At 36.6% G+C, this 922,746-nt stretch carries 814 protein-coding genes, 6 tRNA genes, 2 pseudogenes and 3 riboswitches (2 of these 825 running past the window's edge); of the genes and pseudogenes, 349 read left to right on the top strand and 473 right to left on the bottom strand.

Translation table 11 applies throughout. The features are described 5' to 3' along the window. From ACLMCG_RS02785 to ACLMCG_RS02830, 10 genes are all read left to right on the top strand, one after another. A protein-coding gene (locus tag ACLMCG_RS02785; RefSeq protein WP_034694513.1) for a MarR family winged helix-turn-helix transcriptional regulator crosses the window boundary here: on the top strand, positions 1 to 398 show its 3' portion. Its footprint begins 55 nt before the window's first position; only the last 398 of its 453 coding nucleotides appear in the window; its start codon lies beyond the left edge, outside the window; it ends in the stop codon at positions 396 to 398. Positions 399 to 452: 54 nt separating this feature from the next. Further along, entirely contained in the window at positions 453 to 2,846 is a 2,394-nt protein-coding gene (locus tag ACLMCG_RS02790; protein ID WP_413958702.1) for a 3-hydroxyacyl-CoA dehydrogenase/enoyl-CoA hydratase family protein, read from the top strand. An 83-nt stretch (positions 2,847 to 2,929) separates the two neighbouring features. Then, a complete protein-coding gene (tnpA, locus tag ACLMCG_RS02795) occupies positions 2,930 to 3,394 on the top strand; it encodes an IS200/IS605 family transposase (RefSeq protein ID WP_413958703.1) in 465 nt (154 codons plus the stop codon). Between the two features lie 105 nt (positions 3,395 to 3,499). Then, the gene (locus tag ACLMCG_RS02800) at positions 3,500 to 4,678 is read left to right on the top strand and encodes a thiolase family protein (RefSeq protein WP_223598776.1); all 1,179 of its coding nucleotides are present in this window, start codon (positions 3,500 to 3,502) and stop codon (positions 4,676 to 4,678) included. Between the two features lie 36 nt (positions 4,679 to 4,714). Then, positions 4,715 to 5,071 (top strand): four helix bundle protein, encoded by a 357-nt coding sequence (locus tag ACLMCG_RS02805; protein WP_413958704.1) that lies wholly within the window; start codon positions 4,715 to 4,717, stop codon positions 5,069 to 5,071. A gap of 50 nt (positions 5,072 to 5,121) precedes the next feature. Beyond that, positions 5,122 to 6,900 carry an acyl-CoA dehydrogenase family protein gene (locus ACLMCG_RS02810; protein ID WP_413958705.1) on the top strand — a complete coding sequence of 593 codons (1,779 nt, stop codon included), beginning with the start codon at positions 5,122 to 5,124 and terminating at the stop codon, positions 6,898 to 6,900. Positions 6,901 to 7,106: 206 nt separating this feature from the next. Beyond that, positions 7,107 to 7,418 carry a hypothetical protein gene (locus ACLMCG_RS02815; protein ID WP_413958706.1) on the top strand — a complete coding sequence of 104 codons (312 nt, stop codon included), beginning with the start codon at positions 7,107 to 7,109 and terminating at the stop codon, positions 7,416 to 7,418. Between the two features lie 28 nt (positions 7,419 to 7,446). Beyond that, on the top strand, positions 7,447 to 7,782 hold the full coding sequence (locus ACLMCG_RS02820) for a YegP family protein (protein ID WP_413958707.1): 336 nt from the start codon (positions 7,447 to 7,449) through the stop codon (positions 7,780 to 7,782). A gap of 80 nt (positions 7,783 to 7,862) precedes the next feature. After that, complete coding sequence (locus tag ACLMCG_RS02825; protein WP_223598781.1) at positions 7,863 to 8,309, top strand: phosphohydrolase; 447 nt, start codon at positions 7,863 to 7,865, stop codon at positions 8,307 to 8,309. Between the two features lie 11 nt (positions 8,310 to 8,320). Further along, the gene (locus ACLMCG_RS02830; protein ID WP_413958708.1) at positions 8,321 to 10,369 is read left to right on the top strand and encodes a M48 family metallopeptidase; all 2,049 of its coding nucleotides are present in this window, start codon (positions 8,321 to 8,323) and stop codon (positions 10,367 to 10,369) included. Here the strand turns inward: ACLMCG_RS02830 and ACLMCG_RS02835 are convergent. Beyond that, on the bottom strand, positions 10,366 to 11,082 hold the full coding sequence (locus ACLMCG_RS02835; RefSeq protein ID WP_047375163.1) for a DUF2490 domain-containing protein: 717 nt from the start codon (positions 11,080 to 11,082) through the stop codon (positions 10,366 to 10,368). The genes ACLMCG_RS02830 and ACLMCG_RS02835 overlap by 4 nt on opposite strands. Positions 11,083 to 11,153: 71 nt before the next feature. Further along, entirely contained in the window at positions 11,154 to 12,965 is a 1,812-nt protein-coding gene (locus tag ACLMCG_RS02840) for a TonB-dependent receptor plug domain-containing protein (RefSeq protein WP_413958709.1), read from the bottom strand. A 515-nt stretch (positions 12,966 to 13,480) separates the two neighbouring features. Between ACLMCG_RS02840 and ACLMCG_RS02845 the strand changes: the two genes are divergently transcribed. The 3 genes from ACLMCG_RS02845 (at position 13,481) to ACLMCG_RS02855 (ending at position 17,306) form a co-directional block, all read left to right on the top strand. Continuing rightward, entirely contained in the window at positions 13,481 to 13,612 is a 132-nt protein-coding gene (locus tag ACLMCG_RS02845; protein ID WP_413958710.1) for a hypothetical protein, read from the top strand. A gap of 7 nt (positions 13,613 to 13,619) precedes the next feature. Further along, complete coding sequence (gene uvrA / locus ACLMCG_RS02850) at positions 13,620 to 16,412, top strand: excinuclease ABC subunit UvrA (RefSeq protein WP_047384686.1); 2,793 nt, start codon at positions 13,620 to 13,622, stop codon at positions 16,410 to 16,412. A 126-nt stretch (positions 16,413 to 16,538) separates the two neighbouring features. Next, complete coding sequence (locus ACLMCG_RS02855; protein WP_413958711.1) at positions 16,539 to 17,306, top strand: methyltransferase domain-containing protein; 768 nt, start codon at positions 16,539 to 16,541, stop codon at positions 17,304 to 17,306. Between the two features lie 190 nt (positions 17,307 to 17,496). Here ACLMCG_RS02855 and ACLMCG_RS02860 read toward each other — a convergent pair whose 3' ends face one another. Then, positions 17,497 to 18,138, bottom strand: coding sequence for an NAD(P)-dependent oxidoreductase (locus tag ACLMCG_RS02860; protein WP_413958712.1), 642 nt, complete (start codon positions 18,136 to 18,138; stop codon positions 17,497 to 17,499). A gap of 346 nt (positions 18,139 to 18,484) precedes the next feature. Here ACLMCG_RS02860 and ACLMCG_RS02865 point away from each other — a divergent pair, with 346 nt between their 5' ends. The 3 genes from ACLMCG_RS02865 to ACLMCG_RS02875 all read left to right on the top strand — a co-directional run bounded on the left by ACLMCG_RS02865 (position 18,485) and on the right by ACLMCG_RS02875 (position 20,997). Beyond that, a complete protein-coding gene (locus ACLMCG_RS02865) occupies positions 18,485 to 19,594 on the top strand; it encodes an epoxide hydrolase family protein (protein WP_413958713.1) in 1,110 nt (369 codons plus the stop codon). A 9-nt stretch (positions 19,595 to 19,603) separates the two neighbouring features. Continuing rightward, positions 19,604 to 20,374 (top strand): alpha/beta hydrolase, encoded by a 771-nt coding sequence (locus ACLMCG_RS02870; RefSeq protein ID WP_413958714.1) that lies wholly within the window; start codon positions 19,604 to 19,606, stop codon positions 20,372 to 20,374. Between the two features lie 551 nt (positions 20,375 to 20,925). Beyond that, positions 20,926 to 20,997: transfer RNA gene (locus ACLMCG_RS02875), tRNA-Arg, on the top strand. Between the two features lie 430 nt (positions 20,998 to 21,427). On the opposite strand, the gene ACLMCG_RS02880 is transcribed toward ACLMCG_RS02875, so the two are convergent. Further along, a complete protein-coding gene (locus ACLMCG_RS02880) occupies positions 21,428 to 23,101 on the bottom strand; it encodes a helix-turn-helix domain-containing protein (RefSeq protein ID WP_413958715.1) in 1,674 nt (557 codons plus the stop codon). Between the two features lie 90 nt (positions 23,102 to 23,191). Next, on the bottom strand, positions 23,192 to 24,823 hold the full coding sequence (locus ACLMCG_RS02885) for a helix-turn-helix domain-containing protein (protein WP_413958716.1): 1,632 nt from the start codon (positions 24,821 to 24,823) through the stop codon (positions 23,192 to 23,194). Positions 24,824 to 25,281: 458 nt separating this feature from the next. Between ACLMCG_RS02885 and ACLMCG_RS02890 the strand changes: the two genes are divergently transcribed. From ACLMCG_RS02890 to ACLMCG_RS02920, 7 genes are all read left to right on the top strand, one after another. Further along, positions 25,282 to 25,836, top strand: a complete 555-nt coding sequence (locus ACLMCG_RS02890) for a hypothetical protein (protein WP_414136856.1) — start codon at positions 25,282 to 25,284, stop codon at positions 25,834 to 25,836. Between the two features lie 321 nt (positions 25,837 to 26,157). Continuing rightward, on the top strand, positions 26,158 to 26,682 hold the full coding sequence (locus ACLMCG_RS02895; protein ID WP_413958718.1) for a hypothetical protein: 525 nt from the start codon (positions 26,158 to 26,160) through the stop codon (positions 26,680 to 26,682). An 11-nt stretch (positions 26,683 to 26,693) separates the two neighbouring features. Then, positions 26,694 to 28,097: a hypothetical protein gene (locus ACLMCG_RS02900; RefSeq protein WP_413958719.1), complete on the top strand. Its 1,404-nt coding sequence runs from the start codon at positions 26,694 to 26,696 to the stop codon at positions 28,095 to 28,097. A gap of 84 nt (positions 28,098 to 28,181) precedes the next feature. After that, entirely contained in the window at positions 28,182 to 35,699 is a 7,518-nt protein-coding gene (locus tag ACLMCG_RS02905) for a hypothetical protein (protein WP_413958720.1), read from the top strand. 257 nt (positions 35,700 to 35,956) lie between these two features. Further along, the gene (locus tag ACLMCG_RS02910; RefSeq protein ID WP_413958721.1) at positions 35,957 to 36,379 is read left to right on the top strand and encodes a transposase; all 423 of its coding nucleotides are present in this window, start codon (positions 35,957 to 35,959) and stop codon (positions 36,377 to 36,379) included. A 60-nt stretch (positions 36,380 to 36,439) separates the two neighbouring features. Then, positions 36,440 to 36,781: a helix-turn-helix domain-containing protein gene (locus ACLMCG_RS02915; RefSeq protein ID WP_413958722.1), complete on the top strand. Its 342-nt coding sequence runs from the start codon at positions 36,440 to 36,442 to the stop codon at positions 36,779 to 36,781. 305 nt (positions 36,782 to 37,086) lie between these two features. Beyond that, entirely contained in the window at positions 37,087 to 37,452 is a 366-nt protein-coding gene (locus ACLMCG_RS02920) for a hypothetical protein (protein ID WP_413958723.1), read from the top strand. Here the strand turns inward: ACLMCG_RS02920 and ACLMCG_RS02925 are convergent. From ACLMCG_RS02925 to ACLMCG_RS02975, 11 genes are all read right to left on the bottom strand, one after another. Next, the gene (locus tag ACLMCG_RS02925; RefSeq protein ID WP_413958724.1) at positions 37,449 to 38,387 is read right to left on the bottom strand and encodes a helix-turn-helix domain-containing protein; all 939 of its coding nucleotides are present in this window, start codon (positions 38,385 to 38,387) and stop codon (positions 37,449 to 37,451) included. The genes ACLMCG_RS02920 and ACLMCG_RS02925 overlap by 4 nt on opposite strands. A 124-nt stretch (positions 38,388 to 38,511) precedes the next feature. Further along, a complete protein-coding gene (locus ACLMCG_RS02930) occupies positions 38,512 to 39,006 on the bottom strand; it encodes a hypothetical protein (RefSeq protein WP_413958725.1) in 495 nt (164 codons plus the stop codon). 16 nt (positions 39,007 to 39,022) lie between these two features. Beyond that, complete coding sequence (locus ACLMCG_RS02935) at positions 39,023 to 39,679, bottom strand: NAD(P)H-binding protein (RefSeq protein ID WP_413958726.1); 657 nt, start codon at positions 39,677 to 39,679, stop codon at positions 39,023 to 39,025. A 55-nt stretch (positions 39,680 to 39,734) separates the two neighbouring features. Next, entirely contained in the window at positions 39,735 to 40,553 is an 819-nt protein-coding gene (locus ACLMCG_RS02940; RefSeq protein ID WP_413958727.1) for an oxidoreductase, read from the bottom strand. A gap of 483 nt (positions 40,554 to 41,036) precedes the next feature. Beyond that, positions 41,037 to 41,474 carry a DUF2147 domain-containing protein gene (locus tag ACLMCG_RS02945; RefSeq protein ID WP_223598794.1) on the bottom strand — a complete coding sequence of 146 codons (438 nt, stop codon included), beginning with the start codon at positions 41,472 to 41,474 and terminating at the stop codon, positions 41,037 to 41,039. A 503-nt stretch (positions 41,475 to 41,977) separates the two neighbouring features. Further along, entirely contained in the window at positions 41,978 to 42,916 is a 939-nt protein-coding gene (locus ACLMCG_RS02950; RefSeq protein ID WP_413958728.1) for an NADP-dependent oxidoreductase, read from the bottom strand. Continuing rightward, positions 42,916 to 43,719: an enoyl-CoA hydratase/isomerase family protein gene (locus ACLMCG_RS02955; protein WP_223598796.1), complete on the bottom strand. Its 804-nt coding sequence runs from the start codon at positions 43,717 to 43,719 to the stop codon at positions 42,916 to 42,918. Before ACLMCG_RS02955 ends, ACLMCG_RS02950 begins: the two co-directional genes overlap by 1 nt. Before the next feature lie 98 nt (positions 43,720 to 43,817). Next, complete coding sequence (locus ACLMCG_RS02960; RefSeq protein ID WP_413958729.1) at positions 43,818 to 44,714, bottom strand: helix-turn-helix domain-containing protein; 897 nt, start codon at positions 44,712 to 44,714, stop codon at positions 43,818 to 43,820. A 195-nt stretch (positions 44,715 to 44,909) separates the two neighbouring features. Then, entirely contained in the window at positions 44,910 to 45,161 is a 252-nt protein-coding gene (locus tag ACLMCG_RS02965) for a hypothetical protein (protein WP_413958730.1), read from the bottom strand. 95 nt (positions 45,162 to 45,256) lie between these two features. Beyond that, a complete protein-coding gene (locus tag ACLMCG_RS02970; protein WP_413958731.1) occupies positions 45,257 to 46,132 on the bottom strand; it encodes an alpha/beta fold hydrolase in 876 nt (291 codons plus the stop codon). 12 nt (positions 46,133 to 46,144) lie between these two features. After that, the gene (locus ACLMCG_RS02975) at positions 46,145 to 47,026 is read right to left on the bottom strand and encodes an NmrA family NAD(P)-binding protein (RefSeq protein ID WP_413958732.1); all 882 of its coding nucleotides are present in this window, start codon (positions 47,024 to 47,026) and stop codon (positions 46,145 to 46,147) included. A gap of 82 nt (positions 47,027 to 47,108) precedes the next feature. On the opposite strand from ACLMCG_RS02975, the gene ACLMCG_RS02980 reads away from it, so the two are divergent. Continuing rightward, positions 47,109 to 47,516 carry a winged helix-turn-helix transcriptional regulator gene (locus ACLMCG_RS02980; RefSeq protein ID WP_223598801.1) on the top strand — a complete coding sequence of 136 codons (408 nt, stop codon included), beginning with the start codon at positions 47,109 to 47,111 and terminating at the stop codon, positions 47,514 to 47,516. Positions 47,517 to 48,039: 523 nt separating this feature from the next. Here the strand turns inward: ACLMCG_RS02980 and ACLMCG_RS02985 are convergent. From ACLMCG_RS02985 to ACLMCG_RS03000, 4 genes are all read right to left on the bottom strand, one after another. Further along, the gene (locus ACLMCG_RS02985; RefSeq protein ID WP_413958733.1) at positions 48,040 to 49,092 is read right to left on the bottom strand and encodes a UDP-glucose--hexose-1-phosphate uridylyltransferase; all 1,053 of its coding nucleotides are present in this window, start codon (positions 49,090 to 49,092) and stop codon (positions 48,040 to 48,042) included. Continuing rightward, positions 49,076 to 50,260 carry a galactokinase gene (galK, locus tag ACLMCG_RS02990; protein ID WP_413958734.1) on the bottom strand — a complete coding sequence of 395 codons (1,185 nt, stop codon included), beginning with the start codon at positions 50,258 to 50,260 and terminating at the stop codon, positions 49,076 to 49,078. Before galK ends, ACLMCG_RS02985 begins: the two co-directional genes overlap by 17 nt. A gap of 89 nt (positions 50,261 to 50,349) precedes the next feature. After that, positions 50,350 to 51,003, bottom strand: a complete 654-nt coding sequence (gene fsa / locus ACLMCG_RS02995) for a fructose-6-phosphate aldolase (protein WP_413958735.1) — start codon at positions 51,001 to 51,003, stop codon at positions 50,350 to 50,352. Positions 51,004 to 51,092: 89 nt separating this feature from the next. Next, positions 51,093 to 51,965, bottom strand: coding sequence for an AraC family transcriptional regulator (locus ACLMCG_RS03000; RefSeq protein WP_413958736.1), 873 nt, complete (start codon positions 51,963 to 51,965; stop codon positions 51,093 to 51,095). A 156-nt stretch (positions 51,966 to 52,121) separates the two neighbouring features. Here ACLMCG_RS03000 and ACLMCG_RS03005 point away from each other — a divergent pair, with 156 nt between their 5' ends. Then, positions 52,122 to 52,718: a hypothetical protein gene (locus ACLMCG_RS03005; protein WP_413958737.1), complete on the top strand. Its 597-nt coding sequence runs from the start codon at positions 52,122 to 52,124 to the stop codon at positions 52,716 to 52,718. A gap of 126 nt (positions 52,719 to 52,844) precedes the next feature. Here the strand turns inward: ACLMCG_RS03005 and ACLMCG_RS03010 are convergent, their stop codons facing one another. From ACLMCG_RS03010 to ACLMCG_RS03035, 6 genes are read right to left on the bottom strand one after another with little or no spacing between them, the layout of a single operon-like run. Then, positions 52,845 to 54,878 (bottom strand): alpha-glucuronidase, encoded by a 2,034-nt coding sequence (locus ACLMCG_RS03010; protein WP_413958738.1) that lies wholly within the window; start codon positions 54,876 to 54,878, stop codon positions 52,845 to 52,847. A 27-nt stretch (positions 54,879 to 54,905) separates the two neighbouring features. Then, entirely contained in the window at positions 54,906 to 55,880 is a 975-nt protein-coding gene (locus tag ACLMCG_RS03015) for a glycoside hydrolase family 43 protein (RefSeq protein WP_413958739.1), read from the bottom strand. Positions 55,881 to 55,901: 21 nt separating this feature from the next. Beyond that, positions 55,902 to 57,011 (bottom strand): endo-1,4-beta-xylanase, encoded by a 1,110-nt coding sequence (locus ACLMCG_RS03020; RefSeq protein ID WP_413958740.1) that lies wholly within the window; start codon positions 57,009 to 57,011, stop codon positions 55,902 to 55,904. 10 nt (positions 57,012 to 57,021) lie between these two features. Beyond that, complete coding sequence (locus ACLMCG_RS03025; protein WP_413958741.1) at positions 57,022 to 58,467, bottom strand: MFS transporter; 1,446 nt, start codon at positions 58,465 to 58,467, stop codon at positions 57,022 to 57,024. A 29-nt stretch (positions 58,468 to 58,496) separates the two neighbouring features. Further along, positions 58,497 to 60,401, bottom strand: a complete 1,905-nt coding sequence (locus ACLMCG_RS03030) for a sialate O-acetylesterase (RefSeq protein WP_413958742.1) — start codon at positions 60,399 to 60,401, stop codon at positions 58,497 to 58,499. 32 nt (positions 60,402 to 60,433) lie between these two features. Beyond that, positions 60,434 to 62,809, bottom strand: coding sequence for a beta-L-arabinofuranosidase domain-containing protein (locus ACLMCG_RS03035; protein ID WP_413958743.1), 2,376 nt, complete (start codon positions 62,807 to 62,809; stop codon positions 60,434 to 60,436). A 513-nt stretch (positions 62,810 to 63,322) separates the two neighbouring features. Between ACLMCG_RS03035 and ACLMCG_RS03040 the strand changes: the two genes are divergently transcribed. The 3 genes and pseudogenes from ACLMCG_RS03040 to ACLMCG_RS03050 form a co-directional block, all read left to right on the top strand. Continuing rightward, positions 63,323 to 64,009, top strand: coding sequence for an NUDIX hydrolase (locus ACLMCG_RS03040; protein WP_413958744.1), 687 nt, complete (start codon positions 63,323 to 63,325; stop codon positions 64,007 to 64,009). Positions 64,010 to 64,662: 653 nt separating this feature from the next. Further along, positions 64,663 to 66,033, top strand: a complete 1,371-nt coding sequence (locus tag ACLMCG_RS03045; protein WP_413958745.1) for a cellulase family glycosylhydrolase — start codon at positions 64,663 to 64,665, stop codon at positions 66,031 to 66,033. An 18-nt stretch (positions 66,034 to 66,051) separates the two neighbouring features. Beyond that, positions 66,052 to 66,381, top strand: a pseudogene (locus ACLMCG_RS03050) (RICIN domain-containing protein); the annotation flags it as partial. 429 nt (positions 66,382 to 66,810) lie between these two features. Here ACLMCG_RS03050 and ACLMCG_RS03055 read toward each other — a convergent pair. The 25 genes from ACLMCG_RS03055 to ACLMCG_RS03175 form a co-directional block, all read right to left on the bottom strand. Beyond that, positions 66,811 to 68,538, bottom strand: coding sequence for a sodium:solute symporter family transporter (locus ACLMCG_RS03055; protein WP_223598816.1), 1,728 nt, complete (start codon positions 68,536 to 68,538; stop codon positions 66,811 to 66,813). A gap of 3 nt (positions 68,539 to 68,541) precedes the next feature. After that, positions 68,542 to 69,699 carry an aldose epimerase family protein gene (locus tag ACLMCG_RS03060; RefSeq protein ID WP_223598817.1) on the bottom strand — a complete coding sequence of 386 codons (1,158 nt, stop codon included), beginning with the start codon at positions 69,697 to 69,699 and terminating at the stop codon, positions 68,542 to 68,544. A gap of 27 nt (positions 69,700 to 69,726) precedes the next feature. Beyond that, a complete protein-coding gene (araA, locus tag ACLMCG_RS03065; RefSeq protein ID WP_413958746.1) occupies positions 69,727 to 71,223 on the bottom strand; it encodes an L-arabinose isomerase in 1,497 nt (498 codons plus the stop codon). A 38-nt stretch (positions 71,224 to 71,261) separates the two neighbouring features. Further along, entirely contained in the window at positions 71,262 to 71,972 is a 711-nt protein-coding gene (locus ACLMCG_RS03070; RefSeq protein ID WP_413958747.1) for an L-ribulose-5-phosphate 4-epimerase, read from the bottom strand. A 34-nt stretch (positions 71,973 to 72,006) separates the two neighbouring features. Further along, positions 72,007 to 73,707 carry a ribulokinase gene (locus ACLMCG_RS03075; protein WP_413958748.1) on the bottom strand — a complete coding sequence of 567 codons (1,701 nt, stop codon included), beginning with the start codon at positions 73,705 to 73,707 and terminating at the stop codon, positions 72,007 to 72,009. Between the two features lie 127 nt (positions 73,708 to 73,834). Next, positions 73,835 to 75,826, bottom strand: coding sequence for an alpha-L-arabinofuranosidase C-terminal domain-containing protein (locus tag ACLMCG_RS03080; RefSeq protein WP_413958749.1), 1,992 nt, complete (start codon positions 75,824 to 75,826; stop codon positions 73,835 to 73,837). 53 nt (positions 75,827 to 75,879) lie between these two features. Then, positions 75,880 to 78,513 carry a glycoside hydrolase family 3 C-terminal domain-containing protein gene (locus tag ACLMCG_RS03085; RefSeq protein WP_413958750.1) on the bottom strand — a complete coding sequence of 878 codons (2,634 nt, stop codon included), beginning with the start codon at positions 78,511 to 78,513 and terminating at the stop codon, positions 75,880 to 75,882. A 190-nt stretch (positions 78,514 to 78,703) separates the two neighbouring features. Next, entirely contained in the window at positions 78,704 to 81,442 is a 2,739-nt protein-coding gene (locus ACLMCG_RS03090) for a T9SS type A sorting domain-containing protein (protein WP_413958751.1), read from the bottom strand. A 264-nt stretch (positions 81,443 to 81,706) separates the two neighbouring features. Further along, positions 81,707 to 84,229: a glycosyl hydrolase 115 family protein gene (locus ACLMCG_RS03095; RefSeq protein WP_413958752.1), complete on the bottom strand. Its 2,523-nt coding sequence runs from the start codon at positions 84,227 to 84,229 to the stop codon at positions 81,707 to 81,709. Between the two features lie 66 nt (positions 84,230 to 84,295). After that, entirely contained in the window at positions 84,296 to 86,233 is a 1,938-nt protein-coding gene (locus ACLMCG_RS03100; RefSeq protein WP_413958753.1) for a glycoside hydrolase family 97 catalytic domain-containing protein, read from the bottom strand. Next, positions 86,230 to 87,612, bottom strand: a complete 1,383-nt coding sequence (locus tag ACLMCG_RS03105; RefSeq protein ID WP_413958754.1) for a glycoside hydrolase family 43 protein — start codon at positions 87,610 to 87,612, stop codon at positions 86,230 to 86,232. The genes ACLMCG_RS03100 and ACLMCG_RS03105 overlap by 4 nt, the downstream gene beginning before the upstream one ends. Positions 87,613 to 87,653: 41 nt before the next feature. Then, positions 87,654 to 88,526 (bottom strand): alpha/beta hydrolase, encoded by an 873-nt coding sequence (locus tag ACLMCG_RS03110; protein ID WP_413958755.1) that lies wholly within the window; start codon positions 88,524 to 88,526, stop codon positions 87,654 to 87,656. Between the two features lie 310 nt (positions 88,527 to 88,836). Beyond that, on the bottom strand, positions 88,837 to 90,486 hold the full coding sequence (locus ACLMCG_RS03115) for a glycoside hydrolase 43 family protein (RefSeq protein ID WP_413958756.1): 1,650 nt from the start codon (positions 90,484 to 90,486) through the stop codon (positions 88,837 to 88,839). Positions 90,487 to 90,570: 84 nt separating this feature from the next. Continuing rightward, complete coding sequence (locus ACLMCG_RS03120; RefSeq protein WP_413958757.1) at positions 90,571 to 92,289, bottom strand: glycoside hydrolase family 43 protein; 1,719 nt, start codon at positions 92,287 to 92,289, stop codon at positions 90,571 to 90,573. A gap of 178 nt (positions 92,290 to 92,467) precedes the next feature. Then, positions 92,468 to 93,742: an MFS transporter gene (locus ACLMCG_RS03125; RefSeq protein ID WP_413958758.1), complete on the bottom strand. Its 1,275-nt coding sequence runs from the start codon at positions 93,740 to 93,742 to the stop codon at positions 92,468 to 92,470. Further along, positions 93,743 to 94,378 (bottom strand): bifunctional 4-hydroxy-2-oxoglutarate aldolase/2-dehydro-3-deoxy-phosphogluconate aldolase, encoded by a 636-nt coding sequence (locus ACLMCG_RS03130; protein ID WP_413958759.1) that lies wholly within the window; start codon positions 94,376 to 94,378, stop codon positions 93,743 to 93,745. It abuts the gene before it with no gap. Continuing rightward, entirely contained in the window at positions 94,375 to 95,373 is a 999-nt protein-coding gene (locus tag ACLMCG_RS03135; RefSeq protein WP_414136858.1) for a sugar kinase, read from the bottom strand. Before ACLMCG_RS03135 ends, ACLMCG_RS03130 begins: the two co-directional genes overlap by 4 nt. 4 nt (positions 95,374 to 95,377) lie before the next feature. Beyond that, positions 95,378 to 96,796, bottom strand: a complete 1,419-nt coding sequence (uxaC, locus tag ACLMCG_RS03140) for a glucuronate isomerase (RefSeq protein ID WP_413958761.1) — start codon at positions 96,794 to 96,796, stop codon at positions 95,378 to 95,380. Positions 96,797 to 96,931: 135 nt separating this feature from the next. Continuing rightward, the gene (locus ACLMCG_RS03145; RefSeq protein ID WP_413958762.1) at positions 96,932 to 97,747 is read right to left on the bottom strand and encodes an SDR family oxidoreductase; all 816 of its coding nucleotides are present in this window, start codon (positions 97,745 to 97,747) and stop codon (positions 96,932 to 96,934) included. A gap of 28 nt (positions 97,748 to 97,775) precedes the next feature. Further along, positions 97,776 to 98,951, bottom strand: coding sequence for a mannonate dehydratase (uxuA, locus tag ACLMCG_RS03150; protein ID WP_413958763.1), 1,176 nt, complete (start codon positions 98,949 to 98,951; stop codon positions 97,776 to 97,778). Positions 98,952 to 99,030: 79 nt separating this feature from the next. Next, positions 99,031 to 100,989 (bottom strand): RagB/SusD family nutrient uptake outer membrane protein, encoded by a 1,959-nt coding sequence (locus ACLMCG_RS03155; protein WP_413958764.1) that lies wholly within the window; start codon positions 100,987 to 100,989, stop codon positions 99,031 to 99,033. 12 nt (positions 100,990 to 101,001) lie between these two features. Next, a complete protein-coding gene (locus tag ACLMCG_RS03160; protein WP_223598836.1) occupies positions 101,002 to 103,896 on the bottom strand; it encodes a SusC/RagA family TonB-linked outer membrane protein in 2,895 nt (964 codons plus the stop codon). 93 nt (positions 103,897 to 103,989) lie between these two features. Then, positions 103,990 to 105,318 (bottom strand): xylose isomerase, encoded by a 1,329-nt coding sequence (xylA, locus tag ACLMCG_RS03165; RefSeq protein WP_413958765.1) that lies wholly within the window; start codon positions 105,316 to 105,318, stop codon positions 103,990 to 103,992. 105 nt (positions 105,319 to 105,423) lie between these two features. Continuing rightward, on the bottom strand, positions 105,424 to 106,908 hold the full coding sequence (locus tag ACLMCG_RS03170; protein WP_413958766.1) for a xylulokinase: 1,485 nt from the start codon (positions 106,906 to 106,908) through the stop codon (positions 105,424 to 105,426). 15 nt (positions 106,909 to 106,923) lie between these two features. After that, positions 106,924 to 107,649, bottom strand: coding sequence for an NUDIX hydrolase (locus ACLMCG_RS03175; protein ID WP_062669895.1), 726 nt, complete (start codon positions 107,647 to 107,649; stop codon positions 106,924 to 106,926). A gap of 732 nt (positions 107,650 to 108,381) precedes the next feature. On the opposite strand from ACLMCG_RS03175, the gene ACLMCG_RS03180 reads away from it, so the two are divergent. After that, positions 108,382 to 108,627 carry a redox-active disulfide protein 2 gene (locus ACLMCG_RS03180; RefSeq protein WP_223598839.1) on the top strand — a complete coding sequence of 82 codons (246 nt, stop codon included), beginning with the start codon at positions 108,382 to 108,384 and terminating at the stop codon, positions 108,625 to 108,627. Between the two features lie 833 nt (positions 108,628 to 109,460). Further along, on the top strand, positions 109,461 to 110,276 hold the full coding sequence (locus tag ACLMCG_RS03185; protein ID WP_413958767.1) for a toll/interleukin-1 receptor domain-containing protein: 816 nt from the start codon (positions 109,461 to 109,463) through the stop codon (positions 110,274 to 110,276). A gap of 414 nt (positions 110,277 to 110,690) precedes the next feature. Here ACLMCG_RS03185 and ACLMCG_RS03190 read toward each other — a convergent pair whose 3' ends face one another. After that, positions 110,691 to 111,131, bottom strand: a complete 441-nt coding sequence (locus tag ACLMCG_RS03190) for a lysozyme (protein WP_413958768.1) — start codon at positions 111,129 to 111,131, stop codon at positions 110,691 to 110,693. Positions 111,132 to 111,723: 592 nt separating this feature from the next. Here ACLMCG_RS03190 and ACLMCG_RS03195 point away from each other — a divergent pair. From ACLMCG_RS03195 to ACLMCG_RS03215, 5 genes are all read left to right on the top strand, one after another. After that, positions 111,724 to 111,966 (top strand): hypothetical protein, encoded by a 243-nt coding sequence (locus ACLMCG_RS03195; RefSeq protein ID WP_413958769.1) that lies wholly within the window; start codon positions 111,724 to 111,726, stop codon positions 111,964 to 111,966. Positions 111,967 to 112,154: 188 nt separating this feature from the next. Further along, on the top strand, positions 112,155 to 114,407 hold the full coding sequence (locus ACLMCG_RS03200; protein ID WP_413958770.1) for a TonB-dependent siderophore receptor: 2,253 nt from the start codon (positions 112,155 to 112,157) through the stop codon (positions 114,405 to 114,407). A 3-nt stretch (positions 114,408 to 114,410) separates the two neighbouring features. Then, complete coding sequence (locus ACLMCG_RS03205) at positions 114,411 to 115,856, top strand: ABC transporter permease (RefSeq protein WP_413958771.1); 1,446 nt, start codon at positions 114,411 to 114,413, stop codon at positions 115,854 to 115,856. Next, positions 115,857 to 117,203, top strand: coding sequence for a DUF3526 domain-containing protein (locus ACLMCG_RS03210; protein ID WP_413958772.1), 1,347 nt, complete (start codon positions 115,857 to 115,859; stop codon positions 117,201 to 117,203). Further along, positions 117,197 to 117,892, top strand: a complete 696-nt coding sequence (locus ACLMCG_RS03215; protein WP_413958773.1) for an ABC transporter ATP-binding protein — start codon at positions 117,197 to 117,199, stop codon at positions 117,890 to 117,892. The genes ACLMCG_RS03210 and ACLMCG_RS03215 overlap by 7 nt, the downstream gene beginning before the upstream one ends. A 96-nt stretch (positions 117,893 to 117,988) precedes the next feature. Here the strand turns inward: ACLMCG_RS03215 and ACLMCG_RS03220 are convergent, their stop codons facing one another. Next, positions 117,989 to 119,284 (bottom strand): cryptochrome/photolyase family protein, encoded by a 1,296-nt coding sequence (locus ACLMCG_RS03220; protein ID WP_413958774.1) that lies wholly within the window; start codon positions 119,282 to 119,284, stop codon positions 117,989 to 117,991. A 197-nt stretch (positions 119,285 to 119,481) separates the two neighbouring features. Here ACLMCG_RS03220 and ACLMCG_RS03225 point away from each other — a divergent pair, with 197 nt between their 5' ends. Further along, positions 119,482 to 119,724: a hypothetical protein gene (locus tag ACLMCG_RS03225; protein WP_413958775.1), complete on the top strand. Its 243-nt coding sequence runs from the start codon at positions 119,482 to 119,484 to the stop codon at positions 119,722 to 119,724. Positions 119,725 to 119,752: 28 nt separating this feature from the next. Here ACLMCG_RS03225 and ACLMCG_RS03230 read toward each other — a convergent pair whose 3' ends face one another. Continuing rightward, a complete protein-coding gene (locus tag ACLMCG_RS03230) occupies positions 119,753 to 120,601 on the bottom strand; it encodes a helix-turn-helix domain-containing protein (RefSeq protein ID WP_413958776.1) in 849 nt (282 codons plus the stop codon). Positions 120,602 to 120,672: 71 nt separating this feature from the next. On the opposite strand from ACLMCG_RS03230, the gene ACLMCG_RS03235 reads away from it, so the two are divergent. Further along, the gene (locus tag ACLMCG_RS03235; protein ID WP_413958777.1) at positions 120,673 to 122,046 is read left to right on the top strand and encodes an MFS transporter; all 1,374 of its coding nucleotides are present in this window, start codon (positions 120,673 to 120,675) and stop codon (positions 122,044 to 122,046) included. Between the two features lie 41 nt (positions 122,047 to 122,087). Then, positions 122,088 to 122,477: a hypothetical protein gene (locus ACLMCG_RS03240; protein ID WP_413958778.1), complete on the top strand. Its 390-nt coding sequence runs from the start codon at positions 122,088 to 122,090 to the stop codon at positions 122,475 to 122,477. Between the two features lie 63 nt (positions 122,478 to 122,540). Here the strand turns inward: ACLMCG_RS03240 and ACLMCG_RS03245 are convergent, their stop codons facing one another. The 5 genes from ACLMCG_RS03245 to ACLMCG_RS03265 form a co-directional block, all read right to left on the bottom strand. Then, positions 122,541 to 123,191: an HD domain-containing protein gene (locus ACLMCG_RS03245; protein ID WP_413958779.1), complete on the bottom strand. Its 651-nt coding sequence runs from the start codon at positions 123,189 to 123,191 to the stop codon at positions 122,541 to 122,543. Between the two features lie 91 nt (positions 123,192 to 123,282). After that, positions 123,283 to 124,140: a helix-turn-helix domain-containing protein gene (locus tag ACLMCG_RS03250; protein ID WP_413958780.1), complete on the bottom strand. Its 858-nt coding sequence runs from the start codon at positions 124,138 to 124,140 to the stop codon at positions 123,283 to 123,285. Positions 124,141 to 124,252: 112 nt separating this feature from the next. After that, positions 124,253 to 125,410 (bottom strand): MFS transporter, encoded by a 1,158-nt coding sequence (locus ACLMCG_RS03255; protein ID WP_413958781.1) that lies wholly within the window; start codon positions 125,408 to 125,410, stop codon positions 124,253 to 124,255. Between the two features lie 137 nt (positions 125,411 to 125,547). Then, on the bottom strand, positions 125,548 to 126,462 hold the full coding sequence (locus tag ACLMCG_RS03260; protein WP_413958782.1) for a helix-turn-helix domain-containing protein: 915 nt from the start codon (positions 126,460 to 126,462) through the stop codon (positions 125,548 to 125,550). A 78-nt stretch (positions 126,463 to 126,540) separates the two neighbouring features. Further along, positions 126,541 to 127,338: an SDR family oxidoreductase gene (locus ACLMCG_RS03265; protein WP_413958783.1), complete on the bottom strand. Its 798-nt coding sequence runs from the start codon at positions 127,336 to 127,338 to the stop codon at positions 126,541 to 126,543. A gap of 134 nt (positions 127,339 to 127,472) precedes the next feature. Between ACLMCG_RS03265 and ACLMCG_RS03270 the strand changes: the two genes are divergently transcribed. Then, complete coding sequence (locus ACLMCG_RS03270; RefSeq protein WP_413958784.1) at positions 127,473 to 130,814, top strand: DEAD/DEAH box helicase; 3,342 nt, start codon at positions 127,473 to 127,475, stop codon at positions 130,812 to 130,814. Positions 130,815 to 130,926: 112 nt separating this feature from the next. Here the strand turns inward: ACLMCG_RS03270 and ACLMCG_RS03275 are convergent, their stop codons facing one another. The 6 genes from ACLMCG_RS03275 to ACLMCG_RS03300 form a co-directional block, all read right to left on the bottom strand. Beyond that, positions 130,927 to 132,237, bottom strand: coding sequence for a T9SS type A sorting domain-containing protein (locus ACLMCG_RS03275; RefSeq protein WP_413958785.1), 1,311 nt, complete (start codon positions 132,235 to 132,237; stop codon positions 130,927 to 130,929). A gap of 240 nt (positions 132,238 to 132,477) precedes the next feature. After that, positions 132,478 to 133,653: an acetyl-CoA C-acyltransferase gene (locus ACLMCG_RS03280; RefSeq protein ID WP_413958786.1), complete on the bottom strand. Its 1,176-nt coding sequence runs from the start codon at positions 133,651 to 133,653 to the stop codon at positions 132,478 to 132,480. Between the two features lie 155 nt (positions 133,654 to 133,808). Further along, on the bottom strand, positions 133,809 to 134,309 hold the full coding sequence (locus ACLMCG_RS03285) for an endonuclease V (RefSeq protein WP_413958787.1): 501 nt from the start codon (positions 134,307 to 134,309) through the stop codon (positions 133,809 to 133,811). A gap of 3 nt (positions 134,310 to 134,312) precedes the next feature. Then, on the bottom strand, positions 134,313 to 134,681 hold the full coding sequence (locus tag ACLMCG_RS03290) for a glyoxalase (RefSeq protein ID WP_413958788.1): 369 nt from the start codon (positions 134,679 to 134,681) through the stop codon (positions 134,313 to 134,315). After that, positions 134,678 to 135,127 carry a GNAT family N-acetyltransferase gene (locus ACLMCG_RS03295; protein ID WP_413958789.1) on the bottom strand — a complete coding sequence of 150 codons (450 nt, stop codon included), beginning with the start codon at positions 135,125 to 135,127 and terminating at the stop codon, positions 134,678 to 134,680. The genes ACLMCG_RS03290 and ACLMCG_RS03295 overlap by 4 nt, the downstream gene beginning before the upstream one ends. An 80-nt stretch (positions 135,128 to 135,207) precedes the next feature. Continuing rightward, the gene (locus ACLMCG_RS03300; RefSeq protein WP_413958790.1) at positions 135,208 to 136,248 is read right to left on the bottom strand and encodes a M28 family metallopeptidase; all 1,041 of its coding nucleotides are present in this window, start codon (positions 136,246 to 136,248) and stop codon (positions 135,208 to 135,210) included. Positions 136,249 to 136,409: 161 nt separating this feature from the next. Between ACLMCG_RS03300 and ACLMCG_RS03305 the strand changes: the two genes are divergently transcribed. Further along, entirely contained in the window at positions 136,410 to 137,549 is a 1,140-nt protein-coding gene (locus tag ACLMCG_RS03305) for an aminotransferase class I/II-fold pyridoxal phosphate-dependent enzyme (protein ID WP_413958791.1), read from the top strand. A 133-nt stretch (positions 137,550 to 137,682) separates the two neighbouring features. On the opposite strand, the gene ACLMCG_RS03310 is transcribed toward ACLMCG_RS03305, so the two are convergent. Beyond that, complete coding sequence (locus tag ACLMCG_RS03310) at positions 137,683 to 140,415, bottom strand: sodium-translocating pyrophosphatase (RefSeq protein WP_413958792.1); 2,733 nt, start codon at positions 140,413 to 140,415, stop codon at positions 137,683 to 137,685. Positions 140,416 to 140,550: 135 nt separating this feature from the next. Here ACLMCG_RS03310 and ACLMCG_RS03315 point away from each other — a divergent pair, with 135 nt between their 5' ends. Then, positions 140,551 to 142,272 (top strand): amidohydrolase, encoded by a 1,722-nt coding sequence (locus ACLMCG_RS03315; protein WP_413958793.1) that lies wholly within the window; start codon positions 140,551 to 140,553, stop codon positions 142,270 to 142,272. Between the two features lie 84 nt (positions 142,273 to 142,356). Here the strand turns inward: ACLMCG_RS03315 and ACLMCG_RS03320 are convergent, their stop codons facing one another. The 11 genes from ACLMCG_RS03320 to ACLMCG_RS03370 form a co-directional block, all read right to left on the bottom strand. Continuing rightward, a complete protein-coding gene (locus ACLMCG_RS03320) occupies positions 142,357 to 142,968 on the bottom strand; it encodes an inorganic pyrophosphatase (RefSeq protein WP_089691215.1) in 612 nt (203 codons plus the stop codon). Positions 142,969 to 142,985: 17 nt separating this feature from the next. Continuing rightward, entirely contained in the window at positions 142,986 to 143,498 is a 513-nt protein-coding gene (locus ACLMCG_RS03325) for a hypothetical protein (protein ID WP_413958794.1), read from the bottom strand. Positions 143,499 to 143,522: 24 nt separating this feature from the next. Beyond that, the gene (locus ACLMCG_RS03330; RefSeq protein ID WP_413958795.1) at positions 143,523 to 144,698 is read right to left on the bottom strand and encodes a hypothetical protein; all 1,176 of its coding nucleotides are present in this window, start codon (positions 144,696 to 144,698) and stop codon (positions 143,523 to 143,525) included. A 90-nt stretch (positions 144,699 to 144,788) separates the two neighbouring features. Beyond that, positions 144,789 to 145,721 (bottom strand): phytanoyl-CoA dioxygenase family protein, encoded by a 933-nt coding sequence (locus ACLMCG_RS03335; RefSeq protein ID WP_413958796.1) that lies wholly within the window; start codon positions 145,719 to 145,721, stop codon positions 144,789 to 144,791. 73 nt (positions 145,722 to 145,794) lie between these two features. Next, entirely contained in the window at positions 145,795 to 146,709 is a 915-nt protein-coding gene (locus ACLMCG_RS03340) for a hypothetical protein (protein WP_413958797.1), read from the bottom strand. Beyond that, a complete protein-coding gene (gene radC / locus ACLMCG_RS03345; protein ID WP_223598871.1) occupies positions 146,706 to 147,383 on the bottom strand; it encodes a RadC family protein in 678 nt (225 codons plus the stop codon). The genes ACLMCG_RS03340 and radC overlap by 4 nt, the downstream gene beginning before the upstream one ends. A 17-nt stretch (positions 147,384 to 147,400) precedes the next feature. Further along, positions 147,401 to 147,976, bottom strand: a complete 576-nt coding sequence (locus ACLMCG_RS03350; protein ID WP_413958798.1) for a murein L,D-transpeptidase catalytic domain-containing protein — start codon at positions 147,974 to 147,976, stop codon at positions 147,401 to 147,403. A gap of 19 nt (positions 147,977 to 147,995) precedes the next feature. Continuing rightward, positions 147,996 to 148,664 (bottom strand): ABC transporter ATP-binding protein, encoded by a 669-nt coding sequence (locus tag ACLMCG_RS03355; protein WP_149831785.1) that lies wholly within the window; start codon positions 148,662 to 148,664, stop codon positions 147,996 to 147,998. A 320-nt stretch (positions 148,665 to 148,984) separates the two neighbouring features. Continuing rightward, positions 148,985 to 150,580, bottom strand: coding sequence for a 2-oxo acid dehydrogenase subunit E2 (locus ACLMCG_RS03360; RefSeq protein WP_413958799.1), 1,596 nt, complete (start codon positions 150,578 to 150,580; stop codon positions 148,985 to 148,987). 85 nt (positions 150,581 to 150,665) lie between these two features. Further along, positions 150,666 to 151,667, bottom strand: a complete 1,002-nt coding sequence (pdhA, locus tag ACLMCG_RS03365) for a pyruvate dehydrogenase (acetyl-transferring) E1 component subunit alpha (RefSeq protein ID WP_223598874.1) — start codon at positions 151,665 to 151,667, stop codon at positions 150,666 to 150,668. Positions 151,668 to 151,984: 317 nt separating this feature from the next. After that, complete coding sequence (locus tag ACLMCG_RS03370) at positions 151,985 to 152,416, bottom strand: NIPSNAP family protein (protein WP_413958800.1); 432 nt, start codon at positions 152,414 to 152,416, stop codon at positions 151,985 to 151,987. Positions 152,417 to 152,620: 204 nt separating this feature from the next. Here ACLMCG_RS03370 and ACLMCG_RS03375 point away from each other — a divergent pair, with 204 nt between their 5' ends. The 3 genes from ACLMCG_RS03375 to ACLMCG_RS03385 are packed head-to-tail and all read left to right on the top strand — an operon-like array spanning position 152,621 to position 155,540. Further along, on the top strand, positions 152,621 to 153,223 hold the full coding sequence (locus tag ACLMCG_RS03375) for a phosphatase PAP2 family protein (protein ID WP_223598875.1): 603 nt from the start codon (positions 152,621 to 152,623) through the stop codon (positions 153,221 to 153,223). Between the two features lie 8 nt (positions 153,224 to 153,231). After that, the gene (locus ACLMCG_RS03380; protein ID WP_413958801.1) at positions 153,232 to 153,729 is read left to right on the top strand and encodes a BlaI/MecI/CopY family transcriptional regulator; all 498 of its coding nucleotides are present in this window, start codon (positions 153,232 to 153,234) and stop codon (positions 153,727 to 153,729) included. A 26-nt stretch (positions 153,730 to 153,755) separates the two neighbouring features. Beyond that, on the top strand, positions 153,756 to 155,540 hold the full coding sequence (locus ACLMCG_RS03385) for a DUF4153 domain-containing protein (protein WP_413958802.1): 1,785 nt from the start codon (positions 153,756 to 153,758) through the stop codon (positions 155,538 to 155,540). A gap of 59 nt (positions 155,541 to 155,599) precedes the next feature. Here the strand turns inward: ACLMCG_RS03385 and ACLMCG_RS03390 are convergent, their stop codons facing one another. Both ACLMCG_RS03390 and ACLMCG_RS03395 read right to left on the bottom strand, forming a co-directional pair. Further along, a complete protein-coding gene (locus ACLMCG_RS03390) occupies positions 155,600 to 156,358 on the bottom strand; it encodes a hypothetical protein (RefSeq protein ID WP_223598878.1) in 759 nt (252 codons plus the stop codon). A gap of 138 nt (positions 156,359 to 156,496) precedes the next feature. Beyond that, positions 156,497 to 156,862, bottom strand: a complete 366-nt coding sequence (locus ACLMCG_RS03395) for an RNA recognition motif domain-containing protein (RefSeq protein ID WP_047384580.1) — start codon at positions 156,860 to 156,862, stop codon at positions 156,497 to 156,499. 365 nt (positions 156,863 to 157,227) lie between these two features. Here ACLMCG_RS03395 and ACLMCG_RS03400 point away from each other — a divergent pair, with 365 nt between their 5' ends. The 9 genes from ACLMCG_RS03400 to ACLMCG_RS03440 all read left to right on the top strand — a co-directional run bounded on the left by ACLMCG_RS03400 (position 157,228) and on the right by ACLMCG_RS03440 (position 167,079). Beyond that, complete coding sequence (locus tag ACLMCG_RS03400; protein ID WP_413958803.1) at positions 157,228 to 157,641, top strand: DUF6157 family protein; 414 nt, start codon at positions 157,228 to 157,230, stop codon at positions 157,639 to 157,641. A 96-nt stretch (positions 157,642 to 157,737) separates the two neighbouring features. Continuing rightward, positions 157,738 to 158,133 (top strand): acyl-CoA thioesterase, encoded by a 396-nt coding sequence (locus ACLMCG_RS03405; protein ID WP_047422729.1) that lies wholly within the window; start codon positions 157,738 to 157,740, stop codon positions 158,131 to 158,133. Beyond that, entirely contained in the window at positions 158,130 to 158,690 is a 561-nt protein-coding gene (locus tag ACLMCG_RS03410) for a helix-turn-helix domain-containing protein (protein WP_223598880.1), read from the top strand. Before ACLMCG_RS03405 ends, ACLMCG_RS03410 begins: the two co-directional genes overlap by 4 nt. Before the next feature lie 198 nt (positions 158,691 to 158,888). Beyond that, entirely contained in the window at positions 158,889 to 161,750 is a 2,862-nt protein-coding gene (locus ACLMCG_RS03415; RefSeq protein ID WP_413958804.1) for a heavy metal translocating P-type ATPase, read from the top strand. Positions 161,751 to 161,754: 4 nt separating this feature from the next. After that, complete coding sequence (locus ACLMCG_RS03420) at positions 161,755 to 162,483, top strand: DUF72 domain-containing protein (RefSeq protein ID WP_413958805.1); 729 nt, start codon at positions 161,755 to 161,757, stop codon at positions 162,481 to 162,483. Between the two features lie 292 nt (positions 162,484 to 162,775). After that, positions 162,776 to 163,642, top strand: a complete 867-nt coding sequence (locus tag ACLMCG_RS03425) for a polysaccharide deacetylase family protein (protein WP_223598883.1) — start codon at positions 162,776 to 162,778, stop codon at positions 163,640 to 163,642. A gap of 75 nt (positions 163,643 to 163,717) precedes the next feature. After that, a complete protein-coding gene (locus tag ACLMCG_RS03430; protein WP_413958806.1) occupies positions 163,718 to 164,377 on the top strand; it encodes a YggS family pyridoxal phosphate-dependent enzyme in 660 nt (219 codons plus the stop codon). A gap of 56 nt (positions 164,378 to 164,433) precedes the next feature. Further along, positions 164,434 to 165,618, top strand: coding sequence for a sigma-54-dependent transcriptional regulator (locus ACLMCG_RS03435; RefSeq protein ID WP_223598885.1), 1,185 nt, complete (start codon positions 164,434 to 164,436; stop codon positions 165,616 to 165,618). A 99-nt stretch (positions 165,619 to 165,717) separates the two neighbouring features. Then, positions 165,718 to 167,079: an MATE family efflux transporter gene (locus tag ACLMCG_RS03440; RefSeq protein WP_309435319.1), complete on the top strand. Its 1,362-nt coding sequence runs from the start codon at positions 165,718 to 165,720 to the stop codon at positions 167,077 to 167,079. A gap of 160 nt (positions 167,080 to 167,239) precedes the next feature. On the opposite strand, the gene ACLMCG_RS03445 is transcribed toward ACLMCG_RS03440, so the two are convergent. Both ACLMCG_RS03445 and ACLMCG_RS03450 read right to left on the bottom strand, forming a co-directional pair. After that, on the bottom strand, positions 167,240 to 167,743 hold the full coding sequence (locus ACLMCG_RS03445) for an N-acetyltransferase family protein (RefSeq protein WP_413958807.1): 504 nt from the start codon (positions 167,741 to 167,743) through the stop codon (positions 167,240 to 167,242). Positions 167,744 to 167,897: 154 nt separating this feature from the next. Continuing rightward, entirely contained in the window at positions 167,898 to 168,461 is a 564-nt protein-coding gene (locus ACLMCG_RS03450; protein ID WP_413958808.1) for a Crp/Fnr family transcriptional regulator, read from the bottom strand. Between the two features lie 76 nt (positions 168,462 to 168,537). Here ACLMCG_RS03450 and ACLMCG_RS03455 point away from each other — a divergent pair, with 76 nt between their 5' ends. Continuing rightward, entirely contained in the window at positions 168,538 to 169,227 is a 690-nt protein-coding gene (locus tag ACLMCG_RS03455) for an HAD family hydrolase (RefSeq protein WP_413958809.1), read from the top strand. A gap of 169 nt (positions 169,228 to 169,396) precedes the next feature. Here ACLMCG_RS03455 and ACLMCG_RS03460 read toward each other — a convergent pair whose 3' ends face one another. Further along, entirely contained in the window at positions 169,397 to 171,799 is a 2,403-nt protein-coding gene (locus ACLMCG_RS03460; RefSeq protein ID WP_413958810.1) for a prolyl oligopeptidase family serine peptidase, read from the bottom strand. Between the two features lie 118 nt (positions 171,800 to 171,917). On the opposite strand from ACLMCG_RS03460, the gene ACLMCG_RS03465 reads away from it, so the two are divergent. After that, complete coding sequence (locus tag ACLMCG_RS03465; protein WP_223598891.1) at positions 171,918 to 172,070, top strand: bacteriocin-like protein; 153 nt, start codon at positions 171,918 to 171,920, stop codon at positions 172,068 to 172,070. A gap of 56 nt (positions 172,071 to 172,126) precedes the next feature. Here ACLMCG_RS03465 and ACLMCG_RS03470 read toward each other — a convergent pair whose 3' ends face one another. Both ACLMCG_RS03470 and era read right to left on the bottom strand, forming a co-directional pair. Next, entirely contained in the window at positions 172,127 to 172,555 is a 429-nt protein-coding gene (locus ACLMCG_RS03470; protein WP_223598892.1) for a DoxX family protein, read from the bottom strand. Positions 172,556 to 172,621: 66 nt separating this feature from the next. Then, positions 172,622 to 173,497, bottom strand: coding sequence for a GTPase Era (gene era, locus ACLMCG_RS03475; protein WP_047384549.1), 876 nt, complete (start codon positions 173,495 to 173,497; stop codon positions 172,622 to 172,624). Between the two features lie 338 nt (positions 173,498 to 173,835). Between era and ACLMCG_RS03480 the strand changes: the two genes are divergently transcribed. The 3 genes from ACLMCG_RS03480 to ACLMCG_RS03490 all read left to right on the top strand — a co-directional run bounded on the left by ACLMCG_RS03480 (position 173,836) and on the right by ACLMCG_RS03490 (position 175,823). Then, positions 173,836 to 174,399: a Crp/Fnr family transcriptional regulator gene (locus tag ACLMCG_RS03480; protein WP_413958811.1), complete on the top strand. Its 564-nt coding sequence runs from the start codon at positions 173,836 to 173,838 to the stop codon at positions 174,397 to 174,399. Between the two features lie 234 nt (positions 174,400 to 174,633). Continuing rightward, a complete protein-coding gene (locus tag ACLMCG_RS03485) occupies positions 174,634 to 174,966 on the top strand; it encodes a DMT family transporter (RefSeq protein WP_047422714.1) in 333 nt (110 codons plus the stop codon). 146 nt (positions 174,967 to 175,112) lie between these two features. Beyond that, positions 175,113 to 175,823 (top strand): T9SS type A sorting domain-containing protein, encoded by a 711-nt coding sequence (locus ACLMCG_RS03490; RefSeq protein WP_413958812.1) that lies wholly within the window; start codon positions 175,113 to 175,115, stop codon positions 175,821 to 175,823. A gap of 44 nt (positions 175,824 to 175,867) precedes the next feature. Here ACLMCG_RS03490 and ACLMCG_RS03495 read toward each other — a convergent pair whose 3' ends face one another. The 5 genes from ACLMCG_RS03495 to gpmI all read right to left on the bottom strand — a co-directional run bounded on the left by ACLMCG_RS03495 (position 175,868) and on the right by gpmI (position 180,803). After that, entirely contained in the window at positions 175,868 to 176,635 is a 768-nt protein-coding gene (locus ACLMCG_RS03495; RefSeq protein ID WP_413958813.1) for a class I SAM-dependent methyltransferase, read from the bottom strand. Beyond that, positions 176,635 to 177,444, bottom strand: coding sequence for a type I methionyl aminopeptidase (map, locus tag ACLMCG_RS03500; protein ID WP_114821895.1), 810 nt, complete (start codon positions 177,442 to 177,444; stop codon positions 176,635 to 176,637). Before map ends, ACLMCG_RS03495 begins: the two co-directional genes overlap by 1 nt. Before the next feature lie 158 nt (positions 177,445 to 177,602). Continuing rightward, complete coding sequence (locus ACLMCG_RS03505) at positions 177,603 to 178,034, bottom strand: BT0820 family HAD-type phosphatase (RefSeq protein ID WP_223598897.1); 432 nt, start codon at positions 178,032 to 178,034, stop codon at positions 177,603 to 177,605. A gap of 99 nt (positions 178,035 to 178,133) precedes the next feature. After that, a complete protein-coding gene (locus ACLMCG_RS03510; protein ID WP_223598898.1) occupies positions 178,134 to 179,111 on the bottom strand; it encodes an acyl-ACP desaturase in 978 nt (325 codons plus the stop codon). 150 nt (positions 179,112 to 179,261) lie between these two features. Beyond that, positions 179,262 to 180,803: a 2,3-bisphosphoglycerate-independent phosphoglycerate mutase gene (gpmI, locus tag ACLMCG_RS03515; RefSeq protein ID WP_223598899.1), complete on the bottom strand. Its 1,542-nt coding sequence runs from the start codon at positions 180,801 to 180,803 to the stop codon at positions 179,262 to 179,264. A 206-nt stretch (positions 180,804 to 181,009) separates the two neighbouring features. Here gpmI and ACLMCG_RS03520 point away from each other — a divergent pair, with 206 nt between their 5' ends. Continuing rightward, positions 181,010 to 181,333, top strand: coding sequence for a translation initiation factor (locus ACLMCG_RS03520; RefSeq protein ID WP_034696743.1), 324 nt, complete (start codon positions 181,010 to 181,012; stop codon positions 181,331 to 181,333). Between the two features lie 2 nt (positions 181,334 to 181,335). Here the strand turns inward: ACLMCG_RS03520 and ACLMCG_RS03525 are convergent, their stop codons facing one another. From ACLMCG_RS03525 to ACLMCG_RS03535, 3 genes are all read right to left on the bottom strand, one after another. Then, entirely contained in the window at positions 181,336 to 182,235 is a 900-nt protein-coding gene (locus tag ACLMCG_RS03525; protein WP_413958814.1) for a leucine-rich repeat domain-containing protein, read from the bottom strand. Between the two features lie 58 nt (positions 182,236 to 182,293). Continuing rightward, positions 182,294 to 184,447: an alkaline phosphatase PhoX gene (locus ACLMCG_RS03530; RefSeq protein ID WP_413958815.1), complete on the bottom strand. Its 2,154-nt coding sequence runs from the start codon at positions 184,445 to 184,447 to the stop codon at positions 182,294 to 182,296. A 328-nt stretch (positions 184,448 to 184,775) separates the two neighbouring features. Beyond that, entirely contained in the window at positions 184,776 to 186,605 is a 1,830-nt protein-coding gene (locus ACLMCG_RS03535; protein ID WP_413958816.1) for a cytochrome-c peroxidase, read from the bottom strand. 232 nt (positions 186,606 to 186,837) lie between these two features. Here ACLMCG_RS03535 and ACLMCG_RS03540 point away from each other — a divergent pair, with 232 nt between their 5' ends. Both ACLMCG_RS03540 and ACLMCG_RS03545 read left to right on the top strand, forming a co-directional pair. Continuing rightward, complete coding sequence (locus ACLMCG_RS03540) at positions 186,838 to 187,323, top strand: hypothetical protein (protein ID WP_413958817.1); 486 nt, start codon at positions 186,838 to 186,840, stop codon at positions 187,321 to 187,323. A 22-nt stretch (positions 187,324 to 187,345) separates the two neighbouring features. Further along, the gene (locus ACLMCG_RS03545) at positions 187,346 to 188,200 is read left to right on the top strand and encodes a nucleoside phosphorylase (RefSeq protein WP_309435302.1); all 855 of its coding nucleotides are present in this window, start codon (positions 187,346 to 187,348) and stop codon (positions 188,198 to 188,200) included. An 803-nt stretch (positions 188,201 to 189,003) separates the two neighbouring features. Here ACLMCG_RS03545 and ACLMCG_RS03550 read toward each other — a convergent pair. Together ACLMCG_RS03550 and ACLMCG_RS03555 are read right to left on the bottom strand one after the other, a co-directional pair. After that, a complete protein-coding gene (locus tag ACLMCG_RS03550) occupies positions 189,004 to 189,765 on the bottom strand; it encodes an NAD-binding protein (RefSeq protein WP_413958818.1) in 762 nt (253 codons plus the stop codon). 113 nt (positions 189,766 to 189,878) lie between these two features. Continuing rightward, positions 189,879 to 190,436 (bottom strand): DNA-3-methyladenine glycosylase I, encoded by a 558-nt coding sequence (locus ACLMCG_RS03555; RefSeq protein ID WP_413958819.1) that lies wholly within the window; start codon positions 190,434 to 190,436, stop codon positions 189,879 to 189,881. Between the two features lie 139 nt (positions 190,437 to 190,575). Between ACLMCG_RS03555 and ACLMCG_RS03560 the strand changes: the two genes are divergently transcribed. Both ACLMCG_RS03560 and ACLMCG_RS03565 read left to right on the top strand, forming a co-directional pair. After that, positions 190,576 to 190,875: a hypothetical protein gene (locus ACLMCG_RS03560; RefSeq protein ID WP_047384507.1), complete on the top strand. Its 300-nt coding sequence runs from the start codon at positions 190,576 to 190,578 to the stop codon at positions 190,873 to 190,875. 120 nt (positions 190,876 to 190,995) lie between these two features. After that, positions 190,996 to 191,805 carry an enoyl-ACP reductase gene (locus ACLMCG_RS03565; RefSeq protein ID WP_116011849.1) on the top strand — a complete coding sequence of 270 codons (810 nt, stop codon included), beginning with the start codon at positions 190,996 to 190,998 and terminating at the stop codon, positions 191,803 to 191,805. A 174-nt stretch (positions 191,806 to 191,979) separates the two neighbouring features. Here the strand turns inward: ACLMCG_RS03565 and ACLMCG_RS03570 are convergent, their stop codons facing one another. The 6 genes from ACLMCG_RS03570 to ACLMCG_RS03595 form a co-directional block, all read right to left on the bottom strand. After that, entirely contained in the window at positions 191,980 to 193,419 is a 1,440-nt protein-coding gene (locus ACLMCG_RS03570; protein ID WP_309435298.1) for a glycoside hydrolase family 30 protein, read from the bottom strand. Between the two features lie 36 nt (positions 193,420 to 193,455). After that, positions 193,456 to 194,265: a family 16 glycosylhydrolase gene (locus tag ACLMCG_RS03575; protein WP_413958820.1), complete on the bottom strand. Its 810-nt coding sequence runs from the start codon at positions 194,263 to 194,265 to the stop codon at positions 193,456 to 193,458. A gap of 85 nt (positions 194,266 to 194,350) precedes the next feature. Then, positions 194,351 to 196,573, bottom strand: a complete 2,223-nt coding sequence (bglX, locus tag ACLMCG_RS03580; RefSeq protein WP_413958821.1) for a beta-glucosidase BglX — start codon at positions 196,571 to 196,573, stop codon at positions 194,351 to 194,353. A gap of 9 nt (positions 196,574 to 196,582) precedes the next feature. Next, the gene (locus ACLMCG_RS03585) at positions 196,583 to 198,007 is read right to left on the bottom strand and encodes a glycoside hydrolase family 30 protein (RefSeq protein ID WP_413958822.1); all 1,425 of its coding nucleotides are present in this window, start codon (positions 198,005 to 198,007) and stop codon (positions 196,583 to 196,585) included. Positions 198,008 to 198,010: 3 nt separating this feature from the next. Beyond that, positions 198,011 to 199,561, bottom strand: a complete 1,551-nt coding sequence (locus tag ACLMCG_RS03590; protein WP_149388708.1) for a RagB/SusD family nutrient uptake outer membrane protein — start codon at positions 199,559 to 199,561, stop codon at positions 198,011 to 198,013. Positions 199,562 to 199,572: 11 nt separating this feature from the next. Beyond that, positions 199,573 to 202,494 carry a SusC/RagA family TonB-linked outer membrane protein gene (locus ACLMCG_RS03595; protein WP_413958823.1) on the bottom strand — a complete coding sequence of 974 codons (2,922 nt, stop codon included), beginning with the start codon at positions 202,492 to 202,494 and terminating at the stop codon, positions 199,573 to 199,575. Between the two features lie 176 nt (positions 202,495 to 202,670). On the opposite strand from ACLMCG_RS03595, the gene ACLMCG_RS03600 reads away from it, so the two are divergent. The 4 genes from ACLMCG_RS03600 to ACLMCG_RS03615 all read left to right on the top strand — a co-directional run bounded on the left by ACLMCG_RS03600 (position 202,671) and on the right by ACLMCG_RS03615 (position 208,084). Further along, entirely contained in the window at positions 202,671 to 203,855 is a 1,185-nt protein-coding gene (locus ACLMCG_RS03600; protein WP_413958824.1) for an MFS transporter, read from the top strand. 16 nt (positions 203,856 to 203,871) lie between these two features. Beyond that, entirely contained in the window at positions 203,872 to 204,660 is a 789-nt protein-coding gene (locus ACLMCG_RS03605; protein WP_149388710.1) for an NUDIX hydrolase, read from the top strand. 128 nt (positions 204,661 to 204,788) lie between these two features. Then, entirely contained in the window at positions 204,789 to 205,967 is a 1,179-nt protein-coding gene (locus ACLMCG_RS03610) for an acyl-CoA dehydrogenase family protein (protein WP_223598914.1), read from the top strand. 158 nt (positions 205,968 to 206,125) lie between these two features. Continuing rightward, positions 206,126 to 208,084: a T9SS type A sorting domain-containing protein gene (locus tag ACLMCG_RS03615; RefSeq protein ID WP_413958825.1), complete on the top strand. Its 1,959-nt coding sequence runs from the start codon at positions 206,126 to 206,128 to the stop codon at positions 208,082 to 208,084. Positions 208,085 to 208,229: 145 nt separating this feature from the next. Here the strand turns inward: ACLMCG_RS03615 and ACLMCG_RS03620 are convergent, their stop codons facing one another. The 6 genes from ACLMCG_RS03620 to ACLMCG_RS03645 form a co-directional block, all read right to left on the bottom strand. Continuing rightward, positions 208,230 to 210,593 (bottom strand): patatin-like phospholipase family protein, encoded by a 2,364-nt coding sequence (locus ACLMCG_RS03620; RefSeq protein WP_413958826.1) that lies wholly within the window; start codon positions 210,591 to 210,593, stop codon positions 208,230 to 208,232. A gap of 184 nt (positions 210,594 to 210,777) precedes the next feature. After that, positions 210,778 to 213,465: a PD-(D/E)XK nuclease family protein gene (locus ACLMCG_RS03625; RefSeq protein WP_413958827.1), complete on the bottom strand. Its 2,688-nt coding sequence runs from the start codon at positions 213,463 to 213,465 to the stop codon at positions 210,778 to 210,780. After that, positions 213,462 to 213,998, bottom strand: coding sequence for a DUF922 domain-containing protein (locus tag ACLMCG_RS03630; RefSeq protein ID WP_413958828.1), 537 nt, complete (start codon positions 213,996 to 213,998; stop codon positions 213,462 to 213,464). The genes ACLMCG_RS03625 and ACLMCG_RS03630 overlap by 4 nt, the downstream gene beginning before the upstream one ends. Beyond that, positions 213,998 to 214,402 carry a hypothetical protein gene (locus ACLMCG_RS03635; protein WP_413958829.1) on the bottom strand — a complete coding sequence of 135 codons (405 nt, stop codon included), beginning with the start codon at positions 214,400 to 214,402 and terminating at the stop codon, positions 213,998 to 214,000. Before ACLMCG_RS03635 ends, ACLMCG_RS03630 begins: the two co-directional genes overlap by 1 nt. 62 nt (positions 214,403 to 214,464) lie before the next feature. Then, on the bottom strand, positions 214,465 to 215,100 hold the full coding sequence (gene rsmG, locus ACLMCG_RS03640; protein ID WP_413958830.1) for a 16S rRNA (guanine(527)-N(7))-methyltransferase RsmG: 636 nt from the start codon (positions 215,098 to 215,100) through the stop codon (positions 214,465 to 214,467). A gap of 97 nt (positions 215,101 to 215,197) precedes the next feature. After that, positions 215,198 to 216,535 carry a M20/M25/M40 family metallo-hydrolase gene (locus ACLMCG_RS03645; RefSeq protein WP_413958831.1) on the bottom strand — a complete coding sequence of 446 codons (1,338 nt, stop codon included), beginning with the start codon at positions 216,533 to 216,535 and terminating at the stop codon, positions 215,198 to 215,200. Positions 216,536 to 216,799: 264 nt separating this feature from the next. On the opposite strand from ACLMCG_RS03645, the gene ACLMCG_RS03650 reads away from it, so the two are divergent. From ACLMCG_RS03650 to ACLMCG_RS03670, 5 genes are all read left to right on the top strand, one after another. After that, positions 216,800 to 217,993, top strand: a complete 1,194-nt coding sequence (locus ACLMCG_RS03650; RefSeq protein WP_223598921.1) for a pyridoxal phosphate-dependent aminotransferase — start codon at positions 216,800 to 216,802, stop codon at positions 217,991 to 217,993. A 34-nt stretch (positions 217,994 to 218,027) separates the two neighbouring features. Next, the gene (locus tag ACLMCG_RS03655; protein WP_413958832.1) at positions 218,028 to 220,967 is read left to right on the top strand and encodes an insulinase family protein; all 2,940 of its coding nucleotides are present in this window, start codon (positions 218,028 to 218,030) and stop codon (positions 220,965 to 220,967) included. A 147-nt stretch (positions 220,968 to 221,114) separates the two neighbouring features. Further along, positions 221,115 to 221,747: a peroxiredoxin gene (locus ACLMCG_RS03660; RefSeq protein WP_034698496.1), complete on the top strand. Its 633-nt coding sequence runs from the start codon at positions 221,115 to 221,117 to the stop codon at positions 221,745 to 221,747. A gap of 126 nt (positions 221,748 to 221,873) precedes the next feature. Next, positions 221,874 to 222,182, top strand: coding sequence for a thioredoxin family protein (locus ACLMCG_RS03665; protein WP_213279141.1), 309 nt, complete (start codon positions 221,874 to 221,876; stop codon positions 222,180 to 222,182). Further along, the gene (locus ACLMCG_RS03670) at positions 222,182 to 222,430 is read left to right on the top strand and encodes a DUF6952 family protein (RefSeq protein WP_002980002.1); all 249 of its coding nucleotides are present in this window, start codon (positions 222,182 to 222,184) and stop codon (positions 222,428 to 222,430) included. Before ACLMCG_RS03665 ends, ACLMCG_RS03670 begins: the two co-directional genes overlap by 1 nt. Positions 222,431 to 223,191: 761 nt before the next feature. Here ACLMCG_RS03670 and ACLMCG_RS03675 read toward each other — a convergent pair. Genes ACLMCG_RS03675 through ACLMCG_RS03685 form a run of 3 tightly spaced genes read right to left on the bottom strand, consistent with a single transcriptional unit; the run spans position 223,192 to position 225,443 of the window. Next, entirely contained in the window at positions 223,192 to 223,881 is a 690-nt protein-coding gene (locus tag ACLMCG_RS03675; protein ID WP_223598923.1) for a Bax inhibitor-1 family protein, read from the bottom strand. Between the two features lie 40 nt (positions 223,882 to 223,921). Continuing rightward, complete coding sequence (locus ACLMCG_RS03680) at positions 223,922 to 224,359, bottom strand: peptidylprolyl isomerase (RefSeq protein WP_413958833.1); 438 nt, start codon at positions 224,357 to 224,359, stop codon at positions 223,922 to 223,924. A 49-nt stretch (positions 224,360 to 224,408) separates the two neighbouring features. Continuing rightward, the gene (locus tag ACLMCG_RS03685) at positions 224,409 to 225,443 is read right to left on the bottom strand and encodes an acyl-CoA reductase (RefSeq protein ID WP_413958834.1); all 1,035 of its coding nucleotides are present in this window, start codon (positions 225,441 to 225,443) and stop codon (positions 224,409 to 224,411) included. 59 nt (positions 225,444 to 225,502) lie between these two features. Here ACLMCG_RS03685 and ACLMCG_RS03690 point away from each other — a divergent pair, with 59 nt between their 5' ends. The 8 genes from ACLMCG_RS03690 to ACLMCG_RS03725 all read left to right on the top strand — a co-directional run bounded on the left by ACLMCG_RS03690 (position 225,503) and on the right by ACLMCG_RS03725 (position 234,690). Then, entirely contained in the window at positions 225,503 to 225,853 is a 351-nt protein-coding gene (locus ACLMCG_RS03690) for a 4Fe-4S binding protein (protein ID WP_047375361.1), read from the top strand. Positions 225,854 to 225,964: 111 nt separating this feature from the next. Then, the gene (serC, locus tag ACLMCG_RS03695) at positions 225,965 to 227,029 is read left to right on the top strand and encodes a 3-phosphoserine/phosphohydroxythreonine transaminase (protein WP_413958835.1); all 1,065 of its coding nucleotides are present in this window, start codon (positions 225,965 to 225,967) and stop codon (positions 227,027 to 227,029) included. 110 nt (positions 227,030 to 227,139) lie between these two features. Next, positions 227,140 to 228,105, top strand: a complete 966-nt coding sequence (locus tag ACLMCG_RS03700; RefSeq protein WP_223598927.1) for a D-2-hydroxyacid dehydrogenase — start codon at positions 227,140 to 227,142, stop codon at positions 228,103 to 228,105. Between the two features lie 2 nt (positions 228,106 to 228,107). Then, positions 228,108 to 229,352, top strand: coding sequence for a DUF1015 domain-containing protein (locus ACLMCG_RS03705; protein ID WP_309435275.1), 1,245 nt, complete (start codon positions 228,108 to 228,110; stop codon positions 229,350 to 229,352). Positions 229,353 to 229,407: 55 nt separating this feature from the next. After that, on the top strand, positions 229,408 to 230,811 hold the full coding sequence (locus tag ACLMCG_RS03710; protein ID WP_413958836.1) for a M28 family peptidase: 1,404 nt from the start codon (positions 229,408 to 229,410) through the stop codon (positions 230,809 to 230,811). A 1-nt stretch (position 230,812) separates the two neighbouring features. Then, positions 230,813 to 232,171: a M20/M25/M40 family metallo-hydrolase gene (locus ACLMCG_RS03715; RefSeq protein WP_413958837.1), complete on the top strand. Its 1,359-nt coding sequence runs from the start codon at positions 230,813 to 230,815 to the stop codon at positions 232,169 to 232,171. Positions 232,172 to 232,175: 4 nt separating this feature from the next. After that, positions 232,176 to 233,534, top strand: coding sequence for a M20/M25/M40 family metallo-hydrolase (locus ACLMCG_RS03720; RefSeq protein ID WP_413958838.1), 1,359 nt, complete (start codon positions 232,176 to 232,178; stop codon positions 233,532 to 233,534). Between the two features lie 922 nt (positions 233,535 to 234,456). Then, entirely contained in the window at positions 234,457 to 234,690 is a 234-nt protein-coding gene (locus ACLMCG_RS03725) for a hypothetical protein (protein ID WP_156121019.1), read from the top strand. 88 nt (positions 234,691 to 234,778) lie between these two features. Here ACLMCG_RS03725 and ACLMCG_RS03730 read toward each other — a convergent pair whose 3' ends face one another. From ACLMCG_RS03730 to ACLMCG_RS03750, 5 genes are all read right to left on the bottom strand, one after another. Further along, positions 234,779 to 235,291 carry a hypothetical protein gene (locus tag ACLMCG_RS03730; RefSeq protein WP_413958839.1) on the bottom strand — a complete coding sequence of 171 codons (513 nt, stop codon included), beginning with the start codon at positions 235,289 to 235,291 and terminating at the stop codon, positions 234,779 to 234,781. Positions 235,292 to 235,433: 142 nt separating this feature from the next. Further along, on the bottom strand, positions 235,434 to 235,655 hold the full coding sequence (locus tag ACLMCG_RS03735; RefSeq protein WP_413958840.1) for a hypothetical protein: 222 nt from the start codon (positions 235,653 to 235,655) through the stop codon (positions 235,434 to 235,436). Positions 235,656 to 235,792: 137 nt separating this feature from the next. Next, the gene (locus ACLMCG_RS03740) at positions 235,793 to 236,830 is read right to left on the bottom strand and encodes a peptidylprolyl isomerase (protein ID WP_223599156.1); all 1,038 of its coding nucleotides are present in this window, start codon (positions 236,828 to 236,830) and stop codon (positions 235,793 to 235,795) included. A gap of 81 nt (positions 236,831 to 236,911) precedes the next feature. Further along, positions 236,912 to 237,424 (bottom strand): FKBP-type peptidyl-prolyl cis-trans isomerase, encoded by a 513-nt coding sequence (locus ACLMCG_RS03745; protein WP_413958841.1) that lies wholly within the window; start codon positions 237,422 to 237,424, stop codon positions 236,912 to 236,914. A gap of 207 nt (positions 237,425 to 237,631) precedes the next feature. Next, a complete protein-coding gene (locus ACLMCG_RS03750; protein ID WP_223598936.1) occupies positions 237,632 to 238,702 on the bottom strand; it encodes a branched-chain amino acid aminotransferase in 1,071 nt (356 codons plus the stop codon). Between the two features lie 85 nt (positions 238,703 to 238,787). Here ACLMCG_RS03750 and mnmD point away from each other — a divergent pair, with 85 nt between their 5' ends. Both mnmD and ACLMCG_RS03760 read left to right on the top strand, forming a co-directional pair. Continuing rightward, positions 238,788 to 239,462, top strand: a complete 675-nt coding sequence (gene mnmD / locus ACLMCG_RS03755; protein WP_047384431.1) for a tRNA (5-methylaminomethyl-2-thiouridine)(34)-methyltransferase MnmD — start codon at positions 238,788 to 238,790, stop codon at positions 239,460 to 239,462. Positions 239,463 to 239,672: 210 nt separating this feature from the next. Then, the gene (locus ACLMCG_RS03760; RefSeq protein ID WP_047384430.1) at positions 239,673 to 240,089 is read left to right on the top strand and encodes an NUDIX domain-containing protein; all 417 of its coding nucleotides are present in this window, start codon (positions 239,673 to 239,675) and stop codon (positions 240,087 to 240,089) included. A 21-nt stretch (positions 240,090 to 240,110) separates the two neighbouring features. On the opposite strand, the gene ACLMCG_RS03765 is transcribed toward ACLMCG_RS03760, so the two are convergent. Next, a complete protein-coding gene (locus ACLMCG_RS03765; protein WP_223598937.1) occupies positions 240,111 to 240,815 on the bottom strand; it encodes a DUF4294 domain-containing protein in 705 nt (234 codons plus the stop codon). 51 nt (positions 240,816 to 240,866) lie between these two features. On the opposite strand from ACLMCG_RS03765, the gene ACLMCG_RS03770 reads away from it, so the two are divergent. Next, a complete protein-coding gene (locus tag ACLMCG_RS03770; RefSeq protein ID WP_223598938.1) occupies positions 240,867 to 241,940 on the top strand; it encodes a M42 family peptidase in 1,074 nt (357 codons plus the stop codon). Between the two features lie 122 nt (positions 241,941 to 242,062). Next, positions 242,063 to 242,713 (top strand): ribulose-phosphate 3-epimerase, encoded by a 651-nt coding sequence (gene rpe, locus ACLMCG_RS03775; protein WP_047375387.1) that lies wholly within the window; start codon positions 242,063 to 242,065, stop codon positions 242,711 to 242,713. A 216-nt stretch (positions 242,714 to 242,929) separates the two neighbouring features. On the opposite strand, the gene ACLMCG_RS03780 is transcribed toward rpe, so the two are convergent. From ACLMCG_RS03780 to ACLMCG_RS03790, 3 genes are read right to left on the bottom strand one after another with little or no spacing between them, the layout of a single operon-like run. Then, positions 242,930 to 243,421, bottom strand: coding sequence for a DUF1772 domain-containing protein (locus tag ACLMCG_RS03780; RefSeq protein ID WP_413958842.1), 492 nt, complete (start codon positions 243,419 to 243,421; stop codon positions 242,930 to 242,932). 29 nt (positions 243,422 to 243,450) lie between these two features. Next, positions 243,451 to 244,548, bottom strand: a complete 1,098-nt coding sequence (locus ACLMCG_RS03785; RefSeq protein WP_413958843.1) for a DUF692 family multinuclear iron-containing protein — start codon at positions 244,546 to 244,548, stop codon at positions 243,451 to 243,453. A 3-nt stretch (positions 244,549 to 244,551) separates the two neighbouring features. Further along, on the bottom strand, positions 244,552 to 244,773 hold the full coding sequence (locus ACLMCG_RS03790; protein ID WP_213279121.1) for a hypothetical protein: 222 nt from the start codon (positions 244,771 to 244,773) through the stop codon (positions 244,552 to 244,554). A gap of 224 nt (positions 244,774 to 244,997) precedes the next feature. Between ACLMCG_RS03790 and ACLMCG_RS03795 the strand changes: the two genes are divergently transcribed. Next, positions 244,998 to 246,845, top strand: coding sequence for an alpha-L-fucosidase (locus ACLMCG_RS03795; RefSeq protein WP_413958844.1), 1,848 nt, complete (start codon positions 244,998 to 245,000; stop codon positions 246,843 to 246,845). Positions 246,846 to 246,913: 68 nt separating this feature from the next. Here ACLMCG_RS03795 and ACLMCG_RS03800 read toward each other — a convergent pair whose 3' ends face one another. The 9 genes from ACLMCG_RS03800 to ACLMCG_RS03840 all read right to left on the bottom strand — a co-directional run bounded on the left by ACLMCG_RS03800 (position 246,914) and on the right by ACLMCG_RS03840 (position 255,866). Then, positions 246,914 to 247,330 carry a nucleoside-diphosphate kinase gene (locus tag ACLMCG_RS03800; RefSeq protein WP_034687444.1) on the bottom strand — a complete coding sequence of 139 codons (417 nt, stop codon included), beginning with the start codon at positions 247,328 to 247,330 and terminating at the stop codon, positions 246,914 to 246,916. Positions 247,331 to 247,958: 628 nt separating this feature from the next. Beyond that, positions 247,959 to 248,885, bottom strand: coding sequence for a ribosome small subunit-dependent GTPase A (gene rsgA, locus ACLMCG_RS03805; protein ID WP_223598943.1), 927 nt, complete (start codon positions 248,883 to 248,885; stop codon positions 247,959 to 247,961). Positions 248,886 to 249,075: 190 nt separating this feature from the next. Continuing rightward, positions 249,076 to 250,158 carry a chorismate mutase gene (locus ACLMCG_RS03810; RefSeq protein ID WP_047422660.1) on the bottom strand — a complete coding sequence of 361 codons (1,083 nt, stop codon included), beginning with the start codon at positions 250,156 to 250,158 and terminating at the stop codon, positions 249,076 to 249,078. A gap of 400 nt (positions 250,159 to 250,558) precedes the next feature. Next, a complete protein-coding gene (locus ACLMCG_RS03815; RefSeq protein WP_413958845.1) occupies positions 250,559 to 251,134 on the bottom strand; it encodes a hypothetical protein in 576 nt (191 codons plus the stop codon). A 38-nt stretch (positions 251,135 to 251,172) separates the two neighbouring features. Then, positions 251,173 to 252,258: a DNA polymerase III subunit gamma/tau gene (gene dnaX / locus ACLMCG_RS03820; protein ID WP_047422659.1), complete on the bottom strand. Its 1,086-nt coding sequence runs from the start codon at positions 252,256 to 252,258 to the stop codon at positions 251,173 to 251,175. Positions 252,259 to 252,355: 97 nt separating this feature from the next. Next, positions 252,356 to 252,988 carry a TetR/AcrR family transcriptional regulator gene (locus ACLMCG_RS03825; protein WP_047422658.1) on the bottom strand — a complete coding sequence of 211 codons (633 nt, stop codon included), beginning with the start codon at positions 252,986 to 252,988 and terminating at the stop codon, positions 252,356 to 252,358. A 6-nt stretch (positions 252,989 to 252,994) separates the two neighbouring features. Next, positions 252,995 to 254,251 carry an aminotransferase class I/II-fold pyridoxal phosphate-dependent enzyme gene (locus tag ACLMCG_RS03830; protein ID WP_047422657.1) on the bottom strand — a complete coding sequence of 419 codons (1,257 nt, stop codon included), beginning with the start codon at positions 254,249 to 254,251 and terminating at the stop codon, positions 252,995 to 252,997. Positions 254,252 to 254,678: 427 nt separating this feature from the next. Then, the gene (locus ACLMCG_RS03835; RefSeq protein ID WP_413958846.1) at positions 254,679 to 255,032 is read right to left on the bottom strand and encodes a helix-turn-helix domain-containing protein; all 354 of its coding nucleotides are present in this window, start codon (positions 255,030 to 255,032) and stop codon (positions 254,679 to 254,681) included. 96 nt (positions 255,033 to 255,128) lie between these two features. Next, positions 255,129 to 255,866 (bottom strand): response regulator transcription factor, encoded by a 738-nt coding sequence (locus ACLMCG_RS03840; RefSeq protein WP_413958847.1) that lies wholly within the window; start codon positions 255,864 to 255,866, stop codon positions 255,129 to 255,131. A gap of 88 nt (positions 255,867 to 255,954) precedes the next feature. Here ACLMCG_RS03840 and ACLMCG_RS03845 point away from each other — a divergent pair, with 88 nt between their 5' ends. From ACLMCG_RS03845 to ACLMCG_RS03855, 3 genes are all read left to right on the top strand, one after another. Further along, positions 255,955 to 256,602, top strand: coding sequence for a DUF1349 domain-containing protein (locus ACLMCG_RS03845; RefSeq protein ID WP_413958848.1), 648 nt, complete (start codon positions 255,955 to 255,957; stop codon positions 256,600 to 256,602). A gap of 741 nt (positions 256,603 to 257,343) precedes the next feature. Next, positions 257,344 to 260,334 (top strand): sensor histidine kinase, encoded by a 2,991-nt coding sequence (locus tag ACLMCG_RS03850; RefSeq protein WP_413958849.1) that lies wholly within the window; start codon positions 257,344 to 257,346, stop codon positions 260,332 to 260,334. A 5-nt stretch (positions 260,335 to 260,339) separates the two neighbouring features. After that, on the top strand, positions 260,340 to 260,951 hold the full coding sequence (locus ACLMCG_RS03855) for a response regulator (protein WP_223598949.1): 612 nt from the start codon (positions 260,340 to 260,342) through the stop codon (positions 260,949 to 260,951). A gap of 129 nt (positions 260,952 to 261,080) precedes the next feature. Here ACLMCG_RS03855 and ACLMCG_RS03860 read toward each other — a convergent pair whose 3' ends face one another. Next, positions 261,081 to 261,926 carry a hypothetical protein gene (locus ACLMCG_RS03860; protein WP_413958850.1) on the bottom strand — a complete coding sequence of 282 codons (846 nt, stop codon included), beginning with the start codon at positions 261,924 to 261,926 and terminating at the stop codon, positions 261,081 to 261,083. 260 nt (positions 261,927 to 262,186) lie between these two features. Here ACLMCG_RS03860 and ACLMCG_RS03865 point away from each other — a divergent pair, with 260 nt between their 5' ends. From ACLMCG_RS03865 to ACLMCG_RS03905, 9 genes are all read left to right on the top strand, one after another. Then, complete coding sequence (locus ACLMCG_RS03865; protein ID WP_413958851.1) at positions 262,187 to 263,143, top strand: helix-turn-helix domain-containing protein; 957 nt, start codon at positions 262,187 to 262,189, stop codon at positions 263,141 to 263,143. A gap of 116 nt (positions 263,144 to 263,259) precedes the next feature. After that, the gene (locus tag ACLMCG_RS03870; protein WP_413958852.1) at positions 263,260 to 264,462 is read left to right on the top strand and encodes an MFS transporter; all 1,203 of its coding nucleotides are present in this window, start codon (positions 263,260 to 263,262) and stop codon (positions 264,460 to 264,462) included. A 200-nt stretch (positions 264,463 to 264,662) separates the two neighbouring features. Further along, positions 264,663 to 265,076 (top strand): hypothetical protein, encoded by a 414-nt coding sequence (locus ACLMCG_RS03875; RefSeq protein ID WP_047385698.1) that lies wholly within the window; start codon positions 264,663 to 264,665, stop codon positions 265,074 to 265,076. A 320-nt stretch (positions 265,077 to 265,396) separates the two neighbouring features. After that, positions 265,397 to 265,999, top strand: coding sequence for a Crp/Fnr family transcriptional regulator (locus tag ACLMCG_RS03880; RefSeq protein WP_413958853.1), 603 nt, complete (start codon positions 265,397 to 265,399; stop codon positions 265,997 to 265,999). A 64-nt stretch (positions 266,000 to 266,063) separates the two neighbouring features. Continuing rightward, positions 266,064 to 266,684, top strand: a complete 621-nt coding sequence (locus tag ACLMCG_RS03885; protein WP_413958854.1) for a hypothetical protein — start codon at positions 266,064 to 266,066, stop codon at positions 266,682 to 266,684. A 13-nt stretch (positions 266,685 to 266,697) separates the two neighbouring features. Then, the gene (locus ACLMCG_RS03890) at positions 266,698 to 267,099 is read left to right on the top strand and encodes a DoxX family protein (RefSeq protein WP_413958855.1); all 402 of its coding nucleotides are present in this window, start codon (positions 266,698 to 266,700) and stop codon (positions 267,097 to 267,099) included. A 139-nt stretch (positions 267,100 to 267,238) separates the two neighbouring features. Then, a complete protein-coding gene (locus tag ACLMCG_RS03895; protein WP_413958856.1) occupies positions 267,239 to 268,150 on the top strand; it encodes a PhzF family isomerase in 912 nt (303 codons plus the stop codon). An 80-nt stretch (positions 268,151 to 268,230) separates the two neighbouring features. After that, positions 268,231 to 268,572: a YciI family protein gene (locus ACLMCG_RS03900; protein ID WP_413958857.1), complete on the top strand. Its 342-nt coding sequence runs from the start codon at positions 268,231 to 268,233 to the stop codon at positions 268,570 to 268,572. Positions 268,573 to 268,604: 32 nt separating this feature from the next. Then, complete coding sequence (locus ACLMCG_RS03905) at positions 268,605 to 269,837, top strand: RNA polymerase sigma factor (RefSeq protein ID WP_413958858.1); 1,233 nt, start codon at positions 268,605 to 268,607, stop codon at positions 269,835 to 269,837. Positions 269,838 to 269,881: 44 nt separating this feature from the next. On the opposite strand, the gene ACLMCG_RS03910 is transcribed toward ACLMCG_RS03905, so the two are convergent. Further along, positions 269,882 to 270,529, bottom strand: a complete 648-nt coding sequence (locus ACLMCG_RS03910) for a DUF1062 domain-containing protein (protein WP_413958859.1) — start codon at positions 270,527 to 270,529, stop codon at positions 269,882 to 269,884. A gap of 507 nt (positions 270,530 to 271,036) precedes the next feature. On the opposite strand from ACLMCG_RS03910, the gene ACLMCG_RS03915 reads away from it, so the two are divergent. Further along, entirely contained in the window at positions 271,037 to 272,452 is a 1,416-nt protein-coding gene (locus tag ACLMCG_RS03915; protein ID WP_413958860.1) for an aldehyde dehydrogenase family protein, read from the top strand. A 126-nt stretch (positions 272,453 to 272,578) separates the two neighbouring features. Next, positions 272,579 to 273,376: a helix-turn-helix domain-containing protein gene (locus ACLMCG_RS03920; RefSeq protein ID WP_413958861.1), complete on the top strand. Its 798-nt coding sequence runs from the start codon at positions 272,579 to 272,581 to the stop codon at positions 273,374 to 273,376. A 104-nt stretch (positions 273,377 to 273,480) separates the two neighbouring features. Here the strand turns inward: ACLMCG_RS03920 and metE are convergent, their stop codons facing one another. After that, positions 273,481 to 275,784, bottom strand: a complete 2,304-nt coding sequence (metE, locus tag ACLMCG_RS03925) for a 5-methyltetrahydropteroyltriglutamate--homocysteine S-methyltransferase (protein WP_413958862.1) — start codon at positions 275,782 to 275,784, stop codon at positions 273,481 to 273,483. A gap of 175 nt (positions 275,785 to 275,959) precedes the next feature. Further along, positions 275,960 to 276,146, bottom strand: a riboswitch (cobalamin riboswitch). A 195-nt stretch (positions 276,147 to 276,341) separates the two neighbouring features. On the opposite strand from metE, the gene ACLMCG_RS03930 reads away from it, so the two are divergent. Then, positions 276,342 to 276,803, top strand: a complete 462-nt coding sequence (locus ACLMCG_RS03930; RefSeq protein WP_413958863.1) for an Lrp/AsnC family transcriptional regulator — start codon at positions 276,342 to 276,344, stop codon at positions 276,801 to 276,803. Positions 276,804 to 276,885: 82 nt separating this feature from the next. Here ACLMCG_RS03930 and ACLMCG_RS03935 read toward each other — a convergent pair whose 3' ends face one another. From ACLMCG_RS03935 to ACLMCG_RS03980, 10 genes are all read right to left on the bottom strand, one after another. Next, positions 276,886 to 277,668, bottom strand: coding sequence for an enoyl-CoA hydratase/isomerase family protein (locus tag ACLMCG_RS03935; protein ID WP_413958864.1), 783 nt, complete (start codon positions 277,666 to 277,668; stop codon positions 276,886 to 276,888). 95 nt (positions 277,669 to 277,763) lie between these two features. Next, positions 277,764 to 278,648 (bottom strand): 3-hydroxyisobutyrate dehydrogenase, encoded by an 885-nt coding sequence (mmsB, locus tag ACLMCG_RS03940; RefSeq protein WP_413958865.1) that lies wholly within the window; start codon positions 278,646 to 278,648, stop codon positions 277,764 to 277,766. A 46-nt stretch (positions 278,649 to 278,694) separates the two neighbouring features. Beyond that, on the bottom strand, positions 278,695 to 279,792 hold the full coding sequence (locus tag ACLMCG_RS03945; RefSeq protein WP_413958866.1) for an enoyl-CoA hydratase/isomerase family protein: 1,098 nt from the start codon (positions 279,790 to 279,792) through the stop codon (positions 278,695 to 278,697). Between the two features lie 196 nt (positions 279,793 to 279,988). Then, a complete protein-coding gene (locus tag ACLMCG_RS03950) occupies positions 279,989 to 281,149 on the bottom strand; it encodes an acyl-CoA dehydrogenase family protein (protein WP_413958867.1) in 1,161 nt (386 codons plus the stop codon). 97 nt (positions 281,150 to 281,246) lie between these two features. Next, positions 281,247 to 282,743, bottom strand: coding sequence for a CoA-acylating methylmalonate-semialdehyde dehydrogenase (locus ACLMCG_RS03955; RefSeq protein ID WP_413958868.1), 1,497 nt, complete (start codon positions 282,741 to 282,743; stop codon positions 281,247 to 281,249). Positions 282,744 to 283,017: 274 nt separating this feature from the next. Continuing rightward, positions 283,018 to 284,472, bottom strand: a complete 1,455-nt coding sequence (locus ACLMCG_RS03960) for a bifunctional 2-methylcitrate dehydratase/aconitate hydratase (protein WP_413958869.1) — start codon at positions 284,470 to 284,472, stop codon at positions 283,018 to 283,020. 88 nt (positions 284,473 to 284,560) lie between these two features. Then, entirely contained in the window at positions 284,561 to 285,715 is a 1,155-nt protein-coding gene (gene prpC, locus ACLMCG_RS03965; protein ID WP_223598968.1) for a 2-methylcitrate synthase, read from the bottom strand. 2 nt (positions 285,716 to 285,717) lie between these two features. After that, positions 285,718 to 286,614 (bottom strand): methylisocitrate lyase, encoded by an 897-nt coding sequence (gene prpB, locus ACLMCG_RS03970; RefSeq protein ID WP_223598969.1) that lies wholly within the window; start codon positions 286,612 to 286,614, stop codon positions 285,718 to 285,720. Next, a complete protein-coding gene (locus ACLMCG_RS03975) occupies positions 286,601 to 286,840 on the bottom strand; it encodes a hypothetical protein (RefSeq protein ID WP_413958870.1) in 240 nt (79 codons plus the stop codon). The genes prpB and ACLMCG_RS03975 overlap by 14 nt, the downstream gene beginning before the upstream one ends. Before the next feature lie 235 nt (positions 286,841 to 287,075). After that, positions 287,076 to 287,267, bottom strand: a riboswitch (cobalamin riboswitch). Between the two features lie 492 nt (positions 287,268 to 287,759). After that, the gene (locus tag ACLMCG_RS03980; RefSeq protein WP_413958871.1) at positions 287,760 to 288,302 is read right to left on the bottom strand and encodes a hypothetical protein; all 543 of its coding nucleotides are present in this window, start codon (positions 288,300 to 288,302) and stop codon (positions 287,760 to 287,762) included. A 448-nt stretch (positions 288,303 to 288,750) separates the two neighbouring features. Here ACLMCG_RS03980 and ACLMCG_RS03985 point away from each other — a divergent pair, with 448 nt between their 5' ends. The 8 genes from ACLMCG_RS03985 (at position 288,751) to ACLMCG_RS04020 (ending at position 296,890) form a co-directional block, all read left to right on the top strand. Continuing rightward, a complete protein-coding gene (locus ACLMCG_RS03985) occupies positions 288,751 to 289,188 on the top strand; it encodes a transposase (RefSeq protein ID WP_413958872.1) in 438 nt (145 codons plus the stop codon). Between the two features lie 379 nt (positions 289,189 to 289,567). Then, a complete protein-coding gene (locus ACLMCG_RS03990) occupies positions 289,568 to 290,956 on the top strand; it encodes a hypothetical protein (RefSeq protein WP_413958873.1) in 1,389 nt (462 codons plus the stop codon). A 321-nt stretch (positions 290,957 to 291,277) separates the two neighbouring features. Then, entirely contained in the window at positions 291,278 to 292,570 is a 1,293-nt protein-coding gene (locus ACLMCG_RS03995; protein WP_413958874.1) for a tetratricopeptide repeat protein, read from the top strand. A 319-nt stretch (positions 292,571 to 292,889) separates the two neighbouring features. Further along, a complete protein-coding gene (locus tag ACLMCG_RS04000) occupies positions 292,890 to 293,711 on the top strand; it encodes a hypothetical protein (protein ID WP_413958875.1) in 822 nt (273 codons plus the stop codon). Positions 293,712 to 293,722: 11 nt separating this feature from the next. Further along, positions 293,723 to 294,583: a hypothetical protein gene (locus ACLMCG_RS04005; protein WP_223598976.1), complete on the top strand. Its 861-nt coding sequence runs from the start codon at positions 293,723 to 293,725 to the stop codon at positions 294,581 to 294,583. A gap of 17 nt (positions 294,584 to 294,600) precedes the next feature. Beyond that, complete coding sequence (locus ACLMCG_RS04010) at positions 294,601 to 295,368, top strand: hypothetical protein (RefSeq protein ID WP_413958876.1); 768 nt, start codon at positions 294,601 to 294,603, stop codon at positions 295,366 to 295,368. Between the two features lie 23 nt (positions 295,369 to 295,391). After that, positions 295,392 to 295,724: a helix-turn-helix domain-containing protein gene (locus tag ACLMCG_RS04015; protein WP_223598978.1), complete on the top strand. Its 333-nt coding sequence runs from the start codon at positions 295,392 to 295,394 to the stop codon at positions 295,722 to 295,724. A 323-nt stretch (positions 295,725 to 296,047) separates the two neighbouring features. Further along, complete coding sequence (locus ACLMCG_RS04020) at positions 296,048 to 296,890, top strand: glycosyltransferase (protein WP_413958877.1); 843 nt, start codon at positions 296,048 to 296,050, stop codon at positions 296,888 to 296,890. A 278-nt stretch (positions 296,891 to 297,168) separates the two neighbouring features. Here the strand turns inward: ACLMCG_RS04020 and ACLMCG_RS04025 are convergent, their stop codons facing one another. Genes ACLMCG_RS04025 through ACLMCG_RS04035 form a run of 3 tightly spaced genes read right to left on the bottom strand, consistent with a single transcriptional unit; the run spans position 297,169 to position 299,082 of the window. Beyond that, complete coding sequence (locus tag ACLMCG_RS04025) at positions 297,169 to 297,537, bottom strand: VOC family protein (protein WP_223598980.1); 369 nt, start codon at positions 297,535 to 297,537, stop codon at positions 297,169 to 297,171. A gap of 45 nt (positions 297,538 to 297,582) precedes the next feature. Then, positions 297,583 to 298,176: a dihydrofolate reductase family protein gene (locus tag ACLMCG_RS04030; protein ID WP_413958878.1), complete on the bottom strand. Its 594-nt coding sequence runs from the start codon at positions 298,174 to 298,176 to the stop codon at positions 297,583 to 297,585. A gap of 33 nt (positions 298,177 to 298,209) precedes the next feature. Beyond that, positions 298,210 to 299,082, bottom strand: a complete 873-nt coding sequence (locus ACLMCG_RS04035; protein ID WP_413958879.1) for an alpha/beta fold hydrolase — start codon at positions 299,080 to 299,082, stop codon at positions 298,210 to 298,212. 285 nt (positions 299,083 to 299,367) lie between these two features. Here ACLMCG_RS04035 and ACLMCG_RS04040 point away from each other — a divergent pair, with 285 nt between their 5' ends. Further along, positions 299,368 to 299,511 carry a bacteriocin-like protein gene (locus tag ACLMCG_RS04040; protein WP_002980068.1) on the top strand — a complete coding sequence of 48 codons (144 nt, stop codon included), beginning with the start codon at positions 299,368 to 299,370 and terminating at the stop codon, positions 299,509 to 299,511. Between the two features lie 27 nt (positions 299,512 to 299,538). Then, complete coding sequence (locus tag ACLMCG_RS04045) at positions 299,539 to 299,685, top strand: bacteriocin-like protein (protein WP_167375285.1); 147 nt, start codon at positions 299,539 to 299,541, stop codon at positions 299,683 to 299,685. A 150-nt stretch (positions 299,686 to 299,835) separates the two neighbouring features. Here the strand turns inward: ACLMCG_RS04045 and ACLMCG_RS04050 are convergent, their stop codons facing one another. The 7 genes from ACLMCG_RS04050 to ACLMCG_RS04080 all read right to left on the bottom strand — a co-directional run bounded on the left by ACLMCG_RS04050 (position 299,836) and on the right by ACLMCG_RS04080 (position 307,311). Next, positions 299,836 to 300,744, bottom strand: coding sequence for a hypothetical protein (locus ACLMCG_RS04050; protein WP_413958880.1), 909 nt, complete (start codon positions 300,742 to 300,744; stop codon positions 299,836 to 299,838). A gap of 11 nt (positions 300,745 to 300,755) precedes the next feature. Then, positions 300,756 to 301,604, bottom strand: a complete 849-nt coding sequence (locus ACLMCG_RS04055) for a hypothetical protein (RefSeq protein WP_223598984.1) — start codon at positions 301,602 to 301,604, stop codon at positions 300,756 to 300,758. A 10-nt stretch (positions 301,605 to 301,614) separates the two neighbouring features. Then, positions 301,615 to 302,511, bottom strand: coding sequence for a hypothetical protein (locus ACLMCG_RS04060; protein ID WP_413958881.1), 897 nt, complete (start codon positions 302,509 to 302,511; stop codon positions 301,615 to 301,617). Positions 302,512 to 303,046: 535 nt separating this feature from the next. After that, positions 303,047 to 304,636 (bottom strand): MFS transporter, encoded by a 1,590-nt coding sequence (locus tag ACLMCG_RS04065; RefSeq protein ID WP_413958882.1) that lies wholly within the window; start codon positions 304,634 to 304,636, stop codon positions 303,047 to 303,049. A 2-nt stretch (positions 304,637 to 304,638) separates the two neighbouring features. Next, the gene (locus ACLMCG_RS04070) at positions 304,639 to 305,685 is read right to left on the bottom strand and encodes an HlyD family secretion protein (RefSeq protein ID WP_413958883.1); all 1,047 of its coding nucleotides are present in this window, start codon (positions 305,683 to 305,685) and stop codon (positions 304,639 to 304,641) included. Between the two features lie 10 nt (positions 305,686 to 305,695). Then, positions 305,696 to 307,027 (bottom strand): TolC family protein, encoded by a 1,332-nt coding sequence (locus ACLMCG_RS04075; protein WP_413958884.1) that lies wholly within the window; start codon positions 307,025 to 307,027, stop codon positions 305,696 to 305,698. A 2-nt stretch (positions 307,028 to 307,029) separates the two neighbouring features. Next, entirely contained in the window at positions 307,030 to 307,311 is a 282-nt protein-coding gene (locus ACLMCG_RS04080) for a hypothetical protein (RefSeq protein ID WP_413958885.1), read from the bottom strand. Positions 307,312 to 307,365: 54 nt separating this feature from the next. Here ACLMCG_RS04080 and ACLMCG_RS04085 point away from each other — a divergent pair, with 54 nt between their 5' ends. Then, positions 307,366 to 308,154 carry a helix-turn-helix domain-containing protein gene (locus tag ACLMCG_RS04085; RefSeq protein ID WP_413958886.1) on the top strand — a complete coding sequence of 263 codons (789 nt, stop codon included), beginning with the start codon at positions 307,366 to 307,368 and terminating at the stop codon, positions 308,152 to 308,154. A gap of 98 nt (positions 308,155 to 308,252) precedes the next feature. On the opposite strand, the gene ACLMCG_RS04090 is transcribed toward ACLMCG_RS04085, so the two are convergent. Beyond that, positions 308,253 to 308,927: a MarR family winged helix-turn-helix transcriptional regulator gene (locus ACLMCG_RS04090; protein ID WP_223598991.1), complete on the bottom strand. Its 675-nt coding sequence runs from the start codon at positions 308,925 to 308,927 to the stop codon at positions 308,253 to 308,255. Positions 308,928 to 309,100: 173 nt separating this feature from the next. Between ACLMCG_RS04090 and ACLMCG_RS04095 the strand changes: the two genes are divergently transcribed. Beyond that, positions 309,101 to 309,388, top strand: coding sequence for a hypothetical protein (locus tag ACLMCG_RS04095; RefSeq protein ID WP_413958887.1), 288 nt, complete (start codon positions 309,101 to 309,103; stop codon positions 309,386 to 309,388). Between the two features lie 53 nt (positions 309,389 to 309,441). On the opposite strand, the gene ACLMCG_RS04100 is transcribed toward ACLMCG_RS04095, so the two are convergent. From ACLMCG_RS04100 to ACLMCG_RS04125, 6 genes are read right to left on the bottom strand one after another with little or no spacing between them, the layout of a single operon-like run. Continuing rightward, a complete protein-coding gene (locus tag ACLMCG_RS04100; RefSeq protein ID WP_223598993.1) occupies positions 309,442 to 309,813 on the bottom strand; it encodes a response regulator in 372 nt (123 codons plus the stop codon). A 28-nt stretch (positions 309,814 to 309,841) separates the two neighbouring features. Further along, positions 309,842 to 310,411: a chemotaxis protein CheB gene (locus ACLMCG_RS04105; protein WP_223598994.1), complete on the bottom strand. Its 570-nt coding sequence runs from the start codon at positions 310,409 to 310,411 to the stop codon at positions 309,842 to 309,844. 11 nt (positions 310,412 to 310,422) lie between these two features. Continuing rightward, positions 310,423 to 311,253: a CheR family methyltransferase gene (locus ACLMCG_RS04110; protein WP_223598995.1), complete on the bottom strand. Its 831-nt coding sequence runs from the start codon at positions 311,251 to 311,253 to the stop codon at positions 310,423 to 310,425. Continuing rightward, positions 311,254 to 311,619, bottom strand: a complete 366-nt coding sequence (locus tag ACLMCG_RS04115; protein ID WP_413958888.1) for a response regulator — start codon at positions 311,617 to 311,619, stop codon at positions 311,254 to 311,256. 15 nt (positions 311,620 to 311,634) lie between these two features. Next, complete coding sequence (locus tag ACLMCG_RS04120) at positions 311,635 to 315,237, bottom strand: response regulator (protein WP_413958889.1); 3,603 nt, start codon at positions 315,235 to 315,237, stop codon at positions 311,635 to 311,637. 5 nt (positions 315,238 to 315,242) lie between these two features. Next, positions 315,243 to 316,715 (bottom strand): response regulator, encoded by a 1,473-nt coding sequence (locus ACLMCG_RS04125; RefSeq protein ID WP_413958890.1) that lies wholly within the window; start codon positions 316,713 to 316,715, stop codon positions 315,243 to 315,245. A 196-nt stretch (positions 316,716 to 316,911) separates the two neighbouring features. Here ACLMCG_RS04125 and ACLMCG_RS04130 point away from each other — a divergent pair, with 196 nt between their 5' ends. Next, entirely contained in the window at positions 316,912 to 317,529 is a 618-nt protein-coding gene (locus tag ACLMCG_RS04130) for a Crp/Fnr family transcriptional regulator (RefSeq protein WP_223598999.1), read from the top strand. A gap of 109 nt (positions 317,530 to 317,638) precedes the next feature. Here ACLMCG_RS04130 and ACLMCG_RS04135 read toward each other — a convergent pair whose 3' ends face one another. The 8 genes from ACLMCG_RS04135 to ACLMCG_RS04170 form a co-directional block, all read right to left on the bottom strand. Further along, a complete protein-coding gene (locus ACLMCG_RS04135) occupies positions 317,639 to 317,938 on the bottom strand; it encodes a hypothetical protein (protein ID WP_413958891.1) in 300 nt (99 codons plus the stop codon). Positions 317,939 to 318,046: 108 nt separating this feature from the next. Continuing rightward, the gene (locus ACLMCG_RS04140; protein ID WP_413958892.1) at positions 318,047 to 318,484 is read right to left on the bottom strand and encodes a lipocalin family protein; all 438 of its coding nucleotides are present in this window, start codon (positions 318,482 to 318,484) and stop codon (positions 318,047 to 318,049) included. Then, complete coding sequence (locus ACLMCG_RS04145; RefSeq protein WP_413958893.1) at positions 318,474 to 319,163, bottom strand: lycopene cyclase domain-containing protein; 690 nt, start codon at positions 319,161 to 319,163, stop codon at positions 318,474 to 318,476. The genes ACLMCG_RS04140 and ACLMCG_RS04145 overlap by 11 nt, the downstream gene beginning before the upstream one ends. Beyond that, positions 319,160 to 319,612, bottom strand: a complete 453-nt coding sequence (locus ACLMCG_RS04150; RefSeq protein WP_413958894.1) for a beta-carotene hydroxylase — start codon at positions 319,610 to 319,612, stop codon at positions 319,160 to 319,162. The genes ACLMCG_RS04145 and ACLMCG_RS04150 overlap by 4 nt, the downstream gene beginning before the upstream one ends. Position 319,613: 1 nt before the next feature. Next, a complete protein-coding gene (locus tag ACLMCG_RS04155; protein ID WP_413958895.1) occupies positions 319,614 to 320,081 on the bottom strand; it encodes an SRPBCC family protein in 468 nt (155 codons plus the stop codon). Between the two features lie 53 nt (positions 320,082 to 320,134). Then, the gene (locus tag ACLMCG_RS04160; RefSeq protein WP_413958896.1) at positions 320,135 to 320,971 is read right to left on the bottom strand and encodes a phytoene/squalene synthase family protein; all 837 of its coding nucleotides are present in this window, start codon (positions 320,969 to 320,971) and stop codon (positions 320,135 to 320,137) included. A gap of 6 nt (positions 320,972 to 320,977) precedes the next feature. Beyond that, complete coding sequence (locus ACLMCG_RS04165; RefSeq protein ID WP_413958897.1) at positions 320,978 to 322,462, bottom strand: phytoene desaturase family protein; 1,485 nt, start codon at positions 322,460 to 322,462, stop codon at positions 320,978 to 320,980. A gap of 46 nt (positions 322,463 to 322,508) precedes the next feature. Next, a complete protein-coding gene (locus ACLMCG_RS04170; protein WP_413958898.1) occupies positions 322,509 to 323,162 on the bottom strand; it encodes a MarR family winged helix-turn-helix transcriptional regulator in 654 nt (217 codons plus the stop codon). A 302-nt stretch (positions 323,163 to 323,464) separates the two neighbouring features. On the opposite strand from ACLMCG_RS04170, the gene ACLMCG_RS04175 reads away from it, so the two are divergent. Next, positions 323,465 to 323,989: an AAA family ATPase gene (locus ACLMCG_RS04175; RefSeq protein ID WP_413958899.1), complete on the top strand. Its 525-nt coding sequence runs from the start codon at positions 323,465 to 323,467 to the stop codon at positions 323,987 to 323,989. A gap of 201 nt (positions 323,990 to 324,190) precedes the next feature. On the opposite strand, the gene ACLMCG_RS04180 is transcribed toward ACLMCG_RS04175, so the two are convergent. From ACLMCG_RS04180 to ACLMCG_RS04225, 10 genes are all read right to left on the bottom strand, one after another. After that, a tRNA-Ser gene (locus ACLMCG_RS04180) sits at positions 324,191 to 324,275 on the bottom strand. A gap of 216 nt (positions 324,276 to 324,491) precedes the next feature. After that, complete coding sequence (locus tag ACLMCG_RS04185; protein WP_413958900.1) at positions 324,492 to 324,986, bottom strand: hypothetical protein; 495 nt, start codon at positions 324,984 to 324,986, stop codon at positions 324,492 to 324,494. Positions 324,987 to 325,065: 79 nt separating this feature from the next. Next, complete coding sequence (locus ACLMCG_RS04190; protein ID WP_223599009.1) at positions 325,066 to 325,416, bottom strand: immunity 51 family protein; 351 nt, start codon at positions 325,414 to 325,416, stop codon at positions 325,066 to 325,068. Between the two features lie 45 nt (positions 325,417 to 325,461). Continuing rightward, positions 325,462 to 325,932 carry an Imm26 family immunity protein gene (locus tag ACLMCG_RS04195; RefSeq protein WP_413958901.1) on the bottom strand — a complete coding sequence of 157 codons (471 nt, stop codon included), beginning with the start codon at positions 325,930 to 325,932 and terminating at the stop codon, positions 325,462 to 325,464. 3 nt (positions 325,933 to 325,935) lie between these two features. Then, the gene (locus ACLMCG_RS04200; protein ID WP_413958902.1) at positions 325,936 to 326,541 is read right to left on the bottom strand and encodes a hypothetical protein; all 606 of its coding nucleotides are present in this window, start codon (positions 326,539 to 326,541) and stop codon (positions 325,936 to 325,938) included. A gap of 15 nt (positions 326,542 to 326,556) precedes the next feature. Next, on the bottom strand, positions 326,557 to 331,302 hold the full coding sequence (locus ACLMCG_RS04205; RefSeq protein WP_413958903.1) for an RHS repeat-associated core domain-containing protein: 4,746 nt from the start codon (positions 331,300 to 331,302) through the stop codon (positions 326,557 to 326,559). An 18-nt stretch (positions 331,303 to 331,320) separates the two neighbouring features. Further along, a complete protein-coding gene (locus ACLMCG_RS04210; RefSeq protein ID WP_413958904.1) occupies positions 331,321 to 332,580 on the bottom strand; it encodes a tetratricopeptide repeat protein in 1,260 nt (419 codons plus the stop codon). A gap of 6 nt (positions 332,581 to 332,586) precedes the next feature. Continuing rightward, the gene (locus tag ACLMCG_RS04215; protein WP_413958905.1) at positions 332,587 to 334,749 is read right to left on the bottom strand and encodes a type VI secretion system Vgr family protein; all 2,163 of its coding nucleotides are present in this window, start codon (positions 334,747 to 334,749) and stop codon (positions 332,587 to 332,589) included. Between the two features lie 559 nt (positions 334,750 to 335,308). Next, entirely contained in the window at positions 335,309 to 337,075 is a 1,767-nt protein-coding gene (locus ACLMCG_RS04220) for a S41 family peptidase (RefSeq protein WP_413958906.1), read from the bottom strand. Between the two features lie 71 nt (positions 337,076 to 337,146). After that, on the bottom strand, positions 337,147 to 337,650 hold the full coding sequence (locus tag ACLMCG_RS04225; RefSeq protein WP_413958907.1) for a DinB family protein: 504 nt from the start codon (positions 337,648 to 337,650) through the stop codon (positions 337,147 to 337,149). A gap of 170 nt (positions 337,651 to 337,820) precedes the next feature. Here ACLMCG_RS04225 and ACLMCG_RS04230 point away from each other — a divergent pair, with 170 nt between their 5' ends. From ACLMCG_RS04230 to ACLMCG_RS04240, 3 genes are all read left to right on the top strand, one after another. After that, on the top strand, positions 337,821 to 338,954 hold the full coding sequence (locus tag ACLMCG_RS04230; protein WP_413958908.1) for a tetratricopeptide repeat protein: 1,134 nt from the start codon (positions 337,821 to 337,823) through the stop codon (positions 338,952 to 338,954). Positions 338,955 to 339,041: 87 nt separating this feature from the next. After that, a complete protein-coding gene (locus ACLMCG_RS04235; RefSeq protein ID WP_413958909.1) occupies positions 339,042 to 339,377 on the top strand; it encodes a nuclear transport factor 2 family protein in 336 nt (111 codons plus the stop codon). Between the two features lie 136 nt (positions 339,378 to 339,513). After that, a complete protein-coding gene (locus tag ACLMCG_RS04240) occupies positions 339,514 to 339,855 on the top strand; it encodes a YciI family protein (protein ID WP_413958910.1) in 342 nt (113 codons plus the stop codon). Here ACLMCG_RS04240 and ACLMCG_RS04245 read toward each other — a convergent pair. From ACLMCG_RS04245 to ACLMCG_RS04260, 4 genes are all read right to left on the bottom strand, one after another. Then, entirely contained in the window at positions 339,852 to 340,415 is a 564-nt protein-coding gene (locus ACLMCG_RS04245) for a DUF6624 domain-containing protein (protein WP_413958911.1), read from the bottom strand. The genes ACLMCG_RS04240 and ACLMCG_RS04245 overlap by 4 nt on opposite strands. Positions 340,416 to 340,477: 62 nt before the next feature. Continuing rightward, positions 340,478 to 341,032, bottom strand: coding sequence for an AAA family ATPase (locus ACLMCG_RS04250; RefSeq protein ID WP_413958912.1), 555 nt, complete (start codon positions 341,030 to 341,032; stop codon positions 340,478 to 340,480). Positions 341,033 to 341,094: 62 nt separating this feature from the next. After that, positions 341,095 to 342,090, bottom strand: coding sequence for an MsnO8 family LLM class oxidoreductase (locus ACLMCG_RS04255; protein ID WP_413958913.1), 996 nt, complete (start codon positions 342,088 to 342,090; stop codon positions 341,095 to 341,097). A gap of 51 nt (positions 342,091 to 342,141) precedes the next feature. Beyond that, entirely contained in the window at positions 342,142 to 342,498 is a 357-nt protein-coding gene (locus ACLMCG_RS04260; protein ID WP_149388811.1) for a winged helix-turn-helix transcriptional regulator, read from the bottom strand. 108 nt (positions 342,499 to 342,606) lie between these two features. Here ACLMCG_RS04260 and ACLMCG_RS04265 point away from each other — a divergent pair, with 108 nt between their 5' ends. Beyond that, positions 342,607 to 343,749: an MFS transporter gene (locus ACLMCG_RS04265; protein ID WP_413958914.1), complete on the top strand. Its 1,143-nt coding sequence runs from the start codon at positions 342,607 to 342,609 to the stop codon at positions 343,747 to 343,749. 437 nt (positions 343,750 to 344,186) lie between these two features. Here the strand turns inward: ACLMCG_RS04265 and ACLMCG_RS04270 are convergent, their stop codons facing one another. Next, the gene (locus tag ACLMCG_RS04270; protein ID WP_413958915.1) at positions 344,187 to 345,488 is read right to left on the bottom strand and encodes an Ig-like domain-containing protein; all 1,302 of its coding nucleotides are present in this window, start codon (positions 345,486 to 345,488) and stop codon (positions 344,187 to 344,189) included. Positions 345,489 to 345,723: 235 nt separating this feature from the next. Here ACLMCG_RS04270 and ACLMCG_RS04275 point away from each other — a divergent pair, with 235 nt between their 5' ends. The 5 genes from ACLMCG_RS04275 (at position 345,724) to ACLMCG_RS04295 (ending at position 352,122) form a co-directional block, all read left to right on the top strand. Further along, on the top strand, positions 345,724 to 346,605 hold the full coding sequence (locus ACLMCG_RS04275) for a cupin-like domain-containing protein (RefSeq protein ID WP_149831655.1): 882 nt from the start codon (positions 345,724 to 345,726) through the stop codon (positions 346,603 to 346,605). 136 nt (positions 346,606 to 346,741) lie between these two features. Further along, on the top strand, positions 346,742 to 347,455 hold the full coding sequence (locus ACLMCG_RS04280) for a hypothetical protein (RefSeq protein ID WP_413958916.1): 714 nt from the start codon (positions 346,742 to 346,744) through the stop codon (positions 347,453 to 347,455). A 63-nt stretch (positions 347,456 to 347,518) separates the two neighbouring features. Beyond that, on the top strand, positions 347,519 to 348,061 hold the full coding sequence (locus ACLMCG_RS04285) for a TetR/AcrR family transcriptional regulator (protein ID WP_413958917.1): 543 nt from the start codon (positions 347,519 to 347,521) through the stop codon (positions 348,059 to 348,061). A gap of 209 nt (positions 348,062 to 348,270) precedes the next feature. Then, positions 348,271 to 351,081, top strand: a complete 2,811-nt coding sequence (locus tag ACLMCG_RS04290) for a TonB-dependent receptor (protein WP_413958918.1) — start codon at positions 348,271 to 348,273, stop codon at positions 351,079 to 351,081. 6 nt (positions 351,082 to 351,087) lie between these two features. Next, entirely contained in the window at positions 351,088 to 352,122 is a 1,035-nt protein-coding gene (locus ACLMCG_RS04295) for a phytase (RefSeq protein ID WP_413958919.1), read from the top strand. Between the two features lie 132 nt (positions 352,123 to 352,254). Here the strand turns inward: ACLMCG_RS04295 and ACLMCG_RS04300 are convergent, their stop codons facing one another. After that, entirely contained in the window at positions 352,255 to 354,504 is a 2,250-nt protein-coding gene (locus ACLMCG_RS04300) for an ATP-binding cassette domain-containing protein (protein ID WP_413958920.1), read from the bottom strand. Between the two features lie 51 nt (positions 354,505 to 354,555). On the opposite strand from ACLMCG_RS04300, the gene ACLMCG_RS04305 reads away from it, so the two are divergent. Further along, on the top strand, positions 354,556 to 354,978 hold the full coding sequence (locus ACLMCG_RS04305; RefSeq protein ID WP_413958921.1) for a MarR family winged helix-turn-helix transcriptional regulator: 423 nt from the start codon (positions 354,556 to 354,558) through the stop codon (positions 354,976 to 354,978). A 10-nt stretch (positions 354,979 to 354,988) separates the two neighbouring features. Here the strand turns inward: ACLMCG_RS04305 and ACLMCG_RS04310 are convergent, their stop codons facing one another. The 9 genes from ACLMCG_RS04310 to ACLMCG_RS04350 all read right to left on the bottom strand — a co-directional run bounded on the left by ACLMCG_RS04310 (position 354,989) and on the right by ACLMCG_RS04350 (position 366,886). Then, positions 354,989 to 355,711, bottom strand: a complete 723-nt coding sequence (locus tag ACLMCG_RS04310) for a sterol desaturase family protein (RefSeq protein ID WP_413958922.1) — start codon at positions 355,709 to 355,711, stop codon at positions 354,989 to 354,991. A gap of 78 nt (positions 355,712 to 355,789) precedes the next feature. After that, the gene (locus ACLMCG_RS04315) at positions 355,790 to 356,059 is read right to left on the bottom strand and encodes a hypothetical protein (RefSeq protein WP_047422568.1); all 270 of its coding nucleotides are present in this window, start codon (positions 356,057 to 356,059) and stop codon (positions 355,790 to 355,792) included. A gap of 264 nt (positions 356,060 to 356,323) precedes the next feature. Further along, on the bottom strand, positions 356,324 to 357,664 hold the full coding sequence (locus tag ACLMCG_RS04320; RefSeq protein WP_413958923.1) for a S41 family peptidase: 1,341 nt from the start codon (positions 357,662 to 357,664) through the stop codon (positions 356,324 to 356,326). Positions 357,665 to 357,670: 6 nt separating this feature from the next. Then, entirely contained in the window at positions 357,671 to 358,414 is a 744-nt protein-coding gene (locus ACLMCG_RS04325; RefSeq protein ID WP_413958924.1) for a hypothetical protein, read from the bottom strand. A 179-nt stretch (positions 358,415 to 358,593) separates the two neighbouring features. Beyond that, positions 358,594 to 359,517: a T9SS type A sorting domain-containing protein gene (locus tag ACLMCG_RS04330; RefSeq protein ID WP_413958925.1), complete on the bottom strand. Its 924-nt coding sequence runs from the start codon at positions 359,515 to 359,517 to the stop codon at positions 358,594 to 358,596. Positions 359,518 to 359,593: 76 nt separating this feature from the next. Further along, positions 359,594 to 360,886: a hypothetical protein gene (locus tag ACLMCG_RS04335; RefSeq protein ID WP_223599035.1), complete on the bottom strand. Its 1,293-nt coding sequence runs from the start codon at positions 360,884 to 360,886 to the stop codon at positions 359,594 to 359,596. 325 nt (positions 360,887 to 361,211) lie between these two features. After that, entirely contained in the window at positions 361,212 to 362,501 is a 1,290-nt protein-coding gene (locus ACLMCG_RS04340; protein ID WP_413958926.1) for a hypothetical protein, read from the bottom strand. 73 nt (positions 362,502 to 362,574) lie between these two features. Next, positions 362,575 to 365,880 (bottom strand): TonB-dependent receptor domain-containing protein, encoded by a 3,306-nt coding sequence (locus tag ACLMCG_RS04345; RefSeq protein WP_413958927.1) that lies wholly within the window; start codon positions 365,878 to 365,880, stop codon positions 362,575 to 362,577. 49 nt (positions 365,881 to 365,929) lie between these two features. Beyond that, complete coding sequence (locus ACLMCG_RS04350) at positions 365,930 to 366,886, bottom strand: FecR family protein (protein WP_413958928.1); 957 nt, start codon at positions 366,884 to 366,886, stop codon at positions 365,930 to 365,932. Positions 366,887 to 367,128: 242 nt separating this feature from the next. Here ACLMCG_RS04350 and ACLMCG_RS04355 point away from each other — a divergent pair, with 242 nt between their 5' ends. Then, positions 367,129 to 367,755 (top strand): RNA polymerase sigma factor, encoded by a 627-nt coding sequence (locus ACLMCG_RS04355; RefSeq protein ID WP_413958929.1) that lies wholly within the window; start codon positions 367,129 to 367,131, stop codon positions 367,753 to 367,755. A 118-nt stretch (positions 367,756 to 367,873) separates the two neighbouring features. Here ACLMCG_RS04355 and hxpB read toward each other — a convergent pair whose 3' ends face one another. Together hxpB and ACLMCG_RS04365 are read right to left on the bottom strand one after the other, a co-directional pair. Beyond that, a complete protein-coding gene (hxpB, locus tag ACLMCG_RS04360) occupies positions 367,874 to 368,521 on the bottom strand; it encodes a hexitol phosphatase HxpB (protein ID WP_413958930.1) in 648 nt (215 codons plus the stop codon). Between the two features lie 20 nt (positions 368,522 to 368,541). Next, complete coding sequence (locus ACLMCG_RS04365; protein WP_413958931.1) at positions 368,542 to 369,162, bottom strand: helix-turn-helix transcriptional regulator; 621 nt, start codon at positions 369,160 to 369,162, stop codon at positions 368,542 to 368,544. Positions 369,163 to 369,355: 193 nt separating this feature from the next. Between ACLMCG_RS04365 and ACLMCG_RS04370 the strand changes: the two genes are divergently transcribed. The 4 genes from ACLMCG_RS04370 (at position 369,356) to ACLMCG_RS04385 (ending at position 371,650) form a co-directional block, all read left to right on the top strand. Then, positions 369,356 to 369,982 (top strand): superoxide dismutase, encoded by a 627-nt coding sequence (locus tag ACLMCG_RS04370; RefSeq protein ID WP_413958932.1) that lies wholly within the window; start codon positions 369,356 to 369,358, stop codon positions 369,980 to 369,982. A 23-nt stretch (positions 369,983 to 370,005) separates the two neighbouring features. Next, the gene (locus ACLMCG_RS04375; RefSeq protein ID WP_413958933.1) at positions 370,006 to 370,506 is read left to right on the top strand and encodes a DUF2480 family protein; all 501 of its coding nucleotides are present in this window, start codon (positions 370,006 to 370,008) and stop codon (positions 370,504 to 370,506) included. A 3-nt stretch (positions 370,507 to 370,509) separates the two neighbouring features. Beyond that, the gene (locus tag ACLMCG_RS04380; protein ID WP_413958934.1) at positions 370,510 to 371,094 is read left to right on the top strand and encodes an NADPH-dependent FMN reductase; all 585 of its coding nucleotides are present in this window, start codon (positions 370,510 to 370,512) and stop codon (positions 371,092 to 371,094) included. Between the two features lie 205 nt (positions 371,095 to 371,299). Further along, positions 371,300 to 371,650: a 4Fe-4S dicluster domain-containing protein gene (locus tag ACLMCG_RS04385; RefSeq protein WP_413958935.1), complete on the top strand. Its 351-nt coding sequence runs from the start codon at positions 371,300 to 371,302 to the stop codon at positions 371,648 to 371,650. A 138-nt stretch (positions 371,651 to 371,788) separates the two neighbouring features. Here ACLMCG_RS04385 and ACLMCG_RS04390 read toward each other — a convergent pair whose 3' ends face one another. After that, a complete protein-coding gene (locus ACLMCG_RS04390) occupies positions 371,789 to 372,724 on the bottom strand; it encodes a ketopantoate reductase family protein (RefSeq protein WP_413958936.1) in 936 nt (311 codons plus the stop codon). 63 nt (positions 372,725 to 372,787) lie between these two features. Beyond that, complete coding sequence (locus tag ACLMCG_RS04395; protein WP_413958937.1) at positions 372,788 to 373,369, bottom strand: Crp/Fnr family transcriptional regulator; 582 nt, start codon at positions 373,367 to 373,369, stop codon at positions 372,788 to 372,790. A 165-nt stretch (positions 373,370 to 373,534) separates the two neighbouring features. Here ACLMCG_RS04395 and ACLMCG_RS04400 point away from each other — a divergent pair, with 165 nt between their 5' ends. Next, positions 373,535 to 374,290: a helix-turn-helix domain-containing protein gene (locus ACLMCG_RS04400; RefSeq protein WP_413958938.1), complete on the top strand. Its 756-nt coding sequence runs from the start codon at positions 373,535 to 373,537 to the stop codon at positions 374,288 to 374,290. A gap of 27 nt (positions 374,291 to 374,317) precedes the next feature. Then, a complete protein-coding gene (locus ACLMCG_RS04405; RefSeq protein WP_413958939.1) occupies positions 374,318 to 375,484 on the top strand; it encodes an FAD-dependent oxidoreductase in 1,167 nt (388 codons plus the stop codon). 94 nt (positions 375,485 to 375,578) lie between these two features. Here the strand turns inward: ACLMCG_RS04405 and ACLMCG_RS04410 are convergent, their stop codons facing one another. The 3 genes from ACLMCG_RS04410 to ACLMCG_RS04420 form a co-directional block, all read right to left on the bottom strand. After that, positions 375,579 to 378,581: a reprolysin-like metallopeptidase gene (locus ACLMCG_RS04410; protein WP_413958940.1), complete on the bottom strand. Its 3,003-nt coding sequence runs from the start codon at positions 378,579 to 378,581 to the stop codon at positions 375,579 to 375,581. 674 nt (positions 378,582 to 379,255) lie between these two features. Beyond that, positions 379,256 to 380,680, bottom strand: coding sequence for a tetratricopeptide repeat protein (locus tag ACLMCG_RS04415; RefSeq protein ID WP_413958941.1), 1,425 nt, complete (start codon positions 380,678 to 380,680; stop codon positions 379,256 to 379,258). Positions 380,681 to 380,841: 161 nt separating this feature from the next. Then, positions 380,842 to 382,335, bottom strand: coding sequence for a tetratricopeptide repeat protein (locus ACLMCG_RS04420; RefSeq protein ID WP_413958942.1), 1,494 nt, complete (start codon positions 382,333 to 382,335; stop codon positions 380,842 to 380,844). Between the two features lie 398 nt (positions 382,336 to 382,733). Between ACLMCG_RS04420 and ACLMCG_RS04425 the strand changes: the two genes are divergently transcribed. After that, positions 382,734 to 383,207 carry a GNAT family N-acetyltransferase gene (locus ACLMCG_RS04425; RefSeq protein ID WP_413958943.1) on the top strand — a complete coding sequence of 158 codons (474 nt, stop codon included), beginning with the start codon at positions 382,734 to 382,736 and terminating at the stop codon, positions 383,205 to 383,207. A 492-nt stretch (positions 383,208 to 383,699) separates the two neighbouring features. Here ACLMCG_RS04425 and ACLMCG_RS04430 read toward each other — a convergent pair whose 3' ends face one another. The 11 genes from ACLMCG_RS04430 to ACLMCG_RS04480 form a co-directional block, all read right to left on the bottom strand. Further along, the gene (locus ACLMCG_RS04430) at positions 383,700 to 384,053 is read right to left on the bottom strand and encodes a transposase (protein WP_413958944.1); all 354 of its coding nucleotides are present in this window, start codon (positions 384,051 to 384,053) and stop codon (positions 383,700 to 383,702) included. Positions 384,054 to 384,337: 284 nt separating this feature from the next. Beyond that, positions 384,338 to 384,679: a helix-turn-helix domain-containing protein gene (locus tag ACLMCG_RS04435; protein WP_413958945.1), complete on the bottom strand. Its 342-nt coding sequence runs from the start codon at positions 384,677 to 384,679 to the stop codon at positions 384,338 to 384,340. Beyond that, positions 384,655 to 385,071: a helix-turn-helix domain-containing protein gene (locus tag ACLMCG_RS04440; RefSeq protein ID WP_413958946.1), complete on the bottom strand. Its 417-nt coding sequence runs from the start codon at positions 385,069 to 385,071 to the stop codon at positions 384,655 to 384,657. Before ACLMCG_RS04440 ends, ACLMCG_RS04435 begins: the two co-directional genes overlap by 25 nt. A 119-nt stretch (positions 385,072 to 385,190) precedes the next feature. Continuing rightward, the gene (locus ACLMCG_RS04445) at positions 385,191 to 385,928 is read right to left on the bottom strand and encodes a hypothetical protein (protein WP_309876773.1); all 738 of its coding nucleotides are present in this window, start codon (positions 385,926 to 385,928) and stop codon (positions 385,191 to 385,193) included. A gap of 340 nt (positions 385,929 to 386,268) precedes the next feature. Further along, a complete protein-coding gene (locus ACLMCG_RS04450; RefSeq protein ID WP_413958947.1) occupies positions 386,269 to 387,192 on the bottom strand; it encodes a helix-turn-helix transcriptional regulator in 924 nt (307 codons plus the stop codon). 1,173 nt (positions 387,193 to 388,365) lie between these two features. Next, positions 388,366 to 388,438 (bottom strand) — tRNA-Lys (locus ACLMCG_RS04455). A 253-nt stretch (positions 388,439 to 388,691) separates the two neighbouring features. Next, positions 388,692 to 389,603, bottom strand: coding sequence for a helix-turn-helix domain-containing protein (locus tag ACLMCG_RS04460; RefSeq protein ID WP_413958948.1), 912 nt, complete (start codon positions 389,601 to 389,603; stop codon positions 388,692 to 388,694). 330 nt (positions 389,604 to 389,933) lie between these two features. After that, on the bottom strand, positions 389,934 to 391,478 hold the full coding sequence (locus ACLMCG_RS04465; protein WP_413958949.1) for a hypothetical protein: 1,545 nt from the start codon (positions 391,476 to 391,478) through the stop codon (positions 389,934 to 389,936). Between the two features lie 265 nt (positions 391,479 to 391,743). Next, entirely contained in the window at positions 391,744 to 392,097 is a 354-nt protein-coding gene (locus tag ACLMCG_RS04470; protein WP_223599065.1) for a helix-turn-helix domain-containing protein, read from the bottom strand. Next, positions 392,067 to 392,510, bottom strand: a complete 444-nt coding sequence (locus ACLMCG_RS04475) for a transposase (protein WP_223599066.1) — start codon at positions 392,508 to 392,510, stop codon at positions 392,067 to 392,069. Before ACLMCG_RS04475 ends, ACLMCG_RS04470 begins: the two co-directional genes overlap by 31 nt. Positions 392,511 to 392,543: 33 nt before the next feature. Next, the gene (locus ACLMCG_RS04480; RefSeq protein WP_413958950.1) at positions 392,544 to 393,371 is read right to left on the bottom strand and encodes a hypothetical protein; all 828 of its coding nucleotides are present in this window, start codon (positions 393,369 to 393,371) and stop codon (positions 392,544 to 392,546) included. Between the two features lie 636 nt (positions 393,372 to 394,007). Between ACLMCG_RS04480 and ACLMCG_RS04485 the strand changes: the two genes are divergently transcribed. From ACLMCG_RS04485 to ACLMCG_RS04510, 6 genes are all read left to right on the top strand, one after another. Continuing rightward, positions 394,008 to 394,787, top strand: a complete 780-nt coding sequence (locus ACLMCG_RS04485) for a PhzF family phenazine biosynthesis protein (protein WP_413958951.1) — start codon at positions 394,008 to 394,010, stop codon at positions 394,785 to 394,787. Between the two features lie 41 nt (positions 394,788 to 394,828). Beyond that, complete coding sequence (locus tag ACLMCG_RS04490; RefSeq protein WP_413958952.1) at positions 394,829 to 395,737, top strand: 2-dehydropantoate 2-reductase; 909 nt, start codon at positions 394,829 to 394,831, stop codon at positions 395,735 to 395,737. A gap of 31 nt (positions 395,738 to 395,768) precedes the next feature. Then, a complete protein-coding gene (locus tag ACLMCG_RS04495) occupies positions 395,769 to 396,194 on the top strand; it encodes a Rid family detoxifying hydrolase (protein WP_413958953.1) in 426 nt (141 codons plus the stop codon). 409 nt (positions 396,195 to 396,603) lie between these two features. Beyond that, positions 396,604 to 397,080 (top strand): ester cyclase, encoded by a 477-nt coding sequence (locus ACLMCG_RS04500; protein WP_413958954.1) that lies wholly within the window; start codon positions 396,604 to 396,606, stop codon positions 397,078 to 397,080. Positions 397,081 to 397,240: 160 nt separating this feature from the next. Then, positions 397,241 to 398,059 carry an alpha/beta hydrolase gene (locus ACLMCG_RS04505; RefSeq protein WP_413958955.1) on the top strand — a complete coding sequence of 273 codons (819 nt, stop codon included), beginning with the start codon at positions 397,241 to 397,243 and terminating at the stop codon, positions 398,057 to 398,059. 3 nt (positions 398,060 to 398,062) lie between these two features. Then, positions 398,063 to 398,929: an alpha/beta fold hydrolase gene (locus ACLMCG_RS04510; RefSeq protein ID WP_413958956.1), complete on the top strand. Its 867-nt coding sequence runs from the start codon at positions 398,063 to 398,065 to the stop codon at positions 398,927 to 398,929. Between the two features lie 132 nt (positions 398,930 to 399,061). On the opposite strand, the gene ACLMCG_RS04515 is transcribed toward ACLMCG_RS04510, so the two are convergent. From ACLMCG_RS04515 to ACLMCG_RS04525, 3 genes are read right to left on the bottom strand one after another with little or no spacing between them, the layout of a single operon-like run. Then, positions 399,062 to 400,348, bottom strand: coding sequence for an alginate export family protein (locus ACLMCG_RS04515; RefSeq protein WP_413958957.1), 1,287 nt, complete (start codon positions 400,346 to 400,348; stop codon positions 399,062 to 399,064). 42 nt (positions 400,349 to 400,390) lie between these two features. Further along, entirely contained in the window at positions 400,391 to 401,722 is a 1,332-nt protein-coding gene (locus tag ACLMCG_RS04520) for an MFS transporter (RefSeq protein WP_223599075.1), read from the bottom strand. Positions 401,723 to 401,759: 37 nt separating this feature from the next. Further along, positions 401,760 to 403,232 carry an MFS transporter gene (locus tag ACLMCG_RS04525; RefSeq protein WP_413958958.1) on the bottom strand — a complete coding sequence of 491 codons (1,473 nt, stop codon included), beginning with the start codon at positions 403,230 to 403,232 and terminating at the stop codon, positions 401,760 to 401,762. Positions 403,233 to 403,529: 297 nt separating this feature from the next. Here ACLMCG_RS04525 and ACLMCG_RS04530 point away from each other — a divergent pair, with 297 nt between their 5' ends. Then, on the top strand, positions 403,530 to 403,961 hold the full coding sequence (locus ACLMCG_RS04530; protein ID WP_413958959.1) for an RrF2 family transcriptional regulator: 432 nt from the start codon (positions 403,530 to 403,532) through the stop codon (positions 403,959 to 403,961). A gap of 19 nt (positions 403,962 to 403,980) precedes the next feature. Here the strand turns inward: ACLMCG_RS04530 and ACLMCG_RS04535 are convergent, their stop codons facing one another. The 20 genes from ACLMCG_RS04535 to ACLMCG_RS04630 form a co-directional block, all read right to left on the bottom strand. Next, positions 403,981 to 404,604, bottom strand: a complete 624-nt coding sequence (locus ACLMCG_RS04535; protein ID WP_413958960.1) for an ATP-binding cassette domain-containing protein — start codon at positions 404,602 to 404,604, stop codon at positions 403,981 to 403,983. Beyond that, complete coding sequence (gene modB, locus ACLMCG_RS04540; RefSeq protein WP_413958961.1) at positions 404,601 to 405,284, bottom strand: molybdate ABC transporter permease subunit; 684 nt, start codon at positions 405,282 to 405,284, stop codon at positions 404,601 to 404,603. The genes ACLMCG_RS04535 and modB overlap by 4 nt, the downstream gene beginning before the upstream one ends. After that, positions 405,284 to 406,084 carry a molybdate ABC transporter substrate-binding protein gene (gene modA / locus ACLMCG_RS04545; protein WP_413958962.1) on the bottom strand — a complete coding sequence of 267 codons (801 nt, stop codon included), beginning with the start codon at positions 406,082 to 406,084 and terminating at the stop codon, positions 405,284 to 405,286. The genes modB and modA overlap by 1 nt, the downstream gene beginning before the upstream one ends. Before the next feature lie 89 nt (positions 406,085 to 406,173). Then, entirely contained in the window at positions 406,174 to 406,398 is a 225-nt protein-coding gene (locus tag ACLMCG_RS04550) for a hypothetical protein (protein WP_223599081.1), read from the bottom strand. A gap of 46 nt (positions 406,399 to 406,444) precedes the next feature. Continuing rightward, positions 406,445 to 407,350, bottom strand: coding sequence for a bifunctional molybdenum cofactor biosynthesis protein MoaC/MoaB (moaCB, locus tag ACLMCG_RS04555; protein ID WP_413958963.1), 906 nt, complete (start codon positions 407,348 to 407,350; stop codon positions 406,445 to 406,447). Between the two features lie 41 nt (positions 407,351 to 407,391). Beyond that, on the bottom strand, positions 407,392 to 407,829 hold the full coding sequence (locus ACLMCG_RS04560) for a molybdenum cofactor biosynthesis protein MoaE (protein WP_413958964.1): 438 nt from the start codon (positions 407,827 to 407,829) through the stop codon (positions 407,392 to 407,394). After that, positions 407,826 to 408,911, bottom strand: coding sequence for a ThiF family adenylyltransferase (locus tag ACLMCG_RS04565; RefSeq protein ID WP_413958965.1), 1,086 nt, complete (start codon positions 408,909 to 408,911; stop codon positions 407,826 to 407,828). The genes ACLMCG_RS04560 and ACLMCG_RS04565 overlap by 4 nt, the downstream gene beginning before the upstream one ends. Positions 408,912 to 408,998: 87 nt before the next feature. Then, a complete protein-coding gene (locus ACLMCG_RS04570; protein WP_413958966.1) occupies positions 408,999 to 409,232 on the bottom strand; it encodes a MoaD/ThiS family protein in 234 nt (77 codons plus the stop codon). A 33-nt stretch (positions 409,233 to 409,265) separates the two neighbouring features. Continuing rightward, positions 409,266 to 409,484 (bottom strand): molybdenum cofactor guanylyltransferase, encoded by a 219-nt coding sequence (locus ACLMCG_RS04575; RefSeq protein ID WP_413958967.1) that lies wholly within the window; start codon positions 409,482 to 409,484, stop codon positions 409,266 to 409,268. 6 nt (positions 409,485 to 409,490) lie between these two features. Then, entirely contained in the window at positions 409,491 to 409,814 is a 324-nt protein-coding gene (locus tag ACLMCG_RS04580) for a winged helix-turn-helix domain-containing protein (RefSeq protein WP_223599087.1), read from the bottom strand. Further along, on the bottom strand, positions 409,802 to 410,998 hold the full coding sequence (locus tag ACLMCG_RS04585; protein WP_413958968.1) for a molybdopterin molybdotransferase MoeA: 1,197 nt from the start codon (positions 410,996 to 410,998) through the stop codon (positions 409,802 to 409,804). The genes ACLMCG_RS04580 and ACLMCG_RS04585 overlap by 13 nt, the downstream gene beginning before the upstream one ends. Positions 410,999 to 411,026: 28 nt before the next feature. Next, positions 411,027 to 411,626, bottom strand: a complete 600-nt coding sequence (locus tag ACLMCG_RS04590; protein ID WP_413958969.1) for a molybdopterin-dependent oxidoreductase — start codon at positions 411,624 to 411,626, stop codon at positions 411,027 to 411,029. 68 nt (positions 411,627 to 411,694) lie between these two features. Then, the gene (moaA, locus tag ACLMCG_RS04595) at positions 411,695 to 412,699 is read right to left on the bottom strand and encodes a GTP 3',8-cyclase MoaA (RefSeq protein ID WP_413958970.1); all 1,005 of its coding nucleotides are present in this window, start codon (positions 412,697 to 412,699) and stop codon (positions 411,695 to 411,697) included. Further along, positions 412,677 to 412,958, bottom strand: a complete 282-nt coding sequence (locus ACLMCG_RS04600) for a DUF6755 family protein (RefSeq protein WP_223599091.1) — start codon at positions 412,956 to 412,958, stop codon at positions 412,677 to 412,679. Before ACLMCG_RS04600 ends, moaA begins: the two co-directional genes overlap by 23 nt. Before the next feature lie 22 nt (positions 412,959 to 412,980). Further along, positions 412,981 to 413,502 carry a ubiquinol-cytochrome c reductase iron-sulfur subunit gene (locus ACLMCG_RS04605; RefSeq protein ID WP_223599092.1) on the bottom strand — a complete coding sequence of 174 codons (522 nt, stop codon included), beginning with the start codon at positions 413,500 to 413,502 and terminating at the stop codon, positions 412,981 to 412,983. An 11-nt stretch (positions 413,503 to 413,513) separates the two neighbouring features. After that, entirely contained in the window at positions 413,514 to 414,089 is a 576-nt protein-coding gene (locus tag ACLMCG_RS04610; RefSeq protein WP_149832750.1) for a 4Fe-4S dicluster domain-containing protein, read from the bottom strand. 11 nt (positions 414,090 to 414,100) lie between these two features. Then, a complete protein-coding gene (locus tag ACLMCG_RS04615; protein ID WP_413958971.1) occupies positions 414,101 to 416,332 on the bottom strand; it encodes a molybdopterin oxidoreductase family protein in 2,232 nt (743 codons plus the stop codon). A gap of 11 nt (positions 416,333 to 416,343) precedes the next feature. Then, positions 416,344 to 417,399, bottom strand: a complete 1,056-nt coding sequence (locus tag ACLMCG_RS04620) for an MFS transporter (RefSeq protein WP_413958972.1) — start codon at positions 417,397 to 417,399, stop codon at positions 416,344 to 416,346. A gap of 430 nt (positions 417,400 to 417,829) precedes the next feature. Continuing rightward, a complete protein-coding gene (locus tag ACLMCG_RS04625; protein WP_413958973.1) occupies positions 417,830 to 418,513 on the bottom strand; it encodes an MBL fold metallo-hydrolase in 684 nt (227 codons plus the stop codon). Between the two features lie 54 nt (positions 418,514 to 418,567). Next, the gene (locus ACLMCG_RS04630) at positions 418,568 to 419,155 is read right to left on the bottom strand and encodes a Crp/Fnr family transcriptional regulator (RefSeq protein ID WP_413958974.1); all 588 of its coding nucleotides are present in this window, start codon (positions 419,153 to 419,155) and stop codon (positions 418,568 to 418,570) included. Between the two features lie 304 nt (positions 419,156 to 419,459). Between ACLMCG_RS04630 and ACLMCG_RS04635 the strand changes: the two genes are divergently transcribed. Beyond that, positions 419,460 to 419,621 carry a hypothetical protein gene (locus tag ACLMCG_RS04635; RefSeq protein WP_223599098.1) on the top strand — a complete coding sequence of 54 codons (162 nt, stop codon included), beginning with the start codon at positions 419,460 to 419,462 and terminating at the stop codon, positions 419,619 to 419,621. A gap of 290 nt (positions 419,622 to 419,911) precedes the next feature. Here the strand turns inward: ACLMCG_RS04635 and ACLMCG_RS04640 are convergent. Beyond that, positions 419,912 to 419,984, bottom strand: a tRNA-Lys gene (locus tag ACLMCG_RS04640). A gap of 284 nt (positions 419,985 to 420,268) precedes the next feature. On the opposite strand from ACLMCG_RS04640, the gene ACLMCG_RS04645 reads away from it, so the two are divergent. Both ACLMCG_RS04645 and ACLMCG_RS04650 read left to right on the top strand, forming a co-directional pair. Beyond that, the gene (locus ACLMCG_RS04645) at positions 420,269 to 420,724 is read left to right on the top strand and encodes a MarR family winged helix-turn-helix transcriptional regulator (protein WP_413958975.1); all 456 of its coding nucleotides are present in this window, start codon (positions 420,269 to 420,271) and stop codon (positions 420,722 to 420,724) included. 14 nt (positions 420,725 to 420,738) lie between these two features. Then, complete coding sequence (locus ACLMCG_RS04650; RefSeq protein WP_413958976.1) at positions 420,739 to 421,242, top strand: transposase; 504 nt, start codon at positions 420,739 to 420,741, stop codon at positions 421,240 to 421,242. Between the two features lie 60 nt (positions 421,243 to 421,302). Here the strand turns inward: ACLMCG_RS04650 and ACLMCG_RS04655 are convergent, their stop codons facing one another. The 5 genes from ACLMCG_RS04655 to ACLMCG_RS04675 all read right to left on the bottom strand — a co-directional run bounded on the left by ACLMCG_RS04655 (position 421,303) and on the right by ACLMCG_RS04675 (position 427,205). Then, complete coding sequence (locus ACLMCG_RS04655; RefSeq protein ID WP_413958977.1) at positions 421,303 to 421,941, bottom strand: DJ-1/PfpI family protein; 639 nt, start codon at positions 421,939 to 421,941, stop codon at positions 421,303 to 421,305. Between the two features lie 101 nt (positions 421,942 to 422,042). After that, complete coding sequence (locus ACLMCG_RS04660; RefSeq protein ID WP_413958978.1) at positions 422,043 to 423,044, bottom strand: GlxA family transcriptional regulator; 1,002 nt, start codon at positions 423,042 to 423,044, stop codon at positions 422,043 to 422,045. Positions 423,045 to 423,228: 184 nt separating this feature from the next. Continuing rightward, a complete protein-coding gene (locus ACLMCG_RS04665; RefSeq protein ID WP_413958979.1) occupies positions 423,229 to 424,821 on the bottom strand; it encodes a beta-carotene 15,15'-monooxygenase in 1,593 nt (530 codons plus the stop codon). After that, positions 424,814 to 425,878, bottom strand: a complete 1,065-nt coding sequence (locus ACLMCG_RS04670) for an HlyD family secretion protein (RefSeq protein ID WP_413958980.1) — start codon at positions 425,876 to 425,878, stop codon at positions 424,814 to 424,816. Before ACLMCG_RS04670 ends, ACLMCG_RS04665 begins: the two co-directional genes overlap by 8 nt. Before the next feature lie 4 nt (positions 425,879 to 425,882). Further along, positions 425,883 to 427,205, bottom strand: coding sequence for a TolC family protein (locus ACLMCG_RS04675; RefSeq protein WP_413958981.1), 1,323 nt, complete (start codon positions 427,203 to 427,205; stop codon positions 425,883 to 425,885). A gap of 131 nt (positions 427,206 to 427,336) precedes the next feature. On the opposite strand from ACLMCG_RS04675, the gene ACLMCG_RS04680 reads away from it, so the two are divergent. The 11 genes and pseudogenes from ACLMCG_RS04680 to ACLMCG_RS04730 all read left to right on the top strand — a co-directional run bounded on the left by ACLMCG_RS04680 (position 427,337) and on the right by ACLMCG_RS04730 (position 436,808). Beyond that, positions 427,337 to 428,149: a helix-turn-helix domain-containing protein gene (locus ACLMCG_RS04680; RefSeq protein ID WP_413958982.1), complete on the top strand. Its 813-nt coding sequence runs from the start codon at positions 427,337 to 427,339 to the stop codon at positions 428,147 to 428,149. Between the two features lie 103 nt (positions 428,150 to 428,252). Continuing rightward, positions 428,253 to 428,684 (top strand): Rrf2 family transcriptional regulator, encoded by a 432-nt coding sequence (locus ACLMCG_RS04685; RefSeq protein WP_309435059.1) that lies wholly within the window; start codon positions 428,253 to 428,255, stop codon positions 428,682 to 428,684. A gap of 86 nt (positions 428,685 to 428,770) precedes the next feature. Continuing rightward, positions 428,771 to 429,547 carry a methyltransferase domain-containing protein gene (locus ACLMCG_RS04690; RefSeq protein ID WP_413958983.1) on the top strand — a complete coding sequence of 259 codons (777 nt, stop codon included), beginning with the start codon at positions 428,771 to 428,773 and terminating at the stop codon, positions 429,545 to 429,547. A 293-nt stretch (positions 429,548 to 429,840) separates the two neighbouring features. Further along, positions 429,841 to 430,293 carry a hypothetical protein gene (locus tag ACLMCG_RS04695; protein WP_413958984.1) on the top strand — a complete coding sequence of 151 codons (453 nt, stop codon included), beginning with the start codon at positions 429,841 to 429,843 and terminating at the stop codon, positions 430,291 to 430,293. A gap of 57 nt (positions 430,294 to 430,350) precedes the next feature. Continuing rightward, positions 430,351 to 431,385: pseudogene (gene nirK, locus ACLMCG_RS04700) on the top strand (copper-containing nitrite reductase); the annotation flags it as partial. A gap of 39 nt (positions 431,386 to 431,424) precedes the next feature. Further along, positions 431,425 to 432,255: a formylglycine-generating enzyme family protein gene (locus ACLMCG_RS04705; protein WP_413958985.1), complete on the top strand. Its 831-nt coding sequence runs from the start codon at positions 431,425 to 431,427 to the stop codon at positions 432,253 to 432,255. Positions 432,256 to 432,260: 5 nt separating this feature from the next. Beyond that, positions 432,261 to 432,824 carry an SCO family protein gene (locus tag ACLMCG_RS04710; protein ID WP_413958986.1) on the top strand — a complete coding sequence of 188 codons (564 nt, stop codon included), beginning with the start codon at positions 432,261 to 432,263 and terminating at the stop codon, positions 432,822 to 432,824. A 12-nt stretch (positions 432,825 to 432,836) separates the two neighbouring features. Next, positions 432,837 to 433,262: a c-type cytochrome gene (locus tag ACLMCG_RS04715; RefSeq protein ID WP_223599112.1), complete on the top strand. Its 426-nt coding sequence runs from the start codon at positions 432,837 to 432,839 to the stop codon at positions 433,260 to 433,262. A 42-nt stretch (positions 433,263 to 433,304) separates the two neighbouring features. Beyond that, entirely contained in the window at positions 433,305 to 434,030 is a 726-nt protein-coding gene (ric, locus tag ACLMCG_RS04720; RefSeq protein ID WP_413958987.1) for an iron-sulfur cluster repair di-iron protein, read from the top strand. A 13-nt stretch (positions 434,031 to 434,043) separates the two neighbouring features. After that, complete coding sequence (locus tag ACLMCG_RS04725; RefSeq protein ID WP_413958988.1) at positions 434,044 to 436,287, top strand: nitric-oxide reductase large subunit; 2,244 nt, start codon at positions 434,044 to 434,046, stop codon at positions 436,285 to 436,287. Positions 436,288 to 436,355: 68 nt separating this feature from the next. Continuing rightward, entirely contained in the window at positions 436,356 to 436,808 is a 453-nt protein-coding gene (locus ACLMCG_RS04730) for a hemerythrin domain-containing protein (RefSeq protein ID WP_413958989.1), read from the top strand. A 416-nt stretch (positions 436,809 to 437,224) separates the two neighbouring features. Here the strand turns inward: ACLMCG_RS04730 and ACLMCG_RS04735 are convergent, their stop codons facing one another. The 6 genes from ACLMCG_RS04735 to ACLMCG_RS04760 form a co-directional block, all read right to left on the bottom strand. Continuing rightward, positions 437,225 to 440,710, bottom strand: coding sequence for a DUF2723 domain-containing protein (locus ACLMCG_RS04735; RefSeq protein WP_413958990.1), 3,486 nt, complete (start codon positions 440,708 to 440,710; stop codon positions 437,225 to 437,227). 349 nt (positions 440,711 to 441,059) lie between these two features. Then, positions 441,060 to 441,848, bottom strand: a complete 789-nt coding sequence (locus tag ACLMCG_RS04740; protein ID WP_413958991.1) for an SDR family oxidoreductase — start codon at positions 441,846 to 441,848, stop codon at positions 441,060 to 441,062. A 95-nt stretch (positions 441,849 to 441,943) separates the two neighbouring features. After that, positions 441,944 to 442,333, bottom strand: coding sequence for a RidA family protein (locus tag ACLMCG_RS04745; RefSeq protein ID WP_413958992.1), 390 nt, complete (start codon positions 442,331 to 442,333; stop codon positions 441,944 to 441,946). 98 nt (positions 442,334 to 442,431) lie between these two features. After that, entirely contained in the window at positions 442,432 to 442,995 is a 564-nt protein-coding gene (locus ACLMCG_RS04750; RefSeq protein WP_413958993.1) for a Crp/Fnr family transcriptional regulator, read from the bottom strand. A 68-nt stretch (positions 442,996 to 443,063) separates the two neighbouring features. Then, on the bottom strand, positions 443,064 to 443,552 hold the full coding sequence (locus ACLMCG_RS04755) for a hypothetical protein (RefSeq protein ID WP_413958994.1): 489 nt from the start codon (positions 443,550 to 443,552) through the stop codon (positions 443,064 to 443,066). Positions 443,553 to 443,563: 11 nt separating this feature from the next. Then, positions 443,564 to 444,166: a TlpA family protein disulfide reductase gene (locus ACLMCG_RS04760; RefSeq protein WP_413958995.1), complete on the bottom strand. Its 603-nt coding sequence runs from the start codon at positions 444,164 to 444,166 to the stop codon at positions 443,564 to 443,566. A gap of 418 nt (positions 444,167 to 444,584) precedes the next feature. On the opposite strand from ACLMCG_RS04760, the gene ACLMCG_RS04765 reads away from it, so the two are divergent. Continuing rightward, positions 444,585 to 446,915 (top strand): TonB-dependent receptor, encoded by a 2,331-nt coding sequence (locus tag ACLMCG_RS04765; protein WP_413958996.1) that lies wholly within the window; start codon positions 444,585 to 444,587, stop codon positions 446,913 to 446,915. Positions 446,916 to 446,918: 3 nt separating this feature from the next. Beyond that, the gene (locus ACLMCG_RS04770; RefSeq protein ID WP_223599122.1) at positions 446,919 to 447,734 is read left to right on the top strand and encodes a DUF4249 domain-containing protein; all 816 of its coding nucleotides are present in this window, start codon (positions 446,919 to 446,921) and stop codon (positions 447,732 to 447,734) included. Between the two features lie 47 nt (positions 447,735 to 447,781). On the opposite strand, the gene ACLMCG_RS04775 is transcribed toward ACLMCG_RS04770, so the two are convergent. Further along, a complete protein-coding gene (locus tag ACLMCG_RS04775; protein ID WP_413958997.1) occupies positions 447,782 to 448,507 on the bottom strand; it encodes a YoaK family protein in 726 nt (241 codons plus the stop codon). A 373-nt stretch (positions 448,508 to 448,880) separates the two neighbouring features. Here ACLMCG_RS04775 and ACLMCG_RS04780 point away from each other — a divergent pair, with 373 nt between their 5' ends. Both ACLMCG_RS04780 and ACLMCG_RS04785 read left to right on the top strand, forming a co-directional pair. After that, positions 448,881 to 449,567, top strand: coding sequence for a Crp/Fnr family transcriptional regulator (locus ACLMCG_RS04780; protein ID WP_413958998.1), 687 nt, complete (start codon positions 448,881 to 448,883; stop codon positions 449,565 to 449,567). Positions 449,568 to 449,666: 99 nt separating this feature from the next. Further along, on the top strand, positions 449,667 to 450,062 hold the full coding sequence (locus tag ACLMCG_RS04785) for a VOC family protein (RefSeq protein ID WP_413958999.1): 396 nt from the start codon (positions 449,667 to 449,669) through the stop codon (positions 450,060 to 450,062). A 74-nt stretch (positions 450,063 to 450,136) separates the two neighbouring features. On the opposite strand, the gene ACLMCG_RS04790 is transcribed toward ACLMCG_RS04785, so the two are convergent. The 4 genes from ACLMCG_RS04790 to ACLMCG_RS04805 form a co-directional block, all read right to left on the bottom strand. Beyond that, entirely contained in the window at positions 450,137 to 451,084 is a 948-nt protein-coding gene (locus tag ACLMCG_RS04790) for an alpha/beta fold hydrolase (RefSeq protein WP_413959000.1), read from the bottom strand. A 158-nt stretch (positions 451,085 to 451,242) separates the two neighbouring features. Continuing rightward, a complete protein-coding gene (locus ACLMCG_RS04795) occupies positions 451,243 to 451,641 on the bottom strand; it encodes an ACT domain-containing protein (protein WP_413959001.1) in 399 nt (132 codons plus the stop codon). 472 nt (positions 451,642 to 452,113) lie between these two features. Continuing rightward, positions 452,114 to 452,767 carry a response regulator gene (locus ACLMCG_RS04800; RefSeq protein WP_413959002.1) on the bottom strand — a complete coding sequence of 218 codons (654 nt, stop codon included), beginning with the start codon at positions 452,765 to 452,767 and terminating at the stop codon, positions 452,114 to 452,116. Then, on the bottom strand, positions 452,745 to 454,451 hold the full coding sequence (locus ACLMCG_RS04805) for a sensor histidine kinase (protein ID WP_223599129.1): 1,707 nt from the start codon (positions 454,449 to 454,451) through the stop codon (positions 452,745 to 452,747). Before ACLMCG_RS04805 ends, ACLMCG_RS04800 begins: the two co-directional genes overlap by 23 nt. A 712-nt stretch (positions 454,452 to 455,163) precedes the next feature. On the opposite strand from ACLMCG_RS04805, the gene ACLMCG_RS04810 reads away from it, so the two are divergent. From ACLMCG_RS04810 to ACLMCG_RS04835, 6 genes are all read left to right on the top strand, one after another. Then, positions 455,164 to 456,351, top strand: coding sequence for an FAD-dependent oxidoreductase (locus ACLMCG_RS04810; protein WP_413959003.1), 1,188 nt, complete (start codon positions 455,164 to 455,166; stop codon positions 456,349 to 456,351). 14 nt (positions 456,352 to 456,365) lie between these two features. Further along, the gene (locus ACLMCG_RS04815; RefSeq protein WP_413959004.1) at positions 456,366 to 458,138 is read left to right on the top strand and encodes a flavin monoamine oxidase family protein; all 1,773 of its coding nucleotides are present in this window, start codon (positions 456,366 to 456,368) and stop codon (positions 458,136 to 458,138) included. A 218-nt stretch (positions 458,139 to 458,356) separates the two neighbouring features. Then, positions 458,357 to 459,313, top strand: a complete 957-nt coding sequence (locus tag ACLMCG_RS04820; protein WP_413959005.1) for a GNAT family N-acetyltransferase — start codon at positions 458,357 to 458,359, stop codon at positions 459,311 to 459,313. Between the two features lie 3 nt (positions 459,314 to 459,316). After that, the gene (locus ACLMCG_RS04825; protein ID WP_413959006.1) at positions 459,317 to 459,727 is read left to right on the top strand and encodes a DUF2000 family protein; all 411 of its coding nucleotides are present in this window, start codon (positions 459,317 to 459,319) and stop codon (positions 459,725 to 459,727) included. 268 nt (positions 459,728 to 459,995) lie between these two features. After that, positions 459,996 to 461,135: a vWA domain-containing protein gene (locus ACLMCG_RS04830; protein ID WP_413959007.1), complete on the top strand. Its 1,140-nt coding sequence runs from the start codon at positions 459,996 to 459,998 to the stop codon at positions 461,133 to 461,135. Between the two features lie 60 nt (positions 461,136 to 461,195). Further along, on the top strand, positions 461,196 to 462,650 hold the full coding sequence (locus ACLMCG_RS04835; RefSeq protein ID WP_413959008.1) for a sigma 54-interacting transcriptional regulator: 1,455 nt from the start codon (positions 461,196 to 461,198) through the stop codon (positions 462,648 to 462,650). Between the two features lie 247 nt (positions 462,651 to 462,897). On the opposite strand, the gene ACLMCG_RS04840 is transcribed toward ACLMCG_RS04835, so the two are convergent. Continuing rightward, positions 462,898 to 463,260: a YybH family protein gene (locus ACLMCG_RS04840; protein ID WP_413959009.1), complete on the bottom strand. Its 363-nt coding sequence runs from the start codon at positions 463,258 to 463,260 to the stop codon at positions 462,898 to 462,900. Beyond that, complete coding sequence (locus ACLMCG_RS04845; protein ID WP_413959010.1) at positions 463,236 to 463,484, bottom strand: FUSC family protein; 249 nt, start codon at positions 463,482 to 463,484, stop codon at positions 463,236 to 463,238. The genes ACLMCG_RS04840 and ACLMCG_RS04845 overlap by 25 nt, the downstream gene beginning before the upstream one ends. A 166-nt stretch (positions 463,485 to 463,650) precedes the next feature. Between ACLMCG_RS04845 and ACLMCG_RS04850 the strand changes: the two genes are divergently transcribed. From ACLMCG_RS04850 to arsB, 8 genes are all read left to right on the top strand, one after another. Beyond that, positions 463,651 to 464,475: an AraC family transcriptional regulator gene (locus tag ACLMCG_RS04850; protein ID WP_413959011.1), complete on the top strand. Its 825-nt coding sequence runs from the start codon at positions 463,651 to 463,653 to the stop codon at positions 464,473 to 464,475. 69 nt (positions 464,476 to 464,544) lie between these two features. Continuing rightward, on the top strand, positions 464,545 to 464,898 hold the full coding sequence (locus tag ACLMCG_RS04855) for an agmatine deiminase family protein (protein WP_413959012.1): 354 nt from the start codon (positions 464,545 to 464,547) through the stop codon (positions 464,896 to 464,898). 25 nt (positions 464,899 to 464,923) lie between these two features. Then, complete coding sequence (locus ACLMCG_RS04860) at positions 464,924 to 465,661, top strand: agmatine deiminase family protein (RefSeq protein WP_413959409.1); 738 nt, start codon at positions 464,924 to 464,926, stop codon at positions 465,659 to 465,661. Between the two features lie 200 nt (positions 465,662 to 465,861). After that, entirely contained in the window at positions 465,862 to 466,806 is a 945-nt protein-coding gene (locus tag ACLMCG_RS04865; protein WP_413959013.1) for a 3',5'-cyclic-nucleotide phosphodiesterase, read from the top strand. A 179-nt stretch (positions 466,807 to 466,985) separates the two neighbouring features. Next, positions 466,986 to 467,315, top strand: coding sequence for an ArsR/SmtB family transcription factor (locus ACLMCG_RS04870; RefSeq protein ID WP_047375646.1), 330 nt, complete (start codon positions 466,986 to 466,988; stop codon positions 467,313 to 467,315). A gap of 62 nt (positions 467,316 to 467,377) precedes the next feature. Next, positions 467,378 to 467,851 (top strand): DUF6428 family protein, encoded by a 474-nt coding sequence (locus ACLMCG_RS04875; protein ID WP_413959014.1) that lies wholly within the window; start codon positions 467,378 to 467,380, stop codon positions 467,849 to 467,851. Positions 467,852 to 467,870: 19 nt separating this feature from the next. Then, the gene (locus ACLMCG_RS04880) at positions 467,871 to 468,482 is read left to right on the top strand and encodes a low molecular weight phosphatase family protein (protein WP_413959015.1); all 612 of its coding nucleotides are present in this window, start codon (positions 467,871 to 467,873) and stop codon (positions 468,480 to 468,482) included. 2 nt (positions 468,483 to 468,484) lie between these two features. Then, positions 468,485 to 469,519 (top strand): ACR3 family arsenite efflux transporter, encoded by a 1,035-nt coding sequence (arsB, locus tag ACLMCG_RS04885; RefSeq protein WP_223599143.1) that lies wholly within the window; start codon positions 468,485 to 468,487, stop codon positions 469,517 to 469,519. A 224-nt stretch (positions 469,520 to 469,743) separates the two neighbouring features. Here the strand turns inward: arsB and ACLMCG_RS04890 are convergent, their stop codons facing one another. Next, positions 469,744 to 470,568 (bottom strand): GLPGLI family protein, encoded by an 825-nt coding sequence (locus ACLMCG_RS04890; protein WP_413959016.1) that lies wholly within the window; start codon positions 470,566 to 470,568, stop codon positions 469,744 to 469,746. Between the two features lie 137 nt (positions 470,569 to 470,705). After that, entirely contained in the window at positions 470,706 to 470,951 is a 246-nt protein-coding gene (locus tag ACLMCG_RS04895) for a hypothetical protein (protein WP_413959017.1), read from the bottom strand. A 406-nt stretch (positions 470,952 to 471,357) separates the two neighbouring features. Here ACLMCG_RS04895 and ACLMCG_RS04900 point away from each other — a divergent pair, with 406 nt between their 5' ends. Then, complete coding sequence (locus ACLMCG_RS04900; RefSeq protein ID WP_413959018.1) at positions 471,358 to 472,521, top strand: serine hydrolase domain-containing protein; 1,164 nt, start codon at positions 471,358 to 471,360, stop codon at positions 472,519 to 472,521. A 278-nt stretch (positions 472,522 to 472,799) separates the two neighbouring features. Here ACLMCG_RS04900 and ACLMCG_RS04905 read toward each other — a convergent pair. Beyond that, positions 472,800 to 472,884, bottom strand: a tRNA-Ser gene (locus tag ACLMCG_RS04905). Between the two features lie 142 nt (positions 472,885 to 473,026). Then, positions 473,027 to 473,239, bottom strand: a complete 213-nt coding sequence (locus tag ACLMCG_RS04910) for a glyceraldehyde-3-phosphate dehydrogenase (RefSeq protein ID WP_223600127.1) — start codon at positions 473,237 to 473,239, stop codon at positions 473,027 to 473,029. A 203-nt stretch (positions 473,240 to 473,442) separates the two neighbouring features. Here ACLMCG_RS04910 and ACLMCG_RS04915 point away from each other — a divergent pair, with 203 nt between their 5' ends. Further along, positions 473,443 to 474,294 carry a hypothetical protein gene (locus ACLMCG_RS04915; RefSeq protein WP_413959019.1) on the top strand — a complete coding sequence of 284 codons (852 nt, stop codon included), beginning with the start codon at positions 473,443 to 473,445 and terminating at the stop codon, positions 474,292 to 474,294. A gap of 423 nt (positions 474,295 to 474,717) precedes the next feature. On the opposite strand, the gene ACLMCG_RS04920 is transcribed toward ACLMCG_RS04915, so the two are convergent. The 3 genes from ACLMCG_RS04920 to holA all read right to left on the bottom strand — a co-directional run bounded on the left by ACLMCG_RS04920 (position 474,718) and on the right by holA (position 477,772). Next, positions 474,718 to 475,095, bottom strand: coding sequence for a VOC family protein (locus tag ACLMCG_RS04920; RefSeq protein ID WP_413959020.1), 378 nt, complete (start codon positions 475,093 to 475,095; stop codon positions 474,718 to 474,720). A gap of 454 nt (positions 475,096 to 475,549) precedes the next feature. Continuing rightward, the gene (gene trxB, locus ACLMCG_RS04925) at positions 475,550 to 476,491 is read right to left on the bottom strand and encodes a thioredoxin-disulfide reductase (protein ID WP_255814644.1); all 942 of its coding nucleotides are present in this window, start codon (positions 476,489 to 476,491) and stop codon (positions 475,550 to 475,552) included. A 243-nt stretch (positions 476,492 to 476,734) separates the two neighbouring features. After that, positions 476,735 to 477,772, bottom strand: coding sequence for a DNA polymerase III subunit delta (gene holA, locus ACLMCG_RS04930; protein WP_413959021.1), 1,038 nt, complete (start codon positions 477,770 to 477,772; stop codon positions 476,735 to 476,737). A gap of 7 nt (positions 477,773 to 477,779) precedes the next feature. Between holA and ACLMCG_RS04935 the strand changes: the two genes are divergently transcribed. Further along, the gene (locus ACLMCG_RS04935; protein ID WP_213278742.1) at positions 477,780 to 478,211 is read left to right on the top strand and encodes a type I restriction enzyme HsdR N-terminal domain-containing protein; all 432 of its coding nucleotides are present in this window, start codon (positions 477,780 to 477,782) and stop codon (positions 478,209 to 478,211) included. 169 nt (positions 478,212 to 478,380) lie between these two features. Continuing rightward, a complete protein-coding gene (locus ACLMCG_RS04940; RefSeq protein ID WP_223600135.1) occupies positions 478,381 to 479,124 on the top strand; it encodes a dienelactone hydrolase family protein in 744 nt (247 codons plus the stop codon). Positions 479,125 to 479,221: 97 nt separating this feature from the next. Here the strand turns inward: ACLMCG_RS04940 and ACLMCG_RS04945 are convergent, their stop codons facing one another. From ACLMCG_RS04945 to ACLMCG_RS04980, 8 genes are all read right to left on the bottom strand, one after another. After that, on the bottom strand, positions 479,222 to 479,593 hold the full coding sequence (locus ACLMCG_RS04945; protein WP_223600136.1) for a cupin domain-containing protein: 372 nt from the start codon (positions 479,591 to 479,593) through the stop codon (positions 479,222 to 479,224). Next, entirely contained in the window at positions 479,590 to 480,117 is a 528-nt protein-coding gene (locus ACLMCG_RS04950; protein ID WP_413959022.1) for a GNAT family N-acetyltransferase, read from the bottom strand. The genes ACLMCG_RS04945 and ACLMCG_RS04950 overlap by 4 nt, the downstream gene beginning before the upstream one ends. Before the next feature lie 3 nt (positions 480,118 to 480,120). Then, the gene (locus tag ACLMCG_RS04955) at positions 480,121 to 480,723 is read right to left on the bottom strand and encodes a DUF2911 domain-containing protein (RefSeq protein WP_223600138.1); all 603 of its coding nucleotides are present in this window, start codon (positions 480,721 to 480,723) and stop codon (positions 480,121 to 480,123) included. A 128-nt stretch (positions 480,724 to 480,851) separates the two neighbouring features. Beyond that, the gene (locus tag ACLMCG_RS04960) at positions 480,852 to 481,457 is read right to left on the bottom strand and encodes a CDP-alcohol phosphatidyltransferase family protein (protein ID WP_413959023.1); all 606 of its coding nucleotides are present in this window, start codon (positions 481,455 to 481,457) and stop codon (positions 480,852 to 480,854) included. Between the two features lie 64 nt (positions 481,458 to 481,521). After that, a complete protein-coding gene (locus ACLMCG_RS04965; protein ID WP_413959024.1) occupies positions 481,522 to 482,031 on the bottom strand; it encodes a methylated-DNA--[protein]-cysteine S-methyltransferase in 510 nt (169 codons plus the stop codon). Positions 482,032 to 482,096: 65 nt separating this feature from the next. Continuing rightward, on the bottom strand, positions 482,097 to 482,972 hold the full coding sequence (locus ACLMCG_RS04970) for a hypothetical protein (RefSeq protein ID WP_413959025.1): 876 nt from the start codon (positions 482,970 to 482,972) through the stop codon (positions 482,097 to 482,099). Between the two features lie 53 nt (positions 482,973 to 483,025). Then, entirely contained in the window at positions 483,026 to 483,571 is a 546-nt protein-coding gene (locus ACLMCG_RS04975; RefSeq protein WP_413959026.1) for a DinB family protein, read from the bottom strand. Positions 483,572 to 483,624: 53 nt separating this feature from the next. Next, positions 483,625 to 484,143 carry a Crp/Fnr family transcriptional regulator gene (locus tag ACLMCG_RS04980; protein ID WP_413959027.1) on the bottom strand — a complete coding sequence of 173 codons (519 nt, stop codon included), beginning with the start codon at positions 484,141 to 484,143 and terminating at the stop codon, positions 483,625 to 483,627. A 69-nt stretch (positions 484,144 to 484,212) separates the two neighbouring features. On the opposite strand from ACLMCG_RS04980, the gene ACLMCG_RS04985 reads away from it, so the two are divergent. Both ACLMCG_RS04985 and ACLMCG_RS04990 read left to right on the top strand, forming a co-directional pair. Further along, positions 484,213 to 485,067 carry a hypothetical protein gene (locus tag ACLMCG_RS04985; RefSeq protein ID WP_413959028.1) on the top strand — a complete coding sequence of 285 codons (855 nt, stop codon included), beginning with the start codon at positions 484,213 to 484,215 and terminating at the stop codon, positions 485,065 to 485,067. 33 nt (positions 485,068 to 485,100) lie between these two features. Beyond that, on the top strand, positions 485,101 to 486,114 hold the full coding sequence (locus tag ACLMCG_RS04990) for a hypothetical protein (RefSeq protein WP_413959029.1): 1,014 nt from the start codon (positions 485,101 to 485,103) through the stop codon (positions 486,112 to 486,114). A 402-nt stretch (positions 486,115 to 486,516) separates the two neighbouring features. On the opposite strand, the gene ACLMCG_RS04995 is transcribed toward ACLMCG_RS04990, so the two are convergent. The 3 genes from ACLMCG_RS04995 to ACLMCG_RS05005 form a co-directional block, all read right to left on the bottom strand. Further along, complete coding sequence (locus ACLMCG_RS04995; RefSeq protein ID WP_413959030.1) at positions 486,517 to 487,569, bottom strand: alpha/beta hydrolase; 1,053 nt, start codon at positions 487,567 to 487,569, stop codon at positions 486,517 to 486,519. Then, a complete protein-coding gene (locus tag ACLMCG_RS05000) occupies positions 487,553 to 488,827 on the bottom strand; it encodes a PepSY-associated TM helix domain-containing protein (protein ID WP_413959031.1) in 1,275 nt (424 codons plus the stop codon). Before ACLMCG_RS05000 ends, ACLMCG_RS04995 begins: the two co-directional genes overlap by 17 nt. Before the next feature lie 221 nt (positions 488,828 to 489,048). Then, positions 489,049 to 491,199 carry a TonB-dependent siderophore receptor gene (locus tag ACLMCG_RS05005; protein ID WP_413959032.1) on the bottom strand — a complete coding sequence of 717 codons (2,151 nt, stop codon included), beginning with the start codon at positions 491,197 to 491,199 and terminating at the stop codon, positions 489,049 to 489,051. 219 nt (positions 491,200 to 491,418) lie between these two features. Here ACLMCG_RS05005 and ACLMCG_RS05010 point away from each other — a divergent pair, with 219 nt between their 5' ends. Beyond that, positions 491,419 to 491,820 carry a nuclear transport factor 2 family protein gene (locus tag ACLMCG_RS05010; RefSeq protein WP_223600150.1) on the top strand — a complete coding sequence of 134 codons (402 nt, stop codon included), beginning with the start codon at positions 491,419 to 491,421 and terminating at the stop codon, positions 491,818 to 491,820. A 121-nt stretch (positions 491,821 to 491,941) separates the two neighbouring features. On the opposite strand, the gene ACLMCG_RS05015 is transcribed toward ACLMCG_RS05010, so the two are convergent. The 8 genes from ACLMCG_RS05015 to ACLMCG_RS05050 form a co-directional block, all read right to left on the bottom strand. Then, positions 491,942 to 492,442, bottom strand: a complete 501-nt coding sequence (locus ACLMCG_RS05015; protein ID WP_223600151.1) for a hypothetical protein — start codon at positions 492,440 to 492,442, stop codon at positions 491,942 to 491,944. Positions 492,443 to 492,646: 204 nt separating this feature from the next. Then, positions 492,647 to 493,483: a hypothetical protein gene (locus tag ACLMCG_RS05020; protein WP_413959033.1), complete on the bottom strand. Its 837-nt coding sequence runs from the start codon at positions 493,481 to 493,483 to the stop codon at positions 492,647 to 492,649. Positions 493,484 to 493,612: 129 nt separating this feature from the next. After that, positions 493,613 to 494,071, bottom strand: coding sequence for a hypothetical protein (locus tag ACLMCG_RS05025; RefSeq protein WP_413959034.1), 459 nt, complete (start codon positions 494,069 to 494,071; stop codon positions 493,613 to 493,615). Positions 494,072 to 494,080: 9 nt separating this feature from the next. Continuing rightward, complete coding sequence (locus tag ACLMCG_RS05030) at positions 494,081 to 494,524, bottom strand: hypothetical protein (protein WP_255814624.1); 444 nt, start codon at positions 494,522 to 494,524, stop codon at positions 494,081 to 494,083. Between the two features lie 121 nt (positions 494,525 to 494,645). Then, positions 494,646 to 497,828 carry a carbamoyl-phosphate synthase large subunit gene (gene carB / locus ACLMCG_RS05035; protein ID WP_223600153.1) on the bottom strand — a complete coding sequence of 1,061 codons (3,183 nt, stop codon included), beginning with the start codon at positions 497,826 to 497,828 and terminating at the stop codon, positions 494,646 to 494,648. Positions 497,829 to 497,889: 61 nt separating this feature from the next. Then, positions 497,890 to 498,243, bottom strand: coding sequence for a four helix bundle protein (locus ACLMCG_RS05040; RefSeq protein ID WP_309875575.1), 354 nt, complete (start codon positions 498,241 to 498,243; stop codon positions 497,890 to 497,892). 41 nt (positions 498,244 to 498,284) lie between these two features. Beyond that, positions 498,285 to 499,358: a carbamoyl phosphate synthase small subunit gene (locus ACLMCG_RS05045; RefSeq protein WP_413959035.1), complete on the bottom strand. Its 1,074-nt coding sequence runs from the start codon at positions 499,356 to 499,358 to the stop codon at positions 498,285 to 498,287. A 96-nt stretch (positions 499,359 to 499,454) separates the two neighbouring features. Then, positions 499,455 to 500,345, bottom strand: coding sequence for an aspartate carbamoyltransferase catalytic subunit (locus ACLMCG_RS05050; protein WP_142716340.1), 891 nt, complete (start codon positions 500,343 to 500,345; stop codon positions 499,455 to 499,457). Positions 500,346 to 500,584: 239 nt separating this feature from the next. Between ACLMCG_RS05050 and ACLMCG_RS05055 the strand changes: the two genes are divergently transcribed. Further along, entirely contained in the window at positions 500,585 to 501,046 is a 462-nt protein-coding gene (locus tag ACLMCG_RS05055) for an Lrp/AsnC family transcriptional regulator (RefSeq protein ID WP_002980286.1), read from the top strand. Between the two features lie 439 nt (positions 501,047 to 501,485). Here ACLMCG_RS05055 and argH read toward each other — a convergent pair whose 3' ends face one another. The 8 genes from argH to ACLMCG_RS05095 form a co-directional block, all read right to left on the bottom strand. Further along, positions 501,486 to 502,790, bottom strand: a complete 1,305-nt coding sequence (gene argH, locus ACLMCG_RS05060; protein ID WP_413959036.1) for an argininosuccinate lyase — start codon at positions 502,788 to 502,790, stop codon at positions 501,486 to 501,488. 336 nt (positions 502,791 to 503,126) lie between these two features. Then, complete coding sequence (locus ACLMCG_RS05065) at positions 503,127 to 504,209, bottom strand: M20 family metallo-hydrolase (RefSeq protein WP_413959037.1); 1,083 nt, start codon at positions 504,207 to 504,209, stop codon at positions 503,127 to 503,129. Further along, positions 504,184 to 504,978 (bottom strand): acetylglutamate kinase, encoded by a 795-nt coding sequence (argB, locus tag ACLMCG_RS05070; protein WP_413959038.1) that lies wholly within the window; start codon positions 504,976 to 504,978, stop codon positions 504,184 to 504,186. Before argB ends, ACLMCG_RS05065 begins: the two co-directional genes overlap by 26 nt. A gap of 65 nt (positions 504,979 to 505,043) precedes the next feature. Beyond that, positions 505,044 to 506,000, bottom strand: a complete 957-nt coding sequence (locus ACLMCG_RS05075) for an N-acetylornithine carbamoyltransferase (RefSeq protein ID WP_413959039.1) — start codon at positions 505,998 to 506,000, stop codon at positions 505,044 to 505,046. Between the two features lie 239 nt (positions 506,001 to 506,239). Continuing rightward, entirely contained in the window at positions 506,240 to 507,379 is a 1,140-nt protein-coding gene (locus ACLMCG_RS05080) for an aspartate aminotransferase family protein (protein WP_413959040.1), read from the bottom strand. 114 nt (positions 507,380 to 507,493) lie between these two features. Beyond that, positions 507,494 to 508,459 (bottom strand): N-acetyl-gamma-glutamyl-phosphate reductase, encoded by a 966-nt coding sequence (argC, locus tag ACLMCG_RS05085; protein WP_413959041.1) that lies wholly within the window; start codon positions 508,457 to 508,459, stop codon positions 507,494 to 507,496. Between the two features lie 52 nt (positions 508,460 to 508,511). Continuing rightward, positions 508,512 to 509,708, bottom strand: a complete 1,197-nt coding sequence (argG, locus tag ACLMCG_RS05090; RefSeq protein ID WP_413959042.1) for an argininosuccinate synthase — start codon at positions 509,706 to 509,708, stop codon at positions 508,512 to 508,514. Then, positions 509,680 to 510,366, bottom strand: coding sequence for a GNAT family N-acetyltransferase (locus tag ACLMCG_RS05095; protein ID WP_223600163.1), 687 nt, complete (start codon positions 510,364 to 510,366; stop codon positions 509,680 to 509,682). The genes argG and ACLMCG_RS05095 overlap by 29 nt, the downstream gene beginning before the upstream one ends. A gap of 160 nt (positions 510,367 to 510,526) precedes the next feature. Between ACLMCG_RS05095 and ACLMCG_RS05100 the strand changes: the two genes are divergently transcribed. The 12 genes from ACLMCG_RS05100 to nhaA all read left to right on the top strand — a co-directional run bounded on the left by ACLMCG_RS05100 (position 510,527) and on the right by nhaA (position 526,154). After that, the gene (locus ACLMCG_RS05100) at positions 510,527 to 510,943 is read left to right on the top strand and encodes a transposase (protein ID WP_413959043.1); all 417 of its coding nucleotides are present in this window, start codon (positions 510,527 to 510,529) and stop codon (positions 510,941 to 510,943) included. A 272-nt stretch (positions 510,944 to 511,215) separates the two neighbouring features. Then, positions 511,216 to 512,595, top strand: coding sequence for a porin (locus tag ACLMCG_RS05105; protein WP_413959044.1), 1,380 nt, complete (start codon positions 511,216 to 511,218; stop codon positions 512,593 to 512,595). A gap of 227 nt (positions 512,596 to 512,822) precedes the next feature. Beyond that, positions 512,823 to 514,403: an MFS transporter gene (locus ACLMCG_RS05110; RefSeq protein WP_413959045.1), complete on the top strand. Its 1,581-nt coding sequence runs from the start codon at positions 512,823 to 512,825 to the stop codon at positions 514,401 to 514,403. A gap of 42 nt (positions 514,404 to 514,445) precedes the next feature. Continuing rightward, positions 514,446 to 514,673 carry a DUF6814 family protein gene (locus ACLMCG_RS05115; RefSeq protein WP_413959046.1) on the top strand — a complete coding sequence of 76 codons (228 nt, stop codon included), beginning with the start codon at positions 514,446 to 514,448 and terminating at the stop codon, positions 514,671 to 514,673. A 62-nt stretch (positions 514,674 to 514,735) separates the two neighbouring features. After that, on the top strand, positions 514,736 to 514,930 hold the full coding sequence (locus ACLMCG_RS05120; protein ID WP_047423800.1) for a hypothetical protein: 195 nt from the start codon (positions 514,736 to 514,738) through the stop codon (positions 514,928 to 514,930). Next, positions 514,923 to 517,625, top strand: coding sequence for an ATP-binding protein (locus ACLMCG_RS05125; RefSeq protein ID WP_413959410.1), 2,703 nt, complete (start codon positions 514,923 to 514,925; stop codon positions 517,623 to 517,625). The genes ACLMCG_RS05120 and ACLMCG_RS05125 overlap by 8 nt, the downstream gene beginning before the upstream one ends. A 9-nt stretch (positions 517,626 to 517,634) precedes the next feature. Beyond that, positions 517,635 to 517,994 (top strand): response regulator transcription factor, encoded by a 360-nt coding sequence (locus ACLMCG_RS05130; protein WP_047383602.1) that lies wholly within the window; start codon positions 517,635 to 517,637, stop codon positions 517,992 to 517,994. A 141-nt stretch (positions 517,995 to 518,135) separates the two neighbouring features. Then, positions 518,136 to 520,022: an AMP-binding protein gene (locus ACLMCG_RS05135; protein WP_413959047.1), complete on the top strand. Its 1,887-nt coding sequence runs from the start codon at positions 518,136 to 518,138 to the stop codon at positions 520,020 to 520,022. 29 nt (positions 520,023 to 520,051) lie between these two features. Continuing rightward, entirely contained in the window at positions 520,052 to 521,989 is a 1,938-nt protein-coding gene (gene acs, locus ACLMCG_RS05140) for an acetate--CoA ligase (protein ID WP_413959411.1), read from the top strand. A 298-nt stretch (positions 521,990 to 522,287) separates the two neighbouring features. Next, positions 522,288 to 522,653 carry a hypothetical protein gene (locus ACLMCG_RS05145; RefSeq protein ID WP_413959048.1) on the top strand — a complete coding sequence of 122 codons (366 nt, stop codon included), beginning with the start codon at positions 522,288 to 522,290 and terminating at the stop codon, positions 522,651 to 522,653. A gap of 109 nt (positions 522,654 to 522,762) precedes the next feature. Continuing rightward, positions 522,763 to 524,973, top strand: coding sequence for a RelA/SpoT family protein (locus ACLMCG_RS05150; protein ID WP_223600175.1), 2,211 nt, complete (start codon positions 522,763 to 522,765; stop codon positions 524,971 to 524,973). Positions 524,974 to 524,975: 2 nt separating this feature from the next. Next, positions 524,976 to 526,154 (top strand): Na+/H+ antiporter NhaA, encoded by a 1,179-nt coding sequence (gene nhaA / locus ACLMCG_RS05155; RefSeq protein ID WP_413959049.1) that lies wholly within the window; start codon positions 524,976 to 524,978, stop codon positions 526,152 to 526,154. Here nhaA and ACLMCG_RS05160 read toward each other — a convergent pair. Continuing rightward, a complete protein-coding gene (locus ACLMCG_RS05160; protein ID WP_142716321.1) occupies positions 526,151 to 527,164 on the bottom strand; it encodes a YihY/virulence factor BrkB family protein in 1,014 nt (337 codons plus the stop codon). The two genes, nhaA and ACLMCG_RS05160, sit on opposite strands and share 4 nt — an antisense overlap. A gap of 444 nt (positions 527,165 to 527,608) precedes the next feature. On the opposite strand from ACLMCG_RS05160, the gene ACLMCG_RS05165 reads away from it, so the two are divergent. After that, positions 527,609 to 528,082 (top strand): 23S rRNA (pseudouridine(1915)-N(3))-methyltransferase RlmH, encoded by a 474-nt coding sequence (locus ACLMCG_RS05165; RefSeq protein WP_413959050.1) that lies wholly within the window; start codon positions 527,609 to 527,611, stop codon positions 528,080 to 528,082. Positions 528,083 to 528,215: 133 nt separating this feature from the next. Here the strand turns inward: ACLMCG_RS05165 and ACLMCG_RS05170 are convergent, their stop codons facing one another. The 4 genes from ACLMCG_RS05170 to ACLMCG_RS05185 all read right to left on the bottom strand — a co-directional run bounded on the left by ACLMCG_RS05170 (position 528,216) and on the right by ACLMCG_RS05185 (position 530,482). Continuing rightward, positions 528,216 to 528,668, bottom strand: coding sequence for a tRNA (cytidine(34)-2'-O)-methyltransferase (locus ACLMCG_RS05170; protein WP_413959051.1), 453 nt, complete (start codon positions 528,666 to 528,668; stop codon positions 528,216 to 528,218). 94 nt (positions 528,669 to 528,762) lie between these two features. Beyond that, complete coding sequence (locus tag ACLMCG_RS05175; protein WP_413959052.1) at positions 528,763 to 529,575, bottom strand: tetratricopeptide repeat protein; 813 nt, start codon at positions 529,573 to 529,575, stop codon at positions 528,763 to 528,765. After that, complete coding sequence (locus tag ACLMCG_RS05180) at positions 529,572 to 530,138, bottom strand: phosphatase PAP2 family protein (RefSeq protein ID WP_309434978.1); 567 nt, start codon at positions 530,136 to 530,138, stop codon at positions 529,572 to 529,574. Before ACLMCG_RS05180 ends, ACLMCG_RS05175 begins: the two co-directional genes overlap by 4 nt. A gap of 2 nt (positions 530,139 to 530,140) precedes the next feature. Beyond that, entirely contained in the window at positions 530,141 to 530,482 is a 342-nt protein-coding gene (locus ACLMCG_RS05185; protein ID WP_047376773.1) for a twin-arginine translocase TatA/TatE family subunit, read from the bottom strand. A gap of 425 nt (positions 530,483 to 530,907) precedes the next feature. On the opposite strand from ACLMCG_RS05185, the gene ACLMCG_RS05190 reads away from it, so the two are divergent. Continuing rightward, complete coding sequence (locus ACLMCG_RS05190) at positions 530,908 to 531,858, top strand: hypothetical protein (RefSeq protein WP_413959053.1); 951 nt, start codon at positions 530,908 to 530,910, stop codon at positions 531,856 to 531,858. Positions 531,859 to 531,946: 88 nt separating this feature from the next. Here ACLMCG_RS05190 and ACLMCG_RS05195 read toward each other — a convergent pair whose 3' ends face one another. The 5 genes from ACLMCG_RS05195 to secD all read right to left on the bottom strand — a co-directional run bounded on the left by ACLMCG_RS05195 (position 531,947) and on the right by secD (position 539,544). Then, entirely contained in the window at positions 531,947 to 532,741 is a 795-nt protein-coding gene (locus ACLMCG_RS05195; RefSeq protein ID WP_413959054.1) for an arylamine N-acetyltransferase family protein, read from the bottom strand. A gap of 105 nt (positions 532,742 to 532,846) precedes the next feature. Further along, complete coding sequence (locus ACLMCG_RS05200) at positions 532,847 to 534,085, bottom strand: TCR/Tet family MFS transporter (RefSeq protein ID WP_413959055.1); 1,239 nt, start codon at positions 534,083 to 534,085, stop codon at positions 532,847 to 532,849. Between the two features lie 186 nt (positions 534,086 to 534,271). After that, on the bottom strand, positions 534,272 to 535,537 hold the full coding sequence (locus tag ACLMCG_RS05205) for a hypothetical protein (protein ID WP_413959056.1): 1,266 nt from the start codon (positions 535,535 to 535,537) through the stop codon (positions 534,272 to 534,274). An 83-nt stretch (positions 535,538 to 535,620) separates the two neighbouring features. Continuing rightward, positions 535,621 to 536,193, bottom strand: coding sequence for a hypothetical protein (locus ACLMCG_RS05210; protein ID WP_223600194.1), 573 nt, complete (start codon positions 536,191 to 536,193; stop codon positions 535,621 to 535,623). Between the two features lie 441 nt (positions 536,194 to 536,634). Then, positions 536,635 to 539,544: a protein translocase subunit SecD gene (gene secD, locus ACLMCG_RS05215; RefSeq protein WP_223600197.1), complete on the bottom strand. Its 2,910-nt coding sequence runs from the start codon at positions 539,542 to 539,544 to the stop codon at positions 536,635 to 536,637. Positions 539,545 to 539,761: 217 nt separating this feature from the next. Between secD and ACLMCG_RS05220 the strand changes: the two genes are divergently transcribed. Beyond that, positions 539,762 to 541,126, top strand: a complete 1,365-nt coding sequence (locus ACLMCG_RS05220) for a PQQ-dependent sugar dehydrogenase (protein WP_413959057.1) — start codon at positions 539,762 to 539,764, stop codon at positions 541,124 to 541,126. Positions 541,127 to 541,267: 141 nt separating this feature from the next. Here the strand turns inward: ACLMCG_RS05220 and hemN are convergent, their stop codons facing one another. The 3 genes from hemN to ACLMCG_RS05235 all read right to left on the bottom strand — a co-directional run bounded on the left by hemN (position 541,268) and on the right by ACLMCG_RS05235 (position 545,383). Continuing rightward, positions 541,268 to 542,626, bottom strand: coding sequence for an oxygen-independent coproporphyrinogen III oxidase (gene hemN / locus ACLMCG_RS05225; protein ID WP_413959058.1), 1,359 nt, complete (start codon positions 542,624 to 542,626; stop codon positions 541,268 to 541,270). Between the two features lie 177 nt (positions 542,627 to 542,803). Then, entirely contained in the window at positions 542,804 to 543,817 is a 1,014-nt protein-coding gene (locus ACLMCG_RS05230) for a WD40/YVTN/BNR-like repeat-containing protein (RefSeq protein ID WP_413959059.1), read from the bottom strand. Between the two features lie 48 nt (positions 543,818 to 543,865). Continuing rightward, complete coding sequence (locus ACLMCG_RS05235) at positions 543,866 to 545,383, bottom strand: amino acid permease (protein ID WP_223600205.1); 1,518 nt, start codon at positions 545,381 to 545,383, stop codon at positions 543,866 to 543,868. 164 nt (positions 545,384 to 545,547) lie between these two features. Between ACLMCG_RS05235 and pnuC the strand changes: the two genes are divergently transcribed. From pnuC to ACLMCG_RS05260, 5 genes are all read left to right on the top strand, one after another. Beyond that, positions 545,548 to 546,219 carry a nicotinamide riboside transporter PnuC gene (gene pnuC / locus ACLMCG_RS05240; protein ID WP_413959060.1) on the top strand — a complete coding sequence of 224 codons (672 nt, stop codon included), beginning with the start codon at positions 545,548 to 545,550 and terminating at the stop codon, positions 546,217 to 546,219. 4 nt (positions 546,220 to 546,223) lie between these two features. Then, the gene (locus ACLMCG_RS05245; RefSeq protein WP_223600209.1) at positions 546,224 to 546,904 is read left to right on the top strand and encodes a hypothetical protein; all 681 of its coding nucleotides are present in this window, start codon (positions 546,224 to 546,226) and stop codon (positions 546,902 to 546,904) included. Positions 546,905 to 546,994: 90 nt separating this feature from the next. Continuing rightward, positions 546,995 to 547,762, top strand: a complete 768-nt coding sequence (gene dapF / locus ACLMCG_RS05250) for a diaminopimelate epimerase (RefSeq protein WP_413959061.1) — start codon at positions 546,995 to 546,997, stop codon at positions 547,760 to 547,762. A 32-nt stretch (positions 547,763 to 547,794) separates the two neighbouring features. After that, positions 547,795 to 548,820, top strand: coding sequence for an endolytic transglycosylase MltG (gene mltG / locus ACLMCG_RS05255; RefSeq protein WP_413959062.1), 1,026 nt, complete (start codon positions 547,795 to 547,797; stop codon positions 548,818 to 548,820). Between the two features lie 133 nt (positions 548,821 to 548,953). After that, positions 548,954 to 551,563 carry a TonB-dependent receptor domain-containing protein gene (locus ACLMCG_RS05260; protein WP_413959063.1) on the top strand — a complete coding sequence of 870 codons (2,610 nt, stop codon included), beginning with the start codon at positions 548,954 to 548,956 and terminating at the stop codon, positions 551,561 to 551,563. A gap of 45 nt (positions 551,564 to 551,608) precedes the next feature. On the opposite strand, the gene ACLMCG_RS05265 is transcribed toward ACLMCG_RS05260, so the two are convergent. The 4 genes from ACLMCG_RS05265 to ACLMCG_RS05280 all read right to left on the bottom strand — a co-directional run bounded on the left by ACLMCG_RS05265 (position 551,609) and on the right by ACLMCG_RS05280 (position 554,813). Continuing rightward, positions 551,609 to 552,061 carry an adenylyltransferase/cytidyltransferase family protein gene (locus ACLMCG_RS05265; RefSeq protein WP_223600217.1) on the bottom strand — a complete coding sequence of 151 codons (453 nt, stop codon included), beginning with the start codon at positions 552,059 to 552,061 and terminating at the stop codon, positions 551,609 to 551,611. A 149-nt stretch (positions 552,062 to 552,210) separates the two neighbouring features. Further along, positions 552,211 to 553,233 carry a UDP-glucose 4-epimerase GalE gene (gene galE / locus ACLMCG_RS05270; protein WP_413959064.1) on the bottom strand — a complete coding sequence of 341 codons (1,023 nt, stop codon included), beginning with the start codon at positions 553,231 to 553,233 and terminating at the stop codon, positions 552,211 to 552,213. A gap of 9 nt (positions 553,234 to 553,242) precedes the next feature. After that, positions 553,243 to 553,686 (bottom strand): hypothetical protein, encoded by a 444-nt coding sequence (locus ACLMCG_RS05275; protein WP_413959065.1) that lies wholly within the window; start codon positions 553,684 to 553,686, stop codon positions 553,243 to 553,245. Positions 553,687 to 553,688: 2 nt separating this feature from the next. Further along, a complete protein-coding gene (locus ACLMCG_RS05280) occupies positions 553,689 to 554,813 on the bottom strand; it encodes a DegT/DnrJ/EryC1/StrS family aminotransferase (protein WP_413959066.1) in 1,125 nt (374 codons plus the stop codon). 88 nt (positions 554,814 to 554,901) lie between these two features. Between ACLMCG_RS05280 and ACLMCG_RS05285 the strand changes: the two genes are divergently transcribed. Then, a complete protein-coding gene (locus ACLMCG_RS05285; protein WP_413959067.1) occupies positions 554,902 to 556,503 on the top strand; it encodes a S8/S53 family peptidase in 1,602 nt (533 codons plus the stop codon). Positions 556,504 to 556,724: 221 nt separating this feature from the next. Here the strand turns inward: ACLMCG_RS05285 and ACLMCG_RS05290 are convergent, their stop codons facing one another. Next, a complete protein-coding gene (locus tag ACLMCG_RS05290; RefSeq protein WP_413959068.1) occupies positions 556,725 to 559,259 on the bottom strand; it encodes a phosphoenolpyruvate carboxylase in 2,535 nt (844 codons plus the stop codon). Positions 559,260 to 559,389: 130 nt separating this feature from the next. Here ACLMCG_RS05290 and ACLMCG_RS05295 point away from each other — a divergent pair, with 130 nt between their 5' ends. From ACLMCG_RS05295 to ACLMCG_RS05305, 3 genes are all read left to right on the top strand, one after another. Continuing rightward, a complete protein-coding gene (locus tag ACLMCG_RS05295) occupies positions 559,390 to 560,109 on the top strand; it encodes a hypothetical protein (protein ID WP_223600226.1) in 720 nt (239 codons plus the stop codon). A 72-nt stretch (positions 560,110 to 560,181) separates the two neighbouring features. Then, complete coding sequence (locus ACLMCG_RS05300; RefSeq protein WP_413959069.1) at positions 560,182 to 560,586, top strand: hypothetical protein; 405 nt, start codon at positions 560,182 to 560,184, stop codon at positions 560,584 to 560,586. A gap of 35 nt (positions 560,587 to 560,621) precedes the next feature. After that, positions 560,622 to 561,227 carry a hypothetical protein gene (locus ACLMCG_RS05305; RefSeq protein WP_413959070.1) on the top strand — a complete coding sequence of 202 codons (606 nt, stop codon included), beginning with the start codon at positions 560,622 to 560,624 and terminating at the stop codon, positions 561,225 to 561,227. Positions 561,228 to 561,464: 237 nt separating this feature from the next. On the opposite strand, the gene lpdA is transcribed toward ACLMCG_RS05305, so the two are convergent. After that, positions 561,465 to 562,865, bottom strand: coding sequence for a dihydrolipoyl dehydrogenase (gene lpdA / locus ACLMCG_RS05310; protein WP_413959071.1), 1,401 nt, complete (start codon positions 562,863 to 562,865; stop codon positions 561,465 to 561,467). Between the two features lie 99 nt (positions 562,866 to 562,964). On the opposite strand from lpdA, the gene ACLMCG_RS05315 reads away from it, so the two are divergent. From ACLMCG_RS05315 to ACLMCG_RS05335, 5 genes are all read left to right on the top strand, one after another. Beyond that, a complete protein-coding gene (locus ACLMCG_RS05315; protein WP_413959072.1) occupies positions 562,965 to 563,372 on the top strand; it encodes a winged helix-turn-helix transcriptional regulator in 408 nt (135 codons plus the stop codon). A gap of 113 nt (positions 563,373 to 563,485) precedes the next feature. Then, complete coding sequence (locus ACLMCG_RS05320; protein WP_413959073.1) at positions 563,486 to 564,649, top strand: iron-containing alcohol dehydrogenase; 1,164 nt, start codon at positions 563,486 to 563,488, stop codon at positions 564,647 to 564,649. Positions 564,650 to 564,955: 306 nt separating this feature from the next. After that, positions 564,956 to 565,420, top strand: coding sequence for a lipocalin family protein (locus ACLMCG_RS05325; protein WP_223600234.1), 465 nt, complete (start codon positions 564,956 to 564,958; stop codon positions 565,418 to 565,420). Between the two features lie 65 nt (positions 565,421 to 565,485). After that, complete coding sequence (locus ACLMCG_RS05330) at positions 565,486 to 566,142, top strand: GDSL-type esterase/lipase family protein (protein ID WP_047423368.1); 657 nt, start codon at positions 565,486 to 565,488, stop codon at positions 566,140 to 566,142. A gap of 10 nt (positions 566,143 to 566,152) precedes the next feature. Then, on the top strand, positions 566,153 to 567,103 hold the full coding sequence (locus ACLMCG_RS05335; protein WP_413959074.1) for a tetratricopeptide repeat protein: 951 nt from the start codon (positions 566,153 to 566,155) through the stop codon (positions 567,101 to 567,103). A 41-nt stretch (positions 567,104 to 567,144) separates the two neighbouring features. On the opposite strand, the gene ACLMCG_RS05340 is transcribed toward ACLMCG_RS05335, so the two are convergent. The 3 genes from ACLMCG_RS05340 to ACLMCG_RS05350 all read right to left on the bottom strand — a co-directional run bounded on the left by ACLMCG_RS05340 (position 567,145) and on the right by ACLMCG_RS05350 (position 570,941). Next, positions 567,145 to 568,497, bottom strand: coding sequence for a DEAD/DEAH box helicase (locus ACLMCG_RS05340; RefSeq protein WP_213278686.1), 1,353 nt, complete (start codon positions 568,495 to 568,497; stop codon positions 567,145 to 567,147). A 177-nt stretch (positions 568,498 to 568,674) separates the two neighbouring features. Continuing rightward, positions 568,675 to 569,184, bottom strand: coding sequence for a hypothetical protein (locus ACLMCG_RS05345; protein ID WP_413959075.1), 510 nt, complete (start codon positions 569,182 to 569,184; stop codon positions 568,675 to 568,677). 110 nt (positions 569,185 to 569,294) lie between these two features. Further along, the gene (locus tag ACLMCG_RS05350; protein WP_413959076.1) at positions 569,295 to 570,941 is read right to left on the bottom strand and encodes an ABC1 kinase family protein; all 1,647 of its coding nucleotides are present in this window, start codon (positions 570,939 to 570,941) and stop codon (positions 569,295 to 569,297) included. A gap of 210 nt (positions 570,942 to 571,151) precedes the next feature. Between ACLMCG_RS05350 and ACLMCG_RS05355 the strand changes: the two genes are divergently transcribed. Beyond that, positions 571,152 to 571,313: a hypothetical protein gene (locus tag ACLMCG_RS05355; RefSeq protein WP_167498792.1), complete on the top strand. Its 162-nt coding sequence runs from the start codon at positions 571,152 to 571,154 to the stop codon at positions 571,311 to 571,313. A 218-nt stretch (positions 571,314 to 571,531) separates the two neighbouring features. Here ACLMCG_RS05355 and ACLMCG_RS05360 read toward each other — a convergent pair whose 3' ends face one another. From ACLMCG_RS05360 to ACLMCG_RS05410, 11 genes are all read right to left on the bottom strand, one after another. Next, positions 571,532 to 573,040, bottom strand: coding sequence for a nitrilase-related carbon-nitrogen hydrolase (locus ACLMCG_RS05360; protein ID WP_413959077.1), 1,509 nt, complete (start codon positions 573,038 to 573,040; stop codon positions 571,532 to 571,534). A gap of 537 nt (positions 573,041 to 573,577) precedes the next feature. After that, positions 573,578 to 575,125: a glutamine-hydrolyzing GMP synthase gene (gene guaA / locus ACLMCG_RS05365; protein WP_413959412.1), complete on the bottom strand. Its 1,548-nt coding sequence runs from the start codon at positions 575,123 to 575,125 to the stop codon at positions 573,578 to 573,580. Positions 575,126 to 575,298: 173 nt separating this feature from the next. Beyond that, on the bottom strand, positions 575,299 to 576,537 hold the full coding sequence (purD, locus tag ACLMCG_RS05370) for a phosphoribosylamine--glycine ligase (protein WP_413959078.1): 1,239 nt from the start codon (positions 576,535 to 576,537) through the stop codon (positions 575,299 to 575,301). Positions 576,538 to 576,627: 90 nt separating this feature from the next. Continuing rightward, complete coding sequence (gene purH, locus ACLMCG_RS05375) at positions 576,628 to 578,145, bottom strand: bifunctional phosphoribosylaminoimidazolecarboxamide formyltransferase/IMP cyclohydrolase (protein ID WP_142716286.1); 1,518 nt, start codon at positions 578,143 to 578,145, stop codon at positions 576,628 to 576,630. Between the two features lie 143 nt (positions 578,146 to 578,288). Then, on the bottom strand, positions 578,289 to 578,852 hold the full coding sequence (purN, locus tag ACLMCG_RS05380; RefSeq protein WP_223600248.1) for a phosphoribosylglycinamide formyltransferase: 564 nt from the start codon (positions 578,850 to 578,852) through the stop codon (positions 578,289 to 578,291). A gap of 75 nt (positions 578,853 to 578,927) precedes the next feature. After that, positions 578,928 to 579,920, bottom strand: a complete 993-nt coding sequence (purM, locus tag ACLMCG_RS05385) for a phosphoribosylformylglycinamidine cyclo-ligase (RefSeq protein ID WP_223600249.1) — start codon at positions 579,918 to 579,920, stop codon at positions 578,928 to 578,930. 281 nt (positions 579,921 to 580,201) lie between these two features. Next, entirely contained in the window at positions 580,202 to 580,753 is a 552-nt protein-coding gene (locus tag ACLMCG_RS05390) for an NADPH-dependent FMN reductase (RefSeq protein WP_047423382.1), read from the bottom strand. A 38-nt stretch (positions 580,754 to 580,791) separates the two neighbouring features. Continuing rightward, positions 580,792 to 581,520, bottom strand: a complete 729-nt coding sequence (locus tag ACLMCG_RS05395) for a pirin family protein (RefSeq protein ID WP_047423383.1) — start codon at positions 581,518 to 581,520, stop codon at positions 580,792 to 580,794. A 530-nt stretch (positions 581,521 to 582,050) separates the two neighbouring features. Beyond that, positions 582,051 to 583,469, bottom strand: coding sequence for an MFS transporter (locus tag ACLMCG_RS05400; RefSeq protein ID WP_413959079.1), 1,419 nt, complete (start codon positions 583,467 to 583,469; stop codon positions 582,051 to 582,053). After that, on the bottom strand, positions 583,469 to 583,987 hold the full coding sequence (locus ACLMCG_RS05405) for a nuclear transport factor 2 family protein (RefSeq protein ID WP_413959080.1): 519 nt from the start codon (positions 583,985 to 583,987) through the stop codon (positions 583,469 to 583,471). Before ACLMCG_RS05405 ends, ACLMCG_RS05400 begins: the two co-directional genes overlap by 1 nt. A gap of 9 nt (positions 583,988 to 583,996) precedes the next feature. Next, positions 583,997 to 585,856: a glycoside hydrolase family 13 protein gene (locus ACLMCG_RS05410; protein WP_413959081.1), complete on the bottom strand. Its 1,860-nt coding sequence runs from the start codon at positions 585,854 to 585,856 to the stop codon at positions 583,997 to 583,999. Positions 585,857 to 586,049: 193 nt separating this feature from the next. On the opposite strand from ACLMCG_RS05410, the gene ACLMCG_RS05415 reads away from it, so the two are divergent. Next, positions 586,050 to 587,048: a sterol desaturase family protein gene (locus ACLMCG_RS05415; protein ID WP_142716276.1), complete on the top strand. Its 999-nt coding sequence runs from the start codon at positions 586,050 to 586,052 to the stop codon at positions 587,046 to 587,048. 69 nt (positions 587,049 to 587,117) lie between these two features. Here ACLMCG_RS05415 and ACLMCG_RS05420 read toward each other — a convergent pair whose 3' ends face one another. The 4 genes from ACLMCG_RS05420 to ACLMCG_RS05435 all read right to left on the bottom strand — a co-directional run bounded on the left by ACLMCG_RS05420 (position 587,118) and on the right by ACLMCG_RS05435 (position 594,843). Further along, a complete protein-coding gene (locus ACLMCG_RS05420; protein WP_413959082.1) occupies positions 587,118 to 589,274 on the bottom strand; it encodes a glycoside hydrolase family 97 protein in 2,157 nt (718 codons plus the stop codon). 80 nt (positions 589,275 to 589,354) lie between these two features. Continuing rightward, positions 589,355 to 590,461, bottom strand: a complete 1,107-nt coding sequence (locus ACLMCG_RS05425; RefSeq protein WP_413959083.1) for a SusE domain-containing protein — start codon at positions 590,459 to 590,461, stop codon at positions 589,355 to 589,357. 15 nt (positions 590,462 to 590,476) lie between these two features. Further along, entirely contained in the window at positions 590,477 to 592,078 is a 1,602-nt protein-coding gene (locus ACLMCG_RS05430; RefSeq protein WP_413959084.1) for a RagB/SusD family nutrient uptake outer membrane protein, read from the bottom strand. Positions 592,079 to 592,089: 11 nt separating this feature from the next. Then, positions 592,090 to 594,843, bottom strand: a complete 2,754-nt coding sequence (locus ACLMCG_RS05435; RefSeq protein WP_413959085.1) for a SusC/RagA family TonB-linked outer membrane protein — start codon at positions 594,841 to 594,843, stop codon at positions 592,090 to 592,092. A 338-nt stretch (positions 594,844 to 595,181) separates the two neighbouring features. Here ACLMCG_RS05435 and metG point away from each other — a divergent pair, with 338 nt between their 5' ends. Together metG and ACLMCG_RS05445 are read left to right on the top strand one after the other, a co-directional pair. Beyond that, complete coding sequence (gene metG, locus ACLMCG_RS05440) at positions 595,182 to 597,221, top strand: methionine--tRNA ligase (RefSeq protein ID WP_413959086.1); 2,040 nt, start codon at positions 595,182 to 595,184, stop codon at positions 597,219 to 597,221. 34 nt (positions 597,222 to 597,255) lie between these two features. Continuing rightward, a complete protein-coding gene (locus ACLMCG_RS05445; protein WP_413959087.1) occupies positions 597,256 to 597,951 on the top strand; it encodes a hypothetical protein in 696 nt (231 codons plus the stop codon). Positions 597,952 to 598,138: 187 nt separating this feature from the next. On the opposite strand, the gene ACLMCG_RS05450 is transcribed toward ACLMCG_RS05445, so the two are convergent. The 7 genes from ACLMCG_RS05450 to ACLMCG_RS05480 all read right to left on the bottom strand — a co-directional run bounded on the left by ACLMCG_RS05450 (position 598,139) and on the right by ACLMCG_RS05480 (position 607,415). Next, positions 598,139 to 598,843: a class I SAM-dependent methyltransferase gene (locus ACLMCG_RS05450; RefSeq protein WP_413959088.1), complete on the bottom strand. Its 705-nt coding sequence runs from the start codon at positions 598,841 to 598,843 to the stop codon at positions 598,139 to 598,141. A 172-nt stretch (positions 598,844 to 599,015) separates the two neighbouring features. After that, complete coding sequence (locus ACLMCG_RS05455) at positions 599,016 to 599,828, bottom strand: siderophore-interacting protein (RefSeq protein ID WP_413959089.1); 813 nt, start codon at positions 599,826 to 599,828, stop codon at positions 599,016 to 599,018. A 105-nt stretch (positions 599,829 to 599,933) separates the two neighbouring features. Next, positions 599,934 to 602,144 carry a TonB-dependent receptor gene (locus tag ACLMCG_RS05460; RefSeq protein ID WP_413959090.1) on the bottom strand — a complete coding sequence of 737 codons (2,211 nt, stop codon included), beginning with the start codon at positions 602,142 to 602,144 and terminating at the stop codon, positions 599,934 to 599,936. A 193-nt stretch (positions 602,145 to 602,337) separates the two neighbouring features. Then, on the bottom strand, positions 602,338 to 603,930 hold the full coding sequence (locus tag ACLMCG_RS05465; RefSeq protein ID WP_413959091.1) for an MFS transporter: 1,593 nt from the start codon (positions 603,928 to 603,930) through the stop codon (positions 602,338 to 602,340). A 98-nt stretch (positions 603,931 to 604,028) separates the two neighbouring features. Continuing rightward, a complete protein-coding gene (locus tag ACLMCG_RS05470; RefSeq protein WP_413959092.1) occupies positions 604,029 to 605,147 on the bottom strand; it encodes an HlyD family secretion protein in 1,119 nt (372 codons plus the stop codon). Between the two features lie 22 nt (positions 605,148 to 605,169). Continuing rightward, positions 605,170 to 606,480, bottom strand: coding sequence for a TolC family protein (locus ACLMCG_RS05475; RefSeq protein WP_223600273.1), 1,311 nt, complete (start codon positions 606,478 to 606,480; stop codon positions 605,170 to 605,172). A gap of 89 nt (positions 606,481 to 606,569) precedes the next feature. Continuing rightward, positions 606,570 to 607,415 (bottom strand): helix-turn-helix domain-containing protein, encoded by an 846-nt coding sequence (locus ACLMCG_RS05480; RefSeq protein WP_223600274.1) that lies wholly within the window; start codon positions 607,413 to 607,415, stop codon positions 606,570 to 606,572. 74 nt (positions 607,416 to 607,489) lie between these two features. Here ACLMCG_RS05480 and ACLMCG_RS05485 point away from each other — a divergent pair, with 74 nt between their 5' ends. Then, entirely contained in the window at positions 607,490 to 607,963 is a 474-nt protein-coding gene (locus tag ACLMCG_RS05485; RefSeq protein ID WP_413959093.1) for a DUF962 domain-containing protein, read from the top strand. Here ACLMCG_RS05485 and ACLMCG_RS05490 read toward each other — a convergent pair. Continuing rightward, positions 607,960 to 609,027, bottom strand: a complete 1,068-nt coding sequence (locus ACLMCG_RS05490; protein ID WP_413959094.1) for a DUF2891 domain-containing protein — start codon at positions 609,025 to 609,027, stop codon at positions 607,960 to 607,962. The two genes, ACLMCG_RS05485 and ACLMCG_RS05490, sit on opposite strands and share 4 nt — an antisense overlap. Before the next feature lie 181 nt (positions 609,028 to 609,208). Here ACLMCG_RS05490 and ACLMCG_RS05495 point away from each other — a divergent pair, with 181 nt between their 5' ends. Next, entirely contained in the window at positions 609,209 to 610,090 is an 882-nt protein-coding gene (locus ACLMCG_RS05495) for a DUF4349 domain-containing protein (protein WP_223600277.1), read from the top strand. 165 nt (positions 610,091 to 610,255) lie between these two features. Here ACLMCG_RS05495 and ACLMCG_RS05500 read toward each other — a convergent pair whose 3' ends face one another. From ACLMCG_RS05500 to dnaA, 4 genes are all read right to left on the bottom strand, one after another. Beyond that, a complete protein-coding gene (locus tag ACLMCG_RS05500) occupies positions 610,256 to 610,954 on the bottom strand; it encodes an SAM-dependent methyltransferase (protein ID WP_223600278.1) in 699 nt (232 codons plus the stop codon). A 4-nt stretch (positions 610,955 to 610,958) separates the two neighbouring features. Further along, positions 610,959 to 611,459, bottom strand: a complete 501-nt coding sequence (locus ACLMCG_RS05505; RefSeq protein ID WP_223600279.1) for a nuclear transport factor 2 family protein — start codon at positions 611,457 to 611,459, stop codon at positions 610,959 to 610,961. Between the two features lie 2 nt (positions 611,460 to 611,461). After that, a complete protein-coding gene (locus ACLMCG_RS05510) occupies positions 611,462 to 611,914 on the bottom strand; it encodes a low molecular weight protein-tyrosine-phosphatase (RefSeq protein WP_413959095.1) in 453 nt (150 codons plus the stop codon). 98 nt (positions 611,915 to 612,012) lie between these two features. Continuing rightward, entirely contained in the window at positions 612,013 to 613,467 is a 1,455-nt protein-coding gene (dnaA, locus tag ACLMCG_RS05515) for a chromosomal replication initiator protein DnaA (RefSeq protein WP_047376841.1), read from the bottom strand. 135 nt (positions 613,468 to 613,602) lie between these two features. On the opposite strand from dnaA, the gene ACLMCG_RS05520 reads away from it, so the two are divergent. From ACLMCG_RS05520 to ACLMCG_RS05540, 5 genes are all read left to right on the top strand, one after another. Continuing rightward, a complete protein-coding gene (locus ACLMCG_RS05520; protein WP_223600563.1) occupies positions 613,603 to 614,016 on the top strand; it encodes an acyl-CoA thioesterase in 414 nt (137 codons plus the stop codon). A 176-nt stretch (positions 614,017 to 614,192) separates the two neighbouring features. Beyond that, entirely contained in the window at positions 614,193 to 615,041 is an 849-nt protein-coding gene (pheA, locus tag ACLMCG_RS05525; RefSeq protein WP_413959096.1) for a prephenate dehydratase, read from the top strand. 363 nt (positions 615,042 to 615,404) lie between these two features. Then, positions 615,405 to 616,115, top strand: coding sequence for a hypothetical protein (locus ACLMCG_RS05530; RefSeq protein WP_223600282.1), 711 nt, complete (start codon positions 615,405 to 615,407; stop codon positions 616,113 to 616,115). A gap of 111 nt (positions 616,116 to 616,226) precedes the next feature. Beyond that, entirely contained in the window at positions 616,227 to 618,458 is a 2,232-nt protein-coding gene (locus ACLMCG_RS05535; RefSeq protein ID WP_413959097.1) for a DUF2339 domain-containing protein, read from the top strand. A 115-nt stretch (positions 618,459 to 618,573) separates the two neighbouring features. Continuing rightward, on the top strand, positions 618,574 to 619,011 hold the full coding sequence (locus ACLMCG_RS05540; RefSeq protein WP_413959098.1) for a hypothetical protein: 438 nt from the start codon (positions 618,574 to 618,576) through the stop codon (positions 619,009 to 619,011). 44 nt (positions 619,012 to 619,055) lie between these two features. Here ACLMCG_RS05540 and ACLMCG_RS05545 read toward each other — a convergent pair whose 3' ends face one another. Then, entirely contained in the window at positions 619,056 to 620,333 is a 1,278-nt protein-coding gene (locus ACLMCG_RS05545; RefSeq protein WP_413959099.1) for a replication-associated recombination protein A, read from the bottom strand. A 102-nt stretch (positions 620,334 to 620,435) separates the two neighbouring features. On the opposite strand from ACLMCG_RS05545, the gene yidD reads away from it, so the two are divergent. Then, the gene (gene yidD / locus ACLMCG_RS05550) at positions 620,436 to 620,687 is read left to right on the top strand and encodes a membrane protein insertion efficiency factor YidD (protein WP_047423501.1); all 252 of its coding nucleotides are present in this window, start codon (positions 620,436 to 620,438) and stop codon (positions 620,685 to 620,687) included. Between the two features lie 449 nt (positions 620,688 to 621,136). Next, positions 621,137 to 622,000 carry a prolipoprotein diacylglyceryl transferase gene (gene lgt / locus ACLMCG_RS05555; protein ID WP_047385615.1) on the top strand — a complete coding sequence of 288 codons (864 nt, stop codon included), beginning with the start codon at positions 621,137 to 621,139 and terminating at the stop codon, positions 621,998 to 622,000. Between the two features lie 116 nt (positions 622,001 to 622,116). Here lgt and ACLMCG_RS05560 read toward each other — a convergent pair whose 3' ends face one another. Next, positions 622,117 to 623,634, bottom strand: coding sequence for an NAD(P)H-hydrate dehydratase (locus ACLMCG_RS05560; RefSeq protein ID WP_413959100.1), 1,518 nt, complete (start codon positions 623,632 to 623,634; stop codon positions 622,117 to 622,119). A 245-nt stretch (positions 623,635 to 623,879) separates the two neighbouring features. On the opposite strand from ACLMCG_RS05560, the gene mscL reads away from it, so the two are divergent. Continuing rightward, positions 623,880 to 624,257 (top strand): large conductance mechanosensitive channel protein MscL, encoded by a 378-nt coding sequence (gene mscL, locus ACLMCG_RS05565; RefSeq protein ID WP_413959101.1) that lies wholly within the window; start codon positions 623,880 to 623,882, stop codon positions 624,255 to 624,257. Positions 624,258 to 624,326: 69 nt separating this feature from the next. On the opposite strand, the gene ACLMCG_RS05570 is transcribed toward mscL, so the two are convergent. Both ACLMCG_RS05570 and ACLMCG_RS05575 read right to left on the bottom strand, forming a co-directional pair. Continuing rightward, entirely contained in the window at positions 624,327 to 625,286 is a 960-nt protein-coding gene (locus ACLMCG_RS05570) for a D-2-hydroxyacid dehydrogenase (RefSeq protein ID WP_142716250.1), read from the bottom strand. A gap of 87 nt (positions 625,287 to 625,373) precedes the next feature. After that, the gene (locus tag ACLMCG_RS05575) at positions 625,374 to 625,784 is read right to left on the bottom strand and encodes a phosphoheptose isomerase (RefSeq protein ID WP_047376850.1); all 411 of its coding nucleotides are present in this window, start codon (positions 625,782 to 625,784) and stop codon (positions 625,374 to 625,376) included. Between the two features lie 317 nt (positions 625,785 to 626,101). Here ACLMCG_RS05575 and idi point away from each other — a divergent pair, with 317 nt between their 5' ends. The 3 genes from idi to gcvT are packed head-to-tail and all read left to right on the top strand — an operon-like array spanning position 626,102 to position 628,171. After that, entirely contained in the window at positions 626,102 to 626,611 is a 510-nt protein-coding gene (idi, locus tag ACLMCG_RS05580) for an isopentenyl-diphosphate Delta-isomerase (protein WP_413959102.1), read from the top strand. Then, positions 626,612 to 627,085 carry a hypothetical protein gene (locus ACLMCG_RS05585; RefSeq protein ID WP_223600288.1) on the top strand — a complete coding sequence of 158 codons (474 nt, stop codon included), beginning with the start codon at positions 626,612 to 626,614 and terminating at the stop codon, positions 627,083 to 627,085. Between the two features lie 9 nt (positions 627,086 to 627,094). Further along, positions 627,095 to 628,171 carry a glycine cleavage system aminomethyltransferase GcvT gene (gcvT, locus tag ACLMCG_RS05590; protein WP_413959103.1) on the top strand — a complete coding sequence of 359 codons (1,077 nt, stop codon included), beginning with the start codon at positions 627,095 to 627,097 and terminating at the stop codon, positions 628,169 to 628,171. Positions 628,172 to 628,230: 59 nt separating this feature from the next. On the opposite strand, the gene ACLMCG_RS05595 is transcribed toward gcvT, so the two are convergent. Next, positions 628,231 to 628,449 (bottom strand): hypothetical protein, encoded by a 219-nt coding sequence (locus ACLMCG_RS05595; protein ID WP_413959104.1) that lies wholly within the window; start codon positions 628,447 to 628,449, stop codon positions 628,231 to 628,233. Between the two features lie 103 nt (positions 628,450 to 628,552). Continuing rightward, positions 628,553 to 628,909 (bottom strand): arsenate reductase family protein, encoded by a 357-nt coding sequence (locus ACLMCG_RS05600; protein ID WP_413959105.1) that lies wholly within the window; start codon positions 628,907 to 628,909, stop codon positions 628,553 to 628,555. 120 nt (positions 628,910 to 629,029) lie between these two features. On the opposite strand from ACLMCG_RS05600, the gene ACLMCG_RS05605 reads away from it, so the two are divergent. The 5 genes from ACLMCG_RS05605 (at position 629,030) to ACLMCG_RS05625 (ending at position 634,287) form a co-directional block, all read left to right on the top strand. Then, positions 629,030 to 629,497, top strand: coding sequence for an acyl-CoA thioesterase (locus ACLMCG_RS05605; protein ID WP_047423514.1), 468 nt, complete (start codon positions 629,030 to 629,032; stop codon positions 629,495 to 629,497). 100 nt (positions 629,498 to 629,597) lie between these two features. Next, positions 629,598 to 630,437, top strand: coding sequence for a GLPGLI family protein (locus tag ACLMCG_RS05610; protein ID WP_413959106.1), 840 nt, complete (start codon positions 629,598 to 629,600; stop codon positions 630,435 to 630,437). Positions 630,438 to 630,632: 195 nt separating this feature from the next. Further along, positions 630,633 to 630,700, top strand: a riboswitch (Fluoride riboswitch). Positions 630,701 to 630,731: 31 nt separating this feature from the next. Further along, entirely contained in the window at positions 630,732 to 632,039 is a 1,308-nt protein-coding gene (locus tag ACLMCG_RS05615) for a voltage-gated chloride channel family protein (protein ID WP_413959107.1), read from the top strand. A 113-nt stretch (positions 632,040 to 632,152) separates the two neighbouring features. Further along, positions 632,153 to 633,028 carry a LysR family transcriptional regulator gene (locus ACLMCG_RS05620; RefSeq protein ID WP_413959108.1) on the top strand — a complete coding sequence of 292 codons (876 nt, stop codon included), beginning with the start codon at positions 632,153 to 632,155 and terminating at the stop codon, positions 633,026 to 633,028. Between the two features lie 323 nt (positions 633,029 to 633,351). Beyond that, on the top strand, positions 633,352 to 634,287 hold the full coding sequence (locus tag ACLMCG_RS05625) for a YeiH family protein (protein ID WP_413959109.1): 936 nt from the start codon (positions 633,352 to 633,354) through the stop codon (positions 634,285 to 634,287). Between the two features lie 81 nt (positions 634,288 to 634,368). Here the strand turns inward: ACLMCG_RS05625 and ACLMCG_RS05630 are convergent, their stop codons facing one another. Continuing rightward, the gene (locus ACLMCG_RS05630) at positions 634,369 to 634,557 is read right to left on the bottom strand and encodes a hypothetical protein (RefSeq protein WP_223600297.1); all 189 of its coding nucleotides are present in this window, start codon (positions 634,555 to 634,557) and stop codon (positions 634,369 to 634,371) included. Between the two features lie 167 nt (positions 634,558 to 634,724). Then, positions 634,725 to 635,966, bottom strand: coding sequence for an MFS transporter (locus ACLMCG_RS05635; RefSeq protein ID WP_223600298.1), 1,242 nt, complete (start codon positions 635,964 to 635,966; stop codon positions 634,725 to 634,727). 606 nt (positions 635,967 to 636,572) lie between these two features. Between ACLMCG_RS05635 and ACLMCG_RS05640 the strand changes: the two genes are divergently transcribed. Together ACLMCG_RS05640 and ACLMCG_RS05645 are read left to right on the top strand one after the other, a co-directional pair. Continuing rightward, positions 636,573 to 636,782: a hypothetical protein gene (locus ACLMCG_RS05640; RefSeq protein ID WP_413959110.1), complete on the top strand. Its 210-nt coding sequence runs from the start codon at positions 636,573 to 636,575 to the stop codon at positions 636,780 to 636,782. A 58-nt stretch (positions 636,783 to 636,840) separates the two neighbouring features. Beyond that, positions 636,841 to 637,605 carry a GLPGLI family protein gene (locus tag ACLMCG_RS05645; RefSeq protein ID WP_413959111.1) on the top strand — a complete coding sequence of 255 codons (765 nt, stop codon included), beginning with the start codon at positions 636,841 to 636,843 and terminating at the stop codon, positions 637,603 to 637,605. 153 nt (positions 637,606 to 637,758) lie between these two features. Here the strand turns inward: ACLMCG_RS05645 and rny are convergent, their stop codons facing one another. The 6 genes from rny to ACLMCG_RS05675 all read right to left on the bottom strand — a co-directional run bounded on the left by rny (position 637,759) and on the right by ACLMCG_RS05675 (position 642,374). Further along, positions 637,759 to 639,327, bottom strand: coding sequence for a ribonuclease Y (gene rny, locus ACLMCG_RS05650; RefSeq protein WP_223600299.1), 1,569 nt, complete (start codon positions 639,325 to 639,327; stop codon positions 637,759 to 637,761). Positions 639,328 to 639,555: 228 nt separating this feature from the next. After that, positions 639,556 to 639,843, bottom strand: a complete 288-nt coding sequence (locus ACLMCG_RS05655) for a cell division protein ZapA (RefSeq protein WP_077415090.1) — start codon at positions 639,841 to 639,843, stop codon at positions 639,556 to 639,558. Next, on the bottom strand, positions 639,843 to 640,145 hold the full coding sequence (locus ACLMCG_RS05660; protein WP_047423523.1) for a hypothetical protein: 303 nt from the start codon (positions 640,143 to 640,145) through the stop codon (positions 639,843 to 639,845). The genes ACLMCG_RS05655 and ACLMCG_RS05660 overlap by 1 nt, the downstream gene beginning before the upstream one ends. A 138-nt stretch (positions 640,146 to 640,283) precedes the next feature. Further along, the gene (locus tag ACLMCG_RS05665) at positions 640,284 to 641,066 is read right to left on the bottom strand and encodes a porin family protein (RefSeq protein ID WP_047423525.1); all 783 of its coding nucleotides are present in this window, start codon (positions 641,064 to 641,066) and stop codon (positions 640,284 to 640,286) included. A 3-nt stretch (positions 641,067 to 641,069) separates the two neighbouring features. After that, positions 641,070 to 641,801 carry a bifunctional demethylmenaquinone methyltransferase/2-methoxy-6-polyprenyl-1,4-benzoquinol methylase UbiE gene (gene ubiE / locus ACLMCG_RS05670; RefSeq protein WP_047423526.1) on the bottom strand — a complete coding sequence of 244 codons (732 nt, stop codon included), beginning with the start codon at positions 641,799 to 641,801 and terminating at the stop codon, positions 641,070 to 641,072. Between the two features lie 3 nt (positions 641,802 to 641,804). Further along, on the bottom strand, positions 641,805 to 642,374 hold the full coding sequence (locus tag ACLMCG_RS05675) for a hypothetical protein (protein ID WP_047376865.1): 570 nt from the start codon (positions 642,372 to 642,374) through the stop codon (positions 641,805 to 641,807). Between the two features lie 101 nt (positions 642,375 to 642,475). Here ACLMCG_RS05675 and ACLMCG_RS05680 point away from each other — a divergent pair, with 101 nt between their 5' ends. Both ACLMCG_RS05680 and ACLMCG_RS05685 read left to right on the top strand, forming a co-directional pair. Next, positions 642,476 to 643,543 (top strand): 3-oxoacyl-ACP synthase III family protein, encoded by a 1,068-nt coding sequence (locus ACLMCG_RS05680; RefSeq protein WP_413959112.1) that lies wholly within the window; start codon positions 642,476 to 642,478, stop codon positions 643,541 to 643,543. 68 nt (positions 643,544 to 643,611) lie between these two features. Then, entirely contained in the window at positions 643,612 to 644,817 is a 1,206-nt protein-coding gene (locus tag ACLMCG_RS05685) for a metallophosphoesterase (RefSeq protein WP_413959113.1), read from the top strand. Between the two features lie 214 nt (positions 644,818 to 645,031). Here ACLMCG_RS05685 and ACLMCG_RS05690 read toward each other — a convergent pair whose 3' ends face one another. Together ACLMCG_RS05690 and ACLMCG_RS05695 are read right to left on the bottom strand one after the other, a co-directional pair. After that, complete coding sequence (locus tag ACLMCG_RS05690; protein ID WP_413959114.1) at positions 645,032 to 645,784, bottom strand: polysaccharide deacetylase; 753 nt, start codon at positions 645,782 to 645,784, stop codon at positions 645,032 to 645,034. An 84-nt stretch (positions 645,785 to 645,868) separates the two neighbouring features. Further along, the gene (locus tag ACLMCG_RS05695; RefSeq protein ID WP_223600305.1) at positions 645,869 to 646,834 is read right to left on the bottom strand and encodes an NAD-dependent epimerase/dehydratase family protein; all 966 of its coding nucleotides are present in this window, start codon (positions 646,832 to 646,834) and stop codon (positions 645,869 to 645,871) included. A 200-nt stretch (positions 646,835 to 647,034) separates the two neighbouring features. Here ACLMCG_RS05695 and ggt point away from each other — a divergent pair, with 200 nt between their 5' ends. Both ggt and ACLMCG_RS05705 read left to right on the top strand, forming a co-directional pair. Further along, on the top strand, positions 647,035 to 648,723 hold the full coding sequence (ggt, locus tag ACLMCG_RS05700; RefSeq protein ID WP_413959115.1) for a gamma-glutamyltransferase: 1,689 nt from the start codon (positions 647,035 to 647,037) through the stop codon (positions 648,721 to 648,723). A gap of 182 nt (positions 648,724 to 648,905) precedes the next feature. Beyond that, positions 648,906 to 650,186 (top strand): dicarboxylate/amino acid:cation symporter, encoded by a 1,281-nt coding sequence (locus ACLMCG_RS05705; RefSeq protein ID WP_223600307.1) that lies wholly within the window; start codon positions 648,906 to 648,908, stop codon positions 650,184 to 650,186. Positions 650,187 to 650,345: 159 nt separating this feature from the next. On the opposite strand, the gene ACLMCG_RS05710 is transcribed toward ACLMCG_RS05705, so the two are convergent. From ACLMCG_RS05710 to gyrB, 6 genes are all read right to left on the bottom strand, one after another. Next, a complete protein-coding gene (locus ACLMCG_RS05710) occupies positions 650,346 to 651,197 on the bottom strand; it encodes a diacylglycerol/lipid kinase family protein (RefSeq protein ID WP_413959116.1) in 852 nt (283 codons plus the stop codon). A gap of 43 nt (positions 651,198 to 651,240) precedes the next feature. Next, entirely contained in the window at positions 651,241 to 652,065 is an 825-nt protein-coding gene (locus ACLMCG_RS05715; RefSeq protein ID WP_413959117.1) for an RsiV family protein, read from the bottom strand. 102 nt (positions 652,066 to 652,167) lie between these two features. Further along, a complete protein-coding gene (locus ACLMCG_RS05720; RefSeq protein ID WP_413959118.1) occupies positions 652,168 to 654,102 on the bottom strand; it encodes a transglutaminase-like domain-containing protein in 1,935 nt (644 codons plus the stop codon). Between the two features lie 2 nt (positions 654,103 to 654,104). Next, positions 654,105 to 655,997, bottom strand: coding sequence for a DUF3857 domain-containing protein (locus ACLMCG_RS05725; RefSeq protein ID WP_413959119.1), 1,893 nt, complete (start codon positions 655,995 to 655,997; stop codon positions 654,105 to 654,107). A gap of 377 nt (positions 655,998 to 656,374) precedes the next feature. Then, on the bottom strand, positions 656,375 to 656,797 hold the full coding sequence (locus ACLMCG_RS05730) for a DUF5684 domain-containing protein (RefSeq protein ID WP_413959120.1): 423 nt from the start codon (positions 656,795 to 656,797) through the stop codon (positions 656,375 to 656,377). Between the two features lie 82 nt (positions 656,798 to 656,879). Continuing rightward, entirely contained in the window at positions 656,880 to 658,814 is a 1,935-nt protein-coding gene (gene gyrB / locus ACLMCG_RS05735; protein ID WP_213278630.1) for a DNA topoisomerase (ATP-hydrolyzing) subunit B, read from the bottom strand. Positions 658,815 to 659,047: 233 nt separating this feature from the next. On the opposite strand from gyrB, the gene ACLMCG_RS05740 reads away from it, so the two are divergent. The 3 genes from ACLMCG_RS05740 to ACLMCG_RS05750 are packed head-to-tail and all read left to right on the top strand — an operon-like array spanning position 659,048 to position 661,913. Continuing rightward, the gene (locus ACLMCG_RS05740) at positions 659,048 to 660,391 is read left to right on the top strand and encodes a cytochrome ubiquinol oxidase subunit I (protein ID WP_413959121.1); all 1,344 of its coding nucleotides are present in this window, start codon (positions 659,048 to 659,050) and stop codon (positions 660,389 to 660,391) included. Then, the gene (locus ACLMCG_RS05745; protein ID WP_223600315.1) at positions 660,388 to 661,392 is read left to right on the top strand and encodes a cytochrome d ubiquinol oxidase subunit II; all 1,005 of its coding nucleotides are present in this window, start codon (positions 660,388 to 660,390) and stop codon (positions 661,390 to 661,392) included. Before ACLMCG_RS05740 ends, ACLMCG_RS05745 begins: the two co-directional genes overlap by 4 nt. A 5-nt stretch (positions 661,393 to 661,397) precedes the next feature. Then, the gene (locus tag ACLMCG_RS05750) at positions 661,398 to 661,913 is read left to right on the top strand and encodes a ClbS/DfsB family four-helix bundle protein (protein WP_413959122.1); all 516 of its coding nucleotides are present in this window, start codon (positions 661,398 to 661,400) and stop codon (positions 661,911 to 661,913) included. Positions 661,914 to 662,010: 97 nt separating this feature from the next. On the opposite strand, the gene ACLMCG_RS05755 is transcribed toward ACLMCG_RS05750, so the two are convergent. The 5 genes from ACLMCG_RS05755 to ACLMCG_RS05775 form a co-directional block, all read right to left on the bottom strand. Then, the gene (locus tag ACLMCG_RS05755) at positions 662,011 to 663,432 is read right to left on the bottom strand and encodes a T9SS type A sorting domain-containing protein (protein ID WP_413959123.1); all 1,422 of its coding nucleotides are present in this window, start codon (positions 663,430 to 663,432) and stop codon (positions 662,011 to 662,013) included. A 103-nt stretch (positions 663,433 to 663,535) separates the two neighbouring features. Continuing rightward, a complete protein-coding gene (gene lysS / locus ACLMCG_RS05760; RefSeq protein ID WP_413959124.1) occupies positions 663,536 to 665,233 on the bottom strand; it encodes a lysine--tRNA ligase in 1,698 nt (565 codons plus the stop codon). Between the two features lie 253 nt (positions 665,234 to 665,486). Then, positions 665,487 to 666,416, bottom strand: coding sequence for a 23S rRNA (adenine(1618)-N(6))-methyltransferase RlmF (gene rlmF / locus ACLMCG_RS05765; RefSeq protein WP_413959125.1), 930 nt, complete (start codon positions 666,414 to 666,416; stop codon positions 665,487 to 665,489). A gap of 3 nt (positions 666,417 to 666,419) precedes the next feature. Next, entirely contained in the window at positions 666,420 to 666,794 is a 375-nt protein-coding gene (locus ACLMCG_RS05770; RefSeq protein WP_413959126.1) for a c-type cytochrome, read from the bottom strand. After that, positions 666,794 to 667,012 carry a hypothetical protein gene (locus ACLMCG_RS05775; protein WP_047423548.1) on the bottom strand — a complete coding sequence of 73 codons (219 nt, stop codon included), beginning with the start codon at positions 667,010 to 667,012 and terminating at the stop codon, positions 666,794 to 666,796. The genes ACLMCG_RS05770 and ACLMCG_RS05775 overlap by 1 nt, the downstream gene beginning before the upstream one ends. Positions 667,013 to 667,213: 201 nt before the next feature. On the opposite strand from ACLMCG_RS05775, the gene ACLMCG_RS05780 reads away from it, so the two are divergent. From ACLMCG_RS05780 to ACLMCG_RS05845, 14 genes are all read left to right on the top strand, one after another. Beyond that, positions 667,214 to 667,666 (top strand): cupin domain-containing protein, encoded by a 453-nt coding sequence (locus ACLMCG_RS05780; RefSeq protein WP_413959127.1) that lies wholly within the window; start codon positions 667,214 to 667,216, stop codon positions 667,664 to 667,666. 190 nt (positions 667,667 to 667,856) lie between these two features. After that, positions 667,857 to 668,501 carry a hypothetical protein gene (locus tag ACLMCG_RS05785; RefSeq protein WP_413959128.1) on the top strand — a complete coding sequence of 215 codons (645 nt, stop codon included), beginning with the start codon at positions 667,857 to 667,859 and terminating at the stop codon, positions 668,499 to 668,501. 246 nt (positions 668,502 to 668,747) lie between these two features. After that, positions 668,748 to 670,172 (top strand): anthranilate synthase component I family protein, encoded by a 1,425-nt coding sequence (locus ACLMCG_RS05790; protein WP_413959129.1) that lies wholly within the window; start codon positions 668,748 to 668,750, stop codon positions 670,170 to 670,172. 105 nt (positions 670,173 to 670,277) lie between these two features. Next, positions 670,278 to 670,877 (top strand): anthranilate synthase component II, encoded by a 600-nt coding sequence (locus ACLMCG_RS05795; RefSeq protein ID WP_413959130.1) that lies wholly within the window; start codon positions 670,278 to 670,280, stop codon positions 670,875 to 670,877. Between the two features lie 41 nt (positions 670,878 to 670,918). Then, the gene (trpD, locus tag ACLMCG_RS05800; protein WP_413959131.1) at positions 670,919 to 671,905 is read left to right on the top strand and encodes an anthranilate phosphoribosyltransferase; all 987 of its coding nucleotides are present in this window, start codon (positions 670,919 to 670,921) and stop codon (positions 671,903 to 671,905) included. A 56-nt stretch (positions 671,906 to 671,961) separates the two neighbouring features. Then, a complete protein-coding gene (gene trpC, locus ACLMCG_RS05805; RefSeq protein ID WP_413959132.1) occupies positions 671,962 to 672,735 on the top strand; it encodes an indole-3-glycerol phosphate synthase TrpC in 774 nt (257 codons plus the stop codon). Positions 672,736 to 672,755: 20 nt separating this feature from the next. Continuing rightward, positions 672,756 to 673,436, top strand: a complete 681-nt coding sequence (locus ACLMCG_RS05810) for a phosphoribosylanthranilate isomerase (RefSeq protein ID WP_413959133.1) — start codon at positions 672,756 to 672,758, stop codon at positions 673,434 to 673,436. Positions 673,437 to 673,464: 28 nt separating this feature from the next. Beyond that, positions 673,465 to 673,974: a hypothetical protein gene (locus ACLMCG_RS05815; RefSeq protein ID WP_223600327.1), complete on the top strand. Its 510-nt coding sequence runs from the start codon at positions 673,465 to 673,467 to the stop codon at positions 673,972 to 673,974. Then, positions 673,971 to 674,516 carry a GNAT family N-acetyltransferase gene (locus ACLMCG_RS05820; protein WP_413959134.1) on the top strand — a complete coding sequence of 182 codons (546 nt, stop codon included), beginning with the start codon at positions 673,971 to 673,973 and terminating at the stop codon, positions 674,514 to 674,516. The genes ACLMCG_RS05815 and ACLMCG_RS05820 overlap by 4 nt, the downstream gene beginning before the upstream one ends. Before the next feature lie 4 nt (positions 674,517 to 674,520). Beyond that, a complete protein-coding gene (gene trpB / locus ACLMCG_RS05825) occupies positions 674,521 to 675,699 on the top strand; it encodes a tryptophan synthase subunit beta (protein ID WP_413959135.1) in 1,179 nt (392 codons plus the stop codon). Positions 675,700 to 675,771: 72 nt separating this feature from the next. Then, positions 675,772 to 676,527 carry a tryptophan synthase subunit alpha gene (trpA, locus tag ACLMCG_RS05830; RefSeq protein WP_413959413.1) on the top strand — a complete coding sequence of 252 codons (756 nt, stop codon included), beginning with the start codon at positions 675,772 to 675,774 and terminating at the stop codon, positions 676,525 to 676,527. A gap of 31 nt (positions 676,528 to 676,558) precedes the next feature. Then, the gene (lipB, locus tag ACLMCG_RS05835; RefSeq protein WP_413959136.1) at positions 676,559 to 677,287 is read left to right on the top strand and encodes a lipoyl(octanoyl) transferase LipB; all 729 of its coding nucleotides are present in this window, start codon (positions 676,559 to 676,561) and stop codon (positions 677,285 to 677,287) included. Between the two features lie 500 nt (positions 677,288 to 677,787). Next, positions 677,788 to 678,747, top strand: a complete 960-nt coding sequence (locus ACLMCG_RS05840) for a protein-glutamine glutaminase (protein WP_413959137.1) — start codon at positions 677,788 to 677,790, stop codon at positions 678,745 to 678,747. Between the two features lie 69 nt (positions 678,748 to 678,816). Then, positions 678,817 to 679,128 carry a hypothetical protein gene (locus ACLMCG_RS05845; protein WP_413959138.1) on the top strand — a complete coding sequence of 104 codons (312 nt, stop codon included), beginning with the start codon at positions 678,817 to 678,819 and terminating at the stop codon, positions 679,126 to 679,128. A 28-nt stretch (positions 679,129 to 679,156) separates the two neighbouring features. Here ACLMCG_RS05845 and ACLMCG_RS05850 read toward each other — a convergent pair whose 3' ends face one another. Next, positions 679,157 to 679,909 carry an SDR family oxidoreductase gene (locus tag ACLMCG_RS05850; protein ID WP_413959139.1) on the bottom strand — a complete coding sequence of 251 codons (753 nt, stop codon included), beginning with the start codon at positions 679,907 to 679,909 and terminating at the stop codon, positions 679,157 to 679,159. 257 nt (positions 679,910 to 680,166) lie between these two features. On the opposite strand from ACLMCG_RS05850, the gene ACLMCG_RS05855 reads away from it, so the two are divergent. The 3 genes from ACLMCG_RS05855 to ACLMCG_RS05865 are packed head-to-tail and all read left to right on the top strand — an operon-like array spanning position 680,167 to position 681,690. Then, on the top strand, positions 680,167 to 680,799 hold the full coding sequence (locus ACLMCG_RS05855; RefSeq protein WP_309875341.1) for an NAD(P)H-dependent oxidoreductase: 633 nt from the start codon (positions 680,167 to 680,169) through the stop codon (positions 680,797 to 680,799). A gap of 31 nt (positions 680,800 to 680,830) precedes the next feature. Continuing rightward, positions 680,831 to 681,268 (top strand): MarR family winged helix-turn-helix transcriptional regulator, encoded by a 438-nt coding sequence (locus ACLMCG_RS05860; protein WP_413959140.1) that lies wholly within the window; start codon positions 680,831 to 680,833, stop codon positions 681,266 to 681,268. Beyond that, positions 681,265 to 681,690: an organic hydroperoxide resistance protein gene (locus ACLMCG_RS05865; protein ID WP_223600337.1), complete on the top strand. Its 426-nt coding sequence runs from the start codon at positions 681,265 to 681,267 to the stop codon at positions 681,688 to 681,690. Before ACLMCG_RS05860 ends, ACLMCG_RS05865 begins: the two co-directional genes overlap by 4 nt. Before the next feature lie 173 nt (positions 681,691 to 681,863). On the opposite strand, the gene ACLMCG_RS05870 is transcribed toward ACLMCG_RS05865, so the two are convergent. The 9 genes from ACLMCG_RS05870 to ACLMCG_RS05910 all read right to left on the bottom strand — a co-directional run bounded on the left by ACLMCG_RS05870 (position 681,864) and on the right by ACLMCG_RS05910 (position 691,417). Next, positions 681,864 to 682,499 (bottom strand): peptide deformylase, encoded by a 636-nt coding sequence (locus ACLMCG_RS05870; protein ID WP_413959141.1) that lies wholly within the window; start codon positions 682,497 to 682,499, stop codon positions 681,864 to 681,866. A 245-nt stretch (positions 682,500 to 682,744) separates the two neighbouring features. After that, on the bottom strand, positions 682,745 to 683,617 hold the full coding sequence (locus ACLMCG_RS05875; RefSeq protein WP_413959142.1) for a ChaN family lipoprotein: 873 nt from the start codon (positions 683,615 to 683,617) through the stop codon (positions 682,745 to 682,747). 179 nt (positions 683,618 to 683,796) lie between these two features. Then, positions 683,797 to 684,825: a hemin-degrading factor gene (locus ACLMCG_RS05880; protein ID WP_413959143.1), complete on the bottom strand. Its 1,029-nt coding sequence runs from the start codon at positions 684,823 to 684,825 to the stop codon at positions 683,797 to 683,799. Between the two features lie 4 nt (positions 684,826 to 684,829). Then, entirely contained in the window at positions 684,830 to 685,480 is a 651-nt protein-coding gene (locus ACLMCG_RS05885; protein ID WP_413959144.1) for a class I SAM-dependent methyltransferase, read from the bottom strand. A gap of 2 nt (positions 685,481 to 685,482) precedes the next feature. Next, positions 685,483 to 686,256 (bottom strand): heme ABC transporter ATP-binding protein, encoded by a 774-nt coding sequence (locus tag ACLMCG_RS05890; protein WP_413959145.1) that lies wholly within the window; start codon positions 686,254 to 686,256, stop codon positions 685,483 to 685,485. Continuing rightward, a complete protein-coding gene (locus ACLMCG_RS05895) occupies positions 686,256 to 687,296 on the bottom strand; it encodes a FecCD family ABC transporter permease (RefSeq protein ID WP_413959146.1) in 1,041 nt (346 codons plus the stop codon). The genes ACLMCG_RS05890 and ACLMCG_RS05895 overlap by 1 nt, the downstream gene beginning before the upstream one ends. Continuing rightward, a complete protein-coding gene (locus ACLMCG_RS05900; protein ID WP_413959147.1) occupies positions 687,280 to 688,158 on the bottom strand; it encodes a heme/hemin ABC transporter substrate-binding protein in 879 nt (292 codons plus the stop codon). Before ACLMCG_RS05900 ends, ACLMCG_RS05895 begins: the two co-directional genes overlap by 17 nt. Positions 688,159 to 688,179: 21 nt before the next feature. Beyond that, positions 688,180 to 689,295: an HmuY family protein gene (locus ACLMCG_RS05905; protein WP_413959148.1), complete on the bottom strand. Its 1,116-nt coding sequence runs from the start codon at positions 689,293 to 689,295 to the stop codon at positions 688,180 to 688,182. 16 nt (positions 689,296 to 689,311) lie between these two features. Next, positions 689,312 to 691,417, bottom strand: a complete 2,106-nt coding sequence (locus ACLMCG_RS05910) for a TonB-dependent receptor plug domain-containing protein (protein WP_413959149.1) — start codon at positions 691,415 to 691,417, stop codon at positions 689,312 to 689,314. 95 nt (positions 691,418 to 691,512) lie between these two features. Here ACLMCG_RS05910 and ACLMCG_RS05915 point away from each other — a divergent pair, with 95 nt between their 5' ends. Then, positions 691,513 to 692,319: a choice-of-anchor J domain-containing protein gene (locus ACLMCG_RS05915; protein ID WP_413959150.1), complete on the top strand. Its 807-nt coding sequence runs from the start codon at positions 691,513 to 691,515 to the stop codon at positions 692,317 to 692,319. A gap of 195 nt (positions 692,320 to 692,514) precedes the next feature. Then, entirely contained in the window at positions 692,515 to 693,807 is a 1,293-nt protein-coding gene (locus ACLMCG_RS05920) for a T9SS type A sorting domain-containing protein (RefSeq protein ID WP_413959151.1), read from the top strand. 134 nt (positions 693,808 to 693,941) lie between these two features. Here the strand turns inward: ACLMCG_RS05920 and ACLMCG_RS05925 are convergent, their stop codons facing one another. The 4 genes from ACLMCG_RS05925 to ACLMCG_RS05940 all read right to left on the bottom strand — a co-directional run bounded on the left by ACLMCG_RS05925 (position 693,942) and on the right by ACLMCG_RS05940 (position 695,897). Continuing rightward, positions 693,942 to 694,232, bottom strand: a complete 291-nt coding sequence (locus ACLMCG_RS05925; protein ID WP_047376912.1) for a putative quinol monooxygenase — start codon at positions 694,230 to 694,232, stop codon at positions 693,942 to 693,944. An 88-nt stretch (positions 694,233 to 694,320) separates the two neighbouring features. After that, positions 694,321 to 695,208 carry a sulfite exporter TauE/SafE family protein gene (locus tag ACLMCG_RS05930; RefSeq protein WP_223600348.1) on the bottom strand — a complete coding sequence of 296 codons (888 nt, stop codon included), beginning with the start codon at positions 695,206 to 695,208 and terminating at the stop codon, positions 694,321 to 694,323. 1 nt (position 695,209) lies between these two features. Further along, complete coding sequence (locus ACLMCG_RS05935; RefSeq protein WP_413959152.1) at positions 695,210 to 695,401, bottom strand: hypothetical protein; 192 nt, start codon at positions 695,399 to 695,401, stop codon at positions 695,210 to 695,212. An 88-nt stretch (positions 695,402 to 695,489) separates the two neighbouring features. Further along, positions 695,490 to 695,897 (bottom strand): RrF2 family transcriptional regulator, encoded by a 408-nt coding sequence (locus ACLMCG_RS05940; protein WP_223600565.1) that lies wholly within the window; start codon positions 695,895 to 695,897, stop codon positions 695,490 to 695,492. Positions 695,898 to 696,070: 173 nt separating this feature from the next. On the opposite strand from ACLMCG_RS05940, the gene ACLMCG_RS05945 reads away from it, so the two are divergent. The 3 genes from ACLMCG_RS05945 (at position 696,071) to ACLMCG_RS05955 (ending at position 698,724) form a co-directional block, all read left to right on the top strand. Further along, positions 696,071 to 696,499, top strand: a complete 429-nt coding sequence (locus tag ACLMCG_RS05945; protein WP_223600350.1) for a DUF4268 domain-containing protein — start codon at positions 696,071 to 696,073, stop codon at positions 696,497 to 696,499. Positions 696,500 to 696,619: 120 nt separating this feature from the next. Further along, positions 696,620 to 697,249 carry a hypothetical protein gene (locus ACLMCG_RS05950; protein WP_413959153.1) on the top strand — a complete coding sequence of 210 codons (630 nt, stop codon included), beginning with the start codon at positions 696,620 to 696,622 and terminating at the stop codon, positions 697,247 to 697,249. Positions 697,250 to 697,491: 242 nt separating this feature from the next. Further along, the gene (locus ACLMCG_RS05955) at positions 697,492 to 698,724 is read left to right on the top strand and encodes a serine hydrolase domain-containing protein (RefSeq protein WP_413959154.1); all 1,233 of its coding nucleotides are present in this window, start codon (positions 697,492 to 697,494) and stop codon (positions 698,722 to 698,724) included. Between the two features lie 49 nt (positions 698,725 to 698,773). On the opposite strand, the gene gldG is transcribed toward ACLMCG_RS05955, so the two are convergent. From gldG to kbl, 5 genes are all read right to left on the bottom strand, one after another. Then, positions 698,774 to 700,444, bottom strand: a complete 1,671-nt coding sequence (gene gldG / locus ACLMCG_RS05960) for a gliding motility-associated ABC transporter substrate-binding protein GldG (RefSeq protein ID WP_413959155.1) — start codon at positions 700,442 to 700,444, stop codon at positions 698,774 to 698,776. 4 nt (positions 700,445 to 700,448) lie between these two features. Continuing rightward, entirely contained in the window at positions 700,449 to 701,177 is a 729-nt protein-coding gene (locus tag ACLMCG_RS05965) for an ABC transporter permease (protein WP_149834795.1), read from the bottom strand. 71 nt (positions 701,178 to 701,248) lie between these two features. Then, positions 701,249 to 701,788, bottom strand: a complete 540-nt coding sequence (locus ACLMCG_RS05970; protein WP_413959156.1) for a CopD family protein — start codon at positions 701,786 to 701,788, stop codon at positions 701,249 to 701,251. A gap of 93 nt (positions 701,789 to 701,881) precedes the next feature. Next, the gene (locus ACLMCG_RS05975; RefSeq protein ID WP_413959157.1) at positions 701,882 to 702,397 is read right to left on the bottom strand and encodes a hypothetical protein; all 516 of its coding nucleotides are present in this window, start codon (positions 702,395 to 702,397) and stop codon (positions 701,882 to 701,884) included. Positions 702,398 to 702,703: 306 nt separating this feature from the next. Further along, positions 702,704 to 703,900 carry a glycine C-acetyltransferase gene (gene kbl, locus ACLMCG_RS05980; protein WP_047383271.1) on the bottom strand — a complete coding sequence of 399 codons (1,197 nt, stop codon included), beginning with the start codon at positions 703,898 to 703,900 and terminating at the stop codon, positions 702,704 to 702,706. A gap of 158 nt (positions 703,901 to 704,058) precedes the next feature. On the opposite strand from kbl, the gene ACLMCG_RS05985 reads away from it, so the two are divergent. Continuing rightward, positions 704,059 to 704,937, top strand: coding sequence for a cupin-like domain-containing protein (locus tag ACLMCG_RS05985; protein WP_413959158.1), 879 nt, complete (start codon positions 704,059 to 704,061; stop codon positions 704,935 to 704,937). Positions 704,938 to 705,003: 66 nt separating this feature from the next. On the opposite strand, the gene ACLMCG_RS05990 is transcribed toward ACLMCG_RS05985, so the two are convergent. The 4 genes from ACLMCG_RS05990 to ACLMCG_RS06005 form a co-directional block, all read right to left on the bottom strand. Then, entirely contained in the window at positions 705,004 to 706,932 is a 1,929-nt protein-coding gene (locus ACLMCG_RS05990; protein ID WP_413959159.1) for a M1 family aminopeptidase, read from the bottom strand. Between the two features lie 83 nt (positions 706,933 to 707,015). Further along, the gene (dacB, locus tag ACLMCG_RS05995; RefSeq protein WP_413959160.1) at positions 707,016 to 708,485 is read right to left on the bottom strand and encodes a D-alanyl-D-alanine carboxypeptidase/D-alanyl-D-alanine-endopeptidase; all 1,470 of its coding nucleotides are present in this window, start codon (positions 708,483 to 708,485) and stop codon (positions 707,016 to 707,018) included. Between the two features lie 161 nt (positions 708,486 to 708,646). Beyond that, positions 708,647 to 711,094, bottom strand: a complete 2,448-nt coding sequence (gene priA, locus ACLMCG_RS06000) for a primosomal protein N' (RefSeq protein WP_413959161.1) — start codon at positions 711,092 to 711,094, stop codon at positions 708,647 to 708,649. Positions 711,095 to 711,468: 374 nt separating this feature from the next. Further along, positions 711,469 to 712,377: an AEC family transporter gene (locus tag ACLMCG_RS06005; RefSeq protein WP_413959162.1), complete on the bottom strand. Its 909-nt coding sequence runs from the start codon at positions 712,375 to 712,377 to the stop codon at positions 711,469 to 711,471. Between the two features lie 385 nt (positions 712,378 to 712,762). Here ACLMCG_RS06005 and ACLMCG_RS06010 point away from each other — a divergent pair, with 385 nt between their 5' ends. Further along, positions 712,763 to 713,872: an alkene reductase gene (locus tag ACLMCG_RS06010; protein ID WP_413959163.1), complete on the top strand. Its 1,110-nt coding sequence runs from the start codon at positions 712,763 to 712,765 to the stop codon at positions 713,870 to 713,872. 106 nt (positions 713,873 to 713,978) lie between these two features. On the opposite strand, the gene ACLMCG_RS06015 is transcribed toward ACLMCG_RS06010, so the two are convergent. From ACLMCG_RS06015 to ACLMCG_RS06035, 5 genes are all read right to left on the bottom strand, one after another. After that, positions 713,979 to 716,444 carry a beta-mannosidase gene (locus tag ACLMCG_RS06015; protein WP_413959164.1) on the bottom strand — a complete coding sequence of 822 codons (2,466 nt, stop codon included), beginning with the start codon at positions 716,442 to 716,444 and terminating at the stop codon, positions 713,979 to 713,981. After that, positions 716,437 to 716,823 (bottom strand): GxxExxY protein, encoded by a 387-nt coding sequence (locus ACLMCG_RS06020; protein WP_413959165.1) that lies wholly within the window; start codon positions 716,821 to 716,823, stop codon positions 716,437 to 716,439. The genes ACLMCG_RS06015 and ACLMCG_RS06020 overlap by 8 nt, the downstream gene beginning before the upstream one ends. A 232-nt stretch (positions 716,824 to 717,055) precedes the next feature. Next, complete coding sequence (locus ACLMCG_RS06025) at positions 717,056 to 717,718, bottom strand: copper homeostasis protein CutC (RefSeq protein ID WP_413959166.1); 663 nt, start codon at positions 717,716 to 717,718, stop codon at positions 717,056 to 717,058. Between the two features lie 19 nt (positions 717,719 to 717,737). Beyond that, complete coding sequence (locus ACLMCG_RS06030; RefSeq protein WP_413959167.1) at positions 717,738 to 718,292, bottom strand: hypothetical protein; 555 nt, start codon at positions 718,290 to 718,292, stop codon at positions 717,738 to 717,740. Between the two features lie 81 nt (positions 718,293 to 718,373). Then, positions 718,374 to 719,372: an isoaspartyl peptidase/L-asparaginase family protein gene (locus tag ACLMCG_RS06035; protein WP_223600366.1), complete on the bottom strand. Its 999-nt coding sequence runs from the start codon at positions 719,370 to 719,372 to the stop codon at positions 718,374 to 718,376. 67 nt (positions 719,373 to 719,439) lie between these two features. Between ACLMCG_RS06035 and ACLMCG_RS06040 the strand changes: the two genes are divergently transcribed. From ACLMCG_RS06040 to ACLMCG_RS06055, 4 genes are all read left to right on the top strand, one after another. Further along, positions 719,440 to 720,087, top strand: coding sequence for a Crp/Fnr family transcriptional regulator (locus ACLMCG_RS06040; protein ID WP_413959168.1), 648 nt, complete (start codon positions 719,440 to 719,442; stop codon positions 720,085 to 720,087). 222 nt (positions 720,088 to 720,309) lie between these two features. Next, positions 720,310 to 720,666 (top strand): DUF3302 domain-containing protein, encoded by a 357-nt coding sequence (locus ACLMCG_RS06045; protein ID WP_413959169.1) that lies wholly within the window; start codon positions 720,310 to 720,312, stop codon positions 720,664 to 720,666. A gap of 5 nt (positions 720,667 to 720,671) precedes the next feature. Continuing rightward, a complete protein-coding gene (locus ACLMCG_RS06050) occupies positions 720,672 to 721,829 on the top strand; it encodes an HlyD family secretion protein (RefSeq protein ID WP_413959170.1) in 1,158 nt (385 codons plus the stop codon). Between the two features lies 1 nt (position 721,830). Beyond that, positions 721,831 to 723,231: a TolC family protein gene (locus ACLMCG_RS06055; RefSeq protein WP_413959171.1), complete on the top strand. Its 1,401-nt coding sequence runs from the start codon at positions 721,831 to 721,833 to the stop codon at positions 723,229 to 723,231. A 53-nt stretch (positions 723,232 to 723,284) separates the two neighbouring features. Here ACLMCG_RS06055 and ACLMCG_RS06060 read toward each other — a convergent pair whose 3' ends face one another. The 7 genes from ACLMCG_RS06060 to ACLMCG_RS06090 form a co-directional block, all read right to left on the bottom strand. After that, the gene (locus ACLMCG_RS06060) at positions 723,285 to 723,749 is read right to left on the bottom strand and encodes a DUF6691 family protein (protein ID WP_413959414.1); all 465 of its coding nucleotides are present in this window, start codon (positions 723,747 to 723,749) and stop codon (positions 723,285 to 723,287) included. Positions 723,750 to 723,800: 51 nt separating this feature from the next. After that, positions 723,801 to 724,364, bottom strand: coding sequence for a YeeE/YedE family protein (locus ACLMCG_RS06065; protein ID WP_413959172.1), 564 nt, complete (start codon positions 724,362 to 724,364; stop codon positions 723,801 to 723,803). A gap of 9 nt (positions 724,365 to 724,373) precedes the next feature. Next, positions 724,374 to 725,795 carry an MBL fold metallo-hydrolase gene (locus ACLMCG_RS06070; protein WP_413959173.1) on the bottom strand — a complete coding sequence of 474 codons (1,422 nt, stop codon included), beginning with the start codon at positions 725,793 to 725,795 and terminating at the stop codon, positions 724,374 to 724,376. Positions 725,796 to 725,879: 84 nt separating this feature from the next. Continuing rightward, positions 725,880 to 726,674 (bottom strand): sulfite exporter TauE/SafE family protein, encoded by a 795-nt coding sequence (locus ACLMCG_RS06075; protein ID WP_413959174.1) that lies wholly within the window; start codon positions 726,672 to 726,674, stop codon positions 725,880 to 725,882. Positions 726,675 to 726,924: 250 nt separating this feature from the next. Then, positions 726,925 to 727,566: a Crp/Fnr family transcriptional regulator gene (locus tag ACLMCG_RS06080; RefSeq protein WP_413959175.1), complete on the bottom strand. Its 642-nt coding sequence runs from the start codon at positions 727,564 to 727,566 to the stop codon at positions 726,925 to 726,927. A gap of 194 nt (positions 727,567 to 727,760) precedes the next feature. Further along, positions 727,761 to 728,429 carry a hypothetical protein gene (locus tag ACLMCG_RS06085; RefSeq protein WP_413959176.1) on the bottom strand — a complete coding sequence of 223 codons (669 nt, stop codon included), beginning with the start codon at positions 728,427 to 728,429 and terminating at the stop codon, positions 727,761 to 727,763. Positions 728,430 to 728,496: 67 nt separating this feature from the next. Further along, positions 728,497 to 730,758 carry a family 20 glycosylhydrolase gene (locus tag ACLMCG_RS06090; RefSeq protein ID WP_413959177.1) on the bottom strand — a complete coding sequence of 754 codons (2,262 nt, stop codon included), beginning with the start codon at positions 730,756 to 730,758 and terminating at the stop codon, positions 728,497 to 728,499. A gap of 222 nt (positions 730,759 to 730,980) precedes the next feature. Here ACLMCG_RS06090 and ACLMCG_RS06095 point away from each other — a divergent pair, with 222 nt between their 5' ends. Further along, the gene (locus ACLMCG_RS06095; RefSeq protein ID WP_413959178.1) at positions 730,981 to 731,790 is read left to right on the top strand and encodes a DUF4197 domain-containing protein; all 810 of its coding nucleotides are present in this window, start codon (positions 730,981 to 730,983) and stop codon (positions 731,788 to 731,790) included. Positions 731,791 to 732,129: 339 nt separating this feature from the next. On the opposite strand, the gene ACLMCG_RS06100 is transcribed toward ACLMCG_RS06095, so the two are convergent. Beyond that, positions 732,130 to 732,783 (bottom strand): CoA transferase subunit B, encoded by a 654-nt coding sequence (locus ACLMCG_RS06100; RefSeq protein WP_002980639.1) that lies wholly within the window; start codon positions 732,781 to 732,783, stop codon positions 732,130 to 732,132. Positions 732,784 to 732,905: 122 nt separating this feature from the next. Between ACLMCG_RS06100 and ACLMCG_RS06105 the strand changes: the two genes are divergently transcribed. Beyond that, positions 732,906 to 734,708, top strand: a complete 1,803-nt coding sequence (locus tag ACLMCG_RS06105) for an ABC transporter ATP-binding protein (RefSeq protein WP_413959179.1) — start codon at positions 732,906 to 732,908, stop codon at positions 734,706 to 734,708. Positions 734,709 to 734,756: 48 nt separating this feature from the next. On the opposite strand, the gene ACLMCG_RS06110 is transcribed toward ACLMCG_RS06105, so the two are convergent. Further along, positions 734,757 to 735,458: a CoA transferase subunit A gene (locus tag ACLMCG_RS06110; RefSeq protein WP_413959180.1), complete on the bottom strand. Its 702-nt coding sequence runs from the start codon at positions 735,456 to 735,458 to the stop codon at positions 734,757 to 734,759. A 381-nt stretch (positions 735,459 to 735,839) separates the two neighbouring features. On the opposite strand from ACLMCG_RS06110, the gene ACLMCG_RS06115 reads away from it, so the two are divergent. Next, entirely contained in the window at positions 735,840 to 737,381 is a 1,542-nt protein-coding gene (locus ACLMCG_RS06115; RefSeq protein ID WP_413959181.1) for a membrane-binding protein, read from the top strand. Between the two features lie 175 nt (positions 737,382 to 737,556). Here ACLMCG_RS06115 and ACLMCG_RS06120 read toward each other — a convergent pair whose 3' ends face one another. Further along, positions 737,557 to 740,295, bottom strand: a complete 2,739-nt coding sequence (locus ACLMCG_RS06120) for a fibronectin type III domain-containing protein (protein ID WP_413959182.1) — start codon at positions 740,293 to 740,295, stop codon at positions 737,557 to 737,559. 293 nt (positions 740,296 to 740,588) lie between these two features. Here ACLMCG_RS06120 and rplS point away from each other — a divergent pair, with 293 nt between their 5' ends. Next, positions 740,589 to 740,945, top strand: coding sequence for a 50S ribosomal protein L19 (rplS, locus tag ACLMCG_RS06125; RefSeq protein WP_047376947.1), 357 nt, complete (start codon positions 740,589 to 740,591; stop codon positions 740,943 to 740,945). 173 nt (positions 740,946 to 741,118) lie between these two features. On the opposite strand, the gene ACLMCG_RS06130 is transcribed toward rplS, so the two are convergent. Then, complete coding sequence (locus ACLMCG_RS06130; RefSeq protein ID WP_413959183.1) at positions 741,119 to 741,901, bottom strand: AraC family transcriptional regulator; 783 nt, start codon at positions 741,899 to 741,901, stop codon at positions 741,119 to 741,121. A gap of 75 nt (positions 741,902 to 741,976) precedes the next feature. Between ACLMCG_RS06130 and ACLMCG_RS06135 the strand changes: the two genes are divergently transcribed. Then, a complete protein-coding gene (locus ACLMCG_RS06135; RefSeq protein ID WP_413959184.1) occupies positions 741,977 to 743,116 on the top strand; it encodes a multidrug effflux MFS transporter in 1,140 nt (379 codons plus the stop codon). An 82-nt stretch (positions 743,117 to 743,198) separates the two neighbouring features. Here the strand turns inward: ACLMCG_RS06135 and ACLMCG_RS06140 are convergent, their stop codons facing one another. From ACLMCG_RS06140 to rpsA, 4 genes are all read right to left on the bottom strand, one after another. Continuing rightward, positions 743,199 to 744,191, bottom strand: a complete 993-nt coding sequence (locus ACLMCG_RS06140) for an alpha/beta fold hydrolase (RefSeq protein ID WP_413959185.1) — start codon at positions 744,189 to 744,191, stop codon at positions 743,199 to 743,201. 81 nt (positions 744,192 to 744,272) lie between these two features. Beyond that, on the bottom strand, positions 744,273 to 745,259 hold the full coding sequence (locus ACLMCG_RS06145) for an EamA family transporter (RefSeq protein WP_413959186.1): 987 nt from the start codon (positions 745,257 to 745,259) through the stop codon (positions 744,273 to 744,275). 124 nt (positions 745,260 to 745,383) lie between these two features. Further along, positions 745,384 to 748,011: a T9SS-dependent M36 family metallopeptidase gene (locus ACLMCG_RS06150; RefSeq protein WP_413959187.1), complete on the bottom strand. Its 2,628-nt coding sequence runs from the start codon at positions 748,009 to 748,011 to the stop codon at positions 745,384 to 745,386. Between the two features lie 384 nt (positions 748,012 to 748,395). Then, on the bottom strand, positions 748,396 to 750,186 hold the full coding sequence (gene rpsA / locus ACLMCG_RS06155; RefSeq protein WP_047376953.1) for a 30S ribosomal protein S1: 1,791 nt from the start codon (positions 750,184 to 750,186) through the stop codon (positions 748,396 to 748,398). Between the two features lie 554 nt (positions 750,187 to 750,740). Between rpsA and ACLMCG_RS06160 the strand changes: the two genes are divergently transcribed. Further along, positions 750,741 to 752,048, top strand: a complete 1,308-nt coding sequence (locus ACLMCG_RS06160; RefSeq protein ID WP_413959188.1) for a DEAD/DEAH box helicase — start codon at positions 750,741 to 750,743, stop codon at positions 752,046 to 752,048. A 234-nt stretch (positions 752,049 to 752,282) separates the two neighbouring features. On the opposite strand, the gene ACLMCG_RS06165 is transcribed toward ACLMCG_RS06160, so the two are convergent. Next, positions 752,283 to 753,176, bottom strand: a complete 894-nt coding sequence (locus ACLMCG_RS06165) for an SMP-30/gluconolactonase/LRE family protein (protein WP_413959189.1) — start codon at positions 753,174 to 753,176, stop codon at positions 752,283 to 752,285. Between the two features lie 257 nt (positions 753,177 to 753,433). Here ACLMCG_RS06165 and ccoG point away from each other — a divergent pair, with 257 nt between their 5' ends. After that, the gene (ccoG, locus tag ACLMCG_RS06170; RefSeq protein ID WP_413959190.1) at positions 753,434 to 754,876 is read left to right on the top strand and encodes a cytochrome c oxidase accessory protein CcoG; all 1,443 of its coding nucleotides are present in this window, start codon (positions 753,434 to 753,436) and stop codon (positions 754,874 to 754,876) included. A 186-nt stretch (positions 754,877 to 755,062) separates the two neighbouring features. On the opposite strand, the gene ACLMCG_RS06175 is transcribed toward ccoG, so the two are convergent. Next, positions 755,063 to 755,944: an AraC family transcriptional regulator gene (locus tag ACLMCG_RS06175; protein ID WP_413959191.1), complete on the bottom strand. Its 882-nt coding sequence runs from the start codon at positions 755,942 to 755,944 to the stop codon at positions 755,063 to 755,065. A 205-nt stretch (positions 755,945 to 756,149) separates the two neighbouring features. On the opposite strand from ACLMCG_RS06175, the gene ACLMCG_RS06180 reads away from it, so the two are divergent. Further along, positions 756,150 to 756,494, top strand: coding sequence for a MerR family transcriptional regulator (locus ACLMCG_RS06180; protein WP_047383183.1), 345 nt, complete (start codon positions 756,150 to 756,152; stop codon positions 756,492 to 756,494). Between the two features lie 699 nt (positions 756,495 to 757,193). Here the strand turns inward: ACLMCG_RS06180 and ACLMCG_RS06185 are convergent. From ACLMCG_RS06185 to ACLMCG_RS06195, 3 genes are all read right to left on the bottom strand, one after another. Beyond that, entirely contained in the window at positions 757,194 to 757,634 is a 441-nt protein-coding gene (locus ACLMCG_RS06185) for a hypothetical protein (protein ID WP_413959192.1), read from the bottom strand. After that, complete coding sequence (locus ACLMCG_RS06190) at positions 757,634 to 758,002, bottom strand: hypothetical protein (protein ID WP_413959193.1); 369 nt, start codon at positions 758,000 to 758,002, stop codon at positions 757,634 to 757,636. The genes ACLMCG_RS06185 and ACLMCG_RS06190 overlap by 1 nt, the downstream gene beginning before the upstream one ends. Before the next feature lie 78 nt (positions 758,003 to 758,080). Continuing rightward, positions 758,081 to 758,542, bottom strand: coding sequence for a hypothetical protein (locus ACLMCG_RS06195; RefSeq protein WP_413959194.1), 462 nt, complete (start codon positions 758,540 to 758,542; stop codon positions 758,081 to 758,083). A gap of 535 nt (positions 758,543 to 759,077) precedes the next feature. On the opposite strand from ACLMCG_RS06195, the gene ACLMCG_RS06200 reads away from it, so the two are divergent. Beyond that, complete coding sequence (locus ACLMCG_RS06200; protein ID WP_414136863.1) at positions 759,078 to 760,301, top strand: hypothetical protein; 1,224 nt, start codon at positions 759,078 to 759,080, stop codon at positions 760,299 to 760,301. 60 nt (positions 760,302 to 760,361) lie between these two features. On the opposite strand, the gene ACLMCG_RS06205 is transcribed toward ACLMCG_RS06200, so the two are convergent. The 7 genes from ACLMCG_RS06205 to ACLMCG_RS06235 form a co-directional block, all read right to left on the bottom strand. Further along, positions 760,362 to 761,582, bottom strand: a complete 1,221-nt coding sequence (locus tag ACLMCG_RS06205; protein WP_413959196.1) for a YncE family protein — start codon at positions 761,580 to 761,582, stop codon at positions 760,362 to 760,364. 169 nt (positions 761,583 to 761,751) lie between these two features. Then, a complete protein-coding gene (gene rluF, locus ACLMCG_RS06210; RefSeq protein WP_413959197.1) occupies positions 761,752 to 762,474 on the bottom strand; it encodes a 23S rRNA pseudouridine(2604) synthase RluF in 723 nt (240 codons plus the stop codon). Next, the gene (locus ACLMCG_RS06215; protein ID WP_413959198.1) at positions 762,474 to 763,052 is read right to left on the bottom strand and encodes a hypothetical protein; all 579 of its coding nucleotides are present in this window, start codon (positions 763,050 to 763,052) and stop codon (positions 762,474 to 762,476) included. Before ACLMCG_RS06215 ends, rluF begins: the two co-directional genes overlap by 1 nt. Next, entirely contained in the window at positions 763,049 to 763,747 is a 699-nt protein-coding gene (gene truB / locus ACLMCG_RS06220) for a tRNA pseudouridine(55) synthase TruB (RefSeq protein ID WP_413959199.1), read from the bottom strand. The genes ACLMCG_RS06215 and truB overlap by 4 nt, the downstream gene beginning before the upstream one ends. A gap of 23 nt (positions 763,748 to 763,770) precedes the next feature. Beyond that, the gene (locus tag ACLMCG_RS06225; RefSeq protein WP_223600397.1) at positions 763,771 to 764,589 is read right to left on the bottom strand and encodes an undecaprenyl-diphosphate phosphatase; all 819 of its coding nucleotides are present in this window, start codon (positions 764,587 to 764,589) and stop codon (positions 763,771 to 763,773) included. Between the two features lie 96 nt (positions 764,590 to 764,685). Continuing rightward, positions 764,686 to 764,982 carry a DUF3098 domain-containing protein gene (locus ACLMCG_RS06230; RefSeq protein WP_142719366.1) on the bottom strand — a complete coding sequence of 99 codons (297 nt, stop codon included), beginning with the start codon at positions 764,980 to 764,982 and terminating at the stop codon, positions 764,686 to 764,688. Positions 764,983 to 764,984: 2 nt separating this feature from the next. Continuing rightward, entirely contained in the window at positions 764,985 to 765,884 is a 900-nt protein-coding gene (locus tag ACLMCG_RS06235; RefSeq protein WP_047423638.1) for a cell division protein FtsX, read from the bottom strand. Between the two features lie 91 nt (positions 765,885 to 765,975). Between ACLMCG_RS06235 and rsmA the strand changes: the two genes are divergently transcribed. Next, complete coding sequence (rsmA, locus tag ACLMCG_RS06240; RefSeq protein WP_413959200.1) at positions 765,976 to 766,746, top strand: 16S rRNA (adenine(1518)-N(6)/adenine(1519)-N(6))-dimethyltransferase RsmA; 771 nt, start codon at positions 765,976 to 765,978, stop codon at positions 766,744 to 766,746. Between the two features lie 128 nt (positions 766,747 to 766,874). Here the strand turns inward: rsmA and ACLMCG_RS06245 are convergent, their stop codons facing one another. The 8 genes from ACLMCG_RS06245 to ACLMCG_RS06280 all read right to left on the bottom strand — a co-directional run bounded on the left by ACLMCG_RS06245 (position 766,875) and on the right by ACLMCG_RS06280 (position 779,613). Further along, positions 766,875 to 769,232 (bottom strand): choice-of-anchor L domain-containing protein, encoded by a 2,358-nt coding sequence (locus ACLMCG_RS06245; protein ID WP_413959201.1) that lies wholly within the window; start codon positions 769,230 to 769,232, stop codon positions 766,875 to 766,877. A 287-nt stretch (positions 769,233 to 769,519) separates the two neighbouring features. Beyond that, positions 769,520 to 773,104 (bottom strand): choice-of-anchor L domain-containing protein, encoded by a 3,585-nt coding sequence (locus tag ACLMCG_RS06250; RefSeq protein WP_413959202.1) that lies wholly within the window; start codon positions 773,102 to 773,104, stop codon positions 769,520 to 769,522. 168 nt (positions 773,105 to 773,272) lie between these two features. Next, positions 773,273 to 775,633 carry a choice-of-anchor L domain-containing protein gene (locus tag ACLMCG_RS06255; RefSeq protein ID WP_413959203.1) on the bottom strand — a complete coding sequence of 787 codons (2,361 nt, stop codon included), beginning with the start codon at positions 775,631 to 775,633 and terminating at the stop codon, positions 773,273 to 773,275. 206 nt (positions 775,634 to 775,839) lie between these two features. Continuing rightward, positions 775,840 to 776,394, bottom strand: a complete 555-nt coding sequence (locus ACLMCG_RS06260; protein ID WP_047423643.1) for a DUF1003 domain-containing protein — start codon at positions 776,392 to 776,394, stop codon at positions 775,840 to 775,842. 11 nt (positions 776,395 to 776,405) lie between these two features. Next, on the bottom strand, positions 776,406 to 777,176 hold the full coding sequence (locus ACLMCG_RS06265) for a TIGR02757 family protein (protein ID WP_413959204.1): 771 nt from the start codon (positions 777,174 to 777,176) through the stop codon (positions 776,406 to 776,408). Between the two features lie 7 nt (positions 777,177 to 777,183). After that, a complete protein-coding gene (locus tag ACLMCG_RS06270) occupies positions 777,184 to 778,098 on the bottom strand; it encodes a ribonuclease Z (protein ID WP_413959205.1) in 915 nt (304 codons plus the stop codon). Positions 778,099 to 778,166: 68 nt separating this feature from the next. Further along, complete coding sequence (gene rdgB / locus ACLMCG_RS06275) at positions 778,167 to 778,742, bottom strand: RdgB/HAM1 family non-canonical purine NTP pyrophosphatase (protein ID WP_262904076.1); 576 nt, start codon at positions 778,740 to 778,742, stop codon at positions 778,167 to 778,169. A 40-nt stretch (positions 778,743 to 778,782) separates the two neighbouring features. Further along, a complete protein-coding gene (locus ACLMCG_RS06280; RefSeq protein WP_413959206.1) occupies positions 778,783 to 779,613 on the bottom strand; it encodes a lysostaphin resistance A-like protein in 831 nt (276 codons plus the stop codon). A 111-nt stretch (positions 779,614 to 779,724) separates the two neighbouring features. Between ACLMCG_RS06280 and ACLMCG_RS06285 the strand changes: the two genes are divergently transcribed. From ACLMCG_RS06285 to ACLMCG_RS06300, 4 genes are all read left to right on the top strand, one after another. Then, complete coding sequence (locus ACLMCG_RS06285; protein WP_413959207.1) at positions 779,725 to 780,426, top strand: hypothetical protein; 702 nt, start codon at positions 779,725 to 779,727, stop codon at positions 780,424 to 780,426. A 1-nt stretch (position 780,427) separates the two neighbouring features. Next, the gene (locus tag ACLMCG_RS06290; protein WP_413959208.1) at positions 780,428 to 781,138 is read left to right on the top strand and encodes a hypothetical protein; all 711 of its coding nucleotides are present in this window, start codon (positions 780,428 to 780,430) and stop codon (positions 781,136 to 781,138) included. 158 nt (positions 781,139 to 781,296) lie between these two features. After that, positions 781,297 to 782,892: a peptide chain release factor 3 gene (locus tag ACLMCG_RS06295; protein ID WP_413959209.1), complete on the top strand. Its 1,596-nt coding sequence runs from the start codon at positions 781,297 to 781,299 to the stop codon at positions 782,890 to 782,892. A gap of 401 nt (positions 782,893 to 783,293) precedes the next feature. Beyond that, a complete protein-coding gene (locus ACLMCG_RS06300; RefSeq protein WP_413959210.1) occupies positions 783,294 to 784,238 on the top strand; it encodes a hypothetical protein in 945 nt (314 codons plus the stop codon). Positions 784,239 to 784,505: 267 nt separating this feature from the next. Here ACLMCG_RS06300 and ACLMCG_RS06305 read toward each other — a convergent pair whose 3' ends face one another. Both ACLMCG_RS06305 and ACLMCG_RS06310 read right to left on the bottom strand, forming a co-directional pair. After that, the gene (locus ACLMCG_RS06305) at positions 784,506 to 784,871 is read right to left on the bottom strand and encodes a hypothetical protein (protein ID WP_142719375.1); all 366 of its coding nucleotides are present in this window, start codon (positions 784,869 to 784,871) and stop codon (positions 784,506 to 784,508) included. A gap of 21 nt (positions 784,872 to 784,892) precedes the next feature. Next, entirely contained in the window at positions 784,893 to 786,032 is a 1,140-nt protein-coding gene (locus ACLMCG_RS06310; protein ID WP_047377008.1) for an acyl-CoA dehydrogenase family protein, read from the bottom strand. A gap of 368 nt (positions 786,033 to 786,400) precedes the next feature. Between ACLMCG_RS06310 and ACLMCG_RS06315 the strand changes: the two genes are divergently transcribed. Beyond that, on the top strand, positions 786,401 to 788,179 hold the full coding sequence (locus tag ACLMCG_RS06315; RefSeq protein WP_223600407.1) for an AMP-dependent synthetase/ligase: 1,779 nt from the start codon (positions 786,401 to 786,403) through the stop codon (positions 788,177 to 788,179). A 315-nt stretch (positions 788,180 to 788,494) separates the two neighbouring features. On the opposite strand, the gene ACLMCG_RS06320 is transcribed toward ACLMCG_RS06315, so the two are convergent. The 3 genes from ACLMCG_RS06320 to ACLMCG_RS06330 form a co-directional block, all read right to left on the bottom strand. After that, a complete protein-coding gene (locus ACLMCG_RS06320; RefSeq protein ID WP_047381378.1) occupies positions 788,495 to 789,271 on the bottom strand; it encodes a zinc ribbon domain-containing protein in 777 nt (258 codons plus the stop codon). 2 nt (positions 789,272 to 789,273) lie between these two features. Beyond that, a complete protein-coding gene (locus tag ACLMCG_RS06325; protein WP_223600408.1) occupies positions 789,274 to 790,371 on the bottom strand; it encodes a Nif3-like dinuclear metal center hexameric protein in 1,098 nt (365 codons plus the stop codon). A gap of 128 nt (positions 790,372 to 790,499) precedes the next feature. After that, complete coding sequence (locus tag ACLMCG_RS06330; RefSeq protein ID WP_413959211.1) at positions 790,500 to 791,348, bottom strand: hypothetical protein; 849 nt, start codon at positions 791,346 to 791,348, stop codon at positions 790,500 to 790,502. Between the two features lie 249 nt (positions 791,349 to 791,597). Between ACLMCG_RS06330 and ACLMCG_RS06335 the strand changes: the two genes are divergently transcribed. Both ACLMCG_RS06335 and ACLMCG_RS06340 read left to right on the top strand, forming a co-directional pair. Then, a complete protein-coding gene (locus ACLMCG_RS06335; protein WP_142719381.1) occupies positions 791,598 to 792,425 on the top strand; it encodes an ion transporter in 828 nt (275 codons plus the stop codon). A gap of 43 nt (positions 792,426 to 792,468) precedes the next feature. Continuing rightward, positions 792,469 to 792,627, top strand: coding sequence for a hypothetical protein (locus ACLMCG_RS06340; protein ID WP_156118404.1), 159 nt, complete (start codon positions 792,469 to 792,471; stop codon positions 792,625 to 792,627). Between the two features lie 193 nt (positions 792,628 to 792,820). On the opposite strand, the gene ACLMCG_RS06345 is transcribed toward ACLMCG_RS06340, so the two are convergent. The 4 genes from ACLMCG_RS06345 to dnaE form a co-directional block, all read right to left on the bottom strand. Next, entirely contained in the window at positions 792,821 to 795,145 is a 2,325-nt protein-coding gene (locus ACLMCG_RS06345) for a GEVED domain-containing protein (RefSeq protein ID WP_413959212.1), read from the bottom strand. 173 nt (positions 795,146 to 795,318) lie between these two features. Further along, positions 795,319 to 798,147: a T9SS type A sorting domain-containing protein gene (locus ACLMCG_RS06350; protein WP_413959213.1), complete on the bottom strand. Its 2,829-nt coding sequence runs from the start codon at positions 798,145 to 798,147 to the stop codon at positions 795,319 to 795,321. A 128-nt stretch (positions 798,148 to 798,275) separates the two neighbouring features. After that, positions 798,276 to 801,824, bottom strand: a complete 3,549-nt coding sequence (locus tag ACLMCG_RS06355) for a T9SS type A sorting domain-containing protein (protein ID WP_413959214.1) — start codon at positions 801,822 to 801,824, stop codon at positions 798,276 to 798,278. 345 nt (positions 801,825 to 802,169) lie between these two features. Continuing rightward, the gene (gene dnaE / locus ACLMCG_RS06360) at positions 802,170 to 806,840 is read right to left on the bottom strand and encodes a DNA polymerase III subunit alpha (protein WP_413959215.1); all 4,671 of its coding nucleotides are present in this window, start codon (positions 806,838 to 806,840) and stop codon (positions 802,170 to 802,172) included. 262 nt (positions 806,841 to 807,102) lie between these two features. Here dnaE and ACLMCG_RS06365 point away from each other — a divergent pair, with 262 nt between their 5' ends. The 4 genes from ACLMCG_RS06365 to ACLMCG_RS06380 all read left to right on the top strand — a co-directional run bounded on the left by ACLMCG_RS06365 (position 807,103) and on the right by ACLMCG_RS06380 (position 813,920). Further along, positions 807,103 to 809,232 (top strand): S8 family peptidase, encoded by a 2,130-nt coding sequence (locus ACLMCG_RS06365; protein ID WP_413959216.1) that lies wholly within the window; start codon positions 807,103 to 807,105, stop codon positions 809,230 to 809,232. 75 nt (positions 809,233 to 809,307) lie between these two features. Then, positions 809,308 to 811,380: a thiamine pyrophosphate-dependent enzyme gene (locus ACLMCG_RS06370; RefSeq protein ID WP_413959217.1), complete on the top strand. Its 2,073-nt coding sequence runs from the start codon at positions 809,308 to 809,310 to the stop codon at positions 811,378 to 811,380. A 206-nt stretch (positions 811,381 to 811,586) separates the two neighbouring features. Then, on the top strand, positions 811,587 to 812,615 hold the full coding sequence (locus ACLMCG_RS06375; protein ID WP_413959218.1) for a bestrophin family protein: 1,029 nt from the start codon (positions 811,587 to 811,589) through the stop codon (positions 812,613 to 812,615). Positions 812,616 to 812,834: 219 nt separating this feature from the next. After that, positions 812,835 to 813,920, top strand: a complete 1,086-nt coding sequence (locus tag ACLMCG_RS06380) for a serine hydrolase domain-containing protein (RefSeq protein ID WP_413959219.1) — start codon at positions 812,835 to 812,837, stop codon at positions 813,918 to 813,920. A 24-nt stretch (positions 813,921 to 813,944) separates the two neighbouring features. Here ACLMCG_RS06380 and ACLMCG_RS06385 read toward each other — a convergent pair whose 3' ends face one another. After that, a complete protein-coding gene (locus tag ACLMCG_RS06385) occupies positions 813,945 to 814,403 on the bottom strand; it encodes an Lrp/AsnC family transcriptional regulator (RefSeq protein WP_223600418.1) in 459 nt (152 codons plus the stop codon). A gap of 157 nt (positions 814,404 to 814,560) precedes the next feature. Here ACLMCG_RS06385 and ACLMCG_RS06390 point away from each other — a divergent pair, with 157 nt between their 5' ends. Further along, entirely contained in the window at positions 814,561 to 815,790 is a 1,230-nt protein-coding gene (locus ACLMCG_RS06390; RefSeq protein ID WP_413959220.1) for an aminotransferase class I/II-fold pyridoxal phosphate-dependent enzyme, read from the top strand. A gap of 383 nt (positions 815,791 to 816,173) precedes the next feature. Here ACLMCG_RS06390 and ACLMCG_RS06395 read toward each other — a convergent pair whose 3' ends face one another. Next, positions 816,174 to 817,178: a glycosyltransferase gene (locus ACLMCG_RS06395; RefSeq protein ID WP_413959221.1), complete on the bottom strand. Its 1,005-nt coding sequence runs from the start codon at positions 817,176 to 817,178 to the stop codon at positions 816,174 to 816,176. 209 nt (positions 817,179 to 817,387) lie between these two features. Here ACLMCG_RS06395 and ACLMCG_RS06400 point away from each other — a divergent pair, with 209 nt between their 5' ends. Beyond that, on the top strand, positions 817,388 to 818,401 hold the full coding sequence (locus ACLMCG_RS06400; RefSeq protein WP_413959222.1) for an SDR family NAD(P)-dependent oxidoreductase: 1,014 nt from the start codon (positions 817,388 to 817,390) through the stop codon (positions 818,399 to 818,401). Positions 818,402 to 818,440: 39 nt separating this feature from the next. Further along, complete coding sequence (locus tag ACLMCG_RS06405) at positions 818,441 to 819,247, top strand: helix-turn-helix domain-containing protein (RefSeq protein ID WP_413959223.1); 807 nt, start codon at positions 818,441 to 818,443, stop codon at positions 819,245 to 819,247. A gap of 98 nt (positions 819,248 to 819,345) precedes the next feature. Here the strand turns inward: ACLMCG_RS06405 and ACLMCG_RS06410 are convergent, their stop codons facing one another. Then, positions 819,346 to 820,332, bottom strand: coding sequence for a helix-turn-helix domain-containing protein (locus ACLMCG_RS06410; protein WP_223600424.1), 987 nt, complete (start codon positions 820,330 to 820,332; stop codon positions 819,346 to 819,348). A 374-nt stretch (positions 820,333 to 820,706) separates the two neighbouring features. Here ACLMCG_RS06410 and ACLMCG_RS06415 point away from each other — a divergent pair, with 374 nt between their 5' ends. The 3 genes from ACLMCG_RS06415 (at position 820,707) to ACLMCG_RS06425 (ending at position 823,217) form a co-directional block, all read left to right on the top strand. Next, positions 820,707 to 821,123: a transposase gene (locus ACLMCG_RS06415; RefSeq protein WP_223600425.1), complete on the top strand. Its 417-nt coding sequence runs from the start codon at positions 820,707 to 820,709 to the stop codon at positions 821,121 to 821,123. Further along, on the top strand, positions 821,099 to 821,446 hold the full coding sequence (locus ACLMCG_RS06420; protein WP_413959224.1) for a helix-turn-helix domain-containing protein: 348 nt from the start codon (positions 821,099 to 821,101) through the stop codon (positions 821,444 to 821,446). Before ACLMCG_RS06415 ends, ACLMCG_RS06420 begins: the two co-directional genes overlap by 25 nt. Positions 821,447 to 822,071: 625 nt before the next feature. Beyond that, positions 822,072 to 823,217: a hypothetical protein gene (locus ACLMCG_RS06425; RefSeq protein ID WP_413959225.1), complete on the top strand. Its 1,146-nt coding sequence runs from the start codon at positions 822,072 to 822,074 to the stop codon at positions 823,215 to 823,217. 391 nt (positions 823,218 to 823,608) lie between these two features. Here ACLMCG_RS06425 and ACLMCG_RS06430 read toward each other — a convergent pair whose 3' ends face one another. Next, on the bottom strand, positions 823,609 to 824,772 hold the full coding sequence (locus ACLMCG_RS06430) for a THUMP domain-containing class I SAM-dependent RNA methyltransferase (RefSeq protein ID WP_413959226.1): 1,164 nt from the start codon (positions 824,770 to 824,772) through the stop codon (positions 823,609 to 823,611). Positions 824,773 to 824,909: 137 nt separating this feature from the next. Between ACLMCG_RS06430 and ACLMCG_RS06435 the strand changes: the two genes are divergently transcribed. Next, the gene (locus tag ACLMCG_RS06435; RefSeq protein WP_413959227.1) at positions 824,910 to 825,635 is read left to right on the top strand and encodes a class I SAM-dependent DNA methyltransferase; all 726 of its coding nucleotides are present in this window, start codon (positions 824,910 to 824,912) and stop codon (positions 825,633 to 825,635) included. Further along, on the top strand, positions 825,635 to 826,363 hold the full coding sequence (locus ACLMCG_RS06440; protein WP_413959228.1) for a ZIP family metal transporter: 729 nt from the start codon (positions 825,635 to 825,637) through the stop codon (positions 826,361 to 826,363). The genes ACLMCG_RS06435 and ACLMCG_RS06440 overlap by 1 nt, the downstream gene beginning before the upstream one ends. Positions 826,364 to 826,425: 62 nt before the next feature. Here ACLMCG_RS06440 and ACLMCG_RS06445 read toward each other — a convergent pair whose 3' ends face one another. Then, positions 826,426 to 827,811, bottom strand: a complete 1,386-nt coding sequence (locus tag ACLMCG_RS06445) for an OmpP1/FadL family transporter (RefSeq protein ID WP_228451614.1) — start codon at positions 827,809 to 827,811, stop codon at positions 826,426 to 826,428. A gap of 53 nt (positions 827,812 to 827,864) precedes the next feature. Then, complete coding sequence (locus ACLMCG_RS06450) at positions 827,865 to 828,968, bottom strand: prolyl-tRNA synthetase (RefSeq protein WP_413959229.1); 1,104 nt, start codon at positions 828,966 to 828,968, stop codon at positions 827,865 to 827,867. Positions 828,969 to 829,112: 144 nt separating this feature from the next. On the opposite strand from ACLMCG_RS06450, the gene proS reads away from it, so the two are divergent. The 5 genes from proS to dnaJ all read left to right on the top strand — a co-directional run bounded on the left by proS (position 829,113) and on the right by dnaJ (position 835,871). Further along, positions 829,113 to 830,588 carry a proline--tRNA ligase gene (gene proS / locus ACLMCG_RS06455; protein WP_223600434.1) on the top strand — a complete coding sequence of 492 codons (1,476 nt, stop codon included), beginning with the start codon at positions 829,113 to 829,115 and terminating at the stop codon, positions 830,586 to 830,588. A 118-nt stretch (positions 830,589 to 830,706) separates the two neighbouring features. Continuing rightward, positions 830,707 to 832,035: a DUF937 domain-containing protein gene (locus ACLMCG_RS06460; protein WP_413959230.1), complete on the top strand. Its 1,329-nt coding sequence runs from the start codon at positions 830,707 to 830,709 to the stop codon at positions 832,033 to 832,035. A 113-nt stretch (positions 832,036 to 832,148) separates the two neighbouring features. Continuing rightward, on the top strand, positions 832,149 to 833,483 hold the full coding sequence (locus ACLMCG_RS06465; protein WP_223600436.1) for an Nramp family divalent metal transporter: 1,335 nt from the start codon (positions 832,149 to 832,151) through the stop codon (positions 833,481 to 833,483). A 628-nt stretch (positions 833,484 to 834,111) separates the two neighbouring features. After that, positions 834,112 to 834,651 carry a nucleotide exchange factor GrpE gene (locus tag ACLMCG_RS06470; protein WP_374200551.1) on the top strand — a complete coding sequence of 180 codons (540 nt, stop codon included), beginning with the start codon at positions 834,112 to 834,114 and terminating at the stop codon, positions 834,649 to 834,651. A gap of 101 nt (positions 834,652 to 834,752) precedes the next feature. Then, positions 834,753 to 835,871, top strand: coding sequence for a molecular chaperone DnaJ (gene dnaJ / locus ACLMCG_RS06475; protein ID WP_047423678.1), 1,119 nt, complete (start codon positions 834,753 to 834,755; stop codon positions 835,869 to 835,871). 145 nt (positions 835,872 to 836,016) lie between these two features. Here the strand turns inward: dnaJ and ACLMCG_RS06480 are convergent, their stop codons facing one another. Next, complete coding sequence (locus ACLMCG_RS06480) at positions 836,017 to 836,901, bottom strand: DUF808 family protein (protein WP_223600437.1); 885 nt, start codon at positions 836,899 to 836,901, stop codon at positions 836,017 to 836,019. Between the two features lie 155 nt (positions 836,902 to 837,056). Between ACLMCG_RS06480 and ACLMCG_RS06485 the strand changes: the two genes are divergently transcribed. The 3 genes from ACLMCG_RS06485 (at position 837,057) to ACLMCG_RS06495 (ending at position 839,981) form a co-directional block, all read left to right on the top strand. Then, a complete protein-coding gene (locus ACLMCG_RS06485; RefSeq protein ID WP_413959231.1) occupies positions 837,057 to 837,533 on the top strand; it encodes a tetratricopeptide repeat protein in 477 nt (158 codons plus the stop codon). Positions 837,534 to 837,666: 133 nt separating this feature from the next. Beyond that, positions 837,667 to 839,058: a serine hydrolase gene (locus tag ACLMCG_RS06490; protein WP_413959232.1), complete on the top strand. Its 1,392-nt coding sequence runs from the start codon at positions 837,667 to 837,669 to the stop codon at positions 839,056 to 839,058. Between the two features lie 53 nt (positions 839,059 to 839,111). Further along, on the top strand, positions 839,112 to 839,981 hold the full coding sequence (locus tag ACLMCG_RS06495; RefSeq protein ID WP_413959233.1) for an alpha/beta hydrolase: 870 nt from the start codon (positions 839,112 to 839,114) through the stop codon (positions 839,979 to 839,981). A 314-nt stretch (positions 839,982 to 840,295) separates the two neighbouring features. Here ACLMCG_RS06495 and ACLMCG_RS06500 read toward each other — a convergent pair whose 3' ends face one another. From ACLMCG_RS06500 to ACLMCG_RS06520, 5 genes are all read right to left on the bottom strand, one after another. Next, positions 840,296 to 840,994 carry a DedA family protein gene (locus ACLMCG_RS06500; protein ID WP_149388142.1) on the bottom strand — a complete coding sequence of 233 codons (699 nt, stop codon included), beginning with the start codon at positions 840,992 to 840,994 and terminating at the stop codon, positions 840,296 to 840,298. 86 nt (positions 840,995 to 841,080) lie between these two features. Beyond that, positions 841,081 to 842,193, bottom strand: a complete 1,113-nt coding sequence (prfB, locus tag ACLMCG_RS06505) for a peptide chain release factor 2 (protein ID WP_413959234.1) — start codon at positions 842,191 to 842,193, stop codon at positions 841,081 to 841,083. A 190-nt stretch (positions 842,194 to 842,383) separates the two neighbouring features. Then, positions 842,384 to 842,875 carry a hypothetical protein gene (locus ACLMCG_RS06510; RefSeq protein WP_413959235.1) on the bottom strand — a complete coding sequence of 164 codons (492 nt, stop codon included), beginning with the start codon at positions 842,873 to 842,875 and terminating at the stop codon, positions 842,384 to 842,386. 17 nt (positions 842,876 to 842,892) lie between these two features. Continuing rightward, entirely contained in the window at positions 842,893 to 843,999 is a 1,107-nt protein-coding gene (locus ACLMCG_RS06515; RefSeq protein WP_413959236.1) for an NAD(P)/FAD-dependent oxidoreductase, read from the bottom strand. Positions 844,000 to 844,131: 132 nt separating this feature from the next. Continuing rightward, the gene (locus tag ACLMCG_RS06520) at positions 844,132 to 845,487 is read right to left on the bottom strand and encodes an ATP-binding protein (protein ID WP_413959237.1); all 1,356 of its coding nucleotides are present in this window, start codon (positions 845,485 to 845,487) and stop codon (positions 844,132 to 844,134) included. 116 nt (positions 845,488 to 845,603) lie between these two features. Between ACLMCG_RS06520 and ACLMCG_RS06525 the strand changes: the two genes are divergently transcribed. The 3 genes from ACLMCG_RS06525 to ACLMCG_RS06535 all read left to right on the top strand — a co-directional run bounded on the left by ACLMCG_RS06525 (position 845,604) and on the right by ACLMCG_RS06535 (position 848,114). Further along, positions 845,604 to 846,506, top strand: a complete 903-nt coding sequence (locus ACLMCG_RS06525; protein WP_413959238.1) for an ABC transporter ATP-binding protein — start codon at positions 845,604 to 845,606, stop codon at positions 846,504 to 846,506. A gap of 2 nt (positions 846,507 to 846,508) precedes the next feature. Further along, positions 846,509 to 847,354 (top strand): ABC transporter permease, encoded by an 846-nt coding sequence (locus ACLMCG_RS06530; protein WP_413959239.1) that lies wholly within the window; start codon positions 846,509 to 846,511, stop codon positions 847,352 to 847,354. A 124-nt stretch (positions 847,355 to 847,478) separates the two neighbouring features. Further along, entirely contained in the window at positions 847,479 to 848,114 is a 636-nt protein-coding gene (locus tag ACLMCG_RS06535; protein ID WP_413959240.1) for a hypothetical protein, read from the top strand. Between the two features lie 42 nt (positions 848,115 to 848,156). On the opposite strand, the gene msrB is transcribed toward ACLMCG_RS06535, so the two are convergent. From msrB to ACLMCG_RS06555, 4 genes are all read right to left on the bottom strand, one after another. After that, positions 848,157 to 849,254 (bottom strand): peptide-methionine (R)-S-oxide reductase MsrB, encoded by a 1,098-nt coding sequence (gene msrB, locus ACLMCG_RS06540; protein WP_413959241.1) that lies wholly within the window; start codon positions 849,252 to 849,254, stop codon positions 848,157 to 848,159. 17 nt (positions 849,255 to 849,271) lie between these two features. Then, positions 849,272 to 849,715: a DUF417 family protein gene (locus ACLMCG_RS06545; RefSeq protein ID WP_413959242.1), complete on the bottom strand. Its 444-nt coding sequence runs from the start codon at positions 849,713 to 849,715 to the stop codon at positions 849,272 to 849,274. A gap of 80 nt (positions 849,716 to 849,795) precedes the next feature. Then, on the bottom strand, positions 849,796 to 850,008 hold the full coding sequence (locus tag ACLMCG_RS06550) for a hypothetical protein (protein ID WP_413959243.1): 213 nt from the start codon (positions 850,006 to 850,008) through the stop codon (positions 849,796 to 849,798). 62 nt (positions 850,009 to 850,070) lie between these two features. Continuing rightward, positions 850,071 to 850,625, bottom strand: a complete 555-nt coding sequence (locus ACLMCG_RS06555; protein ID WP_413959244.1) for a sigma-70 family RNA polymerase sigma factor — start codon at positions 850,623 to 850,625, stop codon at positions 850,071 to 850,073. A 530-nt stretch (positions 850,626 to 851,155) separates the two neighbouring features. On the opposite strand from ACLMCG_RS06555, the gene alaS reads away from it, so the two are divergent. The 6 genes from alaS (at position 851,156) to ACLMCG_RS06585 (ending at position 861,992) form a co-directional block, all read left to right on the top strand. Beyond that, positions 851,156 to 853,759, top strand: a complete 2,604-nt coding sequence (gene alaS / locus ACLMCG_RS06560) for an alanine--tRNA ligase (protein WP_223600451.1) — start codon at positions 851,156 to 851,158, stop codon at positions 853,757 to 853,759. Positions 853,760 to 854,215: 456 nt separating this feature from the next. Further along, positions 854,216 to 855,694 carry a hypothetical protein gene (locus ACLMCG_RS06565; RefSeq protein ID WP_413959245.1) on the top strand — a complete coding sequence of 493 codons (1,479 nt, stop codon included), beginning with the start codon at positions 854,216 to 854,218 and terminating at the stop codon, positions 855,692 to 855,694. A 65-nt stretch (positions 855,695 to 855,759) separates the two neighbouring features. Then, positions 855,760 to 857,574, top strand: a complete 1,815-nt coding sequence (locus ACLMCG_RS06570) for a cytochrome-c peroxidase (RefSeq protein ID WP_413959246.1) — start codon at positions 855,760 to 855,762, stop codon at positions 857,572 to 857,574. A 300-nt stretch (positions 857,575 to 857,874) separates the two neighbouring features. Next, the gene (locus tag ACLMCG_RS06575) at positions 857,875 to 860,202 is read left to right on the top strand and encodes a hypothetical protein (RefSeq protein WP_413959247.1); all 2,328 of its coding nucleotides are present in this window, start codon (positions 857,875 to 857,877) and stop codon (positions 860,200 to 860,202) included. 75 nt (positions 860,203 to 860,277) lie between these two features. Beyond that, complete coding sequence (locus ACLMCG_RS06580; protein WP_213278487.1) at positions 860,278 to 860,514, top strand: hypothetical protein; 237 nt, start codon at positions 860,278 to 860,280, stop codon at positions 860,512 to 860,514. An 8-nt stretch (positions 860,515 to 860,522) separates the two neighbouring features. Continuing rightward, positions 860,523 to 861,992: a M20/M25/M40 family metallo-hydrolase gene (locus tag ACLMCG_RS06585; protein WP_413959248.1), complete on the top strand. Its 1,470-nt coding sequence runs from the start codon at positions 860,523 to 860,525 to the stop codon at positions 861,990 to 861,992. 477 nt (positions 861,993 to 862,469) lie between these two features. Here ACLMCG_RS06585 and ilvA read toward each other — a convergent pair whose 3' ends face one another. The 7 genes from ilvA to folP form a co-directional block, all read right to left on the bottom strand. Continuing rightward, the gene (gene ilvA / locus ACLMCG_RS06590) at positions 862,470 to 863,732 is read right to left on the bottom strand and encodes a threonine ammonia-lyase (protein WP_413959249.1); all 1,263 of its coding nucleotides are present in this window, start codon (positions 863,730 to 863,732) and stop codon (positions 862,470 to 862,472) included. A gap of 12 nt (positions 863,733 to 863,744) precedes the next feature. After that, on the bottom strand, positions 863,745 to 864,791 hold the full coding sequence (gene ilvC, locus ACLMCG_RS06595) for a ketol-acid reductoisomerase (protein WP_309875123.1): 1,047 nt from the start codon (positions 864,789 to 864,791) through the stop codon (positions 863,745 to 863,747). A gap of 43 nt (positions 864,792 to 864,834) precedes the next feature. After that, positions 864,835 to 865,116, bottom strand: coding sequence for a hypothetical protein (locus ACLMCG_RS06600; protein ID WP_052186463.1), 282 nt, complete (start codon positions 865,114 to 865,116; stop codon positions 864,835 to 864,837). 10 nt (positions 865,117 to 865,126) lie between these two features. Then, on the bottom strand, positions 865,127 to 866,851 hold the full coding sequence (gene ilvB, locus ACLMCG_RS06605) for a biosynthetic-type acetolactate synthase large subunit (protein WP_413959250.1): 1,725 nt from the start codon (positions 866,849 to 866,851) through the stop codon (positions 865,127 to 865,129). A 6-nt stretch (positions 866,852 to 866,857) separates the two neighbouring features. Next, positions 866,858 to 868,540 carry a dihydroxy-acid dehydratase gene (gene ilvD, locus ACLMCG_RS06610; protein WP_413959251.1) on the bottom strand — a complete coding sequence of 561 codons (1,683 nt, stop codon included), beginning with the start codon at positions 868,538 to 868,540 and terminating at the stop codon, positions 866,858 to 866,860. A gap of 179 nt (positions 868,541 to 868,719) precedes the next feature. Next, positions 868,720 to 869,592, bottom strand: a complete 873-nt coding sequence (locus ACLMCG_RS06615) for a branched-chain amino acid transaminase (RefSeq protein WP_413959252.1) — start codon at positions 869,590 to 869,592, stop codon at positions 868,720 to 868,722. A gap of 368 nt (positions 869,593 to 869,960) precedes the next feature. Further along, positions 869,961 to 870,731, bottom strand: coding sequence for a dihydropteroate synthase (folP, locus tag ACLMCG_RS06620; RefSeq protein WP_413959415.1), 771 nt, complete (start codon positions 870,729 to 870,731; stop codon positions 869,961 to 869,963). 403 nt (positions 870,732 to 871,134) lie between these two features. Here folP and ACLMCG_RS06625 point away from each other — a divergent pair, with 403 nt between their 5' ends. The 4 genes from ACLMCG_RS06625 to tpiA all read left to right on the top strand — a co-directional run bounded on the left by ACLMCG_RS06625 (position 871,135) and on the right by tpiA (position 874,079). After that, a complete protein-coding gene (locus tag ACLMCG_RS06625; protein ID WP_223600463.1) occupies positions 871,135 to 871,701 on the top strand; it encodes a DUF1599 domain-containing protein in 567 nt (188 codons plus the stop codon). A gap of 1 nt (position 871,702) precedes the next feature. Then, positions 871,703 to 872,812, top strand: a complete 1,110-nt coding sequence (locus ACLMCG_RS06630; protein ID WP_413959253.1) for a BT_3928 family protein — start codon at positions 871,703 to 871,705, stop codon at positions 872,810 to 872,812. Between the two features lie 119 nt (positions 872,813 to 872,931). Then, positions 872,932 to 873,279, top strand: coding sequence for a TerB family tellurite resistance protein (locus ACLMCG_RS06635; protein ID WP_034692300.1), 348 nt, complete (start codon positions 872,932 to 872,934; stop codon positions 873,277 to 873,279). Positions 873,280 to 873,320: 41 nt separating this feature from the next. Continuing rightward, positions 873,321 to 874,079 (top strand): triose-phosphate isomerase, encoded by a 759-nt coding sequence (tpiA, locus tag ACLMCG_RS06640; RefSeq protein WP_413959254.1) that lies wholly within the window; start codon positions 873,321 to 873,323, stop codon positions 874,077 to 874,079. A 94-nt stretch (positions 874,080 to 874,173) separates the two neighbouring features. Here the strand turns inward: tpiA and ACLMCG_RS06645 are convergent, their stop codons facing one another. The 3 genes from ACLMCG_RS06645 to dnaG form a co-directional block, all read right to left on the bottom strand. After that, on the bottom strand, positions 874,174 to 875,442 hold the full coding sequence (locus ACLMCG_RS06645) for an esterase-like activity of phytase family protein (RefSeq protein WP_413959255.1): 1,269 nt from the start codon (positions 875,440 to 875,442) through the stop codon (positions 874,174 to 874,176). 467 nt (positions 875,443 to 875,909) lie between these two features. Next, the gene (gene clpP, locus ACLMCG_RS06650; RefSeq protein WP_034726592.1) at positions 875,910 to 876,596 is read right to left on the bottom strand and encodes an ATP-dependent Clp endopeptidase proteolytic subunit ClpP; all 687 of its coding nucleotides are present in this window, start codon (positions 876,594 to 876,596) and stop codon (positions 875,910 to 875,912) included. Positions 876,597 to 876,708: 112 nt separating this feature from the next. Next, on the bottom strand, positions 876,709 to 878,694 hold the full coding sequence (dnaG, locus tag ACLMCG_RS06655) for a DNA primase (RefSeq protein ID WP_413959256.1): 1,986 nt from the start codon (positions 878,692 to 878,694) through the stop codon (positions 876,709 to 876,711). 185 nt (positions 878,695 to 878,879) lie between these two features. On the opposite strand from dnaG, the gene tsaE reads away from it, so the two are divergent. From tsaE to ACLMCG_RS06700, 9 genes are all read left to right on the top strand, one after another. Then, positions 878,880 to 879,287 (top strand): tRNA (adenosine(37)-N6)-threonylcarbamoyltransferase complex ATPase subunit type 1 TsaE, encoded by a 408-nt coding sequence (gene tsaE, locus ACLMCG_RS06660; RefSeq protein ID WP_223600468.1) that lies wholly within the window; start codon positions 878,880 to 878,882, stop codon positions 879,285 to 879,287. 67 nt (positions 879,288 to 879,354) lie between these two features. Next, a complete protein-coding gene (locus tag ACLMCG_RS06665; RefSeq protein ID WP_413959257.1) occupies positions 879,355 to 880,545 on the top strand; it encodes an alanine dehydrogenase in 1,191 nt (396 codons plus the stop codon). Further along, on the top strand, positions 880,545 to 880,916 hold the full coding sequence (locus ACLMCG_RS06670; RefSeq protein ID WP_413959258.1) for a hypothetical protein: 372 nt from the start codon (positions 880,545 to 880,547) through the stop codon (positions 880,914 to 880,916). The genes ACLMCG_RS06665 and ACLMCG_RS06670 overlap by 1 nt, the downstream gene beginning before the upstream one ends. A gap of 15 nt (positions 880,917 to 880,931) precedes the next feature. Continuing rightward, positions 880,932 to 881,705, top strand: a complete 774-nt coding sequence (locus ACLMCG_RS06675; RefSeq protein ID WP_413959259.1) for a histidine kinase — start codon at positions 880,932 to 880,934, stop codon at positions 881,703 to 881,705. Continuing rightward, entirely contained in the window at positions 881,680 to 882,390 is a 711-nt protein-coding gene (locus ACLMCG_RS06680) for a LytR/AlgR family response regulator transcription factor (protein ID WP_413959260.1), read from the top strand. The genes ACLMCG_RS06675 and ACLMCG_RS06680 overlap by 26 nt, the downstream gene beginning before the upstream one ends. A gap of 111 nt (positions 882,391 to 882,501) precedes the next feature. Next, a complete protein-coding gene (locus ACLMCG_RS06685) occupies positions 882,502 to 882,888 on the top strand; it encodes a hypothetical protein (protein ID WP_413959261.1) in 387 nt (128 codons plus the stop codon). 96 nt (positions 882,889 to 882,984) lie between these two features. Continuing rightward, positions 882,985 to 885,264 carry a cation:proton antiporter gene (locus tag ACLMCG_RS06690; protein ID WP_413959262.1) on the top strand — a complete coding sequence of 760 codons (2,280 nt, stop codon included), beginning with the start codon at positions 882,985 to 882,987 and terminating at the stop codon, positions 885,262 to 885,264. Positions 885,265 to 885,368: 104 nt separating this feature from the next. Further along, a complete protein-coding gene (locus ACLMCG_RS06695; RefSeq protein WP_413959263.1) occupies positions 885,369 to 885,866 on the top strand; it encodes a hypothetical protein in 498 nt (165 codons plus the stop codon). A 35-nt stretch (positions 885,867 to 885,901) separates the two neighbouring features. Further along, positions 885,902 to 886,426, top strand: coding sequence for a hypothetical protein (locus ACLMCG_RS06700; protein ID WP_413959264.1), 525 nt, complete (start codon positions 885,902 to 885,904; stop codon positions 886,424 to 886,426). Positions 886,427 to 886,433: 7 nt separating this feature from the next. Here ACLMCG_RS06700 and ACLMCG_RS06705 read toward each other — a convergent pair whose 3' ends face one another. After that, positions 886,434 to 887,081, bottom strand: coding sequence for a hypothetical protein (locus ACLMCG_RS06705; RefSeq protein ID WP_413959265.1), 648 nt, complete (start codon positions 887,079 to 887,081; stop codon positions 886,434 to 886,436). A gap of 465 nt (positions 887,082 to 887,546) precedes the next feature. Here ACLMCG_RS06705 and ACLMCG_RS06710 point away from each other — a divergent pair, with 465 nt between their 5' ends. From ACLMCG_RS06710 to ACLMCG_RS06740, 7 genes are all read left to right on the top strand, one after another. Next, the gene (locus ACLMCG_RS06710) at positions 887,547 to 888,569 is read left to right on the top strand and encodes a LysM peptidoglycan-binding domain-containing protein (protein WP_413959266.1); all 1,023 of its coding nucleotides are present in this window, start codon (positions 887,547 to 887,549) and stop codon (positions 888,567 to 888,569) included. Between the two features lie 2 nt (positions 888,570 to 888,571). Next, a complete protein-coding gene (locus ACLMCG_RS06715) occupies positions 888,572 to 889,423 on the top strand; it encodes a DUF4280 domain-containing protein (RefSeq protein ID WP_413959267.1) in 852 nt (283 codons plus the stop codon). A 3-nt stretch (positions 889,424 to 889,426) separates the two neighbouring features. Continuing rightward, entirely contained in the window at positions 889,427 to 892,093 is a 2,667-nt protein-coding gene (locus ACLMCG_RS06720) for a glycoside hydrolase family 19 protein (protein ID WP_413959268.1), read from the top strand. A gap of 10 nt (positions 892,094 to 892,103) precedes the next feature. Next, the gene (locus ACLMCG_RS06725; protein WP_413959269.1) at positions 892,104 to 893,252 is read left to right on the top strand and encodes an SH3 domain-containing protein; all 1,149 of its coding nucleotides are present in this window, start codon (positions 892,104 to 892,106) and stop codon (positions 893,250 to 893,252) included. Positions 893,253 to 893,265: 13 nt separating this feature from the next. Further along, complete coding sequence (locus tag ACLMCG_RS06730) at positions 893,266 to 894,006, top strand: hypothetical protein (RefSeq protein ID WP_414136864.1); 741 nt, start codon at positions 893,266 to 893,268, stop codon at positions 894,004 to 894,006. A 31-nt stretch (positions 894,007 to 894,037) separates the two neighbouring features. Then, positions 894,038 to 894,667, top strand: coding sequence for a hypothetical protein (locus tag ACLMCG_RS06735; RefSeq protein ID WP_413959271.1), 630 nt, complete (start codon positions 894,038 to 894,040; stop codon positions 894,665 to 894,667). 338 nt (positions 894,668 to 895,005) lie between these two features. Further along, positions 895,006 to 895,848: a prephenate dehydrogenase gene (locus ACLMCG_RS06740; protein ID WP_047423729.1), complete on the top strand. Its 843-nt coding sequence runs from the start codon at positions 895,006 to 895,008 to the stop codon at positions 895,846 to 895,848. A gap of 108 nt (positions 895,849 to 895,956) precedes the next feature. Here the strand turns inward: ACLMCG_RS06740 and ACLMCG_RS06745 are convergent, their stop codons facing one another. Further along, a complete protein-coding gene (locus ACLMCG_RS06745; protein WP_413959272.1) occupies positions 895,957 to 897,375 on the bottom strand; it encodes an L-serine ammonia-lyase in 1,419 nt (472 codons plus the stop codon). 181 nt (positions 897,376 to 897,556) lie between these two features. On the opposite strand from ACLMCG_RS06745, the gene ACLMCG_RS06750 reads away from it, so the two are divergent. Both ACLMCG_RS06750 and ACLMCG_RS06755 read left to right on the top strand, forming a co-directional pair. Beyond that, a complete protein-coding gene (locus ACLMCG_RS06750) occupies positions 897,557 to 898,135 on the top strand; it encodes a Crp/Fnr family transcriptional regulator (protein ID WP_413959273.1) in 579 nt (192 codons plus the stop codon). A gap of 60 nt (positions 898,136 to 898,195) precedes the next feature. After that, on the top strand, positions 898,196 to 898,819 hold the full coding sequence (locus tag ACLMCG_RS06755) for an FMN-dependent NADH-azoreductase (RefSeq protein ID WP_413959274.1): 624 nt from the start codon (positions 898,196 to 898,198) through the stop codon (positions 898,817 to 898,819). A 47-nt stretch (positions 898,820 to 898,866) separates the two neighbouring features. Here ACLMCG_RS06755 and ACLMCG_RS06760 read toward each other — a convergent pair whose 3' ends face one another. The 6 genes from ACLMCG_RS06760 to ACLMCG_RS06785 form a co-directional block, all read right to left on the bottom strand. Next, positions 898,867 to 900,210: an ammonium transporter gene (locus ACLMCG_RS06760; RefSeq protein WP_413959275.1), complete on the bottom strand. Its 1,344-nt coding sequence runs from the start codon at positions 900,208 to 900,210 to the stop codon at positions 898,867 to 898,869. A gap of 100 nt (positions 900,211 to 900,310) precedes the next feature. After that, positions 900,311 to 900,958 carry an alpha/beta hydrolase gene (locus ACLMCG_RS06765; RefSeq protein WP_413959276.1) on the bottom strand — a complete coding sequence of 216 codons (648 nt, stop codon included), beginning with the start codon at positions 900,956 to 900,958 and terminating at the stop codon, positions 900,311 to 900,313. A 124-nt stretch (positions 900,959 to 901,082) separates the two neighbouring features. Continuing rightward, complete coding sequence (locus ACLMCG_RS06770) at positions 901,083 to 901,709, bottom strand: YceI family protein (RefSeq protein ID WP_047423735.1); 627 nt, start codon at positions 901,707 to 901,709, stop codon at positions 901,083 to 901,085. Positions 901,710 to 901,787: 78 nt separating this feature from the next. Continuing rightward, positions 901,788 to 902,354, bottom strand: coding sequence for a YceI family protein (locus tag ACLMCG_RS06775; protein WP_223600486.1), 567 nt, complete (start codon positions 902,352 to 902,354; stop codon positions 901,788 to 901,790). A 142-nt stretch (positions 902,355 to 902,496) separates the two neighbouring features. Beyond that, on the bottom strand, positions 902,497 to 903,546 hold the full coding sequence (locus ACLMCG_RS06780; RefSeq protein WP_213278453.1) for a glucokinase: 1,050 nt from the start codon (positions 903,544 to 903,546) through the stop codon (positions 902,497 to 902,499). Between the two features lie 116 nt (positions 903,547 to 903,662). Further along, positions 903,663 to 904,226, bottom strand: a complete 564-nt coding sequence (locus ACLMCG_RS06785; RefSeq protein ID WP_223600488.1) for a hypothetical protein — start codon at positions 904,224 to 904,226, stop codon at positions 903,663 to 903,665. Positions 904,227 to 904,632: 406 nt separating this feature from the next. Between ACLMCG_RS06785 and ACLMCG_RS06790 the strand changes: the two genes are divergently transcribed. Then, on the top strand, positions 904,633 to 906,015 hold the full coding sequence (locus tag ACLMCG_RS06790; protein WP_413959277.1) for a DUF1800 domain-containing protein: 1,383 nt from the start codon (positions 904,633 to 904,635) through the stop codon (positions 906,013 to 906,015). Between the two features lie 168 nt (positions 906,016 to 906,183). Further along, positions 906,184 to 907,368: a DUF1501 domain-containing protein gene (locus ACLMCG_RS06795; RefSeq protein ID WP_413959278.1), complete on the top strand. Its 1,185-nt coding sequence runs from the start codon at positions 906,184 to 906,186 to the stop codon at positions 907,366 to 907,368. 326 nt (positions 907,369 to 907,694) lie between these two features. On the opposite strand, the gene ACLMCG_RS06800 is transcribed toward ACLMCG_RS06795, so the two are convergent. The 3 genes from ACLMCG_RS06800 to ACLMCG_RS06810 all read right to left on the bottom strand — a co-directional run bounded on the left by ACLMCG_RS06800 (position 907,695) and on the right by ACLMCG_RS06810 (position 909,318). Continuing rightward, complete coding sequence (locus tag ACLMCG_RS06800; RefSeq protein ID WP_262904078.1) at positions 907,695 to 907,829, bottom strand: hypothetical protein; 135 nt, start codon at positions 907,827 to 907,829, stop codon at positions 907,695 to 907,697. Positions 907,830 to 907,892: 63 nt separating this feature from the next. Then, positions 907,893 to 908,912, bottom strand: coding sequence for a helix-turn-helix transcriptional regulator (locus ACLMCG_RS06805; protein ID WP_413959279.1), 1,020 nt, complete (start codon positions 908,910 to 908,912; stop codon positions 907,893 to 907,895). Positions 908,913 to 908,982: 70 nt separating this feature from the next. Further along, entirely contained in the window at positions 908,983 to 909,318 is a 336-nt protein-coding gene (locus ACLMCG_RS06810; RefSeq protein WP_413959280.1) for a HopJ type III effector protein, read from the bottom strand. A gap of 153 nt (positions 909,319 to 909,471) precedes the next feature. Here ACLMCG_RS06810 and ACLMCG_RS06815 point away from each other — a divergent pair, with 153 nt between their 5' ends. The 4 genes from ACLMCG_RS06815 to ACLMCG_RS06830 all read left to right on the top strand — a co-directional run bounded on the left by ACLMCG_RS06815 (position 909,472) and on the right by ACLMCG_RS06830 (position 914,449). Continuing rightward, complete coding sequence (locus tag ACLMCG_RS06815) at positions 909,472 to 910,854, top strand: RtcB family protein (protein WP_413959281.1); 1,383 nt, start codon at positions 909,472 to 909,474, stop codon at positions 910,852 to 910,854. Positions 910,855 to 910,953: 99 nt separating this feature from the next. Then, positions 910,954 to 911,064, top strand: a tRNA-OTHER gene (locus ACLMCG_RS06820). Between the two features lie 240 nt (positions 911,065 to 911,304). After that, positions 911,305 to 913,059: a hypothetical protein gene (locus ACLMCG_RS06825; protein ID WP_413959282.1), complete on the top strand. Its 1,755-nt coding sequence runs from the start codon at positions 911,305 to 911,307 to the stop codon at positions 913,057 to 913,059. Positions 913,060 to 913,225: 166 nt separating this feature from the next. Continuing rightward, positions 913,226 to 914,449 carry a hypothetical protein gene (locus tag ACLMCG_RS06830; RefSeq protein ID WP_223600495.1) on the top strand — a complete coding sequence of 408 codons (1,224 nt, stop codon included), beginning with the start codon at positions 913,226 to 913,228 and terminating at the stop codon, positions 914,447 to 914,449. 68 nt (positions 914,450 to 914,517) lie between these two features. On the opposite strand, the gene ACLMCG_RS06835 is transcribed toward ACLMCG_RS06830, so the two are convergent. From ACLMCG_RS06835 to cobT, 3 genes are read right to left on the bottom strand one after another with little or no spacing between them, the layout of a single operon-like run. After that, a complete protein-coding gene (locus tag ACLMCG_RS06835) occupies positions 914,518 to 915,072 on the bottom strand; it encodes a histidine phosphatase family protein (protein WP_413959283.1) in 555 nt (184 codons plus the stop codon). Further along, positions 915,057 to 915,839 (bottom strand): adenosylcobinamide-GDP ribazoletransferase, encoded by a 783-nt coding sequence (locus ACLMCG_RS06840; RefSeq protein ID WP_413959284.1) that lies wholly within the window; start codon positions 915,837 to 915,839, stop codon positions 915,057 to 915,059. The genes ACLMCG_RS06835 and ACLMCG_RS06840 overlap by 16 nt, the downstream gene beginning before the upstream one ends. After that, complete coding sequence (gene cobT, locus ACLMCG_RS06845) at positions 915,840 to 916,844, bottom strand: nicotinate-nucleotide--dimethylbenzimidazole phosphoribosyltransferase (RefSeq protein WP_413959285.1); 1,005 nt, start codon at positions 916,842 to 916,844, stop codon at positions 915,840 to 915,842. It abuts the gene before it with no gap. A 276-nt stretch (positions 916,845 to 917,120) separates the two neighbouring features. On the opposite strand from cobT, the gene ACLMCG_RS06850 reads away from it, so the two are divergent. Genes ACLMCG_RS06850 through ACLMCG_RS06870 form a run of 5 tightly spaced genes read left to right on the top strand, consistent with a single transcriptional unit; the run spans position 917,121 to position 920,984 of the window. Continuing rightward, positions 917,121 to 917,867, top strand: a complete 747-nt coding sequence (locus ACLMCG_RS06850) for a DNA polymerase beta superfamily protein (RefSeq protein ID WP_413959286.1) — start codon at positions 917,121 to 917,123, stop codon at positions 917,865 to 917,867. A 41-nt stretch (positions 917,868 to 917,908) separates the two neighbouring features. Beyond that, the gene (locus tag ACLMCG_RS06855) at positions 917,909 to 918,640 is read left to right on the top strand and encodes an ATP-grasp domain-containing protein (protein WP_413959287.1); all 732 of its coding nucleotides are present in this window, start codon (positions 917,909 to 917,911) and stop codon (positions 918,638 to 918,640) included. Between the two features lie 4 nt (positions 918,641 to 918,644). Continuing rightward, positions 918,645 to 919,079 (top strand): AAA family ATPase, encoded by a 435-nt coding sequence (locus tag ACLMCG_RS06860; RefSeq protein ID WP_413959288.1) that lies wholly within the window; start codon positions 918,645 to 918,647, stop codon positions 919,077 to 919,079. Next, positions 919,069 to 919,830 (top strand): tRNA(His) guanylyltransferase Thg1 family protein, encoded by a 762-nt coding sequence (locus tag ACLMCG_RS06865; protein WP_413959289.1) that lies wholly within the window; start codon positions 919,069 to 919,071, stop codon positions 919,828 to 919,830. The genes ACLMCG_RS06860 and ACLMCG_RS06865 overlap by 11 nt, the downstream gene beginning before the upstream one ends. A 53-nt stretch (positions 919,831 to 919,883) precedes the next feature. Then, a complete protein-coding gene (locus ACLMCG_RS06870) occupies positions 919,884 to 920,984 on the top strand; it encodes a DNA polymerase beta superfamily protein (protein WP_413959290.1) in 1,101 nt (366 codons plus the stop codon). A 123-nt stretch (positions 920,985 to 921,107) separates the two neighbouring features. Here the strand turns inward: ACLMCG_RS06870 and ACLMCG_RS06875 are convergent, their stop codons facing one another. Beyond that, a complete protein-coding gene (locus ACLMCG_RS06875) occupies positions 921,108 to 921,449 on the bottom strand; it encodes a TfoX/Sxy family protein (RefSeq protein ID WP_413959291.1) in 342 nt (113 codons plus the stop codon). A gap of 168 nt (positions 921,450 to 921,617) precedes the next feature. On the opposite strand from ACLMCG_RS06875, the gene ACLMCG_RS06880 reads away from it, so the two are divergent. The 3 genes from ACLMCG_RS06880 to ACLMCG_RS06890 form a co-directional block, all read left to right on the top strand. Then, positions 921,618 to 922,133: a DUF2975 domain-containing protein gene (locus tag ACLMCG_RS06880; protein ID WP_309875052.1), complete on the top strand. Its 516-nt coding sequence runs from the start codon at positions 921,618 to 921,620 to the stop codon at positions 922,131 to 922,133. Between the two features lies 1 nt (position 922,134). Next, positions 922,135 to 922,338, top strand: a complete 204-nt coding sequence (locus ACLMCG_RS06885; RefSeq protein WP_002980904.1) for a helix-turn-helix domain-containing protein — start codon at positions 922,135 to 922,137, stop codon at positions 922,336 to 922,338. A gap of 187 nt (positions 922,339 to 922,525) precedes the next feature. Then, on the top strand, positions 922,526 to 922,746 hold the start of the coding sequence (locus ACLMCG_RS06890; protein WP_413959292.1) for an ABC transporter ATP-binding protein. 652 nt of this gene lie beyond the right edge of the window; 221 of the gene's 873 nt are visible here — the first part of the coding sequence; it begins with the start codon at positions 922,526 to 922,528; the stop codon falls past the right edge of the window.

Below are 922,746 nucleotides of genomic sequence, written 5' to 3' on the forward strand. Positions count from 1 at the left end.
GGTTGGCTGTTTCTAAAATGTACACAGAACTCGCTCAGGAACATGATTCCACAGCGGTACAGGCCCTTACTCTTCTTAAAATTGACCCTAAAGAAGGAACCCGAAGTACCAATCTTGGTCCCAAGATGGCTATTGAACCCACTTCATTAACGAGAATCATCAAACTTCTGGAAGATAACGGATATATCTATAAGGAAAAGACGACCACTGATAAAAGAGAGGTTATCATTAAGCTTACAGATAAGGGATTAAACTCCAGAAATATGTCAAAAGAAGTTGTTGTCAACTTCAACAAGAAGGTGATGGAAAAAATTGCTCCCGAAAAGCTGGATGCTTTTAAAGACGTGATGACCGAAATCATGAAAATAGCAAACGAATTATTAAACAACAGAAAATAAATTATGATGAGACCTTTGGGGATCATATAATCTTATAAAAATAAAAATTTACATATGAAAAGAAGAATCAAACATGTAACGGTTCTTGGTTCAGGAATTATGGGAAGCGGTATCGCTGCTCACTTCGCCAACATCGGTGTTGAAGTATCACTCTTGGATATTGTTCCTTTTGAACTTACTGAAGCTGAACAGAAAAAAGGTTTGACCAAAGATGACAAAGTAGTAAGAAACAGAATTGCTTCCGAAAACTTTGAAAAACTTAAAAAAGCAAGTCCTGCACTTCTTTATTCACCAAAGTTTGCAGACAGAATTAAAATCGGAAACTTTGATGATGATTTGCCGAAAATAAAAAATACGGACTGGATCATTGAGGTAGTAGTAGAAAGGCTTGATATCAAAAAGTCTGTTTACGAAAAGATTGAACAGTTCAGAAAACCGGGAACATTGATTTCTTCTAATACTTCCGGTATTCCTATTCACTTCCTGACAGAAGGAAGAAGCGAAGATTTCAAAAAATACTTCGCAGGGACACACTTCTTCAATCCGGTGAGATATCTTCCTCTTTTAGAGATTATCCCTACTAACGATACAGCTCCTGAGATCATTGATTTCTATATGAATTACGGAGCAAAATTCTTAGGTAAAACAACCGTTTTAGCAAAAGATACTCCAGCTTTTATTGCCAACAGAATCGGAGTATTCTCTATGATGGACCTTCTTCACAATGTACAGAAATTAGGACTTACCGTTTCTGATGTTGATAAATTAACTGGTCCGGTGATCGGACGTCCAAAATCTGCTACATTCAGAACAGCTGACGTTGTAGGTCTTGACACTTTGGTAATGGTTGCCAATGGAGTTCGCCAGAGCGGCGCTGAAGCCAACGATTTCAATGATGTATTTGCCCTTCCAGGTTATATCCAGAAAATGATGGATAACAAATGGCTTGGTTCAAAAACGGAACAAGGTTTCTATAAAAAAGTGAAAAATGCAGAAGGAAAATCTGAAATTCACGGATTAAATCTTGATACTTTAGAGTATGAACTTCAAGGAAAATCATCGTTCCCTACTTTAGAATTAACAAAAGCAATTGACAAACCAATTGACAGATTCAAAGTTCTGATCGGAGGTAAAGATAAAGCGGGTGAATTGTACAGAAAATCTTTAGGAGCACTATTCGCTTATGTTTCGCACAAAGTTCCTGAAATCTCTGACGAGGTTTACAAAATTGACGACGCGATGAGAGCTGGTTTCGGATGGGAAAACGGACCGTTTGAAATCTGGGATGCTGTAGGTGTTGCCAAAGGTATAGAGCTTGCGAAAGATGCAGGATACGAAGTTTCAGACTGGGTGAAAAACGTAGAAACCTTCTATAAAGTTAATGATGAAGGACAAAGTATTTATGTTGATAAAAACTCAGGAGAATACAACAAAATCCCAGGTCAGGATGCATTCATCATCTTAGACAATATCAGAAAAAATAAAACGCTTTGGAGCAATTCCGGTGCTTCTATTGAAGATTTAGGAGATGGAATTATCAACTTCGAGATCCGTTCAAAAATGAACTCTCTTGGAGGCGAAGTCCTTGATGGATTAAACAGAGCGATTGATTTAGCAGAAAAAGAATACGATGGATTAGTTGTAGGAAACCAGGGAGCTAACTTCTCTGTAGGAGCCAACCTTGCCATGATCCTTATGATGGCTATCGAGCAGGATTGGGATGATTTGAATATGGCGATCGCTTATTTCCAGAAATCAATGATGAGAGTACGCTACTCCTCTATTCCTGTTGTAGTTGCTCCTCATGGAATGACGCTAGGTGGAGGATGCGAAATGACGATGCATGCAGACCGAGTGGTTGCAGCCGCAGAGACATACATTGGACTAGTAGAAACCGGAGTTGGTGTAATCCCTGGTGGTGGTGGTACTAAAGAACTGACTTTAAGAACTTCCAGAGAATTCCACAACGATGATGTGAAAAATAACAGACTTCGTGATGCTTTCATGAACATCGCAATGGGTAAAGTAGCTACGTCAGCATATGAAGCTTATGATATGGGAATCCTTGAAAAAGGGAAAGACATCGTTTCCGTAAGCAAAAACAGACAAATTGCCGAAGCTAAAAAAGTAGCAAAACTATTAGCAGAACAAGGATATACTCAACCTATCGAGCAAAAGGTAAAAGTTCTTGGTAAAGATGCATTAGGAATGTTCTACGTAGGAACTGACCAGATGTTAACCGGAAACTTTATCTCTGCACACGACAAAAAAATTGCAGATAAACTTGCCAACGTAATGGTAGGTGGAAACCTGTCTGAGCCAACAGTTGTTACAGAACAATATTTATTGAATCTTGAAAGAGAAACTTTCCTTCAGCTTTGTGGTGAAAGAAAAACTCTGGAAAGAATTCAGTACATGTTGCAAAATGGAAAACCGCTAAGAAACTAACAGGAAGCTCCGTAGGAGCGAACTGTTAATAGCATGAATAATTTTAAAAATTGGAAAGCCTCGTAGAGGCGGCCTGTTAATGTATGGCAAATACCTACACTCAGATTTATATTCAAATTGTTTTCGCTGTAAAAGGAAGACAAAACCTGATTTCAAAAGAAAACAGAGAAGAATTACATCAGTTTATTACAGGTATTGTTTCCAATAGAAACCAAAAATTATTCGCTGTTTTTGCAATGCCGGACCACGTCCATATTCTTGTAAGTATGAATCCGACATTTTCGGTTTCAGATTTAGTAAGAGATATTAAAGCGGGTTCTTCAAAATTCATCAATGAAAAAGGATGGATCAATGAAAAATTCAATTGGCAGGAAGGGTACGGAGCTTTTTCTTATTCTAAAAGCAGTGTTGATTCTGTTGTAAAATATATTTTAAATCAGGAAGAACATCATAAAAAGAAAACTTTTAGAGAAGAATATCTGGATTTTATGTCAAAATTTGAAATAGAATATGATCCAAAATATTTATTTGAATGGATTAATGATTAACAGGTCGCTCCTACTGAGGCTCCGCAAAAAAAGCATCAACAAATAGCTAGGAACAGTTTACCTCTACGAGGCAAAAATTCTTAAACAATTTAATTAAACAAAAAAATGAAAACAGCATACATAGTAAAAGGTTTCAGAACTGCCGTTGGAAAAGCTCCAAAAGGAAGTTTAAGATTTACAAGACCTGATGTCATGGCGGCTACCGTTATTGAAAAATTAATGGCCGAGCTACCACAATTAGATAAAAACAGAATTGACGACCTTATCGTAGGAAATGCAATGCCTGAAGCTGAACAAGGGCTGAACGTTGCACGTCTGATCTCTTTAATGGGATTAAATACAGATAAAGTTCCGGGAGTTACCGTAAACAGATACTGTGCTTCCGGAAGTGAGGCGATTGCTATTGCTTCTGCAAAAATTCAAGCTGGAATGGCAGATTGTATCATCGCTGGTGGTACAGAATCTATGTCATATATCCCGATGGGAGGTTACAAACCGGTTCCTGAAACGGATATTGCAAAAACAAACCCTGATTATTACTGGGGAATGGGTTATACAGCAGAAGAAGTTGCAAAGCAGTATAACATTACAAGAGAAGAACAGGATCAATTTGCTTTTGAATCTCATATGAAGGCTTTAAAAGCAAATCAGGAAGGAAAATTTGCCAACCAGATTGTTCCGATTCCTGTAGAATATAATTTCCTGGACGAAAATCAGAAACTGCAGACTAAAAAGTTTGATTTTTCAATAGATGAAGGACCAAGAGCTGACACTTCATTAGCTGGTTTAGCAAAATTAAGACCTGTATTTGCCAACGGAGGAAGCGTAACAGCCGGAAACTCTTCTCAGATGAGTGACGGAGCAGCTTTCGTAATGGTAATGAGCGAGGAAATGGTCAAAGAATTAGGTTTGGAGCCTGAAGCAAGATTAGTTGCTTATGCTGCTGCCGGACTGGAGCCAAGAATCATGGGTATGGGACCTATTTATGCTATTCCAAAAGCTTTGAAACAAGCAGGATTAGAGTTAAAAGACATCGACTTGATCGAGCTTAACGAGGCTTTCGCATCTCAATCTGTTGCTATCAAGAAAGAATTAGGCTTAAATCCTGATATCTTAAACGTAAACGGAGGAGCTATCGCTCTTGGCCACCCACTTGGATGCACAGGAACAAAACTTACGGTTCAGCTTCTTGACGAAATGAGAAAACGCGGCAACAAGTACGGAATGGTTTCTATGTGCGTAGGAACAGGACAGGGAGCGGCTTCTATTTTTGAACTACTTTAATTAATTATAGATTTTAAATTATAAATTTTAGATGCAATGGGTTTCAAAGAAGACAATTTGATCCAAATAAAAACTTTTGATTTTGCCTTAAGAATAATTAAATTTTATACTGAATGTAAATCTCAAAACGAGTTTATTTTATCAAAACAAATTCTTCGTTGTGGAACTTCCATTGGAGCAAATGTAGAAGAAGCTATAGCTGCTCAATCTAAAAAAGATTTTATATCAAAGCTTTCTATTGCAAATAAAGAAGCAAGGGAAACAAGATATTGGCTGAAACTTTATGATTCTTCAAATCTTGTTCAAATTGAGATCAGTTCATATTTAAAAGACATTGAAATGATCATTAATATTTTGACTAAAATCATTAAAACATCATCTGAAAATTTATAACAACAAAATCTAATTTAAAATTTATAATCTAAAATTTAAAATAATAACAAATGAGCAATATACTTAAAGGCGGGGAATTCCTAATTAAACAAATTCCTGCAAACGAAATTTTCAGTATTGAAGAGCTGAATGAAGAGCAAAAGATGCTTCGTGATTCAGCAAAAGAATTCATAGACAGAGAGGTAGTTCCTCAGAGAGAGCGTTTCGAAAAGAAAGATTATGCATTTACTGAAGAAACTATGCGTAAATTGGGTGACATGGGATTGTTGGGAATCGCTGTTCCTGAAGAGTACGGTGGTCTTGGAATGAGCTTTGTAACAACAATGCTTGCATGCGATTATATTTCCGGAACTACGGGTTCATTAGCAACAGCTTATGGAGCACATACGGGGATCGGAACTCTTCCTATTGTTCTTTACGGAACTGAAGAGCAGAAGAAAAAATACCTTCCGGATTTAGCAACAGGAACAAAATTCGGAGCTTACTGTCTGACAGAGCCGGATGCAGGTTCTGATGCCAACTCAGGAAAAACAAGAGCAAAACTTTCTGAAGACGGAAAACATTATATCATCAACGGACAGAAAATGTGGATCTCTAATGCAGGATTTGCAGATACATTTACATTATTCGCGAAAATTGATGACGATAAAAATATCACAGGTTTTGTAATCAACAGATCAGAGCTTGAAAATCCTGAGAGTTTAACTTTCGGAGAGGAAGAGCATAAATTAGGTATCCGTGCTTCATCTACCCGTCAGGTTTTCTTCAATGATATGAAAATCCCTGTGGAAAATCTTTTAGGGGAAAGAAACAACGGTTTCAAGATCGCTTTAAATGCATTGAACGTTGGCCGTATCAAATTAGCTGCTGCTTGTCTTGATGCACAGAGAAGAATCTTAAACCACTCTATCCAGTATTCTAACGAAAGAAAGCAGTTTGGTGTTTCTATTGCTACTTTCGGAGCGATCAGAAAGAAACTGGCAGAAATGGCAACCGGAGTTTTCGTAAGTGAGGCAGGTTCTTACAGAGCGGCTAAAAACGTTCAGGATAAAATAGACGAATTGGTAGCAGGTGGATTAAGCCATCAGGAAGCAGAATTGAAAGGTGTTGAAGAATTCGCGGTAGAATGTTCAATCCTTAAAGTATTTGTTTCTGACCTTGCTCAGCACACTGCAGACGAAGGAATCCAGGTTTACGGAGGTATGGGATTCTCTGAAGATACGCCAATGGAAGCTGCGTGGAGAGATTCAAGGATTTCAAGAATCTACGAAGGCACAAACGAAATCAACAGATTATTAGCGGTAGGAATGCTTATTAAGAGAGCAATGAAAGGTGAATTGGATCTTTTATCTCCTGCAATGGCAATCAGCAAAGAATTGATGGGTATCCCTTCATTTGAAGTTCCTGATTACTCAGAATTCATGAGTGAGGAAAAAGCAATTATCGCAAATCTTAAGAAAGTATTCCTAATGGTTTCCGGAGCTGCACTTCAGAAATTCATGATGGATATTGAGAAACAGCAGCACTTATTATTAAATGCTTCTGAAATCCTTAACCAGATCTATATGGCAGAATCTGCAGTATTAAGAGCAGAGAAACATTTCTCTCCTGATTCTGTAGAAGCAGCTATGGCTCAGTTGAACCTTTACAAAGCTGTTGAGAAAATCATCACTGCCGCTAAAGAAGGAATCATTTCTTTCGCTGAAGGAGATGAGCAGAGAATGATGCTTTCCGGATTAAGAAGATTCACGAAATATACCAACCACCCGAATGTAGTAGCATTAACTGAAAAAGTGGCGGCTCACTATATCGAGAAAGGGGCTTATTAGTCTTTAACAACATAAATTTGATTCAAAACGCCTCATTTTGGGGCGTTTTTTATATATTTAAATGATAAAACTAAACATTAAGTATATCAGAACATGAAACTTAAAAAGTATTGGTATGATGAATTGAAATTTAAAAAAACTTTAAATTTCAATAATTTTTGCTAATTTTAGTATAACTAAAAACCATAAAAACACGAAAACATAATATGAAGACATTATTTCCCTTACTCCTTTTATCTGCTGCTCTGACTGCACAAAAAAAGGAAAACTTACTTTCAATTCCCAAAACAGATACCGTAAAAATAATCAGCAAAGGAAAATTTCCCGGATACTTTGCGTTGAAATCAGATCAGCCCAGGACAGAACTTTATAAGATGTTGATTAAGAAACCTGATGATACTATGATGTATCTGGCTTTGAAGGAACCTGCAAAGGACTATTCGCAATACAAAATTTTAAACGCTATTACGCCTGATAAGTTCCAGGTAAGTCCAAAGAAACTCACACCCTCCAAATAACACAACACAAATTCAAAAAACGATAAACATGGGAAAATTTATTATCTCTAAGAGAACAAACGGAGACTTTCAGTTTAACCTCAAAGCAGGAAACGGACAGGTTATTTTAACCAGCCAGGGCTACAGCACAAAGCCATCCTGCGAAAACGGAATCGGATCTGTAAAGACCTATTCACAGGAAGATTCAAAATTTGAAAGAAATACAGCCAATGACGGCAGATGCTATTTCAATCTAAAGGCTGGAAACGGACAAATCATAGGAACCAGCCAGATGTATGAATCTGACAACGGCATGGAAAACGGAATAGAATCTGTAAAAAACAATGCTCCACACGCCCACGTAGAGGATGAAGCGGATCTTTAAAATGAATTGAAATAATCTTAATAAAAATGTCTTATTTTTTTAAGGCATTTTTTATTTTTGTACTCTATTTTTCATTAGAAATGACAAAAGAAGAATTACTGAATAGAGCAATCAAAATTGCCGACAAAGCCCATAAAGGACAAACCGATAAATACCATGCCCCATACATAGCCCACGTAATGCGTGTGATGAATTATGGTAAAACACTGGACGAAAAAATAGTTGGTGTACTGCATGATGTAGTAGAAGATCATCCGGAAGAATTCAGTCTGGATTATTTAAGGTCTGAAGGGTTTCCAGAATATATCATTTTCGCCATCAGCTGTCTTACCAAATTTGATCCGGAAGAAGAGTATGATGATTTCATTAAAAGAACAGAAAGATCTCTGCTCTCTGTTGCGGTAAAGCTAAATGACCTTCGTGACAATATGGATCTTAGAAGAGTCAACAGGGAACTTACGCCTAAGGATATTAAAAGATTCAACAAATATCTGAAAGCGTATCGTTATCTGATAGAGAAATATTAATAAAAAAACACATGACTAATAACCTACCTAAAATTTCATCAGCTTATCAATCCAAGCTGGTCTCTGCTATTGTATCTATTTCAGTTTTTTTCCTGATCTATCTGATACTTATACTCGCCTCACTTCTAATGATCTTCTTATTAGGATATGGGGCAATAAAGCTGTTAAGTATTTCTCTCAATTACTTTACAGTTTTTGGTGCAGCAGGATTGCTAAGTGTTGGAGTTTTTGTATTTATATTTCTTGTTAAATTTATTTTCAAAAAAACACATTACAGTACCCGTCATCTGATAGAAGTCAACAGATCCCACCAGCCAGAGCTGTTTGCCATTATTGATGAAATTGTAGCTGAAACCAAAGTAAAAGCGCCGCAGAAAGTTTTTCTTTCACCCGATGTGAATGCCAGCGTAAGCTACAATTCTATTTTCTGGAGTATGTTTTTGCCGGTTAAGAAAAACCTGACGATTGGAGTCGGACTTATCAATTCAACCAGTGTAGGAGAATTAAGATCCGTTTTAGCCCATGAGTTTGGACATTTCTCTCAAAAAAGCATGAAAGTGGGAGGCTATGTGAATCAGGCTGAAAAAATAATCTTTGAAACGGTTTACAATAATAAAGAGTATGAAAATTTCATATTGGAATTTTCAGGAGGCAATGCTGTTTTTAAAATTTTTGGTCTGATATCGGTCAGTTTCATCAATGCATTTCAATCTGTTCTTAAAAGTATATCAAATTTTCTTTTCAAAAACCATGCTTCTCTCCAAAGAGAAATGGAATACCATGCAGATGCTATTTCAACCTTTATTACCAATCCTGAAGAGCAGACTTCATCTCTGTTAAGGCTGGAATTAAGTGATGCGGCTTTTAATTATTCTTTTAATTTTTATGTTGAAAGCCAGCAAAAATATCTTCCAAAAGATCTTTATAAGAACCAGATTTCTTTAATGAAAATTTTATGCGAAAGAAACAATCATCACTACGTAAACGGGCTTCCTAAAATAGATCCAGAAGATCTTACCCGATATAATAAATCCAGAATAGAAATTGAAGACCAATGGACTTCACATCCGGATATCTTAAAAAGAATTGAACGGATTAAAACAAACGAAACCAGGAATACAGCTGCAGACCACAGGTTTGCAAAAGAGATCATCAGTGGCTTTGATACTATCTGCGAAATCATGACGTCAAAATTCCTCACTTTACGCAATGTAAAAAATGTAGGAGAAGTGATAGATGATGAAAGCTTTATACAACTCTATCTGGGCGATAGTACCTATAAAACTTTCAGTTCAGATTTTAACGGATATTACGAAAGGCATAATCCTATTGTAGAAAATATTGAAGCTGTAATTTCAGGTTCCTCACCTCATCATGTATCAGAACTTTTCAGTGACAAAAAAGTATCTCTGGTCTACGAAAAATCCGGAATAGAGAGTGACATACAGACTCTGCAATATCTGGCGACCTATCCGAAAGAAATAAAAACTTTCAGATTTGATGGCAGTCTATACAAAGCAAAAGATGCCAGAAAACTTATTCCTGGTCTTGAAAATGAGCTGAAAAAGGTACAGGAAGAGCTTCTTGAAAATGACAAAGCTATCTTTCAGCATTATTACCATATTTCTGATGAGGATCTGAAAAAAGACCTGCTTGCCAAGTATAAGAAACTGGCCGTTATTGACAGAGAATTTGACGATTATCAGAAAAGTCTTAATGAATTTACGGTATATCTGCAGTTTATGGCGGTCACTTTACCTTTTGAAGAAATCCGTAAACATAGAGCCAAGCTGTTAAAAGCAGAAGAACCTTTTAAACAAAAAACCAGAGAACTTCTTGAAAACTCAGCTTATAAGGAAGCCTTAAGTAATGAAGACAAAAACCTTTTCCAGGAATTTGTAGATTCCGAATACATTTACTTCAACAAAGACAAATATCTTGAACATGAGGTAAGTGCTGTATCCCTGCTGATTGAAAAATACCGGGCATTACTCAGCGATCACTATCTTAACTCTAAGCTGGATTTATTAAATTTTCAGTCAGGTTTAAATAAGAATTAATCCGCACCAGGGAAATCGTAAGTCTTCGTATGATGATCCGTTCCATCAATGTTGATATTTAACGCAAGGTAAACGAAATGTAAATTTTTGTTCCCTTTCGCTTCAAATTCACGCTGCCAAAGATATCCGCTCACGATTCCAAAATAATCATCAATCTGATAACCAAACCCACCATACACTCTGTTTCTGGCAAAACTAGGCTTCATCGGGCTTACAAAGAAGATTTCGTCATATGCATTAGCGAAGACCGTTCCTTTCTTAATTGTTTTGGAATTTAAAGGAACACTTACATTCAAACGGTATCTGTAACGCATTCTTTGGGAAGTCAGATCTGTTTTTGGCTCATAAAACCAGCTTTTCTCAACACGAAAACGGTTTTCAAACTTTACGATGCCTTTTTTAATATCAATGACATCCTGAAGCCATACTCTGAACTCTTCTCTGCTTAAACTGTGCTCTTTATAGTTGACATATCTTCCCAACCCAACGAAAGGCTTATGGTTTTTGGTAAGATTATACCCTATTCCCCCTTTTATCTCGTAATAATCAGGGTAGGTATAATCTTCATTACCACGCATCTGCCCTTCTGCGTAAAGGAAAAATTTCGGATGAAACTTATAGGTCAGAGTCACTGCATTGAAGCTGGAAATATGTTCCTGTGCTTTAAAAAAAGAAATTCCAAGTAGTAAACCTAGGCCTATAAGACGTTTCATAAAAAATTTTTGCAAATGTATATTTTTTAACAATTTGTTAATATTAACTTTCATTAATATTAAATTAACACCTACTTAATATTAATTGTATAAGAAAACCCAATGTGGAACCACCTTTGCGGCATTGCCACTCCAAATGCTTCCGTGTAGTTTGTATTGGTAATATTGTTAATCAAAACATACACTGAGTAGTCTTTTTTAGCAAAACTCAGCTTTTCATCAACAAGATTATAAGTTCCAAGATTCACTCTTTCATTATAACGATAAACAAGCTCGTTGGTAAAGTTTTTCAGGAATTTCACCTCTAATTTGGAAACCAGCTGGTGCTTCAGATTATCCAGAATATATCTTGAAACCAATCCGATTTTCTCTTCATATTTACTGTCGATATAAGTATAACCAATCGTGTATTTCAGCCAGTCTACCGGCCTGTGGCTCCACTCTGCTTCTATTCCTTTGGTTTTAATATCTCCTACATTTTCTGCAAACCATACTTTTTCACTCAGGTCATTTTTAACCCAGTCAATAGAATTGCTGGAGTTCCTTAGAAACCCGCTTATTTTAGCTAAAATTCTGTTATTCTGATATTGATATCCTACCTCGGATGAAAGCGCATTTTCAGGCTGTAAATTAGGATTTCCCTGTTCTGTTCCGCTTACATAATAAAGTTCGGTAAAAGTGGGTATACGGTGTACTTTTGCAATATTTCCGTAGATTTTACTATTGGGATTAAAGTTATAACCGACATCCAAGCCAGGATAAAAGAAATTTCCTTCTTTAGAATAGTTGGCCCATGAAATTCCCGGACTGATGTTCAGCTTTTTATCCAGTAATGAAAAATGATGTTCAAAGAAAACCTGAGATACAAAACGGTTTCTATCACCCAGATTACTGCTCACCAAAAATTCTTTTCTAAGCTCTACTCCAATTCCGGTTGTACCCAATCCCCATTGGTAGCTGGAATTCACCTCGCCGCCTACATTATTTCCAATATGCATATTTCTGTAAAAATCAGGATCCCATCTGTTATAAAGGTACATATCCTGCCCTCTTCTCCAGTATACATTTGAATTAAGTTTCAACTTTCCAAAAGTCTGCTGATGAGCTACACTTACAATAGATGCCTGTGTTTCCTCATACTGTTTTGTTGCAGCACTGGAAGCATAAAAACCATTGGCGCCGAATTTCTTTTCTGAAAAACCAGCCTGTACTCTTACATCCCCGTTTTTGATATTCAGTTTTCCCTGATAAAATACATTTCTGATCTCATAATCAGTATTAAACATATATCCTTCCGAAGAAGCAGAATTGGCCTGAAGGGAATTGGTAAACTTTTCATTTCCTATCTGCGCATTGAAACCAAGACCATACGTACTGAAATCTCCTCCTTCTGCACTGATCTTCACTTTTTTTCCCGGAACAGCTTTGGTAATAATATTAATAACACCCGCATAAGCATTCTGCCCGAAACGTCTGGCAGCAGGCCCTTTTATGATTTCAATCTTTTCTACCTCATCCAGATCAACCGGAATATTCATATTGTTGTGTCCGGTCTGGGAGTCATTCATTCTGATTCCGTTCAGAAGCAGAAGAACCTGCTCAAAAGAACTTCCCCTGAAACCGATATCACTCTGCACCCCATTGGCTCCTCTCCTTCTGATATCCATTCCCGGTACCTGCTGAAGAATTTCGTCTATACTTTTAGCCGGAGAATTCACAATATCTTCTCTGCTGATAACGCTGATATTCTGGTTGGCACTTTTATAAGGTGTAGAGATAAATTTTCCCTGAAATTCAATGCTTTCAATATCTGTTGTCTTCTCCTGTGCATTTACCCAAAGTAAAGATCCCAGAAAAAAAGCACTTCCTATCTTTTTGATCATAATCGTTTCCGTAGTTTTTTATAACAGATCCCAAAAGTAAGGGAGTTCACCAAGACAGGCAAATGATAGTTGTCATAAAAAAAGATGCAGCGTAATGCTGCATCTGTGTGAGGGAGTAATTCTATCTTTTCTTCATTAAATGTGTAACCAGATCTCTGAATAATTTTCTCATTTCTTATTACATATTTAAGGGTACAATTTTAAATAATTTTGAAATACAAAACAATAGTTTCATAAAAAAAATTAACATAATTTCTAAAACTATACAGAATGCTGTAGAATAAACAGTAAAACAGGAATAAATCACAAAACCAGCTTCATTTTATCATTTTCCGATGATTATTTTCCAATTTAAGTCGTGTGATTTACCATTTATAATAATAATTTTTAATAATAATTTTTAACAATAATATATGCATAAAATTTTCACTAAAAATTCGTAATTTTGTGGGTCTTAATTTTATGATGAAACTATTCTGTTTCAACTGTATTTTTTTAATGCATTCTTTTAAAAAATGAAGCTAAAAAGATCAGACAGATTCAAGAATAGAGGAAAAATTCAATTGATGACAGCCTTGGAATATTCTGTGGCAAAACACCATTATATACTGGCAGCCTTAATGCTGTACAGTCACTTTTATGAATAAACAAAATATGGCTAATACAACAGAAATAGACATAAAAAAACAGATTTTCGTTAAGAATGCACATCTTAACAATCTGAAACATATAGATGTCCTGATCCCGAAGAATAAACTGATTGTTATTACAGGAGTTTCAGGAAGCGGTAAGTCATCTCTGGCCTTTGATACCATTTATGCTGAAGGACAGAGAAGATATGTTGAAAGTTTAAGTTCTTATGCACGTCAGTTTTTGGGGAAATTAGAAAAACCCAAAGTAGATGATATTAAAGGACTTGCGCCGTCTATTGCGATCCAGCAGAAAGTAATATCTTCCAATCCGCGCTCTACAGTAGGAACCTCTACAGAGATCTACGATTATATGAAACTTCTTTTTGCCAGAATCGGGAAAACGTTTTCTCCTGTTTCAGGGGAAGAAGTAAAAAAAGACTCGGTTTCTGATGTGGTAGATTTTATCAAAGCATCCAAAAAAGATACTTCTTTCTTATTGACAGCTCCTTTGGAATATGATGCTGACAATTTTAAAGAAACACTGAATATTTTAAAACTGGCAGGTTTTACAAGACTGGAAATCAACGGAAACTTAGCAGGAATTGAGGATCTGGAAAGCTTTGGATTTGCTCCTGAAAAAGGAATGACGATCAATCTTGTCATTGACCGTTTCTCCTATGAAGAAGACGAAAGCTTTTTGCAGAGACTTGCGGATTCTATTCAGATGGCATTTTATGAAGGGCGCGGCTATTGTTCATTAAAAAATACAGATACTGAAAAAGTAAAGGAATTTTCCAATAAGTTTGAACTGGACGGAATTGAATTTCTTGAACCGAATGTTCATTTTTTCAGCTTTAATAATCCATACGGAGCATGTCCTGCATGTGAAGGATACGGAAAAGTAATCGGAATAGACGAAGATCTTGTAGTTCCCAATAAAACATTATCCATTTACGAAGACGCCGTTGTCAGCTGGAGAGGTGAAACCATGAGTGAATGGAAAAAAGACTTCATCAAAAAAGCAGGTGACTTCCCTATTCACAAACCTTATCACCAATTAACAAAAGAACAGAAAAGTTTCCTTTGGAAAGGTGACGGAAAAAGCAGTTTCCCATCCATCAATAATTTCTTCAAAATGCTTGAAGAAAACTTATATAAAATTCAGTACAGAGTTATGCTTTCACGCTACAGAGGAAAAACCCTTTGTCCTACGTGTGAAGGATTGAGACTGCGTGAAGAAACAAGCTGGGTAAAAGTTGACGGACATAATATCCAGTCGATGATAGAACTTCCTTTGGATGAGCTGGCTCCGGTAATCAATGGACTAAAGCTTTCTGATCATGATAAAGAGGTGGCCAAAAGACTGATCTATGAAATTACAACCCGTCTGGAATTTTTATTAAAGGTGGGATTAGGCTATTTAACATTAAACAGAACGTCCAATACACTTTCAGGAGGAGAAAGTCAGAGAATCAACTTAGCAACAAGCTTAGGAAGTTCTTTGGTGGGTTCAATTTATATTCTGGATGAACCTTCTATCGGTCTTCACTCCAAAGACACGGAAAACCTGATTGAAGTATTGAAAAATCTTCGTGACCTTGGAAATACCGTAATTGTGGTAGAACACGATGAAGATGTAATGAGAGCCGCGGATTATATTATTGACATTGGTCCGGAAGCGGGTTACCTTGGCGGTGAACTGGTATTTGCAGGAGATTATAAAGATCTGAAAAAAGCCAACACCCTTACTTCCGAATACCTTACAGGAAGACTGGAAATTGAAGTTCCGAAGAAACGAAGAAAGGGAAAGGAATGGATTCACATTAAAGGAGCCCGTCAGAACAACCTTAAAAATATAGATGTAGATGTTCCTCTGGAAAGCCTTGTTGTTATTTCCGGGGTTTCAGGAAGTGGAAAATCTACGTTGATGAAGGAAATCCTTACGAATGACATTCAGATCCAGCTTGGAATGGGTGGTAAAAAAGGAGACTATGATTCCGTAGAATTCCCGAAAAAACTGATCAAAAATATTGAATTGATTGACCAGAATCCTATTGGAAAATCATCCCGTTCAAATCCGGTAACCTATTTGAAGGCGTATGACGATATCCGTGATCTTTTTGCCAAGCAGAAAGTAGCGAAAATGATGGGCTACAAACCTAAACATTTCTCCTTCAACGTAGATGGCGGAAGATGTGATGAATGTAAAGGAGAAGGCGTTATCAACGTTTCTATGCAGTTCATGGCAGACATCGAGCTTGAATGCGAGGTTTGTAAAGGAACACGATTCAAAAACGAGATCCTTGAAGTGAAATTTGATGAGAAAAACATCTCGGATATCCTTCACATGACTGTAAATGAAGCATTGGAATTCTTTAAAGATAATAATGAAGAGAAGATCGTAACAAAACTGAGACCTCTTCAGGAAGTAGGTTTAGGGTATCTGCAACTGGGCCAAAGCTCTTCTACCCTTTCCGGTGGTGAGGCACAGCGTGTAAAACTGGCTTCATTCCTTGTAAAAGGGGTAACAACGGACAAAACCTTGTTTATTTTTGATGAACCTTCCACAGGACTGCACTTCCATGATATTCAGAAGCTGTTGAAATCACTACAGGCATTGATTGATCTAGGACATTCCGTGATTGTTATTGAACACCAGCCGGATATCATCAAATGTGCCGATTATATCATTGATATCGGTCCGGAAGCAGGAAAACACGGTGGCGAAGTTGTATTTGCAGGAACTCCTGAAGACCTGACAAAAAATAAAAAGTCTTACACCGCAAAATACATCAAGGAAAAACTTGAACAATAAAATTAAAAGCGACCGTTTTAATAACAGTCGCTTTTTTTGTGCTGATTTAAATAATAACGGGCCGTATTCTCACACCTGCTTTAAAATAGATTCTTTACCTTTATATATCATTTCAAAATTATTTTTATGCCCTGGAATCCCGAATTATACGATCAGTACAAAGATGTACGCTACAAACCCTTTTACGATTTAGCAGCATTAATCAAACCTGAAAACAATATAAAAGCCATTGACTTAGGCTGTGGTACCGGCGAACAAACTTCCATTTTAGCCGAAAAACTGACAGGTTCTACATTTTTAGGAATTGATTCATCAGCAGAAATGCTTGAAAAATCGAAAAAGTTTGAAAATGATAATTTACACTTTAAGCTTCAGAGCATTGAAGAAACAGCACAGTCTGATCAAAAGTGGGATCTTGTTTTCAGTAATGCGGCTCTGCAGTGGGCAGACGATCATGAAACTTTATTCCCTAAAATCATTGGACTGCTAGCACCTGCAGGACAGTTGGCTATTCAGATGCCTGTGCAGAAAGAAAATATCCTCAATCAAATCCTTACGGAAATGGCAGATGAAGAGCCTTATGCATCACAGCTAAATCATTTCAACCGTGATTCGCCGGTGCTTTCAATGGATGATTATGCGCAGATTCTTTTTGATAACGGAATTCAGGATATAGAAATTTTCCAGAAGGTTTATCCTATTATTGCAGATGATCATGAGGCTTTATATGAGTTTATTTCAGGAACAGCGTTATTACCTTATCTGGAACGTCTGGAAGGAAATCAAAAAGAAGATTTCATTACCGAATTTAAATCACGTATCGCACAAAGGTTTACAAAATATCCTGCCATCTATGCCTTTAAGCGGATACTGATGTATGGCCGTAAAAAATAAAAAATATTAAAACAGAAACAGCTGTCTCAGAATTCAAATAGTTTGAACTTTGTCATTGACTACGTCGAATCTTCGATTTCTGACGAAGGAAGAATCTCATTAATAACCAATATATGAGATTCTTCACTACATTTCATTTCGTTCAGAATGACATTTCTGAGACGACTGCTTCTGTTTATTAATAAAATAGTTACTCTTTCAGATTATACAAAAACGGACTTTTCCTGATATACTCAGAATTTTCAATCTGAGAAGCCAAAAACTCAGCCAGATCTGTGGCACTGATGCTTTCTCCTTTACAATCTGTAAGACTTGTTTCGGTTTTAAAACTTTCATCAGTAAGATGAATCAATGGTAATCTTACCAACGTCCAGTCCAGACTGCTTTCCATAAGAAGTTCATACTCTTTTTGCTTATCAGCTGTTGTTTCAGGATAGTTCTGATACATCCAGTCGGTAGCCATTTTTACTCTTTCATTTTTTTGATCGGATATTGTATTCACACTCAAACCTGTGGTTATCATATAACGATTGATCCCATGATGATGCATCGCCCTGATGATATTTTTCGCAGCATCACTGAAAATAGATTTCTCTCCTTTGGGCTGCCCCAGAGTGCTCATTACAATATCAGTCCCTTCAATTAATGAACGGACAGCTGCTTCATCTCTTACATCTCCCTTTACCACTTCAATTAAGGAATTTTGAATGGTAAAATTTTCAGGATGTCTTAACAAAAGTTTAAGGGAATATCCTTTTTTCAAAAGGTTTTGAACCAGATATTGACCGGATTTTCCTGTTCCTCCGATTACTGCAATTTTATAGGTATTCATAATGATTTTTTTTAATATTAAACATCAATAATCAACAGCAAATTAACCGCTGATGACTGTTGATACTACAAATGACGTATTGCCTTTGCTTTTTAGATATGATATAATAAATGTATTGGGTTCAGAAAATTGAACCTAAGATTTTCAGGCTAAAAATACACCTGAATAATAGTAATATGTATTACGAGATTTTAATGAATTAAAGTTACATTTTTTCATCATTAAAAAATCAAAAAATTTATGATTTTGACAACACTTATTAAAAGAGAAAGTTTATAACTTTGATAACAATCTTATTATCAGTAGCTTTCAAAATAATCACTTTACACCAATATAATCTATTAATATGGAACCATTTACTGTTAACATTCCTGAATCGGTGATAGCCGACCTGCAAAACCGTATCCAAAATACCCGATGGCCCGAAGAACCTGAAGGCTCTGGCTGGAACTACGGCACCAATGAAACTTATCTGAAAGAGCTTACCAACTACTGGGTAAATGATTACAACTGGAAAATGCATGAGCAGCAGTTAAATCAACACCCCCAGTACACAACCCGCATAGACGGAATTCTGATTCACTTTCAATACATCAGAGGAAAAGGTTCCAATCCCAAACCTTTAATCCTTACCCATGGCTGGCCGGACAGCTATTACCGTTTTCATAAAATTATTCCTTTGCTCACCGAAGGCGAACAGAGTTTTGATCTGATTATCCCTTCTATTCCCGGGTTTGGTTTTTCTGATAAAACAGCGGTAAGTAGTGCAAGAGTTGCTGATCTTTGGAAAAAGCTGATGACTGAAGTGCTTGGATATCAAAAATTCTGTGCTGCCGGAGGTGATATAGGTATGGGAGTCGTAAAAGCCTTAATTTCAAAATATCCTGATGTCCTGGAAGCGGTGCATCTTACAGATGTTGGATATCCAACCGGGCAGGAAGATCCGGCAACAATGAGTGAAGATGAAAAACAGTTCGCGCAGTTTGTTCAGCACTGGTGGTACAGTGAAGGAGCGTATGCAATGGTACAGTCTACAAAGCCTCAGTCTCTTGCTTACGGACTGAACGATTCTCCTGTAGGGCTTGCAGGCTGGATTATCAGCTTTATCAACGCCGGAGCGCCACCGGAATTAATAGAAACAGCGTTTGGAGGAAGGGATGAAATGCTTACCAATATTATGATTTACTGGGTAACTCAAACAATAGGATCTTCTGCGAGAATGTACAAAGAAGATGCAGCAGCCTTATGGAGCGGAACGTATGTTCATCAAAAGAGTAATGTTCCGGCCGGAGTGCTCGTATTTCCCCGTGAGGCTCAGTTTCCGAAAGAATGGGCAGAACGTTTCGTGAATGTGACCAGCTTTAAAAAGATGAATGAAGGCGGTCATTTTGCCGCCCTGGAATTACCTCATATATTTGCAGATGAACTAAGATCATTCTTTTATTCTGTCAAATAAAAACCATCCATGAAGAACTTCTTTGCTGTCCTTTTTTCTATTCCTCTTTTTATAACCAGCTGTGCTGTACAAAATAAACATGCTGAAAGTAATGATTATGAAGTAAAACTGGATACTTTAACGTTTTTTGATCAAAGCAGAAACCGCAAGATTCCTGTTGCTTATTATTATCCAAAAACTGATAAAAAGATTCCCAACCAACAGGTTATTATTTTCAATCATGGCTATGGTTTCAATAAAGGCGGAGATTACTTTGTATATTCTTATTTAACGGAAAAGCTGGCTTCAAAAGGCTATTTTACAGTAAGCATTCAACATGAACTAACTACAGACAAAGCACTGCCAACAGAAGGAAATTTGCAGCTTGTAAGAAGACCTTTCTGGCAAAATGGTTCGGATAATATTCTGTTTGTACTTAATGAACTGAAAAAAACAAAACCGAAACTGGATTACCAACATCTGACATTAATAGGCCATTCCAACGGTGGTGATATGGCAGCGTTATTCGGCAATCAGCATCCTGATCTGGTATATAAACTGATTACAATGGACAACCGGAGAATGTTCCTGCCGAGAACTTCAGTTCCTAAAATTTATACTTTACGTTCTAACGATTATCCGGCTGATGAAGGTGTGCTTCCCAATGAGGAAGAACAAAAAAAGTATTCTATGGCAGTACAAACAACTTCCATCAATCATAGTCACATGGACAATAAAGGCAATGATGAAGAGAAAAAAATCTTAACTGATTTTGTTTTACAATACCTTTCTGAGAACTAATTTCAAAGAACCTCACAAGTTATCCACAACAAATTGTGGATAACTTGTGAATTTTAACATTAAATTCATATTTCGTATTAAAATAATTACTACATTTACTATGTAATAAACATCGAAGTGGAAACTTTATTTGCTTTTCTTACTACTATTGAAATTGCAATTAAATTTGAAATAAAAATTTAAGCACAGCATTGTCGGCTGTGCTTTTTATTGTTGTCTAATTAAAAAAATGAGATGTATTTATCTATTGGATCTGCCCCTAAAGGGCAGATTCTTTTACCCATATACCCTTTGTAAATAAAACTTTCTGAATAGTATTTGACGCAGTCAAAATCTGAAAAAAGTATTTTGTATTGCTTACTTTTTACGCAAAAGTTTAATATATAAATTTATATTCTAAATGTAATCAACTTTGTTGATTCTTTATAAGCCAATGCATAGCTTCATCAGCGACATTGTCGCTTTCTTAGCTTCTTTATTAACAATGTATTGAATTTTGTCTTTGTGTTAAAAAAATTTAAAGAATATACGACAAAGCTTCATTTAAAACAGGCCTCATAGTTCAATGGATAGAATAAAAGTTTCCTAAACTTTAGATTCAGGTTCGATCCCTGATGGGGCTACATTTCATATTAAAGTCACTGCTTAAAGACCAGATATTGGTTATTGAAGTATTCGAAAAAAAATGGTGCCGCCATCAGCTTATCAGAGTTAAGAATAAAGATCTGATCAAGGCAAAAATATCGAATACAAGCCTGATATAACGATATGATTTTTATGCTCGTCAAAAATTCTAAAATTGGGTTGAAGCATACAAGATTTAGATATATAATTGCATTAATCTAATAATAAAAAATACTTACAAAAATGAGCTTTATAACTTTTGCTTAATTTGACTCAGGTGAACCAAATCATCAATAAAGGTGCTTGAGAGTACTCGTAAAGGTCACAAACGATAATATGCTCAAATTTTGGAAAATTTGAGCATATTTTTTATATCGTTAATTCTCAAAGAATTAATGTAGTCAAAATTAAACGTAAATAGGTTCAGCGTTATACAGACGATTTCAATTGTTCTACAAAATAAGAAGGTGTAAAACCCATATGCTGTTTAAAAGCATTGACAAAAACTCTCGGTGTAACATACCCGCATTCCTCTGCAAGATAAGTAATCTTATATTCTCTGTAAACCGGAAGTTCGTAAAGCTTCTTAATTATATAATTGATACGAAGTTCATTGATATAGCTGGTGAAATTATGATTTTTGTAAATTTTGATGACCTCCGAAAGATATTTTGGATTGGTCGCAAGACTATTGGCCATCCAGGTAAGACTCAAATCCTTCCGAAGATACTTCTCTGAGGCTTCAAATTTTTCAAGTTTAAGAAGTAAGCTTTTTATCGTTTCATCTGTAATAGTAATAGAAGATTTTACCCCAATATTTCTCTCTACTATTGGTTGTATTTTATTTTCTTCGTTTTCCTTACTTATTTTCTCAATCAGATCTTTATATTTTTTATGAATAATCTTATTGCTTCTTCTCCGATAGATCAGCATTGTTCCGGTTATAAGACTAAGGACAACAATAGAAATAACAACAATTTTATTTATCTTTTTCTCTCCGTTAATTTTAGTTTCTGAAATGATCTTTTTGACAGGAACTTCTACGGCTTCCTTTTCTATGGAAGTTATACTGTCATTCAATTTTGAAAAAAGATCAAGATATTTTTGAGAAGTTGGGCTGTCTCCTATCCCGAGATAAGATTTTGCCAGTACCATATATCCTACTCTCCGGTTATAGGGCATGCTATTAGACTTCTCCAAAGCCAGCATATTTTCTCCGTATTCTATTGCTTTTCTGTAATCTTTTTTCATTTGATAAAACTCCTGAAGTGCCTGATATAAATCTATCTTAGTTTCAGGATTTATTTTTCCTTTAATGACAGCAAGTTGTTTCAAAGCTTCCTTAAAATAGAACTCTGATAATTTCACATTCCGCTCTCTATTTTTAGAGTCCCTGTAATGAATTCCCAGATTCATATTTACAGATATCAGCATATCAATTTTTTGCTCTAAAGGAACATCTGTACTTTTATCGCTTACTTTTAAAATTTCTTCTCTGCTTTTTTCCAAAGAGTACAAAACCTTTTCATTCGATCGTCCCTGATAGTAAGGCGCCATGTTATAATACACCAAAGAAGTCTGATAATGCCTCTGATTTATCTCAGAAATTGCTTTTGCATATTTCAGAGCGGTTTCATATTCCTTTAAGCTCACATCATATAAGCCCAGATTTTCATGTAGTATTGCTCTTTTATTGTATATAACAGATAATGCTTTATAATCTTTCTGACTGACTGCCAAGTCTATGACTCTGTTTGATATTTCCAAAGCCTTTTTATAATCATAGTCCTGAGAATAGATCAACATTATATTTTTTATTGCATCTAGTTCTGCTTTTTCACATCCAATAGTCTTAGCAAGATCATTTGCTTTTTGAAACAGTTCTAAAGCTTCTTTAGTTTTTCCTTTGTCATTAAGAGAGGTCGCCTGATTTATTAATTGGTCTATATTTTTATTTCCAGGACATGAAATAGCTGCACCATTTATGATGCAAAAAGCAAAGAAGAACAACAAAAAGATAAATGTCGTGTATAGTCTTTGAAAAAACTGATTACTATTCCCCCAAATAAACTGGGATATTCGCAAAAGTAATTGTTTAACCATAAGATGATATTTTATATTGAGGTTGTGCCTTTCAGGATCCTGATATTCAAAAAAAAGAAATATGAAAACACTGAAAGCACCCACTATCCACTATAGTTTAGTTATAAGAATTGAAGATGAAGTAGAAATTTTCAATTGCTCCACAAAATAGGATGGCGTAAACCCAGTCTCCTTCTTGAAGGCATTCACGAATACCCTAGGCGTGGCGTAACCACATTCCTCTGCCAGATAGGTTATCTTATATTCCCTATAGATTGGATTGTTATAAAGTTTCTTGATGATGTAGTTGATGCGCAGCTCATTGATATAGCTCGTAAAGTTATGATTTCTATAAACCTTGATGACCTCCGAAAGGTATTTTGTATTGGTATTAAGACTATTAGCCATCCAGGTAAGGCTCAAATCCTTACGCAGATACTTCTCTGCGTTCTCGAATTTTTCAAGTTTAATGAGCAGCGCTTTTATTGTTTCATCAGTAATGACAACGGATGATTTCGGTACATTATCTCCAACATTATTCTGTAACTCCAATTCCTGTTCTCTTTGTTTTGCATTTATCTTAGCAATCAAATCTTCATATTTTCCATGAACAAGTTTATTTTTCCTTTGCCAATACAACCAACCAATTAAGATTGTAAGACTTAAGACCAATGCAGATATAATCAGTATATTTCTAATATTGTCTTGATTTTCATGCTCTTTATCTGATATGATTTGCTTTACAGGTGTTATCAAACCCTCTTTTTCAGACTTCAACAAACTATCACTCAAAGATATATATAGCTTTGAATAATATTTTGACGAATCTTGCTTATTGGTTTCCACATACGAGTTAAATAGGGTATGGTAAATATCTTTCCTGATATAAGGCATAGAAACTTGTTTTTCAAATCCTTCTGCTTTTTTGGCAAATAAGATGGCTTTATGGTATTCACCATTGTCACTATAAAATTTTGCCATATCGCTCAGCAAGGTTGCCCTTCCATTTACATAAATATTATATTTTCCACTTTCCTGAATCTCAAAGGCTTTCTTAAAATAATAACCAGCAGAATCTCTAACTTTTAAATTACTATAAATCAGACCCAGTCCTGCATATTGATAAGCCAAATTCTGATATTTTGCATTTATCGTTTCAGGCTCAGTTCCTGGAATCTGGAATGAGGCCGCAATGCTCTTGTGCCTATAAATGATTTGCTTTTTTATATCTCCTTTCTTTTCATAGACTCCTGCATAGGATTCATAGATTAAGGATCTTCTGTAAATCCGACGGTTTGGAGATTTGATTTTGTCAATATCAATCAAGGATTTTTCCAACTCCTTCAGACATTCATCCAAGAGACCCATTTCGCCGTAAGCATTTGACCTCATCCTGTAGATATCAGAAACATAATCAAAGGCTTGCAATTCTTTAGCATACTTTTCAACAAAATGACTTTCTTCAATGGTTTTTTTATAATTGCCTTCATTATAATAAAGCAAAACAAGCCCCATCGAACTGGTCATAGCCCCATTTATATAATGTATTTCTTCACACTTTTCTTTTAACTGTAGTAATTTTTTTTCAGCTGTTACAGGATCTGATGCTGCAAAAGCTTTATACTTCTTAATTTCAGCATCAATGCTCTCTATTTGGGAAGTTTCTGCTTTTGATGATTTTTCATTTTGGGCAAATGTGGTATAAAAGAGAAAAAAAATAAAAAATAGATAGATTTTTTTCATTAGGAAATAAGGATTAAATTCTGGAATATATTCGTTATAGAGATTTATTGAAGAAGAGCTTTCTACATATTCATTGAAGGAACTAAAGTGCCATTAGTCAATCAATTATTATACATATTTATTTTTCTTAAAGAGATTATAAAAATCATTGATTCAATTTTGCCACTTTATGAGTAATCATATTAATTTCTCCATATTATAAATACCATTTATCATTATCATCTGTGCAAATTTAATGAAATATACATCCTAAATATACAAATACCTACTTGAGATTATTTTAATTCTACATTAATACGTCTCTATAACATAAATAACTGATTTACAGATATACATATTTGTAAAATCGATTAAACAAGACATGAAACTTTCCGAATTATTCCTGTATTGGACTTGTGCAGGCTTTATGGTAATCATAATATTGCACCAAAATGACAACCGATTCTGAAAATAACATGATGAACAAACTCTTCTCCCTATGTTCCAGTGAAGGGAGAAGGTTTTTCTTGTTGGTCTTGTTGTTGGTTAACTTTCAGATGATACAGGCTGTTTGCAAGCATAGTGATGTACCTTCATCAGACGTCTCTACCCTATTCATAGCAGATGGAACCTTGATTTCGGGAATAGAAAAAGTACATGTCCACCATTCCGCAAAAGTAAAGAAGAAGGTCAAAAAAAAGAATTCTACCCTATCCAACAAAAGAAAACATAAAAAAGAGCAGAAACTGTCCCAAACTGTTGAGAACAGTAATACAAGCATATCCATCTTCATCAGGAATACTACTTCGGAAAAATCCTTACTGGCTGCTTCCGACACTGATAAGCAAATTATCAGACCCAATCAGCATACAATGAAATCCCTTTTGCTTGAATCTAAAAACAAAGGATTTGCACTGGGCTATCCGCTGGACATTTTTCTGAAAAAACCTCACACAGATCAATGGTTTTCAAATCCATGTCTCCTTCGAAATTTCAATCGCCCACCACCCTTTACCCAAAAAGCTACGGTTTAATTCAATTCATCAGATAGTCCCCACTATCCTTTTACTTAACAAAAAGTTCAACATGATTCGCACATATTCGCCGGGTTCAGCCGAAGCGAACAGGTATCATCATGTATGAGCAAAACCTAATAAAGGGCTTCAAATCATTACATAAAAACAGCTATAATCTCATCATTTCCGGAGCCACCTCTGTGAACATAACAAAAGGAAAACAGAGCTGCAATGGATTGATGTTGACTGTAAATCCATAAGGCAATGAACCATTCTCTTTTGGAAAAGGCGATATCAGGAAATAAAACATTCCATTCATTTAAAACCTATTTAAAAATCATGAAAAAACAACTTTTGCCCATCGCAATTCTACTTGCTGTAACGGGCACTGTAAAGTCTCAGGTTGCCATAGGAAAACCGGCAGTAACAAATGCTTCGGTTTCCTTGGAATTTGCAGATACAGAAAATCGGGGATTGATACTTCCCTATGTAGAAACGAAGACAGGAATTACGGACAACGGTACCCTCATTTACGATACTACCGATTACAAAGTAAAATACCTGAAAGATTCCGGCACATGGACCGATTTAAGTGTTGACAACACAGGAACAGCCAACATTGCAATCCAGACCAGCAAGACTGAATCCACGACTGCAAAAACCGTCATCGGATCCGCAGCTGCCACAGACACCACACCAGGGGTTCTGGTTTTATCTGATACCACCAAGGCAATGATATTACCGAAAATGGTAAGCCCACATCTTAACATCATCAACCCTGCTCCGGGAATGATGGCATATGACACCGTAAAGAAGCAGATAGCTGTCTACAATGGTACAGTCTGGAGCTTTTGGAAACCTTAAATCTATAAAAAATGAAAAAAAATACACTTTTATTGGCATCATTCTTTATAAGCATAACCGCTTATAGCCAGGTAGGCATTAATACAGAATCCCCAAAGGCTACATTGGATATTGTGGCAAAGGCTACTGATACGACAGTAATGGATGGCATCATTGCTCCGAGACTCACAGGTGCACAGCTACGAGCCAAAGCCTATACCACTGATCAAACAGGAGCCTTGGTGTATGTTACCGCTGCAGATACTGCACCTGCAGGACAAACCGTAAATGTAAATTCAACCGGATATTATTATTTCAATGGAGCCCAATGGGTGCATACGGAAGGCAACAATGTCAATATCTACAACGCCAATGGTACACTTACCAATCCCCGTACAGTAACATTAGGAGGAAACAATCTGACCATTTTGGGAACAAACCAATCTACGGCCTTCAATCAAAATGGCGGGTTGCTTCAGACAGGACTTTCCACTTCGGCAACAAAACATGCCAATGCAACATTTACAGCTGCTGATAATGACGGCAATTCTGTAACCTCAAGATTGATTTTCCAAATTTATCCTGAACAACCAGGACAAATCATTGCAGATAATGATGCCACAGCCTTACATCTTTCAACTAATGCCACTACAAAATCGGCTCCCATTACCTTTGCCACAAGTGCAGGAAGCAATGCATCCGGGACTGAAAAAATGCGCATTACCGGAGAAGGAAATATTGGTATCAGTACCAATCTACCAACCGAAAAATTGGATAACAATGGAACGACCAGACTTCGAGCACTTCCCTTGAATGGAAGTTCAAACGCCATCAGTACTACTCCTAGTGGAACGGCCTCCACAAGCCAAAACCAAACCTTTACAGCAACGCGAACTGTAGTGGCAGATGCCAACGGTGTTTTAGGGTATGTGACAGGATTACCGTCTACAGGAGGTGGCACATCACCATCAGGTTCGATCAATGTAGGTGAGACCATTTCACAGGTCTATTCCATCCCAAGAGCCACTGCCATTGCAAACACGTTCAATCTAGCGACCTATGTTACTGCCAACAGCTTACCCGCACTCCCTGTTCTTGATGGTTTACAAATCAACCTGCAAGGGGTTGATGGAAACTATTATGACCCCAGAATCTATAATGTTTCAGGAGCTTCACAACTCATCAGTTATCAGACGTTTGCTACACAGGTCAATGAGAACAAGACTTCGCTCAACAATACGGTAACAGCCGGTAACTATGTACAAGTAGATAACAATAACATTGTATTTTGGAGTACAACTTCTGCTGAAGTTGAAACTACAAACCTACAGGTACAGATAGATGCCAATACCTACAGGTGGTATGAGTTCAAATGGTGGTGTATGGAAATAAACAGTACAAAGAAAATCTTCTTATCTGTTACCCGTAAAGCATAACCCATTGATATCTCAGCTATATCCATGAAGTTATCACATAACAACACTCACTTCATCGGAAATCCGACTAAAAACCATTAAATAATGAAAAAACAAACCCTCTTTTTCATCATATTCCTCATAATGGGTAATATGATGATCCTGGCACAGAACTGCAACGTCAATGCAGGAGCCAATGCCGTCATTTGCGGCACTTCAACCAATCTATCGGGAAGCCCGGGCGGCAGTACTTCAGGAAATCCTTTATGGACTCTGGTATCCAAGCCTTCAGGAGCGCCAGACCCTATTATTGCCACCCCTTCAGGTTACAATACCAATGTCACTGGGATGACCTACTCTGGAAATTATGTATTTCAGATTGCACAGAATTGTACAACAGGAACAGCAACCTCGCAAGTAACCATTACGGCACCAGGGGACGTCTCCACCTTTACTGCTGGAGCAGACGTTACGAATGTCAGCGCCATTACAGGTACCACTACATTAGCAGGAGTCATTCCTACCGGGTATACAGCATCATGGACCTATTATAATATTTCTGATGGAGCCACTACCAATGCAACAATGGCTAATACCAATACGGCAACGCCTACCCTTAGCCTTATTAAAAAAGCAGACCATAATATTGACCCTGCTTATCGTGCTGTGTTACGTATAACCTCCATTAATAACCCGAACTGTTGGTATGAGGATGAAGCCATTGTAAGGTTTATCCCAAATCCCCAGATCATTACGAATTCATCTTATAGTGGTTGCTTCCCTCCGCAATCATTCTCGTATATCGACCTAAGCAGCAGCTCTCCACGGTTTGTAACCAATAATCCAAACACCTCTGGAAATCCTGCATATGGGACTACGGTTACCATAAATGCCATAAGTCAGCCAGCTGGTGCGAATATTTCATTTGCAACCTTAGAAAACCAAAGAATGTATTTTAACGGTGCTGATATATCAGGTACTTATGTATTTACCATAACGGTAAGCAATACTAATGGAACCTATACTACACCACAGATTACCTTTACCAATAATGGGGCACCCCCAAATAGAATTAGTTTTCTCGATACGGCATATCCCGAGCAGCTAACATATAGAACATCAACAGACGCTGGTTCCGTATACTGCAATATGGCAGGGCAAACAACTCCTATTACCTTTTATTTTAAAATAAATCCTGCTGACCCTGCAACCATTACCACAACAGCAAACAATACAGGTACTACCCCACCAGGAGGAAATCCATCATTGGTTCTCAATGGGGCAGGAACCATGAACAGGAATGTAACGGTAACACCACCCGCTGGGGGATGGCAAATAGGTACCTATAAGGTCGGCATCACTGTGGGAAGCGGTGTCTGTACCATTGTACAACCATTTTATATTCATATTTCGGATGGCAACCGTCCGAATGTGACTGTCCCCAATACCACAGTATGTTATCCGGGATCGGGAGTGGTAACAGCTACCATTCCACTACCCTCAGTGTATGTGGGGGTAATCAATAGCAGTTACCTACAGGACTTTACTGGAAAATACCAATTTACTTTGGTTTCCAAACCTTCCGGAGCAGCAAATCCTGTTTATGGAACTCCTACCCTTACCAGTACCTCCACTACGATAAGTAATCTGGATAAGGAAGGGGAATATGTTTTCAAAATAAAGGCTGTTCCAAGTGGAGACCCCCAATTCTTAGATAAGGAATATTCCTGCTCGGGAACTTCTTTAGAGGGTACATTCTCCATATTCGTATCCGCACAAGTGGGTTCCAACGCTGGATCGGTACAAAATGTTGTAGGAACCGCCACTACTTTTAACGGGAACAACCCAGGTGCAGCATCTACCGGTACTTGGACCTTGGTTTCAAAACCAGCCGGAGCTCAGGACCCTGTTATTGTAACCCCTTCTGCATACAATACCAATGTAACAGGGTTTATCAATTCTGGAACATATACATTCAGATGGACGGTTACCACCGGTACCTGTACCAGCTCAAGTGATTTAACGGTCAATGTTTCCGCTCCATCTCCAGGAGGTGTTGCAGCCGCGGTTTGGTACAAGGCTGACGCCATTAGCTCATTGGACAATACTCTAGTGAATCAATGGATTGACCAAATGGGAACAGGTTATAACCTTGTGCAGGCTACCAACACTCTACAGCCTACCTATTCAAACCAGAATACCTTGGCAAACTTCAACCCAACAGTGACCTTTAATTCAACAGGTCATGGAACAGGGCAAGGAGGCTTCATGGCTGCAGATCCGGGAAGCGGAAATGAAATCATAGACCGATCCAAAGGAAGCATCTATATCGCAGGTAAAATGAATACGCTAGGTGCTGCCGGATTGGCTGGATTCGACCAAAGCATGGATTATCCAGGTTTACATATTTCCAACAATGCTACGACAGACAAATTATTGTTCTATACGGCTGGAAGTGGTTATACCACCCTATCCACTAATCTATTTGCAGATAAAAAACCTTTTGTAGCAGGTTCTTCATGGTTAAATGCTGCAGGGGCAACAACAGCAAATCCTTTAGCTAAAGTATGGTTAGATGGAAATGAATCTGTTTATAACAATACCCTCAATAATGTCAATACCGGAAATACGGCACGTGCCTTTAGAATAGGTCGTGATACCAACTGGGGAAGTCATGATGGACAAATGAATGAAGCCATCGTATTCGCCACTCCTCTTACAGCATCGGAAAAAGCCCGCGTAGATTCCTATTTGGCCGTTAAATGGGGAACGACACTCATGGGGGATTATGTAAGTTCCTCAAACAACATCGTATGGAATACTTCCACGACTTACCAAAACAATATCTTAGGTATTGCCAGAGACAATCTTTCAACCTTATATCAGAAACAGTCTCGAAGTGAGAACTCCGGTCAAAAACTGATCATGGGAGTTGGAAATTCCCTGGCCAATACTAATGCAGCCAATACCAATAGCCTGACAGAAGGACAATTCTTAATCGCAGGGGACAATGGTATGAAACAGGAATTGAAAACGTTGTTAACATATACAGCAGGTACTAACGGAGCTGTTAACTCCCGTTTCGAATCCATCTGGAAAGTACAGAATACAGGAAATGTAGAAAATGTAACAATTGCCTGGCCTAAAGGGGTTAATAATATATACCTTGTTCAATCTTCAGATGCTACTATTGATGCTACCGACAACTTTACATCAATGGCTACAGAGGTTAGCGTAAATGGCATGGTATACAACACGGCTACTGTAATATTAACAGATGGACAGTACTTTACCTTCGCCGGATATGCCTATGCGCCGGGCGGTGTATTTTCTGCTGCCTGGTACCGTGCAGATGCGGATGCTAATCTATTCTCCGATGATGGAGCTACTATAGCTGCAGATAACGCAACTGTTCAGCAGTGGAATGAGTTCAACAACAAACCGTTCTCTCTTCAGCAGTCAACAGCAGGTTATCGACCGAAGTTCTCCAATACTGCAACATTAGCCAACTTCAACCCAACTGTAACTTATGATGGAACCCAAAAATGGTTACAATACGCTCCCCTAGATGCACAAGGATATATATTGGATAGAAGTAAAGGAGCATTATTCTCTGCAGGAAACACAACAAGTGTCAACTCATCATTATTGGGTTTTGGAGTTGCAGGATCAGGAAATGCAATGGATGACCCGGGCTTGTACAATTATACGGGAAATAAATTTTTATTCTATCCGGTAATTGGTGAATTTGATGCACAAAGTACCAATACCATCAATGGCTCTTACATCGGGGGGGGAGCTTGGGAAAATAGTACTGGAATAGGGGGAAATAATGCCGTCAATATTACATTGAACGGTTTTCACCAAACGTTCACCACCAATATCTCGAATGTAAATACCGCTGTCAATCGTAATGCCTTGATGGTAGGAAAAGCAGACGCAGGAGCACAATTGATTGGACAACAAAATGAAATGATAGTTTTTGCTGAAAAACTAACGGATGAAGAAATAAATAAGGTAGAATCTTATCTTGCCATCAAATATGGGCAAACCTTGAGCAAGGAACAAAACAGGAATTATCTGAGTTCTACAGGCACAGTGGTTTGGGATGGATCAACTAGCAATTATTACAACAATATCCTTGGTATTGCTAGAGATAACACTTCTGCTCTATACCAAAAGCAATCACAAAGCGTGAATGATGGTCAGAAGCTAATCATTGGTGCAGGAAGCTCATTAGCGAACACCAACCTTGGCAACAGCAATTCCTTGACGGAAGGACAATTCCTTATCACAGGAGATAATGGTTTGAAACAAGGTCTCAGCGTACCGCTTTCTTATACAGCAGGCTCCAACGGGATTGCCAATTTCCGTTTCGAATCCACCTGGAAAACACAGAACACAGGAAATGTAGGAACGGTTACAGTAGCATGGCCTAAAGGAGTAAAGAATTTATACCTTGTACAATCTACTGATACTGTTTTTGACGGAACCGATATTTTCACACCAATGGCAACAGAAGTTATCGTAAACGGTGTAATATATAACACAGCTAATGTAACATTAACAGACGGGCAATTCTTCACTTTTGCAGGTTTCGGAAATGCTCCGGGAGGTGTTGCTAGTGGATTGTCATACTGGTACAGAGCTGATAAAAATGCATTAAATACAGGTACGGGAACAGATGTAACCGGATGGACAGATATGTGGAACGATACTACCGTTACACAGATAGGAACCAATGCGTTACCAAAATATGTATTAGGAACATCCAATTACTTCAACTTCAACCCGGGAATTAACTTTACGGCATCTACCCAGGCTATTGGTAACATATCTGTTTCTTCATTGTCTAGTTTGAATTATGATATTTTCACTCTTACAAAAGAAGGGATGGCAGGTGCTCGATTCCTTAATTTAGGAAGAGACAATACAACCATGAACGGTACTAACTGGGATAGCCCCGCTTTCTATGCCGACGGAACAGTTGCACGCAGAACTAATACAGGAGCATTGGTATATCTTACTAATCCGGGGGCTGTTGCATACAGCACGACTACCCCAAGTATAATGTATAATACATTTACTGATACTACAGTAAGCAAAGGACTGAACGGAGCTGCAAACGGAACTACAGGTAGCAATACGGCAATCGGTTTGGTGAATGGAGGGCACATTTTTGGAGCCAATAATATAGCCCCTCTGGGAGGAGATGATGGCGGATTTACAGGTAATATAGGGGAAACCATTATCTATGGTGCAGGCACCTTATCCAATACCGAACGTAGAAAAGTAGATTCTTATCTTGCCATTAAATACGGTATCACTATGGGACGTGTGAACACTGACCACTATCTTGATGCCAATGGAAACCAGGTATGGAACGGAGGAACTAATACGGCTTTCAACAACAACATCTTCGGGGTGGCAAGAGAAGATATTGGTCTTTTTGAGCAGAAAGTTTCTAAATCTGTCAATACGGGAGCAATACTTACGGTGGCTACCACTAATGATTTTGTAAACCCGAATCAAAATACAGCACGTACAGGATTTGCAAATGATAAGACTTATTTCCTTTTGGGAGATAACAATATTACGACAACTACATTAAGCAGTATTACAATAAATGGCTATACAGGAGGTTCACGTATCCCAAGAGTATGGCTGACGCAGCGTACCAATACTAGCAGTACGATGTACTTCGGGGCAGACCTTTCCTCTTACGGGGCAGGTTTTGGAAGTGGAGATCATGTAAAAATGATCATTGCGGATGATGCAGCGTTTACAACCAACGTAGTGTACGTTAACGGAACCTATGATGCGGCAACCGGAAAATGGGTACACAGTTATAATTTTGACTCAGAAAATGCAAAGAGGTATATTACCTATGCGGTGGTGGATGAGGTAGCTTGTACAACAGGTTGTAACGATAACACTTACTTGAATGCATCTGACCCAAATACCATAGAATATGATAATATCATAGCATCTGAGATGAGTACAATAATAAAACAGAAAGACGGTTCGTTTTATATATGGGGACCGTATACATCGCCTAATGTATCATCTTCAAACACCAATGTTGTATTAAACCTTCTTACACCAACGAAAATTGATCCGACTACATCACTCCCAACTGCAGGATCAACGGGAGCTGGATTCAACTATACAGGTACCCCTTTAAAAGCAGCATTACAAGGAGGTAATACTTCTGGTGGTATTTCTTATTTATTGACTACTGACGGGCTTTATATTTGGGGAAGTGCCAATATGTATAGTGGAATGGCTAACACATACAGAACTCCAAATGGCAACACATTTGGTAAGCTGACGGTTAATAATAAAGCTGACGGTCTGCCTCCGGGAGTGAGCCCTACCAATGTAAAAATGATGAGTGCCAATCAAACAACATTAACTATTGTAACCTGTAGCGGTGCAGTATGGACCTATAGTCAATCAGGTGCAGCATATACTTATGGAGATGGTATGGTTGTAAGTACGGCTAATGATTCAAAATGGCATCGTGTAATGACCTCTGCTACCCAAACACTGGACAATGTTGTTGCAGCGCGTGGCATCCTGGGTACTAAATTCGTTTTAACCTCCGATGGTAAGCTTTATACCTGGGGTAATAATACTTTCCATAATGATAATACTTCTGGGGCTATATCTAATTATGCAACAGAAATCAGTGTTCCTGCCGGAGTAACTCCAAAAATGATAGGGATGACCGAGGGAGTAAATGAAGGAGAAAGTTCTTATTATCTTTTGGCAACCAACGGCAAGCTCTATGCTATGGGGTATAATAATCAAAAGCAGCTGGGGCTTGGTGACACTGTCACAAGACTTAATTGGACAGAAGTAACAGCTACTGATGGCGCTCAATCTCTGGGAGGTAATATCGCTTGGATTTCACCAGCTGAGAATGCGAACAATTATCCATCTATTAATGTATTGACCACCGATGGAAAACAATGGGGATGGGGATACAGTTTACGTGGTCAGTTGGGCTCTGTTAATACGACTGGCCTTAACCCAACCTATATACCGGGTAATGGTACAGCTGCCAATGAGCTTAGCCTAAGTGATAAGGTGATTGCTGTAGAAGATGGAGGCTACCATGCCATCAACTTTAAAGAGAACTCCACGAAGTATGGCTTTATAGGTTGGAATTCGTATGGGACTAAGGGAGATGGCTCTTCTCCTGTTGGAGGTAATGATCTTAAATATACTTATATATCTCCTCTTGATATATGTGCAAAAGTAGTCTCAAGTTTTTGCTACAAACCGGGCATCATAGCCGGTACAGCATTAGATACCAAAGTGGGTATTACCGCTCTTGGCAGGGCTGGAGCAGGAACCATAGATAACTGGCCAATGGTAAGAAAGGGCGGATGGCTTGCCTTGGAAGCAAAAACCAAAGGATTTGTTCCGAACAGGGTTAAGTTCAATGCGTCCAATCAACCTGTTGCAGCTGATGGAGTAACTCCTGTCATTACTACTCCTGTAGAAGGTATGATGGTCTATGATACCACCAATAAATGCATGAAGATCTATACCCTTAAAGAAGGAGATCCATCCATGGCTTGGCACCGTATCACTACACAGGCGTGTCCTGATTAAAAAGAAACAATTTCCATAGTTGATAGATACTTAGCTCCGGAAAGTATTGTACGGAACGGGGCTAAGCCTATCAATTAAAAATCAATTACAACACTTTAGGCTATGAAGATCAATACCATGATAAACAGCAAACATTCAGCATCAGTTCAACAAAAGCTTAACGCATTTACTGAATTTCATTAGGTATTTGTCAACTACAAACAAGACATTACCATGGTAATGTCCTTTACCCTATCCTTTTAAAAGAAATATTACTTATGGATTCAAATTTCAGAAACATTCATATTGGAAAATTCATCCATCTACGAGTCAAAGAGAACAACATAGATGCCCCTCGTATCTGCAACTTCATGAAATGTACGGAACCTGAAATCAACGAAATGTATGCACAGGAAAACCTATCCACAAATACCTTATTGAAATGGAGCAAGTTACTTGAATATGATTTCTTTAGACTTTATTCCCAACACCTGATACTCTATGCTCCTCCTTCTGCCTCCATCCGGGAGTCCGATAGTTCAAAACTTCCCCGTTTCAGAAAGAACATCTATACCCGGGAAATGATAGACTTCATTTTGGAACTGATTGGGAAGGAAGAAAAGACCAAGCGTCAAATTACAGATGAATATGGAATTCCCTATACCACTTTGTGCAAATGGATAACAAAACATAATAAATGACTGCCTCCGATAGAAAATTGAGAGGCTAGAAATAGTTACAATAAGATAGCATTATACAGAATGAAAAATAACAGCATAGAACAACAGAATCAACCTAATTATAAACGAATCTATTCAGATATTATTGATCTGAAATTCCCACATAAGAGGGCAGAATGTGAAAAAATATTAGAAAAAAAAATGCTTTCCGCCATGGATATCATGGAGCTTAACAACAGAATTTTCGGCACTAAGGACCAAAATATCAAAAAGATGAACCAAAAACTTCGTTCCTACAATAAATCAGATATCCTTCGCATCCTTGACTACCAAAAGAGTCATAGGATGAATAACCTTCAGGTAGCCGAACACTTCGGATTGAGCAAAAATACCATGACCAAATGGCGAAGGATATTTCAATAGCATATCAATCATCATTCATTTTATAAAAAATATATTGAACATCCATAAAGAGCTCTTTTCTGGGTTCTTTATGGATGTTTTTACCTCAAAATCCTATTTTTTGGAATCCTTAATACCACCCAACAGGCAAATGACATTGCTGTTACGACAGTAGGAAACATGGGGATAGGTACCATCTCTCCCACTGCGAAACTCCACATTGAGACGGGAGGTACACCCACGGCTCCAATAGCAGGATTCAAGCTTGTTGATGGAACATAAAGAAATAATTTAGTCCTAACTACTGATGACAATGGTCTGGCAACATGGCAACCGATTGCAGTTCCTTTTTATATAAAAGCCTTTACTGGTACCTTCACGTTGCCCCCAATACAGGAACCGGACTAGGAACAGGTGCAGTACTTTATACGGGACAATACCTTGATCTACCCCCGGGCAAATGGGCTGTAAACATTATTTTTGGTATGCGCTTTATTCCTCAATCATCATATACCCCAGGCACCAATTTTGTGAGGTTCCGCCTTGAGGATACCACAGCAAATTACGATGCAAGTGTAACACCAAGTAATGTTTCTGCTGATGCTATTTTACCTAAAATCGCTTCCACCGGATTCGCACATTCCATGGATACAACAACCTTCCTCTTTAAAATAAACCTACCAGCTATCTAATTATAATTCCTGTACTCCTGCGGTGTATTGCCTGTTTTCTGCTTGAAAAGTTTGCTAAAGTACTGAGGATATTCAAAGCCCAGCTGATAGGCAATTTCGCTGATGCTTTTGTCACTGCCAAGTAAGATATTCTTCGCTTCTTCCACCAGAAAATAATGGATTTGGTCTTTGGCGTTCATTCCTGTTTCTTTTTTGAGAAGGTCGCTCAGATAATTTGGAGAAAGGTTGATCTTTTCTGCCAGATAGCTTACTGTAGGAAGCCCTTGCTCTTTGATCGCATCAGAATTGAAATAATCCTGCAAAATACGCTCGACCTGCGAGACAATATCACGGTTGGAAGTTTTTCTGGTAATGAATTGCCTTCCGTAATATCTTGTACAATAGTTCAGAAGCACTTCTATATTGGATACGATAAGGCTCTGGCTGTAGTTATCGATATTCTCTTCCAGCTCATTCTGTATCTTCTGTATGCAGTCGAATAATGTTGTCTTTTCTTTATCAGAGAGATGGAGAGCTTCGGAAGATTCATACGAGAAGAATGTAAATTCTTTCATTTTCGCTCCCAGAGAGGTTCCCCTAACCAAATCCGGATGGAAAAACAACCCCCATCCCATCATATCTTCTTTTTTCTCAATTTCACTGTCCATCGTGAGCACCTGCCTTGGTCCAATGCAAATCAGGCTTCCGTCCTGAAAATCATAAGATTGCCTGCCGTAACGCAGATTATTGGCGCAGTAATTTTTGAACATAATGGAGTAGAAATCACAGCTTACACGTATATCTTCTTCAATCAGCTCATCCACATTGCTGAAGTCAATTACAGCAACCAGTGGATGTTTCGTAACACCTTTTACAAAATTGTTGATCTCAGAAATGCTTTTTAAATGAATAATTGGTTGCACTTTATTGATTTTTTGGTTAAAGTATTTGGCCATAAGTTTGAAGTTTTAAAAATCTTAAATATATTTTTAAGCCTTACAGTTTTTGGAAAAAGAATCCTTCATTAAATATGAGAATTGATCCTCTCTACCTTTGTAGTTCTTAATTTTGAAAAAACTATCACTTTCGTATCTCAATTAAAATCGCTTTGTAATAAATATCTGCCCTTTCCTGCGAAAAATAATCTACGACGAGACCTGCCAATGCGAAATAGGTCAGCGCAATACCAATGCCCATCCACGTTGGGTTTCTGGTGCTCCAGAATATCAGAAGGGTGGCAAGGAAAAAGACCGTTGCTACAATTTTTGAAACTTTGTACCCATACTGGAAATCATCTACCCGTTTTTTTTCCAGTTTCGCAAACTCCACTTTATCTTTCTGATAGATTTGCGGTAGTTCCATCATACGTTTTGGGTTGGAGTAGAGCATGCCACCACCAATAGCGGAATAAATTGCCCCCGCAACGAGTAAAGGAATGAACAAAGCTTTTGCATTAGGTGTAGTACCTGTTTTCCAAAAAAGAAAAACTGCCATTATTGTTATAATGCCGAATGCTACGATGAGTTTGGCTTCAAACAATTCACCTTTTATCCAGTTGATGGTGTGTTGTATCAATTCCATAATATAATTTTTATATTTTTATTAATTGTATTTCGTTCAAAATTCTACCTGATTCCAATATATCTAAGCGTTCTGCGGGGTTTAATGCATAATCCAGCATCAAATCAGCAAGGTCACTCACCGGCAACGGTTTCATTTTTCTGAAAAGTCCTAATTTATTAAAAAAGCAAATGACATTAACCCCTATTCTTTCTCCAATTCGATCAGTATTTGGGCGGATCAAAGGACCGGGGCGGAAAACCACAAGATTTTTAAATTTCAATTCTGTAATAGCTTTCTCCAGCTCACCCTTCATCCTTGAGTAAAAGATCGGCGATTTGTAATTCGCTGTAGATGAGGAGACCAATATAAAATAGGGTATTTTATTAGCTTTTGCGATTTTGCCAAATTCATACTGATAATCATAATCCACCCTGTGTTGGTTCTTCTTGCTTCCCACATTTCTAACAGTCGTTCCCAGACAGGAAAATGCCACATCACCGTGAACGACATCTTTCCATTGCCAGCTTTCTTCAAAATCTACGATTATCGTTTGCAATTTTTGGTTCTTCACCGGCAATGGTTTCCGAACGAGTGCCACGACCTCATCAAAAGCATCATTATCTAAAAGCCGGTTCAGCAATTCTTTACCAGTGGCTCCGGAAGCTCCTATCAGAATAGCTTTCATAATTCTCCTTTTTAAATTTAAACAAAATACAAACAACTCGGAAAGAAGAAACGGCCTAAGCCATTTTTGTAATCATGCTATCAAACATCCTGTCACTGAAATATTTACGCATCCACAATACAGGACCTGCGAAATATCCTTTGGCATAGCGGGTTTTAGGTTTTGCTACTGTTGCTGCCTTCACAATTTCTTTAGCCAGCAATTCGGGCTCGGAAAGGTTTTTCCCGGAAGTGTACATTTGCTTCATGTTATCAGCGGTTTTATTAGCTCCTGCCGCATACGCTCCGCTGCCTGATGTTGTCTTGAGGTTATCTGCCGCAATGCTTCCCCATTCAGTCTTGATTCCGCCCGGTTCTACAATTACCACATCAATCCCGAAAGGTTTGGTCTCGATTCTCAGACAGTCTGACCAGCCTTCCAAAGCATGTTTTGTGGCGTGATACCAGGCTCCGTAAGGTGTATAGATTTTCCCGCCAATGGATGAAATATTGACAATGCGACCAAAATGCTGTTTTCTCATAGAAGGAAGAATCAACTGGGTAAGACGTGCCAAGCCAAATATATTGACCTCGAACTGTCTTTTTGCTTCTTCAATAGAGACATCCTCCACAGCTCCGTAAGAACCGTAGCCTGCATTATTGATGAGGATATCGATTTTACCTTCTTTCTGAAGTATCGTATTGACACAGTCGACAATGCTCTCGTCTTTGGTCAGGTCAAGTGAAATTACCGAAACACCTTTCGCTTCCAGAGATTTCATTTTATCTGTTCTTCTGGCAGCGCCATACACCTTATATCCTTTTTGACTTAATAAAACGGCTGTAATTTCTCCCATTCCGGAAGAAGCTCCTGTTACTAATGCTACTTTACTCATAGTATTGATTTTTATTGGTACAAAGTTCTGATTTATTAAGATCATCTGATAAGACAAATCCACTATTGTTGTATACAAATCCATTATGCTTTTGTAGAAATTCCTTTGATTTTGATCAAAAATTAAATAATAAAACCTCACAAACTAAAAAGTCTGTAAGGTTCTATTATTATAAAACGAAATATTTTTTAAAAATACTTCAAAGCGCCCGTCCTTTTCAATAATTCCCCACTACCAGCTGTTTTCAATAGCAAACTGAGCCATATTCTCGAGCTCATCATACAAAAATTGATTTCTCTACATTTTCAAACTCAGGGTATTCCCAAAACCGCCGAATCACGAAGTGATAAAAATTTGATTATCAGTGTTTTGATTTTCATGTAAATCTATTTTCTATGAATATATGGAACCGCCTTTCTTCATTAGCCTTACTTCCGGATTCTACCAATGACGATTCCATAATTTGAATTAATCTTAAAATTTTTACTTAATTCTGTGGAATGTTGCTGTCTTTCCAAGCAATGACACTCCCATAAAGCCACGAAGATTCATCTTCCCATCTTTGACCCAGGCTTTACATTTGTAAGTGTCTCCGCTTGGCGCATTGTATATCTTACCGTCCACATACTCTTCTCCGTCCCATATAAGTCCTGTGAGGCTGATAATTCCTATCAAATCTCTCGAGCGGAGTTTTACATCCGGATTTTTGGTGTCTTTTTTAGAGGTCACTCCATCTTTCTCAACAATCTGGTTGCCCCAAAGGTATCTGCCATAATATTTGTCACCTTGTTTAAAGATTTCCATCTTCACATCTTTTTTGTCAGACTCCCATTTTCCCAATATGGCATCCGCTTTGTCCTGTGCGAATGTTCTACCGGCAAAAGCCAGCATCAATACGAATAAGATTTTTAATGTTTTCATTGCTATAAAATTTAATGGTTAAAAATTGGTTGATTAATGTAAAATATCCATTGCTTCAACATACTGATGCAAAGATGGCCATAACAGTATTGAGGGAGATAATACAAATCCACGGTTGTTGTATACATTTTACAGAAATGCAGCGGTTTGAAAAAGGGTATTTGCGTTCTATATGAGCGTAAAAGAATTATGAAAAAAGATCCCAGATTATATATGGCAAAAAATCTTAGCCCGAAAGAGTTAATCTTTCAGGCGATTAGAAGAGATGGAATCAGACTAAACCATGGATAATGACTGTCGAATATTTGACCGAATAAGATTATTCAGGACACAGAAATAATATATTTCAGTTACTATTGAAATATCAGAATTTATAAACTTTCAACAAGGGTAAAATGATACTAATTAATATTTAATGATTTGCTCTGTCCAGGTTGGACCTGTAATATAGAACTTTCCACATTTATAATTAACAGGTTCGATTCCCATCTGATATAATTTACTTAAGGAATAACCACAACCACTTTACCAACCGTCCTACCCGACTCTAATTGAAGATGTGCTTCTTTCATTTCTTCAAAAGAAAATATTTTAGAGATATGTGGTTTAATAGCTCCACTTTCTAAAAGAGATGCAATTTCTTTCATATGTTCACCGTTGGATCTTACCAAAATGAAATAGCCGTTTATACCTTTTGATTTAACTTTTTCTATAATTTCTTCATTCAGTCCCGTGGGAATACTTATGATAGTTCCACCCGATTTAGTGACCTCAGTCGAATGATCAATATTATTCCCTCCAATAGTATCCAAAACAAAATCATATTCAGGTTTTTGTTTAGACCAATCATAAGTATGATAATCGATATAATGGTCTACTCCTAAACTCAATACGAAGTCTTTATTTTTTTCAGATGATGTTCCGGTAACTGTTGCTCCCAAATATTTTGCAAGCTGTACTGCGAAATGTCCTACTCCTCCGGAAGCAGCATGAATGAGTACATTCTGCTTTTTTTGAACTTTCCCGTTAACGACTAATGCCTGCCAAGCCGTTAGTGCCGCTAAAGTTGAAACAGCAGTTTCTTCAAAGGAAATATTTTTAGGTTTAATAGCTAGTTGAGAAGCAGGTGCAGCAACATATTCTGCATATGCATTACCATTTCCCGGAAAATTGACCATTGCAAAAACCTCATCTCCGGTTTTAAAATCCGGGCTGCTGCTTTTCTCCACAATACCCGAAATATCCCACCCCAAAACAAGAGGATCATCTTTTTTCATCAGACCATACATCCCTTCTCCTTTTCTTGTTTTTGTATCTACAGGATTGATACTAATGGCTTTTACTTTTATCAAAACTTCATCCGAACTAATCTCAGGAATCGGGAGTTCTATGTATTCCAATTGGTCAACATCTCCAGTTGCTTTCAATATAATTGCTTTCATTATAAATATTTACCTAAGTTTAATTCAACATCACCATACGTCTGTAATCCCTGATCCAGCAGATTTTTGATTCTGCCTCTGGCTTCCGGCTCTGTAAGGGAAGCAAAAAATTTGGTTTGGGTTTCCATTATGTGCTCATTTCTCGGAATAATTACCCTTTCATTCATAATAGATTTTATGCTTGTAATAATTTTCTTATCGAAAGAAGCAATCCTATTTGCCAGATTTTCTACAAATGCATCCAATTCATTATCTGGAAAAGCCCTGTTAATCCAGCCGTAATCTGCGGCTGTTTCCGCATCAAAATCATCACCACTCAGGATAATTTCCAAAGCTCTGGCTTTACCGGTAAGAAGATGTAATCGCTCTAATCCACCACCTCCGGGGAACGAACCAATTCCTATTTCCGGCTGTGCAAAGAATGCTTTTTCCTTGCTTGCAAAACGCATATCAAAAGCCTGAATAAATTCACTTCCAAGACCTCTTGCCCGTCCTCTGATAGATGCAATACTTACAAACGGAGCCTGCTCAAGACGCTTGGCAACATCCGGCCAGGAAATAGACAGTCCAGTTTCTCCGGTGCCTTTTGGAAATTCAAAAATATTGATCAATTCTGCGTGTGCCACATAGAAATCCGGATTTGCACTTTCGAACACCACAACCTTCAGATTTTCATTGGCTTCCAATTCACTCATTAATTCTCTTAATTGGACAGAAAATTCAGGGTCGAAAATATTTACCGGAGGATTATCTATTGTTACTTTCCAGTAGCTCTCACTTATTTTTTGTGTAGTAAAAATCATAGTAATAATTTTAAATGATGTAATCTTAAAAACATTTTTTTGTCTGTTCAAAATTAATTGTACAAACACTGGATTTTTAACACAAATCGGGGAATATCTTATATTTTTCTCTGATTTCTGATTTCTGTTGGTGAGATGCCTTTGATATTTTTAAAAAATCTTGAGAAATATGGAACGTTTGTAAAACCCAATTGATAAGCCACATCGCTAATATTCATATCTGTCTGAAGTAATAAAATTTCAGCCTGCTCAATCATAAACTCCTGAATAAAACTGATTGTACTTTTCCCGGTTTCTGCACGCATAAGGTCTGTAAGATAGTTAGAAGACATGTTAAGCTCTTCGGCAACAGATGAAACAGTAGGAAAACCAGAAACAGGTTTTGATAAATCTTTATAACGGTTTTGCAGTAAGCTTTTTAACTTTGAAGAAACCGAAACAGCCTTTGTTGCTTTGTTTTTAAATTGTCTTTCATAAAAAGCATCTGCATATGAAAGAACAACATTTAATAGTGAAAGAATAATATTGATGTTTGCATTAACTTTATTTTCAAGCAGCTCTATATGTATTCTTGTAAAAAGCCAGGTGATAATCTCTTCTTCCTCCGCTGTCATAAATAAAGCATCATTAATCTCATAGCTGAAATATTTGTACTGATGGATCTTGGCTGCAATTGGATTTTGTCTGATCAGATCAGGATGAAAGACAAACGCATAACCGTCCCAGAAAGTCAGGCTGTCCCAGGAAACAACCTGTCCCGGTTCACTAAAAAGCATTAACCCATTCTCGGTATAATATTTACTATTTCCGTAATTGATGTCTCCGGTAAAATTTTTCTTTAATGAAATTTTGAAGAGATTTACCTGTATCTCGTCACTCGACTGTGGAAAATTCGGGATCGCCTGTTTACATACTCTACTATCCATCATTGGATGCAAAGGTTCAGTAAGATTAAGATATTTATTATAGGTTGTTAAATCACTAAAGGTTTTCATTTAACAAAAATGCGAAATTGTTATGAATTTTAAATTGAGCTGAGTTATTTGATTTCGTTTTTTTGTTCTTTACAAGACAAACACTGGCAAATAAAGAGTTATTGTTCCGGTAAGGCTAAATTGCAATAAGTTTGCAATACAATAGTTTGCAGAGTTTATAAAATACTTTTAAGTAATGTGTTAACAAGTAATTTATTATTGATAAGATTCCCAGTCAATATTATCTTTTGCCCATTGCTTGGCAGAGGTTGTCGGAATTCTGTTTTTGTCATTAAATGTCTTTTCTAATGGCCAGGAAACACCTCTTCCCGCTCCAAATATGGAACGGTATTTTTTAACGAAATTGGTGGGATCATTTTTAGGATCATTGGCTATTTCATTGATATCATTTTTGTGGAATGCACTGATAATTACCAAAACCGTCTCTCCTTTTGAATAGTTTTCCAATACTCTCTGAATTCTTTTAGATTGTAAAAAAGTGCAGTAGAGAAAAAGTATAGAGCATAGTGCCAATATTATTACTCACTTCTTTTGTACTATGATTAAGCTTTCAGAAAACCCTGCACATATTTTATGGCATCCTTACCAATTTCTTCAGGTGAATTGTGTCCGCTGTAATCAAATTTTACTTTGATGTTATTTTGAAACACACTACCCCATTTGGCAAGGAAAGGTTCCGGAAAGGCTTTATCTTTCATTCCCCATAGTAATAGTACAGGAAGCTCCTTGATTCGGTCTCTTTTATTCCATAAGCTACTCAACCATTCATCTTCAGCCAGGAAGGATCTCGGGAAAATCCAGGTTCCTTTTCTGGTTTTAGCATAAGGGAATGGCTTAACATAATGCTGATGAATAGCTTTTGAATAGTTTTTTTTATCTCCGAGATCCATCTTCATTAATACCTTCGGAAAGAAGTTAAAATATCTGCAGAGATTCCTTCCCAAAGCTGATCCCATAAATTTACTAAAACCACTCAGGGTTTTATCATCTTTGACTGACCAAAACCAGCTGTTGAAGACAATAAACCTTCTTATATTATCAGGATGATTCTGTGCATAATCCATTCCTATCGGGCCACCCCAATCATGAATTATCAGGGTGATATCATTCAGCTTAAGTGCAGAGATAACGGATTCTAAATTTTCAGCATGAAACTGCGGAAGGTAAGATACCTGATATGGCTTATCTGAAAGCCCAAATCCAATATGATCAATTGCGATACAACGGTGTGTTTTGCTAAAGTGTTTAATAAGTTCACGATATCCAAAAGACCAGTTGGGATTACCATGCACAAACAAAAGGACCTCACCTTCTCCCTCATCAATGTAGTGGATTTTTCCATATCTGGATTCAATAAAATTAGAATGGAAAGGATATTCTTCCTGATTTAACCAATCCGTATTCATTATACTTTTCATTTTTAGTTTTTTTTAAAATAAAATTTTAGCGAATTCGTCTGCAAACTTTTTAAAGCCGGTAGCCCCGGGCAATACACGCTGACTTTCTTTAAAATAGGCTCTCAGCAAAACTCCTTCCCTTAAAGCAACTCCCATATCTATAATATATGTATGGGCCATTTCAGGACTCATTCCCTGCTTTAAAAGACTTTCAAGCAATTGCTGATCGGGAAATTCAACCCATCGCAAATCCGGAATATTTATGGCCTTTCCCAAAGTTTCTGCAATTTCTTTTCCTGTAATTTCATCACTTACTACATACAAACTACCTTTCTTACTAAAATTACGATGATGTAATGCTTCAAATGCCACCTGCGCTATATCATGAGGATGAGAAAGGGGCAGGATGATATTTCCACCGAAATTATTGCCGATGATATGTTGCTGACGTATCATATCGGCCGACCCATAAAAATTGGAATAAAATAGTCCTGGCCTTAGATGCAATACGCTGGTTCCGTCAATAGAATCAAATTGCTTTTCGTTATGGTAATTGGCTCCCGCCGGACCAGGTCCATCCGGGAGATGGGAACCGATACCACTTAAGTTAACGACATACGGAACACTATTTTCCTTAACTGCCTTTACATAGACATCTCCTACTTTCTTTATTTCTGCCGCTGTTCCATAACTTGGCGGAACCATTGTATATACAGCATCTGAATTTTTAAATGCATTATTGATAAAGTGCTCATCATCCAACCTGCCAACAAGGGTTGTGGCTCCGAGGGCCTTGATTTCCCTTATTCTTTCCTGCCTTGAGGAAATAACATATACATCATGACCAGCATTGACTAATTTTTCTGTCAGAATTCCGCTGATGTTTCCTAATGACCCTGTGACTGTAACTTTCATATTATTAAAGGTTTAAAATTATTGTACAAATCTAATTTTATACTTACTTTTGTACAAGTACTGACCCCATAGTAGGTATAAAATGACAGCAATAAAAAAGACTTCCGTTATACAGGAAAATAAGGGTAATGCCCACATATCATGTCCTGTCACTTTTGTTATGGAAAAAATTGGTGGCTATTGGAAACCGATCATTATGTTCAATCTTTTATCTGGTGAAAAGAGGTACAGTGAGCTTAAAAGGTCAATTGATACCATAACAGAAAAGGTTCTGATCCAGCAATTGAAACAGTTGGAAAGCGATGGGCTCCTGATCAGAAAGTCAAGACCAGTAGTACCACCACACGTTACCTATGAGCTCTCAACTGCAGGAAAAGAACTATATCCTGTGCTTCGTGAAATGGCCATTTGGGCTACTAACCACGGGGAATCTTATCAATCGCAGTTTAGAAAGCAAATGAAGGATTTTCCAGAAATTGAATCGGTATGATTGCTGATCTTTGTTCAGGCATCTTTTGCCGATGACGATATACTTAAATGCACCGGATCATATTTATATAAATTTTGGAATTAAAACAGCTTATCTCCCGGATCAAAATATTCATATATACTTTCTATTTGCAATAAATCTTCTTTAAAAAAATTCGAGAAATCACCCATTGGGCCCACCATAAAATGACAAGCTGTTTTCTTACAGGCAGTTTTACTGCTGATTTACGCATTTACAATACCAGTTTCAACTCTTAAAAACTAATCCAATGTTACAAAAAAAGATACCCAACCTGTTTTCTTTAATTCTTTAATGGAAAACGGCTCTTTCTTCGCGGAAACATTGCGTTGGTAAGTTTTTTTCTTAAAATTTAATAATTTCGGTCTGAGGATTTATCAGGCTTTTTTTACTTGAATAAAAATTTGGATAAGATGGAGAGATGTTCCATAATTTTATTGGAAAAAGCAATGTTCTGCGTATATCAAAATTACAATTTGCATATTCTTTTTCAAAGATATTGAGATTATTGTTTTTTCTTATAATGAATGATAGGAAGACTTCTTAATATAGCTGCACTTTGCTCCGGGGTGATGTCCCGCTGAGGCTCAGCCAGCATTTCATAGCCTACCATAAATTTTTTAACTTCCGCACTTCTGAGCAAAGGAGGATAAAAATGCATATGAAAATGCCATTCCTGATGTTCTCTGCCGTCTGTAGGTGACTGGTGGATTCCCGCAGAATAAGGAAATGATGTTTCAAAAAGATTGTCATATATCGTGGTTAAATTCTTAATAATGACAGCAAAAGATTCTTTTTCCTCTTCAGAAAATATAGCAATGTTTTCTCTTTTCTGCTTACTGATAATCATCGTTTCATAAGGCCATGATGCCCAAAACGGCACCAATGCAGCAAAATGTTCATTTTCTGTAACAATGCGTTCCCCAGCCTTGATCTCCTGATCAAGATAGTCTTCCAGTAATGTTCTTTTATTTCTGTCAAAATAAGTTTTCAATTGATCCTGAGTTTTCTGAACCATCACAGGAATTGACGACTGCGCCCATATCTGACCGTGCGGATGAGGGTTGCTGCACCCCATGATGCTTCCTTTATTTTCAAAAATCTGAATATAGTTGATATAGTCCAAAGCGGCCAGCTCATTGAACTGCTCCTGCCATACATTCACCACATTTTTTATTTGCTCCACAGACATTTCCGGCAAAGTAAGGCTATGATTTTCAGAAAAGCATACTACCCTGTTGATTCCACGTTCCGGAAGAAGGGTAAAAAATCCTGGCTGTTCCTCGGAAAAATCAACTTCTTCATTCAACAATGCTCCAAAATCATTATTAAAAACATAAGTTCCTTTATATGAAGGATTTTGGGCTTCGTTAGCCCGCATATTTCCGGAACAGAGATAGCAGCTTGGGTCATATTCAGGACGGTTTTCTTCTGTTATCTCTTCTCTCTGCCCCTGCCATGGCCGGTTAGCACGTTGTGGAGAAACCAGTATCCATTCATTCAGAAGAGGATTATATCTTCTGTGAGGATGCTTTTTAGGATCAAATGATATATTCATTGGTGTATTCTTTTATCCCATCAGAAATTTTAACATCATAAACTTTCAGCTGAATATTAAAATTTTCCAGATATTTTTCACTGATAGTCCGGATCACTTCCTCAGCTTTGGTTTCATGAATAAGGTTAATACTGCAGCCTCCGAAACCGCCTCCCATGATTCTTGCTCCCAATACTCCTTCCTGTTGTACTGCATTTTCCACTAAAAAATCAAGTTCATTACAGCTGACCTCAAATTCTGTTGAAAGCCCGGCATGGGTTTCTGTGAGGAGTGTTCCCAGATATTCAATATTTCCTTCTGAAATAGCTTTGGCAGCCATTTCCACTCTTTGGATTTCTTTAATAAGATAGAGACATCTTTTATATGAAATACTTCCCATCTCTTCTTTTACATGATCAAGCATCTCCAGCGTAACATCTCTGAATTTTTTGATTTCCGGGAAATTTTTTCTTAAAACTTTTTTTCCGTGTTCAACATCTTTACGTCTTTCATTATACCCCGAAGTCAGATGAGCATGTTTTACACAGCTATCAAAAAGCAGCAGACTGTATCCTTTAAGGTCGGCATCAAAATATTGGTGCTCCAGGGAATTACAGTCGAGCATAATTACTTTATCTTCCTTCCCGAATACAGAGGCAAACTGATCCATAATTCCGCATTGAACTCCGGCAAAAGAATGTTCTGATTTTTGCCCGATCATGGCAATTTCTTTTTTTGATATCCTAAGATCAAAAAGTTCATTGAGGATATAGGCAAAACCACATTCAAGGGCTGCTGATGAAGAAAGTCCGGCTCCCATCGGAATGGTACTGCTGAAGACAACTTCCATCCCGCAAAACTGATTTTCCGGTTTCTGCAGCTGGCTGAAAACACCCAGAATATAGTTCATCCACATCTGCTGAACCGGTTTTATTTCCATCGAGACATCAAACGTATATTTTTCTCCAAGATCTTTGGCTATGATGGTACAAAAATTTGTCTGAGGGAGTTTACGGACAGCAAAACAGATGTATTTGTCTATGGCAGCAGGAAGTACAAATCCATCGCTATAGTCTACATGCTCACCGATAATGTTAATTCTTCCGGGAGAAAGGAAAATATGTTCGGGTTCTGATTTGAACTCGGTTTTAAATTTCTCTATGGTTGGGTTGATTAAGTGTTCATCCATATCAATCTTTTATGATAAAACATATCCTAGGAGATCTAAAGTATAAAACTACTGAATTCAAAACAGATTTATACTTTCTCTGCCTGATCTTATCTCATTTTTTGTGAATCCTTAACAAATTGGTCTAACCCTGAATCCGTCAGTGGATGCTTAAGAAGAGAAAGTATAGGAGCAAGAGGACAGGTCACAACATCAGCGCCAATCTTTGCACAATTAACAATATGCATGCTGTGTCGGACAGAAGCAGCCAGAATCTGCGTCTGAAAACCATAATTGTCATAAATCATCCTGATTTCTGATATCAGCTGAAGACCATCTGTTGAAATATCATCCAGTCTTCCCAGAAACGGAGAAACGTAAGTGGCTCCGGCTTTGGCAGCCAGCAAGGCCTGGCCCGGTGAGAAAACAAGAGTACAATTGGTCTTTATTCCTTTTTCAGAAAAATACCTGATGGCTTTAATTCCATCCTTAGTCATAGGAACTTTTACAACAATCCTTGGATGTAATGCAGCAAGTTCCTCTCCTTCTTTAATCATTTCTTCAAAAGTAATTCCCAATACTTCAGCACTGATATCCCCATCCACAATATTACAGATTTCAAGGTAATGATGATGTATATTCTGTTTTCCAGAGATCCCTTCTTTCGCCATCAATGAGGGATTAGTAGTTACTCCGTCCAGTACTCCAAGGGCATTGGCTTCTTCTATCATCGCCAGATTGGCGGTATCAATAAAAAATTTCATAGATATTATCGCTTTTATAAGTATTAAATTTACACTTATATTTTAATAAAACTTCATGTAAATTTATTTTTTGCTGATTTTCAAAAAAACTACTCCATGAAATAATTAAATTCTTTTCTGTACTGAGAAGGGCTTTTTTGAATATACTCTTTGAAAGTTTTATTAAAATAACTGAAATTATTGAACCCGGATTCAAAGCATACTTCTGTAATACTCAAAGGCTGTTCTGCCAGAAGCTTCAGTGCATGCGTAATCCTATACTCATTTACAAAACGGGTAAAAGTCTTATTGGTGATTTTCTTAAAATAGCGGCAGAAAGATGGTACTTTCATATTGGCCAGACCAGCCACTTCTTCCAGGGTAATGGATTCTTTGAAATGATCTTTGACGTAGTTAAATATAAGATTGATTCTTTCATTGTCTTCAACCTGTGTCTGAAGGTAATATTTTCCTGCATTTAAGATCCTGTAGTCCTGAGTAGCAGACAGTTCATCTAATATTTTCAGGAATCTGCACAGCTTGTCCAGAGAAGAAGCTTCATGCATCTCAGTAACCTCTTTCCCGATTATTTTCTTCACCTCTTCCCCGAACACGATTCCTGCTTTTGATTTTTCAAGCAGTGCTGAAATCCTTTGCATCTCCGGTAGGCCCCAGATAGGTTCTCCTAAAAAATCAGGCTTAAACTGAATGACCATTTCGTATTCATTATGCGTACTTTCATTGGTCAGTCCGCAATGCGGAAGATTACTTCCTATCAGGACAAGATCACCATCTGAAAAATAAGAGATACTGCTTCCGATCTGTCTTTTCCCGGAACCTTTGCACACAAAAATCAGCTCAATCTCAGGATGGTAATGCCAGACATGTGATTTTATATTCTCATTGGTGAGAAATTTCAGGCTGGTAAAACTGCTTCCTATGGTTGGCCTTATCGCCTCAAAAGAAGGATTTACATGTTTCATAAAGCAAAAACAAATAATTTCATATGCAAAATTAACAAATAATACATCAATAAAATCAAACAAAGTTAATATAGTACACAAATATGAGAATTTAATTATAGCCTGAGAATTATTGCTGCCATAGCTTTGCAATAGTAATCCTAAAAGCGTTAACCCATGAGCACATTATTAAAAGCCGTATTTTTTGCAGGAGCCTTATTGGTTTCAGCAAATGTAATGAGTAAGGACAGAGATTTTTCCCTTTCCTTTGGAAACGTACAAGACAAAACATTAAACTTTGAACTTTCAAATGCTAAAAGTGTTTCTGTTTTTGTTTATAACACTGCACATGACGAGCTGTTTTTCGAAAATCTTGCAGATGGAGATCATCTGATAAAGTCTTACGATTTTCAGAGCTTTACGCCAGGAACCTATTATCTGGTAGCAGAATCAGAAATGAAGATAGAGAAATACAAAATCAAAATCAATGCTGATAATGTAATGGAGGTGGAAAAAACACCTGTAAGTGCTGTACATAAGCCTGAATATACTATTTCCGGACATATGGCAAAGCTTCACATGTCTGATGCGAAAGGACCTGTAAGCATTTCAGTATATGATCTTTCCAATACAATGTATTATACTTCAAACAAAAAATATGCTGACGGCAAAGTGGATATCACTTTTGACCTTGACCCGAAAACAGCAGACCAATACATCATCCAGATTGAAGAAAACGGAAATGTTTTTAATAAAATAATTTCTCTCCGATAAACAGGAATATATACAGATAGATTGACATATCGATCATTCCAAATTATTTAGGATTAAAATTTTACTTACAGTTTATTGTTTTGAGGCAGCTCCATTTCCGATCAGGAAAAAGAGCTGCCTCATTTTTTAATTGTGATGCCCCATGTCCAATTTGATCTTTTTCAGATCTTCCAGTTCATGAACAGGACGTTCAATATCATAAGGAATCGGCTTTCTGGAAAAAGTCTGGAAATACAGCAGACAGGCATCTTTCCACCATACCGCATCTTTTGACTGAATTCTGAGTTTTGACTGAACATCTGCAAATCTCTGTTCGTCTATATAAGGTTCCATCCTATCCCAGATTTTCTGATAATCTCTTACTTTTTTCACCCCGGAATCATACGTATAGCACAGCTCATCCCACAGGGTTTTTCCGTCTTTCATTGTATAATCCCACGGAACATGGTGAAACCACAGGATAAGATTTTCCGGGCAGGTTGAAACATTCCCATACCTTTCATTAAGTGGCGGAAAATACTGTGAAACAGCATTACTTCCCGTTTTTGTTCTGTTAAAGCCCAATCCCTGAGCATCAGCCTGATGGTAATACACAGGTGACCAGTCCGGTCTTCCGCCTTTATAATCGCCCCACGGTTCAGGGCCATAGTGATGTCCACCTGCAAAAATATGGTGTAACCCTAATGGCATCATATAATCCACAGCGGTTTCCCTAGAAGAAAGCATGATTTCTTTTACCGGATTCAAAAAGTTCTGATCATCGGTAAAGGTCATTTTAAGCCATTCATCTGCAATCTGCTCTGAACTCAGCTGATGATTCCATGCTAATCTTCCAAATGCATACCAGTTGGCCTGTGCAAAATGATGTCCTGTCCAGTTGGTATCTTCCCCGATATTGGCAACCGCTGAAATAGCTGTCATTTTTGCACGTCTTAAAGTACCATCTGTTATTTTAGCAATCGTAGAGCCCTGGCCGTCAGAATAGGTGTCGTTATCCAGTGTTTCCTTGAATAAAGGAGCCAGAAAAACAAGATGATTTGAAAAGCCCAGATATTCCTGTGTGATCTGAAATTCTACCATTTCGGAAGTTTTTCTTAAAGCTCCGAAAAGCGGATTAAAAGCTTCACGGGGCTGAAAATCAACAGGACCATTTTTGATCTGGATAATGACATTATCCTTGAATTTACCGTCCAGAGGAACAAATTCGAGATAAGCCTGTTTGGCTCTGTCATCCTTGCTTGGGCTGTATACAAAAGCTCTCCACATGACGATTCCGTTGTAAGGTTTCAGAGCATCAGCCATCATATTGGCTCCGTCTGCATGGGTTCTTCCGTAATCCTGAGGCCCCGGTTGTCCTTCGGAATTGGCTTTCACCAAAAAACCTCCAAAATCAGGAATCAATCTGTAAATTTCAGCTGCTTTATCTTTCCACCACTTTTGTACGTCTTTATTCAATGGATCTGAGTTCTGTAATCCGCCCAGCACTTTAGGTGAAGCAAAATTCACGGAAAGATATACTTTAATACCATAAGGTCTGAAAATATCGGCCAGAACCTTTACTTTTTTAAGATAGTCTTCCCCAAGCATATTGGGCGATGCGTTCACATTATTCAAAACAACGGAATTGATTCCTACAGAAGCATTGGCTCTTGCATATTCTTCGTAGCGCGGAGAAATTTTCCCAGGTAAATCTTCCCATTTCCAGAGTGATCTTCCGGCGTATCCTCTTTCAATACTTCCATCAAGGTTATCCCAATGGTCCAGAACTCTTACATCATATGATGGTTTTTCAACAGTATTTAAATGAGACAGATCCGTCTTTGTCTGCTGCAATCGTAAGATATGATAGACTCCGTACAACAATCCTATTTCTTTGCCTGCAGAAATAACGATTTTTTGAGGCGTGGAAACAATCCTGTAACCGTCTTTCAGATTTTTGTCTTTGTTTTCGGTACGAAGTTCTACCGCCTGTCCCTGCCAGTGGTTGCTCAGTTCTTTTCTGGCAATATTCAGGGTTGGACTGCTGCCTTTGGAAATAATTTGATCTGCCGATATTCCGTTTTTTGCAGGAAACCGAAGCCAAAGCTGGCTTCCGTCCTCCGCAAAAATCAGCAAAGGAATCATCAGAAAAAATAGGATGTAAAGTCTCAGATATTGCATTGATAAATTTTAAATTATTAAAGATGGCTATGACTGGTCTTCCAAACCATCAATCGTCTTGATTTTCCCTTCATGATCGTATTCCAGTTCAACAACCTTCATACTTCTCAGCCATGTTTTACCGCCACTCGGAACAGAATCATGGAAAAACAGATACCATTTTCCTTTGAATTCCACAATGCTGTGATGGGTTGTCCATCCTACCACCGGAGTAAGAATTTCACCCTGAAAAGTAAACGGCCCGTAAGGGTTATCCCCGGTTGCATAGCAAATCAGGTGGGTGTCTCCTGTTGAGTAAGAGAAATAATATTTACCGTTGTACTGATGCATCCATGATGCTTCAAAAAAGCGGTGCTTATCGCCATGAAGCAGTGGTTTTCCGTTTTCATCGATGATCACAACATCTTTAGGAGCTTCAGCAAATTCAAGCATATCATCGCTCAACAGAGCTACCTTTGAATGGATTGCAGGTTCATCATTTTCAGGAATTACAGCGGATTCAAGCGCTTTATTATCTCTATAGCGCTGCAATTGTCCGCCCCAGATCCCTCCGAAGTACATATAATATTTTCCTTTATCTTCAAAAATGCAGGGATCAATGCTGTAACTGCCCATCATCGGATGTTTCTCAGGAATGAAAGGTCCATAAGGTTTGTCACTCACTGCAACCCCGATTCTGAAAATATCATTCTGATCCTTCAAAGGAAAATACATATAATATTTGCCGTCTTTGAAGGCAACATCGCAATCCCACAGCTGTCTTCCCACCCATGGAATATCTTTTACCGAAAGGACTACGCCATGATCTTTAATTTCTCCGCCGTCCACATCATCCATTGAGAAGACATGGTAATCATTCATATCAAAATGATCTCCGTTATCGTTTTCTTCAATTCCGCTTTCGCGGTCGTGAGAAGGATAGATATAGATTTTATCTTCAAAAACGTGAACGGAAGGGTCTGCCATATAATCTTCCGGGAATAAATATTTTGATTTTTTCATTAAGTAAAAATTCTATTGAGTTTAATTTTTCTCTGCCAATTTTATTATTTTTTGTACCACAGGTTTCTCCTGGTCTTTTCTGTCAAAGAGTAATGGGTAATCTGTTCTCCCTTTTACCGGAAAATCATTTTTCCAGGATTGTTTGTCGGTAACACCCCATAAGGTGACCCTTCTTATTTTATCTTTATGTTGTAAGAACAAACCAAAGAAATCAAGGTAACGCTTTTCCCATTTCGCTTCTACTTCATTGGGAAGACCTTTGGTGTAAGGATTCATTTTTTTCTGATAGGCAACCGTATCTGAAACATTGGCAGAGCTTCCCCACGGAGAAGGCAGTGCACTGATTTCAAGTTCTGTAATATTGACCTTAACTCCGGCATTGGAATACGCCAGAATTGCTTTCTCATATTCATCTATGGAAGGGATATCCATTCCGACATGGGCCTGCATTCCTACCCCATCAATACGGATTCCTCTTGATTTAAGTTTTTCAACCATTTTAATAACGGTTTTTACCTTTTCCGGATACCATTCATTATAATCGTTGTAATATAATTCTGCATTGGGATCGGCTTCCTGAGCATATTGAAATGCCAAAGGAATAAAATCTTCACCCAGGATTTCGTAAAACTTACTTTTTCTGTAGGATCCGTCTTCAAGAATGGCTTCATTCACCACATCCCATCCTTTTACTTTTCCTTTATAACGGGAAACCACCGTTGTAATATGGTTTTTCATGCGCTGTTTCAAAACTTCAGGAGAAACGTCTTTTCCATTACTGTCTGAAAAAAACCATTTTGGAAGCTGGGAATGCCAGATTAATGTATGCCCGATGATGAACATATTGTTTTTTATTCCGAAATCAACAAATTTATCAGCATCATCAAAAAAGAACTTCCCTTCCTGAGGCTGCAGAAACATCGATTTCATGCAATTTTCGGCCACAATAGAGCTGAATTGTTTTTTTATAATCGCTGCTGCTTTCTGATCTGTCCCGTCAATCTGAGGAAGACTCATAGCGGTCCCGATATAGAATTTATCCTGAAATGCTTTTTTTAAAGTACTGTCAGACTTCTGCGCCGACAGCCCGGAAGCGGTAAGAGCCACCAAACCAATTAAAATACGTTTCATAGTAATCGTTTTATTTTCTTCTTTCAGCCAAATCTTTTTCAATCTGAACCTCCATTTTTTTGTTGATTTTGTAAAATAAAAGCAGTCCGCACGCAATGAAAAACGGTATGGACGGGAAAATACTCACAAGCATTTTGGCTCCTGCCGCCACTGTTTCAGGCTGAATAATCTGCTCATTTCCATGTACAGAAATATATCCGTATTTTCCTATGATCAAAGCTACCAGAGAGCTTCCGATGCTGAGACCAACTTTCAATCCTACCATCATGGCAGAAAAGATAATAGCTGTAGCCCTGCGGTTGTTTTTCCATTCCGAATAATCGGCAACATCAGCAATCATGGCCCACAAAAGCGGAGTGCTGATTCCGTAAAAAAAGCCGTGTAAAATCTGCGACAGGAACATGATTTCCACTGCTTTCGGAGGATAGAATATAAAAGCAAGGATAAACAAGGTAGAAATGAATAATGACGCAATAAAAGTGTCCCGTTTTCCAAATCGATCTGCCAGTTTTTTAGAGAAGGTAATACCTACAATCATCATCACAATCCCTCCTGCATTAAACAATCCGAATCCTGCAGACTTTGGATCTTCCCCGAAGAAATTCATCCCTGCAGAATTAAAAAATGCTGTAATGGGTGAAATAAAACTTTTGAGTGCATTTTCATCCACATAGTTGTTGAAAAAGTATACATACGATCCTCCTTTCATGGCCAGCGTGATGAATATGAATGCTGTAACTGTAAGCATAATAATCCATGGTCTGTTCTGGAACAAATCTTTTAAATCCTCTTTCAGACTTGATTTCTGCTCCGGCTTGGGAATGATTCTTTCTTTGGTCGTAAAAAAGGTGATCAAAAGCATGACAGATCCGATCACAGCCAGCCATGTCATGACGGTTTCAATTCCCTGTGCTTTGTCTCCGTGTCCTACGTATAAAATGATGGGAAGCATAAATACCTGTACAAAGAACTGTGCAAACATCACAGCCACAAATCGGTACGAAGAAATACTATTTCGTTCTCCCATATCTCCTGTAATAACACCACTCAATGCAGCATACGGTAAGTTATTGGATGCATACAATAACAGTAATAATGAATAGGTAACCGCAGCATAGATCATTTTACCCTGATAGGTAAAGTGAGGCGTGCTAAAGGCCAACAGGGCTGCAATACCAAGCGGTACAGCGGTAAATAGAATCCATGGACGGAATTTTCCCCATCGTGAGCTTGTTCGGTCTGCCAGTGCTCCGATAAGCGGATTAAAACCAAACCCAGCAATTAAACCTACGGTAAGGGTAATGACAGAGGCATCCTCTGCTTTGAGTCCGTAAATATCCGTATAAAAATAGGTCAGATAAGTAACTAAAGTCTGAAAAACAAGGTTGGCCGCCAGATCTCCCAGGCTATACCCTACTTTTTCTATTACCGATATTTTTTGTGGCTGATTATCCATTGATTTTGATAAGGTTTTCTATGTTAAATTTAATTTTTTCCTGTCGTAAAAGGTGAAGCCGGAAGACCGCTTTTATTTTTAAGATTGCCGTCCGGGTTATCTGCCCAATCGTAGCGTACATTAACAGGATTAGCAATCTGATCATTCCATACAATGACTTTATTGCCTTTTGTCTTGGCTTTTGCCCATTGGTAGCTGCCGTCTTTCTGCTGTATAGCAAAACCTTTAAGGCTTCCCTGTACCAGATCATCTGTTCCGGGTTTAAAGGAGAGAATAATGGTATTCCCTTCTGTTTTCATCGACTGATAAACGGGTCCGTCAGCAATGATTTTTTTGCCTTCACCTATTTTCAGGGCCTGTAAAGCCAGCCTGTCACCCACTGTTTTTTTATTTAAGGGATGAATGTCATTCCATTCTCCCAAATCAATAGCTACAGCAAGTCCCGTATAAGGAACATTAAGCGAAACCTGTCTCTGCTGCTCTCTCAGCTCGGCCCAACCACTATCCAGAGGTTCATCTTTTTTCTCCATGAAATTGGCCAGCTGTACAATCAGGAACGGCAGATCATTCTTGTTCCATTTTGAACGCCAGTCTGAGATCATCGTTGATAATAAATCTGCGTATTCTTTTGGAACTCCTGTATTGCTTTCGCCCTGATACCAGATAAATCCTTTAACCTTATAATTGATCAGCGGATTAAGCATCGCATTGTAAAGCCCTACCGGTTTCCAGCGGATAAATGTTTGCCCGGGAGCCATTTTTTCCATTTTTGCCCCTATTTTATATTTCCACTCGCCTTTAAGGTCTTTTTTTTGTCCGTCAATTTCTAAGTAATATGGTTTATCAGCAATAAACTGTCCTTTTCCGCTGCCATTGATGACTCTTACTGTAATGATATTCTTTCCTTCTTTTAAAACTCCTTTCGGAATGTCGTACCAGCGTGGCGGATATTCATAGGTTACATTTCCTACTTTAATTCCGTTAATATAAGTAACATCAGCGTCTTTTATCCTTCCCAGATTTAAAAATGCTGTTTTCTGGTCTGCTCCTTTGGGAAGAATAATTTCTTTGCGCAACCATACCGAACCGTCAAACGGACCTTCCTGATCTTCCCATGATCCAGGTAGCATTATGGTTTTCCATCCGGAATCATTTCCGTTATCTTTTTCCCAATGCTGATTAAAACCAATGTCACTCTGATCCAACTCCGCATACCATGCTTTGCTTAACGATCTTTCCTGGGATTCTGTAGATTGTATCAGGTCATCATTTTTCCATTTTTCTGCTTCAGCAAGGTATTCCGGATATTTTCTCAGTGATTTTTCATCCATCCAGGCCTGAGCCGGAGAGCCTCCCAGACTGGTATGAATGATTCCTATAGGAACGTTATTTTTTTCATTCAGTTCTTTGGCAAAGAAATAAGCAACCCCTGAAAAATTAAGAATGGTCTGAGGGTTTGTACTTTCCCACTTCCCGCCGTCAAGATCATCTTGTGGAGCTTTAAAATTGTATTTCTGCGGAACTGTGAAGAATCTTATATTCTGATTATTGGCGTTTTTAATTTCATCTCCATACAAAGGTGTGAGCCTTCGCATCGGAAGTTCCATATTGGATTGTCCTGAAGCTACCCATACATCACCAATAAGAATATCTTTAAGAGTGATCTCATTAATCGTCATGGTATATGGGCCTCCGGCATTAAACTTTGGAAGCATAAGAGCCCAGTTCCCATTCTGGTCAGCGGTGGCATTATAGGTTTTATTGATAAACTTAATCGTAATTTTTTCTCCTGCATCTGCATATCCCCAGATCTTAAGATCCTGGTTTCTCTGAAGGATCATTCCGTCTGAAACCAGAGCAGGCAGCTTTACTTTTGCATCGAAACCGCAAATGGCTGCAAGAAAAAATAATAAGTATAGAATTCTGTTTTTCATGGGAAAAATCTGTTTTTAAATTTGGTTCAGCTTTATTTCTTTTCGTAATCATCTGTAAGTAAACGCAATTCAATGACTTTAGCGGTCATCAATTTTTCGTCTGCCAGGAATTTTACGGTAAGATTTTCTTTATTCTTTTCTGAATCCGGTATCGGAATTACCAAATATTGAGGTGAAGTTCCGGACTTTCCTTCCAGATTTTGAGCAATAACTTTTTTACCGTTGATCTCAATATTCAGCGTGCGGTTGGCATTCGCATCAAAATAAAGCAGGTAAAGGTATGGAGCATTTTTTCCGTTATTTTTCATCTGGTAACTGAACCAGCCTTTAGCATCACGGAAATGGAGGTCTTCCATATATCCTGCACCGGAGTCTTTGCTTTCTATAAAATGATCTGATTCCGGCTGCTGTTCGCCCAGCTGAACTTTATCAGCAGTGATCATATCCAGCTTTCTCGTTTCTTTTTCTTCTTTCGCTTTCTGCTTCAGCATATTTTCTATCCCGTTTTTGTCTGCCTGCGGCCAGTACATAATATATCTTTCTGCCTGAATACTGTAAAATGGCACAAGACAGAGTCCTTCTCCGAATTTTTCAGATGGATAAAGACCTTTTATAGCAAAGTTTAGCGGTTTATTGTTCAAAGGTGTTACATGGCTGAGAACCTCAGATGGATTTCCAAGGATAACGGGAATTTCGTTTAAAGGGACCTGCGGACCATGAGCAATATGGCCTCCTCTGCTATCGTCCGCAAGGAGTCCCTGTTGATTTTCGGTCCCGTATTTTGCTGCAAGCACTACAGGTCCGTATTTAAATGCATAATAATTGGAGTCGTCAGGCAATTGTTCTGCAAAAAGATGCATGGGTAAAGTCATTTTAATAACGTCCCCTTTTTTCCATTTTTTAGTCAGTGTAAAATAACCATCGGAACCACACTCTGCTTTTTCCTGCTTTCCGTTGATCAGGATTTTTACATCCGAAGCTGTTGCCCATTGCGGACATCTCAATTTTAGATTAAATTCCGACTTCCCTGCAGAATCAAAAATAAGTGTCGTTTCAGGAAGTTCAGGAAAGTTATTGATCTGGCGGACCACTATTTTCTGCTGTTTCCATGTAAGAGTGGAAGGAATAAATAAGTTGACATATAAATCTTTATCCGACCGGGCATAAATCATTTCCCCATACTTGGCATGATTTTCCATTCCTGATCCCACACAGCACCAGAAACTGGTCTGAGGCTGTGAATACACACGGTAATGCCCGGGACGCATTGGTGTAAAGTATACGAAGCCTCCCTGATCATGATTTTCTGTGGAAAGGATATGATTGTATAATGCTTTTTCATAATAATCCATGTAATACGATTCGGGCAATGTTGCAAACAGTTCTTTAGTCAGCTTGAGCATATTATAAGTATTGCAGGTTTCCGGACCTTCAATACTTTTTATCATGCTGCTGAAATCATTTACAGGATTAAAATGCTCACTGACGCTGTTTCCGCCAATAGCAGTTGATCTTTTTTCCGTTACGTTATGCCAGAAAAAATCAGCAGCATCGCTCCATGACTTATTGTTTTCAAGATCAGCAATACGCTTATATCCGATCACTTTAGGAATCTGGGTATTGGCATGGAGACCTGTAAGCTTATCTTCTCCTGATAAAAGCGGTGTAAGGATAGCCTGATGGGAAAAGCGATGAGCCAGTTTCAGATATTTCTGGTCATGAGTGATCTCATACACATCTGCAAAAACTTCATTAAGCCCTCCATGTTCACTGCGCAGCATATCCTGTATCTGTTCATCAGAAAGGCCTGATACTTCATTCATCATCCAATCCGTGAGTCTGATCAGCATTGTTTTTGCTTTTTCGTTTTTCGCATACCAATAGGCATCGCATAATCCCGAGTACAGTTTATGAATATTATACAAAGGCACCCAGCGGTCGTTCAAACCAAAACCTGTGGCCCTGATGTTTCCTTGTTTAATCTCTTTCCAGATTTTATTTCCATCCGGAACTCCTGAAATATATCCATCCTGAGATGCTCTCTGGCAGCGCTCCAGCTCACTGATCATATAATCAATCCTCTGCCTGATCTCTGGATCTCCTGTAGAAGCATACATTAATGATAATGCTGAAATATAATGTCCTCCAATGTGGCCATTCAGACCTGTGTTTTCCCAATTGGGATAATTATCTGCTTTGGAGTTCAGTCCGGCTTCTTTAAGATAGGGAGCCAACAGTCTATCCGGCTCCATCGCCATCAAATATTTCCGGTCTGCCATCATGGCTTTGTTGAAAACACTCTCAGACAACTTTACAGTTTCCAAAGGAAAATAGTGAATTTTCTTCTTCACCTGTGCTGAGGTAAATGAAAAAAAACACAATAAAAGAACTGAAAGTTTTGGGGTCATGGATAAATGTTAATTCAACATTTCTAAAGTAATGGAAAGAATCTATATACGAAACAATTTTTGAGTCCGATTTATTCATTTTTTTATTTAAAACCTTTCACAAAGCCTTAAAAACAGACAAAATCGTAACACCTTATCATAAAAAATAAGATAATCAATTTACAAGAAAGCGAGAGTGTAAAATCATACGATTCCCTATCAAAATGAATTCAGGATACGTTATAGTAAAATTTTAAACAATATTGCTGATACCTTATCGTATTTTTAACATTAAGCCTATTTACATATCAATTATTACTCTTACCTTTAATTTTAACATAATTTTAACATTAAATTCATAAATAATTAAACAGATTTCAGTGATATTCTTCAATTTTGACAGCTATTTTACCTCCCAAAATATCCACAGAGAATAATTTTACTGAAATAAATGAATACTTATTAAAAGTGTATGAATCACATTTACATAAAATTATATCCATAAAAGCTTTACCTTTGTATAAAATATAAAAGATGACTGAGGATTACTCCCAATATCCCAAACACCTTGTTGCCGTTGACTGTATAATTTTCGGTTTTGATGGCGAAAATCTTAAAATCCTTCTCGTAAAAAGAAATTTTGAACCACAGATGGGCCAATGGTCACTCATGGGTGGTTTTATTGGCAGTGAAGAGACTTCTGATGAAGCGGCCAACAGGGTTTTGTACACATTAACGGGCCTTGAAAATATTTATCTTGAACAGCTGAAATGCTATACTGAAGCTAATCGTGAGCCTACAGCCAGAATCATGTCAATTTCTTATTATACGCTGATTAATATTGAAAAAGACATTCAGATCAATGAGCAGTACAGTGCAGAATGGGTTGACCTTCAAAAAGCACCTACCCTTATTTTCGATCACAATGAAATGGTAAAAGATGCCGTAGCCAGACTGAGAAGAAGAGCTTCCACAGGACCTATAGGGTTTGAGCTTCTTCCTGAAAAATTTACAATGAAGGATCTTCAGAATCTTTATGAAACTATTTTTGATGAAAAATTCGATAAGCGGAATTTTACCAGCAAGATCAACAGTATGGACATCCTTATCAATACCAACAAAAAGGATATGACCTCATCCAGAAAAGGCTCTTTTCTTTACCGATTTGACGAAAAAAAATACAACAAAAAGATATCACAGGGATTTATGTTTAAGATGTAATACTTACAATCTGTATAATTTTAGAAAAAACTTTTTTAGAAAATCAACAATTTAGAGTTGCAAAAACTCCGCATACCCTTATTAAAATCTCACCTATGTGAGATTTTTTTTGTGCTCTTACAGGAAATTTCAAGACAGGCAAACAGTTATTTCGCTTTTTTCTAGCATTATCGTAATAAAAATTTATGATAAGGTTTTTTCTTTTCCCCTACCACAAAAAGCATTATAATTATATGACTTACAATTTTATTTATGATATGTAATTTTTTTGTTAAATTTTAATAAAATATTGATTTATATTTAACATTATATGTATTTTTATACAAAACTAATAACCATACTCAATAATAACTCTAAATTTCACAAACCCCACACTTACATACGTAAGAAACCAGAAAAAGAGAAGAAAAAATTTCAAATCAGCAACTGAATAGAAATGGTTCCATTGTTCTACCGAAACAGGTACTGAAGAATTAAGTAAAGAAAGTCGGGAGACAAGCATATTAGTCAGTTTAATAGAAAATATAGCAATATTCTTATTCAAACCCAACCTCAATAAAATTAAGAAGTTTTACTTATCTACCCAATACTCCTATATAGGTTATCGGGATATTGATGGCTGAAAAAAGACCAAACCTTTAAATATATAAATTATGAGAACAAACAAAATTTGGCTACTGGCCTTTCTGTTAATCATTCTTTCCAGCTGTTCTACGATGGATGAAAAAAATTTACTCGAAGAATCTGAAACCAACTTAAGTACCAGCGCTAACGCAAGAGCATTGGCTGCAACACCAATGCTTCATGTTGGAGGCAGATACCTTAAAGATCCCTGTGACAATAACGTTGTCTTACATGGCGTTGCCATAACTCCCAGCCCCTGGTTCAATGGCTGTCAATATGGTGCTAATTCCGGCTATTGTACCTGGGATAATTACAATGTGCAGGGTGCTCTGAACTATAATAAAGGTGTCATGAACAAGCTCAGCAATGCTGCCGATGGCTGGTATCTCAATTACATCCGCCTTCACATTGATCCATATTGGACTAATGATCCCGGACCAGCTATCCCTGAAAACGATATCTCAAGATTCAATTATAACCGCTTGGTTACTTATACGGATCAGGTGATTATCCCACTGATCAACCATGCCCGCAGTCTGGGAATGTATGTCATCCTACGTCCACCAGGCGTATGCCCAAATCGTATTGCAGTGAATGATGCGTACCATAGCTATCTTAAAACGGTATGGACCTTTTTGTCACAACATCCGAGCCTGAAGAACGCTGACAATGTGATGTTTGAATTAGCTAATGAACCTGTTGAAATCCTGGGAACAAATGGTACTTGGGGGAGTACAGGAAATGAACATTTTGCGGCACTCAAAAATTTCTTTCAGCCATTGGTTAATATCATTCGTAACAACGGAGCCAATAATGTTTGCTGGATTCCAGGTACAGGCTGGCAGTCTCATTATCAGGGCTATGTCAATAATTCTATCACAGGTGGTAATATTGGATATGCAGTTCACATCTATCCGGGTTATTGGGGTGGTGTCAACAATTATCAATCCTTTCAGAACGCATGGAATATCAATGTTAAACCAATTGCAGATATAGCACCCATCGCCATTACTGAAACCGACTGGGCACCTCAGGGATATGGTACCTTCGGAGTCGGCACAACCGGTACGGCAGGCGGAAGCGGATTTGGCGCCAATTTAAAATATATCGTGGATCAGTCAGGCAATGTAAGCTGGAATGTTCTTGCCCCGGATAATCTCCTCCACAAAGGTGATCCTAATGCAGGAACAGCCTACAACAACGATTGGGAAGCCTGCGCCGCACCAGTTAAACAGTGGTTCCAGCAATATGCATCCTCTAATTATCCTGTTGGAAACTGCAATACAAACAGCAGCCTGGTTAACAATGGTATTTACGAAATCGAGTTTCAGACCGATGCCAATAAAGTACTTGATTTAAAATCAGGAGAAGATGCCAATGGCGCAGTATTAAGGCCATGAACAAGAAATGGCGCTTCTGCACAGCGGTGGGTTGCCATTGATGCAGGTAATGGCTACTGGCGTTTTGTATCCAAAGCGAGTGCGTCTAATCGCTGCATTGACCTGGCAAGTAACAGCAACACACTGGGAACTTCAATCCGGCTTTGGCAAAGCTATAGTAATGATGCACAGGCCTGGCAGGTGGTCGCTGTCTCCAATGGTTATTACAAAATCCTATCCAAGGTGGATCCTACACGTGGCTGGGATATCCCGAGCTGTACCATGGATGGCAACTCTAATTTACATCTTTGGGATTATTACGGTACTTCATGTCAATTGTTCAAGTTCAAATATATTGGAATGAACTGATCCCAATAAAAAAATAGGATGCTTTTGGGCATCCTATTTTTTATTATGTGTGAAAAGTCAATTTGCTTCGCAAGTCAATGGTGAATTTCTAAAAATTGACAAGTGAAACGGATTCACTATTGACCTTTCACTTTTCCATATAATCAACGTTTACCAAAACCTTACTACAAGGCAGTCAGTAAAAGCAACGTCACACGATTAAACTAAGGCTCAAGTTCAAATTTATTGGGATAAGCTAAGTGCCATAGAAATGCATAAAGTGCATATAACTAATTCTCAAATAAAAAAAATAGGATGCTGAAAAAAGCATCCTATTTTTTTATTATATGTGAAAAGTCAATTTGCTTCGTAAGTCAATAGTGAATTTCTAAAAATTGACAAGTGAAACGGATTCACTATTGACCTTTCACTTTTCCATATATTCAACGTTTACCAAAACCTTACGTACAAGGCTGTAAGTAAAAGCAATGTCAGCACAATCAAAACTAAAGTTCTGTTGTCCACTTTAAACATCGTCACATCAATGGCAAAAGCTTTAGGATTTACTTTCGGGCCTGCAAGGCTGATCAGTATCATCGCGATTATCGTGATAAAGAATGACCATCCCATATTGATCAGGAAAGGAATCTCGGTAATGGTATGTACTACTCCGTTCTCCAGCTTTTCATAAGTGAATGCAGTGTACATCCAGGTTTCTTTTCCGAAAATTTCTACAGCAAAACTGTTGAAGAAGATCGCCAGCACAAAGCCTAAGATAACCCCCACCAAAGCAGCTGTACCCGTTGTTCTTTTCCAGAACATCCCAAGAAGGAACATGGCAAAAACTCCCGGACTGATAAAGCCCGTATATTTCTGGATAAATGTAAAACCTCCTTCACCACCAATTCCTAAAACGTCTGTCCAGGTAAAAGCCAATGCGACCATCATCGCAATAATAATGACCCAGCGACCTGTTCTCACCATCTGGATTTCGGTAGCATCTGTTTTAAGGTATTTTTTATAGATATCTAAAGTAAAAATGGTTGAGATACTGTTTACTTTTCCAGCCAGTGAAGCTACAATTGCTGCTGTCAACGCTGCAATGGCCAATCCTTTTAATCCTACTGGTAAGAATCCTAATATTGCAGAGTATGCTCCATCTTTCACTCCATTGAATCCAGGAAGGTGTCCTTTAGAATATAAAACATAAGCAGCGATTCCCGGAAGCATTACAATGACAGGCATGAATAGCTTCAGAAAACCGGCAAATAAAATTCCGGTTCTTGCCGTTTTCAGATCTGCCCCCAAAGCTCTCTGGGTGATGTATTGATTACAGCCCCAATAGTTTAGGTTAACAATCCATTGCCCGGCAAAATACATCGCCAGACCCGGTAGAACAACATACTTCTGTACATCAAGGTTCTGAGGCATATCCAAAGTAGTGGTGGTTGTTTTTGGCTTGTCAAGAATCAGTTTAAAATGCTGCGGAGCCTCATTAATCAGAGTATTGAATCCCGCTAAAGCATTCCCTACAGCCGCCCCGTTGATTCTCTGGTCTACAATCTGCAACGCCATATAAACCGTTGCAAAACCGCCAATAATAAGAACTGCAACCTGTATAACGTCTGTATATCCAATTACTTTCATTCCTCCAAGGCCGATCAGAAGGGCCATAAGCAAAAGAGCAATCATAATACCGTGAAGATGTTCTCCACCTAATAAAGTATCAATGGCAAGAGCTCCAAGGTAAAGAATGGAAGTAAGATTAACAATAACATACAGAAACAGCCAGAATACTGCCATAATCAGTGAAACCGATTTATTATACCTTCTTTCAAGAAACTGAGGCATGGTATAGATCTTATTTTTAAGATAGATTGGAATAAACCAGACCGCAATAATGATCAGTGCAAGGGCAGCAATCCATTCGTAAGCGGCAACAGCAATTCCGACAAAGAAACCTTCACCACTCATTCCGATAAACTGTTCAGCAGAAATATTGGAGGCGATTAAACTGGCTCCGATCGCCCACCAGGTCAAAGATCCTTCCGCAAGGAAATAATCCTTACTTCCTGTAGACTCAGATTTTTTCTTTTTGTAGATCCATAATCCGTAAGAAGCTACCACCACGAAATAGATCAGAAATATAATGATATCAATAGTTGCTAATTTCCCCATAGTTTACTTTTTAACTGAGAATTTATAGATGGTTTTAGACTGGTACTTCTGTCCTGGCTTCAGTTCTGTAGAAGGGAAAGAAGGCTGGTTTGGTGAATCCGGGAAATGCTGTGTTTCCAGGCAGAACCCTGTTCTGAATTCATTTTTGCCACCGGTTTTGGTATCAAACTTTCCGTCAAGAAAATTTCCGGAATAAAACTGCACACCAGGCTCATCAGTGAAAACTTCCATAAGCCTTCCTGTTCCCTGATGATATACTTTGGCGATACTTCTGAGTCCTTTTCCATTCAGAATCCAGTTATGGTCATATCCTTTTCCTTTTTTCAGCTGATCGTCATCTGCGCTGATATCTTTTCCAATAGGTTTTGAAACTGTAAAATCAAAAGGAGTCCTTTTTACCGTTTTCTGTTCACCAGTCGGAATCAGAGTTTCATTGACCGGAAGAAAATGATCTGCATTAATCTGCAGTTCATGATCGGTAATCGTTTTTGTAAAATTTCCTGACAGGTTAAAATATGAATGCTGGGTAAGATTTACCACTGTAGGCTTATCGGTCTCTGCTTCATAAGAAATTTCCAAAGCATCTTCGTCTGTAAGGGTGTAGAAAACAGTTGTTGTTAATTTCCCCGGATATCCTTCTTCACCGTCTGCACTGGTATAAGATAATTTTAATGTGGGAAATTTTGCATCTTTTACTGCCTCAATATTCCAGAATCTGGTATGAAATCCTTCTTTTCCTCCGTGAAGGCTGTTAGGACCATCGTTTTTGTCAATTTCGTATGCTTTGCCTTCCAGTGTAAATTTTGCGTTGGCAATTCTGTTACCATATCTTCCGATCAACGCGCCGAAATAGTAAGGATTACCCTCAAAATATCCTTCGGGTTTTGTAAAGCCCAGAACTACGTCTTCATATTTGCCGTTCCTGTCAGGTGCTGTTAAAGAAGTAATAATTCCACCGAAGTTGATGACCTCAACTTTCATCCCGTTTTTATTGCTTAAAGTGTATTTTTTAATAGAATCGCCCTTGGGCGTAACTCCATAGTCTGAAGTATGAACATGCTCCATTTTTCCTGAAATATCCTGTTTGTTATTTTCTTTTCTGCAGCCGAAAATAATTAAAAATAATAAAATAAAAATGCCGTTATATGTTGTTTTTTTCATAATTATTTACATATTTTTTAAAATTAGTTAACGATAATACATTTCATTCCAACGAAGTGTATTTTTAAAATCACGCATTCTGGTATCTTCATCAATGACTAATGATTCCATGCCTGCTATGTCAGCAAAATCTTCTAACTGTTCTGCTGAAATATTTTCACTATAACACGTATGATGTGCACCTCCTGCCAATATCCAGGCCTCTGCAGCCGTATATAAATCTGGAAGAGGTTTCCATAAGACTCTTGCTACCGGAAGTTTGGGCAGCTCTTCTGTAATTTCCAATGCTTTTGTTTTGTTGATCAGCAATCTGAAATGGTTTCCAAAGTCCATCAATGCAGCGTTCAGAGAATCAATATTTCCTCTGGAATTGAATACGAGACGAACGGGATCTGCTTTTCCTCCTATTCCCAGCGGATGGATCTCACATAATGGTTTTCCGGCAGCCAGAACCGGATCTACTTCCAGCATATGAGAGCCTAAAATAGAAGGGTTGGAAGGATCAAGATGATAGGTATAGTCTTCCATAAAAGCATTTCCTCCTTCAAGCCCCTGCCCCATTGTTTTCATGGCGCGTACCAACGCTGCTGTTTTCCAGTCTCCTTCTCCTGCAAATCCATATCCTTTCTGCATCAGGCGCTGTACGGCAATTCCAGGCAGCTGTTCCAGCCCGTGAAGGTCTTCAAAGGTATCGGAGAATCCTTTAAATCCACCATCTTTTAAAAACTTTTCAAGCCCTGATTCAATTTTGGCGGCGGTGTGCAGAGACCTTCTGTTTGTTCCTCCTTCCAAGAGAGATGCTGCCATATGATAAGAAGATTCATATTCTTCCATAAGGCTTTTTATTTCTCCTTCACTTACAGAATTGATAACTCCTACAAGATCACCGATTCCCCAGGTATTGACTGAGAAACCAAACTGTGTTTCAGCTTCCACTTTATCACCATCTGTAACGGCTACAAACCGCATATTATCTCCGAAACGGGCAAATTTAGCCCCCTGCCAGTCATCCCAGCCTGCAGCAACCCGGCTCCAGTCACCAATCTGCTTCTGAACTCTTTCTTCTGACCAGTGCCCTACCACTACTTTTCTGTTTTTTCGGAGTCTGCTTACCATAAAGCCAAATTCACGGTCACCATGAGCAGCCTGATTGAGATTCATAAAATCCATATCCATTGTAGACCATGGGATGTCTCTGTTGAACTGGGTATGCAGATGCAGAAGAGGTTTCTGTAAAATTTTTAATCCTCTGATCCACATTTTAGCGGGTGAGAAGGTATGCATCCATGTAATAACTCCTATACAGTTTCTTGCCTGATTGGCTGCTGCAATGGTTTCAAATATCTCTTCTGTAGTTTTTACGGTTGGTTTTACAATGACTTTTACCGGGATAAAAGAAGATTTTTCAAGTTCTTCCACAATTTTCCGGCTGTGTTCTGCAACCTGAGCCAGTGTTTCGGGCCCGTATAAATGCTGACTTCCTGTGATGAACCAGATTTCTTTGGTATTGAGAGGTGTTAACATAATTTTATTGATCGTTAATAGTTGTTTTTGTTGAGTGTTTAGTGTTTAAATTCCTGTCCGTAATAAGCATTCTTGCCATGTTTACGTTCGTAGTGCTTTTTGATGAGTGAGTCTTTGAGGCGTTCTGCATCAGGATTTATCTGTCTGGTGAGATAAGCCATTTCAGCAATGGTTTCCAGTACTTTGCTGTTGTAGACTGCTTTTTCTGCGTTTTTCCCCCAGGTAAAGGGACCGTGATTGCCAATCAGAACCATCTCTACTTCTTCCGGGGATAGCTGTTTTTCTTTAAAGCATTCCAAAATCTGTATTCCGGTATTGTATTCATAATTTCCTTCAATGAGATGATCATGCATCGGTGGTGCACAGGGAATATCTGTCGTGAGATGGTCTGCATGGGTGGTTCCGAAAACAGGAATATCCATTTGTGCCTGTGCCCATGCTACGGAATAGATCGCATGTGTATGGGAAATCCCACCGATTTTTTCCCAGCACTTATAGAGATAAGCGTGTGTTCTGGTATCTGATGATGGTCTGAGACTTCCTTCAATTACATTGGCATCAAAGTCTAAAATCACCATGTCTTCAGGCTTTAAAATGTCATAGGGAACACCGCTTGGCTTTATGGCAAAAACACCTTTATCACGGTCTACAGCACTTACATTCCCGAAGGTATAGACCACCAGCTTCAGTGCGTCGAGCTGCATATTAGCTTCATAACATTCTCTTTGGAGTTCTTTATATGTATTCATTTTGAGTGTCATTCAAAAAGTTAAAAATGAACAATCAGGAGTTCTGAAGTTCTTTCCTGTTGTTTTTCAGTTTGGTATTATATTCTACAAAATCAGCGAGCTTCTGGTATTGCTGCATTAATTCTTTGTAGTGCTTTACTTCTTCAGCTTTGGGTTGGTATTCCGCTTCAAATCCGGATCCCATTTTCATGCTTGCTTCCTGCACTGTAGGGTAAACTCCTGCTGATACGGCGGCATAAACAGCAGCTCCCAATGCGGGAGTCTGGTCTGAAGCAGCTACTGCAATAGGCATATCCAGAACATTAGCAAGTGTTTGCATGATAAATGGAGATTTCCTTGCTACCCCTCCAATTCCAATTATTTTATTGATTTTCAGACCTTCTTCTTCAAAACGGTCAACGATCTTTTTAGCGCCGAAACAAATGGCATTAACCAAAGCTTTGAAAATATGGGGAGCTTTTGTTCCCAGAGAAAGTTGACTGATGGCTGCTTTTAGCTCCTGATCCGCATCAGGTGTTCTTCTTCCATTTACCCAATCCAGTGCAATCGGAACACTATCTGAAAGAGGAATTTTTTCTGCTTCAAGGGTTAATTTTCTGATAAGTTCATGTTCCATTTCAGCTGCCAGCTTTTTCTTCAGCTCTTCTGAAATACTTTCGGAATGCATCAAAACCTGATAAACAGGCCACATCAGGATATCTTTATACCATGCCAGAACATCTCCAAAGGCTGACTGCCCTGCCTCAAGTCCTATCAATCCGGGAATTACAGATCCGTCAACCTGTCCGCAGATTCCTTTTACGGTTGTATCCCCGATGTTTTCTCCTGAAGCCACCATGATATCACAGGTAGATGTTCCCATGATTCTGATCAGTGCATTTTCTTCAACCTTTGCTCCCACCGCTCCTGAATGAGCATCAAAAGTACCTACTGTAATAATCGTTTGTGTTGTAAGGCCTGTTTTTGCAGCCCATTCTTCATTCAGATATCCTGCAATTTCATTTGAAGTATATGTTTCCCTATATAATTTTCCTCTGAGCTCTCCCAGAGAAGGATCGAGCCTGTTGAGAAACTCTTCAGAAGGCAGACCGTCCCATGACTCATGCCACATTGCTTTGTGGCCTGCTGCACAACGGCTTCTTTTGAAGGTTGACAAATCTTTATGATCTGATAAAACGAAGGTCATATAATCACAATGTTCCATCCATGTATAAGCCCTATTTTTAACCTCTTCATCCACTCTGCTGATGTGTAATATTTTGGCCCAGAACCATTCTGATGAATAGATACCGCCTTCAAATTTTGTATAATCTTCACCTCCCCATGTTCTTGCAAGGGTATTGATTTCTTCGGCTTCCTGAATAGCAGTATGGTCCTTCCATAAAACCATCATAGCATTAGGATTCTCTTCAAATCCTGGAACAAGTGCTAAAGCTTTTCCTTCACTTGTTACCGGAAGCGGTGAAGAGCCTGTAGTATCAATACAAATGCTGACGATCTGTTCCGGAGGTACTCCACTTTCATTTACTACTTGTACAATGGTCTTCTCCAGTCCTTCAATATGATCTAAAGGATGCTGTCTGAAACTATTGGCTGAGGGATTACAAAATCTACCTTCTTTCCATCTCCGGTAATAGCTGACTGATGAAATTATTTCGGATCCGTTTTCAGTATCGATAAGGACGGCCCGCACGGAATCTGTACCATAGTCCAGCCCGATAACATATTTTTTCATGGTGGTAAACGTTTTTGATGATTGAGATTTTTATTTCTCCTGATGAGATAAAAGCAAATATAAGATTCTATTTTAAATAAATGTAAAAAACACACTTATTTTACATAATAATTTGATTAACAGTTTATTAAATTAGTTTTAACTTTAAAACCACTAAAGAACTGGCAGGAATTTCAGTGAATATTTTGCCAGTTTTGGCTTCAGAAATCTCTTCTTTAGGTTTCACTGGTTCAGCATCGAAATTATTTTCACTGGAAAGCTGAGGCGCAGACAATAATGTTTGAGTCAGTTTTTTATCAACTTTCAAATTTCCGGGATTGATGGTGATTCTTTTAGCCTGAGTATCAGTATTAACTATTTTAATAATGATTTCATTCCCTTTTGCATCTTTCACTGCTGTAGCATATAAATTTTCCTGCCCTGATAAAGCTTTTCCTTCATTTTCTATCTTCAGTAAATCTGTTCCTTTATTGTTGGAAAATAATTTTTGCACGTAATAATTAGGAGTGGCGTAAGATTTCAGATTATTAAACCAGATAAGATCAGGTGTCCACTGCCACCCTTCGGCATGCGCAAAAAGCGGTGCATAAGAAGTCATATAGACAACATCTGCATTTCTTTCGAGACCGGTCATGAAAGCAGCTTCTGAAAGTGCTGTCAGCCAGCTATTCTTATTATCCGGCTTCACTACACCTACAGACTGAGCGGCATATTCCCCGGCAAAAACTTTGGGTCCGGAACGGTCATAATGGTCATATCTTCCGGCATTTTTCATGAACCAGTCGGGTGAATTGTAATAATGCTCATCAACAATCTGTGCGTTAAGCTGTTTCAACTCTTTCCAGCCATATTCAAAGAATTCGCCATCAGGTGATGGTCCGCTTCCTGAAATAATCTTAATGTCAGGGTATTTTGTGTGGATAGCTTTTTCAAAAACTTTATAACGTTCAATATAATCTGCTCCCCATTGCTCGTTCCCAACTCCAATAAATTTTAAATTAAAAGGCTTTGGATGTCCCATTTCAGTTCGGATTCTCCCCCATTTTGTTATTTCGGGATCTCCGTTGGCAAATTCAATGAGGTCCAGAGCATCCTGAACATAAGGATCAAGGTCCTCCATTTTCACCAGCTCTGCCGTATTGAACTGACATGCCATTCCACAGCTCAGAATAGGGATGGGTTCTGCGCCCAGATCTTCGGAAAGCTGAAAATATTCAAAAAATCCCAACCCGAAAGACTGTCCGTAATCCGGTGTAAGCCTGTGCGGAAATCCAGTGCTCCATTTATTGATAAGATATTCACGGTCTGCCACATTTCCTACTGTTTTTTTCCACTGATATCTTTCTGCCAGTGTCCTTCCTTCAACAATACATCCACCCGGAAACCGTAAAAATCCAGGTTGTAAATCGTATAGTTTTTGTACCAGATCTTTGCGCAAACCACCTTTTCTGCCTTTCCAGGTATCCTGAGGAAAAAGTGAGATCATATCCATATTCACAATTCCGTTTCCAATAAATGTAATCCGGAGTCTCGCTTTTTCAACCGTTCTCGAGACTTGTAAAGCAGTATTGTATTTTTGCCATCCTTTTTCTCTTATGAGCGTGGAAACCGAAGAAATTTCTTTTCCTTTTTCATCAACAAGACTAGCCTTTACTGCCGAAATATTTCCTGAAACATTTTCCAGATCAAAACTGAAATCATATTTTTCACCTTCATGAAGACCAATTCCCCTGAAACCTTCATTTTCCAGAATATAATTTTTATCATTCAGAACAGTAATTCGTGCATAATTTTTATTGGTTTTGGCAGGATCAGAATAAATAGTCAGAAACCCGGAATCAAGATTAGGAGAAAGCGTTTTTGTATTGGGCTGTATCCATCCTGTAAAAGGTTCATCAAATTCAAAGCTTCGGTTTTTAATCAATTCAGCATATATTCCTCCGTCTGCTGCAAAATTGATATCTTCAAAGAAAACCCCGTACATGGTAGGTTGTATTTTAACAGGTGCCGGAGTTTCTTTCAGATCCAGGTTAAAAGTACGAACCGTATTATTCTGAGCCGAAAAAAAAGCAGCACTAAGGGAAATCGCGATGGAAAATATTTTATTTTTTGTTGTCATAGATCGTATATTTTGAAAGCTAAAGCATGTCTCAATTTATCCTGAATCAATTTTCATTTTACTTTTAACGAAATGTTTTTCAATCCTGCATCATCAGAAGTTCCGCCATAAAAAATGGTATAGTCGCCGGGTTTTGCAACCAGATCATCTGCTTTTTCATCGTAGAACGCAAATGAGTCTTTAGAGAGAGTCAGCTGAATATTTTTTGTTTCTTTGGATTTAATCAGAGTTCTTTCAAAAGCCCTTAACGTTTTTACCGGTGCCTGGGCATCATTATTTCTTTTGATATAAACCTGAACGACTTCTTCTCCATCCCTTTCTGAAACATTGGTTACGGGAATTGTGATCGTCACATTTTCGCTGGTACTGATCGTATTTTTGCTCAGTTTAGAATCTCCGTAAACAAATTTGGAATAGCTCAAGCCATGCCCGAACGGATAAAGAGGTTTTTCCTTCATATAACGGTACGTTCTTCCCTGCATATCATAATTTTCAAATCCTTCGTGCTTGCTTGTCTTTGAAAGAGCATTGTCCAGCTGTTCAAGGTTTTTGTAAAAGGTAATGGGTAATTTTCCGGAAGGGTTATATTCCCCTGCCAAAACATCTGCTACGGCCGTTCCTCCGGACTGTCCGCCATACCAGGCGTTCAACAGGGCATCATAATTTTTCTCATCCTGTTCCAATCCCAGAGCGCTTCCGGTGCAAAGAACAAAAACAACAGGTTTGCCGGTTTTTCTAAGCTCCGCTAACAGGTCCCGCTGGACTTTAGGAAGGGCAATAGAAGTTTTGTCACCGCCTTTGAAGCCTTCTGCATTCACCATCATCTCTTCACCTTCCAGACTTGGAGAAAGTCCGCCTGCGAAGAGAATGACATCTGCATTTTTCACCTTTTCTCTCACCGAAGCAAAATTAACAGGGTCTTTTCTGTAGACCTCAAAGCTGATGCTTACATATTTTCCTTTTTGTGTATGACGCAGTTCTATCTGGTATTCTTTTCCTTTTTCCATTTTTACAGAAAACTCTGAAGGATGTCTTGCGTCAGGTCCTTTCCTTGTTGCGATTTCTTTTCCGTCCACGAAAAGTGTATAGATATCAGAAGTGGAAGCAGAAAACACAACCTCCCCTGTATAAGTACTTTTGAAAATGCCTGAAATAATAGCTGAGGTATTTTCTCTTCCTACATTGGGTGCAAGTTGAGTACCTCCAAAGCTGTTGTAGCTGATCGTAGTGGAATTTACGGAAGTATTAGCCGGCTGCCCTTTGAATTCATTATTATTGAAGAAATCTACTTTCATTCCTTTTGCACCGTTTTTCTGACTGATAAAATTCTGGTATAATGACGTTCTGGACGAAGGATCTGTTACTTCGCTTCCTTTTTCGTAAATAATTTCAGCATTCGGGAATTTGGTTTTGATTCCGTCTAAAATCGTTACAATGGAAGAAGGAGTTCCGTTATAGTTTCCTAACTGCATCAATCCGTCATCAGCATTCGGGCCTACAACGGCAATTTTTTTAATATTTCTGCTGAGAGGCAGAACATTCTTTTCGTTTTTCATCAGCACAATTGACTTTTGTGCCATTTTCAGTGCCTGCTTTTTATGTTCTTCAGAATCTACTACAGAATACGGAATGGTATTCCAGTGAACGGAAGATTTCGGATCAAGCATTCCCAACTCAAACCACCCTTTCAGGATTCTGCGCATCGACTCATCAATATCTTTTTCAATAATCAGTCCGCTTGCCAGAGATTTATTCAGATTGTTATAGGTATCTCCGCATTCCAGATCCGTGGAATGTTTCAAGGCATCTGCTGCGGTTGTTTTTTCGTCAGGATGAGTGCCATGGTATTTTTTCTGAAAGAAATCGGCCAGTGCCCAGCAATCTGAGACCACCATTCCGTCATACTTCCATTTTCCACGGAGAATTTCAGTAAGTAAAGTGTTGTTTGCACAACATGGCTGCCCGTCAAAAGCATTGTAGGCACACATTACTTCTCTTACATTTCCTTCCTGAACCAATGCTTTGAAAGCGGGAAGATACGTCTCATACAGATCTCTTTTTGATATTTCTGCGTTATAGGAATGGCGGTTCCATTCCGGTCCGCTGTGTACCGCAAAATGTTTGGCGCAGGCGTGGGTTTTAAAAAATTTCGGGTCGCTTCCCTGCAAACCTTTTACTGCAGCAACGCCCAGAACGGAGGTAAGATAAGGGTCTTCACCATAGGTTTCCTGGCCTCTTCCCCATCTTGGGTCACGAAAAATATTGATATTGGGTGTCCAGAAGGTCAGTCCTTCGTATCGTCCTGTTTTCATAGCTTCATCAAAAGATCTGTTGTATTTTGCCCGTGCTTCATCAGAAATCATTTCAAAAGTTTTAAAATGCTCCGGAACATCCCATGTAGCAGCCATCCCGATAGCCTGTGGAAAAACAGTAGCTGTTCCTGCTCTTGCCACCCCGTGAAGAGCTTCATTCCACCATCCATAGGCTGGAATTTCCAGACGCGGAACTGCCTGTGAATTATCCATCATCATTCCTATCTTTTCTTCTGTTGTCAATAAGGAAAGAAGGTTTTCTATTCTTTCATTAACAGGAAGATCAGGATTCCTGAACGGGTATTTATAATGGCTCTGGGCAAAAAATAAAGATGCTGCCAGGGTTGTACATAAGGTTAATACAATTCTTCTCATAAAGATTATGGTTTCAATAAAATCTGAAAACTCTAGAAATTTTTGTTGTTAATAATTTTACCTGCAGATTTTGCGGATTTCACAATTGACTGTATATATTTTAAATCTTGTCTGTTTTAATCTTTCAATACATCATCGATGGTAGTAAATGAGCCATCATAAACTGACTTATGATGGCTTTGAGTTCAATTTATTCTTTAACAAATTTTTGTGTGATCACTGTGTTATTCTTATAAGCAACTTCAATGAAGTAAATACCAGACGGAAAACCTGTTACATCAATATGGTTTTTCCCTGTATTTATTTTCAATCCGGACACAATAACACCTCCTCTTCCATCAAAAATAACAGCCGCAGCTTCTGAAAAATCAGAATCAATGAAAAGATCTTTTTTTACAGGGTTGGGATATATTTTAACCTGTTCTTTTTTCGTCCCAGCAAGAATATTCCTGGCGCTTAATGATCCAAAATTTAAAGGAAGAACGTTTGCAGAATATGTATTTTCTTCTGTAAGATAAGCTTTAAAGGATCCCATTACAGGCTCATTTCCTGCAGTTACCTTATAGAAACCTGTTATGCCGTTTTCTGTTTTCAAGACATAGGCATTGGCGGGAACTTTGATACTCTGATAGACTCCGTTCATCTGATTGACAGTGATTGCTTTGGGTGTGGAAACATTTCCTGAACCATTGAAAGTAATATTTCCTGTAGCATTGATGATTACCGGAGTGTTTGCAGGAATGATCCCGTTTGAAATTGCGGTACAATTGATATTACCTGCATCCGGAGATATCAGATAAGCAGTAACTCCGGAAGGTATATTAGCCTGGAATGGCAAGATCAGCATATCATAACCATTAAATGTACGGCTGTAAGAAGCGTTATTGGCTGTAAAACTGAACGGTACCTGAAAATCCATACCCTGGCCGGAGAGAACAAGATTTGAACATGCAGCACCTGAAATCACATTATTGGCAGATGAACTTACGTTTGAATTCACATAATAAATGCTGTTAGAGTTAGCGCTCATAGGCTGCCAGTTGTTTGAGGAAGTAATGCCTGCAGTATTTCTGAAATCGACTGATGTATAGTAGCCATTTTCCAGCGCATCCATCAGATTGCTGTCACTTGCGGAATAAGTTCCTCCGAATTTTGAAGCATTTTCATTTCCTACATTAAAATAAACGTCTCCAAGATTAAGGGTTAGTACAGAGCTGTAGTTTGAATTTCTCAGTCCCAGAATCCCTTTGCATCCGTCTGTAAGAACCTGTCTTGAAATATCGAATGTCATATCAAAATTTCCTCCCTGAGGAAAATTAATCTTTCCATAGTTATAAGATTTCGTTACGCCCTGGCTGTTGATATAGTATAAAGTTGTATTGTCCGAATAACTTTGTCCTGCCGTTGTATAGCTGTTTACATGCAGGATCAGTTTATTGTACCTGTCGTTAAGCTGGAGATATCCGTTAGCCGCGGTCATATTATTGCTGATAAGAGGACTTGGATTGGAGAACGTCACTGTTGTATTGCTGATATTGAATCCTGTCCCAAAAGATGTACTGGTAGCCGTTTGTGTTTCAATTTTATTATAATGAATATCACCGCCTGTCATCAGAGAAGCAGGCCTGTCACCACTTTTATTAAAAACAAATGTCATGACACTGGAAGGGCTGATATCAGCAGTAGGCCGGAATGTTGCTGTGCTCAAAGAAATAGGTGTGCTCACCATATTGGATTGTGTATTGGTAAGGACTTTTGTTCCTGAAGTTGTGTAAAAAGGCAGATCAACCTTCAAGCTATACGCATTTTGAGAAGGATTGATGACCATAAGAACGACCTGATTTCCATCCTGGGAAATATAGGAAGAACCTTGTAATACTCCGGTTTTGTCATCCCATTTCGCGTCTATTCTTGTTTTTCCCGTTGTATATTTGGCATAATGTGAAAGGATATAGCCTCTTTTGGTCATTACTCCTGCGGTGGTTCCATAAGTTCCGTCCCCCATTAAACCGTAATAACGTTTGGCGGAATAATGGATCCATGCATTGATATTGCCTAATAAAGCATTGTTGACGCTACTGGCAAAGGTAAATGCATCTGTATTCCAGCTGAAATCACGGGCCGGCTGAGTGGATGAAGAATTCCAGTTGATCAGATATTCTGTCTGCCAGATTTCTTTATTGTAATTCTGAAACTGCTTGTAGGTAGACTGGATGAGGCCATATTGATGTCCTCCATATACTTCAAAATTAGCCATTGCCGTGGGATCCAGCAAAGCACTGGCAAAATTATCCGTAAATCCCACACTTTCCGGAGCAATAACCTTACAGTTGATGAGATGTCCATAATTTTTTACAAATGTGGCAATTTGAGCCGGTGTCCAGATACAACCCTGGTACTGAGCCATTTCATCCGGTTCATTTTGAATGGAAATATAGTCAAGATCTACTCCGTTATTCTGAAGATAAGTAACAAAGCTGTTGAGATAAAGGGCATAGTCCTGATAATTTTCGGTTTTCAGATATCCTATCTGCTGTACTCCGTTGGTATCCGTGTACACGGCATTTACATGGTTATTGGTTTTCCAGGCTGCAGGCATTGTCCACGGTGTAGCAAAAATGGTAAGTCCCATTGATTTGGCAAGCTGTGCAGTAGCCAATACAGAACTCCAGTTACTGCTGTTTTCAGGAATATATAGTCTCATAATGTTATATCCACCTTCACTGGAAGCTCCCCAAAGATTCTGAATCTCCGAAGTTGACATATGGTTATAAGCAAACTGAGGACTGCACACAAACCCTCCGAACCCTCTTACTTTCTGATAAATAATATTTTTGTCAATTTTTACCGTTGTAAGCTGACCTTGCAGCATGCCGCTGAAAAATAAGACCATAAAATGAATGGCAACAAGACTTAAAAATTTTTTCATAATGTTTTGGTTTAAATATTTGTGATTTTGATGTAAACAATTAAAATAAGGGCAATATATACCCCGTCAAGACAGTTAATTTTCAAAAAACCATCAGGAAAATGCATTGAGTTATCAGGCAGCGATCCGTTAAATACAATTACTTACAGATATCCGCTGTTCTATTTCTTTACGCTCTGTTTTGGAACTGTATTTAAAATTGAATGTGAGTTAAGATTACTGTTTCATGGCTAAAGTGTTTGTTTGTTATGGATACTGGAGTATTCAGTGAAGCATTTCACTTTCCGGAGCCCCCAGGTAAGAAGGTTTTAGACCTCCGGTATTGATCAATATTTTTTCCAGAACAATGCCAGGTTCGAGCACTCTGAAACGTAATGTGTGTTTTCCTGCCTGCGAAATTGCGTGTTTTGTAATATATTTAATAATATGCTCTGACTGCCATTTTCCCAATTCTCCTTTGTAATGACCGTTGAAATTCACAATCTGCGGAGTTTCGTTGTCAAAAGAAATTTCGTAGCGAAGTCCTTTATTATGATTAAAATTTAAAGTCGGAGCTAATAATAATTGGACATCAAACTCACCTTTTGATTCAAAATTTATATCATATTCCAGCCAGATACTTTCATCGTTTTTAGGATAAGCATTCTGTGGAAAGGTTGTCACTCCTGATTTTGTCTTTCCAAAATCAGGAATCACTTCCCAATGGATTTTTTCTGATTGATGTATTCTTGCAAAGTTTTCCGCTTCAATAGATACATAACCGTTTTTTTCCTGAAATACTTTTTCTTTGGGAGCCTCAGTTTCCGAAATATAGGTGACTTCGGGCATTATATTTTCTTTTCCGTCCGCCCAGCTTTTGTACCCTATTCTCATCTGATCCATCATATGCTTCCATTTTCCTCCGGCTATTACATTGTTGTATTGATGGTCCAGATACGTGTTTCTTTCAAAACATGCCTTCACTTTATCTGCATAAAGATTGGCTTCAGTGTCTTTTTTTACTGCCAGTTCCCTGTTTTTTGCTACGGCATAATACATTTCATATAAATTACTGCAGGCATCAATAGGATACAAAACCAACTGATAATAAGCATCCTGGTATTCTGAAGAGATCTGTTCTTTTAGACGTAAGGCTTCTACTGCTAATGCCCTGTAATCATTGAGAACTGTTTCAAATTCATGATAATTCTCTAGGCTGTACGTTTTGCTGTCAAGGGTTTCAGGCGTTACTCTTCTGTTGTATTTGGCATAAAGATTAATCATCCTGGCAATCTCTTTGGCGTGTTTTTCCCCAAACTGCTGGGCAGACCACTTTTCAGTATATTCCAAAAGGTTTTTAGCATTAAACTGTTTTGGATTCCAGGCCATTTCCAGAAAAAAGCTGATGGGAAATTCCATGGGTTTTAAATCGCCTACATTCACTATCCAAAGTTTGTCCACCTTGTGCTCATAAGAAAGATTCATCTGTTCCCATACTCTCTGGATGGGGCTGATGTTGATCCATTTAGAATTTCTCGGTCCCCCCACATAATCGAAGTGGTAATACATTCCATATCCTCCTTTATGCAATGGTTTTGAAAGATCAGGAAGCTTTCTTACATTTCCCCAGTTATCGTCACAGAACAGTAGAATAACATCATCCGGAACCCGCATTCCTTTATCATAATAGTCCTGAACTTCTTTATACAATGCCCAGACCTGAGGAGTTTTTTCTGCTTTTTTACCAGTAACATCCGCAATGATTTTACGCTGGTCTTTTACAATTTTCTCCAGCAGGGAAATATTGGTTCCATCCCCCATTGCTTCATCGCCATCACCCCGCATTCCTACTGTTACGAGCTTTTCCCAGTTTTTGCTTCTTTCTATTCCTGACTTCCAGAATTTCTGTAGCACTTCTGCATTTTTACTGTAATCCCAGACATTCGGAAGATTATTTTTTTTGATATACCTGTGCCAGTCTGTTTGTGCCAAAGCAATAGGTTCATGGTGAGAAGTTCCCATCACAATCCCCATTTCATCAGCCAGCGGACCGCTCAGAGCATCATCGTCATAAAATGCTTTTCCCCACATTGCCGGCCAGATATAGTTTCCTTTCAGGCGCAGGATCAGATCAAAAACTTTTTCGTAAAACTGACTGTTTATTCCTCCGAAAGTTGCCCTTGCCCAACCTCCAAGCGAAGGTTCTTCATCGTTAAGGAAAATACCGCGATATTCTACAGCAGGCTCACCATCGGTATACATTCCTTTTTTGAAATATAAATTTTCCTTTACCGGAACCGGAACATCCGCCCAATAATACCATGGTGAAACACCTATCTGCTGAGACATTTCATAAACTCCATAAATAGTTCCTCTTTTATCACTTCCTGCAATCACAATGGCTTCGGTAACTCCTGGAAAAGGATTGCTGACATTCTGAATGATATACTTTTCTTTTTTCCCGGTTAATGCTTTTCCATCAAGTTTTTTTTGCCTGATTAAATCATCAATGACAGATTTTGTCCCTATAGTTCCGATAATTATTAAAGGTGACTGCAATCCTGAAATTTGGTTAAGAATCGCCGGCTGTTCTCCTGTCACTTTTTGAAAGTCAGTCTGCAGATTTTTCACCGCTCTCATAACCCCCTTATCTGTTCCGAAGTTGGTAAAGATCGAAAGATTGGTTGCTTTTTCTTTTAAAATAATACTTTCCGGGGTCTTTTCAGTATTGATGAACGGTTCTGCTGCATGAACCTGCAGACCAAACCCAAACAACACAACAAAGACAAATATTTTCAGATGATTCATAATCAGTTTTTTTTATTTTAAAAACTTTGTAGTCTTACTCAATTCAAACCTTACAGGTTTATTTCTTTAATTTCTCAGTACAAAACCACCCTGTTGCTGCACCTCAATACTGAAATCCCCCCTTCCATTTACTTTTACTTCTTTCTCTGAGGTGTTTCCTTTTGCATCATCATTGATAAATTTTACGGTTTTTCCAGCGAACATCGGAAGTTTTATTTTCAGTTTCCGGGATTGTTTTTCTGCATTCACGCCAGCTATATACCATTGATCTGCATGTCTTCTTGCAATCACTACATATTTCCCGGGATAACCGTCTATGAAGATTGTTTCATCCCAAAGTGTAGGAATTTCTTTCATAAAGCGGAGCTGAAATTCCGGAGCATCGGTCAGATTATTCGGCATTACGGCAAACATCTGAACGGGATTCTGAAACAGCACTGCTGTAGCCAGCTGAAAGCCATCCGTGGTATGCCTTTTATTTTTATCTCTGTTTGATTCTGTTAAATATCTATTAAGGAAACTTCCTCCAAATTCCATACTTCCCACTGTATTTCTGATGAAAGGATGAAGTGTAGCAAAAAAAGCTTCCTGCTTACGTACATCTTCTGAAAAATAAAGCATTTCTGAAGCAAGAACAGCTTCACTCCCTGCATAGTTCGGGTACATTACTTCCCAGCCTCTCGGTACCGTGGCTCCATGAAAAATAATGGTTAATCCATAATCGTTGGCATCGGATAAAATATCTTCATAAAGACGCATGGTTTCCTGCTTATCTCCTCCGAAAAAATCCACTTTGAGCCCTTTTACCCCGACATCTTTCAGCCATTTCATTTCTTTTTTACGTTCAACAGATGAGCTCATTTTGTTTCTCGGTCCCATCGGTGCGTCATTGGCTGCTCCATTGGAATTGTACCAAAGTAATACGCCTACATTTTTCGATTTTGCATACTGAATAAGAGTTTTCATTCGTTCTTTTCCAATATTTTTATCCCAAAGCGCATCCATAAGAATAAACTGATATTTCAGCGCGGCAGCAAGGTCTATGAATTTTACCTGATCATCATAGTTCATGCTTTTGTCCTGCCATAAAATCCAGCTCCAGGTGGATTTTCCGAACTGATACTCCTGTGAAGGCTCATACATCGGATCTACCACATCAAAAGGAATGGTGGTTTCCACGATGGATTTCAAAGAGCTGTCCACAGTAATTGTTCTCCACGGCGTTTTTCCGGGAAGTGAAATGGCTGCTCCGGTACTTCCGAAACCGTTATTTTCAGCAATATTCGGATAAGCTGCTTTATAAAGACTTTTTTCTGCTGTAGTTTCAAGATGAGAAGCACAATACATACTGTTCACTCCTGTCTCGGAAAGCAATACCCAACCCTCATTTCCGATATGGAACAGACCAGGGAAAACATATCCGTAATCAGATGATATTCCCAGCTCGGCATCGGCTTTATAACCAATTTCATAGCTTGGTGCTGTACGGGCGAAACCTGTCATTGGCTTCATCATAGGGGAAAGAAAAGTAGTCGTCTGTGACGGGAATCTGTAACCAGTAGTTTCTGACTGAACAACAACACTCAGGCGTTCTTTCATGGGTAGAATATTATATCGGAAAGCAATATTATTATTACTCACCTGGAATTCGATGCTTATCTGGTGCTGGTCCGCATTGGTGAAATTAACGGTTAAAGTATTTGTATTATAATGAACCTCAGATATTTTGATTTTCCGGTTTGTATATTTCTTAGAAATCACATCTTTTTGGCTGTCAGTAAATTTCAAATTCTTGGAAAAATCTGATTCATTCGTTATCAGGCCTAACGGAGATTTTTCAAGCATTATTTTTCCTTGAAAAGTCACATCATACAAAGCCTGCCCTCCTTCTGAAAAGACATGAAGCTTTATTTGGCCATCAGGACTTGAAACTTCTGCTACCTGCGCAAAACTTTTGCTTATTAGAAACAGGCTGAATACAATATATAATGCTTTTTTTCTCATAATTCATTATTTTCAAGAAAAGTCCAGTAATCGAAATACATAATATCTGTTGAAGCTTTTCCGCTGAATACAAAATACAGATCATGGATACCGGTAATCTTTTCAGAAATCTGCACTTTTACCGTTTCCCAGCGGTCATCACCACCAGTCATCGGAATCTTTACTGTGGCGGCTACCGGACCGTTCACAGCATCTAAATGAATGGCCATCGTTACGTCACTGTTGTGAGTAGTTCCTACTCTTGCGGAGAAAGCTGCGGCTCCTTTTTTTCGGAAATCCACATTTTTTACACTGGTATAAGCCCCATTTTTTTTGGCTTTGATGAAAACACCAGCCTCTTTATTCTGATAGGATTTTACATTTTCCGACCAGGCAATCATTTCCGCCTGATTGAACGAATAAGGATTAACTGTTGCGATAGCTTTTGTAATTCCGCTGGTCATTTTAAATGGTGAAATGGAGCCGTCTTTATTGAAGGTAAGCTCTTCCAGACTTACCGATCTTGTAAACCCGCTTCCGTTCGGCAATGCACCATTGTGATAAAAGAAATAGGTTTTCCCCCGGAAATCAATAACTCCGGGATGATTGGTGAATGACTTTTCTTCCGCTGGCATGATAATTCCACCATACTTCCAGGGTCCCTGTGCTGTTTTACCTGTAGAATATCCTATGAATTCCGGAAGCGGACCACCCGGCCAGAACAAATAATACAGATTTTTCCTTTTGTACAGCCACGGCCCTTCTTCATATTTTGAAGGTCTTTCCGGGTTAGGTTTTCCGTCTCTTTTGCCAAATGATTCTTCGGTCATTGGAACTTCTACAATATTTCCGGAATAGGAAATCATATCTTCATTAAGCTTTACGTATTTAAGCTTAGGATTTCCCCAATACATATGAGCCTGTCCGTCATCATCCACAAAAACCGTTGGATCAATATCACCCCATTCGCTCTGAACCAGAGGTTTTCCCAGCGGATCACGGAAAGGTCCCAACGGACTGTCACCTACAGCAACACCGATAGCTCCTTTATTATTGGTTTTGGACCACATCGGAACATACATAAAAAATTTTCCGTTTCTTTCTACACATTGTGCGGCCCAGGCATCGCGCTTTGCCCAGTCAAAATCTTTATACGAGAGAATTGTTCCGTGATCTGTCCAGTTGACCATATCATTGGTAGAATATACTTTCCAGTCGTTCATGGTGAACCACGTAGAATCATCTTCATCGTGTGTTGTGTACACATACAGCCTATCATTGTAGACCATCGGTGCAGGATCTGCAGTGTAATTGGTCTGCACAATAGGATTCTGTGCAAATCCCACTTGGGAAAAGCCTGTCATTAGAATTAAACTGACATATATTTTACAGATACTCATAGAATTGGAAATTTGGATTTAAAACTTTTAAGCCTGATATTTTATTCTGACTTCAGAATAAGATTAATGTCTTCTTGCTTTATCGGCTTGAAAAGCAATTGTGAAAACAGGTACAGATCATTTTTCCAGACCTTGAAGTCGTGACCGCCCGGTTCTACATAAAATATATGCGGAACATTATTTTCTGTAAGATAGTCACTTGTTCTTTTGCTGAAAGGCATCAGTCTGTCCTGATCTCCGCACGATATCCAAAGCAGTTTTAATTGTTTCGCTTTGGGTGGATCCGGAAGAAGTTTCTGAGGTTCTTTGGTATTCGGAGCAGCAGAGAAAGCACCTACCCATGAGAACTTGTCGATATTTCCAAGTCCGAAATTCAGGGTTTGTCCACCTCCCATAGAAAGTCCGGCAATAGCTCTGTCATTTCTGTCTTTTTTAGCTGGATATTTTTTTTCTACAAAGGGAATCAGATCATTCAGCAGATCTTTTTCAAAGATTGCAAAAGCTTCCACCTTGTCCTTTGCCATGATGTCTCCGGTAGCCCTGTCGTCTTTCATCGCCCGCCCGTTGGGAAGTACAACGATCATGGGAATAAGCTTTCCTTTGGCATACAGATTATCTAGAATAATTTGCGGAGTTCCATTTTTAAACCACTCTTTTTCATCCCCGCCAATGCCGTGAAGCAGATATAAAACAGGATATTTATTACTTTTTTTAAATCCGGGAGGTGTATATACCAAAGCTTTCCGTGTAGTTCCAACCGTTGATGACGAATACTGTATGGTATCAATTTTTCCGTGTGGAATTTCTTTTTTCTCGACATCAAAATCCGGTGGTGCTTTTTTCTCAAAAGCCTGTGCAGAAATAAAAACTCCTGACAGCATAAAACCTAATGCTAATACAATTGATTTATTCATGATTTTTTATTTGTAGTTTTAACACTTATTATTTTAGATAAAAAAATAATAGCAAGCTATTTAAAGTTTTATATTGATTATTTTTAACCACAAAAGGCACAAAAGTTTTAAACACTTAAGCTTTTTCAGAGCTAAACCTTATGCGTAATAAGTACACCTAAGTTTTGGGAAAATCTTTGATTTTCATCTTATGTGAACTTTTCTACACAATCATTTTTAAACTTACTTAAGTGAGCTCAAGTATTTTAGAATGAAATCCTTTGTGACTTTTGTGGTTAATAAAGTTTAAACATCTGAATACTTATTTTATTTATCTGTTTACAGCAAACTTTTCCCTGCTAATTTTGTTATTTTCATTCTCGGCTTTATTGACTCTGAAAAAATCTACATCTACAAATCCTCCGGTATTTTTTGTTGCATAATTGAAAACTGCGAATTTTGATCCCATAAAAAATCTCCGGTAATCAAAGATCATTTTGTAGTCTTTTGCCATTGTTGTCCAGTTCTTCTGATCGGTGCTATAATAAAAATCTGTAAGATCTTTTCCGAGGTTAAAATCGGCATCGATACGGAGAAAAACCTTATCCGAATCGAGAGGAATCCGTTTTTTTTCTTCTTTTTTAACTCCTGTAATCGCTTTTGTTTTACTATCCAGACTTACTTCATTGGTTGAAAAAACAATAAATTTTTCATTGCCTTCCTTTATTACAGACAAGATCCCGGAATCCCCGTTGAAAGCACTGAAGCCTGCAATATCTCCATCTTTCATTCCTTTGAGGTCCATTGCAACAACTGCTGAAGAAGTTGGTCCTTCCATTCTCTGAGTCAACGTATTAGGCGCTGCGTACAGATTGTCTGCTACTCTGCTGGTCTTCAGTCTCAGAAATCCTTTTCTTTTGGATAAAGACCATGCTTCATTCACCGGATTATGATTCCATTGCCATTGGATTTTCATCTTTTTATCAGAAAACTCATCACTTTCCACCAGATGATTTTTCGCTTTGAATGACGGAAGTGGAACTTTTCCCTTCAAAGGAACTTTTCCTTTATCTCCCAGTATCGGCCAGTCGTTTTCCCATTGAACTGGTAGCAACAACGGGACACGCCCCACTCCGTTTCTATCCTGAAAAATGAGGGAATACCAGTTCCCATTTTCATCATCTATCAAAGCACCCTGACCTGCATAGGAAAATCCTAAAAAATTATCTTCCAGGATTACTTTTTTCTCATACGGACCTGTCACTTTATCCGCTCTGTAAACTACCTGGCGGCGTTTTCCATTTCTGGGCCACGAGATCATCATCATATAATATTTTCCGTTTCTTTTAATGATCTGGTTCCCTTCCAGAAGTCCGGTTTCCGAAACATCCCTCTGAAACACCTCAGTTCCATCCGGGTTTCCGATTACCTCTTTAAAATCAGAACTCAGTTCAAAAATTTTATTGGAAGTGAAAACATATATTCTGTCATCGTCATCAAAAAACAGTGAAGCATCATGAAAATGCCGTGTTCTGGTGATCAGTTTCCATTTTCCCTTTTCGGGATTATCAGTCACATAGAAATAAGATTTGAAAGGTTCATCATTCGGAGAGAATAAAACGTAATATTTCCCTTTGTGATAGCGGATTGAAGAAGCCCATTGTCCCCTGCCGTAAACGGTTCCGTTCAATAAATCATATTTTGAATTGTCATTCAGGGTATCAAAAACATATCCGGACATTTCCCAATGTACCAAATCCCTGGAATGCATCACCGGAGCTCCCGGCATCAGATGCATGGTTGTACTGATCAGGTAAAAATCATTTCCGTTTCTGGTAATGGATAAATCCGGCGCATCTGCCCAAATGATGGGGTTTGTAAATGCCGTACCCTGTTTTCCGGAAGGATTTACCTGGGCTGAAAGAAGATTCAGCCCGATAAACCCTAATAAAGAAACTATATAAGATTTTTTGATTTTCAAAATGTACTTTGATGTTTGGTTTTACTTTTTCAATTTTAAAAGGGAACGCTTCCACAAGCTCAGTGTGACATTACTAATACTAACTTAATTCGGTACAATATCATTAGATAAAGTGCTGTACAAACCAATCAAACTTCCTGTAAAGCCTCCTGCAACGTCCGTAGAAAGAATATCTCCTGAAACAGGTCCTCCAAGATTTTTATAGTTTTTACCATCCAGTGAATAATTAAAGCTATGTTCATCTTTATCAGCAACCACCTGCAGTTTAACAGTTTTGGATAATGAAATCTTCTCGCTGGCGATCAGCTTTGATTGTCCTTTTTCTGTTCTTTCCAATACGATGTAGAAATCTTTATCTTTTTTCGTTATTCCGAAAACATAATTGAATGTTTCACTTTGATAACAGGTAATTCCTGCCAGTTCTTTTTCTGATTTTGGCTTAAAATCCAGTGTTACAGAAGTTTCAAATGATTCATGCTGCAATCTGTGGAACAGTGCCGAAACTGGAGCCAATGCCTTGATATTAGTTTCAAAAGGGTTTACTTTCACACCATTTTTTGTAACCGTAATAAAGCTTTCACGAGGTCCACGCATGGCAATCCATCTGTAGTCAAGGTTTTTATCAGTCAGTTTATCAGTATAGGTAAAGTTTCCGTTGGGAAAAAATCCGTTTTGTCCGTTTTGATTCTGAACTCCAGCTGGTAATTTCAATTTTGGTTTCATTGGAACCAGTCCGTTTTGGAAAACCGGGTATTTTCCGCTCCAGTCAACCGGAAGGATAAATGTTTCACGGCCTTTGTTGACCCTGTTCTTCTCATTCGGGCGTATCGCCAGAAATACTCCATAATATTGGCCATCCGGTGTTTCTACCAGATCAGCATGACCGGCCCAGTCAACTTTTTCCTTTCTGTCTTTCGGGAAATAACGCTGTGTCAAAATCGGGTTGTTTCCAGCCGGAACGTAAGGTCCTTTCGGAGAATCGGACATAAAAATAACTTCACTGTGATTTCCTCCGGTTCCTCCTTCGGCACACATCAGGTAATATTTACCGTTCTTTTTGTAAATATGGGGACCTTCGATCCAAATGGGTTTTTGGGAAAGATCCACGCCACCGTTTACAATAATCTTATCCGAGCCCGCAACTACCTGGTCTTTTTCGAGGTCATAGTCCCACATCTTAATAACACGATGACCATTGTACTGCTCGGTACCTTGTGGCGGAGCATCATTATGAACGATATATGCTTTTCCGTCATCATCAAAGAAAATTGCAGGATCAATACCTTCAAAATTCAGTTTTTGAACTTCGCTCCATCCTTTTGACGGATCTTTTGTTTTTACGACCATATTTCCAATACCACCCGCAAACTGGGTAGTAATCATATAAAAAGTATCGTTGTGCTTATTGTATTTGATGTCCGGAGCATAAATTCCATGGGAAATGCCTGATTTTTCAACCTTAAGCTGGGAAGGTCTGTCCAAAACATGTCCCACCTGTTTCCAGTTCACCAGATCTTTAGAAGTAAAAATCGGGACTCCCGGAAACATTGAAAATGAAGAATTCACAAGATAATAATCTTCACCTTTTCTGGTAATACTGGGATCAGGATAACAACCCTGTAAAATCGGAGAATAAAACTCATCCGGTTTAAGAGGATTGTCATTATATATTTTATCGTTTCCACGGTAAGTAAAGTCTGAGAATGTCTGGGCAGAAATAGAAGTCACCGAGAGCAAAGCAGCTGCTGCCAGCACATTCGTTTTATTCCTGAAGAAAGCTAAATTCATTATATTCTGTCTCATTATTATTCTTTTTTTATAGTTTTTAAAATGTATATTTTTGAAAAGGTGTTATTGTTCTTTTTAACGCTGAGTCCGCAAGTTTTTTAACTACTATCTTTTTGAGGTTCGCAAAGGCATTACACTCAGCTAGGATAATTCATATTTTATCATTATAATCGTTTACCGATCGTTACATATTTTAAATGGTTTTCTTCCGGTTGATTATTTTAATCAATCCCCAGGCTGTAACATAGGATATTCCAGCAATGAAAAATATAATGTTGTAGCCTCCGTTGATATTTCCTGATTTTTTAAAAGTATCGAGAACAATTCCGATAAAGAGCGGAAAAATGATTCCTGCCGCTGAGCCGAGCATTCCGCCAAAACCAATGACAGAACTGACATAATTGTTAGGCAACTGATCTCCGACCGTGGTCATAAGGTTGGCTCCCCAACCCTGGTGTGCAGCTGTTGCAAGGGCAATAATAAGGGTAATTACCCACATATTGTCTACATATTTTGAGAACATGACCGGAACTACCATCAAGGCAAACAATAACATCGTAATGCTTCTGGCTCTTCCGATGGCCCAGCCTTTTTTAATCAGAAGAGATGAAAGGTAGCCTCCACCAATACTTCCGATCGTAGTTCCACTGTAAATGATAATCAACGGAAGCGATGGTTTTGTTAAATCCATTTTGAACACATCCGAGAAATATGCAGGCAGCCAGAACATGAAGAAATACCAGATAGGATCGGTTAACATTTTACCAATGGCAAATGACCATGTTACTTTATATTTGAGTAATTCTGATAAAGGAATTTTGTTTTTTTCCTCTGTTTTTTCATCCTGATCACTTTTTATGTATTGCAGTTCTTCTTTGCTGAGATTTTTTGTTTTTGTGGGTATGGCATAGAATTTCCACCAAAGGATAATCCAAACCATGCCTAAGGCACCAATCCACACAAAAGTCTGTCTCCAACCGTAATGTCCCAAAATGAATGGAACAAGCAGCGGTGCTAAAATGGCTCCCACAGTTGCTCCCGAATTGAAAATCCCTGTTGCCAGCGCCCTTTCTTTTTTAGGAAACCATTCAGCCACAGATTTGATCGCAGCAGGAAAGTTTCCTGCTTCACTAATTCCCAAAGTGCTTCTCGCAATGATAAATCCGATGGTACTTTTCACAAAACCATGTCCTATAGAAGCGAGACTCCATACAATAAGGGAAACCGCATACCCGATTTTGGTTCCTACCCGGTCTATAAATCTTCCCATGGCCATGTAACCAATAGCATACGTAGTGGTAAATGCCATGACGATATAGCTGTAATCTTTTTCGTCCCAGCTGAATTCTTTTTCCAGTACAGGTTTAAGCAAGCCCATTACCTGACGGTCAAGATAATTGATCGTAGTGGCGAGAAAGACGAGAGACAGCATCCACCATCTTATATTGCGGTTGTGAGGAGCCTGCATTTAGTTATGATTAAGTTGTTGTAATAAATTTTTTGTCTTCAGAGTCAGCTCTTCTCCATTAACATCTTTTCCGATGATTGAGCTTCCCAATCCTGCCGCTACAGCGCCACCATTAAGCCATTCTCTGATATCTTCAAATTCTGCATTGATCCCTCCAGTGGGCATGAAATTCATTCCGGGGAAAACAGGCTGTACCGATTTGATATAGTTCTTCCCTAAAGCATCAGCCGGGAATATTTTAACCAGCATTAGCCCATTCTGATAGGCAATATTGATATCGGAAGGGGTAAAACAGCCCGGAATCAAAAGGATATTTCTTTCAAGTGCATGTTTTACCAATGCTTCACTGATGACAGGTGTAATGATAAAATCTGCTTTTACACCTGCATAATCATCCATTTCTTTTATATTTTTCACCGTCCCGATTCCTAACAGAAGATCAGAAAATTCTGTACGGGAAATTTCTTTCAGCTTGGTGAAGTTTTCCAGTGCCTGATGGCCACGGTTGGTATATTCTATCACACGGATTCCTGCTTCGTATAAAGCTTTTACGATATTTTTTGAGACTTCAAACGATTCGTTGTAAAACAGCGGAACGATTTTCTGGTCTTTTATTTTTTGTAGTATTTCACTCATAATTTTTCGATATTAATGCTTTCATCAATGGTATCTCCTTTTACGAAAAGCTTTTTAAAAGCAACTTTTGTCGCATCCTCAAGGATCTGCTGATCAGGATTTTCTTTTAAAATTCCATGAATTAAGGCCGCCATGAAAGAATCACCACTTCCTACCCTTTCTTCAATTTTATCTGAATTATATTTTTCTGAAATCAAAAGTTTCTCATCAGTAAATAAGGTGGCAAAATAATTGACCTGTTCGCCGTTTGTAAAGCGGAAGGTATTTGCAATTTTTTCCACAGCCGGGAATTGTTTCCGGATTTCCAAAGCTGTTTTTTCGGCCTGTTTCAGAAGATTTTCATCATCGAATTTTCCGTTAAGCTCGTACTCAACGGGAATATCCAGGAACTGCTCAACAGACCAGATATTTCCCATGAGAACGTTGACAAAAGGCATCAGCTCTTTAATTTTGTGAGGAGTCTGGTGTTGCCAAAGTAACGCCCTGTAATTCAGGTCAAGAGAAACCGTAATATTTCTTGTTCTGGCTTCTTTCATGATCTGTAAACATTTGCGAAATGCGTTATCACTCAAAGCCGGTGTGATGGTACTGATATGCAGCCATTTTACCTCTGAAAATATCTCATCATCAGTAAACATGTAAAAATCCGATTGGGTAAAAACAGACGGAAAGCGATCATAAATCACTGAAGCATTCTGCATATCGCCATCGGAGGAAAGATAAAATGTTCCTATTCTCCCTTGAGTTTTTTCTGCAAGGATCTCTATTCCTTTATGCTTAAGTTGAATTTCCAGCTGGTTTCCTACAAAATTCTCCGGTAAAGCTGATAATAGTTTCACAGAATTCTTCCATTGGGAAAGCGCTGCTGCAACATTGTATTCTGCACCTCCCAGGTAAATCTTCAGAGATTGCTCATGGAGCCAGTTTCCTTCGGAATCCGGAGCAAAATGGAGAAGCAGTTCCCCGAAACATAGTATCTTAGACGAATCCTGCATAGTATTAGATTTCAAAATAATTTTTTGTATTGTGATAACAGATATCCTGAATGATCTTTCCTACCCATTTTTCATCATCAGGCAGCAGACCTCTTTCCATTTCACTTCCGAACAGATTGCATACAAGCCTTCTGAAATAATCGTGTCTTGAGAATGACAGCAGACTTCGTGAATCGGTAAGCATCCCGACAAAAGTGCTGATCAGACCGATATTTGAAAGTGTATTCATCTGTTTCGTCATTCCATCGAGCTGATCCAAAAACCACCAGGCTGCTCCGAACTGTACTTTGGATCTGATTCCTCCTTCATTGAAGTTTCCGGCAAGGGATGCAAGAACTTCGTTAAATGCCGGATTTAGATTGTATATAATTGTTTTGGCCAGTTTTTCTTCTGAATTCAGTGCATCCAGCAAAACGCTCAGTCTCTGTGCATAATAGGGTTCTCCAATGGCATCATATCCTGCATTGGCACCTATTTTTCTGAACATTTCTGAATTGTTGTTTCGGGTTGCCCCCACATGAAACTGCTGTACCCATTCTTTTTCTGCATACATTTTGCAAAGCTCTTTCAGCAAATAGCCGCATAATGCATCCGGATCGGAAAATGTTGAGAGATTGCCCTTCAGAAATTCGGAAAACTCTTTTTCAAGGCTATGATTCCATTTTGTGGTATCCGGAAAATATTCAAAGCCATGATCAGCCACTTTTGCTCCTGCTTCCACAAAATAGTTGATTCTGGACTGAAGTGCATTCAACAAGTCGGAAGCTGATGTGATTGAAAATCCGCAGACTTTTTCAAGCTTTTTAATTCCTGAAAGATATTGTTCAGAATTAATAATATTAATATAGTTATCAGGGCGGAAAGCCGGAAGAACAGCTGTGTTAAATCCACTGTTTTTTAAAGCCTTGTGATGAACCAGATCATCAGCAGGATCATCTGTAGTGCACAACGCTTCTACCTTAAAATTCTGAATGATGGATTGTGGTAAAAAGCCGGATGTCTGCAGACTTTCATTCATCTGATGATATAAAGTATCTGCATTATTGGATGATAAATATTCACTGATTCCAAAAGGATTTTTGAGCTCCAGATGCGTCCAGTGAAATAGCGGGTTACGAAGGGTATAAGGCACCACATCTGCCCATTTCATAAATTTTTCGTGGTCTGAAGCATTTCCTGAAATAAACTGTTCATCAATACCAAAATTTCTCATGGCTCTCCATTTGTAATGGTCCCCATCCAGCCAGATAGCGGTTGGAGAACGGAAATTCTGATTAGCAGCAATAACATCCGGTTCAAGATGATTGTGATAATCGATCACGGGCATATCTTTGGCATATCCGAAATAGAGATTCTCTGCCTTTGCTGATTCAAGCAGAAACAGTTCTCCGAAGACTTCTTTATTTTTAATGGAATTACTCATTATTTATTTTTACAATCCTGGATTTTTAATTCTCTTTTAGTTCTGACTTCATGAAAGCCAGCATTTTAAAAACAGGACCTTGTATGAAACCATTAAGGTCCTGTCCAAATTATTATATATGAAGAAATTAGTTTTTTATACTCCGCTAAATGCACTGAAACCTCCGTCAACGGGAATCAGGGCTCCTGTAATGAAGCTTGCTGCATCCGAACATAGAAACTGTACAACACCGTTCAGCTCTTCTACTTCTCCAAATCTCTGCATTGGTGTTTTGGCCATTACTTTTTTACTTCTTTCCGTTAAGCTTCCATCCGGATTCAAAAGAATTGCCCGGTTCTGATCACCAATGAAAAATCCTGGTGCCACGGCATTTACGCGTAATTTATCACCGAACTTCAATGCGAGATCAGAGGCCAGCCATTGGGTAAAATTGGTAATTGCCGATTTGGCTGCAGAATATCCGGCTACTCTCGTAATCGCTGAATAGGCAGCCATGGAAGAAATATTAATAATGTTTCCGCTCCCCTGCTCAGCCATTGCTTTTCCGAAAACATAGCTGGGATAAACTGTTCCGTTGATATTGAGATCGGTAACCTCAGTCCATCCCTTCATATCCATATCAAAAAATGACTGTTCAGGAGATAAAGTGGCTGCAGGAATATTTCCACCGGCTATATTGAGCAGAATATCAATGCTGCCATACTTTTCTTTTATTTTCACAGAAGCAGCTTCAAGGCTTTCAATATCCATCACATTGGCTTCTACAGCGAGTGCATCACCTCCCAAATCTGTAAGCTCTTTTACACGGGCATCCAGTGTTTCCTGGTTTCTTCCCAGAGCCACAACTTTGGCACCGGCTTCTATAAAACTTTTGGCAAGGCTGCCTCCTAAAACGCCCGAAGCCCCTGTGATGACTGCGACTTTGTTTTTAATAATAAACAGGTCTTTCATTTTACTTTTTATTTATTACAAACGCAGATTAATTTTTCTGTAATTCTGACTGAACGGCAGCCATTACTCCTTCTATCTGACCCAATGCCAGCATTCTTCCTAAAAATGAATAGCCGGGATTATACCCTTTGTCAACATCTTCTGTCAGAAGTCTTCCGTGGTCTATTCTCATAGGCAGATCAGGGTTTTCCTTTTCAAATACACGGATTACTTCTATGAGCTTTCCTCTTCCTCCCAGATGATGAGCCTCGATGAAATCACCATTTTCAAAGACATTTGTACTTCTCAGGTGAACGAATTTGGTTCTGTGGGCAAATTTCTCAGCCAGTTTTGGAACATCATTCTGAAGATTGGCACTTAAAGAACCTGTACAGAACGTTAACCCGTTGTGAGGGTTATCAACAGCTTTCAGAAGCCAGTCAATATCCTCTTCATTGGTTACTATTCTTGGTAAGCCCAATAATGAAAACGGGGGATCATCAGGATGTACACACATCTGTATATTCCATTTTTCACAGACAGGCATTATTTTTTCAAGGAAATATTTCATGTTCTGGCGAAGCTTATCTTTATCAATTCCCTCATACAATGCCAATAAACTTTTGAACTTTTCCACAGGATTCAATTCGCCTTCTTTGATATTTCCGTTCACAAATCCCTGTGTTTTTACAATGACTGAGTCTATCAGATCATTGTTATCTTTTTCCGTTAAGGTATTTTTTAATTCTTCTACTTTTTGAAGGATCTGTGGGTTATAATCATTTTCTGCTCCTTCTCTTTTGAGAATATGAATTTCAAAGTATGCAAACTTGGCTTTGTCAAAATAAAGTGATGAAGAGCCGTCTTCCCATTCGTGAAAAAGATCGGTTCTTGCCCAGTCGAGAACAGGCATAAAGTTGTAGCAAACTGTTGTAATACCTGCTTTACCCAGATTTTCAAGGCTTATGATATAATTTTCTATTAAAGAGTCACGGTCTTCACCTCCGTATTTGATCGCTTCACTTACGGGAAGGCTTTCCACAACAGACCAGCGAAGTGCGTGGCTTTCTATATAGTTTTTATAATCAATAATGGCCTCTGAATTCCAGATTTCTCCGTTTGGGATATCATGCAGTGCGGAAACAATTCCTTCTACTCCAATCTGACGGAGCATATTGAGTTTTATTTTGTCTTTTTTGCCAAACCAGCGCCAGGTTTTTTCCATATTTTTTTTAGTTTAATTCAGTTAAACAAAGCAGGTGCTTTCACACCTACTCTGTTACTGATATGAATGTTGAATGAAATTAATTGTATCCGGGATTCTGGTATTTTGCCTTAATATCTGCAGATACTTCCATAGCATCAATCTGGTTCTGAGGAATAGGTCTCAGATAATGAAAAGGCTTTATCGTTCTTGTAACCGTTTGCGGATTGTGGTCTCCATAAGAAGCTCCCCCAATCTGGTAGGTAGCCGCATAATCTCCCCACTTCTGCGTACGTACAAGATCATACCATCTGTAGAATTCCCCATAATATTCGCGGGATCTTTCTGCAAGGATATAATCAATGGTAATTACAGATGGTGTGGCAGTAGTCATGGCTGCACTGTTATCTGCTACATAAGCGGTATTCTGGGCATTACTGAACTTCCATTTTCCGGCACGGGCACGAATGACGTTGATAAGGTCTCTGGCTGTCATAGCTCCTGAAGCTCCTTTTACGGCTGCTTCTGCTGCGATAAAATAGAATTCTGAAAATTTGGCAACACTGAATGGACGCGTTAATCCGGCATTTGGATATCCTAAGCCGTTCGGATCATCTGTACGGAAAGTTCCTATTTTCCATAAGCCAGGGTACACAATCCTGCTGATTCCGTTTGGTGCAATTACCCAGTCTGCTCTTCCTGACAGAGTACCTGCTCCCACACCACTTTGTCCTGCTCCTGTAGGATAAGAAGGAGTCTGGCTGTCATCATTCAGAAAGCTTAAAATAGCGCCTCCAGGCTGTACAGGCAGATTATTTGCGTTATAAAGTACAGGAACCGTTGTAAGCCCAGTTCCGTTTTTGTTCCAGTTTCCTCTGTAAGTGGTTACAAAAGTCCCATCATAACGGGAATCGTTGGTTTTATCTGCAAAAGTATTTTTAATAACTCCCAAGGTAGGACACATACGAACCCACGGACGTCCCAGTGGCTGTGCCGCTTCTCTCTGTACTCCACTTACGACGTCTGCCCCAGCCCACGCTGTTGTTTTGCTGCTTTTGATAGCAGTGTAGTTCCAGGTCTGCATCCATGCTGCAAAATTATCCGGTGCCCAGCCTGATCCAAATCCTACAGGGTCACTTTCATTATAGTATGTACTTGACTGCGTATGGTCTGCATAGAGCATAGATTCAGTATTTCTGTCATTTGAACCTACATTGACATCATAAAAAGTAGGCTGAAGCGCATAGGGTCCCGGATTATTGATTCCTTCCATCGCGATATCATAAGCCTGCTGAAAATACCATTGAGCATTGTGTCCGTCAGGATCTGTTCTTGTCACTTCAGGATAAGTTGGAATTCCGTTTGGATTCTGCAGCCACCATCCATAAGTAAGATAAGCTTTGGCAAGCATCAATCTTGCTACATTTTTGGTCACGCCTCCGGTTACTCTTGGTGAGGCAGGTAGATTTTCTATTGCTTTTTTAAGATCAGCAAAAACAGTTTTTGTATATACTTCCGGCACGGTATTTCTTGCAGAAGTTGTAGACGGAAGAGTGTTATATTTTAATTCTCCTGTACCTAAATCCAGAGGAACACCTCCATAGGTCTGTACCAGCATGAAATAATAAAACCCCCGGAAGAAACGGGCTTCAGAAACCATAGATTCGGCAATTCCGAATCCTGGTCCTTTTTCAATAATACCATTGGCCGTATTGATATATGGGAACACTGAATTCCAAACCATACTTGTAGGAAAAGTATTGGAATTGATAATACCGTTTCCGGACATATCAAGTTCTTTAAAGTTACCATCTGCACTTTGTGCCCAGGTAGACTCGTCAGTTCCGTTCTGGCAATTGCTCATAAAGTAGCCATTACCATACAGTAACCTCATCTGTCTGTATAAGGCTGTAAACCCCTGATTAACTCCATCCGGTGTATTAAAATAATCAGCTGTATATATTGCTCTTGGCTGTTCATCAAGAATTTCATTACAACCTGTAAATGTTAAGGATAAAAAGATTGCTCCTAATAGCAGTTTTTTGTTAAAATTTATCATGACAGTACAGTTTTAAAAGGTTAAGTTAAGTCCCATTAAGTAATTTCTTGTAGAAGGGTTGTTGGTTCCTATGACAAGCTGACGGTTTTGATATCCGCTTACTGCCTGGTTTTCATTTCCGAAAGAGTTGGGCTCCGGATCCATTCCTGAGAACTTATGATAAGGAGAAAATAATACAACAGGATTTGTTACTGTGAAGTAAATTCTTAAGCTGGTGATTTTTAAATCCTTTAAAAAATCTTTATTGACATTATAGCCTAGGGTAATGGTACGAAGCTTAAGATAAGAAGCATCAAACATCGCTAAAGTAGAAGAATACTTCGGATTATCACCACTCAAATGACGTCCCGGACGCGGAAAATAAGCACCGGTATTATCTTCTGTCCAGTAATCTACGTCTACGTTATTCCCTCTTCCCGTTAATCTGTTAAGATAACTTGCAGATCCATAAATAGTACTTACCAGGATTCCTCCTTGCTGGAAAGCTCCTACCGTACTCAGTTCAAAATTCTTGTAGGCAAAGCGCATATTGAATCCTCCCTGAAATTTCGGAGCGGTATCAAAGATCTGTCTGTCGTCCGGGCCAATTGCTCTTACCGGTGTTCCGTCAGCATTGTAACCTCCTGTATAAAGAACTTTGATAGATCCTACAACATCTGCAGCTGTTCCCGGCTCAAGAATGTTCTGATAAGGATCTCCAGCCTGCCAAAGACCGATGTATTGATAATCATACAATGAATTAATATTGTGACCTACAAACCATAAGTTATTTACGTCACGTTCTGTTCCGGATGCAAGCGATAAAATTTTGTTTTTATTGGTATAGAAATTAACTCCCGCTTCCCATGTAAACCCATCCGGGTTATCAAAAATGACTCCGTTTAAAGAAACTTCCAGCCCTTTATTTTCTGTTTCCGCTACATTGGAAACAATGGATGACCATCCGCTTGTCGCCGGAAGACTTTTCTGGGTCAACAGGTCATAGGTATGGGTCTTGTAATATTCCACGCTTCCGGTAAGGCGGTTGTTCAGTATTCCGAAATCTACTCCATAGTTTTGTGTTTTTGAATACTCCCAACCAAGACTTGGATTAGGTGGCTGATTTCCATAGATACCTGTACTTCCTGCACTTCCGTAGTTATAAGGAGCGACGTTAAATCTTCCCATCGTAGAATATGGATCTACTGCCTGATTTGAAGTCTGTCCCCATCCGGCTCTGAATTTAAGGAGATTAATCACCTTGATATTCTGCATGAAAGATTCGTTGGTAACATTCCATCCTAATGATAATGCGGGATAGGTATGCCATTTATTACCCGGAGCCAGTCTGGAAGATCCATCGGCACGAAGTGTTGCCGTTAGCATATACTTATTATCATATGTATACATAATTCTTCCCATGGCTGAAAGAAGGCCGGTTTTCCAATAAATTTGGTCTTCAGGTCTTACGGTGATATCAGCCTGAGGCGACTGTCCCAGGTTGTAATACTGGAAAAAGTCTGCAGGGACATTCTTTGCACTCATGTATGAGCTTGTATACTTATTCTGTTCTGCCGAATATAATGCTACAGCATTTACTTTATGCTTACCAAATGTACGGTCATATGTTAAAAGGTTTTCCAATACCCAATGATACGTCTGGTTATTCCCTCTTCCTGCAGCTGACGGGCCTAAAGGATTTGTATTAAAGACTCCTACACCGGAGTAATTCCCACTGTTTGAAGTACGGTAATCCAACCCTACATTTAATCTGTATTTCAATCCTTTGATTGGAAGGCTGGCTTCCCCATAAAGATTGTTATAGGATGCAAAGGCCTTGGTCTCGTCGATATATTTATCTCCCAGATTCCCAAGGCTTCCCCTTGTATAAATCCATGTCTGATCGATACCACCTGCCGTACTCATTACTCTTTTCGGAGTTCCGTCTGGATTGTAAGGATTGGCAATAGGAGAATACCCTAAAACAGCTCCCGGGTTTACCCCATTTCCTTCAGAAACGGAATAGTTTGTATTGGTAGTGAAACCGAACTTAAAGATAGATCCCACCTGCTGATCAATCGCCATACGAAGAGCAAATCTTTCATAACTTTGAATAGGGATTAATGCATTTTGCTTGAAGTATGACAAGCCTACATTATAATTTCCACCTTCTGTTCCTCCTGATACGCCAATATCATGACTGGTCATCATGGCAGGTTTATAATACAAACTTTGCCAGTCTGTATTAACACTGCTATTTTCATCTGCCCCGTTGGAATACAAAGGTGTTGTATTTCCTGCTGGAATGGCATAAGCACGCAACTGCGCAAATTTAGGACCATCCATCATCGGGTATTTTGAAAACAAGGTCTGAACTCCCGTAAAGGTGTTGTAACTGAATTTAGGTCTCTGCCCTTTTGCCCCTCTGTTGGTTGTAACGAGAATCACACCATTTGCCCCTCTGGATCCATAGATTGCTGTGGCAGAAGCATCTTTCAGGATGTCAATACTTTTGATATCACTTGAGCTTATATCTCCCAGTGATCCCACAAAAGGAATACCATCCAATACAATCAGCGGATTATTATCCCCTGTCAGAGATCGTGTTCCCCTGATACGGATCTGCATGGCAGCACCCGGTTTAGTAGAGGTTTGCGAGATATCTACCCCTGCCGTTCTTCCCTGTAATGCCTGGGTAATGTTGGCAGAAGGTACTTCACGCAGTGCATCTCCTTTTACAGTGGCTACAGAACCTGTCACAGCTTCTTTTCTCTGGGTTCCATATCCTATCACAACAACTTCATCTATTTTATTTTCTTTAGCTACTGTATCTTTCTTAACCTGTGAATATGCTATGCCTGAAGGCAATAAAGTCATTGCAAAAAACAATGCTGCTCTATTGCTTTTATTGAAATAAAATCGGTTCATAATTATTATTTTAGTATTAGTTGTTGAATAAAAGGCTGTTTAATAATTATAGTTTATAAAATCCTTAGTGTTTATGAGCCTTTTATTTTTTTATTATATATGCATATTCACGATAGCTTCAAACAATTCCTGTTTTCCGCTTTTTGGCTGTGGTTCGCCGATTTCGTGTGCAATTCTCTGAAGATCTTCCAATGTAAGAGTACCTTCCTCAAATGCTTTTCCGTTTCCGTTATCAAAAGAAGCGTAGCGGTCTGTTCTCAGCTTTTTGTAATCTGAATTTTCAAGAATATCTGCAGCAGCAAGAAGTCCTTTGGCAAAAACATCCATTCCAGAAATGTGAGAAATGAATAAATCTTCAGCATCAATAGAATTCCTTCTGATTTTGGCATCGAAGTTTACACCTCCGGTTCCCAAGCCTCCCGCCGGAAGCAGTACAAGCCATGCCTGAACCATGTCGTAATAATCGATCGGGAACTGATCCGTATCCCAGCCATTCTGATAATCACCTCTATTGGCATCAATACTTCCTAAAAGTCCGGCATCAACTGCAACCTGAAGCTCATGTTCAAACGTGTGCCCTGCCAACGTAGCGTGATTTACTTCAATATTCAGTTTGAAATCTTTGTCTAATCCGTAGTGTCTAAGGAATCCGATTACCGTTTCAGAATCATAATCATACTGATGCTTGGTAGGCTCCATTGGTTTTGGTTCGATCAGGAAAGTACCTTTAAATCCTTGCTGGCGTGCATAGTCTCTTGACATAGAAAGGAAACGGGCCAGATGATCTTTTTCACGCTTCATATCAGTGTTTAAAAGGCTCATATATCCTTCTCTTCCACCCCAGAAAACATAATTTTCACCTCCTAGTGCTATTGTAGCATCTATTGAATTTTTCACCTGAGTTCCTGCACATGCCACAACATCAAAATTTGGATTGGTAGAGGCACCGTTCATGTATCTTTCATGGGTGAAAACATTCGCTGTTCCCCATAAAAGCTTAATTCCTGTTTCCTGCTGTTTTTGTTTTGCATACTCTACAATAGTCTGCATATTCTTCTCGTAGTCTTTCCAGTTGCTGGCAGGGTCTACCAGATCGATATCATGGAAACAGTAATAGCTGAAGCCCATTTTGGACATGAATTCAAAACCTGCATCCATTTTATGCATTGCTCTTGTTACTGCATCATTTCCGATATCCCATGGGTGATGGATTGTAGGTCCTCCGAATGGATCGCTTCCGTTTGCACATAAGGTGTGCCACCATGCCATCGCAAATCTTGTCCAGTCTTTCATAGGTTTTCCCATCACGATCTTTTCAGCATCATAATAACGGAATGCCAACGGGTTCCTGCTTTCCTTCCCTTCAAACTTAATTTTTTCAATACCTGTAAAAAACTCTTTTGTACCTGTTAAAGTATTCATATTTATTTGATTATTTTTAATTTGTTTTTTAATTTTTGCGTAGAGATACCCTTCTCACTGATTCTTAAAAGTCAGTAAGCGGATAAAAAAACTGTTGTAATTGTTCTAGATTATTTCTTTAAGATGATGTTTCCATCTGGCATAGGCTTCTAAATATTGTTCTTGTTTTTCATGTTCCGGCTCTATTACCGCTATTTTTTCAAGTGAAGAAAATGCTTCTCTGGAATCTGAATAAAATCCTATTCCCATCCCGGCTGCTCTTGCTGCTCCTACTGCTCCATCGGTATCATAAAGTTCAATAACCGCATTGCTGACACTGGATAGCGACTGACGAAAAATTGAACTTAAAAACATATTAGCATTTCCTGCTCTGATAACCTGGATATTCATTCCGATATTTCTCATGATATCCATTCCGTATTCGTAGGAGAATACAATACCTTCCTGTGCTGCACGCAGAATATCTCCTTTAGAATGTATATTAAAATTAATTCCATGGATAGAACAGCTTGTATCTTTATTTTCAAGCACTCTTTCAGCACCGTTTCCGAAAGGAATTATACTTAATCCTTTTGAACCAATAGGTGAAAGTGAAGCCATATCATTCATATCACCGTAAGAAGAAAGAGAGGTTGCGAAATTATGCTTCAGCCAGGAATTTAAAATACCTGTTCCATTGATACACAGTAAAACACCCAGTCTGATCTGTTCCGGAGTATAATTGACATGGGCAAAAGTATTTACTCTTGATAACTTATCATATTCCAGCTGGTCCAAAACACCATATACCACTCCGGAAGTGCCTGCTGTAGAGGCAATTTCTCCAGGATTAAAGACATTCAGAGACAATGCATTGTTGGGCTGATCTCCTGCTCTGTATGAAATAGGTGTACCTTCTTTCAAACCTAATTCTTCAGCTGCTGCCCTAGAAACTGTAGCCTGAATACCAAATGTAGGTACAATTTCCGGGAAAAAACTTTTGGGAATTCCATAGTGGTTAAGGATATCTTCTGAAATGCAGTTATTTTTAAAATCCCAGAAAATTCCTTCTGATAATCCCTCAATAGTCATCCCTATCTGTCCTGAAAGTCTCATGGCAATATAGTCTCCGGGGAGCATTATTTTATCTATCTTTTCAAAGATTTCAGGTTCGTTTTCTTTTACCCAGGCAAGCTTTGATGCTGTAAAATTTCCTGGTGAATTCAACAGATGGGAGAGACATTTTTCTTCTCCTATTGTTTTAAAAGCTCTTTCACCATAAGGCACAGCGCGGCTGTCACACCAGATAATGGATGGTCTTAAAAGATTTTGATGCTTATCCACCAGAATCAAACCATGCATCTGCCACGTGATTCCGATTCCTTTAATATCTTCAGCATGTACTCCGGATTCATGCATAACAGCTTCATGAGCCAATTTCAGATTGGTCCACCAGTCAACAGGATTTTGTTCTGCCCATCCCGGATTTATAGCAGTGATTTTCATTTCTTTTTTTGGAGAAAATTCAGAAGCAATCACTTTTCCGCTGGATGCCTCTATGAGACACACTTTCACAGAAGAACTGCCAATGTCATAGCCTAGTAAGTACATAATTTTTTAAAGGAATTATTTTATAAGTTTTGTATTGTTTTTCTTGTAAATCTTAGCATCAAACCTGTAATATCTTGCTGCACGGTGTGATACATCTTTTTGAATTTCATCCAAGGGAACAATATAGGGGAATGAAGATATTTTTTTATGAAAATTCTTAATATCAATATTCTTTTCATTTAAAGCGCTATAGAGCTGATAGAGCTGTCTTATAGTGAATCTTTTTGGCAGCAGCTCAAAAATAATGGAGAAGTCAGATTCAATCCATTTTCTGATCTCCATTAAAGATTCATTGATAATCTTGTTATGATCAAAAGGCAGTAAAGGAACTTCATCAACAGGATACCAGTCTACGGTTTCATATTTTGTACTGTTGATCTTGTGATCTATTTTACAAAGGGAAAGGTAGGCAACTGTAATAATCCTGTCTATATGATGTTTATATTCCTGGTCCATCCATTTGATATCATGCGCATTGCTTGCTCTCATAGGATCGGCAAAGCATTTAAACTGCTTGAGAACCATTTTTTTTATCCCTGTAAGTTCATGAAGCACTCTTTGCGCAGCATCGTCCACATCTTCATCACTGAAAATTAAACTTCCTGGAAGTTTGATCTGTTTTTCCAACGGTACATCATCAACATGGCGTTGTACTAGTAATATATTCAACCGGTTTTCATGGTCAAATCCAAAGACAACACAATCTACAGAGACATAGGTATGGATAAAGTTCTGATTCATTAGTTCGTTAACATTTTGGTAACATTACAAATATAAAAATTCATCTGAATAAAAAAAATAAATCATCCATTATCTACTGCCTATCAACACATTACATATCGAATTTTTATGATATCAATTGTATAAAAATTATGATAAGGTTATCATTAATATTACACTTACTTATTTCATAAGACATGAATTCACAATTAATTGCAATGTTATTCAGCGTTAAAAAAAAATTCCATTTTCAGAATAAATATTATGATAAGAAGAATCAATTTTTTTTTCATTTTGTCTGAAAAAAAATGTAAAAAACACACTTTTTATTATTAAAAAAGAAGTAAATCATTATTTTCGGTTACCATTTTTCACACTCTAACTACAAATAATTACGAAACAGTCAACTTAAATAGTAATATGATGTCATAATGCAAACATGAAAAATTCAATATATATACGATCGGTTTATTTGAAAATTTCGAGAATCCATGAAAAAAATGAGACAAATAAAAAAAGATAGATTTATTCCAATAAGTGCTGAGAGGTGCAATTTTCAGGCTCCTTTATAGAGGGCATCAGTAAATTTGCAGCAAACAAACTTCAAAAAAAAGATACCATGAATGGGTATAAAAATGTGCCTATAAATTTTATCCCGCATATTTTAATAATTTATATCTTTATGAGCGAGATAGCCTTATTTATAAATCTCTACAACAAAATTATAACCTGCAAAGCCATCAACAAAACATTATGAAAAACAAGTCAATAAGCGAATACACAAATGAAGAACTCATCAGCAATGAAAAGAAAATTAAGATTATTACTATCATGCTGGGCATTGCGATCCTCTTATTATTCCTAAGTAATATAGTCTTAACATTCAAACGTGGATTTAGTGCAATGAGTGTAATTCCTATCGCTCTGGTTCCAATCCTCATTCTGAATATTAATAATTGGAATCAGTTAAAAAAAGAGAAGGCAAATAGAAATTTATAAAGATAAAAGTGAGATTCTTTGCTGTTTATCTCCTAAGCTTGATTATTGGAATAAATCTAAAATACCATCAGAATCAAGATCCAAATAAGCCGCAATTCCGTTTCCCAATTACAATACCTTAGCTGGGTTATCATGGAAAATATTTTATAACAAATGAAAAACGCACCCCATCTATAGTCGTTTTATAAGATTAATGGGAAGTTTACATATAGCCATATTTTATAGAAATCAATATTTATATAAATTTTGGAATCAAAACGGCTTGTCTCCCGAATCAAAATATTCATATATACTTTCTATTCGCAGTAAATCTTCTTTAAAAAAATTCGAGAAATCATCCGTTGGGGCTACAATTCACACTTAAAATTGTCAGGACAACACCGCTCTTTTAAAAGAAAAATCCCTGGATTTCTCCGGGGATACAAACTTATAATAAAAAATTTTATTAACATTTCAAAATTAATAAATCTCTATTAATTGAATTATGATTAGAGTCATAAAAAAACCTCCCGTGTCAATAGGGAGGTAAAAGTGCAAAATGATATAAGTTATAATGATGTGGTGTTAAATAAAGTCTCTCTTAAAAACTCTTTTTTATCATTAACAATGCATATGCCATAAACTTCACTGTTTAATGAAATCGTTCTTTTTGTGGTACATTTTCTTTTGACGCAAAAATCCCCGGGAAACCGAGGACATTAAAAAAACTTTGACTTGTACTTTTAGTTTATACAAACACCGTAAATATACGGAGAGACTGTAGTCAGATCTATACGGGAAACCGTAATGATTGAGTTTGAATTGTTTGTACATTGGAACCTTAATTTTTAATAATGAATATATTTATAAGCTGGTCCGGTGACACTAGTATGAAAATCGCCGAAGAAATCAAGAATTGGATTCCAAAAGTACTACAGTCTGCAAAACCATACTATACTCCATCTGATATTGAAAAAGGAACAAAGTGGGAAGCTGAAATTAATCAGAAACTTTCAGAATGTGTAGTTGGTATAATTTGCTTAACAAGTGATAATACAGAAAAGCCATGGATTTTATTTGAGGCAGGAGCTCTATCAAATAGATTAGATAAATCAAAAGTGTGTCCTTTATTATTTGGGATAAAAAAATCAGATGTAATAGGGCCATTAGCTAGATTTCAACTTACAGATTTTAATAAAGTTGATATGTTTAAAATGATTAAATCTGTAAATAAATCATTAGATGACAAAGCTATAGATCTACCATTGTTAACTGAAATGTTTGATACATTTTACCCTAAGCTGGAAGAAAATGTAAAGAAAATATTAGATTCTGTCAACAATCCTGTACTAAAACCTCAAAGAAGTGATAGGGATATACTTGAAGAAGTTCTTAATATTGTTAGAAAGCAAAATAATCAACATAATAATGACTCAACCCAGTTAAAAACCTTTCAAACACGACAAAAAATTTATAATAAACATTTTATTAACGAACAAAAATTTGACATAGGAGATCTAGTTACTTTCGATGGTGAAGCTGTTGGTGAAGTAATTAGCAGTACTGCTTCCCTGAAAACAGGTGTAGTTTTGACAATTAAAATGTTACAAACAGGTGCTTTAGTGGAGATTCCTGCTGCACATCCTAATTTAATCAAATTATCAAAATAGGCTATCATCGATATTATGCGGAGCTGATATTTACCGCCTAATTTCAGACAAAATGGACCAGCCTATTTTATTCGTATTTTTGAAGTACACAAAATCAGACATATAGATGCTCCAAAATTCAAGCTCGCAATGACTATTTACACAGATGACAGATTTACACCTGAAGATGTAGAAAATTTTTAAAAGAGAAATACAATGGTGGTTTCTCAAAAGTTAATAATTTTTTTTACGAACCTAAATACAAAGAAATCCATCTTGAAATTGATAATGATTCGATAGTTGAGAAAAACCTCTATGACAATTTTATTGCAAGTATCAAGAGTAGTGAATTTGGAAAGTATTTTACATGGTAAAATAATAGCCCCACCTAACAATGGGGAATTTCTATTTAAAAAAGGCCTTGTAGAACTTCAGTTATTTAGAAAAAAACAGATCAGCTTCCGCCTTTCTTCTTCGGATAAGCCCGTTTAAAACTTTCCCTCCAGCAGTAATATATCGTTTTGTAAACCAATTTCTGATTTCTAAATCTGCTGCTCTTTTGTTGATAAGAGAAAATAGAGTCTCAGATCCTCCGGTATTATAAGCATGAGAAACCAAAGCATCAAACTGATTCTGATTAAGTTCTATTTTCACTTTTGAGTTCACGATGTTTTCATAAATTGGCAAAACTGTAGCGAATAACTCTACTCCTTGTTCTTTTGTGATTGCCGGATCTTTCATGGTTACTTTCATTCCTCCCGGATAGTAAGTGTTGCCATACCCTATTGTCGGAATTCCCGCAGAATCCAGATAAGGCTTAGCGCTGAAGCCTTCAAATGATACGATCAGGTTGATTCCTTTTTGTGAAGTTTTCATGTATTTAGTTTTATGTATTGCCCAGCAAAATTAAAATTGTAAATCCCAAAACAGTGAGGAAAAACACCTATTTTTATCAAGTGTTATTATTATTTTCATTTTAAGTCCTGACTTTCTTTTTTATGCTCTAAGGATATTTTTGCTTGTTTTTTTATCTTCGGCGTGTTAGCGGACATTTACTGAATTTGTTCAATCTCTGAATGTATTGAGACTGTAACTTAATATAAAAACAAAAAAACCTCCCGAATCATCGGAAGGTTATACTGTAATTTGTCAGAAATATGAAATTTCAATGGGCCAAAAATATAACAAGTGTTTATATCACAAAATATGATCCGGATCATACTGCTGCGGAAAATATTTCCTGAGCCCAACAGAAGCTATAATCATTAGGTTTGAAATCACATCTTGAAAAATATCTGTTACTTTTTCTTCATCATCCCTTTTTTATCAAATTAAATTGTACTTTTGTTTTTCTATTATGCAAAAATTTCTCAGAGTCTTTTTTGTTTTCTCTTTACTTCTGATATTTGTTTCTAATGTCAGTGGCATAACAACGTGTTTTGATCACGCTAAACATGCTAAAAGTAAAGTGATTTATAAAAAGGGGTCCAAAGAAGAGAAAATTCCTACCTTTTCACAGGACGACGAATGTCAGTGTGCGCTTCATATGCACATGAACAATGTTCTTCTTCCTGAACCTTTGAACATGGATTTTGCCATCAATAGTACGAATGACAACGAAATGCCTCAACCGAAAGCCATTTCATACCGTTGCCTTCTCGACTTCTTCAGCTCCCGGGCTCCCCCATCCTCATTTTTCGCGGCAGCTTAATCTATACTGCCTTCATTTTTTGTATACAGATTTCTTAGTCTGTACTGTTATTCCGTGGATACCTGTGTTTTCACACAATTAAGGATATCCTTTTATTAATGGGCATTTTCATTGCCCGTACATCCCTTTTCATGATTACCAGTAATTTTAATTATTCGGGAATAATTCATTGTATTTCCCCAAATTCTGTGAAACTTTTAAGTCTAAGTTTCCTCACCGCATCTTCATTTCTATATGCTCAGTCCCGTTCTGAAGATTCTTTATCTACAGTGGTACAAACGGTTGAGATCATCGGAAGAAAGTCTAAAGATTATACATCGGACTACTCTTTCGCTGCCACTAAGATTGCTATGAAAAACAAAGATCTTCCTTTAACTCTTAATACGGTTACCAAGGAGCTGATCACCGACCGCCAGGCCTTTCAGCTTGGAGAGGTTATGAAAAACGTGAACGGAGTCTCTCCTTCCAGTTATTACAACCAATACAACATCCGTGGCATCAGCCAAAATGAAGAAGGACAGATCATCAATGGAATGCGCACAAGGCAGTATTATTTTCTACAGCCTATGACTTCCAATATTGAGCGTGTGGAAATTTTCAAAGGTCCTGCAAGCATTACCATGTCCAGTGTAGATCCCGGAGGAACAATTAATATGGTTACCAAAAAACCGTTGTCAACTTCCCGTCACGAGATCAGTTCATCGGGAGGCAGTTTTGATACTTACCGTGTTACCACAGATCTTACAGGTCCTTTAAATAAGAGCAAAACCCTGCTGTATCGCTTTAACGGAGCTTACCAAAATGCTCATTCGTTCAGGGATCATGTTAAAAACAGCGGTATTTTAATTTCTCCTTCCATCACCTTTGTTCCGAATGAAAAAACATCGGTGAATGTGGAAATGATTTTCAATGATCTTTATGGAAATCTGGACAGAGGACAACCTATTTTCGGTGCTGTTGCAGGAAAAACAGATTTGTACAGTACACCAAGATCATTGAATCTGGGAGCTCCCGATGATTTTTTTAAAACCAGGGAATTAATTTTAATGGGAAGTGTTGCCCATCACTTTAATCAATTTATCAGCTTTAATGCTTCTTATATGAAGCAATACTGGAGAGAAAATCTGCAGGAACACCGAACCACCAATTCTTTTGTCCCCGATATGGATAACAAACCGGTTTCCAGTCTTGCAATGATGCAGTTTGTACAAAGGAATCAAAACTGGGCAACAGATAATATCAATGCTTATTTTAATTTTAAATTCAAAACCGGTGCTGTTCAGCATCAGGCTTTGATAGGCTATGACAGTCAGATCTGGGAAAAACGCAAAGGCGGGCAGCAAAATGCCGCAAGAGGTTTTCTTTTAAAGAACGGTTCTGTGGCTCCCTCTTACAAACCTGCCAATGCGGCTGATTACCAGACTTTCAATTACAACGGAATACTCATTCCAAAGCCCAATGTTACTCCTTTTGATCTGAATCCGGGTGCAGAAAATTATCAGGGTAATGATTTTAATACTTTGAATATCATGACTCCTCTGCCTTCTGCTCTTACAACCACACATGCAGCTTATATCCAGCATTTTTTCACGTGGAAAAAGTTCAAAATTTTATCAGGAATACGTCAGGAATGGTTTCAGGACATTACCAATTTCAAGGAATCCAATGAGTCTTCATTCCGGAATAATAAACTTCTGTACAGATTCGGGATCACCTATAGTCTTACGGATAACATTAATTTTTATGGAACTTACCTTACCGGATTCCAGCCACAATCCAATACGGTGACATTAATGCCCAATACCTCCAACCTTACAGGATCTGCTGCCAGATTTAAACCTTTGACATCAGATCTTAAAGAACTGGGAATGAAAGCGCAGCTTTTTGGAAAAATCTCATTGAATCTTGCTGTGTATGAGATCAATCAGAGAAATATTTTAATCAATGCCAACAATCCTTCGGAACCTGATGAACTTGTACAGCGAGGGGCCGACCGGAGTCGTGGATTTGAAGCTGAGATTTCGGGGCATATTCTTCCTCAATGGCATATTTACGGAGGTTACAGCTATATCGATGCTAAAATACTGGATGATACGAATCCTGATCTTGTGGGGAAAGGGAAAGAAAATACTTCTAAAAATTCTTTCAATATCTGGACACGCTACAACTTTTCAACCATAGAGCTTATAAAAGACTTTGGAATTGGAGCGGGAATGCTTTATCAAAGTTCAAAAGTACCATGGTTTACAAGAAGCTTTGAGCTTCCGCCATATACTACCATAGACACTGCATTGTATTATACTCCGGCAAAATCTGTTCAGCTGGCTTTTAACCTGAATAATATTACCAATAAGGTCTACTGGATCGGCGCTCAGAATTACCTAAGATTATTTCCGGGCACACCAAGAAACTATTTACTAACTGCTACTTATAAATTTTAAATTATGGCTATTTCAAACTTACAACTGATTGTGAGAAAGACCTGGCAGGACCTGTTCAAAGGCAAACAGAACCTGCTCATCACCATCACTGTACTCCTCTTCTGTATGTTGAGCATCGGCATTGGGTTTACAAAATACACCGATTCTTTTTCAAAAATAAAAGAATACCGGGAAGAAGTCCGGGAACACTGGGAACACAGACCTGATAAGCATCCGCACCGTATGGCGCATTATGGCTATCTGGTTTTCAGAATCGGGCATCCACTGAATATTTTTGACAACGGATTAGATGACTATCTTGGAAATGTAATATTCCTGGAAGCACATAAACAGAATACAGCCAATCTTTCGGAAGCCGGAAGTTCAGGTACTTTGGTAAGATTCGGGGCTTTCAGCAGTGCTTTTATTCTGCAGAGTATTGTTCCTCTGATTATTCTTTTTTTAGGGTTTGGATTAATCGTACAGGAACGTGAAAACGCCACTTTAAAAATCATCAGTGTACAAGGGGCTTCGGGAAGAGATATTATCTGGGGAAAAGTTCTGGGACTCTGGCTGTTTTCTTTATGTTTCCTGATCCCGGTAATTCCTGTTGCTTTCGTGGCTGCATTGATGTCACAAACTACAGATTCTGCTGATATTTTGATTCGTTTGTCATTGCTCCTGCCCGCTTATATGGTCTATTATTTTTTCATCAGCGTCTTAACGGTTATCGTTTCTGCGAATAGTAAAAGTACCTCTTCAGCACTGATCGGTCTTATCGGGTTCTGGCTTCTGTTCATTATTGTTTTACCAAAAGGAGTTCAGTTTGCAGCACAAAATTTATATCCGGCTCCTTCCCGTATTGCTTTTGAAACCAATCTGGAAAAGGATATTTTAAAATCGGGAGACAGCCACAATCCTGACGATCCTCATTTTAAGAAAATAAAAGATTCATTACTTGCGCATTATAAAGTAAAAACAACCAATGAACTTCCCTTCAACTATGGCGGGTTTGTCATGAAGGAAGGGGAAAAGATAAGTTCCCGGATCTATATCAGGCATCAAAAAGAATTGCAGACCATTTACCACAAACAACAAAATCTCACAGACATTTCGGGTTTAATCAATCCTGCTATTGCTGTTAAAAATTTTTCAATGATTGCAACAGGTACAGATTTTTTCTCATATACCCAGTTTCAAAAGCAGGCTGAAGAATACCGCTATCAGATGGCTCAGCATTTAAATGATCTGCAGATAAAGTATATCAGCAATATAAAACCGGAAAAAGGAGGTCCGCCTGCTGTGATTGATAAGGATAACTGGAAGAGATTCCCGGACTTTAATTATCAGTATACGAACGTTTTGGACAGCTTAAAAGAGCAGTCAATACCTGCTGTTGCTTTGCTTCTTTGGTTAGCAATAGGCATTGCCGCAATTGAAATAAGTGGAAGAAAATTAAAATTAATCTAGATGAACCGTTATTTATACATACAATTTTATCGTAACAAAGCCTATATCATTGCGTTGTTATTCTTATTCATGGCCGGGATGATGGCTATTTATACCGGGAAGAAATTTCTGGACCGGAATGAAGATATTATTTCTAAAAGCGGAGCATTCCAGAAAGAAAGCATAGAAAGGAACACTAAGTTTCATAAAGATGATCTGGGATTGGTTCTTTATTATATTAAATTTAATCTGGTGAATGAAACTCCCAGACTGGCTGCCCTGAATATCGGAATGCGTGACTTAAATCCTTCGATACAGGGAGTAACCATCCGGAATCTTGAAGAGCAACGTTATAATTCTGATTTTTATAATCCAGCCAATGCTGCCGTCGGAAACTTTGATTTCAGTTTTGTGATTGTATTCCTTTTCCCATTGGTGATTGTCGCTTTTTGTTATAATCTGATTTCTGAGGAAGAAGAAAGAGGAACCTGGAAGCTGCTGTCAGTTCAAAGTGGTAATTTACAAAAGTTTTTGGATCATAAAATGCTCATACGACTGAGTGCTGTAACGGTGGTGTATCTGGCATTAATGATTATTGCTTCGTTATGGATAAAGATTCCTTCAGACCTTTATTATATTGCGTTTGTCATCAGTGGATGGCTTTATATTCTGTTCTGGTTTGTGCTTTGCAGATGGATTATTTCTTTTCGGAAATCATCAGCTCAGAATGCATTGATTCTTCTCATTGTATGGGTAAGCATTAATTTTATCATTCCGATGAGCAGCAATATTCTGATCCAAAAGATCTATCCTGTTCATGAATCCCTGAAAGCGGTTATGGAACAGAGAGAGGGCTATCACAACAAATGGGATGAAGCCAAACGCCCGACTATGGAAAAGTTTTACAAAGCATATCCTCAATACAGAAATTTTACGGTGGAAGAGAATGATACTTTTACCTGGACCTGGTATTACGCTATGCAGCATATGGGAGATCTGGAGTCTGCAAAATCTGCAGAACTGTACACTGAAAAAATGCAGAAACGAAATCAGGCGGCAATTTATTTAGGCTATCTTCTTCCGAATCTCCATACTCAGCTCACAGAGAGTCATCTGGCGAAAACTGATATGAGTAATCAGCTGCAGTATGCTTCTTCGCTTAAAAAATTCCATGAGAAAAAACGGTTGTTCTTCTACCCGCTTATTTTCTCGGGAAAAAATGCCGAATCTGTCAACTGGGCACAGCAAACCATAGAGGTATTCAGCTTGTCCGAACATTTGAAGTGGTTTCAGCTATTGCTGCCCTACCTCATCTTTATTGCTTTATTCATGATCCTTTCACAAAACAAATACAGAAAACTATGTTAAAAACAATCAACCTACATAAAAAATACAACGATTTTACAGCGCTTCATTCTCTTAATCTTGAAGTAAAGAAAGGGGAAATTTTCGCTCTTTTAGGACAAAACGGAGCTGGAAAAAGTACAACGATCAATATTCTTCTGGGACTCATTAAAGCCACTTCCGGAGATGCTTTCATTAATGAGATTTCTGTAAAAGAGCATCCTCAAAAAATAAAAAAACACCTTGCTTATATCCCTGAAACCGTTCTTTTATATCCAAATCTCACCGGAATAGAAAACCTGGATTTTTTCTCTAAGATCGCAGGATTTGATTATCAGAAAGATGAGCTGTCTGCATTATTAAAACGAACAGGATTGCAGGAAACGGCACACCAAAAACCCCTTGGAGGATATTCCAAAGGAATGCGCCAAAAGGTAGGTATTGCTATTGCCTTGGCCAAGGATGCAAAAGTCCTTCTCCTTGATGAGCCCACCAGTGGACTGGATCCGATAGCTACAGCGGAATTTACAGAGATTGTGCGCCAGCTGGGTAAGGAAGGCAGAACCGTTCTAATGGCTACTCATGATATTTTCAATGCCGTAAGCGTAGCCACTAATATTGGTATTATGAAGCAGGGAGAACTTGTACAGAACCTACCTTCCAAAGCATTTACCGCACAGGAATTACAGGAACTGTATCTGAAAACAATTTAATGATCCGATTACTTCAATAAGTAACTTTTCATATTAATATCAATTGGTTGATGCTCAGTGGCTTTTTTGTCATTGGGCATTTTTGTCTAAGATGGTTTATGTCAGGGCTTTCTTATATTCGGATAAAGCTCTTTCTCTGGCATAGGCATGTTCTACTATGGGTGCCGGATATGCAGGTGTATTCCATTCGGGAAGCCATTTTTTGATATATGAAAAGTCTTTATCAAATTTCTCGACCTGAGCTGTCGGATTAAAAACCCTGAAATAAGGAGCTGCATCACAGCCGCTTCCTGCCGCCCACTGCCAGTTTCCATTGTTTGCTGAGAGGTCATAATCATTCAGCTTTAAGGCAAAATAAGCTTCCCCCCAACGCCAGTCGATCAATAAATGTTTACATAAGAAACTCGCCACAATCATTCTTACACGGTTATGTATATAGCCTGTCTGATTAAGCTGTCTCATTCCCGCATCTACAATAGGATATCCTGTAGTTCCTTCACGCCAGTGTTTAAATTCTTCTTCATTATTACGCCAGCTGATATTATCATATTGCTTTTTGAAAGATTGATGAACCACCTGTGGAAAATGAAATAAAATCTGCATAAAAAACTCGCGCCAGATCAATTCTGAAAGCCATGTTGCATTATGTTTCAATGCAAAAGCTACACATTTCCTGATACTGATTGTTCCAAACCGTAAAGCAATTCCCAACTGTGTAGTATGCTGTAAGGCCGGATAATCGCGGTATTTATCGTAATCATCAATAATAGAAGCATCCAGAACAGGTTTTGTAAAATCAAAATCTGTTTTTCTGAAACCAATCTCTTGTAGTGTAAGGATAGCAGAATGTTCCTGTGAAAAGAGATTTTTAAAGTTCAATTCTACAGATTTATAATGTTCCGGAGCTAATGCTTCACGCCATTTCTTTGCAAAAGGAGTATAAACAGTATAAGGAGAACCATCTTTTTTAACAATCTGATCTTTATCAAAAATGACCTGATCTTTATAAGCTTTAAAAGGAATATTTTTTTCTTTGAAAAAATAATAGACTTCCTTATCTCTTTCAATTGCCTGAGGTTCATAATCCCGGTTACAGAAAACGCCTTCAATATGATATTCTTCAGATAATTTCCGGAGTATTTCTATGGGTTTACCATAATAAGTATTGACTTTTGAATGATATTTTTTCAGTGAAATATTGATATCTGTCAAAGCCTGATGGATATAATCTACCCTGCGGTCCTCTTTATCTTCCAGTTTCCCGAGAATATCAGTATCAAATATAAAAACAGGCACTACCGGAGCATCCGACTGGAGAGCGTGGTGAAGCCCGATATTGTCTTCCAACCTCAAATCACGTCTGAACCAGAAAAGGGTAATCGTATCTTTCATAATATCTTAATTCAAATTCATTGATCATTCCTGCTTTGAAATGAGTTCATAACGAAGGAATAAATATACAGATTTTAACACATAAATATTTTCAGAAATTCGTATTATTCGGCTTTATCATTATATTTTGTATGATGATATAAAGTAAAATTTTCCGACCTTTGTCTGGAATTTAGCATGAATAGAAACTTACAATAATGGAAGAATTTGAAGTACCTGTAATCTATAAAGGTAAAGAGCTGTTTTTCAATGGAAAGCTTGCCACCTTCTCATACGGCTATAAACTGTATGTAGATGTTGACGGAACAGAAGTTGTTATTGAACGTGATGATCACGGTGATTTAAGGGCTCTTCTGCCGGATGCTGCTTCGGAAAAAAATATAGACAAAGGGCTTATTGAAGCCATTATTGAAGTATTTAAGGAGCTTCAGGTTTTGTAATTTTCATTAATTAAGATCAGGCAAAAATCTATTTGAAATTCTTCCTGTATTCACCGGGCGTCACTCCCCTATATTTTTTAAACAACTTAGAAAGATGGCTTTCATCACTGAACTGGAGCTCATAAGCGATTTCACTTAAGCGTACACTGCTGTATTTTAAATAAGTTTCCACCAGCTTCAATCTATAATCCAGCAGATAATCCTGATAGGAAACGCCTGTCTGCTGTTTAAAATACTCTCCGAAATAATTCCCGGAAATCCCGAAATGTTCAGCAATAGTTTGAATTCCGGTCTTCTCACGGTCTTTTATATGCTGCTGAATGTAAGTGATGATCTTCATTATCGAAAAAGCCTTGCGATTTTCCTGAAGGTCTGAAGTTTCACTCTGAATGATATTTCTGGCAATCAGGTTGAGAAGGATCGACATACAATTGCGAATGATAAGATAATCCTCAGCTTTGTTTTTGAACTCATTCGTGATCTGCAGAATTAGGGTTTCCGCAAATTGTTCATCATTTTTATTCCTGAAGACACAGCCGGCCCTCGCATGATAATTATGGCTGATGTACTGGAGTTTATACAAATTCTCACAGCTTTCAATACGATCTGCCTCCAGCCTTATTTTATCAATAAAATCAACCGGACACTGAATACTGATAAGCTGAGCAGTTTCACTCTCAAAGCGGTATCCTTCCTGTTGAGGAATAATGAAAAGCTTACCCTGAGAAAAATTAATACTGCGGTCGTCATATGCAAGCGTACCTTTTCCTTTGACAATATAAACGAATGAAAGAAAAGCTTTTGTTTTAAACATGATCTCTTCTTCTTGCAGTTTTATTTCTCTTACTTCAATCCCTTCAAGTGGCAATCCCTTCATGACACACAGTATTTTCCTCCAAAAGTACAATTTTAACAGAATAAAAAGCAGGTAATTTTGCATAAAAAAACATGAACATATATCCGAAACGATGGCAGGCACTCAATTTTCTGATTGCAGGTGCTTTTCTCTCTCCGCTGGATTATTTTATTGTCAATATGGCTTTGCCTTCTATCAAAAAAGCATTCAGCGCCAGCGATCATCAGCTTCAGATGGTCATTGCCATTTATGGACTTACCTATGCAGCGCTTGTTGTTTGTGGAGGAAGATTGGGTGATATTTACGGCCGTAAAAAAGTATTTATATCAGGATTATATACTTTCCTGTTCTCATCTCTGGCCTGTGCCTTCTCTCCTGATGTTACATGGCTGATTATTTTCCGACTGTTTCAAGGCGTTGGAGCATCATTGCTTGCACCGCAGGTATTGGCTTCTATAAAGGATCTTTTCAGCAGTCAGGAGCAGCCTAAGGCTGTGAGCCTTTTCAGTTCGGTATTTGGGCTTGCTTCAGTGGCAGGACAATTGCTTGGCGGAGCTCTTCTAAGTATGCATTGGGGAAATTTTTCCTGGGAAATGGTTTTTCTTGTGAATGTACCCATTACTGTGATCTGTATTCTGGGAATCCATTTTACCATGAGTGACAGCAATAAGAAAGAACAGACAGGTATTGACTTTACAGGAGCTTTATTATTAATTCTGGCTTTACTTATGCTCATCTGCCCTCTTATTTTCGGACAAAAATTTGAGTGGGCCTGGTGGATTTTCGGAGTTATTCTTTCCGGAATCTTATTATTAATCGTGTTTCTGAGATATGAGAAAAAGCAGCTGCAAAAAAGCCGTCTGGTACTTATAGATCCGGCACTGCTGCAATATAAACCTTTTGCATTAAGCCTTCTTATTATTTTCTTTTACAATTTCACCGCTGGTTTATTCATTTGCTATCCTTATTACCTTCAGCAGTTTCTTCATCAGAACTCAATGCAGACAGGCTTGGCTATCGTTCCTTATGGGCTTGCATTTTTTATGGCACCGTTGATCACTTCACGGACAAAACTGGCCACTGACAAAATGATCTACGTAGGATTGGGATTATTGTTGATCGGATTTATACTCAGTGCAGCAGCTTTCTATTTTCAGCAAAAACCATCTTTTATTACTCATATTACCCTTTTTATTGCCGGATTTGGGCACGGAACCATTATGCCGGTTATGATGCGCACAGCTATTTCTCTGGTTTCTAAAGATAAAGCAGGTCAGGCTTCCGGTCTGGTAAGCATTGGAATTCAAATTGGCAGTGTAACCGGAGGGGCTGTTATCGGGACTTTATTTTTTAATCTGATCCCTATTCTGGGATTCAAAGAAGCATTTGTGGCAGCGGTAGGAATGATTGGTATTTTTCAACTTATTGGAATTAGGAGCAGGAAGCAGATTGAAGAAATTCATTGATTAAAAGACATTTAAACAACAAAAAAATTATACATTTAAATATGAGCAATACAGAAAAAATTATTTGGGAAATAGAAGAGTTTCACAGGAATATTGAAAAATGGTTTCAGGGTAAAACAGATAATCAGGAAAGTCTTTACAACAAATTATTATCCGGATTCTCACCGGATTTCAAATTGATTAATGGAAACGGAGATACTGTTACGCTATCTATGCTTAGAGAATGGCTTCCCACCGTATTTGGAAAATTCCCGGAACGAAATATTCAGGTTGAAAATATAGAAGTACATTATTCCGATTATCACGGTCTTGCCACCTATATTGAGACTCAGATTACGGGAGAAACCACAAACAGGAGACAATCGTCAGCTGTTTTTCTATTAAATGAAGAAAAAGCGTTGTGGTTTCATCTTATTGAAAACTGGATATAAATATATAACAGCCCTGATCATCTAAGAATGTTCAGGGCTGTTTAATTGTAGATTTTCTTTTACTTATTCAGACCACGGCGAATGTAAGATACAATCACAGAAGTTTTTCCTTTGGAAATTCGGGATCATGAAGGCACAAACATCAGCTTTTATATTTCCAAAAGTGGTTTCTGTTTTATGTTCAAAACCACCGAAAAAAGTAGGAATTATCTTCTTTTTAAAATCATTTCTCGGAAAAGCCCTGAGAATTTCCTCCCGATGTTCTGTACTCAGGTTTTCATATCCTTCTCCCATCACATCCAATCCTACTCCGGAATACATTAAGGCTACTTCATTCTCTTTATGTTCTGCAATTCCAATGGTAGTGTGAAGCGCAATGGTATCCCAAACCAGCTGGAGTTTATCCTGAGCAATCCCATGTCCTTTCAAAAAGTCTCTTGCAGCATTGGCTCCGTCTACCTCAAACCTCAGGTCAGAACTGCTGTAATGAGAAACAAGTCCCAAATCATGAAAGACCGATGCGACGTATAATAACTCTGTATCATGAGCCTTGTTTTCCCGTTTGGCATTCAATGATGAGAATAAAAAAACACGCAGAGAATGATTATAAATAAATTCTGTTCCGTGTTCCAATAGCAGTTCTGTGGCTTCTGTTGCGATTTTACTGTCCGGAATGATGATTCCGGCAACTTCTTTCATACGATGTACTGACATAGCTTTATGTAATTTTATCCAAAGGTATCCTGATTACAGGTACCTGAGAATATCAATAAATACTGATGACATGTCAAAATTTCAAACTGTTTTACACCCCGAGGTGGATGAAATTACTGCGATAGTTCACCGGAGATATTTCCGTGTTTTTTTTGAAAAAGTGGCTGAATTGTTCCGAGGTCCCGAAATTAAGCTGATAAGCAATCTCTTTTACGGTATAAGAGCTAAACTGAAGAAGTCTTTTCGCTTCCGCAACAATCTGTCCGTTGATGATCTCTTTTGCGCTTTTATTACTGCATCGTTTACACAGGTCGCTCAATCTTCGTGGGGTAATATTCAACATATCTGAATAGTCGTTTACTGCATGCAGATTATGAAACTGACTGCTCAACAGCTCCATAAATTTGCGGTAAATGATATAATCCTGACTGTCAAAAGTTTCTTCCTTTACGATTTTTATGTTAGCTAATTTGATCATAATGATCTTTAAATAGGCTGCCAATACATCCATCTGATTAGTATAAGACTCTGTTTTGTATTCTGTCAGTAAAATTTGAAACAAACTTAAAAATTCATCTGTTTCAGTCTGATCCGGTAACAGCTCTTGATTCGCAGCCGCATTATTAAACAAAACCGCTTTACAGTTACTGGCACTGGAAGGCACTCTTTCCCAAAAACAGTCTCCAAAAGAAATAAGATAACCACAGATATCAGAATGATTTTCCAACTTACAGATCTGTCCTTTAGAGAGTAAAAAGATTTTTTGGCCTGCAATATCAAAAGTATGTTCATCCACTGTCAGCACACCTCTACCGTTCTCAATCATTAAAATATGATGATAATTGAGTCTTACAAAGTTTCCGAAATAAGGAATTTCATCCTCCAGCCACTTTACAGAAAAAGAATGATCAATAACAGATTCGGTTAAAATTCTTGAGACCGGCTTCATGGAAGGAAATTTTTAATAAAGATAGAAAGATTTTGAAATGCAAGATTAACAAGGAATAATGAACTTGAAAATGTCAAAAAATACCTAACGGATGTCAAAATTCCCTGAAAAATTATAATTTCCTGAATACTTTCATCTGTCCGGCCATAACCGCCAGTAAAATCCCAAAACAGGCAAAAAGACCGTATGAATACCTGAGATCAAAACTCTCAGCAATGTATCCGATAAGAGGCGGCCCCATCAGAAATCCTAAAAATGAAATACTGGATACAAACGATAGTGCAATACTTGGCGCAACAGTACTTACCTTTCCCACAGTGCTGTAAACTGACGGCACGCTCAGGGAACTTCCAAGACCAATAATCATAAAAGCAATGATACAAATCCATAATTCCGGGAAGAAAACGCTTAGAAAAAGTCCTCCGCTCATCAGAATACCACAACATTGCAAAACGATCTTTTTGCCATACTTTTCTATGATTCTGTTCCCGATAAACCTACCTAAAGTCATCATTAAAATAAAACTTGTATATCCCAGTATCACAAGGTTTTCAGGTGCTTTAACTATCGTTTGAAAATAAACCCCGCTCCAGTCGAACATGGCTCCTTCAATTGCCATACTCAGAAATCCTATGATTCCCAAACCAAACAGTGTAGGATTCACAGATTTAAAAATTGACCGGGTTTGCGGCTCTGCTTTATGAATAATATTAGTCAGATTTCTTTTACTATAGAACCAAAGTATTCCTACCAGAATAAAAATAGTAACAAAATGATAGAAAGTTCCCACATGAAGGTTAATCATCAATAAACCAACAACAGCTCCCGTAAGGCCGGCAAAACACCAAGCTCCGTGATAGGAAGAGAGAAGAGATCTCTTGGTAATAGATTCTATTTCAATGGCCTGTGTATTGATCGCTATATTACACATATTTCCGGAAACCCCAAAGAAGAACAGAACAACTGCCAGCGTCCAGTAAGAAGGTGATAAACCAATCAACAAAAGAAAAAAAGGATATAATAAAAAAACTCTTTTAATAATCCAGCTGCTTCCATAGATACTAATCAGTTTTCCAGCCAAAACCATCGTGGAAAGCTGTCCTATCGGCATCAGAAGTAATAATGTTCCCAGTTCTGCCTCATTGATGGAAAGTGCATTTTTAATGATAGGAATCCGGCTGGCCCAGGAAGAAAAAACAAGTCCGTGGGCAAAGAAAAGTAAGAAACAGGCTGTTGGCATTTTTGCATTAAAAGATTCTCTCTCGTTCATTATAACAGGTAATAAAAATTCCTTTTGCAAAGGTAGACACGCTCCCCTATTAAAATCTAGTTCATTTTTGTCATTTTTATGTTCCATTTTAACCAATAACAAAAAAACACCCGGTCTTTGAACCGGGTGTTTTATATCTAATTGAAAGATTGTCTGTAGCTCAGAGGCGTTTTATCTGTTTTCTTTTTAAACAGCTTATTGAATGACTGCGGATGCTCAAATCCTAGCGCATAGGCTACTTCAGATACAGAAAAACCTGTGGTAGTAAGATATTCTTTCGCCTTTTCAATCAGTTTTTCATGAATATGCTGCTGGGCATTCAGTCCGGTAAGGTTACGAAGCATATCACTCAGGTAATGTGGTGACAAATTAAGAGTGGAAGCCAGAAATTCTACTGTAGGAAGTCCTTTATTCAAGGTTTCCTGCTGATTAAAATAATTTTCAAGCACAACATCCATCTTCGTCAACAGATCACTGTTTACAGCTTTTCTCGTGATAAACTGTCTTTTATAGAAACGGTTACTGTAATTGAGAAGAACATCCATATAAGAAATGATAACATCCTGGCTTACTTCATCAATCGTTGTATTCAATTCATTTTCAATAGTATTCAGCAGTCCTGTTATCGTTGTTTTTTCCTGATCAGACAGATGCAGTGCCTCATTCGTATCGTAAGAAAAGAAACCGAAGTTTTTGATATTCTTTGCTAAAGGATAGCTTCTGATAAAATCCGGGTGTACCAGTAACGTATAACCGCAATATTCTGCATTCTCATCAGTGGAAAGTACCTGTCCGGGTGCAGTGAACATCATTCCTCCTTCATTGAAATCATAATATCCCTGCCCATAGCCCATTTTCCCGGTGGTAGAATATTTATACGAAATTTTATAAAAATTCAGGATAAAACTTCTTTTCAGCATATCCTTTTTAATGCTCATTTTCGTATTATCCACAAGGCTTACCAACGGATGAAGCGGTTTTGGGAGCTGCAGCATGTCGTGCAGTTCTGATATGGATGAGATTTTCAGAGGAATGTTATCTTTCTTTTCCATGATATAAAATTATAAATTATTTGATTGAAAAGACAGTATAAATGTGATTTACTTTATACTGCCTTCCAAAAAAGCTGATTAAATAAACTGTTTGCCAAACTGTTCTCTGAATGCTTCATCACCTAATTCAAGGCGCTGTGCATAGATTGCTTTAGCATCTTCTCCTGCTACATATCTCAGCTGTTTTTTGCCATCTGTAGCAGCCTCGTACACCACTGCTGCAATCTGCTCAGGAGTAGAAGCAGCTTCCATCATTCCTTCCATTTTAGAAAACAGAGAATTCGTCATGTCTTCATACGCCGGACTGGATGCTGAGTCCAGAGAACGGCTTACAAAATCTGTTTTGATTCCTCCGGGAGAAACAGTTTTAACATCTATTCCAAAGGTATTAAGCTCAAAAGCTAAACTTTCACTCCATCCTTCAAGTGCCCACTTGGTAGCATGATAAGTAGAGCCTAACGGGAATGCAACCAGTCCACCTATAGACGTTGTAGAAATGAACATTCCTTTTTTCTGTTCTCTGAAGTAAGGAATAAATGCCTGGGTAACGCGTAGAACGCCTAATAAATTCGTGTCAAGCTGTTTTACGATCTGCTCATCCGAAAGAGCTTCCAAAGGGCCTATAAGCCCATACCCTGCATTGTTATAAACCACATCAATATCTCCCAGCTCAATAACGTGTTTAGCGGTTGACTTTATCTGCTCCGGATTGGTAACATCCAGTGGAAGTACAATCACATTCTCCAGAGCCGCAAGATCAGTTGCTGCTTCGGGGTTTCTCATTGTAGCGATTACTCTCCATCCGTTGTTTTGAAATAATTGGGCAGTTGCTTTTCCTAATCCTGTAGAAGCACCTGTTATAAAAATTGTTTTCATTTTTCTTTGTTTAAAATTACAAGACAAAGTTCAGTATTACAACAAACCCGGGAGTTGCCAAAATGGGGTAAGCTGTAGCCAAAATGGATTCTCAAATACATTTGTTTTTTGTAAGTTTGCCTTCATCAATTTTTATGGCAGAATATATTCTTGACAACGTTAATATCAGTACACTTTCGGTATATGACCTGCTGAAACATACCTCAGACAGTGCATTCATCGGAATCAGAGATTTCCGCGAAATCTACCCTGCTGCTATTGAAAACAATACAGGAATATTTACAAAGCAATCTTCATTATACGATTTCCCAATGGTCAGCATCAGCAAGGTCGGCAGTTCACTACTCTGCTCTTGCACATGTGATAGCCAGAAAGACCTGCTTTGTTCTCATCAGGCAGAAATCATCCATTGTATCATAGAGGATAAAAATTACCGTCTGTTTTTTGATGATATTCTCCGTAAAAAAGCTTTTCTCCATAAAGCAAAATCCTACGGCCTTGAAAATGAACCGGATCTGGACCAATATTTTCAGCTGGAATACAGAGATGGCAAAATTGAAATCCATCCTAAGATTAAAGAAATGCTTCCTGTAGAGGATGTACTATTTCAGAGAGATCTTCTTCCGCAGTTTACCTCAAAACTGGATGAACTTACAGTACTGGGAACAGGAAAAAAACAGATATTGGTTATCGGTAAGCACCGCTATTATAACCATATGACCTTCTCCCTGATGGAAGCGGAAATAACGCAGACAGGCAAGCTCAAAAATCCGGTGACTCCTGTAGATTCCATGCAGCTGATCTGGAAAGCTGAGAAACCGGCAGAAATTAAATTTTATACAGCCATTACCTCTTTTCAGAATAATTATAATGAAGATTACAACCCTTCAGAACTGGAAGCTTTAAAACTTATTGTACAAAATCCTTTGGGATTGGATGTCTATTATCACGACCGGGAAATTGCAGAAACAGTGTCAGCAAAGTCACTTTCTCAGGTTGAATTAAATACTTTAGATGCTGAGGTTCAATTGTCTGTATTTAAGAAAGATCCGTTTTACGAAATAACAGGAGAATTGTTATTTAATGATATTTCTGTTCCTTTCAAAAATATTGTTCTCAGAAATGAATATTTTGTATATAACCGAAACATTTTCAGCTTTGTAGATCATCCCGACATGCTCAAAATCATCAGGTTTTTTAAGGCTAATAATGAAATTTTACTGATTCATTCCTCAAAATATGAGGCATTCATGAAAGAGATTCTCTCTATCATGGAAGAACGTATTCATATAAATTACAATTACATACAAGCCGCAACGAAAGTACAGCTTGAAGATAAGAATTATCACACGGAAAGAGTAATTTATCTCCGTCAGCAGGAAAATTATATTGGTATTACTCCCGTTATGAAATACGGAGATGTAGAAGTTCCGGTGTATTCCAGGAAGCAGCTTTTTGATACGGACCAAAATGGAAATCCATTTAAAATAGAAAGAAACGAACCTGCAGAGGCCCGCTTTACTTCACTGGTCATGCAGCAGCACCCCGATTTTGAAGAGCAGATGGACGGCTATCAGTATTTTTATCTTCACAGGGATAAGTTCCTGGATAACAACTGGTTTCTTGAAGCTTTTGAAACCTGGAGAAATGAAGGAATAACCATACTGGGCTTTAATGAATTAAAAAATAACAAATTAAATTCCCATCGGGCTAAAATCAATATTCAGATCACTAGTGGACTAGATTGGTTTAATGCTAAATTAAAAGTAGGTTTTGGCCCTAAAGAAGCCTCTTTAAAACAGCTTCACCGCTCAATTCGCAATAAAAGTAAATTCGTTCAGCTGGATGATGGCAGTATGGGAATTCTCCCTGAAGAATGGATGGAAAAGATAGCCGCATACTTTCATGCAGGAGAAATTGACGAAGAACTTTTAAAGATTCCGAAAATCAACTTCACGGAAGTCAGCTCTTTATTTGAAAAAGAAGTCCTGAGCCAAGAAGTTCAGGAAGAACTCACCACTTATTCCACCAAGTTCTCAAAAGTAAAAAATATTCCCAAAGTCAATATTCCGGCAGCACTGAATGCTGAACTCAGGGATTATCAGCATGACGGACTGAACTGGCTTAATTTTCTTGATGGATTCAATTTCGGAGGGTGTCTTGCTGATGATATGGGACTTGGAAAAACTATTCAGATCATTGCTTTTATTCTGTCACAGAGGGAAAAACGAGGGCACACCACGAATCTTATTGTAGTTCCTACTTCCCTGCTTTTCAACTGGCAGGAAGAGCTCAGCAGATTTGCACCTTCTATAAAAGTCCTGCTTCATTATGGTGCAGACAGACCCAAAACAACTGCTCATATGCAAGACTATGAAGTAGTTCTTACCACTTACGGAATGATGCTTTCGGATATCCGTTTTCTGAAAAATTTTAATTTCAATTACGTGTTTCTGGATGAATCACAGATTATTAAAAACCCAAATTCAGAAAGATATAAAGCGGCACGGCTGCTTCAATCGAGAAACAGGATTGTATTGACTGGTACTCCTGTTGAAAACAGTACTTTTGACCTTTACAGCCAGCTTTCTTTCGCTTGTCCGGGGCTTTTGGGAAGCAAGCAGTATTTTAAAGATATTTATGCCATTCCTATTGATAAATTTGAATACAGTAAACGGGCGTTGGAACTTCAGCAAAAGATAAAGCCCTTTATTCTCAGAAGAACCAAGAAACAGGTTGCAAAAGAGCTGCCTGAGAAAACAGAAACGGTCATCTACTGTGAAATGAATGCAGAACAACGCAAAATCTATGACGCCTATGAAAAAGAGCTTCGTGAGTTTATTGCAGCTAATGATGATGATGATCTGAATAAGAACAGCATGCACGTTCTTACGGGTCTTACAAGACTCAGACAAATCTGTAACTCTCCTGTGTTGATGAAAGAGGGATATTCCGGTGCAAATGCTGTTAAAATTGAGATTTTGATGGAACAGATCCTTGGGAAATCACAAGATCATAAAATTCTGGTCTTCTCACAGTTTGTCGGAATGCTTGATCTGATAAAGACTGAACTGGAACGCCACAATATTCAGTTTGAATATCTTACAGGGCAGACTAAAGACAGAGGAGAAAAGGTAAATAACTTTCAGAAAAATGATGACATCCGGGTCTTTTTGATCAGCTTAAAGGCTGGCGGCGTTGGTCTCAACCTAACGCAGGCGGATTATATTTATCTGGTAGATCCATGGTGGAATCCTGCTGCCGAAAACCAGGCCATTGACCGAAGCTACCGCATTGGACAAACTAAAAATGTAATTGCCGTCCGGATGATCTGTTCTAATACTGTGGAAGAAAAAATTCTTACGCTACAAAAAAAGAAAAAGCAGCTGGCCCAGAATCTGCTTACCACTGACGGAACAAAATTTCAGGGACTATTTAAGCAGGATCTTATGGATTTACTGGAATCCGGATCATAATATCTAAAAAAACTGAAAATAAACCAATTACACCAATAAAAAAAACCGACAGGTAAAGGACCTGTCGATTAAAAACAAAAATTGATATGGATATGATTTAGATATGATGTGTCTATTTTTTGATAATTTTTTCTGTGACTATTTTTTGATTTTTTGTCAGGATTTTAATAAGATACGTTCCCGGAACAAAATTGTTCATAGAAACTGTCATCGAACTGCCTTCCAGCATCTTCTGCCCTGACATATTATAAATTTCATATTTCTCCAGCCTTTCTTTCATCCTGATTGTTACCAAATCTGCTGTCGGGTTCGGATATATTTTAACACTGGCTGAAGCATCTTTGGAAACCTCCATTGTTGAAAGACTTTCCGGCTGAATATTAATCGTATAATCTTCTGCCTGCCCGATAAACCATCCTGAAGGACAAGGAAGATTCTCCAAAGTTCCCATCCATGAATTTGATTCATATGCTTTTACCAATCTGAAACGGGTTTCTCCAAGCTGTGCTCCTGCCGGAATGGTAATACTACCGGATGTAATTCCTGATTCTGTAGTAGTAACCGGATTGGAATTATCCAGATATCCCAGGTTAAACTTCTCATCCGCATCAAACTGATTATTATGGTTAAAATCAATATAAACATACGCTGATACGGTGTTCTGTCCGTGTGTACCTCCTGTTACCGTTATAGGATAGGTATTTCCACGATTAACAGTAAATACAGTCCCTGTAAAATTTTCAAGAACGTCTGAGTTACCATCAATAGCACTGCTTCTTACGGTTCCGGCAAATTCTACCTTGCTTATTTCGCTTACTGTAAGACTGGTTACATTTTCAGCACCACAGTAAGGAGCCGGAAAATTCACTGTATTCCCTACAATATTGACGGTATAATCTTCAGTCTGCCCTGCTCTTAAACCAGAATCACAAGCTGAACTGATAGAATTGGGAGCATTAGGATCTGAATAAGCCTGGACATTTGTATTTTTGAGAACACGCATTCTTGTACTTCCATTCGCTGCAGTAGCAGGAACCACTATTATATTATTGATCGTAAATGCATTGGCGGGATTTGCTGCTTCAAGTCTTCCAATGTAGAAGCTTTCTCCGGCATCATCAAAACTACCATTCTGGTTAAAGTCTATAAAAACAACTACATCACTTGGAAAAGTACTGGAAGGACCCGTTACAGATATATTATAATTACTTCCGGGCTGCAAATCTGTAGACATTGATGTAAAATTCTCATAAATTTGTACATTTCCAGACTGAACAGGCGATGAATTGTTGATGTTCCCGAAGGTAACGTTACTGATCATATTGCTGTCGGCTCCATACTGAAACGCAGGTATGCAATATTGCAATTGGGCGTTCGCCAGTGAGCAAAGTACAATACCAGAAAGAGTAGTTATTTTTTTCATTTTTTGTTTAAATTTCCTGGGACAAATTTATATTTATTTAGAATGAATAAAAATAACAATGTAATGATATTTGTCAGTTTAATAAAAATAAGGCTTTTATGAACTATCAGTATTTATTAAATAATTCATTTTACTTATAGATAACCAATCTGTTATAAATAAAAAAGCCCTTTCTCAAATTTTGTTTTAAGAAAGGGCTTTTCTTTATAAAAGAATGAGATCTAAGGAATTTTATCTGTTCTAACTTATATTTTCAATGAGAACAGCAGACGCTCCTCCCCCTCCGTTACAGATGGCAGCTATCCCCAATCTTCCTTTTTCCTGGCGAAGTACACTGACTAATGTTGTGATAATTCTTGCTCCTGAAGCACCAATCGGATGTCCCAAAGCAACCGCTCCACCATATACATTTACTTTATTCAGGTCGTAACCCAAAATCTGCTGATTGGATAAGATAACAGAGGAATAGGCTTCATTAATCTCGAAATAATCAATATCGGATAAACTGAGACCTGTCTGTTTCAATAACTTTTGAATGGCAACAGACGGAGAAGTGGTAAACCATTCGGGAGACTGAGCCGCATCTGCATAGGCTATGATTCTTGCTAAGGGTTTCAAATTATGCTGCTGAACAGCTTCTGAAGATCCTAATAGGATTGCTGCAGCTCCATCATTCAGATTACTTGAGTTTGCAGCTGTCAATGTACCGTCTGCTTCAAATGCGGGTTTTAAAAGAGAAATTTTCTCAGGAATAAGTTTGTCAATATCTTCGTCTTTATCTACGATTATAGCACCTTTCTTTCCTTCAATCGATATTTGGATCAACTCATCACTGAATTTGCTGTTTTTTGCCGCTTCCTGAGCCCGGTGATAAGAAAATAAAGCATATTCATCAAGCTGCTGACGCGTTAATCCATATTTTTTTACACCCAGTTCAGCTGCACTTCCCATATGGAAATCATTATACACATCCCACAACCCATCTTTGATCACGCCATCAGTAAGATGAGAGTCTCCCAGTTTTGTTCCCTGGCGAAGCTTAACGTAATGGGGAACATTGCTCATACTTTCCATACCGCCGGTCATGACAATATGTTCCAGACCAAGCTGAATCTGCTGAGCACCGATCATTGCAGACTTCATTCCCGAAGCACAGACTTTATTAATCGTTGTGGCATCTTTATCTACAGGAATTCCTCCAAAAATAGCGGCCTGCCTTGCGGGAGATTGTCCCAACCCGGCACTGAGTACATTTCCCATGTACACACTATCTATATATTCCGGAGCCAATCCGATGTTTTCACAGGCATTTTTAATTGCTACTGCTCCCAACTGAGGAGCGGTAAATCCGGATAGGTTTCCCATAAAGCCACCTACCGGAGTTCGTTTTGCAGCTAATATAAATACTTCTTTCATAAGATATTATTTTTTAATACCAATCGGTATATTTTTGGTTAAAAAAAATTCCCCCATATTCCACAAGAGAATACTACAAAGATAATTAAAATATACCGATTGGTATATTAAATGTTTAAAAAAAAATCTTACTTATAACAGTAAGACTTTAATTTTTATGTTCTACTTAGCTGATCCAGTTTTTTAAGCAGTGTGGGCATTCTGTAAATGCCATGCATTTGTTCAACTTTCAACTGAACTTCATCTACATTCATTCCTTTGGCTGTAACAAAAAGCGGTGTTTTACTTTCTCCACGGAATACGCTTCTCCTTTCGGAATCGGGAGTTGTAAATTCATTTTTTGCGATCCCAATAATAGGATACTTCTCTTTTAATTCTTCGTAAAGATGGCCACCCAGTCCAATTTTCCCACTGTTATCCAAAGTAACATATCCGTCAACAATGATAATGTCTTCCGGTTTTAATACTATTTTTGTCAGCAAACTTAAAATGCAGGGTAATTCTCTTTTGTAAAATGCTCCGCTTTCATATTCTGAAGTTACAGATGTTTGTTCTATAAAAACTTCCACTTCTTTTTCAGATGTCCAGTCCTCAAATGCAATACACACGGTATTGGCATAATCCTCATAATAATAGGTGTCAAATGCGTAAATCATATTTTATTCCTTAAAAAACTCACCGAAATGCCACAAAATCCCCGAAGGATCATGCACAAAACACTCTTTCCCCCAGACCATAGTTCTTACAGGGGTAAGTCTCACCTTTTCATAGGTATCTGTAAGCTTTAAAGATAAAAGCTCTTCCCAGAATTCATCTGTATTGGCCACTTCCATGAAGATCATGGTATTATCAACCCAATCTTTTGCATAATAATCCTGAAGGTAAAAGCCTATTTCCTCACGTATAAACAGCGATAGTTTGGGCTCAAGAACAACTTCTTCAAATCCGAGATCTTTATAAAAGTTTCTGCTGATCTCAAAATTCTGTGCTCCTATAAAAGGCCTGATGGATTTTAGTTTCGGTGTCATACTATTTTATTTTTCCAGTATTCATAGGTCATTTCAAACTTTATCTCTCCTTTTCCATGGGTTCCTGTTTCCTTCCAACCAGATTTTCTGTAGAAAGTCTCAGCCCTTGTTCCGGGTGAAGTACCAAGCCATAGATCGTCTTTCTTTTGTTCAAAATACCAGTCGAGCATGATGTCATGAAGTTTTCTGCCGATTCCCCGGTTTTCAAAATCAGGATGTATAAACAAAGCCCAGATATTGTTTTCTTTGAGATCTGCAATGGAAAAACCAACAATCTGTCCTTCTGTCTCCCCTACCCATCCTTTTCCTCTATGAAAAAGAAATTCCTCACAGTCTTTATCTGTAACCAATCCCGGATCTGATAGTGTATTTTCTTTCACCGAATTTCTTACAACCTGTATCTGTGGAATATCTTCCGGTCTTGCTTCTCGAATTACTATATTCATGGTGATTTGTTGATAAATGCTAAATCTTTTTACTCTTAATCCTTGTCAAGGTTTAAAACCTTGACAAGGATGATATCTGATTATTTTCTGTCAACCACAATTCTTTCTTCTCTATTGGCAATATCCCAAGCTGTAGTAAAGATAAGCTGGGTTCTTTTCTCCAATAGTTGATAATCAATCTTTTCAGGATCATCGCCTGGTTTATGATAATCTTCATGAATACCATCAAAGAAGAAGGCTACAGGAATATTATGTTTGGCAAAATTATAGTGATCTGAACGGTAATATAATTGTTCAGGATCATTCAAATCATCATACTTGTAATTAAGTTCCAGATTATTGGTTCTCTTATTGGCTGCTTCATTGATTACTTTAAGCTGAGAACTTAACATTTCAGAACCAATAACATACACATATTGCTTTCCTCTGTTGGCAGGATCATCACGTCCTATCATATCAATATTAAGATCAACAAGAGTATTGGCCAATGGAAAGACAGGGTTTTCGGAATAATATTCTGAACCAAACAATCCGTGTTCTTCTCCTGTAACATGCAGAAACAGGATTGATCTTTTGGGTCCTTTTCCTGCTTTTTTAGCCTGCTGGAATGCTTTTGCAATTTCCATTACGGCAACAGTTCCGCTTCCGTCATCATCAGCTCCGTTGTACACCACTCCATTTTTTGTTCCTACGTGGTCATAATGTGCTGAAACTACAACAATCTCGTCTGGTTTTTCACTTCCTTCAATAAAAGCCAGAATATTTTCAGAATCAGGGAGATTACCTCCACCTCTTTTTTTCATAAACTCAGACGGAACTTTCTGATAGTATGAGCCTAGTGCTTTCGGTCCGGAAATACCAAGATTTTTATAGTAATTAATCATATACTCTCCCGCTTTCTTCTGTCCTTTACTTCCTGTATCACGCCCTTCCATATCATCTGCTGCAATAACATACAGATTTTTCTTTAAATCTTCAGCATTAATTACCTTGTATGCATTATTAAATGCCTTGTTATGTTTTGTAGAAACAGGATGTGAAGAATTTCCATCAGCTATTTTTGCCGTTCCACAACTGGTCACTACAGCCATGGCCAATAACGGAATAAGTATTTTTTTCATAAAGAATAAATTTCTTAAAAATAACAAATTTTATTGAAACCCAACATGAGGGATCAAAATCACAAAATCGTATGTTATCCATTTTAAAATTAACAATAATTCAATGTAAAGTCAATTTCGGTATTAATTTTTTATTATATTTGATTACAATACAAAAATAGGTGGACAAAATTTACGGATTTACTCATTATTCCTTTTTTACAGAAATGTCCGAGCTGGCAAACAGGCACGGAAGCTTTGATCTTTCTCTGGGCCTTCCCGATTTTGATATTGATGAACGACTTAAAATATTTTTAAAAGAAGCCGCCGAAAAAGAGACTTATCATTATGAACCTCTTTCCGGCAATCCTCTCCTGATTGAAAGTATCATCCGCTTCAATGCAAAACGGACTAACAAAATACCTGTGACCACTAAGGAAATAACCATTGTTCCGTGTGCAACCTTTGCTTTATATACTTCCCTCAAATCCATTTTAAATCAATATGATGAAGTGATTATTATTCAGCCGTCATATTACACCTATGGACCTGCTGTTGTAATGAATGGAGGAATTCCTGTTTATTATGATCTTGACGGTGATTTTACCATCAACTGGGATTTGTTTAAAAACTGTATTACTGAAAAAACCAAAGCTGTCATTGTCAATTCTCCCCAAAATCCAACCGGAAAAGTATGGAAAAAAGAAGACTGGAATCAATTGTATGAACTGATTAAGGACCGCAACATTTATTTGATTTCTGAGGAAATATATGATACGTACTGCTATGATGAAGCTGAGCATTACAGTTCTTTTATTCATCCGGGGCTAAGGGAAAAGACGTTCTGTATTTTTTCTTTTGGCAAAATGTTTCATACTTCCGGATGGAAAGTGAGCTACATGCTTGCTTCTGAAGCTTTAACGGCAAGATTTCAGTGCCATCAGCAGTATATCTCTTACAGTGCCAGTGCCCCGGCACAATATGCTATCGCAAAGTATCTGGATGTATTTGACCCGGCTATCAATAAAGAGATAATGCAGAATAAAAGGGATATTTTTAATCAGTTGATTCAGGAAACTCCTCTGCAGATAGAGCAACAGGCAGAAGGAAGTGTTTTTCAGGTGGTTAATTTCAGGAATATTTCGTCAACAATGACGGATGTAGAATTTTCAAAATGGCTTACGATTGAGAAAAAAGTATCCTGTCTTCCGCTTTCGGCTTTTTACAATTCAAGACAGAATTCAGATTATATAAGGTTCAGTTTTGCTAAAAAGGATGAACTAATTATTCAGGCGTTGGAACATTTGAAAAAGAATCTTTAATTTTTCTACATCTTTATTTTTCCCGCAAATTATACGAATTTTCACGGATGATTGTGGATCTCCATTTCTTCATGCTATCCAAATAATAACAAAAGCACCGCCAAGGCAGTGCTTTTATTGTATTGTAATGATTTTAAAGAGCCAGAACTCTTACATCAATTCTTCTGTTTTTTGCTTTACACTCATCGGTATCATTGGCTTCGCAAACCGGATGCTGTGATCCGTAACCTTCAGCTTCTACTCTGTCTGCAGCAACACCAAGTTCAAGTAATTTAAGTTTTGCTGTTTGTGCTCTCAGATTTGATAATTTAAGATTACTATCTTCATTACCGCTGTTGTCTGTGTATCCGCCTAATTTTATTTTCAAATCTGGATAAGCATTTAAGATTTCAGCTAAAGTATTCAGCTGGAGTTCATATCCTGCTTTTAAATCGCTTGAACCCGTTTCAAAATAAAGGTTTTCAATGGTATACCATTTATTAGGATCTAAAGCTGATTTATCTTTTTGTTTCACCACATTATAAAGTTGGTAAAGCTGACTTCCATCTCCTATAGCAATTGTTTTTCCTCCCTCTAGTTTTACTTTCTGAACATTTCCTGTTTCATATACAAAATCTCCGTTTTCATTAAGATGCCCTTTAATTTCTCCCGGAGCTACGGCAATTATTTTGGTATCAGCACTTACACCTGTTGAAGCACTGGTAATCCCTGTAAGACTTTCAATCTTTGCTTTTCTGTTGGCTTCAATTTTATCCTTGTGCAATACTGCTAAAGTAGGTGCAATAACCAAAGAAACAATAGACATTAATTTGATCAGAATATTCATGGAAGGTCCGGAAGTATCTTTAAATGGATCTCCAACCGTATCTCCTGTTACAGATGCTTTATGGGGTTCTGAACCCTTATAATAGGTCTGTCCATTGATATCCACTCCTTTTTCAAAAGATTTTTTAGCATTATCCCAGGCACCTCCTGCATTATTCTGGAACATTCCCATCAAAACACCACATACTGTAGCACCAGCAAGGAATCCTCCCAATACTTCAGGCCCGAAAATAAATCCGATCAAGAGTGGTGAGATGATTGCGATAGCCCCTGGCAGCATCATTTTTCTGATGGAGGCATCTGTGGAAATAGCAACACATTTTTCATATTCAGGTTGTGCTTTTCCTTCTAAGATTCCGGGAATTTCACGGAACTGTCTTCTTACTTCTTCTACCATGGCCATAGCAGCCTGTCCAACAGCAGTGATTGCCAGTGATGAAAAGATAAACGGAATCATTCCGCCAACAAATAGCCCAGCCAAAACATCTGCCCTGTAAATATCAATTCCGTCAATTCCTGCAATTCCAACAAAAGCTGCAAATAAAGCTAATGCCGTTAAAGCCGCTGAAGCAATGGCAAATCCTTTTCCGGTAGCGGCAGTTGTATTTCCCACAGCATCCAGGATATCTGTTTTTTCACGTACCTCTTTGGGAAGTTCACTCATTTCGGCAATACCGCCTGCATTATCTGCAATAGGTCCAAAGGCATCAATCGCCAGCTGCATCGCTGTAGTAGCCATCATCCCTGCTGCGGCAATGGCAACACCATAAAGTCCTGCACACAGATAAGATCCGTAGATTCCTCCTGCCAGCACAATAATTGGAAGTAAAGTAGATTCCATCCCAACGGATAAACCTCCGATAATGTTAGTTGCATGACCTGTAGAAGACTGTCTCACAATACTGGAAACCGGTCTTTTACCCATTGCAGTATAATATTCTGTGATGATACTCATTAAAGTTCCTACGACCAAACCTACCATGATGGCTCCGAACACACCCATTTTAGTAAACTCATGGCCTCTTAGAACCATTTTTTCAGGAAGGATATAGGTTACCAGGAAGTAGGATGAAATGGCTGTAATCACAATACTACCCCAGTTTCCAAGATTTAACGCATTTTGTACACTGGAAGTAGATGAACCTTCATTATCATTAATCTTCACAAATAAAGTTCCGATCATTGAAAATATAATTCCTGTTCCTGCAATCAGCATCGGCAAAAGGATTGGAGCAAAACCTCCGAAAGCATCATCAGAAATAGTCTCTCTACCTAACACCATGGTTGCCAGAACTGTTGCAACATACGATCCGAAAAGATCGGCTCCCATTCCTGCTACATCCCCTACGTTATCACCTACATTATCTGCAATCGTTGCAGGATTTCGGGGATCATCTTCTGGGATTCCTGCCTCAACTTTCCCAACAAGGTCAGCACCTACATCTGCTGCTTTTGTATAAATACCACCTCCTACTCTTGCAAAAAGTGCTATAGATTCTGCCCCTAAAGAAAATCCTGTAAGAATTTCAATGGTCTTTTCCATTTCGTGAGAATCTACTGTGGCATCAGGTGCAAAAATTTGTTTAATGATTAGAAACAATGCTCCTAAGCCTAAAACAGCAAGTCCGGCAACTCCCATTCCCATAACAGAACCTCCTGTAAAAGATACTTTAAGCGCTTTCGACAGTGAAGTTCTTGCGGCTTCTGCCGTCCTGACGTTGGCTTTAGTGGCAATTTTCATCCCGATAAAACCTGCTAATGCGGAAAATACCGCTCCTACAGCAAAGGCAATACCGATACTCCAATGTGAATTGGCATTGCTTGATCCCATTACGGCAAGTAAAATAGCGACCACCACCACGAAGTACATTAAGATTTTATATTCAGCCTTTAGAAAAGCCATTGCACCGTCTGCAATATGACCGCTGATTATTTTCATTTTTTCATTTCCGGCATTCTGTTTATTGACCCAGTTGCTCTGAAGAAATGTATAAAGCAAAGCTATGACACCAAAAATTGGCACTAACATAAATAGATCCATAGTTTATTATTTTATATTAAAAAATTGAGATTAGTCTTATAAATATAATGAAATTATAAACACATAATAAAATTCACTAATAATAATCTATTATTTTGTAAATTTGTTTCTCACCATGATTTGAATTAATTATTTATGAAAAGGATACTATATACTCTTTTTTTATCTGCAGGCATAAGCAGCTGTCATCATAAGATTCCACAAGAAAAAGCTGAGATACTCTATTTTGGAGGTCCTATTATAACAATGGAGGATTCTTCTCCCCAGGTTGAAGCTGTAGCAGTTAAAGATGGTAAAATACTTTTTGCCGGAACAAAATCGGATGCAGAGCGTTTTTCAGAACCAGCCACCAAAATGATTAATCTCAATGGAAAAACTCTTCTTCCCGGGTTTATAGATGTTCATGGACACCTTACTTCAAGAGCCGGGACTATGGATGCCGTAGACCTATCTCCGGAACCTTATGGAACAGTGAATTCAATTAAAGATTTACAGATTACGGTTAAGAACTACATTAAAGACAATAAAATTACAGATAAGCAGCCGATTATCGGAAATGGTTATGATGATGCAATTATGAGAGAACATCGTCATCCTACAAAAACAGAACTGGATGTCATTAGTAAAACCAATCCCATCATTGTTATTCATGCCTCAGGTCATGCCAGCGTAGCAAACAGTGCAATGCTACAACTTCTGGGAATAACAGAAGCATCAAAAGATCCTGAAGGAGGACATATCGGCAGGGATAAAAAAACAGGAAAACTGAATGGGAAATTAGAAGAAAACGCGAGTTTCACTGCTTTATTGACTTTAACGGAAAAAATGAATAAAGGTAAAGACACCCAGACTCATGCAATGGAAAATCTGATGAGAGCCCAGGATGAATGGCTCAGTTATGGGCAGACTACTATTTGTGATGGAAGAACTATGGGAGAAAGCGTTGCTCTGTTGGAAAAAGCAGCGTCTCAACATCTTTTTAAAGCCGATGTCGTTTATTTTCCCGACTATGAATATTTCAAAAAGGATTTCAGCCGCTTCAAACCAAAGTATATGAAATATGAAAATCGTTTGAAACTGGCCGGGTTCAAATTTTCTGATGATGGTTCTCCACAAGGAAAAACAGCCTGGCTAACTCAGCCTTATTTAGTTCCACCTGAAGGCCAGTCTAAGGACTACAAAGGATTTCCAATCTTTACGGATGAAACGTTATATAATGATCTGAAAACACTTTTCCAAAATCATATAACCGCACAGCTTCATGTAAATGGAGATGCTGCAATAGATCAGGCTATACGCGTTATTAAAAGGTTAAAAAATGAAAACATTTACAAACCGGAATTGCGGGCAACATTAATTCATGTACAAAACAGCCGTCCCGATCATATTCAAAAGATCAAAGAATTGGGTGTAATTCCTTCTTACTTTTCTACTCATGCGTATTTATGGGGAGATTGGCATTACTCAAGTGTTTTTGGTCCTGAAAGAGCTGCTTTTATAAGTCCGGCCAACTCAGCATTAAAAGCAGGAATTACGTTTACCATCCATCATGATGCCCCGGTTACACCACCAGATCTTATTACTGCAATATATGCAGCAGTGAATAGAAAAACACGTTCAGGAATGATTTTAGGCTCCAGTGAAAGAATCACTCCTCTTGAAGCCCTGAAAGCTATTACCATCAACGGAGCTTATCAACTGCAGGAAGAAGATAGAAAAGGTTCTATTAAAGCAGATAAAATAGCTGACTTTGTTATTCTGGATCAGAATCCTTTAACGATAAGTCCTGAAAATCTTAGAAACATCAAAGTTCTTGAAACCATAAAAGAAGGAAATTCCGTATACAAAAGGAACTAAGTCTTTTGAGACAGAATAAAATATTCACAAAGAAAAAGCAGATGAATCTTCATCTGCTTTTTTGTATGTTTTGGGAAGGAATTCTTATCCTCCGAATTTATCTGCGTAGTCTGTCTGAGAAGCTTTAATCACTTTTCTTGCGTGCTCAGCTCCGTAAACCTCCTGAATTCTACATTTTGCAGGCTCATCCGGTAGGTTTTTATACGTAAGGAAGTAGTGCATTAATCTTCTTACTTCAGCTTCCGGTAATTCAGCAATATCTCTGAAGTGTCCAAAAGCATGGTCATTGATCATTACTGCAACAATTTTATCATCAGCTTCTCCTCCGTCGATCATTTTGAAACCTCCGATTGGAATAGCTTCCATCAATAAACCTCCAGCGTGGATATTGTGAGAACTTAAAACACAAATATCAAGAGGGTCATGATCTCCCATTGTAACATCCGTAGCTCCTGACTCTACAGCAAGTCTCATCACTTCTTTATCACAGTATGTTCTTGGAACAAAACCATATAAAGCAGGGATAATGTTAGAAAATTTCTGTGGTCTGTCTACCTTTAAATATCCTGTTTCTTTATCTACTTCATATTTAATAGTATCTGAAGGAACAATTTCCACAAATACGTTTACAACATTTGGCGCATCTTCTCCTGCAGAAATTCCGTGCCATGGATGTGCTTTAAAATTTGGAATCATTATTTATCTGTTATTTTTTAAGTTATTATTAAAATTTCTTTTCTTAAATCTTCTATTGTTTCAACTATATAGTCGTTACCTTCCATGTAGTTCATGATGAAAATCGTTTTGAATTCGTCCAGCTGAACCTCTCCTTTCAATCCGTCATAGGTTTTGTGAAGCAATTCTATGATGGCATTTTTAGAGTCTACGATATTCTTCCATGAATTTTTTGTGATGTATAACTGCTGTGAAGAGTTATATTCAAATTCTTCATTAATTGTTTTTTCAGTAAGGAAAATAAACTCATGAACGGCTAATTCTCTATCAAATCTCTGAATAAGGTTTGATGGCTTCATTCTGTTCAGAAACAAAGTCATTCTTTCGTAAGAATGTGCTTTATTCTCTGAATTTGATTTCACGGTGAGTAATTTGATTTCCTGGTTTTTAAGGGTAATGTACGAGTGTACAAATTGTCTGAGCAAAACCAGAAAAGGAATTGCAATAATCAATGCAAATGCATACGGTAGATATCCTGAGAGACTCGTCATAATTTTAGACTGCAAAATTACTAATTATTTTCCGTCTTCTAAAGAGTTTTTAAAGATATCCACTTTAGAATTTTGTATATAAACTAATGCCAATATAATTATAAGGTAAAAGCCCAGCATCATCCTGTTTGCTAAAGACGGGAAAACCAGGAATCTCATCATAACAGTTCCATAAATAATTGCAAAAAATAAGACCTGAGCCTGTTTTTTTTTATTATAAAATGAAAAATTATTTGCCAGAATAATGATTATAAAAATCAACAGAACCGGAAAATAGGACGCGTTGAACTCCAGCATCATTTTACTTTTAATAAAATGAATATAATCTGAAAAGATAAACGGATCGGGCTGTGACACAGGATAAATCTGAACTTTAATAAACTGATTCATAAAAAGTGCAGACCATGAAACCTGGTTAAAAGCCTGTATTAAAAAGAAGGAAAGAAACAGATATCCGTACGATATCAATAATGGAGCTGTTTTGACCTGAAGCCTGTTTCTATAAAGATAAATAAGGCCATACAGGAAAGAATAAAAAATAAAATACTCCGGTCTTGTCAGAATGCACAGCATAGCAAAGATACCTGCAAGAAATAAATTTCTTCTAAATAAAAATACATAGAAGCTCAAAAGCAGCAACAGGCATGATAAAGAATCTGCAGAGACATGTCTGGCTGCCTCCGGAAAAGGTTTGAACAGTGAAATTAAAATCGTAATGATAAAAGCAAGAGGATAATTTTTCAGAATTTTAATCAAAAAACTAAAAATCAGGATAAGAATTAAAGCGTAAGAAATCACTGAAATTAAAGAGTTGGAAGCAGATGCACTAAAACCCAATTTAAAAAATGACCAATTGATGAAGTTATAAAAAGGTTTCACCACAAAAAGCTGTAATTCTTCTTCATAAGCTTTAGGATTTTGTGACAATATTTTATAATAAGTACTTTCGCCTTTCGCCACTTCTTCCACCATTGGATTTACAGGTCCTAATCCGGCAAAATCAGGATTCTTTTCCCGCAACTCATCATATACTTTCTGATGAATTTCCTCAATTTTCATATCGGGATATTCTGTTTTATAAATCAACCCCATATAAGCTTCCATATCTGTATTGTAATAATGGTTGGTATATAGGTAGTATGACATAAGGCATACATAGATTGAAAATATAAAAACAAGAATATTTTCCCTTTTTTTCATACGTTGATATTATAAGTATACAAATGTAAAAAAACTATCATTTAAACTTATATTCTTATGAAAAGCTTTTATAATAAAGGATAATCTGTATTAAAGTTCAAAAAGCGCCGGCCTTTGGGTTACTTCATGATAGCACACACTATTTTCGTCAAAGAAATGATATACAAGACTTTTTCTCGTTCTGTTTTTATCAGTATGAGGCTCTCCTCCATGAAGAATATTGGCATGCCAGATTAATAAATCTCCTTTTTTTGCTTTAAAGATTTCTTTTTTCAATCCCAGTTCTTTTACTTTATCTTCAAGGAATGTTTCATAAGCTCTGTAGCTTTTCTTACCGATTTTCCAGTCTGTACCTTCATTATCGTAATCAGAATTCAGGAAATAAGGCAATTTATGACTCTTGGGAATGTAATGAAGAGCACCATTGGTTTCATCCACATCTTCCAGGGCAATCCAAACTCCCAGCAATCCTCCCAAAGGATAAGTCGTCATGTGGATACTGTCAGAATGGGTTTTCTGCTGGCTTCCGTTGATGAAGTTGATACTTTGGAAAAGTTTAGATTTCCCATCCAGTAAAACAGATAAAAAGTCTAGCAATTCTTTGTCACTTCCGATATTTTTAATGATTTCCGAATGATGAATAGCAAACATCAGTTTTCCTCCGTAAATAAACTTCAGTGTACCATCCTCCATCAGCTTATCAATTTCAGTATTGATTTGATCTGCCGTTTCCGGAGTCAGGTAGTTTCTCAGAATCATGTAACCATTATCATCATACTGAAGAGCACTTTCTTTATTCTCTTCCGTCAGTTTCTTAAAAAAAGGAGTTTCTGTCAGTTTTGCATAATCTACCCCTCTATTTTTAGCGGGAAGATGAGCAAAGTCTTTGCTCGAAATACTTGAAAAATAATTCTTATCAATACCGTATTTCTTATACAGCGGGATATTATGTTTTAACTTATTCTTTTTAAACAAGTTATAAAGCATATATGATAGTTTGTACTGACGAATCTGTTGTAACATAACTGTTTTACTAAGGATTTTATAAAGTTACGGAATATTACTTAATTAGAACCAATCTAAACAATGCTTTTCATCATAAAAATGATTTCCCTCTCATGATGAGATATCCTAATTTTTTAAAAAGGTTCTTTTTAGAATTTTCAATAATTCCATAAGGTCTCAATTCCGGGCGGAAGCCTCTGAAAAACTCTTCAATATTGGGCAATTCACCTCCTTCGAAGTCAAAAATATGAGTTTCTATATTTTCTTTAATGATATGGTCAATCAATACGGATGCTCCCGATAATTTGACATACTCTTTATCATTAAAATTACCTAAAAGTGCCACCATATTGCTGTCTGAATATATTGCAATCACATTAACAATTTTATGCTGATAATAAAAAGCAGTGAAATTCAGGTAATTCAACTTGTGAAGATTTTCAAAAATCCTCATGAATTCATACAGGTCGTTGTCTTTGCTCAGCCCTATCGTATTGGCTTCTATAAAAGTTTTTGCTTTGTCAAAAGAAATGGTTTTGATTTCTGATTCCTTTAAAACATCTTCATCTAAACGGAGCTTTCTTTTTCTTTTGGGAGAATAGTTATTGCGTACTTTCTCGTAAGGTGCAGGATATAATAAAAAGTTCTTCTTGATTCTGATCTTTGTACGAAGCCGGTTTACATCATTAAACGGATAGGCTCTGATCATATAATTCTTTTCCAGATATTCTAAAAAAGCCTCATTAAGGTTTACATCGTCTTTAGCGGAAAAAACACCGAGCTGCTGGCACAGTTTCGGGTTGTGAACAATTTTCATCCCATATTTTTTCACAAAAGGGACGGGCATCACAGCCTCATAATCTTTATAAACCAGAATTTCCCACGGCATTGTCGAAGTTGTATCTAAAAAATCTTTTGTAGCAGAATATTTTCTTTGTTCAGAGTTTTCTAAACATTGAGCATATTTTACAAAATCAATTTCATGGTATTTTAATCTTCTAATCATAGTAATCCGGCGTCCGAGAAACTAAAATAGGTATCCTGCGTGACAATAATATGGTCCAGAAGCTGGATACTTAATGTATTTCCTGCTTCTTTTATTTTTTGTGTAATATTGATATCTTCCCGGCTTGGCTTTAAGCTGCCGGAAGGATGATTGTGGGCAATGATAATGCCTGTTGAGAAATGCTCCAGTGCTGTTTTATACAGAATTCTGACATCTACGATAGACTGACTGATTCCTCCTTGTGTAAGCTGTGAGACATGAATCACTTTATTACTGTTGTTAAGGAAAATAGCCCAGAACTCTTCTGTTCTTAAGTCAGAAAGCTGGTTTTGAAGAATAAGATAAGCATCGTTACTGTTACCTATCACAGTTTTTTCAGGAATTTCCTGCAGTGATCTTCTTTTCCCGATTTCTAAAGCTGAAATGATAGAAATAGCTTTTGTAACTCCAATCCCTTTGAATTTCATCAGATCTTTAACAGAAAGCAAGCTCAGCTGATGCCAGCTATTATCTACAGAGTTTAAGATTTTTCTTGCCAGCTCTATGACATTTTCATCTTTATTTCCACTTCCCATGATAATGGCCAACAGTTCAGAATCAGAAAGTGAGTTTTTGCCTTTCTGCAAAAACTTTTCTCTGGGTCTGTCATCTTCTGCAAGAAATTTTATAGCCATTGAAAAGAGATTATGAATTAATAAAATGCGTACAGGATCACCGGCTTTGTCGATTGATCAACATATTTCGCTGTTTCTTTAAAAGCATTCACCGAAAGCATCGGACATCCCAAGCTTAAACAGGCCGGAGTCTGGGATTCCACATCCGGAATACATCCGTAGGAATGAAGGACAATTGCCCTTTGCATGGCATTGCTGTTGGTAGAATCAAGACCTTTTAAACGGTAAGCTTTACCAAATTTCCCCATATAGCTTTCTCCTATGGCATATTTTCCCAGAGACGATTGATAAGACCCTTCAATATTACTGAATTTTAAAGCAGCTGACTTTGGAATGACAGAACCTGAACCATGAGATACAATGGCCTGTTGCACTATTGTATTATTTTTCAGGTTATAGATGAAGTAACGGTATTTCCCGGAAGGGAGTTTAAAGTTGATAAAAACAGCCAGTTCCTGATTATACTCTTTTCCTTTGATATACTCTTTAATCTCTGAAATCTTTGCCTGAGGCACATTCAGTGAATTCAACTGCTGGGATTCAGCTTTTGAACAGGAAATTAAAATTATAAAAAGAAAAATAAAGTGTTTCATCATCTGGCATTGTATGCTTTTATTCTATGATCATTCCGTCTTTCATGATGAGCTTGCGGTCTGTAATTTCTGCAAGATTAGGGTTATGGGTTACAATTACAAATGTCTGGTTGTATTTATCTCTCAGATCAAAAAATAGCCTGTGAAGATCATCCGCGTTCTTGGAATCCAGGTTTCCTGTAGGCTCATCCGCAAAAATAATTTTGGGTGAATTGATTAAAGCCCTTGCTACAGCTACCCTTTGCGCTTCTCCTCCTGAAAGCTGGTTGGGTTTATGATTCAGCCTTTGTTCTATCTTCAAATCTTCAAACAAAGCATATGCTTTTTCAAGCGCTTCTCTTTCATTAGCTCCGGCTATTTTTGTTGGAAGCAATACATTTTCCAGCGCTGTAAACTCTGGAAGAAGCTGATGAAACTGAAATACAAAACCGATATTCTGATTTCTGAACTTTGAAAGTTGTTTGTCATTCATATTAATAAATGATTCTCCTGCTATCTCAATTTCAGTATCATATTTGTTTGATTGGCTCGGATGATCCAGCGTTCCTAAAATCTGCAGCAATGTAGATTTACCTGCTCCTGATTCTCCTACAATAGAAACAACCTCGCCCATTTTGATGTGAATATCAACTCCTTTCAGTACTTCTAAATTCCCATAAGATTTATGGATATTTCTTGCTTTAATCATGATTCAAAAATAGTAATTTGATTTTGAAATTCCATCAAAAAATACAGTGATAATTTTTAATTCTCAAATTGATATCATGATCAAAATCTTCTAATAATTTCGAAAGACCATTATATTTTAATGGATTTTATAAAATTTGTTCCTGATGATTATGAGAAACGGACATTGATAGTATAAATTCAATCCCGTAGCTTTCGTATTTATTTTACACTTATAAGATTTATGAAACATCACAGATTTTTTTCATACTATGGACATTGCCATTACAAAACGAAAAAACCTCCCAATTTGGGAGGTTTTAATATTTTCAATTCAGAAAATTACAGTAACAATGTTAATGGACTTTCTAAATATGTTCTTAATGTTTGTAGGAATTGAGCACCTGTAGCGCCGTCTACCACTCTGTGGTCACATGCCAATGAAAGTTTCATTGTGTTTCCAACTACGATCTGACCATCTTTTACGATTGGTTTCTCAATAATTGCTCCTACTGAAAGGATAGCAGAGTTTGGCTGGTTGATGATACTTGTAAAGGTTTCGATTCCGAACATTCCTAAGTTTGAAATAGAGAATGTAGATCCTTCCATTTCGTTAGCTTTAAGACCTTTGCTCTTAGCTCTTGAAGCCATATCTTTTACAGATGCAGAAATCTGAGTATATGTCATCTGATCTGTATTTTTCAATACTGGAACTACCAATCCGTCTGGAATAGCTACTGCTACACCAATATTGATATTTCCTCTGTGGATGATCTTATCACCTGCCCAGCTTGAATTCACCTGAGGGTGTTTTCTTAAAGCAATTGCAGTCGCTTTAATAATCATATCATTGAAAGAGATCTTGGTATCAGGTAAAGAATTGATTTCTTTTCTTGCTTCAATTGCTTTATCCATGTTGATCTCAACCATCAGATAGTAATGAGGAGCAGAGAATTTACTTTCAGAAAGACGTTTTGCAATAATATTTCTTACCTGAGAGTTTGGAGTCTCTGTATCTTCACCCTGTACGAAGCTTAATGCAACCGGAGCAGCACTTGCTGTTGGAGCTGAAGCAGCAGGTTTCGCAGCCGGCTGATAATTTTCAATATCTTTTTTAACGATTCTTCCGTTTTCACCAGATCCCTGAACACTGTTGATATCAACCCCTTTATCCTGAGCCATTTTCTTAGCCAAAGGAGAGATTGCTACTCTGTCAGAAGATGAAGAATCCGCAGCAGGAGCCACTTTTTCTTCTGTTTTAACTTCTGCTTTTTGTTCAGCTGGTTTTTCAGTTGATGCAGCTGCAGTTTTCGGAGCTCCTACAGCGGAAACATCTGTTCCTGCAGGGCCAATGATTGCTAACACTGAATCTACTGGAGCAGCACCACCTTCTTCTACACCTTGCTTCAATAATACTCCATTGAATTCAGATTCAAAATCCTGTACCGCTTTATCTGTTTCGATCTCAGCAAGAAGATCTCCTTCTTTTACTGTATCTCCTACATTTTTGTGCCATTTAGCTACTTTACCTTCTGTCATTGTATCAGAAAGTCTTGGCATTGTAATAACTTCTACTCCAGCCGGAATCTCTGTTGCAGCAGGTGCAGCAGTTTCTGCTTTAGGCTGTTCTTCTGATTTTTTTTCTTCAGTTCCTGCAGCGGGAGCAGCAGCTCCACCTGTCAATCCTGAAATATCTTCTCCTTCATTCCCGATAATAGCCAAAACAGAGTCTACAGCAGCAGCACCTCCTTCTTCTACGCCAACGTATAAAAGGGTACCTTCTATTTCAGATTCAAAATCCTGAACGGCTTTGTCAGTTTCAATTTCCGCTAAAATATCTCCTTCTTTTACTTTATCTCCTACTTTTTTATGCCATTTTGCCACTTTACCTTCCGTCATAGTGTCGGATAGGCGGGGCATCGTAATTACTTCTGCCATAATCTATATTGATTTGAGATTCGAGATTTGAGATTTGAGATTTCAGAAATTTCAAACTTCAAATTTCAAATTAATTTTTTATTTTTTAGTTTTCTAATTTGTCAAGGAATGGATAATTTTCCTGAGCATATACATACTCATAGATCTTTTCTGCTTCTGGATATGGAGAATTTTCCATAAATTCAATACACTCCTCAACGAAGTCTCTTGATTTATTATCCATAGTTTCCAATTCAGCTTCCGTAGCCCATCCGTTTTCTAAAATCCTGTGTTTTACAAGCTCGATTGGGTCATCATTTTTATGAATAGCCACTTCTTCTTTAGATCTGTATGGCTCAGCATCAGACATAGAGTGTCCTCTGTAACGGTATGTTCTTGCTTCAATGAATGTAGGTCCGTCTCCTCTTCTTGCTCTTTCAATAGCCTCATAAGCAGCTTCAGCTACTTTTACAGGATCCATTGCATCTACAGCAAGACAAGGCATTTCGTATCCTAATCCTAATTTATAGATATCTTCGTGGTTGGCAGTTCTTTTTACAGAAGTTCCCATCGCATATTGGTTGTTTTCTACCACAAATACTACAGGAAGTTTCCAGTTCATTGCCATGTTAAATGTCTCATGTAAAGAACCTTGTCTTGCAGCTCCGTCTCCAAAGAAACAGATGTTCACTGCTTTTCTGTCGAAATATTTATCTGCAAAAGCAATACCTGCTCCCAAAGGAATTTGTCCTCCAACGATACCATGTCCTCCGTAAAAACGGTGTTCTTTACTGAAAATGTGCATAGATCCACCCATACCTCCGGATGTACCTGTAGCTTTACCGCAAAGTTCAGCCATGATTCTTTTAGGATCTACTCCCATCGCCATTGGATGGATGTGGCATCTGTAAGCAGTAATCATACTATCCTTCGTCAAATCCATCGCGTGCGTGAATCCTGCAGGGATAGCTTCCTGACCGTTATACAAATGTAAAAATCCTCTGATCTTTTGTTTTAGGTAAAGAGAACGGCATTTGTCTTCAAACCTTCTCCACATTGTCATATCTTCATACCACTTCAGGTATACCTCTTTAGAAAATTCTTTCATGTGTTAGCTCTTGCTTTTTTATGATGAAATAGTTGAGCAAAATTATGAAAAAAACTTCGTTTTTATTCTATACATAGATAACTTTTCGTTTTTTCTGTAAAATCTATTTGCAGGCCGAATGGATTATTCTTAATTTTCGACCCTTCGAAAGACTCATAAAGTTACATTTTATCTTATATTTTCTAAACTCGATATATCAGGAATCAGCCTATTCATATGGTTTTTCTGAAACAATACATTATTCGGAGATATCAGAATTCGGTACTTTTTATAATCCTATTTCTTTCCTCTTTAATTATTGTTAATATATCTTTTGGTTATTTCAATAGCTTCTTTTCCGGAGAAAAATCTGTAAGTTTCAGGGTTCTGTCTTCAATTTCATTAACGAAATCACCATATTGTTTTGCTGTTCTGGCTTTAATCTCCTTCCATTCTTTATCTGCCATAAATCCATCCCACGCTGTTTTCATTGTTTCTTCGTTTTTCCACTCAAGCAGGTAAACAAATTCTGTTTTTTCCCTGAATTCCGATTCCCATATCGATACAATAGTAAAACCATATTTCTTCATTATTCTAAGCGCATGATCCCTGAAACGATCCAGAAAGACCTGCCTGTTTTCTTTGGGAATTTCATAAATTCTTAACTGATGTACAGGAGTTGGCAGTGCAGAAGTATTTTCCCGAGAATGCTTTTGTCCAAAGATAAAATAACCTGTAATGATAAAAAGGAATGTGAATAAATGTTTCATGATACATGATATTAAGATTAAAACGGATCAATTAAAGGTATATATTTTCGGCAAAATTTAATATTAATTTAAAATAACTAAAAAAACGCTTTATCACAAACAGCTGATATTGAATTGTTTTCACATAATCCGCCGTATTCCCCTCCTCTCCTTTTCGTTTGTTTTTTGAGGTTATAATGGTATATTTGGTTTTTAAACTTGATTATGGAAGAAAAGCAATCTTCATTACTACACAAAATTTCAAAAGTCATCTCTGATTTTTTCAATCCTCTGGTCTCTCTGATCATTTTCTTTATATATATGAGCATCAGGGAATACACCCTTAAAGATTCTATGATGTACTTCATTCCCATATTAGCAATGATTATTATTCCGGTTGTCATTTGGCTGGTATGGAATGTGAAAACAGGAAGATATACCAATATGGATGTCTCCAACCGGGTTCAAAGAAAAACACTGTACATATTTATTGCTGTATGTGTGATTGCTTATCTTCTTTTCCATTACATCAGAAACGGATCAGTCGATCTTGTCATGCTGTTTATTTTAATTCTTCTTTTTGCCTTACAGATCAGCAATCTTTTCATCAAAAGTTCGATGCATACGGCATTTAATATATTTGTAGCAGCCTTATTTTTTAGTCTCGACTGGAAAATGGGTCTTCTATGGCTGGGAATTGCTGCTTTGGTCGGAATTACCCGTGTTATTTTAAAAAGACATACCGTAAAAGAAGTATTTATGGGAGCTGGAATAGCTTTTATGGTATCTTTTATCTATCTTTATTGCAATATTCAATTTCAACATTAGAATACTCTATGAAAATAAATCATCTTACTGCCGCAGAAGAAAACTTTATGAAGCTGTTTTGGAAAATGGAATCTTTCTATCTGAAGGACGTTATGGAGCAGCATCCGGAACCTAAACCACACCAGAATACGGTTTCCACTTATTTGAAAATACTGGTTGAGAAAGGCTATCTATCCACCGTAAAAGAAGGAAGAATTTTCAAATACACCGTGCTTGTTCCACTGGAAGGATATAAAAAATTTCTATTGAAAGAACTTTCGCATAACTTTTTCAATAACTCAGGGAAGGAAATTCTGGAGCTTTTATTAAGCGAAAAATTAATTTCTCAGGAAGACATGAAAGGTCATTTTGATCTGAAAATCGAAATAAAACCAGCAAAAATTGAAGAACCAAAGTTTGAAATTGCTGAAGAAATCTTAAGTCCTAAAAAAGAGAAGAAAACCAAAGGAAAAGAGAAAGAAAAGGAGAAGGAGAAGGACAAAAAGAAAAAGAAGAAAAAAGATTAATCTTAATCTCAAAAAAACACCAAATCATGAAAACAAAATTCCAGGAAACATTAAGCCGGGCTAATGAAGTCATTTTCCGCTATCCTATAGTTCTGACAGTGGCTTTATTAGCTTCAATCGGAGCCATCTGCATTGCAGAAACAGAGCTTGAAGAAGTTACAGCGTATATTAAATTCACGATTTGTGCCTGCCTCGGAATTTCACTGATGTTTGCTCTGAAAATGGCATCACAGAGAGTCGGAAAAGAATTACTATTACAATTATGTGGTGTTGCTTTTCTCATTGGGTTCTATTGTATCCTGCCCGATAAAAAGAATAATTTCACCGAGGTCTATGCTTATATCATTGCTGTTACGGCTCTTCTCTCTCATTTATTGGTTTCCTTTGTTCCGTTTCTTGAAAAAGACAGAGAACTCAGATTCTGGCAATACAACAAAAATCTTTTTATCAATTTCTTTCTTACTCTTGTATTTACAGGGGTTTTGACCGGCGGAGTTGAATTAGCTATTCTAGCCGTTGATAAACTTTTTGATTTTCATTTCCATCACAGGATTTATACAGATACATTTTTCGTTCTGGCTATTTTTGGGAGTAGTTTTATTTTCCTTTTGTTTAATGACAAAGGTTTGAATAATCTTGAAAAAGATGGGACATACCCTGTTGTTTTAAAGTTTTTCACTCAGTTTATCTTAATCCCGCTGCTTCTTATTTATGTAGCAATTCTTTATTTTTATTCTTTTAAGATCCTGCTCAACTGGCAGCTTCCAAGAGGCTGGGTTTCTTATCTTGTTCTGGCCTACAGCATTGTTGGAATCCTGGCGTTGCTTTTGGTACATCCATTAAAAGAAGAAAACGCAAAATCATGGGTTAAGGTATTTTCAAAAGCATTTTATTATACCATTGTTCCTTTGATCATCCTGCTTTTCACAGCTATTTTCACAAGAATTCTGGAATATGGCTATACAGAACCGAGGTATTTTGTTTTCCTTCTCGCTCTTTGGCTGCTCAGCATTGTTATTTACTTTATTTTTAGCAGAAAGGCAACCATAAAGTTTATTCCGGTCAGCTTATTTTTATTTGGAACTTTTGCTTTAATATTTCCTTATCTCAATGCTTTCAGTATTGCCAAGAGAAGTCAAAAAGCAGCACTGATGAATATTTTAAATCAAAATCAGTTAATCAGTGCCGGTAAAATTAATTTCAATAAAAAAGTTACAGATACAGTCCGTAATGAAATTGCTAATAAATTTGAATTTCTGGCAGAGAGAAAACAAAGTGAGTTTTTATCAGATCTCCTGAATCAGAAAGATCAGGCTGAATTATCAGACAACATTGAAAAAGGTACATTTTATAGCATTAACTATACGATTCAAAATAAATTTTCAGATGTAAATATCACCGTTAAAAATAGGCCTTATGAACTGAACAGAATTGTTCTCGTTCCTGAAAAGCAAATTATAGGAATCGAAAACTATCAATATCTACTTTCTTTCCACCGTTACAGCGGAGATCCGCAAAAACTGAATGAAGATCAGTTTGAACTTATCGATCAGCTGACTGATAAATCTTCGTTGAGATTGAGATTAAATTCTAAAGAAGAAGTAGATTTCGGACCACAGATCATTCAACTGTTTGAAAAAAACAAAAATAAAAACGGCACCGTAAAAGTCCCTGATATAGCAATGGAGTCTGATTTAGGCAAATACCATGTCAAGCTTATTTTCAGTGAAATTACAAAAGAAAAATATTCTGATAATGAACTTGCCAGCATTTATTATGAGAATGTTTACATCCTGATAAGATTAAAATAAAGATCAAAAAAAGACTGCCGCAAGGACAGTCTTTTTTTATTGTATATAAAAAAAACGGTTTATCTATTGGTTCCGGAGCTCCATAGTGGAGAATTTCTTCCGTAGATCACAAGGTTTCCATCATTTTGTACTGTAAGTTTTGTAGCTCCTCTGTTCTCTGTATTTGAACTCCAAACGGCTCTGTTATAAGAATCATACACTACAAGATTTCCGTCACCTTGAAATTCGGCTTTGCTTCCTCTATTATCAGTTGCTGTAGCCCAGATAGCATTCCCGTTTCTATTAGCCAAAACAAGATTACCATCATCCTGAAATACCAGATAATAGCGTCCGTCTGAAGAATACAGTTTTGCATCCTTACGGAATCTGTAACCTGTTGATACATAGTCTTTACTTCCGTAACGGTCACGATTACCCCAGCCATTATTGTTCCTGATGCCACCTTTAGATGCCCACACAGGGTTAGACCCATTATAAATAACAAGATTTCCATCATCCTGAACGGATAATTTGTTAGCTCCTTTACCATCAGTATTTGAACTGAAAGCAACTCCGTTTCCACGTGAATATACTACCAGATTACCATCTTCCTGAAAAATTGCTCTTACACCTCTGTTGGTAGTTTTTGATTCCCATGCAGGTGCACCGGATCTGTTATAAAAAACCAGGTTTCCATCATTCTGAAAGATTAGATAATACTCATTATTATCTGCCCAGTATTTTTTGTCCTGTCTTAATGTCTGTCCTGCATAAATGCTTTGTGCATTGATTAATAATCCGCCAAACACCATCATTAATGCTAATAAATGTTTTTTCATTATAATTACTTTTTGATTGATTAATAATTTTCTAAAATTATGCCAAAACACTTCAATATTTCAATACAAAACTCTAATCAAATGATTTACTGGAAATTAAATTGCATAAAAAAAGCGGCTTAAAGCCGCTTCATATTTTTACCAACGATTTCCGCCGCCTCCGCCACGGTTGTTGTTACCACCACCATAGCCTCCGCCACGGTTGTTGTTACCACCACCATAACCTCCGCCACGGTTGTTGTCGAAGCTTCTTCTTGGTTTTTCTTCTCTAGGCTTAGCCTCAGATACGTTTAGAGCTTTTCCGTTGAATTCTTTTTGATTAAGAGCTTCAATAGCCTGCTGTCCTTCTTCATCACCCATCTCTACGAAACCGAAACCTCTAGAACGACCAGTTTCTCTGTCTGTAACGATTTTAGCTGATGATACATCACCAAATTCTGCGAATAGATCGTGCAACTCATACTCTTTAGTTGCGTAATTGATGTTTGAAACAAAAATGTTCATTTTGAATAAATTAAAAAATTAATAAAAATTTGGTATATAAAAGAAAAACAACATAAATTAATGAACAAATATTGATTCCAAATATAAACGTATGCAAGATACAATTAAAAATTTCAAATCAAAGCTTTTTTTTAATATTTCTCACATTATGTTGAATCTCTAAAACCAAAAACAGTCTAAATACAATAAAATACACTGATTTACAGTCGGTTACATCTGTAAATTCATTATTATAAAATTAGTTAATTTTTTCTAAATAAAAAAGATATTTAACATCTATAACTTTGATAATCCATAAGATAGTATCTGATTTATAGGATTTCCTACTATATGAATTTAATAAAACATCAATTAAAAGCCAGAAAATGAAACAGCACACTACTAATTATGTCAACACCCTGATTGAAGTAGCCGAAGACTGCCCTGTTTCCCGGGCTCAGATTCCCATTGAGAAAAAAGAAAAAACAATTGCCAGTATTCAATACGAGAAACTGATAAAGCATCCTTATCAATATTCATCGGATGATATTATTTTTGAGTGTTATGTCATTAAAAATGATATTTCACAACACGAAAAACAGAAAGAAAGAGAAAAATTCTTTTCCAAAGGCCAGCCATGTCTCCGCTGCTCTCCCCTGGCGAAGAAATATGGATTTGGGTTCCATCATAATTCAGAAGGTAAAGTTGCCATGATTCCCGTAGAAAGTAAAGAATATCAAACATTATTGAATGACTCTTCCATTACAAAAACAAAAGCGATGCGCTCCAAAAGAAAATGATTGAGAAAATGAATCAGTATTTTCAGATCAATAAATATGATTCTTTTGAAAACATCAGCTTTTAACACTAAATTTGTGCTGCAAATTATTAAAGATATGAACTACCATACAAGAAAATGGGTAAAGCCCGAAGACTTAAATCCTAATCACTCACTTTTCGGAGGAAGACTCCTTCAATGGATCGATGAAGAAGCGGCATTATATGCTATTATCCAATTGGAAAATACAAAGGTGGTGACCAAATTTATTTCAGAAATTAATTTTGTAAGTTCTGCCAAGCAGGGTGACATTATAGAAATAGGGATTGAGGCAACTCATTTCGGATCATCTTCTGTTACTTTAAGATGTGATGTAAGAAATAAAATGACTCATCAAACCATTATTACGGTAGAAAAAATCGTAATGGTAAACCTGGATGCAGAAGGCAACCCTTCTCCTCATGGCAAAACCCAGATTGAATTCGTAAAAGACAGGTTAAACAACGGTCTATGAAAATTTTTATAAAAAACATGGTCTGCAACAGGTGCATTGCGGCAGTAGAAAACATCTTCCATAATGCAGGTGTAAAAACAAGTGCCGTTTTATTAGGTGAAGCAGAAACTGAGGCTGATGTTTCTCCTGAAAAAATGCAGGCCATAGAAAAAGAACTGCTTGATACAGGCTTTGAAAGAATCATGGATTCTGCACATCAGGTTGTTGAAAAAATCAAAAACCTGATCATTATAAAGATCAGCGACCTTGATATTGCTGAGGACTTTCTGCTTTCAGAATTTTTAAGTTCAAAACTTCATAAGGACTATAGCTCACTTTCAAAAACATTTTCACAAAACGAAAATATCACCTTAGAACAGTTCTTTATTCTTCAGAAAATTGAAAAGGTAAAAGAACTTCTTCTCTATAATGAATTCAATCTTACTGAAATTGCCGGAAAACTTGGCTATAAAAGTGTCCAGCACCTTTCTTCCCAATTCAGGAATACAACCGGATTTACCCCTACTGAATTCAAAAAACTTAAAGAACACAACCGCAAAGCACTTGATAATCTATAAAGTATGAGTGTTTGTGAGTTTGTGACTGAAGGATTTAAATATTCCTATCTTTCTTACAAATTCTCATACTCTCACACCCTCATACTCTCAAACACTAAACCCTCATCTCATTCTCGCCTAATTTTATAACTATTATCCTTAAATTTATAACAACCTTAGACTTCCATTTTGGAAATTTGTAGTATAAATTTAAGAATCATGGAACAACAGTATAAAATACTCGGAATGACCTGTTCCGGCTGCCAGAAAAAGATTTCAAATCAACTGAACAGTGTTGAGGGTGTTCAAGCCGATGTCAATCTGGAAAACAATACCGCAACAATTACTTCCGATCATGGAGTACAACTTTCAGTTTTAAATGATGCTTTGGCAGAAATAGGAAAATACAGACTTGAAGACCCGAATAACCCTGAGAAAGCCTTTGTAAAACCTCAGGACCGTATATCTCCGTCTTCAGTATACTATTGTCCAATGGAATGTGAAGGGGATAAAGTATATTTCAAACAAGGTGAAAGATGTCCTGTCTGCAAAATGTATCTGGTACCTATTGAAGAGAAATTAGCCAAAGACCCTAATCATAAGCCCACCTTTTCGCCAACCAACCTTCCCATAAACTTTAAAGACAATATCGGAAAACACTATTGTCCAATGTTTTGCGAAGGAGATAAAGTGTATGATGAAAAAGGAGATTGCCCTGTCTGCCATATGCATTTAGAGAAGATCACTGAAGAGCTTGTTCAAAAAGGAAGTTCACACCAGCACCATTCTCATTCCCACGCTCACCATCATGATCACCACAGCCATAATCACCAAGCACCTAAAGTAACTGATGAAATGGCAGGCAGATATTACTGTCCGATGTATTGTGAAGGAGATAAAACCTATGATTCCAACGTTGGATGTCCTGTCTGTGGTATGGACCTGGTAAAGTATCCTGAAAAGAAAACCGCAAAATACACATGTCCTATGCATCCGGAAATCATCCGTGACGAACCGGGAGACTGCCCGATCTGTGGAATGGATCTCGTAAGAATGCCGGACAGCGGTGAGGATGAAGAAGATGAAACATATAATATATTAAAGAGGAAGTTCATTACTTCATTGGCATTTACCATTCCGGTTTTCATTCTGTCAATGGGTGGTATGTTTATCAATTTCCCTTTTTCTCACCAGATTCAAGGGTTTATTGAACTTGCTTTAACTCTTCCGGTGATGTTTTATTCCGGATGGTTCCTATTGAAAAGAGGCTGGGTTTCTTTCAGAACCTGGAATCTCAACATGTTCAGCCTTATTGCGCTGGGTGTTGCTGCCGCATTTATTTTCAGTATTGTAGCTTTAATATTTCCGGATATTATTCCACATGAAATTCGTGGACACAATCATGAAATTCCGTTATATTTTGAAGCAGTCTGTGTGATTTTAACCCTTGTTATTTTAGGTCAGTTAATGGAAGCTGCTGCTCATAAAAAAACAGGTAACGCTATCAAAGAACTGATGAATCTTTCACCGGACGAAGCCAACCTTATGGTAAATGGTGAAGAAAAGAAAGTACTGCTTTCACAGGTGAAAATTGGAGATTTATTAAAAGTAAAACCGGGAGAAAAAATTCCAGTGGACGGAAAGATTACCGAGGGAAATTCTATTGTAGATGAAAGTATGATCACAGGTGAACCTGTTCCTGTTGAAAAGAATGTGGATGATAAAGTGTCTTCGGGAACGATAAATGGTAATCAGGTATTTATAATGAAGGCTGAAAAAGTAGGTGACGAAACCCTGCTTTCACAAATCATTAAGATGGTTAATGAAGCCAGCCGAAGCAAAGCGCCAATCCAGAAGCTTACTGACAAGGTTTCAAAAGTTTTTGTTCCTGTAGTTATTCTTATTGCGATGCTTACTTTTATCCTGTGGCAGTTTTTCGGCCCGGAAGGAAAAAGAACACTATTTGCATTTGTGAATGCCGTTGCTGTCTTAATTGTAGCATGTCCATGTGCCCTGGGACTGGCAACTCCTATGTCCTTAATGGTAGGAATCGGGAAAGGTGCCAAAAACGGAATCCTGATCAAAAATGCTGAAGCTCTTGAACAAATGAATAAAGTAAATGTTCTGATCACAGATAAAACAGGAACTTTAACGGAAGGAAAACCTTCTGTAGAATATATTGAAACAACAACCGGAGATCAGCATCAGATTTTAAAACTGGCCTTTTCTTTGAATCAAAACTCAGAACATCCGCTTTCCAATGCTGTCATAAAAAGAGCAAAAGAAGAAAATATAACTTCTGAAAAAGTGGATCAGTTTGAAAACATTTCAGGAAAAGGAGTAAAAGGAAATATCGACGGTAAAACAGCTTATTTAGGAAACGAAAGTCTGTTGACCTCACATCAGATCACCATTCCGCAAAGTTTAAAGCAAAAAGCTGTGGAAGTACAGTCAAAAGCACATACTATTTCTTATATAGCACAGGATCAGCAGGTGCTAGGTTTCATCAGTTTTACCGATAAGATAAAGGAAAGCTCTAAAAAAGCAGTTAAGCAGCTGATGAGTGAAGGAATTGATGTGATTATGATGACCGGAGATAATGAGCATACAGCCAAAGCCGTAGCTAATGAGTTAGGAATCAAACATTTCAAAGCCAACTGTCTTCCGGAAGATAAACTGAACGAGGTAAAAAAACTGCAACAGCAAGGCAAGATCGTTGCTATGACCGGAGACGGAATCAATGACTCTCCTGCCCTTGCCCAATCTGATGTAGGAATTGCCATGGGAACAGGAACAGATGTAGCTATTGAAAGTGCCGAGATTACTTTGTTAAAAGGAGACATCTTGGGAGTTGCAAAAGCGAAATTATTAAGTGAAAAGCTTCTCAAAAACATTAAAGAAAACCTGTTCTTCGCGTTCATTTATAATGTACTGGGAGTTCCCGTTGCGGCAGGATTATTGTATCCATTCTTTGGAATTCTGTTATCACCGATGATTGCCGCTGCAGCAATGAGCTTCAGTTCCCTGTCTGTGATTCTGAATTCATTGAGATTGAACTCCGTGGATCTGGATATAAAATAACATTATGATAAAAGAAAATCTTTACATAGGATGCTCAGGATTTTACAATAACGACTGGAAAGGGTCTTTATATCCTGAAAATGCCCAAAGTAAAGATTTTCTTTCTTTATACTCAAAAACATTCAACTCGGTAGAAATTAATTCTACTTTTTATAGAAAGCCGACTTCTAAGACCTTGTTGAAGTGGTATGACGAAACACCGGATGATTTTAAATTTTTCATTAAAATTCCAAAAACCATTACCCATATCAATCGTCTTGAAAATTCAAAAGAAGAAATTGCACTCTTTTGCGATCACATTCAAAGTAATCTGAAAGATAAGCTTGCAGGATTTCTCTATCAGCTTCCTCCTTCTTTTAAAAATACAGCAGAAAATACAGAACGGATCATCAAAAATATTGATCCGACATTTCTGAACGTAATTGAATTCCGACACATCTCATGGTGGCAAAAAGAGATATTCGATTTTTTAAAACAACATAATATCATCTTCTCAGGGGTAAGTTTTCCCGGTGATCTTCCTGAAGATTTTATTATTAATCATCCGGAGATCCTCTATTACAGACTTCACGGAAAACCTGTTCTTTACAAATCTGAATACAGTAAACCCTTTTTGGATGAACTTGCAGGGAAAATCAGAAACTCTCAGCAAACCGCTTTTATATTCTTTAATAATACCTGGGGTACATCAGCTATTACAAATTCTCTGTATTTAAAAAGCATCTTGGAATAAAACCAATGTATGACTCTGATTTTGTTAAAATTAAATAATTCCCCATCACATGAAGAATACTGAAACCTTAATAAAAATAGAGAAAAGCTATTGGTTTCGCATTTGTAAATGTTAAAATCTAAAGAAAACCAAATCATAACTTCACAATTCATCAAACAAAGGAAATATCCCTTAAAATAAAGTTATTAAAATAAACTTAAAAAGAAAAAAACATGCACAGCATGGCATGTAATTTGTTAACTTTCAACTGTTATTTTTAACGATTTTTAACAAATTAAATTCCATTATCTTTATGAGAAAAATTTTTGCGGGAAAGTCAACAAATAAGACTTTTCTCGGGATGTTTGCATTGATGAGTGCAACTTCGGCTTTACTGTATAGCTGTAATTTTAAAAATGAAGTGAATAATGACCCCGTCGTCAGTTCACAGGAACATCCTTCCGCAGAAATAGTCCCTAAAATGGACGATGAAAGCGTAGATCCTGATAAAAGAGTGATCTACCTAACTTTTGATGATGGTCCTAATCAGGGAACCGAAAATCTTTTAAAAATCCTGGATAAAAGAAATGTTTGTGCAACTGCCTTTCTGGTAGGAAAACATGCCTATGGAAGCAAAAAACAAAAAGACGATTTACTCCTTCTGAAGCAAAATCCTCTTGTAGAATTAGCCAACCATAGTTTTAGCCATGCCCATAACAAATACACAGATTTTTATAAAAATGCTGAGTCTGTAGTACATGATTTTGATATCGCCAAAGACAGCTTAAAGCTTTCTGATAAAATAGCAAGAACTCCGGGAAGGAATATCTGGAGACTTAACAATATAAATGTAACGGATATCAAAAGCTCTACTGCAGCCGCTGATGGTCTTAAAAAAGCAGGTTACAAAGTAATTGGCTGGGATCTTGAATGGAGACCTTCCCAAAAAATGACTTTAAAAGGAAGCCATGAAGCGATGGTCAAGAAAGTTGACAGTATTTTCTTTAACGATCTTGAGAAAACATCAAGACATCTGGTTTTCCTTACTCATGATCAATATCTAAGGGATACAGATTCTATCAATGAGCTGGATCTGTTTATTGAAAAACTGCAGAAAAGCAACAAGTTTGTTTTCAGAAAGATTTCTCAATATCCTAAGATCAATGAAGTTTTGAATTAATTTTTCCATAAAAAGGACCATGTAAAATGTATTCTTCGCTGGCAACTGTCAGGGAATTTTCGGAAATTTGCATCTATGAGTATTAAAGAAAATTATAAATCCATAAAAGACCAGCTGCCATCCAATGTTCAGCTGGTTGCTGTTTCGAAAACCCATCCCGCTTCTGCAGTACAGGAAGTATATGATCTGGGACAGAAAGTTTTTGGAGAAAACAAGGTTCAGGAACTGATGGAGAAATCCCCTCTCCTTCCTCAGGATATCCAATGGCATCTTATTGGCCACTTACAGACCAATAAAGTAAAATACATTGCTCCTTTTATAGATACGATACAAAGTGTAGATTCTGAAAAATTATTATCAGAAATCAACAAAGAATCTGGAAAGAGCAACAGGATCATTAAGGTTCTCCTGCAGGTAAAAATTGCGGCTGAAGAAAGTAAATTCGGGCTGGAAATTGCTGAAGCGAAAGATCTGTTTCAGCAGTATGTTGAAGGTCATTTCCCTAATGTTGAAATCACGGGTTTAATGGGAATGGCAACATTCACAGATGATGAACAGCAGGTCAGAAATGAATTTTCAATCCTGAAGGAACTTTTCGATGAATTAAATCAATCAAAAACGTTAAATACATTATCCATGGGAATGAGTGATGATTTCCCGATAGCTATTGAGTGCGGTGCTAACTCTGTGAGAGTTGGATCGGCAATTTTCGGAAGAAGAGACTATTCAAAATAGAATATTTAGGTACAGTTTTTGCTAATAATTGAAACAAAAAATTTAAATTTGCAACTATGCAAAAAATCCTTATAGTAGAAGACGAAAAAGCAATCTCGGGAGTACTTCACAGTATTCTTTCGGATGAACTAACCGATTATGAATTTGTTATCGCTGAAGACGGCCTTGAAGGTTACAAGCAGGTAGAGAAAGAAGATTTCGCACTGGTGATTTCTGACATTAAAATGCCTAAGCTTTCAGGAACTGAACTGTTGAAGCAAAGTCTCGCATTAAAACCAGAAACTACTTTTATCATGATCTCAGGCCACGCAGATATTGACTCTGCTGTTTCCTGTTTGAAAGAGGGCGCATACGATTTTATCTCCAAGCCAATTGACATCAACAGATTGATTACAAGTGTGAAAAACGCTTTGGTGAAGGAAACCCTGAAGAAAGAAAACAAAAATCTTCAGACTGAAAACAAAACCTTAAAGAGAAAAGTAAATAAAAAATACCAGATGATCGGTGATTCTCCTGCTCTTCAAAAGATTCAGGATATGATCGAAAAAGTAGCCGTTTCTGATGCCAGAGTTCTGATTACAGGACCTAACGGTGCCGGAAAAGAATTGGTAGCCCATGCCATTCACAACCAAAGTGAACGTGCAAGAGGCCCTATGATAGAGGTAAACTGTGCTGCAATTCCGTCTGAACTTATTGAATCTGAACTTTTCGGACACGTAAAAGGATCTTTTACAGGAGCTATTAAAGATAAGCAGGGAAAATTTGAACAGGCTAACGGTGGTACCATCTTCCTTGATGAGATTGGTGATATGAGTCTTATTGCTCAGGCTAAGGTATTGAGAGCTCTTCAGGAAAGCAAAGTTTCTCCTGTAGGAAGTGATAAAGAAATAAAAGTTGACGTAAGAGTAATTGCGGCAACCAATAAGAATATGCAGAAAGAAATTGAAGAAGGGAAATTCAGAGAAGACCTTTACCACAGACTTTCTGTTATTGAAATCTATGTTCCGCCATTGGACGACAGAAAAGAAGACATCAAATTGCTGGTTGAACATTTTTCAGGTATGATTGCTGATGAGCATGGTACTGCTGTGAAAAAGTTTGACGATAAAGCTGTTGATGCTTTAAAAGCGCTTTCATGGACTGGAAATATCAGGGAGCTAAGGAATGTTGTAGAAAGATTGATTATTCTTGGTGGAAACACTGTTTCCGAAGGTGACGTTGCAAGTTTTGTAAGGAAATAATAAAGCTATTATTTACGATATTATAAAAAATTGCAGTGTTACCACTGCAATTTTTTTTTGCCCTATTTGAATTATAAACTATATGAATCTTAAAATATTATGAAATTTTTAAACAAAAACTATACAAAAGAATGCCTGACTTTGGCTCTGCCTGTGATGCTTACCCAGGTGGGGCAGGTTTCGGTAAACTTATTCGATAATATTATTGTCGGAAAACTTTTGGGTGCTGATGCGTTAGCATCCGTTTCATTGGGGAATGCCGTGTTTTTCTCCATATTTGTTCTAGCGCTGGGCTTTTCATTTGCCATTCCGCCATTAGTTTCTGAAGCACATTCAAGAGAGGATCATGCGACGATTAATTCTGTTTTCAGCCATGGGTTTATCATCAACATGTCTGTTGGGGTGATTCTGATGGTAATTTTACTTTTGGGGATGCCACTACTCTATCACTCCGGGCAGCCGGCCAAGATTATTCCTGATACAGTAGGGTTCTTAAGTATAATGGTAATCAGTATGATTCCATTTATGGCATTTCAAACCCTTCGCGAAGTTTCTGAAGGTTTATCTTATACCATTGGAGTTACAAAGGCAACCATTATTGCAAATATCATCAATATTGCCTTAAACTATGTTTTTATCAAAGGACTTTGGGGAATTCCTGCAATGGGAGTACAGGGATCTGCTCTGGCAACCCTGATTTCCAGAATCTTCATGGTTGTTTTTCTTTATTTTGTTTTGGTGAAAGAAGAAAAAACAAGACGTTACATCAAAGATTTCTCTTTAAAAATTAAGGATTTCTCAAAGCAAATGTTCGATAAAATGGTGAAGTTGGGATTACCTACAGCTTTACAGATGTTCTTTGAAGTAACCGCTTTTGCCGGAGCAGCATTTATCTGTGGATTGATTTCTGCTCATGATATTGCTTCTCACCAGATCGCATTAAGTATGGCTTCTTTCACCTTTAACTTATGTGTCGGGTTTAGTGTTGCTTCTACGGTAATGATTGGTAGAAAAGTTGGTGAACAGAACTTTGTAGAACTTAGAAAGGTAGGAATCAACAACCTGAAGATTGCTTTTATTTTTATGTGCATCTGTGGATTGGTATTTATTCTAGGAAGAAATATACTTCCCACCTTCTTCACGAAAAAAGAAGAAGTGGAAGTGATTATGCTTGCTTCAAAACTAATGATTATTGCTGCACTGTTCCAGCTTTCTGATGGAATACAGGTAACGGCTTTAGGAATGCTGAGAGGGTTACAGGATGTAAAAATTCCGTCTATCTATACCTTCATCGCCTATTGGGTGATTACCATCCCATTGGGATATTTCTTCTGTGTTACTTTGGAAATGGGCGCATTCGGAATGTGGATTGCACTCGGATTAGGATTGACAGTTTCTGCTGTTTTCCTGGTGAAACGATTTCTGAATATGTCTGCGAAAAAAATTAAGCAGAATTCATAAAAAAAGGCTGTTTCAATAATTGAGGCAGCCTTTTTTATATTTGTTAATTTACAGCAGAACATCGATTTATGTCCTTTCTCAGATCTACATGATTATGTATATTTTCTAAACACAAATTGCACAAATTAAATTCACAAATAGGCACAATTTTCTACTCAGCTTAATCTATTCTCTTTCCTAAGATCTTCAGGCTTCTTTCAACACCATCCAAAATTGCTACATTAGGCAGACTTCCCCAGTCTTCAAATCCGAAATACCTAAACAGTTTCAAACTTGGCTCATTATGGAGGAAAATAAGAGCTACCAGGTTTTTCACCCCAAATTTTCCGGCGTTATCAATACAATACTGAAGAATTGTTTTACCATATCCTTTTCCTCTGCAGGTTTCATCCAGATAAATGCTGACTTCCACCGTTCCGTTGTATGCCGCTCTTTCATGGAATGAACTGAAGCTTACCCATCCGATCATTTCGTTTTGCTCATCTTCAACTACCCAAAGCGGTCTTGTCTGAGGATTGTGTTCTTCAAACCATTTTAGCTTGCTTTCTACAGAGACCTCTTCCATATCTGCAGTCACCATTCTTGAGGCAATTGTTGAATTATATATAGCTACGATTTTATTTAAATCTGCCAATTCAGCATTTCTGAACTTTAATTTTTCCATTGATGAATATTCGACTTAATTTTACACAAAAGTAATAAATTTTAAAAACACCCCATAAAAACTAATAATTAATTATTTGATTTTAATATTTAAAACACACATACCCCGTAAAAATTACAAATAAATAATTTATTTATATAATTTTCTGATAAAATCATTTCAGATCTTTTAAGATTCTATTGAGACTTCTGAGTGTGATTCCCAGATAGGCCGCCATATCTTCTTTTGCAATCTGAATTCCCTGTTCAGATTGCATGTTCAGTAATTGTGTTACCGTATGCTCTACTGTATAAAGCTGTTGATAGGAAGCTCTGCTGGAAGTATTGATAATTCGTTCTGCAAATGAATCCAGCAATAGATGATTTAGGGCCAGGTCATTCTTGATTAAAGATTTAAAAGAAGAAATAGAGGTTTCATAAACGATTACCTCAGATATTGCTTTTACCCCGCATAAACAGCTGATATTTTTAATCAATTCTACTTCTCCAAGGATTTCGCCGTTTCCCAGAAATTCGACAATATACTCTTTTCCGTTTTCTTCGGTGAAATAACATTTGGCAATACCTTCTTTGATCAGCATAACCTTTGACAGCGGCTGATCCTGAACCAAAATATTTTCATCCCTGGAAAAAGACTTTAAAACGACTTCTTCTCTACCCTCCTGTTTATGATAAAGTTCTTCAAAATAACTTAAAAATGCCTGATTTGTTCGTAACATATGGATCCGGGACAAATGTCCTTTGCTTATTGAGTTTTTATACTGAATTTTGAGAACAGAAAATTACAAAACAAAAATGAATAATCATATTACTACGATTGCCTTTGATGCAGATGATACACTTTGGATCAATGAACCTTATTTTCAGGAGGCAGAAAAAGAATTCTGTATACTGCTTGAGGATTATCTTCCGCAACATTCGGTATCACAGGAATTATTTAAAACAGAAATGCAGAATCTCCATCTTTACGGTTACGGAGTAAAGGGATTTATGCTTTGCATGATTGAAACTATTGGCAGGGTTTCCAATAACACCGCTCCGTTGGAACTGGTAAACAAGGCCATTCACTTAGGTCAGAACCTTCTTCAGAAACCAATTGAATTATTGGATGGTGTTACAGAAACACTTGAAAGTTTAAAGGGAAAATACCGACTGGTTGTTGCTACAAAAGGAGATCTTCTGGACCAGGAGCGGAAACTGAAAAATTCAGGATTACAGGACTATTTTCATCATATTGAGATCATGAGTGATAAAAAAGAAAATGATTACAAAAAGCTTCTGAAACATCTGGACTGCAAACCAGAAAACTTCCTGATGCTTGGGAATTCTATAAAATCAGACATCCTTCCGGTATTAGAAATCGGAGGTTTTGCCGCTCATATTCCTTACCATGTCACATGGAGCCATGAACAGCATGATATAAACCTGGAGCATCAAAATTTTATGGAGCTTAAGAATGTTGATGAAATTCTGAAGCATCTTTAAAACCCGATAAATTTTAAACCATTAAGATTTATTAAGCTAATAAGATCATTAAGATGAGCTTCGCTTTAAGTGATAATATCTATAAAGTTTTCGTTAATTCTTTTAACTTCCTTATTATATTTTTAAACAAAAAAAGAGACTGTTTGTGATAAACAGTCTCTTTTGTAATTTATTTCTTCAAACACTTTTCAAGGAACTGATCCTGTTCCCATAAAAGGTGTAAGATGTTTTCTTTAGCCTGATATCCATGAGCTTCTTTTGGAAGAAGAACCATTTTTACCGGAGCACCCAGATTTTTTAATGCCTGGAAGTATCTTTCTGTCTGTAGAGTGAAAGTTCCCGGGTTGTTATCTGCATCACCATGAATCAGAAGAAGTGGTGTCTTCATTTTATCTGCGTTCATGAACGGAGACATCTTGTTGTAAATCTCCGGGATATCCCAGTAATTTCTCTGCTCGCTCTGGAACCCGAATGGTGTCAACGTTCTGTTATAAGCTCCGCTTCTTGCAATTCCACATGCAAAAAGATCAGAATGCGTCAGAAGGTTAGCTGTCATAAAAGCACCGTAAGAATGTCCTCCTACAGCCACTTTCTTTCTGTCAATATATCCCAGGTGATCTACTGCATCAATTGCTGCTGCTGCATTTGCTACCAACTGAGGAATGAAAGTATCATTAGGCTCTGTTTTTCCTTCACCAATAATCGGGAAAGCTGCGTCATCCAGAACTGCATATCCTTTCGTTGTCCAGTATACAAATGATCCGTAATACGGGAATGTAAAATCGTTCGGGTTTTGGGTATTCTGTCCTGCTGTATTTTTATCTTTATATTCAGTAGGATAAGCCCAGATTAGCAACGGAAGCTTCTCTTTTTTCGTTTTTCTGTCGTAATTAGCAGGAAGATAAAGAGTTCCGGTTAAAGTAACACCATCATTTCTCTTGTAAGTAATCACTTCTTTGTAAACATCTTTGATACTTTCAAAAGGATTGGCAAAGTTAGTTACAGCTTCTGCTTTATTAGATTTAATATTCTTTTTGAAATAATTAGGATAAAGACTTGGTGACTGTTGAGTCGTAAGAATTTCACCCTTTGAAGCATTAAGAATATCAATGATCTCTTCTTTACCGTTTTTTATAGTAGAGGTATAAAGTCTTTTCTTTTTCAGTGATTTCACATCCATTTCATCAATAAAAGGATGCTGTCCGTCTTTGGTAAATCCGTCTCCGATCAGATAGGCTTTTCCTCCTTTCATATCGATTACATATCTTCCGTACTGGTTTTTCGTTGTGTTAAAATGCCCCGGGTCACTGTAAACATCCTGATAATTTCTGTCATCGAAAACTTTAGATTCTCCGTTATTAGTATCTATCAGGTAAGATTTTGTATTTCTTGTGTCATACCAACCTTCAGAAACAATAGCATAATGATCATTGGTCCAGACTACGTCATCATATCTCTGCTTTGTTTTGAAGAAAGATTTTGGAGCTGCTGTAAATGGGGCTTCCCAGGTAAATATTTCGTCTCTGTAATCCGCTGTTTTAGACTGATCTCCTCCATCCAGAGCTTCAGCATAAGTAAGCGTAGCAGGAGCATCACTTCTCCATCCCATATCTCTTTTTCCGGTTCTTACCGATGAGAATCCTTTCGGCATGATTTCATTCAAAGGAACTTCGTTTACTGTTTTTACAGCATTTCCTTTCATATCATATATAACTGTTGTAGATGGAAATCTGTTGAGCGGAACGATATAGGAAAACGGCTTTTTAATCGTCGTAGCCATAAGATAATTTCCGTCCGGAGAAAAACTCAAGCCGGCATACATATCCTGATCTTTCAGTTTCTTAAGATTTCCTGTAAGATCTACATTATAGATTTCAGAAGCAGTAAGCGTTTCGAAGTTTTTCTCGTCCTGAGGATTTTTCAAAAGATCCTGATACGTCCTGTTTTGAGAGACTTTACCATCTGCTGTTGAAACAATCGGGCCTGTCGGAAGATCTTTGGCTGCATCTATAAGAGCAGGTCTGTTTTGTGGAAGTGTTCTGATCAGGAAGCTTTGAGAATCATTATACCAAACATAAGGCATTCCCAAGTTGGCATTCAGATTATCAGTGGTAATTTTTTTTGCAGAAGCAGTTTCCATATCTACGATCCACAACTCTACTCCTTTATTTGTTGTATTGGTAAAAGCAAGTTTCTTCTCATCCGGAGAAAACGAAACGTATGCAATTTTTGGATTGGAAGGCAGGTTTTTTACCTGAATCTCATTTTTATCATTGATCTTTCTGATCTTCAGGTTATTTGAGTAGGTCATGCTGCTCGAAATATTAGTAACCGGATTGATCCTAAGTCCGCCAAGCTTCATTTCACTCTGACTAAGATCTTCCAGTGTTTTATATGTTGGACGATAAGTAAAAACTACCCAGTCTTTTTTGCTGTTCATCAGAACACTTGGAGGTCTTTGATAATCTGCAAGTTTTAAAATTTCAGCAGAAGGCTTCTGATAAGTAATATTTTCCTGTGCATCATAAAAATTGAGAAATGCCAATAGGCAAATAGTCAGTTTTATCTTCATATAAATTCATTTTCTACGAATGTAGTGAATTTTAACATATTTCTAACATTAAAAAATAAGACTCTTTTCAGTGTCATATTTGTTTTTTTATTACTTTTATCTTACAAATTAAAATAATATGAAAAATTTAAGAAAATTATCAAAGAGCAATCTGAAAACAATTAAAGGAGGAAGTGCACCATTATGTGATCCGGGATACATGGCTTGCAGAGTAGGTAAAACTCCAAGCGGTGCTCCTATCTGGGATTGCTTGCCAAATTGCAGATCTTAAAAACAAGAAAGGCACTTCATGTTGAAGTGCCTTTCATATTTTATATTCTTATAAGATTACCAGTCTGATGCTCTTTTTCGTCTTTCAATCATATGATCTACTGAAACTTTACCAGCTCCGATTACCATGAGTAAAAGATAAACGGAAAGATAGACAAGTGCCATTTCTCTTTTTTCAAAAGGATCTGCTCCATGTACTGCAAAAGCAGCGATAATCATGGTAAAGATCAGAAAACCTAAAGAAACTCTTGTAAAAAGCCCTAATATAAGTAGTATTGAACAAACAAATTCAGCAAAAACCGTAAGAATCAGAGAGATCTGAGGGCCAAGTCCCATAAAATCGAAAAACTCGATTTTACCGCCCTCCAATAGCATCTGAAGTTTTGGAAAGCCATGAGACAGCATTGCAAAACCAACAAACACTCTCACTGCTAATAAAATAACATCTTTAGGTATTGAGCTCCAATTTGAATTATTATAGTTCATTTACTAAAAAATTTATACTAAGGTAATAAAAATCTTTTAATACAACGGGATTCCGGCTATTTTAGTTTATCTGTAACCGAAATTTTTAAGATCTCTGTCGTTCTTTCTCCAGTCTTTTTTCACTTTTACAAATAAGTTTAAATGAATTTTTTTGGTGAAAAACTTTTCCAGGTCTAATCTCGCTTCAGTTCCTACTTTCTTGATAGCTTCTCCTTTGTGCCCAATAATAATTCCTTTCTGGGTATCTCTTTCTACATAAATAATTGAGTCTATGAAGATAATTCCTTCTTTTTCTTTGAACTGCTCAGTCACTACCTCTACTGAGTATGGAATTTCCTTATCATAATTTAAAAGGATTTTCTCACGTATTGCTTCATTTACAAAGAATCTTTCGGGTTTATCCGTATATTGGTCTTTATCGTAGTAAGGAGGATTTTCAGGAAGCAGAGATTTTATTTTAGGTAAAATGACTTCTGTATTAAAGGCATTTAAAGCAGAAATAGGAAGAATTTCAGCTTTTGGAATTCTGTTGTGCCAGTCTTCTACTAATTTTTCAAGTCCGGCCTGATCGGTCTGATCTACTTTATTTAATAAAAGAAGTACAGGTACAGGAATTTTATTCAGTTTATCAATTAAAAATTCTGATGGTTCCGCTTTATCGGTAACGTCTACAATAAACAGGAAAACATCGGCATCCTGCAAAGAATCCTTTACAAAATCCATCATTTTTTCCTGTAATCCGTATTTTGGATCCAATACTCCGGGAGTATCGGAAAATACAATCTGAAGGTCATCTTCATTATAAATACCAAAAATTCTGTGGCGGGTTGTCTGAGCTTTTTGCGTTACAATCGCCAACTTCTCTCCCATTAATTGGTTAAGCAAGGTCGATTTTCCCGCATTGGGCTTTCCAACTATATTTACAAATCCAGCTTTGTGCATAAAAATAATATTACGAACTGCAAAGTTACTAAAACAAAATTGGTCTTTACGGTTAATCTTAATTTTTAAAGGAAAAAAGAGAGTTATACTTTGAAATATAGCATGAGGAAAAGAAATGTACAGAGGGATGATTGCTTGGCTAACCACCCCAGCAAAAATTCTTTGAATTTTTGCCACCCCTCCGAAGGAGGGGAATTTTTGCTCTTTCCATTGTAATTTTGATGATAAATAACTTTAATTCTGATCACACTCACTACAAGATTTTTGATAAAAATTATAAGATAATTTTGTATTGCATTGTCTAAAACTGATATTTTTGAATATTAGAATTCATCTTTATGAATATAGACCAGATTCTTGACAAGGTTTACCTTCTTCCTGAAGCATCAAAAAACAGTTTGAAAGAGCATATCACCGAGATTTCACATCCTAAAGGATTTTGCCTGATGGAAGCTGATAAAGTGATTCCTTATCTTTATTTTATCCGTAAAGGGATTGCCCGTGCCTATTCTTCAACTGCCGATAATGATATTACCTTCTGGTTCGGTAGTGAAGGACAATGCATCCTTTCTATGAAAAGCTATGTGGAGGACAAACCCGGCTATGAAAGCATCGAATTGCTGGAAGACTGCGATCTTTACAGAATGGAAACGGAAAGCCTCAGAAAACTGTTCAATGAAGATATTCATATTGCCAACTGGGGCCGAAAACTGGCAGAAGCCGAGATGATAAAATCCGAGGAACTGATTATTTCCAGACAGTTCAAAACATCTTTGGAACGTTATAAAGATATTATGGCTTATCAACCTGAACTGCTAAAAAGAGTTCAGCTGGGGTATATTGCGTCGTATCTTGGAATTACACAAGTAAGTTTGAGTAGGATACGGGCCGAAATCAAGTAGATTAAAAAATTGAAGGATTAAATGATTTAAAAATTCTGTGATTCTTAATTTATGTTTTGGCTAAAGCCAACGGAATATTTTTTTTATATTATAAGCGGACTAAAGTCCGCTCCTATTGATATGACAACCCTTTTACTTCCATCTTCATTCTTCCATCTTCTTTTCATTTTTTAACAATTGTAAAATTTTTTCTCCTGTCAAATTCTGAACTTTGCCGTAGAAAAATTTAAAAAAATGAATTGGTTAATATTAGTTATCGCGGGATTATTTGAAGTTGCCTTCGCATCATGTCTGGGAAAGGCAAAAGAAACATCAGGAACTGAGATGTACCTGTGGTATGCGGGTTTCCTGATAACCATGACCATCAGTATGGTTTTATTAATTAAAGCGACTCAAACCTTACCTATTGGTACTGCTTATGCGGTATGGACGGGAATTGGAGCAGTAGGAACGGCTTTAATGGGAATTATCTTCTTTAAGGACCCTGTAAGCTTCTGGAGAGTTTTCTTTATTGTAACGCTTATTGGTTCTGTAGTAGGCCTGAAAGCCGTGTCTTCATCACACTAAGAGGCATAAACTTCTATCTATATTAAAAATGAAACCGTCTTCGTAATGAAGGCGGTTTTTTGTTCTGAATTTTGATCTTTATTATCCTGATCAACTGACCGATAGGAATGAATTCTTTTTATATCTTTACTGAAAACTTTTAACTTATGAAGAAATTACTATTCCTTTTAGCTGGTAGTTTACTGACTGCCCAGCAAACTTCTGAACTTCTTGCCAACAACTGGTATATTTCCAAGATGGTAACAAGCAGCGGCCAGACAACCAACACTCCTGCAATAGACAATGGAGTTCCTGCTACTACTTTTAATTCTGCGGGAGGAACAAGCTATGTCATTAACTCCAGATATTATAACACCTCTATGATGAGTTTCGGGGTTATACCGGGAGGTAATAATCTCATCAAAACAGCAAGCTCTTGTACTCTTTTGTTTTATAATGGAACAAATGCAGGTCCTGTTCGTGCCTACGATCAGAAAAACTGTGATGCGTATGTTTTAGGTGCTTACGGATCTATATACAGTTATGAGATCACAACCAACGGTAATGTTAAAACACTTATGATCATGGATCCTTCAGGAAACAAGATATATTATAACAACAGTGCACAGTTAAGTACTAAAGAAACCGAAACAGCGACAAAAACTTTTAAAGCGTATCCAAACCCTGTAAAAGAGGTTTTACATCTTGAAAATATTGAGAGAAAACTTCCGCTTAAGATCTATGATCTATCAGGGAAACTGGTATTTGAAACCACAACAAATGACACTAAAATATCAATTGATACAAGTAGTTTGCAAAAAGGACAGTATATTTTAGTTTTGGAAAATTATAAATCATATCCTTTTACAAAAGAGTAATAGAGCAATAAAAAAACCGTCTTCAATAACTGAAAACGGTTTTTTTATTTTTTATAAACTACAGGCAAGATTTCATTGTGTCTTAACCCATATTTTTTAATTTCTTCTTCAGAGAATGTCTGTGAATAGAAGTTGGACTCTACTTCGAAGCCTGCTTTTCTTAAACGGTCGAAATAATCCATTCCGTACCAACGAACGTGATCATATTGTCCGAAATGTTTCTGACGTTCTTTTGGGTCTTTAATCGTGAAATCTTCGTAGGTTTTCTCCAATGAATTTTTCATCGGAACCTGAAGAATTCCCCATCCGCCGGGCTTCATTACTCTGTACAGCTCGCTCATAGCTTTTGCATCATCTTCAATATGTTCCAGGACGTGGTTACAGAAAATGATATCAAAACTGTCATTTTCGAACGGTAAATCCAGAATATCAGCCTTCACATCAACAATCGGAGAATATAAGTCTGCCGAAATATAGTTCAGGTTACTCATTCTTTTGAATTTTCTTAAAAATTCCTGTTCGGGAGCAATATGCAGAACTTTATAATTCTTAATAAAAAAATCAGTTTCATTCTGAAGATACAGCCACATCTGACGGTGTCTTTCCAGACTTAAAGTTCCGGGAGAAAGAGCATTTTCCCTTTGTTTGCCATATCCATACGGAAGAAATTTTCGGTAAGATCTTCCATCAATAGGATCATAAAACTGATCTCCTTTGAAAAACTGATAAATAAGCGGTCTTGCCCAAATACTCATTTTAATAAGCATAGGGCGTGGAATTTTATTCAGTAAAAGTTTCGTTACCTTTTTCATTAAAAATCCAGTTGGAACTGCTTTTCTTCGTCACTTACAATCCCCAGAGCTTCATAGACATAGTCAAATGTTGAAAGCAATACCGGCTTACCATTGATTACCGCTACATCATGTTCAAAGTGGGCAGATGGCATATTATCAAGAGTCGTTACCGTCCAGCCGTCATTATGAAACTTTACTTTTTCAGTACCCATATTAACCATCGGCTCAATAGCAATCGCCAAACCGTCTTTGATTACTTTTCCGCTTCCCTGTCTTCCATAGTTAGGAACCTGTGGATCTTCATGCATTTTTCTTCCTAAACCGTGTCCTACAAGCTCTCTTACCACTCCATATCCTTCTTTTTCACAATGTGTCTGGATTGCATGGGAGATATCTCCTATTCTTTTTCCTCTGACAACCTGCTCAATTCCTTTGTAAAGAGATTCTTTGGTAACCTGCAGTAATTTTTTAACCTCAGGCTTCACTTCCCCGATTTCAAAAGTGTAGGCATGATCTCCTACGAAACCGTTAAGAATAACTCCACAGTCTACGGAAAGAACATCTCCTTCTTTTACTACATCCTTGTTTGGAAAACCATGAACTACCTGCTCATTCGGAGAGATACAAAGAGAATTCGGGAATCCGCCGTAACCTAAAAATGCAGGCTCAGCACCATGATCTTTAATAAAATCATGAGCCAGTTTATCTAAATATAAGGTCGTAATGCCTGGTTTAATTTCTTTTGCCAACATTCCCAATGTTTTAGAAACCAGTCGGGCACTCTCCTTCATCAGACGTAATTCGTCTATCGTTTTTAATTGAATCATTGTTGTATAGATGTTAGATATCAGATGTTAAAAGCTAGATTACAGCATGATGTGTATTTCTATATTATAACAATCTACAGACTTTCTCTGATCAAAAATAGAAGCTTTGATTTGGTATTATAAAACTAATTTCTAATATCCGGCTTCTCATTTTTATCCTACCAGAAAAGTCCTTTTTTCTTTTCTTTTTTTAGTTTTGAATAGGCAAGAACTTCTTTCCCTTCTACACGGAATTCTATTCTTTCCTGAATAATATTGTAGATCTCACCCCATCCCGGGAATCCTCCTAAATTTCTGTCGTCAATAAACCAATCTGCATCTAATTTTCTGGATTGTGTTTCATGATCAAAAACTTCTCCTTCAAAACTTGAATTCACGGCGTAAAATTCTATTCCGTTTTTTTGACAGAATTCTACGGCTTCATCTAATGTTTTTCCGTGTCTGTAAGTCCAAAGTATAAGTCTGAATCCTTCAGCCTGAAGTCTTTTCAATGTTTCGAATGCAAAAGTTTTTGGTTTTCCGATTGCCGGGTAAGCATCATCAACTATAGTCCCGTCAAAGTCAACAGCAATCTTTTTATTATTTAACATTTTGTTGTTTTTTTAGCTTTGCAAAGATAAGAAATAAAAAGAGTGCCCAAAAGAAAGGCACTCAATACTTTTATATTTTAAATAATAATGTAAATTTCATTAGCTTTTTACCCAGTTAAACTGGAACTGAAGATCCGGAGTAGAAACTCTGTCTGTGATCTTCTGAAGCCTTGCAGGAAGCTTCATCAGGTATTCCTGAGCTTTTTCTGCTTTTTCTGTAAGTCCTTTCACATGCTCAATTTTCCATTCATCTAAAAGGTCTTTCATAATATTGATATAATCCTGACCTGTGTATACCATACATCTTTGTGCAGCATCTGAGAAATGCCCCCAAAGTTCTCCGGCTTTTTGTCCGGACTGTCTCATAAGGTGAGCAGGCATTACGATTTTTTTACGCATCATATCTTCGAATGCAAGAATCATTTCTGAAGGGTCTACTTCAAGGATTTTCGCTACGAAATGCTTGTATGCTTTAGCGTGTCTTGCTTCGTCTGCAGCAATTACACCACACATTTTTGCCAATTTTCCGTTTCCGGATTGTTTAGCCAATGTACCTACTCTTCTGTGAGAGATATTGGTAGCGGTCTCCTGGAAACTAGTATAGATAAAGTTTCTGTACGGGTCCATACTTGTTCCCAAATCGAAACCATCATTAATCAGGTATTGAGTGGTAATTTCAACCTCTCTCATGTTTACTCTTCCACACAGATAAAGATATTTGTTTAATAAATCTCCGTGTCTGTTTTCTTCAGCAGTCCATGCTCTTACCCAATTGGCCCAGCCTAATTTTTCTTCCTGATTGATGCCGTCAACTCCCATTAACCAAGACTCATAGGAAGGAAGAGCTTCTTCTGTGATACAGTCCCCAATCAATGTTACAAAAAGATCGTAAGGCATTTCGCGGGCAAAAGTCTGGATTTCCTCTAAGTCGTGTTTAAATTCTTCGCTTGAAGGATCTGGTAAATAATCGGAAGGCTGCCATATTTTTTCAATTGGCGTTAAAAATTTATCAAGAAAAGAACCTACTTCCTTTTCCAATAATCCCATTACTTCTTTCCTTACAAGCTTTTGATACATTTTACTATTCAGTTTTAATTTACAAAGATATGATTTATTTATTATTTGGCGCATAATAAAGTATGCAACTCATACTTTATCTGACATAAATCATAAAAGAATGCCGCCATACAAGGTATAACGGCATTCTTTTGACAATATTATTGAATTTTAATCAACTAAAACATCTCCGGTCATTGCAGCCGGTATTTCAACGCCCATTACTTTAAGAATTGTAGGCGCTACATCCCCCAGTTTTCCTGGTTTCAGATTCCAGGTATGGTCTTTATCCATTACAATGAAAGGCACAAGATTGGTTGAGTGCTGTGTATTAGGAGTTCCATCCGGATTCATCATCACATCTGAATTTCCGTGATCGGCAAGAATAAAAACAGCATATCCGTTTTCATAAGCAGCGGTTGCTACTTTTTCGATACACTGGTCTACTACTTCGGCAGCTTTTACAGCGGCTTCAAAAACTCCTGTATGTCCTACCATATCTGTATTGGCGAAGTTCAGACAAACAAAGTCAGCATTTCCCTGTTCCAGTTCCGGTACGATTGCATTGGTAATATCATAGGCTGACATTTCAGGCTTCAAATCATAAGTAGGAACATCTTTCGGGCTTGGGCAAAGCAGTCTTCTTTCTCCTTCAAATTCTTCTTCTCTTCCTCCTGAAAAGAAGAAAGTAACGTGTGGATATTTCTCTGTTTCTGCGATTCTGATCTGAGATCGTCCATTTTTTTCAAGAATTTCACCCATTGTTTCCGTCAAAACGTTTTCGTCAAAAACAACCTGTACATTCTGGAATGTTTTATCATAATTCGTTAGCGTAATATAATAAAGGTTCAGTTTCTTCATAGAATATTCCGGAAAATCCTTCTGAGAAAGAACTTCTGTAATTTCTCTTCCTCTGTCTGTACGGAAGTTGAAGCAGATCACTACATCATTATCAATAATTTTTGCTACCGGCACCACATTTCCTGTTGCAGTAGTATTCATTAAAATGATGGGTTTCAGGAATTCGTCTGTAACGTTATTATCATAGGAAGTCTTGATTGCTGCCAAAGCATCCGTTGTTGGTTCGCCTACTCCTTCTACAAGAGCATCATAAGCTAACTTTACACGTTCCCATCTTTTGTCTCTGTCCATCGCATAGTATCTTCCTACCACTGTTGCCAGCTTTCCGGTAGTAGCATCCATATGCTTCTGAAGTTCGTCAATAAACCCGAATCCGGAATGAGGATCACAGTCTCTACCATCGGTAAACGCGTGAACAAATACGTTCTCATTTAAACCGAATTCTTTTGCAGCCGTCAATAATCCTTTTAAGTGATTGATATGTGAGTGTACTCCTCCGTTGGAAACCAACCCTATGAAGTGTACTTTTTTATTTTCTTTTTTTGCGTATTCGAAAGCATCCTGAATCACTTTTTCCTGACCCAGTGTTCCGTTTTCAACCGCCATATTCAGTTTCACCAGGTTCTGGTAAACCACTCTCCCTGCTCCGAGGTTCATGTGCCCAACTTCAGAGTTACCCATCTGTCCGGCAGGAAGACCTACAGCCAGTCCACTTGCTTCAAGTGTAGTATGTGGGAATTTTTTGTAACAGCTGTCTATGAATGGTGTATTTGCTTTATCTATTGCAGAAACGTCCGGGTTTGTTCCCAATCCCCATCCGTCAAGAATTGCCAGTATTGCTTTTTTTGACATTTTGTAAAACTTTTGTTAGACAAATTTACCTAATTTCCTATGAATATAAGAATTTGAAGTCTTGAATTTTATTGATTACTGATCATCAGGGTGATATCGCAGATAATCAAACCCTGTCAAGGTGTAAAACCTTGACAGGGTTGAAAAATTGAAATTTCATTGATTATTTCGGTTCATTAATCCGTAAATCTTTTTAATTTTGCGGTATGGATTTACGAGATCAATTGAAGAATCTTTTTCCTGATCATGAAGAACAGGATTTTGAGATGCCTGAAGAGCAATTCAAGCAGAAAGAACCTTTGGTATGCAAGTTTGAGAAAAAAGGGAGAAATGGTAAGCCTGTAACTATTGTTGAAGGCTGGGAAGGCAGTGAGGAAGACCTGAAAAAAATCTCAAAGAAAATAAAAACCACCTTAGGTATAGGCGGTTCTGAGAAGGATGGAACGATTATCATTCAAGGAGATAACCGTGATAAAATAATGAATATCCTTAAAGAAATGGGATATAAAACCAAACGTGTTGGCGGATAGATCTAGAAGTAGATCTGCGTATCCGGCAGTAGGGTTTTTAAATTTTCAATTGTAGATTTTTCTATAGGATTTCCTGTAAGAATCAAAGTTTTCAGATTTTTCAACTGCTTGATTTCCAAAGGAATATATTTCAGATTATTGTTAGCCAGATTCATACTGACTACACTTTTCAACCCTTTTACTTTAGGTGAAATTTCCGAGATATTATTTCCACTTACATTCAGAAATTCAAGATGCTGAGCTTTGAAAAGGTTTTCCGGAAGCTTGTTGATGGCATTCTGCTGCAGTTCAAGATATTTTAAGTTTTTAGGAAAAGACAAATTACCAAGATCATTAATCTGATTATCAGAAAGATTCAGAAATTTAAGATTTTTGATCTGATCCAGTCTGTCTGCAATAAAGCTGATCTGATTTCCCTGAAGGTTGATTTCTTCCAACGCTGCAATTTCCATAAGTGCTTCGGGGAATGTATTCAGGTTGTTGGCATCAAAATGCACCACTTTTAAGTTCTGGAGCTTTGCAATATTGGGATTAATGCTTGTCAGACTATTCAGATTCATTGAAAAAGTAGTCAGTTTCTTCAGCTTGCTTACCTCATCCGGGATGTATTTAATGCTGTTTTCGTTCACATTTAAAATCTCCAGTTCTTTCAACTCAAAGAGTTCCTGATCCATTTTCTCAAGCTTATTGGCCATGATATTCAGAAAGAATAAGGAATCAAGCTTCACGATCTGAGGAGGAAGATTGAACAATCTTTTTTCTCTGAAACTCATACTGTACACTGCTTTTTTACTGCTTAAAGCATCTTCAATATTAGTAAAAGTAGGATATTTCACAGGATCAATCTGTGCTTTGATCTGCGAAAGTGATAGTATGGAAATAAGTAAGAAAAGCTTTTTCATAAACATAAAAAGGTCTGCCAGCGACAGAAGCCACTGACAGACAAGAATTATAAATAATTTATTTCTTTACAAGTTTAACTGTTTTCTGGAAACCTCCTTCAGCTTCAATATTTAAAACTAAAACACGAGATCCTTCCAACTGTTGTGTGAAATCCAGGTCCAATACTTTGTTTGTCCCGTTGAACTTCTTCGTAAATACGATTTTTCCGTCCATGCTGTAAGCGGTCACTGAAATATCTTTCAATCCTTTTACTGAATTGATTTTTACGATTCCTGAAGTAGGGTTTGGCGCTACCGTTACTGTATTTTCTGCAGTTTTGCTGTCGATAGTCCCTAAAGTTCCTTCAGTTCCTAAGTTATTTTTAAGAGCAATTACGATGGTTGCTGATTTTCCTTTATAATTGATTGTATTTCCTGTAGCATCCACATCTGTAGAGATTGTTGAGTCCGGGTGCTGAATAGAGAAGAAACCAAATTTATGATCAGGCGTAAATGTAAGTCCTGTAGGCTCTGAACCTGCCGGCATAGAAGCAAATAATTTCACTTTAGGGTTAGCCTGTGTATGATCCGGAGCAATTACCCAGATGTAGTTTTTACCTCCATCCTGAAGTACCCAAAGGTTTCCAAGTTCATCAAAAGTAAGGTTATCATTTCCGTCTCCCCAAGCTTCAGATTTCATTCCCTGAGCTGTATTGAAAGAATATACAGAAGAACCTCCTCCTACGAATGTTTCTACCTGAGAAGCTGTAGTTCCGTTATCCTGTAGACGGTATACTCTGTCTAATCCTTTTGCTGTAAAATAGATTTTTCCGTCCAATGGGCTGATGTCAACATCTTCTACTCCATTAAATTTTGTTCCGCCCAATGACTGTGCAAGTGATGCCGTATTATTCTGGTCTGCTTTGGTTTTATTAGGAACCTGAACCCATGTTGCTGTAGTTCCTACCGGATCTCCCGCAGTTGATAATCCCTGATCTAATTTTAAAACATACAGATTTCCTGAAGAAAGGTTATTCGGAGTATCCATTACATATTTATACACCATGTGCGTTCCGCCGTCTTCCCCATAATAAGCAGTTGTTCCTGCATTATTCACCACTACATTTTCGTGGTTCATGATTCCCATCTGCCAAAGTTTTCCTTTAGATCCGTCTGTATTTTTAGAAATCACCTGAGCTGTTGCAGGATCAATTTCTACCAGCCAACCGTAATCTTTGTATCCGTCATTGTTCACGTCATTGGAAGTCACAGACTCTTCAGCGGTTACCACGGTTCCCCAAGGTGTAATTCCTCCTGAACAGTTTCTGATGGTTTGTACCAGACTTGGATCTGAGAAACTTACCGCTCTTGATTTTGTCAGTTGCCAAAGCTTTGAAGTCGCATTATAATTAATTTCTGCCATGGTAACTCCTCCTGGATTCGTTTCATGGTTTACAGAAAGATATCCGTTCGTACTGCTTCCTGTTTTTGGAACATAAGCTGTAAAGTCATTCTGGCCTCCCACTAATCCTCCTCCTTCTGTATAACTGTCTCCTTCTTTTAAAATAAGCTGGTATTTGTGTTCAGCAGGAATGATTAACTTATCAGTCTGTGCTGTAGGAACAATTGAAGTAAAGCAGCTGATGTGTGTTCCGCTACAAGCAACAGGAATGGTTGTGTTAGGTGTAGTTTTCAGGTAAGCATCAATTCTTAAATCTGAACTGGTTGTGCTTCTGTTGTGCAATTCTATAGAAAGTCTGTTGACACCGTTTACAAATTTTGATTTTGGAATCGTGAAAAGGTTATAAACACTTTCTGCCGCTCCATCTATAGTTGTAGATGAAAAAGTATTGAATGTAACAGCACCAGCAGGCATGTTGTCTCTTACTACTTCCTCTCCGTTAAGGTATACTATAATACCGTCATCTCTCATTATTCCCAATTCCATATTATCGGAAAGCGTAGAAAGATCTACTGTAAAATCTTTAGCAAAATAAGCTGTAGTAAGCCCTGAGTTGATGGTTGTGGTTACAGGATCTCCATATCCTAACGGACCGTTTCCTACCGCCCATGTTGAAATGTCATAAGTCTGGGCATTCCATCCGGCAGGCTGAGCCTGATTGTTATCTTTGTAGCTCCAAGATGCATTCTTATTGAATATCAGAGTTTGCGCCTGAATACCAGAACTGGCCAGTATAGCCAAAGCTCCCACTGTTAGTAGTTTTTTCTTCATTTTTTATTTGATTTATTAGACACTGCAAAACTATTTTTTTAGAGCTTTTCCTCTGTTAATAGGATTTTAAATATAAATCAGCAAATATTAACTTATCAAAAACCTAATGTTAATGGGATTAATTTTTTGTTAAATGATGCGGATTACGAGGTGCGGGATTCGAGATGCGAGATTTCGGGATGTGGGTGCAAATACAGAAATTCAGGGATGAAATAAGTTGAGCAGCTGATGTGTTTTCTTGCGTATCTTCAATTATAACACATTATAACCCGAACCTCGTACCCCGAACCGCATTTCAAAACCCCGAATCTCGAATCCCGCACCCCGCCTATTTCGCTTTATTCACATCTGTAAGGGAATTCAGAAAGGCTATAATCTGTTTTATTTCTGTTTCGGTAAGATTTAATTTATCCGGTGCAAGGGTTTGGTTTTTCATTTTTAATCCTAATCCTTCTCCGCCTCCTTCATTATAAAAGTCAAGAACTTCTTCTAATGTATTAAAAGCTCCGTTATGGAAATACGGTTTGGTAAGAGCAATATTTCTAACGGTTACTGTTTTAAAAGAATAATCATAAATCCATGATTTTTCCTTTTTTACAGGACTGTTTCCTCTTCCAAGATCCTGATCAAGCTCTACAGGAAGCTGTTTGATCGGTCTGGTAGTTATTCCAAGGACTTCAGATTCATTTTCATTAAAAAACGGCGGTACCAATCCGGAAAATGTGGGTGTAAAGTGACAGGTTGCACAATTGGCTTTTCCCATAAACAGGTTGAATCCTTTTTTCACATCTTCAGAAACATTTTTTTCATTCCTCATAAAACGATCGAAATCGCTGTCAAAGGAATACAATGAAGCCACATAAGAACTTAATGCTTTTGAAAAATTTTCTTTGGTGATCTTTCCATCCTTAAAAGCTGCACGGAAAGCCTTTTTATATTCAGGTTTTGTTTTTAATTTCTGAACAATACTTTCATAGCTTGTATTGAATTCTTGTTCATTATAAATGACGTGTTCTGCCTGCTGTTCAAGATAAAAAGCACGAAGGTCATAGAAAAATCTCTTGGCAAAAACAGCATTATATAAAGATGGAGAATTTCTCAGTACTGTTTTTCCTTCTACATTGCTTTGTGATTTTGCCTTAAGGTCTGTAAAAGCATTTTCCTGAAGATGACAGGTGGCACAGCTCATCTTTGCGTTACCGCTTAAGTTCCGGTCATAGAAAATTGATTTTCCAAGATTACGGAGTTCAGAATTATCTTCTGAGGATTTCAATAAGGTATAAAAATACGGATCTAAAAAATCACTGCTGAAAAAGTTCTTATTTCCGACATTCCAACCAGAGAATTCTTTAAGATCATCAGGCCTTCCATCCCATTTTCCCAACTCTTCGTATAAAGGCTGTATGTATTTTTTGTAAAACTCAATTCTGTCAAAAGTTTCAAAATCAGTATTTTTTGAAAGGTAATTAATTGCGTCTGTTAAAGTCTGATTGGCTTTCTGCGTATTATAATTTTTAAAATAAGGATCATCATTAATATATTTCTGCATCCCTGAAAAAGCATGGCTGGCTTCTTCGGAAACATTCAAAGAACCTGGAGTATCAAAACCTGTCACTCCAAGAGAATAGATTCTGATCAGCTCAATACGCAAAGGTAATGTCTTATTATTTCCTTTGCTCAAACCATTTTTCAAAGCACTTAAATAAAACCCGGAATAGCTGTTGTATAAAAAAGTAGTAATAGTTTTGATCTTTTCTTTTTCATTTCCTGCTTCATCTGAAAATATTAATTCATCCAGCACCTGCAATCCTTCAGGAGGAAGTGTATAAGCAGATGTTCCAGCGGCTTCAATATGAAACAATGGGGCTGCATTCAGATGGGTTTTGGTGAATTCAGGATAATGATACGCCACATAAAATTCTATTTCTTTGAATGCATTTCTGGTACTGCTCAGTGATTTCTGTAATTCTTCAAGGGAAATTTGGTCTTCTGAGAACTTATCAACATCTGATTTCAGCTGTTCAAGCTTAGTTTTGAAGTTGGACAACCCTTTATTGACAAATGTATTTTCACTTTCTTTTCCTTTATAAACAGGATTAAAAGACATTACTGCAAATCCTATCAGAAGGACGATTACAAGCAGTGGATAAAATCTCATGAATTTTTAGCGGCAAAAGTATTGATCTGATGTTATCTCAGTTTTAATAACAGATTAAATAATGTTTATATTTCTGATATCATATTTTTCACTAATTTTAAACCCCGAAATCAAATTCATTATTCTAAAGGAAACGGTTATTCGAAATACCGGTAAAAATAATGGCGGGAGATTATTGGGCGAGGATTTTTTTAAATTGAATTCAACACATCAAAAAAACTAAAATAGTATTATGAAAACAAAACTATGGTTTGCTGTTGCAGCAAGTTTCCTTTCTCTGACTGCATTTTCACAGAAGAAAAAGCAAGTGGAAAACCAGCCCGTAAAGCCACAGGAAATGGCTGTCTATGCAGAGAAAAAAGGTTCTGATTATTATCTGGTGCGCCTTGAAAAGGATAAAAACATCCCCAATGTTTATGTATATTCCAACGGTGTTACCAAGCCTTATAAAAATTATTCTGATTTGAAAGATATTGTAGCAGAATTCCCGGGAATGATAACTTCCAACAATTCCACAAAGGAAGAGTTGATTTCTATTCTTAAAAAAGATGACCATTTCTACGAAATCACGTCACAGAGGAAAGATCCTAAAAATATTGAAAAAACTGTCATTACTGTGTATGAGGTAATGAACGGCCAGAAAAGAATTGTAGAAGAATACAATGATATCTATGAAGTTATGGCATCTCCTTATAAAGAAGCCATTATGATTAATTAAAAAAACAAAAAATATACATATTATGCTAAACAAACTTGCTGCCTCAGAACTTGTTCTGAATGAAGACGGAAGTGTATACCACCTGAATCTTTTACCTGAAGATATTGCTGACAAAATCATCCTTGTGGGTGATCCTGACAGAGTGGCAAAAGTTTCAAAATACTTTGATACTGTAGAAATTAAAAAAAATAAAAGAGAATTTTACACGCATACAGGAACGCTTCGTGGAGAAAGAATTACTGTAATGTCTACGGGTATCGGAACTGAAAACATCGATATCGTAATGAACGAACTGGATGCTTTAGTGAACATCGATCTTAAAAATAAAGAGTTTAAGACTGAACATAAAGCTCTTGAGTTATTCCGTATGGGAACTTGTGGAAGCGTAAACCCGGATGTACAGGTTGATAATATGCTGGTTACCCAAAATGTAGTAGGATTAGACGGATTGATGCATTTCTATCAGGATTATGACTTTGAAAATGAGTTTTCCAAAAACTTCTTAGAAAAATTCCCTTACGAAAGAATCAAGCCGATGCTTTATTTCTCAGACTGGGCGGAAGAAATGGGAGAATATTACAAAGATGCCAAATACCACGGGAATACGGCAACATTCCCAGGGTTCTATGCTCCACAGGGAAGACAGCTTCGTCTAAAGGCAGTAGATGACAAATTCTTAGAAACATTGAACGACCTTGGAATTACTAATTTTGAGATGGAAACCTCTGCAATCTATGCACTTTCAAAATTATTAGGACACAAAGCAATTACTGTAAACAATGTTATTGCCAACAGAAGACGCGGTGAATTCTCTGCAGACCACCATGCTTCTGAGAAAAACCTTATTGATTGGGTATTGGAAAGAATTATTAAATAATTATTTTATTGATATAATACAAAACCTCCGGAAGTTGTTTCCGGAGGTTTTTTTATAATTTTTAGCTAAAGCCAATTGAATTTTCATCTGTTAAAAAACGGACTCCCTTCGTCTACGCTCAGGATATTAACCCGTTCCTATTGAATTTTGCTGAATTTTGATTCTTCCACGATGAGTAGAACTCACCACTCACTTTGTCATTCCGTAGGAATCTAAATACAAGACTTTAAAAAGCAGCGTAGAGATTCCTTCGGAATGACAAAGGTGTCAATAGAATTTTGTATGGAAAAATGGATTAAAAACTGATGATAAAAATTACAAATGAAAAATTCCTGGATCAGGATACTGAATTTATTTTAACAGGCTAAAGCCATTCTCATTGAATTTTGCCGAATTTCGATCCTTTCACGATAAATAAAGCTCACCACTTATCCTGTCATTCCGCAGGAATCTAAATACAAGACTTTAAAAAACAGCGTAGAGATTCCTGCGGAATGACAGAGTTGTCAATAGAAATTTCGTAAGCAAAAATGGATGAAAAATGATGATCAATATTACAAATGAAAAATCCCTGGATCAGGATACTGAATTATTCTAACAGGCTAAAGCCATTCCCATTGAATTTTGCTGAATTTTGATTCTTACACGATGAATAAAACTACCCATCCGGTTTGTCATTCCGTAGGAATCTCTATGTTATTTTTAAAAAACTGTATTTAGATTCCTACGGAATGACAAAGGGTATCATAAGAATTGAGTATGCATAAATGGGTGGAAGATCAAATCCAATCAAATCAAATTAATTACAAATGAAAAGTCCTAGGATCAGGATATTGAAATGTATAATCCAGTTCTGAAGCCAGCTTTGAAGATAAAACCTTCTTTCCTTTTACTTCAAAAACTTCCTCGTCAGGGATATTTTTCTGTGCGTTAATCACCTGGCTTTTTGCCGGATGAATCGGGGCCGTAACATTATAAAGTTTTGCTTCTGTTTTACTTTCAATCATTTGTGTGATAATGGCACTGATATCAGCATAGTGAATATGATTCACGGCATGATCAAGATTGCCGACATTATAATTTTTCAAAAGCCTGTTGTCTCCCATCAAGCCTCCTAATCTAAGAATATTGAGCTGAGGATATCTATTTCTCAACATTCTTTCTCCCGATACATTCTCCAATGGAACATCTTCTTCTGTAAAATCTTTTGGAAGATCCGGATAAACTCCTGTGGAACTCATCAGAAATATCTGGCCTTTAAAATCTCCGATAAATGCTGATAAATTTTGAATTCTGTTATATAAAGAACTTACACAACAGCTTTTTTCAGAAACCGGAATGGTAATAATTAAAACATCAATATTTTTAATTTCCTCCCATTGAGAAAGAGATTCTGTCAGCTGATAGTCCGGAAAAGAAGCTAGTACTACATGAATTCCTTTGCTGTTAAGATCATTTACTTTATTATCTGTTGTTGTCGTTGCAGATATTGTATATTTTCCGGATAAAGAAGATGCAATTTTTTCTCCCAGCCAGCCATAACCTATAATTCCTATTTTCTTCATATTTCAACAGAAGTTTTCATTTTTAATGATACAAAAATATCAATAAGTTATGAAACAAAGTATTCATAAGCCTTTCAAGATTTAAAACATTACTAGAATTTGAATACCTATAATTATTTTCTGGTAAAGCAATCTTTTATGTGGTCATTTACCATTCCGGTAGCTTGCATATGGGCATAAATTACTGTAGAACCCACGAATTTAAATCCTCTTTTTTTAAGTTCTTTGGAAATAAGATCTGAAATTTCTGTTGTGGCAGGAACATCAGCTAAAGTCTGAGGACTGTTATCAATGGGTTTTCCGCCTGTAAAGTTCCAGATATAATCAGAAAAACTCCCGAATTCTTTCTGAATTTCCATGAATTGCTGAGCATTGGTAACAGCTGCCAGAATTTTAATCCTGTTTCTGATAATTCCCGGGTTGTTCATTAATTCTTCGATCTTCTTCTCCGAATAAGTTGCTACTTTTTTATAATCAAAATGATCAAAAGCTTTCCTGAAATTCTCTCTTTTAGACAAAATAGTATACCAGCTCAGTCCGGCCTGAAAGCTTTCAAGAATAAGGAATTCAAATATTGTTTCATCATCATACACGGGTCTTCCCCACTCTTCGTCATGATACTTTCTGTAGAGATCATCTTTTTCGCACCATCCACACCGTACTTTTTCCATAATTATCAAATTTTATCTACTAAAGATACTGCTGATTTGGAAAAATATAACAAAAGATTATGAAAAGTTTAACAAAGGCGTTCTATTTTAGGAATAGTTATTGTTTAATTACTGATACCAAACTAAAATTTATACTATTATGAACAATTCAGAGTACAACAAAGCGGAAAATGCAGTAAACAATGTAGAAAATTCTTTACAGAATGCAACGGACAAAGCCAAATGGAAAATCAATGAATTGGCAGATAAGGCTAAAGATTATATTAATGAGAAAAGAGATAATGATCAGGAAGCCAGCCAGGAAGACTGGCTCGACAGGGTAAAAGCTAATGTATCCGATGCCTGGGAGGATATCAAAGATAAAGCAGATGAGGCATGGGAAAAAACCAAAGATGCGGCAGAGGATGTAAAAGCAGAATGGAATAAGAAAACCAATTAGTATTTCAGTCATATAAATATTTTCAATAAAATGGAGTCTTAAATTGATAAGGCTCCATTTTTTATTATGTCATAACCACAATTATTGCTACATTTGTATTATAATAAACATTAAAAAATTATGTCATACGGTTTACTTAAAGGCAAAAAGGGAATTATTTTTGGAGCCCTTAATGAACAATCTATCGCATGGAAAGTTGCTGAAAGATGCCATGAGGAAGGTGCTGAATTTATCTTATCCAATGCTCCTATTGCTTTGAGAATGGGGGAACTTAATGGATTAGCAGAAAAAACAGGTTCTGAAGTAATAGCAGCAGATGCTACTTCTATAGAAGATCTTGAAAAACTTTTTGATGCCGCTGTTGCAAAATTTGGAAAAATCGACTTTATCCTTCACTCTATCGGAATGTCTATCAACGTAAGAAAAGGAAAACATTATACAGAAATGAACTACGACTGGTTGGAAAAAGGTTGGGATATCTCCGCTGTTTCTTTCCATAAAGTAATGCGTGTAGCTTGGGAAAAAGACTGTATGAACGAATGGGGAAGCATCCTGGCGCTTACTTATATTGCTGCTCAAAGAACATTCCCAGATTATAATGATATGTCTGATAACAAAGCTTATCTTGAAAGCATTGCAAGAACTTTCGGAAACTATTGGGGTGAAAGAAAAGTACGTGTAAATACAGTTTCTCAGTCTCCAACAATGACTACTGCCGGTAGCGGTGTGAAAGGTTTCGGAGGATTCCTTGGATATGCAGAAGATATGTCTCCACTAGGAAATGCTACCGCTCTTGAATGTGCAGACTATTGCGTTACCCTTTTCTCTGATCTTACGAAGAAAGTAACGATGCAGAACCTTTTCCATGATGGTGGTTTCAGCAGCTCAGGAGTTACTCAGAAAGTGATCAGCAAATATGATGTTGAATAATCATTCATTAAAAAAATAACGGACAAAGTTCCGTTCAAAATAAATAAAACCCATGAAAAACTTCATGGGTTTTCTGTTTTTATAATCCTGAAACTCATCATTCACAAATAAAACCCGGCGGCCTCTTTGAGGCCGCCGGGTCTGTCAAAAATAATATTAATATGTAATATGAAACTATAAAATTACAGTCTGTATAGAGTGTGCAGGAGCATTCAGCTTGGCAGCCATTCCTTCTATCCATAGATTCGTTTCAATATCATTGTCTGAATCGTTCATAATAACAGTTACCAACTGTCCGTTTTCATTCATAAAAGCAGAAGATGTAAGTGCGGCTCTGTTGGATGAGCTGCCGATTCTCTGAGCATTTGGCTTGATATATTTTGAAACGTGGCCTATATAATAGTATTCATAGGTATAGAACACCTCTCCTGTTTTGGTATCTGCAATAATCGGGGCAAAGCAGAAGTTTCCTTTATGGTTAGGTCCTCCGGTTTCATCCAATAGAATATTCCAGTCGGTCCATAATGCATTTCCCTTGTTGAAATCGTTCAGCATATTTTTGCTGTAAAGCTCACCCAGGCTCACATCATAGATCTTATCCATACTGAACTGTTCTTTACATCCTTCAGTAAATGCCAGAAATTTATCCGGAAAAGCTCTATGCGTTTCTGCTAAATTGTCAAAAAGCTGGGTTTTATTGTTCCATGTTTCATACCAGTGATACCCGATACCGCTGGCGTATTTTGAAGTTTCAGGATCGCTTAATGTAGTGGTTGCTCTTTGATAGATAAGGTCTCTGTTATGATCCCAGATCATTACTTTTTTATCTTTATATCCGTTTTTCCAAAGGGTGGGTCCAAGGTTCTTCTTCAGGAATTCTCCTTCTTCTTCAGCGGTGTAGATGCATGATTCCCAGCTTTGGGTAGCCATTGGCTCGTTTTGAACGGTTAATCCCCAGATATTAATTCCTCTCTTTTCGTATTCTTTGATGAATTTGATATAGTAATCTGCCCATGTCTGATAGTACTCATTTTCCAATCTTCCTCCTTTGTACAAACTTTTGTTTGATTTCATCCAGGCAGGCGGGCTCCACGGAGAGAAATAGAAGGTAAAATTATTCCCGATCGCTTTCTGAGCTTCTTTGATCATCGGAATTTTATACTTCTCATCATGAGCAACATTGAACGTTTTCAGGGAAGTGTCATTATCTTCTACATACGTGTAAGAATCGCTGGAGAAGTCACAGGAGTTCATATTGGTACGAACAACAGTGTAACCCAATCCGTTTTTTCCAAAATAAGCATCCAGAATTTCCTTCTGCTTGTTCTTTGGCATTTTATAAAAAGTTTCTGCTGATGCATCTGTGATGGCACCGCCAATTCCTATCAGTTTCTGATATTTAAAGTTGGGAGCTACAAAAATACAGGCTTCCGTTTCTTTGGGCTGACCAAATTGTTCAAATTTAACGGCTCCTTTATCCGCCATCTTCTCATCCGCTTTCGAATTGGTAAGGATCACCTTAGCTGTTTTTCCTGCATTCTTTTTCCAATAATTCTGAGCATTGACATTGATGACAACGCCTACTACAAAACAACTTACAATTAGTTTTCTCATGATTTTTTTATTTTGGACAATTGTGTCCCCTATTCATTATTTATTCTGGTAGACTCTTACGTAGTCTATATAATATTTCTGTGGAAAAATAGAATCGTCAATTCCTTTTTGTCCTCCCCACATTCCACCTACAGCGAGGTTTAAAATGATAAAGTAAGGTCTGTCAAAGGGCCATGCTTCATTACTTTTCTCTTTATTCACATAGGTGAAAAATTTTTGATCATCGATATACACCTCTATCTTTTCCGGTGTCCAGTCTGCTTTATACACATGAAACTTCTCGCTGGCATCTTTTACAAACAGTGTATCTGTTTTCTGTGTTCCCTGGATGTGATTGTATTTTTTTGTATGAACGGAAGCATGTATAAATCCCTGGTTATAACCAACATGTTCCATAATATCCAGTTCACCGTCATCCGGCCATTTCTTCATATTTTCACTCATCATCCATATTGCCGGCCAGGTTCCACGGCCTTTGGGAAGTTTTGCTCTGACTTCTACTGTTCCATATTGAAAAGCGAATTTCCCTTTGGTTAAAAGCCTTGCGGAAGTATATTTATTGTTTTCCCAATTTTCTTTTCTAGCCTCAATGATCAGATTTCCTTTTTCCATTCTGGCATTCTCAAGCCTGTTTTTGGTATAAAACTGAGCTTCCTCATTTCCAAAACCACCACCTCCTACATCATAATTCCATTTTAATGAATCCGGAAGACCTTTACCATTAAATTCATCATTCCAAATCATGGTTCTGTGAGAATCAGGTTTATGGGAAGCGCAATTCAAAATAGAAAAGAAGAAAGCTCCTGCTGCACATATTTTGATGATATTTTTAGCTTTGAAATTCATGTGTATTAAGTTTTAAGTTTTGGCTAAAGCCATTTTTCTGACGTTTCAATGAGCGGGTTAAAACCCGCTCCTATTGAATTGAATTTTATTTCGTCCAGTTAATTCTTTTGGTCTGCACATTTTGAGAATTGGTTCCAATCATAATATCGAATTCTCCTCCTTCCCAGTCAAAATTCAGATTATCATCAAAAAACTTCAGATCTTCCGGGGTAAGCTTGAACTCTACCTTTTTATTTTCTCCTTTTTTGATGAATATTTTCTGGAAGCCTTTCAACTCTTTTACCGGTCTTACTACTTTTCCGAAAAGATCTCTGATATAAAGCTGAACGACCTCTTCTCCATCATATTTTCCTGTATTGGAAACGGTAACACCGATATTCAGACTCTGATTTCCTGTAAGACTTGTTGAACTTAATACCATATCGGAATATTTGAAATCGGTATAGCTTAAACCATATCCAAACGGATATTTCGGGTCATTATCCAGGTCTATATAGGCTGAAACATAGTTTCTGTCCGTATTATTTTTTGCTGGTCTTCCTGTATTATAGTGATTGTAATATACAGGAATCTGGCCCTCTGTTCTCGGGAAACTCATCGGAAGCTTTCCTCCGGGATTCACGGTACCAAACAGAACATCCGCAATAGAGTTTCCTGCTTCGGTTCCCAACCACCATGTGTATACAATTGTTGGAATATTATCTGATGCCCAGTTGAAAATCAAAGGTCTTCCTGCATTCACCATCAGAATGATTGGCTTTCCTGTTTTGGCAATTTCTTTCAGTAAATCTTCCTGAACTCCTGTAAATCCGATAACACTTCGGCTTTTTGCTTCTCCACTCATCGCATGGCCTTCTCCCAGCGTCATAATCACCACATCTGCTTTTTTTGCCGTTTCTATGGCTTCTGCAAACTGGGTTTTATCCTGATCATCTACATTACAGCCTTTTGCATAGAGTAAAGTAGAATTTTTATCCAGTTGATTTTTAATTCCGTCAAATTGTGAAACGATTCTTTGATTGTCATCTTTAAACGCAACAGACCAGAAGCCGTGATTAGCTACAGTTTCTTTACCGAAAGGACCTATCAACGCTACCGTTTTTGTAGTTTTTGAAAGGGGAAGAATATTTCCCTGGTTTTTAAGAAGAACAATACTTTTTGAACCAAACTCTCTTCCGAATTTTCTGTTCTCCTGATTATTAGTCTGTTCTTTTTGTCTTTTTTCGTTACTGAACCTATAAGGATCATCAAAAAGACCCATCTCGAATTTCTTGGTTAAAATTCTTCCCGCTGCATCATCTACCAGTTTCGGATCTACCTTTCCTTCCTTGACCAATTTTGGAAGTTCTGCCATGTAGACACGGCTTTCCATATCCATATCGCTTCCGCCCTGTATTGCTCTTTCCGCCGCTTCATTAGCATCTTTGGCATAACCATGAGGAACCATTTCCCCGATGCTTCCCCAGTCTGAAACCACAAAACCTTTATAGTTCCATTTTCCTTTTAACAGATCTCTCTGAATATATTTGTTGGCCGTTGCCGGAATTCCGTTGATATCATTGAATGAGTTCATAAAAGTGGCTACTCCTGCTTCAGCAGCAGCTTTGAACGGAGGAAGGTATGTTTCATTGAGTTGTCTGAGACTCATATCTACAGAATTGTAATCTCTTCCACCTACCGCTGCTCCATATGCCGCGAAATGTTTTGCACAGGCCATCACCGCATCAAGACTTCCCAAACCTCTGCCTTGAAATCCTTTAATCCTTGCCAATCCTATTTTTGTTCCCAGGTAAGTATCTTCCCCGGAACCTTCCATCACTCTTCCCCATCTGGGATCTCTGGCGATATCTACCATTGGCGCAAACGTCCAGTGAATACCATAAGCAGCGGCTTCTGTTGCAGCGATTCTTTCCGATTTTTCTATCATCCCAAGATCCCAGCTTGCTGCCTGGCCCAGATTTACAGGAAATGTGGTACGGTATCCGTGAATAACGTCCTGCCCGAACAGCAAAGGAATTTTCAGCCTCGACTGCATCGCCAGTTTCTGAAATGATCTGGTTTCTTCTGATCCTGCCACATTCAGCATGGAACCTACTTTACCTTTTTTAATTTCTTCTAAAACGGCTGCCGAATTAGATTTCTGAGGTCCTGTAGCATATTCAAACCCACTGTACTGGACCATCTGTCCTACTTTTTCCTCAAGGGTCATTTTAGACAGCAATTCTGCTACCTTCTGATCAATTGTTTTCTGTCCGTAAGCATTCAATCCCAATGCGGAAAATGCCAGTAAGAAATAAACTCTTTTCATAGTATCAAATTAAAAAATATAGGTTGCTGTAGAACGTCCTGAAATTGTTACAGCAGCGGTTTTCCCGGCAAATTTAATATTAAAATTCTCATCTGAAGGGTTATCGTTCTGCACAATTAAAACTATTTTCCCAAATTGAGTCATAAAGGCGGCAGTGGAAAGTTTATCAGTCTGTGTGGAAACGATACGCTGAGCACCAGCCGGAACAAATTTCGAAGCGTGTGCAATAATATAATAGGAAACATTTCTGGTGAAATTTTCACTGTCAGACACAGTAATCGCTCCTTTACATTCTGTGCATCCTCCATCTGTATGCGGAGCATATTTCGGATCATTGGCAAGATTCCATTCAAGCGCAATTTTACTCCAGTTTCTCATAGATCCGATGATGACATTTTTTGTATGCCAGTTTAAATCTTCGGTAAAGGTTCCTTTCGACCCGGTCCATTGTTCGGTAAAGTATAAATTCTTATCCGGAAAAGCATCATGTACCGTACTTAGTGCTGAAATATCCCCTTCATATAAGTGAAAAGCAGATCCATCAATATACGGATTGGCTTCGGAATCTTTTAGAATATCAATGGCATATTCAGGTTTGTTACAATTGTGATCATAGACAACAATTTTAGTGGTAATTCCATTTGTTTTAAAAACCGGACCTAAATGATTTTTGATAAAATTTCCCTGCTGTTCAGAAGGCATGTATAGACTAGGATTATTTCCCGGATGTAAAGGTTCATTCTGAGGGGTTACAGCATCAATGGTAATGCCTTCTTTTTTCATTCCCTGAATGTATTTTACAAAATATTGAGCATATGTTCCATAGAATTCAGTTTTCAAGCTTCCTCCTTTTGACTGGCCATTGTCTTTCATCCAAACAGGTGGTGACCATGGTGCTGCAATGATTTTAACAGAAGGGTTGATTGCTAAAATTTCTTTTAACATAGCAATCAGATTTTTATCTTTTGCCAGACTGAATTTTGAAAGAGAAGGATCAGTCTGTCCTTCCAGCAAATCATCGTATGAAAATACTTCACCATCAAGATCGGAAGCTCCTATACTTAATCTTAAATAACTGATAGAAATTGAGTTTTTGCCATTTCCAAAAAGCTCACTAAGCAGTGCCTTTCTTTTGGAAGGCGACAATCTGTTGATTACCTCAACACTTCCTCCTGTTAATGTATATCCAAAGCCATCAATATATTGAAACTTTTGAGAATCGTCAATTTCAATATTCTGAAAGCTGTTGGTGTTATTTGCAAATTTAACAGAGGTTTGCTGTTGTAATTTTACACTTCCATCACCTTTTGTAAGCCAGTACTGAACTTCATTTCCTTTGTTGGAAGCAACTGATGTACACGACAAAGAAAAAAGGGCCACACCACTAAGTAGTGCGGCACCTCTAAAGAAACTATATAAGTTGTGAAACTTCATGTGTTAGTATCCAGGATTTTGTTTTAAAACTGTATTCGGCAATTCATTGAACGGAATTGGAAGAATTTCATTTTTATTGGCTTTAAATCCTTTGAAAGCAAGCTTAGAAGGAGCATCTCCCCATCTTACAAGGTCAAACCATCTGTGCCCTTCTCCTGCAAGTTCTCTTCTTCTCTCATCTTTTATGGCCTGTAAAGAAACCGGAACCGATGCTAATCCAACTCTTGATCTTACCGCATCTAATAAAGCCTGAGCTCTGGCTCCTGCTCCCCCTAAAGCTTCTGCTTCCATCAGATATGTATCTGCTAATCTTATTGCAATATAATTCTGACGGAAATTCAGTTCTGCCGGTCCTGGAAGTGAACTTTTTAAAGCATTCGTAGGTAAGTATTTATTTAAGAAATATCCTGTATCAGCAAACGCTGGACTGTAAGTAATTTTACCATCTGCTACCAGTTTTTTTGCATTGAAAACGGTTACATCCAGTCTTGGGTCTCCCTGCATGAAAGTAACAAAATTCTCTGTTACAGTATTAAATGCCCAGCCTGAATAGATATCAGGTGCATTATTATTCGGGATATCTTTTAGTGAATAAGAACGAGGTCCTACCATTACGTTGATAGAGTTTCCTTCATCTTTACCCTGTCCCCAGAATCCCCAATCGGAGTTTCCTTTATTGGTATGCATTACTTCAAGGATAGATTCTGTTGAAAACTTATATGGATCCGATAATTCAGGACCTACTTTAAATAAGTCTGCATAATTGGCTACCAGTTTATATCCATATTGGCTGGTTCCTCCGGGAGTACCATTTACCTCAGCGAACTGTGCTGCTGCCTGAGGCATTTTTTTATCATAAAGATAAATTTTACCTAAAATAGCTCTTGCAGTTCCCTGTGTGATTCTTCCTTTATCATTCCCACTTGATACCATCATCAGATCTGGAATAGCAGCATTGATATCGCTTTCTATCTGAGTGTAAACATCACTAGGATTAGCCTGTGGAATATTCCAATAATTATCATCAAACTTTACGGATTTAAGGATCAAAGGAATATTTCCAAACATTCTTAACAGTTCGAAATAATATAATGAACGAAGAACTTTTGCTTCTGCAATATATCTTTTCTTAATATCATCACCCATATTAGCACCCGGAACCCTTTCTATTAAAAGGTTAGCACGTGCAATTCCCTGATAATAGTCTCTCCAGTAACTGGCTGGCATTGTATTCGGGTTAATCATATAGTTATTTAGCCCCTGAATTCCTGCTCCATCATTAGAGTTTCCTCCTCCTGAATAAAAATCATCGGACCCTGCATTAAAGAAAGTAACTGAATTCTCGAATCCGCCTGAATATTTTCTCAAAAGATCATATACTGAAACCAGAGCACTGAAAGACTGCTGCTCATTCTGAAAATACAAATCAGTGTTAAAAGATCCTGAATTCTGTACATCATCCAGATAGGAATCACTACAACCCATATTGGTAAAACTCAGACCTGTCAGGAATGCAACAGCAAGTCCTTTATATATAAAATTCTTATTTTTCATTTTGTTAATCATTAAAATTGAATATTAGCACCTATCAGGAATGTTCTTGCCTGTGGATAATAAGCTCTGTCTACACCAATAATATCCTGTTCGGAATTATTTCTTCCTGCAATTTCCGGGTCGTAACCGGTATATTTTGTGAAAGTAACAAGGTTCTCTCCAGTGATGTACAGTCTTACTTTGCTCATTCCGAAACGTTCGGTAACGTCCTTAGGAATGGTATAGCCTAACTGAACAATTTTCAAACGGACATAATCACCTTTCTGAAGATAATAATTTGACATCCATGAATAGTTATGGTTAGGGTCATTACGCGTAACTCTAGGATTATCGTTGGTAGAACCTTCACCTGTCCATCTGTCTAGGATTCTTGTCTGATAGTTGGCATCAAGCATATCCAATCTTCTCAGACCCTGGAAAATCTTGTTACCAGCCTGTCCTTGAGCGAACATCATTAAATCAAAATTCTTATAATTAAGATTTACTGTAAGTCCGAAAGTATATTTCGGGATAGAGCTTCCTAAGTTTACTTTATCTTCATCATCAATTTTACCATCTCCGTTGTTATCCTGCCAGATAAAGTCTCCCGGTTTTGCATCAGGTAGTAATTTTACTCCATTTGCATTTACATAGTTATCAATTTGTGCCTGATTTTGGAATACACCGCTATAAGTCTGTCCGTAAAATGATCCGTAAGGTTGTCCTACTGCTACTCTGGAAACAGCTCCCATTGTTTGGAAAGAAGCAAGGTTAAAATATTTAATATCATCTTCCAATCTAAGAACTTCATTCTTTATCGTAGCGAAGTTACCATTAACTGAAATTCCGAAATCTTCCCAGTTCTTTTTATATCCTAACTCAAGCTCCAGACCGGTATTCTGCATATCTCCTACGTTTGACCAAGGTAAATTCGGAACTCCTACATAGCCAGGAATATTGATCTGTCTAAGGATATCTGTTGTTTTCTTTTTGTACCAGTCGGCAGTAAGAGTGAAATTATTGAATAATTTTAAATCTGCCGCAATATTGAGCTGACTGGTCTGCTCCCATTTCAGGTTTGGATTTTCCAATGTACTTGGTGCATATCCAATGATGATATTATTTCCAGAGTTAGTATAGTTACTTCCTGAAACCATGAAGCTTGCAAATCTGAAGTTATCCATTTCATCATTTCCTAATACTCCGTAACCTCCTCTTAGTTTTAAGTTATTAATTACTTTGTTCTCCGGCCAGAAGTTTTCCTTATGAACATTCCATCCCAGGGACATAGACGGGAAAGTTCCCCAATGCTGATTGGTCGCAAATTTTGAAGAACCATCTCTACGAATTGTTCCGGTGAATAGATATTTGTCCGCATAATCATAAATTATTCTACCAAAATAAGATGCTTTACGGGTCTGAATTCCATCCCATCCTGTTGCAGTAATATTATCCTGCGGAATATTAAAGTTGAAAGAAGCATCCTGCCAATTATCAATAGGTAGGTTACTATAGGTTAAACTAGCCCCGCCAGCAATGTTGTATCGGTAAACTCCCTGCCCAATCATAATATTGATATTATGATCCCCAAACTTATTCTGATAGGTCAAAGTATTTTCCATACTCCACTCAAATTTATTTTCATCCACCTTATTCAGACTGTTGAAGCTGGTATTGTTATAGTTTGGACTTAAATAATATTTCGGGGTAAAAGAACGGCTTCCCCAATAGGATTTCTTACCGTTCAGACTGGTTTTAAATGTAAAGTGATCGAGAAACTTAAGCTCGGCAAAAACATTTCCTACGAAATCATCAGACCAGCTATAATTTCCCTGTTGTATATGACGGAAAGCCTGCGGATTGGTCATTTCCTGATTTACATATCTTGAAATTCCATAGGGACGGCCTTCAGAATCACGGATGATATAAGGGTTGGTATAGCCGCTTGGGTCAACCATTGACCAATCTGTCACTACAACCGGAGTGGTAGGATCCAGGTTAACTGCTGAAGCTAATGGTCCTCCGAATTCCTCATTAGCACTTACCCCCTGAGATTTTACATGGGTATAAGCAAAGGTTTGACCTATTGTCAGGTAGTCTGTAACTTTATGGGTTGAATTGAATCTCGCATTGATTCTTTTATAATAAGAAATATCACTCAATACAATACCACTCTGATCAAAATATCCGAATGATGTATAGTAGGTTGATTTTTCATTACCTCCAGTAATGCTTACTTCATGAGATGATTTTTCACCTGTTCCGAAAATAGCATCCTGCCAGTTGGTTCCTTTTCCAAATGATTCCGGATTGGTAAATCTAGGAGCTCCTCCATCGTTTACAAAACCTTCATTGATAATTTTAGCATACTGCGTAGCATCCAGAAGGTCCAGTTTTTTAGAAGCATTTGAGAAACCATAAAATCCATTATAAGAAAGAGTCAGTTTTCCTCTTTTCCCTTTTTTTGTTGTCACAAGTATTACTCCTTTCGCTGCAGAAACCCCGTAGATTGCAGATGAAGCTCCGTCTTTAAGGACTTCTATACTTTCTATATCCGATTGGTTAAGCCATCCGATATTATCTACTACAATACCATCTACCACCCACAAAGGACTGTTACTTCCTGCCCCGAAACTGGTAATACCTCTTACACGTACTGTAGCTGCAGCACCAGGCTGCCCCGAATTGGTTACAACAGAAACACCAGCAGCCCTTCCCTGTAATACCTGTTCCGGTTTACCAGATGGAATATTTTCAATGTCGCTGGCTTTAATACTCGCTATAGCTCCTGTCACATTACTCTTCTTCTGAGTACCGTAACCAATCACTACAACTTCGTCTATTTTGTTTTCTTTAGCAATTGTGTCCTTCGCCTTGGTGGTCTGGGCACTGAAGTTGGCCGTAAAATAGAGGACGGCAACCACTCCTACGCTTCGTGATATTCTTACATTCATATACAGTTATTGTTTAATTCTCAAATTGAGACAATAAAAATATATTTTTTTTCAATTAATTAACATTCTATTCATAAATATTTTAATTTTTCTTTTATTTTTCAGGGTTAGAAGCCCTATCTTCGCATCAATATTTCATAAAATTTCACAAAAAAACAAAAAAGAAGTCCCCCAAAATGATCATCAAGCTTTCTAAAATTTCTCTTCCGTTAAAACTTACCTTTCTTATTTTTTCAATGGTTTTGAACTGTATGGGATTGATCATTCTGCAGCTATCTGAAGAGAAAATCACCTATGGAGAATTAGGTTTATTAGAATCTTTTAAAGACTTACCTATTGCCTTTATCTCCCTTTTTGCGGTAAGCTTTATCAACAAAACAGGAACAAAAAAAGCATTGATTTCAGCTTTGGTAATTGTTGGTTTTTGTTCTTGCCTGCTGCCGTTTATTGAGGTTTTTTGGTTCTTCAAATTATGGTTTGCCATCATTGGAGCATGTTTTGCGATCGGTAAGATCTGTGTTTTCGGGATTATCAGGAATAATATTTCGGATGAAAAATCACTGGCAAAGACAATGAACAGCGTAGAAGCTTCTTTTATGATCGGAATCTTTGTTGTGAATACCTGCTTTGGATGGGTGGTATCCAGTGAATACTCCGAATATTGGAAATTTTGTTTTTTATTGATCGCTTTCTTATCTGCATTAACGATATTCCTGTTATCAAAAATTACAATTTCTGAAGCCAAACCTTTGGAAAACAAAAGTGTATTCTCCGAGCTTTCGGGGTTTGTAACTCCTTCTATAATGCTATTCCTTGGGGTTATATTTTTTATCGTTTTTATAGAACAGGGATTCAACTCCTGGCTTCCGTCTTTTTATAAGAATCACCTGAAAGTCAATTCATTTTTTGCTCTTCAGGCTACCTCTTTTCTGGCAGTATTTTCTTATGTAGGAAGAACAATAACAGCCAATATTATCCGAAGATTTTCATTGCCAGGCTACTATCTTTCATGTATGGCTTTCATTATTTCTTTATTGGCTATTATTGTAGGTGTACAGTATTTTGATTCAGCAGATTCAAGGGTAATTCTCTTCTTATTTCCTGTGATAGGGTTATTTTTGTCGCCGCTCTACCCTGTCATCAATTCAAAAATGATTGCACAGATGGATAAAGAAAAGGTAAACTTATTCACCTCTCTTATTGTTATTTTTTCTTCTCTGGGCAGCTCTGTAAGCTCAATTATTATGGCTGTTTTATTTGAAAAACAACTTTTAAACTTTTACCCATTATATATATTATTTTTCGTTATTATTCTTTTTGTTACCAGTTTAGTATTTTTTAACGTTTCAAAAAGAAAATAGTTTTATTTTTACTGCCATGAAAATCAAAGACACAAAAAGTAAAGAAACACTTCGGGAACTTATCGATACCAAAGATTTTGTTGCCCATATCTCTGTGGACTGTACTATATTCGGCTTTCATAATAACATTTTGAAAGTTCTTCTTTTGAAGTATCACGATCTGGATTTATGGTCACTTCCGGGTGGTTTTGTTTTCAATGATGAAGATTTAAGAGAAGCTGCAGCAAGGGTTTTATTTGAAAGAACACACCTTAAAGATATATTTCTGAAACAATTTCATACATTTGGGAGAATAGACCGTACAGAAAATAATGTTCACCAGATTCTTCTTAACAATAAGGGAATTGAGGTACCGGAAGATCACTGGATTTTTCAAAGATTTATTACAGTAGGATATTGCAGCCTTATTGATTTTTCAATGGCCAACACTTTCCCTGATGCTTTCAATGAAAGTTGTGAGTGGTTTGAGGTAAACAATCTGCCCAAGATGGCTTTTGATCACGACAGAATCATAGAAACAGGGTTAGAATACCTGCGGATGAATATCAATACAGAAGTGGCGGCCAGCAATCTGCTTCCTGAAAAGTTTACGATGAAAGATCTTCAGTCTCTTTATGAAACCATTTTGGGCCAAAAATTCAGAAGAAATAACTTTCAGCGCAAAATTTTAAGTTTAAATATCCTTGACCGACTTGAAAAATTATATGATGGCTCGGCTAATAAAGCACCTTATCTGTATAAATTTAAAAGCAAGGTCCACAATTCTACCAATCAGTATCCTATCTCTAATGATGAGGAGGCTTAAAACAAAGAATTTATCTTATAAACAAATAAAAAGAGCATTATCTGTCTGAAAACCAACCGAAAGATAAGTTTTCAAAAAAATTTTCAAGACACCACGAAAAATGTTACTTTTAACCAAATCAAAAAATCATGTCATATTATCCTCTTACAAGCATCCCTGATTATTATGGAATTGATGCTTTACTTACTGAAGAACACAAACTAATCCGCCAATCTGTAAGAGACTGGGTTGAAAGTTTTGTAATGCCGCAGATAGATCAGGCCGCTCAAAATCATACTGATATACCTAATCTTATGAGAGAATTAGGGAAAATCGGGGCATTGGGACCTTATATCCCGGTTGAGTATGGCGGTTCAGGATTAGACCAGATTTCTTATGGTTTGATTATGCAGGAGTTGGAAAGAGGAGATTCTGCAGTACGTTCTGCAGCTTCGGTACAAAGCTCTTTGGTGATGTTTCCTATCAATGAATTTGGTTCTGAGGAACAGAAAAAGAAATATCTTCCTAAGCTTGCTGCCGGAGAAATGATCGGATCTTTTGGATTGACAGAGCCTAATCATGGTTCAGACCCGGGTTCTATGGAAACGTATTTTAAAGATATGGGAGATCATTATCTTTTGAATGGGGCTAAAATGTGGATCACCAACTCTCCTCTATGCGATATCGCTGTCGTATGGGCAAAAAATGAAGAAGGAAAAGTACAGGGATTGATCGTTGAAAGAGGAATGGAAGGTTTCACCACTCCTGAAACTCACAATAAATGGAGCTTAAGAGCCTCAAAAACAGGAGAATTGGTATTCAATGATGTAAAAGTACCAAAAGAAAACCTTCTTCCGGGAGTAACGGGACTGAAAGGACCTTTATCTTGTCTGAACTCTGCACGATATGGAATTTCATGGGGAGTAATCGGTGCAGCTATCGACTGCCACTGTACTGCTGTTCAGTATGCTAAGGAAAGAAAACAGTTTGGAAAACCAATTGGTTCTTACCAGCTTCAGCAGAAAAAACTGGCTGAATTCTTAACTGAAATTACAAAAGCTCAGTTATTATGTCTTCAGTTAGGAAATCTTAAAAATGCTCACAAAGCTACTCCGGCTCAGATTTCTATGGCTAAACGTAACAACGTTAATATGGCTATTGAAATTGCCAGAGAATCAAGACAGATCCTTGGTGGTATGGGAATCATGGGTGAATTCCCAATGATGAGACACGCTGCTAACCTGGAATCTGTGATCACTTACGAAGGAACACATGATGTTCACTTGCTGATCACCGGATTAGACATTACAGGAATCAACGCTTTCTAAAAAAGACAAAATATATAAAAAGAGTCTGGCCCTCGGTCAGACTCTTTTATTTTACTCACATTACAGAGAATTGATATTCAATGAATAATTATTGATGTCGTAATATTTTCTTGGATTTGTTAAAGTTATTACCTTAATACCATAGAAAATACATCAATATGAGAAAAATTACAACTTTTTTACTAGGTCTTACCGCTCCATTCTACTTTGCACAGCAGGCTGGAGATGTCGTAAGTGCAGAACAGAAACTGGATTTAACGCCACAGGGAGTCATCAATTTTATCTCCAATAACCTTGGCGATCAGGATGCTCCGGAATTTGCCAGCTACCTGAATAGCTTTAATGTCGGTCTGAAAGGCTACAAGATTACTTACTACACCAAAAACGAAAACAATGTTCTTGTAAAAGCTACCGGATTACTCATGTATCCTAACGTACCGTTTAAGCTTTCAACAGTAGTTTCTGACCACGGAACAACAGACAGCAGGAATAATGTTCCGTCTAATTTCAAAGGAGCATTAACAGCAGGATTTGTTGTTGAATTGTCTTACGTACTCAATGGCTATATTTTAATGGCTCCTGATTATGTAGGAATGGGAACCGGAGACGGAGTTCATCCTTATGTAGACTATGCAACTGAAGCCGGAGCTACCATCGATTTTATTACTGCTGCCAATAAAGTCCTCTCACAACAGGGTATTAAACGGTATGACGAATACTTTTTATCCGGATATTCCCAGGGAGCCCATGCCGCAATGTCTACTCTAAAAAGATTAAGCATATCAAATCCCAATAATATCAAATTCAAATATGCATATATGGGCGACGGACCTTATGATTTCTCGGGAGTGACTTTAAATAAAGGAGTTTTGGAGAAAGATATTTATCCGTTTACCTCATTCCTGGCCAATGTCCTTCATACCTGCAACAATACGGGATACAAAACATATAATAACAACATTTCAGAAGTCATTTCCGCAGAATATCTTGATAAATATAATTATCACGTTGTTCAGGATAATGGCGGACTTTTATGGGGTCCTGTGATATGGAGAAAGCTCTTTACGACAAATTTCGTGAATGATGTTACCAACAATCCCAATAACAAGCTCAGACAGTGCATGAAGCCAAAGGATGTGTACGACTGGTACAACAAAACTCCAATGACATTAGGCCATTCTACGGTTGATTTAGCTATTCCACCTGAAAATACTTCTAAAACTATTGATGTTCAACGTGGTTATTATGCATGGTGGGATCTGAATAAATACAAGCTGGACTCCTTTTACTGGGGACCACTTGGGCATGTAGGGGGAATTCTTCCTTTCACTTTGGCATCAAATGCTAAATTCAATACGTTGAGAAGCGGCGGACTTCTTAATGAATGGGCAATTGCAGGATCTATTTTCGGCAAACAGTCAGTAGAAAAAACATCTGAAAAACCTTCTCTCCTGTCTTCACAAATAAAACCGGATCTGGGCAATATGCAGTTGGTTGAAATAACAGATTTTAATAAGGAAAAAGCTCAGAGCAGAACAGCCAGTGAACAAAATTTATCCACTTTAAAAGACGGAGTTTATTTATTAAAAGTATCGGAAAACAATGAAAATAAAATAATTCCATACATCAAAAACACGCCTAAAGAAGTTCCTGAAAACGAAATCATACAGTCTGCCAGCTCTTCGGTTTTGCAATTAAAAGTTAATCAGGATGAACTTAGTGCTGTAAACGTTTTTGATGAAAATAAAACACTGATCAAAAGTATTTCTCAGAAGCAATACCGTGAAACCGGAGGAATCAATGTACAGGATCTCGAAAATAGAAACTATACGTTTGAAGTGGTAACTCCATATTATAATCTTCAGTTCAGCAAAGCAATTGGAGGTACACTTTCTTCTGAGAACAATGCCGATATTTTCACTCAAAAACAGCAAATTATTGCAAAAGCCGGCAATGATATCAAAAACATAAGTATTTACAGTATTTCCGGCGCTCTGATTGTTCAGCAGGAAGTTAACAGACCACAGTTTGAGTCCCGAAACTTAGAACCGGGAATTTATCTGGTACAGGTTACGCTTCCTAATGGTAAAGTCATTAATAAAAAAGTAAAGCTATAGAATCAATCACTCTTATATATCTCATTTCAAGTTAATTTTTGGCACTTCAGCAATGAAGTGCTTTTTTATAGCAAAATCATTGATATAATGAATAATAAACAACACTATCTAAATCAATAATTCAAGTATAAAATTCTGCTGATACTTAAAACTTAAAACCAACGCTGAAATAGATTCTTGAAAAATCAAGCTGGCTGTTTCTGGAAACATTGATACTTATAGGGCCGATGAGAGATTCGTATCCAAGGTTTACTCCATACCCGAACATATCAAAACTTTCATTAAACGGAGAAAGCTCTTCACTCACTTTTCCATAGCTGAACGAAGGAGTAAGATAGAGCTTTTTCATAATCCTGTACTGAAGTGAGATTGCCGTTTTGGCAACAGAAGTCATAGGAAGTTCTTTCTGACGAAGACCATTGAATTCAGGGCTTAAGAGGTCATAATTATATTCACTTCCTCCAAGGTTATATTTCTGATTCAGGAATAGATAAGGAACCTGATTGTCTCTCTTTGATCCGAAACTTGCTCCCAAAAATACATTCGCTTTAACTGTGAGTCTTCTTGTAATCGGATAGAAAAAATTCTCATTCAAAGTAAAAGAAATAAGGTTTTTAGGTTCGTAATAATAGGAATCTTTAGGGTTTAGTATCAGATACAGGAGAGGCTGTACTGTATTCAGGTCGTAAAGCTGATACTGATCTCCGTAATAAAATCTTGTACTCACCTGAAGATGATTCCCTTTTGTTGTGAAGTATCTTTTGTTGAGGCTGTTCTGTTCAAACTTCAGGAATGTGTTAAAATTACTGTGGTTATATAGTTTTTTACTGTAATTATCCACTTTTGACTGATCCACTTTATCCAGTAAACTATACATTCTTTCCGTACTGAATTCTGTTCCCAATGACAGATAAGCATTAGGATTAATATTATAATTCAGCGCAATCTTTCCTGTTATATTACGGTACATATGGTTTGGAAAACGGTCGCTGCCATCATCATTTACATCATACAACCTGAAGTTCAGGTCATTACTTTTAAGATTAATCATCTTGGCTTCCAGATCCAGCCACAAACGCTCTCCGCTGTCCAGAAACTGCTGATAAGCCAGTTTAGCCTTAAAACGTTCTGAAATATCTACGGTTGCTAAAAATCTCGACCTGTTCAGGAGGATATTCCTGTAGGTATAATTAACAATAATCCCAACCGACTGTTCTGTATCGTAGTGCAGAGCCAGCTTAAAAGCCCCTTTTTTTGCTCTTTTCACAAAAACATTCATCACAAGACCATCATTTTCCTTGGTGTACGTATAATACACCTTTACATACTGACGCATTCCGAATACCCTGTCTATTGCTTCGTTTACTGTTTTTGCATCGTAATACTTCCCTTCCGTCAGTCCCATTTGCTTCTTCAGCACCTCAATTTCTGCTGCATCGGTAATAGGAGTTCCATCTTCTTCATTGAAAGTAAATTTTGTAGTAGGCAGTTTTACCTCTTCAATCATCTGATGTTCATATTGGATTCCTGCTTTTCGCTGAGCTTCTGCCAGGGCTACAAACTCAGGAAGGTGTTTTCTGGCTTCAACCTCTCCAATTTTGATGATCCTCCTGAATTTGGCAAAATCCTTCGTTGTAATCTCTCCCAAAGGATCTACAAAGTCTACCAATACGTTAGACAGCTCCTTCTGATGTTTAAAATCCTCTACCGAACGGATGGCATGAGTCTGATAAATCATCTTCATCGGATTTTCAATTTCTTTTTTGGTAAAAAGCCTGAAGCCCGTATATCCTCCGATCACAAAATCTGCTCCCATCTCCCGAACCTCATTAGCCGGATAATTACGATCCAATCCGCCATCTACCAAAAGTTTTCCATCAATATAAACTGGTGCAAAAGCTGCAGGAATTGCTAATGTAGCACGAATAGCCAGCGGTAAAGAACCTTGCTTCTGCATCACCAGGCCTCCGTTTTCGATATCGGAAGAAGTAAGCTGAACAGGAATTCTCAATTTGCTGAAATCATTGATATGTTTTGCATTGAAAGTAAGTGTATTAAGAACTTCTCCCATATACTGCCCTTCAATATACGAGCTTGGGAGAGTGGGAAATCCTTTAACTACAGGAAATTCAAGAATGTATTTGTCATATTCGTCTTTTTCACTGATATTGACTTTGCTGTAAGGAATTTTATTACTCAGAATCCTGTTCCAGTCCATTTTATAGATCGTATGCTTCAGCTGGTCCGCATTGTACCCCATCGCATACAAACCGCCCAGAATCCCCCCCATACTGGTTCCTGTGATATAATCTACCTTAATCCCCAATGAATCAATCATCTTCAGAATCCCAATGTGTGCAAAACCCTTTGCTCCGCCGCCACTGAGAGCAAGGCCAAATTTAGTGTCTTTGGTCACATTCTGAAGGGCAATATTCAGAGAATCATTCTTTTGCTGAGACTTGATAATAAGAGAGAAAGCGATGGCAAAAAATATCAGGATCTTTTTCATTGATGGTGCTTAATGTATCTGATTTAAACTTTGAAAGCTTTTAATAAGTAGTAAAGATACACAAAAAGTTACCTGCTTTATGGCTGTTTTTACGAAGTAAATCAATGTATTTCAGCCTGTCACTTAAAATAATTAACTTATTGATTGTCAGATTAAAAAATCATCTATTCAATATTAAATAATTTTAATATGCTTTTATTGTTTCCACAAAATTGACATCAGGATTCAGGATTTCAAGAATCAGGCTTTTGACTGATTTCATGGCATCATCAATATTTCCTTTGTCAAACTGCAGGGAAACCATTCCTTTTTTAGCATCTGCAAAGCTCCAGATTCCAGTTTCAATCGGGTATCCCCAAAACTCAGGAAGATGCTGCACCACATAATGATAAATACAAAGCTGAAGCGCCTGTTTTCTTTCACTGTTGTGGAAATATTCATCTACGTTATCTCCATCAATTTTAACGCTGAGATTTTTGATCTTGGCTGTTTTATAATCGATGATTCTTAAAGTACCGTTCAGTTTATCAATCCGGTCAATAAATCCGAAGAAAGAAATTTTATCATTCCCATCCAAAGGAAAATCAATGTTTTCAAACCTTCTTTCAATATCAACTATCTCCAGTTTGTTTCCCTGTTTTATCAATTCAAGATCATGGGTAAGAACATTTTCAATCACTTTTTTAGCAATGGCTTTATGAATATAATTCATTCCCTTCTCATAGAATTCCGGCTGGTGTTTCAGCTTTTCAATGGCAATATTTATATAGTGATCTATCGCTTTAACTGAATCTTTTAAATCACTTTCTTTTAAAACCTTACCCTTCAACACCTCATATACTTCTTGAAGTGAATAATGGACCAGATTTCCGTAATTCTTTACAGACAGTTCTTCTTCAATCTCATCCGTTTCCGAGGTATTCAAAATCTTGGAAAGGTAGAAATCAATCGGATTATAGAGGTAACTTGTAAGGTGGGATGCAGATACTTTTCCCTTCCATTTCTGAAGGCGGTCCTGTACAATCTGCGTCTTGGAAATTTCTATAGGTTTGGTGGTAATAGGCTCAGAAGAATTTTCAATAATCAGATGTTCGATCTCATGGGAACTCTCCATTTCAATCTGTGTAATGAAACGGCTCTTCTCCCCTGTGTTCACTCCAGAACTTAGAGCATTATATAACAAGTGTACATTCTTCGCATCCTGAATCAGCCTGTAAAAGTGATAGGCATAAATGCTGTCATTTTCCAGGAAAGTATGAAGATCAAAGAACCTTCGGATATCAAAAGGAATATAGGTATTCTGAGAATTTCCAAGAGGAAGTTTTCCTTCGTTGACAGAAAGCAGAATAACGTTTTCAAAATTCAGGAGACGCGTTTCCAGCAATCCCATGATCTGCAGTCCTCTCAACGGTTCCCCCTGAAAATCGATACTTTCAGAATTAATATGCTGGTTGATCAGAATTTCCAGCGTTTCCATTTTGATCTCAATATTGTAAGGAGTCAGCTGATTTTTGATGATCCTGAATGCATTTTCAAAGTGTGAAACATTCTCATACTGGATATCGTCTATTTCAAGCCATTTTACCTGCTGGCAAAACGTAATAAGCATATCCAGATAAACATTTGTCCCCTGGGCTTTCTGAAGAAGGTTAAAATACGACAACCCACTCAGAAGTTCATGCAGAAGCTTATTAGAAATATAAACAATATTCCGCTCCTCTACTTTGGCTTTAAAATCGTTGATAAGAAGCTCGTCTTCATCAGATTTGGGCAGTTCTTCCAGAATCGGAAAAACGTCTCTGTAGTAATAGGAAGATTTATTTTTTTCAAGTTGTTTCTGCAAATAGAACAGACGTTTCACAGCATTGGAGAAAGACAGGTTCTTCAATGGGAATCCCATTGTGATATTCAGATTATCCACACCATGCATTACATCCAGACTTGCGGGAAGAAGGTTTTCATCCAGCAATACCACGGCTGTATTGGAATAGGTTTTATTATTGATTTCCTTAAAAATTTCCGGCAGTACTTTCGTCTGAGTCACATTTCCGGATACTTCATATACTTTAATTTTTTTTGGTTGATTAAAATCGTCTTCTATCCATTGAAAAGTCCTGTTATCATCAAATTCTTTCCAGGTTTTATGATTTCTCAGAAACTTTCCGGCTTCCTGTCTTTCGTCACTGAAATAATAACGGTCTGCCTGAAAAAAACATTGTGCTTTATTCCATTTCAAAAGATTTCTTACCAGCTTTTCCTCCACCGGAGTAAAGGCATTGAATCCACAAAAGACAAATTCTTCTTTGGTATCTTTAGCAAAATCAGCAATCTTAGCTTTAGCCGCCTCATGAATCATTCCGGAAGTTGCCCAGTTCTTTTCCCGCAGTCTCTCTTTTAAAACAGGGAGAAAAACGTTCATATTCTGCCAGAAATTAAGGAACTTCTTTCTTGGGACATCCTCATCATCCCCAAGGTTTTGAGCCCATTCTTTGATCCTTTCCTCATCAAACATATACTGCAGAACTGCCTGATCACTGTCTGAGAACTTGAGAATATCATCCCAGTCCTTCTGCAGCGTAGGAAACCACTTCAAAAAGTCCGAAAAATCATCTCTGGGAATAAGATTCAGACTTCTGTAGACATCGAATGAGAAAAGCCACAATGGAATTCCCTGAATCGGCTGCTGATCAGAAATTTTATTGATAAGTTCTTCTATGGTAAAAAAATTGGGAAGAAGCCCTGAGTAATTGTTTTCCTCCAGAATCTGTCTGATAAACACAATGGGACGTTTTCCGGGCAGAATGATATTAAACGCAGAAAGATCCGGGTTTTGCGCCAGCAGTTCGTGAATAATCTTATTGAGGAATTTCAAGGGGCTTGATAGCTTTTTAGGTTGTCTAGTTGTTCAGAAATCGTATTATTATATTCTGCCTGTTTTTCTTTATTGATTCCATGACGGGTTTCTCTGTCATAGGCCATCTGGAAGTCTTGATAATCAGTGGATATTCCGTCATAAATGGCTTTGAAATACTTGTTATAATCACCGGAAGTCCTGATTTTTTCAGCGACTGCCTTTCTGAATTTTCTTACAAATAATTCTGCAATATCAAAGTGCTTCTGCTCATGAAGAAGAATGTAATCATCCATCTTTTTCACGTCCTTCCATGATTTTTCTTCGTTAAATATGGTTTTGATGGTAATCGTAACCGGCGCTTTTGGATTGGAAGATTTTATAGAAGAAAATTCCCAGCCGCAATGGGTATACGCTACTACATCAGGATTTTTTTTCCTGTTGACCGGGCTTTTAAAATTATCCCAGGTCAGCTTTCTGCCTTCCTCCCAGGTAATTTTTTGTCCGGACACCAACTCAGCTGCCAGTAAGCACAATACAAAAGTCAATCTCATTATTCTACCACAATTGTTTTCGTAATCCAGTTATTTCCTCCGTTCCAGAATTTAAAAGTATAAGTTCCTTTTCTCTGCGGACTGAAGTTGATTTGATTGGCTCCTACGTAACTTCCCTGCGTACAAGGACCGTTTGTGATATATTTGTAGGAAGTAACCGTTCTGTCAAGATCATTATTATAAACATAATCATAGCCATAAAAGCCTTCACAATGAGACGGATAGGTGGAATAAGTTTTTATGCTCTGTATTGCGAAAACATCCATGGTATCATTGACAATTTTCACGCTGTCAATTTTGATCTTATCAATAGATTCGATTGTATGGTAATCGTCATCATTACACGAAACCAGAAGCCCGCCAAACAGTAATACTGAAAATCCAATATTTAAAAGTTTTTTCATAACCTTTACTTTTCTGATTATTAACAAATATTAGCAAAAATTATTCCTTATTTACATAAAAATCAGGAATTAAAATTACCTTTTGATACATAAACTACTTTCTTAGTATCAAAAAATTCTTCATCAAAATAGTGTTTAAGATTGAATATTTCACATTTAAGTCCGGCCAGTTCTTCTGCAAGATCACCGCCTTTTAAATATAAAATTCCGTTATGTTTAGTGTTAAACTGTTCTTTTTCAAATTTTCCTTTCAGCCATCTTAAAAATTCAGGCATCTGGGTTACTGCTCTGCTGACCACAAAATGGAATTTTTCTTTCAGCTTTTCTGCTCTTCCGTAGATAGCCGTTACATTCGTCAATCCTACCCCCTCTGCTACTGCCTGTACTACACTGATTTTCTTACCGATAGAATCAATCAGAGTAAATTGTATCTCAGGAAACAGGATGGCCAGAGGAATTCCCGGAAAACCACCTCCGGTTCCGATATCCAAAACTTTTGTTCCCGGCGCAAATTCCATCACTTTCGCAATTCCCAAAGAGTGGAGAATATGCTTTTCATACAGCGACTCCATATCTTTTCTGGAAATTACATTGATTTTTTCATTCCATTCATTGTACAGATTTTCCAATTGCGAAAACTGTTCTTTCTGTTTCTCAGTAAGATCCGGGAAATATTTTAATAGTAACGATGCAGACATGTGAATTATTATAAACCACAAAAATAAGTTTTATTTCTCTTGTATTCAAATCTACTTTTCCCGGCAGACCCTGATCCCCTGTTTTCAACAGAGATCATTACTTCGCAATACCAGGAATTACAGGTACGTTCAGGTTTCCGGACTGACTGATGGTCTGTACGGCAAAAATATAATTGTCTTTGGAAAGCGGAACTTTAATGGAAAGTGCTGTTGTAAATATTTTTTCCTGCCATACCGGACTGTCTGTTTCCCGTGCCAGCACATAATAACCTGCCGGAGTTCCTGACTTTGGTTTTTCCCAATGCAGGGTTGTAGAATTGGTAAGTTCTTTAACGTCCATTTCCACTTTTTCGGGTTTTGACGTGGATTTCGCAAGATTGGCAAGTACCGCAATATTGGCAGCCACATTCTTCTTCAGGTATTTAAAATCTATAAATTCCGGAAGGTCACCATATTGCTTATTGTTTTCTACTCTTATATCCTGGTGCTGATGGTCATAATTTTCATAATACTCGGTCAGTCTTACGGAAGGAAACCCGTTATTGACAAAACTGGTATGATCTCCTCCACGTAAAAATCTGTCATTTCTGTAGATCAGTTTTATTTCAAGTCCTTTGATATATTGTTCTGTGATTTCTTTGATATATCTTGCCAGCTGTCTGGATTCGCTGTCATTTTCAAAACCAAGATTTCTGATCGCCATTGCTTTTTTGTCAAGATCTTTATATGGCAGACCTTCACTGAATACACGGAGTATACGGGTATTGACTTCTCCTGTTTCTCCTGCTTTAGGATTGCCAATCATATCATTGTTCAGGACAGCTTCCAACTGTAACCCTTCTCTCTTAATTTTTTCAGCCAATTGTTTAGATCCCAACAGTGATTGTTCTTCTCCCGAAAAAGCAACAAAAATAATGGAGGCAGGAAATGAAGATTTGCTTAATATCCTTGCAGATTCAATAACAGCGCTTACTCCACTGCCGTCATCATTGGCTCCCGGTGCTTTTGAAGTTCGATTCATCACATCTGTTACTCTTGAGTCAAGATGTCCGCCGATCAGGAAAATCCTTTTATCATCAGGATCTGTGCCTTTCAGAAAGGCAACTGCATTTGCAAGACTGACTGCTTTATCAATTCGTTTTCCATCCGGCTGAAGATCTTCTTGCTGCAGATAAACTTCCATTCTTCCTCCGGAATTTTTAGCATAATCATTGAATTTTTCAATTACCCAATTCCTTGCGGCCCCAATTCCGTGCTTTGGATCATCCATCGTGCTTAAGGTATGTCTGGTTTCAAAGCTTACCAACTTACCAATGTATGATTTCAATGAATCTTCACTCACCTGCGAGACATATTTCTTCACTTCATCATCTTTTGAATGTTTCTGAGAAAAGACAGTGCAGGAAATCAGCAATAAAAAAACGGAATATTTCATAGAATAATGATCTTGATTGTTTAAAGATACGAAACCCTGAACTTCGGAAGTACTTTTAATTTAACCTAAATTTTCACTTATTCTCATATTATTGATTGTCATTTAACAAAAACACGAGTCAAGTGTTTATCCCTGTCTAAGTAACATAATGATTCCAAACAGAGAAAATATATTCAAAACCTGACAAAAATCTTTTAAGTACCCCTACTTTTATTACCCCCAGAAGACGTTTTTATTATATATTTGTTAAAATTCAAAAAATAGATGGATAAACTTTCAGATAGAGTAAAAAGATTAGGATACTCACAGACATTCGTAATGTCAAACAAAGCCAGAGAAATGAAAGCCAACGGAATAGATGTAATCAGCTTAACTCTTGGCGAGCCGGATTTCGATGTTCCGGACAATATCAAACAGGCCGCTTTCGATGCCATCAACCAAAACTACAGCCACTACTCTCCTGTTCCGGGATTTCTGGAACTGCGTGAGGCTATTGCTTATAAATTAAAAAGAGATAATAATCTGGAATACAAACCTACCCAGATCTGTGTTTCAAATGGTGCCAAACAAGCTATTTTAAACGTTCTTGCATCTATTATCAATGATGGTGATGAAGTTCTTCTTCCCGCTCCGTATTGGGTAAGCTATGATGAAATGGTAAAAATGATGGGTGGAAATTCTGTAATGCTTCCTACCTCTTATTTAACAGACTTTAAAGTAACAGCAGAACAGCTTGAAGAAGCTATTACAGATAAAACCAAAGCGGTACTTTTCAGTTCTCCATGTAATCCGTCAGGGGGTTATTACACTTACGACGAATTAAAATCCATTGCAAAAGTTATCGCGAAATATCCTCAGGTAACGATAATTTCTGACGAGATTTACGAGTATATCAATTACGAAACAAAAACAACTTCTATTGCACAGTTTCCAGAAGTATATGAACAGACCGCGGTAATCAACGGAATGTCAAAAGCATTTGCCATGACAGGATGGAGAATCGGATATTCTGCATGTCCGGAATGGCTGGCAAAAGCTTGTGAAAAAGTACAGGGACAGATGACCAGCGGAGCTAACACCGTGGCACAGAGAGCCTCTATCACTGCATTGAAAACAGACCCTTCTGAATACAGATACATGATTGATGCTTTCAAAGAAAGAAGAGATCTTGTATACGAACTGATCCAAGAAATCCCAGGATTCAAAGTATTGCTTCCTAAAGCAGCATTCTACTTCTTCCCTGATATTTCGCACTATATCGGAAAAACCCTGAACGGAACTGAAATTAAGAACTCTGATGACTTTGCCATGTTCCTTCTGGAAAATGCTCATGTAGGCTGTGTCGGCGGATTCTCTTTCGGAAGCCCGGAATGTATCAGATTCTCTTACGCTGCATCTGAGGAAGACTTAAGAGAAGCTATGAAGCGAATCAAAAATTTATTGGAACAATTCAACTAATAAAATTAATAACCAAAAATAAAGCACAACAGCAATGAATCTGTTAAAAAAACTAACCATCGCAACGAGTATTGCCGCTGCAAGTTTTGCAGGACATGCTTTTGGCCAGGATTTCCAGTGGAAAGAAGGAAATTCTAATGGCTATAAGTATAAATACGTTACCAACGACCCTACTTCCGCAAGGTATTATACCTTAAAAAACGGATTAACAGTTATTTTGAGTCCAACAAACAAGGACCCAAGAATTCAAACGTATATCGCCACAAAAGCAGGAAGCAAAACCGACCCTGCAGATCACACGGGTCTGGCCCATTATCTGGAGCATATGCTTTTCAAAGGAACCAATCAGTTTGGATCTAAAGACTGGGCGAAAGAAAAACCTCTTTTAGACCAGATTGATGCTCTTTACGAAAAGTACAACCAGACTAAGGATGAAGCTAAAAGAAAAGAAATCTATAAAGAGATTGACAAGGTTTCCGGAGAGGCTGCAAAATATGCAATTGCAAATGAATATGACAAAATGATGGCCGGTATGGGAGCTGACGGAACTAATGCCTTCACTTCCTTTGAGCAAACGGTATACACAGAAGATGTACCATCCAATGTTCTTGACAAATTCCTTGCTGTACAGGCTGAAAGATTCAGGGAGCCTGTTTTAAGACTCTTCCACACAGAGCTTGAAGCGGTATATGAAGAAAAAAACAGATCTCTTGATGATGATGGAGATAAAGTTTTCGATACGATGTTTGCGAACCTTTTTCCTAACAACAATTACGGAAAGCAGACAACTATCGGAACGATTGAACATTTGAAAAATCCTTCTCTACACGCTATCAGAGAATATTACAATAATTATTACGTTCCCAACAACATGGGAATCATCATGTCCGGAGATTTTAACCCGGATGAAGTGATTGCAAAAATAGACAAGGCTTTCTCATACATGAAGCCTAAAGCAATTCCTGAATACAAAGTTGGACAGGAAAAACCTATCACAGCACCAATTGTAAAAGAAGTTACAGGACCTAATCCTGAAAATGTAATGCTTGGTTTCAGATTTCCTGGCGCTTCCACGAAAGATGCAAGAATGCTGAACCTTGTTGGAAACATGCTGACCAACGGACAGGCAGGATTGATTGATCTTGATCTGGTAAAAAAACAAAAGTTACTGGGAGCCTATGCAGGTTCTTATGCTTTAAAAGATTATTCAGTATTACTTTTACAAGGTAAACCCACTGAAGGACAATCTCTGGATGAAGTAAAAAATCTTCTTCTTCAGGAAATTGATAAATTAAGAAAAGGAGAATTCTCTGATGATCTTATTCAGTCTATCGTGAACAACGAGAAGAAAGGTATTATTCAGAAAGATGAAAAATATTCGTCAAGAGCAAGCATCCTGATGGATGAATTCACTTCAGACGTTGACCACAAAGCGACACTTGAATATGTAGACGAAATTTCAAAACTAACGAAAAAAGATATCATGGATTTCGTATCCAAATATCTTCAGAATAACAACTACGTTGCGGTTTACAAAAGAAAAGGCGAAGATAAGAGCATTGTGAAAGTTGACAAGCCAACGATCACTCCGGTTTCTGTAAACAGAGAAGATCAGTCTCCATTCCTTAAGAAGATTGATGAAATGCCTGAAAACCCTATCGCTCCGGTATGGTTGAATTATGATAAAGACATAGCTAAAAATAAATTAGCCGATGTAGACGTACTTTCTGTAAAAAATACAGACAATGCTTTGTTCAGAATGTATTATCACTTTGATTCCGGAAAATGGAACAACAAAATCCTTCCTATAGCTGCAGAATATCTTCAGTATTTAGGAACTAAAGACAAATCTTCTGAAGTTATCAGTAAAGAGTTTTACAAACTTGCTTCAAGCTTCAATGTAGGTGCTGGAAATGAAGAAACTTATGTTTCTCTTGAAGGTTTAAATGAAAACTTCGATAAAACGATTGCTTTATTTGAAGATCTGATTAAAAACTGCCAGGCAGATCAGGCAGCTCTTGACGCTTACAAAACAAGATTGAAAAAAGCCAGAGCGAATGCAAAGCAAAATAAAGGAACCATCATGGCCGGACTGAGAAGTTACGCACAATATGGCGCACAGAATCCATTCAACAATGTACTGAGCGATGCTGAACTTGATGCATTAAAGGCAGAAGACCTTATCAATGTACTTCACGACCTGTTCAATTTCAAGCATAAAGTATTGTATTACGGTCCGAAATCAGGAAACGAGGTGGCAGCATCTCTTAAACCTGTTCACAAACTTCCTGCAACCTTAAAAGATCTTCCCAAGTCTAAAACTTTCGCTCAAATCCCAACGGATAAAAACAAAGTACTATTTGCTCATTATGACATGGTGCAGGCAGAGGTTTTCTGGGTAAGAAACGCAGATCAATACAATCCTTCAACGACTCCTACTGTAAGCCTGTTCAACAACTACTTCGGAGGTGGAATGGGATCTATTGTTTTCCAGACGATCAGAGAATCTAAAGCACTGGCTTATTCTACGTACTCTTATTTTGCACTTCCCAGCAAGAAAACAGACAAGGATATGATTATGGCTTATGTAGGAACACAGGCAGATAAGTTCAATGAGTCTACAACGGCAATGAATGAGCTTTTAACTACCCTTCCAAAATCTGAACAGTTATTCGAAACAGCCAAAAGCGGATTGAAAAAATCAATTGCTTCTGAAAGAATTACTCAGGACGGAATTATCTTCTCTTATCTGAAATCTCAAAGACTTGGAAACAACTTTGATATGAGAAAGAATGTCTATGAACAGGCACCAAAACTGTCTTTTACAGACATCAATACATTCCACGATAAGGAAATGAAAAACAAAAACTACACATACTGTCTTGTCGCCTCTCAAGATAAAGTAAATGAGGCTGATATGCAGAAATTAGGTGAGGTAAAAAAACTTAATTTAACCGAAGTATTTGGTTACTAAAATAAACAAAAAGCCCTGTTCTCAGGGCTTTTTTATTTAACAACACGTCAAAAATAATTATAGATTTTATTTATCAATATTTGTTTGTTCGATAGATGAATCTTTCATATCTTTGCCATAGAAATTTAAATATAAAAACAGAAAATTATGTCTTTAGTAGGAAAAAAATTCCCAAATTTAACAATTGACGCAATGTCGGAAATGGGTGACGATCTAAGAATCAACATCCTTGATGAAGCAGTAAACAACCAGCAAAAAGTTCTTTTATTCTGGTACCCTAAAGATTTCACTTTCGTATGTCCAACTGAGCTTCACGCTTTTCAGGAGGCTTTAGGAGAGTTCGAAAAAAGAAACACTAAAGTAATCGGTGCATCTTGTGATACTAACGAAGTACACTTCGCATGGTTGAACACACCAAAAGATAACGGAGGTATTGAAGGAGTAACTTACCCACTTTTAGCTGATACACACAGACAATTGGCAAACACTTTGGGTATTGTTGACCAGGATTTCGAATATGATGAAGATGGAAACGAAGTTTTCACAGGTTCTAACGTAACTTACAGAGCAACTTACCTTATCGACGAAACTGGAAAAATCTTCCATGAAGCGGTAAACGATATGCCTCTGGGAAGAAACGTAAAAGAATTCTTAAGATTAATTGACGCTTACACACACGTTCAAAAACATGGTGAAGTATGTCCTGCAAACTGGGAAGAAGGAAAAGATGCAATGAAAGCTGACAGAACTTCTACAGCGGAATACTTAGCTAAGAACTAATATAATGTGTTAATTTGAAAATGAGATAATTTAAAAATTAATCTCAGGATAGTTAAAAATTATCTCATTTTCTTCTTTACAAAGCATTGACACATTTTCAAATTAATAAATTTTCAAATTACAATCATGTACACAGAATTAACCGAAGATACATTACAAAATATAGTTAACGACAACGAAAAAGTAGTTGTTCAGTATGGCGCAACATGGTGCGGAAACTGCAGAATCATGAAGCCTAAATTCAAAAAACTAGCATCTGAAAATGATTCTATTCCATTTTTATATGTAGACGCTGAAAAGCTTCCTGAAAGCAGAAAATTAGCAAAAGTGGACAACTTACCTACTTTCGCGATCTTTAAAAACGGAGAATTGGTAAACCAGGTTCAATCTAACCAGACAGAAAGTTTAATTAACCTTTTTAACGAATTAGCATAATGAAATTACCCGTAATCAGACAGTTTTATCAGAATCAGACTCCTGAAAACCTTGAAAAAACATTAGAAGTACTGGAAAGTTTCTGCGAATTCAGAGGAACAAGCGAAGAAGACTTAAATGTTGCAGGAGAATTGATTACCAACATTTGCGGAGCTTTAGAAGTTCACGCCAATGTACAAAACGGAATGAGTGAAAAAGATGCTTTAAACTCTTTTGCTCAGAAAGTTTTAGGATCAATCGACAAATAACATCTTTTGATTATTTTTAATTAAAAGATTGTAAAAAACACAAAATACAATACCTGAGGTTTTCCTCATTACTATACTTTTTCTATTCTTTAAGAATCTTTTTCCATCAACAGTAAAACTTACTTCAAAGGACCTTAACCAGTCTCATGAAGCTGCTAGTTGCATGAAAGCTTTTAAAGAATATCCAATAAAATCCGGTGAAATTTCATCTGGATTTTTTGGGTTTATGGTTTAAAACACAAATTTTCGCACAAATTTCACAAATAAATATTCACAATCATCTGTGTGAATCTGTGAAATTTGTGGTTATAAAAAAAATTACAATCACTATAAGTTTTGGCTAAAGCCATCGGAAGGTAATCACAAAAGACAAACGGGCTAAAGCCCGTTCCTATTGAATCAGTGTTATTCGTGAAACCATTAGTGACAATTTGTGTTTAATCTTAAATATCACAAATATTTTGATACAAATTTCACAAATAGAAGGATACAAAATTCATTCATCAAAAAATATACGCAATCATCTGTGTCAATCTGTGAAATCCGTGGGTCAAAAATAATCTCTATAAGTTTCGGCTTAAGCCTTTGGAAAAGATTCATTTAAAATAAACGGGCTAAAGCCCGTCCTATTGATATTATTGAATTCGTGTTTCGTGAAAACATTTGTGAACTTTGTGTTTAAGTTTTGTGTTTAAATAATAAAAAAATCCCGATGAAATATCACCGGGACTATTATTTTAAAAGATAAGACAACTCATCAATTAGTTTCTTCTGCTCATCAAAATACTCAGAATATACCAGAATAAAAGCATGATAGAAGCAAAAAGCTGTAACGCTGCTCCTACATATTGGTTAGTCCCATACGAGTCTTTTAATTTACTTGTCTGATATAAAATGGTAGCTGAAGCTAGAATTACCATTCCAACTGAGAACCACAATCCAAGGTTAAAACCAAAGATCATTCCTCCCGCAATCAGTCCGATGGAGATAAACCCGCCAATTACAATGATATTTCTCAGGAAAGAAAAATCTCTTTTAGAAGTAAAAGCCACCGCTGAAATACCTGCAAACATTGCGATAGTTAAAGTAGCAGCCTGGAAGATTACATTTGAACCACCTGCCATATTGGTTGCAATAAAAAGCAGAGGCATAAATATAATTGCTTCCAAAAGGATATAAAAACCCAGTCCTAAATACTGAGTAGATTTACTTTGGGAAAGTGACCATTTAGAAGCTAAAACAGAAGCTAACCAGAAAACTCCAATGATTAGTAACCAAATATATTTCTGAGCAAACATCATGAAAATAATTTCTTTCGGAACAGTTTTCAATAATATCGTTTCAACTCCAATAAATGCAAGAATAGATAAAGCAACATGCAAATACGTCTTCTTGTAAAAACTCGCCTTCTCAACATCTGAAGAATGAGCGACTAAAACATCTGTCATCATAGTTAATATTTTTTTATTAATCGAAAATAAATTTATAATCTTATTTCGCAGGCAATACGCCAAGAATTTTTCCATCATCCTCAAATACAGCGGTAATAGCCTCTTTGGATGATGATTCTCCGGCATACTTATATTTAATGCTTGGATGATTGGTTCCATCCATTGTCTTATAATATCCTGCCTTTAAGATTTCAAGCTTTTTATTTGGGTCAATGCCTTCTTTGACCTTTTTAAGAACGTTATCTGTTACAATTTCCTTTACTTTTTCAGAAAGCAATCCGTCAATTGTCTTACGGTCTGAAGCCTGTAAAGCATCAACAAACTTAAGAAAGTTATCATTATACAGACTTACTTTCTCTTTACTTATAGCAGCCGGCTGCTCTTTTTTCTGGTTGCCCTCAACCTTTACACCTGCTACTTTCTGAGCAAATATCAACTGTGCACCCACGAGAGCAATTCCCAGCAATAATTTTTTCATAGTATTCATTTTTGTTATCTGGTGAAATAAGTGATGGAAGATACGAAAATCAGACCAGTTCTAAAAATTTCATTGTATCTACATTATCTGCATAAGTATCAAGCCCCGGATTTTGTGCTTCCCCAAACGGAATAGCATTCAATACCAACTCTTCTTTAGATACCACACACTGAATATTTTCTTCGTTTTCAGCAATAAATGTTTTTACGTCATCCAAAGATTCATATCTGCTGAAATTGATTACAGAAAGCGGACTGAAAAGTTTATCATCTTCTTTCAGCATTACAAAATTATTATCCCAGAATTTATCCTGATTTAAAAGATAAACCGCTCTGTTATAATCATAATTGTTGGCATATTTATTATGATTGATAATATCCTGAAATCCTAAGAAATTTTCAAATAATCTGTCAATAACAAAATCCTGCGGAATGAAAATTCTTGTCACATTTCGGCATCCCAATCCAAAATACTGGAAAATATCTTTTGCCAGCAGCTGCAGTTCTTCATCTGTTTCATCACCTTTCAACACAGCAACAGAAGTTCTGTTCTTACGGATAATGCTTAGATGATTCTTAAAATAATATTCCAGATATCTGGCTGTATTATTGCTTCCTGTAGCAATTACTGCATCAAAATTTTCTAATTTCTCTACAAATTCAAATACGACATTCCCATCAGAAAATTCATTCCATTTTTTTAATAAAAACGGAACCATGTATTTATCTTTTGAAGACAGTTTAATAACAGGAATGTGATTGCTCAACACAACAGACATTACATCATGAAAGCCCACTAAAGGAATATTTCCGGCTAAAATAAGTCCAACTCTTTTTGAAATTTTAGAGATTGAATAATTTCCCAGCCAGTTTTTGATATTTTCTTCAGTCAAAAGATCAGCCCATTGCTGTAAAGCAAATTTCTGATTATCAATAGTAAACCATGGATTCTCTATTTCAGACCTTTTCAATAATAATTCAATATCTGCATCATCTTCATTGTGATCTTCCGGGTTCTTCGCTAAAAACGCTTTTATATAATCACTTAATTTAATAAGTCCTAAAACTTGATTTTCGGTATTCATAATTACTTTAAAATTGGGGAATATTTTGTAATTTTGTGCAAATTTAAAAAAAATTAGCGATGGCTATTAAAATAACTGATGAATGCATTAACTGTGGGGCTTGCGAACCGGAATGTCCAAACAATGCAATATATGAAGGAGCTGTAGATTGGAAAGCTTCTGACGGTACGGCTCTTCAAGGTACAATTACAATGCCGTCCGGACTTACTGTAGATGCAGATGCACCACAGGAACCTGTAAGTGATGATGTATATTTCATTGTAACAGATAAATGTACAGAATGTAAAGGATTCCACGAAGAACCTCAGTGTGCGGCGGTTTGCCCTGTAGACTGTTGTGTTCCTGACGAAGATCACGTAGAATCTGAAGAATCTCTTCTTAATAAAAAAGCATTCTTACACGGCGAATAAAAAAATTCCGTCTCATGATCTGTGAGGCGGTTTTTTTGTCCAAAACCCAATTTAACCAAAAATAAAGCTGAAGGAATATACAATCCGGAAGCAAACCAAAAAATAAAAAATATGAACAAAAAGCACAACTTCAGCGCAGGGCCATGTATTTTGCCACAGGAGGTATTTGAAAAATCAGCACAGGCTATCCTGGACTTTAACGGTATCGGATTGTCTCTTCTTGAAATCTCTCACAGAAGTAAGGATTTCGTTGCTGTAATGGACGAAGCGCGTGCAATTGTAAAAAGACTGATGAATCTTGGTGATGATTATGAAGTCCTTTATTTAGGGGGTGGTGCCAGCCTGCAGTTTGCCATGGTACCATACAACCTGATGAAAGTAGGAGGAAAAGCAGCTTACCTGGATACAGGAACATGGGCAGCCGGAGCCATCAAAGAAGCAAAAAAAGTAGGAACAGTAGATGTAGTAGGTTCTTCAAAAGAAGAAAACTATTCTTTTATTCCTAAAGATTATACTGTTGGTTCAGAATACGATTATTTCCACTGTACCTCGAATAACACTATTTATGGAACTCAGATGAAATCTTTCCCTGAAGTGGGCACACTGATGGTATGTGATATGAGTTCTGATATTTTCTCAAGACAGCTGGATTTTTCCAAATTTGATCTGATCTATGCCGGTGCTCAGAAAAATATGGGACCTGCTGGAGTTACCTTAGTGGTGATCAAAAAAGAAATTCTTGGAAAAACAGGAAGAGAAAATATGTTTTCGATTCTTGATTATTCTCAGCACATCGCTAAAGAATCAATGTACAATACACCGCCGGTATTTCCTGTGTATGCATCTTTACTTACCCTTCAGTATCTTGAAAAAAACGGAGGAATTGCAGCTGCAGAACAAAGAAATGAAGCTAAAGCCAAGCTTTTATACGATGAAATCGACAGCAATCCCCTATTTGAAACTTTCTGCGTAAAAGAAGACCGTTCACTGATGAATGTTTCTTTCAAAATCACAGACGAAAGCAAGAAAGAAGAATTTGACAATGCATGGAAAGCAGCAGGTATCAGTGGATTAAACGGACACAGAAGCCTGGGCGGTTACAGAGCAAGTTTATACAACGCCTTACCTATTGAAAGCGTACAGGTTTTGGTGGATGTAATGAAGTCAATAAAATAGCTTATATTAGGCGACCGAAAAATAAAAGATATCAGACAACAGATGTCGGATAACAGACCTCAAAATCTGGCTTCTGACATCTTCAATCTAAAAATCTAATAAAATAACTCATGAAAGTTTTAGCAAACGATGGAATCTCAAAAGCAGGAGAAAACGCTTTAAAAGAAGCCGGAATTGAAATCCTGGACAATAGAGTGGCTCAGGATCACGTTATTAATTTTATCAACGATAATAATGTGGACGTCCTTCTTGTAAGAAGTGTAACGAAAGTGAGACAGGAACTGATTGATGCATGTCCCGGCCTTAAAATCATTGGAAGAGGCGGTATCGGGATGGACAACATTGATGTAGAATATGCCAGAAGCAAAGGTATTAAAGTAATCAATACTCCTACGGCGTCTTCAAAATCAGTGGCAGAGTTGGTTTTCGGGCATTTCATTTCACTGGCAAGATTCCTTCACGAATCCAACAGACTGATGCCTCTGGAAGGAGATACTCATTTCAGTGCTATGAAAAAGTCATTCAGCAATGCTTATGAACTTTCAGGGAAAACATTAGGAGTAATCGGCTTTGGAAGTATTGGCCAGGAAGTTATAAAAATAGGAATTGCTTTAGGAATGAAAGTAAACGTTCTGACAAGAAGTCCAAAAACAGAAGTTCTTACCCTGAACTTCTTCAACGGACAGTCTGTCGACTTTGAAATCACGTCCACCAATGATATGGATGCGTTCCTGAAAGATGCAGACTTCATCAGTATCAATACGCCGAAAACGAATGAATATATTATAGATACCCCTCAGTTTGAAAAAATGAAAGACGGAGTCTATATTGTAAATACTGCAAGAGGAGGTGTCATCAATGAAGTGACACTGATCGATTTTATTGAATCAGGAAAAATAGCCGGAGCTGCATTGGATGTTTTTGAAAATGAACCAAGCCCTGAGCTTCCTTTACTGATGAACCCTGCACTGTCTCTTTCTCCGCACGTTGGAGGAAATACCGTAGATGCTCAGGAAAAAATCGGTATCGAACTTGCAGAACAAATTATTAAGCTACAAAAAGAAACTATAAGATAAATATGCCTGTTTTTAAACCTTTCCGTGGAATAAGACCTCATAGAGACTTCGAGAGTACTTTCCCTACCCATCCACTGGATAATTTTACCCAGGAAGAGATCACAGAGAAGGCTCAAGTTGAAAATACTTACATCAATATGATTAAACCCTATGTTGTAAGTAAATCTAAAGATATTGACCGGAACCTGCGAAAGATCCGTTCTACATTTGAAGAACTTCTGGACGAGAAGAAATTGGTCCAGGACAATTCAGCCTACTATCTTTATGAGCAGATCTACCCCAATAAACAGGTGTTCCGAGGACTTCTGGGATTAGCAAGTATTGAAGATTTCTGGAATGGAAAAATCAAAAGACATGAAAGTACCATTCCTCAGAAAAAAGAAAAACTGGCTCATTACCTTGAAAAAGTAAACCTGCAGGCAGAACCCGTACTCCTTACCTATCCGGCCAACTCAAAAATTGAGCTGCTGATGAATCATGAGGAGAAAAATGTTCCTATCTTCAATCATGTAGATACTATCGGTATCAGACATAAAATCTGGAGAATAGACAACCGTCTGAAGCTGCAGCAGTTTAAAGAAGTAATAGATCAGATTGATTCATTTTATATCGCTGACGGACACCATAGAATTGGTTCTACAGCAATAAATGCAAAATATCATAAGGAGAAAAACAAAAAACATAATGGTACAGAGCTTTACAACTTTGTCTACAGTTTTATTGTTTCCAATCAGTCTATTAAAATTCATGATTATAACAGAATTTTACATGACCTGAATGGTATTTCTCCCGAAGATTTCCTGAAGGAACTTGAAAAATATTTCCTTATTCATGAAAAAGGAGAAACATCTTACTACCCTTCTCAGAAATTCCACATTTCAATGTATATGGATGGGAAGTTCTACTCTCTTCACGTGAAGCATGATCTTCGTTCCAAAGAGATGTCTCTGGATAACCTGGATCACCATCTTATTGACAAGTATATTTTCAAAAATATCCTGAAAATTGAAGATCCGGATAGCTCTGAGCTTATTTCTTATGTAAAAGGAACCTCCAACATCAACGGAATTAATATTTTAAAAGAAAAAGTAGACAGCGGCGAAGGCAAAGTTGGTTTCGGAATTTATCCTGTAAGTTTTAACGATATGATTAAAATTTCGGATTTAAGATTAAGCATGCCTCCAAAATGTACATTTATTGAACCAAAATTGATTACAGCTCTGGTAATGTACGATATGAAACCTTAATAAATTCCTATTTTTTCCCTACTTTTATCAAAGGAAAAAGAAAGGTAAATAAAAAATGAAAAAAATATTCATTATACTTCCACTCTTTTTGAGTGGATTTTTATTTTCTCAAAAAAAGCCACAAAAAAATCCGGCCAAAAAAACAACTATTGCCAAATTCAATTATCATGATGAGTTCAGAAAAATTTCAGATGAAATCATGACCAATGGTAAGGCTTATGACAATCTTGGAGAACTTACAAAAGGAATCGGATCACGTTTCAGTGCAACTCCCGGTTATACAAAAGCCGTAGAATGGGCAGAAAAAAAGTTCAGGGAAATAGGTATTGACATGATCTGGAGACAAGAAGCCAAAGCACCTATCTGGATCAGAGGAAAAGAATCTTTACAGATAAAAGCCGGAAATGGAGATTGGAAAAACATCAAAATGCTTTCTTTTGGAAACTCTGAAGGTACGGGTGGAAAAGACCTGACAGGTGAAGTTGTCTTAATTAATACCACTTCAGAGCTTAATGCCATGTCCATAGGCCAGTTAAAAGACAAGATCGTTTTCGTGAATGTTCCTATGGATCCGAAAATCATCAATACAAGTGACTCCTATTTACAGACTGCAAAATCAAAATTAATATCCGCTTCTATTATTGCTAAAACGGGTGCAAAAGCATTAATTATAAGATCACTGACAACAGCTACTGATGATACTCCTCATGCTAAAATGATTTATTATGAACCAGATGATAAAATTAAAATTCCTGCTTTATCCATTGGAGTAAGATCTGCAGATGAGCTGGAAAAAACATTGAAAAAGCAAAAAGTTACCGCTAAAATCAACATGACTGCTGAATCAAAAGGAGACACTACAAATCCAAATATTATTGCTGAAATTCAGGGCAAAAAAGATTCTAAAGTGATTGTTTTAGGTGCTCAGCTGGATTCCTGGGACTTTGGCGAAGGCGCCATTGATGACGGAACTGGTGTGGTACAGTGTATCGAAGTTTTAAGAACACTGAAAGCACTTGGATACGAAAATAACCATACCATCCGGGTAGTCCTGTACGCCAATAGTGAAAACGGGGGCCAGGGCCGCGAGATGTATGCCGCTTTTGTAAAAAAGAGAGATGAAAAACATGTTTTTGCTTTAGGAACAGATGCCGGAGGTTATTCTCCACGAGGATTTTCTCTGGATATGTCACCTCAGAGAAGAAGATTGATTTATCCATGGAAAGAATATTTTCTTCCTTATGGCGTTTATGATTTCGACCAAACAGAGGCAATTCAGGACATTTCTCCTTTAAAAAAACTTGATATTCCCTTAGCAGAGCTGGTAGTTGATACCCAAAGGTATTTTGATTACCACCATTCCGAACAGGATACTTTTGACAAAGTGAATAAAAGAGAATTGCTTCTCGGAGCAGTAGCCATCACACAGATGATTTTTATGGTTGATAAAAACTGGTAATATGAAAAAGATAGCAGGAACTTCATTATTACTTTTTGGAATGGCTGTTTTTGGTCAAACTAAAGAAGATTCGATCCAATTCAAAAGGATTTCCACAGAAATTCTGAATAATGGCAAAGGATATAATGAACTGAGAGAGCTTACCAAAACGATAGGCAACCGTTTAAGCGGATCTGAAGCGTATGAGAAATCAGTACAATGGGCTGCACAGAAACTCCGTGATGCCGGAGCCGATAAAGTATGGCTTCAGCATGTCATGATCCCGGTATGGGTAAGAGGAAAAGAATCCCTGCACATCCAGACTTCAAACGGAAAATGGAAAAGTATTAAAATGCTTTCCCTCGGAAATTCGGAAGGTACAAACGGAAAGGATATTTCAGGTGAAATTATTATGGTAAAATCGCTTGAAGAATATGATCAACTTCCCGCAGAAAAGGTGAAAGATAAGATTGTATTTTTCAACTATCCTTTTAATCAGGGAAATGTACAGACTTTCATTTCTTACCGTGATGCCAGTGCTTACAGACGAACCACCGCTTCATTAACTGCTAAAAAGGGAGGTAAATTCGTTATTATCCGATCACTTTCTTCCGCTCTTGACGATGTTCCTCACACAGGCAATATGCGCTATGATGAAAACATTTCAAAAATACCGGCTATTACCATCGGAAATACTTCTGCTGATGAACTGGAAATACTGTTGAAAAAACAGAAAGTAACAGCAAAACTCAATTCCAACTGCGGAATGAAAGGCGAAAAGCTTTCCCATTCTGTAATTGGGGAAATTACCGGTAAAAAAGACCAGAGCGTTATTGTTGTCGGCGGTCACCTTGATTCCTGGGATGTAGGAGAAGGCGCTCATGACGACGGAGCCGGAATTGTACAAAGTATAGAGGTCTTAAGAACATTTAAAAAATTAGGGATACAGAACAACCATACCATCCGAGCTGTATGCTTTGCCAACGAAGAAAACGGTACAAAAGGCGGAAAACAATATGGAAAAATTGCCAAAGAAAACAATGAAAAACATCTTTTTGCTATAGAAACAGATGCCGGAGGCTTCTCACCACGGGGAATTTCCCTGGAAATGAATGATCCTCAAAGAAATCAGATCAAAAGCTGGGTCAACTTATTTCTACCTTATGGAGTTTATAATTTCGAGGGTAAATATTCCGGATCGGATATTGCTCCGCTTCATGAAATGGGAGTTCCCACAGCTGAACTGGTTCCTGATCCACAGCGTTATTTTGATATTCACCATACCGAAGAAGATACTTTTGAAAAAGTCAACCGAAGAGAACTGCTGCTTGGTTCTGCGGTAATGACACAACTTATTTATATGATTGATAAAAATTGGTAAAACAATGAAAAAGATACTAGGAACTTCATTATTACTTTTTGGAATGGCTGCTTTTGGCCAGTCTAAAGAAGATTCTATCCAGTTCAGAAAAATTTCTACAGAAATCCTGAACAATGGAAAAGGATATACAGAGCTGAGAGAGCTTACAAAAAATATCGGACATCGTTTAAGCGGATCTGAAGCTTATGAAAAGTCTGTAAAATGGGCAGAACAGAAACTTCGTGATGCCGGAGCTGATAAAGTATGGCTTCAGGAAGTCATGATCCCGGTATGGGAAAGAGGAAAAGAATCTCTGCACATCCAGGCATCTAACGGAAAATGGAAAAGTCTTAAAATGCTTTCCCTTGGAAATTCTGAAGGAACAGGAGGAAAAGATGTTTCAGGAGAAATTATCATGGTAAAATCTATGGAAGAATATGACAAACTTCCGGCTGAAAAGGTGAAAGATAAAATTGTATTCTTCAATTATCCTTTCAGCCAATCATTTGTCGAGACTTTCAAAGCCTATGGTGATGCTGCAAAATACAGAACAACAGCAGCTTCTTTAACCGCTAAAAAAGGAGGTAAATTTGCCATCGTAAGATCTCTGTCATCAGCTTTTGATGATGTTCCTCACACCGGAGCCATGCGCTATGAAGACAAAGTCTCCAAAATACCAGCCGTAGCCATCGGAAGCACAACAGCAGATGAACTGGAAGCTTTACTTAAGAATCAGAAAATTACCGCTAAACTTAATTCCAACTGTGGAATGAAAGGTGAAAAGCTTTCCCATTCTGTCATCGGGGAAATTACCGGAAAAAAAGACCAGAGCGTTATTCTTGTTGGAGGACACTTAGATTCCTGGGATGTAGGTGAAGGCGCTCATGACGACGGCGCCGGAATTGTTCAGAGTATAGAGGTTTTGAGAACTTTTAAAAAGCTGGGAATACAAAATAACCATACCATCAGAGTAGTTTGCTTTGCCAATGAAGAAAACGGAGTAAAAGGCGGAATCCAATATGGTAAAACGGTAAAAGAGAAGAATGAAAAACATCTTTTTGCAATAGAAACGGATGCCGGAGGTTTTGCTCCGAGAGGAATTGCCCTGGATATGGATGATGCCAAAAGAAACCAGATCAAAGGCTGGTCAAATTTATTCCTTCCCTATGGAGTGTATAATTTTGAAGAGCGGTTTTCCGGAACAGACCTCTACCCGCTTCATGACATGGGAATTCCTGCCGCTGAATTGATGCCGGATTCTCAGCGATATTTCGATATCCATCATACAGAAGAAGATACTTTTGAAAAGGTGAACCGAAGAGAGCTATTATTGGGCGCTACAGCTTTAACACAGATTATCTACATGATCGATAAAAACTGGTAACAAATATAAAAAACCGTCTTTAGAGGCGGTTTTGTTTTTTTATGGAGCTTTTCATTATTTCAACAGGAACGGGCTGTCATCCTGAGCCTAGATGAATGGAACCCCGTTTATCTTTTATGATTATCTTCCGATGGCTTTAGCCAAAACTTATAGTGATTATATTTTTTTTAATAACCACGGATTTCACAGATTCACACAGATGATTGTTCCTGTGTTTTGATAAATTGATTGCTACGATTCTATTTGTGAAATTTGTGCGAAATATTTGTGGTATTTGTGGTTTTAAGATTACTTATGCTGTCTTTTAAACTTTCCCGGTTCATTTTCTAAACCGTTCTAAAGTATTTTAAATCTAAAAAAATAATTGCGCCGTAAAATTTTCTTTATTTCCAATAACTCACCCTTAAAAACAGAAAATTTTTCTATGTTTAAGGAAATAACAGATGAAAACATGCTTCATCAGGAGCTTCATCAATCCCGTGAAACAAAGTGTTAATCGCGAAACTTTTACTTTGGCATAATATTGGCATGTAAGATATTGAGAAAAAATTAAAAAACACTAAGGATGAGAAAAAAGGTTTTCTGTGGATTTTCAGTTTTTCCACTGATTCAAATTCATATCTAGTATATGAATCCTTTTTTTCTACGATGCCGTACCAGATACGGGTTCGTGATTAATTAACCCCCGTTGATTTTTCACTGCAATTTTGCACCCCGTATCTCACTGGTATCATCAATAACCAGGAATCATTTATTGATTCAAAAAAAACAAAAATATCCCGGACTTTTTAGCCCGGTACTACGATATAAATAAATGGCAAAGTCATCGTGAACCTTAGCCCAGTAAAGGAATTTATTCTTTTTACCGTGATGAGTGCGCCTTTATCATATTAATTAATGTATAACCCTTAAAATGTAAGTAATGATGAGAGACTTTTTTGAAATGATTTTTAAGAGAAATGAAGATGCTGCAAAAATGAATATCTGGAGCGTATTGCTCGTGTTAAGTTTTGCTGCCTTTTCTGTATTGGTATACGCCTTAAAACCAAGCTTAAACAGCTTAATTATATATCTGACGGCATTTGCTGCTTATATCGGCTTTGGCCTTGTATTCATCAGTTCTTTAACCGGAACAGGTATGAAGAAAAGATATTAAAATATAACTTTCAATTAATTTTTACTGAAAAAACCGTCCTGTTTGGGGCGGTTTTTTGTTACGAAAAAATTAGTTTTTTGCTCACCTATTATATCATTATAGTTAATCCCGAGTTTATTTCAGGGAATAATTTAGGTTGTTTTCCAATAGAATTTCTTAAATCCTCCAAAAGTTCTCGTGGATCTAATTTTTTTCCAATTTGTAATTCAGACTCTGGTCTCACAAAACTAGATTGTCTTCCTCTGTAAATTTCAACTGATTCAACACCATCTTTAATAGCTTTAAGACATACACCTCTAATATAATACCTATTAAACTCACTCTGACATATTAATGTCGATGCATTTTTAGGAACTTTAGACTGTTTCGAATTTTTAATTTCAGTTCCATTAAAAAACTTTGGGAATTCCAATAAGGCTTCAAAGCCTTCCTCATCGCCTTCTTTTACAGATTTTATCAAAAAATCTTCATAAACAGACTTACCATATTCATTAAGCCTTTCACTTAAAAAAAAAACATCTCTTTCTACATCTAAGTTGATTTCATCAAGCATAAAATTTCGGACTTCCGAATCAAGATTTAAAAAATTAAATTTTGCCATTATTATATTTATTTTCGGAAATTTATAGATACATAAACTTCTTACCTTACGGGAATCCGTAATACTAATATATTTTCTAACAAAAAAGCTACTCCCTCCGGAGCAGCTAGTGATAACAAAGTTATCTTAACATCGTAAAAACTTATTCTTTAAACAAATCCTTCATCATTTCATCAAGGATCTTTTTGGTTTCTTCTTCAATCATGTTTCCGGCTTTTTCAACCATCTTTTCTCTGAAAGGTTCACAACAGGCTTTTATTCCGAAGCCCTCATCCGTTTTTTTCAATTCCGGATGCAGACCGTGTTCTTCACACATTTCTGACTCAATTTCTTTTTTTATGAGGTCGTAATTCAGATCAAACATATTTTTATTTTGTTTCTTATAAGTGTCGGGTAAAGATAGAAGTAATTGATCTTTGCCGAAATCCGTATTTATACGGTATTTATACAAACAAAAAACCGTCCCTTCCGGAACGGTTTTCATATCTTAAAAAGATTCAATTATTTTACTTTTACAAGCTCAACATCGAAAACTAACCAGGAGTTTGGCGGGATCACTCCTCCTGCTCCTCTTTCTCCGTAAGCCATTGCCGGCGGGATCAATAATGTAGCAGTTTCACCTTCTTTCAACAACAGGATACCTTCATCCCATCCTTTGATTACTCTTCCCATTCCGATTGGAATTTCGATCGGCTCGTTTCTTTTGAATGAAGAATCAAACTCAGTTCCGTCTACCAATTTACCTGCATAGTGTACAGATACATTATCACCAGCTTTTGGAGCTTTACCGTCAGCTGTTTTTGTGATTTTATAGTAAAGACCTGATTCAGTTTTTTGCATACCAGCTTTTAAATTTTCAACTAATTTTTCCTGGTTAGCTTTGAATTCTTCTTCTCTTTTCTTCTTTTCAGCCTCTTCTTTAGCTAAAAATGCCTTATTGTTTTCTGCAATCTTAGCTTTTCCTTCGCTGAAAGTTTTAGCTGCATCATAGTGCTTGTACTCATCACCTTTGCTGAAAACAGACACTTTTTCTAAAACGATATCTGTTTTAGGCTTATCCTGAGCTCCTTTTTCAACGTTAGCAATAGCATCGATTACGTCATTTCCTTTTACCACTTTTCCGAAGATTGTGTGTTTTCCATCTAACCAAGGGGTAGCAACTTCAGTAATGAAAAACTGAGAACCGTTTGTATTAGGTCCTGAGTTCGCCATTGAAAGAATACCTTTTCCTGTATGTTTAAGGTCGTTTCTTTCGTCCTCGAATTTATATCCCGGATCACCTGCTCCAGTTCCCTGAGGATCTCCTCCCTGGATCATGAAATCTTTGATTACTCTGTGGAAAATAGTTCCGTCATAATAAGGAACTCCCTTAGCCTTAGCTTTGTTGTCGATTTTCCCTTCTGCAAGACCAATAAAGTTGGCTACAGTTACTGGTGCTTTCTTGTCCTCAAATTTTACAATTAAGTTACCTTTTGTAGTTTGAAGATTGGCATAAAGCCCGTCATTAAGACCTTCGTAAGTTTCTTTGTCTACGTTCATTTTTTTATAAATTGGGGTACAACTCATCAGCGAGATACTTGCCGCTGCCAGAATTATATTCTTGTTAAACAATTTCATGTATTATAGAGCTTTTAATTTTATGATTAATGGAATGTCGTTATCTATTTTCTTTTCGTCTCCGAAAGTTCCGTAAGCCAAAGAAGACGGCACCAAAAGCGTCACTTCCTCTCCATCCTGTATAAAACGCAAAGCGTTCTCCACTGCCCTCAGTTCATCAAAGTGCCCGAATCTCGCATCTCTTCTTTCAAAAGACTGGTCGTAGATTTTAGTCTGATCAAAATCATACAGATCATAAGAGTAAGAAATCAAAGTTTCATCTTTTCTTCTTTCTCTCTGATCATAGCCTTCTGCCGTTACCCAGTAATTAAGCTGCGTAGGATAGAATTTCACAGACTGGCCATTGATCCAATCCTGAATCTGGCCTCTTTCTATGGTATTCAGATTTTTCATCCTGTTTTTAGAAACATCCAGATCTTTTTTACTTAAAACACCGCCTACCGGAGGATGGGCCGTCTGTGTATTTCTGTTGCAGCTCAACAGGCTTATGGCTGATATGAAGAGTATTTTTTTCATAAACTTTTGCGAAAATACACATTTCGCGAATCAATTACAAAACTTGACCCAGAAATATGCGAATGTAAAAATGTATCAATCTATTAATAAAACAAGGCAACTGATTGAATCCCCAAATTAAAAGTCATTCATACATTTTATACGACTACATAAATACAAAAAAAGCCGGGAAAAACCCGACTTTTATATAGTTTATTTAAAAAAATATTAAACTGTTTCTAAAGCGTGATCTACCACAACTCTCCATCCGAAAGGATCTTCAGAAAGGTTGTTTTGCAGGTCTACCAAATCTTTCTTAAGAAGAGCAGCGAAACTTTCTTCGTCAGATAATCTTGGAAGCTCAAGTTTTTCACCTTCATATCCTAAAGCCTGGAACTGAGTGGTAACAACAGCTGTACCTACTCCCCACACTTCTTTAAGAGAACCGTTCTTCAACGCTTCAATAACTGTTTTCACAGGAATTGGTTCTATTTTCACTTCAATTCCTCTTTTCTTAGCTAGCTGAATGAAACTGTCTCTTGTTACTCCGTCAAGAATTTTTTCAGAAGTTGGAGGTGTAAAGATCGTATCGTTGATTCTTACAAATACGTTCATTGTACCACTTTCTTCAAAATATTCGTGAGTAGCATCATCCGTCCAGATGATTTGCTCATATCCTTCTTCGATCGCCAATTGCGTAGGATAGAAAGAAGCAGCGTAGTTACCTGCAGCTTTTGCAGAACCTACTCCTCCGTTTGCAGCTCTTGAATAGTGATCAGAGATTTTTACAGATACCGGCTCTGAATAATAGCTCTTCGCTGGTGTTGCAACGATAGCAAACATATATTTATTAGATACTCTTGCTTTCAAAGCTTCCTCTGTAGCAAAAATCAATGGTCTGATATAAAGAGACATTCCTTCCCCCTGAGGAATCCACTCTCTGTCCAGATCTACTAAAGCTTTTAACCCGTCTAAAAACATTTCTTCAGTCACCTCAGGCATAGCAAGACGCTTTGCTGACTTATTGATACGTTCAAAATTCTTTTCAGGCCTGAAAAGGAAAACCTGCCCGTCTTTGTCTTTATAGGCTTTCATACCTTCAAAACAAGCTTGTCCATAGTTTACTCCCATCATGGCAGGTGTAAATGGAATCGGACCGTAAGGAACTAATTTTACATCACCCCATTTCCCATCTTCATACTCACATATAATCATATGATCTATGAAAGTACCACCAAATGAAAAATCGTTAGGGTCAAATGTAGAAATTCTGGAGTTTTCAGTTTTTTGAATTATCATTTTTTAAAATTTTTACGATGTTCTACAAATTTAACATAATTTTCTAAATATAAAAATTTTAGAGTAAATTTGACAAAAAAATAGCTTGAAAAGAGAGATTAAGACCACAAACGATGGTAGTAAAACATTGTTTATCAATGAGTTGAATGAAAACTACCATTCGCATCATGGAGCACTTCAGGAAGCCGAACATGTGTTTATTAAAAATGGATTGAATTTGATAAATGATTGCGAAATTAATATTTTAGAACTCGGTTTTGGAACAGGTTTGAATGTTTTGGTAACAATTAATGAATATTTAAAAACTGACAAAAATCATGTCATCAATTATTTTTCGCTTGAAAAATACCCCATAAATGAATCCGAAGTTAAGGATTTGGCATACTTTGAACATTTTGACAACCCTGAGTTTAAAAATATTTATCAGAAAATTCATCTGGCAGATTGGGAAAAGTCAGTAGAAATCATTAGTGGATTCAACCTTAAAAAGATAGAATGTGATTTTTTTGACCTGAAAGACATCGATTTGCCTAAAATCAATCTTGTTTATTTCGATTGTTTCGGTGCCAGAGTGCAGCCTGATCTTTGGGAAAAGCCATTATTTGAACTGGTTTCTGACAAAATGGCCATTAACGGATTATTAACCACCTATTCTTCTAAAGGCAGTGTAAGGAGAATTCTTCAGGAGCTGAATTTCCAGGTAGAAAAAAAACAGGGGCCTCCGGGAAAGAGAGAGATGATCAATGCCATTAAATTATAGAATGGAAGCCGGAGGATGGAAGCTGGATGTTTACAACCAAGTGTTTTATTAATATTGATTTTTTATTTTAAAATAATAATTAACAAGATACGTTTATTCAATATTATTAAAAATAAATAGCATTAAACTTCCGGCTTCGTGCTTCCAACTTCCAGCTTTTTCTCAACAAAATTCCTTACATTAGCTATACAAATATTATACATTATATATATGATAGATAAGATCAACATTAGAGTGTATGCGTGTGCAGTAAAAGACAAACAAGTTCTTACTTTATTTGAAGAATATGCCGGCGAACCTTTAATGAAATTTCCGGGTGGCGGATTGGAATATGGTGAAGGAGTACTGGAATGCCTGCATCGTGAGTTTGATGAAGAACTGAATGTACAGATCAATGTCCTGGAACATTTTTACACTCAGGAAAACTTTCTTGTTTCACGATTCAAAGAAAACGAGCAGCTTCTTACCATATATTATATAGTAGACATAGTGAATGAAGAAGATTTTATTATCATGGATCCCTGCATCGAAAAAACAGAATGGATTGATATAGACAGACCAGACAATCCTTTCCCTCTTCCGATAGATAAGATTGTATTTGATAAATTAAAAGAAAAATTCCTGTAAGTGTTCTTACAGGAATTTTTATTATTTCTTGACTTTAAAATCGCTTGCTCCCGGGTAAGGCTGCAAATACCCTGAATTCCAATTGGACTGAAGCAATGACTCTACAAATTCATCAGTTCTGTTTTTGTGTGGATCATATTGTTCTTTAAGATCAATATCAGCCATTTTTCCTTTTACATTCCACCAGAAAGCACTCCATCCACCTCTCAACTCCTTGATGATTTCAAAGACATTTTTTCCGGTAGCTCTGTTCATGAGCTTTGCAAAAACCTGCCCCTCGGTAGTGGTAAGGTCTCTTAGCTGTTTTTCATACTGATCCGCCAGCATATTCTGTCTTTCTCTTACAAATTTTCTTTTAGCTTTACTATCCATATCATTCATATCTTTCTGGATATCTCTGTATTGCTGTAATGCGGTAACAAATAGCGGATATACTCTGTACAGCTTTTTATTCAGAAAATAGTAGTAATTTTTATCCAGTTGATTATTAAATCTTGGTTTATTAACCAAAACCAACTCGTCTAATACGACTACAGGCTCGCCATTGATTTCATAAATCTTGACTTTTTGCTGCTCGTCATAATAATATTTATTTCCAAATTCATCTGTCTTCAATGATTCAGCCGGATATTGATTGAGTGGTTTTGCCACTACCCCATCCTTTTGGCCAAAAACACTGACTCCAAAAAAGAAAATAAAAAGGCAGATAATCTTACTAAAATTCATTATTTTTACACTTATAAGAAGAAAAATTAAACGCAAAAATCATTCCTTTTTATGAAATTTGAAAAGAAATCTTTGAAATTTTTAGAGAAATATTTAAACACTTCATCACCAACAGGCTATGAGCACAAAGGACAGGAAGTCTGGATGGACTATATCAGACCTTATGTTGACAAAATAGAAGTAGACCATTATGGAACCTGTTATGGGATCATCAATCCGGAAGCTGAATTTAAAGTAGTGATTGAAGCGCATGCTGATGAAATTTCATGGTACGTTAATTATATTACGGATGACGGATTAATCTATGTGATCAGAAACGGAGGTTCCGATCAAACAATCGCTCCTTCAAAAGTTGTCCATATTCACGGAGAAAACGGAATCGTAAAAGGAGTATTCGGATGGCCGGCTATTCACACAAGAACAAATCAGAATGAGCCTACTCCGAAAATCGAAAATATTTTCATCGACTGTGGTGCAACTACCAAGAAAGAAGTGGAAGAAATGGGAATCTTTGTAGGATGTATGATCACTTACCCAGATGAGTTCTTCGAAATGAACGACAGATATTTTGTCTGCAGAGCATTGGACAACAGAATCGGAGGCTTCATGATTGCTGAAGTTGCCAGACTTTTAAAAGAAAATAAGAAATCTATCCCATTTGGACTTTACATTACCAATTCTGTACAGGAAGAAGTAGGTTTATACGGAGCAGACATGATTGCTGACACCATCAAACCGAATATTGCCATTGTAACAGATGTTACCCACGACACTACAACTCCGATGATTGAAAAGAAAAAAGAAGGAGATCAGAAATGTGGTGCAGGGCCGGTAGTATTCTTTGCTCCGAGTGTTCACCACACGATCAGAGAATTGATTATTGATACGGCAAAAACTAAAAAAATTCCTTTCCAAAGAGCTGCGGCAAGCAGAGCTACAGGAACTGATACTGATGCTTTTGCCCATTCCAACGGCGGGGTGCCAAGTGCGTTAATTTCCTTACCTTTGCGTTATATGCATACTACGGTAGAAATGGTGTCTAAGGAAGATGTAGCTAATGTTATTAAGCTTATCTATGAAACAGTTCTTAAGATCAAACCGGAAATGAAACTGAAATATCATTAAATGAGATTTCAGATATAAGATAACAGACACCAGACTCAAATAACTGCATACTTATGCTCTTTAAAAATCTGAAATCTGAGATCTAGTATCTTATATCTAAATAAAAAGTATAAAAAGTAAAAATGAAAACGAAGCTTATTGCTCCATCCCTTTTATCTGCAGACTTTGGGAACCTGCAAAGAGACATTGAAATGCTGAACAACTCTCAGGCCGACTGGTTCCACATTGATGTAATGGACGGCAGATTTGTACCTAACATTTCATTTGGTTTTCCGGTAATGAAAACTGTTCAGCAGCATGCCAAAAAATTTGTAGATGTTCACCTGATGATTGTGGAACCTGAGAAATATGTTGATGAATTCATCAATCATGGTGCGGACCTTATTTCCGTTCATTATGAAGCATGTACGCATCTTCACAGAACGATTCACCACATTCAGAGTAAAGGAGTAAAAGCAGGTGTTGTTTTAAACCCTTCCACTCCTGTATTAATGCTTGAAGACATTATTGCAGATGTGGACCTGGTATTGTTAATGAGTGTAAATCCCGGATTTGGAGGACAGAAATTCATTGAAAACACTTACAAAAAGATTGCTGAAACCAAAGACCTTATCTTAAGCAACAACTCTACGGCACTTATCGAAATTGATGGTGGAGTGAATCTTGACAACGCTTCTAAGCTTTTTGAAGCAGGAGCTGATGTTCTTGTGGCAGGAAATGCTGTTTTCTCTGCAGAAAGCCCTGAGAGAACTATTGAGCTTTTAAAGATTTAATAAGTATTTTTATCATAAACAAAAAAGGCAGCCAATGGCTGCCTTTTCTCTTGTTTGAAATGAAGTCTTCTTGGTTATAAATTTTTTTTCAACATTTTGAATGTTAAAACGCTGTTTTGTCTTGCTAACATTACAAAGATCAGAATAAAACCATACGTATGCATCCGTAGAAATACTGAATCTATCATTAAGTATTTTCACCTATTCCAAATCTTTTTACACCTCCCTGTTCCAAATACAGGCACAGACTACAAAAATGATTGAAACGACAGAAAAGACCGTTCTTATATTATTCAGAAAATTCCATCTGTTTTCAAAATTATCACGCATCTGCCGGATCGCTTCTGTTGTAGAACTGGAAATATCAAACTTATCCAGCGCGTCATTCATCGGAACATTTCCAGCAACCGTCACTCCAAAAACTCCGATCAGATAAGCCAGCGCAGCCAACACGAGAAAAATAAAAGCAGGCTGATATCCCCGAAACAAAAAGGCAGATACCGGAAGGAGAATCGCTGTTCCCATAAAACTCATGAAGAAAACCGGGTTCAGAATTTCCCGGTTGATGTTCTGCATTGCTTTCAGATATTCCACATCAGAGAGTTTTCCCAGTCCAAGAACTACAGAACATGAATAAGCATAGAAAAGTCCTCCTATCAGAGCAGTGAGGACAGCAGTAATGATCAATACGAGTGTTGTCATTTTCATATATTTTGATTTTGGTTATCAGGATAGAATTAATAAGGATTCCATTTTTTAATAATATTCTGGGCTGTAAGAATCATTTCGGGATCCCAGTTCTCTGTTTTAAAATAATGAAAATCCTGATCTTTGATCACCCCAGCTCCTGCCCCATCAAAAAGAAGCCTGGTAAGCCTCGATTGCTCTTCAAATAAAGCCAGATCTTCTAAAGGCTTCTCCAAAAGTTGTATTTGCCGCTTGTTCCAACTCCTCTTTTCTTTCTCTTTCCAATCTGAAGCTTCGATTATTGTTTTAACTTTATTGAAATCATTTAGGAAATTTTCTTTATCCTCTTCTGTTTTCAACGTATGCCCCAGCCTTTCAATAATAATATATTCCAGATTTTGACATTTTGCTAAAACAGAGGGTAAAATAAAAAAAATCTCTTCAGGAATAACATCATCATGCGTATCCCTTCTCACCTGCTTTTTTCCGTACACACTCTCCTGCCAGCTTCCACCGGAAAGATGAATCTCTTTTACCTTATCTAAAGGGTACAGATCAATTATTTCCTCTATTTCTACTTCAAAATTACAGGATTGACAATAAATATTATGAAGATCAAGAATCAGAAAGCCATTGGTGTCTTCGGTTAATTTATCAAGAAATACTCCTTGTTCCTTTACATCATCTATAGAAAATGAAAAAGCCAGATTTTCTATACCTACAGGAATATCCACAGCCTGCTGAAGTCTGTACAATCGGTCTTTTCCTATCTGTAAAGTTTTGGGATGCAGACATACCGGCAATGGCACTCCCTGATGAAAGTTTTCAGTGTTCATGAAACCAAAATGTTCCGTGATATGATTATACCTTCTCAGGCTGACTTCTTCTTTTAGCTTTTGCAGCCATTGTTCCTGCCTTTCTGTCCACCTTGCATCAAACAGGGAATAATAAACACCATGTCCTATCAAACGATTATTTTCTGCATAAAAGTTCAGCAGATCACGAAGCCAATCCGATTCATTGGTATGATAAAGGGTATCAAAAGACCATTCCAGAACATCAACAGCCTTGTTCTGCAGCAACGGCAAAACAGCAGAAACAAAATCAGCTTCTGCCATCATTGATATTCCTAACAGTGGTTTTTTCATCTTTTATCCCATTCCACAAGCCGGACAGCCATAGCCACGAAGAACAAGCGTATCTTTTTTTACAATTGGTTTAGGAGTTCCCGGTTTTTTCTTTTCAACGGTGTCGGGCGTTGTTGCTCTTTTTACTTTTTTTACAGGCTTTTTAGTTTTAGCTTCAGGTTTAGTGCTTTGTGCAGAAACTCCTACCGCTAATAAACTCGCCATTAATACTACTGGAATTTTCATAATTGCTTTTTTTCAGATAAAATTTACAATAAACGTTCCATTTATCTAATCCAATCTATTCAAACTTTTATTCTAAGTTCAAATTAGATGGAGATGGTTTTTAGTTTAAATCATAAAAATACAATAATAAAGGAAACACTCTGATAATAATTATGAGTAAATATTGAGAAATTGTTGTGGTAATGTTTTCTTTAATTATATTTAATGGTAAAATAAAACTATATATGAAAAACAGTCTGATTAAAGCTGTTTTCCTGGGGTTGACTTTATCGGCTTATCATATCAACGCACAGGTTCAAACGGTTGACAGCAGCAAGAAAATGGAATGGTTTAAAAATGCCAAACTGGGTATTTTTATTCATTGGGGAATCTACTCCGTGAATGGAATTTCCGAATCATGGTCATTTTTCAACAATTATATCAATCACGAAAATTACATGAAACAGCTGAATGGTTTTTCAGCTTCAAAATACCAGCCTGAACAATGGGTAAACTTTATTAAAGAATCCGGAGCAAAATATGCTGTTATTACAACCAAACACCATGACGGAGTTTCATTATGGAACTCTAAGGCTGAAAAAGCGATTACTATTCCCGGACAGTCCTTGGCAAAAAAAGATGTTTTAAGTCCTTTTGTTTCCGCTTTGAAAAATTCCGGATTAAAAACAGGACTTTATTTCTCATTGCCGGATTGGAGCCATCCTTATTACGACATCAACACCCGGACAAAAAAACGGTACGAAATAAAAGACGACCCGAAACGATGGCAGAACTTCATCAGTTATTATCAAAGCCAGCTTAATGAACTTTCTTCTCAGTACTCGCCTGACCTTCTTTGGTTCGATGGAGACTGGGAACATACTTCTGAGGAATGGAAAACTTCTCAAACACTGGAACTGCTTAAAAAACACAATTCTGACATTATCATCAATTCAAGGCTTACTACTCATGGGGATTATGATACTCCTGAACAGGGAATACCTGTAGTTCCGCCACAAAATCCATACTGGGAACTTTGTTATACTATGAATGATTCCTGGGGATATCAGCCTTTCGATAAAAGTTATAAAACACCTAATATGATTGTCAGAACTCTGGCAGACGTGATCAGTATGGGAGGAAACCTTCTGCTTGATATCGGACCCAGATCAGATGGCACCATTCCCGAAGAACAGATTGAAATTCTGAAAAATCTTGGCCGCTGGACTTCCAAAAATCAGCATGCCATTTATGAAACAACCCGTGGAATTCCTTTTGAAAATTATAAAGGAAAGTCTTCTTTATCCACCACAAAAAAGTCGTTATTCCTTTATCTCGAGGAAGCTAAAAACTTTACAAAGATTTATGGACTGGGAACAAAACCTACTTCGGCAAAAATTATCGGAGATCCTTCTGCTGTTATCAAAATGGACTACAATACAGAAAAAACACTGACATTGAATTTTTCTAATGTAAAATTTGACAAAGATGTCACCGTTGTAGAGCTTACTTTCGATACTCCCCCTTTATTTTTGAAAGATTTTAAGAATGAAGATCGCCCTCTCGCAGAAATTCTGGATAACAAAAACACACAGGAAGCAGTCTATACTATAGCCAATGCGCTATATAATGGTCATAACCTACCAACTTCTTCAGGACTAACCAGTGATGGCCTTGATATGAAAATCAAGAAAACACCCAACACCAATCAGGAAACTCTGCAATGGATAAGTAAGCATGCGGAAGCACTTTATGAAACTGAGAAAGGATTACCGGATGGACATTATTCAGGAATGAGTGCATTGTCTAAAGATAAACAGACACTCTATCTTTTTGTGGAAGGAACACCTACAGGCCCCATTGCCCTTAAGGGAATAAAAAATGAGATTGCAAGAATCAGAGTGGTGGGAGAAGGTACAATGCTCTCACACACCATTTACAATAAGCTTTACTGGAGCGCCACACCGGGAATTATTTACATTGATATTCCCAAGGAAAAGCTGGATAAGCAAATGACGGTCATTGCTGTGTTACTCAACAAACCTCTTGAGCTCTACAGAGAAAATGTAGGTGCCATTGAAAATAATCTTTAATAGGAATGTCTTAAAAAACAAAATCCGGAGAAAATTCTCCGGATCTTTTATTTTGTAAGATAATTTTCTTAGAAAATCTCTCTTCCTGAAAAATGGAACTGAGCTTCGATTAATGCATTCTCGTCAGAATCTGAACCGTGAACTGCATTTTCTCCGATGCTTCTTGCAAACATCTTTCTGATTGTACCTTCAGCTGCTTCTGCAGGGTTAGTAGCACCGATTAATGTTCTGAAGTCTTCAACTGCATTATCTTTTTCTAAAACAGCAGCAACGATAGGACCAGAGCTCATGAATTCTACCAACTCACCATAAAATGGTCTTTCAGCATGTACTTCATAGAATTTTTTTGCATCAGCAACTGTAAGCTGAGTTAATTTTAAAGCTTTGATTTTAAAACCTCCTTCAGCAATCTTACCCAATATAGCACCGATATGTCCGTCAGCAACTGCATCAGGCTTAATCATAGTGAATGTAATGTTAGACATAAATGTATATTTTTTTAATGGCGCAAAATTACAAAAAATATCTTTGATTTTTATTTTAATTTTTTTTTAACATAAAAATAACTTTTATTAAGAAATTATGAAGCAATCTTTGGCACAGTAATTGTTTATTCTATTGCGATTCTCATGTTTAATTTGAGTTTTCATGGTTATTAGTTTTTACCCAGCTTCGGCTGGGTTTTTTATTTTCAAAAAAAACAGTCATTTTTTATCAATTCAATAATTTTAAAAGCTATAAAAAGGGATATTTATTAATATTATTTCTTTTATTTCAATTAATAGAATAATCGGATTTTCCAGAATATCATTTTTCCTGTCAACTAAAATATGCCAAAAGTGGAGTTATCTGCCAAATTTGTCACATCAAAAAGTAGAGTTATTAAAAAACAGATTTTTTTTCATTAAAATTCAACATACCAAGTATTAAAAAACTGACAATCAATTATAGCATTTAATTTATTCTTTAAATAAATAATATTATAGAATACATTACTAAAATCACAGAGGTAATTAAATAAAGACCTATTTAAAACACTCCTTGTCAAGGTTAAGTAATAGAAAACTTTAAAACAAAAAAAGAGACTATTTAATGATAGTCTCTCTGTATATTTTATTTTTGGGAAGCTTCTTCTGCTTCATCCATCAATTTAATGTAAGTGGCATAGCGGGAATGTTGTATCTCGCCTGTTTCAAGGGCATCAAGAACGGCACACTTCGGCTCATTCACGTGAAGGCAGTTATGAAATTTACACTCTTCTCTCTTTTTAAAAATCTCAGGGAAATAATGCTGTACTTCTTCTTTTTCAATATCAATCATGGCAAATTCACGGACACCGGGGGTATCGATCACATTTCCACCAAAATCCCAAAAGTGCATCTGTGCAAAAGTTGTTGTATGTTTTCCTTTCAGGTGGGTGTCTGAAATTTCGGATGTTTTTAAATTTAATCCTGGCTGTAAAGCATTTACCAGAGTCGACTTTCCACAACCAGAATGTCCGAAGAACACTGAAGTTTTATCTTTAAGGATTTCTTCCAGCTGATCAAGGTTCAGTCTTGAATAAGATGATATTTCCAGTGTCTGATATCCAATTTCCTGGTAGAGAAATTCAATATCTTTTACAATTTCTATTTCTTCTCCATGGAGAACATCAATCTTATTAAAAAGAATCAGTGGTGTAATATTATAGGCCTCACAACATGCCAGAAATCTGTCTAGGAATCCTAAGGATGTTTCAGGATGCTTTAGGGTAAAGATAAAGCAGGCCAAATCAATATTGGAAGCAATAATATGGGCTTCTTTTGAAAGGTTTACTGATTTTCTGATCAGGTAATTGGAACGTGGCTCAATTTTCGTGATCCAGGCAATATCATCCTGTTCCAGTTGAAACTCAACAAAATCTCCTACAGCAAGTGGATTGGTAAGTCTTGTTTTTATTAATTTGAATTTCCCCCTGATTCTGGCCTCGAAAATTTTATTTGTTTCCAATTCCAAAACCTGGTACCAGCTGCCTGTAGATTTAATGATTTTTCCTTTCATAGATAATACTGATGCAAATATAAGGAATTAGGGCTTAGAATTCGGGAAATAGGTTAAAAACACATGTTTCTATTTTCTACATCCCGAGGTCTAAGCCCTAATAAATATTTTTTGCTGTAAGCAGGTAATGGATTTCAGAAATTAAAACTATTATACTTTAAAACCCAAACTCTTTACCATTGCCTGCAATTTATCTCTTATCGATCATAATGCTATTCTGAACTTCAATAGATTCTTCATGAATTGCTTTAAAGACTTTTTCAATAAATTCCTGAGACATTCCTGTTTCTTTCGCTTTTTGAGTAGCGTATTCAGTGATTACTTTCCAACGTTCAGGCTGGAAGATCGCGATATCATTCTCCTTTTTAAGTTTACCGATCTTTTCAGAAATTTTCATTCTTTGAGAAAGAAGTTCAATTAACTGGAAGTCAAGATCTGAGATTAAGGTTCTGTGTCTACCCATTTCTCCTTCAAAACCTGCAAGGTTAGAGCTTCTTACTTTCAGATTACCAATAAGGTCTGCAAGAACTTCCGGAGTAATCTGCTGAGAAGCATCACTCCACGCCTCATCAGGATTGCAGTGTGATTCAATGATAGCTCCCTGGTATCCTACGTTAAGAGCTTCCTGAGTGATATCAGCAAGACCTGTTCTGTTTCCGCAGATATGTGAAGGGTCAATCAGCATTGGAATATTTGGAAACTGGCTCTTGAAGTCAAGGGCAATCTGCCAGTTCGGGTTGTTTCTGTATTTTGTTTTCTGGTATGTTGAAAATCCTCTGTGAATTACTCCCAGGTTTTTAATATCCTGACCTAAGAGTCTTTCCAATGCTCCAATCCATAATGCAAGATCCGGATTAACGGGGTTTTTCACGAATACAGGCTTATCTGTTCCTCTTAAAGCCATTGCAATTTCCTGTACTGTAAATGGGTTTACTGTAGAACGCGCTCCGATCCAAAGAACATCTACATCTGCTTCCAGGGCGGCAAATACGTGATGTGCGTTAGCTACTTCGGTCGCTGTTTTGAAACCATACTCTTCTTTTACTTTTTTTAGCCAGTTCAAACCTATTACTCCTACTCCTTCAAACCCGTTTGGTTTAGTACGAGGCTTCCAGATTCCTGCACGGAAAACAGATACATTGGCATTGGATTCTTTAATTCTCCTTGCAGTTTCAAGCATCTGAGCTTCACTTTCCGCACTACATGGTCCCGCGATCATTAGAGGTTGTGTAAGCCCATCGATCCACTCATTTTTCAAATCATTTAAATTCATATTCTAAATTTTATTGTTTTTTTATATAATTTTTTCGTTGACAGCAATAGCCCTTTGGATTATAAAATTTAATTTATAATTCTTTTCAAAAAATGCCGTTCAAAATTGTTTAAAGGAATCAGGAAAATAATAGGGCTCTACTTCTCCTGTATTTTTTGGAAAGAAATTCAGTTAACAGTACCAATAAAATCGGTAATACGTTCTGAAATTTCTATAATAAGAAGCAGAAAAACTAAAATAACCGCTAAAAAAGTAATTAGCGGGTGCAAAAAAAGACAGATATGTGTTAGTCAATTTTTCCATTTTATTCTAGAAATGCGTTTGTTTTAGCCTTTCTGGTTATGATTTGTTCTTGTCGAAAACATATTTTCAACAGAAATATTTGACAAATATATAAAAATTATGTCAAATCAAACTTCATTAAATCATCAAGATCTTTTAAAAGTGGATTTTTTTCGATCATTTTTTCAAACATTTTCCTCTTGGTCACAACCTCAATCTTCAGATTTTCAACGTCTCTGACGTATTCCACCTCAATCATATGGTTTTGAATTTTTCTTTTAAAATGATTAAAAAATTCTCCGCTTATTTTATCAAATTCTACTTTGGCAGAATCTGAAGGGAATAAAACTTTGATTTTATTTTCCTCAGCTTTTTCAAGTTTGAAGGTTTTTACTGCATTAAAAACAAAGTTATTTTTTACCTGAAGCTGTTTAAGCATAATTTTCCATTCCATCTGCAGATCTGTATCTGTAAAATGGTGTTGAGGAAGATTTTCATTTTTCACAACAATTGTTTCTGTTGTTTCTGCTTTATCTTCTTTATTCAGGAAAGAATTGATGCTGAAACCGGAAGAAATTCCCGGTCTTGATAATGGCTTGGTTGTTTTTGTTACTGGAGTGGCCTCTACTTTATCAGGAGCTGCAGTCTGTTGTTCTGCCTTAACTTCTTTTTTCTCCGGAGCTTTTTCCGGCATTTTTATCTCCTGTTTCTCACTAAGAAACGGAGCTAGAATCAGGAACTTTTTTTTTTAGTATCGCCTAAATTAGCTGTCAGTGAAGCCAGCTGCATTAATGCAATTTCAACCGTAAGTCTTGGATTTTTGGAATTCTTATAATTAATATCTGCATGGTTGCAGATTTCAATGCCATCAATCAGCTGCTGGGCGGCCCACTTCTGTCCCTGTTCTATAAATTTAGATTTTGTCTTCTCTCCCACTTCTATGAGATCGATAGTAGAAGTATTCTGCGCCATCATCAGATCTCTGAAATGATTTCCTAATCCGGCAATGAATATGTGGGGATCAAATCCTTTCTTTACAATTTCATTGAACGCAAAAAGCACTTCAGGAATTTTGTTTTCCTTGGCAAGATCTACGATATTAAGATATTGATCGTAATCCAGAATATTCAATACTTCGGCTGCTTTTGCCAGCGTAATATTTTTCTGAGAGAAGGTTGAGAGCCTGTCGAAAATAGAAAGTGCATCTCTTAATGCACCATCAGCTTTTTGAGCGATCAGGTACAATGCGTCATCTTCGTACTGGATATTTTCCTTCTGGGCGATGTTCTTGAGATGATTCTGAATGTCTTCAATAACAATTCTCTTGAAGTCATAGATCTGGCAGCGGGATAAAATTGTTGGAATAATTTTATGTTTCTCCGTGGTTGCCAGAATAAAGATCGCATGGGCAGGCGGCTCTTCCAGGGTTTTAAGGAAAGCATTGAAAGCGGCAGAAGACAGCATATGAACCTCGTCAATAATATACACTTTGTATTTACCGACCTGAGGTGCAAATCTTACCTGATCTATCAGTTCCCTGATATCATCTACAGAGTTATTGGATGCAGCATCCAGCTCATAAATATTATAAGCAAAGCCGTCTTCTGAAACCGAGCCATCTTTCTCATTGATCTTTCTTGCCAGAATTCGGGCGCAAGTAGTTTTACCTACACCACGAGGTCCACAAAAAAGCAATGCCTGAGCTAATTGGCTTTCTTCAATTGCATGTTCTAAAGTATCCGTAATATGAGATTGTCCTACAACCGTATCAAACTCCTGAGGACGATATTTTCTTGCAGATACTATAAAATTTTCCATTGGTCAAAAATAAGAAATATAGTTTTAATTTGAAAATTAAAAGTTTTCAAATATCAACAAAAAAACATTTCTGCTTAAATCGGAAAACTTTTAACCCTTATTTTTTTTTACTGTATGCAAAGTCAATCAATTCAACAATAGCCCCTTCAATCTCTTTTCTTCCTTCTTCAGTTTTCAGATCAATACCACAGAATTTGTTGGCATTATATCCTGTATAAAGGTTAAGATAGTAAGCACCAGAAACAATCAGAGCCATAATTGCTCTATGTCTTGTTGCCACACCTTCCCCGAAGTAAGGATCTGAGATATTTCCAAACAAAACCTCACCTACATCTTCACGTTGTTCAACCAGTTTTTTAAGAATAGGTTTGCTTTCTGAAAGTTCCCAAAGGATAATTTTCTGAAGTTCTTTATTTTTCTTCAGGTTTTCGAATTGATTAAGTACAACCATTTTGGTAAGTTCATGTCCGCCGTCGGAAAAATCCATATCAACGTCCTGATTGACCTGGCTCCAGTAATCCTGAGATTTGATATATTCATCGATCAGTTTATCTGTACTTCCAAAGTACTCATAGATCAATTTTTTATCAAATCCGGCCACCGCAGCAATTTTACTTACTTTTAATCCGGAGTACCCTTTTACTCTTAAAATTTTACCAACTGCAGCAAGCAGTTTTTGCTTTGTTTTTTCTTTGTCCCTAATGGGGCCCTGCACTACTTTTCTAGGCATAATTTATTATTTTTTTGCAATATGCAATTTTTTATTAATATCATCAAACGCATTCAGCGTTTTGTCGAGATGTTCTTTTTCGTGTCTGGCAGTCACACTCATCCTTATACGCGCATCTTTTCTTGGTACAGCCGGGTAAAGAATCGGGTTGGTATAGATTCCTTTTTCTATTAGTAGTTTTCCGGCTTCTCCTGTTACATAAGGATCTCCAATTTTTACGGGAATAATTGCGGAACACGTAACTCCGGTGTCCAATCCTAAATCATCAAGCCCTTTTTTGAAATAATTGATATTGTTCCAGAGTTTTTCTCTCCAGATAGGTTCTTCGTCTATTAAATCAATGGCTTTAACAATTCCTGCGGATGATGGCGGAGCTGTTGCTGAGAAAATCTGCTGACGGGATTGGAATCTGATAAATGCTGCTATTTTTTTATCAGCAATGACATATCCTCCAAGGTTACCAAACGTTTTACTGAATGTTCCTGTGATGATGTCTACTTTATCCAGCAATCCAGCCTGTTCCAAAGTACCTCTTCCTGTTTCTCCAAGGATACCGACACCGTGTACATCGTCTACCATTAGAAAGGCATTATACTTTTTTACAAGATTGTAGATCTCATTAATACGGGAGGTATCACCATCCTGGGAATACACTCCGTCCACAATAACGAGTTTCGTACGGTACAGATTTTCAGATACCTTCAAAATGTGTTCCAAAGATTCCAAATTATTGTGTGGAAATGTTTTTTTATTGGTAAAAGCACATCCTTCGTGTACACTGGCATGCACTGCCATGTCTAAAATAGCCAGATCTTCTTTCTGCATTAAGCATTGTAAAGAAGCACTATTAGCGGTATAACCAGTAGTAAATACTACGGCTTCATCTTCTGTTCTTTTAAAAAAACTTGAGATTTTTTTTTCTAAGGCATTATGGTAGTCAAAATATCCACCGATAAGAGGAGTAGCTCCTGTTCCTGTACCATATTTTTCGATTCCTTCAATGGCAGCCTGTTTTACTTTGGGGTGCTGTGTAAATCCTAAATAATCACTTGATACAAAACTAACAAATTCTCTGTTTTGGTTTGCAATATTTACATTCAGTATCGCATTGGTTCCTGAAGTGTTCTTCAGTCTGTAATTCATGTGTCCATTAGACTTTACATAGTCTAAATATTCATAAAAAATTTCAGCCCTTTGAGCCATATCATTATCTGGTATATTCTCAAAGTCTTTAATAGTTGCTGTTGTGAAATTGATGCTCATCCTTAATCTTGTTTGTTGTGGTTTAAAAGAAACAAATATATAACTATTTAGAGGGCTTGAACGCCTGCATTAAGATTAAATATTATTAAAGACACAATAATTTATTCTTATGATCTGGTAACCAAACTATTTTATATATCTGTATCTTTTAATGTTTTTTTCCTATTGAATTAATTAGTTTTTTCTTACCTAAATTTAATAAAAAAAGTAAACAATAAAGAAATATTAATATATAAATAATAAAAAAAGGCGATTATTTCTTACAACCATCTCATTTATAAAAGTTTATTTTAAGCCCGATTTCGCGTAATTATTCACTAAAACACCTATAATAATGGAAAACCCGGCCTGTTTAAATCCCTACCAAGAGAGGCAAATCGTCACAAATTCCCTACTACAGCAATTTTAAAGAAATAAAATAAGCAGGTTAAAGCCTGTTACAATTCCTGAATTCTCCGGGAGTTGAACCGGTCATTTTTTTGAAAAATTTTGAAAAGTTGGATGGGTCGTAAGTAAAAATACGGGCAATTTCTGCAACTGATTTATCGGAGTTGATAAGCATCTGTTTGGCCTGTTCGATAATTTTTCCATCATAAAAATAACAGGGATGCTCTCCGGTTTCTTTTTTAACCGTATCCGTGAGATGTTTATGAGAAACTGCAAGTTCTCCGGCAATTTCGTTCAGTTCCATAAAATCAGGAACGGTCCCGGAAATAACATCCTGAATATGTTTGTCCAGAAAGGTAAAATATTGATGGGTAATTTCTTCACTTCTTTTCATCACTTATTGTTCTTGCTAATCTGTATTCAAGGTATAAATTTAATGATAAGATACAAAATAACATGGTGAACTTTTCGGATATTTCAGACTGAATGTTCAATAAAAACTGTCTTTGAAGGCTTGTGTAGAATTTTTTACTTTCAGTTTTTCGAGAATATTCTGTCGGTGTCTGCTTACGGTATTGACACTTATGAAAAGTAGATCTGCAATTTCTTTGCTGGCGTAGCCTTCCCCTACAAATTTTAAAACTTCCAGTTCTCTTGGACTCAGAATATTTTTATAATCAAGTTTATCTTTTACAACAACTTCCCCTTTTATTGTATTAATAATCATAAAATCAGAGACTGCAGATGAAGTCAGGGCAATATTATAAAGACAGAGAGCCAGTCTCAATCTGCCATTGAAAGGAGAATACACATAAAACATCCGGTGCTTTACCCAGCGATACTCTTCATTTTTATCCTTCATCCTGATTTTTGATATAACACTGTATTCTGTGCGCTCTTCCATTTCCATAGCTTCCAGTAATTTAAAAAAACGGAGTTCATGGATATATTTCTTCAGCCGATCATCAGGATGGATTTTTTTCAGCATCTCTTCTTCCCAGATGGAGTCAATTTCTGTGGGATTTCCGCCCATAGTCAGTCCCAGTTCACCAGCTGCTGCAGATTTATAGATATAACTTTTATTCGCCTGCATATCGCTCAATACACAGATTGCCCCTTCCATCTGGGAATACACAAGTGCTCTCTGCTTATAGACTTCTATATCAAGCATGCATTTTCTGGAAGCGTTATCGAGCAATTTACCACTGAGCTGTTCACGGATTTCCATAATGGTTATTTATCAGTATTGACGTGAATGAGGTTTAATAATACTTTTGCTAAAATAATAATTTACCCTTAGAATTTATCCAAAGAGAATGAAGAAATTGATTTTAGGCTTTTGCACCCTATTCCTGATTCAAAAGCTTTCTGCACAGAGCCTGGAAAAAATGACATGGTTCAATGAACCTGAAAAATGGGAAATCAAAAACAACAGCCTTTCGATGTTTGTAACACCGCAGAGTGATTACTGGAGAGTTTCACATTATGGATTTACTGTGGATGACGCTCCCTTTTATTATGCCATTTATGGTGGTGAATTTGAAGCAAAAGTAAAAATCACCGGTAGTTATAAAGCAAGGTTTGACCAGATGGGCCTTATGCTGAGAACCGACAAGGATCATTACATCAAAGCCGGAGTGGAATTTGTAGACGGCAAATATAATCTGAGCACTGTGGTAACCCACAACAAAAGTGACTGGAGCGTTATAACATTGGAAAAAACACCTCCTGCGGTATGGATAAAAGCAGTAAGAAGGCTGGATGCCGTGGAAATATTTTATTCTTTTGATGATAAAAATTATATTATGATGCGGAACGCGCCTCTTCAGGATAATACCCCGGTAATGGTGGGTTTAATGGCCGCCTGCCCTGACGGACAGGGATTCAATGCGGTTTTTGAGAACTTTAAAGTAAAACATCTTCCGGATGAACGCAGACTGAAGTGGCTTGAAAACAATAAATAACGATTGAATTACATTTCAATATACAATCAGTTTAATTCACCTCCTGTATTTATGGGAGGTTTTTGTATGTTTAAAAATTGATTTTTTGAATCGGAGAATAAAAAAGAGGCCTCACTTTTAATGGAGCCTCTTTTGTTTTTGAGATAAAGCCGTTTGTGTTCTTAGAATCATTATTTATACAATAAATCTTCTTTATTCGTTGTGAAAATATTTTTGCAAAAATATGAATATTCATAAGCCTTAACAAAGATATCATGTAGAATTAACCTCAGTTTTTTGTCAAACTTTTACTACAAAAAGCAATTAAATCCAGCTAAAAACCGTTCATCAGGAAATCTTAAAAAAAACAGAAAAGCATCAATATTTATTATTTGCAAAATCCTAAAACCAATCACAAGTTCGGTACAGCACTGAGATTTATAGGAATATTTTCAAAATGAATACAGTATAAATTTATCACTTATTATTGAAATATCATAATGTTTCTGAAAATTTCATGTACCCTATCGTCTGCAAACCGGGATAAAACTTGTACAAAACAGATTTTAAGATACTGATTTATCGCCATAATTTCACTATTTTTACACAATCAAAAAATATAAAACACAAAAGACCTGAAAACTTCAATGATAAAAATTTATTTTCAATCGTTCCTGCCCATTAAAAAAACATTGACTTGTACAAACATTATTAACCGTCTTTTGCATTAGTGCAGGAGATATAGATCAGTTTTGCACATATATGAGAGTTTGGGCATTTATATTTGCTTGCATCTATTTAAACATTCACGGGCAGAGCCACACTTCAACGTGGTACAATATAGACAATGGGCTTCCGCAAAGTAGTGCAAAGGCCATTGTCAAAGACAGATATGGTTTTATATGGATCTCCACAGAAAACGGTCTTGTACGGTATGACGGGAGTTCGTTTATTACGTTTAATAATTTCAAAGTAAACAATCTTCATTTCGGGGAATTTATTGGTGATCCGCTTCTGGACAGTATTACGGTCCTTAATAATTTTCAGGAGAATAAAATTATCATTAAAAACAGGTTTCCAAAACTTTCCAATCTTATGGGGAGTGATAAAGTGGCTTTTTCCAATGGCAATACTATTGTACAGCGAATTGCCAATAATATTATAACCTCAAGTTTCTATAATGATATTCATTATTTTATACAGTTTAAAAATTCAGCCTATTATTTTACAGAAAAGAATGCCATTATCTATAAAGAGGGAAAAAAGGAGACCAAAATAGCAATCCCTTTTACCAATAAGGATCTGAACAATACTTTTGTACTGAATGAAACTTTATTTATTAATGACCTGAAGAAAAGAAAAACCTATTCTATTCATAAAGGGCAGCTTTCTGTTTCTGAAGAACCAACACTTTTTAATCATCCGGACACCAAGATTTATTGGCAGCAGATTACCAATCAGACTTTTATCATCAATCATGATAATATTTATATTTTAGAAGGCAATGAAAAGGACCTCCGCTTAAAATTTCTTATAAAGTTTGAGGAAATAGGCAATCACTCCTACTGTTCTATGTATTTTGATAAAGACTTCAATAAACTTTATCTGGGAACGCTTAATAACGGGCTTAATGTACTTAAGCTTACCAATTTTTATATATCAAAAAAAGAAGCAGATTTTTCCAACAATGTGTATTACGCTTCTCTCCCGTTCAGTAAAAGCACCATCATTGCGGAGGACGGAACAGAATTTGAAAAAAATGGTATCGTTAATAAACACCTTTTCGGGTGCAATGACAATTATCTGATGATGTATGACAATTCTGAAAACATTCTGATCAGAAAGAGAAACAGTATTATCAGGTACTACAAAAATTCAGGGTACAAAAAGAAAGATTCTACTTTTATCAGCAATGGGTTTGAAAGTTTCATGAAAAGCGGAAATCTTTATGGAACTACATTTACGGATCTTTCAGGTACTCAACTTCGCCTTCATAAAAGCAACCTGTTCACCAATCCGGATTTTATTTATAATTTTAAAAGTTTTGTCAATATTTTTTTCCAATACAGTGATCAGGAAATTTTAACCGGGAATAGTGATGGTTTGTATTCGATAATACTGGGAAACAATGCAATAACTCCCATCATTAAAAATATTCATGTTAAAAGTATTTTCAGGACAAAGGATAATCTGATCTGGATTACTACGAATAAAAGTGGGTTTTATCTTTTCAAAAACCACAAACTCATCAAGATGCCGAATGACAGGAATGGCTACCTGCAATCTGCTCATTATATGCTGGAAGATCAAAAGGGTGCTTACTGGATTTCTTCTAATAATGGTCTTTTTAAGGTTCCTAAAAAACAACTGCTTCAGTACGCAGAAAACAGAAAAACTCCGGTCTTCTATTACCGTTTCACCAAAAGAGACGGCTTTCTGACGAATGAATTCAATGGGAGTTCGGAGCCTAATGCCTATGCTTTGGAGAATGGAGAATTTGTATTCCCATCAATGGACGGTTTTGTGTTTTTCAACCCCAATAATATCCGGACTTATTATCCGGAAAGGAATAAAATCTATATTGAAAGAGTAAAAATCGGAAATGCTGAACCTCAATATTTTCATCAGACGCTTGATTTAAAGAATGACTATAAGACGGCGGATGTTTTTATTGATATTCCTTATTTTTCTAATCCGGAAAACCTTTATCTCGAAGGAAAAATATCAGGAAAGGAAAATACTGAATGGGAACAGATTGCAACAGGAAACGAATTAAAATACACCATCAGCAATCTTTCTCCGGGTGAATATACACTTAGCATAAGAATCCTTATCTCTCCGGACGGAAAGTATGAGGTTAAAACAGTCCGTTTCAACATTCAGCCACTTTTTTATCAGACATTGCTGTTCAGAGTGTCTGCTTCTGTTATCATATTGATTATTATCATTGTGATTGTTCAGCTGACGACCAATTTTTTAAGAATAAAAAATAAAGCATTAAAGCAAATTGTCCATAATAAAAACTCTGAACTGAAAGAAACGTCTCTTCATCTTGAATTGGTAAAAAGCAACCTGCAGAAAGAAACGGAATATCAGAAAAAACTGGTGGAAACCATCAGCCACGACATCACCACTCCTATCCGGTTTATCGCCATGCTTTCTCAGAAACTTCATGAGTCTGATGATGTGGAGCTTCAGAAGAAATATTTTGACAGTATTTATAAATCTTCGGAGCAGCTTTACCAGTTTACACTGAATTTAAAAGAATATACAGAGCTCTATAAAGCAGAAAATATTTTTGAAGAAAAGGAATATCCAATCAACAAAATCCTGGAAATCAAAAACAGGCTATTCTGTGAAATTGCCAAGGAAAAGGGAACAACAATCACCCAACTTACTGAACGCACCGTGTATTCTAAAGTAAACGAAAGTATTTTAACCGCCATTATTCATAACATCCTTGATAATGCCGTAAAAAATACTTTTGAAGGAAGCATCACCCTGAATATTACAGAAACCCAACAAAAATCTACAATCATAATCGCTGATACAGGTATCGGAATGTCTGCAGAACAGATTGCCACTTATATGAACCTGTTCAGAAATCCTAAGCTTGAAACTCCCAGCTTCAAAGGGAAAGGTCTTGGTCTGCATATGGTCATCCATCTGGTGAAAAAGATCAACGCTGAAATCAGTTTCAGCCAAAACAAGCCTTCGGGGACGGTTGTAAAAATAATACTCAATAAAAACTAACCTCTATGAATGAAAGAATTTTAATAGCTGATGATCATTATGTTGTAAGGGCAGGAACCTCTCTGGTTCTTGAAACTGCTTATCCGGAGTTGAAAATAGATTTTGCAGAAAACTATGACCAGGTGAAGAAAAAGCTTGGCAGTTCACGTTTTGACCTGCTTATTTTAGATATTGATATGCCTGGAACTCAGTATAAAAAAATGATTCCGGAGCTTAAAAATATACAACACGACCTCAAGATTCTTATTTTCTCAGGATATGATAAAGATGTTGCCATCCAATATATCAGAGAGGGTGCCGAAGGTTACCTGAATAAGCAAAGCAGTGAGGAAGAAATCAAAAATGCTGTGAAAACAGTAATCGAAAAAGGATATTTCTATCCCGTGGAACTGATTGGTCTTATTATTCAGAACAAAAGAAACAACCCTGTAGAAAAGTTGTCATCCCGTGAATATGAAATCTTCAAGCTGCTTGCTGACGGAAACGGAAATCTTGAAATTGCCAACAGACTTAATATCCAGATGTCTACTGTGAGTACTTACAAAAAAAGAATTTTTCAAAAGCTTGATGTCACCAACATTGCAGAGCTTATTAAGGCCTACGAAATGATGCATTAACAAAAGGGGCCGGAATCTCATAGTATTCCGGCCCCAGAAAAAATACAAATCTCATTAGATTTTCATCAGTTGATCAGTAGATTTTTTTATAAAATCAATGCATTTTTAGAATCATAGAAAAGGTTTCGGTTAATATAACCTTTGTACAGACAGAAACAATTCTCTTGTATTATCAGAGGTATTGGAGTCCGTAGTGGAAGCATTGCTACTTCCTGTAGTTGATTTGTTATCTACACGGAATGCATAATACACTCTGTACCATCTTGGTTCCGGTTCCTGTATGGTAATATCAAAAGTAACAGTCTCATTATGAGTCTGGGTAAGATAAACACCATCATCAAACTGTCTGTAAGCTCCTGGTGATAATTTAATATTTCCGTTGTCAGAATCTCCTGTATGAGTGGACATTTCAGAAACCCAGATCTTCACATCTGAAGTTCCCACATTATAAAGTCTTGGGTTAAAAGTTGTGGCTGCTCCTGTTCCTGCTGAGCTGCTGTCAAATTGGGCATCAAGTCTTAAAAAACCTCCCAATACAGGAAGATCAGAAAGATAGGTACTCGCTAAAGTATTTATTCCAGAAGTACCTGCTGGCATACTTCCATGATAGTAAATTAAATCTCCAACAGTAATATCATCATCTTTACCTCCAAAAGCAAACTTCCATGTTGTTCCGTTAAACATATAATATCCGGCTTTATCTACCTTTGCCGTCTTTGCAGAAGGTATAGTTACAGCTTGAGTCACATACACCAATGCTCCGGTTTGCGCCGCTAAATAGACATCATCTTTCGCCCTCAGCTGATCGCCCGTTACTCTGGGAGCCATTACACCATCAGGAACAGTTGTTACATCCGGCTTACCTTCTACGTGTAATGTTACTTTAGGAGAATCTGTATTGATACCAACCTGAGAATACATAATAGTTGAAACACACATCATTATGCCAATAAGAGGTAATTTTATTTTCTTCATTTTAGTATATTTGTTTAAAATTTATTTAGGGATGAATAAATCATGTGGATCAATTGACATATTATCAATTAACCCTTGTTGAGCTAGCTGGTGCAAAGTTATCTTCGCTGATAAATCAAATTCCTTAATAATCAATGAAAAACCGGAAACGGCTCACCAAAACACAAATAACTAACAATCAACGTTTTATTGCAGTCATTTTTTGATATTTGACTGTTACAAAGCGTATTGAAATGATTTAAAATTATCTGTTACCACAAATGAATACCGCAAAAGACATAAAAATAGAACAGTACAAAAGACAGTTAATTCATTATTATACTATTCTGATGTGTGTGATTCTTGCTGTATTTGGGTTGATATTTACTTTTATCATCCCGGATAAAATAATGGCATGGTATCTTTATGGAGGACTTTTTTTACTGATATATACTTATCTGATTGTACGCAAATCTTACTCAGTAAATGTAATGGTACATTCTTATGTTATTATTGCGACTCTCTATAATTTCTACATTATGCTTGTTTTCTGGAATAATTCTATAGCAAGTTTTGTGTGGCTTATTCCGATTCCGCTGGCAGCCTATGTTTTCTTTTCAAGAAAATATGTCTTTATTTACAGCCTTTTTGTTCTATTGAATATTATAGCTGGATATCTTATTTCAAAAAATTTCAGCTTTGACTTCCCTCTGCACAGCCAGGATGATGTAAGAATTACGGATACTATCCTTATGGTTTCTAATGTGGCTGTAATATCCCTTCTGATCTATTTTAAAGATAAAATAAAAAGAGTTGAAATTTACCATGAAATTGAAGAGAAAACTCTGAATCCGGAAGTTCAGCCAACCTTTATAGCAGAAAAAGCTCCTTTTGCAGATGAACTGTTTGAGAAAATTGAGTTTGTCATGAGAGAAAAACAGTTGTATAAAGATGTAAATTTCAATATTTCAAAGCTTTCTGCAGAAATGGATATCAATAGCAGCTATATTTCAAAATCCATCCGTACAAAAGGATATCCCAATTTCAATAATTATCTGAATATGCACAGAATTGAGTGTGTAAAAAGACTGCTTACTGAAAATGATATTGAGAAAGTAACTCTTATGTATATTTATACCGAAGCAGGGTTCTCCAACCAATCTACTTTCAACAGGGTGTTCAAACAGATGGAAAGCATTACTCCTTCCGAATACATCAGCAGTTTGCAAATTCACTGATTTGTTTCACCAATACATATGATTGAAATAATGATTTTTAAATTCGGAAAATAATCAGGAAATTTACAAGACTTAATTTTTCTGTCAAACCACTGCATTTTAATTGCAAAAAAATCATGAATTCATCTGAAAAAGCCAATCAGGGAAGCTCACGTTTCCGATATATAAAACTTTGTATTTTCTTTTCAGGACTTTCGGTTTTTGCACAGCTTTATCTTTTCCAGCCCATGCTGCCTATGGCTGCAAAACAGTTCGGGGTGTCTGTAGGTGATACTTCCCTTCTTGTCTCTTCCTCCACAATAGGTATGGCATTAGGGTTATTATTTTTTGCTTTTAAAGCCGACAGCTATTCAAGAAAAGGTCTGATGGTCTTTTCATTGATTTCATCTGCACTGCTTACCATTATTTCCACCTGGATCCCAAGTTTAAGTCTCCTGATCGCTATCGGAGTACTGAAAGGCTTTGTTGTTTCCGGAGTTTCGGCAGTTGCGCTGGCCTATCTCACAGAGGAAGTGAATGCTCTGGCAGTACCCGCAGCCATCAGCATGTACCTTAGCGGTAATACCATCGGTGGAATGAGCGGAAGAATTATGGCTACCCTTCTTGCAGGTGAATTCGGATGGCGTAATGCTGTTCTTTTTATCGGAATAGAAAGCTTCATTCTTGGGGCTGTATTCTGGAAATTATTTCCGGAGTCAAGATTTTTCAACCCACAGAAAACGGATTATCATCTTAAGGTAAAACAGATGAAGTTTTTTCTGACTAACCCTTATATGCTTCGATTGTATTGCACAGCTGCTTTACTGATGGGTGTTTTTGTGAGTGTTTATAATTATCTGACGTTCAGACTGGAAGCAAAACCATTTTCGTTAAGCCATTTTATCATTGCTTTTATCTTTCTCATGTACATTTTCGGAGTCTTTGGTACGATGATCACAGGGCGTCTTTCCAGAATGTTTCCCATGAATGATATCCTGAAAGGTTCCATCCTGTTTATGCTCACCGGAGCCGCATTGCTATTATCTGAAAATATCTATATTCTTATTTTCGGACTTGGTCTTTTTACTCTTTCCTTTTTCGCAGCCCACACGATGGCCAGCCAGATGACTGCATTGTATGCCAAACGTGGAAAGTCTTCAGCTACTTCTATTTACTGGCTATTCTATTATTTTGGTTCCAGTATTCTGGGTAGTGGTACCGGTTATCTCCTTCATGCTTATTCCTGGAATGTCTTCATAGGAATTCTTATCATAGCTGTTATTATAGCCCTTCTCTTAACGACAGCTAATGTATTACATAAAGGAAGAGCAAAAAACTAGTACCACATACATACCACATCCACTTTTTTTTGGCAATATGCCATAATTCGCCTATGAGTGTACTATTTTAACATATTATTAATTTTTTATAGAGAAAATTTAACCTAACCTTCACTAAAACAGCCTACAACAATGTGATGCCGGGCATAGTATTTGCTATTTATACAGGACTTTATCATCACCTAAAAAATCAAAATATCATGAACGTAGCAGATTTAAAAATCAAGAACTTGGTGGAGTATAATAATCAGATTTATACGATCTCCGAGATCTTTCACAATGTCGAACAGGCTTATTTTGTAAAAATTGAAAATGATATTCAAAGTATCTCAGTCCCGGCAGCTTCTATCAAACCTATCAAAATAACAGAAGAATGGCTTGAGAAACTGGGATTCTCAAGAACGTACAGTTCAGATAAAAGTATACGGTATGAAAGACCGGAACCTTTTATAAAATACGATATAGACCTGAGTTCCAGAAAAATACTGGAAGGTCTGAAAATATATGGGAACGCTATAAAGTGTAAATACATCCATGAGTTTCAGAACATTTTCTCAAGCTTATTCGGAAAAGAAACAGCTTTGCATTATGGTTATTTGAAAACAGAATCGTAGTTTAAATAGTTCTAAGCTGTAGAAGACCACAATTTAACTTGTAAATTGTGGTCTTCTTCTTTTAAATAGGCTTCAAAAGGTTTCTTTATTTTATTTTTTTAAATTCAACCTCGTTAAGACAGGCCCTTAGAAAACATAAACTACAAATAAATACTTCCTTGTTGTGTACTTTACCCTACTGGAAGACTGCATTTTTCAAAACCTATTATTCCTTTGGTCCGTATTCAGCCTGCTTTATCACTACAATTTTTTAATATTTCCGTAAATTTGGGCCTATAGCACGTCCTGACATGTTCGTTGGGAGCAAAGCACAATACCTCATGATGGATACGGATACTATACTTTTACAGCTGATAAAACACTTTAAGGAAATCGTTTCTTTAGAAGACAAGGATATTGATTATATCACTTCTAAATTAGAAATCATACAGCTCAAAAAGAAAGAACATTTGCTTCGTGAAGGTCAGGTTTCCAGACACATGCGCTTCATTGCCAAAGGAAGTCTGTATGCTTATCATATTGATGAAAAAGGAAAAGAAAATACAACTCAGCTAGGTATTGAAAACTGGTGGGTGAATGATCTGTACAGCTATCTGAGCGAACTGCCTTCAAGAATGTTTATTCAGGCTAATGAGGATACCACGATTATACAAATCAGTAAAAACCATTTGGAATTATTATATAAAGAAGTTCCTGCCATTTCAGAATTCTGGCGGCTGAAAATGCAGTCTGCTTATGTTACGTTACAGGAAAGAACCTTTGAACATTCAAGAGTTGATGCTTACACCAAATACAGGACATTCGTCACCACCTACCGTAATATTGAACAGCGGTTTCCTCAATACATGATTGCTTCCTACCTTGGAATCACAGTAGAATACCTGAGTTATCTTAGAAAAAAGCACCTGTCTGACCTTTCTTAAGATTTCTTAAGTTTATTCCGTTCCAGCCCGGATAATTTTGCTCACAGAATTTAATGAGTGAAATATGAAGGCAAAAATCATCACAATAACAGCTCTTGCGTCAGCTTCCCTGAATCTGAATGCACAGAAACTTTCTTATACTCCGGATCTTGTTTTAGGACATCGGTCGTATACCTATATGCACAATGTCAATTATCAACTGAATGAACGGTTGAAACTGAATAATCTTACTTTATTTGATACAGAATACACCAAAGACCAAGAAAATATATTCTTCATCAGAAATACCCTGGCTTATAGCTTTACCAAAAGACTGAGTGCTAACGCAGCATTTGGAATTAAAAATCCGGGAGCATTTTTCAGTGCTTACCTGCAATACAAAATCGTCCAGCCCAGCTATTCTCTCTCCTACTCCATAGGAACTACTTATCAGAAAGGATTTTCGCTGGAACAGTCCATATCATTTGAATATACTCCTTATATGACAAAAGATCTCAAAGGATATTTCAGCCTACTGGCTATTGGAAATCTTGATGACAGCGGATATCCCAGAGGGCTGCAGTTTATCAGACTTGGTGTGAAACAGGATAAAATGATATACGGGCTGGCCTCCAATTTTGATCAGTTTAACAACGGAAAAAAGACCCTGGAAAATATCGGGGCATTTATAAAATATAACTTTTAAATAATAATACGAAATGAAAAAGAACATTGATTTAGGAACGCTTATCTGCAGAATAGCTATTGGCTTTCCAATGTCGGTTTATGGAATCAGCAAACTGATCCACGGAGTTGGATTTATTAAAGATATGATGACCATGCACGGTTTACCAGCATTCTTTGCTTATGGTGTCTTTGCGGGTGAAATTATAGCTCCTGTTATGTTGATTATAGGATTCAGGGCAAGGCTGGCAGGATTAATTTTTGCTGCTAACTGCTTTACTGCCACTATCCTTGCGCAAACGGCTAATATTTTCAAACTTAATGAATTTGGAGGCTGGGCTTTGGAATTACTGGTGATCTATATGCTCATAAGCCTAAGCTTTTTCTTTACAGGAGCAGGAAAGTATGCCGTTTCTACCCAAAATAAGTGGGATTAAAATACTTCGAAATTTTCTATTCACTAATTGATAAATCAGGATCTCAGGATTCTGGTTTATTTTTTACCAAATGACAATAAAACAGGCATCTGATCCCCGATTTGATTCCTTATTTTTACAGTAAACTTAATCAGTCATCATGAAGGAAGTTATCATCTATCAAATAGATTCTTTTACCAAAGAAAAATTCAAAGGAAATCCTGCAGGAGTTGTGTTAAACGCTGAAAATATGACATCGGAAGAAATGCAGCTCATTGCCAGAGAACTTAATAATTCTGAAACGGCATTTGTTTTCAAACCTGATAATCCAAAAGAAAATTTTGATTATCATGTCCGGTATTTTACTCCTACCACAGAAGTTCCGTCCTGTGGGCACGCCACAATTGCCGCCCTATATGCAAAAGCACAGGAAGATCAACTGGATTCCTGTACTGTTGCAATACATACACCAATCGGAATATTACCAATTCACATTGAAAGAGAAGATAATGATTATCTCATCACCATGACACAGGGAAAGTTTGAGCTGAGCCCTGCTTTTGATGTTTCAATGACTCAAAGAATTGTACAGGCCCTGGGACTGACAATGAATGATCTTGATGAGAAATGTCCTGTACAAATTGCTTCCACAGGCCATTCAAAAGTAATGATCGGTATTAAAAGCAATATCACCTTAAATGGTTTGGTTCCCGATCTTACTGCTTTGACAAAGCTCAGTAAAGAAATCGGCTGTAACGGATATTTTGTGTTTACTTTCGATACAGATGAAAAAGAGATATTAACCAATGGAAGGATGTTTGCACCCGCCATCGGTATTTCTGAAGATCCGGTTACAGGAAATGCGAACGGTCCCCTGGGAGGTTATCTTATTCAAAACAAAATCATAGAGACTGCTGATGGCATTTTTGAATTTATCGGAAAACAAGGGGAAGCCATCAATAGGGTTGGTGAAGTAAAAGTACAGGTCAGCGTGAAAGACAGCCAACCCGATATCATCCGTATTACCGGAAATGCAGTAGGTGTTTTCAGAACAACTATGAATCTGAAATAATTCTGATATTTATATTTAAAAAAATTGTCCCCATTGAAGAAAATCAGTCGTCATTAAGATGAATCAAAAATTTGAATACAATGAAAGAATTCTTATTGGTCTTCCGTGCAGACTACAAGTCTATGCCTAAGACATCACCGGAACAAATGCAGGTCAATACCCAGAAATGGATGAACTGGATCGCAGGAATTGCTGCACAAAATAAACTGACAGACAGAGGAAACCGCCTGGAAAGTACCGGACAAGTTGTAAAATCAGACGGAATAATTTCCGATGGGCCTTACGCTGAAATTAAAGAATCCATTATGGGATACACACTTATCAATGCGGAATCTATTGAAGAAGCTGCTGCTTTATCTAAAGACTGTCCTATTCTGCTATTTGGTGGAAATGTAGAGGTGAGGGAAATCAGTAAATTGTAATAATTACTTTTGATACAGTTTTTTGATCAGCCATGACCAATCCGAATGAAATAACACCGCATTTATTCAGAACCGAGTACAGTAAAATCGTTGCAGTACTTTGCAGAAGTTTTGATATCAAACATATCGAAATTGCAGAAGATATTGCCAGCGAAACCTTTCTGAAAGCTTCGGAATATTGGGCTGTAAATGGACTTCCTGATAATCCTGCAGCCTGGCTTTACACGGTGGCTAAGAATAAAGCCAAAGATTATTTCAAACACCTTTCCATTATTGAAAAGAACAAAGAAGAAGTAAGAGCCACTGAAAAAGAGCACCTAACCATAGATTTTGATACCAAAAACATCACTGACAGCCAACTGGAAATGATTTTTGCGACTTGCAACCCGGTCAATTCCCGGGAAACTCAAATATGTCTGGCTCTTCAGATTCTTTGTGGCTTCAGTGTGGAAGAAATTGCCAATGCTTTTCTTTCAAAAACAGAGACAATAAAAAAACGCTTGCAAAGAGGTCGGGAAACTCTCAGAACACACCATTTTACAATAGATTCTTTACGTGAACAGGATATTCACCAGCGATTGGAAACGGTACTGACTACTTTATATTTATTGTTTAATGAAGGTTATTTTTCCAGGACGAATACCCTTTTAATCCGTAAAGATCTTTGCCTGGAAGCCATAAGACTTACCCTGATCCTTACTGACCATCAGTTTACCAATACCCCAAAAACCAATGCCTTGCTGGCTTTGATGTGTTTTCAGAGCTCGAGGCTTGATGCAAGAACCAATGATGAAGGTAAAGCCATACTTTTTGATGAACAGGATATAACATTATGGAATAAAGCTTTGATCGAAAAAGGCAATTATTACCTGATAGAAGCCTGTAAAGTGGACAGTACTTCCGTTTCAAAATATCATCTGGAAGCAGGTATTGCGTATTGGCATACTTCATCTGCTAAAGATAAATGGCAGCATATTTTAAACCTTTACAATCAGCTTGTCATCATTGAATATTCTCCGGTTACTGCCTTAAACAGAGCTTTTGCTTTTTCCAAAGTGTATGGAAATGAGATGGCTGTTACTGAAGCGGAAAAGCTTAATCTCACCGATAACGGATATTATCATGGATTGCTGGGATATTTATATTCTGAAACCCAACCGGATCAAGCGATTTATCATTTTGAAGAAGCAATCCGTCTTACAAAGTCAAAGCCGGAAAAAGAGACTTTACAGAAACAGGTCAATCTTTTAAAAAATCCAAAGTAAGATTAAAAAAGAGCCTCCCAAACTATTATTGAGAGGCCCTTTTATTATTGAGCATTTACAGTCTTGAAAAATAAATCCTCTTTCCCGATAAGGTAGATATCTATCAATGCTTGCTTGTTGATGGTAACAGTATCACCGTTTTTAATCTTGAATTTCTTTTGTAAAGGATTTCCGTTAAAATAAACTGTATCTGAATCAAGCAGCAGGTTCAATTTAGATGATGAAAGACCTAAACATGTCCTGATAACGGTTGAAACTCTGACATTAAAATCAAATGAAGATTGTATTTGAAACGAAATCGTCTCACCGTCCATCCTGATCAGATCTTCAACAGGAATGGTATGGTATAGAATTTCATATTCTACGCTTTCCATATCTGCTTCTACATTATTTTTCCTTCTTATTTCCTGTGAAAAAGCATATTCCCAGGCAATTTCCGTATTGTTTTCTGAAAATTTATTGAACAGTTCTTTACTCACAGATTCTGTTCTTATTCTTGAAAAAACAGTCATGTTATAGGTGTTGCTGCATTTTACACATCGGTAAATCAACCATATATCAATATTCTTTTTTTGAGCATTCAATCTGAATTTATCGCTGCAGTAAAACCTGTCGCTGTTACAATGATTGCATTTCTTTTTTAGTAAGGGAGTGTTTTTTGCTTTTACCTCCCAAATATGTTTTGTACTCATTACTTATAATCGTGCTTTGTATTCTTTGTTGGATTTTTTCCATATTATTCACGCATTACAAGAAGGTTGATACATCTGAGATTTACCCAAAGATTATTCTTAAGGTATATTTGATCTGTATTCAGTCTTTAAAAATCATAATGATTAAAACTAAAACAACAGATATAGCTGCCTTTTACAGGCAATGCAATAGATAATATGATGAAATGAAAACCTGTTCGGATAGAATTATCCAAACGAAAGAACGATCAGCCTGTGGTTACGGAGACTGATACTAAGCAGTAATAAGTTTAAGTGTTGTTCTCAAAACGGCCTGTTTACTTGGTTATGATAAAAGTAGTCAATTTTCGGGGAAGAACACACCATTTTTTCATATTAAATCCAAAAGGAAAACAAACAGCATATATTTCAACAAAAATCTGAACCATACAACAAATAAAAATTGAACTATACAGCAAAGCTGTCTTTTCTGTTTCTGACGAACTTTGTCGTATTAAAATCATCAAAATGAAACAGATTAATAAAATTTACATCAACGGTGAATTTGTTACACCGAATGGAACAGAAACATTTGACCTTATTAACCCTACGAACAATCAAAAGACCGGAGAAGTTGTTCTTGGAAATGAAGAAGACACCCGAATGGCCATTGCCGCAGCAAAGAAAGCTTTTAAAACCTTTTCAAAAAGTACAAAAGAAGAACGCATCAGTTTACTACAAAAACTGCATGAAGCAGTGAGTAAACGGGAAGATGAACTGGTTTCTGTGATGGTGAATGAATATGGAGGAACATTACAGTTCTGCAGGATGAGTGTTCAAAATGCAATTTCAGCCTTTATCACAACCATTACTACGCTGGAATCTTATGACTTTGAAAGAGCAGTTGGACATTCTAAAGTACGTTTTGAATCTTTGGGAGTGGTAGGAATCATTACTCCATGGAATGCCAGCAACAGTTTCATCTGCAACAAACTGGCTACCGCTATTGCTGCCGGATGTACAGCCGTTATCAAACCAAGTGAAATGAGTGCTGCCCAAACCCAGCTGCTTACTGAATGCTTCCATGAAGCCGGTTTACCTGCAGGGGTATTCAATATTGTAAATGGATTAGGAAATGTAGTGGGTGCAGAAATCACCCAGCATCCTGATATTGCGAAAATATCTTTCACCGGATCTACCCTTACCGGAAAATCGATTGCCAAAGGGGCTGTAGATACTATGAAAAGAGTAACGCTTGAACTTGGCGGAAAGTCTCCAAATATTATTCTTGAAGATGCAGATCTGGAAAAAGCTATTCCTATGGCTGTTTTCGGAGCGTATATGAACAACGGACAGGCCTGCATCGCTCCTACCCGCCTGCTTGTTCCCGAAAACAGATTGCATGAAGTAAATGAACTGGCTAAAAAGGCTGTAGAACAGGTAAAAGTAGGAAATCCTGATGAAGAAGATACTCTTGTAGGGCCTATGGTAAGCACAAAACAGTTTGAAAGAGTACAAAGCTACATCCGTCTGGGACAGGAAGAAGGAGCTACTCTGCTTGCAGGCGGCGAAGGCAAACCGGAAGGCTTTGAAAATGGTAATTTTGTCAAGGCAACCATTTTCACGAATGTTCATAATGATATGCGTATTGCTCAGGAAGAGATTTTCGGACCTGTGCTTTCTATTATTCCTTATACTAATGAAGAGGAAGCGGTTGCTATTGCGAATGACACTACTTATGGGCTGGCAGCTTACATCAGTTCTTCTGACAAAGCACATGCGGAACGTATTGCAGCACAGATTGATGCCGGAAGAATCTGCATCAACGGGTTTTCACATGATCCTTATGCTCCTTTCGGCGGGTTTAAGCAAAGTGGTATCGGCCGTGAGTATGGTGTATTCGGATTGGAAGCTTATCTGGAACCTAAAACCATTCTTGCCTGATAATAAAATCCTCAAAGTCTGTGATTAGCGGGCTTTGAGGATTTAATCAATAGGTAATTCATCATTGATCCTAAAAAAGTTTTGTAAGTTTGAAAAAGAATCCATCAAGAAAAAACCGTCTGAGCCATGAGCGAAAATAATATTCCCTTACCTATCAATTACTCCTGTCATTTTTCAGAATTCAGGGAAGGAGAACAGTTTGCAAGAATCCATAGTCTGGGGCTGGTCCTTTCCGGGGAAATGGAACTGAATGACGGAATCACAAAGACAATATTTAAAGAAGGTGAACTTTATTCTGCCAGAAAAAACCGTCTCCTGAAGTTTGCAAAATACCCACCTAAAAACGGGGAAATAAGAACGGTAACCATCTATTTTGATGAAGCTATCTTACGTGATTTCAGCCGTGAATATGGTTATCAGGCAGAGAAGAAAGACAATACTCCGGCTTTTATAAAACCGGATCAAAAGGCATTAACTTCTTTTATGTATTCTTTATTTGCGTATGAAGAGCTTCCTGCTTCTACAGAACTTCTGCGACTCAAACAGAAAGAAGCATTACTTCTGATGCTGAGCGATGATCCGGGTCTTAAGGATATTTTATTTGATTTCTCTGAGCCTTACAAAATAGATATTGAAACTTTTATGAACAAAAACTTTCATTTCAATGTCAATGTAGAGCGGTTTGCTTATTTGACAGGGAGAAGCCTGTCTGCCTTTAAAAGAGATTTTCAAAAGATATTTGGGATACCTCCAAGACAATGGCTGCAGCTTAGACGATTAAAGGAAGCTCATTTTCTGCTTACCCAAAAAGGAAGATCGGTTTCTGATATTTATCTGGATCTGGGCTTTGAAAATTTATCTCATTTCTCATTTGCATTTAAAAAGCAGTTTGGCTATCCACCGAGTTCATTACAGGCAAAATAACCTAGACTTCATCTAAAAAAATGTGAGGATCACTAAAATAACAGATCGTGCCATGAAAATCATAACACGATCTGAATTATTGAATCTAATTATTTTAAAGTTTTTTAAAGTGCATATTCTACGGAGGCTTCCTTAGCGGCTGCCACCATTGCTATTAAAGCTTTTTCTGTTTCTTCCCAGTGTCTTGTTTTCAGCCCGCAGTCAGGATTTACCCAAAGCTGATTGGCCGGAATGACGTTCTGGGCTTTTCTCAACAATTCAATCATTTCTTCTTTGGACGGAACTCTTGGGGAATGGATATCGTATACTCCCGGGCCGATTTCGTTCGGATATCTGAAGTCTGCAAAAGCATTCAGCAGTTCCATCTGAGAACGGGAACATTCTATGGTAATCACATCAGCATCCATATCAGCAATATTTTCAATAATATCATTGAATTCCGAATAGCACATATGGGTATGAATCTGTGTAGCATCTTCCACTCCGCTTGCTGAAATTCTGAAAGCTTCTACAGCCCATTTCAGGTAATTCTGCCAGTCTGTTTTCCGTAATGGAAGTCCTTCTCTTATTGCAGGCTCATCAATCTGAATGATTCTGATTCCAGCTTTTTCAAGATCCACAACTTCATCACGGATGGCCAGAGCAATTTGTTTACATGTCTCTGAACGAGGCTGATCGTCACGTACAAAAGACCATTGTAAAATTGTAACGGGGCCTGTAAGCATTCCTTTTACCCATTTTTCAGTCTGGGATTGTGCATATTGAGACCAATATACCGTCATCGGAGTTGGGCGGGAAACATCACCGAAGATTACAGGAGGTTTTACACAACGGCTTCCATAGCTCTGTACCCAGCCATTTTTCGTAAATACAAAGCCTTCCAGTTGTTCCCCGAAATATTCCACCATATCGTTACGCTCAAATTCCCCGTGAACCAATACATCTATTCCTATTTCTTCCTGCCAGTTGATGGTTCTCTGGGTTTCTTCCTTCAGTAAAGTATCATACTGCTCTGCCGTAAGCTCTCCTTTCTTGAATTTTGCTCTCCAGCTTCTTACCTCCGTGGTCTGTGGAAATGACCCGATGGTTGTTGTTGGAAATAAAGGAAGCTGAAGGACTTTCTGCTGTTCTTCTTTACGGATTTTGAAGGTATTGATCCTTTGTGCATCTTTTTCAGTAACAGCATTCGCTCTTTTCTTGACCTCATCATTATGAATAAGCGCAGATGTTCTTCTGCTTGCAATTGCTTTTTTATTTTCTTCAAAAGAGGCAAGAATCTGTTCATTTCCTGTTCCGGATGCCAGTTCTTTAAGTGTTACGACTTCGGCCACTTTTTGTTTTGCAAAAGCCAGCCAGTTTTTAATTTCCGGATTAAGAGTGATTTCAAAATCCAGATCACACGGTGAATGAAGTAATGAAGAGGAAGGAGCGATTAAAACTCTTTCAGATCCCAATTTCTCAACTGCTTTTCTGATGAAAGACAAAGATTTTTCAAAATCATTTTTCCAGATATTTCTTCCGTCAACTACTCCTAATGAAAGGCTTAAGCTTTCCGGAATACCATTCAGGATTTCATCCAACTGTTCCGGGTTTCTTACAAGATCCAGGTGCAATACATTCACAGGTAGTGATGCCGCAAGTGATTCGTTATCATTTAATCCTTCAAAATAAGTAGCCACAATGAATTTCAGTTTCGGGAAACGTTTTCTTATTTCGGTGTAAACAAAATAATAGGTTTCTTTGGCTTTCTCCGTTAAATCCAACGCTAGAAAAGGTTCATCAAACTGAATCCATTCTGCTCCCTGCTCCTGAAGTTTGGTTAAAATTTCAATATATACGGAAAGAAGATTTCCAGCCAGATCCAGCTTATCAAATCCTTCTTCTTTTTCTTTTCCTAACAGAAGATAAGAAACCAGCCCGATAATTACCGGTTTTGCATTGATTCCCGCTTGTTTTGCTCCTGCAAATTCATTGAAAATTTTATCTGAACTCAGTTTAAACTGCTGATTTTTATAAAACTCGGGAACGATATAATGATAATTGGTATCAAACCATTTTGTCATTTCCATTGCAGTGATATCCAATCCTTCTTTCTGGTATCCTCTTGCCATAGCAAAGTAAAGATCCAGCTCAGAGTTGTTTTTTTTAAGCACTACTTCATGATAACGTGTAGGAATTGCTCCCACCACAAGGCTCATATCCAATACCTGATCATAGTATGAAAAATCATTACATGGAATAAGGTCTATTCCTGCTTCTTTCTGAATGTTCCAGTTTTGGTTACAGATCGTTCTGCCTGTATTCAGAAGTTCTTCCAAAAGGATCTTACCTGACCAATATTGCTCGCAGGCTTTTTTGAGTTCTCTTTTGCTACCAATACGCGGATAGCCCAGAATGTGAGTTTGCATTTTTAAACTTTTTAATTAAACTTAATGGTAAAGTCCTTTTAAAATGCTTCGGAATGTTTTTACGGATAAAAATTTCAGGGATCACGATATAACAAACAATACAACTTCCCTCACAGAGAAAATGTATACATCCGATATATCATCTGTATGACCCAAAAGCTTCAGACCGCGAAAGCATTGTCAATTCAGTAAAGGCAGGTCTCCTGACTTGTAACGGTTTCCGTCATCCTTCCCGCTTTTGGCAGTGGATATGCAAGGACAGAAACCTTTGGCATGTTACTTACAGTTGCGCGACAGCTCGTGATTCTCACACGATTCCCTATTAATCTACGTTAAGTAAAACCTTTCCTGTTTGATGAAGTATCTCTAAGGAACTGTACTTTTAACGATGACAATAACCATCATTAAAAGTTTTTAATTTTGTGTAAAATTAACAATACAGAATAAACACACAATCAAATACAATTAATTAAGCAAAATAATCTTTTAAAATCATCAATAAAAGCATATAATTCTTTACATTTGACTGTTTTTATAATCTAAAAGAATATTATTCTGTGGAACAACTTGATGATAAGGATGTACAGCTGCTTAGGCTGCTCCAGAAAAATGCAAAACTGACCGTTAAAGAGCTTGCAAAGGAAGTGAACCTCTCCACTTCACCGGTTTTTGAAAGAGTAAAAAGATTGGAACAGGAAGGATTTGTGAAAAGATATGCTGCTGTTCTTGATGCTGAAAAGCTCAACCGTGGATTTACGGTTTTCTGTCAGATCAAGCTGAAAATTCACGACAGATCTATAGGCTATGACTTTGTGAAAGAAATTTTAGAAATTGAAGAAGTGGCGGAATGTTACAATATTTCCGGAGATTTTGATTTCCTTCTGAAAGTTCAGGTACGGGATATGAAACATTATCAGGATTTTGTGTTTAACAAACTGGGATCTGTAGATTCTATCGGGAGTACCCACAGTACGTTTGTTATGGCTGAGGTAAAAAACAATCATGGACTGACCATTTAAATAATGGAAAAACAGAGAATTGAAAATAGAAGATGATACTTAAGTTAAACCATGTTATTTCAATTCTCTGCCTTCCAGTTCATTAATTTCCTTTAAAGTCCGGGCTTCTTTTTTGTATGAATGCCCCGATTCCTTCATTATGATCTTCTGTTGTAAACAATTCCCCAAATAAAGCGGCTTCCTGCTTCAATCCGTCTGTGATATGCAGTTCAAATCCGGTATTTAGCGACTGTTTCGCTTTTGCAACGGCTACAGGTCCTCTTGCAGCAATTGTTTCTGCCAATTTTTGAGCTTCGTTCAGCAACTCTTCGGGAGCGAAAACATGATTGACAAAACCAAAGTCTTTACAGGCCTCCGCGGAATAAAATTCTCCGGAGAAAACCATTTCCCTTGCTTTGTATAATCCAATAGCTCTCGGAAGACGCTGGGTTCCGCCAAAACAAGGCAATAATCCTAATGTCACTTCAGGGAGTCCAAATTTTGCTTTTCCACTGGCAAGAATAATATCACAGGATAATGCCAATTCGCAACCTCCTCCCAACGCAAAGCCATTTACAGCGGCTATCACCGCAAACGGAAGTTCTTCAATAGCGTTAAAAGCTGTCTGCGCAACAATTGAAAACGCCTCTGCTTCTTCGGGAGTCATCTGCTGCATCGCTTTAATATCAGCCCCTGCAACAAAAGCTTTTTCTCCGGAACCGGTAATGATTAATACTCTGATATTTTTATCTGATTTTACCTGGTTAGCAAATGATTTCAGCTCCTTTAAAACCTGTTCATTCAAAGCATTTAAGGCCTGCGGACGGTTAATCGTCAGTGTTCCGATGTGACCGTTTTGTTGATATAGTAATGTTTCAAAAGTCATTTTTAGTTGATAGTTGATAGTTGATAGTTGATAGTTGATAGTTGAAAATTATTAAAAAGTGTTCACAGACAGTATTTTATATTCTGTTCAAATTTTTAAAGACCTCTGTTTAGAAATTGAATAATACTTGAAAAGTCTATTTTTCCGTTTCCGGATTCGCTCCACATTCTGTATAAATTCAATGCCGTATTGCCGAGAGGTGTGGATGTTTTGGTTTCCAATCCCGCTTCTGCAGCAAGGCCCAGATCTTTTGTCATCAGGTCTACTGCAAAACCTCCGGAGTAATTACGGGAAGCCGGAGCATTTTCCATCACACCCGGATAAGGATTATACACATCTAAAGACCAGTTTTTTCCGGAACTCTTCTGCATAATCTCACTTAAAATCTGAGGATTAAGACCATGTTTCACCCCAAGATTGATGGCTTCTGAAGTTCCGATCATATGAATGGCCAGCAGCATATTATTGCATATCTTGGCAACCTGTCCCGCCCCGGATTCTCCCGCATGGAATATATTCTGTCCCATACACTTGAGTATCGGCCGGGCTTTTTCATAGTCTTCCTGTTTACCACCAACAATAAAGGTGAGTGTCCCTGCCTGAGCTCCGGCAGTTCCTCCGGAAACAGGTGCATCTATCATCCTGCAGCCTTTTGAAACAGCAAGTTCAGCAACTGTACGGGCTGTAACTGCATCAATAGTACTGCTGTCAATCAATAATGTGTTTGGTTTCAGACTGCTTATAAACTCTTCTGAATAAAGATCAGCTACGTGTTTTCCTGAAGGCAGCATCGAAATCACAACATCTGCGCCCTTAGAGGCTTCTACAGCAGATTCGGCAGTCTGCCCTCCTTCTGAAACCAGTATTTTCAAAGCTTCTTCTGAAAGATCAAAGCCTATCACATGATGGCCTTTTTTGATCAGGTTAACGGCCATTGGACCACCCATATTTCCTAATCCTATGAATGCTATATTTGACATAATTTCTTAGTTTAAAGTTTAAAGTTGAGCGTTCAAAGCGTAATACTTAAATCTCCATTCTCAATTTTTCATTCTCCATTTTCAGTTCTTTAAAATAGGAATCTATCCATTCTTCTGTAATATCTTCCCATGTTGCGGGATGCCATTTCGGAGACATATCTTTGTCTACCAATAATGCTCTTACTCCTTCTGCAAAATCAGGGTGAATGCAGCATTGGCAGGATAGATTCAGTTCAGATTGAAAAACCTCCTCAAGGCTTAAATCTTTACCTTGTTTCAGTTGTCTGAAAATAATGTACGCTGAACTTGGAGATCCGGCTTCAAAGCTTTTCACACCGTTATTGATCCATTCATCTTTATCATTATAACTGATTAATATTTTCTTGAAATCTTCCAGAGAATCTACGCCTTCAAACTGTTTGATAAAAGGCTTATGTAATGCTGCCTGAGACTGAGGAATAATGACCTCTTTTGAAATATTTTCCAGGATATGGGAAACGGTTTTATGAGAGGTTCCATTCCAATCTGCCTGCTGAAGGGAATTCAGAATAGTTTCTTTTGAAGAGGATTCTATGTAATAATCTGCCAATCCTAAGAATTTACAATCTGAACCATCCAATCTTGCGCCTGTTAATCCTAAATAAACTCCATAAGCAGAAGGCATTTTATTCAAAAACCAGGTTCCTCCTACATCTGGGTACAGACCAATTGTAATTTCGGGCATTGCCAGTTTACTTTTTTCGGTAACAATTCGGTGTGAAGCACCCACCATTAAACCAATTCCTCCACCCATGACGATTCCGTGTCCCCAGACGATAACAGGTTTCGGATAGGTATGGATGGCATAGTCTACTTCGTATTCTTTTGAAAAGAAGTCGAAACAATCCTGTGGAACTTTTGTATCGTCTATTGCACGCTGTGCAATAATAGCATCATGTAACTTTCTCACATCACCTCCTGCACATAATGCTTTTTCTCCGGCTCCCTGAAGGAATATACAGACTACTTCATCAGAGGTTTTCCATTCTTCCAAAACGGCTTTCAGTTCTTCTATCATTTCCAATGACAGCGAATTGAGGGTTTTCTCTGAATTCAGGGTAATAATTCCGACCTTATTTTTTATTTCTGTTATAATTACACTCATGATATTTAATTAAAAATTGAGAGTTGAAAATTGAAATTTATTATTTAAAAGTTATCTAAACTTTAGACAACCACAAAAGTCACAAAAGTTTTTATTTTAAAATACTTTAATTCCCTTAAGTAAGTTTAAAATGATGCCGCAGAAAAGCTCACATAAGATGAAAATCAAAGATTCTACAGTAATGAAAAATCTGTTATCATCTTATTTGTAAAGTAGCTCCTTCTTCAAGGATCTTTCTTGAAATAACGAGTTTCATAATTTCATTAGTTCCTTCTACAACCTGATGTACTCTGGCATCACGCATCAGCCTTTCTACCGGAAAATCCTGAGTACAGCCATAGCCTCCTAAGATCTGAAGAGCATCATTGCATATATTGAAACTCATATCTGTAGCCAGCCTTTTGGCCATTGCACAGTAAGTAGTTGCATTAGTATCTTTGGAATCAAGCTTAAATGCTGCCAGATGTACCATTTGACGGGCTGCAACCAGTTCTGTCACCATATCAGCAATTTTAAACTGAAGAGACTGAAACTGTGCCAAAGATTTCCCGAACTGCTGCCGCTCATGCATATAGCGCTGAGCCTGATTAATTGCTCCCTGTGCTGCTCCTACAGAACAGGTTCCAATGTTGATACGGCCTCCGTCCAATCCTTTCAGAGCTATTTTAAATCCTTCCCCTAATCTACCTAAAAGATATTTCTCTTCTACCTCCACATGATCCAAAAATACAAAACGGGTCGGCTGCGTATTCCAGCCCAGTTTTTTTTCTTTTTCTCCAAAACTGATTCCCGGAGTATCGGCATGTACTACAAATGCACTGATTCCTTTGGTACCGGATTCCCCCGTGCGGGCCATGACAATTAATATATCACTTTCACCTGCTCCGGAGATAAACGCTTTGGTTCCGTTAATACTATACTTATTTCCTTTTTTTACAGCTGTCGTTTTCAAACCTGCTGCATCTGAGCCTGATCCTGGTTCGGTAAGACAATAAGAGCCCAGAAGTTTACCTGATGCCAGATCCGGACATAAGTCTTTTCTGATTTCATCATTTCCAAATTCATCGATCATCCATGAAACCATATTGTGTATGGTAATATAGGCTGTGGTGGAAGGACAAGCGGCGGCTAATTCTTCAAATATAATGGCTGCATCCAGCCGTGATAATCCCAGCCCGCCGGCTTCTTCGCTGGTGTATACACCGCAGAAACCCAATTCTCCGGCTTTACCAATAGCTTCTTTGGGAAATTTCTTTTCAGCATCCCATTCTGAAGCATATGGAAACAGCTCTTTTTCAGCAAACTTTCTCGCGGCATCCTGAAATGCCAGCTGGTCTTCATTGAGGTTAAACTCCATAGTATTGAATTGAAAATTTATTTGAATTGAGAATGAATAATTGAACGTAAAAAGTGAATATTGAGAAGTAGAAACCTTTTCAATGATCTGCTTTCCTTTATTTTAAGCTGATGGTCATATTCACATTTCCTCCCGGCACATCTTCTTCAAACCAACGGGCAGTAATGGTCTTGGTTTCGGTATAGAAACGAACGCCTTGTTTTCCATAAGAATGCAGATCGCCAAAGAAAGACTTTCTCCATCCTGTAAAAGAGAAAAACGGCAGTGGAACAGGAATCGGAAGGTTAACTCCAATCTGCCCTACTTCAATTTCATGCTGGAATTTTCTTGCAGCAGCTCCGGAATTGGTGAAAATTGAGGTTCCGTTTCCGTATGGGTTTTCATTAATGATTCTGATCGCTTCATCTAAGGTTTCTGCTTTTAATAACAGCAATGCCGGCCCGAAAATTTCTTCTTTGTAGATGTCCATATCCACAGAAACATTATTAAATAAGGTAGGTCCTACAAAATAACCGTTTTCATAGCCTTCTACGGTACAGTTGCTTCCATCTAACAGAACTTCTGCTCCCTGATCGTAAGCACTTTTAATCAATCTTAACACTTTATCTTTGGATTGTCGATTGATTAACGGACCAAACGCAGCAGACTCATCAGACCAAACTCCTGGTTTGATTGTACTTAGAGCCATTTTAATATCTTCTACCCAGTTTTGGGCCTCTCCTACTAATACTGCAACACTGATCGCCATACAACGCTGGCCTGCAGCACCACAGGAAGCTCCCACCAGATTATTAATTACCTGACTTTTATTAGCATCCGGCATGACCACCATATGATTTTTAGCACCGCCAAAAGCCTGAACTCTTTTCAGATTATCGGTTCCGGTACGGTAAACATGTTCTGCAACCGGTACAGAGCCTACAAATGAAATAGCTCTGATATCAGCATGATTCAAAATATGGTTTACCTGATCTTTGGTACCATGAACAATATTTAAAACACCTTTAGGAAAGCCTGCCTCCAAAAACAGCTCTGCCATTTTCATAGAGGTCATAGGAGTCTGTTCGGAAGGTTTTAAAATAAAGGTATTACCGCATGCTATCGCCATAGGAAACATCCACAAAGGAATCATGGCCGGAAAGTTGAAAGGAGTAATTCCTGCACAGACCCCAAGAGGCTGAATGTAACTGTAAGTGTCTACTCCTCTTGCAACGTTCTCTACCGTTTCCCCCATCATCAGAGTCGGAATATTACAGGCATGCTCTACGACTTCTATACCGCGCCAAACGTCTCCCATAGCATCTGCAAAGGTTTTTCCGTTTTCCCTGGAGAGAATTTCTGCAATTTCTTTTTGATGTTCTTTTAAAAGATGCTGGTATTTCAGAAATAATCTTGCTCTTTCGGGAGTGGCAACTTCTTTCCATATTTTGAAGGCTTCCGCGGCTGCTTCAATAGCTTCATCTATTTCAGATAATTCTGTGAGAGGAACTTCTGCGAGGATCTCCTGTGAAGCAGGATTTTCTACAGGAAGATAGTTTTTCGTTTTACTTTCTGTAAAATTTCCATTGATTAATATTTTTATTTTTTGTGACATAGTTTTTAAATTAAAAATGGAGCATTGAAAGTTTTAATCATAAAAATTGAGAATGGAGAATTGATCATTTTCAAAAAAATATCGACTATTCATTAAAAACGTTGTGATATTCAATTCTCCATTTTCTTATTGATTTTAAATGACTAAAAGATCTACAAATTCATTGACGTTAAGATTCACTAAGGTGTCATATTCCAATGAATTTTCAAGAATTGTTCTTTGTTGTTTTTCCGGGAAAATACGGGCAAGATTAACTTTATATTTCTTGATCAGTTCAGGAAATGACTAAAAGATCTACAAATTCATTGACGTTAAGATTCACTAAGGTGTCATATTCCAATGAATTTTCAAGGATTGTTCTTTGTTGTTTTTCCGGGAAAATACGGGCAAGATTAACTTTATATTTCTTGATCAGTTCAGGAATACCTTCATCTCTTCTGCGTTTGTGGCCAATAGGATATTCTACCACTATTTCGTCTAAAACCGTTCCGTCATTAAGTTCTACCGTCATCGCATTTGCAATGGAGCGTTTTTCCGGATCGTGATAGTCTGCTGTAAACTGAACATCTTCCACACATTCAATTTTGTCACGAAGTACATCAATTCCTGGATCTGAAGCTATGTTATCTTCATAATCGGCAGCTGTCAGTCTTCCATAGATCAATGGTACAGCCACCATATATTGAATGCAGTGATCACGGTCGGCAGGATTATTTAACGGTCCTTTTTTATCGATAATTCTAATCGCCGCTTCGTGGGTACGGATGGTAATTTTTTTGATATCATTTGTTGTTTTTCCAAGGCCTCTTAAAGTTGCGTGTAATGTCATTGCTGCTTCCACTGCGGTCTGCGAGTGAAATTCTGCAGGGAAAGAAATTTTGAAAAGTACATTTTCCATTACGTAAGAACTGTATTCTCTCTGGAATTTGAATTCATTTCCTTTGAAAGAGACATCATAGAATCCCCATGTTTTTGCTGTCAATACAGATGGATAGCCCATTTCTCCTGTTTTTGCAATCAGGGCAAGACGTACTGCTCTTGATGTAGCATCTCCTGCAGCCCATGATTTACGGGAACCTGTATTGGGAGCGTGGCGGTAAGTTCTTAAAGACTGTCCGTCCACAAAAGCCAGTGACACGGCATTGATAATTTCATCACGATTCAATCCGATCAGCTTGCCTACTACAGCTGTAGAAGCGAGTTTTACCAATACAACGTGGTCTAGCCCTACTTTATTGAATGAATTTTCCAATGCCATTACCCCCTGAATTTCGTGAGCCATGATCATTGCTTCCAGGACCTGCTTCATTTTTAAAGGAGCTTTTCCTTCTGCAATATTTGTTCTGGATAACCAGTCTGCAGTAGCTAAAATTCCTCCAAGGTTATCAGAAGGATGTCCCCATTCTGCTGCCAGCCATGTATCATTGAAATCCAGCCAACGGATAATCGCACCGATATTGAATGCTGCCTGAATCGGATCTAACTGGAATTGGGTACCCGGTACTTTTGCTCCGTTAGGAACTACCGTTCCTTTTACCACAGGTCCTAAAAGTTTCGTACATGCAGGGTAGGTCAATGCTTCCAGGCCACAGCCAATCGTATCCAGAAGACAGTAGTGGGCCGTCTTCCATGCTAAGTCATTTTTAATTTCGTAGTTTAAGACATAGTCTGCAATGTCTGTTAATACCTGATCGGGTTGTGGTCTTTCGTTTGAGATGTGTGAACTCATTTTTTTTATCGTTGAAAAATTTTAATTAATTAAAAAGTTAAGTGTAAAAATTTGAAAATGAATTGTTTTTCCCATTTCCAACATTCTATTATTTACGGTCGTTAATGGACACAAATTCTTTATTTTCTGGTCCTGTATAGTTGGCACTTGGACGGATAATCTTTCCATCCTGTCTCTGTTCTATGATGTGAGCACTCCATCCGGTCACTCTTGAAATAACAAATAACGGGGTGAACATCAAGGTAGGAACTCCCATCAGATGATAAGAAACAGCGGAGAACCAATCGAGGTTCGGGAACATTTTCTTTTCTTCCCACATGATCGTTTCCAGTCTTTCAGCAATAGTATACAGCAGCATATCTCCTGCTTCTTCAGAAAGCTCTTTCGCCACTTTTTTAATCACAACGTTTCTCGGATCGGAAATGGTATACACCGGATGCCCAAATCCAATAATCACTTCTTTGTTCGCAATACGCTGGCGGATATCGCTTTCTGCTTCATCCGGAGAATTGTATCGGCTTTGAATTTCAAAAGCAACTTCATTAGCTCCTCCATGTTTTGGTCCTCTTAAGGCACCAATGGCTCCGGTAATGGCTGAATAAATATCAGATCCTGTTCCGGCAATGACACGGCTGGTAAATGTTGAAGCATTAAATTCATGTTCGGCATAAAGGTTTAACGAGATTTCCATTGCTTTTACCCAGGAATCTGCAGGTTTTTTTCCGTGCAAAAGGTGAAGAAAATGCCCTCCTATCGTGTCATCATCGGTTTCTACATCAATTTCTTTTCCATTATGGGTATAGTGGTACCAGTATAGTAGACCTGAGCTGAAAGATGCCAGCAATTTGTCTGCAATATCCCTTGCTCCCGCCATATTATGATCGTCTTTTTCCGGCTGAATACTCCCAATAGCGGAAACCATGGAACGCATGACATCCATTGGATGAGCCGCTGCAGGAATACTCTTAAGAATATTTCTCACGGAATGAGGCAGTCCTCTTAAAGATTTCAGCTTGGCTTTATAATTTTTCAATTGCGCTCCGGTAGGCAGCTGCCCATAGATCAAAAGATAGGCTACTTCTTCAAATTGTGCTTTCTCTGCCAGATCCAGAATATCATATCCTCTGTAATGGAGATCGTTTCCACTTTTTCCGACACTGCAAAGCGCAGTATTACCTGCTGCTACCCCTGAAAGCGCAACGCTTTTTTTAGGCTTAAATGTGGGTTCACTGTTCGTTGACATTATCAATTATTTTGTTTAAAAAGGTTGTCTAATTTTTGTTCATAGTCGTAGTATCCAATGCTTTGATAGAGTTCTTCTCTGGTTTGCATGGTATCTAAGACATTCGCCTGTGTTCCGTCTTTACGAAGGTGTTCATATACATTTCGAGCAGCTTTATTGGCTGCACGGAAAGCCGATAGCGGATAAAGAATTAATCCCACACCTGCATTTTTTAATTCTTCCACAGTATACATTCTGATCATCCCGAATTCTGTAATATTAGCCAGCACAGGAATCCCTGTAACTTCAACAAATTTTTGGTAAAAACTTAAGTCAGGAACAGCTTCTGCAAAGATGAAATCTGCTCCTGCTTCTTTATAGGCTACCGCTCTTTCCAATGTTTTTTCCAATCCTTCATTGGCAAAAGCATCAGTACGGGCACCAATTACAAAATTATCATCGGTACGGGCATCTGCAGCAGCTTTCAGTCTGTCTACCATTTCTTCTTTGGTTACCACTTCTTTTCCCGGGCGGTGTCCACAACGCTTTGCACCTACCTGATCTTCAATATGCAGGGCCGCAGCACCAGCTTTAATCAGAGACTTTACGGTTCTTGCAACATTGAATGCTGAAGGCCCAAATCCGGTATCAACATCTACCATGAGTGGTACATCGCAAACATTCGTAATACGCTGAACATCAATCAATACATCTTCCAGCGTGGTAATCCCTAAATCCGGAATACCCAGAGAACCTGCAGCAACACCTCCTCCTGAAAGATAAATTGCATTGAAACCTGCATGCTGTGCCAACAGCGCATGATTGGCATTAATGGCTCCAACAATCTGAAGGGGATTTTCTTTTCGCATGGCCTCCCGGAATTTCAAACCGGGAGACTTCAAACTTTCACTTGTAGTCATTATAATATTTATTGTTTAGTTGAAATTTGTCCACAGAAAGCCATGAATAGGCATAATAATGGTCACTGCCACTCCATAAGGTGATGGTAAAAATGAAATCAAATGAAAGCTGATCTATGTTATTCGTTTTTTGTAATTCGGAATTATACACCATTAATTCCCTACACACCTGTTTATCTCCAAGTCTGCTGCTCCTGCATAAATAATCGAAATCGAATGGGTACATTTTTCTAACTTTTTATATTGATTAAATCCTCATAAAAAGTTCCTGGTAAGCTTCACAATGCCTGTGAGAAAGAAAAATATGGAAAAGGAAAACACGATGAATACATGATAATGAAAAGAGCATACTACTCCACTACTTATCTGTATCACAAAAATAACACGAGCCGACAAAATATATTGATCCCACTGTTATCCATATCGTATCATACCTGACTATAAGCTTCAGACCGCGAAAGCATCGTCAATTCGAAATAGGCAGGTCTCCTGACTTGTAACAGTTTTTATCGTCCTTCCCATATAGCTAGGTATACAGTGGACCTTTTTTGATAAAAACCTTGATGTTACTTACAGTTGCGCGACAGTTCGTGATTTGCACACGATTCCCTTTTAAGACACAGCTAAGTGTAACCAGTTTCGGTTGATAAAGAAGATGTTAAGAACTCCTTGGTGGTAAATATAAGTATTTTATAAAAACACGAAAGATATTTTATGCAAACAATAACGATTTAACCATAACACACTGGTTTTGTTATTATTAAAAATATTTTTTTACTCAACAAACATTGTAATTTAGATTATTCTGCTCGTTCTTCGTTACTAAATTCTTAAGATATGTAGTAAAAAAATGAAACAACTTCAAAGAAACAACTTCCTTGTTGTCATTTTCCACCCTGGAATTGAAGTGTTTTTTTTAACAATTTTTTAAGGGATAGTGGATATTTATCTTTTGATATTAAATGATCTTTTTTATATCATTTTTTAGTCATCCAATTTTAATTTTTATTCTTCAATCCATTTTCTGAAAGCAGCTATATTTCTTTGTAATCAGAAGGGTTTTTCTGTACTTTTATTTGGAATGAATGGATAGAAAAAATCCGCCAAAAAGTGGCGGATTTTATAGTATTTGAAAGTCTGTAAAATTAATTGGCAGCCGGATCAATCAGTTCTGTGGTAAGCCCTAGAGATTTTAGCAGGTTTTTATTGTCAAAAAACAAGGTTGCATAATGTTTCCCTTTCTTAAAAATCAGTTTTGAACCTCCCGGAAATTCACTGTCTGCACCAAGTTTTTGCGTTTTAGCATTGTATTTACTGAACTTGGTTTTGCTGTCCTGCAGTGTAGTTTTATTCATGATAAGACCAAATGGAAGTCCTTCTATCACTACGGGCTTATTATCAGAAATGGTAAAAAACATCTCATCAATCACAGTGTTTTTCCCAAGGCCGCAATACAGTTCCAATCCTGTTTTTGTAGGCCATTTTGCATATTTTTCCTCGTTGGCATCTTCATAAAACACAGGTTTCATGTTCAATGCTTTTGATATTTTATCGGGAGTCTGCGGAAAAATAAATTCTGAATTTTTATCTAATAAAGAATTTAGAACTGCTGTTTTCTGTGAAAATGCCGTGATACTTACCAGTTGAAAAAAGAAAATTAAGATGAAAGTTAATGGTTTCGTCTTCATGGATTATTTAAATGTTAATGATTGCTAAAGGTATTAAAATTTACTTTATCCGATTACTACAAAACGACAATTATATGACCTCTTTTCCTTAATTTACTTGCAGAACTACAATAAATCTTCCATTTCTCTTTTGATATTTCATAAGTGCAATCTTTTATTGTGTCAACTTTTATATATGATTCCGATAGCAAATGAAAGCTAATTATTTTTAATTTATTCTGTAAAAATCAGGTTTAATAATCCGATTCAAAAGTTTATATATTTCATAGACCACTTTTCCCCAAAAGTCAAAATTAACCAGCAAATAACAAAATTCGATAAGTTTCGACAGTTTTCGACAGCTGCGACATCCCCCATATTTAAGCAATCTTAATAATTTTGCATACGATTTGAAATGGTGTAGTCCGCTTCAAATATTTTTTAAAAAAACACAAATTAATACTAAAGGATGATTCACGATATCAAGAATATTCACATGGGCGACCTCATCACCCAAAGAATAAAGGAATTTGAAACAGATCAAATACGAATCTGTAAATTTTTGAAATGTACAGATGAAGAATTAACAAAAATATTATCCCAAAAATCTATAGACAGCGATGTTATTTTACGGTTTAGTATTTTACTTGAATATGATTTCTTTAGAGTTTATTCACATTATCTTATACTCTATGCTCCTCCTGCTAATGTAAATACAAGTAATACAACTATCAAATCTACACTCCCCCAGTTCAGAAAAAAACTGTATACCCAGGAAATTATTTCATTCATTCTGGATCTTATTGATTCAGGTAAAAAGAGTAAGCAGGAAGTCATGAATGAATACAAGATTCCTAAGACCACCTTATACAAATGGATGGGTAAATACAAAAATGGGTTTAATTAGTACAATTTACGTTCGTAATTTCCAGTTCTCATAACCACACTCAATTAAAGGTAAAAAACAATTTTATCGAACGCTCTATGAAAATAGACAGCACTTAAAAGTATTATCAAATTTCATAATTCTATAGATAATTGTCTATATCAATATAGATATAAAACTCAATTATTATATATTATGATAATTCAATAAACTACAGCAAATAAATAAGTAACTTTAATAAGTAAACCAAATGAATCAATTTGTGTTTATTAATGGGATTTTATTCAACATATAAAAATTTTTATTTGTGAAAATTAAATTTTTACTGATAATTTTAGTTGTCTTTTATAATTTTTGTTATTCACAGGACAATATTAAACAACAAAAAAGTATAGATAGTATGATTATTGTTGTCCAGGATAAAGGCATATATGCCAATAAAGGCAGCAAAGAAGTTTTAAGAATCTGTACTGAAATATATTACCAATCTAAAGAGATTGGCTACTCCAACGGAATGATTCAGGCTGACATGAAAATGTCGGAAGTTTATCTGAATGAACAAAATTATAAAGCAGCTCTAGAGAAGATTCTGCAAGGCAAAAGTCTTGCAAAAAATGAAGATGAGTATTACTTATTATCCATGTTTTTCATACAAGAAGCTGTGGTTTATTCTGAACTGGGATATATAAAAAAATCTCAGAAAGCGCTTATCAATTCTTTAGGTCTTCTTAATAGAATACCTGAAAAGGAAAGTTATTTAATAAAAGGGCTTGTTGACAGGACAAAGGCAAAAAACATTCAAATTAGAACAAACAGCACGAAAGATTCAGCGTTGATTTATTTATATCGTGGACATCAGGAAATAAGAAAAATGGGCAGTAAAAATCCCTATAAAAACTTTTTACTGGGTCTTTTCGCAACGGATCTAGCCGAAGAATATTATCTGAGAAATAATTATTCAAAATCAGAGATGTTTCTGGATGAGTTTAAGAAGGTGATGTCTCAGGAAAATGATCAGTCCGATTTTATCCGTTATTATATCCTTAAAGGAAATATAGAAAATAAAAAGAAAAACTATACGCAGGCACTGGAATACTTTGATAAAGCCTTAGAACTTAATCAAAAGTATAAAATATACACGCTCACATTAAAAGATATTTATTCAGGGAAAGCAGAGTCTTACTTAATGCTTAACGATTTCAAAAACCAGGCAATATACAGTACAAAGGCAAAAAGAATTACAGACAGCATGGCTATAGCTGACCAGCAATTGCTAAACAGTATGTTAGATACTAATGAAAATGAGGATCTTTTTATAGATAATGAAAATAACAACTATTATCTTGCGGCTGGTATACTCATAGCATTGGCAGGATTAACATTTTATATTTTACATCGTAAAAATTCCAAAAAAGGACGTGTAGAAGAAAAACTTCCGGAGCAAGCCCCTAAACGAATTACTGTCCCTGAAAATGAAAAGTCTGAAACGGAAGTTGAAGCCCTGAGGGAACTTGTTCAACTGGCTAAAAATGATGATAAATCTTTTCTACTTAGATTTTCTGAAGTTTTTCCGGCATTCAATCAGCGGCTTTTGAGTATAAATTCTCAGCTTACTCATTCAGACCTGGAGTACTGTGCCTTAATCAAATTAAAATTTGACACTAAAGAGATTGCCCGTCATAAAAATCTTACTATAAATTCTGTGGTCAGTAAAAAATACCGGATCAGAAAAAAACTGAACATCGGCACTGATGAAAATATGTATACATGGATGTTGAATATCGGATAGTTTTATTTGATTTCATCAAATTCAATTTCTCTTAATTATTAATCTATAATAAAAAGTTTGGTGTTCTTATTTATATTTTACTTTTTTAAACTTGCTTCTGTGAAAACAAAAATATTTTTCTTCATACTCCTTATTTTCAATACTATACATTGTTACTCGCAAGATTATTCTAAGCGTAAAAAAGATATTGACAGCTTAATAAAAATTGTAAAAAATAAAAATGCATACCATGATATTGGCAGTAAAGAATTATTAAGATTGTGGCATACTATATTCTCACAATCAAAGAGCATTGAATACCCAAAAGGAATAACGGAAGCTATGAGAATAATACCCTCCATTTATATGAACGAGCAGAGGTATGAAGAGGCCATGAAAATAATTCCTAAAGGTAAAATTTTAGCCGAGAAATATCATGATTATTACACTTTAGCATGGCTATATATGGAAGAAGGCATGATTTATACTGAGCTAGGTTATACCAAAAGATCCAGAAAATTACTTAATAAAGCTCTTGACCAGACAGATAACGTAAGTAATGAGGAAGCTCATATCATAAAAGCAACGGCATACAGAACCATGGCTAGAAATCTCAGAAAAGAGAATGAAAACGAAAAAAAAGATTCTATCTTAATTTATCTTCACAATGGTTATAATGAATCAAGAAAAATAAGCACTGCATTTCCATACAAAAATTTTTACATTTCTTCATTTGCTATAGAATTAAGTGAGGAATATTATTCCAAAAATGATATTAGCAATACTGAAAAATATCTGGCTCAGTTTGCCAGGGATATGAAAACCGAAAAAGATGAATCTGAGTTTATCAGATATTATACATTAAAAGGAAATGTAGAGAACAAAAGAAAAAATTATTCTGCAGCTTTAGAAAATTTTGACAAAGCAACACAAGCAGCCAAACAAGCTAAAATATATCCGTTACAGGTAAAAGATATCTATTCCGGAAAGGCTGAATCTTATTTAGGGCTTGAAGACTATAAAAACCAGGCTTTTTATTCTGCAAAAGCCCAGAAGATAACAGACAGCATCTCAAACGTTGAAAAGAAAGTCCTGAATAATGTTATTTCTCCTCCTGACAGGGAAAACATTTCCAATACAGAAAATACAAAATCAAGTAACAATAATCTTCTGATTATCATCATTATTTCATTCATTTCGATTACAGGCTTTGTTATATATGTCTTTTATATCAAAAGAAAGAATGATAATAAAATGACTGAAATATTCATTGATAATAAGGAGAACTCACTACAAAATAATGTGCTTTCAAATAAAAATATAAAACAAAATATCAATACTGAAGATTTGAATGAACTTATACAGCTTGTTGAAAACAATGATAAATCTTTCCATCTGAAATTTTCTGAAACATTTCCTACATTTAATAAACAATTGCTGGAAATAAACCAACAACTCTCCCATTCTGATCTGGAATATTGTGCGCTGATCAAATTAAAATTTGATACCAAAGAAATAGCTCATTATAAAAATGCAACCCTCAATTCCGTTATCAGTAAAAAGTATAGAATCAGAAAAAAGCTGAACATAAGTACAGAGGAAAATATGTATTCATGGATACTAAATCTTGGATAATTTTCAACGTTTTCAGCCTTTTAACAATTCCGATTACTAAAACGACAGATTTCGCTAGTTTATGACAATACCTTTATAGTATCAATAATTAAACTTTAAAATAACTTTGTCATAGAATTCAGATAATCAATTGAAATAAATAATTAGCATAGTATTATTGTCACAATGAACAGTTTTAAACTATGTCATTATGTATTTATTGGGCTTCGATTCTATTAACACAAATGTTATTATATTTTGAATTAGGAGGAAGGATATTTTCCTATATCCTTCTTTTCTAAATCTAAATTTAAAACACAAGAATGTAAAAAATTATACGATGAAAAAAACACATTTCATGCTATTCTGCATGCTGACCGTTAGCGGATATGCTCAGGTTAGTATTTCTGCCAACCCTAGTGATCATGAGCCGCACCCTAACGCTATTCTGGATGTAAAATCCACAGTTCCGGCAAAAGCTGTATTACTTCCTTCGGTATCTCAAATAAGCAATGCAGCCAATCCTGTTGGAGATAATACATTTAAAGGAGCATTAGTCTACAGTAAGAACAATGCTTCTGTTTACGAACATGATGGAACCCGCTGGAAAAGCACATACGATTATGTGGTAGAAACCAAACCACAATATTTTGCCCATTTTTCCAGGCCTTCAAATGTTACACTGTCATGTACTATTCCCTTTCTTGGAACAGGCTGTACAGTATCGAACGTGATAATACCAATTAGTAATTCGGGAAGCTCAGACTTTCAGGGAACTAATATCAATCTGTCAGTTGCCTCTAATATTATCACGGTAAACGAAGCCGCATTATATAGAATTACCTACAGATCGTTTGCAGCATTAGCCACCGCATCTAGTGACGTAAGATTGAAACTACAAAAAGCAAATGCAGCAACCCCTACAACCTTTGCTGATATTGATTCTCAATCATTTACTTCCGACAATGCCCGCCTAGGATATAATCCGGTATTTAATGGTTCAATTGTTATTCAGCTCAATGCAGGTGATAAAATTTCTCTGTCAGGTTACATGCAGTACTCTCCTCTGATACCTCTTCCTGGTCTTACAGCATCAGCCACCTTCCAGAACAATGGTACAAACGGAACCGGGGAACTTGTTTTTGAAAAAGTAATCCTTTAATTATACACATGATGAAAACACAAATATTTACTTTTCTTTTTTCTGTGCTGCTTGGCGCTTCCGTCTCTTCACAGATTCTGATATCTAAAACCGGAGGTAGTCCTAATGTTAATGCATTGCTTGATATAAAAGATTCTTCCAGAGGACTTATACTCACCAAAACCAACACTATAGGTAATTTCCCTCTATATAATGCAGCAGTGGAAGATCACTTTGATGACCTTCCTTCTTTGGAGGGAGCTCTTCTGTACAATAAAGAAGATAAACAGTATTATAAATATGACGGAACTATATGGATCCCTGCATTGCAGCTGGGTGGATTTTACAATCCCTTTGAAGCCCGTACAAAAGCAAACGGAGCAAAAAACTGGACATGTGTTTCACTTTTGGGAATTAATACATGTGATTTAACACAGTTGTTTGGAAGTAACAACAGACAGACTATTCCTTTATCAAATCTTACCAATAGATCACAGCTACTCGTTAATAATTTAAATACTCAGGTCGGAACTGATTATATCGTTATTCCTGCAGCCGGACTTTATCACGTTTCAGGCGTAGTAGGTTTTTCCGGAACCAGCCTACTGGGATTTGGACAGGATGTATCTTATTGGGTAAATCTGGATGTGAGCTATGATAACGGAACAAGTTGGTCTACTCTTGCCTTTAAAGAAACCAGCCAAAGCGGAGGAATATTTATTGACCTCGGACAATCCGGGAATAAAAGCGCCAGTGTGTCTTCCACCGTTACATTGCCGGCTAACAGCAGAATCAGATTGGCAGCTGCCGTATCTACAAGCTCTCTTATTTCTACGTATTCCAATTCTACGGATCACACCGATACTTTTATTAATGTACAGAGAATCAGATAACTTTTAATACACAAACGATGAAAAAATACATATTATTAAGCAGTATACTGGGAGGATGTTTATTAAATGCCCAGGTAATTATGGGAGGAGCCAATGTTACATCCCCATACACACAGTTAGAATTACAGAATACTACCGGACAAAAAGTATTGATACAGCCTGCTGCAAATAACAGCACAACTTTACCGAAATATAATGCAGCCCAGCCTGACAGCTATGATGATGATCCCACTATGGAAGCGATGCTGATGTATGACAAGAATACCTCCGTTTCCAAAGTGTATGATGGTTCTACATGGAAACAGGCGTTTATTCCGCAAGGTAAGGCCACTACATGGACCCGGGCAAGAATAGAACCATCTAGCGTAGCATGCTTAAGTTTCTTGTGTACATCCGGAAATCTTCCTTTATCTATTCCTAATAACAGTAATCAGTTTTCGGATTATCTGTCTGTTTTCAGGCCAGCAGATACTTTCCGTATACGCCAGAAGGGATTATATAGAATCAATTTTAATGTACTATTCAATGGAGCTAATATAGGTTTTGCAGGCGTAAAAGTAAATATAGCTATTGCTGTAAACGGAGAACAAAAAGCTTATATGTCAGCAAATGCAGCCTTTATCAGCTCAAATAGTTTTTCAGCTTCTGCAGATACCGTTCTGTTTCTTGACGTAAATAATGATGTGAATTTCAGGGTTAATATTAATACTCCTGGATTGTCTATTGCAGCTTTTACATTCGGAGGAACACCAGACAGCAGTATCAGCCTAGAAAGAATATTATAATTGAAGTTTACAAACAGTAACGAATGAATAATCCGGATTACAAGAAAATATTTAAAGATATCATTCAATATCAATATCCCCAAAAAGCAAAGGCTTGTGAAAGTATTTTGAATAAGGAAAGCTTAACAGGAATAGATGTCATTACCCTTAATAATCTCATTTTTGAGTCACGCAGCCAGGAGACTGTTGTATTCAACCAAAAACATCACTTTTATGATAAGCAATCAATAATGCAGATATTGGAGTATCAAAAAAAGCACAATCTCAATAATACTCAAGTTGCTCAAAAATATAAACTCAGTAGAAATACTGTTGCCAAATGGAAAAAGCTTGGTCTGAATCAGAATAGTGAATAATTTCTTGTTCATCCCGCAGTATGTGTTTTATAGCCTTCCCCTATTGGGGAGGTTATTTTTTACTCATTAAATAGAAAAGATCATCTTATATTAAGTTAGATCTGTTTCTTAATAGGATATATTCTTCTACTCTTCGGTGTTGAGAAAATAACCTTAAAAGATATTCCTTACCTATTTAAACATTCTATAATCTTTTATCCTTGTTTTTCTATAAGGCTTATCCCTTCATAGCATTAGCAGAGTGATGGTTCTTCTTCAAACAATTATCCCTGTTTTTGACAAAATTTCCAATTCTTCCATACTTCAATTCAATAAATTAAATCATGAAATTTTCGATACTTATTGCCAACTACAATAATGGTAAGTTTTTCAAATCCTGTTATGAATCTTTACTAAATCAAACCTATCAAAATTGGGAAGCAATTATTTTAGATGATTGTTCCACAGATGACTCGGTAGAAATAATCAGGAATATTATTGATAAGGACTATCGCTTCAGTATTTTTGAAAATGATAAAAATTATGGGGTAGGTGTAACTAAAAGTAGGTTAATAGAGTTATCAGATGGGCAGTTTTTTGGTTTTGTAGATCCTGACGATGCAATAACACCTAATGCCATTCATTCAAGTGTTAAGGCTTTCATCAAAAATCAGGATGTAGTGCTCACTTATTCCAAGTTTATCAGATGTGATGAGAACCTTACACCTATTAATACTCCCAAATTAACAAAACAGATCAGGAACAATGATCAATATTTTTTTAACTGCCCGGTACAAATTGTAAACTTTACGGCCATTAGAAAGGATGCATATGAAGAAACGGTGAAAATTGACAGTACCTTAAGAATAGCAGAAGATCAGGATTTATATCTGAAATTATATGAAAAAGGGAAATTTAAATTTATCAATGAAGCTAACTACTTTTATCGCATGCACAATGGAGGTATTTCTCAAAACTCTAATAAGGAAAAATCAAGAGAATACTTTGCAAAAGTAATATTCAATACCATGAAACGCAGAAAATTGAAAATGATAAATGGCAAAAAAATTCCAGATCAGTATAATACCCCTTCTGATATTTACACTTTGTTAGAATATAAGCATTCCAGACTTTACCGTTTGAAAAATAGAATCCATGTATATATAGAACTTTTACGGGGTTTATAAATAAACTGAATACCGGATAAGGTGTATTAATTGCAATAAAATATATAAGCTTAATTGAAATACTGTTGCCAGATGGAAAAAGCTTAGCCTGAATCAGAATAATGAGTAATTTCTTGTTCATCCAAAGCAGTATGTGTTTTTTGTAACCTTCCCGCTTGGGGAGGTTATTTTTATGTTAAAAACAAAGCTCAGAAAGGAATTAAGTAATATCCAACTTCCTTATTTACTCCTACCTCTCCAATTTCCTTCTTACTTATATATTTTTCAGAAAATATTTTCTATTGTGTTTGCTGTAAATTAAATACGGTACCGGCAGGATCTGTAATCCAGTGCATATTTTCAGGAAGCTCTTCAATCTCGTCACAGGTTTCTACTCCGTTCGATTGCAGGTATTCTGTAGCTTCTTCTACATCAGGAACTGTAAGCTGCAGCCAGGTTTCGGAATGGGTATAATTATCTACACAGTCCAGCCAGATGATATTATTCCCGAATTTTACCTCATGAGTTCTGGAAACAGTTGGATTTTTAATCGGTTTTTCTTCAACATTTAACCTTAAGATGTCTCTATAAAAGGCTACTGTTTTTTCATATTTACTTTTTGGAATTTTTATGGCAATATTTATTCCTGCTTCAAATTTCGTATTCATATTGTAGGTTTAACAGTTATAAAAAAATTAATTAAAGACCCTCTGTTACATTTCAACATTACCTGTCACAATCTCACCGGAACGTCTGTAATTGGCTACAATAACTCCTTTTGATGTTACATGGCTTTCCGTCAGAGCAAAAGCAGACGGAACTGAGTCATCATCAAACAGTTTTTTTCCTCGGCCAAGGATCAACGGATAAACTTTTAGGCGAAGTTCATCTACAAGATCATGTTTCAACAACAGATGAACAAGTTCACTGCTGCCCCAAATCTGAATATCAGCACCTTCGGATTGTTTAAGCTTTTGGATGTCATCCAGATTTTTGAGGAAAAAGGTATTCTTCCAATCTGAGTTTTCTATTGTTTGAGAAAGAACGTATTTATTTCCTTCATTGATTCCCGGCCAAAATTCAGCATGCTGTGGCCAGTACGATGAAAAAATATCGAATGTTTTCCTCCCCAGAATATAATCAGTCTGTTTCATTTCTTCCTGCATGATTTCCCCGAAAAGTTCATCACCATAAGATACGGTCCATCCACCATATTGAAAGTTTCCGGATGTATCTTCTTCAGGACCGCCGGGTGCCTGTATGACGCCATCCATTGTAATCATTGATAAGACAGTTATTTTTCTCATGATATTTAATTTTATGAATGATATTGTATCTCATTATTTTAAAAAGCCGTTCAGATAGTTCAGAATCATTGCTGTCTGCATCATCAGGCTGACATGGGTTTGTCCCGGAGCGATGGCCAATTGAGATTTTGGCATTGGCCCCATATCTGCAAAAACATCACCTCCCAATAATTTATAGGTTTTTGATAACTCGGTTTTATCCAATCCATCATTATCACCCGCAATAATTAAAACTGGCGCTGAAATTTTAGCAATATTATCATCACCCAGATTGAATGGCTGTCCGGCAGAAGCAATCATCTGCTCCAGAAACTTTGTCCATTTTGTTTTATCAGGTGCTACGGCGTTGTAGGCAGTATGCATAGGGCTGTTTGTAAAGAGTTCGGGTTTCATCCCTTCAAGGGCTTTATTTACTTCAGGCAGCCAGCCGCTGGTTTTATATGTTGATGAAATAACCACCAGTTTGTTCAATCTTTCCGGGCTTTGTACAGCCAATTGATAAGCTACTTCTCCTCCAAAGCTATATCCTGCAACATCTGCCTTATCAATTTTCACATAGTCCATTACTTTTGTAACATCACTAGCCAAAATAGCATGAGATAATTTCCTTTCTGAAAACGGAGTATGCCCGTGTCCCTGTAATTCAAGCGCTATTACTTTTCTGTTTTTAGATAGTTCCGGGATCAGCTCGCCCCAGTTCATATCAATTGTCATGAAAGCACCATGTAACAATACAATGGGCTTTCCTTTGCCATAGACCTCGTAGTAAACTTTGATGCCATTAACAGGTGCATAGCCACTTTCAGAAGGTTTCACTTTTTGTCCATATACCTGGGATGTGATAATGGTAACAGTTAAAATCAGTAATGATTTCAATAGGATAGAGAATTTGAATAGACTTTTCATAATAGTATCGGATTTGGTGATTCAACTTGTAACCAAAATTAGCAAGTCATTATGAAATCCAACTTGTCACAAGACAAGATTTTATTCAAAAGATATCAATTCTTTGTACATTCCTTTATCAAAGCCTATTCAGGCTGCTTTATATGCGTTACATTTTACTTAATTATAGAAAATTCAAAGGAAAATATCCAATAATAAACTTATTGAAAATAAATATTTTCATGATAATTCTACAACAGTTGATAAAAATTGATTAATTTCGAATAGAACTAAACCTATATTATTATGAAAAATTTAAAGAAAATCGAAAGACAGGAATTGAAAACAATTAAGGGTGGAATTGACTGCAGAGGCGGACAGCTTTGTTTAATTGGCGGAAAATGGCAATGTATGCCATATGACGGATGCGGTGGCGGAAACCAGCCCTAAGTTTTAGTTTAATTCAATTACTTGACTATGAAAAATTCTAAAAAAATTTCAAGAGATCAGTTGAAGAATATTAATGGCGGAGCATTGAGTTGCTCTGAAGCCTGCTGTCCACCTCCGGGAATCAAGAGATGTCCTTGGGTGATTTGTATTGCACCATGTGAAATATTAAGTTAGAACACTGTATTCTCCAAAATAAAACCTGCAATTCATATGAGTTGCAGGTTTTTATTTTAAGTTTATTTTTTTGTTCAAAAAGTCTCCCAAAATCAGATTGGGAGACTGAAAAAAATACAATTAGATTGTTTGAAACCTATTGAAATATCTTTATTGTTCAACTATGGTAAGCGCATTATAAGCACCGCTTCCTGAAACATCAAACTGACTGGTTGTCCCATCAAAGGCTACTGTAATCCAGGTAAAAGGTCTTAATTTGCTGCCTTTATTCAGGTATACACTAACTGTACAGGCTGAACCCACCGGTACTGCGTTGGGACTTGCTCCGGTATCAGAAGCATATCCGTTATTTGTTTTTATTCTTTGTGTAATGGTGCCAGCAGAATCTCTGACTTCCCAAATTGCTTCTGTTTGATTATTAGCTCCGGTATTTACCTGGCTGGATTGTAATGCAAAAGTAAAAGTTGCAAAATAAACGCCATCACGTGGAGCTGTAAATTCACCTGTAGCCGGGTTGAAATTTGAGGTTGGAACTCCTGAATCAGAGTCTAATTTTTCAGTCCAGTTCGTTAAATAAGAGGATCTTCTCTGAACTATGCCAGATTTTGTTCCTATTTCTGAAGGGGTTGCGCTTTCAAACACATAAGTATCCTGAGTAGTTTTACTTGCCATTACTATAATACGCGGTTTCCCTTTAGGAAAAAAACTAACCCAATTTGAACCGTCTGAAAATTCTAAATATCCCTTTACCCCTATTGCCGGACTTGCAATATACCGTAATGCCCCTGCACCAGCCTGTGCAGCTGTTTTTACAGTATTTCCAATAGCTACAGAACTATTTGTTCCACCGCGCAGATCCAGAGCTACCTTAGGACTGGCAACCATTGTACCCATTTTTCCGGAGCTATTGATTATAATATTACCGGCATCTGTTTTAACCTCAAGAGGATTTGTCGGGTTTGAAACTCCTATTCCAATTTGAGCATTTATATAGGTTACATTCAGTGACAAAACAATAACAGCACTGATCAATTTTTTTATTTTATTTTTTCGTCCCATTATTATGTATTTTATAATTCACTGATACTTAAGTTATTTAATCTACTGTCATTCAACGTATTTCGGGCACTGCCTATATTATGCCTAATGCTGAATTTTATCGTATCATCTTTTTTAAGATTGAAAATAGCATTACAATTACCACTTATATAATTACTTACTGCACCAGCCTGAAAAGCAGGATAAGAATTTATTGTTTTAAACACAGGAATGTTATCTGTACTTTGACTGCTTTCTATTGCAGTTTCCATGAATGTATTTTTAGGGATATTTCCATTGGCCAGGGTAATGTTGAAAGAAACCAGATAAAAACCATCACGGGGAGCTTTAAAAATTCCTGTGGAAGGGTCAAAATCTCCACCAACGCCAGCACCTAAATCAACTGTTTCTGTCCAACCTGTAATAACCGTTGAAGTTGCACTTGGAATACTTTGTGCAGAACCTTTACTGGCATTTACCAGTGCTTTTGTTGGAGCGGCAAGTGGCAATGCGATCCATTGTTCACCGTCAGAATATTCTAAAAATCCACTGTTATTGTAACGTATTGCTCCTCCTCCTGCTGCAGAAGGCGTTTGTGTACTATTCCCTAAACCAATAATTCCCTGGTCAGATGAAGACCTCAGATCAACTTTAGTAACGGGATTTAAAAGTCCAAAGCCCACCTGGCCATCTGACGTAATAACAACATCATTCGATATTTTTGTTGCATCAGGTGCAGAGCCATTATCTTTTCCAGCGTCTATATGCAAAGGCTGTGCAGGTGTAGGAGTAAAAAATCCTGTTTGTGCAAAGGTCTCAGTTGCAGAAAAAACTAAAATACAAGCCAATAGTTTATAAGTTATATTGATCTTTTTTTTCATAATCTATATCTTAATGTTCTATTATGGTTAAATTGTTAAATCCATCATCTGGATTTGCAGGATTTGAAGAATCAGTTGTCACTCTAAGCGGAATAGAACCTGAAGTAAGATTTTGATATAATCTGACACTTACTTTAGTCCCCGCAGTAAGAGTAAGGGTAACGGTACTCGATCCTCCAGCCTGTGTTGAGCGTGTTGAATTTGCGTCATCAGCTGTACCTGTCATAGACTGGCCGAAAGTTTTATATACACTGGCAAGAACTGTGCTTGTAGTGGGATTATAAAATTGTGACTCAACTCTTGAACCGTCACTAATAACTGCTCCGTTAAAATTGAATGTTAATAAAAAAGTATATGTTCCATTTCGGGGAGCTGTAAATTCACCAGAGCTGGGATCAAAGCTATTGCTCATATCACGTACCTCGTTCCAATTAATAATGGTTGTGGCAGAAGCAGAGGGTATAGACTGACTTACAATTTTACGCACAACGATCACAGCTTTTTGGGGAGCAATATATGCTTTGTGCCATACTGCGCCATCAGATACTTCAATTTTAGCGCCTACCGGTATATTGTTTACATCATATCGTGTAGCACCTGCACCTGCTGTTGCTGCCGACATTGTTGTTGTCCCCAGACCAAGAGCATTTTCAGTTCCTGAGGATCTGATATCGAACTGAACCTGAGGATTAAGAACTCCTGCACCAATGAACCCTGTTGTTTTGTTTACGATAAAATCATTAGAAACCTGTATTGCTGTTGGTGCTCCTGAAGCTGAATTATCTTTAGCTCCATCTACATGTAAAATTCCTTGTGGATTATTTGTCCCCATTCCAACCTGACCATTCAATGCATTAATAAGGAAGCAACAAGGCAAAACCAGTGTTTTATGTATTTTTTTTCTCATATTCTCACTTAAAAAATTGAGGTAATAAAGGTTGTTTTAATCCTTACTATTAAATGATAGGGTTAAACAGCCTTTCATAAATCATTTTAATAATTTATAAACCGGATTTCAAAATGAAAATAATATCTTGAACAAAATGCACATTTATTAATAATGTAGCAGCCAACCAATAAAATAAATTGTGTCCGAGGGGTTAAGCAAATGTGTTTTTAGAATCTTGTTTTCATTGATGTAAACATCAGGTCAATAATAATTTTTTGCAAAATTGTTGATTTTTCACAATCATGCAAAACATAACCTATCGATAGATTTCGATATCCCGATAGATTTTTATGAGTTTAAGATGCTAAAAAGGATTTTGGCATTACTACTATTCAGATGCTTTCAAGCAAAGAAGATGATCAGGTTAGTTTTTACCATGTAGTCAATAGATAATGTACAGATTATGATTATTTAGCACTTTCACTCCCCTGCATGAAACAAAAAAAGCTGTAAAATATTTACAGCTTTTGTACTATTTAATTGAGCATATATTCTAATACGGTATATTTCCTTTCCTTAGTCTAAGTATCACATGTTGAATCTGTGGAAACAAAACGAGCATCATGATAACACACATCACGCCCAACAGCATCAAGTCATAATAATCCCGGGTAGCACGCGCCAAAATCTGTTGCCGGACCAATACATTGAAGTGGTTTGCTGAAGCTGCTTTTGCAGTATATATATCATTACCTGCATTCATATAGTGATTTTGAATATCCATTAATGTAACAGGCAATTGGATATTGGTTTCTGTTAATGTTTCCCTGACTTTTTCCCTCACAGCCGATTTAGCAAATAGTTGAAGTTCATTATTGACAGCCAGGCTGGCAGTAAAACCGACGAACCTTGCCAATATTCCTATAAGTGATGCATTACTGGCAATCTTTGGTGGTGCAGCGGATATAGTAAATGAAACAATAGGAATAAATAAAATACCTGTCGCTGCACCGTAAATAAACATAGGCAGAATGAAATCTGCTGTATTCCCCTGAACAGAGATAAAAATCAGCATATATAAATAGTACAGGGCCATAAAACCAAATCCTGCGATAATGATCCTAATCAGATTAAAACCCATAAGTATCAGCCGGGAGGTAACAAACATCCCTAATGTAGTTCCTGCAATTACAGTTATCCAAATCGGTATGGTACTGAGCGGGTCGTTACCTAAAATAGCCTCAAGATAACCATAAGCAAGCCCTGTACTTCCTTTGAAAATATAAAACAGAAAAAGTAACAGCAACCCAATTACAAAATTTTTCGTCCTGAAAATTTGTAAATTAATCAATGGACGTTTAAGCTTCAATTCTCTGGCAACAAAAAGTACAAGAAGAATTAGGTTGCTTAGGCTAAGCAGAGCAATTAACGGACTATCATACCAACCTAATTGCCGTCCATATACGAGGATATATCCCAGAATCAAAATAAAAGAGACATAAAATAAATAACCGGCCCAGTCTACCTGATACAGAGGTATTTTTCTGGTAAACCTGGCCTTACCGTTCATTGTTGCCAATACAACCAATATCAGTAAAATAAGTATCATAATAAAACCGTAAAACATCTGGTTGAAATCATAAAAATGAAGTACAATACTGGAATAGATGGAATAGAACGGGACAGCGATTTGTATACTTCCATATAAAAGACTATATGTGATTATCCGGGCACGTGTGGACTGCAATCTTGGAAAGATAAGCTGTAAGACGATTCCAGAGGTCAACGCACAGGTAATTCCCTGCACAAACTGACAAATTACAAAGAGTGTCCAGTCTTTGGAGTAAAAACAGATAACGGAGCATATAATATTGGCTGAAAATGCTGTCAACAAATACTTCCTCGGAGCAAAATATTTTACAATACGAAAATCCAGCGCTAAAAAGGCTACGGTCGAACCATAAATAACGACCATGGCATATTGAACGTCAGTAACTTGTACGCCATAAAAACCCATTGCAGAAACAGGACTGCTATAGTAAGCGAAACTAAAGAGGCAGGTCATCAGAATGGCAAATATTACAGATCTTGCCAGCCATTCGGAAACCCAGAGTTTAAAAACCGGAATTTTATGTGCCTGCATAATTAATCTTTTAAAACGTAAACATTGGCATTCATTCCTGCAGAAAGTTTTCCCAATTTTTCAGAAGTATCTCTCAGTCTGATGCGTACAGGAATGCGCTGTATGATTTTCACAAAATTACCGGTAGCATTATCGGGTGGCAGTAATGAATATCTTGACCCCGTTGTTGGCGCAAGTGATTCAATAACTCCTCTGAATTGTTCATCCGGAAAAGCATCTACTTCTACCGTTACAGCCTGACCTGTTTTAAAGCTGCCCACCTGCGTTTCCTTAAAATTGGCGATCACCCACTTTTCTTCTGATTTATTGACCAGAAATGCCAGCGTCTGGCCCGACTGTATCAATTGTCCTTCCTGAATGGTTTTTTTGCCGATCTGGCCATCAAAAGGCGCAGTAACTACAGTATATTTAATGTCGAGCTCCTGACGTTTCACCAAAGCTTTCTTTATTTTTATTTCAGCTTCTGTTGCATTTCGCTGTGCATGAAGATCATTAAGCTTTGATTCGGCAACCCGCAAAGTGGCCATTGTCTGTGCGTAATCAGATTGTGTGATAGACAAAACAGTGCTTACATTATCAAATTTTTGTGGTGTGGTTGACTCGTCAGCCAGAAGGTTTTTGTAACGATCAAATTCTCTTTTTTGCTGCTTCAGCTTTGCATCTGCCCCCGCCAGTTGTGCTTTTATAACCTCAATACTCTTTAGTTGTGTTTCTTCACTGGCCGCCAAAATAGGGAGTTTAGCATATGAACCGGCCAGTTCTGCTGATGCAACATCTCTTTTTAAACCATATTCATCAAGCTCAATAACGACAAGTGTATCGCCTTTTTGTACCTGTTGATTGTCTTTATAATAGATCTTGCTGATGTAACCACCTACTTTTGCATTGATAGGAGATAAATAGGCATCTACCTGTGCATCGTTGGTTTCTTCGTAGTGATATTGCCTTATGAAATATAAGATCCCCCATATGAAGATCCCTGTTAATAATACGGCTCCCAACCACTTAGTTACGTTTACAATCAATTGATCTGTTTTATTTTTGTTCATAATTATTTTTTTAAAGAATTCCTACAATTGCCAGTAGCCGGATATGGCTAAGCCTTACGTTTGTTTGTGCAGTTATTAGATTAAATTTTGCTTCCAGCAAAGCATTTTCTGCCTCCAGAAGATCAGTCAGCAGGGATTCCTGATTGAGATAACTGTTTCTGATAACCCGTAGAGTTTCCGTAGTTTTTAAGATATTTTTATCTGCGGTTTTCACACTTTCCAAAGCTTGTTCATGCTGGAGGTAAGCTTCTTTTATCTGAAGGGAAACTTCGGCTTTTTTACTATCGGCTTTTTCTTTAGCCTCGCCATTGATAATCCGTGCCAGGGCAATGGAATGTTTGCTTTTGTATAAATTATCTATGGAAAACTGCACTTTAATTCCGGTTTGCCCGAATCCCCATACATCATTTGAGTAAGGATAGAATGAGATCTGGGGATAGGTATAGTTATAAGTTGAATACAATGACACTTTAGGCAAACGTGCGGCTTTAGCCTGGCTGATATTTAATTCGCTCGATTTAATATCGCTGTCCATCAGCTTAAGCTCAGGTGACTGATTGAGTGCAATATCCAGATAACCGGTATAATCGCTGCCCTGAATACTTTCCATCTCTTGACTTCTTTTATAATCAATTTCCAGCTGCTCCGTCTGATCCCGCCCCATCAACACATTCAGACGTTGTTTTCTGATATCTATTTTCTTTTCTATATCAGACAGACTAAGTTCCAGCTGGGATAATTTTACAGAGGTTCGGATCACATCGCTTTTTAGTACAATTCCGTTTTGGTGCAAACTCTCGATAAGTGATAATTGCTTATTCTCTGCAGCAATTTCTGCAAAGAGAAAATCACGGAAATACAAAAACTTATAGAGATCAAAATACTCAACTGCAATATTATATTTCACACTGTGCTTTTCCAGTTGAACTTCATATTGCCCGCGTACTTCTTCTTCCCTCTTCATTCTAATATTTATTCTTTCTTTTCCACCATTAAAGAGATTAAAATTTAAGCTATATCCTGCTCCATAACCATAGCTTTTAACAGGTACATTCTGTGGAGAGGAGAATAAACCTTCATTATAAAGGAGAAATCTGGAATTGAGCTTTACATCTCCACCTAACGAAAGTTCCGGCAACAAATGATCTTTGGCTTCAAGTACTTTTATCTTACTTTGCTGAAGGTGTAAATCTGACAGTTTCAGTTGACGATTATTCACTTCGGCAGCTTTCCACATTTCTTCCAGACTCATCAGAGTGGCTGTTGTATTCTGAGCATGAAGATATGATACGGGTAACAACAATACTATTCCCAATATTGGAATTAATTTATAGGATTTCATGATCATTTTTTTTTGTAAGTGTTTCTATTTTCTCTTTTTGTAAAGAGCCAATCTGCTATCATTTTTCCCAATTCATCAAAGATTAAAGCCAGATCAATCATAGGCATAAAAGGATAGGAATAGTCAAATCGGTAGAAATTAATTTGTTCGATAGGGTAAACCGGATAACAGTCTGTATGATCGAAAGTTTTATCTTTTGTTTCAATTTCGGGGTCTTGATCGGGGGTTGCTATTGTGTGTTTTATCATAACTCTGTTAATATTTACAGTAGCAAAATTATTCATGAACGAAAACTATCTTTTAATATAATTAGCCTAAGATTTGTTATATTTGGCCATATGGAAATTCTTAAGCAGCTTTTAGACAGTGTAGACCAAAATCCAGATTCTATTCTGGTGGTACGACAGCAAACTGAACAGCAGATGCCTCCTCATCAGCATAATAAAGCACAATTATTATTGGTTTTTGGTGGAATTGCTTATCTGAAGACCGCGGAGAAGGATTTTTATATTCCGTCAAGCCATTACATCTGGATACCAAGAAAATACCCCCATAATCTGATGTTTAATACTCAGGATCTGTATATTATTAACATCTATTTTCCAGAAGAAAAGTCTGACGGATTTTATAATGAACTGGGAATTTATCCGGTGAGCAACCTGTTATCAGAAATGCTTACTTTCAGCGAAAAATGGCAGGGAGATTATTATAAAGGTTCCTGGGAATTTCAATTTCTTACAACACTAAAAAGCCTGATATCGAAAGAAAATCTCAAAAAGTTTTCAATTCAGCTTCCTACAACCGATGATCAGCGGCTTAATGCTGTTACAGATCATCTCAGAAGTCAGTTAAATGAAAAGCTTACCTTAGAGAATACCGCAAAACAATCAGGAATGAGTGTAAGAAGTCTGACGAGGCTTTTTCAGACAAAACTTCATATCACTTTTATTCAGTATATAAAAATGCTTAGGATTATCAGGGCTATGGAATTAATTAAAGATACCGACCTGAATATGACTGAGATTACTTATGAAGTTGGGTATTCCAATATTGCAGCTTTCAGCAATAATTTTCACCAACTAACTAATATGAGGCCTACCGAATTTAGGGCAATGTCAAGAATATAAAAACTCAATGGATGAGCTGGATAATACACCAGCATTAATCCCATCTATCATTATTTTGCCATTGAAAGATATAGAAGTATTTGTATAGCTCGTTTAACCTATGATTTAAATGCATACTCATCATACACCGTATTGATAAGCTCATCAGGATTGATATTTCGTGAAAAAATAGGATAATGAAAACGGTCCAGTTTGTTAAGAATTCGTATAAGTTCCATCTTCTCGTAATAGTTGAGATTTCCTGCAACAATATTGGTCGCCTGACGGATTTTTTCCATTTGATTTTCCAGGATCTGCAATCCTCTTCCGGTGATACGGATCAATTTACTGCGTTTGTCTAAATCAGAGTCTGTCTGTTCAACAAGTCCCTGTCGTAAAAGTCTGGCAATAATCAGCATACCTACGGGCTTATCATGAATATTTTTTTTGATGAGAGCCATTTTTGTCATCTCACCAAAAGCTTTAAGATTAATCAGATAAATAAAGTCTTCCTGAGTAGAAAATTCAGAATCTGAGATGGCAGACTTTGAGTAAGTTTTTGCATACCGGTTAAGGTGAACAAGTAATGTACTGATGGCGCTCTCCGGTGTTCTTCCATTCTCCTTTCCTTCCCAGTAAGGTTCTTCAGTTTGATTTTCTTCAATATTCTCTTGATCAGAAATCCATGCTTTAAAGCCCTGAATAGTTACCGGATACGATTCTGGACTGGTGCTGGCTTCAGTTTCAAACTCTTCCAGCAGATCTATAAAATCTTTAATAAGCGTGTAATTCATCTCTGTTAAATAGTTTACAAATATACCTAAATCATGGTATATATATCAAGACTATAAAGAAACAATACCCTGATCTTTTGGTAACTCACGTTTTCCGATCACCCATTCTGGTATATTAAACATCTAATACGGTATAATAATTGTTGAAAAATAAGAAGAAGTAAAATAACCATATGGATCATATAGAAACTGAACCAATAGATTTGGTAAGAGATAAAAATTATATTGATAAGTACTTCAGTTTAACCATAAAAAGAGAATTGAAGATAGACATCGATGTGAGCCATGAATATATTGCTGCACAAAATATTGTTTCCAGAAAATTAATTCTGGTTAAAACATTTTCTGAGGTTGTCATGGGAAATCCCGAACTATATCTTTTATTGGTTTCTTTAATTCATGAAGCCAATACCCGTCCTTTGACAAGGGAACAAATCAATTCAGTACTGGAAAAAAAATAACAAGATCCCCCAAATATTTGAGAGATCTTCATTTTTTTAATGTAAAATAGGTTTTATACCTGTTCTTTTAAATGTTTCGCTACCATTGCTTCCAAATCATCGAGATTAAAAGGTTTTGAAACATAATCATCAGCTTTTGCTTCCGATGCTAAAGCAACAATATCATTATTAGCGGTAACATAAATTACCGGAATATGTTTAAATTCTTCGGTGCTTTTGAGAAGTTTTGTAGCTTCTACCCCTCCTATTTTGGGAATCCAGTTATCCATCAGAATAACATCCGGCTGATAATCTGCCACTTTCTCAAGGATATCGTGTGAAGTCTCTGAAATTCTGACATCATATCCGTTTTCTTCAAATATGATGGTGATGACCTCTAAAATAGCCGCTTCATCATCAAAAATTAAAATTCTCTTTTTACTCATATTATGTAGATTATTCTATTCTTAAATATTATAATTGATTTATATAATCCGCTAAACCTGCGGGTGTGATAATTAAATCATATTCAATTGCTTCTATGGCATGTTTAGGCATAAATTCCACCTCTGCTGTTTCCGGATCCTGAATCCAGACCTGCCCATTATTCCTCTTAATATAGCTCAACCCTTCTACCCCATCAGCATTAGCTCCCGATAAAAGGACGCCTATTACATTTTGTCCATAAATTTCTGCCGCAGACTTAAAAGTAACGTCTATAGATGGGCGGGAATAGTTCATTTTTTCTGAGCTGTCTAATGACATCCATTGAGTATTCTCAAACAACAAATGATAATCAGCGGGAACAATATATATTGTGTTATCTTCAACTGCAGTTTTATCTTCAACCTCTATGACCGGTATTTTCGTAAACTGCTGCAGTAACGTCCGCAGAATATCTCCGGATTGAGCCTTACGATGGATCACAAGTACAATGGGAACAGGGATCGCATGATCCAGGTTTTTGATCATTTCTATAATGACCTGTAAACTTCCTGCTGATCCTCCGATAACAATTAATTCTGTATTGGTTTGTGATTTCATTCCGGTAATTATTAATGGTGATCAATTTTTTTCCAGATTTTCTGATCTTCAACCTGATGGTAGTTTTTGTCAATAGCAGAAAACCGAAGAGTCTCTTTTGCTCCCAATGCGAGAAAACCTAAATTCTCCAGGCTATCATCAAAAAGCCTGAATACCCTTTCCTGAAGTTCTCTGTCAAAATAAATTAAGACATTCCTGCACACAATGAGCTGAAAACTATTAAAAGAACTGTCTGACACAAGGTTATGTGTTGATAAGATCAATTTTTCCTGCAAGCTTTTATCAAATCTTACACTATCATAATTGGCGGTATAATAATCCGAAAAGTCTTTTAATCCGCCTGAAAGCATATAGTTTTCCGAGTACAGTTTCATCTGTTGCAAAGGGAAAATACCAGCTCTGGCTGTTTCAAGAACAGCGGGATTCAAATCGGTCCCATAAATCAGAGATTTACTGTAAAGGCCGGCTTCTTTCAGCAGAATGGCTATAGAATATGCTTCTTCTCCTGTTGAACATCCTGCAATCCATACCCTGATTAGCGGATAGGTACCTAACTGAGGCAGTATATGGTCCCGCAGTGTTTTGAAAAAAGAAGGATCTCTGAACATTTCCGTAACGTTTACTGTAACTTCTTCTACAAAACGTTTTAAGTACTCAGCATCATTCATAACGGTGTATCTGAGCTCCGCAAAACTGGTAAACCTGTCTAAAAGACATATACGGTTCACTCGTCTTTTAAATGAAGCTCTGCTATAACCGGAAAAGTCATAGCCATACCTCTCATAAACATCTCTGATGAGATATTCTATTTCTTCATCTTTTATGATACTTGGTTCCAGCATCTATGAAAGTTTTTCTATTGCCGTTATTAACAGATCTACATCAATTGGTTTTGATATGTAATCATCAGCTCCTGCTTCCATACATTTCTGGCGGTCTTCGGGCATTGCCTGTGCAGTGACAGCTATAACCGGCACATGTTTGATTTCCTGTGTATTCCTTATCATTTTTACGGCTTCGTACCCGTCTATCCCAGGCATCATCATGTCCATAAGAACAACAGAAAACTTAGGATTTGACTTCAGAATTTCTAAAGCTTCCTGAGCCATTGTACAGGATTCAACTGCATACCCACGGGCCTTAAGGGTTAGTTTTAGTGCAAATATATTGCGTGGATCATCATCCACGATTAAGACTTTCTTATTCATCAGAATTTTATCTGTTTAACTTTCATACAACCAAACACGAAGGAGCGACAATAGCTGATCAATATCTACTGGTTTTGAGATATAATCCGAAGCTCCTGCTGTTATACATTTTTCACGTTCTCCAATCATAGATTTGGCAGTTACGGCTATAATAGGAAGTCTTTTATAAGCCGGCATTTTTCTTATCTGCTTTATTGTTTCATAGCCATCCATTTCCGGCATCATCATGTCCATCAAAATAACGTCTATGTCAGGATTGTGGTTAATTTGTTCCAAAGCGTGCTTCCCATCCATCGCTACAATGACTTCAACTTTATATTTTTCCAGTGCCTTGGTTAAGGAAAAAATATTGCGGACATCATCATCAGTAATGAGTACTTTTTTGCCACTCAGCACTTCTGTTAAAGAACCGAGCATTCTGCCAGTGGTACTTTCAGCCGAACTGTTTTTTTCTTCCACCAAATGTAAGAATAAACCTACCTCGTCTAAAATTCTCTGATAGGAATGTGCTGTTTTCACAACAATTGAATCCGCATACTGCTTTATTTTGAGTTCTTCTTCTTTAGACAAATGATGTTCAGTAAAAATAATGATCGGGAGATTTTCAAGCCCTTCATAGGTTTTGATTGATTCTATGACGTGATAATCATTTCCTTTTGTGCTTCCAATATCCAGAATTACACAGTCAACAAGGTCTGAAGTGAGTGCTTTTACACTATCCTCCACACTATGTTCTACTGATAATGAAATATTAAAATTACTCAGGAAATAAGATAATGCGCTGGCATGTTTGGCATTTTCTTCAACAATTAAAACCTTTTGAGGTCCTTTCTGTAATGCTTCTTCAATTTTCCTGAATACATCGGTCATTTTATCCAGAGCAACAGGTTTGTTGATGAAGTCCACCGCTCCTTTCATAAGACTTTCTTTTTTCACATGCAGGGCAGACATCATATGTACCGGAATATTTTTTACAGTGGTATCAGACTTCAGTTCGTCCATCACTTCCCATCCATCTTTTACAGGAAGCTGAACATCCAGTAAAATAGCATGTGGATGATACTGCCGGGCAGCGGACAGAGCATAATCTCCTCTTACTACAACAATACCTTTATAATTCTGTAAATGGGCATACTTCAGTAAAGCTTTTGCAAAATTGGTATCATCTTCAATAATCAAAATAATTTTATCACCTTCCTGAATATTATCCCGGTCATCAGATACATCTTCAGGAATTTCCAAAGTGTTCGCATGCTTATTTTCTCCTTCATCCAGGATATTCTGAATTTCCTCAACATCTTCCCGGATAATTTCTACCAGATCCTGATCGGTTTCAGGCTGAACAATCTCAGCTACGGGATGTACAGGAATCGTAAAACTGAATTCACTGCCTTTATTTACTTCGCTTTTCAAAGCCAGCTCGCCTCCTAAAAGTCTCGCAATTTCACGGCTTATTGAAAGTCCCAGACCAGTACCTCCAAATTTTCTTTTGGTAGATCCATCAGCCTGCTGGAATGCTTCAAAGATAATTTTCTGTTTGTCTTCTGCTATTCCGATACCGGTATCTTTCACTGAAAATATAATAAAATCAGGTTTTTCAGAGTGTTTTTTAACATGTAAATCAATGCTTCCTTTTGTGGTAAACTTCAAAGCATTGGACAGCAGGTTTCTTAGTACCTGATCAATCCTAAGTCGATCACTTTCAATAATATTCTGTACGTCTGACTCAATTTCGATGTTGAAAGGAAGGGCTTTCTCCTGAAATACGGGGCTAAAAAGACTTTTCAGATCTTTTATAATATCTTCAATAACAACTTCCTGGTATTCCAGGGTCATTTTGCCTGATTCTATTTTTGCCAGGTCAAGAATTTCATCTATTAATGTTAATAAACTTGTTCCTGAGCTTTGAATAACTCTTGCAGATTCTACCTGGTCTTCATTAAGGTTCTCATCCGGATTTTCTGCCATTAACCGTGATAATAGAAGAATTGAGTTAAGAGGTGTTCTCAATTCATGAGACATGTTGGCAAGAAATTCAGATTTATATTTGGTACTGAGTGCCAGCTCTTCTACTTTCTTCTGAATCTCATTATTACGTTCAGCAATCAAATGATTTTTTTCTTCCAGTAATCGTGAGCGTTCTTCCAGTTCTGCATTGGCCTGCATCAGTTCTTCCTGCTGCACCTTCAATTCTTCTTCTGAAGCCTGAAGTTTCTGCGTTTGTGCTTCCAGTTCAGTATTGAGATTTTCAAGCTCTGAGTGCTGTACCTGCAGCTCTTCAGACTGTGCCTGAGTTTCTTCCAGCAGCTGCTGTTCTTTCTCTCTTCCTTTTGCTGCATTCAGGGCTATTCCGATATTCACGCAACATTCCTCAAAATAGCTGATTCTGTCTTTATCAAAATTAGAGGTGGATCCTAATTCTATGACTCCTATCACATGGCCGTCTGCAAAAACAGGTATCAGGATGATGCCATAGATCTTAATGGTACTGCTGGCAAAAGTGACTACAAAATCATCTTCGTGAAGATTATTGTACACCTGTGTTTTAGCATTCTTAAAAGCCTGTCCTACCATTCCTTCCCCTTGCTCAAACGTTTTTTTCATATTTGCTTCCAGCCCGAATGCATTGTTAAGTTTCAGAATGCCTTCGTCAAAAAGATACAATGAACCGTTGATGCAGTTTCCGTATTCAATCAGCTGGCTTAAAGCTTTATTGGATACTTCTTTTACTGATTTATTTCCGACAAGGGATTCATTAAGCAGAGCAAGTCCTTTCTGGCGCCAGTCGCTTTTATTAATTTTATCAAAAGATGTTTTCAGGGATTCGGTCATGTGGTTCAGGGATTCTACAAGATCTCCAAGATCATCTTCCGAGTTATCTACGGCTTTCTCACTGTAATCTCCATTGGCTACTCTGTTTGCTATTTTTTGGATGGCACTTACTCTTCGGGTCATTTCCTGATCTTTATCTCTGAGCATTTTCTCCAGTTCGTCCCTTCTGATCAGATCGGCACGCATTTTAAAATAGAAAAATGTAGTCACGACTACCGCAGCCAGTGCAGAAAAAACAATAAAAAGAACTGTTGTTTCTGATGAGCGTGTTAAATCCTTATTTTTAATTTCTACCTGACTTTCTTCATACTGCACAAAATCTCTTACGATTTTACGGCATTCATCCATATAAGCTTTGCCGGTAACGATTTGCTGTTGAGTCATCACAACGCCTTTCCGCCTGTTTTCCACCAGATTTTTAAGGTTATCCATCACCTGACTGACTGCTACTTTTAATCCGTCAAGTCTTTCCTGTTGGTTTTTATCCTGAACCCCTAATGATTCTGCAAGCACCAAAGCTTTGGAATATTCTCTTAATCCGCGTTTATAGGGTTCGAGAAAATCTTCTCTTCCAGTCAGCTGATAGCCTCTGTTTCCCGTTTCGGCATCCAGCAAAGCTACCAGAACATCCTTAACAGCCGTCACAGAACGCCTGCTTTTGGAAAGGCTCTCACGGTGATTCATTTGATTTTGAATACTCCAGTATGAAGCCACAGAGCTGGCTATCAATATCAGAAGTGAAAGACCAATTCCGAACTGAAGATTTCGTATAATTTTTTTCGGCATGAAGATTAATTTAATGGTAAGGTAAAATAAAACGTAGAACCTTCATCTACGATACTGGAAACACCAACATTTCCGTGGTGCTGTTTGATGATTTCAGAGCATATAAACAGCCCGATTCCCATCCCCTGGAACTGCAGTGAAGATTCTTCTACACGATAGAATTTCTTGAATACCGCATCCTGTTTAAAATCAGGAATTCCAATCCCGAAATCAGTAACATTGACTCTCACTTCCTGAGCTTCATGATCCACAAAAGTGGTAACGATCACCTGATTATTATGAGGTGAATATTTGACAGCATTGGTGAGAAAATTAATCAGTACCTGCTCGATACGGATCTCATCCAAAGGAATTAAAATATCAGGTTTTGTTCCGTGGCGCTCTATTTTTACCTGTTGCTCATGAGTCTGTAATATGGTTTCAATCGCATTACTGATCACATTTTCCAGATTAACGGGCTTTTTATTGATTTTCAGTTTTCCATTTTCAATTTTTGATACATCCAGAAGATCGGTTATCAGCGTATTCAGCTTTTCAATCTGTGTCTGAACTTTTGTAACAAATCCTGCTTCGGGACTTTCTTTATCTAATTTCAGTTTTCTTTCCAATAGCTGAACATATGCTTTGATACTGGTTAAAGGAGTTTTTAATTCATGGCTGGCAATACTTAAGAATTCATCTTTTTCTTTTTCCACTTTTTTCTGATCGTCAATATCAGTAAATGTTCCCACCCAGTTTTTAATACGGTCTTCATCATATACAGGGGTTACCCTAAGCAAATGATACCGGTAATGATCTGAAATAACATTTTTAATTCTGATTTCTAATTCCAGGGCTTTTCCTTTTTTCCTGCATCTCTCCAGTTCTTCGCTTATACTATGGTCATCAGGATGTGTTTCAGGGAAATCCTGCTCATTGTCAGAGTACTGATACCATTTACCGTTAACGAAATCAACAATTCCATCCTCATTAAGAGTGAACGCAATCTGAGGAAGAGACTCCAGCATGAGATGAAAATGATCGATCTGGGATTTCATGGTTACCTGAGATTCCCTTCTTCCTTTCACTTCCAGTTCCAGATTCTGCTGTGTTTTTTTCATTGCAATATTCTGCTCCTGAAGGTTATAGAAAGTTTTCACCTTAAGCAGAAGAATTTCAGGATCTACAGGCTTCGTTACATAGTCTTTACCACCAGAAGCGTATCCTTGGGTAATGAATTTTTTATCGGTATTAACAGCGGATAAGAATATAATAGGAACATCTTTCGTTTTACTGTAGTCTGCAAGCGTTTCTGCAACTTCAAAGCCATCCATATCAGGCATCTGAACATCTAAAATAATTAAGGCATAATCATTTTTCAATGCTTTGCCAAGAGCCTCTTCGCCGGAGCCGGCCGTTTCAACCTGAAAATCTTTAGATTCAAGTAATTTTTGAAGTGAATAAAGATTACTTTGGTTGTCATCAACAATTAAAATCATAGAAGTTAAAATCAATAATTAGTTACGGATACTTTAGCATCAAAAATACTCACAATATTTGAAAAAACAGTAATTTTTAAAGGTTTATGCATAAGGATTTCATACCACATTTTTCAAGAAAAACATCAATGGCATAAGGATTGAAATTATTTATAATCTTAAAAAAAATCTTTATAATTTCAGAAAAATCATAATTATGAAAAAAACAATAAGTTGCATGAATATCGATGAAAAAATCCTTCACTCGTTCGGAGGTGAAAATGTCATCTATAAGGCTCACGAGTTTATTTTCAAAGAAGGTGATCATTCACAATATTATTTTCAGATTATCAGTGGAAAAGTAAAACTGAACATCTTTACTGAAAACGGAAAAGAATTTATCCATAACATATTAGGTAAAAATCAAAGTTTTGGAGATCCGCTTCTTTTTATTGAAAAGCTTTATCCTACGAATGCCATAAGTTTACAGACTACAGAAATTGTAAAGATGCCCAAAGATAATTTCATGGAAATGCTTAAACGTAATCCGGAACTTTCTCTGGAAATGAATATGTGTTTATCACAACGACTGTATTATAACAACTTAATGGTCCGTAATCTGGCATTAGCAGATCCTATTCAACGGCTGAAAGGGGTAATGGATTATCTGAAAAGCTATCATGACGGAGACTGCCAGCACTGTTTTCCTATAGAGCTTACCCGCCAGCAAATTGCTGATCTTACAGGACTGAGAGTTGAAACAGTCATCAGAACGGTAAAAAAAATGGTTAACAATGAAATGATAAAGCTTGAGGGCCGCAGGATTTTATATTAGAATGCAAGTAAGATTTGATTTTCAGAAAACAAAAATAGAGTATAAATAAACTATAAAACAAAAAAGATGGCCGGAATTTTTTAATTCCGGCCATCTTTTTAAACTAACCTTAATTTGTTTTTTTTCTCCATTCTGCCTTCACATCTTCAGCGGCATCTTTTGTTTTTTCCCATGCTTCATCAGCTTTATCCTTAATATCTTCCCATGCATCTGAAACATTTGATTTCACTCTATCCAACCAGTCTTCCTGAGTTGCCTCCTGATCATTATCTCTTTTTTCATTGATGTAATCTTTAGCCTTATCTGCTAATTCACTGATTTTCCATTTTGCATTATCAGCTGCATTTTTTAAAGAGCTCTCCGTTTGGTCTACTGCATTTTCCGCTTTGTTGTAATCTGAATTATTCATAATATAATATTTAAGTATTTGGTATATAAATAAACAATGTTCATGCCTAAAAAATAAAGATCGTGTTAAAATTTTCTTAAAATTAAATTATTACAATTAACAGATCATCTATTTGTCAAAAGGACTTTTTTTATCCTGCTTCACCCATATCAATTTGGAAGTATCATAACCGATTGCCTGCGCCTTACTTATAAAATTCTGTCTTATATTTTCAGGGATCGTCTTTTCACGGGAAAGAATCCAGAGATAGTCTAAATTTTTTCCTGCAACAAGCGCATACTTATATTCTTCCAGCGCAACTACGTTATAACCGGCATAAAAAGGTCCGAAAAAACACACCTTCAGAGCTGCTATATTTTTTTCTCCTCTGAATTTAGCAGTACCATTTACAGAAACCCATTCGTTCTTTTTAAAATTATATCCGCTGTTGACTACATTTACATTTCCGTCGACAGGCTGTGCTTTCTCAGGCATAGAAGAACAAGAGGTCAAACCGTTTAAGAGTCCGAAGCTTAGTAACAATGTAAGAATGATTCTATTTTTCATTTTTAGTTATTTTTTTAAAGAAATAAATATTGAGTAAAAACTGGCTGTACCCGTAAACAGCATCTTCAACGGGAATAGTTTCCATTCTGATCCCTAAAAAATCATCAGGATTATAGTTTACAACAGGCGAGGGAATTAAAGATCCCGTCAGGATTCCATTCACTGCAAAAAATCCGGGCATCAATACCAGATATACAAAGCTTGCTCGTGCTATCCAATCTTTTTTAACAATAAAATGCAGATAACAAAGTGTAGATATCGTTACAATCACAGTGAGCAAAGTATATATTCTCTCATGATAAAGAAGTCCCGTTACGCTGAGAACAACAACAGCTGTGAATACAATAAGATTATTTAAGCCATCAATCCCCCTCAGGCTAAAAAATTTTTCCAGACAGTAATAAGTAAAAACACATGCAAACGGAATACAGTAAAAAAACAGCCATTCTTCAATAGGAAGCCCTGCTATTGTAAAGCCTAATGTATAATTGAGATCAAACCACCACACTCCTTTTGAAGTAAACCATACATCCCAGATAATAAAAGGAATTGCCACGATGGTAGATGACAGCAGAAACTTCCCGAAAAGTTTATTAAACTGTATTCTCCTGTCAAAAGAGGCCAAAAAGCAAATAATGACCGTGAAAAAGTTTATCAGTATGTAAGTATAAGGCATCATTTTTTATTGAAATACATTTTAAAATATTTAACAGGCACCCATAAAAAACCAAAACACTCTCCTTCTTCCTTTCCCAGATGTTTATGATGCTGCTTATGAGCACGTCTTATGGCAAGCCAATACGGATTCTTTGTTTTTGTAAAAATCTTTGCTCTCTGATGAATAAAAATATCGTGTACAAAGAAATAGGCCATTCCGTAAAGACTTATTCCCAATCCGACAAAAAAGAGATAACTGAATTCCTGCCTTACTCCTAGATACAACAATATGATGGCGGGACTGGCAAAAATGAAAAAGAACAGATCATTTTTTTCAAGTTTCCCATCGTGGCTGTGATCATGATGATCCTTGTGAAGGCTCCACAAAAAACCATGCATAATATATCTGTGAATAAGCCATGTAGCTCCTTCCATGGAAATAAAAACAAGCAGAACGATCAGAAAATTCATATTAATTGTGTTTGCGGTTAAAAAGATCGTTCAACACACTGTATCTGAAATCGAAAATACTTCTGAGTTTTTCTTTAACAAATAACCGGTACGCTACCCTTCCTAAAATTCCCAACGGGAGTTCATAATCTACAGTATCTTTCATTAATACACCATTCTCATCAGGAATGAACTCATGGAAATGATTCCAATGTTTATAAGGGCCTTCTTTCTGAAAGTCAGTAAAGCTTTTACCTTCTTCTACCTGGCTGATAACAGTTTTCCACTTCATTGGAATTCCCAGTACCGGAGATACTGTATAATCTATTTCCATTCCTTCAAAAATAGATTCATCCTGTATATCTGAAAGAACCAGAAAATTCATGCTTTCAGGTGTTATTTCGGATAAATTATGAGGAGAGGAAAAGAATTCCCATGCCGTTTCAATATCACAATTCAAATGTTGTTCTCTATATAATCTGTACATCATTTATTTTTTATTGATTTATAAATTCTAAAACAGCCTTCTAAGCAAAGAAACTATTAGAAATAAGCAGATTTGTATCTTATATAGCTTTTAAATGCTACCAACAACTTCTGCGAATTGGCAATCCTTATCCTTTGCTGTAAAATATGCTGAGAACTTGTTTTCTTTATTTTTTCAAACAATGACAGATAGTATCTGTACGCCAGATATACTCCAAACACAGAAGAACCCGGCAGCTTCTTAATTCCCTGCAGTGCTTCTTTAAATTCTTCTTCAATTTCTTTTTCAATCTGAGCTTTGACGGTGTTATCAAAAACAGACATATTCAGAGACGGGAAATAGGATCTTCCCAAAACCTGGTAATCTTCTTTCAGATCACGTAAAAAATTAACCTTTTGGAAAGCAGAACCCAGCTTCATAGCAAATGGTTTAAGTTTTTCAAATTGCTGTTTATCCCCTCCTGTAAATATCTGCAAACACATAAGTCCTACGACTTCCGCAGAACCATAAATATATTCATTATAAAGCTCTGAATTATAGTCTACTTTTTGCAGATCCATTTCCATACTGTGCAGGAACTGATCGATCAAATGAATATTGATATCATATTGACGCACTGTTTCCTGAAATGAGTGTAGAATCGGATTGAGGGATATACCGTCTTGCAGCGCGTCGTAAGTTTCAGCCTTTAATCTTTTCAAAAGCTTCTCTTTATCATACCCATGAAAACTGTCAACAATTTCATCGGCAAGACGTACATACCCGTAAACAGCATAAATGGCAGGTCTGATAGAAGGCTTCAGCGCCAATATTCCTAATGAAAAACTGGTACTGTATTTTTGAGTAGTGTACTTACTGACCTCATAAGACAACTCATCAAACAATTTTTTCATATTATTTTATTTTAGTTTATTAACCTCTTGCGCTACAATTTTTCCAGAAATAACTGACGGCGGAACACCAGGTCCAGGAACAGTTAGCTGCCCGGTGTAAAAAAGATTACTAATCTTCCTGTTTCTTATTTTAGGCTTCAGGACGGCAGTCTGTGATAAAGTATTGGACAGTCCGTAGGCATTACCCTGATAAGCATTATAATCCGAAATAAAATCACTGACACAATAGCTTCTTTTGTATTCAATTCTGGACATAAGATCAGTTTCCCCTGTATGCTTTTCAATTCTTTCAAGCATTTCCTTCAGGTATTTTTCTCTTACACCCTCATCATCATGTATTCCCGGTGCGAGAGGCAGCAGTAAAAAGAGATTTTCACAGCCTTCAGGTGCTACATCCGGATCTGTTTTTGAAGGACAGCAAGCATAAAAAAGCGGTTTAGCCGGCCATTTCTTATTGATATAAATACAGTCTATATGATGATCAAGTTCATTTTCAAAAAATAAAGTATGATGCTTCAAATGAGGAATTTCTCCTTTGATTCCCAGATAATAGATAAGACATGAAGGAGCAAAGGTTTTGGTTTTCCAATAAGCATCATTATAATTTCTAAGTGATTTGGGAATTAATGTTTCTGTATGATGGTAATCTGATGATGCAATAACGGCATCAAATTCATAATCTTTACCACCTACTGTTAGTGAGACTACTTTTCCGTTTTCTGTATTGAGCTTCTGGACATCATGATTAAAATGAAAAGCGGCTCCCTGTTTTTCGGCTACGTCTTTCATCGCCATAACGAGCTGATAAAATCCTCCCATAGGATATTTTGTTCCCAGGACATACCCTCCGTAATTCATAAGGCTGTAAAGCGCGGGAATATTCCGGGGCGAGGCACCAAGAAATATAACCGGAAATTCCATCAGGGATCTGAGTTTCGGATCAGAAAAATATCCTGATACATATTTCCTGAAATTACTTAAAAGATCAAGCTTGAATGCGCTGCCTGCTATTTTTAAAGAAGCAAATTCCAGCCAGCTGTAACAAGGTTTTGTCACAAAATCTTTCATCCCTACTTCATACTTAAACCGAGCAGAATGCATAAATTGATCATACTTTTTACCCGCTCCTGGTTCAGTTTTTTCAAATAACTCACGGATGTCTTCATTTTTCTCAGGAACTGAAACCTTTTCTTTTGAAAAAATCATCTCAAACTGAGGATCTAAGGATACCAGCTTAAAATAATCAGCTGCTTTACAATCAAAATCACTGAAAAAGCCTTCGATAATGTCAGGCATCCAGTACCAGCTTGGTCCCATATCAAATAGATATCCTTCTTCAGTTTTAAATTGCCTTGCACGTCCTCCGGGTTGATCGTGTTTTTCAAAAACATGTACTTCATGTCCAGACCTTGCTGCATAAGCGGCAGCAGAGAGTCCGGAAAATCCGGAACCGATCACTGCTATTCTCTTTCTTGGTTTTTCAGTACTCATCGTCATTTATTTAATAGTTTTTTTAGAGACACTTTTCATTACAGACTCAGTTCAACTTTTTATATACAGCATTCACCAGATCCTTAGTTTCCAGATTCATACGGTAAAAGGAATTATGAAATTCATCCAATTTAGAAAGTACAGCAATGAGCAGCATCTGTTCAGAATGGGTAAGATTCCCTGTTACAGCCCTTGAAACTCTACGGATTTCATCCATATGATCATCCAATACAGAAAGCCCTTTCTGCGTTATCTTTATATTTTTTATTCTTTTATCTTTTGGAGAAACCGTCTGTTCAATCCAACCATTACGGAGCAACCGGTTAACAGTAAGCATTCCTGAAGATTTTTCATGTACATTATGCCTTATCAATTCCATTTTTGACATGGCCCCCATGCTCTTCAGGCTGATAAGAAAAATAAAGTCGTCCTGACTAGAAAAAACCGAACTGCCGACTGCTGATCTGGAGTAAGATTTTGCATATCTATTCATTCTGATCAATAAAGTATTAATTATACTATCTGAGCTTCTTCCTAATTCTTTCCCTATCCAATCAGGATCTTGAAGGTCCGGTTGATGGGAAGCATTGATCCATTCTGTAAAACCATGAAGATCATTACTGTATACAGCTTTACCCTCATTTTGTTCCATAAATTGCTGAACGAGTTCCACAACTGATTTTATAAGATCAAAATTCATATTAAACAAATTAGTACACAAATATACTTATATAAGTTTATAAATAAACTATTTTATTTTTTTTATTTTAATTACATCTTAAACAATATCTAAACATTACTATATGATATAGATGACAGTCGGATAAACAAAAACCTGTCTCTAAAGACAGGTTGAAAATAATATGATTTAATAAAATTGGCTTAATAATGAATCATATTCCCGAAATCAAATTATGAAGTCGGAATATAAAGAGAAAGCAATCACAATTTAAATAGTTGAATAGATCCACTATTTAAGTAAATTAGCTCTAAAAATGAAATATGAGAATTGCGGTATTTGGAGCTCACAACGTTGGTAAAACCACATTGACAGAAGAACTTCTGGAAAACCTTCCAGGATACACCCTTGAAACAGAACCTTACTATCAGTTAGAGCTTTCAGGTTATGAATTTTCAGAAAATCCCACTGCTGAAGATTTTATTGAACAATTTAATTACTCAGTCCATCTGATTTCCGAAAGTGGAGATGATGTTATATTTGATCGGTTTGTTGTTGATATCCTGGCCTACCTTCATGTTGTTGATCCAAATATAAATATTCAATCCTTTTTTGAAAAAGCCCAAACACTCATTGCTGAAATTGATCTTTTTGTTTTTGTACCTATTGAAGAACCGGATCTTATGCAGGATTATCAGCCAGACCTGGCAAAACTCAGAAGTAATGTTAATGATTTACTCCACGATTGGATTAGTGATTTTGAAATAGAAGTCATTGAGGTAAAAGGCACAGTATTGAACCGCAGGAACCAAGTACTTGATAAAATATCTAATCCACATCTGAAATAATCTGCTTGTTTTTTTAACATACAAGCAACTATCTTTCTCAAACATTTTTTACAGATTATCATTTAAAAGTTCTAAAAAACATTTCTTCTGTACTTTTCTTAAAAATCACGTATACTAACAAAGCACAAAAAAAAGCTGTAATTAATTACAGCTTTTTAATAGTTTTTTGAGCATTTTGAAAATTTCACTTTTCCTACCCCGCGGAGAGTGAGGGATTCGAACCCCCGGACCTGTTACAGTCAACAGTTTTCAAGACTGCCGCAATCGACCACTCTGCCAACTCTCCTTTAACTCCGGTTATACCGTTGTTTTCAGTGGTGCAAATATAGGACGTTTTTTATTACTGACAAAATATTTTTTGAAGAAAATTTACATTTCTATATTTTTGAAGAAATTTCTATTTTTTCAGGCTGTTAAAGTAAATTTATTAACAACTCAACTTCAGTTATTTATCCCTTAACAAAGATATTTTGTCTTCATCAATATTTTTTAATGTAAATTTTCACCCGTAATAATATTCGGTAGTGACATCTCCGCTAAAGGCCGGATACATGTCCTGTTTCTGCATATTTAGTTCAAATAATCTTTCACCATTTTTATTTCCTCCCCGTATTTTTAAAGAATACCATCCGTTTTCCAGAGAAAGTGTGACACTATTTTCTTCGCTGATAGCAGCAATATCTTTTAAATAACCAATACCAACAATTTTCATTTCATTATTAGCAGTCTGAAATATCCAGCCTCTTGACTCCACTTCTACCTCATCGTCATTCAATATTTTTTCGTCATTCACAGATACCCGGAATGCATAATAATCTTCCTCTACCCCTATTATTGGAATAGCGATTCCTGCTTTTGTGATTTCGTCTCCATGCTCATTTTCTACGAAATATTTTAAAATATTAGTACCCGGAAGATGATTTTCCTGCAGGTAGTTTGCTAAAAGCTGCGGACTAAACACCACAAAACCTTTAAGTTCTGAGAATATTTTCTTCATATATATTTGGATTGGATTTGGATTAAGTTTTATCTGCTAATTATCATGTAAACCTGTTTAAATTGTTATAATATTTTGATTAGTCAAGTTCAGCCCGTGAAAATAAATCTTTGATTAAAGTTTCATCTTCACATGCTTTTTTAAAGTTTAAAATAAAATCTTTCAGCTTTTCTGAATCGGAAGAGTAAGCACAAAACATTCCTGCCTCAGGATCAAAATGAATGACATCAATCAGATCAGCTCTTTTTTCTTTAATAAAAACGTCTGCCAACGATGCCCAATCGTAACCATTTCCTTCAAAACCTTCATCAGCACGGGTATCAAATACTTCCTGTTTATATGCTCCCACATCTAAACATACCGAAAAGCTGTTTGAATGTTCTACCCAAAAAAAAGGCTTGATGACTTCTTTTAATTCATTAATTTCCATAATCTTACTATTTCTATTGCTGGAGCTGTGCCAGATTATTAGTCTTTATGGCATCTTCAACTCTTGTTGGATTGAAGATTGTCCAGGATTATATTTTTTAGCTTCGTCATTACTTATTCTCTGCTTTGTTCCACCTTTCCATAAGTCAAAGCTATTTTCCGTACCCAGAATAAAAGTTATTTCAGAATAATTGGAATCTTTATTTTTATCATAATTATCTGTTTCAAAAATGAATCTCCATCTGTCTCTGTCAAAAGCCAGCGTAGTATGGATAGGCTCTGTTAATCTTCCCGAATTAAGAATTATATTCTTATCCTTTGGAATTTCACCTGTGTATTTGAATATTTCAATAAGATCTCCTGTTGAATCATTCTTTTCAATTAATCTTCCATAAGCATAGGCCTCATTTTCAGAAAATTTGAAAGATTTATAATTTTTAATATTTTCCTTTACCCCTCCAGGTAAAAATAAAGGTATGAAAAAGATGTTACCTTCTTTTTTTTCAAAGTATTCCATAAATTACTTAAACTTATTTGCTAAATCTAAATAATATTGTTTCCCATATTCATTGTTGGATTCTTCTGCTTTTTTGTTGAAATAATTAACGGCCTCTTTTTTATTTTCCTCAGGAATTTCACTACCAAATAAATCCATAATTACTTCAAAAGAGCTTTCTGCTACCTTCTTCGGAGACATATTTTTCACCTCCATAAAGTATTGCCACTTTTTACTGTAATTTTTAAAATGTTCCATTCTTGGAAGAAATATAGCCACATAAGGACCTACATTTTTTTTGTAAGCATTTTCAAGCATCACCTCATAGATTTCCTTTGTTTCCGGAAGATTATATCTTTGAAGCATATTTCCTATTGCAGAAATGAGAAGAACAACTAACTTGGTATTGTCAGTATTATTTTTATAAATATCTAACAGGATACCAGTAAATTCTGCATCATTAAAAAGATCATTATAATATATTGAAACTTCCAGCCTTGGAGTTTTTTCAAATTCCTTAACAGCCTGAAAAAGTTCTTCATCACTTAACTTTTTCCATCCTGAGATTTGTTTTTTTAATGACTCAATGTTATCAATATTTTTCTGGATCTTTTGAGGTATGTTACTCATTTATCTATTTTTCTTTTATTTACATTCAACTTTAAATTTACCGTTACTTTCTACAGATTTGGTCTCGGCTTTACTCATAATATCATCTATTTCAGCAAGTGTATAGAATTTTCTTCCTTGTTTCAACTTAGCAGGATCATAAGAATGATAGAAACCACCATCAAGTCTTCTTTTATTTAGTAAGGCTTGACTCTTATGATGAAATAACGCAGAACCTTCAATATTTCTGGAGGCAATTCTTCCATTTAAATTATCAACATACTTGACTTCGTCAAAGACTTTCCCGTCTCTTGCGTGCTCCATAAAACGTTCCTGAACAGGCCTTTCTGTTATTCCTTCATATACCATTACACCATTACTAAATAATTGATAAAATGCGTCTAATCCAAAAACATCAACCCAAATATTACTATCAAATACAAATGCATATAAATTAGGATTTCTTCCTTCTAAACCTATCGGGTCTTTAGAAATATAAATTCCACTATCGTTATCATAATATCTAAAGCGGTTATAATAAAGACCATCTGTTTCTATATCCTCATATTGCCCAAGCTGTCTGAACGGAATAAAATACCTATCACCTTTTACATTTTTAAGGTTTCCATAAATATCATATTCTGTACTCCAGATTACTTTACCTTCTTTATCAAAAGCCTGAACAGGTCTTCCTAAATAATCAGAAACAATACTGTAGCTTTCTCCGTTGATAATTTTGGCACATGGCACATATGAATTTCGCTCATATATCCATGTAACCACATTTTGTACAGGTTCTTTTCCTGCAATGACGTTTCCGTCATCATCTACTGTGGTTACAGGTTCTTCATCAATATCATAACTCCATTCATGTAAAAGAACATTGCCATCCCAAATATAACGAGTTATTTTCTTTGCTCCAATTTTAGATATTCTTCTTCCCAACGCATCATATCCAAAACTCACCTCTTTTCCATCCGGACGTTTTACTTTGGCAAGCATACCGTTGGCATGCCAGAAATAAGCCCAATCACCAGAGTTCCATTCCGGGCTTTGTACTTCTTCTGAAGGTATGGAATTTAGATCCGGTAAATCTATATTGTCCGGTAATTTAGGAGTATTCAGCCAGTCTGAAGCTATAGTTTTGTAATAAGGATGAACGTTGTTTTCTTCTTCCCGATGCTCAGGCAAGACATTATTAACCGGTCGTTTACTTTTTAACAGTAAATTTCCTTCGTCATCATAATGATAGAACCAGTTTTTGTCACGCATCAGCTTTCCGCCTTTATCGTATACACGATCTGTCCTTCTTACACTTTCGTACAGGCAGCCAGTTGCGTCAGGGTTTTTATACTGAACTTCCCCACTGGAATTTTCTGCTGCGACAAGGCTTCCAAAGGCATCATAATCAAATCTTGTCCGTCCACCTGTCACCCTGTCCAGAACATGAAGCAAACGGCTTCCTGCTGCCCAGTCATAATCTTTATGGAAAGCAGTGTCTGTTTTATTGACTGTCACTTTCTGACTTACCGGCATTCCGATATGGTCAAATTCAAAAGTGCTTTCTATACCACCCGTCATTTCGCGGGAAAGCAACTGCCCGCTTTGGCTGATATCCAGGTTCATCTGCCATGGCAACTGAAGATCCGGAGTAGCTGCTCTAACAGTTTTAAGATGTCTCAGATCATTGTAAGAATATTCTATTTCTGCACCCAAACTGCTTTGCAGACCTATAAGATTTCCCTCATCGTCATATTCATACTGAATAGAATGTTCACCTTGTTTCTCAGTAGTGATCTGACCTAATTTATTTCTTTGAAAACTAATGCTGCTGTCTTCATTATCAGCTTTAACCAGTAATCCTGAAGTATCATATTGATATGCCTCCCAGGTGCCGTCAGGGTAATGGGTCTGTGTTATTCTTCGTCCTAAATCATATTCATAGAATGTATTGTTTCCCTGAGGAGTTCTTTTTTGGGTAATAAGTCCGTCTTTATCTCTAATAAAGAACTTCTTCTGACCGTCAAAACCTGTTTCTCCAATGATTTCATTGTTATTATTTCTTTCAAAAGAATAGATTTCTCCTTTTTCATTGGTAATACTTACTAAGTTTTCATAAGCATCATATCCAAAAATCAAGGTCTCTTCTTTTTTATTGGTAATTGCATTTCTTCTTACCTTACGTTTCAGGCTTCCCAAGGGGGTATAGCTCAGCAGCCATTCTGCACGGCCGTCAGTAGCATATACCGGAAGATCATAAGCATCATAACGAAGTTTTAAAGGCAATTGTCCTTCTTCATTTACTTCTATTACCCTACCCATTCTATCTCTGTTCAGAAGTGTTCTGTTTAATGGTTTTGGGCTGAAAACCAGCATTCTTCCGTATTCATCATATTTCAGATATTGCTCAGCTCCTGCACTATTGGCCAAATGAATAACCTGTCCTCTAGAATTGTACTCATAATGTGTGATAATATCTGCTCTTCTACTGGTTTCAGGAATTCTTTCCCCATCAGCATATTCATAATATACGCTTTCTTCTGTAGGATCAGTATAGCTCAGTAATTTTCCGTCTTCATCATAACTCCATGTTTCAGAAGTCCCCGAAGGTGAGAGACGGGCAATCACCTGTCCGAATTCATTGTACTGATAATGATATTCTTCCCCATCCGGACTATGGAAAATCTTGATATTTCCCATTTCATCGTAGGTATATCCTTCAACTCTGCCCTCCGGAGATCCTATCATTTTCAGTTCGTTATGTGCTGTGTAATCATACCAGGTTTCCCCTCCTTCTCCATCTACCGATTTATAAATCAGAAAATTTTCATCGTAATGATATTCTTCTGTTTTGTTGTTTTGTTTCGGATAAATAACTTCTGTAAAACCTTCTTCATCATGATACTGAAGTTTTCCTTCCATATAGCCATCTACTCCTTTTGTATGTGTTACTCTTCCTTCTGCATCATATTCCCACTGATAACTCATTCCGTTTCGGTTGGTTCTTTTCACCACCTGATTTTTTCCATCATACTCAAAGACAATTGCTTTTTTGTGAATGTCCCAGACATGGGTAAGGTTTCCATGCTCATCATAATCGTAGCGAACCTGCAGGTCTCTTTGTTTTTTATAGCAGTAATATACTTCTGTTACTTTTTTATACTCGGGATGAATAACCGTTTCAATACTGAATCCACTTTTTACATCTTTTATACTTTTCAGGACAATATTCCGGTCTTCATATTGATATTCTCTGATCGTGCCATCTCCATATTCAATACGAATCACCTTATAAATTGTTCCTTCTGTAACATGATGAAAGCGTTTATAGGTATAAATATCAGTTCCTTTGCGAATCACCCAAATGCTGCTGCTTGGTCTGTACTGCCATATTTTCTGATCTCTGAAATAGGTCATCTCTTCACCAATTTCAGGTGCGGAAATCAACATGGCAATATTCTCGTCAGGATGCATCCAGCCAGCAAACTTATTGTCTTGTTCAGGAAGAATAAACAGGTCATGATTATTGAAGACTCCATTTCCTAAAGGTCCGAAGTCATAAGGCCTGTCACTGTGCCATACATTTCTCCATTTTAAAGAAGTACTTCCCTGAATTTCAAAATCATCCCATTCAAAAACCATTGCTCCCGTGACAAGATTAACCGGTTCAAATCCCCATTTGCATAACTTTTTAGACAAAGCATTGGCAAATTTGAATTTACTGAACGGCGCTTTTTTAAGGACGCTATTATTGAATTTCTTTAAACCATTTGCTCCCAGTTTTCCTATTTTCTTGGTCAGACTTCTCATTAAAAACATCCCGGCAAGACGCATCAGCATTTCTCCGGGCGTATAAACATGAGGAACAAAAGCTCCTCCTACCAATACAGGCCCACCTGTATTGATCTGGATATACATGCTTGAAAAGTTATTATAGAAGGCAAAATATGCCAGAGGATTTTTCTTTGGTTTGTCCGGCATTGCAGGCAGCATAGTCATTCCGAAGGGGAATCCCATACAGGTAAGCACCTGTTGCGGCTGGTTTCCGCTCATTTTGCTTCCCTGTGCCAAAACGGTCTGCGAACCATAATACACTTCTCCTTCGTGAGGAGCTTCCTGAGGAAAAGGAATGATATAAACCGGAATCAGGGAAGTGATATGCCTGAAAGGAATTACAACTCCCATCACACTGGTAGTGGTAGTTGCTTTGTGTCTTCCGTGAACGTATATGGAGCCTCCCATCGGAATACTTTCCGGCAGTGAGGGCATCAGATTTCTTGCGAACTGTGGAATCGGAATGGTGATGGTAATATAATCCATGATATCAAAAACAATTCCGATAAAAGGATGTGGCAATGGCAGTGGAATCAGCATAAATGATGGCGGCGGCGGAATCAACGTCCAGTGGATATCAATGGCCAGTACAATATCAAAATGCTTACTTGTATGTTGAATAGCAGTGGAAGGCATTGCCGGAGTATTGACTTTAATCAGTTTCACTTTACTTTCCGGAGCTGCTTTTTCGGCAGTCACAGCACTATCTCCACCTCCTCCGCCACTGCTTTTCGCGGGTTGAGCACCATCTCCCCCGGCTAAGGACTTAGCCATAGATACAGGATTCAGGGAATCAACGTTATTTTTCATACCGTTCTTCCAACCCTGCTTGGTTTTGTCCCAGCTCACTGAAGTAACGTCTGCGTTCACCTTCAGGGAGCGGTCCGGGTTCATATCCGGTTTTGCAACCTTTATGGGTTTTACTGTCTTTTTATTCAGATCTGCCATGATTCTTTTAATTTGAGATTACCCTGCTTTTGGTTTTTCTACGCTCACCCTCCAGTCATCACCAAAATAAGTCTTCATTTCGTTGTCCAGTATTGTTTTTTTAGAATGATCGCCTTCGTATTTGAGAATCAGCATTGAGGCTACAAACCGCAGGCTGCTCTGTTCCCGTACTGAAGGATCCATTAATTTTGCTATGTCGAGGCATTTTTCAAAATACCTTATCATTTTGTCTTTTGTCAGCACAGTATCATTCAATGTTCCGATGATTCTGTAACATTCAATAGCCATCGCAAATTCTCCTATCTTTTGTGCTGTTTCTGCAGCTTTTTCAAATATTTTTTCTGCCTTGGATTTTTTGGAATTTCCTAACAGATGACTTCCGTAATTCATATACATCTGAACTTCCAAAGGTGAGTCAGGTTCTACTTCTTCAAATATAATTTGGTAAGTATCTTCTGCCCTGTCTTTTTTCCGGTCTGCTGTATACGCCTGGGTAAGCATAAAATAGGCAGAAATCTCTCCCTGTTTATTTTTTTGTTCTTTAGCCAGCTTCACAGCTGTTTTTAAGGCATGTTCCGCTTCTTTGAATCTTTCTTTACTTAAATGATTACTCGCTATAAGAATCTGCTGCTGAAAATCCGTATCCGGGCTGTTTTTCTTCCGGTTAGTATGGGCCGCAGTATTCTGCATTAACTGATGAATATCCACTTCTACCCTGAAACTGTGCGCTGAAGGAATCTGTGATAGTGTTCTATGGGTATGATGTTCTGCCCAAACCAGTTTAAGATCTTTATTTTCTGACATTTCACAGATCCTGCACCATTCTTTTACCCAAAGAGACAGCTCTTCTGTATCACTGATCCTGAGCGGAGCTATATAGAGGTAAATCTTTGAATCCTTAATATTGGGAAAGTTTTTCTTTAATTCCAGTAAAGGATAAAATGCTTTGTAGGCATCAGTTTTAAAAGCCTGTTCCGGGTCTTTGATCTCCCATTTCGGAATATTTTCTTCACTTTTTTTCAGCATTTCGTAGAATTCGGTCCATTCATCCAGCAAAGTCTGTCCGAAAGATTTCATTCCGTTAAATTCCTGATAATGGAGTAAAAAGACATCATCTCCTTCTTCATCTTCTGAAAGTCTCGACTTTATAAATCCATCAAAAAGATCGGTTTCATGTTTTTCTCCTATACAGATCAGCATAGGTTTTTCTTCGTTCTTTGAAACGACTTTCTGCCATTGCCTTTTTAATTTTACCAACTCCAAATCTACTGGATTCATCTGCTTTTAATTCAGTTTTACAGTTCCACTTACAATATTTGTTTCACTTCCGCCCCCTACATTTATTTTTCCTCCACTGCTGAGATTGGCTTCTGTATCTCCTCTCATAGAAAGGGTTTTGGTTCCGATATCCAGAGTATCTGACTTGATTCCGATTCCGGAAGTAGGATCACCGTCTTCAGGACCTACTCCAACGCCGATACTAGATGTTCCTCCGACTCCGATATTAATTCCCTGTACAAATATTTCTTTTCCTTTAATCTGAATGTTTCCGTCTTTGTCCATATAAAGAGAGCTGCTTCCACAGTTGAGAGTAATTGAAATCTTACTGTCTATGGTTATATTTCCGGCACCATCCAGAAAAACAGAATTCTGGTCTTTATCTTTTACGGTAATTCCTCCGGCATCATCAAGACTCATAGTATGTCCGCTTTTACTGCTTAAGCTTTTAATATTATTTCCGGTTCCGCCGCCGCCGCCAACTCCGCCGTGAAACATTCCTCCCATCACAAACGGACGGTCAGGATGCTGATGGGCAAAGTTGACCACTACCTGATCTCCTTCTTCCGGAATAGCCATAAAGCCTCGGTTTTTACTTACTTTTTCACTTCCACCACCATCAGGAGTCATCACCCGGATATATTCTGTAGTGGTAGAGCCATTCTGCCAGTCAAACTGAACTTTAACTCTTCCCTGATTTAAAGGGTCTGTATTGGAAATTACTTTGGCAAATTGTGCATCCGCTTTTGGAGTATGAAATTCCGGACGGGGAATAAATCCTGTGTCAGAAGCGATTGCTTCAAAAGTTCCGGTATAATATCCTCTTGCATCCACTTCATGATACATATCTATAATCATCAGTTTGGTGAAATAAGTCGTTTCACTGCTTTCTGCTTTCCGCATTTCAATATCAGCAATACAGCCCGGATAAAGGAATGGCACTGTAGTAACGCCTGAAATAACAAATACTTCCGAAGCTTTACTTCCGGCTGTTCCTTTCTGAGAGTTTTCCACATCCATAAAAGACACTGCTTTTATCGGAGCTACTCTCAATGAAGGGGTTGTAAAGGTTTTTTCTGATATTTCATAAGCTCTTTTAGCAATATCTGAAGTATGGCTGATCTTTGAATTTCCTGTCGTTAATTTTTCATTTTTACTGCTGTTATATCCATAAAATGAAGGATTCACGTGCTGGGCTTTCATTTTGATCTTTACATCACTCACACTGCTTCCGTAAGTAAGTTTCACAGGCTTTTCCTGAGGGGGAAGTTTCCCGAAATGCAGGACTTCACCATCATAATAAAACTGTTCTCCATATGCTTCTGCTATTCTTGCCAGATAATTGTAATGGGTTTCTTCATATTGTGAGCTGTACGAAACATTTCCATGTGCAGCATCTACCCTGAAATCAAAGGAATTTTGTCCAAGACCTTCTTTGATTACCTGATCTGCAATACTGTTCAGACTGATCTCCTGTGCACCGCCAAAACTCTGAATGTGAGGAGCTGCATCTAAAAGAACGGTCGGACTTGAACCTGTAAGAACAATATTTCCCAGACTTCCTTTTTCCTGACTGAACCCTACTTCAGTGATAACTCCTACAAAGTTTCTTTCAGGACCGTCTTCAACGTCTTTGTATCTGAAAATAACGGTAATTCTTTTCCCCAGAAAGTTCTGAGCTTCTTCCAGATTATGGTTTTCTGAGCTTCCCAGAGTATCATGGGCCAGCATCAGATCAAATTCATGATGCTTTACTGCACTTTGTTTTAGCTGAAAATGTTTGAAATGTTTGATTACTTTTCCGTCAATAACAATTTCAAGCTTTATCACACGATTGATTCCTGCTACCTGATTGCCGGGGATTGTATTGGCGTTATAGATTCCGGAAGTAGGCTGTTTTGACCATACTTTGTCTTCTACCAATGTGGGTGGATTAGGCTGTTTTACCTGGTTCATAAACATCTGGGAACCGTTTTGAACCATTCCGGTGTAAGCCTGAGCCTGAACCATTTTTTCTGTAGCTTTTTTAATAGTTCCACTTGATTTTTCCTGTATTTTCTGGGTAGTTTTAGTTACAGCCTGATCTTTCAGACTCTCTTTCAGATTATCTACTGCAGGAATTTTATCTTTGGAAACAGGCCTTTTGGGTGAATGATCGTCCTGAAACATAGTTGTAATATTTTGATTGATTGGATGTCAGATTTTTTAAGCTAAAATCTACCTGAGCAAAAAGACCAGATACATTTTCGTTATCCGTGTTCTATTCTTAGAATAAAATCCGGATATTGGGATCAGAACAGGGCATAGAATCATGAGTAAAAAGGTAAAGCAATTATTGTATTTACTTTACTCCCTGTTGAATTTCAGGATTTCTCCTGTATTTATTGTGATGACTGGCAAATTTTAATCATTATTATTTCTTTTGTAATTGGATTGGTGGTATTACAAAGATAAAACGCTAATCTCTATTCAAAAAATTTTCGGTGAGTAATCTGAAATTTTGTAGTAGTTCTACGACTTTCCATTAATAACTCCAAAACAAATGATAAAAAAATAGAAATAAATAACTCTTAATCAAATGGATATTTAACATTTTTTAATAAATAAAAACAATAAATTTATCACTTAAAATAGAAATAAACTAAAATAACTCTGAAACTCAGCAACAAAAAAACCAGCTGTAAATAATGAATTTACGGCTGGTTTTTATATTAAAAATGAAATAGTTTTACTGTTTTCTAACTTCAGATACTTTTTTCAGATAAACATCAGTCTGATCCAGAAATTCCTGATCGGTCTGCTGTATCTGAATGTGAGGAATAATTCCCTGACCTTTTTTCTGATCGGGAAGATTCTGGGCATCCTGAATGACATGCACAATAGAGAAACCGGCCTGAATCCCGGTATTGGGAAGTTCATATACCAGCGGAAGGTGGCCGTTATGCTCATAGTATCCTCCCACTGTTTCTTTTCCGATCACAATGGCACTGGTATAAGATTTTATCAGCGAGGCCAAGTGTGAAGCTGCAGAAGCAACCCGTTGGTCGGCAAGCAGATAAAGCTGTCCTTTAAAAGTTCTGTCATTAGGCATTATAGAAGGATTTTTATCATCAGCCCAGTAATATTTCCCCTGAACGGCTTTAGGATATAATGATTTCAGGTAAGCATTCAAACCGGTTTTATCTGTTACTCCATTCGACAGAAAAAGGGAAGTAATCACCAGCTTTTCTTCCATAGGCACTTCATTAAAGTTGGTGTAAGCATAGTGGCTGTCACGGAAAGGTCTTTGTGTAAGATAAGAAAATACTTTTTCATAAAGAGCTCCTGTACCTCCGGTATTTCCTCTGAGATCGATGATCAGGTTTTCTATTTTTTCACGTTCAAGGGTGTCCATCATCTGGTCAAGAAAAGCGCTGAATTTTTTATAGGCCGGATCGTCTTTTCCGGTTGCAAAATCAAATCCTCTTAAAGATAAACGATAGATGCCATCTGCTTCTTTATTTAAGCTGTATTTTTCAGACAGCAGTTTTTTGTCAAAAGCAAGCGAATATCTTGAATCCTGAAGTTTTTTAAAGTTTTCCAGCGATATTCCCGGCAGTGAAACTTCTTTTACAGTTCCGTTCCATTTGTAGCTGATGACATAGCTTTTATGGGTTCCGAATTCGATGTAAAATTTATCCAGCATTCCTCTTTCAAAACCTGTTGTTTCTTTGTAAGGAGCTGAATATCCATCAGAAAAATAATATCGGGAAAAGCGGCTGATCATCTCTTTTGCAGGAACTCCGTTGATGGAAAGAATTTCAGCACCGAGAGGCAATACATTGTCTTTTGAATCCTGAAGCAGACGACCGTCAATATTCTTGAGTGTAATGGGTAAATATTCCGGTTTCTGTGTGAGATAGTAAGAAGCATGATTGGGAAGATCTGTATAGTTATGGCAGCTTCCCTCAAATCCGGTAACCTTTGCAATTATTTTATAAAAATCAAAAATATCCTTACTGTTTCTGGCTTCTTCCTCAGCCTGTTGGTAAATACTGTCAATTTGCTTTCTTGTTCTGTACACATACAGTCCGGAGTTTGCTTTTTCCCTTATAGAGCGGAATGTGTGAAGGTCTTCTATTAATTGATCAGAGGTGAACTGACCATTCAGGACAGGTACATTTTTGGATTCTGTAATGGAAACTTTGGCCGTTTTACTTTTTTCAACATAAGATTTGGCCCAGATTTTAAATTCATATTTTTTTCCTTTTTCCGGCGTAAAGTAGAAGCGTTCAACACTCTTTATACCTCTGGAATCATCCTGTTCTTTTACCTTTTTTCCATCCATAAACAAGGCAACTCCAAGATTGGCATCTACGGACTGTACCGAGATCCAGGAAGGTTTATGGGATTGGGGAGAATATTTTAAGGTATCTCCAGGTTTGAGATCTGAATGAGTCTGTGCATAGGCACTGTTTAAAAATAGTAAAAGAGGAATGATAAAAGGTCTGGCCATTATAATTTTTTGAATGGGCTAATATACAAATTAACCTAAACGGTTAAAACTCTTCAAAACCTCTTTTCAACTCATAATTTCACACTCAGCTCCTGAACTTCTTCGGCAGAAAAGCCGTAGATCTGTGGGGTTTTTACATCCAGAAGATTGAGATAAATGTATAATTCTGCCCTGTGGTGAATCTCGTGTTCTATCATTGCGCGGAGCCATTTCCAGACAGAGATTTCACTGTTGGCCGGAGTCAGGCATTTACGGGTAAGATCTTCATCGGAAAGGCTATTGATAATTTCCAGCGTTTGTCTGTGCATTTCATTGAAAAATTTCACGGTATTTTCATAGCCGTCAGCCAGTTCTTTTCCACATCCCGGATAAGCACTTTTCTTTCCCATAATGGTTTCTCCATACATATACCTTTCTATAGTGGCAATATGTCTTATCTGATCGCCAATGGTAAACTTTCCTGGTTTATAGGTGAAATCTATATGTTCAGGCGGAACTACTGCAATAATACGGTTGGTTCTTTCCCTTATTTTCTCATAATAATCAATGAATGATTGTACTGTTTTTATTTCCATATTTATTGTTTTGTCTGATCTGTTTTTGCAGGATGAATATAAGGAATCTAATGACAGAAGTTTTTGGTTTTATTATAAATTATTCATAAAAATTAAAAAAATCCCCAATAAGTGATAGTAAAATTTGGCAGCTTACTAAATATCCAATATTTTAGTTAAAAATAACCATGATGAGAAAAGGAATTTGCTTGTGCATCATTCTATTGGGCTTTAACAGTCTCACTGCTCAGTCTGCAAAAATTGACACTGAAAAGCTTCTTGAATATTATGAAACACAGCGTTATGCCGATGCTGCAAAATATCTCCAAAGCATATATCCCGGAGATACAGAGGACATAAAAGCTCTTTCGCAAATAGCCTACTGTAATATGATGGCCGGAAAGCTACCGGAAGCAGAAAAAAATTATCTGAAAATCAACACCATCCAACCCAATAATCTTCCCACTTTATTTAGTCTGGCCAGTATCAATTCCAGGCGAGGGAATGCTGCTAATGCCAAAACCTATCTTCAACAGATTGTTCAACTGGATAGTGTTAATTTCAATGCTTATAAACAGCTTGCCACTTATGCAGATACTCCTGAAACCAAACTGAGCTACCTCAAAAAAGCCAACTCTCTTAACATTACAGATCCCGATGTAGCCTATGATCTTTCTCTGACCTACAGTGGCCTGAAACAATATCAGCCTGCCTATGATGTTTTGAAATCAGCTATTGCTTCTGACCCTGAAAATTTCACTTTGCAACAGGCGTTATTACCTGTTGCCAATCAACTCGCCAAATATCCGGAAGTCATTGAAATTGGTGAAAAACTTCTGAAAAATCATGCTGATGTGAATGTAATAAATGATATGGGGCAGGCTTATTTTTATGTAAAAGATTATCAGAAATGCGTCAGTATATATAAAATGCTGGAAGATATGGGAGTACAAAATGAAGGGACATTATATTTCATGGCTTTAAGCTATCGTGAACTGAAAGATTATAATAACGCTGCGATCTATGCCCAAAAGACTATTGATGAGGCCATTTCAGATCACACCACACTATATTATGCCGCATTGGCAGGCATTTATGAAGCTAAAAACCAGTACAATGATGCGGTGACAGCTTATAAAAGAGGATTAACTTTTGGGAACAGTAATATTATTTATTACCGCTTAGGCCTTTTGTATGATCTGAATCTGAAACAGCCTAAGAATGCGGCCACCTACTATCAGATGTACCTTAAAAACCATCCGGATCAGGAAAAGGAAAAAGACCAGATTGCGTATGCAAAAGGAAGGATACCTGTTTTAAAATAGTGTAAAATGGAGTCATTTTGTGATTATAGTCACAAGTGAAACACTCAGCGAACTGCTAATTTTGTACTCAACAATAAAAACAATATTATGGACAATACAACCCAAAATGTGGCGGAACAGTTTATTCAATATTTAAATGAGGAAAGTTTTGACAGAGCGGAAAGCTGTCTTGCTCCTGATTTTAAATTTATAGGCGTATTAGGAAAAAGAGAAGGTGCATCTGTTTACATCAAAGATATGAAGCAGATGAAGTTTAAGTATGAAATTCTGAAATCTTTTACATCTGGTGAAGATGTATGTTTCTGGTATATTATTGATATGGGAGAAAAATCGACAGAAGCTTCCGGATGGTACCAGATTAAAGATGGAAAGATTCATACCTTAAAAGTACTGTTTGACCCCAGACCTTTATTGGATCAATAAAAAATGTTGAAAATCCGGGAAATACTGCATCTGATTATATTACATTTGAGCAAAAACTAAAGGGAGATTAAAAATAAAATTAAAACTCTGTCCCTATTCTCATGTCTTAATCGTTATTTAAATAAAGAATCCGATTATGAAAGAATTTGCGTTAATTTTCAGACTGAAAGACGTTTCTGATTTTAAGCCTTCCCCGGAACAGATCCAGGAGCGCCTGAACTGGCTGGGAAGCATTGCTGCACAAAACAAACTTGTAGATAAGGGAAATACTCTCTTGCCCGCACCGGGAGCTGCAAAAACGGTAAGACCGGATCATATTGTAACGGATGGTCCTTATACCGAAATCAAGGAATTCATCAGCGGGTATATTATTGTACGGGCAGAATCCATTGATGAGGCCGTAGAAATGGCTAAAGGAAATCCTATCTTTAAAATAGGTGGGAATATTGAGGTTCGTGAAATTTTAAAGATCAATTAAATCCAGCCTACTTTTTTCCTCCAAACCGTATATTCAACATTTTTATCATCTATTTCCGGAATGTCTTCAGGTTCCGGAATTTTGTTGATTTCTGCCTCAGAGAACGCAGGAAGGTTTACTTTTTCCCGTTCTTTGTTTAAATTTTCTTTGTTTTCTACGGGATAGATCTTTCCATCAGCGGTAAGCTGTGTTCCATATTTTTGAGGCTTGCTTTGAAAGAACTGAATCCGGTCGTGTAAATAAGCTTTATGGATCGGATTAATATCACTGCTGTTTTCTTCCATCATGGTACAGCATTTTTTCATAAACTCTGGCTCTCCAATAGCGTGCTGGATAATCAGCCATGCAGCATTGCTTCCTTTTTCACCGACTTTTGAGAGGGTTGGAAATCCGATTTCAGCTATAATTTCCCTAAGCCTTTGGGCATTCGCTTTATGAACCTTTTCCATTTCAGGATGGTAACCTCCGGAAAGCTTTCCTGCTGCGAGCAGTTCTTCTCTTACAGTCAGATCTTTGTCGGCCAGTTCGATCAGTTCTTTTTCAAATGGGAAATTGTCCATACTATAATAAATGATAATTGATTGTTGATAAAGGATAGTCCTCAACTTGGCCTGTTTCAGTTTTATATCAAAGCTCTGTCAAGGATAAACGCAGCCCTCATTTCTACAGTAACTTTTGGTACTTCAATGATATTGAAACCATATTCCTGATAAATTTCTTTCATGCATTCAAAAGTAAGGATGGCTTTTTCAATGCTTTGTTTTCTTTCCGGGTCATTTTCATAAATTTCTTTCCATGGGGGAAGAATAAAAACATTGTTATTATAAACCATTTCCCGGGCTTTTGTTATCATTACTTCCGGAACAGGAATATTTTCAAGCCTCATATACCCCAGCGTATCCCATATTCCACGGTCAAAGAAAACAGGTTTCAAATGGATCGATTGATTGAGTTTCCGGTAGGTTTTTACCGACTCTTCAAACATCAGTTTAGCAAAAAGTTCTTTGTTCAGCCAGGGAAGTCCTTCTCCTCCCGACTCTATCTGTTCTTTAATAATTCTCCTGCCTTCTTCAGGAACTGCTGTCAATCCATATTGGTTTAATTCATCCAACAGCGTTGTTTTTCCGGCTCCCGGACCGCCTGTAATAATATATAATTTTGAAATATCCCGCTTCATGAGTTTGAATTATTTTTTTAATACAGCCCATGTAAAACAGAAATTTTTGTTTTCCTGCAGGCTTAGTTATTATTTTTAATGATACTTTTATAGGTATAAATACGATCTTCCTCCCGGTGCATATTACACAATATCAAAAGATTATCCGTATTGTACTTTTCTGAAACCTGTTCTAATCTCTGCTTTACAGACTGTGGTGTTTCTATGATAATTCTCTCTAAAAAGGTAAAAAATTCATCTTCATCTTTAGTTCCCAAAACCTTTTGCTCTACAGCTTCAGGAGATAGAACCGCATTAGGGCTGACTAATTGACGGGATTGTAAAAACTGGTAGGCCATTCCATAAGCATTCCGTCTGGCTTCTTCAATAGTATCAGCTACCGATACGGCAACGGCCACCTGTAAAGAAGGCTGGGAAAAATATTGGGTAGCGTCAAATTCTCTGAGATAAGCTTCCGTATTTTCCATTCCGTTCTCACTGTTCATAAAAGCAGCGAAGGAATACCCTGTCCCATGTTTAGCAGCTTCTTTTGCGGAAGTCATTCCTGATCCCAGCCACATGATTTCAGGAATATGCCGTACATGGGTAGGCTGCGCAATCAGTCCGTCATAAATTCCTTCTTCATCCCTGATCAGTTGAATGATTTCTTCTAGCTTCGTTTCCATATTTGATAAAACTACCGCTTTATGATTATTGAGCGCCATAACAGCATCTTTCAATCCTCCGGGAGCCTTTCCCAATCCGAGAATAAAACGTTCTGGATATAGAGTGGATAGCATTTTGGACCATTCTGCAATTTTATAGGCGGAATAGTTTCGCATCATAATTCCGGCGGTTCCTATTTTGATACGGCTGGTTTTACTGAGTATAATTGCTGCTAAAAGTTCAGGACTGGAACTTCCATAAGCTTCTACTCCATGATGCTCAGAATACATGATACTATGAAATCCTGTTTCTTCAGCCAGTAGGGCAAGATTGACACTATTTTCCAATGCTGAGGCTGCATTGCTGCCCATTGTTACAGGTGACTGGTCCAAGATCCCTAATTTCAGCTTCATACTATAGAATAGATTTTAGGTGAAGGTATGAAAAAAGACGATATAACTTTTTTATTCTTTAGGCGGAAAAACAATCCCTTCATCTTTGATCAGGTCGTAACCAAACTGCATAATGGTTTCGATAACCGGAATGGCTTTTTTCCCCTTCTCTGTAAGGCTGTACTCTACTTTCGGCGGTACTACGGGAAATACCTCACGATGAATCATGTCTTTAGCTTCCAGTTCACGCAGCTGGCTGGTCAGCATTTTGTCTGTGATATGAGGAATATCCTTTTTAAGCTCACTGAAACGAAGAGGTTTTTCCTGTAATCTCCATAGAACAGGCATTTTCCAGGTTCCTCCAATATGACTTAATGCAAATTCAATTGGGGTATAATAAAGTCTCTTATCGTGGAAAAATTGAGGCATAATAGTCGTTTTTTTATGTACACTTTCAAAAAGGTAAGTATAGAACTAAAGGGTAAGTATATAATTTTCTGATAGTCTATTGTGCAAATTTGCAAAAAAATAATGAAAATGAACAGAAATCTTTATGTACTGGCGCTTGGTGTTTTCGGAATTACAACCACAGAATTTGGAGTTATTGGCGTATTGCCTGAACTCGCTTCAGCGTTCCGGGTTTCCATTGAAAAAGCGGGATGGCTGCTGAGTGCTTTTGCGTTGATCGTTGCTGTTTTCGGTCCTTTTATGCTGTTGGCACTATCCTCTTTCAAAAGAAAAAGTCTGCTCATTTTTTCGTTGCTTATTTTTGTGACAGCAAATGTTCTTTCTGCATATATCACCCATTTTTATCTGCTGCTTGCTGTCAGAATGATTCCTGCATTTTTCCATCCGGTTTATTGGTCGATAGCTTTGTCTGCTGCAGGAGAAACATCAGATCCTAAAGAAAAGTCAAGGGCGGTAAGCATTATTTTTTCGGGACTTACTCTGGCCACTGTGTTGGGAGTGCCTCTGGCTGCTTTTATGTCTGATCTGTTTTCCTGGCAGTCTTCTTTTTTGCTTACCGCTTTTATCAATGCAGTGGCTTTAGCAGGTGTTTGGATCTATTTACCAGCTATTCAGAATAAAACCGAAACCTCAAAAGGTTTTCCCGGTCACATTTTTTACAATAAACACTTGTGGATCGGGCTTTTTCTTGCATTCTTCACTATTGCTGCCATGTATTCCACATATGGTTATATGGCTGATTTTTTAAAGAATATAACGCAGATGAATGGAAAACAGGTCAGCCTGATGCTTTTCTTATTTGGAACGGTAGGAATTATCGGGAATAAAATTGCGGGAAAATATATGAGCAGATTTCCGTTTCAGACGACCCTCTTATTTTTGATGTTATTATCCGGCATCCATCTGTTGATCTGGTATTACGGAAACCATTTTGCACCTATGATCTGGATTGTTGGATGCTGGGGACTGGTTCATTCCGGAGGGTTTCTGATCAGCAATATCAACGTGACCTCTTCTTCAGATTCTTCGGAGTTCATCAACAGTATTTTTACTTCTTGCGGGAATTTCGCTGTAACAGCAGGTACGCTTTTCGGAGGATTCTGGATTGCTCATTATGGCATTGAAAATATAGTATGGTCAAGCATTATAGGCTTAATTCTGGCTCTCATCATGTTGCTTATCAAAAGAAAATATACAGAGACTAAGTTTTAATACAGAAAAAATAAAACCTTCCGGATAACGAAAGGTTTGTTTATAGAAATTTAAATGATTTATTCAAGGTTTTACAGTTATCTTTTAATCCTTATGTTTTAATTTAAAGATAAATATTTTTTCAGAGATCGCTCCTTATTTCAAATCCTTATTTTTTCGTAAACGATTGTCTTTGATAATAGTTGTTATTACAAAGTAAATCAAAAGCACCAGCATATGACATCCTGATAAAACAAGCAGAAAAAACCACCAAACAAGACCTTGTCCTCCACTGCCATCATAAACTAAATGATAATATAATACTGAATTGTATAAGCAGAACAATATCATATTCATACTACCGAACTTCCAGTTGTACCTAAAGGTTAAAATAATAATCAAGAAAAAAACTATTGAAACCGTATACAAAAGCAGGTTATCATTCATGGATTCACAAACTATTTATTACTTGTTTTAAATTTCACAAGAAGCGTTTCATCCCTCAGAGGATAGCTGTCTTTAGAAGCGAAACTCTTGTTCGTAATTACAAATTCATACTCCTTACCCGGTTTCAGATCTGCTGAAAGAACCAATGTTCTGTCATTATTTTCCATTCCTATTATTTTGGTGATGGGAAAATATTCTTTTCCTTTATCGGAAAGATTGAATGAATAGCTTTTGGGAAGCATTTCTTTTGAAAAGATAATTCTTATTTCTTTTGTGTCAGCATTGACCTGTACGGAACCGTTTGCTGGTTCTGTTTTCACAACATAGGGTAAATTTTTCTCATATTCTTTGATCAGCTTTTGTTTATCAATTTTTTCATTGAAAAATTTTGATCTGGTAAGAAAATTTTCAACAGCCTTATCGTTGTCATAATTCAGCTCTATAATATCTTTTATCGCCTGTTTTTTATCTTTTGCATTCTCGTAGTAGGATTTAGAGATTTCATATCCCATATAATAGCCCAGATCGGCGCTTTCTCCCTTTTTTCTCCCATTATACAGCCAGTTTGCAAAATTACCGGTAAACATTTCTTTTTTAAACAAATCCTTCACCTCAGCAGCATGTGCTCTCCCATAGGAAAGATATTTCCTTTCCAAAGGCTTGTTCATGACCAGTTCGGCAATCAGATCACAGACACCTTCTTTGATAGATTGACTTAGAACCTTTCTGCGGTCTCCAATCTGCTGGGTATGGATATATTCATGAACATTTAAAGAGACGATATTATCCAGAGACTGATTTGCAAAAACCTCCTTTATCCAGTCATCCTGAAACTCTGAAACATCTGTAGACGGAAGCCCGGTGGCAATTTCGGCACCCACCAATACCTTATTTCCACTTACTGTTCCTCCGGAATTAAGTCCGCCTATCGTAAAATACATTTCAGCTTCTTTGAGGTCCGGATAGAGTTCCTTCAGCCTGATAATACTGGCTTCAAGCTCATTTGTTTTAGTTTTTATCGACAGGGTATTTGGCCTGATCGAGTTCAAGAATTTAGGATACTTTTCTATGATGTTTACAAACAGCGTATCATTATAATCTCTGGTTTTCATAAAGGCTTTCAGGCCTGATGTTGCTTTGTCTGTATAGAGCTTCTTAATCAGAGTCAGTTTTTGGGTATGATCGTTTGTTTTTTGAATGCTGTCATAGGCCACCCAAAAATTGTCAATATCTGAAGTAAAAATTTTAGCTGATTTTTGTGAAAAAGCACTTGCAAATACAAGCGAAAAAATAATCGAAGTGAAAGTTTTCATGGTTGTTTTTAATACCACAATGATACATACAATTATTATATTTCACAACTCTCATTTTACAGCATCAATACAGGATATTTTAAAGCTATAGAAGTTAAAAATCTGTCACAATAACTCTAAAAAATTAAACCGGAATATGTATTTTATCATTTATTTATATTAATTCCAAATAATTTTATTTCTTTCTATTTTATTGTCGTAAATATTTAATACTTTAGCTTAATAATTTGAACGAATGGGAATAATCCTTAAACCAATTGATATTGTAGATGATATTTCACAAGAAGATTTCCGTGAAAAATATCTAAAGCCATGTAAGCCAGTGGTAATCAGAAATATGGCTAGAAAATGGCCTGCCTACCAAAAGTGGACAATGGAATATATGAAAGAAGTGGTTGGCGACGTTGAAGTTCCCCTTTACGACAGTTCCAAAGCAGATCCCGCCGCTCCTATCAATACTCCGACTACGAAAATGCCTTTTCGTGACTATGTTGACCTTATTCAAAGGGAACCTACTGATCTGAGAATCTTTTTCTTTGATCCTATAAAATTTGCACCAAAACTGTTGGACGACTATGTTCCGCCAAAGAATCTGATGGGTGGATTTTTAGATAAATATCCGAGTATGTTTTTCGGAGGTAAAGGTTCTGTGACCTTCCTTCACTATGATATAGACATGCCTCATATTTTCCACACCCACTTCAACGGAAGAAAACATGTTCTTTTGTTTGAATACAAATGGAAATCAAGACTTTACAAACTTCCATATGCTACTTATGCACTGGAGGATTATGATATTGCCAATCCTGATTTTGAAAAATTTCCGGCATTGGATGGTATTGAAGGAATTGAATGTTTCCTGGAACACGGAGATACCTTATTCATGCCTACAGGATGGTGGCACTGGATGAAATATCTGGATGGGTCTTTCTCTATTTCCCTGCGTGCATGGGACAAAAGCTGGGCTGTAAAAGCACATTCTCTTTGGAATCTTGCTGTTCAGCGTAATTTTGATAATTTCATGAAAGGACGATACAAAAAAAGGTATATGGACTGGAAAGAAAGAAAAGCTGTAGAGATCGCTAATAATGCATTAAAAAGAGGCCTTCCTAAATAAAAGGAAGAATTTTATACTGATAAAAGAGGATGATTGTAATAAACCATCCTCTTTTTTTGTTTAGAGACTTTAATTTTTTAAGATATCGTGTAAAATTTAATTAAATTGCATAGTACGTTCCCTAATCTCCATGTATATGTTTGAAAAGTTAATCGATAGTTTTGAGAAGCTGTGTCTGCAGATTATTATTGAAATATTGCTGGTTCCGGTAACCATTTTCAAATTATTTCAGGATCCCCGCCGATGCTATGATCTTTCTGTACATGAGATGGAAAAGGAAGAAACCGAACGTTTTCAGGACCATCTCTCCCCTATCAAACTATCTGTTTATACGTCTGTCATCATTTCTGTACTTCTGATGGATTACGGTGGTGAACACAATATTATTTCAAAGATCAAGGGATTAAGCATGGTAGAGAAGGCATTGTTTATATTTCTGATGAATAATGTTACGGCAGTACTATTCAGTGTTGCTTTATTATGGTACAAAAAGGAGAAAGTAAACACTGTTGCTTTCCGTACCCTGCTGTTTTCTTTCATTTATACCACCGTATATACTTCTACTCCTTTTTTTATATTAATCATTTCCGCTATGTTTTTGGGACAAACCCTGAATGTAGAGTCTTATCTGGATCATCTTGGCAAAGTAAACGAGTATGGAACCCGGGATTATCTCTTTTTTATGGTCTTTCTCGTTTTTGTGATTATTGGCCTTATCGGAACCTTTAAACTTTTCAAAGCACTGCACTATATCCTGAAAAACAATTTCAGTTATCATCCTTATGTTGTATGGTTTTTCACCGTACTCTTTTTTGCCATTCAGCTTTATTATGCCAGAGGGTTTGTCTAAAATCTATCCTGCAAAACGTACCCGTCTGTTCATATTTGTTTACATTTGTGAAAATCTTTAATTATGCCCCGACCTCGAGAAAGAATACTAAGCACTGCCATGGTTTTATTCCATAGACAAGGTTATAACAATACGGGCATCAATCAGGTTATTGACGAAGCGAAAGTATCAAAAGCAAGTTTCTACCAGCATTTCAGATCCAAAGATGAGCTTTGCATTGAATTTCTTAATAAAAGATACGACTACTGGGCTTCAGAGCTTGAACAATTTACATCAGAAGCAAAAACAGTACAGGAAAAAACCCTGAAATCATTTGATTTTCTGATTGATATGAATGAAAGGGAAGACTTCAGAGGATGCAGCTTTCTGAATATTTTATCTGAAATTCCTGCTGATAAAGAAGAGATTCACAAGGTAATCCGGCATCATAAAAGTAAGCTGAGAGAATGCTTCAATGAAGATATCCAAAATGATATTGCAGCAGCTCATATTTACCTTCTTTTTGAAAGCTCGATACTCACCAGCCAACTTTACAGATCTAATGAATTAATCGAAAAGTCTAAAATTATCGTGCAGGAGATACTTAATCTTCACATTAAACAATAATTTTAAGTTTTGGCTAAAGCCAATAGAATTATTTACAATTTGTATGGCGGGCTAAAGCCCACCCCTATTGAATTTTAATAACAACATCTTTTTCTTTTATCTTTTATCTTCCTATATTAACAATTCTTAAGAAACACTTAATTTTCTCTTCAACACTTTCCCCAAACAGTCGTTTAATTTTGTTGTGATTTTTATCTAAAAAAGGAAAAGTGAAGAAAATTTTTACATCTGTTTTATTTTGTGCCTCTATTTTTTTCTATGCGCAAACCGGATCTCTTTCCGGAAACATTAATGACGACTCGAAAATTGCCCTGCCGGGAGCTAAAATCTCTTTGAGTCCTGGGAATATTTATACAACCTCAGATGAGCATGGAAACTTTGTTTTCCTGAATGTTCCTCCGGGAAGTTATACTATGAAAATTGATTATCTTGGGTATGGTGTTCATGAATACAACGTAACAGTTGAAAGTGAGAAAAATACCCGTCAGAATATTATTTTCGACAAAAAAGAAAACTCTATTGCTGCAATTGTAGTCTCTGGAGCTACTTTAAAAAACCAGGCAAGAGCTTTAAATAAGCAAAAAAACAACGCCAATATTACCAATGTCATTTCTTCTGATCAGATCGGGCGTTTTCCTGATGCCAATATCGGGGATGCTTTGAAGCGTGTTCCGGGAGTTACCATACAGAATGATCAGGGAGAGGCCAGAAATCTTATTATCAGAGGACTAGCTCCCAACCTTAATTCTGTTACCCTGAATGGGGACAGAATTCCTTCTGCTGAAGGAGATAACCGTAACGTCCAGATGGACCTGATCCCTTCTGATATGATCTCCACGATTGAGGTGAATAAAACCTTGACTCCGGATATGGATGCTGATGCGATAGGAGGTTCCGTAAACCTTATTACCAGGGCTTCCCCGAACGGACAAAGGATTTCTGCAACGGTTGCCGGAGGATACAATCCGATCCGTGAAAAAGGAAATTATACCGCAGGATTTGTATATGGAAACCGATTTTTAGATAAAAAACTAGGGGCTGTATTCAGTTTCTCTTATAACAACAACAATTTTGGATCTGATAATATAGAGCCGGTGTGGAGCCAGGCGAACGATCTTGCACAGACCGTTTATGTAAGTAAAATGGGAGTTCGTTATTATAATGAACACCGTATCAGACATAGTTTTGATCTTAATATGGATTATGAATTCAATTCCAAAAATAAGATCTATGCTTCAGCCATGTATAATTTCAGAAATGATAAAGAAACCAGATTTGCATTGGGTTATAAAATAAAACCTGTCTACAATGCTGATGAAACCGAGATTACAGACTGGAAAGGAAGCATCACAAGACAAAATAAAGGCGGTGATTCTGATAATGACAATACCCGTCTTGAGAAACAGAAAGTTCAGAACTATGCTTTGAGAGGGGAACATTTATTAGGTTCTAAAGTAGATCTGGACTGGTCGGTAAACTATGCCATTGCAAGCGAAGATAAGCCTCATCAGCGTTATATTGAGTTTGAAAACAGCAAAATGAATTTCTCTCCTGACCTTAGTAATCCTGAAAAACCGATGTTCAATCTCCTTGCTGCAGATAATTTAGGAAGTTACAAGTTGAGTGACCTTTCGGATGCCAATAACTTTACACAGGAAAAAGAATTGGGCGCAAAAGTGAATGTACGTTTTCCATTTTCTGTAATTGATGACCAGAAAGGGCGTCTTCGTACCGGTTTCCGTATGCGTCTGAAGAAAAAAGAAAGAGAAAATGATTTCTACGCTTTTACGCCTGTGAACACTATGGGAAGCCTTTTATCTGTGCCAACGATAAATCTTGACGGTCAGAACTTCCAGCCGGGAAATTATGTTCCGGGAACATTTGTTGACCCTTCTTTCCTTGGAGGGCTGGATTTATTCAATCCAACTTTGTTTAATGGTAAATTAAAGCCTGAGAAATATCTTTCAAGCAATTACAATGCGAAAGAGCAGATCTATGCAGGTTATATCCGTTGGGATCAGGATTTCAATGATCAATTATCCATGATCGTTGGAGCACGTATTGAAACTACCAATATTGATTACACCGGAAACTATGTAATGAATGAAAAGAATCTTGTAGGACAAATTAATAATACGAATACGTATACGAACGTACTTCCGAATATTTCCTTCAAATATGTTCCGATCCAGGATCTTGTGCTTCGTGCCGCATTTACCACAGCTCTTGCCCGCCCGAATTATTATTCATTGGTTCCTTATCTTAATGTTATTTCAGAAGATGAGATCGTAGCTGCCGGAAACCCGAACTTAAAAGCAACCTATGCGTATAATTTTGATTTTATGGCAGAAAAGTACTTTAAGTCTGTAGGGATACTTTCCGGAGGTATTTTTTATAAAAACCTGAATAACTTTATTTACACGTATTCCCAAAGAAATTATACGGCAAATGATTTCGCAAATGATTTTGCAGGACAATCCAACCCAATTCCTGCAGGGGAAAGCAACTGGAAATTTACCCAGCAGCGTAATGGTGATAATGTAGATATTTATGGTTTTGAAGTAGCTTTACAAAGACAGCTTGACTTCATCCCTGGAGCTTTCTGGAAGGGTCTTGGAGTGTATGTAAACTATACTTACACCAAATCCAAAGCAAAAGGAATCACCAATGAAGAAGGCATTGAAAGAACAGATGTAGGATTCCCGGGAGCCGCTCCTCATATGTTCAACGGATCTCTTTCCTGGGAAAACAAACGTTTTTCAGCCAGAGTTTCTATGAACTATGCGTCTCATTATATTGATGAACTGGGAGGAAAAGCCTTTGACGACCGTTATTATGACAAACAGTTTTTCCTTGATGCCAATGCTTCCTACAAAATTACAAGCCAGCTCAGAGTTTTTGCAGAAGCCAATAATCTGACCAATCAGCCGTTAAGATATTACCAAGGAATCCAGAGCAGAACCGCCCAGGCTGAATATTACAGACCAAGGTTTACAATGGGGGTGAAATTTGATTTTTAAATACATATGAAAAACATACATTATATACTGGCTCTTTCAGTTCTTCCTTTTGTGATGAACTGTACAGGGCAGAAAGAGTTAGCAGAAAAATTAAAACCCACAGTTATCACAGAAACAGTGGTTCATGATACGGATGATCCCGCCATATGGATCAATCCACAGGATACCTCAAAAAGTATCATCATCGGAACTGATAAAGATACCAACGGAGGATTATATGCTTTTGACCTTAACGGAAAAATCATCAATAAGGTTTTGGGATTGAAACGTCCCAACAACGTTGATCTGGAATATGGTTTTATGCTGAATGGTAAAAAAACAGATATTGCTGCCGTAACGGAAAGGGAAACCAACAAAGTAAAGTTATATACGCTTCCTGACCTGAAAGAAATCGGAGAAATCTCTGTATTTGACGGAGAATCTGAACGTGGCCCAATGGGAGTTTCTCTCTATAAAAATCCGCAGACAGAAGAAATATTTGTCATTGTGGGAAGAAAATCAGGTCCGGCTGACGGCTACCTTTGGCAATATAAACTGATTGAAAAGAATGGCGTCATTACAGGAGAAGTTGTTCGTAAATTCGGGAAGTACAGCGGACTGAAAGAGATTGAAAGCATCGCTGTAGATGATGAAATGGGATATATCTATTACTCTGATGAACAGTTTGGCGTTCACAAATATTATGCAGATCCGGAGAAAGGAAATGAAGAATTATCCGTTTTCGGGAAAGGCGATTTTAAATCTGATGTGGAAGGAATTTCCATCTACCCTACTGCTAAAGGAAAAGGATATATTCTGGTTTCCAATCAGCAGAATGACACCTTCAATGTTTATCTGAGAGAAGACCAATCAAAGGGAAGAATTGCCGAAATTCCTGTTTCTACTTTGGAAAGTGACGGTTCAGAGGTAACGAATGTTAATTTAGGTCCAAAATTTCCTAAAGGTGTTTTCGTTGCGATGAGTAATGGCAGAGTATTTCACTTTTACGATTGGAGAATGGTTGAGAAAGCCATTAAGTCTGCTGTGAAATCCGCTAAATAAAATTAACCTTTCAACCATTAAAGCTGATAAGGTTTTAAGAGTATTAAGCTGAGCTACACTGTCATTGCGAACCAAAGGTGAAGCAATCTCATGGGTTGAGTTCAACTTAATACTCTTCATTTTTCATTCCTTTTACTGAATATGCTTCTTCAGAAACTCCGCGGTGAATGATATTTTGTTTTTCAACAGCTCCGGCGGAGTGCCTTCAAACAATACTTTTCCACCAAATTTTCCGGCACCTGGCCCCATATCAATAATCCAGTCTGCCTGTGAAATAATATCCAGATTGTGTTCTATAACAATCAGCGTATTATTCTGATCTACAAGACCATTAAAAAAAGTCAGGAGTTTTTGGGTATCACTTGGATGCAGACCTGTACTCGGTTCATCAAGAATAATGATCTGATTGGTATTTTTCAACTCTCTTGTCAGTTTCAGGCGCTGTCTTTCACCTCCTGAAAAGCTATCAAGTCTTTGTCCAAGAGTCAAATAATCAAGCCCTAATTGTATCAGCAGGTCAAAATTTTTGAGAACAGGTTCTTCTTTAAAGAAAGAGACTGCTTCGGAAACGGTCATATTCATCACTTCCACAATCGTTTTTCCACTGTATGTGTATTGCAGCACATAAGGATCAAATCCCGAACCTCCACAAACTTCACAAGGCTGCTCAATATCATCCATAAAAGCAAGATCAATCTTTTCTATTCCCAATCCTTTACAGTTTTTACAGGCTCCTTCACTATTTCTGCTGAACAGCTTATCTGAAACATGATTAGATTGTGCAAAAAGCTTACGCACAATATCTGATATTCCCAGATATGTAAGCAAGTTAGAACGGGCACTTGCGGCGAACAAAGATTGGTCAATAATGGTCACATCAGGATAAAGCTCGGGCAGAATACGATTAATCAGAGTACTTTTGCCAGATCCTGCCACTCCCGTTACGACTGTCATTACTCCGGTTGGGATATTTACAGTTATATTTTTAAGATTATACCTGTTGGCATTTTTAATTTCCAGATAACCATCAGGCTTTCTGAATTTTTGTTTTATAAAAGGTTTCCTTGCAAAATAAGATCCTGTTTTGCCGGTTGAAGTCTTTAAGTTTTTAAATGTTCCCTCATAGACCACTTCTCCCCCGTTTCTTCCTGAGCCTGGGCCTATATCAATAATATGATCTGCCATTTTTATCAGGTCCGGATCATGCTCTACAATTAAGACAGAATTTCCCTTATCCCTGATCTGCTGTATGATCGTGATAATATTTTGCAAATCTTTTGGATGAAGACCAATACTGGGCTCATCAAATATATATAAAAGATCTATCAGACTGTTTCCCAGACTCCGCACCATTTTTATACGCTGTGATTCTCCTCCGGAAAGGGTGTTGGTACTCCTGTCAAGAGTCAGATACTGCAATCCGATGGTCATAATATTCTGTAGTTTTGCCGAAAGTTCTTTGATAACGACTTCATATTGCTTTGAATCCAACGAAGTAATGAACTCAAGCAGTTCATCCACAGAAAGAGCCATACAATCTGCAATACTTTTATCTTCGATCTTACAGGACAGTATTTTTTCATTCAACCGTTTTCCCTCACATAACGGGCAGGTTTTTGTGATCACAATATTCTTCAGGGCATCTTTTCTTGTAATGTTTTCTTTGGAATCTTTTTTCAGGAACGCTTTTTCTATTCTTGGAACAATTCCTTCATATTTTACAGTTTTTCCCCATTCTTTATTGGGATGCCTGGGCTTATGTTCCGGTGCATACAGCAACATTTCCCATTCTTTATCGGTAAAATCTTTGAGCTTTTTATCATTATCAAAATAGCCGGACAAAGTATATCTTGTTAAACGCCACCCACCCGGCTGGAAGGTGGGAAAACGGATGGCTCCTTCATCTAAAGATTTTCCACGATCAATTAAAGCATTCACGTCCAGGGTCTGAACAAAACCCAATCCCTCACATTCCGGGCACATTCCCTGCGGATGATTAAATGAAAAAACGTTTGAATATCCTACAAAAGGTTCTCCCATTCTCGAAAATAACAACCTTAAGGAAGCAGATACATCAGCTGCCGTTCCCACCGTAGATCTGGCATTTCCTCCTAGCCGCTTCTGATTGATGATGATAGGAACATTCAGATTTTCAATTTTATCCACATCAGGCAGGCCATAATGCTGCAGACGGTTTCTGATAAAACTGTTCTGGGTCTCATTAATCTGTCTCTGAGCCTCAGCTCCAATGGTTTCAAAAACCAATGAAGATTTCCCGGATCCTGATACTCCCGTAAAAACCACGATCTTGTATTTTGGAATTTTTATGGAAACATTTCTGAGATTATTTTGCCGGGCGTTCGTAATTTCTATATTTTCCATATTTAAATTGCTTAACTTTGTTAATAATTAACTAAGTTAAGTATATTTATCATGAAACACATTGAAAAAGAGTTTTTTAACACATTCACAAATTTCCAATGCCTTATTCTGGCGCATATGAACCGGGGAAATATTAATGGAGTTACTGCTGCCCATTATAATATCATTGAATTTATTTTAAGAAAAGAAACAGCCACAGGAAGGGAAATATCAGCAGCATTTAACATCAGCCAGGCAGCCATCTCGAAGCAGCTGAAATTTCTGATCAGCAATGATTTGATCCTTAAGAAACAGGAGGAAACAGATCACAGGAAATACAATCTTTCAGTAACGGATAAGGGAAGGTTTATTATAGAAAATTCAGAAACTTTCCGCAAAAACATTACCAAACAGACGGCTTCTATACTGACTTCTAAAGAATTGGAAAATTTTAATTACCTGCTAAGCAAAGTGCTGAATCATGTAAAATTATAATATCCTTCTCTTACTTATAGGTCCCAAATATCCTGTCCCAGATAGAAGTATAAAATCCAAAGTTTTTGCTTTCGTCCAGATGATGCTGATTATGAAATCTTGTTGTTCCTACGAATAAACGGTCAAATGAGGCCGGAAAAAATTCCCTGTTCAGATGTCCAATGGTTCCCCAGATAAGGTTGAGCAAAAGATAGACGGAAATAGAAATTACAGAGAAATCATAACCGATAAGTAAAACGAGCATCATTAATCCAAACCCTATTGTTTCAAAAGGATGGAGGACAAAAAGGCTCAGAAAATTGGTACTTACATGCTCGTGGTGCTTTCTATGCAGAATTTTGTAGATCAAAGGCAAGTGGGCTCCGTAATGAAAGAAATACATCAGAAGATCCATCAAAAGAAGCAAAGCAATGATTTCTGCTGTTATCCCAACTACCGATTGAGTTTCTCCAAGCACAATCCATCCGTTTTTCCATAAGAAAGCTCCCAGCAACATGACGAAGCTGTTACAGATGATGGTAAAAAGGCTGAGGTAGAAATCGGATCTTGTAACAGGATGATTTTTTTCCTGCAGCTGACTTTTACGGCAGGTCTTTTCAATAAAAACATATAAACCTATAGAAAACAGGTACAGAAAACTGTTAATGACAAGACTGAATATCATCCATTGCGGCCAGGAAAACTGCCAGAACAGATGCAAATAACCGGAAAACTCTGCTTGATTAAAATTCATAAACCTTTCATCCTTCAGCTTGATGTTATAAAGGTATGAATTTCACAGCAAAATCAGCTGATAAAGTAGTTTCAGGTATTATTTCTGCCTTGCTTTTCTTCTGAGCTCCCGAAGCCTTACGGTAAGGTTTTTCCGTAAATCATTATGATACTGCCGGTAGTTTTTGATGCTGTTCTCCAGATTCTTTTTATTAAGTAGATATTCTTCATACAGATGACCCAGTTCTGAAATCTGTGTAACCACATCCGAAGGCTGGCTTTCAGGATCTTCTGCAGCTTCTATCAACAGACGGTAATATTCAATACGGCTGGTCAGGTTCATGTGAAGTTTCGGTTCTATTCCCTGCATGATTTTGTGATTTTATGGTGTTCCTGAATAGGTAAAAGGGCAAAAAAGATTTTATCCTTTTACTATTCGATATTATTTTTTTTATTATTAAATAAATCTTTTAATTTTTTCTTGAACCATTAAGATTGTATTAAGGTGTTAAGATTATTAAGATCAAACTTCGCTTTAACTTAAGATCAGAATGATTAACCTTAACTATACTTTATTTCTTCAAACTTCTTAATGGTTTAAAATATTTAATCCATTTCTTTCTCTATCCAAATTCTATTTTTCCATCATAACCGGAGGCACATCACTCTGATAGAGAATTGTAACGCTTCCGTTCTTTTCCTGACCTGTGGATTTGAAATAACCTCCATTAAGGGCAGAAGAAATAAGGGTTTCGTTAGGATCACCCAAAGGCAATAATGGCAGCCCGACGTATTCATTGACCATGATCTGTGGAGAAATTCCATTGCTGTATTCTCCGGCTCCGTTAGCATTAAATACTTTATAAATTACCGGATGGATCTGCCAGGAAATTTTTCTCGGTTTCCGTTTGTCTTCTACTACAAATCCGGCCATATCTTTACCTAAAGTTGTATCTCCAATTTGAATAACCTGCATATACGGCTTCAGGTTGTTGATGACAATTTCCGCTGCAGATGCTGTACTGTTGGAAGTAAGAATAAATACTTTCTGTAATCCCAGTGCATTGGCACGCAGAGTATTAAAATCAAGAGCTTTGGGATCATAAGCAATCTGTTGGGCAAATGTTCTTTTTACTTCACCTCCGTTTTTATTTCCTTTAAAAATGATGAATGGCGAACCAGATGACAGCCCTGAAGGAATCAATGAGCAAAGAGCTGCAGCAGATGATACCGAACCTCCATAGTTGTAACGGAGATCAAGAATCAGTTCCTGTACTCCGGCAGCCTTAAATTCTGCAAACTTCTGATTCAGGGTTTGTGTCATTCCATCCGGGAAATCATAGATATACAGATATCCTGCTTTTTTACCGTTTTTCTCAAAAACTTTAGATAAAACGGGCTGTTCAAAAGAAAAGCCATAGTAAACGGTAATATTTTTTTCATCGGTAACCGTTCCGTTCTGCCATTTCCCTACGGTAAGGTCCACAACGGTCTGGTCTTTAATGGATGAAGCCATTGATTCTGCATTGGCTGCTGTGATGACTTTTCCATTGATTTTGGTCATAATCATTCCCCGTTCCAGTCCTGCATTGAAGGCTGGAGAGTTTTGAAGAACCAGCTTTACGATTGTAACAACCTGATTGTTGGCAAGTTTGGCAACGGTATAATCAAAACCGTACATATTCCTTATGGAACGTGGATAGGTAGAAGAATCTTCAGTATTGACCATGAAAGAAAACCGATCCTGGGAAGACAGCAGACTTTTAAAAAAATCTTTTACGGGAAGGCGATAATCTGGTTTTGCAGGCATCTGATCTGCCCAGTAATAATACCGTTTCATACTGTCCTGAACCCAGAGATTGACAGATTCTGTACTTCCTTCCGGAAAAACAGGTGCGCTTTCGTCATTATTATTCGTACACGAAATGAACAAGACTACGATCGCAATGCATTGAAGTTTTAAAAAGTTTTTCATACGCAATTACAGATATTCTGCGACATCAATATCTCCTTTTACCACCCATTCTCCATTTTCCATTTTTTCCTGAAGAACAATCATATTGGCTCCTGTATGCTGTTTCAGTTTCACCTGAATCATTTTAGATCCTGAATAAGGTTCTGTAGTTCCCGGCTTGTACAGTTCCAGATATATCGGAGCTGTAGAACTGAAAAAACTATAGATTTTCACTGCGGTAAAATTGTCTTTTCCTATGTTGTCAAATTCTGCCAGTACCACTCCATTTTCTCTTTTAAGAACTCCTTTCACTTCTTTCAGTGTAGTTCCGGAAAATTCGCCAAGATTGGGAAAAATAAATTCAAACCCTACTTTTCCAAGATTAACCTGAGGTTTTACAGCATAAGTCTGCAGATAAATCCCCGGAAGATTGAAAAAGTATAAGTTTTTATAATCATTTATATTGTCATAGGTAATATTGTATTTTGCAATTTCGGTTCCTGTTTCATTATTATATACAGACAGCTTATTGGTTTCACCCTGATCCAGGACAAACTGAAGCTGGGTTTCAATTTTATTGGTATAGGATGTTTTTCCGTCAATGGATACAGGTACTCCATTGAACCTCAGCTGAAGGACATCAGGCTTGGAAAATCCTTTGATATTAACCTCACCGGGTTTCTGTACTTTATCATACAGCTCCATGGTGTTGCTGTCTGTGCATGAAAAAAGTGCAGTAAATAATAGTAGTAATGCAAAGATTCTGTTCATCTTTCGTCAATTATTTCATTGTAAAACTTAAAAAATATTGCCCTACCCGGGAGCAGGGCAATATATAATTATAAAAAAACTAGTTGGATATGTTCTGGATAGCCTTTATCAAACACTATCCATTATCTTATATTAAAAATTCATGGTCTTTCTGGAATCAGTTTCTAAGGGAAGAAGAGTTATTTTTTAATAAACTTCAACCTTTCTGTAGTCTTTCCATCTGTAATTTCTGCTATATAAGCTCCAGATGTAAGACCTGCTGTATTGATTGCTTTAGAATACTGAGCGGTAAGTACTTTTTGTCCTGTTGCGCTGTAAATGGTTACCACCGTCATATTTTCTTTCAATGCCGGATTAAGCTGCAGCTGCAGAGATTCTTTTACCGGATTTTCTGCTATTTGTGTTACAATTTTGTTTCTTTTTACATCCTTAGTTCCCAAAAATGAAGTAGCGTAAATTCCGATTTCATCAATATTGATATTCTGGACATTATTTCCGCTTGTTTTTCTGTTTGACCACATTCCGATATAGATTTTCTTCCCTGCAAAAGCGGAAAGATCTACAAGGGATTCTACAAACTGGGTAAGATCAGCCGGAAAAGGATTAGCTGAGTCACCTACCTGTATTTTATATATACTCTGAACATCATTTCCATCCGCATCTACTGTCATTGCCTGGAAGTCTGATAATGCAGGAATTTCCTTTTGTGGTGTGCTTACATAGATAAAAAGCTCTCTGGCAACAATAGTATGAGTAGATCTCTGTCTCCCGATATAGGCAGCCAGCGTAACGGTTCCTGCAGTATTTGTAAGATCAATCTGAGGAGAAATAATCCAGTCATTTTCTGTTGCAAATCCAGTAGCATTTCCGGTTGGAACCAAACTGATAGAATGACGAAGAACTCCGGTAGTTCCATAGGTTAGAGCAGTTCCGTTGTGATAAATGTTCTGTCCCTGTACCCATCCGTTGCTATTGTTGTTCAAATCATGGAAAGTCCATCCCTGAAGGTCAGCAGGAGTATCAAAAGAATTTCCCCATACCAGAGTCTGTGCTGCAGCCAGGTGAGATAAAAACAAAACAGATGATAAAATTATTTTTTTCATAATGCTGATTATTAAGGTTTTTGAGGTAAAAGCAAGGAATCAGCATATGCTGTTCCCTGCTTTTTTAAAGTTTTTATTATTCTACTATTGAGAAATTGTATTTTGTCCAAAGTCCCTGGAAGTTTCCACAGTTTCTTGGCGATACATTCCAACCACCTTCGTTGAAGAAAGGCTGGCTCATACCCCATAGAGATGCAGGAGTACCAGTCGCTAGGTTAGCTGCAGGGATTCCTGCTGTTCCTGTACCTGTAACTGAAGTAGTAAATCCGTGGATCTGGATCGTGCTGTAAGCTGAAGCTGAAGAAAGTTCAGAACCTGTACCTTCTACTTTGATTCCCACAGGGTAACCTGTAACCACAGCGTTATTTAATGTTAATCTACCGTGTCTTCTGATGTGGATACCGTTTTCATACAAAGCACCTTTAGTAGAGTTCTTAGAACCAATGATCGTAAGGTTGTTGATAACCGGGTGAGTCAACAATGTTGTAGAAGAACCTTCTGCGTTATTATCAAGCTCGATACCGTTAGAATCAGGGCTTGCTCCGCTAAGACTGTGTGTAGAGTTGTAATCTGCCAAAGCGAGAGCACAAGTAATAGTTCCTGTATATCCGTTATCAAAATCGAAGTTGTCATCATCCGCAGCGAAAGAAACAAGGTTTGAAGCGTTTACAGTACCACCGAAGAATTCAAAAGAATCATCTTTTCCGAAAGATACCTGAATATGATCCAAAGTAGTTCCGTTTCCTACTCCTCCTAAAGTAAGACCGTTGATTTCGTTTCCTGAGTTAGGAGCCAAAAGATCATATCCTGCAAACTCGATACGTACATATTTCAATGTTCCTCCATTATGAGAAGCATTGGTACCTCCGTAATAAAAATCAGGACCAGATAATCCTTCAATCGTTTTTGTGAATGGAGTGTTTGTAGGAGCATCTCCTAATATAACAACACCTCCGAAATCACCAGGAGCAGCAGTTGTATCTTCGTTTCCGTCTAACAATTTGTAGCTGGTGAAAATGATTGGTTGAGCTTCTGTACCTGCTGCGTTGATTTTTCCTGTTTTAGCAATTACCAAAACTCCTGTAGCTGTATTGTTTGCGCTTGGCTTAGCCTTAATGAATGTACCAGGCTGGATTGTTAATGTAGCACCATTTTTTACAGTTACAACTCCATCTAATTCAACTACACCACTCCATGTAGTATTTGAAGTAATAGCACCACTTACGCTGGTTACCGGAAGAGCCGAAGCTGTAAGGTACTCAGCAGAAGTAGATTTCATTTCGAATGGAGAAGATGAATCCGCCAGTTGATCGTTTTGACAAGCTGTAAGAGATAATGCTGCCACTGCAATTAGAGTTAGTCTTTTCATTGTTATAATTTTTAATAAATCCGGTCGTGTTATTTTATATACCAGATCAGTTTTTTATTCAGGAATATCTTCCTCTCTATTCCTTCGATTTGTTTTTTTGGTGTTCATCCCATCTCTGCAGGAGGAACTGCATTGCGGGAGTTCCCATAGAAACCGTTAATACCTGGGAAAAGCCATTAACGTCCGGTTTTTTCAGAACTGTACTGCTGTGCGCATCATCAGTATTTTCCAGTCATTTGATCAGGTTCCCGAAACCTGTACGCTGCTATAATTAAGATATCTTTTAATCTAAATTTCTATTTCCATACTCATAAGGTTCATTTCCTTATTCCAAAATGGAGAAATTATATTTGGTCCAAAGTCCCTGAAAATTGCCGCAATTTCTTGGTGATATATTCCATCCTCCTTCATTAAAAAATGGTTGATTCATTCCCCACCCGGAAGCAGAAAGCCCGGCAGATAAGTTTGTAACAGGAATTCCTGACGTACCAGCACCTGTAACAGAAGTTGTAAATCCGTGGACCTGAATCGTATTATAATTAGAGGCAGAAGCAAGCATTGAGTTTGTGCCTTCTACTTTAATTCCTACAGGATATCCCGTAATGACAGCATTATTCAATGTTAATCGTCCATTTCTTCTGACGTAAATTCCATTTCCGTACATAGCGCCCATAGTGGATTTCCAAGGCCCTATTATTGTAAGATTATTTACTACCGGATGTGTAACCAATGCTGTAGATGTTCCATCAATATTATTATCGAGTTCAATACCGTGAGAATCATTAACTGCCCCACTGAGACTATGTGTAGAATGATAATCTGCCAAAGCAAGTGCACATGTAACGGTTCCTGTATATCCATTATTAAAATCGAAATTATCATCGTCTGGTGCAAAAGAAATAAGATTGGAAGCATTTACGTTTCCTCCATAAAACTCAAAGGAATCATCTTTACCGTAAGATACCTGAATATGATCAATAGCAGTACCACTGCCCACTCCAGCTAAAGTAAGGCCGTTAATTTCATGGATTGTATAAGGAAATATATCTGTTCCTCCGAATTCAATGCGCACATATTTCACAATTCCTCCGTTGTGATTCTGATTAGTCCCGCCATAATAATAATCAGGTCCGAACAGTCCCTCAATGGTTGTTGTAGACGGTGTATTCGTTAAAGCATCACCCAGCAGGATCAATCCTCCAAAGTCACCTGGCTCTCCAATAGTGTCTTCATTCCCGTCCAACAACTTATAACTTGTAAAAATAATTGGCTGATTTTCTGTTCCTACGGCATTGATTTTTCCTGTTTTTGTAATGATCAGAACTCCTGATGGAACTGCTGTGCCTTTTGGTTTTGCTTTAATATATGTCCCTGGAAGAATTGTCAGTGTGGCTCCATCTTTTACTGTTATTATTCCGTCCATTTCGATGACTCCACTCCAGGTTGTATTGGCTGTAATATTACCACTTACACTGGTTACCGGAAATGAAGAAGCAGTAAGGTATTCTGAAGAAGTAGCCTTTATTTCAAAAGAAGACTGCTTATCCTCCAATCTATCATGCTGACAAGCTGTAAAGAATAATAATAGTATTACGATTGGAATTAATTTTTTCATTGTACAAGTTTTAATAGTATATTATATTTTCTCATTCTTTCTTCAGTCTTCTTTATCTTATCTTAAACCTTGTTTAAAACATATAGTTCACACTCAGGCTAAACATTCTGCCACTGTAGGCTCTAAACATGATCTTATCAATATTCTTGTCATACCTGTCGGTTGCACCCGGTAAAAGTCCCCATGCTTCCCTTTCAGTTCCGATAGCACTCCCCAATCCCAGTGGTATTACATAGGAATTATAATTATTATAATATTCCTTCACTCTATTGAATAAGTTTCTTGCATTGAATTTTAATTCAAGGTTTTTATTCCTGAGAAATTTATAGGAGATCTGTGCATCTGCTACGGCATAAGGGCGTTGTATTTCTTCCCCTTTGTAAGCATACCCAACGGTAATGTACTGGTCACCCTTTGCATTGTATAAAAAGCTAAGCCCCAAACGGTCACCATCATAGACCAATCCAAGATTATAGGCATAAGGAGTCTGCCCGTACAGCGGACGTTTTACTTCATAGGTTTCATCATTGTCCCCTGTTTTATACATATCCTTGAAGGCTATTACTTTTGTATGGTTATAGGTAAAGTTTCCACTTATGAAAAGTTTTTCCAGAAAAGTTCCTTCGGCAATAAATCCTAAATTCTTTCTTACCTCCGCCTCTACTCCTGCAAGTTTTGCATTTTTTGAATTACCATTATATAGGTATAGATTCCCTTCACTGGAAATATGCCCTTCACGTTCTATGGGTCTGTCTATATTTTTATAGTAAAGCCCTGCAGAAAATATTTCTCCCAAGCCGGGAAACCATTCAAATTTGAAATCATAATTATTAATGACAGAAGAGGTCATTTCTGTATTATAAATCAATCCATTGGCAATCGGATCAAAATAAGGAAGCCCTGTTCTTTCATTAAACTGTGGTCGAATGACAGATTTATTATAGGCAAGTCTCAGATTGATTTTATTCGTAGGACTATAGGTAAAATTCACAGAAGGCATCCATTGCCACGGTTTATCTTCTATGGGTGCTTTGGTAACATTTTTTGTATCACTAGGATCCAGTTGCTGGGAAACAAGATCATACTTAAAATATTCTGCACGAACTCCCCATACTAGCCTTAATTTATTTTTCCAACGGTTATCAAACATTACATAAAGAGCGTGTTGTTTCACTTCTCCTTCATATTTATCATTTTTATACAATGCTTTGGTTTCCCACCCAATACCTCCCGGAACATATTGAGATCCATTGAACCAATCCGAAAGAGTACCGTACATTGTCAGGTAATTTTTTTCACTATTCGGAACATCACGGTTCTCGTCTACCCTTAAGAAGAATTTCTGCTGCTGATTGGTATTGTTCTTTAATGTTCCTGCGTATCCTGTCTTAACAGTATTTTTAAAATTTCCGGTATCCAGATCCCACTTAACTGAAGCTCCATAATTGTAATCGGTTTCTTTATTAGCGATATATCCTCTGTAAAAATTTCCTCCGGTATTATAAATTTTATGATAGGTAAGAATTTCACTTCCAATAAAATCATAAAGAGTAAGATACTGCGTATAATCCTTAGTATCAGAGGCTATCCCGGTTCTTGCCGCAAACCAGCTGACTTCTGTATTACCTATTTTATGGTTCCCTTCCAGTTTATTCTGCAAAAGGGTTTGAAAAATCGGATAATTGGTATTATCAGTATAAGGTCTGTCTAAGTTCTTGATCTGGGCAGGATCATTATTGGGGATGATTCCGTTATAAAAATAATTATAGGCTAATTCTGCGTTAGAGGCCATCGAACTTCCGGTAGTATATTCATTCCAGCCGGTAACTCTTGTTAATGTATTATCAAAAATATGGGTGTATGAATTACGGAAGGAAATTCTGTTCTTCCCTAGCTGAAGTCCAAAATTAAGCATCCCCGCCATCGTAGAGTTGTAATTATAAGATGCCCCCTGGTTTTTAAAATTATAAAATGGTATAGGAGCTACCCCTTTTGTCTGCCAGTCAGCAACATAAGGTCCGGTGGTATCCAGCCAGTTTCCTCTTCCCGTATGATCGATTTCCAGCTTATTTTGTTCGTTTCTGATGACAAATGCTCCGGCAAATCCCCATTTATTATTGTTCTTAAGGGCGTAAGTTCGTCCTAATGCAAGCTGTATATTAGATCCCATATCACCTCTTGTTTTATAGGTGCTGAAATTGTCATTGGTAAACTGTCTGGACTGTTCAAAAAATCTGGGATCTGTCCAGTTCATCGGCTCAAGCCCTTTGGGAAAATTTCTTGTTCCGTCATCATATCCGAAATAGTCATACTTTCCGCGCTGACGGGTCAGGAATTCTTTGAACGCTGACTGGTCATTATAAGAAGTTCCCATGGTTACCGTTGTAAAATTTTCGTTGGGAATATCTTTGGTTCTCACTTCTACATAACCTCCTGCAAAGCTGGCATTCATATCCGGTGTTGCAGATTTACTCACGACTACACTTTCCACCATGGCAGTAGGAATGATATCAAATGAGAAATTCTGATTATAGGCTTCTGTACTTGGGAGATTAATTCCATCCATGGCTGCGGTATTCCATCGTTCTCCCATAGACCGTACAACGACATATTTATTATCGATAGTGGTAATTCCCGTTACTCTTTTCAAAGTTCCTCCTACATCGCTGTCCGGTGTTTTGGAGATCTGTTCTGCCGAAATACCGTCACTCATCTGTGCCGCTTTTTTCTGTTGAGCAAGGAGTCCCGCCTGTGTATCTGCTTTACGGGCTGCGGTAATCACGACTTCTTTAATATCTGTGATTTTATCGGAAGCTTTATTCAGAGCAAATGATACAGAACTTGTTTCTTTATCGGTGACAGATAGTTTTTCAACTCTCAGCGTATTATATTTAGGTGCTTTTATTGTCAGATTATAAGTTCCCGAAGGAAGATCTACTGTAAAATCTCCGTTATTATCTGTGACTACGGTTTTCTGGGCTATATTAATTTCAGCTCCGGTAATGGGATTTCCTACCTCATCCACTATTTTACCGGAAATTCGTCCGTTTCCCAGTACAGAGATATTAGAATTTTCATATTTTATCGAAATAAGATCACCATGCAGGCGGTAAACTACAGGAAGGCCATTGGTAATATCCTTCAGGCAATTGTTAACAGAAGTATTTTCGCATTTTACCCCTTTTACCTTCAGCTCTTTAATATCTACTTTGGAATAAGCGAGTCTCATTCCTGTTTTTCCGGCAAATTCCTCCAAAACTTCAATCAACGGTCTGTTGGCAGGTACAGAAAATGTTACTTTCTGAACCAGCTCCTGTGCTTCTGCGGCTACAGTAAAAAATAAGGCTGCTATGGTAATCCCACATTTCAAACTTTTCATACTTAAAGTGTTCTCTTGATTATGATTATTTATTTTTTTGAGTAGTGTTTTATTTTTTCAGGATATAGATGTTTTCTTTTTTCTGTACTTCCAATCCGAGGATGAAGGCCAGAGATTCAATATTCTCTCCGACTGTTCCTCCGGTAAAGTCAGCCGTAATTTTATTGTCTTCCGCATCTTTAGGATATAATACTTTAGTGTTATAGCTGCTCTCCAGAACCGTTACTACCTCTTTTAAAGGAACATCATTAAAGCTTAAAGACAGGATTGAAGAAACTTTCTTCGCTGAATTTTTCACCGGACTTATTGAAATGACTGCTGTAGTATGTGCAATCCCGAAATTCGTCCATTTCTGATTCGGTTTAAGGAAAGAAACCGGAACTCCCGGAGAAGATACAGCCACCTTCCCTTCATAAAGATCAACTGCTTTTCTCTTCCCTGATTGGGATATTTTAAATACCGTTCCCAAAACTTTAGTACTGAAACCGTCAGCACGGACTACAAAAGGATGTACTTTTGACTTGGCTACAGAGAAGATGGCATCTCCTTTTAAATCCACCACTCTGGTAGAAGCAGGAAATGATTTCTCAACGATAAGTTCAGCGCCCGGTAAGAGTGTAACCACAGATCCGTCTTCGAGATGAACAATACGGTTTTCCGATGTTGCAAGATAAATATCAGGCTTAATGAACATAGTATAAGTGAAAATACTTCCCAGCGACAAAAGCAGAATAATAACCGCTGCAATTTTATACAGGTTTGTTTTAAACCTTTTTACAGAATGTATAGAAATAATATCTGTTTGAGGAAAATAATGTTCCAGTCCGGATAATACCCTTTCTTTGGATTCTTTTCTATAAACAGTATCCAGATCTTTTTCAGTCCGGATTCTCCATTTTGTTAAAAGTTCTTTTTCTTTTTCAGAAATTGGTTCTTCAGAAACTTCCCTTTCCCACAGTCTGAAAACAAAGGCTTCAATATTTTTATATGTTAAACGATTTTTCATAAAGTCTTTCATGGTATTCACAGATACTTCTATCTATAAGACAGTGAAAATGAAAAACTTCCCCAGGGCATTCTTAACGTTATATTCATATTATGAGCAAATTGTTAATAATTTTCACCATTTTTCACATTTAGCCAACATTAAGCCGCTATTTTGACCCCGTTTTTCAGAAATATTTAATCTTACCATCCCCAAAGTTCACAAAAAGTTAATTTTCCTTTAGGTAATTTTGCATCAACAATATGAGCCCAACAGACTATACATTATTAAAGAAAATAAAATCAGGCGACCGCCCTGCATTTATGCTGCTGTATGACCGATACTGGGATAGTCTATATAACTTTGTTTTTGTACGGACCCGGGATAAAGAAATTGCTGAGGAAATTCTTCAGAACCTATGGGTAAAGATTCTTGAGAATACAGATACGATACAAACTGACGATTCCGAAAGTGCCAAAGGCTATCTTCTCCGCCATCTTCATTACCGTATCCTTGATTTTTACAACAGTTATAAAAAAGCCCCTCCAACGCTGAGTATTGACGAGTTTGACATCCCCAATGAATTAGAGATATCAGATACTGATTATTTTGAAATTCTTGAGGAGAATGAGATCAATTCTTTATTATCAATGATTGATGAAGTGGTTGCCAGCCTTCCTTCCACAGAGCAGCAGGTCTATGATATGAGAATCCGGAAAAATATGTCCGTTAATGAAACCGCAGAGGCATTGGGACTCAGCAATAAGACGGTAAGTAATAAATTAAGCAAAGCTTTGGGTGAAATCCGTGAACAGCTGAATCCGGAATATCAGTCGTCTAAGAAATTAGTCTCTATTCTGTTGCTGATGGAGATTTTGATGAGGTATTGAGAGCGGGGTTAGTGATTCGAGGTTCGGGGTTCGGGGTTGTGTCAATCGTCAATTTTTACAGAACTTATTAAAATTCACAGCGAAGCGGATTCACTATTTACCATTCACTATTATCAACTTATTCCCCAAACACAGGCAGTAAAGCATTTCCAAAGTTCAATATTTTAAAGTCGGCAAGATCAGAATCAATGCTTTCATCATCATTGGTAAAAACGATGGTTTGCATTCCGGCTGCTTTTGCTGCTTTTAATCCTGAGTGACTGTCTTCAATAGCAATGCAATATTCAGGAGAGACACCAAGGTTTTTTGCAGAGGTAAGATATACAGCTGGATGAGGTTTGCCATGGGTTTCAAATTCAGATGAATGAACAGTATCAAACAGATCACGAACCTGAAGTTTTTCAAGAACAACGTGTGCCACACTCAAAGGTGCATTAGTTGCCAATCCTATTTTATATTCTTTATTCTTAAGATGTCTGATAAATTCCTGCACACCAGACATGGTACAGTCCTGAGTTTGTATCAGGTCGATCACTTTTGAAACAACTTTATTTTCCAGATCAGATGCATCCCGGTTTTCCCATGGAAATCTTTCATACCAGAATTCTGTCACTTCCTGAGTGGTCATGTATTTGGTTTGCGCCGCCAACTCTTCCGTTACCTGTACTCCATAGGATGAAAATACATCAAGCTCTGCCTGGGTCCAGAATTTTTCTGAATCTATCAGGACGCCATCCATGTCAAATATTACTGCTTTTAAAGCCATCTTTTGAATAATAAATTAAATTACTGGCTGATTTTATAAACACAACGCTGTCCGCCGGAAATAATATGATCTATTCTTTCAACCGTATATTCTTTCCCGATCAGCGACTGAAAATTGGAGAGCTCAGCGCGGCAGAATCCTTGACATTCTGTTGCTGCAGCACATATCGGGCAATGGTTTTCGATCAGAAAATAATCTGTTCCTTCTTTTTTCCATTCTGCCATATATCCCTCTTCACTGCGTACTTTTGCAAGGGATTCAAGGCGCTGCTCCAGAGATTTTGCCTTAGAAAGTAGTTTTTCATATCGTTCATGAGTATTCTTCTCACGGTCACTGATTAATAAATTCAGGGCATTTTCACCTAAAAGATTTTTCACTGATTTCAGAATCTGAACGGTTACATCTGCATGGGTATCTGGAAACTGGGCCAATCCTTTTTCAGTAAGGGTATAGTAAGTAGAGGGACGTCCCACGCCTTCACTCTTCACCAACGACTCGATCAATCCTTCCTGAGCAAGATTTAATAAATGTTTTCTTGCCCCTTCTTTGGTAATTGACAATTCTTCAGCCATAAGAAGTGATGTAACTTCACCTCTCATCTTTAAAAACATCAGAATACGATCAGCAGCCGGCTTCTTCATTTAGCAATATTTAAGTTGTTTTATTTTTCAACAACAAATATAGTCATTTTCTATAACCTCAAAAAAATCACACAAACAACACATTAACAATCTTTTGAATCATAAAAATACAAAATCTATAAAACAACCTAAAAGTTGTTTTATTCAAATATATTTTTACCTTTGTCAGACAATAATCAAAAAAATAAATACGATGAACCCATTTACATTACCTCAGTTACCTTATGCTTATGATGCTTTGGAACCTTTTATAGATAAAGAAACAATGACAATTCACCACCAGCGCCACCACCAGGCCTATGTTGATAATCTAAATACAGCCCTTGCACAAACCAATGAAATCAATCCTGATCTTGATTCTTTACTGCAAAGAATAAGTGAATACAGTCCTGCTGTAAGAAATAACGGCGGAGGACACTACAACCACTCTTTATTCTGGGAAATTCTTTCGGCTCAACCCAAACTTGCTCCTGAAGGTGCGCTTCATGATGCTGTCATTGCCACTTTTGGAAGTCTTGAAAATCTTAAAGCAGAAATGAAAAAAACAGGTTTGTCACAATTCGGGTCCGGATGGGTATGGCTTTTTGTAAAATTCAACGGATCTCTGGCCATCAGTTCAACCCCAAATCAGGATAATCCGATGATGGATGTTCTTTCGATGAACAGAGGCTTCCCGATTCTTGGGATAGACGTGTGGGAACATGCTTATTATCTGAACTATCAGAATAAAAGAGCAGATTATCTGGATGCTTTCTGGTCTGTTCTGGATTGGTCTTCTGTGGAAAGAAAATATGAAGAAGCTTTGTCAAAAGTAAGATAATTAACACTTATTACAGATAAACTATGACTGAGGAAAATTTTATCAATAAAGCAAAAGCTTCAGGTATTATTGCTCTTGATCTTTCAGACTACAAACCGACAACGGAAATTGTGGAACTGGATATAAAAGCTCATCTCTTCATGGGAATGATTGTCAAGGAAAAAGAGTTTAAAGAATCAATTGCTGCGGTAGATTTTTCTGTCTATAACGAAAAAGCAGTAGGAATTATCTGCTCTACGGATGCGATTATCCCGCCATGGGCCTATATGCTGATCATGGAAAAACTATCTCCTTATGCTTCTTATGTAGATCTAAACAATGCTGAAACAGTTCTGCTCGATCTCTGGAAACGCCGTCTCATCTATGCAGACCTGAAACAGTACAGAAATCAGAAAGTAGTAGTCCGGGCGAGTACTCATCATGATCCTTCCCTCTATTTATTAGCTGCAGGACTTCTGAAACCTTTGGTTAAAACACTGATGTATGGCGAGATAGGATTACCTAAAGTAATTTTTAAACAATAAAAAATGAAAGCAATCATATTCAACGGATCTCTGGAAAGAAGATCAAAATCTACTTCCGGACTGATTTCCAATTACTTTTCAGAGCGTCTGAAAATGCTGGGAATTCAGACTGATATTTTTACCCTTGCTGATTCCGGTATTCCGCTATTTGATGTCACTCTTACCAAAACTCCTCTGGCAGTAGAACGCATGACCCAGATGTTTACTGATGCTGAGCTGCACATCTGGCTGGCTCCGCTTTACCACGGAAGCATTCCGGGAGTGATGAAAAACTGCCTGGACTGGCTTGAAGTGACCGCCAACAGGTACGAGCCTTATCTTACTGATAAAACTGTCGGACTCGTATGCTGGGCAGATGGTCTTCAGGCTATGCAGGGAATCAACACCATGGATTCTATTGCCAAGTCATTAAGAGCATGGTCATTACCATTCAGTGTACCTATTGTGAGATCATCATTATTTGATCCTGAACAATCAACTGAAATTTCGGAGCTCTATTCCGGCAAGTTTGATAAACTTATCAGTCTCGCAACAACTAAAAAAATAGAAAGCCTGAATCCTTCAACATTCATAAAGTCAAAAGATTAGTCACGTGATACCTTTTATAAAGCAGATGCAGGGACTTCTCACAGAAATTTCTGCAGATTAATGATTTAAAAATAAAAAATAGCACACTTTATGCTGCTTATTTTCAAAGAACAGTGTTGAACTGCTGTAATTAAGTTTAGCAGGGATTTCTGAACCGTTCAACGTTGAAGAAATCCCTTTTTAAAACCCTCTAAACATACCCAATATGGCTATAAAAATAACGGATGCCTGTATCAACTGTGGGGCCTGCGAACCTGAATGTCCCAACTCCGCCATTTATGAAGGAGCCATCGACTGGCGCTGGAAAGACAAAACAAAACTTTCAGGTCATATAACATTCCCGGACGGGGCGGAAGCTGATGCCGATACTTATAATGAAGCTGTTTCAGACGAGGTTTATTATATCGTATCCGGAAAATGTACGGAATGTAAAGGCTTTCATGAGGAACCTCAGTGTAAGGCGGTATGCCCCGTAGACTGTTGTATTGATGATCCTGATCATCGGGAAACAGATGAAGTATTACTGGATCGGCAAAAGTTCATGCACAGTGCCTAAGTATTCGGTTGAATGCTGATTAATGCTATGAAGCAGGAAAACAACTAAAAATTTCTATCTTTTATATTTAATTTTCAATAGAGGCGGGTTTTAACCCGCCATTTTATATTCTGATTCTTCTTCGGCTTCAGCCAAAACTTATTCTTCTTTAATTTCGGTATAGATTTTTTTTGTAAACGGAGTTTCAATACCGAGTTCTTCTCCATATTTTAAAACAGCTCCTGCAAATAATTCCAGCTCATTATCTTTCTTTCCTGAATTGATATCAAGCTGTAAAGAAGTAGGTGTTTCAAAAGGAAATGTAGACGCTTTTTCAAAGGTTTTATTAACGATGTCTTCCTGAAGATAGATTTCTTTTTTATCTGCAATCTGCTTTATTTCTTTCATAATTTCAGTTGCTTCATTCTTCTGCTGTTCATCAGTACAGACAGTTCCTATTGAAGAATTATGTTTAGCAGTTACCAGTCCGAAACTGGCAATGAAAATAAATTTCGTCCAGATATCTGTTAATGAATTGTCTTTAAAGTCAAAATCAATTTTACTTTCGCTCAAAAGGTCGGTAATCCACTCCAGAGAGGTGGAGAAATGCTCAGGATCTCTTCCCACAATCATTTTCCCGGCCTTTCCTTTATGTTCCACAATTCCTCTTTCCTTAATATGAGAAGCTACATAGATACAAGTCGGTAGAACCGTATGTTCAGGAATTATTTTACGTATTCTGTCATAGATATCTGCTCCGTTCATCATCGGAAGCAAAATGGTTTCTTTATTGATGACTGACAGCAGTTGTTTACATACATTTTCAAGATCATATTCCTTTACGCAGATCAGCACGAAATCAGGATTTTGAATATCACTGATATTCTCTTCAACAGCATTGGGATATGTCTGGGTATTGGAATGTTCGGGAGACAACAGAGTCAATCCGTTTTGTTTTATTTTTTCATAAGTTTCCCCACGTGCAACAAAAGAAATATGATATTTCCCTGAAGTTTCATTGGCCTGATTTATTTTAAAACCAAAGTAACCACCTACTCCACCTAATCCTACAACGACAATATGTTTTTTGTTCATGAAATTATTTTCAGCAAATATCAGGGTTGATCTCTGAACTATCACTTGACAAATGAAAAGAAATTAAAGTTTATGAATATCCCTTCTGATCCGGCTCAGGGAACTGTCTTTGATTCCCAGGTAAGAAGCAATTATCTTCAAAGGAACATGCTGAAAAATATCTGGATCTTTCTTCATCAGGTTAAAATATCTTGTGGAAGCTTTCTGACTGGCCATTTCTATCAATCTGTCATGAATATTGTAGTAATTAAGCACAAAAAGAAGCCGGCTGAACTCCCTGAATTCAGGAATATTGTGAAAATTATCCTGTACATTTTCCAATCCTGTTTCCCAGAAAATACAGTCGGTTACCGTCTGGTATATTTCTTTGGTGGGCTGCTGCCTGAAGAAAGACAGAAAATCATTCACAAAGCAGGGTGCCGTATAGATATTGGTTGTAATTTCCTCATTATCTTCATTCAGTATATAGGAACGTACATACCCTTTTTCCAGAAAGTATGTTTTAGTACTTATTGCATCCTTATCCAACAAAATAGTATTGCCTTTTAATTCAAAATGGATAAATTTTTCTGTGATCTTTTCAACCACTTCCGCTTTGATAGTGAAAAGGGAATGAAAGTAAGTGTTAAGTGATGATTTGTTCATGAGAATAAGAACTATGATACATTTATTTTTGAAATCTCTCCAAAACAAAAATAGTATTTAAAATCTTAGCGTTTGCTTTAATTCTGTACAATGAGGAATATTTTGTCAGTCTATTCCAAATTTTGTAATTTTCTTCTTTAAAAGCAACATTCTGCAGGTATAATTATGGACAATAATTTCTATTATAACTTCATCGAACCCGACAAAGAGATCGCTGATTTTGTTGAAAATCTGGGAACGTTTCAAAACCTTTCAGGGGAAGCTAAAGAAGTTGTGATTATTCCTGACGGAAGAGTTGATTTGTTCTTCTCACAGTCGGATTCAGAACCTTTTCATGTAACGCTTCTCGGGTTGGAAACTTATCCGGAGCAAAGATATATCGCTCCGCATATGACTGCTTTTGTGATCAGTTTCAAACCTATTGCTGTTGAATATATCTTAAATACTTCTATCGCTGATTTATTAAATATAGGAAAAGAGCTTTCTCCCGGATTCTGGGATTTTAAAGCTGATGATTTACAAAACTTTGATCTTTGTTGTTTAAAAGCAACCCAAAAAATTAAAGATCTGCTTCCCCAAAAAGCAGATGAAAGAAAACACAGGCTTTTCGAGTTGGTATATGCTTCAAAAGGAGAAATGAGTGTAAAGGAACTTTCTGAAAAAACAGGCTGGAGCAGCAGGCAGATCAACCGTTATTTTACCAAACAACTTGGCTTATCATTAAAAGCCTACTCCACTATTTTACGTTTCAGAACATCTCTGGAACACATCGCGCAGGGAAGACTCTTTCCCGAGCTTAATTATACTGATCAAAACCATTTCATCAAAGAAGTGAAGAAGTTTTCGGGAGTTGCTCCTAAAGAATTATCCAAAAATAAAAACGACCGATTTGTACTATTATCCGTATTGAAAGGAAAATAAATTTGCATTGTAAAATTTAAATTTAAAATGCTGATAGAACACAAATCAATAGCAATCGTTGGTGGCGGTCCCGCAGGACTTACACTGGCAAGACTTTTACAGCTGAAAGGAGCCAACGTAAAAGTATATGAAAGAGATTTCAATAAAAATGCACGGGTACAGGGTTCTCCCCTTGATATGCATGAAGATTCAGGATTAGCAGCCATCCGTAAAGCAGAACTGCTGGAGGAATTTAAAAAGACCTTCCGCCCCGGAGCAGACAGAACACTGATTGTCAATGAGCAGGCAGAAATATTTTTTAACGATCATGAGACGAAACCCGCAGAAGATTTTGGCGATGAGCATTTCCGTCCAGAAATAGACCGCGGACCTTTAAGGAATATGCTTTTAGAGTCATTACATCCTGAAACTGTAGTCTGGGACAGTCAGTTTCTTACGATGGAAACTCAGAATGAAGGATGGCTTCTGCATTTTAAAAACGGCACTTCAGAATATGCAGATCTTGTGATTGCAGGTGATGGAGCCAATTCTAAAATACGGCCTTATCTTACTGATATTAAACCTGTCTATTCCGGAATTATCATGCTGGAAGGAAATGTTTCAAAAGAAGCTGCTCCTCAGATCGATGCTATGATTAAAGGAGGAAAAATAATGGCGTTCGGGAATGCCAAAAATATTCTGCTTGGCCAGAAAGGTAATGGAGATCTGGGATTTTATGCAAGCTTTAAAGCTGATGAAAACTGGTCTGCAGACAGTGGTCTTGATTTTTCTGATAATGCGCAGATGCTACAATGGTTCAAAACAAAATATTCCGAATGGAGTCCCGTCTGGAATGAATTGTTTGAAAATGCGGCCACTCCATTTATTCCGCGCCTGATCTACTCTATGCCTGCAGATCAAACCTGGGAAACACAATCCAATCTAACTCTGATAGGCGATGCAGCCCACGTAATGCCTCCATTTGCAGGAGAAGGTGCCAATATGGCTATGCTGGACGCACTTGAACTGAGTGAATATTTAACGAATGATACTTACAGCACTTTACAGGAAGCAATTTCCAGCTATGAACTTCACATGCGGAAGAGAGCAGCCATTGCCACACAGGAATCTCTGGAAAACGGCGAACGGATGCATTCTGAAAACTCATTGGCAACCATGCTGGACTTTTTTAATGGTCATCTTACTTCATCATAAACAAAAGGCTGCCTCAACCAGAGACAGCCTTTTTCAGTTAAATAAATCTTTTTTCTCTCCGCGTTTTAGATCCTGATGCGGAGATTCATTTGTGTTATTTCTTGATTAACTTAGTATTATAAGTGTTTTTATCATCTTTTATAGTGACCACATACATTCCTTTTATCAAAGAAGCAACGTTGATCTTTCCATCAATTTTACCTTCCTGAACTAATCTTCCGTCTGCACTGTAGATTTTGTAATCTGCTTTACCTTTAAGATTTTTCACTTCTACAAATGTATCTGCAGGGTTAGGATAAATAGATACTTCGGATGATTTTGTATCTGCTGCTTCTCTCACAGCAAGCGCACCAGCAGTAATCTTCACAGGAAGATCCATAATACCTCCCGCCTGGCTTGCCAGTTCACCACATACGCTATTTAATGCACTGGTCGCAAATTTAGCCACTACCCTCATCATTAATGTTTTATCTCCCGAGTAAGTGTTTGCCGGAACGATAAAGTTAAAGCTGTTCAACCCCACATTCCCTGTATTTATTGTTGCTGAAGTCTGGCCTACTCTTTCTGTGGCTTCAAACACACCGTTTCTGTTATAATCAATCCAGGCGGATACATTAACCGGCATTCCGTTTTGCAGCAGGTTTCCGACTCTTGGTGTAAGCGTATATGTACTGCCTTGCGTCAAATTAACAATCTTGGTAGGATCTTCGCTTAAATCTTTATAAGATTTTGCTGTAAGATCACTGTAATCAATATTTGCAACTGTAATTTTTAAGATGGCTCCTAAATAAGGCGAACCGGAATTTAAAAAGCAGTAATCAACTCCTGTCTTTAATCCTTTTGTTTTAAATGTATAATTATTAGAGAAGGTTCCAGGAACTGAATTGACTACAGCTGCCACCTGTACTTCATAATTTGTTTCGTCTTCTAAATTATTCAGAACTACAGAATTTGCCTGACTAACAACATTAGACCAGTTTACCGTTCCTGTTTTTCTGTAATTAACAGAATAGGTAGCCCCGGGAACACTGTTCCAAGATACCCTTGCCGTTGTTTTGAAAATCTCAGTATTTATAGCAGAAACACCTGTAGGAGCTGATGTATTAGATGTAGGGGCACTACCAATGGTAATTGCAGGAGATACGGCATAAAATATATTACCTACAGCTGAAATTCTTAATTTTACAGCTCCAGTTAGATTACCCGGCATCTGAGCGCTATAACTTCCTGTATTAGGGGTTGCCGCTACAAGATTTGTCCATGATACTCCGTTATCTGCAGTATAATCTATTTTTACACTGGCTGTATTATAAGGAGCATTATTTGTATTTGCTGTATCCCAGTAAATCGTGTTCATTGCATTGTTGTACAATACTGAAGATGCAGTAAGCCCATTGAATTTGAATGGCCCGTCATTTCCTACCGTCACTGTAGTTGTTGAGCTGGAAACCATCGGACGTTGAGCGTTTTGATCTCTTGCTGTTACTGCATAATTTAACGTTCGTGGAATATATGATACAGTTTCCCATCCCTGCTTATCTGTAAGAGACCCGTTCATCACAGTCTGGAGCTTAGGAAAATACCGTCTTCCGCTTGGTGTACCAGGAACAGATCTTGTTAAGGCTCCTTTAGGATTGTACCCCCATCCGCTATCTCCTGAAATTGTAGAAAATTCATCGGTGGAATCATTTTGTTCCCATGTATAGTTTACAGCATCATTTTCAGCATCTGTTGCTACAGCTTCAAGATAATAAGCAGTTCCTTTAGGAATGCTATAAGCAACCAGAGGATTAATGGCCGGAGCTGTGTTATTGATAATATTTTGAGAAACTCCGCAATTAAGTTTATTTTCCAAATTAGTTAGTACCTGATCAATGGATTTATAATGAAAATATCCATCTGCGTTAGCCTGAACATTATCATAGGTAATCCCGGCATATCCCATAATCGTTGTTCCACCGCCCGGCTCTACGTTTGCGCCTTGGTTTGCATCTGTAACAGAAGTATTTGAAAACGTATGGTTTGCTCCCAACTGATGTCCCATTTCATGCGCTGCTGTAAAATCAAAAACGTCGCCTACAGGAATAGGTCCCTGGGTATAAGCAGAACCTTTTTTTATTTCAGTATTAGTCGCCGGATCTACACAGACAATTCCGATTCCTCCTGCATTTCCGCTTCTCTCAGCATTCTGATTAAGAACATGTCCGATATCATAATTGGCATTTCCTACTTCTGAAGTAAGTGTTTGCTGTAATTGAAGATTTAAATTACCCGTATAAGGATCTGTTGCCGGATCAAGATAGATGATCTGCGGAAGATTCTGTACTGTTAAATGAGCTCCAAAATCACGCTCAAAAACACCATTTATGCGGGTCATTGTATTATTCATAGCAGCCAGAACCACTCCTTTTTTCACATCATTTGTAGCATTGGCTGGAGTTCCCGCAGCTGTTAATTGATACTGGCTGTATTCTCCTGTAACGGACAATGCCATTCTGAAATCCCTATATTTTGTATTAGTAGGTCTGCTGGTAATTCCAACTCCGGAGAGCATTTTTTTACCATTCTCCACTAGCTTATTAATATTTTTAAAATCATGTTCTCCTGTATCACATTTGAAGCCATGTTCTCCATCATTCTTTGTTTTATAGAAGACTCCGTAAGTCTGCTTATCCGAACTGATGGGTTCTATAAACTGAAACACTCCATCCTTGATGATCATAGACTGCATATCAATTGGAGATGTACTGAATCTTAAATACTTGGAAGGATCATCCACTCCAATTCCCACATAAGATCCTAACTGATATTTTTCTACCAGAGATTTGTCCATCACAGGATTGCTATACACTGCAAATTTTTCAATCTTCCCTTCTACAGTTGGTAAAGAAATAATAACAGGACGTGCATTTTTTCCTGTCTCTTCAGCATTTTTCAACATTTCTCTCAGAGACTTCAAATCAAGTCTGTAAGAATGCTGCACTTCTACTCCTTCTCTTATACCCGAAGATTTTTGAGAAGCAGATTCCCATCTCTGAGCATTGAAAACCGTAAAACAAGACGCTAATGCGCAAACGAATAAAATTCTTTTTTTCATAGATTTATTTAAAGTTATTTTGGAAAGCTTATTGAAAATATTATCCAAAGACTGTTTCAGTTTCTATTCTTTAGTCATCATTAATGATAAAGCCACCATTATCATAAATTCAACAAAACGAAACATATCGTATAACATTTACAATAAAACTCTCTACAAAACTTATATATTTTTAATAAAAAACAAAAAAAGATGATACTACATAGATACACTTTTATCGTAAATAGCTAGATATCAATAATTTACATTTCGCTTCTTTTGTGCTCATTCATTAGCAGAATTTTAACTGATAAAATACCTTGGATATTCTGATCAAAATATAACCGGAAAAACAAATTGAAAATCAGGAAGAAAATAATACTTATCTGCTACTTTAAGTAACATCCAAAAAGATAGATTATAAAAAATATAGGCAAAAAAATGAAGCAATTTAGAATCGCAGGCTCTTTTTTTCATAAATAAACCTTCAAAACAACCAATAAAAACAACTCACTATGAATCAGTAGTTTAAAAACACAAATACACGATGTAGTACCCATGTAGTAGAGTGTTTTTTTCTGTTTTCGTTAAAAATTTTCATATTTGACCCAGAGACCACAAAAAAATTCAAGTGGTGAAAAGAGAATATTTTCGAGTACTGTCTGACCTGATAAATCAGACAGTTTTTTTTTAAATTATTTCAAAGTATCAAAGAAATGATAAATATCTGTTTCTCCCGGAATATTGAGTTTCTTTCTTATTCTGTATTTTTTCTGCTGAACACTTCTGTGCTGAACCAAAGTATAGCTTGCAATCTCTTTAGATGTAAAATGCAGTTTCAGCATTGCACAAAAAATCAATTCAGAACTTTCAAGATTGGGATTAATTGTTAAAAGCTGACCTATAAATTCAGGATAAACTTCCTTAAACCGGTTCAGAAATTCAGGATCATTCTTCTTACCAAGTTCTAAGACCTCTTCCTGTTTATTATCATTCATCCTGATTTTAAGGTTTTCAGCTTCGATGGTAAGTACTTCTTTTCTTTTCCCCAAAGCCCTGATAATTCTCCAGGCATACAAGCCCAGCAGAGAAAGACCTGCCAGTGACAGAAAGATAATCCAGTATATTTTACTTTTATGATGATCAGCATCCTGTTGAGCTCCCGTAATAAAAGATTCCATATCCTGGTTAATTGTGGCCAGTAAAGATGTATTGGTTTTATAATAAGCATCTGTATAGGCTTTCAGGTAGAGATATGCTTTTTCCTTATCCCCTGTACGTTCATACAACACTCTGAGATCGTTATAGATATACTTTCCGTAGTAGGTGTAGATGCGCTTAGTCTTCTCATTGATCTTCAGAGCTTTTTTAAGTGTTTCTTCTGCCTTGTCGTATTGTTTGTTGGTAAGAAAATATTCTCCCATAATAGTATTGGCATACAAGGCTATCCCGTCCTCCTTCCCTCTTATATTCGCTTTATTATAAGCAGTGCTTACATATTTATATGCAGAATCTTTGTTTTTATGCATATAAACATAATCACCTATAGCACAATCCGTAAGGCCTGAATTATCCATCTTTTTTGCTTTGTGAAAATATTCAAGTGCTTTTTCGTAATTCTTTTTCTGGATAAAATAGATGGCCTGCCTGAAATAAATACTGAAAAGAAGATCCTTTTTAAGTTCAGACTGACCGCTTTTCTGGATCAGGCTCATCGCTTCATTATTATATTGAAAAGCTTTGTCCACTCTTCGAAGTTCTATATTGAAACGGCCATAAACATTATAAAATCTGGCTTTATGTAGATTATCATCCGATTGATCCAGGATTTCTTTCGCATTGTCAAAAAGAACCTGGGACTTCTGAAAGTTTTCTAAAGAAATATTAAGCTCTGCCAGATTGATATAGCACAGCGCTTTTCCATCTGCGTAATTTATTTTGTCAGCCAGTTTGTAATACTTTTTGTTGAGATTGATCAGAGAATCATATTCTCCGGCCACTCTGAATTGCTCATTCTGTTTCAGCAGGGAAACATCAAATTTCTTTTCAGCCTCTTTCTTTGAATGAGAATGGCACGAAACCAAAATAATAAGTAAAACAACAAGAAAAATACGCATCATATGTTTCTCTATTTAAGCTAAATTCCTGTATAAATTATGTTTAAAATAATCTCTCAGAATACAATTGTACTTTATTTTTAATTCTCTGGTGTTTCTGCTGAGATCAATAATAAAATCTTTTATAAAACAGAATCCGGCATCTTTTATTGTGATGAAATTATTTATTCCGTTATGTTTTCAAAAAAGTCATAAATATCTGTTTCTCCGGGGATATTCAGTCTTTTTCTGATCCTGTATTTTTTCTGTTGTACAGATCTGTGCTGCACAAAGGTATAATCTGCAATTTCTTTGGATGAAAAGCGTAGTTTCAACATAGCACAGAAAGTCAGCTCTGAATTTTCAAGGTCAGGATTGATTTTCAAAAGCGCTTTTATAAAATCAGGATGCAATTCTTTGAATTTTAATAAAAAAGAAGAATCATTCCTCTTGGCAAGTTCTATTACTTCTTCCAGCTGCTTGGTTTCCACATGATTTTTCAGCTCATCCGTTTCTTCTTTCAGGGAGTTTTTCTTTAGCTTTAAGTTGTTAATTATTTTCCGGACATATACTCCTGAAAAGGTAAGAACACTGATAGACAAGGCAATAAATAACGGAAGATCATTCTTATGCCAGTCCGACTCCTGCTTTACTTCAGATATAAAATCTTCGGTTGCCTTATTCATCGTGGTAAATCGGGCGGCGTCAAACCTCCCTTCTTCTTCCATATACTTTTTCAGATAGAAATAAGCCTTTCCTCCGTCATTCTTTTTCTTATACAGTTCTGCCAGTGCCTTGTAAACCTCTTTGATATGCGAAGAATATGTACGCCTTGTTTTAATATTGATATCCAAGGCTTTCCTAAGTGCTTTCTCGGCCTCCTCGCTATTATCCACTTCATTATAGTAATATCCCATGGTATAGTAAACCCAGAGAGATTCTACATCGGTTGTTTTCTGGCTTAGCATCTTCTCATCTGCCCGTTCAATATATATTCCGGCAGAATCAGGTTTGTGAACAAATAAATAGTATTGGGCAACCATACAATTGCTATAGGCCGAGTTTTCCAGCATATTCGCTTTTGTGAAACATTTTAGAGAAGTTCCGAACCACCCTTTCCAGGCATAGTAAATTCCTTTGTTTACATACAGTCTCGGAAGTAATTTTTGAGTAAGACTTGTTTTTTCGGCCTGTTTTAGATAATAGAATGCTTTGTTATTGCATTCAATAGCCTTGTCATTTATTTTAAGATGAGAATAATACAGACTGTAGTCATTATAGAATGCTGCTTTATGATAGCTATTCTCAGAGTTTTTCAAATCTTTCTCCGCTTTGTTGAAAAAAAAACGGGCTTTATCATAATTTCCTGCTGAGACATTCACCCCTGCCATATTCAGGTAGCAAAGGCCTTTTCCAGCTTTATATTTCATTTTTGCTGCCTTTTTCAGGTATTTTATATTCAGCCGGATAAGCGCTTCGTATTCCCCTGACAGTTGGAGGTCTGAAGTCTGGTTTAATAAAGAAGTATCAAAATTCTCTCTTTCTTTATTCTGGGAATCACGGCTGCACGAAAGCATACATAAAAATAACCCTATGCAGATTGTACAGGCTATTATTTTCTTTATATCCTTTGAATGTATTTTTTTATTCGTAAGAATGATCAAACTAATTCTTTCCATCAGCTCCACTTTTCCCTATATCTACCTATACATATTACATTGAAATATGTTGATAAATTTCTACTGTTATTCTATTATTATTCCCCAATAAGTGTTATAAATATACATAAATTATCATGCTTATTATGAAATAAGCAGTTAATTTTGCAAAAATGTAACATTTAAATAAAGTACTAAAATTTTCCCCCTTAAACAGACATCTTCTTAAGTTTTTCAACGGTTTCTGTAAGCTATTCCGCTCAAAAAATCTGTTTTTCTTTATAATAAGACTATCTGAAATGAAATTTGTTACAAATAGATCGGCTAGTTTGAAAATTTTAATATAATTATTGGGATTTATATTAAAAAGAAGTTCAAAATAATGTACATTTTTGTATCGGATATTAATGAAAATAATTATGACAAGTATTAACTATCGAAAACTTCTCCCCAACGAAAGTAGAATTTACAGGGCAATTCGCCTGGAAAGTCTGGAAAAATTTCCTGAAGCTTTTGGAGCAACCTATCAGGAGGCCTTGAGTATCGAAAAATTCCGGATGGAAAGTGATATTGAAGAACAAACACCAGAAAGGTTTGTATATGGAGCTTTCGCACAGGATGAACTTGTGAGCATCTGTACTTTTGTTAAAAATGAAAGCAGCACAGGAAGTATTTACCAGATGTATGTAAAAAGAGAATTTCAGGGGAAAAATATCGGTAAGGGATTGATTGAAGCTGTTATTGCTGAAGCCTGCCAGAACTTTAATGGTATTGAAATCATTCTGGAGGTTGCTCCCGGAAATAGTAAGGCTTATAATCTGTATCGGAAAATAGGGTTTCAGGAAGTTACCCGTACTTCTTCTGAAGAAATCAGGATGAAATATATTCCCTGATAAAATATTTTATTTTCTCAGCTTCTTCAGTCTTAACAACAGTTGTTCTTTACTAAATGGTGCAAAATCCATTACTCCATTTTATATTTAATTATGAGTTCTTAAAGGGTAGTGCAAAATTGCTAACTTTCTCGGAAATTTTTATCCTAAATAAAGTTTAAACCACTTCATTAAAAATGGGCAACGGGGTATGAAAAAAACGCTGCCCATAATAGTTAAACTTTATTATTCGAGCAACAAAATTTAAAATTCTTAAATAACTTTATAATATTTCTTTCGAAACTTATCACATATTTCATACCTCAAGATCTAAAAAAGCAAGTCTTTTTAATAGAAATATTTAATTCCTATACTGGCGGTTAATTTAAACGTAAACAATCTAAGAGCATTACAGTTTTTAATCTTCTATATATTCATTATATTTATTCAGCCATTTGTAAAGAGTTGTTTTTGGAATCCGGTATTTACTAATGACTTCTTCTCTGGTCATTTCTACTTTATTGATTTTTCTGATGATAAATTCAATAATTTCTTTTGTATAAATATTTTTACGAAACTGAAACTTCTGAGTTTTTCCCTTTTTTTGATTTCTACCTGATTATATCCATTCGCAGACGGAGGAGCATATAAAACCAAATGTTGAGAGTACAATCTGAAAAAATCATACTGTAATAACTGAGACCACTTGATTAAAATATCCGTATCCAAAGTATCTGAGCTATACACCTGTTCAATCTGCTGAGCTTCACAATTAAAAAAACTACACAAACTTTCTATTTCTATATGATTTTCCTTTACACTGTTTTTAAGTAATTGTCCGATATTAATTTGTTTTAAATCCATCATTAGCTCATTTGTTTTTGTTGATTTGTTCAATATATTTTAATTCTAAAAATGTATCCCCATTCTATTTCCAGTACAGCAATATGGTTTTAGGTGAATGCATAAAAAGAACTGAAGTAAAAAGAAACTGTTCCAGAAGTGGAAAGGGTAATTTTATAAAGCATTTTTTTTAAACAATTCTTAACAAAACAACCAATTTCACATAAGAAAGGAGACTAAAAGGTCTCCTTTCAATGTAATAAAAAGTTATTCCCTTAACAAGAATTGTTTTATTAAATTCCCCCATGTTATCTAGATAGAAATAGTTTTTTCCATTTAGCTACTGTATTTCTACTTAATTTAAAATGATTGGCAAGCTGCATATTACTCATATTATTTTTTTTCTGATATTCCAATATTTCAAAGATGTCATTGGAGCTGTAAGATCTGTGTCTTTGATTGAATCTTTCTACTGATTTATCTACCTTTCCAAAAATTTTTTGATTTATCTGTAATATCTCCAAGACAGATAATGTTGGTTTTTCAAGTAAGTTTTTAAATTCATCCATTCTCTCCGGATATTTATCAGAAAGGATATCGTAATATATCATTCTATAATCAGGCATTAATTGTTGTTTTTTTTCATCCATGTGTATAGTGTTGTTTTAGGAATTCCGTAATCTTTTATAGCTTCCCTAAGGGTTGTTTCACCTTTATTGATCTTTTCAAGGATATGATCTTTCATTTCCTTCATATAAATATTCTTACGGAATTGGGGTAATTGGGTTTCTATATTTTTATTTTGTCCTTTTTTAATCGGGTTATAGAGTATTAAATACTGAGAATAGATTCGGAAAAAATCATACTCAAGTAATTTACTCCAACGCAGTAGTGTATTAGTATCCAGATTCTCTTCGTTATACATACTAATGACCTCTTCTTCGGAGCATTTGTGAAAACTACAGATACGGGACATTTCTCCCTCATTTTGCGCTACAGTTTCTTTAATTAATTCTCCAATATTTATGTTTTTTAAATCCAAATCAAGGGTATTTTAAGTGGGTTTAAATATCAATGGAACTTTTCCTTTAATAACCGGAAAGATTACTACATTACTACAATTGTTTACAAGTATATGATTCACACTGAAAGCACTCAGTTTTAAGCTTTACGGACTACCGACATGAAGATTTTCTTTTGTCCAGATACTTCCATACACCACCATTTAAATTCATACCATCTGTATGTACTATTATCAATCTGCACCTGAAGATTTGTGGTTTCAACCTCTGCTGCGTTTGTACGCCAAAATACTATATTATTGGCATCAATCTGAAGATAACTTCCTGCCTGTAGATTGTTATTTAATGAAGTTTCATTTTCATTACCAACTGTAGCAAACGACTGATAGCTAACAAGTAAAGCTCCATTTGATATATTATATATACGTGGATCATAATAGTCTGAATTAACTCCTTGTAAATTCATTTCCAAGCCATCAATAGATGGTAAGGATTGCAAACTATTAGCGACTATATAATCTTTTAAATTAAATGTACTAGACTGAGCAGTGGCAGCAGGAACGGAATAAATTCGTGTAATAGCATCTCCTATATCCAAACCTCCACCATTGGATTTGGGTAATCCATCAACATATCCCAAAACTCCATTTGCATCTGCTACCACAGTTTTAGTTGCTATAAATGACTGATCTTTATTATCTGATTTCGAACCGTCTGGTTTTGTAAAAATAGAATTTGCCGTCTGATGTTTGGGAAGTATTCGTACCCTCTCATTACCATTAACATCCAATATTTCAGTTGGATTTCCAGTATTGATTCCTACTTGGCTATAGGCATTGACAAAAAAGAAAATTGCCAGGAAACTAAATTTTTTCATAATGTTTTTTACTTAAGGATTATATAATAATTTTTATTATTTCTATAACTAAGGGGCATCGTAAACCCAATGAATTACTATTCAATATCTTTATCCCTTATATTAAATTGATCCGGGGAAGTAATATTCTATCCCCAGTGAGAGGGCTGGGAAATAATATTCCCAGCTATATATTAAGACATTTGTGTTTTGTTTCAGGAAATACAATTGTATGATTTTCCAGACAGTTGCAATATTAGATAAAAAGAACCCTAACACTAAAAAAAACAGTTTTCACATCTACTTCCACACCTACTTAGTTATACTCAAAACAAATAACAAACTGAATATCAACAAATAATTAAAAAGTTTTTATAATATATAAATTCAAATCAGTTTCTGTAGGAAGATTAATTTTCTTACGAATCCTATGCTTTTTGTTCTCTACAGCACGGATAGTTGTGTTAGTTGCAATTGAAATTTCCTTTGTAGTTAAGTTCAGTTTCAATAAAGCACATATTTCCAGTTCTGATGAGATGAGATTTGGGCAGACTTCTAAAATTTTTTCAAAAAACTCGGGAAACTCAGATTTAAAATAGGTAATAAAAAGTGAGTTTTTACTCATGGCTAATTCATACAATTCATTGGACGAGCTTATTTTATCTGTTTTCTTTATAAAGTCATTAAGCTTCTCTTTTTCTATATAATATTTTATGATCATTTTCTCTTTCCTATGTATAATATACATACCAACAAAAGTACAGAAGGAAATTTCCAATGCCTTATAAACTCTTATATACCAAAGTTTTACAGGGGATAGATTTTGATGAAAAGATGAAAATATAGAATAGTCCGTGATGATGTTGATTAAAAAAAATACTACATAGGTAATCACAAGCATAAAAATGATATACTTATCCTTATCATAGTCAAAAAAAAACGCTACAGCTATGGTAAGAGAGATATATGACAGATAATTCATTGCCCCGTTTCCACTTATGGTATCACAATAAAAAATCACCAATCCCAGAAACCAGAAAAGAAGCATTAAAAGATACCTGTTAAACCTTATCTTATCTGGCCAAAGCAATGTACACAACATAAAAAGAACCATTCCGAAGAATATTCCACCATACACCGGTTGATTTAAAAAGAAAACATTCAGGACAACATTGCAACCAAGAATCAATACAAGTACAAGAGTATAAATATCAAAGTAAAGACTTTTTTCATACTCAATCTCATCAGTGGCCAGCTGCCTTTTTTCTTTTATATAATTTAACATGATAATTTATATAATCCAAAATAGGGCATTTTTTAATTGAAGTATCTTTCATTTAATCCGCGTACATTAAACTCACGAGAATACACCAGCAACACAGCCAATAACAACAATTTACCTCCTTTATTTAGTTGTAAGAATTTCCGAAAATAACAGATTTTTCTTGTCAAAAATCTAAATTTCACTTGAAATTAAAGCCTTTCATACTCATGTTACAGGGGAAAACCATAAAATTTTCTTAGAAAAAATTCTCTTCTCTGTAATTATTTTATGCTGCTGCATTGTTAGTCAAAGCTTTGTTTTGTACGACTCAATAGTTATTAATCTGAATTTTTACAATATCCAACGAAGTTATATTGTAATTTGAGAAAGCTCACCATAACGCTCTGTTTATAGCAATGAAACAGACCTGCCATATAGAGAATTCCACCAATGATAACTCTCCGTTGTAGCATTGTAGGTTTTCATAAAACTAGGCCAATCGGTATTAGAGATTTCGGCTTTAAATACTTTTGATCCATTTTGGGATCCAATCTTATACGCAGTATACTCTTATAGCATCTTTTCACCACTTCCCATGCTGATTCCTGATTAGTATCTCATTTCAAATAAAGTAGTACTATTTAAACGTTAATATTTTTTCCGTCTTATACCTAATTCTGTTTATTGCGGACTTAAAAAGTAAAATGTAGTCCTGAAGAAGAACAGGTGATAAAGGGAACATATAAACCATTGATTCCTGAAGATTTATTTTATAAAGTCCAGAAAATCATTAATACAAAAAGAAAGGTTACAGCCAAATCAGATAATTTGGAAGCAGTATTTTTTCTAAGAGGATTTTTAATATGTCCAATTTGTGGTAGAAAACTAACCGAAAGCTCTCAAGGTAAGACAAAAAGATATCCCTATTATCATTGCTATGCGCGCTGTAAAACCAGGGCAAAGAATGACAAGAAACCCATAGTAAAGAAAGTTTCAAAACCTTAGTGAGAAATCGAACTTTTGAAAAACCTCACGGGATAAAACAAAAAGCATTTTTTTAGAAAATTTTGTTCAGGCTTTTAAAGAATATAGCTTAAAAATCCAACTATAAACATTTCAAAATTAATGCATTGAAATACAACAACATGCAGGAACAAAAAAAAGGAGACAAACTTTAACAGTTGTCTCCTTAAGTGACCCGGCTGGGATTCGAACCCAGGACCCATACATTAAAAGTGTATTGCTCTACCAGCTGAGCTACCGAGTCGGCCACTTACTTTTTCAAGTAAATCCCTTTGTTTAAAGGACTGCAAAGATAGAAACTTTTTCTTTATTTACAAGACTTTCCAGCGATTTTATAAACCAAATCCTGCTAACCTTTACAATATCAGATACAAAAATTTGATGCTCTATTACGGAGCATATCATTTAAACTTCAAATATTATAAAAAATGGATTGCTCAATTTGAGTAATCCATTTTTAGAAATCTCCTCTAATATAGATTTTAAATACATTTATTTTAATATAAATCTCCTTTTTTATATTCCTGTGGAGATTTTCGGGTATGTCGTTTAAAAAATTTACTGAAAGTAGCCTGATCCGGAAACTTAAGCTGTAAAGCAACCTCAGTAATATTAGAATTTGAATTTTTAAGCAAAAGTCTTGCCTCCAATATCAAAACCTGATCAATAATTTCTTTAGGCGATTTGCGTAGGGTTTTATTAATAATGCTTGTAAGATATTTCCGGCTGATATACAGCTGATCTGCATAAAACTGTACATTATGCTGCTCTTTAAAGTGCTTGCGAACTAAAACAAAAAAATCAGTCGTAATTTCATCTTCTCTATCGCTAATACTTTTAATTTTTTCAGTTTTTTTTAAGTGATTATCAATCTCATAGATAATCAGTGAAAAATAATGCCAGATCATTTCCTTGAAATAATAATTATTCTTTTCAGCATTATTCAGATTTTCAAGTTGTTCAAGATGAAATACAACCTTCCTGAATAAATCGGGTTCATTCTTAATAAATATTGCCGGATCTGAAGTGAATATTTTAAGAACATCAATTGAATTAAATCCTGATTCAGAAATAAAATCGAAAGAAAAGAATATATACTTGGCATTATAATCTGCAGAAAGATGATCCATCCAGAAAGTTTCTCCTTTCGGACAAAAGATCATATCTCCGGCAGCAATTTCATACTGCTGATCCTTCATCGTAAATCCAATACTTCCTTTTCTAACCAGTATCATACAGTAATAATCGGCCCGATAAGGCATATTGAGTTTAATAGTATGATCGTTTTTACTACTGTTCATAACAATAAATCCTTTAACCCTTAAATCAAACCCCACTTGCTGAAGCAGCTCTTCAAAAGTGAAATAAGAAATAAGATCAGACGATGCAGCCCTGGATTTTCTAGACATTGAACATTTAATTTATTAATAACAAATTTAACACTAAATCCCTAATATTCATCGGATTGAACAAAGTAAAAATTAAAGTCAATTCAAAGCTAGTACATCAACAATAATATTATTAAAATTATTGTTTCCTGATGATTTATTTACGTCAGACGTTGTCTGAAAATCTATCTGAAAATAGTAAATATAGATAAAAAGCCTGGAAATTCCAGGCTTACACTGCGAATGAAAAGTACATTATCAATAAAAATAATCCTTATAAATGATTTTATATCTTCTAAACTATAAAACAACAGAATTGCATATTTTTAATTTCTTGAATATGTATATGAACTACCCAATATTAAACATCCAGGTATAAATATTCGCATTTGTACTGATATCCAGTTTCTTCCGGATTCTATATTTTTTACTGAATACTGAGCTTGTGGAAACATTCTTATATTTGGCGATTTCCTTGGTATCGAATTTCAATTTTATGAGTGCACAATATTCAAGGTCGGAATGGCTTAGTTGAGAATTTATGGTTAAAAGCTGTTGATTGAATAATGGGAAATGCTCATGAAATTTCAAATGAAAGGATTTGTCATTATTATGAACAAGTTCGATAAGTTCTTTTAAATCCTCAATTTCCAGTTCCTGCCTTTCTTTTTCTTGGGGAGAGATAGCTTCTTCAAAGGAAATATTATATTCTTCAACTGGCAATTCATTTTCAGCATTTCTTATATACTCATTTTCCTCTTCATCCCTACTTTTTCTAAAAAAAATATATGCTGTTCCTCCAACCCCTAATAAACAAGGTAGAATAAATAACCAATAACTATAATTTAAATTCTCTTTCTGACATTTCACCGTATCTCCGTTTGCAACAATAGTATTTAATATTTTTTTCTCAGAAGAAGATATGCTGTCCGTTATTTTCTTTGCCTTTGTTGAATACACAGCTTCATTCTTATAATCCTGCAGCATCCGATAAGCTTCCGCCTGTCCTGAATAAATATCTTCTAAAGCATTTGTATAAATCTTATATTCATTAACAATCTGTCTAGATTGATCAAAGTATTCAAGAGCTGTGTTATAGTTTTTCTTTTTATTTTCTATATTGCCTTTAAGTAAATAATAATAAATAAACTCTGACCTGTCTCTTTCATTTTTCATATAAATTTGAAAATCATTAAGGTATTTTTCAGATTCTGAAATTTTATCAGTCCGAAAATACTCTTTAGCCATGTCCATTGCAAATGAAGATAAATAAAGGGGTTTGTAAGAGAAATTATAATTCATTTTTTTTGATTCCGAGTACCCCTTATTAAGATATATGAGTATAGAATCATAATGGTTCACATTTCCTTCCTGCCTGATATTTCTAGCCATACTCCTGTAAACAGCCGCCTTCTTTACATGTAAATCCTGGCTCGGCAATTTATCAGCAAGTTCTAAACTCTGTTGAAGGGCATAACGGGATTTTTTTGTGTAACCCATTTCACTATAAATCATTCCTTCACCAAGTAGGAAGCTAGATAAAGCAACATTATCATTTTCTTTACCTGATAATACTTTACCTTCTGAAATTTTCTTTAAAGACAGCTCATAATTCCGTTCATTCATATATACTTCAGACATCTTCAAAATAGCCTGAAGCATGCCTTTATTATAATTGATTTCTTTAGACTGGTAATAAATTTCTGTACATAATCTCAGAATTTCCTTGCTTCCTTTATCTGCATATACATTCTTGTCTTTAATTATATTACCGAGACTATCTATACTTCTTCGTCTTGCTTTATCTTGTGAATAAAAGGCAGTACTGAACAGAATAAATAACAATAATAGAACAGTTCTGATATTTATAACAGAACATAATTTATGTGCATCCATAAAATTACAGACGACAAAAATTAATTACCATTTTTAATTGCCTATTTTTAATACAATTTTTTTTTGCTTCCCTCTCTGGAATTATTTCTTTTTTCATCATTTATGTAAATTCAAGGGTACAAAATTCGTTATAATAACAATTACGAAAAATATAAAAAAGACATTTTATCTTATCAAAAAATGTCAAAAAAACCTATTTCAAGCAATCACTCTAATGAAAAACAAGAGCAATTAGCAAACAAATGAACATTTTACATTATGAATTTCATAATGTAAAATGTTTTTTCCATTTAGCAACTGTATTTCTGCTTAGTCTGAAATGATTAGCTAACTGAGTATTTGTCAGATTATTCTTTCTCTGATAATCTAACATATATAAAACTGAATGTTCATCATAAGAACGGAGTTTCTGATTGTAAATCTCCATCTTTTCATCCTGAGTATTGAAGATGGAATTATTGATTCTCAAAACATCAAGCATATATAAGTCTTCTTTTTGCAATATTTCTGAATACCATTCTTTTTTCTCAGGAAATTTTTTATCAATGATATCCTGAAAAATCCGTCTGTAGTCAGGACCTTTTATGCTTATATCTTCTCCTTGTATTTCTCCAGCCATTTATATAATGTTGTTTTAGGAATTCTATAGTCTTCCATAATCTGATTTTTAGTCTTTTCTCCTAACCTCACCTGCTCAAGTATAAACAAAATAATTTCCTGGGTATACAGATTTTTTCTGAAGACAGGAAAATCAGAATTATTTCCTTTTTTTGTCTTACTAATATCTCTACCGCTATAAGTTGGCGGGGAGTAAAGCATCAAATGCTGTGAATAGAGCCTGAAAAAATCATATTCAAGCAGTTTGCTCCATTTCAATAAACATTCAGAATTCATAGTATTCTGCTTGAATACTTTTTGTATCTCAGGTTCGGTAGCTTTAAAAAAATTACAGGTTCTCTCTATGGAAATACCCGTTGATTTCCATTTTATTTCTATTAGCTCTCCTATATGTATATTCTTTAAGTAATCCATAGAATACCCCGTATTACTCTTATAATTTATTCATTAAAGTGGTTTTCTGAAAACCTGAGCAGACATAGTTCCTCGACCCCAATTATAATTAAGTCCTGTTGCAGAGAACATATTGAATAAAAAGTTTTCAGCATTATTCCCTTGGACTTTTTCTATATACCCATTTAAACTGTAAGTTACAGACCCTGTTGAGGTAGTATTGTTAGTCACTGTTTCAACAAACGTGGCACCAACACTGGTCATTATATAACTAGTATTGGACGGGATCTGATCTATAGAATATTTTCGGGACCCACCCATAGCTTCAGTTCCGTTTCTTAAGAAACGTACCCCCATATATCCTCCAAAAGTATCAGAAATATTGGGCTTTAAAAACCCCATTGGTGTTGAATAAGTAACTACTATCTGAACCGTACTCATTGCAGGAACTGTGACGGTTAATCCTAATGCTAGATCTATATTGTTAATGGTATTACTAGAAGGAGAAGCGGGAACAGTATATTGTACAGTATTTGTTGCAGTTGTCGAATAAGCATTATCCAATACATAATTGACACTATATGGAAGGAAAGTCTGCCAGCTAGGAGCTGCTGCAGTACCAGAATTCACATAGAGACCTAATCCGCTTGATAAATTACTATTAGTATTATAAACGAACAATCCATTTGCCGGGGATGGAACTGTAATCCCATCACTTAAACTTTGCAAAGACACTCTGGGAATTAATAATCCTTTATTAGAAGAATTTATTTCTAAAACTGCAGAAGGGTCAGGATTTGAAGTATTAATCCCTACCCTTCCGGTTTGTGCATTTAAGCTGAATCCATAGCACATTAAAATGCTGATAATAATTTTTTTCATATCTGTTATCTTTATGACAGCAAAATTATTATCAATTCATTTATCTGAAAAAAAAACCATTTGTTGATGTTTGCCAAGATTTGTCAAAATTTGTCAAACTGCATTTTCTCATTGCATACAGCCTCTTCATTGCTATATTTTAAACCTTTAAATCATATAAACCCAATTCTAAAGAAAAATCAACTCATAAAAAATTCCAAAAAAAAATAAAAGTATGTATCTATTGAATATTAGTTATTTTATCAACACCCAACTCAAACGTCAACAAACAGAAAATTTCAACAAATATTGACATCAGACAAACTAAACATAAGTAAAAATATCCCAATATATTTGCACAGGGAGTTTAAAGTCACCCTCATTAATAAACACATGATTTAATAGTCCGGGAAAAAACACACAACATGGACTAAAATTTTTTAGAAAGAGCAAATATGTATTCTAAAAACTCAAAAATGAAAAAAAATTGGAGTCGTTTTTACAGCTTGTAAAAACGGCTTTTTTCTCACAGGAAAATAGAAAGATTTTAAGGTAAATAAAATCAATAGCACCTGTATCCTGTTAAAACACAATACCTGTATCTGCTTTGAATAATCAGACTTTAATAATTTTACCGGCAATACAAAAATTTTGAAAATGAAAATATATCAAGTAGACGCTTTTACAAATGAAGTATTTAAAGGAAATCCGGCTGCGGTCTGCCCACTCACCAGTTGGTTAACTGATGAAATATTATTAAAAATTGCTGCAGAAAATAATCTCTCAGAAACTGCTTTCTATGTAATTAAAGAAAACAATGTAGAAATACGCTGGTTTACTCCCAATACAGAAGTAGACCTTTGCGGGCATGCAACTCTTGCAACAGCATTTGTTCTTTATTATTATGAAAATTATCAACGTGATCAGATTGAATTTCATTCTCCCCGAAGCGGACTCTTATCAGTGGGAATAGAAAATGGCCTTTTTACATTGAATTTCCCGGAAGATGAATTCTCCGAAGTTTTCTTAACTCATGAACTTTTATCTACCACAGACAAAACCCCTATTGCTGCATATAAAGGAAAAACTGATTATATGCTGATATTTGAAAATGAAGAAGATATCAGTACAATGAAACCCAATCTCCCAGGAATAGCTGCTCTACATGCAAGGGGAATTATCGTAACAGCAAAAAGCAAGAAATATGATTTTGTTTCACGTTTTTTTGCTCCCGCCGTAGGGGTAAACGAAGATCCTGTATGCGGATCTGCACACACTACATTAACACCTTATTGGGCAGCTCAGCTTAATAAAAATGAACTTTATGCTTTTCAACCGTCTCAACGTAGTGGTGAGCTTTATTGTAAGTTATTGAACAAGAGAATTGAAATTGCTGGAAGAGCAGCATTATATCTGAAAGGTGAAATTTTTATTTAAAACACTATTATCCGGATCGGATAACAAATACTTATAAAAATATGAAAATCTCCATTATTGGAACAGGGGCTGTAGGAAGTTATTACGGAATTATGCTGGCAAACGCAGGACACCATGTTGATTTTCTCCTTCGCAGTGATTACGAATATGTGAAATCCAATGGGTTGAAGCTTTATTCAAATGCGCATAAAGATATTATTCTTCCCTCTGTAAACGCTTACAAAAGCACTAAGGAAATGCCAAAATCTGATGTCGTAATCGTGGCATTAAAAACTACTCAGAACAATGAAGTACTCCCTAAGATACTCGCTGATATTGTGGATAATGACAGCATTGTAATTCTGGTGCAAAATGGTTTGGGAATGGAGGAAGACTTGTCTGCTCAATTACCTTCTTTACAGCTTGCAGGTGGTGCAGCCCTTATATCCAGCCATAAAACTCAAAAAGGGACGGTGATTCATCAAGATTACGGAAACCTTGACCTAGGAAGTTATAATCTTCAGCAACCTTCTCTATTGGATAATTTTTCTGGACAATTAATAAGTTCAGGTGTCCCATCATCTCATCAGTCTTTAAAAAAACTCCGTTGGAAAAAGCTTGTATGGAATATGACTTTTAACGGTTTATCAGTGGTACTGGACAAAACAACAAATCAGATACTTGATGATCCTAAAGACCTGAAGCGGTGTAAAATAATAATGAAAGAAGTTATAGAAGCGGCAAAAGCCTGTGATGTTTTATTACCCGAAAATTTTGATCAGGAAATGATTGCTTTTACACAAAAAATGATCCCTTATGCGCCAAGTATGAAACTGGATTATGATTTTGGACGGCCAATGGAATTACAATACATCTATGAAAAACCTATTTTATTTGCCAGAGAGGCAGGATACAATATGGTTTATACAGAGGAATTATTTAATGAATTGGTACAACTTGAGAAGGTTTAATCCTCTTATTTCATTTAAAAACTGAACAAAAATGTTAAAATTCATTCCGTTTTTCTTATTAATAGCAAGCAATTTAATAATCAAAGCACAAAACAATATGGCAAACAAAGTTCCTTATACACCCTCGTTAAAAGTAGGCGAAATGGTTTTTATATCCGGACAGGTTGGAATCAATCCTGCTACATCTCAACTTTCTGATTCAACTTTTGAATCGGAAGTGAAACAGGTGATGGAAAATCTTAAAATTCAGCTTGAAATTTACAATCTGACATTCGACGATCTTATAAGTACCATCATATATTTAAAAGACATGAAAAACTACAGCAGATTAAATGAAGTATATGGTAGTTATTTTAAAACCAGGTTTCCAACCAGAACATGTATTGCTGTTGCAGATCTACCCGCAAATGCTTCTGTAGAAATATCCGGGATTGCGCATTTTAAAGAGAAAAAATAAAATTTCATATCATTAACAAATTCATCCTGTTTTTTATTTAGAAGGTGAGAATGGTATATCTTTAAGTATATCATTCTCTTATTTTTATAAAATAGAACAAAACTCTATTATTGATAGAAAATGACAAATTTCAACAAATAATGACAATGATTTTTAATACTAACAAAAGGCATGATTGTTAAGTTTGTACTCATTTTTATAATCCTTCATTTATATTCTTAGGATCACTTTATTTGGTACTCACTGGCATAATAATAAAACTGTAACTTCTAAAAAAATAAGACTTAGTGATATCTGATTTCAAAAATTGATTCTCAATTAGATTTAATTGAGAAATAATATAATTCCAATTTAAAAATAACATTCAAATCAATAATATTACAGTTCAAACAAATTAGTTATAAAATTTATGAGAAAAAGTATCAATAAAATAATTCTAAGTGGAATAATTTTATCTTCAGTCCCATGCTTTGCGCAAAATACCCAAACAAAAATTGATTGTACTGATATTATACAAGCACAAAAAAATAAAGAGATTGTATTGAGCTTTTATCAGCAGATGTTTGGAGATAAAGATATATCTGCAGTTGATCGGTATGTGGACAAAAATTATATTCAACACAATCCAAGGGTAGCTGACGGTGCAGATGCGTTTAAAAAAGCGGCAGAAATATGGTTCAAAGGTGCTGAAAAAGTAAAAGTTGACGTTCAACATGTTGCAGCAGAAGGAGATTTTGTTTTCGTTCATATTAAAAATAAAAACAAGGATGGTTCGTTGAAATCTACAATGGATATTTTTAGAATGCATGACGGAAAAATAATGGAGCATTGGGATGTCCATGAAAATGTACCGCAAACTTCAGCAAATCCACACCCAATGTTTTAATAAAGCATTTTCCAAGACCAGGTTTCTATCACAGAAGCCTAGTCTTACATAGTTAAATATTACAAATGAATTCAGGTATTCACTAAATTTAACAGAGAAAGTAAGAAATGAATTATATGTCATGTAAGCATCTACTCATACTACTTTTAAAAATTATTGTATGAAAAAAATCATCAACATAAGCTCACGATTATTCCCTAATACAATGGCTTATTTTGCTTATAAAACATTAACAAATCCAAAACTAAAAAAAAGTAATATTCATGAAATAGATATTCTGGATAAAGCATATAAAGAGAAAATACTATTCAGAAAGTTCAATATCCAGTTTTATCAATGGGGAGAACCCAATAATGATCCTATTTTACTTATACACGGATGGGAAGGACATTCCGGTAATTTCGCAGATATTATTGAAAGTCTTGTTGAGCAGAATTATTATGTGTTAGCATTCGACGGACCTTCACATGGTTTTAGCACAAAAAAGCAAACCAACCTTTTAGAGTTCAGTGATCTTATTATTTTTATACTGCAACAATACCGCATTAAAAAAATTATCAGCCACTCGTTTGGGTCTATGATCACAACCTATGCGCTCAGCAGGATTCCTCATTTCGAGATTGATAAATATATTCTGATGACTACTCCTGATACATTTCTGGAGCGCATAAATTCCATTTCTTCTCAAGTGGGAATTAATGAAAAAACAAAACAGATCCTTATCCGAAAATTAGAAGCAGAATTACATACAGAAGTCACTAAAATTTGTGTCAGTAAGTTTGTAAAAGAAATCCATGTAAAAGAAGCTTTGATACTGCATGATAAAGAAGATAAAATTATTCCTATACGGCAGGCAAGAATTGTAAATGAAAATTGGATCAACGGCAATCTTGAAGAACTTGAAAATACAGGTCACTTCAGGATATTGAAGGAACCGTTTGTAATAGAACGTATCATTAATTTTTTAAAGTCTAATTAAAATATGAAGACAGAAAGCTTTGAAACAATATGTGAAGACGGTGTAAAACTTAAAGGAATCCTTTTCACCCCGGATGCCCCTAAAGCAGTCATTCAATTTAATTGCGGCACCGGAACAAAAAAAGAAATTTATTTATCTTTCCTCACCTATCTCGCTGAAAATGGCTTTCTGTGCTGTCTTTGGGATTACAGAGGAAGTGGAGATTCTTCTTCTGAAAATTTAAAAACATGTGAATTCACATTTTCAGACTATGGAGTAAAAGATATGCCTGCTATCAAAGATTTTCTGAACAAAAAATTCCCTGATCTTCCATTTATGATTGTGGGACACAGTGCCGGAGGACAACAAATCGGATTTATGAAAAATCTGGATAATGTAAAAGGAATGATTAATTTTGCAGTATCAGCCGGCTATTACCACAATATGCCATTTTCTTACAGAATGAAAGCTTACTTTTATTTTTACATTTTTGCTCCAGTCAGTGTTTTAATGACCGGATATGTAAAAGCTAAAGCCTTTGGATTAATGGAAAACCTCCCTAAAAATGTTGTATCTGAATGGCGTAACTGGCTAGAGAAGAAAGATTACTTTTTCGATCCGAAATTCTATGGCAAGACTGTCCCTGTAGGTCATTTCAAGAATTATACATTCCCTATTCATCTATACTGGACGGTAGATGATACAATATCAAGCGAGAAAAATACTGAATCTTATTGGCAGCATATTAAAAGTAAGGAAGAAATATCTTTTACAAAACTGGTTCCTTCAGAAGTAGGGTTGAAAAAGATTGACCACTTTGGTTTTTTTAAAAGAAATATGAAAGATAAGCTTTGGGAGAATGTTGTCAGTAAATTAAATAGTTTTCTTTAAAATTACTTCAGATAATAGCTTTCTTACAACTAAATAGAACTCTGCTTCAGAATGTATAACCATTCCCAAAACAATCATGTATCTTAAAAACAGAAAGAGTAATGATAACCACTACTCTTCTCTTTTTATTCTTTACTTTAATTTGAAATTAGGAGCAATCTTAATCCCTAACCAGGTCCATGTCTGTAAATTTTTAGGATCAGGAACATTTTTAACAAACTTCATACTTTCACCTGCGAACATAAATGAATGTCCAAGATTTGCAGTAATCACTTTTCCGAATGTATGGGTAAAAACCATGTCTAATTCGCTTCCTAAATAGGATGAATATTTTTCTCCTGCGTTATTAAATCCTAATTTTCCGTTTGAAGTAAATACATGGAAATTGGTTTGCAACTGGGAATTGGAACTGATCTTAAAGTTTGATTTTAAATAATAATCATTCAATCCAAAGCTGTTGAAATGACTGTTTCCAAGGTAGAAATAATCCATATAACCATTATACAAATGGTTGGTACCATACAAAGGACTAAAAGACCTGTTATTACCGGCTTCAGTATCATAATCCCCTCCTGAAAGCCATTCTGTTCCGGCAACGAGATTGAACTTCGGATGAATTATAAAATCGGAATTGACAGAAAACTGGTATGCAGATTTACTTTGGGCCTGAGTATTTTTCCCGGTTTGATAATATGCAGAACCAAAAACGCCAAACCTTTCGAAATACTTTTTGGCATTCACCCCAAAAGTTATCATGTCATAATGGGTACCTGAAGGATTCTGAAGCACATTATTCATCGCAATAGCGGAAAATTGAAAATGATCTTTTCCCGTGTATTGGTAATGGATAATTTGAAGAGATTTTGTGATTTCACCACTTTCAGCAATGCTGTAGATTTCTTTTTCAGGGAGGTCATTGGTGTCATTATCGTCATTATTATACGTTACAACAGCTTCAATTCTGGCATTCGAATTGATTTTGTAAGCCGCTTTCAAAGCATCAAAGCTTCTTCCCTGCATTGCCCAATCAAGCGCACCTACTAAACGTTCGTTATCATAAGAAAGAATCTGTCTACCAAGTTTCATTGCGAACTTGTCTGAAAACTGATATTTTGCCCAGGCCTCATTCAGGGTAAAATTTTGATTTTTCCCGGCGGTAGTTGTTGTTTCTCCCCATGTTCTTACATCTTGTGCACTGATATAAACTTCCAGTCTTTTGTAATAATAGTCGATTCCGAAACGGGCTCGTGAGAGAACTGTAGTTTCAGCAGATTTTCCTCTTGGAATTAAGGTTTTTACCCCATTATCCAGTTCTCCTCTACTTCTCAGATCAAAATTCAATTTTAAACTATCCATTTGTGCATTCGCATGGCTGAAAGCTAGAACTAAAACTCCAGCCGCTATTATTTTTTTTAACATCTTTAAACAATTTATATTGCGCTTTTTTAATTATCTACAGATCTAGCAAGGTCTTTCACAGCCTTTTCTTGTATAGAAATACCAATTCACAAAAGTGGCCATCACGCAGCCTGCGATAAGAAACCAGAAAAATAAACGGGCATCACCGGAAATAGCTCGGGACTGACTGATCAGCACGTTGAAAACAAACGGACCAAAAGCAGCCACAGCAGCTGTCCATCCTATCACACCAGCTGCTTTTCTGGGAGAATTTGAAAAAATGACCGGATATTGTTTAAAGGTTGCGGCATTTCCAATTCCAGTAAAAAAGAATACACAAAGAATAATTGCTAAAAATCCATTAAAATCATTTTTGCTGGTAGGTGTCAGATATCCACCAAAAATCAAAGCCAGGAAAAGAAGAATTAAGCATAATCCTGTAAGCTGTGTAAGAAATGCACCTCCTATTTTATCAGCCACTTTACCAAAAATAATTCTGGTGGCAGAACCAATAAGGGGACCATAAAATGCATATTGCAAAGGATCCAGATCTTTATCTAAAGGAACATACAGGTTTTTAATCATTAATGGAAAAGAGGCAGATAGACCTGCAAAGATTCCAAAAGTCATAATGTAGGTCATTGTACAGTACAGGGTATGTTTATCCTTGAAAATATCCAGCTGTTCTCTGAAAGTAGCCATCACCGGAATACTTTTTAAAGAACACCAAGCCCAGATACCTGTTATAAATAAGGGAACAACATAAATAAATGCAATATTCTCAAGATAAATTTTCTTACCAGTAGCGACAATTGTTTCACCTCCTCCAAGGAACGAGAATATTGTCAAACTCATGATGAGTGGAGAGAGCAACTGTACAAGGCTTACTCCGAAATTTCCAATCCCAGCCTGAATTCCCAATGCGGTTCCTGCTTCTTTTTTGGGAAAGAATAAAGAAGTTGAAGGCATATAAGATGAAAAATCTCCACCGCCAATTCCCATTAAAAAGCCGATAATCATGAAATACTGGAAAGAAGTATCCGGATTCATTACTGCAAACCCAAGCATGAGCAGAGGTATGATTTTAATAAAAGTGGTTATGGAAATTACTTTTTTGGTGCCATAAATAGGAATGAGAAAGGTATTTACAATCCTTAATATACCACCGGCAAGGCCAGGCATTGCTGCAAGCCAGAAAAGCTGATCATCTGAAAATTGATAACCAATCTGTGGAAGTTTAATGACAATAACACTGTATAAAAACCATGTAGCAAAAGAAAAAAGTAATGCTGTAGTAGTAATTGTAAGTGTCTTCCAGGCAATTTTTTTTCCTGTAGAGTTCCAGAACCCTTCGTCTGAAGGATCATAGTTGGATAACCATTCTGAGTTATTCATCTGTAGTGATATTAAATTAGAAATTTTTGTATTATGATCAATGCTCAATTCTATCTTTGATATGAGGAGCCTCCTTGTACGTCATATGTTTGATAACATGATTCATCCAGAAAAGAGAGATGGCTGAAATGATGAATACAAAGATCCACGAGCTGGTCCACAATCCCGAAAAATCAAGGAGATACCCAAAAAGAATAGGTCCGATAAAGCCTCCTAGTCCTCCTATAAGTCCGACCATACCGCCAACGACGCCTATTTCATTTGGGAAATATTCAGGGATGTATTTATAAACCGCTGCTTTACCAATCCCCCACATAATTCCAAGGAGAATAACCAGAACAGAAAACACCCAGATGTGAGCTTCAAATTTGATAAGTGTGTGACCTTGTGCCAACAATTGTTTTTTGTTTACCTGCTGGTTTTGCTTCACTAAAACTTCCTGCCATGAAAAGGATTCGGGAAGTACTGATGTATGTTCAGGAATTTCGGGTTTGGATTGGATATTCAGAACTTCCTGTTCTAATACAATTTTATTGGTTGAAACCTCAGTAACTATTCCTGTTTTCTTTGCGGTGATTCCTTTACCCGGTGTCAATATTTCCATTTTAGGAAGCATCAGAAAACCGCTCAGAATAAGAGAAGAATAAAGTACCCAATTCATTACTTTTCTTGCTCCGAATTTATCTGACAAGTAACCTCCAAAAGCTCTTATAACTCCGCTTGGTAAACTAAAAGCTGAGCTTAAAAGCCCTCCAAGAATCAATGACGTTTTATAAACATTGACATAATAAGGAAGCAGCCATTGAGAAAATGCTACAAACAATCCGAAAACAAGAAAATAATACAGTCCGAATCTCCATACTCTAAGCTTGGAAAGCGGAGCCAGAAGCTCTGACATTGTTTTATCCTGTACTTCAGCTTTTTTATTTTTAACAAAGAATATAAAGATCAGTCCAATCAGGATGAGTATAATTCCGTAGATGACAGGAAGCATTCTCCAGCCGTTTTCCGGATCAGTTGCAGACAGATAATTCAGTAAAGCGGGTGCAAAAAATGTAGTTAAGGCAGCGCCGGCATTTCCCATTCCGAAAATCCCCAACGCTCTTCCCTGCCATTCTTTCGGGTACCATACAGAAGTAAAGGCGATTCCTACGGCAAATCCGGTACCTATCATTCCGAATAAAGCACTTAATAAAAAATAAATCCAGTATGAATTCGCAAAATAAAGTAAGAATAAAGGGATGCTGCAAAGTAACAGTAATGTTGCGAATACAGGTTTTCCCCCATACTTATCCGTTAGAATTCCTAAAGGCAGCCTCATGATAGAACCGGTAAGAATGGGTATTCCCAGAAGCCAGCCTGTTTCTACTACCGACCAGTTAAAAATACCATTATCAACCAGATAAGTTACCAATACCCCATTCATTGTCCAGCATGCAAAGCAGATTATGAATGCCAGAGTATTCAGGAAAAGGACTTTGTGGGCAGAGGCTAAAGAATTTTCTATCATCAATCTATATTTTGAATTTCAAAATTACTTTTTAAATAAGACAAAAACATCCTATTTAAAATTATTTTTCTGATTTCTGTCAAAAATCATAATCATGATCTTTAATAAAAATATTTCACATTTGTTAGAAAAAAGGTATTGTGAAATGTGAATATGAGAGAATCACACAATAAAAAAGCTTACAATGAGTAGAATACCTTAAACCTCACTTTATTTTATAGTTACTTTATTTCAGGCAGGATTTTGTATTTTTGTACTTTAGATATTATTCTTAGCTTAAATAATTTAGATAAAATAATGCTGATATTTTCATATACATGTCAATACGCCATCAAAGCCTGTATCGTGCTGGCGTCCGAGAGAAAAAAAATAGGAATAATTGATATCTCTGAACAGATTGGTACGCCTACTCATTTCACCTCGAAAATTCTTCAGCAGCTTACCAAGAAACAACTGATTTCTTCCGGAAGAGGAAAAGGGGGCGGATTTTATCTCAATGATGAGCAGTTTGAAAGACTAACCATTCAGGATATATACGAAAGTCTTGAAAGAAAAGGAGTTTTAACTTCATGTCTTTTAGGTCTTAAAACCTGCAGCAGCGAAAATCCCTGCCCTATTCATGATATGGCTGTAGTAGTGAAAGAAAAAGTAAAAATAATTTTCGATTATAAAATTAAAGATTTGAAAGATCTCGGAAGTGTAATGAAAATGATGGAGTATCCCGGTTAAGCTCATTAGTTTAAAAAAATCATCTGATAACCATTTTTTTATGAGCATAATCTTCAAACTCATTTTCGTTATGACTGATGATAAAAAAGGTTGACGCCTGATTGATAGAAGTTTTCACAATCTCCTCTTTCATTATCTTCCTCATTGAAGAATCAACAGCTGAAAAAGGTTCGTCTAAGAGGACAACCCTGGCATTCTGAACCAATGTTCTTGCCAACGCAACTCTTTGCTGCTGACCACCGGAAAGCTTGGAAGGAACTGTATTTTCCAGATTTTCCAGATTAAATATTTTCAAAAGATGATTAATAATCTCTTCATCCTTCTTTTTCTGCGCAAATTCAATATTTTTCTTTACAGTCATATTGGGAAACAAAGCATAATGCTGAAACATCAATGCAATATCGCGTTTTTGAGGTGGCAGAAAGGTTTTGCCTTTTGTATTAGTTAAAACCGTATTATTTACTGTAATGAGTCCGGAATCCGGAGTTATTAATCCTGATATAATTTTAAAAAAAGTAGTTTTTCCAATTCCAGAATCTCCGGAAACATGGATGATATTTCCTTTTTCAAATTGCTCATTAATCTCAAGAAACTGATTTCCAGAGGAGGTAAAAATCTGATGTTTTATATTGATCTCAATCATCGGAATGTTGTCATATTAACTTTACGGTTGATACTATAAATCAGCACTAAAGTAAGAAATGAAAGAATAAAAAGTACAAATGCATATCGGTTTGCGGCTTCAAAATTGAGAGACTGAACCTGGTCATATATTGCAACGGATGCAATTCTGGTTTCTTTAGGAATGTTTCCGCCCACCATAATGACAATACCAAATTCGCCGATACAATGTGCAAACGTAAGAGCAATTCCGGTAATAACGGAAGTTTTTATGTTGGGAAGAAGAACTTTAATCAGCGTAACGATTTTGGATTTACCCATCGTATAGGAAGCCTGCCTCAACTCGTCGGGTAATGAAGAGAAACCGTTCTGAAGGGGCTGAATCATAAAAGGTAAGTTGGCGATAATACTTGCAATAACAATTCCGTTAAATGAAAAAGCAAGCCGGACATCAAAATACTGCTCTAAAAATTGTCCAAAAGCATTATCAGGACTGAAAGCCACCAAAAGGTAATACCCCATCACCGTTGGCGGCAAAACCATAGGCATACAAATGAGCGCTTCTACGATAAATTTCAGTTTAAACCGTGAATAGGTAATCCAGTAAGCCACTGGGATTCCAATGATGACCAGAATAGTAGTGGTCACGAGTGCCAATTTTCCGGTGAGAAGTAAGGTATAAACAAAATCCTGGTCCAGCATTAGAATTTAATTACAGGTTTATAGCCATATTTTTTCCAAATTTTTATTGCTTTTTCACTCTTAATAAAATCGAAAAAAAGCTGTGCTTCCGTTGTCTTTTTCCCTTTCAGAACAATACCGCTTTGCGGAATTGGTGATGATTCCTGTTCTGAAAGCTCATAAAATTTTCCTTTTCCCGTCATTTCTTTGCCTACCGCATTAGAAAGTGCTACAAAAGCAATATCAGCATTACCGGAAGAGGCAAATTGTGCTGCCTGATTAATGTTTTCAGCCCAGACAATTTTATGTTCAATCATCGTATATAAACCGGATTTTTTTAAAGCTTCAACAGCATTTTTTCCGTAAGGAGCCAATTTTGGGTTGGCAATGGCTATTTTTTTAACCTTCGGATTTAATACTAATTTCAAACCTCCCGAAACGTCTAAATTTGAGCTCCACAAAGCAATTCTTCCATACGTGTAGACTGAAGAATTACCGAAAGTTTTATTGTTACTTTTAAGCTTTTCAGGAAATGAAGAATCTGCTGAAAGAAACAGATCGAAAGGTGCTCCGTTTATTATTTGTTGAACGAGCAATCCTGAAGATGCATAGCTAATTTCAACTTTTCTGCCAGCGTTCTCTTTTATATAGGCGTCTTTAAATTCTTCTAAAACATCTCTGAGATTGGCAGCCGCAGCAACAGAAATTACAGAACTCCCAAGATTATTCTTACTGTCTGATTGTTTTTTTTTGCAACTGAAAATTACAAATGAAATTAAAAATATACTTAATACAAATTTTAACTGAGTCCATTTATTCATAACATTAACTGCATAAAAGAAAGATGTAAAATTATTATCTGATTAAAAAGATAAGGTTTTCTGATCAATCAAAGCATTACAAAACAAAATTACTTTAGTTTTTCCAATGTTTTACATTTTTCTTTATCACCGGTTTTTATCACAGAAATATCAATGTATTTAACAGTTCCGCCACTTGATGACTCAAATTGTTTTGCTTTTTTATCAGCATATTCAAAGGTGTAGCCAATTCCCATAACGACTTTATGTCCGTTACATTCTCCCATGGCTAAAAACAGATATTCTCCTAACGCAGATTGGATATTGATGCTCATTTTTTAAATATTTAGATTATTTTATTGTGTTGATTTTGCTCCGTTTTTAATGTTGGGCTCCGGCCACTATTTTATAGATATGAAGAATTCCGGGAAATATGGAGTCCATTGATTCCTCTGCTCCTTTTGTAGAGCCCGGAAGCGCAATGACAAGGGTATCACCAATCATACCCGCCAGACTTCTGGAAAGCATTGAATAAGGGGTTCGCAGCTGTCCGTAGCTTCTTATAGCTTCTGAAACACCGGGAATTTCCCGTTCCAGGAGAGGACGAAGAGCTTCAGGAGTTACATCCCGTTTTGACAGTCCGGTTCCTCCCGTGATCATGATAAGTCTGGTTCCCTGCTCTACATCTGATTTTATTTTTTCCTGAATTTCCTTGATTTCATCAGGAATAACAACATAATCATTAATAGCTACATGATGTTTTTCCAGAGCCGCAATAATTGCTTTTCCTGCTTTATCTTCTTTTTTTCCGGCAAAAATGCTATCTGAACAAACAATTACGGATGCATCAATACCTTCGCCAGAATCTTTACGATCTGATTTTCCTCCTTTTTTCTCCAGCAGTTTAATATTTTTGATTTCAATATTCTTATCAATTGGCTTCAGCATATCATACATTGTGAGTGCAACTACAGAAGCAGAGTGCATGGCCTCCACTTCTACTCCGGTCTTGTAAATGGTATGAATTTCCGAGGTGACATGAATATCGAGATTCCTGATTTCAAACTGAATTGAGGTATATTCTATTGGAAGCGGATGGCAGTCCGGAATAACATCGCTTGTTTTTTTGGCTGCAAATAATCCTGCAGTTTTTGACATTTCAAATACATTTCCTTTCGGAACTTTATGATTTACAATTGCATCGATCGTATCCTGTGAACTTACGCTAACTACTGCTTCAGCGATAGCTTTTCTAAGTGTACTGCATTTGTGGGTGATATTGACCATATTCCTGTAATTAATTTTGTTGTTGAATCCTTATTTTATGCTTATCTGTTTTCTTTCCAGGTATGGGATTGATCTTCTAAAATCTCTTTTCCCCACAAAGGAATTTCTTTCTTAATTCGATCTACCATTTCGTCACAGGCATTGATGGCTTCTTTTCTATGCTCAGCAGAAGTAAAGACAAACAAACAGATCTCTCCAACCTCGATATTTCCTAATGAATGGTAGATATGCGCACATATCAGCTTATATTTTGAGATGATTTCTTCCCGGATATCATGGGCTTTTTCCAATGCCATTTTCTGATAAGCAGTAAATTCCATGGATTGAATTTTTTTATCATTAATCACGTCTTCACGAATCTGTCCCAGAAAAATGCTATGTCCGCCAATATTGGTTTTATTGGTATGTTTAGCGATACTTTCCGCAACAAATGAGGGACTGATAGGACCTTCAATAAATATATTTTTTATTTTTTTCATGATAATATTGATTTTGCTCCGGCTGGAAAATGTTTGATTTCTTTTTCCGGAAAATAGGATTTTGTAAGTTCTAGCGCTTTTCTGCTTCTTTTTCCTGAAGCACAGATAAAGCAGAGATTCTCGTAGTTTTCTAATGTTTTCAAATTTTGTCCGAGAGAAGCTAACGGAATTTCCAAAGCCTGGAATGAGTTTAATCTCGGCAACTCATCTGTTTCCCGGACATCAATCAGAATACTGCTTTTCTGATTCAGAAATGTCTGTAAATCTGCAGTTGACCGAATGTCATTTTCTTTCCTGATATTACAGAATTCTTCGTAGTTGAAATTTTTAAATTGTTCAATTGTTTCAGGTTCTGATTTTTCTTTGCATGGATTAAAATTAACAATCATTGATTGGTAATTTCTGGTATTGAAAGACAACAGTTTATGAATCAGCACATCTTTTGAGCCAATTAACAGCTTGATTACTTCATTGGCCTGAAAAGTACCTATCACAGCCGAATGCGCTGGTAAAACTCCTGCTTCGTTACAATCAGGGACTTCATTCTGATTGGGTGGTACCGGAAAAAGATCACGATAATTGGTTACCTTACTGTCCTTTTCCACATTGAAAACAGAAATCTGGCCTTCATGTCTGAAAATAGATGCATAGACCAATGGTTTTTTCAACAGAGCGCAGGCATCATTGAGTAAATACCGGGTTGTAAAATTATCGGTACAGTCTACAATGACATCGAAATTATGAATAATGGAAAATACATTATCTGATGTGAGCATTTCCTGAAATGCTGCAATCTCAGTATCTGTATTCATCTTATTCAAATGTTCAACTGCAGCAATGACTTTTGGTGTTCCCACATCCTGTTCATCGTACAGAAACTGCCTGTGGAGATTATCCATCTCTACAATATCAAAATCAACGATTCCTATTGCTCCTACTCCGGAAGAAACCAGAATCTGAAGAACTGGACATCCCAAACCTCCTGCACCGACAACCAAAACTGAAGATTCAGCGAGTTTTTGCTGTGCAGTAATCCCGAAGTCCGGAAGTATCATTTGTCGGTTGTATCTTTTTAAATCCATTCTCAAAGAAGTTTTTATTTTCAATATAAGGTTAGCCAACTGTTTATTCAAAGGTTTTAATTCCTACTGATTATCAAGTTGTTAAAATCAACCTCCTGAATATGGCGGCAGCAAAGCGATTTCTGCATCACCGGAAATGGATTGCTCGTCTTCAGCCTTTACCCCGTTCATGACAATTAAAAATGTAAGTTCTTTTAAAGCCGGAAATTTTTCATACAACAATTTTTTTAAATCAGAAACAGTATTGATTTTTTCCGTGTCTAAATCATATTGAACATTCTTGAAGATGTCTGTAAGTTTTCCAAATATTTTAAGTGTCATTATTTCATTTTTAAAAGTGATAATTTAATGCAGTTATGAATGATCTTCCTTCTTTCGGATAGCCATAAGACAGATAATAATTTCTTTAGAATCAGGATAATTTAAATGATTACCAGAAATATAGACCTCATCAAAAACCTGTGACAGATTATCTATTACATATTCTATTACAGTTTTTTCACCAAGCTTCATCAGGGTCTTGTCCTGACCCATTCTGGAGCTTTGGCCGCCTGCTAAAACAATTGCTTTCATATTATTTTAAATGGTTTCCTTTGAGAATTTCAAAAAAGACTCTTCTGCTGTTTTGAATTTTTCAACGATGAGTTTTCCGTAATCAGTGAGCTGGCTTTGCCCTCCGGATTTTCCTCCCACTTCTTTTGTAACAATTTCACAGGAGGCATTAGAATTAATATCACGTACAATTCCCCAGGCTTTCCGATAGGGTATTTTCAGTGCTTTTGCTGCTTCTGCTATACTTCCCAACTGATGAATATGTTCTAATAGCCTGGCTCTTCCGATGCCGATCTTCAGACCGGATCCAGTTTCTATCCATATCCTGCCTTTGATTTTCAGATTTTCCATATTTTCACTTTTTCACCAATATTTATTTCGGTGGCCGTTTCAGAAAACTCTACCAGACAATTGGCCTGAGCTGCCGAATTCATTTTATAGGATTCCTGACCGCTGAGAATACGAACATTTCCTTTAGAATATGATGCCTTCAGAAACTGAGTCTGCTCATTGCTTTTTTTTCTTACGTAAGATTCTGAAATAGCAAAATCCATTTCTTCTTCAAAATTTTGACGACCGAAGCATCCAAGCAGGAATGGCTTCACATACTTATGGTAACAGGAAAAAACAGAAGCCGGATTTCCGGGTAATGCAAAAATAAATTTCTCATTTTGTTTTCCGAAGAACAGCGGTTTTCCAGGTTTTTGCCTGATCTTGTAGAATAATTCTTTAACGTCCAGTTTTTCCAGAGCAGGTTTCACATAGTCATAATCCCCGACAGAAATTCCCCCTGTTATGAGTACAATATCATTATGATGTAAAGCTTCTTTTATCGCATGGAATGTCGCATCTTCTGTATCTTCAGCATGTTTTATACACGAAAACTGATGATTGATTTCTGCTAAAGCCGCCTGCAGAGTATATCTGTTGGAATTGTAAATTTCGCCTTCTGCCAAAGAATTTCCCAGTTCAACCAATTCATTTCCAGTAACAACAAGTCCTATTTTCAGATGCTGATAAACCGTAACTTTTTCAATCCCAAATCCTGCCAGAAATCCGATCAGTGCGTGATTGATGTATGTGTTTTTTTCAACAATCACAGTTCCTGACTGTGTCTGTGAAGCTTTCAGACGAATATTTTCACCCTTTTGAATTTCATTAGTATCAAAATGAATAAGATGTTCATTCTGTTCTACCTTTTCCTGCATCACTACAGTATCAACACCGTCCGGAATTTTAGCGCCTGTAAAAATGCGAACGGCTTCTCCTCTGCCCAAAACAAAGTCATTTTTTGAAATTCCTGCGGGAATGATTTGGGTTACGTTCAATTCTATAAAATCTGCCAGATCTTCAAAACGGAAACCATATCCATCCATTGCTGAATTATCGAAAGAGGGAACATCTAAAGTTGCCCGTATTTCTTCCGCAGCATAAAACCCTTGTGCTTCTAAAAGTGAAAGCTCCGTTTTCTCTGTTGTGAAAATTTGATTCTGAATGATTTTTCTGGCTTCGGAAACGGATATAAAATGGTTCATCTTTTTGTTTTCTAGTTTTTCAAATTGATTATTTTACTCTCTTCACTTCTATGTTTTTCAGCCATTTTACGTGACGCGGGCCTGTTTTAGTATCGGAAAGGCTTACCACAATCATTTCCCCTTTTTTCTTGAGTGGTTCTCCGTTTTGTTCAAAAACTACATATACTTTTTCCCCTGCCGGATTGTTGAATAATTCTGTCCATGAAAATGTAGCCTTATAATCATCTGAGGCACGGGCAACAATGTAAAAATTACGGTCTTTATGGTCCTTTTGTGCAATTTTTGCTTTATCTAAAATATCTGTAAGAAGAACAGCTTTTGTAGATTCTATACTGTCTTTGGTTAAACCGCTCTGACAGACAATTTTGAAGTCATTGAGTTCCTTCACATTCATTTTTTTCAAAGAATCTACGGTTAAGGTAAGCGGATTGACCACATCTCCTTTTACCTGTACTTCCCGGCTTACATATTTCAAGTCATCTTTATCATCGTGCTTATGGTTTTCTTTTTCAGAAGTGGCTTGTGAAGTTTCTGCATGTTTTTCAGCCTGAGCCGTTTCCGATTTTGTACATTGCGTCATTGTGAATGTTATCATTACAACAGCAATGCATTTAATTAATTCTCTCATTGTTAATAAATTATTGAGTTTAGTGCAGTTCGTTATGTCTTTTTTGTCCTATCGGTTGATAAAAAATTTTATCCACCTATTTTGATCATACTCCGGTTAATCATTGATTGGTTCCTGACACTTTCCATTTCAGAAAATTGTCCGCCTTTTTCTTTGTGTTTTTTGACCATACTGAGTTGCATGAGTTCTGTTATTTCTTTTTTATTTCTTAAAGCTTTAAGTAAATCAAACTCATCGGCACCGAAAAGGCAGTTTTTCATTTTTCCATCGGAAGTTATTCTGATCCGGTTACACCCTGCACAAAATGAATTGCTCATGGTAGAAATCAAACCAAAAACACCTTTACTTTCTTTATTGACTCTATATTTTCTGGAAGTATCATTTTTATGATCTTCTATTTTTTCATACATGAAATGCTGAGAAATCAGACTGAGCATCTCCGCAATGGGAATAACTTTTTTCTTTTCCCATGAATTTCCGCTGAAGGGCATAAATTCTATAAACCTCAGCTCAATCGGGTAATGATGTGATAAGGCAATGAATTCAGAAATTTCATCTTCATTGAAACCCCGCATGATGACCACATTCAGCTTAACATTAAATCCTCTTTTGATACTTTCTTTGATATTCTCCCGTACTTTTTGAAACAGATCTCTTTTGGTAATATATTTGAACTTATCCCGATCTAAAGAATCAATACTGATATTGAGGTTTTTAACACCACATTCCTGAAATAATTCAAAATATTTGTGAAGCAAAACACCATTGGTTGTTATTCCAATACTTGTCCCTAATGTTGAAATCTGGCGGATAATTGTTTCAAAATCATTTCTTACCAACGGTTCTCCACCTGTAATCCGGATTTTATTGATGTTAAATTCATCAACAAAAATTTTTGCAATTTCAAAGATCTCCTCACTTGTCATCAACTCAATGGATGGTGTACTTTTAAAAGGTTCATCCGGCATACAGTACAGACATCTGAAGTTACAGCTATCGGTAATCGAAAGTCTTAGATAATCATGTTTTCTGCCAAAAGAATCAAGCAGATCAGTAGGCATGGTCATTCTCATCTTCCTGTTTTTTATTTTGACCTGTCGGGATATCGGGTACGTATCTTAAAAAGAAAACTGTACATAGAAATATGATGACTGAAGCAATGGCTGAATAGGTTGAAAAGTCCAGATGCTCTTTGTCTAAAGCTTTATTGATGGTTCCAAACAGAAGCCACATCTGCAGACTTACCAGTAAAATATAAATACTGATAATGGCTACAAGCATTTCATTGACTCTGAAGGTTACTTTTTTTATGGGTTTCTTTCGTACTGACATCTTTATTTATTTTGGGGTGAATCTATCCGTGAGATTCTGCGGTTTGTTTTACGAAATCTGTTACGAATATTTTATCTTCTTTGATGACAACTGTAAGCTGCGGGAGTGGTCTGGGTGGAGGTCCTTGTATAACAGAACCATCCTCTGGATTGAAAAAGCCGTGGTGGCAAGGACATTCTATGACTTTTTCATTATGATTGTATAAAACGGAACAGGAAAGGTGGGTGCATTTCTGCTCGAAGACTTTCCATTTATCTTCTGCCAGACGAATCAGCATATAAGGTGTTCTATGGTCTTCATTGATATAAAATGTCCGCATTCCACCTACATTGAGATCTGTAGTTAATCCAACGAAATATTGCCCTATTTCCTTTTCTTCTTTAAAAAAATTGAATGCAGGAATTGCAACATTGGCCAAAGCTAAAGTCCCTGAGAAAAAGGTAATCAATTTGATGAATTCTTTTCGGGAAACGTAGGCTGCTTCACGCTTTTTAGTCGGAAAATCTGCTTTCCAGGCGGGTATTTTTTTATTATCTTCTGACATTGTAATTAGTTTTAAAAGACTTTTAATTCTTCACTGCCTTTCGGCATCATTATATTTACTTTTGTGTTCACTATTTCTTTTCCGAAAATAAAGCGGTTTACCGGTGTACTGTTGGGTCTTTTTTTAGCTACGTTTTCTCTGGTATCAAAGGTTAATGCTCCACTCGGGCAAACCGTCGCACACATAGGCTTCAGCCCTGTACTGGTTCTGTCGTAGCACATGTTGCATTTCATCATCAGCATTGCGCTCTGATCCGGAATTTGCGGAACTCCGAACGGGCAGCCGATAACACAGTTGGCACAACCGATACATTTGGAAGTATCTGCAGTGTGAACGATTCCGTATTCATCTTTTGTGATGGCATCTGCCGGACAAACATTGGCACATATAGGGTCTTCACAGTGCATACATACCTGAACGGTAGTCTGAATCGTTTCTGCTCTGTCCACATAATGAATATGAATCATTGAGGTTTCTCCATTGGTTTCGCACTCTGCACAAGCCATCTCACACGAGTGACAGCCTATACATCGCTGCATGTCAACGAAAAACTCCATATCATTAAATCTTTCAAATTGCTCTGCCATAATTTCTTTACTTAATATTGAATGTCTCTGCTTTGATTGGCAAATTCTTTTGAATGCTCTCCTTTTTTCCTTCCTGTTTTTTCTATTTTGCAGGCACAGACCTTAAACTCGGGAATTTTTGAAACAGGATCCAAAGCATCAATGGTTAATTGATTGGCTGAGTTTACACCACCCCAATGGTAAGGGATAAATACCGTGTCCTGTCTGATTGTTTCCACCACATTTGCAGGGAACAAAGCACTTCCTCTTCGGGTAGAAACTTTGATCAGATCATTTTCTTCAATACCATATTTAGCTGCAAGATTTGGGTGAATTTCCAATAAAGGTTCCGGATACAGGTCTACCAATTTTCCAATTCTTCTCGTTTGTGAACCACTTAAATATTGGCTTACCACTCTTCCTGTAGTTAAAACAATCGGATACTCTTCATCCGGCTCTTCGGTTGGTTTTTTGTAAGGAGTAGGATTGAAATGTGCTTTTTTATCGTTGGTATTAAACTGTCTGTCTTCCCAAAGTCTTGGTGTTCCCGGATGATCTTCAGTGGGACAAGGCCAGAAAATGCCTAAATTCTTTTCTACTCTTTCGTAGGTAATACCGTAATAATCTGCGGCACTGCCTTTTGATGCTATTCTTAATTCATTAAAAGTTTCCTCGCTATTTTTATAATTGAATTTATCTCCTTCGCCTAATCTTCTTGCCAGTTCCATCAGGATTTCACTATCTTTTTTAGCTTTCCCAGGCGGATCTACTACAGCCCGGATTCTTATTACCCTACCTTCGGCGGATGTGGTTGTCCCTTCTTCTTCTTCCTGCAATGAGCCTGCAAGAATGATGTTGGCATGGCGCAGGGTTTCGGATAAAAAGAAATCAATTCCGGCATAAAATTCCAGTTTTTCTAATGCTGCACGAACATTGTTATTATTGGGTAAGGAAACCAGCGGGTTAAAACAAATTGATAAAAGTCCTTTGATCTCACCGCGGTTGATGGCTTCGATAATCTCGTAAGCACTCAATCCTTTTCGCGGCATATGTTCTTCTTTGATTCCCCATATATCGGCTACAAATTTTCGGTGTTCCGGGTTTTCAATATCTCTGTTTCCGGGAAGCTGATCGCATTTGTGACCATGTTCTCTTCCTCCTTGTCCGTTTCCCTGTCCGGTAATTGTTCCGTAACCGCAATATGGTTTACCGATTCTGCCTGTTGCCAGAACTAAATTGATGCAGCTTGAAACATTCTGAACTCCTTTGGAATGGTGTTCTATTCCACGGGCATGCATCAGGAAGCTGGTTTTTGCTTTCCCCCACATTTCTGCGGCTTTAAAAATCAATTCTTTTGGAATTCCTGTTACGGCTTCACCCCATTCTAATGTACATTCTTTTACTGCCTCGGCGGTTTCTTCAAATCCTGAAGTATAATTGTTAATGAAATCATTATCCAGCCAATTATTATCAATCAGAACTTTAAGCATCGTATTCGTTAATGCAGAATCAGTTCCCGGTCTAAGGGGCAAATGAATATCAGCAGTTCTTGCAATAGGAATCTGACGTGGATCAATCACAATTAATTTCGCACCATTATCTCGGGCTTCCCAAATTTTGTGTGTAAGAACCGGAAAACATTCACTTACATTGGCTCCGGTAATGAGAATGACTTCTGCATGTGCTAAATCTGCCCAACTGTTAGATGAACGATCCATCCCGAATGCTTTTTTATTTCCTGCACCAGCACTTACCATACAAAGACGGCCGTTGTAATCAAGATTAGCAGTTTTTAAGGCAACACGGGCGAATTTCCCGACCATATAACTTTTTTCGTTGGTCAGCGAAACACCGGAAAGCATTGCAAAAGCGTTTTTACCATATTGATCCTGTATTCTTCTGATTTCTTTAATGACCGCATCGTATGCCTCATCCCATTCTATAGGTACAAACCCTTTTCCTTCTACTCTTTTATAGGGTGAAAGTAAGCGATCCGGATGGTTGTCCTGCATATACCTCTGAACACCTTTCGGACATAATCTTCCTTCATTAAATGGGAAATCGTTCCAGGGCTCAAAACCTACCACTTTTTTGTCTTTTACTTTTAATTGAATTCCACACTGCAGACCACAAAAGCAGCAATGTGTTTTTATTAAGGCATCCGGATTTTGAGGATTAGATCTTACTGTTCCTTTATTCGGATAGTTCTGATGTGGTCCGAATACACTGATGATTTCGTCGGCTGATACGGGTAATTTTGCCATTGTATTTTATTTTAACCAAAATAAGTTCCTGATTCCTGTCTTGCTTTAAGGTGTGCTTTTGCAAGCATTGCTCTTTTCCCTTCCGGGCTATAGTCTAAATAGCTTTTACCGTCTCCACGCTCAAGATCAAATCCCATTTCTTTTGTAATTTCTTTTAAGTCTTCGATGTGCATTTTTGTAGTGTACTCGTCTCCGGTGTGCGGACAAATCTGCATTCCTCTGCGTTTTCCCTCAATTTTATAAATATTGGCTCCTACCTGCGCAGGTCTTTGGAAAATGTGAAAGAACTTCCCAAAAGGAATCCACATCAGAAACAGCGCTACGGTAATGGCATGAGTAATTGCCATAAACTGACTCATCTTCCCTTCCAGAAATGAATAGTCAAACCAAATTCCCAACCCTGTAACAGAAACAGCTACAAGCAATATCAATGGCAGCCAGTCTCTCTCAAACCATTGGGTAGCAATTTGTCCTTCATCTACAAATCTTCTGTGCATCATGATCAGACATCCGATAATCACCATAATTGCAGTCCAGACCAGAATATGAAATAATATGAGGGCCATTATTGTATTGAGTGGGAAAGTCATCACTGTAAAGCCCATCATATGGGTTTCATACATATCGGTAGTTCCTTCCTTTAGGGTAAAATGCATCCACCCGAATGTTAATCCAAATGTTACTGCAAAAGATATAAGACATCCTGTAGCTAAAAGAAAATGCCCAAACCATCTCGCCTTTCCTCTTGGAAGAATAAACCGTTGAAATAAAATATTACGGACGGATAAACGGATCACTTCTTTGATGTATACGGGATAATCTTTACTGAAAATAAATTCCCATGTGCGTTTCCAATATTTCTGTGTTGCCGGACGCTGCTTCCATACAGAATGATGATACACCACTCCAAAAGTCATACTGATTGTTCCGAAGAAATAAATAATTAACGCTGCATCAAAGTTTTGAAGATTAACGGACCCTATTAATGTCATAGCGATGACCACTAAGGTTGCAATAATGGCATTTATGAATGCTTTCCTGTTGATATTTGTAAAAATGCTGAACATCTTTTATGTTTTAATAGTCGCTCTTAAATAATCAGAGATAGACTATATTATTCTTCAGCAAAGATACAGCAACAAAACTTTAAATAAGACAAAATTGTCTTATTTAAAGTTATTCAAAACAAATTATGTAAATTATCGAATATAAAATACTGACAAACAAATTATTAATTCAATTATGATTTACATCATATTGTAATTTATGATGTTTTTTAATAATATTTGATACCTAAGCGCTTAAGTATCTATGAGAATATGAGAAGCCGTTTTGGTAACTTTCAATAGCACACTATGAATCAAAAAACTGGAAATAAAGCTAGGCAATTTTTAAGAAGCAGCTACCTCAAATCTATACAGGACAGTTAAAATTTTCAGAATCCGGAGTCATTGTATTAACTTTCATTTTTAATCATAACTATAATACGATCTATCTTTAAACACCAGCACTACATTTAGCAACAAATTGCTCAAATTTCCGATCTTTATTTTGCAAAACCGGTCCGTGGCCAAAGCAGATAATGGCCGGATTCAGTTCAGCCAATTTCTGGAGCGATTTGATATTGCGCTCCTGATCGGAGGTGAAGATATTTGGCGGAAGCCGCAGCCCGGTCGCTGTTGTAAGCAGATTCATATTTGTGGCTGCATCCCCGATAATCAGTACACCATCCCGCTCACGGAACAAAGAAATATGACCTGCCGAATGTCCTGGTGTTTCTATTACCCGAAAGTTTCCGATCATATCGTTTTCAACGATTGTCTGGGCGACTTTATGCCCCTGACCAGCCCAGTATTTTTGTTGAAGCTTTGCTACCCAATGCTGTGGAGCCGGGTAATCGTTGGTTACCATGCCTGTTTCGGTCCTGAAAACTTCATCGGGATGGCAGAGTAATGATATCGCAAACTCTGCACATATCTGATCGCTACACCCCTGATGGTCTGCATGGGCATGGGTCAGTACATGTTGATAAACAGGGATTTTCCGAAGAGCTTTCTTTATAGTTGTATATGAACTTCGTATTCCGGAATCTATCAATACACCTTCGATAATATAGCAGTTGATACTGTTTCGAGGCATTAGTGAAATCTGGAATACCTCGGGAGCAATTTGACGTAACATAATTTTTTTGTGCAAATCTACATTGCCGGTCAGTACTGCATAAGGACATTTGTCCTATAATATTCCGGGTCTGAGAATCTGCCCCTTCGCCCGTGTAAGAGATCGTTGCGTGATGCCCAGATACGATGCCAGATCCTGTGTGGCTATACGCTGGACAAGCATAGGTTCATTAGATAAGAGATGACAGTATTTATCCAAAGCCGACTTATTATTGTAACTCAGCATATAGCGTTCCTTTTGGTTATACTCCTGCTCCATTACCGATTTAATAACTCCGTTCAAAGCAGCCACCCGATCAATCAGCTGCTGATAATCCGGGTAGTTTATCCTATAGATAACGCTATCTTCTACAGCCCTGATACTCCTTTTGGATTTTTCCTGCGTTACAAACTCTGGAAATGAAGTGACAAATTCATTTTCAAACTTAAAACAGGTTATATTTTCTTTTCCTTCTTTATCGGTAGCATATGCTTTTACAGCGCCACTAACAATAAATCCAATATGACGGCAGATTTCATCTTCACGAATGAAAAAATCACCTTTTTTTAAGTTAATCGGTTGGAAGAACTGCACAGAAAAGTTGATTTCATCAGCTAACAGTCCTCCTGCTGAGGATAGGAAATTTTCAAATACATTAGTCATTTCTCAATCTTTTGCTTTTTATTTTCTTTTTAGCCATCTGTAGATAAATCCAACATCCAAAACTAACAATTATTCTATTATACATTCAAAAAAAGTCAGCTTTTATGCTAAATATATTCAGCAATAGTTTAGACATTACAGAGAAATTCCGTTAGAAGATTTTATGTCAAAGAAAATTATGAAAGTAATCCGGATCTGAAGAAACTGAGCCATATTGGTTTTCATTAAATATCTCAACTATTAATTTTTATTAACCTTACAGTCAATAATTTGTTTTTCTCAAATAAATTCACTATATTGATATATGAAAAAAAATGAACGTCAGGACAATATAACACACGCTGGCAAAATTAACGAGCGAACAAAAGCATTGGAAGTTCTTGAACAAGCAAAAAAAGTACAAGGAAAAATAACATTTCTACGGCAAGGAGCCGGGAGAAACTTTAAACCTAAAAATGAAGAATAAAGAATATTCCTGATTTTAACTGCAATAGAACAAGTAAAGCCAAAAAACTATTTCTAAAGTAAGAAATTTAAGATCAAAAGTATAGAATTTTGAAAATCTGGCTATAATGATCTGTTCAAATGGGTCAGCTAATCAGAATTTACAACTCATCTTTTCCAAAATTTTAGAATGTTTTTGAAACTATAGCACTTGTGCTATAAATAAAGCCCCTACAAAATTATCGATTTTGTAGGGGCTTTATATTTTTTTGATGCTTTTTGAAAATTTTTATTTTCACATCTTAAAGGTAGTGACCCGGCTGGGATTCGAACCCAGGACCCATACATTAAAAGTGTATTGCTCTACCAGCTGAGCTACCGAGTCGGCCACTTACTTTTTCAAGTAAATCCCTTTGTTTAAGGGACTGCAAAGATAGAAAAACAGTCTTAAATTCCAAACTTTTCCGGGATTTTTTATGATAAAATTTACAGCTAAAAAGTCAAACACTTGTTTATAAATTAATTACGTTAATTATTTTTTTTGCTAAAAATTACTGGAATAATGGAAATTGCCAAATGAGCCAGTTTTTTGGGCATAAAAAATATTTTGGTGAATCAAAAATATAACATATCTTAGCAACTAAGATAATTAGTAACTAAATTAAATCGATGACTAAAAATAGTATACAGGATTTTCGCGAAGCCAGCAGATCATATTCTGATGCTTCTATTTTCATGCACGAAGCTATTGCCAGAAAAGCAGGTCTTTCCAGTGCTGACCATAAGTATCTGGGACTAATTCTGAAGTATGAATCTATAACAGCAGGTGAAATTTCAAAGTTAACAGGTCTTACTACCGGTGCTGTGACAGGATTGATAGACAGGTTGGAGAAAAAGGAGCTTCTTAAGAGACAGTTTATCCGTGAAGACCGGAGAAAAGTAATCATCATTCCAAATCTTGAGAACAGCATGAAACTATTGGGTCCTATTTTCGATGAGTTGCAGCAAAAAACGCTTACACTTATTGCTACTTTTTCTCAAAAGGAAATTGAATCCATTGAACGCTATTTCAGAGAGGCAACTATTCTTATGAAAGAAACAGCAGATTATTTAAACACCCCATAAACCATAATAAAACCATGGAAAGTTTAACCGTCACTTCAATTACCCGCGCAGAAATATGGCTTTGCATTACGACATTGCTTTATTTCCTTATGAATGGTGCACAGATTTTCGAAACTCTTGTATTTGTACCTAAATGGGCTTCTTCCCCACCCGAAACATTTAAATTCCTTCAGGATGGAAAAGGAGCAAGTCTGAAATTTTTCTGGATCACCCTTCATTCCCTTCACGAGATCGCTTTCATACTTGCTATTATTTTTTGCTGGAAAATTGATCCGGTAAGGAACTGGCTCTTGGCTTTATTCATCATTCATGCAGCGGTAAGAATCTGGACATTAACCTTTTTTGCACCTAATATTATACAGTTTCAAAACCTGGCAACATCCTCTTCCATTTCAGAAGAAATAATATCCAGGATATCACTTTGGAAAACCCTGAATTATGTGCGGGTAGCTATTTATATTGCCGTTTCAATGGGCTTTATTCCTCTTTGTATCAAGCTGTTCAGCTTCCGTCAATAATTCTAAAAATAATTTTCGCCTGCTTTTACAGTTGGCGAAAATTATTAAATCAAACTATTTTTAATTTGAAACATCAGTTTTATTATTCTGATATTCAAAAATCTTAACGATTGTACCAACAGTTTCCTGCCCCAGATGTTTTCCAATAAGATAGAGAGCAGCATCAATTCCGGCTGTAATTCCAGCAGTAGTAATCAGCTGTTCCTGATCAACATAACGTACATTCCGGAGAACATTGGCTTCCGGATTATATTGCTCTAAAGCATCCAGCAGCATACTATGAGTTGTGATATCGTGACCAGCAAGTATGCCCGTCCCGGATAACAGCATGCTTCCTGTACATACTGTAAACACAAAAGTTCCGGCATCATAATGATTTTTAATCCATTTCAGAACAGTTCCCTGAAAATCCTTATCCTGAATATATTTCATAATATGGTCTGGGTTTGCACCGGGAATGACAATCATATCCGGTTTTGGACAAGTTTGCAAGTCATAAGTCGGAATAACAGCCATCGTATTTGCTTCCGTGTATACAGGTTCTTTTGTTTTTCCGACCGTAAAGCAACAGTAGCTATCGGGCTGTATGACATTTGCTTTAACAAAAACATCCAAAGGACCATTTAAATCAAGTACTTCCACCTGATCATAAACTAAAAATGCTATATTCATTGTTTTACTGTTTTGTTTGTGTTTCATAATTCTATTATTTTAAGTTGATTATTTTGGAAATAAGGACATAGTTCTTCCTTACTGACAATTGATTATCATCAGTTTTTACAGTAAAGAAAGAAAAATGATTATTCTGTACGCTTAAATGTTTTCCGGTATTGCGCCGGGGTAAGAGAAATATTTTTAAGGAATAAACGACGCAGCGAAACAACACTGCCAAAGCCGCATTTATCAGCTATTATCTCTATACTCATATTGGTATATTCAAGCATATTTCTGGCCTGATCCAACCTCATCTTTTCAATGAATCTGCCAGGAGTTATTCCTGATTCTTTTACAAATACCCTCGAAAAGTTACGCGCACTCATATTCAGAGATTCAGCAATATATTCTACTGTTACCGTCTCTCCCAGCTTGTCTTTCAACAGATCCCGAACTTGTTTTGTAAAAGGAGACATGGTTTCATATTCCGGCAATGCGTTTCCAAACTGAGACTGCATTCCGGGTCTTTTTAAATGCAGAACGAGGTGACAGGCGACTTCCGCTGCCAAAGCTTTACCAAAATCCTCTTCCAAAAGTGCCAATGCCAGATCCATACCTGAAGAAACACCTCCTGAAGTATAGATGGGTTTGTCACAAATAAAAAATGGATTAACATTAACCTCCACCTTTGGGTAAGATTTCTGCAGTTCATCAGCAAATTTCCAGTGGGTAGTCACTTGCCGGCCATCCAGCAGACCCGCTTTGGCAAGAACAAATGCACCTACACATACCGATCCCATCCGCCTTACTTGTGGTGTTATATTTTGAAGATAGTGATAAACATCGGGACTGATTTCATCCAGTACACTTAAAGCGGTACCAGCCACGAGTAAAGTATCTACAGAAAAATCAATATCATAAATGGTATGATTACACGATAGCGGCATTCCCGAACCGGAATAGATTATTTTTTCTGATGTTCCGGATATCAGATGAACATGATAACCGGAATCCTGTCTTTCGTTATTCAAAAAACGGTTTGCTGACGTAAAAACATCCCACGGTCCGGCAATATCAAGCAGCTGTACCTGTGGCAGTGCCAAAAGCACGATGTTTTTCTTCCCGGTATGTTGTACTTCTTTCTTCATATGTCGTTCTGTATGAGTACAAATGTAGAGAGAAAGCGGCTTGTCTGCAATGACAAAAAACATACAGTTCCGGCCAAAATATTTCTTTTCTGTCATAACAAAAGAGACTGCCTTATCAGACAGTCTCAGCACTCTACTATAAAATTAGCTTAACAAGCTATACTTTTAAATATTAAAATTTCACCTAAGCTGGTGATAGTCTTCGGGATTTCAAATAAAGAGCAGTACGGCTCAGATAAGGGAAAAGAAAAATTAATAACAGTGAAGCTGCAAGAAGCCATACCATCATTTCATAATAATCCATAGCAAAACGGACATGATTCTGAACGTTCATTCTTCCCACCAACAATTTATTGGCTGCTTTTACCGCCTTTTCTTCAGGCATTCCTCTGGAAATAAGTTTAGCAGTCTGCTGATGAAGAAAATTTTTGACTGCCGGATCCACAGCACTTAAATGATCCTGAAAAGCATTATAATGACGGCTTTTTTCAAACAATTCAAAAAAATTGATCAGCGCTATACTGATACAAAACCCCAAATATCTGACTGCCAAAGCTGTTGCAGCAGCTGAGGGACCAATAACAGCGGGAACTGACGAAATGATAAAAATAATCGTCGGAACCATAATCAAACCTACTCCCAATCCCTGAAGGAACAAGGGAATATAATAATTAAACTCATCGGCCTGAACGTCAAAAGAATAATACATTAACCCATGAAAGATCAACAGCATTAAAAATCCTGAGCCCCAGATATACCTTATATTTTTCTTTTGTAATACCATGCAACAGGCAATAATTACCCCGGCCACCAACCCTGCAAGATTGAAGATATTTATGTAGGAAATATGAAACGGATCCAAATGCAGCTCCGCAGCAAAATAATTGTTGACAATCCCTGATGCAAACCGGCAGATATACATTACAAAAAGGATCAGCAATCCTACTTTAAAGTTTCTGTATTTAAAAATCCTCAGGTCAATATATGGTCTTTTGATGGCCTGCTGCCGGAAAATGTATATTCCTCCCAAAACAACAATTCCTATGACACTTCCCAAAATCCGGTTATCCTCCAGCCAGTAATATTCCTGTCCAAAAATGGTAATGTACCCCATCAGTACCAGAATAGTACTGAAAAGTCCAAAGCTCTGCCAATCGAGCTTATACAGATGAAATCTCGCATGAGTTCTGTAATTGCTCATAGCAAGAGTGAGAAAAATAAGTCCCGGCAGATAAGAGAATATCGCTGTTTTATAGACAATATTAAAGTTATAGGAATCAATAAGATCTGCAGTGATCAGATTATTAAACGGCAGCGCACAGATCAGAATTCCGAAGAATACCGAAAAACTGATCTCCCTTCCCCTTTCACTGCTCAGCCTCGTAAAAATAAGAGTAAGTGAAAGGTTCACGTTTCCTGCAAATAACATTCCCTGCATAAAACGTACTGGAAACAGGATGTAAATTTCCTTGGTAAAATAACACGCCAGACAAGCTAAAATCTGCAGCGTGGTAAACAGAAGAAAATATTCCTTTGCTGCCAGAAAGCTGAAAAACCTTCTTTCCAGACTGTAAAATCCTACATATCCTGCATAGAAAAGCGCTACAGAAAACTGAATATCCGCAGGTTCACATCCATAATATCCCGCTGCAGCATTCACATTAGCCAAAGGAAGAAAAAATATAATGATCCCCGGAAGAGTCATCGAAAAGAGAATGATCTTGATCAGCCATTCCGGTGCCCATCTTTTGAAAAAAGGCATTTGTCTTTTAGCCATTAGAATGTTTTTTGTCGGCATATACATTCACGTTCATTCCTACTTTCAGGACCTCAATATCTTTTCTTATTCCATCTACTTTTATTCTCACAGGAATACGCTGAACAATCTTCACATAGTTCCCGGTAGAATTATCCGGAGGCAGCAATGAAAAACTTGATCCGGTTGCCGGAGAAAGTGAAATAATCGTTCCTTTAAATTCCCTGTCAGGATAAGAATCTGCTACAATTTTCACATGATCCCCGATATGCATATCCCTGATCTGTGTTTCTTTATAATTGGCAACCACCCACTTATCTGTTTCATTATTGACAATAAATGCCAGCGTTTCTCCGGCATCAATCATCTGCCCTACTTCCACGGTTCTACGTCCCATTCTTCCGTCATAAGCTGCAGTAACTGCCGTATAGCTTACATCCAGTTTGTGGCGGTCCAATAGTGCTTCCAGTCTTGCAATCTCTGCCAGAACAACTGTCTTTTCTGCCTGAATATCATCTATTTTTGATCGTGAAGCAGCGTAATTATCCTGCGAAGATTTGTAATCGCTTTCATTGACGTCCAACATTGCTTTTACATCTTCAAGCCTTTGTTTTGTGGCAGATTCTTCATCATATAATTTTTTATATCTGTCATAATCAAGTTTCTGCTTCCATACTTTTGCTTTATTGGCATCTATCTGGGCCATTGCTGCGGCAGCTTCTTTTTCTGTGGTACCGGTATTGCTTTCCAGTACTTTCAGCTGGGCACGGGCTTTCTGGAGAGCTGCCTGCGTCTGTTTCTGCTGAAGAATATATTCGCGGTTATCTATAATCAGAAGCGTATCCCCTTTTTTAACTTCCTGGTTTTCTTCAAATTTCACGGCCACAATGAATCCTCCGGCTCTTGAAATAATAGGGTTCACATATTCCTGAACCTGTGCATCATTGGTCTGTTCATATGCATAATAGTTCTTTAGGGTAAAACCGCCCCATACAGCAAGTGCAGCAACAATTAAAACTGAAATCCATCCTGTGATCTTTGTGATCAGCCTGTCGGTGGGAGTATATTTTTTTTTCATGGTATTATAAAACGCCTGTAATGTTTTGTAGTAAATAATAATTGTTCTGTGCCATAATCTTTGCCGCTTCCAGTTCAAATTTTGTCTGAAGAAGCTGTATATCTGCATCCAGCAATTCTGTAATAAGAGAAGTCTGACTGAAATAGGTATTTTTAATGATACGTGCATTCTCTTTAGCCTGAGTGACATTGGCTTCTGCTACCTTTATCTGCTCAAGGGCTTCCTGATATCTCAGATAGGCCTCTTTCACCTGCTGTCTTACTTTATCCTCTGTATCCTTGTGTGCCTCCTCTTCTTTTTCAAATTCCAGCTGTGCGGCTTTTACTTTATGGGTATTATGGTAAAGGGAAGAAATGGAAAAAGACGCCTTGATTCCTACTATTCCCAATGAATACCAATAAGGATTGTAGGGATAGAGAAAAATCTGCGGATTGGCATAATAAAATTCACCATACATTCCGATTTTAGGTCTTACGTTGGCTTTTACCTGCTTCAGTTTGAGTTTACTCAGCGCTGTCTGCTGTTCAGAGACATGATAACTGAAAGAATGATCCAGTGCCAGCTTCAAGTAGTCGCTGTAAGAGGTATTTTCATCCCATTGATTAAATGGTGCTTCAGGAATGACAGTCTGCTCATCAGGAATACCCAGGATAATGTTCAGTTTTTGTGTAGCAATGAGAATATCATTTTCTATAGTCACCAATGCCATCTTCCGCTTCGAAAGTTCAAGTTCAATCCTTAAAACATCACTTTTTAAAACAACCCCGTTTTTATAAAGGGCCTGAATTTCTTTAAGCTGTGTTTTCTGATCGGCAATATCCTGCTGAATAAGGTTTCTGAAAATTAAAGTTTTTTGAAGCTCAAGATAAAGCGCTGCCGTTTTGTAATGAATATCAGAAACAGCCTGGTCTTTCTGGATATCCGTAATTTTCTGAAGGGTCTGATTTTCCTTAATCTTAAGATTCAACTTATTTCCGTTATAAATGTTCAGATAAAAATCTGCTCCTGCCCGGTAAAGAGTATGAATAACTTCATGCTGGGTCGGTTTGGAAAAGATTCCGTTTTCATAGATGGGAATATTGGATGCTTTTTCTGCAGAGCCTTTAACTTCTATTTCCGGAAGCCGTTCTCTTTTCGCATCTTTTACTTCAGCTTCCGCAATGTCTGTATTGATGGTATTGATTCTGATATGGCGGCTGTTTTCTTCAGCTTTCTGCCACGCATCTTTTAAGGAAAGTCGTATAGTATCCTTAGTTGGACTACCTGTCTGAGCTGATATTGTACAGGAAATTCCCAGCATCAGCAATCCGGCGACATAAATTTTCATTTGAATTTTTGAATTATTGCACTGCAAATTTATCCTCAATCCTGAAATTATATTTATCTAAAATAGTCAACTTTTACATGATTCCGGCCAAATGATTATATTTGCATTTTTACTGGTATTTTATATTTTTTATGGGATTAATTGCTGCACTTCCAGATATTGATAAAGACGATAAAAGTGTATTTGTTATGCACGAAAAATCGGAAAAACTAATTCCTTTCCACAAGCATACAAAAGGACAGCTGAGCTATGTAGAAGGTGGTATTGCCTATATTACGATCAACAATAGAACGTATGTAGTTCCGGCCCGGCATTTTTTCTGGATTCCACAGGGGATGGAACATATTTTAGAGATCGGGCACACCGCCACTGTTCTGCGCTCTCTTTATTTCTATGCCCATGATGATCTCTCAGATCCTTTCTACAGCAGACTGGGAATATATCCGGCATCAGAACTGCTGATCCAGATGATCAAATATACTGAAATATGGGATGAAAAACATGTTACCTCAAAAGACGAAAACTTTGAATTTCTGATAGCTTTAAAAAAGATACTGCCAAAAACCCACCAGCAGCCTTTACCTATTATTCTTCCCGCGACTCACAACAAACAGATGATGAGGATTGTATCTTATCTGGAATGGAATATCGGGGAAAAACTTACTTTGGCAAATGTAAGCAGCAGATTCGGGCTGAGTGAACGCTCCATGTCCCGTCTTTTCAAAGCAGACATGGATATTTCTTTTCTTCAATACCTGAAAACGCTAAGAATTATAAAAGCCATTGAATTACTTTTAAATACGGATAAACCCATCAATGAAATAGCTGATGATGTTGGCTATAGCTCTATCAGCGCTTTTAGTGATACATTTCGTGAATTTACACAATCCAGACCTTCAGACCTTAGAAAGAGTAATAAAAGCACTCAAAATTCCATCGGATAGTCAGCTTTACATATGATGTTCGTCAGCTTTAAGAAAAAATAAAAGAGTAATTTGTCTTTTATTAGAAATTTCTTTCTATCTTTGTCTCATAAAACTCATAAAAATGTTTTCAAAAACCTGTGAATATGCCTTAAGAGCTTTGATCTACATTGCCCAGCAGTCTAAAAATGACAGCAGGGTCGGGATTAAAGACATTTCAAAAAGCATTCATTCGCCGGAACACTTTATCGCCAAAATTTTGCAGGACCTCAGCAGAAAAGGATTTGTACAATCTGCCAAAGGCCCGAATGGAGGTTTTTATATGGATCAGAAAAACCTGAATACTTCCATTGCTGATATTGTAAGGGAAATTGATGGTGATAAACTTTTTTCCGGTTGTGGACTAGGCTTGGATCAATGTTCAGAAACGCACCCCTGCCCTTTACATGAGCAGTTTAAAAGTATAAGACAAGATCTCCGTATCATGCTTGAAACCTCAAAAATTCAAAATTTCGTTGACAATCTGGATTTAAAACTAACCCATTTGAAGGTGTAAAAAAATTTAAACAAATAAAAGATAAAAAGGTATTTATATATTAATAAATCCAAAAAAATTACTCATCTCATAAACCTATTAATCTAATGCATACAAAAAATATTGAAAAAATGTCCGGACACTGGTTACTGGCTAAAATCGGTAAAAAAGTGTTACGCCCCGGAGGTCTTGCACTTACCCAAAAGATGCTATCAATGCTGGACATCAACTCTACTGATGCTATGGTGGAGTTTGCTCCCGGTCTTGGTTTTACCGCACACATGACATTGGAGAAAAAGCCTGGCTCTTACATAGGAATTGATGCTGAACAAAATGCCGTAGAGTATCTTAACAAAAAATTTCGGGGAACATCAGCCTTATTTAAACTGGGAAATGCTGCGGAAAGTTTTTTACCGGAACAATCAGCCAGTAAAGTATATGGTGAAGCTATGCTGAGTATGCATGCAGATCACCGGAAAGCAGAAATTATTCAGGAAGCCTACAGAATATTGAAGCCTCAGGGATATTATGCAATTCATGAACTGGCTTTAAAACCTGATAATCTCGACAGTAATGTAAAACTGCATATTCAGAAGGAACTGGCTTTGGCTATCAAGGTCAATGCACGCCCGTTAACCGTTTTTGAGTGGGCTGGATTATTGGAAAAAGAAGGATTTAAAGTCTTAAAAGTAGAAACCGCACCGATGCATCTTCTGGAACCTCAAAGAGTTATTGATGATGAAGGGATTTCCGGGGCCGTTAAAATCGCTAAAAACATATTACTGAATCCTTCCATCAGAAAGAGAGTTTTTCAAATGAAAAAAATCTTTAAAAAACATGAAAAAAATATGTGTGCTGTAGTGATTATCGCCAGAAAAGAATAGTAGAAATAAGGTGATAAAAGTCAGAATAAATAAAGGATAAGTTACTGTTTTGTATTGAAAATAGATTTTATATTTGTATAAGAAAATAAGAAAAGAAGAAGAAAGTACCTTTCAAAAACCGCTAAGATCCCCGAATCATTTGCAGTTCAGGAATGAATAAATCCCTGTTTATGCTATGTAAATCAATCTAAATTTTAAAATTCAAAAACCTGAATATTTATTGATAGTTTAAAGAAACTCATTCAAAAAAATTATTTAATAAAAGACAAAAAGGTGTTAATATCTAAATAAAGATGAAACTGAATGCTAAAAATCCTCTTGTATTAATGATGCTTTGCCTGATGGCGGGTGTTTTTATCACGGTCAGTTTTCTGGAAACGCCAATGAAGTTTCAGGTTCCGGGAATGACGCTTCCTGTAGCGCTTGAACTGGGAATGATGATGTTTGGAATATCCACTAAAATACAGTGTGTTTTTCTGATCCTTATTATAGCAGGAATGCTAATAAGCAGAAAAAAGTATACGAAAACAGACTTTATATTAATAGCTTTTTTATTAGCAATCCTCCTGTTAGAGAAGTTCTGGATGCTCCCAGTTCTTGATATCCGGGCCCAATTGCTATCAGCCGGAAAACCTGTTCGATCCTCAGAAATGCATAACTATTTCATCTATGCCGAATCTGCCAAAGCAATCATCCTGTGTATAGCCATAGGCTTACAATTTACCAAACAAAAAATGAATACTTAAGCAATTCTATACAATGCTTACTCCAGCAGAAAAATTTAAATTCTTAATTCCCTTATTATGAAAAAAACGATCGTACTCACCACAGCATTATGCACAGTGATGATATTGAATGCCTGCAAACAAAGCACTTCGTCAGATACAATGAATGGTGCCAATACAGAGAATATCAAAACGGATGGCACAAGCGAAGAATTAAAAATGCCAGCTCCACCCAATGTTCCGGCTCCAGTGGGAAACCGTGCTGCTAAAAAAATTATTGTAAAACTGGAAACGATAGAGAAAACAGGAGAACTGGCAGATGGAACACAGTATAATTTCTGGACTTTCAACGGAACGGTTCCCGGAAGCTTTATCCGGGCAAGAGTTGGAGATGATATTGAACTTCATCTTAAAAACCATGAAAATAATACCTTTCCGCATAATATTGACCTTCATGCAGTAAACGGACCTGGCGGTGGTGCTGAAGCTACTTTTGTAGCTCCCGGTAAAGAAGCAACTTTTACTTTCAAAGCACTCAACCCCGGATTATATGTCTACCATTGTGCAACAGCACCTGTAGGAATGCATATTGCCAACGGAATGTACGGTCTTATCCTTATAGAGCCTGAAGGCGGTCTTCCAAAAGTAGACAAAGAATTCTACATCATGCAGGGAGACTTTTATACTAAAGGAAAATTCGGAGACAAAGGATTGCAGGAGTTTGACATGGACAAAGCGATTGCCGAACATCCCGAATATGTAGTCTTCAACGGAAATACAGCATCTCTTTTAGGGGATAAAGAACTTCAGGTAAAAACAGGGGAAACAGTAAGATTCTTTGTTGGGAATGGCGGTCCGAACCTGACCTCTTCTTTCCATATTATTGGTGAAATCTTTGATAAAGTATACATCGAAGGAGGCAGCAAAATAAATGACAATGTACAGACAACGGTAGTTCCTCCCGGAGGAGCGTCTATCGTAGAGTTTAAAGCAACAGTTCCCGGAGAATATGTGATTGTAGATCACGCGATTTTCAGGGCATTCAACAAAGGTGCTTTAGGTAAGATTAAAGTAACAGGACCAGAAAATCCGGCAGTATATAAAAAGAATCAGTAATGAATTAAGGTTCATTGGGATTTCAAAAGAGAAACAATGAGAGCTTTTGCAGTTATAGTAGGTCTGGCAGTATGTTCACTAATGACATGCTGTTCTGAACAGACGAAAAGTCCGAAGATAAAAATTCCAGCTCAACATCATTTAAACCTGGTTGTAAGTCAGAAAAAAATGATTGAAATACCGGGAGGAACGTATAAGGCATTCATCGGAAAAGATTCGGGAAGGATTGTACGGGTACAGACTTTTTATCTGGATGACAGCCCTGTTACGAATCGGGAATATCTTGAATTTCTTAAAGCAAATCCTCAATGGACAAGAAGTAAAATACTAAAACTTTATGCAGACAGTAATTATCTGAAACATTGGAAAAGTGACTACGAAATCCCGGCAGGAATAAGTCCGGAAGCACCCGTTACCAATATTTCATGGTTTGCAGCTGAAGCGTATGCAAAAAGTACAGGAAAAAGACTTCCGGCAATCGACGAATGGGAATATGCAGCACTGGCAGATCAACAATCTCCGGATGCCTCCAAAGATCCCGCTTTTACGGATTATATTCTTAAAGCGTATCAAAAAAAGGATAAAAACAAACAACCAATAAAACAAGAACTACCCAATTATTACGGAATCTATAACATGTATGGAATGGTTTGGGAATGGACTTATGATTTCAATTCAGTGATGATGAGCGGTGAATCCAGAAAAGATAATACCGTGAATGACAACCTTTTCTGTGCCGGAGCAGCAGTAACCTCTTCTGACTTAAGAAATTACGCAGCTTTTATCCGGTACGCATTAAGAGGAAGTATAAAAGCAGATTACTGTCTTAATAATCTCGGATTCAGATGTGCTAAAAACAAAAATTGACCCTTATGAAAAATATAACCCTGATATTACTGGCTTTGATCATGATATCCTGCGGCAAGAAAAATGAAGAGATAAGCCCAGAATCCATCTACAACGTACAGACAAACTGGGAAAAACAGGATGGTAAAAATATTACATTCTCTGATCTGAAAGGAAAAGTACTGGTAACCGCAATGATTTTCACTTCCTGTAAAACGGCCTGTCCAAAACTGACCGCAGAAATGCGAACCATTGCTCAGAAAGTAGGAAAGGCAGATCCAAAGGATATTCAATATGTATTAATCTCCATTGATCCGGAAAATGATACTCCAAAAGTGATGAAGAGATACCTGTATGTTAACCGATTCGATGAAAAAGAATGGAGTTTCATCCGGGGTAATGAAGAAGATATCCGGGAACTGGCTAATATAATGGCTGTTAAATATAAACAGATCTCTCCTATTGAATTCTCCCACTCCAACATCATTACAGTGTATTCAAAAAAGGGAACTCTGGCTTTTCAAAAAGAAGGGCTCGATAGCGATTATGAAGCTATTGTGAACGAAATAAAAAAACAAATACAACTTTAAATGGATAAGATTATGAAAAAATTACTTGTAACAGCTGTGCTGTTTTCACTCGCTGTAACTTCATGTTCAGATAAAAAAGGTACAGATCCTATTCCTCAACCGAAGGAAACCAATACAATGCTGGAAGAGCCCAAACCTCAGGAAGCAGCACCAGCCGCCACTCCTCTTTCAGGAGTTGATGCAGATATTGCGGAAGGAAAATCTCTTGTAGAAGGAACAGATTGTTTATCATGTCATAAAATCGATTCAAAACTTGTAGGTCCCGCATATCAGGAAGTTGCAGCAAAATACAAAGAAGCAGATCTTGATATGCTTGCACAGAAAATTATTGACGGCGGTAAAGGCAACTGGGGAGAAATTCCCATGACTCCTCACGCAGGATTGAGTAAAGATAATGCCAAGTTGATGGTAAAATATATTCTGTCACTTAAGAAGTAGTAAAAAAATTTAAAATAATAAAAGATAAAAAAGTATTATATTATGAACACAAGAACAGACTTTATAGGAAATATGGTTGCTGAAGATTTCAGAACGGCAGCAATTTTTAAAAGACACGGAATTGATTTCTGCTGTAAAGGCGGAAGAACCATAGAAGAAGCCTGCAGCAATAAAAAACTGGCTCCGGAAAAAATCTATGAAGAACTCGAAGCTCTTCCGAAGAATGAAGGATCTGCAATAGATTTCAATAGCTGGCCTTTGGATTTACTGGCAGATTATATTGAGAAAACCCATCACCGTTATGTAGAAGAAAAGACACCTGTTCTGCAAGCTTTCCTTGATAAATTATGCAAAGTTCACGGAGACAGACATCCGGAGCTGTTTGAAATTAATGCAATATTCAATGAATCGGCACATGATCTGGCAGCTCATATGAAAAAAGAAGAACTGATCCTGTTTCCTTTCGTAAGAAATATGGTGAAAGCCAGAATATCAGGCGAAGTACTCCTCCAACCTGCTTTCGGAACAGTAGAAAACCCTGTTAATATGATGCAGCATGAACATACGATAGAAGGAGAACGTTTCAGAAAGATTGCTGAAATCACGGATGAATATCTTCCTCCCACAGATGCCTGCAATACGTACAAGGTAGCATTTGCTATGCTTCAGGATTTTGAAAATGACTTACATAAACACATTCATCTTGAAAATAATATCCTTTTCCCAAAAGCTATCCGATTAGAGAAAGAATTTGCCGTTGAATCATAAAAAATAATACAGAATGACACCTAAAAAACTTTGGATATGGCTTGCTGTAGTAATGGTTGCTTCGTTTGCTGTTCTTATCTTTTATGGAACTGAAATTTACAGAAAAATCCCTCCAATTCCTGAGAAAGTAGTAACTACAGATGGAACTGTGATCGCTACCGAACAGGATATAAAAGACGGGCAGAATGTCTGGCAGTCTATTGGAGGACAAACAGTAGGAAGTATCTGGGGACATGGTGCTTATATTGCTCCGGACTGGACTGCGGATTACCTTCACAGGGAATCTGTGCTGCTGCTTGATGAATTGACCAAAAAAGACGGTAAAGTATATAAAGACCTTCCGGATGATGAACAGGCCAAATATCAGGTACTGCTGAAGAAAGAACTTCGTACGAACACCTTTAATGAAAACAATAATGAAATTATTTTCTCTCCTGAACGGGCCGAAGTACAGAAACAATTAGCCAAGTATTATTCAAATTTATTTATGAATGATGCTTCTATGGCAAAACTCCGGGATCAGTATGCCATCCCGGAGAATACCATCAAAGATACCGGAAGAATGGCCCAGATGAATGCTTTCTTTGCCTGGAGCACATGGGTTTGTATTACGGAAAGACCCGGAGATGATGTGACATATACCAATAACTGGCCGCATGATGAATCGGTAGGAAATGTTCCTCCGCCTTCACTGCATTTATGGTCTGGTTTCAGCGTACTGCTCCTGTTGGGATGTGTAGGTCTTCTGGTATTTTACCATGCCAGAAATAAAGAGGAAGAGGTCAGCCAAATCCTTCCACTCGAAGATCCGCTGCGAAATATGAAGCCTACTCCTTCTATGAAAGCTACTTTAAAATATATATGGGTAGTTGCTTTACTGATTCTGGTTCAAATGCTGGCCGGAGTCGTTACCGCTCACTATGGTGTGGAAGGAAGCGGATTTTACGGTATTCCTCTGGATCAGTTTTTACCTCAGTCGGTCTCCAGAAGCTGGCATGTACAGCTGGCGATTTTCTGGATTGCTACCTCATGGCTGGCAACAGGACTTTATATTGCCCCGGCCGTTTCCGGGCATGAGCCGAAGTACCAGAAGCTGGGAGTAAATATTTTATTCGGAGCTCTATTGATCGTTGTTTTGGGTTCTCTTACCGGACAGTGGCTTGGTGTAATGCAAAAGCTTGGTCTTGTTGATAATTTCCTTTGGGGACACCAGGGTTATGAATATGTGGAACTTGGAAGAGTCTGGCAAATTTTGCTGCTGGTAGGCCTTATTCTATGGTTGATTTTAATGGTAAGAGCTCTTCTTCCGGCATTAAGACGTAAAGATGGAGACCGTCATTTATTGACACTGTTTACTCTTTCAGCTGTAGCCATTGCGTTATTTTATGGAGCAGGATTAATGTATGGAAGACAAACCCATATGGCCATTGCTGAATATTGGAGATGGTGGGTAGTTCACCTTTGGGTAGAAGGTTTTTTTGAAGTATTCGCAACAGTAGTCGCAGCATTTTTATTTACAAGACTGGGATTATTGAGATTGAAATCTGCAACGAATTCAGTATTGTTTTCTACGATTATATTTCTTGCCGGAGGGATTCTGGGAACATTCCACCACCTTTATTTCAGTGCTACTCCTACAGCAGTATTGGCGTTAGGAGCTACTTTCAGTGCGTTGGAAATTGTACCGCTTGTCCTGATTGGCTATGAAGCATACCAAAATTACCAGCTGAGTAAATCAACCAAGTGGATTCAGGCTTATAAATGGCCGATCTACTGTTTCATTGCAATGTGTTTCTGGAATTTTCTGGGTGCCGGAATCTTTGGATTTGCTATCAATCCGCCTATTGCGCTTTATTATATTCAAGGACTGAATACTACCGCTGTTCACGGCCATGCTGCTTTGTTCGGAGTATACGGAATTTTAGGAATCGGATTAATGTTGTTTGTATTACGGGGACTTTATCCTGACAGACAATGGAATGATAAATTAATAGGCTGGGCTTTTTGGCTGACTAATATCGGATTGCTGGTAATGGTAACCATCAGTCTTCTTCCTATAGGCATTATGCAGTCGGTGGCTTCTATAAAAGAAGGTTACTGGTATGCACGTTCTGCAGAATTTATGCAGACGGATATCATGCACTTCCTGAGATGGATGCGTGTTCCGGGAGATATTTTACTGGCTGCAGGTGAGCTGCTTTTGGTAATTTTCATCATCGGACTTAAGTTGGGTTGGTCGTTGAAAGAAAAACGTTAGCATTCTTTATTCAAGCCTCATGAGTTATCCAGCTTGTGAGGTTTGATTACCTTTAATCAAAAAAAATCATGAAACGCAATGAAAATATTATCCCGCTTTCCAAAGATCACCATTTCGGGCTTCTATGCAGTTGGAAAATAAGACAGGGACTGAAAAAAGAAATTGAGGTTTCCCGGATCAAAGATTATATTCTGTATTTCTGGAATCATCATCTGAAAAAGCATTTCAGAGAAGAAGAAGAAATTCTGTTTCTTTATCTTGAAGATGAATATACGCTCCGTATACAGAAAGAGCACAGACAGATTCAGAATATTGTTTCTCAAATTTCATCCTCAGAAAACATTGATCTTTTCTCAGATTTTACAGACCTTCTGGAACAGCATATCCGTTTTGAAGAGCGCGAATGGTTTCCTCATCTTGAAGAAAAACTGGAAGTACATGTTCTGGAGAAAATCGGTAAGGAACTAAATGATATTCATACAGAAGAAAAGGATGATTATCAAGATGAATTCTGGAAATAAGTTTGACTTTATTTTATTGATGCTAGTTAAACTTCAGAAAAAACCACAAAAGTCACAAAAGCTTTTATTTTAAAAAACTTTAGTCCAAATAAGTTTAAAATAATGTCGGATAAAAGTTCACATAAGATGAAAATCAAAGATTTTCACAAAACTTAGGCGTACTTATTATGTATAAAGTTTGGCTCTAGAAAAAATTGCATATTTAAAACTTTTGTGACTTTTGTGGTTAAGAATCTTCACTGTAAGTTTAGATAGCTTCTATAATTAAAAAGAGGCTGTTTCAAAAGTCAAATTGTTGACTTTTGTCATTCTGACGAAGGAAGAATCTTATTGATAATCATATACTTGAGATTCTTCATCACATTACATCTCATTCAGAATGACACTTTTGAAACAGACTCTTTTCCATTAATAATTTATTGTGTCGCTTTCATCATGGCATTAGTAATTTCAATTTCCTTTTTTCTGGAATATGCAGAATCAAAAGGCTCCATGACATTGAATAAATATTGGTAAAAAGGTGCAATCTGCCGTACATTTTCAGATTCTTTAATCGCTTTTTCTTTGCCCATTTGCTGCAATCCTTTTATAAAAACACTGAATTTTCTATCAATCGGCTCTATTGACTTTAAAAGATAGGTATATGCTTTTTCTTTCTGTCCCAATGTTTTGTAAGCTTCTGTAACCGCCGAAACAACTAATGCATATTCCATTGGTTTTGACCTCATCTGTTTTCTGGCAGCCGCTTTAAATGCCGGAGAAAGATTCTGATAGTAGTCATATTCTTCAAATATTCCTTTCTTAAGGGTTTCCGCCAGCTGAAGACCTTTCTGCTCCTGTCCTGCAACAATGTATCCGGTTACCATTGAACTTAATGACCTTGGATCATTGTATTTTTCAACCGGAATTTCTTTCGCGGCAAGGTCCAGCAGTTCTAATGCCTTCGCTTTCTGTCCGCTTACCACAAGTGCAGATACAGCCCTGCTTACGGACATTCTGTAACCTAAAATATTGGAAGTTGCCGTTTCATTATAATAAACACTGAGGTCTTTAAAATTCCCCCATCTGAAGTTTTTCACCACCTGGTAAAGAGAATTGGCATCTACCCTTCCTTTATCTCCATCCGGGCTCTGAGGCGTGTGAATAGGAACCAGTCTGTAGCTGAAACCGTCAAACTGCAGGTATTCGTCAAGGTAAAAAATATTTTCGCTGTCATACATTCCGCCTGAGGAGAAATTAATAGGACGTTTCCAGTCGAAATTAGCTAGCATATCAAGCATCATCAGATTGCTTTTGTAAAGGGTATTTGCTTCATAATTGATCATAATCTGATCTACTGCCTTAGAAAGATCAGCCTGATTGATAATCCCCGATTTTACAGCATTTTCCTTATTTACCGGAAGAATAAATTTACTTACCGGAAGAATATTATATTTTTCATATTGTTTTTCCCCGAAATACATCTTCAGCAATTCATCTTTTTCGGAAGATTTAAGTTTAAGGAACCTGATAGCATCTTTCACCGTCAGAGAATCCTGGGTAAGATATTTTCTGAACTCCTGGAAAGCTGTGTCCGGTGCTCCCTGTTCTTTCAACATTTGGAAAAGTCCTTCCCAATCTTCTTTTTTCATCAGATAAACCTGATCGTTGACACCGTCTCTGTACTCTTCGTGAGTGAGTTCTCCCGGAATTCCCTTAGCATTATATGTTTTTCTTTTTACCTGATCTATATTCCATGGTGTGGCTAAAAGAGTAAAATTGACCGTTTTCACATCATCCCTGAATCTTTCCGTTTCCTGAATTGCCCACACCGGAAAGGTATCATTATCACCATAAATGAAAATAATATCATCCTTAGGCAGCGAACGTAAAAATGAATAGGCATAATCGCGGGCTGCAGTCTTTTTACTGCGGTCATGTGACGTATAATTCTGGAACCCCATCATAAAAGGAATCCCCAACAAAACGACTCCCAAAATAATATTAGCTGCATTAGATTTAAGTTTAGCCTGAATCAGCCAAAGAACAGCTCCTGCTCCCAGACCAATCCAGATAGCAAAAGCATAGAACGAGCCTACCATCGCATAATCTCTTTCCCTTACTTCAAATGGTTTTACTCCGGTGTAGAAGACAATTCCCATACTTGTAAGAACAAACAGTGAAAGAACAGCATAAAACCTCCCGAAATCCCTGTTCAGCTGAAAAAAGAAACCGATAAGTCCTAAAATCAATGGCAGAAAGAAAAACTTTACGGTACTTTCATTTTTAAATTTAGCAGGCATATGATCCTGATCACCCAACAATGCATTATCAATAAAAGAAAATCCTGAAATCCAGTTTCCGTTGGTATTTTCCATATGTCCTTCAAGATCATTCTGTCTTCCTACGAAATTCCACATCAGATACCGGACAAAGTAGTATCCGTTCTGGAATGAGATGAAATAATCCATATTCTGGGCAAAAGAAGGGCGTTTTACCTTAATAAGATCGTAAGGTTTTACTTTCAAATAATCTTCTGCGGTAATGGAATCTCCTTCATATTTTGCTCTCAGGTCTTCAAAAATCCTTTTAGCCTCCGGATTGTCTGCTACTTCTTCATTATCATAATTGAAGGTGAAATCAGGAGCGCCATACAAGGCAATATAATTGGCGGTAACCTCTTTATCCTCATTGAACATCCTCGGCATGAAACTGATATGCGATTTATTAAACACATAATTGAATCGTTCCCCGGTTTTTCTGTAGGTTCCGGTTTTTTCATCTTTTTCGTAAATATCTCCGGTCACATCTCTTTTGTAGCTTCCGTCTTCATCTTTTTCCAAGCCGTTTCTGTCGAGAAATGCCGTGTAGTTCTGTCCATAAATTGTGGGCCAGTCACCATATTGCACCCTGTTGTAATAATCTCTCATTCCTATTGCGGTATCCGGATCATTAAGGTTCATCGGTGGATTGGCATTTGCCCTGATGGGAATCACCAGCCAGCATGAGAAACCAATCATCATATAAACCAGTGATAAAACGATGGTCTGATAAACTTTTCTTTTTGTTTTCCTCGCATATTTAATCAGGAAATAACTCATAGCAATCATAAGAACAAATGCTACAATCGTCCCTGAATGAAAAGGAAGTCCCAGCCCGTTTACAAAGAAAATCTCAAGTTTTCCAAATATCGTCATCACCAAAGGGAAAATAATCTTGAATACAAAAGCAAGAATTCCCAACGTTACCAGATTAGCTACCAGAAAGCTCTTCCAGGAAAAAGTATAGTTTCGGGCGTAATATACCAGACATATGGCAGGAATAGCCAGCATACACATCATATGTACTCCCACAGAAAGTCCTATTGCAAAGAAAATAAGAATGATCCATCTCTCGCTGTCAGCTGCTTTAGATTCGTTCTCCCATTTGGTGATCAGCCAGACCAACAGCGCGATAAACATAGAAGCCATTGCATAGACCTCTCCTTCTACTGCTGAAAACCAGAAGGTATCTGAAAAAGTAAAGCATAAAGCTCCGATGCCTCCAGCAAACAGGATTGAAATCTCGTGAGATCTGGTAACACCTTCAAAATCTTTATTCAAAAGCCGTCTTAAAAAATGGGTAATCGTCCAGAACAGAAACAGGATGGTAAATGCACTGAACAGCGCTGACATGGCATTGATCACAATGGAATAATTTTCTCCATTTCCCAAGGCAAAAATACTCGCCACCGCTCCTACAATCTGGAATAAAGCAGCTCCCGGAGCATGGGTCACCTCAAGTTTTACTGCAGAAGAAATATACTCTCCACAGTCCCAAAAACTCAGGGAATGCTCCATGGTTGAAAGATAAGTGATAAGTGCAACAGCGAAAAGGAACCATCCCAGTACGGTGTTCCATTTTTTAAAAGACCAGTTTTTCATATAATATTTTCAATATGTATATGACAACCGGGAGGAAGGGTTTATTACATGAAAGAAAATTTATTTAATTATCGTATGTTTAACCACAAAAGCTTTCTTCTAATTCAATTAGTTTACAATGAACCTGTATAAAAAAGTTCATATAAGAAGAAAATAAAGATTTAAAAAAACTTAAATATACTTTATTAATTATAAGTTTTTAAGGTGATAATAACCTTACACCATTGTCATTCTGACGAAGGAAGAATCTCATATGCTGCTTAGATTCTTCACTTCACTTCGTTACATTCAGAATGACAGAGGCATAAAATAACAGGATTAGTGTAAAATTGTATGGAATTACCATTTTTTAATATGTATTATTCAATCCTCCATCCAAAGGAATGCTTGTTCCGGTAAGATAATTTGAATATTCTGAGGCCAGAAAAGCTACCAGGTGGCCATATTCTTCCGGCTGCCCGAATCTTTTCATGGGAATCTTATTTTCTCTTGCTTTTTTTATTTCTTCCGCCGAATCACCACTTTGCTGAGCTTCATGAGCAACCAGTTTTTGAATCCGTTCAGTATCAAAATATCCTGTAAGAACATTATTTACGGTGATATTATGTTGTGCAATTTCATTAGAAAGAGTTTTTGCCCACGCAATGACCGCAGAACGGATAGAATTTGACAATGCCAGACTTCCAATTGGTTCTTTAACAGACAGAGAAGAAACGTTGATAATACGGCCGTTTTTCTGTTGGATCATATAAGGCAGAGCCAATAGTGTTGTTTTGCAAACCGTTTTAAATAGAAGATCAAATGCTTTCTGATAATCATCCGGAGTTTTATCGAGTGCTAAACCTGGTTCCGGACCGTTTGTATTATTAACCAGAATATCAACAGAATGGTCATTAAAATATCCTGTTATAATTTTTTTATAATTTTCAAAGTCTGAGAAATCAGCCACCAGATATTCATGTTTCTGTTCCGGATTGATGACCGGCAGTGAAGAAACGAAATCTTTAAGCTTTGTTTCATTGCGGGCCATAACGGTAACATTCGCTCCGCATTTTGCCAATTCCAGAGCAATTCCTGCTCCTATTCCCTGAGTTGCCCCTCCCACTAAAGCATTTTTTGAAAAAAGTTGAATATTCATAATGTCTCGATCAATGTTAATTGGTATAAGATAAATGTAAGAAAAAACCTCCAAATTATATTTTGAAGGTCTGTATTTTAACTCATATTTATCACTTATTTCACTACCGTTGCTTCAAGCTCAACCTTTAATGTTTCAAACAACCCTTTTACTTCAAGCATCGTTACCGCCTGCTGTATTTTATGTTGGGCAATCCACTCCTGAAGAATGGGAAAATAAGGCCAGAGTTCTTCAGTAGAAGTTGTGTAGATATTTAATCTTACGATACCGCTGCATTCATATCCTGCTGTGTGGATCACTTCTTCCAGGTTGGCAATAGCCTGTTCCAGCTGTGATTTCATATCTTTATCACTGGATGTTCCATCGGGGTCAATAGCCGCCTGCCCTGAGCAGTATAAAGTACTTTCAACATTTTTTACCTCTACAGCCTGAGAATAGCTTCTCTCATCCTGCCATTTCCATGGGTTAACCGTTCTTTTTTCCATTGTATGAATTGTTATATGTTACGGTACAAAATTGCAGAACAAATACGGCAAATCCCTGTGATCCGGATCACGATTATGAGGTGAGTCCGATCACTTTTTTACAATGGCAGACGGCTTAAAGTTTCCCTGGAAACGCCTAAATAAGCGGCTAAAAGAGATTTTGGGACACGTTGGACAAGAGAAGGATACTTTTTCAAAAGCTGATCATATCGTTCTTTTATTCCGGTTGTCATCATGGAAATGGTTCGTTGCTGAGCAGTAATAAATCCCATATATGCTTTTTCCAGAAAAAAATGTTCCAGTTTTGGCAGATGGGCACACAGCTTTTTGTAATCTTCTAACTGAAGACACAATACTTCTGTATCTTCAAGACATTCCAAGGACATCGTTGCCAGAGTTTGCTGATAGTATGCCGGAAAGTCTGTTTCCCACCAGTCTTCCATTGCAAATCCAATAATGTGTTCTTTTCCGGTTTCATCGGTATAAACAAGTTTCAGAAGACCTTTCAGAACAAAATAATTATAAGGCACCGTTTCTCCCTCCTGTACTAAAAACTGATGTTTCCTGTATTTTTTATAGGTAAAACAGGATGATATGAATTCAAATTCATCATCATTAAGAGGAATAATTGTTTCAATGTGAGACCTTAGCAAATGCAGCATGTTCTATTTCTTGTAGTATAAAAGTACTCTTTTTTCATCAAGACATTTAATTGATGATATAAACAGTGTTAAAATGTAAACGGATAAACATCACTTAATGTTGGATGAAGCCTATTCAGGGTTTTATAAAACTCTTGTTGAACAGGTTCCGGGATGTTGTCGTATTCATCGAAATAAACATCCAACTGCCGGATAACAAAAGCCATTTGCAACCATTCTTCAAAATTAATATTCATAGGTTCCGTCTTTTCATCATAATCATGATTATAGAAAAAAACCTGATCATTAATATTCAGGAACCATCGATCACCCTGCCCGTTACCTGCAAAACACCAATAATCAGTAAGCTCAAATTCTTTATTCTCATTGACAGCCTCAACTGAATTATACAGGATCGTTTCAGAAGAAATTTCGGCTGTTGGTATTTGAGTGACCCAGTTCCTGTACCGTTCAGAGAAAGGAAATAGTATTGTTTTGGAAAAATTCTGCAAAGGACTTTTCACTTTCAATATTTCAGATTCTATTTCTACTAGAGTTAATATGACAAAAGAAATCATAGCTGTAAAAATTAAGGCTTTTGTTTCAACAGCTCATTAATCTGCTGGTAAAAAGTATCTTTACTATAATCTGCTAATCCTTTATGATGCAGACGAATTTCGCCTTTTTTATCCAGCACAATGGTTGTAGGTAATGATCCACTGTAAAGTACTCCGGGAATATTGCCAGCCGGTACCAGAAAAGGAACTGTAAAGCCTTTTTCTTTTAAATATGATTTTCCAAGAGCAGTGTTTTCATCCAGATTTACGGTAAGAAATACCATATCCGGATTGTTTTTATAATGATCGTACAGCTTTTGAACTGAGGGAAACTCTGCCCTGCAGGGAGGGCACCATGAGGCCCAAAAGTTAATGAAAACTACTTTATTTTGTAAATCAGAAATATTAATGATGGTTCCATCTTCATTTTTCAGCATAAACCCGGCGTAGGAAACTCGTGCTGAAGCATTCTGATCCTCTTTTGTTTCTGATATACTGGAATTAAGGATTCCTGTGGAAGCAACCTGTCTCATCAGCCATGCTTTTGCATCTTTATTCACCAATACAATAATGAATAATATTGTCAGTATTGCAGTTGAACCATTTTTCCTGATCCATATTTTTACATTTTCCATACTCTTTCCTCTTAATTCTTAGCCAAGATAAGACTAAAATTCTGATCAAAAGCTCCGAAAGAACCTTTTAAATTAAAAAGGTCTTTATGTCACAGGATATAAAAGCCCTTTAAGTGTTCAGGGGTATAATTTTTATAACAAACAGCAATAAAGTTCACACAACAACCGTTAATAATTTATTTTTTAACATAATTAACTAAAAAACAATTAATAAATCAATATACAATGCATAATATTATTTTTTATGTAACAGTCTCACCTTATTCTTGCTTTTACCATTTTCAACAGCACCCATTTTCAATGGATTTATTTCATAATTAATTTGTTACGTGTAACAAATCCCCTATTCATCTAACTAATCGTACATCAACAAAACATTAATTCCTATACAAGAGATCTACTACTTTAAAATAAACTAATGCAAACATCCTTTTTAAAAATTACCGCTGCCACCGCAGCGCTCTGTTTCAGTACCCTGGCAATAGCCCAGCAAACCTATTCTGTAAGCGGAACTGTGAAAGACAAAAAAAACGGTGAGCTGCTCATAGGAGTATCAGTAAAAGTAAGTGAAGATCCTAGCATCAACGTTACAGCCAATGAGTATGGATTTTACTCTCTTTCACTTCCTGCAGGTACTTATACCGTCATTATTTCCAATCCGGGATATAAAGATTTTGAACAGCAGATCACAGTAGATCAGAATATGAAACTTGATCTTCCTCTTCTGCCTCAGGAAGAGACAACAAAGGCCATTGACGAAGTAGTGGTAACCGCTATTAAAAAGGATAAAAATTTAACATCCGCTCAAATGGGAGCTGAAACGTTAAATATAAAAAGTATAGAAAAGCTCCCTGTTCTTTTTGGGGAGAAGGATGTGATGAAAACAATACAGCTTCTGCCGGGTATCAAAAGTAACGGTGAAGGAAGCAGCGGATTCAGTGTAAGAGGGGGTGCTACCGACCAGAATCTGATATTACTGGATGAAGCACCTGTTTATAACGCGTCTCACCTTCTTGGGTTTTTCAGTACATTCAACAGTGATGCTCTGAAAGATGCCAGCATCATCAAAGGAAACAGTCCTGCACAGTACGGAGGCCGACTTTCGTCTGTACTGGATGTCAAAATGAAAGACGGAAATAATAAGGACTACAACCTGAATGGTGGAATCGGTCTTATCAGCAGCAGACTGAGTGTGGAAGGGCCTATTCAGAAGGAAAAATCATCATTCATTGTTTCGGGAAGAAGAACGTATGCGGATTTGTTTCTTAAAACCAACAAAGATTATAAGGATAACAAGTTATATTTTTATGACCTCAACCTGAAAGCCAATTACCAGATCAACGAAAACAACCGTATTTATCTTTCCGGGTATTTCGGAAGAGATGTTCTGGGACTGGGAGACACCTTCAATACAGACTGGGGAAATACTACGGCCACTTTGAGATGGAACAGCATTATCAGCAGTAAGCTATTCTCCAATACTTCATTCATCTACAGTAATTATGATTATAAAATCAGTCTGAAAAATGATGATACGGTATTTGATTTAAATTCAAAAATACGTGACTGGAATCTTAAACAGGATTTCACCTGGTTTGCCGGAAATAAACATTCTGTACGCTTCGGCCTTCAGTCTATTTATCATACCCTTACTCCAAGTAGCGCTTCCGGTACTACAGTGAGCAGTTTCCCAAGAAATCCGAGATACTCATGGGAAAACGCAGTGTACATCAATGATGATTTTAAAGCAACAGAAAAATTAACCATCAATTACGGAGTAAGACTTGCGATATTCAGTGTATTGGGAGGAGATACTTTCAATACATATGAAAACGGGGTACTTACCGACAGTAAATTCTTAGAGAAAGGAAAATTCGGGAAAACGTATGTGAATCCTGAACCGAGAATCAGTGCTAACTACCGGATCAATGAAGTAAGCAGTGTAAAAGGAGGTTATTCCCGAAACACGCAGAATCTTCACCTTTTAAGCAATAGCAACAGCGGAAATCCTACTGACCAGTGGATAGGAAGCAGTTATACAGTAAAACCTGAAATTGCAGACCAAATCAGTGTGGGCTACAGCAGAAATTTCAACAACAATAATTATGAATTGAATGCTGAAGTTTATTATAAATCCATGAAAAATCAGATCGATTTCAAAAATGGGGCTCAGATTGGATTTGATGCCGGATCTGATGTAGAAAGCGAACTGTTGTTCGGAAAAGGAAGAGCCTACGGGCTGGAACTTATTGCCAAAAAGAAAAGCGGAAAACTTACAGGATGGATTTCCTATACTCTTTCTAAAACGGAAAGAAAGATCAACGGAATTAATAATAATGAATGGTACAACGCCAGAATGGATAAAACCCACGACCTGTCTATCGTTGCCACTTATCAGCTTAATCCGAAATGGAGCTTTTCAGGATTATTCGTTTACAGCACAGGAAATGCCGTTACCTTCCCTACCGGAAAATATGAGCTGAACGGACAAACCATATTCCAGTACAGCAACAGAAATGCTGACAGGATGCCTGCTTATCACAGAATGGATCTGAGTGCGACTTATGAGCCAACATCCAATAAGCGATTCCGCGGTTCATGGACCTTTGGTATTTATAACCTGTATGGTAGAGAAAATGCCTACACAATCAATTTTGAAGACAATCCAGATCGTCCCGGAACAACACGTGCAATGCAGACTTCTCTGTTCCGATGGGTACCCAATATCACTTATAACTTCAAATTCTAAATCATGAAAAATACTTTTTATATCATATTATCTCTCTTCGCATTAACCTCTTGTGAAAAAGAGATCGATCTGGACCTGAATAATCAGGGCGGAAATATTGTCATCGAAGGAAATGTAACCAATGAACCAGGGCCTTATACTGTACGAATTACAAAATCAGTAGGTTTCTCAGAACCTAATCAATATCCGGCTGTAACCGGCGCTCAGGTTATTTTAAGTGATAATACGGGCCAAACCGAAACACTGCAGTACACAGGAAACGGTATGTATCAGACAACCACTTTTGTGGGTCAGCCCGGAAGAACTTATACTTTGAAGATACAGGCGGAAGGAAAGCAGTATACCGCTCAGAGCAGCATGCCTGAAATTGTTCATTTTGACGGACTTGAACAGAGTTCGTTCAAATTTGGCACCAAAACTACTTATACCCTTTTACCGATCTTTACCGATCCGATGCCGCTTGGCAACCGTTATCTTTTTAGTTTTACGATCAATGATCTTCCTAAAAAATACATGAATACCTTTTCAGACAATGTAAATAACGGAATGCCTAACCAACAGCCACTGATTCTGCCTAATGATGATAACGACGGCAGAGACCATGAAGTGATAGTAGGCGACAAAATCCATGTAGAAATGCAGTCTATTGATAACAATATATTCACTTATTATAGTGCGCTGCTTCAGATTTCCGGAGGCAATGGCGGTGGTGCTACTCCAGCCAATCCTCCAAGTAATATCAACAATGGAGCTTTGGGTTATTTTTCCGCCCATACAACAGATACGGAGACTTTTGTGATCCAGCCTGTAACTCCATAAGTTTAAAAGGATATTCCAATCACCGGAATATCCTTTTTTATTTTGTTTTATCTCAACTTCCTTTTTAAAGAATAATATTTGTACAGCAGTTTATCGTACCGGATTACACAGAACAATAACCCTGCAGTCATAATCAGTGTTTTTAACTGAATCATGCTGTAACCAAAACCACCAATGATACATCCTGAAAAAAAACAGGCAATAATCACCAGTTTCAGCGTAATATTCTTTTTAAGCTGCCGCTGTTCATTTTTTCTTTCTTTAAAAAACAGCTTTGAAAGTTCTATGCCCAGATCAGTAAATAATCCCGTAAGATGAGTAGTTCTCACTACAGACTGAGATACTCTTGTCACCAATGAATTCTGAACTCCCATTGCAAACAGCAAAAGTCCTGCAATTGCATGAGGAGATACCGAAATTTTTAATTCCTCATAACCCGACATTCCTACAAATCCTAATATTAAGATTTCGGTTATTAAAGGAATGAGATGCGGACGAACTGTCCTGTGTCCTGATGAAAATTCAACCAGGAAGCTGGAACAAAAGGCTCCACCGAGAAAACAGATAATAAACAGAAAATAAGTAAGCGCTTCGCTGTAATGATCCAGAAGAATCTCTTCAGAAAAGAAAGCAAAGTGTCCTGTTATATTGGTTGTAAGCACTTTAACAGACAAAACACCTACAATATTCACTATTCCGGCAACGAATGAAAGTGCTGATGCCAGCTTAAGATTGTGAAAATAAGTTCTGTTTTTCCCTCTATGTCTGAACATCTTAAATCTCTATAGAATCTGGATACTTTTGCCAAAAAGAACAGCTGGATAAGATAAATAAGTAAAAAAAAATAATTTAGAAATGTCAGTGTCAAACTGTGAAAAACATGTCCGCTTAAATATTTATCCAGTGTTCTTTATAGATTTACATATCCCTTTTGTGTATTTTCAGTAATAAATTACAGACCGTACAAAAAACAAAAACAGCTTCTCTGCAGCGCTCTGAAATGTTCTGTTTCTTAATTCAAAATCAATTTTATTACTTTTGTAAAAGTAATTCGTTTAGGAAAAAAACTTGGTGATCTGCATCAGTTTAAAATGTGATTTAAGTTAAAAAACCGAGCGTTTATTCAATATCCTGTATAGAAAAATTATGATCTCAAAATTTATTTTCAATAATCAGTATCTTTTTGATGAGCTTCCTGAATATGATAAGAATCTGCTTACAGAAGCAATGAAAACCAGGAACTACCGTAAAAATGAGCCTATATTTACTGACGGGACAAAACCTAACGGCGTTTACTACCTCAATGAAGGAAAAATAAAGAAATACAAGGTTGATAATGACGGAAGGGAACAGATTATTTACATTTATAGCTCAGGTGAATTTTTCGGTTATTCTGCCATTCTGAGCAATGAATCTTATGGAGACACTACCTCAACATTGGAAAATTCTGTTATCTCATTTATTTCAAAAGATAGTTTTCTGGATATCCTTGACCAGTCATCAGTACTTTCAAGTTTACTGCTAAAATCTTTAAGTCATGAATTCAGCGTCATGGCCAATCTTATTGCTGTTTTATCTCATCGTACAGTCAGAGAACGGGCTGCTTTGAGTTTGCTTATTCTCCATGATAAGTACAAATCAAATGATGACCCTGACGAGGAAGTATTCATTTCCCTTTCCCGTATAGATCTGGCAAATATGGTAGGGACAGCCAGAGAAACATTAGCGCGCATCATCAATGATTTTAAACAGGAAAAACTCATAAAATCTGAAGGGCGGAAAATACAGATCATCGACTTTAAGCGGTTAATTCATATTGCTAATTTTTATTAGTAAAATAATTTAGTCTAAAAGCTTCAATTTTCTACTGACAAACTGTTGTCATAACTACCTGTTACCTTTGTTTAAATTAGTTTAAACAAAAAATATCTTATGAAACTTACCTCATTAAGGCTCATCAGCAAAGACATCAAAGCCGCAGTAGAATTTTACGAACAAATCATGGGAGCAACTGCCAGATGGTACACTGAAGATTTTGCAGAACTCTCAGCAGATTCCATAACCATTGCCATCGGAAGTACCCGGACGATGCAGATGTTTTCGGAAGGTCTTACAGAGTTCGCAGGAGCAAAATCAACCATTATTGAATTTATGGTTAAAAATGTAGATGATGAATATGAAAGAATAAAAAGTATAGCGTCCGAAATTATCCAGGAACCTACAACAATGCCATGGGGAAACAGATCACTTCTGTTCTGCGATCCGGATGGAAACATGATTAATTTCTTTACTCCGGTGAGCGTGGAAGCTGTGAAAAAATTCAGCTAAGTCTTTCATCAATAAAAAAACAACTCACTGTGTGTGCAGCGAGTTGTTTTTTTTATGAATTTTAAAAATAAAATCTATTTCCCAAGAAACTCAATTGCTTTCGCTACAAAGGTATCATGGTATTGATAAAAAGAGGCGTGCCCTGAATCCGGAAAAATCACCAATTCTGCCTGATCTAAATTCTGAGCCATATTTTTGGCATTCTGAACAGACACAGGAAGATCATTTTCACCATGAACAATCAATACCGGGTTTTTGATCTTTTTTATTTCTGTAAGAGCATCAACATTAGGTTGAGCCCAGGTCAATACAGCCGTAAATTGAGAATTTGAAGCAGCGTCATTTAACGGAAGATCTCTGTCTGTTGTACGAAGCTGGATTCTTGCATAAGATGCTTTTCCTTCCATAATACTCTGAGCCGATTCTGTAAATCCGAATTTCAAAAATGAGGCTTCAGGACTTAATCCCGCTGTTCCTGCAATAATATTAGGTAAGTTTGATAATCCGATTGCTCCCTGAGGCCCTGTTCCGGTTAAAATTACTTTATTAATCAGTGAAGGATGCGTCAGTACAATTTTCTGAGCAATAAACCCTCCCATTGAGAACCCCATAATATTCACTTTATTCAAATTCAATGCATTGATAAAGTCGACAGCATCATCTGCCATCGCCTGAACAGTATTGGGAGTTGTTCCTTTTGATGAAGCTACTCCTTTGTTATCAAAGATAATTACTTTGTATTTTTTTGCCAGTCCGTCTGTCACCGCAGGATCCCAGTCATCCATAGACCCACCTAATCCCGGCAGAAGCACCAATGGGATCCCGTCTTCTTTTCCTAAAACGCGGTATGCAATAGTATTTCCTTTAACGTTTATGAATTGGGTTTTGGCGGTTTGATGGTTTCTGTTTTGTACCTCCTGTACCGTGGGAGGTTCATTTTCTTCAGTGCAGGAAACTGTCACTACGGTAAAAAGAGTTAAGCATAAAAGGCTAACGGCTGAAATTTTTCTGATTGTTTTCATTGTAGTTTATTTTTGTTTGATTATGGTGCAAACATAAAACACAAAAACAGGCAGAACACGCAAAAGCTTTATCAACAGGACATTTTAGGAATTCAATCAGACATTTTTGAAGGTGAAAATTACAAGTGGAAAATATGAAGATGATTTTTTGAAATTTCTTAAGCCTTTTTCAATGCGTTGAGGGTTTTCATGGCTTTTTCAGCATCTTCTTTTGCAATAAAAATATGATCATGAAAATAAGCGGCAACTACATTACAACTGATATTTTCCTGTTTCAGGGCATTTGCAAAAGCTGCAGTGAGCCCTACAGCTTCCAGAGAAGAATGAATATTCAGAGTAATCCATGAAGTAATATAACTGTAAGTCATACTCCATTCATCTGCCATCTCTTTTTTTAAAACAATAGTAACCGCTTCAGTTTCCCGAAAGAAAAACAAAACCTTTTCTATATCCGGTATCTCACTGAGGTTTTCAACAGTACAAAATACATATTCCCCGGCATTCAATACCGGTTCCATGTTCTGAAGCAGAACGGCCAAATCTTTTTCTCCTGTCATCTTTTTGAGTACAAAACTAAGATATAGATTACAGCATCTGTTTATCAAATGATAAAAAACAAAAAGGAGGCTGTCTGCCTCCTTTTTTGTTTTGTAATTGTAACCTGTCAACTGAACCTCTCTATATATATTTGTGTTTTTTTCATCTGGCTTTTTAAGAAGCCCGTTTAAGGTTATTCATCACCACGTTTAATTTCATCAGTGTGTTATTAATTTCATCATTTGTGTTTCTATAACTATTGTTTATTAATTGTATAGTTATAATCATTTGTTGTTTTGTGTATGAAATTTAAAACCTGAATAAGTATTTTGATTTACTTTTTTCATTACTTAAATTTCACAGTACAAAGGAACAACATTACAAAATAAAATCCTCTACAAACCCCATCGATACATCTCGATTCGCTTATAGATATTTATCGATAAAATTGAATTATCTGACAAAAAGAAGTGAAAAATATCCTACAGACTGCTATAGTTTATGGTGTGTTTTAATGAGGTCCACCAGTTCAACCATGTTCTCTATCTTTAGTTTATCAAAAATATTTTTTTTGATTGTGCTTACCGTATTCTGTTTGATATTCAAGCTGTTTGAAATTTCCAGGTTTCCATATCCTTCGGCATAGAGTTCTGCAATCTGCAATTCCCGTTTGGTCAGACTGTTGAGAGGGCTTATCAGGTCCGGATTGTAGACCAGCTGCACCAATAAATTCCTCAAAAGATCAGAAAAATATTCTCCCTTCTCTATAAAAGTGGTGATTGCTTCTCTTACCTCTTCCTCTTCACTCAGTTTGCTCAGGTAGCCGTTAGCCCCTGCTTTGATAAATTTAAGGCCATGCAGATCCTCTTCAAGCCCTGTAAAAATCAAGACTTTAATATCAGGATTTACACTTTTCATCTGGGGCAGAATATGCAGACTGTTTCCGTCCGGGAAATGTGCATCAATGATAGCCATCTCAACTCCTTTTGATTCTATCAGCTCCAATACCTGGTGTAAGGATGAAGTCTGATAGACTTTAGCGTTGGGAACAATATCACTGATCACAATTTCCATTCCTTGACGTACAATGCTGTGATCGTCTGCCAGCAGGAAAATAATCTCTTTATTTTGAATTGGTGTTTCCATTATTATTACGATTTAAATTGATCCTGAATGTCACTTTTGTTCCTTTGTGTAATTTACTTTCCACCGATATATCACCGTCGAAAAGCTCTACAATTTCTTTTACCAGGTTAAGACCAAGCCCAGCCCCCAGGTTATCTACCTCATCAGAAACCATTCCCTGATAGTATGGATCAAAAATTTTACCAAGATCAGATTCTGATATCCCGACTCCGGTATCTCCTACCGTTGTAATCAGTGAAATTTTGTTTTCTCCTATAGGTTCTATAGCCATAACGAGATCAATCTGCCCGTTTTCTGTAAACTTATTGGCATTCCCAAGAATATTCATAAAAATCTGGTTGATTCTTATATTATCCGAATAAACCTCTACCTCTTCAGGAATTCTGTCTGTTACCACAAATCTGTTGTTTCTGGTTTCCAGATAAGGGGTAATGACCTTCACAATAGAACTGATCTCATCTTTAAGATTGAAAACCGATTTTATAAGTTCTTTTTCAGCATTCTCATTTTTAGTGTATTCCAGGATCTGGTTAGATTGCAGAAGCAGAGTACTGTTGGTAAACTTGATGGATTTAAGATAATCCTTTATCGTTTCGTCCTCTGTAGTTCTGTGGATCTTATCTATAAAAATATTGATAATTTTTAACGGAGATCTCAGATCGTGGCTCAGCATTCCCAGAATTCTGTTTTTAAAATTAAGGTTCTTTTTAATCTCTTTATTGGCAGCATCCAGTTTTTGTTCATAAATAAACGCCAGTCTTGTAAAATACATAATCAGAATAGATACAATAAACATAAGAATCATCAATCCCAATACCAGATACGTCCTAATCCTGTTATTATTAGAGCTCTGCTCATTATATTCTTTTTCCAGTTCTGTTTTAAAATCTTTGATGGCATTTTCATAGACTTCAATCAATCCGTTGCTGTAAACAAGCAATTTACTAAAGTTACTGTAAAACTGCAGGTTATTTTTCTGACTTTGGGCAGCAAGCATCTGTACCTTTTTTACTTCAGCGGCATAATGCTTATCCATAGACTTTATCGTGTTATCCATCTTGGATTTTACCTGAGAAAGATCTATGGTTTTATTGTTGGTCATCGTAATTACCGTACTTTCCTTCTGAACATCCACTTTCCCTGTTACAGCATCTTTTATACGACCGAAAAACCCTTTCTTTTTAACAGTATCGGCATATGTACGGGTCTGAATTTTCAGGTCTTCAAAGTCATTTTTATACTTTGTGGGTTCATATTGCTTCTCTTCTATGTTTGCTGGCGGATTCAGAGATGTCTGATATACTGAATCAATCAATGTTTTCAGTTTTGCCGTCTTCAGGGTATCCTGACGGTGAGCAGCCAGGTTCTTTTTCAGCCTTGGGCTTGTATTTTCATATTCACCAATCTTATCAAAATTGATTTTAAGTTTTCTCAACGACTGAAAATATAGCTGCAGCTCTTTATTATCCTGAGTAGCCATATATTTCTGAAGATGTTCCTGAGCATCCAGAAAATCCTTCCTGGAATTATCTGTCAATCCTCCCAATGCACGGCTTTCCTCCAGCTGGTCTTTAATAAATTTCAGCTTCTTCCCGTTGACAAATTCGTTATAAAAAAATATGGCGATAATGACCTGTATCAGTAAAATACAAAGGATCAATGAGTAATGAACAAGTTTTCTCAATTTAAAATTTAAGAATTTATATTTCATATTTGTTTATCAGTTAAATTAATTTCCTGACTACATAAGTCCATTAGATATTAGCCTTCAACAATATACTATTATTTTCAACAATTTCATAATAGCAGTATATCATCTTATTCGCAAAGTTAAAGTAATTTTTGTCTTCTTATAATAATGAATATTTGATTAAACTCACAGAATTTATTTTTTTTTACTATTAAAATGCTTTGTAAACATTTAGTTTTATTTACGTAAATCTATTTTTTTAGATCAATTGCAAAAGTTGATGCTCTGTAAAATATTCTGCATCTGCTTATTTTATTATATCTACCGAATAATATTTGATCAACAGAGCATAAAAAAATCAGCCTTACACTCCTGTATTTAGTCATTTTAAAGAATCATTATTCCCCTGCCCGACAAACTTTCCGGCCATTAAGTATTTCTACTCAATACCACAATTGGTAATTTACACTCTAAGAACATATATCCTCTTCTTTGTTACTTTGAAATGCTTATTAATAGTGACAATATTCCATGGGAAACCATAATATTCACATGTACCGGCAGATTTGTCTCTACACATCATCCATCGTATGAATGAGATTCGGAGATTATTGAAGACCAGCAATGTCGTACATTTCTACTGATTGCCGTCTTTACTTTTCTGTATCTCTTCAATACGATTATAAAAAATAAAACAAAATAACCTATGATTACAGAAAACTACGACGTAATCGTCATTGGCGGAGGAGCAATAGGTCTGGCAACGGCCTACCACCTCGGTCAGCGTCAGGCTAAGACTTTGGTATTGGAACAATACACCTTTGTGAATCAGCTTGGCAGTTCAGCAGGAGTATCCCGCCAGTTCCGGATCCCTTATCCGGATGAATATATGGTACAAATGGCTTTGGATTCCCAACCTTATTGGGATGAACTTCAAAAAAAGACAGATACCCAATTGCTTGATAAAGTAGGTACACTCTGGTTTGGAGATCCTGAAGTACACTCTACTGAAGGAAATATTGCTGAAGCAGAGAAAGCTCTGGAAGCCCTAGGTGTTCCCTATACGAACTTAACTTCAAAGGAAATTGAAGAGCAGTATCATTTCAAAAACCTGCCTGACAATTACGTAGGACTGTTTCAGCCTGATGGAGCCAGCATTAATTTCAAAGCAACTATTGAAACGCTTCTAAGCCTTTGCCAGAAAGAAGAAACCGTAGAACTTAGAGAAGATTCTCCTGTACTTGAAATCAAACAAAACGGTGAACTTTTTGAGCTTACTACTCCCAATGGAATTTATATTGCCAAAAAACTGGCCATTATCCCGGGCCCTTACATCAACAGTGTAATCAACTTACTGGATTTTAAAATAGAAGCTTCATACTGGAATATGTCTTCCGCTTATTTCAAAAAGACTGATCCTTCGATACTGTATCCGACCTGGTTTGTGTTCCAGAATGCAACGGGAGATAATGGCAATCAGTTTTACGGCTTCCCTTCCGTTGAATGGGATCATCCGGAATACATCCGTGTGGCACCGGATTTTGTCATCAATCCTTTGGAAGAGCCAAGTGACAGAACATTGATTCCAAACCCGCAGGAACTGGCCTATACGTCTCAGTGGATAGACAATCATATGACTGGTCTTAGCATAGTTCCGGAATATACCTCAACTTGTCTTATTGCTTTGAGCACAATTCCTAATAAAGAATTACTGATTGATTTTGCTCCTCCTTATGTACCCAACCATAAAAATATAGTGGTCTATGCTACAGGATGGGCCGCAAAATTCACCCCTTTCTTAGGTAAAATCATGTCTGATCTTGCCTTAGACGGACATACTGATTTTGACATTACTCCATTCCGATTAGGATATAAATATTTCTTAGCACTTTAAAAAATTATAAAACCATGAATCAAAAAAACGTAAATAAAGAAACACCGCTGTATCCGGGAATGCAGCCCGATCTGAAAGTAGAAGTAGCCATTATTGGTGCCGGAACTTCCGGATTATACACTGCTTTCCGTTTGGTGACCGATAATAAGTACAAGGCTCATGAAGTACAGGTCTTCGATATGAGTGACAAGTTGGGCGGAAGACTGGAATCCGTAGTCATGCCCGGAATGAATTTCTGGGGAGAGCTTGGAGGAATGCGTTATCTGACTTCTCAGGAAATTGTAACTACTTTAATTGAAGGTTATCCATTGAAAGAGCAAGACCTAAGCAAAAGAACTCCTGTTCTGAAAGATAAGATGACTCCTATCCCATTCCATATGGGAGAACCTGAAAAACTTCTGATGTACATCAGAAAAGAACGTTTCAAACAGAATGCCTGGACAGAAGAACAGAAACATGATAACAAACTGATTACCCGTTATTATCTGAATGAAGGAGATGAAGGTTTCAGTTCTGATCAGTTATTCAATAAAATCATTTACAATGTTTTAATGGCAGATGCATGGGTAGCTGAAAATTATAAAGAACTGATCATTGCAGATCCTAACGGCTATGATTATACATTCAAACTGACCAGTCGGGACTGGGATGTTATAAAACCAAGACTGATGTACAATTTCCCCGGTTCTCCTTACGACAAACGTCTGGTAAATGATATCGGTTTCTGGAATTTAATCAAAGACCAGGTTTCTCAGGAAGGCTATGAGTTTCTGGCCAACGCCGGAGGATATTATTCCAATACCATCAACTGGAATTCTGCTGAGGCATTTCCGTATATGGTAGGAGATTTTTCTGCCAATACAACCTATAAAACCATTGAAGAAGGTTATGACAGCATTGCTTATGCAATAGCCAACACTTATATGGAATACGAGGGAGCCCGCATCTGGTCTGAAAACAAACTGATTACCTTTACCAAAGATCATCATTTAATTGCAACTCATAAATACGAACTTACTTTCCTGAATATACAGAGTAACACGACATGGAAAGTATATGCCAATTCAATAGTATTGGGTATGCCGAGAAAATCTCTCGAACTTCTGGATCAGAATAACTTCTTTTTTGACGCGAACAGACATCAGGAACTGAATAAAAATATCCGCTCTATCATTATGGAGCCTGCATTTAAAATCCTGATGGGATTTGAAGGTCCGTGGTGGAGAGATCTTGATATTTATTCCGGACACTCCATTACAGACTTACCTATGAGACAATGTTATTATTTTGGTACTGATGAAGAAACTAAAAATTCTATGCTGCTGGGAAGCTACGGAGATATGGAAACGGAAACATTCTGGAAAGCACTTTCTGATGACAAAGTTTTGTTTAAAGTAAGAGCTGCCAGATCTGCATCACTGGAAGAATTGCATAAGTTTGATGATGTTCAGGCTACAGAATTTATGGTGAATGAATTGATGAACCAGCTGAAAGAATTACACGGTATAGATATCCCACAGCCTTATGTAACTTATTTCAGAGACTGGACAGATGATCCTTATGGTGCAGGATATCATGCATGGAAGGCAGGTTTCTCAGTGAAAGATGTCATGCCTTATATGAGAAAACCTTTACCAGATGAACATATTCATATTATCGGGGAAGCCTACTCAGATCAGCAAGGTTGGGTGGAAGGAGCCTTCTGTGAAGCTGAAAAAATGCTCCAGACCCATTTTAAATTAGACTGGCCATACTGGCTGGATCGTGAATATTATTTGGGATGGTAATCTTAAATACATAATAGTAAGATGATGTGTATAAATAAAGCTCCGGATTATTTCGGAGCTTTATTGTATTTAATTCGCATTAATTCACAACTTAAAAAACATAATACACTCATTTTAAAATTATTAAATTAATATCATGCTTTTTTAATCAAAATATTTATTGCAGTATTTATTAATTTATTACATTCGCATAACTAGTTATATAATTAATTATACTTATGGATTTATTTGAAAAAACAGGAAAAATTGCATTGGGGAGCAGGTTGCGATTTATGGCTTCAAATATTACAGAAGAAGCAGCAAAGATTTATGAACTTTATGGTGCTGATTTTTCACCAAAATGGTTTCCGGTATTCTTCGTTCTCTCCGAAGGTGGCTCAAAAACCATTACCGAAATCGCTGAAGAAATAGGACATTCTCAACCATCAGTAACCAAAATCATTAAAGAAATGACCACCGCAGGATTGGTTAAGGACAATCAGCAGTCAAATGATAAGAGGAGAAATATTGCCGGACTTACAGAAAAAGGAAAAGAACTTTCTGAAAATATAAAAATCCAGTGCATAGATATTGATCATGCCATTGATGAAATGATTGACGAAGCAACACACAATCTCTGGGAAGCACTTGCAGAATGGGAGCACCTTTTTGAACAGAAATCTTTGCTTTCAAGAGTAAAAGAACAGAAAAAGGCCCGCGAAAGTAAAAATGTAAAGATCGTTGATTATGATCCGAAATACCAATCAGCATTCAAAGCACTTAATGAAGAATGGATCTCTGCCTATTTTAAAATGGAAGATGCAGACTATAAAGCATTGGATAACCCTGAAGAATATATTTTAAATAAAGGAGGAAAGATTCTTGTTGCTTTATACAATGAAGAACCGCTCGGGGTCTGCGCTCTTATCAAAATGGATGACCCTGATTATGATTTTGAACTGGCAAAAATGGCTGTATCTCCCAAAGCACAGGGAAAGAATATAGGCTGGCTGCTGGGCCAGGCTATCATCAGCAAAGCAAAAGAATCCGGAGCATCAAAAATATATCTTGAAAGCAATACCATCCTGAAGCCCGCCATTAATCTGTATTACAAACTGGGCTTCCAGAAAGTATCCGGACGTTCAACACCTTATCAGCGTTGTAATATTCAGATGGAATTAGATCTAAAAAATTAAAATATGTACGATAAAAAAGTGGCTATCGTTATCAAAGACGACCTCTTGCCATGGCAAAAACTTAATGTTGTTTCTTTTTTGGCTGGAAGTATCGCAATTGAATTTCCCGAAACTCATGGTGAGAAGTTCATCACTGCAGATCACGAGGAATATTTAGCTTTTATCAAACACCCTACCCTTATCTATAAAGCAGATAATGCAGAAAAGCTTCAGAGAGCATTCCGCAGGGCAAAAGACCGTGAACTGGCAATAGGAATCTATACCCGACAGCTTTTTGATACCAGATCAGGTGAAGAAAATGTTCTCGAAATAGCAAAACATACTGCAGACAATCTGGATCTGGTGGGTATAATTTTATATGGCGAAAATAAAAAGGTTGATAAAGCTTTAGACGGGCTAAAATATCACGAATAAAAAAGCCAATTTCTTATAATACTAAAAATGCACAACCCTTATATTGTGCATTTTTTTATATCATATACTATTCAAGACCTGCAAAAGATAAGGTCTTATATTCTAATTTCATATCACAATCATTAGTTTTTTCTATTTCTCTAAGGAAATCTTGAGATGATATTTTCCTAACTTTTCAGATTGAAACGAGTTAAAGAATACTTCAGACAATTCATCATATGCTCTGAAATATTCAAACCAAATAACAGCAAAACAGCTTAATCATCTTATGACAGATAAAAATTTTAATCCCGGAAAAGGCTTTATATTCAGTAAGCATGTACCGGAGGAATTATCACATTTTGACCGGGTCTTTGATGTTTTCAAAGATTTGCTCACCCATACTTCCGGAGACCTTGAAGAAGCCTTTGAATGGCTTGATATGCTTGATAAGGAATATGATATTTTCAGTGATGAATATACTCTTCAGGATTTTGAAGAAGACTTGAAAAAACGTGGCTATATCAAAGAAGAAGACCCTGAAGAAGGCAATACCGGAAGTGGAAAAGGCAAAAATATATTAACCCCAAAACTGGAAGCTGCCCTTCGAGAGTATGCTTTAGATCAGATATTCGGAAAACTGAAGAAAAACGGAGCGGGAAATCACCGCACCAGCAAAACCGGAATTGGGGACGAACGCGATGGCGAAAACCGTTCATTTCAATATGGAGACGACTTAGCCGCCGTAAACATGACTGAAAGTTTAAAGAATGCACAAATCAATAACGGAATCTCAGACCTGCGCCTTACGGAAGATGATCTCATTGTAGAAGAAACCAAACATAAGGCCCAGATGAGTACCGTCCTGATGATCGACATCAGCCACTCCATGATTTTATATGGCGAAGACCGTATTACTCCGGCGAAAAAGGTTGCCATGGCACTTGTGGAACTGATTAAACGGAAATACCCAAAAGATTCCATTGATATTATTGTTTTTGGAAATGAAGCGTGGCCCATCAAAATCAAAGACCTTCCCTATTTAAAAGTAGGGCCTTATCATACCAATACTGTAGCCGGCCTGGAGCTGGCCATGGACATTCTTCGCAGAAAAAGAAATACCAACAAGCAGATTTTCATGATCACCGATGGAAAACCAAGCTGTATTCAGCTGCCTAGCGGTGAATTTTATATGAACAGCTTTGGTCTGGATGAAAAGATTGTGAACCAATGTCTCAACAGAGCAGCACAAGCCAGAAAACTGAAAATTCCGATCACTACTTTTATGATTGCCCAAGATCCTTACCTGCGTCAGTTCGTAGAAGAATTTACAGCTCAGAACAAAGGAAAAGCGTTTCTGACAGGGCTGTCAGGTTTAGGGCAAATGATCTTCGAGGATTACGAAAAAAACAGAATAAGAAGAATATAAAAATCAGATTTTAAACCATTTATGATGAAAATCTGATCAGATAAATAGTATTACAAGACAATGAAAAACGATATTACATTCAAAGAATTAAAAGACTCCGGTTTTACTCATAAAACGATTAATGAAGAAATTCAGGCAAATTTAATTGCCAGGATTAAAGCTAAAGAACCTGTATTTGAAGGACTTTGGGGCTATGAAGACACCGTGGTTCCCCAATTGAAAAAAGCTATTCTTGCCGGTCACCACATCAATTTACTGGGTTTACGTGGTCAGGCAAAAACAAGAATTGCAAGAAGTATGGTCAACCTGCTTGATGAGTATATGCCCATCGTAAAAGGATCGGAAATCAATGACAGTCCATTCCAGCCAATTTCAAAATATGCCAAAGATCTGATTGAAGAATTGGGTGACGAAACTCCGATTTCATGGGTACACCGTTCACACCGTTTCTATGAAAAACTGGCTACTCCGGACGTAAATGTTGCGGATTTAATTGGTGATATAGACCCCATCAAAGCAGCTACTTTAAAACTTCCTTATTCCGATGAGCGTGTTTTACATTACGGAATGATTCCGCGTGCGAACCGTTCTATTTTTGTTTTAAATGAATTACCTGATTTACAGGCCCGCATCCAGGTTTCCCTGTTTAATATTTTGCAGGAAGGAGACATTCAGATCCGTGGTTTCCAGCTGAGAATGCCACTTGATATTCAGTTTGTTTTCACGGCCAATCCGGAAGATTATACCAACAGAGGTAGTATTGTAACTCCACTGAAAGACAGAATCGGGTCCCAGATTTTCACCCATTATCCCAAAACAATTGCTCTTGCCAGACAGATCACAGAACAGGAAGCATTAATTTCTGCTGAAGATAAAGCACAGATACAGATTCCTGACCTGGCGAAAGATCTTTTGGAGGAAGTAGCTTTTGCAGCGCGTATCAGTGAATATGTAGATGCAAAAAGCGGTGTCAGTGCCCGTTTGACCATCAGTGCTATGGAGAATTTAATTGCAGCAGCCAAATTACGCTTGATTGAATCCGGAACTGAACGGACTACTGTCCGCTTACTTGATTTCATGTCCATTATTCCTTCCATCACAGGAAAAATTGAACTGGTATATGAAGGAGAACAGGAAGGCGCTGATTATGTTGCCAAAATACTGATTGACAAAGCGGTTATGACTCAATTTGAAAGCCTGTTTCCACGCATCTCAAAACTTGAAAAAGAAGGCATCAAAACTCCTTATACCGACCTGATCAGATGGTTCAATAAAAATCATCTGGAACTTAATTATAATGATACAGATGAAGAATTTTATGCTAAACTCGATGGGACAGCTCCTCTCGTTGCTGTAGTGGAAGAAAATACGTCTGAACTGAGTCCGGAAGATCAGAATTTCTGTAAAGAATTAGTATTATGGGCACTGACTATCAGTAATAAAATTGATAAGTCTGAAAATCAAAATGCCTTTACTTTTGATTCACCTGGAATTGGGCAGTTTCTGCGTAATTAAAATCAATATCCGACAGATTAAATATAAAAACCTTCAGAACTGATCTGAAGGTTTTTTATTTTGTTTCTGATAAACTTTGTTGACCCTTGTCAAGGTTTAAAACCTTGACAAGGGTCAGGAATCAAAAATCAAAAAGTCTCATAAATTTGATTCTCAATAAGATTATTGTAAATTTTATACCATATTATCATTTTTAAGTATAGCAGCGCCAAAAGGATTGTCAACCAGCCACAGCCATTCCCCATCTTCATTCCCTTTTCATAATGCACGAAGTATGACCGGTCATGTGTATAGCATGTCCATCCGGAGCAATTCCTGTCATTTCCCACTGATCAAGCCACATCGCAAGATCATTCACAACGGTCACGTGGGGAACTTCTCCTTGAATATCCAGCTTTAATCTGCAGATCTCATTCATTGCCAGGTTTATTTGTTCAAGTCCTCTCAACTCTCTCCCATCTCTATCAATGTAGACTGCTTCAGGATGAAAACAGCTTAATGCTCCTGCAGCATCTCCGTTTTTTATACAGTGACGGAAATAGGCTACTGCTCCTACTTCCGTTTGTCTGTTAAAGTCCTCCATTTTTATTTCAGATTTCTGGAGTTCCATTCTTCTTCTAACTGTTTCTTATTTTTATTCCAACGGCTGGCAATAAAACCTGCAAAAAATAATGGCAAAACGGTCAGAAATCCGAAACCGCCAGTTATGGTGCTATAAATCGAAATACCTACCATTACTCCCAGAAGTACAGCATTGAGAATGTTATTGGATTTGATTTCTTTTTTCTTTTCTAATAATTCATTGTCGGTTAATTGTGATAATTCTTTTTCCATGGTTTATTTCAAGTTTTTGGGTTGTTTTTTGTTTTAAAAAAGGTAAAAATTATGGGTTTCTAATTTATTTTTACCGAAAGCTAAAATACAATTTTGCTGAGATATTTTTTTATTTCTTTTATTTGTAATGTATTTCAGACTGTATATTTCTAAAAAAATAAAGCTTATGGAAGACAACCTGAATTGTATTTACAGAGTCATCAATTTCATGGAAAAAAATTATGATCAGCCCGTCTCTGTAAAGGAACTGGAAGAAATCTCCAACTATTCTTACCGGAATATCCAGCGTATTTTTAAGTACAGCTGCGGAGAAACCATAGGCGCTTTCCAGCAAAGACTGAAGGTAGAAAATGCTTATAAGAGAATTCTTTATACCCAAGAAAATCTCACCACAATTGCTATTGAAGTTGGATTTGCAAATATTGCTTCTTTTTCCAAGGCTTTTAAACAGCATTTCGGAATTTCTCCAAAAGCAGCAAGATTAGGTAAGGAACAGCTTCTTTGTGAAGATGAGATTATTCCAGTAACATCTGATGTATTGCTGGAACCAGAAATTGTCTTTCTTAAACCAATGCAGGTATATTATCAAAGCATTAAAACCTATTATAACAATGAAGAAATTGAAGTATTGTGGGAAAACTTCATGCAAAACGGTTTTCCTGATTCCGGAACAGAATATTTTGGAGTTATAGCAGACGAGCCATTGATTAAAACAGAAATCAACTGCCGGTATGATGCATGTTCTTCTGCACAGTCCATCAACAAAAAATTGCCTTCAAAAGCAATATTCGGTGGTAAATATGCCCGCTTTACCCATACAGGCAGCTATGAAACGATAGATGAAACCTACACCAAAATCTACTCCCGCTGGATCTTTAATTCTGGTCTTGAATTTTCACACTCTCCTATCATAGAAAAATACGAAAGACATATTGAACAGGAAGATAATCAGGAAGAACAGCTGACCTATATTTTATTGCCTTTAAAATAAATTGTCAATTTGGGACAAGTTTTCACATTTTTATCGATCTAATTTTGCCCTGTTAAAAATAGATCAATTATGCAAAAAAAGAAAATCATGTTCCTGTTATTACCCGCTCTTTTACTGTCCTGTTCTCAGTCAGATCCGGTAGAAACTCCGGATGCAGCAAATACCGGAACTGTAGTTTACAAAATGCCGGAAGAATCGGCACCACACGAAGGAACCTGGCTTCAATGGCCCCATCAGTATCAGTATGGAACAACTTACCGCAACCGATTGGATGCAACCTGGGTAGCCATGACCAGAGAACTGGTACAGAGCGAAAAAGTTCATATCATTGCTTATGACGGTATAGAAAAAGCTCGTATTACAATTAAACAGTGCCGGAGTTCCCCTTACCAACATCAATTTCAAACTTTATCAGACAGATGATTTCTGGGTTAGAGATAACGGCCCTATTTATGTAAAGGATCAGAATGGCCAGTTATTCATTCAGGATTGGGGATTTAACGGCTGGGGTAACAAAGCCGATTACAGCAAATGTAATGCAATTCCTTCTAAAATAGCTGCAGACACCAATATACCTAAGATCAATCTCAATTCAGTGATGGTCAATGAAGGCGGAAGTGTGGAAATTGACGGAAACGGAGTATTGATGGCTTGTAAAAGTTCCATCCTTAATAACAACAGAAATCCGGGGATGACACAGCAGCAGGCAGAAGCTATATTTACTAAGAATTTAGGAGTAACAAAATTTATCTGGCTGAATGGAAAAGCAGGCCTTGATATCACCGATATGCACATTGACGGTTTTGCCCGATTCGCAAATTCTTCTACTATTATCACCATGAATCCTGATGATCTTTACTACTGGCAGGTTCCAGACGGTGACATTGATAAATTATATGATGCTACTACAAAAAATGGATCTCCTTACCAATTCGTAAAAGTTCCGTTAACCAGAAATGACGTAATAACCACCTACGGAAAAAATGTAGGCCGGGCTTCTTACATCAATTATTATATCGCAAACAACCGTGTATTGGTACCTAATTATAATGATCCGAATGATGCCGTTGCCAATAATATTATCCAACAGCTTTATCCCGGTAAGCAGGTTGTTGGAATAGACTGCCGTAACTTATTTGCCAATGGCGGAATGGTACACTGTGTAACGCAGCAGCAGCCACAATAAACGATATTCCCAACACATAAAGTCTGCCGATTATTTCTGCGGGCTTTATGCATTTAAAATACAAAGTATTGTTTAGTCAGATTTTTAAATACTTAATCTGATTCAATCCTATTTGTTACTGTTCTTGAAAGTCTATCGAAAAAAAATAGCGTAAATTTGCCCTGTCCATCTCGTAAAGGATGGTTTCCAGTTTAAATATTATGAAAAAAACCGCAGTTTCTTTATTGGCACTTCTTCTGAATATTGTTTGCCACGCACAGAATTTTGATGTTATTCCCTTAGGGATCTATGGTGGAGAGCAGGAAGACAATTTATCTGCCTATCTGGTAGGTGCTCCGAAAGACAATGCATTTCTTTGCCTTGACGCAGGTACTGTAAATGCAGGAATACGAAAAGCCATTCAACTGAAAAGCCTTGACGGATCCGCAGAAACGGTTCTGAAAGATCAGATAAAAGGATATTTTGTATCTCATGGGCATTTGGATCATTTATCAGGGTTAATCATCAACTCTCCGGCAGATTCCAAAAAGGATATTTTTGCTATTGCTCCGGTAATTCAGATTTTGCAAAATCATTATTTTATCACGGATACCTGGATTAATTTTGCCGATCAGGGCCAAAAACCAATCCTTGGAAAATACCATTATAACGAACTTCAGGAAGGAACTGAAATCCCGGCACCCAAAACACCATTTTTCATAACCGGATATGAACTGAGCCATGTAAATCCATATAAAAGCAGCGCCGCATTGGTAAGAAGAGATAGTCACTATCTGCTTTATCTGGGTGATACAGGTGCTGACCGTATAGAAAAATCTGACCGTCTTGATAACCTTTGGAACACTATAACTCCACTTGTTAAAAAAAGGCAGTTAAACACTATATTAATTGAGGTTTCTTTTCCAAACAGCCAGCCTGAACATCTGCTGTTCGGACACCTTACTCCTAATCTTCTGATTGAAGAGCTAAGCAAGCTGAAAGAAAAGACCGGACAAAGCAGCCTTGAGGGACTTAACATTGTAGTTACTCATAGAAAACCTACAGGTGATAATCCTGAATTGATTAAAAAAGAACTGTTGAAAGACAATCCTCTGAAAGTAAATTATATTTTCCCGGAACAAGGTAAAAAGATCAGTTTACCATAAAAACAAATCAAAAGATGAAGCGTATTTCTGCTTCATCTTTTTTATTTTCGACATTACCAATCATTAAATAAATTTAAATATCTAAAAATCAATTATTTAAAATAAAATCATTGAAATTAATTAAATTTTTTATGTTTATATCAGTTTAACATCGTAATATTGCAATATAAAAATAAACAATGGGAGTTACTAAAACCGAAATCTATACTGAAGAACAAAATAAACTGGCTTCACTTCTTAAAGTTTTGGGACATCCGGCAAGAATAGCCATTTTACAGTATATCATCAATCAAAAAGCATGCATCTGCAATGATCTTGTTGAAGAACTGGGATTGGCTCAGGCTACCATTTCGCAGCATTTAAAAGAACTTAAGAATATTGGAATCATCAAAGGTTCAATTGAAGGAAAATCTGTATGCTACTGTATTAATGAAAGCACCTGGAAACAATTTCAAAACGAGTTTAACCTGTTTTTTAATCAGGATGTCACAATAAAACAATGCTGTTAAGGCATTTTTTTTGAAAATAAACATCGTAATATTGCAATATAACATTAAATAAATTTAATCTAATGAAACTAACAGAAATCAAAGAAATTCTTCCGACACTGGAAAATGTAGAATTTCAATTGGAAAACGGCACTTTTGTTCCTGAACATTTCCATGTAACGGAGGTGGGACAGATTGTAAAAAAATTCATTGATTGCGGGGGCGTAATCCGACACGAGAAAGCAGTGAACTTCCAGCTATGGAATGCTGATGATTATGAACACCGCCTGAAACCGGGGAAACTGCTTCACATTATTCAACTTTCTGAAGAGAAACTTGGAATAGAAGATTCAGAAATTGAAGTAGAATATCAGGGAGAGACCATCGGTAAATATGATCTTGAATTTAACGGTAGAAATTTCGTCCTGAAAAATAAGACAACGACCTGTCTTGCCCAGGAAGCCTGTGGAATTCCTTCCGAAAAACAAAAGAAAAATCTTTCTGAATTATCTGTAAAACCAGTATCAGCCTGCACTCCGGGATCAGGATGCTGCTAATTAATTTTATTAAAATCTCATGTATCAAGAATTATTAAATACAGTTCAATCTCTGAAATGGGAAAATATAGATACCGATAGAAAAGAGGTTCTGACATCATTAATCAGTTTCATCCAGCAAAAAGTAAATGATGGAGAAGAAATCAATCTGAATTTTATCTGCACCCACAATTCACGCCGCAGTCATCTGGCTCAGATTTGGGCACAGGCAGCCGCTACCTTCTTTACGATTCCGGGGGTTCATTGCTATTCAGGTGGCACGGAAACAACAGCATTATTCCCCAAGATAGCAGAAACTTTAACTGAACAGGGTTTTACAGTCTTTCGTATTGCAGCAACAGAAAATCCGGTATATGCTATCAAATATAATGATAATGGCCTGCCTGTTATGGGCTTTTCCAAAAAATATGACAGTCCGTTCAACCCTGTTTCAGGTTTTGCAGCAATTATGACCTGTTCGCAGGCAGATGGCGGATGCCCGTTTATCCCAGGTGCGGAAAAAAGAATTCCGATTACGTTTGAAGATCCTAAAATTTCAGACAATACTCCGGAACAAACAGCAGTATATAGAGAAAGAAGCTTACAAATTGCAGAAGAAATGTTCTATGTTTTTTCTAAAATCAAACGATAATCATGCAGCCCAGATTAAAATTTCTTGACCGCTATCTTACTTTATGGATCTTCCTGGCCATGGGTATAGGTATTGCTTTGGGACACTTTTTCCCGGCTATTCCTACCCTTATCAATTCGCAGTCTATAGGGACTACTAATATTCCATTGGCAATTGGACTCATCCTTATGATGTATCCTCCATTGGCAAAGGTTGATTACTTTCTTTTACCATTGGTATTTAAAGATAAAAAAGCCATCGGTGTTTCTTTATTTCTCAACTGGATCATCGGTCCGCTCTTGATGTTCGGTCTCGCAATTCTCTTTTTAAGGAATGAACCTGATTATATGGCAGGTCTGATTCTTATCGGACTGGCAAGATGTATTGCTATGGTCATCGTATGGAATGATCTGGCCAAAGGAAACCGGGAATATGCTGCCCTGCTGGTTGCTTTAAACAGTATTTTTCAGGTGTTTACTTATAGTTTTATGGTTTGGCTGTTTATCAATGTACTTCCCAATCAACTGGGGCTGGCCAGTTTTAATGTAAATGTTTCTATGAAAGATATTACAGAAAGTGTACTGATTTATCTGGGAATTCCCTTCCTGGCAGGTTTTCTCAGCCGTTATTTTCTGATACAATCTAAAGGTAAAGAATGGTACAACAGAAAATTTGTACCCCAAATATCACCTGTTACACTATATGCCTTGTTATTCACAATTGTACTGATGTTTAGCTTAAAAGGCTCCCAAATAGTGGAATTACCCATGGATGTAGTTAAGGTAGCAATACCACTGATCATCTATTTTATTCTTATGTTTTTCGTGAGCTTCATGATCAATAAAGCATTAAAAATTCCATATGATAAAAATGCTTCTATAGCCTTTACAGCTACCGGAAACAATTTTGAACTGGCAATTGCAGTGGCGATTTCAGTATTTGGAATTCATTCACCACAAGCATTTGTAGGCGTGATTGGACCATTGGTAGAAGTTCCGGTATTAATACTTCTGGTAAAGGCAGGGTTATTATTGAAAAGGAAATGGTACCATGAATAATCCAATAAACTGGAAAGAAAAGTATCACAGGAATAATACTTTTTTTTCTAAAATCAGCACAATTTAATATTAAAATTTATCTTGTGAGATATACCACAATAAAACAGCCTTGAATCATGTGATTCAAGGCTGTTTGCGGAGATTGAGGACTTATGTAATTAAACACTTAATATCATTTTAAACGTTTACAGATTAAATGTTTAGGTTTAAAATTTTAATTCTCTTTATTCTAATTCAATAGGATTATATCCTTTTTTTTCTGTTTCACTTATTTTTGGCCTGTTTTGGCCATCTGAAAATACAGTGCCCATTTTTTCTAATTCATATTTAATATTCTCTCTGAAATTTGCTGTTGCCTGGACCAGTTCTTTTTTTGTAACTAACTTAGAATTCTGATAATGCCTTTTATTTATTGTTATTATTTTTCCTTTCAACCTGGAGCTTGGTACAGCTTTTACCAATTCAAAATCATAATCACCAGTTTTATCTGTTACTTTAACAATTAACCCCGGCAGACCACTAAATTTGTATGGTCCATATGGAAAAGGAATCTCAGTTGAGTACCAGGCGATCCAGTCTCTTCCCTTATAATGAACCTCTGCTTTTTTACAATTAATCGAATTAATTACTTTTGTTTCATCAATTAGCCTCCAATCATGAATTACAGGGCTATTATATGATAGAAGAGCAGTTCCTACTGACTCGTAATATTGTGAATTATCATTTGTTTGGATAATTAAAAATTTAAATTTTGATGATGGTAACCCTCTCATATCAATATTGAAATTACTCCTATTCTTATTATACTGCTCCATGAAAAGAGAGTCAAATTTTATTCTGTTTTCACTAATAAAAAAAGCACGTTTATCACTTATTTGCATGGTAAAAATTTCCTTATAAATATTATCTGGATTTAGAATATTAGGTTTGTACTGAAGTAAATAAGTAAACTCTCCTCGTAACGAATCACTGGCAGCTGTTTGTGAAAACGAAATAGAGAAAAAACATAAAAATAAAATTGTTAAAATTTGTTTTTTTGTGAAATTCATTATTGTTTTTTTTATAAAATAACAAATCGTTCAAACAAAAAATATTATTTGAACGATTTTTTTGTTGATTAATATAATAGCCACAACTTCTTTCTTGTTGAATCTGAAGCAATAATTAAGTTATGATACTCTTAAGTTTATAGTTGACAATAATTATCTTGAATTTTTTCTGCCCATTCTATCCATTGGCCAGCACTCCAATCCTGGCAAGTATACGCAGATGTACAACTTGCCTGAAAAGTTCCACATTGCATTTGGGTCTTTTTCTTAGCTTTTTTAATAGTTTTAGTTTCTTTTGCTTTAGAGTTTACTTTCTCCACATTTTCTTTTGCACTTGCAAAACCTGCCATGCCAACCATAGCAATAAATAAAAGTTTTTTCATGATTGAAATAAATTAAATTAATAGTGTTTTTATTATCGATAACAAGTCAAAATTATAAATAAATTGAATAATACTAAAATAAACAGCAAAATAAATGTAAATATATTTTTTTAACAAATTTAATATTTTCATGAAATAACTAACTTTTACACTCTTAATTCTAAAAATGTAAAATTTAGGTTTTTTTGTTTATCATTTTTCAGACTAATTATTAAAATATTTTTTTGATATTTTTAAAACTTGATTTAAAAATTTGATTTAGAAAGAACTTTAAAGTCCTTCAAGACAATTAATATCACTTTGTAAATTTTAAATACCATTTATAAATCCAAATTTTAGTTTCAATATTCAGGATTGGATTCATTAAAAACATTATAGTTACATTTGCACTACTTATCGCAAAACCATGAAAATCTTTACCCTTTTTGTTCTACTATTATCCAATCTGCTTCTATCACAGCAACCAATCAATAGAGATACCAAAAACATTATCACAACAGGAACCGATGATGTCAATAACGTAGTTGACGGTACCTTACATAAAATGATTATAAAACCACTGATTCATTCCGCTTCGATTGGTATTGTTTTCAATGGAAAGGAATATATAGGACATTATGGTGAGTTAGAAGCCGGGAAGAAGAATATTCCAAACAACGAAACAATTTATGAGATTGGTTCATTAAGCAAAACACTTACGGGAATATTGACAGCAAAGGCCGTACAAGATAAGAAACTGGATATTGATGATGACGTACAAAAGTATTTAGCAGAAAATTATCCAAATTTAAAATTTAAGAATCGCCCTATTAAAATAAAGGATCTTCTGTCACACACCAGTGGTATTCCCGGCATGCTTCCCCTTGAAGCAAATACAATCCTACAGGATTTTACAGATCATGACACTCCAGCCAAGCTCAATACATTATATCGGAATTACAAAAAAAAGAATTTCTTGGCGGATCTACATCAGGTAAGAATAGACACAATCTCAGGTTATAAATACTCTTATTCCAGTGCTGGCACTCAACTTATGGCTTCTATTTTAGAGAAAGTTTACAAAACTGATTTTGAAAAACTTCTGACAGATTATCTATCTGAAAATGTGGGGGCAGAAAATACTAAGATAAGCCTTTCCAATCAGGAACTGGAGAGACTTGCCCCTGGTTATCATAGTGATAATCCTGTAATTACATCCCCAATGCCCATACTACCCTGGGGTGCATCAGGTAATGTAAAATCTACTTTACCTGATATGGTAAAATACATACGGTTTCTATTACAAAAAAACGAGATTACCCAAGAATCATATCGACCTATTGTAAAGTTTGATCCTGAGTTTAGTATTGGATATTTTTGGAATATTATTACAGACAGTAAAAAATTAGGAACCTATTATTTACATCATGGCGGTGTACCACGTTCGCAATGCTACATTTATATCATCCCAAAATATGAACTGGGTATTTTTATTATCACAAATCAAAGTGGCAATAATACCGCTTCAATAATGGAAGAAGCATTAACCGAAATATTTGACAAGATCATTCCATCTAATGACAAAGACTAATACCACACTACTCTATTTTTTTGAAAATGTAAGATAATAGCTTAGGTTATACTCCTAAACCCATGTATACTGTTCTATATCATTTTCAGGTTTTTAACGTAAAAAATAATTCTTGTAATTTCTTCAAGGTACATATAAGTAATGCCAACCTATATTATTAAATCGAATCTATCAGACACCTTCCATGATAGACATACCGTCACGTAATCACTTAAAAATGAAAGATAGAATTTGCATATATACAAAAAAGATGGTCTTCGTAATGAAGACCATCTTTGCGGAGAGTGAGGGATTCGAACCCCCGGACCTGTTACAGTCAACAGTTTTCAAGACTGCCGCAATCGACCACTCTGCCAACTCTCCTTAAACCCCGGCTATACCGTTGTTTTCAGTGGTGCAAATATAGAACGATTTTTAATTTCTGCAAAACTTTTGCCACACAAATTTTAACAAAACTTAATAATAGACTAGAAATCAAGGGAATTATTTTTCCTGCATGTAATTCCTATTCCCTGTCTACTATAGCAATGAAACTGTTTTTTAAAAGATCTGACGGATATACAAACTGATCTCCATCTTCTCCTTTTACTACAATAGCACCTTGCTCATCATTAAGACATTTGTCCAACTGGGTTTTCATGTCATTAAGTGCCCCATTGGGAACCTCAATGATATAAATTCCGGTAACGTGCGTGATTTTTATGATTTTTGTTTCCATATTCTTTTGATTAGTTGCTAAATGTAGGGATTTTACTTTAAGTAAGAGTCATTTATTACCAGGAACAGAAAGCCCTTTAGAAATGACTCAAAAGCATTTTAACGGATAATCAATAATAGAGCTATCCGATTTTCTGTTCTGAATTTTACATTATATTTGTAAGGATTCATCGCAATATTAAAAACTAATAACACTATTTTCAAATGTTTACTCAATCTTTTATTAAAAATACGTTTATTACTACCTCTCTAGCTTTTTCCTCAATGGCTTTTGCTCAGAAAATGCCTATGTCTGTTCTTCCATCCGGTCACCTGATTGTAGGAGCTGAAATAGATGGCAAAAAAGGAAATTTTATCTTCGATACCGGAGGAGGAATTAATCTTTTTCTGGGAAATTTTTCCAAAGAGCTCGGCCCAAAAAAAACTTATAATTATCTGACGGCTTTTCGGGCTACCGGTGAAAAGATGACGATTCCCCTCTTCAAATCGAAAGAGATTATTTTTAATGGTAAAAAATTTAAAGATATCTGGTACTCCACTCATGATATGGAGATCAAAGGAATTGACGGCTTGATCTCCCTTCCCATGCTTTATGATACAGAGTTTATCATTGATTATACTACTAACGAGCTTATCTTTCCAAAAGAAAAACTGAGCAGTAAGAAAGTGATGGATATCCAGCTGTCTACCAACGCAGACCAGTCCATGGATATTACTACTTATGTGCTATTAAACAATAAATATAAGATTAATGTTCTTCTGGATTCCGGCTCTGGTAAAGATTCTTTTTGGCTGAGTGAACACCTGATGAATACATTGGATATCAAAAAGGAAACCCTGCAGGTGATGGAAAAGAAAAGTGAATTCAATCCCGATCTGACAACTAAGTTTTATATAGGTGATATTGGCTCTATTTCTACCCCTTTTGCTACTGTTGAAAAGCCTAAAGTCGCTTTTGTGGAAGGTCTTATTTATGAAGGTAAAACAAGTATCAACTGGCTGGGTAAAAAACTGGGATTCAATCTTAAAGAGAAAAAGATTTATATTTTGGATTAGAATTACAGAAATGTTGTAAAACAGTCATTCTGACAAAGGAGAACCTTAAAACTCAATAAGATTCTTCCTTCGTCAGAAATCGAAGATTCGACGCAGTCAATGACAATGTGGAAAAGTATGCTGGGAAAAGCCTCTCCATCAAAAATTCTTTGAATTTTTACCATCATTCCAAGAAAGGCCAATAATACTACTTCAGTCAGAATTTTGCCTGAATTCTCATTTCTTACGACCTTATTTCTTCTGAGTTATTCACACTGGATTCCTACGGAATGACAAACGTTGGTAATCATTCCTATTGTGTCATTCCGCAGGAATCTAAATTTATTGAAATACTTTAGATTCTACGCTTCACTTTGTTCCGCTCTGAATAACAAGCTTTACGTATAGTTTTAGCAGGTTCTCAATTACAGTCTTTTCCGTCTTTTATTCTCCTGTCGGTTCAAACAATTCTATCTTGTTTCCTTCCGGATCAAGAATGTGTACAAATTTTCCATATTCATACGTAGCTACCTCATCCAGAACAGTTACCCCTTCTTTCTTTAGTTCCTCTACCAAAACTTCAATATTCTCTACATGGTAATTGATCATGAATTCTTTTGATGAAGGCTCAAAATACTGGGTAGACTCTTTAAAAGGACTCCACAGGGTATATCCTTTTTTATCAGAATCGGCCTCTTTCCAGTCGAATTTGGCTCCATATGGGCTGGTGGGTAATCCAAGGTGGGTTTTATACCATTCGTTTACCTGTTCAGGGTCTTTACACTTAAAGAAGATACCTCCGATAGCGGTTACTCTTTTCATTTTTTTATTCGTTTTTTTAAGTTTATATAATGGAATGCAATTCGGGATCGTTTTTGCAGTTTAACAAATATATTAATGTTTTCATTACATATTTAACGAATTTCTTATCAATATTTGGTATGGAGAAATGTTGAATGTTGGCAAGCGCAAAGACGCAATTGATCTTAAAAAGACTGCTTATAAGGCGCAAAGATTTTATCTCTGATAAAATTGTATACTGTGTAATTTATTTTATCTCACGCTGATGTTCCAAATACTAACAAAAAACCTCTTGTAATCTGCGAAAAATAATATCATCCCTTTCTGAAAACCTTCGATTTTCTTGCGCCTTAAAATAAAGCATAAAGCTTAAAAAATTGCGCCTTTGCGATTATCCAACAAAAACACTCAGATATAGGAAAACGAAAAAAGCGCACCCAAGAGGCACGCTTTGTATTGTATAAACTGAATACTATTAGTGTAATTCAGCTAAATATTTTTCAGCATCCATTGCAGACATACATCCGCTTCCTGCAGCTGTAATAGCCTGTCTGTAGATATGATCCTGAACATCTCCAGCAGCAAATACTCCCGGAAGATTGGTTCTTGAAGAACCTTTTTCTGTTAAGATATATCCGTTTTCATCAAGATCTACCTGTCCTGCGAAGATATCAGTATTTGGTTTGTGACCGATTGCAATAAAGATTCCTTCTACATCTACTGTAGATTTCTCCTGAGTCTGGTTATTGATGATTACCGCTCTTTCTACCAGACTGTTTTCACCTTCAATCCCGATTAATTCATGGTGAAATTTAACTTCGATATTCGGAGTACTTTCCACTCTGTGAACCATTGCTTTTGAAGCTCTGAAAACGTCTTTTCTTACCAATAAAGTTACTTTCTTACACAATTTGGCAAGGTAAGTAGCCTCTTCAGCAGCTGTATCTCCCGCTCCTACTACTACAACATCCTTTCCTCTGTAGAAGAATCCATCACATGTAGCACAAGCTGAAACTCCACCTCCTGCATATTTTTTTTCATCATCAAGACCTAAATACTTTGCAGTAGCTCCTGTAGAGATAATTACTGTTTTTGCAAGAATCTCTTTGTTTCCTGCATATAATTTGTGAACACCGCCAACTTCTTTAGAAAACTCAGCTTTAGTGATCATTTCATAATGAACTTTGGTATCAAATCTTTCTGCCTGTTTTTGCAGATCCATCATCATTTCAGGACCTGTAATCCCAGCTGGATACCCTGGAAAGTTATCCACCTCTGTGGTGGTAGTTAATTGTCCGCCTGGCTCCAAACCTGTATACAATTCAGGTTTAAGGTCTGCTCTTGCTGCATAGATAGCAGCGGTGAAACCAGAAGGCCCAGATCCAACGATCACACAATCTAAAATGTTTTGCTCCATAATTTACTTTGTTCGAAAAGATTTAATTTGAATTAAGACTGCTAATTTCGGAATTTTTAATTTCTCCTTAAAGTTATTTTAATGATACTTGTCAATATCTGATATGTTGAATTTCGATAGTAACTGCTCTGGGGTTTGTGATTCGCGATTCGAGTTATTTGATTTGGGTTGTAAAAATTAAAAAACTTGTGTTTTCATTTCCGTAATTAGCATATCCCGCACCTCGTATCTCTTCACCTCGCCTCACACTTTCATCTTAATTTTATCTACATTGATAATTTTATACACCAACTCCCTGATCAATTCAGCTTCTCCCATATTCACCGCTCCAAGTCCTTTCCCTTTCATATCAAACTCACGGAGAATAGAAATGACTCTCGTGGCATGTTTTAAAGGGTAAAGTCTTGCACTTTCCGCATAATCTTTAATGAAATAAGGATTTACGCCCATCTGGGATGCAATGGTCTGTTGAGACTGCCCGGCCATCGTCTGATAGATAATAACGTTTGAAAAGTAATTGTAAAGGCTTGCCAGCATCATTACAAAAGGGTTATTCTTCGGGTTCTTTCCCATAAAATGGGCAATTTTAAAAGCAGTATTGGCATTTTTGGTCCCCAAAGCCTTTTGAAGCTCAAAAATATTGTATTCTTTACTGATCCCGATATGGTTTTCAACAATGGTTCCGTCGAGGATTTCTCCTTCTTTAAGAATGATTTTTAATTTGTTGAGTTCATTAACAATTCTTGACAGGTCATTCCCAAGATATTCTGCCAGAAGATGGGAAATATTGGGAGCTGTATTGATTTTCAGCTTCGCACATTCATCTGAAATCCATTTAGGAAGATTACTTTCCTTTACAGATTCACTCAGAAAAAGAGCTTTGGCTTTATCTAAAGCTTTGGCTGCCTTTTTCCGGCTATCCAGTTTCTTATGTTTGTGCGCAAAAACCAATACTGTAGAAGGAATAGGGTTTTCTACATAAGATTCCAAAATTCTGTTTTCCTCTTCATTGAATCGTAAATCCTGAGCTTCTTTCACGATAATCACCTGTTTGTCTCCCATCATCGGAAACTGCCTGGCCAGAGAAAGAACTTCCTGATAAGAAGTATCTTTTCCGTAAGTAACTGTCTGATTGAAAGCTTTTTCATCTTCTTCCAGAAAGTTATGTTCAAGGGCTTTCACAGCGACATCAATAAAGTAAGCTTCTTCTCCGTGGAAAAAATAAATAGGTAAAACTTCTTTATTTTTAATATTTTTGAGGATTAAATCTAATTCTTTCATCTTATAAATGGAACTTCCAAAACTGAATTTTCAGGAAACTTTTGATTTTAAATTCAAGAAAGACAAAGATAAGTTTTTTATTTATGATTTGGTTCGTAAAACTTATCTTCTACTCACTCCTGAGGAATGGGTAAGACAGCACTGGATACATTATTACCTTACTGTAAAATCCTATTCTACATCAGCCCTGATCACCGAAAAAAAGATCGTCCTGAATGGGCTGACCAAACGTGTTGATCTTCTGATTACCGAGAAAACAGAGCCTGTTATTCTGATCGAATGTAAAGCGCCACAGATCAAATTAACGGAGAAAACATTTGAACAAACCGCCAGGTATAATTCCATTATCGGAGCCAGAGAAATTATTCTGACCAATGGACTTCAGCATATCAATGCTTATTATAAAGACGGGCAGTATCAGTTTTACAGACCAGAGTAAAGAAATACAAGCAGACTATCACACACTCACTGAATTTCATTATCGTTCAGATTTTCTGATGTCAATTTACCCAAGAAGTTGAAGAAAATTGGAATTGACGTTGAACTCTTTTAAATATTTTCTTAATTTTAATCTGTTTTACAATTCACTAATTCACAAATAATTAATTATGATACGTTCTATCTTATTAACCACAATGATTATGGCTTCAGGAACTCTTTTCAGTCAGAAACTTAAATCTGTTTCCTATCAGGACGGTGCGCAGAAACTAAATGGTCTTATCACTTCCAATGCAGGAAAGAAACTTCCGGGAGTTTTGATTCTCCCAGCCTGGAAAGGGATTGACGAAGAAGCTAAGACGGCTGCTCTTGAACTTGAAAAACAAGGTTATATTGCCTTTATCGCTGATATTTATGGCGAAGGAAAAATTCCTGCAGACAATGAATCTGCTGCTAAAAGTTCAGGATATTACAAACAGAATTATAACGAATACCAGAAAAGAATTTCGCTGGCTTTGGAGCAGCTGAAGAAAAACGGGGCTATTTCTGACAAAACAGCTGTTATCGGTTATTGTTTCGGTGGTACCGGAGCGTTAGAATCAGCCAGAGGTCATTTACCTGTTGCAGGAGTGGTTTCTATCCATGGAAGTCTTGCAAGGGATCAGAGCAGAAAAAATGAAGCCCTAACTGCTAAAATTCTGGTTGAAAATCCCGCTGATGATAAAAGTGTAACTCCTGATGATTACAATAACCTCATCAAAGAAATGAATGAAGGAAATGCAGACTGGCAGATTATCACATACGCTCACTCCAAACATACTTTCACAGATCCGAAATCACCGGACTATAATGAAACCATGGCAAAAAGAGCCTGGAATCATACCCTGATGTTTCTGAAAGAAATTTTGAAATAAATATAGAATTATAGGCATTCAAGAAAATAATTCTAATTTAATACCCAAACAAAAAAGCAAATCCGAGGATTTGCTTTTTTATATTTTAAAAATTTTCTTAATCTACTCCTTCCTCTTCTCTGTTGACCAACTCCATAGAAAATGCAGGCAGACAGATGGCAAGGTATTCGCAAGGTTCTGAAAATGGATTACTGTAACGGATTCTTGCTCCTTTTTCAATTAGAATACTCTGACCTTTTTCCAGAGTAACGATCTCTCCATCAATTTCAAACTGTTTTTTTCCTGAAATGATGTAAGTAAATTCATCAAATTCGGGGGTCTGATGAGGTTCACTCCAGTCCGGAGGTGCCACCATATGAGCAATAGAAACTTTAGAATTTCCGGTAGAATTTCCCCAATGCTCTTCTATCAGTTTCCCATCGTTAGTAGGAACTATAAATGGTGAATGTTGAATTTTATATTTTTTCATATCCAGGCTTCTTTTGTGATTTCATATACGAAATTGGTTCTTGTAGGCTCTGCAAAATAAGCAACTTCTTCTTCAGCAATTTTTTGTCCTCCAAGTCTTTCCAAAGCTGTCTGTGAACGGAAATTTTCTTTTCCGATATGAAAATGAACCTTATCTACAAACTGGAAAATATAATCCAGCATCAGTTTTTTAACCTGTGGATTGATTCCTTTACCCCAGGATTTTGTTCCATAGAAAGTATATCCGATGAAAATATGGCTGTCTTCTTCATCAAAGTCATAATAACGGCTGCTTCCCAATACGTCTCCGGTAGCTTTCTCAATAATCTTGAAAGCTCCGCCACTCTCCATAGCTCCTGTAAAAAAGTTTTCGAAAACCTCTCTCTGATAACGGTTTTTGTTGGGATGCTGTTCCCAGACTTTAGGATCGGAAGCTACTTCATATAAAGATTCAAAATCCCCTTGCTGTAAGGGGATCAATTGAAATTCTTCATTCTCTAAAACGGGCTGAACAGAAAAATTCATTACTTAGCTCTTTTTAGTAGAATCTGATTCTATTTTCTTGATTTCCTTCAATTTGTCAGAAATCTTGATTACAGTGTCTAATTTTGATGGTTTCAAAGGAACTTCTGCCTGAGCCATATCCCATTTGATCACTAAATTTCCTGTGTTTTCATCTGTAGGATTTAAAGTAATTTCAAACCACTCTTGTTTGTCTGTAAGGGTATTTACCGGTACGGTAACATCTACTACGTCCTGTTTAGGATCGTAAGTGTAAGCTCCCCACTGTTGGAAATCTTTATTCAGTATTACTTTCCATTCTTTTTCTGTAGGAACGATGAACAATCCGTAAGTTCCTGCAGGAACTGTTTTTCCACCGAAATTAACGGCCTGTCCGAAAGTAATTTTTGTAGAAGAGTTAGCACCTGCTCTCCAAACCTGACCATAAGGAACCAATTCTCCGAAGATTTTACGTCCTTTCACTCCCGGTCTTCCGTAGTCGATGGAGATTTTAGACATAGAAAACTGCTGCTCAACCTTCTGACGCGGACTTGCTGCCGGCACAGAATAATCCTGAGCAAAACTTAATGCTGAAATTGAAATGCAAACTGCTGCTAATAACTTTTTCACGTGTAAATTTTTGTTTAAAATTACAAAAATCAAAACAAAATAGCTTTCATAAACTTCGTTAAATTTTGTTTTACCGATATTTTTCTATGAAGGGATTTTTTAACCAAATTCTTTTAAAAAGTAAATTATCAACTATTAAACATTTTACTTTTCTTAATCGTTTTCCCTTTTCTCAGCTGTATGGAATGAAAAACAGAAGGCACATCATTCGTCCATTTTTTAAGGATTAAAAGGATGGCAATAATCTCTGCCCGGGTGAGTAATCCTATCCAAAAACATAGATTAAATAAAATAACAGACTGACAATCTAAGATAACCTGAATAAGTGTTCCAAAAAGAAATAAGGTCCATATTTTAGCCCCGATAGAATGCGTTGCCACTTCTTTTCTGAATTTTAAAAAGCTTACCAGATAAATCAAAACTTCTGCCCCCACCAGAATAATTATTTTGTAAGCATTTATTTTGAAGAATTCAGGACATAGTATATAAGTGGAAATCCCCACTAAAATAAAGAAAATCTGGTCAACCGTAGAATCCAGACGCCTGAGTTTCTGAGTGGAAACATTCAGATACCTAGCGATAATTCCGTCAAAAATATCCGTCAATAATCCTATGGACAAAAGAACGATAGCAATTTCCTTATGATTTTCTATTTTAATGAGGCTTAAAGAAATGATGATAAACCCAATAATAAGTCTGGAAGAAATTAAAATAACCGGAGTCTTTGACTTCATAAAAAATACAGCAAGCTTATTTTATAGGATAAAAAGTAAGGTGTAAAAGTACTTTTAAAAAAAATTAAAACAAAATAGCTTTTTCCAATTCCAACAGCTTTTGTTTTCTCCATATCCCGCCGGCATAACCAACGAGTTCACCATTGGAGCCTATCACCCGGTGACAAGGGATTAAAATAGCAATCTTATTAATTCCATTAGCTGTTCCTACGGCACGTATCGCTTTGGGATTTCCTAAGATTTCCGATTGCTGTTTATACGTTCTGATTTCTCCCATAGGAATTTCGCGGAGAAGCTGCCAGACTTTTTCCTGAAATTCAGTGCCTGTGGTAAATAGCGGAACTTCGAAGTGGCTTCTTTTTCCTTCAAAATAGTCTTTCAGTTCTTCTTCCAGCTGTACAAAATGGGGGTGTTCTTTTTCTGCAATCTCTGCTTTCAAAGCTTTTGAAAGAGCTTTCAGCTGCTTTTCAATATTCTTTCGATCTGTAAATTCAAGCAGACAAATACCCTGGTCTACAGCACAGGCAATCATTTCTCCCAATGGAGTTGATATCTTTTTTTGGTGTATTTCCATTTAATAACAATAAAAAACCTCATAAGAATTCTTACAAGGCTTAAATTTATACATAAAAAATAAATTTAATATCCATAAACTGCAGATACTCTCAAATAATCAACAGGCGTAGCATCAGAAACCTTTTCCTGATAATAAATTGAGGAAGGGAGATTATTATTTTGATATTGATAAACCATTTCAAATTCTTTCTTTGGACTTTCAGGTAACGAACCCAAATAATACTTTATCTCTTTGCTTACGTTATTTCTGGAAATTTGTGAATAATCTTGAAGTATAAAAATATTATAAGCATATTCAGGCAGTGCTAGTATTCTATTTCTATCAATCAAATAATTAGGATTTATATTATGATCATATTCATAAGTTTTAACATCTCTCAACTTTGATAAATTTCCTTCTTCATATCTTTCAACTTTTGTTACGTTATGATTATTTAAAAAGATTTTAAGCATTTCCGTATTAAATGCTGCTCCGGAATAATTCTCATTATAATATTTCACAATAATTACATCTGAAGACGGATAATCAAAAGTCTTATAATTACCTGAATCTAAACTTTTTACTTTTATAAGCCTTTGATTATTATCATAGATAAGTTGTCTCTTTTCAGTAAATGGATAAGGGTTTGACAAGTCCATTACATACGTGTTTCCCACAATAGAAACCGAAGTAAGTAAACCATTGGTATAGCTAAGATTTTCAGTATAATCACCATTAGTATCCCAAACTTTAATCAACTGATTATTGTTGTATTCAAACTTAAAATCTTGTTTCTGAACAAGAGAAGCTATACCATTTGCTATCTCTTCATCCTTAAGGGTAAGTGTTTTAATTTTACCTAATGGCGGATCGGTATTTGGTGTTTGATTGTCTAGTTCGTCAGAACTTCCACATGATACGATCGAGAATAATAGAATTCCTAATAGATATTTTTTCATATAAAGCTTTTAGCGCAACAAAACTATGAAAAGTTAATAAATAAACTCCAACTTTATGAGTTGAGTATTTTCTGAATCTGCTCAATATGTCTCGTGTTGTGATAGATAACAAAACGGAAGGTGTCTCCCAGCTTCAGTTTGATCAGTTTTGAAATACTGATGCTCGTTTTTGTTTTTTCAAGATCAATATTCTGCGCTTTTTCTAATAATCCTAGCAGCTGTTTTTGCTGACTGATAAATTTCTCTATCACTGTTTTATTGAGTTGACTGTGGATAGGATTCATTATTTTAAGCGTTTTCATTTTATTCAAATTCTCTTTGGGAAGCATGCTTTTAGCAAAATAATTCCCTAGAATTCCTGGTTTGAAAGTATCTTTCGGAGAAATTTTAGAGCCATCTATTCTGTTGGTGATTTCGGGAATATAGAAGTTTCCATACCGATTGAGATGTTCCAGACATTCCAGTGAACTCCAACTATCTTGTGAATTTCTGAAATTCAGCTCTCTTTCTGTTTTTTCTAAAAGGGTCTGTGCGTATTCTAAATGCTGACTGGTTCTTTGCTGTAATTCACTTAATAATACTGAAACTGAAGTTTTCATGATGTTTTTTATGCAAATATCATCATCAGATTTTTCTTAAATCTTGACTGAACTCAAGATTTTTTAAGCCTTGACAAAGTTTCCGGTGACATTCTCAGGTAATTGGCAATGTATTTATTGGGAACTTCCTGAAATAGCTTCGGACTTCGTTTTAAAACTCTCTCAAAACGTTCTCCCGGAGCATTGATCAGCAGATCTTTTTCTCTTTCCAGCTGTTGCAATACAAGATCTTCAAGAATATTCATCCAAAATTTCATATGTTCTTCATCGGATTGTACAAACTCATAAAAATCTATTTTTGAAGCAATTTTCACAGTTGATTTTTTAATAGCCTGAATATATAAATCTGAGGGTTTTCCTGATAAAAAAGAGTCAAGACTGACAATAATATTTCCGATATATCCGAAACGGATAATTCTCTCTTCATTTTCATCCATCATGAAAATCCGGACACTGCCGTTTTCAATAAAATAAATATTAGTATCTGTACTGCCTGAAATCTTAAGGAACTCATTCCGTTTGAATTCTTTCTTTTTCCAATGGATTCCGCTTTGAAGCAATTTTTCAACCATTTTATTTTATTATTTGCTTTTCCAAAGATAATAGGTAATTTTAATGTTTTAAAACACTAATCACTTATAATGCTCAAAAAAACAGCCCTTTTTATGCTGCTTTCTATTGGATTTTCCGGGATGAAAGCTCAGCAAACCATTCCTTTCCGGATCACAAAACACAATAATATCATTGTGAAAACCCTTGTCAACAAAAAAGATTCTCTGGATCTGATGTTTCAGATTGCGATGAAAGATTATTCAATTTCACCCGAACGAAAGCGGAAAGCAGATCATATTATTTTCAATAAAGAAGAAATCAGTGATCATAATACCGTAGAAATTGGAAAAATCATCCAGAAAAATGTACGCTTTTTCGATAATCAGTTAACAGGACATGAAGCGGACGGAAAAATCGGAACCGGAATTTTTGATGGTAAAGCATTTAAAATTGATTATGATAACAACCAATTTGTGATGTATGATAAAATGCCGGACCTGAAAGAGTACCAGCCTTTAAATATCATCTTAGATCATGACGGATTCTATCTTGCCGGAGATAATATTATTGATGGAAATCAACAGCAGGAAGCCTATTTTGTACTGCAATCAGGATTTTCCGGAGCTATTCTGTACAGTAATGAATTTGCTGAAGAAAAGCATCTTGACAAAAAGCTAAAAGTAACCGGAGAAAAAACGCTGAAAAATTCTGAAGGAAAAACTCTAACCACCAAACAGGCCATTCTTCCTTATTTCAAACTGGGAAAGAGTGTTTTCAAAGATATCCCGGCAGGATTTTTCTCAGGAGAGCTTAAAACACAAAATGTAAGCTATCTGGGTGCCGATATGCTCCGCAGATTTATCTGGATTTTTGATGCCGAGAGGAAAATGGCTTATATAAAACCCAGCAAATACTTTTCAGAGCCTTACTACAAAATGAATTAGAATATGATAAACACCTTAAAACTAAGAAAAATCATGAAAGCCAAAACTGCTGCAGCCCTTTTATTTTCCTCACTGGTTATTATAAGCTGTCAGAAAGAAGAAAAGAAAACAGTTACCACAGAAATAAAACCCGCGAATGATTCTATAAAAACAACAAAAACCGAAGAGAAAATAGATTATACCGATTTTAATATTTTCAGTTTATCTGTTATTTCATCCGCTGAAAAAGATTCTGATATGGATATTTTTATTTCTGTTTCAGATATCTACAAAGGAGAGCAACCTATTCCTGCAGACATTGTTAAAAATCATAAGCAGATGACTTATGAAGAACGCCAGCATTTTGAATTGGATGCTTCCAGCAGAAAAAAACTTCTCAACGGAGTTCATCTCACGGAAAAGGATTCGCTCTATATTTATGAGTATGGCTCTAATAAACTTCAAAAAATGCCGATAAGCCAATTAAAAGCAGTAGCTTATCTAAGTCCTTACACAGATAGTGAAGATTTAGATCCGGATTCTTATATGATGGGCTTTCAGGTAGCTACTCACCAAAAAACCACAGAGTACGACCGATTTAATAATGCCATCGCATATTTTGGAAGTACAAATCCTTTCGTAGAAAATAAAATGAAAGCGATGAAATGGCAAAAAGCAGGTGCCGATATTTCAAAAAAATATTTTTCTCATTCAAAATTAGTTCAGGGAAAAACCTATCAGTCACAGTATGAAAACCTGACCTATTATCTGCAGGATTATCTTGAAGAAGGAAATACTGTAGAACGCAAATTGGTAGTGATTAATAATGATAAGGAAAAGATTGCTGAGAAAACATTTTCTCTTGCAGGAAGTGATGGCGGAGAATTTCTTCCTTTGTACGGGATAGATGCTGATGAAGCTAATATTTTCCAATATACAGGTCATCTTTTTAAAGGAAAACCTCCTGTGATTTTTGGGTTCATAGCACAGTCTTTTGGTTGTCCTTCCATTAGTTTTTTAGATAAAACGGAGAAAGATTTCCCTATCAATTGTGATAACAGACATTAAAAAAGAGCTCTTGAAAATGAATATGTTTAGATTCTACCGGAATGATCAATTATACACTTAGTGTGTCCATTCCGTAGGAATCTATATCCTTAATATCAACACTCTATCCATAAAACTCTATTCCAATCCAAAAAAAGCCTTAATTCTTTCCCAATGGCCAAATACAGCATCTGAATTCCTACGGAATGACAAACTGGGTGGATAATCTTTGAGAATAAATCTGCTCAATCAGCAAAATCTGCGAGAAAATATTCAATAGGAACGGGCTTTAGCCCGTTTTTTATTACATCAGCAATTCCATTGGCTTTAGCCAAAACCTAATTTTAAAATTAGTATATATAAAAAAGAAACTGTGTCAAAAGCCAAATTGTTTGATTTTTGGCACAGTTTCTTTTCAGTATATTATTTTTTAGGATAATATTGGTCTTTCAGGTTCGTAAAATAGTTTTCAGATTCTTTGAAACTGTTGCTTTTCATGAATTTGATGACTACATTCAGATAAGCTTCTGAAGGGGTAAACTCTGTACCCATTTTTTCGGAAAACTTTTTATAATCTTCTTCCAGCAGTGTGGGATTTTTGGCAAGTTGTTTTATATCCGTTCTGAAACCTTTAAATATGAATTTTAATGCTTCATAATTTCCCGGATAGGAAACAGTTCCATGGGTTTCTCCTTCAAAAAAACTATGTTTATAGTTCAGAGATCCGTTTTTTTCTATGATTCCTTTAAACTCTTCAATGGCCTGAGTCATATCAGAATTCCAGTTTTTCTGCTGTTCTTCATTGTCTGCCTGAGAAACGTACAAAGATTTTTTTGCAGGAAACTTTTTATTCTTTTCCAGATACTCTTTTGTTCTGATGATGGTCACTTTATTATCCCACCATAAACTTGGATCGTTCGCAACATAAGCATTGAAATACTCCGGATGTAAAAGGAATGTATTGATGGCAAATAATCCCCCGAAAGAATGCCCAACCAATACAGAATAATCCTGAGTTCTGTAGTTTTTATTAATGAATGGTTTCAGCTCTTCCTGCATAAATTTCAAGAAGTTTTCGCCTCCGCCACTGTCGGCAAAAAGTATGATATCCGGATTTACAGGACTTTTCTTCTGAGCTTTTGTGGGAGTAAGATCTCTTGTCCTTTCGGTATTTTTAATTCCTACAACAATACATTCGGGAATATCAGCATAAGGAGTTCTGGCAATAAAATCCGTTAATCCTGTATAATATTCAAAATTGATTTCTCCGTCTAAAAGATAGATTACCGGATATTTGGCGGGACTTATAGCATTGTCATTATAGGTTTTAGGCAAGTGAACCCAGATTTCCCTGTTTTCATTTAAAACTTTTGAAAATATAGTTTGCTTCTCTCCTATTGTCAGTTTTTCCTGGGCTTTTCCAGATGCAAATACTAAAAGTAATGAGAGTGTGATAATTTTAAACCAGCTGTTCATGGTGTGAATCTTTTCTGTGTTGATGAATATTTTTAACTTCTTTATTCTTTTTGGGTGATTTGTTTCTTCTGCCCCACCAGATCAGGAATCCGGTAACCGGGAGGCTTGTACAGATAATTCCGATAATGAATGTGAATATTTTACCGAATATTCCTCCCCAATAGCCTACGTGAAGATCAAAATTCATGTGTTCTATTACTTCATGCATCTGAACTTCTTTCGGATAATCAATTTCTTTTCCCGTATATTTATTTGTTTCCATACTCTTCCCGTTGACAAGGCTTTTTAGCCCGATAAACTGAGCTGCAACTACATGATACACCGTTGCTGAATCATTTCTTGGAAGACTCATCCTGAACTGTTTTGCATTGGGAAATTCTTTGAATTTTTTGTCGACGAAATCAGCATAAGACAAGGCTTTTTTCTCAGGATCAAATTTAGGTTCATATTTTTCTGCAATAGTATGGGCATCTACTGCTCCGCCGAAAGCCTGCTGGGTAAGATTGGTTAAAACTTCATAGGCCATAATGAGTCCCGTAATGGTAATAAACACTGCCGGAAGTAATGAATAAAAACCAAAGACATTATGAAAATCGTAGTTTTTTCTGCGCCATTTTGTTCCGGATTTAATTTTAAAAGCTGTTGTTCTTGTTGTTTTGTTCCATTTTTTTGGCCACCAGAGAATCAATCCGCCGATGAGCTGAACAAAAAATATGATGGAAGCAATTCCAACCACCGTTTTCCCGAACTTTCCTGCCAGCAACTGCGCATGAATATGGGCTACCACATAGAAAAATTCATAGCTTTTTGTAGAACCGATTACTTTTCCGGTATAAGGATCAAGATAATGATAAGCAAATACACCACGAGGACCACGGCCTTTTTTCTTTGGTTTTTCTGCTTTATCAGCATTTTTATCTTTAGGAGGCTTCGTTGCTGAAGCTACCCTGAAACTTCTGTCTGATTCTTTATAAGTATCAAAATAGAACGCTTTTCTGTCCGGAACCTGTTTGTGAAACTGGACAAGCAATTCTTCGGGTGTCATTTTTTTAACATGAGCCGGAACCTGAACATATTTGGCGCTTCCACCGCACAGATCAATGATTTCGTCACAAAAGACAAATACCGTTCCCGAAAGAGTAACGGTAAGCACAATGATTCCGGAAACCAGGCCGAGCCACAGATGCAGCCAGCCGGTGATCCTTTTGGTAAGGGATTTTCCCAGCTTTTTTTTAGGATTAATTTTTTTGTTTTCCATATCTGTTTTCATCATTCAAAAATGTAATAGTTGAAAATGCAAAGGCGCAACAAGGTGATAATAATGGCATGTTTGAAAAGTGAAAAGAGTTATTCCTGCTGCCATTTACTTTAGCATATTTGAGGGCATCAGAAACAGTTGTTTACTATCAATCAAAGCGTTACACCTTTGCGATTTTCATCCTTATATTTTCGTTGAGATTATTTTTTGTTTTTCAGGTTTTAAAATTTAAATGCAAAATTGGCAAGGATTTCTCTTGGCTTCTGTGGCTGTCCGTAGAAGTTCCAGTAGTTTTCATTCAAAGCATTATTCATTTTCAAACCGATTCTGTATTTTTTCTTGTCATAGAAAACCGTAGCCCCCACTGTAGTATAAGAAGGAGCGAGGAAATGATTGGTAATATTGATATAGGTTTGATCCACAAAATTGAATCCGGCTCCGAAACCAAGTCCTTCATACGCTCCATCCATAATCTTGTAACTTGTCCATAAATTAGCTACATGTTTTGGTGTCCAGGCGATTCTTTTTCCGCTGTCTTTGCTTCGGTCATCATATTTATTATCGTTATATCCATATCCCGCAACGATATTCCATCCTTTGAAAGGATTGGCGATAATCCCTATTTCCAGTCCCTGGCTTTTGATATTTCCATCCTGAATGCTTCCTATTCCGCCCGGATCTGCTACAAGACGGTTTTTAACACTAATATTATAATAGCTCACCGTTGTCAATAATTTTTTATGGAAAAGATCCACTTTAAAGCCCGTTTCAACCTGATTTCCCTGTTCCGGATCCCATTTTGTCAATACACCGACTTCATTCAATGACGGAGCATAGTTTTTAAATCCATTTACGTAATTGGCAAAGAATGAAATCTGATCTTTTACAATTTCATACACCAATCCGAATTTTGGAGAAAACTGGGTCTGGCTGTATCCCGTAACTTTATTTTCAGGATATCCGTTTTTCGTAGAAATCTCTACCCCATTTACAACCGTATCATCATTTTTATAGCTGTCTACTCTCAAACTTGCCATTACCAGTAAGTTGTCTGTGATATTCAAAACATTGGAGATATAACCGCTGATCGTTCTGAATGTAGTAATATCAGATTCTGTAGATTTTCTTTCCTTATTCATGAATTTATTTCTTGAAATAGGATCCCAAGCGGAAGAGCTATCAAGGCTAACTTTATCGTAAGGCATGAAAACATTGCTGTATCCGTTGGCTTCATAGTAAGGGAACTGATATTTTGTTCTTTGCTGGAAATAATCTATTCCTACTACCAGGCGGTTTCTTAAGCCTCCTATTTTAAAATCTCCTGTAAAATTCTGCTGGATATTGTCTGTGGTCACTTTAAAGCTGTCAAAGGGACGAATCATTCTTTCAACCTGATTATTATTCAGATATCTGAGTACTAAAAATATAGATTCATTTTCATTGGCTTCTCCTCTCTGGTAAGACGTTCTTGAAGTCCATTGGTCATTGAATTTATGGGTAACTTCAGCCATCGTTACAAAATTGGTTCTTTTGGAACCGATATCATTGCTTGTAAATGCTCTTTTATAAGCTACTTCCAGGTCCTTCATCGAGTGCAAGGTCAGTTTTTCTGAGTTTCTTACATAAGCATTTAATGTTTTATCCGGAGCATGAAACTCGGTATCAAGTGTTACTGTGGTTTTGTCACTTACTTTATATAAAACACTTCCAGAGAAGAACAATCCTTTGTTGTAACCGGCATCCTGGAATGAATCCTGAGAATAAGCTGCCACATTGAATCTTGCCAATGCTGTTTTTTCTTTATTCAAAGGGGTGTTTACATCTGCCGTGATCCTGTTCATTCCCCAGCTTCCGGTAGTATAATTGATAATTCCTCCGAAGTTTTCCTGTGGTTTTTTTGTAACGATATTCACCACTCCACCATAGTTGGCCAATGTTCCTCCAAATAAGGTTCCGGACGGTCCTTTAATTACTTCTACTCTTTCAATATTAGCGATTTCGGACTGTACTCTTGGATTTTGAGTCAATCCGTTTCTGAAACTTGCATTGGAACTGAATCCTCTCATGAAAATATCATTCCCGCTGTCGTTTACACTGTTACTTACCACAACACCCGGAGCAGAAGCCATTGCTGTGTTGAAGTCCATGGCTCCCATTTCACTGATGATTTCTTTGGGAACAAGGTTGTAAACAGTAGGGTTTTCAAGGTTTTCAAGAGGAAGTCTTGCGATGGATTCCGATTTTTTGGTTCTGTAATTATGAGTTCCCTGGAGTGATACGGATTGGATTTCAGCCACTTTAATGGTATCTGTTTCCTGGGCACTCAGCATCGTTACGGCTAATAAAGCTGCAGAAATAATTGTTTTTTTCATGTTTATAATTAAGTTAGTTCTACAAAATTATTTATTTTTATTAATTCTAAATAAAAATATGATACATGTCATAAAAATAATTTCTCTGAAACGGTCACCAACAAAGGGATTTAATGAAAATAAAAAAGCAGATAACTTCTGATTTATCTTATATGAGACTTAAATTTTCGTATATTAATAAGGTCTAATAAATTCAATTATTGATTATAATCTTCAAATATGAATCGTAATATCCAAGAAATCATTCAGCTCTTTCTTCAGTTTCTCTCGGAAAGAAATCTAAAAGAATTAACTAATCTATTTTCTGATACTATAGACTGGTATATCCCTGGGGATGAAGAAAAAGCACCCTGGCTAGGCATAAGAAATAATAGGCAGGAAGTATCCGATTCTTTTGAACTTTTATGGAAAAATACAGAACCCATTTCTGCTAAAATCGAAAATATTTTCAACGATGATGAAAATGCGGTTATCACGGGAGAATTTGTAACGAGAATGCTTGCAACAGGTCGTATTGTAGAGTCTTTATTCTGTATTCAGATGCGTATTCAAAATAATAAAATTACGCGCTACAGACTGCTGGAAGACAGTTTGGCTGTTTCAAAGGCTTTGGATAAGTAGTTAAGGACTATTATTGATAGTAAATGAGATTCTTCCTTCGTCAGAATGACAAAAGTCGAATAATTCGACTTTTGAGATAGCTCTTTTATATAATTTCTCTTATGATCTAAAATTATCTTTTCTATATCACGGCAGCAGCCATCATCGACATGTAATAATTAGCACAATGCAAGGCATTAATTAAAACAATCTCTTTATCGGGAAACATTTCAAAGGCATCCGATGTTGTAATCTGATATTCATAATTCATGGAGGTCCATTTTAAATGCGGCTTGATAATCATAAGTTCAACTCCTTCCTGATCGGTAAGGACAAATGATTCTTTAAAAATACCTCTGTGTTTAAAGAGATAACCGTTTTTCACGCCATCAAAATAGGTCTGTACCACGATTTCACCATTCCAGTTCATCCTGAATTTTAAAAGGACTCTTTCATGGTCTTTCAGCTCAATGGTAGTTCCCCAAAAACCTTTTGGCTCCACCTGATAGGTCTGACCCTCAGCAATTTCAATGACAGCATTAAATTTAAACCAGCTTGTATAAGTAAGTTTCCCAATTAATTTTTCTTCTTTTGTGACTTCAAAAGATAAAGAATTGCTTGATTTTGCGTAATATTCTGCCATGGTTATATTTTGATTTGGTGGAATTCTTATTAGTTTTTAAATAATAATAACAGCTTGAATTTTAACGCTCTAATTTATAAATAATTCGGCAAACATAATCTAATTTTCAACTATTCCGATAAAAACTACAGTGAATTAATTCCTGCGGGTCTTTTTGCGTTGGAAATTTGCACTCAAATACGTGTCTGTATAGCATACAGCCTGTTATTTCACTTCAAACCAATACTTCCACTTCTTATCATCAATTCCAAATTTTCCCTGCCACCATCTTGCGGGATAACCAACATCATCATTCCTGATAGGTCTGTGCTCTCTTTCCGGATAGGTAACGTATTGATCTGCATACCCAAAATGGGCATCATCATGCAAAATTCCGATAACTCCCAATATTTCCAACAATCCTAGTCTTTCTTCATCATTTGATTTTACTGTTTTTGAGATTCTCTTTTTAAGTTGAGAAATTTTGTCGTTGGGTTCTGATGTTTCAATGATTTCTTTCAGTTCATTGAGAATCCTATAGTCATTTTCGTTGGGTTTAACGACCGGAAGTTTTGGAAATTGTTCCAGATCAAATAAAATCTGGATTAAACTATCAAAACAACATCCATCTTTGTATTTGAAATAATTGATGGTATTGAATTCGATAGGATCTTCAAACTCATAAGTATGAAGTCCACATATCGCACAGATGTCTTCATTAGGTTCCGGACTTGGTGTAAAGCTATGCTCTTCCAGATTTCTTGCAATGCAATAGCTGGATAAAAATGACCGGTATTCTAATTGTCTTGTGCTTAAACTGTACACGAAAGCATCCACAACTTTCTGCTTTTCAATACCAGCCACAGCCCTTTTAATTCTTCTGCAAATTTCATCATGACTTATCTCTTCCTGATCATACATTACAGACTGTTTCTTGGCATACTCAAAATCATCTTCAGAGATATACTGCATATAGGTTTCCCAATAAAACCAATCCCTTAAACTTTCGTTCTGGGAAGTTTTTATGGTGTTGAGTAAAATTTGTATTGCTTTTTTATCCATTCTTCATTGGTTGTTAATTCCATAAGGACAAATTTATCAAATAAAAATAATGAAAGACTCCTGTTTAAAAGCAAAAAAACCTCATAGATTTTTGAAATCTATGAGGTTTAAATTGTTTTCAGATCAATTTTATTCAATCTTTGTAAGTGTCATTGTTTCATCATGATCTATATTTTCAGGCCGTTTCCCATTCATGTTGATCAGCATAAGGAATTTTGAATCGTTAACCGGAACGATAATTCCTAGCAGTCTTCCTTTTTCCTGATTATCTTTTACTGCAATAAAATCAATCTCAATTGGTGTTTTATCCATATTAATTTTATATTTCAGTTCTCCCTTTTGTCCATTATTAGGACCTCCGTGGATGATAAAATTCTTGCCGTCAATTTCTTCCCCGTTAATTGTAATGGATACATATCCATCTTTTGTAAAGCCTGCTTTGCCTTTACTCTTCCAGTAATCAATGGATTCCCAGTTTCCGACAATATTAAACTCGGATTTTTGAGCTTTGGCATGAAAACCAATAATAAGTATAAACGCTATTACGCTTTTTAGAAAAGTCTGTTTTATTTTCAAGGAAAAATTCATAGTAAACTTTTAATTAATTTTATAAACATAATCCTTACTGATATATCTGTTTTTATTTATTAATTCTGAAGGATAAAAAATGGTTCCATTAATCTCAACACTCTTAATCCTATATCTCCAGCTTCCATTATGACTTTTGTAAATTTTTGTTGTTGAATTTGGATAAAGCTCAAGAACAATGGAAGAATCTTTTATTTCTATTTTTTCAAGAGACTTTGGATTTTTGATTTTATAGAAGGACCGAGGTGACAATATTCCACTTTCATAATTAAATGCAAAGCTGTCGGCTTCATTATCAATTGCTTTTGAGATGGGATAACTGTAATTGATCTTAATTATTTTTTTGGAGTCAGTCAGGTTTTGAATATAGAAATCAGTTATCCAGGAACATCCTGAAAGTACTGCTACGAAAATACAACATAGAAATCCTATCGTAATTGATTTTATACTCATTGTACTGGAGTTTAAATGGCTTTTGCAAAAGTAAACAGAATCCTTTATTTTTTCTGGATTAATTGATAAAAAAGTCCCACAAGAAAACTTGTGGGATTTTAATATTTATTCTAGTTCGAGATTACATCGTCTCCATTTTGAAGCTCATGCTTTCGATTACTTTTAGGATTGCTTCTACTGTATCCATTGAAGTTAAACAAGGAACACCGTTTTCCACACTCATTCTTCTGATCTGGAATCCGTCTCTTTCTGCCTGCTTACCTTTTGTAGTGGTATTTACAACATACTGAACTTTTCCTTTCTGGATCAGGTCGATAAGATTTACACTTTCTTCACCGATTTTGTATCCGATTTTGCAAGGGATTCCTTTTTCTTCAAAGAACTTCGCAGTACCTTCCGTAGCCCAGATTCTGAATCCTACTTCATGGAATCTTGCTGCAAGAGCCGCTGCCTCATCTTTGTGCTTATCTGCTACCGTGAACAGGATAGAACCGTGCATAGGAACTTTTCTTCCTGCTGCTACCAATCCTTTGTAAAGTGCTTTTTCAAGAGTTGTATCTTTCCCCATAACTTCTCCTGTAGACTTCATTTCAGGGCCTAAAGAGATATCAACTTTCGTTAGTTTAGAGAAAGAAAACACTGGTACTTTCACAAATACGCCTTCTTTATTTGGAACCAATCCGTTTTTGTATCCTAAATCTTTCAGCTTTTGTCCTAAGATTGCCTTTGTTGCAAGGTTAGCCATTGGAACTTCTGTGATTTTAGATAAGAAAGGAACTGTTCTTGAAGAACGAGGGTTTACTTCGATTACATATACATTTCCTTCAAAAAGAACGTATTGGATGTTCATTAATCCGATAACCTTTAATCCTTTTGCCAGTCTTTGTGTGTAGTCTACCAAAGTATCAATTTCGCTCTGAGAGATATTTTGCGGCGGATATACTGCAATAGAGTCTCCGGAGTGAACTCCTGCTCTTTCGATGTGCTCCATAATTCCCGGAATCACTACTGTTTCTCCGTCGCAGATGGCATCTACTTCGATCTCTTTTCCTACCATGTATTTGTCAACCAAAACTGGGTGCTCAGGGCTCGCTTCTACTGCATGTTCCATATAGTAAGCCAGTTCTGCTTCTGCATATACAATTTCCATTGCTCTACCTCCAAGAACGTAGCTCGGACGCACCAATACCGGGTAACCGATTTCGTTAGCAATTTTTATAGCTTCTTCTTTAGAAGTTGAAGTTCTTCCTTTTGGCTGAGGAATTCCAAGTTCCTGAAGTGCTTTTTCAAATTTATCTCTGTTTTCAGCTCTGTCAAGGTCTTCCAGTGAAGTTCCCAAGATCTGTACTCCGTGAGAGGCTAATTTATCTGCAAGGTTAATTGCAGTCTGCCCTCCGAACTGTACCACTACTCCTTTAGGTTTTTCAAGCTCGATGATGTTCATTACATCTTCTTCTGTAAGCGGCTCGAAGTAAAGTTTATCAGAGATTGAGAAGTCTGTAGAAACTGTTTCAGGGTTGTTGTTGATGATAATCGCCTCGTACCCCATTTCTTTGATCGCCCATACTGAGTGAACAGTAGCGTAGTCAAACTCAACTCCCTGTCCGATTCTGATAGGTCCGGAACCTAGTACGATAATTTTTTCTTTGTCTGAAACAACACTTTCGTTCTCTTCTTCGTAAGTTCCGTAGAAATAAGGCGTTTCACTTTCAAACTCAGCAGCACAAGTGTCTACCATTTTGTAAACCGGCATTACTCCGTTTTCTTTTCTGAAGTTGAAAACCTCACGTTCTTTTACATCCCAAAGAACTGCGATATTGATATCTGCGAAACCTAATCTCTTCGCTTCAATTAATGTTTCTTTATCGAATTTGTTGGCAGCAATTACTTTTTCGAAGTCAACTAACTTTTTCAGTTTCCAGATGAAGAACTTGTCGATTTTACTCCATTCTACAATTTGTTCCCAGTCGTATCCTCTTCTTAAAGCATCTCCGATAATGAAAAGTCTCTCATCATCACACACTCTGATTCTTCTTTCGATTTCTTCAGCAGTAAGTGCCTCAGCCTGTTTTGTTTTTAATCCTAAATGCTTGATTCCTGTTTCTAATGAACGGATAGCTTTCTGTAAAGATTCTTCAAGGTTTCTTCCGATGGCCATTACTTCACCAGTAGCTTTCATCTGAGTAGAAAGTCTTCTGTCTGCCGTTTCAAATTTATCGAATGGGAATCTTGGGAATTTTGTCACCACATAGTCAAGAGCCGGCTCAAAACATGCATATGTTTTTCCAGTTACCGGGTTCATGATTTCATCAAGTGTCAATCCTACAGCAATTTTTGCCGCGATTTTTGCAATCGGGTACCCTGTTGCTTTACTTGCTAAAGCTGATGAACGGGATACTCTAGGGTTTACTTCGATGATATAATATTCAAAAGAATGTGGATCCAAAGCAAGCTGCACGTTACATCCTCCTTCAATTCCTAATGCTCTGATGATTTTTAAAGAAGCATTTCTCAATAACTGATACTCTCTGTCTGAAAGAGTCTGAGAAGGTGCAACTACGATAGAGTCACCTGTGTGAACTCCTACCGGGTCAATATTTTCCATGTTACAAACCACAATGGCGTTGTCGTTTGCATCACGCATTACTTCGTATTCTATTTCTTTGAAACCAGCGATTGATTTTTCAATCAAACATTGTGTAACCGGGCTGTGCTTTAATCCCAATTCGGCAATTTCTTTTAATTCTACCTCATTGGAAGCAATACCTCCTCCTGTTCCTCCCATTGTAAATGCAGGACGAACAATTACAGGATATCCGATTTCATCTGCGAAGGCAAGAGCTCCTTCTACCGTATTTACGATATCAGATTCCGGAACCGGCTCGTTCAATTCTCTCATCAACTCACGGAAAAGATCTCTGTCTTCTGCTCTGTTGATGGCAGAAAGTTTAGTTCCCAATACTTCCACTTTGCATTCTTCAAGAATTCCTGACTTTTCCAGTTCTACCGCCATGTTCAGCCCTGTCTGACCTCCCAATGTTGGTAATAAAGCATCCGGACGTTCTTTTCTGATGATGTGGCTTACAAACTGTAATGAAATCGGCTCGATATATACTTTATCTGCGATTTCCACATCCGTCATGATCGTTGCAGGGTTTGAGTTAATCAAAATTACCTTGTAGCCTTCTTCTTTTAAAGACAGACAAGCCTGCGTTCCTGCGTAATCAAATTCAGCTGCCTGACCAATGATGATAGGTCCTGAACCGATTACTAAAATTGTTTTTATATCTGTACGTTTTGCCATTTTTCTTTTTTTTAGATACAAGATGTTAGATGTCAGATTTCAGACCTCCAACAAGATGTTATCACTTTTTTAAATTAGATTTGAATGTATAAATCATTCTTTGAATTTCATTCAGATTTGATATTAAACTATTAACTTTTTCTGCTTCGAGCAAATTTAATTCTCTGGTTAAAATTAACTGTGTCTGTAGCTCAAAAGAGGAAGCATTTGCAATTCCAAGAAAATGATAAAACTCTCTGTCATTATTTCTTCCTGCCCCTTCTGCTATGTTGGAAGGAATAGAGATTACAGATCTTTTAATTTGAGAAACCAAACCAAACTTTTCATCTTTAGGTAACTCTGCGCAAATGATGTAAACCTCTTTTGCAAGTTCAATCGATTTCTGCCAAAAAACTATTTTTTCAAAATTATGCATGATAAAGTCTGTTATCTGATGTCTAATATCTGATGTCTTTCTTATTTCTTAAAGTCTTCCATCATTTGAATAAACTCATCAAACAGGTAGTTTGCATCTTCAGGGCCCGGGCTCGCTTCAGGGTGATACTGAACTGAGAAACATGGGTAGATTTTGTGTTTTAATCCTTCGTTGGTTCTGTCGTTCAATGCGATGTGCGTTTCGATAAGGTCTGTTCCTTTTAAGCTTTCCTGATCTACCGCATATCCGTGGTTTTGAGAAGTAATGGCTACTGTATTTTTCTCTAAATCCAATACCGGGTGGTTTCCTCCTCTGTGTCCGAATTTCAGCTTGAAAGTTTTTGCTCCGCAAGCAAGACCGATCAATTGGTGTCCTAAACAGATTCCGAAGATTGGAACTTTTCCTAATAATCCTCTGATCATATCTAAAGCATGTGGTACATCTTCAGGGTCACCAGGACCATTTGAAAGCATAATTCCATCTGGGTTCATCAACAGGATTTCTTCTGCTGTAGTATCCTGAGAAACTACGATGATATCACAGTTTCTTTGAGATAGCTCTCTGATAATACCCAGTTTTGCACCGAAGTCTACCAATACTACTTTGAAACCTCTGTTCGGGTTAGCATAAGGCGTTTTTGTTGAAACCTCTTCTACCTGATTGGTTGGGAAGTTTGTTGATTTCAATTCAGAAGCTACAGCAGCTTCATCAGCGTCAGCATTTACAATTTTCCCTTTTACAACTCCATAGTTACGAAGAATTCTTGTCAGTCTTCTTGTATCAATTCCTGAAATTCCTGAAAGATTTTTCTTTTTAAATAGTTCATCTAAAGTAATCTGAGTACGGAAATTGGAAGGAAGATCGCAAAGTTCTTTTACGATAAGCCCTTTGATTGCCGGCTCAATACTTTCATAATCATCACGGTTAATACCATAATTTCCGATAAGCGGATAGGTCATACAAACAATCTGACCGCAATACGACGGGTCAGAAATCAATTCCTGATACCCTGTCATTCCGGTATTGAAAACTACTTCCCCTGCAGTTTCCAATTCTGCTCCGAAACCTTCTCCATGAAACACTTCACCGGACTCCAGTATTAATTTTTTCTTCATTTTAAACTTTTATCTCTTATTATTTATTTATATGTCATTAACAGGCCGCCCCTACGGGGCTCATTAACTTTTAACTTCTTACTTTTACCCTGGCTCTTACTTAAAGGTATACCCTTTACTTTCCAACGCTTCTTTTAAAATGGCCATTCTTGCGAACACACCGTTTTGCATTTGTTTAAAGATTCTTGATCTCTTGCATTCTACAAGGTCTGAATCTATTTCCACTCCTCTGTTGATGGGAGCCGGGTGCATGATGATTGCTTCTTTTTTCATCGACTGCTCTCTTTCTTTAGTCAAACCATATCTTTTATGGTATTCTGAAGCAGTAAAACTCATGGCAGAATCGTGTCTTTCGTGTTGGATTCTTAATAACATTAAAACATCCACTTCGCCGATCAACTCATCTACTGACATATAAGTTCCGTTGATTAAAGCTCCTTCGTCAAACCATTGTTCCGGTCCTGAGAAGTATACTTTAGCGCCTAATCTCCTTAAAGCCTCCGCATTTGAGTTCGCTACACGGCTGTGTTTTACATCGCCTACAATTCCTACTTTCAATCCTTCAAACTTTCCGAATTCCTGATAAATGGTCAGTAAATCCAGCATACATTGTGAAGGATGATTTCCTGTTCCGTCTCCACCATTAATCACCGGAATGCTGATATTCTTTAATTCCTCGAAGTATCTGTCTTTCTTATCGCGGATTACCACCAGGTTTACTCCTATACTTTCAATGGTCTTTACTGTATCATAAAGACTTTCGCCTTTGTTTACCGAACTGTGTGATGCATCAAACGGAACTACCTGAAGTCCCAGTTTTCTTTCTGCAAGATCAAAACTTGTTTTCGTTCTTGTACTGTCTTCGAAGAAAAGGTTTGAGCAAAAAACTTCTCCTTCAATTTTAGCAGTTTTACCGTTTGCAAAAGCCAGCGCTTCTGTCAGTATACTGTTGATTCTCTCGGTGCTTAGTTCTGTAATCGTAAACATAATTCTTATTTTTGGGCATAAAAAAAGCGAAGACAACAATCTTCGCTAATAACAATAAATATCGTAAAGGGCGCTTTCGCCCGGTAAATCTAATGATATAAATGCTTTTTTATTCATTAGGTGCAAAGATACAACAATTTTACGAACCTACAAAAACAAAGTTTAAAATAAATTAAAAACCTCAGTATTTCCTTATTCTCATTTAAAATTAATATTTTTGTTACAACTCAAATTATTTTATGGATTTAAAAGACAAAATGATTCTCAGCATTATTCAGGAAGACTCTACATTATCGGTTAAGGAAATTTCCGAAAAAATTGGTCTTACCTTTACTCCTACGTATGAGCGAATCAAACAACTGGAGAAACAAGGAATCATTCAGAAATATGTGGGCCTTTTAAACCGTGAAAAACTGGGTTTAAATATTGTAGTCTACTGTAATGTCCGTCTCAAAGAACAATCCAAGAAAGTATTGGAAACTTTTGAGAACCACATCGGTAAATATGATGAAGTACAGGAAATCATCAGTCTTTCCGGAGAGTATGACTATATGTTGAAGATCATTGCCAAGGACATCAATTCGTATAATGAATTTGCTGTGAATGTGATCTCAAACATTCCTAATATCGGGCAATACCACAGCTCCATTGTGCTTCACGAGGTGAAAAAATCTACCAAGTTTAAAATTGATCTGGAATAAATCTTCTCTTTTTAAACCAAAACTGATTTAAACTTCTTGCTGAAAATCTTTGATTTTCCTGCGACTTAAAAATAATTCACATAATTATCTTTGCGCCTTTGCGTATACCAACTTATTTTATAAACTCGTATTTTGTTAGAAAACGCAAAGACGCAAAAGAAATTCATAAACTTCATGATGTAGGGCGCAAAGATTTTATCTCCGATAAAATTTTATGCAGTAGATTTCCTTAATTAACCTTAAAGTCTTCATCTACCTTAATGGTTCAATTTATCAATCATCAAATTCAAAGAGCGGAGTAAAATCTAACCATTAAGATCACTTAAGCAGATAAGATTTATAAGATTAAGGCTTCCACAACGAAAAGACAGCAGGCTAAAATAATTTAGAAATTCCACTGATTTTTGCTTAAGTTCTGATGACCTTAATGGCTTAGATTCTAACCCAATAATTTATTTTTCAGTTTATTGAACTGATATTCTATTTTATCCAGACAAAGATTTCCGATACTTCCCTGATGGGTATGTTCAAGGTTTCCAGGTTCAAATTCAAACGCGTTGTTTTCAATCTCCTGCCCTACTTTCACATAAGCATCACGGAAAGAACTACCGCTTTTTACTTCTTCATTGATCTTCTCTACACTGAAAAGATATTTGTATTTCTCATCCTCCAGAATCCCGTCTTTTACCTGAATATTAGGTAAAGTGTAGCTTAGAATTTCCAGACATTCTTTCAGGGAATCAATAGCCGGGAAAAGAATTTCTTTGGTCAGTTGCACATCTCTATGATATCCTGAAGGAAGATTATTGGTCAATAAAATAAGTTCATTCGGAAGTGACTGAATTCTGTTGCATCGTGCACGAACCAGTTCAAAGATATCCGGATTCTTTTTATGAGGCATAATACTGCTTCCCGTAGTAAATTCTTTTGGAAAGCTGATAAAATCAAAGTTTTGGTTCAAGTACAAGCATACATCATAAGCAAATTTTCCGAGTGTTCCCGCTAAAGTTGCCATAGACATCGCCAGTAGTTTTTCTGACTTTCCACGGGTCATCTGAGCATATACCGAATTGTAATTCATCGACTGGAATCCTAAGTTATAGGTTGTACTTTCACGGTTAATCGGAAAAGACGAACCATAACCTGCCGCTGATCCCAATGGATTTTTATTAATTATATTCTTTACAGAAAACAACATTTCCACATCATCCAAAAGCGCTTCCGCATAAGCTCCGAACCACAATCCAAATGAGGAAGGCATCGCAATCTGCAAATGGGTATATCCCGGAAGCAGAACATTTTTATGCTGATCTGCCAACTGAATCAGAATCTGGAAAAACTCGTCAGTAAGAGCTGTGATCTCCCGGATCTCATCCAATAAATACAGCTTAATATCCAATAAAACCTGATCATTTCTGGATCTTGCGGTATGGATTTTCTTTCCTGTATCTCCTAATTCTTCAATTAAGATTGCTTCTACCTGAGAATGGATATCCTCAGCTTCTTTATCAATTTCAAAAGTCCCATTTTCAATTTGATTTAAAATAGTATTTAAAACAGATAACATCTGCTCTGATTCTTCCTGGGAAATAATTCCGGTTTCTGCTAACATTTTGCAATGTGCCATAGAACCTTTGACATCATATTTTGCCAAACGCTCGTCGAAGTCAAGATCTTTCCCAACGGTAAATTGAGTGACTAATATATTGGTGGCAAGGTTATCCTTCTGCCATATTTTTTTCATATGTAATTGTTTATTTTTTTTAAATCATATGCAATCACCACTTCCATCTGTTGGATTACCAGAAAATTCGTTGGTAGTGATTCATAATATCTGATTTAAAATATTTGTTGGCTTTGACATGCCCGGCAAGGCAATCCTTATTACTATTAACTATAAAAAAACATTTCCTTATGAGAAGCTTTCATTTCTAATTTTCTTTTTGCATAAATCTTATTAAAAACTAAACTTCGTGCCTGCCGGGCGGAGTCAAAACATATATTGAGCTGAGAGCCTGATGCAGGAAGTGAAATTATAAACTATAATAACTTCCATCTTCCTACTTCATTCTTCCATTATTTATAACACTTTTTCTAAAATACTGATGTAGATTTCTATACCTTCTTCTATTTCCTGAATATAGATAAATTCATCTGCAGTGTGAGAGCGCCTACTGTCTCCAGGACCCATTTTCACTGATGTACATGGAATAATCGCCTGATCTGAGGAAGTAGGTGAACCGTAAGTTGTCCTTCCGATTTCAATTCCCGCTTTTACAAACGGATGATCCATTTCGATCTTTGAAGAATTCAACCTGAAAGACCTTGCGGTGAGTGTTGATTCCATCTGAGACTGGATGATTTCAAATGCTTCCTGGTTGGAATATTCGTCTGTTACCCTTACATCCAGCGTGAAATTGCACGATTCCGGAACAACATTGTGCTGTACTCCTGCATGAATTCCTGATAAAGTCACTTTAACTTCTCCAAGATATTCTGAAACTTTTGGAAATTTAAAGGCTAAAATATTCTGCAGATCCTGCATACATTTTACAATCGAATTATCATGATTAGGATGAGCGGCATGAGAAGGAGTACCTTTCATTTCTCCATCAATCACAAGAAGTCCTTTTTCTGCAATCGCCAGATTCATCTGCGTGGGTTCTCCTACAATAGCGAGTTCTACGTTGGGTAGCTGCGGAAATAAGGCTTCAATTCCATCAAATCCTGAAATCTCCTCCTCTGCCGTCAAAGCAATAACTAAATTATATTTTAAATCTTCTTTATCATAAAAATGCAAAAAAACCTGCGCCATAGAAACCAAAGAAGCTCCGGCATCATTACTTCCCAATCCGAACAGTTTGCCGTCTTTTTCAACAGGAACAAACGGATCAAGCGTATATGCTTTGTTAGGCTTTACGGTATCATGATGCGTATTCAGCAAAACGGAAGGTTTAAACACATCAAAATGTTTATTCACTGCCCAGATGTTGTTTTTAAAACGTTTGGTAGGAATCTGATGTTTTTTGAAAAAATTCTCAATTTCTACCGATGTATTAAATTCATCTTTGCTGAATGAAGGAATCTCAATCAAATTTTTAAGCAATCCGATCGCGTTATTTAACAGCTCTTCTTTATTATAAACAGATTTCAGTTCCTGCATGATGATTTTCTATATGGTTTTTCAGTTTTGTTTCCTTGATCAGAAACACTTTTTCTACATTATTCTTTACAGCTCCAAGAGCATTTTCAAGCTTAGGTAAAATCCCTTTGTGAAGCTTTCCTTCTTCTTTTAATACCTCAAACTCTTCTTCATTTACACTTTTGATCACTGATTCAGGATCGTTTACATCTTCCAAAACACCTTCTTTATCAAAACAATACAAAAGCTCCACTTCATATTTCTCCGATAACGCCTGTGCAATCACAGAAGCAATAGTATCTGCATTGGTATTAAAAAGATTTCCTTTTCTATCGTGGGTAATCGCAGAAAATACAGGAACAAGATCCAGCTTGATTAATTTTGAAACCAGCTTTTTATTCACACTTTTCTTATTGATATCCCCCACAAATCCAAAGTCAATTTCAGGATGTTCTCTCTTCTTAGCTTTAATTAAATTTCCGTCCGCCCCGGAAAAGCCTATGGCATTGCATTTTTTCTGCTGCAGCTTTTCAACAATATTTTTATTGATTCCTCCTGCATACACCATGGTTACAATGTCCAATGTCTCTTTATCTGTAATCCTCCTTCCGTTGATCATTTTCTGTTCGATACCGAGTTTATCAGCTAATGTAGTCGCTAATTTTCCTCCGCCATGAACAAGGATCTTCTTTTCCTGAATTTCAGAAAACTGTTCTAAGAATTGTGTTAATAATTCTTCATCATCAATTAAAGCTCCGCCAATTTTTATGATGTATAACTTTTCTTTCATTGTAAACGTTTTGTGATCCTTACTTTTTTCATCCTTGTCAAGGTTTCGAACCTTGACAAGGATCACTAGGCTTTTAATTCATCTAAAATTTCACTGAACACTGCCTGCGCAGAGAAAATCCGATTTTTTGCCTGCTGATAAATGATAGAATGATCTCCATCCATCACTTCATCGCTCAATTCCACATTACGGCGAACCGGAAGACAGTGCATCACTTTTGCTTCATTGGTATTGGCTAATTTTTCGTTGGTAAGCATCCAGTCTCCTTTCACTTCAGGCATTGCGGCATAATCATCAAAAGAAGACCAGTTTTTTACATAGACAAAATCTGCATCTTTCAAGGCTTCATCCTGATCATGAATCACTGTCACATCTTTTGTGAAGTTTTTATCTAAATCATACCCTTCGGGATTAGCAATTACCAGTTCCACATCCATTTCCTGCATCCATTCTGCGAAAGAATTTCCAACAGCATGAGCAATAGGTTTGATGTGTGGAGCCCATGTTAACACTACTTTCGGTTTATGGTCTTTTTTCCAGTTTTCTGTAATCGTGATACAGTCTGCTAAACTTTGCAACGGGTGACGGGTAGCAGATTCCAGAGAGATCACAGGAACTTTTGCATGCTTTTCAAACTGACTTAAGATGCTTTCGTTCACATCATCTTCCTTGCTCTTCATTCCTGCAAAGCAACGTACTGCGATGATGTCGCAATACTGATTCAGGACTTCAATAGCATCTTTGATGTGTTCTACCGTATCTCCGTTCATTACAGCTCCGTCAGCAAATTCAAGATTCCAGGCTTCCTGTGCGGCATTTAATGTCAATACATTTAAACCTAAATTTTGAGCTGCAATCTGACTGCTCAGACGGGTTCTTAAACTTGAATTTAAAAATACAAGTCCGATTGTTTTTCCTTTTCCTTTTTCTGTTTCGGTAAGGGGGTCAGCTTTTATTTCTAAAGCTTTTTTTATGATTTCCTGTAAGTTTTCTACATCACTTACAGAGGTGAATTTTTTCATTTTGAATTAATTTTAAAGATTTTTTTTACATACTAATTGTTGATCTAACCACAAAAGGCACAAAATTTTTTACTAAAACACTTTAGAACACTTAAGTTTTAAAAGTTTATTATTTTGAAAATATATAAGCTCATATAAGAAGAAAATCAAAGATTTTCGAAAACTTAAGTGTACTTCTAAGCGTTTAGTATTTTCTTAAAATCACTTAAATATTTACATTCTTTTGTGACTTTTGTGGTTTAAATTTTTCCAAGTACTGTTTTCAAAGCATTGATGAAAAGATCCGTTTCCTCTTTTTTGATATTCAGTGCAGGAAGAATCCTTAAGACACTTTTATCATTAGAGTTTCCTGTGAAAATATGATGATCGAATAATAAGCTCTTCCTTATTTCTGAACAGTCTCTATCGAGTTCTATTCCGATCATCAATCCTTTCCTTCGGATGGATTTAATATGTGGTAAATCTTTAATTTCATTTTCAATATACCCGCCCATTTTTTGAGCATTTTCGATAAGATTTTCATCTTTCATGACATCCAGCACAGCAATAGAAGCCGCACAAGCCAAATGATTTCCTCCGAATGTAGTTCCCAGCAAACCATTGCTTGCCTCGAATTTAGGATGGATTAAAACTCCGCCCACAGGAAAACCATTTCCCATTCCTTTTGCTGTAGTGATGATATCTGCTTCTACACCAAATTCCTGATGCGCAAAGAAATATCCGCTTCTTCCATATCCGGACTGCACTTCATCTAAAATAAGAACAGCATTGTATTTCTCGCACAGTTCTTTAATTTTAGATAAAAATTCCGGTGTAGGAATCATAATTCCGCCTACCCCCTGAATTCCTTCAATGATGACAGAAGAAATCTCATTTCCAAACTTCTCAAAAGTCTCTTCAAGCTGTTTCACATCATTCCATTCTGATTTGATAAATCTTTCTGAAAAGTTAACAGGAGCAACAATTTTAGGATTATCTGTCACTGAAACTGCCGCCGAAGTTCTTCCGTGGAATGAACCTGAAAAATAAAGCACTTTACTTTTTCCATTATGAAATGAAGCAAGTTTCAATGCATTTTCATTAGCTTCAGCCCCCGAATTACATAAAAAAAGATTATAATCTTCATATCCTGAAAGCTTTCCTAATTTCTCAGCTAATTCAGTCTGCAATTCATTCTGAACGGAATTGGAATAAAAAGATATTTTTTCCAGCTGACCTTTCAGCTTATTCTGATAATGCGGATGATTATGGCCAATAGAAATTACAGCATGACCTCCGTAGAAATCAAGATATTGTTCGCCTTTATCATCCCAAAGAAAAGATCCCTGAGCTTTAACCGGATTTATATTGAATAATGGATATACGTTGAATAAATTCATTTTTTTGTTGCTAGTTGTTAGTTGATGGTTGAAAGTTTACAGGTCCAAATAGTTATTCTTTATACTACTGCAACCTATCATCTGCAACCTTCTACCTCATTAATACATTTTACCTTAGAATGCTATCGGTTTCAAATTCAGGCCTGCATTTTCTTCCCAGTTCATCGCCAGATTCATATTCTGAACTGCCTGTCCTGAAGCACCTTTTAACAAATTGTCAATCGCTGAGTGAATAACGACAACATTTCCACTCTTTTCGATTTGAATCACACAGCGATTGGTATTGACAACCTGCTTTAAATCCACCGCCTTCCTACTTACCGTAACGAAAGGCTCCTCCGCATAAAAATCCTGATATAATTGTTCTATCTCCTCCAGCTCCAAATCCGTCTTCATTGTGGAACTTGTAAAAATTCCTCTTGCAAAATCTCCTCTCCATGGAACAAAATTCAGGGTTACTTCTTTATTATTGAATGCAATCAGCTGTTGTAAAATCTCATCCACATGCTGATGCGTTAGAGTTTTATAGGCTGAAACATTATCATTTCTCCAGGTAAAATGGGTGGTTGCCTGCAGAGATTGTCCAGCTCCTGTAGAACCTGTAATCCCTGTGGTAAAAACCTCACTTAACACTCCTTTTTCTGCCAATGGCAGCAAAGCCAATTGAATAGCCGTAGCAAAACATCCCGGGTTGGCGATGCTTTTTGCTCCCATCAGTTGTTTTTTATTGATTTCAGGTAATCCGTAGATAAAATCTCTGTTTCCAAAGTTTCCTTCTAAACGGAAATCGTTTCCTAGATCAATTACCAGCGTTTCTTCCTTGACCGGATTCTGAGTTAACCAGTTTTGACTTTCTTTATGTGGAAGACACAGAAAAAGAATATCTACGTCTTCAGGTTTGTCCGTCAACATCATTTCACAAACCGTCGTTAAATCCGGGTACAGATCCGAAATTCTAGTTCCCGAATTCGAACGACTATATAAAAAACTCAATGTCACATGGGGATGAAAAGCCAGTAAACGTATCAGTTCACTTCCTGTATAACCGTTGGCACCAATGATTCCTACTGTTTTCTTCATTTTGATTCTGACAGCATTTTGTTCTGTCTTTCATTAAATCGTCCCTTCGGAACTAGTTGATATTCTGGTTAATCTGGTGGTATATATTTAAAGAATTGCTTACGATTTTAGTATAGCCTTTCACATCCTCTCCTGTCCATGCTCTGTTCGCTTCTCCATAACTTCCGAATTTATCGGACATCAGGTCATGATCAGATTCAATTCCATTAAGAATAAATCTGTATGGATGAAGGGTTACAAATACTTTTCCGGTCACTGTTTTCTGAGAATCAGTCAGGAAAGATTCAATATTTCTCATGACAGGGTCTAAGAATAGCGCTTCATGAAGCCAGTTTCCGTACCAGTCGGATAACTGAGACTTCATCATTTGCTGATATTTTGAAAGTGTATGTTTCTCTAATAAATGATGTGCTTTGATAATCACTGATGCTGCAGCTGCTTCAAATCCCACACGTCCTTTAATCCCAACAATCGTATCTCCTACGTGGATATCACGGCCGATTCCGTATGCTGAAGCCAATTCTTCTATTTTTTGAATCACATATACAGAATGTTCAAAGCTTTCTCCATTCACTCCTATTACCTCTCCGTTTTTAAACTCAATTTCCAGTTCTGAAGGCTGAGTTTCTTTAATCTGAGACGGAAAAGCTTCTTCCGGAAGATTATTTCTGGATGTCAGCGTTTCTTTTCCTCCTACTGAAGTTCCCCAAAGTCCTTTATTTACAGAATATTGTGCTTTCTGGAATTCCATTTCATATCCGTGCTCCTTCAAAAACTCAATCTCTTCTTCACGGGACAAAGCCATATCACGGATGGGAGTGATGATCTCAATATTCGGACACATTACCTGGAAAATCAAATCAAAACGAACCTGATCATTTCCAGCTCCTGTACTTCCGTGAGCAATGGCATCTGCGTTTACTTCAATGGCATATTTTGCAATTTCCTGCGCCTGAATAGTACGCTCGGCACTTACAGAAAGAGGATACGTATTATTTTTCAGGACATTTCCGAAAATCAGATATTTCACACATGAATTATAATAATCTTCCTGAGCGTCTACACACCTGTATTCTTTTACCCCAAGATTTAAAGCTTTTCTCTCCAATTCTTTTTCTTCTTCTTTTGAAAAACCTCCGGTATTTACAGTGACTGCATACACATCATATCCAAGTGTTTCACTAAGATATTTTGCACAGTAGGAAGTATCTAAACCTCCGCTAAACGCTAAGATGACTTTCTTTTTCATCTGGACTTTTTTTATTTTTATTAATGGTCACATGGAATTCGCTTGCAGAGTTTTGTGCAGAATACACAAAATCATTTTGGCTCACTCCATTATATTTATTTTCAGGCTGATTATTTGCAACCTCTTTTTTTTCTATATTTTCAGGAACAAATAACATGGCTGTACATAAACAATTCTTACGTTCCTTCATCATTAAAATTTCATAGTTCACACAGTTCTTGCAGCCGTTCCAGAATTCTTCATCCTGAGTCAGTTCAGAATAAATTACTGGTTTATATCCTAAATCACTGTTGATTTTCATTACTGCTAAACCTGTTGTCAATCCGAATACTTTCGCTTCCGGATATTTATCTCTAGATAATTGGAAAACCCTCTGCTTGATTTGAGTTGCTACGCCCCCGTTCCTGAACTTCGGTGATACAATCAATCCCGAATTGGCCACAAACTTCCCGTGCGACCAGGTTTCTATATAACAGAAACCTACCCACTCACCGTTTTCAGTGGCTACCACAGCATTGCCTTCTGAAATCTTCTTACTCAAATATTCTATGGAACGTTTTGCGATCCCCGTTCCTCTGCGCTGTGCAGAATCATACATTTCCTGCTGTATTTCACCCACATACATGAGATGTTCGCATGAGGAAATTTCTATTTCCATTTATTTATCTAATTTTTTTGGCAAATTTAAAATATATTTTCTTTTAAATCCAAATAAAAAAGATATTTTTTTTGTTTTAAAATTTTAGACAGGTAAAATTATCTTTATTGAAAAATATACATTTGCTAATTTATTATATATTTGCTAAAATAATATAGTTATGGAAAATATCTGTCCTAAATGCAGCAGCAGCAAAGTGGTAAAAAGCGGCATCATCAATGAAAAGCAACGTTTCCATTGTAAAGACTGCAACTATTATTTTACCGTTAAAAAGCTGGGAAAACAGATTGATGATTATTATGTCACCAAAGCGCTACAGCTGTACCTGGAAGGTTTAAGTTATCGTGAAATTGAAAGAATTATCGGGGTTTCACATGTCACCATAAGTTCCTGGATTAAAAAGTATAACATCACAAGACCGCCCCATTCTGAATTCCACCCTGTTTATAAGATATTGAAACAGAACGAATTGATTGATTATATTGCACAGGAAGAAAACATTAAAAATTCAGGGATTATCATTACTCAGTTTGCTGATAAGTATATGCTGATCAAATGGGAAAGGTTTAAAAAATAGATACGAGTTCCGGGATACGGGGTGCGAGTTTCGGGATATGAAACACTGAGTAACGTACTAAATATCAACTGTTAAACAGCACTCTTTGAATCATAAGACTTGAATCTTGTGCTTCGCAACACGGATTGTAAAACCCGAACCCCGGAACTCGAAACTCATAATCTAACAAATCGCAACTATACTATTACCATTAATATATATTAAATTTTCATAAACAAATTATTAATTACAATTTGGTATTCACAAAAAACAACGCCAAAAATTGATAATTTATGAAGAAATTACTTACATTTATTGGAGTAGCCTTAATCAGCAGTTCTCTATACTCTCAAGGTTCTCCTGATTACGGCAATGGCTTAAAAATAAACCTCAACCCGGACGGTGATAAATTCGTCCGTTTTATTTTATGGGACCAGCTTTGGCTAAGAAACACTTCTATGAATCCCGGAAGTATGGTAGGTGGCGAACCTACAGACAACTCCTGGAGCATAGGAAACAGACGATTACGTGCTTTAGCGTATGCACAGGTCTCTAAAAGATACATGATCCTCCTTCATTTCGGAATCAACAACCAGACCTTCATCAATGGAGGAGCCACAGGCACTTCAGGCACAGGAGGTTATGGAAACGGAAAGAAAACCCAGTTATTTTTTCATGATGCCTGGAACGAATATGCAGTTATTTTACCTGGAGAAGCCGGAAAATTCAGTTTATCTTTAGGGGCAGGTCTTCATTACTATATGGGACTTTCCCGTATGACGATGGCTTCTACACTGAATTTCCTCACCTTAGATTCTCCCGTTTTTTCATGGCCACTGATTGATAACTCTGATCAATTCGCAAGGCAGCTGGGAATGTTTGCAAAAGGTAAATACGGAAAACTGGAATACCGTTTCAGTTTAAATAAACCCTTTGCCACAGATCTTATTCCTGTAAATGTAACAGATCCATCAAAAGCTGTTGCGGTAGACAACAACGGAAATCCCAGTTTTTCAAAAGCAGGATATGTGGAATACCAGTTCCTTGATGAGGAATCTAATACGCTTCCATACAAAGTAGGATCTTACCTTGGAACGAAGAAAGTTTTCAATGTAGGAGCAGGTTTCTATCATCAGGCAGACGGGACGAGAACATCTGTGAATTCCAACATTGAAAAGCACGACATTACTCTTTTTGCCGTAGATGCTTTTGCAGATATTCCTTTGGGAGAAGCGAAAAACAAAATGGCCGTTTCTGCCTATGCAGGATATTACAATTATAATTTCGGTCCAAACTACGTAAGAAATCTGGGAACAATGAATATCGCGGCTTCGGATCCTAATTTTATCGGAAATAAAGCCATCGCAGGACCAGGAAACCTGCAACCGACCATCGGAACAGGTAATATTATCTACGCACAGGCTGGTTTACTATTACCAAGTCAGGCAGAAAAACCAAAAATCAGAATACAGCCTTTTGCAGCTTATACTCATAAAAGCTTTGAGGCTTTCGATAAATCTTCCTCTCAGTTTGATGTAGGAGCCAATTGGTTCATAGATGGGCATCATGCAAAAATCACGACTCAATATTCAACAAGACCAGTTTATACAAGTCCTACGGAAAGCCCTTCTTCTAAAGGGGAATTCATTGTACAGTTTCAAATCTACTTGTAAAATTTAAACTATTAAAAAAGATTGTAAGATAAATTAGGGATACGTTCCCAAAATTCAAATAATTTAAAGAAGGAAGAATCTTACTAACAGCCAGACACACATGAGATTCTTCATTACATTTCATTTCATTCAGAATGACACTTTTGAAATAGTTTCATTTAAAGCCCTTAAGGGTTTAAAAAAATCAAATTAATATCCTATTCCATTAACATCAAAAACTAATCAATATGAGCGAAAATCATCACGAAAGCTACGAAAATATGACCGACAGGCAGAAAAACCGCACCATATGGAGTGTGATCACCGCCTCTTCACTCGGTACATTGATAGAATGGTACGACTTCTATATCTTCGGAAGTTTAGCCATTGTTTTAGCTACTAAATTTTTCCCTGCAGATAATCCTACCGCAGCATTTTTATCTACCCTGGCAACTTTTGCCGCCGGATTTGTGGTAAGACCTTTCGGAGCTTTATTTTTCGGAAGACTGGGTGATATCATCGGAAGAAAATATACTTTTCTTGTCACCTTACTGATCATGGGATTTTCCACTTTCCTGATCGGCTGTATTCCAAGTTATAAAACTATTGGATTTATGGCACCGGTTTTAGTTTTAATTTTAAGATTACTTCAGGGACTTGCCCTTGGTGGTGAATACGGAGGTGCTGCCACTTATGTTGCAGAATATGCCCAGCCTCACCGAAGAGGCTACTGGACTTCCTGGATTCAGACGACTGCAACAGCCGGACTTTTTATTTCACTGATTGTTATTTTAATCACAAAATCAACCCTTTCGGCAGAAGAGTTTGACAACTGGGGATGGAGAGTTCCTTTCTGGATCTCGATTCTGATGGTTGCCGTTTCTTATGTCATTAGAAAGAACATGAAAGAATCTCCTCTTTTTGCGAAGGCTAAAAGTGAGGGAAAAACGTCTAAAAACCCTTTGAAAGAGAGTTTCGGGAACAGATACAACTTCAAGTTTGTATTATTGGCTTTATTTGGAGCGGCAATGGGACAAGGAGTTATCTGGTACACGGGACAATTTTATGCCATGAGCTTCCTTCAAAAGGTAATGAATGTAGAATCCGCACAGGTAGACTCACTCATGGCTACTGCTTTGTTTTTAGGAACCCCATTCTTTGTATTCTTTGGATGGCTCTCTGACAAAATTGGAAGAAAAGCAGTAATGATGACAGGAATGTTAATCGCTATTTTAGCTTACAGACCTATTTACGACAGCATGTTCAAGAGTGTGAGTCTTGAAAGCAAAACTATTGCAGCCAATGGAATTACAGAAAAAAGAACCGCTAAAATCCACAGTGATATTGCCACGGACAGTCTGGTTACTTTCCATAAAGAAACTCTTTACACAGACGGCACTCTGATCAAAAAAGACAGCATTACTCATTGGTCGCCCGCAGGACCTGTTATGAAAGACGGAAAAGCGGAAGAACCAAAAATCTCTACCTCTGTAAAACTAAGTGACGACACCAAATGGTATCTGGTCTTCCTAGTATTTATACAGGTAATATTTGTAACCATGGTATATGGGCCTATTGCCGCTTTCCTTGTCGAGATGTTCCCTGTGAGAATCCGGTATACTTCAATGTCGTTACCATATCACATCGGAAACGGAGTATTCGGAGGACTTCTTCCGGCAGTGGCAACCTACCTGGTAACTACCGGAAAAGAAGCAGGCCATGCAACATGGTATCTTGAAGGACTCTGGTACCCAATTGGAGTCGCCGCAGTATGTCTGGTTATCGGATTGTTTTATCTTAAAAATAAGAACAATAATCTTCACGATTAGTACTGAATCACTCAAATTTTTATTAATTTTAAAACTACTAAAATGAACGGACTAAAAAAAATATTAGGCATTCTCTGGATCGCAATCGCGGTGATTGTAGGATATTTCGGAATTACAGTACTGGGAATCCAAAAAATCGCATCCGGAAAGCAGGAAGATCTGGTTTTTGGCATCATCATTCTTTTTGTACTGATGCCAATTATTTCGGGAGGAATGGCCATTTTCGGCTATTATGCCCTGAAAGGAGAATATTCTGACGATAAAATTTAAAAACCAAAATAGATAATTGATGGATAGTACGTCCATCAATTATCTTTTATTAATAATCATTTATGAAAAAGAGACACGAGCAAAAACTTATCATACTGAGCGTAGGGCTAATGATCGCTTTCAGCATTCCTATTTCATTGCTTTTCAACAGTGAAAGGGAAGTTTTAGGTTATCCTATGATCCTTATCTACCTGTTCGTGGTCTGGATGATTTCCATTGTGATTTCTTTTGTAATCGTAAAAAGACATGATGAGTAGTTTCGCATTATTTTTTGTGGTCCTGTTTTACCTGGCACTTCTTTTCTTAGTTGCTCACCTGGCAGAGAAGAAAAAGAGTAAGCTGTGGATCAACAATCCTTACATCTATGCATTGTCTCTTGCGGTATACTGTACTGCCTGGACGTATTATGGAAGCATTGGCGTTGCAGCTACAAGCGGATTAAACTATCTCCCGATTTACATTGGTCCTATCATGATTATTCCGGCCTGGATCTACATCAATACCCGGATTGTAAGAATTTCAAGAGTCAATAAGATAAGCAGTCTTGCAGATTTCATTTCATTGAGATATGGGAACAGCAGAAGTCTGAGTGCCATTATTACGGTAGTCTGTCTTCTGGCAATTGTACCTTACATCGGGCTGCAGATCAAAGCCATTTCTGAAACCTTCCATTTGGTAACGGAAACTCCGATGTCAAAAAATATCCTGACCGACAATGCTACTTTTGTTGTGGTTTTAATTGCCTTGTTTTCTTCTTATTATGGAACGCGATATGTAGATGCTTCGGAAAAACGACTTGGGATTATTTCAGCTATTGCTCTGGAAAGCTTTTTAAAACTATTCTTTATTATCATTCTCGGGCTTTTCGTAATCTATTATGCCTTTGATGGGTTTTCAGATATTTACGAGAAAGCCAGCAGGTTTAAAGACTTTAAAGAAAAAAATACCTTTAATGGCATTGAAGGCGCTATGAACTGGATGATCTTGTGCATGATTTCCGCAACAGCAATATGTATTTTACCAAGACAATTCCACACCGCTATTGTTGAAAACAGACAAGAGAAACATATCAAAACTGCGATTTGGTTTTTTCCTCTTTATCTTTTAATCTTCACTGTATTTATTTTCCCGATTGCCTGGGGTGGAAGGTTGATTTTTGATGGCCAGAATGTAAATCCGGAGTTCTACTCTATTCTGATTCCGCAGCATTTTGACAATACTTTGATCACTGTGCTTGTTTTTCTGGGAGGATTGAGCTCATGCATTTCCATGATTATTATTTCTGCCATTACTCTATCCATCATGCTTTCCAACAACCTCATCATTCCCTATGGATTGCTTGGAAAATTAAAATCCGAAAATGAGGAACAAAATACAAGAATCATCACCAATATCAGAAAAATCAGCATTTTCGGACTGATTATCATGGCCTTTGTCTTTTATAAGTATTTCATTCTGAAAACATCTTTGGATTCCGTAGGATTGATCTCATTTGTTATTATCGCACAGCTGGCCCCTGCGTTTTTCGGAGCTTTATTCTGGAGAAGAGGAAGCTATAAAGGCGCTGTTACAGGGCTTATAGCAGGATTAGTGATCTGTTATTTCGGATTGATTATTCCACAATACTATTTTTCATATAACCAGGAGTTCAAAGGGGCACTGAGAGACATGTATGATGCTTTCGGATTTTTCACCATTCCTTATCTGGGAAGAATTCCACAGATTTTCTTCTGGTCTATGCTGGTCAATACAAGCCTGTTTACCATTGTTTCGGTAAGTTCTAAAGGAAATTACCGTGAAAGAAACTTTGCTGAATTGTATGTAGACATTGACAAATACATTCAGAATCATGAAAATGCTTTTATCTGGCGTGGAACAGCTTATATTTCGGATATTCAGAATATTCTTGAGCGTTTTTTAGGCAAAAATAAAACAGAGCAGGCACTGCGAATTTTTAATTTAAAATATAATATTGATTCAAAAACGGAAACCGCCGACTCAAGATTTATAAAATTCTCAGAAAACCTTCTAGCCGGAAGAATAGGAACAGCTTCTGCAAAAATATTAATTGAAGGTGTCACCAAAGAAGATAAAATATCTTTAAAAGAGGTTTTAAATATCCTCGAAGAATCTAAGGAAAACATCAGCTTAAATAAAAAACTTACCGAACAATCCGAAGAACTTCAAAAACTTTCTGACGATCTCCGAACCGCCAATGAAAACCTCATTGTCAAAGACCGTCAAAAAGACGACTTCCTGGATTCTGTTGCCCATGAACTGAGAACTCCGATCACCGCTATCCGTTCTGCAGGAGAAATATTGGCTGACGATGACGATATTCCTTTCGATATCAAACAGGAATTTTTAAACAACATCATTACAGAATCTGATAGATTAAGTGAAATCATCAATGATATTTTATATCTGGACAAATTACAGCATGGCGAAATCTCTCTACACATTCAGGAAAATAATATTATTGAAACCTATAAAAAAGCATTAAGTCCGCTTCTTCATCTGATACAACAAAAAAATATTCATTTAAGTGAAGTTAATATTCTGAATCAGTTTATATTTGAATACGATGAAGCGAGAATGATTCAGCTGTTTCAGAATATATGGGGAAATGCTTTAAAATTTACAGATGAGCAGGGAACTATCCAGACCAAATTATTTGAAAAAGATCAACAGCTGGCCATCAGTATTTTCAATACCGGCAAACACATTCCGGAAGAAGACCTTGAAATGATTTTTGATAAGTTTTATCAGTCTAAAAATCAAAACATTATAAAGCCAACAGGAAGCGGACTGGGACTGGCCATTTCCAAAAAAATAGTACAGGCACACGGAGGAAGTATAAAAGCAGAAAACAGCGGTCTGGGCGTAACTTTCACTATAAGCATTCCCGAAAAAACTAAAAAAGAGATTACAGATGAAGTTGAACACCATTAAAACCTTTTTATGAGAAAGATAATTATTGCGGATGACGAACACAAGATACTAATGTCGCTGGAATACAGCTTCAAGAAAAATGGCTATGACGTTTATATTGCCCGTGACGGTACGGAAGTTCTCGACTTTTTGAAAACAATGGTCCCGGATGTGATCCTTCTAGACATTATGATGCCGAATCTTGACGGATACAGCACTTTGGACCTCATCAAACAGGACGAAAAACTGAAAGACACCAAAGTTATCTTTCTGAGTGCCAAAAATAATCCCAGAGATATTGAAAAAGGCCTGGAAATGGGCGCAGATGCTTATGTCACAAAACCCTACTCCATCAAAAAACTGATGCAGCAGATTGAAGAGATGTTTTAACATGTAAAATTAAACCATTAAGATTTATAAAGGAATTAAGAGATTGCTTCACCTTCGGCTCGCAATGACACGGCACTTATCCTTATCAAAGTTTAAAACCTTGACAAGGATACGCAAAAAACCAAACACAAGACTAATGATATGGATACTGATACATTATTTAAACAAAGTATAGAAAACAAAGAAGATTTCTGGAAAGAACAGGCCGGAGAAATACAATGGTTTGATTTTCCTACGCAGATTCTCTCTAAAGACGAAAATGATTACCCGCAATGGTTTTCCGACGGAAAGCTCAATATGTGTTACTTATGTATCGACAAGCACATTGAAGACGGATTTGGAGATCAGATTGCAGTCATTTATGATTCACCTGTCACCAATCAAAAGAAAACCTACACCTTCAATCAGGTAAAAGAGGAAGTTTCAAAATTCGCAGGAGGGCTGGCTTCTTTAGGATTAAAAAAAGGAGATACAGCGGTTATCTATATGCCAATGATCCCTCAGACTCTTTTTGCTATGCTGGCATGTGCGAGAATCGGGGTTATTCACAATGTGGTTTTCGGAGGTTTTGCTCCCCATGAACTTGTGGTAAGAATTGACGACTGCAAACCTAAAGTTTTAATCACAGCAACTGCAGGAGTAGAAATTGCCAAAAGAATTCCTTACCTCCCGCTGGTTGAAAAAGCGATTGAACTGGCACAGGATAAAGTTGATCATATTGTTGTATACAACAGAAAATTAGTAGATAATCAGGATGAAATGTTCGATGGACTGATTGATTATGAAGAACTGGTTGAAAAATCAGCTCCGGCAGACTGTATTTCTGTGGAATCTACCCATCCGCTTTATTTACTTTATACTTCGGGAACTACAGGCAAACCCAAAGGCATTGTTCGTGATACCGGAGGTTATGCGACTGCCTTAAAATTTTCTATGATGTATGTTTACGGAGTGGAACCGGGAGAAACCTATTGGGCAGCTTCAGATTTCGGATGGGCAGTGGGTCATAGTTTTTCGGTGTACGGACCGCTCATCAACAGAAATACAACTATTATTTTTGAAGGAAAACCTATCATGACTCCTGATGCAGGAACATTTTGGAGAATCATTTCAGAATATAAGGTTTCGGTGATGTTTACTGCGCCTACTGCTATCAGGGCAATCAAAAAAGAAGACCCCAACGGAGAACTTGTAAAAAAATACGATTTAACCCATTTCAAAAAACAGTTTCTGGCGGGTGAAAGATGCGATGTAGCTACACTGGATTGGTTTGCAGAACATATCGGAATTCCGGCTATAGACCATTGGTGGCAGACAGAATCCGGATGGCCTATGCTCGGATTGCTGACTCAGGATGAAAGTTATCAGATCAAAAGAGCTTCAGCAGGAAAACCTGTTCCAGGATATGACATTAAAATCTTTGATGAAAACGGGCTGGAACTTAATCCCCATCACGAAGGCTATCTGGTGATTAAACTTCCTCTTCCCCCCGGTGCTATGCTTGGAATATGGAAAGACTATGCACGTTTTGAAAACAGTTACCTGTCTCAGTATAAAGGCTATTATTTCTCTGGAGACGGTGCAATACAAGATGAAGACGGCTATATTTTCATCACTGGAAGAGTGGATGATGTAATCAACGTTGCGGGACACAGACTTTCAACTTCTGAAATGGAGGAAATTGTTTCTTCACATCCGGATGTTGCAGAATGTGCTGTGGTAGGTATTGATGATGATTTAAAAGGACAGGTGCCTTTTGCTACAGTGGTTTTAAAGAATGGCTCAACCATTTCTGAAGAAGACATTGAAAAAGATATCATTCAGATGGTCCGCAATAAAATCGGAGCAGTGGCTTTTCTGAAAAACGCTATGGTTGTCAAACGCTTACCTAAAACACGCTCCGGAAAGATTTTAAGGAAACTGATCCGAACTTTACTTGACGGAAAAGGTTTTCAGATTCCTTCAACGATTGACGATGAGAAAATCATTGATGAAATTCAGGAAAAAATCAGGGAATACAAGGCTTAAGCCAGAAATTAAACATAAATTTAAATAAAATAAATTCAAATTTCAAAAACGAAAGGGATATGAGAAATTACTTAATAGAAGATTTACCACAGTATTTTGAAGATTATAAAAAGTCTATCAAAAATCCTAAAAAATTCTGGGATAAGGTAGCAGATCAAAATTTTGTGTGGTACCAAAGATGGAGCAAGGTTGTTAAGTACGATATGAATGAAGCTAAAATCACCTGGTTCAAAAATGCTAAACTCAATATTACCAAAAACTGTATAGACAGACATCTTACCATAAGAGGAGAAAAAACGGCGATCATCTGGGAACCCAACGATCCGAAGGAAGAAGCACAGCATATTTCTTACAACGAACTTTATACACGCGTTAATAAAACAGCCAATGTTTTACGTGATATGGGGATTGAAAAGGGAGACAGAGTCTGTATTTACCTTCCCATGATTCCTGAACTGGCTATTACCATGCTTGCCTGTGCAAAGCTGGGAGCAGTACACTCTGTAATCTTTGCAGGATTTTCAGCTTCAGCAGTAGCTTCAAGGGTAAATGATTGTGAAGCCAAAATGGTGATCACATCGGATGGAAGTTACAGAGGAAATAAAGTTCTTGACCTGAAAAGTATTGTGGATGATGCTTTGGAAAAAACACCAACAGTTGAAAACATTCTTGTAGTCAAGAGAACCCATAACGAAATTACAATGAAAGAAGGAAGAGATCACTGGATGGCCGATCTTTATGAGAAAGCTTCTGCTGATTTTGTTACGGTAATTATGGATTCTGAAGATCCGCTTTTCATTTTATATACTTCCGGATCTACAGGAAAACCAAAAGGAATGCTTCATACCTGTGCCGGATATATGGTGTACACAGCTTATACATTCAAAAATGTATTCAATTATAAAGAAAATGATATTTATTGGTGTACTGCAGATATCGGGTGGATTACAGGACATTCCTACATTCTTTACGGACCTTTATTAAATGGTGCTACCACCGTAATTTTTGAAGGCGTTCCTACCTATCCTGAACCGGACCGCTTCTGGGAAGTGATTGAGAAACATAAAATCACTCAGTTTTATACTGCTCCTACAGCGATCCGTTCTTTAGCAAAAGAAAGTGCGGAATGGGTAGATAAACATGACCTGAGTTCCCTGAAAGTAATCGGTTCCGTGGGTGAACCTATTAACGATGAGGCCTGGCATTGGTTCAATGATCATGTTGGCAAGAAAAAATGTCCGATCGTTGATACCTGGTGGCAGACGGAAACAGGAGGAATTATGATTTCACCGCTTCCTTTTGTAACCCCAACGAAACCTACCTATGCCACTCTCCCACTTCCAGGTGTACAACCTGTTTTGATGGATGATAAACGAAATGAAATTACAGGAAACCAGGTGACCGGAAATCTTTGTATCCGTTTCCCATGGCCAGGAATTGCGAGAACCATCTGGGGTGACCACCAAAGATATAAAGAGACTTATTTCACGGCTTTCCCAGGAAAATATTTCACCGGAGATGGCGCATTGAGGGATGAAGTGGGTTATTACAGAATTACGGGGCGTGTAGATGATGTGATTATCGTTTCCGGACACAACCTTGGAACTGCACCTATTGAAGACAGCATCAACCAGCATCCTGCCGTTGCAGAATCTGCTATTGTAGGCTATCCGCACGACATTAAAGGAAACGCATTGTATGGTTATGTGATGCTTAAAGAATCCGGTGAAGGACGTGATAAGGAAAACCTGAAAAAAGAGATTAATCAATTGATTTCAGATCAGATCGGTCCAATTGCCAAGCTGGATAAAATACAGTTTGTTTCCGGACTTCCGAAAACGCGTTCAGGAAAAATTATGCGTAGAATATTGAGAAAAATTGCAGAGGGTGACTTCAGTAATTTTGGAGATATCAGTACACTTTTAAATCCTGAGATTGTAGAAGAAATCAAAAACGAAAGAATTTAATTGTATTCAATTTTTTAACCAATGAAAGCCCTGGAAGTCATTTTCGGGGCTTTTTTATTGGTTTTAATTGTATAACTAATGTACATTTTTCCTAAAACAGGAGAATAATAAACGGACTTATTTTCAAAAACCCACATTATTCAATTGTTAAAATTAAACACCCGTTCAATAATTATTCTTAAATATTACTTTACTCTATTGAAAACAGAATATTAATTAACAAATTATATTGCCTTAAACACAATAATAATCAGAAAATTATTACTAACTTTAATGAGAACTTTAAAACCAATTAACTATGTCACATATATTAGCTGGAGTATTTGGTCATCACAGCGACTACAAAAAACTGGAAAGTGATCTGGAAAATTTAGGATTCGGAACTTCAGATTACATTGTATACCTTAATGATGGTTCCGGTAATTCCCAATATTTGGCAAGCGTTACCGTAAATGATCTCAATCAGATAGACCTTGCACGAAATGCATTTGTTCAGAATGCAGCATTGAAATCATATTTATTTGAAAACATGAAGATCAATGAAACCAATTACGATACCATCAAAAGGTATATTGATGCAAGAAACAGAGCTGAAATCCACAGCAGTCCCGAAATTAAGATTAAAACGTCAAGTGACGGTATGAATTCTGAAGTGAAATTCTAATCGATATAAAATCTAATAGCCGAAGATCCGTAGTGTATTCTGCGGATCTTTTATGTTTGAAAAAACTAAAAAATTTCGTATTTTCGTCTTATTATAGGCATGTGCACAAATGAGTTACGATTTAGAACAAGAGAATAAAGAGATCCTCGCAAGATATAAGGACCTGATTTCTAACACATACAGAACGTTGGATGAGGAAAATAATAAACTTATCCGAAAAGCATTCGATATTGCTTTGGATGCTCACAAGGATCAAAGGAGAAAATCCGGAGAACCTTACATCTACCACCCTATTGCTGTTGCTAAAATTGTAGCGACAGAGATTGGTCTTGGAGCGACTTCTATTGCCTGTGCACTGTTGCATGACGTGATTGAAGATTCTGATTATACTTATGAAGATCTGAAAAAAATCTTTGGAGAAAAAATCGCCAGTATCGTGAATGGGCTGACTAAAATCTCCATCATGAACCACCAGAATATCTCTGTACAGTCTGAAAATTACAGAAAACTGTTACTGACTTTATCCGAGGATTTCAGAGTTATTCTGATTAAAATTGCAGACCGTCTTCATAATATGAGGACATTGGAAAGTATGGCTCCGGATAAACAGAAAAAAATCGCTTCAGAAACGGTTTATATCTATGCTCCCATGGCCCACCGTCTTGGATTGTACAACATCAAATCTGAGCTGGAAGACCTTTCTTTAAAATATAATAGCCCCGAAGTATACAACGAGATCACGGAGAAATTGGAACTTGCCAAAGAAAGCCGTGAAAGATATATAGAAGAATTTACCAAAGAAGTATCTGAAAGACTTCGTGAAGAAGGCTTGAATTTTAAAATCAAAGGCCGTGCAAAAGCAATATCCTCTATTTACAGAAAGATGCTGAAGCAGGGAGTTTCCTTTGAGGAAGTTTTTGATAACTATGCCATCAGGATTATTTACAAATCGGATGCAAAAAATGAAAAATTTCTTGCCTGGAAGATCTACTCTATCGTTACGGATGTATACCACAGTAACCCGTCAAGAATGCGTGACTGGATTACACAGCCTCGTTCTACAGGATACGAAAGTTTACACTTAACGGTTTTAGGTCCGGACAGAAAATGGATTGAAGTTCAGATCCGCTCTGAACGTATGGATGAAATTGCTGAAAAGGGTGTTGCCGCTCACTATAAATACAAAGAAGGCTACAAACAGAGTTCTGATGACAGAAACTTTGAAAAATGGGTAACCGAAATCCGTGAAGTTCTGGAACAGCAGCAAAACCTTTCTACATCGGAACTTTTGGATAATATTAAGCTTAATTTATACTCCAAAGAGGTATTTGTATTTACCCCGAAAGGAGAAATTAAAATTCTGCCCACCAATGCTACCGCTCTGGACTTTGCCTTCTCAGTCCATTCTGACTTAGGGATGAAATGTCTGGGAGCTAAAATCAATGGAAAGCTGGTTCCAATCTCCTATATCCTCCAAAATGGGGATCAGGTGGATATTCTTTCATCACAGAATCAGAAACCAAAATCTGACTGGCTGGAATTCGTAGTGACTTCAAAAGCCAAATCAAAGATCAAAAGTTATCTTAACTCTCAGAAAAACCAACTGGTAGAAGAAGGAAAAGAAATCCTGCAAAGAAAACTTCGTCACGCAAAAATCAATTTCAATGATGAAGAAATTAATAAACTTCAAAAGTTCTTTAATTTAAAATCTTCTCAGGAGCTATTTCTTAAATTCCAAAGCAATGAATTGGATGTCAGTAGTTTGAGAAAATACATTGAAAGTAAAAACGTATTTAACAACTTACTGTCAAGATTCAGAAAATCACCTAATAAAAATCAGCATTTCGAGGAACCGAAAGAGGAAAACCTTGACATGATTATTTTTGGAAAAGATGAAGAAAAACTGAACTACAGCTATGCAAAATGCTGTACGGTAATTCCAGGGGACAAAATTTTCGGATTTATCACCATCTCAGACGGAATTAAAGTTCACAGTGATAGCTGCCCGAATGCCATCAACCTGAGAGCGCAGTATGACTACCGTGTCATTCCTGCCAAATGGGTGAATGCCGAAAGCTTCAAAAACAGAGTGAAAATTGAAATTGAAGGACTTGACAGAATGGGTATGATTAATGATATCACTACGGTCATCAGCGGAAGTATGGGAATGGATATGAAAAGTCTTTCTATTGAATCCAACAATGGAGTTTTCACAGGAAATATCATTCTCGAAGTTAAAAATAAAGGCCAGCTGGAAGAAACTTTCAAAAAGCTTAAAAATATTAATGGTGTTTCAAGAGTGAGACGACTACAATCATAAACATGAATTTATCTCTATATTTTAAAAAATTTTTCAACAACAGTCAGTCTTCAGGAATTATTCTTATTTTCTGTGTACTTGTTTCATTACTTATTGCCAATTCCTCTGCTGCAGAGAGTTTTCAGCATTTCTTAGACAAAGAAGTGGGCACTCATATTTTTGGGCTGGAATATCCTGTCAGCATCTGGATCAATGACGGATTGATGGCCGTATTCTTCCTTCTGGTAGGTCTTGAAATAAAACGGGAACTTGTAGAAGGTGAGCTTTCATCCTTTAAAAATGCCTCGCTTCCCATTTTTGCGGCGGTAGGCGGAATGCTTGTTCCGGCGGTGATTTACAGCATTTTCAATACCGGAACCGAATACAGCAATGGCTGGGGAATTCCTATGGCCACTGATATTGCTTTTTCATTGGCAATTATTTCGATGTTGGGTAAAAAGATTCCCAATTCTATCAAGATATTTTTAGCAGCATTGGCTATCGTAGACGACCTGGGAGCGATTCTTGTGATTGCTATTTTCTATACCGAACAAATCCACTGGAGCTATCTCCTGTTATCTTTTGGAGTGACTGCCCTGCTGTTTATTTTAAATTTCTTAAAAGTAACCAAAACTATATTTTATATTATTCCCGGGCTGTTTTTATGGTATTTCCTTCATCACTCCGGAATTCATGCTACTATAGCAGGTGTTTTACTTGCATTTTCAATACCAACCAACGCTTCCCATGTAGAAATATCACCATTGGAAAAACTGGAGCACCAGCTTCACATTCCGGTAAGCTTCCTGATCATGCCTATATTTGCTTTAACGAATACCAATATTACTTTTTCCAGTGAAATGGTTGCCGGTGTTACAAGTACATTAGGATTGGGAATTATTTGCGGTTTGGTCTTGGGTAAACTGATCGGTATCAATCTGTTTTCACTTATTGCTATCAAATTAAAGCTTAGTTCTCTGCCTCAAAACAGCAACTGGCTTCAAATGATTGGTGTAGGTCTGTTGGCCGGAATTGGATTTACCATGTCCATTTTTATTGCACTGCTTTCTTTTAAAGGAGAAATTCCTATTCAGGATGAAGCGAAATTTGCTATTTTGATTGCTTCCTTTATAGCTGCTATTGCAGGATTTACCATATTAAGTATAAGTTCAAAAGAAAATCCCGAACTGGAAGAGAATTAATCTTTTTTTCGGGTTTCCAGTTTTCTCTTGTGTTCTTCGTCACCATCAAAGTCAGGTTCTGTAATCTGGCTGTGATAGTGTATGGTTTCTCTCTGGATTTCATCAGACAGCAGCTTTTCTATTCTGAGCTTTCTGATGGCCATATTCAGCTCATTTCCGAATAAAAGCAGATATACATTCACATTCACCCAAACCATCAGCAGGATCATACTTCCGATAGATCCGTAAAGTACGTTATACCGCGCAATATCCTTTACATAAATCGCAAAAATATAAGTAGTAACAACGAACAGTATTGTGGTTAAAATAGCGCCAGGAACCGCCTGTCGGAATCTTGTAATCTTCACCGTTCCTAACCAATAAAATAAGGTCAGAAGGATAAAGTAAAAAAGAGGAAAAGAAACGAATCCGATAATACTGGAGAGGTTATCTACAAGCCAGGTAATATCATAAGCCGGAGTAAACAGTTTCATTACAACCTCCACATAATACACCCCGAAAAGTGCTAAAAAAACAATGGTAATAAAACCTATTGTGATAAAGAATGAAAGAATAAACTCCTTTACATCACTCAGTTTTTCATCCGTATTTTCATTAAAACCATTAATCAGAGAAAATGTACCATTTGTAGCAAAAACAAGCGCAAGAACAATGGTCAGATTACTGATTCCTCTCATATTTGGGATGATATTGCTTTCTATATATCCTCTTACGTCACCTTCCATATTTGAAGGGAACACATTATGCATCAGCACATCAAAAATATAGAACTGCAGTTTATCATAATGCGGCATATAAGGTAAAACAGAAAGCAGAAACAGAATAAACGGAAAAAGACTTATGGTAAAGCTCCAGGAAATAGCCGCCGCTTTTCTACCAATTTTTCCTTTGAAAATCCCGGAGATATAGATCTGAAACATCTGCCAAAGCGATATTCCCAAAACAGGAATATGGATGCTGTCAAAAAACTCTTGAATCTTCAAAATAAATCTGGGAACCTTTACACTCATCGATCTGTTTGTCTTTATACAAATGTAGGGGAATTAAATTAAATAAGGAAAAGATTGAATGTGATAGGTGGCAGATTGAAGGTAGCAGGGATTAGGGAAAATATTCTGTAAAATAGTAATACATGTCTATTGGAAGTCAATAGTGAATTTTGCTTCGCAAGTGAATGGTGAATGTGGGTGGAGAGATAAGATTCAAGATAATGACAGCTGAAATAGAACCAGCAACAAAAAGAAACCATCAACAAAAGAACTAGCAACAAAAACAACCTTAAACCCTAAACAAGGAACCAAGAGATAAGCTAATCACAACTCAAATAGGACCAGCAAAAAAAACCTGCAACCTGCAACAAAAGAACCAGCAACAAAAGCAACCTGCAACATTCAACCCAAAACTTTGAACTTTTCTCCCCGAAGCCCTATCTTTGCACTCTGAAACTTCTTACAATGCGAATCAGTTTACTTTGTATCGGTAAAACAGACGATAAGGAAATTACGTCTTTAATCAATTACTATCTCAACCGTTTACCTAAACACTGGAATTTTGAAATCACTGAAATTCCGGATGTTAAAAATGCTAAAAATCTATCTCCTGACCTTCTTAAAAAGGAAGAAGCCAAATTGTTTTTAAATCATATCGACAAAAACGATCTGGTAGTGATTCTTGATGAAAAAGGGAAACAGTTTACCAGCCGTGAATTTTCGCAGAAAATTGATACCTGGATGAATTCTTCTGTGAAAAAAGTACATATTCTGATTGGAGGCGCTTATGGCTTTTCTGAAGAAATGTACAGCAGAACGAATGAAAAAATCTCTTTATCCAAAATGACTTTTACCCACCAGATGATCCGCCTGTTCATTGTTGAGCAGCTTTACCGCGCTGATCAGATTCTGCAGGGCAAGCCTTATCATAACGATTAAAAAAGAGGCTCTCAAGAATGTTATTCTGACGAAGGAAGAATCTCACCAATACAATTTCTGAGATTCTTCACTACATTTCATTTCGTTCAGAATGACAAAAGCCAAATAATTTGACTTTTGAGCTAACTTATTTCTATTTCAGGCCAATCTGCCTTTTCGCCTCCCCCACTACAAAAGCAACGGAATTAGCGATATTAAAACTCCTGATCAGTTTAGACATAGGAATGGTCAGATGATTTTCAAAACGATCCAGAACATCTTTACCCAGGCCTACACTCTCTTTTCCGAAAACCAGCCAGTCACCATCCTGAAAATCGGTTTCCAGATATGATTTTTCAGCATGTGAACTCATTAAAAAAACACGAGATTTATCAGGGATCTGCTGAATCCATTCTTCAACATTTTCATATTCAGAAACATCCAGATGTACCCAATAATCCAGTCCGGAGCGTTTCAGGTTTTTGTCATTAATTACAAATCCAAATGGATGAACCAGGTGTAATCTGCTTTCGGTTCCTACACATAATCTTCCGATATTTCCTGTGTTATTCGGTATTTCAGGTTCTACAAGAACAATATTCAGCATCTCTCTTTTTCTTTATTCGTTTTTAAAACAGTTAAACCAGATTTTGGTATTTTAATTTGGATTTAATTAAATAGTCAGGGTTATAAATTTCAATTTATTTCTTGCCACATTTAGCATAAGAATCCGTCAGCACCGCTTTTTCATAACCCAAAGCAACCGCTTTATCAAGATTTGTACATGCTTCCTTAAGTTTAGAAGTATCCATCAGAATCATAGCTTTGCTCACATAGGATTGAGCAAATTTCGGATCTATGGAAATGGCTTTATTAGCATCGGTAAGCGCTTCTTTATATTTTTTCATTTTAAAATACACATCAGCGCGGCCATTGTAAAGCAATGATTCTGGTTTTTCAGAAATAAGTGTATTGTAATCTTTTAAAGCGCCGTCCAGGTCACCATTATTTTTTTTCAGATTGGCCAGTCCTGTTTTTGCAAAAATATTATCGGGCGCAAAAGTCAGAATCTGATTGAGATCTTTGATGGCAAGATCCTTTTTTCCCTGGCTGTCGTAAATTTTGGAACGGGTAAGGTATAAATCCGGAGTTTCAGGATTCACTTTTAATCCTTTTTCTACATATTCCAGTGCTTTTATCTTGTTTCCTTTCTGGCTGTAAAGCGATGACAGATTGACATATACTGAAACAGACATAGGGTTTGCTTTTAATGCAGAATCATAAGATTTAAAAGCCTGAGTGGTCTTCCCCAGCCTTCTCTGAGCTGTCCCGAGATAATCATAATATTCCGACTGATATTTTTGAATCTGTTCTTTCTCAGCCAGTTTTAAGTATTGCTCTTCAGCACATTTATAATCAGCTTTATTAAAACAGTCTGCGGCCAGTTTTTTATCCTGGGCATAGAAATTAAGGGAAAAACAAAGAGAAGTTACTAATAATAAAGTTTTTTTCATGAGGTTATAGTTTGTTTATTGATCACTTTTTTGGCGAGTGCACCAAATATCACTCCCAATAAAGATCCAACAAACGCCCCCACCAAAATATCAATTGGGAAATGCACTCCTAAATAGATTCGGCTGTACGAAACAACCAGAGCCCATGCAAATATAGCATAAGGAAACCATTTAATCTTCTTTTTCAGTAAAATACCTAAATAAGTTGCCAAAAAGAAGGTATTGGAAGCATGAGCCGAATAAAACCCAAACTGTCCGCCACATTTCACAATCCTCATATGATGCTCTAAGGTAGGGTCATGGCATGGCCTTAACCTAGCTACCCCATATTTGAAAACATTGGCAAGCTGATCAGAAACAACAGCCCCCAGCCCTATAAATATGAGAATAAAAACTAAAGTTCTTAGTTGATAATTTTTGTATAAAAAATAAAGAAAAATAATATAAAGAGGTACCCAGATCCAGGTACTTGAAATCAGCATCCAAAACTGGTCGAAAGATGAATCGCCCAGATTATTAAGGTAAAGAAATACCTTTTTATCTTCCTGAATGATTTCCTCCATGATTATCTGCTTACAGGTCCTTCATAAGTCTCATCATCAGCCGGCTTCGGCTTTGGAGGTTCGTTAGAAGCAAGAGTACCAGGTTCTGTCAGAATATCTTTTTCAATATCCTTCATCGGGTTAAAATCTTTGGCAGCATCTTTTACCTTTTCAATCTCACGCTTTATTTCAGAAACAGGATTATCTGTTTCCTTCATGATTTCAGTTTTGATATCTTCTACTGCTCCACGCATTTTTCTAACGCCTGCACCTAAGTCACGCGCAATCTGAGGCAGTTTATCCGGTCCGAATAATACAACGATTGCAATGGCAATGAGTGCCATTTCTCCAATGCTTAATTCCATCCGGTAAAATTACGAAAGATTATTGCATTTATGAATGGTAAACTAAAAATTTAAACAAATTTTAAGATTTTGTAAAATTTCAGAGTTTTGAGTTCAAGGTTGTTTTTGTTGCTGGTTGTTGGTTGCTTTTTGTTGATGGTTCTATTTCAGTTGTAATTATCTTCGTTCAAGGTTCAAGGTTTTTTGTTGCTGGTTCTATTACCTCATGAATCTTGTCTCTCCCACATTCACCATTCACTTGCGAAGCAAAATTCACAATTGACTTTCAATAGACATGTATTACTATTTCACAGAATATTTTCCCTGCTACCTGCTACCTATCATCTAATCCCTACAAACTACAAATTAACAAATATTTAATTCAAAACAATGAGAATTACACAACAATTCTGTATATTTATAATGCACAACCAAACAAATATATTATGAAAAAACTAGTGACTACTTTTAAAGTTTTCGCCGTATTATCGGTATTGGCATTCAATAGCTGCCAGAATGAAAACAACGAAATCAATCAGCAGGAAACAGTTCAGGCAAAAACAACCGTCGCAGACCTGAAAAAAGAGATCACTCCTCTTTCCTCTCAAATTGTTCCTGAAGCGGTACAGCTTCAACTGAATGAATCCGGAAAAAACCTTGAAACTTATCTGAAAAATGATCTGCAGATTGCAGAAGTGAAAGTATTGGGAAAAATTTCAACTCAAAAAGGTATTGATCTTTCCAATAATCTGATCACCGACAAAGACCAGTTTATCGCATCGGGAAACATTATGGATCCCTCTTCAGTAAAGATTGGAAAAATTGAAGATCTATACAGTGGAGATGATCTGACGACAGCTCAGCAGGGGCTGAAAGAAGCTGTCACTGAAGAAGTGAAAGCCGGAACCAACGTTATGGAAATAACATGGAACGGAAAAAACGGAAAATTTACCACCCTATGTTTTTACAAAGATTCGGGGATTATCTGGGATAATATTTTCGGAGGTCTTATCATGATGGATCCACGTGGGAATTCGGAAGCTTCCGATAACAATCAGGCGGCAAAAGTAGTCTCTACCTGGTATAAACAATGGTGGACAGCAAGCTGGCTGTGGGGTTCCAAGAGAGGTGAAGCCGGATATCAGATTACGATTTATTATTCCGGTTCTACAGTTTCCAATGCGGATGTAAGCGATTGGGGATATATCAGTTTAGGAAAAGCGAAAAGTGAAAGTAAGATTACAAAGAAAACAGGTGCTTACGGACAATGCCGTTATGCATTAGGACTTTGCACACCTACAGGTTCTTTAAGCTTTAATTCCACTAACTTTTCTGTGTCATTCTCAGGATTGGGCAGTAATATTGTCAGTAACGGGACAAAATCCCTTTATCCATAATTTTCATAAAAATCAGATTTCAAAAAACGGGAAGCTTGCTGAGCTTCCCGTTTGTATTTTATATCAAGGTTTTTTTAAGATATCAATTTCAAGTTCTTGACTTCAGCACTTCTACTGCATTTTCTTTCAGTCCAAAAGTATTTTTCAGCATGGCAAACAAATCTTCATTATTATGAATCATAACAGATTCTTTCTCTCCTTTTTCATATCTTATATTCAGAGTATTCTGACTGAAAGTGTAACGGGCTTCTTCATCTACTTTGGAAAGCACCAGATTTTTCTTGAAGTTGGATTCAGGATGTGTAGATAAGTACCAGTTGGAAATTTCCAGATCTGCATGTTCAACTTGTTCGAGTGCAAAACGATAAATCGGCAGCCATTTTTCTTTCCAGATCCACAGGAAATACATTCCTTCTTTTTGTGAAATCTTAAAGAGACCGTTCGGGGTCTGTTGTGGTTCTTCGTTATTTAATAATAAAGGTGTAGTAAGTGTAGTCGTTCCAAAACCGCAATCTACCAGATATTTTTGCCCTTCTATATCAGCGATAAGCATCAAATGGCTTCTGGCAGCACTGCCGTCTTCTTCTCTTCGCCATACGACCCTTCCCAATTGCAGTTCAACAAGGAATCCCAGGCTTGAAAGCACTTCTCTTAAAAGTAAATTTTGTTCATAGCAATACCCGCCTCTCGATTCTGTAACCAGTTTTTTGAAAATATTATCCAGATCCAGAGAAGGAACTGTTCCTGTGTAAGAATCAATATTCTCAAAAGGAATATGTTTAGGATGAAGCTGATGTATTGTTTTCAATACCTCCATACTCATTTCCGGAGTTCCGGAGAAATGAATCCGTTCGAAATACTTTTCCAGGTTTAATGTATTCATAATTTATTTTGTGTTTAAAAAAGCAGAAAAACTACTCCTGTAAAATTATTGAATAGATTGGACCCGAGCGGCATATATGGCCAGAATAGAACAAATTTATTGTTTCTAAAACTCCTTTTCTATTTTTACTTTTCCTTTTTTCTGAAATGCAGAATAAGTAATCACAACGCTAACCGCCATTAAAATAAATGCTAAAAAGAAAGGAGCACCGGAAAACTTGAACGGCGCTTCATCATGCGTGAAAAAGTAAAACAGATTCGTCATCATCGGAGGCCCAATAATAGAAGTTGCACTCATTAAGCTCGTCAACGCTCCCTGAAGTTCACCCTGCTCATTGGAAGGAACACTTTTTGTGATGACAGACTGTAATGCCGGTCCACAGATTCCTCCTAAGCAATAAGGAACCAAAAATACAAACATCATCCATCCTTCAGAGGCAAAAGCAAACAGCAACATTCCAACTGCGTAGAAAGCCAGTCCGTAATAAATACTTTTCTGCTCTCCAAGCCTTGGTGTAGTCCATCTGATAAGCCCACCTTGTACAAGACCTACCAATAAACCTACTACTCCTAATGAAATTCCCACCATTCTTTCTGTCCAGCTGAACTTATACATCGTAAAGAAGCTCCAGTTGCTCTGTACAGCATGACCTGCAATATAAATCAATATTAAGGAAAGAATAAGTCCTGAAATTTCAGGGTGCTTACCTAAAAATTTAAATGAACCAATTGGGTTTGCTCGTTTCCAGTCAAACTCTCTTCTTTTATCTTTATCCAAACTTTCAGGAAGGATGAAATATCCATACAGGAAATTAAGCAGACACAGGCCCGCAGCTGCATAGAAAGGAACTCTGGCTCCATAGTGACCAAGCACTCCTCCCAGAACCGGACCTATAATAAATCCGAGCCCAAAAGCGGCACCTATCAGTCCAAAATTCTTGGCTCTGTCTTCATCAGTGGAAATATCTGCAATGTAGGCACTGGCAGTGGTGACACTTGCACCCGTTATTCCGGCAATAATTCTTCCGAGAAACAACCACCAGATTGTGGGTGCCAGAGCAAGGAAAATATAGTCCACGGCAAATCCGAAAAGAGAAATCAGGATCACAGGCCTGCGTCCATATTTATCACTCAGGTTTCCGACAAGCGGAGAGAATATAAATTGGGTAAATGCATAGGCAAATCCAAGCCAGCCACCATATTTTGCAGCTTCACTAATATCTGCGTGAATAAGTTCCTCAATTAATTTGGGAACAACAGGAATAATGATTCCCCATCCTGTAATATCAATCAGTAAAGTAATAAATATAAAGCCTATAGCTGCTTTTTTCTTTGAATTTTCCATGATGGTGCAAAATTAATCAAATCTTAAAAATAATGGTTCTAAATTTCCATGTATTAAAGAAGTATAACATGAATAATATCCTTAATTTACTTTTTAGTATTTATATCAGCTATTCAACAAGAAAAAAGCCTGTTCCAAATTTTTCTTTTGAAACAGGCTTGTATAATCAATCAGAAATCAATCTATTTAATTGGAATTCAACTTTGTATATATCATTCGGTTTGTAATAATACATTTGATCAGACAGTTTTGTTTTACAGTTACTTTTACCACATTGGTGTATTGATAGCCAGTAGTATTTCCGCTGAGTACAGACCTCACACCCCTGCGATAATAAGTAGTCTGTGTAACTGGTGGGGCATCATAAGTAACAGATGTTGCATTGGTAATATTCACAAATGTTATATTATCTGCCGAACTTTGCCATTGATATTCTGCTGAACCACTTACCTGTGCTGCTGTAGTCTGATTAAACACAGCCGGATCATTGCTGATATCCATACACACCGTCTGGTCTGCCGAAATAGCTCCGGGATCATTTACAGAGTTGACAAAAAGTCTTCCCACAGTAGAAATTGCCTGGAAGGAACAGGTATGAAAGCTGGAGTTGGCCACTACACGGTATTGATTATTATTAAATCCTACAGGAACATTGCTGATCGTAAGAGTGGACGAAGTAACATTGCTGTAGTTAGCACCATTCGTCAGGTTAGTCCAGGTACTTCCGTTAAGAACCTGCCATTGATAAGTAATATTATCCGGAGTTTCATCTGTAGGAGTATTATTGATCACAGCAGTCATAGTTGTTGATCCGCCTGCAGCCACAGTTTTATCCGAAGGCTGGGACAGATAGGTCATAGGAGCCAGATAATATTCAGAAAGAATATTATACACCCTCATCTGACTGAATGAGAAACCCACCCCTATAGCTTCTCCAAAGTCCAGCCTTACTTCATCCCATGCTGCAGTGGGAATTACTTTAATGATCCTGCGCCCCTGATTATCACCAAAATCAAAGAAGAAATGACCATTGATACCTGTACGGTAGATTTCCTGTCCATTATTATAAAAAACAAAATTTCCCCCGTTAAAACTGGGATTAAAATTGAAACCATCCGAAGCAAAGTCAATATACACAGGTTTATTAGCCTGAAAATCGGCACCATTGGTTCCAACCCCTACATACATGCTGCAGAAAAGGCCGGCACCTGTACCCGGCTTTAAAGAGGCAAATGAATTGACATCCGTATCAGTCATATTATTAGGATTAGCCGCTTCTTTTCCCAATCTGAAACAAAGAAACCCGCCATCACTTGAGCTTGATGTATTGGTATCCAATAATCTCCCACATCCGCCATTGGGAAGTGTTACCATCTCCTGAGATGTCATTTTGCCTGATACAAAAAGACAAACTGCTATAAGCATATATTGTAATATTGAATTTGTTTTCATCATCAACAATTTTTAAAGTTAATTATACACGGGATACTCACCCCTGAACAAGGATGGTCATAATGACTGTATGTCTCTTAAAATTATTTGATTACAAATACAATATTCACAAAAGAACAGGCAGTAGCCGATCCTATCACATCATAGCGAAGAATTCCATTCGCATCAATGCTTACATTGCTTAAAACTGTACTGTCAAAATCAGTCACATAATAATACAGATCTGTAGCATTTACAAAAAAAGGAATCGCTCCCGGAGCTCCTGTACTTGAAACTTTTGGGGTGGAAAACTGAGTTTTATAAAGCTGGAATAAGTCCTTTGTTCTTCCTGTACCTAACGTAGAAGTATCAATACTGATGGAAGGCATATAGAAGAACTTAACGACATTTCCACTGATCGGGATCCAGTTTGGACTGGAAGGTGTTCCGATATTCTGAGCCAGTGCCTGTCTTGTAAGATCATAAACCAATAAACCATTAGCTGGTGTAGCTATTGTTGTGAGATCGGCAATTCTGGGGATCAATACACCTTTATTGGTGCCTGTAACATCTAATGCAGAACTTTTATCAGGATTTGAAGTACTAATCCCAACCTGAGCGTAAAGGAAACTGGCAGCACATAATGCCGCAGCAACGAATAATTTTTCGACTTTCATTTTTGTTTTGTTTACAGTAAATATAAAATAATTAATTACATAAAACTCTTATTTTTTAATAATTTTTAAATAAAATAACCATTTCAGTAAAAACTCGTAAAAACCCTCTATTATTCGACAATTATACAAAAAGTTTTACTCTCTACAATTTGAGTTATTAAACATAACTCTACTTTAACACAATTTAAAAAAATGAAATTTATTAAAAAATAAACAATAAAATCAGAATGAAAACAACTAATAAATAGTTACCAATAAAAAATGAATAAAATAATTAATAATTACTTGAAAATTCAACTGTTACTTATGAAAGAATATCTACATCTCTGAAAACATCTGTTACTTGCTATTAAACTGACTATAAACCCATAAAGCGGTAAAATATATAAAAAAAAGACCGCTTCTTTCGAAACGGTCTTTATTAATTTATTGTAGTTTGTATTACTTTGAAGCAAGCTCTTCTTTTGTAGAAGTGGTTTTTCCGTGTACCTCTTCTTCTTTTCCTGTTTTAAGGAAGTCATAAGCAATTGCAGACGCAATAAAGATAGATGAATACGTACCGAATCCAATACCAATTAACATAGCAAACATGAATCCTCTCAAGTTATCACCACCGAAAATGAAGATCGCAAGGATAACCAGAATCGTAGTAAATGAGGTATTGAATGTTCTACCCAATGTACTTGAGATAGAGTCATCAAAAAGACCCGCTAATGTTAAAGATTTTTTCTCTCTTAAGTATTCTCTAATTCTGTCGAAGATAATTACCGTATCATTGATTGAGTAACCTAATACAGTAAGGATTGCAGCAACGAAATCCTGATTGATCTCCATATTGAACGGCATAAACTTATGAAGCAATGAATAAGCTCCCAAAATGATAACCGCATCGTGGAATAAAGCTGCAACAGCACCAAGAGAGAACTGCCATTTTCTGAATCTTACCAAGATATAGATGAAAATACCTGCTAATGCTGCGACTACAGCAAGAATACCGTGAGTCTTGATATCGTCAGCAACCGTAGGTCCTACTTTCTCAGAAGAAATAATTCCTGAGTGATCTTTATCTGCAGATTTGAAATCTTTTAACGTCATGTTTGCAGGTAAGCTGGATTTTAATCCGTCATACAATTTCTGCTCAACAGTCTGGTCAGCTTTTAAAGATTCATCTTCGATAAGGTAATCTGTAGAGATTTTCAACTGCTTGTCATTACCGAAAGTTTTAGCTTCTACAGAAGAGTTTTTACCATCCTCAGTCTGGAATACCTTCACTAAATTAGCCTCAACATCTTCAGCATTTACAGCCTTATCAAATCTCACCACATAGTTTCTACCTCCTGTAAAGTCGATACCATATTTGAATCCGTGGATGGCAATAGATGCGATACAAACAACAGTTAAAACACCGGAAATGATGTATGCATATTTTCTTTTTCCAATAAAATCGATCCATGTATTTCTGAAAAGATTTTTTGTAGCACCTGTCCAAACTGAAAGGTGTTTTCCTTTATTCAATCTGGAGAAGATCATTACTCTTGAAATCAATACCGAAGTAAAGAATGTCATCAAGATACCGATTCCTAACGTTAATGCAAAACCTTTGATTGGCCCTGTTCCGAAAAGGAATAGTACACCTGCTGTCAATAATGTCGTTAAGTGACCATCAACAATAGCATTTAATGCATGTTTGAAACCGTCTTTGTATGCTTCAAGAATACTTTTTCCTGCGAAAAGTTCTTCTTTAGTTCTTTCATAAATAATTACGTTCGTATCTACCGCCATGGCCATTGTAAGTACAATACCTGCGATACCAGGAAGCGTAAGGGTAGCATCTACGGAATCCATAATTCCGAAAATGTAGAATAGGTTGATAATCATTGCAATTACTGCATAAACCCCAGCTCCACCGTAATAGAAAATGATATAAGCAATAATTAATAAGAATGCAATACCGAATGACATTACACCCGCATCAATAGATTCTTGTCCTAATGAAGGCCCTACAACTGTAGCCTGAACTACTTTTGCTCCTGCCGGTAATTTACCTGCTCCTAAAACGTCAACCAGTTCTTTAGCTTCTTCCTGAGAGAAGTTACCGGAGATCTGAGTTCTACCGTTTGGAATTGCATTTACAACGTTTGGTGCAGTATAAACTCTACCGTCAAGCGTTACAGCAACCGGCTTACCAACGTTTTTCTCAGTTAATGTTTTCCAATCTTTTGCTCCTTTGGAATCCATCTGCATGTCTACTACTACTCTGCTCAGTTCATCATAGCTGATGTTTGCAGTTTCAACAGCACCGTCTACCGGAGCTTTTTGGTTGATGTTACCTCTGATAGCATACAACACCAAGCTTTCGGCATCTGTAGCTTCAGGTTTGTACCCCCACATGAACTGTGTATATTTAATGTTAGCCGGACGTAAAGACTGACCTACTTTACTGTTTAAAATTTTATTTACAACAGCTGTATCGGATAATTTTACGTTAGCAACACCGTTCGTTCTTAATTTGTCAAGCTGTAAAAGGTTCATGAAGTTCACATTCTTTGCCACTCCCATAGAATCTCCTTTTGCAGCAACCATAGTTGTCAAAGTCTGGAAATAAGGTGCAATTTCAGGAACCTGCTGTACTTCCCAGAACTGGAGTTTTGCAGAAGTCTGAAGCATTTTCTTCACTTTATCGATGTCCTTCATACCAGGCATTTCCACAGAAATTCTAGCTGTTCCAGGTACTCTCTGAACGTTTGGCTGCACAGCACCCATTTTATCAATTCTCGTTCTGATTACCTCAAAAGCTGTTCCTACAGATGCATCAATTTTTCTTTTAACAATGCTTTTCACCTGCTCATCAGGAGTGTTATACTTCACCTCAGTAAGGGTTGTATTTCCGAAAATTTCCGGATCTGCCAACTTAAGGTTTGTTCCTTTAGCTTTGTTAACCAGATCGAATTGCTCGAAAAAGTTATCGATGTAAGCTTTTGTAGAATTCTTCTGTGCTTCATCAGTTTTGTTTAAAGCCTCGATAAGAACAGGATTTGTAGAATAATTTGTTAAATCATTCACAAGGTCTCTCTGGTTGATCTCCAAAAGAACGTTGATCCCTCCTTTCAAGTCAAGACCAAGTTTCATTTCCTTGTCTTTGGCTTTAGTGTAATAAAGTTTTGTGAATCCTAGATTCAAAGTATCCTTAGAAAGTCTAGCAATTTCTTTCTGATACTTCTCTGGATTGTCTCCTGCAATAGCAGTCGCCTGCTTTTCAATTTTGCTGGCGTACCATGTTGGTAATAGCTCGTTTAAGCAAATCAACCCTAGTACAATAGCGACAATTGTAATAAGTCCTTTTCCTTGCATTTTGTTATAACTACGTTAAATTAAGTCGGCAAATATAATGATTTTCTTGTATTTTATGAATTTTTAACAACAGAAATGGTTTATTTTCAGATATATTGGTATTCTGAGTTCTATTTAAGATTTAACAATTTTTTCATGCTATCGTAATGAAGTCTTCAAAATCTGATTGGTACAAAATTTTCATTCACTTGATCAACACACTAACTATCAAAATATTATGAAAAAATTACTTTTTACCATTAGTATTTTTTCTTCCTTAATTGCTAATTCTCAAAGCATTAATTTGGAAGAATTTGCCACGGGACTTACCAGCCCGGTAGAGATTACAAACGCCAATGACAGCCGGCTTTTTGTTGTTCAGCAGAACGGAATTATTAAAATTATTCAACCCAACGGGACAATTAATACCACTAATTTTCTGAATATCAGTTCAAAGATTATTTTTGGCGGTGAAAGAGGTCTTCTGGGACTTGCATTTCACCCGCAATACGCTACCAACGGGTATTTTTTTGTGTATTATAACAACCCTGCAGGCAATATTATCGTTGCGAGATACAGTGTCAGTTCAACTGATTCTAATGTGGCTGATCCTGCTTCTGAAAAAATCCTGCTCAACATCCCTAAACCATTCGACAATCACAATGGAGGAAGCATTCATTTTGCTCCTGACGGAAAACTCTGGATCATCACCGGAGACGGAGGAAGCGGCGGAGATCCGAACAATAATGCCCAAAATAAAAATGTATTGCTTGGAAAAATGTTGAGAATAGACGTGGATGCTACCGGGCCATATAATATTCCACCGGATAACCCTTTCGCAGGAACCGTAGCTGGTGCGGATGAAATATGGGCTTATGGCCTCAGAAATGCCTGGAAATTTTCTTTTGACCTGACTACAGGAAATGCGATGATTGCAGACGTTGGCCAGGGAGCTATAGAAGAAATCAATAAAATGCCCATTACGACAGCAGGGTTAAACTATGGTTGGCGCTGCTATGAAGGAAATAATGTTTACAATACTGCAGGATGTGCAGCTCAGTCTACTATGACCTTCCCTGTTGCCGTATATGACCATTCAGGTGGAAAATGTTCTATCACGGGTGGTTATGTTTACAGAGGAACTCAATATCCGTCACTTCAGGGGAAATATTTTTTCGCAGACTACTGTTCTACCCAAATTGGAATTCTTGATAACAATAATGCCATCACATGGACAGGTCCTTATTCGGGAAATAATTTTTCTACTTTCGGAGAGGATTATCAAAAAGGATTGTATGTAGCAGCCGTGAATAACGGAAAGATTTTTAAAATATCCACAGGGACTTTAGGAACTCAGGAAAATACTTTAGGCACCATAAAAGTATATCCTAATCCTGCTTCCAAAGAAATTTTCATTGATGGTATTACAGATAAAAAAGCAACTCTGGAGATTATCAGTGCAGAAGGTAGAAAAGTATTGGAAGCAGATAAAATATCTAACGGAAAAGGAATCAATATTTCAGGAATACCCGCCGGGGTTTATTACATTAACCTGAAATCCGGAGAATTGAAGTCTTACAGTCAGAAATTGATTATTAAGTAGAATTATTCTTTAACATAGCATGCTTCGTGAACGATGTTCGTAAACTTTCAGTTTATGTTCAGCATGACAACTACCACCAAAATAATCAACTAAAATTTTAAAGCAAATAAAAAAGCGGTTCAGATCTGAACCGCTTTTGATTTATATTGTCATTGAGAAAATCCTTGTTTCAGGCTTATTTCTCATCATTCTCAGGTCAAAAACCATGGCTACATTTCTTGTGAAAGCTCTTCCGGCTTCTGTAATTTTAACTTCAGTTCCATTAATCTCAACCAACCCGTCATTTTCCATTTCTTTTAACATTTCCAAAGCATTTTCAAGCTCCGGGAAAGAATTGTTGATATCAAAAGTTGTTTCAAGCTGGCACATCAGATTCAGAATATGTCTTCTTACAATCAGATCTTCTTCGCTCAGAACATGTCCTTTTACAACAGGAATCTCACCTTCTTCAACCATTTTCTGATATTCCTCAACCGTTTTTACATTCTGGGCAAAAGCATACCATGAATCTGAAATGGCAGACATACCAAGTCCTACCATTAGTTGGGTTTTGCTTGAAGTATACCCCATGAAATTCCTGTGAAGTTTTTTATGAATCAAAGATTGATACAGATCGTCATGCTCAAGAGAAAAATGATCCATTCCAACCTCGATATATCCCAAATCCTGAAGCAGTCTTTTACCATCTTCATACAAACGACGTTTTTCTTCTCCGCTTGGCAGGTCATTTTCATCAAAACCTCTCTGCCCGACTCCTTTTACCCATGGAACGTGTGCATAAGAGTAAAATGCAAGTCTGTCCGGCTTCAGCTCCATTGTTTTTCTGATCGTGTGTTCCATCGCTTCCCAATTCTGGTGCGGCAGTCCGAATACAAGATCGTGACTGATTCCTCTGTACCCTATTTCCTTCGCCCACTCTGTAACGTTTTTCACATTTTCAAAGGGCTGAATTCTGTTGATCGCTTTCTGAACTTTAGGATCATAATCCTGAACTCCAAAGCTCACTCTTCTGAAACCAAGGTCATATAAAGTCTGAAGATGCTCTTTCGTGGTATTGTTAGGATGTCCTTCAAAAGAGAATTCCGGATGTTCCGCAATGTCTACAGTTGAAAAAATTCCTTCCAGCAATGTTCTTAAGTTCTCAGGAGAGAAAAATGTAGGAGTTCCTCCACCTAAGTGCAATTCTTTTAGTTTAGGTTTTTCGTTGAAAAGGTCAAGATAAAGTTTCCACTCTTTCAAAACACTTTCCAGATAAGGTACTTCAACACTGTGCTGCTTGGTAATACGTTTATGGCATGCACAGAACGTACACAAAGCCTCACAGAAAGGTAAATGGATATAAATAGAAATCCCCTCCTCTGCATTGCTTTCATGAAAAGACCTGATTACGGTTTCCTTCCATTTTTCCGGTGAAAAGGTTGATTCATCCCAATACGGAACGGTAGGATAAGAAGTGTAACGCGGTCCGGGAATATTATACTTATCTATTAAAGAATTCATTTTGAAATTTAAAATTTTATAAGGGCATGAAATTTAACATCATTAAAATTCATCTTACAAAATTAACTATTAGTTATGAATTTTAACCTATGAATTATATTAGGTTCTATTTTATAATGAGTCTAAATACGTATGATCAGGCTTTTGGCAAATAGTGATAAATTCTATACCTTATATTTAAAATTTTAATTTCATGACAGCAATTCTGCTATTTCCTGCAAGAACAACATGATTATCATCTATCCATTGACAGACGAAAAACCCTTTCTCATCGGAAATTTTCTTCCAGGTCTTTCCAAAATCTGAGGAATAGCTGATATGTTTATCTCCAACTGCAATAACTTCTTTTCCTTTTGATCCGGGCTTAATTTTCACACAGGTTGTATATCCTGCATTCTGTCCTGAAGCCTGAATTTGCCAGGTTTCCCCACCATCATAAGTTGTTGCAATATTATTGACATTGGCATCCTGTTTTGTATAATCACCTCCAGCTGCAATCCCGAAACGTTCTTCAAAAAAATCAATGGAATATATTCCCTGAGAAGATTCTCCCTGTACAACTGGTGTATTGAAGATTTCAAACTTTTCATCTTTCAAGTTCATTCTCAAGATTCTCGAAGCTTTCCCTCCGGTTGCAATCCACAGGTATTTTTTAGATGATGAAATATTGGTATTACTGGCGGCAAATGCAGCCTCACCCTCGTTTAATTTTACATTATTCTTAAACATACTCCATGTACCCTCTTTGTATATAGCCAGCTTCAGCATCTGATCTTTATCTGCATCACTAAAAGTATAGGCTATCTTATCATTGATAAAATGCAGGGCATCATAGAAAGCGGTTTTTGCGGTATCTTTAAAAACAACCTGTGACTTCAGCGTTTTTTTATCAATAGAAAAAAAACGTCCGGGGCTTTCAATATTGATAGCGTAAAAAGAAGTTTTATTCTGTGCTAACGTTCTGAATTGAAGCTTATCTTCAGACAGCTTGATCTGTTTCTGATTTTTATAATCTTTAAGATCTACAAACCCAAACTTGGAATCCGTACCACTATACCAGACCTTGTTGTCATATAATTCCAGCGCTCTGATACTTATTCTATCATTAAGAATGGTTTCAAGACTTTCCACCTGTTGGGAAAACGCTGTAAGACCTACGGATAAAAATAAAATGGAAAAAATCTTTTTCATATAATCGTATTGGGACAAAAAAAACCGCCGAAGCGGTTTATATTATTATTAATCTTGGTTCTGATATTTTTCAGGATTGTTAAGTTTACTGTTTGATTTTCCGTAAAGGAAATATACCAAACCTCCTAAGAATAACCACACAGCAGAAAGTTCCAATGCATGAGCACTTAAGTTAAATATCAAATAAATATTGATAAATACTCCTAATGCAACAACTATTTTATAAGCCGGAACTTTGAATGGTCTGATCAGATTAGGTTCTTTTTTTCTCATCACCCAAACAGCAATACAAACCAGGGTAAATGCAAACAGGGTTCCGAAACTTGTCATATCTGCCAATGTTGAAATTGGAGTAAATGCTGCGATGAATGCCACTACAACGCCCAACAAAATGATTCCTTTGTAAGGTGTTTTTGTTTTTGGGTGAAGTTGACCGAAGAATCCAGGAATTAATCCGTCTTTTGCCATACCGATGAAGATTCTTGACTGTCCCATCATCATTACCATTACTACAGAGATCAATCCTACTGTTGCAGCGATCGTTACTACATTACTAGCCCAGTGTTTTCCTGCAATTTCAAATGCATATGCTACAGGTGCTTTGATTGCATCAGGATATTTCCCTTCCGGGTTAAAGTCTGTATAATGCATCATCCCTGTTAAAACAAGTGATACGCAAATGTAAAGCGCTGTACACACCAATAGTGATGCAATAATAGCGAAAGGAACATCTTTTTTAGGGTTAATAGCCTCTCCTGCCTGTGTAGAAACGGCATCAAAACCAATATAAGCAAAGAAAATCGCTGCTGCTCCGGAAATAATTCCTTTAATACCGTAGGCAGAAACCAGGTCTCCTTCAGAATTTTTGATCTGTACCTGATCCGGAATAAAAGGTTTCCAGTTTTTAACACCGTCTACAGCGTTGTAAAGATCAGTATTGGAAAAAATAATATAGACTCCTGCGATAATTACAAAGATAACGGCAGAAGTTTTCATCAAAACAATCAGGTTATTAGCCCCTGCTGCTTCTTTAGTCCCTTTTACCAATAATGCAGTAATTAAAAGAACAAGAATAAATGCCGGCAGGTTCATTGAAAAACCATCTCCTGTATAACTGGCTGGATCTGATGTAAGATAAGCCGGTAAATGAATATTAAAGATTTTCAAAAATTTGTTAAAGTATCCGGACCAACTCACGGAAACAGCCATACTCGCCATGGCATATTCGAGGATAAGGCACCACCCCATGGCCCATGCAAAAATTTCTCCTACCGTTCCATATGCATAAGCATAAGCTGAACCCTCTACAGGAATAATGGATGCAAACTCTGCATAGCACAGTGCAGCAAAAACGCAGGCAATACCTGCTATGATAAAGGAAATGGCAAGCGCTGGTCCTGCGTGATAATAGGCTCCTGTTCCGGTAAGAACAAAGATTCCACCTCCGATGATAGCACCCACTCCAATTGCTGTTAAACTCCATTTTCCAAGGACTTTTTTCAGCTCACTTTTCTTCATATCTGCCTCATAGGCACTTAGTGGCTTTTTAACCCAAATTTTCGACATGTTTTTTTATTTATTAAGGATTTACGAAAATATAAAAAATTTAGGAACTCCCACGTTTATCGTTAAACTTTCCTTAATTATTTTACATTAAAGTATTTAAAACCTGAACAACGCATTATAAAATCCATTTTAAAAAGTCCATATTTTTGCTTATTTTTGATTGCATGAATTTATATGATCTTTTTGTAAAGCCTTATGAAAGCTATGATTCTTTACAGATTACGCTGGAAGCATCAGGTGCAATTTTCGGAATACTGAGCGTATTTTTTTCCATTAAGAAAAATATATGGGTATACCCTACCGGCATTATTTCAACGCTGATCTATGTATACCTTCTTTTCAATGCCGGTCTGTTGGGAGACTGCATGATTAACGTCTATTATACTGTTATGAGTATTTACGGCTGGGTTCTGTGGGCAAAAAATTCTGAAGATCATGTTCATGTAGAGGTTACCTGGGCTACCCGAAAAGAATGGACCTACGCTACCCTGCTTTTTATACTGAGTCTGGCACTGGTTACTCTTATTTATTATTATAAGCCTTATATTGACAATCAGTTTTCTATGGAAGGAACCAGTTTAGGATTGTATCATCTGGACTGGGCAAATTGGATGGATGTTTTTACCACTTCAATATTTTTAGTAGGAATGTGGCTGATGGCCAAACAGCGCATTGACAACTGGATTTTCTGGATTATCGGAGATATTATCTGCATCCCTATGATGATTTTTAAGGGACTTGGAATCACTTCGGTTCAATATTTGGTATTTACTATAATGGCTATCTTAGGATACGTCAATTGGAAAAAAAGTTTTAAAGAAAAAAAAGTACAATAAAGTCATGAAAAATTTATTTAAAATAGCAGTCAGTATTTTTGCTATTGCCAGTTTAACCTCTTGTTTAGCATATACCGACGGATACGGAAGTAACGGAAATTATGGATATGGAGATCCTTATTATAACAACGGGTATTACTATGCACCTTCCGGATATTACGGAAGCGGCGGGTATTATGGTAATGACGGCTATTATTACAGAAACAACGTTAATTACTACTATGATAATGGAATTCCTTATTACTATGACAGTTATAATAACTCCAGAAGAAAAGTCTATGTAGAAAGAAGATCTGCTTCTTCATCAAGACCTCAAAACGGATTCCAGAACACGCGTACAACGAATGGTAACGGTTCATACAATAATAACGGAGGATTCAATAATAATAGAAACTCCAATAGCAATAGTGGATTCAGAAACCAGAATAGCGGTTCTCAGAACAATCAGGGTAACCAAAACAACAGCGGATTCAGAAATTCCAACAGTAATAGCGGATTCAGAAACCAAAGCAGCGGTAACCAGAATAATCAGGGTAACCAAAATAACAGTGGATTCAGGAACCAAAACAGCGGCAGCCAAAGCAGTGGCAGATCAGAATCTTCCGGCGGTGGATTCAGAAACAGCTCCAGCGGCCAAAGCACTAGCTCAGGCAGACAACAGAGCGGCGGAGGCGGCTTTAGATAAAACGATTATAAATAAGAAAACGAACAGTTAACACTGTTCGTTTTTCATTTTAAATATATTAATTTTGCTTCTTCATTTAGACAAAAAAATATGGAATTTTATAAATATCAGGGAACAGGAAATGATTTTGTAATGGTAGACAACCGTGATCTGCAATTTACCAAAGATAAAAACAGTATTGAAAAATTATGTGACAGACGTTTCGGAATAGGTGCTGACGGCCTTATTCTATTGGAAAATGATGCAAACTATGATTTCAAAATGGTTTACTACAATTCTGACGGAGGAGAAAGTACCATGTGCGGAAACGGAGGAAGATGTCTTGTAGCTTTTGCTTTTTTCCTTGACATCTTTGAAGATAAATGCAAATTCATTGCAACAGACGGAGAGCATGAAGCAGAAATCCATAACGGGATCATTAAATTGAAAATGATTAATGTGGATACCATTTCACAAGACGGAAATGATTTTGTTCTGAATACAGGATCTCCACATTATGTAAAATATGTAGAAAATCTTCCGGATTACAATGTGTATAATGAAGGAAACGGGATCAGAAATTCTGAAAATTATAAAGAAAAAGGAATCAATGTAAACTTTGTAGAAAAAATTTCTGATGATGAAATTTTTGTAAGAACCTATGAACGAGGCGTTGAGGACGAAACTTACAGTTGCGGAACAGGAGTTACAGCTTCTGCTTTAACTTTTCTTCAAAAACATAATCTAACCTCTGTAAAAGTTAAAACTTTAGGTGGAAACCTTAAAGTATATGCTGAAAAAAGCGGAGATACATTCCAGAATATTTGGCTGGAAGGTCCTGCAAAGCAAGTTTTTAGAGGTAAAACAGATCTTCTTTAAAAACAAAAAACTTTTAATCAACATTTATAAGAATGAAAAAAGCTATTCTCATTATCATTCTGCTGGTTTTTGCAGCTGCAGGATTTTTTGGTTTGAGATTTTATAATAAATATTTAGGAAATAACGTAGAAAAAGACGGTTATGTTCTGATTCCTCACAGAGCCGGTTTTAAACAGATCCTCGATTCTATTGCTCCTTATATTAAAAACAGGGAATCTTTTGAAGCTGTGGCTAAAGAAAAGGGTCTTGATGCTAATTTTAAAGCAGGACGTTATCATATCCAGAGCGGAACAGGAAATAAGAACCTTGTTAATATGATTAAAGCCGGGAACCAAACAGCAAACTCTTACAGAATCGGAGATTTTGGAGATATGTATCAGATGATCGGTAAGGTGACCAAAAAAACGGAAATTGATTCGTTACATTTTATCAATGATCTGGATGCTGTGGCACAAGAGAAAGGTTATAAAAATGTTGAAGATTTAAAAAAATATTTCTTCATTGATACTTATAATTTCTTCTGGACCGTAAGCCCAAGAGAATTTTTCGCCAAGTTTGAAAGTCAGTACAATGATTTCTGGACAAGTGAAAGAAAAAACAAAGAACAGCAGTCTGGCCTTACAAGAGATCAGATTTATGCTCTAGCTTCTATTGTTTATAAGGAATCCGGAGGAAAAAAAGATGAAATGAAAACGATTGCCGGATTATATTTAAACCGTTACAGAAAAGGGATGAAACTTCAGTCTGACCCTACGGTAATCTATGCGATCAATAAGCAGACAAATTTTAAAGAATCTATTAAAAGAGTATTATATAAGCATTTGTCTACACCATCACCTTACAACACTTATGCAAACGCAGGTATTCCTCCGGGACCGATCTGTGTAGTGGATAAGAACTCGATTGATGCTGTTTTAAATGCAGAAAACAACAATTATATATTTATGTGTGCTGATCCGGCAAGGTTTGGATACCATAAGTTTACGGCAAGTGCTGAAGAACATGCTGTAAATGCAAAGGCTTACCAGGACTGGCTCAACTCAAAAAATATAAAATAAGTTTAGAAAGCACCTAAAAATTTATACAGTTAGAAAAACAATAAACAGTCATACTATTTTGAAGATCAAATTGATATGGATATTCAAAACAGTATGGGTTATCCTTTCACGATTTTATACAAAAAAATAACCTATGAAGAATAAGACAGAAATTGTCAATATTTTCACCAGAAAAACTTTAGGACTTACGTTAGTACTTTCAGCGGCGGCTATGGCTTTTGCACAGGAGAAGGCTGGAGTTTCAGGAATCATTGTCAACAAAAAAAATCAACCGGTTCCTTACGCTTCTGTAACTTTCAGCAACAAGACCAACAAAACTTTAAGTGATGCTGTACTGACAGATGAAAAGGGACAGTATAAACTTGAGCTTATACCGGGAGATTATGATATCACAGTAGAGGCAATTGATTACAAAAAAAAAGTAGTCAGTAAAAATATCGCAGCAGCAGGCAATATCGGAGCATTATCTTTAGAGCCTGAGGCGGCTACAACCATTGATGGGAAAACAAAAGAAATCCAGGGTGTTGTGATCACCGCTTCAGCAGCGAAACCTTATAAAGTAGAACTTGACAAGAAAACATATGATCCTTCACAGGATATCGTGAGTAAAGGAGGAAATCTTCAGGATGTTTTGACCAATGTTCCTTCAGTTTCTGTAGATACGGACGGAACGGTTTCTATGAGAGGAAGTACCAATGTAAAATTTCTGATCAACGGAAAGCCTTCTGCCCTTCTGGGAATAGATGATGGAGCGAATGCCTTACAAAGTATCCCGGCTGACCAGATTGAAAGAATTGAAGTTATTACCAACCCTTCTTCTAAATTTGAAGCAAGCGGAACTTCCGGTATTCTGAATATCATCCTTAAAAAGAACAAAAAAATCGGATTTAATGGTAGTGTTGTAGGATCTTTAGGATATTTCCCGAGAACATCACTTAATACCAATCTGAGCTGGAGAAAAAATAACTGGACATGGTTCGTAAACGGCGGCGGCGGTTACACGGAAAACAAAACGAAAAATAATTCGGAAACGACATATCACAATATTACTTTTCCTAAGATCCTTCCTAATACGCAGCCAAATGATGTTCTTGTACATCAGCTGCAAAATTCTACCAGTAAAACCTATAATAAAAATTATAATGTAAGTGCCGGTTTTGTGTATGATCTGTCTGACAAAACATCGATCAATGTAACAGGATTGGTAAGAACTTTTGAAGGAGACGGAAATGAACTTCTGCAGACGTATGACAGTTTCCACAGATTTTTCAGAGATCCGTCAGATCCAACTGGAACTGCGGGAACATGGCAATTATTAAACCCTTACGGACAAAGAGAATCTAAAACGATATTTAATAACCTTGCTTTCCAGGGAGATGTAGGGGTAGATCACAAATTTGATGATAACGGTCAGAATTTATCAGTATCATTAAGTTTACAGAGAAACAGAAGCAATAATAATGCAGATATTCTTGAAACCAATGACCTGCTTCCGGATACACAGGATATTACCAGAAGACATTCTGTAAGCAAAACGATTATCGGGAAAGCAGACTACGAATTACCAATAGGAGAACAGTCTAAGATTGAAGCAGGATACAGATTGGATGTGAATGATAATACTTATAATAATTTTGTAAGCAGTACTTCCAATAATCCTTATATTCCAAACTATAATAACGATACGGATTACAGAGAGATCTTCAATGCTTTCTATTTACAGTTTAAAAGTAAAATCGGAGAAAAATTTGCTTATCAGCTTGGTTTAAGAGATGAACTTTCCAATGTAAAGATCAATTACATCAATCAAAATCCTAATGATCCGCAATTAAATAAAACAAAGAACTACAACAATTTATTTCCGAGTGTGTTCTTAAGCTATGATGTTTCTAAAAACAATCAAATTTTGGTTAATTATTCCCGTAGAATAGACAGACCAAGATCTTTCTTCATGGTTCCTTTCCCGAATTACAGCAACAGCCAGAATATTTTTGAAGGAAATATAGATCTTAACCCATCTTATGTAGATTCATTTGAAGTAGGATATAATATTACAAGAAAAAAGTTTACTGTTAACCCTACCTTATACTACAGACATGCCACAGATGATACTAAAATGTTAGTTTACAGACCTGATGAAAATCTGGGCGTATTCTATACAAAACCTATCAACCTGGGAAGTGATGACCGTTATGGTTTGGATCTGAACTTTACCTACGATCCTTTTGCATGGTTAAAAATAATGGGTAGCTTAGACATGTTCGGATATAAAACGACCGGAATTGCCTATTATGATGCTCTTGATAAGGATAAGCAGAAGCAAACCCGTAATATGGACTTTACCGGAGATGGTTTCTCTACGAGAGCACGTCTTAATACGACATTCAAGCTTGATAAAACTTTAAGTGTACAACTGCAGGGATTCTATAGAGGAGCTCAGAAATCTGCCAACCAAAATACGGAGGATATGTATGCGCTGAACCTTGGTGCTTCTAAAACGATCTGGAAAGGAGACGGAACAATTTCCTTCAACATTCAGGATATCTTCAATACAAGGAGCAGAGAAGTACTTAGTTTCAATGAGGATTATACCCGAAGAAACTATATGCAGTGGCAGCCAAGACAGTTTTCTATTTCTTTAACCTATAGATTTAAACAGGGTGAAAAAGTAGATCAGCCTAAAAAGAAAAAGGATATCAATTCCAATGCAGCCGGAGACGACCAACAAGGCGGCCCGATGTAATACAACAAAAATCCCGAAAAGTAATTTTCGGGATTTTTTATTTTTCTATTTTACAGTTTCAGCTTTGGAATCTTTTTCTTTTTCAGCTTCGTAGATTCTTCTTCTCAGATCACTGGTGGAAAACCTATGGTCTCTTTTGTTGTAAAAGATTTCAATTCCTTTTTCTTCACAGTATGCCTTACCTGTAAAGTCTCTGTCCATATAATCATCCCCAATGATTCTTACATCAATCACAAATGATTTTAAAATATCCAGCAGATCTTCTTCCGTATAATAAGGAATGATCTCATCCACAGCATTTACTGCTTTCAGCTGGATATACCTTTCAACGATAGTCTGGCTTGGCTTATTTTTGTTGGGACGATCGTGGGAAGGATCGATCTGAAGTCCAACGATTAAATAGTCACATACCGTTTTAGCTTCTTCAAGCATTTTGATGTGGCCAGCGTGTAATAAGTCAAATGAGGAAAATGTAATCCCTATTCTCTGTGTCTTCATATTAATTTTGAATTAAAAACTTCACTGAATTAAATGTTCTATTAAAAAGATAAAAACAAAGATTCAGGGAAGGTGTTTTGTAATTTGTTTATATAATTCGTTCTTTAATTGTTCTTTCATATGGTTAGTAAAATTCATAACCACTGAAACTATACATTTCTTGTATTCAAATATTTCTGCCATTCCCAGACCGTTCTTAAAGATTCTTCCAGAGAGGTTTCAGACTTCCAGTTGAGTTCTTTTTTGGCCTTTTCAGGATTGGCATACGCAATAGTGATGTCTCCTTCTCTTCTGGCGCAGATCTGATATGGCACCTCTACGTTATTTGCTTTTTCAAATGCTTTTACCACTTCCAGCACAGATGAACCTTTTCCTGTTCCCAGATTGTAGGTATCAATCACAGCTTCAGATGAAGAGTCTTCCATCAGTTTTTTTAATGCTGCAACGTGTGCTTTCGCCAGGTCAACAACATAAATATAGTCACGAACGGCAGTCCCGTCCTCTGTAGCATAATCATCTCCCCAAACATTCAGTTTTTCGCGTACTCCTGAAGCGGTCTGCATCACATAAGGGACCAGGTTATTGGGAATTCCTATCGGCAGTTCTCCAAGTTTTGCAGAAGGATGGGCTCCGATCGGGTTAAAATATCTTAATAACGAAATTTTACGTTGATAGGCATTTGCAAAATCAATCAGGATCTGTTCTCCCATTTGTTTTGTTTTCCCATACACACTTTCAGGTACTTTTAAAGGCGTATTTTCATCAATCGGCATTACATCTGCCTGCCCGTATACTGTACAGGATGAACTGAAAATAAAGTTGGAGATCTCTCTTTCTTTAAATTCCTTAAGAATATTAATCAGTGAGAACAAATTATTCTCATAATAATCCACAGGTTTTATCTGGCTCTCTCCTACTGCTTTAGAAGCTGCAAAGTTAATACAGCCATCGATCTGATGGGCATCAAAAACCTGAGTAAGAAGTTCTTTCCTTCTTAGATCAAAAGGATAAAAAGCCGGCTTTTTACCTGTAATTTCTTCTATATTTTTTAAAATAAACCTTTCCGTATTGGATAAATCATCTACAATAACTACTTCAAAGCCGCTATTGATAAGTTCTACCACCGTATGAGAACCAATATATCCAAGTCCTCCCGTAACAAGTATTGCCATTTTTATTTTTTAATCTTCGTGTTTTCCTATATTTTCTATTTCGCTTTTTGCCGGATTATGTTTTAAATAATTAATTAAAATTGCGGGTCCGATAACCAATACTGCTATTGTTACTAAAAGTGAATAAATAGACTTTGCTGAATTCTCTCCCAACTTAGCATAAAAAGTAACCAACCCTGCAATCATTATTAAAAACATAGAGATATTAAGATACAAGAACATTCTTTTTGATTCTTTAAAAACACTTATAAAGGTCATAATTAATAATGTAAATATTATAAATGTTAATGAATAATAAGGTATTTCAAATCCAGTATATTCATCTTTTACTCTGTATCCCTTAAGCAGAATATTAATAACTACTGCTCCATAATAAATAATCCAAACAAGAACGAAAATAATTGTAAAAAAATAAGCGAACTTATGCTTTAATATTCTTTCTTCGTGAAGCATATCTATTTCATAAACTCAAGAACAGCATCCGTAATATACTTCAGTTGCTCTTCGTCTAATTCTGTATGCATTGGTAAAGAAATTACCTGATCCAACAGCTTATCTGTATTCACAAAGTCTGCATCATTACTTTCCTGGAAGTACGCTTTCTGCTTTCTTAGTGCTACAGGATAATAGATCATTGCAGGGATTTCTTTTTCCGTTAAAAACTTCTGAAGTTCATTACGTTGTCCGTTCAGGATTCTTAAAGTATACTGGTGGAATACGTGAGTAGAATTTTCAGCTCTTTTTGGAGTCAGAATATTTGGATTTCCTTCAAATGCTTCATCGTAAAAATCGGCAGCCCTTTTTCTTGCTTCGTTGTAAGAATCAAGGTGAGGAAGTTTTTTTCTTAAAACCGCAGCCTGAATACTGTCCAGACGGGAGTTTACTCCTACCTCATCATGGTAATATCTTTCGTACATTCCGTGGTTTACAATTCCTCTTAAACGGTGTGCTAATTCATCATTGTTGGTAAAAATCGCTCCACCATCTCCGTAGCATCCAAGGTTTTTTGAAGGAAAGAAAGAAGTTGTTCCTACTGTAGACATTGTTCCTGCCTGTTTTACAGTTCCGTCAGAGAATGTATATTCTGAACCAATTGCCTGAGCGTTGTCTTCAATAACATATAGATTGTGCTCTTCAGCAATTTTCAAAATTTCTTCCATATTGGCACACTGTCCGAAAATGTGTACCGGAATAATCGCTTTTGTTTTTGGCGTAATAGCTTTTTTAATCTGTTCAGTAGAAATAGTGAATGTATCATAATCTACATCTACCAGTACAGATTTTAATTTAAGCAGGTGAATTACTTCTACCGTTGCAGCAAAAGTAAAATCAGCTGTGATGATCTCATCTCCTTCTTTCAGATCCAGGGCCATTAAGGCAATCTGTAATGCATCTGTACCATTGGCACATGGAATCACATGTTTTACTTCTAAATAAGACTCCAATTCATTCTGGAAAGACTTTACTTCAGGTCCGTTAATAAACGCTGCAGAGTCCATTACATTCAAAACAGCATTGTCTACATCATTCTTTATTTTGTAATACTGACTTTGCAAGTCAACCATCTGAATTTTTTTCATATAATAAATATTTCTGTAAAAATAAGGAATTTAATATCCTATCAAAAATTTTATTGATTTTGTTTTTATCTTTATACAAAATAATGTTATGAAAAAACTTTTACTCTTTTGTTTCCTAACGGGTTATCTTCATGTATCTGCCCAAACAGAACTTGTTTTTGTTTTCTTTACTGATAAGCCCAACAAAGCGGCATTTTATGCAAATCCTCTTTCCGAACTCAGTCAGAAATCGCTCAACAGACGTACGACGCTGGGAATTCCTCTGAATGATCAGGATGCGCCTATTGAACAGTCTTATCTTCAGAATCTTCAAAATTTAGGATTTACCGTTACCGATTATTCAAAATGGCTTAACGGAGCGGCAGTGAATGCTACTCCTGCTCAAAAAACGCTGCTGCAGGCTCAGTCTTTTGTTTTATCTGTTGAAAGTTTTGCCAGAAACAGTTCAACAACTGTAAAAACTGTGCCCACAAAATGGAAAGATGATGCCAGTCTCAATAAAATACTAACCACCTTTAATTATGGTTCTGGTGCCGGCCAAATTGATCAGGTCAACATCCGCCCTCTTCACCTGGCGGGTTATACCGGAACAGGGATTTCTATAGCAGTCATTGATGCCGGATTCCCAACAGTGAATACGGGAACTGCTTTTTCCAGATTATGGAATGGTAATCATATAAAAGCGGCCTATGATTTTGTCACTAAAACCGGAAACATTTACAATGCCGGGCTCAGTCCGCATGGTTCTGTTGTATTAGGAGCTATCGGCGGATATCTGGAAAACATATTTGTCGGCGCTGCTCCTGATGCTGATTTTTATCTCTACAGGAGTGAAAATGCCAATGTAGAAGTTCCGGAAGAAGAGCTATACTGGATTGAAGCTGCCGAGGAAGCGGACAGAAAAGGAGTAGAAATCATTACCTCATCACTGGGATACAATGTTTTTGATGAAAGCCGTTACAATTATACGTATGCAGATATGAACGGAAGCACTTCTTTCATTGCCCGTGGAGCGGGTATTGCTGCTGAAAAAGGAATTTTTGTTCTTGCTGCTGCCGGAAATTCAGGGTTGCAGCCATGGCATTATCTGATGACCCCGTCTGACAATGCTAAAGTATTCTCTATCGGTTCTGTAGATTCTGCAGGAAATGCATCCGGATTTTCTTCTTTCGGACCTAATTCTCTTGGAGTGGTAAAACCTGACGGAAGTACTCAGGGAACTGCTACCACCACAGTGTATGATAATGCCACTACAATTGTGAACGGAACTTCTATTTCGACTCCTATTGCTGCAGGAGGTGTGGCATGTCTTATCCAGGCATTTCCAACGATGGACAGAGAACAGATGAGAACAAAGCTAAGACAAACAGCTTCGCTTTATCCCGGCCATTCAGATCAGATAGGATATGGTATTCTCAACTTCGGAAGTCTGTACAATTTGGTTCTGAATACTTCTGAAATGGTAAAAAAGGAAAAGTTTTCTATATTCCCGAATCCTGCTAAAAACATCCTGAATATAGCATCAGAGCAGGAAGTTTTGTCTTTGGAAATCTATGATAACCTGGGAAGACTGATCAGAAAAAGCAGCCATCAGAAATCTATAAAAGTAGAGGATTTTGCAAAGGGAACTTATTATCTGAAAATTCAGATGAATAATAAGGTTTACTATGAGAAATTCTTAAAGGAATAATTTTTTGTTTCTCGCAGATTACCTAGATTGAGCAGATTTATTACAACATAAACATCTGTGTGATCTGCGTAATCTGCGGGAGATATTCTTTTAACACAGCATACAATATGTTTTGGCTAAAGCCTATGGCTATGGATGGGTCAATAAAAAAGAATGGGCTAAAGCCCATTCCTATTGATATATAGCTGTACAATTTGTACAAAAAACTGATATAAAATAGTTTATGCAGAGTTTCTGCTGGCGTTAATATTTCCGAATAGTGAACGTGTTACCAGCTTTTCATAAGCTTCTTTATTCCCTTCACCTTTCTGTATTTTCATCAACGCATATTGTTGAATGCTCAATAATGGAAGTACAATCTTTTCGCGGATTTTCACTGATTTTCTTGACAAAGGATCTTCTTCCTGAAGCATTTTGAAACCGGTCAGTTCCAGCATAATATCTCTTGAAAGCTCATATTCATCAAAAAGAACATTCCAGAATGCACCAAACTTAGGGTTATTTTTAATATAATAAGTCAGAGGGAAATAGGATTTGTTCATACTCATCATAGAGTTCAATACTAAAGTTTTAAAGAAATCTGACCCTTTATACAGTTCTCTTACTTCTTCAAATCTTCCCTGTTCTTTCATCTTTTGCATGGCATATCCAAAACCGAAGAACCCGGGAACATTCTGTTTCAGCTGTGACCATGAACCCACAAACGGAATCGCTCTCAGATCTTCAAATTTCAGTTCGCTTCCGTTTCCTCTTTTTGAAGGACGGCTTCCGATATTTGTTTTTCCGTAATATTCAAGGGTACTCATCTCCTGAAGGTAAGGAACAAACATAGGATGAGCCTTTAAATCTGAATATTTTCCGTAGCTGATATCCGCCAATTCAATGATCAAAGCTCTTTCTTTTTCCGTAAGTTCTTTTTTTGCATTTTTGAATACATCATTTTCCACACCAGCGGTCAAAAGCTGTTCAAAATTGTATTTTGCCTGCTCTTTATTTCCAAAAATACTGGTAATGGTCTGGCCCTGAATCGTAAGTTCAATTTTATTATTGGCAATCGTTTTTCCCTGAGAAGCATAGAAATCGTGGGTTTTTCCACCTCCTCTGGCTGGCGGTCCTCCTCTGCCATCGAAGAATACGACTTTGATATTGTTCTGCTCGGAAAGTTTAGTTAATACTTCTTTTGCTTTATAAATTTCCCAGTTGGCTTTTAAATATCCACCATCTTTGGTCCCATCAGAAAATCCAAGCATAATGGTCTGCTGGTTCCCTCTTTTTTCAAGATGCTTTTTATAGACAGGATTATGATACAGTTCATTCATCACATTTTCTGCGTTGGCAAGCCCTTCCATCGTTTCAAAAAGCGGAACGATATCCATATTGATATCTTCGTCTTTGTACCCGCAAATCTTAAAGAATGCATAGACATTCATCACATCTTTCACCGCATCGGAATTGGAAATAATATAACGGTTCATTCCTCTCAATCCGTTCAGATTCTGAATATCTGTAACCTGTGAAACTGTTAACAATGTATCTTTCACAATATCTTCAAAATCTTCAGGATTTACATTTTCCGAAATCTGAATCAGTTTATTGAATTTCTGTTCGTAATCAGTCTCTTCATTTCCGTATACTTTTGCGTAAACGTCATCAATCACTTTCTGATGAATCCTGCTGTCCTGGCGGATATCCAACGTGGCAAAGTGAGTTCCGAAGATCATCACACGATCCCTGAAATTGGCCAGAAGGTCTAAAAACAAAGCGTTATGTTCATTAACTAATATTTTTTCCGCTTCTGCAGCTTTCTTTAAAATATCTTCAGCTGTAATAGTTTTTCCATCAAAAATGGCAGCATACAACGCTTCACTTAATTGGGTTAAAACTTCAGAAACTCCTCTGAAACTCAATCTTCTTCTGATAAATTTCAAATGGCTGTAATAGGACTTCAGAATGGCTGAACGAAGTTCTTCTGCTACTCTTTTCGTTACCTCTGCTGTTACAAACGGATTTCCGTCTCTGTCTCCTCCAGGCCAGAATCCAAGCTGGATAATATCTTCATGAAGGTGAAAATGTCCGTTTCCGAATGTCTTTTTGATCTTCGTAAACAATTCGCCAATGGTATCGTAATACACATATCTAAGGTATGAAATGATGCTTAAAGCTTCATCTATAGGAGTAGGTTTCTCTTTGTTGACAAAAGGAGTCTTCCCCAATTGCTGCAGAAGCATATCAATTTGAGTAACGGAATCACTGGTAATAGCTCCTCTTAAATCCTGAATGATCCTTTGTACTGAGCTTGGATAAAACTGAGTGGGATGCGCCGTAAATACAACCTTTACGCTAAAATCTTTTAATTTTTCGCGTACTTTTTCAATTTTATGATCCTGAAAAGAACGTTCAAAGAGATTGGTTACGGTTCCGCTGTCACTTTCAGAGTGAAGATTGGGAAAAGCAGCATCTTCAATACTGTCAAATAAGACTACCTGTCTTTCTATATACTGAATGATCTTAAAAAGCAGTTCGAGTTTCTGCTCCTCGGTCTGAAGATCGGTATGGTTTTTAAAAAATTCTTCGACGATATTTTCGGGAGTTTTTCCTGCTTCATAGCCAGTTTTGCTTTCCTCATAAAGAAACGGAAGCAGCATTCCGATATTCGTCATTTTATCATAGGGCAGGCTCATAAATAATGAATTGTAGATCTGGAACTTATTTTCCACGATCTGCCTGAATTTTTCTGCGCGTTGGTCGTGTATCATAATAACAAATGTAAGTGATTTTGGAATGAGTTGGGTTGACAAATGACAAAAAATTAAAGGAGGAAAAGCAAAAAATTATATTAATTTTTATTCAGGAATTACTTAGTTTTGAAAGCTATTTAAACGAACCATGATTAAATTCAATTTCAACGCCAATGTAAATATTAAAACCAACGGAACCCAGCTTGACAAAAAGGGACTGAAAACTATTTTAATCATATTTGGAGTGTTTATGCTGGTCTTTGTTTTTTCAGCAATAGCTTTTAGCTCTTTTGTGTTTGGCAGTATGGAATCAATGCAGAAAAGAGTTGATGAGTACAATAAGCAGATAGATGTCATTCACTCATTACCTGTTCTTAAATGCACCGTTTATACAGACCAAACGATCTCAGCTCCTCTATCAGGAAAAGATGCGGCATTCTATCTGCTGCGCGTGGGTACCGTTAAACAAAACAAACGATCTAAAGGGATTTACGAAAAATTCGATTACGTTATGGCAGCAGGCTATCCCAAAGGAGCTCAACTTTTAATCAATGGACAACTATATCCTATTGATTTTAATAGCTGCATCATAAAAAATCCAGACCAAAGAAATATACCGTTTGTCTACGAAACTTATACAACCAGCGATAGAACACCGTACTATCTGCAAGATTATAAACCCAGAGGAACTCAAAAAATTTCTTTATTAAAAGATCAGCATCCCTGGATTCAGTCTTTTTTTGAACCTGGCGGATTAAACAATCTTCTTGTCAATGAATATATTTTCAAGAATGGTGATTCTGTCTATATCAAAGGAAAAATTGAGAATAACAGAATTGTTCCGTTTGTGGAACATATGCTCGACTAATTCTTTGAGATATGTGTAAGAGTCTGTTTAATATAATTTTCATTAATTTTACTCATATAACATCCATAATCCATGAAAAAAATATTTACTTTTTTACTCTTAGCAATGCTGTTCATCTCTTGTGAAAAAGATTGTTACAATCCACCGTTACCCATCATTTTTGAGTTCGTAAACTCCAATAATGAAAATATTATTGCCAACGGAACATTGACCACCTATTCGGTACAGGATGAAAATAATGTTAATGTACAATTAACCAAAACATCAGACAACAAGGTTATTGTAGAAAATGTAGGTGCTTATAACGGAACAAAAAATTATAAATTTTATTCTAATATTAAAAACCTTGATTTTGCAATACAATCATCGGAATTTAAAGGTGCTTGTGATGGGTATCAAATCAATAAACTGACTTTTACGGGCATCAATATTGATGTAACTGATGAAAAAGGATATTATAAAATTGTATTGGAATAATTCTCTTTAAATTTGCACTGCAAAACACTTTCTCTATGAAACTCATCATCACTTTTTCCCTGATCTTTTCCAATCTGCTTTTTGGCCAGATCAAGGTTCCTGATGATTATAAAAAAATTCCTGATATCCTTGATACGGTAGATTATCTCTATCCTTTCATTGTTCCTGATAAAGATTATGCCTACTGGCGGGTGTTCAGCAATGACACTGATTATGAAAAAGCAGTGATCTATGAAAGCCAGGCTCCCGATTTTATGACGATCAACGAGCCTGTTCCGGAAAGAGGTTTTTTCCAGAAATGTATGGGCAACAACTGCTTTTCATACATCCTTGCATGCAAAAATGAAAGATCTGTTTATTTCTCAAATGAACAGCAGTTAAGAGATTTTATCGGAACTGTGGACAATCTTCCGGAAGCTATTCTGCTGGCAAAAACATATGGATATTCAGTGGATACGAGTAATCGTTTTACCGGAGCTTATAAAATTGAGGACCGTAATATCTCTATGTATCTTATGCAGTCTAAAGGCTGTCCGGCTGCGAAAGAATCTTTTTTGGTTAAAATCAATAGAAAAACCGGAAAATTGGAAGCGAAAAGCAATGGAATTTATGCAAAGGATGAAAACTGCACTTCATTGTAATTTTTTTTGAAAACGCTAAGACGCAAAACAGTTTTATATACTTCATGTTTTAAGGCGCAAAGATTTTATCTGCGATAAAATTGATGACTTGAATTTTTTAAACCATTAAGATTTTTTAAGATGATAAGAGTAGTTAAGGGAAATAGCTGAAGCTATTTTTTATCGATGTGCTTCATTTTCAGTCAAAGATGGTCTTAACTCTATTATTGCCTTCATTAATCTTAATGGTTTAATTTCTTATATATTAACAGCTCCCTGTCCGGATGCAATGAGGTAAGCTTCCTTCAGAGTTTCGGAATAGGTTGGATGGGCATAGGAAATCCGGAACATGTCTTCTGCTGTTACTTCATATTCCTGAGCAATAACACCTTGAGCGATCAAATCTGCAGCCCTGGCCCCAATGATGTGAACTCCCAGCACTTCTCCGTATTTCGGATCTACCAGTACTTTTGCAAAACCTTCCATATCCATTGAAGCCCGGGCCCTTGCGCTGGCAGAAAACGGAAATTTTCCAACGTTGTAAGCGATGTTATTTTTTTTCAGATATTCTTCGGTATATCCTACTGAAGCTACTTCAGGCCACGTATACACCACAGAAGGAATTCTGTTGTAATGAATGTGGTGCTTTTGTCCGTTAATAGTTTCTGCTACAAAGACACCTTCTTCTTCCGCTTTATGAGCCAGCATTGCCCCACCGATAACATCGCCAATCGCGTAGATATTGGAAGCTGATGTCCGGTTGTTTTCATCCACTTTAATAAATCCTCTCTCGTCAAGCTTTACATCCGTATTTTCAAGACCAAGACTTTTTACGTAAGGACTTCTGCCTACCGCAACCAAAATATAGTCCGCCTCCAACTCTCCTTCTGCTCCATTTTTATCTTTAAAAAATACTTTAGCTTTAGAACCCGCATTCTCAGTTCTATAAACAGCTTGATTAAGACGGATATCAATTCCTTCTTTTTTCAGGATTTTCTGAAGATTTTTTCCCAGTTCATGATCCATCGCGGCAATCAGATGATCTGCATATTCCAGGATGGTGACTTTCGTTCCGATACGGTTAAAAATAGAAGCCATTTCTACTCCAATGACTCCACCGCCAATAATCACCATGGATTCCGGCTTTTCCTGTAAAGACAATGCTTCTGTAGAAGTAATGATTCTTTTTTTATCAATTTCCACTCCCGAAATACTTGATGGTTTTGATCCTGTCGCTATGATATAATACTGCGCTGTAATTTCTTTTGTTTCAGATCCGTTTATAATTTTCACCGTAGAATTATTAATAAAACCTGCCGTTCCTTTCAGGCGGGTAATTTTATTTTTATTCATTAAAAAATCAAGACCTCCAGTATTTTTGGAGACAACCTCCGCTTTTCTCCTGTACATTTGCTGGAAATCAAGTTCAATCTTGTCCAGTTTTATTCCGTGTTCACTGAATTGATGGTGTGCCTCTGCATAATGATGGGTACTGTCCAGTAAAGCTTTAGTTGGAATACATCCTACATTGGTACATGTTCCTCCCAGTGTATCATACTTTTCTATAATTACAGTTTTATATCCCAGCTGTGCACTTCTTATAGCAGCCACATATCCTCCGGGTCCTGAGCCGATTACGGCAATGTCATAATGATCCATTTGATTTATTAATTTTTTATGATTAAATTTACTTGCAAAATAAAAGTAAAAATAAAATAAATACTTTCATTCTGCAAGTATTATTTCAAAATTAACAATATGAGTAAAAAAAGATCAGATTGTCCTATCAGTTGCTCGCTGGAAATGTGGGGTGATAAATGGTCCCTGCTAATCATAAGAGATCTTATGCTGAAAAAGGAATGTACTTATGGAGACTTCCTGAAAGCAGATGAAAAAATTGCCACCAATATTCTGGCTTCCAGACTTCAGAATCTTCTGGATAATGGGATTATTGATAAAAAAGACCATCCGGACAGCAAGTTAAAAATTCTTTATTTTCTGACTCAGAAGGGTATTGATCTTATTCCGGTAATCGTTGAAATCAATCTTTGGGGAGACCAATACCTCACGATTCCCGATGACCGGAAAAAACTACTGGAAGAGATTAAAAAGGATAAGGAAGATTTTATCAGAAGAGCTAAAGCCTATCTTTCATCTGAAGTTTAGCATGCTTCATAGAGCCATAGCTTTCATAAAATATAATAATAGCAATTTTAAAATTTCGTTAACTCAATTTTCCTTTTCCATTCCGTAAATTTGGGTAAAATAAATTTAGAACAATGCTTAATTTCGAGTTTAAAAATCCAACAAAAATACTTTTCGGGAAAGGTGAAATTGCTAAAATTTCCAAAGAAATTCCTAAAGATGCCAAAATATTAATGATTTACGGAGGCGGAAGCATCAAAAATAATGGTGTTTACGATCAGGTAAAAGAGGCTTTAAAAGATCATGAAGTATATGAATTTGGCGGAGTTCCAGCCAATCCTGAATATGAAGTCTTAATCAATGCTTTAAGTTTTATTAAAGAAAAAAACATTACCTATCTTCTTGCTGTTGGTGGCGGATCTGTAATTGACGGAACAAAATTTATCTCTGTAGCAGCTAATTATGATGGTGAGCCATGGGATATCCTTAGAAATTCGGTAAGAACTTTTGAAGGACAAGGAATGCCGTTCGGAAGTATTTTAACGCTTCCTGCAACCGGTTCTGAAATGAATTCAGGGTATGTTATTTCAAGAAGGGAAACCAATGAAAAATTATCTTCAGGAGGACCCGGACTTTTCCCACAGTTTTCTGTTTTGGATCCGGAAGTAGTCAGATCAATTCCAAAAAACCAGATTGTGAACGGAATTACAGATGCCTACACTCACGTGTTGGAACAATACATGACTGCACCTTCTTCTGCTGACCTTCAGGAAAGAATTGCTGAAAGCATCCTGATCAGTCTTCAGGAAACCGCTCCTAAAGTATTGGCTGATGATTTCAACTATGATGCTGCCGGAAACTTTATGTGGTGCTGTACAATGGCTCTGAACGGACTGATCCAGAAAGGAGTGATTACAGACTGGGCAGTACATGCTATGGGTCATGAACTGACGGCTTATTTCGGTATTGATCACGCAAGAACGCTGGCAATTATCGCTCCGTCCCACTACCGTTATAATTTTGATGACAAGAAAGGAAAACTGGCACAATATGCAGAGAGAGTCTGGGGAATAAAAGACGGAAGTGTAGAAGAAAAAGCAGAACTGGGTATCAGAAAAATGGAAGAGTTCTTCCACAGCCTTCATATCAAAACCAAACTTTCTGAGTACACAGAAGACTTTAAAGGAACCGCTGAAAAAGTTGAAAAAGCCTTTACAGACAGAAAATGGCTAGGTCTTGGAGAATATAAAAAACTAACTCCGCAGGATGCTTATAAGATTGTAGAGATGAGCTACTAAAAATTCAAAGTTCAAAATTTAAGGTGTAAAGTTTGCTGAATCTTCTAAGTTTTGACTGAAGCTAAAGTAGCAATTTATTTATAGGAAGCGGGTTTTAGCCCGCTTCTTTTGATTTTAAATGGTATCAACAAATATGTTGTAAACTCTTTAAATCAATTTTTTATGTTTAACGGTTTTATACGCTTGAAAATACTGATTACGCTATCGAAATTATTCAATTTACAAACATTCGTTTAAAAAATCATTATTTCATTATAAATATTTCAAATTTATTTATATTTTAGCATATTCTTAAAATTTGTGAAAATGAAAAAACAGCTACTTTTATTTACCTTTTCTGCCCTGGCGCTTACTTCTTGTAAAGATGACAATCTTGAAGCTTACGAAATGGATATCATGAAGGGAGATTGGAAGGAAGTTAAAAGGGAAATAATTTCCGGAAAAGATAATAAAACAGTGCTTCAATCTTATCCAAACACCGGATGTGCAGCTAAAAATACTCTTTTCTTCAGAACAGATTATTATGTGAGTTATACAGCATTTACAGGAGTAGGTGCAGACTGCCAAATGGATCAAAAAAGCGAGGGAAGGTATACTTATGATGCTGACTCAAAAGTTTTGGGAATTAAGCTTGGCGATGAAGAAGCATCGGCAAACTACAGGGTAGATGTCCTGACGGGTAAAGAACTTAGACTTGCCCAGCAGTTCGGAAATTTTGATCTGGATGGAGACAAAATTCCTGAAGTTACTTATGTTACTTACAAAAGATAAATCATAAAACTCCCGTTAACCGGGAGTTTTTTATTACTTTTATATCTAATTTAAAACTGAATATAATGAAGAAGATTCTATCAGCATTTCTATTGCTGTATTTTGCTATTGCCTTTTCTCAGGAGAAAAAACCAATGTTCTGGCAGGACATCCAGGAATTCAAAAAACAGGATCAGCAAAACCCGCCGCCAAAGGATGCGATTTTATTTCTGGGAAGTTCATCATTCACAAAATGGACTGATATCGCAGATTATTTTCCTGATAAAAAAATCATCAACAGAGGATTCGGAGGATCCAGACTTACAGATCTTAATGATTTTTCGGAGGATCTTTTAGCTCCTTATCAGCCTAAACAGATCATTATTTACTGTGGTGAAAATGATTTTGCAGACAATCATCAGTTAAAAGCAAAAGTAGTTGTTGACAGATATAAAGCCTTTTATAAAAAAATACGTGAAAGATTTCCTAATATTGAAGTTGATTATATCTCTATCAAATACTCGCCAAGCAGAGAAGTGATCTGGCCGCAGATGAAAATTGCCAACAAAAAGATTGCTGCATTTATGAAAAAAGAACCCAATGCTGAATTCATTGATGTGACTAAAGCCATGGAAGATGCTAATGGAAATGTAAGAAAAGATATTTTTGTGGAAGATATGCTTCATTTTAAGCCGGAGGGATATAAAATCTGGACCAAAGTGATCACTCCTTATCTGAAATAAACTATAACCCATGATAAAAAAAACTATAACCATTTTATTTTCCGTTTTATTGTATTCTCTTTCATTTTCTCAGGAGAAGCCTAATGAAAAAGTTCTTCAGGAACTTTCTGAAAACGCGTGTAAATGTGCTGATTCTATTGCCCTGTCTAACAGAAAGAAAGAAGATATCATCAAAGATGTTCACGGATGTATTGACAAATACACAGGAGCGCTTCAAATATCTACTCTTTTGCAAGGAGCAGAAAAAGCATCTAAGGGAAATGAAAAAAAAGAGATTAACCTGACTTTTAATACGAATAAGAATTCACAGCAGTACAAAGACAGCTACAATGAACTTGAACGTTATCTGATGCAAAATTGCGAGAGTGTGCAAAAAGCAACCAAAACTACTGAAACCAGTTACGATAAGTTCTCAAAAAATGATATAGCAATTGACTTCTATGAGAAAGCCGCTGATGCGGGAAAAGCGGAAAACTGGAAGGAAGCTATTCAAAATTATGAACAAGCGGTAAAAGCTGATCCTAAATTTATTTATGCATGGGATAATCTGGGAATCACCTATAGAAGAGTCGGAGAATATGATAAAGCTCTTAATGCTTATAGACAATCATTAGCTGCTGATCCGAAAGGTAAAATGCCTTTACAGAATATAGCAATCACGTATGTTTATAAAAAGGAATATCAGAAAGCTATTGATGCATACAACGATTTCGACAAAGTATATCCAGGTGATCCGGAAGTTTATTATGGAATGGGGCAAGTCTACTTTACCCATCTGAAGAATAATGAGAAAGGTCTTGATAATATTTGTAAAGCATACAGGATTTATTCTGAACAAAAATCACCGTACCGATCTGATGCTGAAAAAATGATAGGATACATTTACAAGAGCATGAAAGATGAAGGTAAAACAGATAAGTTTAAAGAGATCTTAAAAAACAACAACATTCAATTCGATTAAAAATAAAAAACGATTCCTGATAATGGAATCGTTTTTCTATTTTATTTCTTTCTTTTCGATTTCGATATTGCTTTCTGCTGGGCTCTGTTGGCTCCAAACTTCTTAGGTGCCTTTCTTTTGGAAGGTCCTCCCCAGTTTTCTTTTGTATTTTTAGCTTTCTTATCATGGAATGCTCCTCCTCCATCATTCAGTTTTACCTGTGCAGGATTTTTCATTACCACCTGATCTTCTTCAGCCGCGATCTTTTTAGGATTGATTTTAACTCCTTCCGGGAATTCATTAAATTTCAATTCTTTATCCATCAATAGCTCAATATCAAGAATCAAAGGTTCTTCTTTTTTAGTTACAAAAGTAACCGCCTTTCCTTCTTTGTCTGCTCTACCTGTTCTACCGATTCTGTGAATGTACTGCTCAGGAATATCCGGTGTTTCAAAGTTGATAACATGGGTAACATTTGAAATATCAAGACCTCTTGCCATTACATCCGTAGTAATCAAACCTCTTACCTCTTCATTCTCAAAGCTTTTCATCGCCTTAAGTCTGTAATTCTGAGACTTGTTAGAGTGAATCACATCAAACTGTCCAGGGAAAAGCTCATCAATTTTAGTAAAGAGCAGATCAGCATGTCTTTTATTATTGTTAAAAATCAATACCTTAGACATATCTGTTTCGTTCTTCAGCAAATACTCAAGTAAGTTGATCTTGGTATTGAAGTTTTCTACTTTATAGGCAGTCTGCTCAATTTTTTCAAGCGGCGTTCCGGATTTTGCCAATGAAATTTCAATCGGGCTTGCAAAGTACACATCCAGCATTTCATCTACCGCTTCCGTCATGGTTGCAGAGAAAAGAATATTCTGTCTCTTTGGTTTCATCATTTCAAAAATGTGAGTAAGCTGCGGTCTGAAACCTAAATTAAGCATCTCATCAAATTCATCAATGACTAATTTCTGAACTTCTTTAAGAGAAATAGCGTTGTCTATGGAAAGGTCCATCACTCTTCCCGGTGTTCCTACCAAAATATCACAACCATCGTTGAACAATAGTTTTTGGGTATTGATATTTTTCCCTCCGTATATTCCGATTACTCTTGCAGTAATATTTTCTGTCAGTTTCTCAAGGATTTCAGTTACCTGTACTACTAATTCTCTTGTAGGAACAAGCACCAAAACAGTTGGATTTCCTGTCTTGCTGTATTTCCATGTTTTCAGAACGGGTAAAAGGTAAGCCAATGTTTTTCCGGTTCCGGTTTGTGCAATTCCCATTACATCTCTTCCTGAAAGAATAGGTTTTAAGCTCTTCTCCTGAATGGGTGTAGGTTCAAATAATTCCAAATCCGCTAAAACATCAAGAATTTTAACCGGCAGGTCAAAATCTGCAAAAGTGAGTTTTTCCATTTTGCAAAGATAGGTATTTAATTACAAGTTAAAAATTAGGGGTTGCAGATATTAGGCAACAGGTTGCAGGGACTCGTTATTAAAAGTGATTCACTGATTATATTTAATTAACCCAAAGAACATTTATAACAATACGTTAAACCAGCAACAAAAAACAACCAGCAACAAATTAATTTCCTAATTCACTTTTACACTATTGACCTTAATTTTAATGTCATCATCTTCCCATTTGCTGGAGGTAACGATAACGTATCCTTTCTTTTTGGGATCTTTTTTGATCGGAAATTTGTCTTCTTCCCACTGATGGCAATGCGTTGAAATAGATGGCAATAATGGTTTCCAGCCTGTTTTGCTTAAAGTATATACATAAAAAGGATGCCAGCAGCTGGTACACCAATTCGGGTAAAATCCGATCTCCTCTTTCCCGTCACCATTAAGATCTCCCAGATTATACAGGCTTCCCTGATTGGCTGGTGAAATCGTGATAGGCTTTACGTTTTTATCACTGAAATAAATAGTTGTTTCACATTTTCCTTCACATTCGTCACCACAGTCGCTGACTTTTGTATAGGCATATTCTTTGGTTCCGTTTCCGTCAAAATCTCCCTGAATATTCTCTCTATTGGTTTCCTGAGCCATACCATATGAGCTGAATAAGGTGATTGCGGTTATAATAAGTGTTTTCATTGTGGGTTTTTGGTTTTTAGTTGCGGGGGTTCAGATTGCGAGATTCGGGATTCGGGTTTATAGTGCAGAACGGAAAAATTATTGGAATTGTTTCATTTTTAATTCGTTTATCACTTTCTTGTCACTCTCAGTAAAAGTATTAATACCAGAATAATTGAAAATACAAAACCTAAGACTGCTACTAACGACAACTCTCCTATTCTTGGTCCTGATTCTGAACTAAAAACGATGGCTGTTGCAATGATATTTGCGCCTAAGACCATAGCCAGAATTAAATTAACCACACTGGATTTGATCAGTTGGTTGGTCTTGTCTATATTTTTGATTTCGCTGGAAACGGTGAATTTATTTTCATCCAGTTTTTGAAGAACAGAACGGAGCTCTTTCGGGATTTCATCTACATTATCCGTAAAATTCATCATTCTATCCATCCCTGTTTTTAAAAGATTCTTAGGATTTATTTTTTTGGTGAAAATCTTTTTCGTGTAGGGATGAAGACTTTTAACGATATCCAGATCAGGGTTAATACTTCTTCCAACACCTTCTATCAGGCTGATTCCTTTGAATAAAAGATAGAAATAATCCGGCATATAAAGCCTGTTATCCTTTAAAATATCCTTCATCTTGTTGATGATCACCTGCACATTAATATCCTGAAGTGATGAGCTGTGAACAAAATTCAAAATATCTTCTACGTCATTTTCAAACCGTCTTTCGTCCGGTATTTCATAGCTTATGGCCATTTTTTTGAGTGACCGGACTATTTTATGGGAGTTTTTAGCGACAAAACTTACAATAAGATTTTCAAGAATTTCTTTATCATTAGGCTGAATTTTTCCTACCGCTCCAAAATCAATGAACACAATTTTACCGTCTTTTTTCACTAAAATATTACCGGCATGAGGATCTGCATGGAAGAATCCATAGTCTAAGATCTGTGATACAAAAAGCCTTAGTCCTGCTTCGGAAACTTTTACAGGGTCAATATCATTTGCCAGCAGCACTGATTTATCGGTAACCTTTATCCCATCGATAAATTCCATACAAAGAATATTGTTGTTGGAAAATTCTTCGTAGACTTTAGGAACATAGGTTTCTTTATTATTCTTAAAGTTCAGACGGAACTGCAGGATATTATTTCTTTCATTAGTAAGAGAAACCTCTTCGAGCAAAGATCTTTCAAAGGTAGAAATCGCCTGTTTCAGATTCAGTTTTTCTCCTATTTCAGAATAGGCAGAAATCAGCTTTTCAATGTCTTTAATCAACAATAAATCATCTTCAATAACCGACTGTACATCAGGTTTTCTCAGTTTTAAAATCACCGGACTGCCATCCAGCAAAACCGCTTTATACACTTGTGCAATGGAAGCTGTGGCCAGAGGTTCTTTCTGAATTTCACGGAAATAGTCCTTCACGGAAATATTGAATTCGCTTTCCAGCGCTTCTTCTACGTCCATATCTACTGTTTCCACTTTGTCCTGAAGTTTCTGCAGCTCCTGAATCAATTCCGGCGGTAATAAGTCTTCCCTGTTACTGAATGTCTGGCCTAATTTTACAAAAGTAGGTCCTAGCTCTTCAAGAGCCAGCCTTATTCTTTCGTAAACGGTTCCTTTTGAAATAATTTCGTCTGAGCTGGGAGTTTCTTCCTGCTTATTTCCTCCATTCATCCTTGCCAGCATATCTTTAAATCCATATTTACTCAATACGGAAATCAGTCTTGCGGATCTTTTCAGTTTTCTTTGCTGCTTATCAAACATAGTATATCAATAGTAGGTGCAATTTACTCCAAAAACTGTTCCTTTATGAAAAGAATTATTGCATCAACATCAATCCACAAAGTTAAAAATAGCAACACGTAATCAGTGTTTTAAAGAATTAAATACATCAATAATTACAAAAACATTCATTTATCATAAAAATTAATATATTTACAGCGTACAAATAAAACAAACCAAAAGTATTACAACATGAAAAATTTACGTAACAACAAACTTTCAAGAGAGCAATTAAAAGGGATTGCAGGAAACGGAATCATCATCGGATGCTCAAATCAATGCTGCCCTACAGACGGTAGACCAAGATGTCCAAAACTGATCTGCCCTGCTGTAGTATGTCCTCAGTACATGTAATCTGTCCACTCAAAGAAAATTTTAGGTAAAATAAAAAGAGACTGTCTTTCCGGGCAGTCTTTTTTTATAGGATATGGCTACAACTTTAAACAATGTCAAACGGCAACAGATCATAAGTTTTGGCTAAAGCCTTTATTACAGATAAATACATAATAAGCGGGCTAAAGCCCGCTTCTATTGATATAAAATCTATTTGAATTACCTTTTGATGATTATCTTTATTTAAGATAGGTTTCATAGAGGTCTTTCCTGCGGTCTTTCATTACCTGAACAGAGCCGTTATGATGGAGATCTTTTAGCAGATTCAGGTCTACATCCACAATCAGTGTCATTTCTGTATTGGGAGTAGCTTCACCTTTTACCGCATTGGACGGAAAGGCAAAATCTGAAGGGGTAAATACGGCAGCCTGCCCAAACTGGATATCCATATTGTTAACCTTCGGAAGATTCCCCACACAACCGGCAATCGCTACATAGCATTCATTTTCTATAGCTCTGGCAGCAGCACAGTGGCGTACTCTCATGTAGGCATTTTGGGTATCTGTCAGATAAGGAACAAACAGTATTTTCATGCCCTGATCAGCTAAAATCCTTGGTAATTCAGGGAATTCTACGTCATAGCAGATCACAAGACCTATTTTTCCGCAGTCGGTATCAAAAACTTTGATTTCATTTCCTCCTTTCATTCCATAATATCTCTTTTCGTTCGGAGTAATGTGAATTTTTCGGTATTCGTCCACGCGGCCGTCGCGGTGTAAAAGATAACTTACATTATACAAATCATTATTGTCATTATCAAAAACAGGCATACTTCCGGAAATAATATTCACGTTGTAGCTGATCGCCAGTTCTGAAATTTTATTTTTGATCTCTTCAGTAAGTTTTGCCAGCTCTATCATACTGTCTCTTTCAGAAAGGTTATTGAAGGGAGCCAGTAAAGGAGTATTAAAGAGTTCAGGGAAAAGTACAAAGTCTGATTTATAATCTCCCATTACATTCACAAAAAATTCCACCTGTTCATAAAAAGCGTCAATATCTTTGAAGTGCCTCATTTGCCATTGCACCAGTCCAAGACGGATAATGCTGTCTTGCATGGTATTCGGTTTTCTGCTGTAATAGATGTTATTCCATTGCAAAAGAACTGCATTTTCTCTTGATGCTTCATCTTCCGGAAGGTATTTTTTCAGGATTCTTATCGGAAGAAAGTTATTGGAAAGCTGGAAAGACAATACCGGATCATAAATCTCTTTATCTCTTACTTTTCTGATATATTCTCTTGGAGAAAACTCGTGGCTGTATTTGTGATAATTGGGGATTCTACCTCCAAGAACAATGGATTTTAAATTTAATAATTCACAAAGTTCTTTTCTGGCATCATATAGTCTTCTTCCCAAACGTAATTCACGAAATTCGGGATCTACAAAAACTTCAATTCCATAGAGAACATTTCCTGTGGAAGTATGGGTATTGAAGGTATAATTTCCTGTAATATCGCTATAGGTATGATCATCCCCGAATTCTTCATAATTGACTATGATGGAAAGCGCTACAGCAGCCAGCTTGCCGTCTACCGTAATACAAATCTGTCCATTAGGAAACATTTTTGTAAGCTTATCAATACTTTTTTTGGACCAAATGGATTCCGACATTTGCGGATAGGCCCTTTTCATCGTTTCCGCCAGCTCATTGTAATCCTGAAGGGTCAGGTTTCTTGTTTCTATTTGCATTTGATGTAATTTTACTTAAATTTAGGGAAAAATTAGACAAATACAGCTTAAAAAAATAACCAGTTTATTACTATTTTTATTTAAATGAAGCCATATGCACTAACCTTAATTATAAGTGTCATCATTATTTTTATCTTAAGATTTTTTTATCCTGAATCAATAATAAATATTTCACACAATTTAAACTTGTTTTCAATATCTGAACTAAATGTTCAGGAAGTTAAAACCCTTGTTTATTTATATTTAGCCGGATTAGTATTTTTAAACTATCTTATTTTCCATAAACATATATTATTCAAGCTAATCTACTGTGTACTAGTTATGATAAATATTATACTTATCATTTCTTCATTGAAACAATTTTAAAGCCCCAATGTAAAACATCATAGATTATGAAAGAGTTGATTTATCAAAAAATTCGGGAATATGATACTTTACAGTGAAGATTATTCTACAATTTTCTCAGATCATCAATTTTAACAAAAAAAAATCCCACCCAAAACGGGCAGGATTTATATTTTAAATTCAAGTCAAAGATTATTCCCACTCAATGGTTGCAGGCGGTTTGCTTGAAATATCGTAAGCTACTCTGTTGATTCCTCTTACTTCGTTGATAATTCTGCTGGAAACAGTATCAAGGAACTCGTAAGGAAGTCTGCTCCAAGTTGCCGTCATAAAGTCGATCGTATTAGCAGAACGAACTACAGCCGTGTATTCGTAAGTTCTTTCATCACCCATTACTCCTACAGATTTTACCGGAAGAAGTACAACGAATGCCTGAGATACTTTTTCGTAAAGGTCATTTTTATATAATTCCTCGATGAAGATATCGTCAGCCTCCTGAAGGATTCTTACTTTCTCAGCATCTACCGCTCCCAATACTCTGATTCCTAATCCAGGACCTGGGAAAGGGTGTCTGTATACCATGTGGTGAGGAATTCCCAACTCTTCTCCTACTCTTCTTACTTCGTCCTTGAAAAGTTCTCTTAATGGCTCTAATAATTCAAATTCCATATCTTCAGGAAGTCCTCCAACGTTGTGGTGAGACTTGATCACTGCAGATGGTCCGTTAACAGACTGGCTTTCGATAACGTCAGGGTAAATAGTACCTTGTGCAAGGAATTTAGCACCTTCAATTTTGTGAGATTCTTCGTCAAATACGTGGATAAATTCGTTTCCGATGATTTTTCTCTTTGCTTCAGGGTCATCAACACCAGCTAATTTTGTAAGAAATCTATCCTGAGCATCCACCATTTTAATGTTCATATGGAAATGCTCTCCATACTGATCCATTACTTTTTTGCCTTCATCTTTTCTCAATAATCCTGTATCTACGAAGATACAAGTTAACTGATCACCGATTGCTTTGTGGATCAAAACAGCAGCTACAGAAGAGTCTACACCACCAGAAAGTCCAAGGATTACTTTGTTGTCTCCTACTTTCTCACGGATTTCCTCAACTGTTTTTTCAATATAGTTAGTCAGTTTCCAGTTTTTCTCTGAGTTACAGATTCCGAAAACGAAATTTTCAAGCATTTTCCCTCCTTCTTCTGTATGAGATACTTCCGGGTGGAACTGAACACAGTAGATTTTACTTTCTTCGTTAGAGATAGAAGCAATTACTCCTGATTTTGCGTTCAATTCAAAACCTGCAGGCAATTCTCCCACTTCGTCAAAGTGGCTCATCCAAACAACAGAGTTCTGAGTAACTCCTTTTAATAAAGAACTTTCTTTAACGATCTCTAAGTTTGCTTTTCCGTATTCTCCTTTTTCTCCTTTATTTACTTTCCCTCCTAAAAGGTGAGCGGTCATCTGCATTCCGTAGCAGATTCCCAATACAGGAACTCCCTGCTCATACAATTCTTTTTCAACCAGGTGAGCATTTTCTGCATTCACAGAGCTTGGTCCACCGGAAAGGATAATTCCTTTTGGCTGTTTTGCTAAAATATCTTGTAATGGTGTATTGTAAGGCAAGATCTCAGAATATACGCCCATCTCACGGATTCTTCTTCCGATAAGCTGGTTGTACTGGGATCCGAAATCTAAAATAATAATACCGTTGTTCATTTTTGATAATTGATAAATGATGATTGATAAATGATAGAGCTAATGGCTTCTTGCTAATGGCTTTTGGCCTGGAAATTATTTCCCAATACACAAGCCGACTAATTTCTAACCTCTAGCTTCTAACTTCTAATTATTAACTGTTTTACAAAAAAAGACTTGGAATGGCTCCAAATCTTTTTTCGTGATTTTTATTAAAACTTTCCGATGTCTTCTCTGTAGAAGCCGTAATCGAAATGTACATGACTTGCGTCTTCATAAACCTTTTTGCGGGCATCCTCGAAAGTAGCACCTGTAGCTACAATGTTCAGAACTCTACCACCGTTGGATACGACCTTGTCTCCTTTGCTGATTGCTCCTGCGTATAAAAGTTTACTATGTTTCAGTTTATCTTCTCCCGTAATTTCGAAACCTGTTTCGATATTTCTTGGATAACCTCCTGAACACATTACAAGACAAATTGCTTTTTCGTCTTTAAACTTAAGCTGAATATCTTTTCCTTCCATACAGTCCTGGATCACATCCAAAAGATTGTTTTCCATCAACGCCATCAATACCTGAGTTTCAGGATCTCCGAATCTCATGTTGTATTCAAGAAGGTAAGCTCCGTTTTTCGTTACCATCAATCCGAAGAAGATGATTCCTTTAAATCCGAAACCTTCAGCTTTAAGACCTTTAACAGTTGGTTCCAAGATATTCTTCTCAAAATCTGCATAATGCTCCTGAGTGAATTCCGGGCTTGGTGCTATTGAACCCATACCTCCTGTATTAGGCCCTGTATCTCCGTTTCCAGCTTTTTTATAGTCTTTTGCTGCTACACATGGGAACAATTTATCCCCGTTAGAGAAAGCAATGATAGACGCTTCAAAACCTTGTAAATATTCTTCAATAACTAAACGGATTCCTGCATCTCCATAAATTCTTCTGATCATAAAGTCATGAATGGTAGCCTCAGCTTCTTCAAGGTTGTCACAAATAACAACACCTTTTCCGCCTGCTAAACCACTGGCTTTGATCACCAAAGGATATTGCTGTGTCTGCACATATTCTTTAGCATCATTATATGAATCAAATACTACCGCCTTAGCTGTTTTGATATCATAGGTCTGCATAAATTTCTTAGAGAAAGCTTTACTTCCTTCAAGGCTTGCTACTTTCTGAGTAGGACCGAAAACTTTAAGATCGTGTTTTTTAAATTCGTCCTTGATACCCGCTACAAGAGGGGCTTCCGGACCTACGATCGTAAGATCAATCTTTTCTTTAATAGCGAAATCTCTAAGTTCTTTGATTTCCGATAAATGAACATTTTTCCCTATTACATCGGTAGTAGCATTCCCGTTAGCAAAAAACATTTTAGAAATTCTTGAGTCATTCTGAAGCTTTGCCGCTAAAGCAGATTCTCTACCGCCTTCACCTATGATTAATATTCTCATACTTTATATTATTATCTAGTCTTATTTTACAAATATATAATTTTGAATGCTAAAAATACAATCCCTAATTATTTTTTAATTCTATTTTAATTAGTGGAAAAAGTGTCTAACCCCTGTAAACATCATTGGGATACCGTGTTCATTTGCAGCCTCTACACTATCCTGATCTTTTACACTTCCACCTGGCTGAATAATCGCCTTGATACCTTCCTGAGCGCAGAAATCTACCACATCACGGAAAGGGAAAAATGCATCTGAAGCCAATACTAAATCTCCGGAGAATTTTTCTTTTGCTCTTTCAATAGCCTGTTGAGTCGCCCAGATTCTGTTTACCTGTCCGCCACCGATACCAAATGCCTGAATTCCGTTAGAAACTACAATAGCATTTGATTTTACATATTTTACCACTCTCTGAGAGAAAAGTAATGCTTTTTTCTGCTCTTCTGTAGGCTGTACTTCTGTAACCACTTTGATATCGTCAGAGAAGTAAGTATCATTGTCCTGAACCAGAATACCACCGTCTACCTTCACCCAGGTCTGTTTGTCAGAAACAGGATTTACAATTTTGATGATTCTTAAGTTCTTCTTTTTTCTTAAAATTTCAAGAGCTTCTTCGTCGAATGCAGGAGCCATCACGATCTCAAGGAAAGTTTTGTTTAATTCTTCCGCTGTTGCAGCATCAATTTTATAGTTCATTGCAACAATTCCGCCAAAGATAGAAACCGGGTCACATTCAAATGTTTTCTGATAAGTCTCCAATGCTGAAGTTCCGATAGCAACTCCACAAGGGGTAGAGTGTTTTACGGCACAACAAGCCATTTCTTCTTTGAACTCAGTAACTACTTTCCAGCAAAGGTCCATATCACGAAGATTGTTGAAAGAAAGTTCTTTACCACCAAGCTGTTCAAAGTCTTTCATTGCTCCATTCTCGAAAGTAGAAACATAGTAAGCAGCCGTCTGGTGAGGATTTTCTCCGTATCTTAGGTCAGCAACTTTTTTGTAAGAAGCATTTAAATATGTAGGATATTCTTCATCTAAAAGCATTCTTGAAATCGCTGCATCATAAGCAGAGGTAAGGTTGAATACTTTTCCTGCAAGCTTTTTACGGGTTTCAATGTATGTATCTCCGTTTTGCTCCATTTCAATTTTCACTGCTGCATAATCTTCTACATCAGTGATTACCGTTACAGAATCAAAGTTCTTTGCTGCAGAACGAAGCATTGACGGACCACCGATATCGATAAATTCTACCTTTTCATGTAAAGAAATGTCTTTGTTCACATTTTCAAAGAAAGGGTAAAGGTTTACGATCACCATGTCAATCAGACCAATTCCGTGCTCCTGAACGGTTTTCATGTGCTCTTCGTTGTTACGAACAGCCAGCAATCCTCCGTGAACTTTCGGGTGTAAAGTTTTCACTCTTCCGTCCAGCATTTCAGGGAAATTGGTTACCTCATCAATCTGAATAGGATTTAAACCAGCGTCTTTCAAATGTTTGAACGTTCCTCCTGTGGAGATCAACTCATAATTCTGAGCTTCCAAAAACTGTGCGAATTCTACTAATCCACTTTTGTCAGAAACACTGATTAAAACTCTCTTTTTACTCATTTTACTTTCAATTTTTTACTTTTTACAGCTATTTCAAACTGTATCCGGGTCTTTCACCTCCGGATTTACTTTTATTTACTTAGATTTCTTTAATTATCCTGTCAAAAACTCTTAATTTCTGACACCCTTCTAAAGAAAGGGGATTAGTTTCCAAGGACCTTATTGATCGCTATCGGAAATATTTCATATTCAATCTGGTGAACTTTCTGAGCCAGGGTTTCAGGAGTATCGTCAGCGGTTACTTCAAAAGATTTCTGAAGAATAGCTTCTCCCTCATCAATGCCTGGTGTCACAAAATGTACAGTTGCCCCACTCTCTACTTCTTTGGCTTCAATGACTGCATTATGAACGTTCATTCCCCACATTCCTTTTCCTCCGAATTTCGGAAGCAAAGCAGGATGAATATTGATTATTTTACCATTCCAGTTTTCACAGAATTCAGATTTTAAGATGGATAAAAATCCTGCCAATACGATCAGATCTGTATTTTCCGGGATTACTTTAGCCAGTTCACTGCTGAAATTCTTTCCTCTTGGAATGAGTATGTTTTCTATATTGTGATTCTTTGCTCTTTCCAATCCGAAACATTCTCTGTCTGCCACTACCAAAGATACTTTTGCATTCTGGATTTCCCCAGTTTCAATGGTATCAATGATTCTCTGCAGATTGGTTCCTGAACCGGATACGAGTACAACGATGTTCTTCATTATTCAGATGTTAGATGTCAGATTTAAGATTACAGACTTACGGTCTGATGTCTAGGCTCTGAAATCTGATGTCATTTAAAATTTTAAATTGATTTTCTCTACTCCTTCAGTGATTTCCCCGATTTCGTAAGCATCATCTAAAAGGTGTAATACTTTTTCAGCATGTTCAGCATCTACAACAATCACCATACCTACACCCATATTGAATGTTCCATGCATTTCTTCACGTTTCACTCCACCTCTTTTTTCAAGCTCAAGCATCACACTAGGGATTCTGATTTTTGATTCATCAATAGAAGCACAAAGTCCTTCAGGAATAATTCTTGGAACGTTTTCATAAAGTCCACCTCCGGTAATGTGGGCAATTCCGCTTACTTTTACTTCTTCCAGTACTTTATGAATATCTTTATAGTATAATCTTGTAGGAACTAAAAGGGTTTCATATAATGGTTTTCCTTCAAACTCTTCTTCAAAGTTCGGGAATACTTTTCTTACTAAAGAGAATCCGTTTGAATGGAATCCTGAGCTTGGTAATGCAATAATTTTGTTACCTGCTTTGATTGTAGAGCCGTCAATGATCTGATCTTTTTCTACAATTCCTACGCAGAATCCGGCAACATCATAATCTCCCGGCTGGTACATCCCCGGCATTTCAGCAGTTTCACCACCAATCAATGCACAGTTGTTATCTTTACAAGCAGCCACCATTCCTAAAACAATTTCTGCTGCGATTTCTGAATCAAGCTTTCCGCAAGCCAGATAATCAAGGAAAAATAAAGGTTTTGCTCCGTGGCAAAGAATATCATTGGCACACATTGCGAAACAATCAACACCAATAGAATCATATTTTTTGGTATCTAAAGCTACTTTCAGCTTTGTTCCTACTCCATCTGTTCCTGATACAAGAACCGGATTTTTGTATCCACCGATCTCATAGAAAGCTCCAAAACTTCCCAAATGATTCAGTACATTGGAATTGTGGGTTTCACCGACCGCTTTTTTGATCTTGTCAACCGTTTTGTATCCTTCTTCTTTGTCTACTCCTGCTGATTTGTAAGTGTTGCTCATGTCTGCTTAGATTTTTAGATATCGGATTCAGATTTCAGATGATTAATAGTCTTACATCTGGCGTCTTGTGTCTTCTTATCTTTTAATATTTCAATTACTTTTATACTCAATTTAGAAAACAAAAAAGCCGACAATCTTTTCAGATTATCGGCCGTTATTTTATCTCAGAATTTCAGAGCCCACAATTTTCCCTTTATGAGAAAAACATTGTTTATAGGAGGTCTGAATTTTCATCTCTTTTCTTTTTGCAAAAATAGTAATTTTAAATGAATATTCAAATTCTATTTTTCAAGGATGGTTTCAATAGCCGCAATCTTCTTGATCTTTTCTTTTAACTCATTGATTTTCTCTTCATTAGAAATCTTTTGAGTTGCTTTATCAAAATTATCATTAAAGAAAGGCAGTGAAAAAGTTTCCACCACATTTCCTCCGTGGAAAGGAAAACGCTTTGATGCAGCTTCTAAAACACCTGCTCCACCTCTACCTCCCGGAGATGTAGACATCAATAGCATTGGTACTTCGTTCCAAACCGTTCTGTCTTTGATTCTTGATACCCAGTCGAACACATTTTTGAATGCTGTAGAATAGGTTCCGTTGTGTTCTGCCAGAGCCACCAATAGTACATTGGCACCGTCAATTTTGGCAGCAAAGTCATGAGCTTCCTGAGGAACACCACCTGCTAGTTCTCTTTCATGCTTATAGATTGGCATTTCGAAAGGATTCAGATCTACTACTTCCACTTCTGCATTTTCAAATAATGTTGACGCATATGCTACCAACTGCTTGTTCATAGAAACGTCTGAGTTACTTCCTGCTATTGCTAAAATTTTCATAGGTGAGATTTATTTTTTAAGATTACAAATTTAGTTTTTTATTTAAGATAAGACGGCAGTTCCATTGGGACTTCCATTAATAATATTTCAGTGTCTTCTACAGCTTCAATATTAAAGCTCTGGGTATCCCAGATTCCCAATCCGTCTCTTTCATTCAAAACACGGTCACCGATTTTTGCACTTCCTTTTAAAACAAATGCATAGACTCCGTTTCCTTTTTTGTTGAGCATATAATTTTTGCCGTTTCCTTTTGTAAAGTTGGCAATATTAAACCATGCATCCTGATGGATCCAAACTCCGTCATCATTTTTATCAGGAGATAAAATCTGTTGGAATCCATTGATTTTTTCACCTTCTTTGATACTTTTCTGATCGTATCTTGGTTCAACATCCAGTTCTCTTGGGAAAACCCAGATCTGAAGGAATTTCACCTCTTCATCTTTATTTTTGTTATACTCACTATGCTTCACACCTGTTCCTGCACTCATCACCTGGATTTCTCCTTTTCTGATTACGGCTGTAGTTCCCATTGAATCTTTGTGTTCAAGATCTCCTTCCAGAGGAATAGAAATAATTTCCATATCTCTGTGTGGGTGTGTTCCGAAGCCCATTCCCTGAGAAACGGTATCATCGTTCAACACTCTCAGAACACCAAAGTTGGTTCTGTCTCTGTTTTGATAGTTGGCAAAACTGAATGTATGGTAAGAATTTAACCATCCGTGGTTGGCATGGCCTCTTGAATCTGCTTTATGATATACTGTTTTCATTTCTGTGATTATTTATGGTACAAATGTACGGGATGAGTTGTGTAAAAAAGTTGATGTAGGGTAAGAAAGGAAATTTATGGTCAAAAGAGGTTGGAAAAGTAAAGATGCGGATAGGTTGGAAAACGCAAAGGCGCTATTTTTTTTTATATTCTATATGTTTTTAAGTCGCAAGGATTTTATCTATGATAAAATTTTAAGTTGTATATAGTATTTACTTTATAATTGGGGAGGATTTAAAGAGATTGTATACATAAATGTAAACATCTGTGTCATTTATGAAATCTGTGGGAGATTAATTCTGTTCTTTATTATAAATATATGTTTTGGCTAAAGCCAATTGGTAAATGCATAAAAAAGCGGGCTAAAGCCCGCCCCTATTGATATTTCAATTAAACCTTTACTTATTAATGACCCTTCGACAGGCTCAGGGTGACAACCCGAATACCAACCGAAATTTTTAAGCGATGTCAGGCTGATCCTGTCGAAGCTATTATTATTAAAAGGGATAGGTCAATAAAACTATTTATTTTTTAAAAGTGTACCTGTTTGATCTCCTCTTCAATCTCCTTAGGAGTTTCATCTTCAGATTTAACAAAAATCATGGTTACTACAGCTCCTATCAGCATGCAAATACCTCCAACAACAACATAATCCATAGCCTGTTTTCCGAAAACACCACTTACCACCGGACCTCCAAATAATCCATTAATAATCTGCGGAATGACAATAAAGAAATTGAAAATCCCCATATAGACCCCCATTTTTCTCTGTGGAATTACCTCAATAAGCATAGCATAAGGCATTGCAAGAATACTAGCCCAGGCAAACCCTAAGCCGATCATTGAGACCCATAAATTGTTGACATCTTTAATAAAATACATTGAAACAAGACCCAACCCTCCACACAGCAAAGCTAATGCGTGAGTTTGTTTTTTACCAATAAGTTTAGCAATGGGTGTCAACAGAAAGGCAAACGGAATTGCCCACAGATTGTACATTCCGAAAAGCTTCCCTGTTAAATCCCCGGCATCATTAAATGCTTTAGAATGAGTATCTTCCGGGGAAAGTCCAAAATGATGGGTTGCCAGTGCGCTGGTAGTAAAAACCCACATGGTAAATAAAGCAAACCAAGAGAAAAACTGAACAATTCCCAGTTTTTTCATCTGTGCAGGAATTGCTGCAAAGTCTTTGAAAATATCTGAGAATTTAGATTTCTCTTGTTCGACTTCTTTTCCATCTTCAAACTCAGCGAATTCCTGCGGGGAATATTCTCTGGTTGTCATTATGGTGTACAGAATTGAGATGATAAGCAATACTGCTCCTATATAAAATGAGTAAATTACGTTATCTGCTACAAATCCGGCCGGGGCTTCGTTGGAAATTCCCATTTTCGTTAACCAATCTGGCAGATAAGAGCCTAATACAGCCCCGATTCCAATCAGAATTGTCTGTACTGAAAATCCTATTGTCCCCTGATGTTTGGGAAGCATATCTCCTACCAAAGCCCTGAAAGGTTCCATTGCGATATTCACCGAAGCATCCATCATCGCGAGAAATATTACCGCTAACAATAAAGCATTAGCTGCAAACATCTGAGTAACGGATGCAGCATTCGGAAGAAGTACCAGCCCTATAGCACATAAAACGGCTCCAATTAAAAAGTAAGGTTTTCTTCTTCCCAACGGACTCCAGGTATTATCTCCCATATGCCCGATGATAGGCTGAACAATGAGCCCTGTAACGGGAGCAACGAGCCAGAACCATGATAATTCATGAACATCGGCTCCTAAATTACCCAGAATACGGCTTGCATTTCCATTTTGTAATCCAAACGCCATTTGAATTCCAAGGAATCCCATACTCATATTAATAATCTGGAGCATGGATAAATTTGGCTTTTTTCTTTTTCCTGCTGCTCCAGTATCATATCTCCCCACCATTTCTGCCATTATGATTTCAGTTTTTGAATTAATGCATCTTCGATAGGCGCTTTTTCAACCACCACTTTATCTACCACCTCATTGGGAACTGTTACAGAAAGAACGTATTGTTTTACCTTCCAGCTTCCATTAATTTTTTCTAGCACCCCGGAACCTCTGCATATTTTCATCTGCGTATCCAATAGTTCATCGAACCACGCCAGTTTTCCATCTTTACTGAAGTAAATATTTCTTTTCAGCGCTTTAAAATTCCAGGTTTTCTTTTTGTCGAAATGAGGTTTAGCCCATACCATGAATTCTTTTTTATTCCATATTTCAGTAGCGTCTGTTCCGATGAAGGTAGATTCATCCGCAAAGAAGTTAAAATAGCCTGTGTAATCTGACTTTGCAGCGGCTACATTGAATGCATCCAGCATCGTACTGATTTCCGATTTTTCTTTTTCAAATGTATTTTTTGACTGAGCAGTGAATAAAGAAAATCCCAATACAAAAAGGATTAAGGTATAAGCAGTCGTTAGTTTTTTCATATGTATTAATTATTTTTCAAGTTCAATGATGAATGGTGTTTTTGCAGGGATATTCATACTGTTTTGTAATGAAATTTCTTTTCCGGAAATTACTTCTTTTCCTTTTGTAAATCCATTAAGTGATTCGGCAAATCGTTTCAAGTCTAACGTCTGATCCTTTTCATTATTGTTGATGATGACCATTACACTTTCTTTTTCATTGTATCGGAAATAGACAAAAACACCGTCCTGAGGAACGAAATTTTTAGTTTTTCCATTATGAATCACATCTTTTCCTTTTCTCCAGTTTAATAATTTCTGAGTAAACTGGAAAAATTCTTTCTGTTCCTGAGTCTGAGCAGATGGATTGAAAGCATTCTGAGCATCAGACTTCCAGCCTCCGGGAAAATCTCTTCGGATATCGGCATCACCTCCTTTCGTCTTATCTCCTCTCATTCCTATTTCAGATCCGTAATAGATCTGTGGAATTCCTCTTACTGTTGAGATCAGGGCAAGTCCTATTTTGTAAGCGTCAGGGTTTGCATTAAATATTTCATTCCATCTTTCTGTATCGTGATTTTCAAAGAAAACCAGAAGATTATTGATATCCGGATAGAGGAAGTCGCTGGTAAAGGAGTCATAAATTCTGATCATACCTTTATCCCAGCCTTCTTTTTCTTTAAGAGCTTTAGGCATATTTTCAAACAGCATAAAATCCATCACTGATGGCAAATGGGAATTGTACCCTTCTATGGCTCCTATTTTGGAGTTTTTTTGCCACGCTGCAATCTGTGCTGCCGTATAAAGCCAGGTTTCTCCTACGATATTGAATTTCGGATATTCATCGGTAATGGCTTTAGCCCATTTTGCCATAGCATCTTTATCATTGTAAGGATAAGTATCTACGCGGAACCCTCCCAATTCTGCATATTCTATCCACCAGATTGCATTTTGGATCAGATATTTCAGAACCAGTGGATTTTTTTGGTTAATATCCGGCATGGTGGTATCAAACCATCCGTCCAGCGCATATTTTTTATCAATATCGGAAGCATTGGTATCGAATTGCGTTGTCGTTTTATAATTGGAACGTTTAAAACCTTTCTCTCCTTCATCAAACCAATGTATCCAATCTTTTGAAGGAAGGTCTTTGATCATCCAGTGAGAGCCGCCCCAATGATTGGTGACATAATCCATCACCAGCATCATATTTCGTTTGTTCAGCTCTGTTGATAAGGTTTTATAATCCTCGTTTGTTCCGTATCGCCCATCAATTTTATACAGATCTGTCTGGGCATATCCATGGTAAGAATATACTTTTTCATTGTCTTCATTTACCGGAGTCAGCCAGACTGCCGTAGCTCCCAGATTCTGAATATAGTCTAGTTGATTGATGATACCGCTGAGATCTCCGCCATGCCTCCCATTAGGCAAACTTCGATTTGCTTTTTCTGTAAGTTCCGGTGTTGAATCATTCTTTTCATTGCCATTGGCAAAGCGGTCCGGCATGATCAGATACATGACATCTTTTGAGGTAAAAGATTCGCGGTCGGCTGATCCGGGATTCCTTTGCTTCAATTCATAGGCATAGGAATTCAGGCTTTTGTTTCCTTTTTTAATGGTAATAGTAAACTTCGAAACGCTTATTTCATTGGTATTTACGGTAATAAAAACGTAATTCGGATTATCAACTTTCCGGATGTCTTTGATCTGTATTCCATCCGAAAGTACAATCTCGTTGTGAGCAACGTCTTTTCCATACACAAGAATCTGAAGTTCAGGGTTTTTCATTCCTTTCCACCAGAAAGCAGGCTCTATTCTGTCCAACACTTTTTGGGAAAAGGCTGCAGAAGCTATTGAAAGTGCTAATGCGGCAAATATTGTCTTCATATTAGTGTTCAATTTAGCATTTAATTTTCATATAGGCATTTAAAAATATGATACAACAACCCTTTTTTTTCATTCTAAAATCAATAATTAACATTCATTTTTTAACTTTTTCTTATAAAAGTTAAATTTTTCATAAAAAATTCATGCTAAAAGTTAATTTATCCCCCTTTTTATTTTTAGTTTTACAGAAAAAATGTTTGATTTCAGTAGTATGTTCCACGCTGAGGGGCCAGATGTTGTTTACACATGGACTATTCCTGTGTTTGCTGTAATTATTTTTGCAGAAATGGCCTACAGCCACTTCAATAAAGAGAAGATTTATGAGACTAAAGATGTAGCAACCAATGTTCTTTTTGCTTTGCTCAACTATGGGTTAGACATCATCATGAAAGGTTTCTCTTTGTTTGTCATGATGTTTTTTTATCATCACCGCATCTTCGACTGGCAAGAGGGAATCTGGTATTGGATTGCTGTATTTCTCGCTCAGGATTTCGCTTATTATGTTCATCATTATGTAGATCATCACTCACGCGTCTTCTGGGCCGTACATATTACGCATCACAATTCTGATTATTTCAACATCAGTACGGGATTCAGAAGTCCTGTATTCCAACCTTTGTACAGGTATTTGTTTTTCTCTCCATTAGCATTTATGGGTTTTCATCCCTGGCATATTCTGGTAGCCTATTCTGCGATACAGATTTACGGCACTTTTGTTCATACGCAATCTATTAAAAGCATGGGATTTTTAGAATATATTCTGGTTACTCCTTCTCATCATAGAGTACATCATGCTTGTAATATCAAATATCTGGACCGTAATATGGGAATGGGGCTGATTATCTGGGATAAAATTTTTGGAACATTCGAGAAGGAGGATCCTGAGGTTCCAGTGAAATATGGAATCTATCCTAAGATGGAATCTAAAGATCCGGCAACTACTTTATTCTATGAATGGAGAAGAATAGGAAAAGATATCAGACAGCCGGGACTTTCTTTCAAAGACCGCATAAAGTATCTTTTCTATTCACCGGGATGGAGACATGACGGTACCGGAAAAACGGTAAAGCAGTATCAAAAGGAGTACAAGCATAAGGAAAAGCTAAAAAATGAAAGTACACCTTTAAAGGAACAAACACCCAATACTGAATATCAATATCCACAACTGAATCAACAGGCAGGAGATAAATAATCTGTTAAAAAAAAATACCCCGGAACATTAAAAAATTAATGAACCGGGGCACCTTAGTGTATCTTTAAATTATTTTACTGGCTTGATAGAAATTGCGAAACCGCCACTTCTTGCCATTTTAAAATTAATTTTTGATTTTCCTGTAATCTCTTTCTTATAGATATTATAGCTTTGAGGATTATCAATATAATCAGCAGTTTTTCCATCTTCATAGATTGTTGCTTCATATTTCTTTCCTTTATCCAGGAATGAGAAGTCTACAGTGTACTCACGTTTGTTTTCATCAGTAATACCACCTACAAACCAATTTTCAGTTCCTTTTGCTTTTCTTGCCGTGATCACATAATCTCCCGGTTCTGCGGATAAAATCTTTGTATCATCCCAATCTGCCGCTACATCCTTGATAAACTGGAATGCATCCATATGCTTTTTGTAGTTTTCAGGTAGATCAGCAGCCATCTGAAGCGGCATATACATTGTTACATAAAGGGCCAACTGTTTTACCAGCGTAGTTTTTACGAAACGGTTATCTCCAGGGAAGTAATAGTCTAACTTCGTCTGGAAAATTCCCGGAGTGTAATCCATAGAACCTCCCATCCATCTTGTAAACGGAAGAACAGTCTGGTGATCAGGTTTATTTCCTCCAAATGCTTCGTATTCTGTTCCACGGGCTGCTTCTGCAGAGATATAGTTCGGATAAGTACGACTTTCTCCTGTAGGTCTTACAGATTCATGAGAATTGACCATAATTTTATAGTCGTTTGCTTTTTCTGCAATTCTATAATAATGGTTAATTGTCCATTGAGAGTAATGATGTTCTCCTCTAGGAATGATATCTCCTACATATCCGGTTTTCACAGCATCATAGCCATATTTGTTCATCGTCTGGAATGCTTTATCAGCCCATCTTTCATAGTTCGTTGCAGAACCTGAAGTTTCATGGTGCATGATCAGCTTTATTCCTTTTGAATGGGCATATTCATTCAACATTTTGATATCAAAATCCGGGTAAGGTGTGATGAAATCAAAAACGAATTCTTTAGAGTGTCCGAACCAGTCTTCCCAACCAATATTCCAACCTTCAATCAATAATCCCTGGAAACCGTTTTCTGCAGCAAAGTCAATATATTCTTTAACTTTTGTATTGTTGGCTGCATGTTTTCCGTTTGGAGTCAATTTGGCAAAATCTGTTTTACCTAAATGAACATTTTCTGCAGTAGAATATGCCCACTGAGATTTTCCGATGATCATTTCCCACCAAACTCCCATGTATTTTGTAGGGTGAATGTAAGAAGTATCGGTATATTTTGTAGGCTCATTAAGGTTGAAAATCATTTTAGAATCCATAACCTGTTCTGCTTTCGGAGCTACAATAATAGTTCTCCAAGGCGTTACCGAAGGAGTCTGAATATACCCTTTCGCTCCTTGTCTGTCAGCTGTCAAATGCGTTTTGAACTTATAGTTCTGTGCATCTACTTCCAGATGTGAAGCCGGATAATCTAATACGGCAGCTTCAGCAACGTTGATGTACAATGGTTCTTTTCCTTCTTTTTTAAGCATTAAAGGAGACTGAACTGCATTTTTCACCAATGACTGGGAAGCGTTGGCATCGTATGCTTTATCCCATTTTGATGGAATTTCAGAAACTTTTGTTTCCTGATACTGATATTCCTGAGAGTCGTAATCTGCAACCATCCACCATGCCTTCATATCGGTAGGGAAATCAATTTCAGAGTCTTCTTCTCTGATCACGAAATAATTCAAATTCTTCTGCTGAGGAAATTCATATCGAAATCCTAATCCATCATTAAACAATCTGAACTTTACCACAATACTTCTGTCTGTAGAAGCCTGATTAAGGGTAACTGCCAGTTCGTTGTAATTATTGATATAATTTTTCTTTTCTCCTAAAACCGGCTGCCAGGTTTCATTTTTGGAGTCTCTTTTTTCATCTGTCTTTGCAAAACCGTTGTTCAGATCGTATTTTGCATCTTCTGGTTTGGCAATCTCAGAAGCGAATTTTATGGCTGTGTCTTTAAATAATCGCAATCCCAATTTAGAATCTTCAACTACTACCGCACCGTTATATTTCAGGTTATAGTAAGGTACTCCTTCTTTCAGCTGAAAGCTCATTTCAAACTTTCCGTCCGGAGATTTTAAAGATTGGGCTTTCACACCTGTAAACATCATTGAGAGCAAAAGCGCTCCAACTGTAATTTTCTTCATAATGACTATTTATTAACTTTAAAAATAGATAAAAGTGCTGCGGTAAAGCAGCACTTTACCCATTTATTATTCTTTAATTATTATAATGCTTCTATTTTATAAGTACCTAATTTCAGATCTACAGAAATTTTATAGCTTCCTCCGGTTCCATCAAATTTAATATTTCCGTTGCTTCCTTTAGGAGCTATAAGACCGGAGTTTCCATCTCCAGAGATATTCCCCCAGTCAAGATCTCCCCAACTCTGTTGGCCCAGGAATTTAAATTGAGAACCTGCAGAAAGTACAATGGTATGTTCAAATTTACCACCTCCTAAATTTGTCATAGCAATAGCTCCCGCAGCGTTCCATCCGTTAATAGTACCTACCATATACAGGTTAGCAGGATTCCAATTATTGATTGCGGAAGGAACCACATCTATTGTTTTTTTGGCAAGATCAGAATCAATTGTAATTTTGTACATTCCTGAAGCTCCTGTAAACACCATATTTTCAGGTGCCGCAACTACCAGATTGGAAGACCATGTTTTGAAATATTTATTAGCATCCTGCATTCCTGCTGTATCTAAACTATAGTTCAAAGGACTCCAGTCTTTCTGTCCTAAAAATCTGAATGCTTTCCCATTTTCCAGGTAGGTATAGATTGTAGAAATATTTTCGTTCTTATATAATAGCTGAGCAACTCCTGCATTCCATCCAACAACAGATGCCTCTCCCACAATATAGAAAGAAGGGTATTCCGTTAAGTACGGCGTAATAGTCATTGGAATTACATTAGAATAAGATACAGCATTCCCTACAGAAGCTTTCATTCTTACTTCAATATTTGCTGCAACTCCCGGAAGAAATCCTGCATCAAGAATAATTTTATTTAAATCCTTTACAGTATAAGTTTTGGACAGATCACTTGCTGTTAAATCTGCACTCTTGGCACCAGCAAAACTTGTTCCTGCTTTTGCAAACTCAAGAACGTTACTATTAACCACTGCCAGATTAAATGTTGGATTTGTCCAAGTAAACTTTACAGCATTGTCATTTTCATTAATTTTAAGCAAAACCAATGTGGTTGCATCTCCTGTTAAAGTAGGTTTTTTTGTCACTTCAAGAACTGCCTTATCTTCATCTTTCTCACACGAAATCATTAAAATTCCGATAAAAACAGCAGCCAATATTTTAAATAAATTTTTCATTTCAAAATTTTTAAATTAATATCCAGGGTTCTGAATCAGATTAGGGTTTGCAACAATGTCTTTAGCAGGTATTGGGAAAAGGTTTCTGTAACTTTCCACCGCTTTCCCATCTTTCACATTTCCTTTCCATGGCCATACATAATCTCCTGTAGTATATTTGTTGAAACGGATAAGATCACTTCTTCGGGTCATTTCCCAAGATAGTTCTCTTGCTCTTTCGTCCAAAATAAAGTTAAGATTGATTGAAGATACATTTCCACTTGTATTTCCATAAGCACGCTCTCTCAATTGATTGATATAACCAATTGCAGTTGCCTGATTTCCTCCTGCTCCTCCTCTTAAAACAGCTTCTGAGTACATCAGATAAATATCAGCTAAACGGTATAAAGGAATATCAGCCTCAACCCAGTTGGTATGAGCTCCAACAGATCCATTGCTTTTGACATTTTTGAATTTGATAAAAGCATAACCATCTGTAAATGATCCCAAGTCATTAATTTCTAAATTTTGTCCTGAAGTAAAAAATCTCCCTCTTTTATCACTTCCATTGGTAGGGAATAAGCCTACAAAAGCTTTTGTAGTTCTTAAACCACTCCATCCACCATTTACTCCAAAGTCAGCAGCTTTCATATCTCCACCTATTGCAGCATGTACCAGATAAGTAGTTCCACCATTGGTCTGAGTATTGATCCCATCAAAATTTACGCTTAAAATCTGCTCCGGGTTATTGATATTATTATCTGCAAGGAACAAATCATCGTATTTTGGTTTTAATGAATACCCTGCTGCAATCACTTTGTTACAATAAGTAATACAGTCTGTATTTCTCTGTGTTCCTGTATATACCTCAGCATTTAAGTATAATTTTGCCAACAATGACCAAACAGCAGCTTTATCCGCTCTTCCGTATTCATTGGTTTTAGGATCTTTTAATTCTCCTGCTACGGCAAGTAACTCAGACTCAATATAGTTGAATAATGCTTTTCTTTCTATTCTTTGTGGCGGATTGATAGAACCCGGCAAATAAGATTCATCCACAAAAGGAACGTTTCCAAACATATCTATTGCATGATAATACGACTGTGCTCTAAGAAAACGTGCTTCTGCTCTCATTAATTTAGCCTGAGCAAGATTGTCTCCGGTAATATTATTGGAAGCTAATTTTTCATCTGTTACATTTCTCAAAAACTCATTACAAAAAGCAATCTCTGTATATACTCTATAATACATTGCCGCAATGAATTCGTTTGAAGCATCCCAGGTCATTTTGTGAAGTGTATGAAGGTTCCCGTCATTCCATCCAATTACAGCTTCATCAGTTGTAACCACATTAAGTGTATACATCAATCTTGTATATTGGGAAAAACCTCCATTGATTCCGTTAATATCACTATCCGGCTGATCACCATCTCCACTGATCTGGCCACCCATAGCAAGTCCTCCGTAAAGCTTTGCCAGCACGTTCTTGTAATTGGCAAAATCTTTATAAATACTGGCTGAAGTAACGTCTGTGATAGGTTCTCTTTCAAGATCTTTCACACAAGAAGTTGCTGTCAATAGAAATACTGCTGAAAGAGGCAATACTATATTTTTAAGTTTAATTCTATTTAGTTTCATTGAATTCTTATTTAAAATTGGAAGTTAAAACCTAAGGAATAAATCTTAGGCATTTGGTAGTAACCGTTATCTATTCCACCGAAAACTTCAGGATCTACTCCTGAGTATTTAGTAATTACAAAAACATTCTGTGCCATCGCATATACTTTCAGATTACTTCCTTTAGTGAAAATTTCCCCGAAATTGTATCCAACGTTAATATTATCCAGTCTCAGGAATGAAGCATTCTCAACATAAATATCTGATTTATATTGAGGAACTGAGAATTGATACTGAGGCGCTGTTGCGAACACATTTTGTAGATATTCATTGGTAGATGCAGATTGTAAAGAACTATTGGAAGCCGCATTATTATATACATAGTTTCCTAACACTGCTCTTGCACTTAATGCAAAATCCCAGTTCTTATGGGATACTTTGGTAGAAAAACCTAAAATTGCATCAGGTGTTGTGGATTTGTAATAATACATATCTTTTGTACTGATCACACCATCACCGTTTCTGTCTACAAATGCCCCATCAACAGGTTTTCCATTAGTATCATATACTTGTTGGTATACCCAGAATGAATTAGGTGCATATCCTACTGCATGAGCCTGAATTCTGTTTCCAGAACCACCCTCAATACCACCAACTTCCATATTAAATGATTCATCAGCTCTGTCTTTCAACTTAGTGACAACCGGCTTGTAATGTGTAGCATTAAAGCTTACTTCCCAGGTTGTATTCTGGTTTTTAACAGGAATTACTGTGATACTCCCTTCAATTCCTTCATTTTTCATATCACCTACGTTCTGCCAGCTGGCATTACTTAAGCCTCCTGCAGGTTCGTCTGCATAGACAAGAAGATCTTTGGTATCTTTTCTGAAGACATCTATTGATCCTGTAATTCTATTTTTATTAAAACCAAAATCTAATCCTAAGTTTTTAGTCGTCGTCGTTTCCCAAGTAAGATTCGGGTTGTAATTCGCAGGTCTGAACATGAAATAAAATTCATTTCCAAACTGATATCCTGCTCCCTGATAACTAGGATTATAAGCTGCGAAAGCCGGGTAATTGTTAGGCTTATTTCCGTTAAGAGCCGGCAACTCCTGCTGACCTGTTTTACCCCATCCTGCTCTCAGCTTTAATGTACTGATTGAGGATATATTTTTGATAAAGTTTTCTTCATTAAGCTTCCATGCCAAAGAAACTCCAGGGAAAACTCCCCATACATTATCTCTGGTTCCGTTGAAGAATCTTGAAGACCCATCTTTACGAACCGATCCTGAAATAACATATTTATTAGCTATGGTAAAAATAGCTCTTCCATAAAATGAAATCAGCGTGTTTTGAGTTTTGAAGTCTAAATCTTGTGAATTGATTCCTGTCCCTCTATAAGTAATAGCTCCTGGAAGATAAATATTGAAATCCTGATAAGAATACCCTGCAGTAATATCCACACCAGTATTAATAGCACTGATATTTTTCACATAATTAAAATAGGTTTCCAAAAGTTTGTTTTTCTTTTCCATAGAATAGAAATTTGAACTTCCTTTATCTTCAAAACCTTGTCTCAGACGGGCGTCTTTAAACTTATGCCCATCACTTTTTGTATAATCATATCCGGCGTTCACATTGAAATGCAAGTCTGGAAGAAAATGAAACTTATAATCTAACTGAATATTTCCCAATCCTCTCAGAACAGAAGACACATCTCTTACCCCATTGATCATCCCAAGTGGATTGGAGTTGGCATTTACATTATATCCTGTTGCAGATCCGGAATCCAGCCATTCATAATAGCCACCATAATTAGAGTTTCCTGAATATATCGGTTGTGTAGGATCAAAATAAGTAGCGGCTTTAATTACTCCTCCGTCTACAAATCTATTATCAGTAAATGTTCCTTTTGCATTTACATTTACTGATAAATGGTTATCAAAGAACTTAGGACTTAAATTCAATCCTACAGAAGTTCTGCGAAAAGAATTTGATTTTACAATACCGTTCTGCTCGTTATAACCTAATGATAAACGGTACGGCAAACCTTTAATACCTCCTGAAAGGGCAACGTTATTATCTGTTCCCCATGCTGCCTGGTAAATCTGATCCTGCCAGTCGGTATCAGCATTTCCAAGTTTAGTTTTATAGCCTGCAGGGGCATAAGTATTAACAAAATCTCTAAACTCCTGAGCATTTAATACATCTACCTTGCCCATTTTAGTAGATACAGAAGTAACAGTTGAGAAATTCAATTTAAACTTTCCTGCTGTTCCCTTCTTAGTTGTAATAAGAATAACCCCATTAGAAGCTCTGTTACCATAGATGGCCGTAGCAGAAGCATCTTTAAGAATATCAAATGTTTCAATATCATTAGGGTTAATTAAGGATAAGGGATCAGAAACACCATTCATTCCTACAAAATCCTGAGGAACTCCATCAATTACGATCAAAGGTGAGTTTTCTCCACTTAAAGAAGAAGTACCCCTAATTCTGATTTTTGTTCCGGAACCCGGGGCTCCACTGTTATTGGTAATCTGTACTCCTGGTGTTTTCCCCTGGATCAGCTGTCCGGCAGAAGTTGCTCCTCCGTTGAAGTCTTTTGCCGTAACAGAAGTTATAGAACCGGTAAGATCAGATTTTTTCTGCTTTCCATACCCGATTAATACAACTTCCTCAATTTTCTTCTCCTGAGGAACAGAGTCTTTAGTCTGCGCATGCATTATTGTGCTGGCCAATAAAAAAGCAGGCGCAATTTTCAATACTGTTGTAAAATTATTCACAATCATATTTTTTTATAGTTTCGTTTTTTTCAGTCTTAATTTGGCTTGTAGCCAGACTCGCAATTTAAAAAAAAAATAGAATTATCATAATTTTAATATAATTTTAGTTAAAATTATGTATATTACGAAACCGATTTTAGTTAGTTTTTTAGATTTCAATAATTTGCGACGTCTTATGCATTGCATAATATTTGGATTAAATTAATATTTAGTTAAACAATTGTTTAACTTAAATTCATATTCAATCCTGAAAAAACTGCTTTCTACATCATAATAACACCATCAATAGCGGTATTCAACAGATATTCCTTATCTTTGCAGTTAAAACTTTACTATAAATGTCAAACAGAAAGATGATTACGGCAGCTTTGCCTTATGCAAACGGGCCGGTTCATATAGGACATTTGGCAGGTGTTTATATTCCTGCGGATGTTTACGCAAGATTTCAGAGAAGATTAGGAAAAGATGTAGCGTTTATCTGTGGTTCAGATGAGCACGGAATTCCTATTACCATAAGAGCTAAAAAAGAAGGAGTTACTCCTCAGGATATCGTTGACAAATATCACGGGATCATAAAAAAATCTTTTACTGATCTGGGAATTTCATTTGATGAATATTCAAGAACAACGTCTAAAAAGCATTATGAAACCAGCCAGGATTTCTTCAAGGTTTTATACGAAAAAGGAAAATTCACAGAAGAAATTTCTGAGCAGTATTTTGATGAGCAGGCAGGAGAATTCCTTGCTGACCGCTATATTGTAGGTACATGTCCTAATTGTGGTAACGAAAATGCTTATGGTGACCAGTGTGAGAAGTGTGGCTCTACCCTTTCTCCTTCTGAGCTGATCAATCCGAAATCAATGCTTAGCGGAAATGTTCCTATTCTTAAAGAAACAAAAAACTGGTATCTGCCATTAAACGAATACGAAGACTTTTTAAACGAATGGATCATTGAAGGCCATAAAGACGACTGGAAACCTAACGTATACGGACAGGTTAAATCATGGTTGAATGACGGCCTTAAGCCTCGTGCCATGACCAGAGACCTGAACTGGGGGGTTCCGGTTCCACTTCCGAATGCAGAAGGAAAAGTTTTGTATGTATGGTTTGATGCTCCAATCGGTTATATCTCTTTCACCAAAGAATGGGCTGAGAAGAACGGAAAAGACTGGAAAGATTACTGGCAGAGCGAAAACAGTGACCTGGTACACTTTATCGGAAAGGATAATATTGTATTCCACTGTATTATTTTCCCAGCCATGATGAAAGCTCACGGAGATTATATTATGCCTAAAAATGTTCCTGCTTTTGAATTCCTGAACCTTGAGAACGATAAGATCTCAACTTCAAGAAACTGGGCGGTATGGGCTCATGAATATGTGGAAGACTTCCCTGGACAGCAGGATGTTTTAAGATACGCTCTTCTTTCATCTGCTCCGGAAACTAAAGATAACAACTTTACATGGAAGGATTTCCAGACTAAGAATAATTCTGAATTGGTAAACATTTTCGGAAATTTCATAAATCGTGTTGCCGTTTTAATTAATAAATTCTTTGAAGGCAAAGTTCCTGAAGGTGATATTAATGCACCTGAACTTGAACAGATTGGTAAAAGCGCAACTGAAATAAGAAATTACTTAGACAATTATGAATTTAGAAATGCCTTAACAGCTTTTATGAATTTAGCAAGATTTGGAAATGGTTATCTTCAAAACGAAGAGCCATGGAAAACTTTTGAAAATGATGCAGAAAAAACAAAAAACACATTATTTATCGGAGCCCAAATTGCAGTTGCATTAGGAAATTTAGCAGAACCTTTCCTTCCTTTTACAGCTCAAAAAATTTACGATATATTCAATGTTAGCCAATCAGATTGGACGACTGTTGAAAACTCGAAAGTTTTAATTGAAGCAGGACATAAAATAGTTGAAAAAGCACCTCTTATTTATTCTAAAATTGAGGACAGCGTAATTGATACACAAATCCAAAAGCTGGAAAACACAAAACAAAACAATAAAAAAACAAACCCTAACGCAAACCCTATGAAAGAAGAGATCACGTTTGATGACTTTACTAAAATAGACCTTAGAACAGCAACCATTACAGAAGCTGAAAAAGTAGAAAAAGCAGATAAATTATTAAAACTTACTGTTGATACAGGAGTAGATGTAAGAACTGTTGTTTCCGGGATTGCAGAGAGTTTCACTCCTGAAGAAGTAATCGGTAAGCAGGTAATGATCCTGTTGAACCTTGCTCCTAGAAAAATCAGAGGAATTGAATCTCAGGGAATGTTATTATTAACAACAAAACCAGACGGAAAATTATCTTTCGTAACACCGGACGACAGCAATGTTGAAAACGGTATTGAGATCGGATAATTAAAATCCTTATAAAGATCACAGGCTGTTTCTAATGAAACAGCCTTTCTTTTATATACAGATTATGGTCAGTAAAAATGTTTTAAGAAAGCTTTCCAATCAGGAATTAGAGGGATATTTAAAAGAAGGTAACCGTTTTGTTCCGGAAGCCGTTCAGATCGCTTTTGAAATTCTGGAAAAAAGAGGACGTATTTTCAGTGAACAGGAAAAAGAAACTGTTCAGCAATTGATTCAGAATAAAAAAGAAGAAGAGGAAGTAAAACGTACAGAAGAGGTAGAAGTCTGGAAAGACCATATCACAGAAGATCCGCAGGCCGTTAAGCTTTATTCTCGAATGACTATTTTAGTCAGCTCCGTTTTTTTCTCTCCGATTCCGGGGTCTATTTTACTGTTCCTTAATTTAGTTAAACTTAAAAAATATCCTGCAAGTTTCTTAGCACTGGCATTTGGTTTTCTGTTTTTTATGTTTCAAAAATACGTTCTGCTTTCCCATTTTGACTTTGGTACCACTTCCAGATACAGTCCCGAAATTGGAGTTATTGCAGTAGGTGCTTTGGGTTTACTTGTCATCAGTGTTTTAGCAACTCCAAAAAAACTTCCTTACCGTGCAGAATCTTATATTCTTCCAGTGATTTTATGCGCCGGAACCACTGTTCTGATGTATTTTTATTTTCAGGAATGGTTTTCTTTTTATCCGTTTGCAGGAACCATCCGTCTTTTCAGACAATAATAAGGAGCTGTTTCCCGCTATCCACTTTTACTCCTCGCGCCTGACCCAAAGAGCCAACTACATGCTGTGGGGTAACCGTTACTATCGGGGCTAGGAAGAAGTACAAAAAAAGTCATTCCGGTTTACAGAATGACTATGTACTATTTTGAGATTGCTTCGCTTTCAGCTCGCAATGACTAGTCGTTAATTATTTCTTAGTCAGTTTTGCTAAGTAAGAATCTTCGTCTTTCAGGACTTTTTCTATTTTAAAGCCATTATTTTTAGCTGCATTTTTCAACGTATTGAAATCAAGGTATAGCCAGGTAATTGGTTCTTCAGATTCACCTTTATAATGAACTACGTAATCCAGCTCTCCATAATATCCGCCTGCAGGAATATACACTCCGCCATCTTTATCACGGTCAAACATATACAGGATATCCGTGCTGTCGATCAGAACTTGTCCTCCTTTATTTAACAAAGTATATAATTTCTGAAGATAGGTATCAATTTTCGCAAGGCTTTCAAAAACACCGGTACCGTTCATCAATAATAAAACCGTGTCAAAAGTCTCCCCTGAAAAGTCAAGCATATTTTCACAAACTGCTTTTTTAATGCCTCTCAGCTGGCAGACTTCAATAGATTTTGGTGAAATATCCAATGCGGTTACCTCAAGATTTCTTTCATTCTGAAGATATAAAGAATGAGAACCTGCTCCAGCTCCGATATCCAGGACTTTCCCTTCAGATAATTCCAGTGCTTTCTGCTCAATATCATTCATGTCTTCAAAATCTCTGAATAAATATTCTACCGGAAGTTCATCCAGCTCAGAAATTGATGTTTCAGTCTGCAGATCCTCCGGATTTTCATTGTGGTAATAATCCCAGATCGCTCTGCCCATTAAATCTTTCATAGTGCAAAGATAGTAGTTCAATGTTCAATGTTCAAAGTTTTTGGTTGAATGTTGCGGGTTGCGGGTTGCGGGTTGCGAGTTTCGGGGTACGAGGTGTGGTGTACTTACAACTTTAAACCTTGAACTTTAAACTCTCAAACCCTCCCACTCTCAAACTCAAAATCCCTGCCTTCTACTCCATCGAATCCTTCTCCTTATGTCTGTCTGCCTGAGATTCATTTTCTGCTACGCCTGCTTTCCAGTAAGAATAAGCGTATAATTCCTGTGAGGTCCAGTTTTTTTCTTTTCTCAGATAAGTACGGATTTCTTTCACACTTGAAAATTCACAAGCTACATAACCAAACTTTGTAGTCTCCGGAATCTCAATACTTTTTACTGCATTTGAAATTTCACTGCTGATCTGAGGCTGTGCATTGTGTAACCATTTAAAATCAATTTGAGCTTTCGTTTCAAGCAGTTGTTCATCTTCCTTTCCATGAACTTCAATAATGCATATTCCTTTTGCTGTTGAAGGAAGTGTTTCCAAAATAGCACTGATCACTGGAATGGCCGTAGCATCACCTACCAACAAATACCAATCTGCTGCAGGATACAGTTCTTTTCCTTCCAAACGCATCATGACACCCAGTTTTGAACCTGCTTCAGCTTCCCTCACCCATTTGGAGGCCGGACCGCCGTCTCCGTGATCTACAAAATCTATGATCAGTTCATTTTTTTCCAGATCAATTCCTCTGTGGGTATAAGTTCTGATGGCTGGAGCCACTTCTTTTGGTGGATACACCCACTGATGGTTTTCATCCAGTGTGGGGAAATGAATCTCGTTCAGTCCAGCTGGAGGAACTGCAATCTTATTATTGTCTCCCACCATAGTATTTTTGAATACCTGAACTTCCGGTGAGTATAAATACACTCTGATAAAATGGTCAGTAATGTATTCTTTTCTGGTGACTTCGGCAACAATCTGCCCTGTTGAAATTTTAGCCATAACTGATTTTTTAAAAATTCAAATCCGGTTTCCGATCAATCTCAGAAACCGGATTTGAAATATAATATGTTTTCAGATCAAGACATTTAAACCTTAATTGTACTTTTAAAATTCAAAAGTGTAAGAAAGATTGAATGTTCTGCCTCTTCCTTTATAATTAAACAATTCCGGAAGTCCGTAGGTAGAATATAAAACCTGGGAACGCTTGCTCCAAATGGTCTGATAATCTGTATTAAACAAATTCTGGATTCCTAAATTGAATTTACCCCAACTAAATCGGTATCCCATCATCAGGTCTGAAGTATTGTAGCCTTCCACCACATTATTAAGCTCGTCTTTCTGTTTAAAATTCTGTAACGACTGGAATCTGAATGACCAGTTTTTAATATTATACCCGATATAGGTTACCAATTTTGAAGGAGAAGCATTGTAAATCTCCTGTTTTTGCCATTCTCCTTTATTATCAACTTCAGATTTGATCAAAAGTCCGCTTGCTCCGAAATAAACGCCATTGCTTAAGGAATAAGAAACCTCAGCTTCAATTCCCATATTTCTTAATTTAAGATCATTCACGAGAATCTGGAAGGTCTTTTTATCTACGGCAACTGTTTTATCAGAAGTACTCAGGAATCCGGCAACCTGGGCTCTTAAACCACCTCTGTTTACACGGTATCCTACTTCAAACTGATTGGTTTTGATCGCCTGCAGCGGCTGCTCTTTTACATTGATACTGGATACAACATCCCAGTTGGTCCCCACAAGTTTATATTGCCCGATTCCGTAAAACTTGGCAGGATCGGCTAAACTTGCTCCCTGAGAAAAAGTTCCCCAAACCTGGTGCTGTTCATTGAATTTATATAATAATCCGGCATTGGCCAGTGTTACATTATAAGAACTTTCACCACCCGGAATTGCAGATGCCGAACTTCCATATCCCATCGCAACCTGTGTCTGCTGTTCGGAACCGACAAAATCGTCCATTTTTACGTTGATATGCTGATAGCGAATTCCTGCATTCAATTGTAGTTTTGGCAGGATATTATATTTTGCCTGAACATATCCTGCATAGCTTTGTGAGTGGTTAGTAGGATATCTTCCCAGACTGTATTTTGTCTCATTGATCAGACCTCCACTCGACATTGTTTTGACAATATCGTAAACAGATTGTGTTCCTTCAAATTTCTCAAAATCAAAATCTGCTCCGTAGGTAACGTTTAATCCACGCCATGATTTGGATAGTAAAGCTTTAATCCCGGAATAATAAGTATCCTGCTGTGATGAGGACATATAAGGTATTCTTCCTGTCTGTAACGTAACATTTCCAGGGAATGGATAAAATCCTAATTTTTCACCACGGGTTGCCAGCTGTACATAAAGGTCCTGACCACCCAAAATTCCGTTTGCATTATAAGCTACTGTTGCCATATAACGCTCTGTACCTACGTTTTTATCGGAAGAGAAACCATCTCTCATTTCAAGTAATGAAGCATTTTTGGTAGTGAAAGCACTTAAATTCTCACCTAAAAATAAACTTCTGTCGCCATTAAATTTAGAATTGTAATACTGAAGGGAAGCTGTTATTTTATGTTTATTGTTAAACTGATATCCACCTGTAGCCAAAATGTCAATTGACTGGTTGTATTGAAGGTCGGTTTGTGTAATATCTGTAAAAAGCTGTTTCTGATCTGCTCCATACACACCTCCGTTCTGCTGATAAGCAACTCCTAACCTTCCGAAGAACTTATCACCCTTGGCAGCAATGGATTGAGCGGCACGGAAATCATGGTCATCTTTACCCATAAAACCTGTACGCACTCCCAGTTCTGTTTCTCCACTGATTCCTTTTTTGGAAGGTGTTTTTGTAATGATATTGATAATCCCTCCGGTAGCATTTCCCCCATAGATTGAACTTGCTCCAGAAAGAACTTCAATTCTTTCAATATTAAAAGGATCGATGGCATCCAGCTGGCGGCTTATTGCGCGGATACTGTTCAGAGAAACTCCGTCGATCATTACCAGTGCAGAACGGCCTCTCATATTCTGCCCGTAGTTGGTTCTTCCCTGTGGACCAATATCCATAGAGGGAATCAGAATCGATAACATTTCTTTGATGGGAACTCCGCTTTTAGCCTGTTCCTGAATCTTTTCTTTCTGTACTACCCAAACGGTTCCCGGAACTTCAGAAATTTTAGTGGGTTTTCTGGAGGCTACAATCACCACATCTTCAATACCTTTAGAGGCAATAGAATCTTTCACTGTCTGGGAAATCATCACTCCCGAAACCAAAAGACCTATGAACGCATACTGCTTTTTCATTCTTTCTACTTCAATGTTTTATAATCTCACAAAGATAATTCTTATTTAGAAAGAATAAAAATAAGAGACTATGAGATTTTCCCTTATTTTACTATTTTAACTTCTGTTTTCCCGGGAATTTACACGTTATAAAAAGCGTAGAATCCCGGCCTTTACAGATCCGGGATTCTACTAGTGAAAAACAAGGTTTCTTTTATACTGCAGGCCCTGCAGCATCTTTTATTTCTTCTAGTAATTTTTTTCTTTCACGAAGTCTTCTTCTTGCGATAACTGATTTACCGCCAAGAACTCTGATAAATCTTAAATACTGGAAACGTTCTCTTCCAAAATGATGAGAAAGAACGTATATCAATACGCCAAGACCGGCCAAAATAATGTATCCGAACAGTTTTTTACCTGCTATAATAATAGCATTCAGCTGAATTGCTTTCATATTGGAAGCAACATTCTGAGGTGTAATCGTCATCCCATCCATATAAACGGCAAGATCTCCTATGGCAATCACCTGGAAATGGTACTGAAACCATGAATAAATTGCTGAAAAAAGCCCTACCGCAAGGAAAGTTCTCCAAACCAGAACAAGCCCGATCGCTGCCAGCATATCATCCATTTCAAGTTTATCCAACGTATAAAACCACACCGAGATAAATAATGCACACATTCCGTAACCTTTCAGAAACATCGGCAGATACCAGTTGTCATAATTGAATTCCAGTACCATGGAAAAGTACATGATAATTGCATACCCCATCATCGCTGCAAATCCTGAAAAGATGAACATTTTCAGCGGCTTCTCTTTTTTAAACCAAAATACAGCAATCACTCCTGCCAGAATAATACCGGGAATCATTAGCATACTCAGTCTCGCATTTGTTACCGAGTCATATCCCAGCACTCCTACCGCAAAAGTATTCTGAATAGATGCCGTTCCTAAAAACATTCCCAGCCAGATTAACATAAACAAACCGTGCTGTACATTGTTCTTTGCAAATATTTTAAATGAAAGATAAGGTCTCTTCAGCGTCAACTGACGGATGGTAAGTAATGCAAAACTTGTAAAAGCAGCAATACTTGCATTGACGATATTCTTTGAATTCAGCCAGTCCTGCTGTTTCCCGAAAGAAAATACATACGCTGAAAACATGAAAGTAGAGATAAAAAGCAGAATACTCAGCCAGTCGATATAATGTAATGGGACTTTCAGGGCAAAGTATTTATCATGCATAAAAATCCAGTGGATAAGTGCCAATATCATACATAAAACCGATGTCAGAATATAAAACTGCTGCCAGTTGTAAGAAACGGCCACTTCAGCAGCATAATAAGTCGCAACCTGATTCATCACCAAAACAAATGTATAGAACAGACCGTAAAACATTCCTCGGTTTCCGATCATCATCATCAGCGGAAGAAACAGTTCTATCGTGATCATCATTTTCATAAACCCGATAAGCAGAGAAGTAAATACAAAAACCATAGGCTGCAGAGTTGTCGCATTCACAAAGTTCAGAAATGCGAGAATCACCAGTAAAGCCACCATCTTATCTCTTACTTTGAATCTCATTTTCATTCTGAGAACAATGGGCATACAGGCCCCCATTCCTATTGTTGTAGCATAGTTGGCCCACATGAAGTATTCTGTCATGGCACCGGTACCTCCTGTCAGATAACTGATATTCCCAGTATAAACCCCACCGATAGGCATTACCACTGCAAGCAGCAATACAATCAGCAGCAGCTGTACGGGTTTCGGTACCCAATCGCTATATAATCCTTTGTTGTACATGATTTTTTAAGTAATAGATTTCAGATATCAGATGGCAGACTTTCAACATCAGCCTTAATTTTCCTCAGCATATGTCCGGAATCTGATATCTTCCATCTTTAGTCTTTATTAATATTCACATTCATGTTCATTCCTGCGCTAAGTTTATCCAGGTCTTCTTTTTTGTTGGAAGCTGTAAACTCTATTCTTACAGGAATTCTCTGCTGTACCTTAATGAAGTTCCCGGTAGAATTATCTGTCGGTACACTTGAGTATCTTGATCCGGTAGCAGCTGAAACAGCAGTCACTACTCCTTCAAATGTTTTACCTCCTAAAGCATCGGCTGTCATGGATATTTTCTCACCAATTTTAATATTGGGCATCTGGCTTTCTAAAAAGTTGGCCGTTACCCATTTCTGACCATTCAGAACGATGGTTGCCACCTGCTGTCCCGGCTGAATTAACTGACCTTCAGAAAGGGTTCTTCTTCCCATTACGCCATCATAAGGTGCGGTAATCACTGTATAAGAAAGGTTGATCTTAGCCATATCCAATGCAGATTTCGTTCTTTTGATTTCCGCATCGTTTATTCCCAGTTTACTTTTCACTTCAGTAGTAGAAAGGTTTGCTGACTGTTTTTGATTCACTAACGTTTCATAAGCAGCCTTTTGCGCATCATATTCAGTTTTTACCTGATCGTATTGCTGTCTTGTAACTGCTTCAGCTGCCAAAAGATTTCTGTATCTGTTTAAGTTCTGTTCTGCGTTCCATAGTCTGGCCTTTGCTCCTGCAATATTAGACTGCATCACATTGATATTGTTTGAAACAGTATTCACGGAAGAACTCGTTGCCGTTCTTTGTGCCATAGCATTCTGGTAGGCGGCTTCAGCCTGTCCCAACTGGGTAATAATTTCACGGTCATCCAAAATAACGAGTGTATCTCCTTTTTTTACATGCTGATGTTCGATGAATTTAATTTCTTTGATATAAGCAGAAACCCTTGTATTAATCGGATTGATAAATTCTTCTACCTGCGCGGCTTCTGTATAGGTTTTACTTCCGATATGGAAATAATTGCGTACCAGCCAGAATAATCCAAAGCCAAGGACCAGAAAGACAATAATATTGGAAATAATAGCTCTTATTTTATTGGTTTTATTTTTCTTTTTTTTATTCTCTACGCTTGGTGCAGCAGGAGTTGGTGTCGTATTTTGAGTGTTTTGTTCCTTGTTTTCCATTGTTGATTTTCAGTTTTAAAAATTAAAGTGTTCCTGTAGATTTCAAAAGGTTATAATACTGATACAAAACATTGATTTCAGCGTTGGCATAATCTAGCTCTGATTGCAGTTTCTGGTTTTGGGCATCTATCATTTCTGCCTGTACTGCCAGTTGGTTCAGATATTTGGCTTCCGTAATCTTGTAGTTTTCTTCTGCCAGTCTTTTGGAATCATTCAGAATATCCGCCTGCTGGATGGCTTCCTGATATTTTGTATAGGCTGCATTCACTCCCATATCTACATTCTGCTGTACCAGAGTCATGGCATCATTCGCCTGGTTCTTTTGCAATTCACCTAATTTTACTTTTTCTTTCGTTTTAAAGAGTGTATCGATATTATAGCTCAAAGAAACTCCTGTCTGCCATCCTCCGGAATACATATCCAAAACAGGATTTCTGGTGGTAATGGGTCTTTGCAGGGTATAGCCTCCAAATCCGGCCACGGTAGGCGCATTATCGGTTTTTATGATCTCAATGTTTTTATCTGCAACATCAATGTTTTTTTGAGCAGATTTAAGCAATGGGTTTTTCTCATGAGCAAGGTCTGTATAATAATCCATACCTATCCCCGATTCTTTATTTTCTAAGTTTTCTGTAGGAACAATTTCTGTATCCGAGGATAAACCTAAAGCAATATTTAAATTATAATTAAGGATTTTCTTATTGTTGGAAAGTGTCAGAATTCCCTGATCCAGATTTTTGATGGCCAATTCTCCACGAATTACTTCATTTCTGGTTACCATACCCTGCTGATAGAACTTCTGGATATTTTTCAAACGTTCTTGTGCCAGTTTTTTATTATTCTGAAATACTTCTTCCTGGTTGATCGTTTTATAGACATCCAGATAATTGGAAATTACCAAAAACTTTACATCCTGTTTATTTTTCTCTAAGTCCAGTTCAGAAAGCTGCTCACGAAGTCCTGCCATTTCAACAGACTTATTCACCAATCCTCCTTTGAAGATAAGTTGTGTAGCCTGTACAGCATATGAACTTCCGTAATGCGGCATCGGAACTTTTGTAGAATTTGAAAAATCTTTGTCAATTGCTACTGCATCCCCTAAATAGAACTGGCTTGTAGAAGCTGTAATAGTGGGCAGTTTTTGAAGTTTAACAACATTCGTGTTTTGCTTTGCAATATCTATGTTCTGTGCAGACACTTTAAGCTGCTGATGGTTCTGAACAGCGAGTTCCGCCACCTCACCTGCGGTCATCTGCTTGATCTGTTGTGAAAAAAACAGCGCGGGAAAAGCGGCTATCAAAACTGATAGTGCTGTTTTTATTTTCTTTGTCATTTTACCTTGTTTTACAGATGCAAAGTTAGGGCAACAACAAAATCAATCAAATGTTTGATTTTTGGAAAAAGATGTTCAAATGTAAGATTTTAGCTTTCGAACAGATGCCTGTACTGTGTAGGACTTACTTCCAGATGTTTCTTAAAAAAGTGAGAAAACGAGTATTGATCGCTAAATCCTAGAATAGAAGAAACCTCTGAAACCGGTTTATTGGAAGAGTTTAAGAGTACTTTCGCCTCATTAATAACAATTAAAGCGATGATCTGACTTGCAGATTTACCTGTGATAGTCTTCACCACAGAAGAAAGATGTCTGGTTGTAATCGACTGCCGTTCGGCATAAAACTCAACGGTTCTTTCTGTAAGATGATGTTCTGCAAGATCGGTAAGAAATACAAATACAATCTCTTCCTGTCTGGACATCTGATTCATAGAACTATTGTCTTCCTTGGAAATAATCCCGGCCATCTGATAGCAGAAAACAGAGAAAAGATGCTCTACCATTTCTTTCTTGTACAGCATTTCCGTTTCAGAATCCAGAATATATTTCAGAAAATTGACACTTTTCCAGACTACTTCCATTTCATCTTCAGGAAAAGGAACTCCTTTATTCATCTGTTGCCTGAAATAACGATAGGTAATCAAGCGGTTAAATTTCAATGATAGAGCAGAAATAAATTCTCTTTTATAAGAAACCATGCGGGACTGAAAATCATCGGTCACAGAAACCACTTCATAGATGGTTTGCGGATCTGTTACCATAAACATATTGGCGGAAACTTCCAGATCACTGAAGTGCTGCCTAAGTTTTATAGTTCCTGATTTAATAAAAATAAAAGCAGGATTATCGGGACGAAAAGGTTTATCAACAGCTATTCTTTCGAAAATATTGCGTTCCGTAAAAATATCAACTCCGAATTTTTCTAGGGCAGACATATGACAAATGTAAGCAATCTTACCAGTGATTACAAAATTTTATTATTTTAGCATCAATCCAATTTCCTGTCAGTATGAGAAAGGTTGATCTATTATTTGCAGAATACAGTAAAAGCCATAGAAACGCTACCAACAAGTTCATTCACTGGATTTGTGTTCCTTTAATCTTTTGGACGATTCTGGGTTTTGCCTCCCTCATTCCCGCTCCTCATTTCTGTGCTTCCTATTTCGGATGTGTCAGTATCATCAGCTGTATTGTGATTTTTCTTGTTACTTTATTCTATATCAGGCTTTCTCTTTTGATCGCTATTGTGATGGCTGTCATTATGCTTATTATGGAGCATTTTATTTATCTGGCCAATATCAGTTTCGGTAAACAATCATGGATCGTTTATCTTTCTGTATTCATTATTACCTGGATTTTTCAGTTGATAGGTCATAAAATAGAAGGACAAAAGCCGTCCTTCCTCAAAGATCTTCAATTTCTGCTGATCGGTCCAATCTGGCTGTTAGGTTTTATTCTTAAAAAAACAGGAATCAGATATTAATCTTCAAGGGCGTACACTGCAAAACTTGCCAGCCAGTGATCCCCACCATAATTCCCCTGGAAAAGTAACGGTAATCCATTGGCAAGAAATACATCTGCCGTTTTCCTGAAATCTTTTTTCAGTGGATGATTGGCAGGAAGTGCATTGGAAATTCCTTTCATACACCATGCTTTTGAAAATGATAAACCCACAAGGTGAACGGTCTGATAATCGCTAAGATCACTTACCACAGGAATTTTTTCAACATTTTCCAGACTTCTTTTTTCGTAGAAAGCATTCAGCCATTGCACAAATTCTTTTTGAGGAAGAACTCTGCGCATCAGATCAGCAATTTCAAGACTTGGCGAAAAGAAATCCGATCCGTCCGGTTCCAGATAAGCAGGTGTTTTCTGTTCTTTTAAGAAAAAGTACTTAGCCTTTTCGATCAGTTGGCTTTCAAATTCTTTATCTTTATTTGCTCTTGCCCAATCTAAGGCAAAAGACATTGCAAATGCTGTATTAGGGTGAACTCCGGTTCTGTTTGGATAGGTTTGTTTTGGAAGGTACGTTTTCCAGGACTTCAGAATCTGATCAGTTAACGGTTTCAGGTTTTCGTGCCATATTTTAGCTTTCGGATGATCCCAGTTGGTAAGCTCTTCGTCCAGTTTTAAGATCCATGCCCAACCATAAGTTCTTTCGAAAGTTCCTGTCAGTTGATATTTTGTAAAATAATCAGCCTCTGTTTTCAATTTATCCTTCTGAAAAGATTCATCCAGAATTTTTTCAATCTCTTTGGCATTGGAAAGATTGGGTTTTGTTTTTAAAAGTCTTGTGAGCATCCAATGTCCATGAACAGAGCTATGCCAGTCAAAACACCCATAAAAACTAGGGTGAAGATCTTTTGGAGTTAAAGGAACTTCGCCTGCATTATTGATGATATGCGCTGTTTTATTCGGATATTCCTGATTGATACAGTGAAGTGGTTTGTCGGATAATTTCATCGCCATTTCGTCTGTAAGTTTCGGAACTTCCTGGGCATACATCAAAAATGGAGAAAACACAAATGCTAAAAGACTTTTTTTCATGAATTAAAAATAGAAATTATTTACTGTTTTCAACAATTTTCCGGACCGATTTTGAGATCATTTGATTTAATTTTTTGATTTCCTGCCTGTGTTTTAATATTTTATTTAAAAATTTCAAATAAATCTGAAATAGGATTACTTTTAAGCACACTTTTTGATCACATCCATAAAAAACTATCCCATGAAAAAAATTATTCTCCTTTTATCAGGACTTATTCTTATCAATTGTAATAAATCAGGAGTGGCCAAACAGGAAGTGAAGGCAGATCTGATGGAAGTTATTACTGAAGAGAAATCATATTCTCCCGTACCTCCACCTCCTTCTCTATCTGAAAAACTGATTCCAGACGAAAACAAATCTAACAAAGAGCCTTCTACCTCTAAGAAAACTGACACTATTTCCAGAAAAATAATCAAAAACGGTGACATGAAGATCCAGGTGGGCGATATTAAAAAAGCTCAGCGTCAGGTGAATGATATCTTAAAGAAAAACAATGCTTATATTCAGAAAGAGGATTTTCAAAATACGGATATGGATGATAATCTTAACCTGATCATCAGGGTTCCTCATAAAAATTTTGATGCTCTTATCAGTTCATTTTCAGACGGAGTCGGTTCTGTTTTATCCAAAAACATTTCATCCAATGATGTCACGGAAGAGTATACTGATGTATCGATAAAACTTGCCAACAAAAAAATCTATCTTGAAAAGTATCGGGACATGCTTAAAAGTGCTGCCACGACTAAAGATATGCTTGAAATTCAGGAAAAAATCCGCGAGCTTGAAGATGAAATTGATGTGGCAGAAGGCAGACTTCGTTTTATTGATGACCGTGTGAATTACAGCACTTTAAGTTTAAATTTATATAAAGAAAAAGTGAGAAGTTCGGCAACCTCTAAAATAGGTTTTGGAAGCCGTTTTGTAGATTCGGTAACGGAAGGTTGGAACAGTTTTGTAAGCTTTATGCTCGGAATAGTTTCTCTTTGGCCCTTCTTTTTAATCATTCCGTTTATTATTTTCTTTTGGAGGAAATGGAAATCTGGCAAAAAAGATAAAAATTAATATGAAAACCCGGGCATCGAAGATGCCCGGGTTTTCACTGCATTATCAACATTTAAACTGTTTCCAGTATAGTTTAAAAAACAAGAATAATGCAATAGTCTTGTTAAGAGCTGTTAAATATTTTTAAGTGAAATAGCTATATCACGGCAATTCTGCCATATGCTACTATTTTCCAAGTACAAATACCGCAGGAATTTTATGAAGTTCCGGCTTCTGTTTCTGCCAGTCTTTTATAGATTTTGTCTTTATAAATTCATGTTCCGGGTCGTTGATATTGGCCGCAATACAGAGCTTGGTATTCGGTGATAAAAACTTGCACAGATCTTCAAAAAGCTGATTGTTTCTATAAGGTGTTTCCATGAAAATCTGCGAATATCCGGTTTTCTGAACAAGTCCTTCAAGATTCATGATGTGCTTCTTTTTCTCTCCCTTATCAATAGGAAGATAACCATTGAAAGTGAATTCCTGTCCGTTAAATCCACTGGAAATCAAAGCCAGAATAATGGATGAAGGTCCTGAAACAGGGATTACTCTGATGTTTTTCTCATGACACCATTTAACGATCAGGTTTCCAGGGTCAGCAATACAAGGCAATCCCGCTTCTGATAACAATCCGAAGTCCTGCCCTTTCAGCATCAACTCCTGAGCTTCTTTGATGTCCGCATTTTCCGTGTATTTGTCCAATAAAAACAACTTCAGATCAGCCTGCTTCTTTTCCGGGGCAAAAAATTTAACAACCTTTCTTGCTGTTTTTTCATTTTCCACAAAGAAATAGTCTGTCTGCATGATATAATCTTTCAAAACAGGCGAAAAGTGGTTGATAGAAGTGTTTTCTGATAAGTAAGCAGGGAGTAAAAAAAGCATCGTATTATTTTTTAGTTCTTTCGTTTAATGAAGGTTGCGGAAAATATTTTGTAAGGTCCATAGAAAAGGTAACGGAAGTGATCTTCCAGGTTCCGTTGATCTTCATCAGTGTCCAGATCTCCTTTCCCCAGTTTTCCATTTTACCGTCGTACCAAAAGCTGTAATCGAAATTGGCAGAAGCTATTGCTCCATCTTCCACAATCTTAATATTGTCAAATTTCTCTTCAGATTTATCATCTTTAAAACTTTTGATAAAAGCTTTATAATCATCAGCAAAGTAGTAGTCTGCCTTAGGATTTTTCTCTAAACGTTTAGCATACGTCCTGTCTTTGTAAATTCCAGTCCAAAGTACAGGTTCCTGAAATAAAGAGAGATATCTGGCTTTATCTCTGGTTTTAATACATTCCATAAAGTCATCCATTACTTTACGGATTTCTATTTCATCTTTGGTTTGGGCAAAAGATAAATTAAAGCTTACCAGGAGCAGTAACAGCAGTTTTTTCATGATTATGATTTGGGTATTTGATTCTTAATAGCATCACATCCCCTATCCAAAAGCTGAAAGACTTTTTCAAAATCGCTCATATCTCCCCAATAAGGGTCGGGAACCTCTGCATTTTCATGATCTCCCAATAGTTCTAAAAACAAAGATACTTTCTGTCGTTCTTCTTCGTTTCTTGTTTTGGAAACCACATCTTCAAATACATCAATATCCATACAGTAGATCTTATCAAAGGTTTCAAAATCTTTTCTGGTAATGGGTCTTGATCTTTGTTTTGAGATATCAATATTATGATTGGCAGCAGTTTTAATGGCTCTTTTGTCGGGATGTTCTCCTTCATGCATTGAAATAGTTCCGGCTGAGTTTACCATAAAATTCTCCGGCACCTTTGTTTTCATGATTCCTTCTGCCAGAGGACTTCTGCATATATTTCCCAGACAAACCATTAATATTTTCATATACTATCTATTTAAAAGAGTCTTTTGCCACAACAAAACTAAATAAAAAATGAAGAATAAAACTATCCTTCATTTCAATTTATTTCTGGTCAACAATGTTATTGTTTGATTCTTTCTGTAAGGTCTTTTACGTACTTCTTGATTTCTTTATCAATTTTTGATACGTCTTTGATTGTATCACATGCATACATTACTGTAGAGTGATCTTTCCCTCCCATTTCTTCACCGATTTTAGTAAATGTAGAATTGGTGAATTCTTTAGAGAAGTACATGGCAAGCTGTCTTGGTAATGCGATCTCTCTTTTTCTTGTTTTTGACAGTAATTGTTCTTTTTTGATTCCAAAATAATCACATACAACTTCCTGGATGTAAGGAATGTTGATGATTTTTTTCTGGTTGGCAGCAATTCTGTTGATCGTTTCTTTTAACAATTCAAGACTCAGATCTCTCTTATATACTGTAGAGTAAGCGATCACAGAGTTGATTACTCCGATAAGTTCTCTTACATTGGTTTTCGTTTCCACAGCAAGGAAGTCAAGCATATCTCCCGGAAGAACGATTCCATCTCTGCTTAGTTTATCTTCAATGATTTGTCTTCTTGTTGATAGATCCGGAGATTTGATTTCTGCAGAAAGTCCCCATTTGAAACGGGAAACAATTCTGTCCTGAATATCCATAATATCAGCAGGCGCTTTATCTGAAGTAAGGATAATCTGTTTTCCGTTCTGATGCAGGTGATCAAAAATATGGAAAAAACTATCCTGAGTAGCTGATTTTCCTGATAAGAACTGAATATCATCAATAATCAGTACATCTACCATTTGATAGAAATTCGCAAATTCAGTCTGCTTGTGTGCTTTGGCAGCAGAGATAAACTGCTGGATAAACTTTTCAGAAGACAGATAAAGAACTACTTTATCAGGGAACTGATTCTTTACTTCAAGCCCTACCGCTTGTCCTAAGTGCGTTTTTCCAACTCCGTAACCACCATATAAGAATAACGGGTTGAAAGCAGTTGCTCCAGGTCTTTTTGCAATGGATCTGGCTACAGTCGCTGCAAATTTATTGCTTTCTCCTTCTACATAACTATCAAAAGAATAGTCAGGCTTAAGGTTAGAATCTATATTTACTTTTCTTATTCCAGGAACTACAAAAGGATTTACGATATTAGCAGAGAATCCTTGTGGCATTGTTTCCTGTGTTTTTGGAGTTGGAACACTTTGTCCCTTGATGTTCATGGTAACCGGTTTTTCTTCACCTTTTGGTCTGTTTTCCATCACAGAATACCATAATTTCACTCCTTTTCCAATATTTTTCTTCAGGGCAGCAGAAAGTAAGGACAGGTAATTGTCCTCTATATATTCCTTGTAAAAATCGCTCGGTACGATAAGCGTAAGGTTGTTTGCTACTAATGAAAGCGGCTGAACCTTATCGAATAACATATCGAAAGATTTTTCAAGTTTTTTCAGGTCAGAATTGTCTTCAGCTGCGTTCAGGTTATCACGCATAAACTGAAGGCATTTCTGCCATATCATCATTAAATTGTCATCCATTTTTATGCCCCGATTATTCTTTGTTTGTACTGTGTTTAGAAGGAAGACAAAGGTCCAATTTTTTCTTTTCAAAAAAAAATATTGCAGGTATTGATTATTTAAAAATATATTTGTATGTATAATTTAATACCTAAAATGATACACACAACACACTCAATACGAGTACGTTACGCAGAAACAGATCCGATGAAATATGTATACTATGGTAACTATGCAACGTACTTCGAAGTGGGGAGAGTTGAGCTCTTCAGAAGCATCGGAATTTCATACGATGAAATTGAAAACCAAGGAATTTGGCTTCCTGTTTCGGACTATAAAATTAAGTATATCCGACCAGCTTTGTATGATCAAAAATTAGAAATTCATACTTATGTTAAAAAAATTCCGGGAGTAAGGATCGAATTTGAATATGAAATTTACAATGAAGAGCATATTAAAATAACAGAAGCTTCCACTACTCTATTTTTTCTGGATGCAAAAACCAATAAGGTTATCAAATGTCCGGATTTTCTAATGGAAATGATTGAGAAGAACTGGAAGGAAAAGTAACATGTTAGGAGATTCAAGGTCCAAGGTTTAAGGTTCTGGACAACCGCATCACGTAACCCGAACCCCGTAACTCGTAACCCGCAGCATTAAACTTTAAACATAAAACATTGAACTCCATTTATGAATTAATTCGCACCTTTGTACCTTTATTTTAATCATCCCTTATATATTATATTATGAAGATTGCATTTTTGGGACCTCATGCCAGTTTCACACAGCTTGCTGCAGCGCAGCTTTTCCCTGATGAAGAGTTATTACCCCAAGCCAGTATTCTGGATTGCTTTAAGGCTGTTGAAAGCGGCGAAGCAGTAAAGGCCGTTGTACCTTTGGAGAACTCTATTGAGGGAACAGTTTCTATGACGCTGGACTATTTGTATAAGACCCCGTCTATTAAGATTGAGGCAGAAGCGGTAATGCCTATTGCACATCACCTGATGATTCACCCAGACAACTCTATTGAGAATATTGAAAGAATATATTCACATCCACAAGCACTGGCACAGAGCTTCCATTTTCTTGACACTCATTATAAAGAGATTCCAAAGCAGGATTTTTCTTCTACTGCTGCTGCTGCGAAATTTGTTTCAGAAAACAAGGAAACGGCTATTGCTGCTGTTGCCAACCAATTTGCCGCTAATTTGTATGGGCTGAAAATTATCAACCGTAATATTCAGGATTTTGAACAGAATCACACCCGGTTTATCATTATCTCTAAACAACAGGATACCTACCAGAATAACAATCTGGAAACTTTGGGAGAAAAAGCAGGAATGCTGATCACTCTTCCGGAAGATCATCCCGGTGGGCTACATCAGGTTTTATCGGTTTTTGCATGGCGAAAGATGAACCTTAGCAAAATTGAATCCAGAACATTAAAGACCGGACTGGGCAATTATTTCTTTTTTATCAATGTGGAAGGGCCTTGGGAAGAAGTCTTACATGGAAACGCCCTCAAAGAACTTGAATCAATCAATGCTAATGTTGATTTTCTTGGAAATTATAGAGAATTCCTCTTAGAAAGCTAGAAAAAAGTAAATAAATACATTAAAAACACTGCCATTTGTGCAGTGTTTTTGTTTTTAAACCTATTAAAAACCTGAAAAAAAATATTTTTTACAAAAAAATATCCAAGATCCAATACGATACATTTACTACTAAAATAACCCACACAACAGGGAGAAATATTTTTCTTTAAACACCTTATAAACAAGCGATTAATTAGAAGATAAATATAATAACTCGTAATTAAATCATGAGGTAATATTACGCAAAATATAAACATATGTTTAAATATATTACATCATATTAATATTAAAATTATAAATTTCACAATGAAGGGTATAATTTTTATTGTATATTTGCTAAGCAACTAATTAAAAATCTTGATCATGAAAACTAAACTTTACAGCTTAATGTTAGCATGCGCAACCCTACCTTTATTTTCCCAAGTTGGTATCAATACAGCTACTCCATCTGCAACTCTAGATGTTAATGGAACACTGAAAGTTAGAGACACACCTGCAGCTACAGCATTACCTGGCTATCAGGTTTTAGCAATTAACCAGGGAAGTACTCAGGTTTACACTGTAGATCCTGCGCTATTAATTGCCGCATCAGGAACCAATACTTCTGTATATGCAGCAAAAAAAGCGACAGGTATAAGCCTTCTGAATATAGGAATTTTCCCAGCATCATTCCTGCCTGTTAACTTTGTAGCAGCTGACCGAAATATAGGAAGTGCCGCTTTATTTACAGACGCTGACGGTTCTTATACTGTCCCATCTACAGGAGTATATGCCGTTGGATTCGCATTCAGATATGGAACAGGGCTACAGGCATCATTATTGTCAGGAGCTCCAGGAATTGGAATCGCCAGAACCAGAACGGGGGTAACCACAATTATCGACAGTCGCCCTTTCAGTGGCGTTAATCTTGCGTTAGCAATTAACTTAACACTTTCTGATGCAAGTATCAATTCTCTTTACTCGTTCCAGGCAGGTGACAAAGTATCTTTCGGGCTTACTGATTCCGGTATTTTCTCCGGATCATTATTAGGATCCAGTATCTCATCATTCTACATTTACAAAGTATCCAACTAGTAAAACATATTGTTAGTTATCTATACCATTTAACCCATCACTTATACTGTGATGGGTTAATTTTTTAAATCGCTTTTCAAACATTTCTTTATATTTGATAAAACTAATGAAATGAATGAATTTATTGCTGTTGTCATACTTATAGTAATCTTCATCATTTTCAACAATCTGAACACCAAGATCAGAAGACTTGAAAAGGAAATCACTGACCTTAATCATAAAATTAATAAGGCCCCGGATCAGTCTGAAGTAATCCCAACAAAAGCTTCAACAGAAGAAACTATTGTCCCTCAGCAAGTACAGTCTCATCAAATTGTTCCTGAAGAAATAAAAAACAGGGAAGAAAATGAAGAAATCCCGATACCTGTTCAAAAAGACTGGCTGACTCCCGTTTTTGATTTTTTAAAACAAAATGCACTCACCATCATTGGTATTTTTACTCTTGTTCTGGGAATCGGTTACTTTGTAAAGTATGCTATTGATAAAAACTGGATCGGAGAAACTGCACGAGCGGGTATTGGTTTTTGTACCGGAGCAGGAATCATCATTATAGGACATTTCCTCAGAAAAAACTATACAGCATTTGCTTCTATTATAACCGGAGGCGGGATTGCCATGCTCTATTTCACTGCCACCATTGCTTTCCGGGAATATCATCTTTTTACACAGAATACAGCCTTTGTTATCACCGCCCTGATTACAGCGGCATCTATTATCTTATCCTATTATTATAAAAGTGAAGTCCTGATTATTTTTTCATTAATTGGAGGTTTTAGTGCTCCTTTGATGATCAGTACCGGACAAAGCAACTACCCTTTCCTTTTTATTTATCTTACTCTTTTAAATATTGGAATGCTGGTAGTCTCTTTTCTTCAACACTGGAAAAGCGTAGGATGGACAGCTTATATTTTTACAACCGCTTATCTTTTTTATTGGACGAATGAGAGCACGGAGCTTTTAAGCATTACTTTTTACATGATCAGTTATGTGATTTTCTACCTTTTTGCTCTGCATGACTACATCAAAAAAAATATACTTTCAACTTCTGATATTTTAATACTTGCTTTTGCTAATTTTTCGAGTGTTCTGGGACTGCTTTATATTTTTGATACTTTAGCCTATGAACCTCCCATCATTTTTCCACTTGCCTTTGCTGCAGTCAATTCTTTTCTGCTCCTTAGAGAATATGGACGAAAAAGCTTCGGAGTTGCTTATTCTGTATTTGCAGGACTCGTTACCAGCCTTATCACTATTGCCATAGCTATTCAGTTTAAAACCCACCTTATCACCAGTATCTGGGCAATAGAAACTACTCTTCTGCTTTTCATCTGGAAAAAGACAGATCACAAAATTTTCAAGATTTTCTTTTATATCCTTTTTCCATTGGTCATGATCGCTCAGATTGTAACCTGGACAGAGTATCTGGGAACAACAGATTTTACTATCATATTCAATCCTCCGTTTATTACCAGTTCATTTACCATCGTTTCCCTAATGATCAATTTATATTTATTAAGGAATACAGGAAAAGAACCACAGGAGAAAGTCAGCACTTTTTTTGAAGATCTTGTGACTGTGATTAGCTATGGAATTATTTATATAAGTCTTCTTCTTGAACTTACCTATCACGTTTCAGAGATGCCCTGGTCGGCGGTTGTCGGCATAGGACTGTTATTCAGCATTTATTATCTGTTTATATTATTACTTTTCAGAAGACCACTAAGTATCAGAAATGATGTTCAAACCGCTCTGATCTATATGTTTCTCTTTCTGATTATTCTTAATACTTCGGTTTCCACACTACCAGTTGTAACAGCTGTATTAACAAAAAAACTTCATTTAAGCTTTTACTTGCTGCATCTGCTTCAGTGGATTCCTTTTATATATGTATATTCCCGGATCATTCCATCATCAGAATTTCATAAAACACGAATTTCTTACTGGATCCTGTCATTGACACTTATCATTTCCATAAGCTGTGAGCTTCATCATTCTTATGTTTTAATGATTTCTAATGACCTTCCTCATTCTTTTGAAGCAAGCGCCCACTTCAATATTCTTTATCTTCCTATTGTATGGACTGTTCTTGCGAGTATTTTTATTTATATGGGTTTGAAAAAGAATATTCAGGAATACAATAAGGTTGGATTTGCATTGATAGGGCTCATGGTTTTAAAACTCTACGGTTATGATGTATGGCAAATGGATAATATTTCAAGAATAAGCGCCTTTATTGCTCTTGGAATTATCTTATTATTAAGTTCTTTCGCTTTTCAGCGATTGAAAAATATCATCAGAAATATGGTTGATAAAAAAGATAAAAACGAGGAAACCACAGACTGATAATCAAAATAAAAGTTTTTATTATAAATAAAATGTAAAACAATCTGAGATTTCATTCACATTTTATAAAAAATAACTATATTTATCACGTTTTTAACAGTTACATATTCTGATTATGAAAAAATTACTCTATTCTTTTTTAATACTCTCTTCGGCTACTTTATTTGCACAGCAAAAAAATCCTGCTGTGAAGTTTGCAGTTGCTGACAACGCTATCGGAACAGTAGAATTGTTTAATGCGAAAAAGAACGTATTGCAGGTTTCTAAAGTATACAATACTCCGGCAAGTCTTCCCCAAAGTTTTAAAAAATACAGTTCTGTTTTTACAAAAGGGGTAACTGAATACAAATTCAAAAATGGAGAAAATACATTGGACAGAATGTCATTATCCAACATCAACGCACAATATAATATTCCGGCAGACAATCCAGTATTTATTGAAGGTTATGAATTTGCGGATACCAGCACAATGATCTATCCTGAGATCAAGAAAAGAGCTGAAACAAAAGATTACAACGGTAAGAAAACATTGTTTATCTACACTACCGAATAACTTGAATAAAATAAAAAGGATGCCATTTCAGCATCCTTTTTATTTTAATATTTATTGTTCCATTTTTTCTTAAGCTCCTCATAGATCTTCTTCTCGGTAGAATTATTACCGGGCTCATATAATTTCACATCCCTGATTTCCTCAGGAAGAAAGTCCTGTTCCACAAAATTTCCGTCATAGGAATGTGCATATTTATATTCTTTCCCATAGTCCAGATCTTTCATCAGTTTTGTAGGAGCATTTCTCAAATGAAGTGGTACCGGTAGATTCCCGGTTCTCTTTACCAAAGCCAATGCTTCATTAATAGCCATATACGCAGAATTACTTTTAGGAGAAACCGCAAGATAGACCGCAGTTTCGCTTAATATGATTCTTGCTTCAGGATTTCCAATCACATTGATCGCCTGAAAACAATTGTTGGCAACCACCAGCGCATTGGGATTAGCCAGCCCTACATCTTCAGCGGCCAGAATAAGCATTCTACGGGCAATAAACTTAATATCTTCTCCTCCGGCAATCATCCTTGCCAGCCAATAAACAGCTCCGTTCGGGTCACCACCACGCATTGACTTGATAAAGGCAGAAATAATATCATAATGCTGCTCACCATTTTTATCATACAGCGCCATTGTTTCCTGAAGAACTTCAAGGACATCCGTATTGATGATTTCTGTTGTACCGGAGTTTTTATATTGATTCAAAACCAATTCTACAGAATTGATTAGCTTCCTGGCATCACCACCCGAGTATTGAATGAAAGCTTCTTTTTCAAGAATTTTAAAATCGGTTCCTTCATCTTTATTATATCTTTCAGAAGCAATATCAATCAATTCTTCAAGTTTTTCATAACTCAAAGCCTTTAAAATATAAACCTGGCTTCTCGAAAGCAACGCTGAAACCACTTCAAAACTTGGATTTTCAGTAGTCGCTCCTATCAGAACAATCCAGCCTTTTTCTACGGCATGCAGCAATGAATCCTGCTGAGATTTGTTGAAACGGTGAATTTCATCAATAAATAAGATGGGTGATTTCCCAGAAAACAAATTCTGTTTTTTAGCATCATCAATGACATCACGAACATCTTTCACCCCTGAAGAAACAGCAGATAGCTTATAGAACTTCCTTCCTGATTGTTCTGAAATAATTTCAGCGAGTGTTGTCTTCCCGGTTCCGGGAGGTCCCCATAGAATCAGAGAATTCAGGGTGTTATTTTCAATCATTTTTCTGATTGTTCCTTTGTCGCCGGTAAGGTGCTCCTGCCCCAATACATCGTTCAGGGTTTTAGGTCTTAATTTTTCAGCTAATGGAATATTTTGATTCAAACTAATTCTATTTTTTAATATCAATGTTCCGGATTTTCGATCACCGAAACTTATAACAAATTTAAACTAATTTTCATTTTTTTACCCTATTTTTGCATTGTTTTGAAACTTACATTCAATAAAATCATTACATTTCCGCTGGTAATTTTGATAAAATTTTACCAATGGTTCATCTCGCCCTTACTTCCCAAAAACTGCCGTTACGAACCCACCTGTTCTCATTATATGATTGAGTCTCTTCGGGTTCATGGGATCTTTAAAGGATTCTGGCTGGGATTTAAAAGAATTTTGAGATGCCATCCGTGGGGAGGCAGCGGTTATGATCCCGTTCCGCCCAAACATAAATGTCAATAATCAAACTATTAAATCAATAGAAAATGAATACTATTTTTTTCAGAATTTATCTTGTGCTGTTTGCGTTCACCACGCAGCTTTTTTTTGCACAGGAATACCCTGGAGGTTTATCTGACGGAACTTTAGATGTCAACGGAAGCAATGTTCCTGTAAAAATCTATTCTACTACAGAAATGGGAGACCTTACCGCTTTTCCGGACAGAGAATCAGATAAGAGCCATTCTTTTGTTGTGATCCTTAACGGATCCAGCCTTGAACCTTCTTATTATAATTATGCAGCTTCAGCATTAGCAAGGTTCAAAGATTCCAACTATCAGTTTTTTGATAAAAACTTTAAGCTGATCAATACCGCTGCGACTCAGGAAAATGTTACAACGTTTAAATATGCGGTAAAAACTGTAAAACCCATTACTGATTCTGATAAGGTAGAACTTAAAACTTCATTCAAAATATGGGATCCATCGAAAGGAATTCATATCGGATCATTTACTCTTCACTTTTATAGTTTGATGTTTGTATTTGCATTTGGTTTCGGATATGTTTTAATGACGAGAATCTTTAAGATTGACAATATTAACCAAAGATACCTTGAACCTCTTTTCACATGGACTTTAATTGGAACAATCCTTGGGGCGAGATTAGGACATGTTATTTTCTATCAGCCGGAATTGTTTAAAGAGGATTTCTGGAGTGTATTTTTACCCATAAGCACAAAAAATGGTTTTAAATTCACAGGGTTTTCAGGACTGGCAAGCCATGGTGCTACTATCGCTTTGATCTTCACGACGCTGTATTACTCATTTAAAATCATCAAAAAAAATCCTTTCTGGGTATATGACAGATTAGGTATTGTAGTTGCGTTAGGAGGTGCATTTGTAAGAATGGGGAACTTTTTCAATTCTGAAATCGTTGGTAAACCAGCTGATCCAAATTCTCCGTTTGCATTACTTTTCCCACAGCAAAGCAGTGAATATGGCCTTACCGTACCTCGTTATCCAAGTCAGTTATTTGAAGCTGTAGGGTATGTTCTTCTATTCATTTTGTTATGGATACTTTACAGAAAAACAGATAAAAAATATCAGCAGGGATGGCTATTCGGTTTATTCTTTATTATTCTTTGGGCGATCAGATTCTTTGTTGAGTTCCTTAAAGAGCCGCAAGGTGATGAATTCATCCAGATCGGAGGTCTGAACACAGGTCAGGTACTTTCCATTCCATTTATGATTGCCGGTGTTGTTATCATGATCGTTTCTAAGAAATTTAAGATTACTCCGGAAGAAAATGAAAAACCTGAGTATATTGAAAAGGCATAAGCACAAACTGGAAATAGAATAACTTCGGTTTTAAGATAAAAAAGGCAAATTTGTACTCCTACAGATTTGCCTTTTTCTTTTAAACTTATTTTAAAAGCCGTTCAGTTCATTTTCTGTTACAAACTTCTGGCAACTTTTCGATTCAGCTCCTCAAAAACGCTTCCAAATTCACTAATAACATCCGTAGGAAGCATAGATTCTTTTGAATGCCTTTCCGAAGCAAGATCAGCCGATCTTCCGTGAATCCATATCCCTAAAATACAGGTTTCTTCTTCAGAATATCCCTGTGCTAAAAGTGAGGTGAGAATTCCGGTAAGGATATCTCCACTGCCTCCTTTCGCAAGACCCGCATTTCCCGTTATATTGTAAAATACATTTCCCTCCGGGGTAATAATTTGTGTATGATGATCTTTCAAAACAATATAAATATGATACTCTTTTGCCTTTTCTCTGGCCAGCTCAAGTCTCTTAAAAGAATTTTCTGTACTTCCGAAAAGCCTTTCAAACTCTTTAGGATGAGGAGTAATAATTGATTTTTTTGGAATTAATTTCAGATTTCCTGCCTTTTTAGAAATGATATTCAATGCATCGGCATCCAGAATCATCGGACTGGTATAGTTTTTAAGAAAGCTCAGAAAACTTTTCTCAGTATCCGGATGAGTTCCCAGTCCAGGTCCTATACCGCAGGTCAAGTCTTTGTCTATCTCAAAGTTTGTTATAAACTGTTTTCCTCCCGTTATAAACATGGCTTCCGGACAAGAGGTCTGCAGTATCTCATATCCACATTCCGGTGCCAGCGTAAAGGTCAGCCCGGCTCCGGTTTTTAAGGCAGATTGTGTAGCCAGAACGGCAGCTCCTATTTTCCCATAACTTCCTCCTATGATTGCAACCTTACCATAGCTTCCTTTATGGGAAAACTCCTGTCTGGGCTTGAATATAGATTCTATCAGCTGATCATCAATGATAAAATATTCCGAATCTGTGGTATCAGCATAGGTTTTGTTTAAATCAATATCCAGCACTTCTACTTTCCCGGTATATTTTCCGGTTTCGGGATGAAGGAAAGTTCTTTTCCAGCCTTGAAAAGTCAATGTGTAATCAGACTTCAGAATAACAGGATCATTATCAAATATTTCATCTGAAGATAATCCGGAAGGCACATCAATGGATATCTTAATATTCTTTTTGGAGTTCAGCTGCTCAACAAGTCCTTTCAACTCTCCTTCCAACGGTCTGGATAAACCTGTTCCGAAAAGAGCATCAATAATAATTGTTTTATCATCAAAATTATAGTGTTCATTCTGATCAAATTTTCTGACCGAAATTCCTGATAAATCACGAAGCCTTTTCAGATTGACCAAAGCATCTTCTGAAAATTTCCGTTTAGAATCACCAACAAATACATCCACATCAAAACCTTTCAGGTAGAGTATTCTTGCCACCGCCAATCCATCTCCTCCATTATTTCCATTGCCACAAAATATGGCCAGCTTTTTATGATTTTTACAATGTTCCGAAATCCAGTGGGCTGCAGCCATCGAAGCTCTTTCCATCAACTGGATGGATGAAACCGGTTCATGGGAAATCGTAAAATGATCCCAGCTGCGAATCTGTTCTGCGGTAAAAATCTTCATAGGTAAAACAAACTTTTAAGCAAATTACAAAAGATTTTTCATTATGGTATCACCTCAATAATAAAAATAAGGAGACCTCATGAATGAAATAAAGTATCTGTATAAAGCTAAAATATTCATTAAATCCAATTCTATGAATTCATCATAAAACTCAATGTTTTGGGAATAAAAAACTATAAAAAGTAGTGTTTTTTACATTTTTTAATTATATTTTTGTGTATATACTAATTAAAAAAATATAAATTATGGGATTTGTAAAAGAATTTAAAGAGTTTGCCTTTAAGGGGAATGTTCTCGATCTTGCTGTCGGTGTGATCATTGGTGCAGCATTTGGTAAAATTGTTTCGTCTTTGGTAGAAGATGTAATCACTCCTCTGATACTGAATCCGGCATTAAAAGCAGCAGGCGCAGAAAATATTGCAAAACTTACATGGAACGGGGTTGCGTATGGAAATTTCCTTTCAGCAGTAATCAGCTTCCTTTGTATTGCCATGGTTCTTTTCTGGATCATCAAACTAGCCAATAAAGTCAACAAAAAAGATGCTCCGGCTCCTACAGGACCTACAGAGGATCAAAAACTACTGACAGAGATCAGAGATTTGTTGAAAAGCAAAAATATCTAATCTGATAACAATAATTCAAAATAAAAAAGCACCTCAACTGAGGTGCTTTTGTTGTATAATATCATTCAATTATTGAATCTGTAAGATACTTGAAATCTGCTCTGCCAAAGAAAGCCCAATTCTGTCCTGTGCTTCAAGAGTAGATGCTCCTGTGTGAGGGGTAAGAGAAATTTTAGAGTGATTAAGAATTTCCTTAGAAGGTGTTGGTTCGTTAATGAAAACATCCAATCCGGCAAATCTTACTTTTCCGGAATCTAAAGCCTGAATTAAAGCAGCTTCATCAATAACTCCTCCTCTGGAACAGTTTACAACAGCCACTCCGTCTTTCATGATTTCAAATTCATTCTGACCGATCATATAGCCGTCTTTCTGAGCCGGAACATGCAGCGTAATAAAGTCTGAATGCTTTAAAACCTCCTGCAATGGTTCAGTTTCGATATCGACATTGATAAACTGGTTGTTATAAAACTTTACTTTAATGCTGGCTTTACCTACATTATTATCAGCAGCAACCACTCTCATCCCAAGTCCTAAAGCGATTCTTGCTACTTCCTGCCCGATTCTTCCCATTCCTACGATACCAATTGTCTTTCCTCTCAGTTCGATACCGGCAGCATATGCTTTTTTAAGACCTGAAAATTCAGTATCTCCTACCAAAGGCATTTTTCTGTTGGAATCCTGAAGAAATCTTGCTCCGGAAAATAAATGAGCAAAAACAAGCTCAGCCACCGATTCCGAAGAAGCTGAAGGAGTATTGATCACGTGGATTCCTTTTTCTCTTGCATAGTCTACATCAATATTATCCATACCTACTCCACCTCTGCCAATAATGTCGATAGATGGACATCCGTCAATAATATCTTTTCTTACCTGCGTAGCACTTCTCACCAATAGAGTACGGATTTTGTGCTCGTTAATATAATCTACCAAAAACTCCTGTGGAACTTTTGTAGTAATCACTTCAAAGCCTTTTTCTGTCAATGCATCTATTCCAGATTGATCCAGGCCGTCGTTTGCTAAAACTTTCATAAAATATCGAGTATATTAAAAAATGAAAGATTTAAAAATTAAAGGAACCGGGTTCGCATTTAATCTTTAAATCTTTGAATTATATTTTTATTCGCCGTCTTCTTTGAATACTTCAATGGTCACTTGTTTTTCTACCAAATCCGTAAATCTTCCTTTGTATCTTGTAGCTCTTACCAGGTGATTGTCTATCCAGTGATAATTTCCTCCTCTAGGTTTTCCGCAAAGTACGCTGTGGTATTTGAAACCATGCTTATCCAGCCAGTCAATAGTGATTTGTTTCAGATTTTCGGTTCTTGAAGTAAAAAAGCAGATCTGGTGCCCCTCATCATACCATCTGTTGACAGTTTCCAATGCATCAGGATAAGGTTCACAGGTAACCATTCTTTCCGGTTCTTCGTTTGGAACGTCATCTGTAATGGTTCCGTCGATATCTATTAAGTAATTTTTTACGCCATCCTTTAGAATAGGACTAATGTGTTCAATGTATTCTAATTCCATTACTAAATATTAAGTAACAAAGTTAGCGTTTTTACAACTATCAGGCACATTAATCTTAGTTTAAGTTAAAAATATACTACAAAAAATAGTATTTAAAGAATAATATCAATATTTTATCAACCATTTCATTGCAAATAGTTAAAATTTTTCGTTTTGATATTTCTTTTTATGATTAATATATAAAAACAGATAAAAAAGACAAAAATGAATTTGCAGATTTGCAGGTAAACATTCTCCGGCATCCCCGGATATTACAAAAAGCATGATGTTTATCTAAAAATTTCCAAAATACATTTATTACTCTTACATTTGTAGGAATGGAAGAATTTGTTGTTTTAGTAAATCCTAAGGATGAAGTTTTAGGGCTGATGGAAAAACAGCAGGCTCACATCAATGGCCTGTTACACCGTGCTTTTTCTGTATTTCTGTTCAACAGTAAAGGAGAAATGCTTCTTCAGAAAAGGGCTTCAGGAAAATACCATTCTCCCAATCAATGGACCAATGCCGTGTGCTCACACCCAAGAGATGGGGAAACCTACAAGGAAGGAGCAATACGAAGACTGAGAGAAGAACTCGGAATTGAGGCAGAACTTTCAGAAAAATTCAATTTTATTTATAAAGCAGATGTAGGTGGCGGCCTTTGGGAGCACGAGCTGGATCATGTATTTGTGGGAAACCATGAAGTCGATTTCAATCTGAATAAAGAAGAAGTAGAAGAAGTAAGATTCATTTCCCCCGAAAATCTGGATAAAGAAATCTCTGAACATCCTGAAAACTTTACAGAATGGTTCAAAATCATCCTCGAAGAATATAAACACCATTTTTAAATGATGAAGAAAATATTGTTTTTTTCTGCAATGTTAACGGGAAGTCTGTTTTTTGCCCAAAAAGCAAAAGTTTATGAAAGTCCCAACTACTCTATTAATGTTCCGGACGGCTGGAAATCTACGAATGACAGTGAGATCGTCAATATTTTTCCAACCAGTCAGATAGGAGCCATTACGATTTCGGAATATCACGATTTGGCACTTCCGAAAGAAGAAGTAAAAAAATTCATCCTGGCACTTTATCAGTCACAAGATCAAGAGAATAAGATAAAAGATAAAAAAAGCCAGAAAGGATATACGGAATATCTGTATGAACACTTTGATGAAAAAGAGAAGTTGTTCTGGATAACCAAAGTTTTTCAAAAAGACAAAAACTTATATTTAGTTTCCATCAACTGTGGCCAGAAATTCTGGAACGGAAACTACATGACCCAATTCAATGAGACTTTTAACAGTTTTAAAATAAAGAAATAAAAATTAAATATGAAGAAAACAGCCTTGTACGACAAACATGTTTCTTTGGGAGCTAAGATCGTACCTTTCGCAGGTTTTGAAATGCCTGTTCAATATTCAGGGGTTACAGAAGAGCACTTTGCAGTAAGAGAAAAAGCAGGATTATTTGATGTTTCCCACATGGGACAGTTTTTCATCGAAGGGCCGGGTTCAAAAGATCTATTACAGTTTGTAACTACTAATAATGTAGATGCTTTGGAAAATGGAAAAGCTCAGTATTCTTGTCTTCCCAACGAAAACGGAGGAATTGTAGATGACCTTATCGTTTACAAAATGGAAGATGACAAATATTTCGTGGTTGTAAACGCTTCCAACATCGACAAAGACTGGAATCATATTTCAAAATACAATACTTTCGGGGCTAAAATGACGAATGCTTCTGATGAGATGTCATTATTGGCAGTTCAGGGGCCTAAAGCTACTGAAATCCTTCAAAAGCTTACAGAGGTAAATCTTTCAGAAATTCCTTACTACCATTTTACAGTAGGAACTGTTGCCGGAGAAAATAATGTGATTATTTCAAACACAGGATACACTGGAAGCGGTGGTTTTGAGATTTATTTCAATAACGAAAGTGCTGAAAAACTTTGGGATGCTGTAATGGAAGCTGGTAAAGAAGAAGGAATTATTCCTTGCGGATTAGCTTCCAGAGACACTTTAAGATTAGAAAAAGGATTCTGCTTATACGGAAATGATATCGATGATACGACTTCTCCTATCGAAGCAGGTCTAGGATGGATCACTAAGTTTGATAAAGATTTCGTTTCTAAAGATGTTTTCGCAAAACAAAAAGAAGAAGGAGTTACAAGAAAATTAGTTGGTTTTGAGCTTACAGACAAAGGAGTTCCAAGACATGATTATCCTGTAGTAGATGCTGAAGGGAATGTAATCGGAAAAGTAACTTCCGGAACACAGTCTCCAATGAAGAAAATCGGATTGGGTCTTGCATATGTAGACAAGCCTCATTTCAAATTAGGATCTGAGATCTTTATTCAGGTAAGAAACAAGAACATTCCTGCAAAAGTGGTAAAAGCTCCTTTTGTATAATCTGTTCTGAAGATATACTTAAATAAGAGAGGCTGTGATGTTCACAGCCTCTTTTTTGTTTAATAACAGATACAGCAGACTTTCCTGTCCGGGCTACAGGCATCTCCTACGCCTGGTGTATTGGAAATCACTCCTCCTGCAGGTCCACATAAAATACTACAAGGCGGGATGAAAGCAATTCCTCCACTCACCTCTTTTAATTCTGATCTGGTCAGTTTTTTTGTTTTTGAAAAGTTTGTTTCATATTGTAATTTTTTGGCGATTATAAATATAGTCATAAATAACATTATAAATCAAACACTTACAACACATGTAATTAAATATCCGGCTCAATAATGAATTCATTATTGAGCCGGATAGATCAACTATTTAAAGTTTTATTTATTCGTTTACCCCAAAGAACTTCTGCAATTCTTCAACATTTTTCTTATCATTTCCAACAAAGATCTCTTTGTCTGTAATAAAAACAGGTCTTTTCAAAAAGGTATAATGATCCAGCAGCAATTCTTTAAAATCTTTTTCTGTCAATGATTTTACATCTAAGCCTCTTAGTTTGATCTGAGTAGATTTTTTACTGAATAATGCTTCGTATGATTTTGTTTTTTTATGCATTTCGGCCAATTCTTCTTTTGTGATCGGCTCCTTTTTGATTTCGCGAAGTTCCCAGTCTGTAAGATTGAACTGGGCTAAAATTTTTCTGCAGGTATCACATGTGTTGAGATAAAATACTTTCTTCATTATGGTTTCTAATCTGTTATTGGTTAAAATTCGTTTTCATTGAAAGTTTCGTCTTTCAAAAGTAGGATTTAATCTAAAACTTTGGAAATTATTAAATAACTTTATTCAAATTTTATAAAGATGCAGAACAAGCCTATTACTTTTCAGTTTATTTCGGAGCCTTCAGATGTGAATTACGGAGGAAATGTACATGGAGGAAGTGTTATGAAATGGATTGACCAGGCCGGTTATGCATGTGCGACAACCTGGAGTGGTAATTATTCCGTCACCGTATATGTAGGCGGAATCCGTTTTTATGACCCTATTAAAATTGGTGAAGTGGTAAAAGTAGACGCCCAGGTGATCTACACCGGAACTTCAAGTATGCATATCGCTATCAATGTTTTTTCAAGAAACCTGAAGCAGCCGAATTTTGAGAAAAAAACCCACTGTATTATCGTTTTTGTTGCTGTAGATGAAAATGGTAAAAAACTGCCCGTACCTAAGTGGACACCGGAAACAGAGGAAGAAAAACAGCAGGAAATATATGCTAAACGCCTGATGGAGCTGAGAACACAGATTGAGGATGAGATGAAACCGTTTTTGTAGAGACTAGCTGCGAAGGTGTAAAGCTTAAGGTTTAGAGTTTAAGGTTGTGGGCAACTAACAACTAGATAACCAGCAACTATAACAAAACTAACCACATTATATGAAAGGTATTTTCACCTTAATCGCATTGCTTACAATAGCTTTGGTTCAATCTCAGACCCATCGGTTTATTTATGAACTGCAATATAAGATGGATTCTACAGAAACGACTTATGATAAGTTGAACATGATATTGGATATCACACCAAAAGAGGTGAAATTTTACGGAAGAAACCTTATGACGACAGATTCATTAAATAAAAAATTCGGGATGAATACCAGTCATACAGATATGTCCGGGCAGGTGGTGAAACGAAAAATTAATTCTTTTGAGAACGAAAATTTCATCAACATCAAAAACGGATATTATTCTTTTAAAACTACAGATAAAGTAAACTGGACAATTTCGAGTGAAACCAAAAAAGCAGACAGCTATACCTTACAAAAAGCTACAACCCAATTCGGAGGTAGAAACTGGACGGCATGGTTCTGTAAAGATATTCCTTTTAATGAAGGCCCTTTTAAACTCCGCGGGCTTCCGGGTTTAATATTTGAACTATCTGACACACAGCAAAACTTCATTTATCATCTTATTAAAAGTCAGGAATTGCCGGAAGTATATCTGACTGATGACTTTATTGAATCTAATTTCGGCAATAAAGCTATTCCCATCAATGAGAAGCAGAAACATAAACTGGTCATGGAGTTTTACAATGATCCTTTTGCTTTTGAAAGAAATAATTTCAGCAAATCCAATAATGACCTGAAAATAAATATCAACGGAAAAGAAATCCATAATGTGGATGAACTGAATACCCAAACCAAAAGTATGCAGGAAGTGATAAGAAAATACAACAACCCGCTCGAAATCGATAAGGCTATACATTATCCAATCTATTAAAACTCTGATTTATCTTTAAGTTTGGGCTAAAGCCAGTGCAAAGTGTTAAATTGATGTGGGCGGGCTAAAGCCCACCCCTATTGATAGGGCCTGGCAAATATTAAAATTTAACGACAATATCTTTTATCTTTTATCTTTTATCTTTTATCTTTTATCTTTTATCTTTTATCTTTTATCTTTATTCATATATTTGCATAATCAAAAGGAAATGGTGTTCTTCCTTACCCAACCGCTTTACAAAAGCTGATGACGCCTGATTAAAAGATTATTAACAAATAACTAATCAGGATTATTATGTCAAAAAGTCAAAGAACACTTGGTAAAAAAGCAGTTTTTTACACTCACTTTTTCTTCAGAAAATTTCCGGCTCTGCCTTATATTTTAAAATGGCTATGTATTAGTATCATTATCGGTGCATTGGTAGGAACTGCTTCTGCAGGATTTCTGCAATCGTTGGAATGGGCAACAGATTTCAGGGAAAATCATCTCTGGCTGATTGCATTGCTTCCTGTAGCAGGATTTCTGATTGGACTTCTCTATTATTACTTCGGAAAAGATGTTGAGGCAGGAAACAACTTGTTGATTGACACTATTCATGAGCCCAAAGGAATTATTCCGTTTAAAATGGCTCCTTTTGTGTATCTGGGTACAATGATAACTCATTTCTTCGGAGGATCTGCAGGGCGTGAAGGAACAGCTCTTCAGATGGCAGGAGCTATTGCAGATCAGCTTACCAGACCTTTTAAACTTGACAGAAATGAAAGAAAAATATTGATTATTGCGGCCATTGCTGCCGGATTCGGTTCTGTTTTCGGGACTCCTTTGGCCGGAGCAGTTTTTGGACTTGAGGTTTTTCTGATCGGAAGAATACGATATAATGCGATATTCCCTGCTTTTGCTTCAGCTATTCTGGCTGATTGGGCAACCAACCTATGGAATGTAAAACACACTCATTATCATATTGACATCATTCCTAAACTGGAGTTTTTGCCTATTTTATACAGTATTCTGGCAGGAATAGCCTTCGGGGTCTGTGCTGCTGCTTTCAGTAAGATCATTCATTGGGCAGGCTCTGTTTTCAAATCAAAAATTAAATATCCACCCCTTCGTCCTGTAGCAGGTGGAATTATTATTGCCCTGGCAGTTTTTGCGATGGGCACCACCCGATATATCGGATTAGGTGTTCCTGTGATTGTAGAATCTTTTGAAAAACAGCTTCCTTTATATGATTTTGTGTTAAAAATGATTTTTACCATTGTTACGCTTTCAGCCGGATTCAAAGGTGGAGAAGTTACCCCGTTGTTCTTTATTGGAGCTACATTAGGCAGTGCTTTATCTCTCTTTATTCCGTTGCCGTTCGGATTATTGGCAGGAATGGGATTTGTAGCAGTATTTGCCGGAGCAACCAATACTCCTTTAGCCTGTATGCTGATGGGAATCGAATTATTTGGAGCAGAATGTGGCGTATATATAGCCATTGCCTGTGTGGTATCTTACCTTCTTTCAGGCCACAACAGTATTTATACCCAACAGAAAATCGGAGAAGCAAAAAACAGAAGATTTGAAAGTCAGCAGGATCGTTCAATTTCGGATTTTTTATAAGTTTCTTTCTGTTGCTAGTTTTCTAGTTGTTTTTGTTTCTAGTTACTTTAACCCCCGAAACTCGCATCCCGCATCCCGCCACTACTTCCAACAATAATTCGTAATTTTACCCCATGTTCGATTACAGATTAAAAGTTTTCCATACGGTAGCTTCCCGATTAAGTTTCACTAAGGCTTCAGAAGAGCTTCATATTTCGCAACCAGCTGTTACAAAACACATTAAAGAAATTGAAACTCAGATAGGCGCCAAGCTGTTTGACCGTAAAGGAACTTCTATTCAGCTGACTCAAAGTGGAAAGATTCTGTACGAACATGCAGAAAAGATCAGAAATATCTACCGCGACATGGAATTTGAGATCAGCCAGATCAATCAGCAGCATAAGGGAAAACTGATTATCGGGGCCAGTACAACTGTTGCGCAGTATATTTTACCTGAAATTTTAGCGAAATTTAATGCGTACTATAAAGATATTAAGATTGAGCTTCTTACTGGAAATACAGAAGCCATCTCTGTCCTTTTAAAAGAAGAAAAAATTGACCTGGGGATCATTGAAGGAGAATCACAGTCTTCTTATTTTGAATATAAGACTTTTAAACCTGATGAAATAGTTCTGGCAGCGAAATCAGATCACCCACTTGCGCATAAAACCTTAAACTTAAAAGATCTTTATCATCTGGATCTGATCTTCAGAGAACAAGGTTCCGGAACTCTTGAGTTTATACAAAACAGACTTAAAGAAAAAGAAATCAATATCCATGAACTGAATACCGTCATGCAGCTGGGAAGCAGTGAAAGTATCAAGAACTATCTTCTCCACTCGGAATGTATGGCATTTCTTTCCATAAGTACCATCCTGAATGAACTTAAAAACAATGTACTGACGGTGATTGACATTAAAAACCTTAGTATTGAAAGAGACTTCCATTTTATTCTGCCTAAAGGAGAACAATCTGAACTGATTAAGCTTTTTCTGAGGTTTGCAGAATAATCCCCCTTATGATGTAAATTCTATTATTTTTAGCATGGTTATTAAAAATATACAAAGCTTTTAAGTTTTGGCTAAAGCCAATGGAATTTTTAAAATTTATTTGGCTGGGCTAAAGCCCAACCCTATTGATATAATTAAGCAAATAGTAAAATTTAACGACAAGATCTTTCATCTTTCATCTTTCATCTTTCATCTTTCATCTTTTATCTTTTATCTTTTATCTTTTATTAATTATAACTTTTAGTTATCCAATATAACAAAATACGATTTATTTCGTAATACTATTTTCCGGAATTTTGATGCAGATTTTAAAAGTTCGCATTATGAAAGATTTCATTCAGAATGAAATGACCCGAAAAGTATTTTTTATTGTATTGGCAGTTCTGTGCCTTACCCCTCTTGTATCTTCACCAATTGCCCTTGTTTTAGGTTTTGGACTGGCTGTTTTTATCGGAAATCCTTTTGAGAAACATCTTCATCATTATATTCATTTACTTTTGCAGATCTCAATTGTGGGCCTTGGATTCGGGATGAAACTAAATGAAGCTTTACACGCCGGAAAAACAGGCTTGATGTTAACGGTTGTGAGTATTGTTACAGTAATGGTAATAGGGTATTTTCTGGGGAAAATATTTAAGCTGGAAAGACCTCTGTCTTACCTTATTTCTGCAGGAACAGCTATTTGCGGGGGGAGCGCTATTGCCGCAATATCTCCGATTATTAAACCTAGCACCAAACAGATTTCTCTTGCTTTAGCGATTGTTTTTACCTTAAATTCTATTGCTTTGTTTGTCTATCCTGCCATAGGACATCTGCTGAATCTTTCACAGGAACAGTTTGGGCTTTGGTGTGCAGTGGGAATTCATGACACAAGCTCTGTTGTAGGTGCAGCCAGCAAGTATGGCGATGAAGCTCTGAAAATAGCAACGACTGTTAAGTTAGCCCGTGCCCTTTGGATTATTCCGGTTTCATTGATTACCATGTTTATTTTTAAAAGTAAAGATTCAAAAATAAAAATTCCGTGGTTCATCGGTTATTTTATTGTAGCCATTCTTCTGAACACTTATTTTCCGTTTCTTGACCGTTTCAGTACTTCAATCACTGTTTTGGCAAAATCCGGATTGAATCTGACTTTATTTTTCATTGGCTCTACCCTTTCTCTCCAAACCTTGAAATCAATAGGATTTAAACCTTTATTCACCGCAGTACTTCTGTGGATTACCATAAGTGTCGGCAGCCTTCTGTATATTATTCATTAAAATGAGCAGAACCCTTTTGATATCAAAAGGGTTCTGCATATTAAATGTGGAAATGTTTATTTCGTACTGAAATAATTTCTTTTAGATTGCGGCATCATCACAAGTATAAACCTGTGGACATCCGATATATTGTACACAATACCATGGTCCTGTTACAGAACCTGAGCAACTGCATCCGCAAAGAGATAAATCAGGGTTTCCGCTTACTCCTCCTGCGATATTCTTAAGGTCTTGTTTTCTTAATTTTTTAGCGTTTTTCATAATGTTCATGAGATTTAGTTTGATTAAACAATATAGTTTTAGTTACCTTCCAAAGTTAAACAAATATTAATTACACGCAACAATAATCAGAACAAAATTAATAAATTATTGATTTTAAACTAATTATTATATTCAAAACAAGGAATAGCACAGGCTTATTTATTAAACAGTTCAGATTATTCTGTAAATTCAAGGTCTCTGTCATGAGTTTCAGAAATGGTAAGCGAGGAATAAAATGCAAGGCCAAATACCACTACCCCGACTATGGCAGCACTTTCTACAACAGGAAAATGTCCTTTCAGAGAATCAAAAGCAAATATCATAACCGGTACCAATCCTCTTACCATATTGGGAACCGTTGTTGTTGCTGTATTTCTGATATTGGTTCCAAACTGTTCCGCAGCCAAGGTCACAAACATAGCCCAATAACCTGTCCCGAAGCCCAACCATACACAAAACAGATAATATTTTGTCTCCGTGTTGGTATTCCCAAATAACATGATGGCTACTCCAATCAGGGTAAAGATCAGCATATAGAAGATGGCCATTTTACGTGATTTTAAAGCATGGGAAATAAATCCACTCAACAGATCTCCGACAGAAATCCCTACATACGCCCACATAATTGCTTTTCCGGGGTTAATCTCCTTTATCCCTAATTCAGGGGCAAACTGATTGGCTAAAACGGCAAGAATCCCTATACAATACCATGTAGGCAATCCTACAGCAATACATTTTAAATACCTTGTCAGTCTGTCTTTATTGGTAAAAAAGGATAGAAAATTACCTTTTGAAACATTTTTATGTTCAATATTCTTATAAATCCCGGATTCGGATACGCTTATTCTCAGTACCAATAACATAATTCCCATGATCCCGCCAATAATATAAGAGATGTTCCACCCACCGGCCAGTTCTACTGTAAGCTGAGCTACTACAGCTCCCATTAATCCAAAACCAGCCACCACTGAGGTTCCAATTGCTCTAAGATTCTTCGGCAGGCTTTCAGAAACCAGCGTAATTCCCGCTCCAAGCTCTCCGGCAAGCCCAATACCTGCAATAAACCTCAAACCGGCATATTGGTACACCAAATGTTCTTTTGGAAAGTAAGGAAGAAACCCGCAGGCAATATTAGCTAAGGAATACACTAAAATAGATCCGAAGAGCACGGAAAGTCTTCCTTTTTTATCTCCGAAAATCCCCCAGAAAACACCGCCTATAAGAAGTCCCACCATCTGACAGTTCAGAATAAAGGTTCCGTCAGCATCCGGATTGAGTCCCAGAGCTTTTAAACTTGGTATTCTAACGATCCCGAATAAAAGGAGGTCATAAATATCTACAAAATAGCCTAAGGCGGAAATAATAACGGGAATTGAAAAAATGTACTTCAGTTTTGAAGACATGGACAGTTCTTGCATTTTGGATTAAATTTTTGTTAAAAATAAAAATTAATTAAACAAAGTATAATTTTTTCTTACATATATCTATTAACTTTTCATTTATCTTAAATAGGTTATTTCAATAATTAATGCTAAAAGATTAAAAATGTAAATACATAAATAATTTTTTTAGTTTTTTTGAATGTTAATATTAAAGAATGATGAACGCTTACAAATTATTTTCTGAAGGCATTTTAAAACTCTTTTATTTATGAAAAAAAATATCTAACATTGCATTAGAAATAGATATCGACATATCATTTAAAATATAAAGCATTAGCTTTTCTTGTCTCGGTAAACTGGTAATTTAAAAGTGTACAAGAATATGCGATGCTCACGCTTCGGCGTGGGCTATTGTTTATCTGTACACAGGTATACCAGTGCCTCCGAGACAGTAGACATAGTTCCACGCTTTTTTGTTTCTATAACTGATTAGCTTGGGATAAAAATTAATTTAAACATTTGGCACTTGTAGTACGTAATACAAAAGAAAATGGATAAATAGACTTGCAAGCAAGACACCAATAGGAACCTAATGTGTTATAAACTTTGATTCACATTTAAAAATTAAAAACTTTAAACAAGATGAAAAAATTACTTTTTTCGGGACTATTAATGATTAGCTCCTTATCTTTTGCAGCAATATGGACAGTAACAACTACTTGCGGAGTTGTCGGAAAAATCGAAATTGCCGATAATGCCACGACCTCCCAAGTTGCCCAAGCAGTAAGCCAGTATAATTATAATCAATGTGGCGTTAGACCTGCTAAGGTTAATCTCAGCCTTGAACCATAGTCTTTTTTTATTAGGGTTCGTCAAATTGGCGAACCCTAGTAATTTAAAATCTAAAAAGATGAATCTACAAAAAATACTATTCTTTTTCTTTATTTGTATGATCAATTTTTTATCCTCTCAGGATTTAAAATCTAATTATGTATGTACATATAAATTGGATTATATAATAAATGGAAAAAAAGAAAATGAACAATTCATTATGTATATTGATGCTAAAAATAAAAGATCATTTTTTCAAAGTTCAATAAATTATGCAAAAGACACAATAGACATAAAAGATCCAATGCAATTAGCTAATTATGAAAGTGATTTTAATGAAAAAGTGCTATTTGATAAAAATTCATTTAAAGTTTTTGAAACAGTAATGGATGCCAAACTATCATATTCAGAAAATCAAAAACTAAGTTGGATAATATTAGACAAAATCAAGAAAGAAGAAAGTGTAACTATGCAATTAGCAAAAACTAATGCTTATGGAAGGACTTGGTATGCTTGGTTTAGTAAAGACATACCAATTGACTTTGGTCCTTACAAATTTAATGGTTTACCAGGTTTTATCGTTTCTCTATATGATGAAAAAAAGAAATTTGTATTTACTCTTCAAAAGTTCAAAAAGAAAAATAAAACATTAAAACTTCCAAATCCAAAAAATTATAAGAATATTCTTAAAAACGCTTTCAATAAGTCTAGATTTAAAATACAGACAGCGGATAGTGGAGTTATTATTTTTAATAATGCAAAGGAAAGGGAAAATTGGATGAAAAAACTTGAAGAAAGATATATAGTTTCGCCGTTGCTAGATATTGAGTTTCCAATTAAATAATATTATATGATGTTTATAAAGAGTAAGCAAGAAACTCACTGTCTATTCTGATACTCTTCGTATTTGGCTTATATCAGATTATAAGTCTTTCATAACAAATAAACCCTATCAAAAAATCTTGATAGGGTTTTATTAAATATCTTTTTCTGATTATTATCTGGCAATATTCACAGCTCTCGTTTCTCTGATTACTGTTACTTTTACCTGTCCCGGATAAGTCAGTTCATTCTGAATTTTCTCTGAGATATCGTAAGAAAGTTGAGAAGCTACTTCATCGTTCACTTTCCCGCTCTCTACCATTACTCTCAGTTCTCTACCAGCCTGGATTGCATAAGCACTTGATACTCCATCGAAGCTTAATGCTGCAGATTCAAGGTCTTTCAATCTCTGGATATACGATTCCAATACCTGTCTTCTTGCTCCCGGTCTTGCTCCTGAGATTGCATCGGCAACCTGAATGATCGGAGATAATAATGATTTCATTTCAATTTCGTCGTGGTGAGCTCCGATAGCGTTCACTACTTCAGGGTTTTCACCATATTTCTCAGCCCACTGCATTCCTAAAAGTGCGTGTGGTAGTTCTGATTCCTGCTCAGGAACTTTACCGATATCGTGTAAAAGACCTGCTCTTTTGGCTAGTTTCACGTTTAATCCTAATTCAGCAGCCATAGTTGCAGCAATGTTAGCAACTTCTCTTGAGTGCTGTAGTAAGTTTTGTCCGTAAGAAGAACGGTATTTCATTCTACCTACAATTTTAATCAATTCAGGGTGTAATCCGTGGATTCCTAAATCAATGATCGTTCTTTTACCTACTTCAATAATTTCCTCTTCAATTTGTTTTCTTGTTTTTTCAACGACTTCTTCGATTCTTGCCGGGTGAATTCTACCGTCGGTAACCAATCTGTGAAGGGATAATCTTGCAATTTCTCTTCTTACCGGATCAAAGCATGAAAGAAGAATCGCTTCCGGGGTATCATCAACGATGATTTCAACTCCTGTTACAGCTTCCAAAGCACGGATATTTCTACCTTCTCTACCGATAATTCTACCTTTTACTTCATCAGACTCGATGTTGAAAACGGATACTGAATTTTCAATAGCCTGCTCAGTTCCAATTCTCTGAATAGTCTGAATAACGATTTTTCTTGCTTCGTTTTTCGCATTCATCTGAGCTTCTTCCATGATGCTCTGAACGTGTGCCTGTGCTCTTGTTTTAGCCTCAGCTCTCATGGTTTCTACCAATTCTGCTTTAGCTTCCTCTGCAGTATAATTAGATATTTTTTCAAGTATTTCTACTTTCTTAGCCGTAGCTAAATCTAATTCCTGCTGTTTTCTTTCAAGAATTTCGTTCTTCTTAGCGTAGTCTGCAATCTGCTTGTCTAAATCTTTTTCAAGTTTTCCGGTCTTGCTAAGTTCATCATTCAGCTTATGCTCTTTGTCTTTCGTTCTCTTTTCAACTTCCTGCATTTTCTTTTCACGGGACTGAATGTCTGCGTCATGCTGAGATTTCAATTCCAGGAATTTTTCTTTTGCCTGAAGGTTTTTTTCTTTCTTTATGGATTCAGCTTGTACGTTAGCTTTTTCTATAAGGTTTTCGGCATTTTTTGTTGCATCATCTATGATAAATTTTGCCTTAGTATTCAATGAGCTTTTAGAGAAAAACATCCCTATGATTGCCCCAATAACTAAGCAAATAACGCCGGCTATAATGGCTGTTGTCATAATATATATTGAGTTTTAATTGTCTTCATATCCAAATAAAAAAGCCTACAATAATCCAGAGATTGAGAGTAAACTCCTAATCAACACGATTTGAACTGATTTCCATTGTCTGTAATCCGGAAATCCGGCACGCCATTCGATGGACATTTGTTCGGTAATTGTTTAGCGTTGAGTTTACCTTTAATGTGTTAGAATTATTGTAGGCAGTAATTTTTCAGGAAAAAAAATCTATTTCCCGATTTCATTCAACGACTGATTAATCTGCGTTAACCTTTCGTTGGTAGAATTAATATTTTTTTCGTAGTTAAGAGAAACTACTTCTGCATTGGTTCCCAGTTTAAGGGCACACATAGCCAAAGCATCCTGTTTATCTCTTACATCGAAGTTCTGTTCAAAATCTTTAATCATATTCTCGATCTGCTTCCCTACTTTACGCAAAGTTTCTTCCTCTGCTGCCGGTACGTTCAGCGGATACACTCTTCCTGCAATGTTGACGGTTATTCTCCTTATCTCCATTATAATCCACTGTTTTGAAGCTGAGCAATACAGAAATCAATTTCTTTCACCAATCTGTTGATATGGTTTTTCATTAATCTATTGTGTTCAGGATTTCCTGATATTGCTGAATAAAGTTTTATATTTTTTTGTTCTTCTGCTAATACCTGATTCTTTCTTCTTTCCTCATCATACTTCTTCTTCAACTCTTCATGCTCAATATTTAATTCTCTTAGATTTTCAGTAAGATTTTTATAATTCTTTTGCAGAGTCAAAATTTTTCTCTCTAATTCTGAAAAATTGTTTTCTAAATCTTGAAGCATTTCAGGTTTGTATATTCTAACTAGAAGCAAAAATAAAAAAATAATAACACTAACAAAAATAAAACGCTCTATATTTTGATATACCAACAAAAAAGGAGGCGCTGATGCACCTCCTATGTATTTTCAATAAAATATTTTTTATTCAAATTTCAGAACAAACATTACGGCTCTTGTCTGTAATGTTGAGATTGCAGAAGCCCAGTAAGGAGGTGTAGTAGCGTTATCAGCCACTTTCTCATTGTTCATGAAGAATGTTCCTCTTACGGCAGGAGTCAGTTTAAATTTGTTGAAATAAAACTGGATTCCCATTTCTGCAGACCACGCAAAATTGTGAGTCGTTGATCTGTAGATTCCCTGCATGTTATCATCTGTGGAAGTTGAGTTAGACTGAAGGTTTACAACATAGTTCACCCCCGCAGCAATGTAAGGTCTTGAATTGTACCATCTTTGTCCGTGAAGTTCCAACATTACAGGAACGTCAATTAATGTAGATTTAATTTCTCTTACTTTATCCTTTTCCTGTAAAGGGAATGGCATAAAAGGAGGATTGGTCAAAGAACCGCCTGCATAAATGTCATTGGATTGAGTATTAAAAGTCAACTGTCTTTGTGCAAACTGTAAACCTGGTTCTATCCTTACATCAAGATAATCATTCAGTCTCCATTTTGCAATAAGTCCGGCACCGAAGCTATAACTTTCCTTGGAGGTAACAAGGTTTTCATTATCATTCATCCCATATTTCGGATGCAAAACAATGCGGTAATCCAGTCTGTTCCCGTTCAAATAAAACCCCCAACTGAATTTCTGCTCGTCGAAATCTTCCAACTTATCCATTCTGTTTCGGGTTCTGAATTGCGCGTTTGCAAAAACGGCAACATTTACTGAGGTTAAAACCAGTGCTTTTAATAGAAATTTATTCATAGGTTACTTTGTTGCTTTATAAATTGTGGCTATACCTAAACTTAATTTTTTATATTCTACTTTCTTAAATCCCGTATCTAAAAGAATTTGCTTCATCTTCTCCCCGAAAGGAAAAGCATTTACAGAATCCGGAAGGTATGTATACGCCCTATTATCCTTAGAAACCAATCTGCCGATGGCAGGCAATATATTTTTGAAATAAAACATATAAAATGGCCCCATGAAACCCTCTACCTTTGAAAACTCCAGTATATAAACACTTTTGTTATCTTTAACTACTCTTCTTAACTCTGCTAAACCTTTGGGAAGGTTTTCAAAATTCCTTACTCCAAATGCAACGGAAACAGCATCAAATCTATTGTCCTCGAAAGGTAAATTTTCCGCATCCCCTTTTTGCATGGAAATTTTGCCGTCTAATTTAAGTTTTTTTATTTTAATAACGCCAACATTCAGCATTTGTTGTGATAAATCTAATCCAACTACTTTAGAACCGGTTCCTTTTTCAATAGTAATTGCCAGATCTCCCGTTCCTGTAGCCACATCCAGCACTTCCTGCGGATTATCATTTTTCATCCATCTTACCAGTTTATTTCTCCACAAAACATCAATTTTCATGGATAAAACATGGTTCAGAAGGTCATACTTCGGTGCAATATTGTCGAACATATCCTCTACCTGGCTTTTTTTCGTAGCCTCTGAATTGTAGGGAGTAACTTTGGTGATATCTTTTGTCAAAACTTAAAACTTGTAATATTCTTTATAATAATTTAGGTAATCCTGCTTTCTGAAGATTTTAGATCGGGATTCCACTTTCTGGATATTCTTGATCACTTTGTCATAGTCTTCATCCACATTGTAATAAAAATCTTCTGTGTAAAGCTTATTGAAGCGTTTGGCTCCTCCGTAATAATCCTTTCCGTCAATGACCGTTTTATCAAGATTGGCCAGTAATGAATCTTTTTTAAGATTGTATCCATAATACTGGTCATTTACATAGTAATCCTGATGGGTAATATTAATCAGACCACGAAGCTTATTCACTTCAAATGCCGAATCATACAGCATTTTTTTGTTCTGATCAAAAACCTGAATAGAGTTTTTCCCTTTATTCAAATCCACATGCACGTACTGCCCGGCAGAGATGATTCCTTCAGATCCGTTATTGATCTTAAAGTAATAGGTATTCGGGGTAGGATTATCTACAACATAATAATTCTTCTTGGCTAAAAAAAGGAAGTAGATCCCAAAGGCAACGATAAACGCCACAGCTGCAATAAGTAAGCCTTTTAAGGACGAGTTGTTTTTCATAGATTGTAAAGTACAATTTTTGCAAATTTAATAATATTTTTAATTCTCCGTTATTAATATTAATTATTAACTTTGCATCTTTAAAAAAATCATATAAACGAATGCCGAATACGATCATTATTGGCTCTGGATGTTATATTCCGAACAGAGTTATTGGTAGAGATTACTTCATGAATTCCGAGTTCTACACTGAAGACGGAGTAAAGATTGAAAAGCCTGTGGAAGAGACCATTGCGAAATTTGTAGAGATTACAGAAATCGAAAACAGGAGATTCATTGAGGATGATCTTTCCAACTCACAAATCGGTTATGAAGCTGCAAAAATTGCCCTTGAGGATGCAAAAGTAGACGGCGAGGAATTGGATTATATCATCTATGCAAGCAATTTCGGAGAAGTTACCGAAAACGGATATGCTGATTTTATGCCTACAATGGCAGCTAGAGTGAAGAATAAACTGGGAATCAAAAACAGAAAATGCGTAACGTATGATATGCTTTTCGGATGTCCGGGATGGGTAGAAGCAATGATTTTGGCTGATAACCTTATTAAAGCTAAAGTAGCAAAAACAATTCTTGTAATTGGAGGTGAAACACTGAGCCGTGTAACAGATCCGCATGACAGAAACAGAATGATTTTTGCTGACGGTGCCGGAGCAGTTGTGGTAAAAGCTACTGACGAAGAAAATGTAGGAATTATTGCCCACAATACAATCTGTGACAATGGTCCGGAATTGAATTATCTTGAAAATGCCCCTTCTATCAATAAAGAAGTAGACCAAAAACGTCTTTATGTAAGAATGCTGGGAAGAAAAATATACGAATACGCTCTTAAAAACGTACCCGTTGCCATTAAAGAGACCATTACAGATGCAGGTCTTTCTATTGAAGATATAGATAAAATCTTAATTCACCAGGCAAACGCTAAAATGGATTACGCGATGATTGAAAGACTTCACAGGCTTTATGACATCAAAGAATATGACCACGCGATCTCTCCTATGACGATTCAGGATCTTGGAAATACCTCTGTAGCAACAATTCCTACCATGTATGATTTAATAATTAAAGGAAAAATGGAGGGTCAAACGTTTAAAGAAAAAGGGAACATTGTGATGACTTCGGTAGGTGCCGGAATGAACATCAATGCGCTCGTTTACAGATTTCCTTAAAATATTTAATAAACAAAAAAAATATAAAAGCACAGGGAAGTTATTCTTTGTGCTTTTTTTATCAGAACATGCAAAAGAATTTTTTAATCATCGCTGGAATCTTCCTGTTTTTGGAAGTTTATATTTATCAGGCTATCAGAACACTCACTGATAATTCATGGATAAGAATTGGATATTGGGTACTTTCATTAGCCGTGTATGGGATTTTCGCTTACGAAGTCACCCACTTCCAAAGATCAGACAGAAGTACGGTAAGGGCTCAGATTATGATCTCGTTATTTTTGATTTTCATCCTTCCTAAAATTTTTGTAGTTCTGTTCTTATTAATTGATGATATCTTCAGAACCGGAGGATACCTGATCGGCTTTGCCAAGTCTTCAGAAAACTTCTTCCCGGAAAGAAGGAAATTCCTGAGCATCGTAGGCTTGGGAATGGGAGGCGTTCTTTCCGCCCTTTTCATAGACGGGATTACTTTTGGTAAATACCGCCACACCGTAAGAAGAGTAAGGGTAAAATTCAATAACCTCCCAAAAAGCTTCAAAGGATATAAAATCATCCAGATTTCTGATGTCCACAGTGGAAGCTTCTCTGACCCCAACAAATTACAACATGCGATAGATCTGATTAACGAACAAAAACCTGACTTGGTATTGTTTACCGGAGATATGGTAAATAACGTTGCAGACGAGTTCAAACCTTTTATTCCGTTGTTTTCAAAAATTCAGGCTAAAGACGGCAAGTTTGCAGTATTAGGAAACCACGATTACGGAGATTATGTATCCTGGGAATCACCTGCAGCCAAAAAAGAAAACCTTGATACACTGATTGGTTATGAAAAGCAGGCTGGCTTTGATATGTTGAGAAACGAACACAGAGTCATCGAAAGAAACGGAGAACAACTTTACATTCTGGGTGTTGAAAACTGGGGATTAAAACCGTTTCCTCAATTCGGAAAGATTGATGATGCTTTAAAAAATGTACCGGAATCCGCTACAAAAATATTAATGAGCCATGACCCTACCCATTTTGATTATGTGGTAAAAAAACACCCCGCAAACATCCACCTCACCCTTTCAGGACACACGCATGGGATGCAGTTTGGACTTGATCTTAAAAATGTAAAATGGTCACCGGTACAATACAAATACCCAAAATGGGCAGATTTATATGAAAGCGAAGGAAAGCTACTGTATGTAAACAGAGGATTCGGAGTATTGGGATATCCGGGAAGAGTTGGAGTATTGCCGGAGATTACGCTTTTTGAGCTGAGTTAGAGATGCGGGGTGCGGGGTGCGAGTTATTAGTTGCTGGTTGTTTGGTTGCGAGTTAGTTTTGTTTTGAGGGTTCGGGTTACGAGTTACGTTTTTTTTGTTTCGAGTTTACTAGTTGCTGGTTACACACAACCTTAAACTTTAAACTTTAAACCTTAGATTCTCTCCCTAATCCCTTTAACCTAAAACCTGCTACCTAACATCTGCTACCTGCTACCTAAAAAATATAATCTTTCATACGGGAAGTAGCCATTTCCCTGTCATTGAGAAAAGTAAGGAGGGCATCTAATTTGTCCTCCATTTTTTTGCCCGAAAATAAGCTTCTGTAAAAAGGAATATCAAAACGGTATTTCTTAAAATCTGTAAACTGCCATGTGTTCAGGTAGATCAGTACAAATTCTTCATTCTGCAATGTTTCCAGAACCATATTCTGATAATACTTCATCGGCAGGATCTGAAACACGAAATCATTATAAGGAAGCTGACTGTAAGGAGAGATACTTTCAGGGACAATACTCAGTCCGTCCTCTTCTGTAATTTCCGTATCTCTTTTAAGCCTTTTGAATGGAAAAAGAATATTGGCATTGTCGATATTGGAAACATAATTAAATTCCATCAGCTTCAAAATTTCCTGTGAAACCTTTACATCTTTCTGACGGATTCCCCTGATCTGTTTTTCCAGAAGATCCTGAATATTTTTTTTGGCATTTTCAATTTCTTCAGGATTGGAGTCTTTATTATAAAAAGCAATTTCATGCCCTTTGGATGAAATTGCTTTTATTAAATTTTGAAGTTTTCCGACAAGAGAAATCTCTACGAAAAAACTTGATTTGATATCGTGAATATCTAAAATTCTAAGAATTGCTCTGGTATTATTTTCTATAATTTTTAAACGCTCATCATCAGTAATTTGAGAGCCGTTTTTTACTTCAGCTTCAATACAGGTGATGTTAAAAGTCAATAATACCATTTAAATTAAAGTTTATATAAATTCTATAAAATATTAAAAATCATATGTTAAAAAGATTATTAATTAAAGTATTACTTTACATTATTAATCCTTGCTTAATTTTACTTTAAGATTCTTGATCATGTCCTTCGTCATTTCAGAAATTCCGAAATCATAAGTCAGACCCCAGTCTTTTTTAGCTACAGAATCATCAATAGAAGCCGGCCAAGAATCTGCAATTGCCTGTCTGAAATCCGGATTATAATCAATAGCAAAATCCGGAATTTCTTTCGTAATTTCTGCTGCCAGTTCTTTTGGAGTAAATGACATTCCCCCTAAATTATAAGAAGAACGAACTGATAAACTTTCTTTCGGAGCGTCCATTAATTTCAAGGTTGCATTGATGGCATCATCCATATACAACATCGGCATTCCTGTATCTTCGGAAATGAAACTTGTATATTTTCCATCTTCAATTGCTTTATAGAAAATCTCAACCGCATAGTCAGTAGTTCCACCTCCCGCCGGAGTTTTCCATGAGATCAATCCAGGATATCTGATACTTCTTACATCTACACCATATTTATCGAAATAGTATTCACACCACTTCTCCCCTGCCATTTTGGAGATCCCATAAACGGTTGTCGGATTCAACACTACATCCTGTCCTACATCATGCTTTGGAATTCCTTTTCCAAATACAGCGATAGAACTTGGCCAGAAGATCTTTTTAAGAAGCCCCTCTTTCGCCATTTCACAAAAATGAAGTAGTGGCTCAAGATTCAGTTTCCAGGCAAAAATAGGCTGCTTTTCCGAAGTCCCGGATAAAAGCGACGCTAAGTGATACACTGTAGTAATCTCGTAATCATGAATCACCTGTCTTACCAATTGCGTATTGGTAACATCCATTCTTTCATAGTGCCCGGCAGAAGTAATTCCTTCCTGCCATCTGTCTAATCCTGAAGCAACAACATTCTCCGCTCCGTGGATTTCAACAAGTCTGTTCGTAAGTTCGGTACCAATTTGTCCCAAGGCACCTGTAATCAGTATTCTTTCCGTATAGGATTCCATTTTTCAGATTTTTTTAGAATTGTACAAAAGTAAAAAAAACATGCCAACCATAATAAAAAAGGTGTATTTAAAATAGTATCACGATAACGCTCTGTATTTTCAATTAGATAATTTCAATGAAAGAAGAAATCAAATGCAATGATCATCAGGTTGCTGTTCGGTGAAAATTCAATAATTTTGTTTCAAGAAAAAACAATCATATGAAGAAGATTTTAATTGCTTCGATGCTGTTGGCTGCTCAACTCAGCTGGGCTCAGTTCACAGATATCAATATTATCAAGGAAGTACAGGTAAAAAAGAAAGGCGTAGTGGTCTCTGCACATCCACTAGCCAGTGAAGCGGGCGCCAAAATCTTAAAGATGGGCGGAAATGCCTACGATGCTGTTACCGCAACGCAATATGCCCTTGCTGTTGTTTATCCACAGGCAGGAAATATCGGAGGAGGCGGATTTCTGGTAGGCGTAAAAAACAATGGGGAAAAATTCACATTGGATTACAGGGAAACCGCTCCGAAAAAAGCTTCCCGTGATATGTACATTGATAAAAAAGGAAAAGCAGACACGGATCTTTCTCAAAACGGAAGACTGGCAGTGGGTATTCCCGGAAGTGTGGCCGGTTTTTTTGCTACCCTTAAATACTGCAAACTCCCTATGGAAAAGATTATTCAACCCGCCATTGATCTTGCAGAGAAAGGATTTGCCATTACAGATAAGGAAGCAGAAATGCTGAATAACCAAAGGGAAAAATTTCAGAAACACAACAAATCTTCTATCATTTTTGTAAAAGATGCTCCATGGAAAGCCGGAGATTTATTAATTCAAAAAGACCTGGCTGAAACCTTGAAACTGATCCAAAAATTAGGAGCAAAAGGCTTTTATGAAGGGAAAACAGCCAATCTTTTGGTGGATGAAATGAAAAGAGGCAACGGAATTATCACTCTGGAAGATCTTAAAAATTATAAAGTTGCAGAGAGAAAAGCCCTTGAATTTGAATATAAAGGAAGCAATGTAGTAACGATGCCGCTACCTTCAAGCGGTGGAGTTCTTCTGGCTCAGATGCTCAGAATGGCAAGTTTTGAAAACCTTGAAAAATATCAGCAAAATTCTACAAAAGCAGTTCAGATCATGACTGAAGCAGAAAGAAGAGCCTTTGCAGACAGAGCAGAATATATGGGAGATCCGGATTTTATTCAGGATAAAACTTCTTATCTGATCTCTGACGACTATCTGAAAGGAAGATGGAAGAGTTTCAGTTTTGATAAAGCTACACCAAGTGCAGAAGTAGGTAAAATTATAGAACAGCCAAAAGAATCTATGCAGACTACCCATATTTCCGTTTTGGATAAGGATGGAAATGCAGCTTCTGTAACAACAACTCTTAACGGTTATTACGGAAGTAAAGTATTGGTTTCAGGAGCCGGATTCTTCTTAAATAATGAAATGGACGATTTCTCTATCAAACCAGGCGTACCCAACATGTTCGGTGCAGTGGGCGGAGAAGCCAATTCTATCCAGCCGAATAAGAGAATGCTTTCTTCTATGACCCCAACTATTCTCCTTAAGAATGGAAAACCTTATATGGTAGTGGGAACTCCCGGAGGAACTACCATCCCTACTTCAGTATACCAGTCTATTGTAAATGTTGTGGATTTTAAACTAAACGCCAATATGTCAGTGAATGCACCAAAATTTCATCACCAATGGCTTCCGGAAACGATTACGGTAGAAAACAATTTCCCCGAAAGTACAATTTCGGATCTGAAAAGCAAAAACTATGTTATTGAAAAAACAAAATACATTGGAAAAACAGAAATGATTGTTCTTGATGAGAATGGAAGCATCCATGCAGTAGCAGACGGCCGTGGAGATGATTCTGTTGCAGTGGAATAATAGTATCTTTCAAAAAATTAAATACAGCTCCGGCTTCATTCTAAAAGGCTTTTGCCTTTTTACGAATGAAGCCGGAGTTTTTTATTGATCAGTCCTCAATACAGATCTTTTCAATGACTTTTGTCATGTTTTCAGATAAATTTTCTTAATTTTCGCCCTTAAAAAAACAAAACGACTGTTCTTTGAAAGCAAAAAAAATATACAATCAGCTTTATTTCCAGGTGATTATTGCCATCGTTGCCGGTATTCTTCTTGGAAAATTTTATCCTGAACTGGGAGAAAAAATGAAACCTCTGGGGGATGGATTCATCAAATTAGTAAAAATGATCATCGCCCCGGTCATCTTCATTACCCTTACGCTGGGAATTGCCCACATGACCGATTTGAAAAAAGTAGGCCGGATTGCCATAAAAGCAATGATCTATTTTTTCACATTTTCAACGCTTGCACTTATCATCGGATTAATAGTAGGAAATATCTTACAGCCGGGTCATGGCTTAAATATTGATCCAGCTACTCTTTCAGGCGATGTTTCGCAATACCAGGCAAAAGCTCATGAATCAACGCTTACAGGATTTATTATGAATATTATTCCGGAGACTTTATTCAGTCCTTTGGTGGGTGATAATATTCTTCAGGTTCTTTTGGTGGCTATTTTGATGGGAGTTGCCTTGGTTTTAACAAAAGAAAAAAGCCAGAAAGTAACTGATTTTTTACAGGATCTGTCAACTCCGGTATTTAAAATCGTTCATATGCTTATGAAACTGGCGCCTATAGGAGCTTTTGGAGCAATGGCATTTACTATCGGAAAATACGGGCTTCATTCTGTACTGAACCTTATATTTCTGGTAGGTACCTTCTATATTACATCTATACTATTTGTAGTTTTGGTATTAGGAGCCGTGGCATGGTATAACGGATTTAACATTTTTAAGCTTCTTTTTTACCTTAAAGAAGAACTTCTTCTTGTTTTGGGAACCAGCTCATCAGAATCTGCCCTTCCGGGAATTATGGAAAAGCTTGAAAAAGCTGGTTGCTCCAGGGCTATTGTAGGTCTTGTAGTGCCTACAGGATATTCCTTCAATCTTGACGGAACCAATATTTACATGACACTGGCCTCTCTGTTTATTGCACAGGCATTAAACATCCATCTTCCTATTGAAAAACAGCTAATGCTTCTGCTAGTAGCCATGTTAAGTTCAAAAGGAGCAGCTGGAGTTACCGGCGCCGGATTTGTAACACTCGCAGCAACCCTGGCAGTAGTTCCTGAAATTCCAATTGCCGGAATGACATTAATCCTTGGGATAGATAAATTTATGAGTGAATGCAGAGCATTGACGAATGTAATCGGGAATTCTGTAGCTACGGTAGTGGTTGCCAACTGGGAAAAACAGCTTGATAAAAAACAACTTCAATACTGCCTGGATCATCCGGCCGAAGTTGAGAAAAAGCTGGAAGTGTAAACAGGTGGCAAATCGTAGGTTGCAGGGATTAGGGGAATTCAAAGTTCAAAGTTTAATGTTTAATGTTGTGTGTAACACGGAACTCGCAACCCGAACCCTCAAAACAAAATTAACTCGTAACCAAACAACCAGCAACTCGTAAACTCGAAACCTGTACCCTTAAACCAAAATACTTAAGCTTGACGGCTGTACTTTAACATGAATCGGCGATTTGATTTTATTGAATTCACCGTCCAGATGCCAGTTTTTGGTATTGACTTTAAATGATATTTCAGAGACTGGAAGATAGGTGACATAGTCATCGTCTTTCAGTCTTTTTGTAAACATTCTGAAAGCAAACAATGCAGAATAGGTTAAAGGAAACTTTTTCACCAAAACCATATCTACCAGGCCATCACTTTTGCTGGCTTTCGGAGCTATATAAGCGTTGTTGCCAAACTGGCGGGTATTGGCAATATTCATCATCAGATACCTTCCATTGTACTGCTGATACTCTTCTTCCAAAAACTTCACCTTAATAGGTTTATAGTTGAAGAAAGTTTTTAAGGAAACTTTGATATAGTTTTTAAATCCACGGCTTGTTTTTTCAAATTCCTTGACAACTTTCCCGTCAAATCCTGTTCCTGAAACATTGATAGAAAGCCTGTCGTTTACCGTAAAAGTATCAATCTTTCTGGAGTTTTTGACTTTTATTTTTTCTAGAAGTTCATCCAGATTTTTACTGAACTGAGTTTCATTGGAAAATCCGTTTCCTGAACCGGCCGGGAAAATAGCCAGAATTTTTTCTGTATTAATCAGATTTTTGGCTACGGTAGAGATGGTACCATCCCCTCCTATAGCCACAAAAACATCCACTTCTTCAAAATGAGACTGGATAAACTCATCGGTTCCGGGAATAGATTCTGATACATAATACAACGGGTTGTTAACCTTTGTTTTAAGTTCATTCAAAAACGGCTGATAGTTTTTTTTGGCCGAAAAAGGGTTGATAATAAAAGCTACTTTTTCCATTGACGCAAAATTAAAAAATGCTTCCTGATCTGGAAGCATTAATTTACTTAATTTTCATTCTTTCTTTAAATTCTGCATTTAGTGTGCCTTTCAGGTCTTCCCAGGAAACAGGAATTGTGATATCTCCTGCTGCAAAAGCGGCAATTTCGTAGGGACTGTAATGGAAATACAGGTTTTTATCATCAAAATAAAAGTTATCGGATGCAGGAATTTTCTCAACTAACAGCATTTCTGAGTTTTTTACTTCTCCGTCACCATCCATCGTTCCACTGTTGATTTTATCGATATTTTTCATCAGAATTGCTTCAATTTTATTTTTAGGCATTGAAGTAATATCTTTCAATTCTAATTTTTTACTGTTTTTAAGATCAAAAACTCTTTCTGAAAAGCCATAATTATCATGAGCTCCCCCTTCATACCCGCTTCCTACATACTGGATATGCATATAATCATTTATATTGGACATCAAATTCATATGTGAACTCGAATACCAATTCTGAGCATAGGTAACATCTGAAACCCAATCTTTATTATCATTTTTTATAGAACTGAAATAATCATTCTTTTCTCTATCAAGGTAAGCCTGGAGACCTGCTTTGGAAAAGTCTTTGATTTTTTCATTCTGGAAATAGATGCTGTCTAATAACTTTTTATCTTTTAATGAAGGAAAAACCAACAGTTTTGAAGTGTAGCTCACTTTTAAAGAATCTGTGATCTTTGTAGAATCATTCACTTTCACAGAGTCTACGGCAAATCCTTCAGTGGTTTTATTTTCGATTTTTTCTACTGGCTCTGCCTTTTCATTTTTTTTACAGGCAGTCACTGCTAAGAAAGAAGATAATGCTACAACAGCAATCGTATTTTTCATAATTATGATTTTTGGTATCAAATACAAAAACCATTCAAAAGATGAATGGTTTTTGAAAAAACTTTATTTTTTTTATAAATCTTGCTTAATTTCTTTTAAATATTATTTTTTAACAAGGCTTATAACCTGATTTTCAAACTTAGATGCTACTCCCCAGATTTGTTTAAAAGCAGGATAATATTCTTTTGGATAATCTGAACTGCTCACTTTTGTGGTGGTAGTCACTTCCAGTTTATTTCCTTTTTGTTCTACAGAATAGGTATATGCTATTTCTTTATCTTCAGTAACGATTCTTTTTTCTTTAGGCATTTCTTCAATGACATATCCTTCAGGGATTTCAAGAACGATTTTTTTCACTTTGGTGATCGGTGATCCAAAATCGATGGGATACTGTCTTACTTCCGTCTGATCAAATTCGTTTGAGCTTTTATTTAAAAATAACATCGGATTGATGATCATTTTCTTTCCTACTCTATCAATAAGGTTCATTGAGGAGAATTTCATGCTGCTTTCAAAATCACCGTTTTCTAAAACTTTTGAATTGATATCTGTAAAGTCCATAGAAAAGTTTTCCTTATACTGCTTTTTATATTTTTCAGCATTGTCATCATAGCTGTCTTTCACATACATTGCATAAGCACCTGTATCTCTGTCAGAATAGGTTCCGGAAATACTTCCGTCATCATTGATCTTGCCATTGACTGTAAGGAAAGTGTTGCTTGATTTTATATTGGTCATTTGAATCTGCAGAGTCTTTTCCTTAGTGACCAAAATCCCATATTGATTCCAGCTTTTAAGAGGTATTTCATCCAGAGAAGATTGTTTTGATGTGGCGTCATAGATATGCAATTGATTATCAATATTGATAGAAGCCAATACAAAATTCATGTTGGAAATATTGGGAGATACCAGATTAATCAATCCATTTTCCACGGTAGAAATTACCAACGGATCAGCCTTAAGCCCGGCTTCACGAAGCATCATTACTAGGAAAAGATTGATTTCCGCTGCATTCCCTACTTTGGTTTCCAGAAGTTTTTTAATACCATCCTCAGTATAAATTCCCTTGTCTTTGTTCCATGTAAATGTTTTCTGAACGTATGAGAAAATAGCATTCGCTTTTTCAAGATCGGTTTTCATTTCTGAAACTCCTGCCGGCATGTTTTCTTTTGCCAGTTTTGTTCTTTTCAGTTCGCCTCCAAAATCTTCGCTTTCGTAAAGTCTTTTCCCAATCTGATCCCAAGATGATGAATACAGTTTAAGCTCACCGAAGTTAGTAGAGTTCAACTCTGCACTGATTTTCGTTCTGAAATTCCTGTCATTTCTTACAAATTTTTCAGTTTTAAAGCCTTTCAAGTTCTCAAAAGCAAATCTGAAGGTTTTATATTGTGTACCATACAGATTTCTTTCCTCCATTTCCCTGTGTTTAGGTGAAAGTCCTCCAGTATAGTTTACATTATAAGACATATTGATAGGAGTATCAAGAACATATTCTGTGTTCAGGGAAGGGGTATCAGATTCTATCAATACCTCTGGAATCATAAAACGGAACGGAGATATAATTTCATACTGATATTCTAAGATAGACCCATTTTTCACACTCGGAAAAGCAAATTTTGTCAGAGTAACATATTTATTCTCCTTACTTTTATATTGTGAACTTTTTTCTACTTTCACGGGAACCGTTATTCCGTTTTCAAGATTGTAGGTAAAAGCCTTGAATTTACCCAGTGATTCTCTGTTGGTCCCAACATTATAGATAGGAATTTCAAGATTCAACCAGTCTTCAGCTTTGTCTTTATCATAAATCTTAACCCTGAAATAATATTTTTTGTGCAGATTCCCTGTGTTCGCATCTATCATAAAGTAAGCAGATTTATACAAAATTTCAGCAGGAGCATTTTCATCCAATAAAGATTTAGTTTTGGATAAATCTGCATCGTTGAATTTCGGAGGGTTCAGAAATTTGTATTTCTTCTGAGCATTCATCATTATTGCACTGGCAGAGCAAAGGACCAATACTATTAGTTTTTTCATGGTTATATTTTTGTTATTAAAATTTTTGAATTATCCATATTCAGAATTTTCTTTCTGAAACTGATGTAATCATTGTATTTTTCTTTTGGGTACAGACCTTTATTAATCTGCATTTTTCTTGTCACTTTTATCTGATTATCATTTTTAACAAAGCTTAGCTTATATGATCCAAATTCAGAAGTGATGTTTGAGTTATCCGGAGTTTCATCAATTTTATAGCCCAAAGGAAGCACAAAGGCAATTTCATATTCATCTTCAAAGGACATATTGACTTCAAAAGGAAGTTCACGGTTCTCATCCGTCTTATAAACAACATCAGAAAAAATGGGTACAGATCTGAATAAAAGGCTGTTTCCTGCTTTTTTAGAGAAATTATTGGTTTTAAAATCAAGGTCGTACGTAATAACAGCATTATCTCTGTCATTAGTAAAGTTTTTCATTTCCACTTTTTCAAAGTTTAAAATGTCAAAATTTGCTTTTACCGCGTCATTTTTCTCTTTTGGATTTAGGTTTACGAACCTTAAGTTATAATCATATTGATTCCCTGTGTAGTAAAAGTTTCCTGTTCCGGCAATACTGTTATCCTCGTTAAGGTTAATTTTCAACACCTGTTTTTCCTTATTTTGTTCTGCTTTATATACAGGTGTATTGATAAGTTCAATTCCTTTTGGGGTCACCGCCAGTACATTTCTATCAGTTGTACTGTAATTTAAATGGTTAAAAGCCATTTGCTGAGAAGTATTTTCAAGCCAGATATTCCCTTTTTCAGTCGGTACCATCAGGATAACGTGGTTTCCACCCATAGAAGGGAATTCAGGATCAAAAGAAACCTGTGAACGGCCAGAAGTAATGATACAATAATTGGAAGGAATTCCTGCTTCATTCAGAAGAACTTTCATATAATTGGTAAGTCCCTTGCAGTCTCCGTATCCTTTTTTCTGAACCTCATCCGGCATCATAGGCTGCCAACCGCCTATTCCTAAAGCAACAGCAATATAACGGCTTTTGTTCTGCATGTACTGATAAATTTTCTTCACCTTATCTTCCACAGATCCCTGCAGTTTCAAAGATGCCACTTCAGCCTTGATCGCAGGAGTAGAAGCTGAAACCGGTATCAGAAGATCATTATAAATCCAGGTTCCGAAATCGGTCCAGCTATTTAAAGTTCCCTGCTTTCCTGCCAGGCTGAATTTTGCCAGTGCAAAGTTTACTGCTGGCAAGATTTTAACGGGCTCCGGTATCATAAAAGCATCATCAATTGCAGGTACGTTTTTGTATAAATAGGTTTTATCATTTGCTCCGCCACTTTCTATTACAGAAGCATAGTTGTAGTTTGACGGATATATCTTAGTACGAAGTTCAATTCCTGAAGCATTAGTAATTCTAAACTGAGCTTCTTCCAGGGATGTTTTGATAGAAGTAAATGGTACAAAGTCAGGGATGAAAACTGTATTTTCATCATCAGTTTCATAAGAAAAGTCAACGGTATAAGGATACTGAGCCGGTGTATAAGAATACACCAGGACTCTGTTATCAGAATAAAAAATCCCTTGAGGGTTGTTTGCTATATCCTGAAAATCAGATTTTGAAACACTTTTAATCTTTTTTCCGGCTTCATCGTAAATGGTAACTTTTACACTTGAAATACGTCTCTGCTTATCATAAGGAATATAGGCTGTGGCCTGATCATTACCATCTTTGTTTAAAACTGTGGTAACCTTATTATACTGATATTTTATTTGATCAATTTTATTGATCTGAGCTGTTGTAAAATCTTTTCGTATAACAACATTCGCATTTTTCTTTAAATTCTCAGGAATTGCAGAAGCAGGATAGCTTTGTGCAAAATATAATGAGGCAACAGAGAAAGCCCCAAGAACCAATATTTTCATCATAGTTATTAAAATTAAGCAAAAATAAGAAAATCTTAATAACTGTTAAAAAAAATATAAGGCTTCAACACAGTGAAGCCTTAAACCTAATACTTAAAAGGTACTTTTTGGATGTACCTATAAGGATATGAACACATTATCAACTTTTCATTATTAAGATTCTGAAAAGTTAAAACAGAATATTTATACTCATTCCAGATATTTATTCTGTGCATGAAGGGATAAAACTTCATATTGTCTGCGTTTCAAATTTAAAATAAATTATGATTCATATAATTCAAAATCTGTAGAATTAATAATAAGCAGGAGTACAATTAATTCTACAATCCATAAAAAAAGACCTCATTTCTGAAGTCTTTAAGTTTTTCATTTACTTTTTTTTAATCATTTGGAACCAGTTTACTATCAAACTGATCACTGCCAAGCCCCAATACCGGAATAAAGATAAACCCAAAAAGAAGAATCAGAATGGTGTACAGAGGAGTTTCTTTGGCAAAACCTTTGGCTAGTCTGTCATATACAACCCAACATGCATAGATGTTTACCAACGGAATAAAGAACAGAATAATCCACCATATTGGCTTTTTCACGATCTCCAACAATACTATTGAATTATAAATCGGGATAAAAGCGGCCCAGGCATCTTGTCTTCCTGCTTTCTGAAAGATTTTGTACATGCAGTATCCATAAAAGATATAGCACAGTAAGCCGAAGAACATTGTTCCGATCCCTAATCCTGCAGCGGCTGCTCCAGACACTGCATCTGCCCCATTGTAAGGGTCTGTTTGTAAAAGAGTTAACATATTATTGTTTTTTTGGTTTATCCAAATATAAAAAAAGCTTCTAAATAATTAGAAGCTTTTTTTATTATATTTTTAAAAAGGTTTATGCATCAATTTTTGCATATTTCGCATTTTTCTCGATAAACTCTCTTCTTGGCGGAACTTCATCTCCCATCAACATTGAGAAAACACTGTCTGCTTCCACTGCATTATCAATGGTTACCTGTTTCAGAATTCTGTGTTCAGGATTCAGGGTTGTTTCCCAAAGCTGTTCAGGGTTCATTTCCCCAAGACCTTTGTAACGTTGTACTTCTACTCCTTTTCCGTCCGGAGACATTTCTAAAGTAAATTCTTCACGTTCTTTTTCATTGTACGCATATACTTTTTTGTTACCTCTCTTTAATAGGTATAAAGGCGGTTGAGCAATATAGATATATCCGTTCTCAATAAGTTCTTTCATATATCTGAAGAAGAAAGTAAGAATCAGAGTAGAGATGTGGGAACCATCGATATCAGCATCGGTCATAATCACAATTTTATGATATCTAAGCTTCGCCATATTCAAAGCTTTGCTGTCTTCTTCAGTACCTACAGATACTCCAAGGGCAGTATAGATATTTCTGATTTCCTCGTTGTCATATACTTTATGAAGCATAGATTTCTCTACGTTCAAAATTTTACCTCTTAACGGAAGGATAGCCTGGAAGTGTCTGTCTCTTCCCTGTTTAGCCGTTCCACCTGCGGAATCTCCCTCTACAAGGAATAGTTCAGATTCAGCCGGGTCTTTGGATGAACAGTCAGAAAGTTTCCCGGGAAGACCAGAACCTCCCATTGGAGATTTTCTCTGAACCATTTCACGCGCTTTTTTCGCAGCCTGTCTTGCCTTAGCAGCTAAAACAACTTTTTGAACGATTACTTTAGCTTCATTAGGGTTCTCTTCCAGGAAGTTTGTAAGCATCTCCCCTACAATTTTATCAACAGCACCGGAAACTTCAGAGTTTCCTAATTTTGTTTTGGTCTGTCCTTCAAACTGAGGTTCCATTACTTTTACAGAAATCACGGCTGTTAATCCTTCACGGAAGTCATCACCGGTAATTTCTACTTTTTCTTTTGCCGGAAGTCCCAATTCGTCTGCATACTTCTTTAAAGTTCTTGTTAAAGCTCTTCTGAAACCTGCAAGGTGAGTACCTCCTTCGTGGGTATTAATATTATTAACGTAAGAGTGAAGATTTTCGTTGAATGACGTGTTATAACGCATCGCCACTTCAACAGGAATATCGTCTCTTTCACCTTCCATGAAAATCACGTGCTCCATAATAGATTCACGGTTACCATCGATATAAGCAACAAATTCTTTCAACCCTCCTTCAGAATGAAAAATTTCTGAGCGGAAAGAACCGTCTTCCAATTTTTCTCTTTCATCAGTAAGCGTAATTGTAATTCCTTTATTAAGGTAAGAAAGTTCTCTTAAACGGCTGGCTAATGTATCATAGTTGTAAATCAGTTCAGTAAAAATGGTATCATCCGGCTGAAAAAACTGCTTTGTACCTCTTTTCTCACTATGTCCGATCTCTTCAACCTGAGTCTGTGCTTTTCCTTTAGAGTAAATCTGCTGATAAATATTCCCGTCTCTGTAAACAGTAGTTACCATTTCATTGGAAAGTGCATTCACACACGATACCCCAACTCCGTGAAGACCTCCTGAAACTTTGTAAGAATCTTTATCAAACTTACCTCCGGCTCCAATTTTTGTCATTACAACTTCAAGGGCTGATTTCTGCTCTTTTTCGTGGAAATCAACCGGAATACCTCTACCGTTATCACTTACTTCAATTCCGTTTCCTTCCTTGATGCTAACGAAGATCGTGTCGCAGTATCCTGCCAATGCCTCGTCAATAGAGTTATCTACTACTTCATAAACCAAATGGTGAAGACCTCTTGTTCCTACATCACCAATGTACATTGAAGGACGCATACGAACGTGCTCCATTCCTTCCAATGCCTGAATACTACTAGCTGTATATTGTTTTTGACTCATATTAAATATTAAAAATCTTGCTCTATGCAAAGACTTACAAATATCGTGATTTTTTTCGAGGTATGAAAGTTAAAAAGTGTCAAAAAAATGTAGAGTTTTCTTATTGAAAACATAAGGAATTGTAATCCATAAAAGAATCAAAATTAATCTGTATTCCTGAAATATCAACTGTTTTAAATCATACTCAACATCAATAATTTATGCTTAAATTTATTTACTGAAAAGTTGATATTATGGATGATTTTATTGCTGCCCGTGCCCAGATGGCACTTTCTCTGGGCTTTCATATCATATTCTCCTGTGTGGGTATGGTGATGCCTTTTCTGATGGCTTTTGCCCATTGGAAATACCTTAAAACCAATAATGAAGTATATAAAGGACTTACAAAAGCATGGAGCAAAGGTGTAGCCATCCTTTTTGCTACCGGAGCTGTTTCTGGAACAATGCTTTCTTTTGAGCTGGGACTTTTATGGCCCGGTTTCATGAAACATGCAGGTCCTATTTTCGGAATGCCTTTTTCACTGGAGGGAACAGCCTTTTTTATTGAGGCTATTGCCATCGGGTTCTTTTTATATGGCTGGGAAAGATTCAACAAATGGTTTCACTGGTTCTGCGGATTTCTTGTAGGAGTAAGCGGACTTGCTTCCGGAATTCTTGTAGTAGCGGCTAATTCATGGATGAATTCTCCAACGGGTTTTGATTATATTAATGGACAGTATCTTAATATAGATCCTATTAAAGCAATGTTCAACGATGCATGGTTTCCACAGGCACTTCACATGACTGTTGCTGCATTTTGTGCCACAGGATTTGCGGTAGCCGGAGTACATGCCTTTATGATCATGCGAAAAAGAAATATTGAATTTCATACCAAAGCGTTTAGAATTGCGGTAGGTTTTGCTCTTATCGGCGCATTCGGAGCACCTTTAAGCGGTGATGTTGCTGCAAAATCGGTAGCAGAAAGACAACCGATAAAACTGGCTGCCATGGAAGCTCATTTTGAAACAGAAAAAGGAGCTTCATTTATTGTTGGGGGAATTCCTGATGAAGACAAAGAAGAAGTGAAATATGCGGTGAAAATCCCAAAAGTTTTAAGTTTTCTGGTGAGTAATGATTTTAATGCTGAAGTAAAAGGTCTTAAGGATTTCCCGAGAGATGAATGGCCTCCGATTGCAGTTGTTCATTACGCTTTTCAGATCATGATCTTTTTCGGAGTGGTGATGATAATTATTGGAGTTATTTATTTATATTCTTTTTTCTTCAGAAAGGAATGGCTGAATAAAAACTGGCTGTTAAAGACCTTTTTAATTGCAACTCCTTTTGGATATATTGCCCTGGAAGCAGGATGGACTGTGACGGAAGTGGGAAGACAGCCGTGGATTATTTACGGAATTATGAGAACAGTAGATGCAGTTACCCCAATGCCTGGAATACAGTATTCATTCTACTTCTTTACTGCAATTTTCATATCATTATCAATGATTCTTATCTTCCTTTTAAGAAGACAGATTCAAATGGTACCGAAACTTTACGATCCTACCGACCCTCAGTTTAACGATAAAAACAAAAAATCATGATCTACGTTGTTATAGGTTTTCTCTGGCTTTCCATCTGTCTTTATATTATTCTGGGAGGGGCCGATTTCGGAGCTGGTATTGTAGAGCTTTTCAGTAATAAAAAAGCCAGACATAAGACTCAGGAAATCATGTATGAGTCTATTGCTCCTGTATGGGAAGCCAATCATATGTGGCTGATCATCGCAATTGTGATTCTCTTTGTAGGGTTTCCCGAAATCTATACCACCATGTCTACCTATCTTCATATTCCTTTGGTATTGATGCTGGTAGGAATTATTGCAAGAGGAACGGCATTTACTTTCAGACACTATGATGCTGTGAAAGACAACTGGCAGGTTTTATATACCCAGATTTTCTATTACGCGAGTCTTTTAACACCTTTCTTTTTAGGGTTAATTGCTGCGGCAACGGTTTCCCACTCCATCAATCCTGACGCGGTAAGTTTTGTGGATTTATATATTTTTAGCTGGCTGAACTGGTTTGGAGTTTCTGTGGGACTATTCACTGTTGCATTGTGTGCCTATCTTGCTTCTATCTTTTCATTAAGGGAGACCCGTGATAAAGCAGATCTTTTACTGATGATAAGAAAGTCCAAACAGACGATGATCTTTGTTGTCATTACCGGAATATTGGTGTTTTTAACAGCTTATATTTCAGATATTCCTCTTTTGATGTGGGTCTTTTCAAAACCTTTGGGAATTATGGCAATCGCTTTTGCTACCATTGCATTATTGCTTATTCTAAGAGCGTTGAACCGACAAAAACTGCTTCCGGTACGTGCATTGGCAGGATTTCAAATGGTCATGATTTTAGTCGCTGCAACGTATCAGCATAATCCGAATATTATTTTATTAGGAAACGGACAACATCTTTCATTACTGGAACATATGGCCCCCGAAAAAACCATTGCCGCATTGGGATGGGCTTTGATGCTGGGTTCATTATTTATTCTTCCGTTTTTATTTTATCTGATGGCTTCGTTCAGTAAACTGAGAAAATAATCAATATGCCGGATTACAAGGATAAAACAGAGCTTATTGAAGAACTGAAGAAAAGATTCCAGCTTTACGATCAGGAATTTGATGATATTAAAGAAGACGAAAAAGATCTTCTCCAATCCGGAGTTGACAAAACTCCATCACAAAACATTTCTTATCAGTTAGGCTGGACTCATCTGCTTTTGCAATGGGAATCTGATGAAAAAAAGGGAATTGATGTTAAGACACCTACTCCTGAATATAAATGGAATAACCTGAAGGGATTATATCAGTCATTTTATGACCAATACGGATCTTATAGCTTACAAGAACAAAGAACATTATTACAAAATCAGGTGAATGAAATTATTGCATGGATAGAAAGCCTTGATGATGATACATTATTCATTCCGGAACAAAGAAAATGGGCAACTACACCGGCTCAATGGCCCGTCTGGAAATGGATTCATATTAATACTGTGGCTCCGTTTAAAAACTTCAGAACACAGCTTCGGAAATGGAAAAAAGAAAAAGGTACAGAATAGCTCTGTACCTTTTATATTTATATCTTCTTAGAAATATTAAGCCAATTTCATCAAAAGATTTTCGTCAATCTTCTCTACTTTCAGCAAATAGATACTATTAATTCTTTATTGCTTTTTTAGAAATTATCTGCCCATTTTCCTTGGTTATTTTAATAATATAAACCCCTTTTGGAAGCGCAGAAGTATTGTTGTCTTTTTGTCCTGAATTTTTCAAGACCAATTTCCCAGCTTCATCATAAATTTCGGTAAATTTTATTTTTTCAGTGGTTTTAAAATGTAATTCATCTTTGAAAGGATTGTTAAAACTAATTTCGTCAATCTTATTTATATTTTCACGCGTATTCAAAGTATTTTCTGAAATTAAATATCTTTTGATAAATCTAGGATTTACAAAAAGATAGAGATAACCATCTTTTACAGAAATAAATACTTTGTCATCAGGATTTACCATAGCAGTGGTAATTCCTGTATCTAAAAGATTCTGATTGTTTATTGTACTTAATCCATTATTATTGAAATTGGCGAGATACATCTTTTTCGGATAGTTATCATCGAAAACAGGAATAATATAATTATTATCATTGACAGCAGCAAAATCCTGGTTGTACAATAAATTTGTAGCACTTATGTTACTTGGTAAATCAATTCTACCATTATTTCCAAAAGAATTATCTAACATTCCCGTTGATAAAGTTTTTGTTAAAAAGTTAGTATTATTATCAAATAAATAATTGATGAAAGAATTGTCATTCAAAACACGAAATTTCATAATCGTTGCAGAAGTTCCTGTAGAAAATTGCGCATCTCCGTTCACCCCGAAATTAGTATCATAATAACCCGTGGTGTAATTCATCTTTCTAAAATGAGAATAATTACCATCGTATTCTAAAACAGAATTGTTCGAAAATAATGGAACGAATTCCTGATGGTAATCAAAAATTGGATAACCATAATTTGTTAAAAGATTATTACTCACAAGACTTCCATTGGTACCAAAAGTCGTATCTAAATTCCCTGACTGTGTGTATCGATAAAAATTATTTATGGTTCTGATAATTAATTTGCCATCAGGAAGTACTTTCCGATAAATTTCTGACGGATGATAGCTTAACGATTGTCCATTCGTTCCATAAGTTTGATCTAAAGTTCCATTATACAAATATTTTCTACCAGAAAACATGAATAGGTGCGATGAAGTAAGGTGATACACAAAATCTGCATCTTCATTAGCATTGTAGTTTTTCGGGAAAAGAAAAGAACCACCTGTACCAAAACTACCATCTAAGCTACCATTATTATTAAGCATTGTAATTCTGGAGTAAGTAAGATCCGGATCTACAAGATCATAATTTTGAACCATTATTTTGTCATTTAAAAAATGGTAAGAAAGAAATGCAGTAACATCTGATCCTAAATCAACTGTACTATTATTTCCAAAATTAGAATCTGGGATTAAGTTAATTTGTGCATTGATCAAAGAACTGACCAATACAATACTTGTAGTAATTAATTTTCTCATTAAAGTGTGTTTTTATCTGGTACAAATTAATGAAAAAAATACAAAAAAATACAAAAGCGAACAAAATGCTCGCTTTTATATAATATTGTAGAAATGATTTCGACTAAACCAATGTCATCAAAAGATTTTCATCAATTTTCTCTACTTTCACAATATTGTTCTTTGTCAGAGTTTTGGAAGCTTTATCCCATTTTTTACCGGATAACTGGCTTCTTTCTTTTACTTCAGCTAAAGACATTGCTTCTTCCTGAGAGTTAAGGATTTCAAGGATAACCTTTTCATCTTCTCCCAATTCAATCTGTGGAACTGCTTTTTCAGGTCTCATCTGAGGGAAGAATAATACTTCCTGGATGGATGCATTATTCGTTAAGAACATAATTAATCTGTCCATACCGATTCCTAACCCTGAAGTTGGCGGCATTCCATATTCCAATGCTCTTAAGAAGTCCTGATCGATGAACATTGCCTCGTCATCTCCTCTTTCAGATAAAGTCATCTGTGCTTCAAAACGTTCTCTCTGATCGATAGGATCATTAAGCTCTGAATACGCATTGGCAATTTCTTTACCACATACCATTAATTCAAAACGTTCTGTTAAGCCTTCTTTGCTTCTGTGTTTCTTTGTCAGTGGAGACATTTCGATCGGATAATCTGTAATGAATGTCGGTTGAATAAAGTTTCCTTCACATTTCTCACCGAAAATCTCATCAATTAATTTTCCTTTCCCCATCGTCTCGTTTACTTCAATACCGATAGACTTGGCAAAATCGTATAATTCCTTCTCAGTTTTTCCTGTAATATCAAATCCTGTATATTTCAGGATCGCTTCTGTCATGGAAACTCTTGGGTAAGGAGCTTTCCAGTTGATCGTGTGTTCACCGAAAGTAGATTCTGAATTTCCATTCACCTGAGTGGCACAGAATTCCAATAATTTCTCAGTGAAATCCATCATCCAGTTGTAGTCTTTATATGCTACATAGATCTCCATTGCGGTAAACTCAGGGTTATGCGTTCTGTCCATCCCTTCATTTCTGAAGTTTTTAGAGAACTCATATACTCCGTCAAAACCACCTACAATCAATCTTTTCAGGTATAATTCGTTGGCAATTCTTAAATATAATGGAATATCTAATGCATTGTGGTGCGTGATAAACGGTTTTGCTGCAGCTCCACCAGGAATTGACTGTAAAATAGGAGTTTCTACTTCAAAATAACCCGCATCGTTGAAGAATGTTCTCATGGCATTGAACAATTTTGTTCTTTTTACGAAAATTTCTTTAACCTGAGGGTTTACCGTTAAATCTACATAACGCTGTCTGTATCTTAATTCAGGATCTGTAAAACCGTCATGTACAACACCGTTTTCGTCGGTTTTAGCCTGAGGAAGAGGACGCAAAGCCTTTGTAAGAAGTGTAAAGTTCTTTACTAAAACCGTCATTTCTCCTACCTGCGTAGTAAACAATTCTCCTTCGATACCGATAATATCACCAATATCCAAAAGGTGTTTGTATACTTCATTATATAGTTCTTTATCTTCACCCGGACAGATCTCATCTCTGTTGAAGTAAACCTGGATTTTTCCTTTAGAATCCTGCAATTCTGCGAAAGAAGCCTTCCCCTGAATTCTGCGGGACATCAATCTACCAGCGATCTTCACCTGTTTACTTTCAGAAAAGTCCTGTTTTATAGATTCTGTAGTATCTGTAATGGTATACTCATCCGCAGGGAACGCATTAATCCCCATTTCAGTAAGCTTATTCAGCTTTTCTCTTCTAATGATTTCTTGTTCTGATAATTGCATTTCTTATTTTTCTAAAAGCGTACAAATTTAGGCATTTTTGACATGACCATCAATGGCTTTTTTCAGAAATTTTAAAAAGTGAAGAGGAATGATGTTGAGATTCGGGGTACGGGATATTGAGATACAGGATTCGGGATGCTGTCAATAGTGAATTTTGCTTCGCAAGCGAATGGTGAGTTTTGATGGAAAATCAAGATAATGACAACCTAACAAAAACAGCAACAAAAAAACTAGCAACCAGAAACCTTGAACCTTAAATAAACCAGGTTGTTCTGTCTTTTTGAGGAATAAACGTCCAGGCCAGCATTCTGCTTACCTTTTGTCCCTGAGCCATATCAATAGTTTTCACTTCTACAGCGTTTACTTTCTTTAAAAGATTGGTGAGTTTATTGAGGTTGTCTTTTTTGGAAACCAGACACGTAAACCAAAGAACCTGTGATGAAAATAATACACTTTCATGAATCATCTTTGTAATAAAAGCCAGTTCGCCTCCTTCACACCAAAGCTCAGACTGCTGACCGCTAAAGTTAAGAACAGGCTTGGCTTTCTTTGATTTATTAAGATTTTTTGTTTTCCTGATATTTCCTTTCATTGCAGACTCCTCAGAATCATGAAAAGGAGGATTACACATGGTGAAGGTAAATCTGTCATCAGGATTAATGATATTGGTAAAGATATGATCAGCATCAGGCTGACTTTTCAACTGAATAACAGAAGTAAGGTCTTCATTTTGATCCAGAATATCTTGAGCGTTGGTCAAAGAATCCTGATTGATATCTGTTCCCAGCATTTTCCAGCCATAAGCTTTGTGGCTGATTAAAGGATACACAAGATTGGCTCCTGTTCCTATATCCAGACCTTTTACAGAATTTCCTGTCGGAATTTCGTCCAGCTGTTCAGCTAAAAGATCAGCAATATAATGTACATAATCTGCCCTTCCGGGAATTGGTGGACAAAGATTGGTGTCGGGAATATCCCATCCCTTAATATGATAAAAATGTAAGAGTAAGGCTTTATTGAGCAGTTTCACCGCTTTTGGAATGCTGAAATTAATGGTTACCGTCTGATAAGCATTAACGAAAACATAGTGTTTCAGTTCCGGCACACAAGAAATAAGCTCATCAAAATCATAGGGATTACGATGCAGATTTCTTGTGTGCAGACTGGATTTTTCAGCGGACATATTTTATTTCTTCTGACTTAAAATATATTCCACCATTTTTTTGGCATTTTCTTTAGATACCTGTGGATGGGCAGCCATAGGCACACTTCCCCATACTCCACTTCCGCCTTCTATAATTTTGGAAGCCAGCAATTCTGTATCCTTTTCAGAGTACTTCCCTGCAATTTCCTTATAAGAAGGTCCTATCATTCTCTCATTCACAGAATGACATCCTGAGCAATCCAATGTTTCCATGATCTGGTCACCTGAAAGATTAGATGCTGCCGGTTCTGAAACAGCAGCTGTTTCAGAAGAAGGAGCCACTTCTGCTGTATTTTCTTTTTTAGAACAGGAAATGATCAGAAGACCGAGTGTTCCTGCCAAAAGTATTTTTTTCATTATTTCTTCGCTGTAGAATCTGTTTTAGCAGCTTCAGGAGCAGTTGTAGCAGGAGTTGCAGCAGCAGGAGCAGCAGTTTTAGCTGTAGAATCTACAACGGTAGTTGCTTCTGGTTCTTCAAGCATCGTGTTAGTATCCTGTAAAGAATGATCTGGCTTTTTTTTGCAGCTTGCTAATAATAAACCTCCGATAAATGCGATTGCTAATACTTTTTTCATTTTTTTCTAATTTGGTAGCAAAAATATAAAAAATAAAGTTTTAAACTTATGACAAATGTTTTCTTTGATAAATATTTTTTAAGGGCTGAATTGTCATCAGATCAATAAAAAATAATTCAAATAATAGGGAAATTTAAATAGGCTTACTATTTTTGTATCACGGATCATCCGAACCAAATCAATCTATTAATTGAAAAGTTTATGACTAAAAAAAATCTATTGGGTACAGCTTTCTTCGCTCTACTCTCTTCCCTGCTTTTTTCCTGTGATAATTCATCGAACGAGCCACAATCAGAATATTCTGATAAAATTGAATCTGTAACGCTTTTAAAAACTACAAAGTCTTGGGATGGAACTGTGTATCCGGCTTATCCCACAACACAGCCTGAAATATCGGTTCTGAAAATTGCCGTACCTCCCAACAAAGCTCTGGACTGGCATAAACACCCAGTCATTAATGCAGCGTATGTAGAAAAAGGAGAAATCCAGATCGAAAGAAAGGAAGACGGCAAAACACAATGGATAAGAAAAGGCCAGGTTCTTCCTGAAATGGTTAATACCGGCCACAGAGGTAAAACCGGAGATAAAGGAGCTACGCTGATTGTTTTCTATAGTGGAACTCCTGATATTCCTTTGTCTGAACCCGTAAAATAGTTGTTTTAAACGCCATGTTCGCAAAGTAATTATCATAAACTCTATTTTTTTGTTCGCAAGGGCACTTCGTTTAGTTAATGACAACGGACTTTGCTGAGTAAAACGCCTCTGCGACCACTTTAACAGTAATTTAATAACATCTTTGCGACCTCAGCGTTTAATAAAAGATTATTATCGTTATATTTAATCCATGGTTTTAATTTCAAAAATTCTTTTTTTTACCAGTCATCATGGTTTTTATACTGTGATTTTGTTACTGGTATTCTTTGGAGGACTTTCGTACCTGACCAAAAAAGCATGGTTTTTGATCCCCATTATTCCTCTGGCTATATTAAACGGATTTGGAGGACAGTTTTTAAACGCATGGTTTTTAAACAAATACGGAGTGGAAAGCACTGCAATCATTACGTCTGATGTAGAAACCAACTCTACTCTGAATGACATGTATATTCATGATTATGAAGCTATTGTAAAGAAACAGGACGGAAAATATATTTCAACATTTTTCTCTACTACAACAGCTTCTATCTATCCGATTGAAAATGCAATCAGAATACCGCAAACGGAGGTTTCTTTTCCTGTAAAATACATTCCGGGCTATGAAAAAAACATAGTGATTCTCTACAATCAGTCTGATGAAGGACAGGCAAGTCTTAAGTATTCAAAATTGGCTCCTATCAATTCAGCAAAAATCAAATATGAAGCAGACAGAACCAATAAGGAGTTCATTGAAGAATACATTTCAGCATTAGAAGAATATGTAAAATATTATGATGAAGCAGCTTACAAAGAGAAAATCAAAGAATTGCAACTTGAGCTGAAGCAGCTTAAATAGAAGATTTTTATGTTAAGTTTTTTTAATTTTTACTATTTTTTAGTTTTTGTATTAAAAAAATTTCTACATTTGTCCCATGTTTAAAATGAGCAACAATATTTGGTGGTGGCTTTCAAACTCTTCGTCGGGTCTGAAGGTATTGTCATGTTGCTAATCATACAGCAGAAATAATCAAAAAACAATATATAGGCTTTGACGGATACCGTTGAAGCCTTTTTTTATTCTTTAATCTTACAAAAAAACAAAATGCATACTGACACAATTAAAATAAAAACTGTTTCGAAAAAAACACTGGGAGATCTTCATACGCCCATGAATATTTATCTTAAAATCAGAGATAAATTCCGTGATACCATTCTTCTGGAAAGCTCGGATTCAAAAAGTATTGATAACAACTTTTCTTTCATCGCAGTAAATGCCATTGCAGGAATTGAAGTAAAAAACCTCAACGAATATGAAATCAAGCTTCCTGCTTCTGCTCCTATAAAGCAGTTCATGATGGAACGCAATATCACAGATATATTCGAGGAATTCAGGAAAATTTTTAAATGTGAAGAAACGAACGATCCTATAGAACAAACTGCTCAGAGCCTTTTTGGATATACAAGTTTTGAAGCGGTACAGTTTTTTGAAAAGATCAATCTTAAAGCACAAAGTAAAGAAGTTGAAATTCCTGTTCTGAGATACAGATTATATCAATATGTAATTGCAATCAACCATTTCAACGATGAAATGTATATCATTGAAAATTCTATTGACGGGGTAAAATCTGAGTTCCATCTGTTGGAAAACCTTATTAAAAATCAGAATACCCCTGTGTATCCTTTCGAAAAAACTGATGAGGAAACGTCTAATATTACTGATGAAGACTATAGAGAATTAGTAAAAACAGCCCAAAAACACTGCATGCGTGGCGATGTCTTCCAACTGGTTTTGAGCAGAAGGTTTGAACAGAAATTCAAAGGAGATGAATTCAATGTATACCGTGCTTTAAGAAATATCAACCCTTCTCCGTATCTTTTCTATTTTGATTACGGAAATTACAAATTATTCGGATCAAGCCCTGAAAGCCAATTAATTATAAAAGACCATAAAGCAATCATCCACCCGATCGCCGGAACATCTAAAAGAACAGGAAACTTTGAGACTGATCTTCAAGCTATTGAAGAATTAAAAGCTGATCCTAAAGAAAATGCAGAACATACCATGCTGGTTGACCTGGCAAGAAATGATCTTGGAAAACTCGGAAAAAATGTAACGGTAACCAAACTTAAAGAAATTCAGTTGTTCTCTCACGTAATCCATATGGTAAGTGAAGTAACAGCCGATGTTTCCACTGATATCAACCCTCTTGAAATGGTATCTGCAACTTTCCCTCAGGGAACACTGAGCGGTGCGCCGAAGCATAAAGCGCTTCAACTAATCAACCAATACGAAAAAGATTCCCGCGGATATTATGGCGGCTGTATAGGAATGATCGGATTGAACGGAACCTGCAACCAGGCCATTATGATCAGAACTTTCTTAAGTAAAAACAATACGCTCTTTTACCAGGCTGGTGCCGGTATTGTGGCTAAATCAGTTCCGGAAAATGAACTGCAGGAAGTCAACAATAAACTGAATGCACTGAAAAAAGCAGTGGAAAAAGCAGAAAAAATAGTTGAAAAATAAAATAAGCCCAACCAACTAGCAACTAGCAACTAGCAACTAGCAACTAGCAACTAGCAACTAGCAACTAGCAACTAGCAACTAGCAAAACAACCTAACAAAAAAGAAATGAACAACAATATAAACACTCAGCAGCCACTTAAAGTTCTTGTTTTTGACAACTATGACAGCTTCACTTATAACCTGGTCCAGATTATTGAAAGAATTCTGAATCAAAGAGTGGATGTGGTAAGAAATGATGAAATTACTCTGGAAGAAATCGGAAAGTATGATAAGATCATTCTCTCTCCGGGACCTGGAATTCCTGAGGAAGCAGGCATTTTATTAGACCTTATTAAAGAATATGCACCTACAAAAAGTATCCTGGGAGTGTGCCTTGGACAGCAGGCCATTGCTGAAGCTTTCGGAGGAAATCTAATCAATCTGACTGAAATCTTCCACGGAGTTGCAACCACTACTGAACTGGTAAAAGAAAATACCAAACTTTTCAAAGATCTGAATTCAGGACTGGAAGTAGGCAGATACCACAGCTGGGCAGTAAATCCTGAAGGTTTCCCGGAGGAACTGGAAATCACAGCTGTAGACAAAGACGGAATGATCATGGCTTTACAGCATAAAACTTATGATGTACACGGAGTACAGTTTCACCCTGAAAGTATTTTAACTCCGGAAGGAGAAGTAATCATTAAAAACTTTCTTTTATCGTGAAAACACTAGAAATCCCATCAATAACAATAAAAACACCACAAATGAAAGAAATACTGCAATACCTGTTCAACCATAATACGCTTTCAAAATCAGAAGCTAAGGCTACCATGATTGAGATTGCACAGAATAAGTTCAATGCCGCAGAAGTTACTGCATTTATCAGTGTTTTCCTGATGAGAAATATTACTTTGAAGGAAGTGGAAGGCTTCAGAGAGGCTCTGCTACAGATGGCTGTTCCTGCTGATATAGATGCAAGTGATGCCATTGACATTGTGGGAACGGGAGGTGACGGAAAAGACACTATTAATATCTCAACATTAGCAAGCTTTGTGGTGGCAGGAGCCGGGCAGAAGGTAACCAAACATGGAAATTATGGAGCTTCCACTATCACTGGTTCATCCAATGTACTGGAGGAACTGGGATATCAGTTTAAAAACAGTTCGGAGCAATTGAATGAAGACCTTGAAAGAGCCAATATCTGCTTTTTACATGCTCCTTATTTTCATCCCGCGCTTCAATCTGTTGGACTATTGAGAAAATCTTTAGGTTTAAGAACATTTTTTAACCTTTTGGGACCATTAGTTAATCCTGCAAAACCCAAATATTCAATGATTGGAGTGTACAACCTGGAAATTGCAAGAATTTATCAGTACCTCCTTCAAAAAGAGGAACGTGAGTTTATTCTGGTACATGGCCTTGACGGATATGATGAAATAAGTCTTACTGACGACAGCAAAATCATTACAAAAAACGGAGAAGAGATTTATTCCGCAGAAGATTTAGGTTTCAACCCGGTAACGCTGGAGGATATTAAGGCTGGAAGTTCTGTTCAGGAAACGGCAAAAATATTTATGAATATCCTGGAAGGAAAAGGTACGGAACAACAAAATTCTGTGATTCTGGCCAATGCTTCAGTAGCGCTCTACAACACGCATCGCTTCGGAACGTATGACGACTGTCTTCTTCTGGCTCAGGAAAGTCTTCAAAGTGGAAAAGCATTAAACAGTTTTAATCTCCTGATTAATTAAATTCATTATTCACTTGCGAAGCAAAATTCACCATTGACCAAACATAAACACAAGAAATGACTATACTGGATAAAATTATTGAACGAAAAAAAGAGGAAGTTGCCGGAGCAAAATCACGTATATCTCTTGACCGGTTAAAAAACACAGGCTTTTTTGGAAGAAAAACCCATTCTCTGAAAGAATCTATCAAAAATAGAAGCGGAATTATCGCTGAATTTAAAAGACAATCTCCTTCAAAAGGAATCATCAACAATAGCGTGGAGCCATTAGAAGTGGTTTCAGCATACGAAAATTTTGGAGCCAGCGGAATTTCTATTCTGACTGATCATGATTTTTTCGGAGGAAACTTAAATGATATTGTAAGTGTAAGAAATGATATTAACATTCCGATTCTGAGAAAAGATTTCATGATTGATGAATACCAGTTCTATGAAGCTAAAAGTATTGGAGCTGATGTTATTTTACTGATCGCATCCTGCCTTTCACCCGCTCAGGTAGAAGAATTTACAGATCTTGCTCATGAACTGAACATGGAAGTTTTACTGGAAATTCATACGGAAGATGAACTGAAACATTGTAATTCAAAAATTGATCTTGTAGGAATCAACAACAGAAACCTTAAAGACTTCAAAGTGGACCTGCAACATTCTGTTCAGCTGAAAAACCTGCTTCCAAAAGAAGTTTTATCTGTAGCGGAAAGCGGTATTTATAACCTTGAAGATTTTCAGTTTTTAAAAGAAAAAGGATTTGACGGCTTCCTGATGGGAGAATATTTTATGAAAAATACGAACCCGGCTAAAGCATTTGAAGATTTCTCAGTACAAATTTAATAGATAAAATGATACCTGAAATGAACCTGCAACCTACCAGCACTCCCAAACTCAAAGTATGCGGCTTAACGCAATTAAGCCAGATTCAAGAGCTGATGGCAATGAACATAGATTTCCTTGGCTTCATCTTTTATGAAAAGTCACCGAGATATGTTTTGAATCATCTGAGCCTGGAAGAGATTTCTACTATAAATCACCAGGGAAAAACTGGCGTTTTTGTAAACGAAAAAGCAGAGGTCATTCTACAGATTGTTCAAAAAGCAGAATTGAATTTTGTACAGCTTCATGGCGACGAAAGTGATCGTTTCATTACTGAATTAAGACAAAAACTGGATCCCGAAGTCAAGATCATTAAAGTGATAAGGATAGGAAACAATGATTCAGAAACCAAAAATAAAATACTGCAAACTTTCAGTCAGCAATCTGAAACCTGCAACCTGTCACCTATCACCTATTATTTGTTTGATACAGACGGGAAAGCATTCGGTGGAACAGGAAAACAGTTTGACTGGACTTTGCTGAACGATCTTAAGATTCCACTGCCCTACTTTTTAAGTGGTGGTATTTCAGAAGAAAATATTGGAGATATCGAAGATTTACAACAGCAGCCTTTTGCTTTAGATATCAATTCAAAATTTGAAATCGAACCTGGAAATAAAGATATTGACCGTATAAAAAAGTTTAAAAACCTATATCAATAAAAGATATAACCCCTAAAAAAACACAACGATGAACATACATTTGCTAAAAAAGACATTTTATAAAAACTTATTTCCTCCTAAGTTTGGGAATGAAAAAATCCAGGCCTTGTATCATTTTGTTGCCGAGAATGACAGCAATATAGAGCATTGGGAAGTTGGCGGATTATTGTCTGAGTTCATTGAAATCATTAAAGATTTTCAGGAAACCGATATTCAGTATTTTTTTGAAAGAATCAGTTTGTGGAACAGCTATTATCTTGTTATTATTTCAGATAAGTTTCTGGAAAGCCATGTAAGATCAGTTATAAATTATGACTTAGGATTGATCTATGCTAAAATATTTCTGCTGTATGAAGACTCTGATTCTTATTATCTGATTGACAATCTGGAAATTGCAATTACCATGTATCAATCCAAAATAGATAAAGCAACGCTAATTGATTTAATGCATAAAATAGAATTATTACATTATAAAAAACTGATTACCAAACAACAATACGATTATCATCTTACATTTATTAATAGCTTAAACTCATGAAATATCAGGTAAAGGAAACGAAGGATTTAACGGAAAATGAGATAGAACATATCTTACAGCTTTGGGATATTTCTGCCTGGAACAGCATGAGGTCTGCTTATTTCCGGACTTTTTTCAAAGATTCTGAATTTCATTTTATAATGGATACTGATGAAAATATTCTGGCATTGATGCGTGTCAATTTTGATTTTACGTTAAAAATAGCCGGCACTGATTATTCCTTTGCGGAGGCTGTAGGACTTGTTTCTGCTCATAAAAAGAAAGGGTATGGAGCTGCTTTAGTTCGTCATTTCAAAGAAAATGTCATTCAGAGAAATTTGGATACTATTGGTTTCTGTCATTCGGATCTCCGTCCTTTTTATGAAAAGTGTTCGATTGAAATTCTTCATGACAAAGCTAAAATGATCAAAGAAAGTATCAATTCGGAATGGGTTAACTCTGAAGACGATGATATTTTGATTTTTAATGCATCAAAGGAAACCAAAGAACTGCTTAATCAGCTAAGCGCACAGAATAATGCTTATTTAATTACTAAAGAATAAAAAAATGAATTATAAAAACCCCGATGAAAACGGATATTATGGAGAGTTTGGAGGTGCTTTTATCCCAGAAATGCTCTATCCTAATGTAGAAGAATTGCAAAAAAACTATCTTGAAATTATAGAGTCTGAAGATTTTCAGGCCGAGTATCAGGATTTGCTGAAAAACTATGTAGGCCGTGCCACACCTTTATATTTTGCTAAAAACCTAAGTCAGAAATACCAGACTCAGATTTATTTAAAACGTGAGGACCTCAACCATACCGGAGCTCATAAGATCAATAACGCTCTGGGACAGGTTCTATTGGCAAAACGCCTTGGAAAAACCAGAATTATTGCTGAAACCGGAGCCGGACAACATGGTGTTGCCACCGCTACAGCCTGTGCTTTGCTTGGTTTGGAATGCATCGTTTATATGGGAGAAATTGACATCCAGAGACAAGCTCCGAATGTGGCAAGGATGAAAATGCTGGGGGCGGAAGTAGTACCAGCCACTTCAGGATCAAAAACACTTAAAGATGCTGTTAATGAAGCGTTAAGAGACTGGATCAACAATCCTCAGACAACTCATTATGTGATTGGAAGCGTGGTGGGTCCTCACCCATTCCCGGATCTTGTAGCAAGATTTCAGAGCATTATTTCAAAAGAGATTAAAGAGCAGCTTAAAGAAAAAATCGGAAGAGAAAATCCGGATTACGTGATTGCCTGCGTAGGAGGTGGAAGTAATGCTGCTGGGACTTTCTATCATTTTGTGGAGGAAAAAGCAGTGAAAATCATTGCCGCTGAAGCAGGAGGATTGGGAGTAGATTCCGGGAAATCTGCAGCAACTACATTTTTAGGAACACTTGGGGTACTTCACGGAAGCAAAAGTCTTGTGATGCAGACGGAAGACGGCCAGGTTATAGAACCCCACTCTATCTCTGCAGGATTGGATTATCCAGGGATTGGTCCTTTTCATGCTCATTTATTTAAAGAAAAACGTGCTGAATTTTTTAGCATTAATGATGATGAAGCTTTAAAATGTGCTTTCGAGCTGACCAAACTGGAAGGAATCATTCCGGCATTGGAAAGTTCCCATGCGCTGGCTGTTCTTGACAAAAAGAAATTTAATGAAAACGATGTTGTTGTTATTTGTCTGAGCGGCCGTGGGGATAAGGATATGGAAACGTATTTGAAAAATCTGTAAAATGTAAAAAGTATTCACGTAAAATGACTTTAACAGATAAAACCTGATCATAAATACATTTTACATAAATACATCAATACAAAAAAGAAAGAAATGAAAAAACTAAATATATACTTCACAGCAGGAATTCCACAACTGGAAGATACCGCTGATATTATAAAACTGATTCAGGATTCCGGAGCAGATATGATCGAGATCGGAATGCCCTATTCTGATCCTGTGGCAGACGGACCGGTGATTCAGAAAGCTCATGAACTGGCTTTGCAAAACGGAATGACGATTGAAAAGTTATTATCTCAGTTAAAAGCCATCAAAGACGAAATCAGAATTCCGATTATCCTGATGGGATATATCAATCCTGTTTTGAGTTTTGGATTTGAGAGATTCTGTGCAGCATGTTCCGAAAGCGGTGTTTCAGGGTTGATTCTTCCTGACCTTCCCCCTATTGAATTTGAGAAAAACTATCAGTCTGTTTTAAAGCAGTACAATCTTAATTTTACCTTTCTGGTCACTCCGGAAACCTCTGATGAAAGAATGATGTATCTTGATTCTTTAAGTTCAGGTTTTCTGTATGCAGTAAGCTCTTCCTCTACAACGGGAAATGAAAATGCAGTTTTAAAAAATGAATACTACCTTTCCAGGGTAGCTTCCCTCCCACTCAAAAATCCTGTGATGATCGGATTCGGAATTAAATCGAAAGAGGATTTTGAAAATGTAACAGAAAAAGCGGATGGCGGTATCATAGGAACAGCCTTTGTAAATATTCTGCTTCAGGATAAAGACTGGAAGAAAAGTGCCATAGATTTTATCCATTCCATAAAAGGGTAAAATTCACTAAATTTGTATATCAAAAATTGAAATGAATACAAATCAAAATAAATCAGTAGAATTTGAAGATTTAGGGATCAAAGAATATCAGCCAGCCTGGGATTATCAGGAGCAGCTGATGAAAAATATCATTGATACCAAGATAAAAAACAGAGATCTTCCTGCAGAACAGCATACAACCACTCCCAACCACCTTCTTTTTGTAGAGCATCCTCATGTGTATACTTTAGGAAAAAGCGGACATGAAGAAAATATGCTTGCCGGCATTGATAAACTGAAAGAAATTGATGCCACTTTCGTAAAGGTAAACCGTGGCGGAGATATTACTTATCATGGTTACGGACAGGTTGTAGGCTATCCTATCCTGGATCTTGAGAACTTTTTTACAGACATTCATTTATATATGAGAAATCTGGAAGAAGTGATCATCAGAACCATTGCCGAATATGGTATTAAAGGAGAACGTTCTCCAGGAGAAACCGGAGTCTGGCTGGATGTAGGGAAACCTTACGCAAGAAAAATGTGTGCGATGGGTGTGAAAGCTTCAAGATGGGTAACTCTTCATGGTTTTGCATTGAATGTAAATACAGATATGCGTTATTTTGAATACATCATTCCATGTGGGATCAAAGATAAGCAGGTGACTTCTCTGAAAAGAGAACTTGAAAGAGAGCTTACTCCGGAAGAAATGGAAGAACTGAAAGCAAAGATCAGAAAACATTTTGCTGACGTTTTTCAGGCAGAACTCATTTACAAATAGTCAATTGACTTAAAATATAATAAACCCAGTTTCAATAGTCGAAACTGGGTTTTTAGTTTAAATACTATCATAATTATCAGAACATTTAAATCTTACTGAATCTAAACCGTTTTATTTTTAATTTGGAAATCAAAGGTTTTCAAAACCTTATAGATGTTGAAAAATAGTGCTGATTTGTGAAATTGGCCAGATTCCTACGGAATGACACAATTGGAATCGAGGTTTTACCCCACAGTTTGTCCATTCCGTAGGAATCTAACCCATGAAAACCAAAAAACTCATAATTTTTTAAAAAACTTGTTTTATTTAAATCCACCACTATAATCATTAGTTTTTCGCCATTTTCAATATCATAAAATCAATAAAATGAAAGAATAATTTATTTTATTTAAAAAAAATCTTGCGTATATTTTAAATTTTATTACTTTTAATATCACAAAATAGTGAACTATTACAAATTAAAATGTTCACTGAAAATTAACCACCAAAATATAAAAACTATGAAAAAATTTCTTTTATCCATGATGGTATTCGTGACGGTACTGTCATTTAATTCCTGTTCAGATTCAGGTGCCAATCAGGATCCTAATCTTGTTGCCAAAGAGTCAAACGAAATCGCAATGAAAGACTTTGGTAAAACTGTCCCGGTAGGGATTGATAAAGAAGACGGGAAATTTAAAATCTCATTTATGGTTACTGCTCAGCCCTACTACATCAAGGACAGTAAAGAAAATGCAGGCTATATTTCCATGATCAGACAGGCTGTTGAAAACGAAACTCCTGTTCAGATTTTCCTTAAAGCCAATACCAGCGAAATCGCAAAAGTAGACAAAGCTACTGCTGAAGATATTCGTTATTTCAAATCTATCCTTACTAAAGAAATAAAAGAAGAAAGCCGAAAAGCAGTAAGCGTTATTCCTAACCTTGCCACTTTAAACAGTCTGTTTGCTCAGATAAAAAATCAGGCTTGCGGAACTTCTACAGCTTCTTCTCCGTGCATTACATTCAGATATCCTGTTGACGGATGCTATGCAAGAGCCCATAAAATGAGACAAATACTATTGAATGCAGGATACGACTGTGAAAAGCAATTCGTGTATGGTAACCTGAGAGCTTCTACAGGAACATGCTGCGTATCATGGGTATATCACGTAGCGATATTGGTAAGTTTTAAAAATGCTTCCGGAATTGTTGAAAAAAGAATCATTGATCCATCATTATTCTCCAGCGGACCTGTAACTGATGCTGCATGGAGAGCTGCATGTACAAACACAAGCTGTGGATCTGCATCTGTATCTTCTTATGCCAATACGGCAGGAAACGTGTACTACAGAAGCCCGGCAGGTTCTTTACTGTATGATAACAACTATGTAAATACCAATTGTGTATTGAATATCTTCTCATCCCTTTCAGGATGCTCTCCTTCTCCTGCTCCTAGTGTAGCAAGCTGTGGATTTTAACTAATTTATATAGAGCTCCTGCATTTATTTTGATACATTGCAGGAGCTTTTTACTTAATACTTTTTGCTATGAAAGCCTGGTCCTATTTATTATTACTTTTTATTATGATTACATCCTGTTCCGGTAATTCCAGTTCGCAGAACTTAACCTGGTATAATAATGCTACTATTTCAGATATCACCGAAGATCCGGATAAACCCAATGAAGTAGTACGTGTTGCCATTGGAATCAGTGCTCAGGTTTTTTATATTTCAAAAAAATCACCGGAGTACAAAACTCTGATGGAAAAGGCAACCCAGAGCCTTAAGAAAAGTAAGACCTATAATATTGGTATTGAAAATAAAACCAATATCATCAAAGAAATTAAAGAGGTGAAATAACCTTTAATTGCTCTGAAATAGTCTGCCGTTATCTGATCACAGAAATCCCGGCATCTACTTTTACTTCAGCACCATGGATATAAGAGGCTTCTTCTGAAGCAAGAAACAGAACTACATTGGCTATTTCTGACGGTTCCCCCTGTCTTTTAAAAGGTATGGTAGGAATAATGTCCTCAATGGCATTTTCAATCTGCTCCCCGGTTAAGCCTGTATTATTAAAAATATTGGTCTTAATATGTCCGGGACTCACCCCGCTGACACGGATCCCGCGTTCTGTAAGCTCTACCGCAAAGGTTTTAATGAAAGACTGTACTGCTGATTTGGCCGCAGAATACACGGAAAAATTATGCATTGCAATATCCGTCGCCACAGAAGTATTAAAAATAACGGAGCTTCCGCTATTCATCAATGGTAATATTTGCTGCACTGTAAAAAAAGGACCTTTTACCAGAAGATTAAAAAGTTCATCAAACTGATTTTCATCCACATATTCTACAGGAGCAAATCTTCCGTATCCGGCATTGGCAAAGACCAGATCAATCTGTTCGGTGTACTTTCTGACTTCCTGCTGAAGGTTCATCAGGTCTTTTATATTTCCGGCATCGGATACAATTCCAAAAGCCTTTTCACCAAGTTTTTCCAGCGCCTTATTCACAGTATCTTCACTTCTTCCTGTAATAATGACTGTTCCTCCTTCTTCAATAAATTTCTGAGCGGTAGCCAGACCCATTCCATTTGTTCCTCCGGTAATTAAAGCCGTTTTGTTTTTAAATCTCTGCATTGTTTTTTGGTTTAAAATTCTTCTGCAAAGATTGCAATCGAGAGAATCTTAAAAAATCCGAATCATGCGAAAATGAGTTAAAAGCAAACTGTATTACTATTTATTTTAATTCATCAATAATCGTCATCAATAAAATCTTTCAAAATTAAATTGCACACAATTAAATTGTTTATACATTTGTACTGTTGTTTTACTTCAATTAAAAAAACAGGAAGTTCAACAATCACCAAGTAGTTTAATTTAAAACAAAGAAAAAAATGTCATTAATAGAAAACCTAAACTGGAGACACGCTGTAAAAGCTTATGACCCGAACAAAAAAATTTCACAGGAAGATCTTAATACTATTTTAGAATCAGCAAGACTGGCTCCTACTTCATCGGGATTACAACCATTCCGAATCATCGTGGTAGAAAATCAGGAACTGAAAGAAAAAATGGTAGCAGGTGCTTTAAACCCTGAAGTAATGAGAGATTCTTCTCACGTTTTGGTCTTTGCAGCATGGGACAGCTATTCTAATGAAAAAATTGACAAAGTTTACGATTATCATACCGATGTAAGAGACCTTCCAAGAGGTCGTTTCGGAAGCTATACCGATAAAATTAAAGAAATGTATGGGGCACAGACTCCTGAAGAGCATTTTGCACACACGGCCCGCCAGACTTATATTGCCTTAGGAATTGCCCTGGCTCAGGCTGCAGAACTTAAAATCGACAGTACTCCGGCAGAAGGATTCAGTAATGAAGTGGTAGATGAAGTATTGGGATTAAAAGAATTAGGATTAAAAAGTGTAAGCCTTTTATACCTTGGATACCGTGACGAAGCCAATGACTGGCTGTCTTCTATGAAAAAAGTCAGAATTCCAATGGATGAATTTATCATAAAAAAGTAATACCTTCATCGAATCTTTCGTACTCAAACTTATGGAAAATCCGAAAACACCCAAACTAGAAAACCAGATTTGCTTCCCGCTGTATGTTATAGCCAAAGAGATCACAGGGCTTTACCGTCCTTTCCTCGATGAGCTGGACATAACGTATCCGCAGTACCTTGTTATGATGGTATTATGGGAAGGTGACGGACTTACAGTAACCCATATAGGGGAAAAACTGTTTCTCGATAGCGGCACTTTGACACCTCTTCTTAAAAGATTGGAAACCAAAGGATTTATCATCAGAAAAAGAAAAAAAGAAGACGAAAGAGTGGTTGAAGTATTTTTAGACGAAGCAGGAAAACAGCTTCAGAAAAAAGCATGTGAAATTCCGGGAAAAATTCAGGAAAGACTGGGCATACAGCCGGAAGAACTGCTGCATCTTAAAGACACAGTCCTAAAAATATTAAACAAAATAGAAAATAAATGAAAACATTATATACAACTCAGGTAACTGCTCAAGGAGGCAGAAACGGACATGTAAAAAGTGAAAACGGAGTATTGGATCTTGATGTAAGAATGCCGAAAGCATTAGGAGGAGCCAATGAAGATTTTGCCAATCCTGAAATGCTTTTTGCAGCCGGATATTCTGCATGTTTCGACAGCGCATTAAACAGAGTAATCAGTCTTTCTAAAGTAAAAACCGGAGAAACAACTGTTACTGCACAGGTAAGCATCGGCCAAATTGAGAATGGAGGTTTCGGACTGGCGGCAGAACTTGATGTCAACATTCCTGGAGTTTCTATTGAGGAAGCACAGGCTCTGACAGAAAAGGCACACCAAATCTGCCCTTATTCTAATGCAACCAGAAATAATATGGAGGTGAAACTATCAGTAACCAACAACGATTAATCCAATTTTTTTAAGCATAGTTATAACGAAAGGAGCTGTTTCCATGGAAACAGCTCCTTTTTTTATTTTTGATTTTCCCACGGATCTCGCAAATGGGCACAGATGATTGAGGATACTTTTAGTAACAGTTCGTCATCATTCATAACTCATCATTTATAATTTATAATTCACCATCACCTTCTGTCTTTATTCACATCACTTTTCTGATAGGCATCTACTTTTCTATAAGAATCATTTTTCTCTTTTTCTTTTTTATCGGAGATCAGAATGCCGAAAAGATGGTCAATTTCATGCTGGAAAATAACAGCTGTGAAACCTTCTACAATTTCTGAATATTTCTGTCCTTTCAAATCCACATATTCCAGTTGAATCACTTTACTTCTGTAAAACTGATCCCTGAAATCCGGAATAGACAGGTCTCCTTCCGGCCCAAGATTCTGCAGATCGGAATGCCATACAATGACAGGGTTGATAAAATATTCCAGAGGAGTTCCTTCTTTGTCAAAACGTTGTACCCAGATGATCTTTCTGTTGATTCCCACCTGTGGCGCTGCAATTCCTACTCCACCATCCGTAGAAAGAAGAGATTCTTTCATTCTTTTTACCAGAACAGCTGTATTCGGATCAAGGGGATCTGCTTCTGAAGAAATACTCAGCAATGTTTTATGCTGACTGGCATCCGTTGTCTGATAAATCGGTAATGCTGTATCTACATCTCCCTGATTAATAATTGAAATCTCATTGGAAGTAAGTTTCTGTGCGTTCAACAGGCCTATAAAAAAGATCAGCAGGATGGGTAATTTCTTCATATTTTTTGAATGTTATACAAAGGTAAATATTGTAGAATAAAAATGATTATGGAACGCTGATTTTTATGTTTTGGCTAAAGCCGTTGAAGCTTTAATATAAAAATGGCCGGGCTAAAGCCCGACCCTATTGAATTCGATGTAAGTTTGATTTTTGTCATTCTGAAAGGAATGCAATGTAGCGGAGAATCTTATAATTAAGTAATAGGGAGATTCTTCCTTCTTCAGAATGGCATTTTTGTAAAAAATTAAAAAGTCTTGGTCATATCCGCAGGGATAATCAGATTAAAATCTGTTGGAATATATTCTTTAGCAGGAACTTTCAATTCGGGATCGTCTGATTCAAAAACAGAGATTACTGCCATTTTCAGGTTAGGATTTTTCTGTTTGATATACCAGTAGATTCCGCCAAATTCTTTACTGTGATAGTTTCCGTTGTAATGGATAAATGTTTTTCCGGCCTGGAAGTTTTTCAGGATAGATTCTGCCATTGTAGCATCTTTCGTTGCCTGGGCTGAAATAAAATTCATCACTTTTGTTCCTTCTGCATGATCTCCCATCATTGCTTTCATTTCCGGATACCCAGGAGTGTCTAATGTAACTTTTATCGGCAACTGAGCAATATATGTTTTCTCTTTTTCAGTTAATTTATTTAGGGATTCCAAACCTTCTTTAGCGGTTTGAGAGGCATATTTCCTTGGGATATTGGTGGCAATAAAATTCAGTTTTTTATTTTTAGCAAAATCTACCAAAGGTTTGTAATCCGTTGCATAGTTGTTCCATAAACGTGCAGAGTCTTTGAATGTTTTAGCATCAAATTTCCCATTCAGATATTGGTTCAGCTGAGCCTGATTGTCTCTTTCAAACATTTCAGCTCCTAAAATAAGCTGTCCGTTCTTTTTAGCAAACAGAGCTTCTGTAATTTTAAGCTGAAGCCAGTGATTGATAGAACTGTTATGGTTTTCACCAAAAAAGACCACATCATAATCCGCCAGTTCTTTCACCAGTTTTTCCGTCTTTACTTCTTTTCCATTTTTATCATAAAACTGGAAAGCTTTAAGCTCCTGTGCCTTCAAAGAACAGAAACCCGCAAGCAGTATCGCTATGAAAATATTTTTCATTTTTTTATATTTAACCACAAATTACACAAATATTTTGGCACTCATTGTACTATAATTTCAAATTCACTTATCTGCAAATCTATCCTTAAAGTCTTTGATTATTCTTCGCCAAAATCCGAATAAAAAAAGACCGCTTTGAATTTTACAAACAAAACGGTCTCATTCAAATCATCTAATTATTACTTTTCTAAAGCTGCTACAAGGTCCTTCCACTCCTGAAGCTCAGGAATTCCAGGTTTCCTTTTTCCAAAGAACTGAACGATAAAGTCTCCTTCTTTGTTGAATACTTCGATAGCCGTTACTTCTCCGTCTTCAGTTGGTTTTTTAACGATCCAGGCTTCTGCAATTTTCGTTACATCCAAATGTAAGTTGAAATCAGGATCCATTACGTTGAACCATTGCTGGTGCCAAAGTGTTTTCTTCACATTTCCAGTGTGGATCTGGATAATCCCTCTGTTTCCAACGAAAACCATGATCGGAGTATTTTTTTCAGAAGCATCTTCAAGGATGTTGACCACTTTAGCATTGTCGATTTTCTTAGCAAATCCTTCCGGTGCCAATCTTAATGCCTGCGTTCTGCTTACTCCATATTTTCTGGTCATCATGAAGAAATCATGAGTATCTTTCAATTCTGTCCATGCTTTTTTGAAGCCTTCCACATCAATTTCTGAATCTGCTTTTTCTGCCTGTTTTGGAGCAACTACCTCAAATACAAATGCTTGGTTCTGATCTTCAGCTTTGAACTTTTCAACCAAAGCATCAAAAGCTTCTTCATTGCTGTTTTTTGTCAGATAGATCTTGTGCAATGCCAGACCATCTTTTCCGAAAAACTGAAGACTTTTCTTATCTCCTTCCACTACTGCAAAAGCAAACTTCCAGTGGTTAAGGAAAATCCTAAGGTCAATGTCTTCTCCAACAAAAAGCTGTGCGTGCGGACTGCTGAAATCACTGTTCTGATAGATTCCTTTTCTTTCGTGAACACATTCATCATTACGGGTAAGAGCCATTACTTTTCCCAACTGCTCAGCTTCTGTAAGAATTCCCGGAAAATCTGTATTTAAAACAGTTACACCTTCCCCTACACTGGTTACTAATAATTCGGCTTCACTTACACCTAGCTGTGCAGCGGCATTTCTTATTCTTATATGTGGATTTTCTGCTTTCAGAGCTTCCCATTTTTCCTTTAAATCATTAACTAATGTGCTCATTATTTTATTTTTTTATGGTTAAAATTGTATAAATTCTTTGTATTGTTTCTTCTCCTGTTTTACTTTTTATCTGCTCTTCTTTTTCGGAAGTTTTCATTCTTTTAAAATGACTTTTGGAGATCAGTTCTTCCATTTCATTGTTGTTGTAGAGTGTGAAATCATATTCCGTAAACGGCAGTTTTTCCATGAAATCTCTTTGCCCGAAAGTAAGGACGAGTGTTCCGTCATCTTTCAAAACCCTGTAGATCTCATTTAAAAATTCTACCGGATTTTCCCAGAAATAGACAGTATTTACTGTAAATATTTTGTTGAAAGTCCCGTCCTGAAAAGGAAGTTTCTTCCCTTCATACAAAATAAAATCTGCCTGGTTTTCAAATTCTTTATTGAGTTTCCTGGCTTCATTGTGCATGGTTTCAGAAATATCGATTCCTGTATATCTGAGGTTTTTGGCAAGGCTCATGATACTTTTCAGGTGTCCGGCATTGCCGTGTCCTATTTCAAGAATATGCTGATCGTCATCTATCACAAGTGTTTTGATACTTTCTAACGTCATCCCGATGTTGGTGGCATTCATCATTTCACCAATCTCAATGCCTTTTTCTCCCTGAGGATTGGCAAGATTCTGTGCAAGGATTTTAAGTTCTTCTTTTTCCATGGTTATCCAAAAATGATCATTGGGTTATTCGTAATAGGGTGTCCGCAGATGGTACAGGGAAAATTATAGGCTTGGCTGATGTTTTCTGCTGTGAAAACTTCCTGTGGAGTTCCAAAGGCGGAAACTTTTCCTGATTTCATCAATAATATCTTGTCTGCAAATTGTGCTGCGAGGTTCAGATCATGTAAAACAACAATGGCACTGTTGGCTTTTTTTGTGAAGTTTTTGATAATTTCCAACGCCTTATACTGATGTTTTATATCCAAATTGTTCAAAGGTTCGTCCAGAAAAACCAGTTTATGGGTAATGTCGTTCTGTAATTGTGCCATTACTCTTGACAGATGTACCCTTTGTTTTTCTCCTCCGGACAGGGTATTGTAATCTCTGTCTTTCAGATGAAAAATATCGGTTTCATACATCATATTATTCATGGCTTCCAGATCTTCTTTACCGGGCTGGGCATCAAAATAAGGATACCTTCCCATCATGACTACATCTTTTACTTCAAGCGGAATATCATTACTGTTGTGCTGCGAAAATTTTGCTTTATGTCTGGAAAGCTCCTTCACGTTCCACTCATAAATAAGTTTATCTTTAAATAATACTTTTTGTTTTCCGGATTTCACTTCATCTGCCAAAACACTCAGAAGGCTTGATTTCCCTGCTCCGTTCGGACCTACAATGGCTAAAAATTCACCATATTCCAGAGAGACATCTATTCCATCCAGAATACGGAATTCTTTATGTTTATAATTAATCTGGTGTGCCTTGATCATTACAGTGATTTTTTAAATTTAACCAAAATAGCAATAAAGATAGGTCCTCCCATCAGTGCAGTCAGAATCCCGATCGGAAGTTCAGACGGCGCTACGATACTTCTGCTGAACGTATCTGCGGTCAGCAGCAAAATACTTCCGCACATGGCTGATAAAGGCAGGATAAAGGTATTATTGGATTTGAATAAAAGTCTTAAAATATAAGGTACAATAAGACCTACAAAACCAATTGTCCCTGAAAATGCTACACAGGTTCCCACCATTAATGCAACGGTGATGATGATCTGTTTTTTCAGTTTTTCCACATTGATTCCCAGGTGCTGTGCATCTTTTTCTCCCAACATCATAGCATTCAAAGCTTTTCCTTTTGGTAATAAAATCATGTAAGCTATCGTCATTACAACGGCCAGAATGATATTCTTTGTCCATGTAGCGGCTGCCAGACTTCCCAGATTCCAGAAGGTTAAATCCCTAAGCTGTTCATCTTTTGAAATATAGATCAGGAACCCGGTTATTGAAAAACCTATTGCGGTTATTGCAACTCCGGTAAGCAGCATCATCACTACATTTGTTTTTCCTCCGCTTGTTGAAATCCTGTATACCAGCATCATAGATAAGAATGATCCTATAAAAGCAGCGATTCCTACCAATGAAAACTGTACAACCTCAGGAAGGTATTCTTTGAAATGTCCTCCTAAAACAATCGCAATTGCCGCCAGCAGGGTTGCTCCGGATGTAAGGCCGATCAAATCACCTGTTGCCAGCGGGTTTTTAAAAAGTCCCTGAAGGCTGGTTCCCGAGACGGAAAGCATTCCCCCTATTAAAATTGCCATAACAATTCTGGCTGCTCTTACGTCCCAAATCACATATTTATCACTTAAGGACAAAGACGGATCACCTTTTATAAATTGCCACAGTGCCCTGAACGGAGAATTCTCTCCGAAATCATAAACTCCTGTATTAAGTGACAGCACTGCTATAATGACCAGCAGTACTGCACTTATAATAAGATAAAAGTATAGTTTACTTTGTGTTTTCAATTAAAAGTTTGTTTAATCCTACTGCTGCTTCTCCTAGTCTCGGTCCGAAACCTGACACTAAACCTCCATCCATTGCGATGATCTTTTTATTCTTTCCTGCATTGGTTTGGGAAACACCCGGCATTTTAAGAGCGCCTTCATTTCCTCCTGCTCCCTGTAAGCCTGTTTCAAAGAAGAACAGAACATCAGGATTAGCTTTTACAACGGCTTCAGGTGTCAATGGTTTGAAATCTTCAAAATCAGTTACAGCATTTTCACCTCCTGCAAGAGTGATCAATGAAGCCATTGGTGTATTTTTACCACTCACCATCAGCATATTTCCTCTGGCGTAGATGAACAATACTTTTGGTTTTTTAGCAATGGGCTGTACCTGTTTAAGATCAGCGTCAATCTTGTCATTTAATTTCTGGTAATCTGTATTTCCAATCGCTTTTGCTACAGATTCAATTAACTTTTTAGTTCCATCTACTGTATATTCCTGTTTGAATACTTCAGTTTTAATTCCGGAAGATTTGATTTTCCCCATTAATTCCGGGTTGATATCTTTATCAGAAGCTAAAATTAATGTTGGAGACACCGCCATGATCGGCTCAATGGTCATTGATCTCATGTGACCTAAATCTTTAGCCGTAGCTTTTAAAGATGCAGGATAAGTACTTGTAACATCTGTTCCTACGATTTCTTTTTCGTGGCCTAAAGCAGCTACGATTTCAGTAATTCCACCGTTTAACGTTACTATTTTATTGTTGGTTTTTGGTGCTTCAGAAGTGGCTTCCGTTGTATTTTCTTTCGTTGATGCTTCTGCTTTTTTGCAAGAATATACTGCTACAAGTACAGAAGCTGCAAGGATGAATTTTTTCATGATATACTATTATTTGATTATTTATAAAGGTTCAAATTCAAAATTGGTGTACCCGCGGTTTCCATTTTCGTCTTTCATTTTATTGAATCTCAGTTTAAAGTAGAAACCTTCAGCATCTTTCAATACAAAGAAACGGTCTGAGTAGACAAAAGGAACCGGATTCGTTGCCGTCCCCGTTGTTGTTCTCCACTTATCACCAATGGCTCTATGATCATTAAAAACAAATTTGGCAGGTTCAACGTCTTTCAGTTTGAATGCGGTATAAGCCTGGTCAAGACTTCCTGTAACACTTACCTGATAGGCACCTACTCCATTCAAGGTATTGGTCGTTACAAAATCTGCATAGAAGTAGCTTCCCGCACTGGTTGTAGGTCCCATGAATACCTCATTGGTAAACGTTGTGAATGCTAAGTCCCAGCTTTTTTTCTTAGGCTGAATTTTTACAGGTGTACCTGTTTTCAGGTTGAAGAACGAAAAGTTGTATTCAGTATCTTTTGTAATGATATATTCTTTGATATCTGTTCCTGTTGCATTCAGATCGGCATAGCGGATCTTATATCCATTCTGAGCTCTCAGGATCTGAATTTTTTTCCATCCTCTCGGATCACCGGACAATGAAACGGAACCTGCCCCGATATTGGCTGCGGAAGGTATTTCTCTTCCCAGATTGATCAGATAAACAGGATTATCAGAATCATTTTCTTTGATGGCATCAATCCCGGAAGTCTGAGTCAGAAAATTACCATTAGGATTGTCGATATATTTCATGTTGGCAGCATCAAATGTCCCCACCTGAGCAATTTCTTTCAAACTTTCAACATCAGCATCTTTTACTTTACCGATATCTGCAGCATCAGGTATTTTAATAACTGTCATAGCAAGAGAGCCGTTCATTATCACACGAAATTCATCTCCTGTATAAAAACCAAGATCCCAATCTGTTCTGCTGTTGACAGCCGGATTGGTGTAATCACTCAGATCAATCCAAACCTGATTAGGTTCTGTAGGACCACCAACTTTTACATTGACTTCTGATCCAGTCATGGGAGGAACCGGAACCGGATCTTCATCTGCAGAGAGGCAGGACTGTGTGGCCACCATGATGGAAAGAACAGAAAATATTTTTAAATATTTCATAACAGTAACTTATTATTTAAAATTGAAACATTAATCTGGCAAAATAGCTTCTGCCATAGTATAAATTAACAGAACCACTCGCTGCTGTATGGGCTGAACCGGCAACTGCAGTAGAGTTTAATCTCGTTACATCAAATATATTTTTCACCCCTGCAGAAATTTCAAAATGCTTATTCCAGAAAGGCTGGCTTACGATAAAATCCATCGTATGAAAACTGTCTACTTTTCCAAGGCGGAAACCACTTGCTCCATCAGACACATAAATTCTGTCCGGACCTGTAAATTTGTAGTAAAGGGCAAAATTGGTATCGGTATTTTTCAGTTTGTACGTTGCAGAAGAGCCTGCCTGTACCAAATACTGGAAATCTGTAGGAGAAGAGGATGTTAATTCGTTCATTGATACGGATGTTCCGTTTACAGATCCTCTTAAAGACAGGGCAAACTGATCTTTTCTAAAATCTACATTAGCTGAGAATAATAGATTTCTATAGGTATTAAGGTTCATGTATTTATAGGTAGAAGGTTGTTTTACCACAACCATTTCAATCCTGTCACGTACATCCAGATATAACGCATCTATTCCGTAAGCGATTTTCCAGCCATTATCCACTGAAAAGTTCTGATTCCAGAAAAGTCCAGCAGAGAATCCTTTTTCAGGATTTAAATCAGGATTTCCCTGTACATCGTGGTTAAGGTTTACAAAATACGTGTACAGTTCATCATATTTAGGGAAACGGTTTGCAGATCCTACAATCGCTCTAAGGTTTGAATTTTCAGAAGTTTTATATCTTGCTGATAAGGAATAGTTGTACTGATCATTAAAGTTCTCACTAAGGGAAAGTCTTACTCCCGGTCTCAATGAAAACTTGTCTGAAACATTCCATTCTGCAGAAAGGAAATTGGAATAGGTAAATATTTTTCTTTTTACCGCTTCTCCAAAGAAATCTCCGGCAATCAGTGCAGCATATCCATTGGTATAGTCTAATTCGTATCCTAACTGGAAATCAAAAACTTTACTATCAAGGAAATTACTGAACATCCCTCTTGAATAAATAACATCGGTTTTATAGTAAGATTTTTCGTCCTGACGGCTCTTTATCGCTCTGTTCGGGATGTCGTAATTGTAGTCGTAATATTTTCTATCCTGATTCTGATAGGAGAAATCTCCCATGTATCGGATATGTCCCAGATTGGTTTGAATATTAAACTGGTGCACCCAGCGGTCGGTATTGTACTTTCTGTCTCTACTTTCATAAGATACTCCACCTACTCCGTCATTAAGCGGATTTCTGCTTACTTCCGGGTTGTAAAAGTTAAATTTCTCATTAAGATAGGACAGTTTGTAGAAAAATGTTGTTTTGTTTTTTGTATATCTTAACAATGCAGAGGCGTCGTACTGGTCTTTCGGGTTCCATTCATAGCCTCTCTGATTGTCCTGTCCGAAATATTTGTAACCTTTGCTTTCTCCTTCATATCCCATAAACTGGTTATGGTTGAAATTGATGCTGGCAAACCATTCATTGCTGATATTATAATCTATATTCAGGTTCTGAATATGTCTTCCGTTCCCCTTTTTCTTAAGATCATAATTATCTCTTACCGTTTCTTCCTGTACCGAACCTCTTACGCTTACTTTTTTTGTACTGGTTTTCTTCGTAATAATGTTGATTACTCCGGCAACAGCACCATTTCCATATTCAACGCCCATACTTCCTTTTACAATTTCGATTCTTTCGATATTGCTCAAGGTAATTTTCGTGAGGTCAATATTACTTCCCAATCCTGTATCTCCTACTACCGGAATATTGTCGATAAGGATTTTCACATAATCACCATTAAGTCCCATAATATTGGCCGTGGAATTTCCTGAACGGGTATCCGGAGTGATCTGTATGTTAAGACTTTGATTTAAAACCTCGGCAACATTAGTGGCTGCCATATTTTTAATCTGTTCTGCATCAATTACATCAACCTTATATATCGATTTGTTAATGGACTGCTGCATGTACTGTCCTGTAATAACAACTTCTTCAATTTTCTTTTGATTAAGAGAATCCTTTTCTTGTGCATTCACCCATAAGGCCACGGATAATGATAGAACGGAAAGCACTTTCTTCTTCATAAGGGTACAAATTTTCGACAAATATAAAACTTTATTTAGACTCATTAAAAATAAATATATATTTTTGTGGAATAATTCTAAATAAAAATAATCTCATGAAATTAAAATTACTTTTAGGAACTCTGATGTTTACAGCCTTAACAGCGAATGCTCAGGTATCTAACATCAATGAAAATTTCAATAATTTTACAGCTGGGAATACAACCTTTCCTCAGTTTGGATGGTCTGCCATTGTTGCACCAATTACCGGAGAGTTTCCTCCAGTACCTCCGAGAATGATTGTAGCAGGTGATTCTAACAGGTTCGTTCAATCCTATGCAGGAAATAATGCGACAGGGTCTTCATATCTGATTTCTCCTCAAATTGAAGCTCCAACAGGAAATAAGACATTAACTTTTGATACAACTTTAGTATCTCCATCACCCGGTCCGGGTAGCATCCAAATTGGGGTAGCATCCAATCCTGCGGATATGTCAACATTTGTTCCTGTCGGAAGCCCTATCAGTGTATCGGTTATTGGTACAGTTCAGAATATCAGTGTAAATATTCCGGCATCTACAGGTTCATATATTGTATTTAAATTCACTCCTACAGCAACGCACGTTGCGATCCAGGTTGATAATGTAGTGTACAACACGACAGCATCTTTAGGAGTAAATGACAACAATAAAGTGACAGAAAATATCAGATTTGCCTTAAATTCTGATCAAACAGCATTGGAATTTAAATCAAAGAAAGATCTTAAAAATATCAGTATTTACTCTGCTGCCGGACAAAAAGCAACAGAAGGAAAACCAAACGGACAAAATTTTGATATCAGTACTCTTCAGACCGGAGTTTATTATATGAATATTGAAACTTCTGAAGGAAAAACGATTCAGACAAAATTCATCAAAAAATAAGGTTTATTAGACTATTATTTTCCTTTTTAAAGCCGGCGGGATCATTCCTTCCGGCTTTTCTGTGTCCATATTTTATGTAAATAAAAGTACAATTAATATAAAAACACGATAAAAATCATGTTTTTATTTAGACTCATTAAAAATAATTATATACTTTTGTGGAATCATTCTAAATAAGGATTTAAAAAATAAGTTATGAAAACAAAACTATTATTGGCTTCAGTATTGGCTATGTCTGTTCAGCAGACTGTTTTGGCACAAACTGATGCATTGGGGTACTCACAGGTAAATATGACAATGGGGAGCGGCTATCAAAACAGAGTATTTGTAGACCTTGCAGATGGCAATATGGTTTCTCAGCCTGCCAATACCTGGGATGTTGCTTTTTATAGAAATTCAAACTATGCATTTGGATCAAGAATAAATGATGCAAAGGACATTGAGGTATTCACTGCTTCAACCAATTTAGCAGATTGGGATAATATCAGTATCAGCAATGAAGCTTCATGGGGAGATCCTCTTTATAATCCGGACCAGACCACTGACTGGAGTCAGGGAGCTTTTGAACAGGGGCCTGTGACATCTCCAAATCCTAATATCCCTTCAACAGGATGGGGAGTTTACAATCCGGTGAATCACCATATTCAGGGGAAAGCTATTTTTGTTTTAAAATACCCTTCTGGAACATACATCAAATTTGCTATTGAAGATGCCTTTGCAGGATATACTTTTAAATATTCAAAATGGAATGGTACTTCATGGGGAGCTACAGAAACAAGAACACTTGCTAACGGAACGGATGATTCTTATTTCAATTATTTCTCATTTGATACCGGTGCAAAAGTTCCTGGTCTTGAGCCGTCAAGAACTGCATGGGATTTCGTATTCACAAAATATTACACATTCTATATGGGTGTGCAGATGTATCCGCTTTCCGGAGCCATCCAAAGCCCTAATATCAAAGTAGCAATGACACAGCCGGAAACACAGGCTACAACAGCTTATACAATCCCTGCCAATGCAAGCTTCTCATCAGCTATTACAACTGTTGGACACTCATGGAAAGGCATCGGAACAGTAAAAAGTGATGTGGTATACTATGTGAAAAAAGGAAACGACTACTACAGAATGTACTTCACGACTAATGGTGGAGCAAGTACAGGAAATATGTATTTCAAATACAAAAAAATTACTGAAACATTAGGAATTACCGAAGTTGGAAAAAAAGCTTCTTTTGGTATCTATCCTAACCCTGCAACAGCAGATAAAAAAGTAACGGTTCTTTTTGATGTTAAAGAAAAAGCAAGCAACAAAGGAAATGTGGAGGTTTATGATCTTACCGGTAAAAAGGTATACTCTGCTGAACTTACCAATCAGGCAGGTTTCTACAAGCAGGATCTGAACCTTTCTACGCTTACATCAGGAAATTACCTTGTAAAAATCACTTACGGCGGCCATTCGGAGACGAAAAAGCTAATCGTAAAATAAACTTTTTATTTTAATACTTTCTATTTTTTCTAATAAAAAGGCGGTTTCAAGAGTTTGAAACCGCCTTTTATTTTTTAAGGAAATCTAAAAAAATCTTTAAATTCTTAAATCATTAAGTCTTTAAATCTTCAATATTAATATATTTTAAATCCTTTATAAACTTCTGCAGAGCTCTCCATGATTTTGGAAGCATCTTTACGGAAATCCAAAAGGTGGTCCTGACCATTATGTCTGTTGTGATGCTCTACGCTTTCCCAAAGCTCGATCAGGAAGAAAGTTCCTTTATTATCTTTATCCTCAATAAGGTCATACTGCAGGCAGCCTTCTTCTTTTCTTGTTTCTTTCACAAGGTTCTGAAACAGCTCTACCGCATCCATCAGATAATTTTCATTAAACTTAAAAAGTGCAATGATATGTAAATTCATGTTCTAATATTTAGTGATGTAAAAGTAAAATATTTTCAAAACCGAATATCTTTTTAAGCCCTTTATTTTTCAATATAAAGCATAATTTTTAATTAAAAACTGATTTATAAATAGTTATAGAACTCATCACAATTACCAATGTTCCGATAATCACAAACATTTTCTTCACAGGGAGCTTTGCCGTAAGCATAGCTGAAAAAGGAGCGGTAATAATTCCGCCGATCAAAAGGCCGAGAATGATATTCCAGTGCTGAATCCCCAGGGTAAAGAAAAAGGTAACGGCGGCCGTTAGGGTAAGGATAAATTTGGCGACAGTAGAACTTCCTACAGCAAATCTTGGGGTAAATGCATTTTTAATTAAGGTTCCGGTTACCAGAGGCCCCCATCCTCCACCGGCAAAAGAGTCTATAAAACCACCTATCACCCCAAGTCTGGTAAGATTGGTTTTTCTTTTCAATGCTTTACTTTGTTTTTCTTTGAAGGCATTCGATAAAATCTGAATCCCGAGATATAAAGTATAAAAAGCGATCAGTGTTTTGGTGATCTTTGCATAATATTCACCCAGGTAAGTAAGGCTTACCGCACCAATAACAGCCCCGATAACTGCCGGCACTGCAAGTTTCTTCACTAAACTTTTACTTACATTTTTCAGTCTGATATGGCTGAGACTTCCCGCTGCTGTTGTAAAACTTTCTGCTGAATGGATACTTGCGCTTACAATATGCGGTGGAATATTCAAAAGCAAAAGTGTGGTGGTACAGATTACTCCATATCCCATTCCCATTGATCCCGCTACAATCTCTGCAAAAACTCCTACCAGAAGCATCCAGTAAAAAATATAATTATCTTTTGCCAGAATAGTCTGCAGTTCTTCCAGATATCCCAGTTCATACATTGAAAAAACAGCAATAGATATAATGACAGCCGTCACAAAAAGGACATTAAGCCTTACCTGAATTTTTCTTGAAATCACCATATTAAAAAACCGTTTTAGTCAGTACTTCTTGATTATCTGTCACATCGAAAATAAAGACATTTAACGATCGCATGTTTTCTGCACTTCTGTACAAGGAAATATTTTCAGATATACGATATGCAGCATCAGAATGCACTGCAGTCATGGAGAGTGTAAGCTTTTGTAATGGGTTTGCCTCTTCTTTTGAAATCATAGTTTATTCATTTGAAGTACTGCAAATATCTGATAAAATATTTATCCTACAAAAAAAGTAGACTATTAATTCAAAAAAAAGGATCAGGTCAGTCGACCAGATCCATTAAAGTTTTTCTCTCCAGAATATTCAGTGAGGCATCCCGGACTTCTATCAGTACATCATGAAGTCCACAGTGATCTTCATTGCAGTCGTCACATTTTTCATAAAAATTCAGACTTACGCAAGGAAGCATGGCAATAGGACCATTTACCAGACGAATGATTTTGGCCAGTTTCACATTTTCAGGTTTTTCCTTCAGAAAATATCCTCCACCCTTTCCTTTTTTACTGTCAAGAATTTCCGCTTTTTTAAGTTCAAGCAGAATATTTTCCAAAAACTTTAAAGGAATCTTTTTGTGTTCCGCAATTTCGGAAATAAGAATCGGTCCTTCATTTCTTTTTTCTACAAGATATGAAAGCGCCTTAAACGCATATTGAGATTTTTTTGAAAGCATTACAGCAAAAATAAGAAAATTGTTTAACATTTGAAAAAGAGCTGTAAGCAGAGAGATAAATATTCAATTTTAGCTCTGCCTTTAGGTATTTTTGCTCATCTGGCTTATCCGTAATTTCACGGTTTTAGTACCACATTTTTGCCTTTCTCCTATTAAATCATTATGTTTGCCATATGTTCAGTAAACAAGAGGCACAGCAGTTAAAAAAGGAATTTTGGACCGCTTTCGGAAGATCATTTCCCAGAAAATGGATTCTCTATGATACCAAAATCAAGGATATGGCATTTAAATTTTCTGCGGACAATAAAAAAGCAGAAGTTTCTCTGGATATCGAAATGAAGGACGAAATTTTCAGAAACGCCTACTACGAAAAGATCTGGTCATTGGAAGACATCTTAAAAGATTACACCGGAGACTTTCATAAAGAAGAATATTTTACGCTTGAGAACGGAAAGGTTATCAGCAGGATATGGATAGAAAAGTCTGGTGTTTCCATTTTCAATAAAAATACCTGGCAAGAAATTTTTGAATTTTTTGTTGATAAAATGGACGGTTTCGAAAGGTTTTACTATGAATATGAGGATTTTATAAAGGATATATAAAATACTTACGAAATAAATACTATTTTACACTTCAGGCTTAGATAAAAAAAGAAAACTTATCTTTGTGATACCACTTAAACTAATAGATGAAACTAAATAACGTGATTAAAAATGAGAAAAGTGTACAAAAACATTTTTGGAGAAATCATCTCTAAAAGTAAAGCTGTGAAGCTAAACGAATATCATCTGTATTATTATGAGGAGGGTTCCGATTTCCTAAAAGAAATTGAATTCATCAACGAAGACAGTGTTTACAACATCAATTATTTTTTAAGTGACGAAGAGGACGAGGCGAATGTAGTAGAATATCTTAAGGAAAAATCTGACTTTTTTGATATTGAAAAAAAAGAAACCGCCGACGGTTTTATTATTTCTACCAATAAGTTGTATTCCTTATCCGTAGATGATTTACCTCTAATTTCAAAAACCGTTTTCAAAACGGAAGATCCTGAAAATTTCATCTGTTCTCAGGTTATTGATAACGAAACCCATGAACCACAGCTCGAAAGAACGATAAAATGCTGGTATACCCAGGATGAAAGTGGCGAAAAATATGCCGCTATAGAATGCAGCTATCAGGAAGACGGAAAGCTTGAACTGGCTGTAGACAAAACTCCTGATCCCGACCATGAAGAAAACTGGGTTCATTATGATTATGATACCTTCCAGGATCTTCAGGCACAGATCCCTACTGATATCAGTTATTACAGAACTGCCGCTTTACTTCCAAAAGGAGCCTTTCAGCAGTAATCTATAGTGTATTAGTACCAATCTCAAATATTATTGAATATAGATGTGAACTCAATTTTTTATAACTGAAACCTGAATTTAGAGATCCTACAAATTATTTTGAAGGTTGCTGTCAGTACTTTACAAATTGAATCTCAGAAAAAATAAAATAAAGACTGTTCCAGGATTGGGGCAGTCTTCTTTTTAAAACACTTCAATTTGTAACAAAATAACCTTACCAAGTGTCTTATTATTAAAAACATATGGGAAGGATTTTATTATTAATGGTAATTTCATGGATACTGATATCATGCCACTCAATGAGAGCTATTCCTCATGTTAATCATGGCGTCAAAGATTCTTTGAACGCAGATATCAACAAAATATACCAGCAAGGCTTATTCAACGGGTTTGCCGTTTCAATTGTAAATGAAAAGTCGACTTTATATCAAAAGGGATTTGGTTTTTCAGATGTAAAAGAAAAGAAATTGTATAGTGAAAATACGATACAGAATATTGCATCCGTTTCCAAAACATTTGTTGGAATTGCCCTTCTTAAAGCTGAGGAACTGGGAAAATTGAATCTGGATGATCCTGTTCAAAAATATGTACCCTTTAAAGTAGCCAATCCTAATTTTCCTCAAACACCGATTACCATTCGTCAACTTGCAACTCATACTTCATCTATTCTGGACAATGAATTTTATTTATCTAAAAATTATTTTCTGAAACCTGATCAGAATCTGAATGGTGTAAAACTCAATTTTGACGATGAGCAGATATTCAATCCTGCAGATTCAATAATTTCAATGTCTGTATTTTTAGAAAATGTGCTGGCAGAAAACGGAAAATGGAATAAAAACAGTTTCTCCACCCATAAACCGGGATCAATCTATGAATATTCAAATGTAGGAACTGCTCTTGCAGCCTTTATTATTGAAAAAGCTACCGGACAAACGTTTAATAAATTTATAAAAGAATATATCCTTAAACCTTTACAGATGAAAGATTCAGGCTGGTCATTTGATGAAGTAAAGTTTTCACAATTTTCCAGACTGTATGAAAAACCCGATACTCCTCTTCCCTATTATCAATCTGCAACGTATCCGGATGGAGGATTTATTACGAGCATCAACGACCTGAGCAAGTATTTAACCGAACTTATCAAAGGCTATAATGGAAAAGGAACAATTCTGACTCAGAAAAGCTATAAAGAATATTTTACGCCACAACTTACCGCTTCTAATTTCGAGGAAAGAAATGACAAAAATCCTTACAGTGAATCTTATAATACAGGAATCTTTATGGGTTTTGGCCATACAGGTTATATTGGCCATACCGGAGGCGATCCGGGAGTAATGTCTATGCTGTTTTTTGACCCTAAAAATAATCTGGGAAGGATTATGATCTTCAATACCAATTTCTCAGATAAGAAAGGGAATGAGGCTTTCTATGGGATCTGGAATGTACTGGAGAAATATCAATTGAAACTATAAGCCAGATATAAAAAGTCCGGAAGAAAGTATCTTCCGGACTTTTTATTTTTTATCCAAATTTCTTTTTCCTCAGCCAGAAGAACAGTCCTCCGATAAGGCCGATAATGGCCAATGGAAGCAGTAAGTTCAGCCACTGCCATGTGGATTTCTCTTCAGTGATTCTTTGCCTGTCAAGCAATCTTTCTTCAATGTTTCTGTTTCTCAGTTCCATCAGGTTACTGTCATCCAACAGATAATCCAAGGCATTTCTAAGGAACTGTTCGTTTCCAAATTGCTCATTGGTCAGCAAATCTACTCCTAATGGAAGCGGTTTACCTTTGATGACCTTATTTCTTCCCACATCACCGTCTGCAATAACGATCATTTTATTTTCCGGGCTTGAAGTTTTGAATCCAGGGTAAGATTTTCTTTCAATTCTGGATGCATAGGCGGAATTAAATTTTCCTTCCAATGCTACAGCAAAGATCTTTGGTGTGCTTGGTTTTTCCATTTGTCCAAGACTGTCTACGCTTGCAATTTCTTTCAGGTCCACATAGTTCGGAACCTGTTTCAGTAATGTTCTTTCACTGGATTCGAAAAGAACTTTTGTTTTGATATTCTTTCTTCCTCCTAAAGTATCGATAGAAGTAGGGAATTCAAATTTTACCGGGTTAATATTCTTTGTGACCGGATTATTATTTTCAGCAATTCCAAGCGGATAATACGGCCAAGGCAGGCTTGTGTATTGTGGGTTTCCGCTTACTTCTCCTGTAACCAGTCTTAACAAGGCAAACTTTTTAACGTCTTTTACCAAAGCCGGATTAATTCTCAATCCATAATTGAAAAAGAAGTCTGTCATATTAATGTCTACCGGGAAAGGCATTACTTTTTTGGATCTTGTTAAGGTATCCATTTCAGCATTTACGGCATCAATCATCCAAAGGGTTTTCCCTCCATTCATGATGTATTGGTCAAGAATTACTTTTTCATTATCTGTAAATGCTTTTCTTGGTTTTGCAATCACCAAAGCACTCATTTGCTTTAATAAAGGAACATCTTCTAATGAAAGCTCAGTCTGGTTTTTAGGGATAATGGGGCCTGCATCATAGTTTTCCATAGCCAGCTGTACAAATCCCTGGAATTCATCCGGGTTCAATTCATCATGATTAACCAGAATTCCGATTTTCTTTCTTTTTGCGACTGCAATATTTTTAATGTTGGAAACAAGGTTATATTCAAGTCCTTCAATAGATCTTGTTAACTGCTGATCTGCATCAATTCCCGCCTGCTGTACTACCAACGGTATAGAAACTCCGTCATTACCATGTTTGATCACAGCATATGGGAAAAGGGTGATCTGTGAAATCTTTCCATCTTTTACATCCGGTAGAATAGACGGCTGCATCCCCATAGCCATCAGAGTATCCTGAGACATTTTTGTTTTAATCGGATCGATGAATTTAAAATCGATCTTCGGATTTATTTTTCTGAATTCTTCCAGCATGAATTTCGTCTCGCTCTGAAGCTGTTTGAAACTTGCCGGAAAATCTCCTTCCAGGTACACTTCAACAGTAAGAGGCTTTTTAACGGACTCCAATACTTTGATGGTGTTATCGGAAAGTGTATATCTTTTTTCTTTTGTTAAATCTAATCTGATTCCCGAATAGGTCAGGATAATAACCAAAGGAACAATCGCAATTAAGAAAATTCCCAGTGGAGATTTAGCATTGATCTTCTTCATAATTCTACTTCTTTTTGTTTATAAAATGATTGGACAATACTAATGAAGCACCAATGACAAGAACAAAATACGCTACATCTTTAAAATCAATAAGCCCTCTTGTAAAGCCTAAGAAATGCTGATAGAAACCTATATTCTGAAGGATAAAATCTGCTCCTCCCAAAAGTTTGTAGCTTGCTAATTGCTCGATTCCGAAATACATAATGAAGCACATGAAAACGCCCAACAGATAAGCCATAATCTGATTCTGTGACAGTGAAGAAGCCAGAATTCCCACTGCAGCAAATGCCGCAATTAAAATGATCAGTCCAAAGTAGCTCCCAAAAGTCATTCCAAGATCGATATTTCCTGCAGGAACTCCCAGCACATACACTGTATAAAGGTAAATGAGTGAAGGAATAAGGCATAAAACCCCAACAATCCATACAGAAAGGAATTTTCCGGTTACAAGCTCAGAAACCTTTAACGGCTGTGAAAAAAGCCAGTTTAATGTTCCTGTTTGCTGCTCTTCCGCAAAAGTTTTCATAGAAAGGGCCGGAATGATAAACATCAGCAGCCATGGAACCAATACGAAATAACTCTGAAGAGAGGCCATTCCGATCTCAAAAATATTAGAATCGTTGTCGAAAAAGAACAGGAAAAGAGTTGCTATCAAACTGAAAGCGGCAATGATCACCCATGCACTCCAGTTTCCAAAGTAACTCCAAAGTTCTTTCTTTAAAATTGCAATCATAGTTTTTTTGTAAGATGTAAAAAGGATGCATGTTCTCAGACATACGCCCACTCCACAATTATTTATTTTTTTTATTTTTTATTAACCAGTTTCACGGTCATCATGATCAGAAATACAAGAACGAAAAATCCTGCGATTAATTGCCACCAGTATTCGATCACCATCGATTTTAATATAACTGTAAATACCACCAGAAACAGAATGAATGTTGCTATTTCATTCGCCTGTCTCAGTTTGATATTGGCAATGGGCAGTGTATCCCCATGTAATTCTTTTAAATGAAGGACTTTTTTCCAACACCAGTAATGGTAAATGGCAAGTCCGACCAGGAAGGTCAGTTTCAGATGAAACCACGGCATTTTCATCAGCCCGGTATTTAAAAAGATCATGACCAATCCGCACACCGCCATGATTACTCCGGCAGGAACTGTGATAATATTCCACAGCCTTCTGGCCATAAAAGTGTACTGCTCTCTCAGAATTTCTTTCTTTTCTTCCGGAAATTCATCGGTGTCCTTATAGTAAACGAAAATCCTTACGAGGTAAAAAATTCCCGCAAAGTAGCTTACCATGAAGATAATATGCAAAGCTTTGATGATGGTATACAGCATCCTAAAAATTTGTTTGCAAAGATAGTTTATTTCGGAAAAAAAGAGAATTTAATCTAAAATCTTTAGCTTAAAATAATAAAGATTCAATATTTTTTAGAATTTGAAAATGAATTTCATATCAACATTAAAATTGAAACCCAAATTGGTGCCTTGCCGATTGGAATGATAATCAAAAGGAAGACCATCTACAGGAGCATAATCTTCTGCCTTTCCTGTCATATTAGTATAAGAAACATTTTTTTGTCTGATACCAAAGCCAATTTTAGGCATAAAGCCAAACCAGGAAGACTCTTTATGAAGCAAAATGCTGTAGTTGATATTTAATCCATATTTGGTTCTTTTATAATCTGCTGAACTAAAGGAATAATAAACATCATTTTCGTCATAATATTTTCCTGAAATATTTTTTCCTGTTTGATTTAAATAGAAAACTTCTGCTGATACAAAATGCTTTAATCTTGATTGAGGTGCCAGACTGTAAAAAACTTCAGGCCTTATTTCAAAAACCCTGTTTTCCCCTTCAAAATTGCCAGTATCTACAGGAGTTATTTTGTCAGTTCCATAGGCCAATTCGCTTCCCACCCACCATCTTTCATTTATTTTCCTCATATAACCTATATTATAGCGTTGATCACGAAAAGGAGCAAAAGCACTTACAGTAAGTATTGATTTGTAATCATTAGATTGAGCATAAATTGTATTGAAAAAGCTAAAAAAAGCTAAAAGAAGTAAATATTTTTTCACAAAATGGCCATTAGAATTAGTGATCCAAATATATTATATTATCATCTATTCAGCAATAGCATTCATTTAATTACAAAAAATAGAGCACTGAATATTCTTTTCATAAAAAAACAGGATTTCTCTAAATAAGAAATCCTGTTTTTTATTCTACAAACGTAGAACTTTTTTATCTTAAGAAATAACTCCTAATTCTTTTCCAACTTTTTCAAAAGCAGCAATTGCTTTATCCAAATGTTCTTTAGTATGAGCAGCAGATAACTGCACTCTGATTCTGGCTTTTCCTTTCGGTACTACAGGATAGAAGAATCCGATTACATAGATTCCTTCATCCATAAGCTTTTCAGCCATTTTCTGAGAAAGAGGCGCATCGTAAAGCATTACCGGAACAATGGCAGCATCTCCGTCCGGAATATCAAAGCCTTTCGCTTTCATTTCTGTTCTGAAGTATTCTGCATTTTCCATCACCTGATCACGAAGAGAAGTATTATCAGAAATCATATCCAATACTTTCAAAGCAGCTCCTACAATTCCAGGCGCTAAAGAGTTAGAGAATAGGTACGGTCTTGAACGCTGTCTAAGCATATCGATGATCTCTTTTTTACCGGAAGTAAAACCTCCTAAAGCACCTCCTAATGCTTTTCCTAAAGTAGAAGTGATGATATCTACTCTACCCATTACTTCATTGGCTTCGTGAGTTCCACGTCCTGTTTTCCCAATGAAACCTGTTGCGTGAGAATCATCTACCATTACCAAAGCATCATATTTATCAGCAAGGTCACACACTCCTTTCAGGTCTGCAACAATACCGTCCATTGAGAATACTCCGTCTGTTACGATAATTTTGAAACGGTGGTTCTTTTCAGAAGCAGCAATCAGTTGAGCTTCCAGATCCGCCATATTATTGTTTTTATATCTGTATCTCGCTGCTTTACAAAGACGAACACCGTCAATAATAGAAGCGTGATTCAATTCATCTGAAATAATAGCATCTTCTTCTGTAAACAATGGTTCAAAAACACCACCGTTGGCATCAAATGCCGCTGCATAAAGGATGGTATCTTCAAGACCTAAAAAGTCAGCGATTTTTTTCTCCAAATCCTTGTGAATATCCTGTGTTCCGCAAATGAAACGTACCGATGACATCCCATATCCATGAGATTGAATCATTTCCTGAGACGCTTTCATTACTTCCGGATGATTAGATAATCCCAGATAATTATTCGCACAGAAGTTCAAAAGCTTTTTTCCGTTAGCTTCTATTTCTGCACTTTGCTGAGAAGTGATGATTCTTTCTCTTTTGTAAAGTCCGTCATTCTCAATATTCTGAAGTTCGTTCTGTAAATGTTGAAGGTATTTTTCAGAGATCATTTTTAGTAATTTTTTAGATGTGCTAATTTACTAAAAAGGCAGTAAAATAAAACCTTTTATATGTTTAATTCTAAAAAATCAATTCAGGTTTCAGTTTTAACATTATTAGTCTATAAATTTAGTAGGATAATATTTATATTTGTTTAAAATTTGAGAGTATGAGATTAAAGCCGGTACAAAAAATAAAGACCATCCATTCAGAAACCTTTATTAAGGACCATATGAAGCCGAGAATTCCAGTTATTATTGAAGATTTTATACATCCGGAAAGCCCTGCCTTCAAAAAATGGAATTATGAATATTTCAAAGAAATTGCAGGAGATCACAAGGTAAATATTTATGGCAGTGAGCTTGATTCCCTTGACAGAGTCGCAAGTGATCCTATAGCACAAAGTACATTTTCAGAATATCTCGATCTTATACAGTCCACCCCTACTGAACACCGCCTTTTTTTATTTAATTTATTAAAAATAAAACCTGAACTTAAAAATGATCTTATCTACAATGATGTTACAGATGGTAAAATAATAAAATGGCTTCCTTTTATGTTTTTTGGAGGGGAAGGTTCCGTGACCAGAAATCATATTGACATTGATATGTCACACGTTTTCATTACCCAGTTCCAGGGAATCAAAAGAATATGGCTTTTTCCCTGGGAACAGTCTGATTTTATGTATAAACTGCCATATAACTTCCACAGTCTTGCTCAGATTAAAAATCCAGACTACAGAAAATATCCTGCATTACTCTATTTAAACGGCTATGAAGCAGTGATTCATCCTGGTGAAACCCTTTATATTCCTTCCGGATGGTGGCATTATATTCAATATGATACGGAAGGTTATTCCATCTCGGTAAGAGCCTTACCTTCAAGTCCTCTTGAAAAATGGAGAGGATTTAAGAACCTGGTTATCACAAGACATTTTGACAACCTCATGCGCAAACTGTTTAAAGAAAGATGGTTTGGATATAAAGTAAAAATAGCCCGGAAAAGAGGGACTAAAGCTGCCAGAAAACAAAGAAGCTTTCAGATCTGAAAGCTTCCTGTTATTTTATCGTTAATGATAAGTAAAATATGTATTGATATTTTACAATCTTAAATTTTAATGTTTGATGAATTTGATGCTTTTTTCATCAATCGTAATGAAATAAGTTCCCGGAACCAATTCTGAAATTCCGATTGCTTTGCCTGGCTGATAAGTTCCTTTTCCTACTAGTTTCCCATCTACTGCATGAATCGTAAAATCTGCAGCTCTGTTGATACCTTTCAGATTAATTTCATTTTTTGCAGGATTTGGATAGAGTCCAAAGCTTTCTTTCTCAACAGAGGAAACACTTAAAGTATTATCCTGAGTAACGGTAGAATTTTTCTCCAGAATCTGGTACTCATAATTGAACTGAACACTTGCAATAGGGAATGTCACAGATTCTAAAAAACTTTGGTTATTTGAAGTATTGTTAAGGACCAGATAAGCCGTTTGTCCTGAAGTTCCGGTTACTTTTATAGGTAAAGGCATTTCGAAAAAGCTTACCGCAGAGCTGCTTTGGGTCTGAGAAACTTTAAATAAAGCCTGATTACCGCCCTGCATCCATTTTATAGTATACGTAGGATATCCTTCCCCATATACCCAGTCATTAAAAAATCCTGTAAAATCTGTTCCGGTAGACTGAAGCAGAGAAGCATTAAAATCTGCGGTACGCGCATAGCTATAAGCCAGGTTCGGTCTTGCATGATAATCTTTAAGAGCTTGATAAAATGCAGCATCACCTAATATCCATTTCAGCATTCTCAGCACATATCCACCTTTAGAATAAGACAGTCTGCTGTCAAATATTCTATTGATGCTGGAAAGTCCGCTGTCTGGCACATATACAGTTCCTGTTGTGCTTGCTGTAATATAATTGGATTGACCTTGCAGATAATTGAGGAACTCAGTATTGGTCATCAGTAACTTTTCATTGGCAACATGTTCCCCAAAAGTGGCAAAACCTTCATTCAGCCAGATATCATTCCATGCACCGCAGGTTACTTTATCACCAAACCACTGGTGAGTAAGCTCATGGGCAATCAACTGTTTGCTCCATCCTCCCATAGAAGACATGGTCTGATGTTCCATTCCTCCACCATACATAAATTCCATGTGGCCATATTTTTCATTACGGAAAGGATAAGAACCAAAATAAGTTTCAAAAGTATCCATCACCTGCTTTGTCCAGTTAATATTGGCTATACTGGTTGCATTTGAATTGGTAGAGGGATAAATATAGTTAACAAAAGGAAACGGAGGGTTTCCAATGGTATCAGTAAGCTTGACAAAGTTGGTAATTGACAACGCGATAAGATACGCCGGTGTAGGATACATCGTTCTCCAGAAAGTAAGCTTCGTTGATCCTGTAGGAAAAGTTTCGGACATCAGTTTTCCATTGGCAGCAACACTATAATTGGATGGCGTTGTAATTTTGAAATCAAATCTATCAATTTTATCATTCAAACTTTGTTTTGTCGGAAACCAGTCCTGTGCACCATAAGGTTCATTTAAAGTAGAAAGTACCGGAACTCCGCTCTGCGTAGCTGTTGTAAAGGCTCCATTGGCACTAGATGGCATTCCTGAATAATGAATAGTCAGAGAATCCAGTGTATTGGCAGCTATTGGAGTCTGAAAGTCAATTTTCACTTCGTTGGAAGGAAGCTGCTGGAAAACAAGGTTGTTACCATGATATTTAACCTGAGAAACCGTTAAAGAAGTGGTCAGATCAAAATAAATGCTTCCCATACTCTGAGTTGGCTTAAAATGAGAAGTTACCGATCCGGAGATATTATTGGAAGCCGGATTGAGCGTAACATCCATTCTTTGATACTGTAAATCGTAATTCAGCGTATTGGGATTCGTATTTCCGATATTCATTTTTTGCGTAAAGGATTTTTTCTCTTTTTCGATCAATCCTTTCATATCGGTGTTTTGCTCATGCTTCTGGCCATAGAACTGTTGAGAAAATAAAAATCCCAACACCAAAAGGTACAATTTTGTCATGTTTAGAAAAATTTAATCAAATATAAAAAAAACCTTTTAATCAATGATTAAAAGGCTGTTATAATATATAAAATAAAAAATTTTTAAAGATCTAATGCTGGTTCCAGAATTTTCTCCATTCTCTTTTTCACCATATCTACCGACCCGGAATAGTTATTCACCATTAAAGAGAACACCAATGTCTTCCCGGAATTCGTCTTCAGATAACCTGCTAAAGTTTTTACTTTATTCAAAGTTCCTGTTTTTGCAAAAACCTGTCCGTTACCTCCGCCAATAAACATTCTTTTTAACGTTCCGGATTGTCCTCCGATTGGTAAAGAAGTCAGATAGGATCTATAATATTTCTGATCCATCAAAGAGGTTAGAAATTTCGCCTGGGAAATAGGCGTTACATTATTGCTTCTTGAAAGTCCGCTTCCATCCATATAAGTAAGACCATTCATATCAAAACCTGCATCCTTCAGGTGATTTGTCACCACAATTCTACCTGATTCTGAAGTCTGGTCACCCATTTTCTGATAACCAACGGTTCTTAATAAAGCTTCTGCCAATGAATTATCACTGTGTTGATTGGTATAATAAATAATGTCACTTAAAGTTGGAGATTTATAAGCTGAAAGCATTTTTCTGCCTTCCGGAGCTGCATCTGTCATTTTCGGACTTACTTTTCCGGTAACAGGAATTCCGCTTTTTACCAAAGTTGTTCTGAAAGAATTGGCAAGATATGCCGGAGCATCAGGAAGTTTGGTTGTTAAAGCTCCGTTTCCTTCATATTTATCAGCATATACCATCTGATGATTGTAAGGAGAAACATAGAAAAATTTCTTATCCGTAGAGAAACTTCCTTTTTTAACAATCAGTTTTTCGTTAGCCGGGTTAATATCACGGGTACTTCCTGCAGGCAGATAATAATTATTGTTTTCCAACCATACAACATTTTCCGGAAGCACTGAAATATTGCCTTTGAAAAGCGCTGTCTGAATGATAATATCACCATTTACCTTTTTGATTCCCTCTCTTGAAACTCCACCCACGAAATCTGAAATAATGTCTCTGTAAGATGATGCACCTGCTTTGTTTGTTCCCAAAGAAGGGTCACCGCTTCCTATGACATAAAGATTTCCATTTAAAACTCCATTTTCATCTATAGTTCCTGAATACTCAAGCTGAGTCATCCAACGGTAGTTTTCGCCCAGCAGGTTTAATGCTGTTTCCGTTGTAAGAAGCTTTGTAGTGGAAGCAGGTACTAAAGGAGTATTTTCATTGTACGAAGAGATTACTTTCTTCGTTTTCGGATCGTACACTACGAATCCCCAGCTTGCATTTTTCAGCACAGGATCCGCCATCATTGTGTTCACATTAATATCTACAAGTTCTTTTGCTGACAAAACAGTTTTCTCCACCATCGTACTAACGGGTGAAGGCAGGTTTAAACTGCTTTTCTGACTGTCATAATTCTGAGAATAAAGAACGGTAGAAACGGTAGATTGAGCCAGGAAAAGACCAGAAGCCAACACCGCCGCACTTGAAATATATTTTCTGAAATTTACCATCTATCTTCTTTTTGTTCTATAGTTTTGACGCTATAAAAAATGACAGGTTAAATCATTCAATTAAAGAGCCAAACACTTAATCAACGTCCAAAAGTAGAAATTATTGTCATATAACGGACCACTGACCCGTTATAAAAGAGTGTAAAGTTTGTTAAAAATTGTTAAAAATCAACAAAAACATCTTTTTTAATGCTTTGATATGCAGTGATTTCATCAAATTCTTTCAAACTTATTAAAACCAGGTTTTTGAATTTCTCATAGTTTTTCCCGCGGGGAAGTTTAAGCATAATCTGGAACTGATACAGATTATTCAGCCTTGCAATCTGAGCTCTTTCAGGGCCTAAAACACAATCTTCCGGAAGGTATTTTCTTAAAATGGATCCCAGAAACTGAGACGCACGGTCTACTTTATCCTCTCTCCTGTGTTTCATTTCAATCATAATCAGCTTCGTAAAAGGTGGATAATGGAATTTCTGACGTTCGGTAAGGATATATTTATAGATCTTCGCAGGATTATTCATCTTGATCAGCTGGAATACAGAATGATCAGGATTAAAGGTCTGAATGAGGATTTTCCCTTTTCCGGAAACCCTTCCGGCTCTTCCTGAAACCTGCGTGATCAGCTGATACGCTCTTTCTTCCGCTCTGAAATCCTGTACATATAATAAGGAATCTGCTTTTGGAATAGTAACGAGTTCAATATGATCAAAATCCAGTCCTTTTGAAATCATCTGAGTTCCTACGATAATGTCTGTTTCTCCGTCTTCAATCTTTTCATACAGCTTTTCGTAGGCAAATTTCTTACGCATAGAATCCACATCCATTCTGTCTACCTCATTTTCCGGAAACAGTTTGGAAACTTCTTCATGAATCTGCTCTACACCCACTCCTCTTTCGTTCAGCTTTTCAGAATTGCATTTCGGGCAGGTTTTCGGTTTTGAAGCTCTTTGTCCGCAGTAATGGCATTTCATTTCGTTCGCTGCCTTATGATAGGTCATCACCACATCACAATTGGAGCAGTAATTGACATAGCCACAGCTCTCACATTCTATGACATTGGAATAGCCACGGCGGTTGTGCAGGACAATCGCCTGTTTCTTTTCATCCACCGTCTTTTTAATCTCTTCAACAAGTTTCAAAGAGAAATTTCCGGAAACTTTTTTAGAATCCAGCGCTTCTTTGAAATTGATCAGTTCATATTCCGGCAGATTCACATTCCCGAATCTTTCATTCAGGAAAATATATCTCATTTTATCTTTTCTAGCTCTGTAGTAGCTTTCGACAGAAGGTGTTGCAGATCCAAGGATTACTCCCGCATTGTAAAATCCACCTAAAACCAATGAGGCATCTTTAGCATTGAAATAAGGCGTCACTTCCCTTGGTCTGTAAGCAGAATCATGCTCTTCATCCACTACAATAAGTCCCAGGTTCTGATAAGGTAAAAACAATGCATTACGGGTTCCGATCAGAATACGGATGTCATTCTGCCTGACTCTTCTCCAGACTTCTACCCTTTCAAAATCTGTCAGTTTCTGGTGATAAAAACCTAGCTGCCTGCCATATTTTTTTTCTAATCTCTGCGTAATTTGTTTGGTAAGGGAAATTTCAGGGAGTAAAAAGAGAACATTTTTCCCTTCTTTGATACATTCTTCAATTTTTTCTAAATAAATATGTGTTTTTCCTGATGAAGTTACCCCATGAAGAAGCACATTTTTTCCTTCTTCAAAAGCTTGATCAATTTCAGATTTAGCAATTTTCTGCTGTTCAGAAAGTTCTTCCAGCTCTTCAATTTCTCCTTCATAGCTTTCAATTCTGTCTTTCTGCATGTAGTATTCCTCCACAAAACCTTTATCTGCTAAAGGTTTGAAATGAGAACTGCCGAAATAACCGTCCTCAAACAACTCAGATTTTTTGATATGGGCATCAGGATTTTCCGTCTGTTTTTCTAAAATAAGAAGGAACAGGTCTTTTTGCTTTTGGGCTCTGTTTAGTTTTAAAAGAATTTCCGTAAGATTCTGATTGGCCAAAACCTCATCCTTAATTTTTACGTAAGCAACTTCTTTAGCTTTATATTTTTCAGCAATTTTCTCATCAATTTCAATATACTGAAGATCAATCAATGAATTGATGGTCTTGATAATATCCTTTTTAGGAATAAATGCCTCAATATCGGTCAGGTTAATCAGCTGTCGTACTTCAAGTGCCTGAATCAGGTACATTTCATTGACATCCAGATTTTCAAAATCAACTACTATTCCTGGTTTTAATTTTAAATAAGTTTCACTTTCCAGCTTCAAAGAAGAAGGGAATGAAAACCTGTAAATTTCACCAAGACTGCACAGATAATACTCCGAAAGCCAGTTCCAGAAACGGATCTGTTCTTCAGGAACAATCGGTTTATCATCCAACATGCTGATAATTTCTTTAGCAGTAAAATTTTCCGGCGCGTTGTCGTGAAGCTCAAATACAATTCCCGTATAGATTTTCTTTCCGCCAAATGGTACCAGAACACGCATTCCGGCTTGAATTTCGGGCATCATTTCTTCGGGAACTTTATAGGTAAAAGATCCTTTGAGGTTCAGTGGTAAAACAATTTGAGCGTATTGCAAGGGAAATATTTAAAGTGTAAAATTAAATTTTTCTTCAGAGAACTGCAACTTTGTGGAGATTCTTTCGTCTTCGTTTAATAGACATTTAAACCCTACATTTTCAGGTATCATTCTGTCATTCCACAGAAATTTGCAAAAAAACAATAATAATTCAATAGGAACGGACTTTAGTCCGTTTGATAAAAATTAAAATTTCAATTGGCTTTAGCCAAAACTTATATTATAACGCGATGCTCACAAAGATGCTATGAATAGTTTTCAATTCGTTCGCAAGGACGTTTTACTCAGCAAATGTATTCCTAAGGAATGACAAAGTGTGCGGATAAAAGAACTGCACAAATTCAGAAAGTCTATAAGAAAGAATCCATCAATGGTTAAAACAGTAATTGGGTCATCTCATACCAAAATGCGGAGGTAAAAAATCCTACAATGATACTGACTCCGATGATCAGGTTAGTCAGTTTTGTATTAAGTCTGAACTGTTCTGCGATGATACTGGAGGTAACCAGTGTAGGCATCGCCGCTTCAAATACGGTAATTTTAGCCACATCTCCTTTTATTCCCAGTAATAAAGCCATTCCCAAAACAATTGCCGGTGCCAGAATAAGCTTGTAAAGCATTGACATTGACATCTGAGGAATCAGTTTTTTCCATCCGTTAAATTTCAGCTGCAGTCCAACCGAAAACAAAGCTAATGGACTTACCGTAGCTGCAAGCTTATCAAAAAACGGTTCTGCAACGGTAAAATCAATAAACCTCGACAATATCAGAGCGGAAATACAACCGATTAACGGAGGAAATGTAATGAGTCTTTTTAAAATAAATACTGCGCTTACTTTTCCTGATTTACTACCTCCTTTTACTGCGGCAATAATTCCGAGTGTAGAAAGGGCAAAGAACATCGTTTGGTCACAAATAATGGCAATACTCAGGAGTCCTTCCCCATAAAAGGCACTGATTAAGGGAAATCCAATGAATGATGTATTGCTGTAACCGCTTGCCAGTTCTAAAGTACTTCTGGAACGCCTTGAATACCCCCTGCTCTTGCTATAAAACATCATAAAGAAGAAGCAGAACACAGAAATTAAAAATGTGGCTGCTATCGGAAACAGCATTTCTGTTGTCCATTTTACTTTAGGCAGATATTTAAACGAAACTGCCGGAAGAGCAAGATAAAGAATCCAGGTATTGATACCCTTGTGAGCATCGGGGTGGATAGATTTTGTTGCTTTGAATATCATTCCTGCAATAATGCACACTGCAATGAGAACAAAATTTACCATAACTGTAAAGAAATATGATGCAAATTTACGGCTGATTTTTGAGTTGGAAGGGTAAAATTTATATTTTTTTGAGTACAATTCCGGTACAAAGAATCCTATTCCTGATTATTACAAAGCCTTAATGGATTTCTTTTTTCACCAATTCTACAAACAAATCTGTTCTCCTCATCAACCTCATTTTAAATTTCAAACTATTATTTTTATAATAAATAACTATATTTTAAATAATTTTTATAATAATAAATTCTGACGGAAATTTGTACTGTTGATAAGATATAAGATATTAACTGGAAACAAATCAGTGAAAATATCTTTTAGAAACACATTTGTAAAATAATAAATAAGACTAATCATCTCATTTTTTTAATAACTAAAATTTTAAACAATGAATATTAATATTTTTAAAGAAGCAAGTATAGGCACATTAAACCTTAAAAACAGAATTGCCATGGCTCCAATGACCAGAGCCAGAAATAAAGACGGGATTCCTAAAGATTTCAATGCTGAATATTATACACAACGTACCGGTACAGGATTGATCATTACAGAAGGTACTGCAATCTCTCCAACGTCAAAAGGAGTACTTCATATTCCGGGGTTATATACTGATGAGCAGGTAGAAGGCTGGAAACTCGTGACTGATGCTGTACATCAGAAGGGAAGCAAAATTTTCACTCAATTATGGCATGTAGGACGTGTTTCTCACGTTACGATCCAACCGGACGGACAAGCTCCTGTTTCTTCTTCTGATATTCAGGCAGGTGAAACGCATGCATGGGGATATGATGAAAACGGAAAAGAAGGTTTTGTTATTAATTCCAAACCACGAGCATTGGCAACTGATGAAGTAAAACAGATTGTTCAGGACTTTACTACAGCAGCGGTAAATGCTGTAAGAGCTGGTTTTGACGGAATTGAACTTCATGGAGCCAACGGATATCTTATTGAACAGTTCCTGAACCCGTTTGTGAATACCCGTAATGATGAATATGGCGGAAGTATAGAAAATCGCTCCCGTTTTTTACTGGAGATTGTAGATTCTGCGATTGCAGCGATTGGCGCTGATAAGGTAGCCATCCGTTTAACTCCTTATGGCGGATTGTACGAAATGCCTTATTACGATGAGATAGAAGCTACTTATGAGTATTTGGCGAAAGAGCTTTCAAAGAGAAATATCGTTTACGTTCATATTATGGATCAGAAATCTAGAGGGAGTTTTGCCTTACCGGAAGATTTTATGAAACGTTTCAGAACCTGGTATGATGGAGTGATTATTCTTGCAGGAGGTATGGACAAAGAAAAATCTGAAAAACTGATCAATGAAGGCTTAATTGATATTGCAGCATTCGGGGAAGCTTTTATTTCCAATCCTGATCTTGTGGAAAGACTTGAAAATAACTGGGAACTTACTCCTCCAAAAAGAGAACTTCACTACGGACTTACCATGGAAGGGTATCTGGACTGGGAAGTATACAATAAGCAACAATCAAACTAACATAATTACTGTTTAAATTTCACTATATTATCAAAAAAGAGCTATCATAATGGACAGCTCTTTTTATTTTATGGATCATTCCGAATTAATATTCTGAAAATTATCTTTAGTTTTTCATTACATCCCAAAGGCTCATCACCTCTACATTTCCCAAAGGTTTTGAAAGGGTAATTCTTTTTGAGGTTCCTGGTAAGAGATCAAAGAAATTATCGCTGAAATGAGTATCTCCGATCAGATAAACATCTTTTGCCAGAACATCTGTTGATATTTCAATTTCAGCTGGTGATATTTTTCTGATTTTAATATCCGGCTTTGAAAGTTTCAGGTCTTTCGGTTTATTAAAAAAGAACAGCTTTTGAAATGATATCCCTTTTTCGGAGCTGATCTTTAAAACAGCTTCAGACAGATTAAACTGTGCCAATTCTGATTTATTTATGCTTCTGATTTTCTTACTTACATCAGCATTTACAACGTCTGACTGATTGGCTTTCCAAAGTGTTTTTCCTTTAAAATCAATGAGCTCAAACTTCGTATCCACTTTCATTTCTTTAATGAGATCGCTTATCAGATAAACGTCATAGCTTGTATTGGTTTCCGCTATTGATACCAAAACGGGTTCAAAGCTTCTTTTTGCCTGATAATGGAAGGCTTTCCAGTTTCCGAGATAATCAATGGAAGACCATGAAACGACAGGCCAGCAGTCATTGAGCTGCCAATACAGTGTTCCCATATTGTAAGGTTTTGCACGGCGGTGAGCCTCAATAGCAATCTGCATACCTCTCGCCTGCAGCAGCTGTGAAACATAATTGTATTGAACAAAATCTGTCGGGATTTTATAATCACGTTTCAGATATTCATTAATAATGTCCCAACCTCTGGCGTGTTTTTCATGTGCTTTGATTGTTGAGTTTTGTAGATTTAAATCCGGAATTCCTGAGAACATGGATTTTGTAGTTTCAAGACTTGGCGTTCCCTGAAAACCATATTCAGACATGAAACGTCCTATTTTTTCGTTGTAAATTTCAAATGGCTGCTCTCCCCACCAAACACCCCAATAGTGAGAATCTCCTTCTGTAAGGCTTTCTTTATGCCCCCAACCGATAGATGGCGAACTTGGCCAGTATATATTTTTATCTGACTTTAGGTTTTCTGCCAATGCATTGGGAATGACATCATGGAATAACTTTTTATAGTCTTTCCAAACCTGCAGTGAATCATTTTTTGAATAATTGAACTGTTTCTGATATCCCCAGTTGACAATGGCTTCATCAATTTCATTATTCCCGCACCACAATGCAATGGACGGATGATTCTGAAGTCTGTTGACCTGATCTTTTACTTCTTCTTTTACATTGTTTAAGAATGCTTCATCTGCAGGATAAAAACTTCCTGCAAACATAAAATCCTGCCAGACTAAGATTCCGTTTTCATCACAGGCTTTGTAAAATTCATCATCTTCATAAATACCACCACCCCAGATACGAATCATATTCATATTGGCGTCTTTGGTATCTTTGATCAGTTTCTGATATTTTTCTTTGGTCATTCTGGGTGAAAAACTGTCTCCCGGAATCCAGTTAGTTCCTTTGATATACAACGGATTTCCATTCACTTTGAAATAGAACGATTTCCCTTTTTCGTCTTTTTCTTGAATTAATTCTACGGTTCTCAATCCTATCCTGATGTCTTCAACATCAATATTTTTAAGGTCTTTTGAAAGTTTTATTTTAAAATCATAAAGATTAGCTTCACCACGTCCGTTAGGCTGCCAAAGCTTCATCCCTTTTGTTTCATAAGGAACCGTAATGGTATTAATCCCTTTTTTTAAAGCTATTTTTTTGTGGATTTTATTAAGATCTAATGTATAGTCTCCTGCATTTTGAGCATAAATTTCTACTTCAAAATGTAAATCAGTAGCTTTTTCAGAGTTACTCTGAATATCTTTAACGGTAATAATTTTGGCATTATTCCAGAATTCTAATGTAACATCTTTCCAGATTCCGGCGGTAACCAATCTTGGTCCCCAATCCCATCCAAACTGATATTGCGCTTTTCTCACAAAACTTCTTGGCGATTCCGGCATGGTAAACGGAACTTTTTTAGCCAGTTCTTTTCCTGTATTAACAGCAGATTGAAACTTAATCTGCAACGCATTATTACCCGGTTTCAGATATTGTTTCACAGGAATATTCCATTTCCTGAACATATTATCTGTTTTCTTCAGCAGTTTACCATTAAGATAAATTTCAGAAAATGTATCCAAGCCATTAAAGACCAAGTCAATATTATCGTTTTTCAATTCCTGAGATGAAACCGTAAATTGAGTCTGATAGTCCCAATCTTCATTTTCCACCCATTGTACTTTCTTTTCATTTTCATCTTTGTAAGGATCAGGAATGACCTTGTTATCCATTAAATCCAAATGAACGGTTCCCGGTACTTTCGCAGGAAGCCAGTTCTGATCTTTTGAGTTTTTAAACTGCCAGTTCTCAGAAGACAAGTTTCTTTGGAAAAACTGGGCACAAAGGATATTCTGCATAAAAAGGAAAGCAAAAAGGATCGTTCTATTCATCAATAAATTTGTTTACAATTCTATGGATTCCATATTTAATAAGTTCATTATTAAAATTAATAAGTAATCCCAATTTTATATTAGTCTGTTTCAGATAGGTCAATACCTGTGAGTGAAAAATAGGATGTAATTCTACTACAGATTTCACTTCTACAATGACTTTATCTTCTACAATCAAGTCAATTCTGTATGCATTTTCTATAAATACTTCTTTATACTTTAAAGGTAAGGATAACTGTTGCTTAACACTAAGTCCCTGCATGTTTAGTTCATAAGCTAAAGCTGTTTCATATGCATTTTCTAACAAACCCACTCCTAAGGTTTTATGTACTTCTATAGCAGCTCCTATTATTTTGTAGGATAATTCGTTTTCGGTCATTCATTTGTGTGTTTGTATTTTAATTATTTACTTTAAACGCAAAGTATTTATTTCTGTTATCGAATATTTTAAGGGAGCTAAGGCAGAATCGATTTTCAATCGATTGTATGAAGTTGCTGTTTTTATCCATAAGCTTAATCAGCGGCTTTGCCGCATTTCTTTGCTTCCTCAAATTATATTACAGTTTTATTTTTAAACTTTGCGTTTAAATTACTTTCAAAATATAGCTAGATTACTTACTCTTCAACGCAACCACTTCAGCCGGGTTTGCAAAAGCACCACCATCCGTAATGGCAGAAGAGTGGAAATAATTTGCATTGGTAACAGCTCTTATTTCTTCAATATTGGATGAACGAAGTCCGCCTCCAACAAGGATTTCTATTCTTCCATTGGAAAGCTCAACCAGTTTTTTCAGATTTTCTTTTCCTTCTGATACATTGGGTTTCTGGCCGGAAGTAAGAATGGTTGTAAAGCCACATTCAATTACTTTTTCTAACGATTCTTCCAGGTTTGCAGCACGGTCAAAAGCACGATGGAACGTACATGGAAGCGGAGCAGCTAATTCAACTAAAGCTTTATTCTGTTCAACATTAACCTCATCATTTTCGTTGAGAATACCAAATACAAAACCGTCTGCATGTAATGATTTCAGATGAACCAGATCTTTTTTCATCTGTTCAAATTCTAACTCCGAGTAGGTAAAATCTCCTCCTCTTGGGCGGATCATTACAAAAATCGGGATATTAATTTTTTCACGAAGTTTTTTCATCGTTTCAAAGTCCGGAGTGGTTCCTCCTTCACTGAGACCGTCACATAATTCTATTCTGTCAGCTCCGTTTTCAAAAGCAATCATTGCTGATTCAGGATTAAAGCACGCTATTTCTATTTTTGACATTGTATGTATCTGTTTAATTCTACTTTGGTTCGTCCTGCAATACATCTGTGATCAGAAAAGAACCGTTTTGTTTTACTACTTTTATTACTGACGGATATTTAGCTTTAAAACTATTATCAGTCAACACTACATTAAAGATATGTTCATCTTTTGAGGTAGATTTTAAATCACAGCTCCCGACTTCAATTTTATCCCAGTCCTGCGCTGTAATCAGGAAACCCACTCCAATTCCTGCTTTATTGGTATCAAATTTCGATTTCCATTTATCCTGAAATTCTTTTTCAGTCAGACTTCCATCTACGTCCATATCTACATTCGTTGCATCTGTTTTATACTCGAAATAGTCTTTGGTTGTGATCTTCTGCATATTCTTTTCTTCACTTCCGATATCAGCTTTAAAATAATCTACAATGCTCTTCTCCAACCATTTTTTAGCATCTTCTGCTTCACTGGATTCATTATTTAAAACTACTTTCTCTTCTGTCTGCTGCGGTTTGGCATCTGTTTTAATCTCCTTCTTTTCTTCCTTACATGCGATAATAAGAAATAAGGAAGTGATAATTGTTCTTTTCATATTCTAAATTTTGGCTAAAGCCAATAGGTCTTCATTGATTTGTTTAAATGGGCTAAAGCCCATTTCTATTGAATTTTTTAATTATTTCAAAGCAAATTCAGGTTTTTCAAGGCGGTTTCCTTTCTGATCATACACGGCAAAATTGAATCCGTCCTGAATACAATAAGATCCATATTCTCCCTGTTTATTGATCGCAATAAAACCTACCTGAATATCTTTCAGGTTTTTGTTCCTTCTCTGATTAATTTTCACAATTCTTTCTACTGCTTCTTTGCACGCTTCCTGTGGGTTTCTGCCTTGTCTCATCAGTTCCACCACAAGATGGGTTCCTACCGTTCTTATGACTTCTTCACCATGGCCTGTTGCTGTAGCTGCTCCTACTTCATTATCTACAAACAGGCCTGCTCCGATAATCGGGGAATCTCCTACTCTGCCGTGCATTTTAAAAGCCATTCCGCTGGTTGTACATGCACCGGAGAGGTTTCCTTGAGCATCCAATGCGATCATTCCTATGGTATCGTGGTTTTCAATATTGGCAATGGGTTTATACTGACTGGTTTTTAACCATTCTTTCCATTCTTTTTCAGATTCCGGAGTAAGAAGATTTTCTTTTTTAAATCCCTGTGAAAGGGCAAATTGCAATGCTCCATCGCCTACCAGCATCACGTGGGGTGTTTTTTCCATTACTGCTCTGGCAACAGAAATAGGGTTTTTCACATGCTCCAAACATGCTACCGAACCAATATTATAATTTTCATCCATGATACAGGCATCCAGCGTTACTCTTCCATCTCTGTCCGGACGGCCACCATATCCTACACTTCTTTCTTTAGGATCTAATTCTACAAGGCGAACTCCTTTTTCAACCGCATCCAAAGCTTTTCCTCCTTTTCCTAGGATTGTCCATGCTTCTTCATTAGCTTTTAATCCGAAATTCCAGGTAGAAAGGACAATCGGTTTATTGACAGCTTTAGCAGTGGGTTCGGGTAATTCGGCAGCCATTAAATCCAATGGGTTTACGGCAAGTGCGGCTGTTGCAATTCCCAGTTTTTTTATAAAACTTCTTCGGTTATTGTTCATGGTATCTCAAATTGTATAATGCTCACAAATCTAAAAAAAACTTCCATGAAATCCTCATGGCTGCTCAATGAATATCTGTGTATTATTTTTATTTATCTTTACTGCTGTGATGGACTCATTCAAAACTTTCAGAAATATCTCTTTCTTTCAGGAACTCTCTGATGAGGAAATTACTATTTTGATCAATATCAGTACCCCGAAACTGCTCCGAAGAAAAGAGAAGCTGGCAGAACCCGGTAAGTCTTTCAATCAATTATTTATTCTTTCCCATGGATTATTAAGGTTTTTCTTTGATGATGAAGACGGGGTTGAAAGCAATCTTTTTCTTCCCTCTGAAAAGGAAGCTGCCATTATGGAAAGCCCGGAGTCTTATGCTAATGAAAATGAAGGAAAATATACTATAGAAGCTGTATTGGAAAGTCAGATCTTCCTGTTCAACAAGAATGAATTTGAAGAAGCTGCCTTTCAGAACAGAGGTATTTATAATGTCTATCTCAAATCTTTAAAACAGATCATCAGCATATTAAAAGTACGTACAGAACAGTTTTGCTCCACTTCTCCGCATTCCCGGTATGAAGAGTTTCTGGAAACCCGTCCTTTCACTTCACAAAATGCCAACAGAAAGTATATTGCCAATTTTCTGGGCATTACGCCGAACTCTCTTTCCAGGATGACAGCCCGTATCCATAAAAAAAGGAACGAAAGAAAAAAATAACTTAGGAATACTTTTTCTCACTTTGTTCATCCTATTTTTGCTTACTGAAAATACTGTTACACCAACAATTAAAAGCAAAATGAGAAAAATATCATCTAAAAAAGCACCTTATTATTGAATCATCTTTAATCTTTCTAAAGATTTACAGTAACCAGGCGGATTTATACTAACGGCCGGTTGCCCCCTTGTTTACATTTCATTATTACCTTATACAATTATTTTATGCAAAGAACATCCTTACTTCTTTGCCTGTTATTTTCATGCAATTTTGTTCAGGCATCAACAGGCAATTTGGAAGACAATATAGCTAACGCTGCATCATGGTTAATTTTACTTGTTTTACCCATTGCAGGAATCTATCTTTTCTGGAAAGTTCATATTTATCCGGAAAAAGTAGCAGAGAAAAAGAAACACCCTCAACTGAACGCCATAAAAAGTATGTGCCTCCTTTCCCTTGTTTTTGGAGGCCTTTTATGGCCGGTTGCTTTAATCTGGGCCAACTATGATTATGGTAACCAGAACGCTCCTGAAGAAGACACAGAAATCACGGAAGAAGAATTGAAAACCCTCGAAAATTAAAAAACATGCTTGAATTACTAGTCGCAATATATGCCGGAATATGCTGGCTTCTTATTAAAAAATTAAAATTAATCCCCTGGACCTTTACTACGCAGGTAGTGGTATATTCATTACCTATCTTCGGATCTATTGCTTTGATATTAAGTTTAAATTACTACTGCCCTATTACTTCTGATGTAAAGGTAGGAAACAGAAGTGTGGATATTACCACTCAGGTTTTGGGGAAAGTGAAAAAAGTATATGTCACTACCAACCAGGAAGTAAAGAAAGGAGATACCTTATTTGTACTGGACAGAGAGCCTTATGTACAGGAAATAAAATCGCTGGAGGCTAAACTAAGCAATATGAAAGCAACTGTAAGTTCTTACGATACAGACATATCAGCTTCCAGAAAAAATATTGCAGGTTTACAGTCACAACTGGATCTGGCTAATAAAAGAGTAGCTCAGTATAAGGAACTGGTGGAAGCCGGAGCAGCCAACAGATTTGATCTTGAGCAGGCTGTTACCAATGTAAATGATCTCCAATCCAGAATCAGTGCCGCACAGTCACAGCAGCAATCTTTGGAAACCAAATCCAATGCTTCTTATGGTGGAGAAAATTCTTCAGTATCTGAAATTCAGGCAAAGCTGGACCAGGCAAAATGGAACCTTTCGCAAACAGTTGTTCTTGCTCCTACTGATGGAGTGATTCCCAATGTTCAGCTGAATGAAGGAGCAATCATGGCAACTTTTAAATCGGCATTCGTTCTGATTCAGAAGCAGCAGTCTGTGATTGGTTTTTTTGCCCAAAACGAGCTGGAAACGGTAAAAAATGGTGATGAAGTAGAGCTGGCTCTTAAAACGGAACCTGGAAAAGTGGTGAAAGCCAGACTTGAATATGTAATAGATGCTACCAGCCAGGGAATCATGAATAATGCAGGAGGAATGCTGGGAGGTAACGGTTCTACAGCCGGACTTCCAGACACGGCCAGACAATTGCCGGAAACAGATGGGAAACTTATTGCCAAGTTTGTATTGGAAGACAGCCAGAAACAGCTTACTGTTGGAGCAAGAGGAACAGCTGTCATTTATTCTGACCATATCAAACCGCTTCATCTCATCCGAAAAGTAATGGTGCGTGTCAACAGTAAAATCAATTATCTGATTCCTAAACTTCATTAACATGTACAAGAAATTAATTTTATTAGGTGTACTTTCCGTAAGTTTAAGTTCATGCATCGGTTATAAAGAGCCCACAAAGGAAAACATAGACCAGCTTAAAGAAAAGAGTGAAATTGCTTCCCATATAGAAATCCCTGATGAATGGATCTTCGACAGAAAAGCAAATGCAAGGTCAATTTCCTATGACTGGATCAATGATCTTAAAACACCTCAACTGGAAACCCTGATTAATGAAGGAATGCTTTATAATGCTGATCTCATTATTGCCAAGGAAAAACTAAATCAGGTAGAACTGGCGATGGAAATTGCAGGAAGTGATCTTTATCCCAGTGTAAGCGCAGTAGCCAATACTTCCAATAATCTGGTAAGTAATACCCAGATTCAGCGTCTTGCGTTAAAAGCTAACTGGGAGATTGATCTTTGGGGGAAAAATAAATCTTTACAGATGGCAAGCACCAGCAATTATTTTTCTGCAAAACATCAGAATACTTTGCTGCATCAATCTATCGCAGGGATGATTGCTAAGGCCTATTTTCTGAATATTGCGGGAAATATTCAGGAATATAAAATTGAAAGTTATATTCAAAAGTCTAAAGATCTGGAAAAGTTGTACATCATTCAAAAGAAAGTTGGAACGGCAAATGCTTTGGATATCTCCAATATAACAGCAGAGATTATTTCCCTGCAAGGTTATCTGGAAAAGGTAAAAAACGCCAATGCACAATCCAGAAGATCACTGGAACTGCTCACAGGAAAGTATCCGGAGGGCAAACTGGCCACTCAGAATTTTTTTAATGCAGTAACCAACGGTATTCCCGAATCTTTTCCGCTTGAGCTTTTAGAGAACAGATCAGACATACAAGCTAATCATTTTCAGATTGAAAAGGCTTTTTATGAAGTACAGCAGGCAAAAGCAGCAAGACTCCCTTCATTAAGTATAAGCACCTCTTTTGGCTCTGCCGGAAGTAATGTGGAATCTATCAATTCTTTATTTTCCAATCCGTTATTAAAAGTGGGCGGAGGATTAGTTTCACCTTTATTCAACAGCGGAAAGTTAAAAAAGAATGTAGAGATTAAAAATTCTCAGCAGAAACAGGTTGTTGAAGAATATTCAAAAGCTGTCCTGAATGCTTTGAACGAAGTGGAATCTTCTTTAGCCAATCTGCGTTCTCTTGAAAAACAGATTACTTATACAACTAAGGCCGTCAATGAGCTGAAGAATAATATTACCCTCACCGAAAAACAAATAAAGGTAGGCACCAACAACAGCTTTGTGCTGATCCGTAAACAGAGGGATCTCCTGAAAAATGAAATGAACCTCATCAGTCTGGAACTTCAGTACAGAATAGAGCGCATTAATCTTTATATGGACTTAGGAGCGGAGAACTTCATTTACTCATAGTTTTATACATAAAAAAGACTGCAGATTATTTTTCTACAGTCTTTTTTAAGGTATTAATGGGGTAATTGATCTCTGAAATATCCATAAACCCATGTTCCGGCAATTGCACTCAACAGGGTAACAGATACTGCCAAAGCTCCTGTTCCGATCTGAACAAAAAGAGGTCCCGGGCAGGCTCCGGTAATGGCCCAGCCAAAACCGAATATCAATCCTCCATAAATCTGCCCTTTATTGAACTTTTTAGGAGTCAGAGTAATAGGTTCACCATATATTGTCTTGATATTGAATTTTTTGATCAGCCACACAGAAATCATTCCTACCAAAACGGCACTCCCAATGATTCCGTACATATGGAAAGACTGCAGACGGAACATTTCCTGTATTCTGAACCAGCTGATCACTTCTGCTTTCACAAATATAATCCCAAATATAATTCCTGCAGCAAGATATTTCAGGTTGTGATACCATTGGTGAGTAAGCGCACTTTCGTTTACACAGACAGTATCCTGATGACGCATATCCTGTTCTTTTTCTTTTATCATTATTTCAAAATTCTCTTTAAATTAAACTTATAGGGAAAGGATGACAGGCAGAATAAGATTAGCCATTACAAAACCTCCGATCATAAAACAGATTGTTGCTACCAAAGAAGGCCACTGCAAATTGGAAAGTCCCATAATCGCATGTCCGCTGGTGCATCCTCCTGCATATCTTGTTCCGAAACCTACTAAAAAACCTCCAACAACCATTGTGATAAATCCTCTCAAGGTTAACAAACTTTCAAAGTTCATGAGCTGTCCCGGGACCAGGTTGCTGTAATCTGTAATTCCGTAGCCTACCAATTCTGTTTTCAGACTGGGATTTACTGTTATTTCATTTGGATTAACCAAAAAATTAGCAGCAATCATTCCTCCGAAGAAAATTCCAGCTACAAAGAATAAATTCCAGGCTTCTTTTTTCCAGTCGTATTTGAAAAAGTTCACATTTGCCGGTATACAGGCAGCACAGATATGCCTAAGTGAAGAGCTTATTCCAAAGGATTTATTTCCCATAATCAATAAGGCAGGCACAGTAAGACCAATCAATGGACCGGCAATATACCATGGCCACGGTTCTTTTATAATCTCCAACATTTCTTTTTTTTAATCTAATTTATTTAAAATTTTAGTCTGACACACAAAATCGCTTTTAGGAATACTTGTCAATGAAATAGCTTTAAAACCTCCTTCAACTTCTGTAAAATTTCTGTATCCTCTTGCCTGAAGGATACTTGCAGCCATTGTACTTCTGTATCCGCTTCCGCAATGCATGTAAAAGTGTTCTTCCGGCAGTAAGCGATTAATCCAATCATTAATATACGCTAAAGGCATACTGTAGGCTTCATGAATATGTTCTGCATTATATTCACTTTCTTTTCTTATATCAATGATTTCTGCTTCTTTTTCTTTTATTTCGGTTTCAAACTGCTCTGCAGAAATACGGTTGACAGAATCTGTTTCTTTTCCACTCTTTTCCCAGACATCAAATCCTCCATCCAAAAATCCTAAAATATGATCGAACCCTACTCTGCTTAATCTTGTTACAGCTTCTTCTTCAGTTCCTTTTTCTGTTACCAGAAGAATAGGTTGGTTCACATCAGCAATTAAAGCTCCCACCCAAGGGGCAAAATCGCCATCCAGCCCTATATTGACCGACTGTGGGATAAAACCTTTGGCAAATTCATGATTGTCTCTCACATCTAAAATTAAAGCGCCTGAAACTTCAGCAATTTCCTCAAACTGCCCCGGAGCCAGTGCATGCATTCCCTGCGAAAGGACTTCATCAAAGCTGCTGTATCCTTTTTTATTCATCATAACATTCATTCCAAAATAAGCAGGAGGAGGCAAAAGCCCATCTGTTACCTCTTTTATAAAACTCTGTCTGTCTTTTTGATTCATGGCGTAATTTGTCTTTTTCTGGTTTCCCAGTGTATCTAGCGTTTCTTTCTGCATATTTTTACCGCAGGCTGAGCCAGCTCCATGAGCAGGATATACTGTAATATCATCATCCAAAGGCAAAATTTTATGGTACAAACTTTCATATAAAAGTCCTGCCAGTTCCTCCTGGGTCATATTCGCTCCTTTCTGTGCAAGATCCGGACGGCCTACATCTCCCAGGAATAAAGTATCTCCACTGAATAGCAATTTTTCATCTCCATTTTCATCCATCAACAGATAACATGAGCTCTCAAGTGTGTGTCCCGGTGTGTGAAGAACTTTGATTTTAATATCTCCTATTTCAAATATCTGATGATCTTCTGCAATGATAGCCTCAAACTCTGGTTTTGCAGTTGGGCCATACACAATCGGAGCTCCGGTTTTATTGCTTAAATCAAGATGTCCGCTGACAAAATCAGCATGAAAGTGGGTTTCAAAAATGTATTTCAATTCTACTCCATCTTCTTTCAATCTGTTGATATAAGGTTGTGTTTCTCTTAAAGGATCGATAATTGCCGCCTCTCCTGCTGAGGTAATATAATAAGCTCCCTGTGCCAGGCATCCTGTATAAATCTGTTCTATTTTCATTGTCTCTATTTTTTGATGTTGTTATCTGATACAAATCTCCTGCTTTCTTTTTTCCTCTACAGCTACTTTTGTTACATAAGAGATTTAAAGGAATATTTCTTTGGTAATAATGTAAATACCCATGATCAGGATAAACCATCCGAATGCCGGTTTCAGTTTTTTTCCGTCTATCTTTTTTGATAGTTGTGAACCTATTATAATTCCTGCAACAGCAATTGCAGCGATAGAAATCAACAGTTCCCATTCTATTTTAACGTGATTTACAGAAGAAAAAAAGCCTATCAAAGAATTGAAAGAGATAATGACTAAAGAAGTTCCTATCGCAATCTTCATGGGAATTTTCAAAAGGTTAACCAATGCCGGAATAATCATAAAACCACCTCCTGCTCCTACCAATCCTGTTAGAACACCCACAACAGAACCCTGCCCTGCTGCCAGCAAAGTATTATTCTTATCTATAGCTCTTTCTGACAGTTTTTCTGAAACCTTACTCTTTATCATTTTATAAGAAGCCAGAATCATCAGGCCTGCGAAAATCAATAATAAAAAAATGTCTCTGGTAATGGTAAAGTTCTGTATCCTGAATACCTCTTCCGGAATGAATGGGAGAAGGTATATTCTGGTTAAAAAGATGGAAAGCACAGAAGGAATTCCGAATATCATTGCCATCTTAAAATTGACCAATCCTTTTTTAAAATACGAAACAGATCCAACAAGGCTGCTTATTCCCACTATAAAAAGGGAATATTCCGTTGCCAGAAAAGCATCGAGACCAAAGAGATAAACAAGGACCGGAACGGTGAGAATACTTCCCCCACCTCCGATCAAACCGAGAGAAACCCCTATTAAAACTGCTGCTGCATATCCTATAATTTCCATTGTACTATTCAAATATTCTGATACAAAAATGGGAAAGTGAAAGGAAGGCTACAGCTACTTTTGTTACATAAGGAAGGTTTAACACGAATGAACACTAATATGTTCACAAAGGACACAAGGAAATTACCTGAGGTTAGTTCTCCTTTGGTTTGCAATGACAGGTTGACCACCCCGTCAAAAATTCTCTGAATTTTCGCCACCCCTCCAAAGGATGGGAATGTGAGTGCCCTTCATTAAAATGAGGTATCGTTTATGAATTGAGGGGTTTCAGGAGGGTAATTTTGTTTCTGCCCAGCTTTAATTTTCCGTCTTCTTCAAGCTGCTTCAGGAGTCTGGAAACGACTACCCTTGCGGTACCCAGCTCATTTGCAAGCTGTTCATGAGTGGTATTGATGGTTTCAGAGTGGGTAAGTTCTGATTTTTTCTGCAGCAGATTCAACAGTCTTTGATCTACTTTTTTGAAAGCAATTGCATTGATGATATCCAATAGTTCTTCAAACCTTTTATGATACAATCTGAAGATATAGTCTAACCATTCCGGGTGCTCTTTAATGAATAAAGATACTTTGTCTACCGGTAAAAAAAGAATTTCCGCATCTTCTTCGATTTCGGCTTTTACGATGCTTTTTTCGTTATGCATTCCACCAAGAAAAGACATGATACAGCTCTCTCCCGCTTTGATGTAGTAGAGTAAAATTTCACGTCCGTCTTCTTCAGTCCTGATGACCTTCAGCATTCCTTTCATCACAATAGGAATAGAACGGATAGAAGCATTTTCATCTAAAATAATATCTCCTTCTTGGTAGTTTTTGGTTGTACCATATTGATACAGCTTTTCTACCAGGTCCGGTGATGATGAAAATTCTGAAGAAAGTATGGTATCGTTCTGCATTTTTTTTATTTCTAATTGACGAAGTACGGGAGAAAAATGAGCTTCAGTTCAATTTTAAATCAACTATAACTGATATTTATTAACTAAATTACAAAAATATGTGGAATGGAAAAATAGTGACGGCTGGAAAGGTGTGGATTTCAATTCCGTTATAAACTCCGCATTTTACCAATACAATGTTAACTGCAGTATTATTAATGTTTTAGGTAATTTACCATTTGATTTACTAATATCGAATCTTTTTTATCAAATTGAAAGCATTTAATATCAGTATAATAATTTTTTTTATCTGAGTATAGATAGTTTGTCAACCATTCACTGCTTTTGGAATTTATAAAAGCTTTATCTAATGACCTACCAATAACTCGATTATTTTCAGAGTGACAGCTTAGGCAATTGTATTCATAATTAGTTAATCCGGTTTCTTTGTTTTTGTTTGAGAAATTCTTCTTATCTAAAATATTTGAATTGCCAATATTGTCTATTTTAAAACCAGATAATATTGCAGCAACTTTTTCCCTATCTTTTAATAGAGATGAGGATATAATAACTCCATCTAATGAATCTAATTTTGGAACATAAATATTATAAAATCCTTGTTTGGAATCTGGAATTTCAATGACTGCTTCTCTCTCATTTATTTTAATTTGTTCCCTTAAATTTTCACTTAATTTATTTTTGTAAATTTTATGATTATATCTTCCATAATTTATAAATATAGTATCTTCATTATTAGTTAAATATGCACTATAAGAATCAATCATCTTTGGTTCTATTAATTTCCAATCAGAAGGATAATTAAAACTAATTTTTCCTATTTTAAATTCTTTTGCTTTTACATTCTCAGGCTTACATGAGAACATAAAAAAAATGATAAAATGAAGAAAATTGATTTGTACATGAGTTTTGATAATATTGCAACTAATAAGGTTAATTTACGCCAATTTCATCTACAAACAGCCAAGCTTTTGAATCTGCTCCAGGATTTCCTGCCGGAATGATGCCTGCACTTTCTATACTTACTTTCAGGTATTTTGCATTCTGTGTTCCTACATTCAATCTGATTTTTCCTTTAGCATTCTGAATTTCCGTGATGGAAATTTCCTTGATCATTTTAAAATTCTTATTATCATCAGAAACGAAAATTTTCGCAGATTTTGCAAGGTGAATCCAGCTTCCTTTATTTTCTAGGATATTAAAATAAACTTCTGAAAAAGCTGTTTTCTGACCAAAATCTATCGTTGCCACAACATCTTTCCCCTGAAAACCAAGCCATGTTTTACCAAGCTGTTTTACATTTCCGATAATACCATCTACCAAAGTAAAAGCACCTCCAAAAGAATAATTTTCACTTGGCTGCTGTTCAAGACTTATGCTTTTCCCGGTAGTTTTTGAAATGATAAACTGCTGGGTAGAAACAGCGCTTTTCAGCTGACCATCTTCAAAATAAGCTGATTTTATCGTTAAAGAATTAGGAATCTGAACCGCATTCTGATACGTTTTAGAATTGACGGTAGGATCTGTTCCATCCAAAGTATATCTGATTCCATTTGAATTCTGTGAAGTAGACAGTTCATAAGCAATTCCGTTATCTGAAGGAATTACTTTTCCGGTGATATTATAAATACTTTTTGCATAGTTCACCTTCATTTTATCCAGAACTTTAAACTGATTGATTACTCTGTTTTCAAATTCTTTATAATTTTTAGGGTCTGATGTTCCCCAACCTACTTCAGAAAGCGCCATTAATCTTGGGAAAATCATATATTGTACATGCTTGAAATCTAAAATATATTCCGTCCACAAATTAGCCTGAACTCCCATGATATATTTAGCTTGCTCTGCATTCAGTTCGGAAGGAATAGGATTGTAAGAATATACTTTGTCTAAAGGAGTAAACCCTCCAAAAGCATTAGGTTCAGACTGCGGATCGCCCTGATAATGGTCGAAATAGCAATATGCACCCGGTGTCATTACGGCAAAGTGTTTTGATTTTGCGGCTTCAATACCTCCGTTTACACCAGTCCAGCTCATTACAGCAGCATTTGGAGCCAAACCACCTTCTAAAATTTCGTCCCAGCCAATAATTTTTCGTCCTTTGCTGTTGACGTATTTTTCAATTCTATGAATAAAATAGCTTTGTAAGCCATGCTCATCTTTTAAGTTATTTTTCTTAATCAATTCCTGGCAGTGTGCACATTCTTTCCATCTCGTCTTCGGACACTCGTCACCGCCAATATGAATGTATTGGGATGGGAATAACTTGATCACTTCATCCAAAACGTTCTCCAGGAATGTAAATGTTTCATCTTTCGGGCAGAAAACATCATCAAAAACACCCCATTTCGTAGCAGCTTCAAAAGGGCCTTTTATACAGGCTAGTTCAGGATATGCAGATAATGCAGCCAAAGCATGCCCCGGCATTTCTATCTCTGGAACCACTGTGATGTGTCTGTCTTGAGCATATTTTACCACCTCTTTTATTTGTTCCTGAGTATAAAAATAAGGTCCGTAAGGTTTCCCGTCAAAAGTATTATCAACATAAGCCCCGATCATGGATTCTTTACGTTTTGAACCTATCTGAGTAAGTTTTGGATATTTTTTAATTTCAATTCTCCATCCCTGATCGTCTGTTAAATGCCAGTGAAAAGTATTCAGCTTGTACATCGCCAGATAGTCGATATATTGTTTCACTTCATCCACTGTGAAAAAATGACGGCATACATCCAGATGCATTCCTCTCCAGGCAAACTTTGGCTGATCTTCGATTTTTAAAGCCGGAATTTTCTTACTCTCTTTATATTGCTCAAAAACCTGAATCAATGTTTGCAGTGCCAGAAAATAACCTTGTTTAGTATAAGATTTTATATGAATTTGTTTTGGAGAAATTTCTATTGAATAATATTCTTTTTTCTGCTCGGCATCTGCTAAAGCTGCAGGAATCATAGAGTATGTCAAATGACTTCCACCATCCTTTTGAATATTTTGAAATTTAAATTGAGAACCTAACCTTTTTTTGAAATATTCCGTTTCTTCTTTTGGTAAACTGCTACTTAATAACAATGTTTCAGACATTAAAAATTCTCCCTGTGAAAATTCAACTTTTTGAGGGTAAGGGATTAGATTCAATTTATTCTGGGCAAAAATTACGTTTGAAATCAATACAAAAAATACTAAAAAAGTCCGTATCATTGGATGAAATTAAGGTTTGAGCTAAGATAATTATTTTTCAAAACTCCTGAAGTCTTTTTAAAACAAAATTTAGACATCTTAAATTTGTGAATGAACAATTTACAGTTTGCTAAATTATTTTCTTAGATATTATTCTATTATATTCTGGACATTATGGTTTGTTTTTTGATCAAATTAAACGACTTAAAAAAATTAAAAGATTTAAATTTGTAAAAAAATAGGATGAAAAAAAACTTTTTTCTGGCAGTCGGATTATTATTCTCAATGTCAACACAGGCACAAATTTTCGATATCATAAAATCTGCCGTTAAAGATAAAACAGGCGTAGATCTGAATGTTCCCGTAAAAAATAACGGTACTAAAACCACCACCACAACCACTTCCACTCAGACGAATAAATCATCTGCCAATCTTGGAAACCTTACCTCTACCCAGATTTCTTCCGGATTAAAAGAAGCTTTAAGCATGGGAGTAACGGATGGAGTCAAAAAACTGGCAATTACAGATGGTTTTTTCAAAAATGAAGCGGTAAAAATTTTAATGCCAGAAAAATTAAGGAAGATCGACACCACTTTACGTTCCATCGGTATGGGAAGTCTTGCTGATGAAGGCGTAAAATTATTAAACAGAGCTGCTGAAGATGCTGTAACAGAAGCTGCTCCTATTTTTACCAACGCTATTACTTCTATGACGATTACAGATGCCAAGAATATTTTATTGGGCAATAATAATGCAGCAACAAGTTATCTTCAGGGGAAAACCCAGAGCCAGCTGTTCAGTGCTTTCCAGCCTAAAGTAAAGGCATCATTAGGAAAAGTAGGTGCTGATACGCTTTGGAAAAACCTGATTTCAAAATACAATACTTTTACAGGACAGTCTGTAACAACAGATCTTAACGAATATGTTACTACAGAAACCATCAACGGTGTATTCAAAATGGTTGCCGATAAAGAAAGCGGAATCAGAAATACTCCTGCAATGAGAACGACAAGCATTTTGCAGAAGGTGTTTGGGGCGCAGGATGGGAAATAATAAGATAATATTAGACTAAATATAGAAGCTGTTTCATGATGAGGCAGCTTTTTTTGTTGGGTTTTAATTTCTTTTGTCTTAAAACAAAAGAAACAAAAATTCAAGACTTGGACCTCTTCGCTAAAAATAATTCCTGTTCTCTAAAAATTCTAAACTTGCGCGAATTCACTATTGCTGAATCAGTTCTAAGTCCGTGTCGCGCTTCGGACAGGTGAATTTTCTTAACGTTCACAGGAATTATTTTTTTTACGCTGCGAGTTCCGATGTCGCCTTTATTTCACATCTTATAAAATTTCGGCCTCACAAAGTGAGGCCGAAATTTTTTATATTGTAATCAGATTAGAACTGCATTTCAGGAATTTCTCCTTCAATAATCAGATCTGCTTCTGTAGCTTTAATAATATCTTCTACTGAAACTCCCGGTGCTCTTTCCACCAGTTTGAAACCAGCCGGAGTTACATCCAGAACAGCTAGTTCAGTAACCACTTTTTTCACGCAGTTAACTCCTGTTAAAGGAAGTGTACATTTTTTAAGGATTTTACTTTCTCCCGCTTTATTTACGTGCATCATTGCAACAATAATATTTTCAGCAGAAGCTACAAGGTCCATTGCTCCTCCCATTCCCTTCACCATTTTTCCGGGAATTTTCCAGTTGGCAATATCTCCGTTTTCTGAAACTTCCATTGCTCCAAGGATGGTAAGGTCTACTTTCTGACCACGGATCATCCCGAAACTGAATGCTGAATCGAAGAATGAACCTCCTTCTAAAATAGTAATAGTCTGTTTTCCGGCATTGATGATATCAGCATCTTCTTCTCCTTCAAAAGGGAAAGGTCCCATCCCCAAAACTCCATTCTCACTCTGGAATTCTACGGAAATACCTTCCGGAACATAGTTGGCAACCAAAGTAGGAATCCCAATTCCCAGGTTTACATAATAACGATCTTTGAGTTCTTTTGAAATTCTTTTGGCAATTTGTTCTTTTGTAAGCATAATAAAAACTTAGACTGCAATTTAATTATTTTCACTTGAATACAAAAGGACTTTGTTGTATTCAATAATTAACACTGTTAGTTAAAATAATATCTGTAATTTTGCTTCATTATTTTAACAGAATGAAAATACTTTTTAAATATCTTAAACCTTATCAGTGGCTGATTCTCATTTCGTTGTTTTTGGCTACTATCAATCAGGTTTTCTCTTTATTTGCTCCTGCTATTACAGGAAATATCCTTGACCAGCTGGTTACTCATCCTAATTTTTTTGATAAAGAAAAATTACTACCCAGAAATCTTAATGAATATTTATATGGAAGTTCTGTATATCATGGTGCTTTTTATTTTCTGGGACTGCTTATAGGAACGGCAATGGTGAGTAGAATTGCCAAGGCTTTCCAGGATTATGTGGTAAGTGTCATCACCCAGAAGTTTGGTGCAAAAATATTTACAGATGGTTTAAAACATTCCATGGCACTGCCTTTTCAGGAATTTGAAGATCAGAGAAGTGGTGAAACCTTGTCTATTTTAACCAAAGTAAGAGAAGATACGGTGAAATTCATTACCAATTTTATTAATATTTTCTTTGGGATTTTAGTCAGTATTATTTTCGTTTCGGTGTATGCAATCCGATTACATTGGTCTATTATGCCGGTTTATATCTGTGGAATATTCTTTATTGCCATTGTTACCAATTTATTGAGTAAAAGAATAAAAGTAATTCAGAAAAATATTGTTACCGAGACCACAGCTTTAGCGGGAAGTACTACAGAAAGTTTAAGAAATATTGAAATTGTCAAAAGCTTGGGATTAACCAACCAGGAAGTAATCCGTTTGAATAACAATACCTATAAAATTCTTGGTCTTGAGCTCAGAAAGGTGAAAAGCATCCGTTCTTTAAGTTTTATCCAGGGAACGATGGTGAATTTTCTCCAGCAGATGATTACGCTGACTTTATTGTATTTGATTTTTAAAAATATTGTAACTCCAGGACAGTATTTATCCTTAATGTTTTATGGCTTCTTTATTTTTGGGCCGATGCAGGAAATCGGGAATATTATTATTTCTTATCGTGAAGCTGAAGCATCTCTTCAGAATTTTGACCGCTTAATGAAAAAAGAAGTAGAAGAAAAGCCTCTTCATCCGAAACAAATTGGTGCTATTGAAGAACTGGAATTCAAACATGTTTCTTTCAAACATCAGTCTGCGCAGTATAAAGCTTTAAATAATATCTCTTTTGATCTTAAAAATGGAGAAACTATTGCTTTTGTAGGGCCTAGTGGTTCCGGAAAAAGTACATTGGTAAAACTGTTGGTTGGATTGTACAGACCTCAGGAAGGTAATATTTTTTATAATGGAATTAATGGGAAGGAATTTGATTTTGATGAACTGAGAAATCAGATTGGTTTTGTCACCCAGGATACTCAATTATTTGCAGGAACTATTAAAGAAAACCTTCTTTTCGTAAATCCTGCTGCAACTGAAGAGGAACTGGCGGTTGCTTTACAGAAATCGAGCTGTACAGCATTGCTGGAAAGGGCTGAAAAAGGAATTGAAACGGTTATTGGTGAAGGCGGTCTGAAACTGAGTGGCGGTGAAAAACAAAGAATTGCCATTGCAAGGGCTCTTTTAAGAAAACCTCATTTGCTAATATTCGACGAGGCTACTTCTGCATTGGACAGTATTACTGAAGAGGAAATTACTACGACTATCAAAGACATATCAAAAGAAAGAGAGCAGATTACAGTACTTATTGCACACCGTTTAAGTACGATTATGCATGCTGATAAGATCTATGTTCTTGAACGCGGGCAGGTAGTAGAAACAGGTTCCCATAGCAATCTGATTGCCGAAAAAGGACTTTACTATGCCATGTGGAGACAACAAATCGGGGAAAGGAAAACACAAGTTCCTCAAGCATAAAAAAAAGCGCTGAAAATATTTTCAGCGCTTTTTGTTTATTATCTGAGCTTATTCTTTAGTTCTTACTGTTCTCTGCTCAATTCTTTTTTCAAATTTTTCTCCCTGGAAAATTCTTTGAATCATGATTCCCGGAATATGAATTTCGTTTGGGTCCAATTGTCCCGGTTCTACCAATTCTTCTACTTCAGCAATGGTGATCTCCGCAGCACCCGCCATAGGATGGTTGAAGTTTCTTGCAGATCCTTTGAAGATAAGGTTTCCGGCATGATCTCCTTTCCATGCTTTTACGATAGAATAATCTGCTTCGTAAGCATGCTCCAGGATATGAGGTTTTCCTTTGAATTCTTTTACTTCTTTCCCTTCTGCTACTTCAGTTCCGTATCCTGCAGGAGTATAAAAAGCTGGAATTCCCGCCTGGGCAGCTCTGCATTTTTCAGCTAACGTCCCTTGTGGAGTAAGTTCTACATCCAGCTCACCTGAAAGCATCTGTCTTTCAAATTCAGCATTTTCTCCTACATAAGATGAGATCATCTTCTTGATCTGTCTTTTGTGAAGCAGTAATCCTAATCCGAAATCATCTACTCCTGCATTGTTTGAAATACAGGTAAGATCTTTCACATCACTTTCTACCAAAGCATTGATCGAGTTTTCAGGGATACCGCAAAGTCCGAATCCGCCAAGCATCAGTGTCATTCCATCCTGAATTCCTTCTATGGCCTCCTTTGCATTTTTTACTCTTTTATCTATCATGAAATATTAGATTTTTCTGTTGGCTAAATTTAATAAATTTTCCGGTATATCCCACGACCGGAAATCGTCCTGAATTGAATCCTTTTTCAATCCTTTTTTTTCAACATTTAAAACTTTAAAAATCAAACTTTTACCACAAAAAACGAACAAGTCTGTTCGTTTTTTGTGGTATTTCTCATCAAATTGATATATATTTGAGGCTTCAAATCCAGAAATACAGTCTATTTTATCTCGGTATTATTGATTTTAAACACAACTTTAATATAAAAATTATTTTACGACAGAGCATTATCGCCCTTTACTTTTTCTGATCTCTTCAGAGAAACATTTCAATATGTACCATCACATTAATCATATCAAAATCAAACTTTAAATAAAAACATGAAAAAATTATTTACCTCAGCATTACTTGCCCTGGTACTCAGCATCAATGTGTATGCACAGGAAAAAACTTATTTCGATGAAAACTGGGAAAGTACCACGCAGGACAACATGGAATATTACCGTGAAACAACTCCTAAAGGCAAGCTCACCCTTATCAAGGATTTCTATAAAGACGGCAAACTACAGATGGAAGGTCTGGCTTCTGACACAACTCCAAACAGTGAAGTTTTTGATGGAAAAGTGACATGGTACACTCCTGAAGGAAAGGTTTTGAATTTCGCCACCTATTCCAACGGACAGCAGGTTGGCCCTGCTCAGACTTATGATATGAATGGCAGGCTGACAGAAGATGTGATCTATAAAGCTGATGGAAATTTTTCAGGAAAGATGTTCAGCTATAAAGACGCCGAGGAGGGAATGGATTTTAATATTCTGGTTGAATATGAAAACTCAACACCTGTAAAAACAACCGTTTATGATAATGACATTAAAGGGATCAGAAATGAAACCATCATTGATAAGGACAGCAACACTGAAACAAAATATTACGGTGAAAAAGGAAAATATCTTGGCAGCAATACGACCTCCGGTTCGGGTGAAAATATGGTGGTGGATTATTATTCCAGCCCAATGAGGATTTCCAAGATAGAAAAATACAGAAAAGACGGCAGTGTAAAGGAAGGCGTTATCTACAGCAAAAGCGGAAAAATCTTACAAGAACAGAAAATGAATAAAAAAGATGGCTATAAAACCACTTATGATGAGTCGGGTAAAAAAATAGGTCATCTGGTATACCAATATGATAAGGAAAATGATATTTATAATCCAATGGACGGGGATGATTATCATCTGGCTTATGAATATTCACAGGTTTCTTCAATTGATACTTATGAAAAAGGCTCAAAGGTAATCAGTAAATACTTTGATGAAGACAAAAAGTTATCCTCCGAGCAATTTTTAAAAGATGATGTCATTCAGGAAATTAAATATTATTCACCGGATGGAAAGCTGAAATCTACATTAGCATATAAAGATGGTATCCCTTATAATGGTACTACTTATGAAGGCTTTAATGAAACCGTCTATAAGGAAGGTATTATTGTAAATATCAAAAACTTTTTTGAAGGTGCTAATACGAAGCTGAGTTTTGAAAAAAAGCTGAACGCTAAACAAACAGGCTATGATGCAACTGTTTATGACCCCAAAGGCACTATTTTATATGCATTTACACAACCTATCAGTGAAGACGGGGAAGATTATTCCTTCACAGCACAAATCACACAGTATGTAAAAGGAAAGCCTGCCAATAAGTCTTCTGTAAAAGCAGGTATTATTCAAAGCGGAAAAATCAGAATAAAAACCTGGGATGGAGCTAAAGAACTTGAACGCAGCGGAAAATGGATCTTGTTAAAACTTTATAATATGGATGGAAAGCTCATTCAGGAAACTAAAACGCTGGCCGACGCTCAGGAGGAAAATGCTTCTGCTGAAAATCAGACGCTGATTAGCGAGGATGATCTGTACCATCTATTTGACTAATTACCACAACTATATATCAAAGGCGGTTTCATTTTTTGGAATCGTTTTTTTATTTAACCACAGATGGGCACAGATTTTCACAGATAATTATGGATAATTTTATAATCATTTACATCCATAAAAAGAGGCTATCATTGCTGACAGCCTCTCCGTTATAATTGTGTTTTAGTTTACCTTACTGAATAATCAGCTTTAAAGTAAATAGTTTTCTTCCGTGTACTTTTACAAAATAAACGCCTGCCGGAAGATTTTCATTCACCAAAGAGAAACGTTGGTTATTGATATTTTTCGATACATAAAGCAGTTCTCCCGAAGCTGAAACCAATTCGATTTTCTCAATCGGGTAATCACTTTTGATAAAAGTAGGCTGTCCCGGTTTGGTCGGATTTGGATACAGCACTACATTTTTCTCTGTACTTCTGGTTTCTTCAGTTCCTAATGTTGGTGAAGTTACCTGAAACTGTACTCTGTTTGAAACTTCCGTATAAGAATCATTGGTAAACATAACCATATAATAATTTCCTGGTGTAGCTGGTACTGCTGTTCCCTGAATTGTTTTTGTTCCCTGAGTCACTCCGTCAAAATAGGTATAAGAAACGAAGTTATCATCCGGTGTCTGAACACTTTGTGGGTAAATTCCCAACCAGTCTTTGATAATCCCTGGAGAATCTGTCCATGAAGCGGTAATATTTTCACCTAAAGTATATACCGGTTTATTGATCCAAAGATCAGTCACGATATCTCCTACTTTAAAGAATACCTTCTCTCCGATTCCGTTGTATCCGTCTTCCAGCAGATACTGAGCGTAATAATATCCTTTCGGAAGTCCTGTGAAATTAAGCGTTCCTGATGCAGTAGTTACATAGCTCCATTTGATAGAGGCTGTAGTTCCCGGAGTCTGTCCCATTTTATAAATTCCGATCCAGTCTTTCTGTAAATTGGGACCATCTGTAAAATTAACAACAACCGTTCCTCCTACCGGATACGTATCAGAAGTTGTCTGCAGCTGAACTTTCGGTCCTACATAGAACTCTTTTCTTGGAGTGATTTCTGTATAACCACCATTAGCAAAAAAACCTGCAAAGTACTGACCTTTATTAGCCATACCATTATTAAAAGTAACCGTTCCTGCTACCTGTCCGTTAGTATAACTATATATCTGTGAAGTAGTAGTGGCCGGCGTTTGCCCTTTTTTATAAATTCCTACCCAATCCTGCTGATTCCCCGGACCTCCGGTGAAAGTAGCAGTAATTGCTTCATTTTGGGCATATTCTGTTTTATTTAAAGTAAATGTAGGATTTGAAACAACACTTCCTGTAATTTCAAACTGCTTTACATCACTCCATTCACTCCATTCCAGGTTTCTGTCTCTGTAACGCGTTTTCACGTAATAGATTCCGTTTGGAATAGAGTTCGCAGCCAATGTTGCTTTTGTAATATCTACGCCATCATTCAGGTTTTTGGTTTTATCCGGAGTTCCGTTTCCGTCTTTTCCGAACCAGTTTTCAAAATCGCGGTAGAATTCTTTTTCAATCACAGAAAAACTGGACGTCTTACTGATCAGAAACTGTGTTGTGTTCAGCAGTTCATTATTTGAAGAGGCAAATGCACTTCCATTCAATGTCAAAGGTAAAGTAATAATCCCCGAGAAATTGTTTGTAATGGATGGTTTTGCCGGTTTAGGCTGATTTTTATACCTGTGGAAAGAATCTACCAGTACATTATTTTTCTTGTTGTAAACTCCTCCGATGGAATAACATTCAATATCCACTTTTCCTGTCGGAACATCTACTTCTACAATCTGGTACGTCCAGTCTGTCAAAGTTTTCTGAACATCATCAAAATCCTTTTCATTAGACATTCCCCAATACTGATCCCAAGCCGTTCCACCGGAAATAATCTGATAGTTTGGTGTATTTTTAAGCTGTCCTCTGTGGTATAAATGATGGTGGGCTCCCACGTGCATTAAATATTTATCAGAAGTTACCAGAAGCGGTACAGCATTTTCTCTTACCCATGTAGAAATATCTCCTACATATTGTTCAGCCTGATAAGGTCTGTGGCTTAAAGAAATGATCCAGTCTACTGTAGTATCATTATTAGCTGCTGTTAAGACCTGTTGAAGCCATGTCTGCTGTGCAGATCCCGTATGTTCTGAGCTTAAACTTACAAATAATACATTCCCAGCCTGCTGAGCATAATAATTTTCATTTCCTGAGCTTATTCCTTTATAACTAATTTCATCAATATAAAAATGAGCATAGTAAGAATTCATTCCCATCGTTCCATAGGTTTCATGATTTCCTACTGTTGTCTGAATAGGCAGATACGGTGATAATTTGATGTTCTTTTTAAAGTGAACATTTTCATAATGATCCAATGTTCCTACATCCACCTGATCTCCCACCATAAAAGTAAGGGCAATATTATCAGACGGATCTGAAGTGGCTCCGAATTTTTCTTTTAATTTTTTATAGGCATTCAAAGTAAGTGTATCATATCTGGGTTCAGCTTTAATCTGGTTGTCACCCATAATAAGAAAACGGATCTTTCCATTTGCCGTTACAGCCTGTCCCGGCAAAGGAAGTGTTCTGAAATTGTAGACAGCAGACTCGCTGGTACCTGTTTTTATTTTATAATAGTATTTCGTATTCGGCTGTAGATTGGTAACCTTTGCCGTATGATAATAATAGTTGTTGTTGTATCCGGTATCTGAAAAGATATTGGTAGTTCCTGTTACCGTCACGTTCAAATTCGTTGGAGAATCTCCGTAAATCACGGTTGTTTCATTATTGGAAGCTGTTTTCCAATTGACGATCATAGAATTCGGGGTTGGATTTTGTAAATAAGGAAACAAAACCTGCCCGAAAGCCATCTGGACCGCGAAACAAAAAAAGAAGAAATAATGTTTCATAATAGCTTTAGTTTTAAAATAACATATAGTTTTAAGTTGTGAATCAGGAATTTAAAAATCGGTGTTAAGATTTTTTATTTCGGGCAAAAGTAGAATTCCCATATAAACTCTGTCTGATGGTATTTTAAAGAAACCGTTAATTTTTTAGCAAAACCGGAATGAAAAAATTATAGTTTTTAGTACATTAATTATTTGGCATATTCAAAAACTATTTTGTACATTTGCAACCTGTTATTCAACCTCTGACGAAGAACGTGTAAGTTGCTTAGCTTTAACATTTTATTTTATTAATAATGGATTTATTAAAGTACGTACAAGACAAGTACATTGCTAAAAAAGAATTCCCTGAATTCAAAGCAGGTGATACAATTACTGTGTATTACGAAATTAAAGAAGGACAAAAGACAAGAACTCAGTTCTTCAAAGGAACAGTTATCCAATTAAGAGGTACTGGTTCTACAAAAACTTTCACTATCAGAAAAATGAGTGGTGATGTAGGTGTAGAAAGAGTATTCCCTATTAACCTGCCTGCGCTTCAAAAAATCGAGCTTGATAGAAAAGGTAGAGTTAGAAGAGCTAGAATTTACTACTTCAGAGACCTTAGAGGTAAAAAAGCAAGAATCAAAGACGCTGCTTACAAGAAGAAATAATTCAGACAACAATACATACAAAAAGAGGCTGTTTACCCATAAACAGTCTCTTTTTTTGTTTAAAATTTTCTTTATTTTCTATTTGGAGTTCCTTTTCCTGTTTCCTGATTATCCATATTGTTCAACCCTGTCAAGGTTCATCTATCCAATCTCTTTTATCACCTGTAAAGATATTACTCATGCTTTATGAGGTATTGCAAAGGAGTCGAGCCTGTCTGTTTTTTGAAAAACTCAATAAAAGCACTATCTGAAGAGAAGTCCAAAATATGAGACACCTCACCTATTGAATTCCCTTCCACCAAAAGTTCAATTGATCGCTGCAACCGCCACTGCTGCCTCCATTCCTGGTAAGACAACCCTGTTTCTTTTTTAAAAATACGGCTGATTGTTTTTTCTACGGCCCCGGTTTTTTCCGCAAGTTTTTTCAACATCGGCGGCATGGCATAGCGCAGAGTCCATTCTTCTGAAAATTTTTTAAAACGCCTGTCTTGTGGTATTTTAAGCTCCAGCTTTTCTTCCGGAGCTCCGCTTATTTCATCCCAAAATACATTGAGCAGACTGACCTGATCATTTCTGAGCTCTGACCATTCCCAAAAGCAGATCCTTTCGATGATTTCTTTTAATAATGGATTGACGTTCAAAACTCTAAGACTTGAATTCATGTATTTTTCTGCATAACATTCGTCAAAATAGATTGATCTGTAAGCCACAATATTTCTGAAGTTTACCCGATGAATCTCATTGGCAGGAATCCAGAGCATTCTGAATGGAGGCAGAACCAGCTGCCTGTCAGAAGTAGTAACAGTCATACAACCAGATGGCGCATATAATAACTGAGCTTTCGTTGTATGAAAATGAAAGCCGGAATCGTGCATCACCATATCAGAAGCTATCCCAATTACCTTTCCCCGAATAGAATCCGCATCAAACTCTTCATTTTGCTTTAATACAGCCATGTCTTATTTTTGATATTTTTTGTTTTTATATCATTATAAATATACATTGAAATTTTGGAAACTTTGCAGAAAAAAATGAAAAAGACAAATCCTATCTGGCTCCTGACCGTACTTGTAATGCTTCCTCAGTTTGTAGAAACTATTTACAGCCCGGTTTTACCAATGGTTCAGGAACAGTTCGGAGTGAAAGAAGAATCTGTTGCCCTGACGATCAGCCTATATTTTATAGCATTTGCGCTGGGAGTAGCATTTTGGGGAATACAATGTGACAGGATCGGAAGGAAAAAATCCCTTGAATTCGGGCTTATCACCTATGGAATTGGAACACTGACAGCTATTTTTGCTCCCAATTTCATGATTTTCCTTTGTGCCAGGATTATTTCTGCATTTGGAATTTCTGTGGGCTCTATTGTGACACAAACAATTCTAAGAGATACCTATGATCAAAATAATATCAGCAAAGTATTCTCCTGGATCGGAATTGGGTTATCCATAAGTCCTGTAGTTGGAATGATTACCGGATCAGTATTGACTTCTTCCGTTGGACATCAGGGTGTTTTCGTAACATTATGCCTGCTTGCAGGGCTGTTTTATATTCTTTCCTGTAAGAAAATTTCAGAAACCCGGCATTCAGTAAAAGAAATCAATATGGGTATTTTAACTGAATTATTAAAGAGAATGCTTCATGACAAAGCTATTATAAAATCTTGTTTATTGATTATGAGCTTTAATGTCTTGCTGTTTTCTTACTATTCACTGGCTCCATTTATCTTTAAAGAATATCATTATTCCTCTTATGTTTTCGGATACAGCAGTATTATATTGGCTGGCGGAACATTTGCAGGAGCAAAACTTAACAGATTTCTGTTATTGAGGAATATACAACCTAAAAACTTAGTTAATGCAGGTACATTTGCGGCATTTATCACTTCTATTTTCGTATGGATTCTGGCAAGTAAAGGGATATACTTTTTAATTCCTTATTTTTTTATTGTGATGGCATTCAGCATTACAATTCCAAATGTTCTGAGTACTGCGCTTATCAATTATAAAAACGAAACCGGAAGTGCAGGAGCTTTGCTGGGACTGATTTATTACATTCTGATAGGTTTAGGTCTGATAAGTATTGGTTTTATACAGAATTTAGGGATTTCCTGTGTCTTGTTTTCCGGAATTGGAGTTTGTGCATTACTATTTATTGATCGTAAAAAGTAATAAATTTGAAACATTAGGTTTAAGGAAAGCCAAATAGCTTACTATTTTAATCACTCAACAAAAACTTAATGTTTCAAATATTTTATTGTATAAAATTATACAGAGCTTCAAAGAACTGAGGGTATACTTCGATGTGTGGAAGATGCCCTACGTTTTCAATCTCCACAAGCTTTGAACCGGCAATTTCACGCTGGGTTTTCTTTCCTAATTCCTGATACTGTCCCATTTTTGGCTGAAGTTCCTTGGGTGCTCTATCTTTTCCGATTGCCGTTCTGTCTCTTGTTCCAATAATAAGCAGTGTGGGAACTTTTATATTTTTAAATTCATAACATACTGGTTGGTTATAGATCATATCCGAGGTAAGCGCTGCATCCCAGGCTACCTGAGGGTAATCTTTATGGAGTGTCCATCCTGCAATCAGATCAAGCCAGGGCTGATATTCTTCTTTCCATTTATTATCATAATAGAATTTGAGCTGATAGTTCTTATAGGTTTCCGCAGTATTTTTCAGTTCGGACTGATACGCCTGGTCGATTGTCTGATATGCTGCAAAAGTCTTATAATCCTCCAACCCGATTGGATTTTCTAGAATTAGTTTCTGTACTTTTTCCGGATACAGCAATGTAAATCTAGTCGCTACCATTCCACCCATTGAATGCCCCAGAACAATCGCTTTATCAATTTTCAGTTCATCCAAAATTCCTTTCGTATTCTCTGCCAGTTGTGAAAAAGAAAATTGGTAAGCATGAGGCTTAGATGATTTACCAAACCCAATCTGATCAGGAATCACCACTCTGAATCCTTTCGCAGACAAATCTTTTGCTGTTTTCTCCCAATACGCTCCGTTGAAATTCTTTCCATGGAGAAGCATTATTGTTTTTCCATTAGGTTTTTGTGGCTTTACATCCATATAAGCCATTTTCAAATCTTCTCCCTGAGACTTCAAATTAAGAAAATGGACTTCATAAGGGTATTTATAATCGGAAAGCATTGCATCCAGAGGTTTTACCTGTGAAAACATAAAACCGGACACCATCAACGCAAAAGCAGCCGTTATATTTCTGAAATGTTTCATGAACTTTTATTTAAAGATTAAAATTAAAAAAAACCGCTCCAAAAGGAATGGTTTCAACTGTTATTTTTATTTAAATATTTTTTAAGACAATTCTGCCACCGAAACTTCTTTTACTTTTTTTGAAGGTAAATTCATCAAAACAATCGCAAAAAGAATCAAAGCAATTCCTATCCATTGAATCAGAAATACTTTCTCACCTAATAAAACAAAGGCCATCGTCACAGAAACCGGAAGTTCCAGTGAGGAAACAATACTTCCCAGACCCAACCCTGCATTTGGAAATCCGATATTGAATAAAATTGGTGGAATAATGGTTCCAAATAGAGCCAGTACAAATCCGTATGTCAGGAATATTGAATAATTGAATGAGTGAATATGTTCTGTATTATCTGTAAAATTCAAGTATAATGATTTTAAACCATCAAAATACATAGGCCCGATCTGAGCAAAGAATAAAAATGCAAAAACCACTACAGAACCGCCCGCCAACATGATAATACTTTTCCTGAAAACCGGAAGATGGGTTGCCAGCGTATTGGAAGTAAACATCGTCAAGGTATACGACGCAGCGGCCATCAGTCCCCAGAAGACTCCATGCCAGTCCAGCTCAATTTCCATATTGATAAGATTCGTTGCCAAAACTGTTCCCAGCAATACGATAACTACAGAAACCACTTTTCTTGCATTGGGCAGTTTTCTTGTGATGATACTTTCCACCACCACGCTAAACCATACCGACTGCATCAACAGCACAATGGCAATTGAAACATTGATATATTGTACAGCAATATAATAGAATAAACTTGTTCCTCCTAAAGAAGTCCCTGCAAGCAATAGCATTCTTACTTCTTTAGAATCTGGCAACGATAATTTCTGTTTTGAGGTTAGGGTCTGAATAAGATTAAGGACCAAAAGTCCGGTCAAACCTAATACAAACTGAGAAGTAGTTACTTCCGAAGTGGTGAAACCATCATGGTAAGCCATTTTCACAAAAGTGGCCAACATACCGTATATACTAGCTCCAATCCCTACAAATAAAACACCTTTTAGTATATTTTTCTTCTTCATAATTTTTTTTACAGCCTGCAAAGTTACGACATATAAATTAAACCAATCCGAAGTGTTATAATGATAGATAAACAAAATCGCCACAAGCAAGCTTGTGGCGATTTTGAAATTAAATATAAGTAAATTATTTTTTAACCATTACTTTTGAAGCGGCTTCAAAACCAAGTCCTTTGATTTTCACCATATAAGTTCCGTTTACCAGATTGCTTGTAGAAATTGCTTTCTTAGCATCCGGTGAAATTTTATCTTCAGAAGAAACCAGTTTACCAGACATGTCATAAAGTTCTACGCTTACTTTTCCAAGAGTATTGCTTGGGAAGTTGATATAAAACTCGTCTTTAGCAGGGTTTGGATAGATAGAAATATTCTTATTCTTATCACCATTCACTTCGTTGGTAGCTAATAAACATTGTTCCGGTACATTAAAGTCCTGAACCTGATCATTAATATTATTCTTCACTCCCGCAGATGCATTCACTCCTAAACCTCTTCTTGCGAAAACGCCCCAGATCATACATTTATCAACACCTCCAGTTGTTGCCAGCTCTGCTGCTAATATTGCATTTCTTCCATCAATAAAGCTAGGGTTACATGCCTGAAGTTTCAGAGCATCTGTTACCAGCTGTAATACTTTTGTACTTCCATTAGGAGTTGTGGATAATACATCTGAAGAATATCCGTATTTTTCAACATATTTCCAGTGAAGATCCCATAGCATAGTAGCCCAAACGAAACCAATAGAGTGTACATCCGGAACGATTGCTGATCCGTTATTGTATTCCATTCCATTGGTATCTCCATATGTAAATCCGTTAACAGCAAGACTTGTTGAATATTTTGCAGGTCTGATACCACCACCTGTTATCGCCTGACCTATAGCATAAGTACCTGTACCTCTCGCCACAGTAGCATTGTCTCCAGCTTTATTAGTCAACATTAAGGCGAAGAAATCAGACCATCCTTCTCCCATCTGTTCTCTACTCACTCCTGCATTCAGACAGTTATATCCTGTACCTGTCATTCTGTTGGATATTCCGTGACCATATTCATGAGTTACGATTCCGTTATCAAAACTTCCATCAGGAGTCATATTTCCTTTTAGGGTAACATTTACAGTAGTACTTGCTGCCATCTGAGTTTTGATATATTCTCCCTCTGCATTAGTAATAAGTACCGAAGGAATTGTAATTGTTGGATCATTACCTGCCATATTACCTATAGTAGCTCCGTTCACTGCATTGTTATAAACAATCGCTGCTTTAGCTCCGGCATCCTGAAGGTTTTTCACTTTAACAGCAAAAGAACATGTTCCTCTTTCAACCAGTCCTATTTTATCAGTCAATGAACTTGCAGGCAAAGCTGTACAACCATCCAAAACTGATGAAAGCGCTACATCTCCTGTTATTCCGCTCATAGGTAATGGAGTACCGAACTGAGCAGTCCCAGCTCCCGGTGTACGGGAAACAGCAGCCGTTGGTGCATTATAGTAGAATACTCTTCCTACCGGAGACCAAAGGTACATCTGCATTTTACCATTATAACCATCCTGTCCTGAAGAGAAATTTGCGTTATTTAATCCGCTGCCATCCTGCGCCTCTGCATATACAGAATCATCATCTCCTCCTACAGGTCCATTACCAAAATTGTTCTGTTGGAAATTTCTGGCAGATTCTGTAAATCCGAATTTGTAGAAAACATCATGAATTCTATTATTCAGATAAAATAAATTCGTAATAGCAGCATTTCTGTTGTTTAACGGAGTTTCATTGATATTAAAAGGGAAATCAAAATTTCTTGTTGCCCCACCATCTGCCGGAGCTCCTGTAAGATAATCAGGTGCTGTTAAAGCTGTTCCTGCAGCATCTTCATAGGCAAAAACATTATTTCCTCTTGTAACAGTATAATGAGTGGTACCATCAGAATGCCATCCTTCCGGGGAAGCACTCAGAATCCAGGGATTAGTAATGATTGATCTTGAACCAAAAGTAGGTGCTTCAATTGGCAATGGAAATACATTATAGGATGCATTATCCGGTAAAAGTAACGGAATATTATTCTGTGCTACATTATTTTGAGGCCCCATTAGAGTATTTTCAAAATGATCAGCATGGCTGTATTCAGCATCTGAGCTATAAGCATCATGATGGAAATTACAAGATAAAGTCAGGTTATTTTTTAACAGGATATTTCCATTATTGGCATCTACTAAAATATTCCAGTAATTCGGAGTCTTTGGTTCCGTTAAGGTATATTCATAGGCTAAACGCAGGTTTCCATTCTCATCATTGGTATATACCAGTCTTTGATTGGCTGATGTGGCTTTTTTTTGAGTCTTTTCAAGATATTCAAGAATTGTAAAATTTGCAATATCAGGGTTTTTCAGATCTTCAGCAATTTTTTGAAGAGCTGTGCTTTTATTAATAGCAGCTGTACCGGATGTAGATGCAGTATAATCTTTCACAAAATTGTCTGTATAATAAACAATTTTATTGTCCTTGATCAATGCTGTTCCTACAGAGCTGTAAATTGGCAAACCATTATAAGTCTGTAAAAATTTCACAACATTACCATTTAAGGATTTTGAAGGATCTACAATATCAACAATGATATTATTAAGATCAGACTTTTTATATTCTCTTATTTTATTTTGAGAAATATAATCCTTAATCAGTTTTTCATTATCCTGTCCGAACAATACAGTCGGAAATGCAGAAAATACTGCAAACAAAAGGGGTAGAGCTCTATTTTTCATATCCATTATTAAAGCCGCTAATCTACAAATAATTCACATAACTTTAATATTTTTTTTATTAAAAATAAAAAAATTAATAAATACATTAGAAATTGTCAAACTAACATCATTTTACATATATCTCAATAGAGAGAACCTCGTCATAAATTTATGCCTACCACATTATATTTAACGAATTTTTAAATCTTCACAATGTAATTATTTCATCAAATAAGTCACACATCACTGTAATATTTTTAATGATTATCTCCTTTTACTTTATATTATTATTTTTTAAAAAGGCTATATTACCTACTCTTTCTTTTATCATATTTTTACTTTATAGTATAGAGATAAAAAAAGCCGCTCAAACGAGCGGCTCCTTATATATCAATGGTTCAAAGATTATTTACCTTCTTCCATTTTTCTTTTCAACTCTGCTAATGCATCGATGTCTCCAAGAGTAGATCTTTCTTCGTTGTTTGAAGAAGAAGATACGTTTCTAGAAGAAGATTCTTTAACGTTTTTCTTTTCTTCGTCTCTGAAGATACCTGTGTGAGATACTACTACTCTCTTGAATTCTTTGTTGAATTCGATTACTTTGAACTGAGCATCTTCACCTTTTTTGATTTTAGATCCATCTTCTTTCTCTAATAATCTTGAAGGGCAGAATGCTTCAACTTCAGCATCTTCGAATTGAACAGAAGCTCCTTTATCGTGAACTTCTACAGCTTTACCAGCGTGGATAGTTCCTTCAGCATATTTAGTTTCGAATTTATCCCATGGGTTTTCAGTCAATTGCTTGTGACCTAGAGATAATCTTCTAGCTTGGATATCTAATTCAAGAACTACAACGTCTAATTTATCACCTACTGCGCAGAACTCAGATGGGTGCTTGATTTTCTTAGTCCAAGAAAGATCAGAGATGTAGATTAATCCGTCGATACCTTCTTCTAACTCTACGAATACACCAAAGTTAGTGAAGTTTCTTACAGTTCCTACATGCTGAGATCCTACCGGATACTTAGCTTCGATGTTTTCCCATGGATCTTTAGACAATTGCTTGATACCAAGAGAAATTTTTCTTTCTTCTCTATCTAAAGTTAATACTTCAGCTTCTACTTCATCACCTACTTTTACGAAATCTCCAGCAGATCTTAAGTGAGTAGACCAAGACATTTCAGAAACGTGGATTAATCCTTCTACACCTGGAGCGATTTCTACGAATGCACCATAATCAGCAAGAACTACTACTTTTCCTTTTACTTTATCACCTACTTTCAAGTCAGCAGAAAGAGCATCCCAAGGATGAGCTTCTAATTGCTTCATACCTAATTGGATTCTTGTTTTCTCATCATCGAAATCAAGGATTACAACTTTTACAGTCTGTCCGTCTTCTAGGATTTCAGATGGGTGGTTCACTCTAGACCAAGAAAGGTCTGTAATGTGGATCAATCCATCAACACCTCCTAGGTCAATGAATACACCGTAAGAAGTAATATTCTTAACAGTACCTTCAAGAACCTGACCTTTTTCAAGCTGAGCGATGATTTCTTTTTTCTGACCTTCGATATCTGCTTCGATCAATGCTTTGTGAGATACAACTACGTTTTTGAACTCAGGGTTGATTTTCACAACTTTGAACTCCATAGTTTTTCCTACGAACTGATCGTAATCTTTAATTGGCTTAACGTCAATTTGAGAACCAGGTAAGAATGCTTCGATCCCGTGAACGTCAACGATCATACCACCTTTAGTTCTTGATTTAACAAAACCGTTAACGATTTCTCCAGTTTCGTGAAGTTCGTTTACTTTATCCCAAGCTTTAAGCGTTCTAGCTTTTCTGTGAGATAATTGTAACTGACCAGTTTTGTCTTCTCTCTTGTCAACCATTACTTCTACCTCGTCACCTACTTTCAGGCCTTGGTTGTAACGGAATTCGTTAAGAGAAATAACACCTTCAGATTTGAAGTTGATGTCTACGATAGCTTCTTTGTCAGTTAATCTTACAACTCTACCAACTAAAACGTCATTATCGTTCAGGCTGTTAAGAGATCCGTTATAGATTTCTTCTAAATCGCTTTTTTCTTTTCTCGCATCTGCATCAAGACCTGATTCGAAAGAATCCCAATCAAATTGTTCTGGTGCTACGTTTTGGTTTAATAAAACCTCTGCTGAATTTGTCTCTTTTGACATTTTCTAATAAAAATTTGTATTCCTTCTTTTTTAACGGTTTGAATAAATGCGGATTAAAAAATACGGAAGTAATTAATTTTAAGTAATTTACCCATCAAACCTTTTCGCCACAAAAGTGGGTGCAAAGATAGGAATTTTATTTGAGATAAACAACAGGTTTCAGCGCGTTAATATTTAACTTATATATTTAAAAATCAATATTTTGATTAAAATAATGCTTCGGCTTCGCTCAGCATGACATATCTAATACTAACTGTTTTAAATTTAGAATGAAGCAATATTCGCTGTCATGCTGAGCATAAACTTAAAGTTTACAAACGTAGTTTACGAAGCACCTATAACTAATAGTAGATAAAATGAGATTCTTCATTTCGCTACACTTCATTCAGAATGACAGTAACCCAGAATTAAAACAATAACAATTAAAGAAGAGCAGCACTTCCCTATCCCTCTAAACCCTCAAACTCTCAAACCCTAAAACGCTATCACTCCAGAACTCTCAAACCCTCAAACTCTCCCACACAGCACCCACTTAAATTCACTACCTTTGCACCATGGAACTACAATCAATCTACCAGAAGCTGCAGATTCAGGATATGAATCAGATGCAGAAATCTACTTATAATGCGTCTGAAAACAATACAGACATTGTTTTACTCTCTCCTACAGGATCTGGAAAGACTCTTGCTTTTTTATTCCCGGTTCTTCGGAATCTGAAAAAAAATGTTCAGGGGGTTCAGGCATTGATATTGGTTCCGGCCAGAGAATTGGCTCTACAGATTGAACAGGTTTTCAAAGCAATGGGAACAGATTATAAAGTATCTGTTTGTTACGGTGGACATGACAAAAAGATTGAGGTTAACAATTTAATTGAAGCTCCTGCAGTATTAATAGGAACTCCGGGAAGAGTTGCTTACCATGTGAGAAATAATAATTTCGATCCGAAAACGATTAAAACCCTCGTTCTTGATGAATTCGATAAAGCGCTGGAATTAGGTTTCCATGAAGATATGGAGTTTATTGCCGGCTCATTAAAAGGACTTTCACAAAGAATTTTAACTTCAGCCACTGCAATGGATGAAATTCCATCGTTTACAGGTCTTAAAAATGAAAAAACAATCGACTTTTTAAAACTCAGTGAAGTAAAACCAGACATTCAATTGCGAAAAGTAATGACAATTTCTGAGGAAAAACTGGATACTTTGTTTAATTTAATCTGTAAAATAGGAAATAAAAGAACTCTTATTTTCTGTAACCACCGTGAAGCTGTTGACAGAATTTCTGAACTTCTTCATCAGATGGGAATCGACAGAGAAACCTTCCATGGCGGAATGGAACAAGACGAAAGAGAACGTGCATTGCTGAAATTCAGAAATGATTCTGCAAGAATTCTTATCACTACGGATCTTGCTGCCCGTGGACTTGATGTTCCGGAGGTAGAATCTATTGTACATTATCAGCTTCCTCCAAAAGAAGATGCTTTTATTCATAGAAACGGACGTACTGCAAGGATGAATGCCAAAGGTTTTGTCTATCTGATCATGACAGAGGACGAAAATTTCCCGTTCATTAAAAATAATACCCCTGAAGAAAGTGTTGCCGGATTTACTAAAGTTCCGGAAAAAACACCTTTCCAGACTATTTATATTAGTGCCGGAAAAAAAGATAAGGTTAATAAAGTGGATGTTGTGGGATATCTTATCAAAAAAGGAGAACTTCAGAAAGAAGATATCGGTTTGATTGAAGTAAAGGACACCACTTCCTATGTTGCTGTTTCCAGAAGTAAAGTCAATGCTGTTTTAAGAAAGCTGCAAAACGAAAAACTGAAAGGAAAGAAAGTAAAAATGGAAGTTGCTTATTAAACCACAAAAGTCACAAAAGTTTTTAAGTTGATAATTTGTGTATAAAGTTCACATAAGCTTGTAAAAATCTTCAATTTTCAAAGATAAAGTAATTAACTGTGAGAGAATTCCCCTCCTCCGGAGAGGTGGCGAAAATTCAGAGAATTTTTGACGGGGTGGTTTCAACAATATAACAAAAGAGCTCTGATGTTCCATTCGTGGTAACTTCAGAGCTCTTTTGTTATAAGAAATATACTACTTTATCCCCCTTACTTTAGTAGGAAAAGTATACACAGATTTTGAGGCGGTAATGAAGAGTATATCATTATTTTCTCCACCAAAAGTTACATTGGAAGTCCACTTTTCAGGGATAGGAATATGGTAAATTTTCTTTCCGGAACGGTTAAAAACATGTACTCCATCTCCTGTAAGGTAAAGATTGCCATGCTTATCTAACTCCATTCCGTCTGATCCCATTTCACAGAAAAGTCTTTTTTCAGACAGCTTTCCTTCGTCCAATATGTCATATACATATGTTTTTCCGGCATCAATATCAGAAAGGTATAATTTTTTCAGTTTTTCACTGCCTACAATTCCATTCGGCTGGGTAAATGTATCCAGCTTGGTTACTTTCCCTGATTTATCTCTGTAATAAAGGCTTTTGTGTGGTAATTCCTGTTTAAAACCGACCCAGTAATCTCTTTCGTACAATGGATCGGTAAAGTACATTCCTCCGGCTTCGTCATTCCATACATCATTGGGACCGTTCAACCTTTTTCCTTCAAAACCTTTAAGCAGAACTTCTACTTTTTTGTCTTTGGAAATTTTCCAGATTTCTCCCTGATCATCTGAACAGGTAATCAAATATCCGTCTTTGTCAAAGTGCGTTCCGTTTGCCCTTCCCGTCTTGTCTAAGAACTCTATGACTGTATTGCTTTTCCAGTCCCAATAATAGATCTTATCATTGGGTTGATCGGTAAAGTAAACATTTCCTTCTTTATCTGCTGATGGTCCTTCTGTGAAACTGAACGTATCGGAAACCTTTTCCGGTTTTACTCCTTCATAAAACATTTTACTATAATTTACTGATTGACAGTTTACCAATGCGAAAACCAAACCAATCATGCCTATTTTAAAGATATTCTTCATACTTCATTTTTAAACCTGCAATTTACAATATGACCTACAGGTTTCAAAATATTTTCCCGTTTTGATACAATAAAAATCATAAATACAAAATGTCCCAATTGTCCTATTTTTGAAGTAGATCATATTAGTAATAAAAAGATATAATCCGGAGCTTTGCAGTAACAGGGTCAATCACTTTTTTCAATGGAAAAATCAATGCAAAAAAGAAGGTAAATTCTGTTAAAAATAGTACCAAAATACTTTTATAGCATACAATAATGAGCGCAGAGTCCAACAATATCAAATCTTTAGAAATTGAAAATGAAGATTTCAGAAATTCGGTGGGAACAATGGATGAAACCGGAAAAAGGAAGTGGATATTCCCCAGAAAACCAAAAGGAAAATACACCAACTACAGGAATTACGCCAGCTATTTTCTTCTTGCTTTATTTTTCGGGCTGCCTTTTGTAAAGATCAACAATAATCCTTTCTTGCTCATCAATGTTATCGACAGGAAATTCTTTATCCTCGGACAGCCTTTCTATCTGCAGGACTTTTTTATCCTTGCATTAGGTGCCGTAACTTCTGTCATTTTTGTAATGTTATTTACCGTGGTTTTCGGAAGGATATTCTGTGGCTGGCTTTGCCCTCAAACCCTTTTTATGGAAATGGTTTTCCGTAAAATAGAATATTGGATAGAAGGAGACCGAAATAAGCAAATGAAACTCGACAGACAGGAATGGGATGCTGAGAAGATCCGAAAAAGAGTGACGAAATGGTCCGTATTTATTTTGATCTCCCTGATCATTTCTACTTTCATGTTTATGTATATTGTAGGCTATGAACAGGTTTTCCAGATTATGCAGGAAGGACCTTCAGAACATCCTTTAAAGTTCATTACGATGATCTTTTTCACGATGACTTTCTATTTTGTTTTTGCATGGCTTCGTGAGCAGGTATGTACTCTGGTTTGTCCTTATGGAAGACTTCAGGGAGTTTTAATTGATAAACAGACAATCAACGTATATTACGATTTTAAAAGAGGGGAAGGCCGTTCCAAATGGAGAAATAATGAAGACAGAAAAGCGGCTGGGAAGGGAGATTGTATAGATTGTAACCAATGCGTTGTTGTCTGTCCTACGGGAATTGACATCAGAAACGGGCAGCAATTGGAGTGTGTGAATTGTACTGCCTGCATTGATGCTTGTGATGAAGTCATGGAAAAGGTAGGCTTACCCAAAGGATTAGTGCGTTATGCTACAGAATCAGAAATTGAAAACAGCGAGAAGTTCAGATTTACTCCGAGAATGAAAGCAACGACCGTTATTCTGGCATTGCTGATCGGATTCCTTGGATTTTTAATGTATGACCGCGGCTCTATGGAAGCGAAATTCATTAAACCAGCTGGCTCTACGTTTTTCGTTAAAAATGGTAAGATTACCAATACCTTTATTTATACACTTCTGAATAAATCTAATGAGAAAAAGACTTTAAGCATCAAAGTTATCACTCCATCGAATGCAGAAATCACGTATTTCGGTTCTGAAAAAATCATATTGAAAGGAGACCAGATTCTGAAAGGAAACATCAATATTTCCTTCCCTGAAGATGAGATTAAGTTCTCAAAACAAAATATGATCATCGGAGTGTTTGATGAAAAAGGAAAACTGGTAGATTCATTTGAAACAACTTTTGAAGGACCGTTTAAGTTAGCTTTGTAGGTTGCAGATGGTAGGTTGCAGGGATTAGGGAGAATTCAAGGTTCAAAGTTTAAGGTTGTGTGTAACCAGCAACTCGTAAACTCGAAACAAAAGAAACCCGCAACTCGTAACCAAAACAACCAGCAACCTTAAACCTTCAACTTTATGCCATAAACCTTCAACTCAGAACCTTGAACTTTAAACTCATTAAGCCTTATATTTCCTCATAAACTGCGTGGGAGTCATTCCGGAGCTTTTCCGGAATACTCTTACAAAGTAGGAATATTCTTCATATCCTAATCTGAAAGCAATTTCAACCAGGCTTTCATCCAGATACATCAACATTCTTTTGGCTTCCAGTACCACTCTTTCTATAATCACGTCTGTAGCTGTTTTTTGAACAACGGTCTGTACAATTCTATTCAGATGTTTGGATGAAATACCTAATAAGGAAGCGTAATGGGCAATCGATTTATATTCTGCAAAATGCTGTTCAATCAAATTTTCAAAATCCTGATAATGTTTAAAATAGGAAAGTCCGGCAGCAGAAGCCTGTGTATCAAAATCTTTTGAAAATAATCGGGTGGAATTAATAAAGATCTGAGACATCAGTGACAAAATAAGTCCCTCTTTCATAATATTTTTAGCCTGATGCTCTTCTCCGAGTTCCTTAAATAAACTAATATTCTTCTTCAATTCCAAAGCATCCAGCTGAAGTTTTCTGGGAAAAGACACAGATCCAAAAAAAGGGAAATTCCTCAGTTTCTGATTTACATAATGCATTTCATAAAATTCCTGAGAACAAAAGAAAATATACCCTTCTATATCTTCCGAAAGCTCCCAACTGTGAATCTGTCCGGGTGAAAGAAAGAAAAGGCTTCCCTCAGAAACATCATACTTCTGAAAATCAATTTCATGTATCCCTACTCCTTTGGTGAAAAGAACAGCAGCATAGAAATCATGCCTGTGAGGCTTTTCTATATGACGATGTCCTACCACCAAATGATTCTTCATGGTGTTAAAATAAAAATCTGAGGTGTTTTTACCTGCCTGGAAAAGGTCGATATGAAGAACAGAAATAGGATTCATTAAGTAAATTTATATATGTGGTAAGGATTCACAAATGTAGACAAAAAAGGACCAGTAATACCGATCTTTCTTATCCGTTACAAACTAATGTATGCTAATTCAGGATAAGTTTGCTGTTGTATAATGAAAGTCAGGCTGTAGTTTTTCCAATATATTTGGATACAACTTTAAAAAATTTTTATCTTTGAAGTTTAGGAGTCGTAAAATGAAAATAAATTTAGCTGATAAACTGTATTATTCTATAGGAGAAGTAGCAAAAGCATTCGATGTAAACACTTCATTAATACGCTACTGGGAACAGGAATTCCCTATTATCAAACCTAAAAAAAACAGAAAAGGCAACCGATATTTCACTCCTGAAGACATCAAAAATCTTCAGATGATCTACCATCTGGTAAAAGAAAAAGGATACACTCTGGACGGAGCCCGTATCGCCCTGACTACAAACAGTAAAATCTCCGAAACCATCACCCTTATCGACAGGCTTGAATTTGTAAAAGCTGAGCTTATTAAATTAAAAGAGTCTTTGGGAGAAAGAGAGGAAGAATAGTTTTATACAATATATTAAAATCCGCTGCAGTAAATGCAGCGGATTTTTTGTTTATACTCTCTACTACCCATCAAATCTGGGTAAGCTTCCAGGAGGAAATGCCTTTTTCTATAGTTATGATAAGCTGGAAACCTATTAATAAAAAACATAACCGCTAATGGTTTTACTTTTCATCCCTCTTCATCCCCCCTCTACCCCCTTGGGCAAGGGGGTATACCCTGTTATATAAGGGCTAGAGGTGTTCATTAACGGTCTCCAGCCACTTTGATAAGTGGATAAAGTGACTTATAAAAACGGTTGAGACGGTTGTAAAGTAGTTATACCTATTTGATAATGCGCCCGGAGATATTTACAATAGTGTTTGAAGGCATTTCTTAAATGGCTGGGACAGTTTACGAAATGGCTATAGCAAATTAATGAGCGACTGCAAAGACTTACTATAATGGCCAAAAACACTTCCGAAGCCACTGAAGACAGTTTATAAAATAGTTCCCGACACTTTAATAAATATGATAGGAATATTTTATGGATATTTTTTAAATGAATGAAAAATTACCTGACAAATGAGGAGCTTCTTAAGATATAAAGCTCTAATGAAAATGAACAAAATCACTGCACAAACAGTGGTTTTTGTTTTATTCGTGACACGAGCGAAACTCTCGGGCCAGCGGGATTACAATCTATACTATCAAAGATTACTTATAAACAATTCATTGCTGGAAAATATTCTGAAAATGTAACACTCCATTTATTATCAAAGTCTCCGCTAATAATAATATAATCAATTCCTTTTTTTAAATTAAACTCCATCTTTTCTTTTTTCTTAGACGTAATCTTTATCTTTTTATTTCCTTTAGAAATTTTAATTTCTCTATACCCACAGGTATAATTATCAAAATTATATTTTTTACCATTAATAGTGATTACGTCGTCAATAAAAGCAGCATTATTAAAAAATAATAAAACTTCGTCATCTTTTTTAAGAAATTCTTTTGGAATATTTTCCAAATAAGATTTATATGCCGTACTATCTGTTTCTGTTGCTTTCGTTTTATCTTGATAATAAAAATCAATATTATTTTGTGCGAAGCAACTATTGTTGGTCAGTAAAACAATTATTAAAAAAAATATTATTTTCATTATTTTTTATTTTTTGGCAATCTAAATGAGTTAGCTTTAACAGTTTCTTCCATCTTCTGTATCTGATTTTTATTAAATTCCATACCTAATCCTTTCATTGAAGAAGTTGGGTTTTCATATGAATTCATCCTATTGTTAATATTGGCAGAAGTAGCTTCAACTCCTGAATTTGGCTCCCAGATATGTTCTAAACTAAAAGTATGACCAATTTCCTGCGTAATTGTATCTATATCTCCATTCTTTGCATTAACAGTTGCTGTAATTGAATTTCCGAGTGGTGCGTCTCCAAGAACTGTCCCAGCAGTGGTATACACAAAAGCCAACTTTAAAGCTAACCTCTTATCTTGATCTTGTATCTTATTATTCATTATCTTCTAAGTTTTCATATTTATAATCTGTTAAGAATTAATATTCCAAAATACTTCCATTCAAATTCATCTTGATAGTTAATTTTTATAATTAACTTCTTTTGTTTTTTGAAGAATATCTATTGAAGTAACTATCTTATGATGGGGGGGATATTTTCCATATGGTGAGGAAGCTATAAAACTTTTAGAGTTTTCTCTAGTTAAATTAAATTCATCGAATATTCCTAATTTTATTTTTTTTAGTGATTTAAAATTCTCAGATTTTAAGCATAAAATTTTTTGGAAAGAATTCTTAGTATCATCATATTTATACAAACTTTCTTTGTCAGAATCATATTTTAAATATTCATACTTCATCTTAGAAGTATCTTGTTTAAAATAATCGAATATTCCTGCATTAACTTTTTCATTGTTTAACATTCCTGATCTATAAGTTACAACAATTGGATTATAAAACTCTAAAATCTGCCCTTTTATAATACTAGTAAAAGGTAAGAATAAGATTAATAAAAATGTTGTTTTTTTAATTCTGCTTGTCATTTTTTTCTTTTTTCGCATATTCTCTAACTTTAATAAGCTGATTCATAATTATTTATGAAGGAAATCCAGATGTACGTGGTACTATAAGCTTAAAAGCATCGGCTCCATATTTAATATGATCCCCATTGGCTCCTCCTGTGGAATCTTCTATATGAGACTTTATTTCATGATAAATTGTTTCTGCTAAATCATAATTGCTATATCCGACAGTTTTCGAACTACCTGAATCATCAGTATTTATTACACTTTATCTTGAATCACTACTATTTTATTTAAAATAATTTTCATTTAAATAAACTAAATGAACTTTTTTATCTTCTGATTTAGATATATCTAAATTATTAAATTCCGAAGAGTTACCATATCCCTACGAAATTATATCATAAAAAATATCAAATTTCCATTTGTTTTTTAAGTATTAAACAAAATCTGCATATCATCTTTAATCATTTCATTATCAACCATTGACACACTTTATTTTTATTGATATTTTTACTTCATGATGAGAAAAAGCTATTACCAGAAATTGGCATTTATGGTCACATTGCTGACTATTTTATTGGCCTATCAGAAATACACCAGCCGGGAAAAAGAACCTTTTCCTGATATAAAGTTTATTACTAGTTCTTCAAATTCTGCAAATCTATCCGATTTTGATCCCAATACACTGGACAAAGAGCAATGGCAGAAACTTGGCTTTTCAGAGAAGCAGACTGCTACAATTCTTAAATATAAAGATATTGTAGGGGGAAAGTTTATGTCAAAAGAACAGTTGAAAAAATGTTACGCTATTTCTGACGAGAAATTCAGTGAATTGGAATCATTCATTTTACTTCCTGAAATAGCAGAAAAAGGAAATTCAAAAGGATTTAATACGTTTGGAAAGAAAGAAATTATTATTTCAGGGAAATTCAATCCTGATCGGTTTTCTGCTAATGATTGGCTTAAAATGGGGTTCAGTGAAAAACAGGCAGAAGCTATTTTAAAATACAGAAATTATCTGGGAGGAAGCTTTATCAGTAAGGAGAAGTTTAAAGAATGTTTTATCATCTCTCCGGAAAATTATATCAAACTTGAGCCTTATTTACTTTTACCAGCGAAAACTCCCGAATCTTTTCAAAATTCGGCAAAGAATAATACAGTCAAAAAAATTCAATACCGGTCTTTTGATCCTAATCAGCTGGATCTAGAGGGCTGGAAAACCTTTGGATTTTCGGAAAAGCAAGCCATTACAATCATTAATTACCGGGACAGAAATCTACGGGGAAGTTTTAAAAATCCGGAAGATCTGCAGAAATGTTTTGTGATTTCTGCTGAGAAATTTCAGGAAATGAAACCTTATATCAAACTCCAGGAAAAACAGCAGGAAAAAACTGATTTTTCAAAAACAGATCTCAACACTATTACTTTCAGACAACTTATAGAATTTGGTTTGGATGAAAGAAGCGCTGGCTCTATGATTGGCTTTAGAAAAAAACTCGGAGGCTTTATCAATAAGCAACAGATTTTAAGTACATACAATATTGATCAGGATCTTGTTCAAAAGCTGATCTCAATAGCACCGTTAAATTCCTCAGATGTACCCAGATATTCATTAGTAGACGCCCCCGAAGAATGGCTTAAGAACCATCCCTATTTCAAATATTCTGCAGACAAAATCATTTTCTACCGGATCAGTAATCCTGATGACAGAAAAATATGGAAACTTTTAAAACTGAAACCTGAGTATGAAGAAAGGATGAGATTATATGTAAAATAGCTTAAACGATTCCAAAATATTATTTTTTGGAATCGTTGATTATATGAAATATTCTAAAGTTTAATGATGCATATAATTGCTTGGACCATTGGTTCCTTCAATAGATTCCGGCAGTATTCCATAGCGGTTACGCAAATCGACTGTACCTAAGGTTTTTCCTGTATTGATATCAATTACACTAATGGTTCCTGAATTCAAATTAGGGAGATCCAATAAATTATTTTGTACTGCTACAACCTCTTTTCCTGACTTGGTTTTAAAGAAAGCCATATGATGCGCACCTTTATCAGCATCAAAAGTCTTCAAAAGCTTTAGCTGGGGAAGGTTGCTTAAATCAAAGACCAGTACCTTTCCAGGATCTGCAAAACTCACATACAGTTTGTTTGAATCATCAATATACATTTCGAGTGCCCAGCCTAAACCTTTTGTGCTTCCGTCAAAGATCTTAGTAAAAGCATCATATTTTTTAGTGGCAGTATTGTATGGGGCAATCCAGATATCTCCGCCAAGCATTGTTGTAGCAAGTGCATACTGTGGAAACTTTCCGCGTAGTAATAACACTTCCACAGGAGCAGATAAATCAGTTGGGGAGTCTGCTACCTGATAGGTTTCCTTTATTTCATAAGTATTCAGATCTAATAAAGTACAGGTATTGCCCATTCCCGTTGTGAGGTCCGGGTGAATGGTTGAACTGACCATCATCAATCCTTTTTCTTCATTAATTGAAATACCATGCGGATACATTATAAACTGATTGGGATTAGCCTGAATCGGTGCTTTAATTGTTTTGATGAGCTGATTATTATTAGCATTAAAAACACCTATGCTGCCATCCTTCGGACCTCCTGCTCCCCCCATAAAGGTCATAAAATATCTTCCGTCAGTTGTGAAAAATAAATTTTCTCCTACCGTATTCTCACCAGTATCAATAGCCGTTGCATCAATTAATTTTGGCAATCCATTTTGATCTTCTCCCGTTTTTATCTCATAGAGATAACTGCCACCCAAAGCAGTTGTGAACATTTTTTTTGCATTCTGATTGTAATAAATATGATGGGGTAATACACCAATACCCAATTCAAGCTTACTGCTGATATTTCCGAAATCCGGGGCTTCAGGGTCAAGCTCAATAACGGCAATTCCGTCTGGTAATCCTTTTAAACTTCTGTAATCAATGTAAAAGGAAGAATCATGTGAATGATCTGGATCGTGTTCATTTAGACAACTGGTAAAAGTTATCAAAGTCACCAATAAAAGAACTGCAATAAATTTTAATTTCATGATTTTCAGGTTATAAGTGTTATAGTTATAAATATAATATATTTTCTATGAAAAATAAAATATATTACACCAATATGTGAAAAATAATGAAATGAAAATAATACAATACTATTTCCGGTAACTTATACCGGAAAATATAGAAGGAAAATCGTTAAAGTATTGTATAAGTTTAGTCGAATGTTTTACTGGAATCTGTGAGCAGAGCATTCAATGCATTCAGTTCATCTTCGGTAAGATCTCTCCATTTTCCAATCGGGAGGTCTAGTTTGATGTTCATGATACGGATTCGTTTCAGTTTTTTTACTTCGTATCCAAGATATTCGCACATTCTTCGGATTTGTCTGTTGAGTCCCTGGGTAAGAACAATTCTGAAATTCATATCATCAATCTTTTCTACCTCACATTTTTTGGTTACGGTATCCAGAATAGGAACTCCATTTCGCATTTTTTCCAAAAATCTCGGATTGATCGGCTTATCTACACGAACAATATATTCTTTCTCGTGATTATTACGGGCTCTCAGAATTTTATTGACGATATCACCATCACTTGTCAGTAAGATCAGTCCCTCACTTGGTTTGTCTAATCTTCCGATAGGAAAAATTCTTTTCGGGTGGTTGATATAATCTACAATGTTATTTTTTTCACGTTTTGTATCCGTAGTACAAACAATTCCTACCGGTTTATTAAAAACGATATATACAGGTTTTTCCTGGGGTTCTCTAATAGGTTTACCATCTACCTCTACAAGATCTTCATCGGAAACTTTTGTTCCCATCTCAGGAATTTTTCCGTTTATTTTGATCCTGCCTTCTTCCAAAAGTTTATCTGCTGCTCTTCTGGAACAGTATCCCACTTCTGATAAATATTTATTGATACGCGTTTTTTCCATTAGTCTTTTCCGTAGCCGGTATAATTTTTATTGCTGAAAATTGTAATTCCATAGCTTAACCCTATGAAAAACCCATCAGCTCTATCTTTGAGTTTATGTGATTCAAAAACAATTCCTCCTTCCTGACTCAATCTTTTTGAATAAGAAACCTGCATTCCCAGTCTGCCGCCCCAGAATTCAGTATCTGAAACAACGGAGTGATTAAGCTGCTTTCCATAATTAATATCAATGTAAAATGGTCTTTCTCCCGGAGAAAAAATGATCTTCGGCTGAATAACCCAATACATCAGATGATAATTATCTTGTATAAAGCTATATTTGATTCCGGTTCCTAATGCAAAGTTAGGAAGAAAATTATATCCTACGATAGCAGTAACACCATAAGTCAGATTTCCTAATGAAGATTTGTTTTCAATATACTGCGAATTGTTGGCCTGATCCTTCTTCTTAATATTAAACCCGATATTAAGGGAAGGATTAAAATAAAAATCCATTTTTGATTTTCCAGATTCTGTATCCTGAGAAAATATCTTTAAAAAGGCAAATACAAATATGAAAAAGGATAATTTTATTTTCATAGATTTTCAAATCTGTACTCGTTATTTAAAAACTGATCTGTAGCGTTTTCAATAGTGTAGTCACCGATTTTAGTACGTCTTAATTGAGTCAGATAGGCTCCTACTCCCAATTCCTGTCCGATATCATGGGCAAGACTTCTGATATAGGTTCCTTTTGAACAGCCTACCATGAAACTTACTAAAGGAAAATCTATCTTAACATCTTTAATGTAATGAATGGTAGTTTTTCTGGCCTTCATTTCCACTTCTTCCCCAGCTCTTGCAAGATTGTAAGCTCTTTCACCATCAATTTTAATGGCTGAATAAACGGGTGGTTTCTGTTCAATTTCTCCAACAAACTTTTCCAGTACTTCTTTTACCTGTTCTTCAGTAATATGAGAGATATCCTGATGAAGGATTTCAGGTTTCTCAGTATCGTAGGATTCTGTCTGTACTCCGATCTTAATCTCCGTCCAGTATTCTTTAGGAGCATCCTGGATTTCAGGAATTTTCTTGGTGAATTTTCCGCAGCAGACAATCAGAAGTCCCGTTGCTCTGGGATCTAAAGTTCCTGCGTGCCCGATTTTAAATTTTTTAGGAAGATCAAACTCCCTTTTAAGTTTATATTTCATTTTATTGACAGCATGGAAGGAAGTCCAGTCCAAAGGCTTATCCAATAAAAAAACGTATCCTGATGTCAGTTCTTCAGCAGTCATGAATGGGTATAAATGGGTAATTCTTATTTAAAGAAATAAAAATAAATCAAAAGGGCAACTCCAACAAAAATACGGTACCATCCCCAAGGTTTAAATCCATATTTATTAAGCACTCCAATGAATGCTTTGATAGCGATAAGTGCCACGATAAACGCGACAACATTTCCTACCACAAAGATCATAATGTGATCCTGTGACGCCATAATCATTTCATATCCTTTCTGCGGATTGGGTGTTTCTTTCCCCCATGTTTTCACAAAAACCGAGTATACGGTTACCGCCAGCATTGTGGGTACTGCAAGGAAAAAGGAAAATTCTGCGGCCGCTTTTCTGGTAAGCCCCTGTGCCATACCTCCAATGATAGAAGCAGCACTACGGCTCGTTCCCGGCATCATGGCAAGACACTGCCAGAAACCAATGGTCACAGCATTTCTTATGGTAATTCCTTTTTCATCGTCTATTTTAGGATTTTTAAACCATTTGTCAGCAAACAGTAAAACCACACCTCCTAAAACCAATACTGAGGAAATAGCGATCTGATTTCCCAGTACAGCTTCAATTTTATCATCGAATAAATATCCTAAAACCAAAGCCGGAACTACAGCAAAAGCGAGTTTAAAATAAAACTGAATATTATTTAAGTCAAAAAACTTTTTCCAGTATGCCACTACCACTGATAAAATAGCTCCAAACTGAATGGATACCTGAAACATTTTTAAAAATTCTGTTTCTTCAAGCCCCATAAGGTTGGCTGTAAATCCCATGTGTGCGGTAGAAGAAATCGGAAGATATTCTGTTAACCCTTCTACAATGGCAATAATAATTGCTTTGATTAAATCCATATTCTTTTAAAAAATTAAAAGATTAAGAGATCCGGAAATTCAGAATGCATCACTCTCAATTTCTTAATCTCTTAATCTCAAAATATAAAAATTTATTTATTTTCTTTTTAAGATAGCGTATACTTCTATTACAAATCCTATAACAACAAACAGAGGTGCTATCCTGATTCTTCTGATAGAAAAGATATCATCATTCCATGAGTTCGGGTCAAATTTACCATCTACCGTATTGGCGTCCGGGCCCATCATCAATAGAAATCCTACGACAATAAATGCCAGTCCTATCAGCATCCACTTGAAATTCTGCGGTCCGAAATAGAAAGCGTTTTGCTGTGGTACTTCAGCTTCATGTCCAAAGTCTGAAGCGGAAAATTTATTTGTTTTTTTGCTCATTGTTAAGAGTAATATAAATCGTCAACGTTTGATTTTAAGAACCTCCATGTAGCGAAAATTGTACTTAAGACAGAGATAAAGACTCCTACTCCCAATACTAAGATCACTAACCAGAAATACTGGTTGTTATCCTGTACGAAAGCAGAACCAATCTGGCTTGTAAAATAATACCAGACACCCCCTAAAGCAATAAGACCAATTACAGAGCCAATAGCTCCTAAAATGATAGCTTCTATGATGAAAGGCTTAAGAATAAATCTTCTCTTCGCTCCTACCAGCTGCATTGTTTTAATAATAAATCTCTTTGAGAATATTTTCAGACGGATAGAGTTGTTGATCAATACAACAGCCAATACCAGGAACAGAATTGAAAATCCGAAGATCCACTTTAAGATTCTGCTCAGGTTATTGTAAACATCTACCATCAAGGTACTGTCATTTTTAACATCGATAATCCCTGGAACTGATTTGATTTCTTTAATAGCTTCATCAATTTTTGCAGGATCTACGAATTCAGGTTTTAAAGCTACTTCAATAGAGGAAGGGAAGATATTTTCTTCAAACAATGCATCACTGTCAATTCCCATACTTTTCTTGGCTTCTTTTGCAGCCATGTCTCTTGAAATATAGGTTGCTTTTTTTACCGGAGCTAGTGTCTGTACCTTTTTAAAAGTTTCTTCCTCCAGTTTTGCAATCTTTACAGAGTCTTTAGCATCATAATTTTCATCAAAGTAGGCGTTCACCACCAACTGTTCTTTGATATAGTCAGAATACTTCTGGGCATTAATTAAAATAAGCCCCATTAATCCTAACAAAAATAACACTAAGGCAATACTTATCACTACTGTAATATTGCTGGACCGAAGCCTTTTCTTATTAAATTCATCTACAGATTTAGCCATTAATATTAAAATTTTTGGCTAAAATAGAAAAAAACTTCCGAAATTTGGGACGAAATAAAGAAAATCATTGTTAATAAAATCATAAAAAACCTTGAGTGTAAAAGCAAAAAAACATCTTGGACAGCACTTCCTGACAGATGAAAACATCGCAAGAAAAATCGTAGAAGGTCTTAGTTTTGAGAACTATAATAACATCATGGAAGTAGGTCCCGGAATGGGAGTTCTTACCAAATATCTTCTTGAAAAGGATCAGAACATTTATCTTGCAGAGATCGATACAGAGTCTATCGAATACCTGAAAAAGAATTATACAAAGGTTACTGAAGAGACTTTTGTGGGAGATTTCCTGAAACAGGACTTCGGTTTTATCAAAGATGATCAGATTGCTATCATTGGGAATTTCCCCTATAATATTTCATCACAGATCTTGTTTCAGATTGTAGATCATTATCAACTGATTCCGGAAATGGTAGGAATGTTTCAGAAAGAGGTGGCTGAGAGAACAGCTGCCGTTCCGAGAACTAAAGATTACGGTATTCTTTCTGTCCTGATACAGGCTTATTATGATGTATCTTATATGTTTACAGTACATGAAAACGTATTCAATCCGCCGCCAAAAGTAAAATCCGGAGTGATCCGCCTTACAAGAAATCCAAAGGAAGGTCTTGCAGGTAATGAAATTCTTTTTAAGCAGATTGTAAAAACAGGATTCAACCAGAGAAGAAAAAAATTGTCTAATGCATTGAAATCCTTAAATATTCCAGAAGCCTTAAAAGGCCATGAGTTTTTGGATAAGAGAGCGGAAGAACTTAGTGTAGCAGATTTTATACACTTCGCCAATCTCTGGAAAGAAAATCAATAAACTTCAATAGTAAAAGCTCCTGATAAAGGAGCTTTTTTCTTGGATCAACGATAATATTTCATGTCTAAAAAGCAGAAAGCCTTTCAAAATACATCTGAAAGGCTTTCTTTTATATTACATTATCAATTCTAATTTCTGTTTTTCAGCATAATCCATCCTGACCAGTTCATCTGAGCTTTTGATTTTGGATACTCAAAATTGAATTTATACCAGTATGTTGCTGTAGGAAGTCTCTTACCTCCAACTGTTCCGTCCCAGATAGGATTTTCTTTTGAGAATCTGAACATTTCCACTCCATATCTGTCATATACAGAACCTGTAAAGTTTTTAAAGTCTCCAAGAGCTTTAAGATCCAATACGTCATTGATTCCGTCTTCGTTCGGAGTAATAATGTTGTTGATCTGCAGGGTAAAGAATTCAAGAGATCCTACACAGTGCGTCCCTACTCTTCTTACCAAAACGGTATAGTTTGTATTGTCTAAAAGATTGCTAAACACGTTTGAATCCTGCCAGCTGATTCCGTTGTCAATAGAATATTCCAAAGTACTTGGCATATTGTTCATCGGAGGGTTTTCAGCCGTGATCGTTACTGTTTTCTTGATGCTTTCATAGTTTAATCCAGTCACAAAAGGTGTAGCTGCACCCATTACTTTAGCTTCAAAAACTTTCTTACAAATTCCGTTATCAACTTCTACGGAATAGATACCCCATTGGTCTACATCAATTTTCTGTGTTGTTGCCCCTGTACTCCAAAGGTATTTAAAGCCTTGTCCCGCACCTGCATCAAGAGTCACTTTATCACCCACACACATTTCAACATCTTTTAATGGGGAAGTGATTTCCGGAGTAACTTCGATTCTTATTGTTGCCGGATTAAGAGATTTACAACCTTTTGTTCCAATAGCGTATACTGTAAATGTTGTTGTCTGATATAAAGTAACAGTCTGCATATTTCCAGTTCCCATGAAGTTGCTCCATTGGTAAGTATCTCCTCCTTCAGCAGTAAGGGTTACAGATTCTCCCGGACAGATTTTTATTCTGGAAGCTTTTACTTTGGCCGTTGGGGTTACTTCTTTCAGTAATTTCAATTCAACCATTTTACTACAGAAACCACCATTGGAAACTACAACATAAAGAATCTGACCATCGTTACCGTTATAGTTTAATGGAGTCTGAATATAATTATTGTTTTGTGCAATTGCATCCGCCTGATTTACGTAGAACTTAAAAATAGCTCCTGGTGTCGGGCTGATGGTAGAGGTAATTGTGCTTAAATCAAAAGTGGTAATATCTGGTGTAGTACAAAGCAGTAATGTAGCATCCTGAGCCTGCGGAGTTGTTCCTCCATGAATCTGAATCGTAGCTTTACCCGGACAAGGATTCCCCGGAACACTTACTTCAATAGTATAAGTACCTGGCTGTATAGCCGTAATTGTATTGGTAGTAGCATTTGGTACCGGTGCACCATTATAATACCATTGGTACACAAGGTTAGGATCACTTACTGAAGCGGTGATCACCTGAGGTACGTTATCACACACGTTGATATCTGAAGGTAATTTTGTACCTGCCGGATCTAAAAGGTCAACCCCGATATTGAAAGATCCTCCTTCCAGAAATACTGCAGAGTCATAACTGTGGTCACTATAATCGGCAATTACCATTTTGAAGTGATATTCCTGTCCTGCTACTACGGTTGCTGTAGCGGTTAACGGAATTGTTCTTCCATTAAAGTTGGTCTCAACGTTACCTGTATTGTATCCTGCAAAATATTGTTCATTTACCGCACCACAACTTCCTGGTATTGCAGGGTGGATATTCGTAATACTTACGGGTCCTGCCCCTCCGGGAAGTACAGCCATATTTACATAAGGTCCTCCTGAAGTAGGTCTCAATAAGATGGCAAATGCATCTGCAAAAGTACAAGGGAAAGAACCCGTGTATTCTTCGGATGCAATCAAATAGTTAAATTTAATCTGGCTTGTCGTAGGAACGAAGTCAAATTCCAGAAGAACGGCATCATTCAATCTGCTTTCCACTACTCCGATTATCTGTGCAAGGTCAGCATCTGATCCTCCACCATTGACATCACTCAGCCCACCTTCAAAACTGTTACCAGCTCTTCTTGCATACCCTGTAGAAAGAATAAGCCCGTCTTTAAAAGGGAAATTGGTTGTAGCTTTATGAAAATATCCCCATGCTCTGTCTGCATCACTTGCAGCATGATTAGGAGTAATCTTCACGTTACTTACATTTGGAGTAAGGCAGGTATTGGTCCCGGATGAGATCAATACATCTTTTACCATTTTCTCTATCGTGTAACTTGTTTCAGCATACTGCGGAGCATTTACATCAATAAAAACTCCAGCCCTTCTGGATAATGCTGAAGGGGTTTCCTTTGCATGTTTCCTGGGGGGCAGATTTTGTGAAAATAAAAAAGTCGAGATGACTAAAAAAAATAAACAAAGCGGTAGATATCTTCTCATAATATTTTTGTTTCAACAAATTTAATTTTTTTTTAAATATCTCACATACATATTTATATTTTTTACTGTAAAAAAACAATATATGAACGTTTTAAAGTAAATTTTCGTTAATCAATCCCTATTCGTACAAACCATAAACAATGTGGTAGCATCGTGTTACAAATTGTTTTAACATATTTATCCTCTATTTAAAATAATTCACAAAACACAACAACGTTTCTTGTATAAAACAACAAAATCTTCCATTACTGAAAGATTTTGTTGTCTATTTTTTATTTTAATAAATTCTAATTTCTGTTTTTTAAGAGAATCCAGCCTGAGCGCTGTTCCATTTTCTTACTGGCTGGGTTTTCCCACTGTACTCTATACCAATATGTCCCTGTAGAAAGGTTAATTCCTTTTAAAGATCCTGTCCAGATAACATCGCCTTTTGAAGCTTTGAATACCTCTGCTCCATATCTGTCAAAGATAGAAGCTGCAAAATCTTTGTATCCACTGATTCCTGTGAAATCGATAGTATCATTTACACCATCCATATTAGGAGTAATAGCATTGCTGATAACGAATGTAAAATAATCCAGTGAAGTACCGCATTTAGCACCTTTTACTCTTACCATCAGAGAATACATTGTATTGTTCAGGATACCGGTAAATATATTCGATGGCTGCCACGTCAGCCCTCCATCAATTGAAAATTCTAAAACACCTCCAGTCGGATTACTTGCCGTAAGGGTAAGAATGTGATTATCATATACAACATTGGTAAATTGTGGCAGATCAGGATTAATCAGCTGGGCAGAGAACGTTTTGGAACAGACTCCGTTACTGATTATTACAGAATAAGCACCCGCAACATTAGTTGTTATCGTCTGAGTGGTTGCTCCAGTATTCCATAAATAAGTATAATTTGGTCCCGGACCAGCATCAAGAGTTCCTTTATCTCCGGCACAAACAAATACGTCTTTCAATGTAGAAACAATTGCCGGAACTACTTCGATAGTTACTTTAGCCGGATTCACAGAGCTACATCCGTTTCCTCCCAATGCAAATACTGAATATTCTGTTGTTGTGGTAGGAGTAACGACCTGTGTATTTCCATTTCCTGTAAGTCCTATCCAGTTATAAGTAATCCCTCCCGTAGCAGTCAGTGTCACAGATTCTCCTTCACAAATTTTTAATTTGGATGCTGTAAGTCCTGCTATAGGCGGACCTACCTGAACGGTAACTGATGCCGGTGTTGCAGAAATACATCCGTTAGCCCCAACAGCAAAAACAGTATACACAGTAGTTGTAGTAGGTGAAACAACCTGAGTACTTCCGTTTCCTGTAAGACCATTGCCCCAGTTATAAGTTACACCTCCGGAAGCTGTTAATGTTACAGATTCCCCAATACAAATACGAGGTACTGACGAAACAACAGCAGCCACCGGTTGTACTTTATCTTCCTGTACAGTTACTGTTGAAGTAAATGTACAACTTAAATTACCTGGCTGTGATACATTAGTAACTGTTAAAGTATAGGTACCATCAGCGCTTACAACAGGGGTAAGGGTGTTCCCTCCTGAGACGATAGTTCCTCCCGTTGTTGTCCATGTAATTGTAGATCCTGCAGGAACAACAGATGCTGAAGCATTGATTGTAATCTGAGGAGTTGTACAGGTAATTATTTGTGGTGCAGCAATTGTAAGAGTAGTTTGAGCCGTGCTTAATAATTGCAGAGATACTACATAGCTGCAACCTCCATTACTTACCAATACATAAATCGTCTGGCTTCCTCCCGGCGGCGTATAAGTTGTAGGAGTTACAATAAAGTTTCCATTAGCAGCATTGGCATCAGCCTGGTTTACATAATAAGTAAAAGTAACTCCACCAGTAGTTGTGATCTGAGGCTGAGCTTCTGTAAGATTATAAGTTAATCCTGGCTGATAACATTTATGTAGTATTGCATTCTGTGGCGTAAAAGGTTCTGACACTTCAATTGTTATGGTGGCAGGGTTTTGAGACACACAGCCATTAGCACCTACTGCTGTTACAGTATAAGTAGTTGTAACGGTAGGTGAAACCACCTGTGTATTTCCGTTTCCGGTAAGACCATTGCCCCAGTTATAGGTAGCACCTCCTGATGCAGTAAGTGTTGTAGATGTACCTTTACAGATTTTTATTTTGCTTGCAGTAAGTCCTGTCACCGGTGGAGCACTGTTTCCCGTTACCGTTACATTGCCCACTGCTGTACAACTAATATTTCCTGGCTGATAAACTTTTGTTATGGTTAAAGTATAGGTTCCAGCAGCATTGATAACAGGGTTTAAGGTAGTTCCTCCTGAAACAATATTTCCTCCTGTAGTTGTCCAGTTGAATGTAGCACCTGCCGGATAGACGGAAGCTGAGGCATCCAGTGTAGTCTGAGAGTTAGCACAAGTAAGTACTGCAGGAGGGGCAATAGTAGGGATCATTTGTGGCGCTTTCACCAATTGAAGCTGCGCTACTTTTGCACAGAAACCGTTTGCAACTCTTACATATACCGTTCCACCTGCGCTCTGATGAGCCGTTGGGTTAGGTATTGTATTTGTATTTCCTGCATTAGCATCCGCTAATGTGGGATAATATGAAAACACAGCTCCCGGAGTGGTACTTATTGAAGCCTGTGCTGATGTTAAATTAAATGTTGCATTTCCAGCAGCATAACAGGCTGTTAGCGTAGCATTCTGTACTGTTGGAGATGTCCCACCCACTACAGTAATAGTAGCTTCTCCCGGACAGCTGTTTCCCTGTATAAAAACCTTAACAGTATAAACTCCCGGTGCTGTTGCTGTATAACTTGCATTGGTTGCCCCGGCAATCGGGTTGGTTCCCAAATACCATTGATAGGTTATATTTGGCCCCTGAACAGAAGCTGTAAAAGTCTGTGGTGTATTATCACACATATTTACAGATGCAGGCAGCTGTACTCCTGCCGGGTCTAAAATTTTCACTCCAATATCGAAAGATCCTGCTTCCAAAAATACTGCAGAATCAAAATTAGGATCCTGATAATCGGCAAGAACGATTTTAAAATGATAGGTTTCTCCCGGGATTACAGTTGCTTTTGCTGTAAGAGGAATGGTACGCCCGTTAAAATTGGTTTCAATCTGAGCAGTATTGGTACCTCCGTAATAGGCTTCATTTTTAGGTCCGCAGTTTTGATACTGCGGGTGGATATTCGTTACACTTACAGGGCCTGCTCCTGCCGGAAGCACTGCAAGGTTGGTATAAGTAGGATCAGATGTTTTTTTTAGAAGCAAGGCAAAACCATCGGTGATGGTACATGGAAAGTTCTGCTGATATTCTTTCGAAGCAAATAAATATCTGAAAGTAATTTCAGTAGAAGCTGCAACGAAGTCAAACTCAATTGAAGTAGCATTGGTTAGGTTATTATTACCGATTCCCAAAGCGTTCGCCAGATCTACATCTCCTCCTGTTCCAAGGTCATCGCTTAAAGTTCCCTGAAGAGTATTTCCTGCTTTATTGGCATATCCGGTAGAAAGTATAATCCCTTTACTAAACGGAAAATTGGTATTTGACTTATTAAAATATCCCCAGCTTCGGTTCTGATTGGAAGCCGGCAGGTTTGGAGACACCGTTACATTGCTTACACTTGAGCTGGTACAGGTAGTGCCTCCTGAGATAAGAACATCATTGATTAGCTGGGTTATAGGATAGCCTGATTCCGGGTAACTTGGTGCATTCACATCTATAAAAGCACCTGCTCTCAAGGAAGCAGCACTCGGTTTTCTCGCAATTTCTACCCTTCCTCTATTTTGAGCAGAAATAAAGTTGCTTAAGAAAACTAAAAATAACGCTAAAAATAAATTTCCTCTCCTCCTATTTAACATTTTATATTATTTTAAACAAAAATACTATTTTTTTTGATTGAAATTCAAGTTAACACAATTTACATTATTACTAACGCAAATTTATTTATGTTAGGATATCAACTCTATTTATTTTAATATAATAAAAAAAGACTGACAAAATAGCCAGTCTTTCGATTATAGTTTTAATTATTCTATATTTTTAAGTAATATCCATCCTGTTTTCACCGTAACTTCTTTACTCGCAGGATCTTCAAAGGTTACCTGATACCAGTAGGTGGAAGTAGGCAGTTTCTTACCCTGGAAATATCCATCCCAATATGGTCTTATCTTTTCAGCTTTGAAGACTTCTCTTCCGTATCGGTCAAAGACCTGTCCGCTGAAATCTTTATAGTTGACCACTCCGCTGAAATCTATAATATCATTAATATTATCCCCATTAGGAGTAATTACATTTTTCATCACGAATGTAAAGAATTCAAGGAAGCCTACGCAGCTTGTAAACTTAACTCTCACCCTGATTGAAATAATTTTATTTTTAGGGACATTGTTAAATACATTGGAAGACTGCCAAGTAACTCCGTTATCTACTGAATATTCCAGAATACCATTGCTTGGATTGCTTGCTGTAACAATCATTACTCCATTTTCATTATAATCTACTTTTATTACTTCAGGAATCACAGCTTTAATAACCTGTGCTTTAAACTCTTTTGAACACACCCCATTGCTTATCATTACCGAATATTCTCCCGGAGTAGAAACAGTAATGCTCTGACCTGTTTCTCCATTACTCCACTGATAAGTATATCCAGGACCTGAACCTGCATCCAGAATGATTTTATCTCCCTGGCAGATATGTCCTCCTTTTAAGTTTGAAACGATAGCCGGTACTACTTCTATTGTAATACGTGCCGGCTGAAGAGATTTACATCCCTGTGCTCCGATAGCATATACAGTATATGTTGTTGTCTGGGTAGGACTTACAGTTCTTATTCCACCTGTAGTGGCTGCGGAATCACTCCACTGGTATGTTACTCCACCAGAAGCTGTTAACAACACAGATTCCCCTGCACAGATTTTTAATCTTGGAGCTGTAAGCAATGCCGTCGGAGTTTCTTCTTTTCTTAATGTTAAAGTTGCAATTTTACTACAGAAAGCTCCATTGGAAACCAGTACATATAATATCTGTCCATCTGTACCGTTGTAGGTTGTCAGATTGGTAATATAACTATTGTTTTGAGCCTGTGCATCAGCCTGATTAGCATAAAAACGGAATACCGCTCCCTGCGTGGTACTGATCAGAGGTTTTGCCGTTTCTAAATCAAAGGTACTGAGTGCAGGTGTTGTACAGAGTTTAAGCACAGCATTCTGTACTGTAGGACTCGTTCCTCCGATAATGGTAACGGTTGCTTCACTAGGACACTGATTGCCCGGAACCATTACTTTCACAGTATATACTCCTGGCTGGGTAGCAACATAAATAGCGCTGGTTGCTCCCGGAATGGCAACTCCGTCTTTATACCACTGATATGTCATTCCCGGAATGGCTGCTACCTGTGCTTTCAATTGCTTTGGTGTATTGTCACACATGTTGATGCTGCCAGGTAAAACTGCTCCGGCTTCATCTACAATTTTAATTCCGACATCAAAAGATCCTCCTTCCAGGAATACAGCTGAGTCATGAGTAGAATCTTTTGCATCTGCCAGCACCATTTTAAAATGGTACGTCTGCCCCGGAATTACATCTGCTATAGCTGTTAAAGGTGTTGTTCTTCCAAAATAATTAATAAGCAGGTGAGGGTTTGCCAATCCTCCAAAATAAGCTGCATTGATAGGTCCACAACTGAATCCATTGCCGGCAGGAACAATATTGGTCGCACTTACAGGTCCTGCACTTGCCGGCAGCACCGCAAGATTAGTATAGGTAGGATCCCCCACTTTCTTCAGCAATAATGCAAAAGCATCAGAATAACCCAGACATGGATAATCCGAAGTATATTCATCAGAAGCAAATATATAGTTAAATTTTACCTGATTGGAATTCGGTACAAAATCAAATTCAAGTGCTACAGCATCCGTTAAGCTGACATTGGCTCCGGTAGCTGCTACAAGGTCTGCATCACTCCCGGTTCCTGTAGATTGCCCAACAGCTGACACATAGCTATTACCTGCTTCCGAAGCATACCCTGTAGTCAGAACAATACCATCAGTAAAAGGAAAACTTGTTGTTCCTTTATGAAAATATCCCCAAAATCTGTTGCTGTTAGTCACATCATGATTAGGAGATACTGTAACATTGGTAACATTGGCTGTTGTACAATTGGTACCACCGTTGATCAAAATATTCTTCACCAATTGCTCGGGTGTATAATTTGAAGGAGTGTAAGGAGGTACATTTACATCTATGAATGCTCCAGCTCTGAGACTGGCAGCAGAAGGCTTTATCTTTTCTGATTTTCTGACTGGTCTCGTTTGAGAAAATGCAGAAACAGAAATCAATAAAAAAGAAAAAAGGAAAAAATAGTTTTTTAGTCTATAGATTAACATTTTGTTTTCATTTGTTCAAATGTAGCAAAAATAATAATAACAAATCAGCCTTTAACGTTACTATTTTTCAAATAAACACCTAGATTCATAAGATTTTTTTCTTATCATTACATTTTCCGTAAATCATTCTGGAACAGAAATTTATAAAAAAAACAGACCAATTTGTATTGATCTGTTTATATTTTATTGTTATACTTCAGTTGCAGCTATTCTTCTTTTTTCAATTGCTCAATTTCATTTTGCAGCTGAGAAATAATATCTTTTAAAGCCTTTATTTCGTTTTTATTAGAGTTGACATTACTCCTTAATATTACATTTTTTGCTCTTTCATTGTGATCTTCTTCTTCCTCTTCTTCATTGATCTCTTCAATGTCTTCCTGGATATCTTCTATATCTTCATTAATCTCTTCAATGTCTTCACTGATCTCTTCAATATCCTCACTAATTTCTTCAATATCTTCCTGAATGTCTTCAATATCTTCACTGATCTCTTCAATATCCTCCTGGATATCTTCAATTTTCTCGTGACTTTTATTCACTGACATCTGGATAAAAATAGCCAGATAAATAGCTTCCAGAGACAGCACTGTAGTAAGAATCAGAAGCATCTTATCAAAGTCTACAATATGCAGCATCGGAAGCAAAAACGAAGTAAGAAACAGCAGAGTATGTACAATCAGAGACTGGATAGATCCTATCCATGATGTAATACTGTCCGCTATTTTTTCAAGAACTTCTGTTTTTTCGTTATATTTTTTCATCCTTTATATTTTTACAACAGTTCTTTGGTAACGCCTAATCCAAACAAGGCAAAATCATACTTTGCGGGATCTGCTTCATCAAATTTTCTAATGGCAGTATCCAGTTCTTCCACCGTTTTCCAGTCATTCTGTATTCTGGAAACCAATCCCAGTTTTCTGGAAATATTTCCGGTATGCACATCCAAAGGAATGGAAAGGTTTTTCTGATCTATATTCTCCCAGATTCCAAAATCCACTCCCCGCTTATCTTTACGTACCATCCACCGCAAAAACATAATAATCCTTTTAGCAGAAGAGTTTTTATAGGGGGAACTGATGTGTTTATGGCTTCTGTGCTTTTCTGTTTCCAGAAACCCATTCCTGAATCGTTCTATGGCATGGAGAAAATTATTCTCCGGTTCTTTTACTTCAAACAGGCTTTCCAGGCTTTCATTCTCTTTATAAATTCTGTTGAACTGTCTGATGAAGTAGGAAAAATCCTGCCCATTGAAAGTTCTGTGAATACTTTTATCCTGAATATCTTCCAGATCCTTTTCTGAATAATTCATCACAAAATCATAAGGAGAATTCCCCATAATATCAAGCATCTTATTCGCAGAACTGATGATCGATTTTCTGTTTCCCCAGGAAATTGTAGCTGCCAGAAATCCCGCAATTTCAATGTCCTGTTTTAAAGAAAAACGATGAGGAATCTGTATGGGATCATTTTCAATAAAATCAGGAGTATTATACCGATCTGCTTTTTCGTTGAGAAAATCTCTGAGTTCTTCAAATTTCAGCATATTCATTTTAAATCTTTACACTTTCCAATGCTTTTGGTAAAAATGTATTGGGAAAAATATTTCTTGCTTCATCGGTAAATACAGTCAGATCTCCATATCTGTTGGAAAAATGTCCTAAAATCAGTTTTTCAACCTGAGCTTTCTGAGCAATAGTTGCCGCTTCCAATGCCGTGGTATGTCCTGTATAATCAGCCATTTCCTTCAAATCATGTAAAAATGTTGATTCATGATAAAGAACCGTTACATTTTTAATAATCGGAATAACACTTTCAAGGTAGCGGGTATCACTGCAAAATGCATATGAAACCGGTGGAGCAGGTTCCAGGGTCAGAATTTCGTTTTTAAGAACATAGCCATCGCTCAGCACAAAATCTTTTCCTGCTTTTATATTATGGTAATCGCAGGTTTCAATCTCGCTGTATTTTGCAATTTCTTTCATATTCAAATGTCTGTCTTTCGGTTTTTCTTTAAAAAGATAACCGTTACAGTAAATTCTATGATCCAGTGGAATTGTGTATACTTCTACTCTGTTGTCCTCATATATTTTTTCAGAATAATCTTTATCCAATTCATGATAGACCACTTCAAAACCACGGTGTGTTTCCGTAATCTGGAAAATGGTTTCCAGCATCTTTTTAATTCCTTTCGGACCATAAACATGCAGCGGAGTATCTCTTCCTAAAAGACGGAACGAGGCAATAAGTCCCGGAAGTCCGAAACAGTGATCCCCATGCAGATGGGAGATAAAAATATGATTGATTTTTGAAAATCTTGCTTTTGCTTTTCTCAGCTGAACCTGTGTTCCCTCTCCACAATCAATAAGAAAAAGTCTTTCTTCCATTTCCAGCAGCTGGGCTGTGGGTGATGTGTTGATGGTTGGAATCGCTGAATTGAAGCCTAATATTGTTAAATAAGTACTCAAATCAATAATTTATTATAACAAATGTACGACAGAAAATCTAAATGGTCGGTTCACCCTGATATTTAAACTTAATCAGTCACTTTTAAAAAATCCATGAATAAATCTAAGGCCTGCTTGCGGTGGCTGATTTTGTTTTTGTCTTCCGGATTCATCTCTGCAAAGGTTCTCTCATGCCCTGTAGGAACAAAAATAGGATCATATCCGAAGCCTTTAAAGCCTTTATTTTCTGTCAATAAATTCCCGTGAACTCTACCTTCAAAATATTGAGCTCCTTTTTCATCATAGTAGCATAGAACGGTAACGAAATAAGCTTTTCTATTTTCTATTCCCTGCATTTCTTCCAGCACTTTTTCAATATTTTTCGCAAAATCATGATCTCCGGCATAACGGGCAGAAAAAATGCCAGGTCTTCCGTCCAAAGACTCTACTACCAGGCCGCTGTCATCTCCCAAACTTGGAACACCTGTTTTTTCAAAGCAGTATTTTGCCTTGATCAGAGCATTGGCATGAAAAGAATCTCCATCTTCCACAATTTCTTCGTGAATATTGTAATCGGTAAGGCTTTTCACAACGCAATCACTTCCCAGGATTTGTTGGATTTCTTCTTTTTTATGTTCGTTGTGTGTAGCTACTAATAATTCCATTTCTATATTCATTTTCAATTTTACTTTTTTACTTGGTTACTTACATTTCAGCATAATGCACTTTATACTTTTTCATAAAAAGATAATAAAATAAAGAAAAAAGTACAATTCCTACGCTCAGTACGAGCCATTCTGAAACATGAAGAACTTTTGCAAAACTCTCATCCTTACCATAAAGCACCAACAGTGACAGGGTTAAATTATTAAACGCATGCAGCAGTATAGGCATCAGTAAAGATTTTGTTTTATGATAAAACAATCCCAGTACACAGCCCAGCATCACTGCGCTGATAAACTGCCATGGATTTCCGTGAACCACTCCAAAAATAATGGAAGCATATAAAATTGCTTTCCATGGTTCTACTCCTTTATTAATCAATCCTTTCTGGATAATCCCTCTGAATATTATTTCCTCGAAAATCGGAGCCATGATTACCGTCATGATAATCATTACTACCGGATTATCGGTCAATTGGCTCATCAACCGGGTAAAATACTCGTAAAAGTCACCAAAAAAAGGTCCTGTAGTAGGAATCTGAGCGGCAATAAATTCTGAAATAAACATCATCCCCGCCATCATTGGAAAAATAAGGAGATAGGTAGAGAAGTTAACGGATGATAAATTGAAGTTAAGCTTCTTTTGAGTGGTACGTCTTACAATGAAAAAATCAAAAAAGGCAATAGCAGTAAGAAATCCTACAGAATTCGCAACCATCAGAAACCAGTCTTTCAATTCGATATTTTCCCTGAAAACAACTTTCCAAAAGGTGCTGAATAAAGAAACAGCCATTGTTCCCACGAATAATCCAACCACCAAAACAACACCGCCAAACCATGTGAACGTAAACTTCGGATATTTGCTATTTTCCATCCTTTTCTCTGTAAAAAGTTTATATAGAAACAAAGATAATTTTTTTGACTGCCACAGGCAACTAAAAAAGGATTTTCTTATTTTCGTTCCTTTATCCATGAACATCACAAAATGAATACAGAATTTCCGTTTCAGAGGATTGAGTCTACAACAAACAAATTGATGGCGGTTGTTCTGAATACACTATTCCTCGTTATATTTATTCCTTTCATGATACTTTTCGTTCTGGGACCTGTTTACGGAATTTATAAAAGAGGATTTGAGACAATGATTTATCCGGCATTGGTTTGTTGGGGGATTTCGGCACTTATTTTAATTCCTGCAGTCCGTTATTATATAAAAAGAAAAACATTAAAAAGTAAAATTGTGGTGGACGAAACCGGGCTTTTATTTTATAATGCAAAGAATGAAATTGCAGATCAGATCCTTTATAAAGATCTTCGGCCTTCAAAACAAAATTTTGATATTTATATTGTAAATCCGGTGGGTTCTGGTATTGCTCCTTTACTGGAAATAACCATCCAATCGGAGAAAAAAGAGGAGACCATAAGACGTATTGATATGAATCTTCCTCTGAAGGTGGTAAAAAATAAATATACTTTATATGCATTCTTCCTGCATGGCATTGTGAATTTCCGTCCTGATTTAAAGGTGGACCCGATGGTCTTCCGAAGCTACTCTATTGATACTGAAAAATGGAAAGTGAATAACAGAGGAGTTTCTTTGGGAGGCTGGCTTGTAATTTTGACGGCTCTTATTATTACGGCACTTATATGCGGATTTGTTTTTATATTATCTGAAACCAAGAATTAATATGACAGAAAAATTCCAGACCATAGAATCCAAAATCAATAAACCCGTTACTTATTTTCTAATGGGAATCATCTGGATAACCATCATTCTGATTATTGTGGTAATCGGGGTCGTTTTCGATAATCTTTATTATCATTTCAGACAATATTTGGAAAATGATCCCGGTATTTTTTTCATCCTTCTTATCGCCCTGCTTCTTCTTATATGTTGTGCTATTGCTTTGATAATGGCTTTAACTTACAGAAAACAACAAAAGATACGAAAAGCCATTGTAGATGAAAAAGGAGTTACTTTCTATAACACTCAAAATACCATTATTGAAACGATCCTGTATAGCGATCTACAGCCAGCTAAAAAGCCATCTGATGATGTATATGTCCGCAACACTCAGACTATAAAATATGGCAAAACGACATTACAGGTCTATCTGAAAAATAAAGCCGGGAACATTGTACTTTCAACTGTAGACTTTAATTTTGAATTGGTAATTCTACGCAACCAATATGATCTGTACCGCCATTTCCTTAAAGGTATTCAACATTTCCGCCCTGATCTGAAAATAAGTCTACAGACTATTGAGCAGTACAACCTTACTTCAAAACCGCAAAAAACTAAATTTGGTGTATTTGAATACATCATGTCTGCAGTTTTTATACTGATTGCTGTTGGATTGATTTATGTTTTTATGCTGCTAATAAAAATGTTTATTTGATAAGTAGCTCAGGTAAAGCAGACTATTAGTAGGTTCATAGTCCTGTTTATCATTCTCAGACGTGACTATCCTTCTATTCTTCTGTGTAATTAATATTGTCTAATTTAAATTTGAAAACCTCGTAAAAAATCACGATTTTTGCAACTTCAAAATACGATATGTCAGACTTAATCAAAGAAATACAAAAAAGAAAGACCTTCGGGATCATTTCCCACCCGGATGCCGGAAAAACAACTCTTACGGAAAAGTTACTTCTTTTCGGGGGTGCTATCCAGGAAGCGGGTGCGGTAAAATCCAACAAAATAAAAAAAGGAGCTACCTCCGACTTTATGGAAATCGAAAGACAGAGAGGGATCTCTGTAGCGACTTCTGTATTGGCATTTGAATATAGAGACCACAAAATCAACATCCTCGATACTCCAGGTCACAAAGACTTTGCTGAAGATACTTATAGAACATTAACTGCTGTAGATTCTGTAATTGTTGTAATTGACGTTGCAAAAGGGGTTGAGGAACAGACGGAGAAACTGGTTAAGGTTTGCAGAATGAGAAACATTCCTATGTTGGTTTTCATCAATAAGCTTGACCGTGAAGGTAAAGATGCCTTCGATCTGTTGGATGAAGTAGAACAAAAATTGGGATTAACTGTTTGCCCACTATCTTTACCAATCGGTATGGGAAGTGACTTCCAGGGAATTTATAATATCTGGGAAGACAACATTCAGTTATTCTTAGAGGAGAAAAAACAGAAAGTTGGAGATTCTATCAAGTTTGATGACATCAATGATACTTCTATTGATGAAGTAATTGGTGAAAAAGCAGCAAAAACTTTAAGAGAAGAACTTGACCTTATTCAATCTGTTTACCCTGAATTTAACCGTGAGGATTATATGAAAGGTGATCTTCAGCCTGTATTTTTCGGTTCGGCTTTAAATAATTTTGGTGTTCGTGAATTATTGGATGCTTTCATTGATATTGCTCCAATGCCACAGCCAAAAGAAAGTGATACCCGTCTTGTAAAACCTGAAGAAAGTACATTCACAGGATTTGTTTTCAAAATCCATGCGAATATGGATCCTAAGCACAGAGACAGACTTGCTTTCGTAAAGATTGTTTCAGGAACGTTCAAAAGAAACGAAAATTACTTATTGGTAAGAGAAGGTAAAAAAATGAAGTTCTCTTCTCCCAACGCATTCTTTGCTGATAAAAAAGAAGTAGTGGAAGAAAGCTTCCCTGGTGATATTGTAGGTTTACATGATACCGGAAGTTTCAGAATCGGAGATACCCTTACGGGTGGAGAAAAATTGAGCTTCAAAGGTATTCCTAGCTTCTCTCCTGAGCATTTCCGTTATATCAACAACAATGATCCGTTAAAAGCCAAGCAATTGGCAAAAGGTATTGATCAGTTGATGGATGAAGGAGTTGCGCAGCTGTTTACCCTGGAAATGAACGGAAGAAAGATCATTGGAACAGTAGGTGCCCTTCAGTATGAGGTTATCCAATACCGTCTTGAACATGAATATGGTGCAAAATGTACTTATGAGCCACTATCCATGCACAAAGCATGCTGGGTAGAAGCAGACGAGAAATCTGAAGAGTTCAAGGAATTTGCAAGATTAAAGCAGAGATTCCTGGCAAGAGATAAATACAATCAACTGGTATTCCTTGCAGACTCATCTTTCACGATTCATATGACACAGGAAAAATTCCCGAATGTGAAATTACACTTCATCAGTGAATTCCAGGAACATTAATTAAAGGTAAAATTGCTTATCATATAAAATCCGTAGAAAATTTCTACGGATTTTTTTATTACTATAGAATCATTTTTAAGGATGTAAATTTTATTATTTTTTCAATATATCTGGATTCCTACGGAATGACAAAGTGTATGGATAAAATTCAGCGTTCTGTATGTCATTCCGTAGGAATCTAATCTATTCATAATAAAATGTTGTTATTAAACACCTCTATGAAAACATATCCTACTCTTTTTAATACCAAAAAAAGAGAAAAACAATTTGTAAATCTTTTGTAAAACAAATACAAAACACTGAAAACACAACAGTTATCATTTTACCAGCACAATACATTCTATTTACAATCTTTACAAGAACTTCCCTCCTAATTTTACTTCATCAAAAAAATTAATGTTATGAAAAAGTTCATATTACTCGTTGCTGTATCAGGCACTTTCATTATGTGTAAAAAAGCAGAAGCTACACAGGATAAAATTAATGAAGTAATCAATAAAGCTGACAGCGCAACTACTGTCGCTACAGAAACCATTGACAATGCCAGTAAAGCAGCAAGCCAGGTAATGGATTCTGCAAGTATTAAAATAAAAGATTTTGAAAATACTAAAAGTGACATCCAGCAAAAAATAGAGAGCACCTCAAAAATGGTAGATTCTATATCCGAGAAAATTGCCGCTACAAAACTGGAATCCAAAATAGAGAAAAAAGATTCTGTTGAAAAAAAATCTGAAAAAATAGCTGTAAAAGCTCCGGCAACAAAGGTTATTAAAGAAACCAAAATCATTTATAAAGAAAAGCCTAAGAATGACAGTTACGAACTGAATATGCCAAAAGATAAAATGGTGAAATCAGGATATCTTGCGATAAAAGCAGACAATGCGGAAACGGTGAAAGAAATCATCAGAGAAGAAGCCAATAAAAATAACGGTTATATCAAAAGTGAAAATCTTTCTTATGTGGAATCTGCCAGCCCTTATGGTGAGAATCAAAAAGTATACAGTCTTGATATCAAAGTTCCGATCCAGCATTTTGATGGTTTAATGGATGCTATCAACAGTAATGTTGGAGATATTGATACTAAAGATATTCAGGTTTCAGGGCGTAATTACGCAGACAATACCATCTGTACGATCAATGTAAGTATCAGTGATAAGGCTCAAACAGAAAAAGAACCTAAAACTTTCGGTGGAAAATCATTGGCAGCCATTGAATCTGGCTGGGAGGTGATAACGTCTATTTTCCTGTTTATTCTTCCGTTGTGGCCGTTATTTCTTATTGCCGGTATTGGATATTACTTTTACAAAAAGAAGAATAAAAATACTCCTGATAACGACACTCATTAAATTTGAAATCCATCCTCGTGGTGGATTTTTTAATGTTTTTTTAATGAGGTTTAGAAGGTAAGATTAATTCTTATGCTTAATTTTATAACATTAATAAAAACAGCTTGTTTATTAGGAAAATTACTCTTAACTTTAAGTGTAGATAAAAACAATGAATCTTTGTTATTATACAGGATTCACCACAAAACCGGAAATTTTTATTTCATATATTAATATTTTGTGATTTGGTGTAAAATAAGGCCCTCATATTGAGAGCCTTATTTGTTTTTATTTCATATTCACTACTTTGTCTACGACAAACTTTGTATTTCCTCTCCATGGGAGAGCACCGTTGTATTCTTTGTAATGCAGATCAAAGCTTTTACCGCTGTTGGTTTCCAATTGCTTGAAAATCTCAGGGTCATCTACAGAAAACTCAAACTCGTAGCTTGTAATTGTTCCTGTTTTACCTCTCCCGAAGCCTTCCTGAATCAGTTTACCTTCATAAGTTTTGAAGATATAACCTTTTTTCATGGCATAGTTCAGGTATCCGGATTTCACGCCTTCTCCGAAAACAAAATAGTACTTATACCAGACAAATACGCCTAGTAACAACAGTACAACACCGAGGGTGATCCACAAAGATTTTTTCATAGTAGTGTGTTTGATAAAATGTTATTTCGCGATGCTTCTTGAGATCACGATTTTCTGAATTTCAGAAGTTCCTTCGTAGATCTGAGTGATTTTCGCATCTCTCATTAATCTTTCTACGTGGTATTCTTTCACATATCCGTATCCACCGTGGATCTGTACTGCTTCAATAGTAGTATCCATTGCTACCTGAGAAGAGTATAATTTTGCCATAGCTCCACTTTCAGAGATATCTTTTCCTGCATCTTTTTCACATGCTGCTTTGAAACATAACATTCTTGCTGCCGTGATCTGCGTAGCCATATCAGCTAATTTGAATGCAATTGCCTGGTGGTTGATGATCTCAGTTTTGAAAGCTTTTCTTGTTTTAGCATATTTCAATGCCAGTTCGTAAGCACCTGAAGCAATACCTAAAGCCTGAGAAGCGATACCGATTCTTCCTCCGTTCAATACTGCCATTGCAAAGTTGAATCCAAATCCGTCAGCACCAATTCTGTTTTCTTTTGGAACTTTTACATTATTAAAGATCAAAGAGTGTGTATCACTTCCTCTGATTCCTAATTTGTCTTCTTTTAATCCGATTTCAAATCCTTCCCATCCTCTTTCTACGATGAAAGCATTGATCCCTTTGTGCTTTTTCTCAGGATCAGTCTGTGCAATTACAATATAATAAGTAGCTGTTCCACCATTGGTGATCCAGTTTTTGATTCCGTTTAAAAGATAGTAATCTCCTTTGTCTTCAGCAGTTGTTTTCTGAGAAGTTGCATCAGAACCAGCTTCAGGCTCAGATAATGCAAAAGCTCCGATTACCTGTCCGCTCGCCAGTGGAGTAAGATATTTTACTTTCTGTTCTTCAGAAGCAAATTTTTCAAGACCGGCACAAACCAATGAATTGTTTACAGACATTACAACAGCTGCAGAAGCATCCACTTTTGCAATCTCCTCCATTGCCAGCACGTAAGAAACGCTGTCCATACCTGCTCCTCCGTATTGTGGATCTACCATCATTCCCAAAAGGCCCATTTCTCCCATTTTTTTCACCTGTTCTGCAGGGAATTTCTGGTCACGGTCTCTTTCAATCACTCCAGGTAATAGTTCGTTCTGTGCAAAATCTCTTGCTGCCTGCTGAATCATCAGCTGTTCTTCCGATAAATTAAAGTCCATAAAAAAAATAATTAGATAGCCGTAAATTTACACTTTTTAAGCAAATCTGAAAAAATAAATTAAAAGCAGGAAAAACGCACAGAAAAAGGGAGTTGAAAGAGGTTTTAAAGTTTAAAATAGCAATAAATGACATGCAGGTTTACCAATCGGGAATACCACACTATTCAGGACGAAAAATAAAAACGGTTTGCTAAAGTATGCTAAATCCAGAATGAGCTGTTGTAACCACTTTTTAAAGACCTCTGGTCCCCTTTTTGATTCAATATATTATGGTAAGCATTTAACTATTTCCTAATTATTACATTCATATGTTTTCAATTAAAAAAAATGCTTATATTTAAATTTCTTTATAATTTATTTAAAAAATCATGACGATCAAGAGATTATTCGATATTCCGCACTACGCTTTAGAAAAATATCCTAAAACGGATATGTTTGTAACGAAGTATCAGGGTGAGTGGAAAAAAACTTCTACGCAGGAGTTTATTAATGAGGGAAATAAGATATCCAGAGGGTTACTAAAGCTGGGCATAAAACCGGGTGATAAGATCGCTTTGATTACTACCAATTCCCGCACTGAATGGGCGATTATGGACTTTGGTCTTTCTCAGATCGGAGTTGTTTCCGTACCTGTTTATCCAAGTATTTCACCTGAAGATTACGAATTTATCTTCAACAATGCTGAAATTCAGTACTGCTTTGTTTCTGATAAGGAGCTGTTGACTAAAGTAATGAAAGTGAAACATAACATCCCTACTCTACAGGGAATATTTACTTTTGACAACATCAGCGGTGCTGCCAACTGGAGAGAAATCCTTGATCTGGGTAAAGATGAATCTACACAAATTGAAGTAGACGACCTTTCCAATGCCATCAATACAGAGGATCTGGCGACTATTATTTATACTTCCGGAACTACCGGAAGACCTAAAGGAGTAATGCTTACCCACAACAATATTGTTTCAAACGTATTGGGGGCTATTCCTAGGATTCCAAAGAAGAGAAGTTTCGATTATAAGGAAACAAGAGCATTAAGCTTCCTTCCTATCTGTCATATTTTTGAAAGAATGCTGTTCTATCTTTATCAATACAACGGTTTTTCTCTTTATTTTGCTGAAAGCATCGAGAAAATGGGGGAAAACGTAAAAGAAGTGAAGCCTCATTATATGACCGTAGTTCCAAGACTTGTTGAAAAGGTATATGATAAAATCTACAATACAGGATCTTCTGCCGGAGGACTGAAATCAAAAATATTCTTCTGGGCATTGAACCTCATCAGTAAAAAGAAAGTAATCTCAAAACCATCCGGGCTTCAGGAAATTATTGCTGATAAACTGGTATTTTCTAAATGGAGAGAAGGTTTAGGCGGTGAAATCGTGACTTTGGTATCAGGATCTGCCGCATTATCTACAAGACTTAACTTAATGTTCCAAAATGCAGGAATTCCAATTTTGGAAGGTTATGGCTTAACAGAAACTTCCCCGGTGATTTCCGTCAACAGTTTTGAGAAAATGAAAGTCGGAACGGTAGGTATTCCATTGGATAATTTAAAAGTAAAGATCCAGGAAGATGGTGAAATTACCGTAAAAGGGCCATCAGTTTTCAAAGGATATTTTCAAAACGAAGAAATGACCAAAGAAGCTTTTACAGAAGATGGATTTTTCAAAACCGGAGATATCGGGCATATTGACAGTGACGGATTTTTACAGATCACAGACCGTAAGAAAGAAATGTTCAAGACATCCGGTGGAAAATATATTGCTCCTCAGACGATTGAAAACTTAGCAAAAGCTTCCAAGTTTATTGAGCAGATCATGGTGGTAGGTGATGGTGAAAAAATGCCATGTGCTTTAGTACAGCCAGATTTTGAATTTGCTAAAAACTGGGCTTTGAGAAACAATCTGAACATCGGTTCCACACCGGAAGAGATTGCAAAAAGCACTGAGCTGAAGCAAAGAATTGAAAAAGAGATTGAAGGGATCAACGAACATCTTGGAAACTGGGAGAAAATCAAAAAAATTGAACTTACCCCTGAAGTATGGAGCATTGAAAGCGGATTGCTTACTCCAACATTAAAACTGAAAAGAAAAGCGGTAAAAGAGAAGTTTATTGCTTTGTATAATAAGATGTATGATCATCAGGAATAAATAATACCAACCGCTTCATTTTGAGGCGGTTTTTTTATGTTTTGGCTAAAGCCAATAGGAAGTATTTATTTTTTAGCTAAACGGGCTAAAGCCCGTTTCTATTGATTCACCACCATTGAATTTTTTAATCCAATTACAACACAACCTTGTCATTCCGCAGGAATCCATACTATAATCAAAAAGTAGAGTTGAGATTCCTACGGAATGACAACACACCGCAAAAGGTTAAACAAACTAAAGCCCGTTCCTATTGAATATACACAAAAAAAGCTGCTTCATTTCTGAAACAGCTTTTGTATGATTTAAAATCAATAATTAGAACTTAATTACAGATTTCATTCTTTCGTTTTCTTCCATTACCAATTCGTCATCAACAAGGATTTTCCCTGAATGCTCATCAATAATAATTTTCTTTCTCTGAGCAATTTCCATTTGCTTTTGAGGCGGGATTGTAAAGAAAGATCCTTTTGGAGCTCCTCTTTCTAATCCTACTACTGCAAGACCATTGATAGAGTTTGTTCTGATTCTGTTGTAAGAAGCTAATAATCTCTCATCGATTTTACCTGCGAATTCTTTAGACTGCTCTAAAAGATATTCTTCTTCTTTCTGAGTTTCAGAGATAAGACCTTCTAATTCTTCTTTCTTGAATTTCAAGTGGCTTTTCAAATCGTCGATCTTCGTATTCAGTTCACTTAAAGTTTCGTTTTTGTGAGCAATTTTAACTCCGAATTCTTTAATTCTTTTTTCAGCAAGCTGAATTTCCAGATCCTGGAATTCCATTTCCTTTCCTAATGCTTCAAACTCTTTATTGTTTCTTACATTATCCTGCTGAGATTTGTACTTCTCAATTAAAGTTTTAGCATGGTTAATAACTTCATGCTTTGTTTTGATCTGATCGTCCTGATCTTTGATATCAGCATGAAATTTTTCAGCTCTTTTTTCAAGACCTTCAATCTCGATTTCAAGATCTTCAACTTCAATTGGCAATTCTCCTCTAGTATTTCGGATTTCATCCAATCTTGAATCAATGATCTGTAAATCGTATAAAGCTCTTAATTTTTCTTCAACTGAAATATCGTTGGTTTTTGCCATATTTAAATGAAATAATTTACTGGGTTTGTTTTTTCAATAGATTTTGAAATTGCAAATGTACTAAATTTTTGTGACAAAATTTCAAATAATTGTTGAGTAACAAATTGTTCTGATTCATAATGGCCAATATCACAAATCAGCATTTTAGACTCTGCTAAAAAATAGTCGTGATATTTAAGATCTCCGGTAAGATAAGCATCACATTTTCTGGAAGCTGCAGATCTTATCCCACTTGCTCCGGAACCGCCCAGAACCCCTACTCTTTTGATTTTTTTATTGTTGAAAGAGGAGTGCTTTATCACTTCAAGACCAAACTTTTCTTTTACAAACCCCAGGAAATCTTTTTCATCCATTTCCTCTTCCAGATCGCCATACATTCCCAATCCGGCATGTTGATTTTTATTATCAAGGCTGTATATCTGATGGGCCACTTCTTCGTAAGGATGTGCGGCTTTCATTGCGCCCACAATCTGCCCTTGTTTAAAGCTTTCAAAAATCACAGAAATCATATCTTCATCTGCATTTTCACGAATGTCCTGCTGGCCTGAGAACGGATTTGAACCTTCCACCGGTCTGAAGGTTCCTTTACCATTCACCGTAAAACTGCATTCATCATAGAAACCGATATTTCCGGCTCCGGCTGAAAACATTGCTTCTTTTACTTTTTCGGAATGCTCTTTTGGTACAAAAACCGTCAGCTGTTTTAGATTATTTTCTTTCGGCTGAAGAATTTTCATATTCTTTAATCCCAACTGTCTGCAAATTCCATAGTTGACTCCAAAGAAATCATTATCAAATGCTGTATGAATGGCATAGATCGCCACTTTATTTTCTATAGCCTTTAAGACGGCTCTTTCCACATAGTTTTTCCCTGTTAAAGATTTGAGTCCGGAAAATATAATGGGATGGAAGCATACAATAAGATTGCAGTTTCTTTCAACAGCTTCATCTACTACATTTTCTAAAGCATCATGACAAACCAGAATCCCGGATACATCACGATCATAAACACCACACAACAGGCCTACGTTATCAAAATCTTCTGCCTGTCTGATACTTATTTCTTCTTCAATCTTTGCAATTACAGTTTTTAGCTTCATTAATTTATATTTTACGGTTACAGCGAAGATATTAATTTTACTAAAAACCCAAAGAATATTTCTGCTGCAATAAAAAACCGGCTTTCATCGGCCGGTTTGAATTTGATATTAAAAAAATAAATAGACTGTTAATCTTTGAAAAGCGATACTCTTGTAAAGGATTCCATTACCACATTACAGTTTATATCGGCTTCCATAAAAAGCTGATAGCCTCTTCCCGGATCAAGACTCGCAGGATCTGCAATAGTATAGAAATAGAATGTAAGAATGTTCCCTGCTCCACTTGAACCACTTGGGACTAATTGGATAGAGTTAATCTCAAAACCGGAGTCAGGATTTTTAAAAGTAGCTTTTATTGATCCTGAAGAGTTGGACCCTGGAGTAATTGTAGCAATGGCTCTCCAGACATGTACTTGTCCGTAAATTTCATTTTCTCTCCATTTACCAGTAGCTGCAATATAAATATTGGAGGTAACTCCCGGAAATGGAACTGTGGTTTCCGGCCAGCTTGTAGTAGGACTTGCTGCAAAGACCAGCGGTGTGGCATAAAGCACCTGTTGTCTTGGGCCATACCCGCTTCCTGCTGCACTTAAACTGAATGAGGGTTTTACATTTGCGTTTCCAGAATTTATTTTAACGACACCGTCGTTACCAGCCTGAGAAGATGTGGGAACAAAAAGCTGTCTCCAGAGGGTACCATCCCAATACTGGAAGTTATTCGTTGTCGTATTAAAAATAAGTGTTCCTGCAGTAAGGTTAGCATTCACAACACCTGCAGGTGGTACTGTGGAAACATTATTATCTGCCAGGTATGTATCCCGGTCAGTATCTGAAAGACGGGGAATGAGAATCCCTTTCTGGTTGGAGACTATATCCAGTACTGCAGCACCATTGGGTGTTGAAGTATTAATCCCAACCTGAGCATCTACAAAACTGCTTATGAAAAACAGAATAAACAAGGTTAAAATTTTTCTCATGATATAAAGCTTTTGTTGGATAAAATTACAAACTTGAATTAATATTATGTTAAAAAATAAATTTTTATATGTCATTTTTTATTCGTATTTTACTTATTATAATGTATTGAAAATCATTAAATTAAGTGCGAATAATTCACTTTTTAATGATGAAAATTACTTTAACATTTGCAGGATTCTTTTAACAATCATATCTTTACCTTATACTCTATAGAAATTATTAACTTCGCTGTGAAATAACCTATATAAATGGAAAGAGAACATAATCTTGTTCCTGAAGACAAACTTTGGAAAAGATTCCTTTACCGGATCATTTATCGCTCCGATACGAAGCTCGGAAAACTGTTCGATATCATCTTATTATCTTTAATTCTTGCAAGTACTGCCATTATTATGATGGAAAGTGTCCCTAAGCTTGATAAAAGGTTTCATTATACCTTCCTGATTCTGGAATGGGTGATCTCCATTTTCTTCACTATTGAGTATTCTATGCGTATTGCTGTGGTGAAGAATAAACGGAATTATATATTCAGCTTTTTTGGAATTATAGATTTCCTGGCTCTTGTACCTTTTTACCTCAGCTTTTTCTTTCCTATCACTAAATATTTTCTGATTTTCAGAATGCTGAGAATGTTGAGAATCTTCAGGATTTTCAATTTGCTGGATTTTATGAATGACGGATATCTTATTGTGCGGGCTCTGAAAAACAGTTCGAGAAAGATTTATATTTTCCTTTTATTCCTGATTATATTCTCTGTGATTGTAGGATCACTGATGTTTATGGTAGAAGGTGGACGCCAGGGATTTGAAACTATACCACAGTCTATTTATTGGGCAGTAGTTACCGTAACTACCGTAGGATATGGTGATGTATCACCTATTACGCCTTTAGGAAAGTTTTTTGCGGTTGTTCTGATGCTTGCCGGTTACTCCATTATTGCTGTTCCTACCGGTATTGTCACGGCAGAAATGAGAAACAAAAGACAAAATCTGGAAATGGTATGTGAACGTTGTGGAAACGAAGATATTGATGATGATGCCAGATATTGTAAGCAATGTGGCAAGAAATTAGCTTAATATTTGGTATAAGTAAAATTTATTCACCAAATACCTCAAAATCATGGAACCTAAAAAGAAAAACAAACCGAATAGCTTAGTGATCATTCTTTTTGCACTGGTGGTGCTGATGATCATCGTCTACTTTATATTAGTAATGTTCTTTCCAACTGTTTTTGACCTTATGAACAAGGGTGAGATTCAGCCGGTGCCTAATAAGTAATGAGTAATAAACAATAGGTAATGAATAATTTATAATGATTTATATTATATAACAGTCATTAACAAAATAAAAAGATGAGTGAAATATTTCGCTCATCTTTTTTTGATCTGTAGATTTTTAAAGTAAATGTTTACTTCATAAAAAAGGACGGATCACTAATGACCCGTCTCTTTCTTTCTATTTAAATGATAAATTATTTTTTAATGGCTTTGATAGTCTGTTTAGATCCGTCTTTCATTTCCAACGTTACTAAATAAACACCCTGCATTAAGTCTCTTAAGTGTATCGTAGATTCAGGGTTTGCAATAGTTTTCACTAATCTTCCCGTAACATCTGTTACTGATACATTTTTCACGTTTTTCACATCAGAAATATTCAATACATCCGTAAATGGATTAGGATATACTTTGATACTGTTTTTCGCTGCAGAAACTTCAGATGTTGCCAGATTTGCATTATTAATGCTTATATCGTCTACATACAGATTAAACTGGTCCGGATCTGAATAGGCATTAAATCCAAAGTAATACACTCCTGTCGTAGGAACTGTAAACGTTATAGATTCTGTATGAGCCATTTCATCATTGATTGACGGATAATCTGCCACTGAATTAGTCATTGCAGATTCAACTGGTGAAGTTCCGTAAGCTACTTTCAGTTTTTCAACATAAGTAGATGAGTTATTCCCGTACTTATAGCTAATCGTATATTGTGTCCCCGCTGTCAGGTTCAATCCCTGGGTAAAGAACCATGCATTGGCAGGACTGGAAGAATTATAATGATATCTTAATACATTGGTAGTAAATCCCTGGCTGTCAGAAGGCGGATCTACTGTTTCCCAATTATTCCCAGCTCCCGAGTTAACATTCATTGTACATCCTGGAAGTTCAGGAACAGTAACATTTTCAAAATCTATTGCATAAGGAAGATTCGCACTTGAACATAATGTCATAAACGTAACAGAATCACTCCAAACACTTTTGCTGGTTGCACTACACGCAGATCTCACCCATACATGATAAGCAGTGGAGGCAGCTAAACCTGGAATATTATAAGTAGTTGCTGTAACTCCTGTAAAATTAGGTGTAGTTGTAGCTGTAGGTGCTGTATTGGTTGTGCTGTAATAAATATCATATCCACTTGCCGGTACAGGAGTGGCAGCTGTCCAGGAAACCGTAGCTCCTGCGGCAGTAATATTAGACATCACTAATGCATTAGGCTCACTACAAGCTGGTGCTACATCTATATTAATATCATCTACATACAACTGATTCATATTGGCATCAGAATATGCCTGGAATCCAAAATAATAGACCCCTGTGGCAGTTGGTGTAAAATTCACAAAAGCACTGGTTGCTGTACTGGTAACAATATTTGAATGATCGGCTAATGTATTGGTCATTCCTGCACCTGTAGCTGAAGTTCCGTAGGCAATTTTTAACTTTTCGGCATATACAGTTCCTTCTGCGTTTGCATATTTATATTTAATTCTGTAGGTAACTCCCGCAGTAAGGTTTATTCCATTGGTGAAAAACCATGTATCAGCATTATTGGCATAGTCGTAAGAATACTGAAGAACATTTCCCGTAAATCCTTGAGCATCCAAATCGCCCGTAACCCACATATTTCCTGAACCGTCATTTACTACTGAGGTACAGCTCGGAAGATCAGGTGGAGTTATGCTTTCAAAATCCAATGCATATGGCACTGCTACAGAAACGCAGGATGTCATAAATGTTGCCATTTGAGACCATGCACTTTTATTTGAAGTACTGCATACAGAACGTACCCACACGTGATAAACAGTAGCCGGAGCCAATGTAGACAGGCCAGCAGTTAAACCGGTACTAGTTCCGGAAGCTACAGCAGCAGCTGTAGGATAAGTACTGGAAGTTGAATAATAATATTCATAACCGCTGCCTGGAGCAGAAGCCGGAGCTGTCCATCCAATCTGAGCTGAATTTGCCGTCACTGCAGATACCGTTAAAGCAGACGGTGCAAAACAAGTTGGAACTGCACCAATTACTACAGTATAATCATGGGCTTCTCCATACCCATCAGTATTACACGGAATAGGGTCACTGGAGAATCTATCCCCTACTCGCATTCTGTAAGTACCTGGAGTAACCGTAGAAGGAATTTCAATAAGCCCAGAGGTAATATTGTTTCCTCCAACAAAAGTACTACTCGCAGAAGCTACAAGTTCCGGAGCAGCATCATCAAAAGTTCCGTCGTTATTAAAATCTATCCAAATCCTTACATTCTGATCACTGTAATCATGTTTAACGCTAAAATCATAACTCAAACCTGCACTAAGGTTGATTGTCATTGAAGTATAATCTCCATATGCATCAGTAGAGCAACCCGTATTAGGGTGATCAAATCCGGCACCCGGAATTGCAAAGGAGTCTATCACATCTCCTCCACTACACCCACTTGCAAACGCAGGCGTACAGTAAGTCTGTGCGGAGGATAAAAAGCCGGTCATTAAGAAACCAACAAGTAAAAAATTTCTCATATAAAAAACAGTATTAGTTAATCAAATCTAGTGAAAATCAACAATAAAAAAAATATTTTTTTAATTATATCACAATGAATTAAACTTTTCCTTTTATAAAAGATAATTTCACTTATAAAAAGAGAGGCCGCTCAAATTGAGCAGCCTCTGTATCCTATTTTTTAAGAAATTATTTATTTCTTAATTGCTTTAATTGTCTGTTTAGATCCGTCTTTCATATTCAGTACTACTAAATACATTCCTTGTTTCAAATCTCCTAAGTGAATCGTAGAAGAAGGATTATCAATAGTCTTTATCAATCTTCCGGAAGAATCCAGAATGGAAACTGATTTGACTTTATGCGGTTTAGCAATATTCAGGATTTCTGTAAATGGATTTGGATATAATTCTATACTTTCTTTGGTTTGGGAAACGTCGTAAGTACTAAGAACAACATCATTTTTAATATTAATAGTAAAAACATCTTCTACAAAATCAGTATCACGCGATCCACTTCCTACATTCACATAATATACAGTTCCTGCAACAGTAGGAAAATCTATTGCCAACGGAAGATTTGCAGGATCTAAAATTTTAGACTTCAGACAAGTTAAATTTCCACAACTTCCCGTGTATAATGAAATTCCTGGAAAGCTAAATTGGCTTCCCGCAGGTATTACTACATTAATTTTATAATTACTACCGTCTCCTATAAAAGTAAACCATGTTCCATTATTCATTTTTCCAACATTATAACAAGGTGTAGTAAATCCGCTATTATTAGTAGTATGTTGGGCATCAACCTGTGTATAGCTGTAAGGAAATACAGATACTGGTAAAGCACCCGAACAATCATCGTTCACAGGAGGAGATACTGTCCCTACACAAATATCAAAGTTTAGAGCGTAACCAAAGTCCAAAAGACTGAATACTCTTACATAATAAGTTTCGCCTATTGTAAGATCTGAAACATTATGAATATTACGATTATCTGTAAAAGCATTACTACAAATAATTTTTGTTAAGTTTCCGCAGCTACCTTTAAAAACCTCAAAAAGACCAGATGCATTTCCATAACCATTTATTCCATCTCCTACAGCATTTCTCAAACTTATCTGATGAACGGCTGCTGTCGCAGTAAATTTAAACCACACATCATCATCAGGATCTCCATTACATACTGACCCCGGTACATTTGAAGCAGAAGCTCCTAAAGTTGTCCCAGAAGTTACTGCCGTACAGTTCAAATCAGGATTAACGTTCAGAGTCAAGGCATTTACGCATTCATCATTTATAGGAGCTGGTGTCAAATCTGTTTGTACGCAAATCTGAAAGTTAAAGCCCGATCCCTGTATCTGATTATAATCTACCACTCTTATATAATAAGTTTCTCCTACTGTAAGATTATTAGCAAGCACCAACGAACCACCTGATACATTACATACAAAATTACTACAATTACCTTTAAACATTCTAATCTGTAAACCTCCGGAAGGATTTGGTATTCCCACAGGAACTTTATTAATCAATTTAATTCTATGCCTAGTTCCAGTAGCTGTAAATTTATACCATACATCATATCCAAGCCCAGAGGCACAACCCGGTGTTGGAGAAGTATCTGATAATAAAGTTGTTCCGGAAGTAACAATTGTACAATCCGCCCCAGAATTTACAGGAATACTTATGGCATCAATACAATTATCATTGACAGGCGGTTGTGGCAGTGTTCCTACACATATATCAAATTTATGAGATGAATAGCCTGATCCACTAAATACTTTTATATAATAGGTCTCTCCTACAGTAAGGTTATTAACAACAGAAACAGGACATGATGCACTTGTCACATAACCACATCCATAACCAGAACATAATATACTTGTCAAATTACCACAATCACCTTTTAAAACCTGAAAATAAACATATCCACCTCCTAATGGTACAGAGGTTACATCCTTCAGATTAACTGTATGCCTAGAAGAGGTAGCTGTAAACTTATACCATACGTCACCAGTACTCGTATCACATGATGATGCAGGAGACGATACAGTTGACATCACAGTAGTCCCAGAGGTAAAACTCACACAATTCACATCTGGATTTACAGTAAGATTTATAGCATTTATACACTCATCATTGGAGGGTATACCTGGCACTGTTGTAAATTTCTGATTAACACAACCGGAAGACTCTCCTGCCGATCCCACTGCTGTTACTTTAAGATAATAAACTGTACTTGCCAACAGTGGAGAAGACGGAGTAAAGTTTGTTGTCGTTACAGACTGTTGATTAACAATATCTGTTCCTCCCGCAGTAGTTCCGACAGAAACTTTGTAACTTGTAGCTCCCTGTACAGCAGCCCATGTAAAATTAGGCAGAACCGGCACATTCGAAGCATTGTTTGCAGGATAACTGATTATTGGACAATCCGGGAATGGATTAGGAACTAACCCCATAAGACTGACTACAGGTTTATAAGGTAAAAAATGACCATTTGGCGGATTTGCAGGGTCTGGATTAACAGTATTACTCTCAGTATAAAGAGCCTGCTCCATAGTATTATACACAAAAAACGGATTATTTGAATTAGAATTAAATCCATTTTCATCTACCGCAACAATCAGGTTTCTTACATTATCATATGAAAATGGTGTAGTAAATGTCACTTCTACTATTCCGTTTACATTAGTAACTGTACCTGAATACACCTGAGTCATTTCCCCCACAGGAATCCACCCAACTTGATAATTTAAAGAGTTTTTTGTGGTATGTCCCAAATAAACCACCCAATTTGATAAATAAGAGGGATTTGCAGAAGGTGTTAAGTAAAACTTAAGACCTGTAATATTACCTGCTGCATCAGCATTGATTTCCTGTTTTGTATAAATCTGCTGAGAATAGGAATAACTAAAGCCACTATTGACGGGAGCATTCCCGGTAGCTGTGCTGCCTCCACCCAGTTTGATTTGAGCACTTAATGCGATGCTTATCATCAGTAAGCATACAAATAAGATTTTCTTCATGTATAAGTTTTTGGTTATTAATACGTCTACGAATTTACAATAAATTTAAAACACCTTTTTTAAAAAATTTAAAAATAAAAAAACGACAGCTTTTTAGCTGTCGTTTCATGTTATATAATTAATACATTTTATCTTTTAATTGCTTTAATCGTTTGTTTAGATCCATCTTTCATATTCAGTACTACTAAATACATTCCTTGTTTCAAATCTCCTAAGTGAAGCGTAGAAGAAGGATTATCAATAGTCTTCACTACTCTTCCTGCAGCATCAACTACAGAAGCAGATTTTACTTTAGAAGCATCTGAAATATTCAGAACGTCTACAAATGGATTAGGGTAAGCTTTAATTTCATTGTTTTTCTTTTCAACTTCAGCCGTTGCAAGCCCTGAACATCCTTGCGTAACAGAAATGCTATAATTACCAACTCTGGTTGCAGCATATCCTGTAAGCAATACATAATAAGTAGTCCCTGCAACTCCTGTAAATGTTAATGTTGGAGCATTATAAAGGCTAACTGCACAACCGGCGTCAGCATATCCTACACCTGAACTGTTACTGAAACAAGTAAGTGAACCACAAGTACCTGTATATACTCTTAAATAAGCGTCATACTGCGTACCGCAAGCATCAATAGTAATAGGACCATTTTCAGTAGCTTTTACTGTATACCAAACACCTTTATAAGATGCCGTACTTCCAGAACTACCACATGTTGAAGCAGGAAGTGTTTCATCTCCTGCAAGAGCATTAACACCCTGAGCCGTACCATTACAAGCCAAAGCAATAGCGGTATCACAAGTATCATTAGTTACAGGCGAAGGAGTGGTTACAGCAATCTGGAAATTGGATGTTGTAGTTGCAGTACTTGTAGATGAATACACTCTAACATAATATGTTTGTCCTGCTACAAGGTTTTGCAATAATATACTTGAATTTCCATAAGCACCATCAAAACAAGTCATAGCTGTTAAAGCTCCACATGTTCCAGAATATATCTGTGTACTTGTTGCATTATCAGTATATAAAACATGTACAAGATGTGTAGCACCTGTTGCAGTAAATGAATACCAAACATCATCATTAGTACCGGATGCACTACATGTAGGTGCTGTAACTCCAGAACTTTGAGTAGCACTCACAGTAGAACCATTCACAGCATTCAGGAAAGCATCTGTACTGCTCACAGAAAGAGATGCAGCGTTTGCACAATCGTCATTTGCAGGCGGCGGCGGAGGTGTACCAATACAAATATTGAAGCTATTAGCATATAGTGTACTACCGTTTGTATTGGAGTTATAAACTCTCACATAGTAAGTCTGACCTGGAGTAAGACCGGTAAGTGGTGTATTCACAGCAGTACCACATTTAATACTTGTCAAAGTACCACAAGCTCCACTGAAAACCTGAGTATACACACTCGTAGACGTAGAAGTTCCCACTGCAGTAACGTTTGAAAGCAATACTACATGGTCAGTACCTGTAGCTGTAAATTTATACCAAACATCATCATCAGCAGTTCCTGTACATGGACTTACTGCCAATCCTGAATTAGTAGCACTTAAAGTTGTTCCAGATACCGGTGAAGCACAAGTAAGTGTTGGGCTTACAGATAAAGAAACAGCAGCCGAACACTCATCATTAGCAGGAGCTGCAGGAAGTGTCCCCATACAAATATCAAAAGAGTTAGCATAGAAACTTGCCCCTGAATTAGAATCATAAGTATATACTCTTACATAATAAGTCTGACCTACAGTAAGACCTGTTAAGTTTGTAAAGTTTGTATTTGAGCTGATACATGTAGTACTTACCAAAGCTCCGCAAGCACCACTGAATACCTGAGCATACAAAGATGTTGTAGAAACATTTCCTACAGAAACTATATTTTTCAGCTGGAAAGTATGACCTGTTGACGTTGCAGTAAATTTATACCAAACATCATCGTCAGTTGTTCCTGAACAAGAACCAAGAGCAACTCCTGAACTTGTTCCTCCCAACGTAGTCCCTGCTGTAACGCTGGCACAACTCATATCAGGATTAATAGTAATAGCTACTGCGTTTGCACAGTCATCATTAGCTGGCGGTGCCGGTGGTGTACTTACACAGATATTGAAACTTGCATTGGCAGTAACAGTAGACTCATAAGTATATACTCTGATATAATAAGTCTGACCTGGAGTAAGGCCTGTAACGATATTCGTATTAGGATCAGAACATAGCATACTTGTCATAGTACCACCACAACTTCCTGACAATACCTGGAAATACATATCTGTAACCCCTGTTGTAGTTCCCGTAGAAGTCACATTAGAAAGCGCTACAACATGGCTTGCTGCTGTTGCAGTAAATTTATACCAAACATCATCATTTGGAGCTCCGCTGCAAGTACCTGCAGCCATAGATTCTGTGGCTCCCAATGTATTACCAGGACTTGTAACAGTACAAGTCAAAGAAGGATTTACTGTTAAATTTACAGCACCAGAACAATTATCATTTGCCGGAGGCACTATAGTAGTTGTGAAATTTCTTTCAGTACATCCTGTTGATACAACACCGCCGTTATAAGCTGTAATAGTATAATAATACTGCGTTGTAGGATTCAGCTGCTGTGCAGGAGTAAGCGTATAAGTAGTAACATTACCCATATTAAAATTACTCAAAACATTGGAAGAACCAGCAGATGTCCCGATGCTTAGGTTGTATCCCAGCGCTCCACTCACTGCAGGCCATGAGAAAGTAGTTAACACAGGTAAACCAACCTGAGCTGCTGTAGGCGCACTCACAGACGGACATCCCAAAGTAGCCATTGTAGTGAAAGATCTTTCTGTACATGCAGGGGAAACTCCTGTAGAATTGGCAGCATATACTGTATAATAATATTGAGTATCAAAACTCAAAGAATTTGTTAGAGTATAAGAAGTTACATTTCCTACATCCTGCATGTTCATCACATTGGTTGCTCCCGGCGTTGTTCCGATGCTGATCTTATATGATGTAGCAGAGCCTGCAACAGCCCAGCTAATGGTAGGCAATACCGAAACACCTGTTGCTGCAGCCGCAGGCGTAGCAACAGCAGGACAAGCCGGAACTCCCGGAGTAAGTCCTAGCAGATTTGTAATAGATTTCGTTGCTGTTCTTGATCCTGTAGGTGGTGAAGCCGGATCCGGATTGGTTGTATCACTTCTATAATACAAAGTTGAATTGGAAGCCCCTGTAAACGTATAGAATTTATTTGAAGTTGCTGTGTAGTCTGCAGTATTCTCATCAACAGCAACAACCAGGTTATCCGTATTGTTATAAGCAAAAGGTGTGGTAAAGTTTACAGTCACTTCACCTCCGGAAGCACTTACTGTCCCTGAAAACACCTGAGACAAACCAGATACAGGAATCCAGTCTGTAGTACTGGAAAAAGAAGTTTTAGTAGTATGCCCCACATATACCACCCAATCTACTGATTTTGTAATATCAGCATTATTCGGTAAATAAAACTTCATTCCGGTAATATTACCAGCAGCATTGGCATTAATTTCACTTTTAGTAAAAATCTGCTGTGTGTAGTTGTATCCGTAGTTAACATCAATAGGAACATACCCGCCCTGGGTATTCCCACTTCCCAGCATTATCTGGGCATTTGTAATGGAAGCTATTAAAAATAGACTTAATAGTAATAATTTCTTCATAAATAGTAATAATAAAAGTTAGGGCGATAAATGTATAAATATTATTTCAAATATTAAAAATTATCATAAAATTTTAATAATAAATAGCCAATACCCCTTATAAAATCAAATAAAATCAAACGTTTATTTAATTTAAATATTTATTTCGCAATTCATTGAAAAAAGTATAACACACTAAAAATCAATAAATTAAAATACAATACCAATAAAATAGACTATAGAAAATTTTTCTATTTAACATAAAAAACTATTTAAAAATTTTCATCAATATCAAAAATATATAAACAAAAAAAAGAGTGACTTTTAGCCACTCTCTATACTATTATAATTATTATATCCTTTTTTCTAGTTTAAATAAAACTCATATTTATTAAGAAGCTGGATTTCTTTAATCAAATCTCCATTCAAATCTACCGAATGTTTCATAGATTGTACTTCAATATGGGAATCATCTTCAAGGTTTTTGATAAAGAATTTCAGCTTTTGATTTCCTTTATTTCTATCAAGCACTGTCCTGAAAAAGTCCAGATCCTCAGCTCTGACATCCATAACATCCATAACCAAAGATATACTCTTCGCAAAACGTTCGAACGCTTCCTGCAGTTCTATCACATCATTGACATTTACGAAGACTCTCCCATCTTTTACCTGAGCAAATTTTATCTTGAAAATAACAAACCTCTGCACTTCCAGTTTTTCCTTCAGCCTCATATAATCCCTATCTCCTAATCTGAATGAATACGATCCAGAATAGTCTTCCAGGGTAACAAAAGCTACTTTTTCACCACTTCTGAAACCATCTTTTACCACATATTCCGTAATCAGACCAGCAACAGTATATTCTTTTCCACCACCACCGTTTTCTCTTTCTTTTTGTAAGGTTTTCCAGTCTTTTTTCTTTTCTTCAAAAAGTTCTTCCTGCTTATTGGCAAAAGCCTGCTCTTTATAAGCATCCACTTCATCAAGATTCAAAAAATGAAAAACTCCTTTCGGTTCAGCTTTTTTCGTAACTTCTTCTATAACCTCTTCTTCTTCACCGGCCACGATGTCATCAGAAACAATTTCTACAAGATCTGCAACCTCATCAGCAGAGTCTTTTTCCAGAATAGGAGCTTCATCTATAACCACTTTTTCTTCATCCTTCTCCAATACCGACTTTTTAGAAAGCTGCCCCTGCATAAACTGATATTGGTATTTAAATTCATCCAAAGGATGTGCGGAAAGATAAAATCCGATCGTTTCTTTTTCTTTATTAAGTTTATGCATGTTTGGCCATTCCGGGCAAGGTGCTAATTTCGGCTGCTCAATCTGAACTTCTTCTGCAAAATCAGCAAAAAGAGAATGCTCCATCTCATTTTTACTTTCCTGGAAGCTTTGTCCGTATCTGATCAACCTTTCAAGATTTGTTCTTCCAGACATATCAATATCAAAATACTGACCTCTGTGGAAAGAATCCAATTCATCAAAAGCTCCTGCAAGCACCAAACTTTCCGCTACTCTCTTATTCATTTGCGAAGGCAGAATTCTTTCAAAGAAATCATAAATATTTTTGAATCTTCCATTCGCTCTTTCCCGTGTAATTCCTTCACTCGGACCTTCCCCAATTCCTTTGATTGCTCCCAACCCGAAGCGGATCTGTCCTTTTTCGTTTACCGAGAATTTATATTGAGATTCATTTACATCCGGTCCTAATACATCTACTCCCATACTTTTACAATCCTCCATAAACATGGTAATTGAATCCGTATTGTTAATGTTATTACTCATTACACTCGCCATATATTCTGCGGGATAATTGGCTTTCAGATAAGCTGTCTGGTAAGCAATAAATGCATAACAGGTAGAGTGAGATTTGTTGAAGGCATATTCTGCAAAGGCTTTCCAGTCATTCCAGATTTTCTCCAGCCTTTCTTCATTCAGGTTGTTCTTTCTACCTCCTTCAATGAATTTCGGGTACATTTTATTAAGGACATCAATCTGCTTTTTACCCATCGCTTTTCTCAAAGTATCGGCTTCACCTTTGGTAAAATTGGCCAATTTCTGGGACAAAAGCATTACCTGCTCCTGATAAACGGTAATCCCGTAGGTTTCTTTTAAATATTCTTCTGTTTCCGGTAAGTCATAAACAATCTCTTCAATTCCATGCTTTCTGTTAATGAAGTTCGGAATATATTTGATAGGCCCCGGACGATACAAGGCGTTCATGGCAATAAGGTCGGCAAAAACCGTTGGCTTAAGCTCCCTCATGTATTTTTGCATCCCAGGACTTTCATACTGGAAAATCCCTACTGTTCGTCCTTCTTTAAACAACTGATATGTTTTGGCATCATCAAGCGGAATAAGATCCGGATCAATATCTATATTATATCTTGCCTTTACAAGCTTCAATGCATCCTTAATGATCGTCAAAGTTCTCAATCCCAGGAAGTCCATCTTCAAAAGACCTGCACTTTCCGCCACGGAGTTATCAAACTGTGAAACAAGAATATCAGCATCTTTTGCAGCGATGGTCACTGGTACAAGGTTACTTACATCTTCCGGAGTAATAATCACCCCACAGGCATGAATACCGGTATTTCTGATGCAGCCTTCCATTTTTTTCGCACTCGCAAGTACGTCATGGCGGGCATCATCCGGGCTATTCAGAACATATCTCATTTCATCAACAAGCATTTGTTCCTCCGGTTTTAGCTTATCGTATTTAGATAAAGCTTTTGCAATGTTCATCCCGGGGCTTGGCGGAATTAATTTTGCAATATTATTCGTATCAGGAATCGGGACATCTAATACTCTTCCCGCATCTTTAATCGCAGATTTTCCTCCTAAAACAGAGTACGTAATAATCTGTGCCACCTGATTTTTACCGTATTTTTCAACTACCCATTTGATGATTTTATCACGTCCTTCATCATCAAAGTCAATATCAATATCAGGCATGGAAACCCTTTCCGGATTCAGAAATCGCTCAAAAAGCAAATCATATTTAATAGGATCTACATTGGTAATTCCAGTGCAATATGCTACTGCAGAACCTGCTGCAGAACCACGGCCAGGACCAACCCAAACACCCATTTTTCTAGCTTCATTACAAAAATCCTGTACAATCAGGAAATAACCGGGATATCCTGTATTAGCAACTACCTCCAGTTCAAAATCCAAACGTTCTTTGATTTCGTCTGTGATTCCGCCGGTATCTGCATATCTTTTTTTCGCCCCTTCATATGTTAAATGCGTTAAATACGCCATCTCACCGCGTTTCCCTCCATCAATATCATCTTCAGCATGAATGAATTCTTCCGGAATATCAAATTTTGGAAGTAAAACGTCTCTTTTTAAGGTATAAGGTTTAAATTTTGCCGTGAATTCCTCATAAGCATCAAACGCATCAGGATAAGCTAAAAAGGCTTCTTTTATTTCGTCAGAATTTTTGATGTAATATTCTCCTGTAGCTAATCCTCTTCTCTTTCCAAAGCCCTTTCCGACAGGAGTTGTCAATTTTTCTCCGTCTTTGATACAGCTTACAATATCCTGAATATTAGAATCGTCTTTATTGGTATAAAAAGTTTCGTTCTGAGCTAAAATTTTAACATTATATTTATCTGCAAAATGCAGTAAAACATCATTTAAATGCTCTTCTTCAGGCAGTTTATGATTCTGAATCTGAACATAAAAGTCATCTTCAAAAGTATCCTTCCACCATTTGAAAAGCTCCTCCCCTTTTTGCTCACCAGTATTTAAGATCGCATCGGGAATATCTCCCAGAATTCCGGAAGTAAGGGCAATTAAACCTTCTTTATACTCAGCAATCAATTCACGGCTAATCCTTGGAACTCCAAAATAAAATCCTTTTAAGAAACCGATACTTGAAAGTTTGGCCAGGTTTTTATATCCTTCAAAATCTTTCGCCAGTAAAACCACCTGCGTTCTTCTGTCGGGATCATCCTTAGTAAACTGTTTCTGTTCGTAACGGTCTGAAATATAAAATTCACAACCTACAACAGGAATTAAAGGTTCTGAAACAGGTTCATCCTCATTAAATTCTTCTCCGTTCTCCTCTGCTTCCTGCTTTTTAGCTAAATATTCTTTATGTTTTTTTACGCGGTCACCATTTGCCCCTTCAATTGCTGAAACAAATTTAAAGGCACCCATCATATTTCCCAAATCCACCATTCCAACGGCAGGGAAATTATCATCCGTAGCTTTTTTAATTAAATCATTAATGCTTGAGGTGGCCATTAATGTTGAGAAAACACTGTGATTGTCAAAATTGAAATATTTGCCCAGATCAATCTCATCAACACTTCCGAAATCCTGCTGCTTTTTCTTATTATGAAAATCTGCAACCTGCCTTCTGATAACAATATTGAAAGGCTTTATCGGATCCGGATAAAGACTCTTGAAATACGCCAGCTGATCTTCAGAAATCTTTAATATTTCTGCGGGAACCACTCCAATTCTTATCATTTCAAAGAACGCTCTTGCCGTAGCATTTACGTCGGCAGCAGCATTATGCGCTTCATCAAACTTACTTCCATAAAGCTTTTCGTAAAGTTCTTCAAGTTTCGGAGATTTATATTTTCCTCCCCTTCCTCCGCCAAGCTGGCAGAAGTCGGTTCCCAAAATCATGGTATCTGCTCTGGGTTTTTCCTGTAGATTATCTTTAAGGTTCTTTCTGTAAAATTCCGCTCCTACAATATTGTAATCGAATTCCACATTGTGTCCGGAAACCACTCTTACTCTATCTAAAACTTCAGCAAATTCTTTTAAAACTTCTTCAAGGTCACGACCTTCTTCATTGGCGATTTTCGTTGTAATCCCGTGAATACGGGCTGCGTTGAAGGGAATATCATATCCTTCAGGTTTTATTATATAATCCTGATTCTCAACTAAATTCCCATCATCATCATGTATCTGCCATGCAATCTGAACCATTCTTGGCCAGTTTTCCGAATCTGAAAGCGGAGCGTTGAAATTTTTTGGTAAACCTGTTGTTTCTGTGTCAAAAATTAAATACATATAATGTTCTAACTTTTTTATAAAAGAGAATGTAAAGTTACTCCATTTTTTCCAATTAATTTATACCCAATATCAAGAATAAACCATAATTCGCGATAACAAAATTATCTCATTTTATTAAAAATATAAACAACTCAAACAAGCACGAAATAAAATATTAAAATATTATTAAAAAAATTAGAATTATTTACCAAAACTAACTAGTTATCAGTTTTTTGCTATAAATTTGATTAACTATAATTTTATAATTTATTACTCAAAAATGAAGAAACAATTACTTTTAATCAGCACATTGATTGTTACATTAACAAGTGCGCAAAATAATGAAGAATTAAAAAGAGAGTTTGAAAAACAAAACAAAGAGAACAGCGCAAAGTTTGACTCTTATGTAGCAAAACGTTCAGGTAATAACAAAGCTTCTGAAACTCTGAAAGAATTTGAAGAAAAAAGAACCAGTTTAGCAGGCTTTATGCCAAATGGCAAACCTTTTTTTAACAGTAATGAAGATATGGACCAAATTAAAAATGCAAACGCTGACTTTCTTCAGAATGGAACAGTAACCGGGCTTACCGGAGCATTTAATGGTGAGAATATTAAATATACAATATTCGACGGAGGAAGAGTTTTTGGCGGACATGTATTCTTTAATAATACTGCAAACCGAATTACAAACAAAGAAGCCAGTACTTTGAATTATTCAGCACACTCTACTGCTGTCGCTGGTTTTATGGGAGCAAAAACTTATTCACAATCAGTGACTTTTACAGATGGTACTTCCAGAACAATAAACTTCCAGGGAGTAGCAAAAAACTCAACCATGGATTCTTACACTTTCCGTGATTCTGTATTACCTGGAGACACATCTACAAGTACTGTATTCCAAAAGATTCTGACAGCTCAGCCTAAAATATCAAATCACTCTTATGGATCAAATGTAGGATGGAATCTAGATACAGTAAACGGAGCCAATGCATGGGTTTGGAATGGTGCTTTCAACAGTCCCGGTTCTTCATATGACTTGCAGGGAACGTACTTCAGCAATGATCAAAATTATGATGCCATTGTTTATAATAATCCTAACTACGTTATAGTAAAATCTTCGGGTAATTATTTTGGATTTGGACCTAACTACCCAACTCCCACTCCACTTCCCACATACTACACTGACAACAATGGTAACCCTGTAGCATTTGCAGCAACAGATGTACTGCCTAGCACCAACTGTGCACAGGGATTTGACTGTATAGGTCCTGGTTCATTAGCCAAGAATATTATTGTCGTAGGAGCTACCGACAGAATTACTGCCAACTCAGGGAGATACACTACATCCGCTGATGTAATTCATTCTGATTACAGCAGCGCAGGACCTAGAGATGATGGAGGTATCAAACCAGATATTTCAGCAGTAGGAACTGATGTAGGAAGTGCATCCACGGCTGAAGACACAGTTGGCAGCCAAGGGTTAACAGTTGGCAGCGGAACTTCTTATTCAGCACCTGTAGTAACAGCAGTAATCGGCCTGTGGACTCAAATTAACAAACAATTATTTAGCGGAAATGAATTAAATGCTGCTGCAGCTAAAGCCTTAACGATCCATTCAGCAGCCGAAGCAGGAAATCCGGGACCGGACCCATTGTTCGGATGGGGATTCATTGATGCTAAAAAGGGAGCTGAATTATTAGTAGGAAAATCAAACAACACAGTTATTTTCAATAACGAAACATTAAATAACGGAGCTGCTAATTCTAAAACAATTCTGGCAACTGGAAACACTCCAATAAAAGTAACCATTTCATGGATTGATCCGGAATATAAAATACCGGCCACAATAAGCTGGAGTGATGCTTACAACAACAGAAGCTCTAGATTGGTTAATGATCTGGATCTTAGAATTACCGACATGGAAACAAATACAGTTTACTTACCATGGAAATTAAACGCAACAAGCCCAAATACAGCAGTTAAAGGTGACAACACTGTAGACAATGTAGAACAGGTAGTTGTAGATGCTCCTATAGCAGGAAGAAATTATAAAATTGAAATTTCACATAAAGGAACATTAAAGAATAATGCAAACCCCAGTGTTACAGCTCCTCAGAATTATTCGATTATCGTGACAGGATTCACTCAAGTACTAGGAACTAAAGATGCTGTAAATGCTCTAAGCAACCTTGCCATTGCTCCTACGGTTACGAAAGATTTTACAAACATTCTGAAAGCTCCTAAAAAATCTACATTCAATGTATATGATCTTACAGGTAAGAAATTACAAAGCGGTATCATTAATAATGAGAAAGAGCCAATAGATTTATCAACTTACACGAAAGGAATTTACATCATTGAAGTAAAAACAGACAAAGATGTTATTTCTAAAAAAGTGATCAAGGAATAGCCTATATAGACAAAGATTTTTTACAAAATACTAACAGTTGTTAGTATTTTGTTTTTTTATGTATATTTGCTTCCTATGGAAAATGCACTTCACGAAAAAGTTTCTCAGGATATATTACTCAAAGCGTATAATCATATGATGCTGGCCAAAGCAATGGCAGATATTTATGAAGAAAACAGAAACGTATGCAAATACGTTCACAGTACTTCAAGAGGTCACGAAGCCATCCAGCTTGCAACAGCATATCAGTTGAAAAAAGAAGACTGGGTTTCGCCTTACTATAGAGACGAAAGTATTCTTTTAGGAATTGGTTTTGAACCTTATCAGTTAATGCTTCAATTACTGGCTAAAGCTGATGACCCTTTTTCCGGAGGAAGATCTTATTATTCCCATCCTTCAAGCAGAGATGAAAACAAACCTAAGATTGTTCACCAGAGTTCTGCAACCGGAATGCAAACCATCCCTACTACAGGAGTAGCACAGGGAATCAAATACATTCAGGACTTCAATCTGCAGGAATTTGAAAATAATCCTGTTGTTATCTGCAGTCTTGGAGATAATTCTGTTACAGAAGGTGAAGTGAGCGAAGCTTTACAGTTTGCAGCTTTACATCAGCTTCCTATCATTTTCCTTGTACAGGATAATGAATGGGGAATTTCCGTAACGAAGGACGAAGCAAGAACCTGTGATGCCTATGATTTTGTTGCCGGATTCACGGGATTAAGCAGAATGAGAGTAGACGGAACAGATTTCGTAGAAAGTTTTGAAGCGATGAAGAAGGCCGTAGATTTTGTAAGAACAGAAAGAAAACCTTTAGTCGTTTGCGCAAAGACAGTTTTAATCGGACACCATACTTCCGGAGTAAGAAGAGAATTCTATAGAGACGAAGAAGATTTAACTAAACATAGAGCTAAAGATCCGGGAGAAATCCTTAGAAAACATTTACTGGAAACAGGAATTGACGAAGATCTTTTAAAGCAAATCACTAAAAAGGCACGTCTTGAAGCAGAAGAAGCTTTTGAAAAAGCTAAAAATGCAGATGATCCAAAGCCTGAAACCGTAATGCAGCACGTTTTCGCTCCTACTCCTATTACTGAAGAAGCAGGAACGCGTGAACCAGCCAACGGAGAAAAAATTGTGATGGTGGATGCTGCCATCCATGCTATTCAGGAATTGATGTGGAAACACCCTGAAGCCCTTCTTTACGGACAGGATGTAGGAGAAAGAATTGGCGGCGTTTTCCGTGAAACAGTTACTTTAGGGAAAAAATTCGGAAGTAAAAGAGTTTTCAACACAGCCATTCAGGAAGCTTATATCATAGGATCTACTGCCGGAATGAGTGCTGTAGGCTTAAAACCAATTGTTGAAGTTCAGTTTGCTGACTATATTTATCCGGGGATCAACCAGTTAATCACAGAGATTTCAAAATCCAACTATTTGAGTGGCGGAAAATTCCCTGTAAGCAATATCATCCGTGTTCCTATCGGGGCATATGGCGGCGGCGGTCCTTACCACAGCGGAAGTGTTGAAAGTATTTTAGCCAATATTAAAGGAATCAAAATAGCATATCCAAGTAATGCAGCAGACTTTAAAGGTCTATTAAAAGCAGCTTATTACGATCCGAACCCGGTAGTAATGCTTGAACATAAAGGATTATACTGGAGTAAAGTTCCGGGAACCGAAGATGCTAAAACGATAGAACCAGCTGAAGATTATGTTCTTCCATTTGGAAAAGGTAAAGTAATCATCGAAGCTGATAAGAATGAAACTGAAAAAGGCAGAACCTTATTAGTCGTTACTTACGGAATGGGAGTTTACTGGGCTAAAGAAGCCGCTAAGAATTTCAACGGAAGAGTTGAAGTAATTGACTTAAGAACATTAATCCCTCTGGATGAAGAACTTGTTTTTGAAAGAGTGAAAGCTCACGGAAAATGTATCGTTCTCACTGAAGAGCAGCTTAACAACTCTTTTGCAGAAGCTTTTGCCCACCGTATCTCTAAAAACTGTTTCAAATATCTTGACGCACCGGTAGAAACCATGGGATCACTGGATGTTCCAGCTGTTCCTATCAATTTGATACTGGAAAAAGAAATGCTTCCGAATGCTGAAAAACTCAGCAATAAGATCGAAGAAATGCTGAAATATTAATTTTATATAAAATTAAAACCTCTAAAATTTTTAGAGGTTTTTTTATGCATTTTTTTTATTACATTTATTTAAGATTATCAATCTCAATTTTAGACTATTATAAACCAAGAAAACCGGATTATCTATTATCTGACAGGCATTACAAAACAAAACCCATCACAGTTTGGTATTTATTTTGTCTCTACACGAAAAACACATCTATCTTTATGATCACAACCAAATACGTCAATTATAAACAGGTTCTCAATCTGGCAGGTATACATCTGGTCTTAATCTCTATCTGGTGTACATTGATTGCTGTTTTCTTTTATTTCTTCAACTGGCACTGGATGACAATTCCCTGGGTTCCTGTTGCACTGATTGGTACAGCAGAAGCATTCCTTGTTGGTTTTAAAAATAACCAGGCTTATGACAGACTTTGGGAAGCCAGAAAAATCTGGGGTGGTATTGTGAACTCTAGCCGTTCATTTGCTTCTATGGTGTATGCTTTTGATACCAAAAACGAAGGAATTGGAGTTTTTGACCTTGAAGACCGTAAAAAAAGAATCGTCTTTCGACATATTGCATGGCTGTATACTTTCCGTGAACAGCTTTTGGTGCCTACAGAATGGGAACATATCAGTACAGAAAAGAAATTCGGGAATATCAACCTGAGAAGAAACAGACTGATCAAAGCTGGATTTCCGGATTACGGAAGAGCTCCTATTTTCCTCCATAAATATCTTTCGGAGGAAGAATATGAACTTAAAAATGATTATAAAAACTTCGCCACATACCTGATATCCCAACAGGCTAAAGACATCAATGAGCTTAAAAACATGGGGGCTATTACAGAATTCAACCAAACTCAGCTGCAAAACAGCCTGAACGAATTCTATAATTTTCAGGGACAGGCTGAAAGAATCAAAAAATTCCCTTCCCCAAGACAGTTTGCCAGTACAGCCTTTGTTTTCAACATCCTGTTTATCATGCTTCTTCCTCTTGGATTAGTAAATGAATTTGCAAAACTTGGTGATTGGGGAATATGGACTTCTATTCCGTTCTGTATTATTATCGGATGGATCTACATTATTATGGAACTGGTAGGTGATTATTCTGAAAACCCTTTTGCGGGATTGATGTTTGACGTTCCCATGCTTTCCATCTGCAGAACCATTGAAATTGACCTTCTTCAGATGAGCGGAGAAACCGATCTTCCGGATCCTATTTCTTCTAAAAATGGAGTTTTGGTTTAATTTCTTTCTTAAAGTGGGCTATTTCACATCCTGAAAATCATTCAAAAAAATTAAAAAATATTCTTTAAAACATATTTAAAACTTCATTGTTTTTCATAATTTAGAGGAATTGAAAACATCAGCTAAAATCTGTCCAAAATTGAATTACGGTTCTGTTTCGGACAGATTTTAACGTATATTTTTTCATCAACTAATAATGTATCCCTTCTTTTTTAAACAATGAGATCAAAGCAAATACTGCAGATTTTGACAATACTGTGTCTTACCCTATTTTGTTCTGAATTGAAAGCACAGGCAGCTTTCAACAAAGAATTACCCAAAGAGTTTACAGACCAATTTACCAAAGAAATCAATGACAGCATTCCGTCTCTGGGTTCTTTTATTGTTTCTGAAAATGATAAGTTAATTTATGAGCAGTATTTTCACGGAGCGAATAAAGAAACAGTCTTCAGTATAAAATCTGTTACCAAAAGCATCGTCTCGGTTTTGGCAGGAATAGCAAAGGATAAAAACCTGCTTCCCAATCTCAACACTCCGGTTTTGAAAATTCTTCCGGAATACAATGTTTCAAGAAGCAGTTTTAAAAACATTTCCAATATTGAAGGAAAGGTTGCTCATGATTCTATAAGAAATACTTTAACTTTAAAAAATCTCCTGACCATGCAGGGTGGTTTCGACTGGACTGAAAATTCAAAAATTTCAACGGCCATGCTTTTTTCCGGTGATCCTGTAAAGTTTGTGCTGGATTTGCCTTTTGAAGAATATCCGGGAACCGTATTCAACTATAACAGTGGAGAAACCCATCTTTTCGGCGCAGCATTGGCAAAAATTGTAAAGACCAGCCTGAAACAATTTGCAACAGAGAACCTCTTTAAACCGCTAAAGATAAATGTACCCCGATGGGATACAGATTCCATGAACAGAAATATTGGAGGTTCTGAAATGTTTATGAAACCTGAAGATATGTTGAAATTCGGTTCTATGATTCTCAACAACGGAAAACTTGGAGGCAGACAGATTGTATCTCAGAAGTGGGTTCAGGAGTCTACCTCAGAGCAGGTAAAACTTGATTCCTGGGATGTAATGCCAAATGCCAACGGATATGGCTATTATTGGTGGCGAAGAAAAACCAACGGACATCAGGCTTTTGTTGCAACCGGATACGGCGGTCAGCTCATCTGTGTCATCCCGGATTTAAAAATGGTTATTGTAACGACCTGCTTTTTAAATGATAAAAACAAAGGAAGAGCAGACATCAAAAGACTTCATTATTTTATCGATAAAATAACGAAAGAAAACCAATAGCTAAGCAGGAAAATTTTCAATGATCTACAATACAATCGCCGTTGTATTTTTAACCTCAGAAATCATAAATGAGCTGTGTGTGCTTGCGATGTGCTGAAGTGTCGTAAGCTTTGTCAGCATAAAATTACGGTAGTCTTCAATATCTTTTACTCCTATTTTAAGGATATAATCGTAATCTCCGCTCACATGGAAGCATTCGGTAACCTCCTGTAAATCCATCACTTCTTTTTCAAATTGCAGAACAAATTCTTTTTTATGCTGGCTTAATTTTACATGGCACAGAACGATAAAATTTTTCTTAACTTTACTTTTGTCCAGCAAAGCCACATACTTTGAAATGACACCCGCATTTTCAAGCTTTTTTACACGCTCATAAACTGCGGTAACAGACAATCCAAGCTTGCCGGAGAGCTCTTTGGTGGTTTGTTTACAGTCAGCCTGTAAAAAAAGTAACAGTTTCTTATCAGTTTCGTCAAGTTCCATAGATATTTTTTTGGTAAAAGTTTAATACTATCGAAGATACTAAATATTTTTTCTAAATAAACAATATTTTACAGTTTTATTTTCTATAAATTCAAATTTATGTTGTAATAATTAGCAAATTAATGCAAATTGGAACAATAAAATAAAAACAATATTTATGGAAAACTTTAACGCAGCCAATGAGATCCAGGATCTTCAGTATTTTGGTGAATTCGGAGGAGTGAATCCTTCTATCTCGGACAGCTCTACTTATACATTCCTTTCTGCAAAGACTATGTTTGATACTTTTGAAGGAAATGCGGAAGGATGCTACCTGTATTCCAGACATTCATCACCTATGAACCTTTATCTGGCTCAGGCTCTTGCCAAGTTGGAAAACACAGAATCTGCCAACGTTACAGCATCCGGAATGGGAGCTATTACTTCGGTTTTGATGCAGGTATGCAAAAGTGGTGACCATATTATTTCTAGCAGAACCATTTACGGAGGAACATATGCTTTTCTTAAAAATTTCATGCCTCAGTTTAATGTTGCAACCAGCTTTGTTGATATCAACAATTTTGAATCTATAGAAAATGCTATTACTCCCAATACTAAAATAATTTACTGTGAAAGTGTAAGTAATCCGCTTCTTGAAGTGGCAGACCTTAGAAAACTTTCCGAAATCTGTAAAAAACACAATCTGAAACTGATTGTAGATAATACCTTCTCTCCTCTTTCAATATCTCCGACAGCATTCGGGGCAGATGTTGTGATCCACAGTTTAACGAAGTTCATCAACGGAAGCAGTGATACGGTAGGAGGTGTATATTGTGCAACACAGGCATTTATTGATGATACTAAAAATGTAAATTCCGGAGCATGTATGCTTCTGGGACCTACCATGGACAGCTTAAGATCTTCAAGTATCTTAAAGAACCTGAGAACATTACACATCAGAATAAAGCAGCACAGCCACAATGCCATGTATCTTGCTGAAAGATTTGAGGCAGATGGTTTAAAGGTATCTTATCCCGGATTACCATCGCACAAAAACCATGAATTAATGAAAAGCATGATTCATGAAGAATACGGCTACGGAGGATTACTGACTCTGGATGCAGGCACAACAGAAAAAGCAAATGAACTGATGGAGCTGATGCAGGCAGAAAACCTTGGCTACCTTGCAGTAAGCTTAGGGTTCTATAAAACCTTATTCTCATGCTCAGGAAAATCTACTTCATCTGAAATTCCAGAGGAAGAACGTGCATCTATAGGAATTTCTGACGGATTGATCAGATTCTCCATCGGTCTTGACCACGACATCAAAAGAACTTACCATAAAATGAAGGAGTGTATGCTGAAAGTAGGTGTTCTTAACCACCATGAAAACATTTCCATATCCTAATTTATTGTAAAAAGGCTGTTTCAATTGAAACAGCCTTTTTTATCTTTAGTTTAAATCACAAGATTCCTGTCTAGATTCCTACGGAATGAAAAGCGGAATGTATATATGTACATTTATTTCCCCAGACTCCATACGAATTATTCGCGTAGATTATCCATACAGTATGTCATTCCGTAGGAATCTAGGTTGCTTTTTTTTTAATTTGGATATAAATTAATGATAAATAAGGAGTTCGATTCCTGCGGAATGACAACCGTTGTGTTTTATTATTTTCCGTTTTAATTTATACCATAAAAGAATTCAATAGGAATGGGCTGAAGCCCATTTATCAAAAAAATAAATCTTTCAACGGCTTTAGCCAAAACCTGTACAGGGTGCTCCTATTATTTCTTATAATAATGATGTGGAAAAGCCTCCTCCGGTTTCATTCTTAAAACATTCAGCAGAATCCAGGATTTCAGGAACCCATATCCGTAGGAAAACATCTGAATATACGTGGAAATAACCGCCATTCCGGCAATACTGATATTTTTAGTTAGTAATAAGGCATGAAACAACACCAGAAACGTGTACAATCCATAAAAAGAAAGGATTATCCCTCTATGCATAATGAAATACTCCAGAAAGCCCATCATATATCCTAACATAAATAAGGTAGGAAACGCAAAAGAAATCTTCACATAATTCGGGTGTCTCTGATTAAGAATCGGTCTTGCACAGCCAAACTGATACACCTGCTTGGAGAATTTACCAAAATCAACTCTACGTTTATGATATACCGCAATATCATCAAAAAAAGCAGTGGTAAATCCGTTTTCCCAAAGGGTCATGGATAGGTCCGGATCCTCTCCTATTCTCATTTCAGAAAACCCGCCTACTTTCCTAAAGACCTCTTTTTTCACACCCATATTAAAACTTCGTGGCTGAAATTTGGAAACCGCTTTCTTACTTCCTCTGATTCCTCCGGTTGTAAACACAGAAGTCATGGAATAGGAAATAGCTTTCTGCATCAGATTAAACCCTTTATGTGCTTTATCTGCTCCTCCAAACGCATCACAAGGAATTGTAAGAATATCGTTTTTAATATGTTCAATATAATCTTTTTCAACAATGACATCACTGTCTACAAATACGAGCCATTCATTTGCTGCTCTTGCCGCCCCATAATTTCTTGTCAGTCCCGGTCCTGAATTATTCTTTCTGAAATATTTAATATCCAATCCCTGTTCAAAGTTCTTGATGGTAGGTTTCAGATCGATCAGAGAGCCGTCATCTACAATAATGATCTCGAATTCCTTATCCGTCTGCTGGGTAAGAGAGGTCAGTAACTCAAAAAGTTCATCTTTTCGGTTGTAAATGGCAACGACAATGGAAATAGTAGGCTTCAAATTGAAAATTTTTCAAAATTACTTATTCGCAGAACAATCTACAAACAGTTTAACAGCTTATTCAGAGAAATTAACGAAGTAAAGTTTTATCTTTCTCAAGCCATGGATTTTACAAATGAAATTCTGAGCCAAGTCATTTGACATTTTAAACAAAATAAAGCTGAGGAATCCATTATAATTTTGCTTTAGAAATTTAAAACAACAATAAAATGGAATCTATTATCAGCACAATGCAACAACCTATTCAATCAGGATTCAATGCATTCTCAACAGCTCAGGAAGTCATAAAAGGAAATGATCTTACCGGAAAAACAGTTATCATTACCGGCGGGTATGCAGGAATCGGCCTTGAAACCACAAAAGCCCTTACCTCCGCCGGAGCACATGTCATTATTCCCGCAAGAGATATTGAAAAAGCAGGGAAAAATCTTTTAGGAATTGAAAATGTTGAACTCGAAAAAATGGATCTGATGGATCCTGCATCTATTGACTCTTTTGCAGAAAAATTTGTATCATCAGGCAGAAGTCTGGATATTCTCATTAATAATGCGGGCATCATGTGGGTTCCTCTCCGCAGGGACAGCAGAGGTATAGAGTCTCAATTGGCAACCAATTACCTTGGGCAGTTTCATCTTACCGCAAAATTATGGCCGGCTCTGAAAAAAGCAGACGGAGCGAGGGTTATAAGTGTTTCTTCATATGGCCATCAAATGGCTCCTTTTGATTTTGAAGACCCGAATTTTGAGAAAAGAGAGTATGACACGCTTTCCGGATATGGACAATCTAAAACAGCATGTAATCTGTTTGCTGTAGAACTTGATGAAAAAGGAAAAGAGTTCAATATCAGAGCCTATTCCCTTCATCCAGGTTCAGTCTATGGCACAGATCTGGGCAGAGAAGAGCCTATTGAGCTTTTTAAGCAGCTCGGAACGCATGATGAAAACGGAAATATCAAACCGGAAGTTGAAGCACGTTTAAAAACCATTCAACAAGGAGCTGCAACAACAGTCTGGTGTGCCGTAAGCCCACAGCTTAACGGAATCGGCGGAGTTTATTGTGAAAACTGTGATATTGCGGAGATTGACAGAGGGCAAATTGAGCACAGATTTGATGAACCGGCTACCATCCGTGGCGTGCAGCCCTATTCTATTGATAAAAAAAATGCTGAGCAATTATGGAAATTGAGTGAAGAGATGTTGGGATTTAACTTTGACACCAAATAAGTGTTTTTTAAATACATTTGTAATGAAAAACTTTTGACAATGGATTTCCAGATACAATACCTCACACCGGATATCAAGCTTTCCAGCTATGATGATAAACTGTTCAAAACAGAAACGGTTTTTGAATATCATATGCTGGTCTGGTTCATATCAGGAGAAACGAAAATTATCCAGGCAGACAAAACCTATATTTTCAAAGCCGGAGATATTTTTCTGATTCCGAGAAATCATCTTGCCACAATTATCAATTATCCAAAAGACGGACTTCCTCATAAAGCAGTAGTGATGCATCTTACCACAGAACGGTTGAAAGCATTTTACAGTGCTGTTGACTATCAAAAGAAAAACAGTCCACGGGAATCCAGCATTCACAGTTTCAGTAGCCATCCGCTTTTGAACAGCTGTCTTGCTTCACTTATTCCTTATTTTGAGATTGAAGGACCATTTCCTGAAAATATTGCTCACCTGAAGATCACTGAAGCCATCAGTATTTTAAGGGAAATTGATCAGAATATAGATTCTGTACTCGCTGATTTTGATGAGCCGGGGAAAGTAGATCTGATTAACTTCATGGAAAAGAATTATATGTTTAATATGCCTTTGGAACGATATGGATATCTGACGGGAAGGAGTTTATCTACGTTCAACCGGGATTTCAGAAAGATTTTTCAAACGACTCCACAACGGTGGCTTACGCAAAAACGTCTTGAACTGGCCTATTATCATTTATCTGAAAGGAATAAAAAACCGTCTGATGTTTTTCTTGAAGTAGGTTTTGAGGACCTGTCGCATTTTTCACATGCTTTTAAAAAGCAGTATGGTTTTGCTCCTTCACTGACGCAATAAAACAAAATAGGTTGTACCACATGAGTACAACCTATTTTATTTTATAATAATATGAAAGCCATTTAGTAAGATCCACAAGGAACTGGATTAATCATATCTCATTTCTGAGATTCTTTTTGTACGTATTGATATTTCGAAGGTTTTACACCAACAACTTCTTCAAAGACTTTTAAAAAAGTGGAATGGTATCGAAAACCTGCCTCTGTATATATTTCTCTCATACTTTTTTTATTATCCTGTAATTCCCTCTTTGCATGTTCAATCCTATACCAATTAATAAAATTATTAAATGTCTTTCCTTGTTTATTCAAGGCAGCGGAGGCATAGGATCTATTTGTTCCTACAACTTTTGCCAGATCCTCCAATCTGAAATCAGGATTCTCATACAATCTATCTGCATCTATATGCTTGACCATATTTTGGTAAATCCTATTTAGCTTTATATCATACACACTCTGTTGAGTATCTGGCTCCGGATCATCTATAACAACAGATGGATCAGATGGATTAATTGCCTCCGTCATGCTTATTTTATTCTCTATATAAGCTTCATTATGCAAATAAAATTGATATATAATAATAGCTATTACGATTATAAAAAATGAAATATCAATATAGTTTAGAATAAACAATTGCTCTTCTGATAATATTTTAAAGGCCAAACTCATTGTATCTGAGATTCCAAAAATATTGGAGATAAAAGGAGCTGCCATAATAGAAACAACGATGAAGACCGAAACATTGATGGTCTTTTTCATATGATGCAGAAATAAGCTGGCTAAAGGAAAAGCAACGCCCCATATTATATTAATGGGCATAACCTTCCAAAAGATAATATTACTGATAAAAAATATAATAATAAAGGGGTATAAAGCTATCTGAATAAGATGAATAAAATCAAAATTAGTTTTATAATTCCAGACTACTATGAAAATGTAAAGAGAAAATATGGCAACAATTAAATGATGAATTGCAGGTATAACAAGTCCCCAAGTATAAAAGAGAATACTAAAACTCATCGAAATAACAAGCAATATGATCACAAAAGTTAAAGTGATTTTCTTTTTTGATTTATTGTAGCTCATTTGTGATATTTTAAATTTGCAGGGCGCAAAAATATAGATTATTTTTCTTTGACAATTATTTCAGATAAAAACAATAAAAAACCACAATCGTCAATTGTATTTATTGGTAAAAAAAATAACATTATCATCAATAATTGAAATATAACAATTTAAATGTCAATAATTTAAATTCAAAAGAAATAAATATACCCTATCATCATCATATATTATTTCTTTACGTTCAGTTATCTCATATTTGCCACACTGTTTCACACAATTATTGTTCTTAATTCTTTAAACAAAATTGCTACAGGAAGCCTTTATACTATTAAATCAAAACCAGATCTTTCAAAGAAAGTATTATAATTTCATAACGTAAAGTTAATATTAAAAACATGGATTTCAAAGAAATACATATAGGAAAATTATTACAGAACAAAGTCGAAGAAGAAAAGATTGAGATCTCAAGAATATGCCGCTTCTTCAACCTCCCGGAAAGAGACATTGATGAGATGTATGATAGTGCATCATTAGATATCAATATCATTCTTAAGTGGTCTAAATTATTAGAATATGATTTTTTCAGATTGTATTCTCAACATTTAATATTATATGCACCCAAAGGAAATAAGAAATTGAATAATGTGAAAAGTTCTCTGCCTAATTTCAGAAAGAGCATCTATACAACAGAAATTATAGATTTTATTCTGACAGAAATTAAAAAAGGAGAAAAAACAAAACAGGAAATAGTAACTGAATATAAAATTCCCAAAGCCACTCTACATAAATGGATACAAAAATATCAAAAGTAAAAAATACCATCCCAAACTATAAGAGAATTTATACGGATATGATTCAAAAAAAATATCCGCACAAAAAAGAAGAATGCAGAATTATCTTGGAAAAAAATAAATTAACAACATTAGATATAATAAAGCTGAACAATATAATTTCTGATGCTCAGGATTGTGCCGTTTTTAGATCCAATCAAAAACACAAATCTTATGATACAGAAACCATTATAAAAATATTAGAGTATCAGAAAAAAAATAAGATAACCAATTACCAGACCGCTATTGACTTTAAAATGAGCAGAAATACCCTTACAAAATGGAAAAGAAAATATATTGTTTAAAAACCAACAACCTTCAGTTAATCTGACCTTTCAAACTAATGAAAGGTTTTTTATGCAAAAATCACCAATAAAGGCATATAAAAAAATGGTAGACATATCTGTCATTTTTCAAAAAATCCTCATCGTAAAAATTTTTATACAAGGGATATATATTTTTTAGAGCCAAAAAAGGATTATCAAAATCACATCTGTAAATACACATCTCATTTTAGGTAAAAAAGATTACAATATTGTAAAATTCAAAACCCATAATAGACTCACCAACAACATGTTAAACAAATAAATAATAAATATACGCCATCATAATCAACTATGTAATTTTTACATTCAATTCCTTTATGTTTGCCCTGTTCTTATCAGAGAAAGATCATTATCATACAAAATTCAAGCAGGATTTCTAAGGTCTGTGAGGAACTAAAAACATAGACCTGAACAATATAACTAACATTCACATTATGTTCCAGAAAATTAACAAACTCGATATCATCCTATACAGATGTGTAAAATATATTTTGGGAAATTCTTCCATAAAAAAATACCATTCCTACAGACATAGGCAAAATTTAAACCGTGAATAGAAAAAATACATAGAATGATTTATTTAAATTTTAAATTAACATAAGACATGAAAAAAAAATTATTGTTCTTGGGATTTACAATAATCTCAAGCTATTTATTCAGCCAAACAGGAGGGGTAGGAATAGGAACCTCTTCTCCGGATGCATCTGCCATACTTGATATAAATTCAACCAATAAAGGAGTTCTCGCACCCAGAATTTCTTTAACCTCTATAACAGATGCTACTACCATACCTTCTCCTGCAACCGGATTATTGGTATATAATACAGGAACAGCCGGACTTACTTTTACAGGATATGTATTTTGGAACGGTTCTCAATGGAGAGGTCTTGACAATTCTTCTCTCACTATTGGTACAATAGACAATCTTCTTTGTAATGGCGCTACCCTTTCTCCAAGTACTTATACCCAAAATGTAGTTTATTCAGGTACATTGAATATTCCTTACACAGGAGGAAACGGTGGAATTTACCCTTCGCAAGTCATCTCTTCAAATGGACTTACAGCAACGCTGCAGTCAGGAAATCTGGCTTTAGGTGCAGGAAATCTTATTTATAGTGTTTCAGGTACTCCAACGGTATCCAGCCCAACAACAACTAACTTTGCAATTAATGCCGGCGGTAAAACATGTAATGCTTCTGTGGGAGTAAATACAATAGGATTGGGTCAGGAAATATATTGGTCTGGCACGGCACCTGCCAATGTAGGGAGCGGAGGTCTGAATCCTACATCTACGGTTGCTCAAAACTATCTGAGTTATTATTCCTCGGATGTTCCAACGATAGACGGAATGAGGTTTGACGTTTATTTTATCGAGAGTGTTACATCCAATGGTACTGTTTCAGCCGTTCCTCGCTTAGTCAATGTTTCCGGAGCTAATTTAAAAGTTAACTTTTCAGCAATGTCCAGTATTGATAGCTTTGGAACATCTAACATATGGTTGGCAAATGGACAGTTTATTAATTTAGATAATGGGATCTATAATGGATATGGATTAAATATGACTACTAGCAGTACACCCGTTAGTCTAAGTGATACCTACAATAACCATACTGAAATTGAAACAGCTCATTTATTAGTGAATGGACGTTGGTACAAAGCCGAGTATTACTCTGCTATTGATAATAATAACACTACAGATGCCAGCGATGATATTAGAAGAATTGCAATCTACGTTAAAAGACTAAAATAATACACATCATTGTCAATAGTTATTTACTTCACATTTATAAAAACTGTAAAGTAAAAAATGCGCCCGGTAAGATTCTATTAATACAAATGATAAAAGCAAAGTCGTTCATTCTTGAACGACTTTAGCTGATTTAATATTTATTATACTTTTCATTTAAGTATATATTACTACAGAAATAAAAAAAGAAAATACAACCAATAGATAAGTACTGAATTTATTTTTTCTGTGAAACATCTGGATCTTTTGGCACCTTCTTTTGAGATATTACATTATGATTCAGAGCTTTTCTTTTAGGTTCTGAACGTGAGGATTTTGATCCGGAGCCTAACAGATCCAATAGATCAAAAATCACATCGAAAATATCAAAAAAATTCCAGGACATAGTTAATCTTTATTTATCTTCCAATTTATGTACTTTCTTCGTTCCTTCATACATTTCGTACTGTAAAAATCTCGTTTCCAGCTTTCCGTTGAAAAGTTTGATTTTTCTTGAAGGACGTAAACCTATTTTCTTCACGGCTTCAAGATCAGAAGAGATCAGCCATGCTAATGTATTCGGATAATGGGTTTTGAAGGTATCTCCGATTTTTTTGTAGAAATCATCATCATTAATGGAAATTCTCTCATCGTATGGAGGGTTAAACACCATCAATAAAGGGAAAAGTTCCTTTTTAGAATCAAAGAAGTTTTGTTTTTTAATCTCAATAACATCTTCCATTTCTGCCGCTTCTACATTCATTCTTGCAGCGTTCAGCATTCTTGCATCAATGTCATACCCAACAATTTTTCCATCAAACTGTCTGACTCTGTTAATTCTGAATTCTTTAATTTTCGAGAACAGTTCTGCATCATAATTATTCCAGTTCTGGAATCCGAATCTCTTTCTGAAGATCTGAGCCGGAAGATCCAGAGCAATCATAGCTGCTTCAATCAATAATGTTCCGGAACCACACATAGGGTCAAGGAAATTACCTTTTCCATCCCATCCTGCCAGCTGAAGCATTCCGCTCGCCAGCACTTCATTGATTGGAGCTTCTCCCTGTTCTCTTCTGTATCCTCTTTTAAACAAAGGATCTCCTGAAGAATCCATTGAGATCATCACCAACTCTCTGTCAATATGAAGATGGAATTTGATATCCGGATTTCTTGTTTCTACATTCGGGCGTCTTTTGAATTTTTCCTGGAAATAATCCACGATCGCATCCTTCATTTTTAAAGTTACAAACTGTGAATGTTTGAACGTTTCAGAGTTTACTGTTGCATCAATAGAGAAAGACTGGTCTACATCCATAAAGTTTTCCCACTCAAACTTGAAAAGTCTGTCATAAAACTGATGCTGGTTGAAAGCCTTGAACTCATGAATGGGCACCAGAATTTTCAATGCTGTTCTTGCAGAGTAATTGATTTTGTAAAGAAAACCCAGATCTCCTTCACAATTTACCGCTCTGTTTTTAATTTCAACATTCCTTCCACCCAATTTTTTGATTTCTTCTGCCAGAATCTGCTCCAATCCGAAGAATGTCTTTATCTGTATTTTAATATTTTCTGTATCCATAAGTATGAATTAAAAGATTTAAAGCTTTAATAATTAAAAGATTAGCCCTCCAACTTCTTGTCCAATTGAATTTTTCAATCTCTTAATGTCGTAAAATACTTTGCTTTTAACCGCACAAATTTAGTTATTTTTGCATTATGGAATGGTTTGAATCTTGGTTTGATACCCCTTATTATCATTTGCTTTATAGCAACAGAGACTATACTGAAGCTGAAAACTTCATTAAAAAGCTCACAGCGGACCTTCAGCTTCCGCCTCAGTCGAAAATCATAGATCTTGCCTGCGGAAAGGGAAGACACTCTGTTTTCCTTAATAAATTAGGGTATGATGTTTTGGGACTCGACCTTTCAAGACAAAGCATTGAATCTGACAAACAGTATGAAAATCAAACCCTGCTTTTTGAGGTTCATGATATGAGAAACCCAATTGATGCAGATCCGATGGATGCTGTATTCAATTTATTTACAAGTTTTGGGTATTTTGACAATGAAAATGATGACAAAAAAGTATTCCAGTCGGTTTACAATGCGTTGAAACCCGGAGGATATTTTGTGCTGGATTATCTGAATGAAGAGTATGTAAGAAATACTTTAGTCCCTGAAACAACAATTACCCGTGGTGATATAGATTTCAGGATTCTTAAAAAGATAGAGGGCAGACATGTCATCAAAGATATCCGTTTTGAAGCAGACGGTAAGCCTTTTCATTTCTTTGAAAAAGTAAAGCTTCACACATTAGAAGCCATTCATGCTTATGCTTCGGAATGTGGTTTTGAAAGAATAAAAATCTGGGGAGATTATCAGCTGAATGAATTTAAAAAAGAAAATTCCCCGCGTTGCATCAATTTATTTAAGAAAAAATAATGACAACAGTACTTTTACTGATTTTAAGTGTAATAACAGGAGTATTCCTGGGAAAGCACTTTGGTAAAAAAGAAAAACTGGCCAAAAATCTACTGATATTAAGTGCCGGTTTTTTAATTACAATCTGTCTCAATGAAGTTTTCCCTCAGGTGTATACCTCTGCTGGAAGCAATAGTCTTGGAATATTTGTAATTGCAGGAGTTCTTCTACAGATGATTCTGGAAGCTCTTACCAAAGGTTTTGAACACGGACACTTCCATCATCATAATGAACACAATATTCTTCCTGCTGCTTTAATGGTCGGATTGTTTATCCATGCTTTCATTGAAGGAATCCCTCTTGCCAATGAAGAGCATGAGATGTCCCCTTATCTTTGGGGAATTGTATTTCACAATCTTCCCATTTCATTTATTCTGGGGGCGTTTTTATTCAACAGAAAAGGAGAATCAAAAAGTTCTTCATCTTATCCTTCTATTCTCATTGTAGCCTTATTTGCTCTGGCTTCTCCAATGGGAATGTTATTAGGAAATTATTTCAATCCTGATCTTCAGCCTTATTTTCTGGCTATCGTGGGAGGAATTTTCCTTCATATTTCATCAGTGATCATTTTTGAAAGTAATAAAAATCACAATATTGACTGGGTAAAAATCGGACTGGTAGTTTTAGGAGTCTCACTTGCATTGATGATGCATCTCTTCCATCAGCATCCCACTGCTCATTCTCATTAAAAAATAAAAAAAGCTCCGGAATTTTCCAGAGCTTTTTTTATTGTATATAGCTTATCTAAAGCTTAGAATTTCCATCCTACTGTAAGGAAGAAATTGTTTCTGTTATTTTTAACCTCACTTGCTGCATACGCATCACTTTCAAAGATGTTATTGGCAGAATAATAAGATGAATCAGAATTTCCGTCCATATATCCTCTCATAAAAGGGTTAGTGTACTTAGATGAGATATTCTGATAAGATGCATCTACATAGAATGATTTGAAATCATATCCGATACCGAAGGAAAGTGTATTTCTGTCACTTAGCATCATATTGCTGTACGATTGATCTCCTACAGTACCAGCATCATTAAATCTACTGATCGTAAGGGCATCAAAAGGACTTGACTGGTAAGCATAACCTCCTCTCAGTCTGAACTGCTGTACTCTATACTCAGCCCCTACTCTCACTTCAGAAAGGTTTTTATAATTCTCTTTAAAGAAATCATTTAGTGATCTTTCTGCACCGCCGTATACTTTATAATCAGGCTTTGTAAGTCCAAGGGTATAATCTACGTTCAAAGAGAAGTTTTTACTTGCTACAAATGCAGCACTCACTGTTGCTTTAAGCGGTGAAGTAAACTTTCTGTTTTCAGCACCCATATCGTCTCCGTAAACAGGATCATTATAGAAATAATAATTTCTGTCTATTGTCCAGAATGTAGGAGTTTCAAGAGATGCTCCCACTCTGAAATTAGGACTTAGCTTTCCGATAACCCCTAATGAAGCAGAAAAACCTGATGATCTTTCTGTATAAGGAGTATCCTGCTTACTGAATCCTTCTGTAGAATTATTGGCAAGATTTCGGTAAAATAAAGTATCATATTGATCAACTGAAGCGTTGAAAAAATTGAAACCTGCTCCTAAGTATAAATTATGATTGTAATTCGCTCCTACCCCAAAACTCATCTTTGACAAATTACCATATCTTTCATAGATATGTCCTGCCAATGCTGCATCCTTGGTTATATCATCTTTATCAAAAGCGTAAACAACATTGTTATTACCCGGTGACTGAATTACATTATCAAGAGACTGATTGGAAAAATTAATACCAATATTAATAAACTTCCAAGCCGTTTCTGTCATCAGCGGGAAAGCAATGATCCCTCCTGCATTTCCAAGGTCTCCCTTAGTTTTGCTGTAGTCTATGGTAGATCCAGCTAAAGAGCTGCTGTTTTTATTGCCTAAAATAGATAAAGTTCCTGAAACCTCTCCTGAAATAGCTACCCCTAAACCTGCCGGGTTGGTAAGCAAAGAGTTTGCATCACCACCCAGTGCACCATTAGCTCCAGCCATTGCATTGAACTTAGCTGATCCCACCATAGGAGTACTTGAGTAAACATCCACGGTATTTCTTATCACAGAAACATCCTGAGCCTGCGCATAAAATGCCGCAGAAATACTCATTAATACTAAAGATTTTTTTAACATTATTTTTTAATAGTTTATTCGTTTGAAAATTATCTGAATCCGCCTCTGCCTCCGCCGCCGGATCTCATTCCGCCACCACCAGAAGAACCGCCTCTGAAGCCGCCTCCACCGGAGTTGAACCCGCCGCTAGATCTGAAACCTCCTGAATCATTAGATCTGAAGCCTCCATTATTGTTGTTTCTAGGCTGTGATTGCTGATAATTATAATTAGGTCTTGTCTGTGGTGCAGTATTACGGAATCCACCATTTGAATTGGAGTTTCTGAAACCGCCATTTGAGTTGGAATTTCTGAAGCCACCATTATCTGTGTTTCTAAATCCGCCATTACTATTTCTGAAACCACCATTTGAATTAGAATCTCTGAAACCTCCGTTATTTCCGTTTCTGAAACCGCCATTAGTATTTCGGAAGCCTGAATTGGCTGTATTGGTTCTGTATACTGCGTTAGCTACACCCGTATTCTGGAATCCTCCTCCACTGGCACCGCTTCTTCTGTAAACAGGTCTGTTGTAGTATCCGCCACCCCAGTAACCGCCTCCGTATCCCCAATAAGGGTTTCCGTAACCGCCCCAGAATGGATCATAATATCCACCGTATCCCCAGTATGGACTTCCCCATCCGTAAGAGCCTCCCCAGCCCCATCCGAATGATCCGCCCCAACCCCAGGATATGCTTGCACCCCAGCCCCAGCCGCGGTTCATGCCCCAGCCCCAATATGGGCTGTAACCACCATACCATCCCCAAGGAGATCCCCATCCCCATGAGTTGTCATAGTAGTTTGTCTGCGAACCTGCATAAAGTCCCCAGTCTGAATCGGTAGCATTGGAGTTCCAATTGGTGTTGGTACTCCAGTCATTATATCTGTTTTGCTGTTCTCTGGAATTCGCCTCTGCATTTTGAATAACATTGGAATCCTGATAATAGTCATAATATTCTCCTACTCTGTTTCCGCTATCATTAATGATAACTCCTTCAGGTAGCGTATCCTTATTGGGGTCGTAATACACCCCATCTGTCTCGCTATACCCTCCCATCTGAGCACCACAAGACACAAGTAATAATCCGCCTGATATTGCCAACACCCCTTTGGATCTTAGCAGACCAAGCAAATTTTTATGTATATTTCTTTTCATGATAACGTAAAAATTTTTAATTTAAATTATATTTGCAATCTGTACCAAAAATGTACCAAAATACTGGTAAAAAAATCTATCAAAAATAGATTTTTATTTTTAGATAACAATAATGTACAAAAGTTAAAAAAATTTTAAAAAATAATGGCAAAATTAACCTCAAGAAGCGAAGATTACAGCAAATGGTATAATGAGCTGGTTGTAAAAGCTGATTTAGCTGAAAACTCAGGCGTGCGTGGATGTATGGTGATCAAACCGTATGGCTATGCGATCTGGGAAAAAATGCGTGATGAAATGGATAAAAAGTTCAAAGAAACAGGTCACGTTAACGCATACTTCCCGCTTTTTGTGCCCAAGAGCTTGTTTGAGGCTGAGGAAAAAAATGCAGAAGGTTTTGCAAAAGAATGCGCTGTTGTTACTCACTACAGATTAAAAACCGATCCGGACAATCCATCCAAACTGATTGTAGATCCGGATGCGAAACTGGAAGAAGAGCTTATCGTTCGTCCTACTTCAGAAGCTATTATCTGGAATACATATAAAAACTGGATTCAGTCTTACAGAGACTTACCGATACTGATCAACCAATGGGCGAATGTTGTTCGTTGGGAAATGAGAACACGTCTTTTCTTAAGAACGGCAGAATTCTTATGGCAGGAGGGCCACACCGCTCACGCAACAAAAGATGAAGCTGTGGAAGAAGCAGAAAAAATGAATAAAGTATATGCAGATTTTGCAGAAAACTTTATGGCAATGCCGGTAATTCAGGGGTTAAAAACACCTTCTGAAAGATTCGCTGGAGCTGATGAAACCTATTGTATTGAAGCATTAATGCAGGATGGAAAAGCTTTACAGGCGGGAACATCTCACTTCTTAGGACAGAATTTCGCAAAAGCATTTGACGTAAAATTCACCAATAAAGAAGGGAAAATAGAACATGCGTGGGCTACATCATGGGGAACATCAACCCGTTTGATGGGAGCTTTGATTATGACACACTCTGATGATTTCGGATTGGTACTGCCTCCTACCCTGGCACCGATTCAGGTGGTGATTGTTCCAATCTTTAAGGGAGAAGAGCAGTTAGAGCAAATCAGTGAAGTAGCGTTGGATATTCAGGCTAAACTGAAAGCAAAAGGTATTTCTGTGAAATTTGACAATGATACTCAGAACAAACCAGGTTGGAAATTTGCAGAATACGAATTGAAAGGAGTCCCTGTAAGAATCGCGATGGGACCAAGAGATCTTGAAAATAAATCTGTGGAAATTGCGAGAAGAGATAATCTGACAAAAGAAGTTCGTTCTATCGAAGGTCTGGACTCTTATATCGAAGATTTATTGAAAACAATTCAGCAGGATCTTTATAACAAAGCTCTTGAATTCAGAAAAGATAATTTTACGAAAGTGGATACTTACGAAGAATTCAAAAAAGTCTTGGAAGAAAAAGGTGGTTTCATCTATGCGCATTGGGATGGTACAGCTGAAGAAGAAGAACAGATCAAGGATGAAACGAAGGCTACCATCAGATGTATTCCTTTAGATGATGATGTAGAAGAAGGAATTTCATTGGTTTCCGGAAAACCATCTAAGAGACGTGTGTTATTCGCAAAAGCTTATTAAAAATTTTAATGATTTTAAAAAAAATCGTTAATTTTTAAAGAAATATTCAAAAAAAAGTGACATTTGGACGGATTTTTGTTTAAATTTATCTCAACATTAATCAAAAAAATTTATTATTATGTCTTTAAATGTCATTGATTTAATTAAAGGACAATTAGGTCCCGCTTTGGTTTCACAGGCTGCCTCGCAGTTTGGAGAAAGTGAATCCGGTATTTCTAAAGCAATTGGCGGATTGTTACCTGCTGTGGTAGGTGGATTAGCCAATAATGCAGATAAGCCTGGCGTTGTGGATGCTATTACACAAGCCTCTTCAAGTGGAATTTTAGGAAATTTACTAGGCGGTTCGTCCAGCAACCCTATTATTTCTAACTTGTTGTCTTCAATTTTTGGAGATAAAGTAAGTGGATTAGTTAATTCCATTGCTAGTTTTTCAGGAGTAAGCAATACCTCTGCTAGTTCTTTGTTAAACCTGGTGACTGGAGCTACAGTAGGCACAGTTGGAAAATATGCAGCAGACAATAATTTGGGTGCTTCAGGTATTTCCAGTTTGCTGAACGATCAGAAAGGCATTATTTCTTCCTTATTGCCGGCAGGTCTTTCTTTGGCTTCCTTTGGATTGGGAGCTGAAAATTGGTTTGGTCAGGCGAAGGAAACAGTTTCTTCAGTAACTTCTACTGCTAAAGATAACATCGCAGAAGGTGTAGCTACAGCAAGAGAAAATGTTTCAGAAGGAGCTAGAGAAGTGAGAGAACGATTTGAAAATAATAACAATAATAATCAAGGCGGAGGCTCCATCTGGAAATGGTTGCTTCCGCTTTTACTGTTACTGGCAGCCGGGTATTTCTTGTGGAAACAGTGCGAGAAAAAACAAACCACTACCACAACTACTGCTACGTCTGACTCTGCGACGGCCACTTCTACTGCAGATACCGCTACAACAGGAACCGCAACACCTGTTCCGGCTACTGCTAAAACCGATGAAAACATTGACCTTAACGGGGTAATGTTAAAAGGTTACAAAGGTGGTATGGAAGATCAGATGATTACTTTCCTAAAATCAGGAGCTTACAAAAATGCAGCTGATGATTCTGCACTGAAAGATAAGTGGTATGATTTTGACCATGTTAATTTCAAAATGGGAAGCTCTACTGAGCTTGAAGCAGGTTCACAAGGACAATTGGACAACCTGGTAGCTATCCTTAAGGCTTTCCCTGATGCAAAAATTAAAATCGGTGGTTACACGGATAAAACAGGAAATGAAGCTTCTAATGTAAAATTATCAAAAGCAAGAGCTGAATTTATCAAAGCTGCTTTAGCAAAAGCCGGAGTTGGAGCTCAGGTTTTAGAAGCAGAAGGTTATGGAAGTAAATTTGCTACTGTAGATGCAAAAGCTTCTGATGCAGAAAGAGCTGCTGACAGAAAAATGTCTGTAAGATTTGCAAAATAATCTTTAGATTTAATAAAAATTAGATCCCGGGAAGTAATTTCCGGGATTTTTTTATGCCATGATTTCTCTGTTTACATTTATTTAATTAAATTTGTTAGTCATTTCTAACATTTATGAATTTCAATATAAAAAACGCCTGGCGAAAAGATAAAACATCTCATTCCTTATCAGAGGTCTATTCATCAATCAAAGTCCCTAAAAATGCAAATTTCTGGAGAAAGTATCTTGCATTTGCAGGACCTGGACTGATGATTGCTGTAGGATATATGGATCCGGGGAACTGGGCTACAGATATTGCCGGAGGTGCTCAGTTTGGGTATACCCTGCTATCGGTAATTCTTATTTCCAATATTTTCGCGATGGTTTTACAGCATTTATCCGTAAAACTGGGAGTTGTTGCAGAAAGAGACCTGGCACAGGCCTGCAGAGACCACTTCAGTCCTACTACCAATTTTATTCTCTGGGTATTTTGTGAAATAGCCATTGCTGCATGTGATCTCGCCGAGGTCATTGGTTCTGCAATTGCGTTAAACCTATTATTTCACATTCCGCTAACGTGGGGAATTGTCATTACCACAGTGGATGTTTTAATTATTCTTTTACTTCAGGCCAAAGGTTTCCGATGGATTGAAAGTATTGTAGGAGGACTTATATTCATTATCCTTGCCTGTTTTGTCTATGAAATCGTTATTTCTAAGCCTGCTTTCAATGAAATTCTGGGAGGATTGGTTCCTCAAAAGGAAATCATTCAGAATCCTGCAATGCTTTATATTGCTATTGGGATCTTAGGAGCCACCGTAATGCCCCACAACCTGTATCTGCACAGCAGTATTGTACAGACCAGAGATTATACCCGGGATACACAAGGCAAAAAAGAAGCGATAAAGTTTGCTACCCTGGACAGTACGGTTTCATTGATGCTGGCTTTCTTCATCAATGCCGCGATACTTATTCTGGCTGCAGCCACCTTCCATACAACAGGTAACGAACATGTAGCAGATATTCATGATGCTTATAAAATGCTTACCCCTATTCTGGGAGCTTCCATGGCAAGTATTGCGTTTGCTATTGCGTTATTGGCATCCGGACAAAACTCTACATTGACAGGAACTCTTGCAGGACAGATTGTAATGGAAGGGTTTTTAAATATCAGATTAAAGCCATGGCTGAGAAGGCTCATCACAAGACTTATTGCGGTAATTCCGGCTCTTATTGTTGCTATCCTTTACGGTGAACAGGGAACGACCGAACTATTGGTTTTAAGCCAGGTCATTCTATCCATGCAGCTAAGTTTTGCTGTTGTACCATTGGTTATGTTTACCAATGATAAAGCAAAAATGGGAGAATTCGTCAACAAACCGTTCCTTAAAATCTGCGTGTGGGCAATTTCCATTATTATTATTGTTTTAAACCTATACCTTTTGTATCAAACGTTTACAGGAGAATAAAAAATACAACTATAGTTTTTAAATTGACTATTGGACATTATTAGTGAATGGTCAATAGTCAATTTTTGCTTTGCAAAGTCAGTTTTTAAAATTACACGCTTATAGATTCACAAACGAAGTGGATTGACATCTTCACAATTGATAGTGAATGGTCAGTAGTCAGTTTTTGCTTTGCAAAGTCAATTTTTAAAACTAAGCGCTTATAGATTCACAAGCGAAGTGGATTAACATCTTAACAATTGATAGTGAATGGTCAATAGTCAGTTTTTGCTTCGCAAAGTCAATTTTAAAAATTACACGCTTATAGATTCACAAACGAAGTGGATTGACATCTTCACAATTGATAGTGAATGGTCAATAGTCAGTTTTTGCTTTGCAAAGTCAATTTTTAAAATTACACGCTTATAAATTCACAAACGAAGTGGATTGACATCTTAACAATTGATAGTGAATGGTCAATGGTCAGTTTTTGCTTTGCAAAGTCAATTTTTAAAACTACACACTTATAAAATTCACAAGCGAAGCGGATTGATTTATTCACTATTCACCTTCACTCATTTTTCTGCCTTAATGTCCTGATTTTGGATTTGGCAGGCTCTTTGTCAAACAAACAGTAAATAAATATTGAATTATGGAAAACCAGGATATTAACGAAGAAAGCATCAATAATCAGGAAGAAAACAACGTTCAGAATGACGCAACGTCTCAGGACAATGTGACAGCAGCTCCTTCACCAGAAGAACTTTTGGCAGAAGAAAAAGACCGTTACATCAGATTGTATGCTGAATTCGAAAACTATAAAAAAAGAACAAGCAAGGAGAAGATGGAATTCTTCCAATATGCTAACCAGGAGATGATGGTTTCAATGTTAGGGGTTTTAGATGATTTTGAAAGAGCATTAAAGGAAATCGCTAAAAACGGAAACCCGGCTGACCTGCAAGGTGTAGAGCTTATCTATCAGAAATTCAAAAATAAACTTACCGAAAAAGGCTTACAAACAATGGAAGTAAGAGCTGGTGACAGCTTTAATGTTGATTTCCATGAAGCGATTACTCAGATCCCTGCTCCATCGGAAGATTTGAAAGGAAAAATCGTAGACGTTATTGAAACTGGATATACTTTAGGTGATAAAGTAATCCGTTTTGCAAAAGTAGTAACAGGAAATTAAAATTCATAAATGATAAATGATGAGTGATAATTGATGAATGTTTCACTTATTAGCTTTAGAATATCTTTTATCATTTATCAACAATCAATTATAAAATTGTCATGTCAAAAAGAGATTATTACGAGGTTCTTGAGATCAGCAAATCTGCATCCGCCGACGAAATAAAAAAAGCATACCGTAAAATGGCCATCAAATTTCACCCGGATAAAAATCCTGGTGATAAGGAGGCTGAAGAAAAATTTAAAGAAGCTGCTGAGGCTTACGAAGTTCTGAGCGACGATCAGAAACGTGCCAGATACGACCAGTTCGGTCATGCCGGAATGGGTGGAAATGGAGGTTTCGGAGGTGGAGGCTTCGGAGGCGGAATGAACATGGAGGATATTTTCAGCCAGTTTGGAGATATTTTCGGTGGTGGTTTCGGAGGATTTGGCGGTGGCGGTGGAGGCCGTCAGCAGGTGAAAGGTTCTAATTTAAGAATCAGAATCAAGCTGAATCTTGAGGAAATGGTAAACGGAACTCAGAAAACCATTAAAGTAAAGAAAATGAAGATGGCAGAAGGTGCCACTTCAAAAACATGCCCTACCTGTAACGGTTCCGGTGTTCAGTTAAAAGTAATGAATACCATGTTTGGTCAAATGCAGACTCAAACTACGTGTAGTACTTGTCAGGGAATTGGGAAAGTTGCTGACAAGATTCCTGCAGGAGCCAATGCACAAGGTCTTATCAAAGATGAAGAGGAAATCACGATCAACATTCCGGCAGGAGCAAGAGACGGAATTCAGCTTAATGTAAGAGGAAAAGGAAATGATGCTCCATTTGGTGGAATTCCAGGGGATTTATTAGTCATCATTGAAGAGGAAGTAGATCAAATCATTAAGAGAGAAGGCGATAATCTTCACCAGGAACTGTATGTTTCTTTTGCTGAAGCTGCTTTAGGAACGAAAAAAGAGATTCCTACTGTAGGCGGAAAAGTAAAAATTACCGTTGATCCGGGAACTCAGTCCGGAAAGATCTTAAGATTGGCAGGAAAAGGACTTCCAAGCATCGACAGTTACGGAAAAGGAGATATGTTTATCCACATTAATGTATGGACGCCACAAAAGCTTACTAAAGATCAGAAAGACTTCTTTGAAAAGCAGATGTCCAGCGGAGAAATGGTTGCAGAACCATCCGGAAAGGAAAAAACTTTTTTTGATAAAGTAAAAGATTTATTCAATTAATATAAAAAGAGACTTTTTACAAGTCTCTTTTTTCGTTTAAAAGTTAGGGTTGAAAGGTTCAAAATAATCTTTAAGCCAGACCATAAAAAATCCTGCATTCTTACGAATACAGGATTTTTTTGGTTATTTAATTCTAATTCTGTTTTTATTTTTTTGTCGCCAATGAATAGATTCCTTTTCCTAATGTAAATACAGCAACCGCTGCCAATCCGCCAGCAACTCCAAGCGTAAGCTCTTTTAAAACATCCGGCCAGGTTGGAAGTACGCCATGAAAAAATTCTATTCTATGTAGAAAAATTCCACCAGCAACCATTATTAAGGCAATTGTTCCAACGACTCCTAATATTTTAATAACAATAGGTAAAGCCTTCACTAATAGATGTCCAAGGCTCCCGAAAAAACCTTTATCATTACTTTTCTTTATCAATTTAAACCCTGCATCATCCATTCTTACGATCAAAGCTACAATTCCATAAACTCCGACAGTCGCTATAAATGCAACCAGGCTCGTTACTAAAATCTGTGTAATGAAAGGATGACTTTCTTCCAATACGGTCCCTAAAGCAATAATAACGATCTCAATTGATAAAATAAAATCCGTTGTAATTGCCGATTTTACTTTCTGTTTTTCTATTTCTTCAGAACTTTTTTCTTCTTCTACAATTTCCTCTATAACTTCATGCCCCTTTTTGTCACGATGAAAAAGAAATTCTATTATTTTTTCAACTCCTTCAAAGGCCAGATAGAATCCTCCAAGGATCAATACATAATTAATAGCCGGAGCATACAACCAATTGAGCAAAAAAACAATAGGAAGAATAATCAGTTTATTGATAAATGATCCTTTGGTGATAGCCCACAGAACCGGAATTTCTCTGGAAGAAAGAAAGCCAGTGGCTTTTTCTGCATTTACAGCAAGGTCATCTCCTAAAATACCAGCTGTCTTTTGGGTAGCAACCTTACTCGTAACTGCTACATCATCCATCAATGCTGCAATATCATCTAAAATTGCAAAAAAGCCTGATGCCATATTTTAATAATTTTTTAATCTTTGTTAAGTTCAGCAAAAATAAATATTTAATTCCGTTTTTAGATTCATAATCTGACAATAATTTTGAAAATTATAAGAATGATTAATCAATACCCAGCTTTCAATATTTTATATCTTTGTTTAAAATCTATCCAATGGATGAAAACTGGGAAACTCAATTACAGAGTATATGGCTAAAACTGGGAACAATAAGCAATGAAGAGTTTATTCACCAAATTAAAAATCATACAGAATTACTAACGGATTCCCAGGCTATTGCTGATTTTGAAAAAGCCTGTGCTTTTGATTCAACGGGATATGAAAAGAAAGCGGAACCTTTGTACAGATCTGCATTAGATCATGGGCTAACCGGTTTGCGAAGGAGAAGAGCAAGAATCCAGCTGGCAAGTACTTTAAGAAATAATGGAAAGATAGAAGAAAGTATTGATATTTTAAGGGAAGAAAAAGCTAATTATTCTGATGAACTGAATGATGCAGTAGACTCTTTTTTAGCACTGTCCCTTTCTTCAGCGGGAGAATACAAAGAAGCATTATCATTAACCTTGAAAGCAATTTCAAAACATTTGCCCAGATACAATAATTCCCTGAGCCGCTATGCTGAAAACTTATAGCTTGCTACACAATTTCCGGATAAATTATAAAGCTCTCGGCAGCTGAGTATTCAAATTCTTATGGATAATAAATTATGTACTAACAACATAACAAAAATCTGCTTACTTTTAACCGTTTTTAAAATCTGATACTATGCGACGTCAATCCTCTATTTTAGTCTTACCATGTTCAATTTTTATGTTCAGCATATTTTGCTCTCCTTTAAAAGCCCAGACTGAAACGAATGTCAGCACTATTGATCAGGTAAAGAAAAAGCAGGAAATAGACAGTATCATAAGAGCATACGCAGCTATCAATAAATTTAATGGAACAGCTTTAATCCATTATCAGAATAAAATCATTTTTGAAAAATCTTACGGTTGGCAAAATGCAGAAAAAAAGATACCCAATCAAAACGAAAGTGTCTATCAGATTGCTTCTTTGACCAAATCTTTCACAGCTCTAATGATTATGAAATTAAGTGAGGAGGGAAAACTTTCTGTTCATGATCCCATCTCAAAGTTTATTCCCGATTATCCGAGAGGAAATGAAATCACGATAGAGCATCTGCTTACCCACAGTTCAGGTATCTATGAAGTATTGCAAAACAAGGAGTATTTCAGCCTGCTTCACACCGGAAAAAGTATCACCAGAGATAAAGAGCTTTCTTATTTTAAAAACGAGCCTCTGGCTTTTCAGCCGGGTACTCAATTCTCATATACCAATTCAGGATATATTTTGCTAGGAATTATTATTGAAAAAATAACAGGGTTGTCTTATGAAGATGCAATTAGGAAAAATATTTTAAATCCGCTGAATATGGCTCACACCGGATTTAATTACATGACTCTGAAAAGCCCGTATAAAACAGTTCCCTATTCATATATTTCAAATACAAGACAGGAAAAAACAGAAGTCTGGAATTCAACATTAACGGGCCCTGCAGGACAGATCTACAGTACTGCTGAAGACCTTTACAATTATTATAAAGGATTAAGAGACTATAAAATTGTATCCAAAGAAACATTTAAAAAAGCTACAACCCCATATTTGAGCGGCTATGGTTACGGATGGTTTATTGATGATCTGTATGGTAAAAAACTCATCAACCATGGTGGAAATATAGAAGGTTCTACAAGTTATTTTGCCATGCTTCCTGAAGAGGATCTCAGCATTATTCTTCTCAATAATATCACGAGTAAAAAACTGGAAAAAGCAGGGAACACCATTCTAGCAGCCCTTTTAGATCAAACCTATACTCTTCCACAACCTAAGAAAGAAGTCACTTTAAGTACTGATTTACTTAAAAAATATGCTGGTAATTATAAACTTTCGGACGACAGTATTATTCATATTCTCTACGAAAACGGTCAGCTCTTTATTCAGAGCAGTACTATTCCCAAAGTGAGAATGCTGGCTGAAAAAGAGGATGTATTTTTCCTGCAGGATGATGACAGCGAAATTTCTTTCATATTCAAGAAAGGAGAAAAAGATGTTATCAGTATCAAAAAAGGACTTTCATCAAAAACAGCCGAAAGACTTTAAGTAATTTGACATCTATCATTGACAATACATCAATTTTTTTGTAAATTTAATTAATGAAAAAGCTCATTCTCAGGTATCATTTTTTCGTAATGGGATGTTTCGGTTTTCTGCTGCAGTCCTGCAATACGAAGTTCAGAGTCTGGGTAGGTCCCGGAGGTCAGCAGAAAATTTACAATTTAAAATACGGTGAGCATAAAAGACAGAAAATGGATGTCTTTCTTCCCAAAGATTATGCTGAAGATTCTCCCGTTGTTCTTATCGTTCATGGCGGCGCCTGGACTTTAGGTAAAAAGGAACACATGATACAGGTTCAGAAAATGCTTTTTGAAAACAGAATTCCGAGTATCAGTATGAATTATCGGTTAGTTTCTGCAAAGAAAAAAATCACTTATAAACAGCAGCTTGAGGATATTGGCCTGGCGATTGAAAAATTCAATTCTTTAACGGAAAAAGCAGAACTTCTGCCCAACAATTATATTCTTCTGGGAGAAAGTGCCGGCGGACATCTGGCATTACTCTACGGATATCAGCATTCTGATCAGATCAAAAAGATTATTTCTCTCAGTGGACCAACAGATTTTTACAGCGCTGAGTATCTTAAATCTTTTTATTCCAAATATACTTCTCCCACTTTTCAAAAGGTAGTAGGCAGTAAATTTGACCGGAAAAATGTTTCTGAAGCCTTCAGAGAAGCCAGCCCTATTGCGAATATTACCAATGTTCCTACCCTCCTGTTTCAGGGTAACAATGATTTTCTTGTCAATCAGCATCAGGGAATTTCCATGGACTCAGCGCTTACCCAAATGAATATTCCACACAAGTTTATCTTTATGAAAGGTGCAGGTCATGCTCCAAGGTTCTTCAGTAAAAGAAAAAGAGACAGTATCATCTATCCCAACATTCTGGAATGGATCAAAAAATAATTATCTATTCAAAATAATTAAACAACTATCCTAACTAATTCGTTCATAAGAATCTTTTAAATATCCAGTATAAAAAAAACAATTTTTGCCTGGTAGATGTATTTAAAAACGTTATGGTCGCAAAAGAATTTTAATGCTTATATCTCTCGGTCGCAAAGACACTTCGTTTTGACTTAGTTAAGTGAAACGCCTCTGCGAACGAAAAATAACAGATATAATAATAACCTTGCGAACTTTGCGGGGTAAAAAACATTTCTTATGCATAAAAAAGCCATCTCACTATTGAGATGGCTCTATTTTGATTGAATTTTTATTTATTCAAAATCCTGGTCTTCATATTTTTTAGAAAGGTCTTCTTTTTTTCCGAATACAAATTTGAAGATCACCGGAAGTGTTGTCACCAGAACAATCACAATAATGATGTATTCCAGTTTCTCTTTTAGGTTGATTCCAAACTGCTCCATAAACAGTTTATCCAGATAATGTCCGGCAAAGATCAAAATGAATGACCATAGCACAGCACCAATAATATTATCTCTTAAAAATTCCTTTTTATCCATCTTCACAATTCCTGCTACAATGGGTGTAAAAGTTCTTACAACAGGTAAGAATCTGGCCATAATAATTGCTAATGCTCCGTGTTTTTCAAAGAAATCATGAGCCTGGTAAAGATATTTTTTCTTGAAAAGCATTGAATCCGGTCTTTTATATAAAGCAGGCCCGGCCTTTCTTCCGAAATAGTATCCTACTTCATTTCCAATAATAGCGGCAAGAGCTACTCCCGAAGCTAATAATGTAGTATCTAAGAAATCGCTCCCTGTAGAGCCAAAAGTCTCTTTGATGATTTCAACGGCATAAATTCCTGAAACGAACAAAAGTGAATCTCCCGGCAGGAAAAACCCTACAAAAAGCCCTGTTTCAGCAAATACGATAAACAAAATAAGCCAAAACCCTCCCATTTTAATATAAAACTCCGGGTTTAATAAATCCTTCCAGCTATTGAAATCTTCCATAAATATCGATGAACAACAAAAATAAGTCTAAAATGTCTGAAACAAAAATTAATTATAAGATTTTAACTAAAATTCAAACATGATTTTTAAAGGTCAAGGTCATCATCCGAAACCGCCGTCCCATCGGCCATTAGAAATGCTTTTAAGAATGGGGTAAGATTTCCATTCATTACAGCATCCACATCTGAAGTTTCATGACCTGAGCGTACATCTTTTACTAGTTTGTAAGGGTGCATTACATAATTTCGGATCTGGCTTCCCCATTCGATCTTCATTTTATTGGCTTCTATCTCATTTCTTGCCTTCATACGCTCTTCAAGTTCCATTTCATAGAGTCTTGAACGAAGAAGCTGCATTGCTTTTTCTTTATTCTGAAGCTGAGAACGGGATTCTGAGTTTTCAATGATAATTCCGGTTGGTGCGTGACGAAGACGTACAGCGGTTTCTACCTTGTTTACGTTCTGCCCTCCTGCTCCGGAAGACCTCATCGTTTCAAAAGAGATATCGGCAGGGTTAATATTAATTTCGATCGTATCATCTACCAAAGGATAAACATATACGGAAACAAAGCTGGTATGACGTTTTGCATTACTGTCGAAAGGCGAAATTCTTACTAAACGGTGCACTCCATTTTCACCTCTTAAATATCCAAAAGCAAATTCTCCTTCAATTTCCAGGGTAACCGTCTTCACACCGGCTACATCACCTTCCTGAAAGTTCAGCTCACGGATTTTATATCCTTGTTTTTCGGCCCACATGGTGTACATTCTCATCAGCATAGCCGCCCAGTCACAGCTTTCTGTACCTCCAGCCCCAGCGGTGATCTGAAGTACAGCAGAAAGCTCATCACCTTCATTGGAAAGCATATTTTTGAATTCAAGATCCTCAATTTTTTCTACCAATTGCGGAAAGGTCTCATCCAGTTCTTTTTCAGAATCCGGATCTTCTTTGGCAAAATCCACCAAAACCTGTATATCTTCAAACTGTGTCTGAATTTCATCATAACCTTCCACCCATTTTTTCTTGGAACGAAGCTGTTTTAAGAATGCTTCAGCAGTTTTCGGGTTATCCCAAAATTCAGGTGCTGCTGTTTTTTCATCATCATTGGCAATTTCTAGCTTCTTTTTTTCAATCTGAAGGTATCTGTGTAAGTCTTCAATCCTGGATTGAACTTCTTTTATCTGGTCGTTGTTAATCACGAATTTTTCTTTTTACAAAAATAAGGAATTCTTTTAGAGTGGAGAGGTGCGGGTTCAAAGTTCGGGTTTAAAGTTTTGGGGTTCGAGGTGCGGGGTGCGGGTTTTGGGTTCCGGCATGTGGAGTTCAGGGTTTGAATTCAATCTGGAAAAAATAGACTCTGAACTATTGAACTGGTGGGATAATGAGTAATTAGTCATTGATAATTTCAGCATCAAAGCTTCTTCTAAGATATTCTTTTGATTGTTTACTTTCCGATTTGAATCCTACCATAGTTAAAATGTAGACAAACAAGAGCATACCTAGAGGAAGAAAAAGTTCTACTGATATTTCCTTTTCTCTTATAGTTCTTATGGAAACTCCTATGAAGAAAATCAGAGCAAATGAACACCAGACTATTAAAAAAAAGAAGACAAATGCATGTAGCGACATGGTCACCTGTATTTGGGTTCCATTATTTTCATTTTGAATTCTACCATTTATCTGAGGAAGAAACGAGTTTCTGTACTGAATAACTTTGCTTATTTCAAAGCTATTATTATTCACAGTTCCTTCATATTCTTTTATATAATTTTTTCCAAAACCAAATTTTTTAGGTTCTACAAAGCCTGAAAGTCTTGTTAAAACTTCCTGTTCAGATAAATTTGTTTTGTAAGTAATGCGTTCGTAGGGTAAGTATTTCATTGGTATACCTCTTTATTTTAAATCATATCAGCCATTATTTCACCCATCTTAGGAGCCAGAGCAACGCCCATCCCTGAAAGTCTTACCGCGCAAAACTGTCTTTCTGAAAGTTGTTTTACAATAGGTGATTTTTCATCACCCATAGCCATAATTCCTGACCATCGGAGTGCTATTTTAAAGTCTTTATAAGGAAGTATGACTTCTTTTAAAAAGTTTTCCAAATGATTTTGTAGAAATTCTGTCGTTTCAAAAGCCGTTGTTTCTTCTGTTTCAAAATCCTGATTTCTTCCACCACCCAATAACACCCGGTTTCCGAGATTCCTGAAATAATAATACCCTTCATCATAGTGAAAAGTTCCTTTCAGCTTCAATCCTTCTATGGGTTCTGTCAGAAGAATCTGTCCACGGGCAGGAATGATATTTTCTTTTTCCAGAAACCTGGAAGTGAAAGCGTTGGTACAATAGATCACTTTATCTGCTTTTACAGAAAGATCACCGGAAAGACAAACCTCAATCTCATTAGCTGTTTCTTCAATATTTCCAACTTCTGTTCCGAATAAAAATTCTACTTTCAGCTCATGGCACTTTTCAAGCAGTTTCTGCAACAGTTTTCCTGAATGCAGACTCCCTTCACAAGGGTTTTCAATCAGAAATGCAGATTTTTCCAACCCGAATTTCTTTATTTTGTCCTGTTTCAAAGTATAGGTTTTATCCAGACCAGTTATTGCTTTCAGCTTTTCATTAACGGAATCGAGATAGAATAAAGGTTCTTCATTATTTAAAATTTCATAGCCGCCAGTAAGTTCAAAATCAATTTCATCATTTTTAAAATAATGCTGAATTTTCTGAAGTCCGTCAAATCTCATTTTAACAAGCTCCAGTGTTTTCTCCCAACCCATTTTCTGTGAATCAGCAATCACTTCAGTAAGGCTTCCGAAACAGGCAAACCCGGCATTCCTCGTTGAAGCTCCCAGAGGAATGGCATTCCGCTCAATAATTAAAATCGACTTTTCAGGATATTTCTCTTTGATAGATATTGCTGTCCAAAGCCCGGAAAACCCGGCACCAATGATAATGATATCTCTTTTCCTGTAGAAAGTTTCCAGTTCCCAGATGCTGTTCATGAGTGATTTTTATAAAATGTATTCATGTAAAAAAGTAAAATGTATTCATGACAAATTCATATCTGGTAAAAGATAGATCATAAAACCAGAAACCTCAAACTTTAAACTTTAAACCTTGAACTCTAAACCCTATTACCCCTTATCTTTCTCCTCCTCATTATGCTGAAAACCGATGGCTCTTTGTGGTTCTTCAACAACTCTATAAGTTTCCAGTTCGCTCTTTAATGCCTGAATTCTGAACTTAAAATCATCAAAATTATTGATAATAGCATCGGCTAAGAATCTGGCTACCTGATCCAGATATTCTTCAGTAAGCTTGGAACCTGCATCTCTTAAGGCTCCGCTCAAAAGATTCTGATCAATTTTCAGCTTCTCGTTTCGGGTTCTCTGATAAAGGTTTTTAATTCTTTTCTTTAAACTTTGTGTAAAATCTATCAGCATCGTATTGCTGAATGCTTTCATTTTTGAAGATATTTCATGCCAGAAAGGAACTTTATCTGCTTTGTTGTTTTTCAGTATTTTGTAAAGTAAAGAATCTTCTTCCAATCCTCTGGTCATAGCATATAAAATGATTTCTGAACGCTCTGAAGCATTAGGAGGAAAGATCGGGATCATCACATCAAATCTTCCCGGAGCAAGAATTTCTTCATCAATTTCCGAGACAGAATTGGCAGAGCCCACCATCAGAACACCTTCTTTTTCAAATTTCCCGATATAATGAAGGATAAGCTCCTGAGCTTCAAGATTACAGGATGCAACATCTGTTTCCGCTCTTCGCTGCATCATAATTTCATCAAAATCATCCATGAAAAGAAGCATTTTGTTTTCCTTCATCATGCTCAGCAGGAAATCACTGAAATTAATTTCATTCCCGTCAATTAAGGAAGTTCCTAAATAATGTTTTTTGACTTCTTTAAACTGATATCCGATGATTTCAGCAATTTTATTGGCCCAGAATATTTTACCGCTTCCCGGAGGGCCATACAGGATAATTCCTGCAGGTTTATTGATTCCCCAATCTTTGATCTGCTGTGGATTCAGGAAAGGTTCCAAAACAGTAGATGTATAAAAGAAAAGGTCTCTGTATCCTATGAAATCCCTTTGCTGCAGGCTGGTTTTATGCCCGAAATAATCATAGACAAACTGGTAGTTTCCTCCCAATTTGTTATCAATTCCATAACTTGATATCGAGGATTTGAAAAAGCCGTTATCAAAAATATTGAGGTTGTTATCTTTAATCACCTTTTCAACCTTTTCTTTAGGCTGATTAATAACTTTGGCAATCTGTTCCAGTGTTTTATTCTTATCCAGGTCTTTTTCGTACAACCTTAAAAAGTCTATATTTTCGCGGGCAAATTTTTCAAAATCGTCTTTTACTTCAAAATTGGTACTGATGCATTCTACCAATTCCAGATCGAAATCCTGTATAAACTGTTTTATGGCTTCTGCAGAAACATTAAGTTCTTCTGCCAGTTCAATTAGCTTCATAAGTCTTGATTAATTCTATCAAATTTAATGTATTTACCCATAAATTAATATTGATTTATGATAATTCTGTAACATTATCTAATTTATATAGACTACTACTATGTAAAACAAATTACATGGAAAAGATTTTATCAGTAAAAAATTTGACAAAGAAATTCAAAAGAGTTGTGGTCAACAATATTTCTTTTGATGTCGAAAAAGGAAATGTTTATGGGCTTTTGGGTCCCAATGGAAGTGGAAAATCCACCACTTTCGGGATGCTGCTTTCAACGATTAATCCTACCAGCGGAGACTGGTTCTGGTTTGGAAAAAAAGGAACAGATCCGGAAACTTTAAAAAAGATCGGAGCAATTATCGAACAACCAAACTTTTATCCTTATCTAAGTGCAGAAACCAATCTTAAAATTGTAGCAGAAATTAAAAATGCTCCTTATTCAAGGATTGATGAAGTCTTGAAAACCGTTAATCTGTATGAAAGGAAAAAAGATACGTTCAAAACCTTTTCTCTGGGAATGAAACAGCGTCTTGCAATTGCTTCCGCGATGCTAAACAACCCTGAAGTGATGATATTAGATGAACCAACCAACGGACTGGATCCGGAAGGAATTATTCAGATCAGAGAAATCATCAGTAATATTGCCAAACAGGGGATCACGATCATTATTGCCAGCCACCTTTTGGATGAAATTGAAAAAATCTGCAGCCATGTGATTGTATTGAAAGAAGGAAACTCCATCTACTGCGGAAGAGTGGATGAAATGACTTCCAACAACGGATATTTTGAACTGAAAGCTGACAACAATACGTTGCTTTTAAATGCATTGAACGAACTTCAATGGTTCTCTTCCATTAATCAGGAAGGTGATCTTATTAAGGCCCAGATCCGGGATGATACTTCTATTTCAGCTTCAGCAATGAATCAGAAACTGGCAGAAAAAGGGATTTACCTTTCCCATTTGACCAAGAAAAAACTGTCTCTTGAATCTCAATTCCTTGAACTTGTAAAAAACACCAATTAGTCATGATAAAATTATTAAAACTGGAATACTACAAAAACCTGAACTACAAACCGTTTAAGGTTTTCACAATACTTTATTTCGCCATTCTTATCGCTTTGCTTTTCATTGGATTGGTTGACTTTGATGTTTTTGGAGGAACGATTAACTTACAGGAACAGGGAATTTATAACTTCCCGGAAATCTGGAATTTCACCACATGGATTGTGGCTTTATTGAAAATCTTCCTGGGATTGATCATTGTTTTCTCTATTTCACAGGAATTCAGCAACCGAATGTTCAAGCAGAATACGATTGATGGATTAAGCAGAAAAGAATTCATTACTTCAAAACTACTGACGATAAGTATTTTTACGATCGTTTCAACATTGATTGTATTGGGTATTACTATATTCCTTGGTTATCAATATTCAAATACAAAAGAATCTGCAAAGGTTGTTGCTGAGATTTTCTTTATTGGAAATTACTTTGTAAAACTGTTTACTTTCTTCTGTTTCTTAATGTTTCTTTCCATTTTACTGAGAAAATCAGTGTTTGTATTTCTTGCTCTTTTTGTTTTCTGGATTGGGGAAGGAATTTTAACAGCTGTGGAAGTATTCTCAAAAGTAAAAGGGATGCAGGGGCCACAGAGAAATGAAATTCTTCAGAATGACTTTTTCATCACGCATCTTTTACCGTTGGAAAGTATGTCCAGCCTTATTCCTAATCCGATGATGAGATTAAATATGGCTAAAATGATGGGCGTAAAATATGAGTTCCACTACCCTACAGAAAGTCTTATTGCATGTCTGGTATGGTCTGCTCTATTCATATTCGGATCGTACTGGATTCTGAGAAAAAGAGATTGGTAGGTTTCAATGTTTAAAATTTAAAGATTGAATAATTTAAAATATTTAAAGATTATTTGTAAAGTGGTTCGTTTCGGATCACTTTTTTTGGCTTAAAATTTTCATTAGGTTTCGTTAAAAACTAACCATGAAAAAAATATTCTACATACCCGGATTAATCAGTGCCATACTGATCCCTGTTCTTTTTTGGTATTATGGAAATCAAAAGTTTGAAGACATTAATGTTTCCGTTATTGACATTGGGCTTCCTGCCAAAGAGAGAGAGGGTGATAAAAATACATTTGCAAGTTTCGAACCTTACAGAAACTGGGATTACAAAAAGATAAAAATAGCTTCCGGTACTGCCAAAGAAAATTCAAAATCATATGTTTATGAACTGAAAAATCTCCAGAAAAGGAATGAGAAAGAATCTGGTATTGAGTTTATTTTAGATCAAAATAATACCTATGGTGATTTTGTCTCTGTTTTGAATGATTTAGCAATAGCCAAACAAGATCAATATGCCGTTGATCTGGAGAAAACAGGACATATTTTTGCTGTTTACAGCTATATTAATCCCAAGGTGCAATATCCTGAATATGAATGTTTACTTTGTAATGATACTATAGATTGGGGACCAGCAGAAACTGATAACTATTATGGAAAAATCACAACAGCTCTTACAACGCTTCCAAAGGAGATCTACTTCTTTATATTTGGATTTCTGATATTTCTGAATATCTCCATGCTCAGCATCAAAGAAAGATTTCAACTATATCATTAATTCAAAATAAAAAGGCTGCCATCTGGCAGCCTTCCTTTCATATTACTTTTTATCTAACAACGGAAGATATTTTCCGTATCCTTTTGTTTCCATTTCAGCTTTTGGAATAAATTTCAGCGAAGCACTGTTGATACAGTAACGAAGTCCGCCTTTGTCTGTAGGACCGTCTGTGAAAACGTGTCCCAAGTGGGCATCACCGGTTTTACTTCTTACTTCTACTCTGTCCATTCCGTGAGTACGATCCAGTTTTTCATCAATCAAAGCCTTTGTAATAGGTTTTGAGAAACTTGGCCATCCACAGCCGGATTCAAATTTATCTGTAGAGATAAACAAAGGTTCTCCTGTGGTAATATCTACATAAATTCCTTCGCGGGTTTCATTCCAGTATTCATTCTGAAAAGGTCTTTCTGTGCCGTTTTCCTGAGTAACATTATACTGTTCTGCAGTCAGTTTTTCTTTTAAAACTTTTTTATCCTGTTTTTGGTAGGCTGGCTTTGGAAGCGGATTTGCTTTTTTTGCCATTTCAAAAAGTCCCGGTTCAATGTGGCAATATCCTCCCGGATTTTTATCCAGATAATCCTGATGGTAATCTTCTGCTCTATAAAAGTTTTTCAATGGAATAGTTTCTACCAATAAAGGCTTATTATAGTTTTTTGCCAGTTTCTGAACTTCTTCTTTTACAATGGCTTCATCTGTTTTGTTAGTGAAATAGATTCCTGTTCTGTACTGGTTTCCTCTGTCATTTCCCTGTTGATCTTTGCTTGTAGGATCAATGGTTTTAAAATAAAGGTCAATTAACAGCTTCAGATCTACCTGCTCGGGATCATACTTCACTTTCACTGTTTCAGCAAAACCTGTTGTATGGCTTACTACTTCTTCATAGGTAGGATTTTGAGTATTCCCGTTGGCATACCCTACATCTGTTCCTACAACTCCACGAATCTGTTGAAAAAAATGTTCTGTTCCCCAGAAACATCCGCCTGCAAAATAAATCTCTCTAACGTTTTTGTTATCCATAATTTTCTCATTTTCTTTTTTTATTTCCACTACATTAGGCTTGTTTTTTTTGAAAAGCCCGGATCCCGCAGCAAAGACTGCTATACCCAGAATGATTCCGAGTACAATTAATATATTTTTCATTTTTACCTTTTTATTCATTACTTATTATTTTGAACGAGCATCAATCCAAATCCTAAAAGCATCAGGTCTTTTACAATAAAGAAATCTGTCACAGGAACTCCATCCACCACTTTCCATATTCCCGGCGTTGTAAACAAATAGCTTAATGTTACCAGAAAAATGACTATCATTCCTATTCCTGCATACTTCTTCAGTACAGCAAATTTCGCACTAAATATCAGGAGTAATGCAATGATAATTTCTATCACTCCGATAAGATTTGACACTGCCTGAATGCTCATAATCTTATATACGAAAAAAGTTAAGAAATGGTTTTCTACCAAAGGTTTTATTGCGGCTGCTTCTGTAGGGGTAAATTTGAAAATACCGATCCACAGCAAAATAAGAGCTGCTCCGAAAAGGGAGATATAATACCCGGTCCGGGTGAATTGATTTTTAGATTCCTGTACTGTTCCGACCATGTTTTTAAGATTTTAATTGAATACTTTATTGTTTTCAATAGTATAGTCGGAGCCTTTTCACAATCCTGACAGAATTTTTCTTAGAAATTTAATTTATCGATCATTTTATTTTTAAAATCCTGAATTTCAGATTCATTTATTTCGGTTTTCTGTTCAGAAAATGTCTTGGCGAGAACTTTATCCAGGACTTCCAGTTTTTGTTTGTACATCCTGCACCATTTACAGATCATCAGGTGGATGTTAAGTTTTCTTTTTTCTTTGGCAGAAATGGTATCGGCATTATGTTTTTCCATGAGCAATGTTGCTTCACTGCATGGTAAAAAAAGGATATGTAGTATTTTTCTTATCATTTCATTTACGATCTTGAAAACCAGTTAAACTCCAGACATTCTCTCAGCTGTATCCGGCTTCTTTGAAGTATCTTCCAAAGATTAGTCGTAGAAACATTCAATTCCTGACTTACTTCCGGTGCTTTTTTTTCTTCGATATAATACATTTTAAGCAGAATCTTCCATCTGGAGGGCAATTCCTCAATACATTCCTCTAATGTTTTATTAAAATCCTGATTATCTAAAAGTTCATTACCTTCACCCGATACATTCCAGTCATTTAAAATATCATTATTTTTCCATGATCCTGTTTCATCAAAAAAATGATCGAGTCTGATATTAGGTTCTGATTTATATTTTTTTCGGTAAAAATCAGCAGTTTTCCTGTTCAGAATAGCCATCAGCCAGGTAAGAGGCTGGCTTTTCATTTCAAAAGAATCATATCCCGAGTAGGCAGCGAGAAAAACCTCCTGAACTACGTCCTGAGCATCCTCCTTATTTGAAAGCAGGTAAAGCGCTTTTTTCAGAAGCGGCCCGGAATACTGTTCTATCCAGCTTTTCAATTCTTCATCTTTTGTCATTTACTTTTATTCGAATTTAATAAAATCAAGATTAGCACATCTTTACGGTTCTTAACAAATATAGTGCTATACTAAACAGAAGTGTATAAATTATTGTAAGAAATAATGCCCAATATCCAATATTTTTCTTTTCTAACTTTAAACTCCAAACAGAGAAAATCCAATCGATAATGAATACAGGAATCATAAGATAAATACAAAAATTCACCAATACAGAAGTTACAGCATCAGGAATAGATTCTTGAAAAAAATATACCAGAACAATAAAAATAGGATAAGCAATTGTAATTCCGATTACCCATTGAGCCAATATTCGCGCTTTCATTTTCAATTATCTCAAATATTTTCAGAAAGATAAATAAAATTTTTAAATCTTGTTATGAACACCGTAAACCTATAAGGTTTACGACACATCCATTAGTCCAACCTATCCCCATTCAAAACATAGCATAAAATTATTACAAATCGCTTAAAAATCTTAAATTTGCATCTTATCAAAATTTGATATTAAAAAAAGCAAAAGCAATACTATGACATCACAAGAAATACGTCAAAAATTTTTAGACTATTTTAAAAGTAAAGGGCACCTTATCGTTCCTTCAGCTCCTATTGTGCTGAAAGACGACCCTACCCTTATGTTTTCCAACTCCGGAATGACGCAGTTCAAGGATTTCTTCCTGGGCTACAAAACACCTACCGCCCCTAGAATTGCCGATACACAGAAGTGTCTTAGAGTTTCAGGGAAGCACAATGACCTGGATGATGTAGGTAGAGATACTTACCACCATACCATGTTTGAAATGTTAGGAAACTGGTCTTTCGGGGATTACTTCAAAAAAGAGGCTATTGCTTTTGCCTGGGAATTACTGACTGAAGTATACGGAATTCCAAAAGAAAATTTATACGTAACGATTTTTGAAGGTGATGCTTCTGAAAATCTGGACAGAGATCAGGATGCTTATGATTTCTGGAAATCTCACATTTCAGAAGACAGAATTATCAACGGAAATAAAAAAGATAACTTCTGGGAAATGGGTGAAAGCGGACCGTGCGGACCGTGTTCAGAAATCCATGTTGACTTAAGAACACCGGAAGAAAAAGCTAAAGTTTCAGGGCTTGAACTGGTAAATAATGACCACCCACAGGTTGTAGAAGTATGGAACCTGGTTTTCATGGAATTCAACAGAAAAGCAGATAAATCGTTAGAGAAGCTTCCTGCTCAGCACGTGGATACGGGAATGGGCTTTGAACGTCTTTGTATGGCGCTTCAAGGGAAGTCTTCCAACTATGATACAGACGTTTTCACACCGCTTATTGCTAAAGTTGAAGAACTTTCAGGTAAAAAATATACAGGAATTTTAGAAGACGAAAAAGATATTGCCATCCGTGTTGTGGTAGATCACATCAGAGCGGTTTCTTTTGCGATTGCAGACGGACAGTTACCTTCAAATGGAGGTGCAGGTTATGTAATTAGAAGAATTTTAAGAAGAGGAATTTCTTATTCTTACCGATTCCTGGATATGAAAGAGCCTTTCCTTTACAAATTGGTGGCTGTTCTTCAGGAGCAAATGGGACCTTTCTTCCCTGAACTTGAAAAACAAGGAAAACTGGTTGCTGAAGTGATCAAAAGTGAAGAAGATTCATTCTTAAAGACAATTGAAAACGGTCTGATCAGAGTTGAAAAACTGATTCAGCAGACTATTGCAAATAATCAGAAAGTATTACCAAGCGAAGAGGTTTTTGAATTGTATGATACTTATGGTTTCCCTGATGATTTAACAAGAATCATTGCTGAAGAAAAAGGGTTAACGATTGATGAAGAAGGTTTCAAAGCTGAGATGGAGAAACAAAAACTTCGTTCAAAAGCTGATTCTGCTCAGAAAGTATATGACTGGGTAAATCTTGAATCGAAGCCCGAAACCTTTGTAGGATATGACCAGACTGAATCTGAAACGTATATTACCAGATACAGAAAGGTAGAAAATAAAGACGGAGAATTTTACCAGGTAGTACTAAGCAGCTCCCCTTTCTATCCTGAAGGAGGTGGACAGGTTGGAGACAAAGGTGTTCTTGAGAACGCTGTTGAAAGCTTTGAAGTACTGGAAACGAAAAAAGAAAACGGATTGATCATTTCATTAATCAGCGGTCTTCCGAAAGATGCAGGCGCTGTTTTCTATGCTAAAGTAAATGCTTCTGAAAGAAAAAACTCTCAGGCAAACCACTCTGTAACTCACCTTCTGCACGAGGCTTTAAGAGACGTTTTAGGTACTCACGTAGAGCAGAAGGGGTCTTATGTAGGTCCTGATTATCTACGTTTCGACTTCTCTCACTTCAATAAAATGACAGAGGAAGAACTGGCATTAATTGAAGAAAAAGTAAATAAGAAAATCAAGGAAAGTATTGCTTTACAGGAATTCAGAAATATTCCGATCCAGGAAGCTCTGGAGAAAGGAGCAATGGCTTTATTTGGTGAAAAATATGGTGACAGCGTAAGAATGATCCAGTTTGGAAGTTCAAAAGAACTTTGCGGAGGAACTCACGTAAAAAACACCAGCGAAATCGGTCATTTCAAAATCACTTCTGAAGGTTCTGCTGCTGCGGGAATCAGAAGGATTGAAGCGATTTCAGGAGATAAATCTGAAGAGTATTTCAGCAATCTTGAAAAACAGATTATTGAGCTTTCTCAATTATTAAAGTCTAAAGATGTGGTAAGATCTATCGAGAAACTGATCGAAGAAAATACATCATTGAAGGCTGAAGTAGATGCTCTTAAAAAGGAAAAAGCAAAAGGGGAAATCGGAGAATGGAAAAATGCTTATGAGCAGAAAGGCAACAAACAGCTTCTTGTAAAGAAAACTTCTCTGGATGCAGGTTCTGTAAAAGACATTGTATTCCAGCTGAAGAGAGAAATCCCTGCTTCTGTAACGATCATTCTTTCTGATGCAGACGGAAAACCAATGATTACTGTTGGTGTTTCTGATGATCTGGCTGCAGATTATCAGGCTGGCACTATCGTAAAGGATCTTGCAAAAGAAATCCAAGGTGGTGGTGGTGGAAACCCAGGCTTCGCAACAGCTGGTGGTAAAAACCTTGAAGGGTTGGAAAACGCTTACCAAAAAGCGTTGAATATCTAAAATAGAAATATCTATTATAAATTTTAGCCCCGGCTGTCTCGGAATCGAGACAGCCGGGGCTGTTTTTATTAAATAATATAGTTTTTTTTAAACCAAAGTATTTTCTATAATACTTTATATTTCAGGAGGCAAAGAAGGAAATCAACTTCATTGATTCTGACGAAGCTTATGTAATAATCATGCTTCTATCAGATAAAGCATACTTTTCCATAAACATCTGTGTAATCCGTGAAATCAGTGAGAGATTAAATAATTTGGGAAAGCTGTATACTATTCAAACAAATCCACCAGCGATTAAATCATTGAAAATAAGACATTTTATTTATATCCATTCTAATTATTGACCTTATCTTAACAAATCATCATCTAATCTTAAACTATTTGTTTTGTCTTCTTAAAACTTAGTTAACACTATACCTTTAGTTTTGTCATAATCGAAATTCAAAAAACCTATTTATGAAAATTAACAAAACTATCGGAGCCCTACTCTTTGCTTCCCTTGTATTTCAAGGCTGCAATGATGACAATAACGGGAACTCTGACACTCCTGTCAATGACAAAATCAAAATTGAAAATTTTTCTAAAGAACCAGCTTTCGTTTTTGGGATGCCTGGTTTTGAAAATTTAAATATTACTACCCTTATTTCCAGCTCTGATGTTCTTTCAGGTTCTCCCGATTTCGTTTTCGGAGGTCAGCCGGATGGTATGGGAATTATGAAAGATCCTAATTCTGACGGTTATCTGATGATCACCAATCATGAGATCAAACAATCTGTATCAAGAGTATATTTAGATAAAACGTTTAAGCCTGTAAAAGGAGAATATATTTTAAATGGAACCGGAGGAATGACAAGATTATGTTCCGCAACATTGGCAACTCCTGAAACTCACGGTTTCAGTGCTTTTCTTACTGCCGGAGAATCTGGTGAAGAAAGTATGGTTCACGCTTTGAATCCACTGGCACCAATATCTCAGGCATCGGATAAGACAAGAGTAAAACCAGCTTTAGGAAAGGCTTCAATGGAAAATGCAGTTCCGCTTCCTAAAGATGTTTCCAATGGAAAATCTTATATCATCATTGGTGAAGACCAGTCTTATTCTTCTTCTCACCAGTCTGCAGGACAATTAATCATGTATGTTGCCGATACCCAGGGAGATCTTGATAACGGAAAGTTATATTCTTTAAAAAGAACCAACAGCAACTATACTGAAACAGATATGACGAAAGGAAGCAGCTACGATGTAGAATTCGTTGAAATTCCTAACGCCAAAAATCTTACAGGAGCTCAGATCAACCAGAAAAACATTGATAATAATGCGATCCGTTTTTCAAGAGTGGAAGATGTAGATTACAGAAAAGGAGCAGGAAAAGGAAGAGAGATTTACTTTACCGCTACCGGAGAATCTTCTGATGGTGTGAATCCGAAAACTGGATTAACGATGTGGGGAAGAGTTTATAAGCTTGTTCTGAACTCCAACAATATGCTGACAGGAAAGCTGGAAGTGGTTGCTGAAGGAGATTCCAATCCAGGAAATAATCTTATCAATCCTGACAACTTATGTGTGACTGAAAACTTTGTATACATCCAGGAAGATGGGGATTCTTATTACAAAAATGCCAACCACGATTCTTACATCTGGCAGCTGAATATCGCTACAAAACAGTATAAACCATGGTTGAACATGAAGCACAACAGAAATGATACTGCATGGCAGACTGCTTACAACCAATCCGGAGATCTGCAGAAATTCGGTTCATGGGAATTCGGGGCAATGGTTGATATTTCTGACATCATCGGAATTCCAAATACATTCTCAGTGAATATCCACTCTCATACATGGCAGCTGGATAAATTCAAAAATCCTGACGGTTCCGGAATCAACACCAATAAAGAAGGTGGACAGATCGTCATCATCAGAAACGTAGAAAAATAGTTTTAATTCCTTCATATCAAATTAAAGTATCAATAGAAAATCTCTGTTGATACTTTTTCATACTTATGAGTAAACTTTCAAAATACCCGATCCTCCTTTTCTTATACTGCGCAGCAGCACTTTTTACGCTCTATTATTGTAAAAATGATAAACAGCAGCCAGTATATGAAGATCTTGGTTCTGTAAAAAACAGGATTATCAAAACCAATACTGATTTTGAAAAACAGATCAATGAACTGAAAGCCCTTGTTTCTAAAGATTCTGACGAAAAACTTCTTCAGGAAAAATTTCAGGATATCAGAAAAACCTACAAAAAAATGGAATGGGCTGTAGAATACTTCCTTCCCCACTCTGCGAGATTTATCAATGGTCCTGCCCTTCCTGAAATAGAAATGGACGAGCATACAGAAATTGAACCCGAAGGACTGCAGGTTCTTGAAGAGATGTTTTATCCCTATGATAAAGGGAATAAGGATGAGGTGACCAGAATGCTCAATAAGCTCATCAATAAAAGCAATACCATAGCAACCAACTTTCAGGTAATTACGATTAGTAAAGACCAGGTTTTTGATGCGTTAAGACAGGAAGCTTTCAGGATTTCAAGTTTGGGAATTGCAGGTTTTGACACTCCGGTTTCCGGAACTTTTTTACAGGAAATGCCTTCTTCACTGAAGGGGATCAAAGAGACACTGGAACAAATTTCCACTGAACGTTCGAAAGACAAAGCTTTAAAAAGTATCATTACAGAAATCAATTCAGCCACTGAAGCTCTGAAAAAAAACACAGACAAAAATACTTTTGACTACGCCAGTTTTATCCCTGATCATTTGAACAAGATCACCACCCTGATGCTGGATTTTAAAAACCAGGAGAAAATTCCGGATGTTGAGGTAACAACAGCTCTAAACAAAAATGCGGCTACATTCTTTGCTAAAAATGCTTTCAATCCTAATGCTTTCACTCCGGGAAAAGAATATGCATTCTCTGAAGAAAAGGCTTCGCTCGGGCACCAGCTTTTTAATGATAAAATCCTTTCCAACAACAATAACCGAAGCTGTGCTACCTGTCATATTCCTGAGAAAGCATTTACTGACGGGCTTGCCAGATCTATGTCACTGGAAAATTCGGAGCTTGCAAGAAATGCTCCTTCTCTCAACTATGCAGGCTATCAACACGGTCAGTTCTGGGATATGAGAAAAGATGACCTGGAAGGACAGAGTTCGGATGTGATCTCCAATAAAGAAGAAATGCATGGAGATCTGAATGTCATTCTCGCGAAAATCAATCAGGATAAAAACTATCAGGCGGCATTTAAAAAGATTTACCATTCTCAAAAAACAGAGATTTGGCAGCTTCAGAATGTACTCGCGAGTTATATCCGTTCTTTGTCAAAATTCAATTCTGCTTTTGATGATTATATGAGGGGAAATAAGTCAGCAATGACAGAAAACCAAAAGCGAGGGTTCAATCTTTTTGTTGGAAAAGCTCAATGTGCTATATGTCATTTTGTTCCTTTATTCAATGGTACAGTTCCTCCCAATTTCAAGAAAACCGAACAGGAGGTTTTAGGAACGGCAGTCAATGGTGAAAATAAAACCTTTGACAATGATCCGGGAAGAGGAAAATTTCATGAAACAGTACCTTCATTGCAGCATTCCTTTAAAACGCCTACCCTCAGAAACATCAATAAAACAGCTCCTTATATGCACAACGGAGGTTACAGAACATTGAAAGAAGTAATGAATTTTTACAACAAAGGCGGTGGAAAAGCTTTTGGATTTAAAGTAGACAATCAAACACTGTCTGATACTCCTTTACAGCTTACTGATAAGGAAATAGATGATATTATTGAATTTATGAAAGCCTTGGATGATCAATAAACTATCAAAAACAAAATAACAAGTGATCAAAAACTCTTGAACGAACCGGGTTCAGGAGTTTTTTTATTGGAAATTTCCATGAAATACAGAAAGACTACCTAAGTGTTCTCATCATTCAATTTTATAAGGTACAAAGTACATGAAAACATTAGATTAAATCAATGTTATACTATGTTAAAAACTTTTCCAGAACAATAAATATCATTAATTTTGACCTAGTAATATTACATGAAAAGGGGTTTACTGTTATTATTTTTTCTGATCTGCTTTTTGGGGTATTCGCAATCAAAAATTAAGATTGTGGATGACGCCAGTCAAAAGCCTGTTTTTAATGCAAAAGTATCCTGTGACAACACCGTCATTGGATACACTAATGAACAGGGCGTTCTGGAATTTAAAACAGGATGCAAAAACATTGATATTGACGCTGATTCTTACCAGAAAGAAACGATATCCGTGGAGAGCAGTATGGAGATTTCCCTGCTCAAAAAGTCTTCAAAAACCACCAGTATTGAAGCTGTAGTTATTGAAGATAAAAGCGATCCCCGGGCTTTGGAAATTCTGAAAAAAGTGAACAAACTTTTTAACGAAAACTCTCCAAAAAGTTTGGGTTCCTACTCTTATAAATCTTACGAAAAAATATCTCTGGATATTGATGAGGACAGTCTTACACAGTTTAATCAATATTTCAATGATTTAAATATTTTCAAGAAAAAAAGGGAAAAAGACTCGTTGAATAATATTTCCGCAAGAAAAGTATTTTCAAAAAGTAAACTTTTTCTCTGGGAAAGGGCACAGGAGTTTTTATATTCCAAAAAATATGGTGAAAAGATCAATATTCTGGACAACAGAATTTCTGGTCTGAAGCAGCCTATCTATGAAATGATTGCACTCCAGCAGAGTAACAGGGACATTGTTCCTGAGCAGGTGAAGCCCGAAAACAGAGGATTGTACAGGTTCTTTCTTTCGGATACCGTTACTCTTGACGGGAGAAAAAACTTTGTGATCCGTTTCCGTGAAGTCAATTACAAAAAACCGGACAGAAAAAGAAAGTATAACGGCGCCATTTATGTAGATACGGAAACCTACGGAATCAAAAAGATTGAAAATTTCAGTAAAAATAAAAACGACGGAATTATTACCAGCACATGGGTATTCTACAATAACAAATGGTTCCTCGCCCATGAAAAAACAAAGCTTAAAATGGGTAAAATGGCAATGGATGACAAGGAACATGCTGACGATAAGAAAGAGAAAAAAAGCTTTGGCACCTATGCTTTCCTCACCTCAAAATATTTTGATTTTGAAGCTCCTATCGAAGAGAATCCCAAAGATTTCAAAGGCTATACTTTCTCCGTAAAAAATATTGACGGCCATTCTCTGGACCGTTACAGAACAGAACCTCTTACGGAAAGAGAACAAAATACCTATAAGACCATCGATAGTTTAGGTAAAAAATATAAAATCGACAGCAAAGCACAGATCTTATCCGGATTACTGAACGGACAAATCAGAGTAGGCTCTGTAGATTTCGCGGTGGATGAAATTGTCAATTATAACTCTTATGAAGGCTTCAGATTAGGTTTAAAAGCAAAACTGAATGAAAATTTCAACCCTTATTTTTCACCGGACTATTATTTTGCATACGGAGTAAAAGACAGAAGATGGAAATACGGAATGGGGCTTGATATGAAAACCTCGCTGGAAAAAAATTCAATTTTCAGATTTGAGGTGTATGATGATGTTACGGCATCAGGAGAGTTCAACAGAAAACTCTGGAACTTCAAAATGAGAACGATGAATTTCGGGAATAACCTGAATAATGATAAATATTTTCACTTCAAAGGAGCATCTTTATCGTATATGAATGACGTAACCAATGGTCTTACCCTTGCTCTTGCTGTTAGAAGGAATACAGAAGAAGCAGAATTTGATTATCAGTTCAGAGACAGAGGGACTTCATACAGAAATTTCAATACACTTTTTACCTTAAAATATTCTCCGAATTCTACCAATATTATGACTCCTCAGGGAAAATCTCTGATTGACCAGAAGTATCCTGAGCTCTATTTTAATTATGAGCAGAGCTACAAACTGCTGCAGGGGAATTTTAATTATTCCCGTTTTGACGCCCTTTTTGTTCACAATTTTAAGACACCGATCGGGACTACGGGTTTCAGGCTGTACGGAGGTGCTGTTTTGGGTGAAGCGCCAATATGGAAAAACTTTACGATGAACGGGCTTGCTTCTCCCGGTAAGGATTTCAATTTTAACCTTACTTCTTACCTTGGATTTGCTACCCTGGAAGGAGGAAAATATTATAATGACAGGTTTATCGCGTATTACTTCACTCACAAGCTGCCTTGGTATTTCAAAAGTTTCGGGCACAATGTTTCCAGTTTTGATTTTGTTCTGAGAGGAACTATCGGAGATATGAAACATCCGGAATACCATCAGTTTAAGTTCAGAAAGCTGGATCACCTGTATCAGGAAGTAGGTTTGGAATGGAACAATTTCCTTTCCAGTTATTTTAACTTAGGTTTATTCTACAGAGTTGGGTATTACGCAACTCCTCATTTCAAAGAAAACTTTGCCATTCAGTTTAAACTGAAGTTTCTCGAGTTTTAATCGTCAGAAAAAGACAAAATCTTTATTTTTGAATGTAAATTCAGAAATATTCACCGATAATATATAAAAAAGAACATGCAGAAAATCGAAATCAAAGCAGAACAGTTTTTTGAATTATTAAAATTAAAAGACACTCCGATGTGGGAAATTTTCTCACAGATGATCGATGGGAACGAAAAGGAAATTATCTTTTTAGACAATGAAGACAAGATCCTTTTTAATTATATTTTACCTTCTACAAAGGAAAAACTGGAAGAAGACAGAAAGGAATTTTCAAAACAGTTTTCAGAGAAATTAGCTGAATTTAATTAAATGCTGCTATGAATAAAAATTACATTTACTCTCTGTTGAGCCTTTTCCTGTTTACCCTGGGAAATGCTCAGAATTATAAAAAGCCTTTGGTTTCTGCCATCAAAGAAGCTGATCTTCGTACCGATATGTATCAGCTTGCTGCAGATCAGTTCTGGGGCCGTGAAGCCGGAACGCTGGATGAATTAAAAGTCTCCATGTGGCTTGCTGACAAAGCAAAAGAAGCAGGAATGAAACCTGCCGGAGATAACGGAACATTTTTCCAGTTTTTTGATATGTACAGACATCAGGTAATTCCTCAAAGCAGCCTGAAAATTGGAGACAATAGTTTAAGATTATGGAAAGACTTTCTGGTTGCAGAGCCTGTAAATGCTTCTATAGATGCAGACATTGTGTATGCCGGAAATGCAGAGCCTGAAGATCTTGCTAAACTAAATATCCAAGGAAAAGTTCTTGCTGTAAACGCCTCAGATAAAAACATCTCTAAGGACATGACCCTTTTTGTAAGAAGATATCCGGGATTTGTAAGAAATAAATATTACAATAAAGCTTCTGAACTGGGAGCAAAAGCAATTATTTTCATTACCGACGACACCTCTGAACAAAGCTGGGTGGAAGTACTTCCTCAAATGACAAGAGGAAGCTATGGTGTGGAAGGCTTGAGAGAAAAAATCACCAATAACATTCCTGTTTTATGGATCAAAAGAGAAAATGCCGGATGGGTAAAAAACAATCCTAAAGCTTCTCTGAACCTCATCACTGAAACCTACAAATATCCATCAGTGAATATCATCGGAAAAATAGAAGGTACCGATCCTGTTCTTAAAAACGAATATGTTCTGCTAAGCGGACATCAGGATCATGACGGAATACGACATCCTGTAAAGAATGATACCATCTACAATGGTGCTGATGATAATGCAAGTACCTGTGTTGCGATGCTGGCAATGGCTAGAGCTTACAAAAAACAGCCGGGGAAAAGAAGTATCCTGTTCGTTTTTCATGGAGCTGAAGAAAGAGGATTGCTGGGTTCCAGATGGCATGCAGCTCATCCTGTTGTTCCAAAAGAGAAAATTGTAGCCGTGCTTAATGGTGATATGATTGGAAGGAATGATAATAATGAAGCTGCTTTATTAGGAGGAAATGCTCCACACAAGAATTCTGAAGAACTTGTGAAAATGGCTGAAGAAGCCAATAATGAGAGTACAAAATTCAAATATCTGAAAGATTGGGATTCTCCGAGCCACGCTGAATATTTTTATTTCAGAAGCGATCATCTTCCTTATGCTAAAATTGGTATTCCTGCCATATTCTTCACGAGTGTACTGCATGATCAGTACCATACGCCACAGGATGAATCTGAAAACATCAACTACAAAAAGCTGTATAAAATGACTGAATGGATGTACAGAACATCCTGGAAAGTTGCTAATGAAGCAGAACGTCCGAAAGTAATTTCAAATTTTTCACTGGAAAGATAAAATAAAAAGCTTCACAGATTGTGAAGCTTTTTCGTCATTGTGTTTTTAGAATCTGTTTTAATACGAAATAATTTAATATAGAATATGATTTGGAAGCATTAAGAAGAATTTAGATTATAAGAATGTTAAGATTCAAATAAATTTGAACGAAGCACTCTGCTTAATAAATATCAAAAGTTCCCTTCATTATTCTTAAAAACTTAATCAGTCTTAATGGTTTAAAATTATTTTTAATTATTAGAACTTCTTTTGTCTTGAAACAAAAGAACCAAAAATTCAAGACTTAGAACCTTCCGCTAAAAATGAAATCTGTTCTCTAAAAACTCTAAACTCGTGCGGTAGCAATGTATTTTTAGAATCATATTTTATCCCGCACTCAGACAGTAGAGTTTTTTAACGTTCACAGAATTCATTTTCTTAACGCTCCAGTTTCTTATGTCATCAAATGTCTTTAAAAGAAAAATTTCTGTTTTAATTTTAAATAAGTAAATTCATCAATGATGGATCATTATTCAGATAGTTGACAAAAAAATCATATTGTTTCATCTTATCAATCAAAGGAGTAAAATCTTTGTTTTGTTTCAAAGCAATTCCTACCACTGCAATCCCTTTTTCTTTTGAATTTTTCTGGGTGTATTCAAAATAGGTAATATCATCATCAGGTCCCAGCACATCCATCACAAAAGTTTTCAATGCTCCCGGACGTTGTGGAAATCTAACCAGAAAATAGTGTTTTAATCCTGCATGCAGCAACGCTTTTTCCTTGATTTCTTCCATACGGGTAATATCATTATTGCTTCCACTGATGATGCAGACTACATTTTTACCTTTTATTTCATTCCCATATTTTTCCAATGCAGCTACAGAAAGAGCTCCCGCAGGTTCTACAACAATGGCATCTTTATTATATAATGACAATATGGTTTCGCATACAAGTCCTTCATCTACTGTAGCCATATCGTGCAAGATATTTTTACAGCGTTCAAAAGTGAGATCTCCCACCTTCTGCACAGCTGCTCCATCTACAAACCGACTGATCTTTTCAAGAAGGACAGGCTTTCCTTTTTCCAGCGCCTTTTTCATACTTGCTGCCGCCGAAGGTTCTACCCCAATAATTTTTGTCTGTGGGGACAGATGCTGAAATACGGAACAAATTCCTGCTGCCAGTCCACCGCCTCCAATCGGGACAAAAAGATAATCAACAACACCTTCAGCCTGCTCCAGAATTTCCAGTGCTGTTGTGGCCTGCCCTTCAATGATCGCAGGATCATCAAAAGGATGAATAAATGCACTGTTATGATCTTTACAAAACCTCAACGCAGCATCTTTAGCGGCATCAAAAGTATCTCCGAACAAAATGACATCAATGTATTCTCCCCCGAACATTTTCACCTGTTCAAGTTTTTGTCCAGGCGTTGGTAAAGGCATGAAAATAGTTCCTTTCACCTTCATGGTATGACAGGCAAAAGCCACTCCCTGTGCATGATTTCCGGCACTGGCACACACCACTCCTTTTGAGAGTTCTTCCTTTGACATCGTTGCCATCTTATTGTACGCTCCTCTGATTTTATAGGATCTTACCCTTTGAAGGTCTTCTCTTTTGAAACAGATATTCGCGTCATAAATGGCTGACAAATTGTTATTGACAGCCAAAGGTGTTTTTACCACTACATTTTTTAATCGTTCCTCCGCTTTATAGACATTCTCTAAAACGGAGGAACTTATTTCCTCTTTCATCATCCTGTATAAGTATTAATTGTTTTCGGGTCTCAGGCTTCGTACGGTCTTGCCAGCCTTCCACATTTCGCTTTCTCTTAACTCGGTAAGTTCCACTTCCAGTTTCTCACGATAATCAGGCTTGCTGTTACTGTCGATCGAGCGCTGCGCTTCATTTCCTTTAGCTACGTTATCATACAGTTCTTCAAATAAAGGCGAAGTGGCATCTCTGAAACGCTTCCACCAATCCAAAGCTCCTCTCTGAGCGGTTGTGCTGCAGTTGGCATACATCCAGTCCATCCCGTTTTCTGCTACCAATGGCATTAATGACTGGGTAAGTTCTTCTACAGTTTCATTAAAGGCTTCGGAAGGACTGTGTCCGTTTTTTCTCAATACATCATACTGAGCGGCAAATATTCCCTGTACAGCTCCCATCAATGTTCCTCGCTCTCCGGCAAGGTCGCTGTAAACTTCTTTTTTAAAATCAGTTTCAAACAGGTATCCGCTTCCTATCGCAATCCCTAATGCAGTTACTCTTTCTCTTGCTTTTCCTGTAGCATCCTGATATACGGCAAAACTGCTGTTCAGACCTCTGTCCTGTAAAAACATTCTTCTCAGTGACGTTCCTGAACCTTTTGGTGCTACCAGAAATACATCTACATCAGCTGGAGGAACAATTCCTGTGCGTTCGCTGAAAGTAATCCCGAAACCATGAGAAAAATACAGTGCTTTTCCCGGGGTAAGATGTTGTTTTACTTTTGGCCAGTATTCAATCTGTGCGGCATCGCTCAGAAGGTAGCAGATAATGGTTCCTTTTTCTAAAGCTTCTTCGATTTCAAATAAAGTTTCTCCCGGAACAAATCCGTCTGCGATTGCTTTATCCCATGATTTGGAGTTTTTTCTCTGTCCTACAATGACATTAACTCCGTTATCTTTCTGGTTCAAAGCCTGTCCAGGTCCCTGCACTCCGTATCCAATTACTGCTACGACTTCATTTTTTAGTACTTCCTGAGCTTTTTCCAACGGAAATTCATTTCTCGTTACTACGTTCTCTTCTACTCCTCCAAAATTCAATTTTGCCATTTTTTTGATTTTATTTGTTATTTTATGATGTTTACTTTTTTTACTAGCTTGCGTATTCTATTGCAGTCAGATAAGGGGTTCTGTGATAATGTACTTCCAGAACGTCTATCTGCTTTTCCATTTGTCTGCTGATTTTCTGAACAGAATCTTCGGTTTCCCTGATCACAATGACAAATTTTTTGACTTTTTCTATTTCTGAAGGACCTACATTGAAGGTTACCATAGAAATTCTCCTTCTTGAAAAAATAGCATTGATTCGTCCGATCAATCCTAAATAATCTTCTGTATACGCTGTAATGGTATATTCTTTATGATCTGTTTTCATCTTTTTATTTTTAAAATTTATTATTCAGTACAATTTCCGAAACACTTTTCCCCTGAGGAATCATCGGAAATACATTGTGCTCTTTTCCGGTCATAACTTCAAGAAGGAAAGATCCTTTGTGATCAAGCATTTCCCGAATCGCCCATTTCAAATCTTCCCTCTCAGAGACTCTGTTTCCGGGAATATTATATCCTTTTGCCACCTGAACAAAATCAGGACTCTGAATATCCACCGAGGAATATCTTTCTTCATGAAACAATTCCTGCCATTGTCTTACCATTCCCAGATAGCAGTTATTAAGGATTAGAATTTTAACCTCCGGATGATACTGCATAATGGTTCCCAACTCCTGAATATTCATTTGAGCACCTCCATCTCCCATGACAGCAATTACTGGGCGCCCAGTCTGTGCATAGGATGCCCCTATTGCGGCAGGAAGACAAAATCCCATGGTTCCCAACCCGCCACTCGTTACGTTGGTACGGGGATTCTTAAATTTAGAATAACGGCATGTTGCCATCTGATGCTGCCCCACATCGGTTACAATTACCGCCTCTCCTTTTGTCATCTCGTTCAGATAACGGATAACTTCTCCCATTGTAATTTCTCCTTCTTCAGGAAAAAGTTCTGTATTGATGAGGTTGATACTTTCAATTTCATGACAGTTTTTAAATCTTTCATGCCATTCCGGGTATTCTCTTTTTGTAATCCATTTTGTAAGAAACGGAAGTGTGTGTTTACAGTTTCCAAGAACCGGAACATCTACTTTTACATTTTTATTGATCTCTGCCTTATCGATGTCCAGATGAATGATTTTTGCCTGCTTCGCATACTGATCCAATTTTCCTGTTACACGGTCATCGAAGCGCATTCCGACAGCAATCAAAACATCACATTCGTTGGTTAAAATATTCGGTCCATAGTTTCCGTGCATTCCTACCATCCCAACGGCTTGTGGATGATCGGTAGGAACAGCACTCATTCCCAGCACCGTCCATGCCACCGGAATTCCTGATTTTTCGGCAAATTCTAAAAACTCTTTTTCAGCTTTCCCCAACATAATCCCCTGCCCGGCGATAATAAATGGTCTTTCTGCTTCATTGATCAGCTGTGCTGCTTTTTCAATACTTTCAAAACAAGGATCTGGATCTGGTCTATAACTTCTCAATGAATGACATGGAGAATATCCTTTATAATCAACAGATTGCAGCTGAGCATTTTTAGTAACATCAATCAAGACAGGACCTGGACGGCCTGATTTTGCGATGTAAAATGCTTTTGCCAGTACTTCGGGAAGCTCATTGGCATCGGTAACCTGATAATTCCATTTGGTAACCGGGCTTGTAACATTCATTACATCTATTTCCTGAAAGGCATCGGTTCCCAGAAGATGTTCAAAAACCTGTCCTGTAATACAAACCAAAGGGGTATTATCCAACAAAGCATCCGCTAATCCCGTAACAAGGTTAGTTGCCCCCGGACCGCTTGTTGCCAAAACGACTCCTACTTCTCCAGATACTCTTGCCAGACCTTGTGCCGCATGTACCGCTGCCTGCTCATGACGTACCAGAATATGTTTCAGCGTTTCCCGATAATCATAAAGGGCATCGTAGATAGGAATAATAGCCCCGCCAGGATATCCGAAAACTGTTTTTACGCCTTCGTTAAGAAATGCTTCCAGAATGATCCGGCTTCCGCTAAGTTGTATTTCTGTTGATAAATTCAGGTTTTCCATATACTTTTATTGAGTGATTTCGTCCGTTACACAGCCTTCAGCAGCCGATGATACTGTTAATGCATATTTATAAAGCAGTCCTTTCTTTACTTTAAGAGGTGGTTTTTGCCATCCTTTTTTTCTTCTTTCAATTTCTTCGCCTGAAACTTTGAGCTGTATGGTATTGTTTACGGCATCAATTTCAATCAGGTCATCATCGTTTACAAAGGCGATCAGACCCCCTTCGTGAGCTTCCGGAGTGATGTGTCCCACTACAAAACCATGGGTTCCCCCGCTAAATCTTCCGTCTGTGATTAGGGCGACACTGCTTCCAAGACCAGCCCCAATCAACGCACTTGTAGGTTTCAGCATTTCCGGCATTCCGGGAGCTCCTTTCGGACCTTCATTCCGGATGACGATGACATCACCATGTTGTACGGTTCCGTCCTGAATTCCTCTGATCAGATTTTTTTCACCATCAAATACGCGGGCTTTTCCTACGAAACATTCTCCTTCTTTCCCTGTAATTTTGGCAACACTTCCTTTTTCAGCAAGGTTTCCGTACAATATTCTCAGATGCCCAGTAGCTTTTACAGGTTCTGAAAGTGGTTTTATGATTTTCTGTGTATTGAAATCCAGATCAGGAACATTTTCTAAATTCTCGGCTAATGTCTTTCCGGTTACAGTGAGACAATCACCGTGTAACAGTCCTTCTTTTAACAGGTATTTCATTACCGATGGTATTCCTCCGTGTTCATACAAATCCTGCATCAGGTATTTTCCGCTTGGTTTAAGGTCCGCCAGAACAGGAGTTTTATCACTCATCTTCTGGAAGTCATCCTGAGTAAGGGACACCCCAACACTTTTTGCCATGGCTATAAAATGTAAAACCGCATTGGTACTTCCTCCCAAAATAACAATCATACGCAGTGCATTTTCAAAAGCTTTTCGGGTCATGATATCGGAAGGTTTGATATCTTTTTCCAGTAATATTTTCAGATATTTTCCCGCTTCATGACATTCTTCCTTTTTTTCTTTGCTTAAAGCAGGATTGGAGGATGAATACGGAAGACTCATACCTAATGCTTCAATCGCAGAAGCCATTGTATTGGCAGTGTACATTCCTCCACATGCTCCTGCTCCGGGACATGAATTTTTCACAACACCATCAAAATCTTCTTCTGTAATTTCTCCTGCAATTTTTTTCCCTAAGGCTTCAAAAGCTGAAACGATATTAAGCTGTTCACCTTTATAACAGCCTGGAGCAATTGTTCCTCCGTACACCATGATGGATGGTCTGTCTAATCTTCCCATTGCGATAATGGTTCCCGGCATATTTTTGTCGCATCCTGGTAATGCGATTAATCCGTCATAATATTGGGCTCCACAGATTGCTTCTATACTGTCGGCAATTACATCACGGCTCACCAGGGAATAACGCATTCCGTCTGTTCCGTTGCTCATTCCGTCGCTTACGCCAATGGTATTAAATATCAGTCCGGCCAATCCATGCTCCCAAGTTCCTTCTTTTACCATTTTAGCGAGATCGTTGAGGTGCATATTGCATGTATTTCCATCGTATCCCATACTGGCAATTCCAACCTGGGCTTTGTGCATATCTTCTTCTTTAAATCCTATCCCGTACAACATTGCTTTGGCTGCGGGCTGCTCACTGTTTTGTGTGAATGTTTTTGAATATTTATTTAGCATATTATTCTTCATTTTCTTTTCTTCTCATCTGCTTAAAGCGATTTTTTTTATTTAATTTTCAGCCAAAACTACAGCTTGTAATATTTCTTTCATTTCTAACTTTCCTAAAAACTACAATATCCAATCATTGAAAAAACAGATATATTTATTTGATAATCAAATATTTAAATTCTAAAAATTTACAATGACAGAACTCTTACCCTTTTCAAATAAGCCTGCTGCACCTTCTCACTTACTGTATCTTCCCAGCTTTTTGTAAATGGGACATCATCCAGGGAATCCAATGCCACAATTTCTGCTGCTGTACCACAGAAAAAACCTGCATCCGCACCACGCATTTCTTCCGGTTTGAAAAAGGATTCTTTAACAGGAATATCAAGCTCTTCACAGATTTCAAAAACCGTTTGTCTTGTGATTCCCGGAAGGATACTTCCTTTCCCCGGAGTAAATAAAGTACCGTCTTTTTCGTAGAAAACATTCGCTCCTGAACTTTCTGCAACGTTTCCATTTTCATCTAAAACCAACGCTTCATCATACCCTTTGTCTTTGGCATCCTGACAGGCAAGTATTGAGTTTACATAATGTCCTCCTACTTTGGCTTCCACTTTAAATGCCTTCGGATTTGGACGTTGAAAGGAGGAAGTCATGATTTTCATTTTATCTGCGAGATAGCCTTTGCTCCATTCCCAGGCCAGAAGTGATAAGTAAGATTTTTGACCTTTTGAAAGTGACATATTGGGTGAACATGTGACCAACGGACGGATGTAAGCATCTTTGAAACCGTTACGCTCCAGAAGTTCATAGGTAAGTTCTGTAAGTTGCTCGGCAGAATAATCGAAGGGAATATGCATCAATTCTGCTGATCTTTTCAGTCTTTCGTAATGTTCTTTTGCCTTGAAAATCTGGGTTCCGTGATCTGTGCTGTAGGATTTTATGCCTTCAAAAACAGAGTAACCATAGTGAAGAGACTGTCCGTACAGATCCATTCCGGCATCTTTGGCTTTCATAAATTTTCCATCAAAGTAGATAATCGTGTCGTCGTTGTAATACATGTTATAGAGGTTTAAAAAAATTAACAAAAGGGAATAAAAAAAGCCCTCTCACGCTGTGAGAGGGCTCAATATATGTACAGTCATACATCTTCCTTCTCACAGACGCAAGGGAATAATAATGACGATAATAATTACTGATAATAACTGATACATATTTTTACTATAAAAAATTAAAACAAAAAAACCGCTTCAATATTTGAAACGGTTCTATATATAATTTAAATTAAAATCTATCTAAAATGCCGTTTCCTTCCTGCTGTTAATGACAGCAGCAATAATAGAAATGACAATAATATTTTTCTGATTCGTAAAATTCATACTGCAAATGTATAAACTTTTTAATTACTCACAAGTTTTTTTCGCACTTTTTATTTTTTCCGTAAAAAATGGGTAAGGGTTTCTTTTGCTTCAGCGACTTCATGAACTCTTAAAATTTTTGCCCCCTGCTCCAAAACTTTCATGTGAAGTTTCTGTGTTTCCTCATTGATATCCAAAGGTGATTTTCCCAGTGGCTTATAAATAAATGACTTTCTGGAAATCCCTATCAGCAAAGGAAACCTTCCGAATCCAAGATATTCAACCTCATGAATCATTTTCATCTGATCTTCCACTGTTTTCCCGAATCCAAAACCGGGATCAAGGATAATATCATTCACTCCTTTTTCTAAAAGTTCTTTTGTTTTTTGTGAAAAATATCTGTTAACCTCCAATGTTATATCTCCAAATCTGATCTTATCATGCATAGTATCATAAGAAGGATTTACGTGCATCAAAATGTACGGAAGTTTTGTCTGAGCTGCTGTATCAAACATTTCTGCATCATACTGACCTCCGGAAATATCGTTGATCAAATCTATACCTTCATTGAACCCAAACTTTACAGTTGCGGCATAAAAAGTATCAAGGGAAATCAGGGATTCCGGGAATTCTTTTTTAATCAGAGAAATGATATTTCCAATTCTTCTTATTTCTTCTTCAGCACTCAAGAACTCTGCGTTAGGACGTGTAGACTGAGGTCCGATATCCAATATTTCTGCTCCATTTTTCAACAGTTTTTCGGCATGCTCCAGAGCAGCTTTTTCGGTATTGAATTTTCCGCCGTCAGAGAAAGAATCCGGGGTCAGATTCAGGATTCCCATGATTTTTGGGGTATCAAGTTGTACTAAACGACCGTTACAGTTGATTGAGTAAGTTGGAGTGTCTGAGTGTGGGAGTGTTGGAGAGTTGGAGAGCATGGGAGTTTATAATTGATAAATGATAATTGATAAATGATTTTGTATTCTGCAAAATTAGTGATTTATAGCTTTTAAGAGATAAATTGAGGCTGGAAGTTGGAAGATGGAAGCTGGAAGTTAGGCCAGACAATCAAACATCCTTACTCTCGAACACTCCCACTCTTACCCCAAAAACCCGTATCCCATATCCCGAAACTAATCAAACTCTCCGACTCTCCAACTCTCCAACCTTCTCAATCACAAACTCACCTTCTCAAATTCAAAAATCTAAAACCGAATTCGTATATTTGGAAGATTAAGAAAATTTATGCTAAAAACATCAGTACAGTTCGAGAAAGTTATCAGTCAGTGTCGTGATCTTTTCGGTAAAAAGTTACAGGATTATGGAGCTGCATGGAGAGTGCTAAGACCGAGTTCCATTACAGATCAGATTTACATCAAAGTCAACAGGATCCGCACGCTTCAGATGACCGATAAAAAAATGGTGGATGAGAGTGAGGAAGATGAATTTATCGCTATTGTGAACTACTCTATCATTGGACTTATTCAGCTTGAGAAAGGGCTTTCCAATGATTTCAATGAAAATAAAGAAGAAATTTTAGGTCTGTATGACAAATATTCCAACGAAGCGAAGACTTTAATGGAAAGAAAAAATCATGATTATGGTGAAGCATGGAGAGATATGAGAATCTCTTCCATCACAGATCTTATTTATCAGAAAGTATTAAGAACTAAACAGATTGAAGACAATCAGGGAAAAACAATCGTTTCGGAAGGGCTTGACGCCAACTATTTCGATATGCTGAACTATGCGGTCTTCTGTCTGATCAAGTTCTCGGAAAAAGAAAATCAATTCGAACCCAAAAATATTTAATATGCTTAAAGGTTTATTACGCTTTATTATTGCTGTTATTTTTATCCTTTCAGGCTTTGTGAAAGCCGTGGATCTGGTAGGTTTTTCTTTCAAAATGGAAGAATATTTTGCCCCTCCGGTATTCAATATGCCATTTTTAGAAAAGTTTGCGCTGCTGTTTTCCATTATAGTGGTGGTACTGGAGCTTTTCCTGGGATTTATGCTGCTGCTTAAATTAAAGCTTAAATTTACCTTATCCATATTAATAGCGCTTTGTATTTTCTTTGGATTTCTTACATTCTATTCAGCGTATTTCAATGTCGTAACAGATTGTGGATGTTTTGGTGATGCGATCAAGTTTACACCTTGGCAGAGCTTCCTTAAAGATGTTGTGCTTCTTGTAGGATTAATTATCCTTTTCGTTCTTTACAGAAAAGAATTCCGTAAAAAGGATGAGTATGGAGTTACCCAAAAAGAGTCTTCCAATACTTTTAAATATATTCTTTTAACTGTATTTTCTCTGGGCATGATTTACGTTATGGCACAGGGAATTATACATGAACCGATCATTGATTTCCGTGATTATAAAGTAGGAACAGACATTAAAGGTGAAAAAGTAAAAATCGAAAAAAATCCTTCCGAATACAAGACTTTTTACTCTCTGAAAAATCAGAAAACAGGAGCTGTTATCAAGGTAAATCAGGATGATTATATCAAAAAAACGGAATACTGGGCAGAAGGTTCTCCATGGAAAATTGAGGAAGGAAAAAATGAATCTGTGCTGATCAAAGAAGGTTACAAATCTGAGATTGTGAAATTTAAGATTGAAGATCCTACAGGAATGGAAGTTACAAACGAGATTATCAATGCTCCCAAAGCTGTTTTGGTGTTCTCTTATCATCCAAAAGATGTTCCTGCTGATCTGCTTCAGAAAGTGGAAGCTAAAGTAAATACACAGAAAGGAGCTCTGATCTATGGAGTTTCTACCTATCCGAATACTTTTAAAACGATAAAAAATGCAATGATGGACGGAACTGCCATCAAAACCATAGCAAGAAGCAACCCGTTTGTACTGATTCTTGAGAATGGAAAAATTATAGATAAACAGCCTGCAAAGGACTATGTTAATTAATTATAAATGATGAATTATAAATGATAAGTGAAAAGGAGCAGAAATAATCTTAACTCAACTATCAACTATCAACTATCAACTATCAAATCTAAACACTAAACTTAAACATACTACAGCTCATGCAAAAATCAAATAAATCAATTGCCGGATATCACTTATTAATGATTCTTTCTTCTGTAGACGGAGAGTTTGCTCCTGAGGAAGGAATGCTGGTACAGCAATATATGGCGGATGAATTTCCGTTCAGAATGAATCTTGACAACGAATTGGAAACTCTGGCTCTTTTACAGCCTGAAGAGTGGAAAGACCACTTTGAATTCCATGCAAGATGCTTCCATGAAGATTCTACTGAAGACGAGCGTGTAAAGTTTGTTCAGTTTGCAAAATCATTGATCAAAGCGGATAATAAAGTAACTGAAGAGGAGCATACGTTCTATGTTCTGCTGAAAAATCTATGGGGATTATAGTACAACTACTAACAAAGTAAATAAATCAATATATAAATCTTATGAGAAGAAAAATAGTTGCAGGCAACTGGAAAATGAACAAAAATGTAATTGATGCACAACAATTGATGATTCAGTTACTAAGCTATAAAAACAACAATGCTACCAACTGTGAAGTTTGGATCGCTCCGCCTGCTTTATATTTAATGATGGCAAAAGACATCTTTGAAAAGGACGAAATCGGGGTATTTTCTCAGGATATGAGTGAGCATGAAAGTGGTGCTTATACTGGAGAAATTTCTGCTGATATGTTAGAATCTATCGATGCTACCGGTTCATTGATCGGACACTCTGAAAGAAGACAATATCACGGAGAAACAGATTCTCACTGTAACAGAAAAATCAAATTGGCTCTTGACAAAGGTCTTACACCAATCTATTGTAACGGGGAAACTCTTGAGCAGAGAAAAGCGGGACAACACCTGGAAGTGGTAAAAAATCAGACTGAAGTAGCTCTTTTCACACTTTCTGCTGAAGAAATCAAGAAGGTAGTGATCGCTTACGAACCTGTTTGGGCTATTGGAACAGGAGAAACTGCAAGCCCGGAGCAGGCACAGGAAATCCATGCACACATCAGAAATATCATCGCTGCAAAATACGGACAGGAAGTTGCTGATGAAATTTCAATCCTTTACGGAGGATCTGTAAAGCCGGACAATGCAAAAGAAATCTTCTCTCAGCCGGATATCGACGGAGGTCTGATTGGAGGTGCTGCTTTGAAATTAGAGGATTTCTCTAAGATTATTGAAGGTTTTAACTAATATTGAAAATAATAGGTTCTGGCCAAAGTCTGTTCCTATTGATATAAAAACGGCGACATCTTCGATGTCGCCGTTTTCCGTTAAAAAAATCTAATTATTGAATATCGACTATATACATAGTTCCTTTGTCTACCTTCCCTGTTTTAGGAAGAATTTTAGCTTTAGGGTTTCCATTTCCATCATCCACAACTCCAAAGTCATCATCATTGAAAACAGCCAGTTTATTATTTCCCAAATAAACGATTCCCTCAAACTTATCATGTTCATAGCCCAGTTTGGCAACCAGATCCACCGCTAATGTTTTTGAAACAGCTTTTATCCCCGCACTGGTAATTTCATCCCATGAACACTGCTCTAAGGCTTTTCCATTGATTTTCATTCCGTCAACTGCATTAATGTCAGTTCCATTCACATCGGAAGCGTTGCTTAAATTTATTCTGTATACTTTTTTAATTCCTCCCTGAGATCCGAAATTTCCATCTCTTTCAATCACCAGGAATTCATTATTACTTAAGGCTGTAATGTCACAAACTGAATCAGAAGCGCCTCCATCCTGTTTGTATAAAAACTGTTTGGTCTGCCCTGTAATAATATCAAATGTGACGATTCTTGTTAAAGTAGTATTGGTAGCCAATGCTTTAGTAGGTACAAGCATCATCGACTGTATGGTTCCTACCAGCATTCTTCCATCCGGCGTAATGCAAAGTCCTTCCATTCCTCTGTTAGCCCTTCTTTTCGCCAAAACCGCAGGTAATTTTCTTGGTCCTGTATTTACACCCACCGGGCTTATTCTTTCCATTTCCATTCCGTCTGCACTATAATGTACAATATGTGGTCCGTATTCATCAGAAACCCAGAATGTACCGTCTGCTGCTGCGACAATACTTTCACTGTCTAATCCATATTGATCCGTCCCTAAAACATTTCCGGAAGCATCATAGGCTATTTCTCCGGTACTGCCCATTCCTACAGGGTTTGGTAATCCTGTAATAAGCTGCCCGGATGGATTTTTAAGTTTAATATATTTAATTACCTCTACATTTCCGTCAGCGTTGATTTTAAAATGCATGATGGTAGGCGTAAAGTTAGGAGCAAGGAATTTTTTCCCGTTCTGAAAATCAGTATTGGGTCCTCTGTCTGTTATGACGTAGAATTCACCTTTTCTTGTGGGGTGAGCTGCTGCTCCGGAGCCAAATCCGCCATTGATGACATCTACTCCGTTGATCGTAGCCAGTTTTGTAAATGGAAATTCCTGAGGTAGTTTGGAATAATTAATATCCTGATTAATTATTGTGGTATCATCATCACTTTTACATGAAGCCAATACTGCCAGCACTACAACAGACAATAGTAATTTTTTCATATTCACTTTTATGGCTGCGAAAATAGAGATTGATTATAAACTGATCTTGAATATAATGATAATTGTATTTTAACAATAGAATTACAAAATGAATTATGATTCTATGCAGTCAATGACAAAACTCAAATAATTTGACTTTTGAGACAGTTTCTTTTTTATGAGGGACATGAAAACCACCCCGTCAAAAATTCTTTGAATTTTCGCTACCCTTCCAGTGGAGGGGAATTTTTACGTCTTCAGCTGAGAATATGGTCTTCTGGATTGTAGATTTTTTCTGATGTATTATTCATGAGTGATTGTGACGGATTCTTACGGAATGACAAACTGTATAAATAAACTCTCATTTCAATTGTGTCATTCCGTAGGAATCTTAACACACAATAATTTGATTTAAATGAATGATGAAATTATAATCCAACAAAAAAACCGCACCAGATAGGTGCGGTTTCTAATGATTTTACAATCAATTATTTTTTCTCAGTAGATCTTTGCAGAACCTCATCTACCATTCCGTAGCCTTTTGCTTCTTCAGAAGTCATCCAGTAATCTCTGTCAGAAGATTTTTCTACCCACTCGTAAGTTTGTCCTGAGTGGTGACCAATGATTTCATAAAGTTCCTGCTTCAGTTTCAGCATCTCTCTCAAGTTGATCTCCATATCAGAAGCAACTCCCTGAGCACCTCCTGAAGGCTGGTGAATCATTACTCTTGAATGCTTAAGCGCAGAACGTTTTCCTTTTTCTCCGGCAACTAATAATACAGCTCCCATTGAAGCAGCCATACCTGTACAGATAGTTGCTACATCCGGCTTAATGATCTGCATGGTGTCATAAATACCTAAACCTGCATAAACACTTCCACCAGGAGAGTTGATGTAGATCTGAATATCTTTTGACGGGTCTGCACTTTCTAAGAATAAAAGCTGAGCCGTAACGATATTTGCTACCTGATCATCAATACCTGTTCCCAGGAAGATAATTCTGTCCATCATCAAACGAGAGAAAACGTCCATCTGAGCAACGTTTAATCTTCTTTCTTCCATGATGTACGGAGTAAGATTCGTTGGGCCATACATTCCCATATACTGATCGGTAACCAAACCGTTGTTTCCTAAATGCTTTACAGAGAAATCTCTGAAATCTTTTTTAATGTCCATATTTCTATTATGTATTATTTTATACTATTCTCGAAGTTTAAATTACAATATTTATTCCTAAAATTTTATAGGACTTTTTGTCACAGAATATTAAAAAAACTGACTTAAAAAACTATCTTTTTCTATCTCCATAGATTCCTTTGATAGGCGAATATTCGATGATATTACTCAATCGCATGGAAGCCTGTTTCAATAAGGTAATCTTTTTGATGAGCTCATAGTACTTTACTTCATCAGTATCCCTATACAGATCCAGCTCTTTATCCGTTTCTGTGATTAAATAATCAATATATCTGTATTTATGCAATAAAACATCTCCCTGGATCTGATCTGCCACTTTATCTCCGTAATTGGGAGGATAAATATTTCTGGAAGCCCAGTTTTCAAGATCATCCAACGGAATCAAAGCATCCACCACCTTTGTTGTAATCTCTTCATCCATAAAAGATACAAAAAAGTTTCCACTTCTGAGCTCATCTTTCTGAATTCCCTCTCTCACCTGAGTGATAATGATTTCATTGCCTTTGACTAAAAACGTATACTGTTCTTCTTCAAAATGATGAAGTATTTCCTCAATGACTGTAATCTGATATTCTTCACCCTGTTCATTTCTACGTTTCAGAATAATATCCCCAAATGCCAGCATGTGCTCGACAAGCTTGTTCTCCATGAACAGTACATCAAACAGGAAAGGATCTTCTTTTTCCTTTTCAAGCGGAACGATTTCCATCTTAGGAGCTGCCTTCTCCTTTTGCTGCTGCTGAACATGGTGTGTCTGGTTCTGTGTGATCTGCTTCTGAACATCCAGTTCATTGAAAAGACTCTGCTCGGAAAGTCCGAATTTATTGGAAACCTCTTTAAGGTAAACTTCCCTTTTCAGTGCATTCTGTACAAAAGAAACAGATTTTACGATATCCCTTATCGCTTCTGCTTTTTTAATAGGATCATTGCCAACATCTCTCAACAGGATTTCCGCTTTGAAGTCGATGAAATCCATCGCTTCATTCTCGATATACTTTTCTACATATTCCTGCGGATGTTTTCTTGCGAATGAATCCGGATCATCTCCATCAGGGAAAAGCAGGACACGGATGTTCATTCCTTCAGTCAACAGCATATCGATACTTCGGAAACTGGCTTTGATACCGGCATTATCACCGTCAAAAAGAATGGTTACGTTTTCTGTAAGTCTTTTAATCAGTTTGATCTGCTCTGTTGTCAAAGACGTTCCGGAACTGGCCACTACATTTTCAATTCCAGACATATGAAGCGAGATCACATCCATATATCCTTCCACCAAAAGACAGCCATTCTTTCTTGAAATTGCCTGCTTACTCTGGTTTAATCCATAAAGGACATTAGATTTATGATAGATCTCCGTTTCCGGGGAATTGAGATATTTCGCTGTTTTGACATTATTTTTAAGAATCCTTGCTCCAAAACCAAGTACCCTTCCTGAAAAACTGTGAATAGGGAAAATAACTCTTTCTCTAAAACGGTCTACTCCTGCAGGAGTATTTTCCGGGAAAATAGATAATCCGGACTTCTCAAGAATTTCTTTGTTGTATCCTTTCTCCAGTGCATATGCAGTAAAAGCATTCTTCTTCTCAGGAGAATATCCCAACTGGAATTTTCTGATAATATCGTCCTTTAATTCTCTCTCTTTAAAATAAGCCAATCCGATGCTTCTTCCCTCCTGATCATCCCAAAGAATTTCCTGGAAATAAGTATTGGCAACCTCATGAATTTTATATAAAAGATCTTTTTCAGTCTGTGCATGTTTTGCCTCTTCGGAAATTTCACGCAGATCTTCTTCAATTTCAATTCCGTACTTTTTTGCCGCATGGCGAAGGGCTTCAGGATAGGTAAAGTTCTCAATTTCCATAAGAAAAGAGATTGCAGTCCCTCCTTTTCCGGTTGAGAAATCTTTCCAGATCTGTTTGCTTGGTGAAACAACAAAACTTGGAGATTTTTCTTCATGAAAAGGACTGAGTCCTTTAAAGTTAGACCCTGCTCTCTTCAACTGCACGTACTCACCCACAATCTCTTCAACGCGGATCGTGGAGAATATCTTATCAATGGTCTGTTTGGAAATCATGGTGTAAAATTAAGTAATTTATGGAGAAATTGGAAGAGATTGGTAATTTCGGTACGGGATTCGGGTTGCGAGTTGGTGAGTTTGTGAATATATATGGAATATGCTGTTTATAACTTCCATCTTCCAGCCTTAAATTTCTAGCTTAGCAAGTCATAAATCATTATTTTTGCAAAACAAATTAGCATATGCAGTTCAATATCAATACAATCGAAGACTGGCAGGAAGTTGTTGACAGCATCATTCCGGAATTAAAACATAATATTCTTTTATTAAAGGGAAATCTGGGAGCCGGAAAAACTACTTTCACACAATTTCTGCTTAAAAATATGGGCAGCAAGGATGAAGTCAATTCTCCCACTTATTCTATTGTGAATGAATACAATACGGAAAAAGGAAAAGTATATCATTTTGATCTTTACCGCTTAAAAAACATTGAAGAAGTCTATGATATCGGAATTGAAGAATATCTGGACAACTCTTTTTTATGCATTATCGAGTGGCCGGAAGTATATGAAGAGGAGCTTTACGGTCTCAACTATCACACAATGAGTATTGTGAACACGGGTGAAAACAGAGAAGTTTCATTCGATTAAATATTATGTATCTTTGCTCATAAATTGAGTGTAAATAACAATCTGTAAGACATAATTTAATTTAAGGATGAGTACAAATATTTTTACTCCTTTCACAGAAGAAGAATTGATGCCGAAAGAGGAAAAATTGGAGGTTATTAAAAAGGGAAAACAGTTCAGTATTGGAATTCCTAAAGAAACCTGTCTCAACGAAAGGAGAACCTGCATCACTCCTGACGCCGTACAGGTGTTGGTGGAGCACGGCCATGAGATTATTATAGAATCCGGGTCCGGGGAAGGTTCGTTTTTTACAGATTTGCAGTATTCCGAATCAGGAGCGAAGATCACTAATGATCCTAAAGAGGCTTTCGGGCAGGATCTTATTCTGAAAGTCAACCCCCCTACTGAAGACGAAATTGAGTACATGAAACCTAATACGTATCTGGTTTCAGCACTCCAGATCAACCTGAGAGACAAGGAATATTTCTTAAAGCTTGCAGAGAAAAAAATAAACGCCATTGCTTTTGAATTTATCGTTGATGAATACAAACAGCTGGCACTGGTAAGATTAATCGGGGAAATTGCAGGAACCGTTTCTATTTTATATGCTTCAGAATTATTAGCCTTATCGAACGGCTTAATGCTTGGAGGTATTACAGGAGTAAGACCAGCAGAAGTAGTAATTCTTGGAGCCGGAATTGTAGGTGAATTTGCAACAAAAGCAGCAATAGGTTTAGGAGCCAGCGTAAAAGTTTTCGATAACTCTTTATCAAAGCTGAGAAGACTTCATACTATTGTTGACAGCCGAGTACCTACTTCCATTATTGATCCTAAAGAACTCAGCAAAAGCTTAAGACGTGCTGATGTAGTGATAGGAGCTCTTCCAAGATTGAACATGCCCCCTATTGTCACTGAAGATATGGTGATGAAAATGAAAAAAGGCAGTGTCATTATCGATATTACCATAGATAACGGTAAAGTTATTGAAACCTCAGAACTCACTACCATGGAAGATCCATATGTCATCAAACATGGTGTCATCCACTGCGGACTTCCGAACCTTACTTCAAGAATGCCGAGAACTACCACAAAGGCCATCTCGAATTTCTTCCTTTCTTATATTTTAAATTATGACGAAGAGGGCGGCTTTGAAAATATGCTTATCCGCAAAAATGAAATGAAGCAGAGCTTATATATGTATAAAGGAAGACATACCAAGAAGATCATCTGCGACCGTTTCGGACTTACGTACCACGATATCAATCTTTTAATTTTCTAATGAAGAAACTGAAATTTTATGCAATAGGCTTCGTTCCGGGGCTTTTGATCGTATTTTTTATTTTAAACAAAAAAGGGGCAAGCTGCAGCGGATATTTACCCAACAGCCGTGTTATTGCTGAAAGTCTTTCTAAAGAATTCAAATATTCTGAAGAAGCGAAAAATGCTATGACAGCTTATAAGATTGATGAGAAATTTATAAAAGACAGTATCATTACCAACGGGAAAGTAGATTTTGACCGCAGCCATGCACAAAAGAAACCTTGTCCAAGCTATCTTTTAACCTATCCTGAAAACAATCCGTCTTATGAGATCATTTATGAAAAATGTGAAGAAACGGTTATGGTAAACAGTCTTAAAAAACTTAAATAGTTTTAATACCATAGTATGGGCGGCAATTACTACATGATTCATGACTATCTGATATTCATCGGAGTTTTTGCCATTTTCCTGTTTCTGACAACCAGTATTTACCTTTTCAGCCAGCATGAGAAACTGAAAAAGAGAAATACCAAATTATCAGAAACCAATAAACTTATTGAACAGCGTCTGAATGAAGTCCGTCTGGAACATATCGGTACAAAGCTGAATCCGCATTTGTTTAAAAATATTCTTAATTCGGTGCAGTCTCACGCCTATCAGACGTATATGTCACTGGATAAGCTGGCGAATGTGCTGGATTATATTTTATATGAAAGCAATAATAAGTATGTAAGCCCGAAAGAGGAACTCAATTTTGCATTAAGCCTTATTGAAATTAATAAAATAAAGATCAATCCTCTTTTCGATTTCAGAATCAAATCAAAGATTAATAAATCTGATGAGCTGTATGAGGAAAAGGTATTTGCCCCGCTGATTACTGTGGATCTTATTGAAAATGCCTTTAAACATACGGATTTCCTGGCTCAGGACTCTTTTATTTCCATTTATATGGAGCTTGAAAATGGTATTTTCACGATGAAAGTAAGTAATAAAGCTTCGTTAAAGAATATTCTGGAAAAGGAAAAAAGCGGTTTTGGAAGCCAGTCTTTTGATCAAAGGCTTAAAATGATCTACAGCACTTATTACCACCTGGAAAGAAGTTCAAAAAACGGAGTCTTTACGGCGGAATTAAAAATCAATTTAGGAGAATTCTATGATAAAATGCGTTATTCTGGATGATGAATTATTGGCAATCAGTTATTTAAAACTTCTATGTGAGCAGATCGACAATGTAGAAGTGGTAAAAGCATTCAATGATCCTAAAATTTTTCTGAACGAAATAGACAGTCTCGACTGCAATCTGTGTATTCTGGATATTGAAATGCCCGGAATGACAGGCCTTCAGGTGGCTGAGATTATTTCAGGTTCAAAAAAAATTATCTTTACAACAGCTTATAAAGAATATGCAGCCGAAGCTTTCGACCTGAATGTGGTAGATTATGTAAGAAAACCTATCAAAAAAGAAAGACTGATGCAGGCTTTCGAAAAAGCTAAGGAACTGGTGGAAGACAGCCCTAAAAAAGCTTTTATCGAATGGAATACCAATATCGGAAAAACCGTCATATTTACAGAACAGATTTCTTATATTAAAACCTCTGAAATTGACAGCAGGGATAAAGATATCATCTTAAGTGACGGGACGACAATCGTTCTTAAAAACCTGAATTTTAAAAACCTTCTGGAAATGCTTCCTGCCAAAGATTTTGCCCAGGTCAACAAAAAAGAAATTATTGCGCTTTCTTCTATCAAGGTATTTTCAACCAACGAAATTATTACAACAATTGCCACTGAAGATCATACCTTTCTGAAACTTCAGATCGGTGATGCCTACAAAATTTCCCTGATGGAGTTATTCGGGAAATAAGTCCTTTTTCAAATCTTCAGGGTTTCGTTACAGAATTTCTGCGCTTTATTACAACTCCCCCTTTTCAACGTACAATCCATTTATTTTTGCACAGAATTAATTGATTTTATAATGAAAAATTGTTTCTATGCTGCAGGACTTCTCATATCCGGCTTGTGTTTTTCCCAGGAAACCTCAAAAATTAAGGTTTCATTTTTTGACGGAATAGCAGTGGCCGGATATGTAGATCATGGTGCTTTTATTAACTTTACGGGCCCCAATGTAAGTCTTACCCACCACAACGCAAAATTCGTATTGGGAATGCTTCCTTCACTGAGAATTAAAGAAGACCGGTCATCAGGAACAAAAAACAGTCCTATTATGCCTACGCTGGGTGCTGGTCTTACCATGGTTTATAAAAAAATTGCCCTTCAGATCCCGGCTTACTATAATACCAAAACAGCAGACCAGAACGGCAGCTGGAAAATAGGATTTGGATTCGGATATTCATTCAAATAGATTTTATTACATTTTTTAGAACATTCATTACATTTAAAAAAAAAGAGTATTTAACATAACTATATTCTTATCAACTTTGCATAAAATATTGGAATCATGAATTTGGGGAAATACAAAAATTTAATTTTCTACATTACTACCATCGCTGTTTTTTCGTGTCTGATGTATTATTTCATTATCGAAGGGCAGACACTGGAAGTAAAAGAAAATATCGTTGCTAAAACCAGCAGCGGTTCTACCTGGGAAAATTTCCTGGAATCATTTAAAACCAATCTTCATCATCCGCTTGCGTTATTATTGGCGCAAATTGTCACTATCATTATGACGGCAAGACTTTTCGGATGGATTTGTATGAAAATAAAACAGCCCACTGTCATCGGAGAAATGATTGCAGGTATTGTGCTGGGGCCATCACTTGTGGGAATGTATTTTCCTGAGTTTTCGGCATTTCTTTTCCCCAAAGAATCATTAGGTAACCTTCAGTTTCTAAGTCAGATAGGTCTTATTCTTTTCATGTATATTGTTGGAATGGAGCTGGATCTGAGTGTATTAAGAAAAAAAGCTCATGATGCCGTAGTCATCAGCCATGCAAGTATTATTATTCCTTTTGCATTGGGAATAGGACTTTCTTATTTTGTTTACCAGGAATTTGCACCGGAAGGTATCCAGTTTACTTCTTTTGCCTTATTTATAGCTATTTCTATGAGCATTACAGCCTTTCCGGTATTGGCAAGAATCGTACAGGAGAGAAACCTCCAGAAAACCAAACTGGGAACCATTGTTATTACCTGTGCAGCTGCCGATGATATTACGGCATGGTGTATTCTTGCAGCCGTAATTGCTATTGTAAAGGCTGGCTCTTTCGCAAGTTCCATCTATGTAATTATTATGGCTATTGCTTATGTATTTTTAATGATAAAAATTGTCAGACCATTCCTGAAAAGAATCGGAGACCTTCAGGCAGGAAAAAATACAATCAGCAAACCAATGGTCGCTATTTTCTTTTTGACTCTTATTTTATCTGCATATGCTACTGAGGTAATCGGTATTCACGCTTTATTCGGAGCTTTTATGGCTGGCGCTATTATGCCTGAAAATACAAAATTCCGCACGCTTTTTATTGATAAGGTAGAAGATGTGGCTTTGGTGCTTCTTCTTCCGTTGTTCTTTGTATTTACCGGACTTCGTACTCAGATAGGACTTCTGAATGACAGCCATTTATGGATGACAGCAGGATTTATTATTCTGACTGCCGTTCTTGGAAAATTTGCAGGAAGTGCACTGACGGCAAGATTTGTAGGCATTAACTGGAAAGAAAGCTTAACGATCGGAGCTCTGATGAATACAAGAGGTCTTATGGAACTTATCGTACTGAACATCGGATATGACCTTGGAGTTTTAAGTCCTGAAATTTTTGCAATGCTTGTGATTATGGCACTCTTTACCACTTTCATGACAGGACCTGCTCTTGATTTCATTAATTTTATATTTAAATCTAAGAAAAATCAGGATGAGCCTGTCCACGAAAATGATTCTAAATACCGGGTTCTTCTCTCTTTTGACAAACCGGAATCCGGAAGTACTCTCTTAAAACTGGCTCACAATTTCACTCATAAAATGAATGGCAATAAAAGCATCACTGCTATGAATATTGCTCCGGTAGATGAAATGCATGCCTATGATATCAATGAATATGAGGATTCACAATTCCAGAATGTCATTGAAACCTCTCATGATCTTAATCTCGAGGTAACTACCCTCTTCAAAGCCTCTACCGATATTGAAAGTGATCTTACCAGTATTACCAATAAAGGACATTATGATCTCCTGCTTATCATGCTTGGAAAATCTATGTATGAGGGAAGTTTATTAGGCCGTTTGCTAGGCTTTACCACCAAAATCATCAATCCCGAAAAGCTCCTGAATACAGTGAAAGGCAAAGGAAATATATTCAACAATTCTCCTTTTGACGATTTTACCCTTCAGATTCTGGACAAAACCAATATTCCTGTGGGAATTTTGGTAGAAAAAGACTTTAAAGCGGCGGATAAAGTATTTGTTCCCATCTTTAATCTAAGTGATTTTTATCTTCTTGAATATGCTAAAAGGCTTATCAATAACAACAATTCACAGGTTATCATTCTGGATGCTGCAGGACAGATCCGAAATAATATTGAAGTAAAGGAACTTATCAGAAGTATTGAACAGGTAGCTCCTAATCATATTACGCTGTATAATGAAAAGAAGATTGAAAAAGAATTTCTGAACGCTCAGGATCTGATGCTGATCAGCAGTAAAAGTTGGAAAAATCTGATTGATACAAAAAGTCTTTGGCTTTCTGATATCCCTTCTACATTAATAATTTCAAACCCATAGCCAAAATAACACACCGATATTTCTATTTCTACTAGAAGCTGTAAATATTATTCGTTGTCTGTAAAGAAAAAACGGGTATATTTATAGCTTCAATTTTTTGGGACATGCTGATTAACAGTGAAAATGGAGTTATAGAGCTGAAAACCTTTGCTACCACACTTTATAAGGGAATGAGTCTTGATCAGCTGAAGCAGACTGATTTTTATAAAGAAAAGTATCACAATATGTGGGATGTAAAAACCGGGTATTTTTGGTATTATTTTCAGCATATAGAAATAAAAGGGTATCAGGTATCTTTCAGTCTGTGCTTTTTCGGAGATCAGCTGGACATCATCCATATGAACACATGGGAAAATGGTGATACTAAAGACTGGAATGAATGGACAGAGGAAAAAGAAATGAACGTTTTTCACAGAAACAATACTTTTCTCGCCCGGATCCTGGAAATGCCTCCAACCCAAAAAAAGAAAAAACCTTACCCAAGCTGCACCTTCAAATTTCCCTGGGGAGATATATGGTCGGTCTACGATCCGAGAAGCGCCAGCAGCGTGATGGGAATCAATTTTAATGAAGAGGAAAAAACAAATAAAAATAACTTATAACCAAAGAACAAGACTTTAATATGTGCCGATACTCCATGATGGTTTACAAAGGACATTATGCCTGTTTCAACTGCCAGAAAACTTTCAAACGCCGCCACCTGAAAGATGTGGACCGGGATGCTCAGACTTCCGTGGAAGCCAAGTGCCCCGAATGTGGAAATCTGATGGCCAATATGGGACTTGATTTTAAATCCCCTCCTAAAAATGACGATAAGCAATGGGCTCATATCCGTGATTTGTATACGGTAGGAATCACTTTTCATTCATGTGGATGCTCCGGTCCCGGATATATTCCGCAGGACAGAAAGGCCATTATTACCTATCTGGAGAAAATCCGCTCAGAATATATGCACTCTCTCGTATTCTGGAGATATCGCATAGAACCTGAAAATAAAAAGGAACGGGAACTGGATTATCAAAAGCACAGCAGTCATTTATGGGCTGTAAACCGTAATGCTTTTAAAGAAACAGTAACCAATCAGGAAGGAATCAACTATTGGCTCAAGAGAATCAATGAGGTGGAAGAAAGACTGAATATTATCAAAGCGGATAAACAATAACAACCATTTAATCAGCTAATTTCAGAAGTCTTTTAAAATCCTCTGTTATACTTTTCTCCTGCTCAGCCGGATAATCCGCACTGATATTATATCCGCGTCCCGTAGTAGCATTAATTAAAATAATATTTCCGTTTTCAAAATAATTTCGGGTTATTGTAATTTCTGATTTTTTCAAATCAAATGCTTCCATATCATTATTTTCTTTCATTGCTTTAGCATCATAGAAAAGCGGTCGGTTATATCTGTACTCTTTCCCGAAAACAAAAGAAAGCCGCCCGTTAAGAAGATAATATTCTATCAGTTTCTGTCCCATTTCGCCATAATGCCTGGCAATAACTTTTTCCAACCCTTTATCCGTATAATAAAATGTGGCCTCCCCTCCTTCTGCAGATTCTCCTTCAATATCCTTCTTTTTGACAGAAGTCCATTTTGTCATGGAATTAATCCTTTTAAAATTGGTCTGAATAGGTTTCAGCTGCTTTTTTAAGCCCTTGCTATTTGTTGTATCATTTTCATTGAATGTTTCGTTGATCCTTACAGTATCCTTTGCTTTTGTAGTGAAAAAAACAGACGCTTGATCGCCGGACTTCTGAGCATATGCAGAACTCAAACTGATCAATATTATGAAAACTCCGTGTAAGAATCTATTCTTCATGTTTACTGTTTTATAACTTTAAAATTAGTAATAACTTTTGGTTGTATTGTACATTATTAAACCACAAAAGTCACAAAAGTTTTTTTGTTGGCTTATTTTAATTTACTACTAACTGTTTTAAAAGTACACAAGCTTTGAAAACCCTTGTAACAGCTTAGATTCCTACAGAATGACAAACTCATGGATAAACCATCATTCCAATTATGTCATTCCGTAGGAATCCATCCACATTAAACCAATAAGAAAGCATCAACAAAAACTCCAATCCTGACTAGCATCACAACTGAAGACGTAAAAATTCCCCTCCACTGGAGAGGTGGCGAAAATTCAGAGAATTTTTGACAGGGTGGCTTCCATGCTGCATTTATCTTCATGTCGTAATTCTACTACACTTTTTAAAATTTAACCCTAAAAATTAATTTCAAATAGAGTTTTTTAATAGCTTTATCCTATAATTCACATTGGATGGAAATTGATTTCTTACAATATCAGGTACGGAATGGAGACACGCTGACCTCTATCGCTTCCCGGCTGGGCATGACCGGTGAAGAACTAAAGCTGTTTCACAATTCTCATTGCCAAAAAATGGATAAGATTTGGTTTGAAAGTCTTAATGACGTCAAAAATATCTATGTTCCCACCAATTTTAAAACAGAGATCCAGAAAGAACGAGAAAGAAAAAACAGTTTTCCTTCAGGATTTTCAGAGTCTTTTCTTGCCAAAACATATTCAGTGAATGAGACTTTTGAAAGTCCGTTTGAACCTTCCGTTACTATTGATTATACCATTGAGCTTGCTCTTCACAAAAGCAAAAATACAGATCAATATATTTTGAGCTATAGCCAGAATAGTTTTAAATCTAATGGGAATACACCTGATGATAAGGTAAGCAGCTTATCCATTGCCTGCATGAAAAGTATCATGCCTCTTGAATTTATTATGAATGACAAGGGTCAAATTATCGGCTTTGCGGACCACAAAAAAATCACAAACACATTTACCCATCAGCGTAAAGATCTTGAAGAGTTTTATGTAGGAGAAGTTGCTCAAAATTATATGGATTCGTTTGAAAGGGGCATCAGCGATGAAACGGTTTTCTTGCAGCAATTGCTAAGTACACTCCTTTTTCAGACTTTGTTTCCCAAAATAGATTGGTTCCAAAGAAAAAAGAATTGGACAGAACCTTTTTATTTTTTACAGAATTCGTTTCCTGTACAATGCGAACTCAATATTGAACAGTCAAATGATGATGAAAACTCTGTTTTGACCATTTTAAATGGCAAAATCACCGAACGATATACTCCACAGGAGATTATGCGCGGCATAAAGTTTAAAGATTCTGCAGCTGAACCTGCGCAAGGAAATATAATATTAGAATACACCACCCACACAAAAAATAAGAATCTTCTTCAGGCTAAAGCTTCGGTTTTACTCAGTCATGAAGAAGAGTTGATTCACCAACACCATATCAATATAACACAAGGATAAATATGAAAAATTATGTCACACAAAATGGCGATACTTTCACTTCGCTGGCCCGGCAGTTTAAGCTGAAAAATGAGGGCATTTTAAAAACTTATCATAACCTCCACTGCCCGCCGGAAGATGTCATGCAGGAACCTGTTCCCGGAAAAACCATTTTTATTCCGGAAGATCCACAGCTTATGGCTGAGGAAACAGAACCTCAAAATATCTCTGCATCCTCTCAAGAGGAATCTACAGAAAATGTGGTTTCTGATGAAGAAAACTCAACAGGAGAAACTTCAAAAAATGAAGAGCAATCATCTGGAACAGCAGAACAACAAAACAATAAAGAAGAAAAGAAAGATAAAAAAGAAGACAGTGGTTCCAGTCCCCATGAAGGAAAATATTTCATTGTACAGAAGGGAACCGTACAGTGTAATCAGGGATTTAAATTTCCAAAATTTAAAGTCACCAGCCATCAGAAACATTACTGGAATGACGGAGAAGGACAGGCCGATTATCTGGCTGTAACAGAAGACGATCTTCAGCTTGATCCTGCAGCACAACCATTTGGACAATGTAAACTTAAGCCAACTTCAGGAGGTTATCTTCCCTGTGCTTATGCTCCTGCCGGAAAGTGGCAGAAGACGTATGAAAAAGTAAAAGTGATGGGAAAAAGCTGTCTTACGGAAATCTCGGAACTAATGTGCAGTACAGGAGGAAAAATCACCATTCTCAAACATGGACAGCAGAGTGAAGTCGGTAAAAGCCAGGTTGCCAAAGCAAATACGCAGGAACAGCAGGTTTACAATCCCGTTGTAGATTTTGATGAATTTAAGGAAGATACAAAAGGTACAGACGAACTTTATTACAGCTAAGCCATGACAGGAAGTATAATCGGAAATCAGAATCCTCTGGTAGGAACAACGTATACCTATGAAATAAAACCTTCGGGACTGTCATTCGGTCTGAAGGGTGACTATGAATGGTATCTATACAAGAAACAGAAAAACGGAATCTGGAAAGATATTACCAACAAGCCCAAAAAGGGTGAAAAGGTAACGTACAGATTCGGAGAAATAGGCCTGGGTATAGAATTTCAAATGAAAGTCTATGAGATTAAAAAAGGAATTTTACCCGGCATGTCTGCTACCAAGCAACTGGCTGGCAGCTGTATATTAATTCCGACCAGTGATAAGGTTTCAAAAATAGAGAAGGTAATTCTTTTCAACAGAGGAGCAAAAGACGTCAATAAGGCAAGCTACCGTGATACTCTTATCGCGCAGGCACACTGCATTGCGATGTTTAATAAAGAGATCGAGTTTCATCTTTGGGAAGATGATGCACCTGGAAAAGGCCATGATGTTAATATCAATAAAAACAACCGTCACACAAGAAGTTATAAGGCTCGGGTCAATGAAAAAGGGATTGCAGAAGTGCCAATTCCCCTGATGTCTGATGAAAAAATCCTTCGTCAGATGGCCAATCAGTTTCTAATGAAGGGTGACAGGAATGAAGGCGCCAATCATGAGTATTATGTTACAGCCACTTATTCAGGAAAAATCCAGGGAGCCAGCCAGGTAAATGTAGATGTAGCCAATCCTGATTATAAAGGACAGCCTCAAAATCAACCCCAACCTAAGCCTAAACCCGGCACACAGACTCCAAAATTTTCTCCAAAACAAGGAGGTGGCCCCAAACAGCCAGATCCTAAGGGTAATATTATAGAAGCTCTTTTCATTGATGATAAAGGAAATGAACTGTCCAAAGTAGCTGTAGGAGATAAAGTAAGAGTAAGAATTCACTCCAAAAATATGGTGGGAAAACACATCCAGTATGTAGTTTGGGAATATGATTCCACTTCCAATGATGAAGTTTACAGAAGCGGAAATATTAAAATTCCTGCTGATGTATGTGACACTTCAGGATTTATCATTACAAAAGCTATTTTTGAAAAAGGAGTAGACTCTCCTATCGGCGACCCGGATTCCGATAAACAAAATTATTTTATAGAAATTATCTCAAAAGATCTTTCCGCAGAATCTCAAAAATTTGGGGTAAATTCGGAGGGTCTGATGCAGGTGGAAAAGGTGAAGAGTGCGGCGGGGGTGCAGAATACACAAGATCCGAAACCTGAAACCGGAAAATGTCCAAATTGTGAGAAGGATATAACCTTAGAACAAATTAAATCAATATGTGTAAGTAAAAAAAATAAAAATGGTAGCGAAACATGTCTTATAAAAGATGACTCACTTATTAAAGCTGCATTACCATTTCTAAATAGTTATAGAAAAAAAGCTGACATAAATACTTGTATTACCAAAGCACATTTTATCGCTCAACTATGCCAGGAATCTAAATTTTATGATTTACAAGAAGCTTTCAGGTACAGAGACCCTGAAAGAATGAGAAAATTATTTTTTTCTTATTTTAAGCAGTTTGGTAGTTTAGAAAAGCAACGTGCAGAAGCTAAAAGACTTTCAGATTTATCTTTAGATTCTAAAAATTGGAAAACTGTAGCAAATGCGATTTATGGAAAAACACATCCAAATGGTAAAAATAATACTGATAAAGATGATGGTTGGCGATATAGCGGAAAAGGATTCAAACAAATTACCTGGAGAGATAATTATTTAAATATACAGAAAACTGCAAAAAATATATTTGAAAAAAATGTTACCTGGGTAGATAATGATAATCCATATAAATTAGTGAATTCCTCTGAGGATTCCATGCTATCTGCACTAGCATTTTGGAAACGGGGTAACATCAGTGGTAAAGCCACAGAAATAAGTGATGAGGCCGTAACAAATGTCACCTCACTTGTTAATCCTGCTTTAGTGGGTTTGGATGAACGAAAAAGATTCTTTAAAAAAGCTGTAGAAATTCTTCAAGTAGATAAATGCAAACCTAAAGGAAAAGTAAATAATGGTAAGGAAGATGGAACTGTTGTTGTTGTTTCTGGTACAGATACAAAAATAGAAAATGATGCTTTTAAACCTACAGAGTTCTCATGGAAAATGTATAAAACAAGCGTCTATAAAAATATGAGTTTAAGCACATATTATAATTTAGAAAAAAACAATAAATTACCGGAGGCTGACTATGTAACTTATTTAAGTAGAGATACACATCAGACTTCTACTAGTAAAGGAAAAATTTTAAAACATTCGGATAAGAGGTTTGGTACCTATAATGAAATTCCACCAGGCGAATACTACCTTGTACCAGGTGTCTCCGGTCAAAAATATAAAATATATGTAATTGATTCTGAAAGCAAATCTGCTGCTGCTGAAAATGGTATTGACGGACCTGATGGTACACGAGGAGGAGTCGCTCTACACCATTATACTCCACGTTTTTCTGTTGGATGTTTTACGTTTAATTCAGGAAAGGATACAAGTCCTGTTCAGAAATTAATTGACAACTTACCAGACTTGCCTTTAAATGATAAGAAACCTGTCCGTTTTATTGTTAAGGAAAGAAAGGTGAAAGAATCTACATGGACCAACTCCAGCTTTGGAACTAAAAAATGGACAGGAATTTAAAAAAAAGAAAATGAAAAATATTACACCTTACTTCTTAGCAGGCTTGTCTCTTTTCATATCATGTAATGGGCAAGAAAATAAATCACAAAAAATTAAAGAAACAAAAAAAGATATGAACTCTTTAAAAATAGCACCTTATAACATTACAGATGAAGGAGACGGCACAAAATCAAACTATGATGACCTGTCTCCTGAATATATCAATAAAGCGAAAAAAGTATTAGAGCAAAGAAAATTTCAATTTCCTGATGAAAATACCTTTAATCAAAAAATTTTGGATGTATTTTCTTTAAATTTAAAAGATTATAAAAATTCCATAATTGCTTTACGTCCGGCAATGTTTCCAGAGGTAGCTATTAAAGAAAATAAATTTATTTTCATTCAGGATGCTAGTGCTGCCGAACCAGAGTTTATAAATCCTGACTTGTTATATCATTTTAATTCTTACGTATTTTATAATACTCCCGTATCATATGTTTGGCTGCAAGCAAACAATTCAAATCTTTTATACGATTTAGTTGTTTACTATGGATACAATAAGGATAAAAAACTTGTAGAATCAGTGTTTAAAAAATTTGATTTTAATAGCCTTTCCGATATGGAGCAGTTAATTTTTATAGATTCTGGTGGCTATAAAAAGTTGAAAAAACAAATATTTGATGACATAGAAACCATTATTTATAAAGGTAAAGTTGAAGACTTTTCTTATGCTAAAGAAGGTAATGGTTATTTAAGAATAGGTGATATTATAAGTAAAATATCATCATCTCCAAAAGAATATTTTGAACCTGAAAAAGCAATATCTTATTTATTTGAGAGAGAATTAAGAGTTGGAATACAAGGTGATATTGAAAGCTATTTAAATAAAAATCCTATATATATATCAAATCTGGAAAAAAATAAATTTTATGATTTACCTACTTTAAAAGACTATGTGAAATATATTTACCAAAAAGAAAGCAATACCAATTTTATCATTCAGGATAATGATGGTTTTACCAACCTAAGAAAGGAGAAAAACTCTTCTTCTCAAATCCTACAAAAGATCAACACAGGTGAACAAGTTGAGGTTTTAGACCAAAACGGAGATTGGTGGTTGATAGTTTCTAAAGAAGGTAAAAAAGGATATGTTCATAAAAGCAGGATAAAATCTGAATAAGTAACTTAAACAAATGATGAAAAACTGTTTAATGCCATTTTTACTAATGCTTGTTGCATGTTCAGGAAAGGAAAAAGAAACCTCAATATCTGAAGCTTCAAGCAAAATAGAGAATATCCAAAACTTAATTCAATTAAGTAAAATCAGTTATAATCAAGAAAATATTGAAACAGCAAATTATTCTTTAAACTGTAAAAACTTCACTGTCTCAAATACACTTATTGAAGGAAGTGATCAAAACAGATATGAGCTTATAACTTTTGTTTTTAATGACATAGAGAAAGCTATAATTAGAAAAATCAATAATGAAGATTTGGAAACCTCCTCTCCGATGGTATATTTTTCAAATACATCTAAAAATTATATTATCTTTTTTCCCATAAATGGTGAAAATCATTTTGGATGGAAATTGTATCTGTATAAAAATAAAGTCTTATATCCATTAGGACAAAGAGTGATGTATTGGAAACCTGATTATGAAGAAACTAATATTAGTTACTCTGACATACTAAACGTTTTTGAATCTGAAGATAAAGTTTTAGTTGAAGTACCAAGTAAATACATTATTAAAGACGATAATGACTATAAAAATTATCCAAATTATTTGGATGGAAAATATTATGAAGATAAGGACAAATCATATTATGAGTTTTCTACATCAAAAATAGAATATTACAGAAAGTATAAAAATGGGCTTTTTGAAGGAGATTATAATAAAATGATTAATAATAAAATAATTGATCTTATAAAATAAGTCAGTTATATCACATAAATATAACTAACAAATGATGAAACCTATTTTAACTTTATTAACTCTCATATCTTTTAGCTGTAAAGAGAATCATGCAAGAACTATTGATACTATTAAATCACAATATCAAGCACCATACTTTGATAATGATAATATTAAAGATAAAGCTGTAATTAGGGCAAAACAAAATACAGAACTATCTAGTTTTATATTATCCATCTACTTATCGTCATTGAACAAAACGGTTGAAATTCCCATATTAAACAATAGTATTCTATATAACAATACTGAAGCAGATTATTATTTAAGTGATCCTATTATTAAAAATAAGATCATTACCATTCGAGTAGATTATGCCGATCAAATTACCAAACCAAATATTTCTGGAGAAAGAAAAAATCTGATTGAAAAAATAAAATTTAGGTTTGATACTAAAAACAAAAAAATACAAGTTATTGGATATGATTTAAGTTATACAAAAGCTAAAAAAAATTATTCAAAATCATTTAATTTTATTACAGGCAAGTTTTATTCTACATCATCTTTTGATGGCAAAAAAGATGAAGCATCTGGTTGGGCTTCAGAACTTCAAAACATATACATAGAGAATTTAAACCGTGATTTTTTCAATAAACTTTCATTACATGGAAATGAAATTGAATAAAAAGCTTATAATAAAAACAGATTAATGGAACCATTTTTAACTATATTAATTCTCAAATTTTTATTTTATAGTTGCAAACTTTCGCCAATAAAAAAGAATAGCCTGCTAACCCAAAACAAAAAAGGCTGTTATCACTTCCCATTAACACTATCTACACAATTTAGAAAAGAAAATTTCGTTTCATTTAAAAAATATTTATACCTTTGCTTTGTGATTTTTAACAACGGAACATATTATTATAGAATTTTTACCTCAGCTCTGGGATAGGGATTCTTATGAATATAATTTAAAACCTCGTCCTAGGGACGAGGTTTTTTTATTTTAAAAAATTTAAAAAGATGAAAATAAGTATTATTGGAGTAGGATTGATCGGCGGTTCGATGGCTTTGAAATTAAGAGAGAAAAACCTGGCCAGCTTCATCTACGGAATCGATAACAATACACAGCATATCAGTGATGCATTAGATCTTAAAATAATTGATGCCGGAGTAGATCTTGAGCATGGAATTAAAAATTCGGATCTGATTATTCTTGCGATCCCTGTAGATGCTGCGAGAAAACTGTTGCCTTCTGTTCTTGACCTTGTGTCTGATCAGCAGACTGTAATGGATGCAGGTTCTACAAAAGCAGGGATTGTAAATGCTGTAAAAGACCATCCGAAACGTTCAAGATTTGTCGCTTTCCACCCGATGTGGGGAACAGAAAATAACGGTCCGAAATCCGCTATTGCGGAGAGTTTTTCCGGAAAAGCAGGTGTGATATGCAACAAAGAGGAATCCGCGGACGACGCCTTAGCTACTGTTGAAAAAGTAGTCAATGCTCTTGACATGCACATGATTTATATGGATGCAGAAGATCATGATGTCCACACCGCTTATATCTCCCATATCTCCCATATTACATCTTATGCCCTGGCCAACACTGTATTGGAGAAAGAGCGTGAAGAAGAAACGATTTTCCAGCTTGCCAGTTCCGGTTTTTCAAGTACCGTACGTCTTGCCAAGTCGCATCCGGAAATGTGGGTTCCCATCTTTAAACAAAACAAAGAAAATGTACTTGACGTTCTGAACGAACACATTACCCAGCTCAGAAAATTCAAATCCGCTCTGGAAAAAGAAAACTATGAATACCTTGAAGAGCTGATTTCCAACGCCAACAGAATCAGAGGAATTTTAAGATAAATTCTCTTATACGATACTAAAAGCCCGACGGTTTTTACTTTTATTTTATTAAGAAACCCTTAGTCAGTAATGTCTAAGGGTTTATATTGTAAAAAATTATTATTTCTATTAACATTCCGGAACATTGACAGCAATCGCCAATCCGCCTTCCGAAGTTTCTTTAAAACGGTCACTCATGGACTGAGCGGTTTCCCACATCGTAAGAATCACCTCATCCAATGTTACTTTTGCTTTGGTAGGATCACTTTCCAATGCAATATTGGCGGCCGTAATCGCTTTCATTGCTCCCATTGTATTTCTTTCAATACATGGAATCTGTACCAGTCCTTTGATAGGATCACAAGTCAATCCAAGGTGATGCTCCATAGCAATTTCTGCGGCCATCAATACTTGTCCAACACTTCCACCCAGAATTTCTGTAAGCCCGGCCGCAGCCATTGCAGAAGAAACTCCGATTTCCGCCTGACATCCTCCCATTGCGGCAGAAATGGTTGCGTTTTTCTTGAATAATGTCCCGATTTCTCCTGCTACAAGCAAAAATCTTACAATATCATCCTCACTGGTAAACGGAGTGAATGCCTGAGCATACATCAATACCGCCGGAATTACTCCACTCGCTCCATTGGTAGGTGCCGTAATAATTCGTCCGAAACTTGCATTCTCTTCATTCACAGCCAGCGCAAAACAAGCAATCCATTTGTTGATATTCGTAAAGTTTTCTTCTGCGTCTACCACCTGTTGAAACCACTCGTCTTTGTTTTTATAGATTTTATCTCCTAACAGTTTTCTGTTGATTCCTGCAGCTCTTCGGGAAACATTCAATCCACCCGGAAGAATCCCTTCCTTATTGACTCCTTTGTAAATACATTCTTTAATCTGCTGCCAGATATAAAGTGCTTCCTGTCTCGTTTCTTCCTGACTTCTCCAACTCTCTTCATTCATGAAAATCAAATCTGAAATTTTATCAAATCCTAATTTTTCACAATATTTTGCAATATCAGAAGCTTTATGACAAGGATACAATGTACGTACACACTGCTTTTGAATTGAGTTTTTTTCCTGGCTGGCAATGAAACCACCACCTACAGAATAAAAATCCTGCACAAGTTCAGTTCCGTCTTCAAAAACTGCTCTGAAGATCATTCCGTTTGGATGAAAATCAAGGCTCTTTTTCATGTTTAAAATCAAATGATGCCCGTAGATGAACGGAATTACCTTTTCACCACCAAGATTAATGGTTTGAGTACTTTTAATGTAATCTATTTTTTCATCAATTTTTGAAGTATTGATGGTCTTAAAATCTTCTCCATTCAACCCAAGCATTCCTGCAATATCAGTTCCGTGCCCAATCCCTGTTTTTGCGAGTGAGCCAAAGAATTCAAGAAAAACCTCTTTAACTTCTTCTATTGATCTTTCTCTTTTTATAATCCTGATAAATGCTGCTGCTGCGTTCCAAGGTCCCATCGTGTGTGAACTGGACGGGCCTATTCCTACTTTAATAATTTCAAAAACCGATATTGATTCCATAAATGATTCGTCATTTTCCTCTAAAACAAAGATACATGATAAATCCTAATATATGCATAGCAAAATCCTAGATTTATCTGGTTTTGACAGCCCATAAAATAAGTATTTTTGTAAAATGGGTTGATTGTATGAATTTCAGTCAGATCTATCATTACATTGTTTTTTTTAACTATTTTTTTAAATGGAAACATTAATTAAGAGTATTCTGCAGCATGTCCCGCTAACTCCGGAAGAAATAGCCTTATGTAAAAGCTTCTGGACAGAAAAAACATTGGAAAAAGGAGATTTTCTGTTGCAAAATGGGGAAATCTGCCGCCATGACAGTTATATCATTTCGGGAGTTTTAAAAGCTTTCTGTATTAATGAAGAAAATGGAAATGAAGAAATCCTCTTTTTAGCTATTGATCATTGGTGGGCAACAGATATTTCGAGTTTTTCAAAACAAAAACCTTCCATTTATAATATACAGACTGTAGAAAAAACAAAGCTTTTGCAAATCAGTCATCAGTCTTTTCAAAAAATGCTGAAGGAAATTCCAGCTTTAGAAAAATACTTCAGAATTATTCTGGAAGGTTATCTCGGAACCCTTGAAAAAAGAGTGGTATTCAATCATATGTACAAAGCAGAACAAAAGTATCATGATTTTCTGGATACTTACCCTGATATTTCCTCCAGAGTTCCACAGTATCTGATTGCTTCTTATCTTGGAGTTTCCGCAGAATTTATCAGCAGAATCAGGAAAAAAAATAAATCCTCTTGAACTAGATCAATTTTTCAGGAATAAATAATCAAGAATTTTGCTGTTATAAATTCTTAGCAAATGAAAATATTGATTATTAATGCCAGTGTAAGAAATGAAAGATCTTATAGCAGAAAACTGACACAGCTTTTTGCTGAAAACTGGAAAACAAGATATCCTCTTGATACTTTCACCTACAGGGAAGCAGGAACTGACACTATTCCCAATATTGATGAATCCTGGATCGCGGGAGCATTCAAAAAACCGGCAGACAAAACTGAGGAAAACCAAAAACCTTTACAGCTCAGTGATGAACTGGTCAAAGAACTCAGGGAACATGATGTATATGTAATCGGAACTCCTATGTATAACTGGTCTATTCCGTCCGGATTGAAAGCTTATATTGACCAGGTAATGCGGATTAATGAAACCTGGAAATTCAGATCCGGAGTGCCGGATGGTGATTACGTGGGACTTCTTGAAAACAAAAAGCTCTTTATTCTCTCAACCCGTGGTGATACCGGATATGGAGAAAATGAAAAGAACGGACACGTCAATTTTCAAACGACTTACCTGAAACATATCTTCGGGATTATGGGCGTAAATGATGTTACCATTCATTCCTTAGATAATGAAGAATTTGGCGGTGAAATCTTTGAAAATTCTAAAAATAAAATCTTCGAAGCTATTCATTCTATTCAATAAATCATAAATTTAATTCAGGGCATCAGTTAACACTTATGCCCTTTTTATCAGCTGAAACTTTCCTCGTGCTGAGAAAGATCAAGTCCTTTATTTTCAGATTCTTCAGAAACTCTTAATGTAATTATGGAATCTGTAAGTTTATATAAAATCAATGAACCGAAAAACGTAAAAACAGAAACCAAAACCAATGCGGTCATATGATGAAGAAAAACCTCTAATCCTCCATGCAGTAAACTTGCTTTTTCACCATGAGCAAAAATAGCGGTCAGAATCATTCCCATAATTCCTCCTACTCCATGACAGGCAAAAACATCCAGCGTATCATCTATTTTCTTTAAAGGTTTCCAATTAACCATTACATTAGAAACTATTGCAGTAATAAACCCGATAAAAAGGCTTTCCTGAATGCTTACAAAGCCACATCCCGGAGTAATTGCCACCAACCCTACTACAGCTCCGATACAGGCACCCAAAGCAGAAACACTTCTCCCGTTAATTCTATCGAAAAAAATCCAGGTCATCATTGCTGAAGCTGAAGCTATGGTAGTCGTTCCAAAAGCTGTAGCCGCAGAAGCAGAAGCACTCAATGCAGATCCGGCATTAAAACCAAACCAGCCAAACCATAGCATTCCCGTTCCCAGAAGAACATACGGAATATTGGAAGGCTCATGATGCGGATTCTTTCGGTTTCCTACTACCAAAGCTCCGGCAAGTGCTGCAAAACCGGCACTCATATGTACAACTGTTCCACCTGCGAAGTCTTTTACCCCAAAATATTTGTTTAAAAGCCCATCAGGATGCCATACCATATGACAAAGCGGTGTATAAATAAAGACACTGAAAAGGACAATGAATAGTAAATAAGAAATAAAACGAACCCTTTCCGCAAAAGATCCTGTAATAATTGCAGGGGTAATAACCGCAAATTTCATTTGAAATAAAGCAAAAAGGATAAAAGGAATAGTGGGCGCCATCATTTTATGGGGCAGATTCCCTACTTGGCTAAAAAAAGGGTAACTGAGCGGATTTCCGATAATTCCGTAGTGTTTTCCTGCAATGTTAATACCCAAAGATTCTCCGAAAGACAAAGAAAAACCTACGACTACCCAAACCATAGAGATTACTCCTAAGGCGATAAAACTCTGTAGCATGGTAGAAATCACATTTTTCCTGCCAACCATTCCTCCATAAAAGAAAGACAGTCCGGGTGTCATCAACAGGACAAGCCCAGCTGCAGCCAGAATCCAGGCAACATCCGCACCTACAATTTTATCTTCGCTTAAAAATTCTCCGGTATCAGGAATATCAGCAGTCGGATTCCAGAATAAGCCACCAATTGCAACGAGTGTAATTACTGAGAATGAAACGATCCATTTCAAACCTACTTTCATATAATTTATATTTAACCCTATCAAATTTAAATATAAATTATATAAAAATCATCTTTTTAAAACAAATACCCCTAAAAAAACTATTTAATTAATAATATTTTTATTTTTCACAAAACACTTCATTCAATATTTTTGAAACTTCTTTGGATTTTGTAGCTGGAAAAAGATGGGTTCCTCCTTTTATTATATAATCCGGTTTGGAATAACGAATTGGAAAAACAATATCTTTATCACCTAGGATCTGAATAACATTAGGATTTTCTTCAAACTTCCATTCGGAAACTTTTTCTACAGACCATTTCAGGTAATAAGGATCTCTTACTTTAAAATATTGAAGAAGTTTAGGGTTTTTAGGATCAAAAAGCTTTCGGATAACAGCATATACATTGGCTGCCTTGTCATTGAATAAACCTACAGGTAATATTCTCGGAATTTTGGTCACCTCACCCGTCCTGATAAATTTTGACTTTTCTTTATCAGATTTTATACTTCCCAGAATGACTACTTTCTCCGCAGGTTTCAATAAATTAATTTCCTGCACGATAATTCCTCCGAAAGAATATCCCAACAGACAGAACGGCTCAGAATCATCTACCTTGTCTGCCATTCTTTTAACATAAACATCAAAAGGCTCATTTTTTTCAGGGATGAGCCAATCTATAAAAATCAATTCATAGTGTTTGGGAAACTCTATTCTTTCAAGGACCTTAAAGTCTGCTCCCAGACCGCTGACGATATAAATTTTCATACTACGAATTTATAAAAAATACAGGGAACAGTAAATGATTAAGCCAAATCTTTGATGTAACAAAAGCATAAAAAATGAGCAGCTCCGGTGAACTGCTCATTTTTATATTGATCGTATAGTAATCTTATTTTTTCTTCTTTGGAACTCTGTTCTCGTTATCCAGCATTTCTGTGGTAACTTTGAACTGGATGTCCATTTCGTTCTTAATGAAATAATCTTTCAATGAAGACTGATAGAATACTTTAAAGTCTCTTCTGTTCAGAGAGAACTTCGCAGATTCAATAGACGTTGTAAACTGAGTAACGTATACATTTGCAGGGAAAGAAATTGTTTTTCTCACTCCTTTAAGGGTAAGGTCTCCGTATACTGTAGAATTGTATTCACTGTTTGCTAAAGGAATAATTTTAGTCAAATGGAATTTAGCGATAGGGAATTTTTTCACTTCAAAGAAGTTCGAGCTTTTCAAATCGTTGGTAAGCTTGATCTGATCTTCATCAGAAACATCTCCTGCCATCATACTTCTCATATCTATGATAAACTCTCCATCTACCAGGACCGTATGGTCAAAGTTAAATTTTCCACTTTTCAGTTTTACTGTTCCTGAGTGGGAAGTTTCTTCGGTTTTTACCACTTTATACCCCCACCATCTGATCTCTGATGAAGTCACTTTTGAAACCTTATCAAATTTCTTTTGGGCAGAAACAAATGACATGCTTGCGCACACCATAGCAAACAATAGTAATCTTTTCATTCTTTTTTATTTACAATTCAACAAAAATAAAAAAAAGTGTAGAACTTCTACACTTTTAATAATCTTTTTTTGATTAATTTATTGAGCAGTTACTTTTACAAGCATTTCAATATCATCTTTCACAAAAACATCCTGCATTGTAGACTTGTAAGCTACATCAAATTTCTGTCTGTCGAAAGAGAATTTGTTAGATACTAAGCTTACTACTCCTTTGCTGTAAGAAATCTTAGCAGGGAAAGTAATTGGGCTTGTTTTTCCTTTTACGGTAAGGTTTCCAGTTACAAGAGAACTGTAGATTTTATCGCTGTTTTTCTTGATTCCAGTGATTTTAAAGCTTGCTGTAGGGAATTTTTCAACTTCAAAGAAGTCACCATTCTTAAGGTGTCCGTTTAATTTTTGCTGATATTCTCCTGTAAGGTCAGTTGAGCTGATTGAAGTCATATCCAACACGAAGCTTCCACCTACCAATTGGTTTCCTTTCATGATCATGTCTCCGGACTTTACTTTTACAGTACCGTCGTGAGAGCTCGCCTCAGATTTTGCTACTTTGTATCCCCACCAGTGTACATCAGACGCTACTACTTTTTTTGACTGTCCAAATGCTAAACCACCAGCTAAAACTGCTAATAAAAATATTTTTTTCATTGAATAGAGTTGTTTACTTATTTAACGATACAAAGGTAGTATCTTATTCAATAGATTTCATTGATGTACATCAATAAAATTTATTATTTTCATGAATAATATCATCCCATAAAAAAACTCCGAATTTCTTCGGAGCTCTGTTTTATACCTGATAGTAAGCTGTATAAAGCGCTATACCATTTAATGCTGTATGATTTTGCTTGACCAGATAGATGGGAGTGTTTTTAAGCATCTCCTCCATTTTATCACTGATCTTGAATTTCTCATAGAATTTCGCCTTATCAATATATTCAGCGATCATCTGTGGAATATCTCCTGCAATCAGTAATCCTCCGGTAGCTTTCAGTTTTAATGTTAAGTTGTTGGCTTCTCTTGCCAGAAACTCAAGGAAGGTATCTAAAGCGATTCTGCAGATCAATACATTCTCCTCGATTGCCGCTTTATAAAGTTCTTCCACAAAATTTCCCTGTGCAAGGCGCTCTCCCAACCATTCCGGTTCAGGATGTCGTTTCACATCTCTTAAGAATCTATAGATATTGAATAACCCCGACTTGGAAAGTACATTTTCCCAGCTTACAATACCATAAATATTGTTTAGGAACTGATAAAATTCAACTTCTACATTGGTTCTTGGCGAAAATTCTGAATGCCCTCCTTCTGTAGCGAAAGGTCTCAGGTATTTTCCGTCAAAGAAATATCCGGCTTCACCCAGTCCGTTTCCGGGAGCAAGAACCGCTACATTTCCTTTTTCAAGATGTCCGCTTGTATAAATAGCTTCAAGGTCGTTATCTTCAAGAAGAGCCATTCCGTAGGCAGAAGCCTCAAGGTCATTCAGCATGTCTACTTTTTCAAACCCGAAATCACGGGCATATTCCTCAACATCTAAATTCCAGCCCAATCTTGCAGGACTGCTTTTTCCGTCAAGTACAGGGCCTGGCACTGCCATTCCAAGACGTTTTACATTCTGCAATTGATTATCCTGAATAAACTTCTTTAAAATATCTGAAAAAGAAGTGTATTCTTTGGTTGCATATTTATTTTGTACTTTTATCTCAAGACCTCCGTTCCCGGAAACGAAATAGCCTAAGATCGTTACATCTTCACGGAGACTTGCCCCTATGATAGAAACATTATCATTATTACTGTTCTCTACTCCTGGTAAATAAAGTGGAAATTTTGGATTCAGAATCATAACCTCAAATTTTACCAAATATAATAATAGTTTTTGTAAATCCTGCACAGAACAAAAAAACCTTTCCACTTTCGTGAAAAGGTTTTGGTTAATAATTGTTTATATATTAAATCTAACTACTTTCCTAATGGAATATTGTAACCGAATCCTACACCGATATTCCCCACATTATAGTCCTGACCTGGCAAATCTCCTTTTGTTCCTACAAAAACCTTTTGGTATTGTACGAAGAAATTCCAGTCTCTGTTGTGGTAACCGATCTCCGGTTTAAGGTAGAAACCTCCGCTTGCTCTTTCCACATTAGTGTTGGATGCAACCGTTTTATCACCTACTAAGAAACCATATCCTAAGTCTGTTCCGAAATAGAAACCGGTTTGTTTTGGGTAAATTCTGATTAAAGCAGCTACAGGAACTACTCCTACATCATTATTTTTATATCCGTTGTTCTCTTTTCCGAAATAGTGAGTATATCCTGTTGCAATACCTAATCCGAATCCTGGTGTAATAAGATTTTGGTAAGCTACATCTACTCCTACTGCAGCAGAAAGGTTGTCTGAGGGAACTGCTAAACCAACATTTGCGCCTACTTTGATCATATTATTCATCTGAGAACTTTGGGCACTTGCGATACCTGCTGTTAAAATACCAGCCAGTACTATTGCTTGTTTAAACATTTTCATAACTCTAATTTTTAAATTTTACTAAACAAGAGGATGTAAAAATCATGCCAAGCGAGGGTTTTTCTTTGATTTTAACACCGTAAAAAATCATAAAACAATGAATATCAATATATTATTTTTAACAAAATTTAAATATTTGTTTAACAAAATTTATCAAAAAACTGATCTCAAAAAGTGAATTAAGGAAAAAAGAAGGAAGTAAGAAGATGAAGGCTGGAAGTAATATCCTGCTATATAACAGCTCACGTTTGTTATGATTAAAGTTGAGGAGAATTTCTCCTTCATGCACACCATAACTCCCGGCTTCATTCTTCCAGCTTCCAGCCTTAAAAATAATATTAACAACCTTTAACCCGTTATTATTTTAACCTTTTTCTTCAAAGCATATCAAAAAAATAAATTCCTCATGGCAGCTGATTCATTATTAAAAAACAAGCATCTTCTCTGGCGGGCAGGTTTTGGTATTGGTATTCATCAAATTGATGATTTGAAAAATAAAAACATTAAAACCTTAATGGCTGAATTATTAAAAGAGGATAATTTCAACGAAGTAACATATGACACGCCTGATCCGGTTTCTGTGGCAGATTATATGAACAGCACAGCTCCTGCAGAAAAGAAAAAAGAAATGCAGCAGATCAACAGGGAACAAAACAATGAACTGAATCTCAATTTTCTGAATACCATCGTAAACAGCAAGGAACAGATGAGGGAAAAGATGGCGTTCTTCTGGCATGGACATTTTGCTTCAAGAGTACAAAATCCAAGGTTCAATAAACAGCTTTTGAATACGATCAGAAAAAATGCACTGGGAAATTTCAAAGATCTTCTTTTTGAAGTGAGTCAGTCACCAGCCATGCTTAATTTTCTGAATAATCAACAAAATAAAAAGGATCATCCTAATGAAAATTTCGCCCGTGAAGTAATGGAACTGTTTACCATGGGCAGAGGCAATTATACTGAAAAAGATGTAAGAGAAGGCGCCAGAGCCTTTACGGGATGGAGTTATGATAAAGAAGGAAATTTCAGGGAAAGAAAAAATCTCCACGATGAAGGCTCAAAGACTTTTTTAGGTAAAACAGGCAATTTTGATGGAAATGATGTACTCAATATCATTTTGGAACAGAAAGCAACGGCACAGTTTATTACAACGAAAATTTATAAGTTCTTCGTGAATGAAAAAGTAGATCAGGATATTGTCAATACACTCAGTGCAAACTTCTACAATTCCGGATATGACATCAAAAAGCTAATGACTGAAATATTTTCAAGCACCTGGTTTTATGATCAGAAGAATATCGGTAACCGGATAAAATCTCCTGTAGAACTGATGGCTGGTATGATGCGGATACTTCCCATGCATATTCAGAACCCTGAAAATCTCATCGTTTATCAGAAATTATTGGGACAAATGCTGCTTTATCCGCCAAATGTAGCGGGATGGCCTAATGGAAAGGCATGGATTGACAGTTCCACTCTGATGGTAAGGCTTCAGATCCCACAAATCTGGTCCGGGCTTCGGCCTTTGGAATACAGTCCCCGACAGGATGATGATATCGATATGGGAATAAAGTCCCGGGAAACAGCTTTTAACAAGAGTTTTAAAAACCCGAATATCACCATCGACTGGGAGCGTATTGAAAAACTCTTCGCCCATAAAAACTGTGAAGATTATCTTCTTCAGAATACTCAAAGCCTCGATATGAACTCTGTAAGAAATTTTTCTGATAAGAGTATCAAAATGAATGTCATCAACCTGATGTCTACCCCGGAATACCAGTTGAGCTAGGTAGGAAATTTAAGGTTGCAGGTAATAGCTAATTGAAGTTTCGCTTTACAACTTTTTATTTACTATTTAATTCCATAAAAGTTTTATAAAAACAAATAATAGTAAAAATATAGACTAATCCTCCAATCCGCAACCTACCATCTGCCACCTTACCCTAAAAACAAAATTATGCTAATCAAAAGAAGAGAATTCCTCAAAATAAGTTCACTGGCTACAGCCTCAATGCTTATGCCTAATTTCTTAAAAGCGATGACGCTGGATGAAGCTCTGAATCCCAATCAGAACATTCTGGTAGTTCTTCAGTTTACTGGGGGAAATGATGGTTTAAATACTATTATTCCAGCTAAAAATGATATTTATTTCAGAGAAAGGAAGACGCTGGCTATTCAGGATTCAATACCCTTGACTGATGAAGCGGGAATTAACCCGTCTCTCTCCTATTTTAAGGAACTTTTTGATAACGGAGAGCTTTCTGTGATGAATAATGTAGGCTATCCCAATCCCGACAAATCTCATTTCAGAAGTATGGATATCTGGCAGTCGGCAAGCAGAAGTGATCAGTTTCTGGAAACAGGCTGGCTGGGACGTTTTCTGGATGAAGAATGTTATCGTTGCGACCACCCGACTCAGGCTCTGGAAGTAGATGATATGCTAAGTTTAGCTTTAAAAGGAGAAAACAATAAAGCTTTTGCTTTTAAAGATCCTAAAAGGCTCTATCAAACCAGTCAGGAAAAGTATTTTAAATCTCTCTACGACCATCATCACGATGATGAAACTGTGTCTTATCTTTATCAGACATTAGGCTCTACGATTAATAATGCAGATTATATCTTTGAAAAAAGTAAAGCCAAAAAGACGGAACAGGTTTATCCTAATTCTCAGTTGGGAAAGGACTTTAAGACTGTAGCTTCTTTAATAAAATCTGATATCAATACACAGGTTTATTATCTTTCGATCGGAAGTTTTGATACCCATGTCAATCAGAATGACAGACAGAAAAAATTATTCAATGACATTAATGAAGCTGTAAAATCATTTGTTGCTGATATGAAAAGCAACGGGCTCTTCAATAATATCCTACTAATGACCTTCTCAGAATTCGGACGCCGCGTGGCCCAGAATGCCAGCAATGGAACGGATCACGGAACAGCTAATCAAATGTTTTTTATCAGCGGAAACCTTAAAAAGAAAGGTCTGTTGAATGCACTTCCTGATCTGCAAAATCTGAATGAAGGCGATTTAATCTACAAAGAAGATTTCAGAAAAGTATATGCTACAATCCTGAAAAACTGGCTTAAAGCGGATTCATCCAAAGTTTTGGGATGGAAGGATGGGATTTATGATTTTGTATAGGGAAACCTAAAAAGCAACAAAAGTTTTTTTAAAGAAAACAATGCATTATAAGCATGTTTAGATTCCTACGGAATGAAACAATTGTAATAACGGTCTTATCCACACAGTTTGTCATTCCGTAGGAATCCAGCCTACTTTGACCCAAAATTACAACCCTGAACCACACCTCAACCGAAGAACTAAAAATTCCCCTCCTCTGGAGGGGTGGCAAAAATTCAAAGAATTTTTGACGGGGTGGTCTTAGCCATCCTCATCAACAAAAAAGAGACTGTACCTAGTTATGACAGTCTCTTTTCAATAATTTTAAATTTTAACTACTTTTACGTTTAAGCCGTAATCTGCTTTGGCTTTTCATTCTGATCATCTTTTTTATCAAGTTTCTCAGATATTTTTTTTACAATATATTCTATCGCTATGGGTGCCAGGATTGCAATTAATGCTTTAAATATTCTTGATTTCATAAACTTAATTTTGTGTGTTTAAATAATGCAATTTCCAAGCCAAGATAAAAATAACCAGGAAGTTTAATTTTCATCAGGAACAATAAGACTTTGATAGTTTTTACGACCAGCATTGAACTTTTCTTCCATTTTCACTCTCAATTTACGGGGTTTATGAACAATCAGACTGTCCCCAAACCCAAGCAGCAATCTTTCTAATTCAAAATTGATCTGAACACATATTTTAAATAAGGTTCCATCCTCATCTTCCCGGATGATCTCCTGGCTTTTGTGAAGTGGTTTGGTCTTCACATAAGGAGCATTTCCTGAATCTACCCAGAAGATTACATTCCTTGGGTCCATTGACTCTGAAACTGTAACTCCTACAATATCTTTGAAGTATTCGTCTCCATCCAGATCTTTATCAATATACGGAAGGCTTTCATCTGTTTCAATACTTTCCATCCTGTCCAGTGCCAGATTGTACATTTTCTGTTTATAAAGACAGATCAGAAACCAACGGTTGTTGAATTCCTTCAATAGCTGCGGGTGTACAGTAAATATATTGGATTCTCTTGCTGTAAAGCTTTTGTAAAGAATCTTCAGTACTTTTTTATTCGCGATACTTTCGTATAGAATATCGATATGTTCCAATCCTTTCAGCTGTTCATTTTTATCCAGGTGAATGATTGATTTCTGATTGGTTGCATGAATTGAGTCTTCCAGTTTCTGGATAACCCCATTCATCTCTTTGAACATGGAAAAGTCCTTAAACTGTTTTAAAATCTGGACTGCATTGTTCATGGCCTTCAGGTCACTTTCATTCACAGAGATGTTATGAATACTGTATTCCGGATCACTGTAACGGTAATATTTTCTTTCGTATACTTCAATAGGAGCTTCATACCCGAATTTTTCACTCCGCATATTCTGAAGATCAAGCTGAACTGTTCGTTTACTTACATAAGATTCTTTTCCTTCAAATTCAAATAATGCTTCCGAACATTCGTCAATGAGATCTTCCAGCGTATATTTCCTGTATTTATTTTTAAGACACTTATCTAATGTTTTATATCGGATCAGAGCGTTTTTATTGGATGACATACCTTAGTGTTTAATGATTGGTGTTGTTAAATAAGCTGTTCACTTATTCATTTTTGCTCTTTTCTAAAAGTTATTTTTCCTTTAAAGCATTTTCGTCAAAAGTAATTCCCTCCCAACCGAATTTGATAAAGTTTCGGATATTCTGGTGATCATCTCCCTCCGGATTTTTCAAAACATCATCTCTATAAAATTCTCCAAAAAGCCAAAGCGTCTCTTCTTTCGTCAAATCCTGAATACTCGCGAAGCTGAATACTTTACACGAACCATTGTTCTGCCCTGCCTGATTGGTAGTATCTCCGTTTTGAAAAGCTGTAGGAGTAAAATCATAATGTTCATCAATGTAAGTGATAACATCACCAAACTGAATAGTTTCCGGGAAATGTTTTAATTGTTCTAATAGTACCATAAACCTTGTTTTTTAATTATATATTATTGACGAATCTACAAACCTGTTTTTTTCGACTTGATAAAACTTTTGTAAAAATAATTAAAATTTCTTTATCTACGCAAAACTATTGCGCAATAATAATATTACTTTGCATCATCAAAATGAAACAAAATGGAATTTAATGGAAATCATTTAATCGAATTAGGATATAGACCAGCAAAATGGTTTAAAGATGCTATTAGCTATATCAATGAGAATAGCCTGAATGAACATCAGATTGCAGAATATCTGGCACAGTTCAAACAGCCGGATCTTGTTCCTCTTCATGAAACGGCTAAAGATTTTGTGATCAACATCCGTGCAGAACACGAAAGTGAAAATGATAATGTGGAAAAAGTAATCAAAACCATGAAAGTGCTGATGAAAACTCCTACTCTCATTGGTGGTGCAATAATGCCTGATGCCTGTCCTACAGGTCCTGAAGGTCAGATTCCGGTAGGAGGTGTGGTCATTGCCAAGAATGCCATTCACCCAGGATTCCATAGCGCTGATATTTGTTGTTCTGTGATGCTGACGGATTTTGGAAAAACCAATCCTAAAGAGGTTCTGGATGCTGCACATTCTGTAACACACTTCGGATATGGAGGAAGACCAAGAGGTGAACAAATGCCCATGTCTCAGGAACTGATGGATGCTTTCAGAGAAAATGAATTCTTAAATGATGAAAAACTGATCAGCATTGCCCGTTCTCATATGGGAACCCAGGGAGACGGAAACCATTTCCTGTTCGTAGGAATTTCCAAAAACACAGGAAATACGATGATGGTAACACATCACGGATCCAGAGCTCCGGGAGCGGCTTTATATGATAAAGGAATGAAAACAGCCAACCGTTTCAGACAGGAAATCTCTCCTGAAACGCTGAGAGAAAATGCATGGATTCCTTATGATACTGAAGAAGGTAAATCTTACTGGGAAGCGCTTCAGCTGATCAGACAATGGACAAAAGAAAACCATACTTCCCTTCATGACGCAGTTTTGAATAAGCTGGAAATAGAAAAGGAAAACAGATATTGGAATGAGCATAACTTCGTTTTCAAGGATGGTGATCTGTTCTACCATGCAAAAGGAGCAACGCCTCTGGATGATAAATTCATGCCTGATATTACGGGACCAAGACTGATTCCATTGAATATGGCAGAACCTGTATTGATTGTGCAGGGAAAAACGAACGAAAGAAACATAGGTTTTGCACCACATGGAGCCGGAAGAAACTTTAGCAGAAGCCAGCATAAGAGATCTTTAGCTCATAAAACAACTGAAGAAATTTTCAACGAGGAAACAGAAGGATTAGATATCCGTTTCTACTCTAATGAGATTGATATTTCTGAACTTCCGAGTGCTTATAAAAGTGCTAAGAACGTAAGAGCGCAGATTGAAGAATATGGGCTTTGCGAAGTTCTGGATGAAGTGATGCCGTATGGATGTATCATGGCGGGAGACGTGCAGAAGAATGCTCCATGGAAGAAAAAGAAGAAATTCAGAAAAGCATAATTTTTAATTTAATATAAACCTTACAGGTTTTCAAAAACTAATAACCAGCCTTGCAGGTATAAAAGCCTGTAAGGTTCATGAAAACTTTTTATAACGGCAGGGGCAGTAGCTCAGATGGTAGAGCAACAAAATTACTTTTCGCTGCAGGCAACTAAAGTTCCTATAAATCGCCAGGATTGTGGGTCACAGGTTCGAGTCCTGTCTGCTCCTCAATACAATGAAAATGTTTACATTGACCTATTCATTTTCATTAGTTAAAAAAATCAGGCAAAGAAAGTTCCTATATTTCCAGATTTACTTTCCGCCTTTTTACAAATTATAAGGCAAAGGGAGTTCCTATATTTTTTTGGATAAATTACTCCCCGCTTTTTATAAACTATAGGTAAAAGGAGTTCCTATACCCTTCACTTTTAATGAATCTACTCCTCACTTATTTTTTAAACTAAAACAATGAAAACACTACAATTATTCAATGCGGTATTGGCCAAAGAATCAAATGCAGAGCCATTTATTTCTAATGACGGCTTTGTTATTGAACCTAATGCAGTTTGGGCAAAAAATGAGATCATCTCTTATTACGCAAAAGAAAAACTGAATGGAAATGATTTGAATAAAACTTTCCATAAATCCTGGGAGAAAATAAGAAACACTTCCAGAACTGAATTGTTTTTTGAACAGATCAGACACTATATTTCAACCTATGGAAGTAATTTTCAAAATGAAATTTACATTCCTAAAGAAATATTGAATGTTCCTGATACAAAGTTGATTTTTAAAGTCATTAAAGCTTGTACAGTAGAAGAAATGCAGGAAAAATGCCTTTCTCTTCTGAAGTCCGGTATTGCTTTAAAAGAAGAAACCATTGATGATTTGCTGTATATTCTGCATACGGAACTGGAATATGATTTCACAGGAAAAGAAAACATCAGAAATAAAGAAGCCATTATCAAAATAGCCGATTTGTACGACATCTATCCTGAAAATCCTGTTGAGTTTTTCCGTTATGTCATTTATAAAACGACCCATACAACGCTTTTAATCAAAAACGATGAATTGATTGGTTTAATTAAGCAAAGTAATTTTAACCCAACCTATTTGTTTGAAAGCTTTGGAATGGAAAAAATGGCAGAAATTTTCAATAGATTCAAGCCATTATTCCTTGCTTATAAAAACAGAGCCCCGAAATCCATTAATAAGATTTCAAAGCTTTCTAAAGTAAACCATAAGCCATTGGTCTCAAACCCATTGAATGATGCTACAAATACATTGCTGGAAAACAGCGATTGGCATTGGCTGGAAAATGCGACACCGTTTGCATTATTTAAAGCATTGTCAGCTTGTTACTCAAGAATGTACGGTCAGGATACTTTTGTCTATAGAGTCAGAAACGGAAAATCATGGACTAAAAAAGGTAAAGAAACTTATGTGAATCAATTCAACTATGATTTTATTTTAGATTTTCTGAAACTGAAATATGAAAACCTTTCCGGAAAGAAATTCTATTTCCCTGAGAATGTAGAATTTGCATTGCCAACTTCTGAAAAAATGTTTGTTGGAAATATTCCTACCGGAACCCGTTTTTATGGTGAAAGACTGGCAGTAGGTATTTATTGGGAAAATCAATGGGGAGCCAATGACCTTGACCTTTCAGGATTAAATATCGCTGGAAAAATAGGCTGGAATGCGGCTTATAATCACGGTGATGGACAATTGATGTATTCCGGAGATATGACATCTGCTCCCAACGGTGCTGTCGAATATCTTTATGCCAATAAAGGACATTGTGCACCAACACTTGTCATGAACAACGTTTTCAGCGGAGATGCCAATTGTGGATATAAAATCGTGATCGGAAAAGGAGATAACATTTCTTACGATTATATGATGAATCCGAACAATCTCTTTGCTGAAGCGAAATGTAATTCTGTTCAGAAGCAAATGATTCTGGGAATGCTGGTAACAAAAAACGAAAAGCAATGTTTCGTACTATTGAATTTCGGAGCCGGACATTCTCATGTTTCAGGAAATAGTCAGGTTTCAATGATGGCTACAAGCGCATTGTATCAGCAATGGTACGAAGCGATGTCTTTCAATGAACTTGTAAAAGAGCTTGGAGCAGAGATTACCACAGAAAAGTCCGAGGCTGACTTTGATTTTTCACTGGAAAGCCTGGAAAAAGATAGTTTTATCAGGATTTTTAAATAAATCCATTACGCCATCTGATTGTATCGGGTGGCGTTTTAACCGTTAACTCACCTCATAAAACAGCCTCATTAACCGTACATTACCGTTTTTAAATAATGATATTATTTTTTATATATTTGCCAACTTTAAAATTTATAAAACTAATAATCTAAAAAAACAAACACTTATGAAAAGAAATTTATTCGTGAAAAATTTTTTATTTTTCTTCTTATTCCTTGTGGCCGCTTCTTGTGGATCTGACGGTGGCAGGGATGATGATAATGGCACAAACAACAATGCTAGTACCTCTCCAAAAGTAGTAACCGGTAAACCTTCTTTCAGCAATGCACAATTCAAATTTGCAGGCACGGTAACCTCTTCCGGATCGGGATATTCAAGACGCGGATTCTGCTGGGCAAAGAATATCAATCCTACCATCAGCAATTCAAAACTGATTGAAGAGTATACTAATACAACAGGAGATTATCAGCTTACAGCAACTTACAGTACTGATTTTGAAAAGTCGACAACCTATTATGTAAGGGCATATATAGCAGCTAATAATGGAGATATTATTTATGGAGATAACGTAACATTCGTTACGCCTGCAAAGATGGATATTACTTTCAAAATGGCTAAGGCAATATATACAACATCAGCTACTTTAAGTACTGATGATATTTCGGTAAATTATCTTGAAGCCTTCTATCCTGATGAAAAAGGATTCTGCTACAGAACGAGTACCGGAGTAAATATATCGAATGGCCAAATCATCAAAATATCAAATCCTAATAATTATTCAGCATACGAACTGGAAGCTACGGCATTACTTCCGAACACTACTTATTACGTGAGATCTTATGTAAAAGAAGGTGCACAGGTATATTATTCGGACGAAAAAACATTTAAAACAGCGGGTGCTATTGGTGCTTCAGGGGGATATGTTTTTTATGATAAGGGAGAGTTTACGGACGGCTGGAGATATTTGGAAGCTGCACCTGCTAACCTTACTTATAACGGATCTGATAAAATCAAATGGGGATGTTCATTTAATATCATTAATCAGACTCAGGCTGTAATGGGATCAGGGCCTGCCAATACAACAAGAATTATTTCTCAATGTTCTGATGCCAATTGTGCTGCCAGATTATGTGCTAATTATACTGTAAATGGTGTTGGTAACTGGTTTTTACCATCTGAAGAAGAATTAATGGCATTCTATAAAAGCTCTAAGAATGTTTACAACATTGCATCAAACCCATGGAATGATGTATCTCAAAAGTATTATTGGAGCTCTACCGAAATACCGGGTGGTAATACAGCAAGAATTCTGGATGGATATGCTGGTTATATGTGGGAATATAATAAAGATTACAACATGGTAAGGGTAAGACCCTTCAGAAGATTTTAAAATATTTTATAATAGAAAAACCGCTATTCTTAGCGGTTTTTCTATTATAATGAGAATGTCAAATGACTCTATATGTTCATTTTTTTAACAGAAAAGATTCCTTTATCCAAATTAACAATCACTTTTTTTCCGTAATCAATCTGAACAATAAACATATTCTCCAGCGGAAACTGAAGCACTGCCTGAAGCATCAAACGAATGACTCCAGCATGGGTAATGATGAGAACCTTATCTACATCGTTTTTCTGAATGAGTTCATTCCAAAAGCTGAAAACACGAGCCTGCATTTCAACGAGATTTTCTCCGCCAGTAGCTTTGATATTGACAAAATCTTTATACCACGGATTGATTTCCTCTTCAGGAATATCAATCCATTTTTTCATTTCCCAGTTCCCAAAATTCATTTCGCGGAGTCTTTCATCTGTTTGATAATCCAATTTAAAATAATCGGCAAGAAGACAGCATCGTTTAGAAGGACTTGAGACAACGATATCATAATCATCATCTATCTCTAATCTATTAAAATCTTCAGGATAATCTTTTCTTAAAGGCATTTCAGCAAAACCATAACACAAGTTCTCCGGATTTTCTACAGCAGTATGACGGATTAAATGAATTTCCATGTGACCATTGTTCCTAAGTAAAATAAAACTTCACAAACCTGCTGTACAGATCCCAGACAGTCACCTGTGTAACCGCCAATATGCTTTTTAAAATACCATCCCATATATATTTTACCTAAATAGGCCAGCGCAAAAGCGAAAATCAACCGCCAGTCCGGAATCAGGGCAAAAGCAATTAAAACACTGATAAATCCTACCAGCAAAGCCATTCCATCCAAAGGTTTATTGGCCAAAGGTTTTGATTTGCTGACATCAATATCGGTAACGTATTGGTGAGTATAAATCATAGTTCCCGAAATAAACCGGCTTACTGTATGCGCTAAAACAATGATGGCGAGAACTTTTACCGGTGCTATTATTCCCAAAGCCTGAATGCTGTAAAATTTCAATGCGAACAGCAGAATAATTCCAATGGTTCCATATGCTCCTACCCGGCTGTCTTTCATAATGGTCAGAATTTTTTCCTTTCCATATCCGCCTCCGAAACTATCACACATATCTGTGAAACCATCTTCATGAAACGCTCCGGTCAGCAAAACACTGGAGATCATCATTAAAACAATTCCTATTTCCAAATTAAAAAGCACTGTGGAAAAATACAGAACCACAGCATTGATGAGTCCTATCACTAATCCAACCCAGGCAAAATACTTTTGGGATTTGTTCATAATCTCACTGGAATATGGAATGCTAAACGGAACCGGAATTCTTGTGAAAAACATTAATGCCGTTGCAAAGTAAATCAATTCATTTTTTATGGCTTTCATTTAATCTTTATTTGATACCTGCGCTCCCTCAAAACTCGACATTTCATTCAGGAAATTAACGGCACTTTGAATAATCGGATAGGCCAATGCACAGCCTGTTCCCTCCCCAAGACGCAGATTCAGATTGAGAATGGCCTGTTCTCTCATTAATCCCAACAATTGAGGATGGGCATTTTCATTGCTTACATGACAGAAAATACAGTTGTTCAGAATTTCAGGATTCTTTTTCCAGACCGTGGCTACCGCTACCGTTGCAATAAATCCGTCTACCATGATCAGCATATTATGATGATAAGCTTCTTCGATGGCACCAATTATTTGTACGATTTCTAATCCTCCGAAGGTTTGTGCAATTTCATCTTCAGTCATTTCAAACGGATATTTATCTATCGCTTTTGTTAAAATACCGATCTTATTCTGTAATTGATGGTCATTCAATCCTGTTCCACGTCCGATGCAATTGGTAATCGGAATGTCAAACAGTTTACTCATCATCAATGAAGAAGCGGAAGTATTCCCGATTCCCATTTCGCCAAAACCAATAATATTGCAGCCTTTTCCTGCAATTTCAGACACCACAGACTTCCCATTTTTAAGGGCCTGATAATATTCTTCTGAAGTCATTGCCGGTTCTTCCAGAATATTACGGCTGGACTTTCTGACTTTCTTGTGAATCAGATTCAAGTCTGGAGGAAAATCAAAATTCACTCCGGCATCTACCACTTTAATTTTAATTCCATTCTGTCTGCAAAAAACATTGATGGCCGCTCCTCCACCCAGGAAATTCATCACCATCTGATAGGTTACCTCCTGTGGATAAGCACTTACACCCGCTGTAGCAATTCCATGGTCAGCTGCAAAAACTACCATATGGGGATTCAATAGCTGTGGTGAAGTGGTTTTCTGAACCATTCCTATTTTATGGGCAAGATGTTCCAGATGTCCTAATGCGCCTAAAGGTTTTGTCTTAAAATCAATTTTATGCTGTAATTCTGATGATAACATGGATGTTGATAGTTATGTTAAATGGAAAAGTGCAATATTAGTAAAATAGAAAGTATGTTGTATCGTTTGTCTATAGTTTTTATAAGATGGAAGCTGGGAGCTGGAAGTAAGAAGAAGAAATTTCCCACATCATTCTCAAACTCTCCCACACAAAGTCATCAACCCGAAACTCTCACCCCGCAACTCGAATCCCGTAACTCAAAATTCTCCAACTCAAAACCCTACGTAAGAACATTGCGCACTAGTCTTTTTACTTTGTAACATAAATAAAAAACAATGACACCAAAAATACTTGAAAAAATAAAAGAAGTTGAAGCAACACGGGGCGTAAAAGTCCTTCTTGCGGTAGAATCAGGGAGCAGAGCTTGGGGTTTTGCGTCTCCTGACAGTGATTATGACATACGTTTTATATACCGTCATGAAAAAGACTGGTATCTTTCTCCCTGGGATAAGGATGAAACGATAGAATTTATGACAGAAGATGATCTGGACGGTTCCGGCTGGGATTTGAGAAAGACCTTTCATCTTTTGCTAAAGTCGAATGCGGCATTACTGAGCTGGTTCTACTCTTCTATCGTCTATAAAGCAGATGAAAAATTTGTGGAACTGTTCAGGCCTTTAGCAGATTCTTGTTTTTCTCCGATAGCGGTTTCTTATCATTATTTAAGCATGAGCAAAAAATATCTGGAAGCCTGCAGAAGTGATGAAGTAAAATTAAAAAGTTACTTTTATTGCTTACGAACGACATTAACAGGAAAATGGATCATAGAAAAAGGAACAGTTCCTCCGGTGTTATTTAGTGATCTGCTTGTTTTAACAGATGATACAACCAGACGAAAAATAGAAGATCTTGTCGCCTTAAAAGCAACCAAGGGAGAATCTTATTACCACCCGAACGATTGGGAATTGTTTGATTTTCTTGAGAAAACAATCGCTAAGAATGAGGAAAAAGCAAAAGACTTGTCAGGAGGAAAGATAGATAAGGCTGAGATGGAGAGGGTTTTTAGAGAGATATTAAAATAGAAGTATAAAAATCTTATTTTGTTTAACAATTAAAAAAACTGATGAAAAATATAATCGCGCTCTCCCCCATGTATACGGAGGACAGCAACAATTTGAAAAAAGCATCGCTCAACTCATCGTATGTACTGAGCCGTTTTAATGCAAAATGGAACGTTCCTGAAGAATTTCGAGCGGATGTAATATCAGTATATGGGGAGGATATTTACGCAGAAATTGTTTCCGAACAGTGCGATCTTACATTACTTAAATCTGCTGATGACTGGTTAAATCACATCGATGAGTCATTTACTCAACGTAAAATTTCCTATGGTCAACTAAAAGACTTTATCAAAGAAGAAAATATTTTTATTAAATGTTCTGACTTTAAAACTTTTAAAGCAGGTGTTTATCAGAAAGTAAATGATATTAAAGGCTTTGATTCTTTGGACCAGAACATCACTGTTTTCACTTCTGAAGTGGTAGAATGGGAACTTGAAGTGAGATGTTTTGTTTTAAATAATAAAATTAAAACTCATTCATCCTATTGGAGAAACAATGTTTTTGACACCAATATGCTTTCGGAAAAAGAACAGAAAGATATGTTTAGCTTTTTTGAATCTTTTATCCAAAAGTACTCTTCTACACTGCCCCCTGCCATTGTGCTGGATTTCGGTATTATAAAAGGAAAAGGCTGGGCCTTGATTGAAGCTAACCCTGCATGGTGTTCCGGATTATATGCTTGTGATGCGGAAAAAGCTTTGGAAGTAATTGTGAATAGTTGTATCAAAAATTAAGATTATGGAAATGAATATTTTCATTGGGATTCCTGCAAGTGGAAAAAGTTCCTTTTACAAGGAGCTTTTTTTCAATTCACATATCAGAATCAGCATGGATTTACTGAATACACGAAACAAAGAAAGAAAATTACTCCAGTATTGCTTCGAAACACAATCAAAGATAGTCATTGATAATACGAATGTAACTAAAGAAAGCCGTAAAAAATACATTGAATTTGCTCAACAAAATAAATATGAAGTTATTGGATATTACTTTGAAAGCAACATTCAGGATTGTATGGAACGAAATAAAAACAGAAAAGATTCCATTAACGAAATCGGAATAAAGTCAAAATACAAAGAACTGGAAAAACCTTTATTTGAAGAAGGTTTTGATAAAATATTCAGGGTAAAAATTGTGGATCACAAATTTGAAATCAACGATTATGAAATTTGAAGAAATTGAAGCTTTAATGCGAAGAAATGAAAGTCTTTCGGAACAGTATGTTCTCCCGGAGAATTTTATTGTTGTGAGATTAGACGGAAGAGGATTTACAAAACTCACCAAAGAGAAACTATCGCTTGAAAAGCCATTTGACAAGAAGTTCAGCGAGATAATGGTAGATGCGACAAAACATCTTTTTAACATTGGATTTAAGGTCATCTACGGTTATACTCAAAGTGATGAAATTTCTCTGTTGATTCATAAAGATGATAATACTTTCAGCAGAAAAATAAGAAAAATCAATTCTGTACTGGCAGGGGAAGTGAGCGCTTTTTTCAGTCTGCAGTTTCAGGAAATCTGTGTTTTTGACTGCCGGACAATTACTATTCCTAATCTCGAAATGCTGCTGGATTATTTTTGCTGGAGACAGGAAGATTCTCACAGAAACTCTCTTTCTGCTTATTGTTACTGGACGTTGAGAAAAAATGGATTTAATGCAAAGCAGGCTACGGAAAAAATTGAAACGTTATCTATGGCTGATAAAAACGAATTACTTTTCCAATATGGTATTAATTACAATACTCTTCCCCTATGGCAAAAACGCGGTATAGGAATTTGGAATAAAGAAGTGAAAAAACAAAGTTTCAATCCTGTCACTAAAGAACCTGTTGTTTATTTGAGAAACGAACTGTTTGTTGAAAAAGAATTGATGATTCGTGATGAATATAGAGTCTTTTTAAAAGAAATTTTTGATACATTTTAATTTTTGAATTTCACTTAATACACCACAATTATTCAAAAAACACTATAAAAATCATGACCATCCAAGATCTAAAAAATAAAAACCTCATCCTCTTCGAAGCTATTTCCGGAAGCCGGGCTTTTGGGCTGGCAACGGAGAATTCTGATACGGATATCCGTGGGGTGTATTATCTGCCGAAGGAAGATTTCTTTGGTCTGAATTACATTCCGCAGGTTTCCAACGAGACCAATGACATTACGTATTATGAAATCGGGAGGTATGTAGAACTGCTGCAGAAAAACAATCCTAATATTCTTGAAATTCAGGCAAGTCCGGAAGAGTGTATTCAATATAAACATCCGTTGATGGATCTTCTGAAAACTGAAGATTTCCTGTCAAAACTATGCAAAGATACTTTTGCAGGCTATGCTGTTTCCCAGATCAAAAAGGCTAAAGGTCTCAATAAAAAGATTATAAATCCTATTGATAAAGAAAGAAAATCTATCCTGGATTTCTGTTTTATCCTTGATGGACAGGGTTCTGTACCGTTGAAAAAATGGCTTCTCGAATTCCCTTCCTCTGGAGAAGTGTCCGAAGGAAGAGGTGGTTCACAGGAAAAATGCGGATTAATCAACATTGACCATACAAAAGGAATATATGCTTTATTTTATGATGAATCGGAAACATTGGGATATAAAGGTGTTATGCAGAATGAAGAGGCCAATCAGGTTTCTGTGTCGTCCATTCCTAAAGATGAAAAGCCGGTCGCTTATCTGTTCTGTAACCTTGATGCCTATTCTGTTTACTGCAAAGATTACAGAGAATATTGGAAGTGGGTGGCTGAGCGTAATGAAGACCGCTATAATGTCAATCAGACTCACGGGCAAAATTACGACAGCAAAAACATGATGCACACTATCAGACTCCTGCAGTCCTGTGAGCAGATTTTTAAAACCAGTTCACTGACGATCCGAGTAGAAAACCGGGACGATCTATTAGATATTAAAGCTGGCAACCAATCTTATGAAAGTGTAATGCAAAAGGCAGAAAATCTTATACAGTCAATAGAAAAACATTATTCAACATCCAGTCTTACTGACGGGCCGGATCTGGAAAAAACAACAAAAATCTTAATTCAGATCAGGGAAAAACTTTATCATAATGATGAATTATAAATGATGAGTGATGAATGTGGGATTGTGAACTCCATCACTCCCACTCTCCCACTCTCTTACTCTCTTACTCTCTTACTCTCAGCCTCAGTAACCCGAAACTCGCACCCCGCATCCAACTCCCACTCACTTCTTCGAAGCCTTTGCCATCGGATTATAATCCAAACAAATTCTGATCCAGTATTCAAAATCACCTGCTTTTTGAAAACCAATGGGTTCAACATAACAATATCCATTTAACTGCTTCCCTTTCATAATCATCGGCAGAAAACCTTTTTTCTCCGAAACCTCATCTTCCATTTCGGGATCATAACGGCACATCAGGTTGTCGTGACTGATGTTGATACACATTTTCCCGTTCACCAGAAAAGACAGTCCGCTGAACATTTTCTTCTCCTCAACTTCAATATTATCTACTATTGAAAGTCGTTCACGTACCCGGTCGGCAAGTTCAGTACTGTAAGCCATGATTTCTATTTTTTTATTATTTAAAATTAATTAAAAACAGTGATTATCACAATGTTTTCAGCACTTTATTCTCAGATTCCACATAAGACAAAATAAAATTTTATTTAAATTAATTATTGTTTTACGATAATTAATTATACATTTGCAATATCAATTACTCTTCGTACCATGAACCAGACCAAAATTATTTCAAAAATTTTATTTTATATCTGCTCTGTATTGTCGGCCGGATATTTAATCACTTTTGTGTATTCCTTATTCTGCCTGATCAGCGGATTTGCGGTTACACCTTATAAAGAGGGAAAGTTCCTCCACATCAATTATCCGTTTACAGAACAGCCATTTCTGAATATCGAAAACAATTATTCCTATATGATTTTTTCATTTCTGTCTGTACTCATCACTTATGGAATCTTTTTCTGGTTATCTGCCAGGGTTTTCAAAGTATTTTTCCAGCAGAAACTGTTTACTCAGGAAAACATCATTCAGCTTAAGAAATTTTACCTGTACAATATTTTTATCCCGCTTCCACTGGTGATGATCGCGAGTTTCTTTGTGGAAGTAGAAAGTATGATATGGGGACTGGTGTTTATTCACTTTATGCTTGGAATTTTCTGCCTGTTTCTTGCGAATATCTTTAAGCAAGGACTACATTTGCAAAACGAACAAGACCTATTTATTTAAAATGCCAATTATAGTCAACTTAGATGTGATGCTTGCCAAACGAAAAATGCAGAGTAAAGAATTGGCAGAAAAACTGGGTATCACACCCGTCAACCTCTCTATCCTTAAAACCGGAAAAGCCAAAGGTGTCCGCTTTGATACTCTTGAAGCCATCTGTAAAATCCTGGAATGCCAGCCGGGAGATATTCTTGAATTTAAAGAGTAGATGAGTTGCGGGATTCGGGATACGAGTTACGTATTGGAGAGTTTGAGAGTTTGAGGGTAGGTGTGTAAAAATCCCACTTCTAACCTCCAGCTAATAACTCCAAACCCTAAATTTTAAACTTTAAACTTTAAAACCTAAACTAGCTGCCGAAAGGCCGCCTGTCCTTCTATTCCCCAAACACAACGTTATGAACACATTATCAATCAACAACCTTAGTCTTACCTACAAAAATGGTTTTCAAGCTATTAAGAACATTTCTCTCGATATCAAAAACGGAATGTTCGGACTGCTTGGCCCCAACGGAGCCGGAAAGTCTTCTCTGATGAAAACCATTGTCGGGCTTCAGAAACCAACATCGGGAACGCTGCTTTTTAATGAGGTAGATATTATCAAAAATCCCGATTATAT

Source organism: Chryseobacterium sp. S90, from assembly GCF_047444895.1.
In the GTDB taxonomy this organism is placed as follows: Bacteria; Bacteroidota; Bacteroidia; order Flavobacteriales; family Weeksellaceae; genus Chryseobacterium.

Coding starts and splice junctions, on each gene's coding strand:
- ACLMCG_RS02970 (WP_413958731.1), bottom strand. CDS start 46,132: ATGAAAAGTATAATGAATACGGATTGGTTAAATCAGGAAGAATATCCT.
- ACLMCG_RS03385 (WP_413958802.1), top strand. CDS start 153,756: ATGAAAACAAAATTCCAGGAAACATTAAGCCGGGCTAATGAAGTCATT.
- ACLMCG_RS06875 (WP_413959291.1), bottom strand. CDS start 921,449: ATGGCTTACAGTACTGAACTTGCCGACCGGGTACGTGAACGACTTTCA.
- ACLMCG_RS03110 (WP_413958755.1), bottom strand. CDS start 88,526: ATGAATAAATCAATTGTATTAGCATTAGGTTTTATGCTGTCAGGAGTT.
- ACLMCG_RS03575 (WP_413958820.1), bottom strand. CDS start 194,265: ATGAATTTCAAAGCTAAAAATATCATCAAAATATGTGCAGCAGGAGCT.
- prpB (WP_223598969.1), bottom strand. CDS start 286,614: ATGACTACAAGTGAAAGTTTGAAGTCTCCCGGTTTGAAATTCCGGGAG.
- ACLMCG_RS03040 (WP_413958744.1), top strand. CDS start 63,323: ATGACTGAGGATTACTCCCAATATCCCAAACACCTTGTTGCCGTTGAC.
- ACLMCG_RS05120 (WP_047423800.1), top strand. CDS start 514,736: ATGAAAAAGAGACACGAGCAAAAACTTATCATACTGAGCGTAGGGCTA.
- ACLMCG_RS03705 (WP_309435275.1), top strand. CDS start 228,108: ATGCCTGTTTTTAAACCTTTCCGTGGAATAAGACCTCATAGAGACTTC.
- ACLMCG_RS04875 (WP_413959014.1), top strand. CDS start 467,378: ATGAAACTAACAGAAATCAAAGAAATTCTTCCGACACTGGAAAATGTA.
- ACLMCG_RS05040 (WP_309875575.1), bottom strand. CDS start 498,243: ATGCATAATTTTGAAAAAATAGTTTTTTGGCAGAAATCGATTGAACTT.
- ACLMCG_RS06720 (WP_413959268.1), top strand. CDS start 889,427: ATGACAGGAAGTATAATCGGAAATCAGAATCCTCTGGTAGGAACAACG.
- ACLMCG_RS04035 (WP_413958879.1), bottom strand. CDS start 299,082: ATGAAAAGTCTATTCAAATTCTCTATCCTATTGAAATCATTACTGATT.
- radC (WP_223598871.1), bottom strand. CDS start 147,383: ATGGCTATAAAATTTCTTGCAGAAGATGACAGACCCAGAGAAAAGTTT.
- ACLMCG_RS03360 (WP_413958799.1), bottom strand. CDS start 150,580: ATGGCAGAAGTAATTACGATGCCCCGCCTATCCGACACTATGACGGAA.
- ACLMCG_RS04650 (WP_413958976.1), top strand. CDS start 420,739: ATGGAAAGTTTAACCGTCACTTCAATTACCCGCGCAGAAATATGGCTT.
- truB (WP_413959199.1), bottom strand. CDS start 763,747: ATGACTGCTGAAGAACTGACATCAGGATACGTTTTTTTATTGGATAAG.
- trpB (WP_413959135.1), top strand. CDS start 674,521: ATGAATTATAAAAACCCCGATGAAAACGGATATTATGGAGAGTTTGGA.
- ACLMCG_RS06300 (WP_413959210.1), top strand. CDS start 783,294: ATGAAAAAGTTCATATTACTCGTTGCTGTATCAGGCACTTTCATTATG.
- ACLMCG_RS03310 (WP_413958792.1), bottom strand. CDS start 140,415: ATGGATCTATTTATGTTAGTGCCAATTTTTGGTGTCATAGCTTTGCTT.
- ACLMCG_RS05725 (WP_413959119.1), bottom strand. CDS start 655,997: ATGATGAAAATATTGGTTCTTGGGGCTTTCTCTGTTGCCTCATTATAT.
- ACLMCG_RS05970 (WP_413959156.1), bottom strand. CDS start 701,788: ATGCTGTATACCATCATCAAAGCTTTGCATATTATCTTCATGGTAAGC.
- ACLMCG_RS03405 (WP_047422729.1), top strand. CDS start 157,738: ATGAACTACCATACAAGAAAATGGGTAAAGCCCGAAGACTTAAATCCT.
- ACLMCG_RS06045 (WP_413959169.1), top strand. CDS start 720,310: ATGCAAAGAACATCCTTACTTCTTTGCCTGTTATTTTCATGCAATTTT.
- ACLMCG_RS03135 (WP_414136858.1), bottom strand. CDS start 95,373: ATGCAGGATTCGTCTAAGATACTATGTTTCGGGGAACTGCTTCTCCAT.
- ACLMCG_RS05185 (WP_047376773.1), bottom strand. CDS start 530,482: ATGGAATTAAGCATTGGAGAAATGGCACTCATTGCCATTGCAATCGTT.
- ACLMCG_RS02845 (WP_413958710.1), top strand. CDS start 13,481: ATGAAGCTAAAAAGATCAGACAGATTCAAGAATAGAGGAAAAATTCAA.
- dnaJ (WP_047423678.1), top strand. CDS start 834,753: ATGTCAAAAAGAGATTATTACGAGGTTCTTGAGATCAGCAAATCTGCA.
- ACLMCG_RS06525 (WP_413959238.1), top strand. CDS start 845,604: ATGGAAAAGATTTTATCAGTAAAAAATTTGACAAAGAAATTCAAAAGA.
- ACLMCG_RS06340 (WP_156118404.1), top strand. CDS start 792,469: ATGGAACCTAAAAAGAAAAACAAACCGAATAGCTTAGTGATCATTCTT.
- ACLMCG_RS04920 (WP_413959020.1), bottom strand. CDS start 475,095: ATGAAAAGAGTAACCGCTATCGGAGGTATCTTCTTTAAGTGTAAAGAC.
- ACLMCG_RS05280 (WP_413959066.1), bottom strand. CDS start 554,813: ATGAAAAAAATTCAGATGGTTGACTTGCAAAGTCAGTATTACAAAATA.
- ACLMCG_RS04120 (WP_413958889.1), bottom strand. CDS start 315,237: ATGCCGAAAAAAATTATACGAAATCTTCAGTTCGGAATTGGTCTTTCA.
- ACLMCG_RS03290 (WP_413958788.1), bottom strand. CDS start 134,681: ATGACACCGAAACTAAAATCCATCAGGCCTTTTATAGGAGCACAGAAT.
- ACLMCG_RS03325 (WP_413958794.1), bottom strand. CDS start 143,498: ATGACGAGTCTCTCAGGATATCTACCGTATGCATTTGCATTGATTATT.
- ACLMCG_RS03995 (WP_413958874.1), top strand. CDS start 291,278: ATGAGAATAATACCCTCCATTTATATGAACGAGCAGAGGTATGAAGAG.
- ACLMCG_RS06555 (WP_413959244.1), bottom strand. CDS start 850,625: ATGACAAAAGATGAAGAATTGAAAAGCTGGATAGAACAGTATTCCGGG.
- ACLMCG_RS03055 (WP_223598816.1), bottom strand. CDS start 68,538: ATGGGGAAATTAGCAACTATTGATATCATTATATTTCTGATCTATTTC.
- ACLMCG_RS02830 (WP_413958708.1), top strand. CDS start 8,321: ATGACTAATAACCTACCTAAAATTTCATCAGCTTATCAATCCAAGCTG.
- ACLMCG_RS05045 (WP_413959035.1), bottom strand. CDS start 499,358: ATGAAGAAAAAATTAATACTGGAGTCCGGTGAAGTGTTTCATGGAGAA.
- uxuA (WP_413958763.1), bottom strand. CDS start 98,951: ATGGAAAAAACCTGGCGCTGGTTTGGCAAAAAAGACAAAATAAAACTC.
- ACLMCG_RS02840 (WP_413958709.1), bottom strand. CDS start 12,965: ATGATCAAAAAGATAGGAAGTGCTTTTTTTCTGGGATCTTTACTTTGG.
- ACLMCG_RS05930 (WP_223600348.1), bottom strand. CDS start 695,208: ATGGTGATTTCAAGAAAAATTCAGGTAAGGCTTAATGTCCTTTTTGTG.
- ACLMCG_RS04355 (WP_413958929.1), top strand. CDS start 367,129: ATGAGCCCAACAGACTATACATTATTAAAGAAAATAAAATCAGGCGAC.
- ACLMCG_RS05920 (WP_413959151.1), top strand. CDS start 692,515: ATGAAAACAAAACTATTATTGGCTTCAGTATTGGCTATGTCTGTTCAG.
- ACLMCG_RS03795 (WP_413958844.1), top strand. CDS start 244,998: ATGAAAAACAGTCTGATTAAAGCTGTTTTCCTGGGGTTGACTTTATCG.
- ACLMCG_RS04800 (WP_413959002.1), bottom strand. CDS start 452,767: ATGGAAACACCAATTCAAAATAAAGAGATTATTTTCCTGCTGGCAGAC.
- ACLMCG_RS05600 (WP_413959105.1), bottom strand. CDS start 628,909: ATGAAGAAAGTATTTTATCTCAACACATGTGATACCTGCAGAAAAATT.
- ACLMCG_RS04785 (WP_413958999.1), top strand. CDS start 449,667: ATGAAACTTACCTCATTAAGGCTCATCAGCAAAGACATCAAAGCCGCA.
- ACLMCG_RS05915 (WP_413959150.1), top strand. CDS start 691,513: ATGAAATTAAAATTACTTTTAGGAACTCTGATGTTTACAGCCTTAACA.
- ACLMCG_RS03730 (WP_413958839.1), bottom strand. CDS start 235,291: ATGGCAAAATTTAATTTTTTAAATCTTGATTCGGAAGTCCGAAATTTT.
- ACLMCG_RS06325 (WP_223600408.1), bottom strand. CDS start 790,371: ATGAAGCTAAAAACTGTAATTGCAAAGATTGAAGAAGAAATAAGTATC.
- ACLMCG_RS06460 (WP_413959230.1), top strand. CDS start 830,707: ATGTCTTTAAATGTCATTGATTTAATTAAAGGACAATTAGGTCCCGCT.
- ACLMCG_RS04960 (WP_413959023.1), bottom strand. CDS start 481,457: ATGAAGTCAAAGACTCCGGTTATTTTAATTTCTTCCAGACTTATTATT.
- ACLMCG_RS05265 (WP_223600217.1), bottom strand. CDS start 552,061: ATGAAGACACAGAGAATAGGGATTACATTTTCCTCATTTGACTTATTA.
- ACLMCG_RS02900 (WP_413958719.1), top strand. CDS start 26,694: ATGAAAAAAAATACACTTTTATTGGCATCATTCTTTATAAGCATAACC.
- ACLMCG_RS04725 (WP_413958988.1), top strand. CDS start 434,044: ATGACACCTAAAAAACTTTGGATATGGCTTGCTGTAGTAATGGTTGCT.
- ACLMCG_RS06530 (WP_413959239.1), top strand. CDS start 846,509: ATGATAAAATTATTAAAACTGGAATACTACAAAAACCTGAACTACAAA.
- ACLMCG_RS03675 (WP_223598923.1), bottom strand. CDS start 223,881: ATGATGACAGATGTTTTAGTCGCTCATTCTTCAGATGTTGAGAAGGCG.
- ACLMCG_RS04345 (WP_413958927.1), bottom strand. CDS start 365,880: ATGAAAAGTTTGAAATGTGGGATTACCATAGCAGCCTTATTTTTTACT.
- ACLMCG_RS06385 (WP_223600418.1), bottom strand. CDS start 814,403: ATGGAACTTGACGAAACTGATAAGAAACTGTTACTTTTTTTACAGGCT.
- ACLMCG_RS05905 (WP_413959148.1), bottom strand. CDS start 689,295: ATGAAATATTTAAAAATATTTTCTGTTCTTTCCATCATGGTGGCCACA.
- ACLMCG_RS06810 (WP_413959280.1), bottom strand. CDS start 909,318: ATGGTACTATTAGAACAATTAAAACATTTCCCGGAAACTATTCAGTTT.
- ACLMCG_RS05235 (WP_223600205.1), bottom strand. CDS start 545,383: ATGTCGAAAATTTGGGTTAAAAAGCCACTAAGTGCCTATGAGGCAGAT.
- ACLMCG_RS05190 (WP_413959053.1), top strand. CDS start 530,908: ATGAAAAAACTAGTGACTACTTTTAAAGTTTTCGCCGTATTATCGGTA.
- ACLMCG_RS04235 (WP_413958909.1), top strand. CDS start 339,042: ATGGACAATACAACCCAAAATGTGGCGGAACAGTTTATTCAATATTTA.
- ACLMCG_RS06485 (WP_413959231.1), top strand. CDS start 837,057: ATGGATGAAAACTGGGAAACTCAATTACAGAGTATATGGCTAAAACTG.
- ACLMCG_RS05495 (WP_223600277.1), top strand. CDS start 609,209: ATGAAAAAAATTATTCTCCTTTTATCAGGACTTATTCTTATCAATTGT.
- ACLMCG_RS05145 (WP_413959048.1), top strand. CDS start 522,288: ATGTCACATATATTAGCTGGAGTATTTGGTCATCACAGCGACTACAAA.
- ACLMCG_RS03045 (WP_413958745.1), top strand. CDS start 64,663: ATGAGAACAAACAAAATTTGGCTACTGGCCTTTCTGTTAATCATTCTT.
- ACLMCG_RS03105 (WP_413958754.1), bottom strand. CDS start 87,612: ATGAGTATCTGTAAAATATATGTCAGTTTAATTCTAATGACAGGCTTT.
- ACLMCG_RS06030 (WP_413959167.1), bottom strand. CDS start 718,292: ATGAAAAGAACAATTATCACTTCCTTATTTCTTATTATCGCATGTAAG.
- pdhA (WP_223598874.1), bottom strand. CDS start 151,667: ATGAAAGAATTTTCTAAAGAGGTATACCTGAAGTGGTATGAAGATATG.
- ACLMCG_RS06405 (WP_413959223.1), top strand. CDS start 818,441: ATGGATTTCCAGATACAATACCTCACACCGGATATCAAGCTTTCCAGC.
- ACLMCG_RS06695 (WP_413959263.1), top strand. CDS start 885,369: ATGCTGATTAACAGTGAAAATGGAGTTATAGAGCTGAAAACCTTTGCT.
- ACLMCG_RS02865 (WP_413958713.1), top strand. CDS start 18,485: ATGGAACCATTTACTGTTAACATTCCTGAATCGGTGATAGCCGACCTG.
- arsB (WP_223599143.1), top strand. CDS start 468,485: ATGCAGCCCAGATTAAAATTTCTTGACCGCTATCTTACTTTATGGATC.
- ACLMCG_RS03170 (WP_413958766.1), bottom strand. CDS start 106,908: ATGTACTTACTAGGCTATGACATTGGCAGTTCTTCTGTGAAAGTGTGT.
- ACLMCG_RS05415 (WP_142716276.1), top strand. CDS start 586,050: ATGTTTGATTTCAGTAGTATGTTCCACGCTGAGGGGCCAGATGTTGTT.
- ACLMCG_RS02805 (WP_413958704.1), top strand. CDS start 4,715: ATGGGTTTCAAAGAAGACAATTTGATCCAAATAAAAACTTTTGATTTT.
- ACLMCG_RS05510 (WP_413959095.1), bottom strand. CDS start 611,914: ATGAAAATATTAATGGTTTGTCTGGGAAATATATGCAGAAGTCCTCTG.
- ACLMCG_RS06635 (WP_034692300.1), top strand. CDS start 872,932: ATGCAAAAATCAAATAAATCAATTGCCGGATATCACTTATTAATGATT.
- ACLMCG_RS05935 (WP_413959152.1), bottom strand. CDS start 695,401: ATGATTTCAAAAGAAGAGGCAAACCCATTACAAAAGCTTACACTCTCC.
- ACLMCG_RS06335 (WP_142719381.1), top strand. CDS start 791,598: ATGGAAAGAGAACATAATCTTGTTCCTGAAGACAAACTTTGGAAAAGA.
- ACLMCG_RS06010 (WP_413959163.1), top strand. CDS start 712,763: ATGAATATTAATATTTTTAAAGAAGCAAGTATAGGCACATTAAACCTT.
- ACLMCG_RS04840 (WP_413959009.1), bottom strand. CDS start 463,260: ATGGAACTCCAGAAATCTGAAATAAAAATGGAGGACTTTAACAGACAA.
- ACLMCG_RS03770 (WP_223598938.1), top strand. CDS start 240,867: ATGAAATTTGAAAAGAAATCTTTGAAATTTTTAGAGAAATATTTAAAC.
- ACLMCG_RS03655 (WP_413958832.1), top strand. CDS start 218,028: ATGAATCTGTTAAAAAAACTAACCATCGCAACGAGTATTGCCGCTGCA.
- ACLMCG_RS04390 (WP_413958936.1), bottom strand. CDS start 372,724: ATGAACAAAAAACATATTGTCGTTGTAGGATTAGGTGGAGTAGGTGGT.
- ACLMCG_RS04610 (WP_149832750.1), bottom strand. CDS start 414,089: ATGGCAGAGCAATTTGAAAGATTTAATGATATGGAGTTTTTCGTTGAC.
- ACLMCG_RS05745 (WP_223600315.1), top strand. CDS start 660,388: ATGATCTACGTTGTTATAGGTTTTCTCTGGCTTTCCATCTGTCTTTAT.
- ACLMCG_RS05785 (WP_413959128.1), top strand. CDS start 667,857: ATGGTTTTAATTTCAAAAATTCTTTTTTTTACCAGTCATCATGGTTTT.
- ACLMCG_RS04335 (WP_223599035.1), bottom strand. CDS start 360,886: ATGAAAAGACTAACTCTAATTGCAGTGGCAGCATTATCTCTTACAGCT.
- dnaE (WP_413959215.1), bottom strand. CDS start 806,840: ATGTATTTAATTTTTGACACAGAAACAACAGGTTTACCAAAAAATTTC.
- pnuC (WP_413959060.1), top strand. CDS start 545,548: ATGAATTTATATGATCTTTTTGTAAAGCCTTATGAAAGCTATGATTCT.
- ACLMCG_RS05840 (WP_413959137.1), top strand. CDS start 677,788: ATGAAAAAATTTCTTTTATCCATGATGGTATTCGTGACGGTACTGTCA.
- ACLMCG_RS04690 (WP_413958983.1), top strand. CDS start 428,771: ATGCATACAAAAAATATTGAAAAAATGTCCGGACACTGGTTACTGGCT.
- ACLMCG_RS06280 (WP_413959206.1), bottom strand. CDS start 779,613: ATGGAAAATAGCAAATATCCGAAGTTTACGTTCACATGGTTTGGCGGT.
- ACLMCG_RS03845 (WP_413958848.1), top strand. CDS start 255,955: ATGAAGAAATTGATTTTAGGCTTTTGCACCCTATTCCTGATTCAAAAG.
- ACLMCG_RS03990 (WP_413958873.1), top strand. CDS start 289,568: ATGATTATTGTTGTCCAGGATAAAGGCATATATGCCAATAAAGGCAGC.
- ACLMCG_RS04480 (WP_413958950.1), bottom strand. CDS start 393,371: ATGAAAAAAATTATTATCAGCATTTTAATGTGCTATGGATTCAGCTTA.
- ACLMCG_RS06085 (WP_413959176.1), bottom strand. CDS start 728,429: ATGTTCTCATGTAAGCCTGAGAATGTAAAAGCAAAAGAATTTAAAATA.
- ACLMCG_RS06815 (WP_413959281.1), top strand. CDS start 909,472: ATGGAATTTAATGGAAATCATTTAATCGAATTAGGATATAGACCAGCA.
- ACLMCG_RS06645 (WP_413959255.1), bottom strand. CDS start 875,442: ATGAAAAAATTACTATTGTCTGTTGTAGTGCTGGCAGTATTGGCTTCA.
- ACLMCG_RS04620 (WP_413958972.1), bottom strand. CDS start 417,399: ATGTTCAGCATTTTTACAAATATCAACAGGAAAGCATTCATAAATGCC.
- ACLMCG_RS03615 (WP_413958825.1), top strand. CDS start 206,126: ATGAGAAAAATTACAACTTTTTTACTAGGTCTTACCGCTCCATTCTAC.
- purD (WP_413959078.1), bottom strand. CDS start 576,537: ATGAGAATATTAATCATAGGTGAAGGCGGTAGAGAATCTGCTTTAGCG.
- ACLMCG_RS05885 (WP_413959144.1), bottom strand. CDS start 685,480: ATGGAAAAAGAAGAACTTAAAATCCTTGCACAGAATCTTGCCAATCCT.
- ACLMCG_RS03215 (WP_413958773.1), top strand. CDS start 117,197: ATGTTAAAAACAATCAACCTACATAAAAAATACAACGATTTTACAGCG.
- pheA (WP_413959096.1), top strand. CDS start 614,193: ATGAAGATTGCATTTTTGGGACCTCATGCCAGTTTCACACAGCTTGCT.
- ACLMCG_RS03285 (WP_413958787.1), bottom strand. CDS start 134,309: ATGATTTACGCATTTGACACCTATTATTATGAGGATTATGCCAATACC.
- mmsB (WP_413958865.1), bottom strand. CDS start 278,648: ATGTCAAATATAGCATTCATAGGATTAGGAAATATGGGTGGTCCAATG.
- ACLMCG_RS04020 (WP_413958877.1), top strand. CDS start 296,048: ATGAAATTTTCGATACTTATTGCCAACTACAATAATGGTAAGTTTTTC.
- ACLMCG_RS04630 (WP_413958974.1), bottom strand. CDS start 419,155: ATGACTAATGTATTTGAAAATTTCCTATCCTCAGCAGGAGGACTGTTA.
- ACLMCG_RS04045 (WP_167375285.1), top strand. CDS start 299,539: ATGAAAAATTCTAAAAAAATTTCAAGAGATCAGTTGAAGAATATTAAT.
- ACLMCG_RS06515 (WP_413959236.1), bottom strand. CDS start 843,999: ATGAACAGCATCTGGGAACTGGAAACTTTCTACAGGAAAAGAGATATC.
- metE (WP_413958862.1), bottom strand. CDS start 275,784: ATGCAAACTCACATTCTGGGCTATCCGCGTATTGGTAGCAAAAGAGAA.
- ACLMCG_RS03905 (WP_413958858.1), top strand. CDS start 268,605: ATGACCAATCCGAATGAAATAACACCGCATTTATTCAGAACCGAGTAC.
- purN (WP_223600248.1), bottom strand. CDS start 578,852: ATGAAGAACATCGTTGTACTCGTATCCGGTTCAGGAACCAATCTGCAG.
- ric (WP_413958987.1), top strand. CDS start 433,305: ATGAACACAAGAACAGACTTTATAGGAAATATGGTTGCTGAAGATTTC.
- ACLMCG_RS06830 (WP_223600495.1), top strand. CDS start 913,226: ATGAAAAGAAATTTATTCGTGAAAAATTTTTTATTTTTCTTCTTATTC.
- ACLMCG_RS05340 (WP_213278686.1), bottom strand. CDS start 568,497: ATGGAAAAACTCACTTTTGCAGATTTTGACCTGCCGGTTAAAATTCTT.
- ACLMCG_RS05875 (WP_413959142.1), bottom strand. CDS start 683,617: ATGAAAAATATTTTCATAGCGATACTGCTTGCGGGTTTCTGTTCTTTG.
- ACLMCG_RS04970 (WP_413959025.1), bottom strand. CDS start 482,972: ATGAAAAAATATCTATTAGGAATTCTATTATTCTCGATCGTATCATGT.
- ACLMCG_RS06865 (WP_413959289.1), top strand. CDS start 919,069: ATGAAATTTGAAGAAATTGAAGCTTTAATGCGAAGAAATGAAAGTCTT.
- ACLMCG_RS06450 (WP_413959229.1), bottom strand. CDS start 828,968: ATGAAAAGAAATATACATAAAAATTTGCTTGGTCTGCTAAGATCCAAA.
- ACLMCG_RS04300 (WP_413958920.1), bottom strand. CDS start 354,504: ATGGAAAATATAGAAATTACGAACGCCCGGCAAAATAATCTCAGAAAT.
- rpe (WP_047375387.1), top strand. CDS start 242,063: ATGAAAACGAAGCTTATTGCTCCATCCCTTTTATCTGCAGACTTTGGG.
- ACLMCG_RS06195 (WP_413959194.1), bottom strand. CDS start 758,542: ATGACAAGCAGAATTAAAAAAACAACATTTTTATTAATCTTATTCTTA.
- ACLMCG_RS03535 (WP_413958816.1), bottom strand. CDS start 186,605: ATGAGATTTTATCCACTGCTTGTAATCGTCCTTCTGATAGGATTTGCA.
- argC (WP_413959041.1), bottom strand. CDS start 508,459: ATGAAGAAAACAGTAGGAATCATTGGTGCCAACGGTTATACAGGAAGT.
- ACLMCG_RS05715 (WP_413959117.1), bottom strand. CDS start 652,065: ATGAAAAATACGATTGCTGTTGTAGCATTATCTTCTTTCTTAGCAGTG.
- rdgB (WP_262904076.1), bottom strand. CDS start 778,742: ATGGAATTATTAGTAGCTACACACAACGAACATAAAAAAGAAGAAATC.
- ACLMCG_RS03210 (WP_413958772.1), top strand. CDS start 115,857: ATGAACCGTTATTTATACATACAATTTTATCGTAACAAAGCCTATATC.
- rny (WP_223600299.1), bottom strand. CDS start 639,327: ATGACAACAGCCATTATAGCCGGCGTTATTTGCTTAGTTATTGGGGCA.
- ACLMCG_RS04590 (WP_413958969.1), bottom strand. CDS start 411,626: ATGAGAGAATTAATTAAATGCATTGCTGTTGTAATGATAACATTCACA.
- ACLMCG_RS05000 (WP_413959031.1), bottom strand. CDS start 488,827: ATGGAAAACAAAAAAATTAATCCTAAAAAAAAGCTGGGAAAATCCCTT.
- purH (WP_142716286.1), bottom strand. CDS start 578,145: ATGAGTAAAAAGAGAGTTTTAATCAGTGTTTCTGACAAAAGTGGATTA.
- ACLMCG_RS04200 (WP_413958902.1), bottom strand. CDS start 326,541: ATGAGTAACATACCTCAAAAGATCCAGAAAAATATTGATAACATTGAG.
- ACLMCG_RS05810 (WP_413959133.1), top strand. CDS start 672,756: ATGAACCTGCAACCTACCAGCACTCCCAAACTCAAAGTATGCGGCTTA.
- ACLMCG_RS06785 (WP_223600488.1), bottom strand. CDS start 904,226: ATGAAAATGTTTAAACAAGCAATAGTACTGGCTGGTATTTTAACAGCA.
- ACLMCG_RS05425 (WP_413959083.1), bottom strand. CDS start 590,461: ATGAAAAATTTATTTAAAATATTGGCTGCTGTTTTTATCGGAATTTTA.
- ACLMCG_RS05445 (WP_413959087.1), top strand. CDS start 597,256: ATGAAACAGCCTTTCTTTTATATACAGATTATGGTCAGTAAAAATGTT.
- ACLMCG_RS06190 (WP_413959193.1), bottom strand. CDS start 758,002: ATGAATAATAAGATACAAGATCAAGATAAGAGGTTAGCTTTAAAGTTG.
- ACLMCG_RS06690 (WP_413959262.1), top strand. CDS start 882,985: ATGAATTTGGGGAAATACAAAAATTTAATTTTCTACATTACTACCATC.
- ACLMCG_RS06255 (WP_413959203.1), bottom strand. CDS start 775,633: ATGTTAATCTATAGACTAAAAAACTATTTTTTCCTTTTTTCTTTTTTA.
- ACLMCG_RS06075 (WP_413959174.1), bottom strand. CDS start 726,674: ATGGAAATTATAGGATATGCAGCAGCAGTTTTAATAGGGGTTTCTCTC.
- ACLMCG_RS06370 (WP_413959217.1), top strand. CDS start 809,308: ATGGAAAATGCACTTCACGAAAAAGTTTCTCAGGATATATTACTCAAA.
- ACLMCG_RS06680 (WP_413959260.1), top strand. CDS start 881,680: ATGATAAAATGCGTTATTCTGGATGATGAATTATTGGCAATCAGTTAT.
- ACLMCG_RS05220 (WP_413959057.1), top strand. CDS start 539,762: ATGAAAAAATTACTTTTTACCATTAGTATTTTTTCTTCCTTAATTGCT.
- ACLMCG_RS03490 (WP_413958812.1), top strand. CDS start 175,113: ATGAAGAAATTACTATTCCTTTTAGCTGGTAGTTTACTGACTGCCCAG.
- ACLMCG_RS05430 (WP_413959084.1), bottom strand. CDS start 592,078: ATGAAACTAAATAGAATTAAACTTAAAAATATAGTATTGCCTCTTTCA.
- ACLMCG_RS04625 (WP_413958973.1), bottom strand. CDS start 418,513: ATGTTACGTCAAATTGCTCCCGAGGTATTCCAGATTTCACTAATGCCT.
- ACLMCG_RS05020 (WP_413959033.1), bottom strand. CDS start 493,483: ATGGATAAAAAAGCAATACAAATTTTACTCAACACCATAAAAACTTCC.
- rsgA (WP_223598943.1), bottom strand. CDS start 248,885: ATGAAAGGAAAAATCATTAAATCTACAGGCAGCTGGTACCAGGTTTTG.
- ACLMCG_RS03850 (WP_413958849.1), top strand. CDS start 257,344: ATGAGAGTTTGGGCATTTATATTTGCTTGCATCTATTTAAACATTCAC.
- ACLMCG_RS04465 (WP_413958949.1), bottom strand. CDS start 391,478: ATGGATGCACATAAATTATGTTCTGTTATAAATATCAGAACTGTTCTA.
- ACLMCG_RS03600 (WP_413958824.1), top strand. CDS start 202,671: ATGATCATCAAGCTTTCTAAAATTTCTCTTCCGTTAAAACTTACCTTT.
- ACLMCG_RS04815 (WP_413959004.1), top strand. CDS start 456,366: ATGAATCAAAAAAACGTAAATAAAGAAACACCGCTGTATCCGGGAATG.
- ACLMCG_RS05135 (WP_413959047.1), top strand. CDS start 518,136: ATGGATACTGATACATTATTTAAACAAAGTATAGAAAACAAAGAAGAT.
- ACLMCG_RS06770 (WP_047423735.1), bottom strand. CDS start 901,709: ATGAAAAGATTACTATTGTTTGCTATGGTGTGCGCAAGCATGTCATTT.
- ACLMCG_RS04350 (WP_413958928.1), bottom strand. CDS start 366,886: ATGAAAAATCGTTTAACATATAAAAATATTGAAGCCTTTGTTTTCAGA.
- trxB (WP_255814644.1), bottom strand. CDS start 476,491: ATGGAGCAAAACATTTTAGATTGTGTGATCGTTGGATCTGGGCCTTCT.
- ACLMCG_RS06330 (WP_413959211.1), bottom strand. CDS start 791,348: ATGAGAAAAATTTTAACCTTGTTTATTCTGTTTTTCATAAGCAGTTTT.
- ACLMCG_RS04285 (WP_413958917.1), top strand. CDS start 347,519: ATGCCCCGACCTCGAGAAAGAATACTAAGCACTGCCATGGTTTTATTC.
- ACLMCG_RS05175 (WP_413959052.1), bottom strand. CDS start 529,575: ATGAAAAAAACTTTATTATTAGTAACTTCTCTTTGTTTTTCCCTTAAT.
- ACLMCG_RS05635 (WP_223600298.1), bottom strand. CDS start 635,966: ATGCAAGAACTGTCCATGTCTTCAAAACTGAAGTACATTTTTTCAATT.
- ACLMCG_RS02945 (WP_223598794.1), bottom strand. CDS start 41,474: ATGAAAACATTAAAAATCTTATTCGTATTGATGCTGGCTTTTGCCGGT.
- ACLMCG_RS04775 (WP_413958997.1), bottom strand. CDS start 448,507: ATGTTCAGACATAGAGGGAAAAACAGAACTTATTTTCACAATCTTAAG.
- ACLMCG_RS04470 (WP_223599065.1), bottom strand. CDS start 392,097: ATGGCTGGAGAAATACAAGGAGAAGATATAAGCATAAAAGGTCCTGAC.
- ACLMCG_RS02975 (WP_413958732.1), bottom strand. CDS start 47,026: ATGAAAGTTACAGTCACAGGGTCATTAGGAAACATCAGCGGAATTCTG.
- ACLMCG_RS04170 (WP_413958898.1), bottom strand. CDS start 323,162: ATGAATTTTGATCTTATAAAATCAGTTGTGGAACTCGTTCAGCAATTT.
- ACLMCG_RS06535 (WP_413959240.1), top strand. CDS start 847,479: ATGAAAAAAATATTCTACATACCCGGATTAATCAGTGCCATACTGATC.
- ACLMCG_RS05535 (WP_413959097.1), top strand. CDS start 616,227: ATGAATGAATTTATTGCTGTTGTCATACTTATAGTAATCTTCATCATT.
- ACLMCG_RS05710 (WP_413959116.1), bottom strand. CDS start 651,197: ATGGAAAAAGTAGCTTTTATTATCAACCCTTTTTCGGCCAAAAAAAAC.
- ACLMCG_RS05420 (WP_413959082.1), bottom strand. CDS start 589,274: ATGAAGAAAATTACAGTTGGAGCGCTTTTGCTCTCAATGATGTTTACA.
- ACLMCG_RS06880 (WP_309875052.1), top strand. CDS start 921,618: ATGAACCAGACCAAAATTATTTCAAAAATTTTATTTTATATCTGCTCT.
- ACLMCG_RS05730 (WP_413959120.1), bottom strand. CDS start 656,797: ATGTTAACTCTTTTACAAACAGACCCTTACAATGGGGCAGATGCAGTG.
- ACLMCG_RS04050 (WP_413958880.1), bottom strand. CDS start 300,744: ATGGGACGAAAAAATAAAATAAAAAAATTGATCAGTGCTGTTATTGTT.
- ACLMCG_RS06295 (WP_413959209.1), top strand. CDS start 781,297: ATGTCAGACTTAATCAAAGAAATACAAAAAAGAAAGACCTTCGGGATC.
- ACLMCG_RS04075 (WP_413958884.1), bottom strand. CDS start 307,027: ATGAAATCCTATAAATTAATTCCAATATTGGGAATAGTATTGTTGTTA.
- ACLMCG_RS03400 (WP_413958803.1), top strand. CDS start 157,228: ATGAAACAGCACACTACTAATTATGTCAACACCCTGATTGAAGTAGCC.
- ACLMCG_RS05890 (WP_413959145.1), bottom strand. CDS start 686,256: ATGATCAAGGCACACCAGATTAATTATAAACATAAAGAATTCCGTATT.
- ACLMCG_RS06250 (WP_413959202.1), bottom strand. CDS start 773,104: ATGTTAAATAGGAGGAGAGGAAATTTATTTTTAGCGTTATTTTTAGTT.
- ACLMCG_RS04900 (WP_413959018.1), top strand. CDS start 471,358: ATGAAAATCTTTACCCTTTTTGTTCTACTATTATCCAATCTGCTTCTA.
- ACLMCG_RS02890 (WP_414136856.1), top strand. CDS start 25,282: ATGAACAAACTCTTCTCCCTATGTTCCAGTGAAGGGAGAAGGTTTTTC.
- bglX (WP_413958821.1), bottom strand. CDS start 196,573: ATGAAAAGAGTTTATTTCTTACTGGCATTTTCCGCATTGGGATTGAAT.
- ACLMCG_RS05850 (WP_413959139.1), bottom strand. CDS start 679,909: ATGCAGAGATTTAAAAACAAAACGGCTTTAATTACCGGAGGAACAAAT.
- ACLMCG_RS04525 (WP_413958958.1), bottom strand. CDS start 403,232: ATGATAGAAAATTCTTTAGCCTCTGCCCACAAAGTCCTTTTCCTGAAT.
- ACLMCG_RS03505 (WP_223598897.1), bottom strand. CDS start 178,034: ATGTTAAATAATAAAAAGATTGCTGTTGACTTTGACGGGACTATAGTT.
- ACLMCG_RS04715 (WP_223599112.1), top strand. CDS start 432,837: ATGAAAAAATTACTTGTAACAGCTGTGCTGTTTTCACTCGCTGTAACT.
- ACLMCG_RS06015 (WP_413959164.1), bottom strand. CDS start 716,444: ATGAATAGAACGATCCTTTTTGCTTTCCTTTTTATGCAGAATATCCTT.
- ACLMCG_RS04495 (WP_413958953.1), top strand. CDS start 395,769: ATGTTAAAATTCATTCCGTTTTTCTTATTAATAGCAAGCAATTTAATA.
- ACLMCG_RS03380 (WP_413958801.1), top strand. CDS start 153,232: ATGAAAATAAATCATCTTACTGCCGCAGAAGAAAACTTTATGAAGCTG.
- ACLMCG_RS04940 (WP_223600135.1), top strand. CDS start 478,381: ATGATACGTTCTATCTTATTAACCACAATGATTATGGCTTCAGGAACT.
- ACLMCG_RS03375 (WP_223598875.1), top strand. CDS start 152,621: ATGGAAGAAAAGCAATCTTCATTACTACACAAAATTTCAAAAGTCATC.
- ACLMCG_RS04460 (WP_413958948.1), bottom strand. CDS start 389,603: ATGTCTAGAAAATCCAGGGCTGCATCGTCTGATCTTATTTCTTATTTC.
- ACLMCG_RS05695 (WP_223600305.1), bottom strand. CDS start 646,834: ATGGAATCCTATACGGAAAGAATACTGATTACAGGTGCCTTGGGACAA.
- ACLMCG_RS04445 (WP_309876773.1), bottom strand. CDS start 385,928: ATGAAAAAATTTAGTTTCCTGGCAATTTTCTTTTTTGTCAATGCCTAT.
- ACLMCG_RS02790 (WP_413958702.1), top strand. CDS start 453: ATGAAAAGAAGAATCAAACATGTAACGGTTCTTGGTTCAGGAATTATG.
- ACLMCG_RS06835 (WP_413959283.1), bottom strand. CDS start 915,072: ATGGAAATTCATTTAATCCGTCATACTGCTGTAGAAAATCCGGAGAAC.
- dnaX (WP_047422659.1), bottom strand. CDS start 252,258: ATGGAAAATTTTATAGTATCTGCAAGAAAATATCGTCCTCAGGAGTTT.
- ACLMCG_RS05955 (WP_413959154.1), top strand. CDS start 697,492: ATGGGAAGGATTTTATTATTAATGGTAATTTCATGGATACTGATATCA.
- ACLMCG_RS06350 (WP_413959213.1), bottom strand. CDS start 798,147: ATGAAGAAAATCTTATTTGTATGCTTACTGATGATAAGCATCGCATTA.
- ACLMCG_RS05685 (WP_413959113.1), top strand. CDS start 643,612: ATGCAAAAGAATTTTTTAATCATCGCTGGAATCTTCCTGTTTTTGGAA.
- ACLMCG_RS03465 (WP_223598891.1), top strand. CDS start 171,918: ATGAAAAATTTAAGAAAATTATCAAAGAGCAATCTGAAAACAATTAAA.
- ACLMCG_RS03715 (WP_413958837.1), top strand. CDS start 230,813: ATGAAAAAGATAGCAGGAACTTCATTATTACTTTTTGGAATGGCTGTT.
- ACLMCG_RS05845 (WP_413959138.1), top strand. CDS start 678,817: ATGAAAGCCTGGTCCTATTTATTATTACTTTTTATTATGATTACATCC.
- ACLMCG_RS05985 (WP_413959158.1), top strand. CDS start 704,059: ATGAGATTAAAGCCGGTACAAAAAATAAAGACCATCCATTCAGAAACC.
- ACLMCG_RS06215 (WP_413959198.1), bottom strand. CDS start 763,052: ATGAAAATAAAATTATCCTTTTTCATATTTGTATTTGCCTTTTTAAAG.
- ACLMCG_RS05330 (WP_047423368.1), top strand. CDS start 565,486: ATGAAGAAGATTCTATCAGCATTTCTATTGCTGTATTTTGCTATTGCC.
- dnaG (WP_413959256.1), bottom strand. CDS start 878,694: ATGATTTCCAAACAGACCATTGATAAGATATTCTCCACGATCCGCGTT.
- ACLMCG_RS06840 (WP_413959284.1), bottom strand. CDS start 915,839: ATGAAAGCCATAAAAAATGAATTGATTTACTTTGCAACGGCATTAATG.
- ACLMCG_RS06305 (WP_142719375.1), bottom strand. CDS start 784,871: ATGAAAAAATCTTTGTGGATCACCCTCGGTGTTGTACTGTTGTTACTA.
- gldG (WP_413959155.1), bottom strand. CDS start 700,444: ATGAAGAAGATCAATGCTAAATCTCCACTGGGAATTTTCTTAATTGCG.
- ACLMCG_RS04615 (WP_413958971.1), bottom strand. CDS start 416,332: ATGGCAAAATTACCCGTATCAGCCGACGAAATCATCAGTGTATTCGGA.
- ACLMCG_RS04210 (WP_413958904.1), bottom strand. CDS start 332,580: ATGAATCCAGTAGATTTGGAGTTGGTAAAATTAAAAAGGCAATGGCAG.
- ACLMCG_RS04115 (WP_413958888.1), bottom strand. CDS start 311,619: ATGAATAAGAAAGTCTTAATCGTGGATGATGATCCACGCAATATATTT.
- metG (WP_413959086.1), top strand. CDS start 595,182: ATGTCAAACAGAAAGATGATTACGGCAGCTTTGCCTTATGCAAACGGG.
- ACLMCG_RS03275 (WP_413958785.1), bottom strand. CDS start 132,237: ATGAAAAAAATAACTACTCTTTCTGGTATTGTACTTTGCTCACTGGCG.
- ACLMCG_RS05865 (WP_223600337.1), top strand. CDS start 681,265: ATGAAAACATTATATACAACTCAGGTAACTGCTCAAGGAGGCAGAAAC.
- galK (WP_413958734.1), bottom strand. CDS start 50,260: ATGGATGAACACTTAATCAACCCAACCATAGAGAAATTTAAAACCGAG.
- argB (WP_413959038.1), bottom strand. CDS start 504,978: ATGAAAGAAAAGTTATACATCATAAAAATTGGCGGAGCTTTAATTGAT.
- ACLMCG_RS04070 (WP_413958883.1), bottom strand. CDS start 305,685: ATGAACAAAAATAAAACAGATCAATTGATTGTAAACGTAACTAAGTGG.
- ACLMCG_RS02825 (WP_223598781.1), top strand. CDS start 7,863: ATGACAAAAGAAGAATTACTGAATAGAGCAATCAAAATTGCCGACAAA.
- ACLMCG_RS06790 (WP_413959277.1), top strand. CDS start 904,633: ATGGCAGCTGATTCATTATTAAAAAACAAGCATCTTCTCTGGCGGGCA.
- ACLMCG_RS06800 (WP_262904078.1), bottom strand. CDS start 907,829: ATGAAATCAAGAATATTTAAAGCATTAATTGCAATCCTGGCACCCATA.
- ACLMCG_RS04215 (WP_413958905.1), bottom strand. CDS start 334,749: ATGTTTCAGGACGATCATTCACCCAAAAGGCCTGTTTCCAAAGATAAA.
- ACLMCG_RS04975 (WP_413959026.1), bottom strand. CDS start 483,571: ATGAAAACTTCAGTTTCAGTATTATTAAGTGAATTACAGCAAAGAACC.
- ACLMCG_RS06755 (WP_413959274.1), top strand. CDS start 898,196: ATGAAAATATTGATTATTAATGCCAGTGTAAGAAATGAAAGATCTTAT.
- kbl (WP_047383271.1), bottom strand. CDS start 703,900: ATGATCTCTGAAAAATACCTTCAACATTTACAGAACGAACTTCAGAAT.
- ACLMCG_RS06545 (WP_413959242.1), bottom strand. CDS start 849,715: ATGGTCGGAACAGTACAGGAATCTAAAAATCAATTCACCCGGACCGGG.
- ACLMCG_RS04375 (WP_413958933.1), top strand. CDS start 370,006: ATGACTGAGGAAAATTTTATCAATAAAGCAAAAGCTTCAGGTATTATT.
- ACLMCG_RS05690 (WP_413959114.1), bottom strand. CDS start 645,784: ATGGTATTATTGACTTTTAACATCACCTGTATTGAAGCTGAAGTAAAA.
- ACLMCG_RS06310 (WP_047377008.1), bottom strand. CDS start 786,032: ATGGACTTTAATTTATCGGAAGAACAGCTGATGATTCAGCAGGCAGCA.
- ACLMCG_RS06625 (WP_223600463.1), top strand. CDS start 871,135: ATGCTAAAAACATCAGTACAGTTCGAGAAAGTTATCAGTCAGTGTCGT.
- rluF (WP_413959197.1), bottom strand. CDS start 762,474: ATGGAAAAAACGCGTATCAATAAATATTTATCAGAAGTGGGATACTGT.
- ACLMCG_RS02860 (WP_413958712.1), bottom strand. CDS start 18,138: ATGAATACCTATAAAATTGCAGTAATCGGAGGAACAGGAAAATCCGGT.
- ACLMCG_RS04750 (WP_413958993.1), bottom strand. CDS start 442,995: ATGCTGCATTTGCTAAGGTCTCACATTGAAACAATTATTCCTCTTAAT.
- ACLMCG_RS04945 (WP_223600136.1), bottom strand. CDS start 479,593: ATGAAAAAATATAAAATTCAACATTCACCATTTATAGTTCCTACTAAC.
- ACLMCG_RS02800 (WP_223598776.1), top strand. CDS start 3,500: ATGAAAACAGCATACATAGTAAAAGGTTTCAGAACTGCCGTTGGAAAA.
- ACLMCG_RS05105 (WP_413959044.1), top strand. CDS start 511,216: ATGAAGAAATTACTTACATTTATTGGAGTAGCCTTAATCAGCAGTTCT.
- ACLMCG_RS06725 (WP_413959269.1), top strand. CDS start 892,104: ATGAAAAATATTACACCTTACTTCTTAGCAGGCTTGTCTCTTTTCATA.
- ACLMCG_RS03435 (WP_223598885.1), top strand. CDS start 164,434: ATGCAAAAAATCCTTATAGTAGAAGACGAAAAAGCAATCTCGGGAGTA.
- ACLMCG_RS04100 (WP_223598993.1), bottom strand. CDS start 309,813: ATGAGTAAAAAGAGAATTTTAATTTTTGATGATGAAGCGGCTATTTTA.
- ACLMCG_RS06165 (WP_413959189.1), bottom strand. CDS start 753,176: ATGAAGAATATCTTTAAAATAGGCATGATTGGTTTGGTTTTCGCATTG.
- ACLMCG_RS05480 (WP_223600274.1), bottom strand. CDS start 607,415: ATGTCTGCCCTAGAAAAATTCGGAGTTGATATTTTTACGGAACGCAAT.
- ACLMCG_RS05410 (WP_413959081.1), bottom strand. CDS start 585,856: ATGAAGACAATATTTGCCGCATTAGCACTTTCAATAGCTTCTGCAGCC.
- ACLMCG_RS02870 (WP_413958714.1), top strand. CDS start 19,604: ATGAAGAACTTCTTTGCTGTCCTTTTTTCTATTCCTCTTTTTATAACC.
- ACLMCG_RS03270 (WP_413958784.1), top strand. CDS start 127,473: ATGGCAGAATATATTCTTGACAACGTTAATATCAGTACACTTTCGGTA.
- ACLMCG_RS03205 (WP_413958771.1), top strand. CDS start 114,411: ATGGCTATTTCAAACTTACAACTGATTGTGAGAAAGACCTGGCAGGAC.
- ACLMCG_RS04320 (WP_413958923.1), bottom strand. CDS start 357,664: ATGAAAAACTTTTTAAAACTTCAATGCATTGCGATCGTAGTCTTGTTC.
- ACLMCG_RS06415 (WP_223600425.1), top strand. CDS start 820,707: ATGGATTTCAAAGAAATACATATAGGAAAATTATTACAGAACAAAGTC.
- ACLMCG_RS03280 (WP_413958786.1), bottom strand. CDS start 133,653: ATGAAAGAAGTATTTATATTAGCTGCAAAACGAACTCCGGTAGGTGGC.
- ACLMCG_RS06115 (WP_413959181.1), top strand. CDS start 735,840: ATGAAAAAATTATTTACCTCAGCATTACTTGCCCTGGTACTCAGCATC.
- ACLMCG_RS03185 (WP_413958767.1), top strand. CDS start 109,461: ATGAATATATTTATAAGCTGGTCCGGTGACACTAGTATGAAAATCGCC.
- ACLMCG_RS06070 (WP_413959173.1), bottom strand. CDS start 725,795: ATGAAAATAGAACAGATTTATACAGGATGCCTGGCACAGGGAGCTTAT.
- ACLMCG_RS04175 (WP_413958899.1), top strand. CDS start 323,465: ATGAGAATTGCGGTATTTGGAGCTCACAACGTTGGTAAAACCACATTG.
- ACLMCG_RS06265 (WP_413959204.1), bottom strand. CDS start 777,176: ATGCTGAAATTTGAAGAACTCAGAGATTTTCTCAACGAAAAAGCAGAT.
- tsaE (WP_223600468.1), top strand. CDS start 878,880: ATGCAGTTCAATATCAATACAATCGAAGACTGGCAGGAAGTTGTTGAC.
- ACLMCG_RS04190 (WP_223599009.1), bottom strand. CDS start 325,416: ATGGAAATTAATGAATTAAAAGAAGTCATCAAGCCTTTTTTTTGGGTA.
- ACLMCG_RS03555 (WP_413958819.1), bottom strand. CDS start 190,436: ATGGAAAAAGTACGGTGTGGATGGTGCGAAAAAGATGATCTCTACAGA.
- ACLMCG_RS06005 (WP_413959162.1), bottom strand. CDS start 712,377: ATGGTAAATTTTGTTCTCATTGCAGTGTGCATTATTGCAGGAATGATA.
- ACLMCG_RS05125 (WP_413959410.1), top strand. CDS start 514,923: ATGAGTAGTTTCGCATTATTTTTTGTGGTCCTGTTTTACCTGGCACTT.
- ACLMCG_RS06400 (WP_413959222.1), top strand. CDS start 817,388: ATGGAATCTATTATCAGCACAATGCAACAACCTATTCAATCAGGATTC.
- ACLMCG_RS04245 (WP_413958911.1), bottom strand. CDS start 340,415: ATGGACAATTTCCCATTTGAAAAAGAACTGATCGAACTGGCCGACAAA.
- ACLMCG_RS03010 (WP_413958738.1), bottom strand. CDS start 54,878: ATGCAATATCTGAGACTTTACATCCTATTTTTTCTGATGATTCCTTTG.
- ACLMCG_RS05585 (WP_223600288.1), top strand. CDS start 626,612: ATGATGAAGAAAATATTGTTTTTTTCTGCAATGTTAACGGGAAGTCTG.
- dapF (WP_413959061.1), top strand. CDS start 546,995: ATGGAATTTTATAAATATCAGGGAACAGGAAATGATTTTGTAATGGTA.
- ACLMCG_RS02935 (WP_413958726.1), bottom strand. CDS start 39,679: ATGAAAGCTATTCTGATAGGAGCTTCCGGAGCCACTGGTAAAGAATTG.
- ACLMCG_RS06465 (WP_223600436.1), top strand. CDS start 832,149: ATGAATTTCAATATAAAAAACGCCTGGCGAAAAGATAAAACATCTCAT.
- holA (WP_413959021.1), bottom strand. CDS start 477,772: ATGAAAGAATTAGATTTAATCCTCAAAAATATTAAAAATAAAGAAGTT.
- gyrB (WP_213278630.1), bottom strand. CDS start 658,814: ATGAGTCAAAAACAATATACAGCTAGTAGTATTCAGGCATTGGAAGGA.
- ACLMCG_RS06740 (WP_047423729.1), top strand. CDS start 895,006: ATGAAAATAAGTATTATTGGAGTAGGATTGATCGGCGGTTCGATGGCT.
- ACLMCG_RS02940 (WP_413958727.1), bottom strand. CDS start 40,553: ATGAGTAAAGTAGCATTAGTAACAGGAGCTTCTTCCGGAATGGGAGAA.
- alaS (WP_223600451.1), top strand. CDS start 851,156: ATGACATCACAAGAAATACGTCAAAAATTTTTAGACTATTTTAAAAGT.
- ACLMCG_RS06580 (WP_213278487.1), top strand. CDS start 860,278: ATGCAGAAAATCGAAATCAAAGCAGAACAGTTTTTTGAATTATTAAAA.
- ACLMCG_RS03890 (WP_413958855.1), top strand. CDS start 266,698: ATGAAAAAGAACATTGATTTAGGAACGCTTATCTGCAGAATAGCTATT.
- ACLMCG_RS05065 (WP_413959037.1), bottom strand. CDS start 504,209: ATGCAGGAACTGAAATCTGTTTATAATAAAGAAGAGCTGTTAAATAAC.
- ACLMCG_RS04125 (WP_413958890.1), bottom strand. CDS start 316,715: ATGATTTTAATTGTTGATGACAACCAAAGTAATCTTTATTCACTTCAA.
- ACLMCG_RS05050 (WP_142716340.1), bottom strand. CDS start 500,345: ATGTTTACGATTACAGAACTAAGCACCGAGAGAATCAACAGTATACTG.
- ACLMCG_RS06585 (WP_413959248.1), top strand. CDS start 860,523: ATGAATAAAAATTACATTTACTCTCTGTTGAGCCTTTTCCTGTTTACC.
- ACLMCG_RS04895 (WP_413959017.1), bottom strand. CDS start 470,951: ATGAAAAAACTTTTATTTATTGCTATGGTTGGCATGGCAGGTTTTGCA.
- ACLMCG_RS02820 (WP_413958707.1), top strand. CDS start 7,447: ATGGGAAAATTTATTATCTCTAAGAGAACAAACGGAGACTTTCAGTTT.
- ACLMCG_RS03785 (WP_413958843.1), bottom strand. CDS start 244,548: ATGAAAAAACCACTGTTAGGAATATCAATGATGGCAGAAGCTGATTTT.
- ACLMCG_RS06375 (WP_413959218.1), top strand. CDS start 811,587: ATGATCACAACCAAATACGTCAATTATAAACAGGTTCTCAATCTGGCA.
- ACLMCG_RS03430 (WP_413958806.1), top strand. CDS start 163,718: ATGAGTATTAAAGAAAATTATAAATCCATAAAAGACCAGCTGCCATCC.
- ACLMCG_RS04025 (WP_223598980.1), bottom strand. CDS start 297,537: ATGAATACGAAATTTGAAGCAGGAATAAATATTGCCATAAAAATTCCA.
- ACLMCG_RS05560 (WP_413959100.1), bottom strand. CDS start 623,634: ATGAAGATTTTTACCGCAGAACAGATTCGCAGCTGGGATCATTTTACG.
- ACLMCG_RS03915 (WP_413958860.1), top strand. CDS start 271,037: ATGAAACAGATTAATAAAATTTACATCAACGGTGAATTTGTTACACCG.
- ACLMCG_RS04275 (WP_149831655.1), top strand. CDS start 345,724: ATGGGAATAATCCTTAAACCAATTGATATTGTAGATGATATTTCACAA.
- gcvT (WP_413959103.1), top strand. CDS start 627,095: ATGAAGAAAACAGCCTTGTACGACAAACATGTTTCTTTGGGAGCTAAG.
- ACLMCG_RS06060 (WP_413959414.1), bottom strand. CDS start 723,749: ATGCGTCATCAGGATACTGTCTGTGTAAACGAAAGTGCGCTTACTCAC.
- ACLMCG_RS05610 (WP_413959106.1), top strand. CDS start 629,598: ATGAAAGGTATTTTCACCTTAATCGCATTGCTTACAATAGCTTTGGTT.
- ACLMCG_RS06715 (WP_413959267.1), top strand. CDS start 888,572: ATGAAAAATTATGTCACACAAAATGGCGATACTTTCACTTCGCTGGCC.
- ACLMCG_RS05615 (WP_413959107.1), top strand. CDS start 630,732: ATGTCAAAAAGTCAAAGAACACTTGGTAAAAAAGCAGTTTTTTACACT.
- ACLMCG_RS03860 (WP_413958850.1), bottom strand. CDS start 261,926: ATGAAGAAAATAAAATTACCTCTTATTGGCATAATGATGTGTGTTTCA.
- ACLMCG_RS04535 (WP_413958960.1), bottom strand. CDS start 404,604: ATGATTGAGATCAATATAAAACATCAGATTTTTACCTCCTCTGGAAAT.
- ACLMCG_RS06410 (WP_223600424.1), bottom strand. CDS start 820,332: ATGAGCTACAATAAATCAAAAAAGAAAATCACTTTAACTTTTGTGATC.
- ACLMCG_RS04405 (WP_413958939.1), top strand. CDS start 374,318: ATGCTGATAGAACACAAATCAATAGCAATCGTTGGTGGCGGTCCCGCA.
- hemN (WP_413959058.1), bottom strand. CDS start 542,626: ATGAATTCTTTAATAGATAAGTATAATATTCCCGGACCGCGTTACACT.
- ACLMCG_RS04790 (WP_413959000.1), bottom strand. CDS start 451,084: ATGAAAACAATCAGAAAAATTTCAGCCGTTAGCCTTTTATGCTTAACT.
- mltG (WP_413959062.1), top strand. CDS start 547,795: ATGAAAAAAGCTATTCTCATTATCATTCTGCTGGTTTTTGCAGCTGCA.
- ACLMCG_RS03355 (WP_149831785.1), bottom strand. CDS start 148,664: ATGATTAAAGCAAGAAATATCCATAAATCTTATGGGAATTTAGAAGTA.
- ACLMCG_RS06020 (WP_413959165.1), bottom strand. CDS start 716,823: ATGACCGAAAACGAATTATCCTACAAAATAATAGGAGCTGCTATAGAA.
- ACLMCG_RS04105 (WP_223598994.1), bottom strand. CDS start 310,411: ATGAAATCACAAACCAATACAGAATTAATTGTTATCGGAGGATCAGCA.
- ACLMCG_RS03295 (WP_413958789.1), bottom strand. CDS start 135,127: ATGAATATAGTAATTCGAGAAGCAAGACCGGAAGATATTCCACAGATA.
- ACLMCG_RS03605 (WP_149388710.1), top strand. CDS start 203,872: ATGAAAATCAAAGACACAAAAAGTAAAGAAACACTTCGGGAACTTATC.
- ACLMCG_RS05740 (WP_413959121.1), top strand. CDS start 659,048: ATGGATGATTTTATTGCTGCCCGTGCCCAGATGGCACTTTCTCTGGGC.
- ACLMCG_RS06675 (WP_413959259.1), top strand. CDS start 880,932: ATGGGCGGCAATTACTACATGATTCATGACTATCTGATATTCATCGGA.
- ACLMCG_RS04250 (WP_413958912.1), bottom strand. CDS start 341,032: ATGAAGCGGGATATTTCAAAATTATATATTATTACAGGCGGTCCGGGA.
- ACLMCG_RS06160 (WP_413959188.1), top strand. CDS start 750,741: ATGGAACTACAATCAATCTACCAGAAGCTGCAGATTCAGGATATGAAT.
- ACLMCG_RS06285 (WP_413959207.1), top strand. CDS start 779,725: ATGAATACAGAATTTCCGTTTCAGAGGATTGAGTCTACAACAAACAAA.
- ACLMCG_RS03670 (WP_002980002.1), top strand. CDS start 222,182: ATGAAATTACCCGTAATCAGACAGTTTTATCAGAATCAGACTCCTGAA.
- ACLMCG_RS05625 (WP_413959109.1), top strand. CDS start 633,352: ATGAAAGATTTCATTCAGAATGAAATGACCCGAAAAGTATTTTTTATT.
- ACLMCG_RS03090 (WP_413958751.1), bottom strand. CDS start 81,442: ATGAAAAAATTTTTAAGTCTTGTTGCCATTCATTTTATGGTCTTATTT.
- ACLMCG_RS04005 (WP_223598976.1), top strand. CDS start 293,723: ATGAAAACACAAATATTTACTTTTCTTTTTTCTGTGCTGCTTGGCGCT.
- ACLMCG_RS04225 (WP_413958907.1), bottom strand. CDS start 337,650: ATGGAAATAAAAACAGTACAATCATTCATTGATTATTATGAGAAAATA.
- ACLMCG_RS04565 (WP_413958965.1), bottom strand. CDS start 408,911: ATGGATTTAAAAAGATACAACCGACAAATGATACTTCCGGACTTCGGG.
- ACLMCG_RS03145 (WP_413958762.1), bottom strand. CDS start 97,747: ATGAAAGACCTGTTTATTATTAAAAACAAAGTCGCAGTCATCACAGGG.
- trpC (WP_413959132.1), top strand. CDS start 671,962: ATGACTATACTGGATAAAATTATTGAACGAAAAAAAGAGGAAGTTGCC.
- ACLMCG_RS06145 (WP_413959186.1), bottom strand. CDS start 745,259: ATGAAGAAGAAAAATATACTAAAAGGTGTTTTATTTGTAGGGATTGGA.
- ACLMCG_RS04195 (WP_413958901.1), bottom strand. CDS start 325,932: ATGGAATACTTTGAAAAAAAAGAAGGTAACATCTTTTTCATACCTTTA.
- ACLMCG_RS03390 (WP_223598878.1), bottom strand. CDS start 156,358: ATGAAAAAACATTTATTAGCATTAATGATGGTGTTTGGCGGATTATTA.
- ACLMCG_RS06315 (WP_223600407.1), top strand. CDS start 786,401: ATGACGATCAAGAGATTATTCGATATTCCGCACTACGCTTTAGAAAAA.
- ACLMCG_RS02920 (WP_413958723.1), top strand. CDS start 37,087: ATGGCAACCGATTGCAGTTCCTTTTTATATAAAAGCCTTTACTGGTAC.
- ACLMCG_RS05350 (WP_413959076.1), bottom strand. CDS start 570,941: ATGTTTGATAAGCAGCAAAGAAAACTGAAAAGATCCGCAAGACTGATT.
- ACLMCG_RS06500 (WP_149388142.1), bottom strand. CDS start 840,994: ATGGAAGATTTCAATAGCTGGAAGGATTTATTAAACCCGGAGTTTTAT.
- ACLMCG_RS06110 (WP_413959180.1), bottom strand. CDS start 735,458: ATGATAGATAAAAGAGTAAAAAATGCAAAGGAGGCCATAGAAGGAATT.
- ACLMCG_RS04870 (WP_047375646.1), top strand. CDS start 466,986: ATGGGAGTTACTAAAACCGAAATCTATACTGAAGAACAAAATAAACTG.
- ACLMCG_RS06390 (WP_413959220.1), top strand. CDS start 814,561: ATGGAAAACTTTAACGCAGCCAATGAGATCCAGGATCTTCAGTATTTT.
- ACLMCG_RS03710 (WP_413958836.1), top strand. CDS start 229,408: ATGAAAAAAATATTCATTATACTTCCACTCTTTTTGAGTGGATTTTTA.
- ACLMCG_RS02815 (WP_413958706.1), top strand. CDS start 7,107: ATGAAGACATTATTTCCCTTACTCCTTTTATCTGCTGCTCTGACTGCA.
- ACLMCG_RS03545 (WP_309435302.1), top strand. CDS start 187,346: ATGCTAAACAAACTTGCTGCCTCAGAACTTGTTCTGAATGAAGACGGA.
- ACLMCG_RS05540 (WP_413959098.1), top strand. CDS start 618,574: ATGAAAAAATTACTCTATTCTTTTTTAATACTCTCTTCGGCTACTTTA.
- ACLMCG_RS04155 (WP_413958895.1), bottom strand. CDS start 320,081: ATGATGTACAGATTATATAGAGAACAACATTTGAATTGTGATATTGAA.
- ACLMCG_RS04855 (WP_413959012.1), top strand. CDS start 464,545: ATGCAAAAAAAGAAAATCATGTTCCTGTTATTACCCGCTCTTTTACTG.
- ACLMCG_RS04515 (WP_413958957.1), bottom strand. CDS start 400,348: ATGTTAAAAAAAATAATAGCGGCTGGAGTTTTAGTTCTAGCTTTCAGC.
- secD (WP_223600197.1), bottom strand. CDS start 539,544: ATGCAAGGAAAAGGACTTATTACAATTGTCGCTATTGTACTAGGGTTG.
- ACLMCG_RS04950 (WP_413959022.1), bottom strand. CDS start 480,117: ATGAATTTTTCTGTTCAGCCCGTTTTAGAGAATGAAGAATTTCAATTG.
- ACLMCG_RS05400 (WP_413959079.1), bottom strand. CDS start 583,469: ATGGCAGAAATGGTGGGGAGATATGATACTGGAGCAGCAGGAAAAAGA.
- ACLMCG_RS03320 (WP_089691215.1), bottom strand. CDS start 142,968: ATGATTCCAAATTTTAAAGCACATCCATGGCACGGAATTTCTGCAGGA.
- ACLMCG_RS04415 (WP_413958941.1), bottom strand. CDS start 380,680: ATGATGCGTATTTTTCTTGTTGTTTTACTTATTATTTTGGTTTCGTGC.
- ACLMCG_RS03125 (WP_413958758.1), bottom strand. CDS start 93,742: ATGCAGGCTCCTCACAACCGCAATATAAGATGGTGGATGCTGTCTCTC.
- ACLMCG_RS03700 (WP_223598927.1), top strand. CDS start 227,140: ATGAAAGTTTTAGCAAACGATGGAATCTCAAAAGCAGGAGAAAACGCT.
- ACLMCG_RS05170 (WP_413959051.1), bottom strand. CDS start 528,668: ATGCTGAATATTGTTCTTGTAGAACCTGAAATACCGAATAACACAGGA.
- ACLMCG_RS03480 (WP_413958811.1), top strand. CDS start 173,836: ATGAATATAGACCAGATTCTTGACAAGGTTTACCTTCTTCCTGAAGCA.
- ACLMCG_RS06570 (WP_413959246.1), top strand. CDS start 855,760: ATGAGTAAACTTTCAAAATACCCGATCCTCCTTTTCTTATACTGCGCA.
- ACLMCG_RS06290 (WP_413959208.1), top strand. CDS start 780,428: ATGACAGAAAAATTCCAGACCATAGAATCCAAAATCAATAAACCCGTT.
- ACLMCG_RS06355 (WP_413959214.1), bottom strand. CDS start 801,824: ATGAAGAAATTATTACTATTAAGTCTATTTTTAATAGCTTCCATTACA.
- ACLMCG_RS05325 (WP_223600234.1), top strand. CDS start 564,956: ATGAAAAAACAGCTACTTTTATTTACCTTTTCTGCCCTGGCGCTTACT.
- ACLMCG_RS03315 (WP_413958793.1), top strand. CDS start 140,551: ATGAAAAGGATACTATATACTCTTTTTTTATCTGCAGGCATAAGCAGC.
- ACLMCG_RS04435 (WP_413958945.1), bottom strand. CDS start 384,679: ATGGATGAAAAAAAACAACAATTAATGCCTGATTATAGAATGATATAT.
- ACLMCG_RS06430 (WP_413959226.1), bottom strand. CDS start 824,772: ATGGATACAGAAAATATTAAAATACAGATAAAGACATTCTTCGGATTG.
- ACLMCG_RS03910 (WP_413958859.1), bottom strand. CDS start 270,529: ATGAGTACAAAACATATTTGGGAGGTAAAAGCAAAAAACACTCCCTTA.
- ACLMCG_RS03830 (WP_047422657.1), bottom strand. CDS start 254,251: ATGAGCATCAATTTCACAACAGCAACTATTAAAGACTTTGAGAATATA.
- ACLMCG_RS03070 (WP_413958747.1), bottom strand. CDS start 71,972: ATGAATACATATAAAGAACTCCAAAGAGAATGTTATGAAGCTAATATG.
- ACLMCG_RS06200 (WP_414136863.1), top strand. CDS start 759,078: ATGGTCACATTGCTGACTATTTTATTGGCCTATCAGAAATACACCAGC.
- ACLMCG_RS05975 (WP_413959157.1), bottom strand. CDS start 702,397: ATGAGGAAAATAAATGAAAGATGGTGGGTGGGAAGCGAATTGGCCTAT.
- ACLMCG_RS06520 (WP_413959237.1), bottom strand. CDS start 845,487: ATGAAGCTAATTGAACTGGCAGAAGAACTTAATGTTTCTGCAGAAGCC.
- ACLMCG_RS06565 (WP_413959245.1), top strand. CDS start 854,216: ATGAAAATTAACAAAACTATCGGAGCCCTACTCTTTGCTTCCCTTGTA.
- ACLMCG_RS04325 (WP_413958924.1), bottom strand. CDS start 358,414: ATGAACAGAATCTTTGCATTACTACTATTATTTACTGCACTTTTTTCA.
- ACLMCG_RS03015 (WP_413958739.1), bottom strand. CDS start 55,880: ATGAAAAAATCAAAATATTTATTCCCGGAAGATTATATGGCAGACCCT.
- ACLMCG_RS04865 (WP_413959013.1), top strand. CDS start 465,862: ATGAAAAAAACCGCAGTTTCTTTATTGGCACTTCTTCTGAATATTGTT.
- ACLMCG_RS04485 (WP_413958951.1), top strand. CDS start 394,008: ATGAAAATATATCAAGTAGACGCTTTTACAAATGAAGTATTTAAAGGA.
- ACLMCG_RS03815 (WP_413958845.1), bottom strand. CDS start 251,134: ATGCCGGAAAAAGCTCCGGAGAAAAAAGAAGTTAAGGCAGAACAACAG.
- moaA (WP_413958970.1), bottom strand. CDS start 412,699: ATGAGAATGACCATGCCTACTGATCTGCTTGATTCTTTTGGCAGAAAA.
- rplS (WP_047376947.1), top strand. CDS start 740,589: ATGGATTTATTAAAGTACGTACAAGACAAGTACATTGCTAAAAAAGAA.
- ACLMCG_RS06105 (WP_413959179.1), top strand. CDS start 732,906: ATGAAAATACTTTTTAAATATCTTAAACCTTATCAGTGGCTGATTCTC.
- ACLMCG_RS03330 (WP_413958795.1), bottom strand. CDS start 144,698: ATGAAAAAAAGGGAAAATATTCTTGTTTTTATATTTTCAATCTATGTA.
- ACLMCG_RS03875 (WP_047385698.1), top strand. CDS start 264,663: ATGAACGTAGCAGATTTAAAAATCAAGAACTTGGTGGAGTATAATAAT.
- ACLMCG_RS04380 (WP_413958934.1), top strand. CDS start 370,510: ATGAAAGCAATCATATTCAACGGATCTCTGGAAAGAAGATCAAAATCT.
- ACLMCG_RS03630 (WP_413958828.1), bottom strand. CDS start 213,998: ATGAGATTGACTTTTGTATTGTGCTTACTGGCAGCTGAGTTGGTGTCC.
- ACLMCG_RS04685 (WP_309435059.1), top strand. CDS start 428,253: ATGTTTTCAAAAACCTGTGAATATGCCTTAAGAGCTTTGATCTACATT.
- ACLMCG_RS05530 (WP_223600282.1), top strand. CDS start 615,405: ATGAAAACTAAACTTTACAGCTTAATGTTAGCATGCGCAACCCTACCT.
- ACLMCG_RS03980 (WP_413958871.1), bottom strand. CDS start 288,302: ATGAAGACGAAACCATTAACTTTCATCTTAATTTTCTTTTTTCAACTG.
- ACLMCG_RS05870 (WP_413959141.1), bottom strand. CDS start 682,499: ATGAAGAAATTACCCATCCTGCTGATCTTTTTTATAGGCCTGTTGAAC.
- ACLMCG_RS06130 (WP_413959183.1), bottom strand. CDS start 741,901: ATGGCTGTATTAAAGCAAAATGAAGAGTTTGATGCGGATTCTATTCGG.
- era (WP_047384549.1), bottom strand. CDS start 173,497: ATGCACAAAGCTGGATTTGTAAATATAGTTGGAAAGCCCAATGCGGGA.
- ACLMCG_RS06100 (WP_002980639.1), bottom strand. CDS start 732,783: ATGCTTACAAAAGAACAAATTGCCAAAAGAATTTCAAAAGAACTCAAA.
- ACLMCG_RS04160 (WP_413958896.1), bottom strand. CDS start 320,971: ATGAAAAAATTGTTTGATGAGTTGTCTTATGAGGTCAGTAAGTACACT.
- ACLMCG_RS03020 (WP_413958740.1), bottom strand. CDS start 57,011: ATGAAACGTATTTTAATTGGTTTGGTGGCTCTTACCGCTTCCGGGCTG.
- ACLMCG_RS06175 (WP_413959191.1), bottom strand. CDS start 755,944: ATGAATCCTATTTCTGTTCTTCATATCGACCTTTTCCAGGCAGGTAAA.
- ACLMCG_RS04915 (WP_413959019.1), top strand. CDS start 473,443: ATGTTTACTCAATCTTTTATTAAAAATACGTTTATTACTACCTCTCTA.
- ACLMCG_RS06670 (WP_413959258.1), top strand. CDS start 880,545: ATGAAGAAACTGAAATTTTATGCAATAGGCTTCGTTCCGGGGCTTTTG.
- ACLMCG_RS05210 (WP_223600194.1), bottom strand. CDS start 536,193: ATGAAAGTCGAAAAATTATTCGTTGCTGCGGCATTATGTGCTGCCAGT.
- ACLMCG_RS02980 (WP_223598801.1), top strand. CDS start 47,109: ATGACAGCAATAAAAAAGACTTCCGTTATACAGGAAAATAAGGGTAAT.
- ACLMCG_RS06745 (WP_413959272.1), bottom strand. CDS start 897,375: ATGGAATCAATATCGGTTTTTGAAATTATTAAAGTAGGAATAGGCCCG.
- ACLMCG_RS03420 (WP_413958805.1), top strand. CDS start 161,755: ATGATAAAAGAAAATCTTTACATAGGATGCTCAGGATTTTACAATAAC.
- ACLMCG_RS05945 (WP_223600350.1), top strand. CDS start 696,071: ATGTTCAGTAAACAAGAGGCACAGCAGTTAAAAAAGGAATTTTGGACC.
- ACLMCG_RS05575 (WP_047376850.1), bottom strand. CDS start 625,784: ATGGAATTAGAATACATTGAACACATTAGTCCTATTCTAAAGGATGGC.
- ACLMCG_RS04765 (WP_413958996.1), top strand. CDS start 444,585: ATGCAAACATCCTTTTTAAAAATTACCGCTGCCACCGCAGCGCTCTGT.
- ACLMCG_RS03745 (WP_413958841.1), bottom strand. CDS start 237,424: ATGAAAAAAATACTCTTCATATCAGCCATAAGCCTGTTGAGCTGCAAC.
- ACLMCG_RS04500 (WP_413958954.1), top strand. CDS start 396,604: ATGAGAAAAAGTATCAATAAAATAATTCTAAGTGGAATAATTTTATCT.
- ACLMCG_RS06480 (WP_223600437.1), bottom strand. CDS start 836,901: ATGGCATCAGGCTTTTTTGCAATTTTAGATGATATTGCAGCATTGATG.
- ACLMCG_RS04255 (WP_413958913.1), bottom strand. CDS start 342,090: ATGAAGCTGAAATTAGGGATCTTGGACCAGTCACCTGTAACAATGGGC.
- ACLMCG_RS06080 (WP_413959175.1), bottom strand. CDS start 727,566: ATGCAGAACGATACCATACTTTCTTCAGAATTTTCATCATCACCGGAC.
- ilvA (WP_413959249.1), bottom strand. CDS start 863,732: ATGATGAAAGAGGAAATAAGTTCCTCCGTTTTAGAGAATGTCTATAAA.
- ACLMCG_RS03800 (WP_034687444.1), bottom strand. CDS start 247,330: ATGTCTAACATTACATTCACTATGATTAAGCCTGATGCAGTTGCTGAC.
- ACLMCG_RS04965 (WP_413959024.1), bottom strand. CDS start 482,031: ATGGAAATACACCAAAAAAAGATATCAACTCCATTGGGAGAAATGATT.
- ACLMCG_RS04420 (WP_413958942.1), bottom strand. CDS start 382,335: ATGGAAAGAATTAGTTTGATCATTCTTACGAATAAAAAAATACATTCA.
- ACLMCG_RS05110 (WP_413959045.1), top strand. CDS start 512,823: ATGAGCGAAAATCATCACGAAAGCTACGAAAATATGACCGACAGGCAG.
- ACLMCG_RS03865 (WP_413958851.1), top strand. CDS start 262,187: ATGAATACCGCAAAAGACATAAAAATAGAACAGTACAAAAGACAGTTA.
- ACLMCG_RS04745 (WP_413958992.1), bottom strand. CDS start 442,333: ATGGAAAAAAGAACGGTTAACCCATGGAAATGGCAGGATGAGAGAAGC.
- ACLMCG_RS04695 (WP_413958984.1), top strand. CDS start 429,841: ATGAAACTGAATGCTAAAAATCCTCTTGTATTAATGATGCTTTGCCTG.
- ACLMCG_RS04910 (WP_223600127.1), bottom strand. CDS start 473,239: ATGGAAACAAAAATCATAAAAATCACGCACGTTACCGGAATTTATATC.
- ACLMCG_RS06510 (WP_413959235.1), bottom strand. CDS start 842,875: ATGAAATACTTACCCTACGAACGCATTACTTACAAAACAAATTTATCT.
- ACLMCG_RS06230 (WP_142719366.1), bottom strand. CDS start 764,982: ATGAGCAAAAAAACAAATAAATTTTCCGCTTCAGACTTTGGACATGAA.
- ACLMCG_RS03530 (WP_413958815.1), bottom strand. CDS start 184,447: ATGAAGAAAAAACTACTAACAGTGGGAGCTTTGGCTATACTGGCCAGT.
- ACLMCG_RS03645 (WP_413958831.1), bottom strand. CDS start 216,535: ATGAAATATTCCGTTTTTTTATTGCTGATTTCCTGCACTGTCTTTTCT.
- ACLMCG_RS04430 (WP_413958944.1), bottom strand. CDS start 384,053: ATGATGGATTTAAAACAAATTAATATCGGACAATTACTTAAAAACAGT.
- ACLMCG_RS03780 (WP_413958842.1), bottom strand. CDS start 243,421: ATGAAAATGACAACACTCGTATTGATCATTACTGCTGTCCTCACTGCT.
- ACLMCG_RS03750 (WP_223598936.1), bottom strand. CDS start 238,702: ATGATAATTCAAAAAACTGAAAACTCCAGAATTTCTACATTTGACCCT.
- msrB (WP_413959241.1), bottom strand. CDS start 849,254: ATGAAAAATATATTAATTGTACTCGGAATCATTCTGGGTATAGCAGTC.
- rpsA (WP_047376953.1), bottom strand. CDS start 750,186: ATGTCAAAAGAGACAAATTCAGCAGAGGTTTTATTAAACCAAAACGTA.
- modA (WP_413958962.1), bottom strand. CDS start 406,084: ATGAATAAATGGACTCAGTTAAAATTTGTATTAAGTATATTTTTAATT.
- ACLMCG_RS05080 (WP_413959040.1), bottom strand. CDS start 507,379: ATGAATTTATTCAACGTATATCCATTATTCAATATAAATCCGGTTAAA.
- ACLMCG_RS04835 (WP_413959008.1), top strand. CDS start 461,196: ATGAAAAACGATATTACATTCAAAGAATTAAAAGACTCCGGTTTTACT.
- ACLMCG_RS04260 (WP_149388811.1), bottom strand. CDS start 342,498: ATGCCTCAATTTTTCCACGATAAGAGACTTTATTATACCCCAATTGAA.
- ACLMCG_RS03620 (WP_413958826.1), bottom strand. CDS start 210,593: ATGAAAAAGATCCTGATATTTTTTGCCATCGCTTTCTCTCTTATTATC.
- ACLMCG_RS03960 (WP_413958869.1), bottom strand. CDS start 284,472: ATGAGTTCACACATCTCAAACGAAAGACCACAACCCGATCAGGTATTA.
- ACLMCG_RS04400 (WP_413958938.1), top strand. CDS start 373,535: ATGGACAATAATTTCTATTATAACTTCATCGAACCCGACAAAGAGATC.
- ACLMCG_RS04085 (WP_413958886.1), top strand. CDS start 307,366: ATGGAAATTCTTAAGCAGCTTTTAGACAGTGTAGACCAAAATCCAGAT.
- ACLMCG_RS04205 (WP_413958903.1), bottom strand. CDS start 331,302: ATGGCAGATCTGAATAAAAAGACAGTAAAACCCATAAAGGTTGCAAAA.
- ACLMCG_RS04680 (WP_413958982.1), top strand. CDS start 427,337: ATGGGATTAATTGCTGCACTTCCAGATATTGATAAAGACGATAAAAGT.
- ACLMCG_RS06850 (WP_413959286.1), top strand. CDS start 917,121: ATGACACCAAAAATACTTGAAAAAATAAAAGAAGTTGAAGCAACACGG.
- hxpB (WP_413958930.1), bottom strand. CDS start 368,521: ATGGCTTTAAAAGCAGTAATATTTGACATGGATGGCGTCCTGATAGAT.
- ACLMCG_RS03250 (WP_413958780.1), bottom strand. CDS start 124,140: ATGAAGCCGGTCTCAAGAATTTTAACCGAATCTGTTATTGATCATTCT.
- ACLMCG_RS04095 (WP_413958887.1), top strand. CDS start 309,101: ATGGATCATATAGAAACTGAACCAATAGATTTGGTAAGAGATAAAAAT.
- ACLMCG_RS04140 (WP_413958892.1), bottom strand. CDS start 318,484: ATGAAAAATAGAATCATTCTTACATTGTTACTAAGCTTCGGACTCTTA.
- ACLMCG_RS04150 (WP_413958894.1), bottom strand. CDS start 319,612: ATGAATTTTCTGATCGTTCTGCTTGTTTTTATTTCCATGGAAGGAGCT.
- ACLMCG_RS06735 (WP_413959271.1), top strand. CDS start 894,038: ATGATGAAACCTATTTTAACTTTATTAACTCTCATATCTTTTAGCTGT.
- ACLMCG_RS06445 (WP_228451614.1), bottom strand. CDS start 827,811: ATGAGTATTTCTGCGGCATTTTATGCGCAGGCTCAGGATGTTTCTGTG.
- ACLMCG_RS03685 (WP_413958834.1), bottom strand. CDS start 225,443: ATGAATACCGAAAATCAAGTTTTAGGACTTATTAAATTAAGTGATTAT.
- ACLMCG_RS03030 (WP_413958742.1), bottom strand. CDS start 60,401: ATGAAAAACAGAATTCTATACTTATTATTTTTTCTTGCAGCCATTTGC.
- moaCB (WP_413958963.1), bottom strand. CDS start 407,350: ATGGTCAATATCACCCACAAATGCAGTACACTTAGAAAAGCTATCGCT.
- ACLMCG_RS05605 (WP_047423514.1), top strand. CDS start 629,030: ATGCAGAACAAGCCTATTACTTTTCAGTTTATTTCGGAGCCTTCAGAT.
- ACLMCG_RS04740 (WP_413958991.1), bottom strand. CDS start 441,848: ATGAATATTCAACTTTTTTCAAAAAATGCTTTAGTGGGAGGGGCAACT.
- ACLMCG_RS04080 (WP_413958885.1), bottom strand. CDS start 307,311: ATGAATAATTTTGCTACTGTAAATATTAACAGAGTTATGATAAAACAC.
- ACLMCG_RS04475 (WP_223599066.1), bottom strand. CDS start 392,510: ATGGATTACTTAAAGAATATACATATAGGAGAGCTAATAGAAATAAAA.
- ACLMCG_RS03095 (WP_413958752.1), bottom strand. CDS start 84,229: ATGAATCATCTGAAAATATTTGTCTTTGTTGTGTTGTTTGGGTTTGGT.
- ACLMCG_RS06040 (WP_413959168.1), top strand. CDS start 719,440: ATGAATATCTGTGTATTATTTTTATTTATCTTTACTGCTGTGATGGAC.
- xylA (WP_413958765.1), bottom strand. CDS start 105,318: ATGAATACTTTAACAGGTACAAAAGAGTTTTTTACAGGTATTGAAAAA.
- ACLMCG_RS04060 (WP_413958881.1), bottom strand. CDS start 302,511: ATGAGAAAAAAAATACATAAAACACTGGTTTTGCCTTGTTGCTTCCTT.
- ACLMCG_RS03395 (WP_047384580.1), bottom strand. CDS start 156,862: ATGAACATTTTTGTTTCAAACATCAATTACGCAACTAAAGAGTATGAG.
- ACLMCG_RS03520 (WP_034696743.1), top strand. CDS start 181,010: ATGGATTTACGAGATCAATTGAAGAATCTTTTTCCTGATCATGAAGAA.
- ACLMCG_RS03735 (WP_413958840.1), bottom strand. CDS start 235,655: ATGTTTGATCTGAATTACGACCTCATAAAAAAAGAAATTGAGTCAGAA.
- ACLMCG_RS04655 (WP_413958977.1), bottom strand. CDS start 421,941: ATGAAACACAAACAAAACAGTAAAACAATGAATATAGCATTTTTAGTT.
- ACLMCG_RS06235 (WP_047423638.1), bottom strand. CDS start 765,884: ATGGCTAAATCTGTAGATGAATTTAATAAGAAAAGGCTTCGGTCCAGC.
- ACLMCG_RS04820 (WP_413959005.1), top strand. CDS start 458,357: ATGGATTTATTTGAAAAAACAGGAAAAATTGCATTGGGGAGCAGGTTG.
- ACLMCG_RS06260 (WP_047423643.1), bottom strand. CDS start 776,394: ATGAAAAAATATAACGAAAAAACAGAAGTTCTTGAAAAAATAGCGGAC.
- ACLMCG_RS03570 (WP_309435298.1), bottom strand. CDS start 193,419: ATGAGAAAACTAATTGTAAGTTGTTTTGTAGTAGGCGTTGTCATCAAT.
- ACLMCG_RS03445 (WP_413958807.1), bottom strand. CDS start 167,743: ATGGAAAAATTAAAGTTCAGAAATGCTGAATTGGCAGATTTAAATAAA.
- ACLMCG_RS03760 (WP_047384430.1), top strand. CDS start 239,673: ATGATAGATAAGATCAACATTAGAGTGTATGCGTGTGCAGTAAAAGAC.
- ACLMCG_RS05405 (WP_413959080.1), bottom strand. CDS start 583,987: ATGAAAAAACTAACGACTGCTTATACCTTAATCCTTTTTGTATTGGGA.
- ACLMCG_RS04530 (WP_413958959.1), top strand. CDS start 403,530: ATGCTGATATTTTCATATACATGTCAATACGCCATCAAAGCCTGTATC.
- ACLMCG_RS03635 (WP_413958829.1), bottom strand. CDS start 214,402: ATGAAAAAACTTTTAAATATTGGATTTTCAGTATTACTGTTTGGCGGG.
- ACLMCG_RS06420 (WP_413959224.1), top strand. CDS start 821,099: ATGGATACAAAAATATCAAAAGTAAAAAATACCATCCCAAACTATAAG.
- ACLMCG_RS04230 (WP_413958908.1), top strand. CDS start 337,821: ATGAGAAAAGGAATTTGCTTGTGCATCATTCTATTGGGCTTTAACAGT.
- ACLMCG_RS05075 (WP_413959039.1), bottom strand. CDS start 506,000: ATGAAAAAATTCACCTCTGTAAGTGATGTAGAAAACTTACAGGAAATC.
- ACLMCG_RS03585 (WP_413958822.1), bottom strand. CDS start 198,007: ATGAAGTTTCACAACTTATATAGTTTCTTTAGAGGTGCCGCACTACTT.
- ACLMCG_RS03855 (WP_223598949.1), top strand. CDS start 260,340: ATGAATGAAAGAATTTTAATAGCTGATGATCATTATGTTGTAAGGGCA.
- ACLMCG_RS02960 (WP_413958729.1), bottom strand. CDS start 44,714: ATGAAAACCTTTAGTGATTTAACAACCTATAATAAATATCTTAATCTT.
- ACLMCG_RS06775 (WP_223600486.1), bottom strand. CDS start 902,354: ATGAAAAAAATATTTTTATTAGCAGTTTTAGCTGGTGGTTTAGCATTT.
- ACLMCG_RS06380 (WP_413959219.1), top strand. CDS start 812,835: ATGAGATCAAAGCAAATACTGCAGATTTTGACAATACTGTGTCTTACC.
- ACLMCG_RS05645 (WP_413959111.1), top strand. CDS start 636,841: ATGAATCTACAAAAAATACTATTCTTTTTCTTTATTTGTATGATCAAT.
- ACLMCG_RS03900 (WP_413958857.1), top strand. CDS start 268,231: ATGAAAGAATTCTTATTGGTCTTCCGTGCAGACTACAAGTCTATGCCT.
- ACLMCG_RS03870 (WP_413958852.1), top strand. CDS start 263,260: ATGAATTCATCTGAAAAAGCCAATCAGGGAAGCTCACGTTTCCGATAT.
- ACLMCG_RS03540 (WP_413958817.1), top strand. CDS start 186,838: ATGAAAACAAAACTATGGTTTGCTGTTGCAGCAAGTTTCCTTTCTCTG.
- ACLMCG_RS06550 (WP_413959243.1), bottom strand. CDS start 850,008: ATGGAAAAACATAATGCCGATACCATTTCTGCCAAAGAAAAAAGAAAA.
- ACLMCG_RS05335 (WP_413959074.1), top strand. CDS start 566,153: ATGATAAAAAAAACTATAACCATTTTATTTTCCGTTTTATTGTATTCT.
- rlmF (WP_413959125.1), bottom strand. CDS start 666,416: ATGTCCGCTGAAAAATCCAGTCTGCACACAAGAAATCTGCATCGTAAT.
- ACLMCG_RS05925 (WP_047376912.1), bottom strand. CDS start 694,232: ATGAATTTACATATCATTGCACTTTTTAAGTTTAATGAAAATTATCTG.
- ACLMCG_RS06120 (WP_413959182.1), bottom strand. CDS start 740,295: ATGAAACATTATTTCTTCTTTTTTTGTTTCGCGGTCCAGATGGCTTTC.
- ACLMCG_RS05285 (WP_413959067.1), top strand. CDS start 554,902: ATGAAAAAACTTTTACTCTTTTGTTTCCTAACGGGTTATCTTCATGTA.
- lpdA (WP_413959071.1), bottom strand. CDS start 562,865: ATGGATCATTATGACATTGCCGTAATCGGCTCAGGACCCGGAGGATAT.
- tnpA (WP_413958703.1), top strand. CDS start 2,930: ATGGCAAATACCTACACTCAGATTTATATTCAAATTGTTTTCGCTGTA.
- ACLMCG_RS03220 (WP_413958774.1), bottom strand. CDS start 119,284: ATGAAAGATACGATTACCCTTTTCTGGTTCAGACGTGATTTGAGGTTG.
- ACLMCG_RS06730 (WP_414136864.1), top strand. CDS start 893,266: ATGATGAAAAACTGTTTAATGCCATTTTTACTAATGCTTGTTGCATGT.
- ACLMCG_RS03240 (WP_413958778.1), top strand. CDS start 122,088: ATGAGCAATACAGAAAAAATTATTTGGGAAATAGAAGAGTTTCACAGG.
- ACLMCG_RS03160 (WP_223598836.1), bottom strand. CDS start 103,896: ATGAACCGATTTTATTTCAATAAAAGCAATAGAGCAGCATTGTTTTTT.
- ACLMCG_RS03895 (WP_413958856.1), top strand. CDS start 267,239: ATGAAGGAAGTTATCATCTATCAAATAGATTCTTTTACCAAAGAAAAA.
- ACLMCG_RS04935 (WP_213278742.1), top strand. CDS start 477,780: ATGGAACTTCCAAAACTGAATTTTCAGGAAACTTTTGATTTTAAATTC.
- ACLMCG_RS04270 (WP_413958915.1), bottom strand. CDS start 345,488: ATGAAAACTTTCACTTCGATTATTTTTTCGCTTGTATTTGCAAGTGCT.
- ACLMCG_RS03225 (WP_413958775.1), top strand. CDS start 119,482: ATGGAAGAATTTGAAGTACCTGTAATCTATAAAGGTAAAGAGCTGTTT.
- ACLMCG_RS03300 (WP_413958790.1), bottom strand. CDS start 136,248: ATGAAAAAAATACTTATTCCGTTATTGGCCATGGCTGTAGTGACCAGT.
- ACLMCG_RS04015 (WP_223598978.1), top strand. CDS start 295,392: ATGAATAATCCGGATTACAAGAAAATATTTAAAGATATCATTCAATAT.
- ACLMCG_RS04985 (WP_413959028.1), top strand. CDS start 484,213: ATGCTCAAAAAAACAGCCCTTTTTATGCTGCTTTCTATTGGATTTTCC.
- ACLMCG_RS05855 (WP_309875341.1), top strand. CDS start 680,167: ATGTCATTAATAGAAAACCTAAACTGGAGACACGCTGTAAAAGCTTAT.
- ACLMCG_RS03665 (WP_213279141.1), top strand. CDS start 221,874: ATGTACACAGAATTAACCGAAGATACATTACAAAATATAGTTAACGAC.
- ACLMCG_RS03955 (WP_413958868.1), bottom strand. CDS start 282,743: ATGTCACAAAAAATAAAAATATTAATCAATGGAAATTTTACAGAAAGT.
- lysS (WP_413959124.1), bottom strand. CDS start 665,233: ATGCAATTATCAGAACAAGAAATCATTAGAAGAGAAAAGCTGAATAAG.
- ACLMCG_RS06440 (WP_413959228.1), top strand. CDS start 825,635: ATGACAACAGTACTTTTACTGATTTTAAGTGTAATAACAGGAGTATTC.
- ACLMCG_RS04770 (WP_223599122.1), top strand. CDS start 446,919: ATGAAAAATACTTTTTATATCATATTATCTCTCTTCGCATTAACCTCT.
- ACLMCG_RS04310 (WP_413958922.1), bottom strand. CDS start 355,711: ATGAATTTTAATCAAGCAGAGTTTTCCGGTTATTTGCATCTGTTCTGG.
- ACLMCG_RS04185 (WP_413958900.1), bottom strand. CDS start 324,986: ATGAAGAAAATATTCTCAGAACTTAAAGGTTTTGTGGTGTTTAGTCCG.
- carB (WP_223600153.1), bottom strand. CDS start 497,828: ATGGCAAAACGTACAGATATAAAAACAATTTTAGTAATCGGTTCAGGA.
- ACLMCG_RS03350 (WP_413958798.1), bottom strand. CDS start 147,976: ATGAAACACTTTATTTTTCTTTTTATAATTTTAATTTCCTGTTCAAAA.
- ACLMCG_RS05130 (WP_047383602.1), top strand. CDS start 517,635: ATGAGAAAGATAATTATTGCGGATGACGAACACAAGATACTAATGTCG.
- ACLMCG_RS06245 (WP_413959201.1), bottom strand. CDS start 769,232: ATGAGAAGATATCTACCGCTTTGTTTATTTTTTTTAGTCATCTCGACT.
- ACLMCG_RS05990 (WP_413959159.1), bottom strand. CDS start 706,932: ATGACAAAATTGTACCTTTTGGTGTTGGGATTTTTATTTTCTCAACAG.
- ACLMCG_RS03260 (WP_413958782.1), bottom strand. CDS start 126,462: ATGGAAAAGAAAGATAACATTCCTCTGAAAATCTCATCCATATCAGAA.
- ACLMCG_RS05295 (WP_223600226.1), top strand. CDS start 559,390: ATGATTAAATTCAATTTCAACGCCAATGTAAATATTAAAACCAACGGA.
- ACLMCG_RS04995 (WP_413959030.1), bottom strand. CDS start 487,569: ATGAACAGCTGGTTTAAAATTATCACACTCTCATTACTTTTAGTATTT.
- ACLMCG_RS05880 (WP_413959143.1), bottom strand. CDS start 684,825: ATGAGCACATTAGTTAATGATTTAAAGGAAAAATGGGAAGCTCTGAAA.
- ACLMCG_RS02880 (WP_413958715.1), bottom strand. CDS start 23,101: ATGGTTAAACAATTACTTTTGCGAATATCCCAGTTTATTTGGGGGAAT.
- ACLMCG_RS04780 (WP_413958998.1), top strand. CDS start 448,881: ATGATCTCAAAATTTATTTTCAATAATCAGTATCTTTTTGATGAGCTT.
- ACLMCG_RS04990 (WP_413959029.1), top strand. CDS start 485,101: ATGAAAGCCAAAACTGCTGCAGCCCTTTTATTTTCCTCACTGGTTATT.
- ACLMCG_RS06870 (WP_413959290.1), top strand. CDS start 919,884: ATGACCATCCAAGATCTAAAAAATAAAAACCTCATCCTCTTCGAAGCT.
- ACLMCG_RS04585 (WP_413958968.1), bottom strand. CDS start 410,998: ATGAACCATTTTATATCCGTTTCCGAAGCCAGAAAAATCATTCAGAAT.
- ACLMCG_RS05200 (WP_413959055.1), bottom strand. CDS start 534,085: ATGGAAAATTCAAAGAAAAAAGCAGCTATAGGCTTTATATTTATTACT.
- ACLMCG_RS04705 (WP_413958985.1), top strand. CDS start 431,425: ATGAGAGCTTTTGCAGTTATAGTAGGTCTGGCAGTATGTTCACTAATG.
- ACLMCG_RS04730 (WP_413958989.1), top strand. CDS start 436,356: ATGAAACGCAATGAAAATATTATCCCGCTTTCCAAAGATCACCATTTC.
- ACLMCG_RS02950 (WP_413958728.1), bottom strand. CDS start 42,916: ATGAAAGCAATTATATTGAAAGCAACTGGAGATGTTGACCAATTGGAA.
- ACLMCG_RS06320 (WP_047381378.1), bottom strand. CDS start 789,271: ATGGCAAAAACCAACGATATTTCAGTTGAAGAAAAATTAAGAGCTTTA.
- ACLMCG_RS03450 (WP_413958808.1), bottom strand. CDS start 168,461: ATGTTACGAACAAATCAGGCATTTTTAAGTTATTTTGAAGAACTTTAT.
- ACLMCG_RS04490 (WP_413958952.1), top strand. CDS start 394,829: ATGAAAATCTCCATTATTGGAACAGGGGCTGTAGGAAGTTATTACGGA.
- ACLMCG_RS06065 (WP_413959172.1), bottom strand. CDS start 724,364: ATGTTGGAGATTATAAAAGAACCGTGGCCATGGTATATTGCCGGTCCA.
- ACLMCG_RS03175 (WP_062669895.1), bottom strand. CDS start 107,649: ATGAATCAGAACTTTATCCATACCTATGTCTCTGTAGATTGTGTTGTC.
- ACLMCG_RS05115 (WP_413959046.1), top strand. CDS start 514,446: ATGAACGGACTAAAAAAAATATTAGGCATTCTCTGGATCGCAATCGCG.
- ACLMCG_RS04340 (WP_413958926.1), bottom strand. CDS start 362,501: ATGAAAAAATTAATTCCAATCGTAATACTATTATTATTCTTTACAGCT.
- prpC (WP_223598968.1), bottom strand. CDS start 285,715: ATGTCAACGAACAGTGAACCCACATTTAAGCCTAAAAAAAGCGTTGCG.
- idi (WP_413959102.1), top strand. CDS start 626,102: ATGGAAGAATTTGTTGTTTTAGTAAATCCTAAGGATGAAGTTTTAGGG.
- ACLMCG_RS05165 (WP_413959050.1), top strand. CDS start 527,609: ATGCGAATCAGTTTACTTTGTATCGGTAAAACAGACGATAAGGAAATT.
- ACLMCG_RS04660 (WP_413958978.1), bottom strand. CDS start 423,044: ATGAAGAAAGAAGTACAACATACCGGGAAGAAAAACATCGTGCTTTTG.
- ACLMCG_RS05460 (WP_413959090.1), bottom strand. CDS start 602,144: ATGAAAAAGCAGTATGCGTTCATAGGTCTTTTGGTTTCGGGAGTGATG.
- ACLMCG_RS05005 (WP_413959032.1), bottom strand. CDS start 491,199: ATGAAAAAAACAATTATTTCTGCAGCTTTATTAGCCGTAACGATGCTG.
- ACLMCG_RS04980 (WP_413959027.1), bottom strand. CDS start 484,143: ATGGTTGAAAAATTGCTTCAAAGCGGAATCCATTGGAAAAAGAAAGAA.
- ACLMCG_RS05940 (WP_223600565.1), bottom strand. CDS start 695,897: ATGCTTTCAAAAAAATCTCAATATGCGTTTAAGGCGCTTTCATATCTT.
- ACLMCG_RS02905 (WP_413958720.1), top strand. CDS start 28,182: ATGAAAAAACAAACCCTCTTTTTCATCATATTCCTCATAATGGGTAAT.
- ACLMCG_RS03080 (WP_413958749.1), bottom strand. CDS start 75,826: ATGACAACAAAAAATAAAATATTTTCCATCGCGATTTCCCTTAGTGCT.
- ACLMCG_RS03155 (WP_413958764.1), bottom strand. CDS start 100,989: ATGATAAATTTTAACAAAAAACTGCTATTAGGAGCAATCTTTTTATCC.
- ACLMCG_RS03950 (WP_413958867.1), bottom strand. CDS start 281,149: ATGGAGTTTAACCTCAATGAAGACCAGCTGGCATTTCAGGATGCCGCG.
- ACLMCG_RS04645 (WP_413958975.1), top strand. CDS start 420,269: ATGACTAAAAATAGTATACAGGATTTTCGCGAAGCCAGCAGATCATAT.
- ACLMCG_RS04145 (WP_413958893.1), bottom strand. CDS start 319,163: ATGATGCCTTATACTTACATACTGATAAACTTTTTCACGGTCATTATT.
- ACLMCG_RS03525 (WP_413958814.1), bottom strand. CDS start 182,235: ATGAAAAAGCTTTTCTTACTTATTTCCATACTATCACTTTCGCAGATC.
- serC (WP_413958835.1), top strand. CDS start 225,965: ATGAACAAAAAGCACAACTTCAGCGCAGGGCCATGTATTTTGCCACAG.
- ACLMCG_RS03485 (WP_047422714.1), top strand. CDS start 174,634: ATGAATTGGTTAATATTAGTTATCGCGGGATTATTTGAAGTTGCCTTC.
- ACLMCG_RS04795 (WP_413959001.1), bottom strand. CDS start 451,641: ATGACAGGAGAAAAAGATTTGGCCGTTCTGCTTCAGAACATGGAACCG.
- ACLMCG_RS05470 (WP_413959092.1), bottom strand. CDS start 605,147: ATGGAAAACAAGGAACAAAACACTCAAAATACGACACCAACTCCTGCT.
- ACLMCG_RS03650 (WP_223598921.1), top strand. CDS start 216,800: ATGGATAAACTTTCAGATAGAGTAAAAAGATTAGGATACTCACAGACA.
- ACLMCG_RS03460 (WP_413958810.1), bottom strand. CDS start 171,799: ATGAAGATAAAACTGACTATTTGCCTATTGGCATTTCTCAATTTTTAT.
- ACLMCG_RS05900 (WP_413959147.1), bottom strand. CDS start 688,158: ATGAAAAAATTCATCCTTGCAGCTTCTGTACTTGTAGCAGTATATTCT.
- ACLMCG_RS03660 (WP_034698496.1), top strand. CDS start 221,115: ATGTCTTTAGTAGGAAAAAAATTCCCAAATTTAACAATTGACGCAATG.
- ACLMCG_RS06090 (WP_413959177.1), bottom strand. CDS start 730,758: ATGATACGGACTTTTTTAGTATTTTTTGTATTGATTTCAAACGTAATT.
- ACLMCG_RS04425 (WP_413958943.1), top strand. CDS start 382,734: ATGACAAGTATTAACTATCGAAAACTTCTCCCCAACGAAAGTAGAATT.
- ACLMCG_RS02810 (WP_413958705.1), top strand. CDS start 5,122: ATGAGCAATATACTTAAAGGCGGGGAATTCCTAATTAAACAAATTCCT.
- ACLMCG_RS03235 (WP_413958777.1), top strand. CDS start 120,673: ATGAACATATATCCGAAACGATGGCAGGCACTCAATTTTCTGATTGCA.
- ACLMCG_RS05820 (WP_413959134.1), top strand. CDS start 673,971: ATGAAATATCAGGTAAAGGAAACGAAGGATTTAACGGAAAATGAGATA.
- ACLMCG_RS06825 (WP_413959282.1), top strand. CDS start 911,305: ATGAAAACACTACAATTATTCAATGCGGTATTGGCCAAAGAATCAAAT.
- ACLMCG_RS06425 (WP_413959225.1), top strand. CDS start 822,072: ATGAAAAAAAAATTATTGTTCTTGGGATTTACAATAATCTCAAGCTAT.
- ACLMCG_RS03840 (WP_413958847.1), bottom strand. CDS start 255,866: ATGGAAATCCGTGAACAGCTCAGTGGTAAATTGCTCGATAACGCTTCC.
- ACLMCG_RS06710 (WP_413959266.1), top strand. CDS start 887,547: ATGGAAATTGATTTCTTACAATATCAGGTACGGAATGGAGACACGCTG.
- ACLMCG_RS03790 (WP_213279121.1), bottom strand. CDS start 244,773: ATGAAAATTCCAGTAGTATTAATGGCGAGTTTATTAGCGGTAGGAGTT.
- ACLMCG_RS04570 (WP_413958966.1), bottom strand. CDS start 409,232: ATGACACTTAAAATATTTGGAAAACTTACAGACATCTTCAAGAATGTT.
- ACLMCG_RS06185 (WP_413959192.1), bottom strand. CDS start 757,634: ATGAAAATAATATTTTTTTTAATAATTGTTTTACTGACCAACAATAGT.
- ACLMCG_RS05290 (WP_413959068.1), bottom strand. CDS start 559,259: ATGATACACGACCAACGCGCAGAAAAATTCAGGCAGATCGTGGAAAAT.
- ACLMCG_RS03340 (WP_413958797.1), bottom strand. CDS start 146,709: ATGATTAGAAGATTAAAATACCATGAAATTGATTTTGTAAAATATGCT.
- ACLMCG_RS04220 (WP_413958906.1), bottom strand. CDS start 337,075: ATGGCCAGACCTTTTATCATTCCTCTTTTACTATTTTTAAACAGTGCC.
- ACLMCG_RS05275 (WP_413959065.1), bottom strand. CDS start 553,686: ATGCTTCACGAAGAAAGAATATTAAAGCATAAGTTCGCTTATTTTTTT.
- ACLMCG_RS02835 (WP_047375163.1), bottom strand. CDS start 11,082: ATGAAACGTCTTATAGGCCTAGGTTTACTACTTGGAATTTCTTTTTTT.
- ACLMCG_RS05595 (WP_413959104.1), bottom strand. CDS start 628,449: ATGACTATATTTATAATCGCCAAAAAATTACAATATGAAACAAACTTT.
- ACLMCG_RS03810 (WP_047422660.1), bottom strand. CDS start 250,158: ATGAATTTAAATGATTTGAAAAATGAGTGGATCGATGGGCTTACACAA.
- ACLMCG_RS06765 (WP_413959276.1), bottom strand. CDS start 900,958: ATGAAAATTTATATCGTCAGCGGTCTGGGAGCAGACTTTAAGGTCCTT.
- ACLMCG_RS04510 (WP_413958956.1), top strand. CDS start 398,063: ATGAAGACAGAAAGCTTTGAAACAATATGTGAAGACGGTGTAAAACTT.
- ACLMCG_RS04710 (WP_413958986.1), top strand. CDS start 432,261: ATGAAAAATATAACCCTGATATTACTGGCTTTGATCATGATATCCTGC.
- ACLMCG_RS06140 (WP_413959185.1), bottom strand. CDS start 744,191: ATGAAACATTTCAGAAATATAACGGCTGCTTTTGCGTTGATGGTGTCC.
- ACLMCG_RS05450 (WP_413959088.1), bottom strand. CDS start 598,843: ATGAAAGATTTAATGGGCAGAGCGATCTGGGATTATTACCACAATGAA.
- ACLMCG_RS04090 (WP_223598991.1), bottom strand. CDS start 308,927: ATGAATTACACGCTTATTAAAGATTTTATAGATCTGCTGGAAGAGTTT.
- ACLMCG_RS03595 (WP_413958823.1), bottom strand. CDS start 202,494: ATGAATGTAAGAATATCACGAAGCGTAGGAGTGGTTGCCGTCCTCTAT.
- ACLMCG_RS05790 (WP_413959129.1), top strand. CDS start 668,748: ATGCATACTGACACAATTAAAATAAAAACTGTTTCGAAAAAAACACTG.
- ACLMCG_RS05755 (WP_413959123.1), bottom strand. CDS start 663,432: ATGAGAAAATTAATTACTACAAGTATTGTATTGGTCAGTTCTTTGATC.
- ACLMCG_RS03245 (WP_413958779.1), bottom strand. CDS start 123,191: ATGTCAGTACATCGTATGAAAGAAGTTGCCGGAATCATCATTCCGGAC.
- ACLMCG_RS05655 (WP_077415090.1), bottom strand. CDS start 639,843: ATGGAGATAAGGAGAATAACCGTCAACATTGCAGGAAGAGTGTATCCG.
- ACLMCG_RS03130 (WP_413958759.1), bottom strand. CDS start 94,378: ATGAGTGAAATACTACAAAAAATAAAAGACCAGAAAATCGTTCCGCTG.
- ACLMCG_RS03880 (WP_413958853.1), top strand. CDS start 265,397: ATGATGGATACGGATACTATACTTTTACAGCTGATAAAACACTTTAAG.
- ilvC (WP_309875123.1), bottom strand. CDS start 864,791: ATGGCAAAATTGAATTTTGGAGGAGTAGAAGAGAACGTAGTAACGAGA.
- purM (WP_223600249.1), bottom strand. CDS start 579,920: ATGAGCAACACTTACAAATCAGCAGGAGTAGACAAAGAAGAAGGATAC.
- ACLMCG_RS05260 (WP_413959063.1), top strand. CDS start 548,954: ATGAAGAATAAGACAGAAATTGTCAATATTTTCACCAGAAAAACTTTA.
- ACLMCG_RS05160 (WP_142716321.1), bottom strand. CDS start 527,164: ATGAGTGTAAAGGTTCCCAGATTTATTTTGAAGATTCAAGAGTTTTTT.
- ACLMCG_RS05230 (WP_413959059.1), bottom strand. CDS start 543,817: ATGAAAAAGATTTTTTCCATTTTATTTTTATCCGTAGGTCTTACAGCG.
- ACLMCG_RS04670 (WP_413958980.1), bottom strand. CDS start 425,878: ATGAAAAAAAAATATACTCCCACCGACAGGCTGATCACAAAGATCACA.
- ACLMCG_RS04385 (WP_413958935.1), top strand. CDS start 371,300: ATGGCTATAAAAATAACGGATGCCTGTATCAACTGTGGGGCCTGCGAA.
- ACLMCG_RS04675 (WP_413958981.1), bottom strand. CDS start 427,205: ATGAAAATTTATGTCGCCGGATTGCTGATGCTGGGAATTTCCTGTACA.
- ACLMCG_RS05520 (WP_223600563.1), top strand. CDS start 613,603: ATGATACACACAACACACTCAATACGAGTACGTTACGCAGAAACAGAT.
- ACLMCG_RS05485 (WP_413959093.1), top strand. CDS start 607,490: ATGAGAAAGGTTGATCTATTATTTGCAGAATACAGTAAAAGCCATAGA.
- ACLMCG_RS03835 (WP_413958846.1), bottom strand. CDS start 255,032: ATGAAAAGAAGTGAAGAAATTACCCATCAATATTTTACCTTTCTGGAC.
- ACLMCG_RS04030 (WP_413958878.1), bottom strand. CDS start 298,176: ATGAGAAAAATAACTGTCTTATCAATGATTACAATGGATGGCGTCATA.
- ACLMCG_RS03085 (WP_413958750.1), bottom strand. CDS start 78,513: ATGAGAAGAATTGTATTAACCTTATGTACAACCCTGGCAGCATCTTTA.
- ACLMCG_RS04760 (WP_413958995.1), bottom strand. CDS start 444,166: ATGGAAAATGTAAAAATATGGATCAGGAAAAATGGTTCAACTGCAATA.
- ACLMCG_RS03550 (WP_413958818.1), bottom strand. CDS start 189,765: ATGAAGAAAATAGGAATTATAGGTTATGGCTGGCTGGGAGAAAAAATT.
- ACLMCG_RS05505 (WP_223600279.1), bottom strand. CDS start 611,459: ATGAAAAAACTGCTGTTACTGCTCCTGGTAAGCTTTAATTTATCTTTT.
- lipB (WP_413959136.1), top strand. CDS start 676,559: ATGAATACAAATCAAAATAAATCAGTAGAATTTGAAGATTTAGGGATC.
- ACLMCG_RS04845 (WP_413959010.1), bottom strand. CDS start 463,484: ATGGAAAAAGAATTATCACAATTAACCGACAATGAATTATTAGAAAAG.
- ACLMCG_RS03440 (WP_309435319.1), top strand. CDS start 165,718: ATGAAATTTTTAAACAAAAACTATACAAAAGAATGCCTGACTTTGGCT.
- ACLMCG_RS06795 (WP_413959278.1), top strand. CDS start 906,184: ATGCTAATCAAAAGAAGAGAATTCCTCAAAATAAGTTCACTGGCTACA.
- ACLMCG_RS05390 (WP_047423382.1), bottom strand. CDS start 580,753: ATGAAAATTTTAGCAATAGCAGGAAGTAACTCAGACGTTTCTATGAAC.
- ACLMCG_RS05815 (WP_223600327.1), top strand. CDS start 673,465: ATGAACATACATTTGCTAAAAAAGACATTTTATAAAAACTTATTTCCT.
- ACLMCG_RS04850 (WP_413959011.1), top strand. CDS start 463,651: ATGGAAGACAACCTGAATTGTATTTACAGAGTCATCAATTTCATGGAA.
- ACLMCG_RS04550 (WP_223599081.1), bottom strand. CDS start 406,398: ATGAGCATCAATATCCAATCTGCGTTAGGAGAATATCTGTTTTTAGCC.
- ACLMCG_RS03985 (WP_413958872.1), top strand. CDS start 288,751: ATGATTCACGATATCAAGAATATTCACATGGGCGACCTCATCACCCAA.
- proS (WP_223600434.1), top strand. CDS start 829,113: ATGGCAAAATTAACCTCAAGAAGCGAAGATTACAGCAAATGGTATAAT.
- ACLMCG_RS02910 (WP_413958721.1), top strand. CDS start 35,957: ATGGATTCAAATTTCAGAAACATTCATATTGGAAAATTCATCCATCTA.
- ACLMCG_RS06780 (WP_213278453.1), bottom strand. CDS start 903,546: ATGATTCTGAATCCAAAATTTCCACTTTATTTACCAGGAGTAGAGAAC.
- ACLMCG_RS03610 (WP_223598914.1), top strand. CDS start 204,789: ATGTCATATTATCCTCTTACAAGCATCCCTGATTATTATGGAATTGAT.
- ilvB (WP_413959250.1), bottom strand. CDS start 866,851: ATGGAAAACCTGAATTTATCAACAGAAATACAACTTAGCGGAAGCCGG.
- ACLMCG_RS04830 (WP_413959007.1), top strand. CDS start 459,996: ATGACAGATAAAAATTTTAATCCCGGAAAAGGCTTTATATTCAGTAAG.
- ACLMCG_RS06860 (WP_413959288.1), top strand. CDS start 918,645: ATGGAAATGAATATTTTCATTGGGATTCCTGCAAGTGGAAAAAGTTCC.
- ACLMCG_RS04665 (WP_413958979.1), bottom strand. CDS start 424,821: ATGGCTAAAAGACAAATGCCTTTTTTCAAAAGATGGGCACCGGAATGG.
- galE (WP_413959064.1), bottom strand. CDS start 553,233: ATGGCAATACTTGTTACGGGAGGACTTGGATATATTGGTTCTCATACG.
- ACLMCG_RS03265 (WP_413958783.1), bottom strand. CDS start 127,338: ATGAAAACAATTTTTATAACAGGTGCTTCTACAGGATTAGGAAAAGCA.
- cobT (WP_413959285.1), bottom strand. CDS start 916,844: ATGTTATCATCAGAATTACAGCATAAAATTGATTTTAAGACAAAACCT.
- ACLMCG_RS05150 (WP_223600175.1), top strand. CDS start 522,763: ATGAGTTACGATTTAGAACAAGAGAATAAAGAGATCCTCGCAAGATAT.
- ACLMCG_RS04600 (WP_223599091.1), bottom strand. CDS start 412,958: ATGTCAGTACGAAAGAAACCCATAAAAAAAGTAACCTTCAGAGTCAAT.
- ACLMCG_RS03025 (WP_413958741.1), bottom strand. CDS start 58,467: ATGGATAATCAGCCACAAAAAATATCGGTAATAGAAAAAGTAGGGTAT.
- modB (WP_413958961.1), bottom strand. CDS start 405,284: ATGCTGGACCAGGATTTTGTTTATACCTTACTTCTCACCGGAAAATTG.
- ACLMCG_RS05305 (WP_413959070.1), top strand. CDS start 560,622: ATGAAACTCATCATCACTTTTTCCCTGATCTTTTCCAATCTGCTTTTT.
- uvrA (WP_047384686.1), top strand. CDS start 13,620: ATGGCTAATACAACAGAAATAGACATAAAAAAACAGATTTTCGTTAAG.
- ACLMCG_RS03060 (WP_223598817.1), bottom strand. CDS start 69,699: ATGAAAAAAACAACATATAACGGCATTTTTATTTTATTATTTTTAATT.
- ACLMCG_RS06225 (WP_223600397.1), bottom strand. CDS start 764,589: ATGGATTTAATCAAAGCAATTATTATTGCCATTGTAGAAGGGTTAACA.
- ACLMCG_RS04395 (WP_413958937.1), bottom strand. CDS start 373,369: ATGAACAAATCATCACTTAACACTTACTTTCATTCCCTTTTCACTATC.
- fsa (WP_413958735.1), bottom strand. CDS start 51,003: ATGAAATTTTTTATTGATACCGCCAATCTGGCGATGATAGAAGAAGCC.
- ACLMCG_RS06055 (WP_413959171.1), top strand. CDS start 721,831: ATGTACAAGAAATTAATTTTATTAGGTGTACTTTCCGTAAGTTTAAGT.
- araA (WP_413958746.1), bottom strand. CDS start 71,223: ATGTTAACACCTCTCAATACCAAAGAAATCTGGTTCATCACAGGAAGT.
- ACLMCG_RS06135 (WP_413959184.1), top strand. CDS start 741,977: ATGAAAAAGACAAATCCTATCTGGCTCCTGACCGTACTTGTAATGCTT.
- ACLMCG_RS05100 (WP_413959043.1), top strand. CDS start 510,527: ATGGAAAATATCTGTCCTAAATGCAGCAGCAGCAAAGTGGTAAAAAGC.
- ACLMCG_RS03370 (WP_413958800.1), bottom strand. CDS start 152,416: ATGAAACATTTATTCACATTCCTTTTTATCATTACAGGTTATTTTATC.
- ACLMCG_RS05245 (WP_223600209.1), top strand. CDS start 546,224: ATGAAAAATTTATTTAAAATAGCAGTCAGTATTTTTGCTATTGCCAGT.
- ACLMCG_RS04410 (WP_413958940.1), bottom strand. CDS start 378,581: ATGAAAAAAAGAATTTTATTCGTTTGCGCATTAGCGTCTTGTTTTACG.
- ACLMCG_RS06025 (WP_413959166.1), bottom strand. CDS start 717,718: ATGTCAAAAATAGAAATAGCGTGCTTTAATCCTGAATCAGCAATGATT.
- ACLMCG_RS03255 (WP_413958781.1), bottom strand. CDS start 125,410: ATGAACGAGAGAGAATCTTTTAATGCAAAAATGCCAACAGCCTGTTTC.
- ACLMCG_RS03035 (WP_413958743.1), bottom strand. CDS start 62,809: ATGACCCCAAAACTTTCAGTTCTTTTATTGTGTTTTTTTTCATTTACC.
- rsmG (WP_413958830.1), bottom strand. CDS start 215,100: ATGTCTGCATCGTTACTATTAAAATATTTCCCGGATCTTACTGAGAAA.
- ACLMCG_RS03690 (WP_047375361.1), top strand. CDS start 225,503: ATGGCTATTAAAATAACTGATGAATGCATTAACTGTGGGGCTTGCGAA.
- ACLMCG_RS02915 (WP_413958722.1), top strand. CDS start 36,440: ATGAAAAATAACAGCATAGAACAACAGAATCAACCTAATTATAAACGA.
- ACLMCG_RS03180 (WP_223598839.1), top strand. CDS start 108,382: ATGAAAAACAAGTCAATAAGCGAATACACAAATGAAGAACTCATCAGC.
- ACLMCG_RS04450 (WP_413958947.1), bottom strand. CDS start 387,192: ATGTTAAATTATATAAAAGAAAAAAGGCAGCTGGCCACTGATGAGATT.
- ACLMCG_RS05205 (WP_413959056.1), bottom strand. CDS start 535,537: ATGAAAACAAATTCAATATTACAATATATGCTTATAGCAGTTTGTCTT.
- ACLMCG_RS04065 (WP_413958882.1), bottom strand. CDS start 304,636: ATGCAGGCACATAAAATTCCGGTTTTTAAACTCTGGGTTTCCGAATGG.
- ACLMCG_RS05315 (WP_413959072.1), top strand. CDS start 562,965: ATGAGTAAAAAAAGATCAGATTGTCCTATCAGTTGCTCGCTGGAAATG.
- ACLMCG_RS03190 (WP_413958768.1), bottom strand. CDS start 111,131: ATGAAAACTTCACAAAAAGGAATCAACCTGATCGTATCATTTGAAGGC.
- ACLMCG_RS05320 (WP_413959073.1), top strand. CDS start 563,486: ATGCTTAATTTCGAGTTTAAAAATCCAACAAAAATACTTTTCGGGAAA.
- ACLMCG_RS02885 (WP_413958716.1), bottom strand. CDS start 24,823: ATGAAAAAAATCTATCTATTTTTTATTTTTTTTCTCTTTTATACCACA.
- ACLMCG_RS03565 (WP_116011849.1), top strand. CDS start 190,996: ATGTCATACGGTTTACTTAAAGGCAAAAAGGGAATTATTTTTGGAGCC.
- ACLMCG_RS04055 (WP_223598984.1), bottom strand. CDS start 301,604: ATGAAAAAAAAGATCAATATAACTTATAAACTATTGGCTTGTATTTTA.
- ACLMCG_RS05570 (WP_142716250.1), bottom strand. CDS start 625,286: ATGAAAGTTTTAGCAAACGACGGCCTGGATCAATCTGGAATAGATGCA.
- ACLMCG_RS05795 (WP_413959130.1), top strand. CDS start 670,278: ATGAACAACAATATAAACACTCAGCAGCCACTTAAAGTTCTTGTTTTT.
- ACLMCG_RS03230 (WP_413958776.1), bottom strand. CDS start 120,601: ATGAAGGGATTGCCACTTGAAGGGATTGAAGTAAGAGAAATAAAACTG.
- ACLMCG_RS04165 (WP_413958897.1), bottom strand. CDS start 322,462: ATGAGTACTGAAAAACCAAGAAAGAGAATAGCAGTGATCGGTTCCGGA.
- ggt (WP_413959115.1), top strand. CDS start 647,035: ATGAAGAAGATTTTAATTGCTTCGATGCTGTTGGCTGCTCAACTCAGC.
- ACLMCG_RS02855 (WP_413958711.1), top strand. CDS start 16,539: ATGCCCTGGAATCCCGAATTATACGATCAGTACAAAGATGTACGCTAC.
- ACLMCG_RS04305 (WP_413958921.1), top strand. CDS start 354,556: ATGAAACACATTGAAAAAGAGTTTTTTAACACATTCACAAATTTCCAA.
- ACLMCG_RS04605 (WP_223599092.1), bottom strand. CDS start 413,502: ATGTCAGAAGATAATAAAAAAATACCCGCCTGGAAAGCAGATTTTCCG.
- ACLMCG_RS06685 (WP_413959261.1), top strand. CDS start 882,502: ATGAAAAATTGTTTCTATGCTGCAGGACTTCTCATATCCGGCTTGTGT.
- ACLMCG_RS05345 (WP_413959075.1), bottom strand. CDS start 569,184: ATGAAAACACTTATTATAACCGCAATCACCTTATTCAGCTCATATGGT.
- ACLMCG_RS03560 (WP_047384507.1), top strand. CDS start 190,576: ATGAACAATTCAGAGTACAACAAAGCGGAAAATGCAGTAAACAATGTA.
- ccoG (WP_413959190.1), top strand. CDS start 753,434: ATGAGCGCAGAGTCCAACAATATCAAATCTTTAGAAATTGAAAATGAA.
- ACLMCG_RS04040 (WP_002980068.1), top strand. CDS start 299,368: ATGAAAAATTTAAAGAAAATCGAAAGACAGGAATTGAAAACAATTAAG.
- ACLMCG_RS06615 (WP_413959252.1), bottom strand. CDS start 869,592: ATGTATTACAACGACGACACGATTATCTACTTTGATGGAAAATTTATG.
- ACLMCG_RS05665 (WP_047423525.1), bottom strand. CDS start 641,066: ATGAATAAATTTCTATTAAAAGCACTGGTTTTAACCTCAGTAAATGTT.
- ACLMCG_RS05675 (WP_047376865.1), bottom strand. CDS start 642,374: ATGAAAAACAACTCGTCCTTAAAAGGCTTACTTATTGCAGCTGTGGCG.
- ACLMCG_RS05465 (WP_413959091.1), bottom strand. CDS start 603,930: ATGTACAACAAAGGATTATATAGCGATTGGGTACCGAAACCCGTACAG.
- ACLMCG_RS04735 (WP_413958990.1), bottom strand. CDS start 440,710: ATGAAAAACTGGTCTTTTAAAAAATGGAACACCGTACTGGGATGGTTC.
- ACLMCG_RS04755 (WP_413958994.1), bottom strand. CDS start 443,552: ATGATTTCTTTTGTCATATTAACTCTAGTAGAAATAGAATCTGAAATA.
- ACLMCG_RS04265 (WP_413958914.1), top strand. CDS start 342,607: ATGAACAGAAATCTTTATGTACTGGCGCTTGGTGTTTTCGGAATTACA.
- ACLMCG_RS05965 (WP_149834795.1), bottom strand. CDS start 701,177: ATGATTGCAATTTTAAAGAAAGAACTTTGGAGTTACTTTGGAAACTGG.
- ACLMCG_RS04000 (WP_413958875.1), top strand. CDS start 292,890: ATGAAAAAAACACATTTCATGCTATTCTGCATGCTGACCGTTAGCGGA.
- ACLMCG_RS03335 (WP_413958796.1), bottom strand. CDS start 145,721: ATGTTACAACAGATTCGTCAGTACAAACTATCATATATGCTTTATAAC.
- ACLMCG_RS04330 (WP_413958925.1), bottom strand. CDS start 359,517: ATGAAAAAAATAATTTTATCATCTGTTTTGTTTTTATCTCACCTGGCT.
- ACLMCG_RS03005 (WP_413958737.1), top strand. CDS start 52,122: ATGAGCACATTATTAAAAGCCGTATTTTTTGCAGGAGCCTTATTGGTT.
- map (WP_114821895.1), bottom strand. CDS start 177,444: ATGATTCAATTAAAAACGATAGACGAATTACGTCTGATGAAGGAGAGT.
- trpD (WP_413959131.1), top strand. CDS start 670,919: ATGAAAGAAATACTGCAATACCTGTTCAACCATAATACGCTTTCAAAA.
- ACLMCG_RS06705 (WP_413959265.1), bottom strand. CDS start 887,081: ATGAAGAATAGATTCTTACACGGAGTTTTCATAATATTGATCAGTTTG.
- ACLMCG_RS05660 (WP_047423523.1), bottom strand. CDS start 640,145: ATGCTTCAAGATTTAGAAAACAATTTTTCAGAATTAGAGAGAAAAATT.
- ACLMCG_RS04130 (WP_223598999.1), top strand. CDS start 316,912: ATGAAAAAAACAATAAGTTGCATGAATATCGATGAAAAAATCCTTCAC.
- ACLMCG_RS05395 (WP_047423383.1), bottom strand. CDS start 581,520: ATGAAAACAGTATATCATAAAGCAGATTCAAGAGGCCATGCCAACCAC.
- ACLMCG_RS06665 (WP_413959257.1), top strand. CDS start 879,355: ATGAGTACAAATATTTTTACTCCTTTCACAGAAGAAGAATTGATGCCG.
- ACLMCG_RS03945 (WP_413958866.1), bottom strand. CDS start 279,792: ATGAGTGTAATTATAACAGAAATAAAAAATAAGGTCGGAATTATTACC.
- ACLMCG_RS06495 (WP_413959233.1), top strand. CDS start 839,112: ATGAAAAAGCTCATTCTCAGGTATCATTTTTTCGTAATGGGATGTTTC.
- gpmI (WP_223598899.1), bottom strand. CDS start 180,803: ATGTCAAAAAAAGCAATACTGGCAATTCTTGACGGATGGGGATTGGGA.
- ACLMCG_RS02985 (WP_413958733.1), bottom strand. CDS start 49,092: ATGAATATATCATTTGATCCTAAAAAGCATCCTCACAGAAGATATAAT.
- ACLMCG_RS05720 (WP_413959118.1), bottom strand. CDS start 654,102: ATGAAAAAACTAATAGTATTGGTCCTTTGCTCTGCCAGTGCAATAATG.
- ACLMCG_RS04135 (WP_413958891.1), bottom strand. CDS start 317,938: ATGAATAATTCAGATTACAACAAAGCGGAAAATGCAGTAGACCAAACG.
- ACLMCG_RS05475 (WP_223600273.1), bottom strand. CDS start 606,480: ATGACAAAGAAAATAAAAACAGCACTATCAGTTTTGATAGCCGCTTTT.
- ACLMCG_RS05750 (WP_413959122.1), top strand. CDS start 661,398: ATGCCGGATTACAAGGATAAAACAGAGCTTATTGAAGAACTGAAGAAA.
- ACLMCG_RS04575 (WP_413958967.1), bottom strand. CDS start 409,484: ATGAAAGCAATTGTTTTAGCAGGCGGCCAAAGCTCCAGAATGGGTCAG.
- ACLMCG_RS05010 (WP_223600150.1), top strand. CDS start 491,419: ATGAATCGTAATATCCAAGAAATCATTCAGCTCTTTCTTCAGTTTCTC.
- ACLMCG_RS06150 (WP_413959187.1), bottom strand. CDS start 748,011: ATGAAAAATAGAGCTCTACCCCTTTTGTTTGCAGTATTTTCTGCATTT.
- ACLMCG_RS05620 (WP_413959108.1), top strand. CDS start 632,153: ATGTTCGATTACAGATTAAAAGTTTTCCATACGGTAGCTTCCCGATTA.
- ACLMCG_RS04280 (WP_413958916.1), top strand. CDS start 346,742: ATGTTTGAAAAGTTAATCGATAGTTTTGAGAAGCTGTGTCTGCAGATT.
- ACLMCG_RS03470 (WP_223598892.1), bottom strand. CDS start 172,555: ATGAACTATAATAATTCAAATTGGAGCTCAATACCTAAAGATGTTATT.
- argG (WP_413959042.1), bottom strand. CDS start 509,708: ATGAAAAAGAAAGTCATCTTAGCGTTTAGCGGAGGTTTAGATACTTCC.
- ACLMCG_RS05455 (WP_413959089.1), bottom strand. CDS start 599,828: ATGGCTAAAATTTCAACAGGGCAGATTGTTGCCGAAGTCACCAGAAAA.
- ACLMCG_RS05640 (WP_413959110.1), top strand. CDS start 636,573: ATGAAAAAATTACTTTTTTCGGGACTATTAATGATTAGCTCCTTATCT.
- ACLMCG_RS05055 (WP_002980286.1), top strand. CDS start 500,585: ATGGATTTAAAAGACAAAATGATTCTCAGCATTATTCAGGAAGACTCT.
- ilvD (WP_413959251.1), bottom strand. CDS start 868,540: ATGCTAAATAAATATTCAAAAACATTCACACAAAACAGTGAGCAGCCC.
- ACLMCG_RS06760 (WP_413959275.1), bottom strand. CDS start 900,210: ATGAAAGTAGGTTTGAAATGGATCGTTTCATTCTCAGTAATTACACTC.
- dnaA (WP_047376841.1), bottom strand. CDS start 613,467: ATGGATGACAATTTAATGATGATATGGCAGAAATGCCTTCAGTTTATG.
- ACLMCG_RS06035 (WP_223600366.1), bottom strand. CDS start 719,372: ATGAACAATAACCGAAGAAGTTTTATAAAAAAACTGGGAATTGCAACA.
- ACLMCG_RS05300 (WP_413959069.1), top strand. CDS start 560,182: ATGAAAAAAATATTTACTTTTTTACTCTTAGCAATGCTGTTCATCTCT.
- ACLMCG_RS03510 (WP_223598898.1), bottom strand. CDS start 179,111: ATGTATCAAAAGCTTGTAAGGAAAGAAGTAATGGGATTATTGGAAAAG.
- ACLMCG_RS04370 (WP_413958932.1), top strand. CDS start 369,356: ATGAACCCATTTACATTACCTCAGTTACCTTATGCTTATGATGCTTTG.
- ACLMCG_RS03740 (WP_223599156.1), bottom strand. CDS start 236,830: ATGAACGTAGACAAAGAAACTTACGAAGGTCTTAATGACGGGCTTTAT.
- ACLMCG_RS05770 (WP_413959126.1), bottom strand. CDS start 666,794: ATGAAAAAAATACTTTTGGCAGGAACACTCGGTCTTCTGATCATTTCC.
- ACLMCG_RS06885 (WP_002980904.1), top strand. CDS start 922,135: ATGCCAATTATAGTCAACTTAGATGTGATGCTTGCCAAACGAAAAATG.
- ACLMCG_RS05500 (WP_223600278.1), bottom strand. CDS start 610,954: ATGCTTTTTTTACTCCCTGCTTACTTATCAGAAAACACTTCTATCAAC.
- clpP (WP_034726592.1), bottom strand. CDS start 876,596: ATGGACATTAAAAAAGATTTCAGAGATTTCTCTGTAAAGCATTTAGGA.
- argH (WP_413959036.1), bottom strand. CDS start 502,790: ATGAAAAAAATATGGCAGAAGGATAACCTTGCCACCAATATATTAGTC.
- ACLMCG_RS04810 (WP_413959003.1), top strand. CDS start 455,164: ATGATTACAGAAAACTACGACGTAATCGTCATTGGCGGAGGAGCAATA.
- ACLMCG_RS04295 (WP_413958919.1), top strand. CDS start 351,088: ATGAAAAACATACATTATATACTGGCTCTTTCAGTTCTTCCTTTTGTG.
- ACLMCG_RS06365 (WP_413959216.1), top strand. CDS start 807,103: ATGAAGAAACAATTACTTTTAATCAGCACATTGATTGTTACATTAACA.
- ACLMCG_RS03885 (WP_413958854.1), top strand. CDS start 266,064: ATGAAGGCAAAAATCATCACAATAACAGCTCTTGCGTCAGCTTCCCTG.
- ACLMCG_RS06095 (WP_413959178.1), top strand. CDS start 730,981: ATGAAAAAAAACTTTTTTCTGGCAGTCGGATTATTATTCTCAATGTCA.
- ACLMCG_RS03590 (WP_149388708.1), bottom strand. CDS start 199,561: ATGAAAAATAAGAATTTTATATATAAAGGACTTGCTGTTGCATTCCTG.
- ACLMCG_RS06750 (WP_413959273.1), top strand. CDS start 897,557: ATGGAAACATTAATTAAGAGTATTCTGCAGCATGTCCCGCTAACTCCG.
- nhaA (WP_413959049.1), top strand. CDS start 524,976: ATGAATTTATCTCTATATTTTAAAAAATTTTTCAACAACAGTCAGTCT.
- ACLMCG_RS04010 (WP_413958876.1), top strand. CDS start 294,601: ATGAAAAAATACATATTATTAAGCAGTATACTGGGAGGATGTTTATTA.
- ACLMCG_RS02895 (WP_413958718.1), top strand. CDS start 26,158: ATGAAAAAACAACTTTTGCCCATCGCAATTCTACTTGCTGTAACGGGC.
- ACLMCG_RS04560 (WP_413958964.1), bottom strand. CDS start 407,829: ATGAAAAAAATAAAAAATATATTTATTGAAGGTCCTATCAGTCCCTCA.
- ACLMCG_RS06435 (WP_413959227.1), top strand. CDS start 824,910: ATGGAATGGTTTGAATCTTGGTTTGATACCCCTTATTATCATTTGCTT.
- ACLMCG_RS03680 (WP_413958833.1), bottom strand. CDS start 224,359: ATGAAAAAATTATTGCTGGGAATTGCTCTCGTGGGTGCACAGTTGATA.
- ACLMCG_RS04240 (WP_413958910.1), top strand. CDS start 339,514: ATGAAAGAATTTGCGTTAATTTTCAGACTGAAAGACGTTTCTGATTTT.
- ACLMCG_RS06700 (WP_413959264.1), top strand. CDS start 885,902: ATGATGGTTTACAAAGGACATTATGCCTGTTTCAACTGCCAGAAAACT.
- ACLMCG_RS04825 (WP_413959006.1), top strand. CDS start 459,317: ATGTACGATAAAAAAGTGGCTATCGTTATCAAAGACGACCTCTTGCCA.
- ACLMCG_RS05490 (WP_413959094.1), bottom strand. CDS start 609,027: ATGAAAAAAAGTCTTTTAGCATTTGTGTTTTCTCCATTTTTGATGTAT.
- ACLMCG_RS05030 (WP_255814624.1), bottom strand. CDS start 494,524: ATGAGTATAAAATCAATTACGATAGGATTTCTATGTTGTATTTTCGTA.
- ACLMCG_RS06805 (WP_413959279.1), bottom strand. CDS start 908,912: ATGTCATCCAATAAAAACGCTCTGATCCGATATAAAACATTAGATAAG.
- ACLMCG_RS02925 (WP_413958724.1), bottom strand. CDS start 38,387: ATGGCCAAATACTTTAACCAAAAAATCAATAAAGTGCAACCAATTATT.
- ACLMCG_RS04505 (WP_413958955.1), top strand. CDS start 397,241: ATGAAAAAAATCATCAACATAAGCTCACGATTATTCCCTAATACAATG.
- ACLMCG_RS05095 (WP_223600163.1), bottom strand. CDS start 510,366: ATGGAAATAGAAATTTCCTCATGCGAACATCTCATGTATGTGGGTGAA.
- ACLMCG_RS03000 (WP_413958736.1), bottom strand. CDS start 51,965: ATGAAACATGTAAATCCTTCTTTTGAGGCGATAAGGCCAACCATAGGA.
- ACLMCG_RS05025 (WP_413959034.1), bottom strand. CDS start 494,071: ATGAATTTTTCCTTGAAAATAAAACAGACTTTTCTAAAAAGCGTAATA.
- ACLMCG_RS05910 (WP_413959149.1), bottom strand. CDS start 691,417: ATGAAGAAGAAAGTGCTTTCCGTTCTATCATTATCCGTGGCCTTATGG.
- ACLMCG_RS06490 (WP_413959232.1), top strand. CDS start 837,667: ATGCGACGTCAATCCTCTATTTTAGTCTTACCATGTTCAATTTTTATG.
- mscL (WP_413959101.1), top strand. CDS start 623,880: ATGGGATTTGTAAAAGAATTTAAAGAGTTTGCCTTTAAGGGGAATGTT.
- ACLMCG_RS05680 (WP_413959112.1), top strand. CDS start 642,476: ATGCCGAATACGATCATTATTGGCTCTGGATGTTATATTCCGAACAGA.
- ACLMCG_RS04635 (WP_223599098.1), top strand. CDS start 419,460: ATGAAAAAAAATGAACGTCAGGACAATATAACACACGCTGGCAAAATT.
- ACLMCG_RS03935 (WP_413958864.1), bottom strand. CDS start 277,668: ATGACTTTTGAAACATTACTATATCAACAAAACGGTCACATCGGAACA.
- ACLMCG_RS04520 (WP_223599075.1), bottom strand. CDS start 401,722: ATGAATAACTCAGAATGGTTATCCAACTATGATCCTTCAGACGAAGGG.
- ACLMCG_RS03975 (WP_413958870.1), bottom strand. CDS start 286,840: ATGTACCCATTCGATTTCGATTATTTATGCAGGAGCAGCAGACTTGGA.
- ACLMCG_RS03765 (WP_223598937.1), bottom strand. CDS start 240,815: ATGAATTTTAGTAAGATTATCTGCCTTTTTATTTTCTTTTTTGGAGTC.
- ACLMCG_RS03425 (WP_223598883.1), top strand. CDS start 162,776: ATGAGAAAAATTTTTGCGGGAAAGTCAACAAATAAGACTTTTCTCGGG.
- ACLMCG_RS03075 (WP_413958748.1), bottom strand. CDS start 73,707: ATGAAAAAATATGTTATCGGGCTGGACTATGGTACAGATTCCGTGCGG.
- ACLMCG_RS03720 (WP_413958838.1), top strand. CDS start 232,176: ATGAAAAAGATACTAGGAACTTCATTATTACTTTTTGGAATGGCTGCT.
- ACLMCG_RS06180 (WP_047383183.1), top strand. CDS start 756,150: ATGAAAATAAATTTAGCTGATAAACTGTATTATTCTATAGGAGAAGTA.
- ACLMCG_RS06345 (WP_413959212.1), bottom strand. CDS start 795,145: ATGAGAAATTTTTTACTTGTTGGTTTCTTAATGACCGGCTTTTTATCC.
- ACLMCG_RS03455 (WP_413958809.1), top strand. CDS start 168,538: ATGAATAATCATATTACTACGATTGCCTTTGATGCAGATGATACACTT.
- ACLMCG_RS06630 (WP_413959253.1), top strand. CDS start 871,703: ATGCTTAAAGGTTTATTACGCTTTATTATTGCTGTTATTTTTATCCTT.
- ACLMCG_RS05180 (WP_309434978.1), bottom strand. CDS start 530,138: ATGGAGGAAATCATTCAGGAAGATAAAAAGGTATTTCTTTACCTTAAT.
- ACLMCG_RS06205 (WP_413959196.1), bottom strand. CDS start 761,582: ATGAAATTAAAATTTATTGCAGTTCTTTTATTGGTGACTTTGATAACT.
- dacB (WP_413959160.1), bottom strand. CDS start 708,485: ATGGTAAATTTCAGAAAATATATTTCAAGTGCGGCGGTGTTGGCTTCT.
- ACLMCG_RS06600 (WP_052186463.1), bottom strand. CDS start 865,116: ATGAAAACAGATCATAAAGAATATACCATTACAGCGTATACAGAAGAT.
- ACLMCG_RS02955 (WP_223598796.1), bottom strand. CDS start 43,719: ATGATTTTTACTACACAAAAAATAAGTGAGAGCTACTGGAAAGTAACA.
- ACLMCG_RS03920 (WP_413958861.1), top strand. CDS start 272,579: ATGAGCGAAAATAATATTCCCTTACCTATCAATTACTCCTGTCATTTT.
- ACLMCG_RS05355 (WP_167498792.1), top strand. CDS start 571,152: ATGAAAAATTTACGTAACAACAAACTTTCAAGAGAGCAATTAAAAGGG.
- ACLMCG_RS04880 (WP_413959015.1), top strand. CDS start 467,871: ATGTATCAAGAATTATTAAATACAGTTCAATCTCTGAAATGGGAAAAT.
- ACLMCG_RS03725 (WP_156121019.1), top strand. CDS start 234,457: ATGATGAGAGACTTTTTTGAAATGATTTTTAAGAGAAATGAAGATGCT.
- ACLMCG_RS03415 (WP_413958804.1), top strand. CDS start 158,889: ATGGAACAACAGTATAAAATACTCGGAATGACCTGTTCCGGCTGCCAG.
- ACLMCG_RS05195 (WP_413959054.1), bottom strand. CDS start 532,741: ATGAATACATTAAACCTGGAAAAGTATTTCGAACGGATTCATTTCTCC.
- ACLMCG_RS04315 (WP_047422568.1), bottom strand. CDS start 356,059: ATGCAGGGAATAGAACCGAAACTTCACATGAACCTGACCAGCCGTATT.
- ACLMCG_RS03825 (WP_047422658.1), bottom strand. CDS start 252,988: ATGCCTAGAAAAGTAGTGCAGGGCCCCATTAGGGACAAAGAAAAAACA.
- tpiA (WP_413959254.1), top strand. CDS start 873,321: ATGAGAAGAAAAATAGTTGCAGGCAACTGGAAAATGAACAAAAATGTA.
- folP (WP_413959415.1), bottom strand. CDS start 870,731: ATGGGAATCCTGAATCTGACCCCGGATTCTTTCTCTGACGGCGGAAAA.
- ACLMCG_RS05780 (WP_413959127.1), top strand. CDS start 667,214: ATGACTAAAAAAAATCTATTGGGTACAGCTTTCTTCGCTCTACTCTCT.
- ACLMCG_RS03410 (WP_223598880.1), top strand. CDS start 158,130: ATGAAAATTTTTATAAAAAACATGGTCTGCAACAGGTGCATTGCGGCA.
- ACLMCG_RS06050 (WP_413959170.1), top strand. CDS start 720,672: ATGCTTGAATTACTAGTCGCAATATATGCCGGAATATGCTGGCTTCTT.
- ACLMCG_RS05860 (WP_413959140.1), top strand. CDS start 680,831: ATGGAAAATCCGAAAACACCCAAACTAGAAAACCAGATTTGCTTCCCG.
- ACLMCG_RS05360 (WP_413959077.1), bottom strand. CDS start 573,040: ATGCAAATAGAAACAAGAAACCTGACCCTTCAGGATTACAATGAGCTG.
- ACLMCG_RS05775 (WP_047423548.1), bottom strand. CDS start 667,012: ATGAAAAAAGTATTAGCAATCGCATTTATCGGAGGTTTATTATTAGCA.
- ACLMCG_RS03100 (WP_413958753.1), bottom strand. CDS start 86,233: ATGAGAAAAAAAGCATTATATATTGTATTCAGCCTGTTTCTAATAAGC.
- ACLMCG_RS06855 (WP_413959287.1), top strand. CDS start 917,909: ATGAAAAATATAATCGCGCTCTCCCCCATGTATACGGAGGACAGCAAC.
- ACLMCG_RS03495 (WP_413958813.1), bottom strand. CDS start 176,635: ATGAAAAAGGTAACGAAACTTTTACTGAATAAAATTCCACGCCCTATG.
- ACLMCG_RS04110 (WP_223598995.1), bottom strand. CDS start 311,253: ATGCTGGAACCAAGTATCATAAAAGATGAAGAAATAGAATATCTCATC.
- ACLMCG_RS04890 (WP_413959016.1), bottom strand. CDS start 470,568: ATGAATTTCACAAAAAAACAAATTTTAACAATTTTATTTTTATGTTTT.
- ACLMCG_RS04580 (WP_223599087.1), bottom strand. CDS start 409,814: ATGGAAAATCTGAAAATCAAAGGCAGGATATGGATAGAAACTGGATCC.
- ACLMCG_RS05630 (WP_223600297.1), bottom strand. CDS start 634,557: ATGAACATTATGAAAAACGCTAAAAAATTAAGAAAACAAGACCTTAAG.
- ACLMCG_RS03120 (WP_413958757.1), bottom strand. CDS start 92,289: ATGAGACAGAATATAATGAATTTAGCTTTCTTCAGGAATAAAACGAAT.
- uxaC (WP_413958761.1), bottom strand. CDS start 96,796: ATGAGTAATTCCATTAAAAATAAAGAAGTCTTCGGAGAACTGTTTCTG.
- ACLMCG_RS05015 (WP_223600151.1), bottom strand. CDS start 492,442: ATGGCAGAATATTACGCAAAATCAAGCAATTCTTTATCTTTTGAAGTC.
- ACLMCG_RS04365 (WP_413958931.1), bottom strand. CDS start 369,162: ATGAAGAAGCCGGCTGCTGATCGTATTCTGATGTTTTTAAAGATGAGA.